The organism is Microbacterium foliorum (genome assembly GCF_006385575.1).
Lineage (GTDB): Bacteria > Actinomycetota > Actinomycetes > Actinomycetales > Microbacteriaceae > Microbacterium > Microbacterium foliorum_B.
In genome coordinates, this window is record NZ_CP041040.1 from 2,267,565 (window position 1) to 3,166,275 (window position 898,711).

The window sequence follows — 898,711 nt, forward strand, 5'->3', positions numbered from 1 at the left end:
GGTTGTCTGCCACGTTCTTCGGGGTCACTGTGTCGCTCCAAGCTTGTGCGGGCCTCGGGTGCGTTGCGTCGAACGCGGCCTCGCCCGCACAAGATTAGTGCGCGGGGCGGATGACGACCAAAAGATCCCCGGCCTCGACCTGCTGCGTCGCGCCGATCGCGAGGCGTTCCACGACGCCGTCGACGGGGGCGGTGATGGCCGCCTCCATCTTCATCGCTTCGATGGATGCGACCGGCTCACCGGCGCGCACCGAGTCACCGACGTCTGCTTTCAGCGTCACGACGCCGGAGAACGGCGCGGCCACCTGACCCGGCACCGCGGTGTCGGCCTTCTCGATCTCGTGAACGTCGACCGCCACCGATCTGTCGCGCACGAACACCGGCCGCAGCTGACCGTTGAGGGTCGTCATGACGGTGCGCATGCCCTTGTCGTCTGCGTCGCCGATCGCTTCGAGACCCACATAGAGCTGGACGCCGCGGTCGATCTCGACGACGTGCTCCTGGCCCTGCACGAGACCGTAGAGGTAGTCAGCGGTGTCGAGCACCGAGAGATCGCCGAACAGTTCGCGATTCTCGGTGAACTCACGCATGGGAGCAGGAAACAGCAGCGTGTTGAGCCGCGCACGGCGGGTCGCACTGTCACCCGCCAGCGCTGCCTCGTCGTCGTCGGAGATCTCGGTCGTGCCGATGCGCACCGAACGCCCCGCCAGCACCTTCGTGCGGAAAGGCTCGGGCCATCCACCGGGGAGGTCGCCGAGTTCGCCGGCCATGAAACCGACCACCGAGTCAGGCACGTCGTACTTCTCGGGGTTCGCCTCGAAATCAGCGGGATCCGCCTTGACCGCGGCCAAGTGCAGGGCGAGGTCGCCGACCACCTTCGACGAGGGCGTCACCTTGGGAACGCGTCCCAGGATTCGATCGGCCGCGGCGTACATGTCCTCGATCAGCTCGAAGTCGTCTGCGAGACCGAGCGCCTTCGCCTGCTGACGGAGGTTCGACAGCTGCCCGCCTGGGATCTCGTGGTGGTAGACCCGCCCGGTGGGGCCGGGGAGTCCCGACTCGAACGGGGCGTACATCCGACGGACCGCCTCCCAGTACGGCTCGAGGTCCGAGACGCTGTCGAGGGAGATGCCGCTGTCACGATCCGTATGCGCGAGCGCCGCGACGAGCGAGGAGAGAGAAGGCTGGCTGGTGGTGCCTGAGAGCGGAGCGGATGCTGCATCCACCGCATCCACTCCTGCGGCGCTCGCAGCGAGCAGTGTGGCGAGCTGGCCGCCGGGGGTGTCGTGCGTGTGCAGGTGCACGGGCAGGTCGAAGCGCTCGCGCAGTGCGGCGACGAGCTTCGCCGCCGCCGCGGGGCGCAGAAGTCCCGCCATGTCCTTGATCGCGATGATGTGCGCTCCGGCATCGACGATCTGATCCGCGAGCTTCAGGTAATAGTCGAGCGTGTACAGATCCTCGGCGGGGTTCAGAAGGTCACCCGTGTAGCAGAGCGCCACCTCGGCGACCGCCGTACCCGTGCTGCGAACAGCCTCGATCGCCGGACGCATCTGCTCGACGTCGTTGAGCGCATCGAAGATCCTGAAGATGTCGACCCCGCTCGCCGCGGCCTCCTGAACGAAGGCCTCGGTCACGGCGGTCGGGTAGGGCGTGTAGCCCACGGTGTTGCGTCCACGCAGGAGCATCTGGATGGCGACATTCGGAAGCGCGGCCCGCAGCTTGTCGAGACGCTCCCAGGGGTCTTCCCCGAGGAAGCGCAGTGCGACATCGTAGGTCGCGCCTCCCCAGGCCTCCACCGAGAGCAGCTCCGGCGTCAGCCGGGCGATGTGCGGTCCGGCTGCGACGAGGTCCTTCGTGCGCACTCGTGTCGCGAGCAGGGACTGGTGTGCATCGCGGAAGGTCGTGTCGGTGATCGCGAGAGCGCTCTGCGCGCGCAGGCTCCGGGCGAAGCCCTCCGGGCCCAGCTCGAGCAGACGCTGTCGCGAACCGGCGGTCGGGGTCGAGGCGAGGTCGACGGCGGGGAGCTTGGCAGCCGGGTCCAGCGAACCGGGGTGCGCCCCGTGCGGCTTGTTGACCGTGACGTCGACCAGCCAGTTGAGGATTCGGGTGCCGCGGTCCTTCGACTCACGACCACGGAGGAGATCCGGGCGCTCGTCGATGAAGGACGTGCTCACGTCACCGGCGATGAACGCGTCGTCGTCCAGCAGCGCCTGCAGGAACGGGATGTTGGTCGAGACGCCGCGAATGCGGAACTCGGCCAGCGCCCGCCGAGCGCGCGCCACGGCCGCCGGGTAGTCGCGCCCACGGCAGGTCAGCTTGGCGAGCATCGAGTCGAAGTGCGGACTGATCTGCGCGCCCTGATGCACGGTTCCGCCGTCGAGACGGATGCCCGCGCCACCCGGTGAGCGGTAGGTGGTGATCTTGCCCGTATCAGGCCGGAATCCCTGAGTCGGGTCCTCCGTGGTGATGCGGCACTGCAGCGCGGCACCACGCACCTGCAGTCGGTGCTGCTCCAGTCCCAGTTCCGCGAGGGTCTGACCCGCGGCGATGCGTATCTGACTCTGCACGAGATCGACGTCGGTCACCTCTTCGGTGACGGTGTGCTCGACCTGGATGCGCGGATTCATCTCGATGAAGACGACCTCTCCGGTGCGCTCCCCCGCGGTCTCGAGCAGGAACTCGACCGTTCCCGCATTCTCGTATCCGATGGATCGCGCGAAAGCGACCGCGTATCCGTGCAGTGCGGTGCGGATGCTGTCGTCGAGATTCGGCGCCGGTGCGATCTCGACGACCTTCTGGTGTCGACGCTGCACCGAGCAGTCGCGTTCGAACAGGTGGACGGTCTCACCGGTCTTGTCCGCGAGGATCTGCACCTCGATGTGCCGGGGACGAAGGACGGCCTGCTCGAGGAACATCCGCGGGTCGCCGAAGGCGCTCTCCGCCTCGCGCATCGCCTCTGCCAGTGCCGGCGCGAGCTCCGCCGCCGACTCGACCCGGCGCATGCCACGACCGCCACCGCCGGCCACGGCCTTGGCGAACAGCGGGAAGCCGATCTCCGATGCCTGGGCCACGAGCGCGTCGACATCGTCGGATGCCTCGGTCGAACGGAGCACGGGAACCCCGGCCTCGATAGCGTGGCGCTTGGCCTCGACCTTGTTCCCCGCCATCTCGAGCACCTTTGAGGGCGGCCCGATGAAGACGATGCCGTTCGCCGCAGCCTTCTCGGCGAGCTCGGGATTCTCCGACAGGAATCCGTAGCCGGGATAGATCGCGTCCGCTCCCGCATCCTTCGCGACACGGATGATCTCGTCGACGTCCAGGTATGCGCGGACCGGATGCCCCCGCTCGCCGATCTCGTAGGCCTCATCGGCCTTGAGCCGGTGGACCGAGCCGCGGTCCTCATGCGGGAAGACGGCGACCGTTCTCGCCCCGACTTCGAATGCCGCACGGAAGGCGCGGATCGCGATCTCGCCGCGGTTCGCCACAAGGATCTTCTGGAACATGCACACCTCTGGAAGCTCGATGCGCACTTCTGATCGGCGCGCATGGGGCGGGGCTGAGTGTGCACCCAGCCTAGGGGAAGGTAACGTGGTGTTCGTGCACGTACTCAGCGTCAGCTCTCTCAAGGGAGGCGTCGGCAAGACGACAGTGACCCTCGGCCTGGCCTCAGCGGCCTTCGCCCGTGGTGTCCGAACGCTCGTCGTCGACCTCGACCCTCAGTCCGATGTGTCCACCGGGATGGACATCCAGGTGGCCGGTCGGCTCAACATCGCCGATGTCCTGGCCAACCCGAAGGAGAAGGTCGTCCGCCAGGCGATCACCTCCAGCGGCTGGGCGAAGGTGCACCCCGGAACCATCGACGTGCTGATCGGCAGCCCGTCTGCGATCAACTTCGACGGCCCGCACCCCAGCGTGCGCGACGTATGGAAGCTCGAAGAGGCCCTGGCCTCCGTCGAAGCCGACTACGACCTGGTCCTCGTCGACTGCGCCCCGTCGCTGAACGCCCTCACTCGCACCGCCTGGGCGGCGAGCGACCGCGTAATGGTCGTCACCGAACCCGGTCTCTTCTCCGTCGCCGCTGCCGACCGCGCGCTGCGCGCGATCGAGGAGATCCGTCGAGGCCTCTCCCCCCGTCTTCAGCCGCTGGGCATCGTCGTCAACCGCGTGCGCCCCCAGTCGATCGAGCACCAGTTCCGCATCAAAGAACTGCGCGACATGTTCGGCCCCCTCGTGCTCTCCCCCCAGCTTCCCGAGCGCACGTCGCTGCAGCAGGCTCAGGGCGCCGCCAAGCCGCTGCACATCTGGCCAGGCGACTCCGCTCAGGAACTCGCGTCGGACTTCGACCAGCTGCTCGATCGGATCATCCGCACCGGGCGCATCCAGGTCGCGGAGTCCGGGCCTCAGGCCTGACTCGCCGCAGCAGACAGCAGAACGGCCATCCTCTCGCGAGGGTGGCCGTTTCTTCGTGTGGGGCGCGGCTCTGAGCCGCGGATGCTCAGGCGGAACGCTTGGTGCGACGTGCCGACAGCTCGTCGACCGGGTCGGGTGATGTCGCGTCGAACTCGACGAGGGTCGATTCGACCTCGCGCAGCACCTTTCCCACGGCGATGCCGAACACGCCCTGGCCACGACTGACCAGGTCGATGACCTCGTCGTTCGACGTGCACAGGTAGACGGACGCGCCGTCGCTCATCAGGGTCGTTCCCGCGAGATCGCGGATGCCGGCGCGGCGAAGCTCTTCGACCGCCGTGCGAATCTGCTGCAGAGAGATCCCGGTGTCGAGCAGGCTCTTCACGAGCTTGAGCACGAGGATGTCGCGGAAGCCGTAGAGGCGCTGCGAGCCGGAGCCGCTGGCACCTCGCACCGTGGGCTCTACGAGTTCGGTGCGTGCCCAGTAGTCCAGCTGACGGTAGGTGATGCCCGCTGCACGCGCCGCCACCGCACCGCGGTAGCCGACCTCGTCGTCCATGGCCGGCAGGCCGTCGGTGAAGAGGAGTTCTGGCACGAACCGCGGGTCGCCTGCACGCTCGTCCGCATTCATTTGAAATCCTCCCTGGAGCTGTTACCTCCACGCTAGAGCAGCCCTCCGGCACCGGCAATGACATCCGTGGGACGCCGAAGGTGTGTCGCAATCAGTTCGTTACGAAAGCAACCTGGTGAGTGCGTCCTTGACAAAGAGCGAGCGCACTTCGTCGATCTTCGCGGCGAGGTTGGGCGCCATGTCACTCGCCTTCGCACGCGACGCGGCGTCTGTGCGACGGAGCAGCGACGACATGGCGGACTCGATCAGCGCGACCTCGCGCTCAGCGCCCTGCCTCAGCGATCGCAGGTGGCGTGGTTCGATGCCGTGACGGTCGAGCGCGACCAGGCCGCGCAGCAGGGTGACGGTCGACTCGGGATAGCTCTCCTGGGCGACGATGACACCGGTGCTGATCGCATCGTTGAGAAGCTGCGGGCCAGCCCCGGCTGCCGACAGCAGCTCGCTGCGGCGGTAGCGGCGAGGCGTCGGAGTGATCGACGGCGGCGGCGCGAGCGCGGCTGAGTCGCCGTTCGCCTCAGCGTCGTCGAGCTGCTCTCGGATGATGCTGAGAGGGAGGTAGTGGTCGCGCTGCAGTGTGAGACCGAGGCGCAGTCGCTCGATGTCAGCCTGCGAGAACTTGCGATAGCCCGACTCCGTGCGTGACGGGCTGACGATCCCCTGCACCTCCAGGAATCGGAGCTTGCTGGAGGTGAGCTCCGGAAACTCCGGCGTGAGCCGAGCGAGCACCTGACCGATGCTCAGAAGGCCCGCGGACGCCGAGCGTTCGCGGGCGGGAGAAGCCGCCATCAGTCGATCGCCGCGACGCGATCGACGGGAGAGACGAAGAAGTTCAACCGGAACTTGCCGACGCGAAGCTCGGTGCCGTCGACCAGTGCGCTGCGGTCGACCCGCTCGCCGTTGACGTACGTGCCGTTGAGCGAGCGCTGGTCGATGATCTCGAACGTCGAGCCGTTGCGAGTCACCTCTGCATGGCGGCGTGAGACGGTCACGTCGTCGAAGAAGATGTCGGCCTCGGGGTGGCGACCCACGGTCGTCACATCGGTGTCGAGCAGGTAGCGGGCCCCCGCAAGAGCTCCGGAGCGCACCAGAAGCAGTGCGGAACCGGAAGGAAGAGCCGCGATGGCGCCCTGCTCCACGTCGGTGAGCTCCACGCCGAAAGGCACGAAGGAGAGGTCCGAGTCGTGCCCGAACGTCTGCGTCACGTCGTGCCTCTGCTCGCCGGGACGGTGGATCGCGGCGTCTCCGCCCGATCGATTCTGGCTGTCTGTCACTATGCCCTCCTAAGCGTCCAGACTAACTGATCCGACGCCGCTCGCGGGAGCTCGCTTCACACTCAGGCATCGCATACCGACACTTCATAGGCTGAGGATGTGAAAACCACAGCTCGTCGCCTCCCTGCAGCTCCGGTCGCACTCGCCGCCGCCCTTCTGACCGCGTTCCTGGTGCTGTTCGCACCTCTCTCCGCCTCAGCCCACGACAGTCTGCTCGCGTCCTCACCGGAGGCCGACAGCACCGTCGACACTCTCCCGGCCGAGCTGACGCTCACCTTCAGCGCGAAGCTCATCGACGAGACCGGCGCGACCGAGGTGGTCGTGACGGATCCCTCCGGCGACTCGGTCACCGAGGGCGCCGCCACCGTCGAGGGCGCGATCGTCACGCAGCAGCTCTCCACGGAGGCCCCCGCCGGCGCCTACCACGTGATCTGGAAGGTCGTCTCGAGCGACGGCCACCCGACCTCAGGAGAGTTCGACTTCACGGTCGCGAACAGCACCGAGGCCGCCCCGACAGCGGAGCCGAGCGCCGAACCCACCGACACCCCCACGGCCGCTCCCGCTCCGATCGCGACCGCGGGCCCCGGCACCGACGCCACGCCTGCGCCCGAGAGCGACGATTCATCCGCCTCCACGACTCTGATCTGGGTGCTCGCGATCGCCGCAGTTCTCGTGATCGGCGGCATCGTCGTCTGGCTCGTGGTCCGCGGTCGCCGCGACCCGGCTTCCACCGATTCCGACGTCCCATCAGAGCGATAGGCTTAAGGCATGCCACATTACGATGTCGTCATCCTCGGTGCAGGTCCTGGCGGATACGTCGCTGCGGTTCGCAGCGCGCAGCTCGGTCTGTCCACCGCCATCATCGAAGAGAAGTACTGGGGCGGTGTGTGCCTCAACGTGGGCTGCATCCCCTCCAAGGCTCTCCTGAAGAACGCGGAGCTCGCGCACACGCTCAACCACAAGGCCGACTTCTTCGGCATCTCGGGTGAGTTCACGATCGACTACGGCAAGGCGTTCGACCGCAGCCGTGTGGTCGCAGACGGCCGCGTCAAGGGCATCCACTTCCTGATGAAGAAGAACAAGGTGACCGAGTACGACGGTCGCGGCACCTTCACGGGCCCGAAGGCGATCTCTGTCGCCAAGTCCGACGGCTCGACCGAAGAGGTCACCTTCGACAACGCGATCATCGCGACCGGCTCGAAGGTCCGACTGCTGCCGGGCGTGCAGCTCAGCGACAACGTCGTGACCTACGAGGAGCAGATCCTCAGCCGTGAGCTCCCGAAGTCGATCGTCATCGTCGGAGCCGGCGCCATCGGCATGGAATTCGCATACGTGATGACCAACTACGGCGTCAAGGTCACTATCATCGAGTTCCTCGACCGCGCGCTTCCCAACGAGGATGCCGATGTGTCGAAGGAGATCGCGAAGCAGTACAAGAACTACGGCGTCGACATCCTCACCTCCACCAAGGTCGAGTCCGTCGTCGACAACGGCTCCTCCGTCACCGTGTCGTACACCGGCAAGGACGGGCAGCAGTCGTCGATCGAAGCCGACAAGGTGCTCATGTCGGTCGGATTCGCCCCGAACATCGAGGGCTTCGGCCTCGAGGCCACCGGCGTCAAGCTCACCGAGCGCGGCGCGATCGACATCGACGACCACATGCGCACCAACGTCGAGGGCATCTACGCGATCGGTGACGTGACCGCCAAGCTGCAGCTCGCCCACGTGGCCGAGGCACAGGGTGTCGTCGCTGCCGAGACCATCGGCGGAGCAGAGACCCAGACGCTCGGCGACTACCGCATGATGCCTCGTGCGACGTTCTGCTCGCCGCAGGTCGCCTCGTTCGGCCTCACCGAGCAGCAGGCGAAGGACGAGGGACGCGAGATCAAGGTCGCGACCTTCCCGTTCATGGCCAACGGCAAGGCGCACGGCCTCGGCGAGCCGGTCGGATTCGTCAAGCTGATCGCCGATGCCGAGCACCTCGAGCTCATCGGCGCGCACATGATCGGACCGGACGTCTCCGAGCTTCTGCCCGAGCTGACCCTGGCCCAGAAGTGGGACCTCACCGCTCTCGAGCTGGCTCGCAACGTGCACACCCACCCGACGCTGTCGGAGGCGCTGCAGGAGGGCTTCCACGGCCTCGCAGGTCACATGATCAACTTCTGATCCGACGATCAGATCTCGAAGGCCCGATGCGCTCACGCGTGTCGGGCCTTCGTGCGTCATGACGCCGACTCAGGCTCCCGGCGCAGCTCCAGTCGGGAGGGCAGGCCGAAGCGCACCGTCCACCCCGACGGCACGAGAGAGGCGAGTTCTCTCCGCGTATACGAGCGACGGATGCTGATGAGGCCGTCCTGCCGGATGAACGAGCCGCGGAACAGCGTGCCCGAGAAGACCCAGGTCGCGGCGTCGTACAGCGCATAGGCGAATCGGGTGCGGGCGATGTCGCGGTGCACCACGACTCCGCCGTCGCCGACGAGCGCCGCGGAGTCGCGCAGCAGGCCGTCGAGCTCCGCCCCGGTGAGGTGATGCAGCAGGTGATTAGAGAAGACCACGTCGAACTGCTCCCCCTCCGCCACGAGCTCTGCCGCGAAGGCGCATCGATATCGGATGCCGGATCCGCCGTCGTGATCCGCAGCCCAGCGAATCGCCCGCGCGTCGGCGTCGAGCGCCGTGATCTCGGCATCCAGCCCGGCGCGCCGCAACCGCCCCGCGATCATCCGGCACACGTCTCCGCCGCCCGCGCCGATGTCCAGGATGCGGATGGGACCGCGGCGGGCGCGCGGCCGGATCTCACGGCGATAGAGCAGCCCCGGGCGCGAGACGAGCGCGTTCACGAGACGGAAGCGTGTGTAGGTCTGTTCCAGCATCCCGATGTCGGCATTCGGATCATCCATGAGCTCGCGCGCCTCTGCGGCGCGCATCGAGAGGTCGTGTCTCACGAGACGCCGGTGGTGACCGTCATCAGCGCGCTCTCGGCGGTCAGCCCCGGGCCGAACGCCATGGCGGCGACCCGCGACTCCTCGGTCGCGCCGTCGTCGAGGATCCGCTTGATCACGAAGAGCACCGTCGCACTCGACATGTTGCCGTTCTCGCGCAGCGTCTCCCGAGCCGGGTGCAGCTGCGCGTCGCTCAGCTGCAGTCGCTCCTGCACACGGTCGAGGATGCTGCGTCCGCCGGGGTGGATCGCCCAGTGCTGCACGCGCTCCCCCACTCGCCCCTCGTCGAACGCGGCCGCCAGCTCGCCCTCGCGGGCGTAGAGCGGACGGATGGCGCCGATGATGGTCTCGCCGATGATCTGCGGCACCTTGGTCGACAGGATCATCTCGAAGCCGTGATCACCGATGGTCCAGGCCATGTCCTTCTCACCCTCGGCGGCGATCGCCGTGTGGAAGCCGTCGAGACGAACGGCCGGCACCGGCGTCGCGAGGTCGCGTGCGGTGACGATGCCGGCGGCCGCGCCGTCCGCGAAGAGCGAGTTGGCGACGATGAGATCCGGGTCCTCCGACGAGCGCAGGTGCACGGTGCACAGCTCGACGCTGACCACGAGCACCACCGCAGTGGGATCGGCCGCGCAGAACTGGCTCGCCGCTCGGAGCGCGGGCAGCGAGGCATAGCAGCCCATGAACCCGAGGTGGTAGCGCTGCACGCTGTCGGAGAGGCCCAGCCCCCGCACGATCTCGTACTCGGGGCCCGGTGCATGGAAACCCGTGCACGATGCCGTGATGACGTGCGTGACGTCGGCGGCGACGATGTCGGGGTCGGCGTCGAGCGCGCTGCGCGCCACCTCGACGAAGAGACGCGACGCCTCGCGTATGTAGACGTCGTTGCGTGCGGCCGTTCCCGGAGACTGCAGAAGGCCGGACTCGCGATCGAAGAAGAGCGTCTCATCGGTGCTCGCCGTGGGTGAGAGCTCTTGGATGACGGTGTGACGGGTGTCGATTCCGGATCCGTTGAAGGATGCTCCGATGATCCGCTGTGCGAGGCGCCCGACGTCGGGCTGTGCGGCGAACATGTCGCGCACCTCGTGCTGCTCGATGACGGTGTCTGGAACGATCGTCCGCAGCGAGCGGAGTACGGCGGAGCGGGTCATGCTGTCACTCAAGCATGACCCCGCGTCCGCGTGGAAGGGGCTTGCGCAGGGAGTCAGAAACCCAGAGCGCGAGCGAGCTTGGAGCCGGATGACGCATCGCGACCCCCGACGGCGAAGATCACCGTCTCCACGGCCTCGAACAGGGCTGCTCGCCCCGCCGCATCGGCGGGTGCAGCGGGCCCGAGCTCGAACTCCCACTCGCGCCATTCACGTTGTACGTCGTGTCGGAGGTCGGTCGCGCGAACGCGATCGTCGACGAACTCGGCGACCACGCCGGCGGTTCCGGTGAGCAGATATGCCGTCCGAGTGTTCTCGATCCGGGCGAGGGGCGTCAGCGGGCCCGTCGTCCATCGCGAGACGGTCTCGGTCACCGCATCCGGGATCCTGTCATCGTCGCCCAGCGGCCAGCCGATCTCGAGACGGCCGTCGCCCTCACGCGGTCCCTTGATATGCCAACCGGCATCGGGGCCGCCGGTGCGGCGGCGAAGAGCCACCCCCGAGCGGGAGAGTTCGGCATCTGCGGTGTCGAAGTAGCGGGCGTCGAGTTCGCGCACCTCACCGGATGACACGGCATCCACTCCGGGAATCCCCACCCACTCCGGAAGCGGAGTGGCATCGTCGACGTCGTACTTGCGCTCGACCTCGACGACCCTGGAGGGTTCGGAGTCGGACCGCGGAGCGTTGTGGTGCTCAGTCATCCGACGGGCTGATGTCCTCGAGGGCTTCGTCGTACCAGTAGTCGATCTCGGTGGGACCGTCGGTGTCGCCGGTGTTCTGCGCGTCACCGCGCCGGTTGTACACCACCTGGGTCTCGCTGTAGGGGACGATCAGTTTGTCGTCCGCGTCGCCGAGAGGAATGATCTGCCCGTCCAGCGGGCCGCCGTGAAGTCGTGCGAGTGCCATGTGCTCACCCTATCCCCGTCACCGCAGATGGGACTCATCGCATGACGATGCCGAGCAGCGCGCCCAGGATCATCCACGGCCCGAAGGCGATGCGTGTGGAGCCGTTCGCCCTGCGGAGCATCATCAGCGACACTGCGAACAGCGCCCCCAGGACGAAGGCGGATGCTGCTCCCACGGCGAGCGCCTGCCAGCTGTGCCACCCGAGGATCAGGCCGATGACGGCGGCGAGCTTGACGTCGCCTCCGCCCATGCCCTCGCGGCTGAGCAGACGGAGGGCCGCATAGAAACCGCCGAGGATCAGCATCCCCCATGCGGCTCTGATCATCGCAGTGCTGTCACCTGTGATCATGGCGTCGACGCCCCCGACGACGACGAGTGCCGCAAGGGTGGGGAGCACGATCCGGTTCGGCAGTCGATGGGTGCGGATGTCGATGACGACGAGTCGGCAGGCGATCACGAACAGCGCCAGATGGACGGTCACGACGACCACGGTGCGGAGATCCATGCCGGAAGGCTAGGAGAAGGCGGATGCCGGTGAGGACGGCGTGTGGATAACCCCCGCCCCCGGATGTCTGAGGTTCGAACTATCGTCATCTACTCCAGTTGCTTTATTAGTACATATCTTCGAGGATGGATTCATGGGGATCGGGCTCGATGCGGTGACCGCGCTCTCTCCGGCTGGCGACTCCCGCGCCGGAGAGGTTCTTCGGCTGCGCCGGGAGATCAGCCGCATGCAGCGCAGACGCAGCGAGCATCCGCTGCTCCCCCTCGAACCCGCCTTCTCCTCCCTGCTCCCCGAAGAAGGACTGCAGACGGGAGCGACTTACACCGTCTCCCCCTCGCCCAGCCTCGTCCTCGCGCTGCTCGCTGCGGCGTCGCGCAAGGGCCACTGGTGTGCGGTGGTGGGCATGCCCACGCTGGGCGTCGAAGCCGCAGCCGCGTTCGGAATCGAGCTGCCCCGACTGATCCTCGTCCCCGAGCCCGGAGACCGCTGGCTCGCCGTGACCTCTGCGCTCGCCGAGGTGGTTCCGCTGATCGCCGTGCAGCCGGGAGGCCGGGCACGCGATGCCGATGTGTCACGACTGAGCGCACGCCTGCGAGACCGCGGGAGCACCCTGCTGATCACCGAGTCGACAGCGTCCGGCGCCTGGCCGCAGAGCGAGGGTTCCATCCGACTGCACGACCAGCACTGGCTCGGCGTCGGTGAGGGGTGGGGACTGATCGAAGGCTCCACGGCGACGGTGTCGGCCCGCACGCGGCACAGTCCGCTGTCGTCGAGCGTGCGTGTGCGTCTTCCCGGCGCCCACGGCGCGGTCGAAGAGCTGCCCGCCGAGCACATCGCCGTCGAGACCATGGCTGAGATGACGACGTTGCCCGGCCTGCGCGGCGCCGAGTCCGCTCCGCACGAGTACCCACGTCTGGCGGTGGCCGGATGACCGCTGCTCCGCTCCGGGTACTCGTCCTGTGGCTTCCCGATTGGCCGTTGCGCGCCGCCCTGGGCGGGCCGCCGCCTCATCCGCCGACGGCGCTGGTGCATGCGAACACCGTCGTCGCATGCACCGCTTCGGCGAGGGAGCACGGTGTGCGCGCCGGCCAGCGCCGCCGCGTCGCTCAGGGGCACATCTCGTCGCTGCGCGTGCTGCCGCACGATACCGCCCGCGACGAGAGAGCCTTCCTTCCGGTGCTGCAGCTCATCGAGAAGCACGCCCCCGGCGCCGCGCTGCTGCGTCCAGGACTCGCGGCGGTGCGGGCACGGGGCATCTCCCGCTACCACGACGGCGAGGCTGAGGCGGGGCAGGCCCTCATCGACGTCCTCACCGAGGCGGGCTTCCCCGAGGTGCGCGTGGGTATCGCCGACGGCCCTTTCACAGCAGAGCTCGCCGCCAGAGGAAGCGCCCCGTTCACCGTCGTGCCGGCGGGTCTCGCGAAGGACTTCCTCGCCCCGCTCCCCGTGGGGGTGCTGAGAGACGAACAGCTCACCGGTCTGCTCGTCCGGCTCGGGGTGCGCACGCTCGGCGACTTCGCCGCCCTCGACGAAATCGAGGTGCGCGATCGCTTCGGTGAGCGCGGCGCCCGCCTGCACTCCCTCGCCGCCGGCTCCGATTCCCGCGCCGTGGTGGCACGACCGCCCGACCCCGAACTCGTGCGCTCCGTCGAGTTCGAACCGCCGCTCGCGGGAGCCGATCAGGTGGCCTTCGCAGTGCGGCAGACGGCCGATGCGGTCATGCTCGCTCTCGGCGAAGCCTCGGTGGTGTGCACAGAGGTCCGCATCGACCTGATCGACGACGACGGCAAGGTGTTCTCCCGCCCCTGGCTCCATCCGACCTGCTTCGATGCCGCTGACCTCGTCGACCGGGTGCGCTGGCAGCTCGAGGCGCTGGGAGCGGAGTCCGCGAAGGAGCCGATCGATGAGGCTCGCGCGTTCGGCGGAATAGCCCTGGTGCGCATCATCCCCGTGGCGGTCGATGATGCCGCCCATCACCAGCCCGGACTCTTCGGGTCGGGCACGGATGAGCGTCTGCACCACGCCATCTCCCGCGTGCAGACGATGCTCGGCCACGAGGGCGTCGTCACCGCCGCTCTCTCCGGCGGACGCTGGCTCGCCGATCGACAGGTGCTCACTCCGTGGGGCGAACGCGCCGTCGCCCCCAGAGACCCCGGGCACCCCTGGCCGGGAAGCCTTCCCGATCCTCTTCCCGCCGAGGTGTTCCGTCCGCCTCGTCCCATCGGAGTGCTCTCCCCCGACGGCGAGACCGTCCTCGTCGACGACCGCGGGTCTCTCTCGGCGACACCCGCTCGTATCGACGGCGACGATGTGCAGGCTTGGGCGGGCCCGTGGCCGATCCATGAACGCCGGTGGGATGCCTCCGGCGGCAAGAAGGGGCATCGCCTGCAGATCATCGACGACCATGATCGGGCCTGGCTCGTCTTCTGCACCGGAGATCGCTGGTGGGCCGAGGGGAGGTACCGCTGATGGGCTGGCACAATCCTCCCCTGTCCTGGAACGAACTGGAGCGCACTCTCAGCGGCGAGGAATCGCCCTACCCGACCGGAGGCATGCCACCCCGCAGCCGACCGGACCCAGGGCCCGTCAGCACCAAACGCAAGCGGAATCCCCCCACCTCCGTGCATCGGCCTGAGGATGCCGTTCCCTATGCCGAGCTGCACGCGCATTCGTCGTACTCGTTCCTCGACGGCGCCTCCTCACCGGAAGACCTGCTCGCCGAGGCCGAGCGCCTGGGGCTCACCGCGCTCGCGCTCACCGACCATGACGGCTTCTACGGGGCGGCCCGCTTCGCCGAGGTCGCAGAGCTGATGGATGTGAGTGTCCAGACTGTGTACGGCGCCGAGCTCTCGCTCGGTCTCGACTCACCGCAGCGGGGCACCCCCGATCCGGTCGGCGACCATCTTCTGGTGCTCGCCGACGGCCTGGAGGGCTATCACCGTCTCTCCGGAGCCATGACGGCTGCTCACCTGCGCGGCGGAGAGAAGGGCCGCCCCGTGTACGACCTCGATGAGCTGGCGGCCACCGCCGACGGGCACTGGACGATCCTCACCGGATGCCGCAAGGGCGGTGTCCGTCGTGGGCTCGAAGCCGGAGACGCGCAGACGCCGCTGCGCCGCCTGGTCGATCTGTTCGGCCAGGATCACGTCGCCGTCGAGCTCTTCGACCACGGCGACCCGCAGGACACGCGTCGCAACGACGCTCTCGCCGATCTCGCCCGACGGATGCGGCTGCCGGTGGTGGCGACGAACAACGTGCACTACGCCGCTCCCGAACGCGCATCACTCGCCGAGGCGGTCGCCGCTGTTCGTGCCGTGCGCAGCATGGACGAGCTCGACGGCTGGCTTCCGACCCACGGAGGAGCACATCTGCGCAGCGGTGCCGAGATGTCATCGCGCTTCCGGCGCCACCCCGGCGCGATCTCCTACGGGCTCGAGCTCGCCGCCGCGTCGGCCTTCTCGCTCCGCCGAGCGCGACCGGCCCTGCCGAAGCAGGAGGTGCCAGACGGTCACACCCCCATGAGCTGGCTGCGCCACCTGGTGTGGGAGGCCGTGCCGACGAAGTATCCGCACCTCGATGCCGACGGCCGCCGCAGGATCGGGCGCGAGCTCGATGTGATCGAGGAGAAGGACTTCCCCGGCTACTTCCTCATCGTGCACGGCATTGTCACAGAGGCGCGCCGTCGCGGCATCCTGTGCCAGGGGCGTGGTTCTGCCGCGGCGAGCGCCGTCTGCTATCTGCTCGGCATCACCGCCGTCGACCCGATCCTCTACCGTCTGCCCTTCGAGCGGTTCCTTGCGACGACCCGCCAGGAAGAACCCGACATCGATGTGGACTTCGACTCCGATCGCCGGGAGGAGATCATCCAGTGGGTGTACCGCGAGTACGGAAGAGAGCGCGCGGCACAGGTGGCGAACGTCATCCAGTACCGTCCGAAGAACGCGGTGCGCGACATGGCGAGGGCTCTCGGCTTCTCCCCCGGGCAGCAGGACGCCTGGTCCAGGCAGGTCGACGGGTGGAGCACCGGGCTCGAGGTGGCCGACGAGCATGACATCCCCGCGAACGTGCTCGAGTACGCGGGCGAGCTCCTGAAGGCTCCCCGGCACCTCGGTATCCACTCGGGTGGCATGGTGCTCACTGCACGCCCCGTCGGCGAGGTCGTCCCCGTCGAGCATGCTCGCATGGAGAACCGCACCGTGATCCAGTGGGACAAAGACGACGCTGCGTGGATGGGGCTGGTGAAGTTCGACCTCCTCGGGCTCGGCATGCTGGCAGCGCTCCAGCACTGCTTCGATCTCATCGACGACGCCACGGGTGAGCGGTGGACGCTCGAGACTCTTCCGAAAGAAGAGCCGGCCGTCTACGACATGCTCTGCCGCGCTGATTCGATCGGGGTGTTCCAGGTCGAATCCCGGGCACAGATCGGTCTGCTCCCCCGCCTGCAGCCACGCGCCTTCTACGACCTCGCCATCCAGATCGCACTCATCCGCCCCGGGCCCATCCAGGGCGGGGCCGTGCATCCCTTCGTCCGCCGCAAGATGGCCAAAGATGCGCTCGACGAGGAGAACCGCGCCAGAGCCGCTCGTGGAGAAGACCCCGTGGTGCTCGATATCCCGTATCCGCATGATGACCTCAAGCCGATTCTCGAGCGGACTCTGGGCATCCCGATCTTCCAGGAGCAGCTGATCCAGATGGCGACGGCCATCGGCGACTGCACCGCCGACGAGGCCGATCTGCTCAGACGTGCCATGGGATCCAAGCGCGGGCTCGAGAAGATCGAGAAGGTGCGCGACAAGCTCTACGCGGGCATGTCCAGGCGCGGACTCTCCGCCGAGCAGTCGGATCGCATCTACGCGCAGATCCAAGCATTCTCGAACTTCGGATTCGCGGAGTCGCACTCGTTGTCCTTCGCGCTCCTCGTCTATGCGAGCTCCTGGCTCAAACTGCACTATCCGGCGGCGTTCCTCGCAGGGCTCCTCCGATCGCAGCCGATGGGCTTCTACTCCGCCTCGACGCTCACTGCAGACGCGCGACGGCATGGTGTGGAGGTGCGCCGACCCGATCTGCACTCCTCGGGCGTCACCGAGACCCTCGAACCCCTCGAGGGCGCACCGCTGCGGATGCCGACAGGTCTGGACGCCTGCGGCGATCCACTGCAGCCTCGAGTGCCGCGCTTCGACCGGTCGAAGCCCGACGAGTCGGCGGCGCACCGCCGGGATGGCGCCTACGCGGTGCGCATGGGGCTCAGGGGTGTGCGCGGCATCGGCACACCGCTGGCGGAGAGGATCGTCGCCGAGCGCGAGGCCGCCGGCCCGTTCCGCGATCTGAACGACCTGGTGAGGCGCACCGACGCCACCGCCGCGCAGCTGGAGTCCCTGGCGACCGCCGGCGCGTTCGAGTGCCTCGGGCTGCAGCGCAGAGAGGCGATCTGGCTGTCCGGGGCAGCCGCTGAGGATCGTTCGCGATTCCTTCCCGGCACGACGATCGCCGTGCAGCCACCGCTGTTCAGCGATCAGTCCAGCTACGAACGGCTCTCCGCGGATCTCTGGGCGACAGGTGTCTCGACCGACGACCATCCGATGGCGCATTTCCGCGGACTTCTGCGCGAGCGAGGCGTGCTCACCTCCTCCGATCTCCAGAGCCACGAGACGGGCAGGCGCATCGAGGTCGCAGGCCTCGTGACTCACCGTCAGCGCCCCGCGACCGCAGCGGGTGTCACCTTCCTCAATCTCGAAGACGAGAACGGCCTCGTCAACGTCATCTGCTCGACGGGGGTGTGGGGTCGTTATCACCGTGTGGCGCGGGATTCTCCTGCTCTGATCATCCGCGGCATTCTCGAGCGCTCAGCAGAGGGGGTCGTGAACGTCCTCGCCGACGCATTCGAAGACCTCCGCACCGGAGTGACGCATCGATCGAGGGACTTCCGCTGAGCGGGTCACCAGAAGCGTTCAGGCTCCGGCTCCGGCACACGATCGCCACCGCCCCAACGGTCCGCTTCGGCCTTCGCCGCGTCGACCGCCGCATCGGCGCCGTGCAGGGCGGCCCTGGCACTCGTCGCGCCCGAACCGTTCCCCTCGGCATCGACCGTGAGAGTCGTGAGCGACGAGTGGCCGCCGATCGTCACCGTGCAGTCGAGGACACGACCCAGCCACCGGATGAGCTCACCCCGTGGCTCTTCCACGCGGCGATACCGGATGCCGGTGTCGAGGTCACTGACAGACAGGATCAGGGACTCGCCGGTCAGCTCGTCGATGCGCTCCATGACCTCGATGCGGTGCCCGTGAGCGATGGCGAGGTGCGCGTTCAGCACGAGCTTTCTGTCCATGCAACCACTCTATGAGTGGACGTTCTCACGGCAAGCCCCAGTCCTGGAAGAAACATTCGTAGATTTCTTTGTCCCCCAAATGGCGGACAAGACGATTAAGCGATATTCTGCTGCAAGTAGCGGGGGCTACCGGCTGAACATCTGGGGATATATCAGTCGAGAGAGCAGCGAAAATCTTCGCCGCCTCCCCTACCGTCCGGGACGGACGGTGAGCCCTCTCGAGTGATCCAAATGGGGTTGGATGACTCGAGAGGGCAACCACTTCCGGTCTCACCTGCGGAGGCGAGCGCGAAGCGAGTCGACCAGCAGTCCGACACCGAGCTCGAACGTCCGATCCGCCCGAGCGGTGCCTCGCTCCGCCCCCTCGAGCACGCGACCGAGTGTGCGAGTTCCCTCCCCCGGCTCCCAGACTTCATCGGGCGATGCCAGGTCGAGGCCGAAGCCGATCGCGAAGGCATCGATGATCGCGATCACCGTGAGCACCTCGTCTTCGGGAAAGCCGCCGTCGACGAGAACGGTCGCCAGATCGTCGTACGCGGCGATGACCGCCGGATGCGTGATCGTCTTCCCGATGAGCAGCGGCACGAGCTGCGGGTGGTCGGCATACATCTGGCGCTGCCGTCTCAGAAGCTCGACGAGGAAGTCATCCCACGTGCCCTCCCCCGGCCCGACCCGATAGTCCTCGATCAAACGGCCTCGCATCAGCTCGATGATGCCGTCCATGCCGTCCACATGGTTGTAGAGCGAAGACGGCCTGACTCCGAGCCGACGCGCGATCGCGTTCACCCCGAACGGCTCTCCGGCCCTCGACAGTTCGAGGCCGGCCGCACCGATGATCTCCGGCGACAGCAATGGACTCGATGGCCTGGGCATCACACGCTCACTCTCTGTTCGCGGGACCGTCGAGAAATCTCTTCCCTCCGGCATCCCTCCTGTGCATAATAGTGAACACCATTCGTTGACGAACACCATTCGTTTTTGAATCCGCGCCCCACCCGATGCGCTTCGGCAGGACCTTCGCGCACATCGCCGTGCCCCTCTCAGTGGGAGAACCATGACCGCCATCGACCTCAGCACCCGGGTTCCGCTCCGGGTGCCTACCGCCACCGCCACCTTCGCGATCGGAATCGCGGGGTATCTGGGCGTCAATCTGTCGCCCTACATGATCACCGCCGCGCAGACGGGCCTCCGCATCGACGTGCTCGCCGCCAGCTGGCTCGTCACCGCGACGCTGCTGCTCACCGCGGTCACCGGACTCGCGATCGCCCCGCTCTGCGCCGGCGGTCACCGGCGAGAAGTGGCCCGCACTGGACTCGCCATCGCGTCCGTCGGTTTCGCCACCGCAGCGCTGGTCCCGGCGCTCATCCTTCCCGCTCTGCTGGTCGGCGGGGCGGGAGCCGGCGGTGCCGTCGCGGCGTCCGGGGCGGCGCTGGCCGCGTTCCGGAATCCTGACAGGGTCGCGGGTTTCAACGGTCTCGCGAACCGTGGCGTGATCACGATCGTGCTGGCGGTGATCCCTCTCGTGGGGCTCGCACCGATCGATGTCTTCGGTGCGCTCGCGCTGTTCAGCATCCTGGGACTGCTCGTCTCAGCGTGGTTGCCTGCGGCCCCCGTGATCGATCCTCAGGCCGGGGCCGCTGTCGCCGAGGCGATGCCGATCGACGTGCCGTCGACAGGCACGGTGCGCCTCTCTCCGGCACGCTCGCGAACCGTCACGATCGCCGGGTTCAGCCTCCTCGTCGTGTTCGCACTGTGGGCGGTGAGCGAGGACTCGCTCTGGGCCATGGCCGGCATCATGGGTGCCGAGCAGACGGGCCTCACGCCCGAAGGGCTGGGCCTCGCACTCAGCGGTGCGACGGCGGGCGGCCTCGTCGGGTCGGTGCTGCTGATGATCGTCGGATCCAGGCTGGGCCGAGCAGTGCCACTCGCGGTGCTGCTGATCGCCGGAGGAGTGCTGAAGATCGTCGAGGGCTTCACGTCTGATCCGACCGCGTTCATCGTGGTCTTCATCGCCTGGAACACTGTCTACGCGATCGCCTTCATGTACTTCGTGTCGACCTCCGCTGCTCTCGATGCCGACGGCCGCTGGTCCGGGCCCCTGCTTGCGGTGTACCTCGTCGGGTCGGCACTCACCCCCGTGATCGGCGCTGCACTCGTCGGCCTGCTCGGGTTCCAGGGGTTCGCCGTCGCGCTGGGCATCGCGAGCTTCGTGCTCGCCGTGCCCACGAGTGCCATCGCCCTGCTCTCGACACGCCTCGAGCGTGCAGCCACCACCGAGGAGACGCTCTGATGCCCACCACGCTCTATCGCAATGCCCGCTTCTTCGCCGCTGACGACACCGCCTGGGCCGAAGCCGTCGTCGTAGACGGCGCGGACTTCGCCTTCGTCGGGGCCGAGGCCGACGCACCGCCGACCGATGCCGTCGTCGATCTCGGTGGACGGGTGGTTCTTCCCGGATTCACCGATGCGCACACTCATCTGCTGATGATGGGCGAGGCACTGGGCCAGATCGGGCTCACGGATGCCGGCTCTCTCGACGAGATCCAGCGCAGGGTGCTACAGGCACGCGGGACGTCCACCGGCACGGTGCGCGGGCGCGGATGGCTCTTCGACGCGATCCCGGGCGTATCGCCGACGGCCGCGATGATCGACGCCGTCGTCGCGGACGTCCCCGTCTATCTCGACGCCAACGACTACCACTCCTGCTGGGTCAACTCTGCGGCGCTGGAGGAGCTCGGGATCACCCGGGAGACTCCTGATCCGATCGGCGGCCGGATCGAGAGGGATGCCGACGGCGAACCGACCGGGATGCTCTACGAGACGGCCGCGCAGCAGTACGCATGGGCGCACCGGGATGCCACGACCACCGACCAGCAGCGGGATGCAGCTGTGCAGCGCGTCGTGGAAGCGTATCTCGCGGCGGGTGTCACCGGCGCCGTCGACATGGCGTTCGACGGGCTCGCGCTCGCGGCGCTCGAGCGGGCGGAGCAGCGAGGCGAACTGCCGTTGCGGATAGCCGGGCACTGGTTCGTCGCGAACACGGGCGATGACACGCTGAACCTGGCTCAGGTCGCCGAGGCGGCGGATCGGGCCGAGGCTGCCTCGAGCGCTGTTCGGGTGATCGGGATCAAGCTCGTGCTCGACGGCACGATCGACGCGTGCACCGCTGCGATGCGTGCCCCGTATGCGGATGGCTCCAACGCCGCGCCGATCTGGCCGGCCGAACGACTGTTCCCCGTCGTCGCGGCTGCGGATGCTGCGGGACTCCAGATCGCACTGCACGCGATCGGCGATGAGGCGAGCACGCTCGCACTGGATGCGATCGAGCACGCGATCACCGTCAACGGCGATCGTCCTCGTCGCCATCGGATCGAGCATCTCGAGTACGCGGCTCCCGGCACGGCCGAGCGGATGGCGCGCCTGGGTGTGACGGCCTCCATGCAGCCGGTGCACGCGGATCCGGCGATCTTCGCGAACTGGTCGGCCCAACTCGGCGATGATCGAGCGGATCGGGCCTTCGCGTGGCCGGAGTACGAGGATGCCGGTGCTCTGCTCGCCTTCTCGACGGACGCTCCCACCGCGCCGCACGCGGCGCTCGCGAACATGTACGTGGCCACGACACGGGCGTCGGCTCTGGACCCCGATGTGCCTGCGGTGCATCCGCAGTTCGCCCTCCCCCTCGAACGCGCGATCGCTCATGCGACGCGTGACGCGGCGCAGTCGATCGGCGACGGGGCGTGGCGTGGCCGCATCGCGGTGGGACAGGCCGCGGACTTCGCCGTGCTCGACGTCGATCCGTTCTCGGAGGGCAGCCGTTCGCTGCTCACAGCCCGCGTCCTGCGCACGGTGATCGCGGGGCACACCGCGTACGAGGCCTGAGGCGTCGCACCGCGGCATCCGTCGACCGTCCTCTTGAGCGATATACCGGTCTGTTCTTATAATTCTGGTGAACTCTGGCGGGCAGAGGGCGCCCGTCGATCAGGCGGTGATGTCATCGCCCGGACGCGGAGCGCTCCCCCTGTCAGCCGATGGCGAATACGACTGATTGGAGTGTTGAGATGTCCGCGATGCCCGATCCGAGGTTCGAGCTCCGCAGGGTGACTGAGACCGAGTGGCTGATCGTCGACCACAAGTACGAGCCGCACGACGCACGTCAGACCGTCGCCTGCATCTACCAGGTGGATGCCGTCGAGGTCGATGTGCTCTGGTTGCGCAATCTCCCCCTGGCGAGCTCGTACATGTCGGCCGAAGAAGTGCTCAGCGATCTGCAGCGGTTCCACAACCCGCCGAGCCGGTCCACGGCGCCGATCACGATCCCGCACCTTCCTCCGCTCGCGACGACGGCCGGTTGATGCCCTGCGGAGCGGTACCCCGGCTCGGCGACCGCCGCGCCATAGGCTGGCGTCATGCTCATCGCTCTGATCCGTCCCGTCGAGACCAGCACTGCAGACGTCATCGGAACGACGCTCGCCGAGGTGCTCGTCGAGCTCGAACAGCACCGCAAGCCGGGCTTCGAGCTGGCGTCGGCGCCCGTGCGCATGCTGAAGGGCGTGGCGAAGATGGAGGCGACGGGCACCTTCACACGCGTCGACGGCGTGCAGGAGATCGAGGCTGACGACATGGCATCGCTCGAGGCGAAGGTGCCAGAAGGATGGCGGATGCTGACGGTGCGCACCGCCTAGGTCGAGAGGCCAGCCGACGGCGAAGAAGACCCCCACCGGCTCAGCGCCGGGTGGGGGTCTTCGCTCTTCAGGGCGTGGCCGTTTCAGCCGCCCGACGGGTTCTCGAGAGGCGCGCCGTCTTCGTCGGTGGTCTCGTCTTCGAGGATCTCGTCCGTGCTCTTGGACGTCGAGTCATCGGGTGCACCACCCGAGGCGGTGTCGGCCTCTTCATGACCGTCGCTGGTTCCGTGCGTGTTCTGCAGATCGCTCATTGCATCTCCTCTGTCGGTGATGAGGCGACGGTATGCCGTTCGTCCGTTGCCGGAGAGGGGGTTGACGTGGTGACGTCGCAGGGTGGTGCATTTCGGGCTGCCGGTTCGGGCATGAAAAAAGCCCCGGAGTTCCGCGTATTTCTGCGGTTCTCCGGGGCTTTGTGGTCGGGCTGACAGGATTTGAACCTGCGACCCCTTGACCCCCAGTCAAGTGCGCTACCAAGCTGCGCCACAGCCCGTTGTTCTGCACTCTCGCGCAGGCAACTCCCCTATCTTAGCCCCACTTTCCCGCCCTTCGCGAACCGGGTGAGCGCCGGGCGTTGCGTGGTGTCGGAGGCACGGCGTACCGTCACCTGCATGGCGACGATCACGACAGAGGTGGCGACGACCGCCCGGTGGGACGACGTTCAGCATGCGCTCACCGGCGGCGGCGATGGTGCCAGCTGCCAGTGCATCTGGCCGATGCTGAGCAACAAGGAGTGGAATGAGACGACCACGCCGCAGCGCACCGAGATGTTGCGCGATGAGATCGAGGCGGGCCCTCCCCCTGGCCTGATCGCCTATGTCGACGGCGACGCGGCCGGGTGGATCCGGATCGGGCCGCGCACGAAACAGCAGCGGGTGCCGCGCACGCGCATGATCGCGGCAGCATCCGCCGAGCCCTTCGACGACGACTCGGTATGGGCAGTCACATGCTTCGTGGTCCGTCGCGAACATCGACGCTCCGGCCTCAACCTCGAACTTCTGCGCGCCGCGGTCGACTTCGCGCGAACCTCGGGAGCCCGACTCATTGAGGGCTATCCTGTCGACACCCGCGGCGAGAAGAAGCGCACGAACGACCTGTTCCACGGCATGCTCACCACATTCCTGGCCGCCGGCTTCGAGGAGAGAGCCGAGATGAAGCCGGGACGAGCTCTCGTGGCATTGGAGCTCTCCGCGTGACCGAAGAGACAGAGCTGCCGGCATCCATGGGCAAGGTCGCTCGCAGAGAGCTGGCTCTGCAGGGATTCACCCGTCTCGAGCAGTTTGACGGAGTGTCCGAGAGCACGCTCCTCGCGATTCACGGAGTGGGCCCGAAAGCCATCCGCATCCTGCGCGAACAACTCGAATCCCTCGGCTCGGCTCTCCGACCGTGAGCGACCGCTAGCGTGGGTGACATGAGCGACAAGTACCCGACCATCGAAGACCCGGAACTGGGAGCCCTCACGCGCGCGACGACGGAGCTGTCTGATGGAACCGTGCTGACCCACGACTGGTACGCCGGCGGTACGGTGGTCAACGGTGCTCCCCTCGATCTCATGATCGAAGGAACCGACGCCGACGAGGCGGCCGCTCTGCTCCCCCACGTGCATGAGACGATCGCAGCCCTCGGAGTTCTGCGGCGTCTGGCCACGGATGCCGTTGTGGCCGCGTTCAGCAACGTCACCCCCGAGCAGTACGAGCTCGACGACGCGGCATCCGACCTCAGCCTCGAGACGCTCGAGGCTTCAGCCGACGGCACCGTCGTGCTCCACCTCATCGACACCTGCGGCCAGCACTTCCCCGAGGGATACTGGCCCGCCGTGCACCTCGGCACTGACGGTCAGATCACCCAGGTCACCGTCGAGTCCTGACCGCGTCTGGCGACGTTCGATCCCGCCCTACGATGGGGAGATGCAGCGCCGCCGTCAGCTTGATCCGCTTCTGTGGGCATTCCTGCCCTACATCGCGGTCTCGGTGACCCACGTGGTGCTGCTGAGCCTCGACAGCCCTGCGGCCGGGCCGACCAAGCTGCTCCTGATGCCCCTGCTCGCCGCGCCGGTGCTGGTGTCGCTGCGCCGGATCCGGGAGCGCGCCGCTCAGGCATTGATCCTCGGGGCCCTTGCGTTCTCATGGCTCGGCGACAGCGCGGGTGCGCTCTTCCCCGCCGCGCCGGAAGTACCGCTGATGCTGATGTTCTTCGGCATCGCGCATCTGGCATACATCACTCTCTTCATCCGTCACCTCGCGCAGCGTCGGATGCCGCGGTGGGCGCTCGTCTACGCCGGATGGTGGGTGGCGATGGTGGCTTTCGTTGGGCCACATGCCGGTGGGCTGCTGATCGCGGTCGCCTTCTACGGACTCGTCCTCGGTGCCACAGCCGCATTCTCCACTCGGTGCCATCCGCGCGTCGCGATCGGCGGTGCTTTCTTCCTCGCGAGCGACACGGTATTGGCCCTTCGACTCTTCCTTCCCGACTCGCTCCCTGCCTGGAGCAGCCCTGCCATCATGGCCACCTACACGATCGGACAGGGCCTGATCATCGCCGGCGCCCTGATCGCACTGAGAAAGCGAGGTGCCTGATGGCCGATGCCGCACGGGTCGACAGCTGGCTCTGGGCGATCCGCGTCTACAAGACGCGCTCGGCCGCGACGACCGCATGCCGCGCAGGGCATGTGCGCGTGAACGGCGACAGGGTGAAGGCCGCACAGCACGTGCGCATCGGCGACGAGCTGCGTGTGCGGATCGCCGGCTTCGATCGGATCCTCATCGTTCGCCAGCTGCTCGTCAAGCGCGTCGGTGCACCAGTCGCGGCCCTCGCCTACGAGGATCGCACGCCCGAGCGCGAGCCTCAGGCCGCTCTCGGGCTGCGCGATCGGGGCGCGGGGCGACCCACGAAGCGCGAGCGACGCGACATCGACAAGCTGCGGGGTCGAGGATATGAGGATGACGGCATATTCCATGGCTGACGCTGGAACATAGTCGAACATATCTTCTAAACTGAGGTCATGGCTCAGCGCACCGATCTCGACCTCGATCTCGACGAGCGCCGCCGCCTGCTCGACGAGTGGGTCGCCACACGGCGCCAGATCGCTGCTCTCGAAGCCCAGTCGTACGCGCTCCTCGTCGAGCGCATCAAAGTGCACGACGCCGACGTCTCCGAGAGCCCCCACCACCGTGATGCGATCTACAGATCGATGATCGCGGAGTACTCCGCGGCAGGGCACATCCCGAAGGGTTCCGTCGAGTACGCCTTCACCGACGCGCGCACCCTCACGCGCGCGCTTCCCGCGGTGCACGCCAGCTTCGCCGCAGGTGCCATCACCGCGCGGCACGTCCGTGAGATCGTGCGGGCCAGCGAGATCGTCGACGATGCCATCCGCGACGGGCGAGTGGAGCCCGCCACGATGGGCCTCTACGAGACGGCTGTTCTGGTGGTCGCCGAGCAGGACACCGCACAACGAACAAAGATCCATGCTCGCACGGTCGCCGCCGGTCTCGTCGGTGAGACCGTCGTCGGGGCCCAGCGGCGTGCGGCAGCCGAACGCTGCGTCACCGTCAGGTCGGTCGGCGACGGTCTGGCTGCGCTCACGGCGATCCTCCCCGAGTGGGTCGCCGTGGCAATCTCCGACCGACTCACGCAGATGGCGCGACACATCGCCCGCACCCGCGACGAGCGAGAGCCGATCCTCGAGCCACTCGACGACGACTCCGAGAACTCGCTCTACCTCTCCGATCTCTCGCCCGAAGACCCCCGGTACGGTGCCTACTTCGAGGCCGGAGTGATCGCCGCCGACGGTACCTTCGTCACCGATCCGCTCGCCGGCCTGATCGACCCGATGACCGATCCGGCGAGTCCCGACATCGAGCATCTTTCCGGCGATACCCGCACGTTCGATCAGATCCGCGCCGATCTGCTGTCCGATCTGCTGCTCTCCTCTGATCCGAGCGAAGCGAACGGCACAGGACTAGAGAACGTCTCGGCCCGCATTCAGGTGACGGTCGCTGCGAGCACCCTTGCCGGAGATGACGATCGACCCGCCGAGCTCGACGGACACGGCCCACTCGATCCCGATGTCGCGCGCGGACTCGCGGGGCGTTGCACCGGATGGTCACGCCTGTTCCTCGACGCGACCGGCCTGGTGACAGAGACCGACTCCTACTCCCCCACGGAGCAGATGCGGCGCTTCCTTCGAGCGCGCGATCAGCACTGCAGATTCCCCGGATGCCGGATGCCGGTGCACCGCTGCGAGATCGACCACAACCACGACCACGCTCGTGGCGGAAGAACACGCATCGACAACCTCAGTCACTTCTGCACGACGCATCATTCGCTCAAACATCCCGACATCGATGAGCGGCACCGGTGGAGGGCCCGTCAGACTCCTGACGGGAGCATCACCTGGACCAGTCCACTCGGCAGAGATTACGTCGATCCACCTCGTCGACGAGTCATGTTCGTCTGATCTCAGCGACGTGCTCCATCGAGGCAGTGCCTCGTGCTCCAGGCGATACACGACTCCGCCTCGCGTTGCCCTGCTTTCGTGCGGCAGAAACGATTACTGCGGCAGCACGTCCAGCAGCCAGCCGGCCGAATAGATCTGCGCGGCGCCTGCCGCCTCGACGCGATGCTGCAGCTCTCGGTCGCTGGTGACGACAATGACATGCTGTCCGGCTCGCGTTCGACGCTCGACCTCCGCGACGATCGCATCGTCTCCCGCCGCGTCGGCGCGCACGATCGAGACGCCACCCGCGGGGAGCAACTCGGGCGCTTCGGCATCAGCATCCGATGAGGGAGTCGCGATCCCTCGCGCCTGCCCTTCCACCACCAGAGCGATCTGCGGGAACCAGGTCGTTCCGCCGACGCCGAGGTCAGACGCCGGCACGGCAAGCCCGTTCAGCCGCCCAGACAGTCGAGTTGCCGCCGCCGCGCGGTCCTTCCACCAGCCGTCGGGCACGGAGCCGACCACGTTCGCGGCATCGACGACGAGCGACGGACGAACCTCGAGCAGCGCGCGAAGAGCCGGCCATGCACTGCCGAAACCGGGGTGCAGAGGTCGCGAGTCGACCTCATCGACCGGCACCCACTCGAGCGCCACGCTCTCAGGGTCACTGATCACGGGCTCGAACGGGCGCACGACGTCGGCGATGACGGTCGTGTACGACCACACATCGAGATCGAGCACACTGGTGAACCGCGGCCGCACGGCACCATCGGGAACGCCCGCCTCCTCCTGCGCCTCACGCACAGCACCCACGATCGCGCTCTCGCCCTCGTGCATCGCGCCGCCGGGCAGTCCCCATGTGCCACCGAAGTGGCTCCATGAGACGCGGTGCTGCAGCAGGATTCCGCGCTCGGCGTCGAATGCAAGCAGGCCCGCGGCACCGAAACGCCCCCAGTACTTCTCCCCCGACGGAGCGACCACCCAGGCGTCACCCGGGTTCCGGGGCCCATCGGGGCGGCGAGGCTCACCTGGGGCAGGAGGTACGACAGTCACCCCTTCAGCCTATCACAGCATCGGGGCATCGGCACGCATCCGGGTCACACGCGGGAACAGGTGTCCGCACGTGCGACCCGGCAGCGGATCAGCGCTGGCGCTTCTCGCGCACTCGCATGTTGATGACGATCGGCGTTCCGTCGAACTCGTAGAGCTCACGAAGGCGACGCTGGATGAATCGACGGTAGCCGGGGTCGAGGAAGCCGGTCGTGAACAGCACGAACGTCGGCGGACGAGTCGACGCCTGAGTGCCGAACAGGATGCGCGGCTGCTTGCCTCCACGCAGCGGGTGCGGGTGCTCCGCGACCAGCTCAGCGAGGAACGCGTTGAACTTGCCGGTGGGGATGCGACGGTCCCAGTTCGTGAGAGCAGTCTCGAGCGCGGGCACCAGCTTGTCGAGGTGACGGCCGGTCTTCGCCGAGATGTTCACGCGCGGGGCCCAGGCGACGTGCGCCAGGTCCTTCTCGATCTCCCGCTCGAGGTAGCGACGACGATCCGCGTTCTCGAGGTCGTCGTCGTTGAGACGATCCCACTTGTTGAACGCGAGCACGAGCGAACGACCCGACTCGAGCACCAGGTCGATGATGCGAACATCCTGCTCGCTGATCGACTCCGACACGTCGAGCACGACGACACCGACCTCGGCCTTCTCGAGCGCGGCCGACGTACGCAGCGAGGCGTAGAAGTCAGCGCCCTGCGCCATGTGCACCCGACGACGGATGCCGGCGGTGTCGACCAGACGCCACAGCTTGCCGCCGAGCTCGACGATCTCATCGACCGGGTCGCGGGTCGTGCCGGCGAGGTCGTTGACGACCACACGCTCTTCGCCCGCGGCCTTGTTGAGCAGCGACGACTTGCCGACGTTCGGGCGACCGAGGATCGCGACGCGACGCGGTCCGCCGATCTCGGCCTTCGCGACGGCCGAGACATCGGGGAGCGTCTTCAGCAGCTCATCGAGCAGGTCGGCGACACCGCGACCGTGGATGGCCGAGACCGGGTGCGGCTCGCCGAGACCGAGGTTCCAGAGGGCTGCCGCTTCGGGCTCCTGACGGGCGTCATCGATCTTGTTCGCGACGAGGAACACGGGCTTGCCGCTCTTGCGCAGCATCTTCACGACGTGCTCGTCGGTCGACGTGGCGCCGACCATCGCGTCGACGACGAAGAGCACGACGTCGGCGAGGTCGATCGCGACCTCCGCCTGCGCGGCGACCGAGCGGTCGATGCCGCGTGCGTCGGGCTCCCAGCCTCCGGTGTCGACGAGCGAGAAGCGACGGTCGGCCCACTCGGCCTTGTACGTCACGCGGTCGCGGGTCACACCAGGGGTGTCCTCGACGACGGCCTCACGGCGTCCGAGGATGCGGTTCACGAGCGCCGACTTGCCGACGTTCGGGCGACCGACGATCGCTACGACCGGCAGAGCGGGGAAGAACTGGATGCCGTCCTCGCCCATCGTGATGCCGGCGAGGAGCGCGGCATCCTCATCGTCGAGGTCGTAGTCGGCGAGGCCCGCGCGCAGTGTCTCGGCACGTGCTTCGGCGAGCTGCTCGTCGAGCTGCGCCATCTTCTCGGCGAGCTGGTCGGGGCCGCCTTCGTATTCGTCGTCAGCCATGGTGTACTCCTCGGGTTCGTTCGATCACCGCGAGGACGGCGTCGATGGTCTGTGTGAAATCGAGCTCCGTCGAATCGACGACCTCGACGCCTTCTGCGGCGTTCAGGAAGTCGACGACGGCGCTGTCTGAAGCGTCGCGCTTGTGCAGTGCGGCCGCGACGGTCTCGGCGTTCTCGCCGGCGAGCTCGCCGGCACGTCGTGCGGCGCGCACCTCGGGCGCAGCCGTGAGAAGGATCCGCACCGGGGCGTCTGGAGCCACCACGGTGGTGATGTCGCGCCCCTCGACGACGACCGCCGGGTAGGGCGCTTCGGCCACGAGGGTGCGGAACAGGCGGTTGACCCGGTCGCGCACCTCGGGGACACGAGCCACGCCGCTGACGGCGCCCGAGACGGAGGGCTCGCGGATCGCGTCCGTGACGTCGACGTCGCCGACGCGCACGGTCCGATCATCGGGGTCGAGACCGAGGCGCACGGGGAAGTCGGCGACGGCGTCGAGCACCGCAGCAGCATCCGCTGTGTCGGCCCCACGATCGAGCACATGCCAGGCAAGGGCGCGATAGGCCGACCCGGTGTCGAGGTAGCCGAAGCCCAGAGTGCGGGCGACCGCCTTGGACACACTGGACTTGCCGGAACCCGCGGGCCCGTCGATCGCGATGAAATCAGTCATTGGTCGTACCTGCAATCCGCCAGCCGCGTTCCTGGAGTCCGGTGATCGCGCCGTGCAGCGCTGCGGGCTCGACACTGATCTCGGCGAGGCCGAACTGTGCGCCCGGTGAGTGCTCGAGACGCAGGTCCTCGACGTTGACGCCGAGCTCTCCGAGCTCTCCGAACAGTCGCCCGAGCTGGCCGGCGGTGTCGTCGATCATCACGATGAGCGACTCGAACCGCCGGTTCTGTCCGTGCTTTCCCGGGAGCCGCTCGACGCCGTCGTTGCCCTGTCGGATCGTCTCGGCGACCACGCGCCGAGCGCCGGGAGCTTCGGGCGCACGCAGCGCGTCGGACACTTCCCGGAGGTCGGATGCCAGGGCGTCGAGGATCTCTACCACCGGCCCGGCGTTCGCGCCGAGGATCTGCACCCAGAGCTCAGGAGCGGAGGCGGCGATGCGGGTCGTGTCGCGCACGCCCTGGCCGGAGAGCCGCAGCGCACCCTCATCGGCCTCCGCGAGCCGTCCGGCGAGCAGGCTCGCGACGACCTGAGGAACGTGAGAGGTGAGCGCGACCGAGCGGTCGTGCTCCTCGGGGGTCATTTCGAGAGGCATCGCCCCGACGTCGAGAGCGAGCGCTTCGACGAGCGCGAGATCTGCTGCCTTGGTGTCGGCGTCGCGGCACACGACCCAGGGGCGTCCGATGAACAGGTCTGCGCGAGCGGAGATCGCCCCACCGCGCTCGCGTCCGGCGAGAGGGTGCGAACCGATGTAGCGGGTCAGATCGACTCCGCGTCTCTGCAGACTGTGGAAGGGCTCGAGCTTGACGCTCGCCACGTCTGTGACGACGGCGTGCGGAAAACGAGCCAGCTCCGACTCGATGACATCCGCGGTGACGTCCGGCGGCACGGCGACCACGATCAGCACCGGCGAGTCATCGTCGGCAGCCGAGCGACCGGCTCCGTAGTCGATCGCGAGGCGCAGCTGAGCCGGTGACGTGTCGGCGAGCACCACATCGACGCCCTTGGCGCGAAGCGCATGGCCGATGCTCGCACCGAGCAGACCGGCGCCGACGACCCGAACGGTGCCGGAGAGTCTGGCGGCGATTCGCGGCGCGACAGAACTCCGAGCCCCCGTGGGCGCACTCGTCGTATCGGTCACTCGTTCTCCTGTTGCTCGCCTGGCGCCTCGGCGACACCGGAATCACGGCGCGACAGAGTCAAGAGTGCGCCGAGTTCGATTTTAGTCAGTTCACGGGTCTTCCCAACCGGGAGGGTTCCCAGGTGAAGAGGGCCGAACTGACGGCGAACGAGTTCGCTCACCGGGTGTCCGACCGCAGCCAGCATCCTTCGGACGATCCGGTTGCGCCCCGAGTGCAGTGTCAGCTCGACGAGACTCGACCCGCGAGAGGTGTCGAGCAGCCGCGCCTTGTCTGCCGCGATCGGACCGTCGTCGAGGTCGATGCCCTTGGTGAGCTTCGAGATCGTCTGCGCGGTGACCTCTCCCTCGACCTTGGCGATATACACCTTGGTGACGCCGAAAGACGGGTGAGCGAGCACGTGTGCGAGGTCGCCGTCATTCGTCAGGACGAGCAGTCCGCTGGTCTCGGCGTCGAGGCGCCCGACGTTGTACAGGCGCTCCTCGTATTCGTCGGTGAAGACGCGGAGATCGGGCCGGCCGTTCTCGTCACGAAGGCTGCTGACCACTCCGGTCGGCTTGTTGAGCATGACGTATCGCTTCGACACGTCGAGCTGAACCGCCGTGCCGTCCACGTCGATGAGGTCGGTCTCCGGGTCGACGCGGCGGCCGAGCTCGGTGACGGTCTCTCCGTTGACCCGGATGCGTCCCTCGACGATGTACTGCTCGATCACGCGTCGTGAGGCCACGCCCGCCGCCGACAGCACCTTCTGCAGGCGGATGCCCTCTGGTGTCTCGAAGCCGCTCATCGGATGGTCCCTTCGTTGAAACTGAATCTGTGCATCGAGTCCGCGCGACCGGACGTCATCGGACGAGCGAGTTCAACCGAGGTCATCGGATGGTCCCTTCGTCGAAACCATCTGCGCCGTCGTCGAGCAGAGGAGAGATCGGTGGCAGCTCATCGAGCGTGTTGATGCCCAGGTGCTGCAGGAGCGCGTCGGTGGTGCCGTAGTTGATCGCGCCGGTCTCGGAGTCTGCGAACAGCTCGGTGATGAGGCCTCGAGCGAGCAGCGTGCGCACGACCGAGTCGACGTTCACCGCGCGGATCGATGCCACCTGGCTGCGCGTGACCGGCTGCTTGTACGCGATCACGGCGAGGGTCTCGAGCGCCGCCTGCGAGAGTCGGGCAGGCGCCTGTCCTCCGACGAACTCCGCGACGACATCGTCGTGATCCTCGCGGACGTACAGGCGCCATCCGCCGCCGACCTCGCGCAGTTCGAAGCCACGACGCGGGCCCTGGCCCTTGCCGTCGTAGTCGTCGACCAGCGTCTCGATCGTCTGCCGCACTGCCGCCACCGGCGAGCCGACGGCTGCCGCGAGGGCGACGAGACCGATCGGCTCGTCGATGATCAGCAGGATCGCCTCGATGCGCTCGGACAGCGGCGACTCGCGCACGGCCCCGTCGGTCGCGGCACCGGTCGCAGCTTCGGTCACGTCATCGGTCATAGTCGGCTCCCAGCGATGCGAGTGTCTCATCCGACCAGGAGTCGGCGGCCCAGCGCAACGTCAGCTCACCGAGCGGTTCCAGTTGTTCGAACGAGAGGGCGGCGTGCCGATAGAGCTCCAGCACGGAGATGAACCGCGCGACCACGATGCCCGGCTCGCTCACACCGGCCACGAGCTCGCGGAAGCTCACCGACTCCGCGGCGCGAAGCAGGGTGACGACGATCGCGGCCTGCTCGCGGATGCTGACGAGCGGAGCGTGCAGGTGATCGAGACCGACATGCGGGATCTCCTTCGGTGCGAACGCCAGGAGCGCGAGAGCGGCGAAATCGTCGACGTTGAGCGACCAGACGAGCTCAGGCGTCTTCCGCCGGTGCTTCTCGTCGAGCCTGACCGCACGCACGTGACGTCGATCCTCGCGCTGCAGGCACCGCGCGAACCAGGCCGACACCTCTTTGAAAGCGCGATACTGCAGGAGACGCGCGAAGAGAAGGTCTCGGGCTTCGAGGAGCGCGACGGCCTCGGCATCCACCAGCTCACCCTGCGGCAGCAGACCTGCCACCTTCATGTCGAGCAGCGTCGCCGCGACCACCAGGAACTCCGACGCCTGGTCGAGCTCCTCGTCGTCGTCGAGCTCTCTGAGATACGCGATGAACTCGTTCGTGACCGCGCTCAGCGACACCTCGGTGATGTCCATCTCGTGCTTCGAGATGAGGTTCAGCAGCAGATCGAACGGGCCGTCGAAGTTCGACAGGGAGACGCGGAAGCCGGCATCCGGAACAGGCGCTTCCTGCGCGGCCTCGGCAGGTGCCGCCGATTCTGCTGATGAGACGGACTGAGCTGGTGAGACGGACAGAGCCGGTGTGTCTGACGGCTCGAGCTCAGGCGACAGCGCCACGGGTGACCAGCTCCCGCGCCAGCCGCAGGTATGCCTGCGCGGCAGCGTGCTCCGGAGCGAACTCGGTGATCGGAACACCCGAGACCGATGCGTCGGGGAACTTGACCGTGCGACCGATCACGGTCTCCAGGACATCGTCGCCGAACGCCTCGACCACACGCTCGAGAACCTCGCGCGAGTGCAGCGTGCGCGGGTCGTACATGGTGGCGAGAAGGCCGTCCATCGTGATCGACGGGTTCAGCCGGTCTCGCACCTTGTCGATGGTCTCGATCAGGAGAGCCACACCGCGAAGCGCGAAGAACTCGCACTCGAGCGGGATGATGACGCCGTGAGCCGCGGTCAGCGCGTTCACGGTGAGCAGGCCGAGCGAGGGCTGGCAGTCGATCAGGATGACGTCGTACTCCCCCGCCACCTGGCGGAGAACACGGGCGAGGATCGTCTCGCGCGCGACCTCGTTCACGAGGTGAACTTCGGCGGCGGACAGGTCGATGTTCGCCGGCATCACGTCGAGACCGTCGACCCCGGAGGGGACGATCGCATCGTGCGCGTCGCGTTTGGTGTCGAGCAGCAGGTCGTACACGGTCGGCACGTCGTGCGTCTGGATGCCGAGGCCGGCCGACAGCGCGCCCTGCGGGTCGAAGTCGACGGCCAGGACCTTGCGACCGTATTCGGCGAGGGCCGCGGCGAGGTTGATCGCGGTCGTCGTCTTGCCGACGCCACCCTTCTGGTTGCACAGTGCGATGATGCGTGCGGGCCCGTGCGAGGCGAGCGGTTCCGGGGTCGCGAAGCCGTGATAGGGACGCCCGGTGGGTCCCATGGGGGTGTCGTCGTTCTTCGACGTCTTCGCCCTGGACTTCGCCGCGTTCTCAGCCACCGATTCTCCTGCTCTTTCGTGCTCGGTCGAGTCTACCGATCGCCCGGGGGGATCACCGCCTCAGCCCCGGCGATCCCGCGATTTCGACCCGTGAGCCGCGATCTCAGCGGGCGCGCGGGTGCGAAGTGGCGTAGATGTCCCGTAGGGTGTCGACCGATACGTGCGTGTAGATCTGCGTCGTCGCGACCGAGGCGTGTCCGAGCAGCTCCTGCACGACGCGCACGTCGGCACCGCCCTGCAACAGGTGTGTCGCGAACGAGTGCCGCAGCGTGTGCGGCGATACTTCGGCGGTGATGTGCGCGTGCTCTGCCGCCGAGCGGATGACGAGCCATGCGCTCTGCCGTGACAGCGGAGCGCCGCGCGCACCCAGGAAGAGTCGCGCCGATGCCCGCCCCTTGGCCGCGAGTCCTGGCCGGACGCGGGTGAGATACGCATCCACCGCGTCACGGGCGAACGAGCCGATCGGCACGATGCGCTCCTTCGACCCCTTGCCCCGGAGGCGCAGCACATCGCCGTGAGCGAGGTCGTCGACGTCGAGTCCGACCGCCTCGGACACTCGAGCACCGGTCGCATAGAGCAGCTCGAGCAGCGCCCTGTCACGGATCCCTATCGGCTCTTCCGCGCTGGGCGCGCCGAGCAGGCGCTCGACCTGATCGATCGTCAGCGCCTTGGGCAGCCGACGAGGGGCCTTGGGCGGACGAAGACGGCCGCTCGGGTCGTCCTGTTCGATGCCCTCGCGCGCCAGGAATCGGTGCCACCCGCGCACGGACGACTGCAGCCGTGCAAGGCTGGTCGCGGCAGGAGCCGGCTCGGCGCCCGATCGATCGGCGATGAACCGTCCGACGACGGCCGTGCTGATCTCCGCCGTGTCGGTGATCCCCTCGGCATCCAGCCACTCGAGGTAGAGACCGAGATCGCGTCGATAGGCGGCGATCGTGTGTTCGCTGAGACCGCGCTCGATCGTGACGTGGCGCAGATACGTGTCCAACGCACGATCGAGCTGCATGCTCAGCTCCGGTCGCGCAGCCTCTGGGCGGCTGCGAGCACGCCGATGCCGAGGATGCCGTTGCGCATCCGCCCGTCGAGAACCGCTGAGACCGCGGCGTCGAGCGGAACCCACTCCACACGGATGTCGGCCTCTTCATCCTCGCGTGCGTGCGCGTTCTGCGCCGCCGAGACACCGGTCGCGAGGAAGACGTGGATGAGCTCGTCGTTTCCGCCGGGAGTGGTCCACGTCGAGACGAGCGGCTCCCAGTGCGCTGCGACCAGGTCGGCCTCTTCGGCGAGCTCGCGTCGAGCGGCCCCGAGCGGCTCCTCCCCTGCCACGTCGAGCAGACCGGCAGGCAGCTCCCAGTCACGGTGGCGGATCGGATGCCTGTACTGCTGGATCAGCAGCACCCGCCCCTCGTCGTCCAGAGCGAGGATCGCCACGGCGCCGGTGTGCGCGACGTACTGGCGGCGTATCTCTCCGTCGCCGTAGCGCACCCGGTCGTCGCGGACGTTCCAGACCGCACCCTCGTACGCGAGGTCACTCTGCAGGACTTCCGGCTCGAAGGGCTCGTCACGCAGGTCGTCGAACTCAGGCATCGGCTTCGACGAACTCAGGCATCGGCTTCGACGTCGAACAGCTCGCTGGAGCGGTGACGGTCGATCGCGGCTCCGACCAGCCCGCGGAACAGCGGGTGCGGGGCTGTCGGGCGCGAGCGGAGCTCCGGGTGCGCCTGCGTCGCGATGTAGTACGGGTGCACATCGCGCGGCAGCTCGACGTACTCGACCAGATCGAGCTCGGGGTTCAGGCCCGAGAACACGAGACCGGCCTCGGAGAGACGCGCACGGTAGGCGTTGTTGACCTCATAGCGGTGACGGTGGCGCTCCGACGCCTCGGGCGCACCGTACAGCTCCCGCGCCAGAGACCCCTCGGCGAGTGCCGCCTGGTAGAGCCCCAGACGCATGGTGCCGCCGAGGTCGCCGCCGTCGAGGATCTCGACCTGCTCGGCCATCGTGGCGATGACGGGCTCGGAGGTCTGCGGGTCGAACTCGCTCGAGGACGCGTCGGCGATGCCGGCCACATCACGGGCGTACTCGATGACCATGCACTGCAGGCCGAGGCAGAGTCCGAGGGTCGGGATGCCCTGCTCGCGCGCGAACTTCAACGCGCCCAGCTTGCCCTCGATGCCGCGGATGCCGAATCCACCGGGAACGCAGATGCCGTCGAGCTCGCCGAGCTGCTCCTTCGCGCCCTCTGGAGTCTCGCAGCGGTCCGACGGGATCCAGCGGATGTTGACCTTGGTCTCCTGCGCGAACCCGCCGGCCTTGAGCGCCTCGGTCACGGAGAGGTACGCGTCGGGCAGGTCGATGTACTTGCCGACCAGACCGATGGTCACCTCGTGCTTGGGGTTGTGCACGGCGTGCAGCACCTTGCTCCAGCGGGTCCAGTCGACCTCGTCTGCGGCCTTCTGGTCGAGACCGAGGCGGCGCACGATGTACGAGTCGAGACCCTGGTCGTTGAGCGTCGACGGGATGTCGTAGATGCTCGGCAGGTCGACCGTGTTGATGACGCCCTCGGCGTCGACATCGCACATGAGAGCGATCTTGTTGCGGTTGCTCTCGCTCACCGGACGGTCGCTGCGCAGCACGAGCGCGTCGGGCTGGATGCCGACCTGGCGGAGCGCGGCGACGGAGTGCTGCGTCGGCTTGGTCTTCTGCTCGCCGGACGCACCCATGAACGGGACGAGTGACACGTGCACGAAGAAGACGCTGTCGCGGCCGAGCTCGTGACGCAGCTGGCGTGCCGACTCGAGGAACGGCTGCGATTCGATGTCGCCGACCGTGCCACCGACCTCCGTGATGATCACATCAGGTCGCGGGTCCTCGGTCGCCTGCAGACGCATGCGGCGCTTGATCTCGTCGGTGATGTGCGGAATGACCTGCACGGTGTCGCCGAGGTACTCGCCGCGGCGCTCGCGGGCGATCACCTGCGAGTAGATCTGACCGGTCGTGACGTTGGCGGCCTCAGACAGGTTGATGTCGAGGAAGCGCTCGTAGTGTCCGATGTCGAGGTCGGTCTCGGCACCGTCATCGGTGACGAAGACCTCGCCGTGCTGGAACGGGTTCATGGTGCCCGGATCGACGTTCAGATACGGGTCGAGCTTCTGCATCACGACGCGGAGTCCGCGGGCCGTGAGGAGGTTGCCGAGGCTTGCGGCAGTGAGCCCTTTACCCAAAGACGAAACGACACCACCCGTCACAAAGATGTGCTTGGTCGTGTCGTTCTTGGGCCCCGCAGAAGAAGAGTTCATCACGGGCTTCGATCCTATCAGGAGGTGGAGGTGCCGAGGCTGAGAAGTTCTCGGGCATGGGTGATCGCGGCATCCGAATCGGTCAATCCGGACAGCAGTCGAGCCATCTCAGCCTCGCGCTCCTGCCCCTCGAGACGGCGGACACTCGACGCGGTGACTGCTCCGTCGTTGGATTTGACGACCGAGAGGTGGTTGGTGGCGAAGGCGGCGACCTGAGCCAGATGAGTGACGGCGATCACCTGCGACTTCTCTGCAAGTCGGGCGAGTCGCCGGCCGACCTCGATCGCCGCGGCGCCGCCGATGCCGGCATCGACCTCGTCGAACACGAAGGTCGGCACGGGGTCGGTTCCGGCGATGACGACCTCGATCGCGAGCATCACACGCGAGAGCTCACCGCCGGACGCACCCTTGCCGACCGATCGGGGTTCGGCTCCGGGGTGCGGTGCGAGCAGGATCGCGACGTCGTCGCGACCGTGAGCGCTCTCCGTGCCCGGCGTGACCGCGACCTCGAGGGTCGCGTCGGGCATCGCGAGGGCATGCAGCTCCTCGCTCACGGCGACGCCGAGCCGCGCGGCGGCGGCGGTGCGCTCCGCCGTCAGGGCGTCAGCATGTGCATCGAGCGCTGCGCGGGCGGCGTCACGTTCCGCTTCGAGGCGATCGAGCCTCTCACCGTCGTCATCGAGTTCAGCGAGCCTCGTCGACCCCGTCTGCCAGAGCTCGAGGGCCTCGTCGAGCGAACCGTGCGCGCGGATCAGCGTGCCCAGAGCCGCACGTCGCTCTTCGACGGCCGCCAGCTCGTGCGGTCCCGTCTCATCGAGATCGGCCAGGTATGCCGAGAGCTGGGCGGCGACATCGGCGATGCGATAGCCGATGTCCGCGAGAGCAGCCGAGATGTCGGTGAGTGCGGAGTCGGAGACGCGCTCGAGTGCTCGACGGGCTTCGGCGACCAGAGCGGATGCATCCGGCTCGCCCTCTTCGCTCGAGAGAGCGCTGTGCGCGAGCGCGGCGGCGAGGCGCAGCTCTTCGGCGTTCGCGAGACGCTCGGCCCGTGCCGCCAGCTCGACGTCCTCCCCCGGTTCGGGGGCTGCGGCCTCGATGAGCGCCAACGCCTCACGGAGGCGCGACGCCTCCTCGGCTCGGCGATCTCGGTTCTCGGTGATGTCGGCGATCTCGGCATCCAGCTCGCGCCACCGCGTGAACGACGATGAGTAGGCGTCGAGCGCCTCGGCGATCGGCACCCCTCCGAAGCGATCGAGGGCATCGCGTTGCGCCGCGGACGAGCGCAGCCGCAGCTGCTCGGACTGACCGTGCACGACGACCAGTTCCTCGGCCAGCGCGGACAGCACTCCGGCCGGCGCCGCGCGTCCTCCAACGCTCGCGCGGCTGCGCCCCTCAGCACTCAGCGTGCGAGAGACGTACAGCTCGGCGGAACCCGATCCTGCCGGCTCCAGCTCTCCACCGGCGTCTGCGACGATGTCGGCGACGTCGCCCGTCTCGGGCACGATCCACACTCCCGCGACGGACGCCTGAGCCGCACCGGCTCGAACAGCACCGGAGTCTGCCCGCTGGCCGAGCAGCAGTCCGAGGCCGGTCACGACCATGGTCTTGCCCGCACCGGTCTCGCCGGTGATCGCGGTGAACCCGGCGCCGAGCGGCAGCACGGCGTCGGCGATCACGCCGAGTCCCTGCATCCGCATCTCCTCGATCACGAGGCCGCCCCCTGTCCGCGCCATCCGGCGACCGGCAGCTGGAACTTGCGCACCAGTCGGTTGGTGAACTCTGTGGGGTGCAGGCGCGCGAGGCGCACCGGACGCGAAGACTTGCGCACCACGACACGCGCGCCCGGAGGCAGGTCATGCGAGCGGCGACCATCGCACCAGAGGATGCCGGAACCCGAGGTGCCCTCGAGCATCTCGATCGCCACAGCGGCGTCGGGGCTGACCACGAGCGGCTTGGCGAACAGCGCATGAGCCGACAGCGGCACGACCGCGATGGCCTCGACGCTGGGCCAGATGACCGGTCCCCCGGCGGAGAAGTTGTAGGCGGTCGATCCGGTCGGCGTCGACACGACCATGCCGTCGCACCCGAAGCTCGACAGAGGCAGACCGTCGATCTCGAGCACGACCTCGATCATGCGTTCACGGCTGGCCTTCTCGACCGTCGCCTCATTCAGCGCGAAGGTCTCGTACACGACGGCACCGTCGGCATCCTTGACGCGCACCGACAGCGCCAGGCGCTCTTCGACCTCGTAATCGCGGTCGATCACGCGCCGCACTGCCGCATCCATGTCGTCTCGATCGATCTCGGCGAGGAATCCGACGTGGCCCATGTTGATGCCGAGCACCGGAGCCGAGCAGCCGCGCACCAGTTCGGCGGCGCGGAGGATAGTGCCGTCGCCGCCGAGGACGATCGCGAGCTCGAGCTCGTCCTGCTGCACCGTCTCGCCGAGGATGTCGACGTCGGCGAAGTGAGGATCGACGGCACGCAGGTCGCCGCTCTCGTCGGGCGGAAGCACAGGGCGTGCGCCGGCATCGCGGAGTTCATCGACGACCTTGCGGGCGGCCTCGACGGTGGCTTCCCGGCCGGCGTGGGCGACGACCAGGATGTTGCGCTCGTTCATCGTCTCCCTGCCAGTGCGTTGATGCGGTCCGACCATTCTGACGGATCGCTGCCGCGCCCCGGAGCGAGGTGCAGGAGATACTCCGAGTTGCCGTGCGTCCCGAGGATCGGCGAGGTGAGGATGCCGAGCATACCCAGACCGGAGTCCCAGGCGCTCCACGCTGTGCGCGCGACCGCATCCGCGCGCGTGGCAGGGTCGGTGACGAGTCCGCCGCGCACCGCGGTGCGACCGACCTCGAACTGCGGCTTCACGAGCAGGACGATATCTGCGCCGGGCGCAGCGACCCCGGCGACAGCGGGCAGCACGTGCTCGAGGGAGATGAAGGACAGGTCGCCGACGATGAGGTCGGGGGCCTCAACTTCACCCGTGACCTCCTGCAGGTTCTCGGGAGTCATGTGACGGACGTTGTAGCCCTCGACGACGACGACCCCGGTGTCGGATGCCACAGCGCCGGCCATCTGCTCGTGGCCCACATCGACGGCGAGAACGCGTCGCGCTCCGCGCTCACGAAGCACCTGCGTGAAGCCGCCGGTGGATGCGCCCATGTCGAGCGCGAGGCGGCCTTCGGCGGAGATGCCGAATCCGTCGAGAGCGGCGATCAGCTTGTGCGCCCCACGACCGACGTAGTGATCGGCGCCCGCGACGGTGATCTCCGCGGCGTCCGTGACCGGAGTCGAGGCCTTCACGACGGGGCGTCCGTCGATGCTCACGAGGCCGTCCGCGATGAGCGTGGCCGCATGCGTGCGCGAACGAGCGAGTCCTCGGGCGGCGAGGGCGGCGTCGAGTCGCGTCATCGCGGACCCGGCGCGTCGCGCTGGTCGAGCTTCGCGCCGCTGTCGAGGCGGCGGGACAGCTCGTCGTGCAGTCCGGAGTATGCGTCTGCTCTGGCAGCGAGCGGCTGCCCCTCGATCAGGCGCAGCCGACTCCACAGACCATCGGCCGGTGCGTTCGTCGTCTCGTCGCTCACGCTTCTACTGTACGTGGCTCCGCCGACACGTCGGCGGAGCCACGGCGATGCAGGGCGCCGGTCAGGGGCGGTGGAACGGGTCGTCGTAGAGACGCTCGGGCACCCGCAGCACGAACACCGGAGTACCGGAGGCCCAGATCGCGGAGGCGCCGGCGCGCAGCAGATCGATCTGCGAGTCTCCTTCAGCGACGATCTCGACGTCGGCGCCGACGACCCGCACGGATGCGCCGTTCACCGAGTGGACACCGTCTTTCGACGTGACCTCCGGATACGGCTGGTGCAGTTCGCGCAGGTCACTGAGGATGTACGTCGGACGAGACCCCTCGGGAGCTGCGAGCACGTGCTTCGGTCGGTCGATTCCGGTGAGCACGAGCGCGGAGTCGATGCCCGCGCGGACGGCCCCGAGGATGTCCGTGTCGAGGCGGTCGCCGATGAACAGCGGCTTCTTAGCACCGAAGCGCTCTGTGGCCTCTTCGAAGATCGGAGTCTCAGGCTTGCCTGCCACGGTCGCGAGCCGGCCGATCGCGGTGTGCACCGCAGACACGAGCGTCCCGTTCCCTGGGGCGACGCCGCGCTCGCGCGGGATCGTCCAGTCGGTGTTGGTGGCGATCCACGGGATGCCACCCTCCTCCTCGGGAACCTTCAGCGCGAAGGCGGCTTCGGCGAGATCCGTCCAAGCGACCTCCGGAGCGAAACCCTGCACGACGGCATCCGGCCCATCCTCGGCGCTGCGGGTGACGGTGTAGCCCGCCTTCTCCGCCTCGTCGACGAGTCCCGCTCCACCCACGATCAGAAGTGTGGCGGGTGGCGGGACGATTCCGGCGAGGAGCCGCATCGCAGCCTGCGGGCTGGTGATCACGTCAGCGGGCGCGACGTCGAGACCCAGACTGCTCAGGTGCTCGGCGACCGACGCGTCCGTACGAGACGCGTTGTTCGTGATGTACCCGAGCCGAGCAGTCGCCGCTGCCGCGTTGAGGCTCTCCACCGCATGCGGCAGCGCGCCAGGACCCGCGTAGACGACACCATCCAGGTCCGCGAGCACGGCGTCCACGCCGTCGAGCGGGGTGCGCAATGCAGGCTTCTTGGAGAACAGCCCCACTACGCCTCCTTCGACGTCTCGGATGCTGCGGAGTCCTCGGCCACGTAGTCGGCGCTTTCGTCGTCGGAGTCGGCGTCGTCTTCGCCGAGGAGCTCACGGACCTCGTCGTCGATGGACGGCTCAGGCTCGACGTCATCAGCGTCGGCGGCATCCTCGACGTCAGCAACATCGTGACCCTCAGCGTCAGCGTCAGCGTCAGCGTCAGCGTCAGCGTCAGCGTCAGCGTCAGCGTCAGCGTCAGCGTCAGCGTCAGCGTCAGCGTCAGCGTCAGCGTCAGCGTCAGCGTCAGCGTCAGCGTCAGCGTCAGCGTCAGCGTCAGCGTCAGCGTCAGCGTCAGCGTCAGCGTCAGCGTCAGCGTCAGCGTCAGCGTCGTCGAAGTCGCCTTCGATGAGGCCGTCCTCGATGATGATCTCCTCGTCGCCAGCCTCGTCGACACCGAGTGCCTGGGCGGCGACCTCTGCACGGTGCGCCCAGAACTCGGCTTCGTCGGTTCGTCCGAGGTCCTCGAGCACGGCTGCACGAGCAGCGAACAGCGCAGGGCTCCATTCGAAAGCGCGGTCGGGATCGAGCTCAGGAATCTCGAGTTCGCCGAGCGCGAGCTCGAGGTCCCCCTGATCCAGGCGCGCTCCGGACATCGCGATCGCCAGAGAGACGCGCACGGGTGTGGGGAGAGCAGCCCGGTCCACGGCGCGACCGGTCTCGAGGGCACGGTCGGGGCGACCGATGCCACGCTCGCTGTCGACCATGAGCGCGATCTGGTCGTCCTTGCCGGAGATGCGACGGTAGGTGCGCAACTCACGAAGGGCAAGCGCGAAGTCCTCAGTGGCGTATGCAGTGATACCGAGGGTCTCGCGGACGATCGCGATGCGACCTGCACGGCGGGAAGCCGCAAGGGCGTGCTCGTGCGCACGGGCCGGATCCTCGTCGATGAGCTGAGACGCCATGGCGAGGTGACGCGCGACCAGCTCCGCGTTCTCCTTGCTGAGGGTCTTCAGTTCGTTGCGGGCCGAGGTGTGCAGGTCACGGGCCGTGACCTCATCCGGGATGTGCGGGTCGTTGAAGCGCGGCCGATCGCCGTCTGCCTGAATCGGACGCTCGCGGCCCGCTCCCCCGCGCTGCGGGTACGAACGCGACGAGTCGCGGTCCTGTCCGCCGTTGCGACCGTAACCACCCTCACGGCGCGGAGCGCCGCCGTCGCGGTTGTAGCCACCGGAGCGGGGTGCGTCGTTGTCGCGGCGCGGAGCACCACCGTCACGGTTGTAGCCACCGGAGCGGGGTGCGTCGTTGTCGCGGCGCGGAGCACCACCATCACGGTTGTACCCACCCGAGCGAGGTGCGCCACCGTCGCGGTTGTAGCCACCGGAACGGGGTGCGTCGTTGTCACGGCGCGGAGCACCACCATCACGGTTATAGCCACCCGAACGAGGAGCGCCACCATCACGGTTGTACCCACCAGAACGAGGAGCGCCACCATCACGGTTGTACCCACCCGAACGAGGAGCACCACCATCACGGCTGTAGCCACCAGAACGAGGAGCACCGCCATCACGGCTGTACCCACCGGAGCGCGGTGCGCCACCATCACGGTTGTAGCCACCGGAGCGGGGCGCGTCGTTGTCGCGGCGCGGAGCGCCAGCGTCACGGTTGTACCCACCCGAGCGAGGGGCGCCACCGTCACGGTTGTACCCGCCCGAACGGGGAGCACCACCGTCACGGTTATAGCCACCCGAACGGGGCACATCGTTGTCGCGGCGCGGAGCACCACCATCACGGTTGTAGCCACCCGAACGGGGTGCACCACCATCACGGTTGTACCCACCGGAGCGCGGTGCGCCACCATCACGGCTATACCCACCGGAGCGGGGCGCGTCGTTGTCGCGGCGCGGAGCGCCAGCGTCACGGTTATAGCCACCCGAACGAGGGGCGCCACCATCACGGTTATAGCCACCAGAACGAGGTGCACCACCATCACGGTTGTACCCACCCGAACGAGGAGCACCACCATCACGGTTATAGCCACCAGAACGAGGGGCGCCACCATCACGGTTGTAGCCGCCCTCGCGTCGGGGCGCGTCATCGCGACGCGAACCGCTGCTTCGGTTCTGGTCCGAGCGCCCTCCGGAAGGTCGGTGACCGCGCGATCCATTGTCGTCGTTGCGACGCGGACGGCGCTCTTCCTCTTCCGGCATGATGCTCCCTGTTCTAGTTGTTATTGTTGTTAACGCAAAATGGCCACCCAACGATGGGTGGCCATTTGCTTAAAAGAAGTCCGGCGGTGTCCTACTCTCCCACAGGGTCCCCCCTGCAGTACCATCGGCGCTGTGAGGCTTAGCTTCCGGGTTCGGAATGTAACCGGGCGTTTCCCTCACGCTATGGCCGCCGAAACACTATAGATGTTTCAATCAAAACACATAACAAAGTCATTGTCATGCGGTTCTCGACCGTACATCGAGAACCACTCAGTGGACGCGTAGCACCAACAAACGGTGTGTTATCAAGTCATCGGCTTATTAGTACCAGTCAGCTGCATGCATTACTGCACTTCCACATCTGGCCTATCAACCCAGTAGTCTGGCTGGGAGCCTCTCACCCGAAGGTATGGAAATCTCATCTTGAGGCCGGCTTCCCGCTTAGATGCTTTCAGCGGTTATCCATCCCGAACGTAGCTAATCAGCGGTGCTCCTGGCGGAACAACTGACACACCAGAGGTTCGTCCAACCCGGTCCTCTCGTACTAGGGTCAGATCCTCTCAAATTTCCTACGCGCGCAGCGGATAGGGACCGAACTGTCTCACGACGTTCTAAACCCAGCTCGCGTACCGCTTTAATGGGCGAACAGCCCAACCCTTGGGACCTACTCCAGCCCCAGGATGCGACGAGCCGACATCGAGGTGCCAAACCATGCCGTCGATATGGACTCTTGGGCAAGATCAGCCTGTTATCCCCGAGGTACCTTTTATCCGTTGAGCGACAGCGCTTCCACAAGCCACTGCCGGATCACTAGTCCCGACTTTCGTCCCTGCTCGACCTGTCAGTCTCACAGTCAAGCTCCCTTGTGCACTTACACTCGACACCTGATTGCCAACCAGGTTGAGGGAACCTTTGGGCGCCTCCGTTACTTTTTGGGAGGCAACCGCCCCAGTTAAACTACCCACCATGCACTGTCCCTGAACCGGATTACGGTTCGAAGTTAGATATCCAGAGTGACCAGAGTGGTATTTCAACAATGACTCCACATGAACTGGCGTCCATGCTTCACAGTCTCCCACCTATCCTACACAAGCCACACCGAACACCAATACAAAGCTATAGTAAAGGTCACGGGGTCTTTCCGTCCTGCTGCGCGTAACGAGCATCTTTACTCGTAATGCAATTTCGCCGAGTTCGCGGTTGAGACAGTTGGGAAGTCGTTACGCCATTCGTGCAGGTCGGAACTTACCCGACAAGGAATTTCGCTACCTTAGGATGGTTATAGTTACCACCGCCGTTTACTGGGGCTTAAATTCTCAGCTTCGCCTTGCGGCTAACCGGTCCTCTTAACCTTCCAGCACCGGGCAGGCGTCAGTCCGTATACATCGTCTTGCGACTTGGCACGGACCTGTGTTTTTAGTAAACAGTCGCTACCCACTAGTCTCTGCGGCCTCCAAACGCTTTCGGAGCAAGTCCTAATACGTCGAAGGCCCCCCTTCTCCCGAAGTTACGGGGGCATTTTGCCGAGTTCCTTAACCACGATTCTCTCGATCTCCTTGGTATTCTCTACCTGACCACCTGAGTCGGTTTGGGGTACGGGCGGCTTGAACCTCGCGTCGATGCTTTTCTTGGCAGCATAGGATCATCCACTTTCTATCCGCATCGTGTCTCAGCCTCTGTGAGAGACGGATTTGCCTATCTCTCGGCCTACGCACTTGCACCGGGACAACCATCGCCCGGCTGGACTACCTTCCTGCGTCACACCTGTTAATACGCTAACCGCACCAGAATGGGGTCGTGCGCTAGGCCCAACGCGTCACCCCGAAGGGATCAGTCACTGGGATTCAGACACTTAGCACTACTGGATTAGTTTGGGCGGTTCTTCGCCGGTACGGGAATATCAACCCGTTGTCCATCGACTACGCCTGTCGGCCTCGCCTTAGGTCCCGACTTACCCAGGGAAGATTAGCTTGACCCTGGAACCCTTGGTCTTTCGGAGGACGTGTTTCTCACACGTCTTTCGCTACTCATGCCTGCATTCTCACTCGTGTAGCCTCCACGGCTGGTTTACACCGCCGCTTCGCTGGCCACACGACGCTCTCCTACCCATCAACACGGCTGGACCACGAAGGCCTACCAATAATGTCAATGCCACAACTTCGGTGGCGTGCTTGAGCCCCGTTACATTGTCGGCGCGGAATCACTTGACCAGTGAGCTATTACGCACTCTTTCAAGGGTGGCTGCTTCTAAGCCAACCTCCTGGTTGTCAAGGCAACTCCACATCCTTTCCCACTTAGCACGCGCTTTGGGACCTTAGTTGGTGGTCTGGGTTGTTTCCCTCTCGACTATGAAGCTTATCCCCCACAGTCTCACTGCTGCGCTCTCACTTACCGGCATTCGGAGTTTGGCTGACGTCAGTAACCTTGTAGGGCCCATCGGCCATCCAGTAGCTCTACCTCCGGCAAGAAACACGCAACGCTGCACCTAAATGCATTTCGGAGAGAACCAGCTATCACGAAGTTTGATTGGCCTTTCACCCCTATCCACAGCTCATCCCCTCAGTTTTCAACCTAAGTGGGTTCGGTCCTCCACGACGTCTTACCGTCGCTTCAACCTGGCCATGGATAGATCACTTCGCTTCGGGTCTAGGACATGCGACTGAATCGCCCTATTCAGACTCGCTTTCGCTACGGCTACCCCTCAACGGGTTAACCTCGCCACATATCGCTAACTCGCAGGCTCATTCTTCAAAAGGCACGCTGTCACAGCTACTAAGGCTGCTCCAACGGTTTGTAAGCAAACGGTTTCAGGTACTATTTCACTCCCCTCCCGGGGTACTTTTCACCTTTCCCTCACGGTACTTGTCCGCTATCGGTCATCTGGGAGTATTTAGGCTTATCAGGTGGTCCTGACAGATTCACACGGGATTTCACGGGCCCCGTGCTACTTGGGATACTCTTCGCGCCAAGGGAGGCATTTCGACTACGGGGTTGTCACCCTCTATGACCGGCCTTTCAAGACCGTTCGTCTATACCATCTTGTAACGCCGCCATCTCGGCAGAGATGACTGAAAAGTCCCACAACCCCCAACGTGCAACGCCTGCCGGCTATCACACACGCTAGGTTTAGCCTGTTCCGGTTTCGCTCGCCACTACTAACGGAATCGCGGTTGCTTTCTCTTCCTGTGGGTACTGAGATGTTTCACTTCCCCACGTTCCCTCTACCCGCCCTATATATTCAGGCGGGAGTCACTAGGTCGGCACGCCGCCCAGCGGGGTTTCCCCATTCGGACACCCTCGGATCAAAACTTGCTTATCAGTTCCCCGAGGCTTATCGCAGATTGCTACGTCCTTCTTCGGCTCCAGATGCCAAGGCATTCACCGTTTGCTCTTAAAGACTTGATAAATCACATGAGTTTGAATCAGAATCGACACCAGACACAAGGCCTGGCTTGAAATTGACTAATGATCTTTAAGATCATCTTGTGCAACCGACCGAAGCCGGCTGCAAGATGCTCGCGTCCACTGTGTAGTTCTCAAAGTACGGGCGGTACCCCTTCTCGCCTCCCCCACAAGGGAAACAACAAGAGGCCCAGAGGTACAGAAACGATCCGAAGATCGCATCCGGTCCCTCAGGACCCAACAGCGTGCAGGCACGACACCCGAAACCCTCCCCGTTCCCACCGCAAGCGGTGTACTAAGCGAGAGCTTCTTCCTTCGCACCATGTCAAATGTTCCACCCATGAGCTCCCAGCGAGAAACGAACGTCCTCGATCTGGGTTCTGGACTCCGAAGAGTCAGATGCTCCTTAGAAAGGAGGTGATCCAGCCGCACCTTCCGGTACGGCTACCTTGTTACGACTTAGTCCTAATTACCGATCCCACCTTCGACGGCTCCCTCCACAAGGGTTAGGCCACCGGCTTCAGGTGTTACCGACTTTCATGACTTGACGGGCGGTGTGTACAAGACCCGGGAACGTATTCACCGCAGCGTTGCTGATCTGCGATTACTAGCGACTCCGACTTCATGAGGTCGAGTTGCAGACCTCAATCCGAACTGGGACCGGCTTTTTGGGATTCGCTCCACCTCGCGGTATTGCAGCCCTTTGTACCGGCCATTGTAGCATGCGTGAAGCCCAAGACATAAGGGGCATGATGATTTGACGTCATCCCCACCTTCCTCCGAGTTGACCCCGGCAGTATCCCATGAGTTCCCACCATTACGTGCTGGCAACATAGAACGAGGGTTGCGCTCGTTGCGGGACTTAACCCAACATCTCACGACACGAGCTGACGACAACCATGCACCACCTGTTTACGAGTGTCCAAAGAGTTGACCATTTCTGGCCCGTTCTCGTATATGTCAAGCCTTGGTAAGGTTCTTCGCGTTGCATCGAATTAATCCGCATGCTCCGCCGCTTGTGCGGGTCCCCGTCAATTCCTTTGAGTTTTAGCCTTGCGGCCGTACTCCCCAGGCGGGGAACTTAATGCGTTAGCTGCGTCACGGAATCCGTGGAATGGACCCCACAACTAGTTCCCAACGTTTACGGGGTGGACTACCAGGGTATCTAAGCCTGTTTGCTCCCCACCCTTTCGCTCCTCAGCGTCAGTTACGGCCCAGAGATCTGCCTTCGCCATCGGTGTTCCTCCTGATATCTGCGCATTCCACCGCTACACCAGGAATTCCAATCTCCCCTACCGCACTCTAGTCTGCCCGTACCCACTGCAGGCCGGAGGTTGAGCCTCCGGATTTCACAGCAGACGCGACAAACCGCCTACGAGCTCTTTACGCCCAATAATTCCGGATAACGCTTGCGCCCTACGTATTACCGCGGCTGCTGGCACGTAGTTAGCCGGCGCTTTTTCTGCAGGTACCGTCACTTTCGCTTCTTCCCTGCTAAAAGAGGTTTACAACCCGAAGGCCGTCATCCCTCACGCGGCGTTGCTGCATCAGGCTTGCGCCCATTGTGCAATATTCCCCACTGCTGCCTCCCGTAGGAGTCTGGGCCGTGTCTCAGTCCCAGTGTGGCCGGTCACCCTCTCAGGCCGGCTACCCGTCGACGCCTTGGTGAGCCATTACCTCACCAACAAGCTGATAGGCCGCGAGCCCATCCCCAACCAATAAATCTTTCCAGTAACTGACCATGCGGTCGCTACTCGTATCCAGTATTAGACGCCGTTTCCAGCGCTTATCCCAGAGTCAGGGGCAGGTTGCTCACGTGTTACTCACCCGTTCGCCACTGATCCCACAGAGCAAGCTCCGTGTTCACCGTTCGACTTGCATGTGTTAAGCACGCCGCCAGCGTTCATCCTGAGCCAGGATCAAACTCTCCGTAAAAAAGAAATGCATACGACACCGGGAAAACGGTGACGCAGCGAGTTTGATGCTGACCAAAGAGACAAATTCATTGCTGACTTCATCCGAATGCCAACCCCACAAGGAGGTTGGTCTTTGATCCAAAGGAATTCTCACCCAGCCGAAGCTAGACGAGGATAATTTGGCATTTGACAAGTGCACGCTGTTGAGTTCTCAAGGATCGGATGCTCCCACGACCCAGTCATCACAACCAGGCCCGAAGGGCAACTTCTCTATCTTAGCCATCCCGTCCCGCTTGTCAAATCAGCGCGCCGTGCGGATCTTGGATCCGGTGCGCAGCCTGTGACAGCCGCAGATGGGGTGGATCTCCCATCCTAGACGCAGGCGTCTGTTCTCACAAGTGAGGGGATCGGGAGGTGGTTCTCCGCTTGAGGGGGGTAAGGCGCCTGGCCTCTCCGCTTCCCTGTGGGGCGAACAAGTAATAAGTTACGTGGGTTCCGGGGTTCCGGCAAATCCAGGCTGTCCGCCGGGCGTGTCGCTGCAACCGTCGAGGGATCTTTTCCCAGTCCAGCGCAGGTATTCGTCTCAGATCGCCGCCACGAGTACGATCGCAGCGTGAACGAGCCCACGAATCACGCCGCCGCTGCCGCTCTGCTGTTCCGAGTGAGGACAGAGCTCGGCTTCGTGGCGAAGTCCGCCGATGTCGGCACCCCGCCGCCTAAGGCAGTGCCTCTTCCGTCGCGCCTCGCTACGGGTGAGCTGGCATGGGCGAGCGTCCGCGCCGTCGGCCTGGCGGCGGGCATCGGTAGCCTTCCCGACCCCGACCGCATAGCCGTCGCCTACCGGAGTGATCGGGCTCTCACCATCGGTGGCCTCTCCCCCTATGTCTGGTCGCCGTACTCGGGGTTCTTCCGCGCATCCGACGGGTGGATCCGCACTCACGGCAATTATCCGCACCACGCGACGCGCCTGCGCGCCGGACTGTTTCTGGCCGATGACGCCGACGCCGAGGATGTGCGGGCGGCCATCCTGCCGCTGAGAGCTGCGGACGCGGTCGATCGCATCACGGCCGAGCGCGGGCTGGCTGTGCGCGTTCTGGACGAGAACCCGGAACACGATGCGAAGCTGCGCGCCACTCCCCTGCTGCATGTCGAGCGGATCCATTCCCCACTTCGTGGCGGACGACAGGGGGCCGGCGATCGAGACGATGGCGCGCCACTCGCCGGTGTACGGGTGCTCGACCTCACCCGAGTGATCGCCGGTCCCGTGTGCTCTCGCACCCTCGCTCTTCTGGGCGCCGACGTGATTCGCATCGATCCGCCGCATCTGCTCGAACCCGAGTGGCAGCACCTCGACACCGGCCACGGCAAAAGGACTGCGCTGCTCGACGCTCGAACCGATCGGTTCGAGGAACTGCTCGCAGCAGCTGACGTCGTCGTGCTGGGGTATCGGCCGGAATCCCTCGATCGCCTCGGCCTCTCGGCATCCGCACTGCTCGAACGCCATCCCGGTCTGGTGGTCTCCCAGCTCAGCGCGTGGGGCATCGACGAGCCGTCCCGTGCCGGCTTCGACAGCCTGGTGCAGGCCGAGTCCGGGGTAGCCATGATCGAGACCCGCGACGGTGATGGCCCCGGGGCGCTGCCTGCACAGGCCCTCGACCACAGCGCAGGGTATCTTCTTGCGGCCGCGGTCGTCTCGCTTCTCGGACGACGTCGGCGAGAGGGAGGCGGCTGGGTGGTGCGAACCTCACTGCGTCGGGTCGCGGCCGAGCTCCTCGGAATGCCGCGATCCTCCCGGCCGGAAGCAGGGCAGGAGCTGGACCTCACCGCCCATACCTCCGCGTTCGAGGTCGCGGGCCAGACGGTGACCACCGCCGCGTCGGTGCTCCCCGGCCTCGAGTTCGCCGCTCCCCATCGCTGGGGATCCGATCAGCCGCGCTGGTGAAGACGGCGAAACAGCGGCAGCGAGAGGCAGAGCACGAGTGTGAGGACTCCCCACAGCGCGCACGCCGGAGGCAGCATCCGGTAGGCCAGATGCTGATACGTGAACCCTTCGGTGAAGGGTCCGTATGCCGCGTATCCCAGGATCCACGCAGTGACCAGCACTGCGGGAAGCGACAGCCACCACGCGAGTCGGACGGCTCCTGGCACCGAGCGCTCGACGTCTTCGCGCGGATCGGCGCGGTGCAGCCGGCGGATGGCCCAGATGCCGATGATGACCAGCCCGATCACGCTCGAGCCGTGCTGCAGCCACTTGTAGCCGGTGAGCGGTCCCCACATGTCTTCGAGTGCGGGAAGCACATCCACTCCCCATCGCCCCTCGTGCGTGAAGAGATCCCAGACGATGTGCGTGAGGACGCCCAGCACCAGCGACGCCGCGAGCATGAGCGGATACAGCCGATTCTCTGCGCCCACGCCGACGGCCGCTCGCGCGGCCCCGATGCCGGACTCAGACCAGTCGGCGGGCAGTCGCCGAGCCAGCCAGAGCGGTGAGAGTTCTCCGACCGCCGGGCGCAGCACCACGCGCCAGAGCAGGAACAGCACGAACGCGACCAGCGCCGTCCAGAGCACGTTCCCGAACGTGTGGGTGAACGAGTACGGGAGGCCGATTCCCCGGAGGAACAGGGGAAGGTCCGGCGTCATGGCGCCGATCGCGATCGCGGCCGGCACGAGCGGGGTGCGGATGAAGGGCAGGGCGACCAGCGCGTGACTCGGCGTGAACGGCATCGGCTCTCCTGACGAGCTGGGCAGTGAGACGCGCGACGGCGGTCACCCGAGGGTTGCTCGGGCGGCCGCCGTCACACGATCAGAGACGGATCTTCAGGCGAGAAAGACACCTGCGAGCGTCTTCTTGCCGCGACGGAGCACGGAGACCCCGCCCGGCAGACTGCCCTGCACGATGGCCGAGTCGTCCTCGACGCGTGCGCCGTCGAGCGACACCCCGCCTTGGCTGATGGCGCGGCGTGCTTCGGACAGGCTGGAGACCAGCCCCGTGGCGACGAGCGCATCGACGACCGGTGAACCGGCGTCGACTGTCGCGTGCGGGAGCTCTTCCAAGGCGGTGCGCAGCGTCGACGCGTCGAGAGCGGTCAGGTCGCCTTGACCGAACAGCGCTTCGGATGCCGCGATCACGGCCGCCGTCGCATCGATCCCATGCACGGTCGCCACGACCTCGAGCGCCAGACGCTTCTGGGCAGCACGCCGGAACGGCTCTGAGTCGACGAGAGCCTCGTACTCCTCGATCTCGGCGCGCGTCAGGAACGTGAACACCTTGAGCCGCTCGATCACGTCGGCGTCCGCCGTGCTGAGCCAGAACTGGTACATCCGGTAGGGACTGCACATCTCGGCATCGAGCCAGATCGCATTGCCCTCGCTCTTGCCGAACTTCGTTCCGTCGCTGTTGGTGATCAGCGGTGTGCCGATCGCGTGCGCGGACACCCCCTCGGCGCGACGGATGAGGTCGGTGCCGCTGGTCAGGTTGCCCCACTGATCGGAGCCGCCCGTCTGCAGAACGCAGTCGTACTGCCGGTAGAGCTCGAGGAAGTCCATCCCCTGCAGGATCTGGTAGCTGAACTCGGTGTAGCTGATGCCCTCATCCGAGTTCAGACGCGCGGCGACAGCATCCTTCTTCAGCATCGTGCCGACGCGGTAGTACTTGCCGATCTCGCGCAGGAAGTCGATCGCCGACAGCGGCGCCGTCCAGTCGAGGTTGTTGACGATGCGCGCGGCGTTGTCACCCTCGAAGCTCAGGTAGCGCTCGACCTGCGTCCGCAGACGACCCACCCACTCCTCGACCGTCTCGCGGGTGTTGAGCGTGCGCTCGGCGGTGGGCCGAGGATCACCGATCAGACCGGTGGAGCCGCCGACGAGACCGAGGGGCTTGTGACCGGCGAGCTGGATGCGACGCAGCGTCAGCAGCTGCACCAGGTTTCCGAGGTGCAGGCTGGCAGCTGTCGGGTCGAAGCCGCAGTAATACGTGATCGGGTCCCCGGCGAGAAGGGCGCGCAGCGCCTCCTGGTCAGTGGACACGTGGACGAGGCCGCGCCACAGCAGTTCGTCCCACACGTTCTCGAACGTGGGGTCGATCGCCGGCGGGGCTGTCGTCAGAGCGGAATTCGACACGCGCCCCAGGCTATCAGCGGTCAGGGCACGCGAAACGCCCTGACCGCAGCCGATCAGCTGTGCGCCGCCCACCACACGAGGAAGGCCGCGCCCAACCCGATGACCCAGCTCACGAGGCTGCCGACGAGGAAGTACTCTGCGCGGGCCCCGGTCTCGCCGTCGCGCGAGATCTCGGGGAAGCGGACGATTCCCTTGGCAGCCAGCATCGCGGCGAGAATCGGGTACGCGGCGGCCAGGGTGAGGAGCATCACGAGTATGCGTTCGAGCGGACCGATCAGTCGACCGCCTTTGAAGCCTGCCCGGGGATCGCGTGCCTGCACGGCATCGGCGTCGCCCGCCTCCTCGGCCTGCACTCCGGCCGTCGTGTCGGACCCGCCCACGCCGACCAGTCCGATCACGCCGTCCTCTCCCTGAGCGCCGGCGACCACCGGATGCGCGGCAGCGGCGTCGGAATCGGCAGGCTGCGCGTCTGCGGTGTCGAGCACCGCGGCTCGCCGCAACTCAGCAGGACGCCATGTGTGCTCGCCGTCGAGCGCGGCCCGGACCACGAGATTCGCGGACTCCAAGAGGAACACCCCCGTGCCCACGGTGAGGATCACCAGATCGAAGGGGACCTCTCCGAACGGGGAGCGCACGCTCCACACAGAACCGATCAGACCGGCATCCGCGCGGGCGCCCAGCCATACGACGGATCCGATGCTCAGCACACCGAGCAGCACGGCGGGCCAGAAACCGAGTGGCGCGGGCCTCTCTGCCGGCATGCACCACACCCAGAGCGCGCCCACCACGAGCCCGAGCATCATCGGCAGCAGCGCGTCGCTCACACTGCCGAGCAGAAGGAGGATCACTGCCACTGTCAGGTAGCCGACCCATCGACGCGGGGCGAACTGGCGGACGAGGTCGGCCGAGCCCACGGCCAGCAGGATGAATCCGGCGAGGATCATGCGCTCGACCCTCTCAATGCGACCACTCCTTCGATGAGGGCGGCGCTGCCGGCACTGCGCAGCGACTTCGAGACGCTGGGCTGCGAGATGCCCTCTTCGGCGGCGAGGTCGTGCTGCGATCTGCCGACCAGGCGACCGTAGGTCAGCCGACGTTCACGCTCGTTCATCGCCCCGACCAGCTCGTCACGGACGAGGAGGTAGGCGTTCGACGCGGCGATGGTGCTGTCCATGACCTCATCCTGCCCCGGGGCTCCGACAATCCACGTGCGCGTGCGCGGCACGGTGCGACTCTCCCGCGCATGCACGGTCTCGATCGCGGCACGCGCCGCGTACCACCCCGGCCCGTCGGCGAGTGCGCCGTGCACGGAGTCGACAGAGCGCACGTCTCCGATACCGATCCCGAAGCGGAAGGCGATGCCGTCGGGAAGTGCGAGCTGGATCATCAGCAGCGACACCAGAGCGTCCTCGAGTTCGAGGTAGACGCCCTGCTGCTCATCCCCTACCGTGGGCGTCAGCGCGTGGTGCGCGAGGGGCAGATGCTTCTCGACACGAGCGATGGTGTCGTCGAGGATGCGCTGCGCCGCCGAACGATCGTCGAGCTTGCGAGAGCCCACGATGTCGGCGAGTACGGCGATGACCATGTGATAACCATATCACGAATAACTTTCATTTATGCCCTATTTGGTTATAGTCTGAGAACATGCCTGAATCAGACATCATCCCCTGGTCCGACGGATCCTGGACCCACGCTCCCGCCCACCTCGCCCCAGGCGACGACCATCTCGACGTGACAGCTGTGGAAGGCAGTGACGCCTGGCGGCACACCGCCTATGGGTTCGTGCACGACACCGAGCATGCGCTGCTCGCTCCCCTGGCCGTGGGCGAGGCGATGGATGTGTCGTTCCGTGCCCCCTGGGACGGACAGTTCGACCAGGCCGGAGTCTTCGTGCGCATCGACGACGAGCACTGGATCAAGGCGGGCGTCGAGTACGCCGACGACCATCTCGGTCTCGGCGCCGTCGTCACCGACATCCGCTCGGACTGGTCGGTCGGCTACGTCGACGACTGGCACGGCAGCGAGATCACGGTTCGTGTGAGCCGCTGGCCGGATGCCGTGATCGTGCGCGCACGTGCCGACGACGGCGAATGGCGCCTGGTGCGGGTGGCGCCGTTCGACGGTGAGGCCGCAGCATCCGCCGGTCCGTTCCTCGCCGGGCCCACTCGCTCCGGACTCGTCGTTCGCTTCACCCGCTGGACGCGTTCGGCCGCCGACACCGCACTGCACTGAGTCGGCTTCACTTGACGGTTGACGGAGGACCTGACGAATCACGGAGGATCTGTCGAAGATCTTCCGTGATTCGTCCGCCCCTCCGCTGATCGTCGGCCGCGCCGCCTCATCCACAATCAGAGACTGGTTGCGTTCATCCACATTCCCCGCGTCACGCTCGACGCACGGTCCGGCGCTGCGGCACGGTGGTCGGATGCTCCCTCCGAAAGACACCATCTCGAGCCTCGGCGGCATCGCCCGGGGCACCCGACTTCAGCAGTTCGGGATCAGTCGCCAATCGCTCGCGAATCGAGTGAAGGCCGGTGCGATCGTCAGGCTGTGTCCCGGCGTCTTCGACGTCCCTCCGGTGGCTCCACCGCTTCGGGAGGCGATCGCGCACGGAGGCGCTCTGACCTGCGCGAGCGTCCTCAGAGCACACGGAGTCTGGGTTCTCCCTCCCGCCGACGGACTTCACGTGTGGCTCGCCCCGGGGCAGCATGCGCTCTCGCACCGTGGTTGCACTTGCACCTCCCATTACTACTCCGGCGACCCTCCCCTCGGTGAGGCGAGCATCGAGATCGCACTGGTGCACCTGTACAAGTGCGCTGGCGCCGAGGCCTTCTTCGCCGCATTCGAGTCCGCCTGGAATCTCGGCATGCTCTCGACGCGGAGCCGAATGAGGGTGAGAGCCGCGCTGCCGAATCGGGTTCGTTGGCTCGTCGATCTCGCGCAACCGGATGCCGAAAGCGGCCTGGAATCGCCGTTGCGGCTGCGGCTGCATCTACTCGGCATCCGACTCGACTGCCAGATCACGATCCACGGCATCGGAAGAGCCGACTTCGTCATCGCCGGACGGCTGATCATCGAGGCGGACGGCAAAGGCAACCACGGGGGCGAACTCCGACACAGGGACCTCGTGCGGGATGCTGCCGCGTCACGCCTCGGCTACGAGACGCTGCGGTTCGACTATGCCCGGATCGTCCATGACTGGGCGACGGTGCAAGCCGCGATCCTCGGCGCTCTGGATCGCCTCGAGGTGCCGCCATGACGACGGATCACGGACGACGGACAGGATCGGACGACGGACAGGATCGGACGGATCACGGACCTACGGACGGATCACGGAGAAACTTGCTCAGAATCTCCGCGATGCGTCCGTTCGTCCGTGAATCGTGCCCCACCCGAGGTCAGGTGTCCGAGATCCGGACGGCTGTCACCCGACATCCGCCGGGGCGTCCGACTAGAGACCCAGGGCGTGTGCGGCCGCCTGCGCTCTGGCGACCAGTTCAGCACGCTGCTCGGCGACCCGGACAGGAGCCGTTCCACCGACGCCCGTGCGGGAGGCCACGGATCCTTCGATCGTGAGCACCTCTCGCACCTCGGGCGTGAGGTGGGGCGACACCGAGATCAGCAGCTCGTCGGATGCGTCCTCGAGGCCGATCCCCTGCTCCTCGCAGGCACGCACCAGCGCGCCGGAGATCTCATGGGCATCGCGGAACGGCACGCGGCGCTTCACGAGCCACTCGGCGACGTCAGTCGCGAGCGAGAATCCCTGAGGTGCGAGGGCGGCCATGCGCTCGGTGTCGAAGCGCAGCGTCGCGATCATCCCGGCGAAAGCCGGCAGCACGACCTCGAGGGTCTGCACCGAGTCGAAGACCGGCTCCTTGTCTTCCTGCAGGTCGCGGTTGTAGGCGAGCGGAAGCCCCTTGAGCGTCGCCATCAGCCCCGAGAGGTTGCCGATCAGGCGCCCGGACTTACCGCGAGCGAGCTCGGCGATGTCGGGGTTCTTCTTCTGCGGCATGATGCTCGAGCCCGTCGAGTACCCGTCGTGCAGAGTGACGAAGCCGAACTCTCGAGTGTTCCAGAGGATGATCTCCTCGCTCAGGCGCGAGATGTCGACCCCGGTCATCGCCGTGATGAAGGCGAATTCGGCGACGACGTCGCGCGCCGCGGTTCCATCGAGCGAGTTCTCGGCCGGGCGGTCGAGTCCGAGCTCGGATGCGACCAGCGCGGGGTCGAGTCCGAGCGTCGAACCAGCGAGGGCTCCCCCGCCGTAGGGCGAGACGCCGGCACGGCGACGCCAGTCGACCAGACGCTCGAGCTCGCGCACGAGCGGCCACCCGTGGGCCTGCAGGTGATGCGCGAGGAGCATTGGCTGCGCGTGCTGCAGATGCGTGCGTCCGGGGAGGATCGCGTCAGGGTGAGCCTCCGCCTGTGCGACGAGCGCGTCGATGACCCGCAGGAGGTCTCGCGCGATCACTCGAGCGTGGTCGATCAGGTACATCCGCACGAGCGTGGCGATCTGATCGTTGCGGCTGCGGCCGGCACGAAGACGCCCGCCGAGCTCAGGCCCGAGCTCGGCGATAAGAGCCTGCTCGAGAGCCCCGTGCACGTCTTCGTCCGAGGGGACGGGCAGCAGCGTGCCGTCGGCGACCTTGCGCGCCACGGCATCGAGCCCCTCGTGCATCCTCGCCGCCTCGTCGGGTTCGAGGTATCCGGCGGCCTCCAGCGCCTTCGCGTGCGCGTGCGAGCCCGCGATGTCGTACGGTGCGAGGATCCAGTCGAAATGCGTCGACCGGCTCAACTCGACCAGCTCGGGAGACGGTCCGCTCGCGAAGCGGGCACCCCACAGCGCGCCCTCGTTCGTGCCGTCGTTCTTCGCGTCGACCATCATGCGTCCTTCTTGTCGAGCAGCCAGACGAGCAAGGCCTTCTGCGCGTGGAGGCGGTTCTCCGCCTCGTCCCACACGACGCTCTGCGGTCCGTCGATGACTTCGGAGTCGACCTCGTAGCCTCGGTCGGCGGGAAGGCAGTGGATGAAGATGGCCTCCGAGTCGGCGATCTCCATCGTCTCGGGCGTCACCTTGTAGCCACCGAGATCGCGGATGCGTGCGAGCTTCTCCTCTTCCTTGCCCATCGACACCCAGGTGTCGGTGACCACGACGTCGGCCCCGGCCGCTGCCTCGACCGCATCGGTGAACAGGGTGATCGAGCCGCCGGTCTCCGCGGCGCGGCGGTCGGCCGCCTCGACGACGTCCGCGCGCGGCGCGTAGTCGGCAGGCGAGGCGATGCGCACATGCATTCCCGCGGTGACGCCGGCGAGCGCATACGAGTGGGCCATGTTGCTCTGCCCATCGCCGAAGAACGTCAGCGTGAGCCCCTTCAGCTCTCCTTTGTGCTCGCGGATCGTGAGCAGGTCGGCGAGCAGCTGGCACGGGTGGAAATCGTCGGAGAGCGCGTTGACGACCGGCACGGTCGTGCCAGCGGCCATCTCCTCGAGCCCCGCCTGCGCGTACGTGCGCCAGACGATCGCCGCGACCTGACGCTCGAGCACCCGAGCGGTGTCGGACGGGGTCTCCTTGCCGCCCAGCTGACTGCTGGCGGTCGAGATGATCAGGGGCGATCCGCCGAGGTCGGCGATGCCGACGGCGAACGAGACGCGGGTGCGAGTGGAGGACTTGTCGAAGATCACCGCGACCGTCTGGGGGCCCTCGAGGGCCTTGTTCGCCCAGCGGTCCTTCTTCAGCTCGATGGCGAGATCGAGGATCTCCGCCTGCTCAGCGGGGGTCAGATCGTCGTCACGCAGCAGATGGCGGGTCATGCGAGGGCCTTTCCGGATTCGGCGAGGGATGTCTGGACGTCGGAGAGCGACGCGGCGAAGAGCTCGCGGAACTCGGCGAGCTCGGCGTCTCCGATGGTGAGGGCGGGCGCGATGCGCACGGTCTCGGGGTTCGCGGCGTTCACGATGAGACCGCGTTCCTGAGCAGCCGCGACCACGTCATTCGCGACGGGGGCGCCCAGAGCCACCCCGATCAGAAGTCCTCGGCCACGCACTCCCGTGACGAGAGGCGAGTCGATATCGGCGATGATCTCGCGGATCTCTTCGCCACGGCGCGCCGCGTTGTCGACGAGGCCTGCGCTCTCGATCTCGGTGAGCACCGCGTCGGCCACGGCCGTCGCAAGCGGGTTACCGCCGAACGTGGAGCCGTGCGAGCCGGGCGTGAAGAGCGAGCTCGCCGCACCATAGGTGACGAGAGCGCCGATCGGGAAGCCGCCGCCGATGCCCTTCGCGAGCGTGATGGCGTCAGGCGTGATGCCTTCGTGGCTGAATCCGAACCAGGCACCCGTGCGCCCCGCGCCGGTCTGGATCTCGTCGACGATGAGCAGCGCCCCGTGCTTCAGGGTGAGCGACCGAGCCGCCTGGAGGTACCCCTCAGGAAGCTCGACGACGCCGGCCTCGCCCTGGATCGGCTCGACGATCACGGCGGCGACACGGTCGTCGATCGCGGCTTCGAGTGCCTCGATCGTCGCCGGGATGTGCTCGACTCCGCCGGGCATCGGCTCGAAGGGTGCACGCATCGCCGCTTTCGCCGTGAGCGCGAGGGATCCCATGGTGCGGCCGTGGAATCCGTTCTCGAGCGCGATGATCCGCGGCTTCTCCGTTCCGCCGTGCAGGCGGGCGAGCTTGAACGCGGCCTCGTTCGCCTCGGCGCCGGAGTTCGAGAAGAACACGCGTCCGTCGATCCCGGCACCGGCCAGGCGCTTCAACCGTGCGGCGAGCGCAAGCTGCGACGGGGTCGCGAAGTAGTTCGACACATGCGCGAGGGTCGCGGCCTGCGTCGACACGGCCTCGACGAACACCGGATGCGCGTGCCCGAGCGAGGTCACCGCGATGCCGGCGAGGAAATCGAGGTGGCGCTTGCCCTCGGAGTCCCAGAGGTACGACCCCTCCCCTCGGGTGAGCATCGCCAGGCGGGGCCCTGCGTTGAGGACCAGATCGCTCGCTGCGTCATCCTGCCAGTTGCTCATGCCGTCACTCCTGCGCTTCCCATGACCACTTCTGTTCCGATTCCCTTGCTGGTGAAGAGTTCGACGAGCACCGAGTGCGGCACGCGTCCGTCGATGATGGCGGCGGCGTCGACGCCGCCTTCGATCGCGTCCAGGCAGGCCTTCATCTTCGGGATCATGCCTGACTCGAGGGTCGGCAGCATCTCGATGAGAGCCTCCGACGTGAGGTGCGACACGAGAGAGTCGCGGTTGGGCCAGTCGGCGTACAGTCCGGGGACATCCGTGAGGATGACGAGCTTGCGCGCCTTGAGGGCCACCGCGAGCGCGGCCGCCGCGGCATCCGCGTTCACGTTGAGCGACTGACCCGGGTGATCGAGGTCGGGGGCGATGCTCGACACCACGGGAACCCGACCGGCCGCGAGGTGATCGAGCACCGGCGTCGGGTCGACCTCCACCACATCGCCGACACGGCCGAGGTCGATCTCCTCGCCGTCGATCACGACACCGCGACGACGCCCGCCGAACAGCCCCGCATCTTCACCGCTGAGCCCGGTGGCGATCGGGCCGTGCGAATTGATCTTCGACACCAGCTGCGGGTTCACCTGGCCGGTGAGCACCATGCGCACCACGCTGATCGCCTCAGTGTTGGTGACCCGGTAGCCGCCCTTGAACTCGCTCGGGATCTCGAGGCGCTGCAGCATGTCGGAGATCTGCGGCCCGCCGCCGTGCACGACCACCGGCAACACACCGACGTACCGCAGGTAGGCGATGTCCTGCGCGAAGGCCTCCTGCAGCTCGTCCGAGACCATCGCGTTGCCGCCGTACTTGACGACGACGATCTGGTCGCGGAACTTCTTCAGCCACGGGAGCGACTCGATGAGCGTCGCGGCCTTGACGGCGGCGACGTCAGGCGTGGTGTCCTGGATGTCGGTCATGAGGCGTAGGCGCTGTTCTCGTGCACGTAGTCGTGGGTCAGGTCGTTGGTGAGGATCGTCGCAGTGGCCTCGCCGACCTTGAGGTCGATCACGAGGTGCGTGGCGCGAGGGGTGAGGTCGACCTCTTCGCGCGGACGGTCGGGACCGCCCTCGCTGCACACCCGGACGCCGTTCATCCAGACGTCGACGTCGTACGGGTCGAACTGCGCGTTGGTCGTGCCGATCGCGGCGAGCACCCGGCCCCAGTTGGGGTCGTTGCCGAAGATCGCGGCCTTGAAGAGGTTGTTGCGCGCGACGGAGCGGCCGACCTCGACGGCCTCGCCCTCGGTCGCGGCGTGCCGCACCTCGATGGTGATGTCGTGGCTCGCACCTTCGGCATCGCCCTGCAGCTTGACCGCGAGCTCCTGGCACAGCTCTGCGAGCGCCGCCGAGAAGTCCTTGAGGTCGGGGGCCACCTCGGAGGCGCCGTTGGCGAGCAAGGTCACCTGGTCATTGGTCGACATGCAGCCGTCGGAGTCGAGGCGGTCGAAGGTCGTGCCGGTCGCGAACCGCAGCGCGGCATCCGCCTCGAGAGGCTCGAGCACAGCATCCGTCGTGATGACGACGAGCATCGTCGCGAGGCCGGGAGCGAGCATGCCCGCCCCCTTGGCCATGCCTCCGATGGTCCAGCCGTCGCGGCTGACGACCGCGGTCTTCGAGACACTGTCCGTGGTCATGATGGCCTCGGCCGCGACCTGGCCGCCGTCGGTCGACAGCTCGGCGATCGCCTGTTCGGTGCCCGAGAGCACCTTGCCGCGGAAGACCTCGTCGCCGACCCCGATGAGGCCGGTCGAGCAGACGAGCACATCACCGGCGCTGATACCGAGCAGCTCGGCCGCCTTCTCGGCGGTCTGGTGGGTCGTCTGGAATCCGAAGCTGCCGGTGAAGCAGTTCGCTCCGCCGGAGTTCAGCACGACGGCCTCGACGACACGGTCGGCGACCGCCTGCTGCGACCAGATGATCGGGTTGGCCTTGGCGCGGTTGCTCGTGAACACGGCTGCACCGACCTTGCGGGGGCCTCGGTTGACGACGACGGCGACATCGGGCTTTCCGGTCGACTTGAGACCGGCGGCGACTCCGGCCGCCTCGAATCCTGCGGGGGCGGTGACGCTCACGGCGCGACTCCGTTCACTGAGAGGGCGCGGGACTCTGGCAGTCCCAGCGCGAGGTTCATGGATTGGATGGCAGCGCCTGCGGTGCCCTTGACGAGATTGTCGACCGCGGTGACCACCGTCACACGGTTCGCCGCGCGGTCGATCGCAAGTCCGATCAGCGCGGTGTTGGCGCCGAGCACATCGGCGGTGCGAGGGAAGTGGCCTGCGGGCAGCAGCTGCACGAAGGTCTCGTCTCCATACGCGTCCTCCCACGCGGCCCGGATCTCGGCATCGCTGACATCGCCGACGATCGGCGCGGTGGATGTCGCGAGGATGCCCCGCGACATCGGCACGATCACCGGGGTGAACGAGATGCGGATGCCGTCGGGCTCCGCTCCGGATGCCGCGGCGAGCGCCTGGCGGATCTCGGGGATGTGCCGGTGCGTGCCGCCGACCGCGTACGGGTTGGCGCTGCCGAGGATCTCGCCGGCGAGCAGATTGGTCTTGAGGCTCTTGCCTGCACCCGACGGGCCGACAGCGAGCACCGAGACGATGTCCCCCGCGTCGATCACTCCCGCGGCGACGCCGGGAGCAAGGCTCAGACTCACGGTCGAGGCGTTGCACCCGGGGGCGGCGATCCGCTTCGCATCTCGCAGCGTCTCGCGCTGCTTGATCCCGCCGACGAGCAGCTCGGGGACGCCGTAGGCCCAGGGCTCGTGGAAGTCCCCTCCGTAGAAGGCGTCCCAGGAATCCCGCGAGGTCAGCCGATGATCGGCCCCCGCATCGATCACGAGCGGAGTGTCGCCGAGCGCATCCGTGTACTGACCGGACTGGCCGTGCGGCAGAGCCAGGAACACGATGTCGTGCCCGGCGAGCGTCTCGGGCGTGGTCTCCTGCAGCGTGAGGTGTGCGAGTGACCGCAGGTGCGGTTGATGCTGCACGAGCGGCTGACCGGCGTTCGAGTGCGCCGTCACGGTGCGGATCTCGATGTCGGGGTGAGACGCGAGGAGGCGCAGGATCTCGCCGCCCGCATAGCCGGATGCGCCGGAGACGGCGACGGAGTACGTCATTCTTCTACCTTAACGGTCGGACCCCGTATCGAACGCGGGGTGCAGTGTCGGGAACCGGGGCGGCGACACCGGCACTCGACCGCCGTGCGTACGCAGGCAGAAGCGCAGGGTCGCCTAGAGTCGGCGGCCGCTGCGGCGTCGGCGCACGGCGATGACGCTCGGAGCGAGCGTCAGAGGAGCGGTGGCGGCCGAAGGCATGCCGCGACGATAGCGCGCTCGTCGCGGCATGCGCAAATCCGCTCCGTCATGCAGAGATCGCGGTGCCGAACGGCGCGGCGAAGAAGGCGAGCTCGTGAGCGCTCGACGTCTCGAATGCCCGGAGCATCCGCGCATGAACAGCGGAGGACGCCGCTGCCGCTGTCGCCGCGACATAGGCGATCGCCTGATCGGTCGCCGCCACGAACGCGGGGTCGGCGTAGGTCGCGAGCCATGAGGCGTACGGATGCCGGGGGTCACGGGCGAACTCGCCGAACTCCCCCGCATGCAGACGTCGACCGAGATCGGTGTAGAGCCAGAAACACGGCAGCACGGCCGCGATCAGCTCGGCGTAGTCGCCGCCGAAGGCGACGGATCGCAGATGGTCGAGGTAGGCGACCGTCGCCGGCGCGGGTACGGCCGCGAAGGTGCCGGCATCCACCCCCGCACCGGGCGTCAGCCAGGATGCGTGCAGTTCGAGCTCGCCGACGATCGCACCGTCGGCCGAATGCGCCCAGAACGCCTGCTCGTGTGGCGTGGGAGCGAGCCGAGAGGCCTCGGCGAGCACGCGGGAGTAGTCGCGGAGGTACAGCGCATCCTGTGCGAGGTAGAACAGGAACGGCTCCCGCTCGAGGGTTCCGTCGGCGAGTCCCCGGATGAAGGGCAGGCCGTCGATCCCCGACCGCACGCCAGCCGTGCGCTGCCACCACTCTGCGCGGATCTGCTCCGGCGTCGTGCGCGTCTCGACTCCACCGCGCTGCCAGAGACCTGCGAAGTGGTTGATCGGTCCGTGACCTCGGCCGACGTGCAGGCTCTCGCTCTCCCGCAGTGCCTCGCGCAGCCACGACCGTGTCGAGTCGACGGCCTCGATGGGCGTCTCGCCGCGGGCGAGACGGGTGGCCAGCGCGGAAGACAGCGAGCAGCCGGTGCCGTGCGTGTTCGCGGTGCGGATGCGCGAGCCCGGGTACTCCTCTCGCACTCCCCGAGCGACGTCGACGATCCCGTCCGGCACCTCGTCGCCCTCGAGGTGCCCGCCCTTGACGAGCACCGCGGCGTCGATACGCGATGACAGCTCCTCTGCCGCGGCGAGCGCGTCGTCCCATCCCGAGATCGAGCGTCCTGCCAGCACCGCGAGTTCTCCGAGGTTGGGCGTCACGACATGGGCGCGTTCGAGCAGCGAGCGCAGCGCGGCCTCCGCATCCTGATCGAGCAGCCTGTCGCCGCTGGTGGCCACCATGACCGGGTCGAGCACGACGATCGGCGGGCGCACGGCGCCGAGCCAGTCTGCGACGGTGCGGATGACGTCGGCGTTCGCGAGCATCCCGATCTTCACCGCGTCGATGATGATGTCGTCCGAGATCGCGTCGAGCTGCTCCCGGAGGAATGTCGCCGGTGGCACGTGCACTCCGCGCACCCCGACGGTGTTCTGGGCGGTGAGGGCCGTGAGCACGGCCATGCCGTACCCGCCGTTGGCGGCGATCGACTTGAGATCCGCCTGGATCCCCGCACCGCCCGAGGGATCACTGCCTGCGATGCTGAGCACCCGCGGCGTGCCGGATGCCCGCCAGCGGCGCACGAAGTCGGCCGCGGCGCGGGCCGGATCCTCCGCCGCGCACAGCGCCGACACGACGGCGAGTCCTGCGGCACCCGCATCGCGAAGCGACTCGGTGTCATCGATGCCGACTCCACCGATCGCGACGCACGGGAGCGTCGTCGTCTCGGCGAGGGCACGGAAGCCCTCGACACCGAGGGCCGGCGGGTGGTCGGGCTTGGTGTGGGTGGGGCGGATCACTCCGACGCCCAGGTAGTCGACCGTGCCGAGCGGCAGCGCACGCACAGCGTCGAAGTGCTCCTGGCTGTTCGCGGTCAGGCCGATGAGAGCCTCGGGCCCGAGGGCTGCGCGCGCCCGCAGCACGGGGGCGTCTCCCTGTCCGAGATGCACCCCGTCGACCCTTGCGCCCCGCTCACGCGCCGCGAGAGCAGCATCGAGGCGGTCGTTCACCACGAGCAGTGCTCGTCCGTCGATCATCTGCGAGAGCTCGACGAGCTGAGCGACGATCTCGGCATCCGCCGCGGTCTTGTCGCGCAGCTGCACGATCCGCACACCGCCGTCGACGGCCTGCCGCACGGTCTCCACGATGCCCCGATCACCGCAGAGTCCGGGATCCGTCACGAGATACAGCGAGAGATCCGCGATCACAGCGTGCGCTCCTCGACCCGTGCGGCCGCAGCGACCTGCTCCGATGTGATGGCGGCGAGCGCATCGAGCAGCGCGACCGCGAAGCTCCCCGGCCCTGCCGCACGGGCCGCGGCGTGCTCGGCGGCGACCGTGTAGATCAGACTCGCCGAGGCCACTGCGGTGAGCGGATCGGTGCGCGACTCGCGCGCCGATCCGAGGAAGGCCGCCATCACGGCGCCCAGCGCGCACCCGCCGCCGGTGACCCGGGTGAGCATCTCGTGTCCGTTGGCGATGCGCACCACGCGCAGGCCGTCGGTGATGAGGTCGACCGGCCCCGAGACCGCGACGACCGATCCGTGCCGGGCGGCGAGCGCCAGCGCCGCCTCCTCAGCGGCATCCGTGCTGTCGGTGGCATCGACGCCTCGGCCGCCCGCACTGAGCCCCGCCAGGGCGAGGATCTCAGACGCGTTTCCTCGTATGGCGGTGGGGCGCGACGCGGTCAGCTCGTGCGCCAGCGCAGTGCGCACGGGCAGGGCTCCGATCGCGACGGGGTCGAGGACCCAGGGGGTCCCCGCCGTCGCCGCACCGTCGACGGCCTCGAGACTCGCGGCCCGCTGCTCTGGCGTGGGCGTGCCGAGGTTGATCAGCAGTCCGGATGCCACCCCCGCGAAGAGGCCGGACTCGCCGACGATGTCGACCATCGCCGGGGCCGCGCCGAGGGCGAGCAGCACGTTGGCGGTGAACCCCGTGACGACGCTGTTCGTGATGCAGTGGGTCAGCGGCGGTCTCTCGCGGAGCACGGACAGCAGCTCGGTGGCCGACGCCGCCAGGGTCGATTCGGATTGTGGACGCAGACGATCGCTCAATGCGACATCCCTTCGCTAGTACGAACTAGATCAGGTTCGACGGGTCTGTTCTCAGCCGCGGATGCGGCACCCCGTGTCACTGATCGCAGTCTAGCGAGGCCGCCGTCAGCCGAGCAGCTGCAGCAGTGCGAGTTCCTCGGCCCGTGTCAGACCGGCCCTCCGCTCGCGATCGATGCCGCGCACTCGCTCATCTTCGACCACGGCAGCGATCGTCTCGTCGAGCGGGCGCAGCTCGCCCCCGGCCGCCCGGTAGCGCGCGTTCGACCTCGTCATGAAACCCGTCATCTCGCTCGGCAGCCACAGGGGCAGCGATCGCTCCCCCGCCCAGTACTCCACGTCATTCGCGACGAGCAGGTCATCCGCCGCCGTCACCGTGTGTCCACGGTGTCCGGAGTGTCTGCGCACGGCGTCGAGGACCTCGCTCAGCGGATGCCTGTCGCCGATCGTGTTGATCACGCCGGTCGCCGCCGTCGTGGCGATGAACTCCGAGAGATCGTCGACGTCGATGACCTGTGCGTCCCGCCCCTCAGCGGGAGGGAGCAGCACGGGGCCGTCTTCGGCACGCAGGAACGCGGCCGCCCAGTACCCGAAGCGATCGCTCGGGTCGCCCTCGCCGACGATCAGGCCAGGACGCACGATCAACGTGCGCTCTCCGAGGGCGCGAACCGCATTCTCGGCGGCGACCTTCTGCGCCCCGTACTCGTACTCGTCTCCCGGGTCGGCGGGCTGGTGCAGCGGCGCGGACTCGTCCGCCCCGACCGTCTCGTCATCGGAGTACGCCGAGACCGACGACACGTAGGTCCACCGCGCGGCTCTCTCACCGAGCGCCTCGACCGCCCCCGCGACGTGCGCCGCATTCGACGAGACGTCGACCACGTGGTCCCAGTCGCGACCCCGGACGGCGTCGTACGCGTCAGCGCCGTCGCGATCGGCAAGAACCAGGCTCGCGCCCTCAGGTGACGGCCGCCCACCTCGCGCGAGGCACATCACTGTCGCCCCGTTCATGAGCAGGCGTCTGGCGATGCGGCCGGACAGCCAGCCGGTTCCGCCGAGGATGAGAACGTCGGTCATGCACCCATGCCACCATCTTCGCCGCGCAAGGGGAAGTGTCATCCGCTCACGGCGGATGCCGGTTCACCGCGTGCGGAGGTCGGACAGCCCCATCAGCTCCGGGACGGACCAGGAAGGATCAGGCCGCCAGTCTCGCCATTCCTCGGCGAACGGCCAGTCTCCATCACGGAAAGAGGCGATCGCCGCATCTGCGTGCCGCTCGATCTGCGCCGCCTGCTCGGACGTGAGGCGGCCCTGCTCGACGGCTGCGATGAGCTCGTCCTCATCCTTCAGATGCACTCGACCGTCCGGCTCGATCTCGACGTCGAGGATGTGGTCCGACGAGTACGTGTCACGGTCGGTGCGCAGATGGGCGTTCTCGAGGTTCACGTACCAGCCGGCGAACTGCCAGTCAGAACCGTCGGCCTCGCTCCAGAAGAGCCAGACCGACCATGCAGCACCCGCAGGGGCGATGCGGAGGATGCCGTTGCCCCACCACTCCTCGATGATCCGCGACCGCGGTTCGAGCCATCGCCGCTCGAGCGGAACCGTCCGGACCCGTTCGCCGGCAGGAGTGCCCTGCCCCTCCTGCAGCGTGCCCGGGGCGAGCCAGGCGACGAGGCCGCGCTCGTCGTCGCGGACCACTCGCACGGGTGTGATCGTCGAGGCGTCTCCGGGCTGCCACCCCGGCTTCCGGTAGTGCCAGGAGATCTGATCACCCGGTGCGAGGAACGGCGCCTCGCCCATCGGTCGGACGCCTTCGGGAACCGCCGCAGGCGTGCTGTGGGGAAGGATGCTCATCACGACACGGTACCCCCGGGTCTCGACGGGTTCAGGTCGGCTCGGCGGTGTCGACCACATCCAGGTCGAACGCGGACTGCATCCCATAGTGGGATGCAGTCCGCGCCGTGTTGCGTCAGTCGCGCAGCGTCGCGCCGAAGCGCGCGGCGGCGACAGCGACACCCGCGAGCTTCGCCTCGGTCGCCTCCGCCGCGGTGAGCGTGCGATCGCCGGCGCGGAACCGCAGCGCGAAGGTCAGACTTTTCTCGCCGTCGGCGACTCCGTCGCCGCGATAGTCGTCGACGAGACGGATCGCCTCGAGAAGTGCACCTGCACCCTCGGCCAGCGCGGTCTTGATCTCGCCGGCGGGGACGTCAGCCCCCAGCACCAGCGACACGTCCTGCGTGGCGGCGGGGAACGTCGACAGCGAGGCGGCGACAGCTCGGCCGCCCCCGAGCGCAAGGATCTGATCCAGGTCGAGTTCGAGCACGGTCGCGCGACCCGGCAGGTCTGCGCCCGCTGCGACGTCGGGGTGGAGTTCTCCGACATAGCCGACCTCGACGCCACCGACCGAAAGCACGCCGGTGCGCCCCGGGTGCAGCGCCGCACGCTGACCCTGTGCCACCGCGATGTCGACCCCGGCAGCCGCGGCGATGACGCGAGCCGCATCCAGGGCCTCCGACAGACCCGCCGCTTCAGCCGCACGGCCGGGCTGGCGTGCCACGACATTTCCGGTGAACAGTGCCGCGACGTGACGGTGCTGCGGCGGGATCGACGCGTTCAGCGCCGCGAGGGTCTCGTCCGAAGGACGCACGCCGAGCGGCGGAACCTCATCGGTGCCGTACTCGACACCCGGCTCGGGCAGGAACACGACCCCGGTCTCGAACAGAGCGAGATCCGTGAGGCCGCGCGAGATGTTGCGGTGCGCGGTCTGCAGCAGGCCGGGAATGAGCGAGCGGCGCAGGAAGGGGGCCGAGCCGTCGAGCGGGTTAGCGAGTCGGATGCTGGGCAGATGCTCGCCCGACGCCGATCCGTGCAGATCATTGTCAGCCTCGGTCGTGAAGGGGAACGAGGGCGTCTCGACGAGACCGGCGGCAGCCAGCGCATCGGACACTCGGCGACGACCCTGCTGGTGCGGGGTGAGCCCGCGGCCGGAGGGAGGCGTCGGCAGCACCGAGGGGATGCGGTCGAGTCCGTGGATGCGTGCGACCTCTTCGGCGAGGGACCACTTGTCGGTGAGGTCGGGGCGCCAGGTCGGCGGGATGACGGTCCAACCGGCATCCGCCTCTGTGACCTCGCCGCCGATCGTCGTGAGGGCTCCCACGATCTCGTCGTCGCTGTAGTCGACGCCGATGAGCCCCTGCACGAAGCCCTTCGGCAGGTCGATGTCGGAGACGAACACCTCGGCGAACAGGGCGCCGCCCTCTTCGGTGAGAGTGCCGCCGGCGAGTTCGACCATCAGATCAGCCGCACGCCGCGCTGCGACGAACGGCACGAGCGGGTCGACTCCGCGCTCGAAGCGCTTGGACGCCTCGCTGGGCAGCTTGTGACGACGAGCGGTGCGGGCGATCGTGATCGGGTCGAACGTCGCCGCCTCGATGAGCACGTTCTTCGTGGTGTCGCTCATCTCGGTCGTGCCGCCGCCCATGACGCCGGCGAGACCGATCGGGCCCGACTCGTCGGTGATGAGCAGATCCTCGACGTGCAGGTTGCGCTCCTGGCCGTCGAGCGTCGTCATCTTCTCACCGGGGGTCGCGCGGCGGACCGTGATGCTTCCGGCGAGCTTGTCGAGGTCGTATCCGTGCAGCGGCTGGCCGAGCTCGAGCATCACGTAGTTGGTGATGTCGATCAGGATCCCCAGCGAGCGCATGCCTGCGAGGGAGAGTCGGGCGATCATCCACGGCGGAGTCGGACGCGACGGGTCGACATCACGGACGACACGGGTGACGAACTCGCTCGCCCCGACGCGCCCACGGACCGGCGCCACGTCGTCGACGATCGCCGTGTGACCGGTGCCGGGCTGGAGTTCGGCGAAGTCACGATCCGCGGGGTCGCGGAACGTCGCTCCGGTGGCGTGCGAATACTCGCGCGCGACACCTCGGAGCGAGAACGCGTAGCCGCGGTCGGGGGTGACGTTGATCTCGACAGCGACGTCGTCGAGTCCGAGCAGGCTGATCGCGTCGGTGCCGACAGGGGCGTCGATTCCGAGATCGGCGAGCACGAGGATGCCGTTGTGCTCGTCGCCGAGGCCCAGCTCACGCGCCGAGGCGATCATGCCGTCCGATACATGACCGTAGGTCTTGCGTGCGGCGATCGGGAACGGCCCGGGCAGCACCGCACCAGGCAAGGTCACGACGACCTTGTCTCCGGCGACGAAGTTGTGCGCTCCGCAGACGATTCCGCGGATGCCGCCGTTCGCCTCGCCGACGTCGACCTGGCACCAGTTGATCGTCTTGCCGTTGGACTGCGGCTCGGCTTCGAGAGACACGACCTGTCCGACCACGACGGGACCCGAGATCTCGAAGCGGTGGACGTCTTCCTCTTCGAAGCCGACGGTGACCATCGCCGCCAGAACATCCTCGGGCGTCGCATCCGCTGCCAGATCGACGTACTCACGCAGCCACGAAAGCGGGACGCGCATCACACCACCATCCCGTACTGCTCGCTGAATCGGACATCGCCCTCTGCCATGTCACGCATGTCCTGCACATCGCTGCGGAACATGAGTCCTCGCTCGACACCCATACCGAAAGCGAAGCCGCTGTATACATCGGGGTCGATTCCCGCGGCGCGGAGCACGTTGGGGTTGATTATTCCGCAGCCACCCCACTCGATCCAGCGGGCGCCGCCCTTGAAGGTCGGGTGCCACAGGTCGAGCTCGGCCGACGGCTCGGTGAAGGGGAAGAAGTTCGTGCGGAAGCGCGTCTTGGCCTCCGGGCCGAAGAGCTGACGCGCGACGTGGTCGAGAGTGCCCTTGAGGTGCGCCATAGAGATGTCCTTGTCGACGACCAGGCCCTCGAATTGCGTGAACACCGGAAGATGCGTCGCGTCGAACTCGTCGGTGCGGTACACGCGACCGGGGCAGAGCACGTAGATCGGCACGTCGCGGTCGAGCATCGAGCGCACCTGCACGGGGCTCGTGTGCGTGCGCATCACGAGGTGACGCGACGGCGGGTCGACGTAGAACGTGTCCTGCTCCTGGCGAGCGGGGTGATCGACATCGAAGTTCAGAGCGTCGAAGTTGAACCACTCGTGCTCGAGCTCAGGCCCCTCCGCGATCTCCCAGCCCATGCCGACGAAGATGTCCGAGATCTGCTCGCTGAGGAGAGTCAGCGGATGCCGCGCCCCGACGCGCGTGCGCGAGGGGACGGCGGTGATGTCGACGCGCTCTGATTCGAGACGGGCTGCGACCTCTGCGGCGGCGAGCTCCTCCTCTTTGGCGGCGAGGGCCTTCGTGACCTGTCCGCGGCCCTGGCCGACGAGCTTGCCGAAGGACGCCTTGTTCTCAGGGGCCACCTGACGCATCGACGCGTTCAGGACGGCCAGCGGAGAACCGTCTGCGACATGAGCGGCTCTCGCCGCCTTCAGCTCGGTGGTATCGGCGGCAGCGTTGATCGCTTCGAGCGCAGCCGCGACGGCGGCTTCGACCGCTTCCGGGGTGATTTCGGGAGACTCAGACACGAGACACGAGTCTACCGGGGGTCGCGGATCACGATCTCACGCAGGCCTTTCGATCTGCGTCACGACAGTGCCTCAGACCTTGCCCGGGTCTCCGCCGCCCTCAGGTCCACCGAGGCCGCCGACACCGCCGCCACCCCCGAAGCCGCTGCTTCCGCGCTGCAGGGTGATCAGCTCGGTGTCGGTGCCGTCGCCGTGCTGGCGAGGGTCCTCGGCCGCGTGGATCGCCTTCACCTTGGGCGAACGCCGAGTCTGGACCTCGACCCACTTGGCGATGCCCGACAGGATGAGGCACATGACGATGTAGATGCCGCCGATGACGAAGGCCGACTGCAGGATGGGGCGTCCCTGCTGTGACGTCAGCTGCTTCGCGTAGTACAGCAGTTCCGGATAGGTGATGATGAAGCCGAGAGCGGTGTCCTTCATGGTCACGACCAGCTGGGCGACGATGACGGGCAGCATGGCCCTGATCGCCTGCGGCAGCAGGATCAGACGCATCACGCCGCTCTTGCGGAGTCCGATCGCGTAGCCGGCCTCCTTCTGCCCGCGAGGCAACGACTCTATGCCGGCCCGCAGGACCTCGGCGAGGACGGATCCGTTGTACGCCATGAGGGCGATCACGACGGCCCAGTACGGCTCCATCTTGATGCCGACCACGGGAAGCCCGTAGTAGAGCAGCATCATGAACACCAGCACCGGGACGGCGCGGAAGAGCTCGGTGATCACGGTCACCGGGACCCGCACCCACGCGTGGTCGGAGAGCCGACCGATCGCCAGGACGAAACCGAGGATGACGCTGAGGACAGCGGCCAGCGCGAAGGCGGCGAGGGTGTTGCCCAGCGCCTTGAAGATTCCCATCCACACGTTGGAGAACGTGAACACGAACCACTTCTCGGCCGAGAACTGGCCCGTCTCGACCATGCGGAACACGATGAAGCCGACCGCAGCGAGAACGAGGACGATGGTGGCGGCCGCGAGGATCCGGTTGCGGGCGATCGCCTTGGGTCCGGGGACGTCGTACAGTACAGAGCTCATCGCGCGATCCTCCAACGGTTCTCGAGATATCGCTGCAGCCAGCTCAACAGCAGCACCAGAGCGACGAACACGACGGCGACCCAGAGGAGGACCTCCATCGGATTGCCCGGACGGTCGGCCGAGTCGTTGATCGTCGATCGCAGGGCCGCAAGCTCGGCGACCGAGAATCCGGCGGCGACGGTGGTGTTCTTGAGCAGGGCGATGAAGACGCTCATCATCGGCGGCACGACAGAGCGGAATGCCTGCGGCAGGATCACGAGGCCCATCACCTGCCCGAACGGAAGCCCGATCGCCCGCGCGGCCTCAGCCTGTCCGACGGGGACCGTGTTGATCCCCGCCCGCAGGACCTCGGCCACGTACGTCGCCGTGTAGATGCCGATGGCGAGGATGCCGAGCGTGAGGTTCGAAAGGTCGGGCAGTCCGAGTTGCGGGTACCCGAAGATGAAGAAGAAGAACACGAGGGTGAGCGGGGTGTTGCGCACGATGTTCACGTACGCCGTGCCGACGCCGCGGGCGATGGGCACCGGGGCCACACGCATCGCCCCGACTATCAGGCCCAGGACCAGCGCGATGATCCCGCCGGCGAAGAACACGATCAGCGTGTTGCCGATCGCCTGCCCCCACAGGTCGAGGTTGCCGAAGATGACGTCCACGCCACCCTCCCTTCTTCAGAATGAGTGGGCGGCCTCCCTGAGGAGGCCGCCCATGTCGATCAGTACGCGTCGACCTCGGGCTGTTCGACCTCGATGCCGCTGGAACCGAGGTTCGCGTCGAAGATCGCCTGCCAGATGTCGCCGTTGTCGGTGAAGAGCTCGTTGATGTGCGTCCGCAGGGCGTCGTCACCCTTGGTGAGGCCGACACCGTAGCGCTCCTCGGTGAAGAGTCCGCCGGTGACCTTCACGTCATCCGGGTACTGAGCTGCGTAGCCGATCAGGATCGCCTGGTCGGTGGTCACCGCGTCGACCTTGCCGTCGATGAGGTCCTGGACGCAGGCGGAGTACAGGTCGTACTCCTGCGTCTTGATGTCGGGGAAGTTCGCCTTGATGTTCTGGATCGGCGTCGAGCCGGTCGCAGAGCAGACGGTCTTGCCGTTGAAGTCCTCGAGCGCCTCGGCCTCGTCTGCATCAGCGGCGACCAGAAGTCCCTGGCCGGTGATGAAGTACGGGCCAGCGAAGTCGATGAGCTCCTTGCGCTTGTCGTTGATCGAGTAGGTGCCGACGTAGTAGTCGATGTCACCGTTCGTGATCGCCTGCTCGCGGTTGGCGGAGGCGATCGGCTTGAACTCGATTTGGTCCTCGTCGTATCCGAGCGACGCGGCGATCCAACGCGCGATGTCGACGTCGAAGCCGGTGCGCTCACCCGTCGTCACATCGAGGTAGCCGAGACCGGGCTGGTCCTCCTTGACGCCGACGACGACTCCGTCGCGCTCCTGCATGGCGTCGAACGTCGGGCTGCCTTCGAGCTGGACGTCCTCAGCGACCTCGAACCAGGTCGAGTCCTCGCCCTCGTCGCCGCCGGTTCCGGCGCCGGGGCTGGACGGGCTGCCGCTGTTGCAGGCGGTCAGGGCGAACAGCGCTACTGTCGCGATCCCGATTCCTGCCAGTGTCCGTGTACGTCGCATGTGCGTCTCCTTCGTGTGCTGTGTGTGCAAAGGTCTGTTGAAGCCGGTCAGTGCGTGAGGAGCTTCGAGAGGAAGTCCTTGGCGCGGTCGCTCTTCGGGTTGGTGAAGAACTCCTCGGGCGTCGCCTCTTCGACGATCTTCCCGTCGGCCATGAAGACGACGCGGTTCGCGGCCTTGCGGGCGAAGCCCATCTCGTGCGTCACGACGATCATGGTCATGCCGTCGCGGGCCAGTTCGACCATGACGTCGAGGACCTCGTTGATCATCTCGGGGTCGAGCGCACTGGTCGGCTCATCGAAGAGCATGACCTTGGGCTGCATCGCGAGGGCTCGTGCGATCGCGACGCGCTGCTGCTGTCCGCCCGAGAGCTGAGCGGGGAGCTTCGAGGCCTGCTGGGCGACGCCGACACGCTCGAGCAGCATCATCGCCTCCTTCTCGGCATCCGCCTTCTTCAGCCCACGGACCTTGATGGGGCCGAGCGTGATGTTCTCGAGGATCGTCAGGTGCGCGAAGAGGTTGAACGACTGGAACACCATGCCGACATCTGCGCGCAGGTGAGCGAGGCCCTTGCCCTCGGCGGGGAGCGCCTTGCCGTCGATGCTGATCGTGCCGCTCGTGATCGTCTCGAGGCGGTTGATCGTGCGACACAGGGTCGACTTTCCCGAGCCGGAAGGGCCGATCACGACCACGACCTCGCCGGCGTTCACCGTGAGGTCGATATCCGTGAGCGCCTGGAAGTCGCCATAGTGCTTCTGGACGTTGTCGACAACGACGAGAGGCTTACCGGTGGTCATCATTTCTCCAAACTAGCCAGGTCGAACACGTGGCTCCACACAGGCGCGTCGACATTTACACGTTCGTAACCACGCAGAGAGGCCGATCCCACCCGAGAGCCGGAGTGCCCCACGGTCCGCCCCCGCGGACCGTGGGGGCGTCCCTGCTGCTCCGTCCCTCCCCCGAGTAGAACGTCGCAGCAAGCCTCCGACCGGATCCGACCGCAGGACGCTCCCGGAGAATGACCGAAAGCGCGCCCGAGTGAAGGGCGTGGGCTCAGTGGCATCTGAATTCTCCGTCGAATCGAGTGCGATCGACCACCACATTGGCAGAGCGGCATGCCGGCATGAGACTTCTTGAGGATTTCTTGAGGCCTCAGTCGCGCTGGTCCCGGTAGTACTCGACCGCGCCAGGATGCAGGTCGACCGGCCCCGTGAAGATCGCCTGTCTTCGGTCGAGCAGAGAAGCGACCGGTACCCGCTGCGCGATCTCGGTGCGCGCGTCGAAGAGGCTGGTGAGGACGTCTCGCACGACGCCGTCCGGAGTGTCGGACGAGGTGACCAGGTAGTTCGGGACCGCCATCGTCGGCGCCGACTCCTCGAGTCCATAGAGCCCCACCGGGAAGTCCGATGGACGGTAGGCGTCGGAGTAGCGCGCGTTTATCGCGGCGACCCAGGTCTGCTCCACGGGCACCAGCCGCACGGGCGTCGTCGTCGCCAACTCGGCGATGCCGGGCGTCGGGATGCCGCCCACCCAGAAGAATCCGTCGATCCCCGACCGCTCGAGCGCACTGATCGACTCGCTGAGGTCGAGTTGCGGATCCGCGATCGACGCGATGTCGACGTCTGCGGCATCCAGGGCGCGTGCGGCGATGACGTTGACACCCGAGTTCTCCGCACCCAGCGACACGGTCCTGCCCGCGAGATCGCCGAGCTCGACGATGTCGGAGTCGGCGCGCACGACCACGTGAAGGTACTCGTCGTACAGCCGGGCGACGGCCTGGACCGGCAGCGGCTCGTCGAATGCCCCTGCCCCCGCGACCGCGTCGGCCGCGGCATCCCCCTGAGCGAAGCCCAGCAGAGCCTCCCCCGAACTCACCCGCAAAAGGTTGTCGACCGACCCGGCGGTCTCGGCGACCGCCACACGGACGCCCAGCGCCTCAGACAGCTCGCGAGCGACCTCCGCACCGTAGGCGTAGTACACCCCATTCGATCCGCCTCCGGCGATCGCGTACTGAGAGTCCTCCCAGTCGTTCGATCGAGTGCTGCATGCACTGCTCGCGCCCGCGACCACTAGCACCGCCGCCACCGCTGCGATCCTGCGCCAGACTGGGTGGCGCCCGCCCCGCACGATCATCCCGCAGCTCCGTCAGGCAGCAGCAGCGAGACCAGCAGCCCGCCGTCCTCCGGCGTGTCGACTCTCAGCTCCCCGCCGATCGTCTCCAGGAGGTCGGTCGCGATCGCGAGGCCGAGACCGGAACCAGGCACCCCGCCGCTGTCGTCGCTGCGCCAGAATCGGTCGGCGGCGTTCTCGGCCTGCTCGCGTGTCAGCCCCGGGCCGTGATCGCGCACCGTCAGCACGCAGCGCCCCTCGCTGCGGTGCGCTCCGATCTCGACGACCGCGGTGGCAGGAGAGAACTTCACCGCGTTGTCGATGACCGCGTCGAGCGCGCTCTCGACGATCGTCCGGTCGGTGACGCTCATCACCGGGTCGGCTCCGGTCGAGAGCGTCGTGATCCCCCGCTGAGAGGCCACCTCACTCCAGGCATCGGCGCGTCTGGCCGCGAGCGTCGTGAGGTCGACGACCGAGATCGTGGTGTCGGAGCGCCCGCCTCGCGCGAGCCCGAGGAGCGTCTCGAGTATGCGAGCCATGCGGCGCCCCTCCTCCCTCGTCTCCTCGACGTCGTCCTTCCAGTCGTCGTCGAGGCCGGTCGAGAGGTGTTCGACGCGCAGAAGCAGAGCATTGAGGGGGTTGCGGAGTTCGTGCGAGGCGTTCAGCGCGAATTCCTGCTGCCGTGTCATGACGCGCTCGATCTCATCCGCCATGCCGTTGAAGACGCGGGTCATGCGGCGCAGCTCGGGTGGGCCGGTGTCCTCCGCGACCCGGGCGTCCATCTCGCCTCGCTCGATGGCGACCATCGCCTCATCGAGACGACGCACCGGCGAGAGCACCCACCGGGCGAGCTGGAACACGAGCAGCACTCCCAGCCCGATCGACACCGTCGACACGGCCGTCAGCACGAGGATCTGACGCAGGATCTCCGTCCTCGGTGCCTCGACGTCTGCGGAGAGCATGACAGCGCCGATGACGTCGCCGTCGTCGAAGACCGGCTCGACGAGAGAGAATTCCGCCGCGATCCACGGGAACACCGGCTCGGGAGCTTCAGCCCGCCGCCCCGAGAGCGCGAGGGCGACGCGTGCGGCATCGTCGTCAGGCAGCACCTCGGTTGCGTCTTCTCCCGATGCCCACACGCCGCCGGTGAGATCGAACACGACGACGTCGATTCCGTACACCTGGTGGAAGCGCTGGACCTCGGCATCGATCACCGTCGCGCTCCCCGATCGGAGTGCCTGTCGCGCGCTCGTCACGAAGTACCCGAGATCACCGAGCTGCTCGGTGTAGAACGCCTGCTGGATGCTGCGGGTCGCACTCCAGGCCGTCGCGCCGCCCAGCGACAGGAGGATCGCGACGAGCGGCACGAGGAACACGACGACCAGACGCCTGCGCATCGACGACTACCCGGCCAGCCGGTAACCGACACCACGGACGGTCTCGATCAGATGACGCTGGCCCACCTTCTTGCGGATCGCGCCGACATGCACCTCGAGAGAGTGTCCGAACCCCCGCCAGTCCGTGTTCCAGACCTCGCGGATGAGGCGCTCCTTCGGAACGGCCACTCCGGGGTATCGCGCGAGCACCGCCACGATGTCGAACTCCTTGCGAGTGAGCTCGATCGGAGCCCGTTCGATGAGCACCTGTCGAGCGACGAGGTCGATCTCCACGTCGCCGTCCTGCAGCCGCACACGCGCCTCGGACTCCGGCCTCACCGGCCGCGAACGTCGGGTGACGGCCTCGATGCGAGCCAGGAGCTCGTGCACGTCGTACGGCTTGACGACGAAGTCATCGGCTCCGGCCCGCAGCCCTCTGATGCGCTCGGTGACCTGGTTGCGCGCTGTCACGATGATGATCGGCACCTCTGAGCGACCGCGGATCCGGCGGCAGAGATCGATGCCGTCGACATCGGGCAGACCGAGATCGAGGAGTACCACCTCGGTGTCCGCACCCAGCATATGCAGGGCGGACGCGCCGTCTGCCGCGCGCACGGTCGCGTATCCGGATCGCGCGAGGAATGCCTCGAGTGCGGCGGCGACTCGCTCGTCGTCCTCCACGATCAGAATCTGCATCGACCCTGGATCCCCTTCTCCGCTCGAGCTGGGATAAACCTACCAGCAGGGCGAGAGACCGCCTGGCCGACCGCGATCAGGCCGAGGATGCCGCCCGCTGCGCGAAAGCGCTCTCATAGAGGCAGACGCTCGCCGCTGTGGCCAGGTTCAACGACTCGGCTCGACCGAAGATCGGCAGCTTCAGCACCTGGTCGGCCTGGGCGAGCGCATCCTCCTCGAGCCCGCGCGCCTCGTTGCCGAACAGCCAGGCCGTCGGCTCCGCGAGGACTCCGTCGGCGCGAGCGCGAAGAAGATCCTCGCCCTTCACGTCCGCAGCGAGGATCTGCAGACCGGCTGCGTGCGCCTTCTCGACGACATCAGAGAGCTCGGCTCCCACCGACACGGGCAGGTGGAACAGAGACCCGGTCGTGGCACGCACGACCTTCGGGTTGTACGGGTCGACCGTGCGTCCGGTGAGCACGACCGCATCCGCCCCCGCCGCGTCGGCCGCTCTGATGATCGTGCCGAGGTTTCCCGGATCCCTGATCTCCTCGCAGATCGCCACGAGACGCGGAGAGCCCGCGAAGATGTCGCGCACCGAGGTGGGTGCCTGCCGGACGACCGCGACCAGTCCCTGAGGCGTGACCGTGTCGGCCATCGCGTTGAGCACATACTCGGTCACGTGCTCGACATCGATGCCGGCATCCGATGCCTTGGCGCGGATGTCCGGATGCTTCTCCCAGCCCGTCGGCGTCGCGAACAGCTCGACGATCGCCTCGGGGCTGTAGGTCAATGCCTCTCGAACCGCCTGAGGTCCTTCGAGGAGGTAGAGCCCTGTCTCTGCTCGCGCGCTGCGCTTGGTCAGCTTGGCGACGGCACGGACTCGGGGCGAACGGGGGTTCTCCAGCACGTTCACAGTCTAGAGAACGGCAGAGCTGTTCCTGCGCAAACGTCGGACGAACGACAGAGGACGCCCTCCCGAAGGAGAGCGTCCTCTGTGGTGAAGAGCTGCTTACGCAGCGGACTTCGGAGCGTTGACGTCAGAGGGCAGAGCCTTCTTCGCCGTCTCGACCAGCGTCGTGAAGGTCGCTGCGTCGTTGACCGCGAGGTCGGCGAGCATACGACGGTCGACAGTGACACCCGCGAGACCGAGGCCCTGGATGAAGCGGTTGTACGTGATGCCGTGCTGGCGTGCAGCGGCGTTGATGCGCTGGATCCAGAGGCGGCGGAAGTCGCCCTTGCGCTTGCGACGGTCACGGTACGAGTAGACGAGCGAGTGGATGACCTGCTCTTTGGCCTTGCGGTACAGGCGCGAACGCTGACCGCGGTAACCCTTTGCGCGCTCGAGGATGACCCGACGCTTCTTGTGGGCGTTTACCGCCCGCTTGACTCTTGCCATTTTCCTGTGTTCCTATTCGTGCGTCGGGCGCGTCAGCGGCCGAGAAGCTTCTTGGCCGTCTTGGTGTCAGCCTTCGAGAGCACCTGGTCCTGGTTCAGACGACGGGTACGCCGGCTCGACTTGTGCTCGAGGTTGTGGCGCATACCGGCCTGCTGCTTCTTCAGCTTGCCGCTGCCGGTGATCTTGAAGCGCTTCTTAGCACCCGAGTGGGTCTTCTGCTTCGGCATCTTCTCTTCCTTCGTATGGCGCCTTCTCAGGCGACGGTGTCAACCCGCGGTGCGGGAGTCTGGGGGCGGGAGTTACTCCGCTGCGGCCTCGGCCGGTGCGTCAGTGTCGCTCTTGGCTTCGCGGGCAGCCTGCTTGTTCGCTGCGCGCTGGGCGTCGCGAACCGCGTTCTGCTCCTGCTTGGCTTCGGACTTGCTCTTGAGCGGAGCCACGATCATGACCATGTTGCGACCATCGATGGTCGGGTTCGACTCGACGGTTCCGAGCTCGGCGACATCCTCGGCGAACTTGCGGAGAAGTCGCACACCCTGCTCGGGACGCGACTGCTCGCGACCGCGGAACAGGATCATCGCCTTGACCTTGTCGCCCGCCTTGAGGAAGCCCTCGGCGCGCTTGAGCTTGGTCGTGTAGTCGTGCGCCTCGATCTTCAAGCGGAAGCGGACCTCCTTGAGAATGGTGTTCGCCTGGTTGCGGCGAGCCTCCTTCTCCTTCTGGGCGGCTTCGTACTTGAACTTGCCGTAGTCCATGATCTTGACCACGGGCGGCTTCGAGTTCGGTGCGACCTCGACGAGGTCGAGGTCGGCTTCCTGCGCAAGGCGCAGCGCCGCCTCGATGCGGACGACGCCGATCTGCTCACCCGCGGGGCCGACGAGGCGGACCTCGGGGACGCGGATGCGCTCATTGGTGCGGGGATCGCTGATGCGTAACTCCTTAGACGATGGGATTCAGCCACCAGGACGCAGTCAGCATCCCGGGCGAAATCAGAATCGTCCCCCACCCACCGGCATTCAGACGCCGGCTCCGCACCCTGCCTGCCGGATGAGTCTGACGACGCGATCCGGTGGAGTGCAAGACCCGGTAGCCTGGAACGGCAAGCGCGGGTGGGAAGTGAATCCTCTTTCGTACCGGAGCATGACGCTCCGGAGCCCGACACAGTCTAACAGAAGGCAAGGCGAAGTGACGAACCAGGCATCGGATGAGGCTGCACGCGAGCGCGAAGAGCGCTGGGCACGGCAGGAGGAGGCGGCATCTTCCGCCACTCGGGACATCGCAGACGTTCCGGCGGTCGAGGTCATCACGACCGCGGCCGTGCACCTCATGAGCGCGGCAGCGGTGAAGCTCGGCCTCGCCGACGACCCGCAGGCGGCAGAGCAGCTCGATCTCGACGAGGCTCGCAAGTTGATCAACTCCCTGGCAGGTCTGATCACCGCCGGCGCGCCGGAGATCAGCGACATGCACGCACGCTCGCTGCGCGACGGGCTGCGCTCGTTGCAGCTCGCGTTCCGTGAGGCATCGAGCATCCCCGACCCGATCGGCAAAGGTCCGGGCGAGAAGTGGACCGGGCCGGTCAACTAGCCGGCCCACCCTGCTCCGGCTGGCCGGCCGGCGACATCGCCGCGCCGGTCAGGCCGAGCGTCGCAGCTTCACGGTGAGGGAATCGACGAGCACGGCGATGCGGTCATCCGACGCCCAGCGCTGAGCGAGACGCGCGAGCACGGCGTCGAGCACCTCGCGTTCGAGGCCGTCGACCAGCTCGAGGATCACGATCAGCTCGGGGCCCCGCAGGCGCGCATCGGGGTCTCCCGCTGCAACGGACACGTCTATCACAGCGAGCTCGTGCGCGACGCTCGCCTGCAGCGCGCCGAACACCTCGGGCGACAGGAAGCTCGGCTCCCAGCCATGCCCCTGCGCGATCGCCCACACTGCCGGACGACGGAGGACGAACTCCGTGTCGGACGTCGGATCGAGCACGATGAGGTCGGTGTCGTCGGCAGACGCCGCGAGTGCAGCCCGGGTGGCTTCGACCGGAATCGGTCGAGCCGTGGCGTCCCAGCGCTGCATCGCCTCGACCGAGGAGAACACGGGCTGCACGCGACGGCCATCCGGGGCGGCCACCGTGACGATGGAGAGCTCCTGCGTCTTGTCGACCGTGAGACCGCTGGGAGCCAAGCCCTCCTCGCCCTTCTCGGCGACGAGCGGGATCAGCACCCGCGCCGTGCGGAAGGCATCCACGACCTCGGACTGAGCGCCCTCCCCCGCCCGGAAGCGCAGAACAGCATCGAGAAGCGCAGGGTCGGCGGAGCCATCGTCGGCCGCGTGCGGATTCGACTCGAAGCTGCGCCCCTCCCAGGGCACCCCTGCGGAGTCGCCGTGGTTCGGCAGAGCATGGTTCGAGGCGGCGTGATCGTGCGAGCCATGACCCTGTGGGCCATGGCCGCAGGCGTCGTCAGTCCCCTGCGACATCCAGCGCCTCAGCCAGCGTGAACGCTCCGGCGTAGAGCGCCTTGCCGACGATGGCACCCTCGACCCCGAGCGGAACCAGTTCGCGCAGCGCGGCGATGTCATCGAGATTCGAGATGCCGCCCGATGCCACGACAGGCTTGGGAGTGCGCGATGCGACCTCGCGGAGCAGCTCGAGGTTCGGACCCTTGAGTGTTCCGTCCTTCGTGACGTCGGTCACGACGTAGCGGCTGCAGCCGGCATCCTCGAGGCGCTCGAGAACCTCCCAGAGGTCGCCGCCCTCCTTGGTCCAGCCGCGCGCGGCGAGCGTGGTTCCACGGACGTCCAGTCCCACGGCGATCGCCTCACCGAAGCGGCCGATCACGTCAGCCGCCCACTCGGGGTTCTCGAGCGCGGCCGTGCCGAGGTTGATGCGGCTCGCGCCGCTCTCGAGCGCCGCCTCGAGCGTCGCGTCGTCACGGATGCCGCCCGACAGCTCGACGTTGACGTGCTTGAACTGCTTGATGACCTTGCGCAGGATCGGCGCATTGCTGCCGCGACCGAAGGCTGCATCGAGGTCGACGAGGTGAATCCACTTCGCGCCCTGCGCGACCCACTCCCCCGCGGCGTCGAGCGGGTCGCCGTAGCTGGTCTCGGTGCCGGCCTCACCCTGGGTGAGACGGACTGCCTTGCCCCCGGCGACATCGACGGCGGGGAGCAGAGTGAGAGAAGGAGACTGCGCGAAGTCGTTCATGACGTCCTCAGGTGAGATGGATAGCCGATTCGCCGGCACGAGAATCGACACTAGCCCGCGTATCCGCCCGCTCCAAAACGATGACAGCAGAGAACACCGCGTGCCACGCGGTAGCCTCGATGACGCCCCTGTTCGGTCTGTGAGGAGATGTTGCATGGTTCGCGATGCGGAAACGCGAGGAGGCGGACCCCTGCGGCGCGGCAATGCGCTGCCTCCCGAGACTCCGGATGACGGCGGACAGCCGCCGGTCGCACCGGACGAGCTCCCCGTCGACGCGCGGCAACGGCCGCTGACCGGTGACACACCGCCGAGCCCACCCGTGCCAGGGACGCGCGCGGCCGCGGCGGCAGCATGGGCGGCAGCATCCGCCACGACTCCGCCGACCGGCACTCCTCGAGCGGTCAACCCCCCGAGCCCGATCTCCCGGCCGCCCGCAGCCTCCGCAGCCCCGGCGACGCCCTCGAATCCGGGCCCCCCTTCCGAAGCGTGGTCGGAGCCGCAGGCCCCCGTCGTCGCTCACGGCGCTGAAGCCCAGCCCGCGGCGAGAACTTCGGCCCCGACCCCGCCCCCGAACATCCCGCCGACGCCTGCGCCGACGAACGTCGTGCCGCAGAACCAGATTCCCGGCGTGCCGCCCGCCCCACCGCTGCCGCAGTCGACCGGCACTGCTACGGCGGCCCCGAACGCGGCCGCCGCCGAGTCTGCGTCCTCGGCGTCATCGCGTCGCCAGCAGCGCGAGCAGGGCGTGGGCCGCCGCTCGTTCCTGCAGGAGGAGCGGCGGGAAGAGCCCGCACGTCAGGGCGGGCGCGGACTGCTCAATCGCGTCGGATTCTCCCTCGGACCCAACGCCCGTGAGCGAGCCGTCCGCGACGACGAGCATGCGGTGAGTCGTCACTGGCCTGGGCCGCGCACCGTCGCGGTCGTCAACGGCAAGGGCGGGGCGGGCAAGACACCCGCCACCGTGCTGCTGTCAGCGGTCTTCGCCCAGTACGGCGGGGCCGGAGTTCTGGCCTGGGACAACAACCAGACCCGCGGCACGCTCGGCTGGCGCACCGAGACCGGAGCGCACGACCGCACGCTGCTCGAGCTGCTTCCGCAGACTCAGCGCCTGCTGGGAGCCCAGGGGCAGTCGGCGGACCTCGCGCACTTCGTGCATCACCAGCCGCAGGAGAAATACGATGTCCTGCGCTCGAAGCCGATCCGGCTCGCGCACGAGAACCGACTCCGGCCCGCCGATGTCGACTCCATCCACGCGATCGCCGCCAAGTTCTATCGCCTGATCATCATCGACTCCGGCAACGACGAGTCCGATCCCATGTGGTTGCGGATGATCGACCTCGCCGACCAGATCGTCGTCGCGACGACGACGCGCGACGACCATGCCGAAGCCGGAGCTCTGCTGCTGGAGGCTCTCGAGGACCGCGATGAGCGCTCAGCCCGCCTCGCGCGAGAGTCGGTGGTCGTCGTCAGCCAGGCGGATCCGAAGGCATCGCCCGCAGAAGTGACAGACGTGATCGCGGGCTACCAGCCCCTCGCGCGCGAGGTCGTCGGCATCCCCTTCGACCGCGAGATGGTCGACGGCCACCTTCGTCTCCGTGCACTCGCAGCGCCGACGCAGCGATCCTGGCTCTCGGCCGCAGCGGCCGTCGCACGCGGGTTCTGAACAGCTGCGCCCGTCAGGCTCGCAGGCTGTCGACCCAGTTGCGGAGCAGCTGGATTCCGGCCTCTCCCGACTTCTCCGGGTGGAACTGGGTCGCTGAGAGCGGCCCGTTCTCGACGGCGGCGAGGAACGGGTCTCCGTAGGTCGACCACGTGAGCACCGGCTGCGGGAACGGCGGGATGACATCGAGCTCCCACGACTGCGCGGCGTAGGAGTGCACGAAGTAGAATCGCTCGTTCTCGATGCCCTTGAACAGCACCGAGTCGGTGCCCGGCTCGACCGTGTTCCACCCCATGTGCGGCAGTACGGGCGCATTGAGTTCGGTGACCGCTCCCGGCCACTCGCCGAGGCCCTCGGAATCGTGGCCGCGTTCGACGCCGTGCGCGAAGAGGACCTGCATGCCGACGCAGATGCCGAGCACAGGGCGTCCACCGGCGAGACGACGGTCGATGATCTCGTCGCCGCCGTGCGCGTAGAGCGCGTCTCGGACGGCCTGGAAGGCACCGACACCGGGCACCACGAGACCGTCTGCCTCGAGCGCCTCCTTGCGATCGCGCGTGAGCACCGCGTCAGCTCCCGCTGCGACGAGAGCCTTCACCGCCGAGTGGACGTTGCCCGACTCGTAGTCGAAGACGGCGACCCTGGGTGCCGAGCTCACAACGCACCCTTCGTCGAGGGGATGCCGTCGACCAACGGGTCGAGCGCCTTGGCCTGGCGGAATGCCCGCGCGAACGCCTTGTACTCGGCTTCGGCGATGTGGTGGGGGTCGCGTCCTCCGAGCACGCGCACGTGCACCGTCAGCCCCGCGTTGAAGGTGATCGCCTCGAAGGAGTGGCGCACCAGAGACCCGGTGAAGTGGCCTCCGATGAGGTGGTGTTCGAAGCCCGCAGGCTCCCCCGTGTGCACGAGGTAGGGGCGACCCGAGATGTCGACCACCGCCTGGGCGAGAGCCTCATCGAGCGGCACGAGCGCATCGCCGTAGCGGGAGATCCCCGACTTGTCTCCGAGCGCCTCGCGGATGGCCTGACCGAGGACGATCGAGATGTCCTCGACCGTGTGGTGCGCGTCGATCTGCGTGTCGCCGGAGGCGCGCACGGTGAGGTCGGTGAGCGAGTGCTTCGCGAACGCAGTCAGCATGTGATCGAAGAACGGCACCGACGTGTCGATGCTGCTTGCACCGGTGCCGTCGAGGTTCAGCTCTAGCTCGACGGTGGACTCGGACGTGCTGCGCACACGCGTGGCGGTGCGCGGGGTCTGGGCGGGGGTGCTCATGAAGCCGATCCTATCGAGGCGAGAGCATCGAGGAACGCGGTGGTCTCGGCCTCGGTGCCCGCGGTGACGCGTAGGTGACCGGGGATTCCGACGTCGCGGATGAGGACGCCCTGATCGTAGAGCTGCTGCCAGACCTTTGCAGGTTCTGAGACCCCACCGAACAGCACGAAGTTCGACCACGACTCGTGAGGCGTGTAGCCGAGGGCCTCGAGCGTCGCGGAGATGCGGTCGCGCTGCTCGACGATCTCCTCGACCATACCCAGCATCACGTCGGAGTTCCGCAGCGCGGCCACGGCCGCCGCCTGAGTGAGAGCGCTGAGGTGGTACGGCAGACGCACGAGCCTCAGGGCGTCGATGAACGCAGGGTCCGCCGCCAGATAGCCCACACGCGCACCCGCGAACGCGAACGCCTTGCTCATGGTGCGAGAGACCGCGAGCCGCGGGCGTCCTTCGAGCAGACTGAGGGCGGATACCGCGTCTCGCGGCGCGAACTCCTGGTAGGCCTCGTCTACGACCACGACTCCCGTCGATGCCTCGTAGACCGCCTCGACCACGTCGAGACCGAGCGGAGTGCCCGTCGGATTGTTCGGGGAGCACAGGAGGATGACATCGGGGTCGACGTCCCTGACCTGCGCCGCCGCCTCTTCCGGAGTGATCGTGTAATCGGGCTGCCTGGTGCCCGCGACCCACCGGGCTCCGGTCCCCTTCGAGATCAGCGGATACATCGAGTAGGTCGGGCTGAAGCTGAACGCTGTGCGGCCTGGCCCGCCGAAAGCCTGGAGGATGTGCTGAAGCACCTCGTTCGATCCATTGCCCGCCCAGATCTGGCCGGCTTCGAGCCCGTGGCCGAGGTACTCGGCGAAGCCCTCGCGCAGAGTGGTGAACTCGCGATCCGGGTAACGGTTGACGTCTCGGAGCGCGACCGCGATGTCGTCGAGGATGTCGCTGGCCACGGCATCCGGAACCGGATGCGTGTTCTCGTTGACGTTCAGCGCGATCGGAAGCGGCGCTTGAGGTGCTCCGTACGGCGTGAGCCCTCGGAGGTCGTCGCGAAGCGGCAGGTCGTCAAGTGATGCAGTCACCCTTCCCATGGTAGGCCGCGTTCGCCTCACGGATGCCCGTGACGACCGAGTATGAAGACGAACACTCTCGCTTCACTGGGTCGACCGGTGAAAGCGAGGCTCACTCCGAGTACTGCGTCGGAATCGCGAGTTCCTGACCGATCTGCAGCTCCCCGCCACGGAGGAGGTTCAGGCGCGTGATGTCACCGATCACCTCACGCGGGTCGGCCCCGGGTGCGATGCCCTCGGCGATCGACCAGAGCGTGTCGCCGGGCATCACGGTGACGGTCGCGAACGACGCCGCGGTTGTCTGCTCCCCCGAGGCCATCGCACTGCCGCCGCTGAGTGCTGCGAACGCGATCCCGGCGGCGAGGGGCACCGCCGCGACGGCGAGCACGACGCGTCGACCACGCGCCGTCAGCCGGAGCCGCGTCGCCGGACGAGCCGGAAGGACTGCTGCACTGCTGAAGGTGATGGTGCTCATGTCGTGCTCCTCTGCATCTACCGCGTGGGCGGTGAAGTTGGCGTAGCGTTCGCATCCGCGCCTCGGCCGGGAGCCGTGGATGCGAAGCTACGTACCGAAGTTATCTTCGAATTCGAATATCTGTCAAGCGTTCTTCGAAACAGAAGTGCGAGAATCGGCCGACACGCTCGAACAGATCTTCCACATCGGCGCGTTTCTCGGATACGGTTTCGATAGGAACACCCCACCACGGGCCTCCGACATTCGAACTGAGACGCCGGATCGCACACCTGAGGAGCACCATGAGCGACAACTCCGCCCCCGAGGCCGATGCCCCGCGCACTCGTCGCCGTAAGAGCCTGAGCCCCAAGCAGATGGCGATCCTCGAGGTCATCCAGACGTCGATCAGTCACTACGGCTACCCGCCGAGCATGCGCGAGATCGGCGACGCCGTCGGGCTCAAGTCGCTCTCCAGCGTGACCCACCAGCTGGGGCAGCTCGAGCTCAGCGGATACCTGCGTCGCGATCCGGGCAAGACCCGCGCGATGGAGGTGCTCATCGACCTCCCCGGCACGAGCGGCGAGAACCCCGCCGACGTGGCGACGCCCGTCGGAGACGCCGCGCTGGTTCCCCTCGTCGGGCGCATCGCCGCCGGCGTTCCGATCACGGCCGACCAGCAGGTCGAGGAGATCTTTCCGCTCCCCCGTCAGCTCGTCGGCAAGGGTGACCTGTTCATGCTCAAGGTGTCGGGCGAGTCGATGATCGACGCCGCGATCTGCGACGGCGACTGGGTCGTCGTCCGTTCCCAGAGCAGCGCTGAGAACGGCGAGATCGTCGCCGCGATGCTCGACGGCGAGGCCACGGTCAAGGTGCTCCGTCGACGCGACGGCCACACGTGGCTGCTCCCCCGGAACTCCGCGTTCGAGCCGATCCTCGGCGACGAGGCGGTCGTTCTCGGGAAGATCGTCGCGGTGCTGCGCTCCGTCTGACTCTGCCGCGCGGGACTCGTCAACCGCGCGCTCCCGGAGACCTGGGGCCCTCCCTCTCGACCACGCCCCGTGTGACGCCGTGCGCCCGCGCACCATAGGCTCGAATCATGTCGTCGCCGTTCGGTACCTGGCCCTCCCCGTTCGCTCCCGACCTGATCGCCGCGTCGTCTCCGAGGATCGACGGCGCCGCCTTCGTCGGCGAGGACATCTGGTGGGGCGAGTCGGTGCCTTCCGAGGGTGGGCGCCTGACCGTGCGCAGCTCCAGCGGCGCCGAGATCCTCCCCGCCCCCTGGAGCGCCCGGTCGCGGGTGCACGAGTACGGCGGCGGGTCGTGGACGGCGGATGCCGAGGGCACGCTGTTCTTCGTCGACGCCAAGGATCAGCGCGTGTATCGGATGCGGCGCGGGGACGACCCGGTGCCCCTCACCCCTGCAGGGGCGGCGCACGGCGGTCTGCGCCTGCAGAACGGTCGACTGTTCGCTGTGCGGGAGGACCTCTCGGTCGACCCCCACCAGCGCGGGATCGTCGAGATCCCGACCGACGGATCAGCCGCCGATGAGCCGGCGCTGGTGACGGTGATCGTGCAGGGCGAGTCGTTCTACGCGCATCCCGCGCTCTCTCCGGACGGGACTCGCACCGCATGGGTCGAGTGGTCGGGCGAACGGATGCCGTGGCAGCGAGCGTCTCTGGTGCTCTCCGACGGCACCCGGCGCACGGAGCTGCCCACACGGGCCGCCCTCCAGCCGGAGTGGACGGACGACGACGAGATCCTGTACTCGGATGACCCCTCGGGTCGCTGGGCCCTGCACCGACAGCGCGTCGAGGGGCTACGAGCGGTCAGCTCTGCAGAGCAGATCGACGACGCGGACGCCGACACGGGATACGGGCTCTGGGTGCTCGGCAACCGCTGGTACCGACCGCTCACCGACGGCCGCATCGTCGCCGTCCGCACGAACGGACGCGACGAGGTGGTCGTCATGGAACGGGACGGCAGCGCCCGCCTCATCCCCGTCCCCGCCGACGGCCATGTGAGCGTCGACGATGTCGCGGGATCCCGGGTGCTGCTCTCCGGCAACAGCTCGTCGGCAGCCCCCGGTGTCTGGTGCGTGGACGTCGACTCAGGCGACATCGAGGTGGTCGCGGGAGCGACGCCGTCGGATCCCACGTGGATGCGCCCAGCATCCGAGATCCTGCTCGATGGCGCGCACGGGCCCGTCCACGCCTTCGCCTACGAGCCGGTGAATCCGTCGACGGCAGCCGCGGACGACGAGCTCCCTCCGTACATCGTGCTCGTGCACGGCGGCCCGACCGCCCACGTCACGGGCGCCGCATCAGCGGCCATCGCCTTCTGGACGAGCCGCGGCATCGGCGTGCTCGACGTCAACTACGGCGGATCGACAGGTTACGGACGTGCCTACCGAGAGCGACTCGATGGCGGATGGGGTGTGGTCGACGTCGACGATGTCGTCGCCGCGGCGCACGGCCTCGCCGACGCCGGACTCGCCGACCCCGACCGCATCGCGATCCGGGGAGGCTCCGCGGGCGGCTGGACGGTGCTCTCATCGCTGGTGCGAGGCGGGACGTTCGCCGCGGGCATCAGCAGATACGGCGTGGCCGACCTGCGGATGCTGAGCGAGCACTCGCACGACTTCGAAGCGAACTACATCGAGGGGCTGGTGGGGCCGCTGCCCGACGCGGAGGCCGTCTACATCGACCGCTCGCCCCTCACCCACGTCGACCGGATCGACGTGCCGGTGCTGCTCATGCAGGGCGCGGAGGATCGCGTGGTGCCGCCGTCGCAGTCCGAGGCGATCCGCGATGCGCTGGCCCAGCGCGGCGTGGAGCACGAGTACGTGCTCTACACGGGTGAGGGCCACGGGTTCCGTGCGAGCGAGACCATCGTCGACGCTCTCGAAAGAGAGCTCGCCTTTCTCGGGCGTGTGTTCGGCTTCACGCCCGCGCGCTGATCACTCTCCGACGCGATTGCGCAGCCGCATGGCTCGATCGGCCTCGCGGGTGTCCTGACGCTCGCGCAGTGTCTGACGCTTGTCGTATTCCTTCTTGCCCTTGGCCAGGGCGATCTCGACCTTGGCGCGACCGTCGGAGAAGTACAGCTTCAGCGGGATCAGCGTGTACCCACCCGCGGACACGGCATGCTGCAGCTTCGCGATCTCCTCGCGGTGCAGCAGCAGCTTGCGGACGCGCTTCGCGGAATGGTTGGTCCAGTGCCCCTGCGAATACTCCGGAATATGCACGGAATCGAGGAAAACCTCGTTCCCTTTGACGAACGCATATCCGTCGCTCAGATTCGCCCGCCCCTGGCGCAGCGACTTGACCTCGGTGCCGGTGAGCACCATCCCCGCCTCGTACGACTTCTCGATGTTGTAGTCGTGACGTGCGCGACGATTGGTCGCGATGACCTTCTCCCCGCGTTCCCTGGGCATGATTCTCTCCTGATCCGCGTCGTGCAGTGGTTCCAGAGCCCTGGTCGGGCGCACGACAGCCTGTCAGTCTATACCGGCGAGCCGGTCAGGTGCGAAGCCAGCGCCGGATCGCGAAGCCGGCCGAGAGTGCGGCCAGCACGACGCCGATGCCGATCAGCACCGGGACGACGACGACAGCATCCTGCATCGTCACCCACGTCGTGATGAACGGCACGCGTCCTCGCAGGTAACCGTCGACGCCGAAATGCACTCCGGCGACGACCGCCGCGCTCGCGAGCGCCGAGCCGAGGAACGCCGCGAACACGCCCTCCAGCACGAACGGCGTCTGGATGAAGCGGTTGGAGGCGCCCACCAGACGCATGATCCCGATCTCCTTGCGCCTGGCGTAGGCGGAGAGCCTGATGGTCGTGCCGATCAGCAGGATCGCGGCGATCAGCATCAGCGTGGCGATACCGACCGCGATGTAGGTCGCGACCGTCAACGCCGAGAAGAGCGGCTCGAGGTACTGCAGCTGGTCCTGCACCTGCTCGACACCGGCGACGCCGTTGAACGCCTCGGAGATCACCTGGGATTGCCCGGGGTCCTTCATCGTGACGAAGAAGACCTCGAACGCCTGTTCAGGGGTGATCACGCTCGCCTGATCCTCGCCGAGCTGTTCGACGAGCTTGGCGTAGGTGTCTTCCTTGGAGTCGAAGCTGACCTCGCTGATCAGAGGGGCGAGCGCCTCGCCCTCGAGCTGAGCTCGCACGGCGTTCACCTGCTCCTCCGAAGCGCCCCCGTCGACACAGGTGTCCTGCTCGGAGATGTCGGAGCACATGTACACGGCGACCTGGGCCCGCTCGGTCCAGTAGCCGCGCATGGTGCCGATCTGCGCCTGCATGAGGATCGCGGCGCCGACGAACGTCAGCGACACGAAGGTGACGAGCACGACCGAGATGACCATCGAGATGTTTCGACGAAGGCCCCCGAGTGCCTCGGTGAGGATGAGTCCGATTCTCATGACGTCGGCCCCACTTCTTCCGAGCCGTCATCGGACAAGCCGAGGCGATCGGCCACGCCGAGTTCCGCGACGTCGACCTGCGGGATCACGATGGGATGCGTTCGAGGCGCGCCAGGAGCCTGGACGACGGCCGGCTGCTCCTCGATGATGGGCGGTTCGATCGGGGCTGCCTGCGCCTCCGGTGTCTCGGAAGCGGTCGGCACGGCATCCGCGGATGCTCCTGCGGCCTTGCGCTGCGCAGTGAGCTCCTCAGCGAGCGCCGCGCGGACGAGGGAGAGATCGGCGGTCTGGCGCTGCACCTCCTGCACCGCGGTGAGGGCGGCCGCAGCTGCTGCGCCGCGCACCTCCTCGGGGACCAGGCGAGGGATCTTCGACGTGTCGCCGTAGCCACCGTGCACCTCGTCTCGCACCATCACGCCATCGCGGAGCTCGATCACTCTGCGCTGCATCTGGTCGACGAAGCCCGCCTCATGAGTCGCCATGAGCACGGTCGTGCCGCCCGCGTTGATCCTCGCGAGAAGCTGCATGATGTCGACCGACGTCGCCGGATCGAGGTTTCCGGTCGGCTCGTCCGCGAGCAGCACCTGGGGGCGGTTGACGAGCGCTCGAGCGATCGCGACGCGCTGCTGCTCTCCGCCGGAGAGCTCGTGCGGCATCCGCTTCTGCTTGCCGTCGAGCCCGACCAGCGCGAGCGCCTCGGGGACGGCCTGCTGGATGAAACCGCGCGATGAGCCCGTCACCTGCAGAGTGAAGGCGACGTTCTGGTACACGGTCTTCGACGGCAGCAGTCGGAAGTCCTGGAACACGGATCCGATGTGGCGTCGGAAATAGGGCACCTTGCGGTTGGCGAGCGAGCGCAGATCACGCCCCAGCACGGCGACACGTCCGGTCGTCGGCACGTCTTCGCGGAGGATGAGCCGCAGACAGGAAGACTTGCCCGACCCTGAAGCACCGACGAGGAAGACGAACTCCCCCCGCTGCACTTCGAAGTCGACATCGGACAGAGCGGGCCGTGAGGTCCCGCGATAGCGTTTCGTGACGTTCTCGAACCGAATCATGGCGGTTCGAGCCTAAGCGCGCCCGTTCATCTGCTCGCGAGCGACACCCCGCGCGGCCCCCCTGAGTGTCGCACGGCACTGCTATACATGGAGGTGCCGATCCATGCCGCCGTGTGGACGATACTCCGAGGGGGAACCATGACGACGCCTGCAGGCTGGTACGACGACGGATCCGGACGCCAGCGCTGGTGGGACGGCACCCAGTGGACCGAGCATTTCGCGCCCGTCGTCGAGTCTGCGGAGTCCGCGGCAGACGAGCACGCCGGGGGTTCTGCCGAAGACCAGGCGACGAGCATCGGCTCCGAGTCTGCGGAGAGCGCAGACCACGCCTCGTCCGCCGGGTTCCCGGAGTCCGCGGCCGACGCCGAGACCGCCGCGTCGATCGAGTCGGTCGCCGCCGTCGAGAGCCAGTCATGGAACACCCCCGCGCCGTCCGACTCGGATGCCGACGCACAGCCCCCGGTCGAGGTGCCTGCCGACGACGCCGTAGTTCCTCAGCCTGAATCCTCCTGGTCGGCCTCGGAGACTCCCGCGGAAGCGCCCGGTAACGCGCCGGAACCTGAGTTCACCGCTCCGGGAGGCGCGACGCCGCCCGACGACACCGTGCCGCCGTATGCCGGGGGCGCACCCTCCTACCCCGGAGCTGCTGCTCCCGCGCAGCCCCAGGAGTACCCTGTGGCACCCGGGTATCCGGGGGCGGCAGCGCCGAGCTACCCGGGCAACGCCGCCTACGCGCCTGCAGGTCAGCAGTACGGTGCCCCCACGGGCTACCCGGCCGCGTATGGAGCGACGGCTCCCGCAGCCCCGTCGGGTCCCTCGATCCTCGGTCTCGTCGGACTCGGGCTCGCGGCGCTCGGCACGATCCTGTCCTGCATCCCCGTGATCTTCTGGCTCGGCTGGCTGCTGCTCGGCGTGGGCTTCATCGTCTCGCTCATCTCGCTGTTCCTCAAGGGCAAGAAGTGGCCGGGAATCTCAGGCCTCATCCTCTCGGTCGTCGGCGCGATCATCGCCGTCGTCATGTTCTTCGTCATCGTGTTCGCGACGGTGTCCGAAGCCGTCCGCGATCTGCCGACGGCACCCCCGTCGAGCGATTCGGACACCGGCACCGGAACCGAAGAACAGGGCACGGGCACGCCCGAGGTCGTCGAAGGCGAGATGGGCTCCCCCGTGGCGATCAACCAGATGACCGCCACCAGCGAGGTGACCATCCACTCGGCCACGTGGGCGACGAGCGACGGCTCGAGCATCCCCTCGACCAACGGCGGCTATGTGATCCTCGACGTCACCTTCACCGGCGTCTCGGGCACGAGCTACCTGAGCGCGTTCAACTTCGGCATCGAGACCGCTGAGGGCGTCGAAGGGACCTACGACTACTACGTCGACGGGATCGTGGCTGAAGAACTCGAGCCCGGCGACACGATCGACGGCAAGATCACCTTCGACGTCGCGCAGAGCGAGTCCTACGACGTGATCTTCACCGACGAGTTGCTGCAGGAGGTCACCCGCATCACCGTCGTCCCGTCAGCCGGCTGAGACCAGGAGCGGAACGGCGATCATGACGATCCCGGCTGGTTGGTACGACGATGGTTCCGGCCGTCAGCGCTGGTGGGACGGTGTGGCTTGGACGCAGCACACCGTCGCCACCGAGGCATCCTCGACGGGGATGCCGTCTGACGCGGCCGGGCAGCAGCCCCCGGAGAAGCCTGTCGCCGCCGTCGCCGGTGAACCGGTCTTCGAACCGCCCTACGCCTGGCACTCGTCGAATCCGACCGGCCCGAATCTCGGCCCCACCGCGAACGCATCACAGGTCGGCTACACGTCGACGCCCGGTACTTCTGCGGCCTTCTTCCCGCCGGCGCAGTACGAGTCATACGCACCCGTTCCGCCGACGAAGAAGGTGCCTGTTCTCGGCATCATCGGACTCGGCGTGGCCGGGCTCGGAGTGGTGCTCTCCTGCATACCGCCGATCGCGGCGGCAGGTTGGGTACTGCTCGGGGTCGGCCTCGTGCTCTCGCTGATCTCCCTCTTCCTCCGCGGTGCGAAGTGGCCGGGCGCCGTGGGCCTGGTGGTCGCTGTGCTGGGGAGCATCATCGCGGTCGCCGTGCTGTTCCTGTCGCTCGGCGCCACGAGCCAGTCGTCGATCGCCACGACACCCAGTGCGAGCCCGCAGCCGTCTCAGGACTCAGTGCCAGGCGATGCCGGCGCGAGCGGCGAGGAGTCACCGGTTGTGGAGGGCGCCGAGAACGTTCCCGTCAACGAGCTGGCGGTCGGGCACTGCCTTCCCCTGGTCGAGTGGGAGGAGGAGGTCTACGAGCTGCCGGTCGTCCCCTGCGACCAGCCGCACACCGACGAGGTCTACTTCATCTTCGAGGCGCCAGAGGGCGACTACCCCGGGGACGACGGGTTGCAGACTCTGGCGACCGACGGGTGTGATGCCGCTTTCGAGGAGTTCGTCGGCATACCCTACGCCGATTCGGAGTTCGACAACTACTGGTTCGTCCCGACCGAGGCGTCGTGGAATCGCCTGCACGATCGAGCCATTCAGTGCATCGTGATCAGCTACGACGAGGTCACCGGCACGCTCGAAGGCGCTGCCCGCTGAGAGCCGAAAGTACGCTCAGTCCTCGTCTTTGCGCTTGCGCCAGCGGATGCCGGCCGAGATGAACCCGTCGAGATCGCCATCGAAGACGGCGGCGGGGTTGCCCGACTCGTGTCCGGTGCGGAGATCCTTCACGAGCTGCTGACCGTAGAGGAAGTACGAGCGCATCTGATCGCCCCAGCTCGCCGTGATGTTGCCGGCGAGTTCCTTCTTCTTCGCGGCCTCCTCCTCCTTCTGGAGGAGCAGGAGCCGGGTCTGCAGCACGCGCATGGCCGCCGCGCGGTTCTGGATCTGCGACTTCTCGTTCTGCATCGACACGACGATGCCGGTCGGGAGGTGGGTCAGCCGCACGGCGGAGTCAGTCGTGTTGACCGACTGTCCACCGGGGCCCGACGAGCGGAAGACATCGACGCGGATGTCGCTCTCGGGGATCTCGACCTCGGTCGCCTCCTCCATCAGAGGAATGACCTCGACCGCGGCGAACGACGTCTGGCGCTTGTCGGCAGAGCCGAACGGGCTGATGCGCGCGAGACGATGCGTTCCGGCCTCGACCGACACAGTGCCGAACGCGTAGGGCGCATCGATCTCGAACGTGGCCGACTTGATGCCGGCGCCCTCGGCGTACGAGGTGTCGAGCACCTTGACGGGGTACTTGTGGCGCTCGGCCCAGCGCAGATACATGCGCATGAGCATCTCAGCGAAGTCGGTGGCGTCGTCGCCGCCGGCACCCGAGCGGATGGTGATGATGGCTGAACGCTCGTCGTACTCGCCGTCCATGAGCGTCTGGACCTCGAGCTGGTTGATGATCTCGGTGAGCGCGTTCAGCTCGACGCGAGCCTCGACAGCCGACTCCTCGTCGCCCATCTCGTTCGCGAGGCCGACCAGAACCTCGAGGTCGTCGAGTCGACGGCCGATGCCCTCGACCCTGGCGAGCGCGGACTGCCGGTGGCTCAGCGCGCTGGTCACCTTCTGTGCGCGTTCGGGGTCGTCCCAGAGGTCCGGCACGCCGGCTTCCTCGCTGAGGCGCGCGATGTCGGAGCGGAGGGTCTCGACATCGATGACCTCGCGGATGTCACCGTAGGTGAGTCGCAGGGCTTGGATGTCGGCGGAGAGATCGAGTTCGAGCATGTCTCGTCCAGCCTAACGTGCCGCCTGCACGGGCGGGAACGGCGTTCGAACCGGAGTAGCGTGAAACGAGTGAGCAACGCATCCACGGTCCTGAGGCGATTCGGACCGATGGTGTATCTCCCGACCGTGCTCTTCTCGCTCGGCGAAGGCGCCGTCATCCCGCTGATCCCCGTGATCGCCGCGCGAATGGGCGCCGATATCGCGTTCGCCGCTCTCGTGGCATCCGCGCTCGTGGTCGGACAGCTCTGCGGAAACCTCCCTGCGGGCTGGGCCGTCGGCCGCATCGGCGAACGCTTCACGATGGTGATCGCCGGCGTGATCGCGATCGGTGCGGGCGTGGGCATGGTCTTCGCCCCCACGCTCGGGGTGCTCGCGGCATCCGTGTTCCTCCTGGGCTTCTGCGCCGCCGCCTTCGGGCTCGCCCGCCATGCATTCATGACGACGAGGGTCCCGATCGCCTTCCGCGCGCGGGCCCTCTCGCTGCTGGGCGGAAGCTTCCGGCTCGGCATCTTCATCGGGCCCTTCGTCGCCGCCGGTCTGCTGCAGCTGTTCGGTTCGGAGTCGGCGGCGATCTGGTTCTTCCTGGGCTGCCTCGTCGTCATGGTGCTGCTCGTGCTTCTCGGCCCGGATCCGGAGAAGACGATCGCGCCGACCACCTCCGTGCGGACCGCCGCGCTTGCGGATGATTCGGGCGAGCCCGTGACCGGTTCGATTCCCACCGCCGCGCGCACGGGCATCTTCCGGACCATGTGGCAACAGCGCAGCGTGCTCGGGCGACTGGGGCTCGCCGCCGCATCCCTGTCGGCCGTGCGGTCGGCCCGGCAGGTGGTGCTGCCGCTGTGGGGTCTCTCGCTCGGCCTGGACGCCTCGACGATCGCGCTGGTCGTCGGCATCTCAGGTGCGATCGACTTCGCACTGTTCTACGCGAGCGGCCAGGTGATGGACCGGTTCGGACGCCTCTGGGCGGCGATGCCGGCGATGGTGTTGATGGGAGCGGGGTTCCTCGCGCTCTCCTTCACGCATGACCTGGATGCGGCAGTGCTGTGGTTCGGCATGTTCGCCGCAGTGCTCGGGGTCGGCAACGGCCTCTCGAGCGGCATCCTGCTGACGCTGGGCGCCGATGTCGCCCCGAAGAGCGAGCCTGCTGCGTTCCTCGGTTCGTGGCGCACGCTGACGGATGCGGGAGGAGCCGTCGCTCCCCTGCTGGTCTCGGCGATCGTGGCGATCGCCTCACTGCCGATCGCGGCAGCGGCCATGGGAGTTATCGGCCTCGTCGGTGCGGGTGGCTTCATCCGGTGGATCCCTCGCTTCGTCCCCCGTGCCGAAGAGGAGGGCTCATGATCACCGCCCTCGGTGCCGACGTGCGTCGCCTGGTCATCGGAGCCGCGTCGTCGACGGATCAGGAGCGGGATGCTGTCGCGGACTTCGCGACCTTCTTCCGCGATGATCATGGGCCGGTATCTCGCGATGATGGGCCGGACCACGCCACGGCCTCCGCACTGGTGTTCGACCCTTCGCTCACTCGCACGCTGCTGGTCTTCCACGCCAAAGGACGGTTCTGGGTGCAGCCCGGCGGGCATCTCGAACCTGAAGACGCATCGATCGCGGAGGCCGCTCTGCGCGAACTGCGCGAGGAGACCGGCGTCGACCTGCCCGCTCTCCTCGAGCCCCTCGTCTACGACCTCGATCATCACGGGCTGTCTTCCGCCTTCGGCCGCTGCACTTCGCACCTCGACATCGGGGTGGCTGTCGTCGTCGACGACGATCTCGCGCTCGTCGTGAGCGAGGAGTCGGAGGACGTTCGTTGGTGGCCGATCGACGCACTGCCTGAGCATGTGCCGGACGGTTTCCAGGGGCGGGTGCGCAGGCTGCGGGATCGTCTGGTCGGCTGACGTCGACGAGCTCGCGAACGGCAGTCAGCGCAGCGCCGTGCGACTCGTCCCTGTCGCTTCCAGCCGCACCCCGTCGGGAACGAACAGGGACATGAGCGGCGGACTCCATATGATCGCGACGGTCACCCGTGACGAATGGCCGTCGGGGCTCGACGCCGATTCCAGAGTCACCGCTGCCGGAAGTGCTGCGAGCAGCCCCTCGGCCTGATCTCTGACGCCCTGATCGGTGAGATCGGCGCGAGCAGTGTCGCCGTCGACTGCCAGCGTGAAACCGTCCGCTCCGGCGAGCGCTGCCGCGTCGGCGATCGCATCGAGTCTCTTCTGAGAGATGTAGAGGTCTGTCGCGCAGACGCTCACGAGGATGAGGGCGAGGGCGAGCATCGCGTAGCCGAGAGTCAGGAGCAGCACGCTTCCGTCGTCGCCTGCCCGCCTCACCCTCCGCCCCACAGACGAGACATCTTCTGCACGGCGGACCCCTCGACCCCGATGGAAGCGGCCTCGTCCCATCCGAAGACCGAGGGGATGAGGGGCAGGGACACCGACGTCGCGACCGTGACGGTCATGGTCGCGCCGGCCGATGGGCATGCCACCTCGGCGGGCACGCAGGTCACAGACACCTCGGTCGATTCCGCGTCGATGCCGTACTGATCGGAGATGCTCGCAAGCACTCGCTCGCTCCGCACGGCTGCCGCGGCAGCATCCGGGGCCAGGGCGATCGCTCTCGCCGTGTGACGTGCGGCGGCCTCGACGCCCAGCGTCTGCTCCTGGACAGCGCCCAGCGCGGTGATCAAGTACACGAGCGGTACGAGCAGAATGACGCCGACGGCGATGAACTCGAGGGCCGCCGAGCCGTCGTCATCCATCGTCGAACGACTCCTCGGGTGCATGCGCCTGCACCTCCAACGCGAACGGCACACCGAGAAGCCCGATCACCGGAAGTGTGGTGCGAATGCGAACTTCGATCGTCGGCTGAGCGAGCGCCGTCGAGCGAACCACCGTCACATCTTCGGCGTACGCCTCACCGATCGCTCGGGTGATGATCTCCCGTGCGCGCTCGGCTCCCTGATCTGTCGAGGTGTCCGCCAGAGCGGCGTGATAGGCGCCGTCGACTGCCGCGTCGTGCACGACGTTGCGGACGTAGACGGCGAGCGCGAGTTGCATCACGCCGAGGGTGAGGAGAGTGAGCAGAGTCCCCACGAGCACGAACTCGACCGGGCTCGATCCGCCCTCGTCCGCGACGAAGGGCCGTGTCGATCTGACGGACATCGGGTGACCCCCGTCAGAGCCCCGACACACGCTGGATGGCCTGTTCGAACAGCGCGCTGAGCGCCGGGCCTGCCACCGCCCAGATCAGCACCACGAGACCCGCCGTCATCAGTGTGACGAGCACCCATCCGGGTACGTCTCCGGTTTCGTCGTCGACGAGGTCCTGGAGGAGATCCTGAGAGCGGCGGTCCGCGAAGCGCATCCTCTGGAGTCGAGAAGTTTTCATGTCGTCCTTTCGTGATCACTCAGCCGATGCCGAGTCGCAGAATGAAGAGGCCCGGGTAGATGGCGAAGAGAACGGAGAGCGGGAGGATGAGGAACACGAGCGGGAGGAGCATCAGGATCTCCTTGCGTCCGGCCTGTTCGATGAGGACCCGCTTGGCGTCCTCACGTGCGTCGCCGGCCTGAGCATGTAGGACTGCGGAGAGCGGGGCACCGTGCTCGAGCGCGGCGATCACCTGGTCGATCGCACGTGAGAGCCCGGGAAGCTGCAGTCGAGCGGCCATCTCGGCGAGGGCATCGGCGAGCGGTGATCCCGTGCCGACAGCGAGAACCACACGGCGGAGCTCGCCGGCGAGCTCCCCGGATCCGACTGCGGCCACCCGACGCAGGGAGTCGAGGAACCCCTCCCCTGCTGACAGGCACAGAGCGAGGAACTCGAGGGTCGTCGGCAGCTCGTCGGTCAGTCGAGCCCGACGAGCTGAGACACGTGCCGTCAGCTGCATGTCGTATCCGAACCCCGCAGCCGCGCCCAGGATGCCGGGCAGCAGCGCGACCGGCGGACTCATGCGCCCCGCGAGCGCGAGCACGATGACAGCGATCGCACCGGTCACGATGCCTGCAAGCACCCACCCGAGCTGACGCCCGCGGAAGGCGCCATGCTCCAGCGGGAGCCCGGCCTGCTCGATCCTGTGGCGAAGGGCTTCACCACCACCGAGCAGGCGCTCGAAGATCGCCAGCGATCGGCGCCACACTGTCCGGTCACCTGCCGACAGCACTCCGACGCGTGGGAGTGCTCCGTCGGGCAGGTCGCCATCGGGCACCACGTCTCGCACGTACGGTGCGACACGCAGTGTCAGCGGCGATGCTGACCAGTGCGGCATCGCGGCGAGGATGCAGAGAAGTCCGGATCCGACCGCGACGCCGCCGAGAATCGCGACCGCGACCGCGGAGACCGGGTTCACCCGAACCACCTTCCCGGCTCGGGCAGACGACCGATGCGGATCATGATGCGGTATGCGATCACCGACACGCCAGCGCCGAGGCAGATCACCAACATCCCCTCTGCGGTGCCGTAGGCGGCAGCGCCCTCGGGGCGCAGAACGAGCAGACCGAGGATCACCCAGGGCGCGACCGCCCCGAGCACTGCGGCGCCACGGATCCACGACTGTCGGGCTTCGACCTCGCCGCGCAACACGGCATCCGCACGAACCGACGACGACAGCGCGCGCAGAACGCCGGAGAGTTCGGTACCGCCGACCTGTCTTGCCATGCGCAGCGTCTCGATGATGCGGTCGGCGATGGGATCGGCCAGCGAGGACTTCAGCCGGTCGAGACTCGTCTCGAACCGACCCGTGGCGCGCAGGTCTCTGGCGAACAGGACGAAGGCGGGCCGGATCATCCCGGGCGATGACTCAGCCAGGCTCGCGACGGCATCCGGCAGCGACAGCCCCACGCGGATCGATGCGATCAGGAGGTCGCACACGTCGGGCCAGAGCTGTCGCCGCAGCTTGCGCAGCCGCGTGCGTCGCGATCGCACGAAGACGATCGGCGCCACGCCTGCGGCCGCACCTGCCAGCCCGGCGAGAATCGGAATCGCAGTGAGGAGCCAGACGACGGAGGCTGCGGCGAGCGCCACCGTCGCGATCACCAGCAGAAGTGTGCGCGCGCTGACGGAGGCGAGGCCGCCTTCTTCGAGCAACCGAGCCAGACGCCCGCGGCGTCTGACTTTCTCCTCCTCCGGACGCGGAGGCCACAGCCAGGGCGACGCGCACAGCAGCACGCCGGCGGCGAGCATCGCTCCGAGCAACACCGTCATCGTGTGCCTCCCGCAGGTTGCGGCTCGCCGCGTCGCCACACCGCACCGCCTGCGACGGCGGCGCCGCGGATGTAGACCTCTCGCGCGACGATCCGCCCCTCGATCACCTCGCCGGTCGGCGCGATGACCTCGTGCACCCGTCTGACTCCGTCATCGCCGCGCACGCAGTGCACGACGAGATCGACCGCTCTCGCGAGCACAGGCACGATGAATGCTCTGTCTATGTTCCGTCCGGCGAGCAGCGGGAGCAGCGTGAGCTTGTCGAGCGCCTCGGCAGCGGAGTTCGCGTGCACGGTCGCAGCGCCCGGCACACCGGTGTTCAGCGCGAGCACGAGGTCAAGCGCCTCCGCATCTCTGACCTCACCCACCACCAGGCGATCGGGCCGCATCCGCAACGCCTCTTTCACGAGCCTGCGCAGCGTGATCTCGCCGGTTCCTTCGAGGCTCGCCTGACGCCCCTGCAAGGAGACGGCATCGGGACCCTGCACAGCGAGCTCGAAGGTCTCCTCGACGGTGATGATCCGTTGACGGTCGGCGCACGAGGCGAGCAGCGCCCCGAGGAACGTGGTCTTGCCCGCATGGGTGGCGCCCGACACCACGACACTCTTGCCCGCGCGCATCGCCTCGCGCAGCAGATCGCCGAGCTGTGCGGTCAGGGCGCCGTGCTCGACCAGCGCATCGAGGGTGCGAAAACGGGGCAGGAACTTGCGGATGTTGACCGACCAGGCGCCCCGGACGACATCCGCGATGGCGACATGCAGGCGAGACCCGTCGGGAAGAGACGCATCCACGAACGGCTGACTGATGTCGACACGGCGGCCGGTCGACTGCAGCATCCGTTCGACGAGATCGCGCAGGGCCGACTCCGTGAGACGCAACTCGATGCGCTCTGCGACTCCGCCGCGCGCGATGTGGATGCTCTCGGGACCGTTGAGCCAGATCTCCTCGATCTCCGGGTCGTCGAGAAGCGGCTGCAAAGCCCCGAAGCCGCTCACCGCTGCGAGCACGTCGCGCACGCATGCGGCTTCGTCGTCGATCATCGCCGCACCCCGTGCGAGCGCCAGATCGTTGAACCTGCGCACCTCCGCCAGCGTGACCGTGCGCGCGGCCGCGGAGTCGAAGGTCGGATCCGTGCCCTCAGCGCGGAGTCGCTGCCGGACGCGCTCTGCGACGAGGACGGAAGGCTGGATCACCCGAGCATCCTCGCAAGGATCGAGCACCGCCCGTCGGAGTTATCCACAGCCGAGTTCGGGCTGCGGGCGGATCCTCAGCAACGCACGATCCCCCGATCAGTAGACTGATTTCACCGCGCGGGAGTGGTGAAATTGGCAGACACGCAGGATTTAGGTTCCTGTGCCCTAGGGCGTGTGGGTTCAAGTCCCACCTTCCGCACCGATCTGTCGCATCCCCCGCGACCGACGACTTGACCGCCGCACAGCGCACGACGACGGGAAATCCATGCATCACGCCGCTCTCATCCCCTGGCTCGACCCCGCCACCATCATCGGTTCGGCCGGCCCCTGGGCGCTTCTCGTGGTGTGCTTCATCGTCTTCGCCGAGACGGGCCTGCTTGTCGGATTCCTGCTGCCGGGCGACACGCTGCTGGTGATCTCCGGTCTGCTGTCGCACCCGATCGCCGGCTCCGAGCACGGCGTCTTCGGCATCAACGTGTGGATCGTCGCGCTGCTCATCGGTCTCGCCGCCTTCGTCGGTGGTGAAGTCGGCTATCTGATCGGGCACAAGGGTGGTCCTGCGGTCTTCGAACGCAAGGAATCGGGCCTGTTCAGCAAGAAGAACGTCGAGCGGACCAACGCGTTCTTCGAGCGCTTCGGCGGCATCACCGTCATCCTCGCCCGCTTCGTGCCGATCGTGCGCACGTTCGCGCCGGTCGCCGCCGGTGTGGGCCACATGCCGTGGCGGCGCTACACGCTGTACAACCTGATCGGTGCGATCCTCTGGGGCTTCGGCCTCACGATGTTCGGCTACGCGATCGGGTTCATCCCGCCGGTCGCGCACTTCGTCGAGAGCTACATCGACCTGATCCTGCTCGCAGCCGTCGGCGGCACCGCGCTGATCACCGTCTGGCACTACTTCTCGGAGCGCCACAAGGCCAAGAAGGAGGCCGCGGCAGGCGAGGGAGAGACCGACGCCGCCGAGGCCGAAGCGCTCGCCCTCGACCCCGAGGTCTTCGACCGCGCTCCCGACTTCGACGGCGACGGCAAGCACTGATCTCGAACGAGTGAGACAGGCGGGCTGAGGACTCAGCCCGCCTTCTTCTTGCCCGGGCTCTTCTTGGTGCTCGCCTTCGCCTCGGACGACTCCGATCGCGCGGCCTTCGTGCGCGCGACGCTGGCGCGCAGCGCCTCCATCAGGTCGATGACCTCGCCGCTCTTGGCGTCGCCATCGCCCTCGGCCTCGGCGAACGTGTCCGAGACATCGAACGTGTCGCCCGCCTCGATCTTCGCGTCGATCAGCGTGCGCAGCTCCTTCTGGTACTCGTCGACGAACGACTCGGGGTCGAAGTCGGCCGAGTAGCTGTCGACGAGGGATGCTGAGAGCTCGAGCTCCTTCTTCGAGATCCGCACGTCCTCGTCCAGTGCCGGGAACTCGGCCTCGCGCACCTCGTCGGCCCACAGCAGCGTCTGCAGCACGAGCACCTTGCCACGCACTCTGAGGGCGGCGAGGCGGGTCTTCTGACGCAGCGTGAACCGCACGATCGCCGTGCGATCGGTCTGCTCGAGCGTCCTGCGCAGCAGCACGTAGGCCTTCGGGGACTTCGAGTCGGGCTCGAGGTAGTAGGGCTTGTCGAGCGTCAGCAGGTCGACCTGGTCGGAGGGCACGAACTCGACGACATCGATCTCACGGCTCTTCTCGGCCGGCAGCGCCGCCAGATCGTCCTTGGTGAGAACGACTGTCTGCCCCTCGTCGACGTACGCGCGATCGATATCGGCATAGGCCACGGTCTCGCCGCACACCTCGCACGTGCGCTGATAGCGGATGCGCCCGCCGTCCTTCTCGTGCACCTGATGCAGCGGCACATCGTGGTCTTCGGTCGCGGAGTACACCTTGACCGGCACGTTCACGAGGCCGAAGGTCAGCGCGCCCTTCCAGATCGTTCTCATGCCCCCAGTGAACACCAGCCGCGCCGGTGGGGGCCAGTACCTTGACTACGCTGGCGTCATGGTCGCAGAGGCTCAGAACGTGCAGATCGACGGTCGTCGACTGCGCATCACGAACCTCGACAAGGTCGTCTACCCCGAGACCGGCACCACCAAGGGCGAGATCATCGCCTACTACACGGCGATCGCGCCCCACATCCTGCCGCTGCTCGCCGGGCGTCCGGTCACCCGCAAGCGCTGGGTCGAGGGGGTCGGAACCGCGGATGCTCCCGCCGACGCGTTCTTCACGAAGCAGCTCGAACCGGGCGCTCCGAGCTGGATCCCCCGCCATGCGATCGAGCACTCCGACGGGCCCAAGGACTATCCGCTCGTCGACGACGTGCCGACCCTGGTCTGGCTCGCCCAGGTCGCAGCGATCGAGCTCCACGTGCCGCAGTGGCGCTTCACCGCGGATGGTCTGCCAGGCAGACCAGACCGCCTCGTGCTCGACCTCGACCCAGGACCCGGCGTCGAGCTCGCGCAGTGCGCCGAGGTCGCACGCATCGCACGCGGTCTGCTCACCGACATGGGGCTCGACCCCGTGCCCGTGACCAGCGGCAGCAAGGGCATCCACCTGTACGCCGCCCTGCCAGAGCAGCAGACGAGTGACGAGATCTCGCTGGTCGTGAAGGAGATCGCACGGCTCATCGAGGCGGAGCACCCCGACCTCGCCACCAGCATCATGGCCAAGGCCGCACGCGGAGGCAAGGTCTTCCTCGACTGGAGCCAGAACAACGGCAAGAAGACCACGATCTCGCCGTACTCGATGCGCGGCCGTGCGCAGCCGTGGGTTGCTGCGCCCCGCACCTGGGAGGAACTCGACGATCCTGACCTGGCGCAGCTCGATTTCGCGACCGTGCTCGAGCGCGCGGAATCGGGGCTGGATCCGCTTGCACCTCTGCGCAGCGATCACCCCCACGAGCGCCCCCACTCTGTCGAGACGAAGTCGGAGCAGACACCCGCAGAAGCGACCGTCACCCGATCGGCCGCCTCGCGCCACCGCCCTCGAATCGCCGCGGCCCCGAGTGCATCCGCACCAGTCACCCCGGCATCCGTCTCCCCCATGCTCGCCGAGAACGGCACCCCTGCCATCGCGCGCAGCCTCAGTTCGCCCTCGTGGGTCGAGGTCAAGTGGGACGGCATTCGCGCGATCGGCACCTGGGGCGACGGACGGATGCTGATCCACGCCCGCAGCGGCACCGACATCACTGCCCGCTACCCCGAGCTGACAGCTGACGGAGCGCCGTTCCTCCCTGTGACCGACGCGATCATCGACGGCGAGATCGTGGCATTCGATGCACACGGCAGACCGAGCTTCTCGATGCTGCAGAACCGCATGCACCTGACTCGGCCGCGCGAGATCGAACGCGAGGTCGTGCGCACTCCGATCGTCTACATGGCCTTCGATCTGCTGCGCCTCGACGGCCACGACCTCAGCTCGATGCCGCTCACGCAGCGACGCACCCTGCTCGAGGAGGTCATCTCCGACCTCGATGCGCCTGTGCAGGTGCCGCCCGTGTTCGACGACCTCGATGCGGCGCTGGCTGCGAGCGACGAGTTCGGCCTCGAGGGTGTCGTGGTGAAGGATCCGTCGTCGCGCTATCGCCCTGGTCAGCGCTCACCCTCCTGGCTCAAGATCAAGCACACCCGGATGCAGGAGGTCGTGATCGTCGGCATCCGCCCTGGCAAGGGCGACCGCGAGGGGACGTTCGGCTCACTGCTGCTCGCGGTGCCCGACGGCGGCCGGCTGAGGTACGTCGGCCGCGTGGGCACGGGCTTCACAGACCGGATGCTGCGCGACCTGCTCGCGCGCCTCGCCCCGCTGCGGGTCGACGCGGCGCCTCTCGACGGCGTCCCCGCGCTCGATGCCTCAGACGCGCTGTGGGTCGAGCCGGAGCTCGTCGGCGAAGTCGAGTTCGCGAACTGGACTCCCGACGGAGTGCTGCGACACTCGCGCTGGCGCGGCCTGCGCCCCGACAAGACGCCCGCAGAGGTCGTCGTCGAAGCCTGACGACTCACGCGTGATGCGGCTCGCAGTCCGACTGCTCGGCCGGCTCGATCTGGAAGGTCGAATGCTCGACGTCGAAGTGGTGCGCGAGGCACGACTGGAGATCGTTCAGCAGCCTGGTCGAGCGTCCGTCGGCCAGGAGAGCCGGTTCCACGCTGACGTGTGCGCTGAAGACGGGGGCTCCACGGGTGAGCTGCCATACGTGCACGTCGTGCACCCCCACCACGCCGTCGTAGTCGAGCAGGTGCTGACGGATGTCGCTGACCGCGGTTCCAGCGGGCGCTGACTCCGAGAGCACCGAGAACACCTCGCGCAGCAGCGAGATCGCCCGCGGGATGATCAGCACGGCGATCATCATCGATGCAATCGCATCGGCCGGCATCCATCCGGTGGTCACGATGATGATCGCGGCGATGATGACCATCGCCGAGCCGATCAGGTCGCCCATCACCTCGAGATACGCACCTCGCACGTTGATGCTGGTGCGCTGCGCGCGGCTGAGCAACCACATCGAGATCGCATTGGCGACGAGGCCCACGACGGCGACGATGAGCATCAGCCCGCCCACGACCTCGGTCTCGCCCGGATTCAGCAGTCGTCCGACGGCCTCGAACGCGACCCAACCCGCGAGCACGATCAGGATGATCGCGTTGATCAGGGCTCCGAACACCTCGGCCCTCTGGTACCCGAATGTGCGCCGGTCATCGGCCGGGCGCGCGGCGACCGCCGCGGCGATGAGGGCGATCACGAGAGCCGACGCATCGGTGAACATGTGGGCCGCATCCGCCAGCAGCGCGAGAGACCCGGTGAGGATCGCACCCACCACCTGCACGACCATGATGGTCGCGGTCAGGGTCAGCGAGATCGCCAGAAGCCGACGATGGCTGGCCGAGCGGATGCCGCCGGCGGCGGGTGCGTGATCGTGCATGCCTCCAGGCTAGACCGGCGATCACGCGCGTCGGCGGCGATGGGCTTAGTCGGGAATGGTGATGATTCTCAGTAGTCCATGCTCAGCGGGAGCGGGAGTACTCGAGTATGACGCAGCCGTTGTCGAACGACCGCACCTGGTCGAGGGCGAACTGCGTCGGCGAGAACTCATGCCTCGCCATCGGGATGCCGGACCCGGCGATCACCGGGTACTTCTTGACGATCAGGCGATCGATCTCGTCGAGCAGCACGCCCGCGAGCGAGGCTCCGCCCGCGAGGTAGATGCCCAGCCCATCCTCCGCCTTGAGCTCCCGCACCCGCGCGACGGGATCGGTGCTCACGACCTCGACGTTGGCTTCACCCGGGTCTTCGAGCGAGCGACTGAACACGACCGTGCGCAGGTGCGAGTACGGGTCGGTGATGCCGACCTCCAGCGCAGGCTCGAACGTGCGTCGGCCCATCACGACCGTGTCGAACCGGGTCAGCGGGTCGTCCGCGCCTCCGCGCGCCGCGCGAACGCGTGCCGGCTGGAGGTCGGCGAGCTCGGTGCCGAGCGTCTCGGCGAAGGCCGGAGTCACGGGATAGAAGTCGACCTCGTCATCAGGGCCGGCGATGAACCCGTCGAGAGTGACTCCGATGTAGTAGGTGAGATCTCGCATGCCGACCACGATAACCACTACGCATGCAGTACGTCAAGCGTAGTGGTTATGGTGAAAGCGAGTCAGAGTCCTGCGAGCAGCGGCACCAGTTCGGCGAACGCACGCGCTCGATGCGACTGGGCCTGCTTCTCCACGTCAGAGAAAGCGCCGACCGTGCGCTCGCGCCCGTCAGGCTGGCCGTCGGGGATGAAGATCGGGTCGTACCCGAATCCACCGCCGCCGGACGCCTCCCGCGCCAGACGACCGGGCCAGTTCCCGACGACCACGTGCTCGCGACCATCCGGAAAGACCATCGCGATCGTCGAGTTGAAGTGCGCGGCGCGGTGCGGATCTGCGATGTCATGCAGCTGGTCGAGCAGCAGCTCGAGGTTGGCCGTGGCATCCTTCTTCTGCCCCGCCCAATAGGCCGAGAACACTCCTGGCGACCCGCCCAGCACGTCGACGCAGATGCCCGAGTCGTCGGCGAGAGCGACGAGCCCCGTGTGGTGCGCGGCAGCGCGCGCCTTGATGAGGGCGTTCTCCGCGAACGTGACGCCGTCTTCGACCGGCTCCGGGCCGTCGTACGCGATGATCTCGAGATCCGGACGCGTCGCCGCGACGATCTGCTGGAACTCCGCGACCTTGTGCGCGTTGTGCGTGGCGAGGACGACCTTCATCAGCCGGCGAGCGCCTTCAGCTGGTGGTCCTTCAGGTCGGCGCACCCGGCGACGCCCAGATCGAGCAGGGCGTCGAGCTCGCGCTTGTCGAAAGGCGCCCCCTCTGCGGTTCCCTGCACCTCGACGAAGAGTCCACGACCGGTGACGACGATGTTCATGTCGGTCTCGGCGCGGACGTCCTCGACGTATGCCAGATCGAGCATGGGCTCGCCGTCGATGATGCCGACAGAGATCGCGGCCACAGAATCGAGCAGCGGCGTCGCGTTCTTGCCGATGAACTTCTTCTCACGGCCCCACTCGATGGCGTCCGCCAGCGCGACGTACGCTCCGGTGATCGCGGCGGTGCGCGTCCCTCCGTCTGCCTGCAGCACGTCGCAGTCGATGACGATCGTGTTCTCGCCGAGCGCCTTGGTGTCGACCACGGCGCGAAGCGCGCGTCCGATCAGACGGGAGATCTCGTGCGTGCGTCCGCCGATGCGGCCCTTGACGCTCTCGCGGTCGTTGCGGCTGTTGGTCGCGCGAGGAAGCATCGAGTACTCGGCCGTGACCCACCCCCTGCCCTTGCCGGTGAGCCAGCGAGGCACGCCGTTCGTGAACGACGCGGTGCACAGCACCTTCGTGCCGCCGAAGCTGATCAGTGCCGATCCCTCAGCGTGGCTGCTCCATCCGCGCTCGATCGTGATCTCGCGGAGCTGGTCGGTGGAACGGCCGTCGGCGCGGACGATGCTGGTCATGGGGTTCCTTCGGGTGGAGGTGGATGAAGCGGGTGCTGCGGGTGCTGCGGGAGAGCTACGAGCCGGGGGCCGTAGCGGGGAGCGTGATGACGCCGGTCTGCACGAGCTGGACGTCGCGCACCTCCCGGCCCATCAGACGGTTGGCGAGGGCGGTGAACTCGGTCGTGGAATCACCGGTCGCCTCGTAGACATACGACGCCGTGGCGTCGGAGGATGCGAGCAGGTCGCCGCGCACGAGCTGACGGTACACATCGCCCGCGGTCTCGTCGTCGCTGGAGACGAGCGTGACGCCCTCCCCCATCACGTAGCTGATCGCACCGCGGAGGAACGGGTAGTGCGTGCACCCGAGCACCAGGGTGTCGACGCCGGCGTCGCGCAGCGGGGCAAGGTACTCCTCGGCGGTGGCGAGCACCTCCGGAGTGCCGGTGATGCCGCCCTCGACGAACTCCACGAAACGAGGGCACGCGGCGGTGAACACTTCGAGGCGCTCATTCACCTCGAGCATGTCCTGATAGGCACGTGAGCCGATCGTCCCGACTGTGCCGATGACTCCCACACGTCCGTTGCGGGTGGTCGAGACGGCTCGGCGCACTGCCGGACCGATCACCTCGACGACAGGGATGTCATACCGCTCCCGCGCGTCGCGAAGCATGGCTGCAGATGCGGTGTTGCAGGCGATCACGAGCATTTTGACACCCTGATCGACCAGCGTGTCGAGGACCTCGAGACTGTAGCGCCGCACGTCCGCGATGGGCTTCGGGCCGTACGGGGAATGGGCCGTGTCGCCGATGTAGACGAACGATTCCCGGGGCAGCTGGGCTCGGATGGCACGAGCCACCGTGAGTCCGCCGACACCGGAGTCGAAGATTCCGATCGGGGCGTCGTTCATGACTACCCAGCCTACCTGCGCGCGACCGCGTCATGCTCAGCAACCCGTGCGGGTGTCGTCACTAAGCTGAGCGGATGACGACGTCCACGGCGCTTCTGACCGATCGTTACGAACTCACCATGCTCGCCGCCGCGCTTCGCGACGGCACGGCATCGCGACCGAGTGTGTTCGAACTGTTCTCCCGGCGACTGTCCGGGGGGCGCCGCTTCGGCGTCGTGGCCGGCACCGGACGTCTGCTCACGCTGCTGCGCGAGTTCCGTTTCGGAGAGGACGAGCTGCGGTTCCTCCGCGACAACCACGTCGTGGATGCCGAGTCGCTCACCTATCTCGAGAACTACCGCTTCACCGGATCGATCCGGGGCTACCGTGAGGGCGAGCTGTACTTCCCCGGATCCCCGATCCTCACGGTCGAGGGCAGCTTCGCCGACGCCGTCGTGCTCGAGACGCTGGCTCTCAGCGTCCTCAACCACGACTCGGCCGTCGCCACCGCCGCGTCTCGCATGAGCATCGCGGCGGGCGAGCGCCCGCTGGCTGAGATGGGTTCCCGTCGCGCCGCCGAGCAGTCCGCCGTCGCCGCCGCACGCGCCGCCTACATCGCGGGCTTCCGCGCTACGAGCAACCTCGAGGCCGGACGCCGGTGGGGCATCCCGACGATGGGCACCGCCGCGCACTCGTGGACCCTCCTGCACGAGACCGAGGAGGAGGCCTTCCGGTCGCAGATCGACAGCCTCGGGACCGACACGACCCTGCTCGTCGACACCTACGACATCCGCACCGGCGTCGAGACGGCGATCCGCGTCACCGGCACGGGCCTGGGCGGAGTGCGGATCGATTCCGGCGACCTGCCGATCGTCGCCGCGGAGGTGCGGGCACAGCTCGACGAGCTCGGTGCGACAGGCACTCGCATCACGGTCACCAGCGATCTCGACGAGTACGCGATCGCCGCTCTGGCGGCGTCACCGGTCGACGCGTACGGCGTCGGCACCTCGGTGGTCACAGGCTCCGGATACCCCACGGCGAGCATGGTCTACAAGCTCGTGGCTCGTCAGGACCCGAGCGGAGCATGGATCGGCGTCGCGAAGGCCTCGTCCGACAAGGCGTCGCACGGCGGGCGCAAGGCCGCCTTCCGCACCCTCGTCGACGGCGTCGCCGAGGCCGAGACCGTCGTGGTCTCAGATGGCTTCGAAGAGCTCGACACTCCGGCGGAGCACGCGGACGGGCGCGCGTTGCAGACGACGTTCGTCGAGGGTGGCGAGATCGACACCGCGTTCGAGGGCCCCGAGGGCACCGCCTCCGCGCGTGCGCATCACCTTCGGGTGCGTGAGGAGCTCCCTGTGCGAGCGCTCGCGCTCAGCAAATCGGACCCGGCGATCCCCACCGTCTTCGTCGACGCGAACTGAGTGTCGCTGAGCTCGAGAGGGCTCAGCCGACCATCGTCTCGTAGATCTCCTTGCACGTGGGGCAGATGGGGAACTTCTCCGGGTCGCGACCCGGCGTCCACTTCTTGCCGCACAGCGCACGCACCGGCTTGCCGGTGATCGCCGACTCGAGGATCTTGTCCTTTTTGACGTAATGGGAGAAGCGCTCGTGATCGCCCGGCTCGAGGTTCTCCTCGCGGAGGAGTTCTTCCAGTTCGCGATCAAGCGTTGCCACGCCGCCCTGATCGGGGCTGTCCAGCGGAGTACTCATGCCGAGAGTCTAGCCGCGGAAGGGCTCGCTAGGGCGGCTGTCACGCGGTCTCGACGAACTCCATGAGCCGCTCGCCCTCATGCTCGAAGATCCGTCCCCCCACACCGACACCGATCGCGAAGACCGCGACGCCGGTCGCGAGTCCGGCCCAGAACGTCGCGGGGGCGAACTGCGACCCCTCGAGCATCGTGAGCACGAGCAGCCAGATGGTCGGCACGCTCACGACGATCGCGCCGAGGAAGGCCGCGGCTGGGCCGTATGCGCCGCGTGACGTCGGCCGCTGCGGCTGCTGGAACGGGCTGTCGCCGGGGCGCGACACCGCGTAGGGAGCGATCACCGAGACGATGCTCGAGAACCCGAGCGCTGACAGCAGCAGGCTGGCTCCGAGGCCCGTGAGCGGAAGAAGCAGACGCCAGTCGTCGATCCACAGCAGAGTGAGGGGAACGGCTATGGCGAGCACCGGAACGGCCACGAGAATGACCGGGACGAGTCGTCCCAGACGATCGGGGATGCCGCGGACGCCGCTGGCCACATGCGTCCAGAGCGCCGTGGAATCGTAGGCGACATCGTTGTGCGGGAGCCACCCGAAGAACAGAGCCATCACCGGGACCGGAACGAGCGCAGCGATCTCGAGCGGAACGCCGGCCACCAGGAGCGGCAGCACGGTGAGCGCGCCGGCGACGGGGACGACGATGAGGTTCATGATGTACCTGCGGTCGCGCAGCCAGTAGACCAGGCTTCGCGAGGCGATCGCACCGAAGGCGTTGGACGGGAGCAGACCGAACCAGCCGAGGCCAGAGCGTTCCCGCGAGGTCACGGGCCGCTCTGTGGTGGTGAGCAGTCTGCGCACGAGCCATGACCACAGAGCCCAGAGAGCCACTGCTGTGATGAGCGCCACGATGCCGCTGATCCAGTTTCCGGTGACGTCGTCCGTCGCGAACGAGAAGAGGAACCGCGACGACGCGGCGAAGGGAGTGAAGCCGATCGTCGCTGTGAGCGACGCGACGGCCGCAGGAACCTGTCCGTCCCACTTGAGTGAGGCGAGGAACACGGCGACGGGGAACGCGATCACGATCACGGCCAGTGCGAAGAGTGCGGTGAGCTCGCGCGACCGACGCTCGGGCAGCAGCAGCGCGTTCACCGCCATGCCGATGCGCGCCGAGAGGATCGTCGACAGCAGGCTGACGAAGGTCACCAGCACTGCGATGAACCAGGGTGCGCCGAGCCTGATGGCCACGATGCACACGCTGATGTTCACCGCGACGAGAGCGAGACTCGGAACGCTGATGAATGAGGCGAGCGCGAGGATCCAGGGCATCTGACGCTCGTCGACGCCGAACACGGCGAATCGCCGGGGATCGAGCTGGTCGACGGCCCCCACGAGGATCGGGCCCACCAGGAACCCCAAGAGCAGAGCGGCACTGCCGAGCACGATGACCGTGCGTGCGACAGCGACGGGGGCGTCGTCGAGACTGAGGACCGCAGCGCAGACCACTGCCGTCAGGATCACCACGACAGCGAGCATGACCAGGGTGCGCACCCGACGTTCGTCGCGAAGCGATCCGATCAGGAGCGCCGCCCTCAGTCGGAGAACGTGTGCAGCCACTCGAGCCCCTCCACCTCGCCGATACCACCGGAGAGCTCGACGAACCGCGCTTCGAGCGTCTGCCCTGCGCGCACCTCGTCGATCGTCCCTTCGGCGAGAACCTCTCCCCCGACGATGATCGCGACCCGCGAGCAGACGCGCTCGACGAGATCCATGCCGTGACTCGACAGAACCACGGTTCCTCCGTGCGAGACATAGGCGCGCAGGATGTCGAGGATCACCGCGGAGGACACCGGATCGACGGCCTCGAACGGCTCATCGAGCACCAGGACCCGCGGCGAGTGGATCATCGCGCCCGCGAGCATGATCTTCTTGGTCATACCGGCCGAGTAGTCGGAGACGACGCGGTTCAGCGCCTCCCCTAGGTCGAAGGCTCGTGCGAGGTCGGCGACGCGCTTCTCGATCACCGCCGATGCGAGCCCCCGCAGGAGCCCGTAGTAATAGAGGAGCTGCCGCCCCGTGAGCCGGTCGAACGTGCGGAGGCGATCGGGCAGCACGCCCATCATGCGCTTCGCGGCGAGCGGCTTCGCCGACTGATCGACGCCGCAGATCGCGATGTCGCCCGCGTCGGCACGCAGAAGGCCCGCGACGATCGAGAGGGTCGTCGTCTTGCCGGCCCCGTTGGGACCGACGATGCCGTAGAACGACCCCGCGGGAATCGTGAGATCGATGCCGTTGACCGCGGTGTGGTCGCCGAAGCTCTTCACGAGCCCGCGGATGCGGATGGCTTCGGATCCGGATGCCGCTCCGACTTCGCCGATGGCCTCGTCTGTCTCGTCAGAATCGGACACGGCATCGACGACCCCGGATGTCGCGTTCTCGTCGACGGACGGCTCTTCAGTGGACTCGGTGACCATCGCGGCTTCCGTCGTGGTGTCTTCGAGCGGTGCCGACTCGAGGGTGGGCGCTTCGTCTTCACCGTCGACGGCGAGCACATCCGAGGATGCCGATGACTCGGTCGTCAGCGGCTGCGGCTCGGGCTCGACGCGCGTCTCGACTGCGACCTCGACCGGCTCTTCGACAGTCGCCTCTGTCGTGTTCGACCCTGAGACGTCGGACTCGCGTGCATCGGCTTCCATGGTGTTCGCATCAGCTGCCACGGGGTCGACAGCGACGCCCCCGACCTCCGCAGCTTCGGCTTCCTCGGCCTCGGCTGCGGCAGCCTTCGCTGCAGCGGCCTTGGCCGCGGCCGTCTTCGCCGCAGCAGCCTTCGCAGCCGCTGCCCTCGCGGCCGACGTGCGCGCCGCGGACTTCGCCGCGGCACTCTTCTCCGCAGCAGCCTTGGCTGCTGCGGTCTTCGCCGAAGCGGCCTTCGCTGCCGATGCGGTCGATTCCGACCCCGCAGCGGCAGTGGTCTTTGCAGCCGCCGCCTTTGCCGCAGCAGCCTTGGCCGCCGCCGTCTTGGTCGCCGCGGATCGCGCCGAAGCGGTCTTCGCCGCAGCCGCACGCGCCGTCGTGTCGCGCGTCGAGTTCTTCGCTGCGGCTGCGCGCGCCGCGGCGGTCGTCGTCTTCTTCGGTGCTGCAGTTCGGGGACCGGCGCTCTCAGGGCTCCGATCGATCTTCAGAGCCGGCTCGGCGACCACCTCGACGGTCGCTGCCGCCTTCTCGGCCGCAGCCTTGGACGGCGTACGGGTGCCGGTCGTCTTCTTGACGGTCGTCTTGCGAGCGGGGGTCTTCTTCGGGGCGGCGGGCGCGGCGTCAGCCACCTGATCGGTGCGGTCGTCGGAGGAAGAAGCAGTCACCGTCCTACGGTATCAACGGGTTCCGACTTTCTTCGGGTCGCCGCAACAAATCGCCCATAGGATCTTCTCAACGACTTCTCTTCGCCCGAATACGGGCGAATCTGAGTGTTGGGTGTGTACTGGATCACGAATTGGCAACAGCGACGTCAACCCCCGGGGCTTCCCAGGCTTGATCGCTAGCATGAATCTCGGCACGACGAAGTGTCCGGTCGGTGTACCGACCATGAACACATACTTCATTTAGGAGCACTCGTGACTCTTCAGACCGTCATCCTCGCAGCAGGAATGGGCTCTCGCCTGGGCCGCGCGCTGCCGAAGCCGCTCACGGAGCTGAGCGACGGCCGCACGATCATGCGCCAGCAGCACGACAACATCCGCGCCGCATTCGGATCGGACGCCCGGATCACCGCCGTCGTCGGATACCGCGCAGAGACCATCATCGAGGCGTTCCCGAACGTCAACTACGTGCACAACGAGCGCTACGACGAGACCAACACCTCGAAGAGCCTGCTGCGCGCCCTCGGCGCCACGGGCAAGTCAGGCGTGCTCTGGATGAACGGCGACGTCGTCTTCGACCCGATGATCCTCGGTCGGGCGGCCGCGTACATCGAACGCGACCAGTCGTTCGTCACCGTCAACACCTCCAAGGTCAGCGACGAAGAGGTCAAGTACACGGTCACGGCCGAGGGCTTCATCAACGAGCTCTCCAAGACCGTCAAGGGCGGTCTCGGCGAGGCCGTCGGCATCAACTACATCTCGTCCGCCAACAAGAAGGCGTTCATGCGCCAGCTGCAGCGCGTCGAGGACCAGGACTACTTCGAGCGAGGCCTCGAGCTCGCGATCGCCGAAGACGGCCTGCTGCTCGAGCCGATGGACGTCTCCGACCTGTACGCGGTCGAGGTCGACTTCGCCGAGGACCTCGAGCGGGCGAACCTGTTCGTCTGATCGTCTTTCACGAAAGCCCGGCTCCGTCAAGGGGAGCCGGGCTTTCGGCGTTTTCGCGGCCCGGGTTCCTAGGATCGTTCCATGGCCCCCAAGGTGCACAAGATCCACTCCCTCCCCGACGATGCCGCGTGGGACAGGGGGGTGCCGCCGGTGGGCTCGACGGAGCACCCGTTGATGGTCCGAGGCCTCGATCGCGTCCTCGCCATCCAGCGCCCTCTCGTCCTGGCGCATATCCGCAGCATCCGCCTGAGGAACCCCCACGCGTCACCTGAGCAGATCATCCGCATCCTCGAGCGTCGCTATCTCGCGGCTGTCACGACCGGCGGCGCAGCCGTCGGCGCGACCGCCGTCGTTCCCGGCATCGGCACAGGCATCACCCTCGCCCTCTCGGGCGTGGAGACCGTGGGGTTCGTCGAATCGACCGCACTCTTCGCGCAGTCCGTCGCCGAGGTCCATGGGATCGCCGTCTCCAACCCCGACAGGGCCAGGGCGCTCGTCATGACCCTGATGCTCGGCAAAGAGGGTGTGGCGCTCGTCGGACAGTTGGCGGGGCAGGCGACGGGTCGCGGAGGCACACGATCGTCGTACTGGGGTGAGATGGTCACGAAATCTCTTCCCCGGGCAGCCGTGGGGCCCCTCGTCGACCGACTCAAGAGCATGTTCATCAAGCAGTTCGCCGCGAAGGGCGGAGCCTCCTTCATCGGCAAGGCGCTGCCCTTCGGCGTGGGCGCCGCGGTCGGCGGCGCGGGAAACCACATCCTCGGGCGCCGCGTGCTGACCACGTCGCATCACGCCTTCGGCGCACCTCCCATGGACCTGCCTCTCGAGCTCGAGCCGATCGACGGGGCAGAGAAGCTCGAACTGCGGATGCTGCACGGTGCGCAGTTCGTCGGGGGCGCCGTGGCGGGCGCGGCCGGGTCGGCAGCACGCGGCGTCGGCTGGGCGGGGCGGAAGATCGCATCCGTAGGGCGGGGCCGCAGGAGCGGCCTCGATGAGATCGGACCGTCGGGAACGCACGATCTTCCGGGCGAACTCGGATCCGGCGCCTCGGACGTCGCCAAGGACTGACGCCGTCCGACACCCGCAGCCGCCATCGCTGACTGCACGACAGCCGCCAAAGGATCCGGCGACCCGTTGTGGCGAGCATCCAACGGACGGGGCCGACCCGACGATAGGGTGGAATCCGTGACGGACAAGCCCGAACTCTCGACCACCGCCGGCAGGATCGCAGACCTCCGCGCTCGCTACAACGAAGCCGTTGTCGACGCTGAGAAGGTCGCGCAGGAGAAGCAGCACGCCAAGGGCAAGATGACCGCCCGCGAGCGCATCGAACTGCTCGTCGATCCAGGGAGCTTCGTCGAGTTCGACGAGTACGTGCGGCACCGCACCACCTCGTTCGGCATGGATCGCAACCGCCCGTACGGCGACTCGGTCGTCACCGGCGTCGGAACGATCCACGGACGCACGGTGGCGGTGTACTCGCAGGACTTCACCACGTTCGGCGGCTCGCTGGGCGAGGTCTCGGGCGACAAGATCATCAAGATCATGGAGTTCGCGCTGTCGGGCGGCATGCCGATCATCGGCATCCTGGATTCGGGCGGAGCCCGCATCCAGGAGGGCGTGCTCGCGCTCAGCAAGTACGGCGAGATCTTCCGGCTGAACACGCGCTCGTCCGGTGTCATCCCGCAGATCTCACTCATCATGGGCCCGGCAGCCGGTGGCGCCGTGTACGGCCCGGCACTGACGGACTTCGTGATCATGGTCGACAAGACCAGCCAGATGTTCGTCACCGGTCCCGACGTCATCAAGACGGTCACCGGCGAGGATGTCGGCATGGAGGAGCTCGGAGGAGCCCTCACGCACAACACCCGCTCGGGCGTCGCCCACTACCTCGCTGAAGACGAGGATGACGCGATCGACTACGCCCGCACGCTGCTCGGGTTCCTCCCCGACAACAACATGGCGGAGATCCCGGCGTACGAGAGCGGCTTCGAGTGGGAGACGACGGATGCCGATCGCTCGCTGAACACGATCATCCCCGACTCCGCGAACCAGCCGTACGACATCCACACCGTCATCGAGCACGTCGTCGACGCGGGAGACTTCATCGAGGTCCAGCCGCTCTTCGCGCCGAACATCGTGATCGGCTTCGGCCGCGTCGAGGGCCGGTCGGTCGGCATCATCGCCAACCAGCCGTCGCAGATGGCGGGAACCCTGAACATCGAGGCGGGCGAGAAGGCCAGCCGGTTCGTGCGATTCTGCGACGCCTTCTCGATTCCGATCGTCACGCTCGTCGACGTGCCCGGGTACCTGCCGGGCACCGACCAGGAGTGGACCGGTGTGATCCGCCGCGGCGCGAAGCTCATCTACGCCTACGCCGAGGCGACGGTTCCGCTGGTCACCGTCATCCTTCGCAAGGCCTACGGCGGGGCCTACATCGTGATGGGCTCGAAGCAGCTCGGCGCGGATGTCAACCTCGCCTGGCCCACAGCGGAGATCGCCGTGATGGGTGGTCAGGGTGCGGTCAACATCCTCTACCGCGGCGAGATCAAGCGCGCCGAGGAGGCCGGTGAGGACGTCGCCGCCGTGCGCACCCGTCTCGCCAACGAGTACACCTACAGTGTGACCTCGCCGTTCCTCGCCGCCGAGCGCGGCGAGATCGACGGGATCATCGAACCGGCGAACACCCGGGTCTCGATCGCCAAGGCGCTCCGCGCCCTCCGCGGGAAGCGCGCCGAGCTGCCGCCCAAGAAGCACGGGAACATCCCGCTGTGACCGTACGTGCGACGCAGGACGCGATGTCGGAGGAGCACCAGCTGCCGACGATGGAGATCACCCGGGGCGCTGCGACCGAGGAGGAGCTCGCGGCTCTCATCGCGGTGGTGACCGACGCCTACACTCAGGAGGCTTCCGAGGCTGTGGCCGACGAGCCTCGCGTCTCGGCATGGGCTCGCACGCAGAGACCGCTGCGACGTCCGCTGCGGCGTGACATCCCGTGGGGCCGCTTCGCCGGCTGAGCTCGGAGGGCACGGAGTGCCTGCGAGACCCGGAGCCCCCCAGCTACCGGGCCACGCAGACGACCCTCCGATTGATGCGGGGCCGTCGCCCCTGGCACCTTGTCACCCCAGACGGCGCATCTCATCGATAGTACATCGATTGGAGTTATCGCTCCAGGACGCAACCGATATACCGGTATGCAAACTGACGGCTCGTTCAGTCTTCCAGGTAGAGGTCCGACGCCCGGGGTGTGAGAACGGCGTCGAGCACGACACAGGCTGCGCCCACCGCGCCGACGTCGTCTCCCACGACAGCACTGTCGACGGTCAGTGTGCGTACCGCGCGAGTGGCGCTCCTCCGATGCAACGGCTCGGGGATCTCGCGCAGGTAGATGTCGGAGAGCGGCCCCCAGAACGGACCGCCGAGGACGACCCGATCGACGTCGAGCACGTTCGTGAGCACCGAGATCAGCACTGCGAGATGGCCGGCGGATCGACGCACCACGCCGAGCGCTGTCGTCTCGCCCGCCGACGCCCGCTCGCACAGACGCAGGAATCGCTTCTCGAACTCGTTCGCGGCGCCACCGTCAGGGTCGTCGTCGAACACGCCGGCCGCCTCTGCCTGCTCGACGATCGCCTGCGGCGTGCACATCACCTCGACGCATCCGCGCGAGCCGCACGCGCACGCCGGCCCCTCCGGGTCGACCATGATGTGGCCGATCTCACCGAAGTTGTGGGTGCTGCCGGCGATCACGCCGCCATCGCGCGCCGCAGCTGCCCCCAGCCCCGTACCGAGGTAGACGAACAGGAAAGAGCCTTCGTCCGTCGCATCGCCGGTCCACAGCTCCCCCACCGCAGCTGCGGTGGTGTCCTTCTCCAGGGTGACCTCGAAGCCCGTCGCCGTCGCGAGCACCGATCGCAGCGGAACCCGATGCCATCCGTCGAGCTTCGGAGGGTCGATCACGGTGCCCTTCTCAGCGTCGAGCGGGCCGGGCGCAGCGACGCCGACCCCGGCGACCAGGTCCCGATCGATGCCCGCTTCGCCGATCAGGACGTCGATCGTCTGCGCCATCGTCTCGACGATGCGGCTCGGGTCCGAGTCCTGCGTGCGCACGACCCGCCGACCCACGACCGCACCGGTCATGTTCAGCAGCACGAATGTGATCACCGCAGGATCGAGATGCACGCCGACCGAGAAACGGCTCTCCGCCACCAGGCGCAGCGTGACCCGCGGTTTACCCGGCCCGTTGATGGTCCGCCCGGCTTCGGCGATCAGCCCCTCGTCGAGAAGACGGCGGGTGATGTTGGTGATCGTCTGCGCCGAGAGGCCCGTCGCCTCGACGAGTTCGATCCGGCTGAGTCCTTCACCGGACCGGCGGATGGCCTCGAGGATGACCGACTGATTGAAGTCGCCCATTCGGGGGAGATTTGTTCCTCGACGCATTCCCATGCCCCATCTTCTCGCACCGGGGTCGAATCCGTGTCCCCCAAAATACCTACAGACAACGACTTGAACAACCGTGAAACTGAGTAAGACGCTCAGCGTTCGGCTGGTCTCTCTGTCCCAGGGTAGATAGACGCAGACCGGCCACCAGCGGACGGTTTTCGGGTAACTTGTCCGCTTGGCGAGGGGCTGGCGGATTCGCCGCCCCTCGCCCACTCTGTCTGACCTCGACTCTGACCTCCTCCCCCGGCCAGAGCCGAGGGCAGGGGCGATGTGTCAGGCCTCTGGCGCGTCTCGTGGGATCTCGTGCCACACGTCGACGGCGTCGTCATCGCTCTGCCCACCTGCACCTGCCCGCCCGACCACCGTCACCGCAGTGAGCGGATCTTGGGCCGCACGGATGATCCACCGCTCCGCATCGGCGTCACGCAGCACTCGCGCGAGCTCGTCGCGGATCGTCGCGCGCCTCTCCTCGTCGACATCGGCCAGGCCGCCCTCATCGAAGACCGTGACCACGGCACCCCGGCGACGCGCGTCCTCGATCGCATCCCGCACCGCGTCGTTGAGCAGATCAGCACCGCGAAGCTCATCCCGGAGGCGCCCCTCGGCCAGGCGCGCCTGCAGGCGCTCCTCGTCGGTCAGCGAACCGCGAGATGCGACCGTGCGACTGAGCACGGGCCCGGCGACCGCGAGCGCGAACTGCGTGCGCAGGCGACGTTCCTTCTGGCGCACCTGCTGAGTCGCGTGCCACGCCGACACTGCCTGCTGGATCCCCGCGAGACGCTCGGTGTCGCGCACGGCTCTGTCCCAGAAGATCACCAGCAGGTGAGCGATCACGACCCACATGAGCGAGCCGACGAGACCGAGCGACAGAGCGACGAAGAATCCGAGATACGCCGACGATGTGACGAGGAGGACGGCCACCACCAGCCACCCGATCACGAACCGACGTCGCACGATGCACACCACGCCCATCAGACCGAGCGCGCCGATGTACCAGGTCGCGAACGGCGCCGTGCGCGTGAGCGGATCGAGAGACAGCGTCACGAGTACCGGGATCAGGAGGCTCGAGACCAGGGTCGCCAACGCCGCCCAGAGAGGCATTCGCACGGAGATCGCCGAGTCCCACAGGATCGCGACATTGACGACGACGAGATACAGGGCGATCGCCGCGACCATCAGCAGCGGCGCGGAGGGCTGCTCGATCCACCAGACACCTCTGGCGGCGAAGTACATCGCGAAGCCGACGGCGAGCGAGGTCGCGACACTGCGCACGGTGCGGTTCATGGAAGCTCCCACCCCAGAGTCACAGTGGTGCCGAACTCGCTCGAGTCGATCTCTGCCGTGCCGGCCACTCCGGCCATGCGCGCGAAGATCGATGCTCTGATTCCGAGGCGGTCGGCACCGATGGCCCGAGGATCGAACCCGGGGCCGGTGTCCGAGATCGTCACGGTGATGCCCTCTTCGCCTCGGCCCTCCACGAGGATGTGCAGGCCGCGCCCGCCCGCGTGGGTGACGGCATTGCCGAGCGCCTGTCTGGCGGCGAGCACGAGTGCTCTCGCAGCGCGCCCGGGGATCAGGCCGATCCCGCCTCGCTCCTCGACGATCGCATCCGCTCCGAGCTCCGAGAGCGCCCGCCGGAGCTCGACGACGATCTGCGCCGCGCCGACCGGCTCGTCACTCCCTTCCTGCGCGACAGCGGCCTCGGTGTTCGCCAGACGCGTGAGCGCCTCGCGGGCCATGCCCACGGCGAGGTCCTGCGCTCGTTCGCCTTCCGCACGCTCGGCGGCGATCAGTGCCGCGAGAACACTGTCGTGCATGAGGGCCGACATGGCCGCGCGCTCCTCCTCCGCCGCGGCTGCGGCCGCTGCCCCGGCGTACGAGGCGACCGCCCGTGCACGGGCCTCGTCGACGCCCGCGGCGACGGAACGGAACATCCACCCCAGCGCGATGATGACGAACCCGAGAATCAGGGTGAACGACACGTCGAAGGCCGTCGTCACCCAGAAGTCGCGCGAGAAGTCGCCCTCGACGAGACGGACGTAGCCGTAGACGAACGGCAGGCACAGGGCCCACGCGAACTGGAGCCAGAGCGGAAATGCGAGCATCGCAGCCACGACGCCGACGTTGACGAGGAAGAAGATCCACGGCTGGTCGGCCGCCTCGCCCACCGGGTCGACGAAACTCGGCCACGCACCGAGCGCGAGGGTGTAGACGATCGCGAACGCTCCCGACGCCGTCCTGACGCCACGACCGATGATGCACGCGATGAGCATCACGATCAGCGGAATGAAGACCACGAGCAGCATCGCGATGCGTGCGGTATCCGGCCCCGATGTGGTCGTGATGCCCGCGATCAGGGCCTGCGCTCCGAGAACGCCCGATCCGATCGCGACGACAGTGGCGAGGATGCGCTCCATGCGCTTGCCGGTGAAGCGCTCGAACTCGGTCTCGACGCTACCAGGAGACGGGATCTTGCTCCAGGCCTCGCGGATGCTGAGCGGATCAGCGGCCACTCGGTGCCCCGTCTGCGGCGACGATCCCATCCTCCATCGCGCGACGCAGAAGGTCGACCTTCGTCGGGGCCGGTCGCCCGACCTCCACGTACTTGACCCGGATGCGGGTGATGTTCTCCTTCGCGGTCGAGTATGCGACGCCGAGTCGCTCGGCCACCGCCTTCAGCGGCAGGCCGGCGGCGTACAACCGCAGAACCTCGCGCTCACGGGTCGACAGCTGGGCATCGGCGAAGTCGCGATCGCCGTCGACCGCACTCGCCCACTCGACGTTGTTGAGCGCCTCCCCCTGAGCGACGGTGCGGATGGCATCCAGCACGTCGTCGAGCGCCGAGGACTTGCTCACGACTCCCGCGGCTCCGGCGGCGAGCGCCTCGCGCACGGCTGCCGGTCGATCGGCGACGCTGTGGATCACGACGCTCGCGCCGTCCGCGACGAGCGAGCGGACGTTCTCGGTAACCGTGGTGCCGTCGCCGAGCGTCAGGTCGAGCACCACCACATCGGCAGGCTGCGCTGACGTCGCCGACCTCCACTCAAGGTACGACACGACGGTGCTGCCGGAGAAGACGACGGTCTGCGCTCCGTCCCGAGCGCACGCCGCCTCGAGACCGAGGCGGACGGATTCGTGATCGTCGATGAGTGCGACCCTGCTCATCCGCCCAGCCTACTGAGTAGTCAGCGTTCGCAGATCATCGGTCACCGCGTGAGCAGCGCGACGACCTCGAAGTGATGCGAGTGCGGGAACAGATCGAACCCGCGCAGGGTCCCCACGTTCCACCCGTGCTCGCGGAACGTGCCGAGGTCGCGGGCGAGGGCGACGGGGTCGCACGCGACATAGGCGATGGCTTCGGGAGCGAGCGTGTTCAGCGCGTCGACCACCGCGCGGCCTGCACCCGCGCGCGGCGGGTCGAGGACGACGGCTCCTGCGCGCGTGCCCGCCGGGATACCGGCGAGATAGCGGTCGACTCTGGCCGTGACGGCGTTCACGGCGAGAGGTGCGAGGTTCTGCTGGGCGTGGGCGGTCGCGCGCCTGCTCGACTCGACCGTGACGATGTCCGTGCCGCCGAGATCTGCGAGCGACGCGGCGAAGAGCCCGACGCCTCCGTACAGATCGAAGTGCTTCTTCTCGGGGTCGACATGACCGTCGAGAATGCCGTAGACGGCGCCGTCGAGCACCGAGGCGGCACGCGGGTGCACCTGCCAGAATCCACCGGCATCGACCTGGAACCGACGGTCGCCCACCTGCTCGTAGACGACCTCGGGTGCAGGTCGACGATGCTGGCCCCGCGCCGGGCGCTCTGCGAGGCGGTCCCGGCGGATGACCCGCACCTCACCGTCGCCGGGCTCGACGAGGTCGACGCTTCCGACCTCGCCGCCGGCAAGGCGCAGCGCCGCCCGTGCGACCGCCGGGCGGGCGAGCGGATGCGAGCGCACCGGGATCACCCTGTGACTGCGTGCGGCATAGGGTCCGACTCGGCCTTCGTCATCGACGTGGAGGGTGACCCTCGTGCGCCACCCGGTGCCGTCTGTCGAGTCGACGGCCTCGATCTCGGGGGCGTCGAGTCCTGGGCCGGCGAAGCGATCGAGCGCCTCGGTCAGCACCTGGCGCTTCAGCACGCGCTGCTGGGCGAGGTCGATGTGTCCGAGGTCGGCGCCACCCGGCCGATCCTCCGGGGCGCGCGAGACGTCGGCCTCGGCCCAGATGTGCGGCCGGCGGTGCGGCGAAGCCTCGAGGACCTCGACCGTCTCGGCGCGCCAGAAGCTCTTCGAGTCACCGGTCGAATCCTCGCTCAGGCGCGCGCGGACCCGCTCACCGGGGATGGCGTCGGAGACGAACACGACCCGGCCTTCGTGTCGGGCGATGAACGTGCCGCCGTGCGCGATGCCGGTGATGTCCAGATCGAGCAGGGCTGGGGAGGAAGTCATCCTTCGAGGATACGGTGGTGAACATGCGCGTCTGCCTCGCCTCCACCTCTCCCGCCCGTCTCATGCTGCTGCGTCAGGCCGGTATCGAACCGCTGACCCAGTCGCCGGGGGTGGACGAGGATGCCGTCGCCGCGGCCGCCGCAGCCGAACGGGGCGCCGAGCTCGCTCCCGCCGACCTCGTGCTCCTGCTCGCTCGCGCCAAGGCCGCGGATGTCGCTCAGCGGCTCGCGGAAGACGGGTCGTTCGACGGCATCGTGATCGGCGGAGACTCCATGTTCGAGCTCGGCGGCCGGGTCTACGGCAAGCCCTACACCGTCGAGGAAGCGACGAGGCGCTGGGAGGAGATGCGCGGTGCCACCGGCATCCTGCACTCGGGCCACTCGGTCTTCCGGGTCTCGCCCGGTGCCGCGCCGGTCGAGGCCACCGCGACCGCGCAGGCTTCGGTGACGTTCGCCGAGGACATCACGGATGCCGAGATCGCCGCCTACGTCGCCTCCGGCGAGCCCCTGCTCGTCGCCGGCGCGTTCACGGTCGACAGCCTGGGCGGCGCGTTCATCACGCGCGTCGACGGAGACCCGTCGACCGTGGTCGGCATGTCGCTGTCGACAGTGCGCCGCCTCGCTGCGGATCTCGGCGTGACGTGGACCGACCTCTGGTCGTAGAGTCTCGTCGACGTTTCCTCCTCTTTCTTGTGGAGAGTCGTCAAAGAGAACGCCACCCTTCTCGCTAGGCTGGCAAGCATGCCTGATATCGCCAAGGTGCTCATCGCCAACCGCGGCGAGATCGCCGTCCGCATCATTCGTGCCGCTCGTGACTCGGGGATCACCTCCGTCGCCGTGTACGCCGACCAGGATCGCGACGCTCTGCACACCCGCCTCGCCGACGAGGCCTATGCCCTCGGCGGAGCCACGAGCGCCGAGACCTACCTGCAGATCGAGAAGATCCTCTCGATCGCCCGTCGCGCCGGCGCAGATGCCGTGCACCCCGGGTACGGCTTCCTCGCGGAGAACGCCGAGTTCGCCCGCGCCGTCATCGGCGCAGGCATGACCTGGATCGGCCCGTCCCCCGAGGCCATCGAGGCGCTCGGCGACAAGGTCACCGCCCGTCACGTCGCCGAGAAGGTGGGGGCACCTCTTGCCCCGGGCACGCCCGGCCCGGTCGCCGGAGCCGACGAGGTCATCGCGTTCGCCCAGGAGTTCGGCCTGCCGATCGCGATCAAGGCCGCGTACGGCGGTGGAGGCCGCGGCCTCAAGGTCGCCCGCGAGCTCGACGAGGTCGCCGAGCTGTTCGAGTCCGCCACCCGCGAGGCCGTCGCGGCCTTCGGTCGCGGCGAGTGCTTCGTCGAGAAGTACCTCGACAAGCCCCGCCACGTCGAGACCCAGTGCCTGGCCGATGCAGAGGGCAACGTCGTCGTGATCTCGACGCGGGACTGCTCGTTGCAGCGCCGCCACCAGAAGCTCGTCGAGGAGGCGCCGGCTCCGTTCCTCACGGACGAGCAGAACGACCTGCTCTACTCGGCCTCCAAGGCCATCCTCAAGGAGGTCGGCTACGTCGGTGCGGGAACCTGCGAGTTCCTGATCGGCGCCGACGGTACCGTGTCGTTCCTCGAGGTCAACACCCGCCTGCAGGTCGAGCACCCCGTCTCCGAAGAGGTCACCGGCATCGACCTCGTGCGGGAGCAGTTCCGCATCGCCGCCGGCGGCACCATCGACTACGACGACCCGAAGCCGACCGGACACTCGATCGAGTTCCGGATCAACGGTGAAGACCCCGGGCGCGGGTTCCTCCCCCAGCCGGGCCCCATCCACGTCTTCAAGACCTTCGGCGGCCCCGGCATCCGACTCGACTCCGGCGTCACCGCCGGCGACTCGGTCTCGGGTGCGTTCGACTCGCTGCTCGCGAAGATCATCGTCACGGGCAAGGACCGCGCCGAGGCTCTCGAGCGGTCGCGCCGCGCTCTCGACGAGTTCGAGGTCGCCGGCCTGCCGACCGTGATCCCCTTCCACCGCAAGGTCGTCAACGACCCGGCCTTCACCGCCGAGAACGGCGAGTTCGGCGTCTTCACCCGCTGGATCGAAACCGAGTTCGTGAACGACATCCCCGCGTGGGATGGCGAGCTGGAGTCGCCCGCGGCATCGGAGAACCGCCACACCGTGGTCGTCGAAGTCGGCGGCAAGCGCCTCGAGGTCAGCCTTCCCGACCGCGTCGCGGTGGCTGCAGGCACCGCCGGACGTCCGGCCGCCGTGCCGCCGTCTCGCCGCAACCACGCCACCTCGGTCAGCGCCGGCGCTTCCGGCGACGCCGTGAAGTCGCCCATGCAGGCCACCGTCGTCAAGATCGCCGTCGAGGAGGGGCAGCAGGTCGTCAAGGGTGACCTCGTCGTCGTCCTCGAGGCGATGAAGATGGAGCAGCCGCTGCAGGCCCACAAGGACGGCACGATCGCCAACATCAGCGCGGTCGCCGGTGCGACGGTCTCGGCCGGGCACCAGCTGCTCACGATCAGCTGACCACACGCCTCACGACGAAGGCCCCCGCCTCGAGGCAGGGGCCTTCGTCGTTCCCTCAGTCCGCAGGGGCAGTCGCGCACCACTCGTCGAACAGCCGCTGCCCCGTCGGTGTGCCGAGGGCGGCGCGTGCCGCCGGCGAATCGTGGAATTCACGCAGCGCGGACCAGACGAACTGCGGGTGCGTCTTCAGCATCGCAGGGGCCACGGTGACCGTGGCGGGAACACGCATCCCGTCGGACGCGGTCACGCGACCGGGGTCCACGCGGAGTCGGATCAGCGGGAGCTCATCCATTGCTCGACGGGGTTCGGTCGTGTCCGGCTCCACGCGACGGATCGCGCTCCACGGCACGTACAGGGTCTCGGTGGCACGCATCAGGAGCACCCCGTCATGGCCGATGCCCAGCCCCATCGGTCGACGGCCGAAGGAATCGGAGCGGTATTGCGTGAGGGCCGCGCGCACCGCCGTGTAGACGAACAGCGCGGCGGTCGCCGCGAGCACCGCCACGCCGAGGAAGGCCTCCGGTCGGCCGGTCAGCCCGATCCCGACCGCCACGATCGTCGCGGCCGTGAGCACGATGGCCCACACGACGCACAGCATCAGGGTGACGACGCCCGGGCGCCGCTCCGGCACGAAGTGCACGCGTGCATCAGGGCTTCCTATCCGCCCGCGCGTCAGCGTCGCCGCGTCGACCAGACGCGCGCTCCCTGCGGCGAAAGGCCTGCGGGCAGCGACGGCGAGGGCCGTGAGACCGAACAGCGCGACGAACGCCCCCGACCACAGCGGCCCGGCGGCGCCGCCGGAGAATCCGACCATGGCGGCCGCGGCGGCGAAGAGGACCACGCCGAGCCAGAGCATGCCGGTGTTGCGTCGGGGGCGACGTTCGCCCCACTTCGCCGGCCATTCCTGCAGCGGTGGCAATGTGAACGGATCAGTCACCGCGCCCCCGCCTCGAGGACGAGCGACAGTTCAGCGACAGCAGGCGGCATGGCCACCGATGACTAGGAGATCTTGGCGTTGACGAGGTGCATGGCCCGGCTCGCGTCGGTGATGCTGCTCGACAGCGACGGGTACGCCGCGAACACGCGCGAGACCTGGTCGACCGTGAGGCGACGCTCGACAGCGACGGCGATCGGGTAGATCAGCTCGGAGGCCTTCGGTCCGACGATCACGCCGCCGATCACGGTGCCGGAGCCCTTGCGGGCGATGAGCTTCACGAAGCCGTCCTTGATGCCCATCATCTTCGCGCGCGGGTTCGCGGCGAGCGGCAGCTTGTAGACGAGACCGTCGGCCACACCGTCTTCGACGTCCTTCTCGGAATAGCCGACCGTCGCGATCTCGGGGGCGGTGAAGATGTTGGACGTGATCTTGATGAGCTCGAGCGGGATCACGATGTCGCCCAGTGCATGGAACACGGCCGTGCGGCCCTGCATCGACGCGACGGAGGCGAGCGGGAAGAAGTTCGTGCAGTCGCCGACGGCGTAGACGTTGGGCACCGACGTGCGAGCCACGCGATTGACGCGGACGTGCCCGGTATCGTCGAGTTCGACACCCGCATCCTCGAGGCCGATGCCGGCGGTGTTGGGGATCGATCCGACGGCCATGAGGCAGTGGCTGCCGTCGACCGTGCGCCCGTCCGACAGCGTCGCGGTCACGCCGTCCTTCGTGACCTCGACCTTCTCGGCGCGGGCCTTGGAGAGCACCGTCATGCCGCCGCGCTTGAAGACCTTCTCGAGCACGCGCGCGGCATCCTGGTCCTCCCCCGGCAGCACCTGGTCACGGCTGGAGACCAGGGTGACCTTGGCGCCGAGGTTCATGTAGGCGGAGGCGAACTCGGCACCGGTCACACCGGATCCGACGACGATGAGGTGCTCGGGGAGAGCTTTCATGTCGTACAGCTGCGTCCAGGTGAGGATGCGCTTGCCGTCGGGTTTGGCCGAATCCAGTTCGCGCGGCGACGCTCCGACGGCGACGATGATCGTGTCGGCCTCGATGCGGTCGAAATCCGTGCCGCCGTGACCGGTCGAGACGATGATCGCGTTCGGCCCCTCGAGGCGCCCGTGCCCGGACAGGATGCGCACGCCGGCTTCGAGCAGCGCCGATCGCATGTCCTCGGACTGCTGGCCGGCGAGAGCGATGAGGCGCTTGTTCACGGCAGCGAGGTTGATGGCGATCTCGGGCTTCAGCGGCTTGCCGTGCTCGCCCTTCGCGTAGAACTGCACACCGAGGTCGGATGCCTCCGAAATCGCGATGGCCGCATCGGCCGTGGCGATCAGGCTCTTCGAGGGCACGACGTCGGTGAGGACCGCCGCGCCGCCGACGCCCACGCGCTCGACCAGGGTCACCTCGGCTCCGAGCTGGGCGGCGGCGAGTGCCGCCTCGTAGCCGCCGGGACCGCCGCCGAGCACGGCGACGCGCTGAGTGCGCTCAAAAGGGGTGGAAGACATGATCTCCATTCTTCCGCAATCCTGGCCCCCGAGCCTGCACCTTCCTAGAGTGGATCCATGTCCGAAACACACAGCAACCCCCTCGACGACCCGAATGCGAACCCGTTCGAGATCGCAGCCGCCGCAGCCGCCGACATCGCGCGCCTGACCGGAGTCGAGAAGCACGACATCGCCCTCACCCTCGGCAGCGGCTGGGGCAAGGCCGCCGACATCATCGGCGAGACCACAGCGACCATCCCCGCCACCGAGGTCACCGGCTTCTCGAAGCCCGCTCTCGAGGGCCACGTCGGCACCCTGCGCAGCATCCGCACCCCCGATGGCAAGAACGTGCTCGTCATCGGCGCCCGCACCCACTACTACGAGGGCCACGGCGTACGTCGTGTCGTGCACTCGGTGCGTACCGCTGCGGCGACGGGCGCCGAGATCATGGTGCTCACGAACGGCGCAGGAGGCGTCCGCGAGACCTGGACCCCCGGTCAGCCGGTGCTGATCAGCGACCACATCAACCTCACCGCCGACTCGCCCCTCGAGGGCGCGACCTTCATCGACCTCACCGACCTCTACTCGCAGCGTCTGCGTGACATCGCCCGCGGCGTCGATCCCTCGCTCGATGAGGGCGTCTACACGCAGTTCCGCGGCCCGCACTACGAGACGCCCGCCGAGGTGCAGATGGCGAAGCACATCGGCGGCCACATCGTCGGCATGTCCACCGCCCTCGAGGCGATCGCCGCGCGCGAGGCAGGCATGGAGATCCTCGGGTTCTCGCTCATCACCAACCTCGCGGCCGGCATCCAGAAGACGCCGCTCAGCCACGCCGAGGTCATCGAGGCGGGCCGCGAGGCGGAGCCGGTGATCTCGGCTCTGCTGGCACGAGTGGTCGAGGCGCTGTGAACGACGAGCGCCTCGCGCAGGCGCGCGCCTGGATGAGACAGGACCCTGACCACGAGACCCGCGACGAACTGGCCGCGGTCATCACGAGAGCGGCGGCCGGTGACGAGGCGGCTGCCTCCGACCTCGACGACCGCTTCAGCACGAGGCTCGCATTCGGCACGGCAGGGCTCCGCGGGGCGCTCGGGGCCGGCAGCAACCGCATGAACCGCGTGCTCGTCGCGCAGGCGGCCGCGGGCTTCGCGTCTTACCTGCGCGAGAAGTCGCACGGCGGCACGCCGACGGTCGTGATCGGCTATGACGGACGCCGCAACTCCCGGGTGTTCGCGACCGACTCCGCCGAGCTGTTCGCCGGTGCCGGACTCCGCGCGATCCTGCTTCCGCGGCTGCTGCCGACGCCGGTGCTCGCCTTCGCGGTGCGCCACCTGGGAGCGGATGCCGGTGTCATGGTCACGGCGTCGCACAACCCGCCGAACGACAACGGCTACAAGGTCTACCTGGGCGGCGCCGACCAGGGTTCGCAGATCGTCGCACCCGCCGACGCCGAGATCGCCGCGCACATCCAGCGCGTCGCCGACGCGAATGACGTCTCGGCCCTGCCTCGCTCCACCGACTACGAGACGGCGGGTGAGGACGTCGTCGAGGCGTACGTGGCCGCGACAGCCGCGATCGCTCCGGCGCCTGCGGGCGCCTCGGACCTGCGGTGGGTCTACACCGCGATGCACGGGGTCGGCTGGGAGACGCTGTCGAAGATCGTGTCGGCCGCCGGATATCCGCAGCCCATGGTCGTCGAGGAGCAGCTGAAGCCCGACGCGACGTTCCGCACCGTGTCGTTCCCCAACCCGGAGGAGCCGGGGGCGATGGACCTGTCGTTCGCTCGGGCGCGTCGGGTGCAGGCGGACTTCATCATCGCGAACGATCCGGATGCCGACCGCCTCGCCGTGGCCATTCCGGATGCGTCGTCGGAGAACGGATGGCGACGCCTCACCGGCAACGAGGTCGGGCTGCTGCTCGGCGCTCGAGCCGCCAGAGCGGCGGCGGGCACTCCCGGCGCCTCGCTGGCGTGCTCGCTCGTGTCCTCCCCCGGCCTCGGCGCCGTCGCCGCGCACCACGGGCTCGACTTCCACGAGACGCTGACGGGCTTCAAGTGGATCTCGCGGGCCCCCGGCATCGTGTTCGGATTCGAGGAGGCCCTCGGCTACCTCGTGAACCCCGAGACCGTGCGCGACAAGGACGGCATCTCGGCCGCCGTGGCGGTTCTCGGTCTCGCGGCCGAAGCGCACGAGCGGGGCAAGTCGCTGGCCGACCTGCTGTCGGAACTGGGCGACACCTACGGCCACTTCGCCAGCGGACAGGTGTCGGTTCGCGTCGACGACCTCTCGGTCATCGGCAGTGTGATGCTGTCGCTGCGCACCCTCCCGCCGCAGCAGCTCGGCGGCCACCTCATCGCCTCGGCGGAGGATCTGCTGCACGCCGACGAGGGTCGACCGTCGGGCGATGTGCTGCGCTACAGGCTCGCAGACGGCTCGCGCATCATCGTGCGTCCGAGTGGCACCGAGCCGAAGCTCAAGGTCTACATCGACGCCACCGCCGACTCCGCGGAGCGGGCCAGTGCGACGGTCGGCGAGCTCGAGGCCGCGGTGCGTGTGCTCCTGGAAGAACGCTCGTAGGCCGCATGCCGAGAAGACATGTCGTGATCAGCGCCCATAACGGGGTGCACGCGCGCCCCGTCGCCGAGCTCGTCAGGCTCGTGCAGGCGCACCCGCACGCCGTGACTCTGCGCACGTCGTCGGGCGCGGTCGTGGACCTCAGCAGCGTTCTCGCACTGATGGACCTCGCTCTCGCGCCCGGCGACGCGGTGGTGCTCGAGACTGCGGAGTCGACGGATGCCGAATCGGTCCTCGACACTCTGGCCGGCGTGCTGGATCCTCGGGCCTGAGGCGGTCGTCAGCCGTCGATGACGGCGACGAGCTCATCGAGGAACGCCTCGAAGGTCGTTCCTCGACGGAGGATCCGTTGCACGCTCTCTCGTTCGCTGAACACCTCGACGAGCTGCTCGAACACGGTCTGGAAAGCGGCGCGGTCGCTCTCGCTGAAGGCGGCGAGGGCGACCACCTGCACTCGCCCCTCCCCCCAGGCCGCCGACCCGTCGGCGACGCCGATCGCGATCGCGGTGCGCGTCGCGGTCATCTGGAGCGCGTGCGGCACCGCGAGGGCATCGGTGAACGCCGTCGACGACATCCGTTCGCGGAGGATCGTGTTGTCGACGTAGTCGTCGCCGATGAGACCGGCATCGACGAGCAGCCCGCCCAGCCGCCGGATGATCGCGTCCTCGCCCTCATCGGGCAGCGGGTAGACGAAAGCATCGGCGACGAAGTAGCGCGCGAGCTCGGCGCGGAGCCTGGTCAGGCGTCTGCCGCGTCTGACGCGGGCGGCGGCCTGCTGGATCCGATCGACATCGGCATCCGTGAGGAACGGCTGGATGCGCACGAAGCGATCGCCTGCCGCTCCCGGTTCGATGGTGCTGAGCACCAGATCGGTGTCGAACGACGACCAATCCGGGTCGACCTTGGTGATGACGCTGGTCACCTCGATCGCCGATCCCAGCGAGCGGTCGACGCTCGAGCGCAGCAGCTCGTGGAGCTCGTAGTAGCCGGGACACACGATGGTCGCGGTGAGGATCGACTCCGCCTTGCGGCTGCGCTCGATCCGGCCGCCGACGTGCATGGCGATGTACGCGATCTCGTCGTCGTGGATCGGCGTGCCGAGTCGGTCGTGCAGTCCACTGGCTATCGAGACGGCGACCTCGAAGATCATCGGATACGAGGTCTTGAGCGAGCGGGTGAGCGGGTTGCGGGTCAGCGCGCTCTCCTCGGCTCGGCGCATCAGATTCTGCACGTGCAGGGCGAGGCGCAGCACGAACGTCTCGTCGACCAGATCGACCTGGAAGTCCTCCGCCGCCCTCGCGATCTCGGCTCGGACGGCGGCCTCGACCCGCGGGTCCACACCGCTGCGGGCGACGTCACCCGCGGCATCCTCTCCCGGGGCCACGATGCGGGTGAGCACGAGGGACGCGAGATGGCCGCTGTCACCGTCTCCGAGCGTGACCGAGAAGTGCTGTTGGGCGAGGCGGGCGATCACGGCGCCGACCCGCGGGATCTCCTCACGTGCGCCGGCGGGCCCCGACTCGAGCGCATGCCCTGCGGCGACCCTCTCGGCGGCGATGGCGATGTGCAGAAGGACGTCGGAGATCGCGAGCTCGTTGACGTAGTAGCCCTGCTCGCCGAGTTCGCGCACCAGCTCGGACTTGAAGGGTCCCACGGCATCCGCGGCGATGACCCCTCCGGCGAGCGCGCGGCGGAACGTCTCGGGGTGGAACGACGCGGCGTCCATCTCGTCGTGCGCCAGCCGCGACAGCAGTCGTCGCTGTGCGGCCTCGTTGCCGCGCAGACGCACGATCTCGCGGTCTCTCTCGAGCGTGAGATCGGTGCCGTCGAGCAGCGCACGCACGCGGGCGAGGTCAGCCTCGAGAGTCGCTTCGCTCACGTGCAGCGCATCGGCCGTCGCGAAGACGTCGACGCCGTCCGGCACATCGAGCAGGGTGCGCACGAGACCGTGCAGGCGGTCGCGCGGAGCGGACTCACGGCTCTGCCGGGCGCGCAGCGCGTTGCGAGCCCCCGACCCGGCGCGGTACCCGGCGGGGCCCGACTCGACGGCATCCGCGGCTCCGGTCCTGGCGTTCAGGGCGGCGACGTACGAGCGGATGCTGCGCGGGGTGACGCCGAGCTGGTCGGCGAGATTCGCCGCCGTCACCCACTTCTCCTGTCGGATCAGGGATGACAGGAGCTGGTCCTGGCGCTGTCGCGACATGATGCTCCCTCCTCCGTGCCGACTGCACTGTCCTGACGTGACTTCCATGATGTCAGGAAGCAGGGTGCCCCGCTCCGAAACCGATGTTCCGCAGGGGCGGAAAGGAACCTGTTGGCGACCGCACCCGAACTCTTCCCAGACTGTTCTCAGGAAAGGTGAGCATCGATGAAGATCCTCGTGGTGTGCGGCGCCGGTGCGTCGAGCACGTTCGTCGCGCAACGACTCCGCCGGGCGGCCTCCGAGGCCGGCCTCGACTGGGACGCCGCAGCCGGCATGGAGCAGTCCGTCGCCGGCAGCGACCACGACCTGATCCTCGTGGGTCCTCATCTCGCCGATCGCCTCGAAGCGATCCGCCAGGCCGCCCCCGCTCGGGTGGCCGTGCTCCCCGACGACGTCTTCGCCGACCGCGACGGCACCCGCACGCTGGCGCTGGCGCGGTCGATCGTCGCCGACGCCAGGAACACCCCGAAAGGAACATCATGACCGTCTCCCGCACCGTCCGCATCGGCTCATCCCATGGACTCCACGCTCGTCCGGCGAAGCTGTTCGCGCAGGCGGCGAAGGACTCGGGGATTCCCGTGACCATCGCGAAGGACTCGGGCAAGGCGGTCAACGCGGCCAGCATCCTCGGCGTGATCGCGCTCGCGATCGAACACGGCGACTACGTCACGCTGACCGCCGAGGGCGACACCGCCGAAGGCGTGCTCGACACGCTCACCGAGCTGCTCACGACCGACCATGACCAGGACGCCGGCGCGTGAGCGAGCTCAGAGGAGTCGGGATCGGTCTCGGGGTCGCCCAGGGCGTCGTCGTCCGGATGACCGAGCCGCTGCCCGCTCCCGACAACACTCCCAGCGCCCAGGGCGTCGACGCCGAGCGCGCACGGGTGCGTGAGGCCGTCGCCGCCGTCGCCCAGGAGCTCACCGCACGCGGCGAGGCCGCGGGCGGTTCGGCGCAGGAGGTGCTCGAGGCTCAGGCGATGATCGCCGAGGACCCGACGCTGCAGGACGAGGTCGACACCCGAATCGATGACGGCGCGACGGCCGAATGGGCGGTGCACGATGCGTTCGCGGGCTTCCGCGCGACGCTCGAAGCCGTCGGCGGCTACCTCGGCGAGCGCGCAGCCGACCTCGATGACATCGCCCAGCGGGTGCTCGCGCGTCTTCGCGGCGTCGATGCACCGGGAGTCCCCGATCCGGGGCACCCGTTCGTCCTGGTCGCCCGAGACCTCGCCCCGGCGGACACCGCGCTGCTGAACCTCGATCAGGTGCTCGCCCTGGTCACGTTCGACGGCGGGCCCACCTCGCACACGGCGATCCTCGCCCGCGAGAAGGGCATCGTCGCGATCGTCGGCGCGGCCGCCGCAGACGGGCTCGCGACCGGCAGCACGGTCATCGTCGATGCCGCCGCCGGAATCGTGACCCTAGATCCGTCCGACGATGAGAAGGCGCGCGCCGAGCAGCGCGCAGCCGCCCGCCGCTCGGCGGACGCCGCACCACTGACCCCCGGCGCCCTCGCCGACGGCACTCGGATCCCGCTGCTGGCGAATCTGGGGAAACCTGCAGACGCATCAGATGCCGTCGAACGTGGGGCTGAGGGCGTCGGGCTGTTCCGCACCGAGTTCCTGTTCCTCTCCTCGGCGCAGGCACCGACGGTGCAGCAGCAGCGCGAGTCGTATCGGGAGCTGCTCGCAGCCTTCCCCGGCCAGAAGGTCGTCGTGAGGATGCTGGACGCCGGTGCCGACAAGCCGCTGGCGTTCCTCAACGACGCGCACGAGGAGAATCCCGCGCTCGGGCTCCGCGGGCTGCGTGCGCTCCGAGCGAGCGAGGACATCCTGCGCGAGCAGCTCACCGCGCTGGCTGAGGCGGATGCCGCCACCGAGGCCGACCTGTGGGTCATGGCGCCCATGGTCGCGACCGTCGAGGAGACCCAGTACTTCACCTCTCTCGCCCGGGAGTACGGGCTGAAGACCGCCGGTGTGATGGTGGAGATTCCGGCGAGCGCTCTGCTCGCCGACCGCGTGCTCGCGCACGCGGACTTCGCCTCGATCGGCACCAACGACCTCACGCAGTACACGATGGCCGCAGACCGGATGCTCGGCTCGGTCGCCTCGTTCCAGGACCCGTGGCACCCGGCCGTGCTCCGTCTCGTGCGAGAGGTCGGCGCGGCAGGAGCACGACTCGGCAAGCCGGTCGGGATCTGCGGCGAGGCTGCCGCCGACCCGATGCTCGCGGTCGTGCTCGTGGGGCTCGGCGCGACGAGTCTCTCGATGGCGCCGTCGGCCCTCGCGGACGTGCGGCACACCCTGTCGCAGCACACTCTCGACGAAGCCCGCAACTTCGCCGAACTCGCACTGGCGGCCGACGACGCCGCCGGTGCTCGCCTCGCCGTGGCTGACGCCGCGGCAACCCATCCCCCTCACCAGAAAGAGACGACATCATGACGACGACGTCACCCGCAGCCACGAAGGCAGGCGGCCTCCGAACGGGCGTGCAGCGCTTCGGCACGTTCCTCTCGGGCATGATCATGCCCAACATCGCCGCGTTCATCGCGTGGGGATTCATCACGATGCTGTTCATCCCGGCCGGGTTCTTCGGCGTCGACAGTCCGTTCGGGTGGCACTGGTATCCGGTCGCCGAGCTCGTGGGCGGTGGCGGCGATTCCGCCATCATCGGCTGGCAGGGGGCCATGACCGCCGTGGCCGAGGGTGCCGACGGCAACTTCTTCGGCTATGTCGGCCTCGTCGGCCCGATGGTCACCTACCTGCTGCCCCTCCTGATCGCCAACACCGCCGGCCGCATGGTCTACGGCGAGCGCGGTGGAGTCGTGGCGACCATCGCGACGATGGGTGTCATCGTCGGCACGAACATCCCGATGTTCCTCGGCGCGATGATCATGGGACCGCTCGCGGCCTGGATCACCAAGCAGATGGACAAGCTGTGGGACGGCAAGATCCGCCCCGGTTTCGAGATGCTGGTGAACAACTTCTCCGCCGGCATCCTGGGCATGCTCCTCGCGATCTTCGGCTTCTTCGCCTTCGGTCCCGTGATGCTCGGCATCAGTGCGGTCCTCGGCGGCGCGGTCGACTGGCTGGTCGCGCTGAACCTGCTCCCGCTCGTGTCGATCATCGTCGAGCCGGCGAAGGTGCTGTTCCTCAACAACGCCATCAACCACGGTGTGTTCACCCCGCTCGGCATCGAGCAGGCCACCGAGACCGGCAAGTCGATCCTCTTCCTCATCGAGGCGAACCCCGGCCCCGGCCTCGGCCTGCTGCTCGCGTTCACCTTCTTCGGTGTCGGCGTTGCGAAGGCATCCGCCCCCGGAGCGGCGATCATCCAGTTCTTCGGTGGCATCCACGAGATCTACTTCCCGTACGCCCTCAGCAAGCCGACCACGATCCTCGCTCTGATCGCGGGTGGCGCAGCCGGTGTGACCACGAACATGGTGCTCGGCGGCGGCCTGGCCTTCCCGGCAGCTCCCGGCAGCATCATCGCCGTGACCGCCGCAGCGATCGGGCCGGGCGTCGGCAACCTGCTGGTCGTGTACCTGTCGGTCGTCATCGCCGCCGTCGTCACGTTCCTCATCACGGGAGTCATCCTGCGCGCCTCGCGCAAGCGCGACCTCGAGGCCGAGGGAGACAGCTTCGGCGACGCGATCGCACAGACCGAGGCGAACAAGGGCAAGTCCTCCGCCGCGATGGACGCCCTGCGTGCCTCCTCGGGCGCGGGTGCGGCCGGGGGTGCGGCCGGTGCAGGTGCAGGTGTCGCCACCGACCGCCGCATCGAGAACATCGTGTTCGCCTGCGATGCCGGCATGGGCTCGTCGGCCATGGGCGCGAGCGTGCTGCGCAACAAGTTCAAGAAGGCAGGGGTCGAGGGCGTCACCGTCACGAACCAGGCCATCGCGAACCTCGACGGCACCGCCGACCTGGTCATCACCCAGCAGCAGCTGACCGACCGGGCGCAGGCGCAGTCGCCGAACTCGATCCACGTGTCGGTCGACAACTTCATGAACTCTCCGAAGTATGAAGAGGTCGTCGAGATGGTGCGCGAGCAGCGCGACTCCGACGCGTGACAGACCGGGCGGGGCGGATGCCACGGCATCCGCCCCGCCCCCACATTCTCAGAAAGAAGGAATCACCATGAGCGTTCTCACCCTCGACCAGGTCCGCATCCACGCAGGCTCCAGCACTCAGCAGGAGGCTCTGCAGGAGGCGACCGACATCCTCGTGTCCGTCGGCGCCGTCACTCCCGCCTATGTCGACGCGATGCGTCAGCGCGAGGAGACCGTGTCGACCTACATGGGCAACGGTCTGGCGATTCCGCACGGCACGAACGACACCAAGGATGCGATCCTCGCATCGGGTCTCTCGGTCGTGCGCTACGACGGCGGTGTCGACTGGGCCGGTGAGCCCGCGACCTTCGTGATCGGCATCGCCGGACGCGGCGACGAGCACCTCGAGATCCTCTCGCAGATCGCGATCCTGTTCTCCGATGACGACGACGTCGCGAAGCTCAACGCCGCACAGACCCCCGACGAGCTGTTCGCCCTGCTCTCGGCGGTGAACGACTGATGAAGGCGGTCCACTTCGGCGCCGGCAACATCGGCCGAGGCTTCGTCGGACTGCTGCTGCACGAGGGCGGCTACGAGGTCGTGTTCTCCGACGTCGCCGACGCCCTGGTCGACGCGATCAACGCCGTCGACTCCTACACCGTGCACGAGGCGGGCCCCGGCGGCACCGATCACGTGGTCACGGGCTTCCGCGCGGTGAACAGCAAGACCGATCCGGATGCCGTCGCCGACGAGGTCGCGACCGCCGACGTGGTCACGACGGCCGTCGGGCCGACGGTGCTGCGCTTCGTTGCTCCGACGATCGTCGCGGGTCTCGCCCGCCGCGCCGCCGGCGCCGCCCCGCTGCAGGTGATGGCCTGCGAGAACGCGATCGGCGCGACCGATACGCTCCGTGCGGAGATCGAGAAGGCGGCAGGGGTGGATGCGGAGGAGCTGCTCTCCCGTGCGGTCTTCGCGAACACCGCGGTCGACCGTATCGTGCCCGGGCAGCCCGCAGACGGCGGAGTGGACGTCACCGTCGAGCCGTACTTCGAGTGGGCGATCGAGTCGGAGGCCTTCGGTGGCGCGTTGCCGAAGATCCCCGGAGCGCATTTCGTCGAGAACCTCGCGCCCTACATCGAGCGCAAGCTCTTCACGGTGAACACGGGGCACGCCGCGACGGCGTACTTCGGCGCTCGTGCCGGGATCGAGCGCATCTCGGATGCGCTGGCGGATCCCGACATCGCCGCTCGGGTGTCAGCCACCCTCGAGGAGACCTCCGCGGTCCTGGTCGCCGAACACGGCCTCGACCCTGCGGAGCTCGCGCAGTATCGCTCGACGATCCTCGAGCGGTTCCGCAACCCCGCACTCGTCGACACCGTGCAGCGCGTCGGGCGTCAGCCGCTGCGCAAGATCTCGCGGCACGAACGCTTCATCGGGCCCGCGGCGATGGCCGCCGAGCGAGGGCTGTCGACCATCGCCCTGGTCGGCGCCGTGACCGCCGCGCTCGAGTTCGAGGCGCCCGATGACGAGCAGGCGGTCGAGATGCAGGAGGCCCTGCGCACCGAAGACGCTCTCGCCTTCACATCGCGCACGACGGGGCTGGATCCCGAGCATCCGCTCTTCCCTGCGGTGCTCGACGCCGTGATCTCACGTCAGACGGCTCTGCACGCCTCCTGAGCTACGCTGCACGCATCACCCGCGCCCTCTGCCGATACGATCGGCGGAGGGCGCAGGTGCGTGCACAGCGAGGTGCGGGAGCAGCATGAACAGATACGCCGTCATCGGCGCGGGGCCGTCAGGACTCGCTGCCGCCCGCGCGCTCACGCGGCGCGGAATCAGCATCGACGGGTACGAGGCATCCGCAGGGGTCGGCGGTCTCTGGGACATCGACAATCCGCGCAGCACGATGTACGAGTCGGCGCATCTGATCTCGTCACGCACCACCACCGAGTTCACCGAGTTCCCTCTGCGATCAACGGTCGATTACCCTGGCCACCGCGTGCTACGGCAGTACTTCCGCGACTACGCCGACCATTTCGGGCTCACCGGCCGCTTCCGGTTCGAGACGAGGGTCACCCGCCTCGAGCCCCGCGACGGCGGCTGGGACCTCACCAGCGACGGACCCGAGGGCGAGCAGACCCGGTGGTACGCCGGCGTCGTGCTCGCGAACGGCACTCTGGCCGAGCCGAACATCCCCGCTTTCGCGGGCGCCTTCATCGGTGAGCTGATGCACACCAGCGCCTACAGGTCGCCCTCCCAGCTCGCCGGCAAGCGCGTACTCCTGATCGGCGCGGGCAACTCGGGCTGCGACATCGCAGTCGATGCGGTGCATCACGCCGCGTCGGTCGACATGAGCGTGCGTCGCGGCTACTACTTCGTGCCGCGCTATCTCGTCGGCCGACCGAGCGACACGCTCAACCAGGGTCGTCCGCTGCCCGCGCGCATCAAGCAGGCCGTCGACAGTCGCGTGCTGCGGGCGTTCACCGGCGACCCGGTGCGGTTCGGGTTCCCGAAGCCCGACTACCGCATCTACGAATCCCATCCGATCGTGAACACGATGATCCTCAACCACCTCGGCCAGGGTGACCTGCGCATCCGCCCGGACGTCGACCGGTTCGACGGGTCGACCGTGCGATTCCGCGACGGTACAGCCGACGACTACGACCTGGTCCTGCTCGCGACCGGCTACACGCTCGATTATCCGTTCGTCGACCGCACGCACCTGCACTGGCGCGGCGCGGCTCCTCGGCTGTTCCTGAACATCTTCCCCGCCTCGTTCAACGGCCTCTACGTCATGGGCATGATCGAGGCGTCCGGGATCGGATGGCAGGGACGATACGAGCAGGCCGACCTGCTGGCGACCTACCTCGACGCCGTCGAGCACGCTCCGGCCACCGCGGCGCGGTTCCGCGACCGGGTGACATCGCAACCGTGGCCCGATCTCACCGGCGGTTATCGCTACCTCGGCATCGACCGCATGGCCTACTACGTCAACAAGGACGCCTACCGAGGCGCCGTCCGCCGAGAGAAGCACGCGCTGGACGACCCGACGGGGCGGCGTCCGTGATGCCCGGCGCCGGGGTCGTTCACATGCACAGGCCCTAGCCTTGATCCCGTGCAGAAGAAGCGTGAACGCCGTGTCCTGAAAGTGATCGTCTGGGGACTCGTCGCCGTCCTCGTGCTCGGAATCGGCGGCATCGTCGCCTGGAGCCAGATCGGGGTGATGCCCGCCGAGAAGGCACCGCTGGCGAGCGTCCGCGAGAACCCCGCGATCCACGTCGAGGACGCCGATCAGGGCATCGTCCTCACACCCGCAGACGGCGAGTCCGAGACGGGTCTCGTGTTCGTCCCCGGGGCGAAGGTCGACCCGTGGGCGTACGCAGCCATCCTGCAGAGCCTCGCCGAGGAGGGCGTGACGGTCGTGATCACCCGCCCGTGGCTGAACCTCGCGTTCTTCGACCTGCGCGGCCTGGATTCCTTCACCTCTGCGGCCCCTGACATCGACGAGTGGGCGATCGGCGGTCACTCGCTGGGCGGCGTGCGCGCCTGTCAGCTCGCCGCAGACGCCGAGGCGCTCGTGCTGTTCGGGTCGTATTGCTCGAACGATGTCTCCGACACCGATCTCGCCGTCCTGAGCATCTCGGGCAGCGAGGACGGACTCTCGACGCCCGAGAAGATCGATGCGGCCCGCGATCTGCTTCCTGCCGGCGCCGAGATGATCGAGATCGAGGGTGCATCCCACGCATCCTTCGGCGACTACGGCCCCCAGGCGGGCGATGGGACGCCGACCATCACGGACGACGAGATGCACTCCGAGGTCGCCGAGATCCTGATTCCCTTCATGGCCGCATTCCCCCAGGGCTGATTTCTCTTCGCTCCGCGTCTCAGACGCCCTGCGTCTCAGCGCGCCCGGTCAGACGATGAGGGGATCGAGCAGCGGATGCAGGTGCCGCGTGCCGAGCACCCCGGATGCCGTCCGCGCACCCGCGCTGAGTGCCGACGGCACGTCCGCGCCGGAGAGCCGGGCATCGAGCACACCCGCGAGGAAGGCATCGCCGGCCCCGTTCGTGTCGACGACGTCGACGGGCGCCGCCGCCACGCGGTGCTCCACCCCGTCCGCATCGATCGCCACAGCGCCCTCCGCACCGAGCGTGCACACAGCGAGCGAGGCTCCTGCCGAGATGCGCGACCGCAGGAAGGCCACGGGATCGGAGAGACGGTCGGCGTTGCAGAACACGGCGTCGGCCGCGTCGAGGAACGGCCGGTGGAAGTCTGCCTCACCGTCGTAGTCGTGCACGTCGACCCAGATCGGGCGCCCCGTCGCTCTGGCCGCCGGAAGAAGCCGGAGGGGCTCCGCCGCGAGGTCGAGCACGATCGCATCGGCCTCTCGCATCGCAGCGACCAGGGCGGCGTCATCGACACCATCCGTCGCCGAGGGTGAGGCGAGGTAGAGCGACACGCGCCCGCCCCGACGGGTCATGAGGTTCAGGTGGCGCTCAGTGACGTCACCCTGGCCCCAGAGAGCGTTCACTCCTGCCCGGCCGAGGGCGCCGCGCACGCGCTCCCCCGGCTCGTCCGCCGCGCTCAGCGCATACAGCAGGGTGGAGCGCCCGAGCGCTGTGAGGCTGAGCGCCTTGCCTGCACTCGTGCCGCCGACCGTCTCCCAGGAGTCCTCGGCGAACTGCATGTGGGGCACGGGCTCCGGCAGACGATCGAGCACGACGATGGAGTTCCAGGAAGCCGGCCCAGCGATGAAGACGGATGCGGTCATGGCTCCATACTGCCCCGTGCGGCCGCTTGATCAGCCGATCCGCTTGATCAGCGAGTCGAGGCCCATTCCGTAGTCGATGCGCACGACCGGTAGCGCGAGCTTGTCGGTCCCGATCACGACGTATCCGGGTTCGATGGTCCGTGCCATCTCGAAGCCGGCCTGCGCGACGCCCTGCTTCGCGGTGTCGTTGAAGTGTCCGAACGGGTACGCGATCACCTCGCGCACCCCGAGCACGTCCCCTGACGCGTTCAGGTCGGCCGCGATCTCGTCGGCCGTCCAGTTCGTCATCCGTCCCTTGCCGTTCTCTCCGGCCTGGTGCATGTCATGGGTGTGCGAACGGCGCAGCACATAGATCGACGGCGGTGGATCCTGCCGGTAGGCCGTGATCATGAACGACGTCGACAGGAGCCTGTTCCGCTCGATCACCGGAACCGCGAGGTCGAACCATGTCTGGTCGGCGTCGTCGTCGGTGATGATCACCGAGCGGGCGGGCAGCGAGAGGCGGCCGTCGATGAACGCGCTGAGCTCGTCCCAGGTCGGGAGATAGAAGCCCGTCGTGGCGATGTGGGCCATCTGCGCGTCGAAGTCGCCGATGTACGCGTAGTTGCCGCGCAGCCACCCGGACTCGCCGTCCGGGTTCGTCGTGAACTGGTGGTACATCAGGATCGGCACCTGCACGTCGGCAGCGGCGTTCGCCTCCGGGGTCGTCCACCCGGCGAACAGCTCGGTCTGCTGATCGACGCAGGCGACGGGGTCGGCACCGTTCACGCGTGCGGCGACCGTGTATGCGGCGGCATCCGCCTCGGTCGTGTACCACCCCGCGAACACGCGCCCGTCCTGCGCCGGTATCGGAAGAGCGGCGTAGAGCGCGTCCTGCCGCTGCAGCATGGGCTCGGCCGGAGCTCCGTCGCCGAAGAAGCTCACCGCACACGCCAGCGGGTCGTCGGCATCGGCGAGGAGCTGCTGAGCGGGTGTCAGCGGACGCTCGATGACGGCGGCGCCGGCGCGCGGAACGCTCTCCTCCGGCGCACGCGTCGACCAGGCGTACGCCGCCGCTGCGCCTGCCCCGACCACGATGACGGCGCTGATGATCAGTGCGACGCCGATGCGGCGTCGCTTCCCCCCGGAAGCCATTGTCTAGATGTCGAATCCGTCTGCGATCATCTCCACGAGCTCCTCGCGCTCCTCGACCGGCAGGAAGGCTCCGGCCGCGGCGTTGAACTGGAAGGTCTCGAGGTCGTCGAGGTCGTACTCGAACGTCTCGACGAGGAGCGACAGCTCACGGGTGAGCGAGGTCGCGCTCATCGTGCGGTTGTCGACGTTCACCGTGACGGCGAAGCCGAGCTGGTAGAGCAGATCGAACGGGTGATCCGCGAGGGTGTCGCCCCACGCCGCGATCGCGCCGGTCTGCAGGTTCGACGACGGCGAGAGCTCGAGCGGGATCTCGCGGTCGCGCACCCAGCGGGCGAGGTCACCGAACTGCACCTGCACCTCGTCGCCCTCCTGAGTGATCACGTGGAGGTCCTCGGCGATGCGTACGCCGTGGCCGAGTCGCAGGGCTCGTCCGTCGATGAGCGCCGACCGGATCGAGGCCGGGCCGGCCGCCTCTCCCGCGTGCACCGTGACGGGGAAGAAGTTCTCGGCGAGGTAGTCGAAGGCAGCCCGATGGTTTGAGGCGGGGAAGCCGTCCTCGGGGCCGGCGATGTCGAAGCCGACGGCTCCGCGTCCGCGGAACCCGACCGCGAGCTCTGCGATCTCGAGAGAGCGGTCGGTGTGACGCATCGCGGTGATCAGCTGTCCGACGCGGATGCTGTGGCCGTCGCTGTCAGCGGCGTCCTCGCCCTCCTCGATGCCCTGCTGCACGGCCTCGACGGCCTGCTCGAGCGAGAGACCGCGGGTGAGGTGCTGTTCGGGCGCCCAGCGGACCTCGCCGTAGATCACTCCGTCACGTGCGAGGTCCTGCACGAACTCGCGTGCGACGCGGGTCAGTCCCTCCGTCGTCTGCATGACGGCGGTCGTCAGATCGAACGTCTTGAGATACTCGACCAGAGAACCCGAGTCGCTCTTCTTCGCGATCCACTTGCCGAGAGCGGCCGGGTTCGACTCCGGCACATCGACGCCGATCGCATCCGCCAGCTCGATGATGGTCGACGGGCGCACTGCGCCGTCGAGGTGGTCGTGCAACGACACCTTGGGCAGGCCTCGCAGAGACGCCCCCTGGATGGTGACATCGCCGTTCGCGTCGATCGACATGGGGATTCCTCTCGGTCGCGGATTCGCTGTGTTCAGGCTAGCGGTCTGCGGATCAGGCCGTGATGCGCTCGCGCACGATCGGCCCCGTGGCCGGAGCATCGTCACCGATCGCCCAGGCGCCCTCGAGAGCCTCGAGGGCACGCGGGAACCTGGCCTCATCGGCGGCGGAGAGGGTGAACAGCGGCTGGCCCGCCACGACGCGGTCGCCCGGCTTGGCGTGCAGATCGATGCCGGCTTCGAAGATCACCGGGTCCTCGGCCCGCGCGCGTCCTGCGCCGAGACGCCACGCCGCGATGCCGAACGGCAGCGCATCGAGCTGAGACACCACGCCGTCGGCGGGGGCGGTGACCACGTGCGTCTCGCGTGCCGTCGGCAGCGATGCGTCCGGGTCGCCGTCCTGCGCACGGATCATGGCCTTCCAGCCGTCCATCGCGCGTCCGTCGTCGAGAGCGGCCTCGACATCGGCATCCGGCTGTCCTGCGAGCGCGAGCATCTCGCGCGCCAGGGCGATCGTCAGCTCGCGGACATCGGCGGGGCCTCCGCCGGCCAGCACCTCGACCGATTCGCGAACCTCGTTGGCGTTTCCGATCGCGCGCCCCAGGGGCACGTTCATGTCCGTGAGCAGTGCGGTCGTGGCGACGCCCGAGTCGGTGCCGAGCGCGACCATCGTGCGCGCGAGCTCGCGTGCCCGATCGATGTCCTGCATGAACGCGCCCGAGCCGAACTTCACGTCGAGCACCAGGGCGTCCGTGCCTTCGGCGATCTTCTTCGACATGATGCTCGATGCGATCAGCGGGATCGCCTCGACCGTGCCGGTGACGTCACGCAGCGCGTAGAGCTTCTTGTCGGCGGGAGCGAGACCGGAACCTGCGGCGCAGATCACCGCGCCCACATCGCCCTGCATCTGCGCGAACATCTCTTCGTTGCTGAGCGCGGCACGCCATCCGGGGATCGACTCGAGCTTGTCGAGCGTGCCGCCCGTGTGGCCGAGTCCACGGCCGGAGAGCTGCGGCACCGCGACGCCGAACACGGCGACCAGCGGTGCGAGCGGCAGAGTGATCTTGTCGCCCACCCCTCCGGTCGAGTGCTTGTCGACGGTCTTCTTGCCGAGGGTCGCGAAGCTCATCCGCTCCCCCGAGGCGATCATCGCGTCGGTGAGCACGCGGATCTCATCGCGCTCCATGCCGCGCTGGAAGACGGCCATCGCGAACGACGCCATCTGCGCATCCGACACGTAGCCGCGAGTATAGGCGTCGACCATCCAGCGCAGCGCCTTCTCGGGCACGGCACCTCCGTCGCGCTTGGCCCGGATCACATCGACGGCGTCGAAGGGCTCAACGCTCATCGGGCGTCCTCCAGGTCTCGGGGGCCGAACGCATCCGGCAGCACTTCATCGATGGTCCGGATGCCGGAGACGGTCTCCAGCAGCATCCCGGGCATCGCGTGCTCGTAGAGCAGTTGGCGGCAGCGGCCGCAGGGCATGATCGTCTGTCCGTCGTTGTTCACGCACACGAAGGCGACGAGCTGGCCGCCGCCGGACATGTGCAGGTCTCCCACCAGTGCGCATTCGGCGCACAGGGTCACCCCGTACGACGCGTTCTCGACGTTGCAGCCGGCGACGATGCGACCGTCGCCGACGAGCGCGGCGGCTCCGACCCGGTATCGCGAATACGGCGCGTAGGCCTTGGTCATGGCGTCGGTCGCGACCTGGCGGAGCTCGTCCCAGTCGATGTCAGTCATGTCTCTCCTAGGACTTTATGTACGGCTTGCCGCTGGCCGCCGGCCCACGGATCTGACCGGCGAAACCGGCGACCGCGAGCAGCGTCACGACATACGGGAGCATCAGCATGAACTCGCCGGGGATCGGTGTCTTGAGGATCGACAGCAGGTTCTGCAGGTTCGTGGCGAAGCCGAACAGCAGCGCGGCGAGAGTCGCGCGGATCGGATCCCAGCGTCCGAAGATCACCGCGGCGAGGGCGATGAAGCCGAGACCGGCGGTCATATCCTTTCCGAACTGCGGCACCGACACCAGCGTGAAGTACGCACCGCCGATGCCGGCGATCGCGCCCGCGAGCAGCACGTTCCAGAAGCGCGTCGAGTTGACCTTGATGCCGACCGTGTCTGCGGCCTGCGGGTGCTCGCCGACGGCGCGGACGCGGAGTCCCCACTTCGTGCGGTACAGGCCCCAGGCGACGATGGCGACGGTGATGAACATGAGGTAGACGATGAACGTCTGGTTGAACAGCACCGGACCGATGATCGGGATGTCGCTGAGCAGCGGGATCTCGATGCGGCTGAAGCGCACCGGAGTGTTGAGCTCGGTCTCGTTCGGTGCGAGCAGCGCACCGTAGAGGAAGCCGGTGAGACCGCTGACGAGCACGTTGAGCACCACACCGACGATCACCTGCTCGACGAGGTACTTGATCGCGAACGCGGCCAGCACGGCGGCGACGAGCACGCCGCCGAGCATGGCGCCCAGCAGTCCGATGAACGGGCTGCCGGTGACGCTCGAGAGCAGCGCGGCTGCGAACGCTCCGAGGAGCAGCTGGCCTTCGATGGCGACGTTGACCACACCCGCCCGCTCGCCGATGACGCCGCCGAGGGCGCCGAACACGAGGGGGACGGAGAGGGAGACGGCTCCGAACAGCAGGCTGCTGACGGGCACGAGACCTCCGGCGCCCGCCCACACGAGGAACCCGAAGACGGCGATCACGCTGAAGGCGATCACGAGCCAGATCGAGGGCTTGCGGTACGTCCACGCCCGCAGGAACGCGAGCGCCGACAGCAGCGCGAGGATCACGATGACGACCCAGCTGGTCGGCCCCGTCGGCAGCGCCACATCGGGCAGCGCGAACGGTGACGACGGGTCGTTGAGCCGGAAGGTGCTGGTGCCGCTGCGCGGCACGAGCAGGATCAGGAGCGCCAGCAGCACGGTGGCTGCGGCGAGGACGATCGGCGCCTTCAGGTGCCGCTCGCGCACGGTGGCGAGCTGCACGGTTCCGTCGGCGGCTTCGCTCTGGACGAGGGAGGTCATGCGGTCACCGCCTTCTTCGTGGCCTTGGCTCGCGCCTTGGCAGCCTTCTCCACATCGGACTTGGGAAGGAAGAACACGGCTCGCAGGAGAGGCGGCGCGGCGATGAACAGCACGACGAGCGACTGGACGACGAGCACGATGTCGACGGGGATGTCCTGCGCCTGCATCGAGAACGATCCTGCCTTGAGTGCGCCGAACAGGATGCCGGCGGCGAAGGTGCCCCAGGCGCGGCTGCGGCCGAGCAGGGCGACGGTGATCGCATCGAAGCCGATTCCGGCGTCGATGGTCTCGGTGATGCCGGTCGTGACCGCGCCCTGGACCTGGTTCATGCCCGCGAGACCGGCGAGAGCACCGGCGAGCAGCATGGCGTAGACGTAGACGCGCTGCACGCTGATTCCGGCCGCGCGCGCGGCGTGCGGGTTCTCGCCCACGGCGCGCATCCGCATTCCGAGCGAGGAGCGCTCGATCAGCCACCAGACGAACAGGGTCGCGATGATCACGATCACGAACCCGAGATCGAGCAGCGGGAACTGCGGCCCGAGGAGCTCGGGGAACTGCGCGCTCTCAGGGGTGGCGTAGCCGAGGGCCTGGTTCGTGCCCGGCTTCTGCAGCAGTCCGGGTGTGCGGATCATCCACAGCAGCAGGTAGTACGCCACGTAGTTGAGCATGATCGTGAGGATGACCTCGTGGGCGCCGGTGCGCGCCTTGAGCAGACCGGCGATCGCACCCCACAGTGCGCCACCGGCGATGCCGGCGATCAGGGTGACCGGGATGTGCAGCCAGAACGGCAGGTCGAGCTGGAAGGTGAGGAGACCGGCAGCCGCGACGCCGATCAGCATCTGACCGCGTGCACCGATGTTGAACAGGCCGACGCGGAACGCGAGGGCGACGCCGAGACCGGCGGCGATCAGCGGTGCGGCGAAGCCCAGCGTGTTGGTCAGCGGACGGATCTGGGCGGCGAAGTCAGCGCCTCGTGCGTTGAAGATCGCTCCGCGGACGAGTGCCTCGTAGCCGTTGTAGACCGCGTTCCAGATCGCGGCGAAGGTGTCGCTCGGACGCTGGAAGAAGTAGCCGGAGGCCTCCAGCACGTCCTCGTTGGTGAAGGCGATGAGGATGCCGCCGACGACCAGAGCGAGGAAGATCGCGAGGATCGTCGTGACGGCGCTGCCTCGGAGCATCTCCTTCAGGATCACGTTGCCGCGAGGAGGAGGCGGAACCGCGCCCGAATCGCGCATCGTCGTGGTCGTGTTGACCGAGAGCTGGTCGGCGGATCCCTGGCCCGCCGAGCTGCTCCCCTGTGGCGTCGTACCGCTCATGCGGCCACCTCTCCCTCGGCGGCGCCCGCCATCATCAGTCCCAGCGTCTCGCGCGGGGTGTCGCCGGGAACGATCCCGACGATCGTGCCTCTGTACATGACCGCGATGCGGTCGGCGAGAGCCGCCACCTCGTCGAGCTCGGTCGAGACGACCACGACGGGGATGCCCGCGTCTCTCGTCTCGATGATCCTCTTGTGGATGAACTCGATGGAGCCGACGTCGACTCCACGCGTCGGCTGCGCGGCGACGAGCAGCTTGAGCTCGCGGCTCATCTCCCGGGCGATCACGACCTTCTGCTGGTTTCCTCCGGAGAGGGTGCCTGCCGGAGTGTGCGGACCCTGCGTGCGGATGTCGTACTCGCTGATCCGTGCGCGGGCGAAGTCCTCGAGCGCGGATCGGCGGATGGTCCCGCCTCGGCTGAACTCCTCGTCGCCCGTGCGGTCGAGGATCAGGTTCTCCGCAACGGAGAAGCCCGCGACGAGTCCGTCCTCGGTGCGGTCCTCCGGAACGAAGCCGACACCGGCATCGAGAATGGCCCGCACGCTCTTGCCGACCAGTTCGGTGCCGCCGAGGGTGATCGATCCTTCGACCCTGGCCGCGAGGCCGACGATGGCCTCGACGAGCTCGGTCTGGCCGTTGCCCTGCACCCCGGCCACGGCGAGAACTTCACCTGGGCGCACGGAGAAGTCGATGCCATCGACGACGATGGCTCCCGCGGAGGTGAGCACGCGCAGGCCCTTGACGTCGAGGCCGCCCTCGCCGAGTCGCGGCGGATCCTTGTGCACCGTGAGCTCGACCGCACGTCCGACCATCAGAGAGGCCAGCTCGGCGTTGGTCGCCGTGGGCGACGCCTCGCCGACGATGCGGCCGAGGCGGACGATCGTGATGGTGTCCGCGACCTCGCGCACCTCACGCAGCTTGTGGGTGATGAAGACGATCGCCGTGCCCTCGTCTCGGAGCTGACGCATGATGCCCATGAGCTCGTCGGTCTCCTGCGGCGTGAGCACGGCGGTGGGCTCATCGAAGACCAGGACCTTGGCGTCGCGCGAGAGCGCCTTGATGATCTCGACGCGCTGCTGCACACCGACGGGGAGGTCGCCGACGACCGCGTCAGGGTCGATGTCGAAGCCGAAGCGGGCGGCGACGGCGCGGACGTGCTCACGCGCCTTCGTGATGTCGAGGGTGCCCAGGCCCTTGGTCTGCTCGTGGCCGAGCATGACGTTCTCGGCCACCGTGAACACGGGGACGAGCATGAAGTGCTGGTGCACCATGCCGATGCCGGCGTTCATCGCGTCGCCGGGGCCGCGGAACCGCTGGACGACGTCGTCCAGGAGGATCTCGCCCTCATCGGCCTGATACAGCCCGTAGAGGACGTTCATCAGCGTGGACTTGCCTGCACCGTTCTCGCCGAGCAGCGCGTGGATCTGCCCCGGCTCGACGACCAGGTCGATGTGGTCGTTGGCCACCAGGGTTCCGAACCGCTTGGTGATACCGCGAAGTTCGAGCTTCATATCTGCACCTTATCCAGAAGTGTCATCCAGAAGAGTCCGAAGAATCTTCGGCGCATCGTACGGGGATCGCCCGGATGCGCCGCGAACAGTCGTCTTCGTCCGTCCACGGCGCGGGGCGAGTGGCCGCTTGCACCACTCGCCCCGCCATGGATGTGAACTGCTTACGGGGAGTTCTCCGACTCCACCGTGATGTCACCCGAGATGATCTGCTCCTGCAGAGCCGTGATCTCGTCGAGCAGCCCGTCGGGCAGGTCGCCCTCGAAGGCACCGAAGCCCGAGAGCTTGACGCCCTCGTTCTCGAGCGTGCCGATGTAGGGAGCCGGGTCGAAGTCGCCCTCGGATGCGGCGACGGTCGCGTCCTCGACGGCCACGTCGATGGCCTTCATGATCGAGAAGAGGGTGACGTCGGCCACGCTCTCATCGGCCACCGCGAGGTCGCTGTCGACGCCGACCAGCAGCGTGTCCTTGCCGCTGTCGGCGATGGCCGCAGCAGCGCTCTGGTAGATCGGTCCACCGACCGGGAGGATCACGTCGACACCCTGGTCGAGCACGCCCTGGGCGGTCTGCTTGGCGGTGTCGTTCGCGTCGAAGCCTCCGGTGAAGGAGCCCTTCTGCGTGGCGGCGTCCCAGCCGAAGACCTCGACGGCGCCCGACTTGTCCTCGTTGTACTTCTCGACGCCGAGCTGGAAGCCGTCCATGAACACGGCGACCGACGGGATCTGCATTCCGCCGAAGGTGCCGACCTTGTTCACGCCCGATGCGGCAGACCAGCCGGCCGCGGCGTAGCCACCGAGGTAGGCGGCCTGAGCCGTGTCGAAGACGAGGGGCTTGATGTTGGGAGCATCGGTGGTGCCGTCGAAGTCGTTGTCGGCGTAGTCGTCGATGATCGCGTAGTCGATCTCGGGGTTGGCGAGAGCGGACTCGACGGTCGCGGCCGAGAGCTTGAAGCCGACGGCGACGATGAGCGAGCAGCCCTCCGAGACAGCGGTCTCGAGGTTCGGTGCGTAGTCGTTGTCGTTGGCCGACTCGAACTCGATCGGCTCGACGCCGAGAGTCTCCGCTGCGCGGTCCATGCCCTCCTTGGCGGACTGGTTGAACGACTTGTCGTTCCAGCCACCCGCGTCCGAGACGAGGCAGGGGATGAAGTCGGAGTCGGCCTCGCCGCCGCCGGTGCCGCCCGATTCGGTGGGAGCCTGGCCGCAGCCGGCAAGTGCGAAGACGACGCCAGCGGCGATGGTCGCGCCGAGCAGCTTCTTGGTGGTGGAGATGGTCAACTCATGCCTCCTGAACGGTGCCGCGGCCCTCGCGGATCGCTCAAAGTTACCCAGTGTTTCGACTTTTGTGCATGCACGAGGGCGAAGCGCTGGCGAATGGTTACAAAGCTGAAACCAAGACAGCCGATGAGCGACCGAGCGTGCTCATCAGAGCACGTCGCTCCGCCCGGTCAGCTTCAGGGACTCGACGACGCCCTTCACCCGTTGCGCGTGCTCGACGGTGGTGACGAGCAGGGCGTCGGGGGTGTCGACCACGACGATGTCCTTCACGCCGATCAGGCTGATCACGCGAGAGGTCTGACTGACCAGGATGCCGCTGGCCGCATCCGACAGCACGCGGGCTTTCGGCCCGAGCACGGCGAGGTCGTTCTTCCGACCGTTGTTGATGAGCTTGGTGAGGGACGCGAAGTCCCCCACGTCGTCCCAATCGAAGTGACCGGGCACGACCGCGAGGCGCCCGCGTCGCGCAGCAGGTTCGGCCACCGCGTAGTCGATCGCGATCTTCTTCAACCCGGGCCAGATCCGATCCACGGCGGGGCCGCGGCGCTCGCGGTCGTCCCACGCCTCGGCGAGCTCGAGCAGCCCGGCGTGCAGGGCCGGTTCGTTCGCGGCGAGCTCATCGAGCAGCACACTCGCCTTGGCGATGAACATGCCCGCGTTCCAGAGGTAGCCGCGGTCGGCGAAGTAGGCCTTGGCGGTGTCGAGGTCGGGCTTCTCGACGAAGCTCTCGACCAGGGCCGCCTCGCGCGCCCCCTCGACCACGAGCTCCGCTCCCCTCTTGATGTAGCCGAAGCCGATCGCGGGCTCGGTCGGGGAGATGCCGATCGTGCAGATGTATCCCTCCCGCGCGACCTCGACGGCGTCACGCACGGCGAACTCGAACACACGTGTGCTGCGGATGACGTGGTCGGCGCTGAACGAGCCGATGATCACGTCGGGGTCTCGTCGATGCAGGATCGCGGCCGCCAACCCGATCGCCGCCGCGGATTCGCGCGGCTCCGACTCCAGGAACACATTCAGATCCGGTATTCCGGGCAGCTCCGCCTCCACGGCCGCGCGGTGGGCCCGCCCCGTGACCACGGCGATGCGGTCGGCCCCGGCCAGCGGCTCCAGCCTGTCCCAGGTGTCACGCAGCAGCGAGTGCCCCGAGCCTGTGAGATCGTGCAGGAATTTCGGCGCGTCCGCACGCGAGAGGGGCCAGAGTCGGCTGCCGATTCCGCCGGCGGGGATCACGGCGTAGAAGTTCTCGATGGGTTGGCTCACCCCGCAAGGGTAGCGCCCCGGAAAGTCTCGACATCGAGACACTTAGGCTCCCCTTCGTCGCCCGGGGTCGCCTCACGGGAATAGGATGGTGTCCGATCGGCCGTGCCTGATGACAGCAGGCTCACGCTTGGAAGACGCACCGCACGCGACCGAGTCACTTCGATCCAGGGAGGACGACCGTGTCCACAAGCGCTCGCTTGACACCGTCGATTTCGGAAACCACTTCCAAGACGCCCCGCGGCACCCTCTACCGGGGTCGCGAAGGCATGTGGTCGTGGGTGCTTCACCGCATCACCGGAGTCGCCATCTTCTTCTTCCTGTTGGTGCATGTGCTCGACACTGCACTCATCAGGGTCTCCCCTGAGGCGTACAACGCCGTCATCGGCACGTACAAGAACCCGATCATGGCGCTCGGCGAGGTCGTGCTGGTGGCCGGCATCGTGTTCCACGCGATGAACGGTCTCCGCATCATCGCCGTCGACTTCTGGTCGAAGGGGGCGAAGTACCAGCGTCAGCTCTTCTGGGGCGTGCTTCTCGTGTGGGGCATCATCATGGCCGGCTTCGTGCCTCGCCACCTGATGCTCGCGTTCGCCGGCTTCGGAGGAGGACACTGATGACCGCTCAGACCGTCGCACCCCCTGTCCGCCGTCAGCGCGGATTCAACCTCGAGAAGTGGGGCTGGCTCTTCATGCGCGCCTCCGGCGTCGTGCTCGTCGTTCTCATCTTCGGCCACCTGTTCATCAACCTGATGGTGGGCGAGGGCATCCACGCCCTGGACTTCGCGTTCATCGCCGGCAAGTTCGCCACGCCGTTCTGGCAGTGGTGGGACGTCATCATGCTCTGGCTCGCGCTGATCCACGGCGCCAACGGCATGCGCACGATCGTCAACGACTACGTGACGAACAACACCGCTCGCAAGGCGCTGATCTGGGCCCTCGGCCTGGCCGCAGCCCTGCTCATCATCCTCGGCACCCTGGTCGTCTTCACCTTCGACCCGTGCCTCGGCGTGACCGAGTCGAGCACACTGTGGGAACAGTGCCAGACGCTGGTCAAGTAGAAGAGAAGGCATACGAGAAGTGACTACCGAGACCCAGGATTCCGTCGTGCGCGACGGCGTGCACTACCACCAGTTCGACATCGTCATCGTGGGCGCCGGCGGCGCCGGCATGCGAGCCGCCATCGAGGCGGGCTCCGGCGCGAAGACCGCGGTCATCTCCAAGCTCTACCCGACGCGTTCGCACACCGGTGCGGCTCAGGGAGGCATGGCGGCTGCACTCGCGAACGTCGAGGAGGACAGCTGGGAGTGGCACACCTTCGACACCGTCAAGGGTGGCGACTATCTGGTCGACCAGGATGCTGCGGAGATCCTCGCCAAGGAGGCGATCGACGCGGTCATCGACCTCGAGAACATGGGTCTGCCCTTCAACCGCACGCCCGAGGGGAAGATCGACCAGCGTCGATTCGGCGGCCACACCGCCGAGCACGGCAAGACCCCGGTGCGCCGCGCATGCTACGCCGCCGACCGCACCGGCCACATGATCCTCCAGACGCTCTTCCAGAACTGCGTCAAGCTCGGCATCAACTTCTTCAACGAGTTCTACGTGCTCGACCTGCTCACGGTGAAGGATGCCGACGGCAAGACCCAGGTCTCGGGCGTCGTCGCCTACGACCTGTCCACGGGTGAGCTGCACGTGTTCCAGGCCAAGGCCGTGATCTTCGCGACCGGCGGCTTCGGCAAGATCTTCAAGACGACCTCGAACGCGCACACCCTCACGGGTGACGGTGTCGGCATCGTCTGGCGCAAGGGCCTCCCCCTCGAGGACCTCGAGTTCTTCCAGTTCCACCCGACCGGCCTCGCCGGACTCGGCATCCTCCTCACCGAGGGCGCTCGCGGCGAGGGAGCCATCCTGCGCAACGCCTCGGGCGAGCGCTTCATGGAGCGCTACGCCCCGACCATCAAGGACCTCGCGCCTCGCGACATCGTCGCCCGCTGCATGGTGCAGGAGGTGGCCGAAGGCCGCGGCGCCGGTCCGCACAAGGACTACGTGCTGCTGGACTGCACGCACCTGGGTGCCGAGGTGCTCGAGACCAAGCTTCCGGACATCACGGAGTTCGCTCGCACGTACCTGGGCGTCGACCCGGTCGTCGAGCCCGTGCCGGTGATGCCTACTGCGCACTACGCGATGGGCGGCATCCCCACGAACAACGACGCAGAGGTTCTCGCCGACAACACCACGGTCGTCCCGGGTCTCTACGCCGCCGGCGAGTGCGCCTGCGTCTCGGTGCACGGCGCCAACCGTCTCGGCACCAACTCGCTTCTGGACATCAACGTGTTCGGCAAGCGCGCAGGCCGCAACGCGGTGGAGTACGTCAAGACCGCCGAGTTCGTGCCGCTGCCTGAGAACCCCGCCGGGTTCGTCTCCGACATGCTCGAAGGCCTGCGCAACAACCAGGGCACCGAGCGCATCGCCGTGCTCCGCAAGGCGCTGCAGGACGAGATGGACAAGGGCGCGCAGGTCTTCCGCACGCACGAGTCGCTGGAGCACGTGCTCGGTGTCATCAAGGAGCTGCGCGACCGGTACATGAACGTGCACGTCGACGACAAGGGCAAGCGGTTCAACACCGACCTGCTCGAGGCCGTCGAGCTGGGGTTCCTGCTCGACATCGCCGAGGTCGTCGTCTACGCCGCGCAGAACCGCGAGGAGAGCCGCGGCGGCCACATGCGCGACGACTTCCCCACTCGCAATGACGAGAAGTACATGCAGCACACGATGGCCTATCTCACGGGCGATCCGCACTCCTCCACTCCGAGCGATCACATCAAGCTCGACTGGAAGCCGGTCGTGTTCACGAAGAACGAGCAGGGCGAGTTGAACTACCCGCCGATGGAGAGGAAGTACTGAGCATGTCGAACGCCATCGCAGAAGCTCCCGCGGACACGACGCAGGAGACGGGCATCCAGTCGTTCATCGTCACCTTCAACATCCGCCGCTTCGACCCCGAGGTCGACTCCGAGCCGCACTGGGTCGACTACGACGTGGAGCTCTACTCGACCGACCGCGTGCTCGACGCGCTGCACAAGATCAAGTGGGAGGTCGACGGCTCGCTGACCTTCCGCCGCTCGTGCGCCCACGGCATCTGCGGCTCTGACGCCATGCGCATCAACGGCCGCAACCGCCTGGCCTGCAAGACGCTGATCAAGGACCTCGACATCTCGAAGCCGATCTACGTCGAGGCGATCAAGGGCCTGCCCCTCGAGAAGGACCTCGTCGTCGACATGGAGCCGTTCTTCGCGTCGTACCGCGAGGTGCAGCCGTTCCTCGTCGCGAACTCCGTGCCGGAGAAGGGCAAGGAGCGGGTCCAGTCGATCGCCGATCGAGAGATCTTCGACGACACGACCAAGTGCATCCTGTGCGCCGCGTGCACCTCGTCGTGCCCCGTCTTCTGGACCGACGGACAGTACTTCGGCCCGGCGGCGATCGTGAACGCGCACCGCTTCATCTTCGACTCCCGCGATGACAACGCCGCGGTTCGCCTCGACATCCTGAACGACAAGGAGGGAGTGTGGCGCTGCCGCACGACCTTCAACTGCTCCGAGGCATGCCCCCGCGGCATCGAGGTCACCAAGGCCATCGCCGAGGTCAAGCAGGCTGTGCTGCGCGGTCGTCCCTGACTCTCTCGCGCTGACGACGACGGGCGGACTCCTTCACGGAGTCCGCCCGTTCTCCGTCTGTGGATAGGGTGAGGATGTGTCTGATCCCGCTGGCGCTGAAAGCGAGCCCCGCCGCCTCGACGCGGCCGTGGAACGGGCCACCGCACTGACCCAGCGCACGCTCGGGCTGTTCCCCGTGCGCGTGTGGCGGCATTTCCTGCAGCACAACGGGTTCCTCCTCGCCGCGGGCGTCAGCTACCAGGCCCTGTTCGCGATCTTCGCGGCGATCTATCTCGCCTTCGCCATCGCCGGCCTCTGGCTCGGAGGCAGCACCGAAGCGGTCGACGGCATGATCGACATCATCAACAGCTACATCCCCAACCTGATCCAGGACGAGGGCGGGGTGTTCACCCCGCAACAGGTGCAGGAGATCGCGGTCAGCACGACCGGGCTGCTCAGCATCACCGGTCTGATCGCGCTCGGAACCGTGATCTGGACGGCCATCGGCTGGGTGACGTTCTCGCGGCGAGCGACGCGCGACATCTTCGGCCTGCCGCCTGACCGCCGCAGCTACGTCATCCTGAAGGCGCGGGATCTGCTCGCCGCTCTGATCTTCGGAGCATCGCTGCTCGCCGGTTCCCTGCTCAGCTCCGCCAGCGCGGTAGCACTGAGCTGGATCCTGAGCCTGATCGGGTGGGGATCCGCCCTCGACGGCCTCACCAGCATCCGGATCGGCACGGTGCTGGTGTCCTTCGCGCTGCTGTCGGGTGCACTCGCGGCGATGGTGCGCTTCCTCACCGGCACATCCCTGCATTGGAGCACGATCTGGCCGGGCGCGCTTCTCGGCGGCGGGGCGATGACGATCCTCCAGTTCGGTGCGGGATACCTGCTGAGCTACACGCCGACGAATCCCCTGCTTGCCACGTTCGCGATCTTCATCGGCCTCCTGCTGTGGTTCCGCGTCAACGGCGTGGTGATGCTGGTCGCCTCCTCGTGGATCGCCGTCGCGGCGAAGGACCGTGACCTGCCGCTGTTGGCGCAGTCCGACGCGGAGCGGCGAGCGGCCGAGCACCAGACCCTGGTGGCCGCAGCCCGCATTCGTGCGCGCGAAGCGCGAGAGGCTCGCGAGACGGCCCCGTGGTATCGCACCTGGGCCGCCGCCAGAGCCGTGCAGGCGGCGGAGCAGGCGCTCGCCGAGCTGGAGGCCTCCGCTCCCCCGCCCGTCGATGCGAGCTCAGCCTTTGCCCAGCGGCTGCTGGCCGAGCTGCAGCGTCCGTCCAAGGATGTCGGCGGCCCTCGTTAGGCTGGTGAGCATGCCTCATCTGCGTATCGCCTCGGTCAATGTCAACGGAATCCGAGCGGCGGCTCGCAACGGCATGAGCAGCTGGCTCGACGCCGCCGACGTCGACATCCTGACGCTGCAGGAGGTCCGCGGGCAGGACGAGCACCTCGAGGCCGCACTTCCGGGTTGGACGTTCGTGCACGACGAAGCCACGGCCAAGGGCCGCGCCGGGGTGGCGATCGCGAGCCGCATCCCGGCCCTCGCCTCGCGCACCGACTTCGGCGACGACGACTTCGATTCGAAGGGGCGCTGGATCGAGGCCGACTTCCTGATCGGAGACCGCCCGCTCACGGTGGTCAGTGCCTACGTGCACAGCGGCGAGGCCGACACCCCGAAGCAGGAGGAGAAGTGGAAGTTCCTCGACGCGTTCGGCCTGCGGCTCGCGGAGCTCGGCGGCACTGACGGCGAACTCGCCCTGGTCACCGGTGACCTGAATGTCGGCCATCGCGAACTCGACATCAAGAACTGGCGCGGCAACCGCAAGAAGGCCGGTTTCCTCCCCCGCGAACGCGCGTACTTCGACCGCTTCCTCGGAGCAGCGGGCGAGACGGTCGAGGGCGTCGACGGCTCCACGGGTACCGGTCTCGGCTGGGTCGACGTCGGGCGCGCCTTTCACGGCGAGGTCGACGGCCCGTACACCTGGTGGTCGATGCGCGGCCAGGCGTTCGACAACGATTCCGGATGGCGGATCGACTACCACCTGGCGACCCCGGCGCTTGCGGAACGAGCCACCGCCTACCACGTCGCCCGTGCGGCGGCTTACGACCAGCGCTGGAGCGACCACGCTCCGGTCGTGGTCGACTACACCTACTGATCCCGGGCACGTCGGCGGCCCGCGGCCCCGCAATCAGGCCGTGACGAGAGCGACGATCAGCCCGCTGACCACCACCCCCATAGGATTGATACCGTGACGAAACCACGCCTCTACTCAGGAATGCAGCCCTCCGCCGACTCTCTGCAGATCGGCAACTACATCGGAGCGCTCCTGCAGTGGCGTGACCTGCAGAGTTCCTACGACGCGTACTTCTCGGTCGTCGACCTGCATGCGCTCACGGTCGCGCAGGACCCGGCAGAGCTGCGTGAGAAGACCCGTCGCACCGCTGCCCAGTACATCGCCGCGGGCATCGAGCCCTCGCTGTCGACGTTGTACGTGCAGTCGCACGTCCGCGCGCACGCAGAGCTCGCCTGGGTCCTGTCGACGATCACCGGTTTCGGCGAGGCCGGCCGCATGACGCAGTTCAAAGACAAGTCTTCGCGGTACGGCGCCGACGCCACGAGCGTGGGTCTGTTCACGTATCCGGTGCTGATGGCCGCCGACATCCTGCTGTACCAGACCGATGTCGTGCCTGTCGGCGACGACCAGAAGCAGCACGTCGAGCTGACGCGCGATCTCGCCGAGCGCTTCAACTCCCGGTTCGGAGAGACGTTCGCCGTGCCCAGGCCCGTGATCCAGAAAGACACGGCGCGCATCTACGACCTGCAGAACCCGACGTCGAAGATGTCGAAGTCGGCAGAGAGCGACGCGGGCGTGCTGTGGATGCTCGACGACCCGGCGAAGTCGGCGAAGAAGATCATGCGCGCGGTGACCGACAACGAAGGCTCGGTGCGCTTCGATCGCGAGAACAAGCCCGGCGTCTCCAACCTGCTGACCATCTACGCAGCGCTCTCGGGACGACAGGTTCCCGCGATCGAAGACGAGTATGCGGGCCGCGGCTACGGTGACTTCAAGAAGGGGCTCGCCGAAGTCGTCGTGAACGAGTTCGAGCCCGTGCGTGCCCGCGCACTCGAGCTTCTCGACGATCCCGCCGAGCTCGATCGGATCCTCGCGCAGAACGCCGCACGCGCGGATGCCGTGGCCGACGCCACCCTCGGAGCGGTCTACGACCGGGTCGGACTGCTTCGTCGCGTCTGACCTCGACAGCCATAGGATGGGGGCGTGACTGATCCGCAGCAGCCCCCGTCCGGTGCCGTCCCTCCTGTGCCTCCCGTGCCCCGTCCGGACGACGAGCAGCCGCAGTTCGCTTCGCCCCTGTCGTCACCGCCCGCACCGCCGGCGCCGCCCGCACCGCCTTCGTATGCGACGCCCCCGGCACCGCCCGCGTACCAGGGCGCTCCGCCCGCGTACCAGAGCGCTCCGCCCGCGGTTCCAGCCGGTCAGCCCGCACCCGCGTACCCGGCACCGACGGGAGCACCCGTGTACCCGCATCTCGCGGGTCAGCAGCCCGGTGCGCCGACCTACCAGGCGGCTCCTCCCGGCGCCTATCAGGTTCCGGTCGGCGGCTACACGGCGCCCGCAGGCGCTTACCAGGCACCGGCCACCGGAGAGAAGAAGTCCGGAATGCTGGGAATCCTGGCGCTGATCCTCGCGATCGTGGCCGCTGTCGTCACGCCGATCGTCGCCGGAGTCGCGGGGTTCGAGATCGGCCGTCGTCTTCCAGGCGGTCTCGACACGACCGATCCCGACTTCCTGTCGATCCTCGCTCCCGCGCGGGATCAGGTGCTGTGGGCCGAGATCTCGTTCTGGACGGGAACCATCCTCGGCATCGCGGCCATCGTCATCGGCATCATCGCGATTCGCAAGAAGCAGGCGCGCGGCGCGGGCATCACGGCGCTCGTCGTCGCAGTGCTCGGCCCGATCATCTTCTGGGTCGTGCTGCTGGTGACCCTGTCTACCGGCACAGCGACCGGCTTCCTGCCGTAACAGCGCCGCGACGTCGGCACCTCGCCGAGGTCAGCGGGGAGCGTGGTGCTTCTGCTGAGCGGCGAGCAGCCCGTCCTCGACGAGCAGCTCGACCGCGTCCGCCGCATCCGACACGAGGATGGGCAGGTTCGCGCGCTCATCCTTGCCGAACGGCGACAGCACCCAGTCGGCAGGATCCTGTCGACCCACCGGACGACCGATGCCGACCCGCACCCGCGGGAACGCCGGCGTGGTGATCGCACGGGCGATGTCTCGCACGCCGTTGTGTCCGCCGTGGCCTCCGCCGATCTTGAGCTTGACGGTGTCGAACGGGATGTCGAGCTCATCGTGGACGACGATGATCTGCTCGGGCGGCACCGAGTAGAACCGGGCCAGGGCGGCGACCGGCGTGCCGGAGACGTTCATGAACGTGTTCGGTTTGGCGAGCACGAGCTTGTCGCCGCCTGGGCGCAACCAGGTCTCGACGACACGAGCCCCGCCCTTGTGCTCGCGAAAGCTCTCGCCGCGCCGCGAGGCGATCTCGTCGACGACCATCTGGCCGATGTTGTGACGCGTATCCGCGTATCGCGGGCCGGGGTTGCCGAGCCCCACCACGAGCCAGGTGGATGCCATGTGGTCGTCCTCTCGCATGCGGGCCCTTCGCGGTGCCCGGGTCAGGATACGACAGAGGGGGCGCGATGTGCTCGCGCCCCCTCTGTGATGCAGTCAGCTGTGCGCTGCGCCTGCGGAGATCACTCCGCGGCGGGAGCCTCTTCGACGGAAGCCTCGTCGGCTCCGGCCTCGTCCTCGCCGAGCGACTCCTCAGCCGGGATCGAGATCGCGACGACGAGCACCTCGGGGTCGGTCAGCAGCGTCGAGCCCTTGGGGAGCTTGACGTCGGCGGCGGTGATGTGCGCGCCCTCCTCGAGACCCTCGACCGAGACCTCGACGTTCTGCGGCAGGTGCGTGGCCTCTGCCTCGATCGAGATCGTGTTCGCGTCCTGGTTGACGATCGTGCCGGGGGCAGGCTCGCCGGTGACGATGACGGGAACGTCGATCGTGACCTTCTCGCCCTTGCGGACGACCAGCAGGTCGATGTGCTCGATGATCTGGTGCACCGGGTCGCGCTGGACGTCCTTGACGAGGGCGAGCTGGTCCTTACCGTCGATGTCGAGCTCGAGCAGCGCGTTCGCGCGGCGGATGATGAGCGAGACCTGGTGGCCGGGCAGTGCGACGTGCACGGGGTCGGTGCCGTGGCCGTAGATGACGGCGGGGATCTTGCCTGCGGCGCGCAGACGACGGGCGAAGCCCTTGCCGAAGCTCTCGCGGAGCTCGGCCTTGACCTTGGTGTCTTCAGACATGGGGTTCTCCTTCGGGGCACGCAGCGACAGCTACGCGGTGGTCTTGGAATTGTTCTCGAACGCAGACACGTGAGGAAAGCCACCGGCTTGCTTCGCCGCGTCGATAACGGATGCCAGCGCACGCGCAGAAGCATCCCTCGCCGAGGTACTCCTCTCATGGTACCGGATGAGCCGGTAGGCTGAGAACACCGATCCCTCTCTGCAGAACACGGAGTTCCCTCATGCTCGACGGCGTCTTCTTCTCCCACGCGATCGCCTGGCTCATCGGCGCGATGACCGTGTGCGCCGCCGGCCTCACCTTCGCGGCACTGTTCTCGCTCGGGCGCTCCGGGTACCGCAAGGACTGACCTCCTCGCGTCCGACACCTCCCGTCACGCGGGAGCACCACCCCGGACGCCGCGATAATCTGAGAGCATCCCCTTCTTCTCGATCTAGGAGCCATCTGTGCCCGAAGCATCAGCGAACATCGGAGTCGTCGGACTCGCCGTCATGGGTTCGAACCTCGCCCGCAACCTCGCCAGCCGCGAGGGCAACACGGTGGCGATCTTCAACCGCAGCTACGAGAAGACCGAGACACTCGTCTCCGAGCACCCTGAGGCAGGCTTCATCGCTGCCAAGACCTACCAGGAGTTCGCCGACTCGCTGCAGAGGCCGCGCACCGCGATCATCATGGTCAAGGCGGGCGGCCCGACCGACGCCGTGATCGACTCGCTCGTCGAGGTCTTCGAGCCGGGCGACATCATCGTCGACGGTGGCAACGCGTACTTCCCCGACACGATCCGCCGCGAGAAGGCCGTCCGCGAGACGGGCATCAACTTCGTCGGCGCCGGTATCTCCGGCGGCGAAGAGGGTGCACTCACGGGCCCGTCGATCATGCCCGGTGGCTCGGACGAGTCGTGGATCACCCTCGGCCCGATCCTGAAGTCGATCGCCGCGATCGCCGAGGGCGAGGCCTGCGTCACGCACGTCGGCCACGACGGCGCAGGGCACTTCGTGAAGATGGTGCACAACGGCATCGAGTATGCCGACATGCAGCTGATCGCCGAGGCCTATGACCTCATCCGCCGCGGCACGGGCAAGTCCCCCGCCGAGATCGCCGAGATCTTCGCGGAGTGGAACAAGGGCGAGCTCGAGTCGTACCTGATCGAGATCACCGCAGAGGTGCTGCGCCAGGTGGATGCCGAGACCGGCAAGCCGCTCGTCGACGTCATCCTCGACCAGGCCGGCGCCAAGGGCACCGGCGCCTGGACCGTGCAGACCGCCCTCTCGCTCGGCGTGCCGGTGTCGGGCATCGCCGAGGCCACCTTCGCCCGCTCGCTGTCGTCGCACCCCGAGCAGCGCGAGGTCGCGGGCGCGCTCCCCGGCCCCGACGAGGAGTTCGTCGTCACCGACGAGGCCGCGTTCATCGAGGACGTCCGTCTTGCGCTCTACGCGTCGAAGATCGTCGCGTACTCGCAGGGCTTCGACGAGATCCGCGCCGGTGCAGCGGAGTACGGCTGGAACATCGACCTCGGCGCGATCAGCAAGATCTGGCGCGGCGGCTGCATCATCCGCGCGCAGTTCCTCAACCGCATCGCAGACGCGTATGCAGAGACCCCCGACCTGCCCGTGCTGATGACGGCCCCGTACTTCGCCGAGGCCCTCACCCGCGGCCAGGCCTCGTGGCGCCGTGTCGTCGTGAGCGCCGCTCAGGCCGGCATCCCCGCTCCGGCGTTCTCGTCGTCGCTGTCGTACTACGACGGCATCCGCGCCGATCGCCTCCCGGCCGCACTTGTGCAGGGACAGCGTGACTTCTTCGGCGCGCACACGTACAAGCGCATCGACAAGCCGGGCACGTTCCACACGCAGTGGTCTGGCGACCGCACCGAGATCGAAGCCGAAGACACGCACTGAGCGCTGTCTGAGACAGCGAAGAAGGCCCCGGCGAGTGTCGCCGGGGCCTTCTTCGCGTTTCACCTGGTGATGTCCTGCACCGTCCCCTTCGCGAGCCGCAGCCGCCTGGTCGCCCTGCGAGCCACCGCCGAGTCGTGCGTGACGACGACCATGGTGATGCCCTCGGCGCACAGCCCTTCGAGCAGCGTGAGGATCTCGTCGCGCATGCTCTCGTCGAGGTTGCCGGTCGGCTCGTCGGCCAGCAACACCCGGGGCCGCTTCACGATCGCCCTGGCGATCGCCACGCGCTGCTGCTGGCCGCCCGAGAGCTCGGTCGGCAGATGGTCGCCGCGGTCGTCGAGGCCGACGTGGGCGAGTGCCTGAGCCACGCGGGTCAACCGTTCGGTGCGGCTCAGCGAGGTCGGCTCGAGAGCCATGTTCACGTTCTCGGCCGCGGTGAGTGTGGGGATCAGATTGAACCCCTGGAAGACGAAGCCGATCTCCTCGGCCCGGATGCGAGTGAGCTCACGAGCGGATGCGGAGGCGAGCTCGATGTCGCCGAGCTTCAGTGACCCCGTCGACGGCTTGTCGAGCGCGCCGAGCAGCTGCAGCAGGGTCGATTTGCCTCCCCCGGTCGGCCCCTGGATCGTGACGAACTCGCCGGGGTTGATCGTGAGATCGACGCCGGTGAGCGCCTTGACCGTCCGCCCTTTCTGCCGGTATGTGCGAGTGACGTCCTGTGCGCGGTATATCGGTGCCGTGGCATCCGTGCCATTCGCCGTGGGGGCGATGTCTGCGATGGTCATGATGATCTCTCCTAATCTGTGATATCCGGTGTTGGTCAGGCGACGGAACGCAGTGCCTCGGCGGGGCTGAGTCGCGCGGCACGCCAGCCGCCGAACGCTCCGGCCACGAGGCCTCCGAGCACGGCCAGGCCGACCGCGGCGATGAGCACCCACGGCGTGAACGGCGCCTGCAGCACGATGTCTGCCGCCTGCTGTGTCTGGAACATGCCGCCGCCAGCCGGACCACCGCTCATGCCGCCGGGGCCCGCTTCGGATCCCCCCGCTTCCGCCGCGGCGACCGTCGGCTTCACGAGGTTGATGATGACGATGCCGGCGATTCCGAGCACGAGTCCGACCGCTCCCCCGATCAGGCCCTGCACCATCGACTCGCCTGCGACCTGACGCACGACCCGTCCGTTCGACCAGCCGATCGCCTTGAGGGTGCCGAACTCGCGGGTGCGACGCGAGACTCCTGAGAGTGTCAGCAGCACCGAGAGCAGCACGGCGACCGCGAGCACGATGATCGACAGCCAGGTGCCGAGGTTCGTGATCAGCGAGGTCGCGCTCGACAGAGACCCTGAGACGGTCGATGCGAGCTCGGACTGCGACGTGATCGTGGCATCGGGAAGCTCGTCGGCGAGTGCTGTCTGCACGGCGTCGATGGACGCTGCCGACTCGGCCTGCACGTAGACGGTGGAGACGACGTCGCCGGCGCCCGAGAGCTCCTGGGCCGTGTCGAGGGGCAGGTAGACGTTGGCCGCGGTGTCGGCGGAATCTGAGATGGACACCACGATGCCGACGACCTCGACGTCGGAACCGGCGACATCGATCGTGCCGCCGACGGCGATTTCGTTCGTGCTCGCGTAGGTGGCGTCGACGAGCGCGACGAGCGCACCCGCGTCATCGCTGTCGAGAGCTCGGCCGTCGCTGATCTCGACCGAGGCGAGCGGACCCACTGACGTCACGGCAGGATCGATGCCGAGCACCGTGAACGAGTCGACGCCGAACGAGCCTCCGCCGGCGCCACCCTGGGGCGGTGCGTCGCCCTCGGTGGGGGCGGCGCCTTCAGTGGTCCCGTCCTGCGCTCCGAAGCCGCCGCTGGGCAGCTCCCCCGAGAAGGTCGAGTTCGTGAGGCTGAGGGCAGCGGATGCCGCCGTCACGTCCTCCGTCGCCGTGACGGTGTCGAGCACGGACGCGTCGAGCGTTCCGCGCATGAAGTCCGTCATCAGGGTCGACTGACTCAGCGTCGTCGTGTCTCCTTCGGTCGATCCGTCCTCCGATCCGAAGTCGAAGCGCTGACCGCCGCCCTCCCCCGGCTCAGCCGCGGCACCCGTGACCGTGAGGTCGGTGCCGACGCCGTAGACCGACTCCAGCGCCTGGGCCTGCGCGTCACGCACTCCCGCGGTGAGGGCATTGACGATGATGACCAGGGCGATCGCGATGGCGAGCCCGATCGCGACGATCATCGTCTGTCTCTTGCGGCCAGCCAACTCGCGCCGCAGATATGTCCCGTACATGTGTCTCCTTCCGCCGCGCCGTTCGCGGGCCGATGATGACGCTAGGGAGGGGACTTTTGCGAGATCGAGGGAGGAGTGATGAGAAGGCTATGGCCGGCAGATCTCACAGCCCACGCATAGCGCTCTCCATAGAAACCCCATAGGTGATTCCGCAGAATGTACTCATGAGCTCCGACCTTCCCGAACTGCGCCGCCCCGACGGCTCTCCCCTGCGCATCCTCGCCGTCGACGACGAGCAGATGCTCACCGATCTGCTCGCGATGGCCCTGCGGATGGAGGGCTGGGAGGTGCGCACCGCATCATCCGGCCTCGAGGCGCTGCAGGTCGCTCGCGAGTTCGAACCGGACGCACTCGTGCTCGACATCATGATGCCCGACCTCGACGGCATGGCCGTGCTGCGCCGGCTCCGCGAGTCCGGCAGCCTCGTCCCCGTTCTCTTCCTGACCGCGAAGGATGCCGTGGGCGACCGGGTCGCCGGTCTCACCGCCGGCGGGGACGACTACGTCACGAAGCCCTTCAGCCTCGAAGAGGTGATCGCCCGACTGCGCGCGATCATCCGTCGCACCGGTCACGCGACAGCCGACGACGGCCAGTCGATCCTCCGCGTCGCCGACCTCACCCTCAACGAGGACAGCCACGAGGTGATGCGGGACGGCACCGAGATCGAGCTGACCGCGACCGAATTCGAGCTGCTCCGCTACCTCATGCGCAACGAGCGACGAGTGCTGTCGAAGGCGCAGATCCTCGATCGGGTGTGGAGCTACGACTTCGGCGGCAAGTCGTCGGTGGTCGAACTCTACATCTCGTACCTGCGCAAGAAGATCGACGCCGGACGCACCCCGCTGCTGCACACGGTGCGAGGTGTCGGCTACATGATCAAGGCGCCTCAGTGAGCCAGACGGGGATGGCTCGGCGACCGATGAGTCTGCAGACACGGCTGATGACGGCCGTGATCGGATTCGTCTCGCTCATCCTCGTGATCGTCGCGGTGATCACCAGTGCTCTGCTCGGCGGGACGCTCGAGCGACAGCTCGAAGTGCGCCTGAACAGCTACTCGGTGCAGGTGACCAAGTGGGTCAGCCAAGTGCCAGCCCAGTTCGCAGACATCGACACCGTCCTCGCCGAAAGAAACCCCGGTGTTCCCGGAATCCTTCTGGCAGTGTCCAGCACCGAGGGAGGCACCAGTGGCGTCGTGTTCCCCGATACGAAAGGCGAATTGAGCGGAGTCTCGCAGCCACTGACCAGCAGCGACCTCGATCGGATCAACTCGGCGCTGGGAGGCCGCGCGAGCGGCACGGTGACCCTGGAAGACTTCGGCTCCTACCTCGTCGTCGTGCAACAGGCCCCGAACGGCGTCAACGTCGTGACGGGCCTGCCCCGCACCGAGATCCAGAATCAGCTCGCGACGCTGCTCACCGTGATCGCCCTCGCGACGATCGGCGGTCTGATCCTCCTTGCCCTCACGACCGCCATCACGATCCGCGTGGGGCTGAGGCCGCTGCGCGCCGTCGCGGCGACCGCCACGCGCGTCGCAAACCAGCCGCTCGACCGTGGGGAGGTGCAGATCACCGAACGCGTTCCGGCGTCCGAGGCCGATCCGCGCACGGAGACCGGTCTGGTCGGTTCGTCTCTGAACAAGCTTCTCGACCACGTCAACGACTCTCTTGCGTCGAGGCAGAAGAACGAGGAGCGGATGCGGCGCTTCGTCGCCGATGCGAGCCACGAGCTGCGCACCCCGCTGTCGTCGATCCGCGGGTACTCCGAGCTCTCGCTGCGCGCGCTGAAGCAGCAGGGCGGCGAGGCGGCCATCGAGAGCACCACCACGTCGCTCGAACGCATCCAGGCCCAGTCGCTGCGCATGACGCGCCTCGTCGAGGACCTGCTGCTGCTCGCTCGTCTCGATGAGGGACGCGAGTTGGTCTACGGCACCGTCGATCTGACGCAGCTCGCGCTCGAGGGCCTCTCCGACGCGCGTCCGACCGCGGCAGACCATCACTGGAACATCGAGGCTCCTGACGAGCCGATCGTCATCGTCGGCGACGCGGGGCGGATGCATCAGGTCGTCGCGAACCTCCTCGCCAATGCCCGGACGCACACACCCGCGGGCACCTCGATCACCCTCAGCGTGACCCGCGAGGGCGATGAGGCGGTGCTGCGGGTGCACGACGACGGACCCGGTATCGACCCCGGCGTGCGCGATGAACTCTTCGCCCGGTTCGCCCGTGGCGACAGCTCGCGCGCCCGTCAGACCGGCGGCACCGGCCTCGGGCTCGCCATCGCGAAGGCGATCGTCGAGGGTCACGGCGGCCACCTCACCGTCGCCAGCGAACCCGGCGACACGACGTTCACCGTACGACTCCCCCTGAGCCCGGCCCCATCAGCCGACTGAGGTCACGTCCCCAGGGCTGCGTGGTCAAAAGCGCACCCGAGAAAGGCCGTTCCCGTGCGTTTTTGACCCCGCAGGGCATGCCTCGGGTGCTCCGCACACCGGACCGGCACCCCGATTCAGTACCCGGCGAAGGCGTCCGTCGTGAGGGAGCGGGCCTTCTGCAGCGCGGGGGCGAGATCCGCGATGAGCCGCGGAGGTCCCGATATGTACGAGTGCCGCTCGCCGATGTCGGGAACGTAGTGATCGAGGCCGGCGGCGTCGAGGCGTGCGCCCTGCGCCCAGGTCCAGTGCGAAGGAAGGTCGGCAGGCTCATCGCGCGTGAAGACGATGACGCGCGCGCCGGTCGCAGCCAGCTCGTCGCGGAAGGCCAGCTGCGAGCTGTCGGATGCCACATAGACCAGCACCACGTCACGCTGCTGCTCCGTGAGCTGGAGCTGCCGCAGCTGCGACACGAACGGCGTGACGCCGATTCCGGCGGCGACCATCAGCACGGGGGTCTCCGAACGCGGCAGAAGGAAATCACCCCAGGTGCCCGTCACCGCGAGGGCTGAGCCCGGTTCCGCCGCAGCGAGTGCGCGCTTGTAGCTCGACGGATGCTTCTGGTCACCGTCCTTGTAGGCGATGCGGAGTATCGGGAGGTCTGCCGGAGCCGAGACGATGCTGAACTCGCGGCGGGTTCCCCGGGCATCCGGGCGGGCGTGCGGCACGTCGAGCTCGAGGTACTGCCCGGGTAGGAACTTCAGCTTTCCCTTCGCGCGGAACGTCAGCTCCTGAGCGGTCGGCGTGATGAACTGACGCTTCTCGAGCACGAGCCGCACCGAGCCTCGCAGCGCGAAGGCGAACGCGAGCAGGTTGCCGATGAGCAGCGCGCGCTCCTGCCCGAGGGTGAAGAGGCCGCCGATCGCGATCGGCCAGCCGGCGAGCGCTCCGACGAGAGCCGCCACCGAGAACTGCTGCCACCGGCGCGGGGGCAGAGTCAGCGGCTCGGAGAGCATGAACGCTCCGAGGAACAGGAACGGCGACTGGAGGACCGCGAACGAGAGGGCAGCGCCAGGATCGAACGCGAGCGAGAACTCCTGCGCCTGCACGGCCTGGCGCAGTATCGAGACCCCGATCGCCACGATGAGGAAGACGACGACGATGCGCACCTTCTCGGTGCGCCAGAGCACCGCGAGTCCGAGGATCAGCACGGGGATGAAGAGCGACGGTGTGCCGACCCACCACGACGACGACGTCCCGAGCCATTCGAAGGCACCGAAGGATCCGAGGATCGACACGACGGCAGCACCGAAAGCCGCCGGGTTGAGGATGTGCCGACCTCGCCACGCGATCAGATACTTCGACAGGCTCGCGACCGCTCCGGCGATGGCCAGCCCGAGCAGGGCGTTCGGCTCGATGCCGGGGCGGAGCACGAAGAGCAGGATCAGTGCCGTGACGAGCGACGACTCGATGCGCCACGGCAGCCGCAGGATGCGCTGGGCCGCGGCATCCACCAGCGATATGACCACCGCCAGCACGACGAAGGACGCGAGGATCTCGAGAGGTGTCGGCGACACGATCACGCCGAGGGCCGACAGCACCACGGCGATGAGCGCGAGCGTCGACAGGGCGAACAGCACCAGACGGTACATAGAGATTCCGCCGAGCAACGCAAGGACCCGCTGCCGCAGCGCGGTGATGGAGGTGATCACAGGTCTACTCTTCCCTACTTCGACGCCTCATCGGCGAGTGGTGAACAGCTGTGCGGGGCAGCCGGGCGAACGCTCTGCGCGTCCGTCGGTCGTCATGCGCACCCACTCGACGCCCCACGATGCGGCGAGCTCGGGGCCGCCCTCGAAGAACAGGGCGGTCGCGACGGCATCCGCTCGCATCGCGTCACGGGCGATCGCCCATGTCGCCGCCCAGGTGCGGACCGGCACCCCTGTGCGGGCGTCGAGCACGTGGTGGAGTCCGTCGCCCCACGCGCGGCGATTGATCGCCGAGGCGCAGAGGGCGGCATCCTGCAGTTCGATCACGCCGATCGCCTTCGTCGGATCGTACGGATGTTCGAGGCCGACGCGCACCGCGTCTCCGCGGACCCTCATGTCGCCCCCGGCATCCACGACGAGATCACCGGGCACATCGTCGAGGACCGCGATCACGAGATCGACCAGACGCCCCTTGCCGAGAGCTCCGACATCGAGGAGCGCCGGAGCGGATGCCGTGGCCTCCCCCGCCGTCCAGCGCACCCGATCGGTCCAGTCGCTCGGGGCGGCGACCGGCGAGCTCGCGACGAGCGAGTACGACGCGTCGTAGCCGAGGGCTGCGAGGCTGTCCCCGACGAGCGGATTCACCGCGCCGCCCGTCGCCTCGGAGAGGTTGCGGTAGGCATCGAGCATCGCTCCCGCATCGGGAGACGAGATCGAGCCGCCGTCTCGACCGACACGTGTGACCGATGAGTCCTCACGGAACCGCGACCACTCCCGGTCGAACCGCTCGATCTCGGCGCCGACGCGCTCACGGTCGTCCGCGCCGAGCTCGTGCGACGTCTCGATCTCCCAGCGCGTGCCGATCGCGTCGAAACGCCAGATCGTCATGCCGTGATCAGGCGCCTCAGGCGGCGGCCTGCTCCTTGATCGACTCGACGGCCTCGTTGAATCCGCCGCTGGTGAGCGACGAACCCGCCACACGACTGACCTCGATCTCGTCGAGCGACTTGCCCACGACCTCGTCCGAGATGCCGCCGATGAACTCGCCCTGGTACTGCTCGCTCTCGCGGGCCTGCGGGTCGCCGGTCACCTCGACATCCGTGACCAGGCCGTCGGCGACGGTGAGAGTCACGCTGATCGTCTCGACCGTCTCAGGTGTCTGGTACGAACCGTCGGCGGTGTAGGTGCCGTCGGTGTAGTCGCCGCCGGCCGCCGCGCCCGAATCGGTGGATTCGGTGCTCGTGTCGGTTCCGGTGTCGGTGGCCTGGTCTTCGGCGTCAGCCGTGCCCGAGCAGCCCGCGAGGACGAGAAGTCCTGCGACGCCGGCCAGGGCTGCGCCCTTGCGAACAGAAGTCGGTACAGTCGTGCGGATCATGATGGTCCTCCCGGCCTTTGATCGGTGTGTTGATTCGACCGTAGGGACAGCATCTATGCGCGGGCTGTGTCCGATATATGGGTTGCTTAGGCGTCTCCGCCGAACATGCTCGTGACCGATCCGTCTTCGAAGACCTCGTGGATCGCGCGTGCGAGCAGCGGAGCGATCGGCAGGATCGTGAGCTTGTCCCAGCGGCGCGACTCCGTCAGCGGGATCGTGTCGGTGATCACGACCTCGTCGATCGACGCGTCCTGCAGACGCTCGGATGCCGGGTCGCTGAAGATCGCGTGGGTCGCGGCGACGATCACGCGGTGCGCGCCGCTGGCCTTGAGGGCCTGCGCCGCCTTCACGATCGTGCCGCCGGTGTCGATCATGTCGTCGACGAGCAGGCAGGTGCGTCCCTCGACGGCGCCGACGATCTCGTGCACGGAGACCTGGTTGGCGACCTTCGGGTCGCGACGCTTGTGGATGATGGCCAGCGGCGCCCCCAGGCTGTCCGACCAGGTGTCGGCGACGCGGACGCGCCCCATGTCGGGCGAGACGACGGTGAGGATCTCACGGTCCTCGGCGCTCAGCGTGCTCTTGAAGTAGTCCATCAGCACGGGCTTGGCGAACAGGTGGTCGACGGGACCGTCGAAGAAGCCCTGGATCTGCGCGGCGTGCAGGTCCACGCTCATGACGCGGTCGGCACCGGCCGTCTTCAGCAGATCGGCGACGAGGCGGGCGCTGATCGGCTCGCGACCGCGGCCCTTCTTGTCCTGACGCGAATACGGATAGTACGGGGCGACGACGGTGATGCGCTTGGCGGAGGCGCGCTTCGCGGCGTCGATCATGATGAGCGTCTCCATGAGCCACTCGTTGACCGGCTCGCCGAAGGTCTGGATCAGGAACAGGTCGCAGCCTCGGATCGACACCTCGAACCGCGCGTAGATCTCGCCGGATGCGAAGGTGCGGTGCTCGGTCGGCACGACCTCGGTGCCGAGAGACGCGGCGACCGCAGCGGTCAGCTCGGGGTGCGATCGACCACCGGCGACCACGAGTCGCTTCTTGGTCTTGGCTACGAGACCCGGAGCGATGCCGTTGTCCCTGTCCAGATCGACCGTCTTCTTCTTGCGCGCCATCGTTCTGCCTACTCTGCCACTCGGGTTCGGGCTGCGGCATCTGCCGCGCCCGTGCCTGCCCTGTTCTTCTCGACCCAACCCTCGATGTTGCGCTGAGGGGCGACGCTCATGGCAAGGGAGCCGGCAGGGACGTCCTTGCGGACGACAGCGCCAGCACCTGTCTTGGCGCCAGCACCCAGCCTAACGGGCGCGACGAGGGTCGTGTGCGAGCCGGTGTGCACCTCGTCCTCGACGACCGTGCGGTGCTTGTTCACGTCGTCGTAGTTCGCCGTGATCGTGCTGGCACCGAGGTTGACTCCTCGTCCGATGGTCGCGTCTCCGACGTACGAAAGATGCGGAACCTTGCTGCCCTCGCCGATCTCGGCGTTCTTCGTCTCGACGTAGGCGCCGATCTTGCCGCGGGCGCCGAGCACGGTGCCAGGGCGCAGGAACGAGAAGGGGCCGACGGTGGCCTCGGCGCCGATCACCGCGAGCGTGGCATCGGTGCGGCGGACGATCGCATCCGCGCCCACCTCGCAGTCGACGAGCGTCGTGTCGGGTCCGATGATCGCCCCTTCGGCGATCGCGGTGGCCCTCAGGATGTGCGTGTTCGGGAGGATCGTGACGTCGGGCGCCAGCGTGGCGTCGTCGTCGATCCACGTCGTCGCCGGGTCGATCACCGTGACGCCCTCCAGCTGCCAGCGGCGCACGATCCGGCGGTTGAGCAGTCGGCCGACCTCGGCGAGCTGAGCGCGGTCATTGACGCCGTAGGTGACGGTGACGTCGGAGACGACGGATGCCGCCACACGGCTGCCGTCGCGGCGCAGGAGACCTGGCACGTCGGTCAGGTACATCTCGCCCTGCGCGTTGTCGACGCCCACCGAGGGGAGGTACTTGCGCAGGGTCGCGACGCGGAACACGTACATGCCTGCGTTGATCTCGCTGACCGCAGCTTCGTCTGCCGTGGCGTCCTTCTGCTCGACCACGCGGTCGACACCGCCGTCGGCATCGCGGATGACGCGACCGTAGCCGGTCGGGTCGTCGACGACCGCGGTCATCAGCGTCGCCTCCGCCTCGGCGGCGCGGTGCGCGTCGAGGAACGAACGCAGCGTGTCGGCGTCGGCGAGCGGGCAGTCTCCCGAGAGCACGAGTACATCGCCGTCGAAGTCCGCGGGGAGCGCGTCGACCGCGACCTGCACCGCGCGACCGGTGCCCGGCACCTCGTCCTGGTCGATGAACACGGCGGCCGGGTAATCCTTCTCGAGCGCGGCGACCACCTGGTCGCGTTCGTGCCGCACGACGACCTCGACGTGCTCGGCCTCGAGGCGACCGGCCGTCGTCAGGACGTGCCCGACCAGTGGGCGCCCGCCGATCTGATGCAGCACCTTGGGCAGGCGCGAGCGCATGCGGGTTCCCTGGCCTGCGGCGAGGATGATGATCGCGAGATTGTTCCCAGTCATGCTCCGCCGCCAGGACTCGAACCTAGACCTAACAGCTCCAAAGGCTGTCGTGCTGCCATTACACCACGGCGGACCGCGGCCCCCGAGAGCGCCGCGGATCAAGTCTGCCACGTCCGCCTGCGTGCTACCGGCGATAATGGACGGATGACTGAGGCGGATGAGGTTGATCGGATCGTCGGCGCCTGGAACACCCAGCGCCCCGACCTCGACTTCTCACCCCTCGAGGTGCTGTCGCGGATGGACCGACTGACGCGGCTGCTCGATCGAGCCCGCAGGGATGTGTTCCGGCGCAGTGATCTGGAGGCCTGGGAGTGGGACGTGCTGTCGGCGCTGCGCCGTGCGGGGGCGCCTTTCCAGCTCTCCCCCAAGCAGCTGCTGCAGCAGACACTGGTGTCGAGCGGCACCATGACCAATCGCATCGATCGTCTCGTCGGGCGCCGCTTCGTACGACGCGAGGGCGATCCGGCCGATGGCCGCAGCGTGCTCGTGACGCTCACCGACGACGGACGCATCAGGGTGGATGCCGCGATCACGCGTCTGGTCGATGTCGAGGACGACCTGCTTCAAGCGCTGTCTCGTGGCGACCGCGATCGCCTGGCTGCGCTGCTGCGCAAGCTGAGCCTCAGCTTCGACGCGTGAGGTTCTGACGCCATGGCCATGCTCTCCCCTCTTCCCGTGCGCGACGGCGTCGGCGCCACGCGCCTGCACGTCCCGATGAGCGGCGAATGGCCGACCGTCGGCGCCTACATGATCGAGCGCTTCTTCCACCTCGACCCCGAAGGCCTGCTCAGCCGCTTCGACCGCGGAGAGATCGTCGCCCGCGATGGCAGCCCCCTCACGCGGGATACGCCCCTGGGCGTAGAGGAGTTCATCTGGTACTACCGTGATCCTCCCGTCGAGTCGCGGTTGCCCGTCGAGATCGAGGTCATCCATCAGGACGACGACCTGGTCGTCATCGACAAGCCGCATTTCCTGCCGACCATCCCCGGCGGCAAGTTCCTGCAGAACTCCGCCCTGATCCGGCTGCGCAACCTGCTCGGCAACGACGAGCTCGCGCCGATTCATCGCCTCGACCGGGCGACCGCAGGGGTTCTCATGTTCTCGGCGCGACCGGCCACCAGAGGGCCGTACCAGCTGCTCTTCGAGACCCGGCAGGTGCAGAAGGTCTACGAGGCGGTGTCGGCTCGCCCGGCCGACTGGGACGCGTCGAGATTCCCCCTCGTGTACCGCAACCACATCGTGAAGCTCCGCAACGAACTGAAGGTGCAGGTCGACGACGAGCGGGAGCCGAACGCCGAGACGCTGATCGAGGTGATCGACGCCGACGAGCGCGTCGTGCACACGCTGCTGCGCCCGCACAGCGGCAAGATGCATCAGCTGCGGGTGCACCTCGCAGCTCTCGGACTCGGCATCCTGAACGATCCGTTCTATCCCGAGCTCCGCGGCGAGAAGCCCGACGACTTCGATCACCCCATGCAGCTGCTCGCGCGCGAGTTGCACTTCGTCGATCCGCTGAGCGGCGCGCCGCGGGTCTTCACCACGACGCGCACGCTGCAGGAAGCGCCGGTCAGCGACGCATGATCTTGCGCGCGAGACGCGTGCCGAGCATCTGCACGAGGTGCACGAACACCACGATCAGCACGATCGCCGCCCACATGACGAGCGGTTCGAACTGGCGGAATCCGTAGATCTGCGCGAAAGCACCGAGGCCGCCGCCGCCGATGAGTCCGGCCATCGCCGTCATGTCGATCAGCGCCACGACGATGAACGTGTAGCCGAGGATGAGCGGGCCGAGAGACTCGGGGATCGCCACCGTGAGGAGGATGCGCCAGGGTCCGGCGCCCATCGCGCGCGCCGCCTCGATCACGCCGGGCGAGACCGACACCAGGTGCTGCTCGACGATGCGGCCGATCGCGAACGCTGCGGCCAGACCGATGATGAAAGCGCCGGCAGTGGTTCCGATTCCGGTGCCGACGACTGCGCGTGCGAACGGCTGGGCGACGGCCATGAAGATCACGAACGGGATCGGTCGGAAGAAGTTCACCGCGAGGTTGGCGACGACAGCCACCGCGCGGTTCTGAGCGAGCCCGCCTGGCCGCGTGACGTAGAGGATGACACCGATCGCGAGACCGAGGATGCCGCCGAGCACGAGTGCGAACGACGTCATGTACAGGGTCTCGAGCGCGGCCTCCCAGAATTCCGGCCACAGTTCGTTCAGACGATCCATCAGCGTGCCTCCTCTCCGGCGATCTCGGTCACTTCGACGCGCTGCGCGACATCGGCGAGCGTGTGGTCGATCACCGCGTCGTCACCGCGGATCGCGAGCGTGAGGTGGCCGAAGGCTCGCCCCCGGATGTCGTTGATGCCGCCGTAGACGAGTTCGAAGTCGAGTCCGGCGCCGGCGAGGTCGAGGAAGACCTGCGCCTGAGACGAGTCGCCGTCGCGGAACGAGAAGGTGACGAGGCGTCCCTGGTGCCGGTCGCTCAGCACGGCGCGCTCCGACGGCGAGGGCACGCCCTTCACGACCGTGCCGACGAACCTCTGCGATGCCGGGTTCTGGGGTGCGGAGAAGACGTCGAACACGTCGCCCTGCTCGATCACCCGACCGTTCTCCATCACTGCCACCTTGGTGGCGATGGTCTGGATGACGTCCATCTCGTGCGTGATGACCACGATCGTGACGCCCTGCTCCCGGTTGACGCGCTTGAGCAGATCGAGCACCTCGTGCGTGGTCTGCGGGTCGAGGGCGCTGGTCGCCTCGTCGGCGAGGAGGATCGCCGGACCGGTGGCGAGAGCGCGGGCGATGCCGACGCGCTGCTTCTGGCCCCCGGACAGCTGCTCGGGGTAGGCCTTGGCCTTGTCGGCCAGGCCGACGAAGCTCAGCAGCTCTGTGACCCGCTTCTCGATGTCGGGCTTCGACCAGCCCGCGAGTTTGAGGGGGTAGGCGATGTTCGCCTTCACGCTGCGCGAGGCGAAGAGATTGAACTGCTGGAAGATCATGCCGATGCCGCCGCGGACCTTGCGCAGCTCGCTCTCCTTGAGAGCCGTGATGTCGACGCCGTCGACGGTGATCGTTCCGCTCGTCGCCGGCTCGAGGGCGTTGATCAACCGCACGAGCGTCGACTTGCCGGCGCCGGAGTATCCGATGATCCCGAAGACATCGCCCTTCTCGATCGAGAGGGACACGTCGTCCACGGCCACGATCTCGGACTCGTCACGGGTGCGGGATGGATAGGTCTTCGAGACATTCGTCAGGGTGACGATCGGCATGTGGTGCTCCGGTCTGCTTCGGGAACGAAGAATCGGGTGACGCACGAAGCGCCACCCGATTCTCCCTCATCGGACGGGGGTGTCGTTCACCCCCGTCGTCCTACTTGTTGGCCTCGGTGTCTTCCTGGACCTTCTCGAGCGAGGCGACCAGGTCTTCGACCGGGGTCTGCAGCGGCACCGCGGTGTCACCCGACGACTCGAGCAGACCGGCCTGCACGTCCTCGTTCGTCTGGAAGATCTCGACCAGCTTCGCGTACGTCTCGTTGTCAGCATCCTCGGCGCGAGCCGCGAAGATGTTCACGTACGGCAGCGCGTTCGGGTCCTCGGGGTCGTCCTGCGCGATGGCCTCTTCGAAGGTGAGTCCGGCGTCTTCCACGAAGTCGTTGTTGATGATCGCCGCGGCGACATCCGGCAGCGAGGTGGGGATCAGTGCGGCCTCGAGCGCGGTGACCTCGACCTTGGACTTCTCGGTGTCGACGTCAGCGAGATCCGAGAAGATCGTGCCTCCGCTCTTGAGCTCGATGAGTCCGGCCGACTGCAGCACGAGCAGCGCGCGGGCCTGGTTCGACGCGTCGTCCGGAACGGCGACGGTCTCGCCCTTGGGAATGTCGTCGACATCGTCGTACTTCTGCGAGTACAGGCCGAGCGGGTAGATCGCGGTCGAGCCGACCGGGGTCAGGTCGGAACCCGAGGCGCTGTTGTACTCGGCGAGGTACACGATGTGCTGGAACTGGTTGAGGTCGATCTCGCCCTCGGTGAGCGCGGGGTTCGGCTGCTCGTACGAGCCGAAGTCGACGAGCTCGACCGTGATGCCCTCTTCAGCGGCTGCCTCGACGAAGGGAGCCCACTGCGCGTCTCCCTTTCCGACGACACCGATCTTGACGGTCTCGTCTCCACCGTCGCCGGAACCGGCCTCGGAGGATGCCGTCGCGCAGCCTGCGAGTGCGACGAAGAGCGGGACCGCGGCGAGCGCGGCGATGACGGATGTGGTCCGACGGGATGCTGTGATGGACATGAGTGTTCGGGTTCCTCTCTTGGGGGACTCGAATACGTTAGGCAGGGCGACACGGTGCGCGACAATCGAGCGTCACAGAGCGTCACAGCTGTCAGTCGTAGTCCTCGATGCCCTGCAGCCTCACCTGTTCGAGGTCGAGTCTGGCCGAGATGCGACGGAACACGAGGTCGTCGACCGTGCGGTCTCGGCGCAGCCCGAGCAGCACCTCTCGCTTGCGGTCGAGGAGGGCGAGCTTGAGGCGCGTGTGCTCCTCGTGGCGCAGCAGCGGCGACCGCTGCATGACGTCGACGTCGACCGAGGTCGCGAGCATCTGCAAGGTCCTGCCCTCGCCGTCGGTGCCGTCTTCGTCATCGACGATGCGCGTCGGGTCCGGCATCCGCACCGCCGTCTGCGCGGCATCCGCTTCGTCGTCCTCCCCTGCCTCGGGCATCGAGCTGCCGCTTCCGAGCGGATCGGGCTCGTCGAGCATCACGTCGAGCGCCTGCGCCTCGGCGTCGACGATGGCCTGCTCGCGCGCCAGTGCGCGTGCGTTCGAGAACTCGAGCATCTGATAGCCCTCGGCGCGCACCCTGTCGCGGATCTCCTGCCCGACACCGTGCTCGACCGCGAGATCGTCGAGGGCAGCGAGCGCCGCACCCGAGATCGTCCGTTCGGCCAGCTCGTACTCCTCGTCTTCGGCGTGGTCGACGGGGAAGCGGGCCCAGCGGACGATGGCGGGCAGCAGCGGCCCCTGCACCAGCAGGCTGAGCAGGATGACCCCGGCGGTCACGAAGACGATCTCGTCGCGCCCGGCGATCTCGCCCTCGGTCGCGCTGGAGACGGGCACGGACAGCGCGATCGCGAGCGACACCGCGCCTCTCATGCCTGCGACGGTCGAGACCGCCATCGACCGCGCCCGTGCACCGCGCGACGGACGCGCAGGGTTGCGTCGCTGGAACAGGGAGTTCATCACCTGGAAGAGATAGCGCACGACCAGCAGCGTCATCCACACCGCCAGCGTGATCAGCACCAGGCGGCCGATCGCCGCCGCTGAGATCTCATGCGCGACGAACTGCACCTCGAGACCGATGAGCACGAAGAGCGCGCCGTTGAGCAGGAAGACCCCGAAGGGCCAGGCTGCGGCCACCTGACGGCGGGACGAGGCTGTCGTCACACGGGGCGACACGTAGGCGACGATGAGCCCCGCGACCACGACGGCGAGGACGCCGGAAGCATGCACGATCTCTGCGAGCAGGAACGACGAGAACGGGATCAGCAGAAGCGTGACGTTGATCACGATCGTCGACGAGGTGCGCCGCAGCAGCAGGTACGCGAGCGCGGCGATGACCACGCCGGCGGCGATGCCTCCGACATACGAGATGAGCACCGACATCGTCACCGACAGCGGCGTCACGTTGCCGCCGAGGGCCAGCGAGATCGCGATCGCGTAGAGCACCAGGGCGGTGCCGTCGTTCGTCAGGCTCTCGGCCTTGAGCTTCATGAACATGCGCGTCGGCAGCAGGCGTCCGAGGGCGGCGACGGCCGTGGCGTCGGGTGGAGCGACGGCCGCGCCGAGGATGAGGGCGGTCTCCCACGGCATCCCGAACAGCAGTCCGACGCCGGCGACGGCGAAGGCGGATGCCACGACGAGCAGCGTGCTCATCGGCAGGATGTAACGGAAGTCGCGGCGGATCGAGCGCAGCGAGGTGGTCAGGCTCTCCCAGAACAGCATCACCGGGAGGAACAGCAGCAGCACGGTCTCGGGCGGCAGCTGGATCTCGCGCAGCTGAGGCACGAAGCCGAGCAGCAGACCCAGGATGACGAGCACGAGCGGCAGTGCGAGCCGCACGCGCGGCGCCAGCAACGTGCCCACGAGGATCGTGAGTCCGATCAGGACCGTGACCTCGAGTCCTTCCATCTGAACCTCCCGGGAACCGCAGGATCAAGCTGTGCGATCCCGGATGGCATCGAACCCCGCCCAGAGCACAGCGCATCGCAGTGCCACCGTATTCCCGCTACGGCTGAATGGCGAGACGCTGCGTCAGTCGAGCTCTTCCGTCAGCTCGAACCAGCGGAGTTCGAGCTGCTCGATCTCGGCCTGCTGATCGCTGATCGCCTTCATCTTGTCGCCGAGACCCGCGAAGTCCGACTGGTCGTGTTCCGCCAGCGCGGTCTTCGCCCTGTCGACCTGCTGAGTGAGCTTCTGGATGCGGCGCTCTAGCGACGAGACCTCCTTCTGCGCTGAGCGCAGGGCGGCACCGTCGAGGCTGGAGGCCTTCTTCTCGGTGTTGACGGCGGTCTGCGACTTGCCGGGCGCCGAGGTCTGCAGCTGCCGCAGTCGCAGGTACTCGTCGACACCTCCGGGCAGGTGCCGCAGGTGGCCGTCGAGGATCGCGAACTGCTGGTCGGTGACGCGCTCGAGGAAGTACCGGTCGTGGCTGACCACGAGCAGGGTTCCCGACCACGAGTCGAGGAGGTCCTCGATGGCCGCGAGCATGTCGGTGTCGAGATCGTTGGTCGGCTCGTCGAGGATCAGCACGTTGGGCTGGTCGAGGAGCACGAGCAGCAGCTGCAGTCGACGCTGCTGGCCGCCCGAGAGATCCTTCACGGGCGTGGAGAGCTGGGCCGAATCGAAGCCGAGTCGCTCGAGCAGCTGGCCCGGCGTGAGCTCCTGGGCCTTCGAGCCGGAGCCCATCGTGTACGAGGTGCGCAGCCGCGAGATCACGACACGCACCGGCTCGCGCCGAACGTCTTCGAGCTCGTCGAGGCGCTGGGTGAGCGTCTTGACCTTCACGGTCGTGCCGCGCTTCACACGGCCCACGGTCGGCTCGACGGTGCCCGAGATGAGGCCGAGAAGCGTCGACTTGCCGGCGCCGTTGACGCCGAGAATGCCGGTGCGCTCCCCCGGCGCGATGCGCCACTCGACGTCGCGCAGCACCTCTCGCGTGCCACCGTCGACGGTCGGATAGGTCACGCCCACGTCGAGGAGGTCGACGACGTCCTTTCCGAGGCGCGATACCGCGAGCGACTGCAGCGAGATCTTGTCGCGGATCTCCGGCACGTCGGCGATGAGTTCGTTGGCGGCGTCGATGCGGAACTTCGGCTTCGCGGTGCGAGCGGGCGCGCCTCGGCGCAGCCAGGCGAGCTCCTTCTTGGCGAGGTTCTGGCGCTTGGCCTCGGTCGCGGCCGACATCCGGTCGCGTTCGACGCGCTGCAGGATGTATGCCGCGTAGCCGCCCTCGAAGGGCTCGACGATGCGGTCGTGCACCTCCCACGTCTCGGTCGAGATCTCGTCGAGGAACCACCGGTCGTGGGTGACGACCATGAGGGCTCCCGAGTTCGGGCTCCATCGCTTCTTGAGGTGTCCGGCCAGCCAGGTGATGGCTTCGACGTCGAGATGGTTGGTGGGCTCATCGAGCGCGATGACGTCCCAGTCGCCCGTCAGCAGCTTGGCGAGCGAGACGCGACGGCGCTGGCCACCGCTGAGGGAGCCGATCTCGGCGTCCCACGGCAGATCCTTCAGCAGCCCCTCGATCACATCGCGGATGCGGGGGTCGCCCGCCCACTCGTACTCGGGGGTGTCGCCGACGACCGCCGCGCTGATGGTCAGGTCGTCGCTGAGGGTGTCGGCCTGGTCGAGAACGCCGATCGTCGTGCCGCCACGCACCGTCACGCGTCCGGAGTTCGGCTCCTTGATGCCCGCCAGCATGCCGAGCAGACTCGACTTGCCGTCGCCGTTGCGGCCGACGATGCCGATGCGGTCACCTTCTTCGATGCCGAGGGTCACGGAGTCGAAGACGACCCTCGTCGGATATTCGAGGTGAAGGGCTTCTGCCCCGAGAAGATGTGCCATATCACTCCCCAGGGTAGTCGGGCACGCTGGGTGGGCCGGTCAGCTGAGCGCTGCGGCGACAACGGGAGCGTGGCGCGACTCCATCTCGGCATCCCAGACGCCCAGGAGCTCGAAGGTCGCGATGCGGAACACGAGGGCGCGGATGATGCACTGACGGCCTTCTGCTCTCTCGTCTGCAAGCCTGAGCATCTCGGTCGGATCGAGTCCATGCCAGCATGCTGCGTCGGCCAGCACGATCGCGTCGGCGAATCCGACCGGACGCCAGTACGGAGCCCAGTCGATGATCGCCGGGGGCTGCCCCGGTGCGAACATCACGTTGCCGAGGAGGTCGCCGTGGATGATCTGGGCAGGTGCGTCGACCGGGTGGAAGGCTGTGGCGAGGTGCTGGAGCGTGCGGACCGGCGGAAGATCCTCTTCTTCCCACGCGATCCTGTCCGACCGCGCCCACGGGTCGTCTGCGGCGTCGAGGAAGTCAGGTCGGTCGAGGTCCGCGACAGCACGATGGAATGCGGCGGCGGTGGCGAGCACATCGGTCACACGGGTCTCATCGGTCCGACCGGGCAGCCATCGCCAGGCCTCCCAGCCGTCGATCGTCCACGCTCCGGAAGCCGACGGGATCGGGCGCGATGTGCGGAACTCGGTCGAGCGTGGAAGATGCGCGAGGACGTTCGCCTTCCACAGCGTCTCGCCGTCTCCGGCCGAGGGGCGCAGCACGGTGTCGGCCGCACGCCAGGTCAGACCGCGTCCGCCGGGGAGGTTGCGGAGTTCCTCGTGGTGCGTGGCGGAGACTCCGAACTCCGCGAGCACCGCATTCGATGGTCGCGCCGCGGTCGTCATGATCCGAGGCTATGGCAGCGTGCGTGACGCCGGTGGCCCGAAGAGTTCGGGGAGGGATGCGGTGAACTCGTCGAAATGGCTGTACCAGATGGTGTGCGCGGCCCCGGGGATGCTGCGGACATCGGCGCCGTTCGCCGCGAATCTGCGGGCGTCGTCGTCGCTGACCCACGAGCTCGGTTCAGCCTTGACGACGATCGAACCGGCGTCGGGGAGCCAGGAGTGATCGGTGTCGCAGGAGATGGATGCTGTCGTGGCCGGGTCGAAGAGTGCGGCGGCGCGGGCCTCCACCTCGGCATCCTGCACGGAGTAGAAGGGGCGTGATGCGAGCAGATCCTCCGGAGTCAGGCGCGCTCCACGGTCGCGCGCGTACTGCGCTGTGAGAGTCGCGCGGTCGTGTCCTCCGGTCAGGGCGAGCGCCGCGTCGACGTACACAGTGACGTCGGGCTGCAGCATCTCGGCGGCCGCGGCGAGGACTGTCGCCCCGTAGGAATGGCCGACGGCTGCGAGCGGACGCCCTGGTCCGAGGCGCCGGACCGTCTCGACCACGGACGCCGCCGCCTGCTCGATCGTGAGCTGCGGGTCGCGTTCCGACAGGCCGTGACCGGGGAGGTCGAGCGCGATGACGCGGTGGCCGTTGGCTGTGAGCGGCGGGATCAGGCGCCACCAGCTGTCGGACGACCCCATCATGCCGTGGAGCAGGAGCACAGTGCTCGGGCCGGTCCCGGCGTCGATCGCGTGGAGAAGCATGCCGCCAGTGTCGCATGCTTTCGTTACCTTTCCGTGATCATGTCAGGATCGGAATGTCTCGTATCTATCTTCGAATGTCGGTGGTCCCTGATCTACTTATGGCATGACAGCACTGCTCGACGCGACGGACACGCAGATGGCGACACTCGCCGATCTCGTCGACGCGCTGCAGGTCGCGGAGGCGACGCTGAGCAGCATGAGCGCCGCACGCGACGAGCTGCTGGCTATCGCCGCGCGGCTGGCGATCGACATCGCCAAGCAAGGTGATCACCCTGATCGCGGAGACCACTCTCTTCGCACCGTGGCTGCCGAGATCGCTGCAGTGCAGCACGTCAGCGACCGCACGATCGAGCGGCGGATGGCGGCCGCGGAGCTGCTGGTCGATCATTTTCCCGACGTATGGGCCGCTCAGGGGGCGGGGCGGATCAGCCCGGCGCACTCCCGGGTGATCGTCGACGCGGGGTCGGGCATCGAGTCGCCCAGCGATCGCGAGAACTACTCCGCGGTCATCCTCCCGATCGCCGAGGCAGAGTCGCCCAACCGTCTGCGCGCGTTGGCCCGGCGGGTCGCCGAGCGGTTCGCTCCGACGACAGTGTCGGAGCGCCACCGGCGAGCCAGGTCTCAGCGACGCGTATGGGTGACGGATGGCGAAGACGGGATGGCGGCGCTGCACACGCACGCGCCCGCTGCGCTCGTCCACGGAATGTTCGACCGTCTCTCGCAGATGGCGCATGCACTGCGCAACGAGAACCTTCGCGCGAAGCGACAGGCAGCTCGCGACGGCAGCGAGTTCGAGGCGGATGACCGAACGGTCGATGAGATCCGTGCCGACCTGCTCGCCGATCTCGTGCTCAGCGGACAGCCGACCGGTCACGACAGCGAAGACGGGCTGCTCGGTGCCATCAGTGCGCGGATCGAGATCACCGTTCCGGTGACGACCCTGATGCATGACGATGCGGACGAGGCGTCGGATGCCGATGCGGCGCCGCCCGCCGAGCTCGATGGGCGTGCCCCGATCGATGTCGACACCGCACGCACCATGGCCGGTCAGACGAAGGGGTGGGATCGGGTGCTGACGCATCCGATCAGCGGTCGAGTGCTCGCGGTCGACCGATATCGACCGAGTCGCCACCTCCGCAGGCATCTGCGTGCACGGGACCAACGATGTCGCTTCCCCACCTGCGGGATTGCTGCGCGCAAATGCGATCTCGACCACAATCACTCGGCCTCGACCGGTGGCGCGACCTGCGAGACGAACCTCGCGTCCTTCTGTCGCCGACATCATGTTCTGAAGCACCACTCCCCCTGGCACGTCGAACAGAAACCCGGCGGGGTCATGGAGTGGACGAGCCCCACGGGCCGAACCTACGTCGACACTCCTCCTGCACCGAACACGGTGACCTTCACCGTGGCAGAGGATGCTGCACGCGCGCCGTTCTGAGCGAGGCGCTGGTCGCCGCCTGGTGCTGTGGATAACTGCGGCGGCACCGACCGCACTTTGACTACGGTGGCGCGGTGACCCCTCCTCGCTCGCGCCCCTCGCCCGCTCCCAGACCGATGACGACGCGCACAAGAAGTGTGGCTGTCGTGTTGGTAGCGATCGCTCTCGGCCAGCTGCTCGGGTGCGCACCAGGGCCGGCACCGGTGCCCACCCCGACGCCTGCATTCGCCAGCGAGGAAGAGGCGTTCGCGGCGGCGGAAGAGGTGTACCGGGCGTATTTTGACGCCCTAAGCGCTCGGGCACGTGGTGATTCTGAGCCTGACCCGCAGGAGTTTCTTACGTCTCTCGCACTTGAAAGTGACATCGAGGCTCAGAGGTCACTACGTGAATGGGGGCTACGGGCCAGCGGGGAGGCGAAGATCCTGTCTTTCCGCGGGACAGAGGCAAGTGTTGGCGAGCCGACCGCGAAAGTCGAAGGGATGGTGTGCATCGACGTATCTGAGTTTCGAGTCGTTGACGCGGGCGGCATCGACGTCACGCCTCCTGACCGAGGCGACGTTGTTGCGCAGCTCGTGGAATTCTCCGGAGACGGCGATAACCTGCTGATCGCTCACGAGGATTCCGCAGATGGGGAGACATGCTAACCAGGACCGCAACGGCCTTGATGGCCGTCGCACTAGTGCTGGCCATGCCAAACGCTGCCACTCGGGCTAGTTCCGGCTGCACCACAGCCTCGCAGATGATGGGCCTCTGCGGCTCCACTGACGGCTCGTCTCTCACCATCACCGGCACGCAGCAGCAGCAGGGCACCAACCCGAACACGGACACACGCCGAAGCAACGGAGGCCCGAGCGGCCCATCCGGGCCCGGCGCACCGTCGGGACCGAGCCAGGAGGCGATCGATCTCGCGGCGTGCATGGATGACTCGGGCACCACGCGATGTGCGCCCCGTCTGAACCGGCCCGCTGCGCCGGCGACGAGCCCGCCGGCGACGGGCGCCCCGACGATCGTCATCTCCGACCTCGCGCGGTTCGCCCCGGCATCCGTCCTCGCCACCGCCGAACCCGGCAACGTCGGAATCGCCGGGATGCCGACCAACTTCACCGCTGCTGCGACACCGCAGGTCCAAGATGGCGAGCTGTTCGGCGTGCCGCTGCGCGTGCGGTTCGTCCCGGCCGGATACGACTACACGTACGGCGACGGCAGCTCCGCGACAGTGACGACACCGGGGCAGACCTGGGAGGCGCTCGGTCAGGCGCAGTTCACGCCGACCCCGACCAGCCACGTCTACCGCGAACCCGGCGTGTACCCAGCCCGGGTCGACATCCGATACACCGCGCAGGTGGACCTCGGCGGCGGGTGGATCGACGTTCCCGGGCAGCTCACGACCAGCGGCGCCACGCAGGAGATCCGCATCCTCGAGGCCCGCACCGCGCTCGTCGCCCACACCTGCGACGAGAACCCGGCCGGCGTCGGCTGCTGAAGATTCGCCTACGGCGCTCTGCTTCTCGAGAGGCAGCCGCCGACCGATCCCCACCGGCCTAAACTAGGCAGGTGCCATGGAGTCGCCGGGTGTTCTCGCTCTCACTAGCCAACCGCAAGGCAAAGCTGGTGCAGTCGAGAAGGCGACCCGGTCGCTTCGAGCTCAGCGTGGATGGAGTTGCGCAGTCCGTCGTCTCGATCACCGAGCCCACCGCCCTCGAGTACAGCTACACCCAACACATCGCCCGCGCAATGGATGCCGCCGCCGAGCCTGATGCGCCGCTGTTCACCGTGCATCTGGGGGCCGGAGCACTCACGCTGGCACGCTACGTCCAGGCGACGCGCGCCGGATCACCTCAGCTGGTGGTGGAGTTCGAACCCGCGCTCTACGCCGCCGTCATCGACGCGCTGCCATTGCCTCCCGGGTCTGACATACGAGTCATCCTCGGTGACGCTCGGACGGTCGCGGACGCCGCTCTTCCGAACGAGAAGACATCGCCGGTGCAGTCATCTCCGTCCCCCGGACTTGACGACGCAGCGAGTTATCGCACCGCAATCGACACCGATTGGGTGGAGGCGCGCTTCACCGTCGTCGATCTCTGGGATGCCGCCGTCATCCGGCATCGTGTGGCCAGCCAGGAGTTCTATCGCCGGGTCGCCGCGCGCTCCGCAGCAGCGGGCGTGGTCGCCGTGAACCTGCTCGACGGGCATCCGTTCGAATACTCACGACGACAGGCCGCGACCCTGAGCACCGTGTTCGATCACGTCGCTGTCGTGCTCGACGCAGAGCCGGAAGATGCGGAAGGGCCACTCGGCAATGTCGTCATCTTCGCGAGCGATGAGCCGCTGGACAAGGTGACCGCCGCCGCTTTGCTCGACACACCGCGACCTCATCTCCTCCGCGATGGCCATCTGACGTCGTGGATCGCTGAAGCGCGCATCATGACAGATGCCGACGGCACAGACTCTCCCGATCCCGACGACCCCCTCTGGGGCTAGCTGTAGCGCACAAAGAGCCGCCCGGACCCGAAGGTCCGGACGGCTCTTCTGCTGTGAGAGCGGAATCGATTACTGGTACGACTGCACGATCTCGAGGAGGCTCGGCACGTTGGCGTACGCCTCAGCGGCGTTCTCCTTCGTGACGATGATCGGGTCGAGCAGGTAGGCCGGAACGATCTTCGCGCCGTTGTCGTACGACTCTTCGTCGTTGACATCGACGGTCTCGCCCGCCTGCAGCTGGCCGACCATCTTGATCGACTGCTCGACGAGCAGCGCGGTGTCCTTGTTGATCGTGGAGTACTGGATGCCCTCCATGATCGACTTCACCGACTCGACCTCGGAGTCCTGACCCGTGACGACCGGAACCGGCTTGCCGGCCTGCTGCACCGACGTGATGATGGCGCGAGCAAGGGTGTCGTTCGGCGACAGCACGCCGTCGACCACGGTGTCACCGCTGTACGACGAGGTGAGCAGCGTGTCCATGCGGTTCTGCGCGTTCTCCGGAAGCCATCCCTCGGTCGCGGTCTGCGCGATCTCGGTCTGACCCGACACGACGACCAGGTTGCCGTTGTCGATCTCCGGCTGGAGCACGTCCATGGCGCCGTCGAAGAACACCTTCGAGTTGGCGTCATCCGGCGAGCCCGAGAAGAGCTCGACGTTGTACGGAGCCTCGTGGCCCGCACGCTCGGCGAGACCGTCGAGCAGAGCCTGCCCCTGCAGCTGGCCGACCTTGAAGTTGTCGAACGCGACGTAGTAGTCGACTGCCTCGGTGTTCTCGATCAGACGGTCGTACGCGATCACGTACGCGCCTGCGTCCTTGGCGGCCTGCACCTGGGTGGCGAGCTGCTTGCCATCCTTGGCGCCGATGATGATGACCTTGGCACCGTTGGTGACCATGGCCTGGATCTGGTTCTGCTGCTCGGCGACCGTGTTGCTCGCCGGGGCGTACTGCACGTCGGCCTTGAAGCCGGCCTCTTCGAGGCCGTCCGTGAAGAGCTGGCCCGCGAGCACCCAGTTCTCACTGGTCTTGTCGGGAAGCGCGACACCGATCGGGGAGCCTGCTTCGAAGCCTGCTTCGGCCTCTTCGCCGGATCCCGTGTCGGTTCCGCCGCCGCGCTCACCGGAGCAACCCGTGAGTGCGAAGGCAGCCGTCGCGACGAGCGCTGTCGCTGTGACGATGATCTTCTTCATGTGATCTCTTTCTGTGTGATGTGACGGATTCTGCGTGCGAGCACTGCGCGGAGATTCCGCTTACTCGGCCCTTGTCTTGTCGACGGGAGGGGCTTGGTAAGTCCTGTTGGGTTCGAACGTCTCGGTCGCCGGATCCACCTGACGGTTCGAGCGCCGCATCATGAAACCGATGAGCGACGGGCGGCCCTGCTGCTTGTTCCAGACGTCGATGCCGACCGCGAGCAGGAGCACGAGGCCCTTGATCATCGAGACGACGTCGGCGCCCTGGCCGAGCAGCGCGAGACCGTTGTTGAGGAAGGCCATGACCAGACCACCGATGATCGACCCGATCACGGTGCCGATGCCACCGGCGACGGCGGCGCCACCGATGAACACGGAGGCGATGGCGTCGAGCTCCCAGCCCGTACCGTCGTTGGGTCCGGACGCCTGCGAACGGGCGACGAAGATCATGCCGGCGAGAGCGGCCATCATCGACATGTTCATCATGACGAAGAAGTCGACCCAGCGGTCCTTGACACCCGAGAGGCGTGCGGCCTGGCGGTTGCCACCCACGGCGTAGATGTGACGGCCGAACACGGTGTTCCGCGTGATGAACGAGTAGATGATGACCAGGGCGAGCAGGATCAGACCCGGAACCGGGAAGCTCGTGCCGGGGCGACCGGTCGCGAACATCCACGCAGCAGCGAGGACGACGACCGAGAGCAGCACGACCTTGAGCACGCTGACCCACAGAGGTGCGCTGTCGGAGCCCATCTTGTGCTGCTGGCGACGGGTGCGGATCTCCCAGAAGACCAGCCACGCCACGGCGACCAGGGCGAGGAGCATGGTCGGCACGTTGAAGTCGAGAGGCAGCCCGACCTCAGGCAGATAACCGGTGCCGATCACCTGGAAGCCCTTGGGCACCGGAATCGTCTGAGCGTCACCGATCCACTGCTGCGCGCCGCGGAAGAAGAGCATGCCGGCGAGCGTCACGATGAACGCGGGCACCCCGACATACGCCACCCAGAATCCCTGCCAGGCACCCACGAGGGCACCCACACCGAGACCGAGCAGAATCGCCGCCGGCCAAGGGAGGTTCCAGTCGGCCATCGACTTCGCGACGATGATGCCGGTGAAAGCCGCCACCGAGCCGACCGACAGGTCGATGTGGCCCATGATGATGACCATCACCATGCCGATCGCGAGGATCAGGATGAACGAGTACTGGTTGATGACGTTGATCAGGTTGCCCGAGGTCAGCGTCGCACCGTTCGGTCCGTTACGCAGCAGCGTGAGGATCTCGAAGAGGGCGATGATGACGATGAGGCTGCCCAGGATGCCGAACTGGCGCAGTGACGAGGTGCCGTTGCTTCCGAACATCTTGCGGATGTCGCCGAAGTGGAAGCCACGCTTCGTTGTCGTGAGGTCGGTGGTCATGCTGATGCTTTCTGAGTCGCGGAGGTCATGCTGCGCATGAGGGCCTCGGGTGTCGCCTGGTCGGCCGGGATGCAGTCGGTGACCCGACCTTCGAAGACTGTGTAGATGCGGTCGGAGATGCCGAGCAGCTCGGGCAGCTCGCTCGAGATGACGATGACGCCCTTGCCCTGCGAGGCGAGCTCGTTGATGATCGCGTAGATCTCGTACTTCGCGCCCACGTCGATTCCGCGGGTGGGTTCGTCGAGGATCAGCAGGTCGGGGTCGGTGAACATCCACCGCGCCAGCACGACCTTCTGCTGATTTCCTCCCGAGAGCTTGCCGACGCCCTCTTCGACGCTCGGCGTCTTGATGCGCAGCGCCTTGCGGTAGCGCTCGGCGACCGAATACTCCTCGCGCTCGTCGACGACGCCGCGCTTCGAGATCTTCGACAGCTTGGCCGCCACGACCGACCGCTTGATCGTGTCGAGCAGGTTGAGTCCGAGCACCTTGCGGTCCTCGCTCACGTAGGCGAGCCCGTGCTTGATGGCGGAGGAGACATCCGGGATCGAGATCTCGCGGCCGTCCTTGACGATCTGTCCGCCCTGGAAGTTGCCGTACGAGCGCCCGAAGATGCTCATCATGAACTCGGTGCGCCCCGCGCCCATCAGGCCGGCGATGCCGACGACCTCACCGCGGCGGACGTTGAGGTTCGAGCCCTTGACGACCATGCGCTCGGAGACGGTCGGGTGCTGCACCCACCAGTCCTTGACCTCGAAGAAGACCTCGCCGATCTCGGGGGTGCGGTCGGGGTAGCGGCTCTCGAGCGAGCGTCCGACCATTCCGCGGATGATCCTGTCTTCGTTGATCTCGCCGCGCGAGATGTCGAGCGTCTCGACCGTGCGACCGTCGCGGATGATCGTGATCTCGTCGGCGATCTGCTCGATCTCGTTGAGCTTGTGACTGATCATGATCGACGCGATGCCCTTGGCCTTGAGGCCCAGGATCAGGTCGAGCAGGTGCTGCGAGTCGTTCTCGTTGAGGGCGGCGGTGGGCTCGTCGAGGATGAGGAGCTTGACGTCCTTGTTGAGGGCCTTGGCGATCTCGATCAGCTGCTGCTTGCCGACACCGAGAGTCTTCACGGCGACGTCGGGGTCTTCGCGCAGGCCGACACGGGCCAGCAGCTCGACCGTGCGCTGGCGCTGTGCGCGCCAGTCGATCTTGCCGAAGTGGCGGATCTCGTTGCCGAGGAAGATGTTCTCGGTGATCGAGAGCTCGGGGATCAGCGCGAGTTCCTGGTGGATGATCGCGATTCCCGCCTGCTCGCTCGCCGCGATGTCGCGGTAGCGCTGCTCCTCGCCGTAGAGCAGGATGTCCCCCTCATACGTGCCGTAGGGGTACACGCCGGAGAGGACCTTCATCAGGGTCGACTTCCCGGCACCGTTCTCGCCGCAGATCGCGTGGATCTCTCCCGCGCGGACGGTGATGGACACGTCGGACAGCGCCTTGACACCCGGGAACTCCTTGGTGATGCTGCGCATCTCCAGGATGGGGCCTGACACGACCGGCAACGTTGCTGTGGTGCTCACAAGATCTTCCTCGCGACGGGCGGTCACCTTCGATGTGACCGTTCACATTGGATTACATAGTCTACGCTCGCCGAGACGCTGTCAAGACCACGAGCCAAATTGTGGCTCTATCGAGGTGCCGACGACTCTCTCGTGCGCAGGGTGGTCTGCAGCGGGCCGAACTGCGGCACCTGCTCCCCCCGGATCTGCGCGAGCAGGATCCGCACCGCCCGACGCCCGAGCTCGGGAAAGTCCTGATGCACCGTGCTCAGAGTCGGCGCGACGTGCGCGGCCACGGGGATGTCGTCGAAGCCGACGACGCTCACGTCTTCGGGCACGCGGACGCCGGCATCCCGGAAGCCGTGCAGCAGACCGATCGCCATCTGGTCGTTCGCGACGAACACAGCCGTGAAATCGCGGCGTCGCGACAGCTCCTGCCCCGCGAAGTAGCCGAAGTCCGCCGTCCAGTCGCCGCGGATCGGCGGGAAGGTCGGAAGATCGGCTTCGCGCAGCGCATCCAGGTATCCGCGCATGCGCGACTCGGCCTCGATCCAGTCCTGGGGGCCGGCGATGTGGATGATGTCGCTGTGGCCGAGTCCGATCAGATGCTCGGTGGCGGTGCGTGCTCCCGCGACCTGGTCGGCCGACAGTGTCACCCCATCGGAGCCCGAGGCGGTCTGCAGCGACACGAACGGCATCTCGACCGCCATGCCCTTGAGCACATGGAAAGCCCGCACCTGCGGGGCCAGCACCACGATGCCGTCGACCTGCTCGCGCGCCAGCTGGCGCAGGGCGTTGCCGATCGCCTCCGGCGTCGTGGCCGAGAGGTTCAGAGTCGAGACCGAGTAGCCCTCCTCGCGCGCGGCATCCTCGATGCCGACGATCGAGGACGTGGGTCCGAACTCCCCCACGGTCGCCGCGAGGATGCCGAGCATGTTGGACTTGCTGGTCACCAGCGCCCGCGCTGCGAGATTGGGGCGGTAGTCGAGCACCGCGATGGCGTCGAGGACCTTGGCCTTCGTCTCGGGACGGATGCTCGCGTGATCGTTCAGCACCCGGGAGACGGTCTGGTGCGACACGCCCGCGAGTCGAGCAACGTCTCGGATGCTCGGCATCCGGGCACGCTCGGAGGCAGTCGACATCACAGACCTCCTTGTATGTGCACGGTCACATCGTCACTTCATTATGTATGCCACGCGCGCCGAGCGCACCTCGCCGACGCGAGGACGCGGGCGGAGCGTGTCAGGCGAGGATGCGCGCGCCCGACACCGGGCCGTGCACGTGCAGCGACTCGAGCCCGTGCTCGCGCAGCAGCGACTGGACCTCCTGCGCGCCCTCGGGGCTCCCGCAGAGGAGTGCGACGGTGGGTCCTGAACCGGACACGATCCCCTGGAGCGCACCGGCGTGGATCCCGCGCAGGATCGTGGTCTCGAGCTCCGGCCGCTCATGCAGAGCAGCCTCCTGCAGGTCGTTGTAGATGCTCTCGGACAGCAGATCCGGGTCCCCCGAGCGCAGCGCCTGCAGCACGGGCGCCGGAACCTCGAGCGACATCGGCGGATCGTCGGCGAGCGCACCCTCGGCATCGCGCAGGGCGTCGAGCCGCGCATAGACGACGGGCGTCGAGAGTCCCTCGTCGCTCGGGACGAGCACCCAGTCGAAGCGTCCCCTCGCCAGCGCCGGGTTCAGCTGATCTCCTCGACCGGTACCCACGGCGGTTCCGCCGTGCAGCGCGAACGGCACATCCGCGCCGAGGCGGGCCGCGAGCTCGTGCAGGCGCGCCGTCGAGAACCCGGTGCCCCACAGCGCATCGCAGGCCACGAGGGCGGCAGCGGCGTCCGCCGATCCGCCTCCCATGCCCCCGGCTACCGGAACGCTCTTGCGGATCTCGAGTGCGACCCCGCCGTCGTACCCGGCTGCGGTCGCGAGCAGCTTGGCCGCCCGCATCGCGAGGTTGCGATCGTCCAGCGGCACCGTGTCGGGGTCGTCGACCCCGGACACCGTGATCGAGAAGTCGTCGGCGTGCCGGGCGATCACGTCCTCATAGAGCGACACCGCCTGGAACACGGTCGCCAGCGCGTGGTACCCGTCGTCGTGACGGCCGCCCACACCGAGGTAGACGTTGATCTTGCCTGGCGCGCGCACATGCACGGAGTCGACGGGGGCGGCGAAGCTCATCTCGGTGCTCCCGTCACAGCTCCGTGGACGACGCCCACAGGTCGACGTCGATGGCGCCGGCCGCCTCGTCGATGCGGCTGAGCTCGTCGGCCGTGAACGCCGGGCCGTTGACGGCGGCGATGTTCTCGTCGAGCTGCTCGGGGCGCGACGCCCCGACCAGGGCGGAGGCGACCACCGGGTTGCGCAGCGTCCACTGGATCGCCATCTGCGCCAGCGACTGCCCTCGCTGCTCGGCGATGGCGTTGAGCGACCGGAGCGTCTGCAGAGCGTCATCCGACAGCGGAGCATCCGGCAGCGACCCGCGCTTCTGCGCTCGCGCGGCGGTGCCGTCACCGAGGTACTTGTCGGTGAGGAGCCCCTGCGCGAGCGGGGTGAAGGCGATCGCGCCGACACCGGACTGCTCGAGCTTCTCGGTGAGCCCGTCTTCGACCCAGCGGTTGAGGATCGAATAGGCCGGCTGATGGATGACGAGCGGAGTGCCGAGCTCGGAGGCGACGGCGACGGCCTCGGCCGTGCGCTCGGCGCTGTACGACGAGATGCCCACGTAGAGCGCCTTGCCCTGACGCACGAGCGTGTCGAGTGCGCCGATGGTCTCGGCCACCGGAGTCACCGGGTCTGCGCGGTGCGAGTAGAAGATGTCGACGTGGTCGAGGCCCATGCGCGTCAGCGACTGCTCTGCGCTCGCGAGGATGTACTTGCGGCTCCCGAGGTCGCCGTACGGCCCCGGCCACATGTCCCAGCCCGCCTTCGACGAGATGATCAGCTCATCGCGGTAGGGGCGGAAGTCCTCGGCGAAGATGCGGCCGAAGTTCTTCTCGGCCGAGCCGTACGGCGGACCGTAGTTGTTCGCGAGGTCGAAGTGCGTGATGCCGCGGTCGAACGCGTGGCGCAGCAGTGCGCGCTGGTTGTCGAGCGGGATGTTGTCGCCGAAGTTCCACCACAGGCCCAGCGAGATGGGCGGCAGGTAGAGCCCCGAGGTGCCGACCTGGCGGTACTCGAACTGCTGGTAGCGGCTCTCATCGGCGGCGTACGGCCGGTGGAGCTCAGGGACGTTCGGACGGAAGCGGGGGGACTCGGTCACCGTGCCAGGTTAGCCGGTGACGGCGGCGTCTTCGATCTGAGCGACGTGCCGCGCAACACGGTGATAGTCGTCGACCGTGAGATCCTCGCCACGAGCGGTCGGCGCGACGCCTGCCGCGATCAGGATGTCGGATGCTGCGGCGGAGCTGCCGAAGAGACCCGACAGCGCCTGACGCAGCATCTTGCGCCGCTGGTTGAAGGCGGCATCCACGATCTTGAAGGTGAGTCGACGTTCGTCCTCGGTGCCGCGCTCGCCCTCAGAGCGGTCGAAGCCGACGAGAAGGCTGTCGACGTTGGGCACGGGCCAGAAGACCTGACGCGACACGGTGCCCGAGAGCTTCCATTCGCCGTACCAGGCCGCTTTGACGCTCGGCGAGCCGTAGATCTTCGAGCCGGGCTTGGCTGCGATGCGCTCGGCGACCTCGGCCTGCACCATCACGACGCCGCGCTGCAGGTACGAGAAGTTCTCGAGGAAGTGCAGCAGCACAGGGACGGAGACGTTGTAGGGGAGGTTCGCGACGAGCACGGTGGGCTCGCCGGGCAGCTCGGTGATGCGCAGCGCATCGGCGTCGACGACCGTGAGCATGTCGGCGGGAACACCGTGCTCTTCGGCCGTCTGGGGCAGACGCGCCGCGAGCCGGTGATCGATCTCGACGGCGGTGACGGACGCCCCGGTCTCGAGGATCGCGAGGGTGAGCGAACCCAGCCCCGGCCCCACCTCGACGACGCGCTCCCCCGGTTGCACGCGGGCGGCGTGCACGATCTTGCGCACGGTGTTGGCGTCGACGACGAAGTTCTGTCCGAGCTTCTTGGTCGGGGTGACGTCGAGCTCGGCGGCGAGGCGGCGGATCTCGGTGGCGCCGAGCAGGGTGACTGTCATTGCTCCATTGTCCCCCACCTCCACCGGTGTCCGAACCCGCCAGTAGTCTTCTGTGGTGCCCTCCCTCGGTGAACTGATCGCGCCCCGTCGGATGGGCAGGGATTTCCGCTGGCTGCTCGCATCGTCGTGGACGAGCAACGTCGGAGACGGTGTCGCTCTCGCGGCCGCTCCCCTGCTCATCGCGTCGATGACGTCATCGCCGATCCTCGTCGCGGCCGGCGCCATCATGCAGTTCCTTCCGTGGCTGCTGTTCGGCCTGCACGCCGGAGCGATCGCCGACCGATTCGACCGCCGACGGCTGGTGATGTTCGCCAACGCCGCGCGAGCTGTGGTGCTCGCGGGTCTCTGCGCATTCCTGCTCACCGGCACGGCGAACATCTGGATCGTGCTTGCCGTGGCCTTCCTCTACGGCACGGCGGAGGTCTTCGTCGACACGGCCGGCAGCACCCTGCTGCCGATGCTCGTGGAGCCGGCGGATCTCGGCATCGGCAACGCGCGTCTGCAGGCCGGGTATCTGGTCGCCAACCAGTTCGCGGGCCCGCCCTTGGGCGCCTTCCTCTTCGCAGCGGGTACGGCATGGCCCTTCCTGCTCGAGGTCCTCTGCGTGCTCCTCGCGGTCGTGCTGATCTCGCGCATGGCCCGCACGCCCGTGCCTCCTCGGGCGACGGGCGACGCCGCGAAGACGCATGTGCACACCGACATCGCCGAGGGGCTGCGCTGGCTCTGGCAGAACCCGCCGGTGCGGATGCTGGTGCTCATCATCCTGGTCTTCAATGTGACCTGGGCGGCCCCGTGGGGCGTGCTCGTGCTCTACGCCACCGAGCACCTGAACATGGGCGCCGTCGGCTATGGAGCACTGACCACGGCATCCGCCGCAGGCGGCATCCTCGCCACGCTGTGCTTCGGGTGGCTCGAGCGGCACGTCTCGTTCGCCACGCTCATGCGCGTCGTGCTGTCTCTCGAGGTGCTGATGCACCTCGCCTTCGCGCTCACCAGCACCGGATGGGTCGCGCTCGTGATCATGTTCGTCTTCGGCGCCTACGCGTTCATCTGGGGCACGATCTCGACGACCGTGCGTCAGCGCCTCGTGCCGCCCGAGCTGCAGGGCCGGGTCGCCTCGGTCAACATGGTCGGCGTGTTCGGCGGCATGGTGATCGGGCAGGCGCTGGGCGGCGTGATCGCCCAGTTCTGGGGGCTCACCGCCCCGTGGTGGTTCGCGTTCGTGGGCGCGGCGCTGACCCTGTTGTTCGTGTGGAAGCCGATCTCGCAGATCGTGTCGGCGAAGCCGGTCTCCGACACGCACGCGATCGAGATTCAGTCGAACGAACCGTAGACCCGCAGGGTGTTGGCGGCGAGCTGGGCAGACAGCTCGTCGACCTCGATGCCGAGCTCGGCGGCCATGAACCGCACCGTGATCGGCACGAGATACGGGGCGTTCGGCCGACCCCGCAGTGGTGTGGGCGTGAGGAACGGCGCATCGGTCTCGACCAGGATGCGATCGAGCGGCGTCACCTGCAGCGCATCCCGCAGGTTCTGTGCGTTCTTGAACGTGACGTTGCCTGCGAAGGACAGGTGATACCCCGCATCCGCGCAGATCCGGGCCATCGCGTCATCGCCCGAGAAGCAGTGGAAGACCGTACGCTCGGGCGCTCCGACGCGGGTCAGCGTCTCGAGCACCGCGTCATGCGCATCGCGGTCGTGGATCTGCATCGCGATGCCGTGCTTCTTGGCGAGGGCGATGTGCGCCTCGAAGGACTCGAACTGCGGCGCTCGGCGCTCGGGCTCGGTGCGGAAGAAGTCGAGTCCCGTCTCACCGATCGCCCGCGTGCGGGGGTGCGCGGCGAGCTCGTCGATCACCGCTATGGCCTCATCGAGGCGACCCTCTTCGGCGTACGCGGGAGCGTCGTTCGGGTGGATCGCGACAGCGGCGAGCACGCGGGAGTCCGACTCGGCGGCCTCGACCGCCCAGCGAGACGACTCGATGTCGCCCGACGCCTGCACGACGCCCGCGATGCCCACGGCCGCGGCGCGATCGAGCTGTTCGGTCAGCGACAGAGGCTCATCGCCGTCGAGGATCTCGAGGTGCGCGTGGTTGTCGTAGACGGGCACGGCGAGCGGCTCGGGGGCCGCCGGATACCGCAGGTTCTTGCGCCCCTCGCCGTCTCGCTGCTGCACGTAGGTCATGCTCAGGCGTTGGACTCCACCCGCGGGAACAGCGGGCTGAGACCGTTGACGCTGGTTCCGGGGCGCAGCACGCCCCAGGCTCCGGCCTCGCGGATCGGCTGGTCCTGCAGACGCCCGAGGCTCTCGGCGGCGCCGAGGGCGACCCAGAGCTTCTCGGTCGACTGCGGCATCACCGGCGACAGCAGCACGGCGAGCGCGCGAAGACCCTCGGCACACGTGTAGAGCACGGTGCCCAGGCGGCCACGCTGAGCCTCGTCGCGGGCCAGCGCCCACGGCTCGTTCTCGGTGATGTACCCGTTGAGCGCATCGACGATCGTCCAGATCGACGAGATGGCCTCGTCGATGCGGAACTGCTCGATCGCGGCATCCGCGTTCGAGGCGGCATCCGCGACGATCCTCTGGATCTCGAGATCCTTCTCGGAGTACTCGGCGGGCGGCGGCACGATGCCCTCGAAGTACTTCTCGATCATGGCCGTGGTGCGCGAGGCGAGGTTGCCGAAGCCGTTCGCGAGCTCGGCCTGGTAGCGGGCCGACAGGTCTTCCCACGAGAACGAGCCGTCCTGGCCGAACGCGATCGCCGAGAGGAAGTAGTAGCGGTAGGCGTCGGATCCGAAGACGTCGGTGATCTCGGTCGGCGCGATGCCGGTGAGCTTCGACTTCGACATCTTCTCGCCGCCGACCAGCAGCCAGCCGTGCGCGAAGACGCCCTTGGGAACGTCGAGACCGGCGGCCATCAGCAGCGCGGGCCAGATCACCGCGTGGAAGCGCAGGATGTCTTTGCCGACCACGTGGTAGGCGGGCCAGCGGCGGTCGAACGTCTCCTGGTCGGAGCCGTAGCCGACGGCGGTGGCGTAGTTGAGCAGCGCGTCGACCCACACGTAGATGACGTGCGACTCGTCCCAGGGCAGCGGGATGCCCCAGTCGAAGGTCGACCGCGAGATCGAGAGGTCTTTGAGTCCCTGGCTCACGAAGGAGACGACCTCGTTGCGCGCCGAGTCGGGGCGCACGAAGTCGGGCTGGGTCTTGTAGAGCTCGAGCAGGCGGTCCTGGAACTCACTGAGCTTGAAGAAGTAGTTCTTCTCCTGCAGCAGCTCGAGGGGCTTCGAGTGGATCGCGCACACCTTGAGGCCCTCGAACGGACCGGTGCCGTCGACGATCTCGGACTCGGGCTTGAACTCCTCGCAGCCGACGCAGTAGAGCGCCTCGTACTCGCCCGCGTAGATGTAGCCGCGGTCGTAGAGTCGCTGGAAGAACGTCTGCACGTTGGTCTCGTGGCGCTCCTGCGTCGTGCGGATGAAGTCGTCGTTCGCGACGTCGAGCGTCTCGAGCAGCGGGAACCACGCCTCGGTGACGAGTTTGTCGACCCACTCCTGCGGGGTGACGTTGTTCGCCGCCGCCGCGCGGAGCATCTTCTGGCCGTGCTCGTCGGTGCCCGTCAGCATCCACGTGTCATCGCCGCCCTGACGGTGCCAGCGCGCGAGCGCGTCGACCGCCACCGAGGTGTACCCGTGGCCGATGTGAGGCACATCGGAGGGGTAGTAGATGGGCGTGGTGATGTAGAACGACTCGCCTGCGGGCATGGGGACAATTCTAGGTGGGATGCAGGGGGTCGTTACGCTCAGGCGACCGACACCAGGATGCGGTGCCACCCCTGAGCCCCGTCGGGCACGACGTCGGCCGGATCGGACGTCTGCGTCTCGCCGCCCGAGTTGATGGCGCGGCACTCGATCGTGTGCGCTCCGCTCTCGGCCGACCAGTCGAGACGCCACTGCACCCAGGTGTCGTCCGAGATCGCGGTGGCGAGCTCGGCGCGACGCCATGGGCCGTCGTCGATCCGCACCTCGACCCCGTCGACGCCCACGTGCTGCTGCCATGCCATGCCGGCGATGACGGCGTCACCCGCCTCGATCCGGGTCCCGCGGCGCGGCACGTCGATGCGCGACTGCAGCTTGATTGGCCCGCGCTCCGACCACCCGCGATCCGTCCAGTAGGCCGTGGCGCGGTCGAACCGTGTGACCTCGAGATCGGTCACCCACTTGGTCGCCGAGACATAGCCGTAGAGCCCCGGCACGACCATGCGCACCGGGAAGCCGTGCTCGATGGGCAGCGGATCGCCGTTCATGCCGACGGCGAGCAGAGCGTCGCGGTCGTCGGTGAGAGCCTCGATCGGGGTCGAGGCCGTGAATCCGTCGGACGAGGTCGACAGCACCATGTCGGCTTCGGGGTCGACGCCCGCCCGGGCGAGGAGCTCGCGGACCGGATGCCCGAGCCACAGGGCATTGCCGATCAGGTCTCCACCCACCTCGTTCGACACGCACGCGAGCGTCACATGCGACTCCTGCATCGGCAGGGCGAGCAGCTCGTCCCACGTGATGACGATCTCTCGGTCGACCATCCCGTGGATCCGCAGCGACCAGTCAGCGGGGTCGATCCGCGGCACGATCAGCGCGGTGTCGATGCGGTAGAACTGCGCGTTCGGGGTGACGACCGGCGCAAGCCCCTGGATGTCGAGTTCGGCGCCGGCCGGCACTGCCGGGGCCGGGGTGGCTGCCTTCGGCAGTCGCAGCGCACCGCGCACCGCCTCGATCGACCGGGTCACACCGCGGGCCGCGTTGCCGACCGCGAGCGCGACGACGCCGGTGGCGGCGGCGCCGAGCGTCCACAGCAGGAACTGACGACGCTCCTCATGCTCGGCACGGAGGTACGGCACCGGATGCACCCTGCGCATGAGCAGCCGCAGCGCGACGACCGCGACCACCCCCGCGACGAGACCGGGAAGCCACGCGAACGGCCCCGCCCCCGGACGGATCATCGCGGCCACGAGCGCGAGCACGCCGAGAGCGGCGAGGATCGCGGATCCCACACCCGCCCGGCGTGACTCTAGGATGCCGGCGAGCGCCGCCACCCCGGCCAGCACGATGGCGATCCCGGTGAGGAGAGCGACCTTGTCGCCGGCGCCGAACAGTGCGATCGCCGCATCCTTCGCCCAGCTCGGGGCGAGGTCGATCAGCCCGCTGCCGATCACGGCGAACGGACTCGCGCTCGGTTCGACGATCGCCGCGACCAGCTCCGCCAGGCCGACCGCGACGACGGCCGCGCTCAGCCCGGCGGCCGCCGATCGGAGCCTGTCTCCGCGCTTCGTGCGGACTGCGTGGGTCATGATCCGAGAGTAGCCCCGGGGCATGACCCCGGGGCCGTCCGGCTCAGAGCCCGTTGCGGCGTGCGACCTCGCCCAGCCATGCGAGCGACGGCTTCGGCGAGCGCTCGAACGTCTCGTGGTCGAAGCCGATCAGCCCGAAGGTCGGTCGGAATCCGCTGGCCCACTCGAAGTTGTCGAGCGCGCTCCAGTGCTGGTACGCCTTGACCTCGATGCCGTCGGAGATCGCGCGGTGCAGGCCCTCGAGCGCACCCTGCGTGTACGCGATGCGACGAGTGTCGTCGGCGGTCGCGATGCCGTTCTCGGTCACGAGCACCGGCACTCCGCCGCTGCGCTCCCAGGCACTGCGCACGCCCATCTCGAGCGCCTCGGGGAAGAACTCCCACCCGGTGAGCGTCGTCTCGACATCGTCGGCCACCGGCCGGGGGCCCTCGGGTCCGATGAAGGTGCGGGTGTAGGCCTGCACGCCGACGAAGTCGTCGCCGGCCGACTGGTCGAGGTACCAGTGATCGCGAGGGTCACCGTACTCGGCGAGCATCTCGTCGGCACCGGGCTCTCCGGTGGAGTGGAAGGCCTGCGTGGCGATCGTCCATCCGGCCTGCACACCCGAGACGGAGTGCAGGATCTCGCTCGCACGGTGGTGCGCGTCGAGCAGCGTGTCGGCGACTGCGAGGTCGGGGTTCGGCAGACCGAACGCGACGAGGTTCGCCGCATCCTCTCCCCCGGCGAGCATCGCCGCGATGTTCGGCTCGTTGATCGTGCAGACGTACTTCACGCCCTCGAGGATCGGGAGCACCGTCTCGACATAGCGCGAGAACAGGTCGACCGCATCGTCCGCACGCCAGAAGCCGTCCTTCTGGAACCACTGCGGCACCGTGAAGTGCATCAGCGTCACCGTGGGGTCGAGCCCGTTCTCGCGCGCCGTGTCGATCATGCGACGGTAGTGGTCGAGCATCGCCCGCGAGACGAACCCGCGCTCGGGCTCGATGCGGGCCCACTCCATCGAGAAACGGTACGAGTTCAGACCGGCATCCGCCAACAGCCGCATGTCCTCCGGGTACCGGTGGAAGTGGTCGGCGGCGTCGCCCGAGGGCTCCACCATGGGCGAGCCGGGAGCATGCTCCATGGCCCACCAGTTGCTGGTCGTGTTGTTCCCGTCCACCTGATGGGCTGCGGTCGCAGCGCCCCAGAGAAAGCCGTCAGGGAATGTGAGCACGAGTGCTCCTCTCTATTTCGAGATTCGGGATGGATTGGGCACCGCGTCGAGCAGCTGCACCGTGTAGGGGTCCTCCGGATACTGAAGGACCTGAGAGGTCTCGCCGCGTTCGACGACGCGACCGCTGTTGAGCACGAGGATGTTCTCGGTGACGAGACGTGCGCTGAGCAGGTCGTGCGTGATGTAGAGCATGCTGATGCCCCACCGTTCGCGCAGATCTTCGAGCAGCGCGAGCACGCCGGCTCGCAGCGACACGTCGAGCATCGACACGGGCTCGTCGGCGATCAGCACCTGCGGATCGCTGGCCAGGGCCCGGGCGATGACGACACGCTGACGCTGCCCGCCCGACAGCTGGTGCGGCAGCTTGGCCGCGAACTGCTCCACCGGCGTCAGCCCCACCGTCTCGAGCAGCTCGAGCACGCGAGCTCTCGCCTCCTGCCCTCGGAGCGGCGTGTAGTTGCGGATCGGCCGGCTGAGCGCGTACTCGACCGTGTGCAGCGGGTTCAGCGCGGCATAGGGGTCTTGGAACACCATCTGCACGTCCTTGCGCAGATCGCGGAGTCCCTTGCGACCCAGCGACGCGACGTCGACATCGCCGAAGCGCACGGTGCCCTCGGTCTGCTTCTCGACGCCGGTGATGAGCTTCGCGATCGTCGACTTGCCCGAACCGGAGGCGCCGACGAGCGCGAGCGCCTCACCCGGCTCCAGACGGAACGAGACGTCGTCGACCGCCGTCACGGGCTTCTCCCCACGACGAGGTGCCGGGTAGCGCTTCGACACGCCCTCGACCACGATCGCGGCATCCGCCCGGCGAGTGTCTCGCTGCGACACCGTCGGCAGGGTCTCGGTCAGGTCGGTGCGAGAGTGGCCCTCGCGGCGCCGGGTGCCGAGGTCGACGAACCCGGGGATCGAGATCGACTCGGCCCGAGGATCGGCGTAGTGACTCAGCAGCATCCGCGTGTACTCGTCCCGAGGACGGTGCAGGATGTCGAGGCTCGGCGCGTCCTCGACGATCCGCCCCTCGTGCATGACCATCACCCGGTCGGTGGCCTCGAGCACGATGCCGAGGTCATGACTGATGAGGATCGCGGTGAAGTGCTCGGAGCGCTGCAGATCCTTGATCGTGTCCATGACCGCGTGCTGCACGAGCACGTCGAGCGCGGTGGTCGGCTCGTCGAACACCATGAGCTGCGGTTCGAGCGAGAGAGCCAGCGCGATGGAGGCACGCTGGCGCATGCCGCCCGACAGCTCACCCGGATACCGCGACAGCACGAGGGGGTCGAGACCCACCTTGCCGACCAGCTCCTTCGCCCTCGCATCCCGGGCGTCGCGGGCCACATGCCCGTGCGCGGCGAAGATGTCGCGGAAGTGGTTGCCGATCGTGCGGACGGGGTTCAGCGCGTTCATGCCCGACTGCAGCACCATCGCGAACCCGCCCTGACGCTGTCGACGCAGCTCCTCGGCATCGAGCTCGCGGATGTCGCGGCCGTCGAACAGGATCCGCCCGCCGCTGATCCGCGCCGGCGGCTTCTGCAGCCGGGTCAGCGCGAAGCCGAGCGTCGACTTGCCCGAGCCCGACTCGCCGACGAGACCGACGAACTCGCCACGACGCAGCGTGAACGACACGTTCTCGACCGCGGTGACCGGCGTCGTGCCCGGCGAGGCGTATTCGACGGACAGGCCCTGGACATCGAGCAGGACGTCATCGGGTTGCGTGGCGCTCATCGGCCCTTCCCCTCTCGCAGGCGCGGATTGGAGATGCCATCCACGCCGAAGTTGATCAGTGTCAGGCTCAGAGCGAGCAGGGCGATGCAGAGACCGGGAGCGAACAGCAGCAGCCACTGCCCGGTGAGCAGGGAGTTGGAGTTCTGCGCCCAGTAGAGCATCGTTCCCCAGCTGACGATGCTGGAGTCGCCGAGCCCGAGGAACTCGAGCCCGGCCTCGGCGAGGATCGCCGCGGTCGCCGCTCCGAAGAGCGTGCCCGCGATGATCGACGTCATGTTCGGCAGGATCTCGCGGAACACGATGCGCGCCCGGCTGTCACCCGAGAACTGCGCCGAGGTGACGAAGTCGTTGCCTCGCAGCGACTGGGTCTGGCTGCGCAGCACGCGCGCACCCCAGGCCCATCCGGTGACGACGATGACCGCGATGATCATCAGGATGCCGCCGTTCTGCAGGTAGGCGGCGATCACGATCATGAGCGGGAGACCGGGGATCACGAGGAAGAGGTTGACGATGAAGCCGACCACCTCGCCCAGGAACCCACGCATGTAGCCCCAGCTGAGACCGATCAGCACGGCGACGATCGTCGAGAGGAGCCCGGCGGCCATGCCCACGAGCAGACTGACCTGCGAGCCGTAGATCAACTGGCTCAGCACGTCCTCACCCGCGGCGGTGGTGCCGAGCCAGTGCGCGGGCGACGCATCGGCGTTGCGCTCGAACGTGTTGACCTTCGGGCCGTACGGGGCGAGCAGCGGTGCGAACACCGCCACCACGACGAACAGCCCGAGGATGATGAGGCCCAGTCGGGCCTTGCCGTTGGACCAGAGGGTGCCCACCATCCGGGCGAACGAGCGCCACGGGCTGGGAGCCGCGATCCGGTCGGAGGGAACCTTGACATTCATGGTGGAGGTCATCGGCGGGTCCTTGGATCCAGCACGCCGTACAGGATGTCGACGAGGAAGTTGGCGATGAGCACGCTCACGGTGATCATCAGGAAGAGCGCCTGCATGAGCGGGTAGTCCTGCCCGATCACGGCGTTGAAGAGCAGATAGCCGATGCCCGGATACCCGAACACCTGCTCCACGAGGATCGATCCGCCGACCACACCGCCGAGCGTGAGCCCGAAGCCGGTGAGGTTCGGCAGGATCGCGTTGCGTGCGGCGTATCGGAGGGCGATCGTGCGACCGTGCAGACCGTTCGCCTCGGCGAAGGTCACGTAGTCCTCACCCAGTGTGTTGATCATCGCGTTGCGCATGCCGATGATCCACCCGCCGAGCGAGGTGAGCAGGATCGTCAGCGCGGGGAGCACCGCATGCTGCGCGAGGTCGACGATGAAGCCCCAGGTGAACCCGGGCGTGGTCGTCGCCGCGTACGCTCCCGTCGTCGGGAACCAGTGCAGCACGTATCCGAAGAAGAACAGCAGCAGCAGCGCCGTCCAGAAATACGGGAAGGTGCTGAGGAACGATCCGGTCAGCGTCGGCAGGCTGTCGAGCCAGGTGCCGCGGCGCCAGGCTGCGGCGGTGCCGATCAGCGTGCCGATCACGAACGCGAGGATCGTGACGATGCCGACGAGGCCGATCGTGTAGGGCAGCGCGGTCGAGACCATGCTCGAGACGCTCTGAGGATAGAACGTGTACGAGACGCCGAAGTCGAGCCGGGCCACCTGACCGAGATAGGCCACGTACTGGTCCCAGATCGATCCGGTGGGCACTCCGAGCTGAGCCTCGATCGCGGCCCGCGTCGCATCCGACACCGGGCCGTTCTGCGAGAGCTTCGCGATCGCGGCGTCGGCGGGAGATCCCGGCATCAGACGCGGCAGGAAGAAGTTCAGGGTGATGGCCGCCCACAGCGTGAGGACGAACAGCCCGACCTTCTGGAGGACGTACTTCATCGGTCATCCTCCTTGACGCGCTCGAGCCGGGTGAAGATGCCCAGCGGCGCCGAGTCGTAGTTCTGCGGAATCATGTACGGGTCGTCCTCTGTGGGCCAGCCGGTGAACTTGGAGTCGTTGAAGAGGCCCCAGATCCCGCCGTAGTAGAGGCCGATGACGGGCAGGTCGTCGTAGACGATGCCCTGCAGCTCCTCCACGATCTCGGTCTGGCGCGCGGGGTCGACGGTCTCGCGGTACTCCGCGAGGAGCGCGTCCGCCTCATCCGAGCGGTACCGCTCGAAGTTGTTGGCGGTGGGTTCGCCGGACGGCACGTAGAACTCACTCGACAGCAGGTTGTTGAACGCCTGGTAGACGTTGCCGTTGCCCATGCCGCCGATGGCCATCTCGAAGTCGCCGTTGCTGATGGCGCTCTGATATCCCGCCGGCTGCGGGAGCTTGAGAGTCACCTTGACGCCGACGTCTGCGAGCTGGCTCTGCACGGTCTGTGCCGCGCGGGTCCAGTCCGAGAAGCCGTTGGCGGTCGTCAGCGCGAACTCGAGCTGCTTCCCGTCGGCCCCCACGAGCCGGTCGCCGTCGAGGGTGTACCCCGCCTCGGCGAACGCGGCGAGTGCGGCATCCGCGTCCTGCGTGATCATGCCCTGATCGGGGATGCTCGGGTCGAGGTACTCCTCCTGGTTGGGGAGGATGAGTCCGGTCTGCCCCGCGGGTTCCATGTAACCCTCGGAGGCGGTCTCGGCGATCTCCTCGCGGTCGAGCGAGAGGGCGATGCCGCGGCGCACGTTCACGTCGTCGAACGGGGCGACCTCGAGGTTCGGCATCAGCGCGATGACACCGCCCGGTGGGAACCACCAGGCGTTGTGCTCGCTGGCCGCACCCCACGTGCCCTCGACATCGGAGATGAAGGAGTAGGCCCAGTCGTATCCGCGCGTGACGGTGTCGAGCTGCGAGTTCGTGGACGGCAGGATGATGTGCTCGATCTCGATCTTGTCGGCCTGCCAGTAGTCGGGGTTCTTGTCGACCGAGTACTGCTGGTCGTTGTAATTGCCGAGCACGAACGGCCCGGTTCCGACCGGGTTCTCGTTGCGATAGGTGCCGGGGTCCTCGACGTCGGCCCAGAGGTGCTCGGGCACGATCATCGTCTGACCGAGGATCGGCAGGGACGGGGCGTCGTCGGTCTGGAGGTGCATGATCACGTCGTTGCCGTCGACCTCGACGGTCTCGAGGTGCTGCCATGCGCCCTTGATGTCGAGCGAGGGGTTGTCCTTGAGCAGCTGGAACGTGAACGCCACGTCATCGGGCGTCAGCTTCTCACCGTCGCTCCACTCGACGTCGTCGCGGATCGTCATCACGACCGTGCGGGCGTCGGGCTGCGACCATTCGCTCGCCAGCCAGGGGTTCTCGGTTCCGTCGAGCGGGTTCACCAGGATCAGAGGCTCATAGATCCACCGCGACGCGGTGCGCGTGTTGGTCAGATACGGGTTGAAGTTCCGCGTGAAGAAGGGGTTCCCCTTGTCCGCATTGATGAGCATCGTGTCGTCGCCGATCGATGGATCGGGCTGCGAACTGATCTGGATGCTGCAACCGCTGAGCACGACGGCTGCTGCCGCCAGTCCCACGATCGCGGCTCTCCGCCAGCGCCGGAGCATGTGCGTCTTCGCCACACTGCCACCTCATGTCGTCTGTGTCATGAAGGGGGTCCCGGGGGTCGGGGCGCCCCACGGCCAAGGCCGCATGAACGATTGTAAGCGCATACATTTTGCGAGCGCAACCCCTTGACCACGGCGCGGGGGTCACCTCACCCCCACCGCGACAGGGATGGGAGCGGTGCCAGATCGGTCGCTATTCCGGGCGCTGCGAGCTCTCGCGGACGAGGATCTGCAGCGGCAGGCGCACCGTCATCGGATCGGCCTCCGGCTGCTCGAGACGGCGCGCGAGCAGCTGCACGGCGGCGCGGCCGAGGTCGATCATCGGCTGGCGCACCGTGGTCAGGGTCGGCCGCGAGAGCGCGGCGGCCTCGATGCCGTCGAATCCGGTGACCCGCACATCATCGGGCACGCGGATGCCGGCCGAGCGGAACGCGTCGATCGCCCCGAGAGCCATCTGGTCGTTCGCCGCGACCAGCGCGGCCGGCGCGCCGCGGGCGATCAGCTCCTCGGCGGCGCGGTGTCCCGATGCGCGCGTGAAGTCACCGCGCAGCACCGTCACGTCATCCGCCGCGATGCCCGCCTCGGCCATCGCGGCGGCGAAACCCTCCCAGCGCTGCGCACCGTCGGGCGAGTCCTCCGGACCGGCGAGGAACGCCAGTCGACCGGGGTCGGCCTGCGCGAGCACCAGGCGCGTGAGCTCTGACATCGCCTCGGCGTTGCTGACAGTCACGTGGTCGTAGCTGTCGCCCCGAGCCGGGCCCGAGAGCACGACCACGGGGATCCGCTGGGCGAGACGAGCGAGCACGTCGTCCGGCACGCTCTGCGCCAGCACCATCAGTCCGTCGACCCGACCGGCGATGTCGCGCACGGTCTCGCGAGCGGGGTCACCCCGCCCGACGCCGATCATGAGCACGAATCCCTGCTTCCATGCCTCCAGCTCGGCGCCGCGCAGCACCTCGTCGAGGAAGAGCATGGTCGGATGCGGCATCCCCACGTCGGCAGGCGCCTGCTCGACCGTGAACGGCGGCACCTCGACCCGATCCTCGGCGAGCACATCGAGCACGGGAGCGTCCTCAGAGGCGTCGAAACCCGGGAAGTACAGCCCCAGCACGCCGGTACGGCGTTCGGCCAGGCCGCGCGCACTGCCGCTGGGCACGTAGCCGAGGGCTGCGACCGCGTCGAGCACGCGTTCGCGCGTCACAGGGCGCACCGCATCCGGCTGCCGCAGCACACGCGAGACCGTCGCGATCGACACTCCCGCGCGCTCTGCGACGTCGTAGACGGTCGCCTTCTTGGTCACGCTCGGTCCTCCTCGGGTCGCGTGTGCACCAGGGTACCCGGGAAGCGAGGCACCGCCTGCGCGCTCCACCAGGCCAAGTGCGCCTGCGAAGTCCGAATGCCGCGGATCCGGACTTGTGAAGCACAATCGGACTTGCGAGGCGCTCGGCTTCGAGTCGAGTTCAGTGAACGGCGACCAGCGAGCCGTGGGGCCGGGCGCTGATCTCGCCCTGCTCCCGGCCGCGGGTCTCACTCGACACGATCGTGAAGCCTGCATCGACGAGAAGCTCGGCGAGCGCGTCGGCAGACCAGAAGAATGCCGGAGCGACGGCGTGAGAGAACGGCTCGCCCGGCTCGCCGTCGAAGTAGCCGATGAGGATGCTGCCGCCGTGAGCGAGCACGCGACCGAACTCGACGAAGATCTCGGGCAGGTCGGCCGGCGGCGTGTGGATCAGCGAGTACCAGGCGAGGATGCCGCCGACGGAATCACTGTCGAACGGCAGCTCACGGAACGAGCCGACCTCGAAGGCGATGCCGGGATGCCGGGACTTCGCGGTCGCGATGAACTTCACCGACAGGTCGATCCCCCGGGCCTCGCGCCCGTCCTCGCTGAGGAACTCGGTCCAGTGGCCGGGCCCGCAGCCGGCATCCAGCAGCCGCCCCGGGGTCGCATCTCGCCAGGCGGCGATGACCGCCGCATCCCGGGCGTCCATCTGCTCGATCGAGCCGGCCAGCTCGACATACTCCGCCGCCCGCGCATCGTAGGCGGAGCCGATGGCGGCGTCAGTGCCCTGCACCATCAGCTGCGAGCGGCGAGCGCTGCCTGATACAGGTCGCGCGACGACAGGCCCGTGGCCGCGGCGACCTCGGCGCAGGCCTCCTTCAGGCGCACACCGGATGCCACGAGACTCTGCACCTGCGCGAGTGCGTCTTCCGCAGATGCCTCACGATGCGGCGCGCCCTCGACCACGACGACGATCTCGCCCTTGACGCCTGCCGTGGCCCACTCGACGAGCTCGGCGGAGGTGCCCCGACGCACCTCCTCGTAGAACTTGGTCAGCTCGCGGCATACGGCGATGCGGCGGTCGTCGCCGAACGCGGCGCCCATGTCGGCGAGCGAGGACGCCAGCCGGGCCGGGGACTCGAAGAAGACCATGGTGCGAGGCTCGGCGGCGAGTGCCCTCAGCGTCGACCGCCGCTCCCCCGGCTTGCGCGGCAGGAACCCCTCGAACGTGAAGCGATCGGTCGGCAGGCCCGAGATCGAGAGGGCCATCAGCACGGCACTGGGCCCGGGGATGGCCGTCACGGTCACGCCCTGCGCGACGGCTTCGGCGACGAGACCGTAGCCCGGATCGCTGATCGCCGGCATCCCCGCGTCGCTCACGACGACGACGTCGGTCTCGATGGCGAGGGTCGCGAGCTCCGCCGCCTTCTGCTTCTCGTTGTGATCATGCAGCGCGATCAGCCGCGGGCGGTTCGAGATCTGCAGAGCCTGCAGCAGCTTCTGAGTGGTGCGGGTGTCCTCGGCGACGACGACCTCTGCGTTCTCGAGCACTTCGACGAGGCGACGCGAGACATCCCCCAGGTTTCCGATCGGTGTTGCGGCGAGGATGATCACCCGCCCAGCTTAGGCGGCGCCCCTCGGCGGAGTGTCTAGGCTGGTGCGGTGACCGCGCCCCTGCCCCTGCTGCCTCCGCCCGAGCAGCGACTGACGCGCTACGGACGACTGCGCGACCGCGTGCTGCAGGACCCCGACTGGGGGCGCATGATGCGCTGGTTCGCGCCGCTCGTGGTGACCGCCCTCGCTGCGGTGCTGCGCCTGTTCAACCTCGGACACCCGCACCAGCTCGCCTTCGACGAGACCTACTACGTCAAGGACGCCTGGTCGCTGTGGACTCTCGGATACGAGGGCACCTGGGGCAAGGACGCGAACGAGGCGTTCATCACGCTGCAGCAGCTGCCTCTGTCGGACGCTGGGGCGTTCGTCGTGCATCCGCCCCTCGGCAAGTGGCTGATCGCCCTGGGGATGGCCGTCGGCGGCCCCGACAACACGGTGGGCTGGCGCATCGCGACGGCCCTTCTCGGCGCGGCCACCGTGCTGCTCACCTACCTGGTCGCCCACAGGCTGACCGGGTCGATCGTGGTGGCGACCGTCGCCGGCACCCTGCTCGCCATCGACGGCCTCAGCATCGTGATGAGTCGCACCGCACTGCTCGACGGCCCGCTGACGTTCTTCCTGATGCTCGGCGCGCTGTTCATCCTGATCGACCGCGACCGGTCGATACCCCTGCTCGAACGCACCGCTCCCGACTCCCCCGAGCCGATGTGGGGTCCCGTGCTCTGGCGGCGCCCCTGGCTGATCGCGGCGGGTGTCGCGCTCGGTGCGGCCTGCGCCGTGAAGTGGTCCGGTCTGTACGCGCTGGCCGCCTTCGGTCTGTACGTGGTGGTCACGGATGCTCTCGCGAGACGCCGTGCCGGCGTGGTCCTCTGGCCCACTGCGGCAGCGTTCCGCCAGGGGCCGGTCTCTTTCGTGCTGCTGGTGCTTCCGGCGCTCGCCACCTATCTCGTCAGCTGGACGGGGTGGCTCGTCACCGCAGGCGGCTATGCCCGTCAGAGCGACCCGAACCCGCTGATCGCGCTGTGGAACTACCACGAGGCGATCCTGAACTTCCACGTCGGTCTCAGCAAGGGCCACCCCTACGCGAGTCCCGCCTGGGAGTGGCCGCTGCTGCTGCGGCCCACGGCGGTGTGGGTGGGCAGCGACCCCGGGCCCTGCGGCGTCGACCACTGCATCGCGGTGATCTCGACGATCCCCAACCCGATCATCTGGTACTCCGGCGTCGCAGCGGCTCTCTACCTGCTCTACCGGTTCGTGCGCGGATGGATCGACCGCACGCCGGTCGGCGGCGCGCTCACGTTCCCCCTGGTCGGACTCGCGGCGACCTACGTCCCGTGGCTGCTGTTCCCCGAACGGACGATCTTCCAGTTCTACACGGTCGCGATGGCACCGTTCCTGGTGATCGCGCTCGCGGTCGCTCTGCGTCAGATCGCCGGGCGACGGGACGACACGCTGCATCGCCGCCAGTCAGGTGAGCGCACGGTGATGATCTTCCTCGCCGTCGTGCTGCTGGTCTCGGCATTCTTCTACCCGGTGTGGACCGGCATGAGCGTGCCCTACGACTTCTGGCTGCTCCACAACTGGCTGCCCGGCTGGATCTGACCCGTCAGCCGGCGTCGACGGCGACGCCGGGGCGCGAGGCGCCGCGGGTCAGGCGCGCGACCACCAGCAGCACGGCGGTGAGACCGATGGTCAACAGCAGCTGCACGCGAGCGGCGGGATCGATCATCGAGAGCGAGATCACGCCGGCGAGCAGCGCGAGGCATACCCATGAGAGCCACGGGAAGCCCCACATGCGCATCGGCATCTCGTCCCCCGCCCGGTCTGCACGCCGACGCAGGATGATCTGCGACACCGCCGTCGCCGTCCAGATGATCAGCAGCGTCGACCCGACGACGTTCAGGAGCGCCGGGAGCACCACGTCGGGGAATGCCCAGTTCAGTCCGACCGTGATGAAGCCGAACGAGACCGAGGCGAGCACGGCCACCACCGGCACGCCCTTGAGCGTGGTGCGGGTCGCTGCCAGGGGCGCGAGGCCGCGCTCGCCCAGCGAGTAGGCCATGCGCGATGCGCCGTAGATGTTGGCGTTCATCGCTGACAGCAGCGCGATCACGACGATGAGGTCCATCACGAGGCCGACGCCCGGCACCCGCAGCGTGTCGAGCACGGCCGAGAACGGACCGTCCTTGACGGCCGGGTCATTCCACGGAAGCACCGACACGATCACGAAGATCGAGCCGACGTAGAAGATCAGGATGCGCACGAGCACCTCGCGGACGATCCGGCGGATGTTGCGCGAGGGGTTGTCGGACTCGGCGGCGGCGATCGCGACGACCTCGGTGCCTCCGAACGCGAAGACCACGATGAGGAGAGCGGCAGCGATGCCGGTCAGGCCGTTCGGGGCGAAGCCGCCGTTGTCGACGAGGTTGCCGATTCCGCTTCCCGCCACCCCGGGGATGAAGCCCAGGATCGCGCACACTCCGACGACCAGGAAGACGATGATGGCGGCGACCTTGATCGCCGCGAACCAGAATTCGAACGTGCCGTAGTTGCGCACCCCGAAGAGGTTCACCGCGGTCAGTGCGACGACGAAGACGAGCACCCACACCCAGGCCGGGATGCCGGGGATCCACGCCGCGACGATCGCCCCGGCACCGGTGGCCTCCGCGGCGATCACCACGATGAGCTGGATCCAGTAGAGCCAGCCCACGGCGCTGCCGGCGCTGCGGCCCATCGCCTTCTGCGCGTACGAGCTGAAGGCGCCCGAGCTCGGACGAGCGGCGACCATCTCGGCGAGCATCGCCATGATCAGCACCACGATCGCGCCGGCGACGAGGTAGGAGATCAGCACGGCAGGGCCGGCGATGCTGATCGCCTGCCCTGAGCCGACGAAGAGCCCGGCGCCGATCGCGCCGCCGAGTCCCATCATCGAGATCTGCCGACGAGTCAGCCCGGGCTGCAGCCCCTTGGTGGTGGTCGTGGTGGTCGGAACCTCGGTGGTCATGCGCGTGCCTCCTGAAGCGGGGCGCGAGGTGGCGCCTGCCATCGCGCAACACTAGACCGGATGCCGCACGGCAGGCCAATCGACGCGGACTACGATCGCTGCACGCAACTCCCGCTGAGCTCTCAGCGCTCGAGCGCCACCTCGGACGGATCGCTCACGGGCAGTCGGCACACGAAGGCTCGACAGTCGAAGGCCTGCTCGACCGCGCTTCCCTTGCCCTCGAACAGCTCGAACCCGGCATCCGCGAATGCCCGCGCCTGCGCAGGAGTGACGACCGCGATCACATCCGCGTCGGCCGTGCGGGCCCTGGAGGCCAGGGCTCCCTCCGGCACCTCCGTGACGACCACGACCTGACGGGGCGCATCGACGAGCCCCGCGGCGACCCGCAGCAGGCTGCCATGCGCGAACGGCTGACCGATCGCCGACCCGGAGTGCTCGCGCACCCGGACGGCGGCGGCTTCGCGATAGCGGTCCCCTGCCCCGAGTCGCCATGCGGTGAGCGATGCGGCGGCGACCGCGGCCGCATCCGAGGGCAGGTCGCCGTCGGTCTGATCGGGCGCGAGGGCGATGCCGTGCTCGGCGAGCAACGGGTCGCCATGGACCCCTGCGAGAACCACATCGAGCAGACCACGGCCCTCGACGGCCCACTGGACTTCTCCGGTCGCGATCGCGAGCGCGAACAGCCCGTCGGCCAGCAGCGCGACGTCGGAGGCGGTCGCGACGGCCTGCGACGCGGTGCCGTCGAGAGACGCGCGCACCAGAGCGCCCGCCGTGTCGCGGTTGACCCGCAGCACGTAGGCCGCAGCATCCTCCGCCTTCGCGATCCACGTAGGCTCGCCGAGTCTCGCCCCGGCGCGGGCCAGCGCCCCGATCGCCAAGCCGTTCCATCCGGTGATGACCTTGCCGTCGACGGCGGGCGGTTCGAGGCCCGCGCGCTCCGACACCGGGCGCAGGTAGTAGCCACCCTCGCTGCGCTCGCCGTCGATCCACGACTCCGAGTCCTGCGCAGCGCCGAACCCGCCGCCCTCTCGACGCAGCGTGCCCACGAGGAAGTCCGCGACGCCCCGGGCCGTCGTCTCATCCCCCGCGTCGAGCGCGATAGCGAGCAGCTGGGCGTTGTCGGTCAGCATCCGCTCGTAGTGCGGCACCGTCCAGTCGCGCTGGGTCGCGTAGCGGAAGAAACCGCCGTCGGCGTCGCGCAGAGCCGACGCCGACATCGCAGCGAGCGCCCGGTCGGCGGAGGCCGCGGCATCCGGAGCCTCTCGCCGCACCAGCGGCGTCTGCAGCAGGCTCAGCGTCGTGGCGACGGGGAACTTCGGGGCACCGCCGAACCCGCCGAACTGGCGATCCTCGCGCGCGGCGATCGTCTCGGCCGCCCCGGCGAGCGCCGCAGCGTCCGGCAGGTCGGAGGGCATCGCGGCCCCCGCCCTGGCGAGCGCATCGGTCACGGCATCCGCCGACTCCTCGGCCTGCACCCGCCGCAGGGTCCAGGCCTCCTGAACCGCGGCGAGGACGTCGCGGAACGCGGGCATCGGCTGTCGTGCCTCGGGTGGCCAGTAGGTGCCCGCGTAGAACGTGCGACCACGCGGTGTCGCGAACACCGTCAGCGGCCACCCCAGGTTCTGCGTGAACGCCGACGCGGCGGCCATGTAGGCGCCGTCGACATCGGGATGCTCTTCACGGTCGACCTTGATCGCCACGAAGTCGCGGTTGATCACGGCGGCCGTATCGGGGTCGGCGAACGACTCCCTCGCCATCACGTGGCACCAGTGACAGGTCGAATAGCCGATCGAGATCAGCAGCGGCACGTCACGGCGCTGCGCCTCGGCGAACGCCTCCGGCCCCCAGGGATACCAGTCGACGGGGTTGTCCGCGTGTGCGCGGAGGTAGGGGCTGAGCGTGTCGGCGAGCCGGTTCGTCATACGCCCACGCTACGCCGATCAGCGCACGACGAGAGCGTCAGGAGACGAGCAGCTCCGCCGGTCGAGAGGCGGCGTAGCCGACGAGCGGCAGTGCACGGTCGGCGGCGAGGTCGATGCGCGCGCGGAGCACGTCGGACGCGATCACATAGCCGTCGAAGTCGGTGTCGCTGGCGTAGACGCCGAGCGGCAGCGTGAGTGCCTGGAAGAAGGCGAACAGCGGCCGCAGCTGATGCTCGATGATCAGCGCGTGGCGCTCGCCGCCTCCGGTCGCCGCGAGCAGCACCGGCTTGCCGACGAGCTCGTACTGGCCGACGAAGTCGAACAGATGCTTGAACAGTCCGGTGAAGGACGCACGGTAGACGGGGCTGCCCACGATCAGCAGGTCGGACGCCTCGATGGCCACGAGCTTCTCCTCGACGCTCGCCGGCAGCTGGTCACGACGGAGTGCCCCCGCGAGCGATGGACCGATGTCGGTGAGCTCGATGACCTCGATCTCGACCTCGGCGCGCTCGGCGATCGCCCCGGCGATCGCACGGACGAGTGCCGTGGTCTTGCTGGGCTCGTGCAGAGAGCCGGAGACGGCGACGACGCGGTAGGGAGCAGTCATGCCGTTGACGCTACTCACGACGACGCCCCGTGTCGCGCAAAGCGACACGGGGCGTCATCTGTCGAAACGGGGCGCCTCAGTTCACGTCGTCGGGGTGCGAGCCGACACGGCCCGAGCCGTCGAGCGGGTCGAGCGCGTCGATCTTCGCGATCTCGGCATCCGTCAGCTCGAAGCCGAACACGTCGAGGTTCTCGCGCAGGCGCTCGGCCCGCACCGACTTCGGGAAGACGATGAACCCCTTCTGCAGGTGCCAGCGCAGCACCGCCTGAGCGGGGGTGACGTCGTGCGCGGCTGCCGCCTCGGCGATCGCCGGCGTGCCGAACAGGTCGTACTTGCCCTGGCCGAGCGGGCCCCACGACTCGATGCGGATGCCGTGCTCGGTCGCCCAGTCGACGACATCGCGCTGCTGGTAGGCCGGGTGCAGTTCGATCTGGTTGACCGCCGGGGTCACGCCCGTCTCGTTCACCACACGCTCGAGGTGCGGCACGAGGAAGTTCGAGACGCCGATGCTGCGCGTGAGGCCGGCGTCGCGCAGCTCGATGAGCTTGGCGAACGCGTGCACGTAGTCGTCCTTGGCCGGGGTGGGCCAGTGCACGAGGTAGAGGTCGACGTTCTCGAGTCCGAGCTTCTCGAGGCTCTCGGCGATGGCCGCACGCGGCTCCTCGCCGTGGTGACGGTCGTTCCAGAGCTTCGTGGTGATGAACAGCTCGTCGCGGGCGATGCCGGAGGCGGCGATGGCCGCGCCGACGCCCTCTTCGTTGCCGTAGATGGCGGCCGTGTCGATGTGGCGGTAGCCGATCTCGAGCGCCTCGCTCACGGCGCGCTCGGTCTCGTCGGCCGGCACCTTGAACACCCCGTAGCCGAGCTGCGGGATGGAATGGCCGTCGTTCAGTTCGAGTGCAGGAATCGTCATGGTTCCACCCTACGACCGGTGATGACAGGTGGCTCAGGGGAAACGGCGGCCATCCTCGTCGCAGCCCATCCGACGAGCCGCTCGAGCGGCCCTCGACCGAACAGGATCGACCACAGAGACGTGGCGAGAAGGAGCGCGATCGCGGTGGCGGCCCAGAAGGCGTTGCTCGAGAAGAAACCTCCGGGTCCTGCGATCAGCGCGACCGACACGACGTGCACGCTGTAGGCCGACAGCGGCATAGACCCCAGCGCCCCCAGCGGAAGGAGCAGGGCGCGCAGCGGCCCGCTGAGCAGCACGCACAGCGCGATGACCGACAGAGCGAACCCGCCCGAGCCCAGGATCTCGGCCGTCCCGCCAGAGTGCGGGTCGACAGCGAAGATCGCTCGGACGACGGCGCCACCAGGATCGGCCGCGGCCAGAGCATCGGGGTACGTGTCCCATCCCGATGCCCCCTCTCCGCCTGTCATCCACGAGGAGGATCTGATGCCGGCGACACCCCCGACGAGGCCGAGCCCGTAGCCGACGAACATGAGCCCCACGCCGACGCCGAACATGATCGCCGCTGTCTCGAGCTTCTCGACGTGCAGGCGCCCGAGAGCCATGCCGGCGAAGACGAACGCGAGCCACGCCGTGATCGGATACGAGCCGTAGAGCACGAGGCTGATGCCCGCTCCGGTGGGGTTCAGCGTGAACGCGGCCAGCAGCGCGAGCACGGCCGGCGCGGCGAGTGCCAGGATGCCGGCGGCGATCAGCAGCTTCCACGGCTGCCACCGGAGGAACGGGATGACGGCCACGTAGAGAAGTCCGTAGATCGTGAGGATCACCGCGATCGGCGTGTTCAGCATCTCGAGGGCCAGCCCGATCATGAAGATCACCGCGCCACGACCGACCAGCTGCAGGCGGATGCTCGGCATCCGCTCCGGCTCCGGGATCGTGCTGCGTCCCGTCATCAGGGCGATCGAGATGCCGGCGAGCACCGCGAACAGGATCGATGAGCGCCCGTTGACCAGATCGGTCCACGTCGACAGGTCCGACGGATCGAACGCCTCCGTCTCACCGATGTGCGCACCCGCCATGCCGAGGATCGCCAGACCTCGCGCCACGTCGAGCCCGAGGATGCGGGGAGCGCGCCCGAACTCGCGGAACCACCGCGTTGCGGGGAGGGGCTTCGACACAGTGCTCACGGATGAATCGTACGATGGGAGTTCTATGCCTTCCCCTGTGATCTTCTATCCTCCCGAGCTGCCCGTCAGCGCTGCGCGGGACGAGATCGCCGACGCCATCCGCGACAACCAGGTCGTCATCGTCGCCGGTGCCACGGGTTCGGGCAAGACGACCCAGCTGCCGAAGATCTGCCTCGACCTCGGGCGCGAGCGGATCGCGCACACTCAGCCCCGTCGCCTCGCCGCCCGCACGATCGCCGAGCGCGTCGCCGAGGAGCTGCAGGTCGAACTCGGCACCCTCGTCGGCTACAAGGTGCGCTTCACCGACAAGGTGTCAGACGAGACGCGCATCGCGCTGATGACCGACGGAATCCTGCTCAACGAGATCCACCGCGACAGGCTGCTGCGCCGCTACGACACGATCATCATCGACGAGGCGCACGAGCGCTCGCTCAACGTCGACTTCCTGCTCGGCTACCTGGTGCGGATCCTCCCCGAACGCCCCGATCTCAAGGTGATCATCACCTCGGCGACGATCGACCCCGAGAGCTTCGCCCGGCACTTCGCCTCGCCTGACGGCGTGCCTGCACCGGTCATCGAGGTGTCGGGGCGCACCTTCCCCGTCGAGATCCGTTATCGCGCCCAGACGGAGGACGCTTCGGCGGGCTCGGCAGCCCGGGAGGCGGAGGCCGATGAGGTCACCGCGATCGTCGCGGCGCTGCGCGAACTCGACCGCGAGGAACCCGGTGACGTGCTCGTGTTCCTGCCGGGCGAGGCCGAGATCAGGGACGCGGCGGATGCCGTGCGCGGCGCCTACTCGAAGGACCGCTCCCCCACCGAGGTGCTGCCGCTCTACGGCCGCCTGTCGGCCGCCGAGCAGCATCGGGTGTTCGAGAAGAGCCGCGTCGCCGGGGTGCGCCGCCGCGTCGTGCTCGCCACGAACGTCGCAGAGACCAGCCTCACGGTTCCCGGCATCCGCTATGTGATCGACACCGGCACCGCGCGCATCTCGCGGTACAGCAACCGCTCGAAGGTGCAGCGGCTGCCGATCGAGGCGATCTCGCAGGCCTCCGCGAACCAGCGTTCCGGACGTGCCGGTCGCACGAGCGACGGCATCGCGATCCGGCTGTACAGCGAAGAGGACTTCGAGAGTCGACCGGAGTTCACCGAACCGGAGATCCTGCGCACCTCGCTCGCCTCCGTCATCCTGCAGATGCTGTCGCTCGGCTTCGGCGACATCACCGCCTTCCCGTTCCTCACCCCGCCCGACTCCCGCGGCGTGAAGGCCGCGGTCGACCTGCTCACCGAACTCGGCGCCGTGAGCGGAAGCGGCGACACCCCTCGCCTGACCCGCATCGGCCGCAACATCTCGCGCATCCCGATCGATCCCCGCTTCGCCCGCATGCTCATCGAGGCCGGACGGCCCGGCGGGGCCGACGTCACGCGCGACGTGCTCGCGATCGTCGCGGGCATGTCGATCCAGGACGTGCGCGAGCGTCCCTCGCAGGAGGCGCCGCAGAGCGTGCGCGACGAGGCCGACCGCATGCACGCGCGGTTCGCCGACCCGACGAGCGACTTCCTCTCGATCCTGAACCTCTGGAACCACCTGAGAGAGCAGCAGCGCGAGCTCGGCTCGAGCGCGTTCCGCCGACTCTGCCGCTCGGAGCACCTGAACTACGTGCGGGTGCGCGAATGGTTCGACGTGCACCGTCAGCTGCGGTCGCTGGTGAAGGAGAAGGACGCCCGAGGCACCGGCACCGCTGATCCGGACGCGATCCACCGCGCCCTGCTCGCCGGTCTGCTGTCGCAGATCGGGATCCTCGACGAGCGCAACACGCCCAGCCGGGGACAGACCAAGACTCCGGCGAAGGATGCGAAGCGCCGTCAGGCCGAGTATCGCGGCGCCCGCGGCATCCGCTTCTCGATCTTCCCCGGCTCGGCGCTGCGCAAGAAGGCGCCGCAGGCGGTCATGGCCGCCGAGATCGTCGAGACATCGCGCACCTATGCCCGCACGGTCGCCGCGATCGATCCGGCCTGGGCCGAGGCACTCGCCGGTGACCTCGCGAAGCGCCAGGTCACCGAGCCCCACTGGTCGAAGGATGCAGGGGCGGCTGTCGCCTACGAGAAGGTGACGCTGTTCGGGGTCGAGATCATCCCCCGCCGCCGCGTGCAGTTCGCCCGCATCGACCGGGCGGCCTCGCGTGAGATGTTCGTGCGGCACGCGCTCGTCGAAGGCGAGTGGGACCCGACGCGCATCGACAAGCGGGTCAGCGCGTTCTGGCGCAGCAACGCCGAGCTGCGCAAGCGTCTCGAGAAGCTCGAGGAGCGCGAACGCCGCCGCGACATCCTCGCGGGCGACGAGGCGGTCTTCCGCTTCTACGACGAGCGCATCCCCGCCGACGTCTTCGACGTGCGCTCGTTCGAGAAATGGTGGCGCGAGACGCTGGCCGCCACGCCGAAGCTGCTCGTGATGCGCGAGGCCGACCTGCTCGACGACGAGAGCCGGGCGGATCAGAGCGAGTTCCCCACGCGATGGACCCAGGGTGACCAGGTGCTCGGGCTCGCCTACCGCTTCGAGCCGGGAGCCCCCGACGACGGCGTGAGCGTCGTCATCCCGCTCCCCCTGCTCGCGCAGATCGAGGACAGGGGCTTCGACTGGCAGGTGCCCGGCCTCCGCGCCGAGCTCGTCACGGGTCTGCTCCGTGCGCTGCCCAAGGCGATCCGCCGTCACGTGGTTCCCGCCGCCGACTGGGCCGACAAGTTCGGCGCCGAGCTCGCCGGAGACGGGCCCGAGTCGCACGGCGGCCTCCCGAACCGCACGCTGAAGGAGGCGCTCGCTCGCCTCATCCAGCCCCTCGCGAATCAGCTCGTGTCGGCTGCCGACTTCGAGGACGACCGGGTGCCCGCGCACCTGCGCATGAACTTCCGCGCCGTCGATGAGCGCGGACGCGTCGCAGGATCGAACCGCGACCTCAGCACACTGCAGGCGGAGCTCGCCGATCGGGCCCGCAGCAGCGTGGCCCGCTCGATCGCGGCGCCGCCCCGCCGACCGGGGCCGTCGAAGGGTCCGCAGCCGGCCGCGGCTGCCTCCGCCTCCATCGAGCAGGACGGCCTGACCGCCTGGACGTTCGGCGACCTGCCCGAGGTGCTCGACACCCGGGTCGCCGGTGGTGTGGTGCGCGGGTACCCCGCGATCGTCGATCAGGGCAAGACCGTCTCGGTGCGGGTCGAATCGACGGCGGATGCTGCGAGCGCGGCCACCCGGGCCGGCGTGCGGCGCCTCGTGCTGCTCGGCGTGCCCTCACCCTCGTCGTATGTGCAGCAGCACCTCACGAGCCAGGAGAAGCTCGCACTGGCCGCGTCGCCGTATCAGTCCGCAGCCGCCCTCATCGAGGACTGCCGCGCGGCCGTGGTGCAGAGCGCGATCGACCGGCTGGCGCCCGGGGGCATCGTGCGCACCCGGGCCGAGTTCGAGCGCGTGCGCGACGCCGTCTCGGCATTGCTCGTCGACGAGCTCTTCGCCTGCGTCTCGCTCGTCGCTCGCATCCTCACCAAGGCGCGTGACGTCGAGCGCGGCATCAAGTCGCAGAACTCACTCGCTCTGCTGGGGCCGCTCAACGACATCCGCACTCAGCTCTCGGGGCTGCTGCATCTCGGGTTCGTCTCTGCGGCGGGCGTCGACCGCCTCGCGCACTTCCCCCGCTACCTCGACGGCATGCTCGACCGGCTGAAGACCCTGGCGAACGAACCGGGCAAGGACCGCACGCGCATGAGCGAGTTCGAGCGCATGGCGAAGGTGTTCGAGGATGCCGGAGGGACGATCCCGCTCGAGCCCGGCGCCCCCGCTGCGCTCGTCGAGACCCGCTGGCTGCTCGAGGAGTATCGCGTGAGCGTGTTCGCACAGCGGCTCGGCACCGCGCAGCCCGTCTCGCCACAGCGCATCATGAAAGTGCTGGCATCCCGGGGGTAGCCTGAGGACATGGCTCGCGCGATCGTCTACACAGAGTTCGGTTCCCCTGATGTGCTGCACCTGATCGAGATCCCCGATCCGATCGCGCTGAGCGGCGAAGCCGTGGTGCGCATCGAGGCGGCAGGGGCCAACCCGATCGATGCCAAGCTGCGCAGCGCGAAGCGCCCCTCGCCGCCGATCACCGAGCCGCGTGCTGTCGGGTTCGACGGCGCCGGGGTGATCGAGTCGCTCGGCGACGACGTCGACGACTTCGCGGTGGGTGACCGCGTCGCGATCCGCGACACCCTCGGCACCTACTCGAGCATGCTCGCCGTGCCGGTCGAGAAGCTCGTTGCGCTGCCCGACTCGGTCACCGCCGCGGAGGGGGCCGGCATCGGCATCCCCGCCGGCACCGCCTACCAGGCGCTCCGCTCGCTCGACGTCACGGCGGGCGACGTGCTGCTCGTGCACGGCGGCTCCGGCTCGGTCGGCCAGGCGGCAGTGCAGTTCGCGGTCGCCTGGGGTGCCACCGTGATCGCCACGGCCAGCCCCGCGCGGCACGATCAGCTGCGCGAACTCGGCGCGACCCCGGTCGCCTACGGCGACGGCCTGCTCGAGCGCGTGCGCGAGGCCGCACCGGACGGCGTGACCGTCGCGCTCGACTGTGCAGGCACCGATGAGGCCATCGAGGTGTCCCTCGAACTCGTCGCCGACCGCGACCGCATCGCGACGATCGTGCGCGGACCGGACGCCGCATCCTTCGGCATCCGCGCCTTCTCGGGCGGCTCGCCTGAGCCGCTCACCGAGCAGGAGCTCGCGTGGCGGGCCGAGGCCCTGGGCGCGACCGTCGAGCTGCTCGCGACCGGAGACTTCGTCATCGAGCTCGGGCCCGAGCTGCCGCTCACCGAAGCGGCGCAGGCCCATGAGCTCATGGAGTCCGGCGCCGCCTCGGGCAAGATCGTGTTGATCCCGTAGAGCCTCAGGACCAGACGCGCGCGGCCGTGTCGGCTGTGGCCATGGAGATGGAATTCGCGGTGATCAGCCGGCGCGTGGCTTCGGCCAGGAGCGCCTTCATGCTCTCGATCGCGGTGGACCACTGCTGTTGGGCGCGCTCGTAGGCTCGCTGCGCCTCGCCGTCCCATGCAGACGTCAACAGCGCGACCTCAGAATCGAGGACGTCGAGTTCGTGCTCGAACGTTTTTACAGTGAGCGCGAGCTCGGCGACCGTCTGTGCCACGGCGTCGTGACGGACGGAGACCCTCACCGGAGCTCCGAGAGTTCGTTCGAGAGATCCAGCTCTCGAAGCACGTAGGGCTGCGAGACGGCATCAGTGAGGTAGTACGTGTAGAAGATCGCTGCGGCTTCGTCGGCGGTGAAGATCTCGTTCGAGAACACTCGAACCGCGCGGTCGTCGCTGATGGGGATGAGAGTGGTCGTGGCCTCTGCGGGCTCGGGTCGTCCGACCGTGTACAGGTGGCTCTCGCCATCGGGGCCGGGGAGCCGCACTTCCACGGTCATCGCATCAGCCGAGCCCGCAGCCTGCATGAATGAGTCGTTCGCCCCGTCGCGGAACCCGGCGATGCTCCCAGGGTCTGCACCCCGCCAGATTATGTAGGTGTACTTCTCTCGGCCATCGAGGTGGCCAATCATTAGTCGCAAGTGGTCGGGGATGGGTCGTCTGTGGTCGTCGAACCACCCCATCAAACCGCTTGGCGAGCTCTGCGCAAATGGTCCGTACTTTGTCATGGCACAACCACCGTCTCTACCTTCGTGACGAGAATCTCTTCCCCTTCGAGAACACCTCGAGCGGGGGTGCCGCCGTTGACGGCATCATCAAACTGTCGTTGAGTACTGCCGGGCCTCGAGTACGCCTCGAACGCGGACCCGGACTTCACCTCGATCGCCGTATAAGAATTCGGACCGTCGTCGTTCTTCTCCAAGCCGTCATAGTATCGACCGCTCTGGGGCGAGCCGTCGTAGTCGACTTTCACCTTTGTTCGAATCACATCAGCGTTGTTTTCCTTCGCGTACATCTCGAGCCCGATCCTCTCTTTGTCCACCCACAACGGATCGTTCTGCCCCTTGGCGAAATGCCCGAGGTAGTCGCGGCCATCGCCGCGATCAAGACCCTTGATCCGACCACTGACACCGTGACTCTCGGTGAGCCACCGCCCCGCAGCGTCGCCCACCATCATCGCGCCCGCTCCGGCGACACCGACTCCGGCGACGACGAGCGCGGGAGAGCCTGCCAGTGCACCGACACCGGTGACAGTGATCGCACCGCCTCCGGCCGCAACGGCAGCACCGCCGACCATCATCGCAGCGCCGCCGAGGAGTTCGAGGATGATGTCGGGGTGTTCCCACAGCGTCTGGGCGGAGATCGCGAGCATGTCCATCGTCGCCTGAAACGGCTGGACGACAGCGAGGTTGAAGATCACCTCGGTCATCGCGTGCTGTGCCTGTGTCGCGGCTTCCGCGTCGGTCAGCGGCATTCGAGCCGCATCCGCAGCCTCGTCCAACCGGATCGCGCAATCGCGCGCATAGACCTCGAGCGTCGCCCGGGCGTTGAACAAGACCTCGCGTGCCTCGTCGTGTGCAGGACCAGAAGGATCGACGAAAGGAACGTCGATTTCGGGATGCCGCAGTCCCTGACCGATCCGTAACTCGCGCAGGTGAGCGCGGTGGGCGATCAACGCCGCGGCACCCTGCTGTTCCGCTTCGTTCCACAGGGTGATCGCACGGTCGGCTTCGTCCTGCGCCCACTGGAGTGCGTCGGCCCAGGTGAACAATGCGCTCGCCCCCGCACGGAGCCAGTCCCCGGCACGCTTCCAGTGCAGCAGCTGGCGCTCGAACCGTTCGAGGTATGCGTCGTAGGCGGCGCCTTTCCATGTGCCGTCGTCGTCCAACGTGGCGAGGTCATCGCGCACTCGGGTCGCTTCGGCGCTGCGGGCCTTCCATGCTTCCGCCGTCGCCCTCACGTCGGACACGGACCCGGGCACGAGGTCGATGGCCGACTGGGTCTGCCCCAGCTCCATCAGTCGCCCCAGATCATCGCGTCGACTTCAGCTTTCGCCGCGTCGGTGCCCTCGTCGAAGACGCGCGCGGTCGTGCCCAACCTGTCAGCGAAGTCCTCGGTGTCGGTCACGCGGTCGGAGAGTCCGTCGGACCACGCGGTGCTGAAACCCGCCGCCGCCGCGACCACCCACTCGTGTCCGGCATCACCGGGATTCGTCACCTCCGACGACCTCAGTTCTCCGACGGTTCGACGTGCCTTCGACGCCATCGCCCTCAGTACATCGGTGTCGACGTCGTAGGACGTTCCGCCGCCAGTCGCCATGCGTCGACGTTAGCAAGCGATACGTAGTCATATGGGGACGAACAGGAGTATGCCGATACTCTCGCCAAGACGAAGAGCCCACCCCCGCCGGTGACGCGGCAGGGGTGGGCTGGTTCTGAGTTCTTGCCCGATTCAGGCGGGCGCCACCGGGCGGCCGATCGACAGCATCAGACGGTTCGCCCAGTTGAAGAACGCCGCTCCATGGATCACGTCGGCGATCTCGAGGTCGTCGAGTCCGGCCGCACGCAGACGGGCGATCTCGTCGGCGCCGAACGCGCTGGGGGTGTCGGTCAGCGCGACAGACGCGGCGACCACCGCGTTCCACCGTTCGCCGAGATCGGCATCCACGCCCTCGTCGAGCAGGCGATCGACGTCGTCGACGCGCTTGCTGTGGTGCGCCGCGAAGCGTGCGTGCACCGAGGCGCAGAACACGCACCCGTTGCGGCGGGAGGCGGCCGTCGCCGAGAGCTCGCGTTCGGCGCGAGGAAGCCCTTCAGCGGCGTTGTAGAAGATGTCCTTGTCGACGAGCGTGCGCGCCTTGAGCACCTCGGGGTCGCGCGCCAGCAGACGGAAGTAGTCGTTCTTCGCGCGCGAGGCGTCGACGAGCCCGTCATAGTGGCGCTCGGTCAGCTCCTCCTCGGCGAGCGGCGGGAGGTGAGGGGTCCAGCCGACCTCGGCACGGGTGAATGCCTCGGGGTGCGGTGCGATGTCGTGCAGCAGAGCGGTCATGCGGCGATTCCCTTCTGAAGTGCGGTCAGTCCTGTAATCACGCGCTGCTGGAACGCGAGGAACGACACCAGCTGCGACAGCGTCACGATGCCGTCGGCCGACCACCCCGCATCGACCAGCCGCTGGATGTGGTCAGCCGACGACTCCCGCGGGCGGAACACGAGCAGGTGCGTGTGCACGAGCGCGGCGGCCAGACGCTCGCCGAGTGCCCCGGAGACCTCGGCCGACGGCGTGTAGCGCTCGCCCTCGGTGTTCTCGGCCTGCAATCCCACCTCGGTGTACGAGCCGAACGGCCCGGTGACCGCGGCATCCGCTGCCTCCGCGATCACGACGGCCCCGCGCTGCGGGTCGACTGCCAGCGCCCGGTCGGCGTAGAACGTGCCCGTGGCATCCTCGTCACCGGCGAGGCGCGTGGCGAAGGCGGCGATCAGCTCGCGCTCGGCCTGCGACACCTCCTCCGTCGACACGGGCGCGAAGAGCGCGTCGAAGCTCGCTTGCAGCTGCTCCCTGGTGACGGGGCGACGGCGCCGCAGCGCATCGAGCTCGGGCGTCACCCCCACGATCTGGTCGACGATGTCGGTGGTCATGCCTTCTCCTTGATGGTGTCGGTGAGGGTGTAGCCGAGAGCCGGGGCGACCTGCTCGGCGAAGAGCTCGATCGAGCGCAGCACATGCGCGTGCGGCGCATCGACCGAGTGCACCTGGAACGCCACTTCGGTGGCCCTCGCGAGAGTCGCGTCGGCGGCGAGCGATTCGGCGACCTGCTCGGGGGTGCCGAGATGGGTGTCGAGCGCGACGATCAGCTCGTCGAGGTCGTCACCGGGGATCGTCTGCCCCTGACGCCGGAATCCCTCGGCGGCTCGGCGCAGACCGACCTCCGCGAAGCGCAGGGCCTCGGCGCGGTCATCCGCCACGAACACCGTGCGCGAGGCGGTGATGCGCGGAGCGATGCCGTCGGGCAGAGCGTCGAGGTATGCATCGATCACCGGATCCTGCAGTGCCGAGAGAGGTGCGTGCAGGTCATCGGCCGATCTCGGCTGAGTGCGAGAGAGCAGCAGGCCGTGCCCGTGGATGCCGGCGCGGTGACCGCCCGGCGACGAGAACGTGGCCTGCCAGATGCGGTCGGCGAGGCTGCCGGCATCCGGATAGAGAGTGTTGTCCGCGCCGATGTCACGCCCCGAGAGCGCGTCGAGGAGGAGGCGGAGCTTGTGGTCGTAGGTCGGCGCCTTGTCGCGCACGTCCTCGCCGAACGGAATGAACGAGGACGGCGTCCCGCCGCTTCCCAGTCCCAGATCGATGCGCCCGCCCGCGAGCAGATCGGCGACCACGGCATCCTCGGCGACGCGCACCGCATCTTCGAGCGGAAGCGTGACGACCCCGGTGCCGAGGCGGATGCGCGACGTCTGCGCCGCGACGTTCGCGAGGAACACGAGGGGCGAAGGGAGCCCGCCCTCTGCGGCGCGGAAGTGATGCTGCGCCACCCAGGCGCGACCGACGCCGTGGCGCTCGGCGTGCTGGATCTGCTCGGTCGCGAGCGCATACCGCTCGGCAGGTGGTGCGTCGTCGAGCAGACGTGTGAAGAAGGCGATCGTGGGTGCGGTCATGCGGGCTGCTCCGTTCGTCCCGGGACGGCTGCGAGCAGCTCCCTGGTGTACTCGTGCTGCGGGTCGTGGAAGAGGTCCTCGGTGTTGCCTTCCTCGACGATGCGGCCGCGGCGCATGACCGAGACCGTGTGGCTGATCCGACGCACGACGGCGAGGTCGTGCGAGATGAACAGGTACGTCAGCCCCAGTTCCGACTGCAGAGAGGTGAGCAGTTCGAGGATGCGCGCCTGCACTGTCACGTCGAGGGCCGACACCGCCTCATCGAGCACGACGATCTCGGGGTCGATGGCGAGCGCCCTCGCGATCGCCACCCGCTGGCGCTGACCGCCCGAGAGCTCACGCGGCGTGCGCCGGGCGACGTCGCTCGGCAGCGACACCCTGTCGAGCAGTGCCAGCGCGCGGTCATTGCGCTCGGCGCGCGACCCGACACCGAAGTTCTGCAATGGCTCGGCGATGATGTCGACGACCTGCTGCCGCGGGTCCAGCGAGGCGAACGGGTTCTGGTAGACGAGCTGGATGCGGCGGCGCAGGGCGCGCAGGCGCTGCCTCGAAAGGCCGGTGACATGTTCGCCGTCGATCTCGATCGCCCCGGCATCCGGCTGATGGAACCGCGTGATGAGGCGCGCGGTCGTGGTCTTGCCCGATCCCGATTCGCCGACCAGGGCGTGCGTCGTGCCCCGGCGCACCCGGAACGAGACATCGTCGACCGCACGGAAGCGCTCGCGTCGGGCGACCGCGAACTCCTTGACGAGTCCGGTCGCGGTGATCGCGAACGGGTTCTCGGCGGCCACCGCCGCGGCATCCCGCAGGAACGGCGGCGCCTCGGGCCGACGGAACCCGGTGACGAACGCCGGGGCATCGGCGAGCAGCTGTTTCGTGTAGCCGTCGGATGGGGACGCGAGCACCTTCTCGCTCGCGCCCTGCTCGACGATGCGCCCGTCCTTGAGCACCACCAGGCGCTGCGCACGGTCGGCGGCGACTCCGAGGTCGTGGGTGACGAGCAGGATACTCGTGCCTTCCTCGCGGCGCAGCTCGTCGAGCAGATCGAGCACCTTGCGCTGCACAGTGGCATCGAGCGCGCTGGTCGGCTCATCCGCGATCAGCAGGCGGGGGCGCAGGGCGATCGCGGATGCGATGAGCACCCGCTGCCGCATGCCGCCGGAGAGCTCGTGCGGATACTGGCGTACGCGCAGCTCCGGGTCGTCGATGCCGACCCGCTCGAGCAGCTCGATCGCCCGCGCCCGGCGCGAGCGACGGTCGCGGTGACCGTGCAGCTTCAGCACCTCCTCGACCTGCGCGCCGATCGTGCGCACGGGGTCGAGCGAAGTCACCGGATCCTGCGGGACGAGACCGATCTCGGGGCCGCGGATGCTGCGCAGGGCGCGATCCGTCCAGCCCGAGATGTCGAGGTCGCCGAGACGCACCGCGCCGCCTTCGACCCTGCCGCCTGGCGGCAGCAGACCCAGCAGGGCGTGCGCGGTGGTCGACTTGCCCGAGCCGGACTCCCCCACCAGCGCGAGTGCCTCCCCCTCGGCGATCTCGAACGAGACGCCGTGCACGACCTCGCGCCGCCCCTCTCGGGTGGCGTACGAGACCCTGAGGTCGTCGACGGCGAGAACGGTCATCGTGATCTCCTTCCGATGCGATGCGAGATGCGATTGGCGCTCAGCACGACCGCGACCACGACGAGACCGGGCAGAGCGGTCAGCCACCATGCGGTCGCTGTGTAGTTGCGCCCTTCGGCGATGAGCAGTCCCCATTCCGGTGTGGGCGGCGGAGCACCGTAGCCGAGGAAGCCGAGGGTCGAGATCGCCAGGATCGCGGTGCCGAACTGCAGTGCGGCGAGCGCCACGATCGGGGTGAGCGAGTTGGGCAGCACATGCCGGCGGAGCACCGTGAAGAAGGTGCCGCCGCTGCCGTACGCCGCCTCGACGTATTCGCTGCGGCGCACTCGTGCGACCTCAGATCGCATCAGACGGGCGAATGCCGCGACGCTGCCGAGCCCGACGGCGATCGCCGCGTTCACGGTGCCGAAGCCGAGCAGGATGATGACCGAGAGCGAGAGCAGCAGGCCGGGGATCGCCAGCAGCACATCGACCACGCGCATCAGGATGTCGTCGACGACACCGCCGACGGCCCCGGCGATCGCGCCGAGGATCGTGCCCAGCGCGAGGCCGAGGGTGACGGCGATGAGGGCGCCGGACAGCGAGTGCACGGACCCGTGCACGACGCGACCGAACAGGTCGCGCCCCAGGGTGTCGGTGCCGAACCAGTGCGCCGCGCTCGGCGGCAGCAGCTTGTCTGCCGGGGTGCCGGTGAGCGGGTCGCCCGGCGCGAAGACACCCGGGATCACCGCCCAGAGCACCGCGAGAGCCACCAGGGCGATGGCGAGGTAGAGATCCCAGGGTCGGGCCCCGAGACGTCGGGACCGTCTGCTCGGGGCGGATGCCGCGGCATCCTCGTGCGGGGGCTCGACGGCGGGGTCGGCGGATGCGGCGATGGCTGCGACGGTCATGCCGAGACTCCTGCCTTCGAGAGGGCGCGCTGACGGGGATCGATCAGCGGGGTGACGAGGTCGACGGCGAAGCTGATGAGCACGAAGCCGAGCGCCGACAGCAGCACGACGCCCTGCAGCACCGGGATGTCCTGGTTCGACACCGCCTGTTCGGTGAGCCTGCCGATGCCGGTGCGGCCGAACACGGTCTCGGTGACGACCGCACCGCCGACCAGCTCACCGAACAGCACGCCGGCGATCGTGAGCGTCGGCAGCGCCGCGTTGCGCGCGACCGAGCGGGTCAGGACCCACGACGGCGGCGCGCCCTTGGCGCGCACGACGGTGATGAAGGGCTGTGCCTGCACCTGGTCGATCGCCCGCACCAGCACCTGTGCGAGCGGCGCCGAGATCGGCACGGCGAGCGTGAGCACCGGCAGGATGAGCCCCGCGACCGGGTCGGCGCCGACGACCGGCACCCAGCCGAGGCCGAATGAGAAGACCTGGATGAGCAGGATGCCGAGCCAGAATACCGGCACGGCGACGAACAGACCCGGCACCTGGCGGATGCCGTCGCGCAGCCACGCGAACGGTGCGAGCGACGAGAGTCCTGCGACGAGCACCGCGATCAGCAGCGCCACCACGAGTCCGAGCGACGCGAGCAGCAGCGTCGACGGAAGTGCCTCGCCGAGCATGGTCAGCACCGGGGTGCCGAACTGCGTCGAGAAGCCGAAGTCGCCTCCGAGGAACCCGAGCCCCGCGTGCAGGTACTGCTGCCACCACGGCAGGTCAGTGCCGTAGGTGGCGCGGATCCCGTCGAGCTGCTCGGGCGACAGTCCGAGACTGGGGTCGGAGAACTTGATCAGGATCGCGTCGCCCGGCAGCAGCTGCAGCAGGAAGAAGGTGGCCGTGAAGGCCGCGATCAGCACGATCGCGGCCTGCCCGGCTCGTCGGAGGACGAAGTTCATCGATGCACCGTCGCTCAGGCTCAGTGCTCGGCGAGCCAGACGCCCGAGAAGGTGGGGCGACCGACCGACTCGAAGTCCACGCCGTGCACATAGGTCGCGGCGCCGTAGACCTGCGGCTCCTCGAACAGCGGGATGACGTACGCCTGCTCGGCGATGTAGTCCTGCACCGCCTGCGACGCCTCAGCGCGCTTCTCGGTGTCGGGCTCAGAGGCGACAGCCTCGAGCAGGGCGTCGAGCTCGGCGTCGTTCGAGATCAGCGCGTCACGGTTCTTCGTGTGGAACTGGCTCTTGATCACATCGAAGTCCGCGCGGCCGACCATCGAGTGGTAGAACCCGGTCTTCAGCGGGTCACGAGTGTCCTCGGCGTACGAACCGGCATCCGCCGGCTTGACCGTGAGCTCCACGCCCACCTTGGCGAGCTGCTGCGCGACGAGCTCGAGCGTCTGCTTCGAGAGCGGCTGCGGAGCGGCTTCGTACACGGTGATCGACAGACGCTCGCCGTCCTTCTCGCGGATGCCGTCTGATCCGGCCTCCCATCCGGCCTCATCGAGCAGCTCCTCGGCCTTCTCGGGGTCGTAGGCGTAGTGCTCCGACTCGTCCTTGTAGCCGAGCGCCTCCTGCGACAGCACGGACGTCGCGACCGGATAGTTCTCGGTGAACAGGGTGTCGACGACCTCCTGCGCGTCGACCGCAGCCACGAGCGCCTGGCGCACCGTGATGTCGGCGAGCAGCGGGTTCTCGGGCCGCAGCGAGATCGAGTTGTTCACTCCGCGGGTCTGCGGCGCATAGAGGGTGAAGCCCGCGCTCTCGACGCGGTCCTCGTCGAAGGCCTGCACGTAGCGCACGTAGTCGGCCTGACCGGCGAGCAGCGAGCCGATGCGCACCGAGTCCTCGGGGGTCACGAGCACGTGCACGGCGTCGACGTATGGGCGCCCCTGGTTCTCGGCGCTTTCGGGTGCCCACGCGTAGTCCTCGCGGGCGGTCAGGGTGAACTCGGTGCCGAGCTTCTCGTCGGTGACCGTGAAGGGCCCAGCGCCGACGATGGCCTCTGCGTTGCCCGCTCCGAAGTCCTCGATCGTTCCGTCGAGCGTCTCGGGCGAGAGGAGCCCGGAGTTGATGGTGGAGGTCGCCTGCAGGAAGCCGGGAGCAGGGGCCGAGAAGCGGAATGTGACGGTGTCGTCGTCGACGACCTCGCTCGAGGCGTAGTTGTTGATCGCCTCCGACACGGTGAGCCCGCGCTCGGGGTCGCCCAGACCGTAGGTGTCGAAGTTCTTCGCCACGGCCGCGGCATCGACCGGGGTGCCGTCGGAGAAAGTGACGTCCGGCTTGAGGGTGAACGTGTACTCGGTGGCGTCGTCGTTCACGGTCCAGTCCGACGCGACCCACGGCTCGATCTCGAGCGAGTCCGGGTTCTGCCAGGTGAGGCGCGCGGTGATGTTGTTGACCACGCCGCCGTTCGGATAGAACCCCGCCTGCGGCGGGTACAGGTTCGTGAACGTCTGGTGCTCGAGATACGTGAGCGTACCTCCGGTGACGGGGGCACCGGAGGCGTCCGACGCTCCCGAGGGCGCCGGCGACGAGGCGCACGCCGCGAGGCTCGCGGCGAGGACGAGCGGGAGCGCGACTGCTGCTGCGCGGATGAGACGGCGGGTCATGCGGTCCTCCTGAGAAGGGATGCTGTGGTTCGTGGTGTGCGGGTGATGGTCACGCTAGGGACTCTCCGAGCCCCGCCGCCAATGGAGTCGTCATGCACGGACGTGCCCTGTCACGAGGCGTCATGCCCGGTCACCCGGCGCAACGTGACGTAATGATCGGAGGGGGTCACCGGGTCGCGAGTGTTGCCGCAGCCCCGTCTCTACGACCGACGCCGACGCCGACGCCGAGACGGTCGCGCAGGGTGCCGGTGGCGCCGATGTCTGCGCGCCTGAGCAGGCCGCGGCGACGCAGCTCCGGGGCCGCAAGACGGGTGAACGCCTCGAACTGCGCCGGCTGGAAGGCCGAGAGCACGTTGAAACCGTCTGCGGCCCCCTCGTCGCGCCAGGCCTCGAAGTGGTCGGCGATCGCGGCGGCATCGCCGACCACGAAGGCGGCAGGCACGGCGTGCGCCGCCACCAGATGGCGCCAGGTGAGCGCAGCGGACCTGCCCTGTCCCGCGATGCGCACGCCCGCGATGCGCGTGAGCCGATCGATGAGCGCGGCACCGGCTTCGCCCAGTCGACGGGCCTCATCGGCGGACACCTCGTCGTCGAAACCGGCCGTGCGCAGCCGGTCGTCCGGCGCCACCCCGAAGGCATCGGCCAGAGCCGCGACCGATCGGTTCGCCGGGAAAGCCGTGCGCGACGGCTGATGCCCTTCGGCGAGGGGCACGAGGGCGAGCAGCCGCTCGACGATGCGGTGGGCCTCGGCATCCGAATCCGCGACGACGGGGAGCACCGGGGCGATCACCGCCAGAGTCTCCGGCGAGCGCCCGGCAGCGGCCGCGATGTCGCGCAGCTCACGACGGGTGGCGATCGCATCCGCGAGGTTCGGGGCGGCGATCAGAGCCAGGTCGGCCTCGGTGGCCGCGAGCGCGCGAGACCGCGGAGACGTCCCCGCGTGCACGATCGGGATCTGTCCCTGCGGCGGTCTGGCCACGTTCAGTGGCCCCGAGACCTGCACGTGCTCCCCGTGCAGGTCGGCGCCGCGGAGCCCGTCCGGGTCGATCAGCACGCCCCGTTCGGCATCCGCGATCCAGGCATCCTCACTCCACGAGTCCCACAGGCGTCGGAGTGCTGCGACGAACTCCTCGGCGCGGTCGTACCGGGTCTCGTTGTCGGCGTGCGCGTCTCGACCGTGGTTGCCCGCAGCGCGCGGCTCGGCTCCGGTGACGAGGTTGATGCCGGCGCGGCCCCGTGTCAGCACGTCGAGCGAGGCGAGTGAGCGAGCGGTCGCGTAGGGGTCTGCGTAGGTCGTGTTCACGGTGGCGATGAGGCCGATGCGCGACGTGACGCCGGCCAGGAACAGCACCGCGCTCACCGGGTCGATGCGCGCCAGCAGATACGGGTCGCGGAACTCGAGGTCGGGCCCGGTAGCCAGCCAATCGCCGAAGAACAGATAGTCGAGTCCGGCATCCTCTCCCTCGCGCGCGATGTGATGGAGGATGTCGGCATCCGACGAGGGATCCCGGTGCGCGCCCGGCTGGCGCCACCCCGACGGGTAGGCGCCGAGGGTGCGCACCATGGCGCCGATGATGAGCGGTTCGGTCATGCCCCGAAAGTACGAGCGCCCCGGGCGACCGCCAATCGCCGCGGAAGCTCGGAGACACGGAGCGCAATACGGCGACACATCCTCGCGGCGATCCGGCTGTCGGTGCGAACCTCTACGCTGAGACCATGACTGGTCTTCGTTGGGGAATCCTCGCGACCGGCGGCATCGCCGGCGCGTTCGCATCCGATCTGCGCACGGCGGGGCTCGATCTCGTCGCCGTCGGCTCGCGCTCGCAGGAGTCGGCCGACGCGTTCGCCGCCCGCTTCGACATCGCCCGGGCACACCCCTCGTACGAAGCGCTCGTCGCCGACCCCGAGGTCGACATCATCTACGTGTCCACCCCGCATCCCATGCACCACGAGAACGCCCGTCTCGCGCTCGAGGCCGGCAAGCACGTGCTCGTCGAGAAGGCGTTCACCCTCAACCGCAGCGAGGCCGAAGACCTGCAGCGCCTCGCCGCCGAACGGGGGCTGCTGGCGATGGAGGCCATGTGGACGCGGTATCTGCCGCACATGGTGCGCATCCGCGAGATCATCGCCGACGGCACGCTCGGCGAGATCCGCGCCGTCAGCGCCGACCACACCCAGCTCCTCCCCGACGACCCCACCCACCGCCTGAACGCTCTCGAGCTCGGCGGCGGTGCGCTGCTCGACCTCGGCATCTACCCCGTCTCGTTCGTGTGGGACGTCCTGGGCGCACCGACCACCATCCATTCCGTGGCCCGGCTCATCGAGACCGGAGCGGATGCCGAGGTCGCCACCGTCATGACCCACGACGGCGGCGCGATCTCGACCACCCTCTCGTCGTCGCGTGCCGCCGGCCCGAACGCCGCGAGCATCATCGGCACGAAGGCGCGCATCGACATCGATCGCGTCTGGTACACCCCGACGACGTTCCGTGTCGTGCTCCCCGACGGCACCGTCGTCGAGGAGTACGTGTCCGAAGTGGCAGGCCGAGGCATGCAGTACCAGGCCCATGCGGCCGAGCGCCTCGTGGCCGACGGCGTGCTCGAGGGCGACATCCTGCCGATCGCCGAGAGCGTCGCGATCATGGGCACGCTCGACGAGATCCGCGCCCAGATCGGGGTGCGCTACCCGCGTGAAGGAGTCAACAATGGCTGAGGCCAACGACGCCCGCGTCGCGGTCTACCTCGACTTCGACAACATCGTCATCTCCTGGTACGACCGTGTGCACGGACGCAACGCCTACGGCAAAGACCGTCAGCGCATCACCGAGAACCCGACCGACCCCGAGGTAATGGAGCGGCTCTCCCGCGCCATGATCGAGGTCGGTGCGATCATCGACTACGCCGCGTCCTTCGGCACGCTCGTGCTCACGCGTGCCTACGCCGACTGGTCGTCGCCGGTGAACGCCGTGTACCGCTCACAGCTCGTGGCCCGCGCCGTCGACCTGGTGCAGCTCTTCCCGGCAGCCGCCTATGCGAAGAACGGCGCTGACATCCGCCTCGCCGTCGACGCCGTCGAAGACATGTTCCGTCTGCCCGACCTCACGCACGTCGTGATCGTCGCCGGCGACAGCGACTACGTCCCCCTCGCGCAGCGCTGCAAGCGCCTGGGCCGCTACGTCATCGGCGTCGGCGTCGCGGGTTCGACGGCCAAGTCGCTCGCCGCCGCGTGCGACGAGTTCGAGGCATACGACTCGCTGCCCGGTGTGGTGCGTCCGAGCAAGACCGCTCCGGCGAACGTCGTCGCGGTGCCGGAAGTCACGGCTGAGCCCGCCGTCGAGCCCGCCGCAGAGCCCGCTGCGAAGGCGAAGTCCCGGCCGCCGGCCAAGACCGCCAAGGCCAAGGCACAGGCGGCCGCCGCCACGGCTGCCACCGCGGCTCCGGCCGCCGCTCCGGTCAAGGTCGACGAGCACGCCGAGGGCACAGAGCAGGGTGAGGCGACGGAGCTGCTGCATCGCGCGCTGCGCCTCGGGCACGACAAGGCCGACGCCGACGAGTGGCTGCACAGCTCGGCCGTGAAGACGCACATGCGTCGCATGGACCCGTCGTTCAGCGAGAAGGCCCTCGGCTACCGCTCGTTCTCGGACTTCCTCAAGTCGCGCGAGAGCATCGCAGAACTCGAGGAGACCGGGCACGAGCGTCTGGTGAAGCTGCGCGACTCTGCCTGACCCGCACAACTCGACCGGTCAGTCGCGAGACCGGTCCGGTCACTCCTCGAAGTCGTACTCCTGGAAGGCGGCGACCTCGGGCACCCAGCGCTCCGCCACGAACGCGGTGTGCGCCGGGTGCGCGTCGTAGGCGCGGTACGCCTCCCTGTCACGGAACATCATCGAGAACTGATGCTCCAGGTCGCTCTTCGGGCTGACCTGGCGACGGATCGTGAAGTCCTCGACCCCGGGGATCGACGTGAGCACGGCTCTGCCGGTGGCGAGGAACTCGCGCTCCTCGGGACTGCCCGCCTCGTGCACGAGGCGGAAGACGACGGTGTGCTGGATGGTCATGCGGTGTCTCCGGTCGTCTGGTTGCTGAAGGCGGCGTCGAAGGATGCGGTCGGCTTCGGCCACAGCAGCGACCGCACGTAGGCGAGCGCCTGCGGCGCCCCGTGCAGGCGGTCCATTCCCGCATCCTCCCACTCGATCGAGATGGGCCCGTCGTATCCGATCGCGTCGAGCGCCCGGAACGAGTCCTCCCAGGGCACATCGCCGTGACCGGTCGAGACGAAGTCCCACCCGCGTCGGGGATCCCCCCAGGGCAGGTGGGAGCCGAGCACTCCCGCACGCCCGTTGTGCGGCCGCATCCGGGTGTCCTTGCAGTCGACGTGATAGATCCGGTCGGCGAAGTCGACGATGAACCCGACGGGGTCGATGTTCTGCCACATCATGTGCGACGGGTCCCAGTTGAATCCGAACGCCTCGCGGTGGTCGATCGCGTCCAGAGCCCGCACCGACGACCAGTAGTCGTAGGCGATCTCGCCCGGATGCACCTCGTGCGCGAAGCGCACGCCCTCGCCGTCGAACACGTCGAGGATCGGGTTCCAGCGGGTCGCGAAGTCCTCGAAGCCGGCCTCGATGACGGATGCCGGCACCGGCGGGAACATCGCCAGATACGGCCAGATCGACGAGCCGGTGAACCCCACCACGGTGTCGACGCCGAGCTTGCGGGCCACTCGCGCCGCCCTCTTCATGTCGTCGGCCGCCCGTGCGCGCACGCCCTCGGCCTCCCCGTCTCCCCACACGTAGTCGCGCAGGATCGCCTGGTGACGGAAGTCGATGGGCGCATCGCACACCGCCTGCCCGGCGAGATGATTCGAGATCGCGAAGATCCGCAGTCCGTGCCGGTCGAGGATCTCGAGGCGCGAGGCGACGTACGCGTCGTCCTCGTCTGCCCGCCGCAGGTCGAGGTGATCGCCAGAGGCGGCGACCTCGAGGCCCTCGTACCCCCACCCGGCCGCGAGCCGCGCGACCTCGTCGAAGGGCAGATCGGCCCACTGGCCGGTGAACAGGGTGACCGGGTGCGTGGTCATGGACACTCCTTCGTATCGCTGGACGGCTCAGGCGCCGAGCACTCTCAGCGCCTGGATGCTGCGTGCGGCGAGGTCGTCCTGGCTCGCCGCGAGTGGTCGCCAGACGGATGCGGCGACGGCGATCGTCGCGTTCTCGCCGGTGAAGCTCTCGAGCCCGAGCGGCCCCCGATACCCCGCATCGTCGAGGGCGCGGAGGATCTCCGGCCAATCGGTGTGGTCGTCGCCGACCGCGCCCCGATCGCTGCCGCACACCTGCACGTGGGCGATCGCCGACCCCGCCGCGCGGATCGCCTCCGCCGGCTTCTTCTCCTCGATGTTCAGGTGGTAGGTGTCGAGCGCCAGCCCCACCCCGGCACCGAGCAGCGGTGCGAGTGCGTCGAGACTCTGCTCGACGGTGTTGAGCACGCTGGTCTCGTAGCGGTTGAGCGGCTCGACGGCGAGGATGACCCCGGCATCCGCGGCATCCGACGCCAGCGGTTCGAGGTTCTCGCGCAGCTCCCGCACCACCTGAGCGCGCTCGTCGGCCGTCATCCGCCAGGCCACGCCGGTGGGCGCGTAGAAAGGGCCGGCGACCACGGCCGAGCCGAGCGTCGTGGCCGCCGCGATGCACGACCGCAGGTAGTCCTGAGTCGCGGCGACGTCGCCTGCCTGGGCGAGCAGCGAGCGGCCCGGTCCCATGGCTCCGATGACGATCGCGCCGAGACCGAGGTCGTCGAGCACGTCACGGGTCCGCACCGGATCCCAGTCCCCGATGCTCTCGAGAGGCAGTTCGAGCGCCTGATACCCCATGCCCGCGGCCTTGCGCGCGAGCGGACCGAGCGTCGCATCGGTCAGCGGAGACGTCCACACCCACGTGTTGACGGCGATCGTGCGAGGCATCCTGCTCCTTCGGGGATGACGCGTGTGCTCCCACCCTCCCATCCGCGGGTGCGCGGACGGAAGGGCGGGAGCGTCACTGCTCGTTACGGGATCTGACGTTCCTGCCACACCGTCGGGTAACCGGGAAGGTTCTCTCCGCCGAACTTCGCGTAGTGCCCGTCCGGCATGCCCTCGTTGGCCGTGAGGTAGTCGTCGAGCTCACCCTCGGTGATCGGCTTCTGCGGCAGCACCCACTCCTTCGGCACCTCTTCGCCGGCGAAGATCATCTGCGCGGCGAGCAGCGGCGTCCGCCACTGGAAGTTCGAGTACACCGGTGCGAGCCCGGTGAGCCCCGTGTCCTTCCACTTGCGGAGGAAGCTCATCTCGTCTTCACCCGTCATCACCGGGTAGTCCGCGCCGGCGTCCTCGAACGCCTCGATCGCTGCGACAGCGCCGTCACCGGCATCCATCCAGATGCCCTGCACATCGCCCTTGGCGAGCTCGTCGCTGATGATGCTCTTGATCTCCGCCGGGTCCGCGCCTGTGAAGTAGTCCACAGCCTCGATGCCGGCCTCGTCGAAGAGCTTCTCCGCCGCGGCCCACCGGTGCTCGAGCACGTCGACGCCGGGGAGGATCCGCAGCGCGACGACCTTGTCGCCCTCTTCGAGGTTGTCGATGAGGAACTCGGCGGTGTCGATGCCCCACGCGAATCCGCCGATCGGGTGGATGAACGTGACCGGGCAGTCGGTGTCGACACCGCGGTCGAACACGATCACCGGCTTGCCGGTCTCGCACGCCCGCTCGACGGCCGGGGTCATCGCCGCGGTGCTGTTGGGCGAGATGAGGAAGACGTCGCAGCCGCCCTCGGAGATGAAGTAGTCGATGTCCGCGATCTGCGTGTCATCGGAGTCCTGCGCGTCGCGGGTCTCCATCTCGCTGATCGCGCCGGCCTCCTGCAGTGCCTTCAGCTGCTCGTTCATCGTGATCCAGCCGGTCTGCCGCCACGGGTTCGAGATCGAGGCGTTCGCGAAGCAGGCCTTCTTGGCCCCTTCGCTCGCGAACTCGGAGGTGTCGACCATCTCGGCGTTGATGTGCTGGAGGTACGGCTCGTCCGCCGGACCCTGGGGCTCGACACCGCGCTCCTCCATCTGCTTGTCGAAGAGCTCCTGGTCGAACCACTCCGTGGTCTCTGCCGATTCCTCCGGGTTCTCCGACTCCGCCGGCGCCACGGACGGGTCTGTCGTACACCCGGCGAGCGCGATGAGGCCGAAGAGAGCCACCCCTGCGGTGGCGATCTTCATTGATCGTCGCATTGCTAATCTCCTCTGGTTTCTGTGTGGATGGTGCTGGTTGTTGCGGGTTCTGCGGTCTCGAGGACCGGAGAAGTCTGTGGGCCGCGCTTGCGTCGTGCGCGGAAGGCGACCGCGGAGTACGCGACGGCGGCGATGATGATGACGCCCTGCACGGCGTCTCGCAGAGTCGACGGAACCCCGGCGATGTTCAGCAGCATGAAGAGGGCCTCGAGGGCGAAGGCACCGGCCGCCGCCGCGACGATCCAGCCCCGCCCGCCGCCCAGCACGACTCCGCCGAGGACGACCGCGGTGATCGCGACGAACTCGTAGCCGCGGCCGACCGAGGGGTGCACCCCGGCGTATCCGACGAGCAGCACGGCCGAGAGCGTCGCCGAGAGCGACGAGATCACGAACGCGCGGGTCGTGACCCAGGCGCTGCGCGCACCGGCGAAGTCGACCGCCGTGGCGTTGTCGCCCACCGCGATGAGCAGCTTGCCGAGCGGGCGCTTGGTGATCCAGATGCCGAGGGCGAGCCAGCCGATCAGGATGAACACCGCCCACGGGATGAACTCGAGCAGCGGCACATCGCGGATGCCGCCGCGGCCGATCTCGCGGAAGCTGTCTGCCGGGTTGCCTGTGGCCGCTCCGCCCGTCCACCACATGACGCCGCCGAGAAGCGCGAGCATCATGCCGAGCGTGACGATGAAGGACGGCACCTTGAGCAGCGTCGTGATGACGCCGTTGACGAGTCCGACGACCGCTCCGAAGACGATCATGAGCAGCAGCACCGGGATCGTGCGCGAGTCGTCCTGCCCGACGAGGTTGCCGGCGATGATCACCTGCGCCGTGATCAGCGAGCCCTGGGACAGGTCGAACTCGCCCGCGATGATGACGAAGTACTGGCCGATCGCGACGATCGCGATCGGGGCGACCCGCTGGATGAACCTCATGAACTGCCCGGGCTCGGCGAAGCTCGGATTGAGGATCATGACCGCCACGAGCAGGATCACCAGCAGCAGGAACACCGCGCCCCGGGGGCTCACGAGTGTACGCAGCGCGTTCATGCGCGTCCTCCTTCCGCGGTGGGGCTCGTATCGGCGAGTTCGGATGCTGCAGCCGCCATCTCGGACTCCGCCGCTTTGGCGGCATCGTCTCCCCCGGTCCGCGTGCCGCCTGCTCCGAAGCGCGGGCGACGACGGAGGATCGAGCGCCGACTGTAGACCGCGACGGCGGCGACGATCACGACGCCGCGGACGACGTCCTTCAGGAACGGGTTGACCTGCATGACGCTCATGACGTTGTCGACGACCGCGAGGATCGCGACGCCGCCGATCGCGCCCCAGATCGAGCCGCGTCCGCCCAGCAGCAGCGTGCCGCCGAGCACGACCGCGGCGATCGACAGCAGGGCGTAGCCGCCCTGCTGGCCGACGGTGGGGCTGCCGACACCCAGACGGCTGGCGAGCAGCAGACCGGCGAGCCCTGCGAACACCGAGCACAGCACGTGCGCGGCGATCAGCGGCGGCTTCGTGCGCACGCCCGACAGGCGTGCGATCTCGGGGTCGCCGCCGACCGCGTACAGGTGGGCGCCGGTGCGGGTGCGGTTCAGCAGGAACCAGACGAGCACCGCGAGCACGATCATGATGATGGTCGAGACGGGAACAGGCCCGACTCCGGTCGCGCCGATGAGCTGGAACTCCCAGGGCACACTGCCCGCCGAGCCCTCGAAGTTGGTGTTGAGGATGCCCTGCAGGATGAGGCCCACACCGAGGGTGGCGATGAAGCCGTTGACCTTCAGCACGGTGACGATCAGGCCGTTGACCAGGCCGATGGCGGCGCAGACGAGCAGGGTGACGGCGACGGCCGCCGGGACGTTCGCGGGGTTGCCGTTCATGATCGTCGCCGCCAGCAGGCTCGACAGACTCACGACATAGGTGACCGACAGATCGAGCGACGCGCCCAGCACCACGAGCGTCTGGCCGATCGCGACGAGACCGAGCACGCTCATGCCGGTGAGGATGTCGCGGATGTTGCCGGGGCTGAAGAAGTTGCGCCCCACGGTGCCGACGAGGATCGCGCCGACGATGAGGGTCAGGATCAGGATGCCGAGCACGATGACCGTCGAGTCGATCCGGAGCCGCTTCATCGTGCACCTCCGTCGGTGGTCGCGCCTGTGGCCGCGCCGAGGATCTCATGCTCGGCCGACCCTGCAGGCAGCTCGGAGACGAGCTCGCCGTCGTGCATCACGAGGATCCGATCGCTCATGCCGATCACCTCGGGCAGCTCGCTCGACACCATCAGCACCGCCTTGCCCTGAGCCGCCAGCTCGCGCATGAGCTGATACACGGCGTACTTCGCCCCGACATCGATGCCGCGGGTCGGCTCGTCGAAGAGCACGATCTGGGGCTGGGTGAGCAGCCACTTGGCGAGCACGACCTTCTGCTGGTTGCCGCCGGAGAGGAACCGCACCTCCTGGTCGAGACCCCGCGAGCTGATCTCCAGTGAGCTGAGCACTCCCGGCACCTCGCGTCGTGACGGGGCGGTCCGGCCGGCGAAGACGCTGCGGATCACGAGCAGGGTGTTGTCGAGCACCGACTGCCCCAGCGCGAGGCCCTGGGCCTTGCGATCCTCCGAGACGAGCGCGAGTCCTGCCCGGACCGCCATCCTGGCGCTCGTGATGCGCGTCGGAGAGCCGTCGACCCGCATCGACCCCCGCACGAACGGATCGATCCCGAAGATCCCCTCGACCAGCTCGGTGCGCCCGGATCCCTGGAGTCCTGCGATGCCGACGATCTCCCCGGCGCGCAGGGTGAGCGACACTCCGTCGACGAAGGCGTTGCCGCAGCCGTCGAGCTCGAGACGCGGCTCGCCCACGACTGTGCCTGCCACGGCATCCGGGTAGTACGACTGGATCGAGCGGCCGACCATGCGACGGACGAGCTCGTCGGTCGTCAGCGCGCCCTTCTCATCGGTCGACACGAGAGCGCCGTCCTTGAGGATCGTGATGCGGTCGCACAGGTCGAAGATCTCCTTGAGCCGGTGCGAGACGTAGATGACCGCCACCCCGCGAGACGTGAGCCGACGGATGATGGCGTAGAGCAGCTCGACCTCGCGGTCGCTGAGAGCGGCGGTCGGCTCGTCCATCGAGATGACCTGCGCCTCGAACGACAGCGCCTTGACGATCTCGACGATCTGCTGCTCGGCGACGGTCAGCGACCCGACCCGCGCCTGAGGGTCGATGAACGAGACGCCGAGGTCGGCGAGCAGTTCTCCGGTGCGACGGATCATCGCCTTCTGATCCACGAACCCGACTCGGCGGGGCTCGCGTCCGAGGTAGACGTTCTGCGCGACCGTGCGCTCCGGCAGCAGCGTGAACTCCTGGAAGACGGTCACGATGCCGTCATCCATCGCCTGTCGGGGGTGCGCATGTCGCACCTCTGCGCCGCGGTACCGCACCATGCCCTCGTCAGCGGGCTGCACCCCGGCGATGATCTTCATGAGCGTCGACTTGCCGGCGCCGTTCTCGCCGACGAGGCCGTGCACCTCGCCCGGACGCACGTCGAAGTCGATGCCCTTCAGCACCTCGACGCCGAAGAACGACTTGCGGATGCCCGACACCTCCAGCACCGGCTGGGTGATCGTCGCGGTCATGCCGCCACCTCCGTCCATCGTCCGTGGGCGGCGGCAGAGGCGAGGACCGCCTCGGTCAGCACGGCCGAGCGGAATCCGTCCTCGAACGTCGGCAGCCCGTCGGGAGTCGCACCGGCGATCGCCGCGTATGCATCGGCGATGAAGCCGTTGAAGGCGTCCTGGTAGCCCATCGCGTGCCCCGACGGCACCCGCTGCAGACGGGCCGAGTCGGGCGCGGCCGTGGCGGGGTCGCGAAGCAGCAGCCGGGACTCGTCGCGCATGCCGATCCACAGCTCCTCCGGCCGCTCCTGTTCGAAGCGGAGTGTCTGCCTGGAGCCGTGCAGCTCGAGCGTCAGGGCGTTCTTGCGACCCGCCGCCATCTGCGAGATGAGCAGCGTACCGAGGGCGCCGGACTCCGTCTCGACGAGGATCGCGACGATGTCCTCGGTGTCGACCGCCTGGCCCGCCCGCTCGGCGAACACCCTGCGGGTGCGAGCGCTCAGGGAGCGGATGCGCTGACCGATCACGAATTCGATGAGGTCGCACAGATGCGACCCGATGTCGGCGAATGCCCGTGACGACCCGCCGGATGCCGAGCGCACCCGCCAGTCGTCGTCGGTGTCGCGCAGCATCCAGTCCTGCAGATACGAGCAGTCGAGGGTGAGGAGCTCGCCGATGTCTCCCCGCGCGACGCGCGCACGCGCCTCCCGCACCATCGGGTGGTAGCGGTAGACGAAGGGGACCGCGCCGACTCTCCCTCGCGACGCCGCTGTCTCGGCGAGCCTGCGGGCGTCTGCGGCGTTCGTGGCCAGGGGCTTCTCGCAGATGACGTGCTTGCCCGACTCGAGCGCTCGGAGCGCCAGCTCGGCGTGGGTGGCGTTGGGGGTGCAGATGTGCACGACATCGATGTCGTCGGCGTCGAGCAGAGCGGCGGCGTCGATCTCGGCACGCACGGCACCGAGTTCGTCTGCGGCCTGGCGTCCGCCCGAGGCGGAGCGGGTGGCGACGGCGCGGAGCTCGCCGCCCGCGTCTCTGGCCGCGGTGCGATGCACGCGGGCCATGAATCCTCCGCCGAGGATGCCGGCTCGGATCGTTCCGAGACCGGTGTCAGTGACATCCGTTGTCATGCCGGCGAGTCTGACACAGGCTCTCCGACTTTTGCTAGAGCTTTGTCAAAAGTTCTTTGTAACGAATCGGAAGTCGATCGAGAGCTGTGTCAAGTCTGTGGTTTACTGACGCAATGGTCGACGCACTCCGCACCGCCGCGGCAGCGAACCCCGGCGCAGGCGAGATCTTCCAGATCCTCCGCGACGGCACCGCTCGCACCAAGGCCGAGCTCGCAGCCATCACCGGCCTCGCCCGTTCCACCGTGGCACTGCGCGTCGACGCCCTGCTCGCCGCCGACCTCCTCCGCCCCGCGGGCGAGGCCGTCTCGACCGGCGGGCGTCCGCCGGCGCGATTGGCCTTCAACTCCCGCGCCGGGGTCGTGCTCGCCGTCGACCTCGGCGCCACGCATGCCACGATCGCCGTCGCGGATCTCGCCGGCGTGATCCTCGATTCGCGCACCCGCACGATCGACATCGCCGACGGGCCCGAGAGTCTGCTCGACGTGATCCTCGCCGACGGGGCCACGCTGCTCGAGACCCCGACCGCCGGGGGCGTCCCGCTGCTCGGCATCGGGATCGGCGTCCCCGGACCGGTCGAGCACTCGACGGGTCGTCCGACCAACCCGCCGATCATGCCGGGCTGGGACCGCTTCGACGTCCCGGGCTATGTGCAGCGCACGTTCGACGTGCCCGTGCTGGTCGACAACGACGTGAACATCCTCGCCCTCGGCGAGCACGCGACGACGTGGCCGCACGTCGACGACCTGATCTTCGTCAAGGTCTCGACCGGCATCGGAGCCGGCATCATCGCCGGCGGGCAGCTGCAGCGGGGCGCGCAGGGCTCAGCAGGCGACATGGGGCACGTTCAGGTGCCGAGCGGCGCCGGGTCGACGAGGGAGCCAGGCGACGAGCGAGACCTGGAGGCACTCGCGAGCGGGTCGGCACTGGCGACGGCGCTGCGCGACGCTGGGCACGAGGCGCACAGCCCCGCGGACGTGATCGACCTGGTGCGATCGGGCAACGCCGCAGCCATAGAGGCGACGCGGCAGGCAGGACGCGATGTGGGCGAGGTCCTGGCGACGGTGGTGAACCTTCTCAATCCGTCGATCATCGTGCTCGGCGGAAGCATCGCCCGGGCCGGCGAGCACCTGCTCGCCGGGGTGCGCGAGGTCGTCTACCGCAGGTCCATCCCCCTGGCGACACAGCATCTCGCCATCGTGCAGTCGCAGGCGGGCGACAGGGCCGCCGTGCTCGGGGCCGCGATCATGGTCGCCCGCGAGGTGCTCTCACCCGCGAACGTCGACCGCTATGTGGCGACGAAGGCGCGCTGACCGCACCCTCGTCGCCACATCGGCGGTTCTCAGAGCGTCGCCTCGAACGGGTCGAAGTCGGCCTCGAGCGAGCCGACCTCGTCGATCGTGCTCGCGACCTGCACGAAGCTGCGCGACTCGGCAGCCTCCTCGATCGACAGCAGCGTGTCGAGCACGTGGTAGCCGAACTCCCCCGTGGCGACATGCGGCCGACCGGCGGCGATAGATCGAGCCATGTCGAGCAGACCGACACCGCGGCCCGAGAGCACGCCCTCCTGCACGACGTCGACGACCTCCTGCGTCATGGGCGCCGGCGGGACGAAAGCCTGCGTCAGCGGCCGGGTGATCGTGATCTCGCCTCCGAAGGTGTTGGGGTCGGGGATCACGATCGTCCCCTCCGTGCCGGTGATCTCGACGATGCCCGTGCGCAGCAGCGGCGAGTCGGTGCTGTAGAGGCTCTGCGCCTGTCCGCCCTGCTCGAAGTCCATCAGCACGCTCAGCGTCGACGGGATCTCGACGGGGAACTCGTGACCTGCGAGCTCGCCGACCTGCACGGTGCGGGTCGGGCTGCCCTGAAGACCGAGCGCGGCGACGGCGGCGACCGGGCCGAACACGTGCACGAGAGCCGAGACGTAGTACGGCCCCATGTCGAGCAGCGGACCCGCGCCCTTGGCGTACAGGAACGCGGGGTTCGGGTGGAAGATCTCCGGCCCCTGCCACTGGAACGTGGTCTGGGCGAACAGCGGACGACCGATGTCCCCCCGGGCGATCGCGCGCTTCGCCGTCTGCACGCCCGGCCCGAGGACGGTGTCGGGTGCGACGCCGACGCGCAGCCCCGCAGCATCCGCCTTCTGCAGCAGGCGGAGCGATTCGTCGCGGCTGACGCCGATCGGCTTCTCGGTCCACACGTGCTTGCCGGCGGCGAGGATCGCCTCGGACACCTCGACGTGCACCGCGGGGATCGTGAGATTCACCACGATGTCGATCTCGGGGTCGTTCAGCACGAGCTCGACGCCGCCCGCCCGCGGGACGCCGTACTTCTCGGCCTGCGCCTTCGCGCGCTCCTCGAGCAGGTCGCCGATCGCGATCACCCGCACGTCGGGGAAGGTCGTCAGGTTCGACAGGTACTGGTCGCTGATGTTGCCCGCGCCGATGATGCCGACGCCGACGGGACCGTTGCCGATCGCCATCAGCCGGCCACCTTCTCGTCGAGGTAGACGCGGCTGCGCTCGATCGCGTCCCAGAGGTCGCCCTCGAAGTGGTCGAACTCCACGATCGCGAGCTCGAGCGCCGGTGCCGCGGCGATGGCCTCGACCAGCGGAACCTCGCCCTCTCCGGCCGCGACCTGGTCGGCGGGCGGGTAAGCGCTCAGCAGCGCGGGGTCGAGCGTGCCGTCCTTGGCGTGCACCGCGATGACCCGGTCGCCCAGGCGCTGCAGCAGCGCGACAGGGTCGACGCCGCCGCGGGCGACCCAGTACAGGTCGACCTCGAGCACGACGCGCTCGTCGAGCAGGCCTGCGAGCACTTCGAGTCCCGTCACGCCGTCGAAGACGGCCTCGAGCTCGTGGGCGTGGTTGTGATAGCCGACGCGCACGTCGACGGTGGCACCCACGGCGGCCGCCTCGTTGAGAAGACGTGCGGTCTCTTCGATCTGCTCGACCGTCTCCCAGCGCGCGGGCTCGGTGTACGGGTCGATGACCGTGTCCATGCCCAGCACCTTCGCCGCGGCGAAGACCTCGGCGGGCGACGGCACGGGGAGCGTGGTTCCGCTGCCGTCGGGGTTCACGAACGACTCGGAGGCGAGGAATGCGTGACCGGAGGGCGCGGTGAGACCGGCGACGGACAGCGCGTCGGCGAGCGGCTGGGCACGGCGCACGAAGTCGTAGGGCTCGACGGCCGTGAAGCCTCTGGCGGCGACCTCTTTCAGCGAGCCTTCGAGGTCGGTCTCGAGCTGATCCTTGATCGTGAACAGCTGGATGGAAGTCTGAATCGCCACGGGGTCTCCTTCGGTCGTCGGTGACGTGCGGGCTGTCTTCGCCCGTCTGTCCGAGCACGCTATCACCAAATACCTCCGCGCGGAAGTTTTCATATCGCTACACTCTCACCATGACCGACGATCAGGATCGCCCGCGCCAGCGCGGTGCGTATGCGAAGGGCATCGCCCGGCGTCAGGAGATCCTCGACCGCGCGATCGAGGTCTTCGCCGCGCGCGGGGCCGACCGCACGAGCCTGCGCTCCATCGCGAGCGCCGTCGGCGTCACGCACTCAGCCCTCACGCACTACTTCGGGTCGCTGGAAGAGCTGCTCGTCGCGGTCTACCAGGAGAGCACGGCGCCTGAGCGTCAGCACCCCGACGCGTTCCAGCCGGACGCGACCCCCGTCGAGCGGATGATCGAGTCCGCGCGCACCAACCGCGAGGTCCCCGGTCTCGTGCAGCTGTATTCGATGCTGGTCGCCGCCGCTCTCGAAGAAGGTCACCCCGCCGCCCGCGAGTTCGCGACGACCCGCTTCGCGCGGCTGCGCGCGGACATGGCCGAGGTCGTGCGGGAGCAGCAGGCGACCGGACGCATGCGCGAGGACGTGGATGCCGAGGCCGTCGCCGCCCTGGTCGTCGCCGCCTCCGACGGCCTGCAGACGCAGTGGCTGCTCGACGACACCGCCCCGCAGCACGAGGCGCTCGCGCTGCTCGACCGACTGCTGCGGCCGACCTCTCGCTAGGGTGAAGGGGTGACAGCACCAGGCACTGATCGACGGTCGCCCTACGAGCGCGCGCTCGGCGAGCGCATCTCGGAACTCCACCCGAAGACAGCCTGGTACTTCCGCACGATCCCCGAAGGTCACGTCGGCGTCGGCACCGGGGTCTTCACGACCGCGGGGTCTCGTCATCGCTGGCTGTGGCCCGTGTTCCGCATCGCGGAGTCCCTCGGAGTCGCGTTCGCCGGGTGGGAGCGCGACGTGCCGTTCCGCATCGAGAACCGCACGGTCGACGGCGAAGCGCTGGCCGTCAGGCACTTCGACCTCCCCGGGCGCACGTGGGTCATGCCCGACATCGTCTCTCTCGGCGAGAACCGCATCCTGCGCAACGAGATCGGCCCGCATCGCACCGTCGTCACGACCTTCGACATCGACGTGCGCGATGGCGCCGTCGTGCTGACGATCCGCCGCGTCGGGATGCGTTTCGGGCGGCTGCGCATCGCCGCACCGCGTTTCCTGCGTCCGCGCATCGGTCTCGTCGAGCGCTGGGATGAGCAGCGCGAGCGGCATCACGTGAACATGACCATCGATGCCCCTCTGCTCGGTCGGGTCTACGAGTACACCGGCTTCTTCGAGTACGCGATCGAGAGCGAGACCCCGTGACAGACCCGACGTCCCGCTCGGCAGGCCCCGTCGTGATCGGCGGCTCGACCGGGTTCATGGGGCAGTACCTGATCCCGCGCCTGCGGTCGGCGGGCCGTGAGGTCATCACGATCTCGCGTTCGGGCGCCGACATCTCCTGGGGCGACCAGGCGGCGATCGATCGCGCCGTCGACGGCGCATCGCTCGTGATCGGCCTGGCGGGCAAGAGCGTGAACTGCCGCTACACACCCGAGAATCGCGCAGCGATCTTCCGCTCGCGCCTCGACACCACCGCGTCGCTGAGCTCCGCCATCTCGAGAGCCGCGAGTCCTCCCCCGCTGTGGATCAACTCGTCGACGGCGACGATCTACCGCCATGCGGAAGAGCGACCCATGACCGAGTCGTCGGGCGAGATCGGCACAGGATTCTCCGTCGAGGTCGCGAAGGCGTGGGAGCGCGCCCTGTTCGCGGACGATCTGCCGCACACGCGCCGGGTGGCCCTGCGCAGCGCGATCGTGCTGGGCCACGGCGGCGTGCTCGGCCCGCTGAAGCGACTGGCCCGGCTCGGGCTCGGTGGGGCACAGTACGACGGTCGGTGGCCGATCAGTCGTGCCCGCCGGGCCGCCGGCACCGTGCACCATCCCGGAGCACGCCGCGGGCGGCAGCGGTTCAGCTGGGTGCACGTCGAGGACATCGCCCGCATCATCGACTTCCTCGAGGTGACGCCGACCCTCGATGGGCCGGTGAACGCGGCCTCCCCGAACCCGACGGACAACGCCGACTTCATGGCGACCGTGCGGCGGCTGCTCGGTGCGCGCATCGGCCCGCCGATGCCGCGGTGGATGCTCGAGCTCGGCGCCATCGGCATCCGCACCGAGACCGAGCTGATCCTCAAGAGCCGATGGGTCATCCCCGAGAAGCTCACGGTCGCCGGATTCGAGTTCGCGTACGCGCACCTCGAAGACGCTCTGCGGGAGTCGTTCGACCTCGAGCGCGTCGACTAGCGAGGAGCGTCAGCGGCGCCGCTCGACGAGTCCCCCTCCTCGCGCCTGCGCTTCTCGATCTCCTGACGCAGCCGCCACTCCTCGATCTCACGATCGAGATCGGCGATCTGCTGCTCGGTGCTGCGGGCGTCGACCGGCGGCGCCGTGCGAGGTTCTGGCTGGCGCGCCGCGGGTCGAGCGGCCGTCCGCGTGCGGGGGATCCGAGGGATCCGAAGACCCGCCTCGGAGTACTCCCTGCCGATCGCGAACCACAGCAGACTGCCGATCAGCGGCAGCAGGATCACGATGATGACCCATGCCATCTTCGGCAGGTACCTCACCTGCGCGTCATCTTTCCTGATGATGTCCACCATCGCGGCGACCATCAGCGCGATAACGAGGAGCGAGAACAGGAACGGCATGTGTTCAGGGTAGACGACGCGCGCGTCTCCCGTCGGGGCTACGGCAGCAGGTGCCCGGCCGCGCGGAAGAGCTCGTACCATTCGGCCCTGGTGAGCTCGATATCGGCACCCGCAGCAGCATCCTGCACCCGCTGCGGAGTCGTGGTTCCGAGCACGACCTGCATCTTGGCGGGGTGACGCGTGATCCATGCGGTCGCGATCGCGATCGGCGCGACTCCGTACGACGCCGCCAGTCGATCGATCACACCGTTGAGCTCCGCGTACTCGGGGTTGCCGAGGAAGACACCTGTGAAGAAGCCGCCCTGGAACGGCGACCAGGCCTGGATCGCGATGCCGTTGATACGGCAGTACTCGACGATGCCGCCACCGTCGCGGACGACGCTCTGGTCTTCTCCGGCCATGTTCGCCGCGACGGGCTGCGCGAGGATCGGCGCGTGTGTGATCGAGAGCTGCAGCTGATTGGCCACCAGTGGCTGCGTGACCGCGGTACGGAGCAGATCGATCTGCCGAGGGGTGTGGTTCGAGACACCGAAAGCGCGCACCTTGCCTGCGGCCTCGAGCTCGTCGAACGCCCTGGCGACCTCTTCGGGTTCGACCAGCGCGTCCGGACGGTGCAGCAGCAGCACGTCGATGTGGTCGGTGCGCAGCGCCGCGAGGGACCCCTCGACCTGACGGACGATGTGCTCGTACGAGAAGTCGAACGCACCCTCAGCGGGGTGGATGCCGCACTTGGTCTGCAGCACGATCTCGTCGCGCTCGACGGCGCTCAGTCCCAGTGCCTCGGCGAAGCGACGCTCGCAGAAGTGCATGCTCCCGCCGTAGATGTCGGCGTGGTCGAAGAAGTCGATGCCCGCGCTGCGGGCCGTGTCGTAGAGTTCGCGGATCTGAGCGTCATCCTTGTCGTCGATGCGCATCATTCCGGCGACGACGGCGGGGGCGGTGGCGGATCCGAACGGGATGGTCTTCATACCCCCACGCTAGTGCGGGCGAGGGGTGAGCTGCGCGACGGCGATGTCGAGCGCCTGCGCGATCTCGGCCAGGTCGGTGACGGTGAAGTCGGCCTCGCCTGCGAGTCTCTCACGCAGCTCGGCGCCGGTGATCCCCAGCTGCCGGGAGAGCCATTGAGCGCTGCGACCCGCGCGCAGCAGTTCCTGTTCGACCGCGGTCGCCACCACATGTCGTACATCTGTCGTCATTCATCGACAGTATCGCCGCACACGTGGAGCAGCAAGCGTTCCGCGCACCAGTATGACGGCATCCTGGCTTCATCGCGGTGCTATCGTGACTCACGTGAAGACACCGGGCGAGCAGTTCAACGCGGCGGTCGGCCGCCAGCTCCGTGCCGAGATCGGCGCTGCAGGCAGCAGCATCGCCGCGATGGCGCGGGAGATCGGCATCGCGAGGAGCGCACTCGACAACTACGTGACGGGCAAGCGGTCGATCCCGGTTCCCATCGTGTACGCGGTCAGCGCGTCCGTCGGCCTCGCACCCCACATCATGATCGCCCGCGCGGAGGAGCGGTTCCGCTCCGAGGTCGAGCGTGGCGGCGCCACGATCACCCCGCTCCACCCCCGCACCGATGTCAGTGGTCGACGCGAAGATCGATCCGAAGTCGCGTTCGAGTCTCCCCTCGCACACGCCGACGACACCGACGACCTGTACGACTGACGCCCCTGCGATGAGGAGGATGATGGAAGCCCTCCTCCGCCTGCTCGAAGAGAACGGGCTGCACCTGGTCGAACGCCGGGGTCGCAGCCACGGCGGCTACGAACCCCACACGGCGACCATCCGCGTCGCCCCTGGCCTCAGCCGCAGAGCGACCTGCAGCGTGATCGCGCACGAGCTGGCGCACGCCGTGCTCGGTCACGTCCCCACCGCAGATCCGTCGATCCGAGCGCGACAGGAGCGACGCGCCGACGAATGGGCTGCGCGCCTGCTGATCAGCGCCGACGCCTATGCCGAAGCCGAGAGGGTGCGCGGCACCCATCCGGCCAGCCTCGCGTTCGAGTTGGGAGTGACCATCGAGATCGTGACCGCCTACCAGCGACTGCTCCGCCGCGTCGGCGACGCCACGTACGTCAGCGCGACGATGGGCCGAGGCCAATGGGAGCACCGCACACTGACCGCGTGATCCGGCGCTGGGGTGTGGCGCTGATTGAATGGATCCATGACCTTCCGCACCACCCCGGCCCCGATCACGCTCACCGGTCGCCTCGTCGAGCTCTGCCCGTTGGAGACCTCGCATCACGACGGCCTCCTCGATGCGCTGAGCGAAGGCGATCTGTGGAAGCAGGCCTGGTACACCTCGGTGCCCTCTCCCGAGGGTCTCGCCGCCGAGATCGACCGTCGCATCGGCCTGATCGAGAGCGGCGGCATGATCCCCTTCACGGCGTTCGACGCCTCGGGCCGCATCCTCGGTCTCACCTCGTACTACGACCTCGAAGCAGAGGTCCCGCGGCTGCACATCGGCTACACGTGGAACCGCCCGTCGGCGCACGGAACCGGCACCAACGCCGAATCGAAGCTGCTGCTGCTCCGGCACGCGTTCGAAGAACTCGGGGTCTTCAGAGTCGGCTTGACCACGCAGTGGGTCAACTTCCAGTCGCGCGCCGCGATCGAACGCCTCGGCGCGAAGCAGGACGGCGTCATGCGCGCGATCAGCCGATACCGCAACGGCGCGCTGCGCGACAGCGTCGAGTTCTCGATCATCGAGCCGGAATGGCCGGCGGTGAAGGCCAACCTCGAGGCGAGGCTGGCCAGAAGGCGCTGACTATTCGGTGGCGTTGCCCGACCAGTTGTCCTTGCGACGAGTGGCCGAACCGCCCGCACGCATCATGAATGCGATCGACAGGCTGGTGACGAGGAGTCCGCCGATGAAGACGATCGCCTGGAAGTCTTCGAGCGACTGCGCGAGCCCCATGAGCCAGATGCCTCCGAGGAAGAGGATCATGAAGAAGATGAAGCTGAGGATCACGGGATCTCCTAGTCGTAGCGGCCGTCATCCAGGATACCGTCTAGCGCAGACGACCCAGCGACGGAACCCCCTGGGCGTGCGCTCCGGACGGTGATTTCGTGAAGTCATGAGCACACGACTGACCGCCCTCGCCATCTCCTGCACGCTGAAGCCCTCCCCCGCCGAATCGAGCTCCGACCTTCTCGGTTCGCAGATCCTCTCATCGCTCGCCGAGCACGGAGTCACGGGCGAACTCGTTCGCGCCGTCGATCACGTCATCAGTCCAGGGGTCGAGGCAGACATGGGCGGCGACGACGAGTGGCCGGCTCTGCGGGGCAAGGTGCTCGCCGCCGACATCCTCGTGTTTCTGACGCCCACCTGGATGGGCCAGCACTCGAGCGTCGCGCAGCGGGTTCTCGAACGCCTCGACGCCGAGCTGAGCGAGACGGACGACGCAGGACGACCGACGCTCTTCGACAAGGTCGCGATCGCCGGCATCGTCGGCAACGAGGACGGCGCACACCACATCGCCGCGATCCTGTTCCAGTCACTGAACGACGTCGGGTACTCCGTGCCCGCTCAGGCGTCGATCTACTGGAACGGGGAGGCGATGCAGACCGTCGACTACAAGGATCTCGACGAGACCCCCGAGAAGGTCGCACAGGCGACCGCGACCGCGGCGCGCAATGCGGCGCACCTGGCACGCCTGCTCAAGACGGACGGCTACCCGGCCGAGTAGCTCAGGACTTCGAGGTGCTCCCGTCGGCGATCTTCGCCTGCACGTAGTCGTCGATCACGAGCTCCCCGGTCGCGTTGAGGGCGTGCATGATCTCTTCGATCCGCAGCTTCTGGATGACCTGGGGCTCAGCTGAGCTGAAGAGGAACTGCAGGGGGATCGCCGGGTGGATCCATACCGTGACACGCCCAGGATCGCCGCCCTCGGGAGGAAGCCAGGTCATCATGAAGCTCTCCTGGCGACGCAGCTTCGTTCCGACGATGACCTTCAGATGAGCCAGCGTCTCGTCATCGATGAGGATCGGCTCCGATGTGCCGTCATATCGCAGTCTTCCCATGAAGGAAACCGTACCCCGGGGCGCGCGCCATCGTGTACACGCGTGCGCGATCAGGGGCGCCGGAACGTCACGACCTCATCACGGCGCGAGCGTTCGACGCTCAACCCCGCGAGTTCGAGCCGTCGGAAGACCCGGCGCGGCAGCGCGGGCAACTCGCCGGTGCGACCAGGTGGCGGCGCGGCGAGCCCGGCGATCAGCGAGAGGTCGACGCCCGCGCCCCGCACCTCGATGCGGGCGTAGTCCGAGCGGGTTCGCCAGACGAGGTGCTGCAGCTGGCGGAAGGGGATGCGGTGCATCGCCGTCCCCGCGCGGATGCGCAGCTCGTCGTTGCCGAACGCGACACTGCACGAGAGCGTCCGACGGCGCAGCGCCCCTCTGAGCAGCAGATAGACCGGCAGGCCGACGGCGGCACCCATCAGGATGATCACGAGACGGGCGCCGAGGCGCATCACGGTGTCGTCGAACGCGATGAGCAGCGCCGTTGCTGCGACGCCGACGACCAGGACCACCCCGACGATGACGAGAGTCAGCGTGCGCATCCGCAGATCGAGGGCCGAGAACTCCACGCCGGAGCCGTCGCCGCCGTTCTCACGCTCCCACTCGGGCGCAGTGGGAGGCGGTCGCTTCTTCGCATCACGATGCCCGATGAGATCCGTGAGACGCGACAGGAGGCCCAGCCAGATCCACCCGGCGGCAGGGCCGGCGGCGATCTGGAGCACCACGACGATCGCGCGGATCGGTTCGGGCAGGCCGGCCAGCAGGACGCCGTCGGATCGAATCACGACGACCATCACCGCTGTCAGGCACACCCCGACACCGAGATGCACCGCGACACCGGCGCGCACTGGGCGCATCTCCATCGTCGCGTTGACGAACGAGAACGCGACGCTCCAGCCGCCGACCAGCATGAGCAGGAACGGGAAGAAGCTCAGGTCGTCGCCCGCGACGGTCCACACCATCGCGGCGACCAGGAGCAGCAGTCCCCATGCGAACGGAGCACGCACGAACCTGCGACCGATCTCGCGCCTCAGTCGCCTCTCCGAGGTCGTCTCGGGCACGGTGTCGGTCATCGCAGCAATCCTAGGACGAGACCCGACGTCATCGCGGGCGCATCGGGTCGCGTGCGGCAGTACCGTGGTTCCATGACCGCTCCCGTTGATCCGACACACACTCCCGCCTGGTCCGAGCTCGCCGCGCTGCGCGAGTCGATCACCGCCGATCTGCGAGGCTGGTTCGCCGCCGATGCAGGCCGCGCCGAGCGCCTCACCTTCCCACTCGCCGATCTGCACGTAGACCTGTCGAAGAACCTCATCACCGAGGAGGTGCTGGCGGCGCTGCTGCGCCTCGCCGAGCAGACGAGTGTCGCCGATCGATACGCGGCGATGCTCGAGGGCAGTCACCTCAACACCTCCGAAGACCGGGCCGTGCTGCACACCGCGCTGCGGCGGCCCGCAGGGTCCTCCCCCGCGCTCGTCGTCGACGGGCAGGACGTGGATGCCGATGTGCAGGCCGTGCTCGAGGCGCTCAGCGCGTTCGCCACCCGGGTCCGCTCCGGCGAGTGGCTCGGCATCACCGGCAAGCGCGTCACCCACGTCGTCAACATCGGCATCGGCGGCTCAGACCTCGGACCGGTCATGGTCTACGAGGCACTCAAGCCCTATGCGGACGCCGGCATCGAGGCGCGGTTCGTGTCGAACATCGATCCGACCGACCTCGCGCAGAAGACCGCGGACCTCGACCCCGAGACGACCCTCTTCATCGTCGCCTCGAAGACCTTCACCACCCTCGAGACGCTCACGAACGCGCGTCTGGCGCGCGATTGGCTGTGGGCCGGGCTCCTGGCCTCCGGCGCAATCTCCGACGACGACGACGCCCGCACAGACGCCGTCGCACACCACTTCGTGGCGGTGTCCACCGCGCTCGACAAGGTCGCCGCGTTCGGCATCGATCCGGCCAACGCCTTCGGGTTCTGGGACTGGGTCGGCGGTCGCTACTCGGTCGATTCCGCGATCGGGCTGTCGCTCGCGATCGCGTTGGGTCCAGACGCGTTCCGCGAGCTCCTGGCCGGGTTCCACGCCGTCGACGAGCATGTGCGCACCACCCCGCTCGAGCGCAACGTCCCCGTGCTGATGGGTCTGCTCAACGTCTGGTACGTCAACTTCCACGGGGCGCAGTCGCATGCGGTGCTGCCCTACGCACAGCAGCTGAGCCGGTTCCCGGCCTACCTGCAGCAGCTGACGATGGAGTCCAACGGCAAGTCCGTACGGTGGGACGGCACACCCGTCACCACCGACACCGGTGAGGTGTTCTGGGGAGAGCCCGGCACCAACGGCCAGCACGCGTTCTACCAGCTCATCCACCAGGGCACTCGGCTGATCCCGGCGGACTTCATCGCCTTCGTGAACCCGGCCTACCCGCTGACCGACGGCGGGCAGGACGTGCACGAGCTGTTCCTGGCGAACTTCCTCGCCCAGACCAAGGCCCTGGCCTTCGGCAAGACCGCCGCAGAGGTCGAGGCCGAGGGAACCACGGGTGCGCTCGTCGCCGCACGCACGTTCGCCGGCAATCGTCCGACCACCTCGATCTTCGCGCCCGCACTCACGCCGCAGGTGCTCGGCCAGCTCATCGCGCTCTACGAGCACATCACGTTCACCCAGGGCACGATCTGGGGCATCAACTCGTTCGACCAGTGGGGCGTCGAGCTCGGCAAGCAGCTCGCGATGCAGATCGCCCCGGCGATTGGCGGCGACGAGTCGGCGATCGCGGCTCAGGATGCATCGACGAAGGCGCTGCTCGCGTACTACCGCGCGAATCGGAAGTAGGTGAAGACCGAGACGCCGATGCCGTCGATCTCACCCCGCGATCCATCGGTCCGTGCGCGTCGACGACGCCTGCTCGTCGGCGCCGTACTGGTGGTCGGGGCGGGTCTCGTCACGCACATCGCCGGCACCGGCCCGATAGCGGACTTCGCCGGCGACGCCCTCTACGCGGTGATGATCTACCTCGTCATCGCCATCGCGGTCCCGCGCGCCGCCTTCTGGCTCGTCGGAGCGACCGTGCTGGTTCTGTGCACGCTGATCGAATGCTTCCAGCTCACCGGTCTGCCGGCGCTGTGGGCTCAGACCTTCTGGCCTGTTCGACTCGTCCTGGGGGTCGGCTTCGACGCGCGCGATCTCGTCGCGTACGCGGTGGGCGCCGGCGCCGCGACCTTCGTCGACGTCGCCCTCAGCCACCGTCGCCAGACACGCATCTGACAGAAACAGAGAGCCCCCCGTGCTTCGCTCGGGGGGCTCTCGTCTGTCTGTGGACCTAAGGGGACTCCGCCATCCTCGCTTCGCTGCGGTGGCTCCCCGAATCACTCAGCCGTATAGACGAAGGAAGCCCCTCCGTGCTTCGCTCGGAGGGGCTTCCTTCGTCGGTGGACCTAAGGGGATTCGAACCCCTGACCTCCTCGATGCGAACGAGGCGCGCTACCAACTGCGCCATAGGCCCTGACGTCTTCTACGCTATCACGCTCGAAGACCCGCTCGTGCCGCGCGGATCAGCCGGCTGCACGCTTCGCGAGCAGGTCGCGGACGTGCGCCTCGATCTCGGCGTCGTCGACGTATCCCATCTTCGCGAAGGGAGATGAGGCGGCCGGAGCGGCGGCGGGGATCTGGACAGGTGCCGCGGGCGCCAGGCGCTCGGCACGCTCGCGCAGCTCGGCGAGGCGAGCCGCGGTCCGGCGCTCCTCCTGCGCATCGAACTCTGCTCGCGCGACCTGCGCGCGAGAGCCTGCGACGCTCACCAGCGGCTCGGGCAGCGGACGCGGAGTCCACGTCGCTCGTCCCTGATCGTGCAGTTCGGGCGCCACCCTCTGCACGGGCTGCTCGGCGACCCGGACGGAACGTCGAGCGGCGCGGGCGGCGACCGCCGACATGCGCTGCAGGGCGTAGCCGGCCACGACGATCAGCGCACCACCGGCCCACAGCAGCAGCTGAGCCTGAAGGGCGATCAGCTGCCACACGCCCAGTCCCGCGATGACGAGACCGAGAAGAAGAGTCGAGGTGGCGACGATGCGCACGCGGCGACGAGCGCGCGCCTGGCGGATGACAGGATCAGCCCTCGTTGCCGCGAGCTCCTGCCGGAGAGCCATGAGTTCGGCCGCTTCCCTCTCCGACTGCAGGCGCTTCGCGAGCTTCTGCTGCGCGAGAGCGGTCCGCGCGTTGAGCTCGAGACGCACCTCGCCGGGAGTCTCGCTGGTCTCGGCGAGCACCCGGAGGGCCTGATTGAGGCGGACGGCGTTGCGCTCTGCGGCGTCGTACTGGAACCGTCCGCGCCACGAGGGCAGCAGATAGAGCATCCACAGGAGCACGGCGACGAGGACTATCACTCCCCCGCTCAGCACTGGCCCGTCCATGTCGACAACGGTACGGGAACATCGGTGGTCACGACGCTCAGTGGCAGCGTGTGTCGCGACGAGTTCTGAACTCCGCGGCGTGTCAGAGCGCGAAACGGTCGGAGGGAGGGATCGTCGCGGCGTCGGGAGGCACCTCGCCGTTCAGCCACCTGGCCAGCACACCCTGCGGCACGTCCTCGCGCGTCAGGGCGAACGCGTAGTGATCGCGCCAGTCGCCGTCGATGTGGATGTACCGGCGACGCAGCCCCTCGTAGCGGAACCCGAGCTTCTGCACGACCCTCAGACTCGCGACGTTCTCGGGGCGGATGCAGATCTCCATCCGATGCAGGGCGTACTCCGTGAAGCACGCGTCCGTCGCGAGTGCGACAGCCGTCGGCGCGATGCCCTTGCCCGCGAAGCGCTCGCTCACCCAGTAGCCGATGGTCGCCGAGCACAGCGACCCGCGCGAGACCCCCCAGACGTTGAGCTGCCCGGCGATCTCGCCCTCGTACTCCATGACGAACGGATAGCCCGCACCGTCGCGGTACTGCTGCAGCAGACGACGGATGCTGAGCCGCATGTCGAACGAGACCGAGCCGTACGGCACGGTGGCCTCCCACGGCTGCAGCCAGGAGCGGTTGCTCAGCAGCTCGTGCTGCAGAGCCCTCGCGTCCCGGGAGCGCACGAGGCGCAGCTCGATGGGCCCGTGCCGCATCCCTGTCGCCTGATCCATCCGCGCGCCCACGACCGCGACGACGCCTAGAGGCGTTCCGCGAACTCCTTGAGCCACGGACGCAGCTCGGGACCGAGGTCATCGCGATCGGAGGCCAGCTGCACGATCGCCTTGATGTAGTCGACGCGGTCACCGGTGTCATACCGGCGTCCGCGGAAGATCACGCCGACCACACCGGGGCCCTCGGGGCTGGTCGCCAGCTCCTGCAGCGCATCGGTCAGTTGGATCTCTCCGCCCTTGCCCGGTTCGGTGCGCTCGAGCACCTCGAAGATCGACGCGGGAAGCACATAGCGACCGATGATCGCGAGGTTCGACGGAGCATCTTCGGCGGCCGGCTTCTCGACGAGGTCGGTCACGCGCACGGCATCCGATCCCTCGATGTCCTCGACGGCTGCGGCGCCGTACATGTGGATGCTCGCGGGGTCGACCTCCATGAGGGCGATCACGGCAGCACCGGTGCGCTCGTGCTCCGCGATCATCTCGGTGAGCAGCTGGTCGCGCTCGTCGATGAGGTCGTCGCCCAGAAGCACGGCGAAGGAGCTGTCGCCGACGTGCGTGCGAGCGCGCAGCACCGCGTGACCGAGGCCCTTCGGCTCGCCCTGTCGGACGAAGTGGATGTCGGCGAGATCGCTCGAGTGGATGACCCGCGCCAGGCGACCGGTGTCGCCCTTCTCCATCAGCTTCACCTCGAGCTCGGGAACCGAGTCGAAGTGGTTGGAGATCGCGTTCTTGTTGCGGCCGATGATGACGAGGATGTCGTCGATCCCGGCGGAGGCGGCCTCTTCGACGACGTACTGGATGGCCGGCTTGTCGACGACCGGCAGCATCTCCTTCGGCATCGCCTTCGTCGCCGGCAGGAACCGTGTTCCCAATCCTGCAGCGGGAATGACAGCCTTCATCTTCCTAATACCCATCCACACAGCCTAGTGGGGATGCCACCGTAGACTCGGAGGCATGTCCCATGACGTCGAGCATGAGAAGCGCGCGCTTCGCGCCGAACTCCGCGAGCGCCGCCAGCTGCTGAGCGACGCGCAGCGAGAGACCGCCGCATCCGCCATCACACAGCGACTCGATGAACTCGTCGAGTCGCTCGGCGCCCGATCGATCTCGTGCTTCCTCTCGACCACGACCGAACCGGGCACGAGGGATTTCGTCACCGGGGCCGTGCGCCGCGGCATCCGGGTCCTGCTTCCGGTGACGCGCGCAGACGGCCTGCTCGACTGGGCGGTGGCGACCGATGACGACGACATCACCGAGGGCCTGTTCGGGCTGCCCGAGCCCACCGGCGAGGTCCTCGGTCCGATCGCGGTCAACGACGTCGATCTGATGGTGATCCCCGCCGCCGCCGTCGACCGCACCGGGATGCGCATGGGCTGGGGGCGCGGATACTTCGACAAGACCATCGGATCGATGGAGAAGTGCCCACCTGTCTACGCAGTCATCTATGATTCCGAGGTACTCGACTTCCTGCCGAGGGAAGTGCACGATCAGCCGGTCTCCGGCATCGTGACTCCCACGCAGACCCTGCACCTGTCGCCGACGCGACGCTGACCCGCGAGGATCGCAATGCCCACCTATGCCTATGCCTGCCGTTCGTGCGGCCACGCCTTCGACGCCGTGCAGAGCTTCTCGGACGACGCCCTCACCGTGTGCCCCGAATGCGGCGGCGAGCTGCGCAAGCAGTATGGATCGATCGGCGTGACGTTCAACGGATCGGGCTTCTATCGCACCGACTCGCGCGCGGGCTCCGGCGCTTCCGCCCCTGCCCCGGCATCATCGAAGTCGGAGCCGGCCAAGAGCACCACTCCGGCACCCGCGTCGACCAGCACTTCTTCCTGACAACATCGACTCTTCGGAGGCATTCATGCTCAAAGGCTTCAAGGACTTCATCCTCCGCGGCAACGTGATCGACCTCGCAGTCGCGGTCGTCATCGGCACCGCGTTCACGGCGATCGTCACCGCCGTGGTCAGCAGCATCATCACCCCGCTCGTCTCGCTGTTCTTCAAGGCCGATGCGGCCGGCAACTTCGGTCCGACGCTGACGAGCATCTACGGCGACGAGGTCACGTTCCCGATCGGCGACCTGATCTCGGCGATCATCAGCTTCCTCTCGGTCGCCCTGGTCGTGTACTTCGTCTTCGTCCTGCCGATGAACACGTTCAAGGCGCACGTCGAGGCCCGCAAGGGCACCCCGGCCGAGCAGCCCGAGGAGGAGCCGGCCGCGGCCACCGAGGCCGAACTGCTCGTCGAGATCCGCGACCTGCTCGCCAGGAACAGCTCGCGCAGCTGACGCGCCGCCGTCCTACGACGAAGCGCACGGTCCTGATCGGGCCGTGCGCTTCGTCGTATCCCCTGTGGAGAACTCGGGGGCAGGCGCTCAGTAGTGCGGGGGCACGTCCTGCATCAGCTGATCGTCGTTCGGACCCTTCGGACCCTTCGGACCCTTCGGCCGACGCGGCTCCTTCGAGACCCGCTCCGGGTCGGTGTCGGTTCCCGCCACCGGAGTGAGCCGGGCCCGTCTCGATCCGACGACCCGAACGACCTTCTGCCGGGGCGCGTCAGGGTCGCGTTGGTCAGTCATTCTGCGGATCGGAGAGATCGATCGGCTGCGTGTCGTTCTCGGCGCGAGCCGCGGATGCCGAGATGCCCAGGACTCCCGCGATACGCGTGGCCGCGGTGACCGGGTCGCTGTAGAGGTCGAACGCATGCACGCGCACGTAGTGCCAGCCGAGGCGACGCAGCACATGCGGGCGCAGTCGTAGCGTCTCGCGCAGGGACTCCCCCCGAGACTCCGGGTCTGACTCGATCACGACCGCCTTGCCGTTGTGCTGGGCGACGAGCGGCAGCAGGCCGCGGTAGTCGACGTCGACGGCGGCGCCGAGGCGGCGCAGCTCGCGCGCGAGTGCGAGTGTCAGCGGATCGGCGAGGTCCTCGAGGCGCGCATCGCGTGCACGGGTGGCGAGGCCGCCCAGGATCGACATCAGCGTGGCCGCGCCGTACTCGAGGCGACCGTCGTCGAACGAAGAGGGCCGGATCGACGAGACGATGACCATGGACCGCCGCGCACGGGTCATCCCCACCGTGAGCAGCCGCTCGCCATCCGGTGTCGAGAGGTCACCGAAGTCGCTGAGCACCCGGCCGTGCTTGGTGAGGCCGTAGCCGAGCGAGAAGATCACGCGGTCGCGGCTCTCGGCGACCGACTCCTCGAGAGTGAGCACCGCGAAGGGCTCGGCAGTGTCGCGGCCGACGAAGTCGGCGACATCCGATCGTCCGGCGAAGGCGGAGGTGACCGCGGCGCGCACACGCTCAGCGTGACGTCTGCTCGCCGTGACGACCATCAGAGACTCGTCCGGGCGGTGCACGGCGTGCTCGACGACCAGCGTGACCACGCGCGCGACCTCGGCTTCGGGGCTCTCCACCGCACCTGACACGGGGTCGGGGGCTCCGGTGCCGCCTTCGACATAGTCGACGGTGAGACTGCCACGGCCGAGATACGAGCCCGCCCAGGGCAGGGAGACGATCTCGCCGCCGTAGAACGCGTCGTTGATGAGCTCGGCGAGGTCTTCGCCGCCGGCGCGGTAGCTGCGCGTGAGGGTCATCACCGGGAGCAGTTCCGAGAGCCGCTCGAACACCGATACGGAGTCGAAGGGAACCTCGTGCTCCCACTCGGACCCCGGGTCGACGGCGACGTGGAACGCGGTCGGCAGCTGCGTGACCGGGTCGCCGAACGCCACGACCTGACGGGCGCGGCGGATCGCCGGGGCGGCCTCTGCCAGGTTGATCGCGGCCGCATCGACGAGGAGCACCGTGTCGAATTCGACCGAGTCGGGGATCTGCGGCACGAGGTAGGGCGACGAGATCCAGACCGGTGCGAGCACGTCGACGAGCGTGGGCGCTGAGCTCACGATCTCGGCCGTCGTCGTGCCCGGCTGCTTCAGTGCGCGCCTCAGATTCTGGGATTCCTGCGGCTCGTCGACGATCGCGATCTTCCACTGGTTCGCGAGCTGCCACGCGAGCAGCGGGCCCGCCATCGCGGCATGCGCCTCGTCGACGAGACGGAAGTCCCGCTCGAGCCGATCGACCACAGCGGTGTTCGCGCCGAGCAGCGCACGGTCCTCCTGCAGAGCGCGTTCGAGCAGCGTCTGCCACCAGGCGAACTCCAGCTCGTCGCCCACGCGCGACTCGGCGACATGGCGAACGGACAACTCCGCGAGCAGCGGCTCGAGACCGAGTTCGGCCAGCCGATCGCGCAGCTGGGCGCGCTCCACGAGGTTGTCGAAGACATCGGACTTGGCGGCGAGGCCCGCGAGAGTGCGTACGAGACGGGCGACGGGGAGCGTCGAGAGCGGCTCTCTGCGTCCGAGTGCGACATCCAGCTCTGCGAGCTCGGCGGTGACGCGCTGCCAGGAGGCGTAGACGTCGGCGAGACCGAGCGGCACCTCGGGTGCGACACCGGCTTCCACGAATCGCTGCCACTGGGTGCGCTGCGCCTGGATGCGCAGCAGCGACTCGTGCATCTCGGTGACGTGCACGCCCGGGCGGACGTACTCCTTGGCGAGTCGACGCAGACGGCGCCGGTTGGCTCCGGACATCGCCGGCGCATCGCGTCGCGAACCGTGGGCCTGGATCAGCTCCCCCAGCGGGCGTTCGAACACGGTGGGGCTGAACCGGTCGAGGGAATCACGGATGCCCTGCAGGAGCCGCAGGTACTCACCGAGCTCGTCGATGGTCGAGAACGGACGCATGTGCGTCTGGGCGATCAGTGCGTAACCCCGCTCGAGCAGCGCGGGCACGCTCTCGGAGTGCAGGCGCGCCGCCAGCTGGTGCGCGGACTTCGCCGCCTCTGTGCTCGCGAAGGTCACGCCGTACCAGGGCGAGTCGTCAGGGCCGAAGCGGAACTCGCCCAGGCGCGCCGCCTGCGCGAGCGCGGCGGCAGCAGACGAGCGGTCATCGGCGAGACGGCGGAGGGTCTCGGCGCTGAGCCGCGCGGTGGTCGACGGCGGAGTGGGCAGCGAGGCGAGCCTCGTGAGGTGGCGCGTGGCGTCGAGCACCGAGGAGTTCGTCCCGGCGACCGGAGCGGTGAGCGCCTGGCGGTAGTCCCGCAGCACGGCGCGCAGACGCACCAGCGCGTCATCGACGTCGCTGACCTTCGGAGCAGTCGCCTTCTCGTTCCGGCCGATCGCACGCACGAGGTCACGGCGCACGCTGGCGGGCGAGACGGCCAGGCTGTCGAGACCGATGCCCGCCAGGCGATGCCGCACACCGTCGAGGGTCGAGCGCCGGGCCGAGACGACGAGCACACGCTTGCCGGCACGCACGAGTTCGCCGAGCGCATTGATCACGGTCTGCGTGCCGCCGGTGCCGGGGAGGGTCGCGACGGTGAGCGAGTGGCCGGCCGCGATCTTCGCGAGAAGCGCCTCCTGCTCGGCATCCGCGTCGAGCAGCAGATTGTCGGATGCCGGCGCGCGGTCATCCGGTCCGGTGTGATGGGGGTCGGGTCTGCGCGCGGAGACCTGCTCGCGGTCGCCCACGTGTCCGGCGAGGGCGTTGAGCACGACATGGTCGAGGCTGCCGCCGTCGCGGGACATCGCACCGCCGACGTCGGCGAAGGTCGAGACCACGAGCCTCGGCAGCACCGTGAACGTGTCGATCGATCGTGTCGTGGCCCGCAGGCTGTCGATCACCGGCTGAGGCTTGAAGATCCCGCCGTCGTAGGCGAGGGCGGCGAGCGCCGCCGCGTCGATCGTGATGCCGAAGTGCTCGCGCGCGATCCGCACGAGCTCCGGGTTCACCTCGAACGCCCCCTGCAACTTCAACTCGAAGTCGGAGTGGTGCCGACGGATCGCCAGCGGCCGCAGGAGCACGGGTGCCGAGAACTCCGCCCCGCCGATGCGCCATCCCGCGACTCCGACCGCGAGGTGCACGGCTTCGATGCCGCGGACGGTGCGCAGCTCGGTGTTCTTCGCGGTGATCCGCTCGGCGGCGAGCCTCGCGGTCCGCAGACCGACCTCGTCGCGATAGAGGTTCGACAGCAGGGTGGATTTGCCGGTGATGAACTGGGGAAGGCTGCCGGGGTGAGCCTTCGAGATGTCGATGCCGGACTCGACCGTGTCGCGGAAGTTGACGAGCGGCGATGAGCCGCCGAGGTCGGCGGCCTCCGCACGCAGACGGGTGCGCTCCGCCTCTGCGGCATGCGCGATGCCGATACCGGAGACCGGCTCGTGCAACTCGCCGAGGGTCACTGCGGCATCGGTCGCTGCGTCATCCGCAGCCTTGCCTTCACGTCGCCACACACCTCACACACTAAGCGCGCCTCGCCGCACAGCCGGTATCCCTGGCGGGTTTCACCGTATTTCCGCCCATCAGAGGCCTGCAGCGGGCGCATGCGGACTGCTTCTGCACGCAGGCAGCGAGCCGGCAGGGTCTCCCCCGGTCGTGCTCATGACGATGCCTGTGCCGGATCGTTGCGGTCAGTATGGAGGCATGACCTTCCGCTACGACTTCGCACCGACCCCGTTCGGAGACGCCCTCGCCGTGTTCTCCGACGAGGGTCTCGTCCGATTCGACCTCTCGGAATCAGACGACCCTTCGGTTCCCTGGGTTCTCGAGAACGTCTCGGGTCAGCTTCGCGCCGTGCCCGAGCCGGACCCGGGCGCAGCCGACGAGGTCACCGAGCTCCTCGATGCGTACTTCGACGGCTCGCCGGTGCGCTTCCAGGATCATCTTGCGTTCGACTGGCGTCTCGTCGACGGGTTCGCCCGCACCGCACTGCAGACGATCAGCACGATCGAGTGGGGAGAGACGATGAGCTACGGCGAGATCGCGGCTCTCGCCGGTCGCCCCGGTGCCGCCCGCGCCGTCGGCACCGCCTGCCGCCTCACGCCCTTCTCGATCGTCGTCCCCGTTCACCGCGTGGTGCGGTGGGACGGAACGGCGGGGCAGTACGGCGCGCATCCCGAGCGCAAGAGATTCCTTCTCGACCTCGAGTCGCACCGCTGACCGCACACGACGTGGACCCCGACGAGTAGGCCGTCGGGGTCCACGTTCGCATCACCGCCGGATCAGTGATCCACGGCCTTCTCCGCTCCGAACCCGGTGAGCGAGCGCACCTCCATCTCGGCCGCCAGGAGTGGCGACTCCTTGGTGCGGCTCGTGACGGTTCCGAGCCAGCCGAGGAAGAAGCCGAGCGGGATCGACACGATGCCCGGATTGTTCATCGGCCACAGGACGATGTCGATTCCGGGGATCATCGACGTCGGCGAACCGGAGAACACCGGCGACAGGACGATGAGGATGATCGCCGCCGCAAGACCGCCGTACATGCTCCAGACGGCCCCGCGCGTGTTGAATCGTCTCCAGAACAGCGAGTAGAGGATCGTCGGCAGATTCGCCGAGGCGGCGACCGCGAAGGCGAGCGCCACGAGGAAGGCGATGTTCTGCCCCTGCGCGCCGATGCCGCCGACGATGGCAAGGATGCCGATCACGACCACCGTTCGCCGGGCGACGCGCACCTCGCCGTCAGGGTCGGGCTCGACGGGGTTGCCCGCGGAGTCCTTCTTTCCCTTCTGGATCACGTTCGCATAGATGTCATGTGCGAACGAGGCGGCTGCCGTGATCGTGAGTCCGGCTACCACGGCGAGGATCGTCGCGAACGCGACCGCCGAGATGAAGCCGAGCAGTACCGGTCCTCCCAGGTACAGCGCGAGCAGCGGAGCGGCGGAGTTCGGTCCACCCGGAGCCGCCGCGATCACATCCGCACCGACGAGCGCCCCCGCTCCGTACCCGAGCACCAACGTCAGCAGATAGAAGCCGCCGATGAGCCAGATCGCCCACACCACCGAACGGCGGGCTTCCTTGGCCGTGGGCACCGTGTAGAAGCGCATCAGCACGTGCGGGAGTCCAGCGGTTCCGAGCACGAGAGCCATGCCGAGGGACACGAAGTCCCACGGGTTCGCACCGTACTGCAGCCCCGGCCCGAGGATGGCGTCGCCCTTGTCGGAGTTCGCCACGGCCGCCTCGAGCAGCGTGTTGAGGCTGAACCCGTTGATCGCCAGCACCCAGATCGTCATCGCGATGGCACCGCCGATGAGCAGGAACGCCTTCACGATCTGCACCCAGGTCGTGCCCTTCATACCGCCGATGAGGACGTAGACGATCATCAGCAGGCCGACCACCGCGATGACGATCGACTGCCCGACCCGGCCGTCGATGCCGAGCAGCAGCGAGACCAGGCCGCCGGCACCCGCCATCTGCGCGAGCAGGTAGAAGAAGCACACGGCGAGCGTGGTGATCGCGGCCGCCATGCGCACCGGGCGCTGCTTCAGCCGGAAGGACAGCACGTCGGCCATCGTGAACTTGCCGGTATTGCGCATGAGCTCTGCGACGAGAAGCAACGCGACGAGCCAGGCGACGAGGAATCCGATCGAATAGAGGAATCCGTCGTAGCCGTTGATCGCGATCGCTCCGCAGATTCCGAGGAACGACGCCGCAGAAAGATAATCGCCGGCGATCGCGAAGCCGTTCTGCGGCCCCGTGAACGAGCGCCCGGCGGCATAGTAGTCAGCCGCCGTCTTGTTGTTCTTGCTCGCGCGAATCACGATGAACAACGTCACCGCGACGAATGCACCGAAGATCGAGATGTTGAGAATGGGATTGCTCTCGACCTCGACCGCCTGGGTTGCAGAGTGGATCATGTTCATGCCTCCGCCTGCGCCTTCTCGAGTTCGTCACGGATCTCGGTCGCTATCGGGTCGAGTCTGCGATTCGCGAACGCGACATAGCCCATCGTGATCGCGAAGGTGGTGACGAACTGCCCGAGACCCATGAGCAGTCCGACGGTGATATCGCCCCACACCTTCTGCGACATGAAGTCGATCGCGAATGCGGCGAGCAGGACGTAGACGAAGTACCAGATGAGGAAGAACGCCGCGAGCGGGAAGATGAACGATCGCTGCGTCTTCTTCAACTCGCGGAATCGTGGTGATTGCTCGACAGCGATGTAGTCGATCGCTCCCGGCGAATCTGCCGTCGGATGGTCGGTCATGGGGCCTCCTTGCCTCATGTGCTGCGGCTCGCCCCGGTTTCCCAGGCGAATGATAGGGTCGACGCTACGAAACGGGGGACAGCGCCGTCACCCCCGAAAGTAGGTAGTCGTGAGCACATCGACCCCGATGGAATCAGAGACCGAGCTCGTCGCCAGAGCCGTGCGCGAGCTCGCTCAGCGCACCCGATTTCCCGTCACTTTCGGAGGACTCGTCGACGAGGGCGTCGTCAGCGTCACCAGCATCGTCGGAAATCGCACGCGCAGCCTCGACGGACTGCGGGTGAGACCCGAGCGTGGTCTCGGCGGGCGGGCGATGATGGAGCTGCGCCCTCGGATGACCAGCGACTACGGTTCCTCGCAGCAGATCACCCATGACTACGACGTGTTCGTGCTCGGAGAGGGGCTGCGGACGCTGCTCGCTCTGCCGATCATCGTGAGCGGTCGCCCTCGGGGCGTGCTCTATGCCGGCACCTGGGACACGACACCCGTCGGAGGCGTGACGACCGCTCCGGCGATGCAGGTCGCGCAGTCGGTGGCGGAGGAGCTTCGCGTTCGCGACGAGGTGGAGCGACGACTGCGCGCGGTGACGCCGGCCTCCGCATCCGTCGCGCCTCGCCATCGCGAGGAGCTGCGCGAGAGCTTCGCAGAGCTTCGCAGCATCGGGGCATCCGTCGACGATGCCGAGCTCCGCGCGCGGATCGCGCAGGTGGAGCAGCGTCTCGTGATGCTCGCGGAGGACGCTGTGCCGACGGGCACCGGACCGATCTCGACCATTCATCTCTCCCGTCGTGAGACCGATGTGCTCGCCTGCGCGGCCCTAGGGGCGACGAATGCGGAGATCGCCGGCCAGCTGGGCCTCCGCGAGGGCACGGTCAAGGCCTACCTCGGAACGGCGATGTCGAAGCTCGACGCGTCGACCCGCCACGCCGCCGTGGCCAAGGCGCGCCGCGCCGGGCTGCTCCCCTGAGCCTTCTGCACGCGCGACAATCGCCGAGTAAGAGCTGCACAGGCACTGCCCAGCGCCGACGGCTATCGTGAATACTGGTCGGTGAACCCCGGCCCCGGACGAGGCAGACCAGTACCCGGTGAGCGAAAAGACTGGTCCGAAAGGACCGTCATGTCGTGGATAGTGCTGATCATCTCCGGAGTCCTCGAGGCCGTATGGGCGACTGCCCTGGGCAAATCCGAGGGACTCACCAAACTGTGGCCCAGCATCATCTTCGTGGGTGGACTCGCGCTCTCGATGATCGGGCTCGCATTCGCGATGCGTGATATCGCGACCGGCACCGCTTACGCGGTATGGGTCGGAATCGGTGTGACACTCACCGTCATCTGGGCGATGGTCACGGGTGACAGCGAGATCTCCTGGGCGCGGATCCTGTTGCTTCTCGGACTCGTCGGATGCATCGTCGGCCTGAAATTGATCGACCCCGGTCACGATTAACACTTCGGAACACGTTTATCGGGAGTATTGTCATTTCCATGGCAAGAAGAATTGTGCACCAGTTGGTCGATGACATCGACGGAAGCGTCCTGGACGTGGGCGAAGGCGAGACAGTACATTTCTCGCTCAATGGAACCTCTTACGAGATCGATCTGAATACCGCGCACGCAGAGGAATTGCGAGCGGCATTCGAGCCGTACATCTCGGCGGGGCGTCGGGCAGGCTCGGCCGTGTCAGCGCGATCGGCCGCACCTCGCAAGCGCGCCGGTCGCAACCCCGAGGTCGCCGCGATCAGGGCGTGGGCGAACGACAACGGCTACACGCTCTCGGAGCGGGGCCGCATCCCCGCTCCGGTCGTCGAGGCGTACAACGCCGCGCACTGACTCACTCCGAGGTCGCGACTCCGGGCTGGGCCCACGGCTCATCCCGGAGCGTGATCTCCTTGGCCATGTCCGAGAGGAATCGGATGACCACGTCACGCTCATCCGCCGTCAGCCGCGCCGCGGAGTAGAAGCGCTTGGCCTGCTGACGACCCACCGTCTCCATCGCAGCCTGCCGCGTCTCCGGGGTGATGGTGATCGCGAGAGCACGCCGGTCGGTCGGATGCGGTGCACGCCGGATGTGGCCACCCTTCTCGAGGCGGTCGAGCAGTTTCGTCGTCGACGCCGTCGATATCCCGAGGTGGGTCGCTATCCCCCCGGGAGTGGCCGTCGCACCGCGGTTCTCGCAGACGATCAGATAGTGCAGCGCGCGCATGTCCGTCTCGTTCAGGCGCATGTAGCGCCGAGAGGCGAGCGACAGCTTCTGCTCGGCATCCCTGAGCTCGCCGAGGGCTCCCATGACCAGCGCGATCTGTCGCAGGTCCTCGGGAGCGACCCCTGACCGGTCGATCAGAGTGCTCCGCGGATCCGCCGACTCGACGTCGTAGATCGCGGCGTGCGCGAGACCATCGGGCGAGATCGCCTCCTGTCTCGAGAGCACACCCGACGCGCCGCTTCCGCGGGGGGTGGCGTCGGGTCCGTCGCGCATGACATCATGCTACACACGAATGTTTCATGTTATGTTGATTATTAGCTAAGCTAGCGAAAATCGAGGAGGTTCCCCCGTTGGATGAGGTCACCCTCCTTTCTGCAGACGGAGTCGCGATCGGCACACGCCCCAAAGACACCGTCCACACGACCGATACCCCTCTTCACCTGGCCTTCTCCTGCCACGTCTTCGACCGTGACGGGAGACTGCTGGTGACGCGACGAGCACTCGCGAAGCGCACGTGGCCCGGTGTCTGGACCAACAGCTTCTGCGGTCACCCGCGCCCCGGCGAGGACATCACGGACGCGGTGCATCGCCGTGCCAAGGACGAACTCGGACTCCGCCTCACCGACGTGTCCGTGGTGCTGCCCGACTACCGCTACCGGGCCGTCGACGCCAGCGGGATCGTCGAGAACGAGATCTGTCCCGTCCATGTCGCCATCGCAGACGGCCCCCTCTCCCCCGACCCTGACGAGGTCGCCGAGTGGGAATGGGTGGACCCGGCGGAGTTCGCCGACTCCGTCATCGGCGCCCCCTTCGCCTTCAGCCCCTGGCTCGTCGAGCAGCTCCCCCAGCTCCGCGACCTCGGGGTGGTGTGACCATGAGCGTGACCGTGACGCAGGCCGCGCCGCGAGAAGACATGAACACCCGTGTCGAATCGGTGCTGCGTCAGCGCTTCGACCTTCACTGCGAGAACGCCGAGGCGTACGGAAGCGAATTCGCGGCACTCTGGCGTGCGACAGCAGACCATGCCCTCGGCGGCAAGCTCGTGCGCCCCAGGCTGCTGCTCGACATCCACCGCGCACTGGTCCCGGATGCCGACGAGAGCGCGACCACGGCCGCCGTCGACATCGCTACGCACATCGAGCTGCTGCACTACGCCTTCCTGCTCCACGACGACGTCATCGACGGAGACCTCACCCGCCGCAAGCGACCGAACCTGATCGGACAGCTCGCGGCCGGCGCGCCGGGCACCTCCGAGGAGGGCTCGCTGCACTGGGCCAGATCCAGCGCGATCCTGATGGGCGACCTGATGCTCTCGGCAGCGATCATGGGCTTCGCCCGGGCAGAGGTCTCGGCGCCCGCGCGACGACGCCTGCTCGATCTTGTCGAGCAGACCATCCTCGAGACCGTCGCCGGCGAGCACACCGATGTCGCGCTGAGCCATGGGATCATCGCCTCGGACGTCGACACCGTTCTCACCATGAGCGTCTACAAGACGGCGACCTACTCGTTCTCCCTGCCGCTGCGAGCGGCGGCGCTCCTCGCCGAATCCTCGGCTTCTGCCGAAGCGACGCTGCAGTCCGTCGGCCGCCATCTGGGCCTCGCATACCAGCTGCAGGACGATCTGCTCTGCGTCTTCGGCGACCACCGCACGCACGGCAAGGACGCGTTCTCCGATCTGCGGGAGGGCAAGGAGACAGCTCTCATCGCCTTCGCCCGTTCGACGAGCACCTGGGAGCGCATCGCGCCCCGATTCGGTTCCGCAGACCTGAGTCTGCAGGACGCCACCGCGATGCGCGATCTGCTGCGCGAATGCGGAGCCGAGCGATTCGTCGTCGGGCTCATCGGCGATCAGCTCGACGCGGTCTACGCGCTGCTGTCCGAGGCGGAGCTCGCCGGCGAGATCAGCTCGGACGCCGCGCGGTCGATCCTGGTCTCCGCGTCCCGCCTCGAAGGACGCCAGGCATGAGCCCGACCCCTCACGACGCGTCGAGTGCGAGTCTGGGGCGATTCAACCGCGCCGCCGACACCGCATCCACCGAGGTCATCCGCACCTACTCGACGTCGTTCGGGCTCGCGACGCGACTGCTCGGCGAGAGACATCGCCAGCACGTGCGCAACATCTACGCCATGGTGCGCATCGCCGACGAGATCGTCGACGGGGTCGCCGCACAGGCAGGACTCGACGAGTCCGCCCAGACCGACGCTCTCGCATCCTATGTCGCCGAGACCCACCGGGCGATGAGCGTCGGATACAGCACGGACCTCGTGCTGCACGCCTTCGCGCGCACAGCGAGGGAGAGTGGGATCGGCGAGGATCTCACACAGCCCTTCTTCGACTCCATGGCCGCTGACATCGCGTCCGACACCGACTTCACCGCGTACGACGCGGCCGCGCATGAGCGCTATGTGTACGGCTCTGCCGAGGTGGTCGGACTGATGTGCCTTCGCGTGTTCCTGCGAGACGAGAGGCGCACGACCGTCGAGCTCGAGACCCTGACCCACGGAGCGCGACAGCTCGGCGCGGCGTTCCAGAACGTCAACTTCCTGCGGGACCTCGCAGACGACACCGAGCGCCTGCAGCGCGGGTATCTCGGCGACAGCGGCCGGCTCACGGACGCCGACCGCGACGACTGGGTTCGCACGATCACCGAGCAGCTCGACGACGCGGCGCGCTCGATCCCCCTGCTCCCCAAAGACTCGCGAGCGGCCGTGCGCAGCGCCCACGCACTGTTCGCCGCACTGACGAGACGCGTGGCGAAGACTCCGGCCTCGAGCCTCTACGAGCGTCGAGTGCGGGTCCCCGATCCGGTCAAGGCGCTGCTGGCCGCGCGATCGGTTCTCGTGACGGCGATGGAGCGGAACCGATGAGTCGGGTCGCGGTGATCGGCGCGGGCGTCGCCGGTCTTGCTGTCGCCGGATTGCTCGCCCGCGACGGTCACGATGTGACCGTCTACGAGAAGAACAGTCGGGTCGGCGGTCGCGCGGGAACGATCGAGCGCGACGGCTTCCGGTTCGACTCCGGGCCGTCGTGGTACCTCATGCCCGAGGTGTTCGATCACTTCTTCGAGATGATGGGCACCTCGACGCAGGATCAGCTCGACCTGACGCTGCTCGATCCCGGATACCGGGTCTTCCAGGCGCCGGAATCCGACGGGCGCCCGTCGCCCTCCGTCACGGTGCCCACCGGGCGCGCAGCCGTGTCCCGTCTGTTCGAGTCTCGCGAGCCCGGCTCGGCGCAGGCGCTCGACGCGTACCTCGACTCGGCGCACGACGCACGCGTCATGGCCGAACGCTACTTCCTCTACAACCCGTTCACGCGGTTGCGCACGCTGATGACGCCGGAGGTGCTGCGAGCCCTGCCTCGTCTCTTCACGCTGCTGGGCACACGCCTGCAGTCGTTCGCCGCTCGACGCTTCCGAGATCCGGTGATCCGTCAGCTGCTCGGATACCCCGCGGTGTTCCTCGGCACGGACCCCCGCACCGCGCCGGCGATGTACCACCTCATGAGCGCTCTCGATCTCGACGAGGGCGTCAGCTACCCGCAGGGCGGGTTCTGGCGGGTCGTGGAGCGCATCGCGGAGCTGGCCGAGAAGGCGGGCGCCAGGATCGTGCTGGATGCCGACGTCACGGCGATCAGCACCGGCATGCAGTCAGGTACACCGACCGTGACGGGTGTCGAGTGGCGCGACTCCGACGGAGTCGCGCACGCGGCAGACGCTGACATCGTCGTCTCCGGCGCCGATCTGCACCACACCGAGACGGCACTGCTCCCGCCGCACCTTCGCACGTACCCCGATTCGTGGTGGCAGCGGCGGACGAGCGGACCGGGGGCCGTGCTGGTGATGCTCGGCGTTCGCGGTTCTCTGCCCGAGCTGCCGCACCACTCGCTGTTCTTCACCGAAGACTGGGATGCCAACTTCGACGCCATCTTCGGCGACGCGCCCGAGATCCCCTCCCCTGCCTCGACCTATGTCTGCCGGCCGAGCGCCACCGACAGCAGCGTCGCACCCGAAGGGCACGAGAATCTCTTCGTCCTCGTGCCGATCCCGGCCGACACGGCCTTGGGAGCGGGCGGCTCCGACGGCGGCGGATCAGCCGCGATCGAGCAGGCGGCGGATGCGGCGATCGACCAGATCGCGAGCTGGGCCGGAATCGACGACCTGCGCGAGCGCATCGTGGTGCGTGAGACGAAGGGTCCCGCGGACTTCCTCACGGACTACAACTCATGGCGTGGCGGGATGCTGGGGCCTGCGCACATCCTCTCCCAGAGCGCGATGTTCCGGGCTCAGAACGAGTCGCGTCAGGTGTCCGGCCTCTACTATGCGGGTGCCACGACCGCTCCGGGAGTCGGTGTGCCGATGTGCCTGATCAGTGCCGAGATCGTCCTCAAGCGGATCCGCGGCGACCACTCCAGCGGACCCCTCGATGTCTCAGCCACCGCTGCGTCCCCGAGCGGAACAGAGTGATGGGCTTCGTGTATCCGGCAGTCCTGGTCGTCACACTCGGATGCATGCTGCTGCTCGACTGGCGATTCCGGCTGTTCTTCTGGCGCGACGCCGTGACCGCGGCCGTCGTCACGGCCGTCGGGCTCGCATTCTTCCTCGTCTGGGACGTCGCGGGTATCGCCGGAGGGATCTTCTTCCGCGGCGACTCGGCCATCGCGACAGGGATCGTCCTCGCACCCGAGCTGCCGATCGAGGAGCCCGTCTTCCTCGTCTTCCTCGTCGTGTGCACGATGGTCGTCTACACCGGTGCCGTGCGGATCCTGACGGGACTGAGCCGGCGCCCGAGCGAGGTCGAGCAGTGACCTACATCGAACTCTCCGCGTGGTTCGTCGGCGCCGCGGTGGTGGCGGCCGTCGTCCTGTCCGTCGTCTCGGGTCGGTATCGCGCCCACCTCGGCGCGATGGCCGCGACGATCGCGGTGCTCTTCATCCTCACCGCCGTGTTCGACACGGTGATGATCGCGACGGGTCTGTTCCACTACTCCGCCGATCATCTGCTCGGCGTGCACATCGGCCTCGCGCCTCTCGAGGACTTCGCCTATCCGCTCGCCGGGGCGGTGCTGCTGCCGACCCTGTGGGCGGCGCTGCGCGCCCGTCGACGCGCCCGTGTCGGCATCCGTGCCACCGATGAGGAGCCCTCATGACCTCATCGACCCGCGGCTCCGTCGGTCGCGACATCGCTCAGATCGTTCTGTCATCCCGTCCGATCAGCTGGATCAACACCGCCTTCCCCTTCGCAGCCGCGTACCTTCTGAGCACGCGCGAGATCGACCTCACGCTGATCATCGGCACCCTGTACTTCCTGGTGCCCTACAACCTGGCGATGTACGGCATCAATGACGTGTTCGACTACGCGTCCGACCTCGCCAATCCGCGCAAGGGCGGGATCGAGGGGGCGCTGCTCTCTCCCCGCATCCACCGGGTCACCCTGTGGGCGGCGGTCGTGACGAACGTGCCGTTCCTCGTCTACCTCGTCGCGGTCGGAAACCCCGCGTCCTGGTTCTGGCTGGCGCTCAGCGTATTCGCCGTGATCGCCTACTCCGCGCCGAAGCTCCGCTTCAAGGAGCGGCCGTTCGTCGATTCGACGACGTCGAGCCTGCACTTCGTGACCCCAGCGATCGTGGGTCTCGCCCTGGCCGAAGCGTCCGTCACGCCCACGGCGGTCATCGTGCTCGTCGCCTTCTTCCTGTGGGGCATGGCCGCCCACGCCTTCGGAGCGGTGCAGGACATCGCACCCGACCGCGAAGGGGGCATCGGCTCGATCGCGACCGTGATCGGAGCCCGTGCGACCGTGCGGCTGTCGATCGCGCTCTGGGCAATGGCCGGGGTCGCGATGCTGTTCACCTCGTGGCCAGGCCCCTTGGGTGCCGCGCTCGCGCTTCCCTACATCGTGAACGCGGCGCCCTGGTGGAACGTCACCGACGAGACCTCCGCGGGCACCAACCGCGCCTGGCGTCGATTCATCTTCCTCAACTACTTCGCCGGGTTCCTCGCGACGATGATCCTCATCCTCGCCTGGGTCTCCTGACGCCCACCACCGCTGATCCCCGCCCTGCACGTCCCGAGAGGAACCCGATGTCCCGCCCTGAGCACGCCCCCGCCCCGCCGATCAGAGAGCGCACGCGGCGCCATTCCTGGGCGCGCGTCCTCATCCCCGTCGCCCTGATCCTGGTGTGGCTGGTCGGGGCAGGGCTCGGTGGCCCGCTGTTCGGCAAGGTCGACGAGGTCTCGTCGAACGATCAGACGAGCTATCTGCCCGAGTCGGCTGATGCGACTCAGGTGCAGAAGCTCCTCGGCGAGTTCAACGACAGCGACGCCATCCCGGCGATCGCCGTCTTCGTCTCCGATGGCGAACTCTCGGAGTCGGATGTCCAGACCATCTCGGATGCCGTGGCCGACGCGCCGTCCGTCGAGGGTGTGAGCGAGGATGTCTCCCCCGCTCTGACCTCGGAAGACGGCAAGGCCGTGCAGGCGTTCATCCCCATCGAGGGCGACGCGGAGCTCGCCGATGCGATCGACGCGCTCGGCGCTCAGTTGCGCGAAGCCGCTCCGGACGGCGTCACGGTCTACATCACGGGTCCTGCGGGGTTCAGCGCTGACCTCGTCGCCGGGTTCGCCGGCATCGACGGACTGCTGCTGGGCGTCGCCCTGCTCGCGGTGCTCGTCATCCTGGTGCTGGTCTACCGCTCGTTCCTGCTGCCCATCGTCGTGCTCTCGACGAGCCTGTTCGCGCTCTGCGTGGCGCTGCTGGTCGTGTGGTGGCTCGCGAAGTTCGAGGTGCTGCTGCTCAGCGGCCAGACCCAGGGCATCCTGTTCATCCTGGTCATCGGAGCCGCCACCGACTACGCCCTGCTCCTGGTGGCGCGGTTCCGCGAAGAACTCCGAGTCTCCCAGGACAAGGGAACGGCCGTGCTCGCGGCGTGGAAGGGCTCGTTCGAGCCGATCGTCGCCTCCGGCGGCACGGTGATCGCCGGTCTTCTGTGCCTGCTGCTCAGCGACCTCAAGTCCAACAGCACTCTCGGTCCCGTGGCCGCGATCGGCATCGTGTTCGCGATGCTCGCAGCGCTCACGCTGCTTCCTGCGCTGCTGCTGCTGTTCGGCCGTGCAGTCTTCTGGCCCCGGCGTCCGAAATTCGAGCCCGAGGTCGTCGCCGAGGAGCACGGCATGCGCAAGACGGGGCTGTGGGCGCGACTCGCGCACCTGATCACCAAGCGTCCGCGCGTCATCTGGATCGTTACGACCCTGGTGCTGCTCGCCGGCGCCTCCGGCGTGCTGCAGCTCAACGCCGTCGGCGTGCCGCAGTCCGACCTCGTACTCGGCGCCTCTGAAGCCCGCGACGGACAGGTGGCCCTCGGCGAGCACTTCCCCGGCGGTTCGGGCAGCCCCGTCTACGTGGTCGTCGCGGAGGAGCGGCTGCAGGATGCTGCCGACGTGCTTCTCGCCGACGACGGCGTCGACGGAGTCTCGGTGACGGCTGCCGATTCACCGAGCGGTGCGGCGACGGTCACCGAAGACGGACTGGCCGCGGTCGGCCCTCCGGGGACCCCTGTTCCCGAGCCCACCGTCGTCGACGGCGAGGTCCTGCTGCAGGGCACCTTGACCGACGCGGCCGACTCGGATGCGGCTGCCGCCACCGTGCGCGATCTGCGCGCAGAGTTGAACGAGATCGATGCGCTGGTGGGAGGAGTCACCGCGACGGCCATCGACACCAACGATGCCTCGATCCACGACCGCAACCTGATCATCCCCGTGGTCCTCGTGGTGATCATGCTTATCCTCATGCTGCTGCTGCGTTCGATCCTCGCCCCGGTGCTGCTGATCATCACCACCGTGCTGTCGTTCGGCACGGCCATGGGCGTCTCGGCGCTGGTGTTCAACGGCGTGTTCGACTTCCCCGGCGCCGACCCTGCCGTGCCGCTGTACGGGTTCGTGTTCCTGGTCGCGCTCGGCATCGACTACAACATCTTCCTGATGACCAGAGTGCGCGAGGAATCTCTCGAGCACGGCACCCGCGAGGGCGTTCTCCGCGGGCTCTCGATCACGGGAGGCGTCATCACCTCCGCCGGCCTCGTGCTCGCTGCGACCTTCGCCGCACTGGGTGTGATCCCGATCCTGTTCCTGGCGCAGCTCGCGTTCATCGTCGCGTTCGGCGTGCTGCTCGACACGTTCGTGGTGCGCTCGCTGCTCGTGCCGGCGCTCGCCTACGACCTGGGCCGAGTGATCTGGTGGCCGTCGAAGCTGTGGCGCAGCGGTCGCGACTGAGAGGTGCCCTCGACTGGATTCGAACCAGCGACCTGCCCTTTAGGAGAGGGCTGCTCTATCCTGCTGAGCTACGGGGGCGAGGATTCCATTCTAGAGGAAGCCTCGCCCCCGCCTTCCGCTCACGCCGCGAGGGCGAGGTACGGCTCCCACCTCGGATCGCTCCGCTCGGTGCCACGCACCGTCCACGCCGTGCCGTGAGGAGGACGCGGCGCGAACCGCAGCTCCCAGCGCATCTCCTGCGGAGTGCGGTCGCTCTTGGTGTTGTTGCAGCGCAGGCAGCAGGCGACGAGGTTCTCCCACGAATCGGCTCCGCCCCGCGAGCGCGGCATCACGTGGTCGATGGTCGACGCCGCCTTGCCGCAGTAGCCGCAGCGGTGATTGTCGCGGCGCAGGACTCCCCGCCGGGTCACCGGCACCCGTCTGCTTGCGGGAATGCGCACGTAACGCGAGAGGACGATGACGGCGGGGCGGTCGTAGACGCCGTGGCTGCCCCAGACGGGGTCGTCTTCCACGCGTTCGATCACGGTGGCCTTGTCATTCATGACCAGGACCAGGGCTCTCTTGAACGACACGATCGCGAGCGGTTCGTATCCTGCGTTCAGTACAAGTGTGCGCATCGTCATCCTCTCGATCCGCCGGGACGGCTTCCCGGCACTCTCGACTCACACGAAGCCGCACGGAGTGGAAGCGTTCGCAGGGACGAAAAAAGGCGCTGTCTACAGACAGCGCCTCATACGCACGGCAACGCCGTGGTGTCCCTGCGGACGATGCAGAAGGACGTGACGACCGAGGGCATCCATGGTTCGGATGCTCGGTATTCGCTCCATCAGCTTCTCCCGCCTGTGCGACAACGGGTTCAGGCTAACCCATCAGGAGTGCCCGAGGGCGAAACTGCGGGTGAACTCCCGGAGGCGTGTCCGGGAGGAAGTGAGGTGGGTAGGGCGATCAGCCCGCGTTGGCTCCGAGCCAGGCGATCGGCTCCATGAGCCCGCCGTTGACCCAGACCTCGAAGTGCAGATGGTTGGCGGTCGAACGCCCGGTGCTGCCGACGAAGCCGATCAGCTGGCCAGCGGCCACCGTCTGGCCGGCCTGGACCTGGCGCGAGCCGTAGATCATGTGGCCGTACGTGGTCTGCACGCGCTGGCCACCCACGACGCTGTCGAGCATGACTGCGACGCCGTACCCGCCGATGCTCTCTGCCGAGGCGCGCACGACACCGGCAGCGGCGGCATAGATCGGGGTTCCGGCGGGAGCAAGCATGTCAGCACCCTGGTGGGCGCCGCCGACCGTGCGGCTGACGTTGTACGAACCCTGGGGAAGCGGATACCGGACCTCGCCGGAGCCGGGCGACACCAGCGCGTAGCGACCCGTGTCGATCTTGGTCCCCGACGTCGACGCGACGGAGGCGGCAGCAGCGGCCGCACGGGCTGCGGCAGCTTCTTCCGCCTTCTTCTTCTCGATCTCGCCCGGGGTCGTGGCGGTGAACGTGCCGCGGCTGAGCGGGGCGGACGTGGCATCCGAGGCGACGACCAGCGACTGGGCGTCGACAGCAGCCATCTGCTGCAATGTCGTCGCCGTCTCGGCCGGCTTCGTCGCGGCGTAGGCGGGAAGAGCGACAGCGGCGACGAGAGCACCGACGGCCCCGAAGATGGCGATCGAACGCAAGGGCTTCACGACCTTGCGAGCGTCGACGCGGCTGCGAGAGCTGCGTGCGACTGCTCGATCTTCAGTTGTCTTCATGGGCGATTCGATGTCTTTGGCCAAAACTTGATCCTCCAGCGCCTGCGCGCTCGGGTAGCGCTGGCTCGTCGGCACTCTGCTCTCGTGGCACGAATGTAGCTCGGGTACGTTGTGCGGTCTGACCGAGAGGTCGACGAGCCTGGAAGGCGAGTCCTCTCGGGTGTCGTCAGTGGGCTTCTTCGACGACTTGTCCGAGGTTACCGGAAGATAACGATCCTGTCACCCCACGAACCTGGCAATCCTCGGAGAGGCGGAATCACGCGGATTTCGGGCCGATCGGATCGGTCTGTCAGGCGGGTTCGCCGACCAGGAAGATGTGCGAGGCGAGCTCGACGGGGAGTTCCAGTCCGTCTGCCTTGCCCTCCATCTGGATGAGGACGTACCCCTCGTTGAAGCGGTAGTCGCCCTTCGCGCCGGGAACGACTCCCGCATCGCGGAGCTGCTCGAGCAGCTCGGGATCGACCTGAGCGGGCTCGGCGAGACGACGTACGGTTCCGTCGATCGGAGCGCCTGCGGCGTTCAGCTTCTGCACCAGCCCGATGACGCCCTCGTCGAAGGTGCGCGCCGGGGTGTCTCCCAGCTGGTCGAGTCCGGGGATCGGGTTGCCGTACGGAGATTCGGTCGGGTGGCCCAGCAGTTCGACCAGCCGACGCTCGACCTGCTCGCTCATGACGTGCTCCCAGCGGCAGGCTTCTTCATGCACGTACGCCCAGTCGAGACCGATGACATCGGAGAGCAGACGCTCGGCAAGACGGTGCTTGCGCATGACGTTGACGGCCTTGCGGCGGCCCGCGTCGGTCAGCTCGAGGGTGCGGTCTTCGGAGACGACGACGAGACCGTCGCGCTCCATGCGCCCGACCGTCTGCGAGACCGTCGGACCCGAGTGGCCGAGACGCTCGGAGATTCGGGCACGCAGCGGCACGATGTTCTCCTCCTCGAGTTCGAGGATGGTGCGGAGGTACATCTCCGTGGTGTCGATCAAGTCCGTCATGTGGCCCTCCGGGTCTTCTTAGGCAAGCCTACATTCCCGCGCGGACATCAGGGCGTCATGAGGTCGGGGCGCTCGGGGTTCACGCCGTAGGATCGACGCATGGCGATCGAGATTCCCCGTGACCTCCTGCCCGCTGACGGCCGCTTCGGCTGCGGTCCTTCGAAGGTGCGCACCGCGCAGCTCGAGGCGCTGCTCGCCGCGGCTCCGACACTGCTCGGCACCTCGCACCGCCAGGCGCCGGTCAAGAACCTGGTCGGCAGCGTCCGGGAGCAGCTGGCGGCGCTCTTCCGTCTTCCCGAGGGCTACGAGATCATCGTCGGCAACGGCGGTTCGACGGCGTTCTGGGATGCTGCGGCCTTCGGCCTGATCGAGCGCCGCAGTCAGAACCTCGTGTTCGGCGAGTTCGGCGGCAAGTTCGCCGCCGCGGCCGCAGCCCCGTGGCTCGAAGCCCCCGACGTCCGCAAGTCCGAGCCGGGTTCACGCACGGCCGCAGAGGTGGTCGAGGGCGTCGACGTCTACGCCTGGCCGCACAATGAGACGTCGACCGGCGTCGCGGCGCCCGTCGAGCGCGTGGCCGCAGACGGCGCTCTGACCGTCATCGACGCGACCAGCGCTGCCGGTGGCATCGACTTCGACGCCGCGCAGGCGGACGTCTACTACTTCGCGCCTCAGAAGAACCTCGGCTCCGACGGCGGCCTGTGGTTCGCCGCGGTGTCCCCTGCCGCGGTCGACCGCATCGAGCGCATCGCCGCCTCCGACCGGTACATACCGGAGTTCCTCAGCCTGAAGAACGCCGTCGACAATTCGAGGCTCAACCAGACGCTGAACACGCCGGCACTGACGACCCTGCACCTGCTCGACAGCCAGCTCAGCTGGATCCTGTCGAACGGTGGCCTGTCGTGGGCCGGAGGCCGCACTGCGGAGTCCTCGGGGGTCCTGTACGACTGGGCTTCGGCATCCGCCGTGGCGACCCCGTTCGTCACGGATGCCGCCCACCGCTCGCCCGTCGTCGCGACCATCGACTTCGACGACAGCGTCGACGCAGCGGCCGTGGCCAAGACCCTGCGGGCCAACGGCATCGTCGACACCGAGCCCTACCGCAAGCTCGGCCGCAACCAGCTGCGGGTCGCGACCTTCGTGTCGATCGAACCGGACGACATCCGACAGCTCACTCGCTCTCTCGACTACGTGCTCGAGCAGCAGGGCGCCTGACGCCGGCAGTCAACGAGAGAAGGGGCCGCGTTCGCACGCGGCCCCTTCTCTGATTCGTCTCAACGGAGGGTCATTCCTCGTCGTCGGAGTCCTCGTCATCCGAGTCCTCGTCGTCCGAGTCCTCGTCGTCCGCGTCCGAGTCCTCGTCGTCCTCGTCGTCCTCGTCGGATTCATCGTCCTCGTCGGATTCATCGTCGTCCGCAGCGGCCGAGTCATCGAGTTCGTCGATGTCGACTCCGTCGAGGTCGCCCGCATGCAGCACGCGCGGCTCGGTGGCGAGCTCGTCCTCGTCGATGTCGTCGTCGTCGTCGAGGTCGTCGTCATCGAGATCATCGTCGTCGTCGGATTCGTCGTCGACCGATGTCGCGTCCGCACCGTCCGCAGCGGACGCGGCCGCCTGCGCCGCGAGCTCCACCTGGTGGGCGCGGTACTCGGCGAGGCGCTCGGCCCACGGCACCCATTCGGGCGCGAGCAGCGCTCCGTCGCCCGGCAGCAGCTCGAGCTCGAGCACCGTCGGCTCCTCGTCGTCGACGCGCGCGACCGTGACCGTCCAGTACCAGCCCGGGTAGCCGGGAAGTCGATTCTCGAAGCGCAGCGACACAGAGCCGCCCTCTTCGGGGATGTAGTCGGCTGCGGGTCCGACGGTCGACGGCGGAGTGATCTCGTGCAGCGCGGCGAGCGCGAGATCGTGAGCGTCGATCAGACGCTGGTCCACCTCAGGCTTCGAGGTCATCGGCTACCTTGCGCAGAACTGCCGCGATCTTGCGGCCGTGGGCAGACGAGGGGTACCGGCCGCGTCGCAGATCGCCGCCCATCCCGTCGAGGAGCTTCACGAGGTCCTCGACGATGATCGCCATGTCGTCCGCCGGCTTGCGCTTCGCCTTCGAGAGGCTCGGCGGGGCTTCGAGCACCCGCACGGACAGCGCCTGGAGGCCGCGCTTGCCGTCGGCGACACCGAACTCCACGCGTGAACCCGCCTTGACTGCCGCGCCGGTGGGCATGGCGGAAGCGTGCAGGAAGACGTCTTGGCCGTCATCGCTGGCGATGAAGCCGAAACCCTTGTCTTCGTCGTAGAACCTGACCTTGCCGGTGGGCATGGGAGAAACCTCGCTGAGTCGGTGTGGAGCTGGATCGGACGCACGTGTGCGACCACCTCCAGCCTACCGGTCGCCGGGCAGGGAATCCGTAGGTCACGATGCGGAACCGTCAGACCCCGCAGCGACTAGGCTGAGACGGATGAGCACCAAGAGTCCCGAACCTGAGGTTCCCGTTCGCCGCATCGATCGCATCCTGGCGTTCACGGCACTCGGACTCGCCGCGGCGTCCATCATCTGCTTCTTCGCGATCATCATCGGCACCGCCGTCGGCATGCAGCAGGAGGACTTCGGCACCGGCGCCTGGCCGTTCATCGCCGCGATCCCCTACTGGGGGCTTCCCGCCGCATTCGTCATGATCATCGTGCTCCTCGCCATGAGCTTCATCCGCAAGGGGCGCGCGGCATCGCGGCCCTGAGGTATCCGTCATGAGCACGCACGCCCGACCGCTGGCCGAATGGCTCTCCGCCGCGAGCGACGAGCAGCTCACCACTCTGTTCTCAGCGCGGCGTGTGCGTGCGGACGTCGGCTGGCAGGACTTCTTCGACGCCGCCGAGGCGCTCCTCGACCCGGCGTCGATCGCGCGAGTCCTGCCCCTGCTCACGCACGGCGAGGCAGCGATGCTCCTCGCAGCTGCGAGCACCCCTGCCGCAGAGCAGTCCGCTCACCGGGCGACGCTCGAGAACCTCGCACTGCTGCGCCCCGACGGAGCGCCCTTTCCTCCGGTCGTCGCCGCCGTCGAGGACCGCCCCGAGCCGACTCCGCTCAGCCTTTCGGCACCGACGCCGGCGACCGACGCCGAGACCGCCCACGCGGCCGAGCGGGCCTTCACGACCGTCTCCGCCCTCGCCGATCTTCTGCTGCTGGCGCGGGAGAAGCCCTTCGCCCTCCTCACCGGCGGCAACGTCAGCGCGGGAGAGAAGCGGCAGCTCAGCGAATCGGGCGTCACCGCCGAGTCGATCGACGCACTGATCGCGATCGCGATCGACTCGGGTCTCGTCGCGCCCGATGCTCGCAGGCTGCGCACCACGCCGCGCACCGAGGAGTGGCTGCGATCGCCGGTGGCGGACCGGTGGAGCGCGCTCGTCGAGGGCTTCCGTGACGCTCTCCCTCGCGGGGTGCGCACGTCAGACAGCGGATGGTTGCCCACGATGACCTGGGCACAGGCGCACCCGTGGGACCCCGCCTGGGCCGATCGCACCGCCGCGCTGCTCGAGCGCGCTCGTCTGCTCGGACTCATCGTCGATGGCGACAGCGAACCCGCATGGGCGGCATCGATCCGCCGAGGCGCGAGCGTCGACGCCGCTGCGCTCGTCGCACTCCTCCCGAACGAGGTCGATCGCATCTTCCTCCAGAACGACCTGAGCGCGATCTCGCCGGGCCCTCTCGCCCCCGGGCTCGACGTGCGGCTGCGCACGATCGCCGCGAGAGAGTCCGCAGCACAGGCCTCCACCTATCGCTTCACCCCGGAATCGATCGCCCACGCGCTCGTCGCCGGCGAGACCGAGCAGTCGATCCTCGAGTTCCTCGAATCGCTCTCACTCACCGGCATCCCGCAGCCGCTCCGCTACCTCGTCACCCAGACCGCGCAGCGTCACGGCCTGGTTCGCGTGTCGATCGACCCCGAGACCGGTCGAACGCGCATCGAGAGCAGCGACCAGCATCTGATCGAGGCGATGGCCGTCGACCAGGGACTGCGGCCGCTGGCCCTCACGAAACACGTCGCCTCTCTGACCACGCGCGTGGGGCGCGACACCGTCTACTGGGCGCTGACGGACGCACGGTACCCCGCGACGCTCGTCGACGACGAGGGACACCCGATCGCCCGGGAACGGAATCCGATCTCCGAGGCGACGCCCGACCCCGCTCCGGACTACTCCTCGCTCATCGCCGCCATGCGCTCGCATCAGGGGCCGGACGCGGATGCCGCCTGGCTCGACCGCGAGCTCGACGCCGCGGTCCGGGCGAAGGCGGTGCTCCGCGTCAGCGTCGGCATGCCGGACGGGTCGACGAGAGAGCTGATCCTCGAAGCCACCGGGCTCGGTGGAGGACGCCTCCGCGGCCGAGATCGCGCGGCGGATGTCGAACGCACGCTTCCGGTGTCGAGCATCCGCGCCGCCGTCGTGATACCCCAGTAAACTGGACAGCTATGTCTGATGGACCCCTGATCGTCCAGAGCGATCGCACAGTGCTGCTCGAAGTCGCCCATTCCGACGCTGAGAGCGCCCGCCACGAGCTGGCGATCTTCGCCGAGCTCGAACGCGCGCCCGAGCACATCCACACCTACCGCATCACGCGGCTCGGACTGTGGAACGCGCGCGCAGCAGGGCACACCGCCGAAGACATGCTCGAGACGCTCGACCGCTGGTCGCGCTTCCCCGTGCCCCCGTCGGTCGCCGTCGACCTCCGCGAGACCGTGAAAAGGTATGGACGCCTCGTGATCGAGCGTGACGACGAGGGAACCCTGATCCTGCGGTCGACCGACCCCGCAGTGCTCGCCCAGGTCGCGAACAACAAGCGCATCCAGCCGCTGCTGATCGGCCACCCGGCCCCAGACACCTTCGTGGTCGACGCGTGGGCGCGCGGGCAGATCAAGCAGGAGCTGCTGAAGATCGGCTGGCCGGCCGAGGACCTCGCCGGATACACGCCCGGAACCCCTCACGAGATCGAGCTCGCCGAGGACGGCTGGCAGATCCGCCCCTACCAGCAGGATGCCGTCGACGCCTTCTCGAAGGACGGCTCGGGCGTCGTGGTGCTGCCGTGCGGCGCGGGCAAGACGATCGTCGGCGCCGCAGCCATGGCCGCCACCAAGACCACGACCCTGATCCTCGTGACCAACACCGTCTCAGCACGACAGTGGCGCGACGAGCTGCTCAAGCGCACGAGCCTCACGCCCGAGGAGATCGGCGAGTACTCCGGCCAGGCCAAAGAGGTCAAGCCGGTCACCATTGCGACCTACCAGATCCTCACGGCGAAGCGGAAGGGCGAGTACGCCCACCTCGCGCTGCTGGACGCACTCGACTGGGGCCTCATCGTCTACGACGAGGTGCACCTGCTGCCCGCGCCCGTGTTCAAGCTGACCGCCGATCTCCAGGCTCGGCGCCGGATCGGCCTCACCGCCACGCTCGTCCGCGAGGACGGCCGCGAGGGCGATGTGTTCAGCCTGATCGGCCCCAAGCGCTTCGACGCTCCGTGGAAGCAGATCGAGGCGCAGGGGTTCATCTCCCCCGCCGTCTGCTACGAGGTGCGGGTCGACCTGCCGCCGGACGACCGGCTCGAATACGCCGCCGCGACAGACGATGAGCGCTATCGTCTCGCGGCCTCCGCACCCGCGAAGATCTCGGCTGTGCGTGAGCTCATCGCCAAGCACGAGGGCGAGCGGATCCTGGTGATCGGTCAGTACCTCGACCAGCTCGACACGCTGTCGCAGTCGCTGAACGCCCCGCAGATCACGGGCGCCACGCCCATCGACGAGCGCGAGGAGCTCTACCGCGCCTTCCGCGAGGGAGAGATCTCGCTGCTCGTGGTGTCGAAGGTCGCGAACTTCTCGATCGACCTCCCCGAGGCGTCCGTCGCCATCCAGGTCTCCGGTTCGTTCGGCTCGCGGCAGGAAGAGGCTCAGCGCCTCGGTCGGCTGCTGCGCCCCAAGCAGTCCGGGCACACGGCGAGCTTCTACACGCTGGTCGCCCGCGACACGATCGACCAGGACTACGCCCAGAATCGCCAGCGGTTCCTCGCCGAACAGGGGTACAGCTACACGATCATGGACGCTGACGCGATCGCGGCCTGACCGCCTCGATGCCCTCCGCACGGCACCGCTACGCGGAGGGCGAAAGCGCCGCTCCGACGGATAGTCAGCATCCGCATGGCCGAAGTCACCATAATGGGGACATGACTGATGCGCGCATCCTGGTCGTCGACGACGAACCCAACATCCGCGACCTGCTCTCGACAGGTCTCAGCTTCGCCGGGTTCCAGGTGAAGACGGTGGCCAATGGCGCCGCCACCATCTCGGCGGTGCTCGAGGAAGAGCCGGACCTCATCATCCTCGACGTCATGCTTCCGGACATGAACGGCTTCAGCGTGACCAAGCGTCTTCGCGGCGCGGGTTTCACCGCGCCGATCCTGTTCCTCACCGCGAAGGACGGCACCGACGACAAGATCGAGGGGCTCAACGCCGGCGGCGACGACTATGTCACCAAGCCGTTCAGCCTCGACGAGATCGTCGCCCGCGCCCAGGCGATCCTGCGCCGCACCATGCAGGCCGACGAGGAGTCGATCATCCGCGCAGGCGAGCTGTCGATGGACCAGGACACCCACGACGTGCACGTGGGCAAGGAGTCGATCGAGCTCAGCCCGACCGAGTTCAAGCTGCTGCGCTATCTGATGCTCAACCCCAACCGCGTGCTGTCGAAGGCTCAGATCCTCGATCACGTCTGGGAGTACGACTTCAACGGGGATGCCGGCATCGTCGAGAGCTACATCTCGTACCTTCGTCGCAAGATCGACCCGCACACCGAGGAGTCGGTGATCCAGACGAAGCGCGGCTTCGGATACATGCTCAAGGTCGGCAAGTAGTCCGGCTCACCGCCGCACGCTGACGCCGCACAGCATCCGTCTCCAGGGAGGTCCGCATGGCGCACAAGCCTGACGCGATCACCAAGTGGTGGCGGTCGATCAGCCTGCGCGCCAAGGTGACGGGCGTCACGGTCGCCGTGCTCGCCCTGGGGCTGCTCGCGGCAGGCATCGGCACCGCGCCGATCCTGCGCAACTCGCTGGTCGACAACATCGATGCGCAGCTGCCGGCCCTGGTCTCCGCCGATCTCGCGAATCGGTACTTCGAGGTGACGGTCGAAGACGGCAGGACCGTCTACACCCCCACCGACTCACCCCGTGACTTCTTCGTCGCGATCTACGATGCCGAGGGCGTGCTGCAGACGACCACAGGCAACTCGGCCAACGGAGCCCCGCTCTTCCCATCGTCGTACTCCCCCCTCGATGTGCAGGCCAACGAGGACACCCGGTTCACGATCGAGGGCACCAAGGGCTCGAGCTTCCGCGCGGCCGTCGCGCGAGTGCCGGGAGAGGGTGACGGGTCGCTGCGGATCCAGATCGTCGCGATGCCGCTCGAGTACGCGGATCGCATCATCAGTCAGTACTTCGGCATCTACATCACGGTCGCCTTCGTCACCATCTTCCTGGCCGCGCTGCTCACCCGCGGGCTCGTGACTCTGACGTTCAGAAGGCTCGGACAGGTCGAGTCCACCGCCATGTCGATCGCCGCGGGCGACTTCACGCAGCGTCTCACCGATCTCGAGCCGACGACCGAGGTCGGCCGCCTCAACAGCGCGATCAACACGATGCTCGATCGCGTCGACGGATCGCTCGCGCAGAGGGACCGCACCGTGCAGCACATGCGGCGCTTCATCGGCGATGCCAGCCACGAGCTGCGCACGCCCCTGGTGAGCGTGCGCGGGTACGCCGAGCTCTACCGGATGGGCGCGATCAAGGGCGAGGAAGACACCGCACGTGCCATGGAGCGTATCGAGAAGGAGGCGATCCGCATGGGTGTTCTCGTCGAGGATCTCCTTGCGCTCGCGCGCCTCGACGAAGAGCGCGAACCAGAGATCGCGGCACTCGATCTGCGCCCCATCGCCCGCGACGCCGCCCTCGATCTGCGCGCCGCTGCTCCGGCGCGCACCGTGACCGTCATCGATCGCACGGTCGACGCTCCGCTCATCGATGTCACCACTCGGTCGACGCCTGTCGTCCCCGCCGCACCCGAGGTGCCGGCGCCGCGTGGGCTCTCGCGCGGGACGCTCGCCCGCCTGCGCCGTCGCTCGCGAAGCTCCGCGGCGGACGTGCCCGCGATCGACTTCACCGAAGCGGCAGACATCCCTGTGCGCACCCCGCCGATCGTGCTCGGCGAGGAGAACAAGGTGCGTCAGGTGGTGACGAACCTGCTCGGCAACGCGCGTCGCTTCTCACCCGAGGAGAGTCCGATCGAGATCGTCGTCGATGCGGATCGCGTGCGAGGCACGGCGAGCATCGCGATCGTCGACCACGGCGAGGGGATCCCACCCCAGATCCGCGAGCAGATCTTCGAGCGCTTCTGGCGCGCCGACACCTCGCGAGCGCGCGAGACCGGCGGTTCCGGACTCGGCCTCGCGATCGTGTCATCCATCGTCAAAGCGCTGCACGGAAGCGTCGCGGTGTCGGAGACGCCCGGTGGCGGAGCGACCTTCACCGTCACCCTGCCCCTCGCCCCCTCACGCGCGACGCCCGCCCACCTTCTGGAGGACACTCAGCCACTCGAGCGACTGGATCTCTGACCGCCACCCCTCGCAGTCCTGCACGGCGCTCCTGTACGGCTCTCCCGCACGGCGCTTCTGCACGTCGACGGGCATCCGCTGATTCTCCACAGCGGGCGTCGCGAGGTTCACTCGCCCCGCATTCGGGGATCTCCTCTCCCCTATCGTCAGAGCACCAATCGAGAGGAGTTCCCATGTCCGTCATCACCGTCGACACCGAAGCCGTAGGTGCCGCGCAAGGCGCGGCGCTGGCCACGATGGAGCGTCTGCAGACCGAGTCCGCGACGCTCATGTCACAGCTCACGCAGCTGCAGGCAACGTGGGTCGGCACGGCATCGGCCGCATTCCAGTCGTGTGCCGAGGAATGGCGAGGAGCGCAGCTGCACGTCGAGCAGGTGCTCGAATCGATCGGGCACTCGCTGGGCAGCGCAGCGACACAGTATGCAGACGCCGATCAGTACTCGGCGAGCCTGTTCCGCTGATCCACGGGTTCGATCACCCGCGAACGCAGAAACGCCCCGACCGAAGTCGGGGCGTTTCTGTCAGTGCTGATGGATCAGAAGTCCATGCCACCCGACGGGTCACCCATCGGAGCAGCAGCCTTCTCAGGCTTGTCAGCGACGACGACCTCGGTGGTGAGGAAGAGAGCCGCGATCGACGCTGCGTTCTGCAGAGCCGAGCGGGTCACCTTCGCCGGGTCGATGATGCCTGCGGCGAACATGTCGACGTACTCACCCGTTGCCGCGTTGAGGCCCTGGCCCGAGGGGAGCTCGGAGACCTTGTTCGCCACGACACCCGGCTCGAGACCGGCGTTCAGGGCGATCTGCTTCAGCGGAGCCTCGATCGCGACGCGAACGATGTTCGCACCGGTCGCCTCGTCGCCCGTGAGCGAGAGAGCGTCGAGAGCCTTGGTGCCCGACTGGATCAGCGCGACGCCACCACCGGGGACGATGCCCTCCTCGACGGCTGCCTTCGCGTTGCGAACGGCGTCCTCGATGCGGTGCTTGCGCTCCTTGAGCTCGACCTCGGTTGCCGCTCCCGCCTTGATGACGGCGACGCCACCTGCGAGCTTGGCGAGGCGCTCCTGCAGCTTCTCGCGGTCGTAGTCGCTGTCGGTGTTCTCGATCTCGCGACGGATCTGCGTGACGCGACCCTCGATCTGGTCTGCCTCACCGGCACCCTCGACGATCGTGGTCTCGTCCTTGGTGACGATGACCTTGCGAGCACGACCCAGCAGGTCGAGCGTGGCGTTCTCGAGCTTCAGGCCGACCTCTTCGGTGATGACCTGACCGCCGGTGAGGATCGCGATGTCCTGCAGCTGCGCCTTGCGACGGTCGCCGAAGCCGGGAGCCTTGACGGCGACCGACTTGAAGATGCCCTTGAGCTTGTTGAGCACGAGAGTCGCGAGAGCCTCGCCCTCGACGTCCTCGGCGATGATGACGAGCTCCTTGCCGTCCTGGATCACCTTGTCGACGATGGGCAGAAGGTCCTTGATGTTCGAGATCTTCTGGTTCGCGATGAGGATGTAGGCGTCTTCGAAGACAGCCTCCTGGCGCTCGGGGTCCGTCACGAAGTACGGGTTCAGGTAGCCCTTGTCGAAGCGCATGCCCTCGGTGAGCTCGAGCTCGGTGCCGAAGGTCTGCGACTCCTCGACGGTGACGACGCCCTCCTTGCCGACCTTGTCGATCGCCTCGGCGATGAGCTCGCCGATGGCGGGGTCAGCAGCGGAGATCGATGCGGTGGCGGCGATCTGCTCCTTGGAGTCGATCTCCTTCGCGCTGGCGAGGAGCTCCTCGGTGATGGCCGCGACGGCCTTCTCGATGCCCCGCTTGAGCGAGATCGGGTCAGCGCCGGCTGCGACGTTGCGCAGACCCTCGCGCACCAGAGCCTGAGCGAGCACCGTGGCGGTGGTGGTTCCGTCGCCGGCGACGTCGTCGGTCTTCTTGGCGACCTCCTTGACGAGCTCCGCGCCGATCTTCTCGTACGGGTCGTCGAGCTCGATCTCCTTGGCGATGGAGACACCGTCGTTCGTGATCGTGGGGGCGCCCCACTTCTTCTCCAGCACGACGTTGCGACCGCGCGGGCCGAGGGTCACCTTGACAGCGTCGGCGAGGATGTTGAGGCCGCGCTCGAGGCCGCGTCGGGCCTCCTCATCGAAAGCAATGATCTTTGCCATGAGTTTTTTCGTCCCTCCTGGACGTAGACGTTGGGTTTAGCACTCAGAGTGAGAGAGTGCTAACGCCATTCTGGCACTCGACCCCATCGAGTGCAAGCTGCGCGGACGGACCGCGCGGCGGTCTACGGGGCAGGAGTGTCTGCGGGCGTCTCCGGCGCGGTCGTCGCACGATCGAGTCCGATCACGACCGTCAGCTGCTTCGCGCCCGTGTCGTTCAGGTCGGAGTAGAAGTCGCTCTGTTCGACCTCGGCACCGCCGATCAGGTTCGCGAGACCGATCGCCGCGAGCTCGTCTTCCTCTGCGACGTAATAGACGGTGGTCGTCGAGAAGTCCTGGCTCGCGCTGTCGCTCGCGAACACGACATCGGCGGCCCAGCCGTTGTTGATCAGCACATCACGCATCTGCTCGTCGAGACCCTCGTCCGGTGACGCGTTGAGGATCATCACCGAGTACGTGACGTCGACGACACCGGTCTCGACCGGCGCGGGGCTCGACGTGGGCACAGCCTCTGGAAAGAGGCTGATGCGCCCCATCACCACGAGCGAGCCGAAGATGCCGCCGATGATGAGCACGAGAGCGGCCACGAACGACCACAGGAGGACCACCCAGCCGTTCATCCCGGGGGCTTCGGCGCGATGCGCTCCGACGCGTCCGGACGATCGGGGGACGTCGTCGAATCGATCTCGGCTGAGCTTTGACACTCCTCGATGCTAATGGCACCGACCCGTGTATCCGCATCGAGCGGCACCGACGCGTGGCGCGAGCCTCGTCAGCCCACGAAGCCCGGGGTGCGTGCGGCGCGCTGGAACGACCGGGCATCACGGATGCGACGCAGCCGTCGCACGAGCATCGGGTCGTACTCCAACGCCGCCTCCGACTCGATCAGGCGACCGAGGAGCTGGTAGTAACGGGCCGCGCTCATGCCCAGTTGAGTGCGGATGACCTCTTCCTTCGCACCACCGTGCCGCGGCCACGCGGTCTCGAGCGCGAGGATCGCGCGATCCCGCTCGCTCAGATCTCCCAGCATGTGACCAGATTAGGTCGCGGAAGCGTCGACTCCGGTGCGCCACTCCCACCATCTGCCGAGCGGATCGGCCGCCGCGCGCACTTCCCCGTCGAGCGCCACGACGAAGCCGGGCCACTCCTCGGCGAGCACGGGGGGCTGCCATACGTCCAGCAGCGCGGGAGGATCGATCGTCACCCAGCGGGCGTCGAGCACTCTGATGCGCTCGACGAGCGCCGTGCGCGTCTCTCGCGGGATGTGCACGAACACGCCGGGGGTCGTGATCACGAGAGTGGCACCCCGGGGCGCCTCGGCTGCGAGCGCGTCGATCCTCTCGAGCGCGTCTCCGGCGACGAGGCGGGGCGGATCGGACGCCGCGATGTCGAGCGCCGCTCGCACCCGCTGCTCGCGCCCTTCCTCTCCCGGCCAGACGAGTCCCTGCAGCCAACGACGGTCTCGGTCGTCTCGCGCATCGAGCGGCGCGAGGTCGATGCCGGCGCGCCAGGCGATGTCCGGCATCCTCACGGCGGGGAGTGGCCCGTCGACTCTGCTCTGCAACACGACGGGGCTCGGCCCGTCCGCCGGATCGAGTGCCGCGCGCATCCGACCGTCGGCCCCGACGAAGCGGTACGAGTAGCGATCGGGATACAGGCACAGACCGGCCGAGGCCCCGACTTCGAGCAGGGCTATCGGTCCGTCGATCTCCGACAGCACCGGGAGCAGCGGGGCGAGCCGGAGCGGCTCGTTGGTCTGCAGGCGCCGATCGCCGCATTCGCGCACGACCTCGTCGGCGCGGGCGAGCACGAACGCACGCCAGGCGTCGTAGCGGCCGAGGCTCACACCCAGCATCCGCGTCACGGCGAACACGAGCGGCGGCTGCCTGCGGTTCTCCGGAATCCGAGCGAGCACCCGCTGCATCTCGGGGTCGTCCGCCACACCGGACGCCCAGTCGGCATACAGGTCGCTGCGCCCAGGCGCTTCCTCATCGGCGAACCGTCGATAGCGCAGCCGCACGGCATCCGTCATGCATCCATTCTCTCGTGACGCCGAGTGCCCCTGAACGCGAGAGAATGGAACAGACCCCGGGAGGACCTATGTCGTACAGCGTGGACAAGACCGAAGAAGAGTGGCGCAACGAGCTCGGCGAGGAACAGTACGCCGTGCTTCGCGAAGCCGCGACCGAGCGTGCCTGGACGGGCGAGCTGCTCGACGAGGGCCGCGCCGGCCTCTACACCTGCGGGGCGTGCGATGCGGAGCTGTTCAAGAGCGGCACCAAGTTCGACTCCGGATGCGGGTGGCCGAGCTTCTACGAGTCGATCCGCCCCGACGCGGTGCAGCTCATCGAGGACACGACCCTGGGCATGGTGCGCACCGAGGTGCGCTGCGCGAACTGCGGCTCGCACCTGGGCCATGTCTTCCCCGACGGCTTCGGCACGCCGACCGGTGACCGCTACTGCATGAACTCCATCGCCCTGAACTTCACGCCCGAAGAGTCGTGAGCGCCCTCGAGGCCGTTCGCGCACGGCAGTCCTCCTCGAAGGTCACCGATGAGGCGCCGTCGCGCGACGAGCTGCTGAAGCTCGTCGCCGCTGCCGGACGCGTCGCCGACCACTCTTCACTGCGCCCGTGGCGCCTGATCGAGCTGCGCGGATCCGACCGAGAGCTGTTGGGCGCCGCGATCGCCAAGGCCGAGGGCGACAGATCCCCCTCGACGAAGCCGCTTCGCGCTCCGCTGCTGATCGCGGTCGTCGCCAGCTACCGCAAGAGCGAGAAGGTGCCCCGCTGGGAGCAGGAGGCCGTGGCATCGGGTGTCGCCCACATGCTCAGCCTGCTGCTCGATGAGGCCGGATTCGGCGTGCTGTGGCGCACGGGCCACTACACGCGCTCGAAGGCCGTCGCGAAGGCCCACGGCCTCGGCAAGAACGAAGAGCTGCTCGGGTGGCTGTACGTCGGCGGCAAGCCCGCCGGCCGTAGGCCCGGTCGCCGCAAGCCCGTCGATGCGCGCGGCCTCGTGACGCGGATGCCGAAACCGAAGCCGAAGGCGAAGAAGAAGAAGTAGGTCAGCTCCGCCTGCGGCGGGGCAGCGCGACAGCGACGGATGCCACGGCGACGATCACCATCCCGATGATCTGCCAGGGCGCGGGGCCTGCGGCAGCCGGCCAGAGCAGGTCGATGATCACCGAGGTCGCGAGCTGACCCAGCACCGATCCGAGTCCCATCAGCAGCACTCCGGTGTGCGCGACGATGAAGGTGCCGAGCAGGATGTACGCGGCGCCGAGGAATCCGCCGAGGTACAGCCACGGCTCGGTGGGCGGCACGTCGGGTGCACCCCGCACCGCGATGCTGATGCCGGCGGCGACCAGCAGGGCGAGGGTGCCGGCGATGAAGCTCATGAACGTCGCCGCGAGGGGCGAGCGCAACCGCTGCGACAGACGGCCGTTGGTCGCGGCCTGCCAGGCGATGCCGACGCCGGCCGCGAACGGCAGGAGGAGCATCCAGAGCGGCGCCGTGGTCAGGACTTCCCCGCTCAGCGAGATGCCCACCGCGGCGAGCGCGAGTGCTCCGCCCAGCACGCGCCCCGGCGTGATCGCGACCACGCCGGCCGGACCGAACCCGATGCGGTCGAGCACGAGCCCGTGGAGGGTCTGTCCTGCGACGACTCCCACCGTGAACAGCGAGACGCCCAGCACTCCGGCCGTGATGCCCTGAGTCGAGACGGTGAGTGCGCCGCAGGCGCCGCCGAGCAGCATCCAGAACGGGATCGACCGATCACGGATGCCGCCGAGCAGGCGTCCGACGCCTCGACGCGCCGAGGGGATGCAGGCGATCACCACTGCGAGAGCCGCGAGACCCACCGAGAAGGAGATGAGGCCGGCCACGATGCCGTTGTCGACCTCGACACCGAGCACGCCGTTGATGCGCGCCTGGATCGCGGTCATGACGCCGATGGCCACTGCTCCGCCGAGCGCGAGGGGCGGAGAAAGTCGACGGGCCTGGGTCACCTGTCGACCCTAGCCGAGCGTGGGCCGCCTTCCCGTCGTGCGCATGATGTCGGCGGCCGGGCGTAGCCTGACGGCATGTGCGCGAGTTACGGACTTGACCCCCGGTTCACCGACACCGAGCTCTTGGCCGCCGCCGATGAGGCGGTGCTCGACGGTCTCCGTGGCTGGGCCGAGCAGAACGCGCGCGAGACCGTGCGCCCCACAGGCAGGAATCTGCGCAACCTCAACCCGATCGTCGTGCAGCCCGAGGCCGAGCCCGTGCTCGAACCCGCCTGGTGGGGGTTCCTGATCGGTGGAGAGCCCTCGAAGTTCCCGTCGATCAACACCCGCTCCGAGCGCCTGCAGGAGCGCCCCGGCGGGTTGAAGACCCGCGCTCTCGTGCCGGCGACGAGCTGGTACGAGATGAAGAAACCCGAGCGCGTCTGGCACGAGTTCGTCGTCGACGACGGTGCGCTCTTCGGGATGGCGGCCGTCACCCAGCGAGGGCGAACGGCCGATGGCGAGTCCTTCACCTGCTACTCGATCGTGATGCGCCCGGCTCCCCCGCATCTCGCAGGCATCCACGATCGGATGCCGCTGCTGATCCCCGCGGCGCTGAGCGAAGACTGGCTGACCGCCGAGCCCACCAAGGAGATCATCGACGAGGCGCTGCTCGCGGCGGCCGGGATCGACGAGCGAGTTCAGGCTGCGCCCCGCGCAGACGACAGAGGCGCGGATCGGCTGTTCTGAGCATGGACTCGACACAGTTGGGCGCTGCAGCCACTGCGCGTGCCGAAGAGCTTCCCGGTGCGGCGCGCGACAACCCGTTCGGCCCCGAGTGGGACGTCTACAAGGTGCGAGGGCGTGTCTTCCTGCTGATTCCCCTCGACGGCACAGGGCGCGTGACGCTCAAGTCCCACCCCGACGACTCCCTCGCGTTGCGCGAGACGTTCCCCGACATCGTGCCCGGCTATCACATGAACAAGAAGCACTGGATCACCCTGATGCCGGGGCCGTCGCTCGAAGAGGACCTCGTGACCGAACTCGTCACCGAGTCGTACCGACTGGTGGTCGAGAAGCTCCCCCGAACGCAGCGTCCGGTCGACCCGGAGCTGTTCGGCCGTCCCGCCGGCTGAGGCGGCCGGCCCACGGTATCCGCCGAGAGGATGACTCCTGACGTTCATGGAACGGTACCCAGGGGGGACGCGGGGGCGATGCGCCGGTCGATAGCGTCGTAGACATGATCACAGCAGAAGGCCTCACGAAGAGATTCGGAGACAAGACAGCCGTCCAGGACGTGTCGTTCACGGTGCAGCCGGGCACGGTCACGGGATTCCTCGGGCCGAACGGCGCAGGCAAGTCCACCACGATGCGCATGATCGTCGGCCTCGACCGGCCGACCTCGGGCATCGCGACCGTCGGCGGGCGCGAATACCGCAAGCTCCGCGCCCCGCTCACCGAGGTGGGAGTGCTGCTCGACGCCAAGGCCGTGCACACCGGCCGCACCGCGCGCAATCACCTGCGTGCGATGGCGGCGACCCACGGCATCCCCGCATCCCGCGTGGACGAGGTCATCGATCTCGCCGGCATCGGTCCCGTCGCCCGCAAGCGTGCGGGCAAGTTCTCGCTCGGTATGGGACAGCGGCTCGGCATCGCCTCCGCCCTGCTCGGCGATCCGCACACGCTGATCCTCGACGAGCCGGTAAACGGTCTCGACCCCGAGGGTGTGCGCTGGGTGCGGCAGTTCGTCCGTCACGCCGCATCCGAGGGACGCACCGTGCTGCTCTCCAGCCACCTGATGAGCGAGATGGCGCAGACCGCCGATCACGTCATCGTGATGGGCCGGGGGAAGGTGCTCGCCGACGCTCCGCTCGAGGAGCTCGTGCGCGCCTGGACCACCAACACGGTGCGCGTCCGCACGCCCCGAGCAGCCGACCTGGCTGCCGCGGTCGGCGGACCGTCGGTAGAGATCGTGAGCTCGGCTCCCGATCTGATCGACATCGTGGGTCTGCCCGCGTCACGCATCGGAGACCTCGCCGCGGAGCGCGGCATCCCCCTGCACGAACTCACCCCGACCACCGGATCGCTCGAAGACGCGTATCTCGCCCTCACCGGCGACTCGGTCGAGTACCGCACCAAGGAGATCTCATGACCGTCCAGGCTCCTCCCCTCCGCCGTCAGCATGTCGACACCGGCCACCGTCTCTCGTTCGTCAGGGCGGTGCGCGGCGAGTGGATCAAGCTGGCCACTCTCCGATCGACCTGGTGGTCGATCGGCATCGCGGCGATCCTCACGATCGGCATCGCCGTGCTCATCGCCCAGGCGATCGACATGCCGGGCTTCGAACCGATCCAGGCCGTCGTCATGCCGATCCAGTTCACGATGCTGCTCGCCGGGATCCTCGGCGCGATCTCGGTGACCGGTGAGTACTCGACCGGAATGATCCGCTCGACGCTCGCAGCCAACCCGAAGCGCGGATCCGTGCTGGGCGCCAAGGCGGTCGTCGTCGGTCTGTTCATGTTCGTGTCGTCACTGGTCATCTTCGCGGCAGCGGCTCTGGCGGTCTCCGCGGTCGTCGCCTCGCGTGATCAGGGCATCGACTGGGGCGACCCCGCAGCGTCGATCCTGCCCATCGTGGTCTCGTCGCTCGCGATGGCCGTGTTCGCCCTGATCGGAGTGGCGTTCGGTTTCGTCCTGCGCTCGGGCGCCGGAGCGATCGCCGCAACCGTCGGCCTGCTGTTCGTGCTGCCGATCGTCGCGAGCTTCTTCGCGGTCGCCGGCGAGGCCTGGGCCTGGGTGATGGATGCCGCGAACTACCTCCCGGTGGCCGCAGCCCAGAGTGCGATCCTCCCCGAGGGCGCTGCTCTCGAGGGCCCGGCCGCATATCTCACGCTCGCCGGCTGGGTCGCTGCGGGCATGCTCGCAGCCTGGGCCGTGCTCCGCACGCGTGATGCGTGACGCGAGATCGCGACACGATGAACCCGCGTAGAGTCGCCCGGTGACCCGCACGCGCAGCCGCAGCACCTCAGTCCGCGAGGACGAGGGGCTGCGGCTGCCGCGTCCCCCGGGCGTCCTGCGTCGTTTCTGGGCGCGGCATCCGGTGGTCGCCGATGTCCTGATCGCGCTCGTGTGCCTGTTGCTCTCGCTCGTTCCGGCCGGTGTCATCACCCGCGATCTTCCGATGCCTCTCGCCATCGGCGTCGCGATCCTGGTGCCCGCGTCGGTCGTCGCAGCCTGCGCGACGCTCCTGTGGCGGCGCCGTCGGCCGCTCGTGCCGTTCGTCGCATCCTTCGCGCTCGAGGCCGCGTTCCTGTTCGCGCTGCAGCCGATCGGCTCGCCGCTGCTGCTGGTCACCTGTTACTCACTCGCCGTCTACCGGTCGTCGCGGGCCGCGTGGACAGGCTTCGGCATCGCCCTCGCGTCGCTCGCCGCGTTCGGCGGCCTGCTGGTGCTCTCCGGCGTCATCACTCTGCAGATCGCCGCGAACGCGGTCATCATGTCGCTCGTGCTCGGCCTGATCGGCACGCTCATCGGCGTCAACGTGGGCGGGCGCAAGCGCTACCTCGCAGCCGTGATCGACCGCTCCCGTCAGCTGCTCGTCGAACGCGATCAGCAGGCTCAGCTGGCCGCGGCGGGAGAGCGCGCCCGCATCGCCCGCGAGATGCACGATATCGTCTCGCACTCGCTCACCGTGATCGTCGCACTGTCCGAGGGCGCGGCTGCGACACCCGACCCGACTCAGGCGCGATCAGCGGCATCCTCCGCCGCCGAGACGGCTCGCAGCGCGCTCACCGAGATGCGTGCGATGCTCGGCGTGCTCCGAGCCGACGATTCGCCGCTGCCCCTCGCACCCCTCGAGCCGACGCCCCCTCAGGAGACCGTCGCTGCGGCGCAGCGAGCCGGCTTTCCCGTGTCGCTCTCGGTCACCGGAGCGGCCTCGCTCTCGCCCGCCCTGGCGCACGCGGTCGGGCGCATCGTGCAGGAGGGCGTCACGAATGCCATGAGGCACGCTCCGGCGGCCACGTCGATCGAGGTGCGACTCGTGCACGCCGCGGATGCGGTGACCATCGAGATCGCGAACGACGGCGTCATCGGCTCTGTCGGGTCATCGGGGTTCGGCCTGCGCGGACTCGCCGAGCGCTCAGCGCACTCGGGAGGAACGATCACCTCCGAACCCGTCGACGGCGGGCGGTGGATGCTGCGCGCCGAGCTCCCCACGACGTCACCGGCAGTGACAGACGGCGATCCGAAGGAGAGACCATGACCGAGCCGATCAGACTGCTCCTCGTCGACGACCAGGCCCTCATCCGTGTGGGATTCCGGATGGTGCTCGACGCCGAGCCCGACATGATCGTGGTCGGCGAAGCCGCAGACGGGCACGACGCGATCGCCCAGGCGACCGAGCTGCACCCCGACGTGGTGCTGATGGACATCCGGATGCCGGGGCTCGACGGGATCGCCGCGACCGAGGCCATCGTCCGCCAGCACCCGCAGACCCGCGTGCTGGTGTTGACGACGTTCGATCTCGACGAGTACGCCTTCGGTGCGATCCGCGCCGGGGCGAGCGGATTCCTGCTGAAGGACGCCCAGCGGCACGAGATGATCGCGGCGATCCGCGCCATCCACAGGGGCGATGCCGCGCTCTCGCCACGGATCACGCGGATGTTGCTCGAGCATGTGACACCGACGCTCGGTGCGACGCCCGCTGCACCGCAGACGCCTGCGATCGACGACATCACGGCGCAGCTCACCGACCGTGAGCACGACGTCTTCGTCGAGATCGCGCGCGGACTCACGAACGCAGAGATCGCCCAGGCGCTGTTCGTCAGCGAATCGACCGTCAAGACCCACGTCGGCAGGATCCTTTCGAAGCTCGGATCCCGCGACCGCATCCACCTGGTGATCCTGGCGCATCGTCTCGGTCTCGTCGACGACGATGCCCTGCCCTCCGATCCCTAGCTCGGGGCGGAGGGCAGAACGAGGGGCCTCAGGCCTTCGCCGGGGTCCACTCCGAGACGCGGTTCAGAGCGTCGACCTCATCAGGGGCCAGATCGAGCCGCCCGCCGGCGAGGAGATCGGGAACCTGCTCCACCGCGCGAGCGCTCGCGATGGGGGCGGCGACCGTCGGCTGAGCACGCAGCCAGGCCAGTGAGGTCGCGGCGATCGATGCACCGTGCGCGTCGCCGATCTCCTCGAGGGTGTCAATGATCCGCAGCCCTGCCTCGGTCGCGTACTTCGCCGCGCCGGACGCACGCGGAGACGCCTGCCCCTCGACATCGGCCGAGCGGTACTTGCCGGTGAGGAAGCCGCTCGCCAGCGAATAGTAGGGCACGAGACCGAGGTCGAACTCCTCGGCCACCGGGATGATCGTCTCCTCGACGTCGTTCCGATGCACGAGGTTGTAGTGCGGCTGCACGGCGACAGGAAGATCGACGCCCGTGCGTCGGGCGATCTCGACCCACTCGCGGATGCGATCGGCCGAGTAGTTCGACACGGCGACGTGCCGAACCAGGCCGTCGTCGACGAGCCGCGCGAACGCGCCCACCGTCTCTTCGAGCGGCACACTCTCGTCGTCGTAGTGGGCGTAGTAGAGGTCGATCGTGTCGACGCCGAGGCGAGCGAGCGAGGCCTCGGCGGCCCTGCGCACGTTCGAGGCCGAGAGTCCCGTGAACTCCGGGTGCTGGCTCACCTTGGTCGCGACGACGACGCCCTCCGGCATGCGAGACGCCAGCCACTCGCCGATGATCGTCTCGCTCACGCCTCCGGGGTTGCCGGGCACCCAGGCACTGTACACGTCGGCTGTGTCGATGAAGTCGCCGCCTCCGTCGACGAACGCGTCGAGCACCGCGAACGACGCATCGCGGTCGGCCGTCCAGCCGAACACGTTGCCGCCGAGCGAGAGGGGGAAGACGTCAAGATCACTGTGTCCGATACGAGTCATACTCGGGACAACCCGTGACCTGCTCGCGTTATTTCGCGTGTGACGATGTGTGACATGTCGGAGCCCGTGCGGGCACCTGCGGGTGCAGCCCGACCACCGCGACCCGACCGCGCACGCGGGTGCTTCGTGGCCCGGACGTGGCATTGAGCGTGTTCGCTACAGTAAGCCGGGTGCACGGATACGCGGAACGCTTCGACTTCGACCGACAGACCATCAGTGGCTGGGTGTTCGACGCGGAGACGCAGGACAACCGGGATGTTCGCGTGGTCGCAACCTTCGACGGTGGCACCGTCGGGGAAACCAATCCGAGCGGCTCCCGTGGTGATCTGCGGAAGATCACGAGCCAAGACACGACGTTCTCCCTCCAGTGTTCACGACGAATCACCGCGCTCGATGTCGTTTCCGGCCGGCTAGTCGTCACCGCACACAGCGACGGCAGATCGCATCCGATGAGCCTCGGGAATGACGGTCTCGCCGTCCTCAAAAAGGCTGCCGTCGAAGAGCTCGATGGTGTGTCCTCACCCGCCCTGTGGTCTCGGGCTGAGCGTGACGCGGTGAAACCACAGGTCGAGGCGGGCAATCTGTCCCCCATGCTCCTCCCGGCAGGGTTGCCATCGACGGATGGGTCAGCGGTCATCGGGCTGCGCGGGCATCTCTTCCTCACCGGTGGGAGCAACTCTCTGCTCTCCCTCTACCATGAACCCGTCGACGACGCGCTCATGTCGCGAGTCGACCGTTGGATGGACGTGCTCGACCAGCGACGAGAAGAATGCGACGCACGTGGGATGCGGTTCGTGCAGACCATCATTCCGGAGAAGCTGACCGTCCTGCGCGACGACGCACCTCTCGATATCGAGGGTGCGAGCCCCGTTCTCCAAGAGATCGAGAGCAGGCTGCGTGACGCCGACTTCTACGTCAGCGGCCTCTCCCCCTTCGAGCAGTGGAGCGATGTCGACGATCCGTACCTGATGACGGACACGCATTTCTCGGCGGTCGGCGCTCAGCGGATGTTCTCTGCCCTGGCCGCTCAGATCGACCCGCAGCTCGTGCCTCTCACGGACGCCGTTCGCATGTACCAGTTCAGGTATGCCGTCGGTGACCTCACCGGGCGCTTCGGGCTGCCCGTCTACTCGCGGATCGTCGAGCCGAGCGACGATGAGCTTGCCGCCTACGCGGGCGGCATCACGATGGTCGAGAAGCACTTCCCTGCCGAGGGTGGCATGAGGGGCCGGCGGTTCCGGTGGACCAACAGCACCGCTCCGAGCCCGCTCAGGGTGCTCGTCTTCGGCAACTCGTTCTTCGGGACCGGCGACTTCGCCGGCTACCTGTCGTGGTGGGGAAAGCACCTGTTCCGAGAGTTCCACTTCCACTGGGGACCAGACGTCGACTGGGATCTCGTGGATGAACTGCGACCTGACGTCGTGCTGGGTCAGACGGTGGAGCGATTCCTCAACCGAGTGCCCGCGGTATAGAGATCACAGGCCCGCATCCCCGGTGATTCCAGGGACGCGGGCCTTAGTGCGTGGTGCCGACTACAGGACTTGAACCTGCAACCCCCGTATTACAAGTACGGTGCGCTACCAATTGCGCCAAGTCGGCGGGTGCCTCCCAGCTTAGCGATGGGCGGCGGGCGGCGACGAACTACGGCGCCGGGGTCTCCGCAGGTGCAGGCTCCGTGGTCTCGGTCGGCGCGGGAGTCGGAGTCTCGGTGGCGTAGTACGCGTCGCTCGCGACCGTGAGCACGAACTGCGAGAACTCGCTCGGGTCGTCGAGGGCGCCGACGTAGGCCTCGCCGTTCACGACGATCATGGGCGCGGCAGTGAGCACGAGGTCGTCCGAACCGACGAGCGGGCCCTCCAGAGCACGGGACGTGGCTTCCTTCGCCCAGGTGACGTAGTCCTGATCCTCGATGCACGACCGGACGCTCTTGACGTTGTCCGAGCCGACCGCGCCCGCGATCGCGGCGAGCTCCTCGTCGGAGAAGCCGTCGGTGTTCACCTCGGGCTGGTCGTCGAGCAGGTCGTGGTTGAACGCATAGAACTGCGCGGGCGAGTGCGTCGCGACACAGGCCGCGGCCGCCGCCGAGCGAAGGGAGTACTTGGTGCCGTTCGAGCTCGCGGTGAGCAGCGCGACCGGGTGGTAGGTGACGGTCGCCGCGCCTTCGGAGATCCAGTTGACGAGCTGGCGCGCGTTCGCACGCTCGAACTCTCCGGCGTCGGGCGACAGATAGTCGACGTAGATGTGGATGTCGACCGTGCTCGACGTGGTGGGCTCCGGAGTCGGCGCAGCCTCACCACCCGCTTCGGTCTCCTCCGGGCTCGGGGGTGCGACGGTCTCGTCAGACATCGCCGACGCACTGATGTCCGAGACGAGGATGCCGTCGTCGTCCATGCCGCCCGGGGTGAGCTGAGGTTTCGACACCTGCGCCGAGACAGCGAGGGTGATGGCGGTTCCGATGGCACCGACGGCGACGATGGCGATCGCGCCGAGGATGATCCGTCGCATCACGCGCGCCCTCGACTGCTGGGCGTGCACCTTCTGGGCCTTCTCCCGCACAGCCTCACGCGTATTGCGAGTGCTGGGGACGTTCGGCGTCTCGTCGCTCGACATCGTTCCTCTAGACAGTCTCAGGGGGGCAGGGTGGCCCCGGACGCCACTCGGGCGGCGAACGCCGCGAAAGGCGGCCGAGATCGATGTTAACCAGCCAGGCTGAGAAATACCCAGATGGACGTGCTTCTGCCATACTGATTCCGACCCAATGAGGGGTCACGGCGGATCGCTCCGCCGCTCTATCACTACGGATCGTCCGGCACGTACCTGCCGGTGAAGGAGAAACACAATGGCATCTGTGACTTTCGACGAGGCCACCCGCCTCTACCCCGGCGGAACCCGCCCGGCTGTCGACAAGCTCAACCTCGAGGTCGCCGACGGCGAATTCCTCGTCCTCGTCGGCCCGTCCGGCTGCGGAAAGTCCACCTCGCTTCGCATGCTCGCCGGCCTCGAAGAGGTCAACGCCGGCCGCATCCTCATCGGTGACCGCGATGTCACCGACGTGCCGCCGAAGGACCGCGACATCGCGATGGTGTTCCAGAACTACGCGCTGTACCCGCACATGACCGTCGCCGAGAACATGGGCTTCGCGCTCAAGATCGCCGGCATCGGCAAGGAAGAGCGCGCGACCCGCGTTCTCGAGGCTGCGAAGCTGCTCGACCTCGAGGAGTACCTGACCCGCAAGCCGAAGGCCCTCTCGGGTGGTCAGCGTCAGCGAGTCGCGATGGGCCGTGCGATCGTCCGTCAGCCCCAGGTCTTCCTCATGGACGAGCCGCTGTCGAACCTCGACGCCAAGCTGCGCGTCCAGACCCGCACACAGATCGCGTCGCTGCAGCGCCGTCTCGGTGTCACCACGGTCTACGTCACGCACGACCAGACCGAGGCGCTCACCATGGGCGACCGCATCGCCGTGCTCAAGGACGGTCTGCTCCAGCAGGTCGGAACGCCGCGCGACCTGTACGAGAAGCCCGAGAACGTGTTCGTCGCCGGCTTCATCGGCTCCCCCGCCATGAACCTCTTCAGCGCAGACCTGGCTGAGGGCGGCGTGCGCTTCGGCACCGAGATCGTCCCGCTCGACCGCGACACCGTCGGCCGCGCAAACGGCTCGCAGGTCACGGTCGGTGTGCGCCCCGAGGACATCACCGTCGGCCCCGCCGACGGCAAGGGCCTCTCGGTCGTCGTCGACCTCGTCGAGGAGCTCGGCGCCGACGGCTACCTCTACGGACACACCGAGATCAACGGCAAGCGCGCCGACCTGGTCGCACGTGTCGACGGCCGCAGCCACCCCAACGCCGGCGAGACCGTCACGCTGGCTGCGAACGCGGGCCACGTGCACGCGTTCGACATCGAGTCGGGTGTGCGCCTGAACGACAAGCCGATCGTCTCCGCCTGATCGGATCCACAGACGCGGCGCGGGCTGACTTCGGTCGCCCGCGCCGCGTCTTCTTTTCCACCCCCACCGACTGGAGAGACATGCAGGATGCGCTGCGGATCACCGCGAGCTCGATCGATCCGGGTCTCCTCGCGCTGCCCTGGTCGACACCGCTCGCCAAGTGGCCGTCCGAGCTGATCGTGTCGCTCCCCAAGGGGCTCTCGCGGCATCTGGTGCGGTTCGCAGATCTGTCAGGAAAGGTCGTCGCCGTCAAGGAGACGACCGATGAGATGGCGAAGCGCGAGTACGAGATGCTCGGCAACCTCGCCCGACTCGACGTGCCCTGCGTCGACCGCGTCGCAGTGATCGCCGGGCGCTCGGATGCCGACGGCGAGCCGCTCGCTGCCGCCCTCGTCACGTCGCACCTGCGGTTCTCCATGCCCTATCGTGCGCTGTTCACCCGCGTGCTGCGCCCCGACACCGCCACGCGTCTCGTCGACGCCCTGGCCGTGCTTCTCGTGCGCCTGCACAACGTGGGCTTCTACTGGGGCGACGTGTCGCTGTCGAACACTCTCTTCCGCCGCGACGCTGGAGCCTACGCGGCCTACCTCGTCGATGCCGAGACCGGTGAGCTGCACGAGGAGGGGCTGACCGACGGCCAGCGCGCCTACGACCTCGACCTCGCCCGCACCAACATCGCCGGCGAGATCATGGATCTCGCCGCCGGCGGACGACTGGAGCACGGCGTCGACGCGGTCGCCATCGCCGACGGCATCGTCTCGTCGTACCGCTCGCTGTGGGCCGAACTGACGGCACAGGAATCGTTCGCCTCCGCAGAGACCTGGCGCATCACCGAGCGCGTCGAGCGTCTCAACGCCCTCGGCTTCGACATCGATGAGATGTCGATGTCGACCACCTCAGACGGCACGGTCGTCGAGATCCAGCCCAAGGTGGTGGATGCCGGACACCACCAGCGCCGCCTCATCCGCCTCACCGGACTCGATGTCGAAGAGAACCAGGCTCGGCGTCTGCTCAACGATCTCGATGAGTTCCGCGCTCGCTCCACCAAGCAGTGGGCCGACGAGGAGATGTACGCGCACGAGTGGCTCACCCGCGTGTTCGAGCCCGTCGTGCGTGCGATTCCCTGGGAGCTGCGCGCCAAGCTCGAGCCCGCCGAGGTCTTTCACCAGGTGCTCGAGCACCGGTGGTACCTGTCACAGGCGCAGGGCCGCTCGGTGCCGCTCGCCGAGGTACTGACGAGCTACATCAACGAGGTGCTGCGGCACCGCCGTGACGAGGCGACCATCATGGGTCCGCCCACCGAGACCATGAGCCTGCCCGTCATCACCGGCACGCATCCCGTCGCCGCCGACGACGTCGACTGGCGCGACCTCGTCTGACCTCGCTCCTTCTCTCAGCGGAAGGAGACGCGGCGTCAGTACCCGACGGTGAAGCGCTCGCGGTGGTGGTTGCCCTGCTCGATCTCATCGACCACGGCGACGGCGAAGTCGGCACCCGAGATGTACGACTTGCCCTCGGCATCGCGCACGATCACGTCGCCGCCATCGCGGTAGTGACCGGTGCGCTCTCCCTCGGCCCAGGGCCCGAAGACCTCGGCCGGGTGCACGAAGAACCAGTCGAGCGAGTCGTCGGTCTTCTCCAGCAGCGCGAGCGAGTCGATGCCGACCTGCGCCTCGTGCTTGTACTCCTCAGGGAATCCCTGATCGAACAGCCGGGGTCCTCCGGGAGCGATGAGGCTTCCGCCGGCGCCTCCGACCACGCCGATGCGGGTCTGCGTGCCGCTCAGAACATCGACGACGCCGCCGAGAGCATCGAGCACCGAGTTCTCCATGTCACCGCGAGGCGACAGCGATGACACGACCGCGTCAGCGCCGTCGAAGACGTCGCCGAGGCTCGCGAGGTCGAGCACCGACCCCTGCACGTTCTGCGCACCCGGCACGGGGTTCGACGGCTCCGAGCGCGACACCGAGATGACCTCATGCCCGCGGCTCACCGCCTCCGAGACGATGTGGCGGCCGGCGTAGCCGGTTCCTCCGAGCACGACGATGCGAGCCATGAGCTGCTCCCCTACTTCTTCGCGTTGCGGGTGGTCGACACCTGGTACAGCGCGACCGAGGTCGCGATGCCGGCGTTGAGCGACTCGGTCACGGCCGAGATCGGGATCGAGACGATCTGATCGCAGGTCTCGGCGACCAGACGAGACAGTCCCTTGCCCTCGGAGCCGGTGACGATCACGACCGGGCGGTCGGCCAACTGGAGCTCGGGCAGCAGCACGTCGCCGTCGCCGTCGAGGCCGAGCACGAACACGCCCTGCTTCTTGAACTCCTTGAGCTGCGTGGTGAGGTTCGTCGCGAGTGCGACGGGAACGCGAGCGGCCGCGCCGGCGCTGGTCTTCCAGGCCGCGGAGTTCACACCGGCCGAGCGACGCTGCGGCAGGATGATGCCGTGACCGCCGAAGGCTCCGGTCGAGCGGATGATCGCGCCGAGGTTGCGCGGGTCGGTGATGCCGTCGAGGGCGACGAACAGCGGCACCTCGCCCTTGGCGATAACAGCCTCGAGCAGGTCCTGCGGGTGGGCGTACTCGTACGGCGGCACCTTGACGGCGACGCCCTGGTGCACGCCGTCGTACCCGGCCATGCGGTCGAGCTCCTGACGCGTGACCTCGAGCACGGGGATGCCACGGTTGGTGGCGAGCGACAGCATCTCCTTCACCCGGTCGTCCATCTCGACGCGCTGCGCGATGTAGAACGCCGACGCGGGGATCTTCGCACGCAGGGCCTCGAGCACCGAGTTGCGGCCGGTGACGACCTCGACCTCGGTGGTGTTGTCCTTGGCGCGAGCAGAGCGGTTCGGGTTGCCGCCGGCGGTCTGACGCTGTCCCTGCCCCGGCTTGCCCTTTCCGCCTGAGGCCGCATAGCGCTCGGCCGCAGCCTTGCGCTTGCCAGCGGGGTGCCAGGCGCGATCCTCGGCCTTGGGGGTCGGTCCGCGGCCCTCGAGAGACTTGCGTCCGAGTCCGCCGGTGCCCTTGGTGGGGCCCTTCTTCTTGCCGTTGCTTGCGCCGGGGCGCTGTGGCTTAGCCATCGATACTCCAATGAGTTCCGGCCGGAGAATCCTCCAGCGTGATTCCTGCGGCGGCGATCGCATCACGGATGCGATCGGCCGCCGCCCAGTCCTTGTCAGCGCGCGCCTGCGCACGCTGGGTGATCATCGTCTGCACGAGCGCGTCGAGAGCGGATGCCGTGGCATCGCCGCGCGACGCCGCACCGACGACATCGAGTCCGAGCACCTCGAGCATCGCGAGCACCTCGTGCCAGGCCGTCATCGCGCTCTCAGTGTCACCCGTGTCGAGCGCCGCGTTCCCTGCACGCACGGTGTCGTGCACGACTCCGAGCGCCTGCGGTATGCCGAGGTCGTCGTCCATCGCCGCCGCGAACGCGGCGGGAAGCGGTGTCTTGTCCGCCCAGCCGAAGGTCTTCGGCAGCATGCGCAGTGCACGCTCGACGAACGTGCGGATGCGCCCGAGCGCCGCCTCTGCCTCGGTCCACGACGACTCGGAGAGGTCGAGGCTCGAACGGTAGTGCGCGGCAGCGAGGGCGTAGCGGACCACGAGCGGGTCGTGCTCGGCGAGCACCTCATGTGCGAGCGTGAAGTTGCCGAGGGACTTCGACATCTTCTGGCCACCAACCGTCACGAGACCGTTGTGCACCCAGTACCGCGCAAAGCCGTCACCGGCAGCGGTCGACTGCGCGAGCTCGTTCTCATGATGCGGGAAGCGCAGGTCGAGGCCACCGCCATGGATGTCGAACTCAGGGCCGAGGTAGCGCTTCGACATCGCCGAGCACTCGATGTGCCACCCCGGGCGGCCTGCGCCCCAGGGCGACTGCCACGTGGCATCCGCCTGCTCGTCGGGCTTGGTGCCCTTCCAGAGCGCGAAGTCCTGAGGGTTGCGCTTGCCCCGGGGGTCGGCGTCCTCCGCCGCCTCCATGGCGTCGACCGACTGGTTCGTCAGCGATCCGTAGTCCGACCACGAGCGCACGTCGAAGTAGACGTCTCCCGAGCCGTCGGGCGCGGGGTACGCGTGGCCGCGTTCGATGAGGGTCTGGATCAGCTCTTGCATCTGCGGAACGGATGCGGTCGCGCGCGGCTCGTAGGTCGGCGGCAGGATTCCGATGCCGGCATACGCCGCCGTGAACTCCTGCTCCATGCGGTAGGCCAGCGCCCACCACGGCTCGACGTCGGTCGCGTTCACGAGCACCTTGTCGTCGATGTCCGTGACGTTGCGCACGAAGGTGACCCGGCCGTACCGGTGCGTCAACCAGCGGCGCAGCAGATCGAAGCTCAGTGCAGCCCGAACGTGCCCGATGTGGGGGCCGGACTGCACGGTGGGTCCGCAGACGTACATCGTGATGTTCTCGGGATCGAGAGGCACGAAGTCGCGCAGCTGCTGTGCGCGGGTGTCGTAGAGGCGGAGAGTCACCGCACAAGCCTACCGGGCCGCCGATCGCGTTGACTGGGTGTGACCCCGGGCCTTTCGACCGGCCCCGCCGCCCCCTCAGTCGACCCGGAACACCTGACCGGTCTGCACCCCGAGCACGCTCTTCGCATACGCCTGCCCGACGCGGTGCGATGACACGGGCACGAAGCCGGGGAACGACGAGTGATACGACGGTGCGTCCTCGAGCACCGAGGGGCTCACGGCGTTGATCCGGATGCCGCGGGGCAGCTCGGTGGCCGCCGCGAGCACGAAGGATTCGACGGCACCGTTGGCGAACGACGCGGCGGCGCCGGTGGCGATGGGCTCACGCGCGAGGATGCCGGAGGTCAGCGTGATCGAACCGCTGTCGCGCACGAAGGGCGTGCCGACGCGGACGACATCGAGCTGCGAGAGCACTTTGCCTCGGAAAGCGGATTCGTAGTCGCCACGGCTCAGCCCGTCGAGCGGCCGGAACGGAACCTCTCCCACCGCGACGATCACGGCATCGACCTGGCCGACTGTCGCGAACAGACGCTCGATCGACGCCGGGTCCGTGACGTCCACCGAGGGCTCGCTGCTGCGCGACGCGGCGATGATCTCATGACCATCCAGCGCGTCGACGGCGGTTCGTCCCACCTGACCGCGGGCACCGATGACGAGAATCCTCATGACGTCTCCTTCTCCGCGTGCGAGCACCGCACGACGATGTCCGACAACGACGGCGGATGCCGACGCATTCCCCGACGGCGGCGGGTCAGGCGGGGTGCACCATGGCGACCGCCGTCACCGCGATGCCCTCACCGCGGCCGGTGAAGCCCAAGCCGTCGGTGGTGGTGGCCGTGACCGAGACCGGCGCGCCGCCGAGCGCGGCGGACAGCACGCGCTCGGCCTCTGCGCGGCGGCCGCTGAAGCGCGGTCGATTCCCCTTGAACTGCACCGACACGTTGCCGATCGCGTAGCCCGCTTCTGCGAGAATCTCGCGGGTGCGGGCGAGGAAGACCTCGGCGTGGGCTCCGGCATACTCGGGGTGCGCGGTGCCGAAGTGCTCGCCGATGTCGCCGAGGCCCGCGGCCCCCAGCAGGGCGTCCACCATCGCGTGGGCCACGGCGTCTCCGTCGGAATGTCCCGAGAGGGCTCGCTCCCCCGGCCACTCGATGCCGGCCAGCCACAGGTTGCCGTCTCCGCCGAACGCATGCACGTCTGTGCCGAGTCCGACCCTGGGGCCGCTCCACGTCGAGTGCGGCGCAGGGGCCGGCGTGGCGACCGGCCTCTGCACGTCCGCCAACAGATGCCGGGCGCGCTCGAGGTCGGCCGGTGTGGTGATCTTGAATCCGCGAGGCGAGCCGGCGATCTGTCGCACGAGATGCCCGGCGGCGGCGAACAGCGCCGCATCGTCGGTGTACTCGATGCCGGAGGCCGTCGCCGCATCGTATGCAGCCTCGAGCAGAGCGCGCGGGAACCCCTGAGGAGTCTGCGCGGCGGCGAGCTGGGAGCGATCGATCGGCGCGACGACCGCATCGCCGTCGACCCGCTTGAGCGTGTCGACGACCGGGAGCGTCGGGATCACACCGCTCTCACCGTCGGTGGCCGCGGCCACCGCATCGATGATCTCGGGGGGCGTCAGCGCGCGCGCCGCGTCGTGCACGAGAACTCGCGTGACATCGCCCCAGAGCGCGTCGAGACCGGAGGCGACGGACTCCTGACGCGTGTCGCCGCCCGTCACGATCCTGCCGAGATCGATGCGATCCCCGGCGGCCGCGCGGAGCTCCGTCTCGGCGTCGCCCTCGTAACCCGCCGGTGCGACGACGATCACCTGGGCAGGGGCCGCGGCGAAGACGCCGTCGAGCGCATGGCGCAGGATCGAATGCGTGTCGATGCCGACGAACGCCTTGGGCGCTCCGGCATCGAGTCGGGTGCCGGAGCCGGCGGCGACGACGATGATCGCGGTGTCAGGAACGGGAAGCATGCTCACCAGGTTCACGTTACCGGCGCGCACGAAAAAAGGCGGATGCCGAAGCATCCGCCTTCTCTCAGTCCACTCAGGACGCGAGGACCTCGTCGAGCAGTGCGCTCGCCTTGTCCTCGTCGGTCTTCTCAGCGAGCGCGAGCTCGGAGATGAGGATCTGACGAGCCTTGGCCAGCATCCGCTTCTCACCCGCAGACAGCCCGCGGTCCTGGTCCCGACGCCACAGGTCGCGGACGACCTCGCTCACCTTGATGACATCGCCCGAGGCGAGCTTCTCGAGGTTCGCCTTGTAACGACGCGACCAGTTGGTCGGCTCTTCGGTGAACGGCGCGCGAAGCACCTCGAACACAGCGTCGAGGCCCTCTCGGCCGATGACATCGCGGACCCCGACGAGATCGACGTTCTCAGCGGGCACCTCGATGATGAGGTCCCCCTGGGTGACGTTGAGCTTCAGGTATTTCTTCGCCTCACCCTTGATGATGCGCTCCTTGACCTCGATGATGGTCGCAGCGCCATGGTGCGGATAGACGACAGTTTCGCCAACCTCAAAAAGCATAAAAACTTGTCCTTTCGGCAACCTCAAGGATACCACAGGGGGAATGCGCTAAGGTTCGCGCCCCCACGTCCTCAGGCGGCACCCCGCATGCGCATAGAATGGGATGCGGATATCCCGTCGGACCTCAGGAGGACCCGTGAAATCGCGCCTTGTTGCGTCTGCCGCCGTCAGCGCCCTCGTTCTTCTCGGCGCGACGGGCTGCACGTTCATCTCGCCGCAGTCGACGCAGATCGAGTACTCGGCCTCCGACGGCGTGAACGTCTCGGACTCGGACGGCCCGCTCGACGTGCGCAACGCGTTCGTCGTCGCGAACGAAGACGGCTCGATCGGCAACTTCGTCGCCGCCGTCGTGAACCCGACGACCGAGAAGGCGACTCTCACGATGACGGTCGCCGGCATCGACAAGCCCTTCACGGTCTCGGTCCCCGCGGGCAAGACCGTCAGCTTCGGCACCGAAGGCGAGGAGCCGCTGCGCATCGACGGCCTCGACACGATGCCCGGCGCCACGATCGAGATCCACTTCCAGTCGGGCGACGGCGCCGGCACCAAGACCGAGGTCCCGGTGCTCGACGGCTCGCTGCCCTACTACGCCGACCTGGTGCCCGAGGCCGAAGACGAGACCGAAGAGTCGACCCCCACGCCGGAGCCGGTCCCGTCCGACACGGCCGCCCCCGCTCCCTCGGAGTGATCCGGCGCACACGCTGAAGAAGAGGCCGTCACCCCCGGGGGTGACGGCCTCTTCTGTATGGTTCCAGACGCGCTCGCGTTCAGCCCTCGAAGCGGTAGCCGAGGCCGCGGACGGTGACGAGCATGACAGGCTCGCCCGGGTTCTCCTCGATCCGGGAGCGGATGCGCTTGATGTGCACGTCGAGCGTCTTGGTGTCGCCGAAGTAGTCGCTGCCCCACACCCGGTCGATGAGCTGCCCGCGTGTGAGCACGCGACCCGAGTTGCGCATGAGCACCTCGAGGAGCTCGAACTCCTTCAGCGGCATGTTGATCTGCTGACCGGCGACCGAGACCGTGTGGCGGTCGATGTCGAGTGAGACGCGGCCGCCGTCGAGCACTCGCTCGTCGAGCTCGCTGTCGGCCTGCACCACCCTGCGCAGCACCGCGCGCATCCGAGCCAGCAGCTCACGCGACGAGTACGGCTTGGTGACGTAGTCGTCAGCACCGAGCTCGAGCCCGACGACGATGTCCACCTCCGAGTCCTTGGCCGTGACCATGATGATCGGCACGGCGGAGGTCGAGCGGATCTGCCGGCACACCTCGGTGCCCGGCATCCCCGGCAGCATGAGATCGAGGAGCACGACGTCGGCGCCGCGCTCGCGGAAGGCGGTCAGCGCTCCCGGGCCGTCCTCGGCGATCTCGACCTCATACCCCTCTCGGCGCAGCAGGTAGGCGAGCGGGTCGGCGAGGTCGGGCTCGTCTTCGACCAGAAGGATGCGGGTCATGCGTTCTCTCCGTTTCGGACGCGAGCTGCGGCCTTCGCCGCCTTGCGCTCGCGCTTCTTCTTGTTCTTCTTGTCCCTGTCGATGCTCGGGGGAGCATCGATCGTGGGAAGCCTGATGGTGAAGGTGGAGCCTCGTCCGGGGCGCGACCACAGGCGCACCTCTCCGCCGTGGCGCTGCGTGGCGTGCTTGACGATCGAGAGTCCGAGTCCGGTTCCGCCGGTGCGGCGTGACCTCGCCTCGTCGGCGCGGTAGAAGCGCTCGAAGATCCGCTCCCGGTCCGCCTCCGCGATGCCGATGCCCTGATCGGACACCGCGACCTCGACGACACCGTCGTCTGCCTTCACTCCGATGCCGACGCGGGATCCTTTCGGGGAGTAGACGATCGCGTTGGCGATGAGGTTGCCGAACGCCTCGATCAGGATCTGCGAGTCACCGCGCACCCAGACTCCCCGGTCGCCGCCACGAGCGAGCTCGACCCCTGCCGAGTCGGCCTGCACGACATGCGCCTCGAGCGCGGTCGCCAGCACCTCGTCGATCGAGACGGGCCGCACGTCCGACAGCGCATCGTCGGTCTGGAGTCTCGACAGGCTCATGATGCGGCCGGTCAGCTGCCCGAGACGAGTGGCCTCGGCCGAGATCCGGGCGGCGAAGTGACGCACCTGCGCGGGGTCGTCTGCCGCGGACTCGATGGCCTCGGCCAGCAGCGTGACCGCCCCGACGGGGGTCTTGAGCTCGTGGCTGGTGTTGGCCACGAAATCGCGGCGCATCTGGTCGAGACGCTCCTGCTCGGTGACATCGCGGATGATCAGCAGAGTCATGCGCGGGCTGATCGCGCTCGCACGGGCCGACACCAGTCGCGGGTCGAGGCTGAGCCCGCCGCGGGTGATGCGCAGGGACTCGGTCGCCGAGCTCCCCTCATTCCGCCCTCCCCGCACGAGCTGACGCAGCTCCGGGTTCTCGAGCGGCGCCCCCACCTCGATGCCGAATCGCGTGGCCGCCTTGGAGACGGCGAGCACGAGGCCCGACGAATCGACCACGCAGGCCGCATCGTCCATGCTGCCCAGCACCGCGGTGACGCCGGCCGGAACCGCGAGTGACGTCTCATCGGCGACTCGCGCCCTCGCGCGGTATGCCCAGGCGATCAGGAGCGAGAGGCCGATGCCGATCACGAGGCCGACGGCCAACGCGAGCAGCGCGATCTGCGGCAAGGTCATAACCCCAGCGTAGAGTGCGTTCACCGCCGGATCGGCGGGTTCTCCTGCCCTGGCGACAACGCGAGAAGTACTATTCACGTGCTGGGCACCGTTCGTTAACCTTCGAAGCAGACAATCGCTTTCGGGCCTGTGCGGGAGCGCGGACCTCTCCTCCCGCGCGGACGACCCAGCCGTCTCGCGCTGTCACCACAGTCGAGACCCGAATGAAAGGTTGCGCCCACATGCGCGAAGTCTTCCACCAGTCCCTCGAGGACCTGCAGTCCCGTCTCGTGGAGATCGCCGACCTCGTCACGGTCTCGATCGACAAGGCGACGCGTGCGTTCGCCACCAGCGACGTCGAGCTCGCCGAAGAGGTCATCGCCGACGACGCGAAGATCGACGAGCTGGCCGTCAAGCTCGACGAGCAGGCCATCGAGATCCTCGCCCGTCAGCAGCCCGTCGCTCGCGATCTGCGCATCGTGGTGATCGCGCTGCGCGTCAGCGCGTCGCTCGAGCGCATGGGCGACATGTCCGAGCACATCGCCCAGCTCGCTCGCCTCCGCTTCCCCGAGCGCGCGATCCCGAAGGGCCTCAAGGGCACGTTCACCAAGATGGGCGAGCTCGACGTCGAGATCTCACGCACTCTCTCCGAGCTGCTGCGCACCCAGGACCTGCGCCTGGCCGACACCATCCGCAACACCGACGACGACATCGACGAACTGCACGCCAGCGTCTTCGAGAAGGTGCTCAGCGACAACTGGAAGGGCGAGGCGACCGCGACGGTCGACGCCACGCTCGCCAGCCGCTACCACGAGCGCTTCGCCGACCACGCGGTCGCCGTGGCCAAGAAGGTCGTGTACCTCGCGACCGGTGACTGGCGCGTCGAAGAAGAGGACATCCCCCTCGCGGCCGAGCAGCAGCGCGAGTTCGGTCACGCCTGAGGCATCACGACACAGAAGAAGGGGGCGGATGCTGACAACATCCGCCCCCTTCTTCGTCTTCTGCTACTTCTTGCCCTGCGCAGCCACGGCTGCGGCACCGGCGGCGGCGGCCTCGGGGTCGAGGTAGCGGCCGGGGCCGGTGGGGACGTTGTTCTCGTCGAGCTCGTAGACCAGCGGGATGCCGGTGGGGATGTTGAGCTCGGCGATGTCGTCGTCGCTGATGCCCTCGAGGTGCTTGACGAGGCCGCGCAGCGAGTTGCCGTGGGCGGTGACGAGAACCGTCTTGCCTGCCTCGAGGTCGGGCACGATCGCGTCGTTCCAGTAGGGCAGCAGGCGGTCGATGACGAGCTTCAGCGACTCGGTGCGGGGCACCTCGCCGTCGATGTCGGCGTAGCGCACGTCGCCGACCTGGCTGAACTCGCTCTCGTCGTCGAGCAGGGGCGGCGGCACGTCGAACGAGCGACGCCACAGCTGGAACTGCTCGGGGCCGAACTCCTCGAGCGTCTGCGCCTTGTCCTTGCCCTGCAGAGCACCGTAGTGGCGCTCGTTGAGGCGCCAGGAGCGCGTGACGGGGATCCACAGGCGGTCGGCCGCATCCAGTGCGATGTTCGCGGTCTGGATCGCGCGGCTGAGCAGCGAGGTGTGCAGCACGTCGGGGAGGATGCCGGCCTCTGCCAGCAGCTCGCCGCCGCGCTGGGCCTCCTTCTTGCCCTGCTCGTTCAGGCGGACGTCCACCCAGCCGGTGAAGAGGTTCAGTTCGTTCCACTCGCTCCGGCCGTGACGGAGCAGGATCAGGGTGCGCTTCGAAGTCATGACGTCAGTTTATCGGCGCAGCTCGACGCGTCCACGCCCGTGCCCTGCGAGGATTGACGCATGGCGTCATCTCCTCTCGGTCGGCCGACCCGCGGCACCACCGGGACGAACCGGCTGCGCCGCAACGATCGATGGATCGCCGCGAGCCCCGCTTTCCGCCGAGCCGAGGATCCGCTGGTGATCGACCTCGGCTACGGAGCCAGCGGGGTGACGGCGTTCGAGCTCGCGACCCGGCTGCAGCGCGTGCGCGCGGACGCCGAGGTGCGCGGCCTCGAGATCGACCCCGAGAGAGTCGCCACCGCGAATCAACAGCTCGCCGAGGTGCAGGCTGCGCGCACTCCCTTCTCCCCCGACCTCCGGGTCTCGTTCGCCCGCGGCGGGTTCGAGGTGCCGCTGCCGGCGGAACGGCGGCCGGCGGTGATCCGGGCGATGAACGTGCTGCGGCAGTACGACGAGGGCGATGTCGCGAGCGCCTGGCGCACCATGGCGACTCGGCTGTCTGCTGACGGGCTGCTCATCGAGGGCACCTGCGACGAGATCGGGCGCGTGTCGAGCTGGGTCGACGTGGACCCGACGGGAACTCCGCTGCGGTTCACCATCTCGCTGCGGCTCGCAGACCTCGAGCATCCGAGCATCGTCGCGGAACGACTGCCGAAGGCGCTGATCCACCGCAATGTGCCTGGCGAGCGGATCCACTCGCTGCTCGTCGATCTCGATCGCGAGTGGGACCGTGCAGCGTCGCTGTCGACCTTCGGGGCGACCCAGCGATTCCTCGCCTCGGTCGCCGCTCTGCGAGATCAGGGGTGGCCGGTGCGGGGCGGCAAGAGCCGGTGGCGACTGGGCGAGCTCACGCTCCCCTGGGATGCCGTGGCTCCGCTCCCCTGACGAACGCTCGCTCGTCGCCCGGTTCAGCCCGTCTGACGGGGATCCGGGGCACTGGGGCGGCGGGACAGCCGGGTCAGACGAGGGATGTCGGCGGTGGCACCCGCATCCGCCGGCACGATGACCTGCTGGGTCGCGGCGATGTCCGCGCCCTCTGCGCGCACGATCAGATCGCCCACCGGCGTGCGACGAGACAGGATCGCGAGCGCGATCGGGCCGTCTTCATGGTGTCTGGCGACCGAGGTGATGTGCCCCACCTCATCGTCGCCGGCGAAGACCGCATCGCCGACTGCGGGCAGCACCGCCTCGCTGCCGTCGAGGTGCAGAGCCGCCAGTCTGCGTGGCGGGTGTCCGAGGTTGTGCACCTTGGCCACCGTCTCCTGGCCGCGATAGCACCCCTTGTTCAGGTGCACCGCCGTGCGGATCCAGTCGGATTCATGCGGAAGCGAGCGCTCGTCGACCTCAGCCGACCACCGCGGACGCCAGGCTGCGACACGCAGCGCCTCGGCGGCGAGAAGCCCCGCCACCTCTTCGGACGACAGGGTCGCCGCCAGCGCGTCAGCGGCATCGGTCGGCGCGATCGCCACCCTCCACGCGAGCTCAGCGCCCGGGTGATCGGAGACCTCGGCATACTGATGCCCACCCGCGCTCACCCGCTGCCAGGGATCCGCCCAGACGAGCGGAGCACCTGCCGGAGCGGATGCGGCAGCAGTCGCGTGCTCAGCCGCAGCGCCGCCGTCGACGAAGCCGAGCAGCGCCAGATCAGGACGCACGGTCACAGTCGCCTGGGTGCGGAACTTCATGCGCGTCAGCCAGGTCGCGAGGGCGTCCGCGTCGTCGGCATCCGCGATCAGCCAGGTCGACGAGCCGTCGTCGACGACTCCTGCCGCGTGCTCCACGCGCCCCTGAGGGTCGAGCACGAGCAGTTCCGTGCTCTCACCGGCAGCGAGTCGCCCGACGGATTGGGAGGTGATCGAATCCAGCCACCCCAGCCGTTCGGGACCCGCGACTTCGATGACCGTCCGGTCGTCGAGCGGAACCAGGGCCGCGCCGTCTGCCAGGCGACGCTGCTCGCGGAAGGCGTCGCCGAAGTGCGCGATGCCGTGCTCGCCGATCACAGCGCCGGGGATGTCGGTGAATCCGGTCATGTCAGACCTTCGCGAGTCGGGCGGAGGCGTGCGACCGCATCGGTGTTCCGAGGGCTGCGATGTCCCACGCCCAGAGAAGGTGATTGTCGACCAGGCCGTACATCCGCGTGGCCGCGCCGTACTCCTTGGCCCCGGCTCCGCGCACGATGGCGTCGGACGCGATGTCGATGCGAGGGCCGTTGATCTCGCCGAGGTAGAGCTCGAGCATGCCGTCGGCGTGGGCGATCGAGACCTCGATGGGGAACCCGCCCGACGAAGCGCGGAGAGCCTCGACGTCGTCGACACCGCGAACGACGGGCTCGGCGCGCGGCGGCAGCAGTGCGGGGCCGGCATCGGCGTCGGATGCCGGGCGGGAGAGGCGCCAGAAGCCGGTCTCCGCGACGAGCGGGATCGACACAGCACCGTCTTCACCCGCGAAGATCGCAGTCGCGGAGTAGTTGAGGAAGGGACCACCGTCATGGCTGAAGCTCACCCGGTGGGTGAACTCGCCCTGCAGACGATCGTCGCCGACCGGATAGTCGATGACGCCGGTGCCCTCCCAGACGCCGATCAGCCACGAGAGCGGCGCGAGGTCGGCGGGGAGGTCTGTGGGCAGCTCGAGCACGATGCTCAGCGCTGGCCGCGGAAGAGGTTCCGCAGCACGACGACCGAGACGAAGACGATCGCGAGGCTCGCCAGGCCCAGGAGTCCGATGAAGAAGAGTTCGAGCGCCACGAGGTCCATGGCCTCCACTTTACCCTCCAGCGCGCCGACTGTCTCGTTCGCGATTCATGTGACGAGAGCGGCGAGACCGAAGCCGACCGAGATCACGCCCATCAGCAGCAGCGCGCCGATCGTGCTGGCGCCGACTCGGAAGATGAAGCCCTGAGTGCGCCCGTACTGCAGCTGCACGGCGAAGGAGAGGAGCACGATCGCGCCGAAGACCACGAGCAGCCACGGCACTCGCCACTCCTCGGCGACGAAGATGCCCACGCCGATGGAGGCGACGAACGCGACCGCCCAGACGATGAGCACGCCGACGAAGGCATTACGCGGTGCGAGCGCTGGATCCGTCATGACACCATTGTGACCCATCGGCGCCCGGTATCATTGCGGCACGGCGTACCCCGCCGCCCGGAAGGAGTGCGTGTGGCCCAGGTCCTGGTGTTGACCAATGCTCCGGTCTCGGAGCAGGTCCTGCCCGCACTCGAGCTTCTCAGCCATCGAGTGCGCCAGATCCCGGCCGAGCCCGCCCAACTCGTGAGCGCCCCCGAGTACGACATCGTGATCGTCGACGGGCGTCTCGATCTCGTCGGTGCGAAGTCTCTCTGTCGCCTGCTGCGAGCCACCGGCCAGGATGCGCCGCTGCTGCTCGTCGTCACCGAGGGCGGGATGAGCGCGCTGTCCGGCGACTGGGGCATCGACGACGTGCTTCTCGCCACCGCCGGCCCGGCCGAGACCGACGCCCGCGTGCGACTCGCCCTCGCCCGCCGCGACGAGGTCGCAGAGCCGACCCGTGTGCAGGCTTCCGGCGTCACGATCGACGAGCAGTCCTACTCGGCGAAACTCAGAGGGCGCCCGCTCGACCTCACGTACAAGGAGTTCCAGCTGCTGCACTTCCTCGCCACGCACCCTTCGCGGGTCTTCACCCGCGAACAGCTGCTCAGCGAGGTGTGGGGCTACGACTACTTCGGCGGCACGAGAACCGTCGACGTGCATGTGCGACGCCTGCGGGCGAAGCTGGGCGACCAGGAGCAGATCATCGGCACGGTCCGCAACGTCGGGTACCGATTCAACGTCTACGACGAGGAGACGGTCGCCGCATCGCGGTGACGCACTCGACGTCAGTTCACGCACGCGTCACCTCACGGTGCTTAGATGTACCCCATGATCGATCCCGCACTCGCCGACGCAGGTCTCGGTGACGCTGAAGATGACGACTTCGATGCCATCGAGTCCCACGACGCCCTCCTCCCCGACCACCGCTACCACGATCGCGAGCTGAGCTGGCTCGCCTTCAACCAGCGCGTGCTCGAACTCGCGGAGGATCCGTCGCTCCCCGAACTCGAGCGCGCGAACTTCCTCGCCATCTTCGCGAGCAACCTCGACGAGTTCTTCATGGTGCGCGTCGCCGGGCTCAAGCGCCGTATCGTGACCGGCCTGGCGGTGCCCACCAACATCGGCCGCTCCCCCGCCGACGCACTCGCCGACATCGCCCGCGAAGCGCACGCGCTGCAGCTGCGCCACGCCGACGCCTGGAAGTCGCTCGTGCGTCCGGCGCTGGCCGAGTCGGGCATCGAGATCACCGAGTGGTCCGAGCTCACCGACGAAGAGCGCTCCAAGCTCTCCGAGTACTTCGGGGCACAGGTGTTCCCCGTGCTGATGCCGCTCGCGGTCGATCCCGCGCATCCTTTCCCGTACATCTCCGGGCTGTCCCTGAACCTCGCCATCCGCATCCGCAACGCCCGCACCGGGCGTCAGGAGTTCGCGCGCCTCAAGGTGCCGCCCATGCTGCCCCGCTTCGTCGAGGTTCCGGGCTCCGGCGAGATCAAGCGCTTCCTCACGCTCGAAGAGCTCATCGCGAACCACCTCGGCGACCTCTTCCCCGGCATGGAGGTCCTCGATCACCACGCCTTCCGCCTCACCCGCAACGAGGACGTCGAGATCGAGGAGGACGAGAGCGAGAACCTCATCCAGGCGCTCGAGGCCGAGCTGCTCCGCCGCCGTTTCGGTCCGCCGATCCGCCTCGAGATCACCGACGACATGGACGAGGTCACGATGGACCTCCTCGTGCGCGAGCTCGAGATCACCGACCAGGAGATCTACCGGCTCCCCGGGCCGCTCGACCTCCGAGGTCTCTTCGACCTGTCGCGCATCGATCGCCCCGATCTGCGCTACCCGCCGCACCTTCCGACCACGGCCGTCGCCTTCCAGCCGACCGGGAGCAACACCCGAGCCGACATCTTCAAGGCGATCCGCAAGTCGGACGTGCTGGTGCACCACCCGTACGAGTCGTTCACCACCAGCGTCGTGTCGTTCCTCGAGCAGGCTGCGCGCGACCCGCACGTGCTCGCGATCAAGCAGACGCTCTACCGCACCTCGGGCGACAGCCCGATCGTCGAGGCGCTGATCAACGCCGCCGAGGCGGGCAAGCAGGTGCTGGCGCTGGTCGAGGTCAAGGCCCGCTTCGACGAGGCGAACAACATCGTCTGGGCGCGCAAGCTCGAGAAGGCGGGCGTCCACGTGGTCTACGGCCTCGTCGGGCTCAAGACCCACTGCAAGCTCGCGCTCGTCATCCGCGAGGAAGACGGGGTGCTGCGCCACTACTCGCACATCGGCACGGGCAACTACAACCCGAAGACCAGCCGCATCTACGAGGACTTCGGGCTGTTCACGACCGACGCCCAGGTCGGCAAGGACCTCACCCGTCTGTTCAACGAGCTCAGCGGGTATGCGATCGAGAAGAAGTTCAAGCGCCTTCTCGTAGCTCCCCTCCACCTGCGCAAGGGACTCGTGCGCCAGATCGACCACGAACGCCGCAATGCCGAGAACGGCAAGCCGGCCGGCATCCGCATCAAGGTGAACTCGATGGTCGATGAGGAGGTCATCGACGCCCTGTACCGCGCCAGCGCCGCCGGAGTGAAGGTCGACGTGTGGGTGCGCGGAATCTGCAGCCTCCGCACCGATCTCGAGGGCATCAGCGACAACATCACGGTCCGCAGCATCCTCGGCAGGTACCTCGAGCACTCGCGCATCTTCGCGTTCCACAACGACGGCGACGCCCAGGTGTACATCGGCAGCGCCGACATGATGCATCGCAACCTCGACCGCCGGGTCGAGGCGCTGGTGCGCGTCACCGACCCCGGTCACATGAAGGACCTGCTCGACTTCTTCGACCTCGCCATGGACCCCGGCACCACGTCGTGGCACCTCGGGGCCGACGGCGTCTGGACCAGACACGCCACGGATGCCACCGGCAAGCCGCTCATCGATCTGCAGGACAAGACCATGGGGTTGGTCCAGCGACGTCGTCGCGCACGGGCGGTTCGATGAGCGACGATTCGAGCACCAGGGCCACACGGTCGAAGTGGACGGACAAGGCCGTCTACGCGGCCGGCGCCGTCGTCTGGCGACTCATCGACGGCAAGCTGCGGATCCTTCTGATCCATCGCACCAAGTACCGCGACGTCACGCTTCCCAAAGGCAAGGTCGACCCCGGTGAGATGCTCGCCGAGACGGCAGTGCGGGAGGTGCACGAGGAGACCGGCATCCGCGTCTCGCTCGGGGTTCCCGTCGGCGTGAGCCGCTACCACCTGCCCTCCAGCAAGCAGAAGGTCGTGCACTACTGGGCGGCCGAGGCGACGTCCGATGCCATCCGTGCCTCGACGTTCGTGCCGAATCGCGAGATCGCCGCCCTCGAATGGGTCAGCGTCAAGAAAGCGCGCGCCCGTCTGAGCTACCCGGTCGACATCGAGATACTCGACTTCTTCACCCAGCTCGTCGACGACGGCGTGCTGCGCACGTTCCCGATCATCGCCCTGCGCCACGCGAAGGCGCTCTCGCGCCGCGACTGGGACGGCCCGGATGCCGAACGGCCTCTGACCGATCGTGGCGTGCAGCAGGCGAAATCGATCGTCGGCCCGCTGCGGGCGTTCGGCGTGCGCAAGATCATCACGAGCGATGCCGTGCGCTGCATGCAGACCGTGACACCGCTCGCGAAGGCCCTCGATCGCAAGACAGTCACCACGCCGAAGATCAGCCAGGACGCATGGGAGGACGGCGAAGACGATCTGCGCTCGGTCGTCGGTCGCCGCGTGCGCTCGGGCAAGCCGGCCGTGCTGTGCAGCCACGGCCCGGTGCTTCCGGGAATCCTGACCGAGACCGCCCTGGCCACCGGGACGGTCCGCGGCTCATACGTCAGCAGCGCCGCCGCTCTGGAACCTGCGGCCTTCTCGGTCGTGCACCTCTCGGCATCCAATCCGGGGTCGGGGATCATCGCGATCGAGACGCACATCCCCAAGGTCTAGCGCGCTGCCAGCGGCGCCGAAAGGCCGCATCCGGCAACGGATGCGGCCTTTCGCATGCCCCAGAGAGACGCGTGCCGTTCACCTCCCGTTCACCTGAGCGGGAGAGTCTCGTTAACCGCCGCACATAGCGTCACTGTGTGCCCTGCACCGGGCCCCACCACATCAAAGATCGAAGGATCCACAGTGAAGATCTCCCGAATCGCACGTATCGGCGCCGTGGGCGCCGTGGCCGCTCTCGCCCTCGCCGGCTGTGCCGCGAACGAAGGCGGAGCCGGCGGCTCCAGCGACGAGCCCAGCACGTCCACCCTCTCCGGCACGATCGAGGCCACCGGAGCCTCCTCGCAGGAGGCCGCCCAGCAGTCCTGGGTCGCCGCATTCCAGACCGCCAACCCCGACACCACGGTGAACTACACCGCGACGGGTTCGGGCACCGGCCGCGAGAACTTCATCGCCGGCTCGTCGAACTTCATCGGCTCCGACCGCGCATTCGACGCGGACGAGCTGGCCGCTGGCGGCTTCGGCTCCTGCGCCTCCGATGACATCGTCGAGATCCCCGTCTACATCTCGCCGGTCGCCGTCGCCTTCAACCTCGAGGGCATCGATGAGCTGAACCTCGACGGCGAGACCATCGCCAAGATCTTCGCGGGCCAGATCACCAACTGGAACGACGCCGCCATCGCTTCGCAGAACGAGGGCGTCGAGCTGCCCGACCAGGCGATCGTCGCCGTGCACCGCGCAGACGCGTCGGGCACGCAGGAGACCTTCACCAAGTACCTCAACGCCGTCGCACCGGACGTCTGGACCTACGAGGCCAGCGACGAGTGGCCGCTCCAGACGGGCGAGGCCGGCGACGGCACCTCGGGCGTCGTCGACGCGATCACCAACGGCGTGGGGTACATCGGCTTCGCCGACGCGTCCCGCACCTCCGAGCTCGGACAGGTCGCCGTCGAGGTCGAGGGCGAGTACGTCGCGTACTCCGCCGAGGCCGCAGCAGCGCTCGTCGAGGCATCGCCGCTCGAAGAGGGCCGCTCCGACCACGACCTCGCATACGCCGTCGACCCGGCTGCAGCACCCGCCGGCTCGTACCCGATCGCCCTCGTGTCGTACCTCATCGGCTGCGTCGAGTACGACGACGCCGAGGCCGCCGGCCTGGTGAAGGCGTACTTCCAGTACGTCGCATCGGCCGAGGGCCAGGATGCCGCCGCAGAGGCCGCAGGCAGCGCGCCGATCTCAGACGCCCTGCGCGACCAGATCAACACGGCGATCGACGCGATCGTCACGGAGTGACCGTAGGCTCAGCACACCGCTGAGCTCCGGTCCCGACGCCCCCGTGGTGTCGGTCGTAGGACTCGACCGACACCGCGGGGGCACCCGCATGAAAACCCCGAAAGTCCCTCAGAGCCTGGAGTCGCTCCGATGACCACAACCTCAACGGGTCCCGATACCGCCCGTTCCCCCGGGACGCGCACCGCCCCACGCCGACGGGGTGACCTCATCTTCTCCGGCACCGCGCTGGCTGCGGGAATCATCATCCTCGTCACCCTCGCCGCGGTAGCGGTCTTCCTCATCGTGCAGGCGCTCCCCGCCCTGTCGTCCGACACCTCGAACAACCACATCCTCGAGGGACAGTCGTTCCTCTCCTGGGTGTGGCCCTTCGTCTTCGGAACGCTGTGGTCGAGCTTCATCGCTCTCGTGATCGCCGCGCCGATCGCGATCGGCATCGCACTCTTCATCTCGCACTACGCCCCGCGCCGTCTCGCCGGCTTCCTCGGCTACATCATCGACCTGCTGGCGGCCGTGCCCTCGGTCGTCTTCGGTCTCTGGGGCGCACTCACGTTCGCGCCGATGCTCGTGCCCTTCTACAAGTGGCTCAACGACAACCTCGGGTTCATCCCGCTGTTCAGCGGCACCCCGTCGGGCACCGGAAAGACCATCCTCACGGCATCCCTCGTGCTCGCCGTGATGATCCTGCCGATCATGACCGCGATCTGCCGCGAGGTCTTCCTGCAGACGCCGAAGCTCCACGAGGAGGCGGCACTCGCGCTCGGTGCGACCCGCTGGGAGATGGTCCGGATGGCCGTGCTCCCCTTCGCACGCAGTGGAATGGTGTCGGGCGCCATGCTCGGCCTCGGCCGCGCGCTCGGCGAGACCATGGCAGTGACACTCGTGCTCTCGCCCCTCGGCATCGTCACGTTCAACCTGATCAACCCGGAGAACCCCACGACGATCCCCGCGATCATCGCGCTGCGGTTCCCCGAGGCTCACGACGAGGGCGTCAACACGCTCATCGCGGCGGGTCTGATCCTCTTCATCGTCACCTTCGCGGTCAACTTCGTGGCCCGCTGGATCGTCTCGCGCCGCGCCGAGTTCTCGGGAGCCAACTGACATGACCGCCACCCTCACCCCCTCTCCGTCTCCCTCGTCCGTCGTCGCTCCGGTGCACACCACCTCGGCAGGCCACCTGCCCAAGTGGGCACCGTGGGCGCTCCTGCTGGTCGCATTCGTGCTGTCGGCGACGATCTTCGCCTTCGTCAATGCAGGCGGCGACCCGGCCGACTTCAACATCGCACTCACGCTCGTCGTCGGCCTCGTGTTCTACATGGCGCTGATCATGGTCATCTCGTCGGTGGTCGAGAGCCGCCGCCACGCGATCGACCGCCTCATGACCGCACTGGTCTCCGGCGCCTTCGTGGTCGCGCTCCTCCCCCTCATCTCACTGCTCTACACCGTGGTCGTCAACGGACTCATGCGCTTCGACGGGGAGTTCTTCAGCTTCTCGATGCGCAACATCGTGGGCGAGGGCGGCGGCGCGATCCATGCCATCTACGGCACGCTGCTGATCACGCTCGGAGCGACGATCATCTCGGTGCCGATCGGCCTGATGACCTCGATCTACCTCGTCGAGTACGGCGAGGGTCGCAAGCTCGCCCGCGGCATCACCTTCCTCGTCGACGTCATGACCGGCATCCCGTCGATCGTCGCCGGTCTCTTCATCTACTCGGTGTTCGCGCTCATCGTCGGACCGGGCACCCGAATGGGGATCATGGGCTCACTGGCCCTCTCGGTGCTGATGATCCCGGTCGTCGTCCGCGGCTCCGAAGAGCTCCTGCGCATCGTTCCGAACGAGCTCCGCGAGGCTGCCTACGCGCTCGGCGTCCCGAAGTGGCTGACGATCATCAAGGTCGTCCTGCCGACCGCCATCGCCGGAATCCTGACCAGCATCATGCTCGCGATCTCGCGCGTGATCGGCGAGACCGCGCCGCTGCTGCTCACGGTCGGCATCGTGCAGGGCATGAACCTGAACATGTTCAGCGGGCAGATGGCGACGCTACCCGTGTTCTCGTACATGCAGGCCAAGTACCCCGGCATCCCCGTCGATGCCTACCTCGACCGGGCCTGGGCCGCAGCCCTCACCCTGATCGTCATCGTGATGGTGCTGAACCTGCTGGCCAGGATCATCGCCAAGGTGTTCGCCCCCAAGATCAACGGCCGCTGAGCCGTCTTTCCCGACTGAAGAAGAAGGATCACACGTGTCCAAGAGCATCGAAGTCAACGACCTCAACGTCTACTACAGCGACTTCCTCGCCGTCGAAGGCGTCAGCATCGACATCAAGCCCAACACCGTCACGGCGTTCATCGGACCGTCCGGCTGTGGCAAGTCCACGTTCCTGCGCACCCTCAACCGCATGCACGAGGTCATCCCCGGCGCACGCGTCGAGGGCGAGGTGCTGATCGACGGCAAGAACCTCTACGGCGCCGGCGTCGACCCGGTGCTGGTGCGCCGTCAGGTCGGCATGGTCTTCCAGCGTCCGAACCCGTTCCCCACCATGTCGATCAAGGAGAACGTGCTCGCGGGCGTCAAGCTCAACAACACGCGCATGGCGAAGAGCGATCAGGATGCCCTCGTAGAGAAGTCGCTGCGTGGCGCCAACCTGTGGAACGAGGTCAAGGACCGCCTCGACCGCCCCGGCTCCGGGCTCTCGGGCGGCCAGCAGCAGCGTCTGTGCATCGCGCGTGCCATCGCCGTCTCCCCCGACGTGATCCTCATGGACGAGCCTTGCTCGGCGCTCGACCCGATCTCGACCTTCGCGATCGAGGAGCTCATCGCCGAGATCAAGTCCGAGTACACCGTCGTCATCGTGACGCACAACATGCAGCAGGCGAGCCGCGTGTCCGACCGGACCGCATTCTTCAACATCGCCGGAACCGGCAAGCCCGGCAAGCTCATCGAGTACGACGACACGCGCACGATGTTCACCACCCCGTCGGTGCAGGCCACCGAGGACTACGTCTCGGGTCGCTTCGGATAAGCATCCGGTTCTGCCTCCTCTTCTTCTGAGCCTCCTCTCGTCGCGGGCACAGCTTCGGCGCTGAAGGCTCGAAACGCCGTGAGACCCTCTGGTCCCACGGCGTTTCGTCGTTTCAGTCGCGGGGCGAGAGGAGGTACTCGTTGAGCTCGGCGGTGAGGGCGTGGTCGACCGGCAGCTCGACGGCGTCAATGGCGGTGATCGGGGCGGCGAGGCGGACGCTCGAGACGAGCCAGGCGGCATCTGCACGCGGCAGGTCGGATGCCGGCACCTGGGCGTACTCCGCGACGAATCCACGCGCGGTGAGGTGCTCGTAGACGCTGAGCTGGGTCGTGCCGTGCAGGATGCCGCCGTTCGGCGCCGGCGTCACGAATCGGTCACCGAAGCGCAGGATCAGTGACGCGGTCGGCGCCTCGAGCACGAAGCCGTCGCGCGACAGGAAGATCGCGTCGTCGGCTCCGCGTCGGTGCGCCTCGCGAAGCGCCGCCATGTTGACGGCGTACGAGAGGGTCTTCGCCCCGAGCAGCAGCCACGGTGCCTTCTCGGCGACGTCGAGGTCGTACCCGCGGTCGAGGGTGACCACGCGGATTCCCCGCACGCGCACCGCCGAGAAGTCGGATGCCGGCGCAGCCGTGACCCAGGCGGTCGGTGTGGGTCCGTGCTCGACCCCACGGCTGAGGATGAGCTTGATGACGTACTCGCCCTGCTCGCAGTGGGCGGCCGCACGCTCGATGGCCTGATGCCACTGCGCCTGATTCGGGATGGGCAGGTCGCACAGCTGCGCCGAGTGCGCGAGCCGCTCGAGGTGCGGCACGACCTCCTGAGCGTGCCCGTCGATCACGCCGATCGACTCGAACACGCCGTCGCCGCGCTGCGTGCTCAGCTCTCCCACGCTCAGTGCGGGGGCCGCGGCATCGACGAGGGTGAACGTGTCTGCGAAGTCGGAGCGGTCGACGTCAGCCGCCGCAGGATCGATCATCAGAGCAAAGCGCCGTGTCATGATCCGAGCCTAGAGCCCGGGAATAGCTTCAGCGTGATCTTGTTACACTGGAGTGGCCGGGCCGCATAACCCCGGGCTCCAATTTTTGCCGCTGCGAGCGGCCTTCCGCCGAGAGGCGTTTTTGCGGCCCGGTCTTTTCATGTCAGGGCGCAGATCACCTCGGTGCGATCGCGGGATCAGGCCAGGGCGCCGGTGCGCCAGAGCGCTGCTGAGGCCGACAGGTCCTGCGCATAGCTGCTCAGCCGCAGGGCGCGGGTGGTGAGTTCGCTGGCGCGCGACGGCTCGGTCGGCTCGTAGTCGTCGGCGGTGTGCGTCGCACCGGATGCCTGCACGCGGCAGAAGGCCGCCGCCCTGTCGAGCGCCACGGCGAAGTCGCCGCGGAACGCCCCGCGGAGGATCGTGTCGATGAGGGCGACCAGTTCATCGGGGTTCGCGGGCACCGGCGCTCCGGCGATCACGGCATCCACGGATGCGAGCTCCACCCTGCCCCGCTCGTACAGCAGGGCCGCAGTCTGTGGATCGCCGTGGATGGCCAGCTGCAGGATGTACAGCCGCCACAGCGCGCCCGGCAGCGTGCGAGACGGCGCTTTCGACCAGAGCTCGGCGATCTCGTCGATGCCGTGCTCGTGGGCGAAGGCGACGAGCCGGTCGGCGCTCACTCCGCTCTCATCGGCACGCACACGGGTCAGCAGAGCGGATGCGGTCGCATGTGCGACGCGTGTCTCTTCGGCGGGATCATGGCTGCCCACGATGTTGTCGAAGGCGCTGGTGGGCCGGCGCACCGGACGGGAGAACTGCTCAGGCATCAGTCCAGGGTACGCGCGATCCGAGGGATCAGGCCGTCGGGATCACGACGACGGGATCGGACGTCGGCAGACCCGAGGGCGAGCCACCATCCTGCTCCACTGTGACCGCGATCACATCGCCCGCGTGCATCTCACCCGCGAGCACCGCTGTCGCTTCGCCGCCGTCTGCCGCGAACACCCCTGCCGACACCGGAGTGTCGCCACGCACGTACCAGAGCTCGTACGTCTCACCCTCGGCGAGCGACGGGATGCCGTCGGTCACGAGCACGGACTTGCCGAGCGACGCCGACCAGTGCGCGGTCGCAGTGCCACCGCTCTCGAGCGACACGCTGGCCTGCTGAGCGTCGCCCGCCGCCTGAATGTCCTCGAGCGCGACGACACTCGCCGGTCGGTTGATGTACGTGTTGATCGCGACCGCGCCTGCCCCCACGCCCACGAGGAGCGCGAGGCATGCAGCGAGGGCGAAGAGGAAGCGGAGGCGGTGCTTGGGAGCCTTCGGGGTGTCGTCTCCACCGCGTGCGGCGGGCGCTGAATCGGCGACCGCTGCAGCATCCGCCGTCTCGCCAGGCGTGCTGTCTGGTATCGAATCCGTGAGAACGACGTCGCCGTTCTGAGGGGTGACGGCGATGCGTGCGAGCAGGGCGGCGCGGATGTCGGGCGAGGGCGCGGCCTGCGTTACGCCGTCGGCGAGGAAGCCCGCGCTGTCGGCGTCGGCATCCACGATGCGCTGCCATTCCGGGTGCGCTGCGAGGGCGGCGTGATACCGCTGCTGATCATCGGGCGACAGCGCGTCGAGCGCTGCTCCTGCCGCGAGTTCTGCGAATTCCTGCTCGTTCATGCCGTCACCCCCATAGCTGTCCTCAGTCGCGAGAGCCCATCCCGCATCCGTGTTTTGATCGTCCCCAGCGGTGCTCCCACGAGCACAGCCACTTCGTTCTGACTGTAACCGCCGTAATAGGCCAGAACGAGAGCTTCGCGCTGCGCCTCAGGAAGACCGGAGAGCGCGTGAACGACCTTCTCGCCCTCGATGCCCAGTTCCACCGTCTCCGCGACACTGTCGTGCGCGACTCCGATGTCTCTGAACCCGGCTCGTACGTCTCGGTCCGCGCTGGACTGGGACGCCCGAACCCGGTCGACCGCACGACGGTGCGCGATCGTCATCACCCAGGTTCTTCCCTGCCCCTTGTTCGGAGCGAACTTCGTAGCGGATTGCCAGATCTCCAAGAAGACTTCCTGGAGCACCTCTTCGCTCTGCGAGCGGTTCACGAGGACCCTGAGGATGAGGCCGAAGACGCGGGAAGACAGAGTGTCGTAGAGCTCCGCGAATGCGCGCTGATCACCGTCGCCGATGCGAACGAGCAGGTCAGCGACAGCATCCCGAGCCGTACCGTCTTCGGGTACGTCCATTCCGTCGATGACCATCTCTAACAGCATGCCGCATCCACCCCGCTTTCCCGTGCAGCCGCCACCCGAAAGTGACGGAAACGAGTCCTCTTAAGTGTTCTTCGTCGAAACCTGTTCGCCGCCGACCCCCGAAACGGATTGGATTCGGCGGCGCGGAAAAAACTTTGCGATTTCTCCCATCCGATCCCGCAGGGGCTCCGAACGACTGTCAACGCCACGGAGAGGCCGTGGCAGTGTTCTGAAGGAGCTTGAGATGTTCAGCACCAAGAAGAAGGTCACCGCAGCCATCACCCTCGGCCTTGCGAGCGCATTCCTGCTCTCCGCATGTTCCATGGGCGGCACCACCGAAGAGCCGGCAGAGTCGACGGCCCCCGAGTCGTCCGAGACGATGGCTCCTGAGACCGAGACGATGGATCCGGCCGCGAACCTGGTCGGCCCCGGCTGCGCCGCATACGCAGAGGCTGTTCCGGACGGCGCAGGATCCGTCGAGGGCATGTCTCTCGACCCGGTCGCCACCGCAGCATCCAACAACCCGCTGCTCACCACGCTGGTTGCCGCAGTCAGCGGACAGCTGAACCCCGACGTCAACCTCGTCGACACGCTGAACGGCGACGAGTTCACCGTCTTCGCACCCGTCGATGACGCCTTCGCGAAGATCGACCCCGCCACCATCGAGGCACTCAAGACCGACAGCGCCACGCTGAGCTCGATCCTGACGTACCACGTGGTCCCCGGCCAGGTCGCCCCTGACGAGATCGCCGGCATGCACACCACCGTCCAGGGTGCCGACCTCGAGGTCACCGGCAGCGGCGACGACCTGATGGTCAACGATGCCACCGTCATCTGCGGTGGAGTTCAGACCGCGAACGCGACCGTGTACCTCATCGACACGGTCCTGATGCCCCCGGCCGAGTAAGGCAAGGGAACGCCGAGGCGGACACTCGGTAAGCCATCTCACCTCTCGGGGGAGGTCGGTGGGATGGAGAAGGAGCCGTTGACGACACGTCGTCAGCGGCTCCTTCTTTGCGCCCTAGACTGGAGGGGCGGGCCTCTAGCTCAGTTGGCAGAGCATCGGACTTTTAATCCGCGGGTCGTGGGTTCGAGCCCCACGGGGCCCACCGTTTATCACCGTCGGCCGGATCCGGCCACCCCCTTCAGTACGTCGGCACCCTGCGAGAGAGTCGTGGCGTCCCCATCCGGGACACTCACCCCACGAAAGGACGCATCATGGCGACTCTCACCGACAGCCGAGTGGCATTTCTCGCGACAGACGGATTCGAGGACAGCGAGCTGACCAGTCCCTGGGAAGCGGTGCAGAGCGAGGGCGCGAGCGCCACGCTGATCGCACCGGACGGACAGCAGATCACCGGGAAGAACGGTCATGTGCAGCACGTCGACCTCACCTCCGAGACCGCGAAGGCCGACGAGTTCGACGCTCTCGTGCTTCCTGGCGGCGTCGTGAACGCCGACCACCTGCGGCTCGACAAGGCATCGATCGACCTCGCCCGCTCCTTCTTCGAGCAGCACAAGCCCGTCGCGGTCATCTGCCACGGCGCCTGGATCCTGATCGAGGCCGGCGTGGTCGACGGACGCACGCTCACCAGCTACCCGAGCCTCGCGACCGACCTCCGCAACGCCGGTGCCACCTGGGTCGACGAAGAAGTGGTGGTCGACGAGGGTCTCGTGTCCAGCCGCACTCCCGACGATCTCCCCGCTTTCAACGCGAAGCTGATCGAAGAGGTCGCCGAGGGGCGGCACGCAGGGCAGACCGCGTGATCTGAAATCCGAACACCCGGCGGTCCGGCGTCAGGAGCCAGCGCGAGCCCTGTGACGCCGGACCGCCGCTCTGTTCGCACAGCGCACCGAGCAGAACCGCTGTCGGCCGTTGCGGGTCACATCGACGACCACGTTCGTGCAGGGCGAGGCCGCGCAGCGGCCCAGCCGATCCATGCCACGCGTGACGAGGTGCAGCGACGTGCCGACGGCGAAGACAGCCCGCAGCACGTACGGCAGAGATCTCACGTCGTCGCGGTAGTGCAGGTGCCAGCCTTCGCCGTCGTGGTTCGTCAGTCGCGGGTATGCCGCAGCGTCGACCATCTGCGCGTTGAGGATCTCGGCACGGGCATCCGGGTCCGCCGCATCGACGACCCGCAGCCAGTCGTCGATGACCTCGCGGACCCGTGCGTGATCGTCGGGGGCGGGCGGGAACGTCATCGTCATGCCCATCTCGAGGGTGCGCTCCTCGATGCCCGCTCGATCGACGGGGAAGTCGTCGGCGAGGGATGCGGCGAGGAGAACCGCATACTCGCCGTAAGGGTTGAGATGCATAAGGCCATTACATCACGCTGGATACATGACCACGTTGCACACCCTGCCGATCCCCCGTCAGACCACGACCGCGCATGAGCACGCCTGGGTCGCGGACTCACGGCATCCGACCAGCGAGGGCGTCGTCGTGTACGTCCGCTGCGTCGGCTGCGGCACGCATCGCGTCGACCTGCAGGCGCACCCGCTGACACCTCCCGCCGCGATCAGCCGCGAGACCTCGGACTGACCGTCCGATCAGGCCGCGACGATCTCGCCGTTCCGCGGCACCCAGGTCTGCGCCTCCTCGCGGACGAACGCGAGGGGGATCCCGCGGCCGTCCTGCTCGACCGAATCCGAGACCTGGAGGTGCAGATGCGGTTCGGTGCTGTTCCCCGAATTGCCGCATTCACCGATCATCTCCCCCGTCGACACTCGGTCACCGAGTCGCGGCCGCACGCTCCCGGCCCTCAGATGGGCGAGCAGCACGAGAGCACCGTCACGACGGATGACGACGTGGTTTCCGGCGATCGCCGGTGCCCCGGCGAGCACACGCGATCTCTGCGTCAGCGCGTAACTCAGCTGCGCTCCGATCGATCGACGGGCGACGTGGTCGTCTTCCCCATCGTGGACCCGCACCACCTCGCCCGACACGGGCGCGAGGATCGGACGCCCGAAGCCGACGAACACCGAGGCGGGCTCGGTTCCGAAGATGCTCCCGAGACTGCGAGGTGCGCTGCGACCGCTCGCGTCGACCGGCACGAAGTCGATCGCGTGCGAGCTGCCGAACAGCTCCGTGCCGTGGCTCGGGATGCGTGACGCCGGGCTGTTCTGGACGATCCACCGCCCGGTGAACGGCAGGGTCATCACGAACGGCTCCGGCTCGTTCATGCGGTCAGCTCGGCGAGCCTTCGGACGGTGCGGAGGTTTCGCGCCGTGCCGGCGACACCGAGCGCGCGGTCGAGGACGGCCTTGGTGAGCCTCGTGCTGTGCACGCCGCCCTCGGCGTAGTCGATCCACAGATCGCCGCCGACCAGCGCGATCCGCTCCCCCGGCATGAGCCGCTCCTGCAGCGCCTCGACGGCCCCGGGCGCTGCCGGCGCCTCGAGGAACATCGCGTGCAGCAGCTTCTCCGACGCGCCGCCGAACGGGTGCGCATCCAGGGCATGGACGAGAGCGTCGTGCGTCCGCAGGATCACCGGGGTGTCGACGTCGAACTCGCGGACGATCAGCGCGCGGACGTCCGCACATGCGGACGTCGGATCGTCCGGGTGCTCGCACACGATGTTCCCACTCGCGATGTAGGTCCACACCTCACCCAGCATCGGAGCGAGCACCTCGCGCAGCTGAGCCATCGGCACCCGGTTGCGACCCGAGACGTTGACAGCTCGCAGCAGCAGGACGCTGCGAGTCACGCAGCGTCGCTCTCGACGAGCTCGGCGCCCGCATGAGCGAGTTCTGCGAGGGCCGCCGCACTCGGCTCTGGTGCGACACCCGCGATCAGATCGGTGAAGATGCGCACCCGGACCCCGTGCGCCACTGCGTCGAGCGCAGAGGCCCGCACACAGTGGTCTGTGGCGATGCCGACGACATCGGCCGTGAGGACACCCGCCGCTGTGAGGATCGCACCGACGGTCTCACCCGATTCCGTCGCGCCCTCGAACATCGAATACGCAGGGCGTCCCTGTCCTTTGTGCACATGATGCGTGACGGCATCGGTCACCAGCAGCGGGTCGTAGTCGGCGCCGGGTGTGCCCGCGACGCAGTGCACGGGCCACGTGTCGACGAAGTCCGGCGCCTCTCCGAAATGGCCGCCGTTGTCGCCCTCGGCGTCGTGCCAGTCGCGCGACGCGACGATGACGTCGTACTCGGCCGCGTGTACGGCCAGGAAGGCGGAGACAGCGGATGCCACAGCATCGCCACCATCGACGGCCAATGCACCGCCCTCGGTGAAGTCGTTCTGCACGTCGACGATCAGAAGTGCTCTGCTCATGATCTGAGAGTACGCCGCCCCACCGGTGGCCCCAAGGCAGGAAACCAAAAGGCCCCGAGATGTTGTTCACATCACGGGGCCTGCTGGAGCCGCTTGTCAGAATCGAACTGACGACCTTTTCATTACGAGTGAAATGCTCTGCCGACTGAGCTAAAGCGGCGCGATCATCGATATTACCCGTTCCGGAGCCGCACCGCGAATCGAGCCACGATCACTCGCAGCGGACGTCGCCCTCGGGCACGACATCGTCGAGGAGGAACGCCTCGACAGCGTCGTCGACGCACGTGTTGCCCTTGTTGTATCCGGTGTGCCCTTCGCCCACACGGGTGATCAGCACGCCCTCTTCGAGCTGCGCCGCGAGCGACTCCGACCACTCGTACGGCGTCGCCGGGTCGTTGGTCGTGCCGACCACGAGGATCGGCCCTGCGCCTTCGGCGTTGATCTCGCCGCGCGTGCCGGTCGGCGGGTAGGGCCACACCGAGCAGGAGTCCGGACCGCTCCAATACGGAGCGATCGTCGGCGCGCCGTCGGCGATCTTCTCCTCGGTCGCAGCCTCTGCCGCCGGGTCGTCTTCGACCGGATAGTCCATGCAGTTGTAGGCGCGGAACGCTTCGCTCGAGTTGTCGAGATAGGTGCCGTTCTCACGTCCGTTGTAGAAGTCGGCGAGGAAGAACGCTGTCGTCGGGTCACCCTGCAGAGCCTCGTCGAGCGCCTGTGTGAGGTACTGCCAGCTGTCTGCCGAATACAGGGCCGCGATGATGCCGGTCATCAGCGCGTCCGCGCCGAGCATGCGTCCGTCGCCGTTCTCGAGCGGGTTCGCGTCGACGCTCGCCAGGAGCGCCCCGAGGTCGGCCATGGCCTCATCGACCGTGCCGTTGAACGGGCATTCGCCCGAGTCGAGGCAGTTCTGCATGTACGCGCGGAGAGCCGATTCGAATCCGAGCGCCTGGGTCGCGCCGACATCGAGCCCGGAGACGGCCGGATCGATCGCGCCGTCGAGCACGAGTCGTCCTGCCTTGTCGGGGTACAGGTCGGCGTACGTCGCGCCGAGGAACGTGCCGTACGAGTAGCCGATGTAGTTCAGCTGCTTGTCACCGAGCACAGCGCGGATCAGATCCATGTCACGTGCGGCGTTGATCGTGGTGACGTAGGGCAGGATGCCGCCGCTGTTCGCCTCGCACGCGTCGGCGAACTCCTTGTGCGACTCGAGCAGCTCGGCCTCCCATTCCGCGCTCCCCCGCTTCCCTGCGGGGATCGTGTAGAGGTAGTCGTCCATGCCTGCAGCATCGAAGCAGGTCACGGCGGTCGACTCTCCGACGCCGCGGGGATCGAATCCGATCACGTCGTAGTCGTCAATGAGATCGGCTCCGACCGCGAAGTCGAGGCTGTCACGGATGAGCTCGACACCGCTGGCGCCGGGGCCACCGGGATTCGTCAGCAGTGACCCCTGGGAGATCCCCGTCGCCTGATGGCGCACGACGGCGAGGGTGATCTCGCCCTCGCCCGGGTTCTCCCAGTCGAGCGGAGCTGTCACGTCGGTGCAGTCGAACCCGGTGCCGCACTCACTCCAGGTGAGCGTCTGCCCGTAGAACGGCAGCAGGTCCTCTGACACGCCCTCAGTGTCCGGCGCGTTCGTGGCGGAGGGCTTCGGCGCGGCCTGCTCGGGGATCATCGAGTACAGGCACCCGGAGAGTGCGACCGAGGCTGCGGCGAGGCCGGCGATCACGGCGACGGCACGTCGGAAGCGGGAAGTCGGTCGATTGTTCACGGTGTCCTCCCGCTCGTGACAGTCACGAGCAAGCTCTCGAGGGCGAGCAGCGGTGCGACGTTGCGCTCCAGCGACTGGCGCGTGTCGGCAAGGTGGTCGAGTACGACAAGAGTACGGGTCTCGGGCCAGGCCGCTGCCAGCGCGGCCAGATCTTCGCGAAGCTCGCGATTGATCAGCTCGTCGTCTCTGCCGAACTGCAGCATGACGACGTCACGGAACAGCGACTGCAGATCGGTGAGCACCCTGTCGATGCCGTCACGCAGGCTTCGGGTCGCACGCTTCTTCTGGTCGTCCTCCAGCGCGGAGATCTGTGTGCGCAGAGCCGGCGGAACGGCCTGCCCCTCGGCGATGCCGACCATCCGGAGCAGAGATGCACGCTCGGCGGCGTCGCGCTCGGCGGTGAGCGCCTTGGCGTCGTCCGTGGCGGCCTGGATGATGCGCCCGGCGACCTCGACGGCGTCGCTGACACCGCGAACCCCCAGCACCGACCGCAGGGTCTCGTCGCGGCGGCGACGGGCAGCCTCATCAGTGGCGAGGCGCTGGGCCATGCCGATGTGCCGTTGCGCATGACGAGCGGCCTGCTCGGCGATGCCCTCGTCGACCCCCGTGCGGAGGGTGATCAGGCGCGCCACGTCTGCGACGTCGGGCTCGCGCAGCCGCAGCGAGCGCACGCGGGAGCGGATCGTCGGCAGCAGGTCGGCTTCGCTCGGGGCGCAGAGTATCCAGACCGTCTGCTCGGGCGGCTCTTCGAGAGCCTTCAGCAGCACGTTGGACGTGCGCTCGACCATGCGGTCGGCGTCTTCGACCACGATCACGCGATAGCGGCCGGCCGACGGCGCGAAGTACGAGCGCTCGACGAGCGCACGAGCCTCCGCGATCGTGATGATGACCTTGTCGGTGCGCAATGCGGTCACATCAGGATGCGTTCCCGCCAGGACCTGACGCATCGCCGCCTCGTCGTCGGGGTGATCCGCTACAAGCGCAGCGGCGAAGGCGTGCGCGAGCGTGGAGCGCCCCGACCCGGGAGGGCCGGTGATGAGCCAGGCGTGCGACAGCGCGGAAGGATCGGATGCGGCGTTGCGCAGAGTGTCGACCGCGGCATCCTGCCCCCACACATCGGCCCACGGGAAAGGGGCGGCGACAGTCTGGGGCATGTCCTCAGCCTAATCGGGAGCACCGACGTGCACGGCAACCACCACCGGATGCGCGGGGTCGACCCGAGGCAGGCGGCGTACCGGCGGGCAGGCAGGCAGTCGGGCGGGCGCGCCGGCGCGCGGGCGGGCGGGCCGGCGGGCGGGTGGGCGGGCGGCTCAGCCGATCAGCGTCGCGACCCGCTCGCGGATCTGCGCGGCGATGACCTCGGGCGCCGCTGCGGCGTCGATGACCAGGAACCGTTCCGGTTCGGCTCGCGCCAGAGCGAGGTAGGCGTCGCGGACCCGGGCGTGGAACTCGGTCTTCTCGGCCTCGAGCCTGTCGAAGGGCTTGTCAGCCGAATCGAGTCGCACGCGAGCCGACTCGGGGTCGAGGTCGAGCAGCACGGTGAGGTCGGGCAGTGCGCCCTCAGCGGCCCACAGCGACAGGTTGCGGATCTCTTCGCCGTCGAGCACGCGCCCTGCACCCTGGTAGGCGACGGATGAGTCGAGATAGCGGTCCTGCAGCACGACCTCGCCGCGGGCGAGAGCAGGCCGGACGACCGTCGCGACGTGGTGCGCGCGGTCGGCGGCATAGAGAAGAGCCTCGGCGCGCGGAGCGATGTCGCCTCGGTGGTGCAGCACGATGTCGCGGATCAGCTGACCGACCTCGGACCCACCCGGTTCGCGGGTGCGCACGACGGTTCGCCCGTCATCCGTCATCCACTGGGCGAGGAGGTTCGACTGCGTGGTCTTCCCCGATCCGTCTCCGCCCTCGAGGGTGATCCAGATTCCTGGGCCTGACGTCACGAACCGGCCTTCTTCGCGGCGTTAGCGGCGCGGGTCGCCGCGGCCTTCTTGGCTGCCGCGGACCGTGCGGCGGCCTTCTCGGCATCCGTCGCCGTCGTCTTGGCCGCGGCTTTCTTCGCCGCCGGCTTCTTGGCGGCGGGCTTCTTGGCCGCCGGCTTCTTCGCGGCGGGCTTCTTGGCCGCCGTCTTCTTCGCGGCGGGCTTCTTGGCCGGGGCCTTCTTGGCCGCACCGCGCTTGGGAGCCGGACCCTTCGCGCGCTTGTCGGCGAGCATCTGCACCGCGATCTCGAAGGTGATGTCCTCGACCTTCTGCCCACGGGGGATCGTCACATTCGTCTCGCCGTCCGTGACATAGGCGCCGAAGCGCCCGTCGCGGATGCGAATCGGCTTGTTGCTGACGGGGTCGGCCTCGAACTCGGCGAGCGCACTCGACGCACGGCGGGATCCGGCGCCGTACTTCGGCTGCGCGTAGATCTCGAGCGCCTTCTCGAGGGTCACGTCGAAGATCTCCGACTCGCTCTCGAGCGAGCGGGAGTCCGCGCCCTTCTTCAAGTACGGACCGAACCGGCCGTTCTGGGCGGTGATCTCCTCGCCGCTCTCGGGGTCGGCTCCGACGACGCGCGGCAGGCTGAGCAGCTGCAGGGCGGTGTCGAGGTCGATCGTGTCGACCGACATCGAACGGAACAGCGACGCGGTGCGCTGCTTGGGGGCCGCGGGCTTCTTCGCTCCCCGCTTGGGCTTGGGGGCCTCGACGACCTCACCAGTCGCCTCATCGACGGCGGCGTCCTCGGACACCGGGTCGTTCTCTTGCACGTAGGGTCCGAAGCGTCCGTCCTTGACGACGACGATCTTGCCGTTGTCCGGGTTGGTTCCCAGCACTCGGTCACCGGCGACCGGCGCATCGATGAGCTCCTGCGCCTTGGCCGCGGTCAGCTCGTCCGGCGCCAGATCTTCGGGCACGTTCACGATGCGCGGCTTCTCGTCTGGAGCCTCGGGGTTCGCGACCTCGAGGTAGGGACCGTACTTGCCGAAGCGCAGCGTGGCTGTGTCGGTGATGGGGGTGGAGTTGAGCGCACGCGCATCGATCTCGCCGAGGTTGTCGACGGTCTGGCGGAGGCCGACGTGCGAATCAGAGCCGTAATAGAAGGAACGCAGCCACTCGACGCGCTTCTGCTCGCCTCGGGCGATCGCGTCGAGGTCGTCTTCGAGTGCGGCGGTGAAGTCGTAGTCGATCAGGGTGGCGAAGTGCTCTTCGAGGAGGCGCACGACGCTGAAGGCGAGCCAGGTCGGCACCAGAGCCTGTCCGCGCTTGGTCGCATAGCCTCGGTCGATCACCGTGCCGATGATGCTGGCGAACGTCGAGGGGCGGCCGATGCCGTGCTCCTCGAGCGCCTTGACCAGCGACGCCTCGGTGAAGCGCGGCTTCGGGGTCGTGCGGTGGCCCTTGGCCTCGGCGTCCGACATGCGCAGCTCGTCGCCGACCGCGACGACCGGGAGCGACTGGTTCTCGTCGGCATCCTTGTCGTTGCGCTTCTCGTCGCGTCCCTCTTCGTAGGCCTCGAGGAAGCCCTTGAAGGTGTACACGGTGCCCGACGCGGTGAACTCGGCGTTCTGCCCGGCAGCATCCACCGCGATCGTGACGGTCGTGGTCTCGTACTTCGCGTCGGCCATCTGGCTGGCGACGGTGCGCTTCCAGATCAGGTCGTAGAGGCGGTGCTCCTCGCGGTCGAGCTCCGAGGCGACCGACTTCGGGGTGCGGAAGTTCTCGCCCGAGGGACGGATCGCCTCGTGCGCCTCCTGCGCGTTCTTGCTCTTCGACTTGTAGGCGCGAGGCTTGAGCGGCACCGCGGTGTCGCCGTAGAGCGCGACGGCCTGACTGCGAGCCGCCTGCACCGCCTGGGTGCTCAGCGCCACGGAGTCGGTACGCATATAGGTGATGTAGCCCTTTTCGTACAGCCGCTGGGCGACGCTCATCGCCTGCTTCGCGCTCATCGAGAGCTTGCGGCCGGCCTCCTGCTGCATCGTGGAGGTGGTGAACGGCGCGTACGGGCTGCGGGTTCCGGGCTTCGCCTCGACCTTGGTGACCTGACCGGCTCCGGCGGAATCCACGGCCGAGGCAAGAGCTGCGGCCTTCTTCTCGTCGAGGATGACGACGGCCTTCTTGAGCTTTCCATCGTCGTCGAAGTCGGTGCCTCGGGCGAGCTGGCCACCGTCGACGCGGACCAGGCGGACCTTGAAGGCCGAGGAGGACGAGGCGAGCGCCTCGACATCCCAGTACTCGGCCGACACGAACGCCATGCGCTCGCGCTCTCGCTCGACGATCATGCGGGTGGCGGCGGACTGCACGCGTCCGGCCGACAGGCCTGTCTTGACCTTGTACCAGAGCACGGGCGAGACGTCCCAGCCGTACAGGCGGTCGAGGATGCGGCGAGTCTCCTGCGCGTCGACGAGGTCGGTGTCGAGTTCGCGGGTGTTTCCGATAGCCGCCTGGATCGCGTCCTTCGTGATCTCGTGGAAGACCATGCGCTTGACGGGGACCTTTGGCTTCAGGGTCTCGAGCAGATGCCAGGCGATGGCCTCACCTTCGCGGTCCTCATCAGTGGCGAGCAGGAGTTCGTCGGCGGTCTTGAGCGCACGCTTGAGTTCGGCGACGGTCTTCGTCTTGCGATCGGACACGACGTAGTAGGGGTCGAAGTCGTTGTCGACGTCGATCGAGTACTTTCCGTACGCCTGCTTGTCGGCGGCGGGGATGTCCTTCTTGTCTGCGAGGTCGCGGATGTGGCCGACGGAGCTGAGCACCTCATAGCCATCGCCGAGGTATCCCTGAATCGACCGCATCTTCGTCGGGGACTCGACAATGACGAGCTTCTTGCCTTCAGCCAAGGGAGCGTCCTTTCTTCGAAGCACACCATACACACCGCCGTGATGGGTTGGTCACAGTGGTCGCCTGCATTTTCGCCGGAAAGTGCTCGTGCCGCCGTCAGGATCCCTCGGGTGGCCCAGCACGGGCTCGGGAGACGGCAGCGAGTCCAGCGTACGCCGCGTTCACCTGTACGGTCGCCACGAAGCCTTGCACAGCGCAGCCGGTGAGGGTCGCGCCGGAGGCGGCCGCCATGCGAGCAGCAAGAGCGCACGGCGCTTCGGCGGTCACGATCGCCCCGCTGGCAGCGTCGGCGGCGGCGAGAGCGGCGGCATCCGCAGCCCCCGCGGCCCGCTGCGCGGTGACCGCGGCTCCCCCGACAGCCGCGAGCCCCAGCGAGAGCGCCGCCGCGACCGAGAGGACACCGGCCGCAACAGCCGAGCCCGCCATCAGCTGCCCTCCCCTGCACTGTCCGCCATCAGAGACCTCCGGCGAGCGCGCAGCTGGACGCCCGCAGCGGGATCCGGATGAATCCGCCGATCGCGACGTCGGCGTGCGCCTGCACGCAGACGAGATCACCGGATGAGCTGCTCGACATTCCGGCACCGGGCACCGCGGTCGACACCGCGTGCGATGCCCTGCCCGCGTCCTCCCCCCGGCCGAGAAGCCGCGCGGCGTCGGCCGAGGCATCCTGCAGTGCGACCTGCCGAGACGCCGCGCCCAGCGCACCGGCCCCGAGCAGAAGCGTGAGGACCACTGCAGGCAGCGCGAGTGCGAGCTCGGCGGCCACAGACCCGCGCTCGCCGTCACGATCGGCGCTCATCACGACACCGTGAGAGCCCGACGCACCAGGTCGGTGAGGATGCCGCGCACCTCATCCGACCTCATGATGACGACGAGCAGCCCCGCGAAGGCCACGGCGGCCATCGTCGTGATCGCGTATTCGGCGGTGGCCGCGCCGCTGTCGTCTCCGAAGAGTGTCGCGGAACGGCGTCGAGTGAGTGGAGGGAGAGTGTTCATGGGTTCCTTCTTCTTTCTGTGTGCGGATGCAGGAGCATCCTGTGGTCGGCAGCCGTCACAGCGGCAGCGGAGTCGAGAGGAGCACGCTCAGCAGCAGCGGAGCGACTCCCAGCAGGAGAAAGGCCGGCAGTGTGCAGACGCCGAGCGGGATCAGCAGCTTCGTCGAGAGCTTCGCCGCGCGCATGCGGCCGTCGACGCGCGACGCGTGGCGCTCCTGACCGGCGGAGGCGCGAAGGAGCTCGCCGGCGGGCACCCCCGCGGCATGCGAAAGCTCGAGCACCGCACGGATTCGCGCGTCGTCTCCGCGACGAGACGCCGGGCTCTCCGCGACGAGGCGCAGGGCACGATCGATCGAGGCGCCCCCGGAGAGAGCGACCGCCATGAGCTCGGCCTGCATGCCTGGCGTGCCCGGCTCGGGTCTCGCACGCCGAAGCAGTCGGTTCGTCCAGCCTCGGGCCGCGAGGACGAGCAGCAGCCCGGCCACGACGCAGGCCGCGCCCGCAGGCGTCCCGAAGATGACGCCGAGGGTGTCGAAGCCGAGGGCGAAACCGAGCAGCAGACCCGCGAACGGCATCCACAGGAGCAGCCGCGCGGTTCCCGCCGGTTCAGCCAGGGCGATTCGCACGTCGTCGGCCGCCGATGCGGCGTCGCGAAGCGTCTCGGCGATCATTCGCAGCACCTCGGCCAGAGGCGCCCCAACGGTTGTCGCCACCTCCCACGCGGCGGCGAGGTCTCGCCACGGGCCTCCCTCAGCCTCGATCGCGGCGATGAGCGGGGCGCCGTCGTCCACTCGATCCACTACGGACGCGGCGTGCACGTCGCCGATCGAGGCCAGGTGACGCCAGGCGACCAAAGGCACCGCGCCGGCTTGCAGCAGCACGGCGAGCGTCTGCACGGAGGTAGCCGCGTCGGTTCCGGCGTCGTCGGCGCCCCGTCGCCGAACGCTCACCACGGTCGCACCTCCTCGATGCTCAGACGGTCACCGGCCAGCGCAAGCTCCCCCGCCTGCGCGATGCGGCGCTGCCCGCCGGGCGCCCGGTCGAGATGCAGGACGATCGTGAACGCGCTCACGGCTTGGCGTGCGAGCGCCGTGGCGTCCATCGATGCCAGCGCGCCGAGTGCTTCGAGCCGGGCCGGCACATCGCTCAGACCACTCGCGTGGAGGGTTCCGGCGCCGCCATCGTGCCCGGTGTTCAGGGCCGTCAGCAGTTCTCTCACCTCTTCGCCTCGGCATTCACCGACCACGAGACGGTCGGGCCGCATGCGCAGCGACTCGCGGACCAGCCGTGCCAGGCTGATGCCGCCGGCGCCCTCGAGGTTCGACTGCCGCGCCTCGAGAGCGACATGGTGCGGGTGCCGCGGCCGCAGTTATCTGCACTGGACCCTACCGCCTGAGGGATGTATGTTACGAGCGAGGACGATGACGTCCCTCATCGCTATCCTGCACCTACGAGACACAGGAGTCATCATGGTGAGATACAAGGTCCATCCTGCGACGATGCCGTTCAGCGGCAGCAGACTCTGGTTGGTGGTCCACTCTGAGGATTTCGAACCGGTAGTAGAGGCCCGCGACTTCGCCATGTACTTGTTGGGGCGTGGCAGGTCAGAGAATACGATTCGCAGCTATATGCCGAAGGTCGCGGCTTTTCTCAACTGGGCCGACCAGAAGGCGGTGGATTGGCGAACGATCACGCTTCCCCAGATGGCGAAGTTCAAGACGTCGCTTGAGGGGCCGCGATTGACGAAGGCGGGCGAGGACGAGGGCGCACCAACGAAGGCGATGCCACCCCGAAAACCGAGGACCGTGAACCTCACACTGACCGCGGTGCACGAGTTTCTGCGATTCTGCGTTAAGTCCGGGTGGGTGGAACGCTCCGTCACCGAGCGACTGGTGGAGCCGACGTACCTCACGAACACCCCTGCTGGGTTTGATGCAGGCGAGCATGGGCAGTACCGCTATAAGTTCGTCTCCGAGTTGCGCGCGAAAGTGTCAACGAAAGCTCCGAAGACCCTGACGCGCGACCAGGTGACCGCCGCAGTTGATGCGACGACTACCGCGCGCGACCGTTTCCTCCTGCTGCTATTAGACGGGACCGGGATGCGGATCGGAGAGGCACTAGGCCTGCGTCGGTCGGACCTGCACTTTTTGCCCGATTCGACCGCTCTCGGCTGCGAAGTCGCGGGCGCCCACGTCGAGATCGCCCGCCGGTCCGATAATGCAAACCGCGCGTGGGCGAAATCTCGGATGGACCGGGCTGTTCCTGTCCTCGGAAATGTTGTGGCTGCGTACCGTGACTACTGCATCGAGCGTGATGAGATCGTCCATGATGACGACTCGGATTATGTGTTCGTCAGCCTGAGCGTTGCCAACGCTGGTACCCCGCTCACATACAGCGCTGTTATGCGATTGTTCGCAAGCCTTCGCCAGCGTACGGGGTACCCCGCACTCCGCCCTCACCTTTTCCGCCATACCGCTGCGACGCGAATGAGGAGGGAGGGAGTAGATATCGCGGTACTACAGGCGCTCCTGGGACATTCCAGTCCACAGTCCACCGCGATCTATGCTCACGTCCTCGACGACGAGTTGCGCGCTGCTGCCGAGCTCGGGCGGTCTCATCTGGACCGTTACCGTCACTTCGATCACTACTCCCCCGACAATGACTGACACCATTGCGCACCTCGAAGCCGCTCGGCTGCAGGTTCCTCAGACGAAGGAGAAGTTCGACGACTGGACATCTTTCCTGCGCGCCAGTGTGGAACGCGATTGGCGTTCATCGGAGTGGAATCAGTCGGCGTGGTTTTTCCACGGGGACCCTGAGAATGTTCACACCCGGCTCTATCGGTGCAGCACCCCCACGTGCCCGTTACTCTCCAGCGTACGAGGCGGTCGCTGTGCCACATGCTATGCCCATCTGCGTCGACACGACGGCAACGAGGCCTCGCTCCTGAAGTCCATCCCCAACCGCGTCAACACGCGCCGGACCGGGGATGAGGAGGAGCTGTGTGTGGTCGTGTCTCCGACAGCTCGGTGCCAGCGCACCGTGCAATACGGGGTTCTGTGCATGTCTCACCATGAGACGTGGCGCCAGACAGCGAAGAAGTCCGGCGTCAGCGCCGCTGATTGGGCGAGGTCTGGAGTCCCTGCGCCGTTAGCCAGCACCGGCACATGCAGCGTTCCTCTGTGCGGTAGATCGCGAGCTTGGCTTAACACGTCGCTGTGTCCCGCTCACCGCGCGCAGTACCTGCAGAGGGCGAAGGAGACGTCCGATGTCGCCGCCACCCCGCTGCCTGAGGAGGTGTTCGCCGCGACGACACCACCGATACACGCTCGAGGAAACTTCTCCCTCATCGGGCTATCCGAGTCGATTCGCCTCGAGGTACTCGTGTCTTTGCAAACCGAGGATCGCGCGGGCTACATGATCGATCCCCAAGGGATGGTCCGCCTCTTGCCCGTCTTGGCTCTTGCGAAGTCGTCGCTGCTCGAGCCCGGGTTCGAAGCCGAGATGATGGGCTTCGACCGCGCGAAGAACACTTCCCGAGCAGCGATGGTGAGACGTATGTTCGTCACGCTGAAGTACCTGAGAGATCAGTTCGAGGGTGTGGATCCCACCGCCGGCGATCTCTGGGACAGCTATCTCACCGAACTGCCCACTGAGCGACAGCGTCGCGACAAGTACGTGCAGACGAACGGGGAACAAAAGTGGCTCAGTAAGCGACACTTGGTGGACTTCACGCCGATTCGACAGGTCTGGTTGAGAGAGCTGGCGAAGACATGGGCACGGGAGATCCGCCCAGACGTGACGCGCGTTCGCCTCGCGATCATCGGCTTCTCAGTGTTGAGCGATGCCATCGCCGAGCGAGCGGACGGTGTCGATCCGTCCACGGCAGGTGCGTTGGACATTCAGCGGGCAATGGCACTTCTCGTACGCCTCAAGAGCAAGTCCGGCGAACGCTACTCCAGCGGCCGACAGAGCGTCATCCTCACAGCTCTCCGCCGCGCGCTTCGTTACCTCTGGGGCGCCGGCCACATGCAAGGCGTGTCTCCTGGCTTCGTCGTAGATCCCGAGGAAGGAATAGCGAGAACGAAGACACCCCGCACGGTGATGGCCCTGCCCAACCGAGTCGTCGTGGCCCTGGTCGACGCGATCCCGAAACTGCCGCTGGCCTCAGGTCAACTAGGGAGCCTGATCAACGCCGAGACCCTCCTGCACATGCACAAGACCGCGCTGGAGCTTCTCGCCGAGACGGGGCGCCGACCCAACGAGGTGTGCTCGCTCAAGGTTGGCTGCGTCGTGGAGAACGCCCCAGACTGGGGCGAGACGTCAGGCGGCTTCACCCTCACCTACGACAATCACAAGGCGGGCCGAGAAGGCCGCACAGTACCGATAGGTGCCGACCTCGCGCGCCGTGTTCTCGAATGGGAAGCTCATCGCCAGACCCTTAGCCTGCCGGACGGTTTTGACGAATGGCTGTTTCCATCACCGTCGGCGGGCCGTCGCGATGCGAACGGACACCTCACGACCGGCGGACTCAAGCGAGCACTGAAACGGCTGGTGGCGTCTGTGCCATGGCTAGACTCCGATGTCCCCGACAAGAAGACGGGTGGCTACGTCCGCTTCACCGGCAGGCTCATCCCGTACTCGTTTCGTCACTCTTACGCACAACGCCATGCGGACGCAGGAGTAGGTGTCGAGGCGCTCGCCGAACTCATGGATCATAAGTCCACGTCCACGACGCTCAACTACTTCGAGGTCTCTGAAAAGAGAAAGCGAGAGGCCGCTCAGACACTCGCGCCGCTCGCGATGACGCGCCATGGGGCTCCGGCGCCGTTCGACTCGGCCGTTGCATACGAGATTGCTGCCGTCGCCGTACCTTTCGGCGGATGCGTCGAGCCATCGAATGTAAAAGCGGGAGGTACGGCTTGCCCCATCCGTTTCCAATGCGCGGGCTGCGACATGTACCGCCCTGATCCGTCCTACCTCCCCGCGATTGAAACGCATGTGCGGTCGATACGCGCCAGTCTCCAGATGGTGCGAATCGCCGGTACTGCGGCGCCCTGGGTCATTCAAAACATGGTGGAGGAGATCGCCGCCTACGAGAAGGTCATCGAGGAAATGAATCGGCGGTTGGCGGAATTCACCGACGAGGAACGGCAGGCAATCGCCGATTCATCCGTTGCGATGCGTAAACTCAGAGAACAACGGCCGCTTATCCCGCTGCGAGTGATCAGATGACGGACCCTTCGGACGACGCCCGGCGCCAACAAGCCATGGCTTGGCTCGCGGCCGTCGCCGCCCATCGGCAGACGACTGCACACGCTCGCGCCATCCGGGCTCGAGCGGACTTCGCCAGCGGGGCGACGATACTTACGTATGACCCGCGAGCGCTTCGCTGTGGCCACCCGTCGGACTCTTGCCACGACTGCACCGACCTGTCAGCCAAGGACCAATGAATGCGAATGACGAAGCCAGCTGACTACAGACCGCATCGACGCGTCGCGCAGCTAGCGGTGGCGCGCGCCACCTGGTCAGACGCTCGCGCGATCCAGGAGTCACGGGGAGCGAATCGATGACGAAGGTCGCCCTCACCGCACGCCAGCGACGCGTCGACCAGTTGGCTGCAGCGCGAGCCCTTGACTCAAAGAACAAACGCGCACGCGCGATTGAGGCCTGCACCGACCTCGTCGCCTCCGGAATCCCGGTCACTCACACGAACGTGGCACGGAAAGCGCACGTGTCCACCTGGCTGACCTACAACGTTCCAGAGATTCGCTCCGCCATCGAGCAGGCAAACGCCGCCCAAGCGCGCGAGGGGCTCATAAACCCCGCCCCACAGCGGGCGGGGCAACGAACTACCCCCGAATCGCTGCACACCGATCTCCTCCTCGCTCAACGCCATGTGCGCGAGCTACGCGACGAGAACGTTAAGCTCCGCAAGCGGCTCGAGCGCCAACTCGGGGCCGAGCTCGAAGGAGTGGACATCGAGGAGCTCACGGAGCGCGTCTACAACCTTGAGCGCGTGAACCGCGAACTCAGCGCCGAGGCAGCGAATCGGGATAAGCGTATCGCTGTCCAGCAGGCACGCATCAAAGAGTTGGAGTCCGAGAACGAGTCTCAAGCAGATGTCGTTCGCGCGATGATGGTCGCTGCGAACGTGCGCGGGAGATAGACGCGGCCGCCGTCGCGACGATGGCGAAAGAGCAGGGACTTCGCGCTATCTGCCATACTCCCCTCATGGGGGAAGAATCTGAGCTTGCAGAGCTTGTGGATGCGCAGTCCGGATGGCTGATTCCCGGACGCCACTTCGTTGAGATGGACGACATCTATCGCGAATTCGTGTCACACACGCTCGAATGGGACAGGCGAACAATCTGGCTCGGTCTGCAACAACTTCTCGAGCACGTTAAGCAGTTGTTCCCCAGCGGCCGCCTCCTCCTTGCCGGAACCTTCGTCTCGAAGCAAGCAGGACCGTGCGATCCTCTGGAGATCGCTGTCGTCCCTGATGAGCCCAGCGCGGTCGAGCTGTGGACCGATGCAGAGGAACACCGATTCCAACTGTGCTCGTCCCTGCACGATGTGATTGTCGGGTCCCTCGGAGCGGATTACTTCGAGGTGCTACACCCTTTCGGTGGGCGCATCGAGTCCTACTTCGTCGCCCCTGACGACGTCGAACAGATGACGATGTGGATGGGTGGGGTTACCCTTCCGACAGGGCAAGAACTTCTTGGCCACCGAGGGGTGCTGGAGGTGGAGTGGTGATTCGAGACGACATCAGCGCACGCCTCTCAGGGATCCCGGACGATGACAGCCGACTCAGTCGCCTGCGCCGCAGCTCCCTGGTTGCGTATCGGCAGAAGTTCTCATTGCCTGCGACGCAATTGCGCGTCGACATCACCGGCACGCTGACCGCGACCGTAGTGTCGCAGGTCACGGCAGCGCTCCAACACGCGACCGCACTTGCCGCCAAAGCGATCCTCGACCCGAAGAACGCCGCCATCACCGTCCAGGGCTCGCTCCTCGAGCGGGCACCGCTGCTTCCTATCGGTCAATCGCGCGGAACTCTCTACTTCGAATTACCTCGCCAGACCGTGCCGACCGACGCCGTCGAACAGACACCAGTTGCTGGGCTCACAGAGAATGCCGTGCGTGAACTCATCGAGATTCTCCCCGAGACCGCCAGCGACGAGCGGACACTGCAGTCTCTGCCGAGCCGCCGGCCGCAGTACCGTTCCGCGGTGAAGAAGTTGGCTGAGGCACTGGATGGAGCAGCATCCATGTCGCTTTCCATGCAGCCCACCGGCGGGATCGCGCCCGAGACCTCCGTCTTGACGTCGGAGCAGGCACTTGAGGTTCCAGCGTTGCTCTCCGGAACGCAGGACAAGCGAGACATGCTGACTGTCTACGGGATTCTTGACGGGATGCGCACGCGTCGTCGCCTCTTCTACATCGAGGAACGCGGCACGACCCAGGAGTTCAGCGGAGCGATTGACGAGGACCAGATGGACACGGTGATGAATCTCGTCGGCCAACAAGTCGTCGCCCGCATCGAGCGCCTGGTGCTGCTGCGAGCCGACGGATCCAAGTCGCACCCGAGCTACGCATTGAAGTCCATCGCTCCGGATCCGAGCCTCATATAGCTGACCCACCGGCACTAACCGACACCCACGACGAAGAGAGATAGCCGTGGGCGCCGCAGACAGGGGCACGGTCGTCTCACGCCACGGATAGAACAGCGCGAGAGCCCGTACCTGAGGCGCCCCTCGCGCGGGCACAGCCATGTCGGCGCGCGGGTGCGAACCGTGAGACGCGGAGCCCGACCCCTCGGGCAAACGCAGGCGTCGACAGCGATCACTCGGATCGAAGCGCCGGACCCGCGAGCGGGGTTTCGCACGGAGCGCCCTCCCGGGGTGCTCGGGCAGTTCGTCATCGAGTATCAGATCGCTACACGCCGGAAACACGATGGAGCTACCGTGCACTCATCGACCCGAGGAGTGAGTGATGACTGTTTCCCGCCTGGAGTACTTCGTCGCGGTTGCGCAGGAGCGTAGTTTCGCCCGAGCCGCAGCACGCTTGCATATCACCCGACCCGCGTTGAGCCAGCAGATTCGCAAGCTCGAGGAGGAGCTGGGACAGCCGCTGGTCATGCGCTCCTCCCACCGCGTCGTCCTCACTCCTGCCGGCCACCACCTGCTTCCGCGAGCCCGGGAGATCGTCGACTCCTACAGGCGGCTGCCTGCACTCGTCGATGAGGCTGCGCGCGGCACCCAAGAAACTCTGCGGCTGGGCGTGAACTCGTCATCCCTCATTGGCCTCGTGCCGACGCTCATCCCGAGGCTCCACAGTGTGTTGCCGGACGTCGCTGTCGTCGTCGAAGAACTGTGGGACGAACAGCAGCTCGAGATGCTTCGCACAGGAGAGCTGGACGCCGCGATCTTCCGTAGCGCGGCCCCTCCGGAGAGCTTGTACTCCTGGCCGCTGGGCGCTGACTACCTCCATGTCTGCCTCCCGAGGGCTCACCCGCTCGCTCGGCAGACGGAGGTGACATGGGCGGACCTCGCGGGTGAGCGCCTCCTGCTCCCAGACCGTGCACGCGCACGCATCGAAGTCGATACGATCCTCGCCGCGTTCACGACGAACGGCATCCACCTGGAGGATCTCACCATCACCATGTACGGCTACCACGGTGCGGCGTGGGTCGCCGCCGGATACGGCGTCATCCTCGTCCCCGGCCATGCAACGGCACTGCGCCACGACGGCACTGTCTTCAAGACACTGACGCCCGCCATGCCCGCCATGCAACTACGGATCGCAACACGAAGCGAACCGGTAGCAGGCGCGTTGCTCGCGCTGTTACGCACAGCGCACGGGCTCACGACGGAAAACGCAGAAACGCTTAACGTCATGTGAGCGAAGTCAATCCGTCTGTTTACCTGACGCCCAGATGCTGAAACAGCGGAGTAATCGCAGCTTGGGAACGTGAATACACCTCGTCGAAACGAGGTGTCCCACCACCCCACCCGGCGCTTCGGCGTCGGTGAACGGAGCAGCAGCATGACCCGCAGAACAGCACTCCTCGGCAGCCTCGCCGCCGTCGCACTCGGCACCCTCATCCTTAGCGGATGCACCGCACCGAACAATGACGGCGCAGAAGAGTTGCCATCCATCGATTCCACCCCCACTCCGGTCGGACCGTCGGCAACGGCCGACCTTCCCAACGTCGTTGTCATCGACGCCGGCGGAACGCTGACCTCGACCGCAGAGGACCGAATCAGCTACCAGCACTACTCCGACTCCATCGAAGGCGGCGTCACCACCATCGTCGAAGACATGTACCCGGAACTCGAACATGTTGCAAACGTCAGCGTCGTGGAGACGGCATCCCTCAGCTGGTCTGCTGCCGTCGACGACGAAATTCTTTACACCGTGTCCCGCGCCATTGACGTCCAGCTGGCGAACCCCGACGTCGACGCCGTAGTGGTGACCGGTGGCACCAACGTCCTCGAGGAGGATGCCTACTTCTTCGATCTGACGGTGCAGTCACCAAAGCCGGTTGTCGTGACCGGTGCGATGCACCAGTACGGTACGTTCACCTACGACGGATACACCAACGTGTTCAGTGCGATCCGCCTCGCAGCAAGCAAGAAGACGACGTGCTTCGGCACGGTCGTTCTCCTGAACGACCAGTTCTTCAGCGCTCGTGATGTAACCAAGACGGACGGTTACCGCATGGACACCTTCGAAGGGGGTGACTATGGCACCCTCGGCGTCGTGAACGAGGATGTCATCCGAACCATGCGGGCCCCTGCTCGCGTTCTTCACTGCGGAACTGACGAATGGAACACCCCGTTCGACCTCAGCACCGTCACCGCCGCGGACCTCGCACCTGTCGAGATCGTCTCTGGGTACGTCGGGGCATCGGCCGACACGGTTACGGCTGCAGCAGCGAACGCCCGCGGATTGGTGACGGCTGGGCACGGCCCCGGCGACATGTCGGTTGCCCAGCAGGACGCCCTCGAAGCACTGACCGGGCCCATCGTGGTGTCCGCCACGAGAACGGGCGGCGAAGGAACGTACAACAATGAAGATGGCAGCGTTATTGGGGCAGGTGACCTCCGCCCTCAGAAAGCGCGGCTGCTCCTGCAGCTGGCGCTGACATTCACCAACGACGACGCGCAGGTGAAGCAGTGGTTCTCCTCGATTGCCTCGCCTGAGTTCGATTACTCGACCGCCCTGAACTGAACGTCCGTGGCCCTCCTCCGCGCCCCGGAGGGGGGCCACAAGGGATTCGTCGCCGGACGGCGATTCTCACTTCACGGCCGTTCGGTAGGTCGATGGCTTCCTTCGTGACGGGCTGCGCGAGGCCTCAGGAGGGTCACCGAACCTCGGCTGAGGACCTCATTCCTGGTGCGGAGAGCTCTCAGACGCCCATGTCCCGTCCTGGGTGCCATCGGCAGCGGATGGAGTCCTGAGCAGCCAAGATCGCCCTAGGTTTCTTCAGATCGAGCAGAGCCTAGCGACCGTATCGTCGGTCGTGGGAGTGATTGCTTCGCACTCACCAATCGTGGACCGTGCCGTCGAGGAGGCGGTTGTAGGGCAGGTAGGCCTGCTCATAGGGATACTTCCCCGCCTCGTCCACGTTCAGCTCGACACCGAGCCCCGGCTTGTCGCCCGGGTGCAGGTATCCGTCGGTCCAGGTGAAGGACTGCTCGAACACCTGATCCGTCTTCGCGCCGTGCTTCATGTACTCCTGGATGCCGAAGTTGTGGATCGACAGTCCCAGGTGCATCGCCGCAGCCATCCCCACCGGGGAGATGTCGGTCGGCCCGTGCATGCCCGACTTGATCTGATACATCGCCGCGTAGTCGAGGGTCTTCTTCAACGCGCTGATGCCACCCATGTGGGTCACCGCGCCGCGGACGTAGTCGATCAGCTGGTCGCGGATGATGTCCTTGAAGTCCCAGACCGTGTTGAAGATCTCCCCGATGGCCAACGGGGTCGTGGTGTGCTGGCGCACGAGGCGCAGCGCCTCCTGGTTCTCCGCCGGCGTGCAGTCCTCCAGCCAGAACAGGTCGTAGGGTTCGAGGTCCTTGCCCAGGCGCGCAGCCTGGATCGGCGTCATCCGGTGATGCCCGTCATGCAGCAGCGGGATGTCCGGGCCGAACTCGTTGCGCACCGCCTCGAACACCCCCGGCAGATGGTTCAGATACGCCCGGGTGTCCCAATCCTCTTCCACCGGCTTCGCACCCCGGCGCGCCGGCTCGTGGTCGTAGCGGACGCTCGCATCCCCGACGTCGGCGCCCTGAGCGGCGATGCCGTAGATCGCCTTGAGCGTCGGCACCCCCGTCTGCACCCGGATCGCCTTGTATCCCTGCGCCTGATGCGCGCGGATCGAATCGAACAGCTCGGGCAGCTCCTTGCCCGATGCGTGCCCGTACGCCATCAGCCCGTTCCGCGACGCGCCCCCGAGCAGCTGGTACACCGGGAGTCCTGCGACCTTGCCCTTGATGTCCCACAGCGCCATGTCGACCGCGGCGATAGCCGCCATCGTCACCGGACCCCGCCGCCAATACGCCCCCCGGTACAGGAACTGCCACGTGTCCTCGATCCGCGACTCATCCGCACCGATCAGCAGCGGCACCACATGCTCCGTCAGATACGCCACGACAGCGAGCTCACGCCCGTTCAAGGTCGCATCCCCCAGACCCGTGACGCCGTCCGCCGTCGTGATCTTCAATGTCACGAAGTTCCGGTCCGGGCTCGTGACGATGACCTCAGCCCTGTCGATGCTCATTCTCAGCTCACCAGCAGGTCGTTCGTCGACCGAAGCACGAGCGGGTCGGCGAACGCCTCGGGTGTTGCGTCGCTCGCCCCGCGCACGGTGAAGCGTGCGGTTTCGCCCGGCAGGAGCGTCACGAGAGCGCGGTCCGTCTCTGCTGCCGGGTCGATGCGGTCGACAAGCAGCGTGAGGTCGCGGATGATCGTGTCCGCGGTCACATCGACGGTCCAGCCGTCGGCGCTGGCTCGGGCGACGACCTCAGTCGATGGCACGGGAAGGTCGGAGTCGCGCGCCTCGACGAAAAACCAGTCCGCCTTCACCGACCCTGAACTCACGCGGATGAGTTCTTTCGCCGCCTCAGCAGCGATCACCACCTCTGCGGGTAGCTCGAGGCGATTGGTCCCCCGGGCGGGGACCACAGCATCCCAGGACGACTGTGCTCGCACACTGCCGTCGAACCCGCGACGGGCGATGGTGAAGTGCGAGCGCCACTCCTCATCCGTGTCGTTAACGAGCGCGAGGGCGAGTCCGTCATCGCTGGGCTGGATGGTAGCAAGTCGTTCGGCGTTCGCCGCTCGCAGGGCGAAGAGAAGCGGCTTGCGTCGTCCATCACCATCAACCGCGGCCCACGAGGTGACCGGCCAGCAGTCGTTGAGCTGCCAGGTGATCGTGCCGGTGCAGTGCGGAGCGAGCGAACGCCACCATTCGATGGCCGTCCGCACGGCGACGGCCTGGTTCAGCGACATCGCCCAGTGCCAGTCGTTCATGTCGTTTGGCAGCGGGAGGTGCGCGACGAGCCCGTCGGTGAGTTTGTCGTTGCCCTTGATGGCCTTCTGGTGCACGACCATGCCGGGTGACTCCGGAGTCAGCGGGTCGTCTCCGACCGCGCGCGTGAGCGTGCTCCAGGTCGGCGGCCCCTGCCAGCCGAACTCGGAGACGAAGCGCGGGCGGTGGGCCCGGTAATGCGTCCAGTCCTTCTCATTCCACACATCCCACACGTGCATGGTGCCGCGATCTGCCGCGTTCTGCCGTTCGTCCGGGTCCGGGCTGAACGGACTCCCGGGCGTGTAGGCGATGTGCGGCGCGATCTCCTCGACGACGGCCGGCAGCACGTCGTAGTAGTAGCCCGCACCCCAGGTGCGTCCGTCAAGGCGTCCCTCCCAGTTCCAATCCTGACGGCCCCAGATGTTCTCGTTGTTGCCGTTGAGGATGATGAGCGAGGGGTGGGATGCGAGCCGCGTCACGGCATCCTTCGCCTCGAACTCGATCTCCGAGCGGAGCGGATCCTCCTCGGCGTACGCGGCGCAGGCGAAGAGGAAGTCCTGCCACGTCAGGAGGCCGCGTTCATCGCACTCGGCGAAGAAGTCGTCGGATTCGTAGATGCCACCGCCCCAGACTCGGATGAGGTTGAGCCCGGCGAACTCCGCCTGTTCGAGCCGTGCCGCGTAGCGCTGCCGGTCGACCCGATGGGGGAACGCGTCGTCGGGGATCCAGTTCGCACCCCGGATCTCGATGGGCTTGTCGTTGACGAGAACCGTGAACCCGACACCCGCGGCATCCTCTTCGAGTCGTGTCTCGACCGACCGGAACCCGATCCGACGGTCGTGTCGATCCACCGCGCCATCGGGGCCGAGGAGCTCGAGCGTCGCGTCATAGAGCGGCTGGTCGCCGTGTCCGCGGGGCCACCAGAGTCGCGCCGCGGGGACGTCCCCGTCAAGACGGACGAGACCCTCGTGCACTTCTCCGTCCAGGACTGTTCCGGCGACGGACAGACGGACGGGCGTCCCGTTCGCTGCGTCGTCGACGGACGCGCTGGCGCGGACACGCGGGGTGACGCCTGCGAGGTCGCCGAAGATGACGGCGTCGCGCAGCCTGGGCCCTGACCAGCTCTCCAGGGCGACGGGGCGCCAGATCCCGGAGGTCGTGGTGTCGATGCCCCAGTCCCAGCCGAAGCTGCAGGCCATCTTCCTGATCGCGTTGTAGGGATGGTGATTCGCGTGCGGACGGGCACCGAGCTCGAGGCTCGCCGCGTCCGCAGCGCGGATCGGCGACCGGAACGCGATCTCGAGCTCGTTCTCCCCCTCGCGCAGGGCCGACGTCACGTCGACGCGATGAGTGCGGTGCATGTTCTGGACGGTCGCGATCTCCTCGCCGTTCAGGCTGACCGAGGCGACTGTGTCGAGGCCTGAGAAGACGAGTTCGTGACGCTCATCCGACGACGGCGACCATTCGAACGACGTGCGGTAGGTCCAGTCTGTGAGCCCGATCCACGACTGAGTCTTCTCGTTCTCATCCAGGTACGGGTCCGGAATCGAACCGGCGGCGAGGAGATCGGTGTGGATGCTGCCTGGCACCTCAGCGCGCACGGACCCGGCGTTGAGAATGTCGTCCGGAACCGGGCCGCTGACTGCGTGAGCGGTCCATCCGTCGTGCAGGAGTCGTCGAGAGACGGTCACAGATTGCCTTTCAGTAGTGTCGTCGAGTCTTACTTCAGGGCCCCGTTGAGCAGGCCCGCCACGTAGTACTTCTGCAGCACCAAGTAGACGACCACGCAGGGGATGACGGTGATGGCCACGCCGGTCTGCATGAGTCCGAAGTCGAGTTGGAAGTTCGCGTCGGCCGACAGGATGCCGATGCTGACGGGCAGCGTGTACAGCTTCTGGTCGGTGATGAGGATGAGCGCGGCGAAGAACTCGTTCCACGCCGCGAAGAACGACAGCAGCGCGGTCGAGACGACACCGGGGAGCGCGACCGGCAGCATGACCCGCCACATCGCGCTGAACGCGGTGGCGCCGTCGATCTGCGCCGCCTCCTCGAGCGAGGAGGGGATGGCGGCGAAGGAGTTGCGCATGAGGAAGATGCCGAGCGGCAGGTTGAAGGTCGCGATGACGAGGGCGACGCCGACCAGGTTGTTCTGCAGGCCGATATCGCGGAGCACCAGGTAGAGCGGGGTGATGATCGCTTGGAAGGGGATCATGAACGTCACGAGGGTGACGAAGAACGCGATCTTGCTGCCCCGGTACGGCAGCTTCGCGAACGCGTACCCCGCACAGGTGCTGACGACGACAGCCACTGCCGTCGCGAGCAGCGCTACGAAGGCCGAGTTGCCGGCGCTCGTCCAGACGCTCAGACCTCGACTCGAGTCGAAGATCTGCGCGAGGTCGTCCGGGCCGACTTGGGAGAGCATGACCCCGATGGGGTACAGGAACAGCACCGCGAGGCAGATGCTGACGACCCACCAGGCGAACCGGGGCAGGATGCGCTGTTTCGGCCGCGGAGCCTGGGTGGCTTTGGGCAGGACGACGAGGGTCGTGGAGGAGAGTGTCGCGGTCATGAGTTGTCCGAATTCCTGAGGAGCAGCATCTGCACGGCGCTGACGACGCCGAGCGCGAGCATGAGGAGGATGGAGAGGGCCGACGCGTAGCCGACGTCGAACTTGACGAAGCCCGACCGGTAGATCTCGAACACCGCGGTGATGGTCGACCCCGCGGGTCCGCCGGTGGTCATGATGTAGAACTGGTCGAACGCGAGCAGGGAGCCGGCGACCGAGAAGACGAGCACGAGCGCGAGCGTCGGACGCAGCAGCGGCACGGTGATGTGCCAGAAGCTCTGCCACGGGCTGGCGCCGTCGATGCGCGCCGCCTCGTTGACCTCTTCCGGGACGCCCTGGATGCCCGCGAGCACGAGGAGCATCTGCAGCCCGACGACCTTCCACGTGACCATGGCGACCACGATGGCGAACGCCGAGCCGAATTCCGCGAAGAAGTTGCGCGTCGGGTCGACGAGTCCGAGGTTGCCGAGCAGGATCGTCGTCGGTCCGATGTCCGACTGCCACATGAACAGCCAGATGTAGCTGCCCGAGGCGAGTCCGATCACCACGGGGAGGAAGTAGATGGTCTGGAAGAAGCGGTGGGCGCGTGTTCCGCCGCGCACCAGGAAGGCGAGTAGGAACGCGAGCGTGATGAGGATCGGCGTCGTCACGACCGTGTACAGCAGCGTGAAGCCGGCGGCTTTCAGGAAGTTCCCGTCCTGGAATGCCGTGAAGTAGTTCTCGAGGCCGGTGAACTCCGGTTCTCCGAGGAGGGGCCAGTCGTGCAGCGACATGATGACCGTGCGGATGAGCGGCCACACGAAGAACAGCGCGAGCAGGACGAATGCCGGAAGGCTCAGTACGAGGCCGAGGCGCCCACGCCGTCGGGCGATCCGATCCGTGCGTGTCCGCGTCGGAGGGGTGGCTTGCTGAAGTGCGGTCATGATCTCTCTCCGGATGAGCCGGGGCGGCCGACGTGGCCGCCCCGGCAGAGGGGGTGTCAGCTGTTGGCGTCGTCGAGGAGCGCCTGGGCGGCTTCCTGTGCCTTCTTCTGGGCATCCGCCACAGAGCCCGGGCCGAAGACGGATTCCTGGATCATGGTCGACCAGACGCCGTTCGGGTCGTTGATGATCTCGTTCTCGATGACGCTGTACGGCACTCGACCGACCTCGAGGGCGTCCGCGAACACCTGGAACCGCGGGTCCTGCGAGATGTAGAGGTCTTCCAGCAGGTCGAGTCGCGTCGGCATGACGCCGTTCTCGGCGATCAGCGCCTGCGCGTCCTCGCCGGTCGCCCACTCCAGGAACTCCCATGCGCCCTCGGGGTTCTTGGCCCCGGTCGGGATGGTGAGGTTGTCACCGCCGGCGAAGGAGCCGATCTTCCCGTCTTCCGCGCCCGGGATCGGAGCGACGCCCCAGTCGAACGTCGCCTCCTCTTCGAGCGAGCTGAGGAAGAAGGTGCCCCAGTTGTAGATGCCGACCTTGCCCTGGTTGAAGGCGTCGCCGGCGTTCGAGCCGCCGTCCGACTGCACGAGTGCAGGCATCGCACCGGCATCCCACATGTCGCGGTACAGCTCCAGGGTCGAGGTGACCTCGTCGCTGTCGAACTTCGCGTCGACGCCGTCCTCCGAGAGCACGTCTCCGCCCTGCGCCCAGACGTAGGGGCCCATCGAGAAGATGTTGCATCCGCCGCATGCGCCCGAGAAGGCGAAGCCGTAGTTGCCGTCGCCGGTCGCGGTGATGGCCTCCGCAGCCGCCTTCACCTCCTCCATCGTGGTGGGTGGCGCCTCGGGGTCGAGCCCTGCGGCGCGGAAGAGATCCTTGTTGTAGAACATCGCCGATACGTCAGCCGTGAACGGGACGGAGTACACGCCGTCCTCGTAGACGCCCTGTGCCACGTGACCGGGGCTCATGTCGTCCTTGTACTCCAGTCCGTCCCACTGGTCGCTGATGTCGGAGAGCGCGCCGACCGAGGCGAAGTACGGCACGTAGACGAGGTCGAGCGAGGCGATGTCGGGCGCGTCCCCGCCCGCTGCGGCGGTTCCGAACTTCTGGACGTAGTCGCCGGAGGTGATCAGGGTGATCTCGACCTGCGTGTCGTGGCTCTCGTTGAACGCGTCGGCCAGCTGCTGCATGAATCGTGACTGGGAGTCGCGCACCCACATGGTGACGGTGCCGCCTCCGTCGTCGGAGCCGCCCGAACCGGATGTCGAACAGCCGGCCAGGCTGATGCCCAGCGCCGACACTGCGGCCAGGGCGATGAAAGGCTTGATGTGACGCCTCATTGCGTGGTTCCTCTCTCTATGGTGAAGGGTGGCCGATGACCGGCCGCGTGGGAAGTGTCAGACCGTCGGCACCCACACACGCATGGCTCCAGGGGCACGGTTGGCCCACCGGAAGTAAGGGATCGCTCGGACATCACCGAGCTCGACGGTCGCGGTCGCGGCGTCGGCTGAATAGAGCTGCGCTTCGGTCGAACGGCGACGACCGCCGGCTATCGTCAGCGCGGGAGCGGCAAGAGCAGCGTCGTATCCTGCGTCCACCGCCGTGGGGTTCGCGGGAATGACAACGTCCTCCAGAAGGATGCCGTCTTCGAGATCGGCCTCTTCAATGCAGTAGTACACCGGCCCCCTGCGCAGGGCGAGTGTGCCACGCACGCCATCGACCCACGGGTGGGCCCGCTCGAACACCGGCGCGACCGGAAGGACAAGGGTTACCGCCGTCACGCCCGAGCCGACGCGGACATACCCTGCCTCGACCGGACGCGCCTCCTCATCGTTCACCGCGAGGGTTGCCCCCGTTGCCCAGGCCGGCACACGAAGATGGGTCTCGCGCGTGGTCGGCGAGTCGAATGAGATCGTGATGGTCTCATCCCATGGGAAGCTCGTTGTCACCTTGGCGATGACGCCGTCACCGATCTCGTAGCGACCCGCGGCGTACAGGTGGAACTGCACCGCCTCGTCCGTCTCGGTGAGCAGGTAGCCGGTGATCGAGGAGAGCAGCCGGGCGAGGTTGGGCGGGCAGCACGCGCAGAAGTACCAGTCCAGCCGTGTCGACGGGGCATCCTCCTCATGGGTGTGGCCTGAGCGCAGCTGCAGCGGGTTGGAGTAGAAATACGACGTGCCGTCGACGGAGGTGGACACGGCGATGGCGTTGTACAGACCGCGCTCGATCTCGTCGGCGTATCGCGCGTCCCCGTCGAGCAGCAGCATCCGCCAGTTCCAGTGCAGGTTGGCGATGGCCGCGCACGTCTCCGAGTACGCACGGTCAGCGGGCAGCTCGTACGGATCGCCGAACGATTCCCCGCGGTGACGGGAACCCAGCCCGCCGGTGACGTACATCTTGTGTTCATGCACGCTCGTCCACAGCGCGTCGAGGGACTCGCGGTAGCCGGCATCCGCCTCGTCGAGCTCGACGTCCGCCGCCCCGGCCAGCAGGTAGAGCTGCCGAACAGCGTGGCCCGTCGCCTCCCTGGACTGCTTCACGGGCGTGTAGTCCTGGTAGTACGCGCCGCCGAACTGGCCCTCGCCGATGGTGCGATATCCCCGGAGGTCGAGCATCCGCTTGGCCAGCTGGCGGTGGCGGTCGTCGCCGGTCAGGCGGGAGAGCTCCACGAGCGCCGTCTCGATCTCCGGGTGGCCGTCGATGTCGTCCCGTCCTCCGGCGCCGAAGGTCGAGTGCACGAGATCGACATAGCGGAGGGAGATTTCGAGCAGGTCCGTGCGCCCGGCGTGCGCCCAGGCAACGGCTGCCTGGATGAGGTGCCCGAGCTTGTACATCTCATGCCCCTGGGGCAGATCCGTGAAGCGCTCCCCCGCGTGCGGGCCCTGATAGTAGCTGTCGAGATACCCGTCCTCCTCCTGCACGGCCGCGAGTAGGCGCACGGCCTCATCGACGAACGGGAGGAACGCACTCACGTCCCCGCGGGTCGCTTCCCAGCCGAGGGCTTCCAGCGTCTTGTAGAGGTCGGAGTCGGCGAACAGCGGACCACGGAAGTCCGCGTCGCTCTCCCCCACGAGCCGCCGAAGGTTGTCGAGCACTCCCGTGGACTCGAGACGTTCGATCACATGGGGGATCGTGCCCTCACGATTGACGCGCTGCCAGTCGCCGAGGAATCCCCCGTCCAGCTGCACCCGACGGAGGTCGACAGGGCGGAGGGCGGTGCCGCGGGCCGGGGCCGCGGGGGTGACGAGCGAGTCAGAGACGCTGACCATGGTTCTCCTCGTTGAGCTGATGGAAGTCTTGCCGCCGGTAGTACACCGGTGCACTAGATGCGATAGTACACCGGTGCACTAGACTCGCAATAGGTTTCCTCAGAAAGTTGGACCATGAATAGCTCGCCGACGATGGCAGATGTCGCTCGCCTCGCTGGGGTGTCCAAGAAGACGGTGTCCAACTACTTCAACGGATACAGGTATCTCCGCGAGGAGACGAAAGCCCGGATCGCCGATGCCGTCGAGCAGCTCAACTACAAGATCAACATCTCGGCGCGGAACCTCAGCTCAGGTCGCACCGGCGCCATCGGACTCGCGATCCCCGAACTTGCACACCCCTACTTTTCCGAGTTTGCTCAGGCGGTAGTGGCAGCGGCTCAGCGACGCGGGGTCAACGTCCTGGTCGAGGTCACCGGAGGCGAGCGTGAACACGAACTTGACGTGCTCAGCGGCGGGAAAGGACGCTCGGTCGATGGCGTCATCTTTGGGCCGCTCGGCCTGGGAGCGGATGACATTGCGGCCGCTACTGCCGACGTCCCCATCGTCCTGATCGGAGACCGAGCCGATTCCCGGAGATTCGATTTCGTCACCGTGGACAACGAGCGAGGCGCATACGACGCCACCGAGCATCTGCTTAACACCGGTCGACGACGGATCTTGGGGCTCGGCGGTGAAGACACCAAGGCCCCCGCCGCTGCGTCTCTCAGGTCGCGCGGCTTCCGGGCCGCGCTCGCGGACCACGGAGTCGTTGATGATCCCGCCCTTCTGACAGGCCCGATCCCTTGGACGCGTGCGTCTGGCGCTCGTGCCGTCCTCGAGCTCCTGGATGCCGACATCCATTTCGACGCGGTGTTCGGTCTCAACGACGCGCTCGCCCTGGGCGCCCTCAGCGCATTGCAATCGCGCGGCATATCGGTCCCTGAAGCGGTAGCCGTAATTGGCTTCGACAACGTCGAGGAAGCCGCGTTCGCGACGCCCGCTCTGACGACGGTGGACTCTGGCCTCGCGTGGGTCGCCGAGCGTTCCGTGGAGCTCCTCGTATCGCGAATCCACGGCGAGGCGGAGGGTCCGCGGGCCGAGATCGCCGAGCATCGCGTTATCGTGCGGGAGACGGCGTGACCATCAAGTCATCACGACCGCGATGCGCGGGCGCGTTGCTCTCTACTGAATAACGCCATGGCGGACGGACAGTCTGCGAACTCAGGTGTCGCTGCGCGAGTGATGGGAGCACTCCCCCTCCAGTTCCGGGCCGACGAGCGAGGGTTTCGCTGCTGGGTTTGGGGGCAACGCGGTCGCGCGGATGCTTACTGCCCAGCCTGAGGCGCTAGCCGCGTTGCGATGTCTGAGCCCCCCGTTATCTTCATAGCGTGCGGCAGACGAAAGACCAGCAAGTCAAAGAGATCGTCGTCGGTCTCGCTCTCGGGGTTCTCGCCCAAAGTGTCCACTCTGTGACGAGCGGAAAGCAGGCGCTCGAGTTCGGGTTCAACCACGCATGGCGGTCCTGGCCGCAGGCGTCCGAGTTCCCGAGCATCGGCGGCTTCAATCCAGGAAACCTGATCTGGATCGGTATGGGGAAGTCCGAGGGCCGACTAGCCACCTGCGCGTTCTGGACTGAAGGCAGGTGGGCGACGCCTCACATCCGCTACGACAGTTGGACGTTGGAAGACGCACTCGACCATCACTCATCCACGCAAGTCTCGGCGGACGACTGGACGGAGCTCGGTCGCCTCTTCGTGGAGTCCTTCACACCGGGAGAAGTGATTCGCGAATGAATGGCTCCTCCTACGATCTTGCCGAACGCGAGGATGGATTCCAGTACGACCTGCACATGAAGTGCGACTGTGGTGCAGTCTCATCTCTCACGCAGAGCGCCTACGTGGAGGGCGAGAGCCGGGCGCGAATGCCCTGCGCGACCTGCGGGGAGGAGATTCATTATGGTCCCGCCGTCGCCGCGATACGCGACGAAGATGACGCCGCGCTGGGCTCCTCGGACCTGAACTCGTTCGCCTGGTACCACACGAGCACCCAACCTGACTGGCCGTCGCAGAAGTACGCGGAGCAGTTCGCCGAGGACGTCAGGTGGACGGACCGACCGTTTGGGCCGACTCGCGAGAGCTTCATCGCCTCACAGACATCGAAGGCTCTCCACGTCGGCACCTACGAAGCCGCCATCGAGAACATGCTCCGGCGAATGGACGACCAAGACGACGGGGCCTCCCAGTTCTACCTCTACCGGGTCGCGCTGCGCCTCGACTCGAACCTCCTCAACCCTGGGTTTCGCGACGAGAACCACGAGGTCGCTTCCGACATCAGCGTCCACGAACTTGATGAAGGTGATCTCTCCGCGGTGCGGTATCTCAACGTCCGCGAGGCTGTCGGGACGTTGTCGTTGGCGATCCGGCCACGTTCAGTCGCAGCCGTCCAGCGCATCGCCATCCCGCTGCCGGACCTGTCGGCGGACATCGACGCCAGCGCCATCGCGGCTGCGCTTGAGGAGACGAAGACGGTCGTCTTGGAGCGCGCCGACTCAGTGGCGCGCCTCGGGCTGAATCTCCGTGAGGTCAACGCGATGGCGCTGGGACTGCGCTCGGACCGGGGCGGGGTGGCGAAGAAGCACAAGGCGATAGAGCGTCGGTACTACGCGCAGTGGCGGGAACTGGAGGAGGCCCTGGCGGACCGATGTCTGCCGAACGTCGGGGCGCTTGTTCGACGCAACTTCATCGACGCCATCATGCAACGCCGGACAGATGACGTTGACGCGTTCGTCACGCAATACCGGAGCTACGCCGCCCTCCTCGCGCACTCTGATCTCGTTCGCGCCCGGCTCGTGACAACGCCGTGGCGCGTGGTCACGAGCGGCGCGTAACGTGTGCGATGAACACCACGTTGATGCGGTTTACGCGAGGTGAGCGGCGATCTCCAGGTCCTCGCGCACGTCGCGTGGCTCCTCGTCGACAGGCATGTTCGCGGCATCCGTGGCGCCATTGAGCCCATCGTCGGGGCTGAGCGCCGCGAACAGCGGCTCGAGATCCGTCTGCGCGGGTCCCTGCTCGGCCACCAGCTCGAAGGTCTTTCCCGCAGCGGCGGGCGAGGTCAGTGACGCGACGAGGACCTCGGCGAGCTGCGCCCGGGAGATCACGCCGTCCGCGGGGCTGCCGGCCCAGCGGGTGTCGCCTTGGAGGAAGTGCAGTTCGTGCTGGCTGGGCGAGTTGTAGTCGAACCAGGACGGACGGACGATGGTGTAGGGGTGTCCGCTGGCACGCACGAGACGTTCGGAGCGTCGCTTCCAGTCGTGGTAGCCGCCGGCGCGGTTGGTGACGCCGATGGCGGTCATGAGGGCGATCCGGACGTCACGCTTCCCGATGGCCTTGAGGACGTTGAGACGCCTCCGTAGTCCACGTCGCGAACGAGAGGGCTCTGGTAGGCGGCGCCGTGGGTGAAAACGACTGCGTCGATGTCGGCCACGGCTGCCGTCAAGGTGGAGGCGTCGGTGAGGTCGCCGACGACGGCCTCCGCCCCGGCCGGGACGTTCGCGTTCCGGCGGCGGGTGAGAACGCGGACGCGGTGCCCTTCGGCGGCTGCTCGGGCGGCGGCAAGGCGTCCGATGCTGCCAGTTCCTCCGACGAACAGGATGGTGAGTGAATCCGTCATAGCTGGTTTCCTTCGTTGTTGGCTTGTTCTCTGATGTCGGCGAGCGCCGCCATGAAGCCCTCGGAGCAACCACTCGAGCCGGCCAGACGGTCGACGCTCAGGGTGCCCAGGGGTTCGCCGATGACGGCGTCGGGGAGCGCCTCCGCGAAGCGCTGCTGGTAGTCCAACGATGTGGGGTTCTCCGCGGGCGTAGTGATCTCGACGGAGCCGACGATGCCGTTCTCGATGCCGAGCGTGACCTCATGGTGGGACGGCTGTGATCCGTACCATCCGACGGCGGTGTAGACGCCGTCGGCGTACGTGTCTTCCTGTGCGACGGTGTCAGACATCGGCGTTGTCGTCTCGGTTGCGGCGGGGGTCGGTTGTTCAGCCGCAGCGCATCCAGCGATACTCGCTCCTGAGGCTGCGAGCAGCATCGCCGCGACGGCTAGGCGCCGTTCAACCATCCGCCCGCCGGCGAGCAGTCGGGGTGAGCTCGTGCGCCCCGTAGCTGTTGTCGTCCGGGTTGACGGTGACGCCGGGGGCGACGAGCTCGTCGATGCGGTCGAGGATCTCGGTCGAGAGGGTGATGTCCGCGGCAGGGAGATACGACTCGAGCTGCTCCATCGTGCGTGGCCCGACGATGGCGGAGGTGACGCCGGGGTGGGTGATGGCGAACGCGATGGACATCTCAATGAGAGTCATGCCGTTGGCTTCTGCGAGCAGGGCCAGCTCCTCGACGATGTCGAGCTTGCGCTGGTTGGCGGGTGAGGACATGTCGAACCGCGCGGACGGGCGCGCCGAAGAGGTCGGAGCGGATGCACCATCTTTCCTCCATTTCCCAGACAACCACCCTCCGGAGAGCGGGCTGTACGTCAGCGTGCCCATGCCATGCCGCTGCGTAGTGGGCAGGACGTCTTCCTCGATGCCGCGTACGAGGATGGAGTAGGGCGGCTGCTCGGTGACGAACCGTTCGAGGTTGCGGTCGCGGGCAGCCCACTGTGCTTCAACGATCTGGGATCCGGAGAACGACGAGGAGCCGAGGTAGCGGATCTTGCCCTGGTGTACGAGGTCCGAGAGAGCACCGAGGGTCTCCTCGATGTCGGTGTCGGGGCTGGGCCGGTGCACCTGGTACAGGTCGATGTAGTCGGTGCCGAGGCGTCGCAGCGAGTTCTCGACCTCCTGGATGATCCACCGGCGGGAGCCGCCCCGGTGATTGGGGTTCTCGTCCATCGGCATGAAGAACTTCGTGGCGAGGACGACCTCGTCGCGGCGTCCGGCGAGGGCCTTTCCCGTGATCTCTTCCGAGACACCACCCGAGTACACATCGGCGGTGTCGACGAAGTTGATGCCCGCGTCGAGCGCGGTATGGATGATGCGGATACTGTCATCGACGTCCTGGTTGCCCCAGGGGCCGAACATCATCGTGCCCAGGCACAACGGGCTCACCTTTACGCCGGTACGGCCCAGAGCGCGATAGTCCATGATGGTCTCCTTCTTTCCGTGAGTTGCGGGGTCAGGCTTCGTCGATGACGACGTCGAAGAACGCGTCGCGGGGCTGGTCGGGGTCGGGACCGCCGCGTACGCCGGTGTCGAGCGCGTCGATCCGTCCGAGCTCGTCCGCGGTGAGCTCGAAGTCGAACACGTCGAAGTTCTCGGCAATGCGGGTCGGGTTGGTGGACTTCGGGATCACCGAGCGCCCTTGCTGGATGCCCCAGCGAAGAAGTACCTGCGCCCGGGACTTGGAATGCGCTCGGGCGATATCGACGATGGTTGGGTCTTGCAGCACGCTTGTGCGCTCGTCGCCCCAACCGGGGTAGAAGGTGATGCCGCCGATGGGAGACCACGCCTGGGTGAGGATGCCGTGCGCGGCGTCCGCCTCCTGCACATTCCGCTGGGTGAAGTACGGGTGCAGCTCGACCTGGTTCACCGCCGGGACCACGTCAGACTCCTGGAGGAGGCGCTCGAGGTGGTGGGGCATGAAGTTGCTGACGCCGATGGCGCGCACGCGTCCGTCGGCGAGCAGCCTCTCGAGAGCCTTGTACGCCGCGATGGTCTTGTCGAACCGTGTGGGCACGGGCTGGTGGAGGATCAGCAGGTCGAGGGTGTCCACGCCGAGCTTGCCGGTGGACTTCTCGAACGCGTGCAACGTCTCGTCAAAGCCGTAGTCCGACACCCAGACCTTGGTCGCGAGGAAGACGTCGGCACGGTTGACTCCGGAGCGGCGGAGGCCCTCCCCAACCTCGCGCTCGTTGCGGTACGCGGCGGCGGTGTCGATGTGGCGGTAGCCGACGCGCAGGGCCTCGGCGACGGCGGCCGCAGTCTCCTCGGGGGCGCTCTGGAAGACGCCGAGCCCGATGGCGGGGAGGGTGACGCCGTTGTTGAGGGTGAGATCGGTCATGACTTGTTCTCCTGTTCCGTGTTCTGCTGGTCCTCGAAGACGCGTTTCGCGACGGTCACCGCGCTCATCGCGCGAGGCCACCCTGCGTAGAACGCCAGGTGGACGATGACCTCAGTGAGCTCCGCTCGTGTAAGTCCGTTCTGCTGGGCCATGCGGAGGTGACCGACGAGCTGCTCTGTCGAGCCGTTGGCGATGAGTGTCGCGACGGTGATGAGGCTGCGGTCGCGAGGCGACAGTTCGCTTCGCTCCCAGATGTCTCCGAAGAGGACGTTGTCGGTCAGGTCGACGAGCTTGGGCGAGAAATCACCGACAGCTCGTTGCGCCGGAGTGAGGCTCTCGGTCATCGCTGTTCCATTTCAGACGGTCGGGCGGTCACGGGCGGACAAGGACCTTCAGCGCCTCGCGGTCGGCCATGGCCTGGTAGCCGGCGGGGACGCTGTCGAGGTCGACGGTGCGGTCGAACACTCGACCGGGGTTGATGGTGCCGTCGAGCACGAGCGGGAGCAGCGTCGGGATGTAGGCGCGGGCTGGCGCGACACCGCCGGTGAGGGTGATGTTGCTCATGAACTCCGGGAAGCCGAGGGGGACCTCAGAGAACTGGGGAGCACCCACCCGGCTGACTACTCCGCCTGCGCGGACGACGGCGAATGCGGTCTCGAGTGCGGGCTTGAGGCCGACGGCCTCGAGCACGATGTGGGTGCCGTCGCCTCCGGTGAGCTCGCGCACACGCGCGACGCCCTCATCGCCACGTTCTGCGACGACGTCCGTGGCGCCGAACTCCACACCCAGGTCGGTGCGTGCCTTGTGGCGGCCCATCAGAATGATCTGTGATGCGCCGAGAATCTTCGCGGACAACACAGCGGACAGGCCCACGGCGCCATCACCGATGACCGTGACTGTGGACCCTTCCTTCACACCGCCAGCGACGGCGGCATGGTACCCGGTCGACATGACATCGGACAGGGCGAGGAGAGAGGGAATGAGTGCGTCGTCGAAACCCGCGGGGACGACGACGAGGGTGCCGTCGGCGAGCGGGACGCGCACCCGCTCACCCTGGCCACCGTCGTCGTCGCCGCCCCAATGGGCGCCGTGTCGGCAGGAGGTCTGCAGGCCTTCGAGGCAGAAGTCGCAAGTGCCGTCCGAGGCGACGAATGGGGCGATGACGAAGTCACCGACCGAGATGTCCTTCACGTTGCTGCCGATCTCTTCGACGACGCCGACGAACTCGTGGCCCATGCGGTTGCCGTGCTCGGAGTGGTCCATCGAGGCGAAGGGCCAAAGGTCGGATCCGCAGATGCATCCGGCGACGACGCGCACGATGGCGTCGGTGGCGTCTGTGATGCGGGGATCCGGGACGGTGTCGATGCGGACGTCTCCGGCTCCGTACATGACTGCTGCACGCATTGTGTTGCTCCTTGGTGTGTGAACCGTGGGTGGGGTTCAAGGTTGATGGTGTGTTGAGGTCGTGGTTCTATCCCAGTCCGGGATGGGAGTGCGAGGAAGGTTCTGCTGGTACCTCCCTTATCGCGGCTTTGGCGGGCGTCAGTTCTCCGTTGACTCGACGTGGGCTGTTGCGTAGCGCGCCGTGCGGGCGTTCGCGGCCGCTGCAGGTGCGATGAGGGCGAGAACAGCGACCAGCGACCCGAGGAGGAATACGCTCGCGGTCGAGAGCGCCGCGGACGCCTCCGCCGTGATGGCGACGGCTTGGTCGGCGCTGTTCCCGGCCGCAGCGGCACCGACGGCGACGAGGACACCGAGTCCGAGGGACGACCCGACCTGGTGAAAGGTGTTCACGACACCTGACGCTGCTCCGGCGTCACGTGCGGTGGCTCCGCTGATTCCAAAGTTGGTCATCGGAGCGAAGGCGAAGCCCTGACCGGCGCCGATGAGGAGCATCGGCAGAGCGACCGCAGTGACGTAGTCGCTGTCGATGGCGATGCGGCTGAGCCAGACCATTCCCGCGAGCGTGAGAGCCGCGCCGACGATGAGCGTGATCGTGTCGCCGAACCTGCGGGTGATGCGGGGAATCAGCATCGCAACGGCGAAGTTCACCAACGTCATCGGCAGGAACGCGAGTCCCGCCTGCAGCGGCGTGAAGCCGAGCGCTTCCTGCAGGAACTGACTGGTGAAGAAGAAGAACCCAATCATCGCTCCGAGATACAGAAGGCGTGTGACATAGGCGCCGGTGCGGACGCGGCTCGTGAACAGGCGCAGCGGCATGATGGGCTGCGTCGCGCGCGCCTCGGCGAAGACGAACCCGGTCAGGACGACGGCCGCGAGGATGAAGCCGACGATGGTCGGGACGGTTCCCCATCCGAACTCTGCGGCGTAGAGGATCGCGAACACGAGGGACCCCACACCGACGGTCGAGGTGATGGCTCCGGCGATGTCGAACCGTCCGGGGAGTTTCGGGGTGCGCGGAAGGAACTTCGGGGCGAGGAGGATCATCGCCAGGCCGATGGGGACGTTGATGAAGAACCCCGCGCGCCAGGAGAACCAGGACGCTGCGCCGCCACCCACAACAAGGCCGAGGCTTGCACCGATACCCGCGGTTGCGGAATACCAGGCCACCGCTCGCGTGCGCTCCTCGCCTTCGAAGCTGACGGTGATGAGAGACAGCGCGGACGGGGCCACGATGGCCGCTCCGACTCCTTGCAGCGCACGAGCGGAGATGATCCACCATCCGGCCGGTGAGAGCGCGATGAGGAGCGACGCGACAGCAAAGACGACGAGACCGAAGATGAAAACCGGCTTGCGCCCCAGAAGGTCGCCAGCGCGGGCGCCCAGCAGCAAGAGCCCACCGAAGACGAGCGTGTAGGCATCCTGCACCCACGCGAGCTCTGCGGACGAGAGGTTGAGGTCGGCCTGGAGGCTCGGCAACGCGGTGAAGATCACCGAGTTGTCCAGCAGAATCATGAAGTAGCTCACCAGGACGATGGTGAGAATCGCGCCCTTGTGGAGCGGCGTCGTGCGAATGGTGTCTGTCATGGTGTTTCCTTCCGACATCAATGCCACCACCGAACGGTGGACTGAGACAGGGGCGGGTGTCCCAGGTACTGGCAGACCCTCCCACCGCGTGCCCGCTCGGCGTAACGTCGAGGGCATGGATCACCGCAGCGAAGTTCGCGAGTTCCTCTCCACCCGCAGAGACCGCATCACCCCCGACCAGGCCGGACTCCCCGCCTACGGGGGAAACCGCCGTGTGCCCGGGCTACGACGTGAAGAGGTCGCACTCATGGCAGGCGTCAGCGTCGACTACTACACCCGCCTCGAACGCGGCGACCTCTCGGGCGTCTCTGACAGCGTGCTCGACGCCCTCGCGCGCGCCCTCCACCTCGACGACGCGGAGACCGCCCACCTCTTCGACCTTGCACGCACCGCCAACGCGTCGCCCGTGTCGCGGAAGCCGCGAAAGCGCGCCAATGAGATCCGGCCCAGCATCCAGCGGTTGCTGGATGCCATCACCGATGCGCCCGCGATGATCCGCAACAACTACTTCGACTACGTCGCATCGAACCAGTTGGGTCGAGCGCTCTACGCACCCGTGTTCGCCGATCCCGCCCCGAACAGCGCACGCTTCGCATTCCTCAACCCCGCCGCCCCCGACTTCTACGTCGAGTGGGAGAAGAACACTCAGGAGCTCGTTGCCACCATGCGCGGGGAGGCAGGCCGCAACCCCTACGACAAGCGCCTATCGGATCTAGTCGGTGAGCTCTCCACCCGCTCGGACCGCTTCCGCACACTTTGGGCGGCCCATAATGTCCGCTACCACCGCACGGGCGTGAAGAAGCTCCGCCACCCCATCGTCGGTGACCTCGAACTCACATACGAAGCCTTCGAGCTACCGGCTGACCCCGGCCTCACCCTCTCTACTTACACAGCGGAACCCGGCAGTGCCTCTGCCGACGCCCTGCGCATGCTGGGCAGCTGGGCCACCACGCAGGATTCGCCGACTCCGTCGATCTCCAAGATCTGATCTTCACGTGCTGAACGCCGTTCGCTGAGGCGCACCCACGGGTCTGCGTTCGGATGCGAGGTCACCAGTGCTGTTCACACCGCGCAGCTTCATCTTCGACCTCCATCATCGATTCATTTTCCAAGGCTCGCTAGGAAGGCATCATGACCCCCAATGACAGCGCCGCGCGCGACGAGGTCCTCGCTGTTTTCCACGAGATGTGCGAAGCGATGGTCGACGCGGACACATCTGCGCTCAGCTCGCTCCTGAGCCCCCACTACACGCTCACCCACATGACGGGATACGTCCAGCCGCGAACGGAGTGGTTCAACGAGATTGAACGCGGCAGCATGACGTACCACGCGGTCGCAGACGTCTCAGTGAGCATCGAGGTGGACGGTGACATCGCAACTCTGGACGCTCGTACACACACGGATGCGACCATCTGGGGAAGTCATGCCATCTGGCGTCTTCGCCTGGAAACTACCTACGTGCGGAAGAGCATCGGCTGGGTTGCCGAGCACACGGTCGCCTCCACATGGTGATTGGCCGTGGGGTTGGGTGACACGACCAAAGCCACATCGGGGTATGCCTCGAACCCTCGAGCAATGATTCTCGATCAGGGTGCGCCGGTACCGAAACCGCCGGAGAACACTCCGGGGAAGTACTTCAGTAAAAGATGAGTTGACTGGCGCGCGTGGATCGGAAGTCGACGTCAATGCCGCCGTCGCCGCCGCGCCCGTCGAAGGCCATCGCGACCGATCTCCAGCGAGGCCGGATTGCTCAGAGCAGATCCCAATTCCCCTCGACGGACAACACCATCGGCGAGCGCGCCTCCTCGGGCGACACCTGTCGGGTGTGGAAGGACACGTGAGTGGTTGGCGTGACGAACACGTTCACCTCGCTGCCGTCCGACGCCTCGATGTCGACGAACCGTCCGTTCGTCGCGGCCGCCTCCTCGATCTGACGACGCAACTGCCGCCGGTCCTCAGAGTCCGCCAAAACCACCGAAGTGCCACCGATGATGACCTCGGCCTGAAGGACAGGCTCTGCACGCACGGATGCGAGCATACGACCGCGCCGCACCAGTCACTAAAGGGGGTTGCATTTTCCGCTAGGCGGTGGAAGTTGCTAAATCGCGGTCGAGCGTCGAGCCCTCAGCGGGCTCAGGTACGAGGTAGAGGCCGGAAGGTGCGTTCGCAGTGAAGGCAAGCGCGTCGACCCAGGCGCGGTTGATGGGCGGCTGCCGGCTGCCGTAGAACTTGAATGACATCGACGAGCCTGCGTGGATCCACACGGTGGTCCGACCGCCGCCGACACTGACGTCTTCGCGCCAGGTGAACGTGAACGGTTCCCCGCGGCGGAGCTTCGCGGTCATGACGAGTTGGAGGTGAGTGAGGGCGCGGTCCTCGATCTCGACTTTGTGACCACCCTCGTAGACGAACTTGCCCATGAGGGGCTCCTTCCTCTGTCTCCACCGGAACTCGTGCCAAGAGGAGCAGCCGGAGTGACCGCTCTGAGGGGAGTATCTCTACTCTCGCCTGCATTGAGACGCGGCGCCACTCCACCTTCATCCACTGTCATTCATCTTCCGCCACGGTCATTAGGGTGGCGATATGGCAACACTCCTCTACGGTCCTCAGCACGACCCGATCCATATCGAGGATCGGGCGCTGGCGCACCTGAAGATCGTCATCGCGACCAAGCTGCGCCGCAACGAGACCTTCACCCTCTCTTGGAAGCACCCCGAAGCGGAGCCTGGTGGGCGCTCCACGATCTGGATCCACCCCTCCATCCCGCTGCGCTTCGTGTTCGACGAGCCCGAGGCACCGCAGATCAACGTCCGCTGGGTTGAAGAACTCATGCACACAGCCAACTCCAGCGGCGGCATCATGCTCGTAGACGAGGTCTTGGACATCGGCGAGATCGAACGCCAGCACTGATCCGGCCGAGGTCACCCTCACCGTCGGAGGGTGCGCCCCGTTGCCTCTTCAAGAAGCTTCACCGCGAGCAGTTCGCCTGGCTCGGGGCCGAAGCGTTCCAGCGCAGCCTGATGCGCTCGCGCGGATGCGTCTAGGACGTCGGACGCGACGCCCGCGGTCTTGCTCATCTGGGACACGGTGCTGAGTTCCTCGACGACTCGGTCAATGCCGAACGTCTCCAGGTAGTCACCCTCGAGGTGTCGATCCGCGTGGTTATCGAGGTATCGGCTGCCGCCGGCGCTGTCCCGCAACAGGAGATGGAGGTCGGCAGCGGAGAGTCCCAGACCTTGACCGATGAGCATGGCCTCAGATGCTGCCACGGCAAGAGCGTCGAACGGCGTCTTCGGGGGTGCCGCCGATAGGCGCTGAGACCACGCCAATGCCGTATTTCTCTGCACTGGCAGCAAGATCTCTTGTGGTCTCGGGGTCTCCGGAGGTCATGTCGATCCACAGGGAGCCCGCAGCAAGGTGCGGGAACGTACCGGCCATGGTCGCTTGTAGTTCTCGCGGACCCGGGAGGACGGTCACAAAGACGTCCGAGGAGGCGGCAAGGGCGCGCAGGGTTGCTGACCAGCGCAGGTCCGGCGTGCTCGACGCCCTCTCGGGGTCGATATCGAAGGCGTTGACAGAGAACGACCGAGCGAGAGACCTCGCTATCGGTGTACCCATCCGCCCGAGGCCAGCGATTCCGATAGTCGGATCTGACGGGCTTGTGTGCCCCGATTGTCGTCTTGCCATCCACCCACTGTGCCATCAGGCCTGTGCCCGGACCGCGCTTCGGTGCGGGACTATTCGATAGCGCTTACTCGCAGGCGACGCCGTCTCCGTCTCTGTCCAACTTCCGGCTGTATCCGGGCGACCCTGCGTACAGGGGCGAAGCGCCTGCGGCGCGCACCGCGTCGCAGTTCGCGTAGAACGTGCTCTCAGGCGGGGCCGGAGCAGGTGCAGGCTCTGCGGGAGCCGGTGCGGGCTGCGCGGGTGGCGGTGTGGGCTGCACGGGTACCGGTGCGGGATCAGGCTGCACGGGCGCGGGTTCCGGTGCCGGCTGCGGAGCCGGTGCGGCGAAAGCAGAGCTCGGCGCGGGCTCGTCCGGGCAGGTCTCGAGCACGCGCATCATGGCGTCGCGTTCCGCCTGCGTCACCCACAGGCCGTAGGTGGCCTTCACCGCTACCTGACGTGCGACGTATGTGCAGCGGTAGTCGCGGTTGGCGGGCAACCACGTTGCCGCGTCGCCGTCGCCCTTCTGCGCGTTGGCTGCACCGTTGACCGCGAGGAGGTTCAGCGGGTCGTTCGCGAACGTCGCGCGCTGATCTGCCGTGAGCTGCTGAGCGCCTTTCTGCCATGCGTCGGACAGCGACACGACGTGGTCAATCTGCACCAGCTCAGAGGTTCCCTGTCCGCGGACGAACAGCATCTCGGCGCCCGTGAACGGGTCGAGGAACGATCCGGAGGTTACTCGGCACGGCCCCGACCTGACCAGGTCCGCGAGGTCGCGGGCCAGAATGTCGTTCCGCGTATCACAGCCGTTGCGGTCCACGTCGAGCCAGCGCTGACCAAACTCGTCGCGGTCATACCCTGTCTTCGGAGCGCGGCCCTTCACCTCCAGCGTCGCGAGAACGGCAAGAGCCGGCTGGTCAGCCGTCGCGGACATGTCCTTCGCCGTGCCCGCCTCGCCGGCAAAAGCTACGGGCGCTGCTGCGTCATCTGCGAACGGTGTCGGCGTGGGCGTTGGTGCCGGGGTGATGACCGGTGTCGTGACGGATACCGGCTCGTCACTTGCCGAGCTGTCGTCCGTCGGATACACGGCGGTGCTGATGCTCCCCGCGACGAAGAAGACGACGGCGGACGTAACGGTCCAGATCACTGCACGCTTCCGAGACGTGAAGCGCAGCCAAGTTGGGGAGTTACGTGCGAGCGCGACGACCCCAGTGATTGCCACGACAAGCGCGATCAACGCGACCAGAGGCGAGAGGAACACCGTGGCGAGGACTGCGACCAAGCCGCCAGCCATGAGCGTCCAGGTGGGAATCCTCCGCTTCATCGCCGCGACCGGAACGCTTCCCGCGGGCGGAGGAAGCAAGCCGGTCGGTGGCGGCGGCGGGGCGGTCTGCGCCGTCCATTGCTGTCCATCCCACCAGCGCGTCTGATTCGTGTTCTCAGGGTCGGGGAACCAGCCGGCAGGAGGAGCACTCAAGAAGTCACCGCGGCGAGCATGTCGGTGAGTCCGGGGTAGGCGGCGTTGTCTGCGAGAACCCGCTCGTAGTCTTTCCGCGCCATCGCCTTCTTGCCCTCAGCAAGATAGGTGTGCCCCCTGGCGACGAGCGCGAGGTGACGCAGCTCGACCGGGCGCGACCGCACGCGAAGCGCTTCCTTCAGGGCTTCACGGGCCGCCTCGTAGTATCCCTGCTCGCGCAGGGCGGTGCCTCGTTGGATCAGAAGGAACGTCGCTGCCACGTCGTCATTGGCAAGCCCGTTGGTCACGTCGACGATGTCGGCCCATCGTTCCTGGTCGGCGTAGAGCTCGGCGAGGGACACGGCCGCGACCGTCGTGGGCTCGAGCGCTTCAACAATGGCCACGGCTCGACCCGAATCTCCTGCTGCCTGCTCCAGTTCGGCAGCCAGCAGCCCGAGCGCCTGGCGGTCCCATCGCATCACAGCCGTGACCCCGGTAGCGATGGGGATGCTGACCTCGGACGTCTCCACGTACTTGGTGATGAACGGGTCCGCCGCGGGGTCGTACCCGGTGTCGAAGAGCCATCCGAGCAGCACCCGAGCGCGCGCATCATCGCGGGTCGGTGCGGCCACTCGGAGCACCTCGACCATCGCGGCCGTCGGTGCGGCCGTCGGGGTCTGCTGACCAACGGCGTGGATAGCGGCGGCATCAGCCGGCCCGCTGAGCTGCTTGAACAGCTGCTTCTCCCACGCAGGAGCAGTGAGGCCGGGCTTGACCTTCTTTGGCTTGGGAGGCGCCACCGGTTGCGGCTGCTGGCGAGGACGCGGAGTGGGGCGTTTTGCGTTGACGCTCGAAGACTTCGTGTGGGAGATTCCGGTGCCGGGGATGCCGACGGTCCGCGTGACGCGACCGTTGGTGTTAACGCTGACGCGCGCACCTCGGACGCCTGCGGATACCCCGATGTTCTTGCTCGATACGTTCAGTCGCACGCCGGGCGCGATCTTGATGGACTTGCGGACCTTGAACCCCATAGTTCAGCCTCTCTAAGACAACCTTGATGATTCTATTCAGGCGCAAGCACCGGATGGTTCGTGGCCCTTCACGGTCTCGTGCCGCGAGGTGCAGCGGTCCGGCCTCAGGACGTTGATCTGGTGAGCGTGCGCACCCTTGGCGGAGGCTCACGACGCACTGCTGATGTGTTCAGTCGTAACTGTGATGCACGTGCCAGCCGCCCTCTCCCCGGAAGACGTCGAACACAAATGAACGCCCGGCCTCGTCAGTGGCTGGGAAGCGCCAGCCGTCGAGCTTTCGATGAGGTCCGAGCGGCGCGTTCCAGATCGAACTACGAAGCCGCGTCGGGGTGTCGGACACCTTCCACCGGCGCCCCGCGAACATCATCCGCGCAGGGATGTCGTCGACCATCCATATGGTTGCCGGAGGGTGTTCTGCCGCAGTTCTCATACCCTCAGAATAGAACAAGTGTTCGAATGTTGCTAGCGTTGAGGATGGCCGGAGAGAGGAGCCGGCATGGGAACGAGTAAGCGGCTGGCAGCGCACTACGACCTGCGCGCGCAGCATCAGGCCATCCTCGCCGCGGCTCGTGCTGGTCCGCTCCAGTCGCTGACCGACCAAGAGTTGGCGCTGCGCGCGCAACCCGTGACTCTCTACCCGCATCCGTACGTGAGCGTGCGGGCGTGGGTGCGGTTTGGGCCGGAGGCGATCCGTGTCGATGCCAAGCTCGTCCGGTCCACGCCGCAAGCCGCCGGGGTGGAATTTCGCGCAGGTGAGCAGCTATTCCGGTGCTGGGTGTGGGGCAACGCCGTGGAAGTCAGAGATGACTCGGCGTAACCACGACGTACTGGGGTTCGGTTAGGGGCGCAATCTGGCTACAAGGTGCGCGATGACGGGCGGTTCCGCGGCGATCACCTTCGGCGGGTGAGCGGAGATCGCGTACGCGGACAGCACCTGGCCGCTGTCGAGTAGCTTCGCGAAGGAGCGGGCCGCGCCCTTGTTCCAGTACCCGCAACGGATGCCTTCTTGATAGATGGCCACCGCGTTCGCGTCGAACTCGTTCTCGGGCTCACGTACAAGTTCGGCGGGCCCGATGCGAAGATCGCCGGGAGCGTGCTCGCCCCCGCGCACGCGCACGCTCCAGATGCCGAGGCGTCTCAGGGCCAGCGATCCCGCGTTGACCAGTCGGCCGGTCGAGGTTTCGGACAGCCACCACTCGCTGTGGAACTCGACAATCCTGAGGTTCGGCAGCCCGCGGTCATCTACGTGCAGCAATGCGTTGGCCTCGTCGGCTGACAGATAGGGCGAGACGTACCCTTTGGGCGGCCCTCCGGAAGCGTAGGCGGATACCGTGATTCCCGCCGCAGTCTCGCGTCGTGAGACGAGGATCGGCTCAGCGGGGGTTCCGGCGCTGCCGGGGCTCACTGTCGGCGGACGTCGGCGCACCAACCAGTTGAGAAAGCCCATGCTGGAGGGTAGCTCAGCCCGCGTTTCGCTAGAACGATGAGCTGGTGGACCGTTCGCCGGTCGCTTCAACTGCTCCAGGCCCAGGCAGTGTGCCGCGCATCGCGCAGCACGTCATCGAGCTGCCCGCTCAAGAGCTGTTCGATGGCGCTCGGAGCTTCCTCACCCGATTCGTCATCCACGCGGGTGTGCAGCCACTGCGCCCAGGTCCACCGCCCCTTCGTACCGGTGCTCAGCACCCGGAGCACATCGCCGAGACCCGGGACCAACTGTCCATCCCAGACCTGGAACGCAGGATAGAGCAACACATCGTCGATGGTTCTCAGCTCGAGTACCGTGAGCGATGCCGCCGCCTCGGCCACGTCGGATTCCGCCCAACTGAGGACTCGAGCGAGAGACGCCGCGGTGTAGCAGGGGCCAATGATCTCGGCCCAAGGAGACGGGTTGTCGTCGCTATTGGTCACAGCTCGTCCTTTGGGAGCTGTGTGTGTCGGCGAACGACATCGTCGATGATCTCGTCGAGGGTCCGCCGCCCATCGACGTAGTCCTGCGCGTCACGCAGAGCCTGAGGGGTGGGCTTGAGTCCGTCCAGCGTTGCCTCGTGCAGCGACTCGGCGACATTGCGGATCCTGCGGTCGCGGTCGATGTCGGCCCGCTCAGTCATGCCGCGGATGATGGCAAGGCTCGGAGTCGCCATCTTGAGCGTGGGCATATCGAGGATCGCCAGGTTGCCTTCCTGCCCGTCCCGTCCGAGGCTCGCGACCCGACGGCCGTCATTCGTCTTCCCGCCGGCGGGCACGTGCATATGCCCGTGGGCGAGTAGCTCGGGTCGCACTGCGTCCCAGACTTCACTCACTCGCGCTCGAGACGCCGCAGACGCCTCGAGCGCAGCGTCCGGGAAGCGGTGGGGATTCGTCTTCAGGATCTCGCGAACCGGACGGACGGGCGTACCCGCCGGTCCTTCGTGGGTGAGCATCAGGTCGGCGGGTCCTCCCGCGATGGCTGCGGCGATGTGCTCATCGGTGATTGCCTCGTCCGGCCACCAGGTCAGTCCCTCAATGCGGGACCGACGGTCTACCGACGCGGCGCCACCCAGGGACAGAACTCGACGACCGCCGATGGTCAAGCGAGCCGGTCGCGGGAGGAACCAGGTGAGCTTCGAGACGCGCACGGCGTGACCTGGACGCTGGTTGAGAAGCGGGCTGATCTGGTCGAATGGCTCGTGGTTGCCTACGGTCACGAGGATGCGCTCGATACCGGTCTCGGCAAAGATCTCGTCTATCTCTGCTTCTGGCATGGACCAGTCGCCGAGATGCAGCATGGTCGTCACGTCTGACGCGAGGTAAGGGAGGACCCGGGCAATCGTGCGAGCCCAGCCAATGTTGCCGTGCCAGTCGCCGCAGACCGCCACACGCTGGTCCGGCAACGCGGTGGTTGAGGTGTACTCAAGCGCTCTCATCGGGCCCTCGCTGCCTGCCGTGCACGGGAGCGCTCGCGGAACGTCGGGCCCACTCGTAGACTGCGCTCGACGCCTGGATCCCAACTGATCCAGCCGCGCCTCTTCCACTGAATCGCCACATGCAGACGGAACGCATGGTGAATCGAGGCACGCGCGGGATAGGTGAGGCCGGCCGGCCACTCCGGGTGAAGCGGCTCGTGGGTGAAGAGCTCGGCGAACAACTCGGAGAACGTCGGTCCGCGCCCCGTCCGCCGGCGAACCCGGGCGATAAAGATGCCCGCCGCGAGACCCAGCCGGTCCGCACGCGCATCGGCAGTGAGCGACTCGAACGCCTCGCTCCAAGTATCGGGCGCTTGGACCTCCGTAGCGCTCCACCAGATCGGTCGCGAATCAGTCACTGCTACTCCACAATCGGGGTCGACCTGAACGAGACCTACACACCGAGGCGACCCGGAGCCGATGCGCAGCGGCACGTGCAGGTCGAGCCGCGCGGCATGCGCTCAGCCGAAGGAATGATTGCTTCGTAGCGCTACTGATTATGCCATATCGCATACTCTCCGCGGAGACCCTCCGACGGGAGAACGAGGCTCTTCGACCGCCAGCGAGGTCACTCTCGACACTTTGCGGGCGAGAGAACTGCACTCCCGGGATCGCACGCAGCGATGGGTCGCACATGACACGCGCGCGTCATCGGTTCACGCGTCCATCGCGCGGTGATAATTCTTGAGACCAAGCCACACAACGGCATGTCGGTGACCGGAGGTAACCTGTGTTCATGCGAGCCCCCGAAGACAGCCTGGCACTGCTCGCCCTCGCGAGCCGCCCGAAATTTTCTTGGGCATCGACGCGCCTGCAGATCGAGCAGCTCGGCTCCCCCACCGCGGTTCTGGACGCCTCCTATGACGGGCAGCTCATCAACGGTGAACGTGACGGCGAACTCCAAACAGCCGCGTCGATGGTTGCGGATCTTGAGCGACGGTCAATTCATGTATCGACCGTCGTGAGCGACGACTACCCCGCGGCCCTCCGCACAGTCCACGATGCCCCACCTGTGCTCTATTGGCAGGGAGCACTCTCGAGCCGGGACAACGACGCAGTGGCAATCGTCGGGACGCGCCAACCGAGCCAGGGCGGCGAAGCCTTCGCTCGCGACCTCGCACGAATCCTCGCCAGTCACGACGTTCCCGTCGTGAGCGGCCTCGCCCGAGGCATCGACACGGTTGCGATCAGAGCATCCCTCGAGGCCGGCGGCCGCACAGTGGCAGTCATCGGTACCGGACATGGTGTCTATTACCCGCGCGAGAATGCCTCTCTCCAGGACGAGTTGGCCCGAGACCACCTCCTGTTGTCTCAGTTTCCCCCGGGCGCCTCGGCGAGCAAGCGATCCTTCCCAATGCGCAACGTGGTCATGTCCGGCTTCTCGTCTGCGACCGTTATCGCCGAGGCCGGCGAGACATCAGGCACCAGAATTCAAGCACGTGCCGCACTCAAGCACGGGCGCCCGCTGATCCTGAGCGCACACGTCGCGCGGACAATCGCGTGGGCACAGGACATACTCAAGGGTGGCTACGACGTATCCGTGGCCGAGGACGCCAATGATGCCGCAGACCTGGTGCTCGCACTTCATCGGAGGCGAGACCAAGCTGCCCAGGGATCATTCTTCGGCGCTCTCCTCGCGTCGTGAGCGACTCTGAGTTTGACGAGCCCGAGCGCGTCATCCGGGGCGCATACCGGAACGTTCCCGCGCACACCCCCGGGCTCTGCGTACGCTGCTCCGCCCCGACGTCGTCTCCGAGTTACAACCACTGCGTTCCCTGCGAAGCGTTCCAGCGGTCCGGCATTCAACTCGCTCGCGGGGGTGTCGTCGCACTCAGCTGGGCGCCCATGGATTCCCAGGGCTATCAAGACCTGCGGCAATACAAGGAAGCGACCGTATCCCCGGACCAGCTCGGACGCCTGCGAACCATGTTCGCCTTGGCGTTTACTCGCCACACCGACTGTCTAGCAAAGCGCGACGCCGACCATCCACTCGCAATCGCTCACATACCGAGCACGAGTGGCCTCCGACCGGGACCTCACCCCTTTGAGCAGAACATCGTGAACATGCTGAGCTCGAATGTGCCACGAGCCACTGCTCGCTACGTCGGACCCGTCGGCGGAACGAGAAACTCCAGACGAACCCTGAGTCCGGAGCACTGGGAAATCGACCTCCCTCCTGGGACTGGCAAAGTGCTCGTCCTCGACGACACGTGGGTCACTGGAGGGCACGCCGAGTCTGTGGCGGCAGCATTCGAGCAGCGAGGTGTTGCGGCCAGAATCGTCGTTCTCGGCCGGGCACTCGACCCGTCCAGGAACGACCATGGGGCATTTCTTCGCGCAAATCCTGCCGCACCGTTCGACAGCAGCATCTGCCCCGTTCACCGCGTGATCCACTAGTTGTTCCGGGCGATGATGCCCACCCATTCCGTCAGCGCCAGACATGGGGCGGCCAGTAACCGCTGCGGTCGCTACTTTGGACGGCGCCCCGAGTCTTCGGTCGACGCACGGCGTCGCGCCGCTTGATAAGCAGCTTCAAGAGAGAGGTCAAGAGAAGCGCATAGAGCAATGGCCACTTCAAAAGACAATGTCACTCCATGCCCATAGACGCGAGAGACACGGTCTTGAGTGATCCCGGCACGTTCAGCCAATTGAACCTGCGTCAGGCCTAGCTCGCGCGTGCGGTCACGCAGCACGTCCACCATTGCGTGGGCGACGCGCGCATAATTGTCCGGCACGCTTCGAATTCTGAAGGCACGGCGACGTGCGGTCGGGAGCGCCGACGACTTATGCAATATTGCATATCCCATATCCTCTCCGCGCAATCTCGTCACTCAAGATCCCATGCTGAAGCAGGACGCGGCGCGGGTCGAAGCGCGGCTGCACTGGCGCGAGAGGGACGGCGCACCCGAGGTCTCGTGTCGCTCGTGCCTCACGACATAGAATCAGGGCGTTATGATCTGCGACCAGGGATCTTCTTTGGTTCAATGAGATGCAAGTGCAGATAACACGAGCTCGGCGACATCCTCGATGGTGACGATGCGCTCGGAGGTCGGCGCGGCCGACAGCAGCGCCGACAGCAGAGTCGTCTTGCCTGTGCCGGTGCCGCCGGTGATGAGGATGTTCGCGCGCTCAGCCACCAGACCGAGGAGCCACCTGTGCTGCCTTGCGTCGAAGGCACCGAGCGCCGCCAGCGCATCGAGATCCGCGGCGCGCACTCTGGGCACGCGGATCGACAGCGCCGTGCCCGACGTCGAGACCGGCGAGAGGATGGCATGCACTCTGATGCCGGACTCGAGCCTCACGTCGACGCAGGGCGCTTGGTCGTCGAGATGGCGACCGCCGAGGCCGACCAGCGCGACCGCGAGATCGCGAACCTCCCGTTCGGATGCGCTCCACCCACGCACGGCCTCGGCGCCGCGGCCCCGGTCGACGAACAGCCCTGAGGCGCCGTTGACGAAGATGTCGGTGACCTCCTCGTCGGCGCAGTGCTCTGCGAGTGGGCCGAAGACGGGATCGACCCGCAGCGGCATGCCACCTCCTCGTGTGGCGCCGTCGACGAGCGACGATGAACCGCGCGGCTGGATGACGAAGGGATCGGGCATCCCCCGAAGCTAGGCCCAGCGCCGGACGCACGACCCACGCAGGGAGAGGCTCCGACGGCGCCTGTGGGCAACCCCGACCGGACGTTCGGCGTGCAGAGAAGGTCGCGAAGACGGGCTCGAGGGGCCGGTCCCCGATGGGAGCGCTCCCGAAAAAGAGAGGGCGGCATCTCACGGGGGGAATGAGATGCCGCCCACGGCGTCCCTCATGGGGGAATCGGGCACGCCAAGGCCAGAATGAGAATTCGGCTGTCGTCGAGTGTACGCAAGGCGACCGTCCTGACAAAACCCACCCCAGTACCGACTTCCGGCAGTATGCGGTGTCGGTGGGCGAGACTAGATTCGCCCTGACCTGATCGCTGCAAACGCGGTCATGCCCGCACGACCTGCTACGCCGCAAAGGAGCGCCTGCCGATGAGCAGCCAGATCGATCATCTTCTCGATGAGACCCGCCAGTTCCCGCCGTCCGAGGAGTTCGTCGCACAGTCGGTCTCCTCCCCCGCACTGTACGAGAGCGCGGCGGCCGACCGTGAGGCCTTCTGGGCTGCTCAGTCCACCGAGCTCCTCGACTGGCACAAGCCGTTCACGCGTGTGCTCGACTGGTCGGCTCCTCCTTTCGCGAAGTGGTTCGACGACGGCGAGCTGAATGTGGCCTACAACTGCCTCGACCGGCATGTCGAAGCGGGGAACGGCGATCGCGTCGCCCTGCACTGGGAGGGCGAACCGGGCGACTCGCGCACCATCACCTACGCCGAGCTCACCGACGAGGTCAAGCGCGTCGCCAATGTGCTCGAGGGCCTCGGCGTCGGTCACGGAGACCGCGTCGCGATCTACCTGCCGATGATCCCCGAGGCGGTCGCGTCGATGCTCGCCGTCGCACGGGTCGGCGCCATCCACTCGGTCGTGTTCGGCGGCTTCAGCGCCGACAGCCTGCGCTCCCGCATCGACGATGCGGGCGCCAAGCTCGTCATCACCGCCGACGGGGGATACCGCAAGGGTCGCGTCTCGGCACTGAAGCCGGCTGTCGACCAGGCCCTCGCAGACCGTGGCGACGGCGAGCAGCAGACCGTCGAGCACGTGCTGGTCGTCAGACGCGGCGAGAACGAGGTCGACTGGCAGGACGGCCGCGACCTCTGGTGGCATGACGTGGTTCCGGCCGCGTCGCCCGAGCACACGGCCGAGGCATTCCCCGCCGAGAACCCGCTGTTCATCCTCTACACCTCGGGCACGACCGGAAAGCCCAAGGGCATCCTGCACACCTCCGGCGGATACCTGACCCAGGCCGCGTACTCGCACAAGTACGTGTTCGACCTGCACCCCGAGACCGACGTGTACTGGTGCACGGCCGACATCGGATGGATCACCGGGCACAGCTACGTCACTTACGGCCCGCTCGCGAACGGCGCGACCCAGGTGATCTACGAGGGCACCCCCGACGCCCCGCACCCCGGACGCTGGTGGGAGATCATCGAGAAGTACAAGGTCTCGATCTTCTACACGGCGCCGACCGCGATCCGCTCGTTCATGAAGATCGGCCGCAGCGTGCCGGCGAAGTTCGACCTGTCGTCGCTGCGTCTGCTCGGCTCGGTGGGCGAACCCATCAATCCCGAAGCCTGGATCTGGTACCGCGACGTGATCGGTGCGGGCACGACGCCCATCGTCGACACGTGGTGGCAGACCGAGACCGGCGCGATCATGGTGTCGGCGCTCCCTGGCGTCACGGCCACCAAGCCGGGCTCCGCGCAGGTGCCGCTGCCCGGGATCTCGATCGACGTCGTCGATGAGACCGGCGCCGAGGTGGGCAACGGAAACGGCGGTCTTCTCGTCGTCACCGAACCCTGGCCGAGCATGCTGCGCGGCATCTGGGGCGACCCCGAGCGCTACAAGGAGACGTACTGGGAGAAGTTCGAGAAGCAGGGCTATTACTTCGCCGGCGACGGCGCTCGTCTCGATGACGACGGCGACCTCTGGCTGCTCGGACGAGTGGATGACGTCATGAACGTCTCGGGTCACCGACTCTCGACCGCCGAGATCGAGTCGTCGCTCGTGGCGCACGAGGCCACGGCCGAGGCCGCTGTGGTCGGAGCCGCCGATGAGACCACCGGCCAAGCCGTCGTGGCGTTCGTGATCATCAAGGAGAGCTACCTCTCGGCGCACGACCCCGCCGGCCTCGCTCAGCAGCTGCGCGTCTGGGTGGGTGAGCAGATCGGTGCGATCGCACGCCCCCGCGACGTCTACATCGTCGGCGAACTGCCGAAGACCCGCTCGGGCAAGATCATGCGGCGGCTGCTGCGCGACGTGGCCGAAGGACGCGAGGTCGGCGACACCACGACGCTGGCAGACACCGCGGTGATGAGCATCATCTCGGCCCAGGTCAAGTAGCGCCGATGCGAGAAGGCCCCCTCCCGATTCGGGAAGGGGCCTTCTTCACAGGACGGTCAGGCGAGGATGAAGGTGACCTCTACCTCGACCGGGCTGTCGAGCGGCAGAACCGGCACGCCGACGGCCGCGCGCGCATGACGACCGGCGTCGCCGAAGATCTCGCCGAGCACGAGGCTCGCTCCGTTGATGACGCCGGGCTGGCCGGTGAAATCGGGCGTGGATGCCACAAAGCCGCCGACTCGCAGCACTCCGCCGATCCTGTCCACTCCCCCGGCAGCATCCGCCGCCGCGGCGAGGGCGTTCAGCGCGCAGGTGCGGGCGTAGCCGTTCGCGTCTTCGGCGCTGACCTCTGCGCCGACCTTGCCGGTCGCCGGCAGCTCACCGGCAGTGAACGGCAGCTGACCGGAGGTGTAGACGAGTCCGTCGTGGACGACGGCCGGAACGTAGGCGGCGACGGGCGCGGCCACAGCCGGAAGCTCGATGCCGAGCTCGGCCAGACGCTGGGAGACGCTCATGCCGCGCCCCCTTCGAACTGGCGCGACGCCTCAGCGGCGGCCGCGAGACCGGCGTTGCCTGCGGCATCCGCCGACACCGGACGCTTGAAGTAGGCCACGAGCCCACCCTCGGGCCCCTGGATCACCTGCACGAGCTCCCAGCCCTGCTTGCCCCAGTTGTTGAGGATCGCAGCGGTGTTGTGGATCAGCAGCGGTGTGGTGAGGTACTCCCAGGTGGTCATGGCTCTCCTGTCTGGCGGCAGCCGCGCTGGCGGCTGCGTCAAAGGCGGTATTCAGGGAACTCCCCTACGATCTAGCGTATGCCTCAAAAGAATCGCACGGTGAAAGGTGCGCTCGGCGGAGTCCTCGGACTCGTCGGGCTGAGCGCCGTCGCCGGTCTCCTCGTCGCGGCCAGCGTCACCCCTGTGCTGGCGATGACCGGTATCGCCGGGTCGCAGGCCCTCACCATCTTCGAAGACCTCCCGGAGAACCTCCAGGTCGGCGCACCGATGCAGCAGTCGACGATCTACGCGACCGGTCTCGACGGCAACCCCGTCGCGCTCGCATCGTTCTACGAGCAGAAGCGCATCCCGGTCGCCTACGACCAGGTCGCACCGGTGATGTACGACGCGATGCTCTCGAGCGAGGACAAGAACTTCTACACTCACGGCGGGATCAACCTCGGCGCGACCATCAAGGCCGCCGTCGGGAATGTCGCGGGCACCACCGACCGAGGCGCCTCCACGATCACCCAGCAGTACGTCAAGAACGTCCAGGTGCAGGAGTGCGAGCAGGACGTCGATCCTGCGGCCGAGGACTACTCCACTCAGATCGAGCAGTGCTTCCTCGATGCCGCCGTCGCCGAGGGCGGCGAAGGTGTCGAGCGCAAGCTGCAGGAGATGCGCTACGCGTTGAAGATCGAGAAGGAGTACTCGAAGAACGAGATCCTCCTCGGCTACCTCAACATCGCCAACTTCGGTGGCACCATCTACGGCATCGAGGCCGCAGCGAACCGCTACTTCTCGACCACCGCCGCGAACCTCAGCCTCGCTCAGGCGGCCACGATCGCCGGCATGGTCCAGGAGCCCAACAGGTTCCGCATCGACCGCCCTGGCGGGATCTGGACCGATGACGCCGGAGTCGCACACAACGGAGACGCCGACGGCTACAAGGACACGAAGGACCGCAGAGACTACGTGCTCGAGCGGATGCTGCTCGACGGCAAGATCACGCAGGCCGCACATGACGAGGCCGTGGCCACGCCGATCACTCCGGTGCTGAGCGAGCCTCAGCAGGGTTGCGGGGCCGCAGGCGACAACGCCTACTTCTGCCAGTACGTCAAGGCCGTCATCGAGAACGACGAAGCCTTCGGAGCCACCGAAGAGGAACGTCGCGCGAACCTGCGCCGAGGTGGCATGGAGATCTACACCTCGCTCGACCTGCGTGTGCAGCAGACCGCGATCGACGCCGTGAGGTCGCAGGTTCCGCAGGCTATGCCCGGAATCCTCGTCGGCGGCGCCGGAGTGTCGGTCGAAGCGTCCACCGGGCGCATTCTCGCCATGGCCCAGAACACCGTCTTCAACGAGACGACCGAGGCGAACCTCGCCGCCGGCGAGACCTCGCAGGTCTTCGCCGCCGACAAGGCCCACGGCGGCTCGACCTACGGGTTCGAGACCGGATCGACCTACAAGCTCTTCACGCTGCTGAGCTGGCTGGAGTCGGGCCACTCGGTCAACCAGGTGCTCGACGGCCGTCTCAAGACCTTCAGTCCCTTCACGAAGTGCGGGGACCGGGTGACGAACAGCGCCAAGATCAACAACTTCGGCAACTCCGGCGGTTCGGTCGGCAGCGTGCGGCAGTTCACCGCGCAGTCGCTGAACACCGGCTTCCTCGCGATGGCGCAGCAGCTCGACCTCTGCGACATCAACGAGGTCGCCAAGAGACTCGGCGTCCACTACGGCAACGGCGATGACATCACCGTCGGCGGGACCACCTCCAACACCGCCCCGAACGATCCGTTCCCGACGGTCCTCGGCTCGAAGAGCGTGGCCCCGCTGCAGATGGCCGGCGCCTACGCGGCGGTCGCGAACGGCGGCGTCTACTGCGAGCCACGCGTGATCGACAGGGTCGTGGGTGAGAACGGAGCGGAGATCACGCCTCCTGCGCAGAACTGCTCTCCTCAGCTCACTCCCGAGGTGGCCGCCACCGCCGCATTCGCACTGCGCGGCGTCATGGAGGGCAACGGCACGGGCACCAGGGCGAACCCGTTCGACGGCACCCAGCTGATCGGCAAGACCGGTACCGCCGAGAAGGAGCACACGATGCTCGTCGAGTCGAGCACCAGGGTCACGACTGCGGTGTGGGTGGGCAACGTCGACGGCCGCGTGCCGCTGAACGACTTCCGCAACGGCGATGGCACCCGACTGGGCGACATCCGCTACGGGCTCGCCCGAGCGATCCAGGGAGCCGCGAACGCTGTCTACCCCGCCGGCGACTTCCCCCGGCCCGATGACAAGCTGGTCCGCCAGGTGCTGACGGACGTTCCGAATGTCGTGGGCAAGTCGGTCGGAGAAGCGAGCTCGATCATCGAGGCAGCAGGCTTCACCGCAAATGTCGGCCCGGCCGTCGATGGCCCCGCAGGCGATGTGATCATGGCTCAGGACCCGTCCGGACAGGCTCCGAGCGGGGCGACCATCACTATCTCGCCGAGCAACGGCCAGGGCGCGACCGTGCCGGACGTCACAGGCCAGTCGAAGTCCGAAGCGCAGAGCGCTCTGTTCGGCGCAGGGTTCTCGTCGATCGACTTCGACGGATCATGCAACGGACAGAGTGCAGAAGTGACGTCGACCGACCCGGCAGCGAACACGGCGACCACCAAGAGCACGTCCATCAAGGTCAGCTGCAAGTGACGTCGCGCCATGCGGCACACCCGGCCCTCATCGCGCTCGGCGCGGTGGGGGCCGCTGGTGCTGCGGCCGCCGTCTGGGGCATCGGCATCGAGCGCTACCTGTTCACGGTGCGTGAGGCGACGGCATCCGCTCTCGCCCCCGGCTCAGCGCCACTGCGCGTGCTGCACATCTCTGACGCGCACATGGCTCCGTGGCAGCATCGCAAACAGGACTGGCTCGCCTCCCTCGCGCAGCTGAAGCCCGATCTCATCATCAACACGGGCGACAACCTGGGGCATCGAGACGGTCTCGCGGGCATCCGACGAGCGTTCGATCCTCTTGCCGGCATCCCCGGCGTCTTCGTGCACGGCTCGAACGACGTGATCGGCCCGTCGCCGCGAAATCCGATCCGGTACTTCGCGGGCCCGTCGGAGCGACCGCGCGACCTGAACTTCCTCGACACCGATGCGATGGATTCCTACTTCACCGACGAGCTCGGATGGACGGGGCTGAACAACGCGGCTGCACGACTCACGGTCGCCGGCAACCCGCTCGACCTCTTCGGGGTGAGCGACGCGCACTGCGACTGGGATCGACTCGAAGATCTGCCGGATGCGATCGACGCCCTCGGCAAGCGGGATGCCGACACGACCGTGCTCGGAGTCACCCACGCGCCGTATCAGCGAGTGCTGAACGGCTTCGTCGATCTCGGTGCCGACGCCATCTTCGGAGGCCACACGCACGGCGGCCAGGTCTGCCTGCCGGGCTTCGGCGCTCTCGTCGCCAACTGCGACATCCCGCTGAAGCAGGCGAAGGGCCTCAGCACGTGGACGCAGGGAGACCGCACGGTTCCGCTCAACGTCAGCGCCGGCTGTGGGCACTCGATCTACGCACCGGTGCGCTTCGCATGCCGCCCCGAGGCGACGCTGCTCACGCTGACGGCGCGCGCTTGACGCCTCGATTCGGCGCTGAGAGCATTTCGCTGTAGACTCGGAGGGTTGCAAAACGGGGTGTGGCGCAGCTTGGTAGCGCGCTTCGTTCGGGACGAAGAGGTCGCAGGTTCAAATCCTGTCACCCCGACCAGTAACACCGGAAGGCCGTCCTCACGGGCGGCCTTCTCTGTATCCGTCCCGAGGTGAAAGGCACCGTGTGAGTCGTCTGCTGCCGCCCCCGCGCCGGCTCACCCGCGGTATCGCGCTCGCTCTCGGAATCCCGTTCTTCATCGGCCTGGCATTGCTCACACTCACGCCCGCGCGCGTCGAGGAGTCGATGCCGAACCTGCTCGATCTCGTGCTGTCGTCCGCGCACCGCCTGGGGTGGGAGTCTCTCGACTTCACCCGCCTCGAGATCATCGCCAACGTGCTGGTGTTCGTGCCCATCGGCATCCTCGCGTTCATCCTCGTGCCGCGCCGCCTCTGGCCCCTGGCGATCGTGCTCGGACCTGCGCTGTCGCTCTCGATCGAAGCCTTCCAGCGCCTCGTACTGCCCCATCGCGCAGCCACCCTCACCGATGTGGTGGCGAACTCCGGCGGAGCCCTGATCGGGGTCGCCATCGCGATCACGGGCACCCTGCTCTTCGCACCGCGTTTCTCTCAGCATCGCCCGCCTACCCTGGAGGCATCATGACTTCGCCCGCACTCGTCGCCTTCGATCTCGACGACACCCTCGCCCCGTCGAAAGAGCCGATCGACCCGCGCATGGCCACGCTGCTGCTCGCCCTGCTGCAGAAGGTCGATGTCGCGATCATCTCGGGCGGCAACGAGACCCAGTTCCGCGCGCAGGTGATCGCTCGGCTCGGGGCCATCGATGGCGAGTCCGCCGCACGACTGCATCTGCTCCCGACCTGCGGCACCCGGTACCTGCGACACGACGGCACGGACTTCTCGCCGCTCTACGCGCACGACCTCACCGCCGAGCAGAAGTCCGCAGCCCTCACCGCACTGCGTGAAGAGGCGGAGCGCCTGGGGCTCTGGGAGGCGCAGCCGTGGGGCGAGATCCTCGAGGACCGCGGATCTCAGATCACCTTCTCGGCACTCGGGCAGAAAGCTCCCCGTGACGCGAAGCACGAGTGGGACCCGTCCGGTGCGAAGCGGGAGTCTCTGCGCGACGCCGTGGCGGCGCGACTTCCCGACCTCGAGGTGCGGTCAGGCGGCTCGACCTCGATCGACATCACCCTGGCGGGCATCGACAAGGCATTCGGCATGAAGCAGCTCGCCGAGCACACCAGCATCCCGCTCACGTCGATGCTCTTCTACGGCGACCGACTCGACGAGGGCGGCAACGACTACCCCGTCCTCGCGATCGGCGTGCCCTCCGTAGCCGTCGAGGGCTGGGAAGACACCGCCGAGAAGCTCGACGAGCTTCTCCCGACCCTCTGACCGTCGACACCCGCCTCCCCCACTATCGGCTGCAGAGTTCTAGCATGTCGATATGGAACCGCTGCTGATCGTCATCCTGACCGCAGCAGTCGCGAGCGCGGCGTGCTGGATCCTGTCTCTCCTCACCCGAGACACCTCCTGGGTCGACCGGGCATGGTCGATCCTTCCGGTCGTCTACATCTGGATCTTCGCGGGAGCGGGTATCGCGAGCGGTGACGACGCTGGCCGTCTGACCCTCATGGCGGCGCTCGTGACCGCGTGGGGCATCCGCCTGACCTTCAACTTCGCCCGCAAGGGCGGATACACCGGCATGGAGGACTATCGGTGGGCGATTCTGCGTGGGCGCATGAAGCCCTGGCAGTTCCAGATCTTCAACCTGCTGTTCATCATCGGGTACCAGATGACGCTGCTCGTGCTGATCACGCTTCCGGCCGAGGTCGCTCGGCAGAACCCCGCCCCGCTGAACGCCGCGGATCTTCTCCTGGGTGCGCTCTTCCTCCTGCTGCTGGTCGGCGAGACCGTCGCCGACCGCGAACAGTGGGAGTTCCACCGACGGAAGAAGCAGGCCGGTGGCACGCTGGCTCCGGGCTTCGTCACCGAGGGGCTGTTCCGTTACAGCCGCCACCCCAACTTCTTCTTCGAGCAGAGCCAATGGTGGGTCCTCTACGCGATCGGGGCAAGTGCCGCGGTGGCATCTGGCGCGGGGTTCCTCGGCGGCGTGATCAATGGGACGATCATCGGCCCGATCCTGCTCAGCGTCCTGTTCGTCGGCTCGACGATCTTCACCGAGTCCATCACCGCCGGCAAGTACCCGGCCTACGCGGAGTATCGCCGCAGGACGTCGATGCTCATCCCCTGGCCGCCGCGGGCACGGCCAGTCGCCGAACCCGCGGCCTGACAACAGGCTGCGTCAGCGCACGACCGCGTCGGAGCCCGTGCGCGTCACCGGCACGAGGCGAGTGAGCTGGGTGACATGCGACGGCTCGAGCTCGGCGAGGGAGGCGACGCCCAGGAGTCGCATGGTGCGCTCGATCTCGGTGCGCAGTATCTCGATGGTGCGGTCGACACCTGCACGACCGCCCGCCATCAACCCGTAGAGGTACGCACGGCCGATGAGCGTGAAGTCGGCGCCGAGTGCCACGGCGGCGACGATGTCGGCGCCGTTCATGATGCCCGTGTCGATCATGACCGTGAAGTCGTCACCGACAGCCTTGCGCACCTCGGGCAGCAGATGGAACGGGATCGGCGCGCGGTCGAGCTGACGCCCGCCGTGGTTGGACAGCACGATGCCGTCGACGCCGGCGTCGCGCAGCCGCACTGAGTCCTCGACGTTCTGCACGCCCTTGATCACGATCTTGCCGGGCCAGATGTCGCGGATCACGGCGAGGTCGTCGTAGCTGATCGTCGGGTCCATGGCGGCGTCGAGCAGCTCGCCGACGGTGCCGCCGGTGGTGCTCAGCGACGCGAACTCGAGCTTGGGCGTCGTCAGGAAGTCGTACCACCACCACGGACGTGGGATCGCGTTGACGATCGTGCCGAGGGTGAGCTGCGGTGGGATGCTGAATCCATTGCGCTTGTCACGCAGTCGCGCGCCCGCGACCGGTGTGTCGACCGTGAACTGCAGCGTGTCGAAGCCCGCGGCAGCCGCGCGACGGGTGAGCTCGTACGAGATCTCACGATCGCGCATGACGTACAGCTGGAACCAGTTGCGGCCGTGCGGGTTCGCTGCCTTGACGCCCTCGATCGACGTCGTACCGAGAGTGGAGAGAGTGAACGGGATGCCGGCCGCGGCTGCGGCGCCGGCGCCGGCGACCTCGCCCTCGGTCTGCATGAGGCGGGTGAAGCCGGTCGGGGCGATGCCGAACGGCAGCGCCGACGGACCACCCAGGATGTCGACCGAGGTGTCGACCGACGGAGCCGGGCGAAGGATGCCGGGGTGGAACTCGACATCCTGGAACGCCTGGCGCGCACGCGTGAGCGAGAGCTCGCCCTCGGCCGCGCCGTCGGTGTAGTCGAATGCCGCCTTCGGCGTGCGACGCTTCGCGATCGTGCGCAGGTCGTCGATCGTGAGCGCAGCGTCGAGACGACGCTTCCTGCCGTTGAACTCGGGCTTCTTGAACTTCATCAGGTCGAGAAGCTCTGCGGGGTTGGGAACCTGGCGCTGGACCATGTCGTGTCCTCTCAGTCGGTGGGTCGAGTGCTGCGGGTGAGGCCCGCCGCGGTGTAGTAGCCGGTGATGTGCGCACGAACGAGAGTCCTCGCCGCCGTGGCATCACCCGCTGCGATGGCCCCGACGATGGCTCGATGCTCGGAGCGGAGCACGTCGGCCATGGCGCCCCAGTCGTCGATCGCGGCCGCGCCCTCCCGCACGTACGACTCGATCGCCGTGCGCAGCCCTGCCATGATCGCCGCGACGACGGTGTTGCCGCTGGACTCGGCGAGTGCGAGGTGCAACTGCGCGTCGAGGGCGAGGAACTCGGCGGACGTGAGCGCGTCGGCCTCCATCGCCTCGATCACTCGGTGCGCGACAGAGAGATCGGGCTCGTCCTGCCCGGCCAACGCCTCGACGACGGCGTCTTCGAGCAGCAGACGGGTCTGCACCACATCCGCGAGCGGGAAGCCCTGCGCAGCGACCTGGAGACGCAGGAGCGTCGACATGCCGCCGGTCGGCGTGGCGATCACGATCGCCCCCGACTGGGGCCCTGAGCCCGTCGCGGTGCGGATCAAGCCCATCACCTCGAGCACGCGAACAGCCTCGCGGACACTCGATCGCCCGACGCCGAGGTCGGCCGCGAGGTCGCGTTCAGAGGCGAGGCGGTCGCCGGGGCCGAGGCGGCCGTCGAGAAGGTCCCGCTCGATGTGCTCGAGGACGAGGCGCCAGGCGCGTGCAGGCTGCTCCGGCATCCGCTCTCCTCATCGTTCGCGTTCGGCTGCGTCCGTCGCGGTCGTGCTCATGTGGTCTGACCACAGTAGCGCGTGTGGTCAGACCACGCAATCCGCGCATGCCGAGACACCGCCCGAAGGCAGAGGGAGGATGTGCAGGGGGCTCTCAGCCCAGACGCCCGCCGGACTCCTCGAGGTAGCACGCACCGCACAGCGACTCGTACGTCGTGATCTCCGGCGCCACCGACCCGTCGGCGCCCTCGTCGATCGCGACCTGATCGCCGTCGAAGACGAAGCGCCCGCCGACCACGCGGCCGTTGAAGACGGCCTTGCGCCCGCAGCGGCAGATGGTCTTGAGCTCTTCGAGAGAGTGCGCGATGGCGAGAAGCCGTGCCGAACCCGGGAATGCGTGCGTCAAGAAGTCGTTGCGGATCCCGTAGGCGATCACCGGGATGCCGTCCTCGATCGCGATGCGGAAGAGGTCGTCGACCTGCTCGGAGGTGAGGAACTGCGCCTCGTCGATGAGGAGACACGCGACGTCGAGCGCTCCGCCCGCGAGGTGCTCCCCCGCGGCAGCGCTGCGCACCGCCTCTCGCTGCGCCGCGAACAGCGCTCGCGCGTCGGCATCGGCGCCGATGAGGAAGTCGACCTCTCGAGTCACCCCGAGACGGCTCGCGATCTCGGAGGCGCCCTTGGTGTCGATCGCCGGCTTCGCGAGCAGCACATGCTGACCGCGTTCCTCGTAGTTGTAGGCGGCCTGGAGCAGCGAGGTGGACTTGCCCGAGTTCATCGCCCCGTAGCGGAAGTAGAGCTTCGCCACCGGCGCGCTACTCGTTGATGCCGAGGGTGGCCGCCGTCGCCGCGGTGGACTTCGCCGCCAGCTCGGGGCTCTTGTTCAGCTGCTCGCCGAACGTGGGGATGAGCTCACGCAGCTCGGACTCCCACCCGGGGTACTCCTCGGGGAAGCACTTCTTGAGCAGATCGAGCATGATCGGCACGGCAGTGGACGCACCGGGCGAGGCCCCGAGCAGACCGGCGATCGAGCCGTCGGCTGCCGCGACCACCTCGGTGCCGAACTGCAGGATGCCGCCCTTCTTGGCATCCTTCTTCATCACCTGTGCACGCTGACCGGCGTCGATGAGCGTCCAGTCCTCGTCCTTCGCCGTCGGCATGAATGTGCGGAGGCTGTCGACCTTCTTGGCGTGGTTCTTCATCAGCTCCCCCACCAGGTACGTGATGAGGTCGGGGTTCGCGAACGCGACGCGCAGCATCGGCCACAGGTTGTGCGTGCGCACCTGCGACACGATGTCGAGCATCGAGCCGTTCTTGAGGAACTTGGGGCTGAACGTCGCGAACGGACCGAACATGAGCGAGGCCTCGCCGTCGACCACACGGGTGTCGAGGTGCGGCACCGACATGGGCGGCGCTCCGACGGATGCCTGCGAGTAGACCTTGGCCTGGTGCTGGGCGACGATCTTCGGGTTCGAGGTCTTGAGGAACTGACCACCGATCGGGAAGACGCCGTAGCCCTTGATCTCGGGGATCCCCGAGCGCTGCAGCAGCTTGAGCGCCCAGCCGCCGGCGCCGACGAACACGAAGCGCGCCTTGATCTGGTTGGGCGTGCGCCCGATCGTCGTGCGGTAGTTGATGAGCCAGGTGCCGTCTTTCTGCTTCTTCAGGCTCTTGACCTCGTGGTTGGTGCGCAGCGTGACGCCCGAATCGGTGAGGTGGTCGAAGAGCTGGTGCGTGAGCGCACCGAAGTCGACGTCGGTGCCCGCGGGCACGCGGGTGGCCGCGAACGGCTCACCCTTGCGGCGCTGCTGCATCAGCAGCGGCGCCCACTTGTTGATGACGCGCGAGTCCTCGCTGTACTCGATGCCGTCGAACAGGGGCTGCTTCTTGAGGACCTCGTAGCGGTCCTTGAGGTACTTGACGTCCTTCTCACCGCGGACGAACGTCATGTGCGGGGTCGCGTTGATGAAGGTCGACGGAGCGTCGAGCACTCCCCTGTCGACCAGCGACGACCAGAACTGACGACTCTGCTGGAATTGCTCGTTGATCGAGACGGCCTTGGCCGGGTCGAGTGGAGCACCCTTCTGCTGCGGCATGTAGTTCAGCTCGCAGAGCGCCGCGTGGCCGGTGCCCGCATTGTTCCAGGGGTTCGAGGACTCCTGCGCCACATCGGAGAGTCGCTCGAAGGCGACGATCTTCCAATCCGGCTGCAATTCGTGCAGCAGGGTACCCAGGGTGGCGCTCATGATGCCACCACCGATCAAGACGACATCGACGGTTTCGGTCACCGGAACAGTCTAGTTCGAGGTCACGGCGCTGCCGACCACGCGGGCGGGCCAGATCAGACCGGTTCCGCATGGCGGGGATGCGATCAGGCTATGGCCACCAGGCGCTCGGCGAGGATCTCGGCGATCTGCACGGCATTCAGCGCCGCGCCCTTGCGCAGGTTGTCGTTGCTGATGAACAGCACGAGGCCCTTGTTCTCGGGCGCGGACTGATCTGCGCGGATGCGACCGACGAAGCTCGGATCCTTGCCCGCCGCCTGCAGCGGGGTGGGCACCTCATCGAGAACGACGCCGGGAGCCGCGGAGAGCACCTCGGTCGCGCGCTCGGGAGTGATGTCTCGGGCGAACTCGACGTTGATCGAGAGCGAGTGACCCGTGAAGACCGGCACACGCACGCAGGTGCCCGCGACGCGGAGGTCGGGCAGCTCGAGGATCTTGCGGCTCTCGTTGCGGAGCTTCTTCTCCTCATCGGTCTCGTTCTGGCCGTCGTCGACGAGGTTGCCCGCGAACGGGATGACATCGAATGCGATCGGCGCGACGTACTTCTCGGGCTGGGGGAAGTCGATCGACGAGCCGTCGTGCACGAGACGCAGCGTGTCGCCCTGGGCGAGCACGCCCTCGACCTGGCCGAGAAGCTCCTGCGCACCGGCGAGGCCGGAACCGGAGACGGCCTGGTACGTCGAGACGATGAGCCGTTCGAGGCCCGCCTCGGCATCCAGAGCCTTCAGCGCCGGCATGGCGGCCATCGTGGTGCAGTTCGGGTTGGCGATGATGCCGCGAGGGCGGTCGTCGATCGCATGCGGGTTGACCTCGCTGACCACGAGCGGAACCTCGGGGTCATTGCGCCAGGCGCTGGAGTTGTCGACGACGACGGCTCCGGCCTCGGCGAAACGAGGAGCGTAGGCGCGGCTGGCGGTCGCACCGGCCGAGAAGAGGGCGATGTCGATGCCCCGGGCATCCGCGGTCTCGACGTCTTCGACGATGACCGTCGCTCCTCCGAACTCGATGGCCGTGCCCGCGGAGCGCGACGACGAGAACAGGCGCAGCTCGCGGATCGGGAAGGATCGCTCGATGAGGATCTCTCGCATCACGGTGCCCACCTGGCCGGTGGCGCCGACGATGGCGACGGAGAGTCCTGAGTCGGAGATGCGGGTCATGATGTTCCTTGGCGTCGTGCAGTACTGCATGCGAGGCTTCGGGCGCGACGTCGGGGTGCGGATGCCGTGCCTGGCGCCGATGTCAGGGTTTCGGTGAGTCTATCGTGTTGAGGTCAGCGCCCGGTGCCGGCGTGGACGGTCGCCTCGGCGTCGCCGTCGAGGCCATAGGCGGTGTGCACGGTACGGGCGGCCTCGGCGAGGTCGGTGTCGCGCAGCACGACCGAGATGCGGATCTCGGAGGTCGAGATCATCTCGATGTTGATGCCGCCGGCCGAGAGCGCCTCGAACAGCACGGCAGAGACGCCGGAGTGCGTGCGCATGCCGGCACCCACGACCGACAGCTTGCCGATCTGGTCGTCGTGCACGAGGTTCTGGAAGCCGACCTCGGTCTGCTCACCGGCCAGCGCCTTCAGCGCGCCCGCGGAGTCGGCCTTGGGAACCGTGAACGAGATGTCGGTGCGACCGGTCGCAGACACGTTCTGCACGATCATGTCGACGTTCGCGCCGGACTTGGCGACGATCTTGAAGATCTCCGCGGCCTTGCCCGGAACGTCGGGAACGCCCGCGACCGTGATCTTGGCCTGGCCGAAATCGGTGGCGACACCGGCGACGATCGGTTCTTCCATGGCTGCTGCTCCCTCGGCTTCGCGAGGGTTCTTCATGCCCTCGCCCAGAACGTATGTGCCCTCGGACGACGAGAACGTCGAACGGGCGTGGATCAGGACGCCGTGACGGCGTGCGTACTCGACGGCGCGGATATAGAGAACCTTGGCGCCGTTGGCGGCGAGCTCGAGCATCTCCTCGCTGCCGATGTGGTCGAGCTTCTGCGCCTTCGGGATGACGCGAGGGTCAGCCGTGAAGATGCCGTCGACGTCGCTGTAGATCTCGCAGACATCCGCATCGAGGGCCGCGGCCAGGGCGACGGCCGTCGTGTCGGAGCCGCCGCGGCCGAGCGTGGTGATGTCACGGGTGTCGCGGTTGAACCCCTGGAACCCGGCGACGATGACGATCGCCCCCTCATCGAGGGCCTCCCGCAGACGGATGGGCGTGACGTCGACGATGCGCGCCGCACCGTGCTGCGAGTCGGTGATCATTCCCGCCTGGCTGCCGGTGAACGAACGCGCCTCGAACCCCATCGAGTGGATGGCCATGGCGAGGAGCGCCATCGAGATGCGCTCTCCGCTCGAGAGGAGCATGTCGAGCTCGCGCGGAGCGGGGATCGGAGCCACCTCGTTCGCCAGGTCGAGCAGCTCGTCGGTCGTGTCGCCCATCGCGCTCACGGCGACGACCACGTCATGCCCCGCACGGCGTGTATCGACGATGCGCTTGGCGACGCGCTTGATGCTCTCTGCGTCGGCGACTGAGGAGCCGCCGTACTTCTGCACGATGAGGGCCACGTTCACTCCCTGGGATGTCGGGCGGATCCGCCCACACTCATTCTACGATCGGCGCGTATGCGCTTCTTCGCATGTGACGCTGTCGAGCGAAGTCAGGGAGCCGGCGGCAGGGGCGCGACAGCCAGGTCGGGAGTTGCGGGGGCCTGCGGGCGGAGGCGTCCGCCGGTGGCGGCGAACCAGCAGCCCACGATGATGAGCGGGAATCCGATGAGCAGCCCCGGTGTCAGGGGCTCGGCGAGCACGATCGCCCCGAGGATTATCGCCACGACCGGGTTGACGTAGGTGAACAGCGGGGCACGAACAGGACCGACCTCGCGGATGAGCGCGAAGAACGCCAGGAAGGCGACGGCGGTGCAGATGACGGCCAACGCCAGGAGCGCGAAGATCGAGGGAAGCGTCGGCACCTCGTGCTGCGTGAGCAGACCGATGGGCAGATAGATCACACCGATCATGAGCAGTGACAGCGTGATGGTGCCCAGCGAGGGGACGTCGTTGAGCTTGCGCGCCACGATGAAGGGCGCGATCGCATAGAGGACGGCCACCAGCAGCACCTCCCCGGCCGCGAGCAGACTGACCTCTCCGCCGAAGAGTCCGGGGCCGGCGACCACGATCGCGACGCCGATGAATCCCACGAGAAGGCCGATTCCGCGCGTCGGGCGCAGAACGCCCCGATCCCCGCCGCTCAGGGCGATCAGGGCGGCGAACAGTGGCACCGTCGCGACGAGCAGACCGGTCATGCCCGAGGGCAGGGTCATCTCTGCGTGACCGAGCAGCAGGAACGGGCCGGCCATCTCGACGAGCCCGAAGGCGAGCACCCAGGGCCAGTGCTTCCACGCAGCTCTCAGCGCACCGCCTCGAAGCGCGAACGGCAGGAGCAGCAGTGCCGCGATGAGGGTGCGCCCTGCGACGATGGCGGGCGGCGAGAACGACTCGACCGCGATGCTGATGAACAGATAGGGCACGCCCCACAGCAGCGCCATGGCGCCGAACAGCAGCCAGCCGCGTCGCGTGAAGCCGCCCTGGGCGTTCACAGCACGCGACGGCCCTCGAAGGCGCGCCCAAGAGTGACCTCGTCGGCGTATTCGAGGTCTCCACCGACCGGAAGTCCGGAGGCGAGGCGGGACACGGTGATCTGCATGGTGGTGAGCAGACGACTGAGATAGCTGGCCGTCGCCTCACCCTCGAGGTTGGGGTTCGTCGCGAGGATGACCTCCTGCACCGTGGCATCGGCGAGCCGAGTCATCAGCTGCGCGATGCGGAGATCGTCGGGTCCGATGCCGGCGATCGGGCTGATCGCCCCGCCGAGCACGTGGTAGAGACCACGGAACTCACGGGTGCGTTCGATCGCGGCGACGTCCTTCGCGTCTTCGACCACGCAGATGAGGGCAGGATTGCGTCTGGGGTCGCGGCAGATCGCGCAGCGGTCCTGCTCCGACACGTTGCCGCAGATCTCGCAGAAGCGCACCCGCACCCGCACCTCGACGAGCAGCTCGGCGAGCCGCGCGACGTCGAACGTCGGCGTCTGCAGGATGTGGAATGCGATGCGCTGCGCGGACTTGGGGCCGATTCCGGGGAGCCGACCGAACTCGTCGATCAGCTCCTGAACGATTCCGTCGTACATCAGGAGAACCTCGTCGGGGGCTCGTAGGGCTCTTCGCGAACGAACGTCGCGCCGAGCACCTGGCGGATCACGGCCTCGCCGTAGCGCTGGACTCCCCCGGCGGGGGTGCGCTCAGTGATCACCGGGGCTGCTGCGGCCGAAGCCACCTTGCGCACCGGGGCTGCCTGCACAGGCGTCGACCGCGCGGATGCGGAGGGAGACGCCGACTGCGCGCGGGCGGCCGTCGGTGCGGCCTGCGACGTCGGCGCAGGCTCGTAGGACGGGTCGTACGGCGGTTCGTCGTCGAAATAGGGCGGCTCGTCGTCGAGGGGAGGCGGCGGTTCGTCTCCCTCGCCGGGCCGATCATCGCTCGGAGTCGAGGGCGTCGGCATCGGCGCGGCCGCAGGGGCTGCCGACGGGGCCGCCGGCGGGGTCGTCGCCGCGGCCGGCACCGGGGCGGGCGCCGGGACCGGCACCGCCACTTCGGATGCCGGAATCGACGCGACCGCCCATTCGGTCACCGGGGCTGAGGACGCACGGTTGTTCTGAGGCGGTGATGTCCGAGCGGCGGCCGTCTCAGCGTCCGGCGTCTGAGGACGAGGTGTCTGAGATCGCGGTGCCTGAGCGCTGGGTGAGCTCGCTGACGCAGGCTCCGATGCGGGCGCGTCGTCTGCCGGGCGCGCCGCTGCGGGCGAGGAGGGCTGGCGAGGAGCACCACCCGTCGGCATCGGTGCGGGCAGGTACTTGACCCGCACACCGAGTTCCTGCTCGATGGCTCCGCGCAGATGATCGGACGGGCCGGAACCCGGCGTCGTGCCCTTGAACTTCGCCACGTCGTGCTGGCTGGCGAAGCCGAGGGTCAGCACCTCTGTCTCGGTGACGAACGCGAGCGGCTGCACGGCGGTGGCCAGCAACCATGACGTGCGGCTGACGCTCTCGAGCCTCTTGAGCACGGCCGGCCAGGCGGCGGTGATCTGCTCGAACGCGACCGGGCCTGAGGGCACCGCGGTGTCGGCCACCGGTTCGGCGGCGGGTGTGCTCGTCGTCGCAGCGCGCGACGCCACGGGCTCGGCATCCGCGTTCTCGGCCACAGGGGCCTCGGCCACGACAGCAGTCGGCCGGGCGCCAGCCGACTCGGCCTCGACGGGATCGGTCGCGGCAGCGGCGGCTGCAGCCTCAGGGGCAGCAACCGCACCGGGCTGAGCAGCGGCAGCAGCAGCAGCGGGCTGAGACGCACCAGCATTCGTCGCGCGTGCCGGCGCTCCCGAGGCGCTCTGCGCGGACGGGACGGCCGCGACCGCTGCCCCTCCGGAGGCGAGCACACGAGCGACCATCAGCTCGAGGTGCAGTCGGGGTGACGTCGCGCCCGACATGTCGTCGAGAGCGGCGCTGACGATGTCTGCCGTGCGCGACAGCCGCGCCGAACCGAACGAATCCGCCTGGGTGCGCATGCGAGCGAGCTCGTCGTCGGCGATGCCGCGGAGCACGGAGGATGCCCCGGCTCCGACGGCCGCGATCACGATGAGGTCACGCAGGCGTTCGAGCAGGTCGTCGACGAAACGACGGGGGTCCTGCCCGGTCTGCACCACGCGGTCGATGGCGGGGAACGCCGCGGCCGCGTCGGCGGCGGCGAGCGCGTCGACGATCTCGTCGAGAAGGGCCGCGTGGGTGTAGCCGAGGAGAGCGACAGCGCGCTCGTAGGCGACGGTCACGGTCTCGGAGCCCGCGGGCGAATCGGACCCGGCGATCAGCTGGTCGAGCAGCGAGAGGGTGTCTCGCGGAGAGCCTCCTCCTGCCCGGACCACCAGGGGCAGCACACCGCGCTCGGCGACCACGCCCTCTTCGCCGCACAGCTTCTCGACGTACTCGAGCATCGCGGCCGGCGGCACCAGACGGAACGGGTAGTGGTGCGTGCGCGAGCGGATCGTGCCGAGCACCTTCTCGGGCTCGGTCGTCGCGAAGATGAACTTCACGTGCTCCGGCGGCTCTTCGACGAGCTTGAGGAGGGCGTTGAATCCCTGCGGCGTCACCATGTGCGCCTCGTCGAGGATGAAGATCTTGTAGCGGTCGCGGCTGGGGGCGAATGTCGCCCGCTCGCGCAGGTCGCGGGCGTCATCGACGCCGTTGTGGCTGGCCGCATCGATCTCGACGACGTCGAGTGATCCGCCGCCGGCGCGCGACAGCTCGACGCAGCTCGGGCACGTGCCGCAGGGCACGTCGGTCGGCCCCTCGGCGCAGTTGAGGCAGCGGGCGAGGATGCGCGCAGACGTCGTCTTTCCGCACCCACGGGGTCCGGAGAACAGATATGCGTGGCCGACACGGTCGCCGCGGAGGGCGGTCATCAGAGGTTCGGTCACCTGGGACTGCCCGATCATCTCGCCGAACGACTCGGGGCGGTAGCGGCGGTAGAGGGCTGTGGTCACCAGAACAGCCTACGGCGTGCCACGGACGTTCCGGCAGCCGGGCGCCGACGATCGTGCGGTGATCCTCGGCGCGCCGCTCGGGCCGCCGAAGTGCGGTGAGGAATCACGACGACACCGCCTCGAAGACGCCGCCGACGACCTCGACGACCCCACCGGTCGCGTCGACCAGATCTCCGACGGCGTTCACCAGATTCACGACGCCTCCGACCAGCTGGATCACGTCGATCACGGCCCCTGCCACCTCCATGGCGTCGCCTATCCCCTCGGCGACGCGCAGCTCGCGCGACTCGGTCTGCAGCACAGCCGTCCACGATCGCTCGAGGCCGAAGAGCACCGCATAGGGCAGCAGTCGCTCGTTGAGCAGGAATCTCTCGAGTCGTGCGCTCGCGGCTTCAGGAGAGACATCCGCCCTCAGGTCCGCTCCCCCGGCCGATTGCGAGAACCGCAGCGGCTCCGCCTCGGCGAGGGCGATGTACTCGCGCATCCCGGCGAGATGCTCGCGCATCGGCTGCGCGGCCGGGTGGAATCGGCGCCAGGGACTCGGTGCGACAACGATGGCGGCGACCGCGGCGACCAGACCGGCGATCAGCACCACGTAGAGCGCGGCACCCGGTTCGCTCACCGCCCAGGCGGCGATCAGCAGGAGGAGGCAGACCCCGGTCACCAGCACGGCGGCGACGCGGATCAGGAACGTGGCCCATCCTCGTCGCCCCCGGGCGATGAGCCCCGCGGATGCGAGTCGCTTCTCCGTCTCGTCGATGACCCCGCGAACCCGTCGGTGCAACGCCCGAGCATCCGAGCTGAACCGTCGCACCCGCCCCGGAGTGTGATCCGGACCGAACAGCGTCTCGAGGACGCTGAGCTCCTCGGGCGTGAACGTCGCGCCCTCCACGATCTCCATGCCGACAGGCGCGCGCTTTCGCGACCCGCCGGGCGCCACCGTGTCCGCATCGACGAGCAGCCGCACCTTGCGGCGCACGGCCAGATCGATCAGAGCGGCGGCGACCGCCCTCCGATCCGCGTTCAGCAGCAGCGCGTCATACAGCACGGTCGCGCCTTCGGCGGGCGCGAACCGCGCCCCGGGAGACGCGACGCGCTGCACCGAGCGGGCACGCTCGACCACGGCGAGCACGAGCAGGAGCAGCGCGGGCGCGAGCCCGAACAGAGCTGCGGTGATCAGCACCCTCAGTCGATCGACTCGATGATGGGAATAGCGGTCGTGATGACCGGGACGGAAGCCGACAGGCGCGTGCCGTCTTCGCGAAGGGCGTCCGCGAACTGCCGCAGCGACGGGCGCCCGGGGATCATCGGTCCCTGATCGGCGAGCGGCACGACGACCTCTTCCTCGGTCGAGGCGATGTGTGCGACATCGCGCACCGTGAACGGCACCGGATCTCCGGTGAGCACGCGGACGCGCAGCTCGCCCGTCGTGAGCGTGATCTGCAGCGCAGACCCCTGCCACTGCAACGGGTACGACAGCGACGGCCAGTCGGCAGGCAGCCGCGGGTCGAAGCTGAGCTCGCCGGCGTAATCGCGCATGCCGCCGAAGCCGCACACGAGAGCCGTCCACACGCCGCCGGCGGAGGCCACGTGCACACCGTCGGCCGCGTTGTGGTGCAGGTCGTGGAGGTCGACGAACAGCGACTGCCGGAAGTACTGCAGAGCGAGATCCTGGTAGCCGACCTCGGCGGCGAGGATCGACTGCACGACCGCCGACAGCGTCGAGTCGCCGGTGGTCAGCGGGTCGTAGTAGTCGAAGTCCGCCTTCTTCTCCTCCGGCGTGAAGTGGTTGCCCTGCAGGAACAGCGCGAGCACGACATCCGCCTGCTTGAGCACCTGGAACCGGTAGATGACGAGCGGGTGGAAGTGCAGCAGCAGCGGCCGCTGCTCCTTCGGCGTGTGGGCGAGATCCCACACCTCGCGCTCGAGGAACAGCGAATCCTGCGGGTGGATGCCGAGGCTCTCGCTGAACGGGATGAACATCGCATCGGCGGCGCGTTCCCAGCCCTCCGCCTCGCCCTCCGCGAGGCCGGTGCGCTCGACGACCCTGGCGAACTCCTCGCCGTTGGCCTCCTGCGCCTCTCGCACGACCCTCGCCGCGTAGCGCAGGTTGTAGCGCGCCATGACGTTCGTGTACAGGTTGTCGTTCACGACCGTCGTGTACTCGTCGGGTCCTGTCACACCGTGGATGTGGAAGGTCTCGATGCCGTCGTCGTCTTTCGTGTCGGCGACGAGCCGCGAGGTGCGCCAGAAGCCGAGCGTGGCCCACAGGCGAGCCGTCTCGATCGCGATGTCGATGCCCTCGCGTCGCAGGAAGTCGTCGTCGCCGGTGGCGCGCACGTACTTGCCGAGCGCGAAGCTGACGTCGGCGTTGATGTGGTACTGAGCGGTGCCGGCCGCGTAGTAGGCCGACGCCTCTTCGCCGTTGATCGTGCGCCAGGGGAACAGCGCGCCCGCCTCGTTGAGCTGCGCGGCCCTGCGGCGGGCCGCCGGAAGCATGAGCACTCGCGCCCGAAGAGCGTTGCGCGCCCACTGCGGCGACGTGTATGTGAGGAACGGAAGCACATAGATCTCGGTGTCCCAGAAGTAGTGGCCGCTGTACCCGGACCCCGAGACGCCCTTCGCGGGCACGCCGGTTCCGTCGGCGCGCGCCGAGGCCTGAGCGAGCTGCAGAAGGCACCAGCGGGTCGCCTGCTGGATGTCTTCATGCCCGCCGATCTGCACGTCGCTGCGGCCCCAGAAGGCGGCGAGCCACTCGGCCTGCCGGTCGAACTGCGCCTGGACGCCCTCGAACGCGACGCGGTCGAGGGAGCGACGGCAGCGGTCGACGAGCTCGCGGGCCGGCACGCCTCGGGACGTGTGGTAGCTGACGAGCTTGGTGACCGTGATGGGCACCCCGGCCTTCGCCTGCACACGGAACACGTTCTTCGAGATGTCGGCCTCGATCAGCGTGCGCGACGTGTAGTCGTTCTCGGTCTCGATGATGTGATCCGCGACGACGGCGACCGTCATGCCGGAGTCCGCGACGCTGTACGACAGCGCCGAGCGCAATCCGTCCTGCCAGTATTCGCCGGGCTCGAGCACGCGCTCGGCGATCTTCTCGGCCTTGCGCGGATCGAATCCGCCCTTCGCCTGGTTGGGGGTGCCCGCGTAGACACCTGCACCGTCCTGGCGGTTGATCATCTGGCAGCTGACGGTGACGGGGGCGTCGGCGTTCTCGACGACGACCTCGAGACGGAGCACGGCGAGGTGACGCTCCTCGAAGCTGACGATGCGCTCGTCACGCATGCGCACGCGCTTGCCCGACGGCGTCTCCCACACCACGGTGCGCTCGAGCACACCGGTGCGCATGTCGAGAGTGCGGCGGTACTCGCGCACGTCGGCCTCGTCGAACGAGATCGGCTCGTCGTCGACATACACCCGCATGACCTTCGCATCGGGTGCGTTGACGATCGTCTGCCCGACCTCGGCGAAGCCGTAGGCCTGCTCGGCGTGCCGGATCGGCCACGTCTCGTGCAGACCGTTGATGAAGGTGCCGTGCTCGTGGGCACCTCGGCCCTCGATGTGGTTGCCCCTGAGTCCGAGGTAGCCGTTGCCGACGGCGAACAGCGTCTCGGCCACTCCGTCTTCGGAGTATCGCGTCTCGATGAGTCGCCAGGGGTCTACGGGGAAGCGGTCGCGGTCGATCATGCGGTGTCCTCGTCTTGGGAGCGGATGGCCTGAGCGGCGGATTCTGAATCGAGGTCGGCGACCTGGTCGGCCGCGGCGTCGACGAACACGTCGAGATCGCTGACGACGACGGTCGCGCCGGCGGCGCGCAACGCATCGGCTCCGGTGCCGCGATCGACGCCGACGACGATCGCGAACCCCGCGGCGGCCGCGGAGGCCGCGCCCGAGGTCGCATCCTCGACGGCGATGCTGCGGGCGGGATCGACGCCCAGAGCGACGGCGCCGGCGCTGAACATGTCGGCGGCGGGCTTCGAGGCGAGGTTGTCGCGTTCGGCGACGACGCCGTCGACCACGACGCGGAAGAACGAGCGGATGCCGGCGGCGGCGAGCACCTCTTCGGCGTTCTTGGAGCTCGAGACGACGCCGATCGGGATGCCGGCTGCCGACAGCTTCTCGACGAGCGCGAGCGATCCGGGGAACGGGGCGATGCCCTCGCCCCGCAGTGACTCGGCGAATGCGGCGTTCTTGCGATTGCCGATGCCGCAGATGGTCTCGGCCTCGGGCGGGTCGTCGACCGCTCCCCACGGGATCTCGACATTGCGGCTGCGCAGCAGGCTCGCCACGCCGTCGTAGCGCTTCTTTCCGTCGACGTAGTCGAAGTAGTCGGCATCCGAGTACGGAGGCGTGATGCCCCAGCGTTCGAACACGTCGTCGAACACGACCTTCCAGGCGCGCATGTGCACCTCGGCGGTCGGCGTCAGCACCCCGTCGAGGTCGAACAGGACGCCTTCGGCGCGGAGCGGATCGGGCAGGGCTTCGGGCACAGGAGCCTCCAGGAGAAGGACGAGGGGTATTGCCGGCACCTCTCCGTGCCACTGTGCAAGCGTAGTGGCGCCCGGCGCCGGGCGGTAACCCCCGAGGCGTGTCGATCAGAGCATTCGGGAGGTCTGTCTGGCGATCTCGAGCTCTTCGTTCGTGGGCACCACGAGCACGGCGACGCGCGACTCGTCGGTGGAGATCCGTCGGATGCCGCGCTGCCGCGCCGCGTTGCGCTCCTGATCGATCTCTACGCCGGCGAATCCGAGCGTCGCCATCGCCTCTGCGCGCACGGCAGCCGCGTTCTCGCCGACCCCCGCGGTGAAGGAGATCACGTCGACACCGCCGAGCTGGGCGATGTACGACCCCGCGTAGGCGCGCAGCCGGTGGATGTAGACGTCGAAAGCGAGCGTCGCCGCCGCATCTCCGGCATCCCTGCCGGCGAGGATGTCGCGCATGTCACTGTGCCCGGCGAGCCCCTTCAGGCCACTGCGCGAGTTCAGGAGCGCGTCGAGATCGTCGATCGAGTATCCGGCTCTCCGCGACAGATGCACCAGCGCCGCGGGGTCGAGGTCGCCCGACCGGGTTCCCATCACGAGCCCCTCGAGCGGAGTCAGCCCCATCGACGTCTCGACCGATCGCCCGCCGTCGATCGCGGTCACCGATGCCCCGTTGCCGAGGTGGAAGACGATCTGCCGCAGTGTGCCGAGGTCGCGGTCGAGGAACGCGGCCGCCGACTCGCTCACGAACTGGTGGCTCGTGCCGTGGAATCCGTACCGGCGCACCCGATGCTCGGCGGCGAGCGCGGCGTCGATCGCGTAGGTGTAAGCGGCCGGCGGCAGGGTCTGATGGAACGCCGTGTCGAACACCGCGACGTGCGGGACGTCGGAGAACACCGCCTTCGCCGCCACGATGCCGGCGAGGTTCGCAGGGTTGTGCAGCGGGGCGAGCACCGAGAGCTCCTCGATCTGGTCCTCGACGTTCTGAGTGACGAGAGTCGGCGCATAGAACCTCGCCCCGCCGTGCACGACACGGTGACCGACCGCGACCGGAGGATGCTCGTCGAGCAGCGGGCCGTGCTCGGCGAACTGCTCGAGCATCACCGTGAATGCCGCACCATGATCGGCGACGGGGCGCTCGGAGTCGTACGAGGCGTCGAGCATCGCCACGACGGCATCCGCGGTGGTGTCAGGACGGACCGTATGCCGGATCGCACTGAGATCCTGCCCGATGCGCTCGATGAGGCCCGCCGCGAGCTCGTTCTCGTTCTCGATGTCGATCAGGCTGTACTTGAGAGACGAGGACCCGCTGTTGATGACGAGGATGGCGCTCATGCGGTCGTTCCTTCGGACTGTGCCTGGATGGCCGTGATCGCCACGGTGTTGACGATGTCGTCGACCAGCGCGCCGCGCGACAGATCGTTGATCGGCTTGTTGAGTCCCTGCAGCACTGGTCCGATCGCGACGGCGCCCGCCGAGCGCTGCACGGCCTTGTAGGTGTTGTTGCCGGTGTTGAGGTCGGGGAACACGAAGACGGTCGCGCGCCCCGCCACTGCGGAGTCGGGGAGCTTCGCCTTCGCCACCGCGGCGTCGGCGGCGGCGTCGTACTGGATCGGTCCCTCGACGAGCAGCTCCGGTGCGCGCTCATGCACGAGAGCGGTGGCGGCGCGGACCTTGTCGACATCGGCACCCGACCCGGATTCGCCGGTCGAATACGAGAGCATCGCGATGCGCGGCTCGATGCCGAACTGCTGCGCGGTGGCGGCCGACGAGATCGCGATGTCGGCCAGCTGCTCGCTGGTCGGGTCGGGGATCACGGCGCAGTCGCCGTACACGAGCACCCGGTCGGCGAGCGCCATCAGGAAGACGCTCGAGACGACGTTGACCCCCGGCTTCGTCTTGATGATCTCGAACGACGGGCGGATCGTGTGCGCGGTCGTGTGGGCGGCGCCCGAGACCATGCCGTCGGCGAGCCCGAGGTGCACCATCATCGTGCCGAAGTACGAGACGTCGGTGACGGTGTCGGCCGCCTGGGCCAGCGTGATGCCCTTGTGCGCACGCAGTCGCGCATATTCCGTCGCGAAGCGGTCGACCATCTCAGGATCGGTCGGGCTGATCACCTGCGCTGCCGAGATGTCGACCCCCAGCTCGACCGCGCGGGCCCGGATCGCCGACTCGTCGCCGAGGATCGTGAGGTCGGCGACCTCGCGGGCCAGCAGGGTGGCGGCCGCACGGAGGATGCGATCGTCATCGCCCTCCGGCAGCACGATGCGGCGACGGTCGGAGCGTGCGCGCTCGATGAGTCCGTACTCGAACATCAGCGGAGTCACGACGCGCGACTCGGCGAGACCCAGCTGAGTGGTGAGCTCGGCGATGTCGACGTGTGTCTGGAAGAGCCCCAACGCGCGGTCGTAGCGGCCGCGGGACTCGGGAGAGATGCGTCCCCGCGCGCCCATCACGCGCACCGCGGTGTCGTAGGTGCCCAGGTCGGTCGCGATGATCGGCACGGTCGAGGTGAAGCCGTCGAGCAGCTGCACGATCGGCTCCGGCAGCGGGAACGGGCCGTTGAGGATGATGCCGGCGACCCGCGGGAACGTGCCGGAGGCATCGGCGAGCAGCGTCGCCAGCAGCACCTCGGTGCGGTCGGCGGGGATCACCACGACCGACTCCTCCGTGAGCCGAGGGAGCACGTTCACCATCGACATGCCCGCGACCACGATCGTCAGGGCCTCGCGACCGAGACGATCAGGGTCGCCCTTGATGAGACGGCCGTCGACGGCGGCTAGGATGCCGTCGATCGACGGCGCCACCAGGGTGCGGTCCTCGGGGATCGCCCACACGGGCGTGGTCTTCTGCGGACGCACCGCTGAGACGGCGGCCTCGATGTCGGCGAGTGCGTCGGGGTCGGCGCGATTGACGACGACGGCGAACAGCTCTGCGCGCTCGACCTCGAGCTCGGAGAGCGCGAGCGCGCCGATCTGTCCGACCGCGGCGGGAGTGCGCGCGGTGGTCGTGCCCAGCTGCTCGGCCTGACGCTGCTGATCACGACCGCTCAGCACGAGCAGCACGGGTGCCGCGAGATTCGCGGCGATCCGAGCGTTGTATCCGAGCTCCGCCGGGCTGGCGACATCGGTGTAGTCGCTGCCGATGATGACCACGGCGTCGCACTGGGCCTCGACGGCCTTGAACCGGGAGACGATCGTCGAGAGCGCTCGGTCGGGATCGTCGCGCACATCGTCGTAGGTCACGCCGATGCAGTCGTCGTAGTCGAGGTGCACGCCGTCGTGTGCGAGCAGCAGCTCGAGCACGTCGTCGCGCTCGGTGACCGACCGCGCTATGGGGCGGAAGACGCCGACCCGGGGCGTGACGCGCATGAGCGCGTCGAGCACGCCGAGGGCGATGGTCGACTTACCGGTATGGCCTTCGGCCGAGGTGATGTAGATGCTCTGCGCCACAGCTCCACCCTAGGTGCACGACCTCATGATCTCGCTGGGTTGACAGCCGTGCGAAATCGCTCAGCAGGGCCTGGAGAGAGCGTCGACCACGGCCGTGGCATCCGCCGCGTAGCGCGTGTAGTACGTGGGGTCGAGGTTGATCTGCACCCGGTGGATCGCGAGCGACTGGTCGATCGACTGCCAGTCGTGCACTCTTGCGAGACGCTCGTAGAACAGCGTCGCGGCGGTCGCCGGGTCCATGCGCTGCTCGGCCGACCCCCACCAGTGCTGCTGCTGGAAGAGCCCGATGCTCGTCGTCCGGCTGCCGTCCGGGTTGGTGAACCCGCTCGTCTCCCAGTCCCCGTAGTCGATGTTGTTCAGGCTGCTCTCGCCCATCGCCGTCATCACCCCGAGGATCTGGCCGTCGCGGCCGAAGCCGAGCGCGGTCGCCGTCTGCATGATGGTCGCCGCGTTCTCGAGCTGCTCGCCCTGCCAGCCCTCGACGCCGGACTCGGGGAACGTGGTCGGATCGGTGATGCAGATCGCCAGCGGCTTCTCGTGAGCGAGCCCCAGCGGGATCAGCACCGCGGCGAGCGCGACGACGATCACGGCTGCGGCCGACAGCGCGATGCGACGCAGCAGCTTCGCGCGCTGGATCCGCCGCTGCGCTCGTCGACGCGGCGACGCACGACGCGTGCGCGACCGCTGACGGGTCGGCGGCTTCCTGCTCGCCGACTTCTTTCCTGCCGTCTTTCTGGCTGCCGGCTTCTTTCGAGTCGCGGCGCCTCGGGTGCTCTGGGTCGCGCTCATGCGCCCCGGCTCTTGGTGCGGCCTCTGCCGATGAATGCGGCGATCCCGCCGCCGATCGCGCCGAACAGATGCGCCTGCCACGAGATGCCCTCGCGCACGCCGACGACGCCGGCGAGCATGGAACCGCCGTAGAGGCCGATCACGATGAGCGCGACGATCGCATAGAGCACGCGGTGTGCGACCCTCCCCGGCGCGAAGACCCGCATGACTGTGTATCCGAAGTATCCGAAGACGAGGCCTGACGCCCCGACCGTCAACGCCCCGGGTGCGTTCACGAGCCATGTGCCGAGTCCGCCGATCACGGCGGCGAACGCGGTGACGGCCCAGAACCTGCGCGCGCCCTCGACTGCGACGAGGCAGCCGAGCACGAGAAGAGGCACGGTGTTGCCGATCAGGTGCGCCCAATCCGCATGCAGAAGAGGACCGACGACGATGCCGCCGAGGCCCGAGAGATCCCACGAGCGGAGCCCGAAGCCGGTGAAGGAGCCGGGGAGGACCGCATCGACGAGCTGCACGGCCCACATCAGGGCGACCAGAAGGAGAGGCGCTGCGAAACGGCCGAGAGCACTGGATCGCGGGGAATCGGCGGTGCTGATCACATCTGGCCTTGTCACGTCACGATCCTGTCAGGACTGACCCGGAGGACGCTGACAAAAAGAAAGTGACTCTCCGCGCACCCAGCAGAGCCCGGTTACCCTTGCTGCGTTTCCGCCCTGGGGGAATTGGCCTGGATGCCGCCACGCGGAGAGCCGTGGACAAGTCTAGCCGATGTCTGCACCCGCTCTTTGACAGACTGGGCAGGTCATGGATCCCGTCACCGCCGCTCCCCTGTCGACGTGGCGTTTTGCGGGCATACTGCGCACCTACCAGGCCGAGGTGCTCGAGCGTCTCGCACCGGGAGCAGCGGGTCCGCTGCACATCGTCGCCCCGCCGGGTTCCGGTAAGACCCTGCTCGGCCTGCTGCTCGCCGCACGCGAGAGCCATCGCACCCTCGTGCTGTCGCCGACGGTGACGATCCGTCAGCAGTGGGTGCGCACCGCGGAGGAACTGGCGCCGGGGGCCGCGGCCGTCTCGGACGACCCCGCACGCATCGGCGATCTCACCGCGCTGACCTATCAGCTGCTCAGCGTCACCGGAGACGGCTCGCCCTTCGACGAGCTCGCCCGCTCTGTGTGGGTGGAGGAGCTCACGGCAGGCGGGCGCGCGGAGGCGGACGCGGCGACGTGGCTCGCCGAACTCGCGATCGACAACCCGGGGAGGTATCGCAGCGGCATCCGTGCCCGCTCCCGCCGCCTGCGCTCGCACTTCGCGAGGCGACGGCCCGCCGAACTCGCCCGCGTGCTGCATCCCAACGCCGTCGCCCTGATCGATCGACTCGTGGCCGCGGGTGTGCGCACCGTCGTGCTCGACGAATGCCACCATCTGCTCGACCACTGGGCCCTCGTGGTCGCGTACCTCGCGGGTCGTATCCGCGAGACCGGCGTCGAGCCCCTGCTGATCGGCCTGACCGCGACCCTTCCGTCGCCCGACGACGAGACGGAGTTCGAGAACTACAGCCAGCTGCTCGGCGAGGTCGACTACGAGGTGCCGACCCCGGCCGTGGTGAAGGAGGGGCATCTGGCCCCCTACCGCGACCACGTGATGTTCACGGAACCCACGCCCGCGGAGGCCGGATTCATCCGTCGACACGAGGCCCTGCTCCACGACATGATCACCCGGGTGCTGTTGACGCCCGACGCGGTGTCGTACCTCGAGCAGCAGCTGCAACCCGCGAACGCCTCTGGTGACGACGACGGGGCCCTGCTCACCCGCCTCGACCGCGCGTTCTCGGCAGACTTCACTCTCACGCGCTCCTGCGCTGTCGTGCTGCGCACGGTCGCACCGCGGCATCCGCTCATCGACGCGATCCCGCCGGCGCTGCTCGATCGCTGCACCACCGATGACCTGCTCGCGGTGCTCTCTCGCTTCGCTCAGGCACGGCTCCTGTCCGATCCCGCTGCCGAACGACAGTGGGAGTACGTGCGACGCTCTCTCGCCGACTTCGGGTACGCCCTCACCGACCGCGGCATCCGTCGAGGCCGCAACCCGGTCGAGAGCACCCTGGCATTCTCGGCCGCGAAGGACCATGCCGCCGTCGAGATCCTCCGCCGAGAACTCGACGGCCCCGACGGCGACCGCATCCGCGTCGTCGTCGTCACCGATTTCGTCGAGCACGGCAACAACCGCGGCCTGGCCGGAGACGCACCGGCAGGGGCGCTGCGCACGTTCGACCTGCTCTCGGTCGACGACGTCACCGCCGGGCTGCGGCCCGTGCTGCTCACCGCTCAGCACCTGCGCGTCCGCGTCGAGGATGCGGTCGACCTCGCCGACGCGCTGGCCGAGATCCTCGGCGAGCCCGTCGACGTCGCCGAGGGCACCGGCCCCGCGCGCGATCTCGAGGTGCGGGGCGTCGGAAGCGGACGTATCGTCGGCGCGGTGTCGGAGCTGATCCGCCGCGGCGACGTGCGGCTGCTGGTCGGCACCCGCGGGCTTCTCGGCGAAGGCTGGGACTGCCCGGCGGTCAACACCCTCATCGACCTCACGACCGTGGCGACCTCCTCAGGAACACAGCAGTTGCGAGGCCGCACGCTGCGCCTGGACCCTGACTGGCCCGAGAAGGTCGCGCACAACTGGTCGGTCGTCTGCCTGATCCCCTCGGATGTCGACCTCGACGACTCGTCCGAGCCGGGTCGACTGCGCCGGCGGCATTCGCATCTGTGGGGCCTGAGCGCCGACGGCGACGGTCGGATCGTGAGCGGACTCGGCCACGCACTCCCCACTGCGGCCTTCGACGCGTGGGAACGCGTGCTCGACAAGGACGCGTCGACCTCGATCGGCGATCTCGACGCGCTGCTGCGCGAACGCTGGCCGACCCGCAGCAGCACCAGGACCGAGTGGCGGATCGGCGACCGCTACGAGCCGCGCGAACGCCAGGTCGTGGCGGTGCGCCGCACGTCGCGCGCACCTCTGCTGCGCACTGCTCAGGCAGCCGGCGCCGGGGCTGTCGGAGCGTTCGTCGCCGGAACGGCCGGAGTGGGCGGGCTCGTCGGCGTGCTGATCGCATCGGGAGCCGATGTCGCCCCGCTGCTCTGGACCGCGCTCGCGCTCGGGGGTGGCACCGTCGCTGCCACCGTCTCAGCGCTGCGGATGCTCGCCCGGCTGCTGCGCGACCGCCGGCGGCCAGCCGAGATCTACCGGGCGGCGGCGATCGCCATCGCCCGCACCCTGCACGATGCGCAGCGGATCGGACGCGTCGACGAGTCGGTGATCGGGGCGCGACCGGACGCTGCGGATCCGTCCCGCATCCGCATCGAGCTGGGAGGATCGGCCCCCGACGCGCGCGTGATCGCGGATGCCGTCGAGGAGCTCTTCGCGCCGGTGCGCACTCCGCGCTTCCTGCTGCGCATCGACTCGGCCGGCCTGCCACGACTGCGTCCGCTCGAACGTCTCGCCGATCGGCTCTCCCCCGGGCGCACCCTGCTCGCGGTGCCGCGGCTGATCGCCCGCCGTCGGGGCGACGCCGAGCGCTTCCGCGAGCACTGGCAGGCGCTGATCGGCACCTGCACGCTGCACGAACTCACCGGGATGCAGGGACTCGCGCTGCTGCGGGTCGCTCGCAGCGCCGACGACCGACTCGACGCCGCAGAGCCCCGCGCCCGCGTCTGGGGCTGACATCCGCGACGCGGACGACACCGTGCCGCAGAGCCGGAGCACGGTTCCCACCCCATCCGTAGACAGCCGGGTTACGATCAGATCACGCGCACCGCAGCGCCCACGCGAGAGGGAACGCATGCCAGAGAACCCGCCCCTGACCCCGGCCGTCGTCAACGCCGAGCAGTTCGCCGCGCAGACGTCGGCCATCGTCGAGTCTGTCGGACGGGTGATCGACGGAAAGCCGGATGCCGTGCGGAGCGCGCTGGTGTGCCTGCTCGCCGAGGGACACCTGCTGATCGAGGATGTACCGGGCGTGGGAAAGACCGTGCTGGCGCGTGCGCTGGCCGCGAGTGTGGACGCCACTGTCCGCCGCATCCAGTTCACCCCCGATCTCCTCCCCGGCGATGTCACGGGTGTGAGCGTCTACAACCCCGTCGATCGGGAGTTCGAGTTCAAGCGCGGCGCGGTGTTCGCGCACATCGTGATCGCCGACGAGATCAACCGCTCGTCCCCCAAGACGCAGTCGGCACTGCTCGAAGCCATGGAAGAGGGGCAGGTGACCGTCGACGGATCGACGCACATGCTCCCCGACCCGTTCCTGGTCGTGGCGACCCAGAACCCTCTCGAGATGGAGGGCACCTACGCGCTGCCCGAAGCACAGCGCGACCGCTTCATGATGCGCATCTCGATGGGCTACCCCGACGCGGCCGCCGAAGCCCTCATGCTCCGTCAGCGCGACACCGTGAACCCGCTCGCCGCGGTGAGAGCCGTCGCGAACGCGGCGTCGATCTCGGGGTTGATCGCCTGGGCCCGTTCCGTGCACGTCGCCCCGGCTCTCGAGGAGTACACGGTCGCTCTCGCCCAGGCGACCCGCGCAGACCCCAACCTGCACCTGGGTGCGAGTCCGAGGGCGACTCTGCAGCTGATCCGGGCCGCGAAGGTGTGGGCGGCGCTCGACGGACGCGACTTCGTGATCCCCGACGACGTGACGGCACTGATCATCCCTGTGCTCGCGCACCGCCTCCTTCCCGCCCGCGGAGCGCACCGTGCCGGAGCTCAGCCCGTCGAGGCGGCCCTGCGACAGATCGTCGAGCGCGTGCGGGTGCCCGTGACCGCTCGCTCCTGATCCTTCGCTCGCCATGCCCCGCCGTCGAACCCTCACCCTTCGGGGCACGGGTGCGCTCCTCTCCGGTCTCGGCTGCCTGATAGCGGCGAACACGGTCGGCGCGCCGATCCTCCTCTACATCGGCGTCCTCCTTCTCGCTCTGACCGTCTTCTCGGTGCTGGTCGTGCGACTGCCCCGCCGCGCCGGTTCGGTCACGCGTCAGGTCTCGACCGACCTGCTGACGGTGTCGGAGACGTCTCGCGTCACACTGCGCTTCACTCTGCGCGCCCTGCGGGTGCCGCGAGGGCTCTGGCGCGATGTGCTCCCGTCTGCGGTCACCGGCGACTCGGCCGGCGAGTACCCGTCGGAGACCGGGCAGCTGAGCTACCTGATCACCGGTGTGCGACGCGGTGTCTGGCCGATCGGGCCGCTGGTGCTGCGCACGGTCGACCCCTTCGGCCTCGCCCAGCGCGAGCAGGCGTTCGGTGAGACCCGCTCCGTGACGGTCGTGCCCGAGGTGTTCACACTCGCACCGCTGACCGTCAAGGTCGGCGCCGCAGGCGGCACCGCGCACACCTCGTCGAGCCGACTCGGACAGGGCAGCGACAACCTGTCGCCGCGCCGCTACATCCCCGGCGACTCGATGCGTCGCATCCACTGGCGGGCGACCGCGCACCGCGGGCAGCTGATGGTGCGCCAGGAAGAAGAGGAGTCGAGCCCCGACGCGCTCGTGATCCTCGACCGCAGCGCCGCACGCTGGGCACGCCCCGGAGCCGACGAGGATCCGGCGTTCGAGACCGCCGTGTCGATGTGCGCTTCCGTCGCCGTGCACCTCGTGCAGGAGGGATACGGCGTCGACGTGATCGACAGCAGCGGGACTCTGCTGGGCACCCTGCGCGGTCACGAAGACGACCGCGACGGTCTGCTCGTCGCCCTCGCACTGGTCGGCCCTCGCGGCGAGGCCCGCGACATCACGACCCTGGTCGGCGGCACCCCTCCGGGCCCGCTCGTCTACATCACCGGCGAGATCGACGAAGAGGATGCCGCTCTGCTGCGTCCCTCGGGCGCTGCGGCCCCGATGCTGTTCGCGACCGCGCCGCACCGCGGGGCCGCAGCGGCAGCCGAACGGCACGGCTGGCGCTTCGCGCGACTGGGCGACGATGTCGCAGAGGCGTGGGAAGACGTGCTGCCCGACCGCATCGGCGGCACCGCCGAGCAACGGGGAGCGACCGATGTCACGAGCTGAGCGGAAGGCCGAGCGCGGATCCCGCCTGTCTTGGCACCGTGAGCACGAGCTGCCCGTCGGCACGGTCGTGCCGTCGGTGCTGGCCGCGGCCGCCGGGCTCGTCGCGGTGTGGCCGTTCACGTCGGTCATCGAACCGGGCAGCTGGTCGTTCGCCGTCCTTGCGGTGATCGTCGTCACCGCGCTCGCAGGTATGGCATCGCGCACTCTGATGCGCGGTCGTGCGGCCTGGGCGCGCGACCTCGTCACCATCGCCGTCCAGATCCTGGCGGTGATGGGCGCCGTGATCCTGCTCGTGGCCGGCGATACCGCGGTGTTCGGCCTCATCCCCACCGAGGCGACCTTCTTCACGTTCCAGGCGCTCGGAGCTTCGGCCTGGGAGGAGATCGCCTTCGGCTCTGCGCCGCTCGCCGCGTCCCCCGGACTCGAAGCCGTGATGGGCGTCGGCTTCGGAGTCGTCGCCATCCTCCTCGACCAGCTGGTCGCGCAGCGCGGAGCGATCCTCGCCAGCCTCCTCACGGCGGTCGTGGGATCCATGCCGATGATCGTCACCCTCGGCGGGGTCAACGTCGTCTGGTTCGTGATGCTCGGCATCCTGATCCTCGTCCTGCTGCGGTATACGGCGGCACAGAACCCCGAATCACCCCGACGCACGTCCACCGCGGTCGCCGCGGGCGTCGGCGTCGCCGCGCTGGCGGCGACCGTGATCATCGCACCGGCCCTGCCCGTCGCGGCGAGTCTCGCGGGCACAGGCACGGGCGTCACCGTCGACGCGTCGCTACGACTCGGCGATGACCTGCGGCAACCGAATCCGGTCGAGGTGCTCACGATGGCGACGACGGCGGACACCGCTCCCTATCTGCGACTCACGACGCTGTCGGCGTTCGACGGCCGCGTGTGGGAGCCGGATCGCGGCGACCTGCAGGCGCAGAGCGAGGGGTTCGGCCCCGCCGAATGGACGGACGACATCGAGACCACCGAGCAGAACACCTCGATCAGGGTGATCCGGATGTCGAGCTCGTGGCTTCCGGTGCCCTACCCCGCCACGAGTGTGCAGGGACTCCCCTCGACCTGGCGCGTGAGCCCCGAGAACCGCACTCTCGCCTCTCGCACTGCGGATGCCGTCGGCAACGACTACACGGTGCGGTCGCTCGAGGTGTCGCCGACTCTCGAGCAGATCCGCGGGCTCCCCGCCGCTGCGCCGATCGTCGACCCCGACACGGAACCCGTCGAACTGCCTGAGGTGATCGGTGAGACGGCCGCCGACGTCACCGCTGACGCCACGAACGACTACGACCGGCTGATCGCGCTGCAGTCGTGGTTCCGGAGCCAGTTCGCCTACTCGCTGGAGACTCCGGTCGATGAGGGCTTCGACGGCACCGGCGCTGACGCGGTCGCGCGGTTCCTCGATGTGCGGTCGGGATACTGCATCCACTTCGCCGGCGCGTTCGCGCTCATGGCGGAGAGCCTCGACATGGAGGTGCGCATCGTCGTCGGCTATCTCCCGGGTGCGCTGACTGAGACCACCCGCGGCGACGATGAAGCGGTGTACTCGGTCTCCAGCGACCAGCTGCACTCGTGGCCCGAGGTGCTCTTCCCCGGCGTCGGATGGGTGCCCTTCGAGCCGACTGCCTCGCTCGGGGTTCCGACGGCCTTCAGCGCTGCGGCCACCGAAGGCGGCGGTGCGGGCGGCGCTGCGACGCCGGCTCCGACGGCCGCCCCCAGCACCGAGCAGACCTCAGGGCCGGATCTCGAGCGTGAAGACGCGGGCGACAACGCAGGGGCGGCCACAGAGCTCCGGCGACTGGACCCCACCCCGGTCGTGCTGACGACGCTCGGCGTGCTGATGGTGCTGCTGCTGCCCGCACTCGCCCGTCTCGCACTGCGCGTGGCCCGACGCGGGCGCGCACGACGCGGCGATGCGGGGGCGGCCTGGACCGAGCTGCGGGCGACCATGCAGGATCTCCGCGTGCCGTTGTCGGATGCCGAGACGCCGCGCATGCGCGGCGACGATCTCGTCAGGGACAGCCACGTGAATGCCGACGCCGTGCGGGTGCTCGTCGCCGCGGTCGAGCAGGCCAGCTATGCCCGCCCGTCGGCCGATGCCACGCGAGATCTCGACGCCGCCCTCGTCGAGGTGACGGCTCAGCTGCGCCGCAGTGTCGACAGATGGACGAGGCTCCACGCGTTCCTGATTCCGCGATCGCTCTTCGCGAGTCCCCGCACCGACGTGCTGCTGCTCACCTGAGATCGTCGCGTCGCGTCGCGTCGCGTCCCGTCCGAGGCCTTGTCGGACGCGGACGGAGTCAGGCCGCGTGCAGTTCGCAGCGCACGGCGTCGCAGGATCCGCAGACCACGAACTGGGTGCGGCACGACAGATCGGGACAGTTCGCGGTCCGTTTGGTCGCGGTGCCGCATCCGGCGCACTCGCCGATGACTGCCGCATGGTCGGTGAAGTCGACGGATCCGCGCTTGTCGAACACGTAGAGCGAGCCTTCCCACAGGCCGTCATCGCCGTACTGCTCGCCGTAGCGCACGATGCCGCCTTCGAGCTGGTACACCTCGCCGAACCCGCGCGCGGTCATCAGGCTCGAGAGCACCTCGCACCGGATGCCGCCTGTGCAGTAGGTGACGACCGGCTTGCCCTTGAGATCGTCGTACGCCCCGGAGTCGAGCAGCTGCACGAAGTCGCGCGTGGTCTCCGTGTCGGGAACGACGGCTCCGCGGAAGCGGCCGATCTGCGCTTCGAGCGCGTTGCGGCCGTCGAAGAAGACGACGTCGTCGCCGCGCTCCCCCATCAGCTCGTGCAGTTCTTCGGGTGTCAGCCGGGTGCCGCCTCCGACGACGCCGTGCTCATCGACGCGCAGCTCGCCCGGCGCTCCGAACGACACGATCTCGTCACGCACCTTGACGCTGAGCTTCGGAAAATCGACGCTGCGACCATCGGCGTCGACGCCGGTGCCCTCGCTCCATTTGATGTCCGCGTGAGCGAAAGGAGCGTACGACCGGAACGACCGCGCCCACTTCTTGAGCGCCGGCAGGTCACCGCCGAGCGTGCCGTTGACTCCGTCCTTCGAGATCAGGAGCCGGCCGCGCAGCCCGAGGGCTTCGCCGAGGTCACGCTGCCACACCCGGATCGCGTCCGGATCGGCAAGCGGGGTGAAGACGTAGAAGAGGACGATCTTGGGTGTTGCCACCCAGTGATTTTACGTCGGCCACCTGACCGCCGGCCCTCGCGGAGGCGGCTGGAGGCTGCTACCTCACATCGCGGTTCATGAACGACAGTCCCCCAGCGACGAGCGCCCCCAGCACCCAGGCGGCCGTCACCAGCACAGCCGTGGAGCTGTCGATCCCCTCGTTCGGCGGGATACCCAGCGCGGAGACATCGAACCGCAGCGCTTCGAGCATCGCGAGGAGGGGAAGGTACACAGCGCCGGGTCCCCAGAAGATCGCCACGAGGACCGCCACGCTCATCGACATCGGAGCCGCGAACAGTGCGACGAGATGGGCCTGCACGACGACTCCCACTCCCATACCCCAGAGCCCTGCCAGCGCGCCGAGGCCCAGGGCGGACCCGACCGACGCCCACTCCAGCGGAGGACCGCCCATGGCCACCGTCAGCGCGACGTGTCCGCCGACGGCTCCGGCCAGAGCGACGATCGCTCCGCCGAGGGCGGAGGCGGGCACCCTGACGAACAGAGTCGCCCACCGAGGCTGCAGCATCAGACGCTGAGCGACGACACCGTCTCGTCGGTCGACGGTGTATCGGAAAGAACCGTAGGCCGCCGCGAGCACTGCTCCATACGTTGCGAGCACCGCTTCGTACGGCGCCGTGAGAGCGGCTCGGACGTCGGCGGGTGCATCTGCGAGTTCCGGTGGGATGTTCGTCGCCACCGAAAGCGACAGCACGAACCCTGCCACCGCCACCCAGAACAGCACGACATCGCCCGCGAAGCTGCGGGCGTGAGCTCGGAAGGCCCGGCCGATCACCCGAGCTTCCTTCGCCCCATGCCCCACGCGGCGGCGACCAGACCGGCAGCCCACAGAAGCGCGAGGCAGAGGGCGGGCACGAACTCGAGCAGTCGGTCCTGGTATCCGGGAACGCCCAGCGCGGCCAGGACCAGCCCGGGTGAGAACTTCGCGAGCTCCGGCGCAGTGCGGAGCAGCGCGAACTCCACGACCATCGGAAGGACCAGGATGATCGCCGCGGTCACGTAGTAGTTCCTGGTGATCCAGCCGATCGCCCCGCCGATGAATGCGCCGAGCACCACCCCGACGAGCGCACCCGCGTAGATACGCCATGCGCTGCCGGTGAGCGCGAGCGTCGATCCGTTCTGAGCGAGGAGGACGGAGACGCCCACCGTCCACACCACGAAGATGCAGACCGACAGGGCGACCGCGACGACGGCACCGGCGACGATCTTCCCCGAGAAGGCGCGAGGGAAACCGACCCCGGTGAGCGTTCTGTCCATCGAGCCGTAGTAGCACTCGCGGGTGACGCCGTAGGCGCCCACGAACGCCGCGGAGATGGCCGACCAGGCGAGCGGCTCCAGAAGCAGGGCGGTGGCCACAGCAGGATCGACGCCGGCGAGGTCGAATCGCGAGCCGTCGGAGAACAGCACGAACACGGGCATGAGGACGGCCACGAGGTAGACCGCCAGGATGGACGAGCCGCTCACCGAGCGCAGGGCTTCGCTTCGGATGGTTCCCTTCATGCGGATGCTCCTTCAACGAGATCGAAGTACTTGCTCTCGAGCGAGTCGGCGTCGCTCGTGACGAGGTCGCCGAGCCTTCCGGCGAAGAGCGCGCGCCGCTTGATGACGACCACCTCGTCCACGACCTGTTCCAGCTCAGCGAGCTGGTGACTGGCGATCAGGACGGTGCCGCCGCGTTCCGAATAGCCGCGCAGGAACCGGCGAAGCCAGCGGATGCCGTCGGGATCGAGCCCGTTGGCCGGCTCATCCAGGATGAGTGTCCGGGGCGAGCCGATGAGGGCTGCGGCCAGCCCGAGACGCTGGGTCATCCCCGTCGAGAAGGTCTTCACTCGGCGACGGGCATCCGCCGCGAGCCCGACCTCCTCGAGCACCTCGTCGACTCGTCCACGCTGGGCCCCCGCCGCGAGCCGGCAGATCTCCAGATGACGCCGGGCGGTGATACCGCCCTCGAAGCCGAAGCCGTCCATGTGGACACCGACGTGAGATGCCGGATTGTCGAGCGCGGAGAACGGCATGCCGTCGATGAGGCTGTCGCCGATCGTCGGCTTCAGCAGGCCGACGATCGTTCGCAGAGTCGTCGACTTGCCCGCGCCGTTGGGCCCCAGGAGGCCGACGATCGACCCGTACGGCACAGCGAACGACAGTTCTTCGACCGCGGCCCGGTCTCCGTACCTCTTCGTGAGTCCTCGGACCTCGATCGCGTGATCGTTCATCTTCATTCCTTTCCCACCTCTCCGCTCTGAAGAGATGACAGTGGCATCGCCACTCCGGTCACCCAGAGCGTCTGCCACAGACTTCTCACACCGAGTTCGACTCGCGCCTGCCCCGTCGCAGGCAGGGAGCCGCTCTCCTCTGACACGTCCACCGCGGCGATGATCACGGCGGAGACCGTCGCACCGTCCGACGTGATCGGGAACAGCGCCTCGAGCGGCACCCTCGTCGGCTCCGTTCGCCGCGACCCGACCGTTCCTTCTCCGACCTGCTCATTCGCGAGGATGCCGTTGCTCATCAGGATCACAGGCGCACCGTCGGGCACGTCCGCCTCGACTGCGTCGCCGGTCTCGCCGGCGCGCAGAAGGACCACGTTGTCACCGTGCGCGGTGAAGCCGAAGGTCGCTGTCACGGGGACGGGGATCACGGCGCCGGCGATCACGATGCTCGCGACGAGCGCGGTGACGACGGACCCGAATCGGAGCCGTGCAACGCCGGAACGAAGCACGCGGCGGAGGGCCTTGACGAGAATCACGGCACCGGCGAGAACGACGACGACTTCGAGAGCGACGACGAGCACACCGAGGATCGGTCCGCCGCCCGCGAGTGCTCGGGCTATGCGGGCGACGGCGAAGACCACCAGCACGACCGGGGTGGTGAGGCACGCGAGACCGAACGGCACGCTCCACCATCTGTCGAGACGCTTGATCCTCCGCCGGCCTCCGAACAGCAGACCGGCCAGGAAGTCCGAGCCATCGCCGATCGCCCGATCCCTCAGGTTCGGCTCGTCCAGAGCACTCATGAGCGCGATGTACCCGTCGAACCGCACGAAGGGGATCAGATTGATGAGGACGATGGCGCCGCAGGAGACGGCGAGGAGCAGCGCGGTCTGGTGGACCACGGGCTGCGAGAGCACGAGCGCGCCGATGAGCGCGATCGCGCCGGCGACAGCGTGCACCGCAGGCCCCGCCAGTGCGATGGCGACGCGTTGCCGGCGTTCCGGGAGCCGCCACCCGTCCGTCACGTCCACGAAGAATGCCGGGCTGAGGTAGAAGAGCATGAAGCCCGCCCTTCGGGGTCTGCCTCCGAACCTCGTGAGAGTGACGCCGTGAGCGCTCTCGTGGAGCAGGGTCATGAGCGAGAGTGCCGCGACGAGATACACCAGGGCGACGAGCGGCACCGGCGTGGTGAGGGCGGCCCATAGCTCGTCCACCTGAGCGGATGCGGCGAGGAGTCCCAGGCACACCAGAATCGCAACCGACACCAGAACTGCTCGGCGTGAGAGCCGGACGATCAGTCGGTCCAGACGACCGAAGATGGCAGGTGCGCGAAGCGTCGCGATCTGCAGAGTGAATGGGGGCCGGTAGACCACTCGGCCGGGTGGGAGCTTCCTGCCGCCCTCGAGTAGCCCGCACGCGCGAAATCGCTGGGCCAGGTGCAGAAAGTGCTCCAACGACTCGGAAGGGGCGAAGCGCCGGTGCAGATCGTGAAGTGCGGTTTCGCCGTTCATCGCTCGCAGCAGATCGACGACCGCCCGAGAGACCCTCGATGAGGGCACTCCGTGCAGCATCGCGATCCATATCCCGTCTTCGGCCGCCTGTTCGAAGACGACGCCGGAGGCGAGGAGGGGGCACGAGTCGGCAGCGAGCGCATCCTCCACTGACCGAGACTGTCGGCGTCGAGGGAGGCTACCGGGACGCATCGGCATCCATCGCCTCCGAGTGCCCCGCCCACGTCGTCGTGAGCAGAATGATGTCCTCTCCACCGAGCGTCCGAACGGCAGAGGCAGCCGGAACGGCGAATCCCGCGTCGACGAGCTCTCGCGAGAGGATCTCGTGGTCGAGCACTCTCAGACGGCTCGTGAGCACTGTCACTTCGCCGCCTTCCGCGAGGTCTGCGACGCGAACCCAGTTGACCACCCGCGCCGCGCCATCCTCTTCCACCTGCTGAGAGAACAGATACCTCTCCGTGCCGTCGGGACCGGGGACCTCGATCTCGCAGTCCCTCGACACCGAGAAGCTCTCCGCGGACGCGGCTCCGGCAACCGTGAAGGCGAAGACGCCCTGCGCCGCGAGGTGACGTCGCACATTCGCGTAGAGGAGGGATCTGCCCACGCTGTCGAGCAACGTGATGGAGGTCGCTCCGATGATCACGAGCCCGAACCGCTGCGGCAGCGAGAAGTCGCGCATGTCCCCGACGACGCACTCCAGCATCGTGTGGTCCGGCAGCGTTCGACGAAGACGGGAGAGCATATCGTCGGAAAGATCGATCGCGGTCACCCGCTTGCCCGACCTGACCAGCGGAACAGTCAACCTCCCACTCCCCGCCGCAACATCGAGGATCGGTCCCTCGGCCTCTCTCGCGAGCGCGAGCATCTCTCGGATCTCCGCACGGTCGGGTCCGACCAGCCGATCATAGAAATCGGCGCCGGCACCCGAATACAGATCCTGCTCCTTCGGCACCGCTCCGACCGTGCGGAGCCTCGCCGCCACGGTTTCAGTAAGAGAACCGGACATTCACGCATCACCTCTCAGTGGGGGGGGGGGGGGAAAAACGGGGTGCGGGCGTGTTGAGCCACCCGCACCCCTTCGGTCAGGTCGCGATCGCTGCCGCACCGCCGATGATGGCGATGATGTAGCTCGCGTGCTCCCACCATTCGAGTGGCGCATCGATGTGTTCGAGCTCCACGAACTCGAGCGACTTCGTCTGCATTTCCTACCTCCTCGGTACGCCTTGCGAAGGCGACTCCTATGTCAGGGCGATGATTCCGATGATCACGCCGACGGCGAATCCGCGGGTCCAATCAAGGGCGTCATCCGGCGCCTCCATGGCCTCGAGTTCGGTGAACTCGAGGGTCGGCATTGCTGCGTGCATACTCACCTCCCTCCCATTTCCTCTTGTTTGCTCGACAGGGTCACGTCGCGGCGGCAGCGCCGATCCCTATCAGCACCAGCGCACTGATCGCGCCCTGATAGAAGCTCTCCCAGCTGGGGGCGTCCATTCCCTCCAGCTCTTGGAACTGGATATGCGTGTGCACGCTTTCGTTCATCTCATTCACCTCCCTTCGCTCCAGTAGGAATCACGGAGCAGATCGCAGAAGTCGTCTGCGAAAAGACCCGCGAGCATCGGGTAGCGGTTTCCCCACGCGGTTTCCGTGGCGGCGGAGATGCGGCGGATCGCCTGAGCGGTCGGCCGTAGCGGAGGTGGGATCCCCCAGCGGTCGACGAGTGCGGCGATACCGGTGGGTGGGTCGAGGGGAAGCGCGACCCGGCCGGCGACGCTCGTCCAGAACTCTTCGAGGCTCCCGCGATCTCCCCACCGTGGGTCTCCCGAGCACACTCGACGCCAGACCGCCGCGATGATCGCCGCTGTGGCGACCATCTTGCGAACCTGCAGCACGAAGGCGACTTCGTTGGCCACATACCAGTGGCGAGCACTGTAGGGATCGTGCCCCCGCAACGCAGCGCTGCGCTGGGTGGCGGCGCTCAGACGAGCAAGACGCAGACGTGAGTCGGCAGCTTCCACGTCACCCGAGGCCGTCTCGAGAAGAGCACCCGCGAGCGCGATCGCGTCACGTCGCCCCCTGGCACTTCGCCGCGACCCCGTCGAGGCGCCCGCGAGACGGAGGAATGCCTCGAGTGCTCCCTCCCTGACGGACGCCGACGTGAGGGTTCTCAGATTGCAGGGATCGATGATGGCGTGGCGGGGCCTCAGGGATCGTCCGACGATGAGCCGATAGCCGCTCTCGTTCTTGAGGATGCTGACGCTGTTCGTCTCCGACGAGGTGCCCAGCGTCGTCGGCACCGCGACGATGTCCACGGGTGGCCGAGCATCCGGCAGGAAGGTCAGCGCCGACTTCGACGCGCGTTCGATGGCGAAGTCGAACATGCGCCCCGGAGCGAGCACGAGGGACGCGATCTTGGTGGCGTCGAGAACGCTTCCTCCGCCCACGGCGACGATCACGCTGGGGGGCCGACGAACGATCTCCTCCGCCATGCCGGCGACAGCCGTGACCGTCATGGAGTGAGCGTCCACCTCGATCCTTCTGGCCGAGTAGTCAGCGACGACCCGTGCTGCGACCGACGAATCCGCGACCACGAGGGTCTCTCGATCGGCGATGAGCCGTGTGGTCGTCTGCCGCGCGATGTCGTGCCCGTGCCAGAGAGTCGGGACCCGCGCAGCGAACTCAGAGCTCATGCTGAAACTCCTGCGTCTGCGCGATGCCCGCGCGCACAGCGGAATCGATCTCGAGAAGTTCACTCGTGCTGAATCCGTACGCCGGAATCAGTTCGATGGCGCTGGGGCCCGGCTGCACGAGCACACCGTTCTCGGCGATGGCGTCGACGACTCTGAGAACCTCGGCCCCCGAGAGCTGACTCCCGTCCTGGTTGCGAAGGGCGAGCCCCACGAAGCAGCCTCTTCCTGTCACCTCAGCGACCGCACTGTCGGACTTCAGCCGAGTCGCCAGACGCCACAGGTCGGCCGCGAGCGCTCGCGTGGTCGACTCGACGTCGATGCGGTGCAGCTCTTCGATCACCGCGACGATGGCCGCCGCGCACGCGGGCGTCCCCGCCTGCGTCTCGCCGTGGACGAACGTCCAGCCCCCGCGCGTGAACGCGGACGCGACGTGCGCTCCCACGAGCAGCGCTGCGGCGCCCGTCGCGCCGTTCGTCAACGCTTTCGAGAGAACGAGGACGTCAGGCGGGGCAGCCCACTCGTCTGTGGCGAACATCGTGCCGGTGCGTCCGAAGCCCGTCGCGACCTCATCGGCGACGATCAGGAACCCGTACTCCTCGCGCAGGTCGAGGAGCCGCGATACGAACGCATCGGACAGCGCGTGCGCGCCGCTGCCCAGGACGGGCTCCACCACCACAGACGCGATTCTGGGACCCTCCCGCTTCAGCAGCGTCTCCAGCTCCTCCCCATGATCGCTGTGGGAGACATGCCGCACCGACCTGCGGTCGACGGAGTAGACGAATTGGAGGAGGTCGTCTCCGCTCAGTGCGTGGCTGCCGTACATCGTGCCGTGATAGCTGCCCTTCAGACCGACGATGAGCGACCGCGACGCGGCCCCTTGCTGCGCCCAGTACTGTCGTGCGAGCTTCATCGCGGAGTCGTTCGCCGCCCCGCCCGACGTGCAGAAGATGACTCGGCTGTACCGGAGCGGGCCGGCGAGCTCGATGAGCGCGTCAGCCGCTACCTCGGCGTACCGATGCGGCGCGCGGAACAGGGTCAGGTACGAGGCGTCGTGCGCCGCTCTGCTCACGGCGTCAGCGACCGCTCGATTTCCGAAGCCGAGGGGAACATTCCACAGGCCGCTCGTCGCGCTGAGGCGTGTGGATCCGTCCGCGAACTCGATGCGGTTCCCGGCCGCTCCGACGGCGACACGGTCTCGCGTGAACGTGGCGTCCGCGGGAAGCATCGACGTCCACAGCGCGTGCGGAACGCTCATCGTCCGCTGCCCGGCGTCGCCCGGCGTGACGCATCAACCTGTGTGCCGAAGTGGATGTTGAGCGCGGTGGCAGCGTCGCGGCACAGCGTGCTCGCGTGAGACTCCGACAGGCCGCACTCCCGAGCCAATCTCTCGACCGCGACCTCGGGCGCGCTCGAGGTCTGAGTGGCGGCGACGACCTTCGCGGTCATTGGCGACAGCAGCTGGCGGCGCAGCGTCGCGGTGTCGGCGAGCACGAAGCCGTCTGAGGCCTCGAGCAGGAGAGGATCCGAGGACAGCGGTTCGGCGTCTGCGCGGTCGTCGTCGATGAGCGACCAGCCGAATCCCGAGATCCTCGTGATGCCGTTCTCCAGGCGGAGCATCTTGATGAGGTCCGTCGCATTGAGGTACCGACCGATCCATCCGCGGACGGTCAGGTCTTCGATGAGTTCTCGACTCGGCGCCAAGCCTCCGAAAGCCACAGCACGGGGCACGCAGGACTCGATCACGGTCTTCAGCTCGTCGACCTCGCCGACGACCTCGCCCTGCATGCCGACGCTGACCAGCCCATCCGAGCCCACCCTGATCGCGCTCGGAGTCGCGAGTTCGCCCGGCGCCGCAAGAGCGCGGCGGTTCGCGAGCAGCACCCGCGGGTCGATCAGTGACGATGGGAAGACTCCCGTGCGACGAGCGAGGTCGGCATCATCGAGAAATGACTGCCAACTCGTCTCATCGAAGAAGCCCACCGTCGTGGGGCCGATGATCTGCACGTACGCCGCAGCGACGTAGTCCTGGAGTTCGACGCCGAGTTCGCCGAAGAACAGCTCGTCACCGATCTCACTCAGCGCGCCCGTGAAGCGAACGGCATCGGCGGGTCCGTCATAGGGACCGCTCTGCGCGTGCAGCAGAACCGCATCGTCTTCGCCGGCCAGATCAGCGACGCTCTCTGCTCCGGCGCCGCTTTCGACGAGAAACACCCGTGAGTACTGCTCCTGCTCGCCGGTGATCCACTCACGGAGCGCCCGTGCCCCGACGAGCTCCAGTCCGTGGCTTTCCCGCGATGCCTCAGTCGTGCTGATGTGCATTTCTCCCCAGAAATGTCGAGATGCCTTCAGGCATCGCTGCGTCCTCAGATGAGGCTATATATCCATCAAATGTGCTGCAATATTTTCCGTTCGCGGCCTCAGGTCGTGACCGAAGACGACGCACGAGCGAGGGGAACCCGCGTGCCGAGAAGGCGCCCCACGTGGCGGTGAAGCGCGGGCACGAGGTGCTCGTGCTCTCCTGCGTCGGCGCGGGTCAGCAGCTTCGTCATCACATAGAGCTGCGACACGATTCCGCCTTCCGATTCCAGGTCGCGCCGGAAGCGTCGGGCGATCTGATCGGCGACGTGAGGCACTGCCAGCGAGTGACCGAGCAGAAACGCGGCGTCGTACCCGCGCGGGGCGAGGCCCCATGCTTCCCAGTCGGCGATCGCGAACGGATCCCGGTGGATGTTGTTCCAGTGCAGGTCGCCGTGGCTCGGAGCCCAATCGCCTGAGTCGATGTCCATCTCGAGGCCGAAGAAGACGCTGATCCGCCGGCGCATGATCTCGGGGTCGAGCACCATCCGATCCGTGCTCACCTCGGACAGGGCTTCGAGGTTGTGTTCCAGCTCTCCCCACCACGACTCGTCGAGACCCGGCGCTCCTACGAGCACGGCGTCCGTCGCGCACGCCCTCCCGGGCAGCAGGGTCATCAGCTCGGCGCGGTACACCAGCGGCCCCTCCTCCCAGGCCCGCACGTCGAGCAGGCGCGGCTTCGCAACCCCGTCGATGCGCGAGGCCTCCTGGTTGCCGGTCCACCAGGCGCCACGCGCCCGGCCCCTCGCAGACCAGACGACGCGCAGCCAGTACCGTCCGCCGGCGCGCTCGACGACCGAGCCGATCGACCGGTCGCGCCACCCGAATCGGGCGCGACCGATCGCGCTGAGTCCGAGATCTGCGAGCGAACGGGAATGAGCGGTGCGCAGTGCCATGCGCAGAGCGGTGCTGGCCGAGGCTGCGGTATCGACAGTCGTCATCGATGTCCTTTCAGGAGTTGCGCCGATCGACGCGCAAGTGATTTCACGTGACGACTATTCGTCTCCTCCTGAGGTTAGGAAGCTGATCGGCGCGAGCACAAGGAGAGGGCGCATCGCATACCGGATCAACGGAATCCCGCCCAGCGGGAGCATCATCGGCATCCGAGACGCCTGGTCGGGGTCGTCCGCGCGATCGGATAGACTGTTCAGGTTGTTCCCTGGTGACGTGTCCGAGCGGCCGAAGGAGCACGCTTGGAAAGCGTGTGTTGTGCAAGCAACCGCGGGTTCGAATCCCGCCGTCACCGCCAAAAAGATCAAGGGTCTCCGCGCCAGCGGGGGCCCTTGATCTTTTTATCGAGCACCAGGGATTCGGGGAGGAGCGAGCGAAGCGAGCACCGGAGTCCCGCCGTCACCGCCAAAAAGATCAAGGGTCCCCGCACCAGCGGGGGCCCTTGGTCTTTTTATCGAGCACCGTGGGATTCGGGGAGAACCGAGCGCCAGCGAGGATCGCTAGGGTGAAAGCGATGATTGGAGCCCTCAGATGCTCGTGAGCCACCGCGATCATGAACCCGTGATCCACGAGAGCGCCTACGTCGCGTCGTCCGCGATGATCGTGGGAGATGTCCGGATCGGCGCAGGTGTGCGCGTTCTGCACGGAGCGGTGATCACCGCAGAGGACGGCGAGGTCACCGTCGGCGAGAACACGGTCGTCATGGAGCATGCTCTGATTCGCGGTCGCGCAGGTCACCCGGCGCGCATCGGAGCAGCAGTGATGATCGGACCGCACACCCACGTGAACGGCAGCATCGTCGAAGACGAGGTGTTCATCGCCACCGGCGCTTCGCTCTTCCCCGGCAGCCGCATCGGCACCGGAGCCGAGGTGCGCATCAACGGCGTCGTGCAGGTCAACACGAATGTGGAGCCGAGTGCGGTGGTCCCGATCGGATGGGTCGCCGTCGGCTCACCCGCATCGATCCTGCCCCCGGAACGCCATGAGGAGATCTGGAAGATTCAGCGCCAGCTCGACTTCGTGGGAACCGTCTACGGCATCGGGCCGGGCGTGTCGATGCGGGACCTCATGCGGCAGCAGTCCGACTACTACGGTGCTCACGCCGAGGATCACGCGATCGACCGCTGAAGGATCGACTCGCGCCGATCAGCCGAACGTGACGCCGAAGCTCTGCCCACCCGGCTCTGCGGGAAGGGGCGTCATCCCGAGCCGTTCGTAGAAGGCGGCCGCTCGGGTGTTGTTCGGGTCCATGCCCAGGTGCAGACCGCGCACTCCCCGGCGGGTGAGCTCGGCGAACAGCGTCTCGATCAACTGCCGTCCGAGTCCCTGTCCCTGCGTCTCGGGCAGCAGATCGATGTGCAGATGGGCCGGGTAGTCCGCCGCGTTCGCGTCGCGGCCGGGTGCCTGCGCGTAACCGTGCTCGATCATCCGCTCCTCGCGGGTCGTCGGCTCGGCCGCCTGCGGATATCGGTCCTGCAGCGTCGGCCACCACTCGTCGCGGAACCAGGTGGCGAAGGCATCGGTGTCGTCGGTCGCCACGATGTAGCCGATCACGCGCTCGTCATCGGTCTCGACGACCCAGGCGAGGTCGGGATGCCGTTCGACATAGGGCACCGCGAACAGGTCGCCCCAGAGCGAGTCGTCGGAGAACAGGCCGGTCGCGTCTGCACCGGCATCCGCTGTCCTCACGCACACCTCGTAGAGAGCATCACGGTCGGACGGATGATACGGACGGATGCGCGGCACTGCTGCTCCTCGATGAGTGGGGTGAGTTGTCAGCCTACCGAGGCGACCGCAGGATCGCGCCGCCCCGTCGCCGACTGCACCCACGGCAGCAGCCACGCCCCGAGCACCAGCACCACGCCGGCCCCGACCAGCGCCCCGCCGAGCGTGTCGGTGGCCCAGTGCACCGAGAGCAGCGTGCGCGAGATGGCCATCGCCACGACCCACGCTATGCCCAGAATCGCGGTCCACACTCGCGGGAACACGAGCCACAGCACCATCGCGATCGTCGCGGCGTTGGCTGCATGCCCCGAGGGGAATGAACCGAAGTCGCTCGCCACGATCATGTCCTCCGGACGCGCGCGGCCGAACAGGTGTTTGAGCAGCTGCACTGCACCGGCGCTCACGAGAAACGCCACGGCGGCGAACACGGCAGCCTGCCATCGCCGGGCGATCAGGAGCGCGACGATCAGCAGCAGCGGCACGAGCAGGATCGCGATCCAGCCCCCGCCGATGTGATCGAGCAGCAGAGCGAACGACAGCATCCAGTCGGAGCGCGACGCGCTGACCGTCTCATTCCACCAGGTGTCGAATCCTGGTGGCTCTGTGTATCCGAACACGATCGCCGCTCCGAGGAGCGTCGCCGCGACGAGCATCCCTGTTCCCGTCCACAGCAGCGTTCGTCTTCTCATCGCTCTATTCTGCCGGTCGGAAGCTGAAAATCAGGGAGCCAGCATGCCGACGGTCCGTGGGCGCACGATGAACCACAGCGAGAGGATGCCGATCGCGGCGCAGCCGACCATGACCGAGGCCATGCTCGTGGCGGTGATTCCGGTGCCGTGCGAGATCCATCCGACGACCGGTGAGACGAGTCCTGCGACGCCGAAGTTCGTGGCGCCGATGACCGATGCCGCGGTGCCCGCAGCCTTGCCGTGGCGGTCGAGGGCGAGCACCTGCACGTTCGGGAAGGTGAAGCCGCAGGCCGTCATGAAGAAGAACAGCGGGATGACCGTGCCCCAGAGCCCGAGGCCGAGCTGGTCGGTCACGATGATCGCGACCCCGGCCAACAGCAGCACCGCGGTCGAGTACGCCATGACCCACTGCGGGCCGAATCGTGCGGCGAGCCGAGAGGCCGTCTGCACACCGGCTACGACCCCGAGGGAGTTGACGGCGAACAGCAGGCCGTACTGCTGCGCGTCGAGTCCGTGGGTCTGCTGGAACAGGAACGGCGACGCGGACAGGTAGGAGAACAGCCCGGAGAAGGTCATGCCGCCGATGATCAGCACGCCGATGAAGACGCGGTCGGAGAACACCGAGCGATAGCGCTGCATGACAGTGGCGCCGCCCTTCTCCTGGCGGCGCGCGATCGGCAGCGTCTCGGGGACGAACACCACGGTCGAGACGAGCATCACCACGCCGTACAGGGCGAGCACGACGAAGATGCCGCGCCACGGCATCAGCGTGAGCAGCCATGAGCCGATCAGAGGTGCGATCACCGGGGCGACGCCCGAGACCAGCGCGAGCCGCGACAGCATCACGACCAGACGGCGTCCGCCGAACAGGTCGCGCACGATGGCCATCGCGACGACGCCACCCGCGGCGGCCCCGACGCCCATGAGCACGCGAGCGCCACTGAGCAGCGGAAGAGTCGGGGCGTAGGCGGCGGCGACACTCGCCAGCACATGCAGGGCGGTGACGACGATCAGCGGGATGCGCCGACCGACCTTGTCGCTGAGCGGCCCCACCACGAGCTGCCCGAGTGCGAAGCCGATCATCGTGCCGGTCAGCGTCAGCTGGATCGCGGCGGCAGTGGTCTCGAAGTCCTGCTCGAGCACCGGGAAGGCGGGCAGGTACAGGTCGATGGTGAACGGGCCGAGGGCGGTGAGCGCCCCGAGCAGCACGATGTAGAGCGCGCGGCGACCGTTCGAGATCGAGTCGCCGGGGTGCAGCATGATCGGCGCCGTTGCGGGGTTCGAGCCGAGCGTGCGGATCGCGCCGGTCGCCGACGGGATGCGGATGCTGCCGGTGGCCGTCCGCTCGGGGGTGGAGGTCGAGATGGAGTCAGTGCGTGGAGCGTCGGGCACGACGGTCCTTCCGGAGTTCGAGGGCGTGCAGGAAGAGTGAGAGATCGAGTCGCGAGAGCGGTCGGATCGGCGACGAAAGTCGAATCGATTCGATCAGGGCGAAGTGTCCATGCTACAGCCCGTTCGCACGCACCTGCATGCCGCATCGACGCTGAGTGGCCAGAAACGCATCCATCCGGCCTTCCGGGGATGCGTTTCTGACCACTCAGCGGTGGACCACCAGGCGCTAGCCGACTTGGAGTCAGCTGAGGCGCGCGAGTCCCTGCTCGAGATCGGCGATGAGGTCGTCGACGCCCTCGATGCCCACCGACAGTCGCACGACGTTCTCGGGCACGGCGAGTGCGGTGCCGCGCACCGAGGCGTGGGTCATATCCGGCGGGTAGCCGATCAGAGACTCGACGCCGCCGAGCGACTCGGCGAGCTGGAAGAGCTCGGTCGACTCGGCGAACGCCTTCGCCGCATCCGCACCCGCCGAGAGGCCGAGCGACAGCATGCCGCCGAAGCCGCTCATCTGTCGTGCGGCGATGTCGTGGCCCGGGTGCGAGGCGAGCCCCGGGTAGTAGACGGTCGCGAACTCCGGGCGAGCCGCGGCCCATTCGGCGATGGCCTGCGCGTTCTCGGAGTGCTGGCGCACCCGCACCGCGAGCGTCTTGATGCCGCGGGTCGTGAGCCACGCGTCGAGCGGGGCCGAGACGGCGCCGACCGCGAACTGCTGGAACTTGATCTGCTCGAAGAAGCGGTCGTCTGCGAAGACCACCGCCCCGCCGAGGACGTCGGAGTGCCCGCCCAGGTACTTGGTTGTGGAGTGCACGACGAGGTCTGCGCCGAGCGAGAGCGGCTGCTGCAGCGCGGGAGAGGCGAAGGTGTTGTCGACGACCGTGATCGCTCCGGCCGCGTGCGCGATCTCGGCGATGAGCGCGATGTCGACGATCTTCAGCAGCGGGTTGCTGGGAGTCTCGACCCAGACGATCTTCGTCTCGGGGCGGATCGCCGCGCGCACCGCGTCGACGTCGGACAGTTCGATCGTCGAGAACTCGATCCCCCACGGCGCGAGCACACGGGCGAACAGGCGGTAGGTGCCGCCGTAGACGTCGTTGCCGAGCACGACGTGGTCGCCGGGCTTCAGGATGCCGCGCAGCAGCGCGTCTTCCGCCGCGAGCCCGGAGGCGAACGACAGGGCGTTCGCGCCGCCCTCGAGCGCCGCGAGCTGCGTCTCGAGCGATGAGCGTGTCGGATTGCCCGCGCGGTTGTACTCGTAGCCGTCGCGGAACCCGCCGATGCCGTCCTGCACATGGGTGGACGCCTGGTAGATCGGCGGGATGATCGACCCCGTGGTCGGGTCGGGCGCCTGACCTGCGTGGATGGCTCGGGTGGCGAAAGCATGCTCGGACATGACCTCAGCCTACGTCCGCCCCGGGGGCGGCAGTCGCCCCTGTTACGCCGGGCGTCAGCGCGAGAGGTACGACAGCAGATCCTGCCGGGTGAGCACCGTGTGCGGCTTGCCGTCGAGCGTGACGAGCAGCGCGTCGGCGTCGGCGAGCGCGGCCCTCGCCTGCGCGAGAGGAGCATGGATGCCGATGAGCGGCAGCCGCTCCCCCACATGCTCTCCCACGGCATCCGCCGGCTTGGCGTCTCCGCGGAACAGCAGGTCGAGCAGCCCCTTCTCGTCGACCGTGCCGACGACCTCGCCCATCATCACGGGAGGCTCCGCGCTCAGCACCACGAGCTGCGATACGTCGTACTCGGTCATCATGCCGATGGCCTCGAGCACCGTGTCGGCCGGGTGCGCATGCACCAGGTCGGGGATGCTCGTCGCTCCCCCGGGCCCCTGAGCCTGCCGAAGGGTGCGGGAGGCCAGCACATCGCCCACGGTCTCGCCCTCCTCGACCTCGCTGAAGCCGTAGGAGCGCATCCAGCCGTCGTTGAAGATCTTGCTGAGGTAGCCGCGTCCTCCGTCGGGCAGCAGCACCACCATCACGGCGTCCGCCGGCAGGTCACGCGCGACCCGCAGCGCGCCGACCACGGCCATGCCGCTGGAGCCGCCGACGAGGATCCCCTCTTCACGCGCGAGCCGCCGGGTCATCGCGAACGACTCGGCGTCGTCGACCGCGACGATCTCGTGCGGAACCGTCGGGTCGTAGGCGCCGGGCCAGATGTCCTCGCCTACCCCCTCGACCAGATACGGGCGCCCCGTGCCGCCACTGTAGACGCTGCCCTCGGGGTCGATCCCCACGATGCGCACGCGATCCTCCGAGACCTCGCGCAGATAGCGCCCGGTGCCCGTGATCGTGCCGCCCGTGCCGACGCCGGCGACGAAGTGCGTGATCAGCCCGTCGGTGTCGCGCCAGATCTCGGGACCGGTGGTCTCGTAGTGGCTCCGCGGGCCGTTCGGGTTCTCGTACTGATTCGGCTTGAACGCTCCGGGGATCTCGCGGGCGAGCCGATCGCTGACGCTGTAGTACGACTCCGGGCTGTCTGCGGCCACCGAGGTCGGGGTGACGACGACCTCGGCACCGTAGGCCCGGAGCACATCGATCTTGTCGTCTCCGACCTTGCCCGGCAGCACGAAGACGCACTTGTACCCGCGCTGCTGGGCGACCAGAGCGAGGCCGACGCCGGTGTTGCCGCTCGTAGGCTCGACTATGGTTCCACCCGGCTGCAGGTCGCCCGATGCCTCGGCCGCATCGATGATCCGCGAGGCGATGCGATCCTTCGCCGAGCCGCCGGGGTTGAGGTACTCCAGCTTCACCAGCACGGTGCACTCCACGCCCTCGGTGACGTGCTGGAGCTTCACGAGGGGCGTGTCGCCGACGAGATCGACGATGGAGTCTGCGTACTTCATGTTCACAGCGTACGTGCGACGATGCCGCGACCGGGGCTGTGTTGCGCCCGATCGCGGCATCGTGTGTTCCGCAGCTCAGTGAGAGCCGATCAGCCCTTCGTGGAACCCGCCAGGAGTCCTCGCACGAAGTACCGCTGGAGCGAGAAGAACACGATCAGCGGAACGATGATCGACACGAACGCGCCTGCGGTGAGGAGGTACCAGCCCTCGCCGCGACCGGTGATCTCGGCGAGCACCTTGGTGATCGGCGAGGCGGCGCCGTCGGCGAACACCAGGGCGACGAGCAGGTCGTTCCAGACCCACAGGAACTGGAAGATCGCCACCGACGCGATCGCCGGCATGGTCAGCGGCAGCACGATCCGGAAGAAGATCTGACCGCGCGATGCTCCATCGACGCGTGCAGCCTCGATGATCTCGCCGGGGATCTCCGACATGAAGTTGTGCAGCAGGTAGATCGCCAGCGGCAGTGCGAACATCGTGTGGGCGATCCACACCTGGGCGTAGCCGCCGGCGACGTCGAGACCCTGCGTCACCTGCACGCCGAACAGGTTGATGCCCCGCGAGAACGATGACAGCAGCGGAACCAGCGCCATCTGGATCGGCACGATCTGCAGCGCGAACACGAAGATGAACAGCGCGTTGCGACCCTTGAACTCGATCCACGAGAACGCGTACGCCGCCATCGCGGCGATCATCAACGGGATGAGCGTGGCCGGGATCGTGATGACGATCGAGTTGAAGAACGACTCCAGGATCGTCAGCTGGGTGGTACCCGACTGCAGCACGGCCGAGTAGTTGTCGAGCGTGAACTGCGGGTTGGTGAAGAACGTCCACCACCCGGTCGTCTCGATCGCATCCCTCTCGCGGAACGACGAGATGAACAGTCCGAGCGTCGGGATGGTCCACACCACGGCGATGACGATCGAGGCGACCGTCGCCCACGGACGACTGAGACGCTTGCGTGCACGGCCAGCCGACGCTTCGAAGCGCCCGCCTGTCGTGATCGCTCTCGTGCTGTTGGCGCCCGTGTCTGACTTCACTGTGTCGGTCATCGGATCTCCCGCTGCTTCTTGATCTGGCGCGCGTTGTAGATCACGATCGGCAGCACCAGGATGAACAGGATGACGGAGAGCGCAGCGCTGCGACCCGCCTCGAACTTGGAGAACTGGGTGTACATCTCGTTCGCGAGCACCGACGTCCCGTAGTTGCCACCGGTCATCGTGCGCACGATGTCGAACACCTTCAGCGAGGCGATCGAGATGGTGGTCAGAACGACGATCAGTGCGGGTCGGATCGACGGGATCGTCACCGAGCGGAAACGCTCCCAGGCGTTCGCGCCGTCGAGCTCGGCCGCCTCGAGGAGTTCGGTGGGAACACCCTTGATCGATGCCGAGAGCACGACCATCGCGAAACCGGTCTGCACCCAGATCAGCACGACGATGAGCGCGAGGTTGTTCCACGGACCGTTGAGCAGGAACTGCTGCGGCTCTCCGCCGAACCAGACCAGGATCTGATTGAGCAGACCGATCTGCTCGAACTCCGGGCCGCGGTAGGCGTACACGAAGCGCCAGATGATGCTCGCGCCGACGAACGAGATCGCCATCGGCATGAAGACCAGCAGCTTGTAGATCTTCTCGCCACGGGTCTTGTCGATGAAGACCGCGTAGGCCAGACCGACGATCGTCGAGAGCGTCGGAACCAGCAGCACCCAGACGATCGTGTTGATGACCGAGGTCACGCCGTCGGACTGCGTGAAGATCCAGAGGTAGTTCGAGAAGCCGACGAAGTCGCTGCCGGTCGAGTTCCAGAACGATGCGTACACGGTCTGGATCGACGGCAGGATCAGACCTGCGAGCAGCAGCAGCATGGCCGGAGCCATGAAGGCGACGAGCTGGATCAGGTACCCGGCTCCATCGCGGGACCGGTAGTCGAGGAAGAAGAAGAGGGCGCCGACGGCGACCGCGACTCCCATCGCCCAGTAATAGGAGTTGAAGAACCACATCACCGCGAACGGGATGAGCAGGCACATCGCCAGGCGGATGCCGGTGTAGAGCGCGCCTCTTCGCGGCGCGATGTCGACGAGAAGCAGGATGACGACGACGACCACCGCGAAGGCGATGACCACGGCGAGGGCCTGGGCGATCGGGGGCAGAGACCCGATCCATTGGAAGAACACAGTCGCGTTCATGGATTCCCCTTCATGAGACGGAGCTGATCAGCGGTCCGCGCGAGCATGCGCGGACCGGATGAGAGAAGGGTGGGCCGCCCCGAGGGGCGGCCCACCTCATCCGATCAGCTGGAAGGCCAGCCGGTCTCGATCTGGTTCAGGACCTCGTCGGTCGAGGTGCCGTTCACCCACGCGACGATGCCCTTCCAGAAGGTTCCGGAGCCGACGGCACCGGGCATCTGGTCGGAACCGTCGAAGCGGAACGTGATCGAGTCGTCCTGGAGCAGCTTGATCGACTCCTGCAGGATCGGATCCTCCACCACATCGAGGTTCACGCCCTTGTTGGCCGACGTCACTCCGCCGAGAGCGAGGCGGCTGTCCGCCCATTCGGGGCTCGAGAGGTACTCGAGCACCTTCTGCGTGGCCTCGTCGTCGCTGAACGCGCCGACGATCTCGCCGCCACCGGTGATGAGCGTCTCGTCTGCGTTCTGGCTCGGCGTCAGGAACGCCCAGACGTCTCCGTCTTCGGCGAAGTTCGTGCCCTCGGGGTAGAAGCCCGAGAGGAACGAGGCCTGGTGGGTCAGCGCGCACTCGCCACTGGCGACCTGCGCCGCGACATCGCCGAACGCGGTCGAGTTGATGGAACGCACATCGCCGAAGCCGGCGTTGACGTACTCCGGGTTGAGCAGAATCTCACCGGTCGCGTCGAAGGCCTCCTTGATCTGGGGGTCGGTGAACGGGATCTCGTTCTTGACCCACTGGTCGTAGACATCGGGGCCCGCGTTGCGGAGCACGAGGTCCTCGATCCAGTCGGTGCCGGGCCACCCGGTCGCGACGCCCGATTCGAAGCCGGCGCACCAGGGAGCCTTGCCGCTCGCGGTCTTGATCGTCTCGGTGAGGGCGAGGAGCTCGTCCCAGGTCGTCGGTTCTTCGACGCCCCACTCGGCGAACTTCGTCGGCGAGTACCAGATCCAGCCCTTGACGCTGGCCATCAGTGGCGCGCCGTAGAAGGTGCCGTCGTACGTGCCGAACTCGACCCAGCCCTCAGTCCAGTACTCCTCGGCGTTCGCCTTGACCGCCTCAGGAGCCGGCTTCAGCAGGTCACGCGAGGCGTAGTCCGCGAACAGACCCGGCTGCGGGAAGATCGCGATGTCAGGCGGGTTGCCGCCCTGTGCGCGCGTGCCGAGCTGGGTCTCGAAGTCCTGGCTGCCCTCGTACTTGATCTCGATGTCGTTCTCTTCTTCGAAGTCCGCCCAGGACTCCGCGAGGAGCTCCGCCTCGCCCTCGACGATCGTGCCGTAGATGGTGACGGTGTTGTCTCCTCCGCCGCCGCCCTCGGCAGCGCCGTCCGTGCCGCCGGGAGCACCACAGCCGGCGAGCGCGATTCCCGCGACCCCCAGCAGAGCGATTGGCGCGTAACGCCGGGAACGCTGTGACAGACCCATGTGAATTCTCCTCTTCGAGTTGTGCGATTCCCCTCGTCCGCGCCGCCCCTGGCGCAGAATCGGGAACCGATTCCAGGACAACCTACCGGGGTCTGATATCCCGGCACAATAAGCCAGGATCACAAGCTCGCAACCATTCGAGATGTCCGACCCCTGGACATGGGAGCGCTCCCTCGCCATTCGTATGGAACCGGTTCCTTTACCGCTGACGAACGGCTACGCTGACATCGGCGCGGGGGGAGCAACGCGCCGAATCATGGTCGAGGAGGACCCATGAGCACGATCGCGGATGTCGCGGCGCGTGCAGGCGTATCGAAGGCGACCGCGAGCCGGGCACTCAGCGGACGCGGATACGTCTCGGAAGGCACCCGCAAGCGGGTGACCGATGCTGCCGACGAGCTGGCCTACGTCGCGCACTCGTCCGCGACCAGCCTCGCGACGGGACGCACGCAGACCGTCGGAGTCATCATGCCTCCTGTCGATCGCTGGTTCTTCGCCGAGTTGCTCGCCGGCATTCAGGAATCCCTGTTCGCCCTCGACTATGAGCTCGCCCTGTACGGCATCCGCGAGGGCACCGACACCCGCGAGCGTCTCTTCGACGCGGTGCTGCCCGGTCGGCGGTTCGACGGGATCATCGCGGTCGGCATCCAGCCCAGCGCACACGAGCTCGAGCGACTGCATCGGTCCGAGCGTCCTCTGGTCAGCGTGGGCCCCTACAGCGAGGGGTCCAGCGCCGTGTCGATCGACGACATCGCCGCCGCGCGCATCGCCACCGAGCATCTCATCGAGCTCGGGCACACCGACATCGCCTTCGTCGGCGGCTCGACGGACCCCGACGATCTCAGCTTCGGCGATGCGCAGCGGGTCGAAGGATACCTCGAGGCCCTGGCGGCGGCGGGCCTCGAAGCCGTCGCCCGGATCGCCGACGCACGACCGACGATGCCGGGCGGCTACGCTGCGGCCGTCGAACTGCTCGGCGACCGCCGGGGGCGCCCCACCGCGGTCGTCGGCGTATGCGATGAAGCAGCGATCGGCGCGATGATCGCCGCACGGCGTCTGGGCATCGCAGTCCCGACAGAGCTGAGCATCGTCGGAGTCGACGATCACGAGCACGCCGAGATGTTCGCGCTCACCACCATCAAGCAGTCACCGCGCGAGCAGGGGCACGAGGCGGTGAGGCTGCTGCAGCAGCAGATCGAACACCCGGATTCTCCCCGCGAGCGCACGGTGACGGCATCCGCCCTGGTCGTGCGCAGCTCCACCGCGGGTCGGCGCTGACGTTTCGTCTCGGGCGGCTCCGCCGGCCTCGCTCAACGACCGACCTGCCCCCGGACGCACGAAAGCCCCGGGCGGACCCGGGGCTTTCGTGAAGCGTTCAGACGCTTCCAGGACGAGGCACTAGGCCGCGACCTGGAACGGATTACTTGAGGGTAACCGTGGCGCCTGCCTCTTCGAGGGCAGCCTTGGCCTTCTCGGCTGCTTCCTTGTTCGCGCCCTCGAGCACGGCCTTGGGAGCACCGTCGACGACGGCCTTGGCCTCGCCGAGACCGAGCGAGGTGAGCTCGCGGACGGTCTTGATGACCTGGATCTTCTTGTCGCCGGCAGCCTCGAGGATGACGTCGAAGGAGTCCTTCTCCTCAACCTCTTCAGCAGCGCCTCCGCCTGCGCCTGCGACGGCGACGGGGGCAGCAGCGGTGACCTCGAACTTCTCCTCGAACGCCTTGACGAAGTCGTTGAGCTCGACGAGGGTCAGGCCTGCGAACTGCTCGAGCAGCTCCTCAGTGGTGAGCTTAGCCATGATGTATCTCCTAGATAGGTGGGTGTGTTGAACGAGATCGCAGGTCGCTTACGCGGCCTCAGCGGTCTCCAGCTTTTCGCGAAGAGCATCGATGGTGGCGGCAGCCTTGCCCATCGTCGCCTTCATCATGCCCGCAGCCTTCGCCAGCAGAACCTCACGGCTCTCGAGCGCGGCGTACTTGTTGACCTCGTCGGCGGAGAGGGCGTTGCCCTCGAAGATGCCCGACTTGATCACGAGAAGCGGGTTGGCCTTGGCGAAGTCACGAAGAGCCTTGGCAGTGGCGACGAAGTCACCGTGCACGAACGCGACGGCAGACGGACCCTTGAGGTCGTCGTCCAGCGCGGTGATGCCAGCCTTGTTGGCGGCGATCTTGGTCAGCGTGTTCTTCACCACGGCGTACTCAGCGTCCTGACGGATGCTGTTGCGCAGCTCCTTGAGCTGGGCAACCGTCAGACCGCGGTACTCGGTCAGCAGAACGGCAGTCGAGTTCTCGAATGACTTCGTGAGCTCGGCAACCGATGCGTCCTTCTGCGCCATGGTCACTCCTTGGTGTGTACGAGGCGCCGCACGGAGGTGAGGCGCCGATTCCGACCCCTGGCAACAGAAAAGCTCCGGCGCAAGCGCACGGAGCTTTGAGAAGTTCGTGTCCTGCGCGGGCCCCTGCTGAGCAGAGCTTCAATCCTCCTGCGCTTGCGCGCACGATGATGACCAGCGGTCTTCGGTTACGACAACTGTACCCCAGGGCATCGGCACCTCCCAAATCGTCGGGATCATCGCCGGTTCGCGGCTCGGCCTCCGTGCCCGGCCAGCGCGTCGGCCGCGCGGATCAGAGTCAGATGCGACAGTGCCTGCGGGGTGTTGCCCGCCTGCCGGTCCTGCCCGACGTCGTACTCCTCCGAGAGCAGGCCGAGGTCGTTCGTCATGTCGATCAATCGCGACATCAGATCACGGGCCTCGTCGGTGCGCCCGGTCGCCGCATACTGCTCGACCAGCCAGAAGCTGCACGCGATGAAGGGATGCTCCCCTCCCTCGAGCCCGTCGACGCCGGATTCCGTGCGGTAGCGGCGGACGAATCCCTCGGTGAGCAGAGTCCGCTCGATCTGCGCCACTGTGCGGAGCATCCGCGGATCGTCCGGCGCGCAGTACCCGACCTGCGGGAGCACGAGCAGTGAGGCGTCGACCTCGGTCGAGCCGTAGTGCTGGGTGAAGTACCCCTCGACGGGGTCGACGCCGCGCTCGTCGATCTCGCGCCGCAGACTGTCGCGGACCGTCGCCCAGCGATCGGCATCGCCGGCGAGGCCGTGCTCGCGCACGGCGCGCACACCACGATCGAGCGCTGCCCACATCATGACCCGGGAGTGCGTGAACCACTGCGGCTCACCCCGGATCTCCCAGATGCCGTTGTCGGGGCGGTCGATCGAGGCGATCACCTGTTCGATGAGTGCCCGTTGCAGCGGCCACGAGAAGTCGCCCTCTTCGAGGCCGGCGATCCGGGCGCACTCGAGAGCGACCAGCACCTCCCCGATCACGTCGCCCTGGTACTGGTCGACCGCACCGTTGCCGATCCGCACCGGGGCGGCGCCTCCGTAGCCGGGCAGGCTCGTGAGCTCGCGTTCGAGGAGATCGCGCTCCCCGGCGATCCCGTACATGATCTGCACCTCGTTCGGCTCCCCGGCGACGGCACGCAGCAGCCAGCGCCGCCAGTGGTGCGCCTCGGTGAGGAACCCGTGCGCGATGAGGGCCTCGAGCGTGAGCGCGGCGTCCCGCAGCCAGACGAATCGGTAGTCCCAGTTCCGCGAGCCGCCGAACTCCTCGGGGAGAGACGTCGTCGCCGCAGCCACGATCCCGCCGGTGTCCTTGTTCGTGAGCGCCCGGAGGACCAGCAGCGACCGCACGACCTCACCGCGGTACGGGCCTTCGTGCTGGATGCCACTCGCCCAGCCCTGCCACCAAGATCGCGTGGCGGCGATCGCGCCGTCGATGTCGAGAGGCTTCGGAGAATGCTCATGCGAGGGGAACCAGCTGAGGGTCAGGTCCCGGACCTCCTCGGCAGAGACCGTGAGCGTCGCCCGATGCCGATGATCCTCCGCGATGAGCCGCACTCCGCGCACGATCACGGCCTCGGGTCCGGCCGTCGCGCGCAGGGCCGGCTCCTCGCTCGTGCCCACCTGTCGCACCCAGGGGAGTCTGCGCGAGTAGTCGAAGTGCAGCCGCAGCTCGGTGACGAACTCGACCCGACCTTCGATCCCGACGATCCGGCGCACCACGTCGCTGCGCGAAGGATGCAGCGGCATGAACTCCTGCACTTCGGCGATGCCGTGAGCCGTCTCCCAGCGCGTGACGAGAATGAACGTGTCCGACACGTAGTGCCGCTGCGAGGTCGCCGCCGCATCCAGCGGGCGCAGACTCCAGCATCCGTTGCTCGCTTCTCCGAGCAGGGCTCCGAACAGCGAGGGAGCATCGAAGCGAGGCAGACAGAGCCAGTCGATGCTGCCCTCTTTCGAGACGAGCGCGCCGGTGCGGCAATCGCTGAGCAGGGCATAGTCCTCGATCGGTGCGGGCATCGACCGAGTCTGCCATGGCCACGCACCGAGCGGACGGGTTACGGTGAGAGCATGACGGAAGCGACGACGCTCGTGATCTTCGGAGCCGGCGGCGATCTCACCTCTCGGCTCCTCCTTCCCGCGATGGGGCAGCTGCTGACGCGCGAACCCTCTCGCTCCGTGCACATCGTCGGCGCCGACCGCGAGGAATGGAGCGCCTCCGATCTCGAGGCAGTCGTCCGGACGGCCTTCGCGTCGATGGATGCCGAGGACGCCCTCTCGCGCGTGGATGTCACGTACGTGCGTACCGACATCACTCGCGCCGACGACCTGCGGGCGTTGCTGCGGGACCGCACCGGGCAGGTCGCGCTCTACTTCGCCGTGCCTCCGTCGGTCGCCGCGGCGTCCATCGCGGCGCTCACGCCCGAGATGCTGCCAGACGGTGCGGTGCTCGTCATGGAGAAGCCGTTCGGCACCGACGAGGCGAGCGCGCGAGCGTTGAACCGGACACTCACGGCGCTGGTCCCGGAGAGCCAGGTGTTCCGAGTCGATCATTTCCTGGGCCGCTCGACCACGCTGAATCTGCTCGGGGCACGGTTCGCCAACCGCATCCTCGAACCGCTCTGGTCGGCCGAGAGCATCGAATCGGTCGACATCGTCTACGACGAATCCCTGGCGCTGGAGGGGCGCGCGGGGTACTACGACAACGCCGGCGCGCTGGTCGACATGATCCAGAGCCACCTGCTCCAGGTGCTCGCCGTGCTCGCGATGGAGGAGCCCGCCACTCTCGACGAGGTCGACTTCCGCGCCGCGACCGGCGCGGTGCTGCGTGCGACCACGGTGTGGGGCGACGACCCCGCGGCGTCGTCGCGCCGAGCCCGATACACCGCCGGAGAGGTCGACGGAACGCCGAAGCCGTCGTACGTCGACGAGCCAGGGGTAGATCCGGACCGCCAGACCGAGACTCTCGCCGAGGCGACGTTCGAGGTTCGCAACGCCCGTTGGGCGGGCATCCCTTTCCGGCTCCGCTCGGGCAAGGCCCTCGGCACACCAGCCAGAGAGATCGTCGTGCGCTTCCGTCCCGTCCGCCATCTGCCGCGGGGACTCACCGGCACGTCGGACGGCGCAGTCCTGCGGTTCTCGCTCGGCCCGGACCGGATGTCGCTGGAGCTGAACCTCAACGCGTCGGAAGACCCGTTCGAGCTGGAGCGGGCGACCCTGTCGGCCGAGCTCGGCGAGGGTGCGCTCAAGGCGTACGCCGAGGTGCTGTCGGGCGTGCTGGACGGCGATCCGATGCTGGCGGTGCGCGGAGACGCCGCCGAGCAGTCGTGGCGCATCGTGGCCCCGATCCTCGAGGCGTGGCGGCGTGGCGATGTGCCGCTCGACGACTATGTCGCCGGATCCTCCGGCCCCGAGGGGTGGCCCACGCTCGACTGACCCGCCTCCGACGCGGAGAGCGCCTGAGGGATGCCGCGGGGCGGCGTGTGCGGAAGTGAGAGTCGGCGACCGGGGTTACCCTCGATAGGTGACCCCCGAACTCCAAGCTCGCATCGTCGCGGACTCCCGTGACCGCGTGGCCTGGATGAGGGCACGTTCGCGCGGGATCACCGCCACGGACGTCGCCGGACTCACGAGCGAGAGGTCGATCGCGCGCGCGGCCGACTCCAAGCTCGGCGGCGGCCCCCGCTTCGGAGGCAACGCCTACACCGACCACGGGCGACGCCGCGAACCCGAGATCGCCGCCTGGGTGGCGGCGACTCATGGCATCCTCCCGTCGTCGGCCCTGTTCCGCGCCGAGGTCGAGCATCGCCATCTCGCGACCCCCGACGGCATCGCGGTCGACGCAGACGGTCGCGTCAAGCTCGCCGAGATCAAGACCACGAACAAGGCGTTCCGCGGCATCCCCCGCACCTACCTCCGCCAGATCTGGTGGCAGCAGCACGTGCTCGGAGCCGAGCGCACCCTGTTCGTCTGGGAGGAGCACGTCGACTTCGCTCCGATCCACGATGAGCCCCGCTGCGTCTGGATCGACCGCGACGACCGAGAGATCGCGAAGCTCGTCGGCCTCGCCACCGACCTCATCGACGAGCTGTACCGGCGGACCACCGGCATGCAGGTGCCGACACGGATCGCGGATGCTGCGGCTGCCGCCGCCGCCAGCCGCCGCGAGCACCTTCGCGAGCGTGACGCCTTCCGCGCGCTCGCACTCGCCGACTGAACGCACTGGCCGCGTCTGCCCTCAGGTGCAGGAGGCGTTCAATCCCAGCAACGCGATGGACAGCTGGCGAGATGATCCCGCCGACACCCACGTCGTGCCCGCCAGCAGGTTCGTGGCCGTCATCGTCGTCGTGCTGCCGAGCAGGGTGGAGATGAGGCTGGTCAGCAGCGCCTGCGTGAGCACGGCCGAGTGCGTGTAGAGGCCCGCGGCCGGCCCGGTCGTCGTGATGTTCGAGGCGGGCACCACGGCTGTCGTCGCCCCCTGGGTGAGCGTGAGCCTGGTTCCGGCCGCGGGGTACGGCGATGTCCAATCGAGCCTGACGCTCTGGAAGACTCCCAGCACGTTGTTCGTGACCGCGCACGCGATGATCGTGGGTGCCGGCACCCGGAACGCCGTGATCGTGGTCCGCGAGTACTCCGGGTCCGTGAAGGCGGCATCCGTGGTCTGGGCCGTCGGGGCCAACCCGACTCCGAGCAGCAGCGTCGCGCCGACGAGTCCGGCGAGGATGCGTCGCCGTCGCCGCGTGGTCATGACCGGCACTCCCCAGGACGAGTCGCCCCACGATGCCGCACCGAGCTCAGCGCGGCACCGGTCGCGACCAGGGCGAGCGCCCCGCCGATCGCCCAGGGCGCGAACGGTGCCCCGCCCGTCGTCGCGAGCCCTCCGTCTGGCCCGATCGTCGCCGACTCACCGGCGCCGCGCGCGTGCACCCGCACGTGCGTGCTGCCACCATCCTCGCCGTCGAGGGCGATGACGAGCCTGAGGTGCGCGACCTCTGTGTCCGCCATCTCGACGAGCGGCACTTCGACCCCGTCCAGCGATATCGACCAGCCGGATTCGAGCGTGGTGGCTCCCCCGGAGCAGCCGCCCTCGTGCCACTCCTGCGCACAGCGGAGCGCGTCGACCCTGAGCGCCGCGCCGCCGGTCGCGCTGATCCCCACCGCCACGGTCCCCGGGTCCGGCGCCTCGGCACTCACCGTCACGTCCCACTGCACGGGCTGCCCTGGCAGCAGGCTCGACGCGGCGTCCCAGTCGGCGATCGAGACCAGCCGCAGGACCTCGCCCTGCACGACCTGCGTCGAGGGTGCCGCCGACGCGGGGCCCGCCACGACGAGCACTCCGGCGACGATCGCCGAGAGGGCCGTCGCGCATGCGGCCCTCCGCTTCATCGGTCGACTCCCGTCGGTTCGCGCCGCGCCCGAGGATCCTTCGTCGAGCGGGGCCAGAAAGCCCAGACGACCAGAGCCGTCGCGCCGATCGTGAGCCCGCCGAGCACATAGGGGTTGCCCATCGCGACGATCACGGTGGCGATCCCCGGAACCGAGAACAGCACGACGCGCACCGTCTGCACGGTGTAGGGGTAAGGATCGTCGGCCGCGTTGGCGTCTCCTCTCATCGTGATCACCCGCTCGTCCTCGCTCGCGCCCGGCGCGATCGAGGTGATCCGGTGGGTGACCGGCAGGGCGCCCTCTCGATCGACGGTGACCACCTCACCGACCTGCACCTGTGAGGCCGCGACGCTCTGCACGACCGCGACGGACCCGGCCGGAATGGTCGGGGCCATGGATCCGGTGCGGAACATGATGAGAGTGATGTTCGCCGTGAGTGCGACGATCACCAGCACCATGCAGGCGAGTCCGGCGATGGCCGCGAGCCAGAGCAGGGCGTCGGCGAGCATGCGCCCGAGACCTCGCCGAGTCGAACGGGGCGGGACGGATGCCGAAGCCGTGGGCGCAGACGGCGACTCGCCGATCGTGGCCGCCTGCTCGCGCAGGCTCCGCCTCGTCGGTGCGCTCATCATTGCTCCTCAGACGTCATCCGCAGCGCTGCGCGCGCATCAGCTCGACACTCCGGCGACCTGCCATGTCTGGATCGCCGTCAGACCCTGGGCGGCGTTGTCGGTCGCCGCCGGCAGCGTCACGGCGAAGCAGTAGTTCACGGTCGTTCCGCCGTTCGCCGCTGCAGCCTGGGTTCCGGTGCCCCCGACCGACATCAACGAGTTGTCGGGGACGACCGCAGTGCCGGCCGCATACGTGGTGCTGTTGCAGGACGTGCCTGCGATCGCCCGCACGCCGTATCACAGGTACGTTCCGAGTCCGGTTCCCGCCGTCGAGGTCACGCTGAGCTGCAGAGTCCCCGCCACCGACGGATTCGCGGTGCGGACGCTGAACAGCGCATAGGTCGTGTTGCCGGGAGCCATCGCCGAGAACGGTGCGCTGAACGACAGTGCGGCCGGAGTGCCTACGGGATGGCTCGAGAACGTGGCGCCGTCGGTCGCACCCACGATGTCGAACCTCCCCGCGGTGAAGGTCGCATTCCCGTATTCGGAATCGTTCCAGGCGGCGAGGGTCATCGTCGCGCCGACGCCGAACACCAGTCCGCCCGCGAGCACGGCGCGTATCCGACGGGAGAGCAGTCGCTTCCCCTCCCGCATGCCTCTGCGGGTGTCGGCCATGATCAGTCCGCAGTCGAGGTGGCCGTGAACTCCCAGGTCGCGGTCGCGGTGGCGCCCTGAGTGAGACCGGCACCCGCGGTCACCGCGAAGCACAGCTGCAGCGGCACCCCCGCCGTTCCGGCCGGAGTGCCCTCGGCCAGCGGAAGCGACGTCGCTCCGGTCTGATCGCTCAGGGTCGCGCCGGTCGCCACGACTGTTCCCGTCGCCGTCGCATCACAGGTGTCGGCGGCCTCGATCGCGGTCACGGTGTACGAGAGGTTGGCCTCGTTGCCCCCCGTTCCCGCGGTGATCCCGTACGGCAGCAGCGTGGCGCTGTTGGTGGTCGTGCTGTCGAGGCGCACCCAGAACGGCGCATAGACGACATCGCCCGGTGACATCGACGACGCGACCGCGGGCAACTGGAAGACGAGCGACGCCGCGGTGTCACCCAGATCGACGTTGTGGTCGTCGTACCCGTCGTCGGCGCTGGTCGTCGAGCCTTCCAGGTTGAACGAGCCTGCGGTGAAGGTGCCGGTCGCGAACTCCGAGTCGTTCCAGGCTGCGAGCGTCACCCCGATCCCGACGCCGAGCACCAGCCCACCGGCCAGCACTGCCAGAACCTTGCGTTGCGTGTTCTTCTCAGCCATGACATTCCCCCTCCGGAATTCGCGAACCGCTGATGCCTGGGGATGGTCGCCCTACGACGGCCCGCATCCGAGTGTTCCTGTCATTGCCGACAGCTTTGTCCAAGAACTCCTCGATTACAAGGGCAATGACATCACGAATGACCATCTCAGACGACTTCTGTCGACAGAACGTCTGACGCTGTTCGCAACCGATCGGCTGGCTCGTTGCTCAGCGAGACAGCACTCGCCGCGCTTCGGACGCGACTTCGGCGGCGATCGTGTCGAGCAGCCGCGACCGTAGATTCCACTGCTGCCAGTAGAGGCTGACGCGCAACGGCGGTCCGCCGAGCGGCACCAGCTCGTGATCGTTCTGCAGAAGCGGCATCATTCCCCACCCGAGCCCCAGTCGTACGGCAAGCGCGTAGTCATGCGACGCCGGCACGTAGTGCCTGGGGACCCCCTGCTGCGCGACGCCCATGGCACTCAGCCACTCATGCTGAAGAGTGTCGCGACGGTCGAAGTCCACGAACGGCGCGACGGCGAGACTCTCCGCCGTGATGCCGTCGCCGAACCATCGCCGGGCGAACGTAGGCGCGGCCATCGCGTGGTACTCCAGCACGCCGAGCGGTGAGACGGAGCATCCGGCCACGGGCTCCGCCTCGCTGGTGACCGCAGCCATGACCGTGCCGGATTCGAGCAGACGGGCCGTGAAGTTCTGGTCGTCCCGATGCAGGTCGAAGTCGAGCTCGTGCGCTGCGGAGAGCCTCGCCAGCGGGCCGAGGAACCACGTCGCCATCGAGTCGGCGTTGACGGCGAGAGGGATGCGGGTGCGCGGCGCGTTCACGTCGTCGAGACCCAGCCCGACGAGAGCGTCGTGCTCGAGCAACGCGATCTGCCGCGCCAGTCGCACGACCGACTCACCGGCCTCCGTGAGGCGCGCAGGCTTGGTGCGCACCACGAGCACGCGTCCGAGCTGCTCCTCGAGGCTCTTCAATCGCTGGCTCACCGCAGAGGGCGTCACCCCCAGCACTCGGGATGCCGCGTCGAAGGTTCCTTCATCAGCGACGGCGGCGAGTGTGGCGGCGAGTTCTGGATCGATCTTCACATTAGTGATGCTAATGGTCGGCAAGGAATCCGAACTGGTGTTGATGGGTGACTGATCCTAGTTTGGGACCATGCTCCCCGTGCTCTCCGGCCTCGGCCTCGGCCTCTCACTGATCGTCGCCATCGGCGCCCAGAACGTCTTCGTCCTTCGCCAGGGCATCCGCAGGGAACACGTGCTGCCCGTCGTCATCATCTGCGCCGTGTCCGACGCTCTGCTGATAGCTGCGGGCGTCGCCGGACTCGGATTCGTCATCTCGGCGGCTCCGTGGCTCGTCGTCGTGGCCCGCTGGGCTGGTGCGCTGTTCCTGCTGGCGTACGGGATCCTCGCGGCCCGCCGTGCGTGGCGGGGTGGTGAGCAGCTGCGGGTCGACCCGGCGGACGCCGAGAGCTCGAGTGCGCGATCGAACGGCGCAGGCCCTGCGACGGCGACTCGCACGGCGCTCGCCCCGGTGATCGCGACGGCGCTGGCGCTGACCTGGTTGAACCCCCATGTCTACCTCGACACCGTGCTGATGCTCGGGTCGATCGCGGCCACCCACGGTGACGAGCGCTGGCTGTTCGCGGCCGGCGCGATCACCGCCAGCATCCTGTGGTTCACCGCGCTGGGGTTCGGCGCCCGCTACCTCGGTCGCTGGCTGCGCACCGAACGCTCGTGGCGCATCCTCGACGCGCTCATCGCGGTCGTCATGATCACGCTGGCCGTCAGTCTGGTGCTGCCGGTGCTCTGAGCCTGAGGCGGCTGGAAGGACTCCTCCCGACCTCGTCGAGATGCCCCGCCGGTCAGTCGCCGTCGAGAGGCCGCAGGATGCGGGTGAGGAACTTCTTCGTGCGCTCGTGCTGCGGAGCGCCGAAGATGTCGGCGGGCGCCCCCTCTTCGACGACGACGCCGGCATCCATGAACAGCACGTGGTCGGCCGCCTCGCGCGCGAAGCTCAACTCGTGCGTCACGACCACCATGCTCCACCCCTCATCGGCGAGCTCCTTGATGACCAGCAGCACCTCCCCCACGAGTTCGGGGTCGAGCGCGCTGGTCGGCTCGTCGAAGAGCAGGAGGTCGGGGCGCAGCGCGAGTGCGCGAACGATGCCCACCCGCTGCTGCTGACCGCCGGAGAGCTCGTGCGGACGAGCATTCTCCTTGTCGGCGAGCCCCACCCGGGCGAGCAGGACGCGCGCTTCGGCGATCACCTCGGCCTTCGGCCTGCCCTGCACCCGCCACGGACCCTCGATGACGTTCTCGAGCACCGAGAGATGCGGAAAGAGGTTGTGATGCTGGAACACCATCGCCGAGCGGTCGCGCAGCGCGAGTCGCTTCTGCGCGCGTGTGCGCTTCGGCACCGGCGCCTCGGGAGCGAAGTCGATGTCGGGCCCGCCCGCGACGACGATCGTGCCGGCATCCGGCGTCTCGAGGCCGTTGAGCGCCCGCAGGACGGTCGTCTTGCCCGACCCGCTCGGACCGATCAGCACGACGACCTCGCCGCGGTGCAGCGTGAGGTCGATGCCCCGGAGCACCTCGTTGTCGCCGAAGCGCTTGTGCAGGCCGCGTGCCGTGAGAAGAGCGTCTGCGGTGGACGTGTGCGCGTGCGCGGGGTCAGTGAGCGACATTGCGATCGAGCCTCCTCTCGAGTGCACTCTGGCCGAACGACAGCACGAGGCACAGCACCCAGTAGACCAGGGCGGCCGCGAGATACAGCACCATGAACTCCAGAGTCGCCGATGCGATCTGCTGCGCGACCTTGAAGAGCTCGGTCACGAGGATCAGAGAGGCGAGCGAGGTGTCCTTCACGAGCGAGATGAACGTGTTCGACAGGGGCGGCACCGAGACCCGGGCGGCCTGCGGGAGGATGACCCGGGTCAGTGTGCGCGTGCGGTTCATGCCTACCGTGTACGCCGCCTCCCACTGCCCCTTGGGTACCGACAGGATGGCGGCGCGCACGACCTCTGCCCCGTAGCCGCCGACGTTGAGCGACAGCGCGATGATGGCACTGGGCCATGGGTCGATCTTGAGTCCGATCGACCCGAGGCCGTAGAAGATCACGAACAGCTGCACGATCATCGGCGTGCCTCGGATCACCGAGATGTAGAACCTGGCGATGCCCGACAGCAACGGATTGACCGAGATGCGCATCAGGGCGATCCCGATCGCGATCACGAGCCCCAGGGCGAACGACACCAGCGCGAGCGGCACCGTGACCGTCACTCCCGCGAGGGCGATGGGGCCGAGCGAATCGAGGAACAGCTGCCAGGGATTCTCCATGGGCTACTGCGTCACGTCTTCGCCGAAGTACTTGTCGCTGATCTCGGCCAGGGTGCCGTCTGCGCGCAGCTCTTCCAGCGCGCCGTCGATCGCCTCGACGAGGTCGGTCTTGTCCTTGGTGAACACGAACGCCTGCTCGCCGGCCTCATCGGTCTCGGCGGCGATCTTCAGAGCGGACGGGCTGTTGGTGGTCTCGTAGTCGAGGAAGGTCAGCTTGTCATTGACGGTCGCGTCGACACGGCCCTGACGCAGCAGCTCGACGGCCTGCGCCCAGCCCTCGACGCCCTCGACCGTGGCGCCGGACTCGGTGGCCAGCTCGTACCAGTTGCTGGTGAGGGACTGCGCGGTGGTCTTGCCTTCGAGATCGTCGAACGACGAGATCGAGTCGTCGTCCTCGGCGACGACGATGACGCCGGGCGAGACGGTGTACGGAGTGCTGAACAGGTATTTCTCCTGGCGCTCCTCGTTGATGCTGACCTGGTTCGCGATGAGATCGAAGCGTCCGGCGTCGAGACCCGCGAAGATCGCGTCCCACTGAGTCTCCTGGAACTCGATCTCGAGGTCGAGCTTGTCGGCGACAGCCTGGATGATCTCGACGTCGAAGCCGGTGAGGTCACCCGTTCCACCGTCGCCGTGGAAGCTGAACGGACGGTAGGTCCCTTCGGTGGCGACCGTCAGCACGCCGTCGTTGACGAGACCGAAGTCCGAGCCGCCCTCGCTCGAGCTGCTCTCAGCGGGGGTCGTGCTTCCGCTGCAGGCGGTGAGTGCTGCTGCGGCGACGACCAGTGCGGTGACGGCGATGAGGCGACGGGACATGTGACCCTCCTGGGGTGCGGTGAGGCGCTATTGCTGTGGCGCGGAACTCATTCACAGTACGCGGCATCCGACCTGCATCCCAACATCCGATGACGCCGGATGTCGCTCGGGATGCAGAAAGGCCCCCGCAGTTCTGCGGGGGCCTTTCCGGAATCACACTCAGATGGAGTTGACGTCCAGCGGGATGCCGGGGCCGAACGTGGTCGACACGGCGCCCTTCTGGATGTAACGGCCCTTCGAGCTCGACGGCTTGAGGCGGACGATCTCCTCGAGCGCTGCGCCGATGTTGTCGTTGAGCTGGTCAGCCGAGAACGACGACTTGCCCACGACGAAGTGCACGTTGGCGTGCTTGTCGACGCGGAACTCGATCTTTCCGCCCTTGATCTCCTCGACGGCCTTGGCCGTGTTGGGGGTCACGGTGCCGGTCTTCGGGTTCGGCATGAGTCCACGCGGACCCAGGACCTTTCCGAGACGACCGACCTGGCCCATGAGCTCCGGGGTCGAGACGGCCGCGTCGAACGCGGTCCAGCCTGCGGCGACCTTCTCGATGAGCTCGGCGCCGCCGACCTCATCCGCACCTGCGGCGATCGCTGCCTCGGCCGCGGGGCCGGTGGCGAAGACGATGACGCGGGCGGTCTTACCGGTGCCGTGGGGCAGGATGACGGTGCCGCGCACCATCTGGTCTGCCTTGCGGGGGTCGACTGCGAGCTTCAGCGCGACCTCGACGGTCGAGTCGAACTTCGTCGAGCCGGTCTCCTTGGCGAGCGCGACTGCCTCGCTGGGAGTGTAGAAACGGTCTGCCTCGATCTTCTCGGCGGCAGCCTTGTAAGCCTTGGACTTGGTAGCCATGATTATTCTCCTCAGCCCTCGACCGTGATGCCCATGGAACGGGCGGTGCCGGCGATGATCTTCGAGGCAGCCTCGATGTCGTTCGCGTTCAGGTCGGCCTGCTTGGTCTCGGCGATCTGACGGACCTGGTCCTTGGTGATCTTCGCGACCTTGACCGTGTGAGGCGTCGACGAGCCCTTGGGCACGCCGGCGGCCTTCTTGATGAGCTCCGCGGCCGGCGGGGTCTTCAGGATGAACGTGAAGCTGCGGTCCTCGTAGACGGTGATCTCGACGGGGATGACGTTGCCGCGCTGCGACTCGGTCGCGGCGTTGTACGCCTTGCAGAACTCCATGATGTTGACGCCATGCTGACCGAGCGCGGGGCCGATCGGCGGCGCCGGGTTGGCTGCACCGGCGTTGATCTGAAGCTTGATCAGGCCGGTCACCTTCTTCTTCGGTGCCATATCCTCTTCCTTTCATCGAACGGATGCGGGTGCATCCGCTCTCCCGCGAACCCGGCATCTCCGGGCTGCGGTCGTCTGCGCGCACGCCGAAGCGGCACGCAAACCACACAAGTCTACCTGACGCGACAGCGTGCCACGAACGCGAGAACGGCCGCCCCGAATGGGACGGCCGTTCTCGATAAGCGTGTGTCGGTCAGACCATCTTCGTGACCTGGTCGAACGACAGCTCGACCGGGGTCTCGCGCTCGAAGAGCGACACGAGCACCGTGAGCTTGCCGCTCTCGGGCTTGATCTCGCTGATCGAACCGGGAAGCCCCGCGAACGAGCCCTCCTTGATCGTGATGGTCTCGCCGACCTCGAAGTCGACCTCGGCGGGAAGCGGACGAGCGACGGCGAGGCCGCCCTTCGACGCGATGTTCTTGGCGGTCGGGACGTCCTTGACCTCGACGAGCGACTTCAGCATGTTGAAGGCCTCTTCGAAGCGCAGCGGCGTCGGGTTGTGGGCGTTGCCCACGAAGCCGGTGACGCCGGGAGTGTGGCGCACGACCGACCAGGTGTCTTCCGTGAGCTCCATGCGCACGAGCACGTAGCCCGGGATGCGCACGCGGGTGACCATCTTGCGCTGGCCGTTCTTGATCTCGACCACGTCTTCCATCGGGACCTCGATCTGGTAGATCTCGTCCTCGACCTCGAGCGTCGACTTGCGCTGCTCGATGTTGGCCTTGACCTTGCGCTCGAACCCGGCGTACGAGTGGATGACGTACCACTTGCCCGGAAGCATCCGAAGGTCCATGCGGAACGCCTCGTACGGGTCTTCCTCGGCGTCCTCGTCATCGTCCGACTCGGCTACGGCGTCTTCGTCGCCGTTGACGTCGGGTCCGTCGTACGGGGTGACCTCGTCGGCCTCAGCGGCTTCGAGCTCAGCGGTCTCTTCCGCCACGGATTCGTTGAGGACCTCAGCGGCAGCTTCAGTCTCAGCCGCTTCGTCCAGGTTGAGAGCGTCGTTCACGATCGCGTCCGCCTCCGGGTCGTTGATGTCGATGTCGGTGTCGTCGTCCTGCGCAACGGCGTCGTCGTCTCCGTCGACGTCCTCGATGTGGAGGGCGACATGTTCGGCCGGTGTGACCGACTGCTCTTCCGCAGCGAGCACGTTGCCCTCCTGGGCCTCGTCCTCTTCGCTGGACTGCTCAGCAGCCGTCGCCCAGTCGGCGTCGTCGGAATATCGTTCAGACACGTTGTTTCTTTCCAATCACTGCGGCCAGGGCCGCGAGGGCGTCAGGCGCCCGGGACCCCGAAGACGATGTGCGTCACCCAGGCGAACAGGGTGTCCAGTCCGTAGACGATGCCCATGACGATGAGAACGAAGACGAGCACCACTGCGGTGAACTTGACCAGCTCTTTGCGGGTCGGCGTGACGACCTTGCGCAGCTCTGCGATGACCTGACGGAAGAACAGGGCGATGCCTGCGAAGAAGCCCGCGATGCCACGCTTCTTCTCGCGGGTGGCGCCGGCCGCGACGACCTCGCCGCGCGGTTCGTCCTGATCCATCCTGAATGTACCTTTCGTGTGTCAGCGTGTGCTGACGCGCAGGGCGGACAGGAATCGAACCTGCAACCTGCGGTTTTGGAGACCGCTGCTCTGCCAATTGAGCTACCGCCCTAGAGACCGGGAGGTCTCGGGGTGTCATCTTCATCCTGCCACCGCTGCCGGACCGGAAGGACCGGGGCACGGCGAAAGAATGCAGACAACAACTGCTCGACAAGCATACGGCATCCGTCGGTCGGCGCCGAACCGGACCCGCTCTCGTCGTTGTTGTTAGGCTCGGCGAGCGGACGAAACGGGAGGAGGCGCAGTGAGCGCTGACGTGCAGCAGTTCCAAGTGGACCTGCGCGGTGTCGTCGACCTCCTGAGCCGCCACATCTACTCGAGTCCGCGAGTGTATCTGCGTGAGCTGCTGCAGAACGCACGCGACGCCATCACGGCACGGCGAGAGGTCGACGGCGAGGGTGGGAGCATCCGCATCACCGCACTGACGGACGCCTCCGGCGAGTTCGTGCTGCGCGACGACGGGGTGGGTCTGAACGCCGCGGAGGTGGGCGATCTGCTCGCCACGGTCGGACGCAGCTCGAAGCGCGACATCTTCGATCTTCCTCGCAGCGACTACCTGGGTCAGTTCGGCATCGGCCTGCTCAGCTGCTTCATGGTCGCCGATTCGATCGTGATCCGCTCGCGCAGCGCACGGGGCGGTTCGGCCGTCGAGTGGACCGGCAGCGCCGACGGCACCTTCCGCGTCGTCGAGATCGACGACGACCTGCCCATCGGCACGAGCGTGCACCTGAAGCCCCGATTCGACGCCGACGAGCTGCTGCGGCCTGCAGCCGTTCGCGAGCTGGCCGCCACCTTCGCCGAGTTCCTGCCCGTGCGGGTGACGCTCGAGTCCGCGAGCGGCGACATCGACATCACGAGGCGCGCGCCCTTCCTCGACGCCGTCGACGACATCGACGGCGCCGTGCAGTACGGGCGCGACCTGCTGGGCGCCACACCGCTCGACGCGATCGAGCTCCATGAACCCGCCACGGGCACCCGAGGGCTGGCCTACGTGCTCCCCTACGCTCCCCCACCCGGTGCTCGTCAGGCCACCCGCATGTACCTCGGCAGGATGCTCCTGGGCGAGCGGGTCGACGACGTGCTGCCCGAATGGGCGTTCTTCGTGCGGGCGGTCGTCGATTCGACGGGACTCGCCCCGACGGCGAGCCGCGAGTCGCTCGTCGACGACGCGGCGCTCGAGCGCGTGCGCGAGCAGCTGGGCGCCGGCATCCGTCGCTGGGTGCTCGAGCTGGGGCTGCGCGAGCCGCACAGGCTGGCACAGTTCGTGGCTGTCCACGAGGTCGGCCTGAAGTCGCTCGTGCGCCACGACGACGAGCTCGCACAGTTCATCACGCGGTGGCTGACCCTCGAGACGACGCACGGCACGATGCGCATCGGCGATCTCGTCGAGCGGTATCCGCACGTGCGCTTCGCGCAGTCGGTCGACGAGTTCCGCCAGGTCGCCGGCATCTCCCCCGGCTCCGAGGTGCTGGTCAACGGCGGGTACCTGTACGACGCGGACCTCGTACGCCTGCTGCCAGGGCTCTACCCGCACGTCACGATCGAGCTCGTCGACGTCGCCGGTGAACTCGACCGTCTCGATCCTCCGCCCCTCGACGACCGGGATGCCGCGATGGCGCTGGAGGAGAGAGCGGGCGGCGTGCTGACGGCATCCGGATGCTCCGTCACGGTGCGATCGATCGACCAGCCGGAGCTCGCAGCGCTCTATGTCGCCGACCCCGAGGTGCTGCGCCGGATCGACCGCGGTCGCACGAAGGGCATCACCGGATCGCTGTGGGGCGGCGTGCTCGACCGCATCGACTCGACCGTATCGGCCCGTCGCGACGACGATCTGAGCGCACGCCTGTGCCTGAACTGGTCGAACCGTGTCGTGCGGGCGCTGGTGCGTGTGCAGGACGACGCGGTGTTCGCGCGCACCGTGCAGCTGCTCTACATCCAGGCGCTGCTGGCCGGTCACCACCCGCTCTCCGACTCCGATCGTGCGCTCATGAGCACCGCGCTCTCGGATCTCGTCTCGCTCTCGGCCGGCATCGAAGAGGACTCGATCCCCTTCGACGATGCCGTCTGACCACGCGCTCCGACACTCGCTCCGTTCGAAGGATCCCCATGACACGTCCGCAGAAGCGCTTCACGCAGCTCATCGAGGAGATCGATCGCACCCCGTGGGGCCCGGCGGAGCAGGCGCTGGTGGCGGATGCCGTCGCACTCGCCGTCGAGCTCGGCGATGAGCGGCTCGAGTACGAGGCGCGGATGCGGCAGACCGCGTCCGCGAACATGAACGGCGCGACCGACGTCATGCTCAACTCCTTCGCGTGGTGCCTCGCCCGGCACGACGCCGACCCGCAGCGGTTCCCCGCCGACCTCGAGTACGGCGGCGCCGATCTGATGTGGCAGTTCAAGTGGATGGCATCGTCTCTGCGTTCGTCTCCCGCCTTCTCGGTCGAGCAGATCGCGGCGGTGCTCGATGACATGGAGACGCACTACCGCGCGGCCGGGCTCGGCATGAGCGGAGTGCTCACGGCACGATTCGAGGACGCGTGGGATGCGGGGCGCATCGACGACGCCGAGGCGCTGCGGGTGCAGCTGGAGGCCACACCCCGCGACGACCACAGCCACTGCGACGCGTGCGGGCGCAGCCAGTTCGCCGGGTTCTTCGCGGAGACCGATCGAGACGCCGAGGCCATCCGGCTCGTCGAGGAGATGCTCGAGGGCGGATTCTCGTGCGGCGAAGAGCCGGAGCACGCCCTGTCGCGCGTGCTCGTGCCCTACCTGCGCGCCGGGCGCCTCGACGAGGCGAAGAGCGCGCATCTGCGCAGCTACCGTCTCGCCAAGGACAACCCCGACAACCTGCGGATCGTGGCCAACAACATCGTGTTCGCCGCCCTCACAGGCAATGAGGCGAGGGCGCTCGCGCAGGTCGAGCGGCACATCGCCTGGCTCGCGCACGACGGGCTCAACGTCGACGCGCACTTCGCCGCGCTGGCCGCATTCGCGTTCGCGCTCGACCGCGTCACCGCGGCTGGCCACGGCGACGCCCCGGTGCGCGGCGCCGACTCTCCCGCACTCACCGCGTTCTTCGGCGAGCACGACGGAACGTGGGGCGCAGCCGAGCTCGCCGCCGCCGCGTGGGCTGCTGCCGAGCGCATCGGCTCGGAGTTCGATCGCCGCGACGGCACCGAGGGCCACGCACGCAGCCTCGCCCGCCTGCGCGCTCTCGCGGACGAGCACTACGACGTGCCGATCAGGTCGGATGCGTTCGCCGCCGCCCCGGACTCGACCACTCCCGGCGATCCGGACGCCTGGTTCGACCGTGTCATGGATCTCGCCCAGTTCGGAGCGGAGCACGAGACGCTGCAGGCTCTGCCGCACGCTCTCGGAGTCGAGGATCCCTCTAAGCTCGCTCAGCTCATGTCGATGCGCCTCGGCATCCTCATCGCCCTCGACCGTGCCGACGAGGCCGCCGACCTGCTGCCCGCGCGGATCGATGCCCTGCGCGCCGCCGGCCTCGACGCACAGGCCGAACTCGAGCAGCGCCTCGGCCTCGCGACCTTCGGGCTGAACACCGCCGATGCCGCGGCGGCACTCGAGGACGAGCTCGCGAATGCGCACTCCCTCCCGGCGTGGTCCCGCGGAGATGTGGCGATCAGCCGGGCATCTCTGCACATGCAGGCCGACGAAGCCGATGCGGCACTCGACATGGCCGAGATCGCTGCCCGAGCGTTCGCCGACGCCGACGATGTGCGTCTCTCGAACACGACGACGCTCGTCGCCATCGCGGCGGTGCTGCAGAAGGGCGACATCGAGGCGGCATCCGCTCTGCTCGATCGCTTCCTGGCCCAGGACGACCTCAGCGTCGGCCACCGCGCCCAGGCGCTGCAGACGCGTGCCAGGGTGCGCGGTGGCAGCGAGGACTACGAGGAGGGCGCCGCGGACGCCGATGAGGCGTCGCGTCTCCTGGCCGGGCTCGGCGCCACGACGGCCCTGGCCACCGCGCACCTGCTCGCCGGGGCGCTCTGGGAGGACGCCGGCGACCCCGAGAAGGCCGTCGCCCGCTACCGCGTCACCTCGCGTCTCGTCGCCCAGGAGGGCGGCGATCAGGCCGGGGCTGACTTCCGCCTCGCTCGGGCGATGCTCGCCGCGGGTGATGCCGAGGTGGCCGCCGAACTCTTCGGTCAGGTTCTCGAGCGCGAGGAGCAGTCCGAGGTACCTGCCGCCTCTCGCGCGATGACGGCATCGCTGCTCGCCCGCGCCCTCGGCTCGGCCGGCGAGTTCGGTCAGGCGGTCGGCGCTTTCGGCTATGCGGCCGATCTCTTCGGCGAGGCGGAAGAGCACGCCGATCAGGCCATGGCGCTGACCGAGCGTGCGAAGATCCTCGCCCGATTCGACGAGCACGACGAGGCGATCGAGTCGCTCGAAACCGCATCCGAGATCGTGCGGAGGGCCCCCGAGGCGATCGGCGCCCTCGCCGACGTGCTGCACAACCTGGGCCAGGCCTACAGCGCGAAGCAGGACGACCGCGCCTTCGCGCTGTTCGACGAGGTCGCAGCACTGGCTCAGGAGCACGAGGCGGGATGGCTGCTGGCCGACGTGACCGACTCGCGAGGTCGGGCGCTCGCTCAGTTCGGCCGCATCGATGAGGCCGTGGCCGCGGCACTGACGGCAGCCGACGGATTCGCCGGGATCGGGGATGCAGGTTCGGCCGGAGGCTCAGAGCTGTTCGCCGCCCGCCTGCTCGCCGGCGACGACCGCGCGGCTGACGCCGTGCCGATCTACCGCAGCGCTCTCGAGCACGCGGTGGACCACGCGCCGCTCCGGCAGGTGTCAGCGCTCGAGCTCGGCAACGTGCTCGAATCGCTCGGTCGCCAGGTCGAGGCGGCCGAGGTACGTGCGCTCATCGAGAGCTAGGCTCTGCGCCGCGAGCGCTTCCTGAGTCCGTGTACGCCTCGCAAGTCCAGATCTCGCGGATTCGGACTTACGAGGCGCACACGGACTCGCGAAGCGCACAGGGACGCCGCGCGCGACAAGCGGATGCTGAGACTCAGAGGAACTGACGCCAGTTCGCGCGTGCGAGGTCGAGCAGTTCGTCACCCTTGCCCGACATGACCGTGCGGATCGCATACAGCGCGAAGCCCTTGACCTGCGCTGCCTCGATCGCCGGCGGCATCGACAGCTCCTGCCGTTCGGTGACGACATCGAGCAGCGCGGGGCCGTCATGTGCGAGCACCTCGCGGACGGCATCCGGCAGATCCTCGCTGTTCTCGACGCGGCGGGCGAAGATGCCCATGGCCTCGGCGATCGCCGCGAAGCTCGGGTTGTCGAGCGCGGTGCCGTAGTTCACGAAGCCGGCGGCCTTCATCTCGAGTTCGACGAAGTTCAGAGACGAGTTGTTCACGACGATCGTCTTCACCGGAAGCTTGTTCTGCGTGAGGGTGAGCAGCTCGCCCAGCATCATCGCGAGCCCGCCGTCACCGGCGAGGGCGATCACCTGCCGGTCAGGATGCGAGACCTGCGCGCCGATGCCGTGCAGCAGGGCGTTGGCCATCGAGCCGTGCGTGAAAGAGCCGATCAGCCGCCTGTTCTCCGTCATCGACAGGTAGCGGGCGGCCCACACGGTCGGCGAACCCACATCCGCGGTGAACACCGCGTCATCCGCCGCCTGCTCGTCGAGCAGCCGGGCGAGGTACTGCGGGTGGATCGGCCGACCGGCCTTCGTGGGCGTCGCGAGGTCGTCGAGCTTCGCCCTGGTCTTGCGGTAGTGCGCGGTGGAATCGTCGAGGTGATCACGATCGCTCTTCTCGGCGAGGCGCGGCAGCAGCGCCTCGGCGGTCGCACGGACATCGCCGACCAGACCGAGATCGAGCGGATGCCGCTTGCCGAGCTGGGATCCGCGGATGTCGACCTGGATGGTCTTCGCGTGCTCCGGGTAGAACTGCTCGTAGGGGAAGTCGCTGCCCAGCACCAGCAGCGTGTCGGCCGCCTCCATCGCCCGATAGCCGGAGGCGAAGCCGAGCAGACCCGTCATGCCGACGTCGAACGGGTTGTCGTACTCGATGAACTCCTTGCCTCGGAGCGCGTGCACGATCGGGGCGCCGAGGCGATCAGCCAGGGCGATGACCTCGTCGTGGGCACCCTCGACACCCGCTCCGGCGAGGATCGTGGTCTTCTTCGAGGCATTCAGCAGAGTCGCCGCCCGGGCGAGCTCGTCGCCGCTCGGCACGATCACCGGGTGGGACCGCTCGATCACCACGGCTCGGTCGTCGGCGATCTCCGCCAGGGCGACGTCGCCGGGGATCACGAGCACCGCGACCCCGCGCTGCTCGATCGCGGCGCGCATCGCGATCTCGAGAAGGCGAGGCATCTGCTTCGGGTCTGCGACGTACTCGACGTAGACGCTGCACTCGCGGAAGAGCTCCTGCGGGTGGGTCTCTTGGAAGTACCCCGTGCCGATCTCGGTCGTGGGGATGTGCGCCGCGATCGCGAGCACCGGGACTCGTGAGCGGTTGGCGTCGTAGAGGCCGTTGATCAGGTGCAGGTTGCCCGGCCCGCACGAGCCGGCGACGACCGCGAGGTCTCCCGTGAGCGCAGCATCCGCCGCCGCCGCGAAGGCCGCCGACTCCTCATGCCGCACGTGCACCCATCGGATGCCGCCGTCCTTTCGGAGGGCGTCGGTGAACCCGTTGAGGGAGTCCCCCGGAAGGCCGTAGACACGGTCGATCCCGTTGGCGCGGAGGGTCTTGACGATGTTCGCTGCGACGGTTGCCATGCTTCCAACCTACGCCCGGCGGCCGGTCCGGGGGTCGGTCCGGAGACTTGCCCTGGAGACGACAGAGGGGCGGATGCCGCAGCATCCGCCCCTCCCTCGCACAGACGCTCAGCCGATGCGGATGAGCTTCTTGTTGACGAACTCGTCGGCGGCGAGATGCCCCAGCTCACGCGAGGTGCCGCTGCGCTTGATGCCGCCGAACGGCAGCTCGGGGCTGTCGGCCAGCACGAGGTTGACGTAGACCATGCCCGCCTCGATGTTGTCGGCGACCCGCTCGGCCTGCTCGGCGTCGGTGGTGAAGACGTACGAGCCGAGACCGAAGGTCGTGTCGTTCGCGAGAGCGACGGCAGCGTCCTCGTCGGCGACCCGGTAGACGACCGCAGCAGGGCCGAAGAGCTCCTCGCGGTAGACGTTCATCTCGGGGGTGACGTCGGCGAGCACGGTCGGCGCGAAGAACGCTCCGTCGCGCGTGCCGCCGGTCAGCAGCGTCGCGCCCTGCTCGACGGCCTGGTCGATCTGCTTCTGCAGGTTCTCGGCCGCCGTCTCAGACGAGACAGGGCCGAGCACGGTGTCGTCGAGCATCGGGTCGGTCGCCGTCACCGAGGCCATCGCCGCGGTGAACTTCTCGACGAACTCGTCGTACAGACCGTCGACGATGATGAAGCGCTTCGCACCGTTGCACGCCTGGCCGTTGTTGTCGAGACGCGCGTCGACGCCGGCCTGCACCGTGGCGTCGAGGTCGTCGGTCGAGAGCACGATGAACGGGTCGGATCCGCCCAGCTCGAGCGCGACCTTCTTGAGGTTGCGTCCGGCGATCTCGGCGACCGCAGCGCCTGCGCGCTCCGAGCCCGTGAGCGAGACGCCCTGCACGCGCGGGTCGGCGATCATGTCGGCGATCTGGTCGTTCGTCGCGAGGACGTTCTGGTAGGCGCCCTTCGGGAATCCGGCGTCGTGGTAGATCGCCTCGATCGCGGTCGACGACTCGGGGCACTGCGGCGCGGGCTTGAGCAGGATGGTGTTGCCGACGATCAGGTTCGGAGCCGCGAAGCGCACGATCTGGTAGGCCGGGAAGTTCCACGGCATGATGCCGACGAGCGGTCCGAGCGACGAACGGCGCACGATCGCCGACCCCTCTCCGAGGATGGCGATCGGCTGGTCGGCCATGATCGCCTCGGCCTGGTCGGCGTAGTACTCGGCGATGTCGGCCGCGAAGTCGACCTCTCCGAGGGCTGCCTCGCGGGGCTTGCCCATCTCGCGCACGAACACGTCGGCGAGCTCCTCGCGGCGTTCGCGGTGCAGCTCGGCCGCACGGCGGAGGAGCGCTGCGCGCTCGGCGACGGTCGAGGAACGCGACCAGTCGCGGTGCGCGGCGTCGGCGGCCGCCACGGCCTCCTCGATCTGTGCATCCGTGAACGTGTCGAAGGACGCCAGCGTCTCTCCGGTGGCGGGGTTGATGACGGCGTAATCGGTCATGTCGAGTCCTCTCATGTTGTCGGTCTGGGCCCTTCGACAGGCTCAGGGACCCAGACCGGAGGTGGTGGTCAGGAGATCGGGATCAGCGTGTACTTGGTGGACAGGTACTCGTGGATGCCCTCGAGACCGCCCTCGCGGCCGACACCGGACTGCTTGACGCCACCGAACGGTGCCGCCGCGTTCGACACGACGCCCACGTTGAGACCCATCATGCCGGTCTCGAGCTTGTCGATCATGCGCTGACCGCGCTGCAGGTTCTCGGTGAACACGTACGACACGAGCCCGTACTCGGTGTCGTTCGCGAGACGCACCGCGTCGTCCTCGGTCTCGAAGGTCGCGATCGCGAGCACCGGTCCGAAGATCTCCTCGCGGAGGATCGCCGAGCCGGCGACGACGTCGGTGAGGACGGTGGGCTCGTAGAACGTGCCGGTGCCCTCGAGCGCCTTGCCGCCTGCGAGCAGCGTGGCGCCGCGTTCGACGGCGTCATCGACGAGCTCTCCGGCCTTCGCGACAGCGCCCTCATCGATGAGCGGTCCGATCGCGACTCCGTCTTCCGTGCCGCGGCCGATCTTCATCGCCTTCACGCGCTCGGTGACCTTGCGGGCGAACTCGTCAGCGACGTCCTTGTGCACGATGAAGCGGTTGGCCGCGGTGCACGCCTGGCCGATGTTGCGGAACTTCGCCGCCAGTGCGCCGTCGACCGCCTTGTCGAGGTCGGCGTCGTCGAACACGACGAACGGGGCGTTGCCGCCGAGCTCCATCGACACCCGCAGCACGCCCTCGGCGGCCTGGGCGATGAGCTTGCGTCCGACCTCGGTCGAGCCGGTGAACGACAGCTTGCGCAGACGCGGGTCGGCGATGATCGGGGCCGACAGCGCCGACGACTTCGAGGTCTGCACGACGTTGACGACACCGGCAGGGAGGCCGGCCTTCTCGAGCAGCGAGGTGAAGAACATCGTCGTCAGGGGCGTGAGTGCCGGGGGCTTGATCACGACGGTGCAGCCGGCCGCCAGAGCGGGAGCGATCTTGCGCGTCGCCATTGCGAACGGGAAGTTCCACGGCGTCACGAAGAACGACGGGCCGACGGGCCGCTGCGAGACGACCATGTGGCCGGTGCCCTCGGGGTTGATGCCGTAGCGACCGCTGATGCGCACCGCCTCCTCGCTGAACCAGCGCAGGAACTCGCCGCCGTAGGCGACCTCGCCGCGGGCCTCGGCGAGCGGCTTGCCCATCTCGAGGGTCATCAGCAGCGCGAGGTCCTCCTTGTGCTCCTGCACGAGGTCGAAGGCGCGGCGGAGGATCTCGCTCCGGGTGCGCGGCGCAGTTGCCGCCCACGAGTCCTGCGCGGCGACGGCAGCATCCAGTGCCCGGATGCCGTCACCCGGCGTCGCGTCGGCGATCGTGCGGATGACCGCACCGGTCGCCGGGTCCTGCACGTCGAACGTGCCGCCGGTCTCGCCGTCGATCCACTCTCCCCCGATGAAGAGGCCGGTGGGGATGCTGTCGAGCAGCGCCTGCTCAGTCTGAGTGCTCATGAATCTCTTTCTGTGGGGAGGGAGGAATGCGGATGCGGCGGACGCGGTCAGCGTCTGCGGATGCTGGTAGGAGCATCCATGCTGAGCGTCTCGCCGCGGAAGAACGCCGGGCGCTTGATCCGCTGCCAGATCATCACCGCGATGCCGACCACGATGATGAGCATCCCGAGGATGAAGACGATGCCGACTCCGCCGATCTGCGACCCGGAGCCATAGGCCGGGTCCATGGAGTCGATCAGCGTGGTGAAGAACAGGATGCCGAGGATGATCCCGCCGATGAGCGGGAACAGGAACGTGAAGAACAGATTCCTCGTCGAGTCGAACCACTGCTTGCGGAAGTACCAGACGCAGGCGAAGGCCGTGATGCCGTAGTAGAAGCAGATCATCATGCCGAGCGTCAGGATGGTGTCCCAGAGCGTGTCCTCACTGACCACGCGCATCACCGCGTAGAACGCCGAGGCGACGATGGCCGACACGATGGTCGCGAACCCGGGGGTGAAGAAGCGCGGGCTGACCTTGGCGAAGGGTTTGGGCAGTGCGCCGTAGTGTCCCATCGCGAGCAGGGTCCGCGCCGGCCCCACGAACGTCGACTGGAGAGACGACGCGGAACTCGTGAGCACCGCGAGCGAGACGAGGAATGCCAGCGGGCCGAGGATCGGACCGGAGAGGTGGAAGAACACGTTCTCCTGGATGTCGCCGTTGCCGAGGCCGAGCTCGCCGTCACCGACGCCCGCGAACATGATCATCGCGACGGCGAGCAGCAGGTAGAGCGAGACGATGGTGAGAACCGTGGCGGTCGCGGCGCGACCAGGCGTCTTCTCGGGATCCTTGGTCTCCTCGTTCATCGTGAGAGTGACGTCCCACCCCCAGAAGATGAAGATCGACAGCGACAGACCGGCGGCGACGGCGCTGAAAGACGAGATCGCGAACGGGTTGAACCAGTTGAGGTCGAACGGCTGGTAGTCGAAGCCGTTGCCGTTCACCGCCTGCACGATCGCGGCGCCGGCGAAGAAGACCAACACGAGGATCTGGAAGCTGACGAGCCAGTACTGCAGCTTCTGCGTGGTCTGCATGTCGCGGTAGGAGATCCATGTGGCGCCGAGCATGAAGAGCAGGCACACGCCGATGTTGACCCAGGTGTTCGACGCGATCGCCGCGATGTCCGCGTTGCCCGTGATCTGCGAGAGCAGCAGGAAGAGGAAGTCCACCGCGACCCCCGCGAGGTTGGACAGCACCAGGATGGTCGCCACGATCAGGCCCCATCCGGCCATCCACCCGATCCACGGGCCGAACGCCCGCGTCGCCCAGGTGAAGGAGGTTCCCGAGTCGGGCATCCGGTTGTTGAGCTCCCGGTATCCGAAGGCCACAAGGAGCATCGGGATGAACCCGAGGAGGATGACGGCCGGGATCTGCGCCCCGACCTCGGAGGCCGTAGGCCCCACGGCTGCGGTGAACGTGTAGGCCGGAGCGATGCATGAGATGCCGATCACGACGGCCCCGATGAGACCGACGGTCCCCGCAGACAGCCCTTTGGTGGAGATTCCTGTCGTGACTCCTGATGCGGGCTCCGTCGCCCGGTTCGAGCTGCTCATCAGCGGACTCCTGCTTCGGCGCGGGTGCGCGGGACGACGATCATGGGCACGGGCAGTTCGTGCAGCATCTTCGCTGCGGTCGAGCCCAGGAACAGGCGGCGCGGCTGCGCCAGACGGCTGGAACCGACGAGGACGACCTCGCCGGGCAGCCACGTGAGATTCGCGACGGCGTCTTCGACCGTGTCGCCGGGGGCCTCTTCGACCTCGGCCTTCAGTTCTTCGGGCAGCAGCCCCTTGGCCACCTCGAGCACTTCGCTCGCGTGCTCGTCGCCGACCATGCGGATCGCGCCGGTGTCGAGACCGGGCGGCACGTCGAACGGCACGAGTGAGACCAGCCGCAGACCGACGCGCGACTCGGTCGCGATCGCGGCGGCCTCGTCGAGGAGGTTGTCGGCGCCGGCGCGGTTGCCGACGGCGGCCGTCACCCGCGGGAGCACATGGTCGTCCTGCTCCGCCGTGCCGGCGGGGGCGAGCGCGACGGGGATGGTCGACGAGTGCAGCAGCTCGGAGGCCACGCTGCCGAGGCGGTGACGGCCGAAGATGCTGCCGCCGGCGGTGCCGATGACGATCAGGCGGGCGTCGAACTCCTCACCGGCGGCGATGAGCCCCTCGGCGAACGACTCGCCGAAGCGCACGTGGCCGGTGCGGGTGAGCTCCTGCGGCAGCCGCACGACGGCGTCCTCGAGCCACTCCTTCGCCTGTCGCCGGATGTGCTCCTCGTACGCGCGCTCCGGCGGAACCGCGGCACTCCGGGTGCCCTCCGATGGCAGCACGATCACGAGGTGCAGGACAGCACCGAGGCTGCGGGCGAGCCGCGCGCCGAGCGCAGCGGCATCCGCTCCCGCATCCGTCGCCGTGTAGCCGACGACGACCGCGCCGGTCATCAGCCGACCTCGGCGGCGTCGCCGGTGGCGCGAGTGGCTTCGACGATGCTCCATGCGACGAGGTGCCCCATGCGGATCGCGCCGTCGACGTGCTGGTAGCCGGCTCCTGCCATGTCGCTGCAGGCGAAGTGGATGGGTCCGACGGCCGAGCGCAGGTCCGCGCCGTAGCGGTGCAGTCCGCCCATGTCGAAGCTCGCCGCGTACGCGCCGCGCGTCCACTCCTCGGTGCCCCAGTCGCTCTCGTAGTACACGACGGGGTTCTTGGCCTCGTCGCCGTAGTAGTGCGAGAGGGACTCGAGGATGCGCTCCTTGCGCTCCTCGGCCGACAGCGTGAACAGGTCGTCGGCGTTCTGGTCGCTCACGAAGCCGACCAGGGTGCCGCGCTCGTCGCCGTGGTTGGTGTTGTCGTACGCCTCGTGCGCGAGCTCGTACGGGCTGAACGCGGTGCCACTGAGGCCCTGTTCGCGCCAGAACGGGCGGTCGTAGACGGCGTGCACCTTGATGACGAAGCCCATCGAGATGTGCTGGTGCATCTGGTGCTGTCGACGCGGCAGCGGCGGCACGAAGGCGATGCGGCTGTAGAGCACCGGAGCGTGCGCGAGGATCGCGAAGCGGGCGCGCACGGTGGTGTCGTCGGTGGTCGCGACGACCGACGACTGGGCTCCCGAGCCTTCCGAGGGGCTCCACTCGAGCGAGCGCACCGGCTGGTTCAGCAGCACGTCGTCTCCGAGTCGCTCGGCGAGCAGCAGCGGCACCTTCTGCAGGCCGCCGACGACGCGCTTGTCGAGGATGAAGTCGGCGTCGACGAGGTTCGAGTACGAACCGGCGGATGCTGCCATCAGCAGCGACTGCAGCAGGGAGAACGAGTGCGTGGGCTTGGTGAGCATCGCGGATCCGGTGGCGAAGGCCAGGTTGCGCACGGCCTCGTCGTCGTCGGTCTGCGCCCGCAGCCAGGCGTCCCACGTGACCGAGTCCCACTCTTCGGCCTGGGCGTGCGCCCAGGGGCGGTCGGGGTCGATCTCGGCGACCATGGCGTCGAGGCGCTCGGTGATCTCGGCGATGACGGCCTCGGTCTCGGCGGACACCGGGAACATCTCGCCCGTGAAGCGATGCGTCTGTCCGTCGGGTCCGACGTACACGCTGTCGCCTTCGCGATAGCGGCTGTAGGTCTCGAGCCCCAGCTCCTCGATCGTGTCCTTCAGCGCATCCTGATCGGGCGAGACCCACTGGCCGCCGATCTCGAGCATGGCGCCGTCGATGACGTCGGTCCACAGGCGGCCGCCGACGCGGTCACGTGCTTCGAGGACGGCGACCGACAGTCCGGCCTTGCGCAGGTCGTTCGCGGCCGTGAGCCCTGCGGCCCCGGCTCCGACGATCAGCACGTCGCGAGTGATCTCAGCCATCTGCTTCTCCTTCGTTGGAAATGTGTGTGCCGGCCGCGACTCGAAATCCCCCGATCCTCGTCGCGGCCGGACGTGTGGTGGCGGTCGCAGCGAGCCGCGACCGCTGGTCTGTCAGCCCGCGTTCGCCGCGAGTGCGTCCGCGACGACGTCGAGGCCCTCGTTCAGCAGATCGTCGCCGATCGAGAGCGGAGGCAGGAAGCGGATGACGTTGCCGTAGGTGCCGCAGGTGAGCACGATGACGCCCTGGGCGACGCACGCCTTGGCCACGGCGGCGGTGAGTGCGGCATCCGGCGCGTTCGTCTCGGGGTTCACGAACTCGGCGGCGATCATCGCACCGTGCCCGCGGATGTCGCCGATGCGGGCATCCTGCTGCTGCATGGCTGCGAGGCGTGTCGTGAGGATCTCGCCGATCTCGCGGGCCCGCTCGATCACGCCGTCGTTCTCGAAGACGTCGATCGCGGCGAGCGCTGCGGCACAGGCGATCGGGTTGCCACCGTACGTGCCGCCGAGGCCGCCCGCGTGCGAGGCGTCCATGATCTCGGAGCGCCCGGTGACGGCGGCGAGAGGCAGACCACCCGCGATGCCCTTGGCGGTCGTGATGAGGTCGGGCTCGATGCCGAAGATCTCGCTGGCGAACATGTGGCCGGTGCGGGCGAAGCCGGTCTGCACCTCGTCGGCGATGAAGACGACGCCGTTGGCGCGGCACCAGTCGGCGATCGCCGGCAGGAATCCGTCGGCCGGGACGATGAAGCCGCCCTCACCCTGGATGGGCTCGATGATGACCGCCGCGAGGTTGTCGGCGCCGATCTGCTTCTCGAGCTGCAGGATGACGCGGGCTGCGGCCTCGCCGCCCTCGAGTCCGTCGCGGAACGGGTACGACATCGGTGCGCGGTAGACCTCGGGGGCGAAGGGCCCGAAACCGCTCTTGTACGGCATCGACTTGGCGGTCAGCGCCATCGTCAGGTTGGTGCGTCCGTGGTAGCCGTGGTCGAAGGCGACGACCGCCTGGCGACCGGTGTGCTTGCGAGCGATCTTGATCGCGTTCTCGACGGCCTCGGCGCCGGAGTTGAACAGGGCGCTCTTCTTGGCGAAGTCACCGGGGGTGAGCCGGTTCAGTGCCTCGGCCACCTCGATGTACGACTCGTACGGAGAGATCATGAAGCAGGTGTGGGTGAACTGTGCGGCCTGCGCGGCCACTGCTGCGGCGATCTTGGGGTGCGCGTTGCCGACGGTCGTCACGGCGATGCCCGAGCCGAGGTCGATCAGCGAGTTGCCGTCGGCGTCGACGACCACTCCTCCGCCGGCGGCGACGGCCGCAACCGGAACCGTGTGCCCGACGCCCGCGGCGACGGCATCCGCCTTGCGCGCGAGGATCTCGGCCGAGCGGGGGCCGGGGAGGTCGGTAACCAGACGTCGCTCCTGGGGGAGGTCGGGTCCGCCGAGGGGGACTGCAACAGCTGCGGTGTCGAGGAGTGCCATGTCCGCGAGCGTACGGCCGGATCCGCGACAGGCGCATTCGCCCGACTGTACAATCTCGTTGAGATCATCGCCCGACCGTACACTTCCGGGGTTCTGGCGACGGGAGAGGAGCATCGGCATGGACGACACCGAGCAGCCCACTCTGCGCGCCCTGTTCCGACGTCGCGACCTCGGACTCGCCCTGATCTCGAGCGAGGGCGACCTCCCGGTGGGCGCGCTCGATCGCCCCCTGCGCTGGGTGCACAGCTCCGACCTTGCCGACCCGACGCCGTTCCTCGCCGAAGACCTCGCTCTGCTGACCACCGGCACCCAGTTCGACGCCGGCACGGACTTCGACGTGTACGTGGGGCGGCTCGCGGACCGCGGGGTGCTCGGCCTCGGCTTCGGCACGGACGTGCATCGCGCCGGGATCCCCGAGGAGCTGATCCTCGAGTGCGCACGCCGCGGGACCCCGCTGTTCGAGGTGCCCTACCGCACGCCGTTCATCGCGATCGCCCGAGCGCACTCCGAGGCCATCGCCGCACAGGCCTACGCCCGCAGATCCTGGGCGCTCGACACCCAGCGTGCGCTGGCACTGGCCGCACTCCGCCCCCGCGGGCTCGACGCGACCGTCGCCGAGCTCGGGAGGCGCCTGGGAGTCTGGGTCGGCATGTACGACGCAGCCGGCTCGCTTCAGCTCTCGCACCCCCGGTCAGCCGTGACAGCGGGCCGGCTGGCCGAACTCGGCGAACGTGCCACCGAGATCCTCGCCCGTGGACTCGAAGCCGGGCAGTCGCTCACGATCGACGATCAGACGTTCACGCTCTTCACCGTCGGACGAGGCGGACATCTGCGGGGAGTGATCGCGTTGGCGGTCGACGCGCTCGACGCCGAGGCCCGCACGGTCGTGACGTCGGTGATCGCGATGGCCGGGCTCGCGCTGGAGCAGAGCGACCAGCTCGCCCGCAGCAAGCGCCGATTGAACTCGCAGCTGCTGAGCTCCCTGCTCGACGACGACCCGACCCTCGCTCGCAAAGTGCTCGGTGGCATGCCGTCGGCGCCCGTCGTCGTGGCGATCGCCGCGGACGCCCCGACCGGACCTTTCGCAGACTGGTGGGACCGCCGCCGCGCCGAGCACGGCACCGCGAGCTTCCTCGCCGAATCTGCGGAGGGCGTCGTGCTCTGCCTGTCGATGGACGACGACGCACTGCTCGACGAGGTCGCCACTCGTTTCGGCATCCGCATCGGGGCGTCGGGGTCGGAATCGTACGACGCGTTCTCGCGTGCCCACGCTCAGGCGCTCGCGGCGCTGCGACAGCAGTCCGGGGCAGGGGTGTTCCACTTCGCCGACGCTGCGGGATCCAGCATCCTCAGCGCGCTCGCGACCGACGAGGCCCGCCTGGTCGCCGAGTCTCGGCTCGCGCCCCTCCGCGACCACGATGCGCGATCAGGCGGCGACCTCGAACGCTCGCTGCGCACGTGGCTCGAGCACGATGCGAAGTCCGATCCGGCGGCTGCGGCCCTCGGCGTGCACCGCCACACGCTGCGGTCGCGGATCACTCAGGCGGGTTCCCTGCTCGGCAGCGATCTGTCGTCGTTCCCCGCCCGCGCAGAGCTGTGGGCGCTGCTGCAGACGGCCCGGGATTAGCCGGCCGGCCCCACTCCCCCTCTACTCCCCCTGCTCCCCTCCGGCACGAAACCCACCTCCCGACACGAAACCCACCGCGCGCACACGGGTCTCACCCCGACACCCCGGTCTCACCGACCGTCGTGACACCCGCCCAGCCGAAGCCGCCCTTCCGACACGAAACCCACCGCACGCACACGGGTCTCACCCCGACACCCCGGTCTCACCGACCGTCGTGACACCCGCCCACCCGAAGCCGCCCTTCCGACACGAAACCCACGGGTCTCACCCCGAAACCCCGGTCTGACCCCGATACCCCGGTCTCACCCCGAAACCGCGGTCTCACCGACCATCGCGGCACCCACTCGGCCGAAGCCGCCCTTCCGACACGAAACCCACCGCACGCACACGGCTCTCACCCCGAAACCCCGGTCTCACGGCGGCCGCGGCACGCAGCAGCGCTGCCGCGGCCTACTCGCCCTCGCCGAGGTTGTCGGAGACGACCTCGAGCGCATGTGCGCGCGCCTGCACGGCATCCGCGCCCCGTTCCGTCGTGACGGCAGCGGCGAATACCTCGGCGAACACCAGATATGCGACGCGCGAGGTGTGCTCGAGCTCGTCGCGGAAGCTCACGCCGGTCGGAGCGATCACGAGCGACAGCGTGGCCGCCTCGGTCAGCGCCGACGAGGCGAAGGATGTCAGCGCGATCACGGTCGCGCCGCCGCGCGCCGCCGCAGTCGCGACGCGAAGGCTTGCCTCGTTCGCGCCCGATCCGCTGACGATGAGGCAGACGTCGTCGGGCGTGAGGTGGCGTGCCGCGATCTGCTGCGCGATGGCATCCGCGATGAACTCCGCCGAGCGCCCCGAGGCCGTGAGCCTCATGGCCAGATCGTTGGCTATCGGCGAGGAGAGGCCGTTGGCGAGCACGAGCAGACGACGAGCGGATGCCGCGAGCCGCACCGCCTCGTCGACCGCATCCGCGTCGAGCAGACTCGTCAGCGCCGGCAGTGACGCCGCGAGACGACCGATCTCGCCCCGCATCCGCCCGAGCGCGCCCGGTCCGTGGTCGATGCCCGCCTCCGTCGGCCCGCTGCCGAGTTCGGCGGCGAGCGCGACGCGCAGCTGCGGGTAACCGCGGTAACCGAAGCTCTGGCACGCGCGCACGACCGTGGCGCGGCCGACACCCGCTCGGTCGGCGAGTTCCTGCGCGGTCCATTCGACCACCGCCTCCGCCGACTCGACGATCAGCTCGGCGACGCGGCGTTCGGCGGGCTGCAGGGTGTTGAGCACCGCGGCGATTCGAGCGGTGGGCGGAGCGCTAGGCGAGAACACGGGTGCGGGCTCCCTCCATGATCCGGCGGCGGATCGCACCGGAGACGGCATCGATCAGCATCGTGACAGCGACGACCACGATGAGCAGGACACCCACCGTCGACCACTCACGGTACTGGGTATACGAGGTGAGCATGTCACCGATTCCGCCGACGCCGATCAGACCGAGCACGGCCGATGAGCGCACGTTGATCTCGAAGCGGTACAGCCAGAACGACCAGAACGCGGGCTCGACCTGGGGCCAGACACCCCAGCGCAGCACCTGCAGGGTGCCACCACCCGCCGCGCGTGCGGCCTCGATCGGCCCGCGGGGCACCGCCTCGACTGCTTCATAGCCCCATTTGCCGAGCGTGCCGATGCCGTTGATCGCCAGCGCGAGGGCGCCCGTGAACGGCGTGAGCCCCGTGACCGAGAGGATCACGATCGCGATGATGATCTCGGGAACCGCCCGGATGAGCGAGAACAGCCCGCGCAGCAGTGCGCGCAGCCAGGCGGGGCCGAAGCCGCGCGCGGCGAGCAGGCTGATGGGGGTCGCGAGCAGGATGCCGAGGATCGTGCCGACCCACGCCATCTCGATGCTGCGCCAGGTCTGCCAGAGCGCCTCGGGCAGCTTCTCCCAGTTTGGGCTGCCGAACATCAGGAACGTGTAGCGGACGATCTCGGCAGGAAGGTCGGCGAGACGTGCCCAGTTGATGTCGATCGACCAGAAAGCCAGCACGACGATGGCGGTGACGATGATCCATGAGGCGATGAGCCAGGGTCGGCGCGGCTTGTCCGGGATGACCGTGACGGCAGAGGGCGGAGTGAGCACGGTGGTCATACGAGTCTCCGTCGGATGGCGTCGGAGACGAGGTCGATCACGATGACGACGATGAGGATCTCCAGGATGATGAGCGAGAGCTGGTCGTAGCGGTAGAACGTGCGGACGGCGTCGATGAGCAGGCCCATGCCGCCGGCTCCGACCAGACCGAGCACCGTCGAGGCGCGGACGTTGAGTTCGAAGACGTAGAGAGTCTGGTTCGCGAACGCCGGCCAGGCATCCGGGAGCGCAAGTGTGCGGTTGATCTTCGTCTGTGTGGCACCGACCGCTCGGCCGGCCTCGAGCGGACCCCGGTCATTGGTGTCGATCGCCTCCGAGACGAGCTTGACGATGATGCCGACGTTGAACAGCAGCAGCGCGAGGATCCCGGGGAGCGCGCCGACACCGACCATCGCGACGAGGATCGCTGCGTAGAGCAGGTCGGGGACGCTGCGGATGACGTTCAGGATGCCGCGCACGATGACGCGCGCCGGAGCGTTCGGGTTGGTGGCGCGAGCCGCCCAGAAGCTCAGCGGCAGCGAGATCACCGCACCGATCGCCGTCGCGATGACGGCCATCTGCAGCGTCTCGATGAGCGGCGGGAGCGTGCGCGGGAAGAAGCTCCAGTCGGGCATCAGCAGCTTGATGATCTTGTCGGCGCCGTTCTGCCAGTTGCGCGCGATCGCCGAGAGGTCGACACCGATGCCGATGCCGGGCAGGCACATCACGACGGTGATGGCGACGACCGCCAGCAGGATCACGGGCCCACGCCACGCGCCGCGCGGCCGCAGAGGTATCTCGAGCGGTGCCGGTGTCGCCTCGGTCATGTGTCGAGCCGATCGTCGGGGGTGAGGGATCGACCGTAGATGCTCTCGAAGTCGGCATCCGTCGCGCTCGCTGCCGGACCGTCGTAGACGATCTTGCCCGCGCGCATCCCGATCATCCGTGCTCCGTACTCGCGGGCGAGGTCGAGCAGGTGCAGGTTGACCAGCACGGTGATGCCGAGGTCTCGGTTGATGCGGCGGAGGTCGTTCATGACACCGTGCGCGGTGGGCGGGTCGAGGCTCGCGACCGGCTCGTCGGCCAGGACGATGCGCGGCTCCTGCGCCAGTGCGCGTGCGATGGCGACGCGCTGCTGTTGCCCACCCGAGAGGTCGGATGCGCGCGAGTGGAGCTTCGGCAGGATGCCGACGCGGTCGAGCGCCTGGTAGGCCAGCTGCCGGTCGGCGTCAGGGTACGCGCCCAGCAGGGTGCGCCACAGGGGCGTGTGGGCGAGACGCCCGACGAGCACGTTCTGCAGGACGCTCGCCCGGCCGGCGAGGTTGAACCCCTGGAACACCATCCCGATGTCGCCGCGCAGGCGCCGCAGGGTGCGGGGCGAGGCTCCGCTGACGCGGTGCTCGCCGACGTCCAGCGTTCCGCTCGTCACCGGCACGAGGCCGTTGATCGTGCGGATGAGAGTGGACTTGCCCGAACCCGAGAGGCCGACGACGGCGACCATCTCTCCGGCGTCGATGTCGAGGGAGACGCGGTCGAGGCCGATCGTCCCGTTGGGGTATCGCACCGTGACGCCATCGAGACGGATGGACCACGGCGTGGACGCCGCAGCCTGGGCTGCGGCGTCCACGTGCTGGATCTGATCGGACAATTTACTGGAGCCCCAGGGCCTGGGCGGCGCGAGCGACGACATCGAGGGAGTCGGGATCGGCGGGCGCGAGCTTCGTGATCGAGTAGATGCTCGTGAGGATCTCGGAGCCCTCCTCGGTGTTCGAGAAGTCCTCGAGAGCCGTGGAGATGCGGTCCTGCAGCTCGGGCGACAGGTCGGACGACAGCGCGACGCCGTCGTTCGGGATCTCCTCGGTCAGGGCGAAGACCACGACCTTCTGGCCCACATCGGGGGTGTCCTTCTGAACGATCGTGCGGGCATCCCAGAAGCTGAAGCCGACCTCGGCGTCGCCGTTGTAGATCGCCAGCACCGAGGCGTCGTTCGCGGTCACGGGAATCTGCTGGATGTCGGTGTCGGTGTCGAGTCCCGCCTCCTGCAGCGCGAGGACCGGGTAGATGTAGCCGGCGGGTGAGCCGGGTCCGAGCAGCGCGACCTTCGCTCCCTCGACCTTGTCGATGCTGTCGAGACCGGCAGGACCCGACATGGCGTCAGCGCCGTTGCAGAACAGCATCCCGTCGCGCTCGACCGGCTGGTCGTCGCAGTACTTGTCGGGGTTGTTCGTCATGAACTGCGCGGGATAGGTGATGTTGCCGTTGCGCTCGGTCTGCAGCACGACCGATGCGTCGTACATGTCATTGGCCTGCCACAGCTGCAGAGACGGCAGGAAGCCGATCTGCGCCTGACCGGCCCCCATCGCCTCGACCGCGGCCTGGTAGTCCTTGGAGACCACACCGGTGACCTCGATGCCGAGCTCCTCGGTGAGGTAGTCGGTGAGCGGTGCCGCGGTGTCGACGAGGCCGTCCTGGTCCTGCGAGGGCACCAGGGCGAGCACGAGGGACTCGGGATCGGCAGCGGGGGCGGCGGACTCGTCGGGCGCGGCCGTGTCGGTCGAGCAGCCGGTGAGCACGACGGCGAGCAGGGCACCCGCGGCGACGAGCCCCGCGGCGGTCCGGCGGAAGGGGGAGGTACGCATTGTCATCCTTCGATGTGTGGTGGGTGAGGGAGGGTGGAGAGGTGCGGGTTCAGGGGCGCAGCCACGCGTCGAGCTGAGGGATCAGCGTCGCGAAGTCGGCAGCGCGGTAGGTGGGGGTCGCATCTGGATCGGGGAAGCCACCGATCAGAGCGGTCGCATGGCCGCGCGCATGGGCGGGGGCGAGGTCGTTGTGCCAGATGTCTCCGATGCTCAGCACCCGCGCGTCCGCGGGCAGATCCGCCAGGAACGCATCGAGACCGGCCGGCTTGCCCGCACTCGTGACGATGCGGTCGAAGAGCCCGGCGAGGCCGAGCGCGTCCAGCGCCTGGTCGATGCGGATCGCCGGTGCGTTGGTGACGAGAACGAGCTCCGCGTCAGCCGCAGCAGCGGCGAGGAAGGCGGCGAGGCCGTCGGGTGCGGTGATCGGAGCCGCTGCGGTGGCGAGCTCTGCTCGGCTCGCCAGATACGCGGCGCTGAGCATGCGGGCATCCGCACCACGGGCAGCCGCAGCCCGCCGCACCGCGTCGTAGCCGTCGAGGGCCCCACCGTCGGCGGCGGAGAGCGTCTCGCGGATGCCGTCGACGAAGCCGTGGTCGTCGTCGAGAGCGGCAGCCACCTGCGTGGCGTACGCCAGGACGGGCCCGTCCCCGAGGGCGATCGTGCCGTCGAAGTCGAAGAGGAGAATGGAGTTCACGGTGTTCTTTCCGCATCCGCACTCTGATCTCGCGGACGCTCCGTCCAGCATGCTCAGTGATTGTGGACAGAAAGTCCCGATCATGTGAACGCCGTGTGAACACTCCGTCCACCGGGATCTTGTAGCGTGAACGCCGTGTCCGGAATCGACGACCTCACGACCGCTGCAACCCGAGCACAGTCCGACTCGGCCACGACCGCACGTGCAGCCGTCGACAGTCTCCCGTGGCTCGCCGCCGCACTCGAGGACGACCGCGAGCACGGACGCTTCGACGCCTGGGGCCGGTCGACCGTGATCGACGAGAACATCGGCGCGCCCGTCATCTCTCGGGCACTGTTCGACGAGTTGCACCGCAGAGCAGGCATAGCGGCGCAGTGGCCCGTCGGCAACGCCGGACTCCTGCACTGCTACGGCTATCTGCTGTCACTCGTCGAGACGCCGTACGGGCTCAAGCGCGAGCGCTGGGTGACACCTGCGCTCGCAGAGGCGTGCGCTCTCGCACCCGACGCGTTCCTGCCCTGGCTCGAAGGCGCCACACTGCTCCACAGAGCAGGCGCCGCGGCATCCGGGATCCTCCACAGCGCATCGCTGTCGGGCACAGCGACCGTCGACGGACGACACACCCGCGTGGGGGTCACCCGCGAGCAGGGACCCGCGGCGCTGGTCTACGCGGTCGCCGCCGTCTCCGAGACCACTCCCCTGCTGATCACGATGTTCCCCGTCGCCGACGCGGGCGTCGTGCTGACCGAGTTCGCGAGCACTCCTCGCCTGCGTTGGAACGCGGTGTGATTCGCATGCCGCATGCGCGCCGGTCAGGATGCTGATCTGCGCCGCTCTAGGGCACTAGTCGATTGCATATTGCGTTTTCGTGACGTTCGTCATAGTTTCAACACAGCGCTCGAGCGCTTCATCCACCCCGACGCACTGGCGCGTCATGTGAAGGAGACGACGATGTCTACCGCTTCCCCGCCCCGCACCGACGAGACCGTCTGGCCCGTTCCGCGACGCGTCACCGGGATCGTCCTCTTCAGCTGTTGGATGGCGATCCTCGCCGACGGCTACGACATCGGCGTGATCGGCGCGGTGCTGCCCGCTCTCGCCGAGGATGCCGCCTGGTCGCTCTCCCCCGTCGAGCTCGGAGGTCTCGCCTCCTGGGCTCTGGTCGGCATGCTCATCGGCGCCCTCTTCATCGGCACGCTGAGCGATCGGGTCGGTCGCAAGCGGATGCTGCTGGTGTCGATGTCGATCTTCACCGTGATGCAGCTCGGTGCAGCGCTCGCCCCCACGCCCGAGATCTTCGGCCTCTTCCGCTTCCTGGGCGGCCTCGGCATGGGAGGCATCATCCCGGTCGCCGCCGCGCTCACGATCGAGTTCTCCGCCCCACGTCGGCGCGCGCTGAACTACGGGATCATGTACTCCGGCTATTCGCTCGGCATCGTCGTGTCGGCGCTCGTCGCCATCCTGCTGCTCCCGCACCTCGGCTGGCGCTGGGTGATCGCGGTCGGCGCGCTCCCGATCCTGCTCATTCCCGTGATCGCGAAGGTGCTGCCCGAGTCGCTCGAATCCCTCGAGAACCGCGGCCGTCACGACAAGGCCGTCGCCCTCGCCGATCGGCTCGGCATCCACCCCTACATCCCCACCGACCGCCCGGCTCTTCCCGAGGGCGAGCGTCGGCCGTGGCACAGCATCCTGCACCAGCTCTTCTCCCGAAGCTACCTGCGCTCGACCGTCTTCCTCTGGATCTCGCTCTTCGCCGGGCTGCTGCTGGTCTACGGCCTGAACTCGTGGCTGCCATCGATCATGCGCGCCTCCGGATACGACCTCGGCCCCGCACTCACGTTCCTGCTGGTCTTCAGCCTCGCGTCCGCCGTCGGCGGCCTGGGAGTCGGCTACCTCGCCGATCGCTTCGGCGCCAAGCCGGTGCTCATCATCTTCTATGCGCTGGGCGGAGTGGCCTGTCTTCTGCTCATGTTCCCGAACGGGATGTTCGTGAATCTGGTGCTCGTGGCCATCTCGGGCATCGGGTCGATCTCGACGTCGCTCGTGCTCACGGCCTACATCACCGACTACTACCCGGCTTCCGTCCGCGCGACAGCCGCGGGCTGGGCATTGAGCTTCGCACGCATCGGTGCGATCCTCGGCCCGATCATGGGCGGCTGGCTGGCGTCGCTCGCGATCGGCGTCGAGTGGAACTTCGTCGCCTTCGCCCTCGTGGCGATCGTCGCCGCGGTGGCCGTGTCGCTGGTGCCGAAGAAGCCCGTGGCGCTGAGCTGAGGTCGCTCAGCGAGGTGCGTGCGCCTCGAGGAACTCGTACACGTCGGTGGTGTCGACACCGGGGAACGCCCCGGTCGGCAACGTGGCGAGCAGGGTGCGAGGAGTCCTGACGTTCGGCCAGGAGTTCTCGCGCCACCGCCCCTCGAGGTCGGCGGGCGCTCGGCGGCAGCAGACCTCGACCGAGTGCTTCGACACTCCGCGGTGCGGGGTGTCACGCCCGACGAACCACTTGGTGTCATCGAAGCGCACGCCCACGCTCACCGAGTGCAGCCCCTCGCTCGACGCCTCGACTCGGGCGGTGCACCAGTAAGTGCCGTTGCCCGTGTCGGTGTACTGGTAGTACGGATTGAAGCGGTCGTCCTCGTCGAACACGACACGACTCGTCCACCGCCGGCAGCACATCTGGCCCTCGATCGACCCGAGTCGGTCGGTCGGGAAGTTCACGTCGTCGTTCTCGTAGGCCTTCGTGATCGTCCCCGACTCGTGCACCTTGAGGAAATGCACGGGGATGTCGAGGTGGCGGGTCGCGAGATTCGTGAAGCGGTGCGCCGCCGTCTCGTACGAGACCGAATAGGCATCACGAAGGTCTTCGATCGAGATCGCCCGACGTGATTTCGCATCCTTCAGCGCGGGCACCACGTGGGCCTCGGGAACCAGCAGCGCCCCGGTGAGGTAGTTCGTCTCGACCCGCTGGCGCAGGAACTCGGCGTAGCTGCGCGGCTCCGAATGCCCGAGGATACGACTGGACAGCGCCTGCAGCACGGCCGTTCTCGCGTCACCCTTGGCCGGCACACTGCTTGAGAGGTACAGCCGCCCGTTCGCCAGGTCGGCCACGCTGCGCGTGGTCTGCGGCAGATCGGGCGCGTAGTGCAGCGTGAACCCCAGGTAGGCGGCGATCTCGGATGCGGTGCGCTGCGTGAGCGGACCGCCGGGATGACCGACCGCCGCGAGTATCTCGGCGGCTTTGGCTTCGAGGTCGGCGAAGTGGTTGTCCTGCCTGCGCATGAGGTGACGCAGCTCGACGTTCGCGCGCCTCGCCTCCTCCGGCGTGGCCGCCCGCTCGTCCCGGAGCCGGTCGATCTCGCCGTGCAGCGCGAGCAGTGCCTTCAGTGCATCCGTCGGCATGCTCTTGGCGATGCGGAACGGCTCGATCCCGAGCGCCTGGAACGTCTGTCCCTTCATGGCGCGCTCGAGAGCGATCTCGATCGCACTGCGCTCATCGAGCGGCTCGCCCTCGAGCAGCGCATCGATCGTGACACCGAGCGCTCGCGCGATCGCCTGCAGTTGAGTGAGCTTCGGTTCGCGCTTGCCCGTCTCGATCATCGACATCTGACTCGGGGCCCGATCGACCGCCGCTGCGAGATCGTCGAGGGTCATTCCCCGCGCGGTGCGCAACTGACGGATGCGTCGTCCGATCGTGAGGGAGTCGGCGTCTTCTTCGGCCGCTGAGTTGCTCATGCGGCCGATTCTGTCACAGAAACAGAATTTCTATTGATCTTCACACGTTGATTGGCCAAGTTCGGGCCAGATCTTCACCCACAGTGGAAATACGCCACCCGGCTTCACGGTCCGGGCATCCAACGGAGGAGACACCATGACGAACACCGCTCAGAACCACACCCCGCGACCCGCAGGTCTGCGTGCCGGCGACCAGGTTCAGACGGCCGCCGAGCTCCGGGAGATCTGGGAGACGGATCCCCGTTGGGACGGCGTCGAGCGCACCTACTCGGCTGAGGACGTCATCCGCATCCGCGGCTCGGTCCGCGAGGACGACACCCTCGCCCACCGCGGTGCCGAGAACCTCTGGAACCTGCTGCACACCGAGGACTACGTGCGAGCGCTCGGCGCCTACACGGGCGGCCAGGCCGTGCAGCAGGTGCGGGCAGGCCTCAAGGCCATCTACCTCTCCGGCTGGCAGGTCGCGGCCGACGGCAACCTCGCCGGCCAGACCTACCCCGACCAGTCGCTCTACCCCGCCAACTCGGTGCCGGCGGTCGTGCGTCGCATCAACAACGCGCTGATCCGCCAGGACCAGCTCGAGCACGCCGAGGGCGAGGTCACACAAGACTGGCTCGCACCGATCGTCGCCGATGCCGAGGCCGGCTTCGGTGGCCCCCTCAACGCCTACGAGCTCGCGCAGTCGCTGATCCAGGCCGGGGCAGCCGCCATCCACTGGGAGGACCAGCTCGCGAGCGAGAAGAAGTGCGGCCACCTGGGCGGCAAGGTGCTCGTGCCCACGCAGCAGCACATCCGCACCCTGAACGCGGCACGTCTCGCCGCCGACGTGTCGGGAGTGCCGACGGTCATCATCGCCAGGACGGATGCTCTCGCCGCCGACCTGCTGACGAGCGACGTCGATGAGCGCGACCAGCAGTTCACCACCGGCGAGCGCACGACCGAGGGCTTCTACCGCATCCGCCCCGGCATCGAGTCGGTCATCAGCCGCGGCCTCGCCTTCGCACCGTATGCCGACCTGCTGTGGGTCGAGACGGGCGAGCCCGACATCGAGCTGGCCCGTGCGTTCGCCGCGGCGATCCACGAGCAGTTCCCCGGCAAGATGCTCGCCTACAACTGCTCCCCGAGCTTCAACTGGAAGCGCCACCTGTCGGACGCCGAGATCGCGACGTTCCAGCAGGAGCTGGCCGACCTGGGCTACAAGTTCCAGTTCATCACGCTCGCCGGCTTCCATGCTCTGAACCACTCGATGTTCGACCTCGCCCGCGGCTACGCCGATCGCGCCATGAGCGCGTACGTCGAGCTGCAGGAGGCCGAGTTCGCCGCAGAGGCGCACGGCTACACCGCCACCAAGCACCAACGCGAGGCGGGCACAGGCTACTTCGACGTCATCTCGACCGCGCTCAACCCCGACAGCGCGACCCTCGCCCTCGCCGGCTCCACCGAAGCCGCGCAGTTCCACTAAGCCATCGCAAAGGACTCAGATCATGACCACTCCCACCGCTCCTCCGACAACCGCTCCGATCCAGACGACGCAGCAGGGTCCGGCGATCAGCGTCACCGGTCCCCTGCGTGAGCGCTACGACGAGATCCTCACTCCCGAGGCGATCGCGTTCCTCACCGAGCTGCACCACCGCTTCGCCGCTCGCCGTCACGACCGGCTCGCCGACCGCATGCGCCGCCGGTTCGAGATCGGCAACGGGCACGATCCGCGCTTCCGCGATGACACCGCGCACATTCGAGCGGATGCCGACTGGCGTGTCGCCGGTCCCGGACCCGGGCTCGAAGACCGTCGGGTCGAGATCACCGGGCCGACCGATCCGAAGATGACGATCAACGCCCTGAACTCCGGAGCGCGGGTGTGGCTCGCCGACCAGGAGGACGCCACGAGCCCCACCTGGAAGAACGTCGTCGAGGGCCAGCTGTCGCTGCGCGATGCGATCCGCGGCGAGCTCTCCTTCACCGGCCCCGCGAGCGAGTCGGGGCCGGGCAAGGAGTACCGCGTCACCGCCGAGCGCACGCCGACGATCGTGATGCGCCCTCGCGGCTGGCACCTGCCCGAGAAGCACCTGCAGTTCACCGATCGCGCAGGGCGCCGCACCGCGGCATCCGGTTCGCTCGTCGACTTCGGGCTCTACTTCTTCCACAACGCGCAGGAGCTGATCGCGAACGGCCGCGGACCGTACTTCTACATCGCCAAGCTCGAGTCGAGTGAAGAGGCGAAGCTGTGGGACGACGTGTTCTCGTTCAGCGAGGAGTACATCGGCATCCCGCACGGCACGATCCGCGCCACCGTGCTCATCGAGACCCTGCCCGCGGCGTTCGAGATGGACGAGATCCTCTACGAGCTGCGCGACCACTGCGCCGGCCTCAATGCCGGACGCTGGGACTACATCTTCTCGATCATCAAGAACTACCGCGGCCGCGGGGCGCGCTTCGTTCTTCCCGACCGCAGCGAGGTGACGATGACGGTGCCGTTCATGCGGGCCTACACGGAGCTGCTCGTGCAGACCTGCCACAAGCGAGGCGCCTACGCGATCGGCGGCATGAGCGCCTTCATCCCGAACCGTCGCGACCCCGAGGTGACCGAGCGTGCGATCGAGAAGGTCTCGGCCGACAAGAAGCGCGAGGCCGGCGACGGCTTCGACGGCACGTGGGTGGCCCACCCCGACCTGATCCCCACGGCACAGGCCGAGTTCGACGCCGTACTCGGCGACCGCCCGAATCAGATCGATCGTCAGCGCCCCGAGGTCCTGGTGACCGCGTCGCAGCTGCTCGACCTGCACATCGGCCGCCCGATCACGGCTCAGGGCGTGCTCGACAACGTCTCTGTGGCGATCCGCTACCTGGAGGCGTGGCTGCGGGGGCTCGGCGCGGTGGCCATCGACAACCTGATGGAGGATGCCGCGACGGCCGAGATCAGCCGCTCGCAGGTGTGGCAGTGGATCCACCAGGACCGCACCACCGAGGACGGCACACCGATCACCGCCGAGTACGTCGAGGGCCTGATCGGCGAGGTGCTCGACGAGGTCGAGCGACGCGACGGCGAGCGCTTCGACGACGCGGCATCGGTGTTCCGCGACGTCGCGCTGCACGAGGAGTTCCCGGCGTTCCTGACGCTCGGCGCCTACAGCCGCTTCCTCGTCGAGGAGGCCTGACCCCTCTCTGCACGCAAGGGCCCTTCGGATGCCGCGGTTCGGCATCCGAAGGGCCCTTGCGTGCGCATACGGACACTCGAAGCCCGTTCGGTCCACCCCCTCGAGAACGGGCGTAGCCTGAGATCATGAGCGACGTCTGGTCCGACATCTCCTCCGAGTTCCTGCACCTGTACCCGCGCGGCCGCCGGCTGGTCGTCGTCGCCGGAGCGGATGCCGAGCGCTCACGCCGAGCAGCCGACGACTTCGCCTCCGCCCTGACGTCGGCAGGTCAGAGGGTCGAGCGGGAGCACGCCGTGGACGGCGACGAGCAGGCTCTTCGTGCCGACATCGTGGCGCCGTTCCGAGCCACCCCCGACAGCGGCACCGTCCTCATCGTCTCGGGTCCGCCCGAGCTGCTCGGGACATCAGCCCGCGGACTCTGGAATTTCATCGTGTGGCAGCTCGCCGGCGACGAGGCGCCACACTCGATCGCCTCTGCGATCGTCGATGTCTCGGACCCCGCGCATCCGACCCGACGCTTCGCGGACTACTGCGCACTCCCCTCGGCGTTCGGCGCCTGAGGGCGGCATCCGCGCCTCGCTCCGGGCTGAGCGCTGCGGTCACGCAGGGTTTCGCGGGTGCCTCGGTCCCCCCGACCGAGGCACCCGCACGTCCGCCGGCGCTGTGCGCCGGCGATCCGTCGTGCCCGACGCTCTCGCGCCTTTCCCCGAGCTTCCGGACGGGCGATCCGCCTCGTCCGGAAGCCGTGACGGCCGGATCATCAGAAGTCGCGCCTCCCGCATCACCTGCCGTCATGGCCCGCCTGGGGACACGGGCAGGTTCAGGTTATGCACGCGCTCAGGCTGCCGGAAGCGCCCCGGACCGTCCCGTCACCGGATGAGCGGAGCCCGGCACGCTGTGCGACAGTTGGCACCGGAATCGCGGTCGCATGTCACTCTGCGCACCGCGCCAGTCGGCGCGCCGACCGCGCCGGAACCCGCGATCTCGAACGCGGCGACCCTCGTTCGGTTCCGGCGTCCGACGCCGTCGACTCAGGCTGAGGGTCCCGGCTGCTCGTCACTGAGGAGCATCGCCTCGGCGAGGCGCGGGGACTGCGTGCGTGCTGCCATCCGGAACGCACTCGGGCTCACCCCGACGTGACGGGTGAACTGGGCACGAAGCGCTGCCGCATCTGCGAAACCGGACTGCACCGCGACCGTCGCGAGATCCTGGGGCGGAGTGGACACCAGCTGCTCCCGTGCCGTCACCAACCGCCGACGAAGCAACCGAGCAGCGAGACTCTCGTCCATCCCGGCGTACAGCCGGAAGAGCTGGCGACGGCTGACGTGCAGTTCCGCTGCGAGCTCCGCGATCCCGAACGCCGCATCCCGGTGGCGTCGTTCGATGATCCGATCCGCCTCTGCGCGCACCAGACTGGCGCGATCCGTCTCGCCGTCACGGGGAAACTGCCGGAAGAGACTGCGCACGAGCGCGACGAGCGCCGCTTCGGTGCCCGCCAGAGCTCCTTCTCCCTGATCGGGATCTTTCGCCCACTCGAACAGCATCCGCCCCAGGGCGGCTCCCGCAGCCCTGGTCAGCGGAGTATCGGGGAACATGCCGGCTCCTGCGGCGAGCGCGTGCTGGTATCCCGGCACGGCGGAGACCGGCACGACCACACCGGTCGTCTCACTCACCCCGAGGTGCTCGATCGATGACGCCCCGAGACTCGACATGAATCCCATCCGCCCTACGCTCATCAGCTGCACGCCCGCAGCGGTGCGCAACCGTTGTCCTCCCTGGTTCGACGTGCCGAGGATGATGATGTCCATGCCCTCCGGAGCACCGACCTGATAGCTGACCGTGTGCGAGGTCTCGAGCGTGCTGTAGAGCATCGTGGCGCCGATGGATCTGCGCAACAGGGCAGCCTCGAACGCGTCCGGATCAGCGGCGCTCATCGTGCCGAAGTTCGAGAGCTGCAGCATGCCGAGCGGCCCGTCGAGTCGCATCACCTCTGCTGAGAACCACCTGGCACCGTCGCGTCATCGCGCGCGCCGTCACCGGCCTCCGGCGGCACCCACAGTCCGCCCGAGAGTCGACCCAGCCACGCGGCCATCTCCGCATCATCGAGTACTCGCGCCATCTCATCCCCCAGCGGGTGCGAGCCGCCTTCTGCGCCCGCCGCCCCAATCCCCGCCCTCACGATAATTCGGCCCGGTGAGGCACAGCAATATATACGTTCGACCGAGGCTCGATCCGGCCTCGGTCTCAGCGGCTCAGCGGCTCAACGGAAGGAGGCGGCGACCGAGTTGCGGTGGTAGTCGAACACGATGCTGGTGCGCGTCGAGGCGACGCTGCTCTGCGCCGACAGGTGCTCGAGCACGAACTCGCGCATCTCGGACGAGTCAGCGACGGCGATGTGCAGCAGGAAGTCGTCGTCTCCGCCGAGGAAGAAGACCTGGATCACCTGCGGCAGCGCCCGCACGCGATCGGCGAACTCGACGATGCTCTCGCGCCGGGCGCTCGGTCGAAGGCTGACGCCGATGATGGCCTGGAGGCCGGCGCCCAGCATCCGCTCGTCGACGCTCGCGTGGAAGCCGCTGATGACTCCTCGATCCACGAGTGCACGCAGGCGGGCGTGCGCGGTCGACGGTGCCACGCCGAGCTGGCCGGCGAGCTCTGCGTTGGTCATCCGCCCGTCCGCGCTCAGCAGCTGTACGATCCTCGCATCGACCGCATCGAGCGCCGGTGCCCGAAGGGTGTTCGTCTGAGGGGCTTCGGATGACGTCTCCATGCGAATGATTATGCAGGATCGCTGGACTGAACGAATGTTCTTCAGGCATTCTGTCGAATCATCGACGTTTCTGCGATTCTGAGATGCACTCACGCAACCGCAACTTGGAGGATCGATGAAGATCGGCGTGCCGACCGAGGTCAAGAACAACGAGAACCGCACCGCGCTCACCCCCGCGGGTGCCGACCGGCTCGTTCACGAGGGCCATCGCGTGCTCGTGCAGTCGGGAGCGGGAGTCGGCTCCGGCATCTCCGACGAGGCCTACCGGATCGCCGGTGCCGAGATCGTCGAGACCGCTGAGCAGACCTGGGGCGAGGCAGACCTTCTCATCAAGGTGAAGGAGCCGATCGCCCAGGAGTACGGCTTCCTGCGCTCCGACCTCACCCTCTTCACCTACCTGCATCTCGCCGCCGACCGGGCGCTGACGACCGCGCTCGTCGACGCGGGAACCACGGCCGTCGCCTACGAGACCGTGCAGCTGCCCGACCGCAGCCTGCCTCTGCTCGTGCCGATGAGCGAGATCGCCGGTCGTCTTTCCGTGACGATGGGCTCGTACTCCCTCATGCGGTCCGCGGGCGGACGCGGAGTGCTGATGGGCGGCATCGCCGGGACCCCCCGCGCCAAGACCGTCGTGATCGGTGGCGGCGTCGCGGGTGAGCATGCGGCCGCGAATGCGCTCGGACTCGGATCCCAGGTGACGGTGATCGACATCTCGCTGCCGCGACTCCGGGAGCTCGAGCACCGCTACGGCGGCGCCCTCCAGACCCGTGCGTCGAGCCGCTACGACATCGCTGAAGAGCTCGCGACCGCGGATCTGGTGATCGGATCGGTGCTGATCCCCGGTGCCGCAGCGCCGAAGCTCGTCACCGACGACATGGTCGCCGGCATGAAGCGCGGCTCGGTGCTCGTCGACATCGCGATCGACCAGGGCGGATGCTTCGAGGGCTCGCGTCCCACGACGCACGACGACCCCACCTTCGCCGTGCACGACTCGATCTACTACTGCGTCGCGAACATGCCTGGCGCCGTGCCCGAGACGGCCACCCGGGCGCTGACCAACGCCACCCTTCCCTACGTCTCTGCCATCGCAGGCAAGGGCTGGGAGCGTGCGGCCGCAGACGATGCCGCTCTCGCCAAGGGCCTCAACGTGCAGGGCGGACGCATCACACTCGATGCCGTGGCCAAGGCCCACGGCCTCACGTCCGCCTGACGGACACGAACACGGAGAAGGGCCGGGGAGTCACCTCCTCGGCCCTTCTCCGTGTCTGCAACCCGGCCTAGGGCCGGTCGTCGAAGCGGATGGTGTTGCGGAGCACGCCGATCCCCTCGATCTCGGTCGTGACCAGGTCGCCGTCGCGGAGCCACCGCGGTTCCGGCATCCCCAGCGCCACTCCCCCGGGCGTGCCGGTGAGCACGATGTCTCCCGGGCGCAGCACCGTGATCTGAGACACGTAGGCCACCAGGTCGGCGGCGTCGAACACGAGCTCGGACGTGTCTGCATCCTGCACCAGCTCGCCGTTCACCGCACAGGTGATGCGCAGCCCGTCGCGCGGGTCGAGTCCGTCGGCGGTGACCACCCAGGGCCCCACCGGTGTCGTCGCGTCGAACGCCTTGCCCTGCAGCCACTGCAGGGTGCGCTGCTGCCAGTCGCGCATGGAGATGTCGTTCGAGACTGCATATCCGAGGATCGCCGCCTGGGCCTGCTCGCGGTCTGCTCGATGCACCTCGGCGCCCACGACGACGGCGAGTTCCGCCTCCCAGTCGAGCCTGTCGGTGTTGCGCACGACGATGTCGTCCTCCGCGCCCGTCAGCGTGTCGGCGAACTTGGCGAACAGCGTCGGGAACTCGGGCACCGGCCGACCGGTCTCGACGATGTGGTCGCGATAGTTCAATCCGCAGCAGAACACCTTCGACGGCCGCGGCACGGGGTTCGCGAGCTCGCGCGCCTCGACATCGACTCTGGCCGGATGCCGCAGCGCGGCCTCTGCACGCGTCCGCCAGTCCGGCGCGGAGATCAGCTCCTGCGCATCCGCTTCGTCGAGCAGCACCCAACCGGCGGCATCCCCGACGGCGGCATGCGTGCGGCCCTCTCGCCGCACCGTGGCGAGACGCATCAGCTGTCCTGCGATGCAGCGATGTGGGCGACGCCCTGGATCTCGATCAGCGCCTCGGGCTGCCACAGCCGCGTCACTCCGATCCCCGCCATCGCGGGGTACTCGGTGCCTGCCAGCTCGCGCCAGTGTCGGCCGATCTCGCGTCCGTTGCGCTGATACTCCTCGACGTCGGTGAGATAGATGGTGACGTCGACCAGGTCGCGCGGTTCGCCCCCGGCGGCGGCGAGCGTGGTGAGCACGTTCGAGAACGCCTGGACGAACTGCTCGACGATGCCGCCCTCGACGATGTGCCCCTCGGCATCCATCGCCGTCTGCCCGCCGAGGTAGACGAACTCCCCTGCTCGGACACCATGGGCGAATCCGCTCGGCTTCACGAGCGAGTCCGGGTTGATGATCTGCCGCGACATGTGCGGTCTCCTTCGTATCGGTGTGTCTGTGGATCTGCGCGTCGGTCGACGCTGAGTCAGTGGGCGAGAGCGTCGGCCGTCGACGGTGCCGGCGTCCAGCGACGATGGCTCGCCTCGACGCCTTCTGTCTGCGGATCTCTCACGAGAGCGAGCCGAGGGCGAACGGCGTCGGTGCGCGACGACGGCGGCTTCCGCGAGCCTGCGCGGAACTGCGGCACCCACTCTGCTCCCGCTCCGCGGTAACCCTGATCCGCAGCCGCATGCAGGGTCCACTGGGGGTCCCACAGGTGGGTGCGTCCGAGAGCGACGAGGTCGGCGCGCCCCGCCAGCAGGATCGAGTTGACGTCGTCATGACTCGAGATGGCGCCGACAGCGATCACGCTGACCCCGGCTGCGGCCGCGACCCGATTGCGGATCGCGTCGGCGAACGGGGTCTGATAGCTGCGGCCGAACTGCGGACGCTCGTGCTTCGCGATCTGGCCGGAGGACACGTCGATCGCCGCGGCCCCGTGCGCGATGAAGGCACGGGCGATCTCGACGGCGTCGTCGACCGTGTTGCCTCCGTCGATCCAGTCCTCGGCCGACAGGCGCACGGTGAGCGGGCGCTCCTCGGGCCATGCGGCGCGCATCGCGTCGAACACCTCGAGCGGATACCGCAGCCGGTTCTCGAGCGAGCCGCCGTACTCGTCGGTGCGCTGGTTCGATACCGGCGACAGGAACGACGAGATGAGGTAGCCGTGAGCGGCGTGCAGCTCCGCGAGATCGAATCCCGCGTCGGCGGCACGATGCGTCGCCGCCACGAACTCCTCCCGGATCGCCGTCATGGTCTCGCGATCGACCTCTCGGGGCACCTGATTCTCGGCCCCGTAGGGCAGCGCAGACGGGGCGACCGTGTTCCAGTTGCCCTGCTCGAGAGGCCGGTCGATGCCCTCCCACATCCGGCGGGTCGAGCCCTTGCGCCCCGAATGCCCGATCTGCACACCGATCCTGGCTGTCGAATGGCCGTGCACGTAGTCGACGATGCGCTTCCACGCACCGGCCTGCTCGTCGGTGTAGAGCCCCGCGCACCCCGGTGTGATCCGCCCCTCAGGCGACACGCACACCATCTCGGTCATGACGAGTCCGGCACCGCCCATGGCCTTGGAGCCCAGATGCACCAGATGGAAGTCGCCCGGCACCCCCTCGACCGACGAGTACATGTCCATCGGCGACACCACGATGCGGTTCTTGAGTTCCAGCCGGCCGATGTGATGGGGGCGGAACATCGCCGGTTCGTCGTCGTCGCGACTCTGGAGCGGCGCCCCTCGGACGATCTCCGCCGCGAACTCGGGGTCGCGCATCGCCAGATTCTCGAGTGTGATCCGACGGCTGCGGGTCAGCAGGTTGAACGCGAACTGCAGCGGCTCCTGATCGGCATACTGACCGATCCTCTCGAACCATTCGAGCGAGGCCTGCGCCGCACGCTGCGTCGAGGCGACGACGGGGCGACGTTCCGCCTCGTACGCGTCGAGCGCCTCATCGAGCGACGCGTGCTCGTGCAGGCACGCGGCGAGCGCGAGGGCGTCCTCCATGGCGAGCTTCGTGCCGGAACCGATCGAGAAGTGCGCGGTGTGGGCCGCATCGCCGAGGATCACGAGGTTCTCATGGTGCCAGTGGTCGTTTCGCACCGTGGTGAAGTTCAGCCACTTGGAGTTGTTCGTCAGCACCTCGTGACCGCCGAGCACGTCGGCGAAGAGCTCGCGGATCTTCGCGACCGAGCGCTCGTCGCTGACACCGGGAGGGAAGACCTCGTTCTCGGTCGCGTCGAGGCCGGCCGCCCGCCACACGTCCTCGTGCATCTCGATGAGGAAGGTGCTCCGCTCATCGGAGTACGGGTAGCCGTGCAGCTGCATCACACCGTGCGGGGTGTTCAGCACGGCGAACGTGAACGCCTCGAACACCCGGTCGGTGCCGAGCCACATGTACTTCGAGACGCGACGATCGAGATCGGGGCCGAAGCGGTCTGCGAACTGTCCGCGCACGAAGGAGTTGATGCCGTCGGCGCCGAGCACGAGGTCGTACTGCTCCATGAGCTCGGCGGCGTCCGGCGCGGGCGTGCGGAAGAGGATCTCGACGCCGAGCTCGAGGCAGCGCTGCTGCAGCAGCTGCAGCAGCTCCTTGCGACCCATCGCCGCGAAGCCCTGCCCGCCGATGGTGTGGGTCTCGCCCCCGAACACGACATCGATGTCGGTCCAGCGCGCGAACTGCTCGCCCATGCGCTGCGCGATGACCGGGTCGGCGTTCTCGATCCCGCCGAGGGTCTCATCGCTGAAGACGACCCCGAAGCCGAACGTGTCGTCGGGTGCGTTGCGCTCCCAGACCGTGATCTCGTGGGTGGGATCGAGCTGCTTCATGAGAGCGGCGAAGTAGAGCCCCGCAGGGCCTCCGCCGATGACGGCTGCGCGCATGTCAGGCTCCTCGGGTTTCTGTGACGGCGACGTCGGCCGAGACGGCCGCGCGTTCGCGAAGGATGAAGTGCTGCACCTTGCCGCTGGGATTACGGGGCAGCTCGGTCAAGTAATCGACGCGACGCGGGCACTTGTAGACCGCCAGTCGGGATTTCACGTGGTCGAGGATGCTCGTCGTGAGGTCGGCCGACGGTGAGACGCCGTCGCGCGGCACGACGAACGCCGCGACGATCATGCCGCGTTCGGGATCCTGACAGCCGACGACAGCGCACTCGAGCACATCCGGGTGTCCGAGCACGACCTCCTCGACCTCGGGAGCCCCGACGTTGTACCCGGCGGTCACGATCATCGAGTCGTTGCGTGCCTGGAAGGTGAAGTAACCGTCCTCGTCGCGCACGAACGTGTCGCCGGTGATGTTCCAGCCGTCGTGCACGTAGACGCTCTGACGCTCGTCGTCGAGGTAGCGGCATCCGGTCGGCCCGATCACTCCCAGCCGCCCGGGCTCACCGACGCCGAGCTCGCGCCCGTCGTCATCGAGGATCGCTGCGCGATACCCGGGCACGGCGCGCCCCGTCGTACCAGGACGGATGTCGTCTCCGGATGCCGAGATGAACACGTGCAGCATCTCGGTCGCGCCGATGCCGTTGATCAGCCGCAACCCGCTGGCGGCCTCCACCGCCTCGAAGGTCGAGATCGTGAGGTGCTCGCCGGCCGCGACCGCGATGCGCAGACGGCGCAGCTCGCGGCCAGTCCTTCTTTGATCACGCTGCGATAGCCGGTCGGAGCCGTGTAGAGCACAGTGACGCCGAGCGGTTCGATGAGCTTGGCGAGTTCGACCGGGGTCGCGCGCTCGACGAGAACCATGGCGCCTCCGGTGCGCAGAGGGAACACGACGTTGCCGCCGAGACCGAAGGTGAAGGCGAGCGGCGCCGTGCTCGCACTCACGTCGTCGGATGTGAGGTGCAGCACGTGGCGCGCGAAGGTGTCGGCGTTGGCGAGGATGTCGCGGTGGAAGTGCATCGTGATCTTCGGTACGCCGGTGGTGCCGCTGGTGGCGCCGAGGAGAGCGACGTCATCGGCCGCGGTGTCGACCGCTGTGAACTCGCCCGTCTTCGCGTCGCAGGCACGGATCAGCGCGTCGTCATCACCCCCGGAGACGAGCACGGCGGGCGCGACGGCCAGCTCGGCGAACGCGGCCTCGGCGTCGGTCGCGCCTCGGTGATCCACCACCGCGACGGCTGGACGCACTCGCTCGGCGATCGGGCGCAGCTCTCGCGCACGCCACGCCACCATCGTCGTGACGACGACCATTCCCGCTTTGAGCGCCCCGAGCCAGCAGACCACGGTCCACGGGCCGTTGAGCATGCGCAGGAGCACCCGGTTGCCCGGGACGAGGCCCAGGTCTTCGGTGAGGACCTGAGCGAACTGGTCGACGCGCCTGCGCAGTTCGCGATAGCTCCACGCGGTGCCGTCGGCGAGCAGGATCGCCGGGCGGTCGGCGCCGAACCTGTCGATCGTGCGGTCGAGGAGCTCGGCCGCGGCATTCAGACGCTCGGGGTACTGGACATCCGGGATCGTGAACTCGAGGGTGGGCCACAGGTGGGCCGGTGGCAGAGAATCGCGCGTGAACGTGTCGACGTGCGCAGAGGGGGAAAGCGTCATTGCTGGTCCCTTCGGACTGAAGTGGAGGTGTGGTCAGAGCGGACGACCCGGACGGATCATCCCCTCCTGCGCGACGGTGGCGACGAGCCGCCCGTCACGGGTGTAGAACCGGCCGAGGCCGAGACCGCGGCCGTCGGAGATCGCCGCGCTCTCCTGCGCGTAGAGCAGCCATTCATCGGCACGAGCAGCCGTGTGGAACCACATCGCGTGATCGAGGCTGGCCGTCACCAGCCCCTCGGTGCGCCACGGAAGCCCGAGCACCCGCAGCACCGGCTCGAGGATCGTGTAGTCGCAGACATAGGCGATGGCCAGCTGGTGGGTGCGCGGGTCGTCATCGAGCCGGTCGAACGCGCGCACCCAGACCGCCTGGTGCGCCGTGCGCTCTCCCTCTATCTCGAGGTAGACGCTGCCCGGCACATGTCGCATATCGAAGCTGCGACCGTGCGACCAGTATTCGATGTCTGCGCCGTCGAAGCCCGAGAGGACCTCGGCCGACGAGCGCAGCAGCTCGGGCATGGGCACCTCCGGCATCGGCGGAGCATGCTCGGGGAACTCCTCGGCCACGTGGAACGACGCGGTAGCCATGAACGCCAGCCGGTCGTGCTGATGCCCGCGCACGTGTCGCGTCGAGAACCCCCTGCCGTCGCGGATCATCTCGACCTCGTAGCGAACGGGCTCTGCCACATCGACACCACGCAGGAACGTGCTGTGCACCGAGTGGAGCGACCGGTCGTCGCCCACCGTGCGAAGAGCCGCCGCGACTCTTTGGGCGACCAGGTCTCCGCCGTAGGCCTTGGGCCACGGCACCGGCTGCGGCTGCGCCTCGAACGCCCGGTCGGCTCGCGTCGTCGTCACCTCGGTGAGAGCGATCGCGCGATGGAACGCGGCGGAGGTGCTCATACGCGACGGAAGCCCTCGAGCGTCGAGTCATCGACGTCGTCGAGGTTCACGACGATGTTGTCGGGGGTGCGTGTCGTGAGCCAGACGAGCTCTTCCGTCACCGACATGTTCGCCTCGACGTGAGGCATGAACGGAGGCACGAAGACCCAGTCGCCAGCGGCCATGTCGAGGTACTCGCGGTAGCCCTCTCCGAAGTAGATGCGGCCGGCGCCCCGGAGCACGTATCCCCCGGTCTCGGCTTCGCCATGGTGGTGCGGGAGCGACCGGTAACCCGGATCGTTCGACACCTGGCCGAACCAGATCTTCGTGGCCTCGGTGTGCTGGGGTCCGACGCCTGAGACGCGGACGCACCCGCCCGACGACATCGTCTGGGTGTCTTCTTCTCCGCTGCGGGTCACCTGCGGGACCCTGTCCCAGCGCAGTTCGTGCTCGGTCATGAAAGCTCCTTCGCTCCGTGTCGAAGAAGTGTCACACACGTGACGATCGTCACGCAAGTGCGATACCGATATGCAGTGTCAGCTCATCACGGATGTCACGAAGCGCTCGGCCGATGGCTCGAGGGCCGCGTGGAGCTCGGCGAAGACACGGGCGGCCTCGACGCCGATCCATCCGTCCGGGAGCAGCCCGAGCGGCAGACCCGGATCCAGGTAGACCAGACGACGCCACTGCGTGATGGCGCGCACGTGGGCCGCGAACGCGAGTCGCTCGTCGGTCTCGCCGATCACGGCGCCGAAGGACTCGACGAACCCGCGATACAGCGGCTCCATGGCGTCGAGATCCCACCACTCGCGCACGCCCTCGTCGAGTGGGTCCGACGACACCCGCGAGCCGAGAAACAGCTCGACGTAACCGTCGAGACCGGCCCCCTGCAGCGCGGTCACGGTCTCCTCCGCGATCAGGCCGGGAGCTATCCAGAGCCCTCCACTGACCTGTCCGAACCCCAGCCGCTGCAGGAGCTTGCGCAGCTGATGGCGCAGCGGCCGCTCGCTCTCGGGAACGCTGAACGATGCGAGCAGCCACGGATCGGAGGTCTCGGCCCTTCGCGATTCGAAGATGCGGCGATCACCCGCCGCGAAGACGCCCTCCAGCGACGACGACAGTCGGTAGGCACCTCCTCCTTCGCTCACAAGGATCCCGCGCTGCTTCAGCCTCGAGACCGAGGAGCGCACGACGCCGGGGTCGACGCCCAGCGCGGACATCATCTCGATGAGCGCCGCGATGCGGATCTCACCCCCGTGCGCACGGACGTAGCGGCCGAACACCGTCACGATGAGGTGCTGCGGCCGGACTCCGGCCTCAGGGGTCAGCTCGTCAGCATCCATCGGCATCCCGTCCGCACTCATGAGCATTCAGCGTAGCGGCCGTGCCACGATGCCCCGCGCCTCTGCTCACGCCGGGGCGACGCCGACTGCGTGCTCGAAGACGAGCTGCGTCTGCGACTGCCCCAGGTCGGGATGAGCCCCGACGTTGATCCTGATGAACTCCCGCAGCGCGGGGACGTCGGCGGTCGCGACGTGGATCACGAGGTCGCGATCACCGCCCAGGAGGAAGACCTGCTGCACTCCGGGCAGCGCCCGCATGAGCGGGACGAGATCGGTGACCTGACTGCGGGCGTGGTCGAGCACCGCGACCGACACCAGCGCGTTGATCGCCGCCCCCGCCGCCTGCGGGTCGACGACCGCGCGATAGCCGCGGATCACCCCGGCATCCTCGAGCAGGCGCACACGACCATGGCACGTCGACGGCGCGAGTCCGACACGGGCCGCCAGCTCTTTGTTCGATAGGCGGCCGTTCCGAGACAGCTCGTGCAGGATCCGTCGGTCGCCGTCCGTCAACATGAACATCATCATCCCCCTTTGCCGAGTCCCAGCTCGAACAGGATTCGAGAATTCGGAAACTTCTCGAATCATCTTCACGACTGTGCCATCGAGGTCGAATCCTTGCAAGACTCTCGTCGCGCTCGAGTCCGAAGTCGGCCGCCGTGGCGCGCCTCACCGGAATGCAACGACGCTGGAAGGACAGCCATGACTGAATTCTCCGACATCCAGACCCGAGAGATCGGTCTGCAGAAAGCCCTCACCGCACGGCAGCTCGGCATGATCGCGCTCGGCGGCGCGATCGGCACCGGACTGTTCCTCGGCAGCCGGTTCGCGATCGGATTCGCCGGCCCCAGCGTCGTGCTGAGCTATCTGATCGGCGGCATGATCGCCCTGCTACTGATGGCGGGGCTCGCCGAGATGACCGTTCAGCACCCGACCTCCGGGTCGTTCGGCGCATATGCCGAGCATTACATCGGGCCGCTCGCCGGATTCCTCGTGCGCTACATGTACTGGGGGTGCATCGTGCTCGCCGTCGGCACCGAGGTCACTGCCGTCGGCGAGTACATGCAGCTGTGGTTCCCCGACATCCCGCCGTGGATCTGGGTCATCCTGTTCGGCGGAGCGCTGATCCTCGTGAACGCGATGAACGTCAAGAGCTTCGGCACACTCGAATACTGGTTCTCTGCGATCAAGGTCTTCGCGATCATCTCGTTCATCGTGGTCGCGGGCTGGCTGGTCTTCTTCTCGGGAGACCAGAAGCGTGGGGTGCACAACTGGGCGGCAGAGGGCGGCTTCATGCCGAACGGACTGAGCGGCATGTGGTTCGCCGTGATCGTCTCGATCTTCAGTTACCTCAGCATCGAGATGATCGCGGTCGCAGCCGGTGAGGCCACCGAACCGGAGAAGGCGGTGAAGAAGGCCTTCAAGGTCACCGCCTTCCGACTGCTCGTCTTCTACATCCTGACACTGTCGCTGATCGTCTCCATCGCGCCGGTCTCCGAGATCCTCTCCGGATCGAGCCCGTTCGTCACGGTCATGCAGGTCATCGGCATCCCCTTCGCGGACTCCGTGCTGAACTTCGTCGTGATCATCGCCGCGCTGTCGGCCATGAACAGCCAGCTCTACATCTCTACGCGCATGATGTTTTCGCTATCGCGCGCCGGCGAGGCCCCGCGGATGTTCGGCAAGGTCGGCAGGAACGGCGCTCCGCTGAACGCCCTGCTGCTCTCGACGGGCGGCATCGCGGTCGCGACCGTGATCTACGTGCTGAACCCGGCCGATGCCTTCGCGATGATGTTCGCGATCTCGATGTTCGGGGCGCTCTTCACGTGGTTCATGATCTTCGTGACCCACGTCGCGTTCCGCCGCCGCCTGGCCGCGCGCGGCGAGAAGCCGAAGTACTCCGTGTGGGGTTCGCGGCCGGGCGCGATCATCGGAGCCATGCTGATGCTGGCGATCGCCGTCTCGACCGCGCTTACCGAGGAGTTCCGTTCGACGCTCCCCTTCGGGGTCCCATGCCTCGCCGTCGCGATCGGCGCGTTCTTCCTCGTGCAGCGGCGACGACGGACGCAAGACGCTGCACCGATCGGCTCTGCGTTGAGCGCCGGAAAGAACCGCGATTCTTGATGACATCCGCCCCCTCACCGACCGGTCCCACCCGAGTACGCTCGTAGTCGTGACCGAACGCGCTCCTCTCTCTCGCAAGCTCTCCGCCATCGCCGAATCCGCGACCCTCAAGGTCGACGCCAAGGCGAAGGCCCTCAAAGCCGAAGGCAAGCCCGTCATCTCGTATGCCGCGGGCGAGCCCGACTTCGCGACGCCGCAGTTCATCGTGGACGCAGCGGCCGAGGCCCTCGCCGACCCGGCGAGCTACCGCTACACCCCGGCTCCGGGACTTCCCGCACTGCGGGAGGCGATCGCAGCGAAGACGCTGCGCGACTCGGGACTCGAGGTCTCGCCGAGCCAGGTCATCGTGACCAACGGCGGCAAGCAGTCGGTGTATCAGGCGTTCCAGGCGGTGGTGAACCCCGGCGACGAGGTGCTGCTGCCCGCTCCGTACTGGACCACCTACCCCGAGGCGATCCGCCTCGCCGACGGCACCCCCGTCGAGGTGTTCGCGGGCGCCGACCAGGACTACAAGGTCACGGTCGAGCAGCTCGAGGCGGCCCGCACCGAGCGCACCACCGCGCTGGTGTTCGTCTCCCCCTCGAACCCGACCGGCTCGGTGTACACGGCCGAAGAGACCAAGGCCATCGGCGAGTGGGCTCTCGAGCACGGCATCTGGATCATCTCCGACGAGATCTACCAGAACCTCACCTACGAGGGCGTCAAGGCGACCTCGATCGTCGAGGCCGTGCCCGAGGTGGCCGGCCAGACGATCCTCGTCAACGGCGTCGCGAAGACCTACGCCATGACCGGGTGGCGCGTGGGCTGGATGGTCGGACCCGCGGATGCCATCAAGGTCGCCGCCAACCTGCAGTCCCACCTGTCGAGCAACGTGAACAACGTCGCCCAGAAGGCCGCGATCGCCGCACTCAACGGCCCGCAGACCGAGGCCGAGCAGTTCCGCGAGGCGTTCGACCGCCGTCGCCGCCTGATCGTCTTGGAGCTGTCGAAGATCGACGGTCTCGTCGTGCCCAACCCGCTCGGCGCCTTCTACGTCTACCCGGACGTGCAGGGTCTGCTCGGCCGCACGTGGGGCGGCAAGACACCGACCACATCGCTCGAACTCGCCGACCTCATCCTCGAGCAGGCCGAGGTGGCCGTGGTCCCCGGCGAGGCGTTCGGTCCCTCCGGCTACATCCGCATGTCGTACGCACTCGGCGACGACCAGCTTCTCGAGGGCGTGCAGCGCCTGCAGCGCCTGTTCAGCTGAGTCGCTCCCGCGCCCGGCTGCAACGGCCGAGACCCCCTCGCATCCGCCCGGACACGAGGGGGTCTCGGCGTTTCGGTCGGGCCGAGCGAACCGAGCCCGGCCCGTGCTCACGCCTCGTCGTGGAATCCGATCAGCCAGCGGATGCCGTAGCGATCGATGACCGTACCGTCGTAGTCGCCCCAGGGGCGCTTCTGCAGCGCGTCGATCACTCTGCCCTCCTTCGAGAGCTGGTCGAACCAGCTGGTCAGCGTCGACGCATCCGCCGTGCCGAGCAGCGAGAGGAACATCCCGCTCATCTGCACCGCGTCGTCATCGGCGCCGGCATCCGCACCCGCGAGCTCGACGGGCCCCGTGAGCTGTCCGTGTGCGATCGCATCCGCCGGCCCGTCGTGGCGCGCGGCACCGGCGTAGTCGAGCAGCTGGAGCTTCCCACCGAAGACCGACCGGTAGTGCTCCAGCGCTTCGGCTGCGTTCCCGGGAAACAGGAGGTAGGGGATCAGTCCGCTCATGCCGCGAGTGTACGGCGAACCGGCGACGTTGTCAGTCGGGCACGGCACTGCGGTAGCGCCGCGGCTTGCCTTCGCCGAGGTCGATCAGGCGCTCGACCTGCCGCAGCTCGAACTCGACCCCGAGCAGCGCGCCCAGAGCCGAGCGGATGCCGGACTCGTCTCCGCCGACGATCACGGCGTGCACGCGACCGGCGGCATCCTGGTCGATCGACCACCCCTGCGCCCCGTGTGCCTGCAGATGCTGCGTGAGCTCGACGCAGGGCACGAGTGTGCCGTCGCCGGCCCGGAACCGCGTGTTCTCTCGCCCCTCGAGATCGGCGATCCCCACCGCCCCGCCGTCGAGGTGCACCAGGCGCCCGTAGTCGCCCGTGCGGTACCTCACCAGCGGCAGCAGAGGGTTCTCTCCCGCGGTCACGACGATCTCGCCCATCGCTCCCGGCGGCAGCGCGACCTCGCGTCGAGGATCCCACACCTCGACGTGCACGCGGCGATCGAGCACTCGGAACGGACCGTCGTCGATGCGCGCGGCGATCGGGCGCGTCTCGTGCAACCCGTACACGTCGACCACGGGGCACTCGAACGCCGCCTCGAGTCGTGCGCGCAATGCGGCCGACAGCGCCATCGCGCCGGAGAAGATCACGGCGGGATGCAGCACCGAGTCGAGCCCGGCGTCGAGCAGCTCGGCGAGGCTGGTCGGGTGCCCGCTGAGGATCTGCGGATCCGCCTCGGCCAGGAATCGGGAGCGGGCGCCGAGACCTCTCCACGACGTCGGATGCAGGTTGAGCCGCGCCATCGCCCGGTGCGCGAAGCTCGAGATCACCGACACGTAGGTGAAGGCCTGCCGCTGGAAGACGAGGTTCGCCACGGTCATCCGCTCGCCGTCGATCGTCACCGAGGCGCCCGCAGACGCCGCGAGCGCGACCAGCAGGTGGAAGCCGCGCGCGACCTCCTCGACGTCATCGGGGATGAGCAGCGCTGCACCGGTCGACCCGGAGCTCGTGCCGTGCAGCATCCGGGAGAGATCCGCATCGAGCGGAACGAACGCTGCGAGGTCGTCGACGAGGTCCGCCCGCGAGATCGTGGGGAAGTCATCGAGCGTGCAGCCAGTCGGCATCCCGCGGTAGCGCAGCGTGCGTCGTGCTGCGGCGAGATGGTCGGTCAGCCAGTCGTCGGTCGAGAGCGGATGCCGCACCCGCTGCACCTGTTCGGCGGTGAGGCGGTCGCCCGTGGCGTGCGTCCAGTGCGGGGCGTCGGGGTGCTCTCGCCAGTGGCTCAGCCGAGCACTGCCTGCGGCGTCGAGCGTCGGCCAGCGCTCGGCGTCGGAGAGCACTGCGGCCTCCCCCGGTGCGTATTCGGCGAGCACGAGCGCCCCTCGGAGGTCGGGGTCACTCACTGGAGTACCGCGCAGCCGCCTCCTTGCGGCGCGCCTCTGCGAGCTTGCGAGCGATCTCGGCCCTGTGCCGGTGTCCCTCGAACGCATCGGCGAGCGCCCGATTGCGGGCGAGCGAGTCGCAGGCCGCCAGCAGTGAGGCGGCGGTCGCGGCATCCTCACCCGCCGGAAGGAACCCGCACCAGAGCAGGAAGGTGCGTGCCGCTTCAGTGCGCCGTTCATCGTCTGAGGTCCACTCCGACGGCGACGCGACCGGGGCGACGCGCAGTGCGAGCGCGTCGACGGCAAGGCCGGCCCACCCGCTCGCGAGCGCCGGCTCGAGCGGCTCGATGACGCCTTCGCTGGCGACGAGCCACAGTCCGATCGCGGCACCCTGGCGCACACGCGGGTCGTCGTCGAACCTCGACGCGACGATCTGCCCACCCAGGACGTCTCCGGCGAGCGCTCGGAGCGAGATGCGCTCGTCGAGGAACTCCTGCGGGATGCGGGAGATCCGCCCGGCGACGGACTCGAGTGACGGCCCCGGTCTCGCGCGAGCCCAGGCCTCGGCCTCGCCGTCTGAGCGCTCGCTCCAGGCGGCGAGCAGCGCCTCGGTGTCAGCCATGCAGCGCCGCCGCGAGTGCCGCGCACGCAGCGGGTGCCTCGGCCATCGTCCGGAGGTACACCACGTCGTAACCGTCGCGTTCTGCGAGTGTCGCGACCTGGTGTCGGGGGTCCATGAGCACGAGCGTACCCGTCGTGAGCACCTCGCGAACGGCCCTGGCGACGCCGGCGTACGGCTCATTGCCCACCCCGAACATCGACACGAGCCCGTCATCCGACAGCACCACCACATGACGAGGTGCGTCTTCCCCTGCCGCAGGAAGACCGGCGTATCTGGCGGAGTAGAGGTCGAGCGGGAACGACGTGGATCGCCCGAAGAACAGCGAGATCGCGGCGACGATCTCCGACGGATCGCGGCCGAAGCGCGGCATCCCCGCCACGTCGCCGGCTCCCGAGAAGCTGGTCACCCTGACCCGACCGCCGCCGCGGAGGATCGAGAGCGCGAGGATCGTTCCCGCGAGCACCGCGGGCGAGCCCTGCCGCGGATGCGTCATGGAACCCGACGAGTCGATGTAGAGGTCGAGTTCGAGACTCGTCTCCTGCACGAGGGGTTCGTCATCGAGCTCGGAGCGCCGGCGGGTGGTGACGCCGGGGATCACGGTGCCCGAGCGCATCGTCAGCGGCCAGTCGAGGTCGGCGAGCGCATCGCCCACCTCCCACAGCTCGTCAGGACCGGGGATGCCGCCGATCGGCGTCGCGGGTGCAGGGCGCGTGTACGGGCGCACCCACCTGGCCGCCTCGTTGCGGTACCAGGCGGCGAGCACGGCATCCTCGCCGCTCTCGCTGTACAACGCGAGCGTCCGCGCGATCGTCAGACGCTGGCCGTCCTTTCGCGACCCCGCATCCGACACCTCTTCCGCGGCATCCTCGTCATCAGGGTCGAGCACCATGCCCGGATGCCGGGGCAGGTCGTCTCGCAGACGCTGGTCGGCGAGGATGCGACCGAGCTCCTCGGCCGTCGCCGGTGCGTCGTCGACACCGCATCCGCTGACCGGCTCTCGGGCGCCACTCTGAGCGGCCCCCTCCAGCTCGGCCAGGTACGGCGCGGCGATCACGCCGAATCGGGCGGCACCCGAGACCGGGTCGGTGCCGAAGGTGCGCACGGTGTCGGCGATGAGCGCGGCGTCCACTCCGGGGTTGGTGGCGGTCGCGCCGGCGAGCTCGGCGGCCACCCGCGCACTCTCGGCCTGCGCCTCACGCAGCAGGCGCTCCTTTTCGCGGTGCTTCTCGGGAATCCGACTCAGCGGCACGAGGGAGTTCTGTGCGAGAGTCCGGGCCGGCCGCGGCGGCGGCTCGAGCGCGCACAGGGTGCCGGAGGGCAGCTGCCACAGCAGCTCGTATGCCCGGCAGTACACCCACCACAGCCGGTCGGTGCTTCCCTGGGGTGCCGGGTAGAGGGCACGGCCGAGACGCACGATGCCGAGGTCGCGGGTGGAGGTGGCCGCGATCCCCGGCTCTGCGCGCTGCAGCTGCGCGAGGCGCGTGTTGACCAGCAGATCGCTCCACAGGTTCGACAGACGTCGTGCTCCCTCCCCCGGGTTCGAGTGCAGCGACACGGCGGCGATGGCCTTGGCCATCTGATGGTCGATCTTGAGCGCATCGATCCGGGTACTGGGAGCGAGCACATGGTGCCCGATCTCGTGGGCGAACATGCTCCACAGCTCATCGGACAGGCCGCGCTCGGCGAGGTAGTGAGGGTCGACGGTCACCGACGGCGGGAACGAGAACCAGGCCGGTGCGCCGTGCTCGTCGGCGGCTCCCGGGCGCACCGCCGGATCGTCGAGCCGCACCCGCCACAGAGCCAGCGCCCGCTCCCACGCCGCGCGGGCGTCGTCGCTGAGCGGCAGTCGATCGGCAGGAGCTTTCACGCCTGATCCCTCACGTGCACCCACGCGAGATGCGTGTCCGGTCCGATGACGATGCTCACCCCGTCATCGCGGGAGTGCACCGTGCTCGGCGCCTCGGAGAGCACGGAGAGCCGCGCACCCCAGACATCGCTGTCGAGTCGCCACCACGAGCCCGCGACCAGGAGGGCGAAGGCTCCGGCATCCGCCAGGGTCTCGACGCGCTCGGGAGGCCGGATCCACGCTCCTCCGATTCCGCGGAACCCACCGACGGCGAGCACATACCCGCGCTGATCGACGCGGCCGGGCCACCAGAATCGATCCGTCTGCTGCCGGCGCCGGAACTCGTCGAGCACATCGACTCCGACTCCGAGCGTCGCCGCGGCGGCCAGACGCTGCTCGGGGGTGTCGAGATGCCCGAGGCGAGCGAGTGCGTCATCGCGCAGACCGAGAGCACCCGAGCGCCACGCGGCGATCGCGACGAGATCGAGCGCCCGGTCGCGATCGGTCGCCGCTGCAGGATCCTGCTCCACTCCTGCGGCGAGCGCCCTGGCGAACAGGAGCGGATCACCGTGAGCGCCACGCACCGAGGCCGACGCGAGCGCGGTGTCGAGCCCGGCGGCGGAGAGATCGGGCAGCTCTGCGGGAGGGAACGGCGCCGGCGCATTCGCCAGCTTCACGGGGACGCGATTCACCCGCGCAGCTCCTGCCAGCGCACGTAGGCCGTGTACCGCTGATGCAGATACTTCAGCGCGATCACGTCGTCGAAGTCGCGCCCGTAGAGCTTGCCCACCGTCGCGATCCGGCGCAGCTGGGCCTCGACGGTGGTGATGCGTCGAGACGCCTCGAGCGCCGGGAGGCCGTCGAGCCCGCGGTCGAACTCGGCGAGCAGGGCGGCGACCGCATCGTCGGCGTCGCGGCCGAGCGCGTCGTACTGGCGGCATGATTGCGTGAACAGGTCGGCCAGCCAGCTCACCGTGTCTGTGCTGAGCTCGCGCTCCGCCCCGACATCGAACCGGGGATGAGTGGCGTTCGGCAGCAGCTTGCCTCGGAGCACGAACGGCAGCACCGCCGCGACGTCATCGAGCTCGACCCTATCGGCGCCCCGGAACCACGCGATCGCCTTGGCGTAGATGATGAGCGTCTGCAGAGCACGCACCGACAGGCCGTTGCGGGTCTGCGCGCCGAGGTCGATCTCGAGGTCGGCGCCGCTGTTCGCCTCGATCACCTCGCCGACCCGGCCGCCGGCCGTGGTCACGACGTCTTTCGTGCGGTACTCGAAGCGGCGTCCGCCGTGCTGCACGAACTCGAAGTGGCTGAGGAAGAATCGCAGGCGCTCGCGCACGGCATCCGGAATCGGCACCGCGCGGATCTGCGCGCGCATCTCGGTCTGCTCGGCCGAATCGAACGTCAGCTCGGCGGGCACATGCTCTTCGGGCTTCTCCCCCGCCTCGACGCGGGTGATCAGCTCGTCGAAGAATCGGCTGTTGAATCCTGCCGCCTGCACCGTGACGTCCATCCGGTCGCGGAGGGCCTGGATGACGGGGAAGGTGCCGCCGCCCGCGTCGTCGTTGGCCGTGAAGAACCAGCTCTCCACCCCGCCGTCCGGCGCGGTGCGGCGCATCTGGTCGTGGCTCTCGACATACCCCTCGGCCACCATCGTCAGCAGCGCCGACTGGGTCTTGGTCGGGATGCGGTTGTACTCGTCGATGATCTTGACGGGCAGCCCGAGCCACTCGCGCCAGGCGATGCGGATGTCGGTGAGACGCTCGGCGGCGACCAGGTCGCGCGGAAGCGGGATGCCGACGAGATCGCTGACCGTCAGCTGCGGCTGCCCCTGCTGCACGCTTCGCCGCACATCGTCGGAGGCGGTACCGGCGAGCACGCCCATGAGCACGGCGACGGTCGTCTTGCCTCGCCCCGGCCCACCGACGAGCAGGCACTTGCCGCCGACCGCGAAGGTGAGCAGCGGCACGAGGACGTTCGACGAGAACGACGCCTGCGTCGGGAGCGACACCGCGGCCCCGGCATCCCCCAGCCCGATCGACAGCGGCTCTGCGTGCGAGAACTCCATGTCGTAGTAGGGCGAGATCACCGCACGGTTGACGATCCAGTAGTAGACCTGACGCAGCTTCTCATCCAGCGGCACGGCAGTGCGCGCGGCCGGGCGGAAGAGATCTTCGGCTGTCAGAGACTCGACGCCGTGGCCGCTGCCGGGGTTCGTGGGTGATGCGGACACTCGGTTCCAGCGGTCGGGCATGCGATCATCCTAACGATGTCGATCGTGCGTCCTGCTGGAGCGCCCGCTGCTCGTCGAGAGGCCGCCCCTCGAGCGGAACAGCGAAGCGCAGATGCTCGATGAGGAGAGGCTCGAGAGCGGATGCCGCGGCGTCGACCCGCGTCGGGACATCGCCGCGCACCTCGAGCCACGGCACGTCCTGCGCGGCGAGCACGTCGCGGAAGCGCTGCTGCATGTCGTGGCGGATGTGCTCGCCATCGCGCAGGCCGTCCTGCTCGAACGGGATCTCGTCGCCCGTGAGCACGTAGAGAAGCGGCGGGTGCGCGGCCGCCGCCTCATGCAGGCGCGGCGCCACCGCGCCGACATAGCGCTCGTGCCACAGGGCCGTCGCGAGCACGTCGGTGTCGCACACGAGCACCGGCACCGGCACCTGCCTGAGCGCCTGCTGCTCGAGCGCGATCTGCCGGTCGACGATGAGGTCGAACTCGTCGCTGCGCCACGGCGCGGTCAGCCCGCCGTCGCGGATCACGGAGTGCTCGCGGCCGTATTCGGGCACCCAGAGCGTGCCCAGACGATCGGCGAGTGCCTCGGCGAGGGTCGTCGACCCGGTGGATTCCGCGCCCAGCACCACGACGCGCGCGGTCAGCCACGCGCGCACGGCCGGTGCGAGCTCATGCCAGTTGCCGGCGACATCGGCACGGATCGCCGTACCGGAGACGGGATTGACCCGCCGCCCCTCGTCGATCTGCATCCAGCGCGCATCGAGGCGCCTGGCCAGCTCGCCGCCGTACGAGTCGCACGAGAACACCGTGTCGACAGGACCGTCGAGCAGGGAGGCGATAAGCGCCATGTGCTCGTCCCAGGCCGCCTCCGACTCGAAGTCGACCGGTGCATCGTCCATCGCTGCGACGACGCGCACTCCCGGGTGCGACTCACGGATCCAGTCCGCTCGCACCGCCAACGGGATCGACTCGACCGATGCGCCCAGCACCTGCACCGTGACCCGGTCGCTCTCTCGCTGCGCCTGACGGATCAGGTGCGAATGACCGCTGTGGAAGGGATAGAACTTGCCGAGGACGAGGCCGTGTCCGCTCATGCGCGTCGCCTCACCTTCGGGCGGGCGCCATGACCGCGGAGGTCTCTCGGTCGGCGGCGGCCGCCTGACTCCACGAGCGGAAGCCGATCACGCACAGGGCGATGAAGAGCACGTACAGCGCTGCGATGACCCAGAGCCCCGCGGCGATCGAGAGACCGACGAAGGCGATGTCGACCAGGATCCACACGAACCAGTTCTCGATCCACTTGCGGTTCAGCATGTACTGCGCCACGAGACTCGCGGCGGTGGTCGCCGCATCGGCGATCGCGACCTGCGAGTCGGTGAACGTCATGAGGACCCACACCAGCACGGCCGTGCCGGCGACTGCGGCGAGCGCCAGCCAGGGCCACGCGCGACGAGGCGTGTTCACGACGTAGGTGCGACTCTGCTCTGCGCCACGGGTCCACCGCCACCACCCGTGCAGTCCCATCAGCAGGTAGACGACCTGCAGCACCGAGGTCGCATAGAGTCCCGCGCCGATGAACACGACGAACAGCACCACATTGTTGGCGATGCCGATCGGGTAGTTCCAGACGTTGCGGCGGCCGGCGAGCCAGACGCAGATCGCGCCCGTGACGAAACCGAGAACCTGAGGCCACTCGGCCTGGAGCCACTCGAGCACGGGCCGCTACAGTTCGACGCCGAGCAGCACGGGCTCCGGCTGCAGCACGAGTCCGAACTCCGCGTGGACGCGGCTCTGGATGAAGCGGGCGAGCTCAGACACCTCGGCCGCCGTGGCGCCGCCCCGGTTCGTGAGGGCGAGAGCGTGCTTGGTCGAGACCGATGCGCGTGACCTCGGCAGCTTGAAACCCTTGCGGATTCCGGCCTGCTCGATCAGCCAGGCTGCGCTCACCTTCACGTCTGGCGCCTCCGGCTTCGCGGCGGGCACGTAGCCTTCGTACGACGCGAGCGGGATCACCGTGACGGTGTCGAGGTCGGGGGTCACCGGCCAGCGCGGGCACTCGGGCGGCAGCGCGCGGGCGACGACCTCGGGCACGATCGCATTCTGGAAGAACGAGCCGACGCCATGCGTGTCGGGGTCGTTCTCGTCGAGCAGCATCCCCTTCGACGCGCGCGTGGCGAGGATCCGCTCGCGCACCCAGGTGAGCGGCACTGGGGCGTCCGAGTCGAGACCCAGCGCCCTGCGCAGCTGCTCGCCGCGGACGACGCGCTGCTCGGCGACGAGAAGATCGACCGTGACCGACAGGATGACGGCGCGGCGCTGTGGCACGCTGCCGTAGTGGTGCTTGAGCACAGAGGTTCGGAACCCGAGCCCGAGCTCGGATGCCGGAACGACCGACACCTCGCCCGTCGCCTCGTCGATCAGCTCGACCTCGACGAGAGTCTCCTGGATCTCCTGACCGTAGGCACCGATGTTCTGCACGGGTGAGGCGCCGACGGTGCCGGGGATGCCGCTCATCGCCTCGAGCCCGGCATAGCCGTGCTCGACGGCGTAGGCGACGAGATCGTCCCAGCCGTGACCCGCCTGCACACGAAGCCGGATGCGTCCGGCGTGCGGCGACGGTAGCTCCTCGATGCCTCGGGTGAGGATGCGGATGACGGTGCCCTCGAACGAGTCGTCACCGACGAACAGGTTGGAGCCACCGCCGAGGACGAACCACTCGTCACCGCGAGACCACACGTCGGTGAGCGCATCGATCAGTTCGGCGGAGGTCGACGCCTCGAGCATGCGCTCGGGGGCCCCGCCTGTGCGGAGGGTCGTCAGAGTCGCCAGCTCGAGCGGTTCGACCTCGTGCACCACGCCGTCACCCATCAGGCGGCGACGCGCAGCTGCGCCTTGACGAGCACCGTCGTCTCGCCGAACGTGACCTTGAGGTCGATGCGCGTCGATTCCTCGTCGACGGCGCCGACGGTGGCGGCGACGTGAAGGTCGGCTCCGTCTGCGGGGTCGACCACGACCGGCTTGGTGAATCGCACGCCGTAGTCGAGGATCCGCGTGCCCGGCTCGAGAGCCGCGACGACCACCGACGAGGCGATGCCCATCGTGAGCATGCCGTGCGCGAGGACGCCCGGAAGGCCCACCTCTGCGGCGATGTCGTCACGGTAGTGGATCGGGTTGAAGTCGCCCGATGCTCCGGCGTAGCGCACGAGCGACTCGCGGGTGATGTGCACCGTGCGCTCTGCGACGATGTCTCCGACAGCGAACGGCATCACTCTGCTCCTTCTTCGGCGCCGACGAGCAGCACGCTCGTGGCGGTGACGACGTGCTCGCCGGCGGCATCCGTGATCTCGGCTGCGCTGGTGATCATGGCGTTGCCGCCCATCATGCGGATGGCGGTCACACGCAGCTTTCCGGTGAGCTCGTCGCCCGCGACGATCGGTCGGGAGTAGGTGAACTTCTGCTCGGCGTGGATGGTGCGCGCCAGCACGATGCCCGAGTCGGGCTCGGCGAGCAACTGCTGCAGCGTGAGGTCTTGGATGACCATCGCGAAGGTCGGCGGCGCCACGACGTCGGCGAAACCGGCCGCACGCGCGGCCTCGACGTCGGTGTGCTGCGGGGCGTCCGCGAAGACGGCGCGCGCGAACTCGCGCACCTTCTCGCGACCGACGAGGTAGGGGGACGTCGGCGGGAACTCCCGGCCGAGAAGATCTTGGTTCACTGCCACCCCTCGATCCTACCGAGGGGCGGCACGGCGGTCGGCGTTCAGGCACCTCTCGCGGACATCGCGGAACCCAGGAGCACCATCCGCATGCTCCGCTCGGCCGCATCGCGCAGCAGCGCCTCACCCTGTTCCACAGCCTGTGCCAGCGGCATGGGCACAGTGATGATCGACGCGATCGCATCGATCCCGATGTCGTGCACGGAGGGCGCTCCCTCCCCCAGAGAACCGGCGATCCCGAGCACGGGCACTCCCGCGACGCGCGCCCGCATCGCGATCTCCGCCGGCACCTTTCCCCGCGGCGTCTGAAAGTCGATGGCGCCCTCTGCCGTGATGACCAGATCGGCGACCGCCATCAGCTCGTCGAGCGCGATCGGCAGCAGGCCGCTGTCGAGCAGCACCTCGAAGCGCGGTGCGAGACGAGCTCCGAGCACAGCCGCGAGCCCAGAGCCCAGACCGCCGGACGCGCCGGTGCCTCCGCCTGTGCGGACGTCCATCGTGGCGCCGAACGGGCTCTGCTCCTCGAGCAGTCCCGCCCAGGTGTCGAGCGCCGCCGCGAGGTGCTCGACCTGTGCGGGGGTCGCGCCCTTCTGCGGCCCGAAGACCCTGGCCACTCCGCGCGGCCCGCACAGCACGTTGTGGATGTTGCAGGCGAGGACGATCTCGACCTCGCCGATGCGAGGATGCAGCCCCGAGAGATCCAGCGCGACCGCCTCACCGAGGTGCCGCCCGCCGGCCGGGATCGGTGCGCCGTCGGAATCGAGAATCCGCGCGCCCAGGGCCTCAAGGGCCCCCGCGCCTCCGTCGCTCGTGCCGGAATCTCCGCAGCCGACCACGATCCGCTCGGCGCCGTCGTCGAGGGCGGCGGCGATGAGCTCGCCGACTCCGAGGGTCGTGGTCTCACCGGGGTCGCGACGGTCGCGCGGCACCAGCCGCAGCCCCGCCGCGGATGCCATCTCGACGACCGCCGTTCCCGCCGCATGGCCGCCGAGCCGTGCCCAGTGAGCCTGCACCGGGGAGCCGACCGGCCCCGTCACCACGCACGGAACGAGCTCGCCGCCGGTGGCCGCGGCCAGCGCCGCGGCTGTTCCCTCGCCGCCGTCCGGTACCGGGAACTCGTCGACCTGCACGCCGGGAATGACCCGACGCACACCGGAGGCGATCGCCTGGGCCACCGCCTCTGCGCTCAGGCTCTCTTTGAAGCCGCTCGGTGCGATCAGGATGCGCTGCGGAATGTGAATGGACATGATTCCTCCTTCTGCGCCCCTCGGGGCGAGTTCTGCCCGTGCGGGCACGACGATCACCGGTGCACCGGTGGTGCACGCGGAAGAGTGGGATGACGGGAGTCGCGGCGAGGGTCAGCGCAGCAGCGGCAGACCCATCGACGGCCAGATCCAGAGCGCGAAGACGGAGACGAGCACGAACATCGCCGGTGCGAGGAACACCGAGAGCCGCCGCAGATCTTGCGGAGTGACGCTGTGCGAGACGACTTCCGGATCGGCGAACATCGCGACAGGCTTGGCGGAGCTGGGGAGAGTGTGGCAGAAGCCCGCGGCGGCAGTCGACGCGAATGCCGCCGCCATGGGATCGACGCCCAGCGCGGGCGCCACGGAGATCACGACCGGGATGATCGCGGCCGACCTCGCCGACCGCGACGGGATCAGCAGGTGCGCGGCGGTCGACACCGCGATCACGACGAGCACGAACACAACGGCGCTCGCGGAGCCGAGGCTGCTCATCGGGGCGAGTGCGGTGGTGCTCAGCCAGGTCGCGGCGCCGGTGCCGGTGAGCGCGGACGCCAGCGCGAGGGTCGCCGCGAGGAAGAGCAGCAGCGACCACGGCACGCGCTTGACCGCGGCCGGGAAGGTCGTGCAGCCGATCCCCGGAGTGACGGCAGCCACGGCTCCGAGCAGCGCGACGAGGGCCGGGGAGAGCAGGTGCAGAGGCTCGGTCGCCCAGAGGGTGACGACAGCTCCGAGCAGTACTGCCGCCCGACGCTCGAGCGCGCTGAACGGCCCCGTCACACCGGTCGAGGCGGTGCGAGCCAGATCAAAGGGGCTCAGACGCAACGGCGTGGCCCGGTCGGTGCGGCGGGTGAAGCGCCACAGGATGATCTCGCACGCGAGGTGCGACGACACGATCGCGAGAGGGAGGCCGAGCCACAGCCACCCGAGGAACGTGAACCCCGGCTCGCCGGCGGCGCGGAGCAGCTGGTCGGTGATGATGTGCGCACCGGCACCGAGCAGGGAACCGACGGCAGACAGCAGCACGACCGTCGGCATCAGCAGCGCGAGCGCCCTGACGACGCGTTCGCGGCCGGGCAGGACGTCGGACACCGCGGTGAACACCGGAACGGCGAGCGCAGCGCGTCCCGAGGTCGCAGGCACGGCGAAGGCGGTGAGTGTGAGCGCCACGGTCGTCAGGTGGAAGAGACTGCGCGGCCCGCGGGCGAGGCGGAGCAGGTGCGCGGCGCCGCGCAGGGCGAGTCCAGACGACGACACGCCCGCGGCGATGACGAACGCCCCGATCAGCAGCCAGATCGTCTCGTCTCCGAGCGACGCGAAGAACGTGCTCGCCGGGAGGATGCCGGTGACGATGAGCGCGACCGCGGCGAGGAACGCGACGAGGGTGTCGTCGAGAGGTGTGGCCGCCCACGCCCAGACGGCGAGCAGGAAGACCGTGATGGTCACCGCGATCGGCAGCGTCGGGCCGCCGGAGGACGCGGGTGCAGTCGATGCGATCGCCATCGCGACGCCGGCGACGACGATCCCGGCGACGACCCCGAGGCGCAGAACGAGCCGGCGGCCGGCTGACGTCGGGGTGCGGGTCGCGCGTCCGGCGGAGGAAGGGGATGCGCTCCGTCGCGCGGACGGAAGCGCGTCAGCCCGATGCGGGGGCACGGTGGCGAAGCGGGCGCGCTCGGCAGTGGGAAGGATGCGGTCGGTGGAGGCGTTCATCGGAATCGGTATCCCGCCCCGCGGACCGTCTCGATGCGCTCGGAGCCGATCTTGTTGCGCAGCGCGCGAACATAGACGTCGACGACGTTCGAGGCGGGGTCGAAGTCCATGCCCCACACGTGCCCGATCAGCTGGTCGCGCGACAGCACCTGCCCCGCGTTCTGCAGGAAGACCTCGAGCAGCGAGAACTCGCGGGAGGTGAGCTCGCGCATCGCCCCGGCGACCGTGACGCTGCGCGCCCGCACGTCCACACGGACGTCGCCGTGCGAGAGCACGGGCCCCGTGGCACGCCCCTCCCCATCGCCGATGCGCAGCCGCACCCGGGCGACGAGCTCGGCGAACTGGAACGGCTTCGTCACGTAGTCGTTGGCGCCGCTCTCGAGCCCGCGCACCGTGTCGATGACGGAATCCCGCGCCGTGAGGATGATCACCGGGGTCGTGACCCCTTCACCGCGCAGATTGGCGAGCACGTCGAAACCGTCCATGCCGCCGAGGCCGATGTCGAGGAGCACGAGGTCGAAGGTCCCGCTGCGCGCCATCAGAAGTGCGGTGTGGCCGTCGGCAGCCTCGGCGGTGTCGTATCCCGCGGCCCGGAGTCCGCGACGCACGAACGAGGTGATGTGAGGGTCGTCCTCGGCGATCAGGATGTTCCGCATGTCAGTGCTTCCTCTCGTCCGACGCGTCCGCGACGCCCGCCGTCACGGGCGCGGGCACGTCGATTCCGAACATCGCCCCTTCTCCCAGCACGCTGTCGACCCAGGCCGAACCGCCGTGTCCGTCGGCGATAGCCCGCACGATCGCGAGCCCCAGTCCCGAGCCGCGGCGGACCCCGGCGCTGTCCCCTCTGGCGAACCGCTGGAAGATGCGCTCCGCGTCGACCGCCGCGACACCGGGGCCGCTGTCGCGCACCCACAGCCGCAGGCGGCGCTCCGCCCCCTCGCCGTCGAACCGGGAGCCGAGTTCGATCCGGTCCCCGTCGGAGGTGACCTGCACCGCGTTCGCGGTCAACTGCAGCACCGCCTGCGTGATCCGCTGCGGATCGAGTTCCGCAGAACCCTCGGCGATCTCCATGAGCTGCCAGCGACGATCGCCCAGAGCCTGGGCCTTCGCCTCGATGTCGAGCGTCAGCATCGACACCTCGCAGTGCGCCACCCGCACGAAGTCGGGCTGTTCGGCGCGAGCCAGCACGAGCAGGTCAGTGACGATCCGGCTCATCCGGTCGAGCTCTCCGCTCACCAGCCGCAGCGTCGCCGCACGCTCATCGGGATCCTCGCTGAGCAGCTCGAGCTGACCTCGGACAATCGTGATCGGTGTGCGCAGCTCGTGCCCCGCGTCGTCGACGAAGCGCTGCTGCGTCGCGTGCACCGCCTCGAGCCGGTCGAGCATCTGGTTGAAGGTCGTCGCCACCGCGGCGATGTCGTCGGTGCCGTCCACCGGCACGCGGGCAGTGAGATCGCGCTCACCGATGTCTCGCGCCACCCGGTACACCTCACGGACCGGGGCGAGGATCTGCCCAGCCACGAGCCACGCGACGCCGGAGCTGAGGAGCACGCCGATCAACGCCACCCAGGCGATCGTCACGAAGGCGTCATCGACCTGCGCACGAGCCTCCTGCGTGTACTGCAGGATCAGGACCGCTCCCTGCTGCTCGCCGGCCATGAAGTCGAGTCGCCCCCAGCGGAGCGGACCCGTGTCGGACGACTCCAGCGCGCCCGAGGATGCCTCCGCGCCGAGCAGACGACTCACGAGCGCCTCGCCACCTGCGACAGTGGACAGGTCGATGGCCTGCGGGACGTCGCCGGCGTCTCCGGCATCCGCACGACCGTTCGCGATCGCGGTCACCTGTCCGTCGACGGCCGCGATCACCACCTCGTCCTCGTGCGCCGACTGGCGGGCCAGGTACTCCGTGAGCATCTCCTCGGCAGAGGAATAGGCCCCGGCTGCGGAATCCTCCGCGAAGCGGGAGAACTCGGCCGCCTCCTGCTCGATCTCGGAGTTCGCGGCCTGCTCGACGCTGGCGAGGAAGATGCTCCGTCCCATGAGTCCCACCGCGATGAGCGTGATCAGTGTGCTGAGGACGATCCACAGCGTGATCCTCCATCGAGCCGGCAGCGTGCGCGGACGCAGCGTGCGCAGCGGCGCGCCGTCGCGAGACGCGCGGGCGGGGGTGTCGTCAGATCGGGTGGGCTGCGGCGCCGGCTGATCGATGATGTCGATCGGCAGGGTGGGCGCATCAGTCATCATCGCCGCCGTCGTCGTCGTCGTCGTCATCGTCGTCTCCGACCTGCGGGGCTGGTGCCGGGGCGGGCACTGGCGCGGGTGCCGGGGCGGGCGCCGGCACGGGGGCGACGGGTGTCGTCGGCTGCGGTGCGGCAGGGGCGCTCGGCTCGGCGGAGGGCGCCAACTGCACGACGACCGGCTTCGTGGGTATCTGCGGCGACGGAGGCGTCTGCGCCAGGGCGATGCTGCCTGCCGCGAAGATCACCGGCACGGCGATCAGGGCACCCGGTATCAGGAGTCGTCGTAGGTCGGTCATGCCACCATGATGCCGGTCGATCATGATGCCACGATGAGCCGCAGATGAAGATCGCTTCATCTGCGGGCGAAAGGACCGCCCTCAGTCCTTCTTCTTGCGCCCTTTGATGGCCTTCATCGCCATCTGCACCGCGATGACCACGAGGTATGCCGCGAACAGCATGTTTCCGACGGTCGGGTCGATCAGCGTGGCCAGCCACGCGCCGAGCGCGGTGGTCGTGCAGGCGGAGACTCCCACGATCGCGGCGGCCAGCAGGTCGACGTTGCGGTTGCGCAGGTTGCCGATCGTGCCCGAGATCGCGGTGGGGATCATCATGAGCAGCGACGTGCCCTTGGCGACGAGATCGCTCGTGCCGAACGCGAGCATCAGGATCGGCACGACGATCACCCCGCCGCCGACGCCGATGAGCCCGGCGAGGATGCCGGTGGCGACGCCGACGAACACAAGGGCGAGCCCGTTGAGCAGCTGCAGCTCGAATTCCGCGTCGCGCGACGGCACGACCAGGAACAGGCTCACGATGACGACCACGAGGAAGCCGACGAAGAACCAGCGCAGCACCGTCTGCGAGATCTTCGGCAGCATCCGGGTGCCGATCTGCGCGCCGACGACGGAGCCCGCTGCGAGGATCAACGCGGGGATCCAGGCGACCGAGTCGTTGATCGCGTACGAGATGACGCCCACCGTCGCCGTCGGGACGATCGCCGCGAGCGACGTGCCGGCGCCGAGCCGCTGATTGAAGTGCAGGAAGAGCACGAGCAGCGGCACGATCACCGTGCCACCCCCGACGCCGAAGAGGCCGGAGAGGAGGCCCGCGATCAGGCCGATGCCGATGAATGCCGTATAGGCGCGAGGCCCTCTGCTCAGGGTCTCTGCATCAGTCACCGGATCAGCCTACTCGCAAGGTCGCTCCCCTACTCGCTCCGCGCTGCGGACGGCCGGGGTCCTGGCTCCCGGCGGGAAAGAACCCTGGGACTCGGTCTCCTCCTGTGCGACACTGGATCGCATCAGACGGCGTCGTCGATGACCCGGATCGAAGGAGATCTCATGGTGCGCAGCTCTTATCCCGATGTCGAGATCCCGGCGGTCTCGATCCACGACTTCCTGTTCGGCGACGTCGAGGAGGGCCGCCTCGATGCGATCGCGATCGTCGACGGCGTCAGCGGTTCGACCACGACCTATCGGCAGCTGATCGCGCAGATCGACCTGTTCGCCGGGGCCCTCGCCGCACGCGGAGTGGGCGTCGGAACCACGGTGGGCGTCCTGTGCCCCAACATCCCCGCGTTCGCGACCGCCTTCCACGGCATCCTCCGCGCAGGCGCGACGGCGACCACGATCAACTCCCTCTACACGCCCGATGAGATCGCGAATCAGCTGACGGATGCCGAGGCGACGTGGCTCATCACCGTCTCACCGCTGCTCCCCGGGGCGAGCGCGGCCGCAGCCGCGGTGGGTCTCGACGACGACCACGTGATCGTCCTCGACGGCGCAGACGGGCATCCGTCGCTTCCCGCCCTGCTCGGCGAGGGCCGCACCGCGCCCGAGGTGAGTTTCGACCCGGCGACGCATCTGGCCGTGCTTCCCTATTCCTCAGGGACCACCGGTCGCCCCAAGGGCGTCATGCTCACGCACCGCAATCTGATCGCCAATGTCAGCCAGTGCCGCTCCACGATCTCGCTCGGCGCCGACGATCGCGTGCTCGCCGTCCTGCCGTTCTTCCACATCTACGGCATGACGGTGCTGCTGAACTTCGCGCTGCGCCAGCGCGCGGCCCTGGTCACGATGCCCCGGTTCGATCTCACGGACTTCCTTCGCGTCGTCCAGGAGCACCGGACCAGCTGGGTCTTCATCGCGCCGCCGATCGCCGTCGCCCTCGCGAAGCACCCGCTCGTCGACCAATACGACACGTCGGCGATCAAGGTCATCTTCTCGGGCGCCGCGCCCCTCGACGGCACTCTGGCATCGGCGGTGGCGACCCGCCTCGGCTGCACGGTGTGCCAGGGATACGGCATGACCGAGACGAGTCCGGTCACCCATGCGATCCCCTACGACCGACCGGACATCGATCGGTCATCAGTCGGCATGTTGCTCGCCGACACCGAGGCGCGGCTCGTCGCAGAAGACGGCACCGACGTCGTCGCACCGGAAGACGGTGCAAGCGAACCGGGCGAGCTGCTGATCCGTGGCCCTCAGGTGATGGCCGGCTATCTGAACAGGCCCGATGCCACGGCCGAGATGCTCGACTCCGACGGCTGGCTGCACACCGGCGACGTCGCGACCGTGACGCACGACGGCATCTTCCGCATCGTCGATCGCCTCAAAGAGCTCATCAAGTACAAGGGCTACCAGGTGGCACCGGCAGTGCTCGAAGCGGTGCTGCTCGAGCATCCGTCCATCGCCGATGCGGCTGTCATCGCCGCGCCCGACGCAGACGGGCAAGAGGTGCCGAAGGCGTTCGTGGTGGTGCAGCCGGGAGCGCAGCTCGACGCGGATGCCGTGATGGCGCACGTGGCCGCGTATGTCGCACCTCACGAGAAGGTGCGACAGGTCGAGTTCATCGACGCGATTCCGAAATCGGCATCCGGGAAGATCCTGCGCAAGGATCTGCGCTCGCGCTGACTCCGGAGTCGCAGCAACGAAGAAGCCCGCCGTCCCTTTCGGGGCGGCGGGCTTCATCGTACGAGCGAGGTGCTTACTCGGACTTCTTCTCGACAGCGTCCTCGGCGGCAGCCTCGGCTGCCTCTCCCTCGGCCTGCGACTCGGCACCGGCGTCGGTGGTCTCCTCGACGGGAGCCTCCTCAGCGGGAGCCTCCTCGACGACCTCGGCGGGCTTCTCAGCCTTGGCAGCCTTCTTGGTGGACTTCGCCTTGGGAGCGACGGGCTCGAGAACGAGCTCGATCACTGCCATGGGGGCGTTGTCACCCTTGCGGTTGCCGACCTTCGTGATGCGGGTGTAGCCGCCCTCACGGTCTGCGACGAGCGGGGCGATCTCGGTGAACAGCACGTGTCCGGCGTCCTTGTTGGAACGCAGCACGGTCATCGCACGACGACGCGCGTGCAGGTCGCCGCGCTTGCCGAGGGTGATGAGACGCTCAGCGAGCGGACGCAGGCGCTTGGCCTTGGTCTCGGTCGTCTTGATCGACTTGTGGATGAAGAGCTGTGCCGCCATGTTGGCAAGCAGCAGGCGCTCGTGTGCGGGGCCGCCTCCGAGGCGGGGACCCTTAGTGGGCTTGGGCATATCTAGCTCCTGGTCAGGAAAGGTCGGGTCAGCTGGCCTCTGCCAGATGACAATCCGGGTGGGTCAGAAGGACTCGTCTTCGCTGCCGCCGTAGAAGTGGGCGCCGTCGAAACCGGGCACCGAATCCTTGAGCGACAGACCGAGCGAGATGAGCTTGTCGCGCACCTCGTCGACCGACTTCTGGCCGAAATTGCGGATGTTCATGAGCTGCGTCTCCGACAGGGCGACGAGCTCGGAAACAGTGTTGATGCCCTCACGCTTCAGGCAGTTGTACGAGCGGACCGAGAGGTCGAGGTCCTCGATCGGCATCGACAGCTCGCTGGAGTTGACTGCCTCCACCGGTGCCGGGCCGATCTCGATGCCCTCAGCCTCGACGTTCAGCTCGCGAGCGAGACCGAACAGCTCGGTGAGCGTCTTCGCAGCCGAAGCGACGGCGTCACGCGGGCTGATGGCGGACTTGGTCTCGACGTCGAGGACGAGCTTGTCGAAGTCGGTGCGCTCACCCGCACGGGTGGCGTCGACGCGGTAGCTGACCTTGAGCACCGGCGAGTAGATCGAGTCGATCGGGATCTGACCGGCCTCGGCGTACTCGTTGCGGTTCTGCGTCGCCGAGACGTAGCCACGGCCACGCTCGATCGTGAGTTCGAGCTCGAACTTCGCGGTCTCGTTGAGCGTCGCGATGACGAGCTCGGGGTTCTGGACCTCGACACCGGCCGGAGCCGAGATGTCAGCGGCGGTCACTTCGCCCGAACCGGTCTTGCGCAGGTAAGCGGTGATGGGCTCGTCGCGCTCCGACGAGACCACGAGCTGCTTGATGTTGAGGATGATCTCGGTGACATCCTCCTTCACGCCGGGGATGGTGCTGAACTCGTGCAGCACGCCGTCGATGCGAACGCTGGTGACCGCGGCGCCGGGGATCGACGACAGCAGGCTGCGACGAAGCGCATTGCCGATCGTGTATCCGAAGCCGGGCTCCAGAGGCTCGATGATGAACCGGCTACGGTTCTCGACGATCTTTTCCTCGGTCAGTGTGGGACGCTGTGCAATAAGCACTCTGTGTTCCTTTCGATCACATGCCCGCTATATGACATGTGGTGGGGTGAGGTTTTGAGTTTTGGGAGTCGATGCCCGCGCTGGCGGGCGTCGAGCCGCTCGACCCCGAAGGGCCGAGCGGCTCAACAAGCCGGGTCAGACGCGGCGACGCTTCGGCGGGCGGCAACCGTTGTGCGCCTGCGGGGTGACGTCCTGGATCGAGCCGACCTCGAGGCCGGCGGCCGTCAGCGAACGGATCGCGGTCTCACGACCCGAGCCCGGTCCCTTGACGAAGACGTCGACCTTCTTGACGCCGTGCTCCTGTGCCTGACGGGCAGCCGACTCGGCGGCCAGACCAGCGGCGTAGGGGGTCGACTTGCGCGAGCCCTTGAAGCCCACGCCACCCGACGATGCCCAGCTGATGACAGCGCCGGACGGGTCGGTGATCGAAACGATGGTGTTGTTGAACGTCGACTTGATGTGGGCATGGCCCAGCGCGATGTTCTTCTTTTCCTTGCGGCGCGGCTTGCGCGCGGCGGCCTTGGGTGCAGCCATGAAAGTGTTCTCCTAGTCCCTGGGGGCCGCGCTTAGCGGGCCTTCTTCTTGCCTGCGACGGTGCGCTTCGGGCCCTTGCGGGTACGGGCGTTGGTCTTGGTGCGCTGACCACGGACCGGGAGGCCACGACGGTGGCGGACGCCCTCGTAGGAGCCGATCTCGACCTTGCGGCGGATGTCTGCGGCGACCTCGCGGCGCAGGTCACCCTCCACCTTGTAGTTGCCTTCGATGTAGTCGCGGAGGGTGATCAGCTGCTCATCGCTGAGGTCCTTCACGCGGATGCTCTCGTCGATCTCTGTAGCCTTGAGGATCTCGACCGAGCGGGTACGGCCGACGCCGTAGATGTAGGTAAGGGCGATCACCACGCGCTTATCGCGCGGGATGTCAACGCCGGCAAGACGTGCCATGCGGTTCTCCTGAGATTGGTAGAGGTGTGGAGCAGGATCGGTGCTCGGGCCTCTGTCCCGAGGTGTCAGTCCCGTGGGCCGTTGAGCCTGTCGAAACGTCTGATCCTGCCGTTGTGTGTATTGAGTTGTGAGTCAGATCCGAAGAGTCCGCCGGCACGGCCGGCGGGCACTCAGCCCTGGCGCTGCTTGTGGCGCGGGTTGCTCTTGCAGATGACCATGACGCGGCCGTGACGGCGGATCACCTTGCAGTGATCGCACATGGGCTTGACGCTGGGGTTGACCTTCATGATGTTTCCTATTCGCTGTCTTCACCGGGCAGGCTGAATGCCTGGGGTGTTACTTCTCGACCGATCAGCGGTAGCGGTAGACGATTCGTCCACGGGTCAGGTCGTAGGGGCTGAGCTCCACGACCACACGGTCTTCGGGGATGATGCGGATGTAGTTCTGCCGCATCTTGCCTGAGATCGTTGCAAGGACCTTGTGTCCGTTGGAGAGCTCAACGCGGAACATCGCGTTGGGCAGAGCCTCGGAGATCACGCCCTCGATCTCGATGACACCGTCTTTCTTAGCCATAGCCTCGCTGACGCTTCTGCAGACCGGTCGATCTGCGGTGGGTGATTGGATTGCGGTACTTCTGCCGATTCAGACACGCCGAATCAAGGCGCAAGGCACCAAGGATCTATGTTATCCGACAACGGGAGTTCCGGCAACCTGAGCAGGATGCCGGAACTCCCGTTATGCGAACGATGCGGATCAGCCGAGGATCTTGGCGAACTCGGTGGCGATCTCGCTGTTGTCGATGCGGGTGCCGTTGATCTCGACGGTCGGCGTTCCCGAGATCTCGTGCACCTGTGTCTGCGACTCGACGAACTTGTTGTAGGTGCCGTCGGCGATGCAGTCCGCAGCGGCGCCGGCTCCGGCCTGCTCGGCGAGAGCGCTCAGCTCGTCGGCGCTGAGCCCGGCGGAGTTCTCCTCCGGCTGGTTCGCGAACAGCAGGTTGAAGTAGTCGAGGGTGGAGTCGGGAGCCTCTTCGGCGACACAGTACATCGAGCCGGCCGACAGCGAGGAGAATTCGCCCGTCGTGGAGAGGCGGTTGAGGATCGACACCGGGTGGATGTTCAGCGTGATCTGATTGTCAGCCGCGGCGGCCTGCAGCTGCTCGCCGTAGACGTCCTCGAACTGGCCGCACACGGGGCACATGAAGTCGACGTACGTGTCGATCTCGTCCTCGCCCGTTCCGAACGAGATCGCGCCGGTCTCTTCGTTGACGATGGTGCTCTCCGGGGCCGTGCCGGGGGCGGTGGCCTGATTGTTCAGGAACACGACGAAGAATGCCAGCACGGCCAGCACGACCACCACTGCCGCCGAGACGCCGATCACGAACCAGTTGGTGTTGCTCTTCGCGGCTGCCATTGCTTTCCGTTTCTGTCGAGGCCTGCCCGCGGCGGGCCCGGCCTGAAGTCTTCGGGTGCACGCGCACCCATACACCCATTCTGCCCGGAGAAACCTATGTGCGCGTTGTGACTCTCTCCCGCTCATACGGGGCCCGCCCGGCCGCCGCTGATTCGCGAGACCCGCATCCGTGCACGAGACCCACGTTCGCACCGTGGGTCTCGCCCCGCAAGGTAGGTCTCGCGCGGCTCCACACTTCCACTCGGCATGAGACCCGCATCCGTGCACGAGACCCACGTTCGCACCGTGGGTCTCGCCCCGCAATGCAGGTCTCACCCGCAATCCAGGTCTCGCCCCGCAATGCAGGTCTCGCGCGGCTCCACACTTCCACTCGGCATGAGACCCGCATACGTGCACGAGACCCACGGACAGGCCACGGGTCTGACGCCGCAAAGTAGGTCTCCTGTTGTGCGCGGTGCGCACGACCTGCGTGCGCACTCCGGCGACCACGAACGGCTCCTGCACCGCGCAGCATCCAGGAGCACTCGCCCACAGCATCCGGGTCGATCCGTGCACTCGTCTGCCCACGCCCCGACTCAGCGGAGAGGATGCAGCTGTGCAGACTCTCGCCGATCGCGCCTTCGTGACCTCGCCCGTGCCATTGATCGTGAGTGCCGAGATGCGGATGCTGGGGCTGCGCGCAGCGAGCCCGCGACTTCGTCGTGTGCGCTCTGGGGTCCACGCACGTCAGGATCTGTACGACGCGCTCCGTCCCTGGCAGCGATACGCGGCGCGGGTGCACGCCTTCGTGCGGACGCATCCGGGTGCGGTCCTGTGTCTCGAGTCCGCGGCCGTGCTGCATGGCCTGCCGCACTTCGGCGAGACCGCCCTGATCCATGTGCTGGCGGATGCAGGAGAGAAATCGCGGCGATTCGGTGACGTCGCAGTCCACTCGTCCATGGACTCACGAGGAGTCACCTCGATCGCCGGCATCCACTGCACCGACCTTCTCGACACGGCCGTCGATCTGACGAGGGTGCTGTCACCCGCTAGGGGATTGGCCGTAGCCGATGCGGCGATGTCACCGTTCCAGGGCGGGGACGTGCAGCGATCGGCCGCCGACGAGACTCTCGGCGGCCAGATGAACAGCCGTGGCCGCGCCCGCGCTCGATGGGCCTGGACCAATGCAGACGGACGTTCGGAATCCCCCGGCGAGAGCGTCAGTCGCGCGGTGATCGAGTGGTGCGGATTCGAGACACCACAGCTGCAGGCCGAGTTCGCGTACGAGGGAGCGAAGGACCGGGCCGACTTCTTCTTCCCGTCATGCCGGGTCATCGGCGAGGCGGACGGATGGGGCAAGTACGACCTCGATGATCCGGATGCGGCTGCGCAGCGCCTCTCCTATGAAAAGCGCCGCGAGGACAGACTTCGCCGGAACGGGCATCCGATCGCCCGCTGGGACCTCTCCGACGCGTGGAAAGTGGACCCGCTTCGGCTCGCCTTGGTCGTGGCCAATGTGCCGCTCGTGCGACCTCCGCAGGAGGGGATGCTCGCGTCGCTGAAACTCAGCCCGCGCGAGGTGTCGCGGTCGCGGCCCCGCATCTGACCCACGCAGGTGAAACCGGCATCCGTCGGCGAGACCCACGCCGCGCACACGGGTCTCACGCACAAACCGCGGTCTCACACGACGACCCCACACCGCCGCGCCAGGCACGCCACGAAACCGGCATCCGTCGGCGAGACCCACGCCGCGCACCCGGGTCTCAGGCACAAACCCGGGTCTCGCGCACAAACCACGGTCTCGCGCACGAACCGCGGTCGCGCGCGACAGAGAGGGAAAGCCCCAGCAACACCGCTCGACAGCGGGGTCAGCGCGCGGCGAAGAGGTCAGGCGATCGGCGTCGGCGTCACGCCGAAGGGCGCAAGGCCTGCCGCTCCCCCATCGGGTGACGTGAGCACCCAGATGCCGTCCGCATGCAGGGCGACGGAGTGCTCCCAGTGCGATCCGTCGGTACCGTCGACCGTCGAGACCGTCCAGTCGTCGTCCTCGACGAAGGTCTCGTCGCTCCCGGCGGTCACCATCGGCTCGATCGCCAGCACGAGACCAGGCTTGACCTCTGCACCCGGATCAGGGGTGCGGTAATTGAAGACGCTCGGCGCCTCGTGCATCTTGCGACCGATGCCGTGTCCGACGTACTCCCGAAGGATGCCGTAGGTCTGGCCCGAGACCGCTGATGGGCCCTGAGCCTCGATGTAACCCTGGATGGCGGCGCCGATGTCGCCCAGGTGCGAAGCGGACGCCATAGCGGCGATACCGGCCCACATGGACCCCTCTGTCACGCGCGACAGCTCCTGCCGCTGCGCGACGAGCTCGGGGCGGGTGTCGTCGGGCACGACCACGGTAATGGCGCTGTCGCCGTTCCATCCCTGGAACTGCGCACCGCAGTCGATCGACACGATGTCGCCCGCCTGCAGGATCCGCTCCCCGGGGATGCCGTGCACGACCTCTTCGTTGACGGAGATGCATGTGGTGTGTCGATAGCCGCGAACCAGCTGGAAGTTCGACTCGGCACCGCGGGCCAGGATCACGCGGTTGGCCTCGGCGTCGAGCTCGAGGGTCGTGACCCCCGGTCGGATCAGCGGGCGGACGGCATCCAGTGCTGCGGCCGTGATGAGGCCGGGTTCGACCATCGCGCGCAGCTGAGCAGCGTTCTTGTAGATCGACTTGCGGAACATCGTGCCGGTGTTCAGGCCGCGAGACGCAGGCCGCGAGCGACGAGAGCCGCGAACACGCGCTCGGTGATCTCGTCGAGCGAGCCGACGCCGTCGATGCGGTCGACGATGCCACGGGGGCCGTAGACCTCGAGGATCGGGGCCGTCTCGTGCTCGTAGATGTCCAGGCGGTGCGCGATGGCCTCGTCAGTGTCGTCCGAACGGCCCTGCTCGGCCGCACGGAGCTTCAACCGCTCGATGCTCTCCTCACGCGGGACGTCGAGAAGGATGACAGCGTCGAGCGATTCGCCGCGACCTGCCAGGAACGCGTCGAGGTGCTCGACCTGCGCCGCGTTACGGGGATAGCCGTCGAGCAGGAAGCCGTTCGCAGCGTCGTCCTGCGACAGACGATCGCGGACGATCTCGCTGGTCAGCTCGTCGGGAACGAGGTCGCCCTTGTCGAGGATCGCCGTGACCTGCTGGCCGAGCGGCGTGCCCTCTTTTATGTTCGCGCGGAAGATGTCTCCGGTCGACACGACCGGGATGCCGTACGACTCGGCGATGCGGACACCCTGGGTGCCCTTGCCCGAGCCCTGCGGACCGACGATGAGGAGACGAGCTGATCGAGTCATCGGAGGAGCCCTTCGTAGTGACGCTGCTGAAGCTGAGCATCGATCTGCTTGACCGTCTCGAGACCGACACCCACGATGATGAGGATCGACGCGCCGCCGAACGGGAAGTTCTGGTTGGCGCCCACGGTGGCGAGAGCGATGAGCGGGATCAGCGCGATCAGGCCGAGGTAGATCGAGCCGGGCAGCGTGATGCGGGTGAGCACGTAGTCGAGGTACTCGGCGGTGGGACGACCGGCACGGATGCCGGGGATGAACCCGCCGTACTTCTTCATGTTGTCGGCGACCTCGACCGGGTTGAAGGTGATCGCGACGTAGAAGTACGTGAAGCCGATGATCAGCAGGAAGTAGACCGCCATGTAGATGGGGCTGTTGCCGGTCGTGAAGTTCGCGCTGATCCAGGTGACCCACGCGGCCGGCTCCGAGCCGTCCTGCGGGGTGTTGAACTGCGCGATGAGCGCCGGGATGTAGAGCAGCGACGAAGCGAAGATCACGGGGATCACGCCGGCCATGTTGACCTTGATCGGGATGTAGGTGTTGGTGCCGCCGTAGGTGCGTCGACCGACCATGCGCTTGGCGTACTGCACCGGGATGCGGCGCTGGGACTGCTCGACGAACACGACGAGAGCCATGACGATGATTCCGACCAGGAGCACCAGGAGGAAGACCTCGAAGCCCTTGCTCTCCCAGATGAGCCACATCGCGCCGGGGAACGTGGCGGCGATCGAGGTGAAGATGAGCAGCGACATGCCGTTGCCGATGCCGCGCTCGGTGACGAGCTCGGCGAACCACATGATCAGGCCCGTGCCCGCGGTCATCGTCATGATCATGAGCAGCTGCGCCCACCACACGTCGTTGGTGAGCAGGTTCTGGCAGGCGGCGATGTCGGTCGTGCCGAAGAGCTGGCCGCTGCGGGCCACCGTGACGAGCGTGGTCGACTGCAGCAGCGCCAGAGCGATCGTGAGGTAGCGCGTGTACTGGGTCAGGCGGGCCTGGCCGGCCTGACCCTCCTTGTGCAGCGCCTCGAAGTGAGGGATGACCACGCGGAGGAGCTGGGTGATGATCGTCGCGGTGATGTACGGCATGACGCCGAGCGCGAAGATCGAAAGTTGGAGGAGCGCGCCACCCGAGAACAGGTTGACGAGCCCGAGGAGTCCCTCTGTCCCGGAGTTCAGCGCGAGGCACTCTTCGACGTTCGGGAAGTTCACGAACGGAGCAGGCACATTCGAGCCGAGCCGATAGATGGCGATGATGGCGAGGGTGAAACCGATCTTCCGACGCAGGTCGGGCGTGCGGAAGATCCGCGCGATGGCGCTAAACAAGGACGTCCTCCTGAAAGGTTGCCGATCCCTGAAGGACGGCTGAAAGAACAGGCTAACCCATAAGAGGGGCCGGAGAATCTCCGACCCCTCTTATGAAGTGGTTACTTGACGGATCCGCCGGCCGCCACGATCTTCTGCTCGGCAGAACCCGAGACCTTGTCGACCGCTACGGTGAGCTTCACGGCGATGTCGCCGTTTCCGAGAACCTTGACCTTCTCGTTCTTGCGAACGGCCCCCTTGGCGACCAGGTCGCCGATGGTGACGTCGCCACCCTTGGGGTACAGCTCCGCGAGCTTCTCCAGGTTCACGACCTGGTACTCGACGCGGAACGGGTTCTTGAACCCGCGCAGCTTCGGGGTGCGCATGTGCAGCGGCATCTGCCCACCCTCGAATCCGACGCGAACGGTGTTGCGAGCCCGCGTGCCCTTGGTACCACGACCCGCAGTCTTACCCTTGGAGCCCTCACCGCGACCGACACGGGTCTTCGCGGTGTTGGATCCGGGGACCGGACGCAGGTGGTGCACCTTCAGCACGCCGGGGCGGGATGCCGGAGCATCCTTCTTCGGCGCAGCCTTCTTCGCAGCAGGCTTCTTGACGGCGTCGGCCTTTGCCGAAGACGCCTTCGCAGGTGCCTTCTTGGCGGCGGGCTTCTTCTCGGCTGCGGCCTTGGGAGCGGCAGCCTTCTTCGTGGCCTTCTCGGCCTCGACGGCTTCGTTCTTCTCAGCCATTAGTCGATCTCCTCAACCTTTACGAGGTGGGCGACGGTCTTGACGTAACCGCGCGTCTGCGCGTCGTCGGGGCGAACGGTGGTGTCACCGATGCGCTTCAGACCGAGGCTGCGCAGCGTGTCACGCTGGTTCTGCTTCTCGCTCACCTTGGACTTGACCTGCGTGACCTTCAGGCGCGCAGCCATCAGGCACCTACCTTCTGTGCGGCGATGGCGTCTGCCTCCGCACGGACGAGACGCGCGGGTGCGACCTGATCGAACTCGAGGCCACGACGTGCGGCGACCGCACGGGGCTCCTCGAGCATCTTCAGGGCCGTCACCGTCGCGTGCACGATGTTGATCGTGTTCGACGAGCCGAGCGACTTCGACAGCACGTCGTGGATACCGGCGCACTCGAGCACGGCGCGGACCGGACCACCGGCGATGACACCGGTACCGGCAGCGGCCGGACGAAGCAGGACGACGCCTGCTGCGGCCTCACCCTGCACGGGGTGCGGGATGGTGCTTCCGACGCGCGGAACGCGGAAGAAGTTGCGCTTGGCCTCTTCGACACCCTTCGAGATCGCCAGAGGGACCTCACGGGCCTTGCCGTAGCCGACGCCCACCAGACCGTTGCCGTCACCGACGACCACGAGAGCGGTGAAGCTGAAGCGACGACCACCCTTCACGACCTTCGAGACGCGGTTGATGGTGACCACGCGCTCGAGGAACTGGTTGTCCCCACGGTCGCGGGAGTTGCGGTCACGGCCACCCTGGTTGCGGTCACCACGGCCACCGCCGCGGCGGTTGTCGCGCTGAGACGGCTCTGCCTGCGTGGTGCCGGTGGCAGTCTCGGAAGTGGCAGCTGCCGCTTCGGTCACTTCGTTCTCCTTGTTGTCACTCACAGTGCCAGACCCCCTTCGCGGGCGCCGTCGGCGATGGCGGCGACACGACCGGCGTAGCGGTTGCCGCCACGGTCGAACACTGCCTCGGAAACGCCGGCAGACTTCGCACGCTCGGCGAGAAGCTCGCCGACCTTGCGGGCCTTGGCGGTCTTGTCACCCTCGAGCGAACGCAGGTCGGTCTCGAGCGTCGATGCCGACGCCACGGTGTGACCCTTGCTGTCGTCGACAAGCTGCACGAAGACGTGGCGAGCCGAGCGGTTGACGACGAGACGCGGACGCGACTCGGTGCCGACGACCTTCTTGCGAAGGCGGGCATGACGACGCGCGCGGGCGTCAGACTTTGACTTGAGAGCCATGGTTACTTACCACTCTTTCCGGCCTTGCGACGCACGATCTCGCCGGCGTAGCGCACGCCCTTGCCCTTGTACGGCTCGGGCTTGCGGATCTTGCGGATGTTCGCAGCTGCCTCGCCGACAGCCTGCTTGTCGATACCACTGACCGTGAGCTTGTTGGTGCCCTCGACCGTGAGCGTGATACCGGCGGGCGGGTCGATGAGGACCGGGTGCGAGAAGCCGAGGGCGAACTCGACCGAGCTGCCCTTCTGCGCCACTCGGTAACCGGTACCGACGACCTCGAGACCCTTGGTGTAGCCCTGGGTCACGCCGATGATGTTGTTGTTGATGAGCGTGCGGGTCAGGCCGTGAAGCGACCGGGACTCGCGCTCGTCGTCGGGACGGGTGACGAGAACCTGGTTCTCCTCGACCGCGACCTCGATGGGCTTGGCGACCGTCAGGGTGAGCTCACCCTTGGGGCCCTTCACCGCGACCTCACGGCCGTCGACCGAGATGGTCACGCCCGCGGGAACGTCGATGGGAAGTCGTCCAATACGCGACATTTTCGATTACCACACGTAGGCGAGAACTTCTCCGCCCACGCCCTTCTGCTCTGCCTGACGGTCGGTGAGAAGACCGGAGGAGGTGGACAGGATGGCCACGCCGAGTCCGCCGAGGACCCTGGGCAGCTCGGTGGACTTCGCGTACACGCGAAGGCCGGGCTTCGACACGCGCTTGATGCCCGCGATCGAACGCTCACGGTTGGGACCGTACTTCAGCTGCAGGGTGAGGTTCGTGCCGACGCGAGCGTCAGACGTCTCCCATCCGGCGATGTAGCCCTCCTGCTGGAGGATCTCGGCGATGTGCGTCTTGAGCTTGCTCGACGGCAGGGTCACGGAATCGTGATGCGCCGAGTTCGCGTTGCGCAGACGGGTCAGCAGATCTGCGACCGGGTCTGTCATTGTCATTGTTGTTTTCCTTTGTTCATGAGGTTCCGGCTGCCGTTACACGACAGACGGCCTGCGATGACACGCAATCTTCAATTGTACGGGATCGGGCGGGGCGCTGTGCGCCCCGCCCGAAACCGCTTACGCCTTGGCGTCTTCCGTACGGAAGGGGAAGCCGAGGTGACGCAGAAGCGCGCGACCTTCATCGTCCGTCTTCGCGGTGGTGACGACAGTGATGTCGAAACCGCGAACCCGGTCGATCTTGTCCTGATCGATCTCGTGGAACACGCTCTGCTCCTGGAGACCGAAGGTGTAGTTGCCGTTCCCGTCGAACTGCTTGCCCGACAGACCGCGGAAGTCGCGGATGCGGGGCAGAGCGAGCGAGACGAGACGGTCCAGGAACTCCCACGCACGGTCACCACGGAGGGTGACGTGTGCGCCGATGGCCTGGCCCTCGCGCAGCTTGAACTGCGCGATCGACTTGCGAGCCTTCGTGACGAGCGGCTTCTGACCGGTGATCTTGGTGAGATCGTCGATCGCGCCGTCGATCACCTTGCTGTCGCGGGCCGCTTCACCGACACCGGTGTTCACGACGACCTTGACCAGACCGGGGATCTGCATCACGTTGGTGTAGCCGAACTCATCCTGCAGCTTCTGCTGGATCTCGGCCTTGTACTTCGCCTTCAGGCGGGGCTGGATCTTGCCAGCCACCGCAGCGTCGGTGGTTGCCATCAGAGGTCCTTACCTGACTTCTTCGCGTACCGCACACGGACGGTGCGCTTGACGCCGTCCTTGGTCTGCTCCTCGACCCGGTGGCCGACCTTGGTCGGCTTCTTGGTCGAGGGGTCTACGAGTGCGACGTTCGAGATGTGGATGGAGGCCTCGACAGTCTCGAGGCCGCCCGTCTTGGTGCCACGCTGCGTCTGACCGACGCGCGTGTGCTTGGTGACGTAGTTCACGCCTTCGACGATGATGCGGTTCTTCTCGGCCAGGATCTCGAGGACCTTGCCCTGCTTGCCGCGATCTCCGCCACGCTCCTGCGTCGCTCCGGTGATGACCTGAACCAGGTCACCCTTCTTGATCTTCGCCATGACTTAAATAACCTCCGGCGCCAGCGAGACGATCTTCATGAACTTCTTGTCACGAAGCTCGCGACCGACCGGTCCGAAGATACGGGTGCCGCGGGGCTCCCCGTCGTTCTTCAGGATCACGGCGGCGTTCTCGTCGAACTTGATGTACGAGCCGTCGGGACGGCGCGTGGACTTGACCGTACGGACGATGACGGCCTTGACCACATCGCCCTTCTTGACGTTGCCGCCCGGGATCGCGTCCTTGACGGTCGCGATGATGGTGTCACCGAGACCGGCGTAACGACGGCGCGAGCCACCGAGCACACGGATGGTGAGCAGTTCCTTCGCGCCGGTGTTGTCGGCGACCTTGAGGCGGGATTCCTGCTGGATCACTTGGCCTTCTCCAGAATCTCAACCAGACGCCAGCGCTTCGTGGCGCTGAGCGGGCGGGTCTCGTTGATCAGGACGAGGTCGCCGATGCCGGCGGAGTTCGCCTCATCGTGCGCCTTGACCTTCGAGGTGCGGCGGATGACCTTGCCGTAAAGCGGGTGCTTCACGCGGTCCTCGACCTCGACCACGATGGTCTTGTCCATCTTGTCGCTGATGACGTAGCCACGACGCGACTTGCGGTACCCACGGGCATCCGCATCGCGAACATCGTGTGCTGCGTGCTCAGCCTCGACGGCAGCTTCCTTCTTGGTGGCCATCACTCAGCCTCTTCCTTCACGGCGTCGTCAGCGGAGTCCGCCTTCTTCGCCTTCGACTTGGTCGCCTTCTTGGCCGGAGCCTCGACGGGAGCGGGCGTCGCGCGGATGCCCAGCTCACGTTCGCGGATCACGGTGTACAGGCGCGCGATGTCGCGCTTGACGGCGCGGATGCGGCCGTGGCTCTCCAGCTGGCCGGTGGCCGACTGGAAACGGAGGTTGAACAGCTCCTCCTTGGCCTTACGCAGCTCCTCAACGAGGCGCTGGTCTTCGAACGTGTCGAGCTCTGCCGGAGCGAGCTCCTTGGTGCCGATCGCCATTACGCGTCGCCCTCCTCGCGCTTGATGATGCGTGCCTTGAGAGGCAGCTTGTGAATGGCACGGGTCAGTGCCTCGCGAGCGAGTTCCTCGCTCACGCCTGAGACCTCGAAGAGGACGCGACCCGGCTTGACGTTGGCGACCCACCACTCGGGGGAACCCTTACCGGAACCCATGCGGGTCTCGGCAGGCTTCTTCGTGAGGGGACGGTCGGGGTAGATGTTGATCCACACCTTGCCGCCACGCTTGATGTGACGCGTGACCGCGATACGAGCGGACTCGATCTGACGGTTCGTCACGTAGGCAGGCGTGAGCGCCTGGATCCCGTAGTCGCCGAAGGAGACCTTCGTGCCACCAGTCGCCTGGCCGCTGCGACCGGGGTGGTGCTGCTTACGGAACTTGACCTTGCGGGGAATAAGCATCAGGCAGACGCTCCTTCTGCGACAGGGGCCTCGTTGCGCGGCGCGCGGCGGCGGTCGCCACCACGGTCGTCACGACGGGACTTCGGGGCGTTGGCCTGCTCGCGAGCAAGCTCCTTGTTGGTCAGGTCACCCTTGTAGATCCAGACCTTCACGCCGATGCGGCCGAAGGTGGTCTTCGCCTCGTAGAAGCCGTAGTCGATGTTCGCGCGCAGCGTGTGCAGCGGCACACGACCCTCGCGGTAGAACTCCGAGCGGCTCATCTCGGCGCCGCCGAGGCGGCCGGAGACCTGGATGCGGATGCCCTTGGCGCCAGCGCGCTGCGCGCCCTGGAGACCCTTGCGCATCGCACGACGGAACGCCACGCGAGCAGAGAGCTGCTCGGCGATGCCCTGTGCGACGAGCTGAGCGTCGGCCTCGGGGTTCTTGACCTCGAGGATGTTCAGCTGGATCTGCTTGCCCGAGAGCTTCTCGAGGTCGCCGCGGATGCGCTCGGCCTCGGCGCCACGACGACCGATCACGATGCCCGGACGGGCGGTGTGGATGTCGACGCGGACGCGGTCACGGGTGCGCTCGATCTCGATGTTCGAGACACCGGCGCGGTCGAGCTGCGTCTTCAGCAGGTTGCGGATCTTGATGTCCTCGGCGACGTAGTCGGCGTAACGCTGACCGGGCTTCGTCGAGTCCGAGAACCAACGCGACACGTGGTCCGTGGTGATGCCGAGGCGGAAGCCGTACGGGTTTACTTTCTGTCCCATTACTTGCTCGCCTTCTTGTTGCTGTCGCTTGCGACGGCCGGGGCCGCCTCAGGCGTCGAGAGCACGACCGTGATGTGGCTCGTGCGCTTCTTGATCTGGAAAGCGCGACCCTGTGCACGGGGGCGGAAACGCTTGAGCGTCGACCCCTCGTCTACGTAGGCGTTAGCCACGTACAGGTCCTGCTCGTCGAGGTACTCGCCGTCACGATCCGCCTTGACCTGCGCGTTGGCCATGGCCGACGCGACAAGCTTGTAGATCGGCTCACTGGCGCTCTGCTGCGCGAACTTCAGGATCGCCAGAGCCTCCTGGGCCTGCTTGCCCTTGATGAGCGCGACGACACGACGAGCCTTCTGAGGGGTCACGCGGATGTGTCGCACGCGTGCGATGGACTCCACCATTTCTCTCTCCTCTATCGCCACCGCGTCAGCGGCGGCGGCCCTTCTTGTCGTCCTTCTCGTGGCCGCGGAAGGTGCGGGTGGGCGCGAACTCGCCCAGTTTGTGGCCGACCATGGTCTCGGACACAAACACGGGGATGTGCTTGCGACCGTCGTGGACCGCGATCGTGTGACCCAGCATGGCCGGGATGATCATGGACCGGCGAGACCAGGTCTTGATGACGTTCTTGGTGCCGGCTTCGTTCTGCACGACCACCTTGCGAAGCAGGTGATCGTCGACGAAGGGGCCCTTCTTAAGACTGCGAGGCATCTTCTCTTACTCCTACTTACGCTTCTTGCCGGCGTTACGACGACGCACGATGTACTTGTCGCTTTCCTTGTTGGCGTGACGGGTACGACCCTCAGCCTGGCCCCACGGGGAGACGGGGTGACGTCCACCGGACGTCTTGCCCTCACCACCACCGTGCGGGTGGTCGACCGGGTTCATCGCGACACCACGGACGGTCGGGCGAACGCCCTTCCAGCGCATGCGGCCGGCCTTGCCCCAGTTGATGTTCGACTGCTCGGCGTTGCCGACCTCGCCGATGGTCGCGCGGCAGCGCGAGTCGACGTTGCGGATCTCGCCCGAGGGCAGACGCAGCTGGGCGAAGTTGCCATCCTTGGCGACGAGACGGACGGATGCACCGGCCGAACGTGCCATCTTCGCGCCGCCACCGGGACGGAGCTCGATCGCGTGGATGACGGTACCCGTCGGGATGTTCTTCAGCGGGAGGTTGTTACCCGGCTTGATGTCGGCACCAGCACCCGACTCGATGACGTCGCCCTGCTTCAGCTTCGCCGGCGCGAGGATGTAGCGCTTCTCGCCGTCGAAGTAGTGCAGCAGCGCGATGCGAGCCGTGCGGTTGGGGTCGTACTCGATGTGAGCGACACGGGCGTCGACGCCGTCCTTGTCATTGCGACGGAAGTCGATGACGCGGTACTGGCGCTTGTGGCCACCACCGATGTGACGGGTCGTGATGCGGCCCTGGTTGTTGCGACCACCGGTCTTCGAGAGCGGGCGCAGCAGCGACTTCTCCGGCGTCGATCGGGTGATCTCGGCGAAGTCAGCCACCGACGAGCCGCGACGGCCCGGGGTCGTGGGCTTGTACTTGCGAATAGCCATTATTGTCCTTATCCCCCGGATCAGCCGATTGCCGTGAAGATGTCGATGGTGCCCGACTTCAGGGTCACGATGGCACGCTTGGTGTCCTTGCGCTTGCCTGCGCCGAAGCGGGTGCGACGAGCCTTGCCGACGCGGTTGAGGGTGTTGACCCCAGCGACCTTGACGCCGAAGATCTTCTCGATGGCGAGCTTGATCTCGGTCTTCGAAGCGCGCGGGTCGACGAGGAAGGTGTACTTGCCTTCGTCGATGAGACCGTAGCTCTTCTCGGACACGACCGGCTTCAGGATGATGTCGCGCGGGTCCTTGTTCAGGGCCGTCTGGAGAACAGCTGCCTGCTCGCTCATGCGGAGACCTCCTGGTTGGCGCCGGACTTGGAGGCGATGAAGCCCTCGAGCGCGGCCTGGGTGAAGACGATGTCGTCGGAGACGAGCACGTCGTAGGCGTTGAGCTGGTCGAACGTCAGCACGTGCAGGTTCGACAGGTTGCGGATGCTCTTCAGCGTCACGTCGTCGTTGCGCTCGATGACGACGAGAACGTTCTTCGACGAGACGACGTTGGTGAGGAAGTTCACCGCGGTCTTGGTCGAAGGCGTGCCGTTGATACCGAAGGACTCGATGGCGTGGATGCGGTCACCGCGGAAGCGGTCGCTGAGCGCGCCCAGGAGGGCGGCGGCGATCATCTTCTTGGGGGTGCGCTGCGAGTAGTCGCGCGGCTTGGGGCCGTGCACGATTCCACCGCCGGTCATGTGCGGCGCGCGGATCGAGCCCTGACGGGCGTTACCCGTGCCCTTCTGCTTGAAGGGCTTGCGGCCGGCACCCGAGACCTCACCGCGACGCTTGGTCGAGTGGGTTCCCTGGCGAGCCGCCGCGAGCTGCGCGACGACGACCTGGTGGATGAGCGGGATGTTCGTCTTGGCGTCGAACAGCGCGGCGGGAAGCTCGATCGAGCCAGCCTTCTTGCCGTCTGCGTTGAGGACGTCAAGCGCGAGAGTGGAGTCAGCCATGATCAGGCACCCTTCACTGCGTTGCGGACGTAGACGATACGGCCACGAGCACCGGGGACGGCGCCCTTGACGAGCAGCAGACCCTTCTCGATGTCGACGGCGTGCACCGTGAGGTTGAGGACGGTCACGCGCTCGCCACCCATTCGGCCGGCCATGCGCATGCCCTTGAAGACGCGGCTCGGGGTCGACGATGCGCCGATCGAGCCGGGCTTGCGGTGGTTGCGGTGCGAACCGTGCGAAGCCGAGACGCCCTTGAAGTTGTGACGCTTCATGACACCGGCGAAGCCCTTGCCCTTGCTCGTGCCGACGACGTCGACGAGCTGGCCTGCTTCGAAGGTGCCGTCGACCGTGAGCTCCTGGCCCAGCGAGTAGTCGCCGGCATCCGCGGTGCGGATCTCGGTGACGTGACGACGCGGCGTGACGCCGGCGGCCTCGAAGTGAGCGGTCAGCGGCTTGTTCACCTTGCGCGGGTCGATCTGGCCGTAGGCGATCTGAACGGCGTTGTAGCCGTCCTTCTCGGGGGTACGGATCTGCGTGACCACGTTCGAGGCGAGCTCGATGACGGTGACGGGAACGAGCTTGCCGCTCTCGTTCCAGACCTGGGTCATACCGAGCTTGGTGCCCAGCATGCCCTTGGAAATCTTGGAGTTGATATCAACCATGTCCGACCTCAGAGCTTGATCTCGATGTTGACATCGGCAGGCAGGTCGAGACGCATCAGCGAGTCGACGGCCTTGGGCGTCGGGTCGATGATGTCGATCAGACGCTTGTGGGTGCGCATCTCGAAGTGCTCGCGGCTGTCCTTGTACTTGTGGGGCGACCGGATGACGCACACGACGTTCTTCTCGGTCGGCAGGGGCACGGGTCCGACGACCGTTGCGCCCGCGCGGGTCACCGTGTCGACGATCTTGCGTGCGGACGTGTCGATGACCTCATGGTCATACGACTTCAGGCGAATGCGGATCTTCTGTCCCGCCATTGTCTGCTCTCTCTCTTTAAGCGTCTTACCGACCTGGGCCGGGTGACCCAGGGGCATTGGACGCACGTCGGCGCTGTTCGCGCCTCGGCACTCAGACGGCTCTCGCGAGTCGATCTGCTGCACCACTGTTCTGCTGTCATCCCGCACGCTTGTCAGCGATTGGGTGTCCGACCTCCGCCGCGCACGGTGAAGCCCTCGTGATGAAGATGTCGGGATCGTTCTGCCACCCGCGGCCTAGGTCCCTGCGCGTCTGCGCCGCCTATGCACTGTCGTGATGGTGATCCGGCCACGCTGAGCGCGCCGGAATGTCGAACCTGTCTATTCTGCCACGGCCGATTTCACTTGCGCAAACCCGGGCGTGTCGCATTCGCTGTGCATCCCCTGAGCACGTCCGTCCGCAGCCGGATCACGGCCGCGGCGATGCCCCTGTCGATCGTCAGAAGGAGGGTGAGAGCGGGGCGAGGCATCCCCATGCCTCGCCCCGCTTGGGGAGGGCGTTCAGTGCGAGGGGGCACACCGAACGCGAGAAGCCCGGCGTGAAGGGACGCCGGGATCCTCGACCGAGGGCGCGGCGAAGCGACCGCCGCGCGGGCGGGATGACGTCTGAGCGCACAGAGTGCGCGCGTCGCACGATGATCCCCAAAATCGTTATCCCCAGTTTGACGCGGCGAACCGCGTGAATTCAGGACGTCGAACCCCTTCGACATCCCTGATCGCAAGTTCCCCAGGCGATCTTCACCCATTCTAAGGGGAGACCGCCCTGAAACGCGATACCGCCGGACGGAATACCGGATGCCGGATGCAGAGGAGCGGCGACTCCCCCGATGGAGGAGCCGCCGCTCTCGGTCTCAGTCGTGAGTCCTACTCGTTGCCGACGGCCTTGTCGGCGGTGTCGCGGATCTCGTCGATCTTGTCGGCGGCCCCAGGTGCGATCTTCTTGGCGAAGTCGGCGACGCCGTCGAGCACCTTGTCGCTGATGTCCTCGGCCTGCTCGCTCTTCACAGCCTCGGCGATCTTGTCCTTGTTCTGCTCGTACAGATCTTTGCCCTTGTTGACAGTCTCATCGATACCCATTGCGGGCCCCCTTGTATCTGTTCTGATGCGCCGGATCCCCGACGCACGTTCATTCTGCACGTGATCGGGTGTCCGGCGGAAGTATTTCAGACGGGGACGCCACCGGACGCCACCCTCCGAGGATGCTGCGCCGGCACACGAGGGGGACGCCGGTCCTACGACTGCCAGTAGTTCTTCTTCACCAACACCTGATGAACCTTTATACCGGCATTGAGGGCTCGGATCTGGGCGTATAGACGGAGGGGCCCTGAGAGGAAGTAAGGCAGAGAATATTCGCCAAAGGTTGCTGAGCCTGCGGTCGTGGCAGAGGTCGCGGGGATTTCGAGCACGGGTTGAGCTGAGGTGCTCACGACGGCTCCGCTCGAGTTGAGGCTCTGAGCGAGGACGCGGACCTGGAAGCCCTTCGTGACGCCGGTAGCGCTGAGATAGATCGTGAGGTCGCCCGTCTCTTTGACCGCCGCGCTGCTCTCAGCCAACCAGATAGATCCTGGAGCCACGGGAATGCGCATCCAGGAGTTATGTGGAATGACGACGTTCCAGGTGTACTTCGTCGATTTGTGAAGGGGCACGGGGTCCTCCGGTGGGGGTTGGTACGGACCGCCTTCGACGTAGTTCTCGAAGTCGACCGAGTTGGTGAATCCCAATTGGAGAGGCGTTCCGCCGATCCAGAGGGACACGTGGACATGGGGGCCATAGCCCGTTTCGCTGCCGAAGCCAGACGCGCCGGAATACGCGATCACCTGCCCACGCGTGACACGGGCTCCCAACGGGACAGTGCTCGACTGCAGGTGCAGATAGCGGATGTAGTTGCCGTCGTCGGTTCGGAGCGCCAGGTAGCGCCCGGTGGCGGTCGTCGTGGAGTCCTTGCGATCGACGATCACGCCGTTGGCGGCCGCCTGGATCTGCGTGCCGGTGATGACCGCATAGTCGGTGCCCGGCTCGCCAGACGGCGGGTTTCTGTTCTTGTGTCCCTGCCAGGAGCTCGAAATCGGGACGCTTCCGCACGGCCGAAGATAGGTCCCCGCCGCGGTCGCGCTCAGGTCCGGGGCGAAAAGATCCCACCCGACTGCCGAAGCGCCGATCGCCGTGCCCGCGGCCAACAGCATCACGCGCCGCGAGAAGATCGGCTGCGGCAAGTGCCTGGCCGAGGGTTCAGGGCGCTCCCCCGCGTCACACACTAGCGATCGCCGCCTTCGTTCTCGCCGCGGATCAGGTTCTCGATCTGCTCCTCGGGGAGCGGCTCGAGCGACGCAGACGACATGCCGAGCTCGGGCGCCGAAGGCGAACCGCCGATCGTGCACTGCGCCTGTGCCGGGAGCCCGGAGGCCTGCGCCGGAACCAGCACGAGCCACTCGGGCGAGACCAGTCGCTGCTCGATGCGGGTGTCTTCGATGGTGAAGGCGACGTCGGCCGGGAACGCCGAGAGCGTCGCGTCGATGCAGATCTTCGCCAGCTCGTCGCTGGAAAACCCGCCGAAGTCATCAGCCGGCGCCTGCGTCGACTCCGGGGTGGCCGTGGGCTCGGATGTGGATTCTGCGACCGACGGGGTGGGGTCAGGAGTCGAGGCCGTGGATGTCGGCACCGGGCTCGACGTGCTCGGCAGCGCAGCGCAACCCGAGGCACCACCGACGAGGACGACAGTCAGAGCACTCGCGGCGACACACCGAGCAAGGGGGGATCTCATGATTTTGAATGTACCCAGCGCCGGGCCTCAGCCGTGGATGCGACGCGGACAGTCGTCGGGAATCTTCGCGACTCGGGTTCAGTGCGCCGTGGCACCGGGGGCGACCACGGTGCGGATCGTGCGGAACAGGATGATGAGATCCTGCATGAGCGACCAGTTCTCGACGTAGTAGAGGTCGAGGCGGATGGTCTCCTCCCACGACAGCGAGGATCGGCCGCTCACCTGCCACAACCCGCTCATGCCGGGCTTGACGAGCAGTCGGCGATGCGCGAAGTCGTCGTAGAGCGCGACCTCCGAGGCACGCTGAGGACGCGGACCCACGAGGCTCATGTGACCGAGGAACACGTTGACCAGCTGGGGCAGCTCATCGATGGAGTGCCTGCGGAAGAAACGTCCGACTCTGGTGATGCGCGGGTCGTCGTTGATCTTGAACAACGGCGTGCCGGCGGCGCCCTGCAGGTCGAGAAGCGTCGCCAACTGGTCGTCGGCGTCGGCCACCATCGATCGGAACTTGAGCATGCCGAAGGTGTGTCCTCCGCGGCCGATCCGCTCCTGACGGAAGAAGATGCTTCCAGGCCCGTCGATGCGGATCGCGATGGCCGCGACGAGGAAGACCGGCGACAGAGCGGCCAGCAGCAGCGAGGATCCGACGATGTCGAAGGCCCGCTTGAGGAAGCGCTTGGCGCCTTCCATGCGTGGGAAGTCGACATGCACGAGGGGCAGGCCAGCGACGGGTGTCGCGTGCATGCGGGGCCCGGCGATATCCGTCAGCACCGGGGCCATGATGAGCTGGATGTCACGGTCGGACACCGAGTAGCCCAGGCGGCGCATCGTGAGCGGGTCGAGGTCATCGGACCCGACGATGATCAGCGCGTCGAAACGCACCTCGTCGAGCACCCGCTCGACGTTGGCGATGTCGCCGAGCACCTCGAAGCCCGAGATGTCTGCAGCGGAGGTCTTCTCGGTGATCACCCCGAGGATCTCGTACCCGCTGCTCTTCGCCCGTCGGATCTCGCGCCCCACGAGGGCGACCTTCGACGGCTCGCCGATCACGACCGCCCTGTGCAGATACTCGCCTGTCTTCTGCCGCCCGCGCAGCCACTGCCGGCACATCCATCGCGACAGCAGAAGGAGCAGCAGTCCCAGCGGGAAGACGACGGCGACGAGCGCTCGGGAGAGCTCCATGCCGAGGAAGAAAGCGACGGCGATCGTGATCGCGAACACACCGATCGACGCGTTGAAGATGCGACGGTACTCGTCTGCTCCGTGTCCGACGGTGTGGCGGTCCCGTGAATCCGCAACATCCAACGCGATCAACCAAAGGAAGCCGATCGACGCGAGCACCACGACGTAGGGCACTCGGGGCCCACTTGGCCACGAGACACCTGTCAACAGGCCCGGAAGCACCACGAGAGTAGAGATGATCAGCGTGACCAGCACCACGATCACGTCGTTGTAGAAGAGACGACTCGCGTACAGGCGAGTCCACGCTGCTCGCCGGGTCTTCTTCACGCGAGCCTGGGCCGTATTCGTCGACTCACGCGGGGCACTGAAGCCACCGTGCTCAAGTTGAACGACGACGACTCTCACCCCCTCGGCTGTACTGACGCCAGAACGCGAGCAAGTATATCGGTCCGCCCGGAGCCCGGGACAGACCTCAACCGCCGCAGCCGTCGGTGACGACGGGCTTCGCGCCCCGCACCATTGGGTTGGTCCTCACCTCTAGCGGGCCGTAGTCGCCATCCCCACCGACGAACGTCGCTGTGACATCGACCGAGTCGCCCGGGTCGAACCAGGCCTCGAACGCGACGACCGGCCGACCGAGATCATCGATGTCACGATGCATGACCGACACCTCGTCACCGTTGAAGGTCGCATCGGCCAGTGTGGTTCCCGGAGGGCCGTAGACGAAGATCCAGTCGCGGAACCGAGCGCCGAAGGTCATGCTCTGCACATAGCGCGGCAGCGCTTCAGCCTGCCGCTGAGTCAGGGGCAACGTCAGAGATGCGGTGGCGGTGAACGTCGCCGTATCTGCCTCGCACACCGCTGTGGCCGTCGTCGCGGTCTCCGTGAAGTAGTCGATCTTCGAGCCGTTGCTGTTGTTGAAATAGATGCCCATGGTGGTCACGTTGGCGTTGTCGGCCGGAAGCACACCACTGATCTTGGCACCTTCGATCGCGTCAGCCACCTGCTCGTCGTCGCTCCAGACCAGCACGCTGCCCTGCGACGCGCTCTCCGTGATCGCCCACAGCATGTCCTTCAGATCGAAGTCACCGGTCGCGATCTTGTCGAACACGGCCGCGGCCGTGTCGGCGAAGAATCCGTCGACGAGCTCGGGCTGCTCGTAGGAGTCCCAGCGCCCGTACACCTCGCTCAGCAGCAGCGAGACCGCATTCTCTTCGGAGAGGACCTCGCCCGAGGCGAGCTCGATCGGGCCCGTCGCCTTGAGGATGCGCCCCAGCGCCAGCGGATCGATCGAGATGACCCCGGCGATCTCATCGTCGGCGATGTCCCGCTGCCACCAGGCACGCATGATCTTCGCCGCGGTGGGGAAGTCGGGGCGGCTCATGCTCGTGTTGATGTGGTCGACGAGATAGCTCGTGTACAGCTGGATGGCGCTCGAGGGCACCTCCACGTCGACGGCGACGCCGTTCTGGTAGTTGCCGCTGTCGCCCTGCGCGCCGATCTCGATCGACCCCTCATCGACCTTCACGAGAGTCTGTGCGGCAGCGCTTCCCCCGAGCGCGAGCGTCTCAGCGTTGTTCTGGAAGACGAGAAGATAATTGCGCTCGCCGTCGCCTCCGAGCAGTTTCGGAAGAACGCCGATCATGGGGGCGGCCGCCGACATCACCTCGTCGACCTGATCGACGCCCTCGCGCACGACCGAGACGAGGAAGGGGGACTTGGAAACAGACTCCAGCCCGTCGGCGAGTTCGGTGATGTGCGTCGCCTGATCGTCGGTGGCATCGAGCAGCCGCTCCGTGATCGATCCGGTGGAATCCTCATTGCCCATCACGGGCAGCGCGACATCGTTGACGAGCGCATCGAGCGACTGTGCAGCGAGGCGCACCCCCTTGAGATTGTCGCCCACGACGGGGATCCACTCCATGGCCCACCATACCGGGTCGGATGCCGCGGCACCCGCGCTGGCGGCGTTCTCGGACAGCTCAGGGAGGACATCATCGACAGCGCCTCCACTCTGAATCTCCGCGATGAGATCTTGACTCTGGACGAGTCCGTCCTTCACCGTGATGGCACGCAGTCCGACCCAGCACACAGCGACGAGGAAGGCGATGATGACCAGGATGACAACGGTCCAGATTCGGCGCCGCCGACGCTGACGGCCCGGCCTCTGCTCGTCGACGCCCTGCGCATCCTGACGCTCTGCGCTCATGAAGGACTTACCTTTCGTGCTCTGAGGACCTGGTGAATTGTACTGGCGGTACCTGGGGCCGCTGCGATCGGACTCACTCCGACTTTGCTTCCGATGAGATGAAGACCGGAGAAGCGCCGAGGGTCAGCGTGACCTGACCGTCTTCCGGCGCGACCGACGTCGTGCTCCCGGACATGTCGGTGACCGTCAGGGGGACGTCGGACGCGAAGATGCGCTGCACCTCGCCCTGCTTCGCCCACGCGATGCGGGTCTCGTCGTCTCCCGACCCGAACACCTCGACCGTGGTCGTGTCATCCGATTCGTCCGAGGCGAAGGCCTTGTCGCGCAGCTGCGTGATCATCAGAGCCTGAGCGAAAGCCCCGGGCTTCGGTGCCAGAGCGACGACATCCGCTCGTGGCGAGTTCTCGTAGAGCCCGAAGTTCGCCTCGCCCGCGGCGGGGTCGGGAGTGTCATTGACGAGGTCGTACCAGAAGTACTTCTCGACCCCGTTGGCGAAGGCCAGAGTCTGGTTGCGCACCATCATCTGCCCCTGCTCGAGCAGGGAGACACCGTCGTAGTGCGTGGGGAAACCCATCTCGGTGACCCACACGGGTCGCGTCTCACCCGCGTACTGCTGCATATCGGCGTAGGACTGCTGCACGGTGCCGGCGATCAGATCGGCGTCGCGGTTGATCCACGACTCATAGGGGTGATAACTCGCCGCGTCGGTCACGGCCATGCCGCCGGCCTGCCAGAATCCGGCGAACCATTCGCTGTCGTAGAGGGCTGTGGACCCCGTGACGATCGGGAGATCCGGATACGCGGTGCTGACGTGGTCGCGGACGGACTGCGCGATGGGCACGTAGCACGCCGGCGCCGGGCCGCACGCGGTGTCGTTCTCGCGATGATTGAACTCGTTCAGCACCTCGAGACCCACGAGGTCGAATCTGTCGGCGACGGCCTTCGCATAGGCGCCGTAGGCCTGGATCGCCGCCTCGTTGCCTGGCGCCTTTCTGGCGCCGTAGAGCCTGTTGCCGTACACGACGAGGCCCAGCAGCTTCACGTCGTTCGCGTGCATGCGCTCGAACTCCCGCCCGTAATTCTCGTCCCACACGTACTGGCCGGCGACCTTCTCGTTGCGCTCCCATGAGATGTCGTTGCGGACCTCGGCGAAGCCGATCGCGGCTGCCAGAGAACCTGTGCCGATGAAGGGATCCTTCTCGACGTGGGCTCCCACTCCGAAGCGTCCGTCCTGAGTCACGGAGAAACCATCGGCGTCGATCACAGCGACGTCCGTCTGGATCTGGCGACCTGCGGAATCGTTGACGGCGACTGTGTAGTGCCCCTGGGATACGCCGGTCAACGGCAGAGCCGACAGCGGGCCCGTCGACCCGAACTCGCCGGTGATCGGCTCACCGCCCGCCGTCGACGTCGCACTCCACTGCACGGGTCCCTCGGCGAGCGAGACGGCGAGCACAGCGGATTCGTCGGTCATGACGAGAGAGTCGTTGACGATGCCCGCCGGAGTCTGCACCGCTTCGAACGAGCCGTTCGGAACGAGGTTGTCGCTGCCGACCGCGGTGATCGAGACGTCGTCGATCCCGAACCCTCGCACAGCGCCCGAGAGCACGACATCGAACGTCGATGCGGCTGCCTGATCGACCGCCGATGTGAACGGGAACTCGAGCGTCTCCCACTCGGCATCCAGCTCGGGAAGCGTGAAGGTCTGGCCTGCCGCAGTCAGGCGGACGCCCGTCTCGGTCTTCTCTTCGGCGAGCACCCGCACGGAGACGCTGAGCGTGTAGTCCGTGCTTGGAGCGAGCGCGACGGGAGCGGACGCAGCGATGATGTCCGCATCATCGGCCGGAGCATCCACCCGCAGAGACACAGCGCCCTGCGCGGCGTCTCCGACCTCGGGAAGAACCGTGCCGACCACTCCCCGGCCAGCGAGCGTCCATGCATCGATCGATGCCCGCGCGACGTTCGTGACAGGAACCACGGCCGGCGGTTCGGTCACGACCGGCTCGGGAGTGGCCTCGGGCGACGGCGATGCGTCGGCACGAGGCTGCGCCTGCTGTCCGGAGATCACCATCGCAGCCGCGGCACCCCCTCCGACCAGGAGCACGGTGACCGCGCTCGCGATGATGATCGTCTTCTTCGTCGCGCGCAGAGCCATCATGTCCTTCCCCCGGGTGTGTTCTTCCCAACATATCGGGTCGAAGTCGAGACGAAGCTGACAGCCGGTGGCGGCTCGTGCGCTGAGAACCTGCCTAGACTCGACGCATGCTTGCAGAGGCTCGGCCCCGACTGCGCGCCCGCGTGCCCTGTGGTGCGAGGTCGGCGCTGTGAGCGGTGTGCTGGTGCACGAATGGCTCGCTCCGCGAGGCGGCTCCGAGAACGTCTTCGAGGCACTCAGCCAAGTGTTCCCCGACGCCGCCCGCTTCTGCCTGTGGAACGAGAGCGAAGGCCGTTTCGTCGTCGACGGCGAGACGTGGTTGGCGCGCACACCGCTGCGCGGACGCAAAGCCGCAGCCGTCGGGCTGATGCCGCTCGCCTGGCGGACGCTTCCGAGCGTGGAGGCGGACTGGATCCTCACGAGCTCGCATCTCTTCGCACACCATGCGAGATTCGCGGGCGCCGGGCGCAGCGCCCCCAAGCTCGTGTACGCCCACACCCCCGCGCGGTACATCTGGAACCCCGAGCTCGATGTGCGCGGCGACTCGTTCGCCGCGAGGGCCGCGGCGAAGATGTTGAAAGGGCTTGATCGCAGGCGGGCCCAGGAGCCGATCGCGATAGCGGCGAACAGCGTGTTCGTGCAGAAGCGCATCGCCCAGGCGTGGCATCGCGAGAGCACGGTGATCCACCCTCCCGTCGATGTGGCCGGCTTTCTCCGTGCACCGGAACCGGACGAGCGAGACCACGACGTGCTCGCAGGCTTGCCGGAGACGTTCCTCCTCGGCTTCTCTCGGTTCATCCCCTACAAGCGGTTGGATCTCGTGATCGAGGCCGGCATCGCCGCAGACGTGCCCGTCGTGCTCGCGGGTGCGGGACCGGATGAGGCCCGTCTGCGCTCATTCGCCGAGGAGCGCGCACCCGGTCGGGTCTTCTTCGTGCGGTCGCCGGGTGCGGAGCTCTACCGGGCGCTGCTGCAGCGCTGTCTCGCCCTCGTCTTCCCCGCGGTCGAGGACTTCGGTATCGTCCCCGTGGAGGCCATGGCAGCAGGCCGACCTGTGATCGCCGCCCCCGTGGGCGGGACGGCCGAGACGATCGTCGACGGCACCACCGGCGCGTTCGTCGAGCACTGGTCGCGCGACGAGCTGCGCCGCGCGGTCGAGGTGGCCGCGGGCGTCTCACACGAGGCGTGCCGAACGCAGGCGAAGAAGTTCTCTGAAGCGGTGTTCGCCGGTCGCATCCACGAGTGGGTGACGGAGTCGGTCGACGGCGCCCGCCAGTCCGAGACGAGGAGCGCGTGACCGTTCTCGTCGACGACCGGTACCGCGGCGCGCACGGCATCGGCCGCTACGCCGCGGAGGTCCTCCCCCGGCTCACCCTCCCCTGGGAGCCCCTGCACCTCGGCGGCACCCCGTTCTCTCCGCTCGACGCGTTCCGCTCGGTGGGCGCGGCGGCCGCGCCCGATGCGCTCGTCTACTCACCGGGCTACGGCGCTCTCGTGCGCGCTCGAAAGCAGCTGCTCACGCTGCACGATCTCATCCAGCTGAGCAGTCCGGGGCTCGGCCGCTGGAAGTTCGCGGCGTACTACTCCGGCCCGGTCAGAGACGTCGTCCGCAGAGCAGGGGTCGTGCTCACCGTCTCCGAGACGTCGGCTCGAGCGCTTCGCTCATGGGTGAGGGATGACGACGTCGAGATCGTCAATGCCGGGAACGGATGCTCCGACGCCTTCCACCCGCGGGCAGGCTCGCTGCAGCAGTCGGACCCCTACGTGCTGTTCGTCGGCAACGGCCGGGCACACAAGAATCTCGACGTCGTTCTCGACGCGCTGGTCTCGGCGCGTGACGTGCGCCTCGTGGCTGTCGTCCCCGAGCGCGAGACCGCCGACCTCGAGGCCAGGGCGGCGCGCCGGCTCGTTGACGCCCGAGTGCGCTGGGTGAGCGGCGTCGACGACGAGAAGCTCGCGGATCTCTACCGGGGCGCTGCGGCGACCGTGATGCCCTCGACACTCGAAGGGTTCGGGCTTCCCGCCCTGGAGTCGATCCGCTGTGGCACACCTGTCGTGCACTGGGCTGGATGCGAATCGGTCGCGGAGATCGTCGGAGATCGCGGTCATGCGGTGGACTCCCCCGACGATGCGCACGAGTGGGCGAACGCGCTGACCGAGGCCGTCGCCGCCCAGCGACGGGTCGTTCCGCCACGGGGATACGACTGGGACCGCACCGCGGGGATCATCTCGGAGACGATCACCCGGCTGCTCGGCTGACTAGGCTCGGCGCGCCCGGATCGAGCGGAGGAAGTCCTCCAGTGAGTCCGTCTTGCGCTCCCACGATGCGGCAGACGAGGCTTCGCCGCCGGCGCGGTTCGGCGACGTCTGTGCGAGCGCGCGTTCGAGCGCGGCATCCGCGTCGCTGTCGTCGGTGTACACCTCGATGCCGAGATCGGATGCTGCGCGGATGCCGGGTGTCTCGCGCGCCACGACAGAGAGCCCGGCAGCGAGGTACTCGTAGAGCTTCATCGGGCTGCGGCCGGCGTTGAGGGGGCTGTCGGAGAGCGGCAGCAGACCGACGCGCGACGTGTGCAGCAATGCGGGGACCTCTGCGTAGGGAACGGGCCCGACGACGTCGACGTTCGACGGCACGGGCCGCGGCGGGCTGGCGTCGGGACCGGCGATGAGGAAATCGACATCCGGCCGTGCTCGCGCCCAGGCCTCGACGCGTTCCCAGTCGAATCGGGCGTCGAGCGCCCCGACGTAGACGCACCGCGCCGCACGGGGACGATGTTCGGCGACCTGCGGTGCGAAGCGGGCGACCTCAGCGCCGTTCTCCAGCACGAGCGAGGGGACGCGCAGCGCGCCGAGCCCTCGCAGGACTTCGTCCGATGTGGCGATCACGCCGTCGACCTCGTCGAGTATGCGTCGCTGCAGGGACTGCTTCAGCCCGTCGGGATACAGGTCTGTGGGGCGATAGATCACGCGATCCGAGAGCGATCGCACCGAACCGTCCCACAGCAGCGGCTGATCGATGAGCACGGCATCGAATCCTGCGGCGATGCCCTCGCGCTTCAGCATCCGAGCGACGCTGGGCGCCCCGACCGGCGCCGGCAGGGTCGTGCGTGGGACGACCTGCAGCACGCCGTCGTCGTCGCGCCGAGCGCGACCAGGTACGCCTGCCAGGTGCTGTCGATCCACACGTCCGGTCAGCCGATGGAGGAGGGAGATCGGTGTGCTCAGGTGCACGACATCCGCTCCGCGCGCGGAGAGCACACGGGCGTAGTGGTGACTGCCGACCCGGAAGGCACCGAACGGATGGCTGTGCGAGAGGAACAGGATGCGCGCGGGCGGGGCGCCGGCTCGCGCCGCTGCGTCGGTCATGCTCGCACCCTGCGCACAGCGTCGCGGATCTCGTGCTGGATGTCCTCGAGAGTCGCCGCCGCGATGCGCACGCGCTCGGAGACCTCCGCCGCGCGTTCCGGCGTCGGGAGAAGTGCCGCGCGCATGCGCGTCCGATCATCCGCAGACGAGTCGACGGAGACGCCGTGCAGCCCGATGGCCTCGAAGGCCTTCGTGATCTTCATCGTCGGTCGGGGAACCAGTTCGAGGGGAACCGCCCCGCTCAGAGCGGCGAGCACGAGAACGTGCATGCGGTCACTGATGACGATCTGCGCCGCGTCGTAGCGGTGACGCAGGCGCTCCTCCTGCGCGAGGGGGTCGGTGTCACCCCAGGGCTCGAACTCACCGCCGAGCAGCTGGGCGAGCTCACGCGCTCGGCTCTCGTCTTCGCGCACCTGCACGACGGTGCGGATCGCGAGCCCCGCACGCTCGGCCGTCTCACGCACCGCGCTGAGCCACTCTGCATCCGGCAGCGGGCGCGCGCCGCGCAGACTCACCAGCAGCTCGGAGCGCTCGCCCCACGGGAGTCCGGGGCGCGCGCCGGCCGAGAATCCGATGTCCGGTGCGAGGCGGCCGCATCGCGCAGTCGCCAGCGTCGACTCGTCGCGCCACAGCGTCACCTGCGAGAGACGGGCCGCCAGGCGATGAATGGCGAGAGCGGGCTGCGAGGGCGCCCGGATCCCGCGCGGCGGCCGGACGACGACCCCGCCCTTGACGCGGACGATGAGAGTCTCGACCAGGAAGACGAGCTCTCGGAGACCGTTGCCGCGATCGAGCGGGATCTCACCCGCTTCGAACACCAGCACAGGGCGACGCGGCGCCAGCACGAGAAGCCGGAGCCAGCGCGGCACCGACTTCTTGGTCCGCAGCACGAGCGCGTCACCTGGCAGGCCCAGTTGCGTCAGCCACACATCGGGCGCATCCCCGGTGTACGCGACCAGCTCGTCGCTCGTGCCCATCGCCCACGCGAGGGTCTCTCGGCGGATCAGCGCGTCACCGATGTTGCCTGCGGGGCCCGTGAGCGACACAAAGGTTCGGGTTGCGCGGGGCGCTCTGGACGATCGTGAATCCCGGCGGCGCATGAGGCAAATCTAGTCGCTTCCGCGATGCGGGCCGTGCGCGGACGCCCCTGGCGCCAGCGCGCCGTGACGATCAGGGGATGATCGTTCCGGTTCCGGGGTCTGTGCCGGTGCCTGGGTCGGTGCCGGTGCCAGGGTCCGTGCCGGGGTCTGTCGGCGGTGCCGGTGTCTCGGTCTCGACGGGAGGCGCGGGCTCAGATGGAACAACCGGCTCGGGCGCGGGCTCCGGCTCAGGTTCGCTCGGCTGCGAGGGACGCGGTTCGGGCCGGGGCTCCTCGTAGTCGGGCTCCTCGGTCTCGACCGGCAACACGCGGGCGACCGAGGCGGACGCGCTGACTCTTACCCCGTCGGCGTTCTCCGCGGTGACGGTGTAGACGACCGCCTCCGCCGCGCACGAGAACGGAACGGCTCGATCAGTGAGATTCGCCGGCAGCGCTGCGGCGATGGGGAGCTCGAGCGCGTCGACCTGCGCATCTCCTGCCCCGATCGCGACGCTCTCCGCGTCGTCGATCTGCCAGCTCAGCAGCACCTGTCCGTCTTCGGCCTCTTCGGAGGCGCATTCGACGGTTGCCACATTGGTGGAGAAGCTCTGGATCACCGGGTCCGCTGCAGAGGCGGTAGGCGCAGGCGTCGGGCGTGCGGACGGCTCCGGTTCCGCCGGAGCTGCGACGCTGCTCAGCGTTCCGATGATCGCACCCGCGGCGACGGCGAGGAGCACGGCTACGCCCGTCAGCGCCATCAGCAGCACACTTCGCTTCCTTGAACGCTGCTCAATCCGACGATGGCGATCGCGACGAGCGCGAGCGCGTGGCTCGTCTTCGGGCGAGGAGATCGCTACGGGCGCCGCTCCCGTCGAACGCGTCTTCGCAGAGCCTTCCGCGACAGAGTGCGCTTCGAATCCCACGGCGACCGGTGGTGCGTTCTCCGTCTTCGGCTTCGGCGCTGCAGCAGCCCCCACCGCGCCCGCTCCAGGCTTCTTGGACCAGGCAACGTACTCCGCTATGACCTCGCTGGCCGGGCCGTCGGCGATGAGTTCACCCTTGTGGACCCACAGCACACGTTCGCAAGTCTGTTTGAGCGAGCTTGTCGAGTGGCTCACGATCATCACCAGCCCGGCGCTGTCGCGAAGCTCATTGATGCGCTTTTCGCTCTTGGTCCGGAACCGTCGATCGCCCACCGCGAGCGCCTCATCGATGAGGAGAATCGAGTGCGCCTTCGCTGACGCGATCGCAAATTTCAGCCGCGCCGCCATACCCGAGGAGTACGTGCGCATGGGGTGATAGATGAAATCGTTGAGTTCTGCGAAGTCGGCGATCTCGTCAACTCGGCTCGCAGCCTCTTCGGGTGAGAAGCCCATGGCCAGCAGACCGAGCTTGATGTTGTTCTCGCCCGACAGTTCTGGGACGAGCGCAGCATTCACACCGAGCAGCACGGGCCGCTCGCGAGCGAAGATAGCGCCCTCGGATGGGGGTATCAGACCGCTCATCGCCCTGAACAGAGTTGATTTTCCGGAGCCATTGTGCCCGACGACACCGATCGACTCGCCCTCGGTCGCGGTGAAGCTCACCCCGCGCAAGGCGGGCACCGTCGTCAGATCCCGTCCGCCTCTAAACGAGCGCAGGCTCGTGAGAGATTCGCGGGCCGTCATCCTCTTGCCCGACGCGTACACCCGATAGTTGATGTGAACATCGTCGGCCACGATCATCGCGCGAGGTGCCGAGTCGACCGTGCCCGATTGCTGGCCGGGGATCAATAGGTCAGTCACTGAGGCCATACCTCGGTTCGCCCTGCCAGAAATATATGACGCCGCCAACGAACATGACCAGTGCCCAGATAGGAGCAGCGATCCAGGCGAGTAACGGAGCGGAGTACTCCGAAAGCAGAACGTCGCGTGAGAGAGAGATGAATTCGTAGGTCGGGACGAGGTGCATGATCGTCAGCAGCGTCGGGTAGTCGGCGAGTGCGCCATCAACGTTGAAGAAAATACCCGTCGCGTAGAAGAGCACGCGGTTGATGATCGGCACGACCTGTTGAATGTCTCGTGTCCGCACCGCGATTCGAGCTACTACGAGAGCCACGCCCAGATTGAATACGCCCATCACAGCGAGGATGGGGATGATGAGTAACCATGACCAGGAAATCGGCTCGCCGAAGATGAGCAAGAGAATCCCCAACAGCAGCACCACGGGCACCATCCGCATCGCCTGCTCCACGATCACGGCGACAGGGAGCAGAATGCGCGGAAACCCGAAGCTCTGCACGAGCTTGGTGTTGCTCGTGATCGCCTTCGAACCGTTTCCGAAACACCCGGTGAAGAACTCGAAGACGAAGATGCCGACGATGAGGTATTGCACGAAGTTCGCCGGGCGGGCCGGGCCCGCAAGCACGAAGTGGAAGATCGTTCCGTAGATGATCGCAAGCGACAGCGGCTTGAGCACGATCCAGAGCACACCGAGGCGATTCGGCAGCAGGCTGGAGATCAAGCGACTCCCCGCGAGCCTAACGGCGAAGGCACGAAGGCGCCACGTCTCCGAAAGGTAGTCGCTCAGTCGAGGGCGTGTACCCACCTCGGCCAGTCCCGCGGTCGAGGGCGCAACCATCGCTCCCATTCGGAATCCTCTACCTCTCTCTACCTTGACACGCGATATGGCCGCATCGAGGTGGCATATCGGATCATGTTACCCCACCGTTCGCGCCCGACGACTGTCGACCACTCAGTCGCGACCGTAGATGTCGCGGGTGTAGATCTTGTGGGCGACGTCGTCGAGTGCTTCGGTCGCGCGGTTGGCGATGATGACATCGGCCCGGGCTTTGAACTCGTCGAGATCGCGCACGACCTCCGAGTGGAAGAACTCGTCCTCGTCGAAGGACGGCTCGTAGACGACCACCTCGACACCCTTCGCCTTGATGCGCTTCATGATGCCCTGGATCGACGACGCGCGGAAGTTGTCGGACCCGGACTTCATGACGAGGCGATAGACGCCCACGGTGCGGGGCTCTCGGGCGAGGATGTCGCTGGCGACGAAGTCCTTGCGTGTGCTGTTGGCGTCGACGATCGCGGCGATGAGGTTCTGCGGCACCTCGGAGTAGTTCGCCAGCAGCTGCTTGGTGTCCTTCGGCAGACAGTATCCGCCGTAGCCGAAGGAGGGGTTGTTGTAGTGCGACCCGATGCGCGGGTCGAGTCCCACGCCCTCGATGATCTGCTTCGTGTCGAGTCCATGCACGACCGCGTAGGTGTCGAGCTCGTTGAAATACGCCACGCGCAACGCCAGGTAGGTGTTGGCGAAGAGCTTGATCGCCTCTGCCTCGGTCGACTCGGTGAGCAGCACCGGCACGTCGGTGGCGATCGCGCCCTCGAGCAGAAGCGCGGCGAAGGCCTCTCCGACAGGGCCCCTGTCGCCCACGACGATGCGCGACGGGTAGAGGTTGTCGTGCAGCGCGCGCCCCTCTCGCAGGAACTCCGGCGAGAAGACGATCGTCGCCCGCGGATGCTCCGCGTTCATCCGCGCAGTGAAGCCCACCGGCACAGTCGACTTGATCACGATCGCGGCGTCAGGGTTCACCGCGAGCACGGTGTCGATGACGTTCTCGACCGTCGAGGTGTCGAAGTAGTTGGTGACCTCGTCGTAGTTCGTCGGCGTCGCCACGACGACGAAGTCGGCGTTCCGATAGGCCTCCTCGGCATCGACCGTCGGTGTGAGGTCGAGCTCGTGGGTGGTGAGGTAGTCCTCGAGCTCGACATCGGCGATGGGCGAGACCCGGCGGGTGAGCATCTCGACCTTCACCGGGTCGATGTCGACGGCGAACACCTCGTGGTGCTGGGCGAGGATGACGGCGTTGGACAGGCCGACGTATCCGGTCCCTGCAATGGCGATCTTCATGCCCTCAGGCTATCCCGGCCCGCGGATAGACTCGTGCGCGATGACTCTGCGCCCTCTGCTCACCATCGTCATGCCGGTCTCGGGTGACGACGCAACTGTCGCGACTGCTCTCGAGAGCGCCCTGGCGCAGAGCCTCGTCGACATCGAGATCGTCTGCGTCGACGACGCGTCCACCGACGGCACCGCGGCAGTGCTCGAGCGATTCCGGCAGCGCGACCCGCGGGTGCGCGTCGTGCGTCACGAACGCAACCTGTCGGCGTTCCAAGCCCGCCGCACCGGGGTCCTCGCGGCGAGCGCCGAGCTCGTGATGTTCCTCGACGGCGACGACGAGCTGACGCCGCATGCCGCAGCGACAGCGGTCGCGCAGGCCGAGGCGACGGATGCCGACATCGTCGGTTTCGGCGTCACTGTGGTCGAGCGAGACGGCCGCACCGGCAGTCCCTACGAGGTGCGACTGCAGCCGCCGCAGCATCCGCTGAGCGGCCACGACGTGCTGAGCGGGCTCTTTCCGGTCGGCAAGCCGGCGCAGGGCCAGCTCTGGCGGTTCCTCTTCCGCACCCGCGTGTTGCGCGAGGCGTACTCGCTGGTCGCCGACGACCTCGCGCTGCCCCGAGTCAACGACCTCCCGCTGCTGTTCCTCGCGGCGGTGATCGCGACGAGCTATGCCGCTGTTCCCGACAAGCTGTACCTCTACCACTTCGGTCGCGGCGGCAGCGGGCACCGTGTCGACACCGTCGAACGCGCGCAGTTCTACACCGGGGCGATCAGCTCGGTCGATGCGATCGGACCGGCCGTCGATTCACTCGCCGCGTCTCATGCCGAGCCCGACCTCGTGCGCGACACCTACGAGTCTGTGCGACTGTCGATCATCGGGTACGTGTGCTTTCAACTCGTCGAGCACAGCGATGACGCAGTGCTCGACAGCGCTCTCGCGCACCTGCACACGGTCGCGAGCGGGCAGGACATCGTGCATGCGGCCGCGCGGTTCTATCCGGCGACGCTCAAGGCTCTGAAGTTCCATACGCCGTGGCAGGGCCTGCCCGAACGGCCCGCGCGCAGCATCCTGCTCGTCACATCGACGTTGCGCACCGGGGGCGTCTCCGCCGTGCTCACGTCGCAGGCGCAATACCTGCACGAAGCCGGTTACCGCGTGACCGTCGTGGCGCGCAACGGCGGGAGCGACGCGAGCGCACTGCCCGCCGGCATCCCGTTCGTCGAGCTGGCCTCACGTCGGCTTTCCGATCAGCTCGCGCAGTGGGCTGAGCTCTGCCGAGCACACGAGGTCGATGTGATCATCGACCATCAGGTGCTCTACATGGACACCTGGCCGGAGTTCGCCCTCGTGGCGCGAGCAGAGGGCGCGGCGACGATCGGCTGGCTGCACAACTTCGTCGCTCGACCCGTGTACGACGGCAACGACCGGCTGACGCTCACCGAGCGGTGCAGCCCGACGCTCGCCCAGCTCATCACGCTGTCGCCGCTCGACGTCGCCTACTTCCGGCTGCGGGGCGTCGAACACGTCGCATACCTGCCGAATCCCCCCTCGCCGCTGATGCTCGAGTCGTCGGCTCACTCGAGTGCGAAGCGCGCCCCGTCGGGTCGGCTCGAGCTGGTGTGGTGGGGACGACTCGAGCAGCGCACGAAGCAGGTGCGTGAACTCGTCGAAGTGGGCGTGCAGCTGCGTGCCCTTGGCGTGCCGTTCCGTCTCACCGTCATCGGCCCCGACTGGGATGACGTCACCGCGAAGAAGCTCAACGCGCTCGCACGGCGGCGGGGCGTCGGCGACGCTGTCACCGCGGTCGGGCCTCGGCGAGGAGCTGCTCTGGTCGCCGCGATCGACGCTGCCGATGCGTTCGTCTCGACGAGCATCATCGAGGGGTACCAGCTCACGATCGCGGAGGCACAGGCTCGTGGGCTGCCGGTGTTCATGTACGAGCTGCCCTGGCTCACACTCGTGCAGGAGAACCAGGGCGTCGTCGCGGTGCCGCAGGGCGACGCGCGGGGGCTCGCCTCTCGGCTCGCCGAGACGCTCATGGACCCAGCACACTATGTGCAGCTTTCGCTCGCCTCGTTGGAGGCTGCGTCACGGGCGCGCGAGGACGACTTCGCCCAACTGTATGTCGACCTGGTCACGGGCAGTCTTCCGCCGAGGTTCTCACCGCAGCCGACGCTCGACGATGCCAGTCGGCTGCTCGGTCTGCTGGTGTTCTTCGCACAGCGTGCGGAGGGCCGCACCCTCGCATCCACCGATTCATCGACATGGGGCAAGCGCGTCTGGCAGTCGGCGGCGCCGCTCGGTCGCGCGACGCTGCGGCGCGTCCCCGGTCTGCAGCCGCTCGCGCACCGCGCGAAGGGATGGCTCGGCGCGCGCTGAGCTGTCCGAGCCATCACGTCCACACGGACGCCCCACCCGAGAGGCGCGACCCTCCCGCCTAGGATGGCAACGAGCCAGCCCGGCGCACCTCGAACGTGTGGCCCGCGTATTCCCACAGATCTCCGGAGTCCCCCATGCCAACCGCGCCCCGCGTCTCGATCGTGATTCCACTGTTCAACGACGCCGAGACCATCGAGGCGGCTCTGGAGAGCTGCCTCGCACAGACACTCGCAGAGGTCGAGATCATCTGTGTCGACGATGCCTCGACGGACGATACTGCTGACGTGGTCGAGCGTTTCCGGGAGCGCGACTCGCGGGTGCGACTCCTGCACCAGCCGCACAACCTGACCGCATTGCAAGCCCGACGCGCGGGGGTCATCGAAGCAACTGCGCCGCACGTGCTCTTCCTGGACGGCGACGACGAGTTACTCCCCGATGCCGCCCAGAAGGCTCTTGCAGCCGCCACGCGACACGATGCGGACCTTGTGGGATTCGGCACCGAAGTCGTGACACCCGATGGACGGATCGTCGGCGGTTACCAGAAGCGACTCGCCCCCCAGCGCGCCGCGCTTTCCGGAACAGGCGTCCTCGGAGGACTCTTCCCGCCGGGTGAGCCTGCGCAAGGGCAACTCTGGCGCTTCCTGTTCCGCACTGCGGTTGTTCGCAAGGCGTACGAACTGGTGCCGACCGACCTTGCGCTCCCCCGTGTGAATGACCTGCCTCTGTTGTTCCTGGTCGCGGCGCTTGCCAACAGCTATGTCTCGATCGACGACCGCCTCTACCGATATCACTACGGGCGAGGCGGCAGCGGGCAGGCAGTCGAGACCCTCGATCAGGCGTACTTCTACGCGGACGCGATCCGCTCGATCGACAGCATCGAGTCCGCTGTCCGTTCGATCGCGCGCACGCGCAGCAACCCTGCTCTTCTGCTCGATGCCTACGACTCCGCACGATTGTCGATCATCGGACACGTCCTCTCGCATCTCCTCGCACACACGGCTCAGCACCTCGTAGACGACGTGCTGGCGCACCTCAACACTTGCGCTCCCCCGGTGGATCTCGTCCTGGCGGCAGCACGGTTCCACCCCGAGACTTTTTCGGCGCTGAAGCGCCGCAGTGCGCCGGTCGAACTGGGCGCCGCCCCCGTTCACAGCGTCATGCTGACGACTCGGTCGCTGACGACGGGCGGCGTCTCGAATGTGCTGCTCACGCAGGCCGCGTATCTGCGGCAAGCCGGATATCGAGTGCTCATCGTCGCTCGAAGATTCGACAGCAACCGCAACCTCGTGCCCGAGGGCGTCGAGTTCATCGAGATGGTCGGCCGTGGTCTGCCGGAGCGGCTCACGGAATGGGCTGCGATCTGCCGGTCGCGCGCTGTCGACGTCATCATCGATCATCAGGTCATGTATTCGCGAGACTGGCCAGAGTATGCGCTCACGGCACGAGCCCTGGGCGTCCCGACGATCGGGTGGCTCCATTCCTTCGCAGGGCGACCCACCTACGACGGCAGCGGGATGCACGGGCTGTTGAAGGAGTCTCTGCCTCTTCTGGCGACCACGGTCGCCCTGTCGCCGCTGGACGTCGCGTTCTGGAAGCTGCGCGGAGTGACCCGCAGCGTCTATCTGCCGAACCCGCCATCGCCGCTGATGCTCGAATCGAAGGGCGAGGCGCTCGCCTCCAGGCGTCCGGGGGGTCGGATCGAGCTCCTCTGGTACGGCCGGCTTGATGATCGAACAAAGCGGGTCACGGATCTGATCGATGTCGCGCACGAGCTTCGCAGGCTGTCTCTCGATTTCCACATCACCGTGATCGGCCCTGACGGAGGCGATCTCACCTCGGATCGATTCAACGAACTCGCGCGTGCGCGCCATCTCGATGGCTTCATCGAGGCTGTCGGGGAGAAGCGTGGACAGAAGCTGATCGACGCGATCGACGGCGCGCAGGCCTTCGTCACCACGAGCGTGATCGAGGGCTACCAGCTCACGATCGTCGAAGCGCAGGCACGAGGCCTACCCGTGTTCATGTACGAGTTGCCCTGGTTGATGGTGGTTCAGGGGAATGCAGGCGTGGTCTCGGTCCCACAGGGCGACGCCGCGGCACTCGCCTGCCAGGTCGCTGCAGTCTTCGCGTCTGACGAGAGATACGGGCAGCTATCCGTTGCATCGCTGGTCGCTGCCGAGCGGGCACGATCGTACGACTTCGCCCACCTGTATGAGCAGCTGATCACGGGTTCGTTGCCGTCTCAGTACTCCCCCGTCCCCACCCTCGAACAAGCACAGACCCTGCTCGACTGGACCATCTTCTACGCGGACCAGCACACGGGGCCGCGCGCGGACTCGACGGCGCGCCGGCGCGACGGGCATGGCACGGGTAGAGGGCGCAGTGCAGCTGATTCACAGCGCGGCGGCTCTTCATTCAAGCAGCACTTCTGGCAGCGCGCACAGCCGGTCGGGCGCTCGCTGCTTCAGGTCTTTCCTGCGTTGCGGCCTCTCGCGCAGCGTGTGAAGGCCATGCTGACCGTCGGGCGCTGACGCGCCTACAGGTCGAACACCGCTCGGATTCGAACCGTGAGTGAGTAGATCTCGGCACGCGAAGCCTGCACCGCTCCTTCGAGTCCGATGCGCTCGGAATCGAGTCTGTCCGCACGGTCGGCGATGCTGTCATGGTGTCCCGTGAGCGCGCCGATCCCGGCCGCAGCAAGAATGCGCTCGATCTTCTGCGGGTCGGCAGCCGTCCCGAGCGGATAGGCTCCCTCGGTTGCGCCCATAATGAGCGCATGTGCACGGTCGCTCACGACCGCGAGCGACCGCGCGTACACATCGCGCATATGGCGGTCGAGGTCATCATGCCGAGTGCTCGGAGACACGAGATAGCGTCCGCCGAGAACCTCTGCCAAACGCACAGCACGTGGCGCATCGCGCGCGACCTGAGCAACGGTCACGATCGTCGTACCCGTGCGTCTGGCGAGCTCTCGCACGGCCCGGATCCAGGAATCGTCCGGCCATGGACGATCGAACCGGAGAGTCACGGCGGTGAATGGTCTGTTCCCTTGGTCTTCCCAGGCCGAGGTCGACGATCCCTGTGCGAACGCCCAGTCGGGTGCCACCTGGCCGAAGCCGGCAGCGTCGCGTGAACCGACATCTCGCCACGAGACGAGTGCAGCGTGACGCAGGACCGGAGCGAACCGCACCGCCGCACCGGCTGTCAGGTCCTTGAGGCCGATCCCAGCAGCGATGACAAGGCCATCTCTCTGGAGGAAGCGCTGCATCTCTCGCGCGCGGTCGGGCTGCGGATACGGCTGGTCCGCCTGCGGGCTGATCTCCCCCGCGTTGGAGATGTAGACGGGGCGAGTCACATCCTCGCTGGCTCGCAGCCACTTGCCGCGATCAGAATAGACCGTGCCATCGGAGACGAGGGGAAGACCGGACACGTAGTCCGATGTCTGCCCGACGAGATGCACGTGAAGGCGTGCACCGGCGATGGTCAGCGCTTGGAGGAGTCCCGCGCGTAGCGCCGAGTCGCCGAGGTTGTCGTCTTGTCCGGATGGCTGGACGAACGCGTCCCTCATCGATAGCCCTCCACACGGCAACCATAGTATGGAGAAGTGATCTCGCTCTCCGGTGACGCGCATCCCGCACCGCGGCCCGTCGTGCAAGAGGTTCATCGACCGACTGCGCCCTTGCTGCGCTACATCGATCAGATCGTCGGCGGCGGGAGCGAGCACCTGGAGTTTCGTTTCTCTCAGGGGGTTCTGACTCGGTTCGACATCGACATCCTCCACGTCGCTGACGAGAATCTCGATCATCTCCTGGGGACACCCGATGCGGATGTGGCCGCGTCGCCCCTCGCGGTCGCTGTGCTGGTGCGGAACCTGCGCAAGCACGACATCGCCCTGATCCGCACGATATCGCCAGCTTCCTCTGAACCACCAGGCGGGCGGGCCGCCCGGTGGGCGCGATCACTCCTCGACAGAGCGACCGACGCCTTCATCGTGTTCGACGAGTCGACGCCCACGCCAGACGCAGACAAGACCACCCTCATCCCGCACGCCCACTATCGCGACCGCTTCATCGGGTACCCCCGAGCAGCGATGATGCGAAACCGAGTTCTGTGTATCGCACCCACAGAGCTTCCCCCGGTGACGCTCGGGCTTCTGGCGATACCGCGGGCTGCGGACACGACAGACCTCGAACTGCGCGTGGTCGGCTCAGCGGCGCCGAGCCTGGCGCGCGCTGTCGAATCTGAAGCATCACGGTATCCGCGGCATCTGTCCGCGCGACTCGAAGCTCTCTCGGATGGCGCGCAGGTGCAGGAGATCGATGCCGCGGAACTCACGATCGTTCCCGAGACGCGGACCATCGAGCACTTCCAGACGCTTTTCCTCGTGCTTTCACTCGACCGCCCTGTGCTCACACCTCGTACGGAAGCCATGACACGGCTTGCGCAGCAAGTGGGGCCCGAGTGGTTGCACCTCAGCGATGGCCCAGTGACTGCGGAGGCACTGGATCTCGCTCTCGCCCGGGTTCGAGCGACGCCGGAGATAGCCCGACCGAACCTGGACGGCCGCTGCCTGGAGACGACCCAGAACGCCTACGCGGTGCTGTTCGAAGACGTGGCACGTCGGCACTCGAGGTCCTGAATCTCGGCGCGCTAGGATCGTCGAGATCGTTCGTGCGTGCGGCCAGGCCCCGCAGGATTCATCTTCTTCCACTTCTCGAGGTCGTACCTGTGTCCAGCTCCCCCCGCGTATCGATCGTCATGCCGCTGTTCAACGACGAGGAGTTCGTCGCGAAGGCGCTCAAGAGCTGCCTGGCACAGACTCTCACGGACATAGAGATCATCTGCGTCGACGATTCGTCCACCGATGCGACGGTGGAGATCGTGGAAGAGACCCGTCGCAAGGATGCGCGGATCCGTTTGATCCGCCAACCCGAGAACCGATCTGCCTTTCAGGCGCGTCGAGTCGGTATCGAGGCTGCGACTGCTCCCTACATTCTCTTCTTGGATGGCGACGATGAACTCGCCCCGAACGCGGCATCCGTCACGCTTCGTAAAGCCGCATCCGCCAAAGCCGATGTGGTTGGCTTCGGCGTGGACATCGTCACGGCCGATTCGCGCGCCCCGCGACGCTTCGAAGCCGCGTTGCAACCGAAGTTCGGCGAGCTGAGCGCCCCCAACATCATCCCCGCCCTGTTTCCGGTCGGCGAGGAAGCGAACGGGCACCTGTGGCGATACCTCTTCGAGAGATCCTTGCTGACGAAGGCCTACGAGGACGTCGACCCCCATCTGAGCTTCTACCGTGCAAACGATCTGCCGATCACGTTTCTCGCACTCGCGAACGCGACGAGATACGTGTCCACGGGCGAGAGGTTGTACCGTTATCACTTTCGGCGTGGCACGAGTGGTCATGTCACCGAGAGCGTGGAACGGTTCGCATTCCTCCTCAACGGTGTGGACCCGATCACATCGATAGCGAGCCAGGTTGAGGAGGTCGCCGCAAAATCTCCGGACCCGGAAACGCTTCAGCGGTGCTATCAATCGGCGCGATTGCATCTCATCGCCAGCGTGTTGCGTAGCTGTGTTCGCGAGACCTCAGGTTCGCTGCAGCGCTCATGTTTGGCGCTGCTAGAAGCCAGAGTCGGGAAGCTCGACCTCATCCGAGCAGCAGTGGCGTTCTGCGGAGAAGCGCTCGGCCCTCTCTCGCTCGCTACGGAAGGCCCCCTAGACAGCACCTCGGACCGGCGAAGCGTGCTGCTGCACACAGCTCACCTCGACACCGGTGGTTTGCAGTCAGTCCTGCTGGCTCAAGCTGCGGCGCTCTCGGCGGCAGGCTACAAAGTGACCATCGCCGTGCTGCGTCACACGACGCGGGAAATCGATCTTCCTGCAGGGGTGACGATCGAACTCGTGGGAGGAGACGCGCTCGACCGAGTAAATCGTTGGCTCGAGATCTGCCGTGATCACTCAGTCGACGTCATCATCGACCATCACATTCTGTACAACGAGAACTGGGCTTGGCGGGCGCTGGCCGCGCTCAGCGTCGGAATTCCGACCATCGGGTGGATTCACAACTTCGCCCTACGACCGATTTTCGATGCGAACCAACGGACCTCGTTCCTCACGGCGCATCTTCGTCTGCTATTGCGCGTGGTGACACTCTCACCCTCGGATGTTGCGTTCTGGAAGCTACGGGGCGTCGATAACGTCGTGTATCTTCCCAACCCGCTGTCTCCACTGGCACTGGACGCGCTCAGAACTGCACACGAACGCCCCTACCCGCTCGGCCGTGTGGAGTTGGTCTGGTGGGGCCGGCTGGACGGGCCGACCAAGCAGGTCCTCGACTTGGTAGCGACTGCACGAGAACTCAAAGCACGTGGGGTCGACTTCAGGTTGAGGATCATCGGCCCCGATTCGAAGAACCTGACCGCAGATTCGGTGCGGCGAGCGATCAGTGGCCATGGAGTCGATGAACACGTCGAGCTGCTCGGTGAGCGCACAGCGCTTGAACTTGCGACGCTACTCGCCGACGCACATGCGTTGATGAGCACCAGCGCGATCGAGGGCTCGCCGCTCACCCTCCTCGAGGCGCAGGCGTTCGGACTGCCGATCGTCATGTACGACCTGCCCTGGCTGACGACGGCCCAGCACAACGGCGGCATGATCCGGACGCCCCCGAACAGTCCCGTTGCGCTGGCAGACGCGATCCGCGATGCGTTCAGAAATACGGAGCGGTATCAGGAGCTTTCGAATGCCGCGCGCGACTTCGCCCGCACCGCAGCGGCGGTGGATGTCGACGCACTGACGATCGCGCTACTGAACGACACGCTTCCGGCGCTGTACTCTCCCGACCCCACCCTCGCCGACTCTCGATTGCTCATCGACTGGCTGGTTCGATTCTCCGAGATGAACTATCAGAAGGACTCTGGGATCTCGAACAACGGCGCGATGCGCCGCGAACTCGACCGGACACGACGACGACTCGAGCAGATCAGTGAGGGCCCCTCATTCCGAGTGGGCCGGGTGATCACTTACCTTCCCCGCAAGATGAGTGAAGCGATCCGCCGGCTAAGGGCGCGGTAATGCAGGCAAGCTGATCGGGATCGATCATGCACGCAGAGGGCATACACCCTGCGGGCACCGACGCTCATCCGTGGCTGTAGATCTGCACCGTCTCACCTGGATGGAATCGCACCTTGAGCTTACGACTCCCACGAGTCTGCGCATTAGCGTGGATCGGCACGCTCACGACGCTTTCGACGCCTGAAACCATTGCGGTGGCGCGCACCGTCCAACGCCGATTGGCCAGCGGATCTACGCTCATCTTCGCAAGCACAGTGCCGTCTGGCTCGTCGGCCAACGCCAGATTGTGGGCGATCGGCACTCCATCGATTTCACGGTGGAGCTGGACGCTACGAAAGGCTCGGCCCCGGGGTGGCCGAAGGCGCAGAACGAGCTCGTCTGCCTGCACCCGGGCGCCCAACACGCAAGCCGAACCTGAAACGAGAGCCTTCAGGCGCGCGATCGACGTGCGAAGGCGTGCTTCCAGGGCAGTCTCTCGCCGGCCGGAATCACTCTGCAACGCAGTCCGGGCAGGGCTCGCGGCCCCTCCCCTTGAACGCTTCTCCAACCGGTTGAGTTGGCGACGCAGATCATCGGCCCGTGATTGGGCTCGTCGCTCTACTCGTGCTGCTCTGCGAATACCCTCCTCGCTGAAGGCGATGGCGAGATCCATCAGCATCCGCATATCCGTCTCAGTCGGAGCCGGCGAGTATTCGGATGCCGACAGTCTCTGGTTCAGAAGAGCATCGTACAAGGCAAGGAAATCATGCCCGGTCGCCCTCGTCGCAGCCTCTAGCGACGCGGCGGACATGCGCGAATAGAGCCCGGGATCTGAAGCGATACGTTCGACGCGGTCTGCGAGCGCTCGAAGGTCGCCCTGAGCAACGCTTGACACGCCTGCGTTGTGGTCGAGAACCGCCAACCACGGCAACTCGTACATCACGACCGGCATGCCCAGCGCCTGCGCTTCGATCAGGGTGAGCGGATAGCCCTCGATACCGCTGAGCGAGATGTACACATGCGCGTGCTCGAGCGCATCGGATAGATCTTGGCCGTGAAGCGGTCCACTTATCGTGACACGCGCGTCAAGCTCACGCTCAGACACCGACTTCCGCAGCTGCTCAGCTGAGGCGTCGGGCGAGTCGGGCCCGATCACCGTCAGATGGAAGTCAACGCCGCGCCGATCGAGTTCTTCGGCGACATCGACAAGGCCCCGGACTCGCTTGGTGTGCTGTTGGAGCCGCCCCCACCAGACAAGTCGCAGGACACCGCCGTCCCAGTGCCGGGGATCGTGAGCAACACCTCTGGATTCGAGCCATGGGGATGGCGGATTGGGAAGATAGGCCACCCTCTCGACGCCGCGGAGTTTCCAGAACGCGACATCTGCCTTCGACAAGACCACGACATTCGCGAGAATGGGCAGGCGGTCAGCGAGAAAGGAACTGCGCGTCGTCGAGTCATAGAGCGGCCGCAGAGCAAAGTTGTGGAGCCACCCGATGGTAGGAATTCCCTGTGCCCGCGCGGCGAGCGCGAAGAAGGGCCAGTTCTCGTTGTAGAGGACGTGGTGGTCGATGATCACGTCTACCGCGTACTCCTCGCAGAGACGCAGGTAGTCGGCGATCTTCTCCGCCCGGTTGCGGCCGGTCCACCGGACTACCGGCACCGAATCGGGGAGGTGGAATGCAGTATCCCCCAGGGTCTGAACGGCGACGACTACATCGAAACCGGCACGCCTCAGCAGATGGGCCTGAGCGACCAGAACGCCTTGCACGCCCCCCGTGTCGAGATTTCCCGTGGTGAGCATCACCACGCGTGGAGCAGACTGCGAAAAATCGAAGGCACCCGTTTCGCCCCGCGCCAACATCGACAAGGCCTGTGGGAAGAAAACAGAGGCGGCACGCACGGCATCCACCCTGCCGACGCGAGCAACCAGCTTGCGGAGATACAGCGCCTGCAGATCAGGATCTGCGGTCTCCTCGCAGCGGCGCAACAGCACCTGCACCATCGACAGCCTGGCCGAATCGTAGATGGCGTCGAGATCCCCGGTCTCCGAGACGCGCGTACGGGAGTCCTCAAGGGCAACGCCGACCGCGTCGATTGAGTCCATCGCCCCCAGATAGAAGTCGAAGGCACTCTCAGATCCCGTCGCCAAGCCGCTCACGCCTCGCCGCCAGAAATACTGGTACAGCTTCTTGTCGGTGGAAACGTAGCGTCCGGCCATCACAGCGCCCAAGAAGGAAATGGGAATGTCGTTCGCGCGGGGCAACTCGAGGCTGTCGTCGAGCGCGGCGTACGCGGCCCGCAGCAGCTCCGTGCTCCAGAGATACCGCCATAGGTGACCCTGCGCCACTTTTCCGATGGGGAACAGGCCGTTGACGATCTGATCGCCGACCAGCTCGGTGTGCACGGGCTGCAAATCGGTCGCGAAGCGGCTGGGGTGTCGACCATCCTGACTGACGACGTCTACGCCGAAACCGACGAGATCCGCTCCGCTCGTACGCGCAAGGTCCAGCGTCACCTCAGCCGCATCATGGCGGAGCCGATCGTCGCCGTCCAGGAACAGGACGTATGGCGCCTGAGACTGCTCGACTCCGAGCTTGCGCGCCTGAAAAGCGGTCCGATTGGTGGACTGGCGAATAAGGCGCACGCGAGCGTCCGTCTGCTGAATCTGTTCCACCACTGCACAGGTGCCGTCGGTGGAGGCATCGTCCACACAGATCACCTCGAGGGATGTGTGGGTCTGGCTCAGGCAACTGGCCAGTGCATCTGCTACCCATTCCTCGTCGTTGTGCAGAGGAATGATGATCGTGATGGCAGGTGATGGGGACAAAGAAGAACACCTCTCGCGCGTAAACAGAACGCCAATGCGACTTCTACAGTCGCTACGCCCAACGTCTCTCGCCACCCTATATCAGCGGTCAGGCAGCCGCCGGACGGCCCAGCACCACCCTCTCCTGATGCTGGGTCAGCTCCGTCTGCTCACGAGGATCCGACTTTCGCTAGAGTGTTGGGGAAGCTGTCCATCGGCTTCTCTACGATGCACCGTCCCTCGCGTGGGAGCGCGGTCGATCGGGATTCCGCCAGAAGAAAGTACTCGAAATGCCCGATAGTTCTAAGCGCGCAGTCGTCGTAGGCCCTTACCGGGTGCACAACTTCGGTGATGATCTGGTCGGTGCGATCATCGCCAAGCACCTCCAGCGGGCAGGCTACGACGTCACCGTCCCCAAGCTGGGAGAGCAGAACGCTGAGTGGCTCGGCATCGAGTACGCCGAGGATTATGGCGACCTGATCCAACGCTCGGACATGGTCGTTGTAGGCGGCGGCGGTATTCTCTCCGACACATCAGGGTCCAAGCCGGGCGCCTCCTACCTGGACATCGTTGCCCAGGCAGCGTTGCGGGGCGAGCTGACCGGCAAGCGCGTGATGGTGACGAGCGTCGGAGCTGGCCCATGGATCCTGGAGAAGTCCAAGATGCTGGCCTTCGCAGTCTCGATTCTTGCGGAGAAGATCGGCGTACGCGAGCAGGAATCCTACGACCATCTTGCCAGCATCGGGGTCAGCGGCCCGAAGGTCGTTCTCGGAGCTGATTGCGCCCTGCTTTCCGCGGACTACCTCGACTTCGCCCCACGGCGTGGTCGCGAGATGGGGTTCCAATTCGACGTTGGATCGTTCGAGGACCTCAAGGCGAATCCGAGGCTGCAGGAGATCTCCGACGCGGCGATCCAGTACGTTCGCGACAACGCGAAGAAGATCACGCTGATCTCGAATGGTCGCGGACGCCCGCAGTTGGCGGCATCGGCTCCGGACACCGGGATCATGCGCTACGCGGGTCTTGAGGACTACCTGGGGCGGCTGTCAGGTCACAAGACCGTGTTCACGTCCCACCTGCATCTCGCGATCACGTCCTACTCTCAGCGGATCCCGACGGTCTCGCTCTACGTTCGCGAGAAGACCCGACGCTTCTACGAACAGATCGGCCACCCGGAACGTGCCGTCGATTTGTCGACTGCAACCGTGGACGATTTCAAGAGGCTCATCGCCGAGGCCGAGACTGCTGTCTGGACTGACAAGGACGAGGAGACTCTGCAGCGCCTGAAGGGAGACGCCCGCCGCCTTCTGGAGTTCATTGATTGAGTAGGACTGGCCTTCTGGCACACGGGGCGACCGAATGTCTGCGGGTGGGACCTCTCCGAGGTAGCTGTGGATGCGCTGCGTGTGTGCCGATGCGCACCCATCCGAGGGTCGCGAGCTCGAGGTCCTCGACCGTTCTCCACGGGCCGGGGCGGGCGGATCCGCGGAACAGTTCGGTTTTCTAGTAGCCGTCGGCGATCTCGGCCAGGGCGTGATCATAGCTGTCGCCGACGATCCCGATCGACGGTGTCGCGCCGATCTTCGCGAGGCGTTCCCCGTAGCGAATCGACGTGAATCGGTCGAGTTCAACCGGTCGATGCAATACCGGTTGCGTGAGTGATCGTATCTGTTCGTCGAACACCTTGGCGGGTGTCTTCCAGTCAAGGCTTTTGCGGGGTCGGTTGTTGAGGGCGAGCGCGACTACTTCGAGGTCCTCGGCAGACCACCGTGAGAGGTCGGTGGCCTTCGGGACGTACTGACGCAGCAAGCGGTTCGTGTTCTAGTTCGTTGGCCGTCTCCAGGGCGACAAGCGGGGCTCCGCGAAAGCGCCTTCGTCCCGTCCCGAGAGCGAACTGTGCGTGCGGGGCAGAGCTCTTTGCCGCGATCCCGGGTGAGCGTCTTGCGGAGCGGCTCGGGAAGCTGCGTCATGGTCGCGATGGGTACGGTGTCCATCGCGACAGCGCCGTAGCCGCCCAGCGCGAGACCCGTGACAACCGCAACGTCTCCGGACTCATCCTGAGCAGCCCAGCCACATGCCTGACCGCGCTCATTATCGTCGGGTGCTCGGCTCGTGACTTGGTGAGCATGGGCAGCAGCCACTCACGCATCCCAGACGAGTGCTTCCTGTTCATGTCGTTGCATCTTTACTTGAAGAACGGAACGAAAGTCAGGCTGATTCACGATCGCTGGCGGGCACGTGAATGTTCCGTCTCCGGTTGGCATTGTCACCTGACGTGGCCCGAAGCCGAACCTCAGCCCTGTTGGATCAGCTTATTCGCGTCTTCTCGCCGTTCCTGCAGTTCCCCCTTGCGGATAGCATGCTCCAACGCCGCGTCGAGTTCAGGCCGATCCTGTCCTGAGCCGCGCAAATACCTGAGGTTTTCGTACGCGAACGCACGTCGCCCCTCGTCATTGAGGCTCACGCGCTCCAGAGACGCCATATCGAACGGGGGAAGTGTCTCACACTGACCGTCGTAGCCCGCCAGCAAGATGTTGATGCGTGTGCGGACGCATTTCTCACAGTAACCGCAGTTGTAGCCGCGCTGCGCGTGCATGCATACTCGCATACCTTCACGCGCACTCTTGAGCGTCATCGCGAGAGAAGCCTTCTCGATTCGTGTTGCCCACGAAGCGTCATGGATCACGCGCTGAGCAGTCGACGACCACAAGGGGTCCAGGTCCGGGTGCGAACCCCACGGGTGGATGTACTCATCCGAGTACGATGCAGCGATCTTTACGGACCCGATCTGTGATCGTAGTGCGTATGCGACGCCCGCCAACGTGGCGCCGTGTTGTTCGGAACCCCAGATCGTCGAACGACGCGTGAATACTTTCAGGTTGGTGGTGACGGGGATAGACCGCGCACCGACCTCTGTGGCCGCATCGTCTGCGACCTGGCGGATCCGACTCGCCAGGACGGCGTCGTCGAGCGCCACATCTAACCCATGAACAAAGAGAACGAAATCGACGGGTTGCCGGGCAGAAGCCAACGTGAAGAATGAGTCGACGCCCGCACTAAAGAAGGATGCGTTTCCGGTAGCCGGTTGGGCGGTCTGTACGCTTCCCGCCGCGCGAACCTCTACGGGTTGCAATCGTTCGGGGTACCACCCCGCGAGGATGTCCTGGGCGCTGCGCACATTGCTCAGCACTTCGTGGTCGACCAGTCCGTCGAGCTCAACCTCAGCGCCAAGCCGCATTGCGTACGGCAAGAGCGCAATGAGCCACGAGGTCAAGTCGGATGATTCGTTGGGGTCGATGGCTGGCGACTCGATCCAGACCTGCCTCTTAGCAGACCTTCTCCCATCAAAGACCGTGACGTCTGCGGCAGCTCCACCTTCCCTGCTTGCGGGGCTGACAATGATCTTTGGCGACGTTGACACGGTGAAAGGCTAACACAACGCCGAAGCGCAACTCCTTAGGAGGCAGCTTGGGCATAGGGACTTCCTCCCGGGCCAACCCGCCCGCTCGACTAGCCATCTCAGATGTCACCTGGCCCTACAGCAGTCCCAATCAACCTGCCTGAGCACTACAGCTAGATGTAGTTCCCCGGGACGTTGTGATCACGTGAGTTAGCGAAGACCTCCGGGCAGGATGTGGGTTACCACACTCACATTCCACACACGGAGGTCTTCGTGACTCACAGTAACGCACCCTTAACGCCTGTTGGTCGGGCTCGTCTGGCCGACCTGATCAACACTCAAGGGTGGTCGGTGCGGCGAGCGGCCGAGCGGTTCCAGGTGTCGCCGGCAACAGCATCGAAGTGGGCGAAGCGAGCTCGCGCGGGCGCCTCTATGACGGATCGTTCCTCCCGCCCTCATCGCAGTTCTGCGCGCACCGCGCAGCGCCTCGAGCGGCGGATCGTCGCGTTGCGGTTCACGAGACGATGGGGTCCGCATCGGATCGGGTATCACCTCCGCATGCCCCGCTCCACCGTCGAGCGGGTTCTGCATCGGTACCGGATGCCGATCCTGACGCACGTCGATCAGGCCACCGGTCTCCCGGTCCGGCGGCCGAAACCCGTTCGCTACGAACGAGGACAGCCCGGCGACCTCATCCACGTCGACATCAAGAAGCAAGGCCGTATCCCTGATGGTGGCGGGCATCGGATGCTGGGCCGCACGATCGGGAACCGGCACAACAAGAAGAGGGGCCGCGGCTACGCGTTCCTCCATCACGCCGTCGATGACCACTCCCGGCTCGCCTATTCAGAGATCCTCGACGACGAACGCAAGGAGACAGCTTCAGCGTTCTGGGTGAGAGCCAACGCGTTCTTCGCACGCGCGGGCATCACCGTCCGGGAGGTGCTCACCGACAATGGTGCTTGCTATCGCTCGCGCGCTTTCGCGACCGCTCTTGGACCCGACATCAAGCACCGATTCACGAAGCCCTACCGCCCGCAAACGAACGGGAAGGTCGAACGCTTCAACCGCACCCTCGCCCAGGAATGGGCCTACGCCGCCACCTGCGCCAGCGACGAAGCCCGCACAGCCACCTACGACGCCTGGCTCCACCACTACAATCACCACAGACCCCACACTGGCATCAGCGGCCAAACACCATCAACCCGCGTTCACAACCTCACGAGGAAGAACAACTAGACACGTTCACTCAGACAGGAATCCGCACCGTAGGCGCGTCCCCCGTCTCCCAGAAGTCCGCGTCCAGCACGCGGGTCACCGGATCTGGCTCCTCGGCCCACGCCGGCGCCGCCTGCACCGGTGACGCCTGACGAGCGACAGCACGCGCCGCGTTCTGCCGCTGCAGTTCGGCCGCGGCGGCACGACGCTCCCACAGCTCGCGTTCGATCATCGTGCGGTCGCGGGCGTGGATCATCGCCCTCAGGATCATCGCCAGCAGCAGCCCCGTGTATCCGCCGATCGTGTTCGCGAGCACGTCGAGAACGGTCGATACGCGCTCATCGAGGGCGATGCCCTGCGTGAACTCGATCGCCCCGGAGAAGGCGGGGAGGAGGAAGATCGCGAGCCACCATGCCTTGCGGGCGAGCGCCAGACCGAGCAGGAAGCCGAGCGGCACGAACATGCCGATGTTCGCCACGAACTCCAGCTCGTTGTAGTCGAATCGCTCCGGTACACCGAGGTTGTGCAGTGCACGGAGCACCCGCGCTGCGATGCTGTCGAACTCGAGCTGCTGAGGCTGCGGCCACATCGTGACCAGCAGAACGAACGCAGAGTACACGACGAGCAGCAGTGTCGAGATCCACAGCCGCGCATGGCTTCGCGGCGGCGGGGGCCCTACCTGGATCTGTGTCATGGTCGCGTTCCTCTCTCATGCCCGAGGTCGGGCGACGGCGATGCCCGCGGGCAGGCTCGCGCCATGTTATCCGTCACGAATCACGACTCGCCGCGAAGTCGCCGAGAAACGCACTCCCTCCCGAGCAGCCCGCACCCGGGTACGACATCCGCACCCCGGGTACGACCTCGCCCGGGTACGACAAAGGGGCCGGACCCGAAGGCCCGACCCCTGTGCCAGAAAGCAGATGCTTACTTGATGATCTTCGTGACCGTACCGGCGCCGACGGTGCGTCCACCCTCACGGATGGCGAAGCCGAGGCCCTCTTCCATGGCGATCGGCTGGATCAGCTCGACCGTCACGTCAGTGGTGTCGCCGGGCATGACCATCTCGGTGCCCTCAGGCAGCGTGATGACGCCGGTGACGTCGGTGGTGCGGAAGTAGAACTGCGGGCGGTAGTTCGTGTAGAACGGGTTGTGACGCCCACCCTCATCCTTCGACAGGATGTACGCGGTACCGGCGAAGTCGGTGTGCGGCGTGACCGAACCCGGCTTGACGATGACCTGACCGCGCTCGACGTCCTCACGCTTCGTGCCACGGAGCAGGAGACCACAGTTCTCGCCGGCCCATGCCTCGTCGAGCTGCTTGTGGAACATCTCGATACCCGTGACCGTGGTCTTGACGGTCGGACGGAGTCCGACGATCTCGACCTCGGAGTTGATGGCCAGCGTGCCGCGCTCGGCGCGGCCGGTGACGACGGTTCCACGACCGGTGATCGTGAAGACGTCCTCGACGGGCATCAGGAACGGCTTGTCCTTGTCGCGCACGGGGTCGGGGACGTTCTCGTCGACGGCCTCCATGAGGTCGAGGATCGACTGGACCCACTTCTCGTCGCCCTCGAGGGCCTTGAGAGCGGAGACGCGGACGACAGGAGCGTCCTCTGCGAAGCCCTGCGAGGCGAGCAGCTCGGAGACCTCGAGCTCGACGAGCTCCAGGATCTCCTCGTCGTCGACCATGTCGGACTTGTTCAGCGCGACGAGCAGGTACGGCACGCCGACCTGCTTGGCGAGCAGAACGTGCTCACGCGTCTGAGCCATCGGGCCGTCGGTGGCGGCGACCACGAGGATCGCGCCGTCCATCTGAGCAGCACCGGTGATCATGTTCTTGACGTAGTCGGCGTGGCCGGGGGCGTCAACGTGCGCGTAGTGGCGCTTCGGGGTCTCGTACTCGATGTGCGAGATGTTGATGGTGATTCCACGCTGGCGCTCTTCCGGCGCCGAGTCGATGGAAGCGAAGTCGCGCTGCACGTTGGTGTCAGACGGGAACTTGTCAGCAAGCACCTTCGAGATCGCTGCGGAGAGCGTGGTCTTGCCGTGGTCAACGTGACCGATGGTTCCGATGTTGACGTGCGGCTTGGTCCGCTCGAACTTGGCCTTAGCCACTGGGTCCTCCTCAGGACGTCATGTAGAGGGTGCCGGGCACTGGTTTGCGACCGGTTCTCTACGGGTGTGAATCTCAGTTTAGTAGAGAGGGAATGTGAAGTTGTAGGTGACCTGGGAGCCGAGCCGGAACCCGGCTCCCAGGAAAGTGTTACTCGCCGCCCTGGTGCTTCTGGACGATCTCGTCGGCCACAGCGCGGGGAACCTCAGCGTAGCTGTTGAACTCCATCGAGTAGACGGCGCGGCCCGAGGTCTTCGAGCGCAGGTCGCCGATGTAGCCGAACATCTCGGACAGCGGGACGTGTGCACGGACGACCTTGACGCCTGCGGCGTCTTCCATCGACTGGATCTGGCCGCGACGCGAGTTCAGGTCGCCGATGACGTCGCCCATGTACTCCTCGGGCGTACGCACCTCGACCGCCATGAGCGGCTCGAGGAGCGCCGGGTTGGCCCGACGCAGGGCTTCCTTCATGCCCATGGATCCTGCGATCTTGAACGCCATCTCCGAAGAGTCGACGTCGTGAGCAGCACCATCGACGATCGTCGCCTTGACGCCGACGATCGGGTAGCCGGCGAGCACGCCGACGTTCATCGCGTCCTGGAAGCCGGCATCGATCGAGCCGATGTACTCACGCGGGATGCGACCACCGGTGACCGAGTTGACGAATTCGTACGTCTTCTCGTCGTCGAGGTCGAGCGGCTCGATGTTGAACTGGATCTTCGCGAACTGACCCGAACCACCGGTCTGCTTCTTGTGCGTGTAGTCGTACTTCTCGACGGCCTTGCGGATCGTCTCGCGGTACGCCACCTGCGGCTTGCCGACGTTCGCCTCGACGTTGAACTCGCGCTTCATGCGGTCGACGAGGATGTCGAGGTGCAGCTCGCCCATGCCCTTGATGGTCGTCTGACCGGTCTCGGGGTTGAGCTCCGTGCGGAAGGTCGGGTCCTCTTCAGCGAGCTTCTGGATGGCGACACCCAGCTTCTCCTGGTCGGCCTTGGTCTTCGGCTCGATCGCGACCTCGATGACGGGCTCGGGGAACGTCATCGACTCGAGGACGACCGGCGAGGTCGGGTCGGTGAGGGTGTCACCGGTGGTGGTGTCCTTCAGACCGATGACGGCGTAGATGTTGCCCGCCGTGACCGAGGGAACCGGAATCTCCTTGTTGGCGTGCATCTGGAAGATCTTCCCGATGCGCTCCTTCTTGCCCTTGGTCGAGTTGACGACCGCAGCGCCGGAGTCGAGCTGGCCCGAGTAGACGCGCACGTAGGTCAGACGACCGAAGAACGGGTGCACCGCGACCTTGAACGCGAGAGCCGCGAACGGGTCCTTCGCGTCGGGGTGACGCTCGATGATCGTGTCGTAGTCCTTGGGGTCGTGCGCCTCGATCGAGCCCACGTCGAGCGGGTTCGGGAGGTAGTCGACGACGGCGTCCAGCATCGGCTGCACACCACGGTTCTTGAACGCCGAACCGCAGAGGACCGGGTAGATCTCGGAAGCCACGGTGAGCTTGCGGATCGCGCCCTTGATCTCGGCGACGGTCAGTTCTTCGCCACCGAAGAACTTCTCGAGCAGAGCGTCGTCGGTCTCGGCGACGGTCTCGAGGAGCTGCTGACGGTACTCGTCTGCCTTCTCCTTGAGGTCGGCCGGGATCTCCTGGACCTCGTAGGAGGCTCCCATGGTGACGTCACCCTTGGAGTCACCGGCCCAGACGAGTGCGCGCATCTCGACGAGGTCGATGACGCCGACGAAGTCGTTCTCCGCACCGATGGGCAGCTGGATGACCAGCGGCTTGGCGCCGAGGCGGTTGATGATGGTGTCGACGGTGAAGTAGAAGTCCGCGCCGAGCTTGTCCATCTTGTTGACGAAGCAGATGCGGGGGACGTTGTACTTGTCGGCCTGACGCCACACGGTCTCGGACTGGGGCTCGACGCCCTCCTTGCCGTCGAACACTGCGACAGCACCGTCGAGGACGCGGAGCGAGCGCTCCACCTCGACCGTGAAGTCCACGTGACCGGGGGTGTCGATGATGTTGATCTGGTTCTTGTTCCAGTAGCAGGTCACGGCGGCAGACGTGATCGTGATGCCGCGCTCCTTCTCCTGCTCCATCCAGTCGGTGGTCGAGGCACCGTCATGGGTCTCGCCGAGCTTGTGGTTGACGCCCGTGTAGAACAGGATGCGCTCGGTGGTGGTGGTCTTGCCGGCATCGATGTGAGCCATGATGCCGATGTTCCGAACCTTGCTCAGGTCGGTGAGCACGTCTTGTGCCACAGGAGTGTCCTTATCTTTTTGGCAGTCGTACTGCGAAGAGTGGGTGCCTGCCCCCGGCGTGTGGCCGGGGGCAGGCGAAGCTGTTTACCAGCGGTAGTGAGCGAACGCGCGGTTCGACTCGGCCATCTTGTGCGTGTCCTCGCGGCGCTTGACCGCGGCACCGAGACCGTTCGACGCGTCGAGGATCTCGTTCTGGAGACGCTCGGTCATCGTCTTCTCACGACGACCCTTGGCGTAGCTGACGAGCCAGCGCAGCGCGAGGGTGTTCGCGCGGTGCGGCTTGACCTCGACCGGAACCTGGTAGGTCGAGCCACCGACGCGGCGGCTCTTGACCTCGAGAGTCGGGCGCACGTTGTCGAGCGCCTTCTTCAGAGTGGCGACGGCATCCTGACCGTTCTTCGCCTCGACGCCCTTGAGGGCGTTGTAGACGATCGACTCGGCGAGCGACTTCTTGCCGTCGACCAGGATCTTGTTGACCAGCTGGCTGACGATCGGAGCGCCGTATACCGGGTCGTTGACGACGGGACGCTTGGGGGCGGGACCCTTACGAGGCATTGGACTCAGCCCTTCTTTGCGCCGTAGAGGCTGCGAGCCTGCTTACGGTTCTTGACGGCCTGGGTGTCCAGGGCGCCACGGACGATCTTGTAGCGAACACCGGGGAGGTCCTTGACACGACCACCGCGGACGAGCACCAGGGAGTGCTCCTGGAGGTTGTGACCCTCACCCGGGATGTAGGCGGTCACCTCGGTGCCGTTGCGGAGCTTCACACGAGCGACCTTGCGCATCGCCGAGTTCGGCTTCTTCGGGGTGGTGGTGTAGACGCGGGTGCAGACCCCGGCCTGCTGCGGGTTCGACTTGAGTGCGGGCGCCTTGGTCTTGGTGACCTTGGGCGAGCGACCCTTGCGAACCAACTGCTGAATGGTTGGCACGTTCTCTCCTCATAATGCTGCACGGTGACAGCGTGATGGGTTTCACATCAGTGACCCACCGGCACGCCGGAATCGACGAGCCTTTGTGGTGGTGGGTATGCCGTGGGGGCGGACCGGCATGGTGCCGACGCCCAGCGCGCACGTCGAGACGTGCACACACCTGATCAAGTGTAATGCCACGTAACGTGGTGGTCAAATGAGGGCCGGTGCCCCGCCCTGTCAGCGCAGGTCCCGGACGCGCGCTGCCACACCGCTCCCCTCCCCCGTCCGGCGTTCGGCGGTGACCGCGATGATCAGCAGCACCGCGCCGATCACCGCGAGCGTGATCCACCACGGCATCGACTCCACACCCCGACCGATCTGCACAGAGAACACGAACACGTTCTCGATCGGCAGCACGACCAGGCCGAGCAGGAACGGGGCGGCGAGTCGGTCGCGAGAACCCACGAGGATGGCGATCAGTGCGAGCACCATCACGAGGATCGCACGCCAGGTCAGCGGGTCGGTGAAGGTCGAGACGATCGACGCGATCATCATCGTGACGATGCCCGGCGCGAGCAGGGCCCACGACCCGGTCCAGCGACCCGGCCAACTGTCGATCGTGGGGCGCGCGACAGCCCGCTCCGACGGCTGTCGGCGCAGGGCGATCACACCGGCGAGCAGGAGGAACGCCCCCAGCGGCAGCGAGAACCACTCGACGCGCAGATCCCGCGGGCTCCACGCCACGACAGCGGTCACGAAGGCGATCGCGAACAGGAACCACACCGGCGGCGCCGTCGTGTCTCGCCGTATCACCCGGTGTGCCGTGACGACGGTCGCCACGAGGTAGCCGAGCATCAGCATCCACATCGGCCAGACCGAGAACCAATCGCGCTCGATCGCGGACCAGGTGCCGACTGCGAGGGCGAGCGCGGCGGGGGCTCCGAGCCACCTCGTGGTGCGCAGCACCGAGCGATCGGCGGCTGCGCGTCTGATCCCGCGGCCGGCGAGCATCAGCGCCGCGGCGCCCACGGCGCTGACGCCGAAACAGCAGAGGAAGAGTGCGAGACCGTGCACCGAGGGCAGGTCCCCGACCAGTCCGATGCGGATGCCCTGGAGCGGCCCGACGGTCGCCGCGAGTGCCGCTGCCACGAGGATCGGTATGCGCAGTGCACGCACGCGATGCAGGCGGGATCCCGCTCGCACCCGGACGAGCAGGATCTCCGGGATCAGCAGAACCCACGCCGCGGCGAGGAGCCCACCGACCCGCCACGCGACAGCGGGCTGACCGTCGTCGAGCCCTGCAACGGCGACGGTCGCCAGCAGCGGGGCGACGGCAAGGAGGAGCCCGGCGGAGAACAGCGCCGTCGAGCGGTGTCCGCGGAGCGTGAGGAGCAGCCCGACGAGTGCGGCGCCGAGAGTCGGCGGCAACAGGTACGCCTCGAGCACCTCGACGCCTGCGATGCCCCAGGTGCACCACAGCGCACCCGTGAAGGCGGCACTGGCCACCACCCACGCGTGACGGCGAGCGGCGAAGAGAGCGGCGGACACCGCTCCGACGCCGATGATCAACAGCACGAGCAGTGCCGTGCCGAGCCCGGCCGCGTCGCGCGCGAGTGCGAGCGCCGTCGCGATCGCCCCGGTGAGCAGCGCCGAGGCCTCGATCGCGAAGCGAGCGGCGTTCATCGTGCGGGCGGAATGCCCGCTGGCGGCGAGCACGTCCGTCACGAGCGACGAGGAGGCGAGGGCGAGTGCGACCACGACTGCCACGATCGGCAGGACGATCGGGGATCCGCTCGAGGCCAGGAACTGCGCACCCAGGCACACGATGACCACGGACAGCGTGGGTACGAGCATCCCGGCCGCCACCGTGCGGACCAGCGGCGTGAGCCCCGGCCGACGGGTGAGGAGCAACGTGATCGCCAGCACGGACATCAGCCCTGTCGACAGCGCCGTCCAGCCGCTGCGCTCGATGACCACCTGCAGCACCCCGATGCCGAACGGCACAGCCGAGACGACCAGGATCGCCTGCCAGGAGCGGGCGCCGATCGCGGTCAGATACGTGGCTGCGATCGCGACCACCAGGCCAGCGGATGCGGTGAGGCACAGCTGTGCGATGCCGTCGACCCCGCTCTCTGCGAGAGCCGTCGCGACCAGGACCAGGCCGTAGGCGAAGCCGGCACCGACGTAGAGGAATCGCCAGCGCGCAGGACGCACCGCGGCGAGGGCGGCGACAGCGAGAAGCGTCGCCGCCCCCGCTGCCGGGACGATCGACGGCTCGCGCCAGGCCACCATCACGGCCGAGGCGAGAGCCAGATGACCGGCGACGAGCAGGATCGGGCGGACGCTCTTGCCCGCCATCCGGCGCGGCATCCACCACAGCATGGCCGAGATCGCCAGGACCATGCCGATCAGCACGGCGACGGAGGCCTGCAGCACGAACAGCCCGCTGCACCCGAGCACGAGCATCGCGATGGCGGCGAAGGCGAGTGCGAGTCGCGAGGCAGACACGGCGAAGAACCGCGCGCCTTCGCGCTCTCGGGCGAGGAAGGCGTAGACGGCCAGGCCACCACCGACCGCGGCGAGTCCGATCGGGCCTCCCCAGCCCGCGATGCCCTCCCCGGTCAGGCCGGGCCCCTGTCGGAGGAAGGCGATCACGGTCGTCCCGCCGGTCAGTCCGGCGAGCATCAGCAGCACGGCCGACGGCACGGCGAGCACGGTCAACGCACCCGCGACCGTGTATGCGCGCGGCACACGAGACGGCAGCGGCACCAGCACGCCCACCAGCACCAGCGCGACGGATGCCACGGCGGGGGCGATCGCGAAGTGCCACGACATGTCGAGCTCGCGGATGCCGGGAACGCCGTAGACGGCGAGCACCAGCGCCGTAGATCCTGTCGCGCCGGCGGCGTACGACCACAGGGGCCTGAGCATCCGCCGTGCAGCGATCACGGCGTGCACGGCGATGAGGAGCAGCAGTCCGCTCGCCGTCGGCAGCGTCGTCGTCATGTCGCCGTCGATGCGCACCAGCAGCAGGAGGGCGCTCACGACGGCGATCAGCTGCACCGCGACGAGGGTGGTGCGCTCGACCACGGGCAGTCTGAGCCACTCGACGATCACCGCACCCGCGAACGCGACACCGATCGCGCCGACGGCGCCGGAGAGTGCCGTGCCACCGGCGGCACCGAGCATCGCCGGGGCCACCGACAGCGCCACCACTGCGACCCACTGCCAGATCCGGATGCCGAAACGTCTGCCGGCGCCGAGCACCACGAGCGCGGCGATGGCAGTCGCGACCGCCGCGGTGCCCCAGGGCTCTATCTGCGGCGCCGCGAGCTGGGCGACCGCGTGCACGTCGAGGCCCGCGAACACCAGACCGAGGCCGCCGACCGCTTCGGCGGAGAAGCGCAGACCTCGGCGGGACAGCAGCCAGGCTCCGCCGAGGAACAGCAGCGTGATCAGCCCGACGATCACGCTGCGCAGGGCACGGTCGGCGAGGTCGGGGTTGAAATAGGTGAAGACGATCGCTGCGACGGCGAAGAGCCCTGCCCCGGCCGTGGCCAGCACCGATTGCAGCGTCGCGCTGCTCTGCGGGGATGTCGCGGCGCTCCTCGCACCCGTTACCGGTGGCGGCGTCGACGGCCCGGCCACTGCCCCCGGAGACGGCGCGTCCTGCACGGGGACGGGGACGGACACCGCTGTGGTCGCGACTGCCGTGTGAACGGTCGGGACGCGGAGGAGAGTCTCATCGCGAGCGCGGATCGCGACGGCAGCAGCGAGCGACGCTTTCCAGATCTCGATGCCCACAGGGCCGCGAAGGTCGGAACCGCATCGCGCGCAGCATCCGCCCTCCAGCGCCCTCTGGCACACCGGACAGGTCCCCCCGTCGAGCAGATGCCGCGCGACGGCTTCACCCCAGGTGATCGACGACGCATCTGCGCTCGGGGTCGATGTTGTGGTCATCACTGCTCCTCGGAATCGGGAACCCAGCGCAGGATGTCTCCCGGTTGGCATTCGAGCACGCGGCAGATCGCCTCAAGGGTGGTGAAACGCACCGCCTTGGCTCGACCGTTCTTGAGCACGGCGACATTGGCCGGGGTGATGCCGATCGCGTCGGCGAAGTCCTGCACGCTCATCTTCTTGATCGCGAGCTGGACGTCGAGGTCGATGACGATCGGCATCAGACGACCTCCGACATGTCCTGCTCGAGCTCGAGAGCCTTGCGCAGCAGACCTCGCAGCACGACCACGAGCAGCGCGAGCGCCGCGCTGACCACGATGCCCAGCACCGCGAGCAGCGACAGAGACAGCGACACCGAACGACTGGCGACGATCACCAGGTACGACGCGAGGATCACCGCCCCGGCCACGATGAGAGCGCCGAGGATGATGTCGACGTATCGGAATGCCTCGACGCGGAAGATCCGATCGTCCTGCACGAGTGAGAGCAGGAACCAGATGCACACCAGCGTCACCTGGATCAGGGCGAGGAAGAGCACGGCGCCGATGATGCCGGGAACCTCGAGCCAGGCGACGTCGGGATTGCGGACGGCCGTGATGCGGGCCACCTCGGGGATGACCAGGGTCTGGCTCGCCAGCAGGAGTGCGAGCAGAACGATGATCAGCGCCTTGAGAACGCGAGTGACACGAGGATGCATGGTTGCCCTATCGATCGCCAATGGGTATCTATCGAAAAACGATATCCAGCGCGCACGGGTGAACACCAGCGGCGCTCGCAGCTCTCAGCGGATCCGCAGGCAGAGCGGTGGTCGCGCTCGTGCGTGCGCAGCGGGTTGGCCCGCCACGGCTACGACTGGTCGGCGTCGAACGGGGAATCGAGCGAGTCGGTGAGCTCGGCCAGCAGAGCCTCGATCTGCGGTTCGACGTGCTGCGAGATCGCTGCCTGGATGTAGATGCGGTGGCGCAGCAGGATGCCGCAGATCTCGCGGCCGACCATGTTGGCGTACTCGTCGGCGAGGGCGACCTCCTGCCGCAGCGCGACCTTGGCCTCATCGCTCAGCGGGGGCAGGGGCGGCAGGTCGGCGACGGCCTCATCGGCCATGCCGGCGATCGTGAAGAGGAACGGTGCGCCCGGAATCGGCTCGGGGTCCAGCGGCAGCCCGTCGAACTCGGGATCCAGACCGTCGGCCGGGCGATAGCTGCGCGCCCGGTTGCGTGCGGCCTGCTGGTCGAGTTCACGCTGCAGCATCGGCAGGTTCCTGGCGGTGTACTCGGCCACGGCGTGATCGACGATCGTCTTGATGCGCGTCGAGAGTCCGTGCTGCACGCCGTGCGGTGTGTTCGAGCCGATACCCGCCGCAGACAGGATCGGCGACCCCAGGCAGCGTCGACAGGGCGCGACACGACCACGATGGGTCGCCGGCTCCCAGCGCGGCACCCAGCGCAACCAGGCCTCGACGGCCTGGTCGACCTGCGTCTCCAACGAGCGCTCCACACCTAGAGCGTACGGCGCGGGCGCCGCCCACGCGGAGATTTCCGCGTCACGGCGGGGCGTCACTCGTCTTCTTCGCGCTCCCAGGGCCACTGCGGATGCTGAGCGCGCGTGCGCCGGAGAGCGATGCCGCCCCAGGCCGCGATCACGGCGGCGGCGAGGAGCACCACGCTCGCTCCCCCGCGCACGAGATCGCCCGCGACGACCGTCGCGACGATGACGTCGCCGCGTACGGCGGCGACCGCGATCCACACGACGACCAGGTGCGCGAGCGCCGTGGCCAGCGCGACCGCCGGTGCCGACAGGAACGACGGCTGCGTCCGCTTCAGCGACGACCGGAGCGACAGCGCGAATGTCACCACGGCGGCCAGCATCCCGATCGCACCGGGCAGCGGACCGAGACCTCGGACGGCGATGATGTCGGTGTCGGTCACGATGCTCACCGCACCGAGACCGAACACTGCGAGAGCGAAGAAGCTGATCGTGGCGAGCACCAGCGCCAGGATGACCGAAACCCCCGCGGACTCGGGTCCACGGGGGTTCGGCGATGACATGTTCGTGACTACCTCGCGAGCGTCGGGCCGGCTTCGAGCGTGCGCTCGTACTCGCGCTGCGCCTCGGCGTTGAGCTCGGTCTTGCGCGCGCCGCTGCGGGCGACCCAGGCTCCGAACCAGATGGTCAGCTCGCGGGCGAAGACGAACGCCGCGATGGCGAGCGGGTGGAAGAGCTGCGCGCCGATGAGCTCGCTGCCTTCGCGAGCGGTCAGCAGCCAGAACGGCGCCTCGAAGAGCGCACCGAGGATGTGCGCACCGTAGGCGACGAGACCGACGATGATGCCGAAGACCACCCAGAGTCCCCAGCGTCCGCGGTTGATGAAGGCGCCGAGCAGCCAGAAGCCGAGGAAGAACCCGACGACCGGAACCCAGTAGCCCCAGGTCATCAGCGGAGCGAGGGCCGATTCGCCGATGTTCTCGCCCGTGATGTCGCCCGCGACGGCGCGGAGGCCGAGCGTCGCACCCAGGTAGAGGATCGCGAAGGCGATGGTCGCGAGCAGACCGATCGCGCCCGCGGTGCCGCGGTTGCCGCGTTCGCGGGGCGGCTCGGGAGCCTGGACGAAGATCGGCTGCTGCTGGATCGGAACGACGACGGGCTCGGCGACTGCCGGCTCCGAGGGGACGATCCGGGTCTCAGCCTGGTCGGCCGACGAGTACGCGGCCCCGGCCAGTGCGGACTGCTCGTGCGCGGCCGGCGGCGTGTATGCGGCGGTCGCGTCAGCATCCGTGTTCCACGACTTCGTCGCGTCGGCATCCGTGTTCCACGACTTCGTCGTGTCGTCTGCGTCGTCGAGATACTTCGGGTCGTTGAGCTCCGGCGTCGCGAAGGTGCCGGGGTGGTCGTTCTCGGCAGCCTCGAACGCGGCGACATCGGGATCGACGGCGGGCTGGGTCGGAGCGGGAGCCGACGTCTCGTGCGTGGGGTCCGCGGGCGCGCGATGCACGCCTGCACTCGCTGCAGCGGCGTCGTCGAGTCCAGCGTTCGCGCTGTCGACGACGTCGTTGACGTCTTTCGGCCGCTCGGGCTGGGGAACCTCGGGGTCACTCATGGGTGCGCCTCTCATCGGATGTGTGCTCTGCGAGATTACCGCCGCCCGACCGCGCCCCGACGGAGGCGTGCCGACGTGTCGCCGAGCCCGTGATCACGCGTCTCGCCCACCGGCCCCGACGAGACGTCACCGCTAGCGAAGAGTGGAGCGGAGGACGTCGCCGACGAACGAGGCGACGACCGGCACGATCGGCATCGAGAACCAGATCAGGGCGCCCACCACTCCGATGCACAGCACTGCGGCGATCCAGCTGATCACCGCGTTCCGCCCCGCGACACGTGTCATGCCATCACGCTACGACCGCCGCTGCCGCGGCCGGCATCGCAACGCCGGGATCGATGCGACGAGGACCGTGGATCAGCCCTTGGTCGCGCCGGCCGTCAACCCTCCGACGATGTAACGCTGCAGGAACAGGAACAGGATCATCACCGGGATGGCGGCCATGACGGCGCCGGCCGAGAACGCCGACCAGTCCGCGTAGCGCGGGTTCGCGACGAGCTTCGTCAGACCGACCACCAGCGTCTGCTGGTCGACGTCGACGAGCATGACGCTCGCGATCACGTACTCGTTGACCGTGCCGATGAACGACAGCAGCGCGACCACCGCGAGGATCGGTGCGACCAGCGGCAGGATCATCGTGAAGAAGATGCGTGCGTGCCCGGCTCCGTCGATGCGGGCGGCCTCGTCGAGCTCCATCGGGAGCGTGTTGAAGAAGCCGTACATCAGGTAGGTGTTCACGCCGAGCGCGCCGCCGAGGTAGACGAGGATCAGGCCCGTGTGCGTGTTCAGGCCGATCGCGGGGAACCAGTCCCCCAGCGTCGACATCAGCAGGAAGATCGCCACCACCGCGAGAAGCTGCGGGAACATCTGCACGACCACGATCGTGACGAGGCCGATACGACGACCGGCGAAGCGCATGCGCGAGAAGGCATATGCGGCGAGGGCGCCGATGAAGACGGTCACCGCACCGGTGACCACGGCGATGACGAGCGTGTTGAGGAACCACAGACCGTAGGGGTTCTGCGGATCGCTGAGGATGCGCACGTAGCTGTCGAAGCCGAACGCCGAGAACAGCTGGTTCGAGCCGGTCAGCGTGCCCTTCGGGTTGAGTGACGCCGAGACGACGTACAGCAGCGGGAAGAGCGCGAAGGCGCTCACCACGATGGCGACCACATGGCGCCATCCGGTGTCTGCGAACCACGCGCCGAAGTTGCGGCGACGGGGCGCGAGCTTCTGCGCGACGGCGACGGGGCGGGCGGTGCCGGTGTCCGTGATGCTCATGTCAGTTCAGCTCCTCGAGGGCCTTGGTCTTGCGGAAGCTGATGATCGAGATCGTCGCGACCACGATGAAGATCAGGATCGTGAACGCGGAGGCGAGACCGTAGTCGCGGGACTGACCCGTGAACGCCACCTTGTAGACCATCGAGATCAGGATGTCGGTGTGCCCGACCGGGATGCTGACGTCCTCGAACCGCGGCCCGCCCTTGGTCAGCATGTAGATCAGGTTGAAGTTGTTGAAGTTGAACGCGAAGGACGAGATCAGCAGCGGCGCGACCGTCACGAGCAGCAGCGGCAGCTTGATGCGGCGGAAGACCTGCCACGGGTTCGCGCCGTCCATCACCGCCGCCTCGTTGACGTCTTCCGGGATGCCCTGCAGGGCGCCCATGCAGACGAGGAACATGTAGGGGAAGCCCAGCCAGAGATTGACCAGGAGCACCGACACCTTCGCGAGGTTCGGGTCGGTGAGCCACGGGATGTCCGCTCCCCCGAAGATCACCTGGTTGATGAATCCGAAGCTCTCGTTCATCATGCCCGCCCAGACGAGAGCCGACAGGAACGCGGGGAACGCGTACGGGAGGATCAGGATGATCCGGTAGCCGTTGCGGAACCGCATCCGCGTGTTGTTGAAGACCAGCGCGAGCAGCAGTCCGAGGAAGAACGTGGTCGCGACGGAGAGCAGGGCGAACACGAACGTCCAGATTGTCACCGAGATGAGCGGACCGCGGATGTTCTCGTCGGTCACGGCGCGCACGAAGTTGTCGAACCCGACGGTGGTCTGCCAGCCGGGCAGCAGCTCGGCGCCGTCCTCGGCGATGAACGACCCCTGTCCGGTGTCGGAGTACACGGCACCGGTCGTCGTGTCGGTGATGGTGTCGGCATCCGCGTCGTACTCGAGCGTCGAGACGTAGAGGTAGCCCTTCTGGCCGTCGGGGGCGCGCAGGCTGCCGTCGTTGGGGTCGTCGCTGAACGGCACCGAGAGCTTCTCGAGCTCTTCCGACAGGGTGAACACCTTCGCGAGCGGGAGGGTGGTCCAGCCGTCGACGGCGACGGCCTGGCCACTCTGGAACTCGGCGTCGACCTCTTGCAGCGGCTGCTCAGCGGTGCCGAGCAGCGCGTCGCCCGACTCGGGGTCGGTCACGAGCAGGCCGTAGGTGCCGGACTGCTCGACGACCGTGACCGGATAGGTCGCCGAGTCCTCGACGCGCTCCTGGGCCGAAGCGAGGAGCGACGAGATCGCCTGGTCCTTCGTGCCGTTGTGCCCGGTGCCGTAGTTCGTGAACCCGATGTACCCCGTGTACAGCAGCGTGAACACCTGGAAGATGATCAGGAAGATGATGCCGGGGGTCAGGTACTTCGCGGGGATTCGCTTGCGCGAGAAGTAGATGTAGTTGACGAGGACGGTGACGGCCACGACCAGGCCGAGCACCAGCCACTCCTGCTGGCCGAACAGGACGAATGCCGCGTACAGCGCGATGGCGTCGACGATCGCCAGCAGCAGGATCTTCAGCAGCATCCAGCCGATGGGACCGGAGGCGGCCTCGGCGATCTTCGCCGCCTGGCGCTGGCGCTTGTTCAGTGGAGCCGTGGGCTCTTCGGTCAGTGTCATCTCGTCCCCGTCGTCGAGCTGCCGGGGCGGACGAGGTCCGCCCCGGCAGGGGTTGTGCTGGGTGTCTTACTGGATTGCTGCGGTGACGTCGTCGACGAGCTTCTGCCACGTCGTCGTCGGGTCGGAGCCGTTGATGACCGCGGCCTCGGCCACGCCCCAGAACTCCCAGACCGAACCCATCGCGGGGATCGCGGGCATCGGGACCGCATCCGCACCGACGGCCTGGAAGCCGGCGATGATCTCGTCGGAGGCAGCGGTGTCGGCGGCGGCCGTCAGAGCGGGCAGGACGTTGCCGGCCTCGAACAGCGCGAGCTGCACCTCTTCGGTGCCGATGTAGTTCACGAGGAAGTCGTTCGCGGCGACCTTGTTCTTCGACTCGGAGCTCACGAAGAAGCCCTTGACACCGGCGAACGGCGAAGCGGTCTCGCCCGTGGGGCTGGGGATCGGGTCGATCGCGACGTTGATGCCGGCGTCGGTCGCCGCGCCGACGTTCCACGGGCCGGTCAGCCAGAAGGCCGCGGTGCCGTCGAGGAACTGCTGCTTGGCGATCTCACCGTCGATGTCGGTGTTCAGCGTGCCCGCTGCGCCCTGAGCGGCGAGCCACTCGGAGAACGCGAAGCCTCCCTCGCTGCCGAGCTGGAGGTCGGCGGAGTCGTAGCTGCCCGAGTCGTCGGTGCCGAAGACCGGGGCGCCGAATGCCGTCTGGAACGGGTACAGGTGGTACGGGTTGCCCTCGGCGCCCTGCTCGACCACGAAGGTGCCCTTCGAGACCATGTCGTCGAAGCTCGTCGCTGCGGCGGGGACCATGTCGGCGTTGCGCAGCACGGCGATGTTCTCGACCGCGTACGGAAGCATGTAGACGGTGCCGTCGTACGTCGCTGCCTGGAGTGCGACGGGCAGGTAGTCGGCCGACGAGTCGCCGAGCTCGAGCGGCGCGACGACGCCGTTGGTCGACAGCTCGCCGAGCCAGTCGTGTGCGCCCATGACGACGTCGGGACCCTTGCCGGTCGGCACCTGCTGGATGAAGTCGTCCTTCATGTCGTCGACGGACTTGCCCACGAGCTCGACCTTGACTCCGGTCTTGTCCTCGTAGGAGTCGGCAGCGCTCTGCAGCGCGGCGACGCGCTCGGCGTCGACCCAGACGGTCAGCGTTCCGCCGCTCTCGCCCTCGGCCGAGTCGCCGCCATCGGTCGCGGTCGAGCAACCGGCAAGTGTAAGAGTCGAAACGATCGCGATGACGCCGGCGGCGACTATGCCCCTCTTGTTCACCTTCATTGGTGTGTGCCTCTCTGAAGTGCTGGTGGCCTGCAGGACTGCAAGCGCTTACAGTATGCAACGAGATCGACGAGAATGGCAACGCAAGAAGCCTTCGATATCAAGCTGTAACCGCGGAATGCCGGGTGAGGTGCGATGGAAGCGCTTCCAAGCGAGCGTGAAAACGGCGGTGTCGATACACTTCCCTTATGGCTGACAGTTCCTTTGACATCGTCTCGAAAGTGGATCACCAGGAGGCCGAGAACGCCCTGAACCAGGCGCGCAAGGAGATCGAGCAGCGCTACGACTTCAAGGGCACCGGCTCCTCCATCGCCTGGAGCGGCGAGCAGATCCTGATCATCGCCGGCACCGAGGAGCGCGCGAAGGCCGTTCTCGACGTCTTCCAGTCCAAGCTCATCAAGCGAGGCATCTCGCTCAAGAGCCTCGAGTCGGGCGACCCCTTCGCGAGCGGCAAGGAGTTCCGCATCGTCTCGACCCTCAAGGACGGCATCTCCTCGGAGAACGCGAAGAAGATCAACAAGATCATCCGCGACGAAGGCCCCAAGGGCGTGAAGAGCCAGATCCAGGGCGACGAGTTGCGCGTGCAGTCCAAGAGCCGCGACGACCTGCAGTCCGTGATCTCTCTGCTCAAGGGCTCAGACCTCGATCTCGACCTGCAGTTCATCAACTACCGCTGACCTCTCAGTTCGAAGGGGGGACGGATGCCGAGGCATCCGTCCCCCCTTCCGTGTGCCCGCCAATCGCATTCCGATATATGGGCCGGAGTGCCCGAGACTGGATGCAGTCGCGTCCCGAACGCGACAGACGATGCGGCGATGCATGACGCGCTGCCGAACCACGGCTCCGCGCTTCGCGGATCGCGGTTCCCGCCTTGTGGGGACTGGGCGCAGTGCAGCTCCGTGCACGCCATCGTCTGTGGCCGGCGGGTGTCCCAACACCCGTCGGCCACAGAAATCACCCGTACCGAACTCTGCGACGACGCCCCGAGGGCGAGCGCCGATGTGCTCGCCCGAAAACTCGTCTGTGGATTATTGGCATCGCGATCGACTTCGTGATGTAGTGGCCGTCCGGGCACATCATGGGGAGCCCGGATCTGGAAAGCAACTGGGGGCAGTCCATGAACAACAACAACTCGATGACGAGTGTCAGAGAAAGCAAGCAGCTCTTGGCGGAGGAGGTTTTTCAGCACATCGGCGCGCAGATCGTGGACGGTGTGCTGGAGCCCGGCTATCGAATCCGCGATGTCGATGTCGCTGAAGAACTGCACGTGTCGCGGACTCCGGTGCGAGAGGCGTTACAGCGCCTCGAGCGTCTCGGGCTCGTGACGATGTATCCGAGCAGATACACCGAGGTCACGGCGGTCACACCCGAGACCGTCGAACAGACGCTCGAGTTCGCGGGGTACCAGGCAGGGATCGCGGCGCGCATGGGCATCGCGCGCATGAGCCAGGAGGAACGCGAGAGCCTCGCAGAGCTCGTCGAAGAGATGTACACGGCGCTCGATGACGACGTGCACATCTCCAACACCCGATGGGCGGTGTTCTCGTTTCTCAGTGCACGGAGTCGAAACCTGCAGCATCAGGTGCTGATCAACGATGCGAGCATGGCGCTGTTCCGCAACCTCCGCGGCTGGAGCGTTCCCGAGAACGACCGGGAGCGCATGCTCCAGGTCTATCGGAACTTCCACGACGCGGTGCTGCGCGGCGATGCCGACGACGCCGAGCGCCAGGCGCGTCTGATGCACTACGTCTGATCTCTGCGTCTGATCACTGCGTCCGATCACTGCGTCTGAGCGCTCGCAATGCGCTGTCAGCGCGCGGCCGTCCAGCCTCTGACCCACCGGTCGAGGCGACGATACGCTTCCTCTCTCGCCTCGTGGCGAGAGAGGAAGACATCGTGCAGGGCCCCGTCGATGCGCTCGACGGTGACGGACGGACCGAGCTTGAGCGCCGCCCGCGCGATGTCGTCGACGACCAGCACCGAGTCTGCTCGGGTGAGGTCCTCGGACCATCGCGTGGGCGTCGCCGAGCGCGCGGACAGCAGCACGCACACGGCCGCGTCGATCGACAGCCCTGCCGAGACCTGGGCGTGGCCCGTGAGGATCGCGTGGAACCATCCTGCATGCACGGCCATCGTCTGTGCCGGCCGCCACAGCAGGTTCACCTCGACGGGATCCTCGGGGTCGGCGACCTCCTGCTGCGCGCGCGTGTAGAACCCGAGATCGACCTGCGGAGCCACCTCCCGAGGAGCCCACCGCGCCTGCAGTTCAGCCATCGGCGCGATCAGCGGGCGCGCCGATGCGACCTGGAACTCGAGCCACGGACTGTTCAGGATCACAGCATCCGCCGTCTCGGGGTGCCGCGACGCCCACAGGCTCAGGATGAGCCCGCCGGTCGAGTGGCCGAGAAGCACCAGGCGTCGCGCGGATGCGGTGGCCTCGGGCCCGCGGCCCATCGCGTGCAGCGCCGCGGCGATGTCTTCGTCGTACGCGACGAGGTCGGTGATGTAGCCGGGAGTCTGACCGTCGCGCAGGCTGCGTCCGTACTTGCGGAGGTCGAGAGCGAAGAAGCGCGCGCCGCGCGAGGTCCAGAAGCGAGCGAGCCGCTTCTGGAAGAAGTAATCCGACCAGCCGTGCACGTAGAGCACGTCGACGTCATCGAGCGGAAACCGGCGCCCGCTCACGCGATCCCACCAGGGTCGCTCCCTCGGCAGTGCCCTCACGATCGTGGCGACCAGCGGGCCCTCGTCATCCTCACCGAGTTCGAGCGTGAGCTGCGCGAACTCGTCGCCGAGAACGTCCGGTATCCACTCAGCCATGCCGCCAGGCTAGCCGACAGCGTGCGGGCTACTCGGGAGCGGTGTGTCCGACCGTGAGGTTGCGCACGACCGTCTCTGCCAGCGGAGCCGGGTCGGCGGCACCGGCTCCATTGTCGAATGTCACCATCCGGATCCAGTCGAGACCGACGCGCACGTCGACGATGCTCTCACCGTGCTCACCCGTGCTGGCCTTGGCGGAATCGGCTCCCTCGACCTCGACGGGGTCGCCACCGAGCTTCTCGAACGCCCAGGCTCCTGCGGGAAGCGTCGTGAGCATCAGATAGCTGGATCCTTCGTACTCACTTCCGGCCGACTTGAAGTAGCAGATGCGTGAGCCGTTGACGACCTCGTACACCTCAGCAGGGATCCCCCAGCCGCCGAAGTCGGTGAAGAGAGCCGCGTCCGACACACCGAATGCGGCGTTCACCTGCTCCGGTGTGGTGAAGCGCTCGCACGGAGCGCCGACGATCTCGCTGTCGACGTATTCGACCTCGCGCGTGCTCGACGCCGCCGACGCGGCGATCCCCCGCAGTGCGTCCTCGATCCGGGCGGTGTCGCCCGCGCCGAGATCGGGATCGACGACGGTGGCCGACAGCAGCACGTCTCCGTCGGGCAGCTCGAACCCGCAGCGTCCGTCCTCGCAGCTCGCCGCTTCGCCCCAGAAGCCCTGGCGCTCGGTCGCACCCGCGATCACAGCCTCCGCGTCGGGGACGATCGTGACCTCCCAGCTGCGTTCCGTGTCGCCGGTCGAGCAGGCGATGCCGCCTGCTCGCTGGAACATGTGCTGCCCCGGACCCGGAAGCCAGCCCATCGCCGACACCACCGAGAGCACCGGCTCGACCGGTGTCGCCGGCTCGCCCAGAAGTTCCGCCATCGTCGCGGCGACATCGTCGCAGGTCACGTCGAACGCCGTCTCCGGCTCGACCACTGCCTCGGGCGTCGGGGTCGCCGTCGACGTCGCCGAGGCGGACGCCGACGGCGAGCCCGTGGGCTTCGGCGTCGGCTCGGCCGTGCACCCTGAGACGAGCAGCAGGGCGGCGGTGCCGAGGACGATCAGAGAACGCAGTCGCATCCGATCAGCCTAGAGACGCTCGCTCTCCGACACACAAGGTGCCGACAACGATCCGGTGTCGGTCACTCTCCGCGAGAGACGCGCACCATCTCGTCACGCGGTACGACCTTGACGCGGGCGCGCTCGTGCGGCGCACCGAGCGCGACCTCATGCTCGTCGAGTCGGTGCCAGCCCTCGAGGTCGGTCCACTTGACGCCGCGTTCCTGCAGCAGCGCGGGGATCGCCTCTTCCGACGGGTCTTCCGGGTGCCACCACGAACCCTGGTCGTTGATGATGTGCCGCACGGTCTCCATGGCATCCGACTTGGTGTGGCCGATGAGACCGACCGGTCCGCGCTTGATCCAACCGGTCGCGTAGATGCCGGTCATCTGCTGGTTCGAGTCCTTGGCGAGCACCTGGCCCTCGCGGTTGGGAATCACACCGTGCTTCTTGTCGAAGGGCACACCCGGAAGCGGCGAGCCGAAGTATCCGATCGCGCGGTAGAGCGCCTGCAGCGGCACCTCGCGCATCTCACCCGTGCCCACGGCGCCACCCTGTCCGTCGGGCTTCGTGCGCTCGTAGACCAGGGCCGCCACGCGGCCCGTCTCGTCTGTGCGGACCTCGACCGGACGCGCCCAGAAGTGCAGGTGCAGACGACGGGATGCCGTGCCCCCGGCGTTGTTCACGGAGTCGCGCTTGCGCCACGACTGCAGGATGCGGTCGATGACCATGACCTGCTTGTTGCTGGCGACCGCGTCCTTCGACGCCTCGTCGTAGTCGAAGTCCTCGTCGTACACGACCATGTCGACATCGCGCAGCTCGCCGAGTTCGCGCAGCTCGAGCGGAGTGAACTTGACCTGCGCGGGGCCACGGCGACCGAACACGTGCACGTCGGTGACCGCACTCGCCTTCAGCCCCTCGTAGACGTTCTCGGGAACCTCGGTGACCAGCAGGTCCTCAGCGTGCTTCGCCAGCATGCGGGCGACGTCGAGGGCGACGTTGCCGTTGCCCAGCACACCGACGGATGCGGCATCCAGCGGCCACTCGCGCGGCACGTCGGGGTGTCCGTCGAACCAGCTCACGTAGTCGGCGGCGCCGTAGGAGGCGACCGCGTCGATGCCGGGGACGTCGAGGGTGGTGTCGCGGATCGCGCCGGTGGCGAAGATCACCGCGTTGTAGTGGTTCTTCAGGTCATCGAGGGTGATGTCCTCGCCGAAGCGGACGTTGCCGAACAGACGGATGTCGCCGCGGTCGAGCACATCGCGGAGGGCGTTGATGATGCCCTTGATGCGGGGATGATCGGGGGCGACGCCGTAGCGGACCAGGCCGTAGGGTGCCGGAAGCTGCTCGAAGAGATCGATGGAGACGTCGAACTTGCGCTCGGCCTTCAGCAGGATGTCGGCGGCGTAGATGCCGGCGGGGCCCGCTCCGACGATGGCCAGTCTGAGCTTGGTCATAAGGGATCCTTTCGTATGCCGTCACATCCGGAGCGCGCGACCCTGGGGCCGCGACACATCAACTGGAGCGTTCGACGAGGGTCTCTGCGAAGCGGGTGAGCGCTTCGCGCACGGTGCCGCGCGGGAGCGGGGCGAGCGCGTCGATCGCATCCTGGGTCCAGGAGTGCGCGAGCGCGAGGGTCTTCTGCGTGCCGACGTGATCGCGCAGCTCTGTGAGCGGCCCGTCGAGGATTGCGGGGTCCGCCCCCTCGGCGATGCGGGACACGCCCTCGTCGATGCGGCCGGCCAGATCGATCGACGCGTCGTCGGTCTCGGCCTTCAGCAGCAGATAGGGCATGGTCGGCACGCCGGCGCGCAGATCTGTGCCCGGCACCTTGCCCGTGTCCTCGGGCTTCGCCGAGAGATCGATCACATCGTCGAGCAGCTGGAACGCGACGCCGATCTTCTCGCCGTAGACGCGCAGCGGCTCCTCGTACTGCGCGGGCGCGTTCGAGAAGATCACGCCGCCCTGCGTCGCCGCGGCGATCAGGGATCCGGTCTTGTCGGCGAGCACCTGGAGGTAGAACTCGATGGGGTCGTCGCCGGGCTGAGCGCCGATCGTCTCGTGCATCTGCCCCAGAACGAGACGCTCGAAGGTGTCGGCCTGCAGACGGATCGCCCGCTCGCCCAGTCGGGACATCAGCTGGCTCGCACGGGAGAACAGGATGTCTCCGGTGAGGATGGCGATGTTGTTGCCCCACACCGTCTGCGCCGCGGGCACACCGCGACGGCGGTCGGCGCCGTCCATGACGTCGTCGTGGTACAGCGAGCCGAGGTGGGTGATCTCCAGAGCCTTTGCGACGTCGATCACCTGGTCGGTGTTGCCGTCGCCCAGCTGTGCCGCCAGAAGAGTCAGCACGGGGCGGATGCGCTTGCCCCCCGCCTCGTAGAGGTAGCGGCTGGCCGCGTCGGCGAGCGGGTCGGCGACGCGCACATCGTCGGCGAGACCGGTCTCGACACGCTCGAGGCCGTCTTCGATCGCCTGAGCGATGCGTCGCCCAGCCGTGCCGATGAAGACACGGTCGCTGAAACCGAGACGGCTCGCCAGTCGCGAACCCGGGGCTACGCGGCTCGAAGTCACGCTCTCAGCCTACCGTCGTCAGCCGTGGGGGTTCGCGCGTCGTACTCACGCGGCTTTGAATGCCCGGTGCAGTGCGACGATCCCGAACGAGAGGTTGCGGTATTCGACCTCGGTCCACCCGGCCTCGCGGATCCACGCGGCGAGCTTCTTCTGATCGGGCCAGTCGCGGATCGACTCGTTCAGGTAGTCGTAGGCGTCGCCGTTGGTGCCGGCGACGCGGGCCACCCGAGGCAGCACCTGCGAGTTGTAGAAACGGTATCCGGCGCGGAACAGCGCACCGGGCGGGGTCGAGAACTCGTTGATCACGAGGCGGCCACCCGGCTTCGTCACGCGCAGCAGCTCGCGCAGCGCCTTCTTGGGGTCATTGACGTTGCGAAGGGCATACGACATGGTGACGGCGTCGAACTCGCCGTCTTCGAAGGGCAGATCGGTGGCATCCGCCTGCACGAACGAGAGATTGCGGATGCTGCCGTGCCGACGCTTGCCCTCGGCGAGCATGCCGGGCGAGAAGTCGGCGGCGACGACCTGCGCTCCGCTGCGGGCGAGGGATGCCGACGACGAGGCGGTGCCCGCACCGAGGTCGAGGATCTTCTCCCCGGGCTTCGGGGCGACGGCCCTCGTCGTGGCTGCGCGCCAGAGCGCGTCGTTGCCGACCGTCATCGCCGTGTTCGTACGGTCGTAGCCCGCGGCGACCTGGTCGAACATGCCGCTGACGCGGGCGGGGTCCTTGCCGAGATCAGCGCGGTTTGCTTCGTTCGAGGTCACGTGCCCAGTCTAGGCGCGAGGTGCAGCGCGTCGAGGCGATCGAGCCAGAGATCCGGGGTCGCATCGTCGAACGGAGCGGTCTGCTCGCGCACGCGCTGCTCGAGGTCGAGCGCCAGGGCCTCCAGCCTGGTGACGATCTCGGCGGGGTATCCGTATCGCACCCTGTGCTCGGCCCACTCGTCGCGGTCGTCGACCCAGATGCCCCGCGGCCCATCGACCCGCACGACGTCGAGATCCATGTCGATGCCGACCGCCACCAGCGGGTCATCGGACCAGCGCACATCCCACCCGATGTCGATGTAGACCCGCATGCCCTTCGGGTGATCGCGGTTCACCGTCAGGGCGAAGTCGGGCTGCCGCGGCACGAGCGTCACGTTGGGGGTCTCCGCGATGAAGGCCGCACCCGGTCGAGCACTCGGCCAGCCGACCGGCTGCCCGAGCCAGTCGCCCCACTCGTCGGCGCCGAGATACACGCACTCGTGCTGCCAATGCGGCGAGCCGTCCCACTTGCGCCACTGGAAGATCATCTCGGTGCCGGGTTCGGGGCGGGCGTCGCTCATGCCCTCAGCGTAAGCGGGGTCTCTCACATCCCGGTCGAGGCGGATGGCGAGACCCACCTTTCGCGGCGAGACCGCCCTTTCGCGGCCGTGGGTCTCACGACGGAAAGTCGGTCTCACCAGGGAACCCCGCCGCCCCTGGGCCGCCGCCAGCCGAAACCGACATCGCCGCACGAAACCCATGTCACGGCCGTGGGTCTCACGACGGAAAGTCGGTCTCACCAGGAAACCCCGCCGCCCCTGGGCCACCGCCAGCCGAAACCGACATCGCCGCACGAAACCCATGTCACGGCCGTGGGTCTCGCGACAGAAAGGCGGTCTCACCGGGAAACGAGCGAAGAACTAGGCTGGAGACGTGAGCAGCAGGCTGGTCGTGGAGACCCGAGAGATCGATCCGGTCGAGGATCTCCTGGCCTACGCCGACCCGTCGCGGCCCCTCGCATGGCTGCGGCGCGGTGACGGCATCGTCGCCGTGGGAGACGGCGTGGTCGAGACGATCCGCATCCCGGCGGGTGCTGCGCCCATGCGCTCGGCCGCCATCGCCGCCGCCTGGCGAGACCTGGCTCAGGATGCCGAGATCGACGACGAGCTCGCGCTCCCCGGCTCCGGTCTCGTCGCCTTCGGTGCTCTGACCTTCGACGAGGGCTCCTCCGCCGACAGTGTTCTCGTCGTGCCGGCACTCGTGATCGGCCGACACCACGGGCGCACGTGGCTCACCCGCATCCGCTCGTCGTCGACGTCGCACCCTGCGCTCGACCCGCAGTCCGAGGCATCGACGATCGGCTACGGCCCCCACTGGGCCGGCACCGTGGGCCCCGGGGCGCAGAGCCCGCAGGGCTACCAGGATTCCGTGCGTCAGGCGCTGGCCCGCATCGCCGACGGCGAGCTCAGCAAGGTCGTACTGGCTCGCGACCTCACCGGCAGCATCCCCGCCGGATCCGACCTGCGCCGCCTCGTGCGCGCGCTGTCGACCGGCTACCCCGACACCTGGGCCTTCGCGGTCGACGGGTTGATCGGCGCGAGCCCCGAGACGCTCGTGACCGTGCAGCAGCGCACCGTCACCGCCCGCGTGCTGGCCGGAACCATCGGACGAGGAGCCGATGCCGATGCCGACACCGCGGCGTCGGCTCATCTGGCCTCGAGCACCAAGGATCTCGACGAGCACGAGTACGCGGTGCAGAGCGTGCTGGCCTCGCTGCGTCCGCACACTCGCGCGCTGGCCGCGAGCGAGCAGCCGTTCCTGCTCAAGCTGCCGAACCTCTTCCACCTGGCGACCGACGTCGAGGGCGAGTTGGCCGACGGCGGTTCGTCGCTCGATCTGGTCGGTGCCCTGCACCCGACGGCCGCCGTGGCAGGGACTCCGACATCCGCCGCGATCGCGGCGATCCGCGAGCTCGAGCCGTTCGACCGCGGACGCTATGCCGGTCCGGTCGGATGGGTCGACGCGGCCGGCAACGGCGAGTGGGCCATCGCTCTGCGCTGCGCGCAGTTCACTCCCGCCGAGACCGCCATCGCAGTCACCGCCTATGCGGGCGCGGGGATCGTCGCGGGCTCGGACCCCGAGTCGGAACTGCTCGAGACCCGCGTCAAGTTCCGCCCGTTGGTCGACGCCCTCGCCTGAGGCTCGGCGCTGTCGCGTTCACGATTCAGCATGAATCGCGCATCACGGGCTCTGTGGGGCCGATCAGGCCGACGGGGCTCTGATCATGCTGAATTGTGAACGCGCCGCCCCGCTCAGCTGGCCGCGAGGCGCTTCTTCTCTGCCTCGACGTCGAAGCCGGCGGCCGGCCACTGCGGATCGATCTGCTGCAGTGCATCGAGCAGCAGCTCCTGCACGGCGAGGCGGGCGAACCACTTGTGGTCGGCCGGGATCACATGCCACGGCGCCGCAGCGGTCGATGTGCGATCGAACACGGTCTGATACGCCGCCATGTAGTCGTCCCAGAGCAGTCGCTCGTCGACATCGCCCGGGTTGTACTTCCAGTGCTTGTCGGCCCGCTCGAGCCGCTCCATCAGCCGGGACTTCTGCTCGTCGGGCGAGATGTGCAGCATGACCTTGATGATGCGGGTGCCGGATGCCGCGACCTCGGCCTCGAACTCGTTGATCGCGTCGTACCTGCGTTCGATCTCGTCGGCCGGGGCCAGCGATCGCACCCGACCGATCAGCACGTCCTCGTAGTGCGAGCGGTCGAAGACGCCGATGAATCCCGGCTCCGGCAGCCGCTTGGCCACTCGCCAGAGGAAGTCGTGCGCGAGCTCTTCGTCGGTCGGCGCCTTGAACGCCGTGAGCGCGACGCCCTGCGGGTCGACCCCGCCCACGACGTGCCGAACGATGCCTCCCTTGCCCGCGGAGTCCATCGCCTGCAGGATCAGCAGCACCGAGTCCTTCGCGACTCCGACTCGGCTCTCGGCGAAGAGCCTCTCCTGCAGCTGATTGAGCTCGCTGAGTCCGGCCTCGAGATCGCGCCTGCCGTCGGCCTTCCCACCTCCGTACCCGGCGGTGCTCCGCGGATCGACATCGGAGAGACGGAATCCGTCGCCGACCTGGAAGGTCTTCGCCCACTCGTGCGCTGTCATGCGTTCATCCTGCCACTGCGGACGCGCGCCATGCCGAACGAGATCAGCGCGTGAGCGGCACCTCGATCAGCTGACGACCACCGGCGGGAGTGGTGAGAACCTGATCGAGCGCCGTACGTGTCGTGACGCGCTGGTACTCCCAGCCGTAGGCGAGGGCCAGCTGCTCGAGGCGCACCGTGTGCGGGGTGTAGAAGGCTCTGTCGAGGTCGGCGCGCGCCGCCGTGCCCGCCACCTCCAGGCCGTCGAAGATCGTGCCGCCGCCGTCGTTGCCCACGATGACCTGGATGCGGGGTTCGTGCTCGTCCGGCGGCAGCAGCAGCGCTCCGACGTCGTGCAGGAAGGCGAGGTCGCCGAGCAGCACGCGGGTGACCCCCGGAGCTCCCCCGGCCTGGCTCGCGAGAGCGATGCCGGTGGCGGTGGCGATCGTGCCGTCGATCCCAGCGAGTCCGCGGTTGGCGTGCACCGGAACCTTCTTGCCGCCCAGCACCGAGTCGGCCACCCTGACGAGGCGCGAAGACCCGAACACGAGCCGGTCGTGCGGCCACGTCGCCCGCCAGACGGCGTCGGCGAGGAGCTCACGATCGAGCGGACGGCGCACCGCTGCCAGCTCGGCCTTCACTGCATCGCGTCGAGCGGACGGGTCACTGGAGGTGAGTCCGTCCTGGTCGGGAGCGCGTTCGCTGAGGTCGACGGCGTGCGCTGCGGATGCCGTGAGCCAGGCTCCGAGCCACTCGCGGTCAGCGGGGCCGGCGGCGACCGCGACGGATGCCGCGGGCCTCGTGCGTCCGTTGAGGTCGAGAGCCTCACCGCCGCGGCGGACGGCGATCACCTCGACGTCGGCCCGCGACAGCAGGCGGGCCACCTCGCGGCTGAGAGTCGGATGCCCGAGCACGACGGCACGCTCGATGCGACCGCCCAGAGCGTCGTCGCTCAGCAGCGCTCGATAGCCGTGCACGACCTGGCGTCCGAAACGGGCACCGCTGACGATCTCGGCGATCAGCGGCCAGGTTCCGGCGTGCGCGACCTCTTCGGCATCCGGGCCCGCATCGGCGCCCGCGATGACGACGGTGCGCGGCCCGCGCTCGAGCACGAGCGCGTCTGCGTGGGCGGGTCGCGGAGCCTCGCCCGGTGCGATGTCGACAGCGGGGACATCGCCCGACAGCGGTTCGCGCGACGGCAGATTCAGGTGCACCGGGCCTGCGACTCCGGGGAGGCCGTGCGCGGCATCCGCTCCCACCGCTGCCGAGACGGCTCGCATCGCGAGCCCTGACCAGTCGTCGTCGCCCGGAACAGGTGCGTCGACCTGCTCGCGCACCCAGGCGGCGAACATGCCCGGTTGGATGGTCGCCTGGTTGGCTCCGACTCCGCGGAGCTCGGGCGGCCTGTCGGCGGTCAGCAGCAGCAGGGGCACTCCCGAGTGGAAGGCCTCCATCGCGGCGGGAAGGAGGTTCGCGGCGGCGGTTCCCGAGGTGCAGAGCACTGCGGTGGGAACCCCGGTCTCACGCGAGAGGCCCAGTGCCGTAAACCCGGCGACGCGCTCGTCGATGCGCACGTGCAGGCGCAGGTGCCCCTGGTTCGCGGCGTGCACTGCGGCGAGCGCGAGCGCCTGAGAGCGGGAGCCCGGCGAGAGCACGAGATCGCGCACACCGTGACCGATGAGGTCGGCGATCAGGGATGCCGCGGCATCCATCGCCGGCGATGCTGTCACGGACGCGTGTCCGGCGCTGTGCCGTCGGGTGCGGTGCCGTCGTCGGTCTCGTCTTCGAGCTTCGCGAGTTCCTCTTCGAGGCGGCGGATGCGGGCGTCCTGCTCGCTCTTGCTGATGCTGCGGAGGAACTGGGGGTCGTCGTCGGGCGCGATGACGCGGATCGCTCCCCCGTTGTCGTTGGCGCGGCGACGGCCGAGCGCGAACCAGAGGATCCCGCCGATGACCGGGATGAAGACGACGATGGCGATCCAGGCGGCCTTGGGCACGCCCCGGTGCCGCGTCGGCGGCTGCACTGCGCAGTCGACGATGCTGAACACCCAGAAGATGGCGGCCAGGAAGCCGCCCACGATCAACAGTCTCGCCACCCCTCCAGTGTAGGCGGGTCTGCGCGGCGTGGGCCCGCGGGGCACCTGCAGGCGGGCGTCGATGCCCGATTGTTAGACTGCGCGCACCATGCCTGCCCCGTCGATGCGACTGCGCCACCAGGGCGTCGAGCGGATGCTGATCCTCCGGGTCGGTCTCGCGCTCGGCCTCGCCCTGCTGCTCGTGATCGGCGCGTGGTCGACATCGCACGGCAAGGCCGATGCGCACACGACGCTGTGTCTCGCGCCGGGTGCGAGTGCCGCATCGGTCGCGGGCCATCATGACGACACGAGCGTGGTCGCAACCACGCCGTCGGACGCCGGCATCGTCGTGATCGCCGCGCTCTGCTGCTTCGTGCTCGTGCTTCTGTCGCTGCGGTCGACCAGGGGCACACCCCTGATCCGCCGCGCGGTCGCGCTGCGCGCATCGGCGCCCAACCGTGCTGGTCCGCGCCGGCATGTGCCCGCTCTCACCCTCACGCAGCTCTCGCTCTCCCGCACCTGACTCAGGCACGCCGCTCGTCGGCGACCCCGGCCGCGCCCTCGTCGCGGTCTCATCACCCTGCCTGATCCGAACCGTTGGAGAACCCCATGAAGACCCCTGTCACAGCGACCCTGATCGCCATCGCCGTAGCGATGATCCTGGCGATCGTCGGTATCGTCTACGCCATGTCGCAGCAGGCCGCCGATCCTGCTCCGCCCGAGGGCGAGAAGCTGCAGACCGTCCGCACTGACTCGCACGTGCTCGACGACGGCGGGCCCGATGCCGTCACGGTCGTCGAGTTCCTCGACTTCGAGTGCGAGGCGTGCGGCGCGTTCTACCCGATCATCGAAGACCTGCGCGAGCAGTACGACGGCGAGATCACCTATGTGGTCCGCTACTTCCCGCTGCCGGGGCACATCAACTCGACGCAGGCCGCTCTCGCCGCCGAGGCAGCGGCAGAGCAGGACCGCTTCGAGGACATGTACCACCGGCTGTTCGAGACGCAGGCTCAGTGGGGCGAGCAGTCGGAGGAGACGCCGGAGGTGTTCCGGACGCTCGCCGTCGAACTCGGACTCGACATGGCGGCCTACGACGCCGCGGTCGCCGACCCGGCGACTCTCGAGCGCGTGCAGGCCGACAAGAGCGACGGCGAGCAGCTCGGAGTGCGCAGCACGCCCAGCTTCTTCATCGACGGCGAACCCGTGGTGCTGGAGGCGTGGGGTGATCTCGAGGCTGCGATCGAGAAGGCCGTGAACGGCTGAGTCGGGCAGGACCACGTGCGACGGGCGTCGACGCCTTCGCCTGATCCGCGCCGCGGACTCAGTCGACGTCGAGTCGGAGGATGCGGTCGTCGCCCTGCGAGGGACTGCCGCGTCCGTCGGTGTTGTTCGTGAGTACCCAGAGCTTGTCGTCCGGAGCGACCACGACGTCACGCAGGCGGCCGAGGTCGCCCGTGAACCGGTCGGTGCCTGACGTCAGGTCCTCGAGCGGCACGGTGCGAAGGCGCTCGCCCCGGAGATTCGCGATCACGACGTCCGAGCCCGTCACGGCGATGCCGCTCGGGCTCGCGGCATCCGGCCGCCACTGCTGCACGGGGTCGATGTAGTCGCTGTCGTCGGCGATCCCCTCGACCTCGGGCCAGCCGTAGTTGCCGCCGGGCTCGATGACGTTGAGTTCGTCCCAGGTGTCCTGCCCGAACTCGCTCGCGTACAGCGCGCCCTCGGCATCCCAGGCGATGCCCTGCGGATTGCGGTGCCCGTAGCTGTAGACGGGTGAGTCGTCGAAGGGGTTGTCGGCCGGCGCCTCGCCGTCGGGCGTGAGTCGCAGGATCTTGCCCGACAGCGCGTCGAGATCCTGAGCGCTGTCACGATCGCCCGCGTCGCCCGTCGTGACGTACAGCATCCCATCCGGCCCGAAGGCGATGCGCCCGCCGTTGTGGTTGCCGGCGGCCGGGATGCCGTCGATGACCACCGTGGGTTCGCCGAGCGACAGCCCACCCGCATCCCCGACGATCGTCCGCCGCTCCACGCGGTTCTCTCCCTGCGCCGTGAAGTACGTGAAGAGCTCGCCATCACTCACCGCGAGCCCGAGCAGTCCGCCCTCTCCGCCCGGCGACACCCCCTCGATCACCGCGACTTCGCGCACCTGACCGTCTTCGGAGACCTCGAGCACGCGGGCGCTGTCACGCTCACTCACCAGAGCGACATCGCCGTGGAAAGCGATCGACCACGGGGCGTCGAGGTCTTCGACGAACGACTCCGCACCCGACACCGGCGTCGCAGGCTCCGGCGACGTACAGGCCGTGAGCAGGGCGATGGATGCTGTCGCGAGCGCGATCGACGCGCGCCGGCGTGCGGGCGTGGAGCGGAGGGATCGATGCGCGGGCATGACTCCATCCAACGCGATGCTCCGTCGCACCGCCACCGCGACCTTCCGCCCCGGAAGATGCGCCGCTCTCGCTACGCTGAGCGCATGACCGAGGCGCGAACCCCCACATCGCATCCTGTTCTCGCCGTGCTGCGACGCACGCCGGCCACTCTCACGATGGTCGCGGCGATCCTCGTCGTCGGCGTGGTGTGGCAGGGCCTGTGGCGCCCCTTCGAGCAGACCGACCTGTTCGGCACCGTCGCCTACGGCCTGCCCAACCTCGCGCAGGGCATGTGGTGGACGCCGCTCACCGGCACCTTCTTCGTCAACGCGCCCTGGGTGTATGTGTTCACGATCTCGGGATTCTGGGGCATGGCCTACCTCGAGTACCGCCGGGGAACCCGGGTCGCGCTCGCCTACTACTGGGTCGGGCAGCTCTTCGCGATCCTGGCCACCGCACTCGTGCTTTTCTTCGCCTCGCAGCTGCCGTGGGCGTGGGCTCAGGAGCAGGCTCAGGCGCTCGATGTCGGCGCCTCGGGTGGCACCATGGCCTGCATCGCCGCCGCGATCGGACTCTTCCGCGCACCGTGGCGGGTGCGCGGCTGGCTCGTGCTGCTCGGTTTCGTGTTCATCGCGATGCTGTTCTGGGGTGCGGTCGCGGATCTCGAGCATCTGCTCGCCGTGCTGCTGATCCTGGTCGTCGATCGCTCCCTGCGCGTGCAGCGGACCACCGTGCGCGAACAGCGCCTGATCGCCGTGATCTCTCTGCTGGTGCTGGGGGCGGTCGAGATCATCACGACCCTGATCGCGACGGACGGTCCGTTCGGTCCGACCGAGCCCGCATCCGGAGGATTCATCGACCTCGCGATCGATGTCGTCGTGATCGTCGTGCTCGTGAACGGACTGCTGCGGGGCCGACGCTGGTCGTGGGTGCTCGTGATCCTGCTCGGACTCTTCAACATCCTGATCGCGGCGCTCGTGCTCGTGCTGATCACGGTGTTCTCGCAGGCCCAGGTCGACTTCCGCTGGGACGGCGAGACCGAGCTCGCCCTCGCCAACGGATTCCTCTGGGTGATCCTGCTCGTCTACCTGATCGCGGTGCGTCGGGCGTTCCGAGCGAAGCGCAAGTCGCCGCTCGGCATCCAACCCGCCCCGACCGTCGAAGACGTCAAGACCGAGCTGCGTGCGCACGGCGGCGGCACCCTGTCGTGGATGACGACGTGGGAGGGCAACAGCTACGCGCGCAGCACTGCGGGAATCGTCGCGTATCAGCGCCGCGCCGGAGTCGCACTCGCGCTCGCCGACCCGATCGGGCCGTCGTCATCGCGTGCCGACGCCGTCGCGGAGTTCATCCGCACCGCCGAGCTCGCGGGCCTGGTGCCCTGCTTCTTCAGCGCCGACGACGCCACGCGGGATGCCGTGCCCGCGGGCTGGCGCAGTCTGGTGGTCGCCGACGACACCATCGTCGACCTGCCCGGTCTGGAGTTCACGGGCAAGAGGTGGAACTCGGTGCGCAGCTCGCTCAATCGGGCGGGGCGCGAGGACATGACCTTCCGTCTGACCCGCCTGGGTGATGAATCGTGGGGCGTGCGACAGCAGCTCCGGGCGATCTCGGAGGCCTGGGTCGGCGACAAGGACCTCCCCGAGATGCGGTTCACACTCGGCACGCTCGACGAGGCCGAGGATCCCGAGGTACGACTCGCCCTCGCGCTCGCCCCGAACGGCGACGTCGACGGCTTCCTCTCATGGCTGCCGGTCTACGGCGAGGGCGGAACCGTGCGCGGGTGGACGCTCGACCTCATGCGGCGGCGCGACGGCGGCTTCGGGCCCGTCATGGAGTATCTGATCGGATCGTCGGCGAAGCAGTTCTCGGAGGAGGGCGCCGAGATCATGTCACTTTCGGGGGCTCCGCTCGCCCACGACTATCCGCCGGATGCCGGCATGATCGCCGTGCTCAGCGACCGCCTCGCCGAGGCGCTCGAACCCGTCTACGGCTTCGCGTCGCTGCACCGCTTCAAGCAGAAGTTCCACCCGCGCTACGAGACGATGTACCTGTTGTTCCGCGACGAGAGCGACCTCGCAGCCATCGGCACGGCCCTGACGCGGGCCTTCCTGCCGGATGCCACACTGCGGCAGTTCGCCGGCGCCGGTCTCGAGCTCGTGCGGGGCAGCAAGGACTGATTCGACTCGTCAGCCGTCGCGCGGCGGCTTGCGCAGTCTCTTGACGTCGGTGCGCTGCTTCTTGGCCGTCAGCCGTCGCTCCTTCGATCCGCGGCTCGGCTTGGTCGCACGACGGGGAGGTGCGGGCGGACGCAGCGCCTCGCCGACGAGCGCCGCCAGCCGCTCTCGCGCCGCGTCGCGATTGCGCAGCTGCGCGCGGTGCTCGGAGGCGGCGATCGTCAGCACGCCGTTCACCAGCCGGCCGCTCAGCCGGTCGAGCAGACGCTCGCGCTGATGCGGAGAGAGCGCGGCGCTGCTCGCAGCATCCCAGACCAGCTCCACTCGGGAATCCGCGGTGTTCACACCCTGCCCGCCCGGACCCGATGAGCGCGAGAAGCGCCACGACAGCTCTGCCTCGGGGATCATGAGACCCGCCGAGATCCGCAGACCGGGGCGATGAGGGGTGGGCATGCATCCATCATCCCCCGGTGCGGGGCCTGCGTATCAGCCGAGGGTGTCCGCAGGCTCGAGCGGACTGCGGTTCGCGGTGCCCGCTGACTGCTGCTGCCCGGCACCCTTCTTCGCCGTGTTCGCGATGTGCGCCCTGCCGACGACGATCGCGGCGACGACCATGAGCCCGGCACCCAGCCAGTACGGCGCCGCATGACTGACAGTGACGTAGAGCGCACCGGCGATCAGCGGTGCGGCCGTGTTCATCGCGGCGTTGAGCGACTGGGTCGCTCCCCCGAGCCAGCCCTGCTCGTCGTCGCCGACCGCATTCGACATGGCACCGTCCAACGCCGCCGTCGAGGCTCCCTGACCGGCGGCGAGCATCAGCGCACCGACGATGAACACCCACGGCTGCGCGAAGACCGAGGCGACGACCGCGAGGCCGACGAGTCCGATCGTCTGCGCCACGATGCCGCTGATGATCACGCCGCGCTCGCCGATGCGAGGAAGCAGGATGCCGAGCAGCACGCCCTGGATGAGGATGTCGATGATGCCGACGCCCGCGGTGAGCAGACCGATCTGGGTCGGCCCCCAGCTGATCGAGTCGAGCGCCAGCACGCTGAAGTTGTTGACGAAGAAGCCGAACGGCAGCGCGAGCAGACCGAAGCCGATCATCAGTCCGCGCAACTCCCTGCGACCGAACGCCTCCTTGAAGACGCCGAACGGCTGGATCTCGCGGATCGAGATGCGCTCGATGCGGTTCTCGGGCGCGAGACTCTCTGGGAGCAGGAAGATGCTGAGGATCGCGATCGTGAGAGCGACGGCCGCGGTGAGGAAGACCGGAAGCTGCAGGCTCACGGCCGCGAGGAGTCCGCCGATGGCGGGGCCGATCATCATGCCGATACCCGAGAGGGCACCGAGCAGGCCGAACCGCTGAGCGCGCTTCTCGGGAGGGGTGATGTCGGCGAGGTAGGCGAAGAGCGCCGGCAGGTCACCCGCGGTCACGCCCTGGATCACCCGGGCGAGGACCAAGACCCAGATCGCGCCCCCGATGCCGAAGAGCGCCATGGCGAATGCCGCGCCGAATGCCGCGGCGATGATCACCGGGCGTCGACCGAAGCGATCGGAGAGGCGACCGAGGAAGGGGGCGACCAGGAAGGCACACAGGCCGTTGATCGCTTCGAGCACGCCGACCCAGATCGCGAGATCCCCCTCGTGCGACACGTACTGCAGCACGACGAAGGGCAGGACGGGGAGTACGACGGTCATACCGATGACGGTGAGCATCGTGAGGACGATGAGCATGATCCAGGCGCGCTTGTCGCTGCGCGCGGGCGATGTTTTAGGTGAAGTCACTCCGAAACTGTATCAATACCAGTTTTGATGTCAAGCCGGTTCTGGATCCGATCCGCGATACCGTGGGGGCATGACGAACCCCGAGCCGCTCGGCCGCCGCGAACGCAAGAAGGCGGCCACCCGCAAGGCGATCTCCGACGTCGCGACGAAGATGTTCCTCGAGCGGGGGTTCGACAACGTCAGCATCCGCGAAGTGGCCGATGCTGCGGATGTCTCACCCACCACCGTGTTCGCGCATTTCCCGCAGAAGGAGGCGCTCGTGTTCGATGAGGACGACGAGCAGCGCGACCGGCTCGTCGCCGCCGTGCGCGACCGCCGGGACGGGATCACGATCAACCGGGCGATCCACGACTTCTACGCCACCGAGGTCGGCGCGAACATCGACGAGCACGGCGACGACGTGGCACGGATCTTCATCCGCTTCCTCAACGAGACTCCCGCCCTGCGCGACTATGCCGCGAAGATGTGGTTGCGACACGAGGACGCACTCGCCGCCGCGATCGCCGACGACCTCGGGCTCACCGAGCCGACGGCGGAGATCCGGGTATACTCGCGCTTCATCCTGCAGATGCTGCTGCTCGTGAACGAGCACGACGACCAGCTCGGAATCCTCGACGCAGGTTTCACGGTTCTCGAGAACGGGTGGGCGCCGGTGGAAGCGGGAATCGTCGAGAGCAACGGTCGATAGGCCCGTGACTCGGAGCAGGGCGTGAACTCCTACCGACCGGATGACTGGGACGCGAGCTCGGAGCATCCATCGACGATCCGCGCGCCGTACGTGATGGGAACGGGCGTGGTCACCGGCGAGGACACAGGAACCCGCCCTCTCTCTCCTCCGCACAGCCACCCTGACGCGATGCTCGCGTGGTGCTACCGAGGAACGGTCTGGGTGCAGCTGCGGGAGGCCATGTGGCGTCTCGCACCGGGGCAGGGGATCTGGATCCCCGCGCACACGCCGCACACCGCGCGGCACGAGCGCGACTCGACCGGGTGCTACACCTACATCGCCGACACCTCGCTCATCGCGCCGATCGACGCGGTCACTCAGGTGCTGGTGCCGCGAGCCGTGCAGGAGATGCTGCTGCACCTCGGCATCAACGACATGGCCACCGATCTGCGCGTGCGCATCCAGTCGGTGCTCATCGAGATGCTCCAGCATCCGTCCACGGGTGCCGCCGACGGCTGAGGCGAGGTGCCGATGCCGGCCGATGAGCGGGTGCGGCCACTCGTGCAGACGGTGCTCGCGGACCCGGGTGACCAGCGCAGCGGCCGCGACCTGCTCGTCGCCCACGGCCTGCATGAGCGCACGGTGCTGCGCATCTTCCAGAACGACGTCGGCATGACCTTCAGCAGGTGGCGCACAGGCGTGCGCATGACCCTCGCCGCTCGACTGATCGTCGACAACACCCCCATCGGCGCCGTCGCGCACCGCTGCGGATATGCCACCACGAGCGCGTTCTCGGCAGCGTTCAAAGAGAGGTTCGGGCTGACTCCGCGGCAGCACGTCGCACGCGTGCAGGCCGACCCCGCGCACCAGCTGTACTGGCGATGACGACTCCGCACTGATCCGGGAACTGTCAGATCTGCGACACAAGTCGTCTACCTGTCGACACTCGCCGCGCATTCCGCGTTCTAGCATCGAAGTGTTAGGGCATGCTTACCTAACTTCTCGCCGCGCGGACGCGGCATACCCCTCCCCCTTTCTCTGAAGGAGAATCATGACGCACGCTTCTGCGCGCCCGGAGACCCGGCGAGGTGCGGCGCTCGTCGCCGCAGCCCTCGCCGCGGCGCTCACCCTCGCCGGATGCTCGGCATCAGCCGACGCCGAAGGATCCGCCACCGCATCGGTGGACGGCGTGGTCATCGAGCACGCTCACGGTGAGACCGTCATCCCCGAGAAGCCGCAGCGCATCGTCACTCTGGGATGGATGACGCCCGACATCGTCGCCGCCCTCGGTACGAATCCGGTGGGCATGGAAGAGGTCTGGGGCGCGGACGAGAGCGGATACCAGCCCTGGTTCGAGGATTTCGTCACCGAGGAGTACGGCGAGACGCCCGAGATCATCCCCTTCACCGAGGACGGCCCCAACTACGAGGCGATCAAGGAGCTCAAGCCCGACCTCATCCTGAGCCTCTACTCGGGGGTCACCGACGTCGAGTACGAGCGTCTGACCGAGATCGCTCCGACCGTGCCCTACATCGAGCGGGCCTGGGACCCGAGCACGTGGGAGGACATGACCCGCACGATCGGCAAGGCGATGTCGGAAGACGAGAAGGCCGAGGAGCTGATCTCCGAGACCGAGGAGATGATCACCTCGCTCGCCGATGAGCACCCCGAGTTCGACGACAAGACGTTCGTCTGGGGCCTGACCCTGAACGAGGGCGGAACAGACCTCGGCGTCTACCTCGAGTACGACCCGCGTGTGCGCATCACCGAGGCTCTCGGGTTCACCTCGACGTCGGCGATGGACAGCTTCCTGGCGAGCGCTGAGGGAGACAACTGGTACACCGGCGTCAGCCTCGAGAGGCTCTACGACGTGCAGGCCGACCTGTTCGCAGCCTGGGGCGGCAGCGCCGCCGAGGGCGAGTACACGGTGGAGAACAAGGTCGTCTCCCGCTGGGAGCCCATCGAAGCGGGTTCGTACGTGATCTACGCCGACGATGCCGAGGCCTCCGCGATCAGCGCGCCGACCGTGCTGTCGCTGAAGTACATCCTGCCGAAGTACGTCGACGATCTCGCAGCCGCGCTGCAGGGCGAGCCGACCATCGCAGGCGAGTGACCGGAGAGATGTCCCTGGCGACGGAAGACGGCACGGACGTCTCGAACGCGGGCGCGGGGAGTCGTGCTGACGACTCCCCGCGTCGCACCGGCGCGTTGGCGGGTGGACTGGTCATCGCGGTGATCGTGCTGGCCGCCGCCGCCATCGCCTCGCTCGCGGTCGGCAATCGGGCGATCGGGCCTGCGATCGTCCTCCAGGCGCTCTTTGCCCACGACGACGAGAACCCCCTGCACCTGATGGTCAGGGAGCTGCGGGTGCCGCGCACCCTGCTCGGCATCGTCGTCGGCGCGGCCCTCGCCGTCTGCGGCGGGCTGATCCAGGCGTTCACACGCAACCCGCTGGCCGACCCCGGCATCCTCGGAGTCAATGCCGGCGCCTCGTTCGCCGTCACCTTCGCCGTGGGCGTGCTCGGGCTCACTGCACCCGGCGCCTATGTGCCGTTCGCCCTGCTCGGTGCGTTCGTGCTCACCGTGCTCGTCTACACGCTCGGCTCGTTCGGTCGATCCGGGGCGACGCCCATGAAGCTGACCCTCGCCGGAGTCGCGCTCGGCGCGGCCTTCACGGGCTTCACGACGGCGATCGTGCTGCGCGACCTCGGCACTCTGCAGGTCATGCGCTTCTGGGGGGTCGGATCCATCGGCGGCCGCACCCTCGACCAGCTCGCCTGGGCCGCACCGCTGATCGCTGTCGGCCTCGTCATCGGGCTGCTGTGCGCGCGTTCACTGAACGCCCTGGCACTGGGCGACGATCTGGCCCAATCGCTCGGAGCACGCGTGCGAGTCACGAGAGTGCTGGTCATCATCGCCGTCACCGTCCTCGCCGGCACGAGCGTCGCAGCCGCCGGCCCCATCGCGTTCGTCGGATTGATGATCCCGCACGTCGTGCGCTGGTTCACCGGGCCGGATCAGCGCTGGGTGCTGACCTACTCGATGGTCATCGGCCCGACCTTCCTGCTGGCGGCCGACATCCTCGGGCGCATCGTGCTGCCCAGCGGAGAGCTGCGCGTGGGCATCGTCACGGCACTCCTCGGAGCGCCGATCCTCATCGTCCTGGTGCGGCGCAGGCGGGTGAGCGGACTGTGAGCGTCGATCAGCGCCCCCTCGACCGGGCCGCCACCGACCGACGAACCTCCGAGTTCACGCCCGTCGACCACGGACGCCGGCTGCTGCGCATCGACACCGCGCGCATCGCCGCGCTCATCCCGGTGCGCTCGCTCGTCGTGTGCGCGGTGCTCGTCATCGTGATCGTCGCGGCCGGTCTCGCGTCGATGACCATCGGCGCCTACGAGGTCGACTTCCCCTCGGTCATCCGCGCGATCGTCGACCCGGCATCCGACCCCGACATCCGTCAGGTGGTGTTCGAGTGGCGGTTGCCCCGCGTGCTGTTCGCTGTGCTGTGCGGCGCCGCCCTCGCGCTCGCCGGCGGCATCTTCCAATCGCTCACCCGCAATCCGCTCGGCTCCCCCGACATCATCGGCTTCGGTGTCGGCGCCCAGTTCGGCGTGACGCTGATGATGGTCGTGCTCGAGCTGAACACCTACATGTTCAAAGCGGTCGGCGCACTCGTCGGCGGCCTGTTCACCGCCCTGCTCGTCTACGTGCTCGCCAGCAAGAACACCCTGTCGTCTTTCCGGCTCATCATCGTGGGAATCGGCGTCTCGGCAGGGCTCGGCTCCCTGACCTCGTGGATCCTGATCTCGGTCAGCGTCGAGAAGGCCATGATGGCGGCGACGTGGGGAGCGGGCTCGCTCGCGTCGCTCGGCTTCGATCAGCTCATCCCCGCCGCGATCGTCTTCGCCGTCGTCACGCTGGCATCCCTTCCCCTGAACCGCACCCTGCCGGTGCTCGAGATGGGCGACGACGCGGCGACCGCACTCGGGGTGAGTCCCGGGCGCACGAGGCTCGGCGCGATGGTGTTCGGAGTGGCGCTGGTGGCCCTCGTCACCGCGGCCGCCGGCCCCATCTCGTTCATCGCCCTCGCCGCCCCGCAGATCTCGCAACGACTCACCCGCTCGAACACCCCGATGGGCACCGCTCCGGTGATGCTGACCGGCGCCGCGCTCGTGGTGGTGTCGGATGCCGTCGCCCAGCTCGTCGCCGTGCCGGTGGGCGTGGTGACCGTGTCGGTGGGCGGCCTCTACCTCGCCTGGCTGCTCGCCGCTCAGTACGCGCGCCGCACCTGAAAGGACCCCGATGACCACCTCTCTCCTGGCCCGTGACATCACCCTGAGCTACGGCGACACCCCCATCGTCTCGGGGTTGTCGCTGCAGGTTCCGGACGACTCGTTCACGATCATCATCGGCCCGAACGCGTGCGGCAAGTCGACTCTCCTGCGCGGATTCGCGCGGCTGTTGCGCCCGAGCACCGGCGCCGTGCTGCTCGACGGCGCCGAACTGCGCACGCTCAAGCCGAAGGAGGCCGCGCGCCGGCTCGGGCTGCTGCCCCAGTCGTCGATCGCGCCGGACGGCATCACGGTCGCCGACCTCGTGGGGCGCGGGCGGTTCCCGCATCAGAGCGCCCTGCGCACCTGGAGCACTGCCGACGAGCGAGCGGTGTCGGAGGCGATGGCGGCGACCGGGGTCACCGACCTCTCGCGCCGACTCGTCGACGAACTCTCGGGCGGTCAGCGCCAGCGGGTCTGGGTCGCGATGGCCCTCGCACAGCAGACGAAGCACCTGCTGCTCGATGAGCCGACGACCTTCCTCGACATCGCGCACCAGATCGACCTGATGGAGCTGTTCGCCGACCTGCACCGCAGCGGCACGACCCTGGTCGCGGTGCTGCACGACCTCAACCATGCCGCGCGCTATGCGACGCATCTCGTGGCCATGCGTGACGGCGAGATCGTGGCGCAGGGCGATCCGCGCGAGATCATCACCGCCGAACTCGTCGAGGCCGTGTACGACCTGCCCTGCCGCGTGATCACCGATCCGGTCGCCGGAACACCGCTCGTGCTGCCACTCGGACGACGCACGCCATGACGGTCACTCCCCGAAGGCTCTTCGCGATCGCGCTCACCTCGCAGGGCCGAGGACTCACGCTGACCGCGGCGACGACGCTGCTCGTGGTCCATTCCCTCGCCGAGGCCACGATCCCGGTGCTGATCGGCGCCACGATCGACCGCGCCGTGCTGCCGTCCGATCCCCTGGCGCTCGCGCTCTGGCTCGGCGTGCTGGCCGGCACCTTCCTGGTGCTGACCGCGAGCTACCAGGCGGCCGCCCGCCTGATGGTCGGCGTGTACGGATACGGCGAGCAGGCGCTCCGGCACCTCACCCTGTCGCGGATGCTGCGCCCCCGCCTCTCTCGACGAGCAGTGACTCCGGGCGAGGCGCTGACCTTCGTCACCTCCGACACGTATCGGGTCGCCGGGGTCGCCTGGTCGGTCGCTCAGCAGTGCGCGACGATCGCTGCGATCATCGGCGCAGCGCTGGCCATGCTGGTGATCTCGCCGATCGCGACGCTCGTCGTCTTCGCATCGACCGTCGCGATGATGGGGGTGATGCGGATGGTCTCCCGTCCGCTCGAGCGTCGGGGCTCGGTGGAGCAGCATGCGGCGACCGAGGCTGGCGCCGTCGCCGCCGACTTCATGGCGGGATTCCGCGTGCTCGTCGGCATCGGAGCCCGCGAGGAGGCTGTGCGGCGCCATGTCGCGGCCAGCGACACGAGTCGGATCGCCGCGACTGCGGCCGGGCGATCGCTCGCCTCATACGAGGCCGTCAGCTCCCTGCTCGCCGCGGTGGCCACCACCGCGCTCGCGGGGCTGTCGGCCTGGTTCGCCGCCGAGGGTCAGATCAGCATCGGCGAGCTGGTGACCGTGCTCGGTCTCGCGCAGTTCCTCAGCGGATCCCTCGCCCACGCCGGGTCGTTCCCGTCGAACTGGATCCACAAGCTCGCCTCGGCAAAACGCCTTGCCGAGATGATCAATGCCGACGACCTGCTCGACGCACCGTCGGCGGCACCGCCGCTCGACGGTGAGCGCGAGGTCGTGAACCGAGCCGCGAACGGGGTCGCACTGGCGTTCCGACCTGGCCCCGAAGGGTCCGAGCGCATCGAGGTGCGCACGGGCGAACTGCTCGGCATCCGCCCCTCCGACAGCGACACGGCGCGTGCTCTCTCGCGCCTGCTCGGCCTGCGGATCCCACCCGAGCGGGGCAGGGTCTCGGTCTCTGTCGACGGCACGCTGCGCGATCTGAGGGACCTGGATGCCGCGGACTACCGTCGACATGTCGTCGCGCTGCCGCACCGCCACACGATCACCACCGGCACGCTGCGTGAGGCCGTGCGCGGGCAGGGAGCCGCCGACGATCCGCAGCCCGACCTCATCGGGGCGGCTGCGCTGCGCGACACGATCGCCGAGGCCGGCGGGTGGCACGCGCAGGTCGGCGAGTCGGGCAGACGACTCTCGGGTGGTCAGCGTCAGCGCATCGGGATCGCACGGGCACTGCACACCGACGCCGCAGTCGTGGTGCTCGATGAGCCGACGTCGGCCGTCGATGCGATCACCGAGGCGCACATCGCTCGAGCCCTCTCACAGCTCGACCGGACGACCATCGTGATCAGCACCTCGCCGACTCTGCTCGCCGCCTGCGACCGGGTCGTCGACCTTTCGGATGAAGGATCGGAAGCCCGCCATGACTGACGCTCAGACCCCGCTGCTTCCGATCGCGACCGGCGCCAGGGTGCTCATTGTCATCAGGATGCTGCTGCGCCGGCACCGACGGCGATCGGTGGGCACAGCGCTGCTCTTCCTCGCGGCATCCGCTCTGGGCGTGGTGCTGCCCGCGTGCCTCGGCCGGATCGTCGACGCCGTCTCGACCGATGCCGGCATCGCGGTCGTCGTCGGCTGGGTGGCCGGCGCGGGTGCCGGGGCGATCGCCGCCGCGCTGGTGATGCTGTGGGCCGCGCGCGTGCTGACGGGGCTGGTGCAGGATGTGCTGGCCGATCTGCGCGAAGACGTGTTCGCGTCGGCGATGCGCCTGCCGGTGAGCACGGTCGACGACGGAGAGACCGCCGATCTGCTCTCCCGGGTCACGGGTGACGTCGACGCGGTGGCCGAGGCCGGCGGCGATGTCGTGCCGGTGCTGCTGTCGGCGGGCTTCGCCATCGGAGTCTCCCTGGTCGCCCTGACCGCGCTCGATCCATGGCTCGCCCTCGCGGGGATCGCGAGCGTGCCGTTCTATCTGCTCGGCACCCGGGCGTTCCTGCGACGCTCACGTGTGGTGTTCCGCGAGGTTCGGGTGCGCGAGGCAGCGCGCAGTCAGGCCGTGCTCGAGGCCGTGGAGGGCATCGAGACCCTGACCGCACTCAACGAGCAGGACCACGCACTGCAGCGCGTCAGCACGCGGGCGGAGGATTCGATCCGCACGCAGATCGAGGGCGTGCGTGTGCGCAACCGTCTCTTCCGCTGGCTCAACGGCGGAGAGCTGGTCGGTCTGGGGGCGATCCTCGCCGCCGGGTTCGTGCTGCAGGCGAACGGCGCGATCACCGTCGGCATGGTCACGACGGCCGCCCTGCTGTTCCACCGGCTGTTCGATCCGGTCGGCCAGCTCATCTTCGGCCTCGACGACATCCAACGGGCGGCGATCGGACTCGCACGACTCGTCGGCGTGATCGACCTGGCGCCCGGGAAGTCGGGGTCGGGATCCGATGCCGGCGCGCTTCCTGCGTCGTCCGTGGGGGTCGACCTGCACGACGTCGGCTATCGATACCCGACGACGGGGCGAGGCGTCAGCGGAGTCACACTGCGCATCGAACCGGGTACGACCACCGCGCTCGTCGGATCATCGGGGTCAGGCAAGAGCACGCTCGCCCGGGTCATCGCCGGACACCACCCGCCGACCTCCGGCCACGTGCGCTTCGAGCCTCAGGCGACGACTCCCTACTACGTGTCGCAGGAGCTGCATCAGTTCCGCGGCACGATCGCCGACAACCTGCGCCTCGTCGCGCCCGATGCGGGTCACGATGAGATGGTCGCCGTGCTGGTGGCGGTCGGAGCCGAGTGGGCGCTCGCGTCTCTGACATCCGCCGATGAGGGTGCGCCTCTCGATGAAGGACGCATCCAGCAGCTGGCGATCGCGCGGGCGCTGCTCGCAGACCCTGCCGTGGTGATCCTCGACGAGGCGACGGCCGATGTCGGACTGCACCATCGTGACGCCGTCGAGGACGCGATCAGAGTGCTGAGCCGGGATCGCACGACCGTGCTGATCGCGCATCGCCTCGAACCGGTGTCGACCGCCGAGCAGATCGTCGCCTTCGCCGACGGTCGTGCGGTCCAGCGCGGAACCCACGATGAGCTGCTCGTGACCGACGGGCTGTACCGCAGCTTCTGGCTCGCGCAGTCGGGGGGCAAGGCCAGTTCTCGCAGAACCATGCCCGCCCCAGCCGGAGCATGTTCACCCACCTCCGACAGCGCGACCCTCGATCAAGTTGCGAGTGAAGCGGAGGACGTCGTCTCGCAATAGCGGGTACGCACCGTCGAGTGGCTGCTCACCCTCGGCGATCTCGAACAAGCGCTCGAGTGTGCTCTGCACGAGTTGCTCCGGCCTGCGTGCCCCCCACGTCTGCATCTCCGCTACCAGGTCGGCTCGGGTGACTTCCGAGTGTTGGTATTTCTTGTTGACCGCCAGCGCCATCTTCCCGTCTGAATCGCGGTGGTGCGCCATGGGCACCACGTCATACGCGGGCGCGAGCGTCACATCTCCGGAGGCCGGGTGAAGCAGTCCCAAGTTCTTCGTGTGCATGTCGAGGTTGCCGACCGCCACGGCGAGTGTCGTCATCTGAGCGAGCTTGTCGATGTCACTGGTGGTCGCGTATCGGTAGAGGGTGTCTGCGACGCGGCGCAAGCTCACGACGCCGCCGATCTCCTGGTACTTCTGGTTGCCGGCTGCGCCGAGCGCTTGGTTGAAGTCTTCTTGGTGCACTCGCAATCCGTGAGCGCGATCGAACCGCTCGATCACCAGTGCGGGCAGTCCGTCGAACTCCTCGATTCGGGTGTCGAAACTTGCGAGGTCCAGGCGGCGAGCGAGGCGGGCACCATACTCTTCGTCGAAGATGACCGTCGGCTTCTTCTCGATCTGTGGCTTGAGGATGTGAGTGGATGGGTATCCGCCGAGGGCCTGATGCCAGGCATCACTGGCCCACGCGAGGACGATCTTGGGCTGCACGCCCCCGAGCGACGATTTCCCTGCGCCCGGCGCGTTAGCCAGCGGCGCGCCGAGCGGATCTTGAAGAAGCTCCCGAATTCGGCGTGCGTCCACCGGGAGGATGTCTGGCGTTCGCGGCTCTGCAGGGTCATCCACGTCCCAGATCTGCAGGGCGCCGGCGACATCGCGACCATACCTGGCCAAGAAAGATGGCACGTCGCCACGTCGTATCTTGCTCTGCGCGAGCATGTAGTCGAGCTGGTCACCCTCTGGCAACAGTTCGGCGAACCAATTTCGACGGCGCCCCGCGTGCTGACGCGGACCCGCCTTCGTCAGGGGCATGAGAACGGAGAGAACCCGACTATTCACGCCGAAGGCTGCGCTTGCTTCGTCTGTCGCGACGAAGTCGAACGTCCGGGCATCCTCCCCCTCCAGGTGACCGATGTTCACGCCGTAGAGATCCAAGGCGAGCTTCATTCGGCACTCCCGTCGTCCCACTTCGCGCTGAGCTCGACTCCTGTGGCTCGAAGCATGTCGAAGACCTTGCGCATGTAGATCGTCGGTTTTCCCGATTCGATCTCACTCACGGAGCGCTGCGAGATACCGAGCTCTTGGGCTAGAGCGCTCTGCGAGAGACCGTGTGCGAGTCTCGCTTGCTGGAGAGCGAGGCCGATGTCTCCAGGCGATCGAAGTGTCGTGATCTGAGTACCCACGCGACGAACCTCCTATTACATTTTCCGGATACCGTCAGTCTATTACGATTTCCGGATAAGGCAAGGAGATTACGTTTTCGTAATAGGTGGGTCTCGGTCGGCGATGCCAGGATGGTGACATGGCATTCGGGATGGCCCGTGACGTGCTGCGCCCCACGGACACTCCGCGCGCGGATCGAGTGACTTATGTCGAGCTGTTCTTCGACCTCCTGTTCGTCCTCGCGTTGACGCAGCTGTCCGCCTACCTCTATGAGAACCAGACGCCTCTGGGCGCCTTCGAGGGGGTCATCATGGTGTGCGCACTGTGGTGGGCGTGGGTGTCGACCACCTGGGTGACCAACTGGCTCGACCCCGTGAAGCTCCCCGTGCGCGCGGCGGTGATCGCGCTGGCCTTCGTGGCGCTCGTGATGAGCGTCTCGATCGCTGAGGCGTTCGGCGAGCGTGCATGGGCCTTCGCGATCGCCTACGTGGTCTTCCAGGTCGGGCGCACGGTCTTCATCGTGTGGGCGACAGCACGTCACGACCCGCGGGTGGCCCGCGACTTCTCGCTCATCCTGTGCTGGACGGTCGCCGGTGGCGGGTTATGGATCGTCGGCGCACTCCTGCCCCTCGGATGGCAGCTGCCGCTGTGGGCCGCAGCGCTGGCACTCGAGCTGCTGGGCACCGTGCTCGGTTTTTCGGTCCCCGGATGGGGGAAAGTTCAGCTGCGCTCCTGGGATCTCTCGGGCCCGCACATCGCCGAGCGCACGTCCCTCTTCGTGCTCATCGCGCTGGGCGAAGGCTTGCTGGTCACGGGCTTCGCGTTCGTCGACAAGGAGTCGTCCGTCGCATCCATCGCTGCGATGTCGACGGCGTTCGTGGCTGCAGCGGCGGCCTGGTGGATCTACTTCGATCATGGTGAACGCGTAGGCGCCGAGGCGATAAAGGCGTCGGATGAACCGGCCCGGCTCGCCCGCACCGCCTACACCTGGGTGCATCTTCCGATCATCGCCGGCATCGTCCTGATGAGCGTGGGCGACAAAGAGATGCTCGCGCTTCCCGACCAGCGCGGCCTCGCGGCGACGGTCGTGGTCGTCGGCGCACCGATCCTCTTCCTCGCCGGCACCGCACTGTTCCGTCGCGTGCTCGAAGGGCGCTGGGTGCGAGCTCAGCTCGTCGGGCTGGTGGTTCTCGTCCTGCTCGCCGGTGTCGGGTTCGCAGGTGTCGTCGTCGATGCACTCACGCTGTCGATCACGACCGCGGTCGTTCTCGTCGGTGTCGCGGCCGGCGAGACCGTCGAACGTCTACGTCGCGGTCGCCGCTCGGGGGGCTGACCGCGGACGAGTGCAGGGCGAGCATCCCCGGTCTGCTCGCGAAGCCAGACGGAGGATCGGGCGTTCAGAGCCCGAGCAAGTGGACGCGACGGCGGGAGTCGAACCCGCAACGCCTTCAGGTATGAGCTGAGGCCCGGGACCGCCCGGATCGCCGCGATGGGAATGACGCTACCGGGGTGCGATCAGGAAGGCCAGGATCGTTGCGGGGATTGACAGAGTGAGTCCGCGCATGACGAGGGTCGTCACGCCGCGTCATACGGCCGCGTCCGACGAGCGGTGTAGCGTCTCGAACATGGCAGCCGCAGACAGTCCCGCGACGACCCCGCAGAAGACCCACCGCTACCTCCGTCTCTCGCTGGTGCTGATCGTGTTCACGCTGCTCGTCGCCGTCGCGCTGCAGAGCGTCGTCGTCCTGTGGGAGCCGCTGATGTTCGGCTGGAACCCGCTCGACTCGATCAGCCATGCGGTCTACACCCCGACGCGCGACGTCTTCGTCGGAGCGCTGATCGCGGCATCCGTCGTCCTTCTCGCCCTCTCGGGTCGCAGCCGCGCGACGACTCTGCTCGACGTGTGCGCGGTCTTCGCGCCGCTCATCGCGATCGTCCCGACCGGGCTCGCCGACACTCGTGCGGTCGGCCACATCCCGTGCCCGGTCGCGACGGACTGCATCCCGGCGGGATACGTCGGCAGCGCCAAGGCCGGCATCGCCGTCTACGCCGTGGTGGTGGTGGCCGTGGTGATCACGATGGCCGTGATCCGCCGCCGCACGCGCACCCCGAACCGGGCAGCTGTGCTGGTATCGGCGATCGCGCTCGTCACGGCCACTGTGGTCGCGGCCCTCGCCTTCGCGCCGGCGCTCAACGAGAACTTCCCGTTCAACTTCTGGCCGGTGCAGAGCATCCACTTCGCGGTGACACTGGTGTTCTTCGGAGTGTTCGCGGCGGTGCCGATCCTCTACGCGGGCGGCCCGCTCGACCCCGGTGAGACCCCGCCCACGCCCCGCCAGCGATCGATCTACCGCTGGATCGCGGGACTGCTGATCGCCGACCTCGTGCTGCTCGTGGTAGCGGTGCTCTTCCGCCAGACCTTCGGCGAGACCCCCGTCGTGCTCATCGGCGAGACCGTCGCCCTGATCCTGTTCGGGGCGTTCTGGTGGGTGCAGACGTTCCAGCGGTGGAACGACCCGAACCCGCCCTCGATCATCGCCCGATCGCCCTCAGGGGTGTGAAGGAGCGGGCGCGTCGAGCGCCCGCAGCAGCCGCTCCACCGCCTCCCGCAGCTCAGCACGATGCGGCTCGGGAAACGTCGTCGTGTACTCGACCCCCTCGGGAATCCAGAGCAGCGCGTACATCGCCTCGCGCCAGTCCGAGCCGCCGAACGGCCACCGGGTGCGGCCGTCGCCTTCAGCCGTCGCCCCCTCCGACCACGGCCCGAACAGAGCCTGCATCTCGGGGAACGGCAGCTGCATCACGGCATCCGCCTCGATCTTCTGCGGCGACCACGACGCGGCGATGAGCACGCGCTCCTCGACCTCCTCGGTCGTGATCTCGCGGCGGGTGAACAGCACCCGCGTGTGCTCGACCGAGACGATGCGGTCGACGCGGAAAGTGCGCCAGTCGTCGCGGTCGAGATCCCAGCAGAGAAGGAACCACTTGCGGCCTGACGGCGCCAGAGCGTGCGGCTCGACCCGGCGGACGCTCTCGGCCCCCGCCCCGTCGACGTAGCGCATCCGCAGACGCTCATGGTCGCGGGTCGCCATCGCGATCTCGCCCAGCACGACGGGCGAGACGACCGGGGCGTCGCCGATTCGCGGCGGCTGCACGGCGGCGGCGAGCGCGTTGACCCGCTGGCGCAGCGCAGACGGCAGCACCTGCTCGAGCTTCGCGAGCGCCGTCAGCGTCACCTCGGCACCGCCCACGAGCTGCTGGGTCGCCGCGACCCGGAGACCGATCGCCATGGTCACGGCCTCATCGTCGGTGAGCAGCAGCGGAGGCACCGCGCTGCCGGCCTCGAGGCGGTATCCGCCTGCGGCTCCGGGCGTCGACTCCACGCGGTACCCGAGCTCGCGCAGCCGGTCGACGTCGCGGCGCACCGTGCGCTCGGTGACGCCGAGCCTGCTCGCAAGTTCCGTGCCGGGCCAGTGCCGGTGCGTCTGCAGCAGGTTGAGCAGGGCGAGGGCCCTGGTGGTGGTGTCGGACATGTCTCCAGAATCCCAGACATCGCGGACAGAATCTGTCCTGGTTGCTTCGTACTCTCTGAGCATGTCGAACGAATCCATCATCGAAACCGAAGGCCTGACCAAGGTCTTCACCGCCAAGAAGACGTCGGTCGAAGCGGTCACCGACCTCTCCTTCACCGCGGTGCGCGGCGAGCTCGTCGCGTTCCTCGGCCCGAACGGCGCGGGCAAGTCCACAAGCCTGCGGATGCTGACGACGCTCATCCCGCCGACATCGGGGACCGCCCGCGTCGTCGGCCACGACATCCGCACGGATGCCGCCGGAGTCCGCGCACGCATCGGCTACGTCGGTCAGCTCACGAGCGGCAGCTTCTCGCAGCGGGTGCGCGATGAGCTGCTCAGCCAGGGCGCGTTCTACGGCATGAGTCGGCGCGACAGCATCCGTCGCGCCGACGAGCTGATCGAGTCGCTCGATCTCTCCTCGTTCGCGACCCGCACGGTGCAGCAGCTCAGCGGAGGACAGAAGCGTCGGCTCGACATCGCGCTCGGCCTCATGCACGCGCCGCCTCTGATCTTCTTGGACGAGCCGTCGACCGGGCTCGACCCGCAGAGCCGCGCGAACCTCTGGGAGCACATCCTCGACCTGCGCACCCAGCACGGCACGACCGTCTTCCTCACCACGCACTACCTCGAGGAGGCCGACAGGTATGCCGAGCGAGTGATGGTCATGGACAAGGGCCGCATCATCGCCGACGACGATGCGGCAGCACTCAAGGCGACCCTCGCCGGCGACGTGCTCACCTTCGGCTTCGCGAACGACGCGGATGCGGCGAACGCACGCTCCGTCGTCGCCCGCCTCAGCGCCGCCGAGGTGTCGCTCGACGGCGAATCGCTGTCGCTGGCCGTGCCGGACGGCGACCGACTGCTGCCTGTGATCGTGCGCGAGCTGGATGCCGCCGGCATCCTCGTCCGTCGGGCGACCGGCGTGCCGCCCACGCTCGACGACGTGTTCCTCGCGCTCACCGGGCGCACCCTGCGCGAAGCGGGCGAGGGCAGCGCCGATGCACCCGAATCCGGCGCCGAGACGGGTGTCGAGAACGACAAGACAGGAGTCCTCTCATGACCACCACGACCGACACCCTCGTGCGCGCGAACCTCGTGCGCGACACGAAGAACGTGCTGACCCGCGAGCTCAAGCCAGTGCTGCGCGACCCGTTCACGCTGATCTTCAGCCTGCTGCAGCCGCTCGTGTTCCTGGGCCTGTTCGCGCCGCTGCTGATCGGCGGCTCCGGTCAGCCGGCCGGAGAGACCCTCGCCTGGTTCGTGCCCGGCGTGCTCGTCATGATCGTGCTGTTCGGCACCGGGGCCACCGGCTCGAACCTGCAGTACGAGATGATGACCGGCTCGCACGAGCGCACGCTGGTCGCACCGCTCGCCCGCTCGTCGCTGCTCGTCGGTCGCGCACTCAAGGAGATCGCGCCGATCGTGGTGCAGGCGCTGATCATCGTGCTGATCGCGTGGCCGTTCGGCTTCGCGATCAACGTGCCTGGACTGCTCATCGGGCTCGCGCTGCTCGCGGTCTTCGGCGTGGGCCTCGGCTCGCTGTCGTACTCGCTGGCGCTCGCTACGAAGGACCGCGAGTGGTTGTTCTGGGGAGTGCAGCAGTCGCTGATCTTCCCGCTGCTGATCCTCTCGGGCATGCTGCTGCCGCTCGACGACGGGCCCGACTGGATGCGGGCGGTCGCGTCGGTCAACCCGGTCAACTGGGTCGTGCAGGCCGAACGGGCGCTGTTCGCCGGAGACCTCGGCGACCCGACAGTGCTGTGGGGCTGGGTCTCGGCTCTCGCCGTCGCGGTCGTCGGACTCGTGGTGGGAGTGCGGGCGATCCGTCGCAGCAGCTGATGCGGCAGCGGCTCGATCCGGCGTGATCAGCGCCGGATCGAGTCGTGGAACGGGTTCGGCTCGAGCGTGAAGTCGGTGGTCGCGTCAGCCCAGGTGGCACCATCGCCGGATGTGCGCCCACGGCGCAGCGCGGCGAGCAGCGCCGTCGCGGGCACCCCCACGGCGAGAGCAGCAGTGCCGCCGAGCGTGCGATCCTTCGAGCCGAGCACGCTCGCGCGGTGCCATGCCTCGTGCATCGCTCCGCCTCGCGCTGGGGGCACGAGCTTCGCCGGCAGAGCGCCGGCTCTGCGCAGAGCGACGAGCTGCTCGACATGGTTCCACCAGGTCGACTCGGCCGCCGGGTGGAAGTAGTTGTCTCGCAGCCAGGCGGGGTGCGGATGCCGGAATCGACCGGCCACGACCTCGTTGCGTCCGCCGAGCAGGCCGCTGCCGACGAATACCGTGTTGAGCAGGCTCTTGCTGACGCCGAACGAGTCCAGCGCGATCACGGGCACGCCGAGCGCCACGGCTTCGACGGCCGCGGTCGAGCTGACGGTGACGAGTCCGGCCGCCGTCGAGAGCGCGGCGGCCATCGACGAGTACGAGACCACGAGATTGTCCGGGCGCCGGGCAGGCAGCAGCTCGAGATACGGATCGCGCTCGAGGTGGGTCTCGGACTCCCCCGGACGCGAGCGCAGCTTGACGACGACTCGACGGTTCGGGTCGGCCTCGGCCGCCCTGACGAGGGTCGCGGCGATCTCGGCACGTTCGTCGCGACCGACCGGCACCAGCGCCTGCGCCGCGAACACGATGTCGGTCGCCGGCATACGCACCGCGCTCGGAGCGGCCGGGCGCTCGGCGATGAGGGTGCCGGCCGGGTGGCCCGCGTCGGCCCCGAGCACTCGCGCCCGGTCAGCGGCGAGCATCCGCGATCGGGAACGGGCGAACGGCAGCGTGGCCAGCGCCGTCGGCACCTGCACGCCGATCCGACGGCCCAGCTCGGCGAAGGCTCGTTCCTCGCGATGGGAGTGCACGACGAGCAGGTCGGCGTGGCGGCGGTAGTCCAGGGCGCCGCGCTGCGCGGGGATCGCCATCCCCGGCAGCCCCGCGACGACGACCGGTCGGTGCGAGAGCGTGTCGATCAGGCGTCCCATCAGGCGCACGAACGGCCCTCGCCCGGCGAGCAGGACCACGTCGGGCCGCTGCCCCTCGAGCCACGCGGCCGCCTGAGCGAAACCGATGCGGGTGACGTCGCCCGACAGCATCCCGGTGCCGGCCAGCGCCGTGCGCTGCTGATCGATGCTCGCGGTCAGCGGCGTCTGCACCAGCAGCAGATGCGGACGGATGCCGGGCACACTGCCGAGCAGCGATGCCGACCACTTCACGAAGGAGTCGGCGTCGGCGATCGCGACGACCCGCAGTGCACCCGATCCGATCATGCCGAGATGCGACGCAGCTTCGCCATGGGCGCGCGCTCGCTGTCGAACACGCGCTTGACGCCGTCGCCCAGCGCCATCTCGATCACGCGGATGTCGCGCACGAGGTGCTCGAGGCCGGTGGGCTCGAGGGATGCCGCGTGGTCGGAGCCCCACATCGTGCGATCGAGGGTGATGTGGCGTTCGACCGCGACCGCACCGATCGCGACGGCGGCGAGAGAGATCTGCAGACCCCGCTCGTGGCCCGAGTAGCCGACCGGCACTCCGGGGTAGCGGTCGCGCAGCGTGGCGATCGCGCGGAGGTTGGCCTCTTCGGGCTCGAGCGGGTAGGTCGACGTGGCGTGCATGAGCACGACGCGGTCGGTGCCGAGCGTGGCGAGGGCGCGGTCGATCTGCTCGATCGTCGACATGCCGGTCGAGAGGATGATCGGCTTGCCGGTCTCGCGCAGGGCGACGAGCAGCTCGGTGTCGGTGAGGCTGGCCGAAGCCACCTTGTGGGCCACGACGTTGAGGTCTTCGAGGAAGTCGACGCTGGGCACGTCCCACGGTGAGGCGAACCAGTCGAGACCGAGCATCGTGGCGTGGTCGCCGATGGCGATGTACTCGTCGCGGCCGAACTCGACGCGGCGGCGGTAGTCGAGGTAGCTCATCGTGCCCCACGGCGTCTCACGCGGAACATCGCGCATGTGCTCGGGGGTCGAGATCTCGGGGGTGCGCTTCTGGAACTTCACGGCGTCGGCACCCGCCTTCGCTGCGACGTCGATCAGACGCTTGGCGATGTCGACGTCACCGTTGTGGTTGAGGCCGATCTCCGCGATGACATAGGCGGGGTGGCCGCCGCCGATCACGCGTGAGCCGATGCTGACAGTCATGGTTCCTCCGGTCGTCGAAATGGCCTTCTCCCCTGAGTACGCGCCGAGAGTGAACGCCACACGACAGGAGGGTTACCGGCACCGGTCAGGCGGGCAACACCCGTTCGATCAGCTCCCGGACGGCGCCGTGGCCGCCGCTGCGGCTGAGCACGACACGGGCCGCCTCGAGCACGAGCGGATGCGCGTCGGCCACGGCGACGGGCCAGCCGACGATGCGCAGGGCCGGGAGGTCGTTGACGTCGTTGCCGAGGTACGCGATGTCGGCGAGGGGGATGCCGACCTCCTCCGCCCACCCCCGCAGCGCCGACTCCTTGTCGTCGATGCCGTGCAGAACGGGAACGCGGAGCTTCTCTGCCCGAGCCCGCACGACGGCATTGACCTCGGTCGAGAGGATGAGCATCGGGATGCCGGCACGCCGCAGCAGCGACACCCCCATGCCGTCCTCGCGGCTCACGCGCACGCGTTCGACGCCATCGGCGTCGACTGTGGCGGTGTCGTCGGTGTGCACCCCGTCGAAGTCGGTGACGATCGCTCGCACCGGCACCCGCTCAGGGCTCTCGTGAAGGGCTGCGAGTGCGCGGGCGATGCGGAGCTGCTGCTCGTCGTCGATCTCGATCGCCGTCCACTCCGGCACCTCGGCGATGCGGATGCGACCGAAGAAACGGTGCTTCGCCTCACGGAAGCCGTCCACCCGGAACACATAGAAAGCGCCCGTCTCGAGGAAGTGTGGCTCGCGGTCCTGCCGCCGAGGACGATGCGCGGCGTCGTGGTTGAGTGCGACGGCCGCGTCGGCATCCGTCCGCCCTGCCCCGCTCGTCTGCCGTGGGTCGCCGCGCGACCAGAGGAACCCGTAGGTCTCGTGAGCCGCGAACATGCTGTCGGCCTTGCGCTCGCGCACCTCGCGCACCGCACCGGACAGCGCGTCCCGCGCGATGAACGGCGACGTCGCCTGCAGGAACGCCACCACATCGGCCCGCTCTCCTTCGGCATCGAGCACGTCGAGCGCATGCAGGATCGCGGACTCCGACGAGGCCGTGTCACCGGAGATCTCGGACGGTCGCCGCACGACTCGCGCCCCGGCGGCCTCGCTCACCGCGGCGATCTCGTCGTCATCGGTCGAGACGACCACGAGATCGATGCCGTGGGTCTCCGATGCGGTGCGCACGGCACGTTCGATGAGCGGCACCCCGCCGACGCGCCGCAGGTTCTTGCGCGGCACGCCCTTCGATCCGCCCCGTGCCGGGATGATCGCGACGACCCTGCCTGCGTCCGCCCTCTGCTGTCGCCCGGTCATGTCGCCCGTCCCGTCGCCATCGTCGCCCGTCGTCATTTTCATCGCGCTCATCGCCCTCTGAGCACCCGCCACGCACGTGCGAGTCTGCGCCGCGCTGCGAGCACCGTGAGCCTCGCCTGCTCCACCCGGCCGATGCCGCCCACGGGGCGCAGCGCACGACGCACGGCCGTCTCGCGCGGGGCTCCGGGGAGTCGCAGCTCGGCCAGCCTCTCGGGCGCGAAGTACCGATCTCGGTCAGAGGGGCGGATGCCGGTGAGCAGCTGCTCGGCCCGACCGCGGAGGTGACCGGCGACGACGGGCTGCATGGCGTAGCCGACCGCGTCGATCAGCAGCTGCATGCGCTCGGGCTCGCGATACGGGGAATCTGCGCGGGTCAGCGCATCGACGATCGTCGCCGGCACTCGATTGCTGTTCTCGTACGGGGTCAGCCTCGCGAGCACGGTGCCGGCCCCGACCGCATCGATCTCGCGGCCGAACAGAGCCTGCACGGTCGGCAGAGCGGTCGAGAACCCCGCGATCACGGCTGTCGCATCGAGTCGTTCGGCCAGCACCTCTGCGGCGAGCGCGCCGCGGTACTCGCGGAAGTCGATGCCGTGCGCCCGTGCCCGGTCGCGCAGAGCGTCGCTCAGCCGAGGCGGGGCGGAGGGGTGCGGCTTGAACACGATGTGCTGCGGTCGCCGGCTCGCCGCGCGGTCGATCATCTCCTTCTGCAGCGCGATCTCCTCGACCTCGCTGACCAGGCCGAGAGCCGACAGGTACTGGCCGAGCACGAGCACGGTCGACTCGCCGCCGAGAGCACTCTCGAGCTCAGCCGTGTCGTCCACCGCCGCAGCGGTCTCGGCGAGCACCGCGCGGAACAGGTCGGGCGAGACCGGCACGGGCGTCGCCGTGGGCGAACCCACCAGCGGGGTCACTCCGGGCACCACGTCGACGTGCACGACGCGAGCGATCCGAGCGGTCACCGTGTGCGGCATCCGCACCCGCATGGGCGCGTACGTCATCAGCCCGTCGCCGATGATCGTGAGCCGCGCGTGCGGGAAGAGCAGCATCAGGGTGCGCGCTGGGGCGACCTGCGGGCTCTGCACGAGCAGTTCGAGGTCGCCGGCGTCGATGCCCCAGGCCCTGATCAGCAGTCGGCGCAGCAGCGGCAGGTCAGCGGCGTGGGGCTTCCACGAGCTCGGATGCAGAGGGCCGAGCAGCGCGTCGAGGTCTTCGATGCGATCGAACCTGTCGCGGAGGCTCGCCAGCGCGGGGTCGGAGGCGATGCTCACCGATGTCTCGGGCACTCGCGATGACACGAACGGAACGAGGATCCGCTCACCGTGGTCGCCGAGCAGTCCGCCGTCGAGGGCGCCGGCTGCGGTGGCCAGCCCGTAGGCGCTGTGCACCGCGAAGAGCTGCGTCATGCTGCGAGCCCCAGAGTGCGCAGCAGGGGTGCCAGCACGCGGCGCCGGGGCCCGTCGAGACGCGCCAGCACGGCCGATGCGTCGCCCTCGGGCAGGCGGGCGAGCAGCCCTCGGATGCCGGCCCGCATCTCGCCGCGCAGCGACGGGGTCATCCGTCTCGACCGCACGAGATGACGGGAGGAGAGCGCCATCACGCTCCACACCGCCTTCGGCAGGAACCGGTCGGAATCGGCATCCGCCTCGACGATGTCGAGCACCTCGCCCATCGCGCGCACGAAGTCGAGCTGCCGCCGGTCGCGCACCTGCGTGAGCGATGTCGACACCCCGCGGCGGTAGAGCAGCGCCGGGGCGTCGACCACCGCGAACGATCGGGCCTGCAGGTGCAGCCGCCAGATCCACGGTCGGTCCTCGGCGGTGAAGAGGCCGGGGGTGAAGCCCGCGAGTCCCTGGTCGATCAGGCGACGGTGCATGATGCCGGCCCAGGCGAACGGGTAGTCGACCATGGTCGGCTCGTTGTCGGGAAGGATCGCGTCTCTGGGTGACGCGACCGCCTCCCGCCACGGGTACGGCGCCGGCACGAGGGTGCGCACGCCCGCCTTCACGGTGACGTGGTCGGTGCGGAGGAAGTCGCAGCCGAGTTCTTTGAGTCGCCGTGCCAGCACCGAGAGCCGCTGCGGCTGCATCCAGTCGTCTCCGTCGAGGAAGCAGAACGCGTCGCCCTCGACATGCTCGAGCCCCTGATTGCGGGCGCTCGCCAGGCCCTTCGGCCGGGGGTTGACGATGACCTCGGCGTGCGAGAACCGCTCGGCGTATCGCCGCATCAGTATGCCGGTGTCATCACGAGAGCCGTCGTCGATCGCCACGAGCTTGAGCGAGGAGGGGTCGTCGAACTGCCGCGTCAGCGTCTCGAGCGTCGTGCCGATGTAGGCGCCTGCGTCCTTCGCGGGCAGGATGACGGTGACGAGCGGTGTGCGCACAGAACTCCCCCGGGTCGACGGTCTCGGAATGCTCTCAGGCGCTCCTTGCCGATCGGGGACCGGCGGGTGAACACGCGGTGACGCGATCTGTCGACGCCCCATGCTCACTGCCGGATTCGCACCTCACCCGGCGTTCGGCCACGATGGGAGCATGCTCTGGCCGTTCGGAACCACCTGGCGCCCTGTGCGCCAGAAGCGCCGCACCACGGTCGACCTGCGGTGGCTGAGCGCCCGCACCTGGACGCGCCGCTGGTATCCGCAGGGCATCGACCTCGGTCTCTGGCACGGGCGCCGGACACTCGCCGTGAGCTGGTTCCGTCAGCGGCTCGACGGCCACCATCTGGCGTCTCGGGTCGCGTTCGTCGACCTCGAGCGCTCTCGTCACCTCGACGTGCTGCTCGCGGTCGACGAGGGCGGAGAGCTGCAGCCCGCGCCGATCCATGCCGGCGGCCTCGCCTGGTTCGACGATCGGCTGTTCGTCGCGGCGACCGGGCGCGGCATCTGGGAGTTCGACCTCGCCGACATCCGCCGCGTGCGAGGCGCCGAGGCACGACGCGTCGCCGGTGCGCGCGGACGAGGACTCCGCGCCACGGCGCTCATCGCGGTGCGCACCCGCGTGCATCCGATCGACCTGCGCTGCTCGTACCTCGGTCGCGTGTTCGACGACGACGGCACGCCCCTCAGACGAGTGCTCATCGGCGAATACACGAAGGACGAAAAGGGGCGGATCGCGGAGTTCACGGTGCCCGACTCCGACGACGACGACTTCCGTGAAGAGAGCCGCTTCACGCCCGGCATCACGCAGATGCAGGGCGCGGCGCGCTGGGGCGACCGGCACTTCATCTCGCAGTCCGACGGCATGCGCGCCGGCGCGCTGTGGACCGGCAGCCGCGATGCCCTGGTGCGCGATCGGATGCCGCTTCCGGTCGGCTGCGAGGATCTCGCCCTCGACATCGATGCGAAGCTGCTGTGGTCGCTCGGCGAGCACCCCTGGAAACGTGTCGTGCGCGGCATCCCGTTCCGGGCGCTGAGCCTCGACGGCTGACAGCAGACCCTTCAGCTCACGAACGTAGACTGTTCGGGTGAAGAACCGTGCACCTTTCCTCGTCTACACCGTGCTGCGCCTGCTGGCCTTCCTCGTGCCGCTCGCGATCATGTGGTTCTTCTTCCCGATCTTCCGCGAGTACTGGTGGCTCGCCGCGATCTTCGCCGCCCTCATCGGCGTGAGCATCTCGATGCTGTTCCTGCGCCGACCTCTCACCGACGCCTCGGCCCGGATCGTCGAGCGTCGCTCTGGTCGCAGTTCTGCCGAGCAGGCAGATGCGGATGCCGAAGACGAGGCGATCGCCGGCGAGGCCGGCTCCACCACACGTCGCGAGGACTGACCCGGGTACTCCGGCTCGCCGCGGGCTCAGCCGGCGAGCGCCCAGAAGAACGCACCGGCGTAGAGCAGCGCGGTCAGCGACGTCAGGGCCAGCGCCGTGACCAGCTCCTTCGCCTGACGATAGGTCCACACGATGAGGATGGCCGGGAGTCCGGCGAGCAGCGCGAGCAGGCCGATCCATGCGATCGGGTACAGCAGCGCGATGAGCACGAGGATGCCGAAGGGCACGATCACGAAGAGAGTGAAGAGCACCTGGGTCGCGCGCTTGCCGATCAGCACCGTCAGGGTGCGCTTGCCGACGAGACGATCCTGATCGATGTCGCGCAGGTTGTTGGCGAGCAGCACCGCGCAGGCGAAGAGGCCGGCCGCGATCGCCCCGAGCCAGGCCTGCTGCGGCAGCTCGAAGACCTGCACCCACGTGGTGCCGAGGGTCGCGACGAGTCCGAAGAAGATGAAGACGAACACCTCGCCGAGCGCGTTGTATCCGTAGGGGCGCTTGCCGCCGGTGTAGAACCAGGCGGCGACGATGCAGGCCGCGCCGATCGCCAGCATCCACCACTGCTCGGTGCGGATCACGATGGCGACGCCGACCGCCGCGGCGAGCGCGAAGAACACGAGCGCCGCGCCGAGCACGGTTCGCGGCTTCACTCGGCCGGATGCCGTCAGGCGAGCCGGCCCCACGCGCACGGCATCGGTGCCGCGGATGCCGTCGCTGTAGTCGTTCGCGAAGTTGACGCCGATCTGCAGCAGCACGGCGACCGCGAGGCACGCCAGCGCGATCACCCAGTGGAACTCCGGACCCATGCTGCGTGCGGCGCCGGTGCCGATGACGACGGGTGCGACGGCGAGCGGCAGGGTGCGCAGACGGGCGGCGCCGATCCAGTCGCCGAGGGTCACGGGCCCGGCGTCGATGACGGCCTGGCTCGCGGGATTGCCGCTGGCCCGCTTCGCGGGATTGCCGCTCACACGGGTCTGATTCTTCTTGCGCTTCGAGGATGCTGCCACGCAGGGAATCCTACTGGGGGCGCCGATGTACTCCCCGAGGCGAATCAGGGGTTCGGGTTGCTGTCCTTGCCGTCGAGCCAGAGAGTGTCCGATGCGTCGCCGTGCGCCCCACCCTTGCCGACGTGCTTGTCGCTGATCTTCGGGCCCTTGAGGATCACGTGCACCATCGCCTGCGCGTGACCGTGCCCGAGGCTGTAGTCCTGCTTGAGCCAGTTGAGCACGACGGTCGATTTCGTGGTCTTGTCGAACCCCTGCTCCTTGGCGAGTTCGATGAACTGGCGAGGGGTGAGGCCGGTCTGGGTCTCGACCTTGTCGAGGTATGCCTGGAAGGACATGGATGCTCCTGTGCGTGGTCGTTCAGTCGTCGGAGAGGAAGGTCTGGATGATCGTCGCCGACGCATGGATGCCGATGATGCGCAGCATCCCCTCGCCGACGTTCGTGAAGCAGTGTGGCACGAAGGCCGGGCCTGTCGCGGTGTCGCCTGCGGAGGCGACGATCGTCTCATCGCCGACCGTGATCCCCGCCGTACCTTCGAGCACCACCCACGTCTCGGGGTAGGGGTGCCAGTGCAGGCCCGGCCCCTCGCCGGGCTGATTCTCGACGTAGAAGTACGAGATCGCCGCACCGTGATCCGCGCCGACGAACCTGCGGCTGCGTCCGGTGCCGATGCGGATGTCCGCGGCGGTGACGGCTTCGAGAGCAGATGACGTGGTGTTCATGAGCCCAGTCTCGACAGGCGCGCACGCTCGTCCTAGAGTTTCGATGTGGATCGAAAATCCTATTCGGACCGACCTGATGCGCCGGTAGAAGGCGTCGAGCACCCCGACCATCGCGTCGAGTTCCACCTGAGCCCCGGCGACATCCAGTCGGTGCGCTTCGGCATCTCCCCCGGCCACGAGCTCGCCCACGCCGTGCGCGTGCTGCTGCGCCCGGAGCAGCACCCGCTGCAGTGGGGGTGGCTGCGCGCCGTGCGCGATCGGCTGCCGCGGGAGAGCTTCCAGCTGCTCGCCGCGGTGATCGGCGACGACGGCTATATGCCCGACTTCCTCACGGCAGCGCCCGGGTGGGACATGACACCCGAGGCCGAGCTCGCGGCGCTGCGCATCACACCGCTGGATCCGATGCGGGTCGACTTCGGCAAGATGGTGATCCGCTCGTCGGGATCCCGCCAGCGGGCGCTGCGCGGGATGCAGGAGCAGCCGGCCCGTGCCCGCGAGATGATCGCCGACGCATGGTCGGAGGTGTGGGATGCCGCGCTCGCTCCCGTCTGGCCGCAGCTCGAACGTCTGCTGCGATCCGACATCGCCGTCCGATCGCGGGTGATCGCCACCTCGGGGATCCGAGAGATGGCGGGTGGACTGCATCCGACCGTGAGCTGGGGTGACGGAGCCGTGCGCGTCTCGCTTCGCCGCCACAGCGAGCTCGTCGACTGCCACGGCAGCGGACTGGTGCTCGTGCCGTCGGTGATGTCGTCATGGGGATGCATGGTGCTCACCGAACCGCCGGCCCAGCCGACCCTGTTCTATCCCGCGCGGGGCGTGACCGCCGGTTGGTCCCGCGACGCGAGCGAGATCGCCACGTCGCTCGGTGCCCTCCTCGGCCCGGCGCGCGCGACGATCCTGCTCGAGTCGGGCGTCGCTCGCACCACCACACAGGTCGCTCAGGATGCGGGGATCGCCGTGTCCACGGCATCCCACCACCTCACGGTGCTGCGCGACGCCGGCCTGGTCTCGAGCGAGCGCGACGGCGCCAGGATGCTGCATCTGCGCACACCCCTCGGGGAGGCGATGGTCGGCGCGGTTCTGTGATCGGCGCGGGTGCTCTGAGGCGCCCGCGCGATCTCTATTCGCCTTCGGGGGCGACCGAGATGATCGGCCGGTGCTCGTAGTAGGTCTGCAGCACGACCGTGGTGCGGGTGCTGACGTTCGCGGCGAGCCGGATGTCTCGCACGAGTTCTTCCAGCGCGCGCGGCGACGCGACTCTCACGAACAGCATGTAGCTGGCGTCGCCCGCGATCGAGTGGCACGCTTCGATCGCGTCGAGGTGCTCGAGAAGCTCAGGGGCGTTGTCAGGCTGAGCAGGGTCGAGCGGCGTGATCTCGATGAACGCCGAAAGCGGAGTGCCGACCAGCTCGGGGTCGAGGATCGCCCGGTAGCCGGTGATGACGCCTCTGGTCTCCAGGCGACGGAGTCGGGACTGCACAGCCGACACGGAGAGGCCGACGGCATCGGAGAGCTGAGACAGCGTCGCGCGCCCGTCTCGTGAGATCTCGGCCAGGATCGCGCGATCGACAGAGTCATCCATGGATGTAATATTATCGTCAGGATTCCGTATATGCCGGAATCTTTCCGTCAAACTCTCCGATCGGAGGTCCCGATGTCCATCATTTCCGCCAACAGCTCCGCTGTACAGGCCATCGTCGGCGAACCCGAGGTCGTCGAGGACGCATCGACCGCCGAATCCTCCGCAGCGTGGGCACAGCTCAAGGACGCCGCGATCGCGATCCGCGAGATGCAGGTCAAGGACGGCTCGATCCCGGATGCCGCGCACCACGCCGCCGCCCGCGATCTCGTCGCCGCGGTCACCGCCGGCATCCGCGCTCTGGCCCCCGCCTTCCCGCACGACGCCGACTACCTCGCCGCGTCGATCGTCGACTTCGACCGCTGGGTCTCCGAGGGATTCGGCGTGCCGGACTTCCTCGACTCGCTCATGGCGTTCCAGCCGCAGCAGCATCGGGTCGACGGCATCCGCCACCTGGTCGTCTTCCCCATGTACACGCAGAACGGTTCGAGCGACCGCCTCGTCGAGGCGCTCATCGTCGAGACGATCTGGCCCGAGTTCATCGCGGCCCTGGAGGCCGGCGACTACGGCAACAAGCTGTTCGTCTCGCTGCGGCTCGTCGACTTCACGCCCGGGTACGACACGAACTCGGCCGTGCTGTTCCCCGAGACCGTCGCGATGCGCGAGATCCCCTCGTTCACGTGGGGCGCGATCTTCCAGGACCGTGAAGCGGCCCGCTACCGCCGCGTCACCCGCGCCGCCGCCGAGATCACCAAGCTCGAGCTTCCGGAACGGGCTGCGGCGATGCTCGACGACCAGGGGCTGACCGAGCGCGCGTTCGTGATGTGGGACATCATCCACGACCGCACCCACATGCGCGGCGACCTGCCGTTCGACCCGTTCATGATCAAGCAGCGGATGCCGTTCTTCCTCTACTCGCTCGAGGAGCTGCGGTGCGACCTCACCGCCTTCCGCGAGTCGGTGAAGATCGAGCGGTCGTTGCGTGCGCGCACCGAGGCCGGCGACAGCCTCTCGGACTCCGAGCAGGAGATGCTCGACCACGCGGATCTCGTGCAGTACGCCGTGATCTTCGACCGGATCTTCCGCTTCGCCATCACGGGCTCCCGGGTGCGCAACTACGACGGTCTCGGCGGACAGCTGCTCTTCGCCTGGCTGCACCAGCGCGGAGTGCTGCACTGGACCGACACCGCGCTCGCCTTCGATTGGGCAGCGGTTCCCGACGCGGTCGTCGCCCTCGGTGACGCGATCGACGAGCTCTACTGGCGCTCGATCGACCGCCCGAAGACGGCGCACTGGCTCGCCGCCTACGACCTCGTCCGGTCGGTGCTCACCCCGAACCCGGCCTCCCGCTGGGCCCGCGGTCTTCCGGACGAGATCCTCGCCGGCGCACCCAAGGGCTTCACAGATGCGGTGCTCGACGACGAGTTCCCCCTGTCCATGTTCTTCGAGGCCCTCGACAAGAAGATGAAGCCGGTCATCGAGTCGACCGTCGGCATCCGAGGCACCGACGACTGACTCGCGCATTTCTGGGGTCCGGTCGCGGGGGCGATCGGACGCAGTGTCTGCGGCCATTCCTGCCCGGGGTGGCCGCAGAACTGTCTCTACACGAGAGTTGAGCACATGAGCGTCACCGATCGAACCGTCCTTCTCGCCGGAGCCACGAGCCCTTCGGGGCTCGCGCTCGCTCAGGCACTCGTCGACGCCGGGGCGCGCGTGATCGCCACCGGTCGCTCCGCCGAGCGGCTCGAGTCGCTGCAGGCGACCGTAGCGCGCATCGAGGTGGCTGACGCGACCTCGCTGGAGGCGATGACCGAGCTGGCATCGCGGATCGACGCGGTGGATGCCGTGATCCCGCTGGTCGGAGGCTGGCGCGGCGGTGGCGGGCTCGCCGGGCAGTCCGACGACGACTTCCGTGCCCTCCTGCCCGCGCTCGATGCGGTGCGCGCGACGAGCCGTGCGTTCGACAGCGCGCTGCGCGCGTCGGATGCCGGACGTTTCGCGATCGTCTCATCGACCGCGGTGGGGCGCCCCCTGGCGGGAGGCGCGAACTACGCGGCCGTCAAGGCGGCGAGTGAGGCGTGGACGCGCGCGGTGGCGCAGGGCTTCGCCAAGACGGCGCGGGATGCCGGAGAGCCGCTGCGCGCGGCATCCGTGGTGTTCCGGGCGAAGGCGCTCGACCCTAAGTCTCTCGTGCCCCGGGTGCTGGCCCTATGGGACGCGGACGCCGCCGATCTCAACGACCAGATCATCACGCTCGGCTGACCGCCTAGCGCCGAGACTCAGGAGCCTCGGGAATCTCGGGCGGCATCCCTCGCAACGGCGCTGGCGCATCCGCGAACCGTCGACTGTCCGGGGCCACGCTGTCGGCCGTCGCCCTGTCGCTCGCCTCGCTGCCCTCGGCTGCGTCGACGTCTCTTTCTTCCCCTGCATCCTCTGCGTCCTCGCCGTTCGGGTCCTGCGCCGGCGCATTCGCATAGAGCTCGGTGAGCTTGCGATAAGACTTGGTGAAGAACGCCAGCGTGGCGGCGATCACCATGATGATGCCCGCGAACAGGCAGATCAGCGCGATGCCCCGAGCCTCACCCTCGCCGAGCAGCCACTCCCACTGCTGCTGCCCCTCGGAGGTCTTCATGTACGGGATGATCAGGAACTCGGCGATCGGCGCGATCAGGAATGCCGTGATCGGAGCGGCCGCAGCCTCCATCGCGGCCGCGACGCCGAACACGCGCCCCTGCCTGTCGTAGCGGACCACCTTCTGGATGATCGTCTGCTCGGCCGCCTCGACGGGAGGCACGAGCGCCATGTAGATCCACATGCCGACCACGTAGAGGGGCCACCACTCGCGCAGCATGAAGACCGAGCCGAGGATGCCCATCGCGATCACGACGAGCAGGAGCGTGCGCATCGGCTTGGCGCCGAGGCCGAACTTCGCCACGAGCCCGCCACCGATCAGGAATCCGGTCGACGCGAACGCCAGCGCGAAACCCCACATCTGCGCGTTGAAGAGAGTGAGACCGTAGGGGTCCATCAGCGCCATGTAGACGCCGCCGATGAGGTTGTTGAAGGTCGAGAAGATGATCAGCGCGAACAGTCCGGGTGCCAGCCTGATGGCCGCCACGCTGCCGCGGAAGTCGAGCGCGCTCTTGGCATCGGGATCGGGCTGCGGTGTGCCCTCGGGGATGCGGATGAACAGCAGGTGCACGAAGGTCAGCACCATCGCGCCGATCGCGATCGCGAGGGTCCACCCCATGCCGAGGAAGCCGATCGACAGCCCCGAGAACACGCTCGTCACGAGGAAGGCCAGCCCCTGCACCGTGCCGACGAGTCCGTTGGCATTGGCACGGCGGTCTTCGGGCACGAGCAGCGTGACCGTCGTGGAGAGCGCGATGTTGCGCAGCTGCTCGATGACCCCACCGAACAGGATGATCGCCGAGAACAGCCAGAACCACGGGCCCCCGAGGTCGAGCAGGGCCGACTCCGGCTGCCAGACGTAGAGCACCCCGGCGACCAGGAATGCGACCGCCGAGATCACACTCGAGAGCAGCATCACCGTGTGCTTGCGGTTGCGATCGACGATCGTCCCGAAGATCATCGCGAAGAAGGCGACGAACAGCATGTAGGCGCCACCGATGATGCCCGTCGCGAGAACCGACTGCGTCTCGATGTACACCCAGAACGTCAAGGCGAACCAGAGGAAGCTCGTCGTCACGTTCGCGATGAGCGTGTTGACGAGGACGTTCGCGAAGGCTGTCTTCGCTGCGGTGCGCTCCATGAGTTAGAGGGTAGGCGTGGCCTCGGACATTCGGTAGAGCGGGTTGCCTGACGCGGCATCCGACACCGGCATCGGCCCGTAGGCTTGTGCGGTGAGTATTCAGCATGACCCCGCCGTTCGGGGCTTCGCCAGCGACAACTATTCCGGCGTCCACCCCGAGGTCCTCGCGGCCATCGCAGCGGCGAACGGCGGCCACCAGGTCGCGTACGGCGAGGATGCCTACACGGCGCGTCTGCAGGAGGTCTTCCGCGGCCACTTCGGCGAGGACGTGCAGGCGTTCCCGGTGTTCAACGGCACCGGGGCGAACGTCACCGGCTTGCAGTCGATGCTGCCTCGTTGGGGCGCCGTGATCTCGGCATCCACCGCTCACATCAACGTCGACGAGGGCGGTGCCCCCGAGAGGATCGGCGGGTTCAAGATCCTCGCCGTACCCACTGACGACGGCAAGCTCACCCCCGAGCTCGTCGATCGCGAGGCCTGGGGCTGGGGCGACGAGCACCGCGCGCAGCCGCTGGTGGTCTCGATCACGCAGTCGACCGAGCTCGGCACTCTCTACTCCGTCGACGAGATCCGCGCCCTCGCGGACCACGCGCACGAACGCGGCATGAAGCTGCACCTCGACGGCGCACGCATCTCGAACGCGGCAGCGGCCCTCGACGTTCCGCTGCGGGCCTTCACCCGCGACGCGGGCGTCGACGTGCTCAGCTTCGGCGGCACGAAGAACGGCGCCATGCTCGGCGAGGCCATCGTGGTGCTGCACCCCGAGGCGTCGACGGGTCTGCAGTACTCCCGCAAGTTCAACATGCAGCTCTCGTCGAAGATGCGGTTCGTCTCGGCACAGCTGATCGCTCTGCTCGAGGGCGATCTGTGGCTGCGCAACGCTCAGCACGCGAACGCCATGGCCCAGCGGCTGCGCGGCGAGATCGAGGCCGGCATCACCGCCGGCGAGATCACCGGCGTCTCCTTCACGCAGCCGACCCAGTCGAACGGCGTCTTCGCGACTCTGCCCGACGGCATCGCCGACCAGCTGCGCGAGAAGTTCCGCTTCTACGACTGGGATGCCGCGCGCAACGAGGTCCGTTGGATGTGCGGCTTCGACACCGAGGAGTCCGACGTCGACGAGTTCGTCGCAGAGCTCGCGCGCCTCACCACGCGCTGAGAGCGGTCGTCAGCGGAGCAGACCGAGGTTCGCGAGCGCCAGTCGGATGAGCGTGCCGCGCCCACCCTCCATCTCGGCGGCGACGGTGTCTGACGCCGCGGCCTCCGGCGAGAACCAGGTGACCTCGAGCGCATCCTGTCGCGGCTCGCACGTGCCGGTGACCGGCACCACGAATGCGAGCGAGACGGCGTGCTGACGGTCGTCGTGGTACGCGCTGACCCCGGGCATCGGGAAGTACTCGGCGACGGTGAAGGGCAGCGGCTGGGGCGGGAGCAGCGGGAAGGCCATCGGGCCCAGGTCGTTCTCGACGTGGCGGAACAGCGCATCGCGGATCGTCTCGCCGAACCGGACTCGACCCGAGACGATGGTGCGTGTCATCTCTCCCATGGGGGTCGACCGCAGCAGGATGCCGATCTCGGTCACCTGCCCTGAACCGTCGGTGCGCACCGGGATCGCCTCGACGTAGAGCATCGGCAGATGGCGTCTCGCCTCTGCCAGCTCGTATTCGCTCAACCACCCCGGATTGGAGTCGCGCGAGGGCTGTGCGGAGCCGAAACCCTCGAGGCCGTCGTCGGGCTCGGGATCGGGATCAGGTGTGCGGACGGACATGTCTCCTTTCTACCAGCCGCATCCTCGACCGAACACCGACTTGCGGCCAGGACCGGCATACGATCCGAGATCAGCGCCTGCGAGTGTCGGAGGGCGCTGGCAGGATGGACGGGTGAGCGAAGAACTGATGATCGACGGGCTCCTCACGCGCTGGTCGACCGAAGACCGCGCGGGGATGCCGCTGCTGGTGCTGCTGCACGGATACGGCGCCGACGAGCACGACCTGTTCGGGCTGGTCCCGTACCTGCCCGAGGGCATCGCCGTGGCATCCGTCGCCGCCCCGCTCGCACCCCCGTGGCCGATGCCAGGGCGCTCGTGGTATGCCATCGAAGGCCTCGACGGCCGCAGCGCCGCGTCGGTGACGCTCGCGGCAGAGGCGTTCCTGCGCTGGCTCGACGATGCTCGGGCCGATGCTCCTGCCGTGGCTCTGCTCGGCTTCTCGCAGGGCGCCGCCGTCGCGCTGCAGGCCATGCGCCTCGTCCCGCAGAGCATCGACACCGTGGTGGCGCTCAGCGGCTACGCTGCCGCCGGCGAGCTGCCGGGTGACGCAGCGCTGACCGAGTCGCGACCGCACGTCTTCTGGGGCCGGGGCACGAACGACCAGGTGATCCCCGAGGCGCTGGTCGCGCACACGGCAGAGTGGCTGCCCGGGCATTCCGAGCTGTCAGGGCGCGTCTACACCGGACTCACGCACAGCATCTCGGAGGAAGAGCTCCGCGACGTGCACGTCTTCCTCACGAGGTGGCTCGAGCGCGCCGCCCAGGCCTGACCGAGTCGCTCCCCAACCGCGACACGCCCGGGGTTGCGAAACTCCGACACGCCCGGGTATCGTCGTGGAGTCCTGTCCGCCGTGTCTGGAAGTCCTTTGATCTGATCCGTCGCCTCCGCGCTCATCTTTCCGCGCGCTGACCCGACGATCGCCGACTCCACGGCAGACCACGCCCGCTGTCCTTCGACAGCGCCCCGCTCAGACGGGGCCCTCGGGCGACCGGTGTCAGTGCACCCTCGCACTCGACAGGAGACACCATGTCAGTACCCACCCTTCACGCGTCGGTCACCCTCGACCGACTCACCTTCACCTGGCCCGACGGCACGACCGCGCTCGACTCGGTCTCGGGTTCCTTCGGATCCGGTCGCACCGGGCTGGTCGGCCGCAACGGCGCCGGCAAGTCGACGCTGCTCCGCCTCATGGCGGGCGAGCTCAGCCCCACGACCGGAACCCTCGCCACGACAGGCGACGTCGCGTACCTGCCGCAGCAGCTCACGCTCGACGTCGACCGTCGGGTGTCCGAGCTGCTCGGAGTCGCCGAAGCCCTCGATGCCGTGCGCGCGATCAGCGCGGGCGACGTCGACCAGGCGCACTTCGACGCGGTGGGCGACGACTGGGACATCGAGGCCCGAGCCGAGCTGTCCCTGGCAGAGGCCGGCCTGGCCCCGGAGTTCCTCGACCGGCGCGTCGGAGAGCTGTCTGGTGGCGAGGCGGTGCTCGTCGCGATCGCCGGCATCCGTCTGCGCCGGGCCCCGATCACCCTGTTCGATGAGCCGACCAACAACCTCGATCGTGATGCCCGCGCGAAGCTGGCGGCCATGGTCAGGTCGTGGAAGGGCACGCTCATCGTGGTCAGCCATGACCTGTCGCTGCTCGAGCTGATGGACGACACCGCCGAGCTCTACGCCCAGACGCTGAGCGTGTTCGGCGGCCCGTACTCCGAATGGCGAGCCTGGCTGGACGCCGAGCAGGAGGCCGCCAGGCAGGCCGAGGTCACGGCGAAGCAGGAGTTCCGCAAAGAGAAGCGTCAGCGCATCGAGGCCGAGGTGAAGCTCGCACACCGGTCTCGCACGGCGAAGAAGGCCGAGATCGAGAAGCGCGTGCCGAAGATCGTCGCGCACGGTCGCAAGATGGCCGCCGAGGTGTCGGCAGGCAAGCTGCGCACCGAGGTCGGCGCCAAGGAGGATGCCGCTCGCACCGCACTCGATGAGGCGGGGCGGCGGCTGCGCTCGGATGCGTCGATGAAGATCGAGCCTCCGGATCCGCAGGTGTCGCGCTCCCGGCGCATCGCGATGATCGGCGACGGCGCGAGGTCGTGGATCATCCAGGGCCCCGATCGCGTCGCGCTGACCGGCCGAAACGGAGCGGGAAAGACGACGCTGCTCGAACGGTTGGTGGCCGAAGCCGGCGTTCACGATTCAGCACAGATGCCGTCGATCGGTCCGGATGACGGCTCTGCGGCCCACTCGAAGGAATCCATGCTGAATACTGAACGGCCGGTGCTGGTCGCGACGGCGCTCACCGATCGCATCGGCTACCTGCCGCAGCGGATCGACGGGCTCGACGAGAACCGATCGGTGTTCGAGAACATCGCGGATGCCGCGCCCCAGGTGCCCGAGAAGGAGCTGCGCAACAGGCTCGCGAGGTTCCTCATCCGAGGGGCGACGGCCGAGCGTCCTGTCGCCGCGCTGTCTGGCGGCGAGCGCTTCCGGGTGGCGCTGGCGAAGCTGCTGCTCTCGGATCCGGCACCGCACCTCGTGGTGCTCGACGAGCCGACGAACAACCTCGACATCGACACTGTCGACCAGCTCGTCGAGGCGCTCCGGGCATACCGCGGGGCCGTGCTGGTCGTGAGTCACGACGACGCGTTCCTCGCCCGTCTCGACCTGGGGCTCACGCTCGAGATCGACGATGAGGGCGCGCTGCGCGAGGCGCTCTGACGAGGTGGCGCCCGCCGGACGGCGGGCGCCACCTCGGATCGTACCTACCTCATCGTCGTTCCTGCAGACAACGGTCGCCCCGATGTCGGTGGCACGGGTGATGATGGAGGGATGGGTGACGTGCTCGACCGCTTCACCCCTGCCACGCAGGACTGGTTCAGGGGTGCCTTTCCCGAACCCACCCCCGCACAGGCCGGCGCGTGGAATGCCATCTCCGCCGGCAAGCACGCGCTCGTCGTGGCCCCGACGGGGTCGGGCAAGACCCTCTCGGCCTTCCTCTGGGCGATCGACAGCGTGTTCCGCGAGCGCACCGAGCAGCCCGCGCGTGGCAAAGACAGCTCGCGCACGCGGATCCTCTACATCTCGCCGCTGAAGGCTCTCGGCGTCGACGTCGAGCGCAACCTGCGCTCTCCACTCATCGGCATCGGGCAGTCGGCCAGGCGCCTCGGCGTCGAGCCCCCCTCCGTGGCGGTCGGTGTCCGCTCGGGCGACACGACCTCGAGCGACCGCCGCAAGCTGGTCTCCGACCCGCCAGACATCCTCATCACGACCCCCGAGTCGCTCTACCTCATGCTCACCAGTCGCGCCGGCGAGACTCTGCGCGACGTGCACACGGTCATCATCGACGAGGTGCACGCGGTCGCCGCGACCAAGCGCGGGGCCCACCTCGCGGTGAGCCTCGAACGACTCGACGCCCTGCGCCGCTCGCACGGCCACGACGCCCCCGCCCAGCGCATCGGGCTCTCGGCGACGGTGCGCCCGATCGACGAGGTCGCGCGGTTCCTCGGCGGCGCGGCTCCGGTCGAGATCGTCGCCCCGCCGGCATCCAAGACGTTCGAGCTCGGGGTCGTCGTCCCGATGGACGACATGACCAACCCGCCACCGCCTCCCGGCGCGCCGAACGGTGCCGGCGATGCGGCGGATGCGGAGTACACCGAGGTCACGGGCTCCGTCTGGCCGCACGTGGAGGAGGCGATCGTCGACCGCATCCTGCAGAACAAGTCGACGATCGTGTTCTCGAACTCGCGACGGCTGGCCGAGCGCCTCACGGGGCGCCTCAACGAGATCTACTCCGAGCGCATCGGCGTCGCCCTGCCCGAGGCATCCGTGCCCGCGGCCATGATGGCGCAGGCGGGCGCGACAGCCGGAGCCGACCCCGTACTCGCCAAGGCCCACCACGGGTCGGTCTCGAAGGAGCAGCGGGCCCAGGTCGAGGAGGAGCTGAAGTCCGGCGTCCTGCGGTGCGTCGTCGCGACGAGCAGCCTCGAACTCGGCATCGACATGGGCGCGGTCGACCTGGTGATCCAGGTCGAGGCGCCGCCGTCGGCCGCCTCCGGTCTGCAGCGCGTCGGCCGCGCAGGGCACCAGGTCGGCGAGATCAGCCGCGCCGCGCTGTTCCCCAAGCACCGGGGCGACGTGCTGCACACCGCGATCGTCACCGAGCGGATGCTGGCCGGCAAGATCGAGGCGATCCAGGTGCCGCGCAACCCGCTCGACATCCTCGCGCAGCAGACCGTCGCGGCCAGCGCCCTCGGTGAGATCAGCGTCGAGGAGTGGTTCGAGACCGTACGCCGCTCGGCACCCTTCCAGTCCCTCCCTCGGTCGGCCTACGAGGCGACGCTCGATCTGCTCGCCGGGCGCTTTCCCTCCGACGAGTTCGCCGAGCTGCGCCCTCGCCTGGTGTGGGACCGAGACGCCGGCACGCTCACGGGGCGCCCCGGCGCCCAGCGCATCGCCGTCACCAGTGGCGGCACGATCCCCGACCGCGGACTCTTCGGCGTCTTCGTCGCCGGGGAGAGCACCGGCGCGCGCGTCGGCGAGCTCGACGAGGAGATGGTCTACGAGTCGCGGGTCGGCGACGTGTTCACGCTCGGGACGACGAGCTGGCGCATCGCCGAGATCACGCACGACAGGGTCAATGTGATCCCCGCATACGGCCAGCCGGGCAAGGTGCCGTTCTGGCACGGCGACGGGATCGGCCGCCCGTTCGAACTGGGTGAGGCGCTCGGCAAGTTCTCCCGGGAGGTGTCGGCGGCGACTCCCGAGAAAGCGGCTCAGCGCCTCATCGAAGCCGGCCTCGACGAGCAGGCCAGGATGAACCTGATGGCGCACCTGACCGAGCAGCGAGAGGCGACCGGCACCCTGCCGACCGACCGCACCCTCACTGTCGAGCGCGGGCGCGACGAGGTCGGCGACTGGCGGGTCATCCTTCACTCCCCGTACGGCATGAAGGTGCACGCGCCGTGGGCTCTGGCGATCAACGCCCGCATCCGCGAGCGCCTCGGAGTCGAGGGCTCGGCGGTCGCGAGCGACGACGGCATCATCGTGCGCATTCCGGATGCCGAGGCCGAACCGCCGGGCGCCGAGCTGTTCGTGTTCGACCCCGACGAGCTCGAGCAGCTGGTCACGCAGGAGGTCGGCGGCTCGGCGCTGTTCGCCTCCCGGTTCCGCGAATGCGCCGCCCGCGCCCTGCTGATGCCGCGGATGAACCCGAACAAGCGCACACCGCTGTGGCAGCAGCGACAGCGCTCGGCGCAGCTGCTCGAAGTCGCCCGCCGGCATCCGACGTTCCCGGTGATCCTCGAGACCCTGCGCGAAGTTCTGCAGGACGTCTACGACCTCCCGTCGCTGCGCAAGCTCGCGGTGTCGATCGCCGACCGGCGCATCAGACTCGTCGAGACGCAGCCGTCTCAGCCCTCGCCCTTCGCGCGCGACCTGCTCTTCGGCTACGTGGGCGCATTCATGTACGAGGGCGACTCGCCGCTCGCCGAGCGTCGGGCGGCCGCCCTCTCGGTCGACCCCGCGTTGCTCGGCGAGCTGCTCGGCACGGTCGAGCTGCGCGAACTGCTCGACCCCGACGTCATCGCGCAGTTCGAGCGCGAGGCGCAGCGACTCGACCCCGAGCGGCATGCGCGCGGCCTCGAGGGGGTCGCCGACCTACTGCGGATGCTCGGTCCGATGGATGCCGCAGAGATCGACGCGCGACTCGACCCCGAGACCGGCTCGGCCTCCGAACACCTCGACGCGCTGATCACCGCCCGTCGAGCGATCCCGGTCACCGTGGCCGGCACCACGCGCGTCGCCGCGATCGAAGACGCCGGGCGCCTGCGCGATGCACTCGGCGCGGCTCTGCCGACCGGCATCCCCGTCGCGTTCCTCGAACCCCTCGCCGATCCGCTCGGCGACCTCGTCGCGCGGTACGCACGCACGCACGGACCTTTCACCACGGATGCCATCGCGTCGCGCTTCGGCCTCGGTGCGGCCGTCGCCCGACACACGCTGCAGCGGCTGGAGCACTCGGGTCGGCTCACCAGCGGCTACTTCCTGCCCGAGGCCTCCGGCACCGGCAACGAGACCGAATGGTGCGACACCGAGGTGCTGCGTCGGCTGCGGATGCGTTCGCTCGCCGCGATCCGCGGCAGCGTCGAGCCGGTGTCGCCCGAGGCGTATGCGCGCTTCCTGCCTGACTGGCAGCACCTCGGCCGTCCCCTCGAGGGACTCGACGGCGTGCTCGCCGTGATCGAGCAGTTCGCCGGGGTTCCCATTCCCGCCAGCGCGTGGGAGTCCCTGGTGCTCCCGTCCCGCGTGCGCGACTACTCCCCCGCCCTGCTCGACGAGCTCACCACGTCGGGCGAGGTGATCTGGTCGGGCCACGGCACGCTGCCCGGTCGTGACGGTTGGGTCTCGCTGCACCCCGCCGACATCGCACCCTTCACACTTCCCGAACCCGACGACGAGATCGCGACGGATTCGCTCGAGGCCCGGGTGCTGGCCGCCCTCGAGGCGGGCGGAGCCTACTTCGCGGGCCAGCTGAAAGAGATGGCGGGCGCCGAGAACGAGCAGTCCGTGCTCGAGGCGCTGTGGTCGCTGACCTGGGCCGGCCGCGTGACCAACGACACCTTCGCCCCGATCCGCTCGCTGCTGGCAGGGGGGTCGCAGGCCCACCGGGTGACCAGACGCGCCCCGCGCACGCGCACCTACCGGGGCATGTCGCTCGCCCGCACCGCGGCGCGCCCGTCGTCGGTCGGCGGACGCTGGTCACTGCTGCCCTCCGTCGAGACGGATGCCGCTCGGCGCGCGACCGTCACCGCCGGCCTGCTGCTCGACCGCTACGGCGTCGTCACACGAGGCGCTGTGCAGGCCGAGGGCGTGCCGGGCGGCTTCGCCCAGACCTACCGGGTGCTCGCCGGCTTCGAAGAGGCCGGGCACTGCCGTCGCGGCTACGTGATCGAGAGGCTCGGTGCTGCGCAGTTCGCGGCATCCGCCACCGTCGACCGCCTGCGCACGTTCGCCGGGCTCGCCGACCCACCCCCGCGCAAGGCCGTGACGCTCGCCGCGACCGACCCCGCCAATCCCTATGGCGCGGCTCTCGGGTGGCCCAAGCGCGACGAGGTGTCGCATCGCCCCGGGCGCAAGGCCGGTGGCCTGGTGGTGCTCGTCGACGGTTCGCTCGTGCTCTACCTCGAACGGGGCGGGCGCACGGTGCTGTGCTTCACCGACGAATCCGAGGTGCTGCGAGCCGCGGCATCCGACCTCGCCGCGACGGCACGCGCCCGCCGTCTCGACACCCTCACGGTCGAGAAGGTCAACGGAGAGGGCGTCTACGGCACCGAACTCGCCCTCGCCCTGCAGGAGGCGGGGTTCGTCGCGACGCCCCGCGGCTACACGCTGCGCAAGGCGATCTGACCCGGCCGCACACGCACCACGACGCCGCCGATCCGTACCTCGAGGCACAGACCGACGGCGTCGCAGAGGCGACTCAGCGCGTCAGCTCAGCAGCGTCAGCTCAGCGGCGTCGATTCCGTGGCGTCCGACGATGAGCGACGGGCCACGAGACGACGAACCAGGAGGATCCCTCCGCCGAGCCCGAGGAGTCCGAGTGCGAGGATCCAGGTGACGCCGGGGTCGTAGCCGGTGGTCGCAAGGTCGCCGTCGGCCGCACCTCCGTCCGAACCGGAACCAACGCCCGACCCCGAGCCCGAATCAGACCCCGAGCCAGAGCCCGCACCGGGATCGGTGCCCGGTGCTTCGTCGTCGATGCGCACCAACCCGTCGACCGCCGCCCGGATCGCCGCTGCCATGGCATCCACGTCGGCCTGGTCGGCTGCCGTCAGCTCCCGCTCGACGGCGGAGATCGCGCGGTTCAGCGCGGCGACGCTGTCAGCCGTGAACGGGCTGAGGTCGGCCGGCACCGCTGCGAGCGCCGCATCGACCGCGGAGTAGTCCGCAGGGCGCTCGGCGACCGGAACGATGTCTGCCGCATAGGGCGTGAGCGGGTTGTGGATGGTGACCTCGCGGATCTGCGCATCGGCGAAGAAGTCGAGCGCCTTGACCACGATGCGGTCGCCGTACGACTCCACGATCAGACCGTTGTTGACGTCGCCGATCGTGACCTCGCTGATGCCCTCCGTGTTCTCACCACGCGCGTCCCACCCCACGTGCATCGCCACCGTGTTGACCGACCAGAATCCGTCGGGGTGTCCGTCCGCCGTGCGGCGCTGCACCGCCCAGTCACCCAGAGTCGCGGGGTAGTGGGTGTGGCCACTGAACACGACAGCGTTCGGGTAGTTGCCGAGGATGCTCGTGAGGCGGTCGTTCATCAGGTGGTGGTCGTGGTACCAGGGGATCCACGATGCGGAGACGGTGTCGCCGAGCGGGAAGTGCGTGTTGACGATCACCTGCGAACCCTGCGCCGTCCAGTGAGCGAGGCGCTCCTCGAGGAACTCCACCTGCTCGTCGGTCATCGCGACGTCGGACGGGCCGCTGATCTCCTGGCCGATCGTGATCACCGGCACCTGACCGCCCGGACCGCTGAGCACGTACTCGGCATACGCCTTGTCGCGCTCGGCGAACGCGAGGAACCGCTCGAAGTTCGACGCGAAGCCTCCGCTCGCATAGCGCTCGTGGTTGCCGATCGATGTGACGGTGGTCTCGGGTCGGATCGCGGTCGTGTTCTCCATGACCTGGTAGATCTCGTCCCATTCGGTCGAGGTGCCGGAGTTCACGAGATCTCCGACGATCAGCAGACCCGCGGGGTCGGGAGCGAGCTCGTGCAGATCGTTGAGGCCGTGTTCGAAGTCCTGGGGGTGACCCTGGATGTCAGACACCGTCCACAGCGTCGTCGCCTCCTCCTCGGTCGCGAGCGCGCCCTGGCGCACGGTCACCGAGTCGATCGCCCAGTAGCGGGCGCCCGCATCCGGTGCGTCGAGCTGCCACTGGAATCGCACCTCGGCAGCGCCGACCGGAACGTCGATCGCGATCTCCTGCATGTAGTTCAGCTGCAGCGGGTCGTAGCCGTCGGCCACGGATGCGGAGTCGAGGCGCAGCACCTCCGCCCAGTCGCCTCCGTCGAAGCTCGCGCGGACGACGCCTGTCTGCGCGGGAGCACCGCGATAGTGACTGTCGAACGAGAGCTCCAGCGAGCGCAGGTACTCGACGTCGACAGCAGCGCTGGTGAGCGTCGAGGAGAAGGGCAGCGCTCCGAACTGCTGGGCGTCGGCGACCGCGAAGCCGGCGAGCGGGCGGGCGAAGCGTGCGCGCATCTCGTCGACATTCGCCGTCCACTCGTCACGCGTCGTTGCGGACCAGCCTCGGTAGTCGGCGGTGCCGACGCCGTCCATGGTCGAGGCGGACTCCACCGACCAGCTCTCGGGCAGCCCGGCGTCGAAGCCCTCGCGCAGCAGCACTCCATCGGTCGCGACGCCCGTCGTCACAGAATCGATGTCGACGGCGGCCGCGGGATCGCCGGGGTTCAGCTCGCCGCCGGCAGCGCTCACGGTCACGGTCTGCTGTTCGGCGAGAGGCTCGTAGCCGTCTGCGGCGAGGAACCAGAGCGTGTAGCTGCCGGGAGCGGCAGGAACCTCGAGATCGATGAATCCCGATGCGCCGGGGGCGTACTTCCAGGCGACGGAGACCTGACCGTCACCGCCGGGCACCTCACCGTCGCGGTAGAACCCGATCCAGTTCGTGTCGTCGGGGCTCTCGGTCGCGTACTCGATGCGCACCGTGCTGCCGGCGACGAGGGCGCCGGTCGGCACCTGGAACGACGACTCGGCGGCCGCGACCACCTCGTGCGGCACCGCGGCCGGCACCTGCGCGCTCGCGGCGATCGGGCTGGCGACCAGCACGGCGGACAGTGCGACGCCGACCAGGGCGACACCCCTGGTTCGGGTCTGAGGTCGGGAGGGATGCATGGGTGTCGTCCTTTCGAGACGAGTGGGCTGATGTCTCGAGCGTCGCCGCGGCCACCCAACCGCGGATGCACGGAAGGTGAACGGACGGCCACATCCGGCCTCCCCGACCGGATCCTGCTGGACGCGTGCGCACAGCAGTCCACCGCAGAGAAGCCCGACCGGGTCGAGAGCCGGGCCGTCGGCTCGTCTCAGTTGGCCTGTCTCGTCAGAGAGGTGCCCTGCAGGGATGCCTGCACCTGGAACGACATGGTGTCTGCCAGATACCGGTCGTCGCCCGCCTCGATGGCGCGACCGTCTGCCGCGTAGCTGACCCGGTTCACCCGGAGCAGCGGACTCGACCGTCGCACCTCGAGCAGTCGCGCGTCTTCGCTGGATGCGGCGATCGCATCGATCGAGTGCTCCCCGTGCACCATGCGCACGCCGTGGTGCTCTTCGAGCGCGCCGACGACCGACGATTCCTCAGGCGACAGCGCCTCGATCATCGGCGCGATCCATGCCGGATAGGCCGTGCGCTCGAGCATCACGACGCGTCGATTGAGCAGGCGCAGTCGCACGACCTCGAGCACGTCGCCGGCGCGGGACCCACCGCGCAGCTGCCTCAGCTCGAGGGCCGTGGGGGCTCTGCGGCGCTGCGACACCACTCGTCCCCCCGGCTCCATCCCGCGGCTCCGGGCCCACTGCGCGAAGGATCGCATCTCCGAGAGGCGCTGGCTCTGCACGGTGGTGCGCACGAGCCAGCCCGATCCGCGGCGGGGCGCGATCGCTCCCTGACGGGCGAGCAGCACGAGTGCGTTGCGCACCGTGCCGCGGGAGACTCCGTAGGTGCGCGAGAGCTGTTCCTCGGGCGGCAGCATCCCGCCCTCGTCGAATGCCCCGTCGATGATCTGGATGCTCAGATCGCGCGCGATCTCTCGATAGCGATGCATGTGACGTCTCCTCCCGACCTCGCCGCCCGGAACAGGGCCGGCACGCCGCCGTCAGCGTATCCGCGCTCGGCCGGCGGAGAGTCCTCTGCCGGCCTGCGGCTGCACACGTGCACGCACCTGTCCATCGGACTTCAGCTGCCGGCCGACTGTCGTTCACCTCAGGTTCGCGGACGGACGCCGCACTGCTCGTATCGTCGGGTCGGATGGGCTGAGCGATCGCTCGAGGTCGCAGACCGGAGGACGCCCCATGCCCGACCGCACACCGCACTCAGCCGATGCGATACCAGCCGAATGGGCCGTGCTCAGCGACATGGACGGCACGCTCCTCGACACCGAGAGCACCTGGCTGCTCGTCGTCGAGGAGTTCGTACGGCGGCACAGCGTTGCGGACGACCCCGCTCTCGTGTCAGCCCTGCAGGGCTTCGACCTCGACCGCGCGGCTGCGACGCTGCGCAGTCACCTGTCGCTCGAGATGACGACGGCAGCGGTCGCCGACGAGCTCGATCGTCGGTCGATCGAGGCCTATGCCGGGGGCGTCTCGTGGACTCCCGGCGCTCGATCGTTGCTGGCTGCCCTCGCCGCAGCGCGGGTGCCGCTGGCCCTCGTGACCTCCTCGCCTCGGCACTGGGTGCAGCGATTCGCGCAGACCGTCGACCTGTCGGTGTTCGACGTGATCGTGACGGCAGACGACACCCCGCGCACGAAGCCCGCGCCGGATCCCTACCTTCGCGCCGCCGCGAGTCTGGGGATCGCCGCACAGAGATGCATCGCACTCGAGGACTCCCTCGTCGGCGCGACATCCGCCGTGGCCGCCGGCTGCACGACCGTCGTCGTCGGAGGCGGGAAGGGGGTTCCGGACACCCTTCAGGTCACCTCGCTGATCGCCGTGGATGTTCGGATGCTGCGCGCGGTCGCCAGAGGATCGATGCCCTCCTAGGCTGGACGAATGATCGGGGAGTTCTTCTACGGCATCCGCACTCTGCTGCGCGGCTTCGGCACGTGGCGACGCCGCCCCGGCCTCATGGCCCTCGGACTCGTGCCCGGACTCATCGCGGCGCTGGTGCTGCTCGCCGGTCTCGTGCCGCTCGCCCTGTCGCTCGCGCCGATCTCCGACGCCGTCACGCCCTTCGCAGACGGCTGGATCCCCGCCTGGCGATCGGTCTTCAGAGCCGCTGTCGGCATCGTGATCTTCGCCGCCGCGCTCGCCCTCGCGAGCGCCGTGTTCAGCGCGCTCGCCCTGACGATCGGCGACCCGTTCTACCAGCGGATCTGGCGTGCGGTCGAGGCCGACCTCGGCGATGCACCGCCGTCAGACGGCGGCGGATTCTGGATGGCGGTCGGCGAGGGCCTGCGCCTCGTGGTCCTCGGCATCCTGATCGCGATCCTGGTGCTGCTGCTCGGACTCGTGCCGCTCGTCGGAGGGGTGCTCGGGGCGGTCGGAGGTGTCGTGCTGTCGGGGCGGATGCTCGCACGCGAACTCACCGGGCGAGCCTTCGACGCCCGCGAACTCACCCCCGCCGACCGTGCCGTGCTGTTCCGCGGCAGTCGCGCGCGGGTGCTCGGCTTCGGTGTCGCGACGCAGCTCTGCTTCCTGATCCCCGGCGGCGCGGTCGCCGTCATGCCCGCCGCCGTCGCGGGTGCCACGACTCTCGCGCGCACCATGCTGGAGCGCACTCCCCTGGCGCAGACTCCCCCTCCTCCCGCTCAGCCCGCACCCCCCGCACCGCCCGCACCGCCCGCACCGCCCGCACCGGGCAGCGTCTCCGCGCCCCTGCCGCCGCCCGCCGGATCAGGGCACGTCTGATGCCAGAGGGCGACACCGTCTTCCGCACGGCCAGACGTCTCGACGAGGCGCTGGTCGGTGCCGAGGTGGCGCGCTTCGACCTCCGCGTCCCGCGCTTCGCGACCCTCGACCTGACGGGTCAGCCGATCGTCTCCTCGATCGCCCGCGGCAAGCACCTGCTGCTGCGCATCGGCGACAGCACACTGCATTCCCATCTGCGCATGGACGGGGCCTGGCTGGTCTACCGGGCGGGTGAGAGGTGGCGGCATCCGGCGTTCAAGGTGCGCGCGATCGTCGGCACCGCACAGCGCGAGGCGGTGGGCATCGACCTGGCCGAGATCGAGGTGGTGCCGACCCGCGATGAAGACGAGCTCGTCGGATATCTCGGACCCGATCCTCTCGGCCCCGACTGGGACGCCGCCGAGGCCGCGAGGCGCGTGACCGCCGACTCGCGCAGCATCCACGTCGCCCTGCTCGACCAGCGCAACGTCGCAGGGTTCGGCAACGAGTACGCGGCAGAACTCCTGTTCCTGCGCGGGATCCTGCCGACCACTCCCGCCCCCGAGGTCGACGTGCCCGCACTGCTCGACCTCGGCGTGCGCACGATCCGAGCGAACCGCGATCGTCGTCACCGCACCTTCACCGGAGTCGATCGACCTGGTCAGGGAACCTGGGTCTACGGCCGTGCCGGCAAGCCCTGCCGCCGCTGCGGAACCCTCATCAAGCGGGGCGAACTGGGCGCGGATCCGACCCGCGAGCGCATCACCTTCTGGTGCCCCGTGTGTCAGCGATGACTCGGATCCATGCTCGGGAATGAATCCGGCACACCCGTGGTTATTGATATATCCGGAGAACTCCGGAACACGGGGAGGAATCGTGGGCAAGAACTACGTCGACATCGAGAACGACCAGGGCGCGACGCTGCGGTATCGCAAGCACGCCAACGGTCGCGGTCTCGTCGCGCATGGCGCGAAGGTCCATCCGAAGGCGCATGTTGAAGCGGGCGCCTACATCGAACCCGGCGCGCGTATCGGCGCCGGGGCGACCATCGCCCGCGGCGCATGGATCGAACCGGATGCCGTGATCGGCGAGGGTGCGCACGTCGATGCGCACGCACACATCGGCCAGGGCGCTGCCGTCGGAGACGGCGCACACATCGGAGTCCGCACCGAAGTCGGGGCCGGTGCACGGATCGTGCGCGGTGCTCGCATCGGCGACGACGAGACGGTCGCCGCCGGTCTGACGGTCGCCACCGACCCGAAGGGGCTGTGGCTCGCGGCCTGATCACGGCCGCGGACTCAGACCGCCTCACGGCATCCGCCGGGTACCCTGGAGCACATGGCGACTCAGGGACGACGACCGGCAGGGCGTGCCGGCAAGGGCTCGCCCGTGCGACGCAACAGGGCGGCACCGGCGCAGCGGTTCCCGCCGCCCAAGCCGCCGAAGAAGACCGCCAAGGTCGTGTTCGATGCGCCGGAAACCGAATCCGACGAGCCCCGGACGTTCCGGCTCGGAGTCGTGCCGGGCGCCACGCCCGGCAAGTGGATCGACGCCTGGAAGCAGCGGATGCCGCACGTGCCCGTCGAGATCGTGCCAGTGGAGGTCGCTGATCAGCGCGAGGCGCTCGACGACCTCGATGCCGCCCTGGTGCGTCTGCCGCTGAGCGACGAGAACCTGCACATCATCACCCTGTACGACGAGGTGCCCGTCGTGGTCGCCTCGATCGATTCGCACCTGCTCGCAGCCGATGAGCTGACCATCGCCGACCTCGCGGGGGAGATCGTGATGATCCCCACCGACGACCCGCTGGGCCCGATCGACATCCCCGGTGCCCTCTCCCCGTCGTTCGCGCCGCTGACCGTCGCAGACGCCATCGTGACCGCTGCCACCGGAACCGGGATCGTGATCCTGCCCATGTCTCTCGCGCGCATGCACCACCGCAAGGATGCCGGCCATCGCCCCCTGGTCGATGGTCCGACGTCGACGGTCGCCCTCGTGTGGCGCCGCGACCACACCACCCCCGACGTCGAGACGTTCATCGGGATCGTGCGTGGTCGCACATCCAACTCGTCGCGATGACGCGAGCGTGACGTCTCACTGACCTCTGCGACGGCGACCCCCTCCGGTCGTCGTTAGACTCTCGTGGTGGTCTCGCTTCTCTACGTCTGCGTGCGCCCCGAGCTCGGGGCGGCGGATGCCGAGCACGCCTCGTTCCGACGGGCGCTCGGCGTCGACGTCGTCGACCGCCTCGACCTGCTCGCCGAGCCCCTCGACGCCGCCCGCCTCGCGCGGTACAGCGGCGTCGTGGTCGGCGGCTCACCCTTCAACGTGAGCGACGTCGAGAAGTCGGCGGCACAGCTCCGCGTCGAATCAGACCTCGAGCACATCGCCCGGCTGGCCATCGAGGGCCGGATCGCGGTCTTCTTCACCTGCTTCAGCATCGGCGTGGTGACGCGGATGCTGGGCGGCGAGGTCACGACGGACACCCCTGAGGCGGCCAGCGCCACCGTGATCGAGACGACCGAGGCCGGCGCGGCCGATCCGGTGTTCGGCCCGAGCTCCCCCGCCCTCACCGTCTTCACCGCCCACAAGGAGAGCGCCGCCGCTCTGCCACAGGGCGCGGTGCTGCTCGCCACGAACGACACGTGCCCGGTGCAGGCGTATCGGGTCGGCACTCACCTGTACACGGCGCAGTTCCACCCTGAGCCGACCCCGAGGGACTTCGCCGACCGGATGACGTTCTACCGCACCACCGGATACTTCGACCCCGACGAGTTCGACGAGGTGCAGGGGCAGGTGCTCGCGGCATCGGTCACCGAGGGCGCGGCACTGCTGCGCCGCTTCGCGCAGACGTTCGCGGCAGCCTGACACGACCCTGTCTCCGCGCAGGTCAGGAGAAGCCCGCCCGCAGGCTCAGCCGCGCAGCAGCTCCACGCGCTCGCGAAGGTATGCCTCGAGAGGCATCCATCCGCCGGCGCTGCTCCATCGCACCGACGGCACGGAGTCGATCATCGCGAGCGGTCCCGATTCCCCGCCCGCATCCACCGCATCGAGGTCGATCACCGTCCACCCGATGTGCACGACCTCGCCCTCGTCGAATCCGCCCCGCAGCGCCAGCGCACGTCGCTCGGCGCGCTCACGCGCGGACTCGGCCGTGTAGCCGCGGCGTCCGGGGTCGGCAGCGCGCAGCACCTCGGCGGTGGCCAGAGCATGCGTCTCGGTGAGCAGCAGCACTCCGATGTGCCAGGCTGCGCCCACGCGGACGATGCGGCGTCCGCGCCATCGTGAGTCCCGCTCTTCGCCCAGCCCCTCCTGCGGCAGGCCCGAGAGTGCACGCACGGCGTCGGCGATCAGCGCGGATGCCGTCGTCACAGCTCTCCCTGGGGTCGCGCCCGAACCAGCGCCGGGTCGACCAGTCGTGCGGCGTCGCCGCGGATCAGCATGCCGAGCAGCGGGAAGAGCAGCACCGACAGCATCCCCGCGCCGACGAGTGCGGCGGCCGTGCCGGTGTCGATCATCTTCTGGTCCACTCCGATGGCCGTCACAGCGACGATGATGGGCAGCCCTGTGGCGGCCAGCAGCCCGAGCGCCGTGCGGTCTCTCACACTCGATCCGGGCGGGGCCGAGAGCTGTGCGGTGGTGCCGCGGAGCACGAGCAGCGCGACGAGGAACAGGGGCAGCATCAGCATGGCCGCAGACGAGCCGGCGAGCGCCTGGAGGTCGAAGTTCACGCCGGTGTAGAGGAAGAAGATCGGCACGAAGAGCCCGAACGCGATGGCCTCGAGTTTGGTCTCCATCGCCGCGGCGTCCTTCTCGGGCGCCCGCGCCATGATGATGCGCCACACGGCCCCAGCGACGAAGGCGCCGAGCAGCATGTCGAGGTCGAGCATGACGCTGAGACCGACCAGCGCCGCGATGAGCAGCACCACGAAGCGCACGCCGAACTGGTCGGAGGTGTGCAGCGTGGCGCGGACGAAGGCGTGCAGGCGCCCGTGCTGCATCCGATGGGCCATCAGCACGGCGAGACCGGCCAGGGCCACGAAGGCGAGCAGCACGGCCGCGGCGAGCGGTGTGGTGCGGGTGCTGAGGAAGAGCGAGATCGCGATCAGCGGCAGGAACTCGCCGACAGCCCCGATCACGGTGACCGCGCGGCCGAACGGAGTGTCGGTCTCCTTCGCATCCCGCAGGATCGGCATCAGCGTGCCGAGTGCGGTGGAGCTGAGCGCGATGGCGATCACGACCATCCCCTCGCCGGGCGCGAGGAAGAAACCGATCGCGATCCCGAGCACGACGCTGATGATCCATCCGACCGAGGCCCGCACCAGCGGGCGCCCGGAGACGGCCCGGAAGTCGATCTCGGATCCGGCCATGAAGAAGAGCATCGCCAGGCCGAAGTCGCTGAGCTTCTCGAGGATGGGCGTCGGCTCGACCCAGCCGAGCACGGCCGGCCCAGCGAGAATCCCCAGCACGAGCTCGAACACGATGATCGGCACCCGGATGACGGGTCGGATGCCGCGCGCGAGCAGCGGCGCTGCCACGGCGAGCAGCGGGATCAGCACCAGTCCGAGATCGCCCGCGTCCACGCTCTCAGAGTAGCGACCCCGCAGCGACGATTCGCCCGGTGGTCGCATCCACGGCAGAATCGATGCACACCCCCGAGGAGCCCCCATGTCTCAGCCCGACACCGCCCGCCTGCTGATCGCCTGCGACGATCAGCCCGGCATCGTCGCCGCCGTCGCCGGAGTGCTCTCCGCCCACGGAGCGAACATCATCTCCCTCGATCAGCACTCCACCGACTCCGAGGGCGGTCGGTTCTTCCAGCGCACCGTGATCCACCTCCCCGGTCTCTCCGCCGCGCGCACGGCACTCGAGGCCGACCTCGAGCCGATCGCCGAGCGCTTCGGCATGGAGTGGTCGCTGCACGACACCGCCCGCCGCAAGCGCGTCGCGATCTTCGTGTCGAAGTACGACCACTGCCTGATGGAGCTGCTGTGGCGCACACAGCGCGGCCAGCTCGACATCGACGTGACGATGGTCGTCTCGAATCACCCCGACCTCGCCGAGTCGGTGCGGTCGTTCGGAGTGCCGTTCGTGCACATCCCCTCGGGCGACAAGCAGGCGATGGAGCAGCGCCAGCTCGAGCTGCTCCGCGGCAACGTCGATCTCGTCGTCCTCGCCCGGTACATGCAGATCCTGAGCGATGAGTTCATCACGGGTCTGGGCGCCCCCGTCATCAACATCCACCACTCGTTCCTGCCCGCCTTCATCGGGGCCAACCCGTATGCCAGGGCGAAGGACCGCGGCGTCAAGCTGATCGGCGCGACCGCCCACTACGCCACGGCGGACCTCGATGAGGGACCGATCATCGAGCAGGACGTCACGCGCGTCACGCACTCCGAGTCGGCGGCCGAGCTGCAGCGCCGTGGTGCCGATGTCGAGCGCCTCGTGCTCGCGCGCGCCGTGCAGTGGCATGCCGAAGACCGCGTGATCGTGCACGGCCGCTCGACCGTCATCCTCTGAGACAGGCGTCTCGGGCTCGGCTAGCCGGTCACATCGACGGCGAGACCCCGAGATGCCACCGCGAGTCGTCTGTCATTCGTCCAGAGTTCGGTGCAGGACGACAACTGAGCGGCAGCGAGGTGCACGGCATCGGGAGTCTTCAAGCCGAAATCTGCGCGCAGCTCCGCCGCCCGTATGAAAACGGCCGCGTCGAGATCGACGGTCTCGATGCGATCGAAGAGGGCCAGATATCGATCTCGAACCTCGACGTTGCGCTCACGGAGGGGTCCGACGAGACACTCCTGCAAGGCGAGCGGACTCGACGCCACGGGTGCATCGACTTCACTGAGAGCGCGCCGCACGGAGTCTCCTCGCGGGCCGCGGTCTTCGAGAGCGTAGATCAGGATGCAGGAGTCGAGGTAGATCATTCCCAGGCGTCTCGGTTCTCGTCGATCTGAGCATCGAGTTCCGTCGCGGCGCGAGCGAGGCGTTCAGGCAGCGGGTTCTCTTGCATCCACTCGACGAGCAGTCTCCCACTGCGCACGACATCGACCGGACCGATGGGGACGATTCGAGCCACCGGGGTACCCCGCTTCGTGATCACGACGTCGCTGCCCGCCTGGGACTCTGCGATCAGTCGCGACAGGCCGTTGCGCGCCTCGAGGACGTTGTGGGTGGACATGCACGCCATTCTAGCCAGATAGCTAGCCAGGTGCAATGGTCAGGCGTTCGCGGGCACTCCCGCCACCAGCTCGGCGAAGGTCTCCGCCGCACTGGAATATCGGGCGAGCGGCGCTCCCTGACCCATCCAGAGCGACTGCAGCTCGCCCAGATTCTGCTCACCCGCCGCGGCGCGGAACTTTCCGGTGAGCCAGTTCTGCATCGGGAACGGCGCGATGATTCCGCCCGCCTCGATCGCGCGCACCGCCCGGTTGCGCACGCCGCGGGCGAGGCGCCCGCTCATCGCCCGCGTGAGCACGGTGCCATCAGCGGCTGTCGAGCGGATGGCGTCGCGATGCGCCTGGTTCGCCGCCGACTCGGTCGTCGCCAGGAAGGCCGTGCCGACCTGCACGGCCGAGGCCCCGAGTGCGAAGGCGGCCGCGACGCCGCGCCGATCGGCGATGCCGCCGGCCGCGATGACCGGCACGTCGACGGCATCCACGACCTGCGGCACGAGCGAGAAGGTGCCGATGAGCGACTCTTCGGCCGGGCGCAGGAACGACACGCGGTGGCCTCCGGCCTCGAAGCCGGTCGCGACGACGGCGTCGACCTCCGCCTCGGCGAGGACGACGGCTTCAGCGACGGTCGTCGCCGTTGCCACGACGCGGATGCCGCGCCGATGCGCCTCTTCGATGATGTCGCCGGAGGGGATGCCGAAGACCGTGCTGAGCACGGGCGGCGCAGACTCCCAGATCGCGTCGAGCTGCTCGTCGAGCGGGGGCATGTACCGCTCGGGTCGCGCCGGCACCTCGAGACCGACCGCGTCGTAGAACGGCTGCAGCGCCTGCGCGAACACGGTGTGCTGCGGGTTCGGCTCGACCTCGTCGCCGGTCGGCAGCCAGATGTTCACGGCGAACGGGCGCGAGGTCGCCTTCCGCAACGACGCGACGGTCGAGCGGATGCGGTCGCCGTCATAGCCGTACAGCCCGTAGCCGCCGAGTCCGCCCGCGTCGCTCACGGCCGCGGCGAGCCCGACGGATGAGAGCCCTCCGAACGGACCGAGGAAGATGGGGTGTTCGATGCCGAGCAGCGCACGCAGGTCAGTCATGTATCGAGGCTATCTCCGCTGTCCAGCCCCGAGGCGAGCGCTGACGCCCGATCCTCCGCTCGGATGCCGGTGATAACCTCGGCGTGAGGGATAAGGGAGGCGCGCATGAGCGAGTGGTTCGGGCAGATGCTCGGCTTCGTCGCGGCCGCGCTCGGGATCATCGCGGTGCCCGATGCCGCAGCCCTCGGTGTCGCCATAGCGCTCATCGCCCTGACGACGCTCACGATCGCCGTCGCGCTGAGCCTGGCACCGCCCTCGCCGAGCACCGCTCCGCATCCGCTGCGAGCGATCGACGTCTCGACGCTGCTCGCGCAGAGCGATCCTGATGCCGCCGGTCACCCGCGCCCTCGTGCGCCGGGAGTCGCCGTTCCCGCGTAGTCCGTCCTCGTACGGGACTGCGCGGCTTTCGCCGACCCTTCCCGACACACGAACGGACTTCCATGGACATCTTCGCCTTCCCACCCCTCACTTTTCTGCTCGATGCGGCGTACGGCGCCCTCGCCGGGCTCTCCTCGCTGCTCGAACCTGTCGCCGGAGCCTCCGCCGCAGCCCTCGCTGTGGTGCTCGTGACGCTTCTCGTGCGCGCCCTGCTGATCCCCGTCGGCGTCTCACAGGCGAAGGCCGAGCAGACCAGGGCGCGCCTCGCGCCCCGGCTGCGCGAGCTGCAGCGCCGACACAAGAAGAACCCCGAACGCCTGCAGAAGGAGATGCTCGAGCTCTATCGCTCCGAGAACACGTCTCCGTTCGCCGGCATGCTACCTGTCCTCGCGCAGGCTCCGGTCGTCGGCATCCTGTACACGCTGTTCATCCGCCCGGACATCGCGGGGCATGCCAACGACCTGCTCACGCACGACCTGTTCGGTGCGCCGCTGGGAACGAGCCTCGTCTCGGCCGTCTTCGGCGGCACGGCGACGCCTGAGACGCTGCTGGTGTTCGGCGCCCTGATCGCCGTGATGATCGCGGTGGCCGAGATCACGCGGCGGGTCTTCCGGCCGGCCGCGGTCGAAGACGACTCGCCGCTGAACTCGCCGACCATGCTGAGGGTGACAAGCGCCCTGCACTATCTGACGGCCGTGTTCGCCGTGTTCGTGCCCCTCGCGGCCGCGCTCTACCTGACGGTCACCGTCGTCTGGACGCTGGTGCAGCGCATGCTGCTGCGGCGACGCTATCCCCTGCCCGTGCCGGCCGCGGTCACGGGCTGACGGTTCGGGTGATCAGTCGGGCAGCGGGATCGGGGCGGTGAACGGCCCGGGCTCGTCGTCGCGGTCCGCGACGTCGGGTGCGGCGTCATCGTCCCGTCCTGCTGCGGCCTCGTCTCGACGCCGCTGACGCCGAACCCCCAGAGTCGTGCCCACACTCGCCGCGACGACCAGTGCGATCGCGAGCATCCTCAGCGGAGTCGCCGACTGGCCGAGGATCAGCCATCCGGCGAGCGTCGCGAACGCGGGCTCGAGGCTCAGCAGTACGCCGAACACGCGCTGCGGCAGGCGACGGAGCGCTGCGAGCTCGAAGCTGTAGGGGAGCACCGACGACAGCACGGCGGTGACTGCGGCGAGCAGCAGCAGCTGCATGTCGCCCGCGACGGTGACGGCCGCCGGCACCCCGACCGGGATCAGCAGCACCGCAGCCACGACGAGTCCGACCGCGAGGCCGCTCGTGCCGGGGATGATCGCACCGACGCGCGCGCTCATGCGGATGTACATGACCCAGAAAGCCGCTGCGATCAGGATGAAGACGACGCCGACGGGGTCGAGCGGCTCAGCGCCGATCAGTCCGTCGACGCCGAGGAGCACCATGCCGAGCAGCGCGACGCCCACCCAGGCGGCATCGGCCAGGCGCCTGGTCAGGACGGCCGCCAGCACCAGTGGACCGAGGAACTCGATCGCGACGGCCGGCCCGAGCGGGATGCGGTCGATGGCCGCGTAGAAGAAGCCGTTCATCGCCGCGAGCGCGACTCCGAACAGCACGGCGGCGAGCCACCGCGCCCTCGTCCAGCGCAGCGGCCGCGGGCGCACGATGACGACCAGCAGCAGCGCCGCGATCGCGACGCGCAGCGACGTCACGCCCCACGGGCCGAGCACCGGGAACAGCTGGGCCGCGACGGCCGCGCCGAACGGCAACGACAGGCAGGAGCAGATGACGAGTGCGACGCCCACGAGCGGGCGGGACGACGCGGACTGCTTCACCCCGCAAGCCTACGACCCGGGGAGATCCCGGCGAACTCGGGCGGTCAGAGGTGCTTGCCTCCGGTGACAGCGAGCACTGCCCCCGAGGTGAACGACGACTCGGCCGACGCGAGGTACACGTACGCACCGGCGAGCTCTGCCGGCTGCCCGGCGCGGCCGAGAGGTGTGTCGGAGCCGAAGGTCTTCACCCGCTCGTCGCTCCACCCGGTGGCCGGGATCAGCGGCGTCCAGATGGGCCCTGGGGCGACGGCGTTCACACGGATGCCGCGCTCGCCCGCCTCTTCGGCGAGCGCCTTCACGAACGCGACCTGCGCGGCCTTCGTCATCGCATAGTCGATGAGGTTGGGCGACGGCTCGAAGGCCTGCACGGACGACGTCACGATGATGCTCGACCCCGGCTCCAGATGCGGGTACGCGGCCCTGGCCGAGTACAGCAGACCGAAGAGGTTCGTCTCGAACACGCGGCGCAACCTGTCGGTCTCGAGGTTCTCGAAGCCGTCGATGTCGTGCTGATATGCGGCGTTCAGCACCAGGATGTCCAATCCGCCGAGGCTGCTCCTCGTCTCGGAGACCACCTCCGTCGCGAAGGCCTCGTCGCGCAGATCTCCGGCGAGGCTCAGCCCCTGCCTGCCCTCGGCGCGGACGAGTTCGATCGTCTCATCGGCATCCGACTGTTCCTCGGGCATGTGCACGATCGCCACGTCGGCTCCCTCGCGGGCGAAGGCGATCGCGACGGCCCGGCCGATTCCCGAGTCACCGCCCGTGATCAGTGCTCGACGACCCTCCAGCCGCGCGTGGCCCACGTACGACGTCTCACCGTGGTCGGGCACAGGGCGCATCTGATCGGTCAGCCCCGGCTGGTCCTGCTGCTGAGCGGGGAACTCCTCCTCGCGGTGCTGGCTGCGGGGGTCGGGCGTGCTGTCTGCCATGATGTCTCCTCTTCCTCGCGACGGGCGACCACCGTTCGTGGCGCGAGTCGGGCGTCAATCGAGACTTGCGGCCTCTCGACGCCCTCGGCAGGGGGTTGACAATCCGCGCCTCGATCGAGGATCGAGGATCGGGGCAGCGAGGATCGGGGCAGCGAGGATCGGGGACCGGATGAAGCCCGCGGCCGAAGTCAACCCCCTGCGAGCGAATTCTCGGTCGCATATCCTGACAGGGACTGCGAGGAGACCCACCATGAACGCACGACACATCGACGACCGTTCCGACGAGGGCTACACCCCCACGACCACCCACGCCGAGTTCGGCGAGGGCAACCCCCGACTGCGGGTCACCCGTGACGGCGAGCGCGCGGAGTTCGCCCTCGAGGTCGACGTGGTGCGCATCGGCTCGGCCGCCGACAACGAGCTGCGGCTCGAGGGTGCCGACCCCGTGCATGCGACGATCACGCACGACGACCGCGACGAGTATGTGCTCGAGCTGCACGGCGAGGGCGAGATGAACAGCAACCCCGACGCCACCGCCACGCACCCGGGTGACCGGTCCCAGACGCTGCGCACGGGTGCGCGCTTCACTGTCGGAGAGTGGGAGCTCGTCTACGCACGCGACGAGTTCGCCGACCACGGTCGCCCCTTCGGCGGCCGCCTGGGTGGCGAGTACTCCGACCAGCCGCTGCAGCCGTCGCGGCCCGACTACTCCGACGAGGCGAACATCGAATCGGACGCACCGACGCACGCCGACGCCGCTGAGGAGAAGTGACCGCAGAGCAGTCGTCGCTGGATCGACTGAGCGAGGTCGCCGCTGAGCGCGGGTTGCGCATCTGCGTCGTCGAATCTCTGACCTCCGGGCGTCTGGCGAGCGCGATCGGCGCGGGCGACAGTGCCGGCGACTGGTTCGCCGGCGGCATCGTCGCCTATCTCACCGACGTCAAAGAGAACCTGCTGGGTCTCACACCGGGAACCGATCCGTGCTCGGCCGAGTGCGCCGAGCACCTCGCTGAGAGCGCGCGACAGCTTTTCGACGCCGACGTCTGCATCTCGACCACCGGCGTCGGAGGCCCCGAGCCCGAAGGCGGGCACGACCCCGGCACCGTCTTCCTCGGGTGGGCGACAGGCGACGGAGTCGGTCATCGGATGCTGGCGCTCACCGGCGATCCGCAGGAGGTCCTCGACGAGACGGTCGACACCGCGATGCGGCTGCTCACCTTCCACGCCGAGGGCATCAGGCCCGCAGGCCCCCGGCGCTCAGGAGCGTCATCACCCGTGCAGGACGAGCGAACCCGCTGAGAGCCCTCCGCCCTCCGTCGAATCCCCGCTCAGCGCCGGGTTCAGCGCAGGGTTCAGCGCAGGGTTCAGCGCAGGGTTCAGCGCAGGGTTCAGCGCAGGGTTCAGCGTCCCGGCACGAGTCCGATGCGCAGCGGCGCGCCGGGAGCGGATGCCGCGGCGATCGCCTCGTCGATGGCTGCGAGCTGCCGCACCTCGCCGACCGCATCCGCGAACGGGTAGGCCCGCCCTCGTCCGGCGAGGAATCCGACGGCCTCGGCCAGCTCGGTTCCGGTGTAGTTGTGCACGCCGGTGACGGTCACGAGTCGACGCACGATGCTCTCGGCGTCGAAAGGTACGGACTCTGCGGGGAAGACGCTTCCGACGAGCACGACCGTCCCCCCGGTGCCGACGCCGTCGATGGCCTCGGACACAGCATGCCCCGAGGCCTCGATCACGATGTCCGGATCGCGGTCGATGGGGCCGGCACCGAAACGTGCGGCCAGCGCGAGTCGCGCAGGCGCGGGGTCGAGCACCTCGACCGTCGCGCCCTGCTCCACCGCGATCGCTGCGGCGGAGAGCCCGACGAGTCCCGCTCCGTGGATGCGCACGGCTGCGCCCTCGAGGTCGTGGTCGCGCGCTGCTATGGCGACGGCGGCCCAGGCGGTCGCGGTCGCGCACGATGCCGGCGCGAGCACCGACGCCGGCAGGGACTCGGGCACCCGCACGATCGCGGTGCCCGCGCGCACCTGGACGTGCGTGCCGAAGGCCCCGGTGAGGTCGCCGTGCACGCCTATGCGGTCGTGGCCGTATTTGCCCAGCGTGCGGCACTTCTGCGGAACGCCATGGGCGCACCGATCGCAGGTGCCGCAGGAGATCGTGACCGACCAGACCACTCGGTCGCCGATGCGCACCGGTGTGCCGTCGACGGCGACCGCCCCTGCGTCGCCCATGGCGATCACACGTCCGACGCACTCATGGCCGAGCACCAGGGGCACAGGCGCCGAGCGCCGCCCCTGCACGGTGTGCACGTCGGACCCGCAGATGGTCGACATCTCGACGGCGACCAGCACGTCGTTCTCGCCGAGAGCGACACCGGGCACCGCGATGGTCTCGTGCGGGTGCCCTTCGCCGATCCACACCATCGCCGTGGCTGCGGGGCGCAGGGCGACGTCGCGGCGATGGCCGGGAGGTCGGATCAGCACGGTTCCCATGTCGGCCCCTCAGGCGGTGGGCACGAGCGGAAGCAGCCCGCGCTCGGCGAGGGCGCTGCGAAGACGCGTCACGTCCGGTAGCACGACATCGGCGCCGGCGAGCTCGAGGGCACTCGAGTCGTGGGCACCCGTGAGTACGCCTGCCACGAAGCCGGCACCGGCGCGGCGCCCTGATTCGACATCGCTGACGGTGTCTCCCGCGACGGCGACCGACGCGACCGACGAGGTCTGAGTGCGCAGCAGCGCCGTGAGCACGAGGTCGGGAGCAGGGCGGCCCCGCCCCGCATCGACCGGCGAGAGCGCCAGGTCGACGAGGTCGTTCCATCCGAGACCGTCGATCAGCGCGTCGCGGGTGACGGGCGCGAACCCGGTCGTGAGCACGACGGTCAGACCGGCATCCTTCAGGCTCTGGATCGCGTCCGCAGCTCCTGGGATCTCGGCGACCCCCTGCTCGGCCACGATCTCGGCGTAGGCGCCCTCGAACGCCGCCGTCGCCTGTTCGGCCGCCGCCCGGTCGCCACCCGCGAGACGCGTGAAGACCTCGATCTTGGACTGCCCCATGGTCGCGCGCACGTGGGCGAGCGCGTCGTCCCACGGCATCCGGTCGGCGACGCCGGTGCGCTCGGCGGCGCGCTGGAACGCCGTCTCGACGACCCCGTCGTCGAGCACGGTCGTTCCTGCCATGTCGAGCACGACGAGTTCGAGTGCCGAAGGTGCGGAGAGGTGAGTGGTCATGAGGTTCCTTCCATTGCAGGTGCCCACCCGAAGGCGGCGGTGAGATTCTCTTCGGCGAGCCCCAGACCCGTGGTCATTCCGATGCCGGTGGTCGCGGCGAGCACCAGCACCCCCTCCTCGACCCTGTCGATGAGGAAGTCGTGCGGCGCCTTGGCGTAGACGCCCTGCCAGCGCTCCAGCACCCGCAGTGCCGGCATGTCGAACAGCGCCTCCGCCTCGGCGAGGAACGCGGTGAACGCCGCCTCCGGCTGGAACGGCTCTGGTGCGCTCGATGTGGCGTGCGAGTCGCCGATGATGAGCGTGCCGTCGGGCAGCTGCGTGTACATCTGATTCAGGTCGAGCGCCGCGAGGTCAGGGCGCTCCGCGTGCAGGCGCTCCCGGAGGGCGCCGGTCGCCGCACCGTCGGCGAAGCGTCCGTACCGCACGAGCGACCAGCCGGTCAGCAGCGGGGCCGCGAGCGGATGCCGGAACGTCACAGCCGCGCGCATCATGTCGAGCGCGCACCGCTCCACGCCGGCGCGCTCGGCCACCTCGGGCAGCAGCTGGTCGACGTCGTGATTGACCGCGACGACGACAGCGCCGGCCGTGATGGTGCCTCTGGTCGTCTCGACGCGTCGTCCGGCGACGGACGTCACCGCGGTGCGGAAGCGGAAGTCGACTCCGTGCGCGGCGAGGTGTCGGACGATCGCTGCCGCGGCGGTGCGCGGATCGGTCTGCAGATCGGTCTCGATATGCGCGCCGCCGACGAGCGCCTCCGCACGCAGCGGGGCGAGACGCAGCAGCTCGTCGGTCTCCAGCATCCGGATGCCGCCGTCGGTTGCCGCCTGCTCGAGCACGGCGATCTCGTCTGCGTGTCGAGCGGCGACCAGCGTGCCGCATTCGCGCAGCCAGAAGCCCGCATCGTGAGCGAGGCGCAGCCACAGGTCACGGGAGAGGTCGGCGTAGCGGCGCGCATCGCCGGTCTGCGCACCGATGCAGAGATGCCCGAAGTTGCGGATCGTCGCGCCGACCGGCGCATCCGCCCTGTCGACGACGATCACCGTCAGGCCGCGTCGAACCGCGGCATAAGCGGCGCCGAGGCCGATGATGCCCGAGCCCACGACGACGAGGTCCGCGCTGTCATTCGCTCTGCTGTCGCGGTTCATCGGAACACCTTTCGCATCCACATCGCGAGTCCTTCGACGACGAGCACCGTGACGAGGATCATCAGCACGATCGCGGTCACCGTCTCGTAACGCGAGCCCTGGCTCGCGTTGAGCAGGTAGTAGCCGACTCCGCCGCCGCCGACGATGCCGAGGATCGTCGCCGCGCGGATGTTCGTGTCGAGCATGTAGAAGCTGTGCCCGATGAGCGCCTGCATGCCCTGGGGCACGGTAGCCGAGGTATAGGTCTGCAGGCGGGTGGCGCCGACCGCTCGGAGCGCGCGCTCGGGGCCGCGGTCGACCTCTTCGAGAGAGTCGGCGATCAGCTTGCCGAGCAGTCCGATGCCGCCGATCGCGAGGGCGATGACTCCCGCCTGCGCGCCGAGCCCGGTGATCACCACGAGCACGATCGCGAGGATCAGCTCGGGGATGCCGCGGATGCCGACGAGCAGGAACCGGGCGACGCCGCGTGCACCCGGGCCGGGTGCGACGTTGCTCGCCGCGAGCGAACCGAGGATCAGCGACGGCAGCAGGGTGAGTACGGTCGCGGCGAGTGCGATGGCGATCGTGTCGCGCATGGCGGCGATCATCGCCGACGCCTCGTAGCTGCCGAAGGACGGCGGCCAGAACTTCGCGGCGACGTCGGGGAGCTTGGCCCAGAAGGTGAAGAAGTCGAGCCAGTTGATCTGACTGACGACGACGCTGCCGATCACGACGAGCACCGCGACGACGATGCCGCTCGTGTTGCGCACGCGCTCCGCCGTCCACGGCCGACGCACCGCGGTCTGAGGGCTGGCTGCCCATGCGGGTGGTGCGGTCGTGCTCGTGCTCGCCGAGCCGCTGAGGCGAGGGTGGATGATGCGGTCGATCCACGACCGGGTCTGCCGCTGCTGGCCGAGCATCGCCCCGCGCACCAGGCTCGAGACGATCTCCATCGCGACGCACAGGATGAAGATGACCAGCGCGATGCCGAGTCCCTTGCCGTAGTTGAGCGACTTGAACGCGTACGACATCTCGAGCCCGAGGCCCGCCACGCCCACGTAGCCGAGCACGACGCTGCCGCGCAGGTTGATGTCGTTGCGGTGCAGCACCGTCGCGACCCAGCTCGGCAGCACCTGCGGAAGGATGCCCGAGGCGAACTCCTGCATCTTCGATCCGCCGGCTGCGCGGATCGCGAGGCGGGGGCCCTCGTCGATCTGCTCGATCGCGTCGGCGAACATCTTCGAGATCATGCCGATCGAGTGGATGCCGATGGCCAGGATTCCGGGAAGCGTGCCGAGCGAGAACATGAGCACGAACGCCATGGCGAGCACGACGTCCGGCAGCGCGCGGGTGAGGACTCCGACGAAACGGGCCGCCGCACGCCATCCGTTGCCGGGGGTCGTGTTGGAGGCAGCGAGGTAGGCGATCGGCACCGAGAGCACGGCGGCGAGCAGCGTGCCGACGAGCACCAGCCCGACGGTGAGAGCGATCAGCCACGCGAGGTCGGCGGGCTCGGGGAACGAGAGTCCGCCGACGCGCGCCATGAAGTTCTCGGCGTTGCCCCAGCTCTGCACCATCGCCGGGATCGAGATGCCGACCTCGTCGACCGCGAGGATGCCGAGCACGAGGAGAGCCACCAGGGTGAGTCCGGCGGCGATGCGCTCGGCCGAGATCGGACGCCGCGGCGCGCGATCGGAGACGGTGGAGCGTCCGGGAGTCGCGGGCGCAGCGGGTGCGTCCGAGAGCACGCTCACGAGACGCGGGCCTTGTCGATGTCGGCGATGTCGACCGTGATCTCAGTGAGCTCGTCCTGCACGGCACGGATCTCTGCGGTGGTCGTGGCGACGCGACCGTAGATCTCCATGACCTCGGCCTTGGTGAGGTCGCCGGTCGGTGTGTCGAGCACGATCTCGCCGTGGCGCAGACCGACGATGCGGTCGGCCCACGAGATCGCGAGGTCGACCTGATGCAGGCTGCAGACGACGGTGAGGCACTCGTCTGCGGCGATCTCGCGGATCAGCGCCATCACCTGATCGCTCGACTCGGGGTCGAGCGAGGCGACGGGTTCGTCGGCGAGCAGGATGTCGGGCTTCTGCATCAGAGCGCGGGCGATGGCGACGCGCTGCTGCTGGCCGCCCGAGAGGGTGTCGCTGCGCTGGTAGGCGCGGTCGAGGAGTCCGACGCGGTCGAGGTGTTCGAGGGCGCGCAGCTTCGCCGCCTTCGAATAGCCCCAGAGCCCGAGTCGCGGTCCGCGGATCTCCGACAGCGATCCGGTGAGCACGTTCTCGAGCACGGTGAGGGAGGGCACGAGCTCGAACTGCTGGAAGATGAATCCCACCCGACTGCGGAGGCGGCGCAGCGCCTTGCCCTTGAGCGTCGGCACCTGGGATCCGAGCACCTCGATCTCGCCGGAGGTCGGCACCTCGAGCCCGTCCAGGTGGCGCAGGAGAGTGGACTTGCCCGAGCCGGAGAGTCCGAGCAGCACGACGATCTCGCCGCGCGACACCTGCAGCGACGCGTTCTTGAGCGCCGTCGTCGAGCCGAAGGTCTTCGTCACGCCGTTCAGGCGGATGAGGGCATCGGATGCCGTGTTCATGTCAGTTCTCCTCGTGATTCGCTGCAGTTCGATCGTTGAGCGAGCGAAGCGAGACGAAACGCGGTGGGGGCCCCGACGCGTTTCGTCTCGCTCGCTTCGCTCCCTCGCTCAACGAACGGGAGCGAAGCGGGTGCAGGGCGTCAGCCCTGGCACTGCTCCGCGTCGGTCTCCTTGCAGATGTCGCGGATGAGGTCGTAGTACGCGTCGTCGACCGGCTTCGTGGCGAAGAAGACGCTGCGGAACGAGTCGCTGTCAGCACTGTCGACGCCGGCGGCGATGATGTCGTCGATCGTGACCTCCGACAGGCCGTCGACGAGTTCCTTGGCGACGTCGTCGGGCAGCGCCGACGCGTAGACGAGCGGAGCACCGGGCACCATGGTCTCGTCGATGACCTTCACGGCATCCGACTTCTCGACCTCGGAGTCCTCGGCGAAGCCGACCTCGCACTCGACGCCCTCGCCGACCTTCTGCACGCTGACGTCGTGCTTGCCCGCGAAGACCGGGGTGATGTCGGTCTTCGGGTCGATGCCCGCCTCGAGCAGGTTGTACGACGGGAAGAGGTAGCCCGAGGTCGACGACGGATCGACGAAGCAGACCTTCTTGCCCTTGAAGTCCTCGATGCTCGAGATGTCACTGTCGGCGGGCACGATCGCCTGCGAGTAGTAACCGGGCTCCTGGCCCTCTTCGGTCACGATCGACGAGATCGGGGTGAGCTTCGCACCGTTGTTCGTGGCGGTGACGTAGGTGAAGCCCGAGAACGAGGCCACGTCGACCTTGCCGGCGACGGAGGCTTCGATGAGTGCCGCGTAGTCGGTGGACTCGTGGTATTCGACCGACTTGCCGGTGATCTCGGCGATGTAGTCCATGAGCGGCTGGTAGTTCGTCTCGGTGTCGACCGAGTCGGGCACGACGCCGAAGACGAGCGTGTTCTCGTCGACTGCGAAGCCGCTCGTGGTCGCCGATGCGTCGGCGTCGGACGCGCCGGTGGCCTCTGCGGTGCCTGAGCAGGCGGCGAGGCCGAGCGCGAGGATCGCGGCACCGGCGAGTACGGGGAGAGCGCGGAGCTTCATGAGGACCTTTCAGAGTGGGAGGGGTGATCCACGAGCAACTCTGACAGGACAACGGTCGAGATATATACCTAACTTGCAAGAGTTCAAGGTCCGTTCACCCTGTCTTTCCCGGAATGAACATCGACAGAACACGGCACCCACCTTCGAGGTCAGCAAGTAGTATGCCTATGTGGCCGAAGCTGTATACACCCAGATCGCAGACGACCTGCGCGCCCAGATCGCGGCGGGCACTCTGCGCCCCGGCGACGACGTGCCCACCGAGTCGGAGCTCGCCGAACGCTGGCACACGTCGCGCGGTCCCATCCGCAACGCCCTGGCGGCTCTGCGCAGCGAGGGCCTGATCGAGACCGGACGTGGCCGCCCCGCTCGTGTCGTCTCCCGCAAGGCGAGTCAGGCCGTCGACATGTCGGTGCCGTTCACGCGCTGGGCCCGCGATCTCGGCGTGACTCCCGGCGCGCAGACGCAGGAGCTGAGCCTTCGCCGCGCAGGCGACCGCGCCGAGCTTCTCGGCGTCTCCCCCGATGACACGATCGTCGGCGTCGTGCGGCTCCGCCTGCTCGACGGTCGGCCGACGATGCTCGAGCGCCTGTTCTACACCGAAGCCGTGGGGCGCCGACTGCTCGACGTCGACACCGACGCGATCTCGATCACCGAGTACCTGGGGTCGGTCGGGCACCCGATCGTCGGACTCGAGCACCAGATCGACGCGGTCGCGGCCGATGATCAGGATGCCGCTCTGCTGCGGGTGCCACGGGGGACGCCGATCCTTCGGCTCAGCCGGATCTCTCGCGACGCGAGCGGACGCATCTTCGAGGCGTCCGAGGATCGCTACCTCAGCGAGGTGGTGCGATTCACAGTCGCGGCGTCCGGGATCTCGACGGACGGGCACTACATGCGTGCGGTGGGCGGCTAGGAGCCAGCCGGTCGACGTCGATTCCTCGACGGGGAGAATCCTCGGAGGGAAGAACCCTCGGAGGGAAGAAGCCGATCGCGAGCGCGCTGGGGATCAGATTCCAGAGATCGCGCTCGCGATCACAGCGCTGGGGATGCGCTATTTCTGGGGTATGCCCAATGTATGCTCCCGGCTACACCATGGAACACGGTCTATAGTCGAGACCTACCCTGGACTTTCGTCTACTCATTTAGCCAAAACCCGCGGAATTCCGCGGTTCTGCTTCTAGAGTACCGGTATACCAGTTGGAGAATCGGACCGAATTTCGCCTCCGAGATGCCGGAATACCGGTTCGGTCAGACGATCGGCAGCAGGGCTGACACGACCCAGCGTCCGTCTGCTTCTCCGGCACTGAACTCACCGCTGGCGCCGAGGACGCGCTCGGCCATTCGCCCGACGCCGGTGCGGCTCGACGAGAGCTCGCGACGCGGCGTGACAGAGAGAGGGCTGCTCACCGTCAGCTTCGCGGAGTCGTCATCGATGTCGAATCGGATCAGGACTTCGCCTTCGCCTGCGTACTTGAGGACGTTGGTGGCCGACTCGCGCAGGATGCGCGCGAGGATGATCTCGGCTGCGCGTGGGATGCGCTCGTCAGAGGGGTCGCCGTCGACGATCACGGCGTGACCCGCGGATTCGAACTCCTGCTGGGCTTCGTCGACGGAGGCCGCCAGATCGCCCGAGGGCATGCCCTCGGACCGGGGTCCGTCGTCTGCGAGGTCGATCACGAAGCGGAGATCGGTCATCGCCTTGCGTGCGGCGATGCGGATCGCCTCCTGCGATTCGCTGCTGGTGCGATCGTCGTCGAGCATCTGCACGTGCAGCGCCACCACCGTGAGGTGGTGCGCGATGCTGTCGTGCAACTCGCCGGCGATCCAACGTCGCTCAGCGAGTACTGCCTGCCGTTCCTGCTCGGCCTTCTCAGCCAGCTGCACCTCGAGCGTCCGCCCTCGGGCGAACGCGATGCGAAGTGCGAAGCCGACGGCGCCGGATACTGCGGCGCCGACCAGGAAGATCGCGATATTGAAGGCATCCCTCGAGTCGCCAGTGACGACCAGTGCGGATGCGAGGAGGAAAACTCCGGCATAGGACAGGACCAAGGAGGTCCATCCCAGACGCACGACCAAGCCTGCCGCGAAAGCGGCGGTCGTGAGCACCTGGGCTTCGATGCCGGGGATGAAGGAGAGTGCGAACACCACGCCGAGGGCGTATGTCGCGATCAGTGGGGACCAGAGGTACAGGGCCAAGACCGCGGTGGATGCGATCCCGAGTGCCGCCGTCAGAGGATCCAATCCCGGAGGAAGGAACAGTCCGACTGTGTCGAAGGTGACGATCGTTCCGACGACCGCCAGTACGGCGATCCGTTCGATCGTGCTGAGCTTCTCGCCCTTTCCGAGTCGGGTGACGTCTGCGCGTTCACCCGACGGAAGACTTGAAGCCATACTTCAGTATCTCCTTTCCGCCATATAGATTAACGGTAGAAGCCGAAAAAGAGTCCAACCTGGTTCCAGAAAGACATAGAGATTCACCTCCTTTATTGCACTTTTGACTAGCGATGTACTCATCTTCTCGGTGATCTTCTCGCACCACATCTGTCGCACGTCTAGACCTCGATAGCCAAAGGTCTAGGAGATCGCGTCGCAGGTCCACCCCGGTTAGGCTTCGTCCATGTCCCAAATCCGCGTCGTGATCGTCGATGACGATCCCCTGGTGCGCTCAGCGCTCTCTCACTTCGTCTCACGAGACCCCGAGATCACCGTGGTCGCAGAGGCGGAGTCCGGGCTCGAGGGCATTGAGGTGGTGGGACGCGAGCATCCTGATGTCGTGATGATGGACGTGCAGATGCCCGAGATGAATGGCATCGAGGCGACTGCTGTCATCAGTGAGCGATGGCCCGAGGTGAAGATCCTGGCCGTCACCACGCTCGACGGCAGCGACACCGTTCTGCCTATGCTCAGTGCGGGTGCATCGGGGTATCTGCTGAAGGATTCCAGCGCTGCGAGCATTCTCGAGGGTGTGCGGGAGGTCTACAGCGGAGCGAGCTCACTGTCCCCGCGCATCGCCTCGCTGCTGATCAAGCACGTGCGTGACACGGAGCCGGTCGGTGGCGACGACTCGCTCGAGGCGCTCACCGATCGCGAGCAGGAGGTGCTGCAGCGTCTGGCCCAGGGAATGTCGAACGCGGAGATCGCTCGCACACTGATCGTGTCAGAGGGAACGGTGAAGGCTCATCTGGGCCGCATCATGTCGAAGTGGCACGTTCGCGATCGAGTGCAGATCCTGGTCACGGCAGCGCACGCCGGCCTCGTCGACTTCCGCTGAAACCGGCCTCGCTGAGACCGCGTCTCCCTGAACGCGGGTTGCCCTGAATGCGGGTTGCCCTGAGATCACGTCCCGCCGAGCTCGCGTTCCCTGCAGTCCGAACGGTCTCCGGGGGCGCGACGCAACCAAGACCAAGTAGCGCGTCAACCCGTTCGGGCGAGGTGCGTCTGAGGCAGGTCGGCGGGGAGGCTGAGTCGTGGCGTGCGCCAGTGGCGTGCGGGGTCCCACCACGCCGGTCCGCGCACCTGCGGGAGGCCGTTACTCATGCGGATCTCCCACTGCGAAGTGTCAAGCGATCGGTGATGCCACCAGCACAACGGGACACCGTTATCCGTATGCGTCGGCCCACCCTGTGCGTGTTCGGTGACGTGGTGGATCTCGCACCACGACGCGGGCACGTGGCATCCGGGGATCAGGCATTCCTTGTCGCGGGCGACGATCGCCCGGCGCTGATGAACCGTGAACACCCGATCAGTGGTCGTGATCCCGATGATGCGGCCCTCATCCATGAGTACCCGCTGGATCGCTCCCGAGCACGCGACCTGCGCCGCCACCGAGACGGGCACGTGAGCGCCGGATCCGGGGATCGTCGCCCACCCACCGTTACCGGCGGCGGCACCCGCACACGCACCCGCGACACCGGCGCCAGCGTTGGCATCTGCGCCAGAGCTGAAGGCCGACCCATGAGCGAGGTCTTTTGCATCGACGGTGACGACGAGCACCGGTGATGCCCCACCCAACGTGGGCATGTCCTTGTGTCGGGCCGCGATCGCCAGCGCCGCTGCGAGCGCATCATGGCGTTTCTGGGCCGCGGTGCGGTCATCGATCACGCTCCGCTCGTCCGAGTTGAACGGGTCCTCTCCCCCGTCCCCGCCGGCGTCTGCGTCTACGTCCGTGTCTGCGTCTGCGTGTACGTCTGTGTCTGCACCAGCATCAGCGCCGGATTCCGTGCCGCCGCTGGGGGTGAAGAACACCCCGGGCATGGGTGGGCCGTCACCCTTGGGGTTGAGGAGCGCGTCCATGATCAACCGGAACTGGGCCGCGACCTCCGGGGTCAGATACCCGCGGATCGCATGCACACCGTCCTTGAGGCGGCCGATCGTGATGCCCCGACGCCGCTTCGCATCCTCGTCTTTGGGTTCTTGTCCATCGGGGTCGAACATCGACGCAAGATCCTCCGCAAGAGCTCGCAGATCCTCCGTCGTCGGCGACGGACCCGCCGCATCCGCGTCGACGTCCCGGCCCGCGTCAGGGTCGGGATCGACCTCGAGACCGTGCCCGCGGGCGCAACCTGCCAAAGCCACATCGGCCGCCAACCGCTGATCGACCGTGAGCCGATCCCACACCCGCTCGATCGGACCGGTCGCGGCAAGAAACCCGTCGACCCCGACAACCCCGTCCAGCAGCGCCGTCCGCAACTCTGGCCACCGGGCGGGAAGCCGCTCCCCCGACACCAGACTCACATCCCGCCGCACGCGGTCGATGACCTTCCCCACCCTGGTCGCACCCCGCGGATCGACGAGCATCGTCCGCTGCAACAACTCGTTCTCGCCCCGGCAGCCCGCCGCATGCGGGAAACCACCCATCTCCCCCGTCGCGACGGTCTCGACGACCACCGCCTCCACCCGCCGAAACGCCGACCCCGCGGCCACCAGAACGCTCACGCGCTCCGCATCCGACAGCCCCGCCAATGCGTCGTCGGACAGCACCGAATCGAGGTCGGCGATGACCCGATCCAGGAGCTCCGCAGTGCTGTTCATACCCCTCATTCAACCCATCACCACCGACATTCGAGGGTCGAAACAGCCGCAAATTACCCCAGCTCAACGCCATATTCCAATCTCCCGATACTGCGCGGAGCAGGACACGCGTCAGATGGGAGCGAGCACCAGAAACGGGAACGGGAGAGCAAGAGAACTGGGCACGGAGAGGGAGAAGCAGGAAGGAGAAGCAGTGAGCAGCGCCGGAGGAAGGCAGCACCGTCAGGCTGGTTCTGCCTTCATGAAGACGTCGACGGCGTCTTCGCTCTCGAGAACGAAGCCGTGCCGCTCGTACAGTCGCCGTGCCGCGCTGGCCTGCAGCACGTTGAGCCGGAACGGCCGCGTGCCGTCGCTCTCGGTGAGCAGTCGTGCGAGCACGGCTGCTCCTATCCCGCGGCCCTGCGATTCCGGCGCGAGATAGAAATGCTCGATCCAGAACCCGTCCGGTTCAGGCCTCACCGCCACCAGACCGACGTCTTCACCGTCGACGACGATCACGCGGGTGTTCTCGGGAACGAACGCATCGAGGAAGCGCTGCCGCACGCGCACCGGGTCATATCGGCCGAGCCGCTCGAGGTCAGGTCGCATCACGACCGCTCTCAGCTCCGCCATCCAGACGGCGTCAGACGGGCTGCTCGCTCGAAGACTCCATCCCGCTGACACAGAATCCATACAACCATCAGGAGCAGCACTCTCAGACCGGCACCCACCGCGCACAGCATCCGCACCACGAACCGCGCACAGCATCTGCATCATGCACGCCGCCCGCAGCTACAGCGCGAGCAGCACGATCCCGCCGGCGACGACCGCGGACGCGGCCAGACGCCATCCTGGCCTGCTCTCCTTGAGGGCGAACACCCCGAAGAGGCTGACCAGCACGACACTGACCTCGCGCAACGGTGCGACCAGGGCCACCGGAGCGATCTGGATGGCCGTGAGCACCAGGATGTACGACAGCGGCGACAGGATGCTGAAGGCCACGATACGTCGCCACTGCGTGCGCCCGAGGGTGCGGACGGCCGCCCACCGGCCGCGAACACCGAAGGAGTAGAACGGGATCTCGAGCAGCATCGTCCCGACCATGAAGGCGACGGGCGAGAGGTTCCAGGTGCGCACCGCGTTGGCATCCCAGATCGTGTAGACCGCGATCGCGACCCCGGTGAGCAGGCCGAACACGAGCCCGGGGTCGAGTGAGCGGCCGCGGCGCTCGGGGCGCCCCCGGTCGACGAGCCCGATCGCGACGACCCCGACGATGATCGCGGCGACGCCCACCAGGGCGAGTGCGGAAGGCCGCTCACCGAACAGCAGGATGGCGACGATCACCGAGAGGAACGGTCCGGTGCCCCTGGCTGTCGCGTAGACGGTGGAGAGGTTGCCCTCACGGTATCCGCGCTGGAGCACCGCCATGTAGGCGACGTGCAGCACCCCCGAGACTCCGACGCCCAACAGGAACGCGAGCACGTCGTCGGTGCCCAGCCCGCCGGTGAACGGGACGACGCCGATCCAGACGACGGTTCCTCCGACGGCTCCCCACCACAGGAACGGCATGCCCGCCCGGCTCACGCCATGGGCGACGATGTTCCACGCGGCGTGCGTGACGGCTGCGGCGATGACGAGGGCGAAAGCGAGAGCGGACACGAGAGACCCTTCCGTTCGTCGCGGGCGCGACGAACAGGGTCCTCCGGGCTTTTGTCCTGTCAGATGACGGCGCCCCTGCGGAGGGACACCGTGGCGCCGCTCGGACCAGACGGGACGAACCCCGGAACCCTAGGCGCTATCGAGAACGACAGTACCTGCCGTGAGTGACCGGGAGGTGAACGGCACCAGCCCGGCATCCGACGGAGTCGCCGTCAGGCGCACGACGATTACGATCGAAGGACCGCCCCTTCAGGAAGGTCCCCCATGCCCGTCACCCCGGACGCTCTCGCCCACGCCGAGGATCTCGCCGACTTCGTCGTCGCCTCGCCCTCGAGCTATCACGCCGCCGCAGAGGTGGCCAGGCGACTCGAGAATGCCGGGTTCGCGCGCCTCGAAGAGGGAGACGCGTGGGAAGTCACCCCCGGCGGGCGCTACGTCGTCGTGCGCGACGGCGCCGCGATCGCCTGGACGGTGCCGAGGGATGCCACCGCCACCACACCCGCACACGTGCTCGGCGCTCACACCGACTCCCCCGGCTTCAAGCTCAAGCCGCAGCCGACCACCGGGTCGAAGGGCTGGCTGCAGGCGGCCGTGGAGGTGTACGGCGGACCGCTGCTGAACTCCTGGCTCGACCGCGAGCTGCGCCTCGCCGGCCGACTCGCCCTCGCCGACGGACGGGTCGTGCTCGCCGACACGGGAGCGCTGCTGCGCCTCCCCCAGCTCGCGATCCACCTCGACCGCGACGCGAACACGGGCCTCGCACTCGACAAGCAGTTCCAGACGCAGCCCGTCTGGGGCCTCGGCGACCCGACGCAGGAGGACATCCTCGCCGAGCTCGCCGAGTCGGCCGGAGTCACGGCATCCGACATCCGCGGGTACGACGTCGTGATCGCCGACACGGCACGCGGAGCGGTATTCGGCAAGGATCGCGCGTTCTTCGCCTCAGGCCGTCTCGACGACCTCGCCTCGGTGCATGCCGGCGTGGTCGCACTCGAGTCGATCGACACCGCGGCGTCCGGACCGATCGCGATCCTGGCGGCCTTCGATCACGAGGAGCTCGGCTCGAACTCGCGCTCCGGCGCGGCAGGTCCCTTCCTCGAAGACATCCTCGGTCGCGTGTACGACGCGCTCGGCGCCGACGCCTCCGAGCGCCGCCGCGCCCTCTCGGCGTCGTGGTGCCTGTCGAGCGACGTGGGCCATTCGGTGCACCCCAACTACGTGCACAAGCACGACCCGGTGGTGCAGCCGGTGCTCGGATCCGGTCCGATCCTCAAGCTCAACGCCAACCAGCGGTATGCGACGGATGCTGTCGGCTCCGCCGCCTGGCGCGACTGGTGCGACAGCGCCGACGTGGTCACGCAGGAGTTCGTGTCGAACAACAACGTGCGCTGCGGGTCGACGATCGGCCCGATCACGGCGACGCGTCTCGGCATCCGCACGGTCGACGTCGGCATCCCGATCCTGTCGATGCACTCGGCCCGTGAGCTCGCGGGAGTCTCGGATCTGCACGACCTCGCCCGCGTCGCGGGGGCGTTCTTCGCCGGCTGATCGCCGCAGGCACCCCCGCGGGCCCCGCGCAGTGCCAGGATGATGGCATGACGGACATCAAGCCTGGCCTCATCGAGCGCGCGGGCATCGAGATCATCCCCGAATCCGAGCGCACGGCGAAGCCTCGCGACCTGTTCTGGCCGTGGTTCGCGGCCAACGTGTCGGTGTTCGGCATGTCGTACGGGTCGTTCGTGCTCGGCTTCGGGATCTCGTTCTGGCAGGCGACGATCGTGTCGGTCATCGGCATCGTCGTGTCGTTCCTGCTGTGCGGACTCATCGCGATCGCCGGCAAACGCGGTTCGGCCCCCACCATGGTGCTCTCCCGCGCCGCCTTCGGTGTGCAGGGGCAGAAGGTGCCGGGAATCGTCTCGTGGCTGACGTCGATCGGCTGGGAGACCTTCCTCGCGATCATGGCCGTGCTCGCGACAGCCACCGTCATCACGCAGCTCGGCGGTGACGGCGACAGCATCGCGCTGAAGATCACGGCCACCGTCATCGTCGCCGCACTCATCGTCGTGGCCTCCGTGCTCGGGTATCACACGATCATGAAGCTGCAGTCGGTGCTGACCTGGGTCACGGGTGCCGTGACGATCCTCTACATCGTCCTCGCTGCGCCGAGCATCGACCTCGCCGCCGTCATGGCCCGCCCGGATGGCGGCCTCGGCCAGGTCATCGGTGCGCTGGTCATGGTGATGACCGGCTTCGGGCTCGGATGGATCAACATCGCCGCCGACTGGTCGCGATATCAGAAGCGCACGGCATCCGATGGGGCGATCGTCGCGTGGAACACGATCGGCGGCTCGATCGCGCCTGTGATCCTGGTCGTCTTCGGTCTGTTGCTCGCGGGGTCTGACGACGAGCTCAGCGCGGCGATCGCCGCCGACCCGATCGGCGCCCTCGCCACCCTCCTGCCCCTCTGGGTGCTCGTGCCCTTCCTGCTCACCGCGGTGCTCGCGCTCGTCTCGGGAGCCGTGCTGGGCATCTACTCCTCGGGCCTCACGCTGCTGAGCCTCGGCATCCGCATCCCCCGCCCGTCGGCCGCGGCGATCGACGGCGTGATCCTCACGATCGGCACGATCTACGTGGTGTTCTTCGCCACCGACTTCCTGGGCCCCTTCCAGAGCTTCCTCATCACGCTCGGCGTTCCGCTGGCATCGTGGGCCGGCATCCTGATCGCCGACATCCTCCGGCGCAGGAAGGACTACGACGACGAGGCGCTGTTCGACAGCCGCGGCCGGTACGGCGCCTGGGACTGGATCTCGATCGGCACCATGGTGGTCGCGAGCGTGATCGGCTGGGGCTTCGTGCTCAACGGCTTCGCCGATGCCGCCCCGTGGAACAACTGGCAGGGCTACCTGCTCGGCCTGGTCGGCGGAGTCGACGGAGACTGGGCCTACGCGAACCTCGGAGTGTTCTTCGCCCTGGTGCTGTCGTTCGTCTTCACCTGGTTCGCTCGCGCCGGACGCATCCGCGCGCAGGAGGCAGCTGCGTGAGCAGGGAGTCCTGGCTGGTCGTGATCGACCCGCAGACGATCTTCGCCTCACCTGACTCGGCCTGGGCGTCACCGTTCTTCGACGACGCGATGCCCCGCATCAGCGAGCTCGCCGAGTCGTTCGGCGACCGTGTGATCGTGACGCGCTGGATGCCGACCGCCGACCGCTCGACCTCGTGGGGCGCCTACTTCGCCGCGTGGCCGTTCGCAGACCAGGCACCGTCGGACCCACTGTTCGACCTCGTACCGCAGGCGGTCGGCCTGTCGGCGCATGCGACCCTCGATCTGCCGACGTTCGGCAAGTGGGGCGCCGCGATGGAGGCGATCGTGGGCAGAGGAGCGCACGTCGTGCTGGCGGGAGTCTCGACGGACTGCTGCGTCATCTCGACAGCCCTCGCCGCAGCGGATGCCGGGGCGCACGTCGCGATCGCCGCCGACGCCTGCGCGGGATCGACGGCCGAGAACCACGAGGCCGCGATGCGGATCATGGGTCTCTACCCGCCGCAGATCACGATCAGCGATACCGCGGCGGTGCTGGCGGAGCGCTAGCCCGCAGCGCGCACAGCCGCCGCGATGTCGGCGGGCGACCCGCGCCAGGGTGCCCCGTGCCCTGGTAGCACCCAGGATGCCGACAGAGCGGCCAGTCGGTCGAGAGACGCGGTGGCCTCCTCAGGCTCGTCCGTGAACGGCGCGGGCTGCGGACCCACGCGCCCCGTCAGCACATGGCGCGTGGTGAGCGCGTCGCCGACGAAGACCGCATCCGCCGCGGGGATGTGCACCGCGATGCTGCCGGGCGAGTGCCCCGGCATCCCGATGACGACCGGGGATCCGGGGAGGTCGAGCACCTGGCCGTCGACGACGGTCACGACCTCGGACACGTGCCGCGTGCGCAGTGCATTCTTGCGCAGGCTGTAGGCGAAGAATCCCAGCGTCGGACCGATGCGTGCCGGCCCCATCGGGGTCTTCGGCTTCTCACCGGTGCGCACCCGATGCGCATCGGCACTGTGGACGAAGACCGGCACGACTGCTTCACTGCGCAGTCGCTCGGCGAAGCCGATGTGGTCGCCGTCGCCGTGGGTGAGGACCAGACCGCGGATGTCGGAGAGCGGCCGGCCGAGCTCGGTCAGCTTTCGCTGCAGATCGTTCCAGTGACCGGGCAGACCCGCGTCGACGAGCGTGATCCCCTCCGGCAGGTCGACCAGATATGACGCGACGACGTCGTTGCCGAGTCGATGCAGGTGCGGTGCGAGCTTCATGGTCGCCCTTTCGTGGTGGTCTATGATGGCTACATTACGTAGCTATCATAGCTAATGTCAATAGCCATTAAGGAGTCCAGATGCCGACCCCCGAACGAACCTCTCTGGCGGCCATCGTCGACGCCGGCCGCGAAATCCTCGAATCGGCCGGCCCCGCAGGGCTGACGATGCAGGCGGTCGCCGAGCGCGTGGGCGTGCGGGCACCGTCTCTCTACAAGCGGATCCGCGATCGAGACGCCCTGCTGTCGGCGGTCGCGGAGGCCTCCGCCGATGCGCTGACGAGCCGACTTGACACCGCGGGCGACGAGCTGCCCCTCCTCGCCGCCGCGTACCGCGCCTTCGCACACGAGCACCCCCAGGCGTTCCGCCTGCTGTTCACGGCATCCGCGCCCGAAGACGCTCTCCACCGGACGTCTGCTCCGGTGCTGCGCTCCTGCGCCGAACTCGTCGGGCCTGAGCATGCGCTCGATGCCGCCCGCCTCTTCACCGCCTGGGCGACCGGGTTCCTGCAGATGGAGCTCGCCAGGATGTTCCGGCTCGGCGGCGACGTCGACGAGGCGTTCGACTATGCGATGGGCCGCATCATCGCCGGGCTCACAGCCGCCTGATCACACGCCCGGGCGGGCGGATACGAGATCGACCGGAATACTGCCAAGATGATGCGCGGAGAGGGGTTTCCATGACCACGAGCGCGCACGAAGACGAGTCCGTCCGCCCGAAGAGGGCTCGACGGCCGTGGCACCGCACGAAGGTGGCGGTGGGGCTGGTGCTCCTCGTCGCCGCCGTGGTGGCGATCATCGGCGCGCTCACCCCGTGGCCTTCGGCCATGCTCATCCGCTCGGTGTTCACCAAGGGTGGCGACGAGACCGCCGCCGAGATGGAGAAGCACGTCACCGAGGCGAAGCTCACCGAGCAGCTCGACGTCGCCTACGCCGACAGCGGCGCCGACACCACGATGGACGTCTTCACGCCGGCATCCGCCACCGGGCCGCTGCCGACGGTCGTCTGGATCCACGGCGGCGCCTGGATCTCGGGGTCGAAGGAGAACGTCGACCCCTATATGCGCATCCTCGCGGCCGAGGGCTACACCACCATCGCGCTGAACTACACGATCGGGCCCGAGGGCGTGTATCCGCTCGCGGTGCACCAGCTCAACGACGCGCTCTCCTACATCGACGCGCACGCCGATGAGCTGAACGTGGATCCGAACCAGATCGTGCTCGCCGGCGACTCCGCCGGCGGACAGCTGGCCAGTCAGATGGCGACGCTGATGACGAGCCCCGACTACGCCGAGATCATGGACATCACCCCGGCGCTGAAGGCCGAGCAGGTGGTGGCGACCGTGCTGAACTGCGGCGTGTACGACCTCGCGGCGCTCGCGTCACTCGACGGCGTCGTCGGCTGGGGTCTCAAGACGTCGATGTGGGCGTATGCGGGAACCAAGACCTGGGCGGAGGGCTCGACCGGCTCGACGATGTCGACGATCGACTGGGTGACCGAGGACTTCCCGACGACCTACATCTCGGGTGGGAACGGCGATGGGCTGACCTGGCTGCAGTCGATCCCGATGGCCAAGCGCCTCGACGAGCTGGGAGTCGACGTCACGACCCTGTTCTGGCCGGCTTCGCACGAGCCGGCCCTTCCGCATGAGTATCAGTTCCACCTCGACATGCCCGACGCCCAGACGGCGCTGCAGCAGACGATCGACTTCCTGAACGCGAACACCACGCGCTGAGGGTCGCGGCGCGGCGCGGCGCGGCGATCTACTTCATCGTGTCGAGGATGCCGACCAGGTCGTCGAACGTCGTGAGCGGGTTGAGGATCGCGAAGCGGGTGTTCGGGCGCCCCGCGTGCGAGCTCGGCACCACGAACGCGCGCTGCGAGTCGAGCAGCTCGTCCGACCAGCGGTCGTAGTCGCCGCGCTCCCACCCCTCGCGTTCGAACACGACGACCGAGAGCTGCGGGTCGCGCACGAGTCTGAGCTCGGGACGGGCGGCGATCTCGGCGGCGATCCTCTGGGTCAGAGCGAGCGTCGCACTCACGGCCTCGCGATAGGCGGTCACGCCGTAGGTCGCGAGCGAGAACCACAGCGGCAGCCCCCGTGGGCGTCGAGTGAGCTGGATCGAATAGTCCGACGGGCTGAAGTCACCGGCGTCGGTGAGGGTGTCGAGGTATTCGGCGTGCTGCGTGTGCGCTCGGCGCCCCGCATCGGGGTCGCGGTAGATGAGCGCGCAGCAGTCGAAGGGGGCGAACAGCCACTTGTGCGGATCGACGATCACCGAGTCGGCGCGCTCGACCCCCGCGAAGATGCCGCGGGCCTCAGGGGCGAGCATCGCGGTGAGCCCGTAGGCGCCGTCGATGTGCAGCCAGAAGTCGAACTCGTCTTTCAGCGCGGCGATGCCGGCGATGTCGTCGACGATGCCGAAGTTGGTCGAGCCGCCGGTGGCGACCACCGCGCAGATCTCGTCGCCGTGCTCCGCGAGCGCCGCACGCACGGCATCCGCCCGCAGCATGCCGTCGTCACCCGCGGGCACCAGCAGCACGTCGGCATCCATGACCTTCGCCGCCGACTTGTTCGACGAGTGCGCCTCGACGCTGCACACGATCTTCCACCGACGTGGGAGCTCCTTGCCCGCGTCGAGCAGCTTCACCTTCGCCGCCTCGCGAGCGGCGACGAGCGCCGACAGGTTGCCGATCGTGCCGCCCTGCACGAACACTCCACCGGCGGTGTCGGGGAGACCGAACTCCGAGGCCAAGAAGGACAGCACCTCGTTCTCGGCGTGCACGGCGCCCGCGCCCTCGAGCCAGCTGCCTCCGTAGAGGCCGGATGCCGAGACCACGAGGTCGAACGCGATCGAGGCGATCGTCGGGGCGGTCGGGATGAACGACAGATACGACGGGTGGCTCGTCGTCAGGCAGGCCGGGGCGAGGATGTGCTCGAACACACTGAGCGCGCGATGCGAACCGAGACCGGCGTCGGTGATCGTGGTTCCGACCAGACGATCGAGCTCGGCCGGCGACTGGGGCTTGTCGAGCGGCACATCGGCCGCCAGCATCCGACGGCGCGAGTAGTCGAGCACCGCGTCGACGATCGCCGTCGATTCGGCCGAGGCCGCGTGCATGCGTTCTGCTCCCATGAGCTGTCCTTACCTGAGGGTTTCTACGGGCTGTGCGGGCTCGGCGATCGGAACGTCGAGTACTGCGGAGAGGGTTCGGCGAGCGAGATCGGCTCGATCGCGCGGCGCCCAGTGCACGAGCGAGTGGGCGCTCATGCCGTCGACCATGGCGAGCAGCATCCATGCCGACGAGTCCGGGTCGACCTGCAGCGTCGCATCTTCAGCGACCGCGCGGGCGATGAGGTCTTCGAGGGCACTGTGCCAGAGATCCATCTCGGTGCGCACCCTGATGCCGAGCGCCTCATTGCGGGCTCCGAGCGCCCACGACTGCACCCATACCATCGCGACGTCGTCGCGCGAGTCGTCGAGCAGCGTCTCGATGAGCCGCAGCAGGTTGGTGCGCAGATCGACGCTCGAGTCGTACGAGGCGATGACCTCGTCTCGCTCGGCCGCGACGATCGCGGTGAAGACCTCGGCGACGAACGACTCCATCACCGGCCGATAGTGCGCGACGAGAGCCGGCGTGACGCCGACCCTGGCCGCGACGGCACGCACGGTGAGGGCTTCGAGGCCGCTCTCCGCGGCGAGCGCGACGGCGCCGTCGACGATCGAGCGTTCGCGCTCTTCGGGCGGCAGCCGGCGAGGCGCGGCGGCTCTTGACGTGGTCTTCATCACGGGCTACCGTATCACTCGTTGATCACGTGTTCAATAGGGATCACGACTCCTCATTCCCGAGGTCGCGATCAGCAGCGAGGGAGACAATCATGGCCTGGCACATGCCCGCCGAGACCGCACCGCACGACCGCACCTGGATGGCATTCCCCGCCGAGGGCCCGACGCTGGGCGAGACGGCGTCCGAGCGCGACGAGGGATACGACACCTGGACGGCCGTCGCCCACGCGGTCGCCGAGTTCGAGCCGGTGTCGATGATCGTCGACCCTGCCGAGGTCGCCCGCGCTCGGCGCATGCTCAGCAGCAGCATCGACATCGTCGAGGCTCCGGTCGACGAGTTCTGGATGCGCGACTCCGGCCCGACCTTCGTGATCGACGACGAGCGGCCCGGTGTGCTCGGCGCGGTCGACTGGATCTTCAACGGCTGGGGCGCGCCGGCCTGGGCGCAGTGGCAGAAGGCGGCGCAGCACGCGCGCATCATCGCCGGGGCCGTCGGCGCCGAGCTCGTGAGTTCGACCCTCGTCAACGAGGGCGGCGGAATCCACGTCGACGGCGAGGGCACCGTGCTGCTCACCGACACCGTGCAGCTCGACCCCCGCCGCAACCCCTACGCCGACAGGGCGCGCGTCGAGGCCGAGATGGCCCGCACGCTGGGCGCCACGAAGGCCGTGTGGCTGCCGCGGGGCCTCACTCGCGACTACGACGACTTCGGCACGAACGGGCACGTCGACATCGTCGCGACGCTCGTCTCTCCCGGGCGACTGCTGCTGCACGAGCAGCAGAACCCCGAGCACCCCGATCACGCCGTGACGCGCGAACTGCGAGAGCACCTCGCGCAGCAGACGGATGCGGCCGGTCGCCGTTTCGAGATCGTCGACCTGCCCGCGCCGACGACCCTGCGCGACGATGAGGGCTTCGTCGACTGGAGCTATGTCAACCACCTGGTCACGAACGACGGCGTGGTCGCGTGCGGCTTCGGCGACGAGCAGGCCGACGCCACGGCACGGTCGATCCTCGCCGATGTCTACCCGGGGCGGCGTGTGGTCACGGTCGATGCGCGCCCGCTGTTCGACCGCGGCGGCGGCATCCACTGCATCACCCAGCAGCAGCCGAGCGTAGGTGTGCCCGCATGATCGACGTGGTCGAGGCCCCCATCGCCGAACTGCGGCGAGCGCTCGAGACCGGAGCCATGACCGCCGTCGAGCTCGTCGACGCGTATCTCGCGCGCATCGACGCCTACGACGGCCCCGAGACCGAGACGGCGCTGAACGCCGTCGTCGTCCGCAACCCCGACGCCCACTCGGAAGCAGCGGCATCGGATGCGCGACGTGCACGCGGCGAGACGCTCGGACCCCTCGACGGCATCCCGTACACGGCGAAGGACAGCTACCTGGTGCGCGGACTCACCGCCGCCGCCGGCAGTCCCGCCTTCGCCGATCTCGTCGCCCAGCGCGATGCGTTCACGATCGAACGCCTGCGGTCGGGCGGCGCGATCTGCCTCGGGCTGACGAACATGCCTCCGATGGCCAACGGCGGCATGCAGCGAGGTGTCTACGGGCGCGCCGAGAGCCCCTACAACGCCGACTTCCTCACCGCGCCCTTCGCCTCGGGGTCGTCGAACGGATCCGGCACCGCGACGGCGGCGAGCTTCGGAGCCTTCGGTCTGGGCGAGGAGACCTGGTCGAGTGGACGCGGCCCCGCCACGAACAATGCCCTCTGCGCCTACACGCCGTCGCGCGGCGTGATCTCGACCCGCGGCAACTGGCCTCTGGTGCCGACCATGGACGTCGTCGTTCCGCACGCGCGCACCATGGCCGACCTGCTCGAGGTGCTCGACGTGATCGTCGCCGACGATGCCGAGACGCGTGGCGACTTCTGGCGCGCGCAGCCGTGGGTGACGCTGCCACTCTCTTCCGAGGTGCGCCCCGAGTCGTACGACGCCCTGGGCGCAGACGCGGCGACCGCTCTGCGGGGCATCCGCATCGGCATCCCTCGCATGTACATCAATGCGGACCCGGATGCCGGCACCGCCGCCGACCCGGGCATCGGTGGCCCCACGGGTCAGCGCATCGAGACCCGCGCCTCGGTGATCGCGCGCTGGGAGGCGGCTCGTCGCGACCTCGAGGCCGCGGGGGCGACCGTCGTCGAGGTCGACTTTCCCGTGGTGTCGAACTACGAGGGCGACAGACCGGGCGCACCCACCATCGCGACGCGCGGTCTCGTGTCGCCGGAGTATCTGCGCCGCGAGATCGTCGACCTGTCGGCGTGGGGGTGGGAGGACTTCCTGCAGGCGAACGCCGACCCGCGACTGAACACCCTCGCCGCCGTCGATGGGGCGACGATCTCCCCACACCCGGAGGGTGCACTCCCCGACCGCTACACGGGCTTCGACGACGACATCGCCGAATACCCCGACTGGGTGCGCGACAACCCGGGCGTCGGATTCGCGGACATGCCCGAGCTCGTCGACGGACTCCGTGGGCTCGAGGAGACTCGACGCGTCGACCTCGAGGAGTGGATGGACGAGCACGAGCTCGACGCGGTCGTGTTCCCGGCCGTCGCCGATGTGGGTCCGGCCGACATGGACGTGAACGAGGCCTCCGCCGACCTCGGCTGGCGCAACGGCACCTGGATCGCGAACGGCAATCTGACCGTGCGCCACCTCGGCATCCCGACCGTGACTGTGCCGATGGGGCTCATGGCCGACATCGGCATGCCGATCGGGCTGACTTTCGCGGGCCGCGCCTACGACGACGCGACGCTGCTGCGTCTCGCCGCCGGGTTCGAGGCGATCGGCGCACCGGGCGAGCGCCGCACTGCTCCCCCGCGCACGCCGAGGCTCTGACGGCGAGCAAAACGCCACCCACCGGTCATTGACCGGGCATCGTGAACATTTCACCATTGTGACGCTCGCCACGATTGTTATATGTTTGGCCTGTCCGTCACGACAGGAAGCGACCCATGAGCACCGAGAACAACGAGCGCGAGCTCGAGGCCGGCATCGTCACCGATCTCTCGGGCCGCATGACGTACGGGTCGTACCTGTCGCTCGACCAGCTGCTCACCGCGCAGAATCCGGTCAGCGTCCCCGAGCACCACGATGAGCTGCTGTTCATCATCCAGCACCAGACCACCGAGCTCTGGCTCAAGCAGCTGCTGCACGAGCTGTCTTCTGCCCGAGAGCTGCTCGCCAGCGACGACCTGCGCGAGGCGCTGAAGCGGGTCGCGCGGGTCAAGCGCATCCAAGACGTGATGACGCAGCAGTGGGGGATCCTCGCGACCCTCACACCCACCGAGTACGCGCAGTTCCGCGGAGCGCTGGGCAACTCGTCTGGCTTCCAGTCGGTGCAGTACCGCGCCGTCGAGTTCGCCCTCGGCAACAAGAACGAGAAGATGCTCAGCGTCTTCGCCGACCACCCCGCCAACCTCGCGCTGCTCACCGCCGAGTGGCACAAGCCCACGCTCTACGACGAGTTCCTGCGCTACGCGTCGCGGCGCGGCCTGCCGATCCCGGCCGAGATCCTCGACCGCGACGTGCGCCTCCCTTACCGGGAGACCCAGGAGCTCGTGCCCGCGATCCGCGAGATCTACCAGAACCACCAGCAGCACTGGGACCTCTACGAGGCCTGCGAAGACCTCGTCGATCTCGAGGACAACTTCCAGTTCTGGCGCTTCCGTCACCTGAAGACCGTCGCGCGCACGATCGGCATGAAGGTCGGCACCGGCGGCTCGAGCGGAGTCGGCTTCCTGCAGCGCGCGCTCGACCTGACGTTCTTCCCCGAGCTCTACACCGTGCGCACCGAGATCGGCGGCTGATGCACGCGGCGACCTTCTTCGACGGCGAAGGATGGCGCGACGGCATCGTCGAGTTCGACGGCGAGCGGATGCTGCTGCGCGACGAGTCGCCGGCATCCGATCTGCACCTCCCCGGTCTGCCGAGGCTCGACGGCGTGATCATCGGCGGCTTCACCGACCACCACGTGCACCTGCAGCTCGTCGATCACGAGCTGCTGCGCGGGTCGACGCTCGGCCGCGTGATCGACCTCGGCGCGAATCCGACGGTTGTCGCCACGCTCTCCGCTGCCCTGCGCGAGGCTGGAAAAGCATGCGCGAACTCGAGCGGGGCCAAAAACGCATCCGCAGATCCTCGCGGGGCCAAAAGCGCATCCGAAACGACGGTTTCCGATGCGTTTTTGACCCCGCACCAGAGAACGACACCGCATGAGACACCGCACCGGACACCGCACCCTGTCTCGATCGAGTTCGCCGGCGCGTTCCTCACGCCCGTCGGCGGCTATCCGAGCGACCGCGACTGGGCACCAGAGGGGTCGTTCCGCGAGATCGCGGACAGGGCGACCGCCGAACGGGCGGTGGCCGAGATGGCGGATGCCGGAGCATCCTGCATCAAGGTCGCGAGCAACGCCACCGCAGGCCCCGTCTTCGACGATGACCTGTTCCGCGCTATCGTCGTCGCTGCATCCGCACACGGCCTCTCCGTCGTCGCCCACGCCGAAGGCGCGGGAGAAGCACAGCGCGCAGCCCGCCTCGGCGCCGCGCGCCTCGCCCACTCACCGTTCACCGAGCGCTTCGACGATGCCGAGATCACCACCCAGGCGGCATCCCTCTCGTGGATCTCGACGCTCGCGATCCACGACGCCGACAGCGCGGAAAGGACCATGGTCGTCGACAATGTGCGCCGCTTCCACGCGGCCGGCGGCTCCGTGCTCTACGGGACCGACATGGGCAACGGCCCGACGCCCGTCGGACTGAACTCCGCCGAGCTCGCCGCCCTCCGCGACGCCGGGATCGACGGCATCGACCTGCTCCGCACGCTCGCCCCGCAGAACCCTCTCGACCCCGCATCCGTGCTCCTGAAACTTTCCGGCACCGACGCCGATCCGACACTCGCCCGCCCGCTGACCAGCGCCGATCTGAAGGCTTGACATGACCGACACCCGCGACGCCGCGACCATCGAACGCTCGCTCCTCGACCTCGCCGGCGCCCTCGATGCCGCCGACCCGCTGCACGCCCACCTCGACGCGTTCGTCGAGGCTCCGGGGGTCGGCGCCTACCTCGACGGCAATTCGCTCGGTCGACCACTCAAGGACACTCCCGAGAAGCTCGCCGCGTTCGTGCGCGACGACTGGGGCACAAGGCTGATCCGCTCGTGGGACGAGCAGTGGATGGCGCTGCCGATGGAGCTCGGCGATCGCATCGGGCGCGTCACCCTCGGTGCCGCCGCGGGGCAGACCGTCGTGGCCGACTCGACCAGCGTGCTGATCTACAAGCTGATGCGCGCCGCCGCGACCGCAGACCCGGCCCGCACCGAGCTCGTGATCGAGTCGGGCAACTTCCCCACCGACCGGTTCATGGCCGAGGGCGTCGCCGCCGAGACCGGCATGACGGTGCGGTGGATCGAGCCCGATCCGGTGCTCGGAGTGCAGATCGCCGACGTGGTCGCCGCCATCTCCGAGCGCACGGCTCTCGTCTCGCTCAGCCACGTCGACTACCGTTCCGGCGCCCTCGCCGACATGCCCGGCATCACGACCGCGGTGCACGAGGTGGGCGCGCTGATGATGTGGGACCTATGCCACTCGGCCGGCGTGATCCCGATGCAGCTCGACGCCTGGGGCGTCGACATGGCGGTCGGATGCACGTACAAGTACCTCAACGGCGGCCCCGGCTCCCCCGCGTTCGCCTACCTGCGACGCGAGCACCAGGGCGTCCTGCGCCAGCCGATCCAGGGCTGGTGGAGCGCCGCAGACATCTTCGCGATGGGTCCGCAGTACGCGCCGGCCGGCGATATCCGGCAGCTGCTCAGCGGCACTCCGCCGATCACCTCGATGCTCGCGATGCAGGGGATGCTCGACCTCATCGAGCAGGCGTCGATCGAGGCGATCCGCGAGAAGTCGCTCTCCCTCACCGACTTCGCCGTGCGCGCGTACGACGAAGCGCTGGCGCCCCTCGGCGTGCGGCTGCTCAGCACGCGCGACGCCGCACTTCGCGGCAGCCACGTCACGATCGGCCACCCCGACTTCCGCGCCGTGACGCAGCGACTGTGGGCCGACGGGATCATTCCCGACTTCCGCTTCCCCGACGGCATCCGCCTGGGGCTCTCGCCGCTCAGCACCTCGTATGCCGAGACGCTCACCGGCATCCTCGCCGTGCGCGACGCCCTGGAGTCGCATGACCGCTGAGCTCGCCGAGCATCCCGAGACGGGCCCCGTGCTCGACGACATCGATGCGCGCCCCGGCAGCACGGCATCCCTGCTGCGCACCCTGGTGGGGCTGTACCTGCGCCCGCTCGGCGGCTGGATCTCGGCGGCCGACCTGGTCGCACTCGCCGGCGATCTCGGGATCCCCACGGCGCAGGCGCGCACCGGCGTCACCCGCCTCAAGCAGAAGGGGCTGCTGCTCGCCGAGCGCCGGCACGCGATCGGCTATCTGCTGAATCCGGATGCCGCCACGATGCTCGAGCGGGGCGACCGACGCATCTTCGAGATGCGCGAGATGACGGATGCCGACACGTGGTGCCTCATCTCGTTCTCGATGCCCGAGAGCGCCCGCGCGACGAGACACCAGCTCCGCCGCCGCCTGCAGTGGATCGGGGCGGGCGTCGTATCCCCCGCCCTGTGGATCTGCCCCGGGCATCTGCAGGGCGAGGTGCTCGACATCGTCGACGACCTCGACGCCAGAGACTGGGTGACGCTGTTCCAGGCCGGCGCACCGACGACCGCGCGCACGCTGCCCGAGGCAGCCGCGGACTGGTGGGACCTCGACGCGCTGCGCGCCGAGCACCTCGAGTTCCAGTCGTCGCTCGAGACGCTTCCGGACGCGCCGTTCGCCGCCTACGTGCGGCTGATCGACCGCTGGCGCGTGCTGCCCTACATCGATCCGGGCCTGCCGCCCTCGATGCTCCCGGCCGACTGGCCGGGCAGGCGCAGCGTCGACGAGTTCCAGAGGCTGTCGACGGAGCTGTCGGATGCCGCGTGGCAGCGCGTGCGGGAGATCACCTCGGCGGCGCGGTCGTAGCCCGCACCACCAGCCGCGTCGGCAGGATCACGTGCATCTCGTCGACCTCCTGCCCCGAGAGCAGCGTGAACACCATGTCGGCCGCGACGGCGCCGAGTCTACGCATCGGCTGCTGGATCGTCGTGAGCGGCAGCGCCCGCCTGGTGGCCTCGGGCACGTCATCGAACCCGATCACAGACAGATCGTCCGGCACCCGCAGACCCAGCTCGTGGGCGACGTCGATCACCGCGATCGCCGACAGGTCGTTCGCCGCGAAGATCGCCGTCGGTCGGGACTCGCCGCTCAGCATGATGCGGGCGGATTCCCTGGTCACATCGAGCTCGTAGCGGCCGATGCCGACGAGTGACGGATCGAGAGGGATCCCTGCGTCCGAGAGTGCCCTGCGGTAGCCGGCATCGCGGAGCCCGGCGGATCTGAGGTCGGGGCGACCTGCGAGGAAGCCGATGCGGCGGTGGCCGAGCTCGATCAGGTGTCTGGTCGCAGTGAGCGCGCCACCGAAGCTGTCGGATTCGACCGTGGGCAGGTCAGCACGACCCGTATGGGGATCGATCGCGACCACCGGGATCTCGGTGCCGGCGCTGACGACCGTCGGGGTGACCATGATCGCGGCATCGATCAGCGTGCCCGAGAGTCTGCTCAGCGATCGCCGCTCCCAGCCGTCGCCTGCGCCGAGGTGCGAACCGCTGTAGGCGAGCAGGTCGAACGCCGTGTCGTGCACGGCCGAGCCGACGCCTTTGAGGATCTCCGCACTGAAGGGTTCGAAGTCCGCCAGGAGCACACCGATCACACCCGTTCGCCGAGCCCTCATGCTGCTCGCGACGAGGCTCGACTCGTACCCGAGCTGCTTCACGGCGTCGAGGACCCGCTGCACGGTGGCATCCGCTATCCCATATCGGCCGTTCACGGCTTTCGAGACGGTCGACACCGACACTCCAGCCGCTTTCGCGACGTCGTGGATCGTCGTGCGTGCCCCCATGAGACGCCAGCGTAGCCGGGTTTCCAGATCGATGGAAACTGTTTTCGAAAACGTTTGACGATCGACTGGTCCGGCTGGAGACTCATGCCACTGCGGTCTCACCTGAGCGTCCGCAGGCGCCCCGCAGCGAAGCGGCGCGCAACTCGATGAGGAGAACGATCACATGAACAGCAGAAGGCTCCCCCTCGCCTCCGCGGTCGCAGCATTGGCCGTCGGAGCGCTCGCGCTCTCGGGCTGCACCGCAGACTCGTCCGGCACCGACGGCGGCGACACCAGCATGACCCTCTGGCACAACTCGACGACAGGCCCCGGAGTGGAGTTCTGGGAGCAGACGGTCGCCGACTTCGAGAGCGACAATCCGGGCGTCACGATCGACATCCAATCGGTCCAGAACGAGGATCTCGACGGCAAGCTGCAGACCGCCCTCAACTCGGGAGACGCCCCCGACATCTTCCTGCAGCGCGGCGGCGGCAAGATGGCCGCGATGGTCAAGGCCGGCCAGCTGAAGGACCTCACCGACGCGATCGCAGGCCCCGCGGCCGAAGAGATCCCCGATGCGTCGTACTCGGCGAACAGCCTCGACGGCAAGATCTACGCCATGCCCGTCGCCGTGCTGCCCGGTGGCCTGTTCTACAGCCAAGACCTCTTCGACCAGGCGGGGATCACCGAGAACCCGACGACCCTCGACGAGCTCGAGGCGGCCACGGTCGCCCTCAAGGGCGCCGGGATCGACCCCATCGCCCTCGGCGCCAAGGACGCCTGGCCCGCAGCGCACTGGTACTACTGGTTCGCCCTGCGCGAGTGCAGCTCCGACACACTCGCCAAGGCCGCCGACGAGATGGACTTCACCGACGAGTGCTGGGTGCGTGCGGGTGAGGACCTGCAGTCGTTCGCCGAGACCGAGCCCTTCAACTCGGGCTTCCTGACGACTCCTGCCCAGCAGGGCGCCGGCAGCTCTGCCGGGCTGATCGCCAACCACCAGGCCGCCATGGAGCTCATGGGCGCGTGGAACCCCGGCGTCATCGGCTCGCTCACTCCTGACCAGCAGCCGCTGGCCGACCTCGGCTGGTTCCCCTTCCCCGAGATCGACGGCGGAGACGGCGAACCCGGTTCGATGATGGGTGGCGTCGACGGCTACTCGTGCTCGGTCGACGCACCCGACGCATGCGTCGACTTCCTGAACTACATCGGCACCTCGGACGTGCAGACCGCCTACTACAAGGCCTTCAACGCCCCGCCGGTCAACACCGTCGCGCAGGAGGCCGTCACCGAGCCCTACCTGCAGACCATCCTCGAGGCGTACAACGCGGCTCCGTACGCGACGCAGTGGCTCGACACCGTCTACGGCCAGAACGTGGGCAACGCACTGAACGTCGCAGTGGTCGATCTGCTCGCGGGCAACAGCGACGCGGAGGACCTGGTCAAGGCTGTGCAGGATGCCGCAGCGAAAGCGTGACACGCGTGCCCGGCTGGAAGTGATGCTTCTGGCCGGGCCCGCCCTGCTCGTCTTCCTCGCCTTCGTCATCTTCCCGGTGCTGATGGCGGCGTACTACGGCTTCTTCAGCTGGCAGGGCTACGGCCCGCCCACCGAGTTCGTCGGGCTGAAGAACTACCTCACGATCCTCCAGGATCCGCTGTTCCACGACGCGCTCGCGCACAACGGCTTCATCCTGGTGTTCTCCCTCGTGCTCCAGGGTCCGGTCGCCATCGTGCTGGCGCTGCTGCTGAACCGCAAGATGCGAGGTCAGTCGCTGATCCGCGTGCTGATCTTCGTGCCCTACGTGATCTCCGAGGTCGTCGTGGGCACGGGGTGGAGCCTGATGCTGCAGACCAACGGCGCGCTCAACGCGATGCTGACGAACATGGGTCTGGGGTTCCTGGCGACCGATTGGCTGTCTGACCCCGGGATCGCGATCTGGACGCTGATGGCGATCATCACGTGGAAGTACGTGGGCTTCGCGGTCATCCTGTTCCTCGCCGGCCTGCAGGGCATTCCGGAGGAGCTGAACGAGGCCGCGGCCATCGACGGCGCCTCCTACTGGCAGATCCAGTGGCGGATCACGCTGCCGCTGCTCGCGCCGACCCTGCGCATCTGGGCGTTCCTGTCGATCATCGGCTCGCTGCAGCTGTTCGACCTCGTCTACATCATCTGGGGGCAGTACATCGCATCCACCGCGGGCACCTCGACCATGGCGACGTACATGGTCTCGGAGGGGCGCAACGCCGGCAACTACGGCTACGGCAACGCGGTCGCGGTCGTGCTCTTCCTCATCTCGCTCGTGGTCGCTCTCATCTATCAGCGCGCCGTGCTGCGCAAGGACACGGACGGCGCCCTCACCGGCGCCTCGGGCAGGAAGAAGGACTCCCGCTCGCGCGCCCGGCAGGATGCCGCCCTGCAGCATGCCGGCGCAGAGGCCGACGCGGCTGCAGACGCCACCACACAGAAGGAGTCCGTCCGATGACCGCCACCTCGGTGCTCGTCACCCAGCGCAAGGCCCGCACGGGTCGCACCGCGAAGCCCCGGCTGCCGTGGGCCAACCCCGCCGTGTACTTCGTCGCGCTGATCGCGGTCGGTCTGATGCTGGCGCCCATCGCCTACATCATCACCGGCGGGTTCCGCACGAACGCGCAGATCACGACCGATCCGTCCGGGTTCCCGCAGCCGTGGGTGGTGTCGAACTACCTCGACGTACTCACCGGCAGCGTGTTCTGGCGACTGGTGGGCAACTCGACCATCGTCGCTCTCGCGACCACCGTCGGCACGGTCGCCCTGGGACTGATGGCGGCCTACGTCCTCGCGAGGTACCGGTTCGCCGGCCGAGGAGTGCTCTACGCCTTCTTCGCCGCAGGGCTGATGTTCCCTCTGACCGTCGCGATCACCCCGCTGTACATCGTGGTGCGCAGTCTCGGACTGATGAACTCGCTCGGCGGAGTGATCCTGCCCCAGATCGCGTTCGCGCTGCCGACGACCATCATCATCCTCGTGCCGTTCCTGCGCGCCATCCCCGATGAGATCCAGGAGGCCGCGTTCATCGACGGATGCAGCCGCATCGGGTTCTTCTGGCGGATGGTGCTGCCGCTCTCGCTCCCGGGAGTCATCACCACCGGCATCCTGGCGTTCATCGGCAGCTGGAACGGCTACCTGCTGCCGCTGTTCATCCTCAACGATCAAGCCGCGTACACGCTGCCGCTCGGCGTGCAGTCGTTCGCATCCCAATACTCCGTGGACACCGCGAAAGTGCTCGCATTCACATCGCTGTCGATGATCCCGGCGCTGATCTTCTTCAGCCTGTTCGAGCGGCGCATCGTGGGAGGGCTGACCGGTGCAGTCAAGGGCTGATGCGGTCGCCGTCGCGACACCCCACGTCGACGAGAACGAGAAAGAGAACATGATGTTGCAGCCCGCAGGCTCCGCGCCGCACTCCCCCCGCGTCGAGGCGCTCCTCGCCCGCATGACCCTGGAAGAGAAGCAGGCGCAGCTCGTCGGCTTCTGGGTCGACCAGGGCGTCGAGGTGGTCGCCCCGATGTCGGGCGAGAAGAAGAGCTCGACGCGCTACGAGGATGCCTCCGCGCATGGCATCGGTCACCTCACCCGCGTGTACGGCACCCGACCCGTCGACCCCGTCGAGCGGGCGGCCTGGCTGTGGACCGAGCAGCGCCGACTTCAGCAGCAGACGCGGCTGGGCATTCCGGCGCTCGTGCACGAGGAGTGCCTGACGGGTCTCGCCGCGTGGAAGGCGGCGACCTTCCCGACGCCGCTGGCGTGGGGGGCGGCCTTCGACCCCGAGCTCGTGGAGGAGGTCGGTCGGGCCATCGGCTCGTCGATGCGGTCCCTCGGCATCCATCAGGGCCTGGCTCCGGTGCTCGACGTCATCCGCGACCCCCGCTGGGGTCGGGTCGACGAGTGCATCGCCGAAGACCCCCTGGTCGTCGGCCGGGTGGGCACCGCATATGTCCGCGGCCTGCAGTCCGAGGGCGTGCACGCGACCCTGAAGCACTTCATCGGATACTCCGCCTCGAAGGCCGGACGCAACCACGCGCCCGTGAGTGCAGGCCTGCGTGAGATCGAGGACGTGCTGCTTCCGCCGTTCGAGATGGCGATCCACGAGGGCGGTGCACGCAGCGTCATGAACTCCTACGTCGACATCGACGGTGTGCCCGTCACCGCCGACGCGCGCTATCTCACCGGCATCCTGCGCGATCGCTGGGGATTCGACGGCGTTGTCGTGTCGGACTACTTCGCGGTCGACTTCCTGCACAGCATGCATCGGGCCGCCGCCGACTCGGCCGACGCCGCTCGGCTCGCGCTCACCGCGGGAATCGACGTCGAGCTGCCCTCGCCCGATGCCTTCGCCACCCTCGCCGAGCAGGTGCGCGACGGTCGGCTCCCCGCCGAGATCCTCGACAGGGCGGTGGGGCGGGTGCTCGCGCAGAAGGAGGAGCTCGGATTGCTGGATGCCGACTTCACCACCCCTCCGACGGCCGTCGACCTGGACCCGGCCGAGCACCGAGCGCTCGCTCGGCGCCTCGCCGAGGAGTCGATCGTGCTGCTGAGCAACGACGGCGCACTCCCCCTCGCACCGACGACGACCTCGCGGATCGCAGTGGTCGGTCCCAACGCCGACAGCGCCGAGGCGCTGATGGGCTGCTACTCGTTCGTCAACCACGTGCTCGCCCATCACCCCGACACCCCCGCGGGCATCGATCTGCCGACGGTCACCGCATCGCTGCGCCACGAGTTCCCTGCAGCCGAGATCACCTCGACGATCGGGTGCGAGGTCGACGGCTCCGACCGCTCCGGCATCCCCGCCGCGGTCGAAGCCGCCGCTGCGGCCGACGTCGCGATCGTCGTCGTGGGCGACCGCGCCGGCCTCTTCGGACGAGGCACGGTCGGCGAAGGCAACGACGTCGACGACCTCGAACTCCCCGGCATCCAGCGAGAGCTGGTCGAGGCTGTCGTCGCGACGGGCACTCCGGTGATCCTGATCGCGATGACCGGGCGTCCCTACGTGCTCGACTGGGCGCTGCCGGCTCGCGCGGGTGCCGCAGGGACCATGACCGGGCTCGGAGCGGTCGACGCGTCGGCCTCCGCGAACGCGGTGTCTGCGGGGATCCCCGCAGCGGTGCTGCAGACGTTCTTCCCCGGCGAGGAGGGCGGTCCCGCTCTCGCACGGCTGCTGAGCGGCCGCGTCGCACCGTCCGGGCGGCTGCCGGTGTCGCTGCCGCGGTCGGCCGGGGCACAGCCGTACTCGTATCTGCACCCCGTGCTCGGCGGACGCACGGATGTCACGAGTGCCGATTCGACTCCGGTGCGGCCCTTCGGCTTCGGCCTGAGCTACACGACCTTCGCGCACGACGCACTCACGGTTCCCGAGTCGGTCGCCGCGGGCGAGACTTTCCGGGTGACGGTGCGGGTGCGCAACACGGGTGCGGTCGCGGCGACGGATGTCGTGCAGCTGTATGCGCACGACGAGGTCGGGAGCGTGACCCGCCCGCTCGCCCAGCTGCTGGACTTCCGGCGGGTCGCGCTCGCGCCCGGTGCCGACGCGCTCGTCGAGTTCGACGTGCCGATCGACCGGCTCGCCTTGACGGGGCTCGACGGCGTCAAGCGGGTCGAGCCCGGCGCCATCCGCCTCTGGGTCGGTGCCGCCTGCGACGACGAGGAAACGGTGGCGCGCCTCGAGATCGTGTGAGGGTCAGCTCCGCACGGCCGCGATGAACGCGCTCACGTGCTCCTGCAGCTTGAGGATGCGCAGCTCGCGCGCGAGTTCGCGGTCGTAGCCGTCGTAGGCCAGCGGCGGCAGCATCCGCACGTTCTGCGAGCATCCGAATTCCGCGCAGACGAGGTTGCCGATGCTGTCGCCCTTGCGACCGGCCGGACCGGCCTTGCGGGCGACGTAGAGCTGCACGTCGTGGCGCAGGGTGACGTCCTCGCACCACGAGCACTGGGCTCGCGAGATCACGCGCTGCTCGGCGCGCTGAAGGAACACCCCGGTGACGACGTCATCGACCCACGCGACGACGTACGAGCGGCGAGGCAGCTTGGGGTCGACCCAGCCGAGGTAGTCGAGCTTCTCGAAGTCGAGATCGGCGAAGCCGGCGGGCAGCGTGAGGTCGGAGACCTCCTTGCGGGAGGCGTTGATGAAGGAGGCGCGCAGGGTGCGCTCGTCGATGGGACGCATGAGAGAGGTGCTTTCGTGTGAGCCGCGGACCGCGGCGGAGGAAGAGAGTGGGAGAAGGCATCCGAGCGGATGCGGGGTACGACGCGGCTCCGGGGCGGGATGTTCCGCCTCCGGCCGATCGTCAGCCTCTGTCCGTGGCGCTGAACGCGCCCACGGCTCCCCACTGCGCTCTATCCGGGATCCGGAGAGCACTCTTCGACAACAGCACCCGGCGAGTCTACGCCCGTTTGTTTCACACCGTGTCGGTGCGGGTTCCGTCTCTCGTGAGGCCGACCTACTCTTGCCGGAACGTCCGCTCACGAAGGAGACCACCGTGTCCACGCCGCTGAACCACCTTTCGCCCCTCTCGGTGCGTGAGCGTTCTGCGTGCATGTGCCGACACGGATTCGCCTGCTCCTCGTTCGCGGCGGGTCACGCGCTGCACCTGATCCAGGCGCGCATCGCCTCGGCGACGTCCGCCGAGTGGGCCGACGCGATCGTCGAGCATGCCGACGCCGCGTCCGGAGACCTGCTCGTGCGCACGCTCGACGGAACGTCACACGCTCTGTGGAACGCCTCGGGTGCGGCGCTCGAGGCTCCTGCGGGCACGCCGATCGCGCTGCACGTGCGTTACGGCGTGCTGGCCGTCGGCCGCACGCAGTTCAACGTCGCAGTCGGCTGAGCGCGTTTCGTCTCGGGCGGCTTCGCCGTCCTCGCTCAACGACCGGGGACGATGCGGGGACCGCTCAGGCGGTCGCCATCATCATGTCCTTGACGGCCATGCACGAGTCCATGCAGTCCTTGCAGGCCTGAGCGCACATCTTGCAGACCTCGCTGTGGTCGGCGTGCTGCATGCACTCGTCCATGCACGTCTGGCACATGGCGATGCAGGCGTCGAGCATGGCCATCATCGACGCGGGGGTCATGCCCTGCATCCGCATCATCGACCGCATCATCGTGTTGCACATGTCGGCGCAGTTCATGCACGCCGGCGAGCAGTCCATCATCTGGGTCGAGCACACCGTGCACGCCTGCTCGCAGGCCGAACACGCATCCATGCAGGCCTGCAGGACAGACATGTCCATCGTCGCCATGTCGGGCATCGACATCATGTTCGAGCGCATGGCGCCCATCATCATCGAGTCCATGTTCCACCGCTTCCTTCGTCGGCCGCAGCCGAGGTGAGAGCGGGCAGGACCACCCGCCTGGGGCCAGGGTAGTCGTCTGCGGCGTCCGCGTCGATGGCCGGCGGGCGGTGTCACGAGTGTGCGTCGTTGTCAATCCCGTGTGCAGGATTCTCGGCCCGTGCGACGGTGGACATCCATTGATCGACGGATGAAAGGACATGCACCATGAGTGGAGCAGACGACGTCAAGAACGCGGCTGAGAAGGCCGGCGGAAAGATCAAGGAAGGTGTCGGAAAGGCGACCGACAACGAGAAGCTCGAGGCCGAGGGTCGCGGCGATCAGGCGAAGGCTTCGGCCAAGCAGGCCGGCGAGAACGTGAAGGACGCCGCCAAGAACGTCGGCGACAACCTGCGCGACAGCAGAGACTGATCTTCAACACCAGTGAGGCCCGCCGAAGCGGGCCTCACTGGGTGGATCAGCGGGTGCGGTTGCCGGAGATCGCTCGGATCAACCAGGCGATGACCGCGATGGCCAGCAGTACCAGGCCGACCCACAGGAGGAACTGCAGGGACTGCACGAGCCCGCCGGTGATCGCCAGAATGATGGCGACGACGATGATGATGATCAGCAGGATGTTCATCGGTCTTTCCCTTCTCGGGGCGCGGGGGAGGCACCCATCTACGGTCACCCAACCTAGACCGCTTCATCCCATGCCCTGAGGGGCTTGACTCGGAGCTTGCCGTCGTGCGAGAGGAGTAGCCGAATGCCAGGACGCAGGAACAATTCGCTGAAGGATCCGGAGCTGTACGAAGAGCTCCGTGACGACGGTGCCTCGAAGGAGAAAGCCGCTCGGATCTCCAACGCCGCCGCGCGCGACGGACGCAGCGCGGTCGGACGCCGGGGCGGCGAGCACGGCGACTACGAGGAATGGACCGTCGAGGAACTGCGCGCACGCGCCAAGGAGATCGGCCTGACCGGTTACAGCCGCAAGCGCAAGGCCGAGCTCATCTCGGCGCTGCGCGACCACTAGGGCTCGCGTACATGACCCGGTTCGGCGTCGAGGAGGAGTTCGTCCTGCTCGATGAACAGACACTCGTGCCTGCGGCCATGAGCGCCGAGACGCGAGAGCGGATCCTGAGCGAGGCAAGTGCCGGTGTCACTCCGGAGTATCTGACCTGTCAGATCGAGACGGCGACGGAACCGTGCCTGACGAGAGCGGATGCCGAGGTGCAGCTTCGTCGCACGCGCGGTCTTCTCGGATCGCACGCGAGCGCGCAGTACGCGATCTTCGCGGGGACCGGGACGCCCTTCATATCTCCGAATCGCTTCGCCGTCTCGCGCTCCGCCCACTACGACGCCGTGGCCGGACAACTCGCCGAGATCACCCGTGAGCATGAGGTGAACGGCCTCCACATCCACGTCGAGGTCCCCGACGAGGAGGAGCGCGTGCGGGTGCTCAATCGCACGCGCGCCTGGCTCCCCGCGCTGCTCGCCATCACGGGCAACGCACCGTTCACGCACGGCCGCGACACCGGGTTCGACAGCTGGCGCAGCGTCCTGATCCGCCGCCTGCCGTCGTCGTGGAGCCCCCCGCACTTCCGTGACTTCGAGGACTACCGCACGCGCATCGCCGAACTGGTCGAACTGGGTGCCATCACGAGCGCGAGCTCTCTTTCTTGGACTGCGAGACTCTCGGAGCGATTCCCCACCGTCGAGGTGCGCGTGTTCGATGCGCAGCTGTCGGTCGACGACACGCTGCTCGCGGTCGCCCTGACGCGTGCGCTGCTGGTAAGCGATGCGCTCGACGACACCGCCGACGTGGGACTGGACGCGATCGATGCCTCGCTCTGGACTGCGGCGCGGTTCGGACCAGGCGCTCGCCTCATCGACCCCGCCTCCGGCGACGTCGCACCGGCCTGGAGCGTCATCGACGGTCTGCTCGAGAGGCTCCGCCCCGCTCTCGCCGACCTCGGCGACGAGGACTTCGTGATCGACGGGATCACACGGACGAGGACGGACGGAACCGGCGCGCAGCGACAGCGCGCGGCCTACGCGGAGCGGGGCAGCGCGGGTCTGCGCGACCTCTACCGCACGAGCACCGCCGTCTCTTGACCGCCCCGGGTGTCCCCGGGCGGCAGTAGTGTCAGCCTGTGGCATCCTCTCGCTTCACGCCGCTGCAGCGGCTCGTGATCTCCGTCGCCGTCCTCGCGTCGTTCGTGACGTTCCTCGACGGCACCGTCGTGACGGTCGCGCTTCCTGCGATCAGCGATGAACTCGGGGGCGGCATCACCACACAGCAATGGGTGGTCGATGCGTACCTCATCACTCTCAGCGCGCTGATCCTGCTTGCAGGTTCGCTCTCGGACGCCTACGGTCGGGTGCTCGTGATGCGCATCGGCCTCATCGCCTTCGGCGTGGCATCCGTCGCGGTCGCCGCCGCACCTGATCCCCTCATCCTGATCATCGCTCGAGCGGCGCAGGGCGCGGCCAGCGCGCTGCTCGTGCCGAGCTCGCTCGCGCTCATCACGGCGACCATGCGCGCCGACGTGCAGTCAAGAGCGATCGGCATCTGGACGGCGTTCACCACCGCCGCGCAGCTCGTCGGCCCGCTGCTCGGCGGACTCTTCGTCGACTTCCTGTCGTGGCGATTCGTCTTCCTCATCAACGTCGTGCCGATCGTCGTCACCCTCGTGCTGCTCTCTCGCCTGAAGCTGCAGGAGCACCCGAGCGGAGTCCGCGTCGACTGGCTCAGCGGAGCCCTGTGCGCGATCGGTCTCGGCGCGATCGTGTTCGCGCTGATCGAGCAGCCCAACCTCGGGTGGCAGTCCCCCGCGATCTGGATGCCCGGCATCATCGGCGCGGCCCTGTTCGCATGGTTCCTCGTGCGGCAGCAGCGGTCGTCCTCTCCCCTGATGCCTCTGTCGCTGTTCCGGGTGCGCGACTTCGCGTGGGGCAACCTCGCGACGCTCTTCGTCTACGCCGCGCTGTCGCTGAACGGCTTCGTCGTGGGCGTGTATTTGCAGCAGGGCGCCGGTCTGAGTGCCACGGCGGCGGGGCTCGCGAGTCTGCCGATGACGATCCTGATGATCCTGCTCAGCTCGCGCGCGGGTTCGTGGGCCGGTCGATTCGGGCCGCGCATCTTCATGACGGTCGGACCGCTCATCATGGCGGTCGGCGCCCTCATGCTGCTCGTCGTCAGCGAGGACTTCGACTACTGGTGGCAGGTGCTCCCGGCCATGATCGTGCTGGGCCTGGGGCTCTCCCTCACCGTGGCGCCGCTCACCTCGGCGATCCTCGGCGCCATCGACGAGTCTCGCTCGGGCATCGCCTCTGCGGTGAACAATGCGGTCTCGCGCGTCGCCGGGCTGCTCGTCGTCGCGATGCTGTCGACCATCATCGGCGGCACCCTCGACCTCGCGGGCTTCCACAACGCGGCCTGGGTCACGGCCGCGCTGCTCGTGCTCGGCGGGGTCGTGTCGTGGATCGGCATCCGTCGCAATCCTGCCGAAGAGGTCGAGACGCCGGCGGCCGACGACGCCCCCTCGCCGATCGGTTGACGATGTCGGTGGGCCGGCGCACACTGGGTGCACCGTCATTCCGAGCATCCGGAGGTCCACCGTGCGCACGACCCAGACGCCCCTTCCGCCCGTCGTCGACGCCGACACGTGGCGCAGCGAGCTCGATGCGCTGCGCGTGCGAGAGAAGGCGGCGACGCGAGAGCTCGATGCGATCGCGGCACAGCGACGACGGATGCCGATGGTCGAGCTGCCCGACTACACGCTCGTCGGGGCCGACGGGCCGGTGCGGCTGCCCGAGATCTTCGGCGAGCATCGACAGCTCATCGTCTACAACCACATGTGGACCGACGGCAACGAGTGGCAGTGCCCCGGGTGCACCGGCTTCACGTCGCAGTTCACGCGGCTCGACTTCCTCGAGCGGTACTACGATGCCCGCTTCGTGATCGTGACGAACGGGCCCATCGATGAGGCACTCGCCTATCGCGACCGGGTCGGGAATCGCATGACGTGGTATTCGAGCGCCGACAGCACGTTCGGCGCAGACATGGATGCCGGTCCGAACGAGGGCTTCGGCGTGAACGTGTTCCTCCGTGACGGCGACACCGTCTTTCGCACCTGGCACACGAACGGCCGCGGCACCGAGCGAATGAGTCAGTTGCAGGGGCTCGTCGACCTGCTCCCCTACGGCCGGCAGGAGGAGTGGGAGGACTCTCCGGCCGGCTGGCCCCAGCACGGGACGTACGATCAGGGGATGGGTTCGAAAGAGATCGCCGCACTGTACGGGGCCGGCAGCTGAGGCGGGGAGCGGCGGTCGTCACCGCCACCGCCACCACCACCGCGTTGATCCTCGTTCTCTCGGGTTGTGTCACGACCATCTCCGACCCACCTGCGTCTTTCTCGCCTCCACCCGCAGGCGAGACCCCCGACTACCAGCTCGGCGGGGCCTACTCACCCGCCGAAGGTGTCGGCATCGTGGGTCGGGACCGCTCGGACGACCCCGCCGACGGGCTGTACTCGATCTGCTACGTGAACGGGTTTCAGACCCAGCCGGGCGAGCTCGACACCTGGCCCGATGACCTCGTGCTGCAGAACGACGGCGAGCCCGTGTTCGACCCCGACTGGCCCGACGAGGCGCTGCTCGACACCTCGACCGACGACCGCCGCGAGCGCATCGCCGAGATCGTCAGCCCGTGGATCGAGGGGTGCGCCGAGTCGGGGTTCGAGGCGGTGGAGTTCGACAACCTCGACTCGTACACCCGCTCTGACGGTGCGCTCACCCTCGACGACAACCTCGCCCTGGCGGCGCTGCTCGTCGACGTCGCGCACGACTCCGGACTCGCCGCCGGCCAGAAGAACGCCGCCGAGGATGCGCCCCTGCTGCGCGAGCGCGCCGGGTTCGACTTCGCCGTGGTCGAGGAGTGCTCGGTCTATCAGGAGTGCGGAGCCTTCACCGATGTCTACGGCGGCGCCGTGATCGACATCGAGTACTCCGACGAGCTGCCGCGACCGTTCGCCGAGATGTGCGCCGACGACGAGGCCCCCGCCTCGATGGTGCTGCGGGATCGCGACCTGGTCACTCCGGGTCATGAGGAGTACGTGTTCGAGACGTGCGACCGCTGATTCTCCCGTCCGGGTACGCGCCCTCGCTAGGCTGACCTCGTGAGCAAGACGGGGGATCACGACGGCGCGTCCTCCGGTGCGCCCGCCGCCCGGCCCGCCGTCGACATCGTCCGCACCGCCGTCTCGCGGTGGACGCTCGCCGCCGCTGAGCTTCCTCGCTGGATCTGGCCTGCGGCAGCAGCGCTGGTCGCCGTGGTCATCGTCGTCGCCGCGGTGGGCGGGCTCTCGCGCGCTGAGGCGTCGCCGACCGAGCTCGGCCCCGACGACGAGGCGCGCACCTCGATGTATGCGATCACCGTGCTCGACGCCGAGTTCACCACCGAGGTCGAGTCGGAGCGGCTCGAGGCGAAGCCAGGCGAGAAGTTCCTCGTGATGACCACCCGGATGGAGAACCTCTCGGACGCGCCGATCCCGGTCGGCACCACCGGCGCGGACCGCGTCAGCGCGGGACTCGTCAACACCGACACTCCCCTCCTCGAGCTGAAGGGCGTCACCGCGACCGACTCGGTCGACGTGTGGCGCGCCGATGGCTCGTCTGGTGACGTGATCCTGCAGCCGGGAGTCCCCAGCCAGGTCACCTTCGCCTGGACGGTCCCAGAGGATGCGTTCCCCGACGGCGCGGTGTCACTCGACGTCCACGAGGTGGAGGTGAAGCGCGGAAGGGTCGTCATCTCGTCGCGCGTCATCACCTGGTACCCTGCCGCACTCAGCGCACGCATCACCGTCACCGCGCAGGAGGCACCATGAGACGCATGACCCCTTGGTTGCTGGGTGCCGCGCTGGTGATCGCCGCCGGTGCCGTGACCGCCGTCACCCCCAGCGACGAAGACGTGATCGGACCGATCGAGATGCGCGGATCCTTCGGCGATTCCGTCGCGTCACGCACCCTGATCGCGGCCGCGACCGATGCGACTTTCACCGATGAGGTCGTCGTGCCGGGCACTGACTCCGACTGGATCGCGGACGGCAACTGGCTGGTCGTGACGGTCGTCGCCTCGGCCGCACACACGGAGGTCGACGCCGCCATAAATCTGGCGACGCTGTCCGTCGGCGACCGCGTGTTCCAGGTGAGCGAACGACCGGACACGACGTTGCGGTCGCAGTCGCTGCGGGTCGGCACCGACACGGTCGGCACTCTGGCCTTCGAGCTGCCCCCCGATGTCACCTCCGGGCGAGCGGAGCTGCGACTCACCTCCTCATATCTCACCGCCGAGCTCGACGATCGCATCGCGATCCGGCTCGAGCTCGATGATCTGCCCCGCACGCCGAGCCTCGAGCTCGACGACCCTGAACTGAGCGCCCCGTGAAGTGGTGGCGAACGCAGCGCCGGGCTCTGATCGCTCTGGCGATCGCCGCCGTCGCCATGCTCGGCGCCACTGTGTGGCTCGACGTCCTGCCCAGCATCCGGCCCACCGATCGAGTGATCGAGGCCGACGAGACGGCCGACATCGCAGGGCAGACGCTCACGCTCGGCCCCACCGAGTGGGATGAGTTCGAGAGCCCGGAGGGCTCCCGCACCCTGAGCATCCGGCTGGCGTCGACCGGTGGGTCCGCCGCCGACCGGTGCGGGCAGACCACGCTCACCGAGATCGATTCGGCTCGGACCTGGCTCAGCTCTCGCGACGACCTCGACGTGTCCTACGACGAGGGCGAGAGCTCATGCGTGGCCGAGCCGTCGTCGTACCGCATCCTGCTGACCTTCCTGCTTCCCGACGACGCCGACGGCCCCTTCCTGCTCGACATCGAGGGGAGCGACAACGACCTCGCCCGGTTCCGCCTCGACCCCTGAGGGCCGGGTGTCGAGACCTGAGCGGGGGCGACCGATGACGCCGTCGTACGCCGTCGCGACGATCGCCACCCTCAGCGGCTCGGCCACTGCGGCGATCGCGACGGTGATGAGCGGGAAGACGCCGGCCCAGAACCACCGTTCATGGCCGCCGATGAGCAGCAGCACCCCGCGGGTTCCCGCCTGCTCGGCGAAGGCCCATGCCGCGTAGGCCAGGGCGTACGCGCCGAAGAGCAGCGGCCCGCCCCGCCAGATCACCGTGACAGCCGCCCAGAGACCCTCGAGTCGCATCACGAGCGTGCGCGCGACGCTCATCACGGCGCCGCGGGCCGCTCCCCCGCCGAACCGCGAGAACGCCGGCGTCGAGTCGAAGGTCGTGCCGAAGATCACGCCGGCGACCGTGAGCCACGCAGCGGGGACGATGAGGGCCGCGACCAGGATGCCGAAGAGCCAGGTCGTTCCCTCCCAGACCGCGGCGATGGGCTCGAGGTTCACGGCGAACCAGTCGCCGAAGCCCCGCAGCCAGCCCACCGCCTGGCGATCGGCGAACCAGTCGAGCACGCTCGTCCACCAGCGCGCGACGAGCGTGAAGAGCATGAACGTCCACAGCACCTCGGCGTAGGTGGCGAGGATGATCGTCCAGCGCGGCAATCGGGCGGCGAAGCGTGTGAGGAGCACGCGAGCAGCAAGAGCGATCACGAGCACCGTCACGGGCAGCACGCCGATCGAGATCAGTCCGCCGCGGTCGCCGATCTGCGAGAATCCCTCGCCGGACTGGGGCAGCGCGACGGCGAGGGCGATCTGGAAGAACTCGATCTGGTCAGCGTCTAGCAGACCCCATGCGGTGTAGAACGCGAAGAACGGCAGGATCGCCGCGAGGGTGGCCGAGCCGAACTCGCGGATGCCACCGGCATCCTCCCTCCGGCTGTGCGGCAGCGACGGCCGCACCGTGAGATACATCGCGACGTACGAGACGAGGCGAGCGGCGACCGCCAGCGGCAGCAGCAGCAGGCCGCCGAGCGTGGTGTGCCCGCCGACGAATCCGGCGAACTCGATGAGCACCCGGTGCAGAGCCTCGCCCCCGAGGTACCAGGCCATGAGCGCGGGCCAGTGCCGCGCGAGGATGCGCCCGAACGTCCTGAGGGCCTGTGACATGTGCCCTACCGTACCGGTCGACCGCGGGCGACGAGCCACCGACCGCCGCATACTCCCCGCGAGGGCGAGCGTCAACCGGATTCTCCGTCGTCGACGCGAGATGCACCATGTCGTCGTGAACGCATCGACGTGGTCTCCCCGCCGCGCGGTCTTCTCGGCGGCCGCGCTCCTGCTCGCGATCAGCCTGTCGGGCTGTGGCGTGACGATCCCCGCCGACCCCGATGGCACGCTGCAGTCCGTGACCGGGTCCGAGCTGCGGGTCGGCGTCTCGGCCGATCCCGGACTCGTCGACACCGATCGCGAGACCCCGACCGGCAGCATCCCCGATCTCGTGACCGGCTTCGCAGACGGCATCGACGCCGAAGTCGACTGGACGAACGGGTCGGAGGAGACGCTGGTCGGAATGCTCGAGCGCGGCGACCTCGACCTCGTCGTCGGCGGGTTCACGGCGGACACCCCCTGGGTCGACAGAGCGGGCGTCACCCGCGGTTACCCCGGCATCGATGGAGCAGAGGGCCGCGAGATCGTCATGCTCGTGCCGCTGGGAGAGAATGCGTTCCTGAGCGAGCTGGAGCGATACCTCGACGAGGAGGCGAGCTCGTGACGACGCCGACGAGGATCGGACGGACGGAGCTCCCCGACGAGCAGCGTCAGGCGCTGCGACGAGCGGTCCGCTGGGAGTGGTTCACGATCGCCTACACCTCGGTGACGATCGCGGTGATCGCGCTCGTCGTCGGCAACTCGCAGGCGATGCGCACGGCGTGGATCGAGGACATGCTGTCGCTCATCCCGCAGATCGCGTTCCTCGTCGCGTTGATCTTCATCCGCAAGCGCCCCTCGGTGAAGCATCCCTACGGGCTGCATCGGGTCATGGGCATCGGCCATCTCGTGGCCGGGGTCGCGCTGCTGGCCGTGGGACTCAATCTGGCGGTCGAGGCGGTGACCGGGCTCATCGCCGGCGAGCATCCCACCATCGGCACCGTGCAGCTGTTCGGGCAGACGATCTGGCTCGGCTGGCTGATGGTCGCCGTCATGGCCGTGGTGATCGTCGGTCCGGTCTTCTTCTACGGACCGGCGAAGGCGAAGCTCGCCCCCGTGCTGCACAACAAGCTGCTCTACGCCGACGCCGACATGGCGAAGGCCGACTGGCAGACCACGGTCGCCTCTATCGTCGGCGTGCTCGGCGTCGGCTTGGGTGTGTGGTGGCTGGACGGCGCGGCGGCTCTGGTGATCTCGCTCGGCATCATCTGGGACGGATGGCGCAACACGAAGACCGCGGTGATCGACCTGATGGACCAGCGCGCTCGGACCTACGACAGCAAGCATCCGCATCCGCTCGCCGGCGATGTGCTCGCGACGATGCGCTCACAACCCTGGGTGAAGGAGGCCGGGGTCAGGATGCGCGACCAGGGCCAGGTCTTCCACATCGAGGCGTTCGTGGTCCCTCACAAGAGCACGGTGACGCTGCGGCAGACGACCGACCTGTCGGAGCGGATCGCCGACCTCGACTGGAAGGTGCAGGAGATCGTCATCGTGCCCAGCGACCGCATCCCGGACGGAGCGGACACCTCCGGCCGGGAATGACGGTCTCTACCGGTGGAAGGGACACCCACCCGACGCCGACGCCGACGCCGACGCCGACCGCACCTTGCCACCGGAGCGGGGCTTGGTGGGGAGCCGGCGACGGTTGACGTCGAGGCCCTCGTCGAGGATGTGCAGGCCAGGATCGCTCAGCACTGCGATCGCTGCGGCGAGGCCGGCGATCGCGAGCTTCTCGCCGGGGCAGCGATGACCGGTCGCGACGTCTGCTCCGCCGTGCGGGATGAACGCGGCGAGCGCCTCGTAGTCTGCGCCGACATCGCGGAAGCGCTCCGGGTCGAACCGCTCGGGGCGCGCCCAGAAGCGGTCGTCGGTGTTGGTGCCGAGGATGTCGAGCACGACGCGTCCGCCGGCATCCACCTTCTGTCCGTCGAGCTCGACGTCGGCGATCGCCCACCCGGGGAGCATCGGCACGAACGGGGCGAGGCGCCGCACCTCCTGAGCGAACATGATCGACAGCGGTCCACCGACCAGGGCGCCCCGTTCGGCGGCTTCGGCGGCGATGCGCTCACTCCACTCGGGGTGCTCGTTGAGGGCCTTCGCGGCGAAAGCGACGAAGCGCGCGACCGCGATCATCGGGCGGATGCTGTTCTGCAGCTCGACGCCCGCGACGCGGGCGGGCAGCAGCTCGCCGTCCTGATCGCGGTGGTGGGCCCACTGCTCGAGTGCCGTGCCCGGTTCGGCGCTGAGCGCGCCATGACGCACGGCCTCGATGAGCCGCGCGGAGTGCCGGTCCGACCACCACCGGTTCGCCAGAGCGGCGACGTACTCCGGCGAGTACGGCGAGCCGAACCCGTCGACGATCTGCGCGAGACGCGCTGCCCACCGCGTCTTGGCTGCGGGCGTGCCCGGCACACCCGCCCACCGCATGATCGCGCGACCCAGCGCACCGACGGCCGCGTCGTAGGCGCTGCGCGTGCCACCGTCGAGCCACGCCTGTCGCTCGCTCTGCCACTCGCGCTCGAGCCACGGCGTCAGCCGCTCGACCTGCTCGTCTTCGTAGGCGACGTCGATGAATGTGGCCTTGCGGTGCTTGTGCGCGTCGCCGTCGAGGCTGTGCACGGAACCGTGACCGAACAGACTCTCCTGCACGAGGGCCGGCATGGCCCGGGACCGCGCGATGCGGGTCTCATCGTAGAACAGCTCGACGCCCTCGACGCCGCGCACGAACACGGTGTCGTCGCCCAGCAGTCGCATCGGCGCCGACCTCGCGCCCGGCCGCACCCGACGCCAGATCCGTGGGCCGAAGCCGTAGCCGCGGGTGAGCAGAGTGGGTGCGTCGTCGTGAGCCAGCGCGCCGAGTCTGCGCACGGCGCGGGCGGGGATGTCGATGAGTGCCATATCCCGACGTTCGCAGAGACGTCTGCGCTGTTCCAGGGGGAGGCGCCGATGAGGGGTCTGTGGTACGGCCGATCGGCGCCGCACCCGGCCCGTCAACCCCCTCCGTGGATCGCCGCGGAGGCGGGAGCATGGAGGCCCCCGTCAGAGAAGGAGCCGACATGGCGAAGAACGTGCGCACGATGGACTGCCGACCCGACGACGTGTTCCGGGTGCTGGGCAACGCCTGGCTGTATCCGGCGTGGGTCGTCGGTGCGTCGCGCATGCGCGACGTCGATGACACCTGGCCGCAGCCCGGCGCCGAGCTTCACCACTCGGTGGGTGTCTGGCCCGCCCTGCTCGACGACACCACGGTGGTGGAAGCGTGGGATCCGCCCCACCGCATGGTCATGCGCGCGAAGGGCTGGCCGATCGGCGAAGCGCGGGTGACGCTGCGGGTCCGCTCCTACGGCGGCGGCACCATGGTGCGCATCGACGAGGAGCCGGTGAACGGTCCCGCGACGCTGCTGCCCGGTGTCATCACCGCTCCCCTGCTGCGCTGGCGCAACTCCGAAACGCTGCACCGCCTCGCCTATCTCGCCGAGGGCCGCGCGGGCTGAACAGCGCCGCCTGACCGAGAGCCGACCGACCGGGAGCCGGCTGCGCGGTACGGGCCGCACAGCCGACGGACGCAGTCAGACGGTCGACGGCTGGAGCACGACCTTGATGCAGCCGTCGTCCTTGCGCTGGAAGGTCTCGTAGAGCCCCGGGGCATCTTCAAGCGGTGCGGTGTGGGTCGTCAGATCCATCACGCCCAGCGGGTCGCTGAGGTCTTCGACGAGCGGCATCAGGTCGTCGATCCAGCGCTTCACGTTGCACTGACCCATGCGGATGCTGACCTGCTTGTCGAACAGCGTCTTCATCGGCATGATGTCGGCGTCACCCGCATAGACGCCGCTGAGCGACACCGTGCCGCCGCGGCGCACGACGTCGATCGATGCATACAGGGCGGCGAGGCGATCGATGCCGGCCTTGTCGAAGACCTGCCTGGCTGCGGGGTCGGGCAGCAGGCCGACGGCGCGCTGCACGAGCTTGATCCCGGGGTTGCCGTGCGCCTCCATGCCGACGGCGTCGACGACGGCATCCGCCCCTCGTCCGTCCGTGAGGTCGCGCAGCTCTGCGACGACGTCTTCTGTCAGGTCGAAGACCTCGGCGCCGTGTCGGGCGGCCATCTCGCGCCGCTCGGCGACGGGATCCACCGCGAGCACCCGATAGCCGCGGTGCGCGCCCACCCGGGCGACGAACTGGCCGACCGGGCCGAGCCCCATCACGGCGAGCGTGCCGCCCTCGGGCACGTTCGCGTATTCGACGCCCTGCCAGGCGGTCGGCAGGATGTCGCTGAGGAAGAGGTAGCGCTCGTCCGGCAGGTCGGACGCGACCTTGATGTGGTTGTAGTCGGCCAGCGGAACCCGGAGGTACTCGGCCTGGCCGCCGGGGACCTGCCCGTAGAGCTTCGTGTAGCCGAACAGCGAGGCGCCGCTGCCGTACTCCTTCACCTGCGTCGTCTCGCACTGGGACTGCAGGCCCCGAAGACAGAAGAAGCAGTGACCGCACGAGATGTTGAACGGCACGACGACGCGATCGCCGACCGCCAGATCACGCACGGCCCCGCCGACCTCGACGACGACGCCCATCGGCTCGTGACCGAGGATGTCGCCCTTGTCGAGGAACGGGCCGAGCAGTTCGTACAGGTGCAGATCAGATCCGCAGATCGCCGAGGAGGTGATCCGGATGATCGCATCCGTCGCGTGCTCGATGACCGGATCGGGCACCTCCTCGACCGTCACGTTGCGGGTGCCCTGCCAGGTGAGTGCCTTCATCGTGATCCTCCTCGTTCGGTGTCGAGTGGCCACCATCCAACGGAGAGGGGCAGATTCGACAGAGGGTTGACAGACGGATGCGTCACGCGAAGGCCTCCCGAGCCGGAACGGGGCGCGGGCGTGGGCCCGGTCGAGCTGCGGCGACGCATGGTACGTCCATCGGGTCGCCACGTCGAGGGAGGGGGTCGATCCGTCCCTGGAGGCGCAGAGTGGCCCGACACCCCAGAGACGACCGACGGAGGCCGACATGTATTTCCACGTTCAGGAGTTCATCAACGAAATCGCTCAGGACGAGCCGGATCCCGCGGCGGCGAACGCCCTGCAGGAGGGCCTCGGCGGACAGTTCGGCGAGATGCGCACGATGATGCAGTACCTCTTCCAGAGCATCAACTTCAGAGGTCCCGACGGCAAGCCGTACAAGGACCTGATCCAGGGCATCGGCACCGAGGAGATCAGCCACGTCGAGCTCATCGGCACGACGATCTCGCGCCTGCTCGACGGATCGCCGCGATACCAGGGAAAGCCGACCGATCCGGTCGACAAGCCCGGCGCGGGCGGCGCGACGCCCCTCAACATCGCACTCGACACGAGCAACATCCACCACTACCTGGTCGGAGCTCAGGGCGCTCTTCCCGTCGATGCTGTCGGCAACCCGTGGTCGGGAAGCTACGTCTACAACTCGGGCAACCTCGTACTCGATCTGCTCTACAACCTGATGCTCGAATCGACGGGCCGCCTGCAGAAGTGCCGGCTGTACGAGATGACCGACAACAAGACCGCCCGCAGCACGATCTCGTATCTGATCGTCCGCGACCAGGCGCATGAGAACGCGTATGCCAAGGCACTCGAGACTCTCGGCGTGAACTGGCGCACGTCGCTGCCCATTCCCAAGACCAACGCCGAGCAGTTCCCCGAGGTCAAGAAGCTGCTCGACCTCGGCCTGCAGAGCAAGAACTACTCGTTCGATCTGACCGCGCAGTCCGAAGCGGGCAAGATCTTCCAGGGCGCATCGCCGTCGAACGACGGGACCACCCTGGATGCCAGCGAGCAGGCGCCCGTCGGCGCGCCGATGACGATCTCTCCCGAGCGGCTCGAGGAGTTCTCGCCGGGTGCCGACAAGGAGCTGCGCGCGCTGATCGAGGCGACCGCCGCGATGGAGATGGCCGACATCGACGCCACCTTCGGCCGCATGCCCTGACCGACGCGGTCGTGGGTCGGCGGAGGCACAGCCGCCGACCCACGATATATGGGATGCTGGTAACACCCTGTGATCATCGGATCGGGTCTGATGACATGGGTTCCGTGGCGCAGTGAGGAGATCATCATGGGAAAGCTCGTCTATGAAGGCAGCGTCAAGGCCGACATCGAAGACCGCGCGCTCACTCACCTGCAGCTCGTCATCACGGCCAAGCTGCGTCGAGGAGAGCCCTTCAGCTTCACCTGGCGCGAGGACATGAGCGTCGGTGGCGGCCGCACGACCGTCTGGGTGCATGCCGGCAGCTCGCTCGTCTTCAAATACAGCGGAAGCCGTCAGCCCTCGATCAACCGCGCCTGGGTCGAGGCACTCGCGTTCACGGCCAGTGCGCCGAGCGGTCTGTACCTCGTGCCTGAGCCCGCAGAGGGCAGCGCACCGCCGGCTGAGCGTCTCGACGTTCCCGCGCACGCCTGACCGAGGGGAGAATGGGGAGGTGTCCCCGAACCCCCCGCGGCGACTGCTCGCCTCCGTGCAGCGCATCCTGCACACAGATCCCTCCACCGTCGCCCACACCGAGGCGATGCCCGTCATCGACGAACGCACGGTGCCGAGGGTCCTCGATCTCGCCACCCGCATCGGCGAATCGATGTTCGGTGTCGGTGCCTCCGCACACGAGGTGACGCTGGCGATCACCCGCGTCTGCGCCGCCTACGGCATGCGAGACGTGCAGGTCGATGTGACCTATAACTCGATCACGGTCTCTTTCCACCTCAGTGGTGAGGTCTGGCCCGAGACACTCGTACGCGTCGTGCGGGTCGCAGCACCCGATCACGCCAAGCTGCAGCGTGTGCAGGCCCTGGTCGCCGACATCGACGACGGCCTCGACCTCGAATCGGCCCGCACCGCCTTCCGCGTGCTGCGCCGTGTGCCGTTCCGCTACCAGCAGCCGGTCGTCATCGTGGCCCGGGCGCTGCTGGCGGTCGGCGTCAGCATCATGCTCGGGGCCTCGGCGCTCATCGTCGGGCTCACCTTCATCGCGGCGCTGTGCGCGGCGCTGACCCAGGCGGGTCTCGCCCGCGCCAGGGTCCCCCTGTTCTTCAGCCAGATCGCCGGAGGCTTCGTCACCACGGTGGTGGCGGTCGCCGTCTCGGCGCTGGGCTCTGCGGGCATCGAGCCGTTCGTCGGCATCCGCCCCTCGATCATCGTGGCCTCGGGAATCGTGCTCATGCTCGCGGGCCTCACTGTCGTCGGGGCCGCTCAGGATGCGATCGACGGGTTCGCGCTCACCGCGGGCGGACGAATCCTCGACCTGACGATGCAGACGCTCGGCGTCGTGATCGGCATCCTCGTCGGCCTCGAGCTCGGCAGCGTGCTCGGCTTCACGATGGGCCTGCCAGACGACCCCGCCCCATTCGGTCCGCTGCTGAATCAGTTCCTCGGGGCGATCATCATCGCGATCGCCGTCGCCGTCTTCAACGGCGCCGGCATCCGCATCATCCTCGTGAGCGCGCTGCTCAGCGCCGTGACCATCGCCGGATACGCCGCCATGGTCGGCCTGAACCTGCATCCGGCCGCGGCGAGCGCGATCGGCGCGCTGCTGGCCAGCTTCATCGGGATGCTGATCGCGGTGAAGCTGCACGTGCCGTCCGTCGCCGTGACGACGGCGGCCATCGTGCCGCTCGTGCCCGGTGTCGCGGTGTTCCAGGGGCTGCTCGAGATGATCCACTCGGCAGGGTCGGCATCGGGCGTCGTAGGCATCGGAGGTTCGCTGGTCGACGCCGTGGTCATCGGCATCGCGCTGGCCTCGGGGGCATCGCTCGGGCTGTACCTGGGCACGCCGGTGCGCGCGACCCTCAGCAGCGTCGCGAAGACGCGGGCGCGGGTCGTGCGGCGCTGAGCCGCGTCGACCCGCGGGCCCGCGCTCAGGCGTCGGCGCGCACGGACTCCAGCGACGGATAGTCGGTGTAGCCCTCGGCGGTGCGGCCGTAGAACAGCGCGGGCCGGGGCTCGTTGAGATCAGCATCCTGGCGCCAGCGCTCGACCAGGTCGGGGTTCGCGATCACCGGGCGACCGGCGGCCACGGCATCCGCCCATCCCTCCGAGACGAGCATCTCGGCCTCGTCGCGGGTCGTGGGCGAGCCGAAGCCGGAGTTGACGATGAGGGGTGCTCCGGCGGTGCGGCGGATGCGCTGCACCAGCTCGCTCGTCGGCGCGGCGCTGAGCACATCGACGAAGGCGAGGCCGAGCGGGGCGAGGCCCTCGGCGACGGCGAGGTAGGTGGCGAGCGCATCGTCGTCATCCTCTTCGAGGACGCCCTGGATGTTGTGCTGGGGCGACAGACGGATGCCGGTGCGGTCGGCGCCGACGGCCTCTGCGACCGCGCGGGTGACCTCGATCGCGAAGCGGGCGCGGTTCTCGGGCGTTCCGCCGTACTGATCGTCGCGGATGTTCGACACGGGTGACAGGAACTCCTGCACGAGGTAGCCGTTCGCGCCGTGCACCTCGACTCCGTCGAAACCTGCGTCGATCGCGTTGCGCGCGGCCTGCGCGAACTGCTCGACGACCCCGGGGATCTCCTCGAGGGTGAGGGCGTGGGCCACCGGCATGTCGACCTTGCCGACCGGGGTGTGGGTCTGGCCGGGAGCGGCGAGCGCGCTCGGAGCCACGACGCGCGGCTCACCCGAGATCGCGGGGTGCGAGACTCGCCCGCCGTGCATCAGCTGCATGACGATCGTGCCGCCCGCGTCGTGCACAGCGTCGGCGATGCGGCTCCAGCCGGCGATCTGCTCGGGGGTGACGATTCCGGGCTGGCCCGAGTAGGACTTGCCCTCGGCCGCCGGCCACGTCCCCTCCGAGATGATGAGACCCTGACCGGCGCGCTGGCGGTAGTACTCGACCATGGTCTCGGTGGGCACTCCCTCATCGTCCGCACGCGTGCGGGTGAGAGGCGCCATGACGACGCGGTTGGACAGCTGGAGGGCGCCGAAGACGGCCGGTTCGAAAAGAGTCACGCTCAGGAACAAGACCCGTGACGGGTTCGATATTCCCCCATCCGCAACATGCAGGTCGGATGCTCAGTCGGCTGCGCGGCCGTACATCTCGCCCACCGGAACCGCCACCGGCAGCACGTTGCCCGGCTGCGCGAGCGGGCACGCCCACTCCGGGTCGTATGCGCACGACGGGTTGTAGGCGAAGTTGAAGTCGAGCACGATCGTGCCGCGCTCGGCATCCGATCCGAGATCGGCACCCTTGATCGTGTCGATCAGGTAGCGGCCTCCCCCGTACGTGCCGCCCGGCCGACCCGCGAGAGCATCGCGCACCGGGATGAAGATCCCGCCGCCGTAGGTCGTCAGCCGCCAGACGTCGAGCGAACCGGTGTCAGGGATCTCGACCCTGCCGATGCGCTCGAACGGCACGACGCCGTCGGTGCCGGTCGCGAAGTCGAAGCCGCCTGGATCCGCAGGCAGGATGGGCAGCTCGAAGCGCCACTGCGGGTCGTACGAGGCGATCGGCAGCCCCTCGAAGAGAGGTCGACCGTCGGCCAGCAGCGGGGTCGCCGGGTGGTGCAGCATGAGGTCGTCGCGCTCGATGCGCCACAGCTCGTGCGCCTCTTCGGCGGAGTCCGCCCGACGTACGGCGTCGTACAGGGCGAAGACCCGACGCCTCCAGTCGACGACCTCGGCGGCGGTGCGGGCTTTCGTGAGCGTCATGTGCTTCAGGCTACGCGGCCCGTGGGCGGGACGCGCCGCGAGCTCGGGGTCGAGGTCGAGGCGCGACCTGATTCACACGTCCGTGTCGCGCGGCAGCACGGTGAGCACGCGCTCGATGTGGTCGCGGAACTCGACCAGGTAGTCGCGAAGGAACTTCGCCGTGCCCTCGTTCGTGACCGTGCCGTCGTCGGAGAACGTCTCGGGCGAGAACTGGATGTAGGCCTCGGGGGCGGTCATCTGACGCGCGTTGCAGAAGCTGAGCACGCCGCGCAGACTCTGCTGGGCGACGGCCGTGCCGATCGCGCCGACCGATGCCCCGATGACGGCGGCCGGGATGTGGTCGAACGAATTCTGGCCCCACGGCCGCGAGGCCCAGTCGATCGCGTTCTTGAGTCCCCCGGGGATCGATCGGTTGTACTCGGGGGTGACGAAGAGCACGGCATCCGCCGAGGCGATCGACTCCTTGAGATCCACCGCCACCGCGGGATAATCGGCGTCGTAGTCCTGGCTGTAGAGCGGGAGGTCTCTGATCGGGATCTCGAAGAACTCGAGATCAGACGGAGCGAGCGTGATCAGCGCCGTCACGAGGATGCGGTTGATCGAGGTGGACGAGAGGCTTCCGACGAAGTATCCGACCCTGTACGCCATGACTGTTCCTCATTTCTGTAGCGGTGGGATCAGTCTCGTCCGCCGACGCGTATGCGTCCAGAGCTGTCTGCGCCGCCCGCGCCCTCAGTCGCCGAACGCGGCGAGCAGCTCGGCGAAGTGGTCGAGGTCCTCGGCCGACCAGCGACGCAGCCGCTCGCCGAGTCGCTCCTCGTATCGAGAGCGGGCCAGGGCGACGCGCTCCTGCGCCAGCTCGGTCGCGACGAGCACGCGGGCCCGGCGATCGTCAGGATCGGGGACGCTCTCTACCAGCCCGAGCTGCTCGAGCTGGCGCACGTGCCGACTGACGGCCGACTTGTCGGTCTGCAGACGCTCGATGATCGCCCCGGCCGACGTGGCCTTGCCGGTCGCGATCGACGTCAGCACCTGGTACCCGAGGGGCTGCAGGTCGGGATGCACGGTCTGCGCCGCTTCACGCCAGCTCACCCGGATGCGGGCGAAGAGCCTTCCCAGCTCGTGCTCGACCCTCGAGATCGCCTGGTCGAGCTCGGCCGGCGCGAGGGGCTCGGCGCCTTCGGGATCAGCGGCGGGCGCGCCCTCGCGGGCGGGTTCGTCGGGCGAGGCACTCATGGTCGTCAGCTTACGGCGAAGCCCCGCCGTCTCAGAGACGGCGGGGCTTCGATCGAGGTGGATGTCGGGTCCGTCAGACCTCGGCCAGCAGGCGGAAGACCTTGGATGCCGCCCGGATCTCGTCCTGCGTGAGCTCTGCCACGACCGTGCGCAGACGTGAGGCGTGATCTCTGCGCAGCTCGGCGAGCGCGGCACAGGCGGTCGGTGTGGGAGTGAGCACGCGCAATCGGCCGTCTCGCTCGTCAGGCCGCGACTCGATCAGACCGAGCTCCTCGAGCATCCGCACCTGACGACTGATGACCGACTTGTCCATCTCGAAGCGCTCGGCCAGCTCGTGCGCGTTCGCCGACTCGGCCCGTTCGATGAAGGTCAGCAGCTTGTAGCCGCCCACCTGCAGCTCGGGGTCGATGCGCGCCGCCGACTCCTTCCAGAGCGTCCTGGTCCTCGCGAAGATCAGGTTCAGATGCGTCTGCAGGTCACCGAGCGCGGTGTCGACATCGGCGGGCTCGACGGCCACGGGGGTGGTCATGTCAGCGCCTCGGCTCCTGGTCGTCTCGCTCGAGCACGGTCACCGACCCGGTGGTCGTCGAGGCGGAGTCGGTGCCGGAGAGTCGGATCGCTCCGGTCGACATCGTGGCGCCGACCTCTGCCTCGGAGACCTCGAGCACCGACTCCTCGGCCTGCTCGCGCAGCTGTTCGGCGGCGTTCTTGGTCGACAGCGGCTTGTTCTTGATGAACGCGATCGCGATGATCGCGATCACCGCGAGCGGGATGGCGATGATGAAGGCGTCGGCGATGCCGTGGCCGTAGGCGCCCTCGACGATCGAGCGGATCGTGTCGGGGAGCTGCGTGACCTTGGGCACGTCGCCCGAGGCGAGGTGCTTCAGTGCGTCGACCTCTTCGGGCGTCGTCGGCGCGAATCCGTCGAGCGCGTCGGTGATGTAGTTCGCGACGCTCGTCGAGAGGGTCGCACCCATGACCGTCACGCCGATGGTTCCGGCGATCGTGCGGAAGAAGTTGACGTTCGACGAGGCCGCACCCAGCTGCTGCGGAGCCGTGTCGTTCTGCACGATGAGGGTGAGGTTCTGCATGACCATGCCGAGCCCGGCACCGAGCACGAACATGTAAGTGGCGACGAGCGGGAACGGGGTGTCGTAGCGCAGCGTCGACATCAGGCTGACGCCCACCGTGGTGAGCACGGAGCCGGTGATCATCCAGCCCTTCCACTTGCCGAACCGGCTCACGAGCTGGCCGATGATGATCGACGCGCCCATCTGGCCGATGATCATCGGGATCGTCATGAGACCGGACTCGGTGGGCGTGGCACCGCGTGCGAGCTGGAAGTACTGGGCGAGGAACACCGAGGTCGCGAACATCGAGACACCGATGGCGATGGAGGCGATGACCGACAGCGTGAAGGTGCGGTTGCGGAACAGCGACATCGGCACGATCGGTTCCTTGACGAAGAACTCGACCGTGATGAAGCCGGCGATCGCGACACCGGCGATGACGGCGAGCATGATGCTGGTCGACGAGTCCCAATCGAATTCGCTGCCGCCCATCGAGACCCAGATGAGCAGGGTCGAGACGCCGACGGCGAGCAGCACGATGCCGAAGTAGTCGATCGAGACCTTGCTGTCTCGCTGCGGCTTGGGCAGGTGCAGAGTGAACTGCAGCAGCACGAGGGCCAGGATCGCGAAGGGCACGCCGACGAAGAAGTTGGAGCGCCAGCCCCACACGTCGGTGAGGAGCCCGCCGAGCAGCGGGCCGCCGATGGTGCCGAGGGCCATGATGCCGCCGACGACGCCCATGTACTTGCCACGCTCACGCGGCGAGATGATGAGGGCGACCGCGATCATCACGAGCGACATCAGCCCACCGACGCCGATGCCCTGGATCACGCGGACGGCGATGAGCATGTTCGTGTCGGTCGAGAAGCCGGCGATCACGGTGCCGACGGTGAAGATGATGAGGGACAGCTGCACGAGGATCTTGCGATCGACGAGGTCGGCGAGCTTGCCCCAGATGGGCGTCGAGACGGCGGTCGCCAGAAGGCTGGCCGTGATGACCCAGGTGTACTGCGACTGGGTGCCGCCGAGGTCGGCGATGATGACGGGCATCGAGGTCGAGACCACGGTTCCCGAGAGCACGGCGACGAACATGCCGACGACGAGGCCCGAGATCGCGGTGAAGACCTCGCGAGGCGAACGCGTCGCCTCGGCTGAAGAGGTGTGAGAGATGTTGGTCACAGTGGAGTGCTCCTGTGTAGAAAGTTGACAAGAGTCAACTATATCCCTATTGGTTGCGAAAGTGCAACTGTAGACCGGGAGCAACCATTGTCGAAGCCTCGTTTTCAGGGGTGGTGCGCGACGATCCAGATGTGTGAGTATCGGGCATGGCCATCATCGTGAACTCCGACAACTTCGTCCGAGCCGAGAACGACCGCATGCTCCAGGACCTCCAGCGAGACGCGGATGGAGTCAATCGGTTCCTGCACAACAGGGCCCCCGCAGCGATCGATCGCCAGACTGTCATCCGCCTCAACCGCGACACGCTCTACAGCTTCGCCGTCGTCGACATCTCCGCCGGCGCCCGCTTCACGATTCCCGAGCACGGCGACCGCTACCTCTCGGTGATGGTCGTCAACCAGGACCACTACATCAACCGCGTGTTCCACGACCCCGGAGAGCACACGCTGACCGTCGAGGAGTTCGGCTCTACTTACGTCGTGCTGGCCGTGCGCATCCTCGTCGACCCTCAGGATGCTGCGGACCTCGAGGCCGTCGCCGCGCTTCAGGATCAGCTCCGCCTGAACGCGGCATCCGCGTCGCCCTTCGTGTCACCCGACTACGACCGCGCATCCTTCGACGACACGCGCAATGCTCTGCTCGCTCTCGCCCGGCATCTCACCGGGTTCGACCGCATGTTCGGCTCGATCGAGGAGACCGACCCGATCCGACACCTCATCGGCACGGCGGCCGGGTGGGGCGGCCTGCCGACCAGCGAGGCGAGGTACATCGGCGTCGACCCCGGCCTGCCTCCCGGACGATACGAGCTCACCGTCGCAGATGTTCCCGTCGACGGCTTCTGGTCCATCTCGGTGTACAACGCCGCGGGCTACTTCGAGCCCAATGACGCCGGCGCCTACACGGTCAACAGCATCACCGGCGAGCCGAATCCGGACGGCTCGATCACGGTGCGGTTCGGTGACTGGCCGGTGGGAACGGCGAACGCCATCCCGACCCCGGACGGATGGAACTACCTCGTGCGGCTCTACCGTCCGCGAGCGGAGATCGCCGACGGCAGCTGGACCTTCCCGGCCCTCCGGCCGTAACGCGGGTCAGCCCTTCCGCCCGTTCCGGCGCAGTCGCGCTCAGTGCGGGATCGAGGCAGAGCGGTCGAGGTCGATATCCACGTCGACGTGCCAGTCGGGCTCGGAACCGCCGTCGACGGCATCCGGAGAGTCGGGATAGAGACGGTGCGCCTGCAGTCTCGCCGCGTGCTCGCTGAAATCCGGCTCGTCGTCGTCGAACTCGTGCGGCCCGACCAGCAGGTCGTTCCCGACGCCGATCACCAGATCGGCGCAGTCCTCTCGGCCGCCGACGAGGATGGGGATCTCCACCGCGTCGGCCTCCCCCTCCTTCGCGACAGCGGCCGCGAGGGTCACGAGAGAGTCGGCCACGTCATCCGTGGTCACCAGCTGCTGGCCTGCATACGAGACGATCTTCATCGCTCCATCCTGGCCGAGCTCGCGAATCCGAGGTTCAGGGTTGCGCCACCCGCTGCGGTTCGATAAGCACTCGCCCGTTCAGCCCGGCTCACATCCGGGCGTAGCGCGCGCGGGCGAAGCAGAACAGGCCGTAGAGGGCGAGCCCCGCGCCGACGACCCACAGGATGACCGCACCGAACGGCAGCCCGGCCAGAGCGCGCAGTGCCGAGTCGAGGCCACCCGCGGTCTCGGGGTCGTGGGTGAGCGCCGCGATGACGAAGAGCACGCCCGCCACCCCGACCGCGACGCCCTTGGCGACGTAGCCGGCCACTCCGAACGCGGTGATGCCCGAGCGTGCCTTCGCCGACGGCACGGAGAGGTGCTCCATGAACGCGCGGGTGATTCCGCGCACGATGAAGGCGATCCCGACCGCGGCCACCCCGAGCCCGACAAGCACGAGCAGCACGACACCGGCCGGCGCCGCCAGCAGCTTCGCGCTGAACGACTGCGACGACTGGGATGACTGAGACTGGCCGCCGAGCGCATAGACCAGAGCCGTCGCGCCAATCGCCAGGTAGGCGACGGCCGTGCCCACGAACTTCGCCCGATGCGCCCACATCTTCTTCGCATCGGGATCGCGCTCGACGACGGCCTCGGCGATCTGCCAGATCGCGAGTGCGAGCAGACCGAGCACGATCAGCCAGAGCAGGAACACACCGGCCGGCGACTCCTGGATCTGCTGCAGCGCGCCGCCCTGGTCGGCGTTCTCGCCGCCGCCGCCCGTGGCGATCGAGATCGCGATCCCGCCGATGAGAATGTGCAGGATGCCGAGCACGACGTAGCCGACGCGCGCGAGCACGCGGAAGGTGGTCGAGTCCTGGGCGGCCCGCGCGGTGGAGGCGGCCGAGTCGCGAGTGTTCATGGGGTCACGGTGCTTTCGATCGGTTCTTCGGAGATGTCTGAGGTGCTGCGAGCCCGAGCGAGGCGGCGCGCACGCGCCGCCTGGACGCAGGCCCAGACGAACGTGGCGACGGCGACGCCCTCGAGCATTCCGGCGACCACGTCGCTGAGCCAGTGCGCGTGGAGGTAGGTGCGGCTCCACATCATGAGCGCGATCCACGCGATACCGCCGACCCAGACCCATCGGCGTCGGAGCACGAGTCCCAGGATCACCACGACCGTCGTGGCGACGGCGGTGTGCCCGGACGGGAAGGACGTCGCGACACTCTCGGCGAGCGAGTCGGCGGGGCGCGTGCGGCCGATCACCGCGGCCATGGTCGCTCCGATCGCGACCACAGCGACCATCGCGATCGCGAGCGTCGCCGCATCCCACCGCCTCCCGCGCCACAGGAACGCGGCGATCAGCAGCGCGCCGACCACGATCATGCCGATCGTGCCGCCGGCGACGGCCGGCACCCAGGCCACGACGAGCCAGGCGTCGCTGGTCAGCGCGACCATCAGGTCGTTCCACCAGATGTCGACCCCGAGCGGTTCATGACCGCCGAGGGCCACGACGGCCCGCAGCACGACGAACGCGAGGGTCGCAGCGGCACCGACGACGATCGCGCCGGTGCCGCGCTGCGCCTCGGTCATGCCGAGATCAGGCGAGGGGTTCGTTGTCGCGCATGCTGCGACGGGTGACGCGGTCGCCGGTCGCCGGGTCGACGGCGGTGCGGTCGACGGTCTCGGTGCGACGGCTGCGCATCACGAGGACGAGGCTGATCAGGAAGACGACGACCCCTGCACCCATGAGGATGTAGCCGATCAGGTCGAGATCGACGTAGCCGCCGGTGTCGATGTTGAGTGCGAAGACGAGGATCGCTCCGATGACGAAGAGCGCGATTCCGCTTCCGATACCCATGTGTCCATTCCTCTCCGGGCCCGCGTTCGCGGACTCGCGACGACAACAATAGGGTCAATGCACATTGAGTCAATGACCATGGACACATTCGTCGTGCCGTGATATGGATGGGAACGATGACCGATCTCGAACGCCGCGCCGGCATCTTCGCCGCACTCGCCGATCAGACGCGCCTGCGGATCGTCGATCTGCTCACGCTCGGTGATCTCTCCTCCTCCGAGATCGGGTCGGCTCTCGAACTCCGGTCGAACCTCATCGCGCACCATCTCGGAGTGCTGGAGACCGCGCAGATCGTCGCGCGCACCCGCTCGGAGTTCGACCGTCGACGCAGCTACATCGGCCTGCGCCCCGAGGTGTTCGACACGCTCGCGCCGCCCAGCGTCGCTCCGCCTCGCCGTGTGCTGTTCGTGTGCACCGCGAACTCGGCACGGTCGCAGCTGGCCGAGGCGATCTGGCGCGACACGAGCCCGGTGGCGGTCGCTTCGGCAGGCACCAGACCGGCCGAGACGGTGAATCCCGAGGCCACTGCGGCGGCCGCTCGACACGGACTCGTCATCGACCCCGATCATCCGCCCCGTCACATCGACGAGGTGCGCGCCGACGGCGACCTCGTGATCACGGTGTGCGACGACGCGCACGAACGGCTCCACGACAGCGACGATCTGCACTGGTCGATCCGCGATCCCGCTCGCATCGGCACCCCGGCCGCCTTCGACTCCGCCTTCGATGCGCTCGTGCAGCGCATCCGCGCCTTCTCTTCTCGTCTCGTCGCCGCCTGAGCCGATGTCCCCGGTGCGTGCGACGATCTGCACGTCGACGGGAGAACAGGATGCGGGGCGAAGCGACCGTGCTGCACGCCGACCTCGACGCGTTCTACGCCTCGGTCGAGCAGCGCGATGCCCCCGAGCTGCGCGGCCGGCCGGTCATCGTGGGCGGCGGGGTCGTGCTGGCTGCGAGCTACGAGGCCAAGGCCCGCGGGGTGCGCACGGCGATGGGCGGGCGACAGGCCCTCGAGCTCTGTCCGGATGCGGTCGTCGTGCCACCGCGGATGGAGGCCTACTCCGCCGCGAGCCATGACGTGTTCGCGATCTTCCGCGACACGACGCCGGTCGTCGAGGGGCTCTCGATCGATGAGGCCTTTCTCGAGGTCGGGGGCCTCCGACGCATCGTCGGCACGCCTGAAGAGGTCGCCGTGCGCCTGCGCGAGCGGGTGCGCACCGAGGTCGGGCTGGCCATCTCGGTCGGTGTCGCACGCACGAAGTTCCTCGCGAAGGTCGCGAGCGCCGTCAGCAAGCCTGACGGTCTGCTCGTGGTCGAGCCCGAACGCGAAGAGGAGTTCCTGCTCCCCCTGCCGGTCGAGCGACTGTGGGGCGTGGGCGCCGTCACCGCTGAGAAGCTGCAGCGCTACGGCATCCGCACCGTCGGCCAGCTGGCCGAGCTTGAGTCGGCCACCGCCGAGCGGATGCTGGGCAAGGCCGTCGGCGCGCACCTGCACGCCCTCGCCCGCCTGCGGGATCCGCGTCCGGTCGACACGACCCGGCGGCGAGGATCCATCGGCTCGCAGCGCGCCCTCGGTCGAGGCCCGCGCTCGGCCGAGGAGCTCGATCTGATCCTGACGCAGATCGTCGACCGACTCGCGCGGCGGCTGCGCGACGGTGACAGGGTGTGCCGGTCGGTGGTGCTGCGGCTGCGCTTCGGCGACTTCGCGAAGGCCACCCGATCACGCACGCTCGGATCCGCCACCGATCGCACGGCGATCCTGCTCACGGTGGCTCGCACGCTGCTCGCCGCAGCCGGGCCAGAGATCGCCGAGCGTGGCATCACGCTGATCGGGCTCTCGCTGTCGCACCTCGATCGCGCAGACCGGGTGCAGCCCGAACTGCCGATCGACTGGGGCGATGAAGAACGGCTCGACACGGTGCTCGACACCCTGCGCGACCGATTCGGGGCGACGTCGGTCGCGCGCGCGGCGCAGATGGGCCGCGATCCGGGATGGTCCAGCCCGATACTGCCCGAGCACGAGTGACCGAACGTGCCGAAGCGTCGCGCGAGCAGCGACGACCGCGTCTCTAGCCGAGGTCGTAGGTGGTGTCGTCCCGCATCTCCACCTGAGCACCCGTGGGCGATTCGACGCCGCGAGTGAGCGTGCGCAGCCGGTCGACCAGCTCGGGGTCTTCGAGTTCGGGGCCTCCGTCGGGCATCTCCTTGGCCACGATCTGACTGGCGGGTCCGATCAAGAACTTCGCCGTGACGACCGCGCCGTCCGGCTCTCGCACCGGTATCTCGACGAGCTCGGCCCGCACTTCTTCACCCAGTGCACGCCCATATGCCAGCAGCGCATCGGCGATGTCGTCCCCCGTCAGATACGCGTCGCCGCCATAGATGATCGTCTGCATGCTCCCGTTCTAGAGCAGTTCCGGCTGATCCGTCCGCCCCTTGCCCCGGTGCAGTGAGACTGATAGCGATTTGCGGGCAGGACCGTCTTGCCTCGTAATGTGGAGTGCATGGCAGAACAGAAGACGATGGTGCAGACAGAGATCCTGGCAGACGGTGTGACGTATCTCCTCGCCCAGGACCAGGACCTCGACGACCTGAAACGCCGCATCGAAGAAGCGATCGCCACGGCCGGCACCTTCGTCGACTTCGTCGTCGTCGGCAATCGCCAGGTGAGCCTTCTGATCACGCCCCGCTCACGGATGAGCATCAGCGTGGCGACGGTGCTCTTCGACGCCCGCGACACGGGAGACGTCGACTTCCCCTTCGGCGGCCACTACGACCTGCTCTGACCCGGGGCGGTCAGGCGCCGGTCGAGTCAGAGCTGGTCGAGCACGAGTTCGCCGCGCGAGTTCAGCTGATCCATCATGTGGGTGACCCGCGCGGGGTCGATCGGCTGCACGGTGGGCTCGTCGAACTCGAACACCAGCGGGATGGCAGGGTGCACCCAGATGGTGAGGCGACCCGATGAGGCATCCGGCTTCGACAGCCAGGTCATCATGAAGCTCTCGTTGCGACGCAGCTTGGTGCCGATCACGATCTTCACGTGCGCCAAGACCGCGTCCTCGATCTCGATCGCGGGCCGCGAGCTGTTGTACTCCAATTTCCCCATGTGAGAACTTTACGCTGAACAGAACTGGTCTGGCCCGCCCCACCCTCCGACCCATGCCTCCACCCGCGGGTCTGAACGCAGGAGGTGCACCCCGTTCGCGGCGATCGTCCGCGTCGTGAACCCCTCTTCCGTGCCCCACCGCACGGCTCGACGCATCGCTCGCCGCGAGCGCAGCACGCCCAGCGACGATCCGTCGGCGGCGGCGAGATCGACTGTGCCGACATCCCCCGTGCCGAGGCCCGCGACGCACTCGGCGATCCAGGCCGGCTCGAGCACCACGACCGGTCGGTCGAGCTCCCAGACCACCCGGGCGTCCGGCTGCTCATCGCCGACCACGACGCGCGGGTCTCCCGCGAGGGCGGTCGTCGTCGCGTCGAGCATGACCCGCGCCAGCGGGAATGCAGCGAGGATCGAGTCCACCGCGACGAACAGCGCCTCCGGGGTGTGTGCTCCGCGCAGCCTGACCGCGAGGTCGGGCGCATCTGACAGCAGGCCTCGCGGGGCGGAACCGCCGATCGGAATCGACGAGACGAGCCTCATGGTCTGGGCATTCGCGCGCTCGAGTCCCGAACCGCTGCGCTCGGCCCACTCGGGTCCGTCGTGCCAGGCCACCGCTGTCGGCACGTGGGCGAGCACGGCGCCCGCCTGCCACATCCGATGCGCCCATTCCCAGTCCTCGCCCCCGTAGGCCGAGAAGGACTCGTCGAACCCGCCGGTCTCGTCGAACAGGCGGCGCGAGCAGGCGATCACCGCACCGATGACGAACCGATATGACCGGTCGTCGGGGTCGAGCAGATCGCGGCTTCGGGCGTACTCCTGCGCGAGCCACGCCGGCTCAGCGAGTTCCCGGTCGACCACAGCCTCGAGCACCGGTGCCTCCGGGGCGATACCCGAGAAATCCGCGTGCCGACGGCGTCCGACGGTGACGGCCTCGGGAAGCAGAGCCGGAAGACGGGTGAGGGCGCGCACGTACCCCGGCTCAGGGGCCGTGTCGGCGTCGAGGAAGCAGAGCACGTCGCCACTGCTCGCGCGCACGCCGAGATTGCGCACCGCCGCGAGACGGAAGCCCCGGTCCTCCTGTCGCACCAGGATCACCCCGTCGGGCACGCGGACGTCACCCGGGGAACCGTCGTCGGCGACCACGATCTCGAGAAGCTCGGGCGGATAGTCCTGCATCGACAGGGCCGACAGCGTGCGAGCGAGCTCCGCGGGCTGCTCGTAGTGAGCGACGATCACCGACACCTTCGGCAGGATCTCAGGGTCGACTCCGTCGAGCGTGTCCCACCGGTTGCCGACGACCCAGGGCTGCCGCGTCACCAGGCCAGCCCTTCCCACCAGCGCACATACGCCTCGGCCGCCTCGGGCCATGCCATCGGCAGCCTCGTCAGCCCGTGCCAGGTCGACTCCGGGCGCTCGAAAGCCTGCCGCACCGCCACCGCGAGCTCGGGTTCGCCGACCGTCTGCAGGGTTCCGGGGCGCAGCGTCGCCATCTCGTCCATGTAGCGGTTGCGCACCGCGACGGGTCGCCGACCCCAGCCGATCCACGACGCCAGGGAGCCGGATGCCGACACATGACGATGTGCGATCACCGGCACCGACACAGCGCGGCCGCGTCGCGCGATCTCCGCGTCGTCGAGCCAGCCCGTCACCTCGACCTCGACCCCGAGGGCACCCGCACGGCGGACGAACTCCTCGAGCTCGGCGGCGTGCCCCTCCGAGGCGCGGCCGAGAATCGTCATCTTCCCGATGCCCGCATGCGCCGCCGCACGGGCCGCCTCGTCGTGTCCTTTTCCGGGGTAGAAGTAGCCGAGCACGCCGACCGAGCCGTCCGCCGGCATCCGCTGCGCGTCGGTCTCGAGGTCCACCGGCAGCGGAATGCTCACCGCCGCGCCAGACCAGACCTGCTCTTCGCGAAGCAGCGCTCGCTCGTGTTCACTGTTGACCGCCACCCCTCGCGCCGCCGCAGCCACGGCAGCGTAGGCCGCTCGTCGGCGAGGCCGATTGCGCTCGCCGTCGGACGCCTGCGGCACATCGTGCAGGGTGACGCTGACCGGCCGGCGCGCGGCGAGCGCTCCGAACGACCGCGCCGCCTGCTCGGGAGAATCACCCCACAGGCGATCCGTGAAGTGCACATGCAGCGCGGCGTCCGTCGGCGCCGCATCCAGGTCTGCCGCGTCGATCGTCCGGATCGACGGCCGCGCTGCGCGCACCGCGGAGGCCATGTCGCGCGCATACATCGCGACGCCGTGGGTGCCCGGGTGCACGAGCAGCAGCGGCGTGGCGCTCATCCCGCCCGCCATACGTCGAGCAGAGGGGCGAGACGCGTCAGGGCGGCATCGACGAACTCCGGGTGCGCTGCGTACCACTCGAGGTGAGCGGCCCGCACCTCGGCATCGTCGATCGGTGTCCCGTCGACGATCCAGTGCGCACGCGGCTCGTCTGGCAGCGCCCACGCCTCGATGACCTCGGGGTGCAATGGCGCCCGCACCGAGTTCAACAGCGGCCGGCCGGGGTCGGTCGGGCCGCCCGCGTGGCCGAGTGCCGCGAGCACGCGAGCACCCAACGGCATCCACACCGCGTCGCCCGGGTGGTTGACCGTGCGTGCGTGATCGGCCGTGACCGAGTCGAACAGGTCGGAGACCCGCACGTCGGCGCTCTGCTCGCGCAGGCGCAGCGTGTCGATCGACGCCTCGCCCACGGCGCGCACCTGATCGGGGGTCAGCGCGGCCACGACGGGGATGCCGGCTGCTGCGGCGAGCGTGCGGATGTCGTGATACGCCACGACCGGCGGGTCGCCCTCGACGCCGGGCACGCGGATCGCGGCCTGGAAGGGATGCAGCCCCGCGAAGCGCACCGGCGGCACGGTCAGCACGCGGGCATCCGTCGCCGCGGCGATCTGTCGCGTGCCCAGCGGCAGATCACGATAGTCGTCACGGATCGGCTGGCTCACGACAGTGTCGGCGGCGCGGACGACCTCGTGCAGCCGCGCAGTGTCGTCGGCGGTCATCTCGTGCACGGCCGGAACGCGCACGAAGCGGTGCTCGGGAGTATCCATCACCGTGCGCAGCGATTCGGCCTGGCAGTTGCCGAGGACGACGCCGAAACTCTCGGGAAGCGGAGCCAGCCCGTAGAACTCCGAGTAGTGTTGGCGGCGCGCTAGCACCAGGGAGCCAGCGGGCGCAACGCCCGTGCGCAGTTCGGGGGCATGGCTCATGATTCGAACGTACCCCCTCGATCGCATCTGATCGTGCGTCCCCATTGCTGCGCGGTCACCTCCGTCTTGCGATGCCCGCACGTCGTGCTGTGCCGCCAACGGAGAACCACATCCTCACCGAACCTGCCCTCATCCGCGTCGCCTCGATTCCGGCCGCCCACCCCTACGTGCGTGCGGTCACCGACACACAGCGTGTGCGTGTGCTGCCCGACCCTCCCGTTGCGGGCGCGCCCGCCGACGTGTGGTGGCCGCCGGTGGCGCTCACCTCGCCGTGGCTCGTTTCACACGCTGCGGACTTCGACCTGCTGCACGTGCACTTCGGTCTCGAGTCGTTCTCGCCGGACGAACTGCGCGAGGCTCTCGAGACCGCGCTCCGGCTCGGCCGCCCCGTCGTGTACACCGTGCACGACCTGGAGAACCCGCAGCTCGTCGATCAGCGCCCGTACCGAGAACTGCTCGACGTGATCATCCCGTCAGCCGACCACCTCATCACGCTCACTCCGACCGCCGCCGCCGAGATCGAACGGCGGTGGCACCGCAGCAGCCGGGTGCTGGCTCACCCCACCCTGCTCGACGGCGCCGCGGTGCCCGAGCGCACGGTCGACGAGACCCTCCGGATCGGAATCCACCTGCGCGACCTGCGCCCCAACATCGCCGCCGAGCGTGCGGTACGCGCGGCCGTCGACGCCGCCGCCCTGCTCGCACAGACGGGGCGGGCGGTCGAGTTCGAGGTGCTGATGCACGATCGCGTCCGCGATGACGCAGCGGCCACCCGTGTGACTGCTGCCGCCGAAGAGCACCCTGCGGTGCGGGTGCGACGCACCCCGCGTCTGAGCGACGCGGGCATCGATGCCTGGATCGGCGGACTCGACCTCTTCGTCCTGCCCTACCTGCACGGCACGCACTCGGGGTGGGTCGAGCTCTGCTACGACCTGGGGGTTCCCGTGGCCGGAACGGACGTCGGGCACATCGGGTCGCAGCATCCCGATGACTTCTTCGTGATCGACCTCGACGACCCGCAGACGCTGGTCGAGGCAGTGGCGCTCGCCTCCGACGCGCGCGCCACATCGCCGCGCGCATCGCTCGTCGAACGGCGGCGCTCCGAGAGAGTGGCCGAACGCGAGGCCGTGCGCGACGCGCACGCCCGGCTCTACACCAGCGCGCGCGCCGAGATCTCGACGGCGGCCCGCGCGTGATCGCTCGCGAGCGGTTGCGGGTGCTCGTCGTGGCCCCCGAGCGTCACGCCCTGCGCCAGCCGCATGCCGGCGGCTTGGAAGCCGTGGTGTGGAACCGCGTGCGCTGGCTGCGCAGCCGAGGTCATGACGTGCAGCTCTGCGCGGCCGAAGGGTCGGACTTCCTCGGCGCCGACATCGACCTGCACCTGCCCAGCCCCCGATGGCATCAGTCACGGGATGCGTCGGACACCGACTTCCCCGAGGGACATCGTCGACTCATGACCGATGCCTTCGCGCGGGTGCGGGATCGGCTCGACTCCCCCGAGACCCGCGTCGACGTCGTCGACAATCACAGCCTCCACGGGGATCCGATCCTCTGGAGCCGTGACATCGGGGTGCCGGTCGTCACCACGCTGCACACGCCGCCCCTCGCCGACATGGTGATCGCCTCGAACGCGCTCGCCGGCTCATCGCCGCATCGGTTCCTCGCGGTCAGCCAGTACACCGCGCGGGCCTGGTCGGCCGAGGGCGTCGAGGCCTTCGTCTTCACCAACGGCGTCGACACGGCGCAGTGGAGCCTCGGGCCTGGCGGAGGCGACTGGGTGTGGTTCGGACGGATCGTCCCCGAGAAGGCCCCGCACCTCGCCATCATCGCCGCCAGACGCGCCGGGGCGCGCCTGAAGCTCGCGGGCCGAGTGGGCGACGCCGCGTACTTCGATCGGGAGGTGCGACCGCTTCTCGGCGGCGGCATCGACTACGTCGGGGCGCTGCGACAGCCCGAGCTCTCGGCCCTCGTGGGCGCCGCATCGGTCGCTCTCGTGACCCCTGTGTGGTCGGAGCCCTTCGGCCTCGTGATGGCAGAAGCGCTCATGACCGGCACGCCCGTCGCCGCGTTCGACTCCGGCGGCACCAGCGAGGTGCTGGCCGGAATCCCCGGCACCGCCATCGTGCCGTCCGCCGACACCGATGCTCTCGCCCACGCCGCAGCGGCGCTGGTCGGGCAGTCGCGACTCGGACTGCGCCGCCAAGACGTGCGTGAGGCGGCCTCCGCTCGCCACTCGCTCGACCACAGGCACCGCGAGATCGAGCGAGTTCTCTCGGTCGCCGCTCAGAGCGCGGTGCCTGGCCACGAGCTCGTCGAGGCGGTCGGCGCATGATCGGCTGGTACGTGCATCATCACGGGTGGGGCCACGTGACCCGGATGCAGGGGATCCGCCCGCACCTCGGCGATGAGGTGACGGTGTTCTCGAGCCTCCCCGAGCCTGAGTCCCTGGCCCCGAGGACGACATGGGTGCAGCTGCCCTCCGACTCCGATGCGGTGGTCGGGCCCGACGGAGTTCGCCGCGAAGCGCGCGAGCTCGGCGACGTCACGGCCCGCGGCACGCTGCATTGGGCGCCCGTCGGGCATCCTGGGCACCAGGCTCGTCTCGCGGCGATCGCGGAGTGGGTGGCGATCCGCCCCATCTCCGCGTTCGTCGTCGACGTCAGCGTCGAGGTCACGATGCTCGCTCGTCTGCTCGGCGTGCCGACGATCTCCGTCGCGCAACCGGGCGACCGCACCGATGCTCCGCACCGTCTCGGGTACGACCTCGCCGACCGCATCCTGGCGCCCTGGGCTCCGGGGACGATCCCCGCGAAAGCCCTCGTCGGTCGCGAGGACCGCGTACGGTCGGTGGGCGCGATCTCGCGCTACGACGGCCGCACTCGCGATGACTCAGGCGACGACGTGCGCCGCGTGCTGTTCCTCGGCCTCGCCCTCGACCCGCTGCGGCTCGCACAGACGATCGAGCTGCTGAGCGCAGACGGATGGGCCGTCGAGAGCGCAGGAGCAGGCCACGGCGACCGCGTCGACGATGTGTGGCCGCTGCTGTGCCGGGCCACCGTCGTCGTGAGCGCGGCGGGTCAGAACAGCATCGCCGACCTCGCGGCAGCGGATGCCCGCGGTGTCGTCATCGCCCAGGAGCGACCCTTCGGCGAACAGCAGGACATGGCCCGCGTGCTGGCGGCGCACGGCCTCGCGCAGACCGTCTCGGCTGATGCGACGCCCACCGAGGTGGTCGACAGCATCCGACGAGCGGCCGACACCGCACCCCGCTGGAACGTGTGGCAGGTGTCGGGCGCCGCCGGTCGTGCCGCGGCCGCGATCGAGGAGCTGGCACGATGACGATCCGCGTCGCCGTCATCACTCCCGCATCGGTGAACCGTCTCGACCACCTGCAGCGCCAGCGCCGATTCCTCGACGAGGTGCGCACGCCGGGCATCGAGGTCGTGCGTGTCGAGGCATGGCTCGACGTCGACGCGCCGCCCGCAGTGCCGTCGACCCTGTTCGTGCATATGCCGCCGGGTCACGACGGCATGCGCGTCGGTGCGGCGCGCAACGCCGCCGCCGCCCTCGCGCTGGATCACGGGGCCGACCTGCTGGTGTTCCTCGATGTGGACTGCCTGCCGGGGCCGGCACTGCTCGAGAGATATGTCAGCGCGGCACAGACTTACCCGCACGACCTGCTCTGCGGACCGGTGACCTACCTGCACAGCGTGCAGCGCCCGTCGACGATGCTCGATCTCGGTGCCATGACCCGGCCGCATCCGGCTCGTCCCCTGCCACCGGACGGCGAGGTGGTGACGGCGACCGATGACGAGTTCGACCTGTTCTGGTCGCTGTCGTTCGCGGTGACCGCAGAGACGTGGACGCGCCTCGGCGGCTTCGACGAGGCGTACGAGGGGTACGGCGCCGAAGACACGGACCTCGGCCGACGCGCTCGGTCGCTCGACATGCGAGTGCAGTGGGTCGGCGGCGCGCACGCCTACCACCAGTGGCATCCGGCCGGTTCTCCGCCGTGGCGCCACCTCGACGACATCCTGCGCAACGGCGCCCTGTTCGCCGAGCGCTGGGGCGAGTGGCCGATGCGCGGCTGGATAGACAGCTTCATCGAGGGCGGTGCGGTCGAACCCCACGGCGACGGATACCGTCGCGTCGCATCGGGCACCGGCCTTCGCTCAGTCCAGGCGTGACGACAGCTCCCGGATGATCTCGCCGACCTCTCGCTCCGCATCCGCGACGCGCTCGACGTCTGCCTCGAGATCGGCGATCGTCTCGGCGGCGGCGCCGTGACGACGTGCGATCTGCAGGTTCGCGCGAATGTTCATGGCTCCGCCAGACAGCCCGGCCCGGAGCGCCTCTGCCGCCACCGCGAGATCGACGACGATATGCGGGTTGCCCGCCTCCACCAGCACGCGCACGTCGCGCAGCATCGCCACGCCGATCGCGCCGACCCGCGCCGCTGACCGGGCCGCCTCGACAGCGGCGTCGCGGACGCGCTCGTCGCGCGAAGGGTCGTCGGCGGGCAGAGCGAGCGCGGCCCCGAAGCTCGACGAGACGACGCCGTCCGCCTCGACCGCCCGCAGCGCCTCGGCCCGTTGCCGGGCGAGGCGGTCGACGGTGTCCGCCGCTCGCTGGTCACCATCGGAATACCCACCGACCATGCTCATCAGCGAGGCGGAGATCGCGAGCATCACCCCTGACGCCGCACCGCCCCCGGGAGAACCCGTCGGTCGACTCAGAGCATCCAACCAGTCGTCCAGCGGGGTGGATGGGGGGATGTCGGCGGAGTCCTGCATGAGCGCCACACTATCGAGCTAGGACACCAGCAGCGGCAGCAGCGACACGACGAGTCCGACGAACCCGACGCCGGCGAACACGATCCCCAGAGTGAGGATGACGCGCCGCGCGTGGGGAGGCTCGCCGACCCGTGCGTGGGCCGGATTGTTCGCGCTGACCACGCCCGCGGCCCAGCCGTCCTCCGCAGTGGCGGACTCATGCCTTTTCAGCGGCCGTTCGTGAAAGTCGCCGCCGGCGAACCAGCGTCCGATCAGCGAATCGTCGCGCTCGATGACGGCGATCTCGACGGGCAGCCACGCTCCCTCGACGGTGCGGATGAGGAACGCCAAGAGAAGCAGCGGCAGACCGATGCCGAGGCCCACCCAGGAAAGCACCTCACCGACGAGAGCGAGAGTGTCCAGAGCCTGCATCTCACCATCGTAGAGAGTGCAGCCCACCCTCGGCGGCGAATCCGCTAACCACTGCGCGCCCCAGGCGCAAGGCCCTCTGCACACTCGACCGTCTCGCCTAACGTCGCCCACGAGGGGAAGGAGAACCGTGAGGACTCACATAGAGATCGACGGCAGAAGCTTCGTGCTTCACGACGATCAGCCCCTGCCCGAGATCATGGCGGAGATCGAAGCGGCCGCATCCTCATCGCCGACGTTCGTCACCCTGTCTGCGGAGGGCCGGAGCATCAGCGTGCTGATCCGCTCGTCGACGAGGGTGGTGATCTCGGTCGAGAAAGACGACCACGTCGAGCCGGACCAGGGCGCGTGGGACCTCCCGTTCGACGAATGGGAGTTGTGACATGGAAGAGCTGTGGCTGGTCAGGCACGGGGAGAGCGTGGGCAATGTCGCGGCGACCGCGGCGGAGGCCGCCCGCGCGGAGACGATCCCGCTCGCGACGCGGGATGCCGACGTGCCCTTGTCGGAGACGGGCGCAGAGCAGGCGAGGGCTCTGGCGACCGCGCTGCACGGCGGCCCCGTCACACCTCACGTCGCCTGGCTGTCGCCGTACATGCGGGCGCAGCAGACATTCGCGCTCAGCATGGAAGACGTCCCTGCCGTCGAGCGGGTGTTGACCGACGAGCGACTGCGCGACAGGGAGCTCGGCATCCTCGATCTGCTGACGCGATGGGGCGTCGCCGCGAGGCATCCCGAGGAGGCCGACCGTCGGGCGCGCCTGGGCAAGTACTACCACCGCCCACCCGGCGGTGAATCCTGGGCCGACGTCGCCCTTCGTCTGCGGTCGTTCCTGCACGACGCCCTCGATGCGGATGCTCGTGTGGGACTGGTCGTCGCACACGATGCTGTCGTCATGCTGTTGATCGCGCTGCTCACCGGGATGGACGAGCAGCGTCTCATGCGATTCGCGTCGGCGAACACGGTGCTCAACGCCTCCGTGACGCGGCTGCGATTCGACGGTGAGCAGTGGCAGCTCATCGACTTCTCGGATGTGCGCCACCTCGAGCAGCTGGGCGCGGAGGTCACCGTGCACCCCGGGAGTCCCGATGTCCGCCCCGAGTGAGCCGACGACCGCCACCCTGCAGCTGTTGCAGCAGTGGGGGCTGCCCGAGCCCGGCGACTCGAAGAAGTCTCGGGGCACGGCGATGATCATCGGCGGCTCCCCTCTGTCGGCGGGCGCGGTCGTCCTGGCCGGAGAGGCGGCGCTGCGCGTCGGAGCGGGAAAGGTCGCCGTCACGACCGATGCCCCCATCGCCGATGTCGTGCGCATCACCCTCCCCGAAGCAGGGGTGTACGAGTCGCCCGGTGCAGACGCGCAGACACCGGACGCCCTGCGCACCGCGTACGAAGGCGCGGACGCTGTGCTGGTCGGGCCGGGGTTGGATGACCCGGAGGATGCCGTCGGGTGGCTACGGCGGCTGGCAGGCCACGATATCGCCTGCCTCGTCGTCGACGCCTTCGCGGTCGGAGCCGTCAGAGAGGTGTCGCGGTCTGATCTTCCGCGGTCCCTGATCATCAACGCCAATCTCGACGAGGCAGAGCTGCTGCTGGGGCGCCCGGTCGATGACCTCTTCAACGACCTGCGGCCCGTCGCACGGGAGCTGGATGCCGTGATCCACTGCTACTCCGCGGTCGTCGCGCCCTCCGGCGCGGTGTGGCGGCTCGACGTCGGCGGGCCCGGCCTCGGCACCGCGGGTTCGGGAGACGTGGCCGCAGGCACCATCACGGGTTTCGCGGCCCGGGGGCTCGAACCGGAACGCGCCGCCGTGTGGGGAGCCTGGGCTCACGCCCGCGCAGGCGACCGCCTCGCCGAGCGGATGGGTCTGGGCTATCTCGCCCGAGAACTCGCCACAGAACTCCCCGCCGCGCTGCGCGAAGTCCACTGACCCTCAGGTCACCCGGCCGTCACCGGGCCGCGATACGCGAAGCCAGCGGTAGCCGTACGCCGGCACCTCCAGTTCGACCCCACCCTTCGGGTCGAGCGTCAGGCGCGACGACTCGAGGAGGTCGACGAGAGTCGTGCCCTCCGGCTCGTCACCCAGCCGGAACGAGGTGGTCACCGGCACCTCGGCGAAGTTGTGGAGCGCGATCATCTTGCCGACGTCGGCCGAGAGCGAGTGCACGAGCAGCGACTCGGCCGGCTGGTCGATGACCTCGAACGTGCCCCACCCGAGTTCCGGGGAGATCCGGTAGCTCGAGGTCAGAGCGCGGATGAAGTACAACAGGGAGCCGCGGTCATCCAACTGGGCGGCGACGTTCACATGCTCCGGCGCATATCCGTCGGACGGCGGACGCGCGACGAGGCGGCTGGGCGCGGCATCCGAGAATCCTCCGTTGCGATCGTCGGACCACTGCATCGGAGTCCGCACGGCCTCCCTGCCGGGGATCTCGATGTTCTCGCCCATGCCGATCTCCTCGCCGTAGAACAGCACCGGAGTGCCGGGCAGGGTGAAAAGCAGACTGTAGGCCATGCGGATGCGGCGCGGATCGCCGTCGAGCATCGGCGGGAGGCGCCGGGTGATGCCTCGCCCGAACACCCGCTGGCGCTCGTCGGGTGCGAACGTCTCGAACACCTCCTGCCGCTCGCTGTCGCTGAGCTTGTCGAGGGTCAGCTCGTCGTGGTTGCGCAGGAAGTTCGCCCACTGCACCTCGGCGCCGAGCACGGGGCGGGCTCGCAGCGCCTCGATCAGCGGAGCCGGATCCTTGCGCGCGAAAGAGAGGTACAGCGACTGCATCCCGACGAAGTCGAACTGCATCGTGAGCTCATCGCCGTCATCGCCTCCGAAGTACTGCGCCTGCTCGTCGTAGGGCAGGTTGACCTCGCCGAGCAGGATCGCCTCGCTCGACCGACGCTGCAGGAACCGACGGATGTCGCGCAGCAGTTCGTGCGGCTCTGGGATGCCGGCGCCCTCGGGGATCTCGAGGAGAAAAGGCACCGCATCGACGCGGAAGCCCGAGATGCCCAGCTGCAACCAGAACCCGATGACCTTGGCGATCTCGTCGCGCACGCGAGGGTTGGCGATGTTCAGGTCGGGCTGGTGCTCGTAGAAGCTGTGCTGATACCACTGCCCCGACTTCTCATCCTTGCCCCAGATGCCGTTCGCCTGGCCGGGGAAGACGGCGTTCTTCTGGCCCTTCGGAGGAGCGTCGTCGCGCCAGACGTAATAGTCCCGATAGGGCGAGTCGACGCTGCGCTTGGCGGCGAGGAACCACGGATGCCTGTCAGAGGTGTGGTTGATGACCAGGTCGACGATGACCCGCATCCCTCGATCGCGCGCGGTGCGGATCACCTCGACGAAGTCGCCATGCGTGCCCAGACGCGGATCCACACCGTAGAAGTCGCTGACGTCGTAGCCGTCGTCACGGTCGGGGCTCGGATAGAAGGGCATCAGCCACAGGCAGGTGACGCCGAGCTGCGACAGATAGTCGATCCGCTGGGCGAGGCCCTGCAGATCGCCGACCCCGTCGCCGTTCGAGTCGAGGAACGTCTCGACGTCGAGGCAGTAGACCACCGCGGTCTTCCACCAGAGGTCGCTCGTATCGGTGATCTTCACAGTCGCTCCTTGAGTGCGGGGATGAGCTCGGATTCGGCAGCGGCGAGGAAGTACGACTGCTCGGTGCCGACGTGGTGCAGGTACACGCGATCGAATCCGATCTCCGCGAGGTCGGCGACGCGACCGGCCAGCGCGGTGGCGTCGTGGTCGACCAGCACGGCCTTTCGCAGATCGTTCTTGTCGAGGCCCGCCACCGCCGCCTCGAAATCCTCGGGCTGCTCGAGATCCCACGTCTCCGGGGGCGAGAGCAGACCGTTGGTCCACTGCTCGCGAGCGATCGCGAATGCCGCCGCGTCGCTGTCCGCGAGGCTGACGTGCACCTGCAGGATGCAAGGGCCGGAGCCCCCGGCGCCTCGGTAGGCGTCGACGACCCGCTGCAGCGCGGCGGGCTCCTGAGCGACCGTCGCCAGGCCCTGCGCCCACGACGCCGCCCATTCCGCGGTCTCGGCGCTCACTGCTGTCGCGAACAGCGGCGGCGGCTCGGCCGGTCTGCTCCACACTCGTGCTCGGTGCACGCGCACCAGGCCGTCGTGATCGACCTCCTCGCCGTCGATCAGCCGGCGGATCACGTCGACGCTCTCGCGCAGTCGTTCGTTGCGGATCTGCTTGGCCGGCCACCCCTCGCCCGTCACGTGCTCGTTGACCGCCTCGCCGCTGCCCATCGCCGCCCAGAAGCGACCGGGGAACATCTCCTCGAGGGTCGCGAACGCCTGAGCGATCATCACGGGGTGGTAGCGCTGGCCCGGAGCGTTGACCATCCCGATCGAGAACTCCGTGCAGGCGAGCGCGGCCGCGATCCAGCTCAGCGCGAAACCGGACTCGCCCTGCGCCCGGGTCCACGGCGCGAGGTGGTCGGAGCACATGGCTCCGTCGAAGCCCGCGCGCTCGGCATCGATCACCGCGTCGAGAAGCGCGCTCGGTGCGATCTGCTCGTGCGAGGCATGAAAACCGATGAAGACCATGCGCCGAGTCTTGCAACGAACAGAGCCGCACGGCAGTGGTGGACACTCCGCAGCGAGTCTGCGATGATGGGCGGCCCTGCGCCGCGGGGCTACTGGCCGGTGGGCCTGACGACGCCGAGCTCGTACGCCAGGATGACCGCCTGCACACGGTGGGGCAGGTCGAGTTTCACGAGGATGCGGCCGAAGTGGGCCTTCACCGTGGATTCGCTCAGATGCATGGCCTTGGCGATCTCGGTGTTCGTGAGGCCGCGCCCGATGTGCACGAAGACGTCGCGTTCCCGGTCTGTCAGCACCGAGAGGGCATCGTCCCGAGCCTGGTGGGTGCGGGGGGCCAGGTGCGGCAGGGCGACTTCGATGAGCTTCGAGGTGATCCGCGGAGCCACCACGGCGTCGCCCGTCGCAACCGTGCGGATCGCGGCGACGAGTTCGTCCGGTCGCGTGTTCTTGAGCAGGAACCCTGCGGCTCCGGCCTGCAGTGCCCCGAAGGCGAATTCGTCGAGGTCGTAGGTGGTCAGCACGAGCACCCGGGTGCGTGGCAGCCGCGCGGTGAGATCGCTCGTCGCCTCGATGCCGTCCTTGCCGGGCATGCGCACATCCATCAGGATCACGTCAGGACCCAGCGCGATCGCGGCGTCGACGGCAGACGCTCCGTCGGAGGCTTCGCCCACGACGTGTATGTCGTCCTCGGCCTCGAGCACGAGACGGAGCCCGTAGCGAACCAGCTCCTGATCGTCGGCGATCAGCACCCGGATCCGGGCGGCGTGGGCATCGGATGTCGTCATCGGTCCTCCGTCTGCAGTCGTACGAACACGCGCCAGCCCCCGCCCGGTCGAGGCCCGGCCTCGACGTGCCCGTCGTAGAACGCGGCGCGCTCGCGGATGCCGACCAGGCCACGGCCCGGGTCGACGACCGGCGGGGCCGGCGCAGACCTGTCCTCCACGACGATCGACACATCCTCGTCCGTGATGCTGATCCTCACCACGACATCCTGCACGTCGCGCGCGTGCCGCAGGACGTTCGTCAGCGCCTCCTGCACGATGCGGTAGACCGTCAGCCCCACCACGGCATCGGCGTCGATGGCGCCCGTCTGCTCGAGTCGCACCGGCAGACCCGCGATCCGCGACTCTTCGATGAGAGACGGGACGCGCTCCATGCTCGCCTGCGTCGGCTGACGGTCGACCGGGTCGCCCTCGCCGCGCACCGTCGTCAGCAGGCGCCTCATCTCGACGAGGGTTCGGCGCCCGGTCTCGGCGACCCGCCCGATCGCCCGGCGGGATTCCTCTGGCCGAGCGGCTGCAGAAGCCTGCGCCCCGTCGGCGACCGCGACCATCACGGCGAGGCTGTGGGCGATCACGTCGTGCATCTCCCGCGCGATGCGCTCGCGCTCGAGCGCGGCGGCGATGTGCGCCTCCTGGTCGCGCTCGCGGCGCATCTGCTCCGCTCGTTCCACGAGTGCGCGCAGCTCCCGCCGCCGGTGGCCGACGTTGAGCCCGACGAGGGTGGACATCAGCGAGACCGCGACCACCACGGTGGCGATGCCGAGCCAGTCGAGGGGCCAGGCGTCGAGGTCCACTCGCGGCGCCAGCCCGAGCAGCGGCGGGCCGAGGCGCACGCGGATCGCCAGCACCAGCGCCGCGAGCGTGCCCGACACCGCGGCCGCGGCGAACGCCGTCCAGGCCTGCCGCGGCCGGAGGTCGACTCCACACCGGTACAGCGCCCCCACGGCGAGCACCGCTTCGGCGCCTGATCCGCCGGCGAATGACAGCGGGAGAAGGACGATGACGGCGATGAGGGCCACGAGAGGATGCCGACGCGAGACGAGGATCGCCGAGATGCCGGCGACGAGCAGCGTCACGAGCGCCCACGCGGGTGTGGTCAGCGACGACTCGAGCGACAGGTAGCCGAGGGCCAGCGAGACCGCCGAGTACGCCCCGAGAGCCACGAGGTCGGATCGCCGCGGTGTCATACGTCTCTCTTGCGCAGTGCGATCGCGCCCGCGGCGAGCGCGATCGCCGCCCAGATCGACGCGATCAGCCAGCCTGCACCCACGCTGATGTGACCGCTCCACAGGTCGAGGAACGGACCGCCGTCAGCGCCGACCCGGCTCATCGCATCGCCCGCATTGCCCAGCTGGGCGATGCGCAGAGCGCGGGAGAGCAGCCCGTACGGAAGCAGCGACGTCAGCACGGGCAGCAGCAGCGTGGCCAGGAAGACGATGATCGCTCCCGCGGTCGTCGATCGCACGAGAGTGCCGATGCCCACCCCGAACAGTGCGCAGAGCCCGAGATACCCCGCAGAGCTGAGCAGCGCGACCACGACCCCGGGTGCGGTGAGCGGTGCCGCGAGGCCGAACTGCGCATAGATCGGCGTGGTGAGCGCCCATGCGCTGAACACGGTGACGAGGGCGGTCGCAGTGGCGGCGATGAATACCACGACCGCCTTCGCGCCAAGGACGCGCAACCGGTCGGGCACCGCGACGAACGTGGGCTGAATCGAGCCCGATGCGTACTCGGCGCCGATCAGCATGACTCCGAGGATACCGGCGATGATCTGGCCGAGGACGACGGTCGGCACCGTGACGTCGGCCATGGTGCGCTCGATCAGGAGCACCGACGGAGCACCCGACGACTCGAGCGTCACGCCGAGGAACAGGCTGCCACCGACCCCGATGAGGAAGATCGCCGCGAGGGCGAGCACGGAGGAGGGCAGGCTGAACAGCTTGATCCACTCCGACCGCAGCACGTGGGTGAACGCGGGGCGCCGAGTGCGCGCATCCGCTCGTCGGGGACTCGTGGTGAGGGTCATCGTCCGGCTCCTTCGGTGGCGTCGTGCGCGGTCGCGCGGTATTCGGTGTCGTGAGCGGTGAGGGCGAGGTAGGCGTCTTCGAGCGAGCCCTCGACGGTGGCGATCTCGTACAGCACGATGCCCGCATCGGCCGCGGCACGCGCCACCTCCTCGGCGGGGAGGCCGTCGATCTCGACCGCGCCATCCGGGTGCGTCGTCATGGTGACCCGGGGGCCCGCGAGGGTGCTCATGAGTCGCTCGACCTCTCTGGTCCTCACGCGCACCACGGATCGGGTCACACCCGCGACCACGTCGTGCAGCGGCCCGTCGGCCAGAATCGTCCCTCGGCCGATGACCAGCAGATGGTCGGCCGTCTGGGTCATCTCGCTCATCAGATGCGACGAGAGCAGCACGGTCTTCCCCTCCCCCGCCAGCTGCCGCAGCAGGCCGCGGATCCACAGGATGCCGTCGGGGTCGAGGCCGTTCACCGGCTCGTCGAGGATGATCGTCTGCGGGTCCCCGAGCAGAGCCGCGGCGATCCCCAGCCGCTGGTTCATGCCGAGCGAGAATCCGCCGACCCGCCTGTCCGCCACAGCATCCAGTCCTGCGATCTCGATCACCTCACGCACGCGGGCGGCGCCGATGGCGTGGGTGGCCGCGATCGCCCGCAGGTGCTTGTAGGCGGTGCGGCGCCGGTGCGCCGAGCGCGCATCGAGCAGAACGCCGACCTCGCGCAGCGGTGCGGGCAGATCCGCGTAGGCCCGACCGTTGACCTCCGCGGTGCCCGCGGTCGGCCGGTCCAAGCCGACGATCATCCTCATGGTCGTGGACTTGCCGGCCCCGTTGGGTCCCAGGAATCCGGTGACCGTGCCCGGTTCGACGGTGAAGTCGATGCCGTTCACGGCCACCCTCTCGCCGTAGTGCTTCGTCAGAGACTGAACTCGAATCATGTCGCGCCTTTCGTTCGCCTTCGACGCTACGAACGACGGCGCGCGGGCACATCGGGCTGCAGTCCTGACCCTGGCGACAAGGCAGTACCAGGGTCTATACCCCGAAATCGTAGGAATCTCGACTCGGCTATTCATTCCATTCAGTGGCACGTGTGTTTTACTAGATAGAAGCAGTTTGACCGGTCCGGGAGAGATGCGGAACCTCTCGTCAGCGTTGTCGGTTCAGGGAGGCTCTCATCAGCGAACAGTCCACGCGCACCGTAGAACGGGCGCTCTCGCTCCTCGCCAACGTGTGCGAGACGGGAAGCACCACCCTCGCGGATGCGTCCAGGGCGGTCGACCTCGCGCCGAGCACCGCGCTGCGGCTGCTTCGCACACTCGAGTCCAGCGGCTTCGTACGGCGCGACGACGAAGGCAGCTATCGTGCCGGCTCCCGACTGATGCAGCTCGGCGCGCGGGCTCTCGGTCACGAGTCCTTGATCGACGTGTGCCACGAAGAGATGGTCGGGCTCGAAGAGGCGACCGGCGAATCGGTCTACCTGAGCGTCGAGGGGCACGCGGCATCCGCCCTCTACATCAGCATCGTCGAGGGGTCCCACTCCGTCCGGCACTCGAACTGGGTCGGCCGCACAATCCCTCTCGAAGGGTCCGCGGCCGGACTCGTCCTCCGCGGCGAGACGCCCCCCGAAGGCTTCGTGGTCGTCGAGCGGGGCATCGAGCGCGACGTGACCGCCATCGCATCGCCCATCGCCGCGGGTGAACGCATCGTGGCCGTCATCAGCATCCTCGTGCCGAGTTACCGGATGACCGAGAAGTCGTCCCAGCAGTGCGGCGCGCTTCTCGCAGCAGCCGCCCGCCGCATGTCGGCCGGGCTCACCAACGGCACCGCCCTCCAGGAGCAGTCATGATCCGATTCGAGAACGTCACCAAGGTCTACGACGCCGACACCACAGCCGTCGACACCCTCACACGCCAGCGCGACCTCCGGGTTCCCCTGTGGGAGGGAGCGTGACCGAGTTCGATGCACTCCAGCTTCTCCGAGAGATAGAAGACATCGGCCGAGACGGGCGACGGGGCGGGTACTCGCGGCATGTGTTCGACGACGCCGAGCGCGACCTTCGCGACTGGTTCGTCGAACGCGCTCAGCGGCTCGGCCTGCGGGTCACCACCGACCGCAATGCCAATCTGTGGGCCTGGTGGGGAGAGCCGGGGCCCGATGCCTTCGTCACGGGCAGCCACCTCGATTCCGTGCCCGGTGGCGGCGCGCACGACGGCCCTCTCGGTGTCGTCAGTGCGCTGGCCGCCGTCGAGCGCCTCAAAGCCGGCGGATTCGTGCCGAGCCGCCCGTTCGCGGTGGTCGTGTTCGCCGAAGAGGAGGGTTCGCGGTTCGGCGTCGCGTGTCTGGGATCGCGCCTTCTCTCCGGCGCGATGACCCCCGACCGCCTGGCACAGCTGACGGATGCCTCGGGTCAGCGGTACATCGATGTCGCACGCGACGCATCGCTGCCCGAACCCGGCTACGACGCCGAGGCGCTCTCGCGCATCGGGATGTACGTCGAACTCCACGTCGAGCAGGGCAAGGGACTGGTCGACCTCGACAGCCCCGTCGCGGTCGGCTCGTCGATCCTCGAGCACGGCCGGTGGCGCATCGACGTGCGCGGCCAGGGCAATCACGCGGGCACCACCGAGATCTCCGATCGCCACGACCCGATGCTGCCGGCTGCGGCCGCAGTACTCGCCGCGCGGCGGGCCGCTCTCGTGCGTATCGGCTCGCGGGCGACGATCGGCCGTCTCGAGCCGATGCCCGGTGGCACCAACGTCATCGCGTCTCGGGTGTCGGCATGGATGGATGTCCGCGCCGATTCCGAAGCGGACACTCGCGACATCGTCGACGAGGTGCGGGCCGCGGTCATCGAAGCGGCCGCGGCTGAGGGCTGCGAGGCGTCCGTGATCGAAGAGTCCTACAGTGGCGAGGTCCTCTTCGACCCGCAGCTGCGCGACCGCATCGCCACGACCCTCGGCGGCGTTCCCGTCCTCCCCACCGGGGCCGGGCACGACGCGGGCGTCCTCGCGGCGCACGTGCCGACGGCGATGCTCTTCGTGCGCAACCCCTCCGGCGTCTCGCATGCTCCCGAGGAGGGCGCCGACGATGCGGCCGTGCAGGCCGGTGTCGACGCCCTCGTGCGGACCATCGAGGATCTGTCATGAGGGTCTGGGCTGATCGGCTCGTACGTGCGGGCACCGTCGAGCGCGGAGTCCTGTGGGAGACGGATGCCGCGGGGCTGGTCGTCTCAGAGGCCACCGGCACAGCGGCTCCGGCGGATGCCACGATCCTCGAGCTCGCGGCCCCCGGTTTCGCCGACGCGCACTCGCATGCCTTCCACAGGGCTCTTCGCGGGCGCACTCACGAGTCCGGGTCGTTCTGGACATGGCGAGAGCTCATGTACCGAGCGGCAGGGCGTCTCGATCCCACGACGTATCGGGAGTTCGCCGCAGCCGTGTTGTGCGAGATGGCCCTATCGGGATGGACGACCGTCGGAGAGTTCCACTACGTCCACCACCGCCCCGACGGCTCCCCCTACGGCGACCACGCGATGGAGATCGCCCTCGCCGACGCCGCGGTCGAAGCCGGCATCCGCCTGGTCCTGCTCGACACGTGCTATCTCGCGGGAGGCATCGGGGCACCGCTCACCCCGGAACAGGCGCGTTTCGGCGACCGAGATGCCGACGCGTGGCTCGCGCGATGGCACTCGTTGCGCGAAGCCCTGGCCGACAGGTCCGAACTCGTCACGCTCGGCGCGGCGCTCCACTCGGTGCGCGCGGTGCCCCGTGATGCCCTCGCCCACATCGCACGCGAACTGCCCGATGACGTACCGCTGCACATCCACCTGTCGGAGCAGCCTGCCGAGAACGCCGACTGCATCGCCGCGTACGGCCTGACCCCGACGGAGCTTCTCGCCGAAGAGGGAGTGCTCTCGCGGCGCCTCTCGGTCGTCCATGCGACTCACCTCACCGACAACGACATCCGCCTGCTCGGAGACGCAGGCGTGCACGCTGTGTTCTGTCCCACGACAGAGGCGGATCTCGGCGACGGCATCGGCCCGGCCGTCGAGCTGATCGCGGCGGGGGCCAGACTGGCGGTGGGCTCGGATCAGAATGCCGTCATCGACCCGCTGCTCGAGCTACGGGGCCTCGAGGCCGGCGAGCGGCTGCGCTCGCTGCGCCGCGGGCGCATCGCGCCGGCATCCCTCTGGCGCATCGGCTCAGCCGGTGGCTACGGTTCGCTCGGTCTCGCCGAGCCGGCGCGCGTGGGAGGTCCGCTCGACCTCGTCGAACTCGACCCGAGCTCGCTCCGCACGGCGGGCAGCAGGGCGGAACAGCTGCCGTTGACCGCGACCGGCGCAGACGTCACCCGCACGATCGTGGGTGGCCGCACCATCACGCACGACGAGAAGGCGGTCGCAGAGCGCCTGCACAGATGCATCGCCGAGCTGTTCGAGGAGAACTGATCGCCTGTCGCCGAGTGCGGGGCTCGCGCACGGTGTTCGCAATCATGCGGATGCTCCGTCGCGGCGGGCTCCCGCCGCGACGAGAAGCGCGCCGACGAGTGTGAGCGGGACCACGCAGCCCATGGCCGCCACGAGCCAGGCCGCACCGCTCCCGGGCACGCGCCGGTCTGGTTGAGTCACCGGTCCACGCGCAGGGTGAGAGAGGTCGGCGCACTCGCCGGCACCTCACTGACACTGAAAGCAGATCTGAAATGAACGTCACACTCGCCGACTTCACGGCGGCACGCGACGCTGATCGACCCATCCTCATCAGCGGAGCAGCCATCGTCACCATGGACCCGAACGTGCCCGATCTCGATACCGGCGACGTCCTGATCGTCGGGTCGCGCATCGTCGCCCTCGGTTCCGACCTGCGCGAAGATCCTCAGCACGCAGCCGATGCGCGCTCTGCTCTCGTGATCGATGCCCGCGGTGCGATCGTCAGCCCAGGGTTCGTCGACACCCACCGCCATGCCTGGGAGGCGCAGCTCCGTCGCAGCATTCCCGACGTGACCGACCTCGGTGCCTACGTCATGTCGACGCTCGCCGGAATCGCTCCGAGCTACACGCCCGAAGACATGCGTGTGGGCACCCGGCTCGCCGCTCTGACAGCCCTCGACTCCGGCATCACGACAATGCTCGACTTCTCTCACAACTCGCGCAGCGTCGCTCATTCCGACGCCGCGGTGAACGCGCTCATCGATTCCGGAATCCGCGGGGTGCACGCGTCCATGGGACCGCACTTCGGCGACTGGGAGAAGCAGTGGCCCGCCGATATGGGGCGCCTCGTGCGGGACTTCCACGGTGCCGCCGATGGACTCATCACCGTGCGGCTCGCGGCACTGTCGACAGACGAGATCGCCGGGCCCACGCTCGCGTTCGGGCCGGAGCTCGCCGCGCTCGCTCGTGAGCTGGGAGTGAGCACGAGCATCGACGCGGTCTTCGGCAGTTCGTCGTCCGAAGCGATCTTGCAGTGGGCCACGCAGGGCATCCTCGACCCGACGCTCACCCTGATCCACTCGACGGGACTCACCTCCACGGCGTGGGCGGCGATGGGCGACGCCGGGGTGACGGTGTCTCTGGCCCCGACGTCCGACGCGCAGATCGGCTTGGAAACGGCGATCCCCGCAATCGATGAGGCTCTCGCTGTCGGCATCCGGCCCGGACTGAGCATCGACGTCGAGGTGGCGCTCGCCAGTGACATGTTCACGCAGATGCGTGCCCTGCACGCGATCCAGCGGATGCGCGCAACATCGGCTTCATACGGCACAGACATCGTGCTGCCGCGAATCACCACCCGGGACGTCCTCGATTTCGCGACCCTGCAAGGGGCCCGCACAAACGGCCTCGGCGAGGTCACCGGCTCGCTCACTCCAGGCAAGCAGGCGGACCTGCTCATCGTCCGCGCGGACGACATCAACAACATGCCGCTCAACGACGCTGTGGGCACGCTCGTGCTCGGCTCGGACCCGCGCAACATCGAGACGGTGCTGGTTGCCGGGCACGCGCGGAAGTGGGCGGGCCGTCTCGTCGACGTGGACATCGAAGCCCTCCGCGAAGAGGTCGTTCGCTCGCGCGACGACATCACCGCACGGGTCGCCTCTCTCTGAGCGCGGCTCCGGAGAAGACCCCTTCGACACGAAAGGGAGCGGCCGTGGATCGAGACATCTCGATCCACGGCCGCTCCTTCCGTTGAGGGTGTCAGATACGACGCAGGATCATCCCGGCGTGATACAGGACACCGTCGACGAAGTCGCCGTCTGCCGTGAACCCTGTGTCGTCTACATAGTCGATGTGATCACCCGAGACGGTGTATCTGCCGGTGTAGGCGGACTCCCGACTCCCCCGCGCCTCGACGTAACGCCCGTCAGGCAGCAGCTCATGTCGAACGTGGGCATCGGCTGTGTGCCACATGCCTACGTAGGGGTGCGGCGCGGTCTCAGCCATGTCGGCTCTCCTTCATGATCTGCATCTTCAGCGACGAGTGAGTGTGTAGGGCCCGTGGTGCAGGACACCGTCGACGAACTCACCGAACGCCCAGAAGCCGAGATCATCGAGGTAGTCGATCCGGTCGCCGTCGATCCAGAAATTGCCCTGGTAGGCGTGCGGGCGACCGCCACGTGTCTCGTCGTAGCGTCCGTCAGCCGTCAGCTCCTGGTGCAGGAAGTCCGACTCGTCGATCCACATTCCCAGGTAGGGGCTGGTCGACGGAGCGACCTCTCCTGCGTGCGTCCGGTCCGGACGCGCCGGGGCGTTGACCGTCCGCTCGCCGTTCCAGAGCACGACCTTGCCGTCGATGACGACCGCCGCGACGGACTCGGGCTGCGCGAGCACCGTGGCGACTGCGGTGGAGGCATCGCGCGCCAGCTCCGAGTCGACGATCGCGAAGCTGCCCGTGTTGCCCGGCCACAGAGTGCCGACGTCAGATGAGCGGTCCTCGTTGAGGCCGAGCACGGTACGGGCGTCCATCACCATGGGCACGATCACCATGCCTGCGCAGTCGATGACAAGAGCGTTGTCGTCGCCCGCAGCCGTCACGATTCCCGGTCCGGTGCCGACGATGAAGCCCACGCCGAGCAGGATGTCGGCGTTTTCCATGTCGCCCACCTGCGAGTCGAACAGGTGGACGTGTGCACCGACGAACAGCAACGGCCGAAGGTACTCGGCCTGATTCTCGATGATGCTCTGCAGCAATTCGGGCGTGAATGCCTTGTTCATATTCCTCCTCGATCTCCGGAGTGGAGATCCTGAACTCCAGCCTGCGAAGCGGCTCGTGGCACAGACAGACCGCGACGCACCCTGGCAACACGCACTCTGGCTCGCGCCAGGCGCCGCGGCCGGACCCTGACAGCGGGGGTGCGCCACGCCCTGTCTGCGATGCCTCGCGGCAGGCAGACTGTCGGTATGGCGACCAACGAACTCGGGCTCTTCCTCGCCGCGCGGCGCGCGGGCATCAGCCCCGACGCTGCCGGCATCCATTGGAGTGGCGTCCGTCGCGTCCCCGGCCTTCGACGCGAAGAAGTCGCGATGCTCGCCGGGGTCAGTGTCGACTACTACGCACGGCTCGAACAGGGCCGAGAGAAGGGCCCGTCCCCTTCGGTGCTCAACGCGCTGAGTCGGGCCCTCGATTTGACGCCGGATGCGCGCGAGCATCTCTATCGGCTCGCCGGTGCCGCACCTGCCCCCGCTCCGACTCCCGCCATCGAGCACGTGGACTCGCCGCTGCTCCGCTTGATGGACGCGTGGCCCGACACACCCGCTTTCGTCCTCAACCGGCGCCTCGACATACTCGCGATGAACCCGCTCGCCGGTGCCCTCTACTCGGGGTTCGCGAACCCGCGAAACCTCGCCCGGATGGTCTTCGCAGAACCCGAGGGCCCTGCCTTCTTCCACGACTGGGATCGCTCCGCGCAAGGGAGCGTGGCCAACATCCGACTTGCCCTGGGCTACGACGCCCACGACCGTGCGACCTTGGCGCTGGTGGAGGAGCTGCGGGCGAGCAGTCCGCGTTTCTCCGCGCTGTGGGAGAAGAATGAGGCGCGAGGCAAGACCCACGATGCCAAGGTGTTCGTCCATCCCGTTGTCGGCCGTCTCACACTCGAATTCAACGCGTTCGACGTGCGTGGCGCGACGGGGCAGCAGCTGATCGTCTACCGGGCGGAACCCGGATCACCGAGTGACGACGCGCTCCGACTGCTCGCGACGCTCGCCGCGACTCGCGGGGCGACGACGGACGAGGTCGACGCGCGGATCAGCCGGTAGGAGAGCGAGGATCACGCGTGGGGTCCTCGGTGCGCTCAGGCATCGAGCGTTCGCGCCTACCGCGCGGCGGACTCCCGCACGCGGAACCACAGAGTGAGCTCCATGATCGCCCGCCCGATCATGTCGTGGTCTCCCACGCGGAGGTCGTCGAAGGAGTCGCGATAGCCGGACAGCAACTTCGGCTCGGCGGCGACGAGCGACTGATAGCCCATCGTCCACTCGGCGAAGCGCCGCTCGTGCAGCGGCTCCTCGATCAGCACACGCACGTCCTCGTGACGGGGATCTCGGCCGATGATCTCCATCAGGCTCTCCACGTCCGACCTGGTGCCCTCGAGGATCTGGACGAACTCACCGCCTCGGTAGAGCAGCATGCCGGTGATGTCACGGGCGCTGTTCCGGGCGCGGCTCACCGCGAGGAGGTCGGCGAGCTCCTGTTCGCTGAACGGGTGCGTCGCACTGCTGCAGTAGACGAGCGAGACGAGCGGGTTCTCCGCATTCATCCGGCATCCCCTTCCCGAGTCGTCACCGCGGCCATCGCGCGGTGGTGGTCTGCGAAGTCGCCGATGGAGCGCGAGACGGCATCGAACGCACGCCACATTCCATCCGCCTGACGGTCGACGTAGCCGAGGAACGACCCGTCCCGGCTGCCCACGTAGAAGCCGTCGGCCACGCTCGCCCACAGGGGTCGAGAGGCGAGCGGCGATTGATCACCCATGCCTTCAGCGTACCTTCGCGCTCAGGGGCGGGCTCGGCACGGGATCATCCTCGAGATGTACGCCGCTACCTCGCCCGCCCGATGTCGACGCGGCGCGCGTCGACCAGGCTGGAACGTATGAACGCACGAACGGCTTTCGCCGCCTCCGCCCTGGTCCTCCTGGGGCTGACATCTCTCGCCGGATGCTCCGCCTACGACAGCATCGTCCACAAGCAGGCCACCTCGACCTTCGACGACGTCGAGGCCTTCGACGACGGGGCCGAGGTCGATGCCGGCTGGATCCCGACCGATGCCACCGATATCACCGTGCGGACATCGACGCTCGAGAACGCCGCGGATGCCGTCGTCCTTCTCTCCAGCGCATCTGCGCTCGCCGACGACTGCACCGAGGTGGAGCGGCTCTCGGCGCCGACGTGGGTGCTCGATGACGCCCCCGATCCGTACAAAGCGAAGACGGTCTTCGCCTGCGGCGACTGGAGCGTCATGAGCACCGACAGCGGCTGGTTCGGCTGGACCCCGAACTCGGACGAGGAACGGAGCGCTGCGGATGCGGGCTGAGGATCGAGACGACGTTCACCCCCTGCGAGGATGAACGGCATGATCACGATTCACCTGCGCTACGAGATCGACCCCGACAAGCTCGACGACTTCACCGAGTACGGACGCGCGTGGATCCGACTGGTGGCGAAGCACGGAGGCACCCACCACGGCTACTTCATGCCGAGCGAGGGCGACAGCGACGAGGCGTTCGCGCTGTTCACGTTCCCCTCCCTGGCTGAGTACGAGATCTACCGCACAGCCTCGAAGACCGACCCCGAGTGCATCGAGGCGTTCGAACTGGCACGCACGACGCAGTGCATCCGTCGCTACGAGCGGCGCTTCCTCAGCCCCGTCTTCTCCGCCGACGCCGACTGAGGAGCATCCCCTCAGCCCGCTGCTGTTCCGAACGCGTGCAGGTCGAGCTCGACGCTCAGCGCATCGCACGCCGCTCTTCCGCGCACGCTCGTGCCGAGCTCGTCCAGCGGAGGGCTGACGACGGCCGCTCCGAGTCGCCCGGGCGCCGAGAGCACGATCGCGCCGGACACGCTCGACTTCGCCGGGATGCCGACCTCGCGCATCCATCGCCCGGAACCGTCGTACACCCCGCAGGTCGCCATGACCGAGACGACATCACGAGCCACGCTCTGCGGGACGACGCGCTCCCCCGACACCGGGTTCACTCCACCGCAGGCGAGAGTCGCGCCCATGACGGCGAGTGCCTCCGCGTCGACCAGCACGGCGCACGCCCGCGCATAGACGGCGACGGCATCGTCGGCGCTGACATGCAGGGTGCCCTCGGCCCGCATGAGGTGGGCGAGCGCGTGGTTGCGGTCACCGAGCAGATGCTCGTTCCGCGCGACGCTCTCATCGACCTCGAGACGCCGCCCGGCGAAGGCCGACAGCCCCCGAATGATCCGCTCGTCTCGCTCGTCCACGGCCCCTCCGTCGACGAGCGATGCCGTGAGCAGCGCCCCTGCGTTGACCATCGGGTTCGGCGGACGGCCGGTGCCGCTCTCGAGCTTGATCGCGTCGAACGCCTCCCCCGTCGGTTCGATACCGACGAGGTCCAGCGCCTCACCCCGGGTGTCGAGCAGTGCCAGAGCGAAGAGGAACGGCTTGACGGCCGACTGCACGCTGAACGACACCTCCGCCTGAGCACTGGTGCGGATCGTCCCATCCGGCAGCACCAGTGCCAGCGCGCACAGTTCGGCGTCGGCGTCGGCCAGTTCGGGGATGCTGTCATCCACCGCACCGCCCTGCTCCCGCATGACCCGCCGCCGGAGATCGTCGAGGTCGTAGCTGCGCGCGTCTGGTCTCATCCGTCCACAGTGACACGTGTCGTGCGGAAAGGAGAGAACGTTCGGCGGGGTTGACTTGCTGCAGAAGGCTCCGTCGGGATCGCATCCCTTGTCCCCCGAACGGCCGATACCGAAGGCTGCGGACATGCGCGAGGATGGCCTTTTCTGAAGATTGCAAGCGACAGGTGGGCGCGATGAGGGTCTCTCGATGACGGCGCCCGACCGGCCGGTGGATGAGCTGTCCGATTTCGCGGAGCTCATGGCGCACGAGCAGGAGTTCAGCGGCGATCGGATCGACCCAGCTGTGCGCAGAAGACGCCGGCGACGAGGGCTCCTCATCACCGCCGTCTGCCTCGTCGTGCTGCTGGCCGTGACCGGAGGCTACGTCGGGTGGGCACTCACGGCGCCGACGGATCCGCCGGCGGTGAGCACTCGCGCACCGCAGGTCCCGGTCGGCGACGCTGTTGCCGTGCCCACGCATACGGCCGCGGCATCAGCGATCAGCATCGCCGGCGCCGATGCCTATCTGGGTGAGGGGGCGAGCGGCACCTGGTCGGCGACGGGGACCGGCGAACCGCTCCCGATCGCGAGCATCACCAAGCTCATCACCGCCCTCGTCATCCTCGATGCGGCGCCGCTCACGTCTGCGGACGACCCCGGGCCGACCATCACGTTCGGTAAGGCCGATCATGATCTGTACGACGAGTACTACGTGCTGGGCGCGACCATCGCTCCGATGCCCACCGGCACCTCGATGTCGCTGCGCGATGCCCTCGCCGCGATGCTGATCCCCTCCGCGAGCAACTACGCCGAGGCGCTGTCGACGCGGATCTTCGGCTCGCAGAGTGCTTTCCTCGGCGCTACGCGCGACTGGCTCACGTCCCACGGGCTCAGCGGGACGACGATCACGGAGCCCACCGGTCTCAGTCCGCGCAACACGAGCACGCCCGCCGACCTGCTGGCCATCGCGAAGCTCGCCGCCGCGCATCCGGCGATCGCGAAGATCGTCGCGACCCCGGCGGTCTCGATTCCGGGCGCCGGCGCGCTGTACACCACCAACGACCTCCTCGGCACGGCCGGCATCACCGGACTGAAGACCGGGAACCTGGGCGAGGGCACCCACAACCTGCTGTACACGGCGACACTCGACGTCGGCGCGACCGATCCGCTCTCGGTCACAGGAGTCGTCCTCGGGGGATCGTCGTACGAGTCGGTGAACGCCATCGTGGTCGCCGCACTCGAGAGCATCCGCTCCGGTTTCCACCAGGTGCCCGTCGCGACCGAAGGTCAGGAGATCGGGTCCGTCTCGACGCCCTGGGAATCCACGGCCACGATCGTCATCGGCGAGAGCGCGTCGATCCTCACCTGGTCGGACACCCCGATCGAGATGACGATGGACATCGAGACCCCACCCGCGTACCGCGACGGCACGGTCGTGGGAAGCATCACCTGGACAGCCGGCCCCCACACCGTCACCGCTCCCGTGATGATCTCGGGGAGCATCGACCCGCCCGGCGAGTGGTGGCGGCTCACCCACCCGTCCGAACTCGAGTCGCCGCTGGATGCTGGCGACTGAGGCCGATCCGACACGGGGCGGTCCGCTCGCGGGAGCCGATCCGAGACCTCAGGCGCTCCCGTCGGTCTTGGTGGAGAAGGCCGAGTCGAATGCGGACTCCGGCGGGGTGATCGCGGCGAGCCTGCGTACGAATGCCAAGGCCTCGGGCGCGCCGTGCAGGCGATCCATGCCGGCGTCCTCCCACTCGACGCTCGTCGGGCCGGTGTAGCCGATCGCGTTCAGCGCCCGGAACAGCGGCTCCCACGTCACCGCGCCATGCCCGGTCGACACGAACGTCCATCCGCGACGCGGGTTCGCCCACGGCAGGTGCGAGCCGAGCACGCCGTTGCGGCCGTCGAGGTTCGCGATCGACTCCTTCACGTGCACATGGAAGATGTGCTCGGCGAAGTCGAGCACGAACGCCACCGAGTCCAGCTGCTGCCAGACGAAGTGCGACGGGTCGAAGTTGAACCCGAAGCTCTTCCTGTGCCCGATCGCATCGAGGGTGGCCTTCGCGGTCCAGTAGTCGTAGGCGATCTCGGACGGATGCACCTCGAGCGCGAATCGCACCCCGACCTCCTCGAACACGTCGAGGATCGGGTTCCACCGGTCGGCGAAGTCCTGGTATCCAGCCGCGATGAACCCATCGGACGCCGGCGGGAACATCGCCACCGCCTTCCAGATGCTCGACCCCGTGAAGCCGTTCACCGTCGACACACCCAGCTTCGCCGCGAAGCGCGCCGTGTCCTTCAGATCCTCTGCCGCCCGCCGACGTACACCCTCCGCGTCGCCGTCGCCCCACACCCGATCCGACAGGATGTCGCGGTGGCGCACGTCGATCGGGTCGTCGCACACCGCCTGCCCCGTGAGGTGGTTCGAGATCGCCCACACTTGCAACCCGTTGCACTCCAGGATGTCGCGACGCGACTGGACGTAGGCGTCGTCATCCCACCGGGAGACGTCGATGTGGTCTCCCCAGCAGGCGATCTCCAACCCGTCATACCCCCACTCCCCCGCCAGACGAGCGACCTCCTCGAACGGAAGATCCGCCCACTGACCGGTGAACAACGTGATCGGACGTGCCATGAACGACTCCTTCGTAGAAACTGGCGTTTTCGGTTCAGGACGCGGATGGCGCCCAGGTCAAAGTCAGGTGGTGGCGGGACTCGCGATGATCCAGCACGATGGTCCGCACCGGCTCCGAGTGCGCTGGGGAGATGACGGGCCTGGGCAGCCGCAGCTCGATCGGGCCGCTGCGCACCCAGGCGGACTCGGGGCTCCCGGCGAGCGTCACGGTGATACCCGTGGCGCTCCACGCCAGAAGTTCGACTGACAGCGCCGTCCGCGTCGTTAGTCCTGACACCGCACCCTCGGTCCAGGAGTCGGGGACGGCGGGGAGAAGCGTGATGGTGCGTCGCGACGACCCGATCAGCATTGCGGCGACGAGGGCGGGCAGCGCACCGCTCGCATCGACGTTGAAGATCGCACCGGAATCGTGCGTCGTCGACATTGCGGGGGTGAAGTGCAGCGCCGCGAGCCAGTGGAGGCAGCGCTCGGCGCTCGGCGCATCGCCCAGGGCCGCGGCCGCGAGTCCTAGCTGAGCGAGCCCGAATGCCATCTCGCCGTTGCCCGGGGGCGGGCCCGGATCCTCAGCGCGCCACGCGATCTTCTCCCGGATGAGACGCAGCGCCGCGGCCCGCAGATCCGTCGCCTCGAATGCCGGATCGATGTCGTACCAGAGGGGGTACAGCTCACTCGTGTGCCGGTGCGCGAGATGCGGCGGGAATGCGGGATCCCCCCACTCGGCCAGTCGCCCCTCATTGTCGATGCGGAAATGCGGCTCGACCGCGGGAAGTCGGATCGGCTCGACGCCGAGCGCCTCCGCCAGCACCCGGCCCGCTCGATCGGCGTCGCGCAGAACCGCGATGTCCATGGTCGCGTTCACGGCCAGCGGCGTCGACGCTCCCCCGGGTGTGTTCTCCGGCGAGTATGAGGGCGCGACAGGCCCGTGGTCGATCACGTCGCGCAAGAACAGAAGGACCCCCTCGATCAGCTCCCACTCGCGGTCGCCGATCAGGGTGCGATCTCCGGATGACAGGACCGCATCGGCCAGCATCCGCAGCACCCACCCGCCGCAGCTGATCCAGAACTGATGGGGAAAGCCGTCGGAGAAGTGGTTCGCGAGCCCGTGCGTGCTCATCCGGCTCGGCAGCATGGCCCCCTCGAAACCGAAGATGCGCGCGGCGTTGGTGCGGAAGTCGTCGAAATGCGGAACCAGCATCCGAGAGAGGGATGCCGCCAGTTCCGGCGTGCCCGTGGGCACCAACGACGCCATCCCGCCGTTCTGCACGTTGCCGTTCAGCGTGTAGTCGGCCGACCACGCCGGTGACCACGTCCCCTGCCAGACGCCCTGCAGAGTGGCAGGCAGCTCACCCGTCGCGCTGATGATGTTGGCGCGGCCCGCTGCGTAGGCGAGTTCGATCAGCGCTCGCATCGTGCGAGGGTCGCTCTCGGCGCCCTCGAGCAGCACCTCGGTAGGCACGTCCTCGGACACCCCCGACGAGAGGTCGAGCCGGGAGGCGGACTGCAACGCCGCCGTATTCCCGAGCGCGAGCGTCTCGGGGTCGGCGTCGCCCAAGCGCAGATCGATCTCGAACTCCGTCCACGTCGAACCGTCGAGACCGGCCGTGAACTCGACGGAGCCGTCGTCTACGACCTGCACCTCTCCTGTCGATGCCCGCACGGTCGTCGTCAGGGTGATGGCACGGTCGCCTCCGGCACCCGCGCTCACGGCGAGTGCCGCCTCGTTCGACGACACCACCTCCACCCTTCGGTGCACGGCGCCCGCGTAGCTCGCGGCGCCCGGGATGTCAGCGTTCCTGTCGTCAGTCACGCCGAGCCTGAGGCGCGCCTCTCCTGGCACGCCCGACCTCACCGCGATCCGGGCTCGCCTTGCCCCTCGCGGCACCACGAGGCGCACCTCGCGGCGGATGCCGTCCTCCCGCCATACGGTCGTGATCTCCCCCGTCGTCAGGTCACGCCGCCGCCGGTACGCCGCGACCTGCGCACTGCCAGAAGCATCGATGGTCAGCCGCAGCTCGGCGCCCGGCGCGAGCGGATCCGTCCAGATCATCTGCGAGAAGTCTGCAGAGCCCGCCGTCTCCGCGACGATCGCGGCCGCATCATCGGCCTCGTGAGCCAGAAGCGCGGCGCGGACCCGTGGCATCGCCTCAGCGAACAGGGGCGGAGGCGTGCGCGCGTTGACCGGAAGGAAGAAGTGCTCGTGCGTCAGCGAGATGACGTGCTCCTGCGGCCCGCCCCAGAGCACCGCGCCCACCCGGCCGCTGCCGGCGAGCATCCCGAGATCCCACGTCGGCGCGCAGCTGTCGCTCACGAATCGCGTTCGGTCCTGCATACAGTTCCCTTCCGACGCCGGCGATCAGATGCACGTCACCGGACGCGGGTGAATCGGCCCTCGTCGCCCGCGCTCTCCTCGACCGCAGCGAGTACCCGCTGCACCTGATACGCGTCGGCGAACGTGGGCTCTTCCGGCGCACCGTCGATGGATCGGGCGAAGTCGACGATCTGGTGCGTGAACGTGTGCTCGTAGCCGATGCCGTGCCCCGTGGGCCACCATGCCTCGGCGTACGGGTGCGCGGGATCAGTGGCCTGGATGGTGCGGAACCCGCGACGATCGTCGGCGTCGTCCTCGCTGTAGAACTCGAGTTCGTTCATCCGCTCGAAGTCGAACGCCACCGAGCCTCGGTCTCCGTTGATCTCGATGCGGTTCGCATTGCGGTGGCCGAGCGCCATCCGCGTCGCCTCGAACACCCCGAGCGCGCCGCCGCTGAATCCGGCGATGAACGCCGCCGCGTCATCGACGTCGACCGGAAGCCGCTCGGCGTCGAGATCGCCCCGGCCTCCGAGACCCACCTCGGCACTGCGTCGTGGGCGCGAGGTCACGAACGTGCGCAGATGCGCCGACACGCCCTCGATCTGCTGACCCGTCAGCCACTGCGCGGTGTCGATGCTGTGCGCGCCGATGTCACCGAGGGCACCCGAACCCGCTGATGCGCGGTCGAGACGCCAGGTGTGCGAAGCATCCGCGGCGCTCAGCCAGTCCTGCAGGTACTGCGCGCGCACGTGCCGGATGGTGCCGAGCGCGCCCTCCGAGATGAGTCGCCGGGCTGAGGCGAGCGCGGGGGTACGCCGATAGCTGTAGCCGCACATCGCGACGAGGCCGCGGCGTGCCGCGGCCTCTGCGGCGGCCACCATGTCGGCGGCGTCTGCCGGATCGTTCGCGAGCGGCTTCTCGCAGAGGACGTGCTTGCCTGACCCGAGAGCCGCGACTGCGATCTGCGCGTGGGTGTCTCCCGGGGTGCAGATGTCGATCACATCGATGTCGTCTCGTTCGATGATCGTTCGCCAGTCTCCCGACCAGCTGTCCCAGCCCCAATCATGCGCCGCCTTGCGGCCTCGCTCCTCGTCGCGCGACACCAGCACAGAGAGTCGTGGTTCGCGTGGCAGGTCGAAGAAACGCGGTGCGGTGCGCCACGCGTGGGAATGCGCCCGCGCCATGAACCCCGCGCCGATCACGGCCACACGCAGCGGGTTCCTCGTCATCGCGTCACGTCCCCTCTGTCGGACTCGGGCTCCAGTGCGAGCTCGACGGTCGCGAACGAATGCGGCGGCATGGTGATCGTCAGGATCCCGTCGCGCAGCGTCGCATCGAGTCCACGCGGGGCTACGCGGTCGGGTGCCTCTGCATCGTTACAGGCAGACGCGTCGTCACCGGTGAGCACGCGAGCCCTGGTAATCTTCGCGTCTCGTCCGCGAAGGTCGATGCTGACGGCGCAGTCGGCGTCGATCGCGAGGTGGCTGAGCGAGATCAGTGCCGTGTCGTCGCGCGTCGACGCCGACATCGAGACCAGCGGAAGATCGCCGCCGCGCACGCGCAGCGTCGGTGTGTCGCGCACGGAGGTGTGCAGCTGCAGCGCATCCTGGTGCCGCTTGTTCATCTCGAACACGTGGTAGGTCGGCGTGAGGACGAGCCGGTCACCGTCGGTGAGGACCATCGCCTGCAGCACGTTGACGGTCTGCGCGATGTTCGCCATCGATATGCGCCGGGCGTAGCGGTGGAAGACGTCGAAGTGGATCCCTGCGACCAGGGCGTCGCGCACCGTGTTCTGCTGGAAGAGGAATCCGGGGTTCGTGCCCTCTTCGACGTTCCACCAGGTGCCCCACTCGTCGCACACCAGTGAGACGCGATTGTCGGGGTCATATGAGTCCATCACCGCCACGTGGCCGCGCACGATGCGCTCGACGTCGGCAGCATGGGCCATCGTGTCGTAGTACTGCGCACCGCTGAAGGGCGCCGCATCCTCGGTGTTGATGCCCGACCCGGAGTGCGTGTAGTAGTGGAACGAGATCGCCTGGTACGGCAGGTTCCCGTAGAGAGTGCAGCCGTGGCACTCCATGAGCGACTTCATCAGAACGCGAGTCCAGTCGAGGTCGTCCTCGTTGGCGCCAGCCGCGATGCGGGTGAGGCGGTTCTCGCCGTGGTTGTGCGCGAACGTCGCGTAGCGCCTCGCCTCCTCGGCGTAGTGGGCCGCCGACATGTTGCCACCGCATCCCCACGCCTCGTTCCCGAGCCCCCAGAACGGCACCTTCCATGGCTCGTCTCGACCGTTCTCCCGCCGCAGCCTGGCCATCGGGCTGTCGTCGCCGCGGGTGAGGTATTCCACCCAGTCGGCCATCTCCTGCACCGTGCCGCTGCCGATGTTGCCATTGACGTACGCGTCGGCGCCGAGCAGGTCGCACAGGTCCATGAACTCGTGGGTGCCGAAGTGGTTGTTCTCGACTACGTCTCCCCAGTTGGTGTTGGCGATTCGAGGCCGCAGCTCACGTGGACCGATGCCGTCTCGCCAGTGATAGGTGTCGGCGAAGCATCCGCCCGGCCAGCGGAGGTTGGGGATGTCGAGGGCCTTCAGGGCTTCGACGATGTCGAGCCGGATGCCGCGCACGTTCGGGATCTCGGAGTCCTCCCCGACCCAGAAGCCGTCATAGATGCAGCGACCCAGGTGCTCGGCGAAGTGCCCGTATATGTGCCGGTTGATGCGATCCCCGGTCACATCGAGATCGATGATCGCGTGGGCGGTGGTAATGGTCAACGCTTCCTCCAGGAGTTCTCGGGGGTGAAGGGGATGAGCGCCGGCCGCTCGGGAGCTGTGGTCAGCTCGATGCGACGACCGCTGCGCGCGGACTCGGTCAGCGCCGTCATGACCTCGAGCACGTGCAGCGCGATGTCGCCGCGCGCGCTCCCCGCGCCGGTCGCCAGGCGATCGAGAATGCCGATCCCGCGTCCGGCGTTCTCATACCCGGCGCGCTCGGTCACCGGCGTCCATGCACTCTCGCCCGGTCGACGCAGCCGCACGGCTCCCTCGAACAGGTTCGGGTCGGGTACCGAGAGGGTTCCCGTCTCGCCATGGATCTCGAGCGGAGCAGCATCCGTCGCCGCCCCGTCGAAGCTGAACGTGACGGTCGACACCGCTCCGCCGACGTGCTCGAGGATGCCGCTCACATGCGTGTCGATCTCGACCGGGATGCTCTCGCCGGCCCGGGGCCCAGATCCGATGATGCGCTCGTGCCGCGGCCGGGACGTCACCCCGGAGGCCCGGGCGACGGGGCCCATCAGATGGAACAGCGTCGTGAGGTAGTACGGGCCCATGTCGAAGAGCGGACCGCCGCCGTCGCGGTAGTAGAAGTCGGGGTGCGGATGCCATGCTTCGTGGCCTGACGACACCCAGGTCGCCACCGCGGCGACGGGGCGGCCGATGCTCCCGGCATCCACCGCGGCCCGAGCGGTCTGCACACCGGTGCCGAGCACGGTGTCGGGGGCGCAGCCCACCCAGGCCGACCCAGCCGCCTCGACCACGCGCCGGGCGTCGTGGAGCGTGGCCGCGAGCGGCTTCTCTCCGAACACGCCCTTGCCCCCGGCGAGGGCGGCGAGCGCCACGTCGGCGTGAGCGGCCGGGATCGTGAGGTTGATCACGGTGTCGACCGACGCGTCCGTGACGAGATCCTCGACGCTGAGCGCGCGGCATCCGCGATACCGCGCGGCGACCGACTCGGCCCTCGCCATGTCGAGATCGGCCGTCGCGACGATGCTCACATCGGGATGCGCTCCGAGCGTGTCGAGGTATTGCGTCGAGATGACGCCGAGACCCACTATTCCGATGCCGTGCGGCTGGCCCACAGCATTCCCCTCTCGATGATCGTGCGGACGCTCGTGTCTCGGAGGACCACGAGGCTGTGCCCCGGTGTGGCGACGAAGACCCGGCCCTGTCCCCACTCCCGCGTCCAGACGGCGGGCGAAGTGATCGGCCGGTGCCAGGGGTGGAACGGCTGCACGGGATGGGTGGTCGTGGCGAGCACGTCATTCAGGTCGTCCGTGAGCACCCAGTACTGCTCGGTGCGCAGGGTGAAGTCCTCGATGCCCGCCATGATCTCGTGCCCGCGTCCGAGATCGGTGACGTCGACGGTGTAGCAGAGGAAGTTGTCGGCCTCGCCGCCCTCCCGCTCGTCGGGGTGCTTGCCCGGGTGGGTCGCGAACTGGCCGCCGATGAGCTGCAGATAGTCGGAGCTGCTCCGGTAGGAGTCGGCGATACCGCCGTGCCATCCGGCGAGACCCGTTCCGCGCTCGACCGCACCGCGCAGGCCTTTCAACGCGGCGTCCGAGATCTCCGACATGGTGACGCTCTGCACGATCAGGTCCGTACGATCCATCTCCTCGCGGTCGGCGTAGATCTCGTTGGAGTCCTCGACTCGCACATCGAAGCCCTTGTCAGCGAGGAACGGGACGAACATGTCGGTGGACTCGACTGGGCGATGGCCGTCCCATCCCCCACGCACCACGAGTGCTCTGCGCGCGCTCATGACCGCGCACCTCGCAGGGGACCCGGTCGGGCCGGGCATCCCTCGGATCCGCGCGCGATCAGCGCTGTCGGCAGCGTCGTCTTCATCGACTCGTCCCTCCGCATTGACGGGCATGTGTGCAACGTCCGCCACCATGCCATCGACCCGTGGCGGAACGCACCCATTTTGCGCAAAAATGGTGCGATGAGCCCTCGACCGCGCATCACGCTCACCGATGTCGCAGGGCGTGCGGGCGTCAGCGTCGCCACAGCATCGCGCGCTCTGCGCGCGCGGGGCGAGATGGCGGCAGACACGCGGTCCCGTGTGCTGCATGCGGCGAGCGAGCTCGGCTACTCGACCGTCGGCCAGTCGCAGGGCCGTCCGCGGCGCGGGACCTCGCTGATGTTCGACCTGGTGCTCGGGCACTTCCACGATCCGTACACGGAGGAGATCACGGCAGGTGCCCGCACCACGGCCTCCGGACTGGGGTACGACCTCGTGCTGACGGCGGAGCGCGACGACCCGGCGGACGACTGGCCGGAGCGCATCCGCTCCCGAGGGTCGGCCGGTGTCATCGTCGGCCTGATCGTGCCGACCAGCACGCAGATAGCCGCCATGCGGCGGGCCTCGATACCGCTGGTGCTGATGGAGCCGCCTTCCGAGGCGTCGAGTCCCTTGCCGAGCCTGCGCACGACCGACAGCGCTGGCGGAGCGGCTGCGGCCAGGCACCTGGTCGAACGTGGCGCACGACGATTCGTGGTGATCGGCGGCGCACCGTCGTACCGCTACGGACGCGCCCGCGTCGACGGCTTCGTCCGCACCATCGACGGGGTCGCCCCCGGCGCCCCGTGCGTGCGCACCAGCGCGGACTGGAGCGCATGGGACGCGAGGAGGGCGTGCGCCCGCGCGCTCGCGGAGCTGCCGGGCGGCGGACCGATCGGAGTGTTCGCCTGCTCGGACGAGATGGCGGCCGGCGCGTACCGGGCGATCGCCGACAGCGGCCGCAGCATCCCCCACGATGTCATGGTCGTGGGCTTCGACGACGTGCGAGGGGCGCGATGGCTGCATCCACCGCTCACCACCATCCGTCAGCCGATCCGCGAGATGGCTTCAGAGGCCGTGCGCATCCTCGCTCAGGCGACGGCAGGCGGCGAGGTCTCGACCGAGGCCATCATCATGCCGACCGAGCTCGTCGAGCGCGGCTCGACCCGACGACTCCTCATCGAGTGACGGTCGGCCGCACCGGGAAGTAGACCGAGTACCGCTCGTCAGTCACCTCGTTGAGCGGGATGAAGCGCACGCCGGCATCTCGCCCGGTCGTGCGGTACCGCACCAGCCACTGCGTCCACTGCCGCTCGTCGTCGGCAGCGAGAAGGGTGGACGGCTCGAGGGGGTCGCCCTCGAGGAAGACCTCACGGTCGACGAGTCCTGCGAGGACGATCGGCCCTTCGGCGAATGCGACGGTGTCGGGCTCATCAGGGATCGACACGGTGCGCAGCGCGAACGGGAATTCGAGCTCGACGGTCGATTCGCCACCCGGGTGGTCCAGCTCGAGGAAGCGGCCGTCGCCGCGCCAGGACGCGGTCGACATCACCACCGGTTCGCCCGACGTCCACTCTGGGATCCTGAGTCGCACCCGCGCCGAGGCCCCGTCTGCCGACGTGACGGCGACCCGCACCCGCAACGACTTCGGACGGTGCAACTCACCACCCGGCCCGCCGTTCGCATCGGGACCGACGTAGCTCGCATCGTCACGGAGGTGAACCTCGACGCACACCCGCTCTCCCGCGGTCATCGCCTCCGCCCGCACCGGAAGATACTGGGCCACGGTGAGCGCGTCGTCGGCAGCGTAGATCGCAAGGGGCGCGACACGCGTATGCGCCTGCACGAGGGTCCCGTGACAGCACCAGAAGTCCTCGGTCGGCGTGCCCCACTGCTTGCGGGCGCCGCCCTCGAGAGGAAGGAAGTAGGCGACCATCCCCGTCTCCGGATGCTGCTGCGCGAGCAGTCCGTTGTGCAGATTCGCCTCGATGTAGTCGAGGTGCGCGGGGTCGCCGCGCCAGCGGTAGAGCACGTCGGCGAGACGGATCATGTTGTACACCGTGCAGTGCTCCTGCGTCTTCGCTCCGCGTCGCGCTGCGAAGGAGAACGGCGGCGTCCAGATCTCCCCGGAGGTCTGCCCGCCGGTGCAGAAGGTTCCACGGCGAGTGACCGCCCACTCCCAGTATTGCTCCACGACGCGCTTCCAGCGTTCTTCGCCCGTGACCTCGTATGCACGCGCCGCGCCGAGCACCTCGGGGATCGTTGTGTTGGCGTGCATGTTGGTGAGCGCGTCTTCCCCAGCCGAGAGCGCGTCGAACAGCGAGGAGTGCCAGTAGAGCTCGAGGAGCTCGCGATACAGGTCGTCGCCTGTGGCCTCGAGAAGATCGGCCCACACCTCCAGCATCCCCCCGGTCTCCATGTCGAGGATGCGCTGGAACCTCTCCCGTTCGAAGCCACGGGCCCAAGCGGCGATGGAGCCGGCCGCGCGATGGGCGATCTGCAGCGCTCGCTCCTCCCCGAGGTCTCGATAGACGTCGACGAGCCCCATGAAGGTCTTGTGGATCGCATACTGGGGCGCCCAGACGTCGCGCTCCTCCGCGAGCCGTCGGAGGAACGACGGCGGCGTCGCGAAGACCCATGCACCCCCGTTCTCCTCCTGGCATCGCGCGAGCAGTTCGAGCACGCCATCGAGCTTGGCGCGCAACACGACATCGCCCGTCACCGCGGTCTCCCGGGCCGCCGCCGACATCCAGTGCCCGAGGAAGTGCCCGCGCAGTAGCGAGCCCGGCGTCTCCCACCCCCAGTGCCGATCCAGCCCCCTGTCGATAGCTGACGAGCCGGAGGGCTGCAGATGCCACGCCTGGTCTCCGATCCCCGCCTCGATCAGGTGGTTCTGCACCAGGTTCCGCTCCGAGAGCGAAACGAGGTACTCGCGGTTGCGGCGTTGACGCCGGTCGAACGTCCCCGCCGTCAGGCGCACTGACGAGGGAGGGAGAGCGTAAGCGAACATGGATCCTCCTGAATCGCGAGATCGATCTCTGACTGTACTGCAGTGAGGTGGGCGTGCAGAATGGTCGACATGCAATCCGCTCGTGTGATCCACCTCACTGCTCGCGATGTCTCGCTCGTTCTCGCAGCATTCACGGACGAACTCCCGGTCATCCTTCATTGGGGAGCGCGGATCAGCGCGACCGATGACGACCTGCTCACCTTCGCTCTCGCCGGCCGAAGGCCTGGTCTCTCCGACATTTCTGACATTCCCTACCGCCCTTCTCTCCTCCCCGAGCACAGCCGTGGGTGGTTCGGCCGCCCCGGAGTGAGCGCGCATCGCGCGGGTCGCGGATGGGCACCGTCGTTCGTCCTCGCCAAGATCGATGTCGACGGATCGCCCGTGTCGGCACCTGTGACGCAGGCGGGAGCAACGTCGATCCGCCTCGATGCACGCGACGACGAAGCCCAGATCGACCTCCGACTGGAGATCGATCTCACCACTGCGGGCCTTCTGCGACTGAGAGGCTGCATCCGCAACGGCGCAGCGAGCGGAGCGGAGGTCGACCTGCTCGAGGTCGAGGACCTCATGGTGGCGGTGCCGGTCCCGACCAAAGCGACCGAGATCCTCGACTTCTCAGGCCGCTGGGCGCACGAGCGCATTCCGCAACGGCACCGCGTGGCGCGTGGCGCGCACACACGTCCATCACGGCGCGGGCGCACGGGGCTGGACGCCACGACCGTGATGCTCGCCGGCACGCCGGGGTTCTCGTCAGAGTCGGGTGAGGTCTGGATGTTCCACGTCGGCTTCAGCGGCGACCACGAGCACGCCCTCGAACGCGGGGACGGGTCTCTGGCGTTTCGCGGCGGAGAGCTTTTGCTGCCGGGGGAGATCCGACTCGCGCCCGGAGCCGAGTACGTCGGCCCATGGGTGTACGGCAGCTACGGCGAGGGCTGGGACGACGCGTCCGCCCGGTTCCATGCGTTCCTGCGCGGCATCTCACGATCTGCGAAACGGAACAGACCGGTCACTCTCAATGTCTGGGAAGCGGTGCACTTCGACCAGGATGCCGCCAGTCTGATCGATCTCGCGGAGCGCGGCGCTGCGCTCGGGGTCGAGCGGTTCGTGCTCGACGACGGCTGGTTCCGTGGGCGCAGCGACGACCGCGCTGGGCTCGGCGACTGGTCGCCCGATCCCGTCGCCTGGCCGGAGGGTCTGCAACCGCTCGCGGACCGCGTCAGAGACCTGGGGATGGAGTTCGGTCTGTGGGTCGAGCCCGAGATGATCAACGAGGACTCCGCTCTCGCCCGCGCCCATCCCGACTGGATTCTGCGTGCCCGGGCGGAGGTTCCCGCGCGATACCGCTTCCAGCAAGTGCTCGATCTCACGCAGCCCGGAGCGTTCGGGCACATACTCGAGTCGCTCGATGCGCTGATCCGTGACATCGGCGTGAGCTACCTCAAGTGGGACCACAATCGCGACCTCGTGTCGGCCGGGCACCCGGCGACGGGTGCGCCAGCCGTGCACGCCCAGACCCTCGCGCTCTACCGGCTGCTCGACGAACTGCGCACGCGCCACCCCGACCTCGAGATCGAGAGCTGCGCTTCCGGTGGCGGCAGGGTCGACCTCGGCATCCTGGAGCGCAGCGATCGCATCCACCCCTCCGACAGCCATGATCCGGTCGATCGCTTCGAGATCCTGCGGAACACCGGGCTCCTCGTGCCGCCCGAGATGATGGGTTCGCACGTCGCATCTCCGATCTCGAGCGCGACGGGACGCACATCCGACCTGCACTTCCGGTGTGCCGTGGCCTTTCTCGGGCACTTCGGCATCGAGTGGGACATCCGCGAGCTGAGCGACGCCGAGCAGACCCAACTGTCCAGGTGGATCGCCCGGTTCCGCCGTCATCGCCCGCTCATCCAGACCGGGCGCACCGTCGGCAGCGGGGAGGACGACCCGTCTGCACCGTCGATGCGCGGCATCATCGCCCCCGACGGCAGCGAGGCGCTGTACACGGTGGTGACACCCAGCAAGACGGCCGACACTCTGGCGCCCCTCCGCTTCCTCGGACTGGACGCCGAGCGCCGGTACCGGCTGACAGCGAGCGTGCCGGAAACGCTCGGACCGCCCTGGCAGGTTCCCGACTGGCTGCGTGCCCCCGATCTCGACGACGACGGGCCCGCACCGGTGCTCTCCGGAGCGCTGCTGTCGACCGCAGGGCTGGAGTTCCCGACGTTCCATCCGGAGCGCGCGGTGGTCGTGCACCTGCGCGCCGAGGCGTCGTCATGATCTCCGCCAGGCGAGCCGCCGCACTGCTGCCGCCGATGGGCTGGAACAGCTGGGACTGCTTCGGCTCCTCGGTCACCGAGGAGGAGGTCATCCGCAACGCCGAATTCCTTGCCGAGCACCTCGCTCCGTTCGGCTGGGACACGGTGGTGGTCGACATCCAGTGGTACGAGTCCGATCCGGGGCATCACGACTATCGCGAGGAGTCTCGGCCGGAGCTCGACCCGTGGGGGCGACCGCTTCCGGCCCTGAGCCGATTCCCGTCGGCATCCGCGGGTTCGTTCCGTCCGCTGGCCGACCGCATCCACTCGCTCGGACTGCGCTTCGGTGTGCATGTCATGCGCGGTGTGCCGCGAGCGGCTGCAAAGCGGCGTCTGCCGGTGCGTGGCGCTCCCGGCGCGACGTGCGCGAGCATCGCGGATCAGACGAATATCTGCCCCTGGAACCCCGACAACTTCGGCGTCGACATGAGCACACAGGGGGCGCAGGAGTACTACGACTCCTTGGCGGCGCAGTTCGCCGAGTGGGGAGTGGACTTCATCAAGCTCGACGATGTGCTCTACCCGCCCGTGCAGGCAAAGGAGATCGCAGCGTTCTCGCGCGCCATCGATCGCAGTGGCCGGCCGATGCTCCTGAGCCTCTCCCCCGGCAAGCAGCTGTCGACCGAGCATCTGGAGGCGCTGCGTACCCATGCGCAGCTCTGGCGGGTCTCCGACGATCTCTGGGACGAGTGGCCTCAGGTGCGCGAGCAGTTCCAGCGAGCGGCCCGATGGGCACCGCTCCAGCAGACGGGAGCCTGGGCGGATGCTGACATGCTGCCTTTCGGGCGGATCGGCATCCGCGGGCACGTCGGCCGCGATCGGCTCAGCCGGCTCACGATCGAAGAGCAGCGCACAGTGATGACGCTCTGGTGCCTGATGCGCTCCCCGCTGATGTTCGGAGGGCACCTGCCGGACACTCCGGGCGACACCCTAGAGCTGCTGACCCGGCGTGAGGTGCTGGCGCTGCGCGAGGGCCGCGATGCGAGGGAGATCGTGCGCGACGGAGATCTCGTGATCTGGAGGGCCCGCGTCGGAGGCCGCGAGTACCGAGCCCTGTTCTGGTTGGGTGATGAGCCGAAGACGCTCCGTGCACACGTCGACGATCTCGGTCTGGCTGCGGACGCATCCGTCAGGGGGTGCACCGACGCATGGTCGGGCACGACGGTGTCGTTGGATGACGGATGGCTCGAGGTCGACGTCCCGACGCACGGAACTCGCCTGCTCGTCTTCGGCTGAGTCGCGACCCGGAGGAGTCAGCGCGGCGGGCCCCCGGCCCACTCGCTCAGCCGGTCGGCGATCTCGTCCTCCCCTGCGGCGTGGGCTTCGGCAAGCGCGACCGCCCCCGCCCGCGCGAAGACCGCGTCCAGCTCGACGCGAGCGCCGGTCGCCGAGGACTCCACCGCGGCCTCGACCATCGCAAGGCTGCGGATGTTGCGACTGATCTCGCCGGACGGCGCCTCCCGCCCGTCCAGCGCCGACAGGAACTCGGTGAGCGCAGCGTCCAGCCCCTCCTGATCTGGAATCACCGGCAGATGCCGAACCGGACCTTCCTCCCTCTGGAGCCGCACGGCGTTCTCTCCGTCCCATGTCGCCGAGCCACCGGGAGCGCTCGCGCGCCAGTCCCCGTTCCACGACGTCGTCAGCCCGTCGGCGCACCAGCTTCCTGCATAGCCGAAGCGCGAGCCGTTCGAGAAGCGGAAGGTCGCCTGCGCCGCAGCCGCCCCGCGATACCAGCTCCATGACGGCGAGAACTCCTCGCAGTACACCGACTCAGGTTCGCTGCCGAGCAGGTATCGCGCCTGGTCGAACTGGTGGATCGCCATGTCGACCAGGAGCGGCGAAGGCATCTCGTCACGGAACCCGCCGAAGCGCGGGTTCTGAAAGAACTGCGTCTCGAGGTGCTCCGCGCCGCCGAGATCGCGCAGCGCGTGGTGGAACGCACTGATCCCGGCCGAATGCCGACGCGACTGACTCGTCGCGAGAAGCACCCCTCGAGCGGCGCTCAGTGCGCTGAGCCACATGGCGTCCGCCACCGTCGGAGTCGCCGGCTTCTCGCTGAGCACGGGCACGTCGGCGCGGATCGCGGTCTCGCTCACCGCCCGGTGAGCCTCCGGGATCGTGACGTTCAGCAGCAGATCGGCCGGCGCCTCGCGGAGCGCTTCCGCCACGTCGTCGAAGACCGGCACGTTCCAGCCGCGCTCGGTCGCTGCAGCACGCGCCGTCGATGTGTCGATATCGACGACGGCCGCTGGGCGCAGACCTTCCCTCGCCTCCACGACGTCCATCCATGCGCGCCCCATCCCCCCGGCGCCCACGACGACGACGTCACGCACCACGGCATCCGTCACTGCAGCGTCCCGTCCCACTCGCGCGGCGTCTGGAACTCGCCCTCGCGGTGCATCGTGATCCGCGGTCGGGTGCGCGGTCGGTCCTGGAACGCCCAGGCGACGGCGTTGGCGAGCACCCGTTTGATCTCCGGCTGGTGGTACACCGGGTAGTCCTGGTCGCCGGGCGAGAAATAGAAGATGCGCCCATAGCCGCGTGTGAAGGTCATCCCCGAGCGGAAGACCTCACCCCCGGTGAAGCTCGACACGAACACCAGCTCATCGGGAGCAGGCAGGTCGAAGAACTCTCCGTACATCTCCTGCGCGGGGATCACGAGCGGTTGCGGTACGCCCTCTGCGATCGGATGCGCCGGGGCGACCGTCCACACCACCTCGCGATCGGTGCCCTGCCGCCAGCGCAGACTGCAGGTCGTCCCCATGAGACGGATGAAGATCTTCGAGAAGTGCGCCGAATGCAGGGGGATGAACCCCATCCCGCCGAGCACATGCCGATGCACGCGCTCCACCACCTCGTCGTCCACGGCATCATGTCGCAGATGCCCCCACCAGAGCAGCACATCTGTGTCGGCGAGCCGATCGTCACCGAGGCCGTGTTCGGGATCATCGAGCGTGGCCGTCTCGACCACCGCGCGGCCCCCGAGGAGCTCGCGCAGACCCGCCGCGATCGTACCGTGCATCGTGTCGGGGTAGATCCGCTGCGGGATCTCGTCGTGCTTCTCGTGATGATTCTCGCCCCACACCAGCACGCGCGTCGGCCGCTCGGCACTCATTCCTCATCCTCTCCGTGGTCGACGTCCCATGCGGTTCTTCCCGCGCGGGCAAGCACCAGATGCCGCCGTCCCGTGATCCTGACGGAGGTCGCACAGGAGCGGTCGGCGACCGAAGGCCCCGCGGCGAGCACGACGGTGCCGGGGTCGACGCTGAGCCTCCCGTCGACACCGGTCGCGGCGAGACGCGCAGCCTCCAGAGTGAAACGCACGATACGGCGTGCTCCTGAAGGGATGCCGACACGAGCGAAACCGACGAGCTGCGCCTCCGGACGCACGACCGGGCCCGATGCGAACGACACGTAGAGCTGCACCACCTCGACCGCCGACGCACCCGAATTCCGCACGGTGACGGCTATCTCGACCGCGCCGTCAGTGGGGAGCTCCGCCGGCGCGTCAATGGACTCGTATTCGACGCGACCTCGCGTCAGGCCGTGGCCGAACGAGTAGAGCGGCGTCGGGTCGGCCACCGTGATGCCCGCGTTGTGCCGACCGAGCGGAGGCTCGAGGTAGGTGGTCGACGCCGAGGGCGAGCGCGGTATTTGCACTGGCAGCCGCCCGCTCGGCTCGACGCGACCCGACAGGATCCCGGCGATCGCCCCGGCGCCCTCGGCACCGGGGAAGAAAGCCTGCACGATCGCGCGCGATGCGCCGTACTCCCCCAACGCGTACGGCCGCCCGGAGACGACGACGAGCACCGTCGGCACCCCGGTGGCAAGCACCGCCCGCACGAGGTCGTGCTGACGGCCGGGCAGTCGGAGATCGGGGGCGTCGCATCCCTCGCCCGACGTGCCTGCGCCGAAAAGGCCCGCCACATCGCCCACGACGACCACCGCGACGTCGCTCTCGCGCGCCGCCTGCACCGCCGCCGCGATCTCCTCGGCGTCGTCGAGGATCTCGCAGCCGCGGACGAAGCGCACCTCGCCCAGCCCTGGTTCGGTGCGCAGCGCCGCCTCGATCGTCGGGATGGTGATGCCGGGGTCGTGCCCGGGGTACTTCGTGAGCACGTGGTTCGGAAAGGCGTAGCACCCGAGCAGACTCCGATACTCGGCCGCGGCGGGTCCGATCAGCGCGACGCGGGAATCGCCGGAGAGCGGCAGGATGCCGTCGTCCTCCAGCAGCACGATCGACTCCTCGGCGATCCGCAGGGACAGCGCACGGTTTCGGTCGCTGTCGAGATCGACGTCCTCGGCCCCTTCCGGCACAGCCGAGGCAGCGTCGAGGAGGCCAGCTTCGATCTTGTGTCGCAGATGACGCACGGCTGCGCGATCGATGTCGCTCTCGTCGACGAGACCCTCACGGACCAGACGAGGCAGCGCGGCGTACGCGACCGTCGACGGCAGTTCGACGTCGACCCCCGCGCGGAGCGCGAGCGCGGCGGCTTCGGCGGCATCCGCCGCAACCCGGTGCATGGAGACGAGGAAGGGGATCGCCCAATAGTCGGCGACGACGGTGCCGTCGAACCCCCACTCCGTGCGCAGGACGCCGTCGAGCAGTGCGCGGTTGCCGGTGCTCGGGATCCCGTCGACGTCGGTGTACGCGGTCATGACGCTACGCGCACCTCCCTGTCTCAGCGCTGTCTCGAACGGCGGGAGTACGGTGTCGGCGAACTCGCGCGGGCCCATGCTGACCGGTCCGTGATTGCGCGCGCCCCTCGACGCGGCATAGCCGGCGAAGTGCTTCAACGTGGCGATGATCCCGGCGCTTTCGAGCCCTGCCACGTACGCGGCACCGAGCTGCCCGACGAGGTACGGGTCTTCGCCGAGGGTCTCCTCGACCCGCCCCCATCGGTAGTCCCGCACCACGTCGAGCACGGGCGCGAGCCCCTGGTGCACGCCGATGGCCCGCATGTCGTCGCCGATCGCCCGGGCCATCTCCCGCACCAGATCGTCGTCGAAGGTCGCAGCCCATGCGAGCGGCGCGGGGAACGCGGTCGCCCCGAAGGCCGCGAGACCGGTCAGACATTCCTCGTGCACGATCGCGGGAATCCCCAGCCGTTGGTTCCCGATCACCCGACGCTGCAGGGTGCGCAACTTCGTGACCCCCTCACGCAGGCTGATCGGTGCCGTGCCGAAAACCCGGGTGAGCTGGCCGAGGCCCTGCGCGAACGGATCGACGACGGCATCCGCGAGGTCGTCCGACAGTCGGGGCGCGAAGGCGTCGGCGCTGTCGGTGAGCCACACCGACCCCAGCTGGGCGACCTTCTCCTCGAGGGTCAGCTGATCGACCAGCGCCTGCGCACGCTCGCGCGCGCTCAGCGTCGGGTCGCGCCATCGATCCTGATCGACGACGCTCAGCTCGACCGTCATCCCTTGAACGCCCCGTCCATGATGCCCGCGACCATGCGGCGTCCGACGAAGAAGAAGACGATGAGCAGCGGCAGGGTCGCCATGAACGAGCCGCCCATCGTCAGCGCCAGGTCGATGGTGCGGTTCGCCTGCAGCTGCTTGAGCGCGATCTGCACGGTGAAGAGTTCAGGCGACTTGAGCACGATGAACGGCCACATGAAGTCGTTCCACACGCCCGTGAAGGTGATCAGCCCCAGCACGAACGCAGCTGGCCGCACGACGGGAAAGCCGATGCGCCAGAAGATCTGCCAGCTGTTGGCGCCGTCGATACGCGCCGCGGCCATCAGCTCGTCGTTCAGCGTCGTCGAGAGGTGCTGACGCATCCAAAAGATCCCGAACGCGCTCGCGAGGCCCGGCAGGATGATCGCCTGCAGGGTGTCGACCCAGTCGAGCCACGAGATGATCAGGTACTGCGGGATCACGCTGAGCTGGGCCGGCACCGTCATCGTCAGAAGCACGATGAGGAATAGAGCGTTGCGGCCGGGGAACTGCAGCTTCGCGAATGCGAATCCCGCCAGTGCGCACAGCAGCGAGGTGACGACGGCCACCGTGAGCGACACGATCACGCTGTTCAACAGCGACTGCAGGAACGGTACGGTCGCGAACACCTTGGCGGCGATGTCGAAGAAGTTGAAGCCGGGGTACAGCCGCGGCGGGATCGACGTGACGGCCGAGGCTCCCACCGAGGCGATCACGAACATGTAGTACAGCGGGAAGACGCTGATCAGGACCGCGACGATCAGCAGCGCGTAGACGGGCCACGACACCTTGCCGACACGACCGCCGCGGCCGCGGCGACGACGCCCGGGGGCCTCTGGCTCGACCGGCGACACCAGCGTCGCCTCCTGCGTCACGTGGGTCATGCGCGTGCCTTCCTGGTGCGGGTGGTGAGGTAGAAGTTGATCAGCGAGACGACCACCACGATGACGAACAGCGCCACCCCGATCGCCGAGCCGTACCCAAATTCGAACTGCCCGAAGCCCTGTTCGTAAAGGAAGAGGGCGAGCGTCTGGCACTGACGACCGCCGCCGCAGGTCAGCCCGGATTCGGGTGCGACGAGCAGCGGCTCGGTGAAGATCTGGAGTCCGCCGATCGTCGACATGATCACGGTGAAGATGATGATCGGCCGGAGTGACGGAATCGTCAGGTGGATGAACTGCTGCCAGCCGGACGCCCCGTCAACGGATGCCGCTTCATACATCTCGCGCGGAAGCGCCTGGAGCCCCGCCAGATACAGCAGGGTGTTGTAACCGAACCAGCGCCACATCACCATCGACGAGATGACGATCCACGAACCCAGCTGCGACGACATGAAGTTAACCGCCGGCGCCCCGACGAGATCGAGGATCCAGTTGATGAGGCCGAAGTTCTTGTCGAAGATCTGCGCGAACACGAGCGCCGTCGCGGCGACCGACGTGATGTACGGGATGAGCAGCGCCATCCGGAAGAAGTTCGCCATCTTGAGCGTGGCGTGATTGAGCAGATGCGCGAGGCCCAGGGCGAGCAGCAGCTGCGGGATCGTGGAGATCAGGAAGATCCCGAAGGTGTTGACGAAGGCGTTCCAGAACCGCGGGTCCTGGAAGAGCCGCTCGAAGTTCGCCAGCCCGACGAACGTCTGCTCGCCGATCGGATTCCAGTCGAAGAGCGCCACGTAGAACGTGAACACCAGCGGGAAGAGTCCGAAGACCGCGAAGATGACGAAGAACGGCGCGACGTAGAGGTACGGCGCGAGGCGTTCGGCGAACGGCTGTGTGATCTTGCGGGTCGGTGGCCGGTCACGCCGGCGGATCTTCTGGACGGGAATTGCGGTCGCTGTCGCGGTCATGGTCCTACCTCGGTGGGGATGGTGGCCCGCCGTCCCTGCGCGGGCCACCATCGGTCGATGGGTGTCAGCCGCCGATCGCGGCTTTGGCGCTGTCCAGGCCCGTATTCCAGGCGTCGGACGGCTTGACGTTGCCGGCCTCCATGTCGACCAGGGCGTTTAGCAGCGCAGCGCCGATCGCGCTGGTGTCAGGACCGTTGTAGAAGGAGCTGAACTCCAGCACCGAGTCGCTGATGGTCGCACCGATCGGGGTGTCACCGAAGAACGGGTCTGTGTAGCTGCGCACCTCCTCGCTCTCGAGTGCTTCGTTCGCGGCGGGGAAGGTGCCGGTCGTCGCGAAGTGCTCGGTCTGCCCTTCGGGGGAAAGCATGGTCTCGATGTACTGCCAGGCCGCCTCTGGGTTGTCGGCTCGCGCGGGGATCGCGATGACGCTGCCACCCCAGTTGCCGCCGACACCCGGGATCGAAGCGAGACGCCACAGGCCCTCGGTGTCGGGCGCATCGGTCTTGATACCGGAGAGCATCCACGAGGGAGCGGTCGTGACGGCGAAGGCGCCGTTCGCCTTGCCGGGAGCCCAGCCGGATGACCAGGCCGGGATGCTGGCGCTGATGCCGGCGTCGTACGTACGCACGGCGATGTCGAACGCCTCTTCGACCTCGGGGTTCTTGTCGTAGACCAGTTCGCCGTCGGGTGAGTAGTACTTCTCGCTCACCTGATTGACCGTCGAGAAGAACACGCTCGTCTCGACGTTGTCGACGAACGGCTCGCCGGTCGCGGCCGTGTACTTCTCGCCCATCTCGATGAACTTGTCCCACGTCGACCACATCTCGGCCACCTCCGCCGGATCTGTCGGAAGCCCCGCCGCTTCGAAGAGATCGGCGCGGTAGGCGAAGCTCAGCCCGCCGACGTCGGTCGGGATGCCGATGATCGAGCCGTCTTCGGCCGTCGCGCCGGCGATCGCCCAATCGAGGTAGTCGTCGCCGACGTCGTCGCCGCCGAGCGTGCGGAGGTCGACGAAGTTCCCCGGGTTCTCAACGAACTTGGGCAGATCGTCGCTCTGGATCATGACGAGGTCGGGCACGCGGCCGCCGGCGAGGGCAGCGGTGAGAGCGGTGGCCGTCTCGGTCGTGCTGCCGACCTCGCTCAGCTTCACCTTGGCGTCGGGATTCTTCTCCAGGTATCTGTCGACGGAGTCCTTCTGTCCGATGCCGGTGAACGACCAGAACTCGAACTCGGCGTTCGGATCCCCCGATCCGGATTCCGATCCTGATCCGCCGGACGAGCATCCGGAGATCAGCAGCGCGAATGCGCCGAGTGCGGCGATGGGCAGGGCCAGTTTGCGACGGTTCACAACAGCTCCTCTTCTTCGGGGATTTGTGAGTGCGGACGACTTGACGATCAGTCTGAGAGATCGATCTCTCGTTTGCGTCACAGTAGCCAAGATCCCCGGGGAGGGCAACCCTCTGATTGACGGATCGAGGATCTCATTTCTCGGACTTGCACCGGGAGAACGCGCCGGATTCGTGCAATGATCTCTTCATCGAGAGAACGATCTTCGATCCATCACCGAACTCTGCGGAGAGAGCCATGGCCAGACCCACCGTCGTCGACGTCGCGCAGGCAGCGGGAGTCTCGCGCGCCACAGCAGCCCGCGTGCTGGCCGGCGCGACCAATGTGGACCCCGTGATGACGCAGGCCGTCGTGCGGGAGGCCGAGCGCCTCGGCTACGAGACGAACTTCGCGGCCAGGGTCCTGCGCGGCGGGCGCGCCGGGGCCGTCGGACTCGTCATCGCCTTCGAGGAACTCGGCAGCCACAGCGGCACGTTCTTCACTGCGGTGCTCAAGGGAGCGGCCAAAGGTCTGGCGGCCGGCGAAGTGCAGCCGGTGCTGCTGCCGGCCGACCAGGAGGACCTCGATCGCATCCCGCGCTTCCTCCGCTCCGGCGCCCTCGACGGCGCCATCGTCATCCTGCAGCACGAGATCACGCACCTCGTCGATCGATTGGCCGACTCACCCGTTCCGATCGCCTGGGTCGGTCGCCCGCACGCCGACATCGGTCCCGACCCCATCGTGATCGACTCAGACAACTACGGCGGCGGCGTGCTCGCCGCCCGCGCCCTCGTAGAGGCGGGTCGCCGGTCGATCGGGATCATCACCGGCCCGCTCGATCTCGAGCAGGCGAGGGACCGCACGCGCGGCTGGACCGATGAGCTCGCACGGCACGGCATCACCCCAGGTCCGATCGTTCACGGAGACTTCACGCTCGACAGCGGGACGGCCGCGATGGCGAGACTGCTGCAGCGCGCCCCCGACCTCGACGGCATCTTCGCCTCCTCCGACCTGATGGCCGCAGGGGCGCTGCGGGTCCTGCAGGCCGCCGGACGACGCGTGCCGACAGACGTCTCGGTCGTCGGGTTCGACGACATCCTCATCGCCGGCACCTCCGATCCGCCGCTGACGACTGTCCGTCAGCCCCTCGAGGAGATGGGGAGAGCAGCGGCCGACACGCTGCTGGCCACGATCCGCGGCCTCCCGGCCGAGAAAGAGCAGCTACTGCCGACCTCCCTGATCCACCGCGAATCTCTCTGACCCTTCGCCGATTCACACCCGACGCGAGGTACAGCGGCGCGGCCCTCACCAGCCCAGCAGAGCGAGCAGTCCCGTAGCAGCCGCCGCGACGGCTCCTGTCCACAGCACGATCGCGATGATCTGCCACAGGATGACCCACTCCTTGCGCACGCCGGATGCGACGAAGAAGGCAGCGGTGAGCATCGTCGGAAGGGCGATGGGTGCCAGGATGCTGGCGCCGGGGACGCCGAACCTGACCAGCCAGCGCCGCAGCTTGGTGCGTCCCTTCCCGCGCCGCGTCGTGTCATCCTCGCCGGCAGCCGCGGATCCGGAGACCGAGTCGGCATCGGATGCCGTCGCCGTGGCGATCGTCGACATCGCCAGCCCGGAGCCTCCGCCCTCTGCTGCGGACGAGGTCGCCGCCGATCGCGACGCGCGACGCGCGACGACGCCGCCGCGGATCCGCGAGCCGAGCAGCACGACCGCGATCACGCAGAGCACGTTGCCGGTGATGGCGGCGAGCGCAGCGACGATCGGGTTGATCCCCGCGATGATGCCGAACGCCGCGGCACCCTCGCCCTCGATGTACGGGATGGCTGCGACGAGCGCGACCATGACCGGCTGCAGGATCTCGGGAACCTGGTTGATGAAGTCCTGCAACCAGGGATAGGGGTTGTCCATCGGTCGTATCTCCTTCTGTCGGATGCCGCGAACGGGTGTGCCGCGGATGTCTGCAGGCAGTCAAGACCGTGTGCCCGGGACAGGGTCAAGCGTGAAGTCTCTGCTCACCCGATCCCCTTGACCGTGTGGTCGGAACAGGGTCTTGAGTGTGTGTCTACAGGCGTTCGTGACGACCGTGACGACGGGTCGCGGCCGCGACGCCGCAGACCCAAGGAGCACCCATGTCGGAAGAACCCCTGATCGTCGAAGACACCCTGCTCCTGCTCTTCCAACCCGATTCGGGCATCATCGCCGGCGAGAACATCCTCTTCTACGTGCTCGGCGGTGCCGTGCTGGCCGACCTGGCGCTCGCCGGTCGGGTCGAGGCCGAAGAACAAGGACTCTTCACCCGGGTGCGCGCAGCCGGCGACGGCGATGCGCCCGACCCGCTCCTCGCACCGGCACTGACGTCGCTGTCGAAGAAGCCTCAGGACGTCCAGGCCGTTCTCGCCGGCATCGGCCCCCAGCTGCGGGGCCCGGTCCTCGACCGTGTCGTCGCACGGGGTGACCTGCACCGTGCGGAAGGCAAGGTCCTCGGGCTCTTCCCGACGACCAAGCTCACTCTCGCCAGCGAACGTCGCTCCGACCTCATCCGCAGCGTGCGAGCGGCGCTCATCGACGGCGACGCTCCCGACCCCCGCACCGCCGCGAGCATCGCCCTCCTGTCGGCGAGCGGCACCCTCCCCCAGTTCCACGCGGAGATCCCCTGGGGCAGCGACGTCTATACGCGGGCGAAGCAGCTCGAGGACGGCGACTGGGGTGCCGCCGCGGCATCGAGCGCAGTGGTGCGCACGATGAACGCCGTCATCATGAACACCGTGATCGCGGCGACCGTGCTTCCGCGTCTGTGAGTCGGGGCGCCTGTGAGTCAGGGCGCCCGGAATCGTCGCCTCCCGCTCAGCCGCCGGCGATCTTCGCCAGCGCGATGACATGCGCTCGCGCGATCACATCGAGCTGGGCGGGGTTGTAGAGCGCGGCGATCGACTCCGCGACCGCCTCCCATGTCATCTGCGGTCGCCCCCGGTGATGCGCCAGCGGATCCTGAAGCCAGGGATAGGTCGTCAGATCGTGGGCGAGTCCGACGGCGTACCTCTCGGCCATGCGGATGCGCGTCTGCTCGTCGGCATCCGGCGGTAGCCCATCGAAATCGACGCGCACGTCGGCCGGATCGGATTCGAGCATCGTCCGGAGGTCCCTCATGGCCTCGTCGTCGTACACCTGAGAGTAGATGAGCATCAGCGATCGTTCGGTGTCGGTGAGTCGTGCGGAGAGGTTCTCGAAACCCCGCGGCAGATCCGTCGTCGTCGCGCCGTCGATGATCGTGCGGATCTCAGCGCGAGCCTGCTGCAGACGTTCTATCGTGACGGCGAGCTCGGCATCGATGTCCTCCAGCGCTGCGAGGGCACGATCGTCACCGGCCGCGACACGATCGATCTGATCGAGGGGAACCCCGAGTTCGCGCAGACGACGGATGCGGAGCAGCTGCACGAGGTGACTCACCTCGTAGCTCTTGTACCCGTTCGACGACCTGCTCGGCTGCTCGAGCAGGCCCACCTGGTGATAGTGCCGCACGGTGTTCACCGTGGTCCCGGCGAGGTCGGCGACCTCTCTCGTGCTCCACGCCATGAAGAGCCCCTTTCCTCCGCGGCCGTCTGTTGACTCATTCTGGCTCGATCGCGAGCAATCCGACGTCAGTTTTGTTGACGCGGGCGCAGGTCCGCACGCAGATCTCACGAGCAGCGCTCGGAGCAGAAGAAGCGCCTGAGGCATCTGACAATCCCGTGAGAATCGGCGGGCGATACGCCGCTGCGCCGTTAACGTCGAAGGATGGATATCGACACGAGACGACCCCGCGCTCGCAGTGCACGCATCCTCTCTCCTCTGTTCGGGATGGCCGTCACCGGTGCGCTTCTGGCCGGGTGCGCCGCTCCCGCTTCGCCGACCCCGACGGTCACGCAGACCGTGACGGCATCCGCCGATCCCGCCCCGAGTGCCTCACCCAGCGCGTCGACCCCGGCCGCGGACGCCAGCCCGTCCGGCATCGGAGATGTCCAGCTGGGCGCGCCCTACGACGACGCAGCGGCGGGGGCGGGGGCGACTCCGGTCGAAGCCTGTCCCTGGCTCGCGTCCGCTGAGGCCGACGGATACACGTTGATCCTCCAGCGCGCCGAACCCCAGGAACAGGACCCGGCGGTCGTCGAGCTCGTACAGGTCTCCGCCTCGCCCGCCGACCTCGAAGGCGGGTCGACCATCGGACCGGTGACGGCCGAGGGGATCGGTGTCGGTTCCCGCGTGGACCAGGCCCTGGCGGCATACCCCGACGCGGCCGAGATCGAGAGCGTCGGCGATCGCCGGTATCTCGCGATCGAGTCGGAGGCCGGCGCCGGTTCCGTCTTCCTGACCTATACGGCCGGAACCGACACCATCTGGGCGGTGACGGCGACGACCCTCGAAGAGCCACCGTACGAGTCCTGCGGCTGAGCCCGGCACTCCGTCATCAACATCATCCTCGACCACCTCGGCATCCTTGCTGGGTGCCGCCACCGACCGCCGAACCACTGCTCCCGCCGCACGATCACCTGCTCTCCGTCTACGGCGCCGATATCGCCGCCTACTTGATGGATCCTCGGGTGACCCCGGAGATGACCCACCGCTGCGAGAAGATGTAGACGATCAGCAGCGGCGCCATCGCCATCAGGTATGAGGCGAAGGCGGTCGTGTAGTCGGTGTTGTACTGGCCCTGGAACACGTACTGCGCCAGCGGGATCGTGCGCGCACCCGGGTCGGTGAGCACCACGAGCGGCATGATGAAGTCGTTCCACGCCCACACGCAGGTGAGGATGCCGACGGTGGCGTTCATCGGGGTCAGCAGCGGGAACACGATCTGCCAGAACACCCGCCAGGTGGATGCTCCGTCGACGCGCGCCGCCTCTTCGAGCTCGATCGGAATCGAGCGGATGTAGGCGCTGTAGATGAAGACGTTCAGCGAGATCCCGAAGATCGTGTAGAGCACGATCATGCCGACCTGGTTGTCGAGCCCGAGCAGCGACGTCTGTTTGACCAGCGGCAGCATGATGATCGGGAATGGGATGAACAGCGCGGCGAGGAAGTAGAAGAACACTCCCTTGAAGAACGGCCGGTGGCTGTTGCGTGCCAGCGCGTAGGCCACGACCGAGCTGGTCAGCAGGGTGAAGACCACGGCTCCGAGGGTGATCAGCGCGGTGTTGAGCAGTGCCTGCGGGAACGCGGTGCGCGCCCACGCATCGGCGAAGTTCTCCCACCGGATCGGGTTCGGCCATTCGAACCCGTTGCCGGCGGCCAGCTGCTCGGGTGTCTTCAGGGCGACCGCGACCGCCAGGTAGAGCGGGATGAGCACGGTGAGCGAGCAGACGGCGATGAGCGCGGTGGCCCACCAGTTCGTCTTGCGGGTGTCGTCGTTCTCGGCGGCGCGACGGGCGCGCCATCCCGGGCGCGGTGTCGTCGCCTCGGCTTCGGCGAGGATCGTGGTTGCGGTGGTCATCAGATATCCGCCTCTCTGCGCTGAAGGACCCGGAACTGCAGGAGCGAGACGATCGTGATCACGATGAAGAAGATCACGGCGTTCGCGGTCTGGTAGGCGAACTCTCCTCCGGAGAATCCGCCGCGGAAGACGAGCAGGGTGACCGACTCGGTCGAGGTGCCCGGCCCTCCGTTGGTGAGGGCGACGATCGGGTCGAACACCTGCAGGAAGCCCTTGAGACTCAGCACGACGTTGATCGTGAAGAACGCGCTGATGAGCGGGAAGGTGATGGACCCGAACTGACGCCACGATGACGCACCGTCGAGAGATGCGGCTTCGTAGAGCTCGCTCGGGATCGTCTGCAGCCCCGAGAGGTAGATGATGATCGAGAACGCGCAGGCCTGCCAGACGGCGAGCGCGACGATCGCCGTCCATGCCCAGTCGGGGTTGGTGAGGATGTTGTCGCGGAAGAGCGGGATACCGGAGAGGATTTTCGGCAGCGAGTTCGAGAACAGGAACTGGAAGACGTAGCCGATCACCAGGATCGCGAGCACGTACGGCACGAAGTAGACGCCGCGCCAGAAGTTGCGTGCGCGGATCTTGGCGTTGAGTCCCATCGCGATCGAGAGCGAGATCACGTTCGTGAGAATCGTGGCGACGATCGCGAACAGGAACGAGAACCCGTAAGCCTTCAGCACGCGGTCGTCTTTGAACAGGTTGAGGTAATTCGAGATGCCGACGAAGTTCCAGTCGCCATAACCCGCATAGTTCGTGAAGCTGAAGAAGATGCCCACGATGACGGGGATGGTGTGGAACGCCGCGAACGCGATGACGGCGGGCCAGACCATCCAGTAGTAGGCCGGCAGGGCTCGGGAACTCGCGGTGCGGACACGCCGCGCCCGCTTCGTTCCCTCGGGACCCGGAGTCGTGGCGCGCACGGCGCTGGTGAGAGTGCTCATTCTTCGTCTCCCGTCACGGGGATCGTGCGGGCAGCGACTTTTCGCCACTCGCTGTCGAGGGTCGACAGCGCCGCATCCGCGTCACCGTCGAAGAGGAACTGCTGCACGATCGCGACCAGCGGGATGCTCGGCGGCACCTGGTGATCGATGAACCCGGTGATCTTGCCCTCGTCGAAGTACGGCTTGACCGACTGCAGAGCAGGATCGTCACTCAGCTCGGCGCCCGTCACGGACGGGATCATGTTCTGGGAGGCGGCGAATTCCTCGATCACCCCGACATCGAACAGGTACTCGATGAAGCGCAGCGCCTCCTCGCGATGAGGGGTGTCCTTCGCCATCGTGACGACGACGTCGACACCCGAGACCAGCAGGCGATCGTCGGGATCGTCGGCCGCCGGGTACGGGAAGATCGCCGCGTTGATGTCGGGGTTGATGGCCTTCACCGGGTTGAGTGCCCAGATCCCCTGCAGCAGCATCGCGGACTCGCCCCGCGCGAAGGCGGCATTCCCGTCGTCGTACGTGCGGCCCCGGTACCCCTCCTGCATGTACGAGAAGAGCTGCGCCTGCTGCTCCATGACCTCGGGGAAGTCCTTCTGGAACGACACGGCCGAATCGGCGCCGACGTCCTCCCCCTCAGCCCTCATGTCATCGAAGAAGCCGTCCTGCGAGGCGTAAGCCCCCAGGGCGTTCCACGACGGCATGCCGGTCCATGAGTCCGCGAGGGTGCCATAGAACGGCGTGATTCCCGCAGCCTCGAGCGCGTCGCACACCGCGATGAACTCCTCCCACGTCTCGGGGACCTCGAGCCCCTGCTCCGCGAAGATGTCCTGGTTGTAGATGACGCCGTTTGCGTTGTTGACGTACCCGAGCCCATTGACCTCGCCCTGCTTGGTGCCGAGCTCGGCGAGGATCTCCTGCACGGCGGGGTTGAGGGTCTGGAGCACCGGCTCGTCGGAGAAGTCGTAGAAGACTCCGGCTTGAGCGAGGTCCCCGAATCCGCCGTTCGCGTTGAGGGTGATGACGTCCGGCGCCTTGTCCTTGACGAGCAGCGTGCGGATCAGGGTCTCGGAGTCCGCGACCTGGTTCTGCACGATGCGGATGTCAGGATTCTCGGCCTCGAAGTCCGCGATGATCTCGTTGAAATCTTCGAGCGCCTCTCCCTTGAACTGGAAGAAGCTGAGGGTGGTGATGCCATCACTCGGCGACGCCGCGCATCCCCCCAGTGCCACGACGGTGCCGAGTGCGGCCGCCATCGCAACCGCCCTGGCGGTCTTTCGATATCTGATTCTCATGTGTGCGCCTCCTTGCGCGGAACAACTGTTCAGTGGTCAGTGCTGTGAAACGATCTCGACGACGGTCGCCTGCTGAGGGAACTGCACGGGCGGTCGAACTCCGATGCTCCCGAGCTCACGGCCCGTCATGGTGACCGGCTCCTCCGCCCACGCGAGCGGTGATTGCGCCGGGTCGTGCGTGGGTCGCGAGAGGATGCGGAGCTCGTACGTGCGCGCGGGGTCGAGCCCCGGGAAACGGACGCGCCCTGCCGGGTAGGCCGCGCTGGTCGCGACCTGGGTGACGGTGAACACGGCGGACTCCGCATCGTCGGCGACGATCCCGCGCACGTCGATTCCCGGTTCGACACCGTCGACATGGACGACTGTGCCGCCCGCGATCAGCGGTCGCAGGCGCTTGGCGAGGGCGATCCAGCCGGCGACGCGACCCCGGGTCTGCTCGTCGGCGGAGGTGAGGTCCCATTCGACGCCGAAGTGACCGAGAAGCGCGACGGCAGCGCTCAGCTCGAGAGAGACGGTGCGCCCGGACGAGTGCACCACCGGGCTGGTGAGGTGCATGCCCATCATCTCGGGAGGCACGACCAGACCGGTGTAGCGCTGGTTCTCGAGCCGCTCGATCGGGTCGAGACTGTCGCTCGTCCAGATGCGGTCGGTGCGGTCGAGGATGCCGAGGTCGACCCGCGCACCACCCGATGCGCAGCTCTCGATCTCGAGATCCGGATGGGCGGCCTTGAGCTCATCGAGCAGTCGGTACAGGGCGAGCGTGTGCTGGCGCACCCGCGGCGATCCCCCCGGTCCGCTGCCCGCATCGACGAGATCGCGGTTGTGATCCCATTTGAGATAGGCGATCGGGTACTCGACCAGGAGGGCCAGCAGGCGATCCGCGATGTGCCGGTAGGCGTCGGGATTCGCGAGATCCAGCACCTGCTGCTGCCGCGCGGAGGGCGGCAGCGACGTGCGTCCACGGAGGATCCAGTCGGGATGCGCGCGGGCGAGATCGCTGTCGGGATTCACCATCTCGGGCTCCACCCAGAGTCCGAACTCCATGCCGAGAGCGGTGACCTTGCGCACGAGGGGATGCAGGCCCTCGGGCCACACCTCGGCATCCACCTGCCAGTCACCGAGCCCTCGGGTGTCGTCACGGCGCCCGGTGAACCACCCGTCGTCGAGCACGAAGCGCTCGATCCCGACCTCTGCCGCGGCGTCGGCGAGCGCTGCGAGCCGATCGAGATCGTGATCGAAGTAGACGGCTTCCCACGTGTTCAGGGTGACCGGACGCGCTCGGCGCGGGTGCTGCGGGCGGTCGCGCCACTCGGCGTGGAAGCGCTGCGAGAGCTGGTTGAGACCGTCGCCCCACGAGCCGATGACCCAGGGCGATGACACGGAGGCTCCCGGAGCGATCACGACCCCACCGGGCGCGAACAGCTCGCCTCCTGCGAGGAAGGAATCACCCGTCACGACCCGCTCGGCGAGCACTCGGTGGTTTCCGCTCCACGCGACGTGGATGCCGTGCACCCGACCGGACTCGAACCCGAAGCCGGAGCGTCCCGCAGCCAGCAGCACCGTCGCATCCGCGCCCGGCCGCCCACGCCGGCTCTCGCGCAGGTGGGTGCCGAGCGTGAAGCTGTGCCGCTGGGCGGTGCGCTCGCGAAGGTGGTGACCCGTGGTGTCGAGCAGTTCCGTGGCATCCCAGGGGGTGGGGAAAGCGAGCTGCAGAGCCTCCAGGGAATAGCCGCCGTCAGCCGTGTTCGTCACCGTCATGCGCTGGTGCAGAAGCCCTCCGGTGCCCACCTCGATATCCCAGCAAAGGCGAAGTCCGGCCTCCGGGTCGTCGAGCACGACTGTGGCCGCGTGGCGATCGGCGCGGACCTCGACGACGTCGGGCTTGATACTGAAGCCCGAGCCGCCGCGATGTCCCTCGATCGTCGGGGTGCCCAGCCAGCCGGATGCCTCGGTGGCGACGGCGCTGAGGCGTGCCGTGTGGTCAAGGCCGCCCGACACTCGCTGCGGACGCGCGGCGGCGGCGAGGTTGCGCAACGTCTCCCGAGTCGAGTCAAGCAGTTCTTCGCCCCAGTGGACGATGACGGGCACCTCTTCGGACTCGAGGTCAATGACGACACTCGTCCCACCCCGGTGGAGGTGGATCACGCGATCGTGGGTGGGCGGGGACTCGAGATCATCCATCACGCTCTCCTGCAGAGCCTCATTGCTGAAATGCATGGATTAGTTCTATCACGAAAGTAAAGGGCTGCCAAGAGTGACGTCGGAACGGGGTTTCGCGCGCCACATCGCCCTTTTACTGCCAGAATGGAAGCAACGAGGAGGTGACCGTGCTCACAGAGAGTGAAACCGCGCTCGCTGAAGCGGTGCTGATCCACGGCCCTATCTCCCGCTCCGCACTCACCACCCGGTTGGGGCTCTCCGCCGCGAGCCTCACCCGCCTGGCGAAGCCATTCCTCGACACCGGCCTCCTCATCGAACTCGACGACGTCGTCGACGGGTCTGTGGGTCGACCGACCAGGCCCCTCGACATCGCCCCCGATCGGGGCTTCTTCGTCGGCATGAAGCTCACCGGTGACACTCTGCACGCGGTTCTCACCGACGTCCGCGCTGCTCTCGTCGATTCCTTCACCCGTCCCCTCACTGCTCCCGATCCATCGAGCGTGATCACGGACATCCGGGCGGCGATCGACGATTTCGATGGCGACATCCGCGGCATCGGCGTCAGCCTCGGCGGCTCGGTCGACGACGGCGTCGTCGAGTTCGCCCCCTTCCTCGACTGGCACGACGTACCGTTCGCCGCAATGCTCGCCGACGCGACCGGACTACCCGTCACCGTCGAGAACGACCTCGTCGCGCTCGCCGAAGCCGAGAGGTGGTTCGGCATGGGCCGCGGCCTGCCCGGGTTCTCGGTGATCACGATCGGCGAGGGCATCGGCTATGCGGTCGTCGCGCACAACGAGGTCGTGCGCACCCGCGAGGTCGGCGCAGGTCTCGGCGGACACATCCCCCTCGCGGCCCAAGGCCCCCTCTGCGACCGAGGGCACCGCGGATGCGCGCAGGCGATGCTCACCTCGGGATCGATCACTGCGCAGGTCTCCGGCGCCCTGCGGCGACCGATCGACTACGAGGAATTCCTGGCGCTCGCCGCGGGTCGAGACCCGGCGGCGACAGCGGTGGCGGATGCCGCGGGCGAGGCCCTCGGACGCTTCATCGCGCTCGCCGCGAACCTCACGATGCAGCCCGCCACCGTGCTCGCCGGAGATGGCATCGGGCTGTTTGCGGTCGCCGAACCCGCCATCCGTCGAGCCATCGCCACCGACCGCGACCCCCTCGCGGATCCCATCGAGCTCTATATCGACGAGCCCGGTTTCACCGCCTGGGCCCGAGGTGCCGCGGCCGTGGCGATCCAGGCGGCCATCGCGACCTTGTCGTTCTCCTCCTGACCGTCAGTCAACGGGAGCGAGGATTTGCTCCGGTTGACGCGACGGACCCGAACCGGGCTGTCAGGCGGGATACTTTCCGACTAGATCCCCGTGTTCCCTCTCCGGCGCCGCTGCATGAGGAGGACTGCACCTGCGACTAGGAGCAAGCCCGCTGCGGCGGCTGCGGGAGCTGCGATGTCCGAACCGGACGAAGATGCGCGTCGCCTTCCAGGTGTTCAACGCCCGCGTCTGAAGCGCTCTCTCAGAGCCAGCCGGAACGGCTCGAATCGGCCAGCCGGAAACGCTACACCACCGGTTTCGGTGCTCTTGGGTTTCGGCAGGGGGTTACGGCGGGTCAATCCACGGCGTGTCGGGCCGTCGATCAAGACAATCGGTCAGCCCGCCGCAAACGATCGTTTTCGGTGGTAGCCCGGGCACGACATCAACAGCGAAGTCGAGGATGATTGAGTCGTGGAGATTGAGCTGCTTTATATCGCCGGTTGCCCCAGCTGGGTTGAGGCTGGCCGTCGTGTTTCTGAGGCGCTACGAGAAACAGGCCACGACGAATCGGAGGTTCACTACCGACTCATCCGGACGGAGGAGGACGCGGGCGCAGTCTCGTTCGCGGGCTCCCCCACGATCACCCTGGATGGCAACGATCTCTTTCCGGGGTCGGGGCGAAGCAATGACCTCGCCTGCCGTATTTACAGCACCCCTGCTGGGCTGGCCGGGATGCCAACGGTTGAACAGATTCGAGAGGCGCTCTCCGCTCATGGCGACTGACGAGGACGTTGCGTGCACGTGCTGCGGGCGACATCTGCCACGCAAGAAGCTGCACGCACTCGGAGACGATCGCGCTTTCATCTGTCGACGATGCGGCTGGTGGGTGGCTCTGCGCCTACATCGCGACCGCCCGCCTGCCTAAGCGTGAACTCACTCAACGGCTGCCCACGGCGATCGCGCCGATGTAGAGGGCGAGTTGATGGGTGTCCACCACCGCACAACGGATCTCACTCGGTGCTCTCATCCCCGGCGCGGATCATGAAAACTGCTCCGGTGATCGCTGCGGCGAAGATTACGATGTCGGCGATGTTGCCGATGAACCAGTTTCCGTAGGCGAGGAAGTCCACGACGTGACCACGGGCGAATCCGGGGTCCCGGAAAAGGCGGTCGCCTGCGTGTGAGGCGGAAGCGCCGCCGAGCGCGCCGATGACGATCGCCCATCTCACGCGTTGCACTCGGAACGCGAACACGATCGCTGTGACCGTGGCGGCGACAGCGAGCAGCGCGAACACCCAGGTGAAGCCTTCCCCGAAGGAGAATGCCGCTCCGGGGTTATAGGCGAGCTGCAAACCCAGCAGGTCACCGATCAGCGGGATGCGCTCACGGTCGGTGAGGGTCGCTTCGGCCCACACCTTGGTTCCCTGATCGATCAGCACGACGACCACGGCGATCAAGAGCGCTCCACCAGTGAGCTGCCGCCGCCGGGTCGACGACAGCTTGCGCGCAGCGGGCGGATGAGCCTCTGACTGGGAGGAGGTCATGCGAGCACCTCGATCAGACGGACGATGACCCCAGATTCGATCAGGATGAACAGGCCCAGGCCGATGAACACGGCCGGTACGAGCCAGTGCTCGACGCGCTCCAGCCCCTCGGTAACAGCCTTGTTGGTGCCGATCAGCCGGCCGGCCGCGCACCAGACCGCGACGAGGATCAGGAATACGACGATCATGATCGCGACGTCGCTGGGGGCGCTGGTGCGGAAGATCGGCGTGTAGAGGGAGATGTTGTCGGCCCCGTTGGCGATCGTGATCCCTGCGACGCCCCATAGTCCGACCGCGGTGATCTTGGAGTCGTCATCATCGTCATCGCTGTTACGGCGCAGGCCGCGAATGAGCGTCCAGATGCCGATGCCGAGCGGGATCAGACCCAGGAAACCGACCCATTCGTCCGGAACGATGGTGAGACCGAGAGCGGCGATCACGCTGATCACGACGAGGGTGATGAACCCGAGATACTGGCCCGCGACGATCTGCCACGGCCGGGGCTTCCCTCGACTGGAAGCCAGGAACAGCACGGTGAGCACGACAATGTCGTCGATGTTGGTTGCCGCGAACAGGCCGATCGCTGAACCGATAGTTGCGAGCATCAGCTTTCCAGTCGTGGCGTGCGGGTGCGTGCGGCGCGCAGACCGTTGAGGATCACGATGACCTCCGCGACCTCGTGGACCAGGACGACGGCCGCGAGCCCCAGGACGCCGAAGAGCGCGAGCGGGAGCAGTGCAGTGATGATCAGCAGCGACAGGATGATGTTCTGGTTGATGATCCGTCGACCGCGGCGGGCGTGATCGAACGCTCGCGGGATGAGGCGCAGATCATGGCCGGTGAAGGCCACGTCGGCGGATTCGATTGCCGTGTCGGAGCCGGTGGCGCCCATCGCGATACCGATGTCTGCGCCAGCGAGGGCCGGTGCGTCGTTGATTCCGTCGCCGATCATCGCGACCGGCCCCGCCTTTGACAGCTCGCCGATCGCGGTTGCCTTATCCTCGGGACGCAGTTCCGCGCGCACGTTGCTGATCCCGGCCTGCGCGGTCAGTGCACGAGCGGTGCGGGCGTTGTCTCCGGTGAGCATCGTCACGCCGACGCCTTGGTTGGTGAGCGTCCGGACTACCTCGGGGACTTCAGGGCGCAGTTCGTCGCGGACGCCGATCGCGGCGACGGGGGTTCCGTCGCGGTGGACGATCACGACGGTCATGCCCTGCTCCTCCAACTCCGCGACCTGCTTCCCGAGGTCGCCCGCGTCCAGCCAGCGAGGACTGCCGACGGTGATTCTCGATCCGCCGACAGTGCCGTCGATGCCGTGCCCGGCCTGCTCGGTCACATCTGCAGCTGCCGGTGTGCCCGGGGCCGCGGCGGTGATCGCAGAGGCAAGGGGATGCGTGCTGTGCTGCTCCAGTGCGGCCGCCCAGGCCAGCGCCTGTGTCTCGGTCACGCCGTTCGCAGTGAGCACCGCTGTGACCGCAGGTTCGTTGCGGGTGAGGGTGCCGGTCTTGTCGACCGCGACGTGGCGGACCGTGCCGAAGCGCTCGAAGACGGCGCCGGACTTGATGATCACGCCGAACTTGCTTGCTGCGCCGATCGCGGCGACGACCGTCAGCGGCACCGAGATCGCCAGCGCACACGGAGAAGCGGCGACCAGCACGACAAGCGCGCGGGTGATCCACACCTCTGGATCGCCCAGCAGCGACCCGATGATCGCGACGAGCGCTGCGAGGATCAGAACGCCGGGTACGAGCGGGCGGGCGATCCTGTCCGCGAGACGTGCACGCTCGCCCTTCTCGGTCTGCGCCTTCTCGACCAGCTCCACGATCGTGGTGAGCGAGTTGTCGGTGCCCGCAGCGGTCGTTTCGACCTCCAGCGCGCCGGCGCTGTTGATCGCACCGGCCGACACCGCATCGCCGGGCTCGACCTCGACGGGGATCGACTCCCCGGTGATCGCCGAGGTGTCCAGGCTGGAGCGGCCAGAACGGACGATCCCGTCGGTTGCGATCCGCTCGCCGGGACGGACCACCATGACCTGGCCGACCGTCAGCTCTCTCGCGGGCACCTGCGCAGAGACGCCGTTCTGCAGCACGGTCGCTGTCTCCGGCACGAGCTTCAGCAGCGCCCTCAGCCCGCCCCGGGCACGGTCCATCGCCTTGTCCTCGAGCGCCTCAGCAATCGAGTACAAGAACGCCAGAGCCGCAGCCTCCTCCACGTAGCCGAGGATGACCGCGCCGATCGCGCTGATCGTCATCAGCAGCCCGATACCGAGCTTGCCCTTGAACAGTTTCCGGATCGCGCCGGGCGTGAACGTCGACGCACCGAGGAGCAGACCGGCCCAGAACAACACCAGCGCCGGGATCTCGAGGCCGGACCATTCAAGGATCAGACCGGCCAGGAATGCGACACCGGAGAAGACCGGCACCATGATCCCACGGTCCCTCCACCAGGGCCGCACAACCTCTTCGGTCTCATCCTCCGCCGCAGTGGCAGGCTGGGCAGGCTCGTGCTCGCAGCCACACGCCGCGCTCACGCGTCCGCCCCCGTCCCACAGCAGCCAGCCACCGTGCACGCAGAGTCCACGCACGGCGCGTGCTCATCGACCGCCAGCGTCACGTCCACGAGCGCGACGAGCGCAGCCGTAAGATGCGGGTCGGCGATCTCGTAACGAGTCTGGCGACCCTCCGGCTCGGCAACGACAATCCCGCAGTCACGCAGGCAGGTGAGATGGTTCGACACGTTCGAACGCGTCAGCTCCAGCTCACGAGAGAGCACAGCCGGGTAGCTCGGTCCACCGAGCAGAGACATTAGGATTCGGGAACGCGTGGGATCGGCCATGGCCCGGCCGAGCCGGTTCATGACATCGAGGCGTGAGGAAATAGTCAGCACACACTGAACTATACAGTGATTGATGACCTATTGGAACGGCTTCACCCCAGGCGACATCTCTGGGGCCTGGGTGTAAGTACATCCGGCTCACACCCCACCGAATACGCCTACCGAAACCCGCTTACGGCGCACGTTTCTGGCATTCGATCTGGTGTGCCTTCACTCACCGCGCCGCAAACGATCGTTTTCGGCAGGACGATGGTAGCCGCGCTTCAGTGAAGTAGCGGCACCGCGCCTGACGGTTCTCCGGAGGTGGGCTGCGACGGCGTAGCCGTCGACGGGGAGGCTATGACGGTTCCGCGGTGTGCGGACCACGATCCTCATGCCGACCACGAAGGAGCATCATGCAGACGCCCACCATCGCCGCCGCCATCAGCTCGCTCAGCGGGCTGCTGACTGCGCCCGAGCCGACGTTCGAAGGCCTCGCGACACTTCATGGGGTGCGCGAGCAGATCAACGAACTCTTCGAGACCTACGCCTCCGAACTTCGCGCGGACCCGTCCGTAGAGCCCATGTGGAACGCCATCGCCGCGGCCATGTCCACGCCCTCGGCGGCCTCGATCCCGAGCGCGTCGAAGTCCTGTCACGAACTCCGTGTCGAGGCTTTCTGGGGCGGGCATGTTGAGCAGGCCACCTGGGACTTCGTCCCCATGGAGGTCGTGCACGAGATCTACAGCGACTGGATGCGCCGCCGGCACCCCGACGAGGCAGTTCTGACCAAAGCGGTGTTCAACAAGCGACTGCGGAAGGCGCTGCCCGAGTGCGGAGCCTGGCGGTACACCCGTGCTCGTACTGGCGTGATCATGCGCGTCTACGAACCGCTGGCGCAGGAGGTCAGCTGGCGCCCGACGGCACGAACGCAGCGATCTACGGGCTTCGTCGCCACGCGGCATGACACTCTCCGCCGGACCCCTCCCTCGCAGATGCCGGGTGCGGGACGCCTCGCGCGAGGGAGGAACGCTGATGCGAGGCGCCCCGAGTGACGCCTATGCCCGCCGGAGTCACTCCGGCCAGATGATCGCCCCCCGGCGCCATCCGGCAGATTCAGGATCCTCGCTCGGATCCTTTTCCGCAAGACTCAGCTAGGCGTCGAGTGAGACGAGGTACTCCGCGTTGCCGCGCATCGCCGGCTTGTACCGCTCGAGCTCGTCGGCGTGAACGTGATCCGCGAGCAGAGTGAGCACACTACCCAGCGCGGCGCTCATGTGCCCCTGCGCATGCAGTGTCAGTGCTTCGAATGCGCCGAGCGCCACGTCGTCTGGGAACTCTTCGCGAGCCGTGCGGAACACCTCTGCTGATCTGTCCAGATCGCCGAGGTTGCGCAGCGTGGATCCGTACTGGAGGAAGCACCGGCGGCGGGTGTCGCCGTGGAGTCCGTTCTCGAGGGCGCGTCGGTAGTAACCCTTCGCCATGACCCCTTCGCCCGCCGTATCGAACGCGCCGCCGACTTCGTAGAGCACGCGCGGATCGTGTGGGTGCTTATCCAGGATCGGACGAAGGGCCGCGATCGTCGGCGCCATGTTCTCGCGGTCTCGCTCCTGGAAGATCCGATCCAGCTCAGCGTTCAGCTTGTTCGTTGCCATCGTGGCCCCCCGGTGCACGGTGGTGGAACCGTACTCGGTCACGCTATCCGAGGCGCACGCCTCAGAGCGCGACGTGGACGGGGCGTCGGTCTCCTCGAGTGTTCGGGGTGCTGATCACGAGGAACCGCGTCTCCGCGGCACCTGGATTGAAGAATCGGTGCGCGAGCCCAGGCCGGACCTCGACACCCTGTCTGGCCTCGAGGTCGACGGCGCCCTCGGCGGTCTGCATCTGGGCGGTTCCTTCGAGCACGTAGAAGAACTGGGTCGCCGTGTCGTGCACGTGCCACTCTTCGCCGGCTCCGGCCGGGACTCGCTCCTCGATCACCGACAGCCCTGGGCTGTCGAGTAGTCGCCACCCGTCGGAGACCTCGCCCCACACGTAGTGATCAGCATTGGTGACATCGACAGCTTCGGGCATCCTTCGATCCTCGCAGACGCATCTACTTTGCAGGAGCACGCACCCTCGCGATCCCGCTCGAGCACTGCTCAAACGCCAGATACCAACTCAGCCCCATCTCACTTCAACGTCTGGCCCATTGGCCACGATAAGACCACTTATCCCGACTATCCGGGGGTAGATACAGCGCGGGACAGGTGCTTTTCGGGAACTGCCGGAGTGCATGGATGGAATCTGCAGGGCCAGTCCTTCCCCAAGTCGGGCTTGCTCTGCATCCGCGAGCAGTGGAGATCCAAGGGCCGATGTGAGCGGCATCAGCATCTGGAGGCCCTCAGTTCAGATTCATCCCGTGCGCTCGGCTGTCCAGCGCATGCTTCCAGAACGACTCGCGCGCCAGGATCGTGTCGGCCCGGGTTTTGGGGTCGAAGATCTCCAGGATGGAGTACTGAAAGTTCTCCACGATGTGCGCATCACCGAGGTCCTGGCGGAGCTGTTCGAGCTCCCGGTTGCCGCCGGTGAGGTTCTTCAGATGCGCGTACCCGGACCAGCGCTGCCACAGCCCGTTGGCCTCCCCGGACGCCGACCCGACGTACAGCCGTCCGCTGCTGAGATCGGTGATGACGTAAACGCCCTTCACGCTGGAAAGCGCGTCCTTCCAGCTGGGCTCGTCGCCGACGATGATGCGCTGAAGCTCGTGGTGCCGCAGCCGCACGTTCTGGTATCCGGGGAACGTGCCGAGCTTGACATCCGGTGCGAGCTCGCAGACCTCCGGGGAGAGCAGGCTCTGCTGCAACCCCACGTAGTGGCGGAGGTACGGGGCCCGCCCGATGGTCCTGTCGAGCTTATGATCAGGCGCTTGATGTAGCTCTCGTGCAGCGGCCTCGCGGTCAGCTCATACCCCAGTCCGTCGAAGCGATCGGGCTTGATCTCCCGCACCTCGAATGCGCCCCCGAAGATGAAGTATTGGGGCCCGTAGGGGTAGTACTGCGCGAAGGCGAGCAGGTAGCGAGCGTCACCCATGTTGTTGTTCGTCTGCTTCGTTCGCCACTGATTCAGCCGGAGCCAGTGGTCATGGTCGTCCATGAGGAAGTCCCAGGCTTCGCCGCTGCCATCGCCGGCACGCATGTTGAACTTCACCTTCGTGCGCTCGGGCTCCGGGACGGGCAGGAAGTCGGTGAAGGTGATCACGAGTTGCTCCCATCGGTGCTGGCGTCGAGCGAACGGACGCTCCCACAGGTCACTCTACGGATACGCCCAGTTCCAGATGAGCGGTGGCGGAACGACCACTCACTCGACGTGCTCGCACTCGTCCTTCGACCGACCGTCCAGCCGATATGCTCGCGATGACCCGGCGGCGAGTTGTTCTCCCGGGACCAGGAGAGGGAGAACCCAATGACGGACAGTGGCGTGCGCGCTAAGGCCGAGACCGCGAAGTACGACACCAGGAGCGTCCAGACGGTCCGCGGCACCGAGAAGCTCATGATCGCGAAGTGGGAGAAAGATGGCTGGGAACTCGTCACCCAGAACGCCGGCAAGCTCCGCAGTGAGCTCGTCTTCCGCCGCCCGAAGCCGCCGTTCCAGTGGAAGCCGCTTGCGATCATCGGCGGTGTGCTCGCGGTTCTGTTCACGATTATCGGCATCATGGCCGCGATTACAGGCGGCGAAGACGATGACACCCCGGCGCCGGCAGATACCCCCAGCGCGGAAGTTGTTGCGCAGCGAGACGATCCTTCTACGGAGCCAGACGAGCCCGTCGAGACAGCTCCCGCCAAGGAGCCCGCGCCTGACCTCGCAGTTGCCGTGCCGATCACCGTCGACGAGCTGCTCGATAAACTCAACTCCGCCGGCATGGGCGGCATCAAGACTGGCGACCTCTTCAAGGTCACAGGCGAGCTGTTCATGTCTGATCTGTGGATGACCGGGGCCACCGGCGACTACCTCGTCATGTTGAAGGCGCAGGGCGGCGGCCAGGATCTGACGGTCTTCGCAGAAGAGTCCGAGGCTGCCAGTTGGACGGACGGCACGAAGGTCGAGATGGTGCTGCGATCAGAGGAAGCTACGATCGACGGCGAGACTAGCGGCGGTTGGCTGCGTGCAGTGTCGACGACGGTGCTCCCGTAGGGACACCCGCAGCCCTCTTCCAGATCGCGCCGACGGATCTCTTCCACGACCTCCCGTCGGTGGGAGGATCGCACCGTGAACACCTCGCGCGCCGATGACCGCCATGCCCGCGCCGCGATCGCTGCTTTCGATGTCATCGAGACGGAGATCCGCCCGTACCTGGTCGCCGGCGGCCGGTTGTGGACCAAAGGATCAGGAGGGTACCCGCGCCGGCTTCGGCAGATGCTTCGTGCGCTCGACGACGGCCATGCGGTGACCTTCGCGACCCGGGACGCGATGCAGCTGTCGTCGGGCGAACGGGTCGTCGAGCACGTGATCCCGTTCAAGCGGATCATCGTCGAGATTGTCGATCCGAGCCAGGCTGACCCGCGATCAAACACGCACCAGGAGCCGATCGCGGGTGGTCCGGCCACGTCGCCAAAGCACCTGCTGTCGATCTTCAACCGACTCCTGCACAAGTGCTGGGTCACCAAGGACGAGCACGACCGCCTGAACCGCGCCGGCCGCAGTCTCCAGCGGGATGCGCCCGATGGCGACGGCTGGGCTCGGTATCGCCTCGCGGACGTGGTCGCGTACCCGCTTACCTAGCCTTTTGGACACACACAGTCTTCGGGGCGGGCGCCTCCAGCACAGCACCCCGGCGCCTGCCATCTCAGCGGCAGAGAGCTCGCGGCTGGAGACCTCGCCGTCTACGAACCCGCCGCACGTCGAGTGCGCTGCTTGACATGGCCGGCTGAGGCGCTCGGACGGGCCTGGCGCTTCTCGCGGCCGCGGCGAGACTCGCGCCGCGGGGACATCGCCCTTGCGACACAGGACAGCAACTCCTCGGCGCGTGCTACGAACGAGAAGTTCGCCGGCCAGATCGGCGCGAACATCCGACAGGTCAACCTCGGCACCTACCGGAACTCGGACCTCGGTATCCGCCGAGGAGACGGCTACCGAGTTTGGCTCATTGAACAGGACCTGTCGCGAGGAGAGTTTGAGAACGGCACGCCGAAGTCACCCGGAGTGCACAGCGACCGTAACGGTGTGACTCCGAACCAGTGGGCCTAAATTCCGGAGGCGAGGCCGGCGTTCTGGCGAACATTGTCCGCCGCGCGCTGCGCGTTGCTTTGAGAGGCGAACGATTCCCCGGACGCAGCGACCTTGTCACTTCCCCGCCATGCACGCCACCGATAGTGATTGCCGGCATCTGGGTATACCTCGAACCGTGCGGCAACGGCACCGGCCTTGAACGCGAGGGCCGCTCGCTGAGCGTTGTAGGGGCTGTCGAACTTTTCGCCGGCCCACGCGACTTGTTGATCGTTGTCGCCGTAGAGCCACCAGGACGGATTGCCTGTCGTGCTTTCTCCCACGCTGAAGTACATCGCTTCTCCGCTCATGGGCTTCGCCATCGAAGCCGATCGGTGACACGCTATCGGGACTCAAGGGGGCGTCACCACTGTCACTGGAAACGCATGCAAGACAGAACGCGCGAGGTGAGATGCCGAAACATGCACCAAAAATGCACCACGCCACACCCCACACACGGAAAAACCCCCGATTTCTCGGGGGTTTCCATGGCGGTGACGGTGGGATTTGAACCCACGGTAGGGATTAACCTACACAACATTTCGAGTGTTGCACCTTCGGCCGCTCGGACACGTCACCGCGGACTAGCTTACGACAACCCGCGCTACGGCGCGAATCGGCGGCATCTCTCGGTCGAGATCTTGATTCTCGGACGAGACCCCCGGTCTGCACGTGGGTCTCGTTCGATCAGGCGGGTCTCGGCAGCACAGGCCGACCGGCGCAGGGCTTTCGGACGGCAAGGAGGGTCTCGTCAGAGGCAGGACCCCCTTCCGCGTGGCAACCCGTCCGGTTTTACCCCGCCCCTCCCCCGGCGTCCGCCCGGTCGCCTGGTTAGGATGGCCTAAGGCATCGGGCACGGAGGGGACGCAATGGGCTTCATCACATCAGAGGCGCTCGCAGAGACCGGCTATGTCGTGCTCGATGACCACGACCAGGCGTCCGACCCCGCCGAGTGGCTCGACCTCGAGTACATCGGCTGGCGCTCGTCGGGCGTCACGCGCTTCGCCCCGCTCGCGAGCTATGCCGGCGCCATCGAGTGCAACGGGTTCTGGAACCACACCCCTCCCCGCACCGACAAGGACGGCGTCTGGATCGAGTCGCAGGTCGCGATCGCACCGACCCTGCAGCGCCGCGCCCTCGAACCCGGCGCAGGCGTGGGCCGCTGCCGCGTGATCGAGCTGCAGCCCAACGAATACGCGGATGCCGTCTACAACCTGCACCAGGACGACAACAACCGCCTCAACGAAGACGGCACCGGCTGGGTCGTGCGCGGTTACTACAACCTCTCGGACGACACCGACTCGCTGCTGCTCCTGCGCTCCGACCGCTTCGACCCGGCGACAGAGATCCGTCTGCCGCTGCGCGAAGGGTCGCGCATCATCGTCGACACCCAGCGCTTCTGGCACGCGGTCTGGCACCGCGGCACCGCCCCGCGCTACGCCCTGATCACGTCATGGACGTCGGGTCCCGAGCTCGACGCCTACATCGAGGCCAACCACGGAGACCCACGCCCCGCGACCGTCGACCTCGACCCCCAGCTGGTCGACGACGCGCAGGTCGAACTGCACCGTCGCATCGAAGAGCGCCGCCGCGTCTTCGAGGCCCAGGGCATCGTGATGGAGCCGCGCGCAGACCTCAACGTCTGACCCCGGTCTCGGACCGCCCCGCCCCCGTAGCGTCCGCCTACTCCGTCGGCTGACCGCCTGCAGGGCCGAAGCACGTCTGCAGGACCAGAGCCCGGTTCTCGACCCGGCATCCGTACCTGCGTCCTGCAGCTGGCCTCACCGACACCATCCAGGTCCCGTTCACCGGCCTCCTCGGCGTACCGTCTGCAGGACCGCCTCACGCCTGCAGGACTGAGACCCCGGTTCTCGACCCGGCATCCGTGCCCAGGTCCTGCAAACGGACGCTCTGCACGGAGAAACTTCGCCGCCGCAGCGAGCACACCTTCGGACGCCGAGACCGACACACCGCACGGGACGACGGATGCCACGGCGCGGCGCCCCCACCCTCCGAAGTTGTGCCCGCGGGCCAGGCCCACGGACGGGGACGACGGCCCCCGGCTCACCCCGAAACCGTGCGCCCGTCTTCCAGCCTGACGACGCGATCGACGGTTCCCGCCGGCGGAGCGACGTGCGAGATCAGCAGCACTGACTGCTCCCGCGCCGCCTGCAGCAGGTCACGCAGCAGGGCGTCGGATGCATCGGGATCGACGCCCGCCGTCGGCTCATCGAGCACGAGCACCGGGAATCCCCGCAACAGAGCGCGAGCGAGGGCGATGCGCTGCGCCTGGCCACCCGACACGAGGCCGCCGCGGTCGCCGACCCGCGCGTCGAGTCCCCCGCGCTCGCGCACCCACGAGCCGAGTCCCACTCTGTCGAGCACGGCGAGCAGCTCGTCGTCCGCCGCCGAGTCGCGGGCGAACAGCAGGTTCTGCCTGATGTCCTCATCGAACAGCTGCGGGCTCTGCTCGCACAGCCCGATCGTGCGCCGCAGAGCGGGGCCGGAGAGCACCGACGCATCCATGCCGCCGACGGAATACTCGCCCTCGACCCGCAGGAATCCGACGAGCGCCGCGGCCAGCGAACTCTTGCCCGCACCACTCGGCCCCGACACGAGCACGCGCTCGCCCGGATGCAGATCGAGATCGACTCCGCGCAGCGCGGGCGTCCCGCCCGGCCACCACGCCCGCACGCCCCGCAGCCGCAGCGCGGGAACGCCCTCGACCTCGGCGTCGTCACCGTCGTCGGACCGCAGCTCGGCGGGCACCTCGGAAGGCAGCACGTCGACGATGCGCTCGGCGCTCGACCGCACACTGCGCCAGGATGCCGCCGCGATCGGCACCGCGCCGAAGACCTCGAACACGACCATCGGCACGAGTACGGCGACCGCCATCCAAGGGCCGTCGATTGCGCCGGTCTGCAGACCCGGCGCCGCAACGGCCAGCGCCCAGACGGATGCGGCACCCGCCACCGCAGACACGACCCCGGCCGCGATCGCCTGCGCCAAGGACGCTCTGCTCACCGCGCGGCGTAGCGCGGCATCCGCCACCGCCAGGCGCTCGCGAGCATGAGCCTCGGCACCGAACGCGAGCAGCACGTCGAGCCCGCCGAAGTAGTCGGTCAGCGCCGCCGAGAGGTCGCCACGTCGCTGCGACACCGCTGCCTCGGCACGAGACCCGAACACCCAGCCGAGGCCGATCGCCGCGGCGGCGGCGATGACCAGGCAGGCTGCCAGGGTCAGCGAGGCCGGCACCGACACGAACGCGAGGAACCCCACTGCTCCGAGCGCCACGAGCCCCGACACCGCGAGCGGCTGAACCACGCGCAGCGGCAGGTTCTGCAGATTCTCGACGTCGTCGACCAGAGCCGACAGCACCCGTCCGTGGTCGGTGCGTCCGAGCCCGGCAGGCGACAGCGGAGTCAGCCGCCGCACCATGTCGGCGCGGGTCGACGCGAGTTGGCGCAGCGCCGCATCATGACCGCTCAGCCGCTCGAGATACCGCGTCACCGCGCGCGACACCGCGAAGAACCGCACGCCCACCACTGCGATCGACAGCGGCACGAGCGAATCCACGATCGACGCGCTGACGATCAGCCAGCCGCTGACCGCGAGCAGACTGACCGCGGCGCCCGCCGACAGGAAGCCCCAGATCGCACCGGGGAGGAAACGACGAAGCGGCGGTTGCGCGAGACGAAGGATGCCGCGCACGCCTGCAGCGGTGCTGGTGTCGCTCATACGCTCACCCCCAGCTCGACGACCTGATCGGCCACGTCCCGTGCCGACCGACGGTGCGAGACGAGCAGCACCGTCGCCCCGGCATCCGCACGTGCTCGCAGCGAGTGCCAGAGGCGCTGCTCGGTCTCTGGGTCCAAGGCGCTGGAGGGCTCGTCTAGCGCCAGCACCGCGCGAGGGTTGCCGGCCTGGCGATACAGCGCCCGTGCGACCGCGACCCGCTGCGCCTGTCCGCCCGAGAGCCCACTGCCCTGCACACCCAGCTCGAGCGCCGGGTCGAGGTCGTTCGCGCACGCCTCATCCAGGGCACGGCGGATGCCGTCGGCATCCGGTGCCGGATCCCCCAGCGCCACATTCGCGGCGATCGTGCCGCGACTCAGCTGAGGGCGCTGCCCGCTCCAGGCCAGCCACTCTGACGGCGCGAGCCCGCGCACATCGACTCCGCCGACCGCAGCCGCGCCTTCGAACTCGACCGCACCGCGCAGAGCCGCGAGCAGACTCGACTTGCCTGCGCCGCTCGGTCCTTCGATCAGCGTGATGGTTCCGGGAACGGCTGTGAACGAGACCGGCGGCAGATCGCGCACACGCAGGTCGGTGACGACCAGGTCTCGCGCGTTGCCCGTTCGCAATTCAGCATGAACACGGCCGAAACCAGCGCTCCGTCCTTCATACGGCGCTGCGCCGGCGTTTCGTGCTGAATTGTGAACGCCGGCCTCCCGAGCCCCGGCCGCATCGAGCACCTCGAACACGTCCTCCGTCGCGGCCACGCCCTCGGCGGCGGCATGGAACTGCACCCCGACCTGGCGAATCGGCAGGAAGGCCTCGGGCGCGAGCAGCAGCACGAACAGACCGACCTCGAGCGACAGGTCGCCCGACAGCAGGCGGAATCCGACCGCCACGGCGATCAGCGCCACGGCGATCGAGGCCAGCAGTTCCATCGAGAAGCCCGAGAGGAACGAGAACCGCAGCACCTTCATGGTCTCGCGGCGGTAGTCGTCGGCCGTCTGCTCGATCTGCGCGGCCGCGCGGCGCTCGCGTCCGAAGAGACGCAAGGTCGAGAGGCCCTGCACGGTGTCGGCGAAGCGCGCGGCGAGCCGCTGCAGCGTCTGCCACTGCTTGCGCTGCACCGTGCGGGTGGCGATGCCGATCAGGATCAGGAACAGCGGGATCAGCGGCAGCGTGATCACCGCGGTCAGTCCACTCGGCCAGTCCTGCCACCACATGACCGCGACCAGCACCGGCGTCGCGACGACCGTGAGCACGAGCTGCGGGATGTATCGGGCGAAGTACGCGTCGAGGGCCTCGAGTCCATGCCCCGCCGTCACGGCGAGCTCCGCCTGATTGCGCTGTGCGAGCCAGCCGGGCCCGAGACGCCCGACGGCCGCGATCAGCGCGGCCCGCAGCTGCATCCCGGTCTTCGCCGCAGCGCGGGTTCCTGCGGCATCCGAGGCGGCGATCAGCACGCCCCGCAGCGCCGCGAGACCCAGCAGCCACAGCAGGGATGCCGTGACATCGCGCCCGGCGAGCGCACCGGTGACGGCATCCGTCAGCATCCACGCGAACGCGATCGTGACCGCCGTCTGAACGACGCCGATCACGCCCGACAGCAGCAGGAAACCACGGGCCGCAGCGGCATACCTCAGCAAGCGAGGGTCGACGGGCCTCATGCGTCAGCCCGTTTCGTCTCGGGCACGCTTCGCGCGGTCTCGCTCAACGACCGGCTCTCGGGCACGCTTCGCGCGGCCTCGCTCAACGACCGGTGGGCAGACCGCGCCTCCTCGCTCGTTGCGCGAGCGAAGCGAGGCGAGACGTCGTTCGCGAAAACAGCTCTCACGCGTGCGCCGGAGCCCCCTCGATCGAGCTGCGGGTGACGCGCTTGCGGAAGATCCAGTAGGTCCACGTCTGGTACGCGAGCACCAGGGGCAGGGCGATCAGGGCGGTCCAGCTCATGATGGTCAGCGTATACGGGGTGCTCGATGCGTTCTCGATCGTCAGGCTGAAGGCCGGGTCGATCGTCGACGGCATCACGTAGGGGAACAGCGCCGCGAACAGCATCACGACAGCGGATGCCACGGTGACCGCGCCCGCGGTGAACGCCCGCCCGTCGTGTCCGCGCATCGAGAAGAGCACCGACGCGATCAGTGCGAGCGCCGCGACGAGACCGCATCCGATGACCATCAGCATGAGCGGAGATTCACGGTCCCAGGCGATGCCGATGGTCCAGATAACGGTGCCGGCGGCGGCGAGCACCGTCGGCCCCGCGGCGAGCTTCACCAGGCGACGAGCATCCGCGTGCACCTGCCCGTCGGTCTTGAGCGACACGAACAGCACGCCGTGCAGGAAGAAGAGCAGCAGCGTCGTGACGCCGACGAGCAGCGAATAGGGGTTGAGCAGCGCGAAGAAGCCACCGACGTAGATGTGGCTCTCATTGATCGCCACCCCCTGCACGATGTTGCCGAAGGCAACGCCCCACAGCAGCGCGGGAACGGCAGAGCCGATCACGATCATCCGGTCGAAGCCGCGCTTCCACTGCGCCGACTCGCGCTGGTGCCGGTACTCGAACGAGACGCCTCGAAGGATCAGCGCGAGCAGGATCAGCAGCAGCGGCAGATAGAACCCGCTGAACAGCGTCGCGTACCACTCGGGGAACGACGCGAACAGGCACGCACCGGCGACGATGACCCAGGTCTCGTTGAGATCCCAGATCGGGCCGATCGTGTTGATCACCTGGCGACGCGAGACGTCGTTCTTGCCGAGGAACGGCAGCGACATTCCCACGCCGAAGTCGAACCCGTCGAGCACGAAGTAGCCGACGAAGAGGAAGGCGACGATCCAGAACCACATGTATTCCATGACTGATCCCTTTCTCAGTACACGACCGACGGCAGCTGGGCCGTCTCCTCGTGGGGCTGCTCTTCGGTGTCAGGGCCCTTCTGGGCCGCTTTGATGATGAGGCGGATCTCGACCACGGCGAGCGCGGCGTAGATCGCGGTGAAGGCGATCAGCGAGATGAGGACCTCGACGCCGCTGACTCCTGGCGAGACGCCGTCTTGAGTGGTCATCAGCCCGAACACGATCCAGGGCTGTCTGCCCATCTCGGTGAAGACCCAGCCCATGATGTTGGCGACGAGCGCGAGCGGGAACGACCAGATCGCGAGCTTCCACATCCACGGGGCCGGCGGGTTCTTGGCGCCCTTGCGGGTGACCCACAGTCCGACGACGGCGACGAGGGCCGCGGCCATACCGAGGCCGATCATCCAGCGGAACGCCCAGTACGTGACCCACAGGATCGGGGCGAACTCGGTGAGACCGGTGTCGGCGAAGGTCGTGGCGTACTCGGCGTTGAGGTCGTTGATGCCGTGCACGCACGAGTCGAGCGTGTGCGTCGACAGCAGCGAGAGCAGATACGGCACTCTGATCGAGAACAGCTCGGAGCTGCCGTCCGGGGTTCCGAGCGTGAACAGGCTGAACGACGCGTCGTAGCCGCAGACCGTGTCGAAGGTCGCTTCGGCCGCGGCCATCTTCATGGGCTGCGCGGCGTACATCGCGAGACCCAGTTGGTCACCCGTGAGCACGACGCCGGCGGTCGAGAAGATCATCGCCCACAGGCCGAACTTCAGCGAGATGCGCATGGTGTCGAAGTGCTGTCCGCGGGCGAGGTGCCAGGCCGAAACCGAGATCACGACACCGGCGGCGAACATCAGCGCACCGAAGATCGTGTGAGGGAAGGCGGCGAGCGCGACCGGGTTGGTCAGCAGCGCCCAGAAGTCGGTGAGCTCGGCGCGGTTGGTCTCAGGGTTGAAGACGTAGCCGACCGGGTTCTGCATGAAGGCGTTGGCGGCGATGATGAAGTACGCCGACAGGATGCTGCCGATCGAGACGCACCAGATCGTGGCGAGGTGCAGCTTCTGCGGGAGCTTGTCCCAGCCGAAGATCCACAGACCGATGAACGTCGCCTCGAAGAAGAAGGCGAGCAGGCCCTCGAACGCCAGCGGGGCGCCGAACACGTCGCCGACGAAGCGCGAGTAGTCCGACCAGTTCATGCCGAACTGGAACTCCTGCACGATGCCGGTCACGACGCCCATGGCGAAGTTGATCAGGAAGATCTTGCCGAAGAACCGCGTGAGGTGCAGGTACTGCACCTTGCCGGTGCGCACCCACGCGGTCTGGAAGATCGCGGCGACGAGCGCCATGCCGATCGTCAGCGGCACGAACAGGTAGTGGTACACGGTCGTCAGACCGAACTGCCATCGAGACAGGACCAGCGGGTCTAGCCATTCCATGAGCCACTCCTTCTTCCGTGCCCTGGTACTTCTGTGCGCGTGTTCATCTGTGCGCCGGGTGCCACGCTAACGACGGGCCTGCCGCCCCCGATGGGCCGCCGACCGTGAATAAGACAGATGCTCGCCTAGGCGGCGGTCATCTCCGTCAGGCGCAGCTGCACGGTGCAATCCGCCGGAAGGGCGGAGGTGCGCACGGCCTCGGCAGCGAGCGGTCCACCGGCTTCGGTGAGCACCCCCTGCATGAGACCGAGGTGCACGGAGCACAGCATCGGACGGTCTTCGGCGCGACCCGCGGCGTGCGGGCACGGGCTGAGATCGACGGTGAGCTGCTCGTCATCGACGACGGGCTCGAAGCCGCTCTCCTCCAAGTGTTCGATCAGGGCGTCCAGCTGGTAGGTCGCGTCGCGGCCCAGAGCGGATGCCGAAGCAGGCAGGACTCGACGCAGCAGATCGCCGCGGACGGCGGCCGCCTTCGCCTTGTTGCGAGCGATGGGGCTGGAGGCATCCGCTGCGCCCGTCACCGCGCTGTAGAGCGTGCGCGGGCGGCCGCGGGTGGTGCGGTGCTCGCTGGCCTGGATGACGTAGCCGCCCTCGATCAGGCGCTGCAGGTGCTCGCGCACCGTGTTGGGGTGCAGCCCGGTGGCATCGCAGAGCTCGCCGATCGTGAGCTCCGCGCGCGTCCGGGCGGTGTCGTCCTGCGCGGAGCCGCCCTCGAACAGCGCGTGCAGGATCCGCACTCGCGAGAAGGTCGAGATCGGCCCGCAGACGGGCCCGCCGTTGGCCATGACTCCAGTATTCCGTGGCCGCTGCGCGACATCGAGGGGTTGGGCCGTGAATAATGCCCGAACCGATAGGGATGTCTGATCCCGGCGATAGCCTGGCTGCATGGCCACCCGAAAACCTGCCCCTCCCGCGTACGTCTGCACCGAATGCGGGTGGACGACGGCCAAGTGGGTGGGTCGGTGCGCCGAGTGCCAGCAGTGGGGCACGGTGCAGGAGCAGGGCGCGCAGACCGGCATCCTGAGCCGCATCACTCCCCTCGCGCCGACGGCGGCGAAGGCCGCTCGACCGATCACGCAGATCACCACCGAAGACGCTCCTCGCCGCACGAGCGGGGTGGGCGAGTTCGACCGCGTGCTCGGCGGCGGCATCGTGCCCGGTGCGGCGATCCTGCTCAGCGGCGAACCGGGTGTCGGCAAGTCGACGCTGCTGCTCGAGGTCGCAGCCCAGGCGGCTCGTTCGGGGCGTCGAGTGCTCTACGCCAGCGCCGAGGAGTCGCCCGCCCAGGTGCGGCTGCGCGCAGAGCGCACCGGAGCCCTGCACGACGAGCTCTATCTGGCGAGCGAGACCGATCTCGCCACGATCCTCGGCCACATCGACGAGGTCGCACCGCAGCTCGTCATCGTCGACTCTGTGCAGACGGTGTCGTCATCGCTCATCGACGGCGCGGCCGGTCAGCCCAGCCAGGTGCGCGAGGTCGCGGCGACCCTCATCCGGGTGGCGAAAGACCGCGGGCTGCCGGTCATCCTCGTCGGCCACGTCACGAAAGACGGCACCGTCGCCGGGCCTCGCGTGCTCGAGCACCTGGTCGATGTCGTCTGTCACTTCGAGGGTGACCGCCAGACCTCGCTGCGCTTCATCCGCGCGCTGAAGAACCGATTCGGCCCGACCGATGAGGTCGGATGCTTCGAGATGACGGGTGCGGGCATCTCCGAGGTCCCCGACCCTTCGGGCCTCTTCCTGTCGCAGGGCGCGACCGAGCCGGGCACGTGCGTGGCCATCTCGCTCGAGGGCCGCAGGGCACTGCCCGTCGAGGTGCAGGCGCTCACGATCAACACCACTGCGCCGAATCCCCGTCGTGTCGTGCACGGGCTCGACTCCTCGCGCGTGGCGATGGTGCTGGCGATCCTCGAGCGGAGAGCGCACATCAAGACCAGCAATCTCGACGTGTACGTTTCGACCGTCGGCGGCGTGCGTTTCACCGAACCGGCCGCCGACCTGGCGATCGCGATCGCCGTGGCGGGGTCGATCCAGCAGATCTCGGTGCCTCGAACCGTCGCCGCGGTCGGAGAGCTCAGCCTGGCGGGCGAGATCCGCCCTGTCACGCAATCGGCGCAGCGCCGCTCCGAGGCCGCGCGGCTCGGCTATGACCAGGTGGTCGACGACCGCTCGAAGACTCTGCGCGCGGCACTGAACGACGTGCGCGCCCGCAACACCACCCGGCGCAGCGAAGCAGACATCCCGCCGTTCTGATCCGGCGAGGGCTCGACGCGCACCCCAGACGGGGCCACTTTCGCACCCCAATCACCAGGCGGGGCCACTTCCGCACCCGAATCGGGCAATGGGGATGCCGAAGTGACCCCGCACCAACCCGCAGATGCCGAAGTGACCCCGCATCGCACCCGCAGAGGTCACGCACCGCGTGCACACGCCAGCCGGGGTCAAAAACGCACTCAAAACGCTCGCATCCGATGCCGAAGTGGCCCCGCACAGACCGCAGATGCGAAAGTGACCCCGCACGGGCCGTGCCGCCCTGCACCGGTCGCACAAGCCAACGCCGCGCCACCACGCGGTCACCCAGAAGGGCGGCGTCAGGCGTCGAGCGCCTTGAGCAGTTCGTCAGGCGAAGCCTGCATCGGATGCGGACCCGCGATGTCCAGGAAGACGGTCGTGATCGGGTGCGCGCCGAGGAACTTGCGCAACCAGTCGGCCGTGTAGATCCCGACCCCCGGAGGAAGGTTCGCCGGCTTGTTCTTGGCATCGCTGAACAGCAGCAGCGCCAGATCGCCCGACTTCGGGTCGCGGTAGGTCCAGACCTCTCCGCTGTCGAGTGGATTGTCGCGAGCGCCGGGCTTCACGAGCGGCACGACCGTGGTGCCATGGCGCAGTGCCAGAGCCACCGCAGCGATGTCCTGCTTCTCCAGCGCCTGAGCGAGGGCATCCGACCGGAAATCCTCGGGTACGGGCTTGCTCTTCGCCGATTTCGACTTCTTCGCTGCCATGCATCCAGCATATTCAGCGGATGCCGACGCGTGCGCCGAAACGGGAGCGGAGATGGAAAGGGGCCCTCTCGAGTCATCCATTGGGGACTGGGGTACTCGAGAGGGCCCTCGGACCCTCGGGCGGCATGTCGAAGCGCTGGGGACGCTGTGCTCGACGCCACTGGGGATGGCATGCGCCGCAAGTCTGCGAGGGTCACTCCAATGGTATCCCAAAGAAAGAGCAGTGTCACTCGAAACTGAGTGCAGGACTGTATTCGAGACGTTTGGCCAGTTTCGGCGTCAATAGAGCAGGATCTGCTTCGTCGTCGTGCCCTTGAAGCCGCCGATCTCGACAGCGACGTGGTACGACGCACCGCCCCCGGGCGCGCGCGGACGATTCTCGTCGGCGCAGGTCTCGACACTCGACCGGGTGCGATCCCAGGTGACCGGCACCTTGCTCGTCACGGTCGCGCCCGCAGTGAGCGTGGCGACCATGCTGCTCGAATTCTCCTGGCAGTCGGTCGACGTCCACCAGACATCGGATCCGCTCGATACCGTGAGCCTCTGTGTCGTCGACCCCACGTCGATCGCGCAGTCGGTGGAACCGCGGTTGGTCAGTGAGATCGACAGCTGCGGCAGCACGCCTGGGTCGTAGGTGTCGGCATCCGTGACAGCAGCCACCTCGACGTCCCTGGCCTCGCACGCGACGATTCCCGGGGTCTCCTCCGCCGACGACTCAGGCGAGGGCGACTCGGCTGCGGGTGACTCGCCCGCAGTGGGATCAGGCGTCGGCGAGTCGGACGCCGATGCGCTGGGCGACGGCGTCACCTCGGCCGCATTCGCCCACGGACGCGCCAGCAGCAGCCACACAGCGACGCCGACGACCGCGACCAACAGGATCGCCGCGACGAGGGTCACCAATCTCCGGCGGCGATACACGGCGGCGGAGTGACGAGGCATTAGTTCAGGTTAGTTGAGGCTTTTCAGCATCCTGGTGTTGCCGAGCGTGTTCGGCTTGACGTGCGCGAGATCGAGGAACTCCTCGACACCCGCGTCGCCGCTGCGCAGCAGCTGCGAGTACACGTCAGGGTCGACGACCTGTTCGCCGATGATCGAATAGCCGCGGCGGCCGAAGAAGTCGACTTCGAAGGTGAGGCAGAACAGTCGGCTGAGGCCGAGTTCCCGCGCCTGCTCCTCGAGCGCGCCGACGATCGCACCGCCGACTCCGTGGTGCAGCCAGTCCCCGCGCACCATGAGGGTGCGGACCTCGCCGAGGTCCTCCCAGAACACGTGCAGCGCACCGCATCCGATCAGCTCGCCGTCGGCCTCGGCGACGACGAACTCCTGCACCGCGCCGTAGAGCACGGCGAGGTCTTTGCCGAGCAGGATGCGCTGCTCGACCATCGGCTGCAGGAGGTTGCGGATGCCGATGATGTCAGCGCTGCGCGCCGGCCGGACGATGTACTCGCTCACATGTCAAGCCTAGAACCCGTCACCTCCCGAGACCCTGAGCGGCCCCGGAATGCCGGAGTGCTGGATCACTCCGGACACGCAGAAGGGGCGGATGCAGCTCGCATCCGCCCCTTCTGTGATCAGGTCACTCCCCGCTGGCGACCGCCAGATCGGGGGTGCCGGAGATCGCTCCGCCGGTGTTCACGCCGACCGCGACCTTCTCGCCGCGGGGGCCATGCTCGAAGAGGAACTCGCCGTCCTTCGAGTCGACCTTCACGTGGTCGCCGGGGTTCAGCTCGCCGTGCAGGATCTTCTCGGACAGACGGTCCTCGACCTCGTGCTGCATAGCGCGACGCAGCGGCCGGGCACCGAGTGCCGGGTCGAACCCGATCTCGATGAGACGCTCCTTGGCGGCCTGCGAGAGCTCGATCGTCATGTCGCGGTCGAGCAGACGCTCGCCGAGGCGCTTCGTGAACAGATCGACGATCTGCACGAGCTCGCTCTTCGACAGCTGCGGGAACACGATGATGTCGTCGACACGGTTGAGGAACTCGGGCTTGAAGTTGCGCTTGAGCTCTTCGTTGACCTTGCCCTTCATCCGCTCGTAGTTCGTCGAGTTGACGCCCTCGATCTGGAATCCGACCGGACCACCGGCGATGTCACGAGCACCGAGGTTGGTGGTCATGATGATGACGGTGTTCTTGAAGTCGATCACGCGGCCCTGACCATCGGTCAGACGACCCTCTTCGAGGATCTGCAGCAGCGAGTTGAAGATGTCCGGGTGGGCCTTCTCGATCTCGTCGAACAGCACGACGCTGAACGGCTTGCGGCGCACCTTCTCGGTGAGCTGGCCGCCCTCTTCGAATCCGACGAATCCGGGAGGGGCACCGAACAGACGCGAGACGGTGTGCTTCTCACCGAACTCGCTCATGTCGAGCGAGATGAGAGCAGCTTCGTCGTCGAACAGGAACTCGGCGAGAGCCTTGGCGAGCTCGGTCTTTCCGACGCCCGTGGGGCCGGCGAAGATGAACGAACCGGAGGGACGCTTCGGGTCCTTGAGGCCGGCACGCTGACGACGGATCGTCTTGGAGAGCGCCGCGATGGCCTCTTCCTGACCGATGACGCGCTGGTGCAGCGCCTTCTCCATGAAGACGAGTCGCGAGGACTCCTCTTCCGTCAGCTTGAAGACGGGGATGCCGGTGGCCTGTGCGAGCACCTCGGCGATCAGGCCCTCGTCGACGACCGCCTGGGTCGCGACGTCACCCGAACGCCACTGCTTCTCGAGGCGCAGGCGCTCGGCGAGGAGGCTCTTCTCCTCATCGCGCAGCGATGCGGCCTTCTCGAAGTCCTGGTCCTCCGACGCGACCTCTTTCTGCTCGCGCACCTTGGCGATCTTCTCGTCGAATTCGCGCAGCTCGGGCGGGCTCGACAGGATGCTGAGGCGCAGGCGTGCGCCGGCCTCATCGATCAGGTCGATGGCCTTGTCGGGCAGGAACCGGTCTGAGACGTAGCGGTCGGCGAGGTTCGATGCCGCGACGATCGCGCCGTCGGTGATCTGCACCTTGTGGTGCGCCTCGTAGCGGTCGCGGAGTCCCTTGAGGATGTTGATCGTGTGAGGCAGGCTCGGCTCGTTCACCTGGATCGACTGGAAGCGACGCTCGAGAGCGGCATCCTTCTCGAAGTGCTTGCGGTACTCGTCGAGCGTGGTGGCGCCGATGGTCTGGAGCTCGCCACGGGCGAGGAGCGGCTTGAGGATGCTGGCCGCGTCGATCGCGCCCTCGGCGGCACCCGCACCCACGAGGGTGTGGATCTCGTCGATGAAGACGATGATGTCGCCGCGCGTGCGGATCTCCTTCGTGACCTTCTTCAGACGCTCTTCGAAGTCACCGCGGTAGCGGGAACCGGCGATGAGCGAGCCGAGGTCGAGCGAGTAGAGCTGCTTGTCCTTGAGCGTCTCGGGCACATCACCCTTGACGATCGCCTGCGCGAGGCCCTCGACGACGGCGGTCTTGCCGACGCCCGGCTCACCGATCAGCACGGGGTTGTTCTTGGAGCGGCGAGACAAGATCTGCATGACCCGCTCGATCTCCTTCTCGCGGCCGATGACCGGGTCGAGCTTGTTGTCGCGCGCGGCCTGCGTCAGGTTGCGACCGAACTGGTCGAGCACCTGCGAGCCACCCTGGGCGCTCGGGGTGTCGTTCGACTGCGCGCCGACGGCTGCCGGCTCGCGTCCGGGTGCACCGGACAGGAGCTGGATGACCTGCTGGCGGACCTTGTTGAGGTCGGCGCCGAGCTTGACGAGGACCTGGGCTGCGACACCCTCGCCCTCGCGGATGAGACCGAGCAGGATGTGCTCGGTTCCGATGTAGTTGTGGCCGAGCTGCAGAGCCTCACGGAGGCTGAGCTCGAGCACCTTCTTGGCGCGCGGCGTGAACGGGATGTGACCGGTGGGCTGCTGCTGGCCCTGACCGATGATGTCCTGCACCTGCTCGCGGACGGCGTCAAGGGAGATACCGAGGCTTTCGAGCGCCTTGGCTGCGACACCCTCACCCTCGTGGATGAGGCCGAGCAGGATGTGCTCAGTGCCGATGTAGTTGTGGTTGAGCATCTTCGCCTCTTCTTGGGCGAGGACGACCACTCGACGGGCTCGGTCCGTGAATCTCTCGAACATGCTGTGACTCCTTATTCGCACGGGGCGAAGCGCTGAGTCCTCGACGGGTCTCCGCGCCTGTACATCGAGAGTAACCACCGTGCGGATGCTGTATGCCCGTGTTCGCCGTCGGCATAGCGCCATGACGGTCGGTGACGGCGCTCTCGCATGGCCGGGGTTGACTCACTTATCGACAGTCGTTATGTTAACGATTATCGGTAATAACGACTCTCGATAAGGAGTGGATGATGACCTCGACGAAAGACCGCACGATCTCTCGCGGCGACTCCGGCGCCCTGATCGGCTTCTGCATCGCAGGAGTCCTGATCGCCGCCTACATCACGGTGTTCTCGATCATCCGGATCGTAGAACTCGCCCGCGGCGTCGATGTGCCGGTGCTGATCGAGTTCGCCCCGGATGCGTCCGCCGTCGACCTGCCGCTCTCGACCGGAGGCAGCGTGGCCGTGGGGCTCGACAGCGGCACGATCATCGCTCCTCAGCTGCCGGCGATCGCCGCGGTGCCCGGCATCATCGGCCAGGTGCTGCAGATCATCACGATCCTGGTCGTGATCGGATGCCTGATCCTGCTCGCGCGCAGCACCGTCAGCGGCCGCATCTTCGGCCGCGGTCGCACGGCCCTCGTGGCCACCGCCGGCATCACCGGCCTCCTCGGATTCGCGTCGGTGCGCTTCTTCGACAACATGCTCGCGAACGCCACCGTCGCCCGGATCACCGACAACGGCATCGACAACGCCGTGATGAGCGTCCAGCCGTTCACCTTCATCCTCGGGGCGTTCGTCATCGCCCTCATCTGCACGGTGTTCTCCATCGGCGACCGACTGCAGCGCGACACGGACGGGCTCGTCTGATGAGCACCGTGACCGCGACACGTTCCCAGACCGCCGATGCGATCACCGTGATCCTCTTCGGTGCGGCCGCTCTGGTGGTGACGGCGATCAGCACCGTCCTGCGCGTGCTCGGAACCTTCCGAGATCAGGGCATCGCGTGGTCCATCCCGATCGACGAGCAGCCGATCGACGCGACCGTCGGCTCAGGAGCCGCGTCGGTCGAGGGGATCGCTCAGGAGGTGATGGTGTTCGCCACCGGAGTGGATGCCGCTTCGACCGCAGCGATCATCGGCTCTCTCGTGCTGTGGGCGCTCGCCCCGTTGATCGTCATCGTCGGCGTGATGCTCGTCGCCTGGAACTTCCTCCGCGGACGCTTCTTCGTGCGGAGCAACGCACGGGCCTTCGACGCGATCGGCTGGACCCTCGTGCTCGCCCCGATGTTCATCGTGCTGCTCGAGAAACTGGGGCTGAACGGGGTGTCCGCCGCGTTGGGCCTCGGATCCGGCGAGCCGGTGCATCCGATCGAGTTCTGGTCGATCGTCCCGATCTTCGCGACCGGCGTCGCGGTGGGCCTCATCGCGGCAGCGTTCCGGCAGGGCATCCGCCTGCAGCGCGAGAAGGCTCTGCTCGAGGACGACACGAGAGGCCTCGTATGAGCCCGGCGGAGAACGACGACGAGCTCACTGGCATCCACTGTCGCCTCGACGAGCTGCTCGCGGAGCGCGGGATGACCCTGACCGAGCTGAGCGCTCGCGTCGGCGTCAGCATCGTGAACCTGTCGGTGCTCAAGAACGACCGCGCTCGGGCGATCAGGTACTCGACGCTGCGCGCGATCTGCGATGCCCTCGGCTGCGAGGTCGGCGACCTGCTGGTGCTGGCGTAGCGTCAGGCGACGCGAGCTGAATGCCGGTGGACTCTCGCGCGTAATACGTTGCGGACGTAACATGTAATACACGCGATCGGAGGAGGGATCGAATGAGGCTCAACAGCAAAGGGCAGGTGACGATCCCCGCCGAGCTGCGTCATCGACTCGGTTTCGCAACGGGCGACGAGGTCGACGTGATCGACGACGGCGGCGTACTGCGAATCGTCCGAGCCCAGGACCTGACTCGCGGCGAGCAGGCGGTCCTGCGCGTTCGCGGCATCCTCGGCGCAGGCCGAACCACCGCCGAGGTGATGGAACTCACGCGTGGCGAGTGAGGTCGCAACTCTCGTCGACACGAACGTCCTGCTGGACGTCTTCTCCGACGACCCCGACTGGGCTGATTGGTCGAGTTCCGCCCTCGCTGCAGCCCGTGATGCAGGCCGACTGATCATCAACCCGATCATCTATGCGGAGCTCTCTGTCCGCTTCGATACAGCCGCTGCGTTGGACAGAGCACTCGGAACGCTGGATGTGCAGCGCGACGATCTTCCGTACGAGGCGGCGTTCGCCGCGGCCGCCGCGTTCCTCGAATACAGACGACGGCGTGGGTCTCGTACGTCACCGCTCCCTGACTTCTACATCGGCGCGCACGCGCTGGAGCGTCGGTACCGTCTGCTGACGAGAGACGGCTCGCGCTACTTCACGTACTTTCCCCAGCTGACGGTGGTCGCGCCGAACGAGCGTCGACGCAGCTGACGCGAGCCGTCAGGCCTGCGGCGGCTGGGGCGGCTGCGCGACCGGCGCGAGGGGCTCGACGACCACGGCGGTGCCATAGGCGCAGATCTCGGTGAAGTTCTGGATCGACCCGGCGTCGAAGCGCATGGCGACGATCGCGTTGCCGCCCCGCTGCTGAGCCTCGGCCCACATGCGACCCATCACGACCTGGCGCGCCTCGTACATGACCTGCGTGTACTCGGGGATCTCGCCACCGCCGAGCGAGCGGAACCCGGCGGCGAAGCCCTGTCCGAAGTCGGTCGATCGCACCGTGAGGCCCATGACCTCTCCGAGCACCTGGGTGATGCGGTAGCCGGGGATGTCGTTCGTCGTCACCATGAACATGAGGCCATCGTGGCAGAACAGGGTGATCGCGACCAGGCCAGGCAGCATCACACACTGCATACCCCGCGCAACCCCTTCTATGAATCTTCTGTGGGTCGATAGCGTCGACGACATGAAGCTCAACGACCGGAACCTGCGCACACCCGCCCGCATCCTCATGGCATTGCCCATCACGGCACTGGCCTTCTCGCTCGCCGCCTGCGGTGGCTCGTCGCGCCCTGCGGTCGACGACGTCGCCGACGGCATCCAGAAGGTCTACGAAGACCAGGGGCTCGGCGACACCGTCACCGACGAGGTCGCCACCTGCTTCGCCGAGGCCCTCGTCGACTCCGACCTGAGCAACGAGACCCTCACCTACATCGCCAACGGCGAGGACAAGCAGTCCAGCCAGGATGACAAGGCTCTGACCACGCAGATCCTCACCGACAACCTGGAGAAGTGCGCGGGCTGACGCGCGCCACCCTGATCGACGAAGGATGACGGATGCCGCGGCATCCGTCATCCTTCGTCATCTCGACCTCGGGATTCCGGCGTGACTCCTAGCGTGGACGGATAGCGCGCACACGGCGCGCACCGATTCTGGAGTCCTCGATCCCATGAGCACCACCGCCCGCCCCACGAAGGCGCCCGACACTCGCGGTCCCGTCCGGAAGCTGCTGACCTCGTTCGGCTTCCAGATCCTCGCGGCCCTCGTCCTCGGCATCGCCGCCGGCCTGATCGCGCGCCAGCTGGGTGCCCCCGCCGACAGCCCCAACGGCCTCTCCGCCACGCTCGACACGATCGGCAGCTCGTACGTCACGCTGCTGCGCGCCGCCGTCGTGCCGCTGATCTTCACCGCGATCGTCGCCAGCATCTCGAACCTGCGCCGCGTGCAGAACGCCGCACGCCTCGCGGGCCAGACCCTGCTGTGGTTCGCGATCACCGCGTTCATCGCCGTGATCATCGGCATCACGCTCGGACTGGTCATCCAGCCGGGCAACCGCGCCGGTGCAGGCCTCGAGCCCGGCGAACCGTACACGGTCGGCACGTGGTGGAACTTCCTCCTCGGTCTGATCCCGCAGAACTTCCTCGGACTCAGCGTCAGCACGAACCCGGGCGCCACGGACGGCACATTCACGTCGAGCGTGAACTTCAACATCCTGCAGGTCATCGTGATCGCGGTCGCCGTCGGCATCGCGGCGCTCAAGGCCGGCAAGAAGGCCGAGCCGTTCCTCTCGTTCACCGAGTCGCTGCTCAAGGTCATCCAGCGGGTGCTGTGGTGGATCATCCGCATCGCCCCGCTCGGCACGTTCGGCCTCATCGGCGCCGCGGTCGTCAAGTACGGCTGGGAGAAGCTGGCCTCGCTCGGCTGGTTCGCGATCGCCGTCTACATCGGCCTCGCGCTCGTGCTCTTCGTCGTCTACCCCGTGCTCGTCAAGACGCACGGCCTGTCGATCACGCAGTACTTCTCCGGCGTCTGGCCGGCTGTGCAGCTCGCCTTCGTCAGCCGTTCGTCGATCGGCACGCTGCCCCTCACCGAGCGCGTGACCGAGCGCAACCTCGGCGTACCCCGCTCGTACGCTTCGTTCGCCGTGCCGTTCGGCGCGACCACGAAGATGGACGGCTGCGCCGCGATCTACCCGGCCATCGCCGCGATCTTCGTGGCACAGTTCTTCGGCATCGAGCTGAACCTCGTGCAGTACCTGCTGATCGTGCTCGTCTCGGTCGTCGGCTCGGCCGCCACCGCGGGAACCACGGGTGCGACCGTCATGCTCACGCTGACGCTGTCGACCCTGGGCCTGCCGCTCGAGGGCGTCGGCCTGCTGCTCGCGATCGACCCGATCCTCGACATGGGCCGCACTGCGGTCAACGTCGCAGGCCAGGCGCTCGTGCCGACCATCGTCGCCAAGCGCGAGGGCATCCTCGACGAGGGGCTCTACAACGCACCGCGCGAGGGCCTGCCGTTCGCCGACGACTCGGCCGACGACGATGCACCCGAGGCGGATGCCGCAGCGTCCGGCTCCCCGGAATCCGAGACCGAGCCGGCCGGCACCCGCTGACCCGCCGTCTGATCGACAGAGCGCCTCACTCCATCCCGGGGTGGGGCGCTCGTCTGTCTCCCGCTAGGCGCGACCCTGCAGACGCGTAGCGGCACGGGTGTCGAGGGCGAGCTCCTCGGCATCCATCGCGGCCATCAGCTCGCGCATGACCTCCTCGTCGAGGTTGCCGGCGTCTCGCTCCGCGAGCAGGATGTCGCGGCGCACCTGCAGCCATCCGCGTGTCAGTGCTGCGAGGTCTTCGTAGGAGGGCCGAGTGACCGCCTCCTCGACCTCCTGCGCCTCGTCGGCGGCCTTCTCGACCCTGGTCATGCGCTTCGTGAACGCGTCGAAGACGCCGATGTCGACGCTGCCGTACTTGTCGACCCACTCGACGCGCTTCTCGGCGAGGAAGGCCTTGCCCGCCTCGCGGCTCTTGGCCTTGACGTCGGCGATCGCGCGCTCGTCCTCTTCCTCGTCGACGTCGCTGGCGATGCCGAGCCCGCGGATCAGCAGCGGCAGAGTCAGACCCTGCAGCAGCAGTGTGCCGACGGTGACGACGTACGCGACGACGACGATCGCATGCGACGGCTCGGTGTCGAGAGCCGCGAGATCCGCCGCGGCGAGCGCGGTGGCCAGCGTCACCACGCCGCGCATGCCCGCCCACGAGATGACGGCGATGTCCTTCCAGGTGAGCTGCAGGCCCGCCATGCGATCGCGCACGATCTTCGACCGCAGCTCTTCGGCGCTGTACTGCTTCCAGCGTTTCGAGTCGCGGCGGCGTTCGTCGAATGCCCCGGATTCGACCGTGCGATCCCAGCGTTCCAGTCGTCTGCGGTCTTGGAAGTTCGCCCACCCGTTCGCCGGGTAGACGTAGAGCGGACGCACGACCAGCACCACGAGCAGCACCACTCCCGACAGCAGCAGGATGCGGCCGACCTCCTCGCCGCCGAGGTCGCTGAGCACGCGCGGGAACTGCAGACCGATGTACGCGAACACGAAGCTCTCGAGCAGCAGGTCGGCCGACAACCACAGCGGCGCCTCCTGCTGGCGGGTCGTGTAGTCGGTGCGGGGCGAGTTGTATCCGACATAGAGGCCCATCGCGACGACCGCGAGCACACCCGAGCCGAGCAGGTGCTCGGCGATCGCATAGGCCCCGAACGGTGCGAGCAGCCCGAAGGTGCCGATCACGACGGGGTCGCTGATGCGCATGCGCAGCTGGTGCAGCACGATGCCGAAGACGAGTCCGACGGCGACGCCCACGCCGACCGCGAGCAGGAACTGCCAGATGCCGTCCCAGACGGTGAGCGTCGCCCCTGCGATGATCGCCGCGAACACCCGGTAGAGGGTGAGCGAGGTCGCGTCGTTGATCAGACTCTCCCCCGAGAGCACCGTCATGATGCGGCGTGGAAGCCCGAGCTTGCGGCCGATCGCCGCGGCCGAGACCGCGTCGGGTGGTGCCACGATGGCGCCGAGCAGGAGGGCGCCGGGAAGGGTGAGCGACGGCAGGATCCACCACGCCACCAGGCCCACGGCGACCGCGGTGAGCAGCACGAGGGTGACGCCGAGCCGCCGGATCTGCGGCAGGCTGCGCTTGAAGCCGACGAACGACACGTCGAGCGCCGCCGAGTACAGCAGCGGCGGCAGCACGAGGTTCAGCAGCAGATGCCCGTCGATCTCGACCTCGGGCACGAAGGGCAGGAAGGATGCCGCCAGCGCGACCACCGTGACTAGCAGCGGAGCCGGCCAGCCGCGCCATCGGGCGATCGCCGCCACGACGACAGCACCGACGAGCACGTAGAAGATCTCGGCATCCATGCCCCTAAAGTACTGCCCGACAGCCTCGAGGCCAGGCGCGTCCAGGGGGTCAGGGACGGTCGTCGGCCAGTTCGTCGCGGAGTCCGGCGTTCTCATCCTCCAGATCGAGGACTCGTCGGATGCCGACGATGTTGATGCCCTCGACACGCAGGCCCGTCACCCGACGGATGCGTGCGAGATCGTCGTCGCTGTACCGACGCGTGCCTCCGTCGCTGCGCGCGGGGGTGACCAGACCTTTCGCCTCGAAGAGCCGCAGGCTCGCCTCGGGGACGCCGCTGAGCTGGGCGGCGACGGCGATGCCGTACACCGGCATGCTCGGATCACGGTCAGCCATCGGCACCTCCCTCTCTCGGCACTTGCATTCTATCTCGCGTTGTTCTATAAAAAATCTATAGCAATGGATGCAGATAATCTGCACCCGAAACGCCCATCCGGGCCACACGAAAGGAGACACTCATGGCCATGTCCTTCGATCCGTTCAGTCAGCTCGACCGCTTCGCTGCGAGCGTGCTGGACTCCGTCCGCGCACCGCGTCTCATGCCGGTGGACCTCTACCGCGACGGCGACAGGTACGTGCTGCACGCCGATCTTCCCGGTATCGATCCGGGCTCGATCGACGTCGACCTCGACGGCGGACAGCTCACGATCCGCGCGCAGCGCACGGCCGACGGTCGTGAGGGCGTCCGCTGGCTCGCCCGTGAGCGCGGAGCAGGCTCGTTCCTCCGTCAGTTCTCGCTCGGCGACGGCGTGGACCTCGACGCGATCAGCGCCTCATACGAGAGTGGTGTGCTCTCGGTGATCATCCCGGTCAGCGAGCGGGCGAAGCCGCGCAAGATCGAGGTCGAGTCGAGCGACAACCGACAGTCGATCGCCGCCTGACACGAGGTGGGGGCGAGCGGGAATGCCCCGCCCGCCCCCACCGTTGCATTCGGGGATGACTTCCACCGCGCTCTCCGTCCTCGACCTCGTCCCGGTTCGCACCGGCCAGACCAGTGCCGAGGCGATCTCCTCCTCCCTCGACCTCGCCGCCACCGCCGACCGCCTCGGCTACCGCCGCTACTGGTTCGCCGAGCACCACAACATGCCGGCTGTGGCATCCACCACTCCCCCGGTGCTGATCGCCGCCGCCGCGATGCGCACGACGAAGATCCGACTCGGATCGGGTGGCGTCATGCTGCCGAACCACGCGCCGCTCATCGTGGCCGAGCAGTTCGCCGCGCTCGAGGCGATCGCGCCCGGCCGCATCGACCTCGGCCTCGGCCGCGCCCCCGGCAGCGACCCGGTCATCACCCAGCTGCTGCGCGGCTCGGGCACCACGAGCGACGTCGAGCAGTTCCCCCGCAACGTGCAGGACATCGCCGCGCTCGTCTCGGGTGAGGGCGCCACCGTGCGCTTCACGTCGGGCGGCGAGTACACGGTGCACGCGACGCCCGCCGCGACCGGAAGCCCCGAGGTCTGGCTGCTCGGATCGAGCGACTACTCGGCGCAGCTCGCCGCATCGCACGGACTGCCCTACGTCTTCGCGAACCACTTCTCGGGTCAAGGCCTCGAACGAGCGCTCGACCTCTATCGCACCGGCTACCAGCCGAGCGAAGAGCACCCCGAACCGCGCACGTTCCTCACGGTCAACGTCGTCGCCTCGCCGACGCAGGAGGAGGCCGAGGCCCGTGCCCTGCCGCAGCTGCGCATGATGTCGCGCCTGCGGCTGAACAAGCCGCTCATCGCGCTCGAGACGGTCGAAGAGGCGCTGGCCGCGGAGTCGGATGCTGCGACCGACCAGGTCGTGGAGACCGCACGCTCACGCTGGTTCGTCGGCACGGGCGAGTCCGTCGCCGCGGAGGTGCGCGAGTTCGCCGCGAAGTACGGCGTCGACGAGGTCATGCTCTCGCCCGTCGCCGGTGCCTACGAGTCGGAGCCGCGCGACGCCGCCGCCGGCCGCGCCCAGACGCTCGAGCTCATCGCCGCCGCCCTGTAGGGGGCCGCTTCGCGGGCACCGGGCGCCCTCGCACCCGTGCTCCGTGCTCCCGTGCGGGGTCAGTTTCGCATCCGAGAAGCCGCTTAGAGATGCAGAAGTGACCCCGCTCACGGCACCAGATGCAGAAGTGACCCCGCTCACGGCGCCAGATGCAGAAGTGACCCCGCTCGCGGCACCAGAGGATCGCGCCGGGTCACTCGTTCGCGGATGCTGGCCACAGGCGCGAGTTCTCCACATCTCTCGGCATCCGCGCGATCACCGGACGAGAACGGCGCATCGGATCAACGAACCTGATCGGATGCGCCATCGGATACTCCTGCCCGACGAACTCGGCCGCCATTTCACCGTGCAGCAGGCCGCCGCCGCGGGCATAGGTCGGGGCCGCGTCTCCGCGCGCGATCTCGACCGCCCTTTCCGCGGGGTGCGCTCGGTCACGGCTGCGGAGACACCGCTCGATCGAGTCGCCGCCCTTGCGCCCCGCCTGCAGCGTGGTCAGCTCATCGGCGGGGAGACGGCGATGCGGGTGTGGGGGTATCCGCATCCCGGCATCTGGACCGTCCATGCGCCGATCATCGTTGTCGTGGCGACGGGTTCTTCGCGCGTCCGGCGCAGCGGCGTCGCCGGTCGACGCCTGGCAGCGGGACGCGCCCAACCCTGGCGAATCGGCGGAATCCCGATCATCGATCCGATCGCAGCTCTGTTCATGTGCGCCGCGGCGCTGACCGAGGATCACGTGATCATCGCCCTCGACGCCCTGATCAGCGCGGCAGACAACTATCCGGGGCTGCGTGCGGGGCGTCCGCCGCTCACCGTGACCGACATCGAGCAGCGTCTGCAGGTCTGGGGCCGTTTCCCCGGGTCTCGCCGAGTCCGTGACGCGCTGTCCCGTGCGCGCGAAGGGGTGGAATCGCCGAAGGAAACCGAGACGAGGCTGCTCATCGTGGCAGCGGGTCTACCTGAACCCGTCGTGCAGCACGAGGTCTATGAGAACGCTCTTCTCATCGCGCGCTGCGACATGGCCTACCCCGACCTCAAGATCACGATCGAATACGAGGGCGACGGGCACCGCACGAGCCGCGATCAGTGGCGGCGCGACATCCAGCGACAACGCGAGCTCGAAGACCTCGGATGGATCGTCATCCGCGTGACCCAGCTCGACCTGGCGGGCGACCCAGGACCGCTGCTCGACCGCATCCGTCGGGCGAGATCATCCCGCCGCTGACTGTTCCCTGCACTGTGCGTCTCCGCTCCCGCCTCCTCGCTCCAGCTCCCAGTGCCTCAGGCCTCAGGCCGGGTCACTCTCGCACCCCTGCGCACAGGCGGGGCCACTTCGGCATCCGAATCGCCCCTTCGAGGTGCGAAAGTGACCCCGCTCACGGGGTTCCGGGAGAATACAGTGGGTCCAGAATCCCCCGCTCACGACCCTCGTCAAAGCTTCCAGGCGGGGTCACTTTCGCACCCCTGCCCACAGGCGGGGTCACTTCGGCATCCGAATCACTCCTTTACGGTGCGAAAGTGACCCCGCAAACGGCGGGGATGCGAAAGTGACCCCGCAAACGGCGCACGCCCGCGGCCCCGCGACGGCGCGCTCCGCCGCGCACGCACCACCGACAAGGGCTGGTATTCCGGTGCGCCGGGGCGTAGCGTCACGAGCAACGGAAGGGGTTCGATGATGAGCACGACCAAGACCCTCGCACTCTGGGTGGCCTACGGCACGAACGGAGTCGTCGGCAGCATCCGACACGATGACGAGGGATACACCGTCGTCATGGCCGGATCGGATGCCGCGACAGGCACGTACCCGAACCTGGAATCGGCCAAGGGCGCGCTGCATTCGCACATGCTGCCAGGCAGCGGCTGGCCGATGTTCCGCGAGCACTGACCTTCAAGCGGGGAAAAAGGGGCAGAGGGGCGACGCGGTCGCGGGGGCATCCCCGCGACCGTCGTACGCTGACTGCATGCGACACGCCACCTCCCTCGCTCCCCCGGCCATGTTGACGGTCGAGGAGCAGCAGGCGAAGGTGCTCGCCGCTGCCCGACCGCTCGACACAGAGGCGGTGCCGATCTCGCAGGCAGCCGGTCGCACCCTCGCCGCCGACGTTCACGCCAGGGTCGATGTGCCGCTTTTCGACAACTCCGCGATGGACGGATACGCCGTCATCTTCACCGACGTCGAGGTCGCCACGGCCGAGCACCCTGCAGAACTCCGTGTCATCGCCGACCTGCCGGCGGGTTCGGCGGAGGAACCCGTGCTGAGTGCAGGGCTGGCCGTCCGGATCATGACCGGCGCTCCCGTGCCCCGCACCGCGAACACCGTCGTACCCTTCGAGCACACGCGTGACGGGCTGCAGGCCTGGGATGCCGCGGCGATCGTGACGACCGCGCCTCTCCGGGAGGGCGCCCATATCCGCCGCCGCGGGGAGGAAGTGCGCGCCGGTGCCGTCGTCGCGCGGGCGGGGGCGATGCTCGGGCCGTTGCAGCTGACGGCCCTCGCGGCCACAGGCGTCGACACCGTGCACGTGCATCGTCGCCCTCGGGTCGCCGTGATCTCGACGGGAACCGAGCTCGCTGCCCCCGGCGCAGACCTGGCCCGCGGGCAGATCCCCGAGTCGAACTCGGTGCTGCTCGCGTCGATGTGCGCCGAGGCGGGTGCCGACGTGATCTCGGTCGACACGGTAGCCGATGAGGATGCCGCCTTCACGGCACTCCTCGACCACGCGGTGCGCGCGGGCAATGCCGATGTCGTGGTCACGTCGGGCGGCGTCAGCGCCGGTGCCCACGAGGTCGTCAAGAACGTGCTGCGCGATCGCATCGACTTCGTCGCGGTCGCCATGCAGCCGGGCAGACCCCAGGCCTTCGGGCGCATCGACGATGCACTGATCTTCGGCCTGCCCGGCAACCCCGCCAGCGTCGCCGCATCGTTCGAGGCGTTCGTGCGCCCGGCGTTGCTCGCTCTGCAGGGGCGCGAACCGGTGCAACGCCCGGTGCTTCGTCTCGCGACCACAGCCGGGTGGCGCAGCCCGGCCCGACGACAGCAGTATGTGCCGGTGGCTGTCGACCGATCCGACCCCGCCGCATGGTCGGTGCGCCCGGCAGCCGCCGACGGATCGTCCGGCGCGCACCTCGCCGCAGGACTCGCCGGAGCGGATGCCTACGCCATCGTGCCCGCCGAGGTCTCTGCCGTGGGCGCCGGAGACCTCGTCGACGTGATGCTGCTCTCGTGACCTCGACCAACGCAGCAATCGCGGCAAGCGCAGAAAACGCAGCCAACGCGGCAACCCCCGGTACCGCAGCGATCATCCTCGCCGGCGGGCGGGCATCGCGACTCGACGGCGCCGCCAAGCCGCTGCTCGAGGTCGCTGGCCGCACGCTGCTCGATCGGGCCATCGCGGCCGTCGCAGGCTGCGACCCGATCGTCGTGGGCCCGCCGGTGCCCGTGCACGGCGAGGTCGCCTGGACTCGCGAGGCCCCCGAGTTCGGCGGTCCGGTCGCCGGCATCGCTGCCGGGCTCGCGAACGCCGAGAGCGACGAAGTCTTCGTGCTGGCGGCCGATCTGCCCAACGCCGAAGAGGCGGTCGCGCTGCTGCGTCGGCATCCGCCCCTCGCCAGCGGCGAAGACGGCATCTGCCTGGCCGACGGCTCCGGACGGATGCAGTGGCTGATCGGTCTCTATCGCACCGACGTGCTGCGCAGGGCTGTCGCTGCCCTGCCCGACGGCGGCCGCGATGCCTCGATCCGGTCACTGCTCGCGGGCCTCGCCGTCACCGCGGTGCCGGCAGGAGACCTGGCGACGGACGTCGACACGTGGGACGATCTCGAACGTGCCCGCGCAACGGCGCAGACACCCAGCGCAACGGCGCAGACACCCCCGCGCGGCAACGCACCGGACGAGGAGACGACATGACCGACAAGCCGCAGCATCTTCCGGTCGAGGCCCTCGACGACTGGACCGCCGCCGCCTCCACCGCCCTCGGGATCGACCGTGAGTCGGTCGACATCGGGCTGCTCCTCGATCTCGCCCGCGACGTCGCGCACGGCGTCGCCCGTCCGGCTGCCCCGCTCAGCGCCTACCTCGCCGGCCTCGCCGCAGGGCGCGCAGGCGGCAGCCGCGAGGACACCGCCGCGGCGGTCGCCACGATCACCGCACTGGCGGCATCCTGGCGCGCCGACGACGACGAGTCCTGAACTTCTCATCGCCGCCCTCCCCGGTGTGATCGGGAACGACCGCGGCCGGGCCAGAGTCGGTCTCAGTCTTCGGGTTCGCCCGAGAGGATGCCGCGCAGCCAGTCGCGCGCCTCGACGAACACGTCGTCGTCGTAGCGGTCGGGGTACTGCACGATCTGCCGATCGGCCCGCGGGTACGACCCGAGGAAGACCACGCGTGGGCTGAACCGACGGATGCCGAGCAGGGCGTCGGCCATGCGCTCGTGCTCGATATGCCCGTCGGCGTCGATCACGAACCGGTAGCGGCCGAGCTCGTCTCCGATGGGGCGCGACTGGATGAGCGAGAGGTTGATGCCGCGGGTCGAGAACTGCTCGAGCATCTCGAGGAGAGAGCCGGGGTGATCGTTGGGGAGTTCGACGATCAGCGACGTCTTGTCCGCGCCGGTCGGGGCCGGGGCGGAGGTGGTGCGGGTGACGAGCACGAAGCGGGTGACGGCCTGGGCGTTGTCGCCGATGCCCTCGGCCAGCACGTCGACGTCGAGGTGCTTCACGACGCCGGGAGCGGCGATGGCCGCCTGCGCAGGAAGACTGCCGTCGAGCATGCCGACCGCCGATGCGACGTTGCTCGCCGCGGGCACGTGCGAGTGGGTGGGCAGATGTGCGCCGAGCCAGCCGTGGCACTGCCCGTAGGCGACGGGGTGCGCTGCGATCACCTTGACGTCCGACAGCGTGGTTCCCCGGGGAGCCACGAGCACGAAGTTGACCCGCACCAGGTATTCGCCGATGATCCGCAGGCCGGGCAGCGTGGCCAGAGCATCCTGCGTGGTCGAGACGCCGCCCTCGATCGAGTTCTCGATCGCGATCATGGCCGCGTCACTGCGACCCTCGAGCACATCCGCGAGGGCCTCACCGACGTTGTGCACCGCACGCCATTCCTGGCCTCGCGCTTCGGCGACCTGTTCGAGCGCCGCTTCGGTGAATGTTCCGGCGGGGCCGAGATAGCTGTAGGTGCGGCGTTCAGTCACGCGTTTCACCTTAGGGCACCAGTGGGCGCCCAGAAGATGCGCGGATGCCGAGATGGGGGCAGACTGTCTGCATGACGAGCCGCGCCGGCCTACCAGCCGAAGAATCCGACCTGATCGATGTCGACGAGCTGATCGCCGCTTATTACGATCGCGTCCCCGACCCCGGCGTCGCCGCCGAGCGAGTCGCGTTCGGGACCAGCGGCCACCGCGGGTCGTCGCTCACCAAGAGCTTCAACGAGAACCACATCCTCGCGACCACGCAGGCGATCGTCGACTACCGCGCGGCGCAGGGCATCACCGGGCCCCTCTTCCTCGGTCGTGACACGCACGCCCTGTCGCTGCCGGCCGAGCGCAGCGCCATCGAGGTGCTGGTCGCGAACGGCGTCGACCTCCGCGTCGACTCGCGCGACGCCTGGGTGCCGACACCCGCGCTCAGCCACGCGATCCTCACCTTCAACCGCGCGCTCGCACCGGATGCTCCGGGCCGCGCCGACGGCATCGTCGTCACCCCGTCGCACAACCCGCCGCGTGACGGCGGTTTCAAGTACAACCCGCCGCACGGCGGACCGGCCGACACCGACGCGACCGGCTGGATCGCCGACCGCGCCAACGAGCTGATCGCCGGCGGTCTGGTCGACGTCAAGCGCGAGCGCTTCGCCGATGTCGACTGGGATGCTCTCCCCGGCTACGACTTCCGCGACGCCTACGTGCGCGACCTGGCGACCATCATCGACATCGACGCGATCCGCAACGCCGGAGTGCGCATCGGCGCCGACCCGCTCGGCGGCGCCTCCGTCGAGTACTGGGCGCTCATCAAGGAGGTCTACGACCTCGACCTGACGGTCGTGAACCCCGAGGTCGACCCGACCTGGCGCTTCATGACGCTCGACTGGGACGAGAAGATCCGCATGGATCCGTCATCCCCTTCGGCAATGGCCTCGCTGGTCGCCAAGAAGGCCGACTACGACGTGCTCACCGGCAACGACGCGGATGCCGACCGCCACGGCATCGTCACCCCCGACGCCGGGCTGATGAACCCCAACCACTACCTCGCGGTCGCGATCGACTACCTGTTCTCGCACCGCTCGGAGTGGCCGCGCGACGCCGCGATCGGCAAGACCCTCGTGTCGTCGATGATCATCGACCGCGTCGCCGAGTCGCTCGGACGCCGCCTGCTCGAGGTGCCCGTCGGCTTCAAGTGGTTCGTGCCCGGGCTGCTCGACGGATCCGTGGCCTTCGGCGGCGAGGAGTCGGCCGGAGCGTCGTTCCTCCGCAAGGACGGTACCGTCTGGTCGACCGACAAGGACGGCATCCTGCTGTGCCTTCTCGCTGCCGAGATCATCGCCGTCACCGGCAAGACGCCGTCGGAGCGGTACGCCGAGCTGGAGCAGGCCTTCGGATCGTCGGCCTACCAGCGCGTCGACGCCCCGGCGACGCCTGCGCAGAAGTCGACGCTGAGCAAGCTGGCTCCGGATGCCGTCTCGGCGACGACCCTCGCCGGTGAGGAGATCACCGCCAAGCTGTCGCACGCGCCCGGCAACGGCGCCGCGATCGGCGGCCTCAAGGTGCAGACCGAGCACGCGTGGTTCGCGGCCCGCCCTTCCGGCACCGAAGACGTCTACAAGCTGTACGCCGAGAGCCTGCGCGGCCCCGAGCATCTCGCCGAGGTGCAGGCCGAGGCTCGTGCCGTGGTGTCGGCTGCCCTCGGCGGCTGACCCGGCCACCTTTTCGTCTGTCTTCTGCCCCCGCACGCCCCCCGTGCGGGGGCAGAAGTGCATCCGGGTCACGGAGGTGCGGGAGCCGGCACGTGCAGGTGCAGGTGCAGGTGCCGGGTGCGGGTGCAGGTGCAGGGTGCGGGTGCCGGGTGCGGGGTCACTTTCACACCCGAAACGGCTGATCCCGGTGCGAAACTGACCCCGCCCGGCATCCGCAATGCGGAACTGACCCCGCCTGGCATCCGCGGTGCGGAACTGACCCCGCCTGGCATCCGCGGTGCGGAACTGACCCCGCCCGGCATCCGCAATGCGGAACTGACCCCGCCCGGCATCCGCAATGCGAAACTGACCCCGCCTGGCGGACGCCATGCGCAGGCCCGGTCGAACCACCCACCCATCGCGGGTGCGGGGTCAAAAACGCACCCGAACCAGCGATTTCAGATGCGCTTTTGACCACCGCAGACCGGGAGTGCGGGCCACCCGGAGTTGCACGGACGTGCGTGGCCAAAGAACCAACGGACACCGCGATTTCGGATGCGTTTTTGACCACAGCAGACGAGTTCGACCACCGCAGACGAGCGAGATCGGATGCTGTGCAAGGGCAGCCCCGAAGCGCGGACGCGACGGATGGGAGCGGATGCGACGGATGGGAGCGGATGCGACGGATGGGAGCGGATGCGACGGATGGGAGCGGATGCGACGGATGGGAGCGGGTGCGACAGATGGGCGGGTGCGGCAGATAGCGGCAGGTCAGACCGACCGGGCGAGCAGCGCCCCCGCTTCGCGCAACCAGCGGGCGGGGTCGGCGAGAGCGGCATCCGACGATCCCGCGATGTCGGTGAGAGACGCGGATGCCGCGAACAGCGCCACATCGGAGTCAGCGGTGATGCGACCGGCCGCGAGCAGCACAGCGGCCCCTGCGGACGCGGCGAGGCCCGCGATGAACGAGGGCACCTTGCCGTCGCCGGACTGACCGTCGTACGACCCCTCGCCCGTGATGACGACGTCGGCGTCGGCGATCGCATCCGCGAGTCCGATGAGCTCTGCCACCTCGGCGGCTCCGGGAGCCAGCGTCGCTCCCCACACGACGAGCGCACCGCCCGTGCCACCGGCGGCTCCCGTGCCGGGCAGCGCGGGGTCGAGGCCGAGCATCTCGGCGAGACGCGCGAGCGCGGCATCCACGTGCGTGATGTCGTCGCCGGAGAGCCCCTTCTGCGGCCCGAACACCGCCGCGGCACCCCGTGGGCCGACGAGCGGGTTGGTGACGTCGGTGAGCACGCGCACCTGAGGCGCGGTGCGCAGCGCGCTGAGGTCGACGGATGCGATGTCGGCGAGTCCGCGCGCACCGCTGGCGACCGGCTCACCCGCGGCATCGAGGAATCGCGCGCCGAGCGCTGACAGCATCCCGGTGCCGCCGTCGGTCGACGCGCTCGATCCGATGCCGACCACCAGTCGTGTGACGCCGTGGTCGAGGGCGGCGGCGATCGCCTGGCCGAAGCCGGTGGTGTCGGCGTCCCACGGGCGCAGCTCGTCGAGCAGTTCGATGCCCGAGGTCGAGGCGAGGTCGACGACGCCGGTGCCTCCGGGAGAACCGGCGGAGACGGGCAGCAGCAACCAGCTGGTCTCGAGCGGCACGCCCGCGGGACCATCGACGACGACCGGCATCCGTCGCGCCCCAGGCACGGCCGCGGCGAACGCGGCCACTGTGCCCTCGCCGCCGTCTGCCATCGGGCGATACACGAACGTCGCGGAGGGATCGACTGACGACCAGCCGTCGGCGAGCGATGCCGCAGCATCCGCCGCGGTGATCGTGCCCTTGAAGCTGTCGGGCGCCAGCACGACCCGGGTCATCGGGCGATACTCGGTGTGCTCGCCCGCACGATGACCTCGAGCGGCAGCGCCGCCTGCTGCCAGTCGGCGTCGACCGTCGCGCGGAACGCCTGGTATCCGACCTCGCTCAGCGGCACGCGCACCGTGGTGAGCGCCGGGGTGACGTCGCTCGACGACGGCACATCGTCGAAACCGCAGACCGCGATGTCGGAGCCGATCTCTCGACCCGCGTCGCGGATCGCCGACATCGCGCCGATCGCGACGACATCGCTCATGCCGAACACGAGGGTGCCCGGCTCGACGCCCTCGGCGAGCGCCGCCGACATCGCCTGCACACCCGATTCGCGGCGGAAGTCGCCTCGGATCAGCAAATCGATCGATCCTCCACCTGACTCGAAGCCCGCCCGGAATCCGGCGAGACGCTCGTCTGAGGTGAGCACCCCTTCGGCCGCGCCGATCGCGATCGCCGAGCGATAGCCGAGCGACGCCATGCGGCGGCCCAGTGCCTCGGCACCGGCGCGGTTGTCGATCTCGACGTGCCGGTTCTCTGCACTGCCGGCCCCGAACGTGACCACCTGCCCGCCGAACCGGGCGTACTCGGCCAGCTCACGCGAGGTGTCGGAGTCGGTCGGCTCGTTGGTGCGAGAGGCGGCGAGGATCAGGCCCTGAGGTCGCTGTCCGCGCAGCGCTCGCACGATGCGCGCCTCGCGGGCCGGGTCGCGCTCGGTGATCGCGATCGTGACGACGAGACCCTGCTCGTCGGCTCCGCGGGCGACGCCGGCGGCGATGAGGCCGAAGTACGGGTCGGCGATGTCGGCGACGAGCAGTGCGATCACGGGCGAGCTGCCGCGAGCTGTGGCCTGTGCAGACGCGTTCGCCGTGTAGCCCAGCTCGGCCGCCGCCTGCTCGACGCGCTCACGGAAGGACTCGGCGACCTTGCGCTCGGATCCGTTGAGAACACGGGATGCCGTGGCGAGCGAGACCCCGGCCTCACGGGCCACGTCGTGCAGGGTCGGGGCTGCGCCTCGCGAATGCCGCGGCTGACGCACCCGGGAAGGGCTTTCCTGCTGACTCATGCCCTGAGCTTACTGCGCGGTACGGGCGGCGCCTGGGATCCTCCGGGGGCCGCGGCATCCTGAGTCCTGCGGAGCATGACGACGCTAGAGCGAGAGGTACGAGCGGAGAGTGGCGGCCTCGCCGCGCAGCATCGCCGGGTCGTCGCCGGGCACGAACTCGAGCAGCGCGTCTCTCGGCGGGGTGGGCGCAGACTGCGCCTCTCCGAAGAACCGGGTCCAGAGGGCATCGCGTGCCCGCAGCGGAAGCCTCTCGTGGTCGGGCCACCACGAGAACACGTGCGCGGCGGTCACGTGGTCGGCGATCGCACGGTACTCGTCGAGCACCGTCTCGACCGCGGCACCGACAGTGGGCTGCCAGTAGGTGCTGAGCGTCGGCCTCGCGACCTCGGTGAGCACCCGGAGGGTCGTCGGCGCGGTGTCGGCGAGCGTGCCCGAGTGGAACTCGAGCGCGAGGGAGATGCCTCGGGCGTTCGCCTCGTCGACGGCATCCTGCAGTCGCGCGATCGTCGACGCCCAGTCCTGCGGTGCGGCCCCGTCGGATCCGATCGATCCCGCCCAGACGCGCACACGGTCGACACCGAGAGCCTCGGCTGTGTCGAGCACAGGGGTGATCGACTCATCGGTGCCGGCGCGGAAATACGAACCGTAGGAGCACGACACGAGCCCGGCATCCGACATCAGCCCTGACACCCTCGCCGCCTGATCGACGTCACCGGCCGGCACGTGCGTGTCGGCGCCCCACTCGATGACATCGAGCCGTGCTTCTGCTGCGAGCTCGACGACTTGTTCGGCGCTCAGCGCCCGGAACGTCACCGAGCAGAGTCCTGGGCGGATCTTCGTCATGGGTTCATCCTCTCAAGGGGCCGCGTCGGTGTCTCGGGGGTTGCGTCCGGCGGCTTGCGTCATGTCGGCGCCCCGGGGCCGCCTGCCCCGTGCTGTCTGCCCCGTGCCGTCTGCGGTCCCCGGTTGTTCCACGGTCGAGTCCCGTATCTTCCGACGTCGAGCCCCGTACCGTCTGCAGGACTGAGGGACGGATGCAGGACCAGAAACCGTGTTCCGGCCCGGCATCCGTGCCCTGGTCCTGCAGACGGCACACCGGTGACACAGAGGTGGCACGCCCGCGCCGTGCAAGCCCAGACGTTGAAGTCCCGGCCGTCAGCGCAGGTGCGGTGAGACCGCGGCGCCGAAGGACTCGGCCGTGCGCCGCACGACGTTCTCGGGAGCATCCGCCCAGATGTCGGCGTTGAAGATCTCGACCTCGATGTCGCGGTCGTATCCGGTGTCGATCACAGCGCGGGTGAGCGAGCCGAAGTCGATCACCCCGTCGCCCGTGTAGTGCCGCGACAGCAGCACGTCGGCGGCGAGCGGGGTCTTCCAGTCGCACACCTGGTACGTCGCGATGCGGCCTTCACGACCGGCGCGCGCGATCTGCTCGAGCACCTGCGGATCCCACCAGATGTGGAACGTGTCGACCGCCGCGCCCACCACATCGGCGTCGAAGTCGGCCGCGATGTCGAGCGCCTGGCCGAGCGTCGAGACGACCGCGCGATCGGAGGCATACATCGGATGCAGCGGCTCGATCGCCAGCGTCACCCCCGCCGCCTTCGCGTCGGCGGCGAGATCTCCGATCGCGTCGCGCACACGTTCGCGCGCGCCGATCAGGTCACGCGACCCGGCCGGCAGCCCGCCGGCGACGAGCACGAGCACGGCCGTCGATCCGTCAGCCCCGGATGCGGCGAGCGTCGCGGTCTCCTCGATCGCTCGGCGGTTGTCGTCGAGGGCCGCGACGCGCTCCGGCCCCTCGGGGAGGGTGAAGAAGCCGCCGCGGCAGTGCGTGGTGAACCGCAGACCGGAGTCGGTCAGCATCCGCGCGGCGACGTCGAGTCCGACCTCGTTGACGGGCTCGCGCCACAGACCGATGGCCTGGATGCCGGCATCCGCCGTCACCCGCAGCGCGGTCGCGAGATCGGCGTGCTTGATGGTCGCCTGGTTGATCGACAGGCGGGGGTCGACGGTCATGCGGTCACGCTCCCCGCATCGATGCCGTTCAGGCGCAGCATCCCGTGCCACCGCTCGCGCGCGAGCTCGGGGTCCTCCAGCGCGAGCGACGCGTTGGCGAGTTCGACGATGCGGCTGAGGTGGGGAAGGCTCCGTGCCGAGTGAAGTCCGCCGACCATCTGGAACGCGGGCTGGTGCCCGTTGAGCCAGGCGAGGAACGCGACCCCCGTCTTGTAGTAGAACGTCGGAGCAGCGAACACCTGACGGCTGAGCTCTTCGGTCGGGCCGAGGATCTCGAGGTAGCGCGCGGGGTCTCCGGCATCCAACGCCTGGATCGCCGCCGATGCCACCGGGGTGATCGCCGCGAACGCGCCGAGCAGCGCGTCGGAGTGGGTGCGTTTCGTCTCGGTGCTTCGCTCCTCACTCAACGGCCGGGTGGAGTCGCCGCCGATCAGGCCGACGTAGTTGAAGTCGTCGCCCGTGAACATGCGAACGCCCTCAGGCAGACGCTCGCGCACCGAGATCTCGGACTCGGCGTTCAGCAGGCTCATCTTGACGCCGGCGATCTTGTCGGGGTTCTCGGCGATGACATCGAGCAGCACAGCGGATGCCGTCTGCCAGTCGTCCGCTCCGAAGTATCCGGCGAGCTCGGGGTCGAAAGCCGTTCCGAGCCAGTGCAGCACGACCGGCACGGTGGCCGAGGAGAGCACCTCCCGGTAGACGCGGCGGTAGTCGTCGGCATCCGTCGCCACCCTCGCGAGGTGGCGCGAGGCCATGAGAACCGGACCCGCGCCCTGTTCCTCGGTGAAGTGCAGCTGCTCTTTGTAGGCGTCTATCACCTGGTCGAGCGAGATGTGCGAGTCGGCGACGTGGTCGGTGTTGACGCCGACCACGACCGAGCCGCCCTCCTCGCGGGCGACCTCGGCGCTGCGGGCAATGAGCTCGCGCGTCGCCGCGGCATCCAGGCCCATGTTGCGCTGCGCGGTGTCCATTGCGTCGGCGACGCCGAGTCCCCACGAGTACACGTTGCGGCGGAACGCGAGCGTCGAGTCCCAGTCGATGTCGGCGGGCTGGCCGGGGGTGTTGTCGGCGTGCACCTTCGGCACGACGTGGGCGGCGGCGTAGGCGACGCGGCTCTGCAGCGGCGAGGACGGGCGGGAGTACCCGCCGCCCTCGCGCAGCTCGGCATCCGTCACCGCGCCCGCGGCGTCGAGAAGTCGGAGAGTCATCATGCTCAACCCAGCGTCAGCGGTTCGAGCGCGACCTTGCGGCCCTCGGCGCTCGAGGTCAGTCCGGCCTCGGCGAACTGCACGCCGCGGGCACCGGAGAGCAGGTCGAAGGGGTACTTCGTGCCCTCGACGAACGAGACCAGGTACTCCTCCCACTGCTGACGGAATCCGTTGATGAAGACGTCGTTGGTGGGCACGTTCTGCCAGTCGGCGTCGTAGTCGTGGCTGTCTTCGAGGTCGGGATTCCACACGGGCTTCGGCGTCGCGTTGCGCGGCTGGATCTTGGCGCCGAAGAGTCCGACGACCGCGGATCCGTGGGTGCCGTCGACCTGGAACTCGACCAGCTCGTCACGGTTCACACGCACAGTCCAGCTGGAGTTGATCTCGGCGATGATGCCGCCCTCGATCTCGAAGATGCCGTAGGCCGCGTCTTCGGCGGTGGCGGTGTAGTGCTCGCCGTTCTCGTCCCAGCGGTCGGCGATGTGCACGGCGGCCTGCGCGTAGACGCTCTTGACCTCGCCGAAGAGGTTCTCGAGCACGTAGTTCCAGTGCGGGAACATGTCGACGATGATGCCGCCGCCGTCTTCGGTGCGGTAGTTCCAGCTCGGGCGCTGCGCGGGCTGCCAGTCGCCCTCGAAGACCCAGTAGCCGAACTCGCCGCGCACCGACAGGATGCGGCCGAAGAAGCCGGAGTCGATGAGGCGCTTGAGCTTCTGCAGGCCCGGCAGGTAGAGCTTGTCGTGCACGACGCCGGTCTTGACGCCCGCCTCGTCGGCGAGACGCGCGAGCTCGAGGGCCTCGTCGAGCGACTCGGCGGTGGGCTTCTCGGTGTAGATGGCCTTGCCGGCCGCGATCGCCTTGCGCAGGGCGGAGGCACGGGCCTTGGTCACGAGGAAGTCGGCGTAGATCTCCCACTTCGGGTCGGCGAGGGCCGCGTCGAGATCTGTCGTGTAGTCCTCGATGCCGTGCTTGGCGGCGAGCTCGGCGAGCTTGGCCTCGTTGCGGCCGACGAGCAGCGGCTTCACCGTGATGCGGGATCCGTCCGGCAGCTCGATGCCGCCCTGTTCACGGATCGCGAGGATCGACCGCACGAGGTGCTGCCGGTAGCCCATGCGCCCGGAGACGCCGTTCATGATGATCCCGATCTCGCGGGTTGTCGTCTGCGACATTGCTGGTCCGTTCTCTGGGAAGCCGTTGCGCCCGCCATCGTCCGGTAAGCGCTTTCCGACAGCATGCCATGCTCGCGACTCATGTGCAAGCAGCGGGGGAAAACGCTCTCCTCGGTGGCAGTGGGCGAGCTTCGCCGTGTTCTGCCGCGTGCGGGGTCACTTGCGCATCCAAACCGGCCGTTTCCGGTGCGTTTTTGACCCCGCACCATGGAGACGCGCAGGCGGGGTCACTTCCGCATCCGAACCGGCCGTTTCCAGTGCGGTTCAACCCCACACCACAGCCCCACGCAGGCGGGGCCACTTCCGCATCGGAAACGGGCTCTTCCGGTGCGTTTTCGACCCCGCACCGCGGACTCGGCAACAGCTCAGCCCCCGCCGAGTGCTGCGGCCGATCTCGGACGATGCGCACCCTCGACCGATAGCCGAGTCCGCGCGAGATCTCGAGGATGTCGGCCAGATGCCCGACGATCGCGAGCCGCCTCGCGGTGCGGGGTCAAAAATGCACCCTCCACGTCAGCCGGGGCCAAAAGCGCATCCGAAGCGGGCGTTTGCGATGCCTTTTTGACCCCGCAGCGCGAGCCGGCCCCGTTCTCGACCCCGCAGCGACCCCGCACCGCGAGGCCCGGGCCGGCCCGACTCAGCGGGTGCTGGCGCGGTCGACCAGAAGGGTCGGCACGACAGCGGATGCCGCGGCACCAGGTGCACCCTCGATCTCGGCGACGAGCAGGCCGACGGCCCGGTGTGCGAGGGCGGTGAAATCCTGGCGGATGGTCGTGAGCGGCGGGCGGTAGTTCGCAGCATCCGGCACATCGTCGAATCCGACGACACTGACATCCTCAGGCACCCGACGCCCCGCCTCGGCAAGCGCGCGCAGCAGCCCCAGCGCCATCTGGTCGTTGGCACAGAAGACGGCGGATGCTGTGCGCAACGCGTCTCCGGCGACGAAACCGGCCTCGGCACTCCAGTCGCCGCGCACGACCGCCGGCGGCTCGATGCCCGCAGCACTGAGGGCGTCACGCCATCCGCGCTCGCGTTCGGCAGCCGCGAAGGAGTCGGCGGGTCCGGCGAGATGGTGCACGGTCGTGTGTCCGAGCCCCAGCAGGTGCGCGGTCGCCGCCGCCGCACCGCCCGCGTGATCGCTGTGCACGACGGCGAGATCGGCGGCCCCCGGAGCATCGACCACGACCAGGCGCAGACCCGCCGGCCGCTCAGCCGCAGGCACCAGGGCTGACGCCTCGTTCAGCACGATCGCGCCGTCGACCTCCTGCTCGGCGAGCCGCTCGAACGCGTCGGCGACGCTGTCGCCTGCCGTGACGAGGGTGAGGGCGTAGCCACGCTCGGCCGCAGCCTCGGCGGTGGCCTGCAGCATGCGCGAGTTGCCGACGGTCGCGAGAGTCGTGACGACGAGTCCGATGGTCTGCGAGCGTCCGGTGCGCAGCGCCCGAGCGGCACGGTGCGGGCGGTAGCCGAGTTCGGCCATGGCCTTCTCGACACGCTCACGGGTGACGGGGTCGACGCGCGGGCTGTCGTTGACGACGCGCGAGACGGTCTGCCCTGAGACCCCGGCACGTGCGGCGACCATCGCCATCGACACTCGGCCCGATGCCGGGCGGCGGCGTCGGGGCCGGTCGAGGCCGCGCAGGAGATCGTCATCCACCGCAGGCACCTCCGCTTCCCGTCCACAACTCCGGAATGTTGACGTTACCACGGTGGTGTGCGTACCATGTTTACGTGAACACGCACGAACATGCTGAGTTGCGAACCGAGACCCTCTCCGCCGGAATCACCAGACGAGCCACCATGCTCGCCGACGGCCGCGAGCTGATCTACTTCGACGACCCTGACACGACGCTCGGTGCCGAGCGTGCTGTCGACGCCCGCACCCTCGATGCCCGCGGCGAGACCGCCACCATGCGCCTCGACGTGCTGACCGGCGACTGGATCACGGTCGCGGCGAACCGGCAGAACCGCGTGATGATGCCGAGCGCCGATGCCGACCCGCTCGCCCCGCAGTCGCCGACCAACCCGTCCGAGGTGCCGTCGCTCTATGACGTCGCCGTGTTCGAGAACCGCTCGCCCGCATTCGGCCCCGCGCTCGCCGAGGCCACCGGCACCGCCCCCGAAGCGAGCAACCCCCCGCGCGGACTCGACGACCTCGCCGCTCTCGGCCTCGGTCGCACCCGCACGTCGGTCGGACGCTGCGAGGTCGTGTGCTTCAGCCCCGAGCACACCGGCTCGTTCGGAACCCAGTCGGTGACCCGCGCCCGCACCGTGATCGAGGCCTGGGCCGACCGCACCGCAGCACTCTCGAAGCTGCCCGGCATCGAGCAGATCTTCCCGTTCGAGAACCGCGGTGAGGCCATCGGAGTCACGCTCCCCCACCCCCACGGCCAGATCTACGCCTACCCCTACGTGACGCCGCGCACCACGCGCCTGCTCGACTCGATCGACCGCACCGCACCCGATCTGTTCCAGCACATCCTCGAGTCCGAGCAGGCGTCCGAGCGCGTTGTCTTCCGCGGCGAGCACTGGACGGCATTCGTGCCCTTCGCCGCCCGTTGGCCCCTCGAGGTGCACCTGATGCCGCACCGGCACGTGCCCGACTTCGCCGAGACGACGGATGCCGAGCGCGACGAGCTCGCTCCCCTCTACCTGCGTCTGCTCCGCGGCGTCGACGCCCTGTACGACACCCCGACCCCCTACATCGCCGCCTGGCATCAGGCTCCGGTCAACGTCGGCCGTGACAGCGTGCGGCTGCACCTGCAGCTCACGAGCCCCCGCCGAGCAGCCGACAAGCTCAAGTTCCTCGCGGGCTCCGAGGCCGCGATGTGGGCCTGGGCCGCAGAGGTCACCCCCGAGCAGGGCGCCGCCCGCATCCGCGAGGCCATCGCCAAGGCAGACGCCGCCCAGACAGACACCGCAGACACTGCAGACGAGGTATCCGCATGACCGCCCCCACCCTCGAGGCCGCCACCGCCCTCTTCACCGACCTCACCGGCCGTGCACCCGACGGCGTCTGGTCGGCCCCCGGCCGGGTGAACCTGATCGGCGAGCACACCGACTACAACGACGGCTTCGTGCTGCCGTTCGCGATCCCGCACCGCACGTACGCGGCCGTCGGGGTCCGTGACGACGGCCTCGGTCGAGTGCGCGTCGCATCGACCTTCGCCGCCGAGCCGGTCGAGGTGTCCCTCGACGAACTCGACGAACTGTTCCCCACCGCGTCCGGCACTGCCCCTGGTGTGCCCGAATGGGCCGCGTACCCGCTCGGCGTCGCCTGGGCGCTGCGTCAGGCCGACGGCGTGGCTTCGTCGGCCGCCACCGGCACGGGCCTCGACATCGCCATCACGTCCGACGTCCCGGTGGGCGCAGGGCTCTCCTCGTCCGCCGCGATCGAGAGCGCCACGGCATCCGCCCTGAACGACCTCTGGGCTGCCGGACTCGACCGCATCGCGCTCGCCCGCGTCGGTCGCCGGGCTGAGAACGAGGCCGTCGGCGCCCCGACCGGCATCATGGATCAGATGGCCTCGATGCTCGGCGAGCCCGACGCGGCGATCTTCCTCGACTGCCGCTCGCTCGACGCCAACCTCGTGCAGGTGGGCATCGCCGAGGCCGGCCTCGCGATCCTCGTGATGGACACGCGGGTCAAGCACGCCCACTCGACCGGCGGCTACGGCGAGCGCCGTGCCGCCTGTGAGCGCGGCGCCGCGATCATGGGCGTGCCGAGCCTGCGCGATGTCTCGGTCGACGACCTGCCGCGCGCCGAAGAGCTCATGGACGACGTCACCTTCCGTCGTGTGCGCCACGTGGTCACCGAGAACCAGCGCGTGCTCGACACCGTGAAGGTGCTGCGCGACGAGGGCCCACGCGCGATCGGCGATCTTCTCGTGGCCTCGCACGCCTCGATGCGCGACGACTTCGAGATCTCGGTGCCCGAGCTCGACACGGCGGTCGAGGCTGCCCTCACCGCAGGTGCGCTCGGCGCTCGCATGACCGGCGGCGGGTTCGGCGGAGCAGCGATCGCGCTCATCGAGCAGGATGCCGTGCAGCAGGTGTCGGATGCCGTGAACGCCGCGTTCGCCGCATCCGGGTTCGCGGCCCCGGTGATCTTCACCGTCGTTCCCTCGGCCGGAGCGCGCCGCGACGCCTGACCGGGGTCAGGGTCCGTTGATCGCGACCTGAGATACTGAACACTTCACCACCCTGAGGAGCACAATGTCCTGGATCGTGACCGGCGGCGCCGGCTACATCGGCTCGCACGTCGTTCGCGCACTGGCGGATGCGGGGCTCACGCCCGTCATCCTCGACGACCTCTCGAGCGGCGTCGCTTCGTTCGTGCCCGAGGGTGTGGCCTTCGTGCAGGGCAGCATCCTCGACCGCGAGCTCGTCGAGAAGACGCTGCGCGATCACCGCGCCGAGGGCGTCATCCACGTCGCCGGATACAAGTACGCCGGGGTCTCGGTGCAGCGTCCGCTGCACACCTACGCGCAGAACGTCGAGGGCACCCGCGTGATCCTCGAGGCGATGGAGGCCGCGGGCGTCACGAACATCGTGTTCTCGTCGTCGGCCGCCGTGTTCGGCACCCCCGACGTGGCGCTCGTCGTCGAAGACACCGCCAAGAAGCCGGCAAGCCCCTATGGGGAGTCGAAGCTGATCGGCGAATGGCTGCTGCGCGATCAGGCGATCGCGACCGCCGACTCCGACAAGCCGCTGCGCCACACGTCGCTGCGCTACTTCAACGTCGTCGGCTCGGCCGACCCGACCGTCTACGACGTGAGCCCGCACAACCTCTTCCCGATCGTGTTCGAGAAGCTCATCGCCGGCGAGACCCCGCGCATCAACGGCGACGACTACGACACCGAAGACGGCACCAACGTGCGCGACTACGTGCACGTCGGCGACATCGCCGCAGCCCACGTCGCCGCCGCGCAGCGCCTCGCCGGCGGCGAGCCGATCGAAGCGGCCTACAACCTCGGTTCGGGCGACGGCCTCAGCGTGAAGCAGATCATGGATGCTGTCGCACGCGTCACCGGCATCGACTTCACCCCCGAGATCGGCCCCCGCCGCCCCGGCGACCCCGACCGCATCGTCGCCACCGGCGAGCTCGCCGCCCGCGACCTCGACTGGAAGATGCGGTACACGGTCGATGAGATGGTGCGGACGGGCTGGGAGGCGCGTCGGGCCGCATCCTGACGTCAGAGGTCGCGAGTGCGGCCTCAGAGGTCTCGGGAGCGGATCGGGTAGAGCCAGAAGCACAGCCAGGCGAGCGCGGCGAAGACGAGCGGCACCACCGCGACCATCACGCGAATGCCGCCGTCGACCGCGTCAGGCTGCGCATCGCCGAGGGACGCATCGAAGCCGGATGCCGTGAGCACGGCCGCTGCGACGACGGCCTGCAGCACGACCGAGCCGCGCACGACGAAGCCGTTCACGCCGAAGTAGGCGCCCTCTCGTCGATGTCCGGTGCGCGTGGCATCCTCGTCGATGATCTGCGCGAGCACGACTTCGAGCAGCTGCAGCAGGCCGCCGACTCCGACGCCCACCACGACACCGACGAGCGCAGCGGCGAGCACCGTCGACGGCAGCATATAGCCGAGCATGGCGATGCCGAACACCGCGACGCTCCACAGCAGCGCCGCTCGCGGTGAGGTGCGCCGCACGATCGCGCTCCACAGCACGATCGACGGGATGGCGGTCACGAAGATCGCGCCCAGCAGCAGACTGGCCTCCCCCTCGGCGGCACCCAGCGAGTACCGCACGTAGAACGGCAGAGCGGCGAGCACGACGGCGATCGACGTCTGGATGAACAGCGAGCCGAGCACGTAGGGCACGAAAGCCCGGTTCGCGAACGTGTACTTCAGCTGGTCGCTCCACCTCATCGCCTCGGATGCCGCCTCCGGCACCCGACGCTCGATCATGCCGCCGAAGAACGACCACACCAGCAGCACGAGGCAGACGGCCGAGAGCACGATCGCCATGCCCGGCCAGCCGATCGACCCGTAGAGAGCGGGCGCGCCCGCGGTGCCGAGCACGATTCCGAGTATCGCGAAGATCTGACGGGGCACGTTGCCGCGCGCCCGCTCGTCGGTCGTGCGGAAGATCTCGGGGAACAGCGCCGAGATGTTCAGCACGACCACCACGAACGCGACGTCGTACACCGCGACCACGACCAGGAACCACGTGATCAATCCGACGGTCGGCAGCTCCGGCGGCATCCACACCAGCGCGAAAGCGACCACGAGCGGCACGATGCCGAGACCGATCCAGGGGATGCGGCGGCCCCACGGCGTGCGGATGCGGTCGGACAGCGCGCCCACGACCGGGTTGAGCACCGCGTTCAGGATGCCGTGCGCGATCATCGCCGCGGCCACCCAGGTCGGCTCGACGCCGAGATGCGTGACGTAGAAATAGACGACGAACGCCGAGAACGTCTGCGCCATGAGCTGCGTCGGGAAGCCGGATGCTCCGAACGCGATCGCCTGCGCCCTGGTGGGAGCGTCGTCGAGGCGGCGGTCGCGCAGCCGCGTCGTCATCGAGGTCATGCGCGCCGACTCCGCTGCAGATCGCGCAGGTCGCGCCACCCGACTCGCACGAGCCCTTCGTCTTCGATCGCCTGCAGCACGGCGGGATCGGAGAGCAGGCGAAGCTCGTGTCCGCGCTTGGCCGCGGCGAAGTCGACAGCCGCGCGCAGCTCATCGTCATCGACCATGGGGTGCAGGTAGATCTCGGTCACCCCGGCCGGAACCGCACGGAGCAGCGCGATGAAGCCGTCGCGGATCTGCTCGTACGATTCGCCGGGGACCTCTTCGAACGGGTGGCTCCACAGCCGGTCGATGATCTCGACGCCGAGGGAGTCGGCTGCGGCCGATGCCTCTGCGAGCTTCGTCTGCAGTGCGGCGTCGTCGCCCGTGCCCTCCATGCTCCGAGGCAGCCGGAACGGCAGTCCGCTGCGGGCGGCGAGCTCGAACACCGGGCCGAGGAAGTCCCGCCCGGTGAGCAGACCGTAGACCGATCCCATGTGGTTGTCGAGGTGCGTCACGTCGACACCGGCATCCAGCGCCGTCTGCAGCTGCGCGGCGATCTCGACGGTGACGTCGTCGACCGACGCGAGTTCTTCGATCGCGAGGACGTCAGCGGGAAAGTACCCCGCTTCGTCGACGAGCGTCGTGGCGGTGCCCGTGAGGGGTCGCCAGCGGTAGTCGGTCCACTCGCTCGTGAGCACGAGGTGCACACCGACGTCGAGGTCGGTGCGCGAGGCTGCGAATGCCATCGCCTCGGGCGCCCAGGCGCACGGCACCATCAGGGTCGTCGAGTCGATGCGTCCTGCGTCGAGCAGCTGGGTGATCGCGGTGTTGGCCGCGTGGCACATGCCGAAGTCGTCGGCATTGATGATCACGGCCCTGGCGCCAGGTGCGAGGCCGAGTCGATCTGCGAGATCTGAGGTCATCGTCGGCTCCTGTCCGAGGCGGGGAGCACCAGTGAGAACACCGACGCCCGGAGGGCGGATGCCGCCTCGCCGACCGCGCCGATGAGCGGCGCCTCCGGACCGAACGACGAGACCACCAGCGTGAGCGGCAGTTGAGGAGCGAGCTGCTCCGCGAACTCAGCTGCCGCGCGGGCGAGCGCGGGGTGCGCGGCTGTGCCGCCGAGCAGAAACGCCTCCGGGTCGATCACGAGCGCGATGCTGCCCGCGATCAGAGTGAGTCTGCGCCCCATCTCGGCGGCCATGGCGAGTGCGGCCGCGTCGCCGGACCATGCGGCGTCGAGGTGCTGGTCGATCGTCTCGTCGGGGTCGCGTCCGTGGGCGAGCGCGAGGTCGCGCACGACGGCGTCGCCGAGCACGGGAGCACCGATCGGCAGCGGACTCTGCGGCAGATACATGACCTCGCCGGCGACACCCGAGAATCCACGGTGCAGGGATCCGTCGATGACGATGCCGGCTCCGAGACCGTCGTCGAGGACCAGCAGCGCGAAGCTGCTGAGTTCTGCCCCGGTGCCTTCGGAGAGTTCGGCGAGCGCTGCGAGATTGACGTCGTTCTCGACCCGCACCGGGCATCCGAGCCGTGCGGCCAGCCCGTTCTTGAACGCACCGCCGTCTGGCCCCTGATCGTCGCGGATGCCTCCGTCGGCGGTGACGATGCCGGGGATGCCGACGACGGCGAGCAGCAGCGGCCCGTTGACCGTGCGGAGACACGCGTCGACCAGCCCGGCGATGTGCTGTACCCGGTCACCGCGCGCGGGGAATGCGGCGTGGGTCTCGGCTCGCACTGCCCCGGTCGGGTCGACCAGCGTGACATGGGCCGCGTGAGCGTCGACGTGCACGGCCGCGGCGAACCCGAGCTGCGGATGCAGTGCGACGCGCCCCGCCGCCGGTCCGCGCGTGTCACGATCGACCCCGGCCGCGGCCACGGCCGACGAGGCCTCCAGCATCCGCAGCACCTGGGTCACGGCTGTGCGCGACAGACCTGTCTCGGCGACGAGTTCAGCGCGGGTGAGTGGGCCGCGGCGCGCGAGAGTCTCGAGGATCGCGCGGCCGTTGAGCGTTCGAAGCAGGGTCTGGGGCCCCGCGAGTGGTCGTGCCAAGATGATCCCCCCGGATTCGACGTGCGGCCAGCTTGACACATCGCGTCATACGTGTCGAGTAATCCCGGGCCCCGATCTGCGACCCCTCGCGCGGTCGGACTTCGCTCCTAGAGTGGTCGGATGACGACCCTGGTGATCCGTGACGGTGCCGTGGCCGATGCCGACCAGATCGCCGAAGTGCATGTGCGCTCGTGGCAGGCGGCGTACCGCGGGCTCATCGACCAGGAGATTCTGGATGGCCTGTCGATCGCCGATCGCGCTGACGGCTGGCGACGGAACATCTCAGCTCCGCTGCCGACGATCATCGGCATCCTGGTCGCGGAGCGCGAGGGCAGGATCATCGGCTGGACGTCGTTCGGGTCGGGGCGCGAAGACGAGGGAGCTGGCGACGGTGAGATCTACGGTATCTACGCCGACCCTGCGGAGTGGTCGACCGGGGTCGGGCGCGCATTGCTCACAGAGGCCGAGCAGCGGATCACTGCCGCCGGGCACACGCGGGCCTACCTGTGGGTGCTCGACGGGAACGAGCGCGCCGACGCTTTCTACGCCAGCCACGGCTGGGAGCTCGACGGAGCGCGCAAGGTCGAGGAACGGCCGGACGTGAGCCTGCGGGAGCACCGCCGGGTCAAGACCTTCACCGACTCCTGACCGACGCCGCGGTCCTCGCTTCAGTCGAGCGCGGACATCACGTGCTTGATGCGCGTGTAGTCGTCGAAGCCGTACTGCGAGAGGTCCTTGCCGTAGCCGGAGTGCTTGAAGCCACCGTGCGGCATGTCGGAGACGAACGGGATGTGCGTGTTGATCCACACACAGCCGAAGTCGAGGTCGCGCGAGAAGCGCATCGCACGGGCGTGGTCGGTCGTCCACACCGATGACGCGAGCGCGTAGGGCACGTCATTCGCCATCTCGAGCGCCTGCTCCTCGGTGTCGAACGACTGCACGGTGAGCACCGGGCCGAAGATCTCTCCCTGCACAGCCTCGTCGTCCTGGTGCATCCCCGACACGATGGTCGCCTCGAAGAAGTAGCCCTTCTCGCCCTGACGAGCGCCACCGGTCTCGATCGTCGCGTGCGCGGGCAGGCGGTCGACGAATCCCTGCACCTGGGCGAGCTGAGCCGCGCTGCTGAGCGGGCCGTAGAGCACGCCCTCCTCGTGCGGGCCGCCGGTGCGGGCATCCGCCTTCGCCTTCTCGACCAGCGCCGCGACGAACTCGTCGTGCAGTGACGAGTGCACGAGCACGCGGGTCGCGGCGGTGCAGTCCTGCCCGGCGTTGAAGAACGCTCCGGTGACGATGCCGGATGCCGCCTTGTCGACGTTCGCATCGGGGAACACGATCGCGGGCGCCTTGCCGCCGAGCTCGAGGTGCACCCGCTTGACGTCGTTCGCCGCCGACCGCGCGACCGCCATGCCGGCGCGCACGGATCCGGTGATCGCGACCATCTGCGGGGTCGGATGCTCGACCAGCGCCACCCCTGTTTCGCGGTCGCCCAGCACGACGTTGAGCGTGCCGGCGGGCGTGTGCAGCGCGACGATCTCGGCGAGCAGCAGCGTGGTCAGCGGCGTCGACTCGGCCGGCTTCAGCACGACCGTGTTGCCTGCGGCGAGCGCCGGCGCGATCTTCCACACCGCCATGTTGAGCGGGTAGTTCCAGGGGGTCACCTGACCGATCACCCCGATCGGCTCACGGCGCACGAACGAGGTGTGCCCGGCGAGGTACTCCCCCGCTGCCCGACCTTCGAGGCTGCGGGCGGCGCCGGCGAAGAACCGCAGCTGGTCGATCGACTGCAGGATCTCGTCGGTCACGAGGCTCGCGCGCGGCTTGCCGGTTTCCTTCGACTCGAGGTCGGCGAACTCCTCGGCGCGCGCCTGCATCTCATCGGCGATGCGGAACAGCGCGAGCTGGCGGTCGGCCGGGGTCGTGTCACGCCAGAGCGGGAAGGCAGCGGATGCCGCGGCGTACGCCGCGTCGACGTCGGAAGTGTCGGAGACCGGCATCTCGCCATACGTCTCCTCGGTCACGGGGTCGATGAGCGGCATCCGCCCGTGCCCGTTCACGGGAACGTACTGTCCGCCGATGAAGTTCTGAAGAAGTTCTGTGGCCATACTCGCCATGCTAGCGATCGGATTACGAATACAGAAGAGTCAGCCTTCTTGAACGATGGAATCAGTTGCCAGATGGCGGCAATGCTGTCAATATCGACACATGAGCGCCACAGCGAAGCAGCCCGTACTCGACGACATCTCGAAGCGGATCGTCGAGCTGCTGCAGGAGGACGGCCGCCGCCCCTATGCGGAGATCGGTCGCGAGGTCGGTCTCAGCGAAGCTGCAGCCCGCCAGCGCGTGCAGCGGATGACCGAGGCGGGCATCATCCAGATCGTCGCGGTGACAGACCCGATGCAGCTCGGCTTCAACCGCATGTCGATGATCGGCATCCGCGTCACCGGCGACCCGCGGCTCATCGCCGAGGAGCTGACGAAGATCACCGAGCTCGCCTACGTCGTGGTCACGCTCGGCACCTTCGACATCCTCGTCGAGGCCGTGTGCGAGAGCGACACCCACCTGCTCGACCTGATCGCGACCCGCATCCGCACGATTCCGGGCATCACGCACACTGAGAGCCTGCTCTACGCCGGCCTCTACAAAGACCTCTACAACTGGGGCACGCGCTGAGGCGCGGGCCCGGAAACACGGAGTGATCATGGGAACCACGGTCTTCGAACGTCGCCGCCCCGCGGATGCCGTGATCGACGCCTCGCTGCGCGACACGGCTCTCAGCGTGTTCTGGCTCGATGACGTCGAGCGCGTCTCGCATCCCGCACTCACCGAGAGCATCACGGCCGACCTCGCCATCGTCGGCGGCGGGTATGCCGGTCTCTGGACCGCAGTGCGTGCCAAGGAGCGCGATCCGCAGCGACGTGTCGTGCTGCTCGAAGCGTCGCGCATCGCGTGGGCGGCCTCGGGGCGCAACGGCGGATTCTGCGAGGCGAGCCTCACGCACGGGCACGAGAACGGCGTGACCCGCTGGCCCGACGAGATCGACCGCCTCGAAGAGCTGGGGCTCGAGAACCTCGACGGCATCGAAGCGACCGTGAAGCGCTATGGCATGGACGTCGACTTCGAGCGCACCGGTCAGCTGGCCGTGGCCGTCGAGCCGCACCAGGTCGAGTGGCTGCGCGAGGAGGAGGGGTTCCTCGACCGCGAGGCCGTGCAGGCCGAGGTGCACTCCGACACGTTCCTCGCCGGCGCCTGGGAGCGCGACACGAGCGCTCTGGTGCATCCTGCGAAGCTCGGGCTCGAACTGGCCCGCGTCGCGGTCGAGCTCGGGGTCGAGATCTACGAGCACTCGCTCGTACGCGAAGTGGTGGGCGACGGGTCGAGCGCGATCACGCTCGTCACCCGCGACGGCGGACAGGTCAGAGCGGATGCCGTCGCGCTCGCCACCAACGTCTTCCCCTCGCTGCTCAAGCGCACCCGTCTGATGACCGTTCCGGTATACGACTACGTGCTGATGACCGAGCCGCTGACAGACGAGCAGCTCGCCTCGATCGGCTGGTCGAACCGCCAGGGCCTGGCCGACAGCGCCAACCAGTTCCACTACTACCGGCTCACAGCCGACAACCGCATCCTCTTCGGCGGATACGACGCGGTGTACCACTTCGGCGGCAAGGTGCGCCCCGAATACGAGGACCGTGCCGAGAGTCACCGCAAGCTCGCCTCGCACTTCTTCACGACGTTCCCGCAGCTCGAAGGGCTGCGCTTCACACACCGCTGGGCCGGGGCGATCGATTCGTCGAGCCGGTTCTGCGCGTTCTTCGGCACCGCACGCAAGGGGCGCGTGACGTACGCGACCGGGTTCACGGGCCTCGGCGTCGGCGCCGCCCGCTTCGCCGCCGACGTCATGCTCGACAAGCTGACGAGCGAGCCGACCGAGCGCACCGAACTCGCGATGGTGCGCGAGAAGCCGATCCCCTTCCCGCCCGAGCCGGTCGCCTCGATCGGCGTCAACCTCGTGCGCGCCGCGATGAACCGGGCCGATCACAACGAGGGCAAGCGCAACCTGTTCCTCAAGACGCTGGATGCGGTCGGCATGGGATTCGACTCGTGAGCGGGCTCGCTGCCGGCGCACTCGCTCCAGGAACTGGAGTGGATGCCGCGGCGCTGCCGCTCTCGCACGAACCACTGCCGGCGGACGAGGTGATCATCGGGAAGCCCACGACGGGCGCCGCCGCACTGGTGACGATCGGCGAGGTCGAGGTCGGCATCTGGGAGATGACGCCCGGCACGGCATCCGACACCGAGGTCGACGAGGTCTTCGTCGTGCTCTCAGGTCACGCCCGGATCGAGTTCGTCGACCCGCCGCTGCCCGCGCTCGAGGTCGGCCCTGGTTCTGTCGTGCGCCTGGCCGAGGGTCAGCGCACTGTATGGACGGTCACCGAGACGCTGCGCAAGGTGTACATCGCCTGAGGCGCGGGCCGTCCGCGGCACGCCTCCGCCCCTCCGGTCGGACCTTCACCTAGCGCTCTCTGATCGCGATCCCCGGATACTCGACGATGAGCCCCGAGAGGTCGTACCGCAGATCGCACGCGAAATCGAAAGTCGATGACTCGTAGTGGAACAGGATCTGCTCGCGGTCTGCCTCGATCAACGTGTAGCGCTGTTCGAGACGTTGCACGCGGAGATCGTCAGCACGGACGAACGCTGCCGGCACATCGACGCCGACTCCCTCGGTGAAGTCGAGACGGTGGAGAGGAAGCGTGTTCGTCACCGCCGACGACTCGAAATCGACGTCACAGCATCCGTCGAGATCGGGTCGCTGCTCACCGTTCGCCGTCCACCTTCCCTCCGGGTCGCGGGTCAGGGTCAGCTTGCCTTCCCCCGCGGACGTCAGATTCGAGGCACGCACGGCGACGGTTCTCCACAGCCGGTCCACCGTCACGTCGTAGCCGACCGACCACAGTGCGGCGGACTCGGATGCGGTGGTGTGTCCGGACAGTCGATGGCCGGTATCCGGATCCTCGAAGAAGGCGACCTCGAAACCGGTTCTCGCTCCGGTGTGCGTCCAGCTCGCCCCCGCCGGTGGTGTTTTCAGCCTCATGAGCGGAACCTATCAATTCCGGGATCCGCCGCGGCAGGGCAACTGCGTGGATGCGTCTCAGAGGCTGCGCAAGATCCACATCGCTGAGGCGCAAGGTCTCTGCAACCTCGGGTGGATCGTCACCGACCCCGTCGATAGTGTCGTGTGCAAAGAGCGAGGAGTGTCATCGTGTCTCAGACTTCGAGGTCGGAAGCACCATTGCAGGCGTCCTCTCTGCCCGGAGTCGAGATCATCGCTCGCGTTCGGCGTCTGCTCGTGGTCGCTCTCGCCGCTGCCGCGGGTTACTCCATCTTCATGACGAGCAACAAGGGCCACTGCCCAGGAGGCGTCGCCGCGGACGGCAGCTTCGTGGGCGCCTCCGGGAACGCGACGGACACCGCACCGACGTGCGTGACCCTCTCTCTGCAACCCAGCGCGTTGGTATTCGTCGCGATCGCCGTGATCGCTTTCGCGGCGATCACCCTGGTGCTCCGCCGTGCAGCAGACATCCCCTCAGCCCTCCGGTACCTCGACAGGGCTGCCGCCGCCATCGCGATCCTGGCGGTCACATCCGTCGTGATCAGCCAGATCTGGTTCGTGATGATCCCGATCACCGACTGGGACGGAACAGGCACGTTCTTCTACCCCTTCCCCTTCGGATCAGTGGACCTCACAACCGAACCGATGTCGGCGGGCTAGGCCCGGATGTCAGCAGCAGAGGAACAGCGTCGGGGTCACGATGAGTTGTGTCGCTTGAGCACCAGCCGCACCGACGCGCGCCCGCCTGGCTGGCTGGCCTCCCGAGGTTGAAGCCGGTCTGTCAGTATGGCGTCATGTCCGGCACCTACAAGCTCGCCCCTGTACTCGTGGCACTCGCCGTGACGGCTGCCGCGCTGGCCGGGTGCACCGCGACAGCACCAGCGGCAGTGCAGACGCCCAAGGCACCCGTTGCCACGGCTGTCGCTGAGCCGACTGCCGAGGCTCCGCCGACGGAATCTACCGAGCCGGAAACCTGCTCCGGCATGTCTCAGGTCTACGGCGACGGCGGTGGTTTGTATTGGGAGAGGCAGGGGATTCTCCGGGATCTAGGCGCACGTGAGTTCGCGCGGGGCGAGGTGACAGTCGATGAGGACGGCACTCCCGTGACCTATACCGTTGAACCTGGCGACGTCGAGGCTGTGATCGCTGAACGGCTCTGCGCGTGGCCTACCCTCGGCGAGATGAACCACGTGCGCGTGATCCAGCCCGGGCAGGTGCTCTGGCTCACCCCCAACCCCGACCTTCCCTGGGTGCCGTACTACAGCCCTGGTGACGCGCCCGCTGGGTTTCAGCAGATTCCGTATCAGCAAGCAATCGAGTCCGCGGGCAGGGCAGTTGACGCCGGTGACGTGGACACCGTACGGGCAATTTGGAACGACACCCTCAAGGGCATGTTCCTGAACCAGGAGACCATCGACGTGGTCCAAAAGGTGGTCGACTCCGGTGACCTCGGCGCGCTTCGCCAGCTCTTCTCCTGACGCTGGCTCCGGGGCGGCACGCTTCGGATGGCGGACGGCTAAGCGTTGGGTTGACCCGCCCGTCAGCTGGCAGTATGGGGCCGTGCGGATCGTCGGCAGTGCCTTCCTGGCCATCGCAGCGACGCTCATCGGACTCTTCGGAAATCTCATACTCGGCGCAGCCGGCCTCAGCTTGGCGGGTCCGGGCCTCACGGTCATCGAGTACTCGGATTCGGATGACACCGAGCGGGCGATCGGTATCGGGATGGGCGTCATCGCGCTTGTGGTCTGGCTCGTGCTGCTGCTGTCTGCCGTGTTCGTGGGGTTGAGCGGCGACCGCCCGACGCGCGAGCGGCGTGCCACGGTATGGAGCGTCGTGGGGCTCAGCATGGTGCTCGTGCTGGGGATGCTGATCGCCGTGCTGGCTACGCCGCCTCCCCTGTACCAGTAACCGCTGCCAGCGTGGCTTCGGAGGCGCGTGCGCTGTTGGTCGGTGCGAGGGCAAGGATGAGCAGTACCGCTGCGATGACGATGAGTCCTATCCAGCCGAGCATGGGGAGGCGTTCGCCGACGATGAGGACGGCGAGAACAGTGGCGATCGCAGGTTCGGTGAGCGTGACGGTGGTGGCGGTACTGGCCGGCACCTTGGTGAGGCCGTATCCGAACAGGAGGTATCCCAGGAACATGGGCACGAGCGCCATGTAGGCGCCGACGGCGATGTTGCCTGGCGAGGTCAGTAGCGGGGCACCGGTGAGGACGAGAACCGGCATGAGGAGAAGACCGCCGCCGCCGAAGACGGCACCCATGGATGCGCCCCGGCCGATGCCGTCGGAGATCAGACGATGTGATGCCCAGGAGTATGTGGAATAGGTGGCACCGGCGACAAGGCCGAGGGCGATCCCGAGGAACGTGTGCGTGGTGGAGCTGGCTTGCCCGTCGATCTTGGAGACACAGAGGAGTGTGCTGCCCAGCACTCCCAGGGCGGCCGCCAGCATCCACCAACGGCTCAGAGGTCGTTTGTCGATGAGTCGCTCCAGCATGCCGGAGGCGAGTGGGGCCGATGCGAGAGACACGACGGACCCCACGGCGACGCCGGCGGTGTGCATGGAGCTGTAGAAGGCGAGGGGGTAGATCGCGACCGCGATCGCGCCGACGATGACGGTGCGTTTCTGGAGCAGGAGCGCCTCCCGACTCGCGCGGAGCGCGGGGATGGCGATCACGGCTTGCAGGAGTCCTCCGATGCCGAGTGCTGCCGCCCCGATCGCGAGGGGGCCGACATCGGGCGCGAACGTAGCCGCGGTGCCCGTCGTACCCCACAGAAGCGACGTGACCGTGATGGCTGCGAGCCCTGCGAGACGCCCGCTGTTCATAGGTCGTCGATCAGCCCCGCGGCGAGCTGCTTCGCCTGTTCCAGCCTGCGAGACGTGCCTTCGAGCCCTGCACGTGTCATCGCACCTTCGAGAAGGAAGGAACAGTGCTCAGCCAGACGCGCAGCATCGTCAGGTGTGGTCACACGGCGCAGTTGAGCGAGGAGGATCTGCTCCACCTGTTCTTTGTGACCTCGCACCGAGTCCCGCCCGGGCGAGTTCACAGGGAGTTCGGCTGCGGCGTTGAGGAGCCCGCATCCGCGGAAACCGTGCTCGTATCCGAGGTCGGCGTGATCGATGTAGGCGTCGAAGACGGCCAAGACGGCTGCCTTCGGGTCCGGCGAATCGCCGACCCGGTGCGCGTACAGACCCAGCCACTCCTGGTGGCGTGCCTCGATGTAGGCGAGCATCAGCTCGTCTTTCGACGAGAAGTTGTTGTAGAGACTCATCCGCGCCACGCCCGCTGCGGCGGTGATCGCGTTGATTCCCGTGGCGGCGATTCCGTCGGCATAGAACAGGCGAGCGGCCGCGTGCAGCAACCGCGTCCGCGCTGTGGCGTCCTCTGACACCGTCATGGTCATCCTTCCACTAGGTAGATCAGTCTACCTAGTGGAAGCGGGCATCACCATCGCACTGCTTCCGCACCACGATGCTCGCTCGTCTCAGAGCAGCGCCCGCGCCGACGCATACGCATCGGCGACGTCGCGGCTGGGTCGGTCGTAGACTCGCACGATCCCGGCATCCCCCTCGTGCCTCGTCCACCCTGGGTCGCCCGTGGTGACGAACGCGACGGCAGCGCCGTGCACCTCGTCGGCGAGTTCCTGCGGCGGATTCGGGCCGGCCAGCGGCTCCATCGCCGGGGCGTCGAGGCAGTCGAAGAAGAACGGCACGTCGAGGCAGTGCTCGGCGAAGCCGAAGTGACCGGACGGCCACGAGAACCGGTAGAGCCAGGTGGGCGCGTCGCCACGGTCGGCCGCGATGCGGGGAACCGAGGCGCGGAACATCCGGTCGGTGACCACACGCCCTGCGAGACGAGCCTTGCCGAGACGCGCGACGTCGGCGTTCGCGTCGAGGTATTCCGCGCGGGTGCTCCCCCGCAGCCCGAGCCTGCTCAGGAGCATGCCCTTTGGCACCCAGCGCAGGGCCTTCCCCGCGGCACCCTCGAACGCCATCGTGAACTCGTCGTCCGCGGCTCCGATCACGAGTGGCTTGTCGGCACCGACACCGGCACGCAGCGACTCACGGGTCGACCGCGGCAGCAGGTCTCCGTCGATCGTCGGGCCCAGCGGAAGCCCTTCGTCGATCATCGTCGCCATCGACGACGGACCGAGCTGGGTCGCCTTCTTCTGCAGAGTGAGCAGACGATCCTCGCTCACCGTCGACAGACCGGCCACGGTCGGAGCCACTCCCGCCGAGGCGGCGAGCGCCCGCCCGAACTTCTCGGCCCGAGATTCCGCGACATCGCCGAGAGCCCCAGAGATCGCGTAGACGCCGTGGAACAGGTGCTGCGCCTTCTCCATCCCGAGCAGGGTGAGCACCGCTCCGCCTCCCGCGGACTGCCCGGCGATGATCACGCGACCGGGGTCTCCGCCGAACGCGGCGATGTTCTGCTGCACCCATTCGAGCGCCAGCATCCAGTCGCGCACGCCGCGGTTCGACGGCGCATCCTCGATCCAGCCGAACCCGTCGAAACCGAGCCGGTACGAGATCGACACGGTGACGACGCCGTCGCGGTTGAAGTTGCGGCCGTCGTACCAGGGGCTCGCCGGGGAGCCGGCGAAGTAGCCGCCGCCATGGATCCAGACGAGCACGGGCAGAGCGGATGCCGTGAGGCCGGGCGTGAAGACGTTGACGTTCAACGTCGAGTCGCCCTCGACGCTCGGCTCGGGGATCAGCGTGACACCGGGGTCGCCCCGCTGCGCGGTCGCCGCGAACTCGAGCGCGTCGCGCACTCCGTCCCACGGCGCCTTCGGCATCGGCGCCTGGAAGCGCAGGTCACCGATCGGCGCCTCAGCGAACGGGATGCCGAGAAAGGCCGCCGATCGCGGCGCCCCTCGCCCTCCCGTGGTCGGGCGCCACCGCCCTCGAACCCGGCCTGCGGCGGTCTGCACCTCGACGTACTCGGTCATGGCTCTCACACTCTCACGCCGAGGCATTTTCCTGCCGACACTACGGCGCGGGCCGCGCAGTGACGACGATCCTCGGCTCCACGTATCCGGCCTGCTGCAGCTCGTCGCCTAGTGTCGAGGTCATGGCCCACCCCCGCGTCTACTTCTCTGCTCTCAAGAGCGAGGCCGAGTTCCTCGCCGACTACGACCCATCGCTCGCGACGTGGGCCGACCAGGACGGATCGACGCTGCTCATGCGAGCGCTGCGCAACGGCGATCCCGCCAGCCGGGTCGCGATCGTCACGCGACTGCTCGACGACGGTGCCGACGCCAGCGCCGCGACCGCGAGTCATGTGAATGCGTTGCATGTACTGCTGAGCGCGACGGCCCACGACTTCAGTGCCGAGGCGCCTCTGCTCGCCCGCCTGCTCGATGAAGGCGCCGACATCAACGCTGACAGCGGCAGCCGATGGGGCACGCCACTGCAGACACTCAGTCGCACTTTCAAGTTCTCTGACGAGGCTCTCGCTCCGTTCTACGACGTCTTGTTTGCGCGCCCCGATCTCGACGTGACCACCGCGAGCAGTGTGGGACGCAGCGTCACCGAGAGCGCCCAGGCCGCCATCAGGCGCCGCGCCGACCTCCTGGCGCGCTGCCACGCGCACACGAACCAGCACGGACCGCACTGACGGAAGCTCCGCAGCGGATCACCAGTCGGAATTCTCGCGCAGACACCGCTCGTTCTCGCGAACGAACAGCTCGTTCCCCGACCCGGCACCCGCCTTCACGAGGATCTGATTCCCGATGCGCGTGAGGTCTGAAGCTCCTTCGAGGTCGTCAGCCAGACGGGGTCCGATCACGCACATGAGCACTACGCCCCGACGCGCGAGACCACGGCGTGCGGCATCCGCTCGGTCATGACGCGCACCGCCTCGGGGTTGTCGTCGACGAGCACGGCATCGCGCCCGAGCGCCGAGGCCACGGCCCCCGTCGTGCCGCTGCCGGCGAAGAGGTCGAGCACCCGGTCGCCCGGGCGGCTGGATGCCCTGACGATGCGTCGCAGGATGCCCTCGGGCTTCTGCGTGGGGTATCCGGTCTTCTCGCGGCCGGTCGTCGGCACGATCGTGTGCCACCACACGTCGGTGGGCAGCTTGCCGCGGGCGGCCTTCTCAGGTGTGACGAGACCCGGCGCCATGTAGGGCTCACGGTCGATGTCGTCGGCGTTGAACACGTACTCGCGCGGGTTCTTGACGTACACGAGGATCGTGTCGTGCTTGGTGGGCCAGCGGCGGCGCGACTTCGCGCCGTAGTCGTAGGCCCAGATGAGCTCGTTGAGGAAGCAGTCGCGCCCGAACACCGCGTCGAGCATGACCTTGGCGTAGTGCGCCTCGCGGTAGTCGAGGTGCAGATAGAGGGTGCCGTCGTCGGCGAGCAGCCGCCACGCCTCCTCGAGCCGCGGCATCAGAAAGGCGCCGTAGTCGTCGAAGCGGTCGTCGTAGGTGCGCAGCATGCCGCGCACCCGCTCATACGCGTGGCCGTGGAACCCGTGCCGCACCTCGGCACCCGGGGGCGCCGGTTCGGTATTCAGCAGGATCGGGTCGGCTGCGGCATCCGACCCGCGGGAATCCGGGGGCGCGACCCCGACCGCGTCGGGTTCATGCTGAGTTGTGAACGTGCGGCGGGCAGTGACCACCTGCCGCTCCTGCGTCCGCCCCGTGTTGAACGGCGGATCGAGGTAGACGAGCGTGAAAGACGCCGACGGCAGAGTCGCCGTGACCGCCAGGTTGTCGCCCTGGATGATCGAGACGTCACCGCGGACGACGGGAGCGACAGACCCCGGGTCAGGCGACGGGTCAGTCACGGAACCCGATGCAGCCACGTGTCCGTGGCGAACTTCGACTCGACCAGCGCCTCGGCATCCGCGTACTCGTCGGCACTGATCGCGCCGTCTTCCGCCGACGTGAGCGAGCGGAACGTGTCTTTGAAGCGCTCGATGATCTCGGCCCGCGCGAGGCCGGTCTGGCTGCGCAGCGGATCGACCCGCTTCGCCGCCGAGGTGGTTCCCTTGTCGCTGAGCTTCTCGCGCCCGATGCGCAGCACCTCGGTCATCATCTGACCGTCGATGTCGTACGAGAGGGTCGCGTGGTGCAGCACTCCCCCGTTGGCGAGGCGCTTCTGCGCAGCTCCGCCGATCTTGCCCGACGAGCTGGCGATGTCGTTGAGCGGCTGGTAGATCGCGTCGATGCCGAGCGAGCGCAGCGCCTGCAGCACCCAGTCGTCGAGAAAGGCATAGGAGTCGGCGAAGGTCATGCCCTGCACGAGCGACGCCGGCACGTAGAGCGAGTACGTGATGATCTGCCCCGCGGCCATGAGCATCGCCCCGCCGCCCGAGATGCGGCGCACGACGTCGAAGCCGTGCCGGGCAGCACCCTCGGGGTCTACCTCGTTGCGGTACGACTGGAACGATCCGATGACGACGGCCGACTGGTCCCACTCCCAGATGCGCAGGGTCGGGCGGCGCCGCCCCTCACCGACCCGAGAGGTGAGCACCTCGTCGAGCGCGAGGTTCATGCGCGGCGAGACCGCCTTCTCGTGCACGATCTCCCAGTCGAAGTCATTCCACCCGGGAGCCGTGACGAGTGCGCGACGCACGGCGGTGCCGACGGCTTCGGGAGTGAACCCGAGCAGCTGTGCCCCCTCGGGCAGAGCCCCGCGCACTGCTGCGGCGATCGCCGTGGCATCCGTCTCGACCGGCAGACCGGTGACCCCCTCGTTGATGTCGTCGAGTGCCGTGTCGGGTTCGAGGAAGAAGTCGCCGGCGAGCCGGAATCGGGCGATCCTGCCGTCTTCGACTTCGAGGTCGACGACGACGAGCTTTCCTCCTGGAACCTTGAATTCACCGTGCACGTTTACAGCTTAAGGCGAGGCCGTCGCCCAGGCGCGGTGCGGCGCGGATTCAGCGACCGAGCACGACCGCCCGCTCACCCGCACGGATCGGCGCCGAGAAGCGGTTGCCCGGCGGCGGCTGGGGGCACACGTACTGATCGGAGAAGGCGCACGGAGGCAGATACGCGCGATTGAAGTCGATGACCACGGAGCCGTCGGATGCCGGTTCTTCGACGGGCAGAAAGCGGAAGCGATAGGTCTCGGTGCCGTTGGTGCCGTCGGCGAAGACCGCGCTCAGGCCGCCCTGGGGTGTGCGCGTCGCGGCGAGCGTCACCGCGACGCCGTCGAGCCTGAACCGCAGCCGTCCGGCGAGGTCGGACTCGTGCGAGCGGCCGTCGATCGAGGCCACGGTGATCGTCTCGCCCGGCGTGGGCTCGAACTCCGCGTCGATGCGCCATCCCTTGCGAGGCGGATACGCGTCGATCGCGCTGAACCGCTCTCGCTCCGGCCGCCTCGGGTTGAACACCCGCAGCGCGACATCGCCGCGTCTGTCGAACACGCGCAACTCACGGCGTCCGAGACGCAGCGTGTCACGGCCCCTCAGCGTGACGACCGACCCGGCGGTGCCGAGATCGCTGCCGCGGATTCCCCCGTCTCCCGTGAGCGCCCAGAGTCCTGGCACCCCGTCGACGGCGGCGGGCTCGGTGATGAGCCAGTTCGTCGACTCGAGCGCGGCCGGGCCGTACTCGGCGCCGGCATAGCGCTCTCGTGACTCATGCCATGCACGCCACTCGTCTTCGAAACCCACCCCGCACCTCCCTCTCGCCGCGAATCTATGCGGAGGGAAGGACGATATGCCGAGATGGCGTCACGTGGATTCACCCGCTGTAACGCGGGTTCATCGTGCGTAACACTCGGACGCGCTCGAACGCCCCCGGTCGTTGAGCGAGGACGGCGAAGCCGACCGAGACGAAACGCAGTGAGCCGATCCCGCGCACTCGCCACGTTTCGTCTCGCTGCTTCGCTGCTCGCTCAACGACCGGACAGAAGCCCGCTCCGCCGTGCGCGGCTCAGCGCGGGGGGATGCGAGTGTCGAGCCACGACAGGATGTCGGCCCGCACCTCGTCCTGCTGCAGCTCGTTGAAGATCTCGTGACGCGCATCGGCGTAGACCAGCGTGGTGATGTCGGTGAGCCCCGACCGAGTGCGGTACTCGTCGGCGAGCTTGTGCACGCTGCGGGGTCCGCCGACCGGGTCGTCGCGGCCGACGAGCAGCAGCAGCGGAATGTCGCGGCCGAGATCCTTGCGCGGGCGGCCATAGAGCTTGGCCGCTTCGACGGGTCCGAACAGCTTGAGAAGAGGCTGGTCCGTAGTGAGCGGATCCTCGTCGAACGAGGTCCACACGGCGGGGTCGCGACTCAGCCATTCGAGGCCGGTGGCGTCGTCGGCCGCCCAGCGCGCGTTGAGCGGCGCGGCGTTGAGCGAACCTGGTGTGCGCAGAGCCGACCCCGAGAGGATCACGGCGTCCCACGCCTCGGGGTGGTCGTTCACGAGCATCTGCGCGAGGAACGAGCCCCACGAGTGTCCGAGCAGCACGAGCGGCAGGTCGGGGTGCTCATCCTTGATGATGCCGGTGAGCTTCCAGATCGCGGCCTGCGCCGCACGCAGTCCGCCCTTGCCGAGGCGGCCGAGCTTCTCGGGTCCGCCGTGCTGACGGATGCCGGTGCGACCGTGCCCGCGGTGATCGTCGGCGTAGACGATGAATCCGGCCCCGGTCAGCGCAGTGATCAGCGCCCCGTAGCGGCCGGCGTGCTCGCCCACACCGTGCAGCAGCTGCACGACTCCTCGCGCATCACCCACCGCGGGGTGCACGTCGTAGACGATGGCGATGCCGTCGGCATCCGTGAATTCGCGCGTATCGGTCACGCCCCCACCCTACTGAGAGTGCGAGACATACGTCAGGGCGGCTGCGCGATCCGCCTCAGCTCGACAGCGCTGCGACGACGCCCTGCGCGATCTCGAGGTCGGTGACCTCGTATCCGCCGACGCCGTCCGAGGCCGACCCCATGCGCACGCCGCCGTCTTCGCTCACCGTGCGCTTCGCGGAGAAGTGCAGGGCGTCGACACCGGCGGCGGCGAGGGCGGCGGCGCTGGCGGCATCCACTCCGCTGCCCGCCATGATCTCGATCTCGCCGGCGGCCTCGGCGACGAGCGCGCGCAGCGTGTCGATGCCGTCGATCGCGACCGAGGCGCCACCCGAGGTGAGCACCCGGCGCAGGCCGAGATCCCGGGCGGCGACGAGCGTCGCGACCGGGTCGGGGGTCACGTCGATAGCTCGGTGCAGGGTGACGGATGCCCCGTCGGCGGCGTCGCGCAGTCGCCGCATGGCCGGGATGTCGAGCAGCCCCTCATCGTTGAGAGCACCGATCACGACACCGTCGGCGCCCGCTTCGATCGCACGGCGGACGTCGCTCTCGGCGATCGTGATCTCGTCGGCGGAGTAGCGGAATCCGCCGGCTCGGGGCCGGACGAGCACATGCACCTCGATCCCGACGGCACGCGCCGCGTCGATCGACAGGTCGAGGGTCGCCGGCGACGGGGTGAGTCCGCCGAGCGGCAGGGCCTGTGCGAGTTCGACACGCGCGGCGCCGACCGCTCCGGCGATGCGCACTCCAGTGGGGTCCTGCACGGCGATCTCGAGAGCGACGGGTCGGGTCATGCGTCCATTCTGGCCTGTCGGCGGCGGCCGATCTGACGCGCGCTTCCCATCGTCCGACAAATTACTTAGACTGTCTAAGTAATGTCTGCGACCGATGAATCCCTCCAGCTCACCGCGACAGACCTGCGCATGGCGACGTTCCGACTCGCACGGCGCCTCCGCTCGGCCCGTGCCGTCGACGCGATGAGCGACGCGCAGCTCGCGGTGCTCGCGACGCTGCGCATGCACGGGCGCCGCACGATCACCGCTCTCGCCGAGCGCGAGCGGGTCACCGCGCCGTCGATGACGAGCATGATCAACGGGCTCGAGGAGCAGGGTTTCGTGCTTCGCACTCCGGATGCCGAAGACCGCCGTCGCGTGCAGGTCGACATCACCGAAGCGGGCACCGAGATCGTCGCCCAGACGATCCGCCGCCGGGACGAGCTGCTCGCCGAGATGCTCGGCGAACTGGACTTCACGGAGGAGGAGCTGACGACGCTGCGAGAAGCGAGCGCCCTGATGCGAAAGGTGGTCGACCGATGAGCGCGATGTTCCGTTCCTTCTCGAACATCAATTACCGCATCTGGTTCGTCGGAGCCCTGGTCTCGAACATCGGCGGCTGGATGCAGGCGACCGCCCAGGACTGGGTCGTGCTCACCGAGCTCACCGACAACGACGCCGCCGCCATGGGATTCACCATGGCGCTGCAGTTCGGTCCACCGCTCGTGCTCGTGAGCCTCACCGGATGGGTCGCCGACCGCTTCGAACGCCGCCGCATCCTGCTCGCCACCCAGAGCGCCCTGCTGATGCTGGCCATCGCCGTCGGCGTGCTGCTGCTGAACGGCGTGATGACGCTGCCGATGATGTTCTGCTTCGCCGCCGCGTTCGGTGTCGTCAACGCCTTCGACGCGCCCGCGCGGCAGGCCTTCGTCTCCGACATGGTCTCCGCCGGCGACACGTCGAACGCGGTCGCCCTCAACTCAGCATCCTTCAACCTCGCCCGCATGATCGGCCCCGCGGTCGGAGGTCTGCTGATCGTCGCGATCGGATCGGGCTGGGTGTTCATCGCGAATGCCGTCACGTTCCTCGCGATGCTGGTCGCGCTGCTCCTGCTGCGCACCGGCCAGTTGGCGCCGCGGCTCAAGAACCGCCGCCCCGGCGGGCTCGCCGAAGGCTTCCGCTATGTGTGGGGGCGCAGCGACCTGCGTGTGGTCTTCGTGACGGTCTTCCTGATCGGCGCCTTCGGCATGAACTTCCCGATCTTCGCGTCGACCATGGCGCTGGAATTCGGGGCGGGAGCCGACGGCTACGGTGTGCTGAGCTCGGTGCTCGCGATCGGTTCGCTCGCCGGCGCACTGCTGGCCGCTCGACGCGACCGCGCCAGGGTGCGCGTCGTGATCCTCGCGGCCGGTGGCTTCGGCATCGCGGCCTTCATATCGGCGGCGATGCCGACATACATCTCCTATGCCGTCACCCTCACGTTCACTGGCTTCATGATCGTCACACTGCTGACGACCGCGAACGGCTACGTGCAGATGACGACGGCGCCTGCTCTCCGCGGCCGCGTGCTCGCGCTCTACATGGCGGTCATCATGGGGTCGACTCCGGTCGGAGCCCCCATCGCCGGGTGGGTCGCCGACACGTTCGGCCCTCGCAGCGCGATCATGCTCGGCGGCACCGCCGGGTTCGTGGCCTGCGCGATCGGCGCGATCTGGGTCTTCACTTCCGGTCGTCTGCACCGGTCCGAGAACAGCCGCTTCCTGATGACGCTCGACGAGACCAGGCCGCTGAACGTCATCGACGAGGCTGAAATCCTCGACGATAAGGCCGACCCCGCGGAATTCAGCGACGAGGTCGCCGCCACGACGCCGATCCGGACGGCGAAGAAGGACTGACCGCGTTCTGAGAGCGTGGATGCGGTTTGTCAATGCCCTCCACGCATGGCCGGGGCAGACGTACGTTCACCGCATGGACCAGAACACAGGACGCACCCCGCACGCCGAAGAGCCCGCTGAGGGTTCGCCCGCACAGAACCCCGAGCACAACACCGCTCCGGACGGACAGGCCTCGACCGAACGCGACGAGCTGCACGGAAACGCTCAGGGCTCAGCGCAGGGCGGCGCGATCCAGGGCGACAGCTCGCACGGTGATGCAGCCCGAGGTGCCATCCAGGGCGAGGCGGAAGACGGCAACGCTCAGGGCGCGGCGCAGGGCGGCGCGATCCAGGGCGACAGCTCGCACGGCGAATCGCCGCGCGGTGCCATCCAGGGCGACGCGAGCCCCGACCGCGATGCGGCGCTCGGCGGCGACGAGCACACCGAAGAGCAGCTGACCTCCGACAACGAGGTCGAGCAGGACACCCTGCGCTCACTCGACCCGAACGACACCCCGGCCTGAGCGGCGGAACCCTCGCTCTCTGCACAGGTGAAGGACTGAGGGCGAGGAAGCACTCCCTCGCCCTCAGTCCCGAGAACCAGGTGTCAGACGCCTGTCACGCGTTCGCCGACTCGCGCGCCGGGGCGGTTCGTGCCGCGACGAATGCATCCAGCAGTCGAGCGGTGTCGTCGAGCTGCTCGTTCCAGATCGCACGCACGATGTCGATGCGGTGCTCTGCATCCTGCAACCCGCCCAGGTACTCGGCGATACCTGCGAAGCCTGCGGGATCCGCCTCGTGCAGAGCGATCAGGCGGATGGCGAGCTTGGCCTGCACCCCGTAGACGGGGATCTGCGGGCCTCGAGGCGCGGCCATCCCGATGTAGTAGAGCTTCTCGAGCCCCTTGGGAACCACGCCGCCCGCATACCGGAGAGGTGCACCGAACTGACGTTCGACGAGTTCGTCGGCGAGGAACGGAAGGCTCGAGTGAAACCCGGTGGCCCAGAGGATCGTGTCGTACTCGCTCGAGGTGCCGTCTGAGAAGTACACCATCTTGCCCGCGATCCGATCGATTCCGGGCCTGATCTTCACGCGACCGTGCTGCAGCCAATACAGAAGCAACGTGTTGACGACCGTGCTTCCCTCGGCGAGGGTGCGGTGCTGGGGTACGGGCAGCCCCGGGTAGTCCTTGGCCTCGCCGATGACGATGCGTGCGAGCAGACGGGAGATGAGGTCCTGCTCGTCCGGGGCGAACTCGGCCATCCACTCGACCTCCTGGCGCGGAACACCGAAGTAGGACTTCGGCTGGAAGTACGTTCCCTCACGGATGACCATGTCGACGTCATACCGATGCTGCGCGGCATCCACGGCGAGATCGCAGCCCGAGTTCCCTGCTCCGACGACCAGCACACGACGGCCTTCGATGTCCTCCGTGTTGCGGTACGAGCCGGAGTGCACCTGTGCGCCGGTGAAGTCCGATGCGATGGCCGGGACCTTCTGGTCCCACAGGTGACCGTTGGCGACGAGCACGCCGTCGTAGTCGATGCTCTCGCCGGTGTCGAGGGTGACGGTCCATCCCCCAGAGCCGACCGGGCCGTCAGCTGCGATCGGGACGACGGAGATCACCGCGGTGTTGAAGCGGATGATGTCGTAGTGGCCGTGGTGGCGGGCATACGACTCGAGGTACTCGCGCACCTGATCGCGGCGGGGGAAGTGCGGATAGTCGGCCGGCATGGTGAAGTCTTCGAAGTGAGTCATGTCCCGAGACGTGATGAGGTGCAGGGCGTCGTAGTCGGTGTGCCAGTGACCTCCCACCCGGTCGGTCTTCTCGAAGCAGTCGACGTCGTAGCCGGCCTGCCGCAGCTGCTGGAGTGCCGAGATGCCGGCAGCACCGGCTCCGATGACGCAGTAGCGAGTCATATCTGTTCTTCCTTCGTGGGAGTGGGTGGCGTGAGAGTGGCGAAGGCGGGTCATACGGCTCCGCGATCGAGTCGATGCTCGACGAAGACCGACAGCCATGTCGCGGGCACCGCGATCGCCGCATAGATGAGGCCCGTGATGAGGTAGACCGTGAGGTACTCGAACGTGATGTTGCTCATCTGGTACGCGCGGCTCATGAGCTCGTTCACCGAGATCGAGTAGGCGAGAGACGTCGCCTGGAATGACATGATGGCGAGTCCCATGAGCGCCGGTATCGCAGAGCGCATGCCCTGCGGGAGCACGATCCGCACGAACGATGTGAGACGCGGCAGACCCAGCGCGGACGACGCCTCGATCTGCCCACGGGGAACGGATTGGATGCCTGCGCGGAAGACCTCAGACGAATACGCCGCGGCGGTGAAGGTGAGCCCCAGCACGGCTGCGACGAAGTTCTCGAACAGCACACCCAGAGCCGGCAGCCCGAAGTAGACGATGTAGAGCACGACCAGGGCGGGGATGCCGCGGCCGATCTCGACCACGACGAGCGCGGGCCAACGCAGCCATGGCCGCACCGAGGTGACCCCGAGGGCGAAGACGAGTCCGAGCGCATAGCCGAACACGACCGAGAGCGCTGTCAGCTGCAGGCTGACGACGAGCCCTTCACCGAGGGTGGGGAGGTAGTCGACGATGTCCATCACTGTGCCTTCCGGAGTCGGCTGTCGATTCGTCGCGCGAGGATCGCGACGGGAACGCTGACGATGAGGTAGACGGCCGCCGCGACGAAGAACGGCAGGATGCCTGCGGAGGCGGGGTTCTGACGAGCGAACATGTTCGCCGCGAAGACCATGTCGGCGACCCCGATCGTCGAGGCGATCGAGGAGTCCTTGAGCAGGGACAGCAGGTAGGTCGTGATCGAGGGCATCGCTGTCCTCAGCGCCTGCGGGGCGAGGATCCGTCCGAAGGTCGTTCGGGAGTCCAGCCCGAGTGCGGCGGCCGCCTCAGACTGCCCCCTCGGCAGTGTCGCGAAGCCGCCGCGATAGATCTCGGCGAGGTAGGCGCTCGCGATGATCCCGAGGCCGAGCACCGCGGCCGAGAGGGAATCGAAGCGCACCGTGCCGATCTGCACCCCGAAGTAGATGAGGAAGAGCCACACGATGGGTGGGATGCCTCGGATGAGGTCGACGATGAACCGGATGAGCAGTCTCAGCGGCCGCCATCGAGCCCGCAGGCCCAGCATGATCGGGAACCCGAGCAGCGCACCGATCACGAACGCGAGGACCGTGACGAGCAGGGTCATCGGCAGTCCGAGGAGCACAGCGAGGATGACGTCGCCCATGTCAGCGCTCCAGGACGGCACTGAGGAAGCGCCGGGTGCGTTCCTCGCGAGGGGAGGCCATGATCTCGGCGGGATTCCCCTGCTCGATGATGTGCCCCTCCGCCATGACCACGAGATGGTCGCCGACATCGCGGGCGAACTGCATCTCGTGCGTCACGACGATCATGGTCATGCCGGCGTCGGCGAGTTCACGCATGACCGCCAGAACCTCGATGCCCACCTCGGGATCGAGCGCGCTGGTCGGCTCGTCGAAGAGCATGACGCGGGGGTTCAAGGCGAGCGCGCGGACGATGGCGATGCGCTGCTGCTGACCTCCCGAACAGCGCCCTGGATGCTGCAGCGCCTTCTCTTTGAGGCCGACGCGCTCGAGCAGGGTCATCGCTCGCTCTTCGGCTTCCGCCCGACTGCGACCCAGGATCTTCTCCTGCGGGAAGGCGATGTTGCGCAGCACCGTGTAGTGAGGAAAGAGATTGAACGACTGGAATACCATGCCGACCTGGCGGCGCAGGGCGAGAAGATCACGGTCCCTGATGGGCGTCCCGGCGTCGATGGTCTGCGTACCTACCGTGACGCTGCCCGCGTCGGGGGTCTCGAGCAGATTGACGCACCGCAGCAGGGTGCTCTTGCCTGATCCGGAAGGGCCGATGAGAGCGGTGACGCTTCCGGGCTTGACGGACATGGAGATGTCGTCGAGCACGAGGTTGTCGCCGAAGCTCTTGGACAGGTGCGAGATCTCGACACCGGCGTGGGCCAGTTCGTTGCTCTGGGTGATGAGTCCGGGGTTCATGAGAGTCCTCCATGGGCCGGACGCCGACCGAGATCGGCGTCCGGCCGAGTGTCAGCGGATCGAGGTGGCGGCGACGTCAGTCGGAACGAGCAGGCTCGCGGGCAGGTCGTAGTCGGCGAGGATCTTCTCGAGAGTGCCGTCCTCGCGGAACCCGTCGATGTGCTCGCTGATCGCGTCGGCGAGGTCGGTGTTCTCCTTGGCGATCGGGAACGCGATGATCGGCTTCGACGTCGTGATGGCGATGCGGTCGTCCACCTCTGCGGGCTCGACGATGAAGTCGGTGTCTGCGTACGCGACCGTGGCGACGGCATACCCGTCGAGGGCTGCCTGGATACGACCGCTCACGAGATCCTGCTTCGTCTCGACGGTTCCGGGGTAGGTCTTGAGCTCGCTGCCGAGGACCGCACTCATGTCGGCCTCCCAGGAGAACCCCGCGACGCTGCCGACGGCGCCGATCTCCTCGAGGTCTTCGACAGTGGTGACGCCCTCCTTCGAGATGATCCCCATCGAGTCGTAGAAGGTGGGAGCGGTGAATCCGACCTGCTCGGCGCGCGCCTCGGTCACATACCATCCGCCCGTGATGAGATCGGTCTTCTTCTGCTCGCTGATCATCGGGATGCCGTTGGCATAGGTGATCGGCACGACCGCGACATCGAGGCACTCTGCGGCGGCGATCTTCTTGATGACGTCGATCTCGAGACCCGCGGCGTCGGCGCCCTTCGTCTGGGTGTACGGGAGGTTCTCGGGCACGCCCACGGTCAGGGTGCCCTCGGTGTAGGTCGTCAGCCCGTCGTGCGCGGGCGTGCAGTCATCGGCGACGCTCGAGTCGGTCGAGGCGGAGACGCAGCCGGCCAGAGCAGCGACGGCGACGCCGATACCGGCCAGCATGGCGAGCGGACGGTGGAGTGTGGATCGGGTGTTCATGATGCTTCTCTCTGTCTGTGCGGGATGGTGCGCGCTGAGCGGACGCGGGGTGAGCGGTCACACAGCGGTCAGGCCGCCGTCGATGGTGAAGACGGAGCCGGTGACGAAGGATGATGCGGGTGAGATCAGGTAGTCGACGAGCGGCGAGATCTCGTCAGGGCGTGCACGCCGACCGAGCGGGGCGGAGCTGCTGCTGCCGCCCGACGGCTCATCGTCGTTCATCGAGGTCGCGACGCCACCGGGGCAGATGACGTTGACGCGGACGAGCGGCGCCAGCTCTACTGCTGCGACTCGGGAGAGCGCCACCACGGCGGCTTTCGACGCGGCATAAGCGCCATAGCCCGCTGATCCGACGAGAGCGGCGGTGGAGGCGACGTTGAGGATGGCGCCGCCGCCCGCGGCACCGATGAGGGGACCGATGGTGCGGATGCCGAGAAACGTCCCGTGCACGTTGATCCGCTCATGGAGCGTCCACTCGTCGAGTGAGGTGTCGCGGATCTCTGCGTGACGGAGGATCCCGGCGTTGTTGATCAGCGCGCGGACGCGGATGCGATCCGCTGTCAGGCTCTCGCCCAGGTGCGCCCAGGCCGCCTCGTCGGACACATCGAGGTGTCGATACTCCGCATCGGCTCCGGAAGCGCGCAGTACGGCGGCCATCTGCTCGCCCGGCTCATCGAGAACATCCGTCAGGATCACGCGTGTGCCGTGGCGCGCGAGGTGTGATGCGTGCGCCGCTCCCTGTCCACGCGCGGCGCCCGTGATGATGACGGTGTTCTTGGCGTTCACCGGATGACGTCCCCACCCGAGAGCACGATGGTCTCACCGGTCATGAAGGCGACGTGCGCTTTGGAGGAGAGGAGCCACACCCATTCGGCGATCTCGTCGGGCTGTGCCACACGTCCGAGCGGTATGCCGGCAGCTGCCGCCTCCATCCGTCCGGTCGCCGCATTGCCCGGCGTCGCGACCCAGCCCGGCGCGATGCCGTTGACGCGGATGCCTTCCGACGCGAGTTCGAGAGCGAGCGACTTGGTGAGCATCACCACAGCAGCCTTCGACGCGCCGTAGAACAGCTGCCCGGGTGAGACCACGAATGCATCGACCGAGGCGAAGTTGACGACTGCGGCGCCCGCCGCCATGCGGGGCCGCGCAGCGGCGATGACGTTCACGACGCCGAGGACGTTCACATCGAAGATGCGCCGATAGATCGCCTCGTCGTATGAATCGATGGTCGTTGGCGGGTACACGCCGGCGATGTTGGCGACGGCATCGATCGTGTCGCCGGGAGAGAGCACCTCGTCGATCGCCCGCACGACGTCCTCGCGCGAGCGAACGTCTGCCACGACCGGCAGGAAGCGGCCGTCGTGCGGCGCATCGACTGTTCCCGCGACGATGTCGATGCCGACGACCGTCCAGCCGTTGCGGAGGAAGAGGGACGCCGTGGCGAGCCCCATTCCCGATGCGGCGCCGGTGACGACGACGGTTCCTGTTGTGCCCTGCATATCTCGCTGACCTCCGTGAGTGGTGTTAGGAATCAGTGCACCAGGAGCGGTAGAACAGGGCAATGCTTGGTATGGGATGGTAGACATAGGCTCAGCCTTGAGAAAGGACTTCCATGGCCCTCCCGACCATTCGCCAACTCGAGTACTTCGTGTCTGCCGCTCGCGTGGGAACGTTCGCGGGCGCCGCCGCGGAGAATCACATCGCGCAGCCCAGCCTGTCCGAGCAGATCAGCGTGCTCGAGAGAACGCTCGAGGTCGCACTCTTCACGCGCACGTCACGTCGGTTGCTACTCACCGACGCGGGCAAACAGCTGCTCCCCCGAGCCGAGCGAGTGCTCGCGGACATGCGCGAGTTCGCCGAGTGGAGCCGTCGCGTGCGGTCGATCGAAGAGGGCACCGTGTCGTTCGGCACCTTCAACAGCGCACACCTCTACCTGCTGACGGAACTCATCCGCGAGTTCCATCGCCAGTACCCCGGTGTGCGAATCGAGGTCGTCGGGCTCAACTCGTCCGAGGTCGCGGATCGCGTGCGCAACGGCGAACTCGAAGCGGGGCTCGTACAGCTTCCGATCGATGACCGAGAACTCGAAGTGACGCCCTCGGTCTTCCGCGATCAGGTCGTCTACGTCTCGAAGAACCCTGATCACACTCGGAATCCTGTCGACATCGCATCGCTCGGTGATCGACCGCTCATCCTGTCTGAGGCTCGCTGGTCGCACGACGATCCGCTGCGGGTGTCGCTGACCGAGATCGCGCAACGCGACGGCGTGGTGATCCGTCCAATCGTCGAGGTCGAGTTCCATACGCACTCGCTCGAGCTCGCCGCGGAAGGCGTGGGAGACACACTCGTGTCGTATCACGTCGGCAAGAACCTGATGGAGTCGCGAGGCCTCACCTGGGCACCACTGGACCCGCCGATCGTGGAGCACTATGCCTTCATCACCCGTCGGAACGGGGCGATCTCGCCGGCGACCGCGCAGTTCATGCGCTTGGCCCACCGGATTCTCCAGTCGATAGCGACAGACGCGCCGTTCTCCTAGCCGTACAGGTGGCCTGTATGACGAAGGCGGAGGATGCCGCCGTGGACTGCTCGCTCTTCGTGCCTGCGAGTGCGTTCGTCACTCAGTGATGCCGGGCATGACGACGCGAGATCCGCGGGTGCTGGTTGCCATGAGGCGCTCATGCGCGACAGGTATCCTTCACGGCATCGCACATAGCGGAGCGGACCGCATCGAAAGGCTCACCGTGGACGTCATCTCGTGGTTCTGGCACCCTATGGCTCTGTACGTGGGGTTCCTGTTCCTCTGCTTCGTCGGCGCCGTCACCGTGTTCGCCCTGATCCTCCGCGGGAGCAACGCGAAGCCCTCGGCGCTCTCCGGCGAGGAGCCGGGCACCCCGCCGAGCTACGGGCCGCCGCCGCCGTACGGGTACCCCGCTGCGCGCGCGCCCGGTCCCGCGCATCTCGCACCTGGACAGCTGCCGACTGCACCGCAGGCGGGCGGGCATGTCGTGCCGTTCCATTTCGGCGGCCGGAACTGACCTGGAACTCAGAAGACCGCGCTCGACTACCTCACCGGAACGGCGAATGAATTCAGCGTCGCCAGCGACATCGTCCGACCCCTGCGACGGATGCTGATCAGCTGAACCCGGGTCAGCTGGCGTCCTCGAAGATTCGAGTGCCGATGCGCCTGAGGAGCTCGCGCGAGAGTGCCGCATCGGATCGGGTGTCAATGTTGGTCATCGCGGCCAGCGTGTGGACCTCTCGGATACCCAAACACTCGGCCTCATCGTGGGAGAGTTCGCTTCGGCCAGCCACAGCGATCACGGGCCGACCGTGTGCGCGGCGCGCGACGGCCGCAATCAACTTGCCCTGGGAGGTCTGCGCGTCGAGCGAGCCTTCGCCCGTGACGATGAGGTCGCTCGCGCTCACCATGGTGTCGTAGTCGAGAAGGTCCAGGAAGAGGTCCGCCCCTGATACCAGGTCGCCGCCCAGCAGAGCGAGAGCGAACCCGATGCCTCCCGCGCTGCCCGCACCGGAGACACCTGCGAGGTTCTCGGCGTCGCTGAAGCCTGCCGCGCTCAGCAGTTCGACCAGGTGCGTGAGGTTGCGCTCGAGTACAGCGACCTCGTCCTCGTCGGCACCCTTCTGGGGCGCGAAGACCGACGCTGCCCCATCCACCCCGAGCAGTGGATTGCGGACATCGCAGGCCGCGACTATTTCAACGTTCTGCAACGGCATGAGCCCGGCTACGTCGATGTGATCCACTTCCGCGAGACTGCCTCCCGTAGGAATCATCGACCTCCCGTCGTGGGTGACGAATCGCAACCCAAGGGCCGACAGCATCCCCGCCCCGCCATCGGTGCTGGCGCTCCCGCCGAGGGCGATGATGATCCGCGATGCGCCGGCGTTCAGCGCGGTGAGGATGGCATCTCCGACTCCGTGGCTCGTAGATCCGGTAGCGTCTCGCCGGCCACCGAGCATTGCAAGCCCGCTGACCGCGGCGACCTCGACCACCGCCGTTGTTTCGCTGAACGCGATGGTCGAGGTCGCCGGCTGCCCGTCTGGCCCAGTAACGACGGTCGGGAGAGGGGTGAAACCTGCGCGGATCGCCGCAGCGACGCTACCGTCGCCTCCATCGGCGAGCGGTAGCGTCTGGACGCGGACGCCGTCCCGCGGAACATCGACTGCGCCCCGACAGAGAGTGATTCCCTCGGCGAGTGCGTCCGCGACCTCTGCTGCGGTCAGAGAGCCCTTGAACTTGTCCGGCGCGACGAGGACGCGCAGCTGATTCACCGGACGAGTGCCGGCCGGAGGGCGTCGACGATTGCGTCCGTGATCTCGTCAGTCGTGGCGTTCCCGCCGATGTCACGAGTCAGGTGCCCGGCGCCGGTCGTCGCCTCGACCGCAGCTTCGATCTGTCGGGCCTGCTCGTGGAGCCCGAAGTGATCGAGCATCAGCGCTGCGCTGGCAATCGCGCCGATAGGGTTCGAGATGCCCAGCCCCGCGATGTCGGGTGCGGAGCCATGCACCGGTTCGAACATGCTCGGGAAGCGGCGCTCAGGGTTGAGGTTCGCGCTGGCAGCGAGCCCGAGACTGCCAGCGAGGGCTGAGCCGAGATCGGACAGGATGTCGGCATTGAGGTTGGATGCGACGACGACGGAGAGGTCCTCGGGGCGGAGGACGAACTTGGCGCTCATCGCATCCACCAGCACGCTCTCGGTCTCGACATCGGGGTAATCGACCGCAACTCGCTTGAAAACGTCGTCCCACAGGACCATTCCGTACTGCTGCGCGTTGGACTTCGTGACGCTGGATACCTTCTTCACCGGACGCGTACGCGCCAGATCGAACGCGAAGCGCATGATTCGCTCGCACCCCTTTTCAGTGAACAGGGCCGTCTGGAGCGCGACCTCATTGCCGGGTCCGCGTCCGCTCAGATTGCGCCCGCCGAGACCGGCGTACTCGCCCTCGCTGTTCTCTCGGACCACCACCCAGTCGAGCTCGGTCGTGTCGGCCTTGCGGAGCGGGCTCGTGACACCGGGCAGGAACTTCACGGGGCGAACGTTCGCCCACTGGTCAAAGTTCTGCGTGATGTTCAGGCGCAGTCCCCACAGGCTGACGTGGTCCGGCACGTTCTCCCAGCCCACGGCACCGAAATAGATGGCGTCGAAGTCCTTGAGCTGCGCCAGACCGTCATCGGCCATCATCTTGCCGGTCTCGGCGTAGTAGGCGCTCCCCCAAGGGAACTCGGTCCATTCGAACGCGAAAGCGCCCTCGGATGCGGCGGCGAGCGTGTCGAGCACGCGGCGGCCGGCGGCGACGACATCCTTGCCGACACCGTCAGCGGGGATGGACGCGATCTTGAAGGTCTTCTCGGCAGCCATGGCTTCTCCTCAGTGAGAGTCGGGGGCCGCGTCCTGCATCGCGCGGCCTCTTCATCCATTAGGGCTTACGTCGAACGATTAGTCCAAGACATAAGATCAATGGCTCGAATAGGCGCGGCCTATGAATCGTGGGTGGCCGCATACTCTTTCGCGATCTCGAGAAAGGCTGACGCTGCCGGGGTCGGCTGCTCGGACCGCGCAACGGCCGCGACATGCAGCTGTGAGACCGGCTGAATCGTGAGCGTGCGCATCCCCCACAGGGCGGCTGAGTCTGCCCATGATGACGGCATGACGGCGTGGCCGACACCGCTGTGCACGAGTGGCAGGATCGACGTGCGGTGCGCGACCTCGACGACCACAGAGGCGTCGACCCCTGTCGCCAGGGCGTCGTCCACCATCGACCGCATCAACGAGCCTCGTGGCGAGGCAATCAATCGCGAGCCGCCCAGTTCCGACGCGTCGACTGTCGTTCCGTCGCCGAAGTGGTCGTCAGCGGGGTTCACGATCAGGATGAGCGGCTGCCGTTCCAGCGGGATCGACACAAGACCGGGGGTGAGAGTCGGGGCGGATGTGCCCACGAGTCCGATCTCGGCCGTACCACTGCGGACGGCATTGATTACTTCCTCAGCCGTGAACGCGCCATCAACGTGGACAGTGAGCTCCGGATAACGGACGCAGAACGCGGCCACCATGGAGGTAAGGGGCTCAATCCCGGGCGATGGCATCGAACTGATATCGACGTGCCCGCTGCGCAACCCTCGGACGGCGTTCATGGCCGCGGCCGCGCTGTCCAGTTCGCGAATGACACGCCGCGCCGGTCCCACAAGATCCTCGCCGGCAGGACTCAGCCGGGTTCGTCGCCCCGACCTATGGAAGAGCGTGACGCCCAACTCTCGTTCGAGCGTCGCAATCGACTGCGATAGGGAGGGCTGTGCTACATGGATATGCTCCGCCGCTTTGCCGAACCCGCCGTGGTCGACAATGGCAAGGAAGTAACCGAGTTGTCGCGCGTCCAAGGCGTCTTCTCCTTCACAATCGAGACATGATGGCGTGAAGCATTCATAGGCGAAACCTATCAGGGCCAACGTATCTGCGTCTTGGACGTGGTACTTGAGCGTCGACAGAGTGGTCATGGACGACGACCGAAGGAGTTCGTTATGACATCCGTCAAAGATTCCGCATCCTCATCCCAGGGTGCGCGCCCCCGCACCGACGTCAACAAGGTACTGATGTCGGGAAAGACCTATCGCAGCCTCGGGCAGCAGACCCTTACCCCTGGTGAGCTGCGATTCGAACGAGGACGACAGACGCTGGGACTTTTCCTCGCGCCCGCCGTCGCCATTGTCATGTGGTTCGTGCCGCTCGGAATTGATCGCACGCAGCAAGAACTCGCGGCCGTACTGCTGGCAGTGATCGTTCTCTGGCTATGCGAGTCCGTTCCGATTCCGGTTGCCGGATTGATGGGCATCGCTGGCATCGCTCTGACAGGGGTGGCTCCGGCGTCCGAGGTGCTCGCACCGTTGGGCTCGACGACTGTCCTCACTTTCATCGGTGCATTCATCCTCGCTCAGGCGATGCTGAAGCACGGAGTCGCCAGGCGACTCGCGTTCTTTGTCCTCTCCCTCCCGGGCGTGGGGAAGTCAACGACTCGCATCATCATCGCGTTCGGCGTCATCACTTGCATTCTGTCCGCCTTCGTGTCGAACACCGCGACCGTCGCGATGCTGATGCCGACGGCGCTCGGCATCCTCGCGGTGATCTCCGGCCTGATGCAGGAGCGCGGCATCGTCCGGTCGGACTTCGACCCGCTCCGACTGCGCGTCGGCGCAGCGCTCATGCTCATGCTCGCCTACTCCGCGAGCGTAGGCGGACTCATGACACCAATCGGTGCGCCCCCGAACCTCATCGGACGCGGTCTCATCGAAGAACTCACAGGCACCACCATCAGCTTCGCCCAGTGGGCCGTCGCGGCCATCCCGATCACCATAGGCATGTTCGTCGTCCTCGCCGTCGTCCTTCTCCTACTCAACCGACCCGAGGTGCGGCGAATAGAGGGCGTCGAGGAATATGTGAAGCAGCAACGTCTCGAACACGGCCGCATCAGCCGCGCCGAGTGGAACACGATCATTGCGTTCGCTTTGACGGTAATTCTTTGGTTCCTCCCTTCGCTGGTCGGTCTCTTCGCGGGCACAGAGTCCGAGATCTACCTGTTCCTCGACGAGCGTTTGAACGAGGGAATCGTTGCGGTCGTCGGCGCAGCGCTCCTGTTCGTGTTGCCGACGAACTGGCGAAAGCGCAAGGCGACTCTTACCTGGTCTGACGCGACCAAGATCGACTGGGGAACCATTCTGCTCTTCGGCACCGGAATCATCTTCGGTGCGATGCTCAGCGCGAGCGGGCTCGCAGAGACTATCGGCGAAGGGCTGTTCAGCACCTTCGGGGTCACGAGCGCAGTAGCGCTGACTGCTCTCGCTGTGGGCCTCGCCATCCTGATCTCCGAGACAACCAGCAACACTGCGTCGGCGGCGGTCGTCGTCCCTATCGTCGTGCCACTCGCCGCTGCAGCAGGGGTTGATCCAGTCGTCCCTGCCCTCGCAGCAACATTCGCGGCCTCCTTCGGATTCATGTTGCCAGTCTCCACACCGCAGAACGCCATCGTCTACGGGTCTGGATGCGTCCCGATCACCCGGATGTTGCGCAGCGGAATCTCCTTCGACATCCTCGGCGGTCTACTGATCGTGCTACTCCTCCCGCTTACCGCTGCACTGGCAGGTATCGGATAACGGATGGCGCCCTAGCCCGAAGGGCATCGTCACCAACGAGATTCGCAGCAGTCAGAGACCACGGCTTCGTACTTGCGAAGATGCTTGTCATCTGTGAATGCGCCGCGATGAAGGCCCCCGCCGCGAGACGGGGGCCTTCAGGTTGCTTGCGCTGAGAGTTCGCGACGTCAGGCGCGAGCATCCGGGTCGAAGAGAATCACCGTCTGGCCAGGGCCCACCTGACGCATCTTGGGAAGTGCCGTCTTCGCGCCCGTGACGCAGTCGATGCCAGTGCCAGTCGCCGGACACTTGTACTGGAACGTCTGATCCTGGGTGGTATTCATCGCGATGTGATAACCGCCGTAGCTGAAGCGGTAAAACGGGGCTCGACCAGCTTGAATGGCCTCTACGCCGAGCTCGTCTGCACCGAGCCTTGGCATCCGCCCCCTTCGCATTCTTAAGCGTGTGACTCAGAAGTCCCAGTCGTCGTCTTCCGTGGCCTCAGCCTTGCCGATGACGTAGGAGGAGCCAGAGCCCGAGAAGAAGTCGTGGTTCTCGTCGGCGTTCGGCGAGAGCGCCGACAGGATCGCCGGGTTCACGTTCGTGACGGTCGAGGGGAACATCGCTTCGTAGCCGAGGTTCATCAGCGCCTTGTTGGCGTTGTAGTGCAGGAACTTCTTGACGTCTTCGGTCAGGCCGACTCCGTCGTAGAGATCCTGCGTGTACTGCACCTCGTTGTCGTAGAGCTCGAACAGCAGGTTGAAGGTGTAGTCCTTCAGCTCCTGGCGACGCTCTTCGGTCTCTTTCTCGAGACCCTTCTGGAACTTGTACCCGATGTAGTACCCGTGCACGGCCTCGTCACGGATGATGAGGCGGATCAGGTCGGCCGTGTTCGTCAGCTTCGCCTTCGACGACCAGTAGATCGGCAGGTAGAAGCCCGAGTAGAACAGGAACGACTCGAGCAGCGTCGAGGCGATCTTGCGCTTGAGCGGGTCGTCGCCCTGGTAGTAATCCATGATGATCTGAGCCTTCTTCTGAAGGTTCGGATTCTCGGTCGACCAGCGGAACGCCTCGTCGATCTCCTTCGTCGACGCGAGCGTCGAGAAGATCGAGGAGTAGCTCTTCGCGTGCACCGACTCCATGAACGCGATGTTGGTGTACACCGCCTCCTCGTGAGGGGTGATCGCATCCGGGATCAGCGAGACGGCGCCGACGGTTCCCTGGATCGTGTCGAGAAGGGTCAGGCCTGTGAAGACGCGCATCGTGAGCAGCTGCTCGTCGGGCGTCAGCGTGTTCCACGACTGGATGTCGTTCGACAGCGGCACCTTCTCGGGCAGCCAGAAGTTGTTCACCAGACGGTTCCAGACCTCGAGGTCCTTGTCGTCGATGATGCGGTTCCAGTTGATCGCCTGAACCTCGGCAACCAGCTTGATCGGGGGGTGAGGAGTCATGTCTTCGTCGTTTCTCGTATTCAGTGACGGGATCAGAGCATGCAGGAGACGCACTCGGCCATGTCGGTGCCCTCCAGAGCCATCTGACGCAGACGGATGTAGTAGATCGTCTTGATGCCCTTGCGCCATGCGTAGATCTGAGCCTTGTTGATGTCACGCGTCGTAGCGGTGTCCTTGAAGAACAGCGTCAGCGACAGGCCCTGGTCGACGTGCTGGGTGGCGGCGGCGTAGGTGTCGATGACCTTCTCGTAGCCGATCTCGTATGCGTCCTGGTAGTACTCCAGGTTGTCGTTCGTCATGAACGGCGCCGGGTAGTAGACGCGGCCGAGCTTGCCTTCCTTGCGGATCTCGATCTTCGACGCGATCGGGTGGATCGACGACGTCGAGTTGTTGATGTACGAGATCGAGCCGGTCGGCGGCACCGCCTGCAGGTTCTGGTTGTAGATGCCGTGCTCCTGGATCGACGACTTCAGCGCCACCCAGTCGGCCTGCGTCGGGATGTGCTTGCCGGCGAAGAGCTCCTTGACCTTGTCGGTCTCGGGCTCCCAGGCGCGCTCGATGTACTTGTCGAAGAACTCCCCCGACGCGTACGTCGAGTCCTCGAAGCCGTCGAAGGCCTGCTTGCGCTCGATCGCGATGTTGTTCGAGGCGCGCAGCGCATGGAACAGCACCGTGTAGAAGTAGATGTTCGTGAAGTCGATACCCTCTTCGGAGCCGTAGTGCACGTGCTCACGAGCGAGGAAGCCGTGCAGGTTCATCTGGCCGAGGCCGATGGCATGCGAGCGGTCGTTGCCGTCTTCGATCGAGCGGACCGAGCGGATGTGGCTCTGGTCGCTGACCGCGCTCAGCGCACGGATGGCGGTCTCGACGGTCTGACCCAGATCATCGGCATCCATCGACAGCGCGATGTTCATCGAGCCGAGGTTGCAGGAGATGTCCTTGCCGATCTGGTCGTACGACAGGTCGTCGTTGTACGTGGTCGGCGTGTTCACCTGCAGGATCTCGCTGCAGAGGTTCGACATGTTGATGCGGCCCTTGATCGGGTTGGCCTTGTTCACCGTGTCCTCGAACATGATGTACGGGTAGCCCGACTCGAACTGGATCTCGGCGATGGTCTGGAAGAACTCGCGCGCGTTGATCTTGGTCTTCTTGATGCGCGGGTTGTCGACCATCTCGCGGTACTTCTCGGTGACCGAGATGTCGCCGAAGGGAACGCCGTAGACCTTCTCGACGTCGTACGGCGAGAAGAGGTACATGTCCTCGCCGTTCTTGGCGAGCTCGAACGTGATGTCCGGAACGACGACACCGAGCGACAGCGTCTTGATGCGGATCTTCTCGTCGGCGTTCTCACGCTTGGTGTCGAGGAAGCGCATGATGTCCGGGTGGTGCGCGTTGAGGTACACGGCGCCTGCACCCTGACGGGCTCCGAGCTGGTTGGCGTAGCTGAAGCTGTCTTCGAGGAGCTTCATCACGGGGATGATGCCCGAGGACTGGTTCTCGATCTGCTTGATCGGCGCACCGGCCTCGCGGATGTTCGAGAGCAGCAGCGCCACGCCGCCGCCGCGCTTGGAGAGCTGGAGGGCGGAGTTGATGCCGCGGGCGATCGACTCCATGTTGTCTTCGATGCGCAGCAGGAAGCAGCTGACGAGCTCGCCTCGCTGTGCCTTGCCCGAGTTGAGGAAGGTCGGGGTGGCGGGCTGGAAACGGCCGGAGATGATCTCCTCGACCAGGGCGACCGCGAGCTTCTCGTCGCCACCGGCGAGGCCGAGGGCCGTCATCACGACGCGGTCTTCGAAGCGCTCGAGGTAGCGCTTGCCGTCGAACGTCTTGAGCGTGTAGCTCGTGTAGTACTTGAAGGCACCGAGGAAGGTCTCGAAGCGGAACTTCTTGCCGTACGCGAGGTCGTTGAGCTCCTGGATGAACTCGAGCGAGTACTGCTCGATCACGGCCGGCTCGTAGTACTCCTTCTCGACCAGGTAGTCGAGGCGCTCCTTGAGCGAGTGGAAGAACACCGTGTTCTGGTTGACGTGCTGCAGGAAGTACTCACGTGCCGCCCGCTTGTCGGCGTCGAACTGGATCTTGCCGTTCGCGTCGTACAGGTTCAGCATCGCGTTGAGGGCGTGATAGTCCAGGCCCTCATAGGTCGGGTTCATCTTGAACGCCACCGTGTCGGTCACTGAGTCCGTTCCTGCCTGCTCGTCAACTGCGGTACCCACCGTCGCTCCAATCCGTCGCTCACGCGATCAACATCGTCTTGTGTGCCGAAGATCTCGAGCCGATACAAGTGAGGCACGTGGCACTTGCGGCTGATGATGTCACCGGCGAGACAGAAGGACTCGCCGAAGTTGGTGTTGCCCGCCGAGATCACTCCGCGGATGTGGCGCCGGTTTCGCTCGTCGTTGAGGAACCGGACCACCTGCTTGGGCACGGCACCTTTTTCGACGCCCCGCCCCTCACCCCCGCCATAGGTGGGGGTGACCAGCACGAAGGGCTCGTCGATGACGAGTTCTTCTTCGTTGCGGAGGAGTGGGATGCGTCGGGCCGGAAGCCCGAGCTTCTCGACGAAGCGCGCGGTGTTACCCGAGGCGCTCGAGAAGTAGACCAGGAGCGGCGCGGCGGTCGCGACGGCGCTCATGGCTCATTACGCCAGACGCGAGGCGAGCTCGTCGATCTTGTCGGGACGGAAGCCCGACCAGTGGCCCTCGTCGGTGACGACGACGGGCGCCTGCATGTAGCCGAGTGCCTTGACCTGCTCCAGGGCCGTCGGGTCCTCCGACAGGTCGAGGATTTCGTACTCGATGCCCTTGGCGTCGAGCGCGCGGTAGGTGGCGTTGCACTGAACGCAGGACGGCTTCGTGTAGACCGTGATCGACATCTTTTCGCTTCCCCTCACATCTCTGGCCTGCATCTGAATCAGGCTGTTTTCCGGTAGACCCTCACCGGGATCTCAATACTACATATAGGTACGGACATTCAGGGTGACCACTAGGGGTAGTAGTTACATACGTGTAGTTTTCCACCGCTCTCCACTGGTACAACACAGGTTCTCCACCGTTTCTTCCACAGGCTGAGGCCCCTCGGGAGCACCTCCGAACCGCGAGAAATCGCGGCTGGGAACGACCTGTGAGAGATCCATCCACAGGTCGGACGATACGGCCCACCTCCGACATCGGATTTTCTGTGGAAACTCGGTTTGGGCGTGTCGCGGCGTGTCGGGCATGAGCCGCTTCGACCGGCGTCCGCGGCTCCCGGTAGCGTTGACCCGTGGCGGGATATAACGACCTTCTTCGCACGCCCGGAGTGGCGCGCATGATCGCGGCACAGCTGACCGCTCGCTTCCCCAACGGGATGACCTCACTCGCGATCCTGCTGCACGTCGAACAGCAGACCGGCTCGTACGGCTCGGCCGGCCTGGTGCTCGCCGCGACCAGCGTCGGGCAGGCCGTCGCCGGCCCGATCACGAGTCGATGGATGGGTGCCTGGGGCATGCGCCGCGTGCTCACCCTCACTCTCGCCGTGTGCGTGATCGCCGTGCTCGGCCTCGCGCTCCTCCCCCTGAACGTCCCCGGCTACATGGCGCTGGGCATGATCGCCGGCCTCTCGACACCGCCGGTGCAGGCCGCCGTGCGCACCATCTATCCGAAGCTCGTGAACTCGAAGCAGCTCACCCCGCTGTTCTCCCTCGACGCCTCGCTGCAGGAGATCATCTGGGTCATCGCCCCGGTCGTGATCACTCTCGTGTCGACCCAGGTCGGCACCGCTGAGGGGCTCCTGCTCGTCGCCGTCGTGCTTGTCTGCGGCGGCGCGTGGTTCATCCTCTCTCCCGAGGTCGGCCGCGTGCGCATCCCGCGCAGTCGCAGCGCCCTCGGCAAGGTCGTGCTCAAGCCTCCGGTGCTGCTCGCCACCGTCATCGGGTTCCTGCTCATCGGCGCGTGCTCCGCGGTCGAGGTCGGCGTCGTCGCGACGTTCGAGCACGGCAGTCTGGCCGCAGGCCTCGTGCTCGCGGTGTTCGCCGTCGGCAGTCTGGCCGGCGGACTTTCGTTCGGGCACATCCCCATCGGCCCCTGGGCGATGGCCCGCCGCCTCACCATCGTCACGGTCGGCCTGGCGCTCACCATGTTCTCCCTCAACGAGTTCTGGCTCGGCGGCACGCTCATCGTCGCCGGCATCGGAGTCGCGCCGGCCCTCGCCGTGCTGTTCGCCATCACGACCGCGAGCGTCAAGTTCAGCGAGACCGCCGAGGCGTTCGGGTGGGCGGGCACCGGGCAGCTGATCGGCGCCGCGGCCGGCTCCGCCGTCGCCGGCTTCCTCGTCGATGCGACGGATCCGCGCGGCGCCTATCTCGCCGCGACGCTCTTCGCCGCGGCCGGACTCGTCGTCTCTATCGTCTTCGTCCGCTCCTTCCCCGATCTGCGTCATCGCGATGCGAGTCCTCACCCCGACACCGAACCCCTGGCGGTCACCCCTTCATGAGCTCTGCCCCCTCCCCCGCATCCGCCGCCCCCGAGGTCGTCTGCATCGGCGAGTCCATGGGACTCGTCACCGCCCTGGGCGCTCCGCTCGCAGAGACCGAGACGGCAGCACTGGGGCTGGCCGGCGCAGAGGGAAATGTCGCGGTCGGACTCGTCGCGGCGGGCCACCGGGCCGCCTGGGCCTCGCGCCTGGGGGACGATCCGATCGGCGTGCGCATCTCGACCGAACTCGCGCGACGCGGCGTCGAGCTCTGGGCGACGACGGATGCCGATGCTCCGACCGGTGTCATGTTCAAGGATCCGGGCACCGAGTCGTCGTCCGTCTACTACTACCGGCGCGGGTCGGCCGCGTCGCTGATGGCGCCGGGGTTCCTCGATGCCGCTCGACTCGCGGGCGTGCGCATCGTGCACACGACGGGCATCACCCCCGCGCTCTCCGCCTCCTGCCGCGCGATGGTCGAGCAGCTGTTCCTTGACGCGCGGACGGCCGGCGCACTCGTCTCGTTCGACGTCAACGACCGCAGGGCACTGTGGACGATGCAGGATGCGGCCGAGACGCTGACCCGCCTCGCGGATGCCGCCGACATCGCCTTCGTCGGGCGCGACGAGGCCGAACGCATCTGGGGCACCACGACTCCAGACGAGATCCGCGCACACCTTCCGCACTGCGGGCTGCTCATCGTGAAGGACGGCGACATCGGAGCGACCGCGTTCCACGGCGATGACGAGCCGGTGTTCGTGCCTGCCCCTCGGGTCGAGGTCGTCGAGCCGGTGGGTGCCGGTGACGCCTTCGCCGCAGGGTTCCTCGCCGCGACGCTCGAGGGCGCGGCACTCGCCGAGCGGCTCTCGGCCGGCCACACGGCGGCGGCGCGCGTGCTGACCACGCACGGCGACCTGCCACCGCAGGTCTGACCGCCGCCGACCTCACCCGCACGACCCGGTCGTAGGCTTGCTGCATGCCCGCACCGCTCACGCTGCCTCGCATCTCCTGGGGTGAACCGACGTCAGACCGCCGGGTGCTCCTCGTGCACGGCCTCGGCTCGTCCGCCGCTCTCATGTGGCGAGTGGGCACGGCCCTCGCCGACGCCGGATGGCATGCGACCGCCGTCGATCTGCGCGGCCACGGCGACGCCCCGCGGGCCCTCGACTACTCGGTCGCCGCCTACGCGGCAGATCTCGTCGCGACCGAACCCGACGGCGGCGGCTCGTGGGATGCCGTGATCGGCCACTCGCTCGGCGGCGCTGCCGGCACGGCGGCCGCAGCATCCGCTCCCGAGTGGACCCGCCGCCTGGTGCTGCTCGACCCGGCGATCCTGGTCGACGGCCGCGATGCCGCGATCGTGCGCCGGAGCCAGGAGCGCGCCTTCGCCGACAACAGGGTCGAGCTGGTGCAGCAGGAGCATCCGCACTGGCATCCGCAGGACTGGGAGCTCAAGGTCGATGCCGTGCACCGGGCGAGCGCGTGGGCCGTCGAGCAGACGAGTGCGCAGAACACTCCCTGGGATGTCACGGCGGATGCCGCGCGACTGACCGTCCCCACCCATGTGATCGCGTCGGATCCCGCGGTCTACAGCATCTTCACCGGCGATGTCGCCGCCGCGGTTCTCGCCTCGAACCCCCTCGTCACGATGTCGGTCGTCGAGGGAGCCGGGCATTCACTGCACCGCGACAAGCCCGAAGAGACCGTCCGACAGCTGAGAGAGGCCCTCGCGTGAGCACGTTCGACCCGACCGCGTATCTTCCCGACGACCTCATCGAGCGCATCCGCGAGCGGGCTCCGATCCACGACAGCGAGAACACGTTCCCCGAACAGGATCTCGACGAGCTGCGCGACGCCGGCTACCTGTCGATCCTCGTTCCCGCCGACCGCGGGGGCGCGGGTCTCGGGCTCGCCGAGGCTGCGACCCTGCAGCAGCGCCTCGCGACCGCCGCCCCCGCGACGGCGCTCGCGATCAACATGCACCTCGTGTGGACGGGCGTCGCCAAGGTCTTCTCCGACCGCGGAGTGCCCGGCCTCGAGTTCGTGCAGGACGGCGCGGTGGCCGGCGAGGTCTTCGCGTTCGGCATCAGTGAGGGCGGCAACGACCTGGTGCTGTTCGGCAGCGACACCGATGCCGTGCCCACCGCTGACGGCGGCTACGCCTTCACCGGCACGAAGATCTTCACCTCGCTCGCGCCGGTCTGGACGAAGCTCGGACTGCACGGACTCGACACCACGAGCGCCGACGCCCCGAAGCTCGTCTTCGCCTTCGTCGACCGCACCGATGCGGTCGTCACGGGTGACGACTGGGACACCCTCGGCATGCGGGGCACCCAGAGCCGCACGACCCGACTCGACGCTGCCACGGCGGATGCCGCACACGTGGTGCGCCGCATCGATCCGGGCCCCAACCCCGACCCCATCGTCTTCGGCATCTTCTCGGTCTTCGAGATCCTGCTCGCCTCGGTCTACACGGGTATCGCCCGACGCGCACTCGACCTCGCCGTGCTCGCCGCGCAGAAGCGCCGCTCGAAGAAGACCGGTGCCGCGTACAGCCAGGACCCCGACATCCGCTGGCGCATCGCCGACATGGGCCTCGCGTACGACGCCCTTCCTCCGCAGATCGCCACGCTCGCGCGCGATGTCGACGAGAAGGTCGACAACGGCGCCCGGTGGTTCACCCTGCTCTCGGGCGTCAAGCACCGGGCGATCTCGATGTCGAAGCACGTCGTCGACCAGGCGATGCTGGTCGCCGGCGGTGGCTCGTACTTCTCCTCGAACGAGCTGTCGCGGCTCTACCGTGATGTGCTCGCAGGGGCCTTCCACCCGTCCGACCCCGAGTCGGCGCACTCCACCGCGGCGAGCGCCTGGCTCGGTCCGCTGGATTCCTGACCGCGATATTCTGCGGTTTGCCCGGGTGCGACTGCAGTAAATCTGCGAAATCGGTTGAAGAGCGCTCGCTCCGGTGCGAGGATCGCATCATGACGTCCTCGAAGAAGCACCCCCCGTTGGATGATGTCGCCAAGACGATCATCGAGCTGCTGCAGGAGGACGGGCGACGCTCGTACTCCGACATCGGCAGAGAGGTCGGCCTGAGCGAGGCAGCCGTGCGCCAGCGCGTGCAGCGTCTCACCGAGTCCGGCGTGATGCAGATCGTCGCGGTGACCGATCCGATGCAGCTGGGCTTCGCCCGGCAGGCCATGATCGGCATCCGCGTCTCGGGCGACACTCGCGTGGTCGCCGAGGCGATCGCCGAGATCGCCGCGATCGACTACGTGGTGATCACGGTCGGCTCATTCGACATCCTCGCCGAGGTCGTCTGCGAGGACGACGAAGACCTCCTCGCCCTCATCAACGACCACATCCGCCCGATCGACGGGGTGCTGTCGACCGAGACCTTCATCTACGCCAAGCTGCAGAAGCAGCTCTACAACTGGGGGACCAGATGAGCACGCAACGCACGACTCCGTCCGAGGCCGAACTGCAGGCCATGGCCAAGGACCACCTGTGGATGCACTTCACACGGCAGTCGACCATGGAGAAGAGCGGTGTGCCGATCATCGTCAAGGGCGACGGCCACCGCATCTGGGACTCGAAGGGCAAGGAGTACTTCGACGGTCTCGCCGGGCTCTTCGTCGTGAACGCCGGCCACGGGCGCCGGCGGCTTGCCGAGGCCGCAGCGAAGCAGGCATCCGAGCTGTCGTTCTTCCCGCTGTGGTCGTATGCGCACCCCGCGGCCATCGAGCTCGCAGATCGCCTGGCCGATGAGGCACCCGGCGACCTCAACCGCGTGTTCTTCTCGACCGGAGGCGGCGAGGCGGTCGAGACCGCGTTCAAGCTCGCGAAGCACTACTGGAAGCTGATGGGCAAGCCCACCAAGCACAAGGTCATCTCGCGCTCGGTCGCCTACCACGGCACCCCGCAGGGTGCGCTGGCCATCACCGGCATCCCGGCGATGAAGTCGATGTTCGAGCCCGTCACGCCCGGCGGTTTCCGGGTTCCGAACACCAACTTCTACCGAGCAGCCGAGATGGGTGGCCCGAGCGACGACCTCGAGGCCTTCGGGCGCTGGGCCGCCGACCGCATCGAGGAGATGATCCTGTTCGAGGGCGCAGACACGGTCGCCGCTGTCTTCCTCGAGCCGGTGCAGAACTCGGGCGGATGCTTCCCGCCGCCTCCCGGATACTTCGCCCGGGTGCGCGAGATCTGCGACCGGCACGACGTGCTGCTCGTCTCCGACGAGGTCATCTGCGCGTTCGGCCGCCTCGGCCACACCTTCGCGTGCACCGGTCTCGGCTACGTGCCCGACATGATCACGTGCGCCAAGGGCATGACCAGCGGCTACTCGCCGATCGGTGCGACCGTCATCAGCGACCGCATCTACGAGCCGTTCTCAAAGGGCGACGTGTCGTTCCCGCACGGGTACACGTTCGGCGGACACCCCGTCTCGGCGGCGGTCGCTCTCGAGAACCTCGCCATCTTCGACGAAGAGGGCCTCAACGAGCGGGTGCGCGAGAACTCGCCCCTGTTCCGAGCCGAGCTCGAGACCCTGCTCGACCTGCCCATCGTCGGCGACGTCCGCGGCGACGGCTACTTCTTCGGCATCGAGCTCGTGAAAGACAAGGCGACGCGCGAGACGTTCGACGACGACGAGTCCGAGCGGCTGCTGCGCGGCTTCCTCTCGCCCGCACTGTTCGAGGCCGGGCTCTACTGCCGCGCCGACGACCGCGGAGACCCCGTGATCCAGCTGGCTCCGCCGCTCACGGTGGGCCCCGCCGAGTTCCGCGAGATCGGGCAGATCCTGCGCAGCGTGCTCACCGACGCGCAGTCGGTGCTCTGACACTCGCTCCGGGGGCGACAGGTTCTTTGACGCCCGCTTCGGGGGCCGACACACCAGACGTCGAACGCGCCGCGCACGCGCGTCCGACATGTGGCGTGTCGGCCCCCGAAGTGTCGCGATGTCCGGAGAAGGGTTCAGGCGGATGCCGCGGTGCGCCGCCGCGCGAGCAGGGCCAGGTGCAGCGCCGCGATCGTCTCGCCGTCGTCGAGGTCGGCACCCAGCAGATCGCCGATCAGGGTGAGACGCTGATAGAACACAGACCGCGACAGGTGACTCGCTGCCGCCGCCGCCGAGCGGTTGCCCGGGTGGGCGACGAGAGCCGCGAGCACGTCGAGCAGGTCACCTCGGCGCTCCTGGTCATGGCGGATCAGCGGTGCCAGCATCCGCTCGCTGTGCTCGTGCAGTCGGCGGTCGTCGCGCAGCGTGGCGACAAGGCGTTCGAGCGGGCGATCATCGACGCGACGCACCCTCGCCCCCGCCTCGGCCCTGTCGCTGTCGGCGAGGTCGCGTGCGGCGCGCAGCGAGGCGAGCAGGCCGATGACGTCGTCGGCGACGGGTCCCACGAAGACGGCGCGATCGGGGCCGGCGATGCGCAGCAGCACCTCGTCGGACAGCACCGCGGATGCCGACAGCGAGAGCAGCGCGACGTCGTCGTCGTCCACGCGGGAGGCGACCACGGCGAAGCCCGCCTGCCGTGCGCGATACGCGAGTTCACTGATCGACGCCGTGCCCCGGGCGACGATCCCGTGGCACTGGCGCCCCGCGAGCGCGAATCCTCCTGCGCGCAGGCGGGCGTCGATGTCGTCTGCCCTGGCGAACCGCGCGCCGAGCAGGTCGTCGATCACGGCCCGCTGTGCGAGCAGCGACCATTCCGCGTCACCGCCGTCGGCGATGCAGCCGAACGCGAGTGCCGTCGCCCCCTGCTCGAGCACGGTGACGCGGCCGGCGGGATGTGCGGGGCCGGGAAGCGCGAGAAGCGCACCCCAGCGCACTCCTCTCGCCTGCACGGGAACCTGCTCGGCGCCGCCCCGCCGGTCGAGCACCTCGGCGATCGGCATCCCGAGACCCTCGGCGGCGATCACCTCGCGCGCGAGATTCTCGAGGATCACCGGCGCACCGAGAGCCCTGGCGGTCTCGGAGACCACGACATCGGCGGGCGCCCCCTGCAGGCTCAGCGCGGTGAACAGCTCGTGCAGATGCTGTCGCTCGTGCAGCGCCTGCGTCTGCGCGGCGATCAGGGCGTGGTGCACGGACTCGGTCACGGCGACGAACTTCACCTCGCGGGTGAGGGCGACGAGGGCGAGACCCACCGTCGCGCAGACGTCGATGACCGGCTGCGGCACGGCTGGGCGGGCCGCACTCAGCTCGAAGACGATCCCGGCGGTGCCCGCTCGATGCAGGCTCGACGCGAAGGTGCGCAGCTCTCCGTCGTCATACGGCCATCCGGCACCCGTCGTCAGCAGCAGCTCACCGCCGTCGAGCAGACGCGCGACGCCGACACTGTCGGAGACGTGCACCCACCGCACCGCGGCATCCAATGCCCCACCTCCGACGAGCACGTCGGGCTCGCCGGCCTGCACCGCGGGCTCGGCCAGTACGTCGGCGACCGTGAGATGGATGCCCAGCGTCGGACGATCTGTCCGGCCACGGCTGATCTCGCTACGTTCTGACACCGGATCAGCCTCTCTCGCTCTGTGATCATGGGAGGAAGCCAGCGTATCGAACCCCGGTCAGAGTGTTCGATGCGGATCACGCACTGCGAGGGAGTCCCGTGGACATCGTCCGTCACATCATCAATGGAGCAGAGACCGCCGAGGCGGCGCGCACGGGTCAGGTCTTCGACCCCGCCACCGGACAGGTGACCAAGCAGGTCGCCTTCGCCTCGACGGCCGAGGTCGATCAGGCGATCGCCGCCGCGGCATCCGCTCTGCCCGCGTGGCGCGAGACGAGCCTCATCAAGCGCGCCGACGTGTTCTTCCGCCTACGTCAGCTGCTCAAGGAGCGCACGCCCGAGCTCGCCGCGATCGTCACGTCGGAGCACGGCAAGGTGCTCTCGGATGCCGCGGGCGAGGTCTCGCGCGGCATCGAGAACGTCGAGTTCGCCGCCGGTCTCGTGCACCTGCTCAAGGGTGAGCGCAGCGAGCAGGTGTCGCGCGGCGTCGACGTGCACTCGGTCAAGCAGCCCGTCGGCGTGGTCGCCGCGATCACCCCGTTCAACTTCCCGGTGATGGTGCCGCTGTGGATGGTCGCGTCGGCGATCGCGTGCGGCAACACCGTGGTGCTCAAGCCCAGTGAGAAGGATCCGTCGGCCTCGGTCTGGCTCGCGAAGCTCTTCCAGGAGGCGGGCCTTCCCGACGGCGTGCTCAATGTCGTGCACGGCGACAAGGAAGCCGTCGATGCGCTGCTCGAGTCACCGCGGGTGAACGCGATCAGCTTCGTGGGCTCGACCCCGATCGCCCGGTCGATCTACCAGCGGGCCTCGGCTGCGGGCAAGCGCGTGCAGGCGCTCGGCGGCGCGAAGAACCACATGGTCGTGATGCCGGATGCCGACATCGACGCCGCGGCCGACGCCGCCGTCTCGGCCGCCTACGGTTCGGCCGGAGAACGCTGCATGGCCGTGTCGGTGCTGGTCGCGGTCGGCGACATCGCCGACGACCTGGTCGCAGCCATCGCCTCGCGCATCGAGGGCCTGACGATCGGTGCGGGCACGGATGCCGCGAGCGAGATGGGTCCGCTCATCACGCGCGAGCACCGCGACCGCGTCGCCTCGTACGTCACCGGAGCCGCCGCAGAGGGCGCGACGGTCGTGGTCGACGGCACGACGACGCAGTTCGACTCGGAGGGCTTCTTCATCGGAGTCAGCCTGATCGATCAGGTCGCTCCGGGGATGAAGGTCTACGACGACGAAATCTTCGGCCCGGTGCTCTCGGTGGTTCGCGTCGAGACGTACGCCGAGGCCGTCGAGCTCGTCAACGCCAACGCATACGGCAACGGCACTGCCATCTTCACGCGCGACGGCGGCACCGCCCGTCAGTACGAGTTCGACATCGAGGTCGGCATGGTCGGCGTCAACGTGCCGATCCCCGTGCCGATCGGCGCCTACTCGTTCGGCGGCTGGAAGGACTCCCTGTTCGGCGACTCGCACATCTACGGCCCCGAGTCGGTGCACTTCTACACTCGGTCGAAGGTGGTCACCACGCGCTGGCCCGACCACACGCCCTCGCAGATCGACCTGGGCTTCCCGAGCAACCACTGAACGCTCAGAGAGAGACACGAGACATGACGAACTTCACCGACCGCCATGGCGCATCGCATTCGCTTCCCGCCCCCGAGGCCGAGGCGCAGGTGCGGGCGGATGACCGTGGCCACGTCTTCCATTCCTGGAGCGCGCAGGGTCTGATCGATCCGCTTCCTGTCGCCGCGGGCGAGGGCTCGACGTTCTGGGACTACGCCGGCAACGCGTACCTCGACTTCTCGAGCCAGCTCGTGAACCTGAACCTCGGGCACCAGCATCCTGATCTCGTGGCGGCGATCCAGCAGCAGGCCGGTCGCCTCTCGACGATCCAGCCGGCCATGGCCAACGACGTGCGGGGCGAGCTCGCCCGGCTCATCGTCGAGGTCGCGCCCGAAGGCTTCGAGAAGGTGTTCTTCACGAACGGCGGCGCCGAGGCCAACGAGTACGCGGTGCGCATGGCCCGCCAGTCGACCGGTCGGCACAAGGTGCTCTCGATGTACCGCAGCTACCACGGCTCCACGTCGACCGCCATCTCGCTGACGGGCGATCCTCGCCGGTGGGCCAACGGCACCCCCGACGCGGGCGCCGTGCGCTTCTTCGGGCCGTACCTCTACCGCTCGCCGTTCCACGCCGAGACGCCGGAGCAGGAGTCCGAGCGCGCGCTCGCCCACCTCGAGCAGACGATCCAGCTCGAGGGACCCGCGACGATCGCCGCGATCATCATCGAGACCGTCGTCGGCACGAACGGCGTGCTCGTGCCGCCGCCCGGCTACCTGCAGGGCGTGCGCGAGCTGTGCGATCGCTACGGCATCGTCTACATCGCCGACGAGGTCATGGTCGGCTTCGGCCGCCTCGGCGAGTGGTTCGGCATCGATGCCTACGACGGTCGCCCCGACCTCATCACCTTCGCCAAGGGTGTGAACTCGGGGTACGTGCCGCTCGGCGGCGTCGTGATCTCCGAGCGCATCGCGCGCGCCTTCGACACCACGCCGTTCGCCGGCGGCCTCACGTACTCGGGCCACCCGCTCGCGTGCGCCGCCGGTGTCGCGACCTTCGAGGTGTTCCGCCGCGACGGCATCCTCGAGCGCGTGCGCGACCTCGGCGAGCGCATCGTCGAACCCACCCTGCGCCGCTGGGTCGACACCCACCCGAGCGTCGGAGAGGTGCGGGGTCGCGGTCTGTTCTGGGCCGTCGAGCTCGTGCGCGACAAGCAGACGCGCGAGCCGCTGGTGCCGTTCAACGCGAGCGGAGCGGATGCTGCGCCTGTCGCCGCGTTCGCCGCCGCCGCGAAGAAGGCCGGCGTCTGGCCGTTCACGCACTTCAACCGCATGCACGTGGCGCCGCCGCTCGTGATCAGCGAGGACGATCTGGTGCGCGGTCTCACCGTGCTCGACGAGGCTCTCGCCGTCGCCGACGAGGCAGCCACGAGCTGACCCTCCCGCTGCTGCGCGGGTTCAGATCAGGAATCCGCGCAGCAGCGCTTCAGACCCGGCGAGGTGATCGCGCATCGCAGCCTCGGCGACGTCGGGGCGCCCGGCCAGGATCGCCGTGACGATGCGCTCGTGCTGCTCGCCCGAGTGCTGGATGTTCCTGGGCATCAGAGGGAACGTGTCGAGCCACGCGTTGACATCCGCCCGGTTCTCGGCGACCAGCGCGACGAGCGACGGGATGCCGGCGGCCTCGGCGATCGCGAGGTGCAGCAGGGTGTCGAGGCGGCGGTACTCCTCTGGGCCAGCCGGAAGCGCGGCCTCGTGCCGTGCCCACAGGTCGGCGCGCGTCGCCGCATCCAGAGTGCGACCCGCAGCCGCACGCACGGCGCCGGTCTC

882 protein-coding genes, 13 tRNA genes, 3 rRNA genes, 1 other RNA gene, 4 pseudogenes and 2 riboswitches (2 of these 905 only partly in view) are annotated in these 898,711 nt (G+C 67.9%); of the genes and pseudogenes, 327 read left to right on the forward strand and 576 right to left on the reverse strand.

What is annotated here, in order from left to right; all coding sequences use genetic code 11:
* Together FIV50_RS10920 and FIV50_RS10925 are read right to left on the reverse strand one after the other, a co-directional pair.
* Positions 1-28, reverse strand: the 5' end (the start) of a protein-coding gene (locus FIV50_RS10920) for a MinD/ParA family ATP-binding protein (protein WP_258184221.1). Its footprint begins 1,883 nt before the window's first position; the window shows 28 of its 1,911 coding nt (coding positions 1-28); its start codon is at positions 26-28; the stop codon falls past the left edge of the window.
* A gap of 66 nt (positions 29-94) precedes the next feature.
* Positions 95-3,502, reverse strand: coding sequence for a pyruvate carboxylase (locus FIV50_RS10925; RefSeq protein WP_140037455.1), 3,408 nt, complete (start codon positions 3,500-3,502; stop codon positions 95-97).
* Positions 3,503-3,596: 94 nt separating this feature from the next.
* On the opposite strand from FIV50_RS10925, the gene FIV50_RS10930 reads away from it, so the two are divergent.
* Positions 3,597-4,409 (forward strand): ParA family protein, encoded by an 813-nt coding sequence (locus FIV50_RS10930; RefSeq protein ID WP_140038736.1) that lies wholly within the window; start codon positions 3,597-3,599, stop codon positions 4,407-4,409.
* A gap of 85 nt (positions 4,410-4,494) precedes the next feature.
* Here the strand turns inward: FIV50_RS10930 and FIV50_RS10935 are convergent, their stop codons facing one another.
* The 3 genes from FIV50_RS10935 to FIV50_RS10945 all read right to left on the reverse strand — a co-directional run bounded on the left by FIV50_RS10935 (position 4,495) and on the right by FIV50_RS10945 (position 6,311).
* Positions 4,495-5,040, reverse strand: coding sequence for a MerR family transcriptional regulator (locus tag FIV50_RS10935; protein WP_079113096.1), 546 nt, complete (start codon positions 5,038-5,040; stop codon positions 4,495-4,497).
* A 99-nt stretch (positions 5,041-5,139) separates the two neighbouring features.
* Positions 5,140-5,826, reverse strand: coding sequence for a transcriptional regulator FtsR (gene ftsR / locus FIV50_RS10940; RefSeq protein WP_042538473.1), 687 nt, complete (start codon positions 5,824-5,826; stop codon positions 5,140-5,142).
* Positions 5,826-6,311, reverse strand: coding sequence for an FHA domain-containing protein (locus FIV50_RS10945; protein WP_140037456.1), 486 nt, complete (start codon positions 6,309-6,311; stop codon positions 5,826-5,828). Before FIV50_RS10945 ends, ftsR begins: the two co-directional genes overlap by 1 nt.
* A gap of 99 nt (positions 6,312-6,410) precedes the next feature.
* On the opposite strand from FIV50_RS10945, the gene FIV50_RS10950 reads away from it, so the two are divergent.
* Both FIV50_RS10950 and lpdA read left to right on the forward strand, forming a co-directional pair.
* On the forward strand, positions 6,411-7,070 hold the full coding sequence (locus tag FIV50_RS10950; RefSeq protein WP_140037457.1) for a copper resistance CopC family protein: 660 nt from the start codon (positions 6,411-6,413) through the stop codon (positions 7,068-7,070).
* Between the two features lie 9 nt (positions 7,071-7,079).
* The gene (gene lpdA / locus FIV50_RS10955; RefSeq protein WP_053096802.1) at positions 7,080-8,477 is read left to right on the forward strand and encodes a dihydrolipoyl dehydrogenase; all 1,398 of its coding nucleotides are present in this window, start codon (positions 7,080-7,082) and stop codon (positions 8,475-8,477) included.
* 56 nt (positions 8,478-8,533) lie between these two features.
* On the opposite strand, the gene FIV50_RS10960 is transcribed toward lpdA, so the two are convergent.
* Genes FIV50_RS10960 through FIV50_RS10980 form a run of 5 tightly spaced genes read right to left on the reverse strand, consistent with a single transcriptional unit; the run spans position 8,534 to position 11,812 of the window.
* Complete coding sequence (locus FIV50_RS10960; protein ID WP_140037458.1) at positions 8,534-9,253, reverse strand: methyltransferase domain-containing protein; 720 nt, start codon at positions 9,251-9,253, stop codon at positions 8,534-8,536.
* The gene (locus FIV50_RS10965; RefSeq protein WP_140037459.1) at positions 9,250-10,404 is read right to left on the reverse strand and encodes a type III polyketide synthase; all 1,155 of its coding nucleotides are present in this window, start codon (positions 10,402-10,404) and stop codon (positions 9,250-9,252) included. Before FIV50_RS10965 ends, FIV50_RS10960 begins: the two co-directional genes overlap by 4 nt.
* A 53-nt stretch (positions 10,405-10,457) precedes the next feature.
* Positions 10,458-11,102, reverse strand: a complete 645-nt coding sequence (locus FIV50_RS10970) for a CYTH domain-containing protein (protein ID WP_140037460.1) — start codon at positions 11,100-11,102, stop codon at positions 10,458-10,460.
* On the reverse strand, positions 11,095-11,307 hold the full coding sequence (locus FIV50_RS10975; RefSeq protein WP_140037461.1) for a response regulator: 213 nt from the start codon (positions 11,305-11,307) through the stop codon (positions 11,095-11,097). Before FIV50_RS10975 ends, FIV50_RS10970 begins: the two co-directional genes overlap by 8 nt.
* A 34-nt stretch (positions 11,308-11,341) precedes the next feature.
* A complete protein-coding gene (locus FIV50_RS10980; RefSeq protein WP_140037462.1) occupies positions 11,342-11,812 on the reverse strand; it encodes a prepilin peptidase in 471 nt (156 codons plus the stop codon).
* Positions 11,813-11,945: 133 nt separating this feature from the next.
* On the opposite strand from FIV50_RS10980, the gene FIV50_RS10985 reads away from it, so the two are divergent.
* Genes FIV50_RS10985 through FIV50_RS10995 form a run of 3 tightly spaced genes read left to right on the forward strand, consistent with a single transcriptional unit; the run spans position 11,946 to position 17,742 of the window.
* Positions 11,946-12,743 (forward strand): hypothetical protein, encoded by a 798-nt coding sequence (locus FIV50_RS10985; protein WP_140037463.1) that lies wholly within the window; start codon positions 11,946-11,948, stop codon positions 12,741-12,743.
* Complete coding sequence (locus FIV50_RS10990) at positions 12,740-14,281, forward strand: DNA polymerase Y family protein (protein WP_140037464.1); 1,542 nt, start codon at positions 12,740-12,742, stop codon at positions 14,279-14,281. Before FIV50_RS10985 ends, FIV50_RS10990 begins: the two co-directional genes overlap by 4 nt.
* Positions 14,281-17,742: an error-prone DNA polymerase gene (locus FIV50_RS10995; protein ID WP_140037465.1), complete on the forward strand. Its 3,462-nt coding sequence runs from the start codon at positions 14,281-14,283 to the stop codon at positions 17,740-17,742. The genes FIV50_RS10990 and FIV50_RS10995 overlap by 1 nt, the downstream gene beginning before the upstream one ends.
* 5 nt (positions 17,743-17,747) lie before the next feature.
* Here the strand turns inward: FIV50_RS10995 and FIV50_RS11000 are convergent, their stop codons facing one another.
* Positions 17,748-18,137, reverse strand: coding sequence for a hypothetical protein (locus FIV50_RS11000; RefSeq protein ID WP_140037466.1), 390 nt, complete (start codon positions 18,135-18,137; stop codon positions 17,748-17,750).
* Positions 18,138-18,407: 270 nt separating this feature from the next.
* The gene (locus FIV50_RS11005) at positions 18,408-19,010 is read right to left on the reverse strand and encodes a TetR/AcrR family transcriptional regulator C-terminal domain-containing protein (protein WP_181164203.1); all 603 of its coding nucleotides are present in this window, start codon (positions 19,008-19,010) and stop codon (positions 18,408-18,410) included.
* A 181-nt stretch (positions 19,011-19,191) separates the two neighbouring features.
* Between FIV50_RS11005 and FIV50_RS11010 the strand changes: the two genes are divergently transcribed.
* The 4 genes from FIV50_RS11010 to FIV50_RS11025 all read left to right on the forward strand — a co-directional run bounded on the left by FIV50_RS11010 (position 19,192) and on the right by FIV50_RS11025 (position 22,819).
* Positions 19,192-20,427 (forward strand): MFS transporter, encoded by a 1,236-nt coding sequence (locus FIV50_RS11010; RefSeq protein WP_140037468.1) that lies wholly within the window; start codon positions 19,192-19,194, stop codon positions 20,425-20,427.
* Positions 20,427-22,016, forward strand: a complete 1,590-nt coding sequence (locus FIV50_RS11015; protein ID WP_140037469.1) for an amidohydrolase — start codon at positions 20,427-20,429, stop codon at positions 22,014-22,016. Before FIV50_RS11010 ends, FIV50_RS11015 begins: the two co-directional genes overlap by 1 nt.
* Positions 22,017-22,204: 188 nt before the next feature.
* Positions 22,205-22,489 (forward strand): hypothetical protein, encoded by a 285-nt coding sequence (locus FIV50_RS11020; RefSeq protein WP_258184222.1) that lies wholly within the window; start codon positions 22,205-22,207, stop codon positions 22,487-22,489.
* Between the two features lie 54 nt (positions 22,490-22,543).
* Positions 22,544-22,819, forward strand: coding sequence for a hypothetical protein (locus FIV50_RS11025; protein ID WP_140037471.1), 276 nt, complete (start codon positions 22,544-22,546; stop codon positions 22,817-22,819).
* Between the two features lie 83 nt (positions 22,820-22,902).
* Here the strand turns inward: FIV50_RS11025 and FIV50_RS17670 are convergent, their stop codons facing one another.
* Complete coding sequence (locus FIV50_RS17670; protein WP_181164204.1) at positions 22,903-23,070, reverse strand: hypothetical protein; 168 nt, start codon at positions 23,068-23,070, stop codon at positions 22,903-22,905.
* A gap of 162 nt (positions 23,071-23,232) precedes the next feature.
* Positions 23,233-23,309 (reverse strand) — tRNA-Pro (locus tag FIV50_RS11030).
* Between the two features lie 118 nt (positions 23,310-23,427).
* On the opposite strand from FIV50_RS11030, the gene FIV50_RS11035 reads away from it, so the two are divergent.
* Genes FIV50_RS11035 through FIV50_RS11060 form a run of 6 tightly spaced genes read left to right on the forward strand, consistent with a single transcriptional unit; the run spans position 23,428 to position 27,275 of the window.
* Entirely contained in the window at positions 23,428-24,012 is a 585-nt protein-coding gene (locus tag FIV50_RS11035) for a GNAT family N-acetyltransferase (RefSeq protein ID WP_140037472.1), read from the forward strand.
* Entirely contained in the window at positions 24,009-24,206 is a 198-nt protein-coding gene (locus tag FIV50_RS11040) for a hypothetical protein (protein ID WP_140037473.1), read from the forward strand. Before FIV50_RS11035 ends, FIV50_RS11040 begins: the two co-directional genes overlap by 4 nt.
* 21 nt (positions 24,207-24,227) lie before the next feature.
* Positions 24,228-24,683, forward strand: coding sequence for a hypothetical protein (locus tag FIV50_RS11045; RefSeq protein WP_140037474.1), 456 nt, complete (start codon positions 24,228-24,230; stop codon positions 24,681-24,683).
* A gap of 40 nt (positions 24,684-24,723) precedes the next feature.
* On the forward strand, positions 24,724-25,392 hold the full coding sequence (locus FIV50_RS11050; RefSeq protein WP_140037475.1) for a lysoplasmalogenase: 669 nt from the start codon (positions 24,724-24,726) through the stop codon (positions 25,390-25,392).
* Positions 25,392-25,778 (forward strand): RNA-binding S4 domain-containing protein, encoded by a 387-nt coding sequence (locus tag FIV50_RS11055; RefSeq protein ID WP_140037476.1) that lies wholly within the window; start codon positions 25,392-25,394, stop codon positions 25,776-25,778. Before FIV50_RS11050 ends, FIV50_RS11055 begins: the two co-directional genes overlap by 1 nt.
* A gap of 39 nt (positions 25,779-25,817) precedes the next feature.
* Positions 25,818-27,275, forward strand: coding sequence for an HNH endonuclease signature motif containing protein (locus tag FIV50_RS11060; RefSeq protein ID WP_140037477.1), 1,458 nt, complete (start codon positions 25,818-25,820; stop codon positions 27,273-27,275).
* A 93-nt stretch (positions 27,276-27,368) separates the two neighbouring features.
* Here the strand turns inward: FIV50_RS11060 and FIV50_RS11065 are convergent, their stop codons facing one another.
* The 20 genes from FIV50_RS11065 to FIV50_RS11155 all read right to left on the reverse strand — a co-directional run bounded on the left by FIV50_RS11065 (position 27,369) and on the right by FIV50_RS11155 (position 50,483).
* Positions 27,369-28,307, reverse strand: coding sequence for an NUDIX domain-containing protein (locus FIV50_RS11065; RefSeq protein ID WP_140037478.1), 939 nt, complete (start codon positions 28,305-28,307; stop codon positions 27,369-27,371).
* Between the two features lie 88 nt (positions 28,308-28,395).
* Positions 28,396-29,916: a ribosome biogenesis GTPase Der gene (gene der / locus FIV50_RS11070; protein ID WP_140037479.1), complete on the reverse strand. Its 1,521-nt coding sequence runs from the start codon at positions 29,914-29,916 to the stop codon at positions 28,396-28,398.
* Positions 29,909-30,583: a (d)CMP kinase gene (cmk, locus tag FIV50_RS11075; protein ID WP_140037480.1), complete on the reverse strand. Its 675-nt coding sequence runs from the start codon at positions 30,581-30,583 to the stop codon at positions 29,909-29,911. Before cmk ends, der begins: the two co-directional genes overlap by 8 nt.
* Positions 30,576-31,721 (reverse strand): prephenate dehydrogenase, encoded by a 1,146-nt coding sequence (locus FIV50_RS11080; RefSeq protein WP_140037481.1) that lies wholly within the window; start codon positions 31,719-31,721, stop codon positions 30,576-30,578. Before FIV50_RS11080 ends, cmk begins: the two co-directional genes overlap by 8 nt.
* Positions 31,718-32,506 (reverse strand): pseudouridine synthase, encoded by a 789-nt coding sequence (locus FIV50_RS11085; protein ID WP_140037482.1) that lies wholly within the window; start codon positions 32,504-32,506, stop codon positions 31,718-31,720. Before FIV50_RS11085 ends, FIV50_RS11080 begins: the two co-directional genes overlap by 4 nt.
* Before the next feature lie 82 nt (positions 32,507-32,588).
* Complete coding sequence (gene scpB / locus FIV50_RS11090; RefSeq protein ID WP_181164205.1) at positions 32,589-33,203, reverse strand: SMC-Scp complex subunit ScpB; 615 nt, start codon at positions 33,201-33,203, stop codon at positions 32,589-32,591.
* On the reverse strand, positions 33,193-34,092 hold the full coding sequence (locus tag FIV50_RS11095) for a segregation and condensation protein A (RefSeq protein WP_375137397.1): 900 nt from the start codon (positions 34,090-34,092) through the stop codon (positions 33,193-33,195). Before FIV50_RS11095 ends, scpB begins: the two co-directional genes overlap by 11 nt.
* A complete protein-coding gene (locus FIV50_RS11100) occupies positions 34,082-34,915 on the reverse strand; it encodes a ParA family protein (protein ID WP_140038740.1) in 834 nt (277 codons plus the stop codon). The genes FIV50_RS11095 and FIV50_RS11100 overlap by 11 nt, the downstream gene beginning before the upstream one ends.
* Positions 34,916-35,075: 160 nt before the next feature.
* Positions 35,076-35,978, reverse strand: a complete 903-nt coding sequence (xerD, locus tag FIV50_RS11105) for a site-specific tyrosine recombinase XerD (protein WP_140037483.1) — start codon at positions 35,976-35,978, stop codon at positions 35,076-35,078.
* Between the two features lie 2 nt (positions 35,979-35,980).
* Positions 35,981-36,559 (reverse strand): NUDIX domain-containing protein, encoded by a 579-nt coding sequence (locus tag FIV50_RS11110; RefSeq protein ID WP_140037484.1) that lies wholly within the window; start codon positions 36,557-36,559, stop codon positions 35,981-35,983.
* Positions 36,560-36,573: 14 nt separating this feature from the next.
* Positions 36,574-38,271 (reverse strand): CTP synthase, encoded by a 1,698-nt coding sequence (locus FIV50_RS11115; protein WP_140037485.1) that lies wholly within the window; start codon positions 38,269-38,271, stop codon positions 36,574-36,576.
* Positions 38,272-38,288: 17 nt separating this feature from the next.
* Positions 38,289-39,980 carry a DNA repair protein RecN gene (gene recN, locus FIV50_RS11120; RefSeq protein ID WP_140038742.1) on the reverse strand — a complete coding sequence of 564 codons (1,692 nt, stop codon included), beginning with the start codon at positions 39,978-39,980 and terminating at the stop codon, positions 38,289-38,291.
* Positions 39,977-40,891, reverse strand: coding sequence for an NAD kinase (locus FIV50_RS11125; protein WP_140037486.1), 915 nt, complete (start codon positions 40,889-40,891; stop codon positions 39,977-39,979). The genes recN and FIV50_RS11125 overlap by 4 nt, the downstream gene beginning before the upstream one ends.
* Positions 40,888-41,685, reverse strand: coding sequence for a TlyA family RNA methyltransferase (locus FIV50_RS11130; protein WP_140037487.1), 798 nt, complete (start codon positions 41,683-41,685; stop codon positions 40,888-40,890). Before FIV50_RS11130 ends, FIV50_RS11125 begins: the two co-directional genes overlap by 4 nt.
* A complete protein-coding gene (locus FIV50_RS17675; protein WP_181164206.1) occupies positions 41,682-41,858 on the reverse strand; it encodes a hypothetical protein in 177 nt (58 codons plus the stop codon). The genes FIV50_RS11130 and FIV50_RS17675 overlap by 4 nt, the downstream gene beginning before the upstream one ends.
* A gap of 61 nt (positions 41,859-41,919) precedes the next feature.
* Positions 41,920-42,957 carry an HAD-IIA family hydrolase gene (locus tag FIV50_RS11135; RefSeq protein WP_140037488.1) on the reverse strand — a complete coding sequence of 346 codons (1,038 nt, stop codon included), beginning with the start codon at positions 42,955-42,957 and terminating at the stop codon, positions 41,920-41,922.
* Positions 42,957-44,696, reverse strand: a complete 1,740-nt coding sequence (locus FIV50_RS17895; RefSeq protein ID WP_258184223.1) for a primosomal protein — start codon at positions 44,694-44,696, stop codon at positions 42,957-42,959. Before FIV50_RS17895 ends, FIV50_RS11135 begins: the two co-directional genes overlap by 1 nt.
* Before the next feature lie 528 nt (positions 44,697-45,224).
* Positions 45,225-45,341, reverse strand: a 5S ribosomal RNA gene (gene rrf, locus FIV50_RS11145).
* A gap of 106 nt (positions 45,342-45,447) precedes the next feature.
* Positions 45,448-48,551 (reverse strand): 23S ribosomal RNA (locus FIV50_RS11150).
* Positions 48,552-48,958: 407 nt separating this feature from the next.
* Positions 48,959-50,483, reverse strand: a 16S ribosomal RNA gene (locus FIV50_RS11155).
* The 16S, 23S and 5S rRNA genes sit together here, the layout of an rRNA operon.
* Positions 50,484-51,077: 594 nt before the next feature.
* Here FIV50_RS11155 and FIV50_RS11160 point away from each other — a divergent pair.
* Positions 51,078-52,406, forward strand: a complete 1,329-nt coding sequence (locus FIV50_RS11160; RefSeq protein ID WP_258184224.1) for a CoA transferase — start codon at positions 51,078-51,080, stop codon at positions 52,404-52,406.
* On the opposite strand, the gene FIV50_RS11165 is transcribed toward FIV50_RS11160, so the two are convergent.
* From FIV50_RS11165 to FIV50_RS11180, 4 genes are all read right to left on the reverse strand, one after another.
* Positions 52,391-53,188: a DUF4184 family protein gene (locus FIV50_RS11165; protein WP_140037489.1), complete on the reverse strand. Its 798-nt coding sequence runs from the start codon at positions 53,186-53,188 to the stop codon at positions 52,391-52,393. The genes FIV50_RS11160 and FIV50_RS11165 overlap by 16 nt on opposite strands.
* A 93-nt stretch (positions 53,189-53,281) precedes the next feature.
* On the reverse strand, positions 53,282-54,583 hold the full coding sequence (gene tyrS, locus FIV50_RS11170) for a tyrosine--tRNA ligase (protein WP_140037490.1): 1,302 nt from the start codon (positions 54,581-54,583) through the stop codon (positions 53,282-53,284).
* Positions 54,584-54,636: 53 nt separating this feature from the next.
* The gene (locus FIV50_RS11175) at positions 54,637-55,527 is read right to left on the reverse strand and encodes a hypothetical protein (RefSeq protein ID WP_140037491.1); all 891 of its coding nucleotides are present in this window, start codon (positions 55,525-55,527) and stop codon (positions 54,637-54,639) included.
* Positions 55,524-56,168 carry a SatD family protein gene (locus FIV50_RS11180; protein ID WP_140037492.1) on the reverse strand — a complete coding sequence of 215 codons (645 nt, stop codon included), beginning with the start codon at positions 56,166-56,168 and terminating at the stop codon, positions 55,524-55,526. Before FIV50_RS11180 ends, FIV50_RS11175 begins: the two co-directional genes overlap by 4 nt.
* Before the next feature lie 59 nt (positions 56,169-56,227).
* Here FIV50_RS11180 and FIV50_RS11185 point away from each other — a divergent pair, with 59 nt between their 5' ends.
* Both FIV50_RS11185 and FIV50_RS11190 read left to right on the forward strand, forming a co-directional pair.
* Entirely contained in the window at positions 56,228-56,815 is a 588-nt protein-coding gene (locus FIV50_RS11185) for a DUF1349 domain-containing protein (RefSeq protein WP_140037493.1), read from the forward strand.
* Between the two features lie 193 nt (positions 56,816-57,008).
* Positions 57,009-57,842, forward strand: coding sequence for a DUF559 domain-containing protein (locus FIV50_RS11190; RefSeq protein WP_140037494.1), 834 nt, complete (start codon positions 57,009-57,011; stop codon positions 57,840-57,842).
* A 192-nt stretch (positions 57,843-58,034) separates the two neighbouring features.
* Here the strand turns inward: FIV50_RS11190 and argH are convergent, their stop codons facing one another.
* The 23 genes from argH to infC form a co-directional block, all read right to left on the reverse strand.
* Positions 58,035-59,465: an argininosuccinate lyase gene (gene argH, locus FIV50_RS11195; RefSeq protein WP_140038746.1), complete on the reverse strand. Its 1,431-nt coding sequence runs from the start codon at positions 59,463-59,465 to the stop codon at positions 58,035-58,037.
* Positions 59,465-60,394 (reverse strand): ornithine carbamoyltransferase, encoded by a 930-nt coding sequence (gene argF / locus FIV50_RS11200; protein ID WP_140037495.1) that lies wholly within the window; start codon positions 60,392-60,394, stop codon positions 59,465-59,467. Before argF ends, argH begins: the two co-directional genes overlap by 1 nt.
* Positions 60,391-61,602, reverse strand: coding sequence for an acetylornithine transaminase (locus FIV50_RS11205; protein WP_140037496.1), 1,212 nt, complete (start codon positions 61,600-61,602; stop codon positions 60,391-60,393). The genes argF and FIV50_RS11205 overlap by 4 nt, the downstream gene beginning before the upstream one ends.
* Positions 61,599-62,516, reverse strand: coding sequence for an acetylglutamate kinase (gene argB, locus FIV50_RS11210; protein WP_140037497.1), 918 nt, complete (start codon positions 62,514-62,516; stop codon positions 61,599-61,601). Before argB ends, FIV50_RS11205 begins: the two co-directional genes overlap by 4 nt.
* Complete coding sequence (gene argJ / locus FIV50_RS11215) at positions 62,513-63,670, reverse strand: bifunctional glutamate N-acetyltransferase/amino-acid acetyltransferase ArgJ (RefSeq protein ID WP_140037498.1); 1,158 nt, start codon at positions 63,668-63,670, stop codon at positions 62,513-62,515. The genes argB and argJ overlap by 4 nt, the downstream gene beginning before the upstream one ends.
* Positions 63,667-64,719 (reverse strand): N-acetyl-gamma-glutamyl-phosphate reductase, encoded by a 1,053-nt coding sequence (gene argC, locus FIV50_RS11220; protein WP_140037499.1) that lies wholly within the window; start codon positions 64,717-64,719, stop codon positions 63,667-63,669. Before argC ends, argJ begins: the two co-directional genes overlap by 4 nt.
* Before the next feature lie 244 nt (positions 64,720-64,963).
* A complete protein-coding gene (locus tag FIV50_RS11225) occupies positions 64,964-67,114 on the reverse strand; it encodes a bifunctional hydroxymethylpyrimidine kinase/phosphomethylpyrimidine kinase (RefSeq protein WP_140037500.1) in 2,151 nt (716 codons plus the stop codon).
* The gene (thiM, locus tag FIV50_RS11230; protein WP_140037501.1) at positions 67,111-67,959 is read right to left on the reverse strand and encodes a hydroxyethylthiazole kinase; all 849 of its coding nucleotides are present in this window, start codon (positions 67,957-67,959) and stop codon (positions 67,111-67,113) included. Before thiM ends, FIV50_RS11225 begins: the two co-directional genes overlap by 4 nt.
* A riboswitch (TPP riboswitch) is annotated at positions 67,950-68,043 on the reverse strand. It overlaps the preceding gene by 10 nt.
* Before the next feature lie 21 nt (positions 68,044-68,064).
* On the reverse strand, positions 68,065-69,030 hold the full coding sequence (locus FIV50_RS11235) for an NAD-dependent epimerase/dehydratase family protein (RefSeq protein WP_140037502.1): 966 nt from the start codon (positions 69,028-69,030) through the stop codon (positions 68,065-68,067).
* A gap of 63 nt (positions 69,031-69,093) precedes the next feature.
* The gene (locus FIV50_RS11240; RefSeq protein ID WP_181164207.1) at positions 69,094-69,810 is read right to left on the reverse strand and encodes a DUF402 domain-containing protein; all 717 of its coding nucleotides are present in this window, start codon (positions 69,808-69,810) and stop codon (positions 69,094-69,096) included.
* A 115-nt stretch (positions 69,811-69,925) separates the two neighbouring features.
* Positions 69,926-72,430, reverse strand: coding sequence for a phenylalanine--tRNA ligase subunit beta (gene pheT / locus FIV50_RS11245; protein ID WP_140037504.1), 2,505 nt, complete (start codon positions 72,428-72,430; stop codon positions 69,926-69,928).
* Positions 72,430-73,470, reverse strand: a complete 1,041-nt coding sequence (gene pheS, locus FIV50_RS11250; RefSeq protein WP_140037505.1) for a phenylalanine--tRNA ligase subunit alpha — start codon at positions 73,468-73,470, stop codon at positions 72,430-72,432. Before pheS ends, pheT begins: the two co-directional genes overlap by 1 nt.
* Positions 73,471-73,542: 72 nt before the next feature.
* Positions 73,543-74,502 (reverse strand): amino acid ABC transporter permease, encoded by a 960-nt coding sequence (locus FIV50_RS11255; protein ID WP_140037506.1) that lies wholly within the window; start codon positions 74,500-74,502, stop codon positions 73,543-73,545.
* Positions 74,499-75,155, reverse strand: coding sequence for an amino acid ABC transporter permease (locus FIV50_RS11260; RefSeq protein ID WP_140037507.1), 657 nt, complete (start codon positions 75,153-75,155; stop codon positions 74,499-74,501). The genes FIV50_RS11255 and FIV50_RS11260 overlap by 4 nt, the downstream gene beginning before the upstream one ends.
* Positions 75,156-75,214: 59 nt before the next feature.
* A complete protein-coding gene (locus FIV50_RS11265) occupies positions 75,215-76,123 on the reverse strand; it encodes a glutamate ABC transporter substrate-binding protein (RefSeq protein WP_140037508.1) in 909 nt (302 codons plus the stop codon).
* 47 nt (positions 76,124-76,170) lie between these two features.
* The gene (locus FIV50_RS11270) at positions 76,171-76,920 is read right to left on the reverse strand and encodes an amino acid ABC transporter ATP-binding protein (protein ID WP_375137373.1); all 750 of its coding nucleotides are present in this window, start codon (positions 76,918-76,920) and stop codon (positions 76,171-76,173) included.
* A gap of 352 nt (positions 76,921-77,272) precedes the next feature.
* Positions 77,273-78,205, reverse strand: a complete 933-nt coding sequence (locus tag FIV50_RS11275) for a TAXI family TRAP transporter solute-binding subunit (protein ID WP_258184225.1) — start codon at positions 78,203-78,205, stop codon at positions 77,273-77,275.
* A gap of 44 nt (positions 78,206-78,249) precedes the next feature.
* A complete protein-coding gene (locus tag FIV50_RS11280; RefSeq protein WP_140037510.1) occupies positions 78,250-79,626 on the reverse strand; it encodes a sensor histidine kinase in 1,377 nt (458 codons plus the stop codon).
* A 6-nt stretch (positions 79,627-79,632) separates the two neighbouring features.
* Positions 79,633-80,301 carry a response regulator transcription factor gene (locus FIV50_RS11285; protein WP_140037511.1) on the reverse strand — a complete coding sequence of 223 codons (669 nt, stop codon included), beginning with the start codon at positions 80,299-80,301 and terminating at the stop codon, positions 79,633-79,635.
* Between the two features lie 76 nt (positions 80,302-80,377).
* Positions 80,378-81,190 carry a TrmH family RNA methyltransferase gene (locus FIV50_RS11290; protein WP_140037512.1) on the reverse strand — a complete coding sequence of 271 codons (813 nt, stop codon included), beginning with the start codon at positions 81,188-81,190 and terminating at the stop codon, positions 80,378-80,380.
* Between the two features lie 102 nt (positions 81,191-81,292).
* Positions 81,293-81,679, reverse strand: coding sequence for a 50S ribosomal protein L20 (gene rplT / locus FIV50_RS11295; protein ID WP_140037513.1), 387 nt, complete (start codon positions 81,677-81,679; stop codon positions 81,293-81,295).
* Between the two features lie 32 nt (positions 81,680-81,711).
* A complete protein-coding gene (gene rpmI, locus FIV50_RS11300) occupies positions 81,712-81,906 on the reverse strand; it encodes a 50S ribosomal protein L35 (RefSeq protein ID WP_036278714.1) in 195 nt (64 codons plus the stop codon).
* A 72-nt stretch (positions 81,907-81,978) separates the two neighbouring features.
* Positions 81,979-82,629, reverse strand: coding sequence for a translation initiation factor IF-3 (gene infC, locus FIV50_RS11305; protein ID WP_079113185.1), 651 nt, complete (start codon positions 82,627-82,629; stop codon positions 81,979-81,981).
* 232 nt (positions 82,630-82,861) lie between these two features.
* On the opposite strand from infC, the gene FIV50_RS11310 reads away from it, so the two are divergent.
* Positions 82,862-83,260, forward strand: a complete 399-nt coding sequence (locus FIV50_RS11310; RefSeq protein WP_140037515.1) for a DUF1844 domain-containing protein — start codon at positions 82,862-82,864, stop codon at positions 83,258-83,260.
* A 48-nt stretch (positions 83,261-83,308) separates the two neighbouring features.
* Here the strand turns inward: FIV50_RS11310 and FIV50_RS11315 are convergent, their stop codons facing one another.
* Positions 83,309-84,148: an SseB family protein gene (locus FIV50_RS11315; protein ID WP_140037516.1), complete on the reverse strand. Its 840-nt coding sequence runs from the start codon at positions 84,146-84,148 to the stop codon at positions 83,309-83,311.
* Positions 84,132-84,878, reverse strand: a complete 747-nt coding sequence (gene priA, locus FIV50_RS11320) for a bifunctional 1-(5-phosphoribosyl)-5-((5-phosphoribosylamino)methylideneamino)imidazole-4-carboxamide isomerase/phosphoribosylanthranilate isomerase PriA (protein WP_140037517.1) — start codon at positions 84,876-84,878, stop codon at positions 84,132-84,134. The genes FIV50_RS11315 and priA overlap by 17 nt, the downstream gene beginning before the upstream one ends.
* Before the next feature lie 154 nt (positions 84,879-85,032).
* Between priA and FIV50_RS11325 the strand changes: the two genes are divergently transcribed.
* Positions 85,033-86,541: a MinD/ParA family ATP-binding protein gene (locus FIV50_RS11325; RefSeq protein WP_140037518.1), complete on the forward strand. Its 1,509-nt coding sequence runs from the start codon at positions 85,033-85,035 to the stop codon at positions 86,539-86,541.
* Between the two features lie 13 nt (positions 86,542-86,554).
* On the opposite strand, the gene hisH is transcribed toward FIV50_RS11325, so the two are convergent.
* The 4 genes from hisH to FIV50_RS11345 form a co-directional block, all read right to left on the reverse strand.
* Positions 86,555-87,196: an imidazole glycerol phosphate synthase subunit HisH gene (hisH, locus tag FIV50_RS11330; RefSeq protein WP_140037519.1), complete on the reverse strand. Its 642-nt coding sequence runs from the start codon at positions 87,194-87,196 to the stop codon at positions 86,555-86,557.
* The gene (gene hisB, locus FIV50_RS11335; RefSeq protein ID WP_140037520.1) at positions 87,193-87,810 is read right to left on the reverse strand and encodes an imidazoleglycerol-phosphate dehydratase HisB; all 618 of its coding nucleotides are present in this window, start codon (positions 87,808-87,810) and stop codon (positions 87,193-87,195) included. The genes hisH and hisB overlap by 4 nt, the downstream gene beginning before the upstream one ends.
* Positions 87,807-88,901, reverse strand: coding sequence for a histidinol-phosphate transaminase (locus tag FIV50_RS11340; protein WP_181164208.1), 1,095 nt, complete (start codon positions 88,899-88,901; stop codon positions 87,807-87,809). The genes hisB and FIV50_RS11340 overlap by 4 nt, the downstream gene beginning before the upstream one ends.
* A 91-nt stretch (positions 88,902-88,992) precedes the next feature.
* Positions 88,993-89,355: a LysM peptidoglycan-binding domain-containing protein gene (locus tag FIV50_RS11345; protein ID WP_140037522.1), complete on the reverse strand. Its 363-nt coding sequence runs from the start codon at positions 89,353-89,355 to the stop codon at positions 88,993-88,995.
* A gap of 281 nt (positions 89,356-89,636) precedes the next feature.
* On the opposite strand from FIV50_RS11345, the gene lexA reads away from it, so the two are divergent.
* Positions 89,637-90,323 (forward strand): transcriptional repressor LexA, encoded by a 687-nt coding sequence (gene lexA, locus FIV50_RS11350; protein ID WP_140037523.1) that lies wholly within the window; start codon positions 89,637-89,639, stop codon positions 90,321-90,323.
* A 107-nt stretch (positions 90,324-90,430) separates the two neighbouring features.
* Positions 90,431-92,290 carry a S9 family peptidase gene (locus tag FIV50_RS11355; protein WP_140037524.1) on the forward strand — a complete coding sequence of 620 codons (1,860 nt, stop codon included), beginning with the start codon at positions 90,431-90,433 and terminating at the stop codon, positions 92,288-92,290.
* On the opposite strand, the gene smpB is transcribed toward FIV50_RS11355, so the two are convergent.
* The 3 genes from smpB to ftsE all read right to left on the reverse strand — a co-directional run bounded on the left by smpB (position 92,291) and on the right by ftsE (position 94,825).
* On the reverse strand, positions 92,291-92,767 hold the full coding sequence (gene smpB, locus FIV50_RS11360; RefSeq protein ID WP_042536531.1) for an SsrA-binding protein SmpB: 477 nt from the start codon (positions 92,765-92,767) through the stop codon (positions 92,291-92,293).
* Positions 92,768-92,852: 85 nt separating this feature from the next.
* Entirely contained in the window at positions 92,853-93,767 is a 915-nt protein-coding gene (gene ftsX / locus FIV50_RS11365; protein ID WP_140037525.1) for a permease-like cell division protein FtsX, read from the reverse strand.
* Positions 93,764-94,825, reverse strand: a complete 1,062-nt coding sequence (gene ftsE, locus FIV50_RS11370) for a cell division ATP-binding protein FtsE (RefSeq protein ID WP_140037526.1) — start codon at positions 94,823-94,825, stop codon at positions 93,764-93,766. Before ftsE ends, ftsX begins: the two co-directional genes overlap by 4 nt.
* Positions 94,826-94,963: 138 nt before the next feature.
* Here ftsE and FIV50_RS17780 point away from each other — a divergent pair, with 138 nt between their 5' ends.
* A complete protein-coding gene (locus FIV50_RS17780) occupies positions 94,964-96,358 on the forward strand; it encodes a DUF2510 domain-containing protein (RefSeq protein WP_140037527.1) in 1,395 nt (464 codons plus the stop codon).
* Positions 96,359-96,380: 22 nt separating this feature from the next.
* Positions 96,381-97,427: a DUF2510 domain-containing protein gene (locus tag FIV50_RS17900; RefSeq protein WP_140038749.1), complete on the forward strand. Its 1,047-nt coding sequence runs from the start codon at positions 96,381-96,383 to the stop codon at positions 97,425-97,427.
* Between the two features lie 15 nt (positions 97,428-97,442).
* Here the strand turns inward: FIV50_RS17900 and prfB are convergent, their stop codons facing one another.
* Complete coding sequence (gene prfB / locus FIV50_RS11385) at positions 97,443-98,552, reverse strand: peptide chain release factor 2 (protein ID WP_140037528.1); 1,110 nt, start codon at positions 98,550-98,552, stop codon at positions 97,443-97,445.
* 108 nt (positions 98,553-98,660) lie between these two features.
* Here prfB and FIV50_RS11390 point away from each other — a divergent pair, with 108 nt between their 5' ends.
* Both FIV50_RS11390 and FIV50_RS11395 read left to right on the forward strand, forming a co-directional pair.
* Positions 98,661-99,893: an MFS transporter gene (locus tag FIV50_RS11390; protein WP_140038750.1), complete on the forward strand. Its 1,233-nt coding sequence runs from the start codon at positions 98,661-98,663 to the stop codon at positions 99,891-99,893.
* Positions 99,890-100,444: an NUDIX hydrolase gene (locus FIV50_RS11395; RefSeq protein WP_140037529.1), complete on the forward strand. Its 555-nt coding sequence runs from the start codon at positions 99,890-99,892 to the stop codon at positions 100,442-100,444. The genes FIV50_RS11390 and FIV50_RS11395 overlap by 4 nt, the downstream gene beginning before the upstream one ends.
* Positions 100,445-100,468: 24 nt before the next feature.
* Here the strand turns inward: FIV50_RS11395 and FIV50_RS11400 are convergent, their stop codons facing one another.
* Genes FIV50_RS11400 through FIV50_RS11430 form a run of 7 tightly spaced genes read right to left on the reverse strand, consistent with a single transcriptional unit; the run spans position 100,469 to position 104,941 of the window.
* Entirely contained in the window at positions 100,469-100,852 is a 384-nt protein-coding gene (locus tag FIV50_RS11400) for a hypothetical protein (protein WP_258184228.1), read from the reverse strand.
* A 23-nt stretch (positions 100,853-100,875) separates the two neighbouring features.
* Positions 100,876-101,307 (reverse strand): TadE family protein, encoded by a 432-nt coding sequence (locus FIV50_RS11405; protein WP_258184229.1) that lies wholly within the window; start codon positions 101,305-101,307, stop codon positions 100,876-100,878.
* A complete protein-coding gene (locus FIV50_RS11410; protein WP_140037532.1) occupies positions 101,300-101,710 on the reverse strand; it encodes a TadE/TadG family type IV pilus assembly protein in 411 nt (136 codons plus the stop codon). Before FIV50_RS11410 ends, FIV50_RS11405 begins: the two co-directional genes overlap by 8 nt.
* A gap of 13 nt (positions 101,711-101,723) precedes the next feature.
* Positions 101,724-101,912 carry a hypothetical protein gene (locus tag FIV50_RS11415; protein ID WP_140037533.1) on the reverse strand — a complete coding sequence of 63 codons (189 nt, stop codon included), beginning with the start codon at positions 101,910-101,912 and terminating at the stop codon, positions 101,724-101,726.
* A gap of 43 nt (positions 101,913-101,955) precedes the next feature.
* Positions 101,956-102,894 carry a type II secretion system F family protein gene (locus FIV50_RS11420; RefSeq protein WP_140037534.1) on the reverse strand — a complete coding sequence of 313 codons (939 nt, stop codon included), beginning with the start codon at positions 102,892-102,894 and terminating at the stop codon, positions 101,956-101,958.
* Positions 102,891-103,748 (reverse strand): type II secretion system F family protein, encoded by an 858-nt coding sequence (locus FIV50_RS11425; RefSeq protein WP_140037535.1) that lies wholly within the window; start codon positions 103,746-103,748, stop codon positions 102,891-102,893. The genes FIV50_RS11420 and FIV50_RS11425 overlap by 4 nt, the downstream gene beginning before the upstream one ends.
* Entirely contained in the window at positions 103,745-104,941 is a 1,197-nt protein-coding gene (locus tag FIV50_RS11430) for a CpaF family protein (protein ID WP_140037536.1), read from the reverse strand. The genes FIV50_RS11425 and FIV50_RS11430 overlap by 4 nt, the downstream gene beginning before the upstream one ends.
* 117 nt (positions 104,942-105,058) lie before the next feature.
* On the opposite strand from FIV50_RS11430, the gene FIV50_RS11435 reads away from it, so the two are divergent.
* Positions 105,059-105,140: transfer RNA gene (locus FIV50_RS11435), tRNA-Leu, on the forward strand.
* Between the two features lie 66 nt (positions 105,141-105,206).
* Positions 105,207-105,977: a DedA family protein gene (locus FIV50_RS11440; protein ID WP_140037537.1), complete on the forward strand. Its 771-nt coding sequence runs from the start codon at positions 105,207-105,209 to the stop codon at positions 105,975-105,977.
* A gap of 32 nt (positions 105,978-106,009) precedes the next feature.
* On the opposite strand, the gene ku is transcribed toward FIV50_RS11440, so the two are convergent.
* A complete protein-coding gene (ku, locus tag FIV50_RS11445; RefSeq protein WP_140037538.1) occupies positions 106,010-106,870 on the reverse strand; it encodes a non-homologous end joining protein Ku in 861 nt (286 codons plus the stop codon).
* 58 nt (positions 106,871-106,928) lie between these two features.
* Here ku and ligD point away from each other — a divergent pair, with 58 nt between their 5' ends.
* On the forward strand, positions 106,929-108,917 hold the full coding sequence (gene ligD / locus FIV50_RS11450; RefSeq protein WP_140037539.1) for a non-homologous end-joining DNA ligase: 1,989 nt from the start codon (positions 106,929-106,931) through the stop codon (positions 108,915-108,917).
* A 4-nt stretch (positions 108,918-108,921) separates the two neighbouring features.
* Here the strand turns inward: ligD and FIV50_RS11455 are convergent, their stop codons facing one another.
* The 5 genes from FIV50_RS11455 to murI form a co-directional block, all read right to left on the reverse strand.
* The gene (locus FIV50_RS11455; protein WP_140037540.1) at positions 108,922-109,842 is read right to left on the reverse strand and encodes a cation diffusion facilitator family transporter; all 921 of its coding nucleotides are present in this window, start codon (positions 109,840-109,842) and stop codon (positions 108,922-108,924) included.
* Between the two features lie 82 nt (positions 109,843-109,924).
* Entirely contained in the window at positions 109,925-110,500 is a 576-nt protein-coding gene (locus FIV50_RS11460) for a dihydrofolate reductase family protein (RefSeq protein WP_140037541.1), read from the reverse strand.
* Positions 110,501-110,562: 62 nt separating this feature from the next.
* Positions 110,563-111,156 carry an RdgB/HAM1 family non-canonical purine NTP pyrophosphatase gene (rdgB, locus tag FIV50_RS11465; RefSeq protein ID WP_140037542.1) on the reverse strand — a complete coding sequence of 198 codons (594 nt, stop codon included), beginning with the start codon at positions 111,154-111,156 and terminating at the stop codon, positions 110,563-110,565.
* Positions 111,156-111,890, reverse strand: coding sequence for a ribonuclease PH (gene rph / locus FIV50_RS11470; protein ID WP_140037543.1), 735 nt, complete (start codon positions 111,888-111,890; stop codon positions 111,156-111,158). Before rph ends, rdgB begins: the two co-directional genes overlap by 1 nt.
* A gap of 55 nt (positions 111,891-111,945) precedes the next feature.
* Positions 111,946-112,779 carry a glutamate racemase gene (gene murI, locus FIV50_RS11475; RefSeq protein ID WP_140037544.1) on the reverse strand — a complete coding sequence of 278 codons (834 nt, stop codon included), beginning with the start codon at positions 112,777-112,779 and terminating at the stop codon, positions 111,946-111,948.
* Positions 112,780-112,853: 74 nt separating this feature from the next.
* Between murI and FIV50_RS11480 the strand changes: the two genes are divergently transcribed.
* Positions 112,854-114,179 (forward strand): nicotinate phosphoribosyltransferase, encoded by a 1,326-nt coding sequence (locus tag FIV50_RS11480; protein WP_140037545.1) that lies wholly within the window; start codon positions 112,854-112,856, stop codon positions 114,177-114,179.
* 22 nt (positions 114,180-114,201) lie between these two features.
* On the opposite strand, the gene FIV50_RS11485 is transcribed toward FIV50_RS11480, so the two are convergent.
* The 3 genes from FIV50_RS11485 to FIV50_RS17905 are packed head-to-tail and all read right to left on the reverse strand — an operon-like array spanning position 114,202 to position 117,816.
* Positions 114,202-114,468 (reverse strand): DUF3039 domain-containing protein, encoded by a 267-nt coding sequence (locus tag FIV50_RS11485; protein ID WP_042536500.1) that lies wholly within the window; start codon positions 114,466-114,468, stop codon positions 114,202-114,204.
* Between the two features lie 40 nt (positions 114,469-114,508).
* A complete protein-coding gene (locus FIV50_RS11490; protein WP_140037546.1) occupies positions 114,509-116,074 on the reverse strand; it encodes a hypothetical protein in 1,566 nt (521 codons plus the stop codon).
* Positions 116,050-117,816, reverse strand: coding sequence for an ABC transporter ATP-binding protein (locus FIV50_RS17905; RefSeq protein WP_258184232.1), 1,767 nt, complete (start codon positions 117,814-117,816; stop codon positions 116,050-116,052). Before FIV50_RS17905 ends, FIV50_RS11490 begins: the two co-directional genes overlap by 25 nt.
* A gap of 252 nt (positions 117,817-118,068) precedes the next feature.
* On the opposite strand from FIV50_RS17905, the gene FIV50_RS11500 reads away from it, so the two are divergent.
* From FIV50_RS11500 to FIV50_RS11515, 4 genes are all read left to right on the forward strand, one after another.
* Entirely contained in the window at positions 118,069-118,761 is a 693-nt protein-coding gene (locus tag FIV50_RS11500) for a phosphocholine cytidylyltransferase family protein (protein WP_060927173.1), read from the forward strand.
* A gap of 81 nt (positions 118,762-118,842) precedes the next feature.
* Positions 118,843-119,829: a hypothetical protein gene (locus FIV50_RS11505; RefSeq protein WP_258184234.1), complete on the forward strand. Its 987-nt coding sequence runs from the start codon at positions 118,843-118,845 to the stop codon at positions 119,827-119,829.
* A gap of 117 nt (positions 119,830-119,946) precedes the next feature.
* Complete coding sequence (locus FIV50_RS11510) at positions 119,947-121,536, forward strand: acyl-CoA carboxylase subunit beta (protein WP_375137374.1); 1,590 nt, start codon at positions 119,947-119,949, stop codon at positions 121,534-121,536.
* A complete protein-coding gene (locus FIV50_RS11515) occupies positions 121,533-121,778 on the forward strand; it encodes an acyl-CoA carboxylase subunit epsilon (protein WP_308810373.1) in 246 nt (81 codons plus the stop codon). The genes FIV50_RS11510 and FIV50_RS11515 overlap by 4 nt, the downstream gene beginning before the upstream one ends.
* A 196-nt stretch (positions 121,779-121,974) precedes the next feature.
* Here FIV50_RS11515 and FIV50_RS11520 read toward each other — a convergent pair whose 3' ends face one another.
* From FIV50_RS11520 to FIV50_RS11540, 5 genes are all read right to left on the reverse strand, one after another.
* Positions 121,975-123,174 (reverse strand): ROK family transcriptional regulator, encoded by a 1,200-nt coding sequence (locus FIV50_RS11520; protein WP_140037547.1) that lies wholly within the window; start codon positions 123,172-123,174, stop codon positions 121,975-121,977.
* A gap of 303 nt (positions 123,175-123,477) precedes the next feature.
* Entirely contained in the window at positions 123,478-124,488 is a 1,011-nt protein-coding gene (locus tag FIV50_RS11525) for a hypothetical protein (RefSeq protein ID WP_140037548.1), read from the reverse strand.
* Positions 124,485-125,717 carry an ATP-binding protein gene (locus FIV50_RS11530; protein ID WP_140037549.1) on the reverse strand — a complete coding sequence of 411 codons (1,233 nt, stop codon included), beginning with the start codon at positions 125,715-125,717 and terminating at the stop codon, positions 124,485-124,487. Before FIV50_RS11530 ends, FIV50_RS11525 begins: the two co-directional genes overlap by 4 nt.
* Positions 125,707-126,369, reverse strand: coding sequence for a response regulator transcription factor (locus FIV50_RS11535; protein WP_140037550.1), 663 nt, complete (start codon positions 126,367-126,369; stop codon positions 125,707-125,709). Before FIV50_RS11535 ends, FIV50_RS11530 begins: the two co-directional genes overlap by 11 nt.
* A 41-nt stretch (positions 126,370-126,410) precedes the next feature.
* Positions 126,411-127,640, reverse strand: coding sequence for a class I SAM-dependent RNA methyltransferase (locus FIV50_RS11540; protein ID WP_140037551.1), 1,230 nt, complete (start codon positions 127,638-127,640; stop codon positions 126,411-126,413).
* Positions 127,641-127,663: 23 nt separating this feature from the next.
* Here FIV50_RS11540 and FIV50_RS11545 point away from each other — a divergent pair, with 23 nt between their 5' ends.
* Positions 127,664-128,302: a Maf family protein gene (locus FIV50_RS11545; protein ID WP_140038756.1), complete on the forward strand. Its 639-nt coding sequence runs from the start codon at positions 127,664-127,666 to the stop codon at positions 128,300-128,302.
* A gap of 78 nt (positions 128,303-128,380) precedes the next feature.
* Positions 128,381-130,147, forward strand: coding sequence for an acetyl/propionyl/methylcrotonyl-CoA carboxylase subunit alpha (locus FIV50_RS11550; protein ID WP_140037552.1), 1,767 nt, complete (start codon positions 128,381-128,383; stop codon positions 130,145-130,147).
* 55 nt (positions 130,148-130,202) lie between these two features.
* On the opposite strand, the gene FIV50_RS11555 is transcribed toward FIV50_RS11550, so the two are convergent.
* Together FIV50_RS11555 and FIV50_RS11560 are read right to left on the reverse strand one after the other, a co-directional pair.
* On the reverse strand, positions 130,203-131,084 hold the full coding sequence (locus FIV50_RS11555; RefSeq protein WP_140037553.1) for a hypothetical protein: 882 nt from the start codon (positions 131,082-131,084) through the stop codon (positions 130,203-130,205).
* A gap of 62 nt (positions 131,085-131,146) precedes the next feature.
* On the reverse strand, positions 131,147-132,601 hold the full coding sequence (locus FIV50_RS11560) for an NAD(P)H-quinone dehydrogenase (RefSeq protein ID WP_181164209.1): 1,455 nt from the start codon (positions 132,599-132,601) through the stop codon (positions 131,147-131,149).
* A 48-nt stretch (positions 132,602-132,649) separates the two neighbouring features.
* Between FIV50_RS11560 and FIV50_RS11565 the strand changes: the two genes are divergently transcribed.
* From FIV50_RS11565 to FIV50_RS11575, 3 genes are read left to right on the forward strand one after another with little or no spacing between them, the layout of a single operon-like run.
* The gene (locus FIV50_RS11565; RefSeq protein WP_140037555.1) at positions 132,650-133,483 is read left to right on the forward strand and encodes a purine-nucleoside phosphorylase; all 834 of its coding nucleotides are present in this window, start codon (positions 132,650-132,652) and stop codon (positions 133,481-133,483) included.
* Positions 133,480-135,150, forward strand: coding sequence for a phospho-sugar mutase (locus tag FIV50_RS11570; protein WP_258184235.1), 1,671 nt, complete (start codon positions 133,480-133,482; stop codon positions 135,148-135,150). Before FIV50_RS11565 ends, FIV50_RS11570 begins: the two co-directional genes overlap by 4 nt.
* A 5-nt stretch (positions 135,151-135,155) precedes the next feature.
* A complete protein-coding gene (locus FIV50_RS11575; protein WP_140037556.1) occupies positions 135,156-135,419 on the forward strand; it encodes an HPr family phosphocarrier protein in 264 nt (87 codons plus the stop codon).
* 8 nt (positions 135,420-135,427) lie between these two features.
* On the opposite strand, the gene FIV50_RS11580 is transcribed toward FIV50_RS11575, so the two are convergent.
* Positions 135,428-137,350: a BglG family transcription antiterminator gene (locus FIV50_RS11580; RefSeq protein WP_140037557.1), complete on the reverse strand. Its 1,923-nt coding sequence runs from the start codon at positions 137,348-137,350 to the stop codon at positions 135,428-135,430.
* Between the two features lie 165 nt (positions 137,351-137,515).
* Between FIV50_RS11580 and FIV50_RS11585 the strand changes: the two genes are divergently transcribed.
* The 8 genes from FIV50_RS11585 (at position 137,516) to FIV50_RS11620 (ending at position 145,268) form a co-directional block, all read left to right on the forward strand.
* Complete coding sequence (locus FIV50_RS11585) at positions 137,516-137,833, forward strand: PTS sugar transporter subunit IIB (protein WP_140037558.1); 318 nt, start codon at positions 137,516-137,518, stop codon at positions 137,831-137,833.
* Positions 137,830-138,111 carry an HPr family phosphocarrier protein gene (locus tag FIV50_RS11590; protein WP_140037559.1) on the forward strand — a complete coding sequence of 94 codons (282 nt, stop codon included), beginning with the start codon at positions 137,830-137,832 and terminating at the stop codon, positions 138,109-138,111. Before FIV50_RS11585 ends, FIV50_RS11590 begins: the two co-directional genes overlap by 4 nt.
* A gap of 56 nt (positions 138,112-138,167) precedes the next feature.
* Positions 138,168-139,793, forward strand: coding sequence for a phosphoenolpyruvate--protein phosphotransferase (ptsP, locus tag FIV50_RS11595; protein ID WP_375137398.1), 1,626 nt, complete (start codon positions 138,168-138,170; stop codon positions 139,791-139,793).
* On the forward strand, positions 139,790-141,424 hold the full coding sequence (locus tag FIV50_RS11600) for a PTS mannitol transporter subunit IICB (protein WP_140037561.1): 1,635 nt from the start codon (positions 139,790-139,792) through the stop codon (positions 141,422-141,424). The genes ptsP and FIV50_RS11600 overlap by 4 nt, the downstream gene beginning before the upstream one ends.
* A gap of 67 nt (positions 141,425-141,491) precedes the next feature.
* The gene (locus tag FIV50_RS11605; RefSeq protein ID WP_140037562.1) at positions 141,492-141,923 is read left to right on the forward strand and encodes a PTS sugar transporter subunit IIA; all 432 of its coding nucleotides are present in this window, start codon (positions 141,492-141,494) and stop codon (positions 141,921-141,923) included.
* Positions 141,923-143,080: a mannitol-1-phosphate 5-dehydrogenase gene (locus FIV50_RS11610; RefSeq protein ID WP_140037563.1), complete on the forward strand. Its 1,158-nt coding sequence runs from the start codon at positions 141,923-141,925 to the stop codon at positions 143,078-143,080. Before FIV50_RS11605 ends, FIV50_RS11610 begins: the two co-directional genes overlap by 1 nt.
* 85 nt (positions 143,081-143,165) lie before the next feature.
* A complete protein-coding gene (locus FIV50_RS11615) occupies positions 143,166-144,470 on the forward strand; it encodes a flavin-containing monooxygenase (protein WP_140037564.1) in 1,305 nt (434 codons plus the stop codon).
* A gap of 48 nt (positions 144,471-144,518) precedes the next feature.
* A complete protein-coding gene (locus FIV50_RS11620) occupies positions 144,519-145,268 on the forward strand; it encodes an alpha/beta hydrolase (RefSeq protein ID WP_140037565.1) in 750 nt (249 codons plus the stop codon).
* Positions 145,269-145,316: 48 nt separating this feature from the next.
* On the opposite strand, the gene FIV50_RS11625 is transcribed toward FIV50_RS11620, so the two are convergent.
* The 10 genes from FIV50_RS11625 to FIV50_RS11670 form a co-directional block, all read right to left on the reverse strand.
* Positions 145,317-146,174, reverse strand: a complete 858-nt coding sequence (locus FIV50_RS11625) for a carbohydrate kinase family protein (protein ID WP_140037566.1) — start codon at positions 146,172-146,174, stop codon at positions 145,317-145,319.
* A 30-nt stretch (positions 146,175-146,204) separates the two neighbouring features.
* Complete coding sequence (locus FIV50_RS11630; protein ID WP_140037567.1) at positions 146,205-147,308, reverse strand: polysaccharide deacetylase family protein; 1,104 nt, start codon at positions 147,306-147,308, stop codon at positions 146,205-146,207.
* Positions 147,309-147,311: 3 nt separating this feature from the next.
* Positions 147,312-148,427 carry an adenosine deaminase gene (locus FIV50_RS11635; RefSeq protein WP_140037568.1) on the reverse strand — a complete coding sequence of 372 codons (1,116 nt, stop codon included), beginning with the start codon at positions 148,425-148,427 and terminating at the stop codon, positions 147,312-147,314.
* A 52-nt stretch (positions 148,428-148,479) separates the two neighbouring features.
* The gene (locus tag FIV50_RS11640) at positions 148,480-149,772 is read right to left on the reverse strand and encodes a thymidine phosphorylase (protein WP_140037569.1); all 1,293 of its coding nucleotides are present in this window, start codon (positions 149,770-149,772) and stop codon (positions 148,480-148,482) included.
* Positions 149,769-150,167 carry a cytidine deaminase gene (locus FIV50_RS11645; protein WP_042536471.1) on the reverse strand — a complete coding sequence of 133 codons (399 nt, stop codon included), beginning with the start codon at positions 150,165-150,167 and terminating at the stop codon, positions 149,769-149,771. Before FIV50_RS11645 ends, FIV50_RS11640 begins: the two co-directional genes overlap by 4 nt.
* Positions 150,168-150,174: 7 nt before the next feature.
* Positions 150,175-151,461 (reverse strand): ABC transporter permease, encoded by a 1,287-nt coding sequence (locus FIV50_RS11650; RefSeq protein WP_140037570.1) that lies wholly within the window; start codon positions 151,459-151,461, stop codon positions 150,175-150,177.
* Complete coding sequence (locus tag FIV50_RS11655; RefSeq protein WP_140037571.1) at positions 151,458-152,777, reverse strand: ABC transporter permease; 1,320 nt, start codon at positions 152,775-152,777, stop codon at positions 151,458-151,460. Before FIV50_RS11655 ends, FIV50_RS11650 begins: the two co-directional genes overlap by 4 nt.
* Positions 152,774-154,288: an ABC transporter ATP-binding protein gene (locus FIV50_RS11660; protein WP_140037572.1), complete on the reverse strand. Its 1,515-nt coding sequence runs from the start codon at positions 154,286-154,288 to the stop codon at positions 152,774-152,776. The genes FIV50_RS11655 and FIV50_RS11660 overlap by 4 nt, the downstream gene beginning before the upstream one ends.
* Positions 154,289-154,449: 161 nt before the next feature.
* Positions 154,450-155,562, reverse strand: coding sequence for a BMP family lipoprotein (locus FIV50_RS11665; RefSeq protein ID WP_140037573.1), 1,113 nt, complete (start codon positions 155,560-155,562; stop codon positions 154,450-154,452).
* A gap of 147 nt (positions 155,563-155,709) precedes the next feature.
* Entirely contained in the window at positions 155,710-156,825 is a 1,116-nt protein-coding gene (locus tag FIV50_RS11670; RefSeq protein WP_140037574.1) for a mannose-1-phosphate guanylyltransferase, read from the reverse strand.
* A 179-nt stretch (positions 156,826-157,004) separates the two neighbouring features.
* On the opposite strand from FIV50_RS11670, the gene sdhC reads away from it, so the two are divergent.
* The 8 genes from sdhC to FIV50_RS17685 all read left to right on the forward strand — a co-directional run bounded on the left by sdhC (position 157,005) and on the right by FIV50_RS17685 (position 164,520).
* Positions 157,005-157,439, forward strand: a complete 435-nt coding sequence (gene sdhC, locus FIV50_RS11675) for a succinate dehydrogenase, cytochrome b556 subunit (protein WP_072591539.1) — start codon at positions 157,005-157,007, stop codon at positions 157,437-157,439.
* Positions 157,439-157,882, forward strand: a complete 444-nt coding sequence (locus tag FIV50_RS11680) for a succinate dehydrogenase hydrophobic membrane anchor subunit (protein WP_140037575.1) — start codon at positions 157,439-157,441, stop codon at positions 157,880-157,882. The genes sdhC and FIV50_RS11680 overlap by 1 nt, the downstream gene beginning before the upstream one ends.
* Positions 157,883-157,901: 19 nt before the next feature.
* On the forward strand, positions 157,902-159,728 hold the full coding sequence (gene sdhA, locus FIV50_RS11685; protein WP_140037576.1) for a succinate dehydrogenase flavoprotein subunit: 1,827 nt from the start codon (positions 157,902-157,904) through the stop codon (positions 159,726-159,728).
* A gap of 2 nt (positions 159,729-159,730) precedes the next feature.
* Positions 159,731-160,498, forward strand: a complete 768-nt coding sequence (locus FIV50_RS11690; protein ID WP_140037577.1) for a succinate dehydrogenase iron-sulfur subunit — start codon at positions 159,731-159,733, stop codon at positions 160,496-160,498.
* A 76-nt stretch (positions 160,499-160,574) separates the two neighbouring features.
* Positions 160,575-161,780, forward strand: a complete 1,206-nt coding sequence (locus tag FIV50_RS11695) for a YihY/virulence factor BrkB family protein (RefSeq protein WP_140037578.1) — start codon at positions 160,575-160,577, stop codon at positions 161,778-161,780.
* A 10-nt stretch (positions 161,781-161,790) separates the two neighbouring features.
* Positions 161,791-162,633 carry an exodeoxyribonuclease III gene (locus FIV50_RS11700; RefSeq protein ID WP_181164211.1) on the forward strand — a complete coding sequence of 281 codons (843 nt, stop codon included), beginning with the start codon at positions 161,791-161,793 and terminating at the stop codon, positions 162,631-162,633.
* A gap of 93 nt (positions 162,634-162,726) precedes the next feature.
* Positions 162,727-163,731 (forward strand): tryptophan--tRNA ligase, encoded by a 1,005-nt coding sequence (trpS, locus tag FIV50_RS11705; RefSeq protein ID WP_140037580.1) that lies wholly within the window; start codon positions 162,727-162,729, stop codon positions 163,729-163,731.
* Between the two features lie 24 nt (positions 163,732-163,755).
* On the forward strand, positions 163,756-164,520 hold the full coding sequence (locus FIV50_RS17685) for a hypothetical protein (protein WP_181164212.1): 765 nt from the start codon (positions 163,756-163,758) through the stop codon (positions 164,518-164,520).
* Between the two features lie 30 nt (positions 164,521-164,550).
* Here FIV50_RS17685 and pth read toward each other — a convergent pair whose 3' ends face one another.
* Together pth and FIV50_RS11720 are read right to left on the reverse strand one after the other, a co-directional pair.
* Positions 164,551-165,132, reverse strand: a complete 582-nt coding sequence (gene pth, locus FIV50_RS11715; RefSeq protein ID WP_140037581.1) for an aminoacyl-tRNA hydrolase — start codon at positions 165,130-165,132, stop codon at positions 164,551-164,553.
* A 119-nt stretch (positions 165,133-165,251) separates the two neighbouring features.
* Positions 165,252-165,860 carry a 50S ribosomal protein L25/general stress protein Ctc gene (locus FIV50_RS11720; protein ID WP_140037582.1) on the reverse strand — a complete coding sequence of 203 codons (609 nt, stop codon included), beginning with the start codon at positions 165,858-165,860 and terminating at the stop codon, positions 165,252-165,254.
* Between the two features lie 221 nt (positions 165,861-166,081).
* Between FIV50_RS11720 and FIV50_RS17910 the strand changes: the two genes are divergently transcribed.
* Positions 166,082-166,207 (forward strand): hypothetical protein, encoded by a 126-nt coding sequence (locus tag FIV50_RS17910; protein ID WP_258184237.1) that lies wholly within the window; start codon positions 166,082-166,084, stop codon positions 166,205-166,207.
* A gap of 97 nt (positions 166,208-166,304) precedes the next feature.
* Positions 166,305-167,753, forward strand: coding sequence for an NADP-dependent phosphogluconate dehydrogenase (gndA, locus tag FIV50_RS11725; protein WP_140037583.1), 1,449 nt, complete (start codon positions 166,305-166,307; stop codon positions 167,751-167,753).
* A 59-nt stretch (positions 167,754-167,812) separates the two neighbouring features.
* Here the strand turns inward: gndA and FIV50_RS11730 are convergent, their stop codons facing one another.
* Together FIV50_RS11730 and FIV50_RS11735 are read right to left on the reverse strand one after the other, a co-directional pair.
* Entirely contained in the window at positions 167,813-168,538 is a 726-nt protein-coding gene (locus FIV50_RS11730) for an ABC transporter ATP-binding protein (protein ID WP_181164213.1), read from the reverse strand.
* Between the two features lie 35 nt (positions 168,539-168,573).
* Positions 168,574-170,034 carry an ABC transporter permease gene (locus FIV50_RS11735; RefSeq protein WP_140037584.1) on the reverse strand — a complete coding sequence of 487 codons (1,461 nt, stop codon included), beginning with the start codon at positions 170,032-170,034 and terminating at the stop codon, positions 168,574-168,576.
* 164 nt (positions 170,035-170,198) lie between these two features.
* Here FIV50_RS11735 and FIV50_RS11740 point away from each other — a divergent pair, with 164 nt between their 5' ends.
* Positions 170,199-170,927, forward strand: coding sequence for a response regulator transcription factor (locus tag FIV50_RS11740; RefSeq protein WP_140037585.1), 729 nt, complete (start codon positions 170,199-170,201; stop codon positions 170,925-170,927).
* A 26-nt stretch (positions 170,928-170,953) separates the two neighbouring features.
* A complete protein-coding gene (locus FIV50_RS11745; protein WP_140037586.1) occupies positions 170,954-172,423 on the forward strand; it encodes a sensor histidine kinase in 1,470 nt (489 codons plus the stop codon).
* 116 nt (positions 172,424-172,539) lie between these two features.
* Here FIV50_RS11745 and FIV50_RS11750 read toward each other — a convergent pair whose 3' ends face one another.
* From FIV50_RS11750 to FIV50_RS11775, 6 genes are all read right to left on the reverse strand, one after another.
* Positions 172,540-174,114, reverse strand: coding sequence for an FAD-dependent oxidoreductase (locus FIV50_RS11750; RefSeq protein WP_140037587.1), 1,575 nt, complete (start codon positions 174,112-174,114; stop codon positions 172,540-172,542).
* Positions 174,115-174,141: 27 nt separating this feature from the next.
* A complete protein-coding gene (locus tag FIV50_RS11755; protein WP_140037588.1) occupies positions 174,142-174,999 on the reverse strand; it encodes an FAD:protein FMN transferase in 858 nt (285 codons plus the stop codon).
* A 16-nt stretch (positions 175,000-175,015) separates the two neighbouring features.
* The gene (locus FIV50_RS11760) at positions 175,016-175,486 is read right to left on the reverse strand and encodes an FMN-binding protein (protein ID WP_140037589.1); all 471 of its coding nucleotides are present in this window, start codon (positions 175,484-175,486) and stop codon (positions 175,016-175,018) included.
* 86 nt (positions 175,487-175,572) lie between these two features.
* On the reverse strand, positions 175,573-176,607 hold the full coding sequence (locus FIV50_RS11765; protein ID WP_140037590.1) for a ribose-phosphate diphosphokinase: 1,035 nt from the start codon (positions 176,605-176,607) through the stop codon (positions 175,573-175,575).
* Between the two features lie 8 nt (positions 176,608-176,615).
* Positions 176,616-178,046 (reverse strand): bifunctional UDP-N-acetylglucosamine diphosphorylase/glucosamine-1-phosphate N-acetyltransferase GlmU, encoded by a 1,431-nt coding sequence (glmU, locus tag FIV50_RS11770; protein ID WP_140037591.1) that lies wholly within the window; start codon positions 178,044-178,046, stop codon positions 176,616-176,618.
* Between the two features lies 1 nt (position 178,047).
* Positions 178,048-178,119: transfer RNA gene (locus FIV50_RS11775), tRNA-Gln, on the reverse strand.
* Positions 178,120-178,190: 71 nt separating this feature from the next.
* Here FIV50_RS11775 and FIV50_RS11780 point away from each other — a divergent pair.
* Entirely contained in the window at positions 178,191-178,685 is a 495-nt protein-coding gene (locus FIV50_RS11780) for a MarR family winged helix-turn-helix transcriptional regulator (protein WP_053097060.1), read from the forward strand.
* Between the two features lie 18 nt (positions 178,686-178,703).
* On the forward strand, positions 178,704-179,627 hold the full coding sequence (locus FIV50_RS11785; protein WP_219846292.1) for a pseudouridine synthase: 924 nt from the start codon (positions 178,704-178,706) through the stop codon (positions 179,625-179,627).
* Here the strand turns inward: FIV50_RS11785 and FIV50_RS11790 are convergent.
* The 7 genes from FIV50_RS11790 to FIV50_RS11820 all read right to left on the reverse strand — a co-directional run bounded on the left by FIV50_RS11790 (position 179,614) and on the right by FIV50_RS11820 (position 187,747).
* A complete protein-coding gene (locus tag FIV50_RS11790; RefSeq protein WP_140037593.1) occupies positions 179,614-180,273 on the reverse strand; it encodes a methionine ABC transporter permease in 660 nt (219 codons plus the stop codon). The two genes, FIV50_RS11785 and FIV50_RS11790, sit on opposite strands and share 14 nt — an antisense overlap.
* A complete protein-coding gene (locus FIV50_RS11795) occupies positions 180,273-181,316 on the reverse strand; it encodes a methionine ABC transporter ATP-binding protein (RefSeq protein WP_140037594.1) in 1,044 nt (347 codons plus the stop codon). Before FIV50_RS11795 ends, FIV50_RS11790 begins: the two co-directional genes overlap by 1 nt.
* Positions 181,317-181,416: 100 nt before the next feature.
* Positions 181,417-182,331 (reverse strand): MetQ/NlpA family ABC transporter substrate-binding protein, encoded by a 915-nt coding sequence (locus tag FIV50_RS11800; RefSeq protein ID WP_140037595.1) that lies wholly within the window; start codon positions 182,329-182,331, stop codon positions 181,417-181,419.
* A 91-nt stretch (positions 182,332-182,422) separates the two neighbouring features.
* A complete protein-coding gene (locus FIV50_RS11805) occupies positions 182,423-184,228 on the reverse strand; it encodes a Na+/H+ antiporter (RefSeq protein WP_140037596.1) in 1,806 nt (601 codons plus the stop codon).
* A gap of 123 nt (positions 184,229-184,351) precedes the next feature.
* Entirely contained in the window at positions 184,352-186,163 is a 1,812-nt protein-coding gene (locus tag FIV50_RS11810) for an ABC-F family ATP-binding cassette domain-containing protein (RefSeq protein ID WP_140037597.1), read from the reverse strand.
* A 39-nt stretch (positions 186,164-186,202) separates the two neighbouring features.
* Positions 186,203-187,000, reverse strand: coding sequence for a hypothetical protein (locus FIV50_RS11815; protein ID WP_140037598.1), 798 nt, complete (start codon positions 186,998-187,000; stop codon positions 186,203-186,205).
* Positions 187,001-187,009: 9 nt separating this feature from the next.
* On the reverse strand, positions 187,010-187,747 hold the full coding sequence (locus FIV50_RS11820) for an alpha/beta fold hydrolase (protein WP_140037599.1): 738 nt from the start codon (positions 187,745-187,747) through the stop codon (positions 187,010-187,012).
* 103 nt (positions 187,748-187,850) lie between these two features.
* On the opposite strand from FIV50_RS11820, the gene FIV50_RS11825 reads away from it, so the two are divergent.
* The 4 genes from FIV50_RS11825 (at position 187,851) to FIV50_RS11840 (ending at position 191,669) form a co-directional block, all read left to right on the forward strand.
* Positions 187,851-189,188 carry an HNH endonuclease signature motif containing protein gene (locus FIV50_RS11825; protein WP_140037600.1) on the forward strand — a complete coding sequence of 446 codons (1,338 nt, stop codon included), beginning with the start codon at positions 187,851-187,853 and terminating at the stop codon, positions 189,186-189,188.
* Between the two features lie 203 nt (positions 189,189-189,391).
* Positions 189,392-189,832 (forward strand): hypothetical protein, encoded by a 441-nt coding sequence (locus FIV50_RS11830; RefSeq protein WP_181164214.1) that lies wholly within the window; start codon positions 189,392-189,394, stop codon positions 189,830-189,832.
* A 95-nt stretch (positions 189,833-189,927) separates the two neighbouring features.
* On the forward strand, positions 189,928-190,671 hold the full coding sequence (locus tag FIV50_RS11835) for a hypothetical protein (RefSeq protein ID WP_140037602.1): 744 nt from the start codon (positions 189,928-189,930) through the stop codon (positions 190,669-190,671).
* Positions 190,672-190,742: 71 nt separating this feature from the next.
* The gene (locus FIV50_RS11840; protein ID WP_140037603.1) at positions 190,743-191,669 is read left to right on the forward strand and encodes a hypothetical protein; all 927 of its coding nucleotides are present in this window, start codon (positions 190,743-190,745) and stop codon (positions 191,667-191,669) included.
* Between the two features lie 69 nt (positions 191,670-191,738).
* Here the strand turns inward: FIV50_RS11840 and FIV50_RS11845 are convergent, their stop codons facing one another.
* From FIV50_RS11845 to rsmA, 7 genes are all read right to left on the reverse strand, one after another.
* Entirely contained in the window at positions 191,739-192,860 is a 1,122-nt protein-coding gene (locus FIV50_RS11845) for a substrate-binding domain-containing protein (RefSeq protein WP_140037604.1), read from the reverse strand.
* Positions 192,861-192,920: 60 nt separating this feature from the next.
* Complete coding sequence (gene mmsB / locus FIV50_RS11850; RefSeq protein WP_140037605.1) at positions 192,921-194,276, reverse strand: multiple monosaccharide ABC transporter permease; 1,356 nt, start codon at positions 194,274-194,276, stop codon at positions 192,921-192,923.
* Positions 194,273-195,793, reverse strand: a complete 1,521-nt coding sequence (gene mmsA / locus FIV50_RS11855; protein WP_308810395.1) for a multiple monosaccharide ABC transporter ATP-binding protein — start codon at positions 195,791-195,793, stop codon at positions 194,273-194,275. The genes mmsB and mmsA overlap by 4 nt, the downstream gene beginning before the upstream one ends.
* A 155-nt stretch (positions 195,794-195,948) precedes the next feature.
* The gene (locus FIV50_RS11860) at positions 195,949-196,962 is read right to left on the reverse strand and encodes a LacI family DNA-binding transcriptional regulator (RefSeq protein ID WP_140037606.1); all 1,014 of its coding nucleotides are present in this window, start codon (positions 196,960-196,962) and stop codon (positions 195,949-195,951) included.
* Positions 196,963-197,062: 100 nt separating this feature from the next.
* Complete coding sequence (locus FIV50_RS11865; RefSeq protein ID WP_140037607.1) at positions 197,063-197,995, reverse strand: 4-(cytidine 5'-diphospho)-2-C-methyl-D-erythritol kinase; 933 nt, start codon at positions 197,993-197,995, stop codon at positions 197,063-197,065.
* 13 nt (positions 197,996-198,008) lie between these two features.
* Positions 198,009-199,076, reverse strand: coding sequence for an aldo/keto reductase (locus FIV50_RS11870; RefSeq protein ID WP_140037608.1), 1,068 nt, complete (start codon positions 199,074-199,076; stop codon positions 198,009-198,011).
* A gap of 9 nt (positions 199,077-199,085) precedes the next feature.
* Positions 199,086-199,955, reverse strand: coding sequence for a 16S rRNA (adenine(1518)-N(6)/adenine(1519)-N(6))-dimethyltransferase RsmA (gene rsmA / locus FIV50_RS11875; protein WP_140037609.1), 870 nt, complete (start codon positions 199,953-199,955; stop codon positions 199,086-199,088).
* Positions 199,956-200,010: 55 nt separating this feature from the next.
* Between rsmA and FIV50_RS11880 the strand changes: the two genes are divergently transcribed.
* Entirely contained in the window at positions 200,011-201,288 is a 1,278-nt protein-coding gene (locus tag FIV50_RS11880; protein ID WP_258184238.1) for an MFS transporter, read from the forward strand.
* Here the strand turns inward: FIV50_RS11880 and FIV50_RS11885 are convergent.
* From FIV50_RS11885 to rsmI, 11 genes are all read right to left on the reverse strand, one after another.
* The gene (locus FIV50_RS11885) at positions 201,270-202,139 is read right to left on the reverse strand and encodes a TatD family hydrolase (protein ID WP_140037610.1); all 870 of its coding nucleotides are present in this window, start codon (positions 202,137-202,139) and stop codon (positions 201,270-201,272) included. The genes FIV50_RS11880 and FIV50_RS11885 overlap by 19 nt on opposite strands.
* 2 nt (positions 202,140-202,141) lie before the next feature.
* Positions 202,142-203,719 (reverse strand): methionine--tRNA ligase, encoded by a 1,578-nt coding sequence (gene metG, locus FIV50_RS11890; protein ID WP_140037611.1) that lies wholly within the window; start codon positions 203,717-203,719, stop codon positions 202,142-202,144.
* A 38-nt stretch (positions 203,720-203,757) separates the two neighbouring features.
* The gene (locus FIV50_RS11895) at positions 203,758-205,299 is read right to left on the reverse strand and encodes a molybdopterin-dependent oxidoreductase (RefSeq protein WP_140037612.1); all 1,542 of its coding nucleotides are present in this window, start codon (positions 205,297-205,299) and stop codon (positions 203,758-203,760) included.
* A 43-nt stretch (positions 205,300-205,342) separates the two neighbouring features.
* Positions 205,343-206,512 carry a glycoside hydrolase family 1 protein gene (locus tag FIV50_RS11900; protein WP_140037613.1) on the reverse strand — a complete coding sequence of 390 codons (1,170 nt, stop codon included), beginning with the start codon at positions 206,510-206,512 and terminating at the stop codon, positions 205,343-205,345.
* 12 nt (positions 206,513-206,524) lie between these two features.
* The gene (locus FIV50_RS11905) at positions 206,525-208,237 is read right to left on the reverse strand and encodes an ABC transporter ATP-binding protein (RefSeq protein WP_140037614.1); all 1,713 of its coding nucleotides are present in this window, start codon (positions 208,235-208,237) and stop codon (positions 206,525-206,527) included.
* A complete protein-coding gene (locus FIV50_RS11910) occupies positions 208,234-209,148 on the reverse strand; it encodes an ABC transporter permease (RefSeq protein ID WP_140037615.1) in 915 nt (304 codons plus the stop codon). Before FIV50_RS11910 ends, FIV50_RS11905 begins: the two co-directional genes overlap by 4 nt.
* On the reverse strand, positions 209,145-210,125 hold the full coding sequence (locus tag FIV50_RS11915) for an ABC transporter permease (RefSeq protein WP_140037616.1): 981 nt from the start codon (positions 210,123-210,125) through the stop codon (positions 209,145-209,147). The genes FIV50_RS11910 and FIV50_RS11915 overlap by 4 nt, the downstream gene beginning before the upstream one ends.
* Positions 210,122-211,786: an ABC transporter substrate-binding protein gene (locus tag FIV50_RS11920; protein WP_258184239.1), complete on the reverse strand. Its 1,665-nt coding sequence runs from the start codon at positions 211,784-211,786 to the stop codon at positions 210,122-210,124. Before FIV50_RS11920 ends, FIV50_RS11915 begins: the two co-directional genes overlap by 4 nt.
* Positions 211,787-211,964: 178 nt before the next feature.
* Entirely contained in the window at positions 211,965-213,071 is a 1,107-nt protein-coding gene (locus tag FIV50_RS11925; protein WP_140037617.1) for a LacI family DNA-binding transcriptional regulator, read from the reverse strand.
* A 160-nt stretch (positions 213,072-213,231) separates the two neighbouring features.
* Positions 213,232-213,849, reverse strand: coding sequence for a class I SAM-dependent DNA methyltransferase (locus FIV50_RS11930; RefSeq protein WP_140037618.1), 618 nt, complete (start codon positions 213,847-213,849; stop codon positions 213,232-213,234).
* On the reverse strand, positions 213,849-214,667 hold the full coding sequence (gene rsmI / locus FIV50_RS11935) for a 16S rRNA (cytidine(1402)-2'-O)-methyltransferase (RefSeq protein ID WP_140037619.1): 819 nt from the start codon (positions 214,665-214,667) through the stop codon (positions 213,849-213,851). Before rsmI ends, FIV50_RS11930 begins: the two co-directional genes overlap by 1 nt.
* A gap of 48 nt (positions 214,668-214,715) precedes the next feature.
* Here rsmI and FIV50_RS11940 point away from each other — a divergent pair, with 48 nt between their 5' ends.
* Positions 214,716-216,269, forward strand: a complete 1,554-nt coding sequence (locus FIV50_RS11940) for a dolichyl-phosphate-mannose--protein mannosyltransferase (protein ID WP_140037620.1) — start codon at positions 214,716-214,718, stop codon at positions 216,267-216,269.
* Positions 216,270-216,273: 4 nt separating this feature from the next.
* Here the strand turns inward: FIV50_RS11940 and FIV50_RS11945 are convergent, their stop codons facing one another.
* The 5 genes from FIV50_RS11945 to FIV50_RS11965 all read right to left on the reverse strand — a co-directional run bounded on the left by FIV50_RS11945 (position 216,274) and on the right by FIV50_RS11965 (position 222,297).
* Positions 216,274-217,713, reverse strand: coding sequence for an amino acid permease (locus FIV50_RS11945; protein ID WP_258184240.1), 1,440 nt, complete (start codon positions 217,711-217,713; stop codon positions 216,274-216,276).
* An 80-nt stretch (positions 217,714-217,793) separates the two neighbouring features.
* A complete protein-coding gene (locus FIV50_RS11950) occupies positions 217,794-219,593 on the reverse strand; it encodes a thioredoxin domain-containing protein (RefSeq protein WP_140037621.1) in 1,800 nt (599 codons plus the stop codon).
* Between the two features lie 37 nt (positions 219,594-219,630).
* Entirely contained in the window at positions 219,631-220,200 is a 570-nt protein-coding gene (gene msuE, locus FIV50_RS11955; protein ID WP_140037622.1) for an FMN reductase, read from the reverse strand.
* Between the two features lie 76 nt (positions 220,201-220,276).
* The gene (locus tag FIV50_RS11960) at positions 220,277-221,113 is read right to left on the reverse strand and encodes an aldo/keto reductase (RefSeq protein ID WP_140037623.1); all 837 of its coding nucleotides are present in this window, start codon (positions 221,111-221,113) and stop codon (positions 220,277-220,279) included.
* Positions 221,110-222,297 carry a DUF1624 domain-containing protein gene (locus FIV50_RS11965; RefSeq protein WP_258184241.1) on the reverse strand — a complete coding sequence of 396 codons (1,188 nt, stop codon included), beginning with the start codon at positions 222,295-222,297 and terminating at the stop codon, positions 221,110-221,112. Before FIV50_RS11965 ends, FIV50_RS11960 begins: the two co-directional genes overlap by 4 nt.
* Before the next feature lie 25 nt (positions 222,298-222,322).
* Between FIV50_RS11965 and hrpA the strand changes: the two genes are divergently transcribed.
* Positions 222,323-226,246, forward strand: coding sequence for an ATP-dependent RNA helicase HrpA (hrpA, locus tag FIV50_RS11970; RefSeq protein WP_140037624.1), 3,924 nt, complete (start codon positions 222,323-222,325; stop codon positions 226,244-226,246).
* A gap of 9 nt (positions 226,247-226,255) precedes the next feature.
* Positions 226,256-227,200 carry a quinone oxidoreductase family protein gene (locus tag FIV50_RS11975; protein WP_140037625.1) on the forward strand — a complete coding sequence of 315 codons (945 nt, stop codon included), beginning with the start codon at positions 226,256-226,258 and terminating at the stop codon, positions 227,198-227,200.
* A gap of 4 nt (positions 227,201-227,204) precedes the next feature.
* On the opposite strand, the gene FIV50_RS11980 is transcribed toward FIV50_RS11975, so the two are convergent.
* From FIV50_RS11980 to FIV50_RS12035, 12 genes are all read right to left on the reverse strand, one after another.
* On the reverse strand, positions 227,205-227,489 hold the full coding sequence (locus FIV50_RS11980) for a WXG100 family type VII secretion target (protein WP_140037626.1): 285 nt from the start codon (positions 227,487-227,489) through the stop codon (positions 227,205-227,207).
* Positions 227,486-227,743 carry a hypothetical protein gene (locus FIV50_RS11985; protein ID WP_140037627.1) on the reverse strand — a complete coding sequence of 86 codons (258 nt, stop codon included), beginning with the start codon at positions 227,741-227,743 and terminating at the stop codon, positions 227,486-227,488. Before FIV50_RS11985 ends, FIV50_RS11980 begins: the two co-directional genes overlap by 4 nt.
* A 224-nt stretch (positions 227,744-227,967) precedes the next feature.
* Complete coding sequence (locus FIV50_RS11990; protein WP_140037628.1) at positions 227,968-229,260, reverse strand: putative T7SS-secreted protein; 1,293 nt, start codon at positions 229,258-229,260, stop codon at positions 227,968-227,970.
* Positions 229,260-229,562, reverse strand: coding sequence for a hypothetical protein (locus FIV50_RS11995; protein ID WP_140037629.1), 303 nt, complete (start codon positions 229,560-229,562; stop codon positions 229,260-229,262). The genes FIV50_RS11990 and FIV50_RS11995 overlap by 1 nt, the downstream gene beginning before the upstream one ends.
* Positions 229,563-229,694: 132 nt before the next feature.
* Positions 229,695-230,291 (reverse strand): alkylhydroperoxidase domain protein, encoded by a 597-nt coding sequence (locus FIV50_RS12000; protein ID WP_140037630.1) that lies wholly within the window; start codon positions 230,289-230,291, stop codon positions 229,695-229,697.
* The gene (locus FIV50_RS12005; RefSeq protein WP_140037631.1) at positions 230,288-230,878 is read right to left on the reverse strand and encodes a CMD domain protein; all 591 of its coding nucleotides are present in this window, start codon (positions 230,876-230,878) and stop codon (positions 230,288-230,290) included. The genes FIV50_RS12000 and FIV50_RS12005 overlap by 4 nt, the downstream gene beginning before the upstream one ends.
* Entirely contained in the window at positions 230,875-231,894 is a 1,020-nt protein-coding gene (locus FIV50_RS12010; RefSeq protein ID WP_140037632.1) for a putative FMN-dependent luciferase-like monooxygenase, read from the reverse strand. The genes FIV50_RS12005 and FIV50_RS12010 overlap by 4 nt, the downstream gene beginning before the upstream one ends.
* The gene (locus FIV50_RS12015; RefSeq protein ID WP_140037633.1) at positions 231,891-233,519 is read right to left on the reverse strand and encodes a dipeptide ABC transporter ATP-binding protein; all 1,629 of its coding nucleotides are present in this window, start codon (positions 233,517-233,519) and stop codon (positions 231,891-231,893) included. The genes FIV50_RS12010 and FIV50_RS12015 overlap by 4 nt, the downstream gene beginning before the upstream one ends.
* Complete coding sequence (locus FIV50_RS12020) at positions 233,516-234,409, reverse strand: ABC transporter permease (RefSeq protein ID WP_140037634.1); 894 nt, start codon at positions 234,407-234,409, stop codon at positions 233,516-233,518. Before FIV50_RS12020 ends, FIV50_RS12015 begins: the two co-directional genes overlap by 4 nt.
* Positions 234,406-235,353: an ABC transporter permease gene (locus tag FIV50_RS12025; RefSeq protein ID WP_056373500.1), complete on the reverse strand. Its 948-nt coding sequence runs from the start codon at positions 235,351-235,353 to the stop codon at positions 234,406-234,408. Before FIV50_RS12025 ends, FIV50_RS12020 begins: the two co-directional genes overlap by 4 nt.
* 20 nt (positions 235,354-235,373) lie before the next feature.
* Positions 235,374-237,008, reverse strand: a complete 1,635-nt coding sequence (locus FIV50_RS12030; RefSeq protein ID WP_140037635.1) for a TIGR04028 family ABC transporter substrate-binding protein — start codon at positions 237,006-237,008, stop codon at positions 235,374-235,376.
* Positions 237,009-237,174: 166 nt separating this feature from the next.
* On the reverse strand, positions 237,175-238,599 hold the full coding sequence (locus tag FIV50_RS12035; protein ID WP_140037636.1) for an NtaA/DmoA family FMN-dependent monooxygenase: 1,425 nt from the start codon (positions 238,597-238,599) through the stop codon (positions 237,175-237,177).
* A gap of 125 nt (positions 238,600-238,724) precedes the next feature.
* Here FIV50_RS12035 and FIV50_RS12040 point away from each other — a divergent pair, with 125 nt between their 5' ends.
* A complete protein-coding gene (locus tag FIV50_RS12040) occupies positions 238,725-239,720 on the forward strand; it encodes a Gfo/Idh/MocA family protein (protein WP_140037637.1) in 996 nt (331 codons plus the stop codon).
* On the forward strand, positions 239,713-240,732 hold the full coding sequence (locus FIV50_RS12045; RefSeq protein ID WP_140037638.1) for an NYN domain-containing protein: 1,020 nt from the start codon (positions 239,713-239,715) through the stop codon (positions 240,730-240,732). Before FIV50_RS12040 ends, FIV50_RS12045 begins: the two co-directional genes overlap by 8 nt.
* 39 nt (positions 240,733-240,771) lie before the next feature.
* Here FIV50_RS12045 and FIV50_RS12050 read toward each other — a convergent pair whose 3' ends face one another.
* The 8 genes from FIV50_RS12050 to FIV50_RS12085 form a co-directional block, all read right to left on the reverse strand.
* Positions 240,772-241,065: a Dabb family protein gene (locus tag FIV50_RS12050; RefSeq protein WP_140037639.1), complete on the reverse strand. Its 294-nt coding sequence runs from the start codon at positions 241,063-241,065 to the stop codon at positions 240,772-240,774.
* Positions 241,062-242,087: a sugar phosphate isomerase/epimerase family protein gene (locus FIV50_RS12055; protein ID WP_140037640.1), complete on the reverse strand. Its 1,026-nt coding sequence runs from the start codon at positions 242,085-242,087 to the stop codon at positions 241,062-241,064. The genes FIV50_RS12050 and FIV50_RS12055 overlap by 4 nt, the downstream gene beginning before the upstream one ends.
* A gap of 27 nt (positions 242,088-242,114) precedes the next feature.
* Positions 242,115-242,966, reverse strand: a complete 852-nt coding sequence (locus FIV50_RS12060; RefSeq protein ID WP_140037641.1) for a sugar phosphate isomerase/epimerase family protein — start codon at positions 242,964-242,966, stop codon at positions 242,115-242,117.
* An 83-nt stretch (positions 242,967-243,049) separates the two neighbouring features.
* A complete protein-coding gene (locus FIV50_RS12065) occupies positions 243,050-244,246 on the reverse strand; it encodes a substrate-binding domain-containing protein (RefSeq protein WP_375137377.1) in 1,197 nt (398 codons plus the stop codon).
* Between the two features lie 14 nt (positions 244,247-244,260).
* Positions 244,261-245,301: an ABC transporter permease gene (locus tag FIV50_RS12070; RefSeq protein WP_140037643.1), complete on the reverse strand. Its 1,041-nt coding sequence runs from the start codon at positions 245,299-245,301 to the stop codon at positions 244,261-244,263.
* On the reverse strand, positions 245,298-246,380 hold the full coding sequence (locus tag FIV50_RS12075) for an ABC transporter permease (protein WP_140037644.1): 1,083 nt from the start codon (positions 246,378-246,380) through the stop codon (positions 245,298-245,300). The genes FIV50_RS12070 and FIV50_RS12075 overlap by 4 nt, the downstream gene beginning before the upstream one ends.
* A complete protein-coding gene (locus tag FIV50_RS12080) occupies positions 246,377-247,885 on the reverse strand; it encodes a sugar ABC transporter ATP-binding protein (RefSeq protein ID WP_140037645.1) in 1,509 nt (502 codons plus the stop codon). The genes FIV50_RS12075 and FIV50_RS12080 overlap by 4 nt, the downstream gene beginning before the upstream one ends.
* The gene (locus FIV50_RS12085) at positions 247,882-248,991 is read right to left on the reverse strand and encodes a Gfo/Idh/MocA family protein (RefSeq protein ID WP_140037646.1); all 1,110 of its coding nucleotides are present in this window, start codon (positions 248,989-248,991) and stop codon (positions 247,882-247,884) included. The genes FIV50_RS12080 and FIV50_RS12085 overlap by 4 nt, the downstream gene beginning before the upstream one ends.
* 113 nt (positions 248,992-249,104) lie before the next feature.
* Between FIV50_RS12085 and FIV50_RS12090 the strand changes: the two genes are divergently transcribed.
* On the forward strand, positions 249,105-250,301 hold the full coding sequence (locus FIV50_RS12090) for an ROK family transcriptional regulator (RefSeq protein WP_140037647.1): 1,197 nt from the start codon (positions 249,105-249,107) through the stop codon (positions 250,299-250,301).
* A gap of 29 nt (positions 250,302-250,330) precedes the next feature.
* On the opposite strand, the gene FIV50_RS12095 is transcribed toward FIV50_RS12090, so the two are convergent.
* Together FIV50_RS12095 and FIV50_RS12100 are read right to left on the reverse strand one after the other, a co-directional pair.
* Positions 250,331-251,470 carry a Gfo/Idh/MocA family protein gene (locus tag FIV50_RS12095; protein ID WP_140037648.1) on the reverse strand — a complete coding sequence of 380 codons (1,140 nt, stop codon included), beginning with the start codon at positions 251,468-251,470 and terminating at the stop codon, positions 250,331-250,333.
* A complete protein-coding gene (locus tag FIV50_RS12100) occupies positions 251,470-252,276 on the reverse strand; it encodes a sugar phosphate isomerase/epimerase family protein (RefSeq protein ID WP_140037649.1) in 807 nt (268 codons plus the stop codon). Before FIV50_RS12100 ends, FIV50_RS12095 begins: the two co-directional genes overlap by 1 nt.
* A 110-nt stretch (positions 252,277-252,386) precedes the next feature.
* Here FIV50_RS12100 and FIV50_RS12105 point away from each other — a divergent pair, with 110 nt between their 5' ends.
* From FIV50_RS12105 to FIV50_RS12115, 3 genes are read left to right on the forward strand one after another with little or no spacing between them, the layout of a single operon-like run.
* The gene (locus tag FIV50_RS12105; RefSeq protein ID WP_140037650.1) at positions 252,387-252,998 is read left to right on the forward strand and encodes a TetR/AcrR family transcriptional regulator; all 612 of its coding nucleotides are present in this window, start codon (positions 252,387-252,389) and stop codon (positions 252,996-252,998) included.
* 9 nt (positions 252,999-253,007) lie between these two features.
* Positions 253,008-253,637 carry a DUF4166 domain-containing protein gene (locus FIV50_RS12110; RefSeq protein ID WP_140037651.1) on the forward strand — a complete coding sequence of 210 codons (630 nt, stop codon included), beginning with the start codon at positions 253,008-253,010 and terminating at the stop codon, positions 253,635-253,637.
* Positions 253,634-254,620 (forward strand): epimerase, encoded by a 987-nt coding sequence (locus FIV50_RS12115; protein WP_258184243.1) that lies wholly within the window; start codon positions 253,634-253,636, stop codon positions 254,618-254,620. The genes FIV50_RS12110 and FIV50_RS12115 overlap by 4 nt, the downstream gene beginning before the upstream one ends.
* On the opposite strand, the gene FIV50_RS12120 is transcribed toward FIV50_RS12115, so the two are convergent.
* Genes FIV50_RS12120 through FIV50_RS12130 form a run of 3 tightly spaced genes read right to left on the reverse strand, consistent with a single transcriptional unit; the run spans position 254,617 to position 256,217 of the window.
* Positions 254,617-255,021: a PLD nuclease N-terminal domain-containing protein gene (locus FIV50_RS12120; RefSeq protein WP_140037652.1), complete on the reverse strand. Its 405-nt coding sequence runs from the start codon at positions 255,019-255,021 to the stop codon at positions 254,617-254,619. The genes FIV50_RS12115 and FIV50_RS12120 overlap by 4 nt on opposite strands.
* 38 nt (positions 255,022-255,059) lie before the next feature.
* Positions 255,060-255,989 carry an aldo/keto reductase gene (locus FIV50_RS12125; RefSeq protein WP_140037653.1) on the reverse strand — a complete coding sequence of 310 codons (930 nt, stop codon included), beginning with the start codon at positions 255,987-255,989 and terminating at the stop codon, positions 255,060-255,062.
* 9 nt (positions 255,990-255,998) lie between these two features.
* Entirely contained in the window at positions 255,999-256,217 is a 219-nt protein-coding gene (locus FIV50_RS12130) for a hypothetical protein (RefSeq protein ID WP_140037654.1), read from the reverse strand.
* Between the two features lie 94 nt (positions 256,218-256,311).
* Here FIV50_RS12130 and FIV50_RS12135 point away from each other — a divergent pair, with 94 nt between their 5' ends.
* Genes FIV50_RS12135 through FIV50_RS12145 form a run of 3 tightly spaced genes read left to right on the forward strand, consistent with a single transcriptional unit; the run spans position 256,312 to position 257,791 of the window.
* The gene (locus FIV50_RS12135) at positions 256,312-256,689 is read left to right on the forward strand and encodes a helix-turn-helix domain-containing protein (protein ID WP_258184244.1); all 378 of its coding nucleotides are present in this window, start codon (positions 256,312-256,314) and stop codon (positions 256,687-256,689) included.
* A 22-nt stretch (positions 256,690-256,711) separates the two neighbouring features.
* A complete protein-coding gene (locus FIV50_RS12140) occupies positions 256,712-257,152 on the forward strand; it encodes an ImmA/IrrE family metallo-endopeptidase (protein ID WP_140037655.1) in 441 nt (146 codons plus the stop codon).
* A gap of 36 nt (positions 257,153-257,188) precedes the next feature.
* Complete coding sequence (locus FIV50_RS12145) at positions 257,189-257,791, forward strand: GNAT family N-acetyltransferase (RefSeq protein WP_140037656.1); 603 nt, start codon at positions 257,189-257,191, stop codon at positions 257,789-257,791.
* On the opposite strand, the gene FIV50_RS12150 is transcribed toward FIV50_RS12145, so the two are convergent.
* Positions 257,792-257,995: a hypothetical protein gene (locus FIV50_RS12150; RefSeq protein ID WP_140037657.1), complete on the reverse strand. Its 204-nt coding sequence runs from the start codon at positions 257,993-257,995 to the stop codon at positions 257,792-257,794.
* A 106-nt stretch (positions 257,996-258,101) separates the two neighbouring features.
* On the opposite strand from FIV50_RS12150, the gene FIV50_RS12155 reads away from it, so the two are divergent.
* Positions 258,102-258,713: a flavodoxin family protein gene (locus tag FIV50_RS12155; RefSeq protein WP_140037658.1), complete on the forward strand. Its 612-nt coding sequence runs from the start codon at positions 258,102-258,104 to the stop codon at positions 258,711-258,713.
* A gap of 1 nt (position 258,714) precedes the next feature.
* On the opposite strand, the gene FIV50_RS12160 is transcribed toward FIV50_RS12155, so the two are convergent.
* Together FIV50_RS12160 and FIV50_RS12165 are read right to left on the reverse strand one after the other, a co-directional pair.
* Entirely contained in the window at positions 258,715-259,047 is a 333-nt protein-coding gene (locus FIV50_RS12160; protein WP_140037659.1) for a DUF7882 family protein, read from the reverse strand.
* Between the two features lie 50 nt (positions 259,048-259,097).
* Positions 259,098-260,117 (reverse strand): hypothetical protein, encoded by a 1,020-nt coding sequence (locus FIV50_RS12165; RefSeq protein WP_140037660.1) that lies wholly within the window; start codon positions 260,115-260,117, stop codon positions 259,098-259,100.
* Between the two features lie 72 nt (positions 260,118-260,189).
* Between FIV50_RS12165 and pgi the strand changes: the two genes are divergently transcribed.
* Positions 260,190-261,869: a glucose-6-phosphate isomerase gene (gene pgi / locus FIV50_RS12170; protein WP_140037661.1), complete on the forward strand. Its 1,680-nt coding sequence runs from the start codon at positions 260,190-260,192 to the stop codon at positions 261,867-261,869.
* Positions 261,870-262,301 (forward strand): ribosomal maturation YjgA family protein, encoded by a 432-nt coding sequence (locus tag FIV50_RS12175; protein WP_140037662.1) that lies wholly within the window; start codon positions 261,870-261,872, stop codon positions 262,299-262,301.
* A 165-nt stretch (positions 262,302-262,466) separates the two neighbouring features.
* On the opposite strand, the gene FIV50_RS12180 is transcribed toward FIV50_RS12175, so the two are convergent.
* From FIV50_RS12180 to galU, 4 genes are all read right to left on the reverse strand, one after another.
* Positions 262,467-262,539, reverse strand: a tRNA-Ala gene (locus FIV50_RS12180).
* A 49-nt stretch (positions 262,540-262,588) separates the two neighbouring features.
* A complete protein-coding gene (locus FIV50_RS12185; protein WP_140037663.1) occupies positions 262,589-263,446 on the reverse strand; it encodes a hypothetical protein in 858 nt (285 codons plus the stop codon).
* Positions 263,447-263,528: 82 nt separating this feature from the next.
* Entirely contained in the window at positions 263,529-264,140 is a 612-nt protein-coding gene (locus FIV50_RS12190; protein ID WP_140038770.1) for a GNAT family N-acetyltransferase, read from the reverse strand.
* A gap of 44 nt (positions 264,141-264,184) precedes the next feature.
* Positions 264,185-265,072 (reverse strand): UTP--glucose-1-phosphate uridylyltransferase GalU, encoded by an 888-nt coding sequence (gene galU, locus FIV50_RS12195; RefSeq protein ID WP_140037664.1) that lies wholly within the window; start codon positions 265,070-265,072, stop codon positions 264,185-264,187.
* Between the two features lie 40 nt (positions 265,073-265,112).
* On the opposite strand from galU, the gene FIV50_RS12200 reads away from it, so the two are divergent.
* Genes FIV50_RS12200 through mscL form a run of 3 tightly spaced genes read left to right on the forward strand, consistent with a single transcriptional unit; the run spans position 265,113 to position 266,448 of the window.
* Positions 265,113-265,709 carry a 5-formyltetrahydrofolate cyclo-ligase gene (locus FIV50_RS12200; RefSeq protein ID WP_140037665.1) on the forward strand — a complete coding sequence of 199 codons (597 nt, stop codon included), beginning with the start codon at positions 265,113-265,115 and terminating at the stop codon, positions 265,707-265,709.
* Between the two features lie 15 nt (positions 265,710-265,724).
* Positions 265,725-265,997 (forward strand): FmdB family zinc ribbon protein, encoded by a 273-nt coding sequence (locus FIV50_RS12205; protein WP_140037666.1) that lies wholly within the window; start codon positions 265,725-265,727, stop codon positions 265,995-265,997.
* A gap of 25 nt (positions 265,998-266,022) precedes the next feature.
* Positions 266,023-266,448 carry a large conductance mechanosensitive channel protein MscL gene (gene mscL, locus FIV50_RS12210; protein ID WP_140037667.1) on the forward strand — a complete coding sequence of 142 codons (426 nt, stop codon included), beginning with the start codon at positions 266,023-266,025 and terminating at the stop codon, positions 266,446-266,448.
* An 87-nt stretch (positions 266,449-266,535) separates the two neighbouring features.
* Here the strand turns inward: mscL and FIV50_RS12215 are convergent, their stop codons facing one another.
* Both FIV50_RS12215 and FIV50_RS12220 read right to left on the reverse strand, forming a co-directional pair.
* On the reverse strand, positions 266,536-266,739 hold the full coding sequence (locus tag FIV50_RS12215; protein ID WP_140037668.1) for a hypothetical protein: 204 nt from the start codon (positions 266,737-266,739) through the stop codon (positions 266,536-266,538).
* Positions 266,732-270,451, reverse strand: coding sequence for an AAA family ATPase (locus FIV50_RS12220; RefSeq protein ID WP_140037669.1), 3,720 nt, complete (start codon positions 270,449-270,451; stop codon positions 266,732-266,734). Before FIV50_RS12220 ends, FIV50_RS12215 begins: the two co-directional genes overlap by 8 nt.
* Positions 270,452-270,641: 190 nt before the next feature.
* On the opposite strand from FIV50_RS12220, the gene FIV50_RS12225 reads away from it, so the two are divergent.
* Positions 270,642-271,157: a methylated-DNA--[protein]-cysteine S-methyltransferase gene (locus FIV50_RS12225; RefSeq protein ID WP_140037670.1), complete on the forward strand. Its 516-nt coding sequence runs from the start codon at positions 270,642-270,644 to the stop codon at positions 271,155-271,157.
* 62 nt (positions 271,158-271,219) lie between these two features.
* On the opposite strand, the gene FIV50_RS12230 is transcribed toward FIV50_RS12225, so the two are convergent.
* Positions 271,220-272,851, reverse strand: coding sequence for a solute symporter family protein (locus FIV50_RS12230; RefSeq protein ID WP_258184245.1), 1,632 nt, complete (start codon positions 272,849-272,851; stop codon positions 271,220-271,222).
* Positions 272,852-272,853: 2 nt separating this feature from the next.
* Positions 272,854-273,201: a DUF485 domain-containing protein gene (locus FIV50_RS12235; RefSeq protein ID WP_140037672.1), complete on the reverse strand. Its 348-nt coding sequence runs from the start codon at positions 273,199-273,201 to the stop codon at positions 272,854-272,856.
* Positions 273,202-273,310: 109 nt separating this feature from the next.
* Between FIV50_RS12235 and FIV50_RS12240 the strand changes: the two genes are divergently transcribed.
* The 3 genes from FIV50_RS12240 to FIV50_RS12250 all read left to right on the forward strand — a co-directional run bounded on the left by FIV50_RS12240 (position 273,311) and on the right by FIV50_RS12250 (position 275,028).
* Positions 273,311-274,168, forward strand: coding sequence for a LuxR C-terminal-related transcriptional regulator (locus tag FIV50_RS12240; RefSeq protein ID WP_258184246.1), 858 nt, complete (start codon positions 273,311-273,313; stop codon positions 274,166-274,168).
* 72 nt (positions 274,169-274,240) lie between these two features.
* A riboswitch (guanidine-III (ykkC-III) riboswitch) is annotated at positions 274,241-274,308 on the forward strand.
* Positions 274,309-274,318: 10 nt separating this feature from the next.
* A complete protein-coding gene (locus FIV50_RS12245) occupies positions 274,319-274,645 on the forward strand; it encodes a DMT family transporter (RefSeq protein ID WP_140037673.1) in 327 nt (108 codons plus the stop codon).
* A gap of 38 nt (positions 274,646-274,683) precedes the next feature.
* Positions 274,684-275,028 carry a histone-like nucleoid-structuring protein Lsr2 gene (locus FIV50_RS12250; protein ID WP_140037674.1) on the forward strand — a complete coding sequence of 115 codons (345 nt, stop codon included), beginning with the start codon at positions 274,684-274,686 and terminating at the stop codon, positions 275,026-275,028.
* Position 275,029: 1 nt separating this feature from the next.
* On the opposite strand, the gene FIV50_RS12255 is transcribed toward FIV50_RS12250, so the two are convergent.
* A complete protein-coding gene (locus FIV50_RS12255; protein ID WP_140037675.1) occupies positions 275,030-275,674 on the reverse strand; it encodes a MarR family winged helix-turn-helix transcriptional regulator in 645 nt (214 codons plus the stop codon).
* Positions 275,675-275,751: 77 nt separating this feature from the next.
* On the opposite strand from FIV50_RS12255, the gene idi reads away from it, so the two are divergent.
* Genes idi through FIV50_RS12295 form a run of 8 tightly spaced genes read left to right on the forward strand, consistent with a single transcriptional unit; the run spans position 275,752 to position 283,667 of the window.
* Positions 275,752-276,273, forward strand: coding sequence for an isopentenyl-diphosphate Delta-isomerase (gene idi, locus FIV50_RS12260; protein ID WP_140037676.1), 522 nt, complete (start codon positions 275,752-275,754; stop codon positions 276,271-276,273).
* A gap of 2 nt (positions 276,274-276,275) precedes the next feature.
* The gene (locus FIV50_RS12265; RefSeq protein WP_140037677.1) at positions 276,276-277,367 is read left to right on the forward strand and encodes a polyprenyl synthetase family protein; all 1,092 of its coding nucleotides are present in this window, start codon (positions 276,276-276,278) and stop codon (positions 277,365-277,367) included.
* Positions 277,364-278,269, forward strand: a complete 906-nt coding sequence (locus FIV50_RS12270) for a phytoene/squalene synthase family protein (protein WP_140037678.1) — start codon at positions 277,364-277,366, stop codon at positions 278,267-278,269. Before FIV50_RS12265 ends, FIV50_RS12270 begins: the two co-directional genes overlap by 4 nt.
* On the forward strand, positions 278,266-279,867 hold the full coding sequence (crtI, locus tag FIV50_RS12275) for a phytoene desaturase family protein (RefSeq protein ID WP_140037679.1): 1,602 nt from the start codon (positions 278,266-278,268) through the stop codon (positions 279,865-279,867). Before FIV50_RS12270 ends, crtI begins: the two co-directional genes overlap by 4 nt.
* Positions 279,867-280,208 carry a lycopene cyclase domain-containing protein gene (locus tag FIV50_RS12280; RefSeq protein WP_140037680.1) on the forward strand — a complete coding sequence of 114 codons (342 nt, stop codon included), beginning with the start codon at positions 279,867-279,869 and terminating at the stop codon, positions 280,206-280,208. Before crtI ends, FIV50_RS12280 begins: the two co-directional genes overlap by 1 nt.
* Complete coding sequence (locus FIV50_RS12285) at positions 280,205-280,549, forward strand: lycopene cyclase domain-containing protein (protein WP_140037681.1); 345 nt, start codon at positions 280,205-280,207, stop codon at positions 280,547-280,549. The genes FIV50_RS12280 and FIV50_RS12285 overlap by 4 nt, the downstream gene beginning before the upstream one ends.
* Positions 280,546-281,433 carry a prenyltransferase gene (locus FIV50_RS12290; protein WP_140037682.1) on the forward strand — a complete coding sequence of 296 codons (888 nt, stop codon included), beginning with the start codon at positions 280,546-280,548 and terminating at the stop codon, positions 281,431-281,433. The genes FIV50_RS12285 and FIV50_RS12290 overlap by 4 nt, the downstream gene beginning before the upstream one ends.
* Positions 281,434-281,480: 47 nt before the next feature.
* Complete coding sequence (locus tag FIV50_RS12295) at positions 281,481-283,667, forward strand: MMPL family transporter (protein WP_140037683.1); 2,187 nt, start codon at positions 281,481-281,483, stop codon at positions 283,665-283,667.
* A gap of 4 nt (positions 283,668-283,671) precedes the next feature.
* On the opposite strand, the gene FIV50_RS12300 is transcribed toward FIV50_RS12295, so the two are convergent.
* The 4 genes from FIV50_RS12300 to FIV50_RS12315 all read right to left on the reverse strand — a co-directional run bounded on the left by FIV50_RS12300 (position 283,672) and on the right by FIV50_RS12315 (position 286,398).
* Positions 283,672-283,745, reverse strand: a tRNA-Arg gene (locus FIV50_RS12300).
* Between the two features lie 41 nt (positions 283,746-283,786).
* Positions 283,787-284,284 (reverse strand): HNH endonuclease, encoded by a 498-nt coding sequence (locus FIV50_RS12305; RefSeq protein WP_042539885.1) that lies wholly within the window; start codon positions 284,282-284,284, stop codon positions 283,787-283,789.
* 328 nt (positions 284,285-284,612) lie between these two features.
* Positions 284,613-285,407 (reverse strand): M23 family metallopeptidase, encoded by a 795-nt coding sequence (locus tag FIV50_RS12310; protein ID WP_140037684.1) that lies wholly within the window; start codon positions 285,405-285,407, stop codon positions 284,613-284,615.
* 289 nt (positions 285,408-285,696) lie between these two features.
* Positions 285,697-286,398, reverse strand: coding sequence for a metal-dependent transcriptional regulator (locus FIV50_RS12315; RefSeq protein ID WP_140037685.1), 702 nt, complete (start codon positions 286,396-286,398; stop codon positions 285,697-285,699).
* A gap of 99 nt (positions 286,399-286,497) precedes the next feature.
* On the opposite strand from FIV50_RS12315, the gene serC reads away from it, so the two are divergent.
* Positions 286,498-287,610, forward strand: a complete 1,113-nt coding sequence (gene serC / locus FIV50_RS12320) for a phosphoserine transaminase (RefSeq protein ID WP_140037686.1) — start codon at positions 286,498-286,500, stop codon at positions 287,608-287,610.
* A 70-nt stretch (positions 287,611-287,680) separates the two neighbouring features.
* Here serC and FIV50_RS12325 read toward each other — a convergent pair whose 3' ends face one another.
* Positions 287,681-288,343, reverse strand: a complete 663-nt coding sequence (locus FIV50_RS12325; protein ID WP_140037687.1) for a DUF3027 domain-containing protein — start codon at positions 288,341-288,343, stop codon at positions 287,681-287,683.
* On the reverse strand, positions 288,327-288,707 hold the full coding sequence (locus FIV50_RS12330) for a cold-shock protein (protein ID WP_140037688.1): 381 nt from the start codon (positions 288,705-288,707) through the stop codon (positions 288,327-288,329). Before FIV50_RS12330 ends, FIV50_RS12325 begins: the two co-directional genes overlap by 17 nt.
* 139 nt (positions 288,708-288,846) lie before the next feature.
* Between FIV50_RS12330 and FIV50_RS12335 the strand changes: the two genes are divergently transcribed.
* From FIV50_RS12335 to FIV50_RS12360, 6 genes are all read left to right on the forward strand, one after another.
* Positions 288,847-289,122 carry a multidrug ABC transporter ATPase gene (locus tag FIV50_RS12335; RefSeq protein WP_140037689.1) on the forward strand — a complete coding sequence of 92 codons (276 nt, stop codon included), beginning with the start codon at positions 288,847-288,849 and terminating at the stop codon, positions 289,120-289,122.
* A 10-nt stretch (positions 289,123-289,132) separates the two neighbouring features.
* Positions 289,133-290,842: a helicase-associated domain-containing protein gene (locus tag FIV50_RS12340; protein ID WP_140037690.1), complete on the forward strand. Its 1,710-nt coding sequence runs from the start codon at positions 289,133-289,135 to the stop codon at positions 290,840-290,842.
* Positions 290,843-290,853: 11 nt separating this feature from the next.
* The gene (locus FIV50_RS12345; protein WP_140037691.1) at positions 290,854-292,494 is read left to right on the forward strand and encodes a DNA repair helicase XPB; all 1,641 of its coding nucleotides are present in this window, start codon (positions 290,854-290,856) and stop codon (positions 292,492-292,494) included.
* A gap of 101 nt (positions 292,495-292,595) precedes the next feature.
* Positions 292,596-293,282 (forward strand): response regulator transcription factor, encoded by a 687-nt coding sequence (locus tag FIV50_RS12350; RefSeq protein ID WP_042539813.1) that lies wholly within the window; start codon positions 292,596-292,598, stop codon positions 293,280-293,282.
* 56 nt (positions 293,283-293,338) lie between these two features.
* Entirely contained in the window at positions 293,339-295,036 is a 1,698-nt protein-coding gene (locus tag FIV50_RS12355) for a sensor histidine kinase (RefSeq protein WP_140037692.1), read from the forward strand.
* Positions 295,037-295,209: 173 nt separating this feature from the next.
* Positions 295,210-295,497, forward strand: a complete 288-nt coding sequence (locus FIV50_RS12360) for a WXG100 family type VII secretion target (protein WP_042539808.1) — start codon at positions 295,210-295,212, stop codon at positions 295,495-295,497.
* Positions 295,498-295,571: 74 nt separating this feature from the next.
* On the opposite strand, the gene groL is transcribed toward FIV50_RS12360, so the two are convergent.
* From groL to FIV50_RS12380, 4 genes are all read right to left on the reverse strand, one after another.
* Positions 295,572-297,191: a chaperonin GroEL gene (gene groL, locus FIV50_RS12365; RefSeq protein ID WP_042539806.1), complete on the reverse strand. Its 1,620-nt coding sequence runs from the start codon at positions 297,189-297,191 to the stop codon at positions 295,572-295,574.
* A 122-nt stretch (positions 297,192-297,313) separates the two neighbouring features.
* On the reverse strand, positions 297,314-297,892 hold the full coding sequence (locus FIV50_RS12370; protein ID WP_258184249.1) for a LytR C-terminal domain-containing protein: 579 nt from the start codon (positions 297,890-297,892) through the stop codon (positions 297,314-297,316).
* Between the two features lie 68 nt (positions 297,893-297,960).
* Entirely contained in the window at positions 297,961-298,218 is a 258-nt protein-coding gene (locus FIV50_RS12375; protein WP_140037693.1) for a DUF3263 domain-containing protein, read from the reverse strand.
* Positions 298,219-298,227: 9 nt separating this feature from the next.
* Positions 298,228-299,220: a DUF2332 domain-containing protein gene (locus FIV50_RS12380; RefSeq protein WP_140037694.1), complete on the reverse strand. Its 993-nt coding sequence runs from the start codon at positions 299,218-299,220 to the stop codon at positions 298,228-298,230.
* 68 nt (positions 299,221-299,288) lie between these two features.
* On the opposite strand from FIV50_RS12380, the gene msrB reads away from it, so the two are divergent.
* Both msrB and FIV50_RS12390 read left to right on the forward strand, forming a co-directional pair.
* Complete coding sequence (gene msrB, locus FIV50_RS12385) at positions 299,289-299,693, forward strand: peptide-methionine (R)-S-oxide reductase MsrB (protein WP_140037695.1); 405 nt, start codon at positions 299,289-299,291, stop codon at positions 299,691-299,693.
* Entirely contained in the window at positions 299,690-300,253 is a 564-nt protein-coding gene (locus tag FIV50_RS12390) for a nitroreductase family protein (protein WP_140037696.1), read from the forward strand. The genes msrB and FIV50_RS12390 overlap by 4 nt, the downstream gene beginning before the upstream one ends.
* 1 nt (position 300,254) lies before the next feature.
* Here FIV50_RS12390 and FIV50_RS12395 read toward each other — a convergent pair whose 3' ends face one another.
* On the reverse strand, positions 300,255-301,196 hold the full coding sequence (locus FIV50_RS12395; protein WP_258184250.1) for a DMT family transporter: 942 nt from the start codon (positions 301,194-301,196) through the stop codon (positions 300,255-300,257).
* Between the two features lie 75 nt (positions 301,197-301,271).
* Here FIV50_RS12395 and FIV50_RS12400 point away from each other — a divergent pair, with 75 nt between their 5' ends.
* From FIV50_RS12400 to FIV50_RS12425, 6 genes are all read left to right on the forward strand, one after another.
* Positions 301,272-301,925: an SOS response-associated peptidase family protein gene (locus FIV50_RS12400; protein WP_140037697.1), complete on the forward strand. Its 654-nt coding sequence runs from the start codon at positions 301,272-301,274 to the stop codon at positions 301,923-301,925.
* 2 nt (positions 301,926-301,927) lie between these two features.
* A complete protein-coding gene (locus FIV50_RS12405) occupies positions 301,928-302,311 on the forward strand; it encodes an MmcQ/YjbR family DNA-binding protein (protein WP_140037698.1) in 384 nt (127 codons plus the stop codon).
* A 104-nt stretch (positions 302,312-302,415) separates the two neighbouring features.
* Positions 302,416-303,327, forward strand: a complete 912-nt coding sequence (locus FIV50_RS12410) for an ABC transporter ATP-binding protein (RefSeq protein WP_042539792.1) — start codon at positions 302,416-302,418, stop codon at positions 303,325-303,327.
* Positions 303,324-304,133 carry an ABC transporter permease subunit gene (locus tag FIV50_RS12415; RefSeq protein WP_140037699.1) on the forward strand — a complete coding sequence of 270 codons (810 nt, stop codon included), beginning with the start codon at positions 303,324-303,326 and terminating at the stop codon, positions 304,131-304,133. Before FIV50_RS12410 ends, FIV50_RS12415 begins: the two co-directional genes overlap by 4 nt.
* Positions 304,134-304,173: 40 nt before the next feature.
* Positions 304,174-305,439: a sensor histidine kinase gene (locus tag FIV50_RS12420; RefSeq protein ID WP_140037700.1), complete on the forward strand. Its 1,266-nt coding sequence runs from the start codon at positions 304,174-304,176 to the stop codon at positions 305,437-305,439.
* Positions 305,436-306,134, forward strand: a complete 699-nt coding sequence (locus tag FIV50_RS12425) for a response regulator (RefSeq protein ID WP_140037701.1) — start codon at positions 305,436-305,438, stop codon at positions 306,132-306,134. The genes FIV50_RS12420 and FIV50_RS12425 overlap by 4 nt, the downstream gene beginning before the upstream one ends.
* 28 nt (positions 306,135-306,162) lie before the next feature.
* Here FIV50_RS12425 and FIV50_RS12430 read toward each other — a convergent pair whose 3' ends face one another.
* Positions 306,163-307,116, reverse strand: coding sequence for an aldo/keto reductase (locus FIV50_RS12430; RefSeq protein ID WP_140037702.1), 954 nt, complete (start codon positions 307,114-307,116; stop codon positions 306,163-306,165).
* A 449-nt stretch (positions 307,117-307,565) separates the two neighbouring features.
* Here FIV50_RS12430 and FIV50_RS12435 point away from each other — a divergent pair, with 449 nt between their 5' ends.
* Positions 307,566-308,588: an alginate O-acetyltransferase AlgX-related protein gene (locus tag FIV50_RS12435; protein WP_140037703.1), complete on the forward strand. Its 1,023-nt coding sequence runs from the start codon at positions 307,566-307,568 to the stop codon at positions 308,586-308,588.
* A gap of 51 nt (positions 308,589-308,639) precedes the next feature.
* On the opposite strand, the gene FIV50_RS12440 is transcribed toward FIV50_RS12435, so the two are convergent.
* Positions 308,640-308,715 (reverse strand) — tRNA-Thr (locus FIV50_RS12440).
* 42 nt (positions 308,716-308,757) lie between these two features.
* Positions 308,758-309,726 (reverse strand): DsbA family protein, encoded by a 969-nt coding sequence (locus FIV50_RS12445; RefSeq protein ID WP_140037704.1) that lies wholly within the window; start codon positions 309,724-309,726, stop codon positions 308,758-308,760.
* Between the two features lie 229 nt (positions 309,727-309,955).
* Here FIV50_RS12445 and FIV50_RS12450 point away from each other — a divergent pair, with 229 nt between their 5' ends.
* Positions 309,956-311,059 (forward strand): ABC transporter ATP-binding protein, encoded by a 1,104-nt coding sequence (locus FIV50_RS12450; RefSeq protein ID WP_140037705.1) that lies wholly within the window; start codon positions 309,956-309,958, stop codon positions 311,057-311,059.
* A gap of 80 nt (positions 311,060-311,139) precedes the next feature.
* Positions 311,140-312,438, forward strand: coding sequence for a DUF4032 domain-containing protein (locus tag FIV50_RS12455; protein ID WP_140037706.1), 1,299 nt, complete (start codon positions 311,140-311,142; stop codon positions 312,436-312,438).
* Between the two features lie 35 nt (positions 312,439-312,473).
* On the opposite strand, the gene FIV50_RS12460 is transcribed toward FIV50_RS12455, so the two are convergent.
* The 6 genes from FIV50_RS12460 to FIV50_RS12485 form a co-directional block, all read right to left on the reverse strand.
* Positions 312,474-313,115, reverse strand: coding sequence for an NAD(P)-dependent oxidoreductase (locus FIV50_RS12460; protein WP_140037707.1), 642 nt, complete (start codon positions 313,113-313,115; stop codon positions 312,474-312,476).
* 11 nt (positions 313,116-313,126) lie between these two features.
* Positions 313,127-314,140, reverse strand: coding sequence for a 23S rRNA (guanosine(2251)-2'-O)-methyltransferase RlmB (rlmB, locus tag FIV50_RS12465; RefSeq protein WP_140037708.1), 1,014 nt, complete (start codon positions 314,138-314,140; stop codon positions 313,127-313,129).
* Positions 314,133-315,536: a cysteine--tRNA ligase gene (gene cysS / locus FIV50_RS12470; protein ID WP_140037709.1), complete on the reverse strand. Its 1,404-nt coding sequence runs from the start codon at positions 315,534-315,536 to the stop codon at positions 314,133-314,135. The genes rlmB and cysS overlap by 8 nt, the downstream gene beginning before the upstream one ends.
* Positions 315,537-315,611: 75 nt before the next feature.
* On the reverse strand, positions 315,612-316,202 hold the full coding sequence (locus FIV50_RS12475) for a short chain dehydrogenase (protein ID WP_140037710.1): 591 nt from the start codon (positions 316,200-316,202) through the stop codon (positions 315,612-315,614).
* A gap of 85 nt (positions 316,203-316,287) precedes the next feature.
* Complete coding sequence (gene ispD / locus FIV50_RS12480) at positions 316,288-317,499, reverse strand: 2-C-methyl-D-erythritol 4-phosphate cytidylyltransferase (RefSeq protein ID WP_375137399.1); 1,212 nt, start codon at positions 317,497-317,499, stop codon at positions 316,288-316,290.
* 73 nt (positions 317,500-317,572) lie between these two features.
* On the reverse strand, positions 317,573-318,055 hold the full coding sequence (locus FIV50_RS12485) for a CarD family transcriptional regulator (protein WP_042539766.1): 483 nt from the start codon (positions 318,053-318,055) through the stop codon (positions 317,573-317,575).
* Between the two features lie 136 nt (positions 318,056-318,191).
* On the opposite strand from FIV50_RS12485, the gene FIV50_RS12490 reads away from it, so the two are divergent.
* On the forward strand, positions 318,192-318,743 hold the full coding sequence (locus FIV50_RS12490; protein WP_140037712.1) for a DNA modification methylase: 552 nt from the start codon (positions 318,192-318,194) through the stop codon (positions 318,741-318,743).
* Positions 318,744-318,822: 79 nt separating this feature from the next.
* On the opposite strand, the gene FIV50_RS12495 is transcribed toward FIV50_RS12490, so the two are convergent.
* Together FIV50_RS12495 and FIV50_RS12500 are read right to left on the reverse strand one after the other, a co-directional pair.
* Entirely contained in the window at positions 318,823-319,506 is a 684-nt protein-coding gene (locus FIV50_RS12495) for a response regulator transcription factor (RefSeq protein ID WP_060926595.1), read from the reverse strand.
* Positions 319,503-320,720 (reverse strand): sensor histidine kinase, encoded by a 1,218-nt coding sequence (locus FIV50_RS12500; RefSeq protein ID WP_140037713.1) that lies wholly within the window; start codon positions 320,718-320,720, stop codon positions 319,503-319,505. The genes FIV50_RS12495 and FIV50_RS12500 overlap by 4 nt, the downstream gene beginning before the upstream one ends.
* A 221-nt stretch (positions 320,721-320,941) precedes the next feature.
* Between FIV50_RS12500 and phoU the strand changes: the two genes are divergently transcribed.
* A complete protein-coding gene (gene phoU / locus FIV50_RS12505; RefSeq protein ID WP_042539758.1) occupies positions 320,942-321,640 on the forward strand; it encodes a phosphate signaling complex protein PhoU in 699 nt (232 codons plus the stop codon).
* 63 nt (positions 321,641-321,703) lie between these two features.
* Here the strand turns inward: phoU and FIV50_RS12510 are convergent, their stop codons facing one another.
* On the reverse strand, positions 321,704-322,453 hold the full coding sequence (locus FIV50_RS12510) for a phosphoglyceromutase (RefSeq protein ID WP_042539756.1): 750 nt from the start codon (positions 322,451-322,453) through the stop codon (positions 321,704-321,706).
* Between the two features lie 60 nt (positions 322,454-322,513).
* Here FIV50_RS12510 and FIV50_RS12515 point away from each other — a divergent pair, with 60 nt between their 5' ends.
* Positions 322,514-323,338: a class I SAM-dependent methyltransferase gene (locus FIV50_RS12515; RefSeq protein ID WP_140037714.1), complete on the forward strand. Its 825-nt coding sequence runs from the start codon at positions 322,514-322,516 to the stop codon at positions 323,336-323,338.
* A 23-nt stretch (positions 323,339-323,361) separates the two neighbouring features.
* Here FIV50_RS12515 and ygfZ read toward each other — a convergent pair whose 3' ends face one another.
* The 3 genes from ygfZ to FIV50_RS12530 form a co-directional block, all read right to left on the reverse strand.
* Complete coding sequence (ygfZ, locus tag FIV50_RS12520) at positions 323,362-324,483, reverse strand: CAF17-like 4Fe-4S cluster assembly/insertion protein YgfZ (RefSeq protein ID WP_140037715.1); 1,122 nt, start codon at positions 324,481-324,483, stop codon at positions 323,362-323,364.
* 1 nt (position 324,484) lies between these two features.
* Positions 324,485-325,087 (reverse strand): FABP family protein, encoded by a 603-nt coding sequence (locus FIV50_RS12525; protein WP_140037716.1) that lies wholly within the window; start codon positions 325,085-325,087, stop codon positions 324,485-324,487.
* Between the two features lie 164 nt (positions 325,088-325,251).
* On the reverse strand, positions 325,252-325,539 hold the full coding sequence (locus tag FIV50_RS12530; protein ID WP_042539747.1) for a hypothetical protein: 288 nt from the start codon (positions 325,537-325,539) through the stop codon (positions 325,252-325,254).
* Positions 325,540-325,611: 72 nt separating this feature from the next.
* On the opposite strand from FIV50_RS12530, the gene FIV50_RS12535 reads away from it, so the two are divergent.
* From FIV50_RS12535 to pstB, 7 genes are all read left to right on the forward strand, one after another.
* On the forward strand, positions 325,612-326,295 hold the full coding sequence (locus FIV50_RS12535; RefSeq protein WP_042539745.1) for a winged helix-turn-helix transcriptional regulator: 684 nt from the start codon (positions 325,612-325,614) through the stop codon (positions 326,293-326,295).
* A gap of 54 nt (positions 326,296-326,349) precedes the next feature.
* Complete coding sequence (locus FIV50_RS12540) at positions 326,350-328,515, forward strand: RNA degradosome polyphosphate kinase (RefSeq protein ID WP_140037717.1); 2,166 nt, start codon at positions 326,350-326,352, stop codon at positions 328,513-328,515.
* The gene (locus tag FIV50_RS12545) at positions 328,512-329,489 is read left to right on the forward strand and encodes an NUDIX hydrolase (RefSeq protein WP_140037718.1); all 978 of its coding nucleotides are present in this window, start codon (positions 328,512-328,514) and stop codon (positions 329,487-329,489) included. The genes FIV50_RS12540 and FIV50_RS12545 overlap by 4 nt, the downstream gene beginning before the upstream one ends.
* A 183-nt stretch (positions 329,490-329,672) precedes the next feature.
* Complete coding sequence (locus FIV50_RS12550) at positions 329,673-330,776, forward strand: phosphate ABC transporter substrate-binding protein PstS (RefSeq protein WP_140037719.1); 1,104 nt, start codon at positions 329,673-329,675, stop codon at positions 330,774-330,776.
* Between the two features lie 129 nt (positions 330,777-330,905).
* The gene (gene pstC / locus FIV50_RS12555; protein ID WP_140037720.1) at positions 330,906-331,874 is read left to right on the forward strand and encodes a phosphate ABC transporter permease subunit PstC; all 969 of its coding nucleotides are present in this window, start codon (positions 330,906-330,908) and stop codon (positions 331,872-331,874) included.
* 1 nt (position 331,875) lies between these two features.
* Positions 331,876-332,985 (forward strand): phosphate ABC transporter permease PstA, encoded by a 1,110-nt coding sequence (gene pstA / locus FIV50_RS12560; protein WP_140037721.1) that lies wholly within the window; start codon positions 331,876-331,878, stop codon positions 332,983-332,985.
* Positions 332,986-333,019: 34 nt separating this feature from the next.
* Positions 333,020-333,799: a phosphate ABC transporter ATP-binding protein PstB gene (pstB, locus tag FIV50_RS12565; RefSeq protein ID WP_140037722.1), complete on the forward strand. Its 780-nt coding sequence runs from the start codon at positions 333,020-333,022 to the stop codon at positions 333,797-333,799.
* A gap of 112 nt (positions 333,800-333,911) precedes the next feature.
* On the opposite strand, the gene FIV50_RS12570 is transcribed toward pstB, so the two are convergent.
* The 4 genes from FIV50_RS12570 to sigK form a co-directional block, all read right to left on the reverse strand.
* Positions 333,912-334,796: an aminodeoxychorismate lyase gene (locus FIV50_RS12570; protein WP_140037723.1), complete on the reverse strand. Its 885-nt coding sequence runs from the start codon at positions 334,794-334,796 to the stop codon at positions 333,912-333,914.
* 176 nt (positions 334,797-334,972) lie between these two features.
* Entirely contained in the window at positions 334,973-335,602 is a 630-nt protein-coding gene (locus FIV50_RS12575) for a DNA-directed RNA polymerase subunit beta (protein ID WP_140037724.1), read from the reverse strand.
* A 28-nt stretch (positions 335,603-335,630) separates the two neighbouring features.
* Complete coding sequence (locus FIV50_RS12580; RefSeq protein WP_140037725.1) at positions 335,631-336,440, reverse strand: anti-sigma factor; 810 nt, start codon at positions 336,438-336,440, stop codon at positions 335,631-335,633.
* On the reverse strand, positions 336,437-337,036 hold the full coding sequence (gene sigK / locus FIV50_RS12585) for an ECF RNA polymerase sigma factor SigK (RefSeq protein WP_181164216.1): 600 nt from the start codon (positions 337,034-337,036) through the stop codon (positions 336,437-336,439). Before sigK ends, FIV50_RS12580 begins: the two co-directional genes overlap by 4 nt.
* A gap of 223 nt (positions 337,037-337,259) precedes the next feature.
* Between sigK and FIV50_RS12590 the strand changes: the two genes are divergently transcribed.
* The 3 genes from FIV50_RS12590 to FIV50_RS12600 all read left to right on the forward strand — a co-directional run bounded on the left by FIV50_RS12590 (position 337,260) and on the right by FIV50_RS12600 (position 338,782).
* Positions 337,260-337,922 (forward strand): fasciclin domain-containing protein, encoded by a 663-nt coding sequence (locus tag FIV50_RS12590; protein ID WP_042539725.1) that lies wholly within the window; start codon positions 337,260-337,262, stop codon positions 337,920-337,922.
* Between the two features lie 129 nt (positions 337,923-338,051).
* Positions 338,052-338,124: transfer RNA gene (locus FIV50_RS12595), tRNA-Lys, on the forward strand.
* A gap of 109 nt (positions 338,125-338,233) precedes the next feature.
* Entirely contained in the window at positions 338,234-338,782 is a 549-nt protein-coding gene (locus FIV50_RS12600; protein WP_140037726.1) for a type 1 glutamine amidotransferase domain-containing protein, read from the forward strand.
* Positions 338,783-338,812: 30 nt separating this feature from the next.
* On the opposite strand, the gene FIV50_RS12605 is transcribed toward FIV50_RS12600, so the two are convergent.
* Positions 338,813-339,334, reverse strand: a complete 522-nt coding sequence (locus FIV50_RS12605) for a CGNR zinc finger domain-containing protein (protein WP_140037727.1) — start codon at positions 339,332-339,334, stop codon at positions 338,813-338,815.
* Positions 339,335-339,359: 25 nt separating this feature from the next.
* On the opposite strand from FIV50_RS12605, the gene FIV50_RS12610 reads away from it, so the two are divergent.
* Positions 339,360-339,560, forward strand: a complete 201-nt coding sequence (locus tag FIV50_RS12610) for a hypothetical protein (RefSeq protein ID WP_140037728.1) — start codon at positions 339,360-339,362, stop codon at positions 339,558-339,560.
* An 8-nt stretch (positions 339,561-339,568) separates the two neighbouring features.
* Here FIV50_RS12610 and FIV50_RS12615 read toward each other — a convergent pair whose 3' ends face one another.
* From FIV50_RS12615 to FIV50_RS12675, 13 genes and pseudogenes are all read right to left on the reverse strand, one after another.
* Positions 339,569-340,201 carry a M23 family metallopeptidase gene (locus FIV50_RS12615; RefSeq protein ID WP_140037729.1) on the reverse strand — a complete coding sequence of 211 codons (633 nt, stop codon included), beginning with the start codon at positions 340,199-340,201 and terminating at the stop codon, positions 339,569-339,571.
* The gene (locus FIV50_RS12620) at positions 340,198-340,725 is read right to left on the reverse strand and encodes a DUF1697 domain-containing protein (protein ID WP_140037730.1); all 528 of its coding nucleotides are present in this window, start codon (positions 340,723-340,725) and stop codon (positions 340,198-340,200) included. Before FIV50_RS12620 ends, FIV50_RS12615 begins: the two co-directional genes overlap by 4 nt.
* A complete protein-coding gene (locus tag FIV50_RS12625; RefSeq protein WP_140037731.1) occupies positions 340,722-341,303 on the reverse strand; it encodes an isochorismatase family protein in 582 nt (193 codons plus the stop codon). Before FIV50_RS12625 ends, FIV50_RS12620 begins: the two co-directional genes overlap by 4 nt.
* A gap of 84 nt (positions 341,304-341,387) precedes the next feature.
* Positions 341,388-341,463: transfer RNA gene (locus FIV50_RS12630), tRNA-Thr, on the reverse strand.
* 51 nt (positions 341,464-341,514) lie between these two features.
* Positions 341,515-343,071, reverse strand: coding sequence for an alpha/beta hydrolase (locus FIV50_RS12635; RefSeq protein WP_140037732.1), 1,557 nt, complete (start codon positions 343,069-343,071; stop codon positions 341,515-341,517).
* Positions 343,068-344,225 (reverse strand): DNA polymerase III subunit delta', encoded by a 1,158-nt coding sequence (locus tag FIV50_RS12640; RefSeq protein WP_140037733.1) that lies wholly within the window; start codon positions 344,223-344,225, stop codon positions 343,068-343,070. Before FIV50_RS12640 ends, FIV50_RS12635 begins: the two co-directional genes overlap by 4 nt.
* Positions 344,226-344,381: 156 nt before the next feature.
* On the reverse strand, positions 344,382-345,011 hold the full coding sequence (gene tmk, locus FIV50_RS12645; RefSeq protein ID WP_140037734.1) for a dTMP kinase: 630 nt from the start codon (positions 345,009-345,011) through the stop codon (positions 344,382-344,384).
* Entirely contained in the window at positions 345,008-347,893 is a 2,886-nt protein-coding gene (topA, locus tag FIV50_RS12650; protein ID WP_140037735.1) for a type I DNA topoisomerase, read from the reverse strand. Before topA ends, tmk begins: the two co-directional genes overlap by 4 nt.
* Before the next feature lie 97 nt (positions 347,894-347,990).
* Positions 347,991-348,320, reverse strand: a complete 330-nt coding sequence (locus FIV50_RS12655) for a helicase (protein ID WP_140037736.1) — start codon at positions 348,318-348,320, stop codon at positions 347,991-347,993.
* 28 nt (positions 348,321-348,348) lie between these two features.
* A complete protein-coding gene (locus FIV50_RS12660; RefSeq protein WP_140037737.1) occupies positions 348,349-348,693 on the reverse strand; it encodes a TadE family type IV pilus minor pilin in 345 nt (114 codons plus the stop codon).
* Positions 348,693-348,890: a DUF4244 domain-containing protein gene (locus FIV50_RS12665; RefSeq protein WP_042539672.1), complete on the reverse strand. Its 198-nt coding sequence runs from the start codon at positions 348,888-348,890 to the stop codon at positions 348,693-348,695. The genes FIV50_RS12660 and FIV50_RS12665 overlap by 1 nt, the downstream gene beginning before the upstream one ends.
* 55 nt (positions 348,891-348,945) lie before the next feature.
* Positions 348,946-349,839, reverse strand: a complete 894-nt coding sequence (locus FIV50_RS12670) for a type II secretion system F family protein (RefSeq protein WP_140037738.1) — start codon at positions 349,837-349,839, stop codon at positions 348,946-348,948.
* Positions 349,836-350,258 (reverse strand): annotated as a pseudogene (locus tag FIV50_RS12675) (ATPase, T2SS/T4P/T4SS family); the annotation flags it as partial. The gene FIV50_RS12670 and the pseudogene FIV50_RS12675, both read right to left, overlap by 4 nt.
* 130 nt (positions 350,259-350,388) lie before the next feature.
* Here FIV50_RS12675 and FIV50_RS12680 point away from each other — a divergent pair.
* From FIV50_RS12680 to FIV50_RS12710, 7 genes are all read left to right on the forward strand, one after another.
* Entirely contained in the window at positions 350,389-351,555 is a 1,167-nt protein-coding gene (locus FIV50_RS12680) for a tyrosine-type recombinase/integrase (protein WP_181164218.1), read from the forward strand.
* 631 nt (positions 351,556-352,186) lie between these two features.
* Positions 352,187-354,124, forward strand: a complete 1,938-nt coding sequence (locus tag FIV50_RS12685; RefSeq protein WP_181164219.1) for a tyrosine-type recombinase/integrase — start codon at positions 352,187-352,189, stop codon at positions 354,122-354,124.
* A 334-nt stretch (positions 354,125-354,458) separates the two neighbouring features.
* Positions 354,459-355,058: a DUF6262 family protein gene (locus FIV50_RS12690; RefSeq protein WP_140037741.1), complete on the forward strand. Its 600-nt coding sequence runs from the start codon at positions 354,459-354,461 to the stop codon at positions 355,056-355,058.
* Between the two features lie 65 nt (positions 355,059-355,123).
* Positions 355,124-355,648 (forward strand): DUF6932 family protein, encoded by a 525-nt coding sequence (locus tag FIV50_RS12695; RefSeq protein ID WP_140037742.1) that lies wholly within the window; start codon positions 355,124-355,126, stop codon positions 355,646-355,648.
* Positions 355,645-356,526 carry a hypothetical protein gene (locus tag FIV50_RS12700; RefSeq protein ID WP_140037743.1) on the forward strand — a complete coding sequence of 294 codons (882 nt, stop codon included), beginning with the start codon at positions 355,645-355,647 and terminating at the stop codon, positions 356,524-356,526. Before FIV50_RS12695 ends, FIV50_RS12700 begins: the two co-directional genes overlap by 4 nt.
* A gap of 361 nt (positions 356,527-356,887) precedes the next feature.
* Entirely contained in the window at positions 356,888-357,796 is a 909-nt protein-coding gene (locus FIV50_RS12705; RefSeq protein WP_140037744.1) for a LysR family transcriptional regulator, read from the forward strand.
* A gap of 144 nt (positions 357,797-357,940) precedes the next feature.
* Positions 357,941-359,128 carry an asparaginase gene (locus FIV50_RS12710; RefSeq protein ID WP_140037745.1) on the forward strand — a complete coding sequence of 396 codons (1,188 nt, stop codon included), beginning with the start codon at positions 357,941-357,943 and terminating at the stop codon, positions 359,126-359,128.
* Between the two features lie 313 nt (positions 359,129-359,441).
* On the opposite strand, the gene manD is transcribed toward FIV50_RS12710, so the two are convergent.
* The 6 genes from manD to FIV50_RS12740 are packed head-to-tail and all read right to left on the reverse strand — an operon-like array spanning position 359,442 to position 368,188.
* Positions 359,442-360,680 (reverse strand): D-mannonate dehydratase ManD, encoded by a 1,239-nt coding sequence (gene manD, locus FIV50_RS12715; protein WP_140037746.1) that lies wholly within the window; start codon positions 360,678-360,680, stop codon positions 359,442-359,444.
* A 2-nt stretch (positions 360,681-360,682) separates the two neighbouring features.
* Positions 360,683-363,121, reverse strand: a complete 2,439-nt coding sequence (locus tag FIV50_RS12720; RefSeq protein ID WP_140037747.1) for a glycoside hydrolase family 2 protein — start codon at positions 363,119-363,121, stop codon at positions 360,683-360,685.
* Positions 363,122-363,150: 29 nt separating this feature from the next.
* Positions 363,151-363,999, reverse strand: coding sequence for a carbohydrate ABC transporter permease (locus FIV50_RS12725; RefSeq protein WP_140037748.1), 849 nt, complete (start codon positions 363,997-363,999; stop codon positions 363,151-363,153).
* Positions 363,996-364,919, reverse strand: coding sequence for a carbohydrate ABC transporter permease (locus tag FIV50_RS12730; RefSeq protein ID WP_219846215.1), 924 nt, complete (start codon positions 364,917-364,919; stop codon positions 363,996-363,998). Before FIV50_RS12730 ends, FIV50_RS12725 begins: the two co-directional genes overlap by 4 nt.
* 56 nt (positions 364,920-364,975) lie before the next feature.
* A complete protein-coding gene (locus FIV50_RS12735) occupies positions 364,976-366,259 on the reverse strand; it encodes an ABC transporter substrate-binding protein (RefSeq protein ID WP_140037749.1) in 1,284 nt (427 codons plus the stop codon).
* A 57-nt stretch (positions 366,260-366,316) separates the two neighbouring features.
* Complete coding sequence (locus FIV50_RS12740; RefSeq protein ID WP_258184258.1) at positions 366,317-368,188, reverse strand: glycoside hydrolase family 127 protein; 1,872 nt, start codon at positions 368,186-368,188, stop codon at positions 366,317-366,319.
* A gap of 132 nt (positions 368,189-368,320) precedes the next feature.
* Here FIV50_RS12740 and FIV50_RS12745 point away from each other — a divergent pair, with 132 nt between their 5' ends.
* The 3 genes from FIV50_RS12745 to FIV50_RS12755 all read left to right on the forward strand — a co-directional run bounded on the left by FIV50_RS12745 (position 368,321) and on the right by FIV50_RS12755 (position 371,054).
* Positions 368,321-369,307 (forward strand): LacI family DNA-binding transcriptional regulator, encoded by a 987-nt coding sequence (locus tag FIV50_RS12745; RefSeq protein WP_258184495.1) that lies wholly within the window; start codon positions 368,321-368,323, stop codon positions 369,305-369,307.
* 248 nt (positions 369,308-369,555) lie between these two features.
* A complete protein-coding gene (locus FIV50_RS12750) occupies positions 369,556-369,960 on the forward strand; it encodes a hypothetical protein (protein WP_140037751.1) in 405 nt (134 codons plus the stop codon).
* On the forward strand, positions 369,957-371,054 hold the full coding sequence (locus FIV50_RS12755; protein ID WP_140037752.1) for a hypothetical protein: 1,098 nt from the start codon (positions 369,957-369,959) through the stop codon (positions 371,052-371,054). Before FIV50_RS12750 ends, FIV50_RS12755 begins: the two co-directional genes overlap by 4 nt.
* A 30-nt stretch (positions 371,055-371,084) precedes the next feature.
* Here the strand turns inward: FIV50_RS12755 and FIV50_RS17790 are convergent, their stop codons facing one another.
* From FIV50_RS17790 to FIV50_RS12790, 8 genes are all read right to left on the reverse strand, one after another.
* Positions 371,085-371,522 carry an NAD(P)H-binding protein gene (locus FIV50_RS17790; protein WP_258184259.1) on the reverse strand — a complete coding sequence of 146 codons (438 nt, stop codon included), beginning with the start codon at positions 371,520-371,522 and terminating at the stop codon, positions 371,085-371,087.
* Entirely contained in the window at positions 371,519-371,839 is a 321-nt protein-coding gene (locus tag FIV50_RS17795; protein ID WP_219846216.1) for an NAD(P)H-binding protein, read from the reverse strand. Before FIV50_RS17795 ends, FIV50_RS17790 begins: the two co-directional genes overlap by 4 nt.
* On the reverse strand, positions 371,836-372,168 hold the full coding sequence (locus tag FIV50_RS12765; RefSeq protein ID WP_140037753.1) for an FMN-binding protein: 333 nt from the start codon (positions 372,166-372,168) through the stop codon (positions 371,836-371,838). The genes FIV50_RS17795 and FIV50_RS12765 overlap by 4 nt, the downstream gene beginning before the upstream one ends.
* Before the next feature lie 109 nt (positions 372,169-372,277).
* Positions 372,278-373,303 (reverse strand): aldo/keto reductase, encoded by a 1,026-nt coding sequence (locus FIV50_RS12770; protein WP_140037754.1) that lies wholly within the window; start codon positions 373,301-373,303, stop codon positions 372,278-372,280.
* A gap of 31 nt (positions 373,304-373,334) precedes the next feature.
* Entirely contained in the window at positions 373,335-374,219 is an 885-nt protein-coding gene (locus FIV50_RS12775; RefSeq protein WP_140037755.1) for an aldo/keto reductase, read from the reverse strand.
* Complete coding sequence (locus FIV50_RS12780) at positions 374,216-374,563, reverse strand: carboxymuconolactone decarboxylase family protein (protein ID WP_140037756.1); 348 nt, start codon at positions 374,561-374,563, stop codon at positions 374,216-374,218. The genes FIV50_RS12775 and FIV50_RS12780 overlap by 4 nt, the downstream gene beginning before the upstream one ends.
* A gap of 28 nt (positions 374,564-374,591) precedes the next feature.
* Positions 374,592-375,623, reverse strand: coding sequence for a zinc-binding dehydrogenase (locus FIV50_RS12785; RefSeq protein WP_140037757.1), 1,032 nt, complete (start codon positions 375,621-375,623; stop codon positions 374,592-374,594).
* A gap of 138 nt (positions 375,624-375,761) precedes the next feature.
* A complete protein-coding gene (locus tag FIV50_RS12790) occupies positions 375,762-377,207 on the reverse strand; it encodes an MFS transporter (protein WP_140037758.1) in 1,446 nt (481 codons plus the stop codon).
* Positions 377,208-377,322: 115 nt separating this feature from the next.
* Between FIV50_RS12790 and FIV50_RS12795 the strand changes: the two genes are divergently transcribed.
* Both FIV50_RS12795 and FIV50_RS12800 read left to right on the forward strand, forming a co-directional pair.
* On the forward strand, positions 377,323-378,195 hold the full coding sequence (locus tag FIV50_RS12795; RefSeq protein ID WP_140037759.1) for a helix-turn-helix transcriptional regulator: 873 nt from the start codon (positions 377,323-377,325) through the stop codon (positions 378,193-378,195).
* A 143-nt stretch (positions 378,196-378,338) separates the two neighbouring features.
* Complete coding sequence (locus FIV50_RS12800; RefSeq protein ID WP_140037760.1) at positions 378,339-378,719, forward strand: nuclear transport factor 2 family protein; 381 nt, start codon at positions 378,339-378,341, stop codon at positions 378,717-378,719.
* A 238-nt stretch (positions 378,720-378,957) separates the two neighbouring features.
* Here the strand turns inward: FIV50_RS12800 and FIV50_RS12805 are convergent, their stop codons facing one another.
* Both FIV50_RS12805 and FIV50_RS12810 read right to left on the reverse strand, forming a co-directional pair.
* Entirely contained in the window at positions 378,958-379,233 is a 276-nt protein-coding gene (locus FIV50_RS12805) for a hypothetical protein (RefSeq protein WP_140037761.1), read from the reverse strand.
* A 55-nt stretch (positions 379,234-379,288) separates the two neighbouring features.
* Positions 379,289-379,627, reverse strand: a complete 339-nt coding sequence (locus FIV50_RS12810; protein ID WP_140037762.1) for a DUF7882 family protein — start codon at positions 379,625-379,627, stop codon at positions 379,289-379,291.
* Positions 379,628-379,790: 163 nt separating this feature from the next.
* Here FIV50_RS12810 and FIV50_RS12815 point away from each other — a divergent pair, with 163 nt between their 5' ends.
* Complete coding sequence (locus FIV50_RS12815) at positions 379,791-380,117, forward strand: DUF7882 family protein (RefSeq protein ID WP_140037763.1); 327 nt, start codon at positions 379,791-379,793, stop codon at positions 380,115-380,117.
* A 17-nt stretch (positions 380,118-380,134) separates the two neighbouring features.
* Here the strand turns inward: FIV50_RS12815 and FIV50_RS12820 are convergent, their stop codons facing one another.
* The 5 genes from FIV50_RS12820 to FIV50_RS12840 all read right to left on the reverse strand — a co-directional run bounded on the left by FIV50_RS12820 (position 380,135) and on the right by FIV50_RS12840 (position 383,751).
* Positions 380,135-380,476 (reverse strand): NAD-binding protein, encoded by a 342-nt coding sequence (locus tag FIV50_RS12820; protein WP_140037764.1) that lies wholly within the window; start codon positions 380,474-380,476, stop codon positions 380,135-380,137.
* The gene (locus FIV50_RS18025; RefSeq protein ID WP_140037765.1) at positions 380,463-380,894 is read right to left on the reverse strand and encodes an NAD(P)-binding domain-containing protein; all 432 of its coding nucleotides are present in this window, start codon (positions 380,892-380,894) and stop codon (positions 380,463-380,465) included. Before FIV50_RS18025 ends, FIV50_RS12820 begins: the two co-directional genes overlap by 14 nt.
* A 64-nt stretch (positions 380,895-380,958) precedes the next feature.
* Positions 380,959-382,350 carry a GmrSD restriction endonuclease domain-containing protein gene (locus FIV50_RS12830; RefSeq protein WP_140037766.1) on the reverse strand — a complete coding sequence of 464 codons (1,392 nt, stop codon included), beginning with the start codon at positions 382,348-382,350 and terminating at the stop codon, positions 380,959-380,961.
* On the reverse strand, positions 382,347-383,360 hold the full coding sequence (locus FIV50_RS12835) for a DUF4236 domain-containing protein (RefSeq protein WP_140037767.1): 1,014 nt from the start codon (positions 383,358-383,360) through the stop codon (positions 382,347-382,349). The genes FIV50_RS12830 and FIV50_RS12835 overlap by 4 nt, the downstream gene beginning before the upstream one ends.
* Positions 383,361-383,529: 169 nt before the next feature.
* Positions 383,530-383,751, reverse strand: a complete 222-nt coding sequence (locus FIV50_RS12840; protein ID WP_258184260.1) for a hypothetical protein — start codon at positions 383,749-383,751, stop codon at positions 383,530-383,532.
* 105 nt (positions 383,752-383,856) lie between these two features.
* Here FIV50_RS12840 and FIV50_RS12845 point away from each other — a divergent pair, with 105 nt between their 5' ends.
* On the forward strand, positions 383,857-384,177 hold the full coding sequence (locus tag FIV50_RS12845; protein WP_140037769.1) for a hypothetical protein: 321 nt from the start codon (positions 383,857-383,859) through the stop codon (positions 384,175-384,177).
* A gap of 21 nt (positions 384,178-384,198) precedes the next feature.
* Here the strand turns inward: FIV50_RS12845 and FIV50_RS12850 are convergent, their stop codons facing one another.
* The 3 genes from FIV50_RS12850 to FIV50_RS12860 form a co-directional block, all read right to left on the reverse strand.
* Positions 384,199-384,807, reverse strand: coding sequence for an HIRAN domain-containing protein (locus tag FIV50_RS12850; protein WP_140037770.1), 609 nt, complete (start codon positions 384,805-384,807; stop codon positions 384,199-384,201).
* 65 nt (positions 384,808-384,872) lie between these two features.
* Positions 384,873-385,268: a hypothetical protein gene (locus FIV50_RS12855; RefSeq protein ID WP_140037771.1), complete on the reverse strand. Its 396-nt coding sequence runs from the start codon at positions 385,266-385,268 to the stop codon at positions 384,873-384,875.
* Complete coding sequence (locus FIV50_RS12860) at positions 385,265-386,263, reverse strand: metallophosphoesterase (protein ID WP_140037772.1); 999 nt, start codon at positions 386,261-386,263, stop codon at positions 385,265-385,267. The genes FIV50_RS12855 and FIV50_RS12860 overlap by 4 nt, the downstream gene beginning before the upstream one ends.
* Before the next feature lie 775 nt (positions 386,264-387,038).
* Between FIV50_RS12860 and FIV50_RS12870 the strand changes: the two genes are divergently transcribed.
* On the forward strand, positions 387,039-387,947 hold the full coding sequence (locus tag FIV50_RS12870) for a DNA-processing protein DprA (protein WP_140037774.1): 909 nt from the start codon (positions 387,039-387,041) through the stop codon (positions 387,945-387,947).
* 823 nt (positions 387,948-388,770) lie between these two features.
* Here FIV50_RS12870 and FIV50_RS12875 read toward each other — a convergent pair.
* Complete coding sequence (locus FIV50_RS12875; RefSeq protein WP_140037775.1) at positions 388,771-389,037, reverse strand: helix-turn-helix domain-containing protein; 267 nt, start codon at positions 389,035-389,037, stop codon at positions 388,771-388,773.
* A gap of 246 nt (positions 389,038-389,283) precedes the next feature.
* Positions 389,284-389,904, reverse strand: coding sequence for an ATPase, T2SS/T4P/T4SS family (locus FIV50_RS12880; RefSeq protein WP_258184261.1), 621 nt, complete (start codon positions 389,902-389,904; stop codon positions 389,284-389,286).
* Between the two features lie 411 nt (positions 389,905-390,315).
* On the opposite strand from FIV50_RS12880, the gene acs reads away from it, so the two are divergent.
* The gene (gene acs / locus FIV50_RS12885; protein WP_140037776.1) at positions 390,316-392,283 is read left to right on the forward strand and encodes an acetate--CoA ligase; all 1,968 of its coding nucleotides are present in this window, start codon (positions 390,316-390,318) and stop codon (positions 392,281-392,283) included.
* A gap of 56 nt (positions 392,284-392,339) precedes the next feature.
* On the opposite strand, the gene FIV50_RS12890 is transcribed toward acs, so the two are convergent.
* Both FIV50_RS12890 and FIV50_RS12895 read right to left on the reverse strand, forming a co-directional pair.
* Positions 392,340-392,798, reverse strand: a complete 459-nt coding sequence (locus FIV50_RS12890) for a RidA family protein (protein WP_140037777.1) — start codon at positions 392,796-392,798, stop codon at positions 392,340-392,342.
* The gene (locus tag FIV50_RS12895; protein ID WP_042539664.1) at positions 392,795-393,019 is read right to left on the reverse strand and encodes a hypothetical protein; all 225 of its coding nucleotides are present in this window, start codon (positions 393,017-393,019) and stop codon (positions 392,795-392,797) included. Before FIV50_RS12895 ends, FIV50_RS12890 begins: the two co-directional genes overlap by 4 nt.
* A gap of 78 nt (positions 393,020-393,097) precedes the next feature.
* On the opposite strand from FIV50_RS12895, the gene FIV50_RS12900 reads away from it, so the two are divergent.
* From FIV50_RS12900 to FIV50_RS12925, 6 genes are all read left to right on the forward strand, one after another.
* The gene (locus FIV50_RS12900; RefSeq protein ID WP_140037778.1) at positions 393,098-395,686 is read left to right on the forward strand and encodes a transglycosylase domain-containing protein; all 2,589 of its coding nucleotides are present in this window, start codon (positions 393,098-393,100) and stop codon (positions 395,684-395,686) included.
* Positions 395,683-396,618: a metallophosphoesterase gene (locus tag FIV50_RS12905; protein ID WP_258184262.1), complete on the forward strand. Its 936-nt coding sequence runs from the start codon at positions 395,683-395,685 to the stop codon at positions 396,616-396,618. Before FIV50_RS12900 ends, FIV50_RS12905 begins: the two co-directional genes overlap by 4 nt.
* Before the next feature lie 53 nt (positions 396,619-396,671).
* A tRNA-Pro gene (locus FIV50_RS12910) sits at positions 396,672-396,748 on the forward strand.
* A 66-nt stretch (positions 396,749-396,814) separates the two neighbouring features.
* Positions 396,815-397,291 carry a VanZ family protein gene (locus FIV50_RS12915; protein ID WP_140037780.1) on the forward strand — a complete coding sequence of 159 codons (477 nt, stop codon included), beginning with the start codon at positions 396,815-396,817 and terminating at the stop codon, positions 397,289-397,291.
* On the forward strand, positions 397,288-398,043 hold the full coding sequence (locus FIV50_RS12920; protein WP_140037781.1) for an HAD-IIB family hydrolase: 756 nt from the start codon (positions 397,288-397,290) through the stop codon (positions 398,041-398,043). The genes FIV50_RS12915 and FIV50_RS12920 overlap by 4 nt, the downstream gene beginning before the upstream one ends.
* A gap of 52 nt (positions 398,044-398,095) precedes the next feature.
* On the forward strand, positions 398,096-398,941 hold the full coding sequence (locus tag FIV50_RS12925; RefSeq protein WP_140037782.1) for a DUF1295 domain-containing protein: 846 nt from the start codon (positions 398,096-398,098) through the stop codon (positions 398,939-398,941).
* Between the two features lie 12 nt (positions 398,942-398,953).
* Here the strand turns inward: FIV50_RS12925 and FIV50_RS12930 are convergent, their stop codons facing one another.
* The 17 genes from FIV50_RS12930 to ffs all read right to left on the reverse strand — a co-directional run bounded on the left by FIV50_RS12930 (position 398,954) and on the right by ffs (position 419,282).
* Positions 398,954-400,213 carry an alpha-hydroxy acid oxidase gene (locus tag FIV50_RS12930; RefSeq protein WP_140037783.1) on the reverse strand — a complete coding sequence of 420 codons (1,260 nt, stop codon included), beginning with the start codon at positions 400,211-400,213 and terminating at the stop codon, positions 398,954-398,956.
* Positions 400,214-400,224: 11 nt separating this feature from the next.
* The gene (locus tag FIV50_RS12935; RefSeq protein ID WP_140037784.1) at positions 400,225-400,947 is read right to left on the reverse strand and encodes a FadR/GntR family transcriptional regulator; all 723 of its coding nucleotides are present in this window, start codon (positions 400,945-400,947) and stop codon (positions 400,225-400,227) included.
* Positions 400,948-401,092: 145 nt separating this feature from the next.
* Entirely contained in the window at positions 401,093-401,746 is a 654-nt protein-coding gene (locus FIV50_RS12940) for a thymidine kinase (protein ID WP_140037785.1), read from the reverse strand.
* Positions 401,747-401,753: 7 nt separating this feature from the next.
* A complete protein-coding gene (locus FIV50_RS12945) occupies positions 401,754-403,226 on the reverse strand; it encodes a malate:quinone oxidoreductase (RefSeq protein WP_140037786.1) in 1,473 nt (490 codons plus the stop codon).
* 83 nt (positions 403,227-403,309) lie between these two features.
* Complete coding sequence (locus FIV50_RS12950; protein WP_140037787.1) at positions 403,310-404,380, reverse strand: aspartate-semialdehyde dehydrogenase; 1,071 nt, start codon at positions 404,378-404,380, stop codon at positions 403,310-403,312.
* Between the two features lie 113 nt (positions 404,381-404,493).
* Positions 404,494-405,777, reverse strand: a complete 1,284-nt coding sequence (locus tag FIV50_RS12955; RefSeq protein WP_140037788.1) for an aspartate kinase — start codon at positions 405,775-405,777, stop codon at positions 404,494-404,496.
* A gap of 92 nt (positions 405,778-405,869) precedes the next feature.
* Positions 405,870-406,808: a DMT family transporter gene (locus FIV50_RS12960; RefSeq protein ID WP_140037789.1), complete on the reverse strand. Its 939-nt coding sequence runs from the start codon at positions 406,806-406,808 to the stop codon at positions 405,870-405,872.
* Positions 406,805-407,398 carry a recombination mediator RecR gene (gene recR, locus FIV50_RS12965; protein WP_140037790.1) on the reverse strand — a complete coding sequence of 198 codons (594 nt, stop codon included), beginning with the start codon at positions 407,396-407,398 and terminating at the stop codon, positions 406,805-406,807. The genes FIV50_RS12960 and recR overlap by 4 nt, the downstream gene beginning before the upstream one ends.
* On the reverse strand, positions 407,398-409,800 hold the full coding sequence (locus tag FIV50_RS12970) for a DNA polymerase III subunit gamma and tau (protein WP_181164220.1): 2,403 nt from the start codon (positions 409,798-409,800) through the stop codon (positions 407,398-407,400). Before FIV50_RS12970 ends, recR begins: the two co-directional genes overlap by 1 nt.
* 103 nt (positions 409,801-409,903) lie before the next feature.
* A complete protein-coding gene (locus FIV50_RS12975) occupies positions 409,904-410,983 on the reverse strand; it encodes a DUF2207 family protein (protein WP_181164221.1) in 1,080 nt (359 codons plus the stop codon).
* A 2-nt stretch (positions 410,984-410,985) separates the two neighbouring features.
* Positions 410,986-413,490: a glycoside hydrolase family 65 protein gene (locus FIV50_RS12980; RefSeq protein WP_140037793.1), complete on the reverse strand. Its 2,505-nt coding sequence runs from the start codon at positions 413,488-413,490 to the stop codon at positions 410,986-410,988.
* Positions 413,487-414,293, reverse strand: coding sequence for an HAD-IA family hydrolase (locus FIV50_RS12985; protein ID WP_140037794.1), 807 nt, complete (start codon positions 414,291-414,293; stop codon positions 413,487-413,489). Before FIV50_RS12985 ends, FIV50_RS12980 begins: the two co-directional genes overlap by 4 nt.
* 105 nt (positions 414,294-414,398) lie before the next feature.
* Positions 414,399-415,619, reverse strand: a complete 1,221-nt coding sequence (locus tag FIV50_RS12990) for an acetate/propionate family kinase (protein ID WP_140037795.1) — start codon at positions 415,617-415,619, stop codon at positions 414,399-414,401.
* On the reverse strand, positions 415,616-417,739 hold the full coding sequence (gene pta / locus FIV50_RS12995; protein ID WP_140037796.1) for a phosphate acetyltransferase: 2,124 nt from the start codon (positions 417,737-417,739) through the stop codon (positions 415,616-415,618). Before pta ends, FIV50_RS12990 begins: the two co-directional genes overlap by 4 nt.
* Before the next feature lie 60 nt (positions 417,740-417,799).
* Positions 417,800-418,528, reverse strand: a complete 729-nt coding sequence (locus FIV50_RS13000) for a hypothetical protein (RefSeq protein WP_140037797.1) — start codon at positions 418,526-418,528, stop codon at positions 417,800-417,802.
* Positions 418,525-419,142 carry a rhomboid family intramembrane serine protease gene (locus FIV50_RS13005; protein ID WP_258184263.1) on the reverse strand — a complete coding sequence of 206 codons (618 nt, stop codon included), beginning with the start codon at positions 419,140-419,142 and terminating at the stop codon, positions 418,525-418,527. The genes FIV50_RS13000 and FIV50_RS13005 overlap by 4 nt, the downstream gene beginning before the upstream one ends.
* A gap of 43 nt (positions 419,143-419,185) precedes the next feature.
* Positions 419,186-419,282, reverse strand: an RNA gene (gene ffs, locus FIV50_RS13010) — signal recognition particle sRNA small type.
* Between the two features lie 50 nt (positions 419,283-419,332).
* Here ffs and FIV50_RS13015 point away from each other — a divergent pair.
* The 4 genes from FIV50_RS13015 to FIV50_RS13030 all read left to right on the forward strand — a co-directional run bounded on the left by FIV50_RS13015 (position 419,333) and on the right by FIV50_RS13030 (position 426,817).
* Complete coding sequence (locus FIV50_RS13015) at positions 419,333-422,239, forward strand: DEAD/DEAH box helicase family protein (protein WP_140037798.1); 2,907 nt, start codon at positions 419,333-419,335, stop codon at positions 422,237-422,239.
* 118 nt (positions 422,240-422,357) lie between these two features.
* Positions 422,358-423,347, forward strand: a complete 990-nt coding sequence (locus tag FIV50_RS13020; RefSeq protein WP_140037799.1) for an AAA family ATPase — start codon at positions 422,358-422,360, stop codon at positions 423,345-423,347.
* A 13-nt stretch (positions 423,348-423,360) separates the two neighbouring features.
* Positions 423,361-424,572, forward strand: a complete 1,212-nt coding sequence (locus FIV50_RS13025; protein ID WP_140037800.1) for a DUF58 domain-containing protein — start codon at positions 423,361-423,363, stop codon at positions 424,570-424,572.
* On the forward strand, positions 424,559-426,817 hold the full coding sequence (locus tag FIV50_RS13030) for a transglutaminase family protein (protein WP_140037801.1): 2,259 nt from the start codon (positions 424,559-424,561) through the stop codon (positions 426,815-426,817). Before FIV50_RS13025 ends, FIV50_RS13030 begins: the two co-directional genes overlap by 14 nt.
* Before the next feature lie 58 nt (positions 426,818-426,875).
* Here FIV50_RS13030 and trhO read toward each other — a convergent pair whose 3' ends face one another.
* The 13 genes from trhO to FIV50_RS13080 all read right to left on the reverse strand — a co-directional run bounded on the left by trhO (position 426,876) and on the right by FIV50_RS13080 (position 437,488).
* Positions 426,876-427,766, reverse strand: a complete 891-nt coding sequence (gene trhO, locus FIV50_RS13035; protein WP_140037802.1) for an oxygen-dependent tRNA uridine(34) hydroxylase TrhO — start codon at positions 427,764-427,766, stop codon at positions 426,876-426,878.
* Positions 427,767-427,824: 58 nt separating this feature from the next.
* A complete protein-coding gene (locus FIV50_RS13040) occupies positions 427,825-428,559 on the reverse strand; it encodes a hypothetical protein (RefSeq protein WP_140037803.1) in 735 nt (244 codons plus the stop codon).
* Positions 428,556-429,284 (reverse strand): ABC transporter permease, encoded by a 729-nt coding sequence (locus FIV50_RS13045; protein ID WP_140037804.1) that lies wholly within the window; start codon positions 429,282-429,284, stop codon positions 428,556-428,558. The genes FIV50_RS13040 and FIV50_RS13045 overlap by 4 nt, the downstream gene beginning before the upstream one ends.
* Entirely contained in the window at positions 429,281-429,997 is a 717-nt protein-coding gene (locus tag FIV50_RS13050; protein WP_140037805.1) for an ATP-binding cassette domain-containing protein, read from the reverse strand. The genes FIV50_RS13045 and FIV50_RS13050 overlap by 4 nt, the downstream gene beginning before the upstream one ends.
* Before the next feature lie 2 nt (positions 429,998-429,999).
* Positions 430,000-431,655: a daptide biosynthesis intramembrane metalloprotease gene (gene mpaP / locus FIV50_RS13055; protein ID WP_140037806.1), complete on the reverse strand. Its 1,656-nt coding sequence runs from the start codon at positions 431,653-431,655 to the stop codon at positions 430,000-430,002.
* Positions 431,656-431,683: 28 nt separating this feature from the next.
* Entirely contained in the window at positions 431,684-432,487 is an 804-nt protein-coding gene (gene mpaM, locus FIV50_RS13060) for a daptide-type RiPP biosynthesis methyltransferase (protein ID WP_258184264.1), read from the reverse strand.
* A 100-nt stretch (positions 432,488-432,587) separates the two neighbouring features.
* Positions 432,588-432,707 carry an MpaA3 family daptide-type RiPP gene (gene mpaA3 / locus FIV50_RS17995; protein WP_290159308.1) on the reverse strand — a complete coding sequence of 40 codons (120 nt, stop codon included), beginning with the start codon at positions 432,705-432,707 and terminating at the stop codon, positions 432,588-432,590.
* 36 nt (positions 432,708-432,743) lie between these two features.
* Entirely contained in the window at positions 432,744-432,869 is a 126-nt protein-coding gene (gene mpaA2, locus FIV50_RS17915; RefSeq protein ID WP_258184265.1) for an MpaA2 family daptide-type RiPP, read from the reverse strand.
* Positions 432,870-432,909: 40 nt separating this feature from the next.
* A complete protein-coding gene (gene mpaA1, locus FIV50_RS17920; RefSeq protein ID WP_258184266.1) occupies positions 432,910-433,044 on the reverse strand; it encodes an MpaA1 family daptide-type RiPP in 135 nt (44 codons plus the stop codon).
* 5 nt (positions 433,045-433,049) lie between these two features.
* Positions 433,050-434,192, reverse strand: a complete 1,143-nt coding sequence (gene mpaC, locus FIV50_RS13065; protein ID WP_140037808.1) for a daptide-type RiPP biosynthesis dehydogenase — start codon at positions 434,190-434,192, stop codon at positions 433,050-433,052.
* Positions 434,182-435,447 carry a daptide-type RiPP biosynthesis aminotransferase gene (mpaD, locus tag FIV50_RS13070; protein ID WP_140037809.1) on the reverse strand — a complete coding sequence of 422 codons (1,266 nt, stop codon included), beginning with the start codon at positions 435,445-435,447 and terminating at the stop codon, positions 434,182-434,184. The genes mpaC and mpaD overlap by 11 nt, the downstream gene beginning before the upstream one ends.
* Positions 435,444-436,511, reverse strand: coding sequence for a daptide biosynthesis RiPP recognition protein (gene mpaB, locus FIV50_RS13075; RefSeq protein WP_140037810.1), 1,068 nt, complete (start codon positions 436,509-436,511; stop codon positions 435,444-435,446). Before mpaB ends, mpaD begins: the two co-directional genes overlap by 4 nt.
* Positions 436,512-436,609: 98 nt before the next feature.
* Complete coding sequence (locus FIV50_RS13080) at positions 436,610-437,488, reverse strand: aminoglycoside phosphotransferase (protein ID WP_140037811.1); 879 nt, start codon at positions 437,486-437,488, stop codon at positions 436,610-436,612.
* Positions 437,489-437,708: 220 nt separating this feature from the next.
* Between FIV50_RS13080 and FIV50_RS13085 the strand changes: the two genes are divergently transcribed.
* Positions 437,709-437,796, forward strand: a tRNA-Ser gene (locus FIV50_RS13085).
* 263 nt (positions 437,797-438,059) lie between these two features.
* Positions 438,060-438,626 (forward strand): gamma carbonic anhydrase family protein, encoded by a 567-nt coding sequence (locus FIV50_RS13090; RefSeq protein WP_258184267.1) that lies wholly within the window; start codon positions 438,060-438,062, stop codon positions 438,624-438,626.
* A gap of 18 nt (positions 438,627-438,644) precedes the next feature.
* Here FIV50_RS13090 and FIV50_RS13095 read toward each other — a convergent pair whose 3' ends face one another.
* From FIV50_RS13095 to FIV50_RS13130, 8 genes are all read right to left on the reverse strand, one after another.
* Positions 438,645-439,244: a GNAT family N-acetyltransferase gene (locus FIV50_RS13095; protein WP_140037813.1), complete on the reverse strand. Its 600-nt coding sequence runs from the start codon at positions 439,242-439,244 to the stop codon at positions 438,645-438,647.
* 29 nt (positions 439,245-439,273) lie between these two features.
* Positions 439,274-439,912, reverse strand: coding sequence for a phosphatase PAP2 family protein (locus FIV50_RS13100; protein WP_140037814.1), 639 nt, complete (start codon positions 439,910-439,912; stop codon positions 439,274-439,276).
* A 30-nt stretch (positions 439,913-439,942) separates the two neighbouring features.
* Positions 439,943-441,304, reverse strand: a complete 1,362-nt coding sequence (locus FIV50_RS13105; protein WP_375137379.1) for a multidrug effflux MFS transporter — start codon at positions 441,302-441,304, stop codon at positions 439,943-439,945.
* Positions 441,305-441,545: 241 nt separating this feature from the next.
* On the reverse strand, positions 441,546-442,697 hold the full coding sequence (locus FIV50_RS13110) for a cystathionine gamma-synthase (protein ID WP_140037815.1): 1,152 nt from the start codon (positions 442,695-442,697) through the stop codon (positions 441,546-441,548).
* Positions 442,698-442,751: 54 nt separating this feature from the next.
* Positions 442,752-444,146, reverse strand: coding sequence for a cystathionine beta-synthase (locus FIV50_RS13115; RefSeq protein ID WP_140037816.1), 1,395 nt, complete (start codon positions 444,144-444,146; stop codon positions 442,752-442,754).
* Positions 444,147-444,235: 89 nt separating this feature from the next.
* A complete protein-coding gene (locus FIV50_RS13120) occupies positions 444,236-445,198 on the reverse strand; it encodes a carbohydrate ABC transporter permease (protein WP_140037817.1) in 963 nt (320 codons plus the stop codon).
* Positions 445,195-446,334, reverse strand: coding sequence for a carbohydrate ABC transporter permease (locus FIV50_RS13125; RefSeq protein ID WP_140037818.1), 1,140 nt, complete (start codon positions 446,332-446,334; stop codon positions 445,195-445,197). Before FIV50_RS13125 ends, FIV50_RS13120 begins: the two co-directional genes overlap by 4 nt.
* Before the next feature lie 104 nt (positions 446,335-446,438).
* A complete protein-coding gene (locus tag FIV50_RS13130) occupies positions 446,439-447,758 on the reverse strand; it encodes an ABC transporter substrate-binding protein (protein WP_140037819.1) in 1,320 nt (439 codons plus the stop codon).
* Between the two features lie 273 nt (positions 447,759-448,031).
* On the opposite strand from FIV50_RS13130, the gene FIV50_RS13135 reads away from it, so the two are divergent.
* Positions 448,032-449,036 (forward strand): LacI family DNA-binding transcriptional regulator, encoded by a 1,005-nt coding sequence (locus FIV50_RS13135; protein WP_140037820.1) that lies wholly within the window; start codon positions 448,032-448,034, stop codon positions 449,034-449,036.
* A gap of 142 nt (positions 449,037-449,178) precedes the next feature.
* Here FIV50_RS13135 and rplL read toward each other — a convergent pair whose 3' ends face one another.
* The 3 genes from rplL to FIV50_RS13150 form a co-directional block, all read right to left on the reverse strand.
* A complete protein-coding gene (rplL, locus tag FIV50_RS13140; RefSeq protein ID WP_042539579.1) occupies positions 449,179-449,556 on the reverse strand; it encodes a 50S ribosomal protein L7/L12 in 378 nt (125 codons plus the stop codon).
* A 48-nt stretch (positions 449,557-449,604) separates the two neighbouring features.
* On the reverse strand, positions 449,605-450,093 hold the full coding sequence (rplJ, locus tag FIV50_RS13145; protein ID WP_053097428.1) for a 50S ribosomal protein L10: 489 nt from the start codon (positions 450,091-450,093) through the stop codon (positions 449,605-449,607).
* 233 nt (positions 450,094-450,326) lie between these two features.
* On the reverse strand, positions 450,327-452,120 hold the full coding sequence (locus FIV50_RS13150; RefSeq protein WP_140037821.1) for a glycoside hydrolase family 15 protein: 1,794 nt from the start codon (positions 452,118-452,120) through the stop codon (positions 450,327-450,329).
* Positions 452,121-452,171: 51 nt separating this feature from the next.
* Here FIV50_RS13150 and FIV50_RS13155 point away from each other — a divergent pair, with 51 nt between their 5' ends.
* The gene (locus FIV50_RS13155; RefSeq protein WP_140037822.1) at positions 452,172-453,536 is read left to right on the forward strand and encodes a glucose-6-phosphate dehydrogenase; all 1,365 of its coding nucleotides are present in this window, start codon (positions 452,172-452,174) and stop codon (positions 453,534-453,536) included.
* An 88-nt stretch (positions 453,537-453,624) separates the two neighbouring features.
* Positions 453,625-454,317: a YqaJ viral recombinase family protein gene (locus FIV50_RS13160; protein WP_042539571.1), complete on the forward strand. Its 693-nt coding sequence runs from the start codon at positions 453,625-453,627 to the stop codon at positions 454,315-454,317.
* 21 nt (positions 454,318-454,338) lie between these two features.
* Here FIV50_RS13160 and FIV50_RS13165 read toward each other — a convergent pair whose 3' ends face one another.
* The 7 genes from FIV50_RS13165 to FIV50_RS13190 all read right to left on the reverse strand — a co-directional run bounded on the left by FIV50_RS13165 (position 454,339) and on the right by FIV50_RS13190 (position 458,482).
* Positions 454,339-454,848 carry a hypothetical protein gene (locus FIV50_RS13165; protein ID WP_140037823.1) on the reverse strand — a complete coding sequence of 170 codons (510 nt, stop codon included), beginning with the start codon at positions 454,846-454,848 and terminating at the stop codon, positions 454,339-454,341.
* Complete coding sequence (locus tag FIV50_RS13170; RefSeq protein ID WP_140037824.1) at positions 454,845-455,486, reverse strand: hypothetical protein; 642 nt, start codon at positions 455,484-455,486, stop codon at positions 454,845-454,847. Before FIV50_RS13170 ends, FIV50_RS13165 begins: the two co-directional genes overlap by 4 nt.
* Positions 455,483-456,115, reverse strand: a complete 633-nt coding sequence (locus tag FIV50_RS13175; RefSeq protein WP_140037825.1) for a signal peptidase I — start codon at positions 456,113-456,115, stop codon at positions 455,483-455,485. Before FIV50_RS13175 ends, FIV50_RS13170 begins: the two co-directional genes overlap by 4 nt.
* A 39-nt stretch (positions 456,116-456,154) precedes the next feature.
* On the reverse strand, positions 456,155-456,388 hold the full coding sequence (locus FIV50_RS17925; RefSeq protein ID WP_258184268.1) for a hypothetical protein: 234 nt from the start codon (positions 456,386-456,388) through the stop codon (positions 456,155-456,157).
* A gap of 6 nt (positions 456,389-456,394) precedes the next feature.
* The gene (locus FIV50_RS17930; protein WP_258184269.1) at positions 456,395-456,772 is read right to left on the reverse strand and encodes a SipW-dependent-type signal peptide-containing protein; all 378 of its coding nucleotides are present in this window, start codon (positions 456,770-456,772) and stop codon (positions 456,395-456,397) included.
* A gap of 2 nt (positions 456,773-456,774) precedes the next feature.
* Entirely contained in the window at positions 456,775-457,398 is a 624-nt protein-coding gene (locus FIV50_RS13185; protein WP_140037826.1) for a SipW-dependent-type signal peptide-containing protein, read from the reverse strand.
* Positions 457,399-457,606: 208 nt separating this feature from the next.
* On the reverse strand, positions 457,607-458,482 hold the full coding sequence (locus tag FIV50_RS13190) for a LysR family transcriptional regulator ArgP (protein WP_140037827.1): 876 nt from the start codon (positions 458,480-458,482) through the stop codon (positions 457,607-457,609).
* Between the two features lie 70 nt (positions 458,483-458,552).
* Between FIV50_RS13190 and lysE the strand changes: the two genes are divergently transcribed.
* Positions 458,553-459,209: an L-lysine exporter gene (lysE, locus tag FIV50_RS13195; RefSeq protein ID WP_140037828.1), complete on the forward strand. Its 657-nt coding sequence runs from the start codon at positions 458,553-458,555 to the stop codon at positions 459,207-459,209.
* 52 nt (positions 459,210-459,261) lie between these two features.
* On the opposite strand, the gene FIV50_RS13200 is transcribed toward lysE, so the two are convergent.
* From FIV50_RS13200 to FIV50_RS13235, 8 genes are all read right to left on the reverse strand, one after another.
* The gene (locus FIV50_RS13200) at positions 459,262-460,083 is read right to left on the reverse strand and encodes an amino acid ABC transporter ATP-binding protein (protein WP_140037829.1); all 822 of its coding nucleotides are present in this window, start codon (positions 460,081-460,083) and stop codon (positions 459,262-459,264) included.
* Positions 460,070-460,735 carry an amino acid ABC transporter permease gene (locus FIV50_RS13205; protein WP_140037830.1) on the reverse strand — a complete coding sequence of 222 codons (666 nt, stop codon included), beginning with the start codon at positions 460,733-460,735 and terminating at the stop codon, positions 460,070-460,072. The genes FIV50_RS13200 and FIV50_RS13205 overlap by 14 nt, the downstream gene beginning before the upstream one ends.
* Positions 460,736-460,738: 3 nt before the next feature.
* The gene (locus tag FIV50_RS13210) at positions 460,739-461,551 is read right to left on the reverse strand and encodes a transporter substrate-binding domain-containing protein (protein WP_140037831.1); all 813 of its coding nucleotides are present in this window, start codon (positions 461,549-461,551) and stop codon (positions 460,739-460,741) included.
* Positions 461,552-461,710: 159 nt separating this feature from the next.
* A complete protein-coding gene (rplA, locus tag FIV50_RS13215; RefSeq protein WP_140037832.1) occupies positions 461,711-462,400 on the reverse strand; it encodes a 50S ribosomal protein L1 in 690 nt (229 codons plus the stop codon).
* Between the two features lie 11 nt (positions 462,401-462,411).
* On the reverse strand, positions 462,412-462,843 hold the full coding sequence (rplK, locus tag FIV50_RS13220) for a 50S ribosomal protein L11 (RefSeq protein WP_053097443.1): 432 nt from the start codon (positions 462,841-462,843) through the stop codon (positions 462,412-462,414).
* Positions 462,844-463,036: 193 nt separating this feature from the next.
* Positions 463,037-464,077 carry a transcription termination/antitermination protein NusG gene (gene nusG, locus FIV50_RS13225; protein ID WP_140037833.1) on the reverse strand — a complete coding sequence of 347 codons (1,041 nt, stop codon included), beginning with the start codon at positions 464,075-464,077 and terminating at the stop codon, positions 463,037-463,039.
* 41 nt (positions 464,078-464,118) lie between these two features.
* A complete protein-coding gene (gene secE / locus FIV50_RS13230) occupies positions 464,119-464,391 on the reverse strand; it encodes a preprotein translocase subunit SecE (protein WP_042539545.1) in 273 nt (90 codons plus the stop codon).
* 39 nt (positions 464,392-464,430) lie between these two features.
* Positions 464,431-464,503, reverse strand: a tRNA-Trp gene (locus FIV50_RS13235).
* Between the two features lie 192 nt (positions 464,504-464,695).
* Between FIV50_RS13235 and FIV50_RS13240 the strand changes: the two genes are divergently transcribed.
* Complete coding sequence (locus FIV50_RS13240) at positions 464,696-466,519, forward strand: HSP90 family protein (RefSeq protein ID WP_140037834.1); 1,824 nt, start codon at positions 464,696-464,698, stop codon at positions 466,517-466,519.
* A gap of 38 nt (positions 466,520-466,557) precedes the next feature.
* Positions 466,558-469,356: a tetratricopeptide repeat protein gene (locus FIV50_RS13245; RefSeq protein WP_140037835.1), complete on the forward strand. Its 2,799-nt coding sequence runs from the start codon at positions 466,558-466,560 to the stop codon at positions 469,354-469,356.
* Positions 469,357-469,489: 133 nt separating this feature from the next.
* Here FIV50_RS13245 and poxB read toward each other — a convergent pair whose 3' ends face one another.
* From poxB to gabT, 7 genes are all read right to left on the reverse strand, one after another.
* On the reverse strand, positions 469,490-471,214 hold the full coding sequence (gene poxB / locus FIV50_RS13250) for a ubiquinone-dependent pyruvate dehydrogenase (protein ID WP_140037836.1): 1,725 nt from the start codon (positions 471,212-471,214) through the stop codon (positions 469,490-469,492).
* Positions 471,215-471,322: 108 nt separating this feature from the next.
* Positions 471,323-472,687, reverse strand: a complete 1,365-nt coding sequence (locus FIV50_RS13255; protein ID WP_140037837.1) for an NAD-dependent succinate-semialdehyde dehydrogenase — start codon at positions 472,685-472,687, stop codon at positions 471,323-471,325.
* 68 nt (positions 472,688-472,755) lie between these two features.
* A complete protein-coding gene (locus tag FIV50_RS13260; RefSeq protein ID WP_140037838.1) occupies positions 472,756-474,222 on the reverse strand; it encodes an NAD-dependent succinate-semialdehyde dehydrogenase in 1,467 nt (488 codons plus the stop codon).
* Positions 474,223-474,269: 47 nt separating this feature from the next.
* Positions 474,270-475,814, reverse strand: a complete 1,545-nt coding sequence (locus FIV50_RS13265) for an APC family permease (RefSeq protein WP_140037839.1) — start codon at positions 475,812-475,814, stop codon at positions 474,270-474,272.
* Positions 475,814-476,698 (reverse strand): universal stress protein, encoded by an 885-nt coding sequence (locus tag FIV50_RS13270; RefSeq protein ID WP_140037840.1) that lies wholly within the window; start codon positions 476,696-476,698, stop codon positions 475,814-475,816. Before FIV50_RS13270 ends, FIV50_RS13265 begins: the two co-directional genes overlap by 1 nt.
* Positions 476,698-478,101 carry a flavin monoamine oxidase family protein gene (locus FIV50_RS13275; protein ID WP_140037841.1) on the reverse strand — a complete coding sequence of 468 codons (1,404 nt, stop codon included), beginning with the start codon at positions 478,099-478,101 and terminating at the stop codon, positions 476,698-476,700. The genes FIV50_RS13270 and FIV50_RS13275 overlap by 1 nt, the downstream gene beginning before the upstream one ends.
* A gap of 111 nt (positions 478,102-478,212) precedes the next feature.
* On the reverse strand, positions 478,213-479,580 hold the full coding sequence (gene gabT / locus FIV50_RS13280; RefSeq protein WP_140037842.1) for a 4-aminobutyrate--2-oxoglutarate transaminase: 1,368 nt from the start codon (positions 479,578-479,580) through the stop codon (positions 478,213-478,215).
* 118 nt (positions 479,581-479,698) lie between these two features.
* Here gabT and FIV50_RS13285 point away from each other — a divergent pair, with 118 nt between their 5' ends.
* The gene (locus FIV50_RS13285) at positions 479,699-481,207 is read left to right on the forward strand and encodes a PucR family transcriptional regulator (RefSeq protein ID WP_140037843.1); all 1,509 of its coding nucleotides are present in this window, start codon (positions 479,699-479,701) and stop codon (positions 481,205-481,207) included.
* 450 nt (positions 481,208-481,657) lie between these two features.
* On the opposite strand, the gene FIV50_RS13290 is transcribed toward FIV50_RS13285, so the two are convergent.
* Genes FIV50_RS13290 through FIV50_RS13315 form a run of 6 tightly spaced genes read right to left on the reverse strand, consistent with a single transcriptional unit; the run spans position 481,658 to position 486,650 of the window.
* Positions 481,658-482,476 carry a MurR/RpiR family transcriptional regulator gene (locus tag FIV50_RS13290; protein ID WP_258184270.1) on the reverse strand — a complete coding sequence of 273 codons (819 nt, stop codon included), beginning with the start codon at positions 482,474-482,476 and terminating at the stop codon, positions 481,658-481,660.
* Between the two features lie 28 nt (positions 482,477-482,504).
* Positions 482,505-483,338 carry a phosphonate ABC transporter, permease protein PhnE gene (phnE, locus tag FIV50_RS13295; RefSeq protein ID WP_140037845.1) on the reverse strand — a complete coding sequence of 278 codons (834 nt, stop codon included), beginning with the start codon at positions 483,336-483,338 and terminating at the stop codon, positions 482,505-482,507.
* Positions 483,335-484,144 carry a phosphonate ABC transporter, permease protein PhnE gene (gene phnE / locus FIV50_RS13300; protein ID WP_140037846.1) on the reverse strand — a complete coding sequence of 270 codons (810 nt, stop codon included), beginning with the start codon at positions 484,142-484,144 and terminating at the stop codon, positions 483,335-483,337. Before phnE (FIV50_RS13300) ends, phnE (FIV50_RS13295) begins: the two co-directional genes overlap by 4 nt.
* Positions 484,141-484,944 carry a phosphonate ABC transporter ATP-binding protein gene (gene phnC / locus FIV50_RS13305; RefSeq protein ID WP_258184271.1) on the reverse strand — a complete coding sequence of 268 codons (804 nt, stop codon included), beginning with the start codon at positions 484,942-484,944 and terminating at the stop codon, positions 484,141-484,143. Before phnC (FIV50_RS13305) ends, phnE (FIV50_RS13300) begins: the two co-directional genes overlap by 4 nt.
* A 22-nt stretch (positions 484,945-484,966) precedes the next feature.
* The gene (phnD, locus tag FIV50_RS13310; protein ID WP_140037848.1) at positions 484,967-485,956 is read right to left on the reverse strand and encodes a phosphate/phosphite/phosphonate ABC transporter substrate-binding protein; all 990 of its coding nucleotides are present in this window, start codon (positions 485,954-485,956) and stop codon (positions 484,967-484,969) included.
* 49 nt (positions 485,957-486,005) lie between these two features.
* Positions 486,006-486,650 (reverse strand): HAD family hydrolase, encoded by a 645-nt coding sequence (locus FIV50_RS13315; RefSeq protein ID WP_258184272.1) that lies wholly within the window; start codon positions 486,648-486,650, stop codon positions 486,006-486,008.
* 135 nt (positions 486,651-486,785) lie between these two features.
* On the opposite strand from FIV50_RS13315, the gene FIV50_RS13320 reads away from it, so the two are divergent.
* Together FIV50_RS13320 and FIV50_RS13325 are read left to right on the forward strand one after the other, a co-directional pair.
* Positions 486,786-487,439, forward strand: a complete 654-nt coding sequence (locus FIV50_RS13320; RefSeq protein WP_258184273.1) for an amino acid deaminase — start codon at positions 486,786-486,788, stop codon at positions 487,437-487,439.
* A gap of 162 nt (positions 487,440-487,601) precedes the next feature.
* The gene (locus FIV50_RS13325; protein WP_140037850.1) at positions 487,602-488,924 is read left to right on the forward strand and encodes an MFS transporter; all 1,323 of its coding nucleotides are present in this window, start codon (positions 487,602-487,604) and stop codon (positions 488,922-488,924) included.
* Between the two features lie 6 nt (positions 488,925-488,930).
* Here the strand turns inward: FIV50_RS13325 and FIV50_RS13330 are convergent, their stop codons facing one another.
* Positions 488,931-490,382 (reverse strand): helix-turn-helix domain-containing protein, encoded by a 1,452-nt coding sequence (locus tag FIV50_RS13330; protein ID WP_140037851.1) that lies wholly within the window; start codon positions 490,380-490,382, stop codon positions 488,931-488,933.
* A gap of 136 nt (positions 490,383-490,518) precedes the next feature.
* Here FIV50_RS13330 and aceA point away from each other — a divergent pair, with 136 nt between their 5' ends.
* The 3 genes from aceA (at position 490,519) to FIV50_RS13345 (ending at position 494,097) form a co-directional block, all read left to right on the forward strand.
* Positions 490,519-491,844, forward strand: coding sequence for an isocitrate lyase (gene aceA, locus FIV50_RS13335; RefSeq protein WP_140037852.1), 1,326 nt, complete (start codon positions 490,519-490,521; stop codon positions 491,842-491,844).
* A 22-nt stretch (positions 491,845-491,866) separates the two neighbouring features.
* Complete coding sequence (aceB, locus tag FIV50_RS13340; RefSeq protein ID WP_140037853.1) at positions 491,867-493,537, forward strand: malate synthase A; 1,671 nt, start codon at positions 491,867-491,869, stop codon at positions 493,535-493,537.
* Positions 493,538-493,662: 125 nt separating this feature from the next.
* A complete protein-coding gene (locus FIV50_RS13345; protein ID WP_140037854.1) occupies positions 493,663-494,097 on the forward strand; it encodes a hypothetical protein in 435 nt (144 codons plus the stop codon).
* A 471-nt stretch (positions 494,098-494,568) separates the two neighbouring features.
* On the opposite strand, the gene FIV50_RS13350 is transcribed toward FIV50_RS13345, so the two are convergent.
* Together FIV50_RS13350 and FIV50_RS13355 are read right to left on the reverse strand one after the other, a co-directional pair.
* A complete protein-coding gene (locus FIV50_RS13350; protein WP_140037855.1) occupies positions 494,569-495,522 on the reverse strand; it encodes an AraC family transcriptional regulator in 954 nt (317 codons plus the stop codon).
* 275 nt (positions 495,523-495,797) lie between these two features.
* A complete protein-coding gene (locus FIV50_RS13355; protein WP_140037856.1) occupies positions 495,798-496,307 on the reverse strand; it encodes an Lrp/AsnC family transcriptional regulator in 510 nt (169 codons plus the stop codon).
* A 115-nt stretch (positions 496,308-496,422) separates the two neighbouring features.
* Between FIV50_RS13355 and ald the strand changes: the two genes are divergently transcribed.
* Entirely contained in the window at positions 496,423-497,517 is a 1,095-nt protein-coding gene (gene ald / locus FIV50_RS13360; protein ID WP_140037857.1) for an alanine dehydrogenase, read from the forward strand.
* 67 nt (positions 497,518-497,584) lie between these two features.
* Here ald and FIV50_RS13365 read toward each other — a convergent pair whose 3' ends face one another.
* The 9 genes and pseudogenes from FIV50_RS13365 to FIV50_RS13400 all read right to left on the reverse strand — a co-directional run bounded on the left by FIV50_RS13365 (position 497,585) and on the right by FIV50_RS13400 (position 505,681).
* On the reverse strand, positions 497,585-498,421 hold the full coding sequence (locus FIV50_RS13365; protein WP_140037858.1) for a fumarylacetoacetate hydrolase family protein: 837 nt from the start codon (positions 498,419-498,421) through the stop codon (positions 497,585-497,587).
* Positions 498,421-498,828 carry a RidA family protein gene (locus FIV50_RS13370; RefSeq protein ID WP_140037859.1) on the reverse strand — a complete coding sequence of 136 codons (408 nt, stop codon included), beginning with the start codon at positions 498,826-498,828 and terminating at the stop codon, positions 498,421-498,423. Before FIV50_RS13370 ends, FIV50_RS13365 begins: the two co-directional genes overlap by 1 nt.
* Before the next feature lie 56 nt (positions 498,829-498,884).
* Complete coding sequence (locus FIV50_RS13375; protein WP_140037860.1) at positions 498,885-501,275, reverse strand: bifunctional salicylyl-CoA 5-hydroxylase/oxidoreductase; 2,391 nt, start codon at positions 501,273-501,275, stop codon at positions 498,885-498,887.
* 1 nt (position 501,276) lies between these two features.
* Entirely contained in the window at positions 501,277-501,624 is a 348-nt protein-coding gene (locus tag FIV50_RS18000) for an AMP-binding enzyme (RefSeq protein WP_308810396.1), read from the reverse strand.
* A 183-nt stretch (positions 501,625-501,807) separates the two neighbouring features.
* Positions 501,808-502,937, reverse strand: a pseudogene (locus FIV50_RS13380) (AMP-binding protein); the annotation flags it as partial.
* 33 nt (positions 502,938-502,970) lie between these two features.
* Positions 502,971-503,837 carry an acyl-CoA thioesterase gene (locus FIV50_RS13385; protein WP_140037861.1) on the reverse strand — a complete coding sequence of 289 codons (867 nt, stop codon included), beginning with the start codon at positions 503,835-503,837 and terminating at the stop codon, positions 502,971-502,973.
* Positions 503,834-504,274, reverse strand: a complete 441-nt coding sequence (locus FIV50_RS13390) for a cupin domain-containing protein (protein WP_140037862.1) — start codon at positions 504,272-504,274, stop codon at positions 503,834-503,836. Before FIV50_RS13390 ends, FIV50_RS13385 begins: the two co-directional genes overlap by 4 nt.
* Before the next feature lie 78 nt (positions 504,275-504,352).
* On the reverse strand, positions 504,353-505,180 hold the full coding sequence (locus FIV50_RS13395; RefSeq protein WP_258184274.1) for a PaaX family transcriptional regulator: 828 nt from the start codon (positions 505,178-505,180) through the stop codon (positions 504,353-504,355).
* A 45-nt stretch (positions 505,181-505,225) separates the two neighbouring features.
* Entirely contained in the window at positions 505,226-505,681 is a 456-nt protein-coding gene (locus FIV50_RS13400; RefSeq protein ID WP_181164222.1) for an Lrp/AsnC family transcriptional regulator, read from the reverse strand.
* Positions 505,682-505,861: 180 nt separating this feature from the next.
* On the opposite strand from FIV50_RS13400, the gene FIV50_RS13405 reads away from it, so the two are divergent.
* Together FIV50_RS13405 and FIV50_RS13410 are read left to right on the forward strand one after the other, a co-directional pair.
* Positions 505,862-507,283 (forward strand): amino acid permease, encoded by a 1,422-nt coding sequence (locus tag FIV50_RS13405; protein ID WP_140037864.1) that lies wholly within the window; start codon positions 505,862-505,864, stop codon positions 507,281-507,283.
* A 49-nt stretch (positions 507,284-507,332) separates the two neighbouring features.
* Positions 507,333-508,532 carry a pyridoxal phosphate-dependent aminotransferase gene (locus FIV50_RS13410; protein WP_140037865.1) on the forward strand — a complete coding sequence of 400 codons (1,200 nt, stop codon included), beginning with the start codon at positions 507,333-507,335 and terminating at the stop codon, positions 508,530-508,532.
* A 107-nt stretch (positions 508,533-508,639) separates the two neighbouring features.
* Here the strand turns inward: FIV50_RS13410 and FIV50_RS13415 are convergent, their stop codons facing one another.
* From FIV50_RS13415 to FIV50_RS13495, 17 genes are all read right to left on the reverse strand, one after another.
* On the reverse strand, positions 508,640-509,041 hold the full coding sequence (locus FIV50_RS13415; RefSeq protein ID WP_140037866.1) for a VOC family protein: 402 nt from the start codon (positions 509,039-509,041) through the stop codon (positions 508,640-508,642).
* 31 nt (positions 509,042-509,072) lie between these two features.
* The gene (locus tag FIV50_RS13420) at positions 509,073-510,434 is read right to left on the reverse strand and encodes an AMP-binding protein (RefSeq protein ID WP_140037867.1); all 1,362 of its coding nucleotides are present in this window, start codon (positions 510,432-510,434) and stop codon (positions 509,073-509,075) included.
* Entirely contained in the window at positions 510,427-511,035 is a 609-nt protein-coding gene (locus FIV50_RS13425) for a phosphohydrolase (RefSeq protein ID WP_140037868.1), read from the reverse strand. The genes FIV50_RS13420 and FIV50_RS13425 overlap by 8 nt, the downstream gene beginning before the upstream one ends.
* Positions 511,028-512,902, reverse strand: coding sequence for a VWA domain-containing protein (locus FIV50_RS13430; RefSeq protein ID WP_140037869.1), 1,875 nt, complete (start codon positions 512,900-512,902; stop codon positions 511,028-511,030). The genes FIV50_RS13425 and FIV50_RS13430 overlap by 8 nt, the downstream gene beginning before the upstream one ends.
* The gene (locus tag FIV50_RS13435) at positions 512,899-513,573 is read right to left on the reverse strand and encodes a potassium transporter Kef (RefSeq protein WP_258184275.1); all 675 of its coding nucleotides are present in this window, start codon (positions 513,571-513,573) and stop codon (positions 512,899-512,901) included. Before FIV50_RS13435 ends, FIV50_RS13430 begins: the two co-directional genes overlap by 4 nt.
* Positions 513,570-515,138: an AAA family ATPase gene (locus tag FIV50_RS13440; RefSeq protein WP_140037870.1), complete on the reverse strand. Its 1,569-nt coding sequence runs from the start codon at positions 515,136-515,138 to the stop codon at positions 513,570-513,572. Before FIV50_RS13440 ends, FIV50_RS13435 begins: the two co-directional genes overlap by 4 nt.
* A gap of 4 nt (positions 515,139-515,142) precedes the next feature.
* Positions 515,143-516,213 (reverse strand): AAA family ATPase, encoded by a 1,071-nt coding sequence (locus FIV50_RS13445; RefSeq protein WP_140037871.1) that lies wholly within the window; start codon positions 516,211-516,213, stop codon positions 515,143-515,145.
* Between the two features lie 10 nt (positions 516,214-516,223).
* Positions 516,224-516,835 (reverse strand): nicotinamide riboside transporter PnuC, encoded by a 612-nt coding sequence (gene pnuC / locus FIV50_RS13450; protein WP_140037872.1) that lies wholly within the window; start codon positions 516,833-516,835, stop codon positions 516,224-516,226.
* Between the two features lie 6 nt (positions 516,836-516,841).
* Complete coding sequence (locus tag FIV50_RS13455) at positions 516,842-517,987, reverse strand: UDP-N-acetylmuramate dehydrogenase (protein ID WP_375137380.1); 1,146 nt, start codon at positions 517,985-517,987, stop codon at positions 516,842-516,844.
* Complete coding sequence (locus FIV50_RS13460) at positions 517,987-518,385, reverse strand: MaoC/PaaZ C-terminal domain-containing protein (protein ID WP_140037873.1); 399 nt, start codon at positions 518,383-518,385, stop codon at positions 517,987-517,989. Before FIV50_RS13460 ends, FIV50_RS13455 begins: the two co-directional genes overlap by 1 nt.
* A complete protein-coding gene (locus FIV50_RS13465) occupies positions 518,385-518,840 on the reverse strand; it encodes an FAS1-like dehydratase domain-containing protein (protein WP_140037874.1) in 456 nt (151 codons plus the stop codon). Before FIV50_RS13465 ends, FIV50_RS13460 begins: the two co-directional genes overlap by 1 nt.
* 38 nt (positions 518,841-518,878) lie before the next feature.
* Positions 518,879-520,081, reverse strand: coding sequence for a glycerate kinase family protein (locus tag FIV50_RS13470; RefSeq protein WP_140037875.1), 1,203 nt, complete (start codon positions 520,079-520,081; stop codon positions 518,879-518,881).
* 111 nt (positions 520,082-520,192) lie between these two features.
* Positions 520,193-521,791: an SLC13 family permease gene (locus tag FIV50_RS13475; protein ID WP_140037876.1), complete on the reverse strand. Its 1,599-nt coding sequence runs from the start codon at positions 521,789-521,791 to the stop codon at positions 520,193-520,195.
* Positions 521,788-522,447 carry a response regulator transcription factor gene (locus FIV50_RS13480; RefSeq protein ID WP_140037877.1) on the reverse strand — a complete coding sequence of 220 codons (660 nt, stop codon included), beginning with the start codon at positions 522,445-522,447 and terminating at the stop codon, positions 521,788-521,790. The genes FIV50_RS13475 and FIV50_RS13480 overlap by 4 nt, the downstream gene beginning before the upstream one ends.
* Before the next feature lies 1 nt (position 522,448).
* Positions 522,449-524,062, reverse strand: coding sequence for a sensor histidine kinase (locus FIV50_RS13485; protein ID WP_219846218.1), 1,614 nt, complete (start codon positions 524,060-524,062; stop codon positions 522,449-522,451).
* Positions 524,025-524,327 (reverse strand): hypothetical protein, encoded by a 303-nt coding sequence (locus tag FIV50_RS13490; RefSeq protein ID WP_140037878.1) that lies wholly within the window; start codon positions 524,325-524,327, stop codon positions 524,025-524,027. Before FIV50_RS13490 ends, FIV50_RS13485 begins: the two co-directional genes overlap by 38 nt.
* An 81-nt stretch (positions 524,328-524,408) precedes the next feature.
* Entirely contained in the window at positions 524,409-525,209 is an 801-nt protein-coding gene (locus tag FIV50_RS13495) for a sulfite exporter TauE/SafE family protein (protein ID WP_140037879.1), read from the reverse strand.
* A 162-nt stretch (positions 525,210-525,371) separates the two neighbouring features.
* On the opposite strand from FIV50_RS13495, the gene FIV50_RS13500 reads away from it, so the two are divergent.
* Positions 525,372-526,943 (forward strand): AMP-binding protein, encoded by a 1,572-nt coding sequence (locus FIV50_RS13500; protein ID WP_140037880.1) that lies wholly within the window; start codon positions 525,372-525,374, stop codon positions 526,941-526,943.
* Between the two features lie 73 nt (positions 526,944-527,016).
* Here FIV50_RS13500 and rplQ read toward each other — a convergent pair whose 3' ends face one another.
* From rplQ to FIV50_RS13535, 7 genes are all read right to left on the reverse strand, one after another.
* A complete protein-coding gene (gene rplQ / locus FIV50_RS13505) occupies positions 527,017-527,562 on the reverse strand; it encodes a 50S ribosomal protein L17 (RefSeq protein WP_140037881.1) in 546 nt (181 codons plus the stop codon).
* A gap of 63 nt (positions 527,563-527,625) precedes the next feature.
* Positions 527,626-528,615, reverse strand: coding sequence for a DNA-directed RNA polymerase subunit alpha (locus FIV50_RS13510; protein ID WP_042538798.1), 990 nt, complete (start codon positions 528,613-528,615; stop codon positions 527,626-527,628).
* Between the two features lie 135 nt (positions 528,616-528,750).
* Positions 528,751-529,149 (reverse strand): 30S ribosomal protein S11, encoded by a 399-nt coding sequence (gene rpsK / locus FIV50_RS13515; RefSeq protein WP_042538796.1) that lies wholly within the window; start codon positions 529,147-529,149, stop codon positions 528,751-528,753.
* A 32-nt stretch (positions 529,150-529,181) separates the two neighbouring features.
* The gene (gene rpsM / locus FIV50_RS13520) at positions 529,182-529,556 is read right to left on the reverse strand and encodes a 30S ribosomal protein S13 (RefSeq protein ID WP_140037882.1); all 375 of its coding nucleotides are present in this window, start codon (positions 529,554-529,556) and stop codon (positions 529,182-529,184) included.
* 170 nt (positions 529,557-529,726) lie between these two features.
* Positions 529,727-529,843: a 50S ribosomal protein L36 gene (rpmJ, locus tag FIV50_RS13525; protein WP_033106073.1), complete on the reverse strand. Its 117-nt coding sequence runs from the start codon at positions 529,841-529,843 to the stop codon at positions 529,727-529,729.
* A gap of 64 nt (positions 529,844-529,907) precedes the next feature.
* Complete coding sequence (gene infA, locus FIV50_RS13530; protein ID WP_017201569.1) at positions 529,908-530,129, reverse strand: translation initiation factor IF-1; 222 nt, start codon at positions 530,127-530,129, stop codon at positions 529,908-529,910.
* A 180-nt stretch (positions 530,130-530,309) separates the two neighbouring features.
* Positions 530,310-530,969: a DsbA family protein gene (locus FIV50_RS13535; protein ID WP_140037883.1), complete on the reverse strand. Its 660-nt coding sequence runs from the start codon at positions 530,967-530,969 to the stop codon at positions 530,310-530,312.
* A gap of 595 nt (positions 530,970-531,564) precedes the next feature.
* On the opposite strand from FIV50_RS13535, the gene FIV50_RS13540 reads away from it, so the two are divergent.
* Positions 531,565-532,554 (forward strand): hypothetical protein, encoded by a 990-nt coding sequence (locus FIV50_RS13540; RefSeq protein ID WP_140037884.1) that lies wholly within the window; start codon positions 531,565-531,567, stop codon positions 532,552-532,554.
* A 281-nt stretch (positions 532,555-532,835) separates the two neighbouring features.
* On the opposite strand, the gene map is transcribed toward FIV50_RS13540, so the two are convergent.
* The 29 genes from map to FIV50_RS13685 all read right to left on the reverse strand — a co-directional run bounded on the left by map (position 532,836) and on the right by FIV50_RS13685 (position 553,618).
* Positions 532,836-533,684 carry a type I methionyl aminopeptidase gene (gene map / locus FIV50_RS13545; RefSeq protein ID WP_140037885.1) on the reverse strand — a complete coding sequence of 283 codons (849 nt, stop codon included), beginning with the start codon at positions 533,682-533,684 and terminating at the stop codon, positions 532,836-532,838.
* A gap of 11 nt (positions 533,685-533,695) precedes the next feature.
* Positions 533,696-534,292, reverse strand: coding sequence for an adenylate kinase (locus FIV50_RS13550; RefSeq protein ID WP_140037886.1), 597 nt, complete (start codon positions 534,290-534,292; stop codon positions 533,696-533,698).
* Complete coding sequence (secY, locus tag FIV50_RS13555) at positions 534,289-535,611, reverse strand: preprotein translocase subunit SecY (protein WP_140037887.1); 1,323 nt, start codon at positions 535,609-535,611, stop codon at positions 534,289-534,291. The genes FIV50_RS13550 and secY overlap by 4 nt, the downstream gene beginning before the upstream one ends.
* Before the next feature lie 101 nt (positions 535,612-535,712).
* Entirely contained in the window at positions 535,713-536,339 is a 627-nt protein-coding gene (gene rplO / locus FIV50_RS13560; protein ID WP_140037888.1) for a 50S ribosomal protein L15, read from the reverse strand.
* Positions 536,339-536,524: a 50S ribosomal protein L30 gene (gene rpmD, locus FIV50_RS13565; RefSeq protein WP_140037889.1), complete on the reverse strand. Its 186-nt coding sequence runs from the start codon at positions 536,522-536,524 to the stop codon at positions 536,339-536,341. The genes rplO and rpmD overlap by 1 nt, the downstream gene beginning before the upstream one ends.
* Positions 536,524-537,198 (reverse strand): 30S ribosomal protein S5, encoded by a 675-nt coding sequence (rpsE, locus tag FIV50_RS13570; RefSeq protein ID WP_258184276.1) that lies wholly within the window; start codon positions 537,196-537,198, stop codon positions 536,524-536,526. Before rpsE ends, rpmD begins: the two co-directional genes overlap by 1 nt.
* Before the next feature lie 20 nt (positions 537,199-537,218).
* A complete protein-coding gene (gene rplR / locus FIV50_RS13575; protein ID WP_042538778.1) occupies positions 537,219-537,578 on the reverse strand; it encodes a 50S ribosomal protein L18 in 360 nt (119 codons plus the stop codon).
* A 2-nt stretch (positions 537,579-537,580) separates the two neighbouring features.
* Entirely contained in the window at positions 537,581-538,117 is a 537-nt protein-coding gene (gene rplF, locus FIV50_RS13580) for a 50S ribosomal protein L6 (protein ID WP_042538776.1), read from the reverse strand.
* A gap of 6 nt (positions 538,118-538,123) precedes the next feature.
* Positions 538,124-538,522 (reverse strand): 30S ribosomal protein S8, encoded by a 399-nt coding sequence (rpsH, locus tag FIV50_RS13585; protein ID WP_140037891.1) that lies wholly within the window; start codon positions 538,520-538,522, stop codon positions 538,124-538,126.
* A gap of 120 nt (positions 538,523-538,642) precedes the next feature.
* Positions 538,643-539,233 carry a 50S ribosomal protein L5 gene (gene rplE / locus FIV50_RS13590; RefSeq protein ID WP_042538772.1) on the reverse strand — a complete coding sequence of 197 codons (591 nt, stop codon included), beginning with the start codon at positions 539,231-539,233 and terminating at the stop codon, positions 538,643-538,645.
* Positions 539,233-539,592, reverse strand: a complete 360-nt coding sequence (rplX, locus tag FIV50_RS13595; protein WP_140037892.1) for a 50S ribosomal protein L24 — start codon at positions 539,590-539,592, stop codon at positions 539,233-539,235. Before rplX ends, rplE begins: the two co-directional genes overlap by 1 nt.
* A gap of 3 nt (positions 539,593-539,595) precedes the next feature.
* On the reverse strand, positions 539,596-539,964 hold the full coding sequence (gene rplN / locus FIV50_RS13600) for a 50S ribosomal protein L14 (protein ID WP_042538766.1): 369 nt from the start codon (positions 539,962-539,964) through the stop codon (positions 539,596-539,598).
* On the reverse strand, positions 539,961-540,278 hold the full coding sequence (gene rpsQ / locus FIV50_RS13605; RefSeq protein WP_042538763.1) for a 30S ribosomal protein S17: 318 nt from the start codon (positions 540,276-540,278) through the stop codon (positions 539,961-539,963). Before rpsQ ends, rplN begins: the two co-directional genes overlap by 4 nt.
* A complete protein-coding gene (gene rpmC, locus FIV50_RS13610) occupies positions 540,278-540,595 on the reverse strand; it encodes a 50S ribosomal protein L29 (RefSeq protein WP_017829202.1) in 318 nt (105 codons plus the stop codon). Before rpmC ends, rpsQ begins: the two co-directional genes overlap by 1 nt.
* Positions 540,595-541,014, reverse strand: a complete 420-nt coding sequence (rplP, locus tag FIV50_RS13615) for a 50S ribosomal protein L16 (protein WP_042538761.1) — start codon at positions 541,012-541,014, stop codon at positions 540,595-540,597. The genes rpmC and rplP overlap by 1 nt, the downstream gene beginning before the upstream one ends.
* A complete protein-coding gene (gene rpsC / locus FIV50_RS13620; RefSeq protein WP_042538759.1) occupies positions 541,014-541,769 on the reverse strand; it encodes a 30S ribosomal protein S3 in 756 nt (251 codons plus the stop codon). The genes rplP and rpsC overlap by 1 nt, the downstream gene beginning before the upstream one ends.
* Positions 541,769-542,167: a 50S ribosomal protein L22 gene (gene rplV / locus FIV50_RS13625; protein ID WP_140037893.1), complete on the reverse strand. Its 399-nt coding sequence runs from the start codon at positions 542,165-542,167 to the stop codon at positions 541,769-541,771. Before rplV ends, rpsC begins: the two co-directional genes overlap by 1 nt.
* Before the next feature lie 25 nt (positions 542,168-542,192).
* A complete protein-coding gene (gene rpsS, locus FIV50_RS13630) occupies positions 542,193-542,474 on the reverse strand; it encodes a 30S ribosomal protein S19 (protein WP_017829205.1) in 282 nt (93 codons plus the stop codon).
* Positions 542,475-542,486: 12 nt separating this feature from the next.
* Complete coding sequence (gene rplB, locus FIV50_RS13635) at positions 542,487-543,326, reverse strand: 50S ribosomal protein L2 (protein ID WP_042538755.1); 840 nt, start codon at positions 543,324-543,326, stop codon at positions 542,487-542,489.
* 20 nt (positions 543,327-543,346) lie between these two features.
* Positions 543,347-543,670, reverse strand: a complete 324-nt coding sequence (gene rplW / locus FIV50_RS13640; RefSeq protein WP_042538754.1) for a 50S ribosomal protein L23 — start codon at positions 543,668-543,670, stop codon at positions 543,347-543,349.
* Positions 543,667-544,329 (reverse strand): 50S ribosomal protein L4, encoded by a 663-nt coding sequence (gene rplD, locus FIV50_RS13645; RefSeq protein ID WP_140037894.1) that lies wholly within the window; start codon positions 544,327-544,329, stop codon positions 543,667-543,669. The genes rplW and rplD overlap by 4 nt, the downstream gene beginning before the upstream one ends.
* A 2-nt stretch (positions 544,330-544,331) precedes the next feature.
* Positions 544,332-544,991: a 50S ribosomal protein L3 gene (gene rplC / locus FIV50_RS13650; protein WP_056312872.1), complete on the reverse strand. Its 660-nt coding sequence runs from the start codon at positions 544,989-544,991 to the stop codon at positions 544,332-544,334.
* An 8-nt stretch (positions 544,992-544,999) separates the two neighbouring features.
* Positions 545,000-545,308 (reverse strand): 30S ribosomal protein S10, encoded by a 309-nt coding sequence (rpsJ, locus tag FIV50_RS13655; RefSeq protein ID WP_005050520.1) that lies wholly within the window; start codon positions 545,306-545,308, stop codon positions 545,000-545,002.
* A gap of 861 nt (positions 545,309-546,169) precedes the next feature.
* Complete coding sequence (locus tag FIV50_RS13660; protein ID WP_042538748.1) at positions 546,170-546,382, reverse strand: hypothetical protein; 213 nt, start codon at positions 546,380-546,382, stop codon at positions 546,170-546,172.
* A gap of 155 nt (positions 546,383-546,537) precedes the next feature.
* Complete coding sequence (locus FIV50_RS13665; RefSeq protein ID WP_140037895.1) at positions 546,538-547,518, reverse strand: M23 family metallopeptidase; 981 nt, start codon at positions 547,516-547,518, stop codon at positions 546,538-546,540.
* A gap of 41 nt (positions 547,519-547,559) precedes the next feature.
* Positions 547,560-548,066 (reverse strand): hypothetical protein, encoded by a 507-nt coding sequence (locus tag FIV50_RS13670; RefSeq protein ID WP_140037896.1) that lies wholly within the window; start codon positions 548,064-548,066, stop codon positions 547,560-547,562.
* A 78-nt stretch (positions 548,067-548,144) separates the two neighbouring features.
* A complete protein-coding gene (locus FIV50_RS13675; RefSeq protein WP_258184277.1) occupies positions 548,145-549,578 on the reverse strand; it encodes a sugar transferase in 1,434 nt (477 codons plus the stop codon).
* A 145-nt stretch (positions 549,579-549,723) separates the two neighbouring features.
* The gene (locus FIV50_RS13680; RefSeq protein WP_140037898.1) at positions 549,724-551,460 is read right to left on the reverse strand and encodes a DUF4012 domain-containing protein; all 1,737 of its coding nucleotides are present in this window, start codon (positions 551,458-551,460) and stop codon (positions 549,724-549,726) included.
* A 73-nt stretch (positions 551,461-551,533) separates the two neighbouring features.
* The gene (locus FIV50_RS13685; protein WP_140037899.1) at positions 551,534-553,618 is read right to left on the reverse strand and encodes a glycosyl hydrolase; all 2,085 of its coding nucleotides are present in this window, start codon (positions 553,616-553,618) and stop codon (positions 551,534-551,536) included.
* Between the two features lie 166 nt (positions 553,619-553,784).
* Here FIV50_RS13685 and FIV50_RS13690 point away from each other — a divergent pair, with 166 nt between their 5' ends.
* Complete coding sequence (locus FIV50_RS13690; protein ID WP_140037900.1) at positions 553,785-554,912, forward strand: glycosyltransferase; 1,128 nt, start codon at positions 553,785-553,787, stop codon at positions 554,910-554,912.
* Positions 554,909-555,874, forward strand: coding sequence for a glycosyltransferase family 4 protein (locus FIV50_RS13695; protein ID WP_140037901.1), 966 nt, complete (start codon positions 554,909-554,911; stop codon positions 555,872-555,874). Before FIV50_RS13690 ends, FIV50_RS13695 begins: the two co-directional genes overlap by 4 nt.
* Here FIV50_RS13695 and FIV50_RS13700 read toward each other — a convergent pair whose 3' ends face one another.
* The 5 genes from FIV50_RS13700 to FIV50_RS13720 form a co-directional block, all read right to left on the reverse strand.
* The gene (locus FIV50_RS13700) at positions 555,875-556,981 is read right to left on the reverse strand and encodes a glycosyltransferase family protein (protein WP_140037902.1); all 1,107 of its coding nucleotides are present in this window, start codon (positions 556,979-556,981) and stop codon (positions 555,875-555,877) included.
* Positions 556,978-558,027: a polysaccharide pyruvyl transferase family protein gene (locus FIV50_RS13705; RefSeq protein WP_140037903.1), complete on the reverse strand. Its 1,050-nt coding sequence runs from the start codon at positions 558,025-558,027 to the stop codon at positions 556,978-556,980. The genes FIV50_RS13700 and FIV50_RS13705 overlap by 4 nt, the downstream gene beginning before the upstream one ends.
* 124 nt (positions 558,028-558,151) lie before the next feature.
* Positions 558,152-559,843, reverse strand: a complete 1,692-nt coding sequence (locus FIV50_RS17690) for an ABC transporter ATP-binding protein (protein WP_258184278.1) — start codon at positions 559,841-559,843, stop codon at positions 558,152-558,154.
* Positions 559,836-560,561: an ABC transporter permease gene (locus FIV50_RS13715; RefSeq protein WP_181164224.1), complete on the reverse strand. Its 726-nt coding sequence runs from the start codon at positions 560,559-560,561 to the stop codon at positions 559,836-559,838. Before FIV50_RS13715 ends, FIV50_RS17690 begins: the two co-directional genes overlap by 8 nt.
* 231 nt (positions 560,562-560,792) lie before the next feature.
* Positions 560,793-561,959, reverse strand: a complete 1,167-nt coding sequence (locus FIV50_RS13720) for a nucleotide sugar dehydrogenase (protein ID WP_140037905.1) — start codon at positions 561,957-561,959, stop codon at positions 560,793-560,795.
* Between the two features lie 40 nt (positions 561,960-561,999).
* Between FIV50_RS13720 and FIV50_RS13725 the strand changes: the two genes are divergently transcribed.
* On the forward strand, positions 562,000-564,333 hold the full coding sequence (locus FIV50_RS13725) for a glycosyltransferase (protein ID WP_140037906.1): 2,334 nt from the start codon (positions 562,000-562,002) through the stop codon (positions 564,331-564,333).
* A 134-nt stretch (positions 564,334-564,467) separates the two neighbouring features.
* Complete coding sequence (locus FIV50_RS13730; protein WP_140037907.1) at positions 564,468-566,864, forward strand: glycosyltransferase; 2,397 nt, start codon at positions 564,468-564,470, stop codon at positions 566,862-566,864.
* Positions 566,865-566,869: 5 nt separating this feature from the next.
* Here FIV50_RS13730 and FIV50_RS13735 read toward each other — a convergent pair whose 3' ends face one another.
* Entirely contained in the window at positions 566,870-568,138 is a 1,269-nt protein-coding gene (locus tag FIV50_RS13735) for a polysaccharide pyruvyl transferase family protein (RefSeq protein WP_258184279.1), read from the reverse strand.
* Positions 568,139-568,162: 24 nt separating this feature from the next.
* Between FIV50_RS13735 and FIV50_RS13740 the strand changes: the two genes are divergently transcribed.
* Positions 568,163-568,972 carry a hypothetical protein gene (locus tag FIV50_RS13740; RefSeq protein ID WP_140037908.1) on the forward strand — a complete coding sequence of 270 codons (810 nt, stop codon included), beginning with the start codon at positions 568,163-568,165 and terminating at the stop codon, positions 568,970-568,972.
* Positions 568,973-569,061: 89 nt separating this feature from the next.
* Positions 569,062-571,413, forward strand: a complete 2,352-nt coding sequence (locus FIV50_RS13745) for a glycosyltransferase (protein ID WP_140037909.1) — start codon at positions 569,062-569,064, stop codon at positions 571,411-571,413.
* 64 nt (positions 571,414-571,477) lie between these two features.
* Here FIV50_RS13745 and FIV50_RS13750 read toward each other — a convergent pair whose 3' ends face one another.
* Positions 571,478-574,222, reverse strand: coding sequence for a glycosyltransferase (locus FIV50_RS13750; RefSeq protein ID WP_181164225.1), 2,745 nt, complete (start codon positions 574,220-574,222; stop codon positions 571,478-571,480).
* A gap of 314 nt (positions 574,223-574,536) precedes the next feature.
* On the opposite strand from FIV50_RS13750, the gene FIV50_RS13755 reads away from it, so the two are divergent.
* Positions 574,537-575,526 (forward strand): polysaccharide pyruvyl transferase family protein, encoded by a 990-nt coding sequence (locus tag FIV50_RS13755; RefSeq protein WP_181164226.1) that lies wholly within the window; start codon positions 574,537-574,539, stop codon positions 575,524-575,526.
* A 27-nt stretch (positions 575,527-575,553) separates the two neighbouring features.
* Here FIV50_RS13755 and FIV50_RS13760 read toward each other — a convergent pair.
* From FIV50_RS13760 to FIV50_RS13770, 3 genes and pseudogenes are all read right to left on the reverse strand, one after another.
* A pseudogene (locus FIV50_RS13760) lies at positions 575,554-575,821 on the reverse strand (IS3 family transposase); the annotation flags it as partial.
* A gap of 7 nt (positions 575,822-575,828) precedes the next feature.
* Positions 575,829-576,237: pseudogene (locus FIV50_RS17935) on the reverse strand (IS30 family transposase); the annotation flags it as partial.
* A 257-nt stretch (positions 576,238-576,494) separates the two neighbouring features.
* Positions 576,495-577,622 carry a hypothetical protein gene (locus tag FIV50_RS13770; protein ID WP_140037912.1) on the reverse strand — a complete coding sequence of 376 codons (1,128 nt, stop codon included), beginning with the start codon at positions 577,620-577,622 and terminating at the stop codon, positions 576,495-576,497.
* Between the two features lie 252 nt (positions 577,623-577,874).
* Between FIV50_RS13770 and FIV50_RS13775 the strand changes: the two genes are divergently transcribed.
* The gene (locus tag FIV50_RS13775) at positions 577,875-578,840 is read left to right on the forward strand and encodes an IS481 family transposase (RefSeq protein ID WP_140037913.1); all 966 of its coding nucleotides are present in this window, start codon (positions 577,875-577,877) and stop codon (positions 578,838-578,840) included.
* A 10-nt stretch (positions 578,841-578,850) separates the two neighbouring features.
* Here FIV50_RS13775 and FIV50_RS13780 read toward each other — a convergent pair whose 3' ends face one another.
* The 15 genes from FIV50_RS13780 to FIV50_RS13845 all read right to left on the reverse strand — a co-directional run bounded on the left by FIV50_RS13780 (position 578,851) and on the right by FIV50_RS13845 (position 595,324).
* The gene (locus FIV50_RS13780; protein ID WP_140037914.1) at positions 578,851-579,513 is read right to left on the reverse strand and encodes a VanZ family protein; all 663 of its coding nucleotides are present in this window, start codon (positions 579,511-579,513) and stop codon (positions 578,851-578,853) included.
* Positions 579,514-579,743: 230 nt separating this feature from the next.
* Positions 579,744-580,934 carry an elongation factor Tu gene (tuf, locus tag FIV50_RS13785; protein WP_042538710.1) on the reverse strand — a complete coding sequence of 397 codons (1,191 nt, stop codon included), beginning with the start codon at positions 580,932-580,934 and terminating at the stop codon, positions 579,744-579,746.
* A 148-nt stretch (positions 580,935-581,082) separates the two neighbouring features.
* A complete protein-coding gene (gene fusA, locus FIV50_RS13790; RefSeq protein ID WP_140037915.1) occupies positions 581,083-583,200 on the reverse strand; it encodes an elongation factor G in 2,118 nt (705 codons plus the stop codon).
* 84 nt (positions 583,201-583,284) lie between these two features.
* On the reverse strand, positions 583,285-583,755 hold the full coding sequence (gene rpsG / locus FIV50_RS13795) for a 30S ribosomal protein S7 (RefSeq protein WP_042538706.1): 471 nt from the start codon (positions 583,753-583,755) through the stop codon (positions 583,285-583,287).
* Between the two features lie 5 nt (positions 583,756-583,760).
* A complete protein-coding gene (gene rpsL, locus FIV50_RS13800; RefSeq protein ID WP_042538704.1) occupies positions 583,761-584,129 on the reverse strand; it encodes a 30S ribosomal protein S12 in 369 nt (122 codons plus the stop codon).
* Positions 584,130-584,348: 219 nt separating this feature from the next.
* Positions 584,349-588,071, reverse strand: a complete 3,723-nt coding sequence (locus tag FIV50_RS13805; RefSeq protein WP_140037916.1) for an SCO7613 C-terminal domain-containing membrane protein — start codon at positions 588,069-588,071, stop codon at positions 584,349-584,351.
* Positions 588,071-588,289, reverse strand: coding sequence for a helix-turn-helix domain-containing protein (locus FIV50_RS13810; RefSeq protein WP_140037917.1), 219 nt, complete (start codon positions 588,287-588,289; stop codon positions 588,071-588,073). Before FIV50_RS13810 ends, FIV50_RS13805 begins: the two co-directional genes overlap by 1 nt.
* Positions 588,289-588,765, reverse strand: a complete 477-nt coding sequence (locus FIV50_RS13815) for a DUF2975 domain-containing protein (protein WP_140037918.1) — start codon at positions 588,763-588,765, stop codon at positions 588,289-588,291. The genes FIV50_RS13810 and FIV50_RS13815 overlap by 1 nt, the downstream gene beginning before the upstream one ends.
* A 149-nt stretch (positions 588,766-588,914) precedes the next feature.
* On the reverse strand, positions 588,915-589,562 hold the full coding sequence (locus FIV50_RS13820) for a spermidine/putrescine ABC transporter substrate-binding protein (protein WP_181164227.1): 648 nt from the start codon (positions 589,560-589,562) through the stop codon (positions 588,915-588,917).
* Between the two features lie 59 nt (positions 589,563-589,621).
* Positions 589,622-590,113, reverse strand: a complete 492-nt coding sequence (locus FIV50_RS13825) for a hypothetical protein (protein WP_258184280.1) — start codon at positions 590,111-590,113, stop codon at positions 589,622-589,624.
* Between the two features lie 8 nt (positions 590,114-590,121).
* Positions 590,122-591,162 (reverse strand): ABC transporter, encoded by a 1,041-nt coding sequence (locus tag FIV50_RS13830; protein ID WP_140037919.1) that lies wholly within the window; start codon positions 591,160-591,162, stop codon positions 590,122-590,124.
* A 132-nt stretch (positions 591,163-591,294) separates the two neighbouring features.
* Positions 591,295-591,447: a hypothetical protein gene (locus FIV50_RS17695; protein WP_181164228.1), complete on the reverse strand. Its 153-nt coding sequence runs from the start codon at positions 591,445-591,447 to the stop codon at positions 591,295-591,297.
* A gap of 72 nt (positions 591,448-591,519) precedes the next feature.
* Positions 591,520-592,443: a sugar ABC transporter permease gene (locus tag FIV50_RS13835; RefSeq protein ID WP_140037920.1), complete on the reverse strand. Its 924-nt coding sequence runs from the start codon at positions 592,441-592,443 to the stop codon at positions 591,520-591,522.
* A gap of 1 nt (position 592,444) precedes the next feature.
* Complete coding sequence (gene malF, locus FIV50_RS13840; RefSeq protein ID WP_140037921.1) at positions 592,445-594,049, reverse strand: maltose ABC transporter permease MalF; 1,605 nt, start codon at positions 594,047-594,049, stop codon at positions 592,445-592,447.
* A gap of 66 nt (positions 594,050-594,115) precedes the next feature.
* On the reverse strand, positions 594,116-595,324 hold the full coding sequence (locus FIV50_RS13845) for a sugar ABC transporter substrate-binding protein (protein ID WP_140037922.1): 1,209 nt from the start codon (positions 595,322-595,324) through the stop codon (positions 594,116-594,118).
* A 188-nt stretch (positions 595,325-595,512) separates the two neighbouring features.
* Between FIV50_RS13845 and FIV50_RS13850 the strand changes: the two genes are divergently transcribed.
* Together FIV50_RS13850 and FIV50_RS13855 are read left to right on the forward strand one after the other, a co-directional pair.
* Positions 595,513-596,001 carry a YajQ family cyclic di-GMP-binding protein gene (locus tag FIV50_RS13850; RefSeq protein WP_042538692.1) on the forward strand — a complete coding sequence of 163 codons (489 nt, stop codon included), beginning with the start codon at positions 595,513-595,515 and terminating at the stop codon, positions 595,999-596,001.
* Positions 596,002-596,441: 440 nt separating this feature from the next.
* Positions 596,442-597,077 carry a GntR family transcriptional regulator gene (locus tag FIV50_RS13855; RefSeq protein ID WP_140037923.1) on the forward strand — a complete coding sequence of 212 codons (636 nt, stop codon included), beginning with the start codon at positions 596,442-596,444 and terminating at the stop codon, positions 597,075-597,077.
* 56 nt (positions 597,078-597,133) lie between these two features.
* On the opposite strand, the gene FIV50_RS13860 is transcribed toward FIV50_RS13855, so the two are convergent.
* The 6 genes from FIV50_RS13860 to FIV50_RS13885 all read right to left on the reverse strand — a co-directional run bounded on the left by FIV50_RS13860 (position 597,134) and on the right by FIV50_RS13885 (position 603,094).
* On the reverse strand, positions 597,134-598,141 hold the full coding sequence (locus FIV50_RS13860; protein ID WP_140037924.1) for an alpha/beta hydrolase: 1,008 nt from the start codon (positions 598,139-598,141) through the stop codon (positions 597,134-597,136).
* Positions 598,142-598,169: 28 nt separating this feature from the next.
* Positions 598,170-599,213 (reverse strand): hypothetical protein, encoded by a 1,044-nt coding sequence (locus tag FIV50_RS13865; protein ID WP_140037925.1) that lies wholly within the window; start codon positions 599,211-599,213, stop codon positions 598,170-598,172.
* Between the two features lie 62 nt (positions 599,214-599,275).
* On the reverse strand, positions 599,276-600,649 hold the full coding sequence (locus FIV50_RS13870; RefSeq protein WP_140037926.1) for an FAD-dependent oxidoreductase: 1,374 nt from the start codon (positions 600,647-600,649) through the stop codon (positions 599,276-599,278).
* A gap of 58 nt (positions 600,650-600,707) precedes the next feature.
* Positions 600,708-601,769: a polyprenyl synthetase family protein gene (locus FIV50_RS13875; protein WP_140037927.1), complete on the reverse strand. Its 1,062-nt coding sequence runs from the start codon at positions 601,767-601,769 to the stop codon at positions 600,708-600,710.
* A 45-nt stretch (positions 601,770-601,814) separates the two neighbouring features.
* Positions 601,815-602,534: a class I SAM-dependent methyltransferase gene (locus FIV50_RS13880; RefSeq protein ID WP_140037928.1), complete on the reverse strand. Its 720-nt coding sequence runs from the start codon at positions 602,532-602,534 to the stop codon at positions 601,815-601,817.
* Positions 602,531-603,094 (reverse strand): hypothetical protein, encoded by a 564-nt coding sequence (locus FIV50_RS13885; protein WP_140037929.1) that lies wholly within the window; start codon positions 603,092-603,094, stop codon positions 602,531-602,533. Before FIV50_RS13885 ends, FIV50_RS13880 begins: the two co-directional genes overlap by 4 nt.
* Before the next feature lie 352 nt (positions 603,095-603,446).
* Between FIV50_RS13885 and FIV50_RS13890 the strand changes: the two genes are divergently transcribed.
* Entirely contained in the window at positions 603,447-604,712 is a 1,266-nt protein-coding gene (locus tag FIV50_RS13890) for an isochorismate synthase (protein ID WP_140037930.1), read from the forward strand.
* Between the two features lie 113 nt (positions 604,713-604,825).
* Here the strand turns inward: FIV50_RS13890 and FIV50_RS13895 are convergent, their stop codons facing one another.
* From FIV50_RS13895 to FIV50_RS13905, 3 genes are read right to left on the reverse strand one after another with little or no spacing between them, the layout of a single operon-like run.
* Complete coding sequence (locus FIV50_RS13895; RefSeq protein ID WP_140037931.1) at positions 604,826-605,668, reverse strand: polyphosphate kinase 2 family protein; 843 nt, start codon at positions 605,666-605,668, stop codon at positions 604,826-604,828.
* Positions 605,669-605,711: 43 nt separating this feature from the next.
* Entirely contained in the window at positions 605,712-607,358 is a 1,647-nt protein-coding gene (gene menD / locus FIV50_RS13900) for a 2-succinyl-5-enolpyruvyl-6-hydroxy-3-cyclohexene-1-carboxylic-acid synthase (RefSeq protein WP_140038795.1), read from the reverse strand.
* Between the two features lie 14 nt (positions 607,359-607,372).
* Positions 607,373-607,741 carry a PLD nuclease N-terminal domain-containing protein gene (locus FIV50_RS13905; RefSeq protein ID WP_140037932.1) on the reverse strand — a complete coding sequence of 123 codons (369 nt, stop codon included), beginning with the start codon at positions 607,739-607,741 and terminating at the stop codon, positions 607,373-607,375.
* 88 nt (positions 607,742-607,829) lie between these two features.
* Between FIV50_RS13905 and FIV50_RS13910 the strand changes: the two genes are divergently transcribed.
* Together FIV50_RS13910 and FIV50_RS13915 are read left to right on the forward strand one after the other, a co-directional pair.
* A complete protein-coding gene (locus tag FIV50_RS13910) occupies positions 607,830-608,243 on the forward strand; it encodes a hypothetical protein (RefSeq protein ID WP_258184281.1) in 414 nt (137 codons plus the stop codon).
* A gap of 86 nt (positions 608,244-608,329) precedes the next feature.
* Positions 608,330-608,983: a DsbA family protein gene (locus FIV50_RS13915; protein ID WP_140037933.1), complete on the forward strand. Its 654-nt coding sequence runs from the start codon at positions 608,330-608,332 to the stop codon at positions 608,981-608,983.
* A gap of 58 nt (positions 608,984-609,041) precedes the next feature.
* Here the strand turns inward: FIV50_RS13915 and FIV50_RS13920 are convergent, their stop codons facing one another.
* Positions 609,042-610,109 carry a PQQ-dependent sugar dehydrogenase gene (locus tag FIV50_RS13920; protein ID WP_140037934.1) on the reverse strand — a complete coding sequence of 356 codons (1,068 nt, stop codon included), beginning with the start codon at positions 610,107-610,109 and terminating at the stop codon, positions 609,042-609,044.
* 84 nt (positions 610,110-610,193) lie between these two features.
* Here FIV50_RS13920 and FIV50_RS13925 point away from each other — a divergent pair, with 84 nt between their 5' ends.
* On the forward strand, positions 610,194-612,269 hold the full coding sequence (locus FIV50_RS13925; protein ID WP_140037935.1) for a bifunctional lysylphosphatidylglycerol flippase/synthetase MprF: 2,076 nt from the start codon (positions 610,194-610,196) through the stop codon (positions 612,267-612,269).
* A 9-nt stretch (positions 612,270-612,278) separates the two neighbouring features.
* Here FIV50_RS13925 and arfB read toward each other — a convergent pair whose 3' ends face one another.
* Positions 612,279-612,719: an alternative ribosome rescue aminoacyl-tRNA hydrolase ArfB gene (gene arfB, locus FIV50_RS13930; protein WP_140037936.1), complete on the reverse strand. Its 441-nt coding sequence runs from the start codon at positions 612,717-612,719 to the stop codon at positions 612,279-612,281.
* Between the two features lie 33 nt (positions 612,720-612,752).
* Positions 612,753-614,054, reverse strand: a complete 1,302-nt coding sequence (locus tag FIV50_RS13935; RefSeq protein ID WP_258184282.1) for an MFS transporter — start codon at positions 614,052-614,054, stop codon at positions 612,753-612,755.
* A gap of 70 nt (positions 614,055-614,124) precedes the next feature.
* Here FIV50_RS13935 and FIV50_RS13940 point away from each other — a divergent pair, with 70 nt between their 5' ends.
* The 9 genes from FIV50_RS13940 (at position 614,125) to FIV50_RS13975 (ending at position 623,295) form a co-directional block, all read left to right on the forward strand.
* A complete protein-coding gene (locus tag FIV50_RS13940; RefSeq protein WP_140037937.1) occupies positions 614,125-614,742 on the forward strand; it encodes a TetR/AcrR family transcriptional regulator in 618 nt (205 codons plus the stop codon).
* A gap of 21 nt (positions 614,743-614,763) precedes the next feature.
* Complete coding sequence (locus FIV50_RS17940; protein ID WP_258184283.1) at positions 614,764-615,240, forward strand: cupin domain-containing protein; 477 nt, start codon at positions 614,764-614,766, stop codon at positions 615,238-615,240.
* 12 nt (positions 615,241-615,252) lie between these two features.
* Positions 615,253-615,606, forward strand: coding sequence for a helix-turn-helix transcriptional regulator (locus FIV50_RS17945; RefSeq protein ID WP_258184284.1), 354 nt, complete (start codon positions 615,253-615,255; stop codon positions 615,604-615,606).
* A gap of 166 nt (positions 615,607-615,772) precedes the next feature.
* Positions 615,773-616,834, forward strand: a complete 1,062-nt coding sequence (locus FIV50_RS13950; RefSeq protein ID WP_140037938.1) for an ABC transporter substrate-binding protein — start codon at positions 615,773-615,775, stop codon at positions 616,832-616,834.
* Between the two features lie 8 nt (positions 616,835-616,842).
* The gene (locus FIV50_RS13955) at positions 616,843-617,916 is read left to right on the forward strand and encodes a FecCD family ABC transporter permease (protein WP_140038798.1); all 1,074 of its coding nucleotides are present in this window, start codon (positions 616,843-616,845) and stop codon (positions 617,914-617,916) included.
* Positions 617,913-619,016, forward strand: coding sequence for a FecCD family ABC transporter permease (locus FIV50_RS13960; protein ID WP_140037939.1), 1,104 nt, complete (start codon positions 617,913-617,915; stop codon positions 619,014-619,016). The genes FIV50_RS13955 and FIV50_RS13960 overlap by 4 nt, the downstream gene beginning before the upstream one ends.
* A gap of 10 nt (positions 619,017-619,026) precedes the next feature.
* Complete coding sequence (locus tag FIV50_RS13965; RefSeq protein WP_140037940.1) at positions 619,027-619,815, forward strand: ABC transporter ATP-binding protein; 789 nt, start codon at positions 619,027-619,029, stop codon at positions 619,813-619,815.
* Entirely contained in the window at positions 619,812-621,473 is a 1,662-nt protein-coding gene (locus FIV50_RS13970) for an ABC transporter transmembrane domain-containing protein (protein ID WP_140037941.1), read from the forward strand. Before FIV50_RS13965 ends, FIV50_RS13970 begins: the two co-directional genes overlap by 4 nt.
* The gene (locus FIV50_RS13975) at positions 621,466-623,295 is read left to right on the forward strand and encodes an ABC transporter ATP-binding protein (protein ID WP_140037942.1); all 1,830 of its coding nucleotides are present in this window, start codon (positions 621,466-621,468) and stop codon (positions 623,293-623,295) included. Before FIV50_RS13970 ends, FIV50_RS13975 begins: the two co-directional genes overlap by 8 nt.
* Here the strand turns inward: FIV50_RS13975 and FIV50_RS13980 are convergent.
* A complete protein-coding gene (locus tag FIV50_RS13980) occupies positions 623,227-624,453 on the reverse strand; it encodes a type II toxin-antitoxin system HipA family toxin (RefSeq protein WP_140037943.1) in 1,227 nt (408 codons plus the stop codon). The two genes, FIV50_RS13975 and FIV50_RS13980, sit on opposite strands and share 69 nt — an antisense overlap.
* The gene (locus FIV50_RS13985; RefSeq protein WP_140037944.1) at positions 624,450-624,689 is read right to left on the reverse strand and encodes a helix-turn-helix domain-containing protein; all 240 of its coding nucleotides are present in this window, start codon (positions 624,687-624,689) and stop codon (positions 624,450-624,452) included. Before FIV50_RS13985 ends, FIV50_RS13980 begins: the two co-directional genes overlap by 4 nt.
* Positions 624,690-624,808: 119 nt before the next feature.
* Between FIV50_RS13985 and FIV50_RS13990 the strand changes: the two genes are divergently transcribed.
* On the forward strand, positions 624,809-626,002 hold the full coding sequence (locus FIV50_RS13990; RefSeq protein ID WP_140037945.1) for a low temperature requirement protein A: 1,194 nt from the start codon (positions 624,809-624,811) through the stop codon (positions 626,000-626,002).
* An 80-nt stretch (positions 626,003-626,082) separates the two neighbouring features.
* Here FIV50_RS13990 and FIV50_RS17700 read toward each other — a convergent pair.
* Positions 626,083-626,158, reverse strand: a tRNA-Met gene (locus FIV50_RS17700).
* A 136-nt stretch (positions 626,159-626,294) separates the two neighbouring features.
* On the opposite strand from FIV50_RS17700, the gene FIV50_RS13995 reads away from it, so the two are divergent.
* The gene (locus FIV50_RS13995) at positions 626,295-627,230 is read left to right on the forward strand and encodes a hypothetical protein (RefSeq protein ID WP_140037946.1); all 936 of its coding nucleotides are present in this window, start codon (positions 626,295-626,297) and stop codon (positions 627,228-627,230) included.
* Here FIV50_RS13995 and FIV50_RS14000 read toward each other — a convergent pair.
* The gene (locus FIV50_RS14000; RefSeq protein WP_140037947.1) at positions 627,219-628,202 is read right to left on the reverse strand and encodes a helix-turn-helix transcriptional regulator; all 984 of its coding nucleotides are present in this window, start codon (positions 628,200-628,202) and stop codon (positions 627,219-627,221) included. The genes FIV50_RS13995 and FIV50_RS14000 overlap by 12 nt on opposite strands.
* Positions 628,203-628,263: 61 nt before the next feature.
* On the opposite strand from FIV50_RS14000, the gene FIV50_RS14005 reads away from it, so the two are divergent.
* Positions 628,264-629,301, forward strand: a complete 1,038-nt coding sequence (locus FIV50_RS14005; protein WP_140037948.1) for an ATP-binding cassette domain-containing protein — start codon at positions 628,264-628,266, stop codon at positions 629,299-629,301.
* Positions 629,298-630,080: an ABC transporter permease gene (locus FIV50_RS14010; RefSeq protein ID WP_140037949.1), complete on the forward strand. Its 783-nt coding sequence runs from the start codon at positions 629,298-629,300 to the stop codon at positions 630,078-630,080. Before FIV50_RS14005 ends, FIV50_RS14010 begins: the two co-directional genes overlap by 4 nt.
* Before the next feature lie 26 nt (positions 630,081-630,106).
* Here the strand turns inward: FIV50_RS14010 and FIV50_RS14015 are convergent, their stop codons facing one another.
* The 5 genes from FIV50_RS14015 to FIV50_RS14035 form a co-directional block, all read right to left on the reverse strand.
* Positions 630,107-631,498, reverse strand: a complete 1,392-nt coding sequence (locus FIV50_RS14015; RefSeq protein ID WP_140037950.1) for a DUF6716 putative glycosyltransferase — start codon at positions 631,496-631,498, stop codon at positions 630,107-630,109.
* Positions 631,495-632,367 (reverse strand): N-acetylneuraminate synthase family protein, encoded by an 873-nt coding sequence (locus FIV50_RS14020; protein WP_140037951.1) that lies wholly within the window; start codon positions 632,365-632,367, stop codon positions 631,495-631,497. Before FIV50_RS14020 ends, FIV50_RS14015 begins: the two co-directional genes overlap by 4 nt.
* A gap of 85 nt (positions 632,368-632,452) precedes the next feature.
* Positions 632,453-633,661, reverse strand: a complete 1,209-nt coding sequence (locus FIV50_RS14025) for an acylneuraminate cytidylyltransferase (protein WP_140038799.1) — start codon at positions 633,659-633,661, stop codon at positions 632,453-632,455.
* Between the two features lie 47 nt (positions 633,662-633,708).
* On the reverse strand, positions 633,709-635,067 hold the full coding sequence (locus tag FIV50_RS14030) for a polysialyltransferase family glycosyltransferase (RefSeq protein ID WP_140037952.1): 1,359 nt from the start codon (positions 635,065-635,067) through the stop codon (positions 633,709-633,711).
* Positions 635,064-636,044 (reverse strand): glycosyltransferase family 2 protein, encoded by a 981-nt coding sequence (locus FIV50_RS14035; RefSeq protein ID WP_181164229.1) that lies wholly within the window; start codon positions 636,042-636,044, stop codon positions 635,064-635,066. Before FIV50_RS14035 ends, FIV50_RS14030 begins: the two co-directional genes overlap by 4 nt.
* A 151-nt stretch (positions 636,045-636,195) precedes the next feature.
* Here FIV50_RS14035 and FIV50_RS14040 point away from each other — a divergent pair, with 151 nt between their 5' ends.
* Positions 636,196-637,089 carry a hypothetical protein gene (locus tag FIV50_RS14040; protein ID WP_140037954.1) on the forward strand — a complete coding sequence of 298 codons (894 nt, stop codon included), beginning with the start codon at positions 636,196-636,198 and terminating at the stop codon, positions 637,087-637,089.
* A gap of 37 nt (positions 637,090-637,126) precedes the next feature.
* On the forward strand, positions 637,127-637,429 hold the full coding sequence (locus FIV50_RS14045) for a DUF4229 domain-containing protein (RefSeq protein ID WP_140037955.1): 303 nt from the start codon (positions 637,127-637,129) through the stop codon (positions 637,427-637,429).
* Positions 637,430-637,455: 26 nt separating this feature from the next.
* Here the strand turns inward: FIV50_RS14045 and FIV50_RS14050 are convergent, their stop codons facing one another.
* Genes FIV50_RS14050 through FIV50_RS14060 form a run of 3 tightly spaced genes read right to left on the reverse strand, consistent with a single transcriptional unit; the run spans position 637,456 to position 639,153 of the window.
* Positions 637,456-638,433, reverse strand: coding sequence for a 1,4-dihydroxy-2-naphthoate polyprenyltransferase (locus FIV50_RS14050; protein WP_140037956.1), 978 nt, complete (start codon positions 638,431-638,433; stop codon positions 637,456-637,458).
* Positions 638,434-638,477: 44 nt separating this feature from the next.
* Positions 638,478-638,768, reverse strand: a complete 291-nt coding sequence (locus FIV50_RS14055) for a DUF4287 domain-containing protein (protein WP_140037957.1) — start codon at positions 638,766-638,768, stop codon at positions 638,478-638,480.
* Between the two features lie 22 nt (positions 638,769-638,790).
* A complete protein-coding gene (locus FIV50_RS14060) occupies positions 638,791-639,153 on the reverse strand; it encodes a cupin domain-containing protein (protein ID WP_140037958.1) in 363 nt (120 codons plus the stop codon).
* Between the two features lie 45 nt (positions 639,154-639,198).
* Here FIV50_RS14060 and FIV50_RS14065 point away from each other — a divergent pair, with 45 nt between their 5' ends.
* A complete protein-coding gene (locus FIV50_RS14065; protein ID WP_140037959.1) occupies positions 639,199-640,242 on the forward strand; it encodes an ArsR/SmtB family transcription factor in 1,044 nt (347 codons plus the stop codon).
* A gap of 34 nt (positions 640,243-640,276) precedes the next feature.
* Here the strand turns inward: FIV50_RS14065 and FIV50_RS14070 are convergent, their stop codons facing one another.
* Entirely contained in the window at positions 640,277-640,738 is a 462-nt protein-coding gene (locus FIV50_RS14070; protein WP_140037960.1) for an Lrp/AsnC family transcriptional regulator, read from the reverse strand.
* A 72-nt stretch (positions 640,739-640,810) separates the two neighbouring features.
* On the opposite strand from FIV50_RS14070, the gene FIV50_RS14075 reads away from it, so the two are divergent.
* Both FIV50_RS14075 and FIV50_RS14080 read left to right on the forward strand, forming a co-directional pair.
* Positions 640,811-642,250: a DUF6421 family protein gene (locus FIV50_RS14075; protein ID WP_140037961.1), complete on the forward strand. Its 1,440-nt coding sequence runs from the start codon at positions 640,811-640,813 to the stop codon at positions 642,248-642,250.
* 105 nt (positions 642,251-642,355) lie between these two features.
* A complete protein-coding gene (locus FIV50_RS14080) occupies positions 642,356-642,997 on the forward strand; it encodes an SDR family NAD(P)-dependent oxidoreductase (RefSeq protein WP_140037962.1) in 642 nt (213 codons plus the stop codon).
* Between the two features lie 4 nt (positions 642,998-643,001).
* Here the strand turns inward: FIV50_RS14080 and FIV50_RS14085 are convergent, their stop codons facing one another.
* Positions 643,002-644,507: an MFS transporter gene (locus FIV50_RS14085; RefSeq protein WP_140037963.1), complete on the reverse strand. Its 1,506-nt coding sequence runs from the start codon at positions 644,505-644,507 to the stop codon at positions 643,002-643,004.
* A 91-nt stretch (positions 644,508-644,598) separates the two neighbouring features.
* Between FIV50_RS14085 and FIV50_RS14090 the strand changes: the two genes are divergently transcribed.
* Positions 644,599-645,666: a threonine aldolase family protein gene (locus FIV50_RS14090; RefSeq protein WP_140037964.1), complete on the forward strand. Its 1,068-nt coding sequence runs from the start codon at positions 644,599-644,601 to the stop codon at positions 645,664-645,666.
* A gap of 9 nt (positions 645,667-645,675) precedes the next feature.
* On the opposite strand, the gene FIV50_RS14095 is transcribed toward FIV50_RS14090, so the two are convergent.
* On the reverse strand, positions 645,676-646,275 hold the full coding sequence (locus FIV50_RS14095) for an NUDIX hydrolase family protein (protein ID WP_140037965.1): 600 nt from the start codon (positions 646,273-646,275) through the stop codon (positions 645,676-645,678).
* A 112-nt stretch (positions 646,276-646,387) separates the two neighbouring features.
* On the opposite strand from FIV50_RS14095, the gene FIV50_RS14100 reads away from it, so the two are divergent.
* The 3 genes from FIV50_RS14100 to FIV50_RS14110 all read left to right on the forward strand — a co-directional run bounded on the left by FIV50_RS14100 (position 646,388) and on the right by FIV50_RS14110 (position 653,670).
* Positions 646,388-647,044, forward strand: a complete 657-nt coding sequence (locus tag FIV50_RS14100) for an alpha/beta hydrolase (RefSeq protein WP_258184285.1) — start codon at positions 646,388-646,390, stop codon at positions 647,042-647,044.
* A 257-nt stretch (positions 647,045-647,301) separates the two neighbouring features.
* The gene (locus FIV50_RS14105) at positions 647,302-648,984 is read left to right on the forward strand and encodes an ABC-F family ATP-binding cassette domain-containing protein (protein ID WP_140037967.1); all 1,683 of its coding nucleotides are present in this window, start codon (positions 647,302-647,304) and stop codon (positions 648,982-648,984) included.
* Positions 648,985-649,095: 111 nt separating this feature from the next.
* Positions 649,096-653,670: an ATP-dependent helicase gene (locus FIV50_RS14110; protein WP_140037968.1), complete on the forward strand. Its 4,575-nt coding sequence runs from the start codon at positions 649,096-649,098 to the stop codon at positions 653,668-653,670.
* A 95-nt stretch (positions 653,671-653,765) separates the two neighbouring features.
* Here the strand turns inward: FIV50_RS14110 and FIV50_RS14115 are convergent, their stop codons facing one another.
* Both FIV50_RS14115 and FIV50_RS14120 read right to left on the reverse strand, forming a co-directional pair.
* Positions 653,766-656,177 (reverse strand): DUF4073 domain-containing protein, encoded by a 2,412-nt coding sequence (locus FIV50_RS14115; protein WP_140037969.1) that lies wholly within the window; start codon positions 656,175-656,177, stop codon positions 653,766-653,768.
* Between the two features lie 188 nt (positions 656,178-656,365).
* Complete coding sequence (locus FIV50_RS14120) at positions 656,366-657,103, reverse strand: GntR family transcriptional regulator (RefSeq protein ID WP_140037970.1); 738 nt, start codon at positions 657,101-657,103, stop codon at positions 656,366-656,368.
* A gap of 247 nt (positions 657,104-657,350) precedes the next feature.
* Between FIV50_RS14120 and FIV50_RS14125 the strand changes: the two genes are divergently transcribed.
* From FIV50_RS14125 to FIV50_RS14150, 6 genes are all read left to right on the forward strand, one after another.
* Positions 657,351-658,040 (forward strand): HAD family hydrolase, encoded by a 690-nt coding sequence (locus FIV50_RS14125; RefSeq protein ID WP_140037971.1) that lies wholly within the window; start codon positions 657,351-657,353, stop codon positions 658,038-658,040.
* 9 nt (positions 658,041-658,049) lie between these two features.
* A complete protein-coding gene (locus tag FIV50_RS14130) occupies positions 658,050-658,907 on the forward strand; it encodes an EI24 domain-containing protein (protein WP_140037972.1) in 858 nt (285 codons plus the stop codon).
* Complete coding sequence (locus FIV50_RS14135; protein WP_140037973.1) at positions 658,907-659,680, forward strand: DNA-formamidopyrimidine glycosylase family protein; 774 nt, start codon at positions 658,907-658,909, stop codon at positions 659,678-659,680. Before FIV50_RS14130 ends, FIV50_RS14135 begins: the two co-directional genes overlap by 1 nt.
* 82 nt (positions 659,681-659,762) lie before the next feature.
* On the forward strand, positions 659,763-660,170 hold the full coding sequence (locus FIV50_RS14140) for a DapH/DapD/GlmU-related protein (RefSeq protein ID WP_042540126.1): 408 nt from the start codon (positions 659,763-659,765) through the stop codon (positions 660,168-660,170).
* Between the two features lie 54 nt (positions 660,171-660,224).
* A complete protein-coding gene (locus tag FIV50_RS14145) occupies positions 660,225-660,965 on the forward strand; it encodes a LysR family transcriptional regulator substrate-binding protein (RefSeq protein WP_181164230.1) in 741 nt (246 codons plus the stop codon).
* Positions 660,966-661,031: 66 nt separating this feature from the next.
* Positions 661,032-661,754 carry a glutamine amidotransferase-related protein gene (locus FIV50_RS14150; protein WP_140037974.1) on the forward strand — a complete coding sequence of 241 codons (723 nt, stop codon included), beginning with the start codon at positions 661,032-661,034 and terminating at the stop codon, positions 661,752-661,754.
* A gap of 45 nt (positions 661,755-661,799) precedes the next feature.
* Here the strand turns inward: FIV50_RS14150 and FIV50_RS14155 are convergent, their stop codons facing one another.
* Positions 661,800-662,258 (reverse strand): glutaminase, encoded by a 459-nt coding sequence (locus FIV50_RS14155; protein ID WP_140037975.1) that lies wholly within the window; start codon positions 662,256-662,258, stop codon positions 661,800-661,802.
* Positions 662,255-663,469 (reverse strand): cation:proton antiporter, encoded by a 1,215-nt coding sequence (locus FIV50_RS14160; RefSeq protein WP_258184286.1) that lies wholly within the window; start codon positions 663,467-663,469, stop codon positions 662,255-662,257. Before FIV50_RS14160 ends, FIV50_RS14155 begins: the two co-directional genes overlap by 4 nt.
* An 85-nt stretch (positions 663,470-663,554) precedes the next feature.
* On the opposite strand from FIV50_RS14160, the gene purU reads away from it, so the two are divergent.
* Positions 663,555-664,406, forward strand: coding sequence for a formyltetrahydrofolate deformylase (gene purU, locus FIV50_RS14165; RefSeq protein WP_140037977.1), 852 nt, complete (start codon positions 663,555-663,557; stop codon positions 664,404-664,406).
* Positions 664,407-664,426: 20 nt separating this feature from the next.
* Here the strand turns inward: purU and FIV50_RS14170 are convergent, their stop codons facing one another.
* The 3 genes from FIV50_RS14170 to FIV50_RS14180 are packed head-to-tail and all read right to left on the reverse strand — an operon-like array spanning position 664,427 to position 666,153.
* Positions 664,427-664,813 (reverse strand): type II toxin-antitoxin system VapC family toxin, encoded by a 387-nt coding sequence (locus tag FIV50_RS14170; protein ID WP_140037978.1) that lies wholly within the window; start codon positions 664,811-664,813, stop codon positions 664,427-664,429.
* Positions 664,810-665,067 carry a type II toxin-antitoxin system Phd/YefM family antitoxin gene (locus FIV50_RS14175; RefSeq protein ID WP_181164231.1) on the reverse strand — a complete coding sequence of 86 codons (258 nt, stop codon included), beginning with the start codon at positions 665,065-665,067 and terminating at the stop codon, positions 664,810-664,812. The genes FIV50_RS14170 and FIV50_RS14175 overlap by 4 nt, the downstream gene beginning before the upstream one ends.
* Before the next feature lie 39 nt (positions 665,068-665,106).
* On the reverse strand, positions 665,107-666,153 hold the full coding sequence (locus FIV50_RS14180) for an NAD(P)H-dependent flavin oxidoreductase (RefSeq protein ID WP_140037980.1): 1,047 nt from the start codon (positions 666,151-666,153) through the stop codon (positions 665,107-665,109).
* Between the two features lie 105 nt (positions 666,154-666,258).
* On the opposite strand from FIV50_RS14180, the gene FIV50_RS14185 reads away from it, so the two are divergent.
* A complete protein-coding gene (locus FIV50_RS14185) occupies positions 666,259-666,531 on the forward strand; it encodes a DUF6412 domain-containing protein (RefSeq protein ID WP_056373984.1) in 273 nt (90 codons plus the stop codon).
* 62 nt (positions 666,532-666,593) lie between these two features.
* Complete coding sequence (locus FIV50_RS14190) at positions 666,594-667,355, forward strand: YidC/Oxa1 family membrane protein insertase (protein WP_140037981.1); 762 nt, start codon at positions 666,594-666,596, stop codon at positions 667,353-667,355.
* Between the two features lie 12 nt (positions 667,356-667,367).
* On the opposite strand, the gene FIV50_RS14195 is transcribed toward FIV50_RS14190, so the two are convergent.
* Positions 667,368-668,339, reverse strand: coding sequence for an EamA family transporter (locus FIV50_RS14195; RefSeq protein WP_140037982.1), 972 nt, complete (start codon positions 668,337-668,339; stop codon positions 667,368-667,370).
* Between the two features lie 44 nt (positions 668,340-668,383).
* Complete coding sequence (locus tag FIV50_RS14200; protein ID WP_140037983.1) at positions 668,384-669,268, reverse strand: SDR family oxidoreductase; 885 nt, start codon at positions 669,266-669,268, stop codon at positions 668,384-668,386.
* Between the two features lie 250 nt (positions 669,269-669,518).
* Between FIV50_RS14200 and FIV50_RS14205 the strand changes: the two genes are divergently transcribed.
* On the forward strand, positions 669,519-670,040 hold the full coding sequence (locus tag FIV50_RS14205; RefSeq protein WP_140037984.1) for an FHA domain-containing protein: 522 nt from the start codon (positions 669,519-669,521) through the stop codon (positions 670,038-670,040).
* Positions 670,037-670,567 carry a CinA family protein gene (locus FIV50_RS14210; RefSeq protein WP_140037985.1) on the forward strand — a complete coding sequence of 177 codons (531 nt, stop codon included), beginning with the start codon at positions 670,037-670,039 and terminating at the stop codon, positions 670,565-670,567. Before FIV50_RS14205 ends, FIV50_RS14210 begins: the two co-directional genes overlap by 4 nt.
* Positions 670,568-670,668: 101 nt before the next feature.
* Here FIV50_RS14210 and FIV50_RS14220 read toward each other — a convergent pair whose 3' ends face one another.
* The 6 genes from FIV50_RS14220 to FIV50_RS14245 form a co-directional block, all read right to left on the reverse strand.
* On the reverse strand, positions 670,669-671,757 hold the full coding sequence (locus FIV50_RS14220) for an alcohol dehydrogenase catalytic domain-containing protein (RefSeq protein WP_140037987.1): 1,089 nt from the start codon (positions 671,755-671,757) through the stop codon (positions 670,669-670,671).
* Between the two features lie 9 nt (positions 671,758-671,766).
* The gene (locus FIV50_RS14225) at positions 671,767-672,492 is read right to left on the reverse strand and encodes an HAD family hydrolase (protein ID WP_140037988.1); all 726 of its coding nucleotides are present in this window, start codon (positions 672,490-672,492) and stop codon (positions 671,767-671,769) included.
* Positions 672,489-673,637 (reverse strand): TIGR03364 family FAD-dependent oxidoreductase, encoded by a 1,149-nt coding sequence (locus FIV50_RS14230; RefSeq protein ID WP_140037989.1) that lies wholly within the window; start codon positions 673,635-673,637, stop codon positions 672,489-672,491. Before FIV50_RS14230 ends, FIV50_RS14225 begins: the two co-directional genes overlap by 4 nt.
* Complete coding sequence (gene phnE, locus FIV50_RS14235) at positions 673,634-675,370, reverse strand: phosphonate ABC transporter, permease protein PhnE (protein WP_181164232.1); 1,737 nt, start codon at positions 675,368-675,370, stop codon at positions 673,634-673,636. Before phnE (FIV50_RS14235) ends, FIV50_RS14230 begins: the two co-directional genes overlap by 4 nt.
* Entirely contained in the window at positions 675,367-676,212 is an 846-nt protein-coding gene (gene phnC / locus FIV50_RS14240; protein ID WP_140037990.1) for a phosphonate ABC transporter ATP-binding protein, read from the reverse strand. The genes phnE (FIV50_RS14235) and phnC (FIV50_RS14240) overlap by 4 nt, the downstream gene beginning before the upstream one ends.
* 140 nt (positions 676,213-676,352) lie before the next feature.
* Positions 676,353-677,282 (reverse strand): phosphate/phosphite/phosphonate ABC transporter substrate-binding protein, encoded by a 930-nt coding sequence (locus FIV50_RS14245; protein WP_140037991.1) that lies wholly within the window; start codon positions 677,280-677,282, stop codon positions 676,353-676,355.
* Between the two features lie 169 nt (positions 677,283-677,451).
* Between FIV50_RS14245 and FIV50_RS14250 the strand changes: the two genes are divergently transcribed.
* Positions 677,452-678,195 (forward strand): GntR family transcriptional regulator, encoded by a 744-nt coding sequence (locus FIV50_RS14250; RefSeq protein ID WP_140037992.1) that lies wholly within the window; start codon positions 677,452-677,454, stop codon positions 678,193-678,195.
* A 335-nt stretch (positions 678,196-678,530) separates the two neighbouring features.
* Here the strand turns inward: FIV50_RS14250 and FIV50_RS14255 are convergent, their stop codons facing one another.
* Positions 678,531-679,673 carry a sensor histidine kinase gene (locus FIV50_RS14255; RefSeq protein ID WP_140037993.1) on the reverse strand — a complete coding sequence of 381 codons (1,143 nt, stop codon included), beginning with the start codon at positions 679,671-679,673 and terminating at the stop codon, positions 678,531-678,533.
* Between the two features lie 226 nt (positions 679,674-679,899).
* On the opposite strand from FIV50_RS14255, the gene FIV50_RS14260 reads away from it, so the two are divergent.
* Complete coding sequence (locus FIV50_RS14260; RefSeq protein WP_258184287.1) at positions 679,900-680,553, forward strand: response regulator; 654 nt, start codon at positions 679,900-679,902, stop codon at positions 680,551-680,553.
* Positions 680,554-680,696: 143 nt separating this feature from the next.
* Here FIV50_RS14260 and FIV50_RS14265 read toward each other — a convergent pair whose 3' ends face one another.
* From FIV50_RS14265 to FIV50_RS14275, 3 genes are all read right to left on the reverse strand, one after another.
* Positions 680,697-682,313 carry an HNH endonuclease signature motif containing protein gene (locus tag FIV50_RS14265; RefSeq protein ID WP_140037994.1) on the reverse strand — a complete coding sequence of 539 codons (1,617 nt, stop codon included), beginning with the start codon at positions 682,311-682,313 and terminating at the stop codon, positions 680,697-680,699.
* Between the two features lie 222 nt (positions 682,314-682,535).
* The gene (locus FIV50_RS14270) at positions 682,536-682,925 is read right to left on the reverse strand and encodes a GNAT family N-acetyltransferase (RefSeq protein WP_258184288.1); all 390 of its coding nucleotides are present in this window, start codon (positions 682,923-682,925) and stop codon (positions 682,536-682,538) included.
* A 159-nt stretch (positions 682,926-683,084) separates the two neighbouring features.
* A complete protein-coding gene (locus tag FIV50_RS14275; protein WP_140037996.1) occupies positions 683,085-683,951 on the reverse strand; it encodes an EamA family transporter in 867 nt (288 codons plus the stop codon).
* Between the two features lie 264 nt (positions 683,952-684,215).
* Here FIV50_RS14275 and FIV50_RS14280 point away from each other — a divergent pair, with 264 nt between their 5' ends.
* Genes FIV50_RS14280 through FIV50_RS14290 form a run of 3 tightly spaced genes read left to right on the forward strand, consistent with a single transcriptional unit; the run spans position 684,216 to position 687,540 of the window.
* Positions 684,216-685,499 (forward strand): M18 family aminopeptidase, encoded by a 1,284-nt coding sequence (locus FIV50_RS14280; protein WP_140037997.1) that lies wholly within the window; start codon positions 684,216-684,218, stop codon positions 685,497-685,499.
* Between the two features lie 47 nt (positions 685,500-685,546).
* The gene (locus FIV50_RS14285; RefSeq protein WP_140037998.1) at positions 685,547-686,992 is read left to right on the forward strand and encodes a purine-cytosine permease family protein; all 1,446 of its coding nucleotides are present in this window, start codon (positions 685,547-685,549) and stop codon (positions 686,990-686,992) included.
* Positions 686,989-687,540, forward strand: a complete 552-nt coding sequence (locus tag FIV50_RS14290) for a cysteine hydrolase family protein (protein WP_140037999.1) — start codon at positions 686,989-686,991, stop codon at positions 687,538-687,540. The genes FIV50_RS14285 and FIV50_RS14290 overlap by 4 nt, the downstream gene beginning before the upstream one ends.
* Here FIV50_RS14290 and FIV50_RS14295 read toward each other — a convergent pair.
* Positions 687,537-688,247, reverse strand: coding sequence for an MBL fold metallo-hydrolase (locus FIV50_RS14295; RefSeq protein ID WP_140038000.1), 711 nt, complete (start codon positions 688,245-688,247; stop codon positions 687,537-687,539). The genes FIV50_RS14290 and FIV50_RS14295 overlap by 4 nt on opposite strands.
* Positions 688,248-688,327: 80 nt before the next feature.
* Between FIV50_RS14295 and FIV50_RS14300 the strand changes: the two genes are divergently transcribed.
* A complete protein-coding gene (locus tag FIV50_RS14300) occupies positions 688,328-688,855 on the forward strand; it encodes a TetR/AcrR family transcriptional regulator (protein ID WP_140038001.1) in 528 nt (175 codons plus the stop codon).
* A gap of 71 nt (positions 688,856-688,926) precedes the next feature.
* Complete coding sequence (locus tag FIV50_RS14305) at positions 688,927-689,982, forward strand: alpha/beta hydrolase (RefSeq protein ID WP_140038002.1); 1,056 nt, start codon at positions 688,927-688,929, stop codon at positions 689,980-689,982.
* Positions 689,983-690,010: 28 nt separating this feature from the next.
* Here FIV50_RS14305 and FIV50_RS14310 read toward each other — a convergent pair whose 3' ends face one another.
* A complete protein-coding gene (locus tag FIV50_RS14310; RefSeq protein WP_140038003.1) occupies positions 690,011-691,384 on the reverse strand; it encodes a pyridoxal phosphate-dependent decarboxylase family protein in 1,374 nt (457 codons plus the stop codon).
* Between the two features lie 9 nt (positions 691,385-691,393).
* A complete protein-coding gene (locus FIV50_RS14315) occupies positions 691,394-692,035 on the reverse strand; it encodes a TetR/AcrR family transcriptional regulator (protein WP_140038004.1) in 642 nt (213 codons plus the stop codon).
* A gap of 92 nt (positions 692,036-692,127) precedes the next feature.
* Here FIV50_RS14315 and FIV50_RS14320 point away from each other — a divergent pair, with 92 nt between their 5' ends.
* The 6 genes from FIV50_RS14320 (at position 692,128) to FIV50_RS14345 (ending at position 699,068) form a co-directional block, all read left to right on the forward strand.
* A complete protein-coding gene (locus tag FIV50_RS14320; protein WP_140038005.1) occupies positions 692,128-693,168 on the forward strand; it encodes an agmatine deiminase family protein in 1,041 nt (346 codons plus the stop codon).
* A complete protein-coding gene (locus FIV50_RS14325; protein ID WP_140038006.1) occupies positions 693,165-694,880 on the forward strand; it encodes an amidase in 1,716 nt (571 codons plus the stop codon). The genes FIV50_RS14320 and FIV50_RS14325 overlap by 4 nt, the downstream gene beginning before the upstream one ends.
* Before the next feature lie 116 nt (positions 694,881-694,996).
* Positions 694,997-695,851: a tryptophan 2,3-dioxygenase gene (locus FIV50_RS14330; protein WP_140038007.1), complete on the forward strand. Its 855-nt coding sequence runs from the start codon at positions 694,997-694,999 to the stop codon at positions 695,849-695,851.
* Entirely contained in the window at positions 695,851-696,978 is a 1,128-nt protein-coding gene (locus tag FIV50_RS14335) for an amidohydrolase family protein (protein WP_140038008.1), read from the forward strand. Before FIV50_RS14330 ends, FIV50_RS14335 begins: the two co-directional genes overlap by 1 nt.
* A gap of 1 nt (position 696,979) precedes the next feature.
* Positions 696,980-698,233 carry a kynureninase gene (locus FIV50_RS14340; protein WP_140038009.1) on the forward strand — a complete coding sequence of 418 codons (1,254 nt, stop codon included), beginning with the start codon at positions 696,980-696,982 and terminating at the stop codon, positions 698,231-698,233.
* Positions 698,223-699,068: a PaaX family transcriptional regulator gene (locus tag FIV50_RS14345; protein WP_140038010.1), complete on the forward strand. Its 846-nt coding sequence runs from the start codon at positions 698,223-698,225 to the stop codon at positions 699,066-699,068. The genes FIV50_RS14340 and FIV50_RS14345 overlap by 11 nt, the downstream gene beginning before the upstream one ends.
* On the opposite strand, the gene FIV50_RS14350 is transcribed toward FIV50_RS14345, so the two are convergent.
* Entirely contained in the window at positions 699,046-700,044 is a 999-nt protein-coding gene (locus FIV50_RS14350) for a LacI family DNA-binding transcriptional regulator (RefSeq protein WP_140038011.1), read from the reverse strand. The genes FIV50_RS14345 and FIV50_RS14350 overlap by 23 nt on opposite strands.
* A 163-nt stretch (positions 700,045-700,207) precedes the next feature.
* On the opposite strand from FIV50_RS14350, the gene FIV50_RS14355 reads away from it, so the two are divergent.
* From FIV50_RS14355 to FIV50_RS14370, 4 genes are read left to right on the forward strand one after another with little or no spacing between them, the layout of a single operon-like run.
* A complete protein-coding gene (locus FIV50_RS14355; RefSeq protein WP_140038012.1) occupies positions 700,208-701,500 on the forward strand; it encodes an ABC transporter substrate-binding protein in 1,293 nt (430 codons plus the stop codon).
* Positions 701,481-702,506: a carbohydrate ABC transporter permease gene (locus FIV50_RS14360; RefSeq protein WP_258184289.1), complete on the forward strand. Its 1,026-nt coding sequence runs from the start codon at positions 701,481-701,483 to the stop codon at positions 702,504-702,506. The genes FIV50_RS14355 and FIV50_RS14360 overlap by 20 nt, the downstream gene beginning before the upstream one ends.
* Positions 702,503-703,384, forward strand: a complete 882-nt coding sequence (locus tag FIV50_RS14365; RefSeq protein ID WP_140038013.1) for a carbohydrate ABC transporter permease — start codon at positions 702,503-702,505, stop codon at positions 703,382-703,384. The genes FIV50_RS14360 and FIV50_RS14365 overlap by 4 nt, the downstream gene beginning before the upstream one ends.
* Positions 703,385-703,433: 49 nt before the next feature.
* Positions 703,434-705,737, forward strand: a complete 2,304-nt coding sequence (locus tag FIV50_RS14370; protein ID WP_441338617.1) for a beta-glucosidase — start codon at positions 703,434-703,436, stop codon at positions 705,735-705,737.
* Positions 705,738-705,740: 3 nt separating this feature from the next.
* On the opposite strand, the gene FIV50_RS14375 is transcribed toward FIV50_RS14370, so the two are convergent.
* On the reverse strand, positions 705,741-706,226 hold the full coding sequence (locus FIV50_RS14375; protein ID WP_140038014.1) for an FBP domain-containing protein: 486 nt from the start codon (positions 706,224-706,226) through the stop codon (positions 705,741-705,743).
* A gap of 313 nt (positions 706,227-706,539) precedes the next feature.
* Between FIV50_RS14375 and FIV50_RS14380 the strand changes: the two genes are divergently transcribed.
* The 3 genes from FIV50_RS14380 (at position 706,540) to FIV50_RS14390 (ending at position 707,761) form a co-directional block, all read left to right on the forward strand.
* Entirely contained in the window at positions 706,540-706,887 is a 348-nt protein-coding gene (locus FIV50_RS14380) for a hypothetical protein (protein WP_140038015.1), read from the forward strand.
* 170 nt (positions 706,888-707,057) lie between these two features.
* A complete protein-coding gene (locus FIV50_RS17950) occupies positions 707,058-707,390 on the forward strand; it encodes a hypothetical protein (RefSeq protein WP_258184290.1) in 333 nt (110 codons plus the stop codon).
* A 167-nt stretch (positions 707,391-707,557) separates the two neighbouring features.
* On the forward strand, positions 707,558-707,761 hold the full coding sequence (locus tag FIV50_RS14390) for a CsbD family protein (RefSeq protein WP_140038017.1): 204 nt from the start codon (positions 707,558-707,560) through the stop codon (positions 707,759-707,761).
* A gap of 46 nt (positions 707,762-707,807) precedes the next feature.
* On the opposite strand, the gene FIV50_RS17705 is transcribed toward FIV50_RS14390, so the two are convergent.
* Positions 707,808-707,972 carry a hypothetical protein gene (locus FIV50_RS17705; protein WP_164481676.1) on the reverse strand — a complete coding sequence of 55 codons (165 nt, stop codon included), beginning with the start codon at positions 707,970-707,972 and terminating at the stop codon, positions 707,808-707,810.
* 123 nt (positions 707,973-708,095) lie between these two features.
* Here FIV50_RS17705 and FIV50_RS14395 point away from each other — a divergent pair, with 123 nt between their 5' ends.
* The 7 genes from FIV50_RS14395 to FIV50_RS14425 all read left to right on the forward strand — a co-directional run bounded on the left by FIV50_RS14395 (position 708,096) and on the right by FIV50_RS14425 (position 713,777).
* Positions 708,096-708,362 (forward strand): DUF7218 family protein, encoded by a 267-nt coding sequence (locus tag FIV50_RS14395; protein ID WP_140038018.1) that lies wholly within the window; start codon positions 708,096-708,098, stop codon positions 708,360-708,362.
* Between the two features lie 11 nt (positions 708,363-708,373).
* A complete protein-coding gene (locus FIV50_RS14400) occupies positions 708,374-709,444 on the forward strand; it encodes a carboxylate-amine ligase (RefSeq protein WP_140038019.1) in 1,071 nt (356 codons plus the stop codon).
* Positions 709,445-709,482: 38 nt separating this feature from the next.
* Positions 709,483-710,889: an MFS transporter gene (locus FIV50_RS14405; RefSeq protein ID WP_140038020.1), complete on the forward strand. Its 1,407-nt coding sequence runs from the start codon at positions 709,483-709,485 to the stop codon at positions 710,887-710,889.
* Between the two features lie 61 nt (positions 710,890-710,950).
* Positions 710,951-711,646: a DUF899 domain-containing protein gene (locus FIV50_RS14410; protein WP_140038021.1), complete on the forward strand. Its 696-nt coding sequence runs from the start codon at positions 710,951-710,953 to the stop codon at positions 711,644-711,646.
* 44 nt (positions 711,647-711,690) lie between these two features.
* A complete protein-coding gene (locus tag FIV50_RS14415; protein ID WP_375137381.1) occupies positions 711,691-712,470 on the forward strand; it encodes an endo alpha-1,4 polygalactosaminidase in 780 nt (259 codons plus the stop codon).
* Positions 712,471-712,509: 39 nt separating this feature from the next.
* Positions 712,510-713,217 carry a hypothetical protein gene (locus FIV50_RS14420; RefSeq protein ID WP_140038022.1) on the forward strand — a complete coding sequence of 236 codons (708 nt, stop codon included), beginning with the start codon at positions 712,510-712,512 and terminating at the stop codon, positions 713,215-713,217.
* 5 nt (positions 713,218-713,222) lie between these two features.
* Entirely contained in the window at positions 713,223-713,777 is a 555-nt protein-coding gene (locus FIV50_RS14425; protein ID WP_140038023.1) for a hypothetical protein, read from the forward strand.
* A 350-nt stretch (positions 713,778-714,127) separates the two neighbouring features.
* Here FIV50_RS14425 and FIV50_RS14430 read toward each other — a convergent pair whose 3' ends face one another.
* The gene (locus tag FIV50_RS14430; protein ID WP_140038024.1) at positions 714,128-715,411 is read right to left on the reverse strand and encodes a hypothetical protein; all 1,284 of its coding nucleotides are present in this window, start codon (positions 715,409-715,411) and stop codon (positions 714,128-714,130) included.
* Between the two features lie 115 nt (positions 715,412-715,526).
* Here FIV50_RS14430 and FIV50_RS14435 point away from each other — a divergent pair, with 115 nt between their 5' ends.
* Entirely contained in the window at positions 715,527-716,015 is a 489-nt protein-coding gene (locus tag FIV50_RS14435; RefSeq protein ID WP_258184291.1) for a hypothetical protein, read from the forward strand.
* Positions 716,012-716,995, forward strand: coding sequence for a cation transporter (locus FIV50_RS14440; RefSeq protein WP_181164233.1), 984 nt, complete (start codon positions 716,012-716,014; stop codon positions 716,993-716,995). The genes FIV50_RS14435 and FIV50_RS14440 overlap by 4 nt, the downstream gene beginning before the upstream one ends.
* 6 nt (positions 716,996-717,001) lie before the next feature.
* Here the strand turns inward: FIV50_RS14440 and FIV50_RS14445 are convergent, their stop codons facing one another.
* Positions 717,002-718,351, reverse strand: coding sequence for a cytochrome P450 (locus FIV50_RS14445; RefSeq protein ID WP_140038025.1), 1,350 nt, complete (start codon positions 718,349-718,351; stop codon positions 717,002-717,004).
* A gap of 158 nt (positions 718,352-718,509) precedes the next feature.
* Here FIV50_RS14445 and FIV50_RS14450 point away from each other — a divergent pair, with 158 nt between their 5' ends.
* Positions 718,510-718,947, forward strand: coding sequence for an SRPBCC family protein (locus FIV50_RS14450; RefSeq protein ID WP_140038026.1), 438 nt, complete (start codon positions 718,510-718,512; stop codon positions 718,945-718,947).
* Positions 718,948-719,022: 75 nt separating this feature from the next.
* Here FIV50_RS14450 and FIV50_RS14455 read toward each other — a convergent pair whose 3' ends face one another.
* Complete coding sequence (locus FIV50_RS14455) at positions 719,023-720,207, reverse strand: alcohol dehydrogenase catalytic domain-containing protein (RefSeq protein WP_140038027.1); 1,185 nt, start codon at positions 720,205-720,207, stop codon at positions 719,023-719,025.
* Positions 720,208-720,454: 247 nt separating this feature from the next.
* On the opposite strand from FIV50_RS14455, the gene FIV50_RS14460 reads away from it, so the two are divergent.
* The 3 genes from FIV50_RS14460 (at position 720,455) to FIV50_RS14470 (ending at position 723,299) form a co-directional block, all read left to right on the forward strand.
* Positions 720,455-721,405, forward strand: a complete 951-nt coding sequence (locus tag FIV50_RS14460) for a manganese catalase family protein (protein ID WP_140038028.1) — start codon at positions 720,455-720,457, stop codon at positions 721,403-721,405.
* Between the two features lie 126 nt (positions 721,406-721,531).
* A complete protein-coding gene (locus FIV50_RS14465; protein WP_140038029.1) occupies positions 721,532-721,876 on the forward strand; it encodes a DUF7882 family protein in 345 nt (114 codons plus the stop codon).
* Between the two features lie 19 nt (positions 721,877-721,895).
* Positions 721,896-723,299, forward strand: coding sequence for a threonine/serine ThrE exporter family protein (locus FIV50_RS14470; protein ID WP_140038030.1), 1,404 nt, complete (start codon positions 721,896-721,898; stop codon positions 723,297-723,299).
* 25 nt (positions 723,300-723,324) lie between these two features.
* Here the strand turns inward: FIV50_RS14470 and FIV50_RS14475 are convergent, their stop codons facing one another.
* From FIV50_RS14475 to FIV50_RS14500, 6 genes are all read right to left on the reverse strand, one after another.
* On the reverse strand, positions 723,325-724,413 hold the full coding sequence (locus FIV50_RS14475) for an alkene reductase (protein WP_140038031.1): 1,089 nt from the start codon (positions 724,411-724,413) through the stop codon (positions 723,325-723,327).
* A 63-nt stretch (positions 724,414-724,476) separates the two neighbouring features.
* Positions 724,477-725,112, reverse strand: coding sequence for a DUF1684 domain-containing protein (locus FIV50_RS14480; protein WP_140038032.1), 636 nt, complete (start codon positions 725,110-725,112; stop codon positions 724,477-724,479).
* A 72-nt stretch (positions 725,113-725,184) separates the two neighbouring features.
* The gene (locus tag FIV50_RS14485) at positions 725,185-725,760 is read right to left on the reverse strand and encodes an NADPH-dependent FMN reductase (protein WP_140038033.1); all 576 of its coding nucleotides are present in this window, start codon (positions 725,758-725,760) and stop codon (positions 725,185-725,187) included.
* Positions 725,761-725,844: 84 nt separating this feature from the next.
* Complete coding sequence (locus tag FIV50_RS14490; protein ID WP_140038034.1) at positions 725,845-726,348, reverse strand: MarR family winged helix-turn-helix transcriptional regulator; 504 nt, start codon at positions 726,346-726,348, stop codon at positions 725,845-725,847.
* Positions 726,349-726,421: 73 nt separating this feature from the next.
* On the reverse strand, positions 726,422-726,877 hold the full coding sequence (locus FIV50_RS14495) for a MarR family winged helix-turn-helix transcriptional regulator (RefSeq protein ID WP_140038035.1): 456 nt from the start codon (positions 726,875-726,877) through the stop codon (positions 726,422-726,424).
* 1 nt (position 726,878) lies between these two features.
* The gene (locus FIV50_RS14500) at positions 726,879-728,597 is read right to left on the reverse strand and encodes an MFS transporter (RefSeq protein WP_181164234.1); all 1,719 of its coding nucleotides are present in this window, start codon (positions 728,595-728,597) and stop codon (positions 726,879-726,881) included.
* Positions 728,598-728,743: 146 nt separating this feature from the next.
* On the opposite strand from FIV50_RS14500, the gene FIV50_RS14505 reads away from it, so the two are divergent.
* Complete coding sequence (locus tag FIV50_RS14505; RefSeq protein WP_140038036.1) at positions 728,744-729,682, forward strand: DUF1214 domain-containing protein; 939 nt, start codon at positions 728,744-728,746, stop codon at positions 729,680-729,682.
* A gap of 39 nt (positions 729,683-729,721) precedes the next feature.
* On the opposite strand, the gene FIV50_RS14510 is transcribed toward FIV50_RS14505, so the two are convergent.
* From FIV50_RS14510 to FIV50_RS14525, 4 genes are all read right to left on the reverse strand, one after another.
* The gene (locus FIV50_RS14510; RefSeq protein ID WP_140038037.1) at positions 729,722-730,078 is read right to left on the reverse strand and encodes a hypothetical protein; all 357 of its coding nucleotides are present in this window, start codon (positions 730,076-730,078) and stop codon (positions 729,722-729,724) included.
* 88 nt (positions 730,079-730,166) lie between these two features.
* On the reverse strand, positions 730,167-730,979 hold the full coding sequence (locus FIV50_RS14515) for a DUF1206 domain-containing protein (RefSeq protein WP_140038038.1): 813 nt from the start codon (positions 730,977-730,979) through the stop codon (positions 730,167-730,169).
* A complete protein-coding gene (locus FIV50_RS14520) occupies positions 730,976-731,650 on the reverse strand; it encodes a phosphatase PAP2 family protein (RefSeq protein WP_140038039.1) in 675 nt (224 codons plus the stop codon). Before FIV50_RS14520 ends, FIV50_RS14515 begins: the two co-directional genes overlap by 4 nt.
* 7 nt (positions 731,651-731,657) lie before the next feature.
* Positions 731,658-731,918, reverse strand: coding sequence for a DUF6458 family protein (locus FIV50_RS14525; RefSeq protein WP_140038040.1), 261 nt, complete (start codon positions 731,916-731,918; stop codon positions 731,658-731,660).
* A gap of 116 nt (positions 731,919-732,034) precedes the next feature.
* Between FIV50_RS14525 and FIV50_RS14530 the strand changes: the two genes are divergently transcribed.
* Together FIV50_RS14530 and dinB are read left to right on the forward strand one after the other, a co-directional pair.
* Entirely contained in the window at positions 732,035-732,697 is a 663-nt protein-coding gene (locus FIV50_RS14530; RefSeq protein WP_258184292.1) for an arsenate reductase/protein-tyrosine-phosphatase family protein, read from the forward strand.
* A 50-nt stretch (positions 732,698-732,747) separates the two neighbouring features.
* Complete coding sequence (gene dinB, locus FIV50_RS14535) at positions 732,748-733,944, forward strand: DNA polymerase IV (protein WP_140038042.1); 1,197 nt, start codon at positions 732,748-732,750, stop codon at positions 733,942-733,944.
* 43 nt (positions 733,945-733,987) lie between these two features.
* On the opposite strand, the gene FIV50_RS14540 is transcribed toward dinB, so the two are convergent.
* Positions 733,988-734,314, reverse strand: coding sequence for a hypothetical protein (locus tag FIV50_RS14540; RefSeq protein WP_140038043.1), 327 nt, complete (start codon positions 734,312-734,314; stop codon positions 733,988-733,990).
* Between the two features lie 108 nt (positions 734,315-734,422).
* Between FIV50_RS14540 and FIV50_RS14545 the strand changes: the two genes are divergently transcribed.
* Positions 734,423-734,704 carry a hypothetical protein gene (locus FIV50_RS14545; RefSeq protein WP_140038044.1) on the forward strand — a complete coding sequence of 94 codons (282 nt, stop codon included), beginning with the start codon at positions 734,423-734,425 and terminating at the stop codon, positions 734,702-734,704.
* A gap of 26 nt (positions 734,705-734,730) precedes the next feature.
* Here the strand turns inward: FIV50_RS14545 and FIV50_RS14550 are convergent, their stop codons facing one another.
* Genes FIV50_RS14550 through FIV50_RS14565 form a run of 4 tightly spaced genes read right to left on the reverse strand, consistent with a single transcriptional unit; the run spans position 734,731 to position 738,238 of the window.
* Entirely contained in the window at positions 734,731-735,024 is a 294-nt protein-coding gene (locus tag FIV50_RS14550) for a DUF7882 family protein (protein WP_140038045.1), read from the reverse strand.
* Between the two features lie 9 nt (positions 735,025-735,033).
* Positions 735,034-736,341 carry a glycosyltransferase gene (locus FIV50_RS14555; protein ID WP_258184293.1) on the reverse strand — a complete coding sequence of 436 codons (1,308 nt, stop codon included), beginning with the start codon at positions 736,339-736,341 and terminating at the stop codon, positions 735,034-735,036.
* Positions 736,338-737,312, reverse strand: coding sequence for a hypothetical protein (locus FIV50_RS14560; protein WP_140038047.1), 975 nt, complete (start codon positions 737,310-737,312; stop codon positions 736,338-736,340). Before FIV50_RS14560 ends, FIV50_RS14555 begins: the two co-directional genes overlap by 4 nt.
* Positions 737,309-738,238, reverse strand: coding sequence for a WcbI family polysaccharide biosynthesis putative acetyltransferase (locus FIV50_RS14565; RefSeq protein WP_140038048.1), 930 nt, complete (start codon positions 738,236-738,238; stop codon positions 737,309-737,311). Before FIV50_RS14565 ends, FIV50_RS14560 begins: the two co-directional genes overlap by 4 nt.
* Positions 738,239-738,309: 71 nt before the next feature.
* On the opposite strand from FIV50_RS14565, the gene FIV50_RS14570 reads away from it, so the two are divergent.
* From FIV50_RS14570 to FIV50_RS14585, 4 genes are read left to right on the forward strand one after another with little or no spacing between them, the layout of a single operon-like run.
* Entirely contained in the window at positions 738,310-739,434 is a 1,125-nt protein-coding gene (locus FIV50_RS14570; RefSeq protein ID WP_140038049.1) for a glycosyltransferase, read from the forward strand.
* Positions 739,431-740,570 (forward strand): glycosyltransferase, encoded by a 1,140-nt coding sequence (locus FIV50_RS14575; protein WP_140038050.1) that lies wholly within the window; start codon positions 739,431-739,433, stop codon positions 740,568-740,570. The genes FIV50_RS14570 and FIV50_RS14575 overlap by 4 nt, the downstream gene beginning before the upstream one ends.
* Positions 740,567-741,577, forward strand: coding sequence for a glycosyltransferase (locus tag FIV50_RS14580; protein ID WP_140038051.1), 1,011 nt, complete (start codon positions 740,567-740,569; stop codon positions 741,575-741,577). The genes FIV50_RS14575 and FIV50_RS14580 overlap by 4 nt, the downstream gene beginning before the upstream one ends.
* Complete coding sequence (locus tag FIV50_RS14585) at positions 741,574-742,425, forward strand: galactosyltransferase-related protein (protein WP_258184294.1); 852 nt, start codon at positions 741,574-741,576, stop codon at positions 742,423-742,425. The genes FIV50_RS14580 and FIV50_RS14585 overlap by 4 nt, the downstream gene beginning before the upstream one ends.
* Here the strand turns inward: FIV50_RS14585 and FIV50_RS14590 are convergent.
* Both FIV50_RS14590 and FIV50_RS14595 read right to left on the reverse strand, forming a co-directional pair.
* Positions 742,411-743,031, reverse strand: coding sequence for a cyclodeaminase/cyclohydrolase family protein (locus tag FIV50_RS14590; RefSeq protein WP_140038052.1), 621 nt, complete (start codon positions 743,029-743,031; stop codon positions 742,411-742,413). The two genes, FIV50_RS14585 and FIV50_RS14590, sit on opposite strands and share 15 nt — an antisense overlap.
* A gap of 18 nt (positions 743,032-743,049) precedes the next feature.
* Entirely contained in the window at positions 743,050-743,442 is a 393-nt protein-coding gene (locus FIV50_RS14595; RefSeq protein WP_140038053.1) for a hypothetical protein, read from the reverse strand.
* A gap of 127 nt (positions 743,443-743,569) precedes the next feature.
* On the opposite strand from FIV50_RS14595, the gene FIV50_RS14600 reads away from it, so the two are divergent.
* Genes FIV50_RS14600 through FIV50_RS14610 form a run of 3 tightly spaced genes read left to right on the forward strand, consistent with a single transcriptional unit; the run spans position 743,570 to position 745,365 of the window.
* Positions 743,570-743,821 (forward strand): hypothetical protein, encoded by a 252-nt coding sequence (locus tag FIV50_RS14600; RefSeq protein WP_140038054.1) that lies wholly within the window; start codon positions 743,570-743,572, stop codon positions 743,819-743,821.
* Between the two features lies 1 nt (position 743,822).
* Entirely contained in the window at positions 743,823-744,542 is a 720-nt protein-coding gene (locus FIV50_RS14605) for a histidine phosphatase family protein (RefSeq protein ID WP_140038055.1), read from the forward strand.
* Complete coding sequence (locus FIV50_RS14610) at positions 744,526-745,365, forward strand: ADP-dependent NAD(P)H-hydrate dehydratase (protein WP_140038056.1); 840 nt, start codon at positions 744,526-744,528, stop codon at positions 745,363-745,365. The genes FIV50_RS14605 and FIV50_RS14610 overlap by 17 nt, the downstream gene beginning before the upstream one ends.
* Before the next feature lie 3 nt (positions 745,366-745,368).
* On the opposite strand, the gene FIV50_RS14615 is transcribed toward FIV50_RS14610, so the two are convergent.
* The 6 genes from FIV50_RS14615 to FIV50_RS14640 form a co-directional block, all read right to left on the reverse strand.
* On the reverse strand, positions 745,369-747,033 hold the full coding sequence (locus FIV50_RS14615) for an alpha-amylase family protein (protein WP_140038057.1): 1,665 nt from the start codon (positions 747,031-747,033) through the stop codon (positions 745,369-745,371).
* Positions 747,030-747,995, reverse strand: a complete 966-nt coding sequence (locus FIV50_RS14620; RefSeq protein ID WP_140038058.1) for a TIGR03885 family FMN-dependent LLM class oxidoreductase — start codon at positions 747,993-747,995, stop codon at positions 747,030-747,032. Before FIV50_RS14620 ends, FIV50_RS14615 begins: the two co-directional genes overlap by 4 nt.
* Before the next feature lie 89 nt (positions 747,996-748,084).
* Positions 748,085-748,777, reverse strand: a complete 693-nt coding sequence (locus FIV50_RS14625) for a response regulator transcription factor (RefSeq protein WP_140038059.1) — start codon at positions 748,775-748,777, stop codon at positions 748,085-748,087.
* Positions 748,774-749,961: a sensor histidine kinase gene (locus FIV50_RS14630; protein ID WP_140038060.1), complete on the reverse strand. Its 1,188-nt coding sequence runs from the start codon at positions 749,959-749,961 to the stop codon at positions 748,774-748,776. The genes FIV50_RS14625 and FIV50_RS14630 overlap by 4 nt, the downstream gene beginning before the upstream one ends.
* Positions 749,958-750,800, reverse strand: a complete 843-nt coding sequence (locus FIV50_RS14635; protein WP_140038061.1) for an ABC transporter permease — start codon at positions 750,798-750,800, stop codon at positions 749,958-749,960. Before FIV50_RS14635 ends, FIV50_RS14630 begins: the two co-directional genes overlap by 4 nt.
* The gene (locus FIV50_RS14640; RefSeq protein WP_140038062.1) at positions 750,797-751,729 is read right to left on the reverse strand and encodes an ATP-binding cassette domain-containing protein; all 933 of its coding nucleotides are present in this window, start codon (positions 751,727-751,729) and stop codon (positions 750,797-750,799) included. The genes FIV50_RS14635 and FIV50_RS14640 overlap by 4 nt, the downstream gene beginning before the upstream one ends.
* Positions 751,730-751,965: 236 nt before the next feature.
* Between FIV50_RS14640 and FIV50_RS14645 the strand changes: the two genes are divergently transcribed.
* The 3 genes from FIV50_RS14645 to FIV50_RS14655 all read left to right on the forward strand — a co-directional run bounded on the left by FIV50_RS14645 (position 751,966) and on the right by FIV50_RS14655 (position 755,238).
* The gene (locus tag FIV50_RS14645; protein ID WP_140038063.1) at positions 751,966-752,637 is read left to right on the forward strand and encodes an IclR family transcriptional regulator; all 672 of its coding nucleotides are present in this window, start codon (positions 751,966-751,968) and stop codon (positions 752,635-752,637) included.
* 100 nt (positions 752,638-752,737) lie between these two features.
* A complete protein-coding gene (locus tag FIV50_RS14650) occupies positions 752,738-753,937 on the forward strand; it encodes an allantoate amidohydrolase (protein ID WP_140038064.1) in 1,200 nt (399 codons plus the stop codon).
* Positions 753,934-755,238 (forward strand): formimidoylglutamate deiminase, encoded by a 1,305-nt coding sequence (locus tag FIV50_RS14655; RefSeq protein WP_140038065.1) that lies wholly within the window; start codon positions 753,934-753,936, stop codon positions 755,236-755,238. The genes FIV50_RS14650 and FIV50_RS14655 overlap by 4 nt, the downstream gene beginning before the upstream one ends.
* A gap of 42 nt (positions 755,239-755,280) precedes the next feature.
* Here FIV50_RS14655 and FIV50_RS17710 read toward each other — a convergent pair whose 3' ends face one another.
* Positions 755,281-755,418: a hypothetical protein gene (locus FIV50_RS17710; protein WP_181164235.1), complete on the reverse strand. Its 138-nt coding sequence runs from the start codon at positions 755,416-755,418 to the stop codon at positions 755,281-755,283.
* 71 nt (positions 755,419-755,489) lie between these two features.
* On the opposite strand from FIV50_RS17710, the gene FIV50_RS14660 reads away from it, so the two are divergent.
* Positions 755,490-756,887, forward strand: coding sequence for an amidohydrolase family protein (locus FIV50_RS14660; protein WP_140038066.1), 1,398 nt, complete (start codon positions 755,490-755,492; stop codon positions 756,885-756,887).
* A 91-nt stretch (positions 756,888-756,978) separates the two neighbouring features.
* Here the strand turns inward: FIV50_RS14660 and FIV50_RS14665 are convergent, their stop codons facing one another.
* Both FIV50_RS14665 and FIV50_RS14670 read right to left on the reverse strand, forming a co-directional pair.
* A complete protein-coding gene (locus FIV50_RS14665; protein WP_140038067.1) occupies positions 756,979-757,224 on the reverse strand; it encodes an Atu4866 domain-containing protein in 246 nt (81 codons plus the stop codon).
* Between the two features lie 27 nt (positions 757,225-757,251).
* A complete protein-coding gene (locus tag FIV50_RS14670; protein ID WP_140038068.1) occupies positions 757,252-757,995 on the reverse strand; it encodes an Atu4866 domain-containing protein in 744 nt (247 codons plus the stop codon).
* Between the two features lie 186 nt (positions 757,996-758,181).
* On the opposite strand from FIV50_RS14670, the gene FIV50_RS14675 reads away from it, so the two are divergent.
* The gene (locus FIV50_RS14675) at positions 758,182-759,039 is read left to right on the forward strand and encodes a helix-turn-helix domain-containing protein (RefSeq protein WP_140038069.1); all 858 of its coding nucleotides are present in this window, start codon (positions 758,182-758,184) and stop codon (positions 759,037-759,039) included.
* A gap of 56 nt (positions 759,040-759,095) precedes the next feature.
* Here FIV50_RS14675 and FIV50_RS14680 read toward each other — a convergent pair whose 3' ends face one another.
* Complete coding sequence (locus FIV50_RS14680) at positions 759,096-759,539, reverse strand: BLUF domain-containing protein (RefSeq protein ID WP_140038070.1); 444 nt, start codon at positions 759,537-759,539, stop codon at positions 759,096-759,098.
* Entirely contained in the window at positions 759,536-759,754 is a 219-nt protein-coding gene (locus tag FIV50_RS14685) for a hypothetical protein (RefSeq protein ID WP_140038071.1), read from the reverse strand. Before FIV50_RS14685 ends, FIV50_RS14680 begins: the two co-directional genes overlap by 4 nt.
* A gap of 117 nt (positions 759,755-759,871) precedes the next feature.
* On the opposite strand from FIV50_RS14685, the gene FIV50_RS14690 reads away from it, so the two are divergent.
* Positions 759,872-760,312 carry a hypothetical protein gene (locus FIV50_RS14690; RefSeq protein ID WP_140038072.1) on the forward strand — a complete coding sequence of 147 codons (441 nt, stop codon included), beginning with the start codon at positions 759,872-759,874 and terminating at the stop codon, positions 760,310-760,312.
* Between the two features lie 39 nt (positions 760,313-760,351).
* Positions 760,352-760,669, forward strand: a complete 318-nt coding sequence (locus FIV50_RS14695; protein WP_140038073.1) for an NIPSNAP family protein — start codon at positions 760,352-760,354, stop codon at positions 760,667-760,669.
* A gap of 11 nt (positions 760,670-760,680) precedes the next feature.
* On the opposite strand, the gene glsA is transcribed toward FIV50_RS14695, so the two are convergent.
* Positions 760,681-761,613, reverse strand: a complete 933-nt coding sequence (glsA, locus tag FIV50_RS14700; protein WP_140038074.1) for a glutaminase A — start codon at positions 761,611-761,613, stop codon at positions 760,681-760,683.
* 187 nt (positions 761,614-761,800) lie between these two features.
* Between glsA and FIV50_RS14705 the strand changes: the two genes are divergently transcribed.
* Positions 761,801-763,168 carry a D-alanyl-D-alanine carboxypeptidase family protein gene (locus FIV50_RS14705; protein ID WP_140038075.1) on the forward strand — a complete coding sequence of 456 codons (1,368 nt, stop codon included), beginning with the start codon at positions 761,801-761,803 and terminating at the stop codon, positions 763,166-763,168.
* Between the two features lie 48 nt (positions 763,169-763,216).
* Here FIV50_RS14705 and FIV50_RS14710 read toward each other — a convergent pair whose 3' ends face one another.
* Genes FIV50_RS14710 through FIV50_RS14735 form a run of 6 tightly spaced genes read right to left on the reverse strand, consistent with a single transcriptional unit; the run spans position 763,217 to position 771,082 of the window.
* Complete coding sequence (locus tag FIV50_RS14710; RefSeq protein ID WP_140038076.1) at positions 763,217-764,233, reverse strand: sugar phosphate isomerase/epimerase family protein; 1,017 nt, start codon at positions 764,231-764,233, stop codon at positions 763,217-763,219.
* Positions 764,234-764,267: 34 nt separating this feature from the next.
* Positions 764,268-766,541, reverse strand: a complete 2,274-nt coding sequence (locus FIV50_RS14715; protein ID WP_181164236.1) for a glycosyl hydrolase family 95 catalytic domain-containing protein — start codon at positions 766,539-766,541, stop codon at positions 764,268-764,270.
* 56 nt (positions 766,542-766,597) lie between these two features.
* Positions 766,598-767,770 (reverse strand): Gfo/Idh/MocA family protein, encoded by a 1,173-nt coding sequence (locus tag FIV50_RS14720; protein WP_140038078.1) that lies wholly within the window; start codon positions 767,768-767,770, stop codon positions 766,598-766,600.
* Complete coding sequence (locus tag FIV50_RS14725) at positions 767,767-769,311, reverse strand: alpha-N-arabinofuranosidase (protein ID WP_140038809.1); 1,545 nt, start codon at positions 769,309-769,311, stop codon at positions 767,767-767,769. Before FIV50_RS14725 ends, FIV50_RS14720 begins: the two co-directional genes overlap by 4 nt.
* A gap of 2 nt (positions 769,312-769,313) precedes the next feature.
* Entirely contained in the window at positions 769,314-770,402 is a 1,089-nt protein-coding gene (locus tag FIV50_RS14730; protein WP_140038079.1) for a Gfo/Idh/MocA family protein, read from the reverse strand.
* Positions 770,375-771,082 (reverse strand): ThuA domain-containing protein, encoded by a 708-nt coding sequence (locus tag FIV50_RS14735; protein WP_140038080.1) that lies wholly within the window; start codon positions 771,080-771,082, stop codon positions 770,375-770,377. The genes FIV50_RS14730 and FIV50_RS14735 overlap by 28 nt, the downstream gene beginning before the upstream one ends.
* A gap of 183 nt (positions 771,083-771,265) precedes the next feature.
* On the opposite strand from FIV50_RS14735, the gene FIV50_RS14740 reads away from it, so the two are divergent.
* Positions 771,266-772,291 (forward strand): LacI family DNA-binding transcriptional regulator, encoded by a 1,026-nt coding sequence (locus tag FIV50_RS14740; RefSeq protein WP_140038081.1) that lies wholly within the window; start codon positions 771,266-771,268, stop codon positions 772,289-772,291.
* On the opposite strand, the gene FIV50_RS14745 is transcribed toward FIV50_RS14740, so the two are convergent.
* Positions 772,281-774,113, reverse strand: a complete 1,833-nt coding sequence (locus tag FIV50_RS14745) for a beta-L-arabinofuranosidase domain-containing protein (RefSeq protein ID WP_181164237.1) — start codon at positions 774,111-774,113, stop codon at positions 772,281-772,283. The two genes, FIV50_RS14740 and FIV50_RS14745, sit on opposite strands and share 11 nt — an antisense overlap.
* 69 nt (positions 774,114-774,182) lie before the next feature.
* Here FIV50_RS14745 and FIV50_RS14750 point away from each other — a divergent pair, with 69 nt between their 5' ends.
* Positions 774,183-776,381: an alpha-galactosidase gene (locus FIV50_RS14750; protein ID WP_140038083.1), complete on the forward strand. Its 2,199-nt coding sequence runs from the start codon at positions 774,183-774,185 to the stop codon at positions 776,379-776,381.
* Positions 776,378-777,655, forward strand: a complete 1,278-nt coding sequence (locus FIV50_RS14755; RefSeq protein ID WP_258184295.1) for a glycoside hydrolase family 27 protein — start codon at positions 776,378-776,380, stop codon at positions 777,653-777,655. The genes FIV50_RS14750 and FIV50_RS14755 overlap by 4 nt, the downstream gene beginning before the upstream one ends.
* A 17-nt stretch (positions 777,656-777,672) precedes the next feature.
* Here FIV50_RS14755 and FIV50_RS14760 read toward each other — a convergent pair whose 3' ends face one another.
* From FIV50_RS14760 to FIV50_RS14785, 6 genes are all read right to left on the reverse strand, one after another.
* Positions 777,673-778,785: a Gfo/Idh/MocA family protein gene (locus FIV50_RS14760; RefSeq protein WP_140038084.1), complete on the reverse strand. Its 1,113-nt coding sequence runs from the start codon at positions 778,783-778,785 to the stop codon at positions 777,673-777,675.
* On the reverse strand, positions 778,764-779,534 hold the full coding sequence (locus FIV50_RS14765) for a ThuA domain-containing protein (protein ID WP_140038085.1): 771 nt from the start codon (positions 779,532-779,534) through the stop codon (positions 778,764-778,766). Before FIV50_RS14765 ends, FIV50_RS14760 begins: the two co-directional genes overlap by 22 nt.
* Positions 779,531-781,840 (reverse strand): beta-glucosidase family protein, encoded by a 2,310-nt coding sequence (locus tag FIV50_RS14770; protein ID WP_140038086.1) that lies wholly within the window; start codon positions 781,838-781,840, stop codon positions 779,531-779,533. Before FIV50_RS14770 ends, FIV50_RS14765 begins: the two co-directional genes overlap by 4 nt.
* Positions 781,837-782,742: a carbohydrate ABC transporter permease gene (locus tag FIV50_RS14775; RefSeq protein ID WP_140038087.1), complete on the reverse strand. Its 906-nt coding sequence runs from the start codon at positions 782,740-782,742 to the stop codon at positions 781,837-781,839. Before FIV50_RS14775 ends, FIV50_RS14770 begins: the two co-directional genes overlap by 4 nt.
* On the reverse strand, positions 782,739-783,704 hold the full coding sequence (locus FIV50_RS14780; protein ID WP_140038088.1) for a carbohydrate ABC transporter permease: 966 nt from the start codon (positions 783,702-783,704) through the stop codon (positions 782,739-782,741). Before FIV50_RS14780 ends, FIV50_RS14775 begins: the two co-directional genes overlap by 4 nt.
* A 64-nt stretch (positions 783,705-783,768) precedes the next feature.
* Positions 783,769-785,052: an ABC transporter substrate-binding protein gene (locus FIV50_RS14785; RefSeq protein WP_181164238.1), complete on the reverse strand. Its 1,284-nt coding sequence runs from the start codon at positions 785,050-785,052 to the stop codon at positions 783,769-783,771.
* Between the two features lie 236 nt (positions 785,053-785,288).
* Here FIV50_RS14785 and FIV50_RS14790 point away from each other — a divergent pair, with 236 nt between their 5' ends.
* Positions 785,289-786,290: a LacI family DNA-binding transcriptional regulator gene (locus FIV50_RS14790; RefSeq protein ID WP_140038090.1), complete on the forward strand. Its 1,002-nt coding sequence runs from the start codon at positions 785,289-785,291 to the stop codon at positions 786,288-786,290.
* Positions 786,291-786,335: 45 nt separating this feature from the next.
* On the opposite strand, the gene FIV50_RS14795 is transcribed toward FIV50_RS14790, so the two are convergent.
* Complete coding sequence (locus FIV50_RS14795; RefSeq protein WP_140038091.1) at positions 786,336-786,950, reverse strand: small multidrug efflux protein; 615 nt, start codon at positions 786,948-786,950, stop codon at positions 786,336-786,338.
* Positions 786,951-787,171: 221 nt separating this feature from the next.
* On the opposite strand from FIV50_RS14795, the gene FIV50_RS14800 reads away from it, so the two are divergent.
* A complete protein-coding gene (locus tag FIV50_RS14800) occupies positions 787,172-787,840 on the forward strand; it encodes a GOLPH3/VPS74 family protein (protein ID WP_140038092.1) in 669 nt (222 codons plus the stop codon).
* A 46-nt stretch (positions 787,841-787,886) separates the two neighbouring features.
* On the opposite strand, the gene FIV50_RS14805 is transcribed toward FIV50_RS14800, so the two are convergent.
* Complete coding sequence (locus FIV50_RS14805) at positions 787,887-788,615, reverse strand: helix-turn-helix domain-containing protein (protein WP_140038093.1); 729 nt, start codon at positions 788,613-788,615, stop codon at positions 787,887-787,889.
* A 201-nt stretch (positions 788,616-788,816) separates the two neighbouring features.
* Here FIV50_RS14805 and FIV50_RS14810 point away from each other — a divergent pair, with 201 nt between their 5' ends.
* The gene (locus tag FIV50_RS14810) at positions 788,817-789,470 is read left to right on the forward strand and encodes a hypothetical protein (protein ID WP_140038094.1); all 654 of its coding nucleotides are present in this window, start codon (positions 788,817-788,819) and stop codon (positions 789,468-789,470) included.
* Positions 789,471-789,600: 130 nt separating this feature from the next.
* On the opposite strand, the gene FIV50_RS14815 is transcribed toward FIV50_RS14810, so the two are convergent.
* Genes FIV50_RS14815 through FIV50_RS14830 form a run of 4 tightly spaced genes read right to left on the reverse strand, consistent with a single transcriptional unit; the run spans position 789,601 to position 794,956 of the window.
* A complete protein-coding gene (locus tag FIV50_RS14815) occupies positions 789,601-790,509 on the reverse strand; it encodes a carbohydrate ABC transporter permease (protein WP_140038095.1) in 909 nt (302 codons plus the stop codon).
* Positions 790,509-791,447, reverse strand: coding sequence for a carbohydrate ABC transporter permease (locus FIV50_RS14820; RefSeq protein ID WP_079113516.1), 939 nt, complete (start codon positions 791,445-791,447; stop codon positions 790,509-790,511). The genes FIV50_RS14815 and FIV50_RS14820 overlap by 1 nt, the downstream gene beginning before the upstream one ends.
* Positions 791,444-792,739 (reverse strand): ABC transporter substrate-binding protein, encoded by a 1,296-nt coding sequence (locus tag FIV50_RS14825; RefSeq protein ID WP_140038096.1) that lies wholly within the window; start codon positions 792,737-792,739, stop codon positions 791,444-791,446. The genes FIV50_RS14820 and FIV50_RS14825 overlap by 4 nt, the downstream gene beginning before the upstream one ends.
* 36 nt (positions 792,740-792,775) lie before the next feature.
* Positions 792,776-794,956, reverse strand: coding sequence for an alpha-galactosidase (locus tag FIV50_RS14830; protein WP_308810375.1), 2,181 nt, complete (start codon positions 794,954-794,956; stop codon positions 792,776-792,778).
* Positions 794,957-795,066: 110 nt separating this feature from the next.
* Between FIV50_RS14830 and FIV50_RS14835 the strand changes: the two genes are divergently transcribed.
* Positions 795,067-796,182 carry an ROK family protein gene (locus FIV50_RS14835; protein WP_140038097.1) on the forward strand — a complete coding sequence of 372 codons (1,116 nt, stop codon included), beginning with the start codon at positions 795,067-795,069 and terminating at the stop codon, positions 796,180-796,182.
* Between the two features lie 80 nt (positions 796,183-796,262).
* Here the strand turns inward: FIV50_RS14835 and FIV50_RS18030 are convergent, their stop codons facing one another.
* Positions 796,263-796,358 carry an LPXTG cell wall anchor domain-containing protein gene (locus tag FIV50_RS18030; RefSeq protein ID WP_140038812.1) on the reverse strand — a complete coding sequence of 32 codons (96 nt, stop codon included), beginning with the start codon at positions 796,356-796,358 and terminating at the stop codon, positions 796,263-796,265.
* A 274-nt stretch (positions 796,359-796,632) separates the two neighbouring features.
* On the opposite strand from FIV50_RS18030, the gene FIV50_RS14845 reads away from it, so the two are divergent.
* The gene (locus FIV50_RS14845) at positions 796,633-796,944 is read left to right on the forward strand and encodes a hypothetical protein (protein ID WP_029153956.1); all 312 of its coding nucleotides are present in this window, start codon (positions 796,633-796,635) and stop codon (positions 796,942-796,944) included.
* A 227-nt stretch (positions 796,945-797,171) separates the two neighbouring features.
* Here FIV50_RS14845 and FIV50_RS14850 read toward each other — a convergent pair whose 3' ends face one another.
* The 4 genes from FIV50_RS14850 to cmtR are packed head-to-tail and all read right to left on the reverse strand — an operon-like array spanning position 797,172 to position 800,591.
* Positions 797,172-797,705, reverse strand: a complete 534-nt coding sequence (locus FIV50_RS14850) for a signal peptidase II (protein ID WP_029264099.1) — start codon at positions 797,703-797,705, stop codon at positions 797,172-797,174.
* Entirely contained in the window at positions 797,702-798,310 is a 609-nt protein-coding gene (locus FIV50_RS14855) for a cadmium resistance transporter (RefSeq protein WP_036275918.1), read from the reverse strand. Before FIV50_RS14855 ends, FIV50_RS14850 begins: the two co-directional genes overlap by 4 nt.
* A complete protein-coding gene (locus FIV50_RS14860) occupies positions 798,310-800,235 on the reverse strand; it encodes a heavy metal translocating P-type ATPase (protein ID WP_219846297.1) in 1,926 nt (641 codons plus the stop codon). The genes FIV50_RS14855 and FIV50_RS14860 overlap by 1 nt, the downstream gene beginning before the upstream one ends.
* Positions 800,232-800,591: a Cd(II)/Pb(II)-sensing metalloregulatory transcriptional regulator CmtR gene (gene cmtR, locus FIV50_RS14865; protein WP_036275916.1), complete on the reverse strand. Its 360-nt coding sequence runs from the start codon at positions 800,589-800,591 to the stop codon at positions 800,232-800,234. Before cmtR ends, FIV50_RS14860 begins: the two co-directional genes overlap by 4 nt.
* Before the next feature lie 344 nt (positions 800,592-800,935).
* On the opposite strand from cmtR, the gene FIV50_RS14870 reads away from it, so the two are divergent.
* Positions 800,936-801,574 (forward strand): primase-like DNA-binding domain-containing protein, encoded by a 639-nt coding sequence (locus FIV50_RS14870; RefSeq protein WP_140038098.1) that lies wholly within the window; start codon positions 800,936-800,938, stop codon positions 801,572-801,574.
* A gap of 99 nt (positions 801,575-801,673) precedes the next feature.
* Here FIV50_RS14870 and FIV50_RS14875 read toward each other — a convergent pair whose 3' ends face one another.
* The 3 genes from FIV50_RS14875 to FIV50_RS17800 form a co-directional block, all read right to left on the reverse strand.
* A complete protein-coding gene (locus tag FIV50_RS14875; protein WP_140038099.1) occupies positions 801,674-802,174 on the reverse strand; it encodes a tetratricopeptide repeat protein in 501 nt (166 codons plus the stop codon).
* Between the two features lie 61 nt (positions 802,175-802,235).
* Complete coding sequence (locus tag FIV50_RS14880; protein ID WP_140038100.1) at positions 802,236-802,592, reverse strand: cupin domain-containing protein; 357 nt, start codon at positions 802,590-802,592, stop codon at positions 802,236-802,238.
* Positions 802,593-802,902: 310 nt separating this feature from the next.
* Positions 802,903-803,370, reverse strand: a complete 468-nt coding sequence (locus tag FIV50_RS17800; RefSeq protein ID WP_219846219.1) for a GIY-YIG nuclease family protein — start codon at positions 803,368-803,370, stop codon at positions 802,903-802,905.
* A gap of 680 nt (positions 803,371-804,050) precedes the next feature.
* On the opposite strand from FIV50_RS17800, the gene FIV50_RS14890 reads away from it, so the two are divergent.
* The gene (locus tag FIV50_RS14890; RefSeq protein WP_140038101.1) at positions 804,051-804,692 is read left to right on the forward strand and encodes a hypothetical protein; all 642 of its coding nucleotides are present in this window, start codon (positions 804,051-804,053) and stop codon (positions 804,690-804,692) included.
* Between the two features lie 75 nt (positions 804,693-804,767).
* Positions 804,768-805,280: a hypothetical protein gene (locus tag FIV50_RS14895; protein WP_140038102.1), complete on the forward strand. Its 513-nt coding sequence runs from the start codon at positions 804,768-804,770 to the stop codon at positions 805,278-805,280.
* A 461-nt stretch (positions 805,281-805,741) separates the two neighbouring features.
* Here FIV50_RS14895 and FIV50_RS14900 read toward each other — a convergent pair whose 3' ends face one another.
* Positions 805,742-806,074: a YegP family protein gene (locus FIV50_RS14900; protein ID WP_219846220.1), complete on the reverse strand. Its 333-nt coding sequence runs from the start codon at positions 806,072-806,074 to the stop codon at positions 805,742-805,744.
* 178 nt (positions 806,075-806,252) lie between these two features.
* A tRNA-Ser gene (locus FIV50_RS14905) sits at positions 806,253-806,342 on the reverse strand.
* Between the two features lie 290 nt (positions 806,343-806,632).
* On the opposite strand from FIV50_RS14905, the gene FIV50_RS14910 reads away from it, so the two are divergent.
* Positions 806,633-807,409 (forward strand): hypothetical protein, encoded by a 777-nt coding sequence (locus FIV50_RS14910; protein ID WP_140038103.1) that lies wholly within the window; start codon positions 806,633-806,635, stop codon positions 807,407-807,409.
* A 418-nt stretch (positions 807,410-807,827) separates the two neighbouring features.
* Here FIV50_RS14910 and cydC read toward each other — a convergent pair whose 3' ends face one another.
* The 5 genes from cydC to FIV50_RS14935 all read right to left on the reverse strand — a co-directional run bounded on the left by cydC (position 807,828) and on the right by FIV50_RS14935 (position 814,566).
* The gene (gene cydC / locus FIV50_RS14915) at positions 807,828-809,501 is read right to left on the reverse strand and encodes a thiol reductant ABC exporter subunit CydC (RefSeq protein WP_140038104.1); all 1,674 of its coding nucleotides are present in this window, start codon (positions 809,499-809,501) and stop codon (positions 807,828-807,830) included.
* Positions 809,498-811,165, reverse strand: coding sequence for a thiol reductant ABC exporter subunit CydD (gene cydD, locus FIV50_RS14920; RefSeq protein ID WP_140038105.1), 1,668 nt, complete (start codon positions 811,163-811,165; stop codon positions 809,498-809,500). Before cydD ends, cydC begins: the two co-directional genes overlap by 4 nt.
* Before the next feature lie 163 nt (positions 811,166-811,328).
* Positions 811,329-812,351, reverse strand: coding sequence for a cytochrome d ubiquinol oxidase subunit II (cydB, locus tag FIV50_RS14925; RefSeq protein ID WP_140038106.1), 1,023 nt, complete (start codon positions 812,349-812,351; stop codon positions 811,329-811,331).
* Positions 812,352-812,365: 14 nt separating this feature from the next.
* Complete coding sequence (locus FIV50_RS14930; protein ID WP_140038107.1) at positions 812,366-813,781, reverse strand: cytochrome ubiquinol oxidase subunit I; 1,416 nt, start codon at positions 813,779-813,781, stop codon at positions 812,366-812,368.
* A gap of 125 nt (positions 813,782-813,906) precedes the next feature.
* Entirely contained in the window at positions 813,907-814,566 is a 660-nt protein-coding gene (locus FIV50_RS14935; protein ID WP_140038108.1) for a helix-turn-helix transcriptional regulator, read from the reverse strand.
* Between the two features lie 100 nt (positions 814,567-814,666).
* On the opposite strand from FIV50_RS14935, the gene radA reads away from it, so the two are divergent.
* Positions 814,667-816,034, forward strand: a complete 1,368-nt coding sequence (gene radA / locus FIV50_RS14940) for a DNA repair protein RadA (protein WP_140038109.1) — start codon at positions 814,667-814,669, stop codon at positions 816,032-816,034.
* Positions 816,035-816,372: 338 nt separating this feature from the next.
* Here radA and FIV50_RS14945 read toward each other — a convergent pair whose 3' ends face one another.
* The 4 genes from FIV50_RS14945 to FIV50_RS14960 form a co-directional block, all read right to left on the reverse strand.
* On the reverse strand, positions 816,373-816,783 hold the full coding sequence (locus FIV50_RS14945) for a dehydrogenase (protein WP_140038110.1): 411 nt from the start codon (positions 816,781-816,783) through the stop codon (positions 816,373-816,375).
* 279 nt (positions 816,784-817,062) lie between these two features.
* A complete protein-coding gene (locus FIV50_RS14950) occupies positions 817,063-817,722 on the reverse strand; it encodes a hypothetical protein (RefSeq protein ID WP_140038111.1) in 660 nt (219 codons plus the stop codon).
* 9 nt (positions 817,723-817,731) lie between these two features.
* Positions 817,732-818,235, reverse strand: coding sequence for an amino-acid N-acetyltransferase (locus tag FIV50_RS14955; protein ID WP_042539928.1), 504 nt, complete (start codon positions 818,233-818,235; stop codon positions 817,732-817,734).
* 124 nt (positions 818,236-818,359) lie between these two features.
* Positions 818,360-820,885 carry an ATP-dependent Clp protease ATP-binding subunit gene (locus tag FIV50_RS14960; protein WP_140038112.1) on the reverse strand — a complete coding sequence of 842 codons (2,526 nt, stop codon included), beginning with the start codon at positions 820,883-820,885 and terminating at the stop codon, positions 818,360-818,362.
* Positions 820,886-821,112: 227 nt separating this feature from the next.
* Here FIV50_RS14960 and FIV50_RS14965 point away from each other — a divergent pair, with 227 nt between their 5' ends.
* The 5 genes from FIV50_RS14965 to FIV50_RS14985 all read left to right on the forward strand — a co-directional run bounded on the left by FIV50_RS14965 (position 821,113) and on the right by FIV50_RS14985 (position 823,333).
* Positions 821,113-821,733 (forward strand): hypothetical protein, encoded by a 621-nt coding sequence (locus FIV50_RS14965; protein ID WP_140038113.1) that lies wholly within the window; start codon positions 821,113-821,115, stop codon positions 821,731-821,733.
* The gene (locus FIV50_RS14970) at positions 821,733-822,368 is read left to right on the forward strand and encodes a DUF2975 domain-containing protein (RefSeq protein WP_140038114.1); all 636 of its coding nucleotides are present in this window, start codon (positions 821,733-821,735) and stop codon (positions 822,366-822,368) included. Before FIV50_RS14965 ends, FIV50_RS14970 begins: the two co-directional genes overlap by 1 nt.
* Positions 822,365-822,595 carry a helix-turn-helix domain-containing protein gene (locus FIV50_RS14975; RefSeq protein ID WP_140038115.1) on the forward strand — a complete coding sequence of 77 codons (231 nt, stop codon included), beginning with the start codon at positions 822,365-822,367 and terminating at the stop codon, positions 822,593-822,595. The genes FIV50_RS14970 and FIV50_RS14975 overlap by 4 nt, the downstream gene beginning before the upstream one ends.
* A 92-nt stretch (positions 822,596-822,687) precedes the next feature.
* Positions 822,688-822,912 (forward strand): AbrB/MazE/SpoVT family DNA-binding domain-containing protein, encoded by a 225-nt coding sequence (locus FIV50_RS14980; RefSeq protein WP_140038116.1) that lies wholly within the window; start codon positions 822,688-822,690, stop codon positions 822,910-822,912.
* Entirely contained in the window at positions 822,902-823,333 is a 432-nt protein-coding gene (locus FIV50_RS14985; protein WP_140038117.1) for a type II toxin-antitoxin system VapC family toxin, read from the forward strand. Before FIV50_RS14980 ends, FIV50_RS14985 begins: the two co-directional genes overlap by 11 nt.
* A gap of 9 nt (positions 823,334-823,342) precedes the next feature.
* Here FIV50_RS14985 and FIV50_RS14990 read toward each other — a convergent pair whose 3' ends face one another.
* Complete coding sequence (locus FIV50_RS14990) at positions 823,343-823,744, reverse strand: YbjQ family protein (protein ID WP_258184296.1); 402 nt, start codon at positions 823,742-823,744, stop codon at positions 823,343-823,345.
* Positions 823,745-823,808: 64 nt separating this feature from the next.
* Here FIV50_RS14990 and FIV50_RS14995 point away from each other — a divergent pair, with 64 nt between their 5' ends.
* Both FIV50_RS14995 and FIV50_RS15000 read left to right on the forward strand, forming a co-directional pair.
* Positions 823,809-824,147, forward strand: coding sequence for a hypothetical protein (locus FIV50_RS14995; RefSeq protein ID WP_140038118.1), 339 nt, complete (start codon positions 823,809-823,811; stop codon positions 824,145-824,147).
* 145 nt (positions 824,148-824,292) lie between these two features.
* The gene (locus FIV50_RS15000) at positions 824,293-825,735 is read left to right on the forward strand and encodes a dicarboxylate/amino acid:cation symporter (RefSeq protein WP_181164239.1); all 1,443 of its coding nucleotides are present in this window, start codon (positions 824,293-824,295) and stop codon (positions 825,733-825,735) included.
* 63 nt (positions 825,736-825,798) lie between these two features.
* On the opposite strand, the gene FIV50_RS15005 is transcribed toward FIV50_RS15000, so the two are convergent.
* Entirely contained in the window at positions 825,799-827,529 is a 1,731-nt protein-coding gene (locus tag FIV50_RS15005; RefSeq protein WP_140038119.1) for a cation:proton antiporter domain-containing protein, read from the reverse strand.
* 49 nt (positions 827,530-827,578) lie between these two features.
* Positions 827,579-827,863 carry a MerR family transcriptional regulator gene (locus FIV50_RS15010; RefSeq protein WP_140038120.1) on the reverse strand — a complete coding sequence of 95 codons (285 nt, stop codon included), beginning with the start codon at positions 827,861-827,863 and terminating at the stop codon, positions 827,579-827,581.
* 122 nt (positions 827,864-827,985) lie between these two features.
* Between FIV50_RS15010 and FIV50_RS15015 the strand changes: the two genes are divergently transcribed.
* The 7 genes from FIV50_RS15015 to FIV50_RS15045 all read left to right on the forward strand — a co-directional run bounded on the left by FIV50_RS15015 (position 827,986) and on the right by FIV50_RS15045 (position 833,689).
* Positions 827,986-828,408: an Hsp20/alpha crystallin family protein gene (locus FIV50_RS15015; RefSeq protein ID WP_056374219.1), complete on the forward strand. Its 423-nt coding sequence runs from the start codon at positions 827,986-827,988 to the stop codon at positions 828,406-828,408.
* Between the two features lie 55 nt (positions 828,409-828,463).
* Complete coding sequence (locus FIV50_RS15020; RefSeq protein WP_140038121.1) at positions 828,464-829,504, forward strand: LLM class flavin-dependent oxidoreductase; 1,041 nt, start codon at positions 828,464-828,466, stop codon at positions 829,502-829,504.
* A 298-nt stretch (positions 829,505-829,802) separates the two neighbouring features.
* Positions 829,803-830,726 (forward strand): hypothetical protein, encoded by a 924-nt coding sequence (locus tag FIV50_RS15025; protein WP_140038122.1) that lies wholly within the window; start codon positions 829,803-829,805, stop codon positions 830,724-830,726.
* 450 nt (positions 830,727-831,176) lie between these two features.
* Entirely contained in the window at positions 831,177-831,386 is a 210-nt protein-coding gene (locus tag FIV50_RS15030) for a methyltransferase (RefSeq protein ID WP_140038123.1), read from the forward strand.
* A 76-nt stretch (positions 831,387-831,462) separates the two neighbouring features.
* The gene (locus FIV50_RS15035; protein ID WP_258184297.1) at positions 831,463-832,728 is read left to right on the forward strand and encodes a molybdopterin molybdotransferase MoeA; all 1,266 of its coding nucleotides are present in this window, start codon (positions 831,463-831,465) and stop codon (positions 832,726-832,728) included.
* Positions 832,725-833,408, forward strand: coding sequence for a molybdenum cofactor guanylyltransferase (mobA, locus tag FIV50_RS15040; RefSeq protein WP_258184298.1), 684 nt, complete (start codon positions 832,725-832,727; stop codon positions 833,406-833,408). The genes FIV50_RS15035 and mobA overlap by 4 nt, the downstream gene beginning before the upstream one ends.
* Positions 833,405-833,689, forward strand: a complete 285-nt coding sequence (locus FIV50_RS15045) for a DUF6457 domain-containing protein (RefSeq protein ID WP_140038124.1) — start codon at positions 833,405-833,407, stop codon at positions 833,687-833,689. The genes mobA and FIV50_RS15045 overlap by 4 nt, the downstream gene beginning before the upstream one ends.
* A gap of 62 nt (positions 833,690-833,751) precedes the next feature.
* Here FIV50_RS15045 and pheA read toward each other — a convergent pair whose 3' ends face one another.
* Positions 833,752-834,702: a prephenate dehydratase gene (gene pheA / locus FIV50_RS15050; protein WP_140038125.1), complete on the reverse strand. Its 951-nt coding sequence runs from the start codon at positions 834,700-834,702 to the stop codon at positions 833,752-833,754.
* A gap of 62 nt (positions 834,703-834,764) precedes the next feature.
* On the opposite strand from pheA, the gene pgm reads away from it, so the two are divergent.
* On the forward strand, positions 834,765-836,408 hold the full coding sequence (pgm, locus tag FIV50_RS15055) for a phosphoglucomutase (alpha-D-glucose-1,6-bisphosphate-dependent) (protein ID WP_140038126.1): 1,644 nt from the start codon (positions 834,765-834,767) through the stop codon (positions 836,406-836,408).
* A gap of 117 nt (positions 836,409-836,525) precedes the next feature.
* Complete coding sequence (locus tag FIV50_RS15060) at positions 836,526-836,861, forward strand: hypothetical protein (protein ID WP_140038127.1); 336 nt, start codon at positions 836,526-836,528, stop codon at positions 836,859-836,861.
* Between the two features lie 297 nt (positions 836,862-837,158).
* Here FIV50_RS15060 and FIV50_RS15065 read toward each other — a convergent pair whose 3' ends face one another.
* The 7 genes from FIV50_RS15065 to FIV50_RS15095 form a co-directional block, all read right to left on the reverse strand.
* Positions 837,159-838,259, reverse strand: a complete 1,101-nt coding sequence (locus FIV50_RS15065; RefSeq protein ID WP_140038128.1) for a glycerate kinase — start codon at positions 838,257-838,259, stop codon at positions 837,159-837,161.
* Positions 838,256-839,314: a LacI family DNA-binding transcriptional regulator gene (locus FIV50_RS15070; protein ID WP_140038129.1), complete on the reverse strand. Its 1,059-nt coding sequence runs from the start codon at positions 839,312-839,314 to the stop codon at positions 838,256-838,258. The genes FIV50_RS15065 and FIV50_RS15070 overlap by 4 nt, the downstream gene beginning before the upstream one ends.
* A gap of 84 nt (positions 839,315-839,398) precedes the next feature.
* Complete coding sequence (locus FIV50_RS15075) at positions 839,399-840,157, reverse strand: sugar phosphate isomerase/epimerase family protein (protein ID WP_140038130.1); 759 nt, start codon at positions 840,155-840,157, stop codon at positions 839,399-839,401.
* Between the two features lie 312 nt (positions 840,158-840,469).
* Positions 840,470-841,333 (reverse strand): sugar phosphate isomerase/epimerase family protein, encoded by an 864-nt coding sequence (locus FIV50_RS15080; RefSeq protein WP_140038131.1) that lies wholly within the window; start codon positions 841,331-841,333, stop codon positions 840,470-840,472.
* Positions 841,330-842,544, reverse strand: a complete 1,215-nt coding sequence (locus tag FIV50_RS15085) for a dihydrodipicolinate synthase family protein (RefSeq protein ID WP_140038132.1) — start codon at positions 842,542-842,544, stop codon at positions 841,330-841,332. The genes FIV50_RS15080 and FIV50_RS15085 overlap by 4 nt, the downstream gene beginning before the upstream one ends.
* A gap of 2 nt (positions 842,545-842,546) precedes the next feature.
* Positions 842,547-843,710: a Gfo/Idh/MocA family protein gene (locus tag FIV50_RS15090; protein ID WP_140038133.1), complete on the reverse strand. Its 1,164-nt coding sequence runs from the start codon at positions 843,708-843,710 to the stop codon at positions 842,547-842,549.
* Between the two features lie 637 nt (positions 843,711-844,347).
* Positions 844,348-845,298: a LacI family DNA-binding transcriptional regulator gene (locus FIV50_RS15095; RefSeq protein WP_140038819.1), complete on the reverse strand. Its 951-nt coding sequence runs from the start codon at positions 845,296-845,298 to the stop codon at positions 844,348-844,350.
* A 212-nt stretch (positions 845,299-845,510) separates the two neighbouring features.
* Between FIV50_RS15095 and galT the strand changes: the two genes are divergently transcribed.
* From galT to galE, 3 genes are all read left to right on the forward strand, one after another.
* Complete coding sequence (galT, locus tag FIV50_RS15100) at positions 845,511-846,659, forward strand: galactose-1-phosphate uridylyltransferase (protein ID WP_258184497.1); 1,149 nt, start codon at positions 845,511-845,513, stop codon at positions 846,657-846,659.
* A complete protein-coding gene (gene galK, locus FIV50_RS15105) occupies positions 846,656-847,861 on the forward strand; it encodes a galactokinase (RefSeq protein ID WP_140038135.1) in 1,206 nt (401 codons plus the stop codon). Before galT ends, galK begins: the two co-directional genes overlap by 4 nt.
* A gap of 64 nt (positions 847,862-847,925) precedes the next feature.
* Entirely contained in the window at positions 847,926-848,903 is a 978-nt protein-coding gene (galE, locus tag FIV50_RS15110; protein WP_140038136.1) for a UDP-glucose 4-epimerase GalE, read from the forward strand.
* A gap of 23 nt (positions 848,904-848,926) precedes the next feature.
* Here the strand turns inward: galE and FIV50_RS15115 are convergent, their stop codons facing one another.
* From FIV50_RS15115 to FIV50_RS15125, 3 genes are read right to left on the reverse strand one after another with little or no spacing between them, the layout of a single operon-like run.
* Positions 848,927-850,252: an MFS transporter gene (locus FIV50_RS15115; protein ID WP_140038137.1), complete on the reverse strand. Its 1,326-nt coding sequence runs from the start codon at positions 850,250-850,252 to the stop codon at positions 848,927-848,929.
* Complete coding sequence (locus tag FIV50_RS15120; RefSeq protein WP_140038138.1) at positions 850,249-851,157, reverse strand: polysaccharide deacetylase family protein; 909 nt, start codon at positions 851,155-851,157, stop codon at positions 850,249-850,251. Before FIV50_RS15120 ends, FIV50_RS15115 begins: the two co-directional genes overlap by 4 nt.
* On the reverse strand, positions 851,154-852,293 hold the full coding sequence (locus tag FIV50_RS15125) for an ROK family transcriptional regulator (RefSeq protein WP_140038139.1): 1,140 nt from the start codon (positions 852,291-852,293) through the stop codon (positions 851,154-851,156). The genes FIV50_RS15120 and FIV50_RS15125 overlap by 4 nt, the downstream gene beginning before the upstream one ends.
* A 120-nt stretch (positions 852,294-852,413) precedes the next feature.
* Here FIV50_RS15125 and FIV50_RS15130 point away from each other — a divergent pair, with 120 nt between their 5' ends.
* A complete protein-coding gene (locus tag FIV50_RS15130; RefSeq protein ID WP_140038140.1) occupies positions 852,414-852,941 on the forward strand; it encodes a GNAT family N-acetyltransferase in 528 nt (175 codons plus the stop codon).
* A 20-nt stretch (positions 852,942-852,961) separates the two neighbouring features.
* On the opposite strand, the gene FIV50_RS15135 is transcribed toward FIV50_RS15130, so the two are convergent.
* Positions 852,962-854,395, reverse strand: a complete 1,434-nt coding sequence (locus FIV50_RS15135; protein WP_140038141.1) for a gamma-aminobutyraldehyde dehydrogenase — start codon at positions 854,393-854,395, stop codon at positions 852,962-852,964.
* Positions 854,396-854,495: 100 nt separating this feature from the next.
* Here FIV50_RS15135 and FIV50_RS15140 point away from each other — a divergent pair, with 100 nt between their 5' ends.
* Genes FIV50_RS15140 through FIV50_RS15150 form a run of 3 tightly spaced genes read left to right on the forward strand, consistent with a single transcriptional unit; the run spans position 854,496 to position 856,757 of the window.
* Positions 854,496-854,963, forward strand: a complete 468-nt coding sequence (locus tag FIV50_RS15140; RefSeq protein ID WP_140038142.1) for an Lrp/AsnC family transcriptional regulator — start codon at positions 854,496-854,498, stop codon at positions 854,961-854,963.
* Between the two features lie 28 nt (positions 854,964-854,991).
* The gene (locus FIV50_RS15145) at positions 854,992-856,398 is read left to right on the forward strand and encodes an NAD(P)/FAD-dependent oxidoreductase (protein ID WP_140038143.1); all 1,407 of its coding nucleotides are present in this window, start codon (positions 854,992-854,994) and stop codon (positions 856,396-856,398) included.
* A complete protein-coding gene (locus tag FIV50_RS15150) occupies positions 856,395-856,757 on the forward strand; it encodes a cupin domain-containing protein (RefSeq protein ID WP_140038144.1) in 363 nt (120 codons plus the stop codon). The genes FIV50_RS15145 and FIV50_RS15150 overlap by 4 nt, the downstream gene beginning before the upstream one ends.
* Positions 856,758-856,806: 49 nt before the next feature.
* Here FIV50_RS15150 and FIV50_RS15155 read toward each other — a convergent pair whose 3' ends face one another.
* Positions 856,807-857,388 (reverse strand): putative glycolipid-binding domain-containing protein, encoded by a 582-nt coding sequence (locus tag FIV50_RS15155; RefSeq protein ID WP_140038145.1) that lies wholly within the window; start codon positions 857,386-857,388, stop codon positions 856,807-856,809.
* Between the two features lie 168 nt (positions 857,389-857,556).
* On the opposite strand from FIV50_RS15155, the gene FIV50_RS15160 reads away from it, so the two are divergent.
* The 3 genes from FIV50_RS15160 to FIV50_RS15170 all read left to right on the forward strand — a co-directional run bounded on the left by FIV50_RS15160 (position 857,557) and on the right by FIV50_RS15170 (position 859,314).
* Entirely contained in the window at positions 857,557-858,066 is a 510-nt protein-coding gene (locus FIV50_RS15160; RefSeq protein WP_140038146.1) for a hypothetical protein, read from the forward strand.
* Between the two features lie 134 nt (positions 858,067-858,200).
* Positions 858,201-858,884 (forward strand): hypothetical protein, encoded by a 684-nt coding sequence (locus tag FIV50_RS15165; RefSeq protein WP_140038147.1) that lies wholly within the window; start codon positions 858,201-858,203, stop codon positions 858,882-858,884.
* Between the two features lie 82 nt (positions 858,885-858,966).
* Positions 858,967-859,314 (forward strand): hypothetical protein, encoded by a 348-nt coding sequence (locus FIV50_RS15170; RefSeq protein WP_140038148.1) that lies wholly within the window; start codon positions 858,967-858,969, stop codon positions 859,312-859,314.
* On the opposite strand, the gene FIV50_RS15175 is transcribed toward FIV50_RS15170, so the two are convergent.
* From FIV50_RS15175 to FIV50_RS15185, 3 genes are all read right to left on the reverse strand, one after another.
* On the reverse strand, positions 859,289-860,233 hold the full coding sequence (locus tag FIV50_RS15175; RefSeq protein ID WP_140038149.1) for a DMT family transporter: 945 nt from the start codon (positions 860,231-860,233) through the stop codon (positions 859,289-859,291). The genes FIV50_RS15170 and FIV50_RS15175 overlap by 26 nt on opposite strands.
* Positions 860,230-860,805: a TetR/AcrR family transcriptional regulator gene (locus FIV50_RS15180; RefSeq protein WP_258184299.1), complete on the reverse strand. Its 576-nt coding sequence runs from the start codon at positions 860,803-860,805 to the stop codon at positions 860,230-860,232. The genes FIV50_RS15175 and FIV50_RS15180 overlap by 4 nt, the downstream gene beginning before the upstream one ends.
* Positions 860,806-860,892: 87 nt before the next feature.
* Entirely contained in the window at positions 860,893-862,359 is a 1,467-nt protein-coding gene (locus tag FIV50_RS15185; RefSeq protein WP_140038151.1) for a carboxylesterase/lipase family protein, read from the reverse strand.
* 122 nt (positions 862,360-862,481) lie between these two features.
* On the opposite strand from FIV50_RS15185, the gene FIV50_RS15190 reads away from it, so the two are divergent.
* Positions 862,482-863,027, forward strand: coding sequence for a hypothetical protein (locus FIV50_RS15190; protein WP_140038152.1), 546 nt, complete (start codon positions 862,482-862,484; stop codon positions 863,025-863,027).
* Positions 863,028-863,209: 182 nt separating this feature from the next.
* Here the strand turns inward: FIV50_RS15190 and FIV50_RS15195 are convergent, their stop codons facing one another.
* The 5 genes from FIV50_RS15195 to FIV50_RS15215 form a co-directional block, all read right to left on the reverse strand.
* A complete protein-coding gene (locus FIV50_RS15195; protein ID WP_140038153.1) occupies positions 863,210-864,199 on the reverse strand; it encodes a DNA-methyltransferase in 990 nt (329 codons plus the stop codon).
* Positions 864,196-865,245 (reverse strand): lipoate--protein ligase family protein, encoded by a 1,050-nt coding sequence (locus FIV50_RS15200; RefSeq protein ID WP_140038154.1) that lies wholly within the window; start codon positions 865,243-865,245, stop codon positions 864,196-864,198. Before FIV50_RS15200 ends, FIV50_RS15195 begins: the two co-directional genes overlap by 4 nt.
* A gap of 49 nt (positions 865,246-865,294) precedes the next feature.
* Positions 865,295-866,032 (reverse strand): DUF1684 domain-containing protein, encoded by a 738-nt coding sequence (locus FIV50_RS15205; protein ID WP_140038155.1) that lies wholly within the window; start codon positions 866,030-866,032, stop codon positions 865,295-865,297.
* Between the two features lie 262 nt (positions 866,033-866,294).
* The gene (locus tag FIV50_RS15210; RefSeq protein ID WP_140038156.1) at positions 866,295-867,149 is read right to left on the reverse strand and encodes an alpha/beta fold hydrolase; all 855 of its coding nucleotides are present in this window, start codon (positions 867,147-867,149) and stop codon (positions 866,295-866,297) included.
* Between the two features lie 55 nt (positions 867,150-867,204).
* Positions 867,205-867,942: a copper homeostasis protein CutC gene (locus tag FIV50_RS15215; protein WP_140038157.1), complete on the reverse strand. Its 738-nt coding sequence runs from the start codon at positions 867,940-867,942 to the stop codon at positions 867,205-867,207.
* Positions 867,943-868,023: 81 nt separating this feature from the next.
* Here FIV50_RS15215 and FIV50_RS15220 point away from each other — a divergent pair, with 81 nt between their 5' ends.
* The 3 genes from FIV50_RS15220 to FIV50_RS15230 all read left to right on the forward strand — a co-directional run bounded on the left by FIV50_RS15220 (position 868,024) and on the right by FIV50_RS15230 (position 870,318).
* Positions 868,024-868,464, forward strand: a complete 441-nt coding sequence (locus tag FIV50_RS15220) for a MarR family winged helix-turn-helix transcriptional regulator (protein ID WP_140038158.1) — start codon at positions 868,024-868,026, stop codon at positions 868,462-868,464.
* A gap of 5 nt (positions 868,465-868,469) precedes the next feature.
* Positions 868,470-869,816 (forward strand): MFS transporter, encoded by a 1,347-nt coding sequence (locus tag FIV50_RS15225; protein ID WP_140038820.1) that lies wholly within the window; start codon positions 868,470-868,472, stop codon positions 869,814-869,816.
* Positions 869,817-869,889: 73 nt separating this feature from the next.
* Positions 869,890-870,318: a hypothetical protein gene (locus FIV50_RS15230; protein ID WP_140038159.1), complete on the forward strand. Its 429-nt coding sequence runs from the start codon at positions 869,890-869,892 to the stop codon at positions 870,316-870,318.
* A gap of 94 nt (positions 870,319-870,412) precedes the next feature.
* On the opposite strand, the gene FIV50_RS15235 is transcribed toward FIV50_RS15230, so the two are convergent.
* From FIV50_RS15235 to FIV50_RS15265, 7 genes are read right to left on the reverse strand one after another with little or no spacing between them, the layout of a single operon-like run.
* Complete coding sequence (locus tag FIV50_RS15235; RefSeq protein WP_140038160.1) at positions 870,413-871,714, reverse strand: flavin-containing monooxygenase; 1,302 nt, start codon at positions 871,712-871,714, stop codon at positions 870,413-870,415.
* Between the two features lie 50 nt (positions 871,715-871,764).
* Positions 871,765-872,409 (reverse strand): amino acid ABC transporter permease, encoded by a 645-nt coding sequence (locus tag FIV50_RS15240; protein WP_140038161.1) that lies wholly within the window; start codon positions 872,407-872,409, stop codon positions 871,765-871,767.
* Positions 872,409-873,050, reverse strand: coding sequence for an amino acid ABC transporter permease (locus tag FIV50_RS15245; protein ID WP_140038162.1), 642 nt, complete (start codon positions 873,048-873,050; stop codon positions 872,409-872,411). The genes FIV50_RS15240 and FIV50_RS15245 overlap by 1 nt, the downstream gene beginning before the upstream one ends.
* Position 873,051: 1 nt before the next feature.
* Positions 873,052-873,837: an amino acid ABC transporter ATP-binding protein gene (locus FIV50_RS15250; protein WP_140038163.1), complete on the reverse strand. Its 786-nt coding sequence runs from the start codon at positions 873,835-873,837 to the stop codon at positions 873,052-873,054.
* 51 nt (positions 873,838-873,888) lie between these two features.
* Positions 873,889-874,761 carry a substrate-binding periplasmic protein gene (locus FIV50_RS15255; RefSeq protein ID WP_140038164.1) on the reverse strand — a complete coding sequence of 291 codons (873 nt, stop codon included), beginning with the start codon at positions 874,759-874,761 and terminating at the stop codon, positions 873,889-873,891.
* Between the two features lie 57 nt (positions 874,762-874,818).
* Entirely contained in the window at positions 874,819-875,547 is a 729-nt protein-coding gene (locus FIV50_RS15260) for an SDR family NAD(P)-dependent oxidoreductase (protein ID WP_140038165.1), read from the reverse strand.
* The gene (locus FIV50_RS15265) at positions 875,544-876,260 is read right to left on the reverse strand and encodes an SDR family NAD(P)-dependent oxidoreductase (RefSeq protein ID WP_140038166.1); all 717 of its coding nucleotides are present in this window, start codon (positions 876,258-876,260) and stop codon (positions 875,544-875,546) included. The genes FIV50_RS15260 and FIV50_RS15265 overlap by 4 nt, the downstream gene beginning before the upstream one ends.
* 113 nt (positions 876,261-876,373) lie before the next feature.
* Here FIV50_RS15265 and FIV50_RS15270 point away from each other — a divergent pair, with 113 nt between their 5' ends.
* Both FIV50_RS15270 and FIV50_RS15275 read left to right on the forward strand, forming a co-directional pair.
* Entirely contained in the window at positions 876,374-877,300 is a 927-nt protein-coding gene (locus FIV50_RS15270) for a LysR family transcriptional regulator (protein WP_140038167.1), read from the forward strand.
* A gap of 205 nt (positions 877,301-877,505) precedes the next feature.
* The gene (locus FIV50_RS15275; RefSeq protein ID WP_140038168.1) at positions 877,506-877,799 is read left to right on the forward strand and encodes a hypothetical protein; all 294 of its coding nucleotides are present in this window, start codon (positions 877,506-877,508) and stop codon (positions 877,797-877,799) included.
* A 112-nt stretch (positions 877,800-877,911) separates the two neighbouring features.
* Here FIV50_RS15275 and FIV50_RS15280 read toward each other — a convergent pair whose 3' ends face one another.
* The 3 genes from FIV50_RS15280 to FIV50_RS15290 form a co-directional block, all read right to left on the reverse strand.
* Positions 877,912-879,054 carry a glycerate kinase gene (locus FIV50_RS15280; RefSeq protein WP_219846221.1) on the reverse strand — a complete coding sequence of 381 codons (1,143 nt, stop codon included), beginning with the start codon at positions 879,052-879,054 and terminating at the stop codon, positions 877,912-877,914.
* The gene (locus tag FIV50_RS15285) at positions 879,051-880,145 is read right to left on the reverse strand and encodes a tartrate dehydrogenase (RefSeq protein WP_140038169.1); all 1,095 of its coding nucleotides are present in this window, start codon (positions 880,143-880,145) and stop codon (positions 879,051-879,053) included. The genes FIV50_RS15280 and FIV50_RS15285 overlap by 4 nt, the downstream gene beginning before the upstream one ends.
* A 119-nt stretch (positions 880,146-880,264) precedes the next feature.
* Complete coding sequence (locus FIV50_RS15290) at positions 880,265-881,278, reverse strand: LysR family transcriptional regulator (protein WP_258184300.1); 1,014 nt, start codon at positions 881,276-881,278, stop codon at positions 880,265-880,267.
* Positions 881,279-881,302: 24 nt separating this feature from the next.
* Here FIV50_RS15290 and FIV50_RS15295 point away from each other — a divergent pair, with 24 nt between their 5' ends.
* Positions 881,303-882,928, forward strand: coding sequence for an SLC13 family permease (locus FIV50_RS15295; protein WP_140038170.1), 1,626 nt, complete (start codon positions 881,303-881,305; stop codon positions 882,926-882,928).
* Positions 882,929-883,095: 167 nt separating this feature from the next.
* Here FIV50_RS15295 and FIV50_RS15300 read toward each other — a convergent pair whose 3' ends face one another.
* The 5 genes from FIV50_RS15300 to nrdH are packed head-to-tail and all read right to left on the reverse strand — an operon-like array spanning position 883,096 to position 887,233.
* Positions 883,096-883,347 carry a hypothetical protein gene (locus FIV50_RS15300; RefSeq protein WP_140038171.1) on the reverse strand — a complete coding sequence of 84 codons (252 nt, stop codon included), beginning with the start codon at positions 883,345-883,347 and terminating at the stop codon, positions 883,096-883,098.
* A 30-nt stretch (positions 883,348-883,377) separates the two neighbouring features.
* A complete protein-coding gene (nrdF, locus tag FIV50_RS15305) occupies positions 883,378-884,358 on the reverse strand; it encodes a class 1b ribonucleoside-diphosphate reductase subunit beta (RefSeq protein WP_056313503.1) in 981 nt (326 codons plus the stop codon).
* Positions 884,359-884,390: 32 nt separating this feature from the next.
* The gene (gene nrdE, locus FIV50_RS15310) at positions 884,391-886,511 is read right to left on the reverse strand and encodes a class 1b ribonucleoside-diphosphate reductase subunit alpha (RefSeq protein WP_056313740.1); all 2,121 of its coding nucleotides are present in this window, start codon (positions 886,509-886,511) and stop codon (positions 884,391-884,393) included.
* Positions 886,512-886,531: 20 nt separating this feature from the next.
* Positions 886,532-886,993 carry a class Ib ribonucleoside-diphosphate reductase assembly flavoprotein NrdI gene (gene nrdI / locus FIV50_RS15315; protein WP_056313504.1) on the reverse strand — a complete coding sequence of 154 codons (462 nt, stop codon included), beginning with the start codon at positions 886,991-886,993 and terminating at the stop codon, positions 886,532-886,534.
* A gap of 6 nt (positions 886,994-886,999) precedes the next feature.
* Positions 887,000-887,233, reverse strand: a complete 234-nt coding sequence (nrdH, locus tag FIV50_RS15320; RefSeq protein ID WP_017828869.1) for a glutaredoxin-like protein NrdH — start codon at positions 887,231-887,233, stop codon at positions 887,000-887,002.
* A 389-nt stretch (positions 887,234-887,622) separates the two neighbouring features.
* On the opposite strand from nrdH, the gene FIV50_RS15325 reads away from it, so the two are divergent.
* The 6 genes from FIV50_RS15325 (at position 887,623) to FIV50_RS15350 (ending at position 893,650) form a co-directional block, all read left to right on the forward strand.
* Positions 887,623-888,831 (forward strand): MFS transporter, encoded by a 1,209-nt coding sequence (locus FIV50_RS15325; RefSeq protein WP_181164240.1) that lies wholly within the window; start codon positions 887,623-887,625, stop codon positions 888,829-888,831.
* The gene (locus FIV50_RS15330; protein ID WP_140038172.1) at positions 888,828-889,742 is read left to right on the forward strand and encodes a sugar kinase; all 915 of its coding nucleotides are present in this window, start codon (positions 888,828-888,830) and stop codon (positions 889,740-889,742) included. The genes FIV50_RS15325 and FIV50_RS15330 overlap by 4 nt, the downstream gene beginning before the upstream one ends.
* A 44-nt stretch (positions 889,743-889,786) precedes the next feature.
* Positions 889,787-890,545 carry an alpha/beta fold hydrolase gene (locus tag FIV50_RS15335; protein WP_140038173.1) on the forward strand — a complete coding sequence of 253 codons (759 nt, stop codon included), beginning with the start codon at positions 889,787-889,789 and terminating at the stop codon, positions 890,543-890,545.
* On the forward strand, positions 890,542-891,702 hold the full coding sequence (locus tag FIV50_RS15340) for an acyl-CoA dehydrogenase family protein (RefSeq protein ID WP_140038174.1): 1,161 nt from the start codon (positions 890,542-890,544) through the stop codon (positions 891,700-891,702). Before FIV50_RS15335 ends, FIV50_RS15340 begins: the two co-directional genes overlap by 4 nt.
* Positions 891,703-891,791: 89 nt before the next feature.
* Positions 891,792-892,259: an Lrp/AsnC family transcriptional regulator gene (locus FIV50_RS15345; RefSeq protein ID WP_140038175.1), complete on the forward strand. Its 468-nt coding sequence runs from the start codon at positions 891,792-891,794 to the stop codon at positions 892,257-892,259.
* Complete coding sequence (locus tag FIV50_RS15350; protein WP_140038176.1) at positions 892,256-893,650, forward strand: aspartate aminotransferase family protein; 1,395 nt, start codon at positions 892,256-892,258, stop codon at positions 893,648-893,650. Before FIV50_RS15345 ends, FIV50_RS15350 begins: the two co-directional genes overlap by 4 nt.
* 134 nt (positions 893,651-893,784) lie before the next feature.
* Here the strand turns inward: FIV50_RS15350 and FIV50_RS15355 are convergent, their stop codons facing one another.
* Positions 893,785-895,323, reverse strand: coding sequence for a PucR family transcriptional regulator (locus tag FIV50_RS15355; RefSeq protein ID WP_258184301.1), 1,539 nt, complete (start codon positions 895,321-895,323; stop codon positions 893,785-893,787).
* A 98-nt stretch (positions 895,324-895,421) separates the two neighbouring features.
* Between FIV50_RS15355 and FIV50_RS15360 the strand changes: the two genes are divergently transcribed.
* Positions 895,422-896,906, forward strand: coding sequence for a CoA-acylating methylmalonate-semialdehyde dehydrogenase (locus tag FIV50_RS15360; RefSeq protein ID WP_140038177.1), 1,485 nt, complete (start codon positions 895,422-895,424; stop codon positions 896,904-896,906).
* A 23-nt stretch (positions 896,907-896,929) separates the two neighbouring features.
* On the forward strand, positions 896,930-898,318 hold the full coding sequence (locus FIV50_RS15365) for an aspartate aminotransferase family protein (RefSeq protein WP_140038178.1): 1,389 nt from the start codon (positions 896,930-896,932) through the stop codon (positions 898,316-898,318).
* Between the two features lie 21 nt (positions 898,319-898,339).
* Here FIV50_RS15365 and FIV50_RS15370 read toward each other — a convergent pair whose 3' ends face one another.
* Positions 898,340-898,711, reverse strand: the 3' portion of a protein-coding gene (locus tag FIV50_RS15370) for a FadR/GntR family transcriptional regulator (RefSeq protein ID WP_140038179.1). 357 nt of this gene lie beyond the right edge of the window; the window shows 372 of its 729 coding nt (coding positions 358-729); its start codon lies beyond the right edge, outside the window; the stop codon is at positions 898,340-898,342.

Excerpts from the sequence above, each read along its gene's own strand:
- FIV50_RS10925 (WP_140037455.1), bottom strand. The coding sequence starts at position 3,502 with ATGTTCCAGAAGATCCTTGTGGCGAACCGCGGCGAGATCGCGATCCGC.
- FIV50_RS10935 (WP_079113096.1), bottom strand. The coding sequence starts at position 5,040 with ATGAATGCGGACGAGCGTGCAGGCGACCCGCGGTTCGTGCCAGAACTC.
- ftsR (WP_042538473.1), bottom strand. The coding sequence starts at position 5,826 with ATGGCGGCTTCTCCCGCCCGCGAACGCTCGGCGTCCGCGGGCCTTCTG.
- lpdA (WP_053096802.1), top strand. The coding sequence starts at position 7,080 with ATGCCACATTACGATGTCGTCATCCTCGGTGCAGGTCCTGGCGGATAC.
- FIV50_RS10965 (WP_140037459.1), bottom strand. The coding sequence starts at position 10,404 with ATGACCCGCTCCGCCGTACTCCGCTCGCTGCGGACGATCGTTCCAGAC.
- FIV50_RS10970 (WP_140037460.1), bottom strand. The coding sequence starts at position 11,102 with ATGACTGAGCACCACAACGCTCCGCGGTCCGACTCCGAACCCTCCAGG.
- FIV50_RS10975 (WP_140037461.1), bottom strand. The coding sequence starts at position 11,307 with ATGGCACTCGCACGACTTCACGGCGGCCCGCTGGACGGGCAGATCATT.
- FIV50_RS10980 (WP_140037462.1), bottom strand. The coding sequence starts at position 11,812 with ATGGATCTCCGCACCGTGGTCGTCGTGACCGTCCATCTGGCGCTGTTC.
- FIV50_RS10985 (WP_140037463.1), top strand. The coding sequence starts at position 11,946 with ATGGGGATCGGGCTCGATGCGGTGACCGCGCTCTCTCCGGCTGGCGAC.
- FIV50_RS10990 (WP_140037464.1), top strand. The coding sequence starts at position 12,740 with ATGACCGCTGCTCCGCTCCGGGTACTCGTCCTGTGGCTTCCCGATTGG.
- FIV50_RS10995 (WP_140037465.1), top strand. The coding sequence starts at position 14,281 with ATGGGCTGGCACAATCCTCCCCTGTCCTGGAACGAACTGGAGCGCACT.
- FIV50_RS11000 (WP_140037466.1), bottom strand. The coding sequence starts at position 18,137 with ATGGACAGAAAGCTCGTGCTGAACGCGCACCTCGCCATCGCTCACGGG.
- FIV50_RS11005 (WP_181164203.1), bottom strand. The coding sequence starts at position 19,010 with ATGCCCAGGCCATCGAGTCCATTGCTGTCGCCGGAGATCATCGGTGCG.
- FIV50_RS11010 (WP_140037468.1), top strand. The coding sequence starts at position 19,192 with ATGACCGCCATCGACCTCAGCACCCGGGTTCCGCTCCGGGTGCCTACC.
- FIV50_RS11015 (WP_140037469.1), top strand. The coding sequence starts at position 20,427 with ATGCCCACCACGCTCTATCGCAATGCCCGCTTCTTCGCCGCTGACGAC.
- FIV50_RS11020 (WP_258184222.1), top strand. The coding sequence starts at position 22,205 with ATGCCCGATCCGAGGTTCGAGCTCCGCAGGGTGACTGAGACCGAGTGG.
- FIV50_RS11025 (WP_140037471.1), top strand. The coding sequence starts at position 22,544 with ATGCTCATCGCTCTGATCCGTCCCGTCGAGACCAGCACTGCAGACGTC.
- FIV50_RS17670 (WP_181164204.1), bottom strand. The coding sequence starts at position 23,070 with ATGAGCGATCTGCAGAACACGCACGGAACCAGCGACGGTCATGAAGAG.
- FIV50_RS11035 (WP_140037472.1), top strand. The coding sequence starts at position 23,428 with ATGGCGACGATCACGACAGAGGTGGCGACGACCGCCCGGTGGGACGAC.
- FIV50_RS11045 (WP_140037474.1), top strand. The coding sequence starts at position 24,228 with ATGAGCGACAAGTACCCGACCATCGAAGACCCGGAACTGGGAGCCCTC.
- FIV50_RS11050 (WP_140037475.1), top strand. The coding sequence starts at position 24,724 with ATGCAGCGCCGCCGTCAGCTTGATCCGCTTCTGTGGGCATTCCTGCCC.
- FIV50_RS11055 (WP_140037476.1), top strand. The coding sequence starts at position 25,392 with ATGGCCGATGCCGCACGGGTCGACAGCTGGCTCTGGGCGATCCGCGTC.
- FIV50_RS11060 (WP_140037477.1), top strand. The coding sequence starts at position 25,818 with ATGGCTCAGCGCACCGATCTCGACCTCGATCTCGACGAGCGCCGCCGC.
- der (WP_140037479.1), bottom strand. The coding sequence starts at position 29,916 with ATGGCTGACGACGAATACGAAGGCGGCCCCGACCAGCTCGCCGAGAAG.
- cmk (WP_140037480.1), bottom strand. The coding sequence starts at position 30,583 with ATGACTGATTTCATCGCGATCGACGGGCCCGCGGGTTCCGGCAAGTCC.
- FIV50_RS11085 (WP_140037482.1), bottom strand. The coding sequence starts at position 32,506 with ATGAGCGGCTTCGAGACACCAGAGGGCATCCGCCTGCAGAAGGTGCTG.
- scpB (WP_181164205.1), bottom strand. The coding sequence starts at position 33,203 with ATGACCGATGACGTGACCGAAGCTGCGACCGGTGCCGCGACCGACGGG.
- FIV50_RS11100 (WP_140038740.1), bottom strand. The coding sequence starts at position 34,915 with ATGGGACCCACCGGGCGTCCCTATCACGGCTTCGCGACCCCGGAACCG.
- xerD (WP_140037483.1), bottom strand. The coding sequence starts at position 35,978 with ATGCAGCTCGATCGTGCGTTGGACACGTATCTGCGCCACGTCACGATC.
- FIV50_RS11110 (WP_140037484.1), bottom strand. The coding sequence starts at position 36,559 with ATGCCTGAGTTCGACGACCTGCGTGACGAGCCCTTCGAGCCGGAAGTC.
- FIV50_RS11115 (WP_140037485.1), bottom strand. The coding sequence starts at position 38,271 with ATGAACTCTTCTTCTGCGGGGCCCAAGAACGACACGACCAAGCACATC.
- FIV50_RS11125 (WP_140037486.1), bottom strand. The coding sequence starts at position 40,891 with ATGAACGAGCGCAACATCCTGGTCGTCGCCCACGCCGGCCGGGAAGCC.
- FIV50_RS11130 (WP_140037487.1), bottom strand. The coding sequence starts at position 41,685 with ATGACGCGACTCGACGCCGCCCTCGCCGCCCGAGGACTCGCTCGTTCG.
- FIV50_RS11165 (WP_140037489.1), bottom strand. The coding sequence starts at position 53,188 with ATGCCGTTCACGCCGAGTCACGCGCTGGTCGCCCTGCCCTTCATCCGC.
- FIV50_RS11175 (WP_140037491.1), bottom strand. The coding sequence starts at position 55,527 with ATGATCCTCGCCGGATTCATCCTGCTGGCCGTGGGCTCGGCCGACCTC.
- FIV50_RS11180 (WP_140037492.1), bottom strand. The coding sequence starts at position 56,168 with ATGGTCATCGCCGTACTCGCCGACATCGTGGGCTCTCGCAAGCTCGAC.
- FIV50_RS11185 (WP_140037493.1), top strand. The coding sequence starts at position 56,228 with ATGCCTGAATCAGACATCATCCCCTGGTCCGACGGATCCTGGACCCAC.
- FIV50_RS11190 (WP_140037494.1), top strand. The coding sequence starts at position 57,009 with ATGCTCCCTCCGAAAGACACCATCTCGAGCCTCGGCGGCATCGCCCGG.
- argH (WP_140038746.1), bottom strand. The coding sequence starts at position 59,465 with ATGGTCGACGCGAAGAACGACGGCACGAACGAGGGCGCGCTGTGGGGT.
- argF (WP_140037495.1), bottom strand. The coding sequence starts at position 60,394 with ATGACCCGCCATCTGCTGCGTGACGACGATCTGACCCCCGCTGAGCAG.
- FIV50_RS11205 (WP_140037496.1), bottom strand. The coding sequence starts at position 61,602 with ATGAGCAACTGGCAGGATGACGCAGCGAGCGATCTGGTCCTCAACGCA.
- argB (WP_140037497.1), bottom strand. The coding sequence starts at position 62,516 with ATGACCGACATCCAGGACACCACGCCTGACGTCGCCGCCGTCAAGGCC.
- argC (WP_140037499.1), bottom strand. The coding sequence starts at position 64,719 with ATGACGTACTCCGTCGCCGTCTCCGGCGCATCCGGCTATGCGGGCGGC.
- FIV50_RS11235 (WP_140037502.1), bottom strand. The coding sequence starts at position 69,030 with ATGACCGACGTTCTCATCCTCGGCGGAACCGGCTGGCTGTCCGGCCGC.
- FIV50_RS11240 (WP_181164207.1), bottom strand. The coding sequence starts at position 69,810 with ATGAGCATCCTTCCCCACAGCACGCCTGCGGCGGTTCCCGAAGGCGTC.
- pheT (WP_140037504.1), bottom strand. The coding sequence starts at position 72,430 with ATGCGCGTCCCGCTTTCGTGGCTGCGTGAGTACGTCGATCTGGCAGCG.
- FIV50_RS11255 (WP_140037506.1), bottom strand. The coding sequence starts at position 74,502 with ATGAGCTCTGTACTGTACGACGTCCCCGGACCCAAGGCGATCGCCCGC.
- FIV50_RS11265 (WP_140037508.1), bottom strand. The coding sequence starts at position 76,123 with ATGCGACGTACACGGACACTGGCAGGAATCGGGATCGCGACAGTAGCG.
- FIV50_RS11270 (WP_375137373.1), bottom strand. The coding sequence starts at position 76,920 with ATGATGACCACCGGTAAGCCTCTCGTCGTTGTCGACAACGTCCAGAAG.
- FIV50_RS11280 (WP_140037510.1), bottom strand. The coding sequence starts at position 79,626 with ATGCGCAGGCGTCTGGTCGTCGTGTTCCTCGTGCCGCTCGTCGCGATC.
- FIV50_RS11285 (WP_140037511.1), bottom strand. The coding sequence starts at position 80,301 with ATGCAGATTCTGATCGTGGAGGACGACGAGCGAGTCGCCGCCGCACTC.
- rplT (WP_140037513.1), bottom strand. The coding sequence starts at position 81,679 with ATGGCAAGAGTCAAGCGGGCGGTAAACGCCCACAAGAAGCGTCGGGTC.
- rpmI (WP_036278714.1), bottom strand. The coding sequence starts at position 81,906 with ATGCCGAAGCAGAAGACCCACTCGGGTGCTAAGAAGCGCTTCAAGATC.
- FIV50_RS11315 (WP_140037516.1), bottom strand. The coding sequence starts at position 84,148 with ATGTCGCAGGGGACTGACGACGCCTGCGGCCATGGCCCACAGGGTCAT.
- priA (WP_140037517.1), bottom strand. The coding sequence starts at position 84,878 with ATGAACGACTTCGCGCAGTCTCCTTCTCTCACTCTGCTCCCCGCCGTC.
- FIV50_RS11325 (WP_140037518.1), top strand. The coding sequence starts at position 85,033 with ATGGTTCGCGATGCGGAAACGCGAGGAGGCGGACCCCTGCGGCGCGGC.
- hisB (WP_140037520.1), bottom strand. The coding sequence starts at position 87,810 with ATGAGCACCCCCGCCCAGACCCCGCGCACCGCCACGCGTGTGCGCAGC.
- FIV50_RS11340 (WP_181164208.1), bottom strand. The coding sequence starts at position 88,901 with ATGGGAAGGGTGACTGCATCACTTGACGACCTGCCGCTTCGCGACGAC.
- FIV50_RS11345 (WP_140037522.1), bottom strand. The coding sequence starts at position 89,355 with ATGAGCACCATCACCTTCAGCAGTGCAGCAGTCCTTCCGGCTCGTCCG.
- lexA (WP_140037523.1), top strand. The coding sequence starts at position 89,637 with ATGAGCGACAACTCCGCCCCCGAGGCCGATGCCCCGCGCACTCGTCGC.
- FIV50_RS11355 (WP_140037524.1), top strand. The coding sequence starts at position 90,431 with ATGTCGTCGCCGTTCGGTACCTGGCCCTCCCCGTTCGCTCCCGACCTG.
- smpB (WP_042536531.1), bottom strand. The coding sequence starts at position 92,767 with ATGCCCAGGGAACGCGGGGAGAAGGTCATCGCGACCAATCGTCGCGCA.
- ftsX (WP_140037525.1), bottom strand. The coding sequence starts at position 93,767 with ATGAGAATCGGACTCATCCTCACCGAGGCACTCGGGGGCCTTCGTCGA.
- ftsE (WP_140037526.1), bottom strand. The coding sequence starts at position 94,825 with ATGATTCGGTTCGAGAACGTCACGAAACGCTATCGCGGGACCTCACGG.
- FIV50_RS17780 (WP_140037527.1), top strand. The coding sequence starts at position 94,964 with ATGACGACGCCTGCAGGCTGGTACGACGACGGATCCGGACGCCAGCGC.
- FIV50_RS17900 (WP_140038749.1), top strand. The coding sequence starts at position 96,381 with ATGACGATCCCGGCTGGTTGGTACGACGATGGTTCCGGCCGTCAGCGC.
- prfB (WP_140037528.1), bottom strand. The coding sequence starts at position 98,552 with ATGCTCGAACTCGATCTCTCCGCCGACATCCAAGCCCTGCGACTCACC.
- FIV50_RS11390 (WP_140038750.1), top strand. The coding sequence starts at position 98,661 with ATGGTGTATCTCCCGACCGTGCTCTTCTCGCTCGGCGAAGGCGCCGTC.
- FIV50_RS11395 (WP_140037529.1), top strand. The coding sequence starts at position 99,890 with ATGATCACCGCCCTCGGTGCCGACGTGCGTCGCCTGGTCATCGGAGCC.
- FIV50_RS11405 (WP_258184229.1), bottom strand. The coding sequence starts at position 101,307 with ATGGATGACGACGGCTCGGCGGCCCTCGAGTTCATCGCCGTCGGCGTC.
- FIV50_RS11410 (WP_140037532.1), bottom strand. The coding sequence starts at position 101,710 with ATGTCCGTCAGATCGACACGGCCCTTCGTCGCGGACGAGGGCGGATCG.
- FIV50_RS11415 (WP_140037533.1), bottom strand. The coding sequence starts at position 101,912 with ATGCGCTTCGCGGACCGCCGCTCTCAGGATCTCCTCCAGGACCTCGTC.
- FIV50_RS11425 (WP_140037535.1), bottom strand. The coding sequence starts at position 103,748 with ATGACGGTGTTGCTCGGAGCGATGCTCGCCGCCGGCGTGCTGCTGTGC.
- FIV50_RS11440 (WP_140037537.1), top strand. The coding sequence starts at position 105,207 with ATGCATCACGCCGCTCTCATCCCCTGGCTCGACCCCGCCACCATCATC.
- ku (WP_140037538.1), bottom strand. The coding sequence starts at position 106,870 with ATGAGAACGATCTGGAAGGGCGCGCTGACCTTCGGCCTCGTGAACGTG.
- ligD (WP_140037539.1), top strand. The coding sequence starts at position 106,929 with ATGGTCGCAGAGGCTCAGAACGTGCAGATCGACGGTCGTCGACTGCGC.
- FIV50_RS11455 (WP_140037540.1), bottom strand. The coding sequence starts at position 109,842 with ATGCACGATCACGCACCCGCCGCCGGCGGCATCCGCTCGGCCAGCCAT.
- FIV50_RS11460 (WP_140037541.1), bottom strand. The coding sequence starts at position 110,500 with ATGCGAGATCTCACCTACTACATCGGAGTCACTCTCGACGGGTTCATC.
- rdgB (WP_140037542.1), bottom strand. The coding sequence starts at position 111,156 with ATGAAGGTCGTCCTCGCCACGCACAACGCGCACAAGGTCGCGGAGTTC.
- rph (WP_140037543.1), bottom strand. The coding sequence starts at position 111,890 with ATGACCAGCATCGTCCGCGCCGACGGCCGTTCCACCGACCAGCTCCGC.
- murI (WP_140037544.1), bottom strand. The coding sequence starts at position 112,779 with ATGAACGACGCCCCGATCGGAATCTTCGACTCCGGTGTCGGCGGACTC.
- FIV50_RS11480 (WP_140037545.1), top strand. The coding sequence starts at position 112,854 with ATGACGACGTCCACGGCGCTTCTGACCGATCGTTACGAACTCACCATG.
- FIV50_RS11485 (WP_042536500.1), bottom strand. The coding sequence starts at position 114,468 with ATGAGTACTCCGCTGGACAGCCCCGATCAGGGCGGCGTGGCAACGCTT.
- FIV50_RS11505 (WP_258184234.1), top strand. The coding sequence starts at position 118,843 with ATGGCCCCCAAGGTGCACAAGATCCACTCCCTCCCCGACGATGCCGCG.
- FIV50_RS11520 (WP_140037547.1), bottom strand. The coding sequence starts at position 123,174 with ATGGGCGACTTCAATCAGTCGGTCATCCTCGAGGCCATCCGCCGGTCC.
- FIV50_RS11525 (WP_140037548.1), bottom strand. The coding sequence starts at position 124,488 with ATGAACCGCACCGTGCGCAGTGTCGCGACCTCGCTCGCCGTCGGCTTC.
- FIV50_RS11535 (WP_140037550.1), bottom strand. The coding sequence starts at position 126,369 with ATGAGCAGGGTCGCACTCATCGACGATCACGAATCCGTCCGCCTCGGT.
- FIV50_RS11540 (WP_140037551.1), bottom strand. The coding sequence starts at position 127,640 with ATGACTTCCTCCCCAGCCCTGCTCGATCTGGACATCACCGGCATCGCG.
- FIV50_RS11545 (WP_140038756.1), top strand. The coding sequence starts at position 127,664 with ATGCGCGTCTGCCTCGCCTCCACCTCTCCCGCCCGTCTCATGCTGCTG.
- FIV50_RS11550 (WP_140037552.1), top strand. The coding sequence starts at position 128,381 with ATGCCTGATATCGCCAAGGTGCTCATCGCCAACCGCGGCGAGATCGCC.
- FIV50_RS11560 (WP_181164209.1), bottom strand. The coding sequence starts at position 132,601 with ATGGAGATCATGTCTTCCACCCCTTTTGAGCGCACTCAGCGCGTCGCC.
- FIV50_RS11565 (WP_140037555.1), top strand. The coding sequence starts at position 132,650 with ATGTCCGAAACACACAGCAACCCCCTCGACGACCCGAATGCGAACCCG.
- FIV50_RS11575 (WP_140037556.1), top strand. The coding sequence starts at position 135,156 with ATGCCGAGAAGACATGTCGTGATCAGCGCCCATAACGGGGTGCACGCG.
- FIV50_RS11580 (WP_140037557.1), bottom strand. The coding sequence starts at position 137,350 with ATGTCGCGACAGCGCCAGGACCAGCTCCTGTCATCCCTGATCCGACAG.
- FIV50_RS11585 (WP_140037558.1), top strand. The coding sequence starts at position 137,516 with ATGAAGATCCTCGTGGTGTGCGGCGCCGGTGCGTCGAGCACGTTCGTC.
- FIV50_RS11590 (WP_140037559.1), top strand. The coding sequence starts at position 137,830 with ATGACCGTCTCCCGCACCGTCCGCATCGGCTCATCCCATGGACTCCAC.
- ptsP (WP_375137398.1), top strand. The coding sequence starts at position 138,168 with ATGACCGAGCCGCTGCCCGCTCCCGACAACACTCCCAGCGCCCAGGGC.
- FIV50_RS11600 (WP_140037561.1), top strand. The coding sequence starts at position 139,790 with ATGACGACGACGTCACCCGCAGCCACGAAGGCAGGCGGCCTCCGAACG.
- FIV50_RS11605 (WP_140037562.1), top strand. The coding sequence starts at position 141,492 with ATGAGCGTTCTCACCCTCGACCAGGTCCGCATCCACGCAGGCTCCAGC.
- FIV50_RS11610 (WP_140037563.1), top strand. The coding sequence starts at position 141,923 with ATGAAGGCGGTCCACTTCGGCGCCGGCAACATCGGCCGAGGCTTCGTC.
- FIV50_RS11615 (WP_140037564.1), top strand. The coding sequence starts at position 143,166 with ATGAACAGATACGCCGTCATCGGCGCGGGGCCGTCAGGACTCGCTGCC.
- FIV50_RS11625 (WP_140037566.1), bottom strand. The coding sequence starts at position 146,174 with ATGACCGCATCCGTCTTCATCGCTGGGCCGGCTTCCTGGAACTCCATC.
- FIV50_RS11630 (WP_140037567.1), bottom strand. The coding sequence starts at position 147,308 with ATGGCTTCCGGGGGGAAGCGACGCCGCATCGGCGTCGCACTGATCATC.
- FIV50_RS11635 (WP_140037568.1), bottom strand. The coding sequence starts at position 148,427 with ATGTCGATCGACGCGAACGGCGATGTCACCATCCAGGGGGCGTCTCTG.
- FIV50_RS11640 (WP_140037569.1), bottom strand. The coding sequence starts at position 149,772 with ATGAGCGTTGAGCCCTTCGACGCCGTCGATGTGATCCGGGCCAAGCGC.
- FIV50_RS11645 (WP_042536471.1), bottom strand. The coding sequence starts at position 150,167 with ATGACTGACATCGACTGGGACGAGCTCCGCCAGGTCGCGACCGACGCC.
- FIV50_RS11650 (WP_140037570.1), bottom strand. The coding sequence starts at position 151,461 with ATGACCTCCCTCGTCCAGAGCGAAGCCGCCGACGGAACCGTGCAGCTC.
- FIV50_RS11655 (WP_140037571.1), bottom strand. The coding sequence starts at position 152,777 with ATGAGCGGTACGACGCCACAGGGGAGCAGCTCGGCGGGCCAGGGATCC.
- FIV50_RS11660 (WP_140037572.1), bottom strand. The coding sequence starts at position 154,288 with ATGAAGCTCGAACTTCGCGGTATCACCAAGCGGTTCGGAACCCTGGTG.
- FIV50_RS11680 (WP_140037575.1), top strand. The coding sequence starts at position 157,439 with ATGACCGCTCAGACCGTCGCACCCCCTGTCCGCCGTCAGCGCGGATTC.
- FIV50_RS11690 (WP_140037577.1), top strand. The coding sequence starts at position 159,731 with ATGTCGAACGCCATCGCAGAAGCTCCCGCGGACACGACGCAGGAGACG.
- FIV50_RS11700 (WP_181164211.1), top strand. The coding sequence starts at position 161,791 with ATGCCTCATCTGCGTATCGCCTCGGTCAATGTCAACGGAATCCGAGCG.
- pth (WP_140037581.1), bottom strand. The coding sequence starts at position 165,132 with ATGGCATCCACCTGGCTCGTGGTGGGGCTCGGCAACCCCGGCCCGCGA.
- FIV50_RS11720 (WP_140037582.1), bottom strand. The coding sequence starts at position 165,860 with ATGTCTGAAGACACCAAGGTCAAGGCCGAGCTCCGCGAGAGCTTCGGC.
- FIV50_RS17910 (WP_258184237.1), top strand. The coding sequence starts at position 166,082 with ATGCTCGACGGCGTCTTCTTCTCCCACGCGATCGCCTGGCTCATCGGC.
- FIV50_RS11730 (WP_181164213.1), bottom strand. The coding sequence starts at position 168,538 with ATGACCATCGCAGACATCGCCCCCACGGCGAATGGCACGGATGCCACG.
- FIV50_RS11735 (WP_140037584.1), bottom strand. The coding sequence starts at position 170,034 with ATGTACGGGACATATCTGCGGCGCGAGTTGGCTGGCCGCAAGAGACAG.
- FIV50_RS11740 (WP_140037585.1), top strand. The coding sequence starts at position 170,199 with ATGAGCTCCGACCTTCCCGAACTGCGCCGCCCCGACGGCTCTCCCCTG.
- FIV50_RS11745 (WP_140037586.1), top strand. The coding sequence starts at position 170,954 with ATGAGTCTGCAGACACGGCTGATGACGGCCGTGATCGGATTCGTCTCG.
- FIV50_RS11755 (WP_140037588.1), bottom strand. The coding sequence starts at position 174,999 with ATGACGATCTGGCGTTTCGACGCGATCGGCACGCGCTGGGAGATCGAG.
- FIV50_RS11760 (WP_140037589.1), bottom strand. The coding sequence starts at position 175,486 with ATGATCCGCACGACTGTACCGACTTCTGTTCGCAAGGGCGCAGCCCTG.
- FIV50_RS11765 (WP_140037590.1), bottom strand. The coding sequence starts at position 176,607 with ATGGCGCGCAAGAAGAAGACGGTCGATCTGGACAGGGACAACGGCATC.
- glmU (WP_140037591.1), bottom strand. The coding sequence starts at position 178,046 with ATGACTGGGAACAATCTCGCGATCATCATCCTCGCCGCAGGCCAGGGA.
- FIV50_RS11780 (WP_053097060.1), top strand. The coding sequence starts at position 178,191 with ATGACTGAGGCGGATGAGGTTGATCGGATCGTCGGCGCCTGGAACACC.
- FIV50_RS11785 (WP_219846292.1), top strand. The coding sequence starts at position 178,704 with ATGCTCTCCCCTCTTCCCGTGCGCGACGGCGTCGGCGCCACGCGCCTG.
- FIV50_RS11790 (WP_140037593.1), bottom strand. The coding sequence starts at position 180,273 with ATGGATCGTCTGAACGAACTGTGGCCGGAATTCTGGGAGGCCGCGCTC.
- FIV50_RS11795 (WP_140037594.1), bottom strand. The coding sequence starts at position 181,316 with ATGCCGATCGTCACCCTGACGAATGTCTCGAAGACCTATCCATCCCGC.
- FIV50_RS11800 (WP_140037595.1), bottom strand. The coding sequence starts at position 182,331 with ATGTCCATCACAGCATCCCGTCGGACCACATCCGTCATCGCCGCGCTC.
- FIV50_RS11805 (WP_140037596.1), bottom strand. The coding sequence starts at position 184,228 with ATGGAAGGACTCGAGGTCACGGTCCTGATCGGACTCACGATCCTCGTG.
- FIV50_RS11810 (WP_140037597.1), bottom strand. The coding sequence starts at position 186,163 with ATGGCACATCTTCTCGGGGCAGAAGCCCTTCACCTCGAATATCCGACG.
- FIV50_RS11815 (WP_140037598.1), bottom strand. The coding sequence starts at position 187,000 with ATGACGACCGCGGCGCGACCATCGAATGCGGTGCTCGCGGAGTTCGGA.
- FIV50_RS11820 (WP_140037599.1), bottom strand. The coding sequence starts at position 187,747 with ATGCTTCTCCACGCGATCGACGCCGGGACCGGCCCGAGCACTGTGCTC.
- FIV50_RS11825 (WP_140037600.1), top strand. The coding sequence starts at position 187,851 with ATGACAGCACTGCTCGACGCGACGGACACGCAGATGGCGACACTCGCC.
- FIV50_RS11835 (WP_140037602.1), top strand. The coding sequence starts at position 189,928 with ATGATGGGCCTCTGCGGCTCCACTGACGGCTCGTCTCTCACCATCACC.
- FIV50_RS11845 (WP_140037604.1), bottom strand. The coding sequence starts at position 192,860 with ATGAAGAAGATCATCGTCACAGCGACAGCGCTCGTCGCGACGGCTGCC.
- mmsB (WP_140037605.1), bottom strand. The coding sequence starts at position 194,276 with ATGACCACCGACCTCACGACAACGAAGCGTGGCTTCCACTTCGGCGAC.
- mmsA (WP_308810395.1), bottom strand. The coding sequence starts at position 195,793 with ATGCGCAGCATCACCAAGGAGTTCCCGGGTGTCAAGGCGCTGTCCGAC.
- FIV50_RS11860 (WP_140037606.1), bottom strand. The coding sequence starts at position 196,962 with ATGTCGACTGCCTCCGAGCGTGCCCGGATGCCGAGCATCCGAGACGTT.
- FIV50_RS11865 (WP_140037607.1), bottom strand. The coding sequence starts at position 197,995 with ATGAGCTTCGCCGCCCCCGTCGACTCCGTGCATGTGCGCGCGCCAGGC.
- rsmA (WP_140037609.1), bottom strand. The coding sequence starts at position 199,955 with ATGACAGTCACCCTGCTCGGCGCCACCGAGATCCGCCGCCTCGCCGCC.
- FIV50_RS11885 (WP_140037610.1), bottom strand. The coding sequence starts at position 202,139 with ATGACCTACGTGCAGCAGCGAGACGGCGAGGGGCGCAAGAACCTGCGG.
- metG (WP_140037611.1), bottom strand. The coding sequence starts at position 203,719 with ATGCCCGCAGGCGAGTCGTTCTACATCACCACGCCCATCTACTACCCC.
- FIV50_RS11895 (WP_140037612.1), bottom strand. The coding sequence starts at position 205,299 with ATGACCCACGCAGTCCGCACGAAGCGCGGAGACAGGCTCCGATCGGCG.
- FIV50_RS11905 (WP_140037614.1), bottom strand. The coding sequence starts at position 208,237 with ATGAGCGCCACGCAACCCGATGACGTCCTGCTCGATGTCCAGGGCCTG.
- FIV50_RS11910 (WP_140037615.1), bottom strand. The coding sequence starts at position 209,148 with ATGACCTCCACCATGAATGTCAAGGTTCCCTCCGACCGGATCGCGGCT.
- FIV50_RS11915 (WP_140037616.1), bottom strand. The coding sequence starts at position 210,125 with ATGAAGTACGTCCTCCAGAAGGTCGGGCTGTTCGTCCTCACGCTGTGG.
- FIV50_RS11930 (WP_140037618.1), bottom strand. The coding sequence starts at position 213,849 with ATGGTGCAGGGCACTGACGCCGCCATCGGCTCCGCCTACGATGCGCGG.
- FIV50_RS11945 (WP_258184240.1), bottom strand. The coding sequence starts at position 217,713 with ATGGCAGGCGCCACCTCGCGCCCCGCTTCAGGAGGCACGCGCATGACC.
- FIV50_RS11950 (WP_140037621.1), bottom strand. The coding sequence starts at position 219,593 with ATGACGAACCGGCTCGCCGACACGCTCAGCCCCTACCTCCGCGCACAC.
- msuE (WP_140037622.1), bottom strand. The coding sequence starts at position 220,200 with ATGACTGCTCCCTACCGCGTCGTCGCCGTCTCCGGCTCTCTGCACGAG.
- FIV50_RS11960 (WP_140037623.1), bottom strand. The coding sequence starts at position 221,113 with ATGACGATTCCTGCACTCGAACTGAACGACGGCCATTCCATCCCGCAG.
- hrpA (WP_140037624.1), top strand. The coding sequence starts at position 222,323 with ATGCCTTCCCCTGTGATCTTCTATCCTCCCGAGCTGCCCGTCAGCGCT.
- FIV50_RS11975 (WP_140037625.1), top strand. The coding sequence starts at position 226,256 with ATGGCTCGCGCGATCGTCTACACAGAGTTCGGTTCCCCTGATGTGCTG.
- FIV50_RS11985 (WP_140037627.1), bottom strand. The coding sequence starts at position 227,743 with ATGACCGTGGAAGTGCGGCTCCCCGGCCCCGATGGCGAGAGCCACCTG.
- FIV50_RS11990 (WP_140037628.1), bottom strand. The coding sequence starts at position 229,260 with ATGGAGCTGGGGCAGACCCAGTCGGCCATCGACCTCGTGCCCGGGTCC.
- FIV50_RS11995 (WP_140037629.1), bottom strand. The coding sequence starts at position 229,562 with ATGGCGACTGGCGGCGGAACGTCCTACGACGTCGACACCGATGTACTG.
- FIV50_RS12000 (WP_140037630.1), bottom strand. The coding sequence starts at position 230,291 with ATGACCGCTCTGCTGCACGACATCGCACCGCACCCCGAGGCATTCACC.
- FIV50_RS12005 (WP_140037631.1), bottom strand. The coding sequence starts at position 230,878 with ATGACCACCGACATCGTCGACCAGATCGTGGGGGTGACGCCCGAGCTC.
- FIV50_RS12010 (WP_140037632.1), bottom strand. The coding sequence starts at position 231,894 with ATGACCGCACCCACGATCGCCTTCTTCACACGTCTGCTCGACGACGCA.
- FIV50_RS12015 (WP_140037633.1), bottom strand. The coding sequence starts at position 233,519 with ATGACCGTTCTCGCCGTCGACGACCTCAGGGTCTCGTACGCCACCCGA.
- FIV50_RS12020 (WP_140037634.1), bottom strand. The coding sequence starts at position 234,409 with ATGACCGTCGCAGCCATCGCCGCATCCGCCGACCCCGCCGTCGAGCCC.
- FIV50_RS12025 (WP_056373500.1), bottom strand. The coding sequence starts at position 235,353 with ATGAACTTCGTCCTCCGACGAGCCGGGCAGGCCGCGATCGTGCTGATC.
- FIV50_RS12030 (WP_140037635.1), bottom strand. The coding sequence starts at position 237,008 with ATGACCCGCCGTCTCATCCGCGCAGCAGCAGTCGCGCTCCCGCTCGTC.
- FIV50_RS12035 (WP_140037636.1), bottom strand. The coding sequence starts at position 238,599 with ATGACCGAACCGCTCATCATCGGCGCCATGGTGCGCACCCTCGGCGCC.
- FIV50_RS12040 (WP_140037637.1), top strand. The coding sequence starts at position 238,725 with ATGACTGGTCTTCGTTGGGGAATCCTCGCGACCGGCGGCATCGCCGGC.
- FIV50_RS12045 (WP_140037638.1), top strand. The coding sequence starts at position 239,713 with ATGGCTGAGGCCAACGACGCCCGCGTCGCGGTCTACCTCGACTTCGAC.
- FIV50_RS12050 (WP_140037639.1), bottom strand. The coding sequence starts at position 241,065 with ATGACCATCCAGCACACCGTCGTCTTCCGCCTCGTGCACGAGGCGGGC.
- FIV50_RS12055 (WP_140037640.1), bottom strand. The coding sequence starts at position 242,087 with ATGACCACGCACCCGGTCACCCTGTTCACCGGCCAGTGGGCCGATCTG.
- FIV50_RS12060 (WP_140037641.1), bottom strand. The coding sequence starts at position 242,966 with ATGCCTCGCACGATCGCCGTCAACACGTGGGTGTGGACGTCTCCGCTG.
- FIV50_RS12065 (WP_375137377.1), bottom strand. The coding sequence starts at position 244,246 with ATGAAGATCGCCACCGCAGGGGTGGCTCTCTTCGGCCTCATCGCGCTC.
- FIV50_RS12070 (WP_140037643.1), bottom strand. The coding sequence starts at position 245,301 with ATGAACGCGCTGCGTACACTCGTGAGCCCCCGGGGCGCGGTGTTCCTG.
- FIV50_RS12075 (WP_140037644.1), bottom strand. The coding sequence starts at position 246,380 with ATGAAGCGGCTCCGGATCGACTCGACGGTCATCGTGCTCGGCATCCTG.
- FIV50_RS12080 (WP_140037645.1), bottom strand. The coding sequence starts at position 247,885 with ATGACCGCGACGATCACCCAGCCGGTGCTGGAGGTGTCGGGCATCCGC.
- FIV50_RS12085 (WP_140037646.1), bottom strand. The coding sequence starts at position 248,991 with ATGACAACGGATGTCACTGACACCGGTCTCGGAACGATCCGAGCCGGC.
- FIV50_RS12090 (WP_140037647.1), top strand. The coding sequence starts at position 249,105 with ATGGTCGACGCACTCCGCACCGCCGCGGCAGCGAACCCCGGCGCAGGC.
- FIV50_RS12095 (WP_140037648.1), bottom strand. The coding sequence starts at position 251,470 with ATGGCGATCGGCAACGGTCCCGTCGGCGTCGGCATCATCGGCGCGGGC.
- FIV50_RS12105 (WP_140037650.1), top strand. The coding sequence starts at position 252,387 with ATGACCGACGATCAGGATCGCCCGCGCCAGCGCGGTGCGTATGCGAAG.
- FIV50_RS12120 (WP_140037652.1), bottom strand. The coding sequence starts at position 255,021 with ATGCCGTTCCTGTTCTCGCTCCTCGTTATCGCGCTGATGGTCGCCGCG.
- FIV50_RS12125 (WP_140037653.1), bottom strand. The coding sequence starts at position 255,989 with ATGAAGACCATCCCGTTCGGATCCGCCACCGCCCCCGCCGTCGTCGCC.
- FIV50_RS12130 (WP_140037654.1), bottom strand. The coding sequence starts at position 256,217 with ATGACGACAGATGTACGACATGTGGTGGCGACCGCGGTCGAACAGGAA.
- FIV50_RS12140 (WP_140037655.1), top strand. The coding sequence starts at position 256,712 with ATGGAAGCCCTCCTCCGCCTGCTCGAAGAGAACGGGCTGCACCTGGTC.
- FIV50_RS12145 (WP_140037656.1), top strand. The coding sequence starts at position 257,189 with ATGACCTTCCGCACCACCCCGGCCCCGATCACGCTCACCGGTCGCCTC.
- FIV50_RS12155 (WP_140037658.1), top strand. The coding sequence starts at position 258,102 with ATGAGCACACGACTGACCGCCCTCGCCATCTCCTGCACGCTGAAGCCC.
- FIV50_RS12160 (WP_140037659.1), bottom strand. The coding sequence starts at position 259,047 with ATGGGAAGACTGCGATATGACGGCACATCGGAGCCGATCCTCATCGAT.
- FIV50_RS12165 (WP_140037660.1), bottom strand. The coding sequence starts at position 260,117 with ATGACCGACACCGTGCCCGAGACGACCTCGGAGAGGCGACTGAGGCGC.
- pgi (WP_140037661.1), top strand. The coding sequence starts at position 260,190 with ATGACCGCTCCCGTTGATCCGACACACACTCCCGCCTGGTCCGAGCTC.
- FIV50_RS12185 (WP_140037663.1), bottom strand. The coding sequence starts at position 263,446 with ATGGACGGGCCAGTGCTGAGCGGGGGAGTGATAGTCCTCGTCGCCGTG.
- FIV50_RS12190 (WP_140038770.1), bottom strand. The coding sequence starts at position 264,140 with ATGCGGCACGGGCCCATCGAGCTGCGCCTCGTGCGCTCCCGGGACGCG.
- galU (WP_140037664.1), bottom strand. The coding sequence starts at position 265,072 with ATGGGTATTAGGAAGATGAAGGCTGTCATTCCCGCTGCAGGATTGGGA.
- FIV50_RS12200 (WP_140037665.1), top strand. The coding sequence starts at position 265,113 with ATGTCCCATGACGTCGAGCATGAGAAGCGCGCGCTTCGCGCCGAACTC.
- FIV50_RS12205 (WP_140037666.1), top strand. The coding sequence starts at position 265,725 with ATGCCCACCTATGCCTATGCCTGCCGTTCGTGCGGCCACGCCTTCGAC.
- mscL (WP_140037667.1), top strand. The coding sequence starts at position 266,023 with ATGCTCAAAGGCTTCAAGGACTTCATCCTCCGCGGCAACGTGATCGAC.
- FIV50_RS12215 (WP_140037668.1), bottom strand. The coding sequence starts at position 266,739 with ATGACTGACCAACGCGACCCTGACGCGCCCCGGCAGAAGGTCGTTCGG.
- FIV50_RS12225 (WP_140037670.1), top strand. The coding sequence starts at position 270,642 with ATGACCTTCCGCTACGACTTCGCACCGACCCCGTTCGGAGACGCCCTC.
- FIV50_RS12230 (WP_258184245.1), bottom strand. The coding sequence starts at position 272,851 with ATGATCCACTCTGCAACCCAGGCGGTCGAGGTCGAGAGCAATCCCATT.
- FIV50_RS12235 (WP_140037672.1), bottom strand. The coding sequence starts at position 273,201 with ATGACCGACCATCCGACGGCAGATTCGCCGGGAGCGATCGACTACATC.
- FIV50_RS12245 (WP_140037673.1), top strand. The coding sequence starts at position 274,319 with ATGTCGTGGATAGTGCTGATCATCTCCGGAGTCCTCGAGGCCGTATGG.
- FIV50_RS12250 (WP_140037674.1), top strand. The coding sequence starts at position 274,684 with ATGGCAAGAAGAATTGTGCACCAGTTGGTCGATGACATCGACGGAAGC.
- FIV50_RS12255 (WP_140037675.1), bottom strand. The coding sequence starts at position 275,674 with ATGCGCGACGGACCCGACGCCACCCCCCGCGGAAGCGGCGCGTCGGGT.
- FIV50_RS12265 (WP_140037677.1), top strand. The coding sequence starts at position 276,276 with ATGAGCGTGACCGTGACGCAGGCCGCGCCGCGAGAAGACATGAACACC.
- FIV50_RS12270 (WP_140037678.1), top strand. The coding sequence starts at position 277,364 with ATGAGCCCGACCCCTCACGACGCGTCGAGTGCGAGTCTGGGGCGATTC.
- crtI (WP_140037679.1), top strand. The coding sequence starts at position 278,266 with ATGAGTCGGGTCGCGGTGATCGGCGCGGGCGTCGCCGGTCTTGCTGTC.
- FIV50_RS12280 (WP_140037680.1), top strand. The coding sequence starts at position 279,867 with ATGGGCTTCGTGTATCCGGCAGTCCTGGTCGTCACACTCGGATGCATG.
- FIV50_RS12290 (WP_140037682.1), top strand. The coding sequence starts at position 280,546 with ATGACCTCATCGACCCGCGGCTCCGTCGGTCGCGACATCGCTCAGATC.
- FIV50_RS12295 (WP_140037683.1), top strand. The coding sequence starts at position 281,481 with ATGTCCCGCCCTGAGCACGCCCCCGCCCCGCCGATCAGAGAGCGCACG.
- FIV50_RS12305 (WP_042539885.1), bottom strand. The coding sequence starts at position 284,284 with ATGCGCACACTTGTACTGAACGCAGGATACGAACCGCTCGCGATCGTG.
- FIV50_RS12310 (WP_140037684.1), bottom strand. The coding sequence starts at position 285,407 with ATGAAGACAACTGAAGATCGAGCAGTCGCACGCAGCTCTCGCAGCCGC.
- FIV50_RS12315 (WP_140037685.1), bottom strand. The coding sequence starts at position 286,398 with ATGACGGACTTGATCGACACCACGGAGATGTACCTCCGCACCATCCTC.
- serC (WP_140037686.1), top strand. The coding sequence starts at position 286,498 with ATGGCGATCGAGATTCCCCGTGACCTCCTGCCCGCTGACGGCCGCTTC.
- FIV50_RS12325 (WP_140037687.1), bottom strand. The coding sequence starts at position 288,343 with ATGACCTCGAAGCCTGAGGTGGACCAGCGTCTGATCGACGCTCACGAT.
- FIV50_RS12330 (WP_140037688.1), bottom strand. The coding sequence starts at position 288,707 with ATGCCCACCGGCAAGGTCAGGTTCTACGACGAAGACAAGGGTTTCGGC.
- FIV50_RS12335 (WP_140037689.1), top strand. The coding sequence starts at position 288,847 with ATGAGCACCAAGAGTCCCGAACCTGAGGTTCCCGTTCGCCGCATCGAT.
- FIV50_RS12340 (WP_140037690.1), top strand. The coding sequence starts at position 289,133 with ATGAGCACGCACGCCCGACCGCTGGCCGAATGGCTCTCCGCCGCGAGC.
- FIV50_RS12345 (WP_140037691.1), top strand. The coding sequence starts at position 290,854 with ATGTCTGATGGACCCCTGATCGTCCAGAGCGATCGCACAGTGCTGCTC.
- FIV50_RS12350 (WP_042539813.1), top strand. The coding sequence starts at position 292,596 with ATGACTGATGCGCGCATCCTGGTCGTCGACGACGAACCCAACATCCGC.
- FIV50_RS12355 (WP_140037692.1), top strand. The coding sequence starts at position 293,339 with ATGGCGCACAAGCCTGACGCGATCACCAAGTGGTGGCGGTCGATCAGC.
- FIV50_RS12360 (WP_042539808.1), top strand. The coding sequence starts at position 295,210 with ATGTCCGTCATCACCGTCGACACCGAAGCCGTAGGTGCCGCGCAAGGC.
- groL (WP_042539806.1), bottom strand. The coding sequence starts at position 297,191 with ATGGCAAAGATCATTGCTTTCGATGAGGAGGCCCGACGCGGCCTCGAG.
- FIV50_RS12375 (WP_140037693.1), bottom strand. The coding sequence starts at position 298,218 with ATGCTGGGAGATCTGAGCGAGCGGGATCGCGCGATCCTCGCGCTCGAG.
- FIV50_RS12380 (WP_140037694.1), bottom strand. The coding sequence starts at position 299,220 with ATGACGGATGCCGTGCGGCTGCGCTATCGACGGTTCGCCGATGAGGAA.
- msrB (WP_140037695.1), top strand. The coding sequence starts at position 299,289 with ATGTCGTACAGCGTGGACAAGACCGAAGAAGAGTGGCGCAACGAGCTC.
- FIV50_RS12400 (WP_140037697.1), top strand. The coding sequence starts at position 301,272 with ATGTGCGCGAGTTACGGACTTGACCCCCGGTTCACCGACACCGAGCTC.
- FIV50_RS12405 (WP_140037698.1), top strand. The coding sequence starts at position 301,928 with ATGGACTCGACACAGTTGGGCGCTGCAGCCACTGCGCGTGCCGAAGAG.
- FIV50_RS12410 (WP_042539792.1), top strand. The coding sequence starts at position 302,416 with ATGATCACAGCAGAAGGCCTCACGAAGAGATTCGGAGACAAGACAGCC.
- FIV50_RS12415 (WP_140037699.1), top strand. The coding sequence starts at position 303,324 with ATGACCGTCCAGGCTCCTCCCCTCCGCCGTCAGCATGTCGACACCGGC.
- FIV50_RS12425 (WP_140037701.1), top strand. The coding sequence starts at position 305,436 with ATGACCGAGCCGATCAGACTGCTCCTCGTCGACGACCAGGCCCTCATC.
- FIV50_RS12430 (WP_140037702.1), bottom strand. The coding sequence starts at position 307,116 with ATGACTCGTATCGGACACAGTGATCTTGACGTCTTCCCCCTCTCGCTC.
- FIV50_RS12435 (WP_140037703.1), top strand. The coding sequence starts at position 307,566 with ATGAGCCTCGGGAATGACGGTCTCGCCGTCCTCAAAAAGGCTGCCGTC.
- FIV50_RS12445 (WP_140037704.1), bottom strand. The coding sequence starts at position 309,726 with ATGTCGAGCGACGAGACGCCGAACGTCCCCAGCACTCGCAATACGCGT.
- FIV50_RS12450 (WP_140037705.1), top strand. The coding sequence starts at position 309,956 with ATGGCATCTGTGACTTTCGACGAGGCCACCCGCCTCTACCCCGGCGGA.
- FIV50_RS12455 (WP_140037706.1), top strand. The coding sequence starts at position 311,140 with ATGCAGGATGCGCTGCGGATCACCGCGAGCTCGATCGATCCGGGTCTC.
- FIV50_RS12460 (WP_140037707.1), bottom strand. The coding sequence starts at position 313,115 with ATGGCTCGCATCGTCGTGCTCGGAGGAACCGGCTACGCCGGCCGCCAC.
- rlmB (WP_140037708.1), bottom strand. The coding sequence starts at position 314,140 with ATGGCTAAGCCACAGCGCCCCGGCGCAAGCAACGGCAAGAAGAAGGGC.
- FIV50_RS12475 (WP_140037710.1), bottom strand. The coding sequence starts at position 316,202 with ATGAGGATTCTCGTCATCGGTGCCCGCGGTCAGGTGGGACGAACCGCC.
- ispD (WP_375137399.1), bottom strand. The coding sequence starts at position 317,499 with ATGCTTCCCGTTCCTGACACCGCGATCATCGTCGTCGCCGCCGGCTCC.
- FIV50_RS12485 (WP_042539766.1), bottom strand. The coding sequence starts at position 318,055 with ATGCTTTTTGAGGTTGGCGAAACTGTCGTCTATCCGCACCATGGCGCT.
- FIV50_RS12495 (WP_060926595.1), bottom strand. The coding sequence starts at position 319,506 with ATGACCCGCATCCTTCTGGTCGAAGACGAGCCCGACCTCGCCGACCCG.
- FIV50_RS12500 (WP_140037713.1), bottom strand. The coding sequence starts at position 320,720 with ATGACCTTGCCGCAGATCGCGCTGCTCGCGTTGGCCGTCGGCCTCGTG.
- phoU (WP_042539758.1), top strand. The coding sequence starts at position 320,942 with ATGCGCGAAGTCTTCCACCAGTCCCTCGAGGACCTGCAGTCCCGTCTC.
- FIV50_RS12510 (WP_042539756.1), bottom strand. The coding sequence starts at position 322,453 with ATGACTTCGAAGCGCACCCTGATCCTGCTCCGTCACGGCCGGAGCGAG.
- FIV50_RS12515 (WP_140037714.1), top strand. The coding sequence starts at position 322,514 with ATGGCGTCATCTCCTCTCGGTCGGCCGACCCGCGGCACCACCGGGACG.
- ygfZ (WP_140037715.1), bottom strand. The coding sequence starts at position 324,483 with ATGACCGGATTCACCGACATCCCCGGCGCTGTGATCGGCGAGCACGGC.
- FIV50_RS12530 (WP_042539747.1), bottom strand. The coding sequence starts at position 325,539 with ATGACGGATCCAGCGCTCGCACCGCGTAATGCCTTCGTCGGCGTGCTC.
- FIV50_RS12540 (WP_140037717.1), top strand. The coding sequence starts at position 326,350 with ATGATCGATCCCGCACTCGCCGACGCAGGTCTCGGTGACGCTGAAGAT.
- FIV50_RS12545 (WP_140037718.1), top strand. The coding sequence starts at position 328,512 with ATGAGCGACGATTCGAGCACCAGGGCCACACGGTCGAAGTGGACGGAC.
- pstC (WP_140037720.1), top strand. The coding sequence starts at position 330,906 with ATGACCACAACCTCAACGGGTCCCGATACCGCCCGTTCCCCCGGGACG.
- pstA (WP_140037721.1), top strand. The coding sequence starts at position 331,876 with ATGACCGCCACCCTCACCCCCTCTCCGTCTCCCTCGTCCGTCGTCGCT.
- FIV50_RS12570 (WP_140037723.1), bottom strand. The coding sequence starts at position 334,796 with ATGACACGGCGCTTTGCTCTGATGATCGATCCTGCGGCGGCTGACGTC.
- FIV50_RS12575 (WP_140037724.1), bottom strand. The coding sequence starts at position 335,602 with ATGCCTGAGCAGTTCTCCCGTCCGGTGCGCCGGCCCACCAGCGCCTTC.
- FIV50_RS12580 (WP_140037725.1), bottom strand. The coding sequence starts at position 336,440 with ATGAACGAGCAGGAATTCGCAGAACTCGCGGCAGGAGCAGCGCTCGAC.
- sigK (WP_181164216.1), bottom strand. The coding sequence starts at position 337,036 with ATGCTGTTAGAGATGGTCATCGACGGAATGGACGTACCCGAAGACGGT.
- FIV50_RS12590 (WP_042539725.1), top strand. The coding sequence starts at position 337,260 with ATGTTCAGCACCAAGAAGAAGGTCACCGCAGCCATCACCCTCGGCCTT.
- FIV50_RS12600 (WP_140037726.1), top strand. The coding sequence starts at position 338,234 with ATGGCGACTCTCACCGACAGCCGAGTGGCATTTCTCGCGACAGACGGA.
- FIV50_RS12605 (WP_140037727.1), bottom strand. The coding sequence starts at position 339,334 with ATGCATCTCAACCCTTACGGCGAGTATGCGGTTCTCCTCGCCGCATCC.
- FIV50_RS12610 (WP_140037728.1), top strand. The coding sequence starts at position 339,360 with ATGACCACGTTGCACACCCTGCCGATCCCCCGTCAGACCACGACCGCG.
- FIV50_RS12615 (WP_140037729.1), bottom strand. The coding sequence starts at position 340,201 with ATGAACGAGCCGGAGCCGTTCGTGATGACCCTGCCGTTCACCGGGCGG.
- FIV50_RS12625 (WP_140037731.1), bottom strand. The coding sequence starts at position 341,303 with ATGAGCAGAGCACTTCTGATCGTCGACGTGCAGAACGACTTCACCGAG.
- FIV50_RS12640 (WP_140037733.1), bottom strand. The coding sequence starts at position 344,225 with ATGCCCCAGACTGTCGCCGCCCCTTTCCCGTGGGCCGATGTGTGGGGG.
- FIV50_RS12655 (WP_140037736.1), bottom strand. The coding sequence starts at position 348,320 with ATGGCGGGCTCGGCTGTTGCGGCCGGTGTCCTCTCGGTCGCGGCGGCG.
- FIV50_RS12660 (WP_140037737.1), bottom strand. The coding sequence starts at position 348,693 with ATGAGCGCCGATCGTGACGGCGAGCGCGGGTCTGTGGCCGCCGAGCTC.
- FIV50_RS12665 (WP_042539672.1), bottom strand. The coding sequence starts at position 348,890 with ATGAACACTCTCCCTCCACTCACTCGACGCCGTTCCGCGACACTCTTC.
- FIV50_RS12680 (WP_181164218.1), top strand. The coding sequence starts at position 350,389 with ATGCCGTTCAGCGGCAGCAGACTCTGGTTGGTGGTCCACTCTGAGGAT.
- FIV50_RS12690 (WP_140037741.1), top strand. The coding sequence starts at position 354,459 with ATGACGAAGGTCGCCCTCACCGCACGCCAGCGACGCGTCGACCAGTTG.
- FIV50_RS12695 (WP_140037742.1), top strand. The coding sequence starts at position 355,124 with ATGGGGGAAGAATCTGAGCTTGCAGAGCTTGTGGATGCGCAGTCCGGA.
- FIV50_RS12705 (WP_140037744.1), top strand. The coding sequence starts at position 356,888 with ATGACTGTTTCCCGCCTGGAGTACTTCGTCGCGGTTGCGCAGGAGCGT.
- FIV50_RS12710 (WP_140037745.1), top strand. The coding sequence starts at position 357,941 with ATGACCCGCAGAACAGCACTCCTCGGCAGCCTCGCCGCCGTCGCACTC.
- manD (WP_140037746.1), bottom strand. The coding sequence starts at position 360,680 with ATGAGCATCGACAGGGCTGAGGTCATCGTCACGAGCCCGGACCGGAAC.
- FIV50_RS12725 (WP_140037748.1), bottom strand. The coding sequence starts at position 363,999 with ATGACCGCGACACTCTCCTCCACGACCCTCGTCGTCCTGCCCAAAGCC.
- FIV50_RS12730 (WP_219846215.1), bottom strand. The coding sequence starts at position 364,919 with ATGACCGCACTTCAGCAAGCCACCCCTCCGACGCGGACACGCACGGAT.
- FIV50_RS12735 (WP_140037749.1), bottom strand. The coding sequence starts at position 366,259 with ATGAGGCGTCACATCAAGCCTTTCATCGCCCTGGCCGCAGTGTCGGCG.
- FIV50_RS12740 (WP_258184258.1), bottom strand. The coding sequence starts at position 368,188 with ATGGTCAGCGTCTCTGACTCGCTCGTCACCCCCGCGGCCCCGGCCCGC.
- FIV50_RS12745 (WP_258184495.1), top strand. The coding sequence starts at position 368,321 with ATGGCAGATGTCGCTCGCCTCGCTGGGGTGTCCAAGAAGACGGTGTCC.
- FIV50_RS12755 (WP_140037752.1), top strand. The coding sequence starts at position 369,957 with ATGAATGGCTCCTCCTACGATCTTGCCGAACGCGAGGATGGATTCCAG.
- FIV50_RS17790 (WP_258184259.1), bottom strand. The coding sequence starts at position 371,522 with ATGACCGCCATCGGCGTCACCAACCGCGCCGGCGGCTACCACGACTGG.
- FIV50_RS17795 (WP_219846216.1), bottom strand. The coding sequence starts at position 371,839 with ATGACGGATTCACTCACCATCCTGTTCGTCGGAGGAACTGGCAGCATC.
- FIV50_RS12765 (WP_140037753.1), bottom strand. The coding sequence starts at position 372,168 with ATGTCTGACACCGTCGCACAGGAAGACACGTACGCCGACGGCGTCTAC.
- FIV50_RS12770 (WP_140037754.1), bottom strand. The coding sequence starts at position 373,303 with ATGGACTATCGCGCTCTGGGCCGTACCGGCGTAAAGGTGAGCCCGTTG.
- FIV50_RS12775 (WP_140037755.1), bottom strand. The coding sequence starts at position 374,219 with ATGACCGATCTCACCCTCAACAACGGCGTCACCCTCCCCGCCATCGGG.
- FIV50_RS12780 (WP_140037756.1), bottom strand. The coding sequence starts at position 374,563 with ATGACCGAGAGCCTCACTCCGGCGCAACGAGCTGTCGGTGATTTCTCG.
- FIV50_RS12785 (WP_140037757.1), bottom strand. The coding sequence starts at position 375,623 with ATGCGTGCAGCAGTCATGTACGGAGCCGGAGACGTCCGCATCGACACC.
- FIV50_RS12790 (WP_140037758.1), bottom strand. The coding sequence starts at position 377,207 with ATGACAGACACCATTCGCACGACGCCGCTCCACAAGGGCGCGATTCTC.
- FIV50_RS12795 (WP_140037759.1), top strand. The coding sequence starts at position 377,323 with ATGGATCACCGCAGCGAAGTTCGCGAGTTCCTCTCCACCCGCAGAGAC.
- FIV50_RS12800 (WP_140037760.1), top strand. The coding sequence starts at position 378,339 with ATGACCCCCAATGACAGCGCCGCGCGCGACGAGGTCCTCGCTGTTTTC.
- FIV50_RS12810 (WP_140037762.1), bottom strand. The coding sequence starts at position 379,627 with ATGGGCAAGTTCGTCTACGAGGGTGGTCACAAAGTCGAGATCGAGGAC.
- FIV50_RS12815 (WP_140037763.1), top strand. The coding sequence starts at position 379,791 with ATGGCAACACTCCTCTACGGTCCTCAGCACGACCCGATCCATATCGAG.
- FIV50_RS18025 (WP_140037765.1), bottom strand. The coding sequence starts at position 380,894 with ATGGCAAGACGACAATCGGGGCACACAAGCCCGTCAGATCCGACTATC.
- FIV50_RS12835 (WP_140037767.1), bottom strand. The coding sequence starts at position 383,360 with ATGGGGTTCAAGGTCCGCAAGTCCATCAAGATCGCGCCCGGCGTGCGA.
- FIV50_RS12840 (WP_258184260.1), bottom strand. The coding sequence starts at position 383,751 with ATGGTCGACGACATCCCTGCGCGGATGATGTTCGCGGGGCGCCGGTGG.
- FIV50_RS12845 (WP_140037769.1), top strand. The coding sequence starts at position 383,857 with ATGGGAACGAGTAAGCGGCTGGCAGCGCACTACGACCTGCGCGCGCAG.
- FIV50_RS12850 (WP_140037770.1), bottom strand. The coding sequence starts at position 384,807 with ATGGGCTTTCTCAACTGGTTGGTGCGCCGACGTCCGCCGACAGTGAGC.
- FIV50_RS12860 (WP_140037772.1), bottom strand. The coding sequence starts at position 386,263 with ATGAGAGCGCTTGAGTACACCTCAACCACCGCGTTGCCGGACCAGCGT.
- FIV50_RS12870 (WP_140037774.1), top strand. The coding sequence starts at position 387,039 with ATGCGAGCCCCCGAAGACAGCCTGGCACTGCTCGCCCTCGCGAGCCGC.
- FIV50_RS12880 (WP_258184261.1), bottom strand. The coding sequence starts at position 389,904 with ATGCCCGATCCCTTCGTCATCCAGCCGCGCGGTTCATCGTCGCTCGTC.
- acs (WP_140037776.1), top strand. The coding sequence starts at position 390,316 with ATGAGCAGCCAGATCGATCATCTTCTCGATGAGACCCGCCAGTTCCCG.
- FIV50_RS12890 (WP_140037777.1), bottom strand. The coding sequence starts at position 392,798 with ATGAGCGTCTCCCAGCGTCTGGCCGAGCTCGGCATCGAGCTTCCGGCT.
- FIV50_RS12895 (WP_042539664.1), bottom strand. The coding sequence starts at position 393,019 with ATGACCACCTGGGAGTACCTCACCACACCGCTGCTGATCCACAACACC.
- FIV50_RS12900 (WP_140037778.1), top strand. The coding sequence starts at position 393,098 with ATGCCTCAAAAGAATCGCACGGTGAAAGGTGCGCTCGGCGGAGTCCTC.
- FIV50_RS12920 (WP_140037781.1), top strand. The coding sequence starts at position 397,288 with ATGACTTCGCCCGCACTCGTCGCCTTCGATCTCGACGACACCCTCGCC.
- FIV50_RS12925 (WP_140037782.1), top strand. The coding sequence starts at position 398,096 with ATGGAACCGCTGCTGATCGTCATCCTGACCGCAGCAGTCGCGAGCGCG.
- FIV50_RS12930 (WP_140037783.1), bottom strand. The coding sequence starts at position 400,213 with ATGGTCCAGCGCCAGGTTCCCAACCCCGCAGAGCTTCTCGACCTGATG.
- FIV50_RS12935 (WP_140037784.1), bottom strand. The coding sequence starts at position 400,947 with ATGCCGGAGCAGCCTGCACGCGCCTGGCGCCTCGTCCTCGAGCACATC.
- FIV50_RS12950 (WP_140037787.1), bottom strand. The coding sequence starts at position 404,380 with ATGACCCGCATCTCCGACTCAGGACTCTCCGTCGCCATCGTCGGCGCC.
- recR (WP_140037790.1), bottom strand. The coding sequence starts at position 407,398 with ATGTACGACGGAATCGTTCAGGAGCTGATCGACGAGTTCGGTCGGCTC.
- FIV50_RS12980 (WP_140037793.1), bottom strand. The coding sequence starts at position 413,490 with ATGATCGACCGCGACCGCTTCCCCGTAGACCCCTGGCGACTCATCGAG.
- FIV50_RS12990 (WP_140037795.1), bottom strand. The coding sequence starts at position 415,619 with ATGAGCGCCATCCTCGTCATCAACAGCGGGTCCTCGTCTCTCAAGTAC.
- FIV50_RS13000 (WP_140037797.1), bottom strand. The coding sequence starts at position 418,528 with ATGAGCGCGACCCAGAGCACCCGAGGCGCCGCGACTCGAAAGAAGCCG.
- FIV50_RS13015 (WP_140037798.1), top strand. The coding sequence starts at position 419,333 with ATGGATCCCGTCACCGCCGCTCCCCTGTCGACGTGGCGTTTTGCGGGC.
- FIV50_RS13020 (WP_140037799.1), top strand. The coding sequence starts at position 422,358 with ATGCCAGAGAACCCGCCCCTGACCCCGGCCGTCGTCAACGCCGAGCAG.
- FIV50_RS13025 (WP_140037800.1), top strand. The coding sequence starts at position 423,361 with ATGCCCCGCCGTCGAACCCTCACCCTTCGGGGCACGGGTGCGCTCCTC.
- FIV50_RS13030 (WP_140037801.1), top strand. The coding sequence starts at position 424,559 with ATGTCACGAGCTGAGCGGAAGGCCGAGCGCGGATCCCGCCTGTCTTGG.
- FIV50_RS13045 (WP_140037804.1), bottom strand. The coding sequence starts at position 429,284 with ATGAAGGGAACCATCCGAAGCGAAGCCCTGCGCTCGGTGAGCGGCTCG.
- FIV50_RS13050 (WP_140037805.1), bottom strand. The coding sequence starts at position 429,997 with ATGAACGATCACGCGATCGAGGTCCGAGGACTCACGAAGAGGTACGGA.
- mpaA3 (WP_290159308.1), bottom strand. The coding sequence starts at position 432,707 with ATGCAGACGAAGTCGCTCGAGTTCGTGGAGCTCGAACACATCGATGCG.
- mpaA2 (WP_258184265.1), bottom strand. The coding sequence starts at position 432,869 with ATGCACGCAGCAATGCCGACCCTCGAGTTCACCGAACTCGAGGCCATG.
- mpaA1 (WP_258184266.1), bottom strand. The coding sequence starts at position 433,044 with ATGAACGAAAGCGTGCACACGCATATCCAGTTCCAAGAGCTGGAGGGA.
- mpaC (WP_140037808.1), bottom strand. The coding sequence starts at position 434,192 with ATGAGCTCTGAGTTCGCTGCGCGGGTCCCGACTCTCTGGCACGGGCAC.
- mpaD (WP_140037809.1), bottom strand. The coding sequence starts at position 435,447 with ATGAGCGTTCCGCACGCGCTGTGGACGTCGATGCTTCCCGCGGACGCC.
- mpaB (WP_140037810.1), bottom strand. The coding sequence starts at position 436,511 with ATGCACATCAGCACGACTGAGGCATCGCGGGAAAGCCACGGACTGGAG.
- FIV50_RS13080 (WP_140037811.1), bottom strand. The coding sequence starts at position 437,488 with ATGACGACTGTCGATACCGCAGCCTCGGCCAGCACCGCTCTGCGCATG.
- FIV50_RS13100 (WP_140037814.1), bottom strand. The coding sequence starts at position 439,912 with ATGAGAAGACGAACGCTGCTGTGGACGGGAACAGGGATGCTCGTCGCG.
- FIV50_RS13110 (WP_140037815.1), bottom strand. The coding sequence starts at position 442,697 with ATGTCCGAGCATGCTTTCGCCACCCGAGCCATCCACGCAGGTCAGGCG.
- FIV50_RS13115 (WP_140037816.1), bottom strand. The coding sequence starts at position 444,146 with ATGAAGTACGCAGACTCCATCGTCGATCTCGTCGGCGACACGCCCCTC.
- FIV50_RS13120 (WP_140037817.1), bottom strand. The coding sequence starts at position 445,198 with ATGACCGACACAGTGAAGTCAGACACGGGCGCCAACAGCACGAGAGCG.
- FIV50_RS13125 (WP_140037818.1), bottom strand. The coding sequence starts at position 446,334 with ATGAACGCGACTGTGTTCTTCCAATGGATCGGGTCTCTGCCCCCGATC.
- FIV50_RS13130 (WP_140037819.1), bottom strand. The coding sequence starts at position 447,758 with ATGGGTCTGTCACAGCGTTCCCGGCGTTACGCGCCAATCGCTCTGCTG.
- FIV50_RS13135 (WP_140037820.1), top strand. The coding sequence starts at position 448,032 with ATGAGCACGATCGCGGATGTCGCGGCGCGTGCAGGCGTATCGAAGGCG.
- rplL (WP_042539579.1), bottom strand. The coding sequence starts at position 449,556 with ATGGCTAAGCTCACCACTGAGGAGCTGCTCGAGCAGTTCGCAGGCCTG.
- rplJ (WP_053097428.1), bottom strand. The coding sequence starts at position 450,093 with ATGGCGCAGAAGGACGCATCGGTTGCCGAGCTCACGAAGTCATTCGAG.
- FIV50_RS13150 (WP_140037821.1), bottom strand. The coding sequence starts at position 452,120 with ATGCCCGCACCGATCGAGGACTATGCCCTGCTCAGCGATTGCCGCACC.
- FIV50_RS13155 (WP_140037822.1), top strand. The coding sequence starts at position 452,172 with ATGACGGAAGCGACGACGCTCGTGATCTTCGGAGCCGGCGGCGATCTC.
- FIV50_RS13165 (WP_140037823.1), bottom strand. The coding sequence starts at position 454,848 with ATGACCACGCGGCGACGGCGACGCATCCTCGCCGGACTCGTCGGCGCG.
- FIV50_RS13170 (WP_140037824.1), bottom strand. The coding sequence starts at position 455,486 with ATGAAGCGGAGGGCCGCATGCGCGACGGCCCTCTCGGCGATCGTCGCC.
- FIV50_RS13175 (WP_140037825.1), bottom strand. The coding sequence starts at position 456,115 with ATGAGCGCACCGACGAGGCGGAGCCTGCGCGAGCAGGCGGCCACGATC.
- FIV50_RS17930 (WP_258184269.1), bottom strand. The coding sequence starts at position 456,772 with ATGGCCGACACCCGCAGAGGCATGCGGGAGGGGAAGCGACTGCTCTCC.
- FIV50_RS13185 (WP_140037826.1), bottom strand. The coding sequence starts at position 457,398 with ATGGCTGAGAAGAACACGCAACGCAAGGTTCTGGCAGTGCTGGCCGGT.
- lysE (WP_140037828.1), top strand. The coding sequence starts at position 458,553 with ATGCTCCCCGTGCTCTCCGGCCTCGGCCTCGGCCTCTCACTGATCGTC.
- FIV50_RS13200 (WP_140037829.1), bottom strand. The coding sequence starts at position 460,083 with ATGTCGCTCACTGACCCCGCGCACGCGCACACGTCCACCGCAGACGCT.
- FIV50_RS13205 (WP_140037830.1), bottom strand. The coding sequence starts at position 460,735 with ATGGAGAATCCCTGGCAGCTGTTCCTCGATTCGCTCGGCCCCATCGCC.
- FIV50_RS13210 (WP_140037831.1), bottom strand. The coding sequence starts at position 461,551 with ATGTCCCGTCGCCTCATCGCCGTCACCGCACTGGTCGTCGCCGCAGCA.
- rplA (WP_140037832.1), bottom strand. The coding sequence starts at position 462,400 with ATGGCTACCAAGTCCAAGGCTTACAAGGCTGCCGCCGAGAAGATCGAG.
- rplK (WP_053097443.1), bottom strand. The coding sequence starts at position 462,843 with ATGGCACCGAAGAAGAAGGTGACCGGCCTGATCAAGCTTCAGATCAAC.
- secE (WP_042539545.1), bottom strand. The coding sequence starts at position 464,391 with ATGGATCAGGACGAACCGCGCGGCGAGGTCGTCGCGGCCGGCGCCACC.
- FIV50_RS13245 (WP_140037835.1), top strand. The coding sequence starts at position 466,558 with ATGACACGTCCGCAGAAGCGCTTCACGCAGCTCATCGAGGAGATCGAT.
- poxB (WP_140037836.1), bottom strand. The coding sequence starts at position 471,214 with ATGGCAACCGTCGCAGCGAACATCGTCAAGACCCTCCGCGCCAACGGG.
- FIV50_RS13255 (WP_140037837.1), bottom strand. The coding sequence starts at position 472,687 with ATGACCGATTACGCCGTCATCAACCCCGCCACCGGAGAGACGCTGGCG.
- FIV50_RS13260 (WP_140037838.1), bottom strand. The coding sequence starts at position 474,222 with ATGAGCACTCAGACTGAGCAGGCGCTGCTCGACAGCATCCCCACCGGC.
- FIV50_RS13265 (WP_140037839.1), bottom strand. The coding sequence starts at position 475,814 with ATGAGCAGCTCGAACCGGGCGACGGAGCCCGCATCAGGAGTCACGACA.
- FIV50_RS13270 (WP_140037840.1), bottom strand. The coding sequence starts at position 476,698 with ATGACCGGCGCGGTCGTCGTCGGCTACACGGCGACGGATGCGGGAGCG.
- FIV50_RS13275 (WP_140037841.1), bottom strand. The coding sequence starts at position 478,101 with ATGGCTGAGATCACTCGCGACGTGCTGATCGTCGGAGCCGGGGCCGCA.
- gabT (WP_140037842.1), bottom strand. The coding sequence starts at position 479,580 with ATGGCACTCCTCGACACCGCAGCTGTTGCAGTCCCCCTCGGCGGACCC.
- FIV50_RS13285 (WP_140037843.1), top strand. The coding sequence starts at position 479,699 with ATGGACGACACCGAGCAGCCCACTCTGCGCGCCCTGTTCCGACGTCGC.
- phnE (WP_140037845.1), bottom strand. The coding sequence starts at position 483,338 with ATGACCACCGTGCTCACTCCGCCCTCTGCCGTCACGGTCATCCCGGAC.
- phnE (WP_140037846.1), bottom strand. The coding sequence starts at position 484,144 with ATGACCGAGGCGACACCGGCACCGCTCGAGATACCTCTGCGGCCGCGC.
- phnD (WP_140037848.1), bottom strand. The coding sequence starts at position 485,956 with ATGCGTACCTCCCCCTTCCGCCGGACCGCCGCGGGGCTCGTCGCCGCG.
- FIV50_RS13325 (WP_140037850.1), top strand. The coding sequence starts at position 487,602 with ATGTCTACCGCTTCCCCGCCCCGCACCGACGAGACCGTCTGGCCCGTT.
- FIV50_RS13330 (WP_140037851.1), bottom strand. The coding sequence starts at position 490,382 with ATGAGCAACTCAGCGGCCGAAGAAGACGCCGACTCCCTCACGATCGGA.
- aceA (WP_140037852.1), top strand. The coding sequence starts at position 490,519 with ATGACGAACACCGCTCAGAACCACACCCCGCGACCCGCAGGTCTGCGT.
- aceB (WP_140037853.1), top strand. The coding sequence starts at position 491,867 with ATGACCACTCCCACCGCTCCTCCGACAACCGCTCCGATCCAGACGACG.
- FIV50_RS13345 (WP_140037854.1), top strand. The coding sequence starts at position 493,663 with ATGAGCGACGTCTGGTCCGACATCTCCTCCGAGTTCCTGCACCTGTAC.
- FIV50_RS13350 (WP_140037855.1), bottom strand. The coding sequence starts at position 495,522 with ATGCGACTCGACGGGCCGCTCGGCATGCTGCAGCTCTCGAACTTCGGC.
- FIV50_RS13355 (WP_140037856.1), bottom strand. The coding sequence starts at position 496,307 with ATGGAGACGTCATCCGAAGCCCCTCAGACGAACACCCTTCGGGCACCG.
- ald (WP_140037857.1), top strand. The coding sequence starts at position 496,423 with ATGAAGATCGGCGTGCCGACCGAGGTCAAGAACAACGAGAACCGCACC.
- FIV50_RS13365 (WP_140037858.1), bottom strand. The coding sequence starts at position 498,421 with ATGCGTCTCGCCACGGTGCGGCGAGAGGGCCGCACGCATGCCGCCGTC.
- FIV50_RS13370 (WP_140037859.1), bottom strand. The coding sequence starts at position 498,828 with ATGTCGCGGCAGATCATCAACCCGGACTCGCTCGTGAAGCCGAGCGGA.
- FIV50_RS13375 (WP_140037860.1), bottom strand. The coding sequence starts at position 501,275 with ATGCGCGCAGCCGTCATCGGCGGAGGCCCTGCGGGGCTCTACTTCGCC.
- FIV50_RS18000 (WP_308810396.1), bottom strand. The coding sequence starts at position 501,624 with ATGATCGTGACCGCCGGGTACAACGTCGGGGCTCCCGAGGTCGAGGAG.
- FIV50_RS13385 (WP_140037861.1), bottom strand. The coding sequence starts at position 503,837 with ATGAGCACCTCCGCCGCGTTCCATCGCGCGATCGCTCTCACCGAGGTG.
- FIV50_RS13390 (WP_140037862.1), bottom strand. The coding sequence starts at position 504,274 with ATGACCGAGCACGAACTGCGCTGGGACAGGGTCCCGCAGGTGACCCGC.
- FIV50_RS13395 (WP_258184274.1), bottom strand. The coding sequence starts at position 505,180 with ATGAGTGCGGACGGGATGCCGATGGATGCTGACGAGCTGACCCCTGAG.
- FIV50_RS13400 (WP_181164222.1), bottom strand. The coding sequence starts at position 505,681 with ATGTTCATGTTGACGGACGGCGACCGACGGATCCTGCACGAGCTGTCT.
- FIV50_RS13405 (WP_140037864.1), top strand. The coding sequence starts at position 505,862 with ATGACTGAATTCTCCGACATCCAGACCCGAGAGATCGGTCTGCAGAAA.
- FIV50_RS13415 (WP_140037866.1), bottom strand. The coding sequence starts at position 509,041 with ATGAGCGGACTGATCCCCTACCTCCTGTTTCCCGGGAACGCAGCCGAA.
- FIV50_RS13425 (WP_140037868.1), bottom strand. The coding sequence starts at position 511,035 with ATGGCTGACACCGAGGCGCTGCTCGCCGCCTGGAGCGAGCGCTCAGAC.
- FIV50_RS13440 (WP_140037870.1), bottom strand. The coding sequence starts at position 515,138 with ATGCCCGACCGCTGGAACCGAGTGTCCGCATCACCCACGAACCCCGGC.
- FIV50_RS13445 (WP_140037871.1), bottom strand. The coding sequence starts at position 516,213 with ATGAGCGGACACGGCCTCGTCCTCGGCAAGTTCTATCCCTTCCACAGC.
- FIV50_RS13455 (WP_375137380.1), bottom strand. The coding sequence starts at position 517,987 with ATGGGTGACGGCGTGGTGCACGAGGTCGAACCGCTCGAGCTGGCGACT.
- FIV50_RS13460 (WP_140037873.1), bottom strand. The coding sequence starts at position 518,385 with ATGCCGTTCGCTGTCGGAGACATCGTCGCAGAGCGCACGGTGCACATC.
- FIV50_RS13470 (WP_140037875.1), bottom strand. The coding sequence starts at position 520,081 with ATGTCCATTCACATTCCGCAGCGCATCCTGATCGCACCGAGCGGCTTC.
- FIV50_RS13475 (WP_140037876.1), bottom strand. The coding sequence starts at position 521,791 with ATGAACGCCTCCACCGACCGCATCCTTCCCACTGCCGAGCGCGCCCGC.
- FIV50_RS13480 (WP_140037877.1), bottom strand. The coding sequence starts at position 522,447 with ATGCGGAACATCCTGATCGCCGAGGACGACCCTCACATCACCTCGTTC.
- FIV50_RS13485 (WP_219846218.1), bottom strand. The coding sequence starts at position 524,062 with ATGACGACGACGACGACGACGGCGGCGATGATGACTGATGCGCCCACC.
- FIV50_RS13490 (WP_140037878.1), bottom strand. The coding sequence starts at position 524,327 with ATGACCGACCTACGACGACTCCTGATACCGGGTGCCCTGATCGCCGTG.
- FIV50_RS13500 (WP_140037880.1), top strand. The coding sequence starts at position 525,372 with ATGGTGCGCAGCTCTTATCCCGATGTCGAGATCCCGGCGGTCTCGATC.
- rplQ (WP_140037881.1), bottom strand. The coding sequence starts at position 527,562 with ATGCCCAAGCCCACTAAGGGTCCCCGCCTCGGAGGCGGCCCCGCACAC.
- rpsK (WP_042538796.1), bottom strand. The coding sequence starts at position 529,149 with ATGGCTGCACCCAAGGCCGCCGCGCGCAAGCCGCGCCGCAAGGAAAAG.
- rpsM (WP_140037882.1), bottom strand. The coding sequence starts at position 529,556 with ATGGCACGTCTTGCCGGCGTTGACATCCCGCGCGATAAGCGCGTGGTG.
- rpmJ (WP_033106073.1), bottom strand. The coding sequence starts at position 529,843 with ATGAAGGTCAACCCCAGCGTCAAGCCCATGTGCGATCACTGCAAGGTG.
- infA (WP_017201569.1), bottom strand. The coding sequence starts at position 530,129 with ATGGCTAAGAAAGACGGTGTCATCGAGATCGAGGGCGTGATCTCCGAG.
- FIV50_RS13535 (WP_140037883.1), bottom strand. The coding sequence starts at position 530,969 with ATGGCAGCCGCGAAGAGCAACACCAACTGGTTCGTGATCGGCGTCTCG.
- map (WP_140037885.1), bottom strand. The coding sequence starts at position 533,684 with ATGTTCCGCAAGTCGATCTACAAGAACGCTGCTCAGCTGCGCGCGATG.
- FIV50_RS13550 (WP_140037886.1), bottom strand. The coding sequence starts at position 534,292 with ATGACTCGATCAGCTCGTCTCCTCATCGTCGGTCCGCAGGGCTCGGGC.
- rplO (WP_140037888.1), bottom strand. The coding sequence starts at position 536,339 with ATGGCTGAGAAGAACGAAGCCGTCGAGGCCGAGAAGGCCACGAAGAAG.
- rpmD (WP_140037889.1), bottom strand. The coding sequence starts at position 536,524 with ATGGCTGCGCGCCTGAAGGTCACGCAGGTCAAGTCCAAGGTGAGCGAG.
- rplR (WP_042538778.1), bottom strand. The coding sequence starts at position 537,578 with ATGGCTCTCAAGTCAAAGTCTGACGCCCGCGCGCGTCGTCATGCCCGC.
- rplF (WP_042538776.1), bottom strand. The coding sequence starts at position 538,117 with ATGTCGCGTATTGGACGACTTCCCATCGACGTTCCCGCGGGCGTGACC.
- rpsH (WP_140037891.1), bottom strand. The coding sequence starts at position 538,522 with ATGACAATGACAGACCCGGTCGCAGATCTGCTGACCCGTCTGCGCAAC.
- rplE (WP_042538772.1), bottom strand. The coding sequence starts at position 539,233 with ATGGCAACCACCGACGCTGCGGTGGCTGGCAAGATCCAGCCCCGCCTG.
- rplX (WP_140037892.1), bottom strand. The coding sequence starts at position 539,592 with ATGGCGAAGATCAAGAAGGGTGACCTGGTTCAGGTCATCACCGGAGCG.
- rpsQ (WP_042538763.1), bottom strand. The coding sequence starts at position 540,278 with ATGGCCACCAAGAAGGAAGCTGCCGTCGAGGCTGAGCACGCAGCACAC.
- rpmC (WP_017829202.1), bottom strand. The coding sequence starts at position 540,595 with ATGGCGATCGGCACCAAGGAGCTCGCTCCGGCAGAGCTCGACACGTTC.
- rplP (WP_042538761.1), bottom strand. The coding sequence starts at position 541,014 with ATGCTTATTCCCCGCAAGGTCAAGTTCCGTAAGCAGCACCACCCCGGT.
- rpsC (WP_042538759.1), bottom strand. The coding sequence starts at position 541,769 with ATGGGACAGAAAGTAAACCCGTACGGCTTCCGCCTCGGCATCACCACG.
- rplV (WP_140037893.1), bottom strand. The coding sequence starts at position 542,167 with ATGGTGGAGTCCATCGCACGCGTGCGACACATCCGCGTGACCCCTCAG.
- rpsS (WP_017829205.1), bottom strand. The coding sequence starts at position 542,474 with ATGCCTCGCAGTCTTAAGAAGGGCCCCTTCGTCGACGATCACCTGCTT.
- rplB (WP_042538755.1), bottom strand. The coding sequence starts at position 543,326 with ATGGCTATTCGCAAGTACAAGCCCACGACCCCGGGCCGTCGCGGCTCG.
- rplW (WP_042538754.1), bottom strand. The coding sequence starts at position 543,670 with ATGAGCGAGCAGGCAGCTGTTCTCCAGACGGCCCTGAACAAGGACCCG.
- rplD (WP_140037894.1), bottom strand. The coding sequence starts at position 544,329 with ATGGCTGACTCCACTCTCGCGCTTGACGTCCTCAACGCAGACGGCAAG.
- rplC (WP_056312872.1), bottom strand. The coding sequence starts at position 544,991 with ATGGTTGATATCAACTCCAAGATTTCCAAGGGCATGCTGGGCACCAAG.
- rpsJ (WP_005050520.1), bottom strand. The coding sequence starts at position 545,308 with ATGGCGGGACAGAAGATCCGCATTCGCCTGAAGTCGTATGACCATGAG.
- FIV50_RS13660 (WP_042538748.1), bottom strand. The coding sequence starts at position 546,382 with ATGGGTATCGATGAGACTGTCAACAAGGGCAAAGATCTGTACGAGCAG.
- FIV50_RS13670 (WP_140037896.1), bottom strand. The coding sequence starts at position 548,066 with ATGAGATCCCCCCTTGCTCGGTGTGTCGCCGCGAGTGCTCTGACTGTC.
- FIV50_RS13680 (WP_140037898.1), bottom strand. The coding sequence starts at position 551,460 with ATGAGCGCAGAGCGTCAGGATGCGCAGGGCGTCGACGAGCAGAGGCCG.
- FIV50_RS13685 (WP_140037899.1), bottom strand. The coding sequence starts at position 553,618 with ATGATGGCTCTGCGCGCGACGAAGAAGACGATCATCATCGCGAGCGCG.
- FIV50_RS13700 (WP_140037902.1), bottom strand. The coding sequence starts at position 556,981 with ATGACCGACGCAGCGGCGCGAGCCGGCGCCCCGCCCGCGCGCATCCTG.
- FIV50_RS13720 (WP_140037905.1), bottom strand. The coding sequence starts at position 561,959 with ATGAAGATCGCCATTGCAGGGACCGGATACGTCGGCCTGTCCAACGCC.
- FIV50_RS13725 (WP_140037906.1), top strand. The coding sequence starts at position 562,000 with ATGACTCTGCGCCCTCTGCTCACCATCGTCATGCCGGTCTCGGGTGAC.
- FIV50_RS13730 (WP_140037907.1), top strand. The coding sequence starts at position 564,468 with ATGCCAACCGCGCCCCGCGTCTCGATCGTGATTCCACTGTTCAACGAC.
- FIV50_RS13735 (WP_258184279.1), bottom strand. The coding sequence starts at position 568,138 with ATGATCGAGATTCTCGTCAGCGACGTGGAGGATGTCGATGTCGAACCG.
- FIV50_RS13780 (WP_140037914.1), bottom strand. The coding sequence starts at position 579,513 with ATGACACAGATCCAGGTAGGGCCCCCGCCGCCGCGAAGCCATGCGCGG.
- rpsG (WP_042538706.1), bottom strand. The coding sequence starts at position 583,755 with ATGCCTCGTAAGGGTCCCGCCCCCAAGCGTCCCGTCGTCAACGACCCG.
- FIV50_RS13805 (WP_140037916.1), bottom strand. The coding sequence starts at position 588,071 with ATGACCACAACATCGACCCCGAGCGCAGATGCGTCGTCGATCACCTGG.
- FIV50_RS13810 (WP_140037917.1), bottom strand. The coding sequence starts at position 588,289 with ATGCCGATCGTCATCGACCTCGACGTCCAGCTCGCGATCAAGAAGATG.
- FIV50_RS13815 (WP_140037918.1), bottom strand. The coding sequence starts at position 588,765 with ATGCATCCTCGTGTCACTCGCGTTCTCAAGGCGCTGATCATCGTTCTG.
- FIV50_RS13825 (WP_258184280.1), bottom strand. The coding sequence starts at position 590,113 with ATGTCATCGCCGAACCCCCGTGGACCCGAGTCCGCGGGGGTTTCGGTC.
- FIV50_RS13830 (WP_140037919.1), bottom strand. The coding sequence starts at position 591,162 with ATGAGTGACCCCGAGGTTCCCCAGCCCGAGCGGCCGAAAGACGTCAAC.
- FIV50_RS17695 (WP_181164228.1), bottom strand. The coding sequence starts at position 591,447 with ATGACACGTGTCGCGGGGCGGAACGCGGTGATCAGCTGGATCGCCGCA.
- FIV50_RS13835 (WP_140037920.1), bottom strand. The coding sequence starts at position 592,443 with ATGAGCATCACGGACACCGGCACCGCCCGCCCCGTCGCCGTCGCGCAG.
- malF (WP_140037921.1), bottom strand. The coding sequence starts at position 594,049 with ATGACACTGACCGAAGAGCCCACGGCTCCACTGAACAAGCGCCAGCGC.
- FIV50_RS13845 (WP_140037922.1), bottom strand. The coding sequence starts at position 595,324 with ATGAAGGTGAACAAGAGGGGCATAGTCGCCGCCGGCGTCATCGCGATC.
- FIV50_RS13850 (WP_042538692.1), top strand. The coding sequence starts at position 595,513 with ATGGCTGACAGTTCCTTTGACATCGTCTCGAAAGTGGATCACCAGGAG.
- FIV50_RS13855 (WP_140037923.1), top strand. The coding sequence starts at position 596,442 with ATGAACAACAACAACTCGATGACGAGTGTCAGAGAAAGCAAGCAGCTC.
- FIV50_RS13860 (WP_140037924.1), bottom strand. The coding sequence starts at position 598,141 with ATGGCTGAGTGGATACCGGACGTTCTCGGCGACGAGTTCGCGCAGCTC.
- FIV50_RS13865 (WP_140037925.1), bottom strand. The coding sequence starts at position 599,213 with ATGCGACTGCGTTCTCTGATCGTCCTCGGCACCGCCGCCCTGCTGCTC.
- FIV50_RS13870 (WP_140037926.1), bottom strand. The coding sequence starts at position 600,649 with ATGACCAAGCTCAGACTGGCCATCGTCGGAGCGGGCCCCGCCGGCATC.
- FIV50_RS13885 (WP_140037929.1), bottom strand. The coding sequence starts at position 603,094 with ATGAGCGACGCCCGCCCCGAACCCGGCACCGAGATGATCTTCCAGTGG.
- FIV50_RS13895 (WP_140037931.1), bottom strand. The coding sequence starts at position 605,668 with ATGACAGCGCACGAGTGGGCGAAGACCTTCCAGGTCGGCGACGGATTC.
- menD (WP_140038795.1), bottom strand. The coding sequence starts at position 607,358 with ATGGATGCCGCGGCATCCCTGATCGCCGACCTCATCGGTCACGGTGTG.
- FIV50_RS13910 (WP_258184281.1), top strand. The coding sequence starts at position 607,830 with ATGCCTGCCCCGTCGATGCGACTGCGCCACCAGGGCGTCGAGCGGATG.
- FIV50_RS13915 (WP_140037933.1), top strand. The coding sequence starts at position 608,330 with ATGAAGACCCCTGTCACAGCGACCCTGATCGCCATCGCCGTAGCGATG.
- FIV50_RS13920 (WP_140037934.1), bottom strand. The coding sequence starts at position 610,109 with ATGCCCGCGCATCGATCCCTCCGCTCCACGCCCGCACGCCGGCGCGCG.
- FIV50_RS13925 (WP_140037935.1), top strand. The coding sequence starts at position 610,194 with ATGACCGAGGCGCGAACCCCCACATCGCATCCTGTTCTCGCCGTGCTG.
- arfB (WP_140037936.1), bottom strand. The coding sequence starts at position 612,719 with ATGCCCACCCCTCATCGCCCCGGTCTGCGGATCTCGGCGGGTCTCATG.
- FIV50_RS13940 (WP_140037937.1), top strand. The coding sequence starts at position 614,125 with ATGACGAACCCCGAGCCGCTCGGCCGCCGCGAACGCAAGAAGGCGGCC.
- FIV50_RS17945 (WP_258184284.1), top strand. The coding sequence starts at position 615,253 with ATGCCGGCCGATGAGCGGGTGCGGCCACTCGTGCAGACGGTGCTCGCG.
- FIV50_RS13950 (WP_140037938.1), top strand. The coding sequence starts at position 615,773 with ATGACGCACGCTTCTGCGCGCCCGGAGACCCGGCGAGGTGCGGCGCTC.
- FIV50_RS13955 (WP_140038798.1), top strand. The coding sequence starts at position 616,843 with ATGTCCCTGGCGACGGAAGACGGCACGGACGTCTCGAACGCGGGCGCG.
- FIV50_RS13965 (WP_140037940.1), top strand. The coding sequence starts at position 619,027 with ATGACCACCTCTCTCCTGGCCCGTGACATCACCCTGAGCTACGGCGAC.
- FIV50_RS13970 (WP_140037941.1), top strand. The coding sequence starts at position 619,812 with ATGACGGTCACTCCCCGAAGGCTCTTCGCGATCGCGCTCACCTCGCAG.
- FIV50_RS13975 (WP_140037942.1), top strand. The coding sequence starts at position 621,466 with ATGACTGACGCTCAGACCCCGCTGCTTCCGATCGCGACCGGCGCCAGG.
- FIV50_RS13980 (WP_140037943.1), bottom strand. The coding sequence starts at position 624,453 with ATGAAGCTCGCCTTGGATCTCTACGGCGTGAACATCGGTCACCTGGAG.
- FIV50_RS13990 (WP_140037945.1), top strand. The coding sequence starts at position 624,809 with ATGGCATTCGGGATGGCCCGTGACGTGCTGCGCCCCACGGACACTCCG.
- FIV50_RS13995 (WP_140037946.1), top strand. The coding sequence starts at position 626,295 with ATGGCAGCCGCAGACAGTCCCGCGACGACCCCGCAGAAGACCCACCGC.
- FIV50_RS14000 (WP_140037947.1), bottom strand. The coding sequence starts at position 628,202 with ATGTCCGACACCACCACCAGGGCCCTCGCCCTGCTCAACCTGCTGCAG.
- FIV50_RS14005 (WP_140037948.1), top strand. The coding sequence starts at position 628,264 with ATGTCGAACGAATCCATCATCGAAACCGAAGGCCTGACCAAGGTCTTC.
- FIV50_RS14010 (WP_140037949.1), top strand. The coding sequence starts at position 629,298 with ATGACCACCACGACCGACACCCTCGTGCGCGCGAACCTCGTGCGCGAC.
- FIV50_RS14015 (WP_140037950.1), bottom strand. The coding sequence starts at position 631,498 with ATGATCGGATCGGGTGCACTGCGGGTCGTCGCGATCGCCGACGCCGAC.
- FIV50_RS14020 (WP_140037951.1), bottom strand. The coding sequence starts at position 632,367 with ATGACTGTCAGCATCGGCTCACGCGTGATCGGCGGCGGCCACCCCGCC.
- FIV50_RS14025 (WP_140038799.1), bottom strand. The coding sequence starts at position 633,661 with ATGACCGGGCGACAGCAGAGGGCGGACGCAGGCAGGGTCGTCGCGATC.
- FIV50_RS14030 (WP_140037952.1), bottom strand. The coding sequence starts at position 635,067 with ATGACGCAGCTCTTCGCGGTGCACAGCGCCTACGGGCTGGCCACCGCA.
- FIV50_RS14040 (WP_140037954.1), top strand. The coding sequence starts at position 636,196 with ATGCTCTGGCCGTTCGGAACCACCTGGCGCCCTGTGCGCCAGAAGCGC.
- FIV50_RS14055 (WP_140037957.1), bottom strand. The coding sequence starts at position 638,768 with ATGTCCTTCCAGGCATACCTCGACAAGGTCGAGACCCAGACCGGCCTC.
- FIV50_RS14060 (WP_140037958.1), bottom strand. The coding sequence starts at position 639,153 with ATGAACACCACGTCATCTGCTCTCGAAGCCGTCACCGCCGCGGACATC.
- FIV50_RS14070 (WP_140037960.1), bottom strand. The coding sequence starts at position 640,738 with ATGGATGACTCTGTCGATCGCGCGATCCTGGCCGAGATCTCACGAGAC.
- FIV50_RS14075 (WP_140037961.1), top strand. The coding sequence starts at position 640,811 with ATGTCCATCATTTCCGCCAACAGCTCCGCTGTACAGGCCATCGTCGGC.
- FIV50_RS14080 (WP_140037962.1), top strand. The coding sequence starts at position 642,356 with ATGAGCGTCACCGATCGAACCGTCCTTCTCGCCGGAGCCACGAGCCCT.
- FIV50_RS14085 (WP_140037963.1), bottom strand. The coding sequence starts at position 644,507 with ATGGAGCGCACCGCAGCGAAGACAGCCTTCGCGAACGTCCTCGTCAAC.
- FIV50_RS14095 (WP_140037965.1), bottom strand. The coding sequence starts at position 646,275 with ATGTCCGTCCGCACACCTGATCCCGATCCCGAGCCCGACGACGGCCTC.
- FIV50_RS14105 (WP_140037967.1), top strand. The coding sequence starts at position 647,302 with ATGTCAGTACCCACCCTTCACGCGTCGGTCACCCTCGACCGACTCACC.
- FIV50_RS14110 (WP_140037968.1), top strand. The coding sequence starts at position 649,096 with ATGGGTGACGTGCTCGACCGCTTCACCCCTGCCACGCAGGACTGGTTC.
- FIV50_RS14115 (WP_140037969.1), bottom strand. The coding sequence starts at position 656,177 with ATGCATCCCTCCCGACCTCAGACCCGAACCAGGGGTGTCGCCCTGGTC.
- FIV50_RS14120 (WP_140037970.1), bottom strand. The coding sequence starts at position 657,103 with ATGCATCGCTATCGAGAGATCGCGCGCGATCTGAGCATCCAGATCATC.
- FIV50_RS14125 (WP_140037971.1), top strand. The coding sequence starts at position 657,351 with ATGCCCGACCGCACACCGCACTCAGCCGATGCGATACCAGCCGAATGG.
- FIV50_RS14130 (WP_140037972.1), top strand. The coding sequence starts at position 658,050 with ATGATCGGGGAGTTCTTCTACGGCATCCGCACTCTGCTGCGCGGCTTC.
- FIV50_RS14135 (WP_140037973.1), top strand. The coding sequence starts at position 658,907 with ATGCCAGAGGGCGACACCGTCTTCCGCACGGCCAGACGTCTCGACGAG.
- FIV50_RS14145 (WP_181164230.1), top strand. The coding sequence starts at position 660,225 with ATGGCGACTCAGGGACGACGACCGGCAGGGCGTGCCGGCAAGGGCTCG.
- purU (WP_140037977.1), top strand. The coding sequence starts at position 663,555 with ATGTCTCAGCCCGACACCGCCCGCCTGCTGATCGCCTGCGACGATCAG.
- FIV50_RS14170 (WP_140037978.1), bottom strand. The coding sequence starts at position 664,813 with ATGATCTACCTCGACTCCTGCATCCTGATCTACGCTCTCGAAGACCGC.
- FIV50_RS14175 (WP_181164231.1), bottom strand. The coding sequence starts at position 665,067 with ATGTCCACCCACAACGTCCTCGAGGCGCGCAACGGCCTGTCGCGACTG.
- FIV50_RS14180 (WP_140037980.1), bottom strand. The coding sequence starts at position 666,153 with ATGACTGACCTGCGTGCGCTGCTCGGCATCGAACACCCCATCTTCCTC.
- FIV50_RS14185 (WP_056373984.1), top strand. The coding sequence starts at position 666,259 with ATGAGCGAGTGGTTCGGGCAGATGCTCGGCTTCGTCGCGGCCGCGCTC.
- FIV50_RS14190 (WP_140037981.1), top strand. The coding sequence starts at position 666,594 with ATGGACATCTTCGCCTTCCCACCCCTCACTTTTCTGCTCGATGCGGCG.
- FIV50_RS14200 (WP_140037983.1), bottom strand. The coding sequence starts at position 669,268 with ATGGCAGACAGCACGCCCGACCCCCGCAGCCAGCACCGCGAGGAGGAG.
- FIV50_RS14205 (WP_140037984.1), top strand. The coding sequence starts at position 669,519 with ATGAACGCACGACACATCGACGACCGTTCCGACGAGGGCTACACCCCC.
- FIV50_RS14220 (WP_140037987.1), bottom strand. The coding sequence starts at position 671,757 with ATGGGAACCGTGCTGATCCGACCTCCCGGCCATCGCCGCGACGTCGCC.
- FIV50_RS14225 (WP_140037988.1), bottom strand. The coding sequence starts at position 672,492 with ATGACCACTCACCTCTCCGCACCTTCGGCACTCGAACTCGTCGTGCTC.
- FIV50_RS14230 (WP_140037989.1), bottom strand. The coding sequence starts at position 673,637 with ATGAACCGCGACAGCAGAGCGAATGACAGCGCGGACCTCGTCGTCGTG.
- phnC (WP_140037990.1), bottom strand. The coding sequence starts at position 676,212 with ATGAACACGGCATCCGATGCCCTCATCCGCCTGAACGGCGTGACGAAG.
- FIV50_RS14245 (WP_140037991.1), bottom strand. The coding sequence starts at position 677,282 with ATGAAGCTCCGCGCTCTCCCCGTACTCGCCGGTGCCGCGATCCTCGCG.
- FIV50_RS14255 (WP_140037993.1), bottom strand. The coding sequence starts at position 679,673 with ATGGCTTCAAGTCTTCCGTCGGGTGAACGCGCAGACGTCACCCGACTC.
- FIV50_RS14260 (WP_258184287.1), top strand. The coding sequence starts at position 679,900 with ATGTCCCAAATCCGCGTCGTGATCGTCGATGACGATCCCCTGGTGCGC.
- FIV50_RS14265 (WP_140037994.1), bottom strand. The coding sequence starts at position 682,313 with ATGAACAGCACTGCGGAGCTCCTGGATCGGGTCATCGCCGACCTCGAT.
- FIV50_RS14270 (WP_258184288.1), bottom strand. The coding sequence starts at position 682,925 with ATGGCGGAGCTGAGAGCGGTCGTGATGCGACCTGACCTCGAGCGGCTC.
- FIV50_RS14280 (WP_140037997.1), top strand. The coding sequence starts at position 684,216 with ATGCCCGTCACCCCGGACGCTCTCGCCCACGCCGAGGATCTCGCCGAC.
- FIV50_RS14285 (WP_140037998.1), top strand. The coding sequence starts at position 685,547 with ATGACGGACATCAAGCCTGGCCTCATCGAGCGCGCGGGCATCGAGATC.
- FIV50_RS14295 (WP_140038000.1), bottom strand. The coding sequence starts at position 688,247 with ATGAAGCTCGCACCGCACCTGCATCGACTCGGCAACGACGTCGTCGCG.
- FIV50_RS14300 (WP_140038001.1), top strand. The coding sequence starts at position 688,328 with ATGCCGACCCCCGAACGAACCTCTCTGGCGGCCATCGTCGACGCCGGC.
- FIV50_RS14305 (WP_140038002.1), top strand. The coding sequence starts at position 688,927 with ATGACCACGAGCGCGCACGAAGACGAGTCCGTCCGCCCGAAGAGGGCT.
- FIV50_RS14310 (WP_140038003.1), bottom strand. The coding sequence starts at position 691,384 with ATGGGAGCAGAACGCATGCACGCGGCCTCGGCCGAATCGACGGCGATC.
- FIV50_RS14315 (WP_140038004.1), bottom strand. The coding sequence starts at position 692,035 with ATGAAGACCACGTCAAGAGCCGCCGCGCCTCGCCGGCTGCCGCCCGAA.
- FIV50_RS14320 (WP_140038005.1), top strand. The coding sequence starts at position 692,128 with ATGGCCTGGCACATGCCCGCCGAGACCGCACCGCACGACCGCACCTGG.
- FIV50_RS14325 (WP_140038006.1), top strand. The coding sequence starts at position 693,165 with ATGATCGACGTGGTCGAGGCCCCCATCGCCGAACTGCGGCGAGCGCTC.
- FIV50_RS14330 (WP_140038007.1), top strand. The coding sequence starts at position 694,997 with ATGAGCACCGAGAACAACGAGCGCGAGCTCGAGGCCGGCATCGTCACC.
- FIV50_RS14335 (WP_140038008.1), top strand. The coding sequence starts at position 695,851 with ATGCACGCGGCGACCTTCTTCGACGGCGAAGGATGGCGCGACGGCATC.
- FIV50_RS14340 (WP_140038009.1), top strand. The coding sequence starts at position 696,980 with ATGACCGACACCCGCGACGCCGCGACCATCGAACGCTCGCTCCTCGAC.
- FIV50_RS14345 (WP_140038010.1), top strand. The coding sequence starts at position 698,223 with ATGACCGCTGAGCTCGCCGAGCATCCCGAGACGGGCCCCGTGCTCGAC.
- FIV50_RS14350 (WP_140038011.1), bottom strand. The coding sequence starts at position 700,044 with ATGGGGGCACGCACGACGATCCACGACGTCGCGAAAGCGGCTGGAGTG.
- FIV50_RS14355 (WP_140038012.1), top strand. The coding sequence starts at position 700,208 with ATGAACAGCAGAAGGCTCCCCCTCGCCTCCGCGGTCGCAGCATTGGCC.
- FIV50_RS14360 (WP_258184289.1), top strand. The coding sequence starts at position 701,481 with ATGCCGCAGCGAAAGCGTGACACGCGTGCCCGGCTGGAAGTGATGCTT.
- FIV50_RS14365 (WP_140038013.1), top strand. The coding sequence starts at position 702,503 with ATGACCGCCACCTCGGTGCTCGTCACCCAGCGCAAGGCCCGCACGGGT.
- FIV50_RS14370 (WP_441338617.1), top strand. The coding sequence starts at position 703,434 with ATGATGTTGCAGCCCGCAGGCTCCGCGCCGCACTCCCCCCGCGTCGAG.
- FIV50_RS14375 (WP_140038014.1), bottom strand. The coding sequence starts at position 706,226 with ATGCGTCCCATCGACGAGCGCACCCTGCGCGCCTCCTTCATCAACGCC.
- FIV50_RS17950 (WP_258184290.1), top strand. The coding sequence starts at position 707,058 with ATGCACTCGTCCATGCACGTCTGGCACATGGCGATGCAGGCGTCGAGC.
- FIV50_RS14390 (WP_140038017.1), top strand. The coding sequence starts at position 707,558 with ATGAGTGGAGCAGACGACGTCAAGAACGCGGCTGAGAAGGCCGGCGGA.
- FIV50_RS17705 (WP_164481676.1), bottom strand. The coding sequence starts at position 707,972 with ATGAACATCCTGCTGATCATCATCATCGTCGTCGCCATCATTCTGGCG.
- FIV50_RS14395 (WP_140038018.1), top strand. The coding sequence starts at position 708,096 with ATGCCAGGACGCAGGAACAATTCGCTGAAGGATCCGGAGCTGTACGAA.
- FIV50_RS14400 (WP_140038019.1), top strand. The coding sequence starts at position 708,374 with ATGACCCGGTTCGGCGTCGAGGAGGAGTTCGTCCTGCTCGATGAACAG.
- FIV50_RS14425 (WP_140038023.1), top strand. The coding sequence starts at position 713,223 with ATGACCCCTTGGTTGCTGGGTGCCGCGCTGGTGATCGCCGCCGGTGCC.
- FIV50_RS14430 (WP_140038024.1), bottom strand. The coding sequence starts at position 715,411 with ATGTCACAGGCCCTCAGGACGTTCGGGCGCATCCTCGCGCGGCACTGG.
- FIV50_RS14445 (WP_140038025.1), bottom strand. The coding sequence starts at position 718,351 with ATGGCACTCATCGACATCCCCGCCCGCGCCGTGCGCAGACTCGGCGCG.
- FIV50_RS14450 (WP_140038026.1), top strand. The coding sequence starts at position 718,510 with ATGGCGAAGAACGTGCGCACGATGGACTGCCGACCCGACGACGTGTTC.
- FIV50_RS14455 (WP_140038027.1), bottom strand. The coding sequence starts at position 720,207 with ATGAAGGCACTCACCTGGCAGGGCACCCGCAACGTGACGGTCGAGGAG.
- FIV50_RS14460 (WP_140038028.1), top strand. The coding sequence starts at position 720,455 with ATGTATTTCCACGTTCAGGAGTTCATCAACGAAATCGCTCAGGACGAG.
- FIV50_RS14465 (WP_140038029.1), top strand. The coding sequence starts at position 721,532 with ATGGGAAAGCTCGTCTATGAAGGCAGCGTCAAGGCCGACATCGAAGAC.
- FIV50_RS14480 (WP_140038032.1), bottom strand. The coding sequence starts at position 725,112 with ATGACGCTCACGAAAGCCCGCACCGCCGCCGAGGTCGTCGACTGGAGG.
- FIV50_RS14485 (WP_140038033.1), bottom strand. The coding sequence starts at position 725,760 with ATGGCGTACAGGGTCGGATACTTCGTCGGAAGCCTCTCGTCCACCTCG.
- FIV50_RS14490 (WP_140038034.1), bottom strand. The coding sequence starts at position 726,348 with ATGAGTGCCTCGCCCGACGAACCCGCCCGCGAGGGCGCGCCCGCCGCT.
- FIV50_RS14495 (WP_140038035.1), bottom strand. The coding sequence starts at position 726,877 with ATGACCACCCCCGTGGCCGTCGAGCCCGCCGATGTCGACACCGCGCTC.
- FIV50_RS14505 (WP_140038036.1), top strand. The coding sequence starts at position 728,744 with ATGGCCATCATCGTGAACTCCGACAACTTCGTCCGAGCCGAGAACGAC.
- FIV50_RS14510 (WP_140038037.1), bottom strand. The coding sequence starts at position 730,078 with ATGAAGATCGTCTCGTATGCAGGCCAGCAGCTGGTGACCACGGATGAC.
- FIV50_RS14515 (WP_140038038.1), bottom strand. The coding sequence starts at position 730,979 with ATGAACACTCGCGACTCGGCCGCCTCCACCGCGCGGGCCGCCCAGGAC.
- FIV50_RS14520 (WP_140038039.1), bottom strand. The coding sequence starts at position 731,650 with ATGACCGAGGCGCAGCGCGGCACCGGCGCGATCGTCGTCGGTGCCGCT.
- FIV50_RS14525 (WP_140038040.1), bottom strand. The coding sequence starts at position 731,918 with ATGGGTATCGGAAGCGGAATCGCGCTCTTCGTCATCGGAGCGATCCTC.
- FIV50_RS14530 (WP_258184292.1), top strand. The coding sequence starts at position 732,035 with ATGACCGATCTCGAACGCCGCGCCGGCATCTTCGCCGCACTCGCCGAT.
- dinB (WP_140038042.1), top strand. The coding sequence starts at position 732,748 with ATGCGGGGCGAAGCGACCGTGCTGCACGCCGACCTCGACGCGTTCTAC.
- FIV50_RS14540 (WP_140038043.1), bottom strand. The coding sequence starts at position 734,314 with ATGCAGACGATCATCTATGGCGGCGACGCGTATCTGACGGGGGACGAC.
- FIV50_RS14545 (WP_140038044.1), top strand. The coding sequence starts at position 734,423 with ATGGCAGAACAGAAGACGATGGTGCAGACAGAGATCCTGGCAGACGGT.
- FIV50_RS14550 (WP_140038045.1), bottom strand. The coding sequence starts at position 735,024 with ATGGGGAAATTGGAGTACAACAGCTCGCGGCCCGCGATCGAGATCGAG.
- FIV50_RS14560 (WP_140038047.1), bottom strand. The coding sequence starts at position 737,312 with ATGAGCGCCACGCCGCTGCTGCTCGTGCACCCGGGCACCCACGGCGTC.
- FIV50_RS14565 (WP_140038048.1), bottom strand. The coding sequence starts at position 738,238 with ATGAGCCATGCCCCCGAACTGCGCACGGGCGTTGCGCCCGCTGGCTCC.
- FIV50_RS14570 (WP_140038049.1), top strand. The coding sequence starts at position 738,310 with ATGCCCGCACGTCGTGCTGTGCCGCCAACGGAGAACCACATCCTCACC.
- FIV50_RS14580 (WP_140038051.1), top strand. The coding sequence starts at position 740,567 with ATGATCGGCTGGTACGTGCATCATCACGGGTGGGGCCACGTGACCCGG.
- FIV50_RS14585 (WP_258184294.1), top strand. The coding sequence starts at position 741,574 with ATGACGATCCGCGTCGCCGTCATCACTCCCGCATCGGTGAACCGTCTC.
- FIV50_RS14590 (WP_140038052.1), bottom strand. The coding sequence starts at position 743,031 with ATGCAGGACTCCGCCGACATCCCCCCATCCACCCCGCTGGACGACTGG.
- FIV50_RS14595 (WP_140038053.1), bottom strand. The coding sequence starts at position 743,442 with ATGCAGGCTCTGGACACTCTCGCTCTCGTCGGTGAGGTGCTTTCCTGG.
- FIV50_RS14605 (WP_140038055.1), top strand. The coding sequence starts at position 743,823 with ATGGAAGAGCTGTGGCTGGTCAGGCACGGGGAGAGCGTGGGCAATGTC.
- FIV50_RS14610 (WP_140038056.1), top strand. The coding sequence starts at position 744,526 with ATGTCCGCCCCGAGTGAGCCGACGACCGCCACCCTGCAGCTGTTGCAG.
- FIV50_RS14620 (WP_140038058.1), bottom strand. The coding sequence starts at position 747,995 with ATGGTCTTCATCGGTTTTCATGCCTCGCACGAGCAGATCGCACCGAGC.
- FIV50_RS14625 (WP_140038059.1), bottom strand. The coding sequence starts at position 748,777 with ATGACGACATCCGATGCCCACGCCGCCCGGATCCGGGTGCTGATCGCC.
- FIV50_RS14630 (WP_140038060.1), bottom strand. The coding sequence starts at position 749,961 with ATGACACCGCGGCGATCCGACCTCGTGGCTCTCGGGGCGTACTCGGCG.
- FIV50_RS14635 (WP_140038061.1), bottom strand. The coding sequence starts at position 750,800 with ATGACCCTCACCACGAGTCCCCGACGAGCGGATGCGCGCACTCGGCGC.
- FIV50_RS14640 (WP_140038062.1), bottom strand. The coding sequence starts at position 751,729 with ATGATTCGAGTTCAGTCTCTGACGAAGCACTACGGCGAGAGGGTGGCC.
- FIV50_RS14655 (WP_140038065.1), top strand. The coding sequence starts at position 753,934 with ATGAGGGTCTGGGCTGATCGGCTCGTACGTGCGGGCACCGTCGAGCGC.
- FIV50_RS14660 (WP_140038066.1), top strand. The coding sequence starts at position 755,490 with ATGAACGTCACACTCGCCGACTTCACGGCGGCACGCGACGCTGATCGA.
- FIV50_RS14665 (WP_140038067.1), bottom strand. The coding sequence starts at position 757,224 with ATGGCTGAGACCGCGCCGCACCCCTACGTAGGCATGTGGCACACAGCC.
- FIV50_RS14670 (WP_140038068.1), bottom strand. The coding sequence starts at position 757,995 with ATGAACAAGGCATTCACGCCCGAATTGCTGCAGAGCATCATCGAGAAT.
- FIV50_RS14675 (WP_140038069.1), top strand. The coding sequence starts at position 758,182 with ATGGCGACCAACGAACTCGGGCTCTTCCTCGCCGCGCGGCGCGCGGGC.
- FIV50_RS14680 (WP_140038070.1), bottom strand. The coding sequence starts at position 759,539 with ATGAATGCGGAGAACCCGCTCGTCTCGCTCGTCTACTGCAGCAGTGCG.
- FIV50_RS14685 (WP_140038071.1), bottom strand. The coding sequence starts at position 759,754 with ATGGGTGATCAATCGCCGCTCGCCTCTCGACCCCTGTGGGCGAGCGTG.
- FIV50_RS14690 (WP_140038072.1), top strand. The coding sequence starts at position 759,872 with ATGAACGCACGAACGGCTTTCGCCGCCTCCGCCCTGGTCCTCCTGGGG.
- FIV50_RS14695 (WP_140038073.1), top strand. The coding sequence starts at position 760,352 with ATGATCACGATTCACCTGCGCTACGAGATCGACCCCGACAAGCTCGAC.
- glsA (WP_140038074.1), bottom strand. The coding sequence starts at position 761,613 with ATGAGACCAGACGCGCGCAGCTACGACCTCGACGATCTCCGGCGGCGG.
- FIV50_RS14705 (WP_140038075.1), top strand. The coding sequence starts at position 761,801 with ATGACGGCGCCCGACCGGCCGGTGGATGAGCTGTCCGATTTCGCGGAG.
- FIV50_RS14710 (WP_140038076.1), bottom strand. The coding sequence starts at position 764,233 with ATGGCACGTCCGATCACGTTGTTCACCGGTCAGTGGGCGGATCTTCCG.
- FIV50_RS14720 (WP_140038078.1), bottom strand. The coding sequence starts at position 767,770 with ATGACGAGGAACCCGCTGCGTGTGGCCGTGATCGGCGCGGGGTTCATG.
- FIV50_RS14735 (WP_140038080.1), bottom strand. The coding sequence starts at position 771,082 with ATGAGCGCGCGCAGAGCACTCGTGGTGCGTGGGGGATGGGACGGCCAT.
- FIV50_RS14740 (WP_140038081.1), top strand. The coding sequence starts at position 771,266 with ATGAGCCCTCGACCGCGCATCACGCTCACCGATGTCGCAGGGCGTGCG.
- FIV50_RS14745 (WP_181164237.1), bottom strand. The coding sequence starts at position 774,113 with ATGTTCGCTTACGCTCTCCCTCCCTCGTCAGTGCGCCTGACGGCGGGG.
- FIV50_RS14750 (WP_140038083.1), top strand. The coding sequence starts at position 774,183 with ATGCAATCCGCTCGTGTGATCCACCTCACTGCTCGCGATGTCTCGCTC.
- FIV50_RS14755 (WP_258184295.1), top strand. The coding sequence starts at position 776,378 with ATGATCTCCGCCAGGCGAGCCGCCGCACTGCTGCCGCCGATGGGCTGG.
- FIV50_RS14765 (WP_140038085.1), bottom strand. The coding sequence starts at position 779,534 with ATGAGTGCCGAGCGGCCGACGCGCGTGCTGGTGTGGGGCGAGAATCAT.
- FIV50_RS14770 (WP_140038086.1), bottom strand. The coding sequence starts at position 781,840 with ATGACGGTCGAGCTGAGCGTCGTCGATCAGGATCGATGGCGCGACCCG.
- FIV50_RS14775 (WP_140038087.1), bottom strand. The coding sequence starts at position 782,742 with ATGACCCACGTGACGCAGGAGGCGACGCTGGTGTCGCCGGTCGAGCCA.
- FIV50_RS14780 (WP_140038088.1), bottom strand. The coding sequence starts at position 783,704 with ATGACCGCGACAGCGACCGCAATTCCCGTCCAGAAGATCCGCCGGCGT.
- FIV50_RS14790 (WP_140038090.1), top strand. The coding sequence starts at position 785,289 with ATGGCCAGACCCACCGTCGTCGACGTCGCGCAGGCAGCGGGAGTCTCG.
- FIV50_RS14795 (WP_140038091.1), bottom strand. The coding sequence starts at position 786,950 with ATGGACAACCCCTATCCCTGGTTGCAGGACTTCATCAACCAGGTTCCC.
- FIV50_RS14800 (WP_140038092.1), top strand. The coding sequence starts at position 787,172 with ATGTCGGAAGAACCCCTGATCGTCGAAGACACCCTGCTCCTGCTCTTC.
- FIV50_RS14805 (WP_140038093.1), bottom strand. The coding sequence starts at position 788,615 with ATGGCGTGGAGCACGAGAGAGGTCGCCGACCTCGCCGGGACCACGGTG.
- FIV50_RS14810 (WP_140038094.1), top strand. The coding sequence starts at position 788,817 with ATGGATATCGACACGAGACGACCCCGCGCTCGCAGTGCACGCATCCTC.
- FIV50_RS14815 (WP_140038095.1), bottom strand. The coding sequence starts at position 790,509 with ATGACCACCGCAACCACGATCCTCGCCGAAGCCGAGGCGACGACACCG.
- FIV50_RS14820 (WP_079113516.1), bottom strand. The coding sequence starts at position 791,447 with ATGAGCACTCTCACCAGCGCCGTGCGCGCCACGACTCCGGGTCCCGAG.
- FIV50_RS14825 (WP_140038096.1), bottom strand. The coding sequence starts at position 792,739 with ATGAGAATCAGATATCGAAAGACCGCCAGGGCGGTTGCGATGGCGGCC.
- FIV50_RS14830 (WP_308810375.1), bottom strand. The coding sequence starts at position 794,956 with ATGCATTTCAGCAATGAGGCTCTGCAGGAGAGCGTGATGGATGATCTC.
- FIV50_RS14850 (WP_029264099.1), bottom strand. The coding sequence starts at position 797,705 with ATGACCTCCTCCCAGTCAGAGGCTCATCCGCCCGCTGCGCGCAAGCTG.
- FIV50_RS14855 (WP_036275918.1), bottom strand. The coding sequence starts at position 798,310 with ATGCTCGCAACTATCGGTTCAGCGATCGGCCTGTTCGCGGCAACCAAC.
- FIV50_RS14870 (WP_140038098.1), top strand. The coding sequence starts at position 800,936 with ATGCAGACGCCCACCATCGCCGCCGCCATCAGCTCGCTCAGCGGGCTG.
- FIV50_RS14875 (WP_140038099.1), bottom strand. The coding sequence starts at position 802,174 with ATGGCAACGAACAAGCTGAACGCTGAGCTGGATCGGATCTTCCAGGAG.
- FIV50_RS14880 (WP_140038100.1), bottom strand. The coding sequence starts at position 802,592 with ATGCCCGAAGCTGTCGATGTCACCAATGCTGATCACTACGTGTGGGGC.
- FIV50_RS14890 (WP_140038101.1), top strand. The coding sequence starts at position 804,051 with ATGATCGCGAAGTGGGAGAAAGATGGCTGGGAACTCGTCACCCAGAAC.
- FIV50_RS14900 (WP_219846220.1), bottom strand. The coding sequence starts at position 806,074 with ATGAGCGGAGAAGCGATGTACTTCAGCGTGGGAGAAAGCACGACAGGC.
- FIV50_RS14910 (WP_140038103.1), top strand. The coding sequence starts at position 806,633 with ATGGGCTTCATCACATCAGAGGCGCTCGCAGAGACCGGCTATGTCGTG.
- cydC (WP_140038104.1), bottom strand. The coding sequence starts at position 809,501 with ATGAGCGACACCAGCACCGCTGCAGGCGTGCGCGGCATCCTTCGTCTC.
- cydD (WP_140038105.1), bottom strand. The coding sequence starts at position 811,165 with ATGAGGCCCGTCGACCCTCGCTTGCTGAGGTATGCCGCTGCGGCCCGT.
- cydB (WP_140038106.1), bottom strand. The coding sequence starts at position 812,351 with ATGGAATACATGTGGTTCTGGATCGTCGCCTTCCTCTTCGTCGGCTAC.
- FIV50_RS14930 (WP_140038107.1), bottom strand. The coding sequence starts at position 813,781 with ATGGAATGGCTAGACCCGCTGGTCCTGTCTCGATGGCAGTTCGGTCTG.
- FIV50_RS14935 (WP_140038108.1), bottom strand. The coding sequence starts at position 814,566 with ATGGCCAACGGCGGGCCCGTCTGCGGGCCGATCTCGACCTTCTCGCGA.
- radA (WP_140038109.1), top strand. The coding sequence starts at position 814,667 with ATGGCCACCCGAAAACCTGCCCCTCCCGCGTACGTCTGCACCGAATGC.
- FIV50_RS14945 (WP_140038110.1), bottom strand. The coding sequence starts at position 816,783 with ATGGCAGCGAAGAAGTCGAAATCGGCGAAGAGCAAGCCCGTACCCGAG.
- FIV50_RS14950 (WP_140038111.1), bottom strand. The coding sequence starts at position 817,722 with ATGCCTCGTCACTCCGCCGCCGTGTATCGCCGCCGGAGATTGGTGACC.
- FIV50_RS14960 (WP_140038112.1), bottom strand. The coding sequence starts at position 820,885 with ATGTTCGAGAGATTCACGGACCGAGCCCGTCGAGTGGTCGTCCTCGCC.
- FIV50_RS14965 (WP_140038113.1), top strand. The coding sequence starts at position 821,113 with ATGACCTCGACGAAAGACCGCACGATCTCTCGCGGCGACTCCGGCGCC.
- FIV50_RS14970 (WP_140038114.1), top strand. The coding sequence starts at position 821,733 with ATGAGCACCGTGACCGCGACACGTTCCCAGACCGCCGATGCGATCACC.
- FIV50_RS14975 (WP_140038115.1), top strand. The coding sequence starts at position 822,365 with ATGAGCCCGGCGGAGAACGACGACGAGCTCACTGGCATCCACTGTCGC.
- FIV50_RS14980 (WP_140038116.1), top strand. The coding sequence starts at position 822,688 with ATGAGGCTCAACAGCAAAGGGCAGGTGACGATCCCCGCCGAGCTGCGT.
- FIV50_RS14990 (WP_258184296.1), bottom strand. The coding sequence starts at position 823,744 with ATGCTGCCTGGCCTGGTCGCGATCACCCTGTTCTGCCACGATGGCCTC.
- FIV50_RS14995 (WP_140038118.1), top strand. The coding sequence starts at position 823,809 with ATGAAGCTCAACGACCGGAACCTGCGCACACCCGCCCGCATCCTCATG.
- FIV50_RS15000 (WP_181164239.1), top strand. The coding sequence starts at position 824,293 with ATGAGCACCACCGCCCGCCCCACGAAGGCGCCCGACACTCGCGGTCCC.
- FIV50_RS15005 (WP_140038119.1), bottom strand. The coding sequence starts at position 827,529 with ATGGATGCCGAGATCTTCTACGTGCTCGTCGGTGCTGTCGTCGTGGCG.
- FIV50_RS15010 (WP_140038120.1), bottom strand. The coding sequence starts at position 827,863 with ATGGCTGACCGTGATCCGAGCATGCCGGTGTACGGCATCGCCGTCGCC.
- FIV50_RS15015 (WP_056374219.1), top strand. The coding sequence starts at position 827,986 with ATGGCCATGTCCTTCGATCCGTTCAGTCAGCTCGACCGCTTCGCTGCG.
- FIV50_RS15020 (WP_140038121.1), top strand. The coding sequence starts at position 828,464 with ATGACTTCCACCGCGCTCTCCGTCCTCGACCTCGTCCCGGTTCGCACC.
- FIV50_RS15025 (WP_140038122.1), top strand. The coding sequence starts at position 829,803 with ATGCGCCATCGGATACTCCTGCCCGACGAACTCGGCCGCCATTTCACC.
- FIV50_RS15030 (WP_140038123.1), top strand. The coding sequence starts at position 831,177 with ATGAGCACGACCAAGACCCTCGCACTCTGGGTGGCCTACGGCACGAAC.
- FIV50_RS15035 (WP_258184297.1), top strand. The coding sequence starts at position 831,463 with ATGCGACACGCCACCTCCCTCGCTCCCCCGGCCATGTTGACGGTCGAG.
- FIV50_RS15045 (WP_140038124.1), top strand. The coding sequence starts at position 833,405 with ATGACCGACAAGCCGCAGCATCTTCCGGTCGAGGCCCTCGACGACTGG.
- pgm (WP_140038126.1), top strand. The coding sequence starts at position 834,765 with ATGACGAGCCGCGCCGGCCTACCAGCCGAAGAATCCGACCTGATCGAT.
- FIV50_RS15065 (WP_140038128.1), bottom strand. The coding sequence starts at position 838,259 with ATGACCCGGGTCGTGCTGGCGCCCGACAGCTTCAAGGGCACGATCACC.
- FIV50_RS15070 (WP_140038129.1), bottom strand. The coding sequence starts at position 839,314 with ATGAGTCAGCAGGAAAGCCCTTCCCGGGTGCGTCAGCCGCGGCATTCG.
- FIV50_RS15075 (WP_140038130.1), bottom strand. The coding sequence starts at position 840,157 with ATGACGAAGATCCGCCCAGGACTCTGCTCGGTGACGTTCCGGGCGCTG.
- FIV50_RS15080 (WP_140038131.1), bottom strand. The coding sequence starts at position 841,333 with ATGACCGTCGACCCCCGCCTGTCGATCAACCAGGCGACCATCAAGCAC.
- FIV50_RS15085 (WP_140038132.1), bottom strand. The coding sequence starts at position 842,544 with ATGATGACTCTCCGACTTCTCGACGCCGCGGGCGCGGTGACGGATGCC.
- FIV50_RS15090 (WP_140038133.1), bottom strand. The coding sequence starts at position 843,710 with ATGTCGCAGACGACAACCCGCGAGATCGGGATCATCATGAACGGCGTC.
- FIV50_RS15095 (WP_140038819.1), bottom strand. The coding sequence starts at position 845,298 with ATGGCGATGGTCGCCGCACGTGCCGGGGTCTCAGGGCAGACCGTCTCG.
- galT (WP_258184497.1), top strand. The coding sequence starts at position 845,511 with ATGCTCGCCGACGGCCGCGAGCTGATCTACTTCGACGACCCTGACACG.
- galK (WP_140038135.1), top strand. The coding sequence starts at position 846,656 with ATGACCGCCCCCACCCTCGAGGCCGCCACCGCCCTCTTCACCGACCTC.
- galE (WP_140038136.1), top strand. The coding sequence starts at position 847,926 with ATGTCCTGGATCGTGACCGGCGGCGCCGGCTACATCGGCTCGCACGTC.
- FIV50_RS15115 (WP_140038137.1), bottom strand. The coding sequence starts at position 850,252 with ATGACCTCGATGACGACGCGGCTGCGCGACCGCCGCCTCGACGACGCT.
- FIV50_RS15120 (WP_140038138.1), bottom strand. The coding sequence starts at position 851,157 with ATGACCTCAGATCTCGCAGATCGACTCGGCCTCGCACCTGGCGCCAGG.
- FIV50_RS15130 (WP_140038140.1), top strand. The coding sequence starts at position 852,414 with ATGACGACCCTGGTGATCCGTGACGGTGCCGTGGCCGATGCCGACCAG.
- FIV50_RS15135 (WP_140038141.1), bottom strand. The coding sequence starts at position 854,395 with ATGGCCACAGAACTTCTTCAGAACTTCATCGGCGGACAGTACGTTCCC.
- FIV50_RS15140 (WP_140038142.1), top strand. The coding sequence starts at position 854,496 with ATGAGCGCCACAGCGAAGCAGCCCGTACTCGACGACATCTCGAAGCGG.
- FIV50_RS15145 (WP_140038143.1), top strand. The coding sequence starts at position 854,992 with ATGGGAACCACGGTCTTCGAACGTCGCCGCCCCGCGGATGCCGTGATC.
- FIV50_RS15155 (WP_140038145.1), bottom strand. The coding sequence starts at position 857,388 with ATGAGGCTGAAAACACCACCGGCGGGGGCGAGCTGGACGCACACCGGA.
- FIV50_RS15165 (WP_140038147.1), top strand. The coding sequence starts at position 858,201 with ATGTCCGGCACCTACAAGCTCGCCCCTGTACTCGTGGCACTCGCCGTG.
- FIV50_RS15175 (WP_140038149.1), bottom strand. The coding sequence starts at position 860,233 with ATGAACAGCGGGCGTCTCGCAGGGCTCGCAGCCATCACGGTCACGTCG.
- FIV50_RS15180 (WP_258184299.1), bottom strand. The coding sequence starts at position 860,805 with ATGACGGTGTCAGAGGACGCCACAGCGCGGACGCGGTTGCTGCACGCG.
- FIV50_RS15185 (WP_140038151.1), bottom strand. The coding sequence starts at position 862,359 with ATGACCGAGTACGTCGAGGTGCAGACCGCCGCAGGCCGGGTTCGAGGG.
- FIV50_RS15190 (WP_140038152.1), top strand. The coding sequence starts at position 862,482 with ATGGCCCACCCCCGCGTCTACTTCTCTGCTCTCAAGAGCGAGGCCGAG.
- FIV50_RS15215 (WP_140038157.1), bottom strand. The coding sequence starts at position 867,942 with ATGACCCGACCCGTCGCTCTCGAGATCGCCGTGCAGGACCCCACTGGA.
- FIV50_RS15220 (WP_140038158.1), top strand. The coding sequence starts at position 868,024 with ATGTCTGCGACCGATGAATCCCTCCAGCTCACCGCGACAGACCTGCGC.
- FIV50_RS15225 (WP_140038820.1), top strand. The coding sequence starts at position 868,470 with ATGTTCCGTTCCTTCTCGAACATCAATTACCGCATCTGGTTCGTCGGA.
- FIV50_RS15230 (WP_140038159.1), top strand. The coding sequence starts at position 869,890 with ATGGACCAGAACACAGGACGCACCCCGCACGCCGAAGAGCCCGCTGAG.
- FIV50_RS15235 (WP_140038160.1), bottom strand. The coding sequence starts at position 871,714 with ATGACTCGCTACTGCGTCATCGGAGCCGGTGCTGCCGGCATCTCGGCA.
- FIV50_RS15240 (WP_140038161.1), bottom strand. The coding sequence starts at position 872,409 with ATGGACATCGTCGACTACCTCCCCACCCTCGGTGAAGGGCTCGTCGTC.
- FIV50_RS15245 (WP_140038162.1), bottom strand. The coding sequence starts at position 873,050 with ATGGGCGACGTCATCCTCGCTGTGCTCCTCGGACTGCCGATGACCCTG.
- FIV50_RS15250 (WP_140038163.1), bottom strand. The coding sequence starts at position 873,837 with ATGAACCCCGGACTCATCACCCAGAGCAACGAACTGGCCCACGCCGGT.
- FIV50_RS15255 (WP_140038164.1), bottom strand. The coding sequence starts at position 874,761 with ATGAACACCCGATCCACACTCCACCGTCCGCTCGCCATGCTGGCCGGT.
- FIV50_RS15265 (WP_140038166.1), bottom strand. The coding sequence starts at position 876,260 with ATGCAGGGCACAACAGGAACCGTCGTCGTCACCGGCGCCGCATCGGGA.
- FIV50_RS15270 (WP_140038167.1), top strand. The coding sequence starts at position 876,374 with ATGGCCCTCCCGACCATTCGCCAACTCGAGTACTTCGTGTCTGCCGCT.
- FIV50_RS15285 (WP_140038169.1), bottom strand. The coding sequence starts at position 880,145 with ATGGCTGCCGAGAAGACCTTCAAGATCGCGTCCATCCCCGCTGACGGT.
- FIV50_RS15290 (WP_258184300.1), bottom strand. The coding sequence starts at position 881,278 with ATGACCACTCTGTCGACGCTCAAGTACCACGTCCAAGACGCAGATACG.
- FIV50_RS15295 (WP_140038170.1), top strand. The coding sequence starts at position 881,303 with ATGACATCCGTCAAAGATTCCGCATCCTCATCCCAGGGTGCGCGCCCC.
- FIV50_RS15300 (WP_140038171.1), bottom strand. The coding sequence starts at position 883,347 with ATGCCAAGGCTCGGTGCAGACGAGCTCGGCGTAGAGGCCATTCAAGCT.
- nrdF (WP_056313503.1), bottom strand. The coding sequence starts at position 884,358 with ATGACTCCTCACCCCCCGATCAAGCTGGTTGCCGAGGTTCAGGCGATC.
- nrdE (WP_056313740.1), bottom strand. The coding sequence starts at position 886,511 with ATGAACCCGACCTATGAGGGCCTGGACTATCACGCCCTCAACGCGATG.
- nrdI (WP_056313504.1), bottom strand. The coding sequence starts at position 886,993 with ATGAGCGCCGTCGCGACCGCCGCGCCGCTCCTGGTCTACTTCTCGAGC.
- nrdH (WP_017828869.1), bottom strand. The coding sequence starts at position 887,233 with ATGTCGATCACGGTCTACACGAAGCCGTCCTGCGTTCAGTGCAACGCC.
- FIV50_RS15330 (WP_140038172.1), top strand. The coding sequence starts at position 888,828 with ATGAGCTCTGCCCCCTCCCCCGCATCCGCCGCCCCCGAGGTCGTCTGC.
- FIV50_RS15335 (WP_140038173.1), top strand. The coding sequence starts at position 889,787 with ATGCCCGCACCGCTCACGCTGCCTCGCATCTCCTGGGGTGAACCGACG.
- FIV50_RS15345 (WP_140038175.1), top strand. The coding sequence starts at position 891,792 with ATGACGTCCTCGAAGAAGCACCCCCCGTTGGATGATGTCGCCAAGACG.
- FIV50_RS15350 (WP_140038176.1), top strand. The coding sequence starts at position 892,256 with ATGAGCACGCAACGCACGACTCCGTCCGAGGCCGAACTGCAGGCCATG.
- FIV50_RS15365 (WP_140038178.1), top strand. The coding sequence starts at position 896,930 with ATGACGAACTTCACCGACCGCCATGGCGCATCGCATTCGCTTCCCGCC.